This is a genomic window from Archangium minus, assembly GCF_044360475.1.
Taxonomy (GTDB): Bacteria; Myxococcota; Myxococcia; order Myxococcales; family Myxococcaceae; genus Archangium; species Archangium minus.
The window spans coordinates 10270012-11186265 of the sequence record NZ_CP043494.1 but is presented as its reverse complement, the minus strand read 5'-3'; the positions used below and the strand labels follow the sequence as shown (position 1 = coordinate 11186265).

748 protein-coding genes, 1 tRNA gene, 7 pseudogenes and 1 riboswitch (2 of these 757 cut by a window edge) are annotated in these 916254 nt (G+C 67.4%); of the genes and pseudogenes, 372 read left to right on the top strand and 384 right to left on the bottom strand.

Features of this window, described 5'->3' with window-relative positions:
- The 3 genes from F0U60_RS45790 to F0U60_RS45780 form a co-directional block, all read left to right on the top strand.
- Positions 1-721: the 3' portion of an SWIM zinc finger family protein gene (locus F0U60_RS45790; RefSeq protein WP_395809923.1), read on the top strand. The gene continues 926 nt to the left of window position 1, outside the view; only the last 721 of its 1647 coding nucleotides appear in the window; the start codon falls outside the window, past its left edge; the stop codon is at positions 719-721.
- A gap of 278 nt (positions 722-999) precedes the next feature.
- Entirely contained in the window at positions 1000-2544 is a 1545-nt protein-coding gene (locus F0U60_RS45785) for a reverse transcriptase family protein (RefSeq protein WP_395809921.1), read from the top strand.
- 27 nt (positions 2545-2571) lie between these two features.
- Positions 2572-2820: a hypothetical protein gene (locus F0U60_RS45780; protein ID WP_395809919.1), complete on the top strand. Its 249-nt coding sequence runs from the start codon at positions 2572-2574 to the stop codon at positions 2818-2820.
- A 15-nt stretch (positions 2821-2835) separates the two neighbouring features.
- On the opposite strand, the gene F0U60_RS45775 is transcribed toward F0U60_RS45780, so the two are convergent.
- Complete coding sequence (locus F0U60_RS45775; protein ID WP_395809917.1) at positions 2836-3423, bottom strand: GAF domain-containing protein; 588 nt, start codon at positions 3421-3423, stop codon at positions 2836-2838.
- Between the two features lie 241 nt (positions 3424-3664).
- Here F0U60_RS45775 and F0U60_RS45770 point away from each other — a divergent pair, with 241 nt between their 5' ends.
- Both F0U60_RS45770 and F0U60_RS45765 read left to right on the top strand, forming a co-directional pair.
- On the top strand, positions 3665-4294 hold the full coding sequence (locus F0U60_RS45770; RefSeq protein WP_395809915.1) for a hypothetical protein: 630 nt from the start codon (positions 3665-3667) through the stop codon (positions 4292-4294).
- 190 nt (positions 4295-4484) lie between these two features.
- The gene (locus F0U60_RS45765; RefSeq protein ID WP_395809913.1) at positions 4485-5660 is read left to right on the top strand and encodes a phosphatidylserine/phosphatidylglycerophosphate/cardiolipin synthase family protein; all 1176 of its coding nucleotides are present in this window, start codon (positions 4485-4487) and stop codon (positions 5658-5660) included.
- Between the two features lie 12 nt (positions 5661-5672).
- Here F0U60_RS45765 and nth read toward each other — a convergent pair whose 3' ends face one another.
- On the bottom strand, positions 5673-6437 hold the full coding sequence (gene nth / locus F0U60_RS45760; RefSeq protein WP_395809911.1) for an endonuclease III domain-containing protein: 765 nt from the start codon (positions 6435-6437) through the stop codon (positions 5673-5675).
- Positions 6403-6639, bottom strand: a complete 237-nt coding sequence (locus F0U60_RS45755) for a hypothetical protein (protein WP_395809909.1) — start codon at positions 6637-6639, stop codon at positions 6403-6405. The genes nth and F0U60_RS45755 overlap by 35 nt, the downstream gene beginning before the upstream one ends.
- 302 nt (positions 6640-6941) lie before the next feature.
- Between F0U60_RS45755 and F0U60_RS45750 the strand changes: the two genes are divergently transcribed.
- The 5 genes from F0U60_RS45750 to F0U60_RS45730 all read left to right on the top strand — a co-directional run bounded on the left by F0U60_RS45750 (position 6942) and on the right by F0U60_RS45730 (position 9419).
- On the top strand, positions 6942-7169 hold the full coding sequence (locus tag F0U60_RS45750; RefSeq protein WP_395809908.1) for a hypothetical protein: 228 nt from the start codon (positions 6942-6944) through the stop codon (positions 7167-7169).
- Between the two features lie 152 nt (positions 7170-7321).
- Positions 7322-7888, top strand: coding sequence for a hypothetical protein (locus tag F0U60_RS45745; RefSeq protein WP_395809906.1), 567 nt, complete (start codon positions 7322-7324; stop codon positions 7886-7888).
- 65 nt (positions 7889-7953) lie between these two features.
- Entirely contained in the window at positions 7954-8508 is a 555-nt protein-coding gene (locus F0U60_RS45740) for a hypothetical protein (protein WP_395809904.1), read from the top strand.
- A complete protein-coding gene (locus F0U60_RS45735; RefSeq protein ID WP_395809902.1) occupies positions 8505-8918 on the top strand; it encodes a hypothetical protein in 414 nt (137 codons plus the stop codon). The genes F0U60_RS45740 and F0U60_RS45735 overlap by 4 nt, the downstream gene beginning before the upstream one ends.
- A gap of 267 nt (positions 8919-9185) precedes the next feature.
- Complete coding sequence (locus tag F0U60_RS45730) at positions 9186-9419, top strand: YtxH domain-containing protein (protein ID WP_395809900.1); 234 nt, start codon at positions 9186-9188, stop codon at positions 9417-9419.
- Positions 9420-9493: 74 nt separating this feature from the next.
- Here F0U60_RS45730 and F0U60_RS45725 read toward each other — a convergent pair whose 3' ends face one another.
- Positions 9494-9997, bottom strand: a complete 504-nt coding sequence (locus F0U60_RS45725) for a GNAT family N-acetyltransferase (protein ID WP_395809898.1) — start codon at positions 9995-9997, stop codon at positions 9494-9496.
- A gap of 142 nt (positions 9998-10139) precedes the next feature.
- On the opposite strand from F0U60_RS45725, the gene argC reads away from it, so the two are divergent.
- Positions 10140-11219 (top strand): N-acetyl-gamma-glutamyl-phosphate reductase, encoded by a 1080-nt coding sequence (gene argC / locus F0U60_RS45720; protein WP_395809896.1) that lies wholly within the window; start codon positions 10140-10142, stop codon positions 11217-11219.
- Complete coding sequence (gene argB, locus F0U60_RS45715) at positions 11216-12064, top strand: acetylglutamate kinase (RefSeq protein ID WP_395809894.1); 849 nt, start codon at positions 11216-11218, stop codon at positions 12062-12064. The genes argC and argB overlap by 4 nt, the downstream gene beginning before the upstream one ends.
- A 26-nt stretch (positions 12065-12090) precedes the next feature.
- Here the strand turns inward: argB and F0U60_RS45710 are convergent, their stop codons facing one another.
- Positions 12091-12897, bottom strand: coding sequence for an AraC family transcriptional regulator (locus F0U60_RS45710; protein WP_395809892.1), 807 nt, complete (start codon positions 12895-12897; stop codon positions 12091-12093).
- Between the two features lie 101 nt (positions 12898-12998).
- Between F0U60_RS45710 and F0U60_RS45705 the strand changes: the two genes are divergently transcribed.
- Together F0U60_RS45705 and F0U60_RS45700 are read left to right on the top strand one after the other, a co-directional pair.
- On the top strand, positions 12999-14459 hold the full coding sequence (locus F0U60_RS45705; protein ID WP_395809890.1) for an FAD-dependent oxidoreductase: 1461 nt from the start codon (positions 12999-13001) through the stop codon (positions 14457-14459).
- A gap of 580 nt (positions 14460-15039) precedes the next feature.
- The gene (locus tag F0U60_RS45700; protein WP_395809888.1) at positions 15040-19974 is read left to right on the top strand and encodes a hypothetical protein; all 4935 of its coding nucleotides are present in this window, start codon (positions 15040-15042) and stop codon (positions 19972-19974) included.
- 21 nt (positions 19975-19995) lie between these two features.
- Here the strand turns inward: F0U60_RS45700 and F0U60_RS45695 are convergent, their stop codons facing one another.
- The 3 genes from F0U60_RS45695 to F0U60_RS45685 all read right to left on the bottom strand — a co-directional run bounded on the left by F0U60_RS45695 (position 19996) and on the right by F0U60_RS45685 (position 23708).
- A complete protein-coding gene (locus tag F0U60_RS45695) occupies positions 19996-20622 on the bottom strand; it encodes a hypothetical protein (protein WP_395809886.1) in 627 nt (208 codons plus the stop codon).
- 11 nt (positions 20623-20633) lie between these two features.
- Positions 20634-22265, bottom strand: a complete 1632-nt coding sequence (locus F0U60_RS45690) for a hypothetical protein (RefSeq protein WP_395809884.1) — start codon at positions 22263-22265, stop codon at positions 20634-20636.
- Between the two features lie 123 nt (positions 22266-22388).
- Positions 22389-23708: an O-antigen ligase family protein gene (locus F0U60_RS45685; RefSeq protein ID WP_395809882.1), complete on the bottom strand. Its 1320-nt coding sequence runs from the start codon at positions 23706-23708 to the stop codon at positions 22389-22391.
- A gap of 263 nt (positions 23709-23971) precedes the next feature.
- On the opposite strand from F0U60_RS45685, the gene F0U60_RS45680 reads away from it, so the two are divergent.
- From F0U60_RS45680 to F0U60_RS45660, 5 genes are all read left to right on the top strand, one after another.
- Positions 23972-25525, top strand: a complete 1554-nt coding sequence (locus F0U60_RS45680) for a right-handed parallel beta-helix repeat-containing protein (protein ID WP_395809880.1) — start codon at positions 23972-23974, stop codon at positions 25523-25525.
- Between the two features lie 155 nt (positions 25526-25680).
- Positions 25681-26868: a glycosyltransferase family 4 protein gene (locus tag F0U60_RS45675; RefSeq protein WP_395809878.1), complete on the top strand. Its 1188-nt coding sequence runs from the start codon at positions 25681-25683 to the stop codon at positions 26866-26868.
- Positions 26869-27229: 361 nt separating this feature from the next.
- Positions 27230-28630 (top strand): nitrous oxide reductase family maturation protein NosD, encoded by a 1401-nt coding sequence (locus tag F0U60_RS45670; protein ID WP_395809876.1) that lies wholly within the window; start codon positions 27230-27232, stop codon positions 28628-28630.
- A 222-nt stretch (positions 28631-28852) separates the two neighbouring features.
- Positions 28853-31495 (top strand): N,N-dimethylformamidase beta subunit family domain-containing protein, encoded by a 2643-nt coding sequence (locus F0U60_RS45665; protein WP_395809874.1) that lies wholly within the window; start codon positions 28853-28855, stop codon positions 31493-31495.
- A 210-nt stretch (positions 31496-31705) separates the two neighbouring features.
- The gene (locus F0U60_RS45660; protein ID WP_395809872.1) at positions 31706-32965 is read left to right on the top strand and encodes an SGNH/GDSL hydrolase family protein; all 1260 of its coding nucleotides are present in this window, start codon (positions 31706-31708) and stop codon (positions 32963-32965) included.
- 3 nt (positions 32966-32968) lie between these two features.
- Here F0U60_RS45660 and F0U60_RS45655 read toward each other — a convergent pair whose 3' ends face one another.
- Entirely contained in the window at positions 32969-34663 is a 1695-nt protein-coding gene (locus tag F0U60_RS45655) for an ATP-binding protein (RefSeq protein ID WP_395809869.1), read from the bottom strand.
- A 163-nt stretch (positions 34664-34826) separates the two neighbouring features.
- On the opposite strand from F0U60_RS45655, the gene F0U60_RS45650 reads away from it, so the two are divergent.
- Positions 34827-36428 carry a PAS domain-containing protein gene (locus F0U60_RS45650; protein WP_395809867.1) on the top strand — a complete coding sequence of 534 codons (1602 nt, stop codon included), beginning with the start codon at positions 34827-34829 and terminating at the stop codon, positions 36426-36428.
- 75 nt (positions 36429-36503) lie between these two features.
- Entirely contained in the window at positions 36504-37286 is a 783-nt protein-coding gene (locus F0U60_RS45645) for an NlpC/P60 family protein (RefSeq protein WP_395809865.1), read from the top strand.
- 21 nt (positions 37287-37307) lie between these two features.
- Here F0U60_RS45645 and F0U60_RS45640 read toward each other — a convergent pair whose 3' ends face one another.
- Positions 37308-39914, bottom strand: coding sequence for a protein kinase (locus F0U60_RS45640; RefSeq protein WP_395809863.1), 2607 nt, complete (start codon positions 39912-39914; stop codon positions 37308-37310).
- Positions 39915-40309: 395 nt separating this feature from the next.
- On the bottom strand, positions 40310-41053 hold the full coding sequence (locus F0U60_RS45635) for a phospholipase D-like domain-containing protein (protein ID WP_395809861.1): 744 nt from the start codon (positions 41051-41053) through the stop codon (positions 40310-40312).
- A 190-nt stretch (positions 41054-41243) separates the two neighbouring features.
- Between F0U60_RS45635 and F0U60_RS45630 the strand changes: the two genes are divergently transcribed.
- The 5 genes from F0U60_RS45630 to F0U60_RS45610 all read left to right on the top strand — a co-directional run bounded on the left by F0U60_RS45630 (position 41244) and on the right by F0U60_RS45610 (position 53530).
- On the top strand, positions 41244-50786 hold the full coding sequence (locus tag F0U60_RS45630) for a flagellar hook-length control protein FliK (protein ID WP_395809859.1): 9543 nt from the start codon (positions 41244-41246) through the stop codon (positions 50784-50786).
- 12 nt (positions 50787-50798) lie between these two features.
- Positions 50799-51416 carry a hypothetical protein gene (locus F0U60_RS45625; protein WP_395809857.1) on the top strand — a complete coding sequence of 206 codons (618 nt, stop codon included), beginning with the start codon at positions 50799-50801 and terminating at the stop codon, positions 51414-51416.
- Positions 51403-52101 carry a 7-cyano-7-deazaguanine synthase QueC gene (queC, locus tag F0U60_RS45620; protein ID WP_395809855.1) on the top strand — a complete coding sequence of 233 codons (699 nt, stop codon included), beginning with the start codon at positions 51403-51405 and terminating at the stop codon, positions 52099-52101. The genes F0U60_RS45625 and queC overlap by 14 nt, the downstream gene beginning before the upstream one ends.
- 3 nt (positions 52102-52104) lie before the next feature.
- Positions 52105-52716, top strand: a complete 612-nt coding sequence (locus tag F0U60_RS45615) for a M15 family metallopeptidase (protein ID WP_395809853.1) — start codon at positions 52105-52107, stop codon at positions 52714-52716.
- 226 nt (positions 52717-52942) lie between these two features.
- Positions 52943-53530, top strand: coding sequence for a head protein (locus F0U60_RS45610; protein WP_395809851.1), 588 nt, complete (start codon positions 52943-52945; stop codon positions 53528-53530).
- A 61-nt stretch (positions 53531-53591) separates the two neighbouring features.
- Here the strand turns inward: F0U60_RS45610 and F0U60_RS45605 are convergent, their stop codons facing one another.
- From F0U60_RS45605 to F0U60_RS45580, 6 genes are all read right to left on the bottom strand, one after another.
- Positions 53592-54164, bottom strand: a complete 573-nt coding sequence (locus F0U60_RS45605) for a hypothetical protein (protein ID WP_395809849.1) — start codon at positions 54162-54164, stop codon at positions 53592-53594.
- Between the two features lie 4 nt (positions 54165-54168).
- Positions 54169-54600, bottom strand: coding sequence for a hypothetical protein (locus F0U60_RS45600; protein ID WP_395809847.1), 432 nt, complete (start codon positions 54598-54600; stop codon positions 54169-54171).
- 68 nt (positions 54601-54668) lie between these two features.
- Positions 54669-55874 (bottom strand): threonine synthase, encoded by a 1206-nt coding sequence (locus tag F0U60_RS45595; protein ID WP_395809845.1) that lies wholly within the window; start codon positions 55872-55874, stop codon positions 54669-54671.
- A 17-nt stretch (positions 55875-55891) separates the two neighbouring features.
- The gene (locus F0U60_RS45590; RefSeq protein WP_395809843.1) at positions 55892-56728 is read right to left on the bottom strand and encodes an aldose epimerase; all 837 of its coding nucleotides are present in this window, start codon (positions 56726-56728) and stop codon (positions 55892-55894) included.
- Between the two features lie 137 nt (positions 56729-56865).
- Entirely contained in the window at positions 56866-57639 is a 774-nt protein-coding gene (gene xdhC, locus F0U60_RS45585; RefSeq protein WP_395809841.1) for a xanthine dehydrogenase accessory protein XdhC, read from the bottom strand.
- Between the two features lie 18 nt (positions 57640-57657).
- Complete coding sequence (locus F0U60_RS45580; RefSeq protein ID WP_395809839.1) at positions 57658-58695, bottom strand: 6-phosphofructokinase; 1038 nt, start codon at positions 58693-58695, stop codon at positions 57658-57660.
- Positions 58696-58913: 218 nt separating this feature from the next.
- Here F0U60_RS45580 and F0U60_RS45575 point away from each other — a divergent pair, with 218 nt between their 5' ends.
- Entirely contained in the window at positions 58914-59654 is a 741-nt protein-coding gene (locus F0U60_RS45575; protein ID WP_395809837.1) for a glucosamine-6-phosphate deaminase, read from the top strand.
- A gap of 63 nt (positions 59655-59717) precedes the next feature.
- On the opposite strand, the gene F0U60_RS45570 is transcribed toward F0U60_RS45575, so the two are convergent.
- The 8 genes from F0U60_RS45570 to F0U60_RS45535 form a co-directional block, all read right to left on the bottom strand.
- Positions 59718-60647 carry a LysR substrate-binding domain-containing protein gene (locus F0U60_RS45570; RefSeq protein ID WP_395809835.1) on the bottom strand — a complete coding sequence of 310 codons (930 nt, stop codon included), beginning with the start codon at positions 60645-60647 and terminating at the stop codon, positions 59718-59720.
- 133 nt (positions 60648-60780) lie between these two features.
- Positions 60781-62406, bottom strand: coding sequence for a peptide-N4-asparagine amidase (locus F0U60_RS45565; protein ID WP_395809833.1), 1626 nt, complete (start codon positions 62404-62406; stop codon positions 60781-60783).
- A gap of 79 nt (positions 62407-62485) precedes the next feature.
- Positions 62486-63220, bottom strand: coding sequence for a copper homeostasis protein CutC (locus F0U60_RS45560; RefSeq protein ID WP_395809831.1), 735 nt, complete (start codon positions 63218-63220; stop codon positions 62486-62488).
- Between the two features lie 33 nt (positions 63221-63253).
- A complete protein-coding gene (locus F0U60_RS45555) occupies positions 63254-65458 on the bottom strand; it encodes a xanthine dehydrogenase family protein molybdopterin-binding subunit (RefSeq protein ID WP_395809829.1) in 2205 nt (734 codons plus the stop codon).
- Entirely contained in the window at positions 65455-66459 is a 1005-nt protein-coding gene (locus F0U60_RS45550) for an FAD binding domain-containing protein (protein ID WP_395809827.1), read from the bottom strand. The genes F0U60_RS45555 and F0U60_RS45550 overlap by 4 nt, the downstream gene beginning before the upstream one ends.
- Before the next feature lie 3 nt (positions 66460-66462).
- Complete coding sequence (locus F0U60_RS45545; protein WP_395809825.1) at positions 66463-67110, bottom strand: (2Fe-2S)-binding protein; 648 nt, start codon at positions 67108-67110, stop codon at positions 66463-66465.
- Between the two features lie 155 nt (positions 67111-67265).
- Positions 67266-67952 carry a lytic transglycosylase domain-containing protein gene (locus tag F0U60_RS45540; protein WP_395809823.1) on the bottom strand — a complete coding sequence of 229 codons (687 nt, stop codon included), beginning with the start codon at positions 67950-67952 and terminating at the stop codon, positions 67266-67268.
- Between the two features lie 11 nt (positions 67953-67963).
- Positions 67964-68713: a TetR family transcriptional regulator gene (locus F0U60_RS45535; RefSeq protein WP_395809821.1), complete on the bottom strand. Its 750-nt coding sequence runs from the start codon at positions 68711-68713 to the stop codon at positions 67964-67966.
- 114 nt (positions 68714-68827) lie between these two features.
- On the opposite strand from F0U60_RS45535, the gene F0U60_RS45530 reads away from it, so the two are divergent.
- Complete coding sequence (locus F0U60_RS45530; RefSeq protein ID WP_395809819.1) at positions 68828-69325, top strand: sterol desaturase family protein; 498 nt, start codon at positions 68828-68830, stop codon at positions 69323-69325.
- A gap of 48 nt (positions 69326-69373) precedes the next feature.
- Here F0U60_RS45530 and F0U60_RS45525 read toward each other — a convergent pair whose 3' ends face one another.
- From F0U60_RS45525 to F0U60_RS45505, 5 genes are all read right to left on the bottom strand, one after another.
- Positions 69374-69970 carry a VOC family protein gene (locus F0U60_RS45525; protein WP_395809817.1) on the bottom strand — a complete coding sequence of 199 codons (597 nt, stop codon included), beginning with the start codon at positions 69968-69970 and terminating at the stop codon, positions 69374-69376.
- Positions 69971-70079: 109 nt separating this feature from the next.
- Positions 70080-72479, bottom strand: coding sequence for an ATP-binding protein (locus F0U60_RS45520; RefSeq protein WP_395809815.1), 2400 nt, complete (start codon positions 72477-72479; stop codon positions 70080-70082).
- Between the two features lie 83 nt (positions 72480-72562).
- Positions 72563-73633: a ketopantoate reductase family protein gene (locus F0U60_RS45515; protein WP_395809813.1), complete on the bottom strand. Its 1071-nt coding sequence runs from the start codon at positions 73631-73633 to the stop codon at positions 72563-72565.
- A gap of 58 nt (positions 73634-73691) precedes the next feature.
- Positions 73692-74354, bottom strand: coding sequence for an SMI1/KNR4 family protein (locus F0U60_RS45510; RefSeq protein ID WP_395809811.1), 663 nt, complete (start codon positions 74352-74354; stop codon positions 73692-73694).
- Positions 74355-74437: 83 nt separating this feature from the next.
- Positions 74438-75013: a CBS domain-containing protein gene (locus tag F0U60_RS45505; RefSeq protein WP_395809809.1), complete on the bottom strand. Its 576-nt coding sequence runs from the start codon at positions 75011-75013 to the stop codon at positions 74438-74440.
- A gap of 207 nt (positions 75014-75220) precedes the next feature.
- On the opposite strand from F0U60_RS45505, the gene F0U60_RS45500 reads away from it, so the two are divergent.
- The 3 genes from F0U60_RS45500 (at position 75221) to F0U60_RS45490 (ending at position 78300) form a co-directional block, all read left to right on the top strand.
- Positions 75221-75874, top strand: coding sequence for a hypothetical protein (locus F0U60_RS45500; RefSeq protein WP_395809807.1), 654 nt, complete (start codon positions 75221-75223; stop codon positions 75872-75874).
- Between the two features lie 951 nt (positions 75875-76825).
- Positions 76826-77623 carry a hypothetical protein gene (locus F0U60_RS45495; RefSeq protein WP_395809805.1) on the top strand — a complete coding sequence of 266 codons (798 nt, stop codon included), beginning with the start codon at positions 76826-76828 and terminating at the stop codon, positions 77621-77623.
- 83 nt (positions 77624-77706) lie between these two features.
- Positions 77707-78300 (top strand): hypothetical protein, encoded by a 594-nt coding sequence (locus F0U60_RS45490; RefSeq protein WP_395809803.1) that lies wholly within the window; start codon positions 77707-77709, stop codon positions 78298-78300.
- Here F0U60_RS45490 and F0U60_RS45485 read toward each other — a convergent pair.
- Both F0U60_RS45485 and F0U60_RS45480 read right to left on the bottom strand, forming a co-directional pair.
- Positions 78290-78856 (bottom strand): hypothetical protein, encoded by a 567-nt coding sequence (locus tag F0U60_RS45485; RefSeq protein WP_395809801.1) that lies wholly within the window; start codon positions 78854-78856, stop codon positions 78290-78292. The two genes, F0U60_RS45490 and F0U60_RS45485, sit on opposite strands and share 11 nt — an antisense overlap.
- 12 nt (positions 78857-78868) lie before the next feature.
- Positions 78869-79528, bottom strand: coding sequence for an autotransporter outer membrane beta-barrel domain-containing protein (locus F0U60_RS45480; RefSeq protein ID WP_395809799.1), 660 nt, complete (start codon positions 79526-79528; stop codon positions 78869-78871).
- Positions 79529-79786: 258 nt separating this feature from the next.
- Here F0U60_RS45480 and F0U60_RS45475 point away from each other — a divergent pair, with 258 nt between their 5' ends.
- From F0U60_RS45475 to F0U60_RS45465, 3 genes are all read left to right on the top strand, one after another.
- On the top strand, positions 79787-80722 hold the full coding sequence (locus F0U60_RS45475; protein WP_395809797.1) for an SRPBCC family protein: 936 nt from the start codon (positions 79787-79789) through the stop codon (positions 80720-80722).
- Positions 80723-80747: 25 nt separating this feature from the next.
- Complete coding sequence (locus F0U60_RS45470) at positions 80748-82052, top strand: hypothetical protein (RefSeq protein WP_395809795.1); 1305 nt, start codon at positions 80748-80750, stop codon at positions 82050-82052.
- 95 nt (positions 82053-82147) lie between these two features.
- Positions 82148-83548: an FAD-binding oxidoreductase gene (locus tag F0U60_RS45465; protein ID WP_395809793.1), complete on the top strand. Its 1401-nt coding sequence runs from the start codon at positions 82148-82150 to the stop codon at positions 83546-83548.
- Positions 83549-83567: 19 nt separating this feature from the next.
- On the opposite strand, the gene F0U60_RS45460 is transcribed toward F0U60_RS45465, so the two are convergent.
- On the bottom strand, positions 83568-85469 hold the full coding sequence (locus F0U60_RS45460; RefSeq protein WP_395809791.1) for a sigma-54-dependent Fis family transcriptional regulator: 1902 nt from the start codon (positions 85467-85469) through the stop codon (positions 83568-83570).
- Positions 85470-85744: 275 nt separating this feature from the next.
- Here F0U60_RS45460 and adh point away from each other — a divergent pair, with 275 nt between their 5' ends.
- Together adh and adhP are read left to right on the top strand one after the other, a co-directional pair.
- Complete coding sequence (gene adh, locus F0U60_RS45455; protein ID WP_395809789.1) at positions 85745-87274, top strand: aldehyde dehydrogenase; 1530 nt, start codon at positions 85745-85747, stop codon at positions 87272-87274.
- Positions 87275-87541: 267 nt separating this feature from the next.
- Entirely contained in the window at positions 87542-88570 is a 1029-nt protein-coding gene (adhP, locus tag F0U60_RS45450) for an alcohol dehydrogenase AdhP (protein WP_395809787.1), read from the top strand.
- Positions 88571-88593: 23 nt separating this feature from the next.
- Here adhP and F0U60_RS45445 read toward each other — a convergent pair whose 3' ends face one another.
- A complete protein-coding gene (locus F0U60_RS45445; RefSeq protein ID WP_395809785.1) occupies positions 88594-89175 on the bottom strand; it encodes a TetR/AcrR family transcriptional regulator in 582 nt (193 codons plus the stop codon).
- 157 nt (positions 89176-89332) lie between these two features.
- Here F0U60_RS45445 and F0U60_RS45440 point away from each other — a divergent pair, with 157 nt between their 5' ends.
- On the top strand, positions 89333-90313 hold the full coding sequence (locus tag F0U60_RS45440; protein ID WP_395809783.1) for an MBL fold metallo-hydrolase: 981 nt from the start codon (positions 89333-89335) through the stop codon (positions 90311-90313).
- Here the strand turns inward: F0U60_RS45440 and F0U60_RS45435 are convergent.
- Positions 90307-90639: a hypothetical protein gene (locus F0U60_RS45435; protein ID WP_395809781.1), complete on the bottom strand. Its 333-nt coding sequence runs from the start codon at positions 90637-90639 to the stop codon at positions 90307-90309. The genes F0U60_RS45440 and F0U60_RS45435 overlap by 7 nt on opposite strands.
- 241 nt (positions 90640-90880) lie before the next feature.
- Between F0U60_RS45435 and F0U60_RS45430 the strand changes: the two genes are divergently transcribed.
- Positions 90881-92185 (top strand): PQQ-dependent sugar dehydrogenase, encoded by a 1305-nt coding sequence (locus F0U60_RS45430; protein WP_395809779.1) that lies wholly within the window; start codon positions 90881-90883, stop codon positions 92183-92185.
- Between the two features lie 82 nt (positions 92186-92267).
- On the opposite strand, the gene F0U60_RS45425 is transcribed toward F0U60_RS45430, so the two are convergent.
- Positions 92268-92528: an Atu4866 domain-containing protein gene (locus F0U60_RS45425; protein WP_395809777.1), complete on the bottom strand. Its 261-nt coding sequence runs from the start codon at positions 92526-92528 to the stop codon at positions 92268-92270.
- A gap of 95 nt (positions 92529-92623) precedes the next feature.
- Between F0U60_RS45425 and F0U60_RS45420 the strand changes: the two genes are divergently transcribed.
- The gene (locus F0U60_RS45420; RefSeq protein WP_395809775.1) at positions 92624-93532 is read left to right on the top strand and encodes a LysR substrate-binding domain-containing protein; all 909 of its coding nucleotides are present in this window, start codon (positions 92624-92626) and stop codon (positions 93530-93532) included.
- A gap of 38 nt (positions 93533-93570) precedes the next feature.
- Here the strand turns inward: F0U60_RS45420 and serA are convergent, their stop codons facing one another.
- From serA to F0U60_RS45405, 3 genes are all read right to left on the bottom strand, one after another.
- Positions 93571-94821, bottom strand: coding sequence for a phosphoglycerate dehydrogenase (gene serA / locus F0U60_RS45415; protein WP_395809773.1), 1251 nt, complete (start codon positions 94819-94821; stop codon positions 93571-93573).
- A gap of 115 nt (positions 94822-94936) precedes the next feature.
- Positions 94937-96280: a trypsin-like serine peptidase gene (locus F0U60_RS45410; protein WP_395809771.1), complete on the bottom strand. Its 1344-nt coding sequence runs from the start codon at positions 96278-96280 to the stop codon at positions 94937-94939.
- A gap of 122 nt (positions 96281-96402) precedes the next feature.
- Positions 96403-96780, bottom strand: a complete 378-nt coding sequence (locus F0U60_RS45405) for an STAS/SEC14 domain-containing protein (protein ID WP_395809769.1) — start codon at positions 96778-96780, stop codon at positions 96403-96405.
- 217 nt (positions 96781-96997) lie between these two features.
- Here F0U60_RS45405 and F0U60_RS45400 point away from each other — a divergent pair, with 217 nt between their 5' ends.
- Both F0U60_RS45400 and F0U60_RS45395 read left to right on the top strand, forming a co-directional pair.
- Positions 96998-98941 carry a TonB family protein gene (locus F0U60_RS45400; protein ID WP_395809767.1) on the top strand — a complete coding sequence of 648 codons (1944 nt, stop codon included), beginning with the start codon at positions 96998-97000 and terminating at the stop codon, positions 98939-98941.
- Positions 98942-99125: 184 nt separating this feature from the next.
- Positions 99126-99530, top strand: a complete 405-nt coding sequence (locus tag F0U60_RS45395) for a hypothetical protein (RefSeq protein WP_395809765.1) — start codon at positions 99126-99128, stop codon at positions 99528-99530.
- Between the two features lie 128 nt (positions 99531-99658).
- On the opposite strand, the gene F0U60_RS45390 is transcribed toward F0U60_RS45395, so the two are convergent.
- The gene (locus tag F0U60_RS45390; protein WP_395809763.1) at positions 99659-101593 is read right to left on the bottom strand and encodes a prolyl oligopeptidase family serine peptidase; all 1935 of its coding nucleotides are present in this window, start codon (positions 101591-101593) and stop codon (positions 99659-99661) included.
- A 186-nt stretch (positions 101594-101779) separates the two neighbouring features.
- Between F0U60_RS45390 and F0U60_RS45385 the strand changes: the two genes are divergently transcribed.
- Both F0U60_RS45385 and F0U60_RS45380 read left to right on the top strand, forming a co-directional pair.
- Entirely contained in the window at positions 101780-102427 is a 648-nt protein-coding gene (locus F0U60_RS45385) for a pilus assembly protein PilB (RefSeq protein ID WP_395809761.1), read from the top strand.
- Positions 102428-102618: 191 nt separating this feature from the next.
- On the top strand, positions 102619-103557 hold the full coding sequence (locus tag F0U60_RS45380; RefSeq protein WP_395825732.1) for a class I SAM-dependent methyltransferase: 939 nt from the start codon (positions 102619-102621) through the stop codon (positions 103555-103557).
- Here F0U60_RS45380 and F0U60_RS45375 read toward each other — a convergent pair.
- From F0U60_RS45375 to F0U60_RS45365, 3 genes are all read right to left on the bottom strand, one after another.
- Positions 103544-108541, bottom strand: a complete 4998-nt coding sequence (locus tag F0U60_RS45375) for an ATP-binding protein (RefSeq protein ID WP_395809759.1) — start codon at positions 108539-108541, stop codon at positions 103544-103546. The genes F0U60_RS45380 and F0U60_RS45375 overlap by 14 nt on opposite strands.
- Before the next feature lie 244 nt (positions 108542-108785).
- Positions 108786-109520 carry a hypothetical protein gene (locus tag F0U60_RS45370; protein ID WP_395809757.1) on the bottom strand — a complete coding sequence of 245 codons (735 nt, stop codon included), beginning with the start codon at positions 109518-109520 and terminating at the stop codon, positions 108786-108788.
- Positions 109521-109711: 191 nt separating this feature from the next.
- On the bottom strand, positions 109712-109999 hold the full coding sequence (locus F0U60_RS45365; protein ID WP_395809755.1) for a hypothetical protein: 288 nt from the start codon (positions 109997-109999) through the stop codon (positions 109712-109714).
- 187 nt (positions 110000-110186) lie between these two features.
- Between F0U60_RS45365 and F0U60_RS45360 the strand changes: the two genes are divergently transcribed.
- Positions 110187-110360: a hypothetical protein gene (locus F0U60_RS45360; RefSeq protein WP_395809753.1), complete on the top strand. Its 174-nt coding sequence runs from the start codon at positions 110187-110189 to the stop codon at positions 110358-110360.
- A 300-nt stretch (positions 110361-110660) separates the two neighbouring features.
- Here F0U60_RS45360 and F0U60_RS45355 read toward each other — a convergent pair whose 3' ends face one another.
- Positions 110661-111791, bottom strand: coding sequence for an NADH:flavin oxidoreductase/NADH oxidase (locus tag F0U60_RS45355; RefSeq protein ID WP_395809751.1), 1131 nt, complete (start codon positions 111789-111791; stop codon positions 110661-110663).
- A 216-nt stretch (positions 111792-112007) separates the two neighbouring features.
- Here F0U60_RS45355 and F0U60_RS45350 point away from each other — a divergent pair, with 216 nt between their 5' ends.
- Entirely contained in the window at positions 112008-114035 is a 2028-nt protein-coding gene (locus F0U60_RS45350) for a methyl-accepting chemotaxis protein (RefSeq protein ID WP_395809749.1), read from the top strand.
- A 41-nt stretch (positions 114036-114076) separates the two neighbouring features.
- Here the strand turns inward: F0U60_RS45350 and F0U60_RS45345 are convergent, their stop codons facing one another.
- Positions 114077-115579: a glycosyltransferase family 39 protein gene (locus F0U60_RS45345; protein ID WP_395809747.1), complete on the bottom strand. Its 1503-nt coding sequence runs from the start codon at positions 115577-115579 to the stop codon at positions 114077-114079.
- Positions 115580-115747: 168 nt separating this feature from the next.
- Here F0U60_RS45345 and F0U60_RS45340 point away from each other — a divergent pair, with 168 nt between their 5' ends.
- The 8 genes from F0U60_RS45340 to F0U60_RS45305 all read left to right on the top strand — a co-directional run bounded on the left by F0U60_RS45340 (position 115748) and on the right by F0U60_RS45305 (position 125803).
- Entirely contained in the window at positions 115748-118114 is a 2367-nt protein-coding gene (locus tag F0U60_RS45340; protein ID WP_395809745.1) for a PepSY domain-containing protein, read from the top strand.
- Between the two features lie 76 nt (positions 118115-118190).
- A complete protein-coding gene (locus tag F0U60_RS45335; RefSeq protein WP_395809743.1) occupies positions 118191-118667 on the top strand; it encodes a hypothetical protein in 477 nt (158 codons plus the stop codon).
- A gap of 80 nt (positions 118668-118747) precedes the next feature.
- On the top strand, positions 118748-119332 hold the full coding sequence (locus F0U60_RS45330; protein WP_395809741.1) for a hypothetical protein: 585 nt from the start codon (positions 118748-118750) through the stop codon (positions 119330-119332).
- Between the two features lie 186 nt (positions 119333-119518).
- Positions 119519-121039 (top strand): DUF2917 domain-containing protein, encoded by a 1521-nt coding sequence (locus F0U60_RS45325; protein ID WP_395809739.1) that lies wholly within the window; start codon positions 119519-119521, stop codon positions 121037-121039.
- Positions 121026-121634: a GNAT family N-acetyltransferase gene (locus F0U60_RS45320; protein WP_395809737.1), complete on the top strand. Its 609-nt coding sequence runs from the start codon at positions 121026-121028 to the stop codon at positions 121632-121634. Before F0U60_RS45325 ends, F0U60_RS45320 begins: the two co-directional genes overlap by 14 nt.
- Positions 121631-122851 carry a M20/M25/M40 family metallo-hydrolase gene (locus F0U60_RS45315; protein ID WP_395809735.1) on the top strand — a complete coding sequence of 407 codons (1221 nt, stop codon included), beginning with the start codon at positions 121631-121633 and terminating at the stop codon, positions 122849-122851. Before F0U60_RS45320 ends, F0U60_RS45315 begins: the two co-directional genes overlap by 4 nt.
- Position 122852: 1 nt before the next feature.
- Positions 122853-123389, top strand: a complete 537-nt coding sequence (locus F0U60_RS45310; protein ID WP_395809733.1) for an isochorismatase family protein — start codon at positions 122853-122855, stop codon at positions 123387-123389.
- Positions 123390-123556: 167 nt separating this feature from the next.
- Positions 123557-125803: a hypothetical protein gene (locus tag F0U60_RS45305; RefSeq protein ID WP_395809731.1), complete on the top strand. Its 2247-nt coding sequence runs from the start codon at positions 123557-123559 to the stop codon at positions 125801-125803.
- A gap of 252 nt (positions 125804-126055) precedes the next feature.
- Here F0U60_RS45305 and F0U60_RS45300 read toward each other — a convergent pair whose 3' ends face one another.
- Positions 126056-126355, bottom strand: a complete 300-nt coding sequence (locus F0U60_RS45300; protein ID WP_395809729.1) for a hypothetical protein — start codon at positions 126353-126355, stop codon at positions 126056-126058.
- A gap of 390 nt (positions 126356-126745) precedes the next feature.
- On the opposite strand from F0U60_RS45300, the gene F0U60_RS45295 reads away from it, so the two are divergent.
- A complete protein-coding gene (locus F0U60_RS45295; protein ID WP_395809727.1) occupies positions 126746-128998 on the top strand; it encodes a hypothetical protein in 2253 nt (750 codons plus the stop codon).
- Positions 128999-129024: 26 nt separating this feature from the next.
- Here F0U60_RS45295 and F0U60_RS45290 read toward each other — a convergent pair whose 3' ends face one another.
- A complete protein-coding gene (locus F0U60_RS45290) occupies positions 129025-130224 on the bottom strand; it encodes a tetratricopeptide repeat protein (protein ID WP_395809725.1) in 1200 nt (399 codons plus the stop codon).
- 63 nt (positions 130225-130287) lie between these two features.
- On the opposite strand from F0U60_RS45290, the gene F0U60_RS45285 reads away from it, so the two are divergent.
- Positions 130288-130902 (top strand): hypothetical protein, encoded by a 615-nt coding sequence (locus F0U60_RS45285; RefSeq protein WP_395809723.1) that lies wholly within the window; start codon positions 130288-130290, stop codon positions 130900-130902.
- Between the two features lie 10 nt (positions 130903-130912).
- Here the strand turns inward: F0U60_RS45285 and F0U60_RS45280 are convergent, their stop codons facing one another.
- On the bottom strand, positions 130913-131842 hold the full coding sequence (locus tag F0U60_RS45280) for a hypothetical protein (RefSeq protein WP_395809721.1): 930 nt from the start codon (positions 131840-131842) through the stop codon (positions 130913-130915).
- A 266-nt stretch (positions 131843-132108) separates the two neighbouring features.
- On the opposite strand from F0U60_RS45280, the gene F0U60_RS45275 reads away from it, so the two are divergent.
- The 3 genes and pseudogenes from F0U60_RS45275 to F0U60_RS45265 all read left to right on the top strand — a co-directional run.
- A complete protein-coding gene (locus F0U60_RS45275; protein WP_395809719.1) occupies positions 132109-132702 on the top strand; it encodes a hypothetical protein in 594 nt (197 codons plus the stop codon).
- Between the two features lie 88 nt (positions 132703-132790).
- On the top strand, positions 132791-133456 hold the full coding sequence (locus F0U60_RS45270) for a LysM peptidoglycan-binding domain-containing protein (protein ID WP_395809717.1): 666 nt from the start codon (positions 132791-132793) through the stop codon (positions 133454-133456).
- 312 nt (positions 133457-133768) lie between these two features.
- Positions 133769-134278: pseudogene (locus F0U60_RS45265) on the top strand (Rid family hydrolase); the annotation flags it as partial.
- Between the two features lie 36 nt (positions 134279-134314).
- Here the strand turns inward: F0U60_RS45265 and F0U60_RS45260 are convergent.
- The 6 genes and pseudogenes from F0U60_RS45260 to F0U60_RS45235 all read right to left on the bottom strand — a co-directional run.
- Positions 134315-134979 (bottom strand): annotated as a pseudogene (locus tag F0U60_RS45260) (transposase).
- A gap of 145 nt (positions 134980-135124) precedes the next feature.
- Positions 135125-136165: an IS66 family transposase gene (gene tnpC / locus F0U60_RS45255; protein ID WP_395809715.1), complete on the bottom strand. Its 1041-nt coding sequence runs from the start codon at positions 136163-136165 to the stop codon at positions 135125-135127.
- Complete coding sequence (locus tag F0U60_RS45250; RefSeq protein ID WP_395809713.1) at positions 136093-136794, bottom strand: IS66 family transposase zinc-finger binding domain-containing protein; 702 nt, start codon at positions 136792-136794, stop codon at positions 136093-136095. The genes tnpC (F0U60_RS45255) and F0U60_RS45250 overlap by 73 nt, the downstream gene beginning before the upstream one ends.
- A gap of 36 nt (positions 136795-136830) precedes the next feature.
- Entirely contained in the window at positions 136831-137202 is a 372-nt protein-coding gene (gene tnpB / locus F0U60_RS45245) for an IS66 family insertion sequence element accessory protein TnpB (RefSeq protein WP_395804316.1), read from the bottom strand.
- Positions 137196-137573 carry an IS66 family insertion sequence element accessory protein TnpA gene (gene tnpA, locus F0U60_RS45240; protein ID WP_395804338.1) on the bottom strand — a complete coding sequence of 126 codons (378 nt, stop codon included), beginning with the start codon at positions 137571-137573 and terminating at the stop codon, positions 137196-137198. Before tnpA (F0U60_RS45240) ends, tnpB (F0U60_RS45245) begins: the two co-directional genes overlap by 7 nt.
- Positions 137574-137656: 83 nt before the next feature.
- Positions 137657-138103, bottom strand: a pseudogene (locus F0U60_RS45235) (IS4 family transposase); the annotation flags it as partial.
- A gap of 413 nt (positions 138104-138516) precedes the next feature.
- On the opposite strand from F0U60_RS45235, the gene F0U60_RS45230 reads away from it, so the two are divergent.
- Together F0U60_RS45230 and F0U60_RS45225 are read left to right on the top strand one after the other, a co-directional pair.
- Positions 138517-139638, top strand: a complete 1122-nt coding sequence (locus tag F0U60_RS45230) for a WD40/YVTN/BNR-like repeat-containing protein (protein ID WP_395809711.1) — start codon at positions 138517-138519, stop codon at positions 139636-139638.
- Positions 139639-139781: 143 nt separating this feature from the next.
- Complete coding sequence (locus F0U60_RS45225) at positions 139782-140555, top strand: SDR family NAD(P)-dependent oxidoreductase (RefSeq protein ID WP_395809709.1); 774 nt, start codon at positions 139782-139784, stop codon at positions 140553-140555.
- Between the two features lie 98 nt (positions 140556-140653).
- Here the strand turns inward: F0U60_RS45225 and F0U60_RS45220 are convergent, their stop codons facing one another.
- On the bottom strand, positions 140654-141364 hold the full coding sequence (locus F0U60_RS45220) for a lytic polysaccharide monooxygenase (protein WP_395809707.1): 711 nt from the start codon (positions 141362-141364) through the stop codon (positions 140654-140656).
- Between the two features lie 432 nt (positions 141365-141796).
- On the opposite strand from F0U60_RS45220, the gene F0U60_RS45215 reads away from it, so the two are divergent.
- Complete coding sequence (locus F0U60_RS45215; protein ID WP_395809705.1) at positions 141797-144340, top strand: glycoside hydrolase family 9 protein; 2544 nt, start codon at positions 141797-141799, stop codon at positions 144338-144340.
- A gap of 16 nt (positions 144341-144356) precedes the next feature.
- Here the strand turns inward: F0U60_RS45215 and F0U60_RS45210 are convergent, their stop codons facing one another.
- Positions 144357-144500 (bottom strand): hypothetical protein, encoded by a 144-nt coding sequence (locus tag F0U60_RS45210; protein ID WP_395809703.1) that lies wholly within the window; start codon positions 144498-144500, stop codon positions 144357-144359.
- Between F0U60_RS45210 and F0U60_RS45205 the strand changes: the two are divergent.
- Positions 144481-144816 (top strand): annotated as a pseudogene (locus F0U60_RS45205) (sigma 54-interacting transcriptional regulator); the annotation flags it as partial. The gene F0U60_RS45210 and the pseudogene F0U60_RS45205 sit on opposite strands and share 20 nt — an antisense overlap.
- Before the next feature lie 76 nt (positions 144817-144892).
- Positions 144893-144982: a helix-turn-helix domain-containing protein gene (locus F0U60_RS45200; protein ID WP_395809701.1), complete on the top strand. Its 90-nt coding sequence runs from the start codon at positions 144893-144895 to the stop codon at positions 144980-144982.
- 50 nt (positions 144983-145032) lie between these two features.
- Here the strand turns inward: F0U60_RS45200 and F0U60_RS45195 are convergent, their stop codons facing one another.
- Positions 145033-146640: a LysM peptidoglycan-binding domain-containing protein gene (locus tag F0U60_RS45195; protein ID WP_395809699.1), complete on the bottom strand. Its 1608-nt coding sequence runs from the start codon at positions 146638-146640 to the stop codon at positions 145033-145035.
- A gap of 184 nt (positions 146641-146824) precedes the next feature.
- Positions 146825-148006: an FAD-dependent monooxygenase gene (locus tag F0U60_RS45190; RefSeq protein WP_395809697.1), complete on the bottom strand. Its 1182-nt coding sequence runs from the start codon at positions 148004-148006 to the stop codon at positions 146825-146827.
- Between the two features lie 151 nt (positions 148007-148157).
- On the opposite strand from F0U60_RS45190, the gene F0U60_RS45185 reads away from it, so the two are divergent.
- Entirely contained in the window at positions 148158-148823 is a 666-nt protein-coding gene (locus F0U60_RS45185) for a TetR/AcrR family transcriptional regulator (RefSeq protein ID WP_395809695.1), read from the top strand.
- 24 nt (positions 148824-148847) lie between these two features.
- On the opposite strand, the gene F0U60_RS45180 is transcribed toward F0U60_RS45185, so the two are convergent.
- The gene (locus F0U60_RS45180) at positions 148848-149603 is read right to left on the bottom strand and encodes a TetR/AcrR family transcriptional regulator (RefSeq protein WP_395809693.1); all 756 of its coding nucleotides are present in this window, start codon (positions 149601-149603) and stop codon (positions 148848-148850) included.
- A 173-nt stretch (positions 149604-149776) separates the two neighbouring features.
- Here F0U60_RS45180 and F0U60_RS45175 point away from each other — a divergent pair, with 173 nt between their 5' ends.
- Complete coding sequence (locus F0U60_RS45175) at positions 149777-150526, top strand: DUF2306 domain-containing protein (protein WP_395809691.1); 750 nt, start codon at positions 149777-149779, stop codon at positions 150524-150526.
- On the opposite strand, the gene F0U60_RS45170 is transcribed toward F0U60_RS45175, so the two are convergent.
- The gene (locus F0U60_RS45170; protein ID WP_395809688.1) at positions 150494-151141 is read right to left on the bottom strand and encodes a TetR/AcrR family transcriptional regulator; all 648 of its coding nucleotides are present in this window, start codon (positions 151139-151141) and stop codon (positions 150494-150496) included. The two genes, F0U60_RS45175 and F0U60_RS45170, sit on opposite strands and share 33 nt — an antisense overlap.
- A gap of 115 nt (positions 151142-151256) precedes the next feature.
- Here F0U60_RS45170 and F0U60_RS45165 point away from each other — a divergent pair, with 115 nt between their 5' ends.
- From F0U60_RS45165 to F0U60_RS45155, 3 genes are all read left to right on the top strand, one after another.
- Positions 151257-151823 (top strand): VOC family protein, encoded by a 567-nt coding sequence (locus F0U60_RS45165; protein ID WP_395809686.1) that lies wholly within the window; start codon positions 151257-151259, stop codon positions 151821-151823.
- Positions 151824-151881: 58 nt separating this feature from the next.
- Positions 151882-152718: a hypothetical protein gene (locus F0U60_RS45160; RefSeq protein WP_395809684.1), complete on the top strand. Its 837-nt coding sequence runs from the start codon at positions 151882-151884 to the stop codon at positions 152716-152718.
- A 62-nt stretch (positions 152719-152780) separates the two neighbouring features.
- A complete protein-coding gene (locus tag F0U60_RS45155) occupies positions 152781-153956 on the top strand; it encodes an FAD-dependent monooxygenase (RefSeq protein WP_395809682.1) in 1176 nt (391 codons plus the stop codon).
- Positions 153957-153986: 30 nt separating this feature from the next.
- On the opposite strand, the gene F0U60_RS45150 is transcribed toward F0U60_RS45155, so the two are convergent.
- Positions 153987-155543, bottom strand: coding sequence for an FAD-dependent oxidoreductase (locus F0U60_RS45150; protein ID WP_395809680.1), 1557 nt, complete (start codon positions 155541-155543; stop codon positions 153987-153989).
- 118 nt (positions 155544-155661) lie between these two features.
- On the opposite strand from F0U60_RS45150, the gene F0U60_RS45145 reads away from it, so the two are divergent.
- A complete protein-coding gene (locus tag F0U60_RS45145; RefSeq protein ID WP_395809678.1) occupies positions 155662-156453 on the top strand; it encodes a helix-turn-helix transcriptional regulator in 792 nt (263 codons plus the stop codon).
- A 10-nt stretch (positions 156454-156463) separates the two neighbouring features.
- Here the strand turns inward: F0U60_RS45145 and F0U60_RS45140 are convergent, their stop codons facing one another.
- Positions 156464-157171, bottom strand: coding sequence for a DUF429 domain-containing protein (locus tag F0U60_RS45140; protein WP_395809676.1), 708 nt, complete (start codon positions 157169-157171; stop codon positions 156464-156466).
- A gap of 98 nt (positions 157172-157269) precedes the next feature.
- On the opposite strand from F0U60_RS45140, the gene F0U60_RS45135 reads away from it, so the two are divergent.
- Positions 157270-158289: an aldo/keto reductase gene (locus F0U60_RS45135; protein ID WP_395809674.1), complete on the top strand. Its 1020-nt coding sequence runs from the start codon at positions 157270-157272 to the stop codon at positions 158287-158289.
- Here F0U60_RS45135 and F0U60_RS45130 read toward each other — a convergent pair whose 3' ends face one another.
- Entirely contained in the window at positions 158290-159114 is an 825-nt protein-coding gene (locus tag F0U60_RS45130; protein ID WP_395809672.1) for a hypothetical protein, read from the bottom strand.
- Positions 159115-159243: 129 nt separating this feature from the next.
- Here F0U60_RS45130 and F0U60_RS45125 point away from each other — a divergent pair, with 129 nt between their 5' ends.
- Entirely contained in the window at positions 159244-160236 is a 993-nt protein-coding gene (locus tag F0U60_RS45125; RefSeq protein ID WP_395809670.1) for a cyclase family protein, read from the top strand.
- Positions 160237-160241: 5 nt separating this feature from the next.
- Positions 160242-160811: a histidine phosphatase family protein gene (locus F0U60_RS45120; RefSeq protein ID WP_395809668.1), complete on the top strand. Its 570-nt coding sequence runs from the start codon at positions 160242-160244 to the stop codon at positions 160809-160811.
- A 79-nt stretch (positions 160812-160890) separates the two neighbouring features.
- Here the strand turns inward: F0U60_RS45120 and F0U60_RS45115 are convergent, their stop codons facing one another.
- Together F0U60_RS45115 and F0U60_RS45110 are read right to left on the bottom strand one after the other, a co-directional pair.
- Positions 160891-163797: a kelch repeat-containing protein gene (locus tag F0U60_RS45115; RefSeq protein WP_395809666.1), complete on the bottom strand. Its 2907-nt coding sequence runs from the start codon at positions 163795-163797 to the stop codon at positions 160891-160893.
- A gap of 73 nt (positions 163798-163870) precedes the next feature.
- Entirely contained in the window at positions 163871-164578 is a 708-nt protein-coding gene (locus tag F0U60_RS45110; protein ID WP_395809663.1) for a glutathione S-transferase family protein, read from the bottom strand.
- Positions 164579-164653: 75 nt separating this feature from the next.
- Here F0U60_RS45110 and F0U60_RS45105 point away from each other — a divergent pair, with 75 nt between their 5' ends.
- Complete coding sequence (locus F0U60_RS45105) at positions 164654-165919, top strand: adenylate/guanylate cyclase domain-containing protein (RefSeq protein WP_395825730.1); 1266 nt, start codon at positions 164654-164656, stop codon at positions 165917-165919.
- A gap of 29 nt (positions 165920-165948) precedes the next feature.
- Here F0U60_RS45105 and F0U60_RS45100 read toward each other — a convergent pair whose 3' ends face one another.
- From F0U60_RS45100 to F0U60_RS45090, 3 genes are all read right to left on the bottom strand, one after another.
- Positions 165949-166653: a lipase family alpha/beta hydrolase gene (locus tag F0U60_RS45100; protein ID WP_395809661.1), complete on the bottom strand. Its 705-nt coding sequence runs from the start codon at positions 166651-166653 to the stop codon at positions 165949-165951.
- A gap of 91 nt (positions 166654-166744) precedes the next feature.
- Positions 166745-167491 carry a hypothetical protein gene (locus tag F0U60_RS45095; protein WP_395809659.1) on the bottom strand — a complete coding sequence of 249 codons (747 nt, stop codon included), beginning with the start codon at positions 167489-167491 and terminating at the stop codon, positions 166745-166747.
- Between the two features lie 143 nt (positions 167492-167634).
- Positions 167635-168627: a nitrilase family protein gene (locus tag F0U60_RS45090; protein WP_395809657.1), complete on the bottom strand. Its 993-nt coding sequence runs from the start codon at positions 168625-168627 to the stop codon at positions 167635-167637.
- Between the two features lie 124 nt (positions 168628-168751).
- Here F0U60_RS45090 and F0U60_RS45085 point away from each other — a divergent pair, with 124 nt between their 5' ends.
- The 3 genes from F0U60_RS45085 (at position 168752) to F0U60_RS45075 (ending at position 171950) form a co-directional block, all read left to right on the top strand.
- A complete protein-coding gene (locus F0U60_RS45085; protein WP_395809655.1) occupies positions 168752-169660 on the top strand; it encodes a LysR family transcriptional regulator in 909 nt (302 codons plus the stop codon).
- 130 nt (positions 169661-169790) lie between these two features.
- Positions 169791-171044, top strand: coding sequence for an FAD-dependent oxidoreductase (locus F0U60_RS45080; RefSeq protein WP_395809653.1), 1254 nt, complete (start codon positions 169791-169793; stop codon positions 171042-171044).
- 135 nt (positions 171045-171179) lie between these two features.
- Entirely contained in the window at positions 171180-171950 is a 771-nt protein-coding gene (locus tag F0U60_RS45075; protein ID WP_395809651.1) for a 3-hydroxybutyrate dehydrogenase, read from the top strand.
- A 3-nt stretch (positions 171951-171953) separates the two neighbouring features.
- Here the strand turns inward: F0U60_RS45075 and F0U60_RS45070 are convergent, their stop codons facing one another.
- The 6 genes from F0U60_RS45070 to F0U60_RS45045 form a co-directional block, all read right to left on the bottom strand.
- Positions 171954-173045 (bottom strand): MFS transporter, encoded by a 1092-nt coding sequence (locus F0U60_RS45070; protein WP_395809649.1) that lies wholly within the window; start codon positions 173043-173045, stop codon positions 171954-171956.
- A gap of 115 nt (positions 173046-173160) precedes the next feature.
- Positions 173161-175263, bottom strand: a complete 2103-nt coding sequence (locus F0U60_RS45065; RefSeq protein WP_395809647.1) for a hypothetical protein — start codon at positions 175261-175263, stop codon at positions 173161-173163.
- Positions 175248-176117 (bottom strand): hypothetical protein, encoded by an 870-nt coding sequence (locus tag F0U60_RS45060; protein WP_395809645.1) that lies wholly within the window; start codon positions 176115-176117, stop codon positions 175248-175250. Before F0U60_RS45060 ends, F0U60_RS45065 begins: the two co-directional genes overlap by 16 nt.
- Before the next feature lie 15 nt (positions 176118-176132).
- Positions 176133-177170, bottom strand: coding sequence for a hypothetical protein (locus F0U60_RS45055; RefSeq protein ID WP_395809643.1), 1038 nt, complete (start codon positions 177168-177170; stop codon positions 176133-176135).
- Between the two features lie 3 nt (positions 177171-177173).
- Complete coding sequence (locus F0U60_RS45050) at positions 177174-178268, bottom strand: GTPase-associated system all-helical protein GASH (RefSeq protein WP_395809641.1); 1095 nt, start codon at positions 178266-178268, stop codon at positions 177174-177176.
- Positions 178268-179581 carry a metallophosphoesterase gene (locus F0U60_RS45045; RefSeq protein ID WP_395809639.1) on the bottom strand — a complete coding sequence of 438 codons (1314 nt, stop codon included), beginning with the start codon at positions 179579-179581 and terminating at the stop codon, positions 178268-178270. Before F0U60_RS45045 ends, F0U60_RS45050 begins: the two co-directional genes overlap by 1 nt.
- 357 nt (positions 179582-179938) lie before the next feature.
- Here F0U60_RS45045 and F0U60_RS45040 point away from each other — a divergent pair, with 357 nt between their 5' ends.
- A complete protein-coding gene (locus F0U60_RS45040) occupies positions 179939-180106 on the top strand; it encodes an SDR family oxidoreductase (RefSeq protein WP_395809637.1) in 168 nt (55 codons plus the stop codon).
- Between the two features lie 3 nt (positions 180107-180109).
- On the opposite strand, the gene F0U60_RS45035 is transcribed toward F0U60_RS45040, so the two are convergent.
- From F0U60_RS45035 to F0U60_RS45000, 8 genes are all read right to left on the bottom strand, one after another.
- Entirely contained in the window at positions 180110-181504 is a 1395-nt protein-coding gene (locus tag F0U60_RS45035) for an MFS transporter (protein WP_395809635.1), read from the bottom strand.
- Between the two features lie 65 nt (positions 181505-181569).
- On the bottom strand, positions 181570-182457 hold the full coding sequence (locus tag F0U60_RS45030) for a hypothetical protein (RefSeq protein WP_395809633.1): 888 nt from the start codon (positions 182455-182457) through the stop codon (positions 181570-181572).
- 135 nt (positions 182458-182592) lie between these two features.
- The gene (locus F0U60_RS45025; protein WP_395809631.1) at positions 182593-183951 is read right to left on the bottom strand and encodes a TolC family protein; all 1359 of its coding nucleotides are present in this window, start codon (positions 183949-183951) and stop codon (positions 182593-182595) included.
- A complete protein-coding gene (locus tag F0U60_RS45020; protein ID WP_395809629.1) occupies positions 183951-185183 on the bottom strand; it encodes an ABC transporter permease in 1233 nt (410 codons plus the stop codon). The genes F0U60_RS45025 and F0U60_RS45020 overlap by 1 nt, the downstream gene beginning before the upstream one ends.
- On the bottom strand, positions 185180-185926 hold the full coding sequence (locus F0U60_RS45015; RefSeq protein ID WP_395809627.1) for an ABC transporter ATP-binding protein: 747 nt from the start codon (positions 185924-185926) through the stop codon (positions 185180-185182). The genes F0U60_RS45020 and F0U60_RS45015 overlap by 4 nt, the downstream gene beginning before the upstream one ends.
- An 18-nt stretch (positions 185927-185944) precedes the next feature.
- Complete coding sequence (locus F0U60_RS45010) at positions 185945-187324, bottom strand: efflux RND transporter periplasmic adaptor subunit (protein WP_395809625.1); 1380 nt, start codon at positions 187322-187324, stop codon at positions 185945-185947.
- A 46-nt stretch (positions 187325-187370) separates the two neighbouring features.
- Positions 187371-188789 (bottom strand): sensor histidine kinase, encoded by a 1419-nt coding sequence (locus F0U60_RS45005; RefSeq protein WP_395809623.1) that lies wholly within the window; start codon positions 188787-188789, stop codon positions 187371-187373.
- Complete coding sequence (locus F0U60_RS45000; protein WP_395809621.1) at positions 188786-189514, bottom strand: response regulator transcription factor; 729 nt, start codon at positions 189512-189514, stop codon at positions 188786-188788. Before F0U60_RS45000 ends, F0U60_RS45005 begins: the two co-directional genes overlap by 4 nt.
- A gap of 306 nt (positions 189515-189820) precedes the next feature.
- On the opposite strand from F0U60_RS45000, the gene F0U60_RS44995 reads away from it, so the two are divergent.
- From F0U60_RS44995 to F0U60_RS44980, 4 genes are all read left to right on the top strand, one after another.
- Complete coding sequence (locus F0U60_RS44995) at positions 189821-192223, top strand: YfhO family protein (protein ID WP_395809619.1); 2403 nt, start codon at positions 189821-189823, stop codon at positions 192221-192223.
- 173 nt (positions 192224-192396) lie between these two features.
- Positions 192397-193293 carry a DUF3616 domain-containing protein gene (locus tag F0U60_RS44990; protein WP_395809617.1) on the top strand — a complete coding sequence of 299 codons (897 nt, stop codon included), beginning with the start codon at positions 192397-192399 and terminating at the stop codon, positions 193291-193293.
- 174 nt (positions 193294-193467) lie between these two features.
- A complete protein-coding gene (locus tag F0U60_RS44985) occupies positions 193468-195840 on the top strand; it encodes an FG-GAP-like repeat-containing protein (RefSeq protein WP_395809615.1) in 2373 nt (790 codons plus the stop codon).
- 241 nt (positions 195841-196081) lie between these two features.
- A complete protein-coding gene (locus tag F0U60_RS44980; protein ID WP_395809613.1) occupies positions 196082-197125 on the top strand; it encodes a hypothetical protein in 1044 nt (347 codons plus the stop codon).
- Between the two features lie 3 nt (positions 197126-197128).
- Here the strand turns inward: F0U60_RS44980 and F0U60_RS44975 are convergent, their stop codons facing one another.
- Positions 197129-197710 (bottom strand): TIGR02265 family protein, encoded by a 582-nt coding sequence (locus F0U60_RS44975; RefSeq protein ID WP_395809611.1) that lies wholly within the window; start codon positions 197708-197710, stop codon positions 197129-197131.
- A 165-nt stretch (positions 197711-197875) separates the two neighbouring features.
- Between F0U60_RS44975 and F0U60_RS44970 the strand changes: the two genes are divergently transcribed.
- The gene (locus F0U60_RS44970) at positions 197876-198853 is read left to right on the top strand and encodes a fumarylacetoacetate hydrolase family protein (protein WP_395809609.1); all 978 of its coding nucleotides are present in this window, start codon (positions 197876-197878) and stop codon (positions 198851-198853) included.
- On the top strand, positions 198850-199497 hold the full coding sequence (gene maiA, locus F0U60_RS44965) for a maleylacetoacetate isomerase (RefSeq protein ID WP_395809607.1): 648 nt from the start codon (positions 198850-198852) through the stop codon (positions 199495-199497). The genes F0U60_RS44970 and maiA overlap by 4 nt, the downstream gene beginning before the upstream one ends.
- A gap of 3 nt (positions 199498-199500) precedes the next feature.
- On the opposite strand, the gene F0U60_RS44960 is transcribed toward maiA, so the two are convergent.
- The 11 genes from F0U60_RS44960 to F0U60_RS44910 form a co-directional block, all read right to left on the bottom strand.
- A complete protein-coding gene (locus F0U60_RS44960) occupies positions 199501-200823 on the bottom strand; it encodes a sensor histidine kinase (protein WP_395809605.1) in 1323 nt (440 codons plus the stop codon).
- Positions 200824-201057: 234 nt separating this feature from the next.
- Positions 201058-201444 carry a barstar family protein gene (locus F0U60_RS44955; RefSeq protein ID WP_395809603.1) on the bottom strand — a complete coding sequence of 129 codons (387 nt, stop codon included), beginning with the start codon at positions 201442-201444 and terminating at the stop codon, positions 201058-201060.
- Positions 201441-207851, bottom strand: coding sequence for an FG-GAP-like repeat-containing protein (locus F0U60_RS44950; protein WP_395809601.1), 6411 nt, complete (start codon positions 207849-207851; stop codon positions 201441-201443). Before F0U60_RS44950 ends, F0U60_RS44955 begins: the two co-directional genes overlap by 4 nt.
- A 118-nt stretch (positions 207852-207969) precedes the next feature.
- Positions 207970-209064 (bottom strand): extracellular solute-binding protein, encoded by a 1095-nt coding sequence (locus F0U60_RS44945; RefSeq protein WP_395809599.1) that lies wholly within the window; start codon positions 209062-209064, stop codon positions 207970-207972.
- Between the two features lie 15 nt (positions 209065-209079).
- Positions 209080-211407, bottom strand: coding sequence for a hypothetical protein (locus F0U60_RS44940; protein WP_395809597.1), 2328 nt, complete (start codon positions 211405-211407; stop codon positions 209080-209082).
- A gap of 10 nt (positions 211408-211417) precedes the next feature.
- On the bottom strand, positions 211418-212902 hold the full coding sequence (locus tag F0U60_RS44935) for a hypothetical protein (RefSeq protein ID WP_395809595.1): 1485 nt from the start codon (positions 212900-212902) through the stop codon (positions 211418-211420).
- Positions 212903-212933: 31 nt separating this feature from the next.
- Entirely contained in the window at positions 212934-216746 is a 3813-nt protein-coding gene (locus tag F0U60_RS44930; RefSeq protein ID WP_395809593.1) for a hypothetical protein, read from the bottom strand.
- A gap of 22 nt (positions 216747-216768) precedes the next feature.
- Positions 216769-218154: a hypothetical protein gene (locus F0U60_RS44925; protein ID WP_395809591.1), complete on the bottom strand. Its 1386-nt coding sequence runs from the start codon at positions 218152-218154 to the stop codon at positions 216769-216771.
- Positions 218151-219296 (bottom strand): hypothetical protein, encoded by a 1146-nt coding sequence (locus F0U60_RS44920; protein ID WP_395809589.1) that lies wholly within the window; start codon positions 219294-219296, stop codon positions 218151-218153. Before F0U60_RS44920 ends, F0U60_RS44925 begins: the two co-directional genes overlap by 4 nt.
- A 25-nt stretch (positions 219297-219321) precedes the next feature.
- Complete coding sequence (locus F0U60_RS44915) at positions 219322-221736, bottom strand: hypothetical protein (protein WP_395809587.1); 2415 nt, start codon at positions 221734-221736, stop codon at positions 219322-219324.
- 489 nt (positions 221737-222225) lie between these two features.
- Positions 222226-223293, bottom strand: coding sequence for an aminomethyltransferase family protein (locus F0U60_RS44910; protein WP_395809585.1), 1068 nt, complete (start codon positions 223291-223293; stop codon positions 222226-222228).
- 38 nt (positions 223294-223331) lie between these two features.
- Between F0U60_RS44910 and F0U60_RS44905 the strand changes: the two genes are divergently transcribed.
- The 3 genes from F0U60_RS44905 to F0U60_RS44895 are packed head-to-tail and all read left to right on the top strand — an operon-like array spanning position 223332 to position 225378.
- Positions 223332-223658 (top strand): cupin domain-containing protein, encoded by a 327-nt coding sequence (locus F0U60_RS44905; protein ID WP_395809583.1) that lies wholly within the window; start codon positions 223332-223334, stop codon positions 223656-223658.
- Positions 223655-224989 carry a thioredoxin domain-containing protein gene (locus tag F0U60_RS44900; protein WP_395809581.1) on the top strand — a complete coding sequence of 445 codons (1335 nt, stop codon included), beginning with the start codon at positions 223655-223657 and terminating at the stop codon, positions 224987-224989. The genes F0U60_RS44905 and F0U60_RS44900 overlap by 4 nt, the downstream gene beginning before the upstream one ends.
- Positions 224990-225000: 11 nt before the next feature.
- Entirely contained in the window at positions 225001-225378 is a 378-nt protein-coding gene (locus tag F0U60_RS44895; RefSeq protein ID WP_395809579.1) for a translation initiation factor, read from the top strand.
- A gap of 30 nt (positions 225379-225408) precedes the next feature.
- Here F0U60_RS44895 and F0U60_RS44890 read toward each other — a convergent pair whose 3' ends face one another.
- Positions 225409-226479, bottom strand: coding sequence for an EamA family transporter (locus tag F0U60_RS44890; RefSeq protein WP_395825726.1), 1071 nt, complete (start codon positions 226477-226479; stop codon positions 225409-225411).
- A 92-nt stretch (positions 226480-226571) separates the two neighbouring features.
- On the opposite strand from F0U60_RS44890, the gene F0U60_RS44885 reads away from it, so the two are divergent.
- Genes F0U60_RS44885 through F0U60_RS44865 form a run of 5 tightly spaced genes read left to right on the top strand, consistent with a single transcriptional unit; the run spans position 226572 to position 234020 of the window.
- Positions 226572-226964: a BlaI/MecI/CopY family transcriptional regulator gene (locus F0U60_RS44885; protein ID WP_395809577.1), complete on the top strand. Its 393-nt coding sequence runs from the start codon at positions 226572-226574 to the stop codon at positions 226962-226964.
- Complete coding sequence (locus F0U60_RS44880) at positions 226964-227950, top strand: M56 family metallopeptidase (RefSeq protein WP_395809575.1); 987 nt, start codon at positions 226964-226966, stop codon at positions 227948-227950. Before F0U60_RS44885 ends, F0U60_RS44880 begins: the two co-directional genes overlap by 1 nt.
- Before the next feature lie 12 nt (positions 227951-227962).
- The gene (locus tag F0U60_RS44875; protein ID WP_395809573.1) at positions 227963-229252 is read left to right on the top strand and encodes a TolC family protein; all 1290 of its coding nucleotides are present in this window, start codon (positions 227963-227965) and stop codon (positions 229250-229252) included.
- Positions 229249-230856, top strand: coding sequence for an efflux RND transporter periplasmic adaptor subunit (locus tag F0U60_RS44870; protein ID WP_395809571.1), 1608 nt, complete (start codon positions 229249-229251; stop codon positions 230854-230856). Before F0U60_RS44875 ends, F0U60_RS44870 begins: the two co-directional genes overlap by 4 nt.
- A gap of 17 nt (positions 230857-230873) precedes the next feature.
- Entirely contained in the window at positions 230874-234020 is a 3147-nt protein-coding gene (locus F0U60_RS44865) for an efflux RND transporter permease subunit (RefSeq protein WP_395809569.1), read from the top strand.
- An 89-nt stretch (positions 234021-234109) separates the two neighbouring features.
- On the opposite strand, the gene F0U60_RS44860 is transcribed toward F0U60_RS44865, so the two are convergent.
- Positions 234110-235114 carry an isocitrate dehydrogenase (NAD(+)) gene (locus F0U60_RS44860; protein ID WP_395809567.1) on the bottom strand — a complete coding sequence of 335 codons (1005 nt, stop codon included), beginning with the start codon at positions 235112-235114 and terminating at the stop codon, positions 234110-234112.
- Between the two features lie 65 nt (positions 235115-235179).
- The gene (locus tag F0U60_RS44855) at positions 235180-235986 is read right to left on the bottom strand and encodes a DUF2270 domain-containing protein (RefSeq protein ID WP_395809565.1); all 807 of its coding nucleotides are present in this window, start codon (positions 235984-235986) and stop codon (positions 235180-235182) included.
- Positions 235987-236065: 79 nt separating this feature from the next.
- Between F0U60_RS44855 and F0U60_RS44850 the strand changes: the two genes are divergently transcribed.
- The 7 genes from F0U60_RS44850 (at position 236066) to F0U60_RS44820 (ending at position 243173) form a co-directional block, all read left to right on the top strand.
- Complete coding sequence (locus F0U60_RS44850; protein WP_395809563.1) at positions 236066-238135, top strand: response regulator; 2070 nt, start codon at positions 236066-236068, stop codon at positions 238133-238135.
- A gap of 159 nt (positions 238136-238294) precedes the next feature.
- On the top strand, positions 238295-238921 hold the full coding sequence (locus tag F0U60_RS44845; protein ID WP_395809561.1) for a TIGR02265 family protein: 627 nt from the start codon (positions 238295-238297) through the stop codon (positions 238919-238921).
- Positions 238922-238933: 12 nt separating this feature from the next.
- Positions 238934-239617: an HAD family hydrolase gene (locus F0U60_RS44840; RefSeq protein ID WP_395809559.1), complete on the top strand. Its 684-nt coding sequence runs from the start codon at positions 238934-238936 to the stop codon at positions 239615-239617.
- Between the two features lie 300 nt (positions 239618-239917).
- Positions 239918-240541: a TIGR02265 family protein gene (locus tag F0U60_RS44835; protein ID WP_395809557.1), complete on the top strand. Its 624-nt coding sequence runs from the start codon at positions 239918-239920 to the stop codon at positions 240539-240541.
- 18 nt (positions 240542-240559) lie between these two features.
- Positions 240560-241174, top strand: a complete 615-nt coding sequence (locus tag F0U60_RS44830) for a TIGR02265 family protein (protein WP_395809555.1) — start codon at positions 240560-240562, stop codon at positions 241172-241174.
- Between the two features lie 99 nt (positions 241175-241273).
- Positions 241274-241891: a TIGR02265 family protein gene (locus tag F0U60_RS44825; protein ID WP_395809553.1), complete on the top strand. Its 618-nt coding sequence runs from the start codon at positions 241274-241276 to the stop codon at positions 241889-241891.
- 34 nt (positions 241892-241925) lie between these two features.
- Positions 241926-243173, top strand: coding sequence for a tetratricopeptide repeat protein (locus F0U60_RS44820; RefSeq protein ID WP_395809551.1), 1248 nt, complete (start codon positions 241926-241928; stop codon positions 243171-243173).
- A 1-nt stretch (position 243174) separates the two neighbouring features.
- Here F0U60_RS44820 and F0U60_RS44815 read toward each other — a convergent pair whose 3' ends face one another.
- Positions 243175-243795, bottom strand: a complete 621-nt coding sequence (locus F0U60_RS44815; RefSeq protein WP_395809549.1) for a DUF4230 domain-containing protein — start codon at positions 243793-243795, stop codon at positions 243175-243177.
- Between the two features lie 42 nt (positions 243796-243837).
- On the opposite strand from F0U60_RS44815, the gene F0U60_RS44810 reads away from it, so the two are divergent.
- Positions 243838-244449: a 2OG-Fe(II) oxygenase gene (locus F0U60_RS44810; protein ID WP_395809547.1), complete on the top strand. Its 612-nt coding sequence runs from the start codon at positions 243838-243840 to the stop codon at positions 244447-244449.
- Here F0U60_RS44810 and F0U60_RS44805 read toward each other — a convergent pair.
- Complete coding sequence (locus F0U60_RS44805; protein ID WP_395809545.1) at positions 244428-244994, bottom strand: helix-turn-helix domain-containing protein; 567 nt, start codon at positions 244992-244994, stop codon at positions 244428-244430. The two genes, F0U60_RS44810 and F0U60_RS44805, sit on opposite strands and share 22 nt — an antisense overlap.
- An 83-nt stretch (positions 244995-245077) precedes the next feature.
- On the opposite strand from F0U60_RS44805, the gene F0U60_RS44800 reads away from it, so the two are divergent.
- A complete protein-coding gene (locus tag F0U60_RS44800; RefSeq protein ID WP_395809543.1) occupies positions 245078-245818 on the top strand; it encodes an SDR family NAD(P)-dependent oxidoreductase in 741 nt (246 codons plus the stop codon).
- Positions 245815-246840, top strand: a complete 1026-nt coding sequence (locus F0U60_RS44795) for an S-adenosylmethionine:tRNA ribosyltransferase-isomerase (protein ID WP_395809541.1) — start codon at positions 245815-245817, stop codon at positions 246838-246840. The genes F0U60_RS44800 and F0U60_RS44795 overlap by 4 nt, the downstream gene beginning before the upstream one ends.
- 11 nt (positions 246841-246851) lie before the next feature.
- Here the strand turns inward: F0U60_RS44795 and F0U60_RS44790 are convergent, their stop codons facing one another.
- Together F0U60_RS44790 and F0U60_RS44785 are read right to left on the bottom strand one after the other, a co-directional pair.
- Positions 246852-248072, bottom strand: coding sequence for a zinc-dependent alcohol dehydrogenase (locus F0U60_RS44790; protein ID WP_395809539.1), 1221 nt, complete (start codon positions 248070-248072; stop codon positions 246852-246854).
- A 131-nt stretch (positions 248073-248203) separates the two neighbouring features.
- Positions 248204-249706 (bottom strand): HD domain-containing protein, encoded by a 1503-nt coding sequence (locus tag F0U60_RS44785; RefSeq protein WP_395809537.1) that lies wholly within the window; start codon positions 249704-249706, stop codon positions 248204-248206.
- Positions 249707-249837: 131 nt separating this feature from the next.
- Between F0U60_RS44785 and ppk1 the strand changes: the two genes are divergently transcribed.
- Both ppk1 and F0U60_RS44775 read left to right on the top strand, forming a co-directional pair.
- Positions 249838-252000 (top strand): polyphosphate kinase 1, encoded by a 2163-nt coding sequence (gene ppk1 / locus F0U60_RS44780; protein ID WP_395809535.1) that lies wholly within the window; start codon positions 249838-249840, stop codon positions 251998-252000.
- Between the two features lie 89 nt (positions 252001-252089).
- On the top strand, positions 252090-252800 hold the full coding sequence (locus tag F0U60_RS44775; protein ID WP_395809533.1) for an immunity 52 family protein: 711 nt from the start codon (positions 252090-252092) through the stop codon (positions 252798-252800).
- 12 nt (positions 252801-252812) lie between these two features.
- Here the strand turns inward: F0U60_RS44775 and F0U60_RS44770 are convergent, their stop codons facing one another.
- Complete coding sequence (locus F0U60_RS44770; RefSeq protein ID WP_395809531.1) at positions 252813-257228, bottom strand: hypothetical protein; 4416 nt, start codon at positions 257226-257228, stop codon at positions 252813-252815.
- Between the two features lie 534 nt (positions 257229-257762).
- Here F0U60_RS44770 and F0U60_RS44765 point away from each other — a divergent pair.
- From F0U60_RS44765 to F0U60_RS44755, 3 genes are all read left to right on the top strand, one after another.
- Entirely contained in the window at positions 257763-259769 is a 2007-nt protein-coding gene (locus F0U60_RS44765) for a di-heme oxidoredictase family protein (protein ID WP_395809529.1), read from the top strand.
- 198 nt (positions 259770-259967) lie between these two features.
- Complete coding sequence (locus F0U60_RS44760) at positions 259968-260900, top strand: methyltransferase domain-containing protein (RefSeq protein ID WP_395809527.1); 933 nt, start codon at positions 259968-259970, stop codon at positions 260898-260900.
- A gap of 93 nt (positions 260901-260993) precedes the next feature.
- Complete coding sequence (locus F0U60_RS44755) at positions 260994-264215, top strand: protein kinase (RefSeq protein ID WP_395809525.1); 3222 nt, start codon at positions 260994-260996, stop codon at positions 264213-264215.
- A 23-nt stretch (positions 264216-264238) separates the two neighbouring features.
- Here F0U60_RS44755 and F0U60_RS44750 read toward each other — a convergent pair whose 3' ends face one another.
- The 3 genes from F0U60_RS44750 to F0U60_RS44740 all read right to left on the bottom strand — a co-directional run bounded on the left by F0U60_RS44750 (position 264239) and on the right by F0U60_RS44740 (position 269029).
- Positions 264239-265723: a serine hydrolase gene (locus F0U60_RS44750; RefSeq protein ID WP_395809523.1), complete on the bottom strand. Its 1485-nt coding sequence runs from the start codon at positions 265721-265723 to the stop codon at positions 264239-264241.
- Between the two features lie 48 nt (positions 265724-265771).
- Positions 265772-268012, bottom strand: coding sequence for an ATP-binding protein (locus F0U60_RS44745; protein ID WP_395809521.1), 2241 nt, complete (start codon positions 268010-268012; stop codon positions 265772-265774).
- Positions 268013-268597: 585 nt separating this feature from the next.
- On the bottom strand, positions 268598-269029 hold the full coding sequence (locus tag F0U60_RS44740; protein WP_395809519.1) for a hypothetical protein: 432 nt from the start codon (positions 269027-269029) through the stop codon (positions 268598-268600).
- 146 nt (positions 269030-269175) lie between these two features.
- On the opposite strand from F0U60_RS44740, the gene F0U60_RS44735 reads away from it, so the two are divergent.
- The 4 genes from F0U60_RS44735 (at position 269176) to ppsA (ending at position 275290) form a co-directional block, all read left to right on the top strand.
- Positions 269176-270945 carry a Tox-REase-5 domain-containing protein gene (locus F0U60_RS44735; RefSeq protein WP_395809517.1) on the top strand — a complete coding sequence of 590 codons (1770 nt, stop codon included), beginning with the start codon at positions 269176-269178 and terminating at the stop codon, positions 270943-270945.
- 15 nt (positions 270946-270960) lie between these two features.
- Positions 270961-271689 carry an immunity 52 family protein gene (locus tag F0U60_RS44730; protein ID WP_395809515.1) on the top strand — a complete coding sequence of 243 codons (729 nt, stop codon included), beginning with the start codon at positions 270961-270963 and terminating at the stop codon, positions 271687-271689.
- Positions 271690-272418: an immunity 52 family protein gene (locus F0U60_RS44725; protein ID WP_395809513.1), complete on the top strand. Its 729-nt coding sequence runs from the start codon at positions 271690-271692 to the stop codon at positions 272416-272418. It abuts the gene before it with no gap.
- 256 nt (positions 272419-272674) lie between these two features.
- The gene (ppsA, locus tag F0U60_RS44720) at positions 272675-275290 is read left to right on the top strand and encodes a phosphoenolpyruvate synthase (protein ID WP_395809511.1); all 2616 of its coding nucleotides are present in this window, start codon (positions 272675-272677) and stop codon (positions 275288-275290) included.
- 207 nt (positions 275291-275497) lie between these two features.
- Here ppsA and F0U60_RS44715 read toward each other — a convergent pair whose 3' ends face one another.
- Together F0U60_RS44715 and F0U60_RS44710 are read right to left on the bottom strand one after the other, a co-directional pair.
- Complete coding sequence (locus tag F0U60_RS44715) at positions 275498-276421, bottom strand: DUF2381 family protein (protein ID WP_395809509.1); 924 nt, start codon at positions 276419-276421, stop codon at positions 275498-275500.
- A 25-nt stretch (positions 276422-276446) separates the two neighbouring features.
- Positions 276447-278480: a serine/threonine protein kinase gene (locus F0U60_RS44710; RefSeq protein ID WP_395809507.1), complete on the bottom strand. Its 2034-nt coding sequence runs from the start codon at positions 278478-278480 to the stop codon at positions 276447-276449.
- A 228-nt stretch (positions 278481-278708) separates the two neighbouring features.
- Between F0U60_RS44710 and F0U60_RS44705 the strand changes: the two genes are divergently transcribed.
- Genes F0U60_RS44705 through F0U60_RS44695 form a run of 3 tightly spaced genes read left to right on the top strand, consistent with a single transcriptional unit; the run spans position 278709 to position 281747 of the window.
- Positions 278709-279788: a sensor histidine kinase gene (locus F0U60_RS44705; RefSeq protein WP_395809505.1), complete on the top strand. Its 1080-nt coding sequence runs from the start codon at positions 278709-278711 to the stop codon at positions 279786-279788.
- Positions 279781-281376 (top strand): RAD55 family ATPase, encoded by a 1596-nt coding sequence (locus tag F0U60_RS44700; protein WP_395809503.1) that lies wholly within the window; start codon positions 279781-279783, stop codon positions 281374-281376. Before F0U60_RS44705 ends, F0U60_RS44700 begins: the two co-directional genes overlap by 8 nt.
- Positions 281373-281747 (top strand): response regulator, encoded by a 375-nt coding sequence (locus F0U60_RS44695; RefSeq protein WP_395809501.1) that lies wholly within the window; start codon positions 281373-281375, stop codon positions 281745-281747. The genes F0U60_RS44700 and F0U60_RS44695 overlap by 4 nt, the downstream gene beginning before the upstream one ends.
- Here the strand turns inward: F0U60_RS44695 and F0U60_RS44690 are convergent.
- On the bottom strand, positions 281713-282864 hold the full coding sequence (locus F0U60_RS44690; RefSeq protein WP_395809499.1) for a phosphatidylserine/phosphatidylglycerophosphate/cardiolipin synthase family protein: 1152 nt from the start codon (positions 282862-282864) through the stop codon (positions 281713-281715). The genes F0U60_RS44695 and F0U60_RS44690 overlap by 35 nt on opposite strands.
- A 25-nt stretch (positions 282865-282889) precedes the next feature.
- Positions 282890-283084 (bottom strand): hypothetical protein, encoded by a 195-nt coding sequence (locus F0U60_RS44685; RefSeq protein ID WP_395809497.1) that lies wholly within the window; start codon positions 283082-283084, stop codon positions 282890-282892.
- 138 nt (positions 283085-283222) lie between these two features.
- On the opposite strand from F0U60_RS44685, the gene F0U60_RS44680 reads away from it, so the two are divergent.
- The gene (locus tag F0U60_RS44680) at positions 283223-284314 is read left to right on the top strand and encodes a serine/threonine-protein kinase (protein ID WP_395809495.1); all 1092 of its coding nucleotides are present in this window, start codon (positions 283223-283225) and stop codon (positions 284312-284314) included.
- 80 nt (positions 284315-284394) lie between these two features.
- Here F0U60_RS44680 and queF read toward each other — a convergent pair whose 3' ends face one another.
- Complete coding sequence (queF, locus tag F0U60_RS44675; RefSeq protein WP_395809493.1) at positions 284395-284802, bottom strand: preQ(1) synthase; 408 nt, start codon at positions 284800-284802, stop codon at positions 284395-284397.
- Positions 284803-284984: 182 nt separating this feature from the next.
- Here queF and F0U60_RS44670 point away from each other — a divergent pair, with 182 nt between their 5' ends.
- From F0U60_RS44670 to F0U60_RS44655, 4 genes are all read left to right on the top strand, one after another.
- Positions 284985-286910 carry an ATP-binding protein gene (locus tag F0U60_RS44670; RefSeq protein ID WP_395809491.1) on the top strand — a complete coding sequence of 642 codons (1926 nt, stop codon included), beginning with the start codon at positions 284985-284987 and terminating at the stop codon, positions 286908-286910.
- A gap of 144 nt (positions 286911-287054) precedes the next feature.
- Complete coding sequence (gltB, locus tag F0U60_RS44665) at positions 287055-291611, top strand: glutamate synthase large subunit (protein WP_395809489.1); 4557 nt, start codon at positions 287055-287057, stop codon at positions 291609-291611.
- 3 nt (positions 291612-291614) lie between these two features.
- The gene (locus tag F0U60_RS44660; RefSeq protein WP_395809487.1) at positions 291615-293078 is read left to right on the top strand and encodes a glutamate synthase subunit beta; all 1464 of its coding nucleotides are present in this window, start codon (positions 291615-291617) and stop codon (positions 293076-293078) included.
- Between the two features lie 32 nt (positions 293079-293110).
- A complete protein-coding gene (locus F0U60_RS44655) occupies positions 293111-293623 on the top strand; it encodes a bifunctional diaminohydroxyphosphoribosylaminopyrimidine deaminase/5-amino-6-(5-phosphoribosylamino)uracil reductase RibD (protein ID WP_395809485.1) in 513 nt (170 codons plus the stop codon).
- Between the two features lie 220 nt (positions 293624-293843).
- Here the strand turns inward: F0U60_RS44655 and F0U60_RS44650 are convergent, their stop codons facing one another.
- On the bottom strand, positions 293844-295640 hold the full coding sequence (locus F0U60_RS44650) for a carboxypeptidase regulatory-like domain-containing protein (RefSeq protein ID WP_395809483.1): 1797 nt from the start codon (positions 295638-295640) through the stop codon (positions 293844-293846).
- A gap of 233 nt (positions 295641-295873) precedes the next feature.
- On the opposite strand from F0U60_RS44650, the gene F0U60_RS44645 reads away from it, so the two are divergent.
- Positions 295874-296491 carry a glutathione S-transferase family protein gene (locus F0U60_RS44645; protein ID WP_395809481.1) on the top strand — a complete coding sequence of 206 codons (618 nt, stop codon included), beginning with the start codon at positions 295874-295876 and terminating at the stop codon, positions 296489-296491.
- Positions 296492-296681: 190 nt separating this feature from the next.
- Entirely contained in the window at positions 296682-300638 is a 3957-nt protein-coding gene (locus F0U60_RS44640) for an SNF2-related protein (RefSeq protein ID WP_395809479.1), read from the top strand.
- On the opposite strand, the gene F0U60_RS44635 is transcribed toward F0U60_RS44640, so the two are convergent.
- Complete coding sequence (locus tag F0U60_RS44635; RefSeq protein ID WP_395809477.1) at positions 300622-301374, bottom strand: carbohydrate deacetylase; 753 nt, start codon at positions 301372-301374, stop codon at positions 300622-300624. The two genes, F0U60_RS44640 and F0U60_RS44635, sit on opposite strands and share 17 nt — an antisense overlap.
- A complete protein-coding gene (locus F0U60_RS44630) occupies positions 301371-302537 on the bottom strand; it encodes a hypothetical protein (RefSeq protein ID WP_395809475.1) in 1167 nt (388 codons plus the stop codon). Before F0U60_RS44630 ends, F0U60_RS44635 begins: the two co-directional genes overlap by 4 nt.
- A gap of 229 nt (positions 302538-302766) precedes the next feature.
- Between F0U60_RS44630 and F0U60_RS44625 the strand changes: the two genes are divergently transcribed.
- Positions 302767-303192 (top strand): hypothetical protein, encoded by a 426-nt coding sequence (locus tag F0U60_RS44625; RefSeq protein ID WP_395809473.1) that lies wholly within the window; start codon positions 302767-302769, stop codon positions 303190-303192.
- 46 nt (positions 303193-303238) lie between these two features.
- Here the strand turns inward: F0U60_RS44625 and F0U60_RS44620 are convergent, their stop codons facing one another.
- A complete protein-coding gene (locus F0U60_RS44620; protein ID WP_395809471.1) occupies positions 303239-304282 on the bottom strand; it encodes an alpha/beta hydrolase family esterase in 1044 nt (347 codons plus the stop codon).
- Between the two features lie 188 nt (positions 304283-304470).
- On the opposite strand from F0U60_RS44620, the gene F0U60_RS44615 reads away from it, so the two are divergent.
- A complete protein-coding gene (locus F0U60_RS44615; protein WP_395809469.1) occupies positions 304471-305424 on the top strand; it encodes an alpha/beta hydrolase in 954 nt (317 codons plus the stop codon).
- A 10-nt stretch (positions 305425-305434) separates the two neighbouring features.
- On the opposite strand, the gene F0U60_RS44610 is transcribed toward F0U60_RS44615, so the two are convergent.
- Together F0U60_RS44610 and F0U60_RS44605 are read right to left on the bottom strand one after the other, a co-directional pair.
- The gene (locus F0U60_RS44610; protein ID WP_395809467.1) at positions 305435-305878 is read right to left on the bottom strand and encodes an SMI1/KNR4 family protein; all 444 of its coding nucleotides are present in this window, start codon (positions 305876-305878) and stop codon (positions 305435-305437) included.
- A complete protein-coding gene (locus tag F0U60_RS44605) occupies positions 305875-307383 on the bottom strand; it encodes an HNH endonuclease (RefSeq protein ID WP_395809465.1) in 1509 nt (502 codons plus the stop codon). The genes F0U60_RS44610 and F0U60_RS44605 overlap by 4 nt, the downstream gene beginning before the upstream one ends.
- Before the next feature lie 133 nt (positions 307384-307516).
- Between F0U60_RS44605 and F0U60_RS44600 the strand changes: the two genes are divergently transcribed.
- The 6 genes from F0U60_RS44600 (at position 307517) to F0U60_RS44575 (ending at position 315526) form a co-directional block, all read left to right on the top strand.
- Entirely contained in the window at positions 307517-308473 is a 957-nt protein-coding gene (locus F0U60_RS44600) for a hemerythrin domain-containing protein (protein WP_395809463.1), read from the top strand.
- A gap of 248 nt (positions 308474-308721) precedes the next feature.
- A complete protein-coding gene (locus F0U60_RS44595; RefSeq protein WP_395809461.1) occupies positions 308722-310002 on the top strand; it encodes an amidohydrolase family protein in 1281 nt (426 codons plus the stop codon).
- Positions 310003-310015: 13 nt separating this feature from the next.
- Positions 310016-310558, top strand: a complete 543-nt coding sequence (locus F0U60_RS44590; protein ID WP_395809459.1) for a peroxiredoxin — start codon at positions 310016-310018, stop codon at positions 310556-310558.
- 318 nt (positions 310559-310876) lie between these two features.
- Complete coding sequence (locus F0U60_RS44585) at positions 310877-311980, top strand: glycosyltransferase (RefSeq protein ID WP_395825723.1); 1104 nt, start codon at positions 310877-310879, stop codon at positions 311978-311980.
- Between the two features lie 83 nt (positions 311981-312063).
- Positions 312064-313182, top strand: a complete 1119-nt coding sequence (locus tag F0U60_RS44580) for a glycosyltransferase (RefSeq protein WP_395809457.1) — start codon at positions 312064-312066, stop codon at positions 313180-313182.
- A gap of 154 nt (positions 313183-313336) precedes the next feature.
- Positions 313337-315526: an ATP-binding protein gene (locus tag F0U60_RS44575; protein ID WP_395809455.1), complete on the top strand. Its 2190-nt coding sequence runs from the start codon at positions 313337-313339 to the stop codon at positions 315524-315526.
- 1 nt (position 315527) lies between these two features.
- On the opposite strand, the gene F0U60_RS44570 is transcribed toward F0U60_RS44575, so the two are convergent.
- Positions 315528-316538, bottom strand: coding sequence for a Rieske 2Fe-2S domain-containing protein (locus F0U60_RS44570; RefSeq protein WP_395809453.1), 1011 nt, complete (start codon positions 316536-316538; stop codon positions 315528-315530).
- 97 nt (positions 316539-316635) lie between these two features.
- Between F0U60_RS44570 and F0U60_RS44565 the strand changes: the two genes are divergently transcribed.
- The 4 genes from F0U60_RS44565 (at position 316636) to F0U60_RS44550 (ending at position 319289) form a co-directional block, all read left to right on the top strand.
- Positions 316636-317313 carry a TetR/AcrR family transcriptional regulator gene (locus F0U60_RS44565; protein ID WP_395809451.1) on the top strand — a complete coding sequence of 226 codons (678 nt, stop codon included), beginning with the start codon at positions 316636-316638 and terminating at the stop codon, positions 317311-317313.
- A gap of 128 nt (positions 317314-317441) precedes the next feature.
- Positions 317442-318056 (top strand): hypothetical protein, encoded by a 615-nt coding sequence (locus F0U60_RS44560; RefSeq protein ID WP_395809449.1) that lies wholly within the window; start codon positions 317442-317444, stop codon positions 318054-318056.
- A gap of 86 nt (positions 318057-318142) precedes the next feature.
- Complete coding sequence (locus F0U60_RS44555; protein WP_395809447.1) at positions 318143-318922, top strand: AraC family transcriptional regulator; 780 nt, start codon at positions 318143-318145, stop codon at positions 318920-318922.
- A complete protein-coding gene (locus tag F0U60_RS44550) occupies positions 318915-319289 on the top strand; it encodes a terminase (protein ID WP_395809445.1) in 375 nt (124 codons plus the stop codon). The genes F0U60_RS44555 and F0U60_RS44550 overlap by 8 nt, the downstream gene beginning before the upstream one ends.
- A 25-nt stretch (positions 319290-319314) precedes the next feature.
- Here the strand turns inward: F0U60_RS44550 and F0U60_RS44545 are convergent, their stop codons facing one another.
- Positions 319315-320085 (bottom strand): hypothetical protein, encoded by a 771-nt coding sequence (locus tag F0U60_RS44545; RefSeq protein WP_395809443.1) that lies wholly within the window; start codon positions 320083-320085, stop codon positions 319315-319317.
- An 11-nt stretch (positions 320086-320096) separates the two neighbouring features.
- Positions 320097-321335 carry a type II CAAX prenyl endopeptidase Rce1 family protein gene (locus F0U60_RS44540; RefSeq protein WP_395809441.1) on the bottom strand — a complete coding sequence of 413 codons (1239 nt, stop codon included), beginning with the start codon at positions 321333-321335 and terminating at the stop codon, positions 320097-320099.
- A 152-nt stretch (positions 321336-321487) separates the two neighbouring features.
- On the opposite strand from F0U60_RS44540, the gene F0U60_RS44535 reads away from it, so the two are divergent.
- Positions 321488-321814, top strand: coding sequence for a hypothetical protein (locus F0U60_RS44535; RefSeq protein WP_395809439.1), 327 nt, complete (start codon positions 321488-321490; stop codon positions 321812-321814).
- A gap of 53 nt (positions 321815-321867) precedes the next feature.
- Here F0U60_RS44535 and F0U60_RS44530 read toward each other — a convergent pair whose 3' ends face one another.
- The 5 genes from F0U60_RS44530 to F0U60_RS44510 all read right to left on the bottom strand — a co-directional run bounded on the left by F0U60_RS44530 (position 321868) and on the right by F0U60_RS44510 (position 328084).
- Complete coding sequence (locus tag F0U60_RS44530) at positions 321868-323961, bottom strand: chloride channel protein (RefSeq protein WP_395809437.1); 2094 nt, start codon at positions 323959-323961, stop codon at positions 321868-321870.
- 118 nt (positions 323962-324079) lie between these two features.
- Positions 324080-324859, bottom strand: coding sequence for a DUF1109 domain-containing protein (locus F0U60_RS44525; RefSeq protein ID WP_395809435.1), 780 nt, complete (start codon positions 324857-324859; stop codon positions 324080-324082).
- Entirely contained in the window at positions 324856-325380 is a 525-nt protein-coding gene (locus F0U60_RS44520) for an RNA polymerase sigma factor (protein WP_395809433.1), read from the bottom strand. The genes F0U60_RS44525 and F0U60_RS44520 overlap by 4 nt, the downstream gene beginning before the upstream one ends.
- A gap of 150 nt (positions 325381-325530) precedes the next feature.
- Positions 325531-326562, bottom strand: coding sequence for an acyl-CoA desaturase (locus F0U60_RS44515; protein WP_395809431.1), 1032 nt, complete (start codon positions 326560-326562; stop codon positions 325531-325533).
- 82 nt (positions 326563-326644) lie between these two features.
- Positions 326645-328084 (bottom strand): site-2 protease family protein, encoded by a 1440-nt coding sequence (locus F0U60_RS44510; RefSeq protein ID WP_395809429.1) that lies wholly within the window; start codon positions 328082-328084, stop codon positions 326645-326647.
- Positions 328085-328175: 91 nt separating this feature from the next.
- Here F0U60_RS44510 and dusB point away from each other — a divergent pair, with 91 nt between their 5' ends.
- Positions 328176-329189, top strand: coding sequence for a tRNA dihydrouridine synthase DusB (gene dusB, locus F0U60_RS44505; protein ID WP_395809427.1), 1014 nt, complete (start codon positions 328176-328178; stop codon positions 329187-329189).
- Here the strand turns inward: dusB and F0U60_RS44500 are convergent.
- Positions 329168-330469, bottom strand: coding sequence for a glycoside hydrolase family 1 protein (locus tag F0U60_RS44500; RefSeq protein ID WP_395809425.1), 1302 nt, complete (start codon positions 330467-330469; stop codon positions 329168-329170). The genes dusB and F0U60_RS44500 overlap by 22 nt on opposite strands.
- 346 nt (positions 330470-330815) lie before the next feature.
- Between F0U60_RS44500 and F0U60_RS44495 the strand changes: the two genes are divergently transcribed.
- The 5 genes from F0U60_RS44495 to pyk all read left to right on the top strand — a co-directional run bounded on the left by F0U60_RS44495 (position 330816) and on the right by pyk (position 335632).
- The gene (locus tag F0U60_RS44495) at positions 330816-331016 is read left to right on the top strand and encodes a hypothetical protein (RefSeq protein WP_395809423.1); all 201 of its coding nucleotides are present in this window, start codon (positions 330816-330818) and stop codon (positions 331014-331016) included.
- Between the two features lie 87 nt (positions 331017-331103).
- Positions 331104-332573, top strand: coding sequence for an NFACT RNA binding domain-containing protein (locus F0U60_RS44490; RefSeq protein WP_395809421.1), 1470 nt, complete (start codon positions 331104-331106; stop codon positions 332571-332573).
- Positions 332570-333133: a hypothetical protein gene (locus F0U60_RS44485; RefSeq protein WP_395809419.1), complete on the top strand. Its 564-nt coding sequence runs from the start codon at positions 332570-332572 to the stop codon at positions 333131-333133. The genes F0U60_RS44490 and F0U60_RS44485 overlap by 4 nt, the downstream gene beginning before the upstream one ends.
- A gap of 99 nt (positions 333134-333232) precedes the next feature.
- Positions 333233-334099 (top strand): hypothetical protein, encoded by an 867-nt coding sequence (locus tag F0U60_RS44480; protein WP_395825720.1) that lies wholly within the window; start codon positions 333233-333235, stop codon positions 334097-334099.
- Between the two features lie 102 nt (positions 334100-334201).
- Positions 334202-335632 carry a pyruvate kinase gene (pyk, locus tag F0U60_RS44475; RefSeq protein WP_395809417.1) on the top strand — a complete coding sequence of 477 codons (1431 nt, stop codon included), beginning with the start codon at positions 334202-334204 and terminating at the stop codon, positions 335630-335632.
- An 80-nt stretch (positions 335633-335712) separates the two neighbouring features.
- On the opposite strand, the gene F0U60_RS44470 is transcribed toward pyk, so the two are convergent.
- Positions 335713-337245, bottom strand: coding sequence for an HD domain-containing phosphohydrolase (locus F0U60_RS44470; RefSeq protein WP_395825717.1), 1533 nt, complete (start codon positions 337243-337245; stop codon positions 335713-335715).
- A gap of 159 nt (positions 337246-337404) precedes the next feature.
- Between F0U60_RS44470 and rpe the strand changes: the two genes are divergently transcribed.
- Positions 337405-338058 (top strand): ribulose-phosphate 3-epimerase, encoded by a 654-nt coding sequence (rpe, locus tag F0U60_RS44465; RefSeq protein WP_395809415.1) that lies wholly within the window; start codon positions 337405-337407, stop codon positions 338056-338058.
- A 10-nt stretch (positions 338059-338068) separates the two neighbouring features.
- Here rpe and F0U60_RS44460 read toward each other — a convergent pair whose 3' ends face one another.
- Complete coding sequence (locus tag F0U60_RS44460) at positions 338069-338452, bottom strand: two-component system response regulator (RefSeq protein WP_395809413.1); 384 nt, start codon at positions 338450-338452, stop codon at positions 338069-338071.
- A gap of 251 nt (positions 338453-338703) precedes the next feature.
- Here F0U60_RS44460 and F0U60_RS44455 point away from each other — a divergent pair.
- The 5 genes from F0U60_RS44455 to F0U60_RS44435 all read left to right on the top strand — a co-directional run bounded on the left by F0U60_RS44455 (position 338704) and on the right by F0U60_RS44435 (position 342790).
- Positions 338704-338780, top strand: a tRNA-Pro gene (locus F0U60_RS44455).
- A gap of 174 nt (positions 338781-338954) precedes the next feature.
- Positions 338955-339194, top strand: coding sequence for an addiction module protein (locus F0U60_RS44450; RefSeq protein ID WP_395809411.1), 240 nt, complete (start codon positions 338955-338957; stop codon positions 339192-339194).
- 662 nt (positions 339195-339856) lie between these two features.
- Positions 339857-340171, top strand: coding sequence for a histidine phosphatase family protein (locus F0U60_RS44445; RefSeq protein ID WP_395825714.1), 315 nt, complete (start codon positions 339857-339859; stop codon positions 340169-340171).
- Between the two features lie 171 nt (positions 340172-340342).
- On the top strand, positions 340343-341500 hold the full coding sequence (locus tag F0U60_RS44440) for a right-handed parallel beta-helix repeat-containing protein (RefSeq protein ID WP_395809409.1): 1158 nt from the start codon (positions 340343-340345) through the stop codon (positions 341498-341500).
- Between the two features lie 99 nt (positions 341501-341599).
- On the top strand, positions 341600-342790 hold the full coding sequence (locus F0U60_RS44435) for a lipid II:glycine glycyltransferase FemX (protein ID WP_395809407.1): 1191 nt from the start codon (positions 341600-341602) through the stop codon (positions 342788-342790).
- 20 nt (positions 342791-342810) lie between these two features.
- Here the strand turns inward: F0U60_RS44435 and F0U60_RS44430 are convergent, their stop codons facing one another.
- Positions 342811-343467 carry an acetyltransferase gene (locus F0U60_RS44430; protein WP_395809405.1) on the bottom strand — a complete coding sequence of 219 codons (657 nt, stop codon included), beginning with the start codon at positions 343465-343467 and terminating at the stop codon, positions 342811-342813.
- Between the two features lie 335 nt (positions 343468-343802).
- On the opposite strand from F0U60_RS44430, the gene F0U60_RS44425 reads away from it, so the two are divergent.
- Positions 343803-345737 carry a polysaccharide biosynthesis protein gene (locus F0U60_RS44425; RefSeq protein WP_395809403.1) on the top strand — a complete coding sequence of 645 codons (1935 nt, stop codon included), beginning with the start codon at positions 343803-343805 and terminating at the stop codon, positions 345735-345737.
- A gap of 4 nt (positions 345738-345741) precedes the next feature.
- On the opposite strand, the gene F0U60_RS44420 is transcribed toward F0U60_RS44425, so the two are convergent.
- Both F0U60_RS44420 and F0U60_RS44415 read right to left on the bottom strand, forming a co-directional pair.
- Entirely contained in the window at positions 345742-346719 is a 978-nt protein-coding gene (locus F0U60_RS44420) for a GNAT family N-acetyltransferase (protein WP_395809401.1), read from the bottom strand.
- A 145-nt stretch (positions 346720-346864) separates the two neighbouring features.
- Positions 346865-348190 (bottom strand): nucleotide sugar dehydrogenase, encoded by a 1326-nt coding sequence (locus F0U60_RS44415; RefSeq protein WP_395809399.1) that lies wholly within the window; start codon positions 348188-348190, stop codon positions 346865-346867.
- Between the two features lie 540 nt (positions 348191-348730).
- Between F0U60_RS44415 and F0U60_RS44410 the strand changes: the two genes are divergently transcribed.
- From F0U60_RS44410 to F0U60_RS44400, 3 genes are all read left to right on the top strand, one after another.
- Positions 348731-349780: a hypothetical protein gene (locus F0U60_RS44410; protein ID WP_395809397.1), complete on the top strand. Its 1050-nt coding sequence runs from the start codon at positions 348731-348733 to the stop codon at positions 349778-349780.
- 117 nt (positions 349781-349897) lie between these two features.
- Positions 349898-350953, top strand: a complete 1056-nt coding sequence (locus F0U60_RS44405; RefSeq protein WP_395809395.1) for an acyltransferase family protein — start codon at positions 349898-349900, stop codon at positions 350951-350953.
- Between the two features lie 116 nt (positions 350954-351069).
- Positions 351070-352215, top strand: coding sequence for a DegT/DnrJ/EryC1/StrS family aminotransferase (locus tag F0U60_RS44400; RefSeq protein ID WP_395809393.1), 1146 nt, complete (start codon positions 351070-351072; stop codon positions 352213-352215).
- Here the strand turns inward: F0U60_RS44400 and F0U60_RS44395 are convergent.
- From F0U60_RS44395 to F0U60_RS44360, 8 genes are all read right to left on the bottom strand, one after another.
- On the bottom strand, positions 352142-352813 hold the full coding sequence (locus F0U60_RS44395; protein ID WP_395809391.1) for a sugar transferase: 672 nt from the start codon (positions 352811-352813) through the stop codon (positions 352142-352144). The genes F0U60_RS44400 and F0U60_RS44395 overlap by 74 nt on opposite strands.
- A gap of 122 nt (positions 352814-352935) precedes the next feature.
- Entirely contained in the window at positions 352936-354234 is a 1299-nt protein-coding gene (locus F0U60_RS44390; protein ID WP_395809389.1) for a lipopolysaccharide biosynthesis protein, read from the bottom strand.
- Positions 354231-355448 carry a glycosyltransferase family 4 protein gene (locus F0U60_RS44385; RefSeq protein WP_395809387.1) on the bottom strand — a complete coding sequence of 406 codons (1218 nt, stop codon included), beginning with the start codon at positions 355446-355448 and terminating at the stop codon, positions 354231-354233. The genes F0U60_RS44390 and F0U60_RS44385 overlap by 4 nt, the downstream gene beginning before the upstream one ends.
- A gap of 1 nt (position 355449) precedes the next feature.
- Positions 355450-356736 carry an O-antigen ligase family protein gene (locus tag F0U60_RS44380; protein ID WP_395809385.1) on the bottom strand — a complete coding sequence of 429 codons (1287 nt, stop codon included), beginning with the start codon at positions 356734-356736 and terminating at the stop codon, positions 355450-355452.
- Positions 356737-356756: 20 nt separating this feature from the next.
- The gene (locus tag F0U60_RS44375) at positions 356757-358979 is read right to left on the bottom strand and encodes a polysaccharide biosynthesis tyrosine autokinase (protein WP_395809383.1); all 2223 of its coding nucleotides are present in this window, start codon (positions 358977-358979) and stop codon (positions 356757-356759) included.
- Positions 358976-360097, bottom strand: a complete 1122-nt coding sequence (locus tag F0U60_RS44370; RefSeq protein WP_395809381.1) for a polysaccharide export protein — start codon at positions 360095-360097, stop codon at positions 358976-358978. Before F0U60_RS44370 ends, F0U60_RS44375 begins: the two co-directional genes overlap by 4 nt.
- A gap of 201 nt (positions 360098-360298) precedes the next feature.
- Positions 360299-361534, bottom strand: coding sequence for a serine hydrolase domain-containing protein (locus F0U60_RS44365; RefSeq protein ID WP_395809379.1), 1236 nt, complete (start codon positions 361532-361534; stop codon positions 360299-360301).
- A gap of 30 nt (positions 361535-361564) precedes the next feature.
- The gene (locus F0U60_RS44360; protein WP_395809377.1) at positions 361565-362083 is read right to left on the bottom strand and encodes a GNAT family N-acetyltransferase; all 519 of its coding nucleotides are present in this window, start codon (positions 362081-362083) and stop codon (positions 361565-361567) included.
- Between the two features lie 370 nt (positions 362084-362453).
- Between F0U60_RS44360 and F0U60_RS44355 the strand changes: the two genes are divergently transcribed.
- A complete protein-coding gene (locus F0U60_RS44355; RefSeq protein WP_395809375.1) occupies positions 362454-363776 on the top strand; it encodes a hypothetical protein in 1323 nt (440 codons plus the stop codon).
- 6 nt (positions 363777-363782) lie between these two features.
- Here F0U60_RS44355 and F0U60_RS44350 read toward each other — a convergent pair whose 3' ends face one another.
- The 3 genes from F0U60_RS44350 to F0U60_RS44340 form a co-directional block, all read right to left on the bottom strand.
- A complete protein-coding gene (locus F0U60_RS44350; protein ID WP_395809373.1) occupies positions 363783-365936 on the bottom strand; it encodes an alpha-amylase family glycosyl hydrolase in 2154 nt (717 codons plus the stop codon).
- Positions 365937-366104: 168 nt separating this feature from the next.
- Positions 366105-366995 carry a hypothetical protein gene (locus F0U60_RS44345; RefSeq protein WP_395809370.1) on the bottom strand — a complete coding sequence of 297 codons (891 nt, stop codon included), beginning with the start codon at positions 366993-366995 and terminating at the stop codon, positions 366105-366107.
- Between the two features lie 252 nt (positions 366996-367247).
- Positions 367248-368327 (bottom strand): DUF3616 domain-containing protein, encoded by a 1080-nt coding sequence (locus tag F0U60_RS44340; RefSeq protein WP_395809368.1) that lies wholly within the window; start codon positions 368325-368327, stop codon positions 367248-367250.
- A 113-nt stretch (positions 368328-368440) separates the two neighbouring features.
- Between F0U60_RS44340 and F0U60_RS44335 the strand changes: the two genes are divergently transcribed.
- Positions 368441-368992, top strand: coding sequence for a GNAT family N-acetyltransferase (locus F0U60_RS44335; RefSeq protein WP_395809366.1), 552 nt, complete (start codon positions 368441-368443; stop codon positions 368990-368992).
- On the opposite strand, the gene F0U60_RS44330 is transcribed toward F0U60_RS44335, so the two are convergent.
- Together F0U60_RS44330 and F0U60_RS44325 are read right to left on the bottom strand one after the other, a co-directional pair.
- Positions 368931-370322: a phosphotransferase family protein gene (locus tag F0U60_RS44330; RefSeq protein WP_395809364.1), complete on the bottom strand. Its 1392-nt coding sequence runs from the start codon at positions 370320-370322 to the stop codon at positions 368931-368933. The genes F0U60_RS44335 and F0U60_RS44330 overlap by 62 nt on opposite strands.
- A 17-nt stretch (positions 370323-370339) precedes the next feature.
- A complete protein-coding gene (locus tag F0U60_RS44325) occupies positions 370340-371029 on the bottom strand; it encodes a chloramphenicol phosphotransferase CPT family protein (RefSeq protein ID WP_395809362.1) in 690 nt (229 codons plus the stop codon).
- Positions 371030-371340: 311 nt separating this feature from the next.
- Between F0U60_RS44325 and rsgA the strand changes: the two genes are divergently transcribed.
- Positions 371341-372417: a ribosome small subunit-dependent GTPase A gene (rsgA, locus tag F0U60_RS44320; RefSeq protein ID WP_395809360.1), complete on the top strand. Its 1077-nt coding sequence runs from the start codon at positions 371341-371343 to the stop codon at positions 372415-372417.
- 11 nt (positions 372418-372428) lie between these two features.
- On the opposite strand, the gene F0U60_RS44315 is transcribed toward rsgA, so the two are convergent.
- On the bottom strand, positions 372429-372860 hold the full coding sequence (locus F0U60_RS44315; protein ID WP_395809358.1) for a hypothetical protein: 432 nt from the start codon (positions 372858-372860) through the stop codon (positions 372429-372431).
- Between the two features lie 145 nt (positions 372861-373005).
- Between F0U60_RS44315 and F0U60_RS44310 the strand changes: the two genes are divergently transcribed.
- Entirely contained in the window at positions 373006-373437 is a 432-nt protein-coding gene (locus F0U60_RS44310; RefSeq protein ID WP_395809356.1) for a DoxX family protein, read from the top strand.
- A gap of 26 nt (positions 373438-373463) precedes the next feature.
- Here the strand turns inward: F0U60_RS44310 and F0U60_RS44305 are convergent, their stop codons facing one another.
- From F0U60_RS44305 to F0U60_RS44290, 4 genes are all read right to left on the bottom strand, one after another.
- Positions 373464-375317, bottom strand: a complete 1854-nt coding sequence (locus F0U60_RS44305; protein WP_395809354.1) for a M48 family metallopeptidase — start codon at positions 375315-375317, stop codon at positions 373464-373466.
- Between the two features lie 82 nt (positions 375318-375399).
- Positions 375400-376053 carry an MXAN_6652 family MXYO-CTERM-anchored protein gene (locus tag F0U60_RS44300; protein ID WP_395809352.1) on the bottom strand — a complete coding sequence of 218 codons (654 nt, stop codon included), beginning with the start codon at positions 376051-376053 and terminating at the stop codon, positions 375400-375402.
- 79 nt (positions 376054-376132) lie between these two features.
- On the bottom strand, positions 376133-377359 hold the full coding sequence (locus tag F0U60_RS44295; RefSeq protein ID WP_395809350.1) for an MxcI protein: 1227 nt from the start codon (positions 377357-377359) through the stop codon (positions 376133-376135).
- Positions 377360-377663: 304 nt separating this feature from the next.
- Positions 377664-378401: a TetR/AcrR family transcriptional regulator C-terminal domain-containing protein gene (locus tag F0U60_RS44290; protein ID WP_395809348.1), complete on the bottom strand. Its 738-nt coding sequence runs from the start codon at positions 378399-378401 to the stop codon at positions 377664-377666.
- Between the two features lie 90 nt (positions 378402-378491).
- Here F0U60_RS44290 and F0U60_RS44285 point away from each other — a divergent pair, with 90 nt between their 5' ends.
- Positions 378492-380057: an FAD-dependent monooxygenase gene (locus F0U60_RS44285; RefSeq protein ID WP_395809346.1), complete on the top strand. Its 1566-nt coding sequence runs from the start codon at positions 378492-378494 to the stop codon at positions 380055-380057.
- 98 nt (positions 380058-380155) lie between these two features.
- On the opposite strand, the gene F0U60_RS44280 is transcribed toward F0U60_RS44285, so the two are convergent.
- Both F0U60_RS44280 and F0U60_RS44275 read right to left on the bottom strand, forming a co-directional pair.
- Positions 380156-381511 (bottom strand): MEDS domain-containing protein, encoded by a 1356-nt coding sequence (locus tag F0U60_RS44280; protein WP_395809344.1) that lies wholly within the window; start codon positions 381509-381511, stop codon positions 380156-380158.
- Between the two features lie 67 nt (positions 381512-381578).
- Positions 381579-381707, bottom strand: a complete 129-nt coding sequence (locus F0U60_RS44275; protein WP_395809342.1) for a hypothetical protein — start codon at positions 381705-381707, stop codon at positions 381579-381581.
- 156 nt (positions 381708-381863) lie between these two features.
- On the opposite strand from F0U60_RS44275, the gene F0U60_RS44270 reads away from it, so the two are divergent.
- A complete protein-coding gene (locus F0U60_RS44270) occupies positions 381864-382727 on the top strand; it encodes a ketopantoate reductase family protein (RefSeq protein ID WP_395809340.1) in 864 nt (287 codons plus the stop codon).
- A 116-nt stretch (positions 382728-382843) separates the two neighbouring features.
- Here the strand turns inward: F0U60_RS44270 and F0U60_RS44265 are convergent, their stop codons facing one another.
- Positions 382844-384043, bottom strand: coding sequence for a winged helix DNA-binding domain-containing protein (locus tag F0U60_RS44265; RefSeq protein ID WP_395809338.1), 1200 nt, complete (start codon positions 384041-384043; stop codon positions 382844-382846).
- A 140-nt stretch (positions 384044-384183) separates the two neighbouring features.
- On the opposite strand from F0U60_RS44265, the gene F0U60_RS44260 reads away from it, so the two are divergent.
- From F0U60_RS44260 to F0U60_RS44245, 4 genes are all read left to right on the top strand, one after another.
- The gene (locus tag F0U60_RS44260) at positions 384184-387129 is read left to right on the top strand and encodes a carbohydrate binding domain-containing protein (protein ID WP_395809336.1); all 2946 of its coding nucleotides are present in this window, start codon (positions 384184-384186) and stop codon (positions 387127-387129) included.
- Between the two features lie 489 nt (positions 387130-387618).
- Positions 387619-388095 carry a hypothetical protein gene (locus F0U60_RS44255; RefSeq protein ID WP_395825711.1) on the top strand — a complete coding sequence of 159 codons (477 nt, stop codon included), beginning with the start codon at positions 387619-387621 and terminating at the stop codon, positions 388093-388095.
- 476 nt (positions 388096-388571) lie between these two features.
- On the top strand, positions 388572-391580 hold the full coding sequence (locus F0U60_RS44250; protein ID WP_395809334.1) for an FG-GAP-like repeat-containing protein: 3009 nt from the start codon (positions 388572-388574) through the stop codon (positions 391578-391580).
- A 368-nt stretch (positions 391581-391948) separates the two neighbouring features.
- The gene (locus tag F0U60_RS44245) at positions 391949-392968 is read left to right on the top strand and encodes a radical SAM protein (protein WP_395809332.1); all 1020 of its coding nucleotides are present in this window, start codon (positions 391949-391951) and stop codon (positions 392966-392968) included.
- Here F0U60_RS44245 and F0U60_RS44240 read toward each other — a convergent pair.
- On the bottom strand, positions 392899-393873 hold the full coding sequence (locus F0U60_RS44240; protein ID WP_395809330.1) for an ion transporter: 975 nt from the start codon (positions 393871-393873) through the stop codon (positions 392899-392901). The genes F0U60_RS44245 and F0U60_RS44240 overlap by 70 nt on opposite strands.
- 358 nt (positions 393874-394231) lie before the next feature.
- On the opposite strand from F0U60_RS44240, the gene F0U60_RS44235 reads away from it, so the two are divergent.
- The 4 genes from F0U60_RS44235 (at position 394232) to F0U60_RS44220 (ending at position 398849) form a co-directional block, all read left to right on the top strand.
- Complete coding sequence (locus tag F0U60_RS44235; protein ID WP_395809328.1) at positions 394232-395395, top strand: acyl-CoA dehydrogenase family protein; 1164 nt, start codon at positions 394232-394234, stop codon at positions 395393-395395.
- Positions 395392-397374, top strand: a complete 1983-nt coding sequence (locus tag F0U60_RS44230) for an ATP-binding protein (RefSeq protein ID WP_395809326.1) — start codon at positions 395392-395394, stop codon at positions 397372-397374. Before F0U60_RS44235 ends, F0U60_RS44230 begins: the two co-directional genes overlap by 4 nt.
- A gap of 189 nt (positions 397375-397563) precedes the next feature.
- Positions 397564-398367 carry a class I SAM-dependent methyltransferase gene (locus F0U60_RS44225; RefSeq protein WP_395809324.1) on the top strand — a complete coding sequence of 268 codons (804 nt, stop codon included), beginning with the start codon at positions 397564-397566 and terminating at the stop codon, positions 398365-398367.
- A 14-nt stretch (positions 398368-398381) separates the two neighbouring features.
- Positions 398382-398849, top strand: a complete 468-nt coding sequence (locus F0U60_RS44220; protein WP_395809322.1) for a DoxX family protein — start codon at positions 398382-398384, stop codon at positions 398847-398849.
- Between the two features lie 32 nt (positions 398850-398881).
- Here F0U60_RS44220 and F0U60_RS44215 read toward each other — a convergent pair whose 3' ends face one another.
- The gene (locus F0U60_RS44215; RefSeq protein WP_395809320.1) at positions 398882-399700 is read right to left on the bottom strand and encodes a DUF6597 domain-containing transcriptional factor; all 819 of its coding nucleotides are present in this window, start codon (positions 399698-399700) and stop codon (positions 398882-398884) included.
- 201 nt (positions 399701-399901) lie between these two features.
- Here F0U60_RS44215 and F0U60_RS44210 point away from each other — a divergent pair, with 201 nt between their 5' ends.
- The 3 genes from F0U60_RS44210 to F0U60_RS44200 all read left to right on the top strand — a co-directional run bounded on the left by F0U60_RS44210 (position 399902) and on the right by F0U60_RS44200 (position 401744).
- Complete coding sequence (locus tag F0U60_RS44210) at positions 399902-400051, top strand: hypothetical protein (RefSeq protein WP_395809318.1); 150 nt, start codon at positions 399902-399904, stop codon at positions 400049-400051.
- 162 nt (positions 400052-400213) lie between these two features.
- Positions 400214-400645 (top strand): hypothetical protein, encoded by a 432-nt coding sequence (locus tag F0U60_RS44205; protein ID WP_395809316.1) that lies wholly within the window; start codon positions 400214-400216, stop codon positions 400643-400645.
- A gap of 127 nt (positions 400646-400772) precedes the next feature.
- Positions 400773-401744 (top strand): hypothetical protein, encoded by a 972-nt coding sequence (locus F0U60_RS44200; protein WP_395809314.1) that lies wholly within the window; start codon positions 400773-400775, stop codon positions 401742-401744.
- A 31-nt stretch (positions 401745-401775) separates the two neighbouring features.
- Here the strand turns inward: F0U60_RS44200 and F0U60_RS44195 are convergent, their stop codons facing one another.
- The 5 genes from F0U60_RS44195 to F0U60_RS44175 are packed head-to-tail and all read right to left on the bottom strand — an operon-like array spanning position 401776 to position 407424.
- Positions 401776-403182: a cytochrome P450 gene (locus F0U60_RS44195; protein ID WP_395809312.1), complete on the bottom strand. Its 1407-nt coding sequence runs from the start codon at positions 403180-403182 to the stop codon at positions 401776-401778.
- Position 403183: 1 nt separating this feature from the next.
- Positions 403184-404137: an NAD(P)H-binding protein gene (locus tag F0U60_RS44190; RefSeq protein WP_395809310.1), complete on the bottom strand. Its 954-nt coding sequence runs from the start codon at positions 404135-404137 to the stop codon at positions 403184-403186.
- A 19-nt stretch (positions 404138-404156) separates the two neighbouring features.
- Complete coding sequence (locus tag F0U60_RS44185; protein WP_395809308.1) at positions 404157-404969, bottom strand: SDR family NAD(P)-dependent oxidoreductase; 813 nt, start codon at positions 404967-404969, stop codon at positions 404157-404159.
- On the bottom strand, positions 404966-406492 hold the full coding sequence (locus F0U60_RS44180) for an FAD-dependent oxidoreductase (RefSeq protein ID WP_395809306.1): 1527 nt from the start codon (positions 406490-406492) through the stop codon (positions 404966-404968). Before F0U60_RS44180 ends, F0U60_RS44185 begins: the two co-directional genes overlap by 4 nt.
- Complete coding sequence (locus F0U60_RS44175; RefSeq protein ID WP_395809304.1) at positions 406489-407424, bottom strand: hypothetical protein; 936 nt, start codon at positions 407422-407424, stop codon at positions 406489-406491. The genes F0U60_RS44180 and F0U60_RS44175 overlap by 4 nt, the downstream gene beginning before the upstream one ends.
- Positions 407425-407647: 223 nt before the next feature.
- On the opposite strand from F0U60_RS44175, the gene F0U60_RS44170 reads away from it, so the two are divergent.
- The 4 genes from F0U60_RS44170 to F0U60_RS44155 all read left to right on the top strand — a co-directional run bounded on the left by F0U60_RS44170 (position 407648) and on the right by F0U60_RS44155 (position 411340).
- The gene (locus tag F0U60_RS44170) at positions 407648-408094 is read left to right on the top strand and encodes a hypothetical protein (protein ID WP_395809302.1); all 447 of its coding nucleotides are present in this window, start codon (positions 407648-407650) and stop codon (positions 408092-408094) included.
- 421 nt (positions 408095-408515) lie between these two features.
- Entirely contained in the window at positions 408516-409688 is a 1173-nt protein-coding gene (locus F0U60_RS44165; RefSeq protein ID WP_395809300.1) for an L-tyrosine/L-tryptophan isonitrile synthase family protein, read from the top strand.
- A 55-nt stretch (positions 409689-409743) separates the two neighbouring features.
- On the top strand, positions 409744-410937 hold the full coding sequence (locus F0U60_RS44160) for an MFS transporter (protein WP_395809298.1): 1194 nt from the start codon (positions 409744-409746) through the stop codon (positions 410935-410937).
- A gap of 133 nt (positions 410938-411070) precedes the next feature.
- On the top strand, positions 411071-411340 hold the full coding sequence (locus F0U60_RS44155) for a hypothetical protein (RefSeq protein ID WP_395809296.1): 270 nt from the start codon (positions 411071-411073) through the stop codon (positions 411338-411340).
- Between the two features lie 199 nt (positions 411341-411539).
- Here the strand turns inward: F0U60_RS44155 and F0U60_RS44150 are convergent, their stop codons facing one another.
- Entirely contained in the window at positions 411540-411770 is a 231-nt protein-coding gene (locus F0U60_RS44150; RefSeq protein WP_395809294.1) for a hypothetical protein, read from the bottom strand.
- A gap of 250 nt (positions 411771-412020) precedes the next feature.
- Here F0U60_RS44150 and F0U60_RS44145 point away from each other — a divergent pair, with 250 nt between their 5' ends.
- The gene (locus tag F0U60_RS44145) at positions 412021-412911 is read left to right on the top strand and encodes an alpha/beta fold hydrolase (protein WP_395809292.1); all 891 of its coding nucleotides are present in this window, start codon (positions 412021-412023) and stop codon (positions 412909-412911) included.
- On the opposite strand, the gene F0U60_RS44140 is transcribed toward F0U60_RS44145, so the two are convergent.
- The 4 genes from F0U60_RS44140 to F0U60_RS44125 all read right to left on the bottom strand — a co-directional run bounded on the left by F0U60_RS44140 (position 412908) and on the right by F0U60_RS44125 (position 415617).
- Positions 412908-413273: a WD40/YVTN/BNR-like repeat-containing protein gene (locus F0U60_RS44140; protein ID WP_395825709.1), complete on the bottom strand. Its 366-nt coding sequence runs from the start codon at positions 413271-413273 to the stop codon at positions 412908-412910. The two genes, F0U60_RS44145 and F0U60_RS44140, sit on opposite strands and share 4 nt — an antisense overlap.
- A complete protein-coding gene (locus F0U60_RS44135) occupies positions 413270-413536 on the bottom strand; it encodes a hypothetical protein (RefSeq protein ID WP_395826035.1) in 267 nt (88 codons plus the stop codon). The genes F0U60_RS44140 and F0U60_RS44135 overlap by 4 nt, the downstream gene beginning before the upstream one ends.
- Positions 413537-413580: 44 nt before the next feature.
- Entirely contained in the window at positions 413581-414969 is a 1389-nt protein-coding gene (locus F0U60_RS44130) for a hypothetical protein (RefSeq protein ID WP_395809290.1), read from the bottom strand.
- Between the two features lie 159 nt (positions 414970-415128).
- On the bottom strand, positions 415129-415617 hold the full coding sequence (locus F0U60_RS44125; RefSeq protein WP_395809288.1) for a GNAT family N-acetyltransferase: 489 nt from the start codon (positions 415615-415617) through the stop codon (positions 415129-415131).
- A gap of 190 nt (positions 415618-415807) precedes the next feature.
- Between F0U60_RS44125 and F0U60_RS44120 the strand changes: the two genes are divergently transcribed.
- From F0U60_RS44120 to F0U60_RS44110, 3 genes are all read left to right on the top strand, one after another.
- Entirely contained in the window at positions 415808-418573 is a 2766-nt protein-coding gene (locus F0U60_RS44120; RefSeq protein WP_395809286.1) for a hypothetical protein, read from the top strand.
- 94 nt (positions 418574-418667) lie between these two features.
- Positions 418668-419231 carry a GNAT family N-acetyltransferase gene (locus F0U60_RS44115; RefSeq protein WP_395809283.1) on the top strand — a complete coding sequence of 188 codons (564 nt, stop codon included), beginning with the start codon at positions 418668-418670 and terminating at the stop codon, positions 419229-419231.
- A 269-nt stretch (positions 419232-419500) separates the two neighbouring features.
- Positions 419501-421378 (top strand): FG-GAP-like repeat-containing protein, encoded by a 1878-nt coding sequence (locus tag F0U60_RS44110; RefSeq protein WP_395809280.1) that lies wholly within the window; start codon positions 419501-419503, stop codon positions 421376-421378.
- Positions 421379-421465: 87 nt separating this feature from the next.
- On the opposite strand, the gene F0U60_RS44105 is transcribed toward F0U60_RS44110, so the two are convergent.
- Positions 421466-422470 (bottom strand): NAD(P)H-dependent flavin oxidoreductase, encoded by a 1005-nt coding sequence (locus F0U60_RS44105; protein WP_395809278.1) that lies wholly within the window; start codon positions 422468-422470, stop codon positions 421466-421468.
- Complete coding sequence (locus F0U60_RS44100; RefSeq protein WP_395809276.1) at positions 422467-424095, bottom strand: hypothetical protein; 1629 nt, start codon at positions 424093-424095, stop codon at positions 422467-422469. The genes F0U60_RS44105 and F0U60_RS44100 overlap by 4 nt, the downstream gene beginning before the upstream one ends.
- 132 nt (positions 424096-424227) lie before the next feature.
- On the opposite strand from F0U60_RS44100, the gene F0U60_RS44095 reads away from it, so the two are divergent.
- Positions 424228-425169, top strand: coding sequence for a LysR family transcriptional regulator (locus F0U60_RS44095; protein WP_395809274.1), 942 nt, complete (start codon positions 424228-424230; stop codon positions 425167-425169).
- A 34-nt stretch (positions 425170-425203) separates the two neighbouring features.
- Here F0U60_RS44095 and F0U60_RS44090 read toward each other — a convergent pair whose 3' ends face one another.
- Positions 425204-426514: a hypothetical protein gene (locus tag F0U60_RS44090; protein ID WP_395809272.1), complete on the bottom strand. Its 1311-nt coding sequence runs from the start codon at positions 426512-426514 to the stop codon at positions 425204-425206.
- A gap of 99 nt (positions 426515-426613) precedes the next feature.
- Positions 426614-427153 carry a hypothetical protein gene (locus F0U60_RS44085; protein ID WP_395809270.1) on the bottom strand — a complete coding sequence of 180 codons (540 nt, stop codon included), beginning with the start codon at positions 427151-427153 and terminating at the stop codon, positions 426614-426616.
- 105 nt (positions 427154-427258) lie between these two features.
- On the opposite strand from F0U60_RS44085, the gene F0U60_RS44080 reads away from it, so the two are divergent.
- Both F0U60_RS44080 and F0U60_RS44075 read left to right on the top strand, forming a co-directional pair.
- Positions 427259-427687 (top strand): hypothetical protein, encoded by a 429-nt coding sequence (locus tag F0U60_RS44080; RefSeq protein WP_395809268.1) that lies wholly within the window; start codon positions 427259-427261, stop codon positions 427685-427687.
- Positions 427688-427929: 242 nt separating this feature from the next.
- Positions 427930-428262 carry a hypothetical protein gene (locus tag F0U60_RS44075; RefSeq protein ID WP_395809266.1) on the top strand — a complete coding sequence of 111 codons (333 nt, stop codon included), beginning with the start codon at positions 427930-427932 and terminating at the stop codon, positions 428260-428262.
- A gap of 61 nt (positions 428263-428323) precedes the next feature.
- Here F0U60_RS44075 and F0U60_RS44070 read toward each other — a convergent pair whose 3' ends face one another.
- Together F0U60_RS44070 and F0U60_RS44065 are read right to left on the bottom strand one after the other, a co-directional pair.
- Complete coding sequence (locus F0U60_RS44070) at positions 428324-429334, bottom strand: SRPBCC domain-containing protein (protein ID WP_395809263.1); 1011 nt, start codon at positions 429332-429334, stop codon at positions 428324-428326.
- 107 nt (positions 429335-429441) lie between these two features.
- Positions 429442-431622, bottom strand: coding sequence for an ATP-binding protein (locus tag F0U60_RS44065; RefSeq protein ID WP_395809260.1), 2181 nt, complete (start codon positions 431620-431622; stop codon positions 429442-429444).
- Between the two features lie 459 nt (positions 431623-432081).
- Here F0U60_RS44065 and F0U60_RS44060 point away from each other — a divergent pair, with 459 nt between their 5' ends.
- The gene (locus tag F0U60_RS44060) at positions 432082-432561 is read left to right on the top strand and encodes a (2Fe-2S)-binding protein (RefSeq protein ID WP_395809258.1); all 480 of its coding nucleotides are present in this window, start codon (positions 432082-432084) and stop codon (positions 432559-432561) included.
- 2 nt (positions 432562-432563) lie between these two features.
- Positions 432564-434774: a molybdopterin cofactor-binding domain-containing protein gene (locus F0U60_RS44055; protein ID WP_395809256.1), complete on the top strand. Its 2211-nt coding sequence runs from the start codon at positions 432564-432566 to the stop codon at positions 434772-434774.
- Positions 434775-434924: 150 nt separating this feature from the next.
- Here the strand turns inward: F0U60_RS44055 and F0U60_RS44050 are convergent, their stop codons facing one another.
- On the bottom strand, positions 434925-436037 hold the full coding sequence (locus tag F0U60_RS44050) for a Kelch repeat-containing protein (protein ID WP_395809254.1): 1113 nt from the start codon (positions 436035-436037) through the stop codon (positions 434925-434927).
- 173 nt (positions 436038-436210) lie between these two features.
- Here F0U60_RS44050 and F0U60_RS44045 point away from each other — a divergent pair, with 173 nt between their 5' ends.
- Together F0U60_RS44045 and F0U60_RS44040 are read left to right on the top strand one after the other, a co-directional pair.
- Positions 436211-436663 carry a GNAT family N-acetyltransferase gene (locus F0U60_RS44045; protein WP_395825706.1) on the top strand — a complete coding sequence of 151 codons (453 nt, stop codon included), beginning with the start codon at positions 436211-436213 and terminating at the stop codon, positions 436661-436663.
- 20 nt (positions 436664-436683) lie between these two features.
- Positions 436684-437364: pseudogene (locus F0U60_RS44040) on the top strand (hypothetical protein); the annotation flags it as partial.
- On the opposite strand, the gene F0U60_RS44035 reads toward F0U60_RS44040, so the two are convergent.
- The 9 genes from F0U60_RS44035 to F0U60_RS43995 all read right to left on the bottom strand — a co-directional run bounded on the left by F0U60_RS44035 (position 437246) and on the right by F0U60_RS43995 (position 450498).
- A complete protein-coding gene (locus tag F0U60_RS44035; protein WP_395809252.1) occupies positions 437246-437821 on the bottom strand; it encodes a DUF4256 domain-containing protein in 576 nt (191 codons plus the stop codon). The pseudogene F0U60_RS44040 and the gene F0U60_RS44035 sit on opposite strands and share 119 nt — an antisense overlap.
- Positions 437822-438028: 207 nt before the next feature.
- Positions 438029-440335: a glycoside hydrolase family 3 C-terminal domain-containing protein gene (locus F0U60_RS44030; protein ID WP_395809250.1), complete on the bottom strand. Its 2307-nt coding sequence runs from the start codon at positions 440333-440335 to the stop codon at positions 438029-438031.
- Between the two features lie 127 nt (positions 440336-440462).
- Positions 440463-441545 (bottom strand): ABC transporter ATP-binding protein, encoded by a 1083-nt coding sequence (locus F0U60_RS44025; protein WP_395809248.1) that lies wholly within the window; start codon positions 441543-441545, stop codon positions 440463-440465.
- Complete coding sequence (locus F0U60_RS44020; RefSeq protein WP_395809245.1) at positions 441542-442513, bottom strand: ABC transporter ATP-binding protein; 972 nt, start codon at positions 442511-442513, stop codon at positions 441542-441544. The genes F0U60_RS44025 and F0U60_RS44020 overlap by 4 nt, the downstream gene beginning before the upstream one ends.
- Positions 442503-443447, bottom strand: a complete 945-nt coding sequence (locus F0U60_RS44015; RefSeq protein ID WP_395809243.1) for an ABC transporter permease — start codon at positions 443445-443447, stop codon at positions 442503-442505. Before F0U60_RS44015 ends, F0U60_RS44020 begins: the two co-directional genes overlap by 11 nt.
- Before the next feature lie 24 nt (positions 443448-443471).
- Positions 443472-444449, bottom strand: a complete 978-nt coding sequence (locus F0U60_RS44010) for an ABC transporter permease (RefSeq protein ID WP_395809241.1) — start codon at positions 444447-444449, stop codon at positions 443472-443474.
- Between the two features lie 34 nt (positions 444450-444483).
- Positions 444484-446190, bottom strand: coding sequence for an ABC transporter substrate-binding protein (locus F0U60_RS44005; protein WP_395809239.1), 1707 nt, complete (start codon positions 446188-446190; stop codon positions 444484-444486).
- A gap of 293 nt (positions 446191-446483) precedes the next feature.
- The gene (locus F0U60_RS44000; protein ID WP_395809237.1) at positions 446484-447380 is read right to left on the bottom strand and encodes a sigma factor-like helix-turn-helix DNA-binding protein; all 897 of its coding nucleotides are present in this window, start codon (positions 447378-447380) and stop codon (positions 446484-446486) included.
- A complete protein-coding gene (locus F0U60_RS43995; protein ID WP_395809235.1) occupies positions 447355-450498 on the bottom strand; it encodes a tetratricopeptide repeat protein in 3144 nt (1047 codons plus the stop codon). The genes F0U60_RS44000 and F0U60_RS43995 overlap by 26 nt, the downstream gene beginning before the upstream one ends.
- Before the next feature lie 183 nt (positions 450499-450681).
- Between F0U60_RS43995 and F0U60_RS43990 the strand changes: the two genes are divergently transcribed.
- On the top strand, positions 450682-452295 hold the full coding sequence (locus tag F0U60_RS43990; protein WP_395809233.1) for a glucan 1,4-alpha-maltotetraohydrolase domain-containing protein: 1614 nt from the start codon (positions 450682-450684) through the stop codon (positions 452293-452295).
- A 185-nt stretch (positions 452296-452480) separates the two neighbouring features.
- On the opposite strand, the gene F0U60_RS43985 is transcribed toward F0U60_RS43990, so the two are convergent.
- Complete coding sequence (locus tag F0U60_RS43985; RefSeq protein ID WP_395809231.1) at positions 452481-454805, bottom strand: YfhO family protein; 2325 nt, start codon at positions 454803-454805, stop codon at positions 452481-452483.
- Positions 454806-454881: 76 nt separating this feature from the next.
- A complete protein-coding gene (locus tag F0U60_RS43980) occupies positions 454882-455706 on the bottom strand; it encodes a metallophosphoesterase family protein (protein WP_395809229.1) in 825 nt (274 codons plus the stop codon).
- Between the two features lie 125 nt (positions 455707-455831).
- Between F0U60_RS43980 and F0U60_RS43975 the strand changes: the two genes are divergently transcribed.
- The gene (locus F0U60_RS43975) at positions 455832-459050 is read left to right on the top strand and encodes an AAA family ATPase (protein WP_395809227.1); all 3219 of its coding nucleotides are present in this window, start codon (positions 455832-455834) and stop codon (positions 459048-459050) included.
- A gap of 191 nt (positions 459051-459241) precedes the next feature.
- The gene (locus tag F0U60_RS43970; RefSeq protein ID WP_395809225.1) at positions 459242-459469 is read left to right on the top strand and encodes an MbtH family protein; all 228 of its coding nucleotides are present in this window, start codon (positions 459242-459244) and stop codon (positions 459467-459469) included.
- 15 nt (positions 459470-459484) lie between these two features.
- Here the strand turns inward: F0U60_RS43970 and F0U60_RS43965 are convergent, their stop codons facing one another.
- A complete protein-coding gene (locus tag F0U60_RS43965) occupies positions 459485-459856 on the bottom strand; it encodes a two-component system response regulator (RefSeq protein ID WP_395809223.1) in 372 nt (123 codons plus the stop codon).
- 125 nt (positions 459857-459981) lie between these two features.
- On the opposite strand from F0U60_RS43965, the gene F0U60_RS43960 reads away from it, so the two are divergent.
- Positions 459982-460353 (top strand): helix-turn-helix transcriptional regulator, encoded by a 372-nt coding sequence (locus F0U60_RS43960; protein ID WP_203407706.1) that lies wholly within the window; start codon positions 459982-459984, stop codon positions 460351-460353.
- 14 nt (positions 460354-460367) lie between these two features.
- On the opposite strand, the gene F0U60_RS43955 is transcribed toward F0U60_RS43960, so the two are convergent.
- Together F0U60_RS43955 and F0U60_RS43950 are read right to left on the bottom strand one after the other, a co-directional pair.
- Positions 460368-461552 (bottom strand): DUF790 family protein, encoded by a 1185-nt coding sequence (locus tag F0U60_RS43955; RefSeq protein WP_395809220.1) that lies wholly within the window; start codon positions 461550-461552, stop codon positions 460368-460370.
- Positions 461546-462931, bottom strand: coding sequence for a DEAD/DEAH box helicase (locus F0U60_RS43950; protein WP_395809218.1), 1386 nt, complete (start codon positions 462929-462931; stop codon positions 461546-461548). Before F0U60_RS43950 ends, F0U60_RS43955 begins: the two co-directional genes overlap by 7 nt.
- Positions 462932-463277: 346 nt before the next feature.
- Here F0U60_RS43950 and F0U60_RS43945 point away from each other — a divergent pair, with 346 nt between their 5' ends.
- Positions 463278-463685, top strand: a complete 408-nt coding sequence (locus tag F0U60_RS43945) for a DNA-binding response regulator (protein WP_395809216.1) — start codon at positions 463278-463280, stop codon at positions 463683-463685.
- Between the two features lie 426 nt (positions 463686-464111).
- Here F0U60_RS43945 and F0U60_RS43940 read toward each other — a convergent pair whose 3' ends face one another.
- The 18 genes from F0U60_RS43940 to F0U60_RS43855 all read right to left on the bottom strand — a co-directional run bounded on the left by F0U60_RS43940 (position 464112) and on the right by F0U60_RS43855 (position 481892).
- Positions 464112-465098, bottom strand: coding sequence for a YheT family hydrolase (locus F0U60_RS43940; protein ID WP_395809214.1), 987 nt, complete (start codon positions 465096-465098; stop codon positions 464112-464114).
- A gap of 14 nt (positions 465099-465112) precedes the next feature.
- Entirely contained in the window at positions 465113-465403 is a 291-nt protein-coding gene (locus F0U60_RS43935) for a YkgJ family cysteine cluster protein (RefSeq protein ID WP_395809212.1), read from the bottom strand.
- A 6-nt stretch (positions 465404-465409) separates the two neighbouring features.
- Entirely contained in the window at positions 465410-466549 is a 1140-nt protein-coding gene (locus tag F0U60_RS43930) for a hypothetical protein (protein WP_395809210.1), read from the bottom strand.
- A 20-nt stretch (positions 466550-466569) separates the two neighbouring features.
- On the bottom strand, positions 466570-467523 hold the full coding sequence (locus F0U60_RS43925; RefSeq protein ID WP_395809208.1) for a GNAT family N-acetyltransferase: 954 nt from the start codon (positions 467521-467523) through the stop codon (positions 466570-466572).
- A 35-nt stretch (positions 467524-467558) separates the two neighbouring features.
- Complete coding sequence (locus tag F0U60_RS43920) at positions 467559-468245, bottom strand: hypothetical protein (RefSeq protein ID WP_395809206.1); 687 nt, start codon at positions 468243-468245, stop codon at positions 467559-467561.
- 108 nt (positions 468246-468353) lie between these two features.
- A complete protein-coding gene (locus tag F0U60_RS43915; RefSeq protein WP_395809204.1) occupies positions 468354-468776 on the bottom strand; it encodes a cytochrome C oxidase subunit IV family protein in 423 nt (140 codons plus the stop codon).
- A 15-nt stretch (positions 468777-468791) separates the two neighbouring features.
- Positions 468792-469460 carry a cytochrome c oxidase subunit 3 family protein gene (locus F0U60_RS43910; protein ID WP_395809202.1) on the bottom strand — a complete coding sequence of 223 codons (669 nt, stop codon included), beginning with the start codon at positions 469458-469460 and terminating at the stop codon, positions 468792-468794.
- Positions 469450-471123, bottom strand: coding sequence for a cbb3-type cytochrome c oxidase subunit I (locus F0U60_RS43905; RefSeq protein WP_395809200.1), 1674 nt, complete (start codon positions 471121-471123; stop codon positions 469450-469452). Before F0U60_RS43905 ends, F0U60_RS43910 begins: the two co-directional genes overlap by 11 nt.
- Complete coding sequence (gene coxB / locus F0U60_RS43900; protein ID WP_395809198.1) at positions 471107-472156, bottom strand: cytochrome c oxidase subunit II; 1050 nt, start codon at positions 472154-472156, stop codon at positions 471107-471109. Before coxB ends, F0U60_RS43905 begins: the two co-directional genes overlap by 17 nt.
- Entirely contained in the window at positions 472153-473022 is an 870-nt protein-coding gene (locus F0U60_RS43895) for an SCO family protein (protein ID WP_395809196.1), read from the bottom strand. The genes coxB and F0U60_RS43895 overlap by 4 nt, the downstream gene beginning before the upstream one ends.
- A gap of 24 nt (positions 473023-473046) precedes the next feature.
- Positions 473047-473529, bottom strand: a complete 483-nt coding sequence (locus F0U60_RS43890; protein WP_395809194.1) for a hypothetical protein — start codon at positions 473527-473529, stop codon at positions 473047-473049.
- Positions 473526-474737 carry a hypothetical protein gene (locus F0U60_RS43885; protein WP_395809192.1) on the bottom strand — a complete coding sequence of 404 codons (1212 nt, stop codon included), beginning with the start codon at positions 474735-474737 and terminating at the stop codon, positions 473526-473528. Before F0U60_RS43885 ends, F0U60_RS43890 begins: the two co-directional genes overlap by 4 nt.
- Entirely contained in the window at positions 474734-475294 is a 561-nt protein-coding gene (locus F0U60_RS43880; RefSeq protein WP_395809190.1) for a c-type cytochrome, read from the bottom strand. The genes F0U60_RS43885 and F0U60_RS43880 overlap by 4 nt, the downstream gene beginning before the upstream one ends.
- Complete coding sequence (locus F0U60_RS43875) at positions 475291-475845, bottom strand: DUF3341 domain-containing protein (RefSeq protein ID WP_395809188.1); 555 nt, start codon at positions 475843-475845, stop codon at positions 475291-475293. The genes F0U60_RS43880 and F0U60_RS43875 overlap by 4 nt, the downstream gene beginning before the upstream one ends.
- 3 nt (positions 475846-475848) lie before the next feature.
- Entirely contained in the window at positions 475849-477297 is a 1449-nt protein-coding gene (gene nrfD, locus F0U60_RS43870; protein ID WP_395809186.1) for an NrfD/PsrC family molybdoenzyme membrane anchor subunit, read from the bottom strand.
- 3 nt (positions 477298-477300) lie between these two features.
- Entirely contained in the window at positions 477301-480498 is a 3198-nt protein-coding gene (locus tag F0U60_RS43865; protein ID WP_395825703.1) for a TAT-variant-translocated molybdopterin oxidoreductase, read from the bottom strand.
- Positions 480495-481157 (bottom strand): cytochrome c3 family protein, encoded by a 663-nt coding sequence (locus F0U60_RS43860; protein WP_395809184.1) that lies wholly within the window; start codon positions 481155-481157, stop codon positions 480495-480497. The genes F0U60_RS43865 and F0U60_RS43860 overlap by 4 nt, the downstream gene beginning before the upstream one ends.
- A gap of 378 nt (positions 481158-481535) precedes the next feature.
- Positions 481536-481892, bottom strand: coding sequence for an HNH endonuclease (locus F0U60_RS43855; protein WP_203407686.1), 357 nt, complete (start codon positions 481890-481892; stop codon positions 481536-481538).
- Between the two features lie 73 nt (positions 481893-481965).
- On the opposite strand from F0U60_RS43855, the gene F0U60_RS43850 reads away from it, so the two are divergent.
- On the top strand, positions 481966-482766 hold the full coding sequence (locus F0U60_RS43850) for an SDR family oxidoreductase (RefSeq protein WP_395809181.1): 801 nt from the start codon (positions 481966-481968) through the stop codon (positions 482764-482766).
- A 27-nt stretch (positions 482767-482793) separates the two neighbouring features.
- Here the strand turns inward: F0U60_RS43850 and F0U60_RS43845 are convergent, their stop codons facing one another.
- On the bottom strand, positions 482794-483312 hold the full coding sequence (locus F0U60_RS43845) for an NADAR family protein (protein ID WP_395809179.1): 519 nt from the start codon (positions 483310-483312) through the stop codon (positions 482794-482796).
- 78 nt (positions 483313-483390) lie between these two features.
- On the bottom strand, positions 483391-483903 hold the full coding sequence (locus tag F0U60_RS43840; RefSeq protein WP_395809177.1) for a GreA/GreB family elongation factor: 513 nt from the start codon (positions 483901-483903) through the stop codon (positions 483391-483393).
- 103 nt (positions 483904-484006) lie between these two features.
- Here F0U60_RS43840 and F0U60_RS43835 point away from each other — a divergent pair, with 103 nt between their 5' ends.
- The 5 genes from F0U60_RS43835 to F0U60_RS43815 all read left to right on the top strand — a co-directional run bounded on the left by F0U60_RS43835 (position 484007) and on the right by F0U60_RS43815 (position 489115).
- Positions 484007-484453, top strand: a complete 447-nt coding sequence (locus F0U60_RS43835) for an RsbRD N-terminal domain-containing protein (RefSeq protein ID WP_395809175.1) — start codon at positions 484007-484009, stop codon at positions 484451-484453.
- Between the two features lie 107 nt (positions 484454-484560).
- Positions 484561-485217: a type 1 glutamine amidotransferase domain-containing protein gene (locus F0U60_RS43830; RefSeq protein WP_395809173.1), complete on the top strand. Its 657-nt coding sequence runs from the start codon at positions 484561-484563 to the stop codon at positions 485215-485217.
- A 119-nt stretch (positions 485218-485336) separates the two neighbouring features.
- Positions 485337-486953: a hypothetical protein gene (locus F0U60_RS43825; protein WP_395809171.1), complete on the top strand. Its 1617-nt coding sequence runs from the start codon at positions 485337-485339 to the stop codon at positions 486951-486953.
- A 111-nt stretch (positions 486954-487064) separates the two neighbouring features.
- The gene (locus F0U60_RS43820; RefSeq protein ID WP_395809169.1) at positions 487065-488555 is read left to right on the top strand and encodes an anthranilate synthase component I family protein; all 1491 of its coding nucleotides are present in this window, start codon (positions 487065-487067) and stop codon (positions 488553-488555) included.
- Positions 488552-489115, top strand: a complete 564-nt coding sequence (locus F0U60_RS43815; RefSeq protein ID WP_395809167.1) for an anthranilate synthase component II — start codon at positions 488552-488554, stop codon at positions 489113-489115. Before F0U60_RS43820 ends, F0U60_RS43815 begins: the two co-directional genes overlap by 4 nt.
- Before the next feature lie 160 nt (positions 489116-489275).
- Here the strand turns inward: F0U60_RS43815 and F0U60_RS43810 are convergent, their stop codons facing one another.
- Complete coding sequence (locus F0U60_RS43810) at positions 489276-490040, bottom strand: sulfite exporter TauE/SafE family protein (protein WP_395809165.1); 765 nt, start codon at positions 490038-490040, stop codon at positions 489276-489278.
- Positions 490041-490146: 106 nt separating this feature from the next.
- Between F0U60_RS43810 and F0U60_RS43805 the strand changes: the two genes are divergently transcribed.
- Entirely contained in the window at positions 490147-491034 is an 888-nt protein-coding gene (locus F0U60_RS43805; RefSeq protein WP_395825700.1) for a LysR substrate-binding domain-containing protein, read from the top strand.
- Between the two features lie 19 nt (positions 491035-491053).
- On the opposite strand, the gene F0U60_RS43800 is transcribed toward F0U60_RS43805, so the two are convergent.
- The 3 genes from F0U60_RS43800 to F0U60_RS43790 form a co-directional block, all read right to left on the bottom strand.
- Positions 491054-491524, bottom strand: a complete 471-nt coding sequence (locus tag F0U60_RS43800; protein ID WP_395809163.1) for an FBP domain-containing protein — start codon at positions 491522-491524, stop codon at positions 491054-491056.
- A 128-nt stretch (positions 491525-491652) separates the two neighbouring features.
- A complete protein-coding gene (locus F0U60_RS43795; protein WP_395809161.1) occupies positions 491653-491820 on the bottom strand; it encodes a hypothetical protein in 168 nt (55 codons plus the stop codon).
- A gap of 171 nt (positions 491821-491991) precedes the next feature.
- Positions 491992-492699, bottom strand: a complete 708-nt coding sequence (locus F0U60_RS43790; RefSeq protein WP_395809159.1) for a 2OG-Fe(II) oxygenase — start codon at positions 492697-492699, stop codon at positions 491992-491994.
- Positions 492700-492771: 72 nt separating this feature from the next.
- Between F0U60_RS43790 and F0U60_RS43785 the strand changes: the two genes are divergently transcribed.
- Complete coding sequence (locus tag F0U60_RS43785) at positions 492772-493575, top strand: tetratricopeptide repeat protein (protein WP_395809157.1); 804 nt, start codon at positions 492772-492774, stop codon at positions 493573-493575.
- 155 nt (positions 493576-493730) lie between these two features.
- On the opposite strand, the gene F0U60_RS43780 is transcribed toward F0U60_RS43785, so the two are convergent.
- The 8 genes from F0U60_RS43780 to F0U60_RS43745 form a co-directional block, all read right to left on the bottom strand.
- Positions 493731-494873, bottom strand: coding sequence for a S8 family peptidase (locus tag F0U60_RS43780; protein WP_395809155.1), 1143 nt, complete (start codon positions 494871-494873; stop codon positions 493731-493733).
- A 297-nt stretch (positions 494874-495170) separates the two neighbouring features.
- Positions 495171-496181 carry a hypothetical protein gene (locus F0U60_RS43775; protein WP_395809153.1) on the bottom strand — a complete coding sequence of 337 codons (1011 nt, stop codon included), beginning with the start codon at positions 496179-496181 and terminating at the stop codon, positions 495171-495173.
- A 12-nt stretch (positions 496182-496193) separates the two neighbouring features.
- Positions 496194-496943 carry a hypothetical protein gene (locus tag F0U60_RS43770; RefSeq protein WP_395809151.1) on the bottom strand — a complete coding sequence of 250 codons (750 nt, stop codon included), beginning with the start codon at positions 496941-496943 and terminating at the stop codon, positions 496194-496196.
- A gap of 168 nt (positions 496944-497111) precedes the next feature.
- Complete coding sequence (locus tag F0U60_RS43765) at positions 497112-498404, bottom strand: HTTM domain-containing protein (RefSeq protein ID WP_395809149.1); 1293 nt, start codon at positions 498402-498404, stop codon at positions 497112-497114.
- Positions 498405-498516: 112 nt separating this feature from the next.
- Positions 498517-499617, bottom strand: a complete 1101-nt coding sequence (locus tag F0U60_RS43760) for an imelysin family protein (protein WP_395809147.1) — start codon at positions 499615-499617, stop codon at positions 498517-498519.
- Positions 499614-500987 (bottom strand): di-heme oxidoredictase family protein, encoded by a 1374-nt coding sequence (locus tag F0U60_RS43755; protein WP_395809145.1) that lies wholly within the window; start codon positions 500985-500987, stop codon positions 499614-499616. Before F0U60_RS43755 ends, F0U60_RS43760 begins: the two co-directional genes overlap by 4 nt.
- Positions 500988-500996: 9 nt before the next feature.
- Entirely contained in the window at positions 500997-502148 is a 1152-nt protein-coding gene (locus tag F0U60_RS43750) for an imelysin family protein (protein WP_395809143.1), read from the bottom strand.
- Between the two features lie 124 nt (positions 502149-502272).
- Positions 502273-502869, bottom strand: a complete 597-nt coding sequence (locus F0U60_RS43745; RefSeq protein ID WP_395809141.1) for a histidine phosphatase family protein — start codon at positions 502867-502869, stop codon at positions 502273-502275.
- Between the two features lie 217 nt (positions 502870-503086).
- Here F0U60_RS43745 and F0U60_RS43740 point away from each other — a divergent pair, with 217 nt between their 5' ends.
- Positions 503087-505549, top strand: coding sequence for an RND family transporter (locus F0U60_RS43740; protein ID WP_395809139.1), 2463 nt, complete (start codon positions 503087-503089; stop codon positions 505547-505549).
- Positions 505550-505571: 22 nt separating this feature from the next.
- Here the strand turns inward: F0U60_RS43740 and F0U60_RS43735 are convergent, their stop codons facing one another.
- The 7 genes from F0U60_RS43735 to F0U60_RS43705 all read right to left on the bottom strand — a co-directional run bounded on the left by F0U60_RS43735 (position 505572) and on the right by F0U60_RS43705 (position 511567).
- Positions 505572-506813: an ATP-binding protein gene (locus tag F0U60_RS43735; protein ID WP_395809137.1), complete on the bottom strand. Its 1242-nt coding sequence runs from the start codon at positions 506811-506813 to the stop codon at positions 505572-505574.
- Between the two features lie 164 nt (positions 506814-506977).
- Positions 506978-507769 (bottom strand): tryptophan synthase subunit alpha, encoded by a 792-nt coding sequence (gene trpA, locus F0U60_RS43730; protein ID WP_395809135.1) that lies wholly within the window; start codon positions 507767-507769, stop codon positions 506978-506980.
- Positions 507766-508974, bottom strand: coding sequence for a tryptophan synthase subunit beta (gene trpB / locus F0U60_RS43725; protein ID WP_395809133.1), 1209 nt, complete (start codon positions 508972-508974; stop codon positions 507766-507768). The genes trpA and trpB overlap by 4 nt, the downstream gene beginning before the upstream one ends.
- 8 nt (positions 508975-508982) lie before the next feature.
- Entirely contained in the window at positions 508983-509618 is a 636-nt protein-coding gene (locus tag F0U60_RS43720) for a phosphoribosylanthranilate isomerase (RefSeq protein ID WP_395809131.1), read from the bottom strand.
- On the bottom strand, positions 509615-510409 hold the full coding sequence (locus F0U60_RS43715; RefSeq protein WP_395809129.1) for an indole-3-glycerol phosphate synthase TrpC: 795 nt from the start codon (positions 510407-510409) through the stop codon (positions 509615-509617). The genes F0U60_RS43720 and F0U60_RS43715 overlap by 4 nt, the downstream gene beginning before the upstream one ends.
- Positions 510406-511422, bottom strand: a complete 1017-nt coding sequence (gene trpD / locus F0U60_RS43710) for an anthranilate phosphoribosyltransferase (protein WP_395809127.1) — start codon at positions 511420-511422, stop codon at positions 510406-510408. The genes F0U60_RS43715 and trpD overlap by 4 nt, the downstream gene beginning before the upstream one ends.
- A gap of 4 nt (positions 511423-511426) precedes the next feature.
- On the bottom strand, positions 511427-511567 hold the full coding sequence (locus F0U60_RS43705; protein WP_395809125.1) for a hypothetical protein: 141 nt from the start codon (positions 511565-511567) through the stop codon (positions 511427-511429).
- A gap of 164 nt (positions 511568-511731) precedes the next feature.
- Between F0U60_RS43705 and F0U60_RS43700 the strand changes: the two genes are divergently transcribed.
- Together F0U60_RS43700 and F0U60_RS43695 are read left to right on the top strand one after the other, a co-directional pair.
- Entirely contained in the window at positions 511732-512988 is a 1257-nt protein-coding gene (locus F0U60_RS43700) for an NAD(P)/FAD-dependent oxidoreductase (protein ID WP_395809123.1), read from the top strand.
- Positions 512985-513614, top strand: coding sequence for a lysostaphin resistance A-like protein (locus F0U60_RS43695; RefSeq protein WP_395809121.1), 630 nt, complete (start codon positions 512985-512987; stop codon positions 513612-513614). The genes F0U60_RS43700 and F0U60_RS43695 overlap by 4 nt, the downstream gene beginning before the upstream one ends.
- 220 nt (positions 513615-513834) lie before the next feature.
- Here F0U60_RS43695 and F0U60_RS43690 read toward each other — a convergent pair whose 3' ends face one another.
- The 3 genes from F0U60_RS43690 to F0U60_RS43680 form a co-directional block, all read right to left on the bottom strand.
- On the bottom strand, positions 513835-514977 hold the full coding sequence (locus F0U60_RS43690; RefSeq protein ID WP_395809119.1) for an ISAs1 family transposase: 1143 nt from the start codon (positions 514975-514977) through the stop codon (positions 513835-513837).
- Positions 514978-515193: 216 nt separating this feature from the next.
- On the bottom strand, positions 515194-520455 hold the full coding sequence (locus F0U60_RS43685; RefSeq protein WP_395809117.1) for an AAA family ATPase: 5262 nt from the start codon (positions 520453-520455) through the stop codon (positions 515194-515196).
- Positions 520456-520675: 220 nt separating this feature from the next.
- Positions 520676-525913 (bottom strand): AAA family ATPase, encoded by a 5238-nt coding sequence (locus F0U60_RS43680; protein WP_395809115.1) that lies wholly within the window; start codon positions 525911-525913, stop codon positions 520676-520678.
- 216 nt (positions 525914-526129) lie between these two features.
- Here F0U60_RS43680 and F0U60_RS43675 point away from each other — a divergent pair, with 216 nt between their 5' ends.
- From F0U60_RS43675 to F0U60_RS43660, 4 genes are all read left to right on the top strand, one after another.
- A complete protein-coding gene (locus tag F0U60_RS43675; protein WP_395809113.1) occupies positions 526130-527854 on the top strand; it encodes a hypothetical protein in 1725 nt (574 codons plus the stop codon).
- A gap of 73 nt (positions 527855-527927) precedes the next feature.
- Positions 527928-528674, top strand: coding sequence for a fatty acid desaturase (locus F0U60_RS43670; protein WP_395809111.1), 747 nt, complete (start codon positions 527928-527930; stop codon positions 528672-528674).
- Between the two features lie 33 nt (positions 528675-528707).
- Positions 528708-529691: a protein-methionine-sulfoxide reductase catalytic subunit MsrP gene (gene msrP, locus F0U60_RS43665; protein ID WP_395809109.1), complete on the top strand. Its 984-nt coding sequence runs from the start codon at positions 528708-528710 to the stop codon at positions 529689-529691.
- Positions 529692-529696: 5 nt separating this feature from the next.
- On the top strand, positions 529697-530326 hold the full coding sequence (locus F0U60_RS43660; protein ID WP_395809107.1) for a sulfite oxidase heme-binding subunit YedZ: 630 nt from the start codon (positions 529697-529699) through the stop codon (positions 530324-530326).
- Positions 530327-530345: 19 nt separating this feature from the next.
- On the opposite strand, the gene F0U60_RS43655 is transcribed toward F0U60_RS43660, so the two are convergent.
- The 4 genes from F0U60_RS43655 to F0U60_RS43640 all read right to left on the bottom strand — a co-directional run bounded on the left by F0U60_RS43655 (position 530346) and on the right by F0U60_RS43640 (position 536526).
- Positions 530346-530975 carry a response regulator gene (locus F0U60_RS43655; RefSeq protein ID WP_395809105.1) on the bottom strand — a complete coding sequence of 210 codons (630 nt, stop codon included), beginning with the start codon at positions 530973-530975 and terminating at the stop codon, positions 530346-530348.
- Positions 530976-531081: 106 nt separating this feature from the next.
- Entirely contained in the window at positions 531082-532329 is a 1248-nt protein-coding gene (locus F0U60_RS43650; protein ID WP_395809103.1) for a hypothetical protein, read from the bottom strand.
- Complete coding sequence (locus tag F0U60_RS43645; RefSeq protein WP_395809101.1) at positions 532326-534878, bottom strand: TonB-dependent receptor domain-containing protein; 2553 nt, start codon at positions 534876-534878, stop codon at positions 532326-532328. The genes F0U60_RS43650 and F0U60_RS43645 overlap by 4 nt, the downstream gene beginning before the upstream one ends.
- 7 nt (positions 534879-534885) lie before the next feature.
- Entirely contained in the window at positions 534886-536526 is a 1641-nt protein-coding gene (locus F0U60_RS43640; RefSeq protein ID WP_395809099.1) for a serine/threonine protein kinase, read from the bottom strand.
- Between the two features lie 219 nt (positions 536527-536745).
- Here F0U60_RS43640 and F0U60_RS43635 point away from each other — a divergent pair, with 219 nt between their 5' ends.
- Positions 536746-537636: an ammonium transporter gene (locus F0U60_RS43635; RefSeq protein WP_395809097.1), complete on the top strand. Its 891-nt coding sequence runs from the start codon at positions 536746-536748 to the stop codon at positions 537634-537636.
- A gap of 20 nt (positions 537637-537656) precedes the next feature.
- Here F0U60_RS43635 and F0U60_RS43630 read toward each other — a convergent pair whose 3' ends face one another.
- From F0U60_RS43630 to F0U60_RS43615, 4 genes are all read right to left on the bottom strand, one after another.
- On the bottom strand, positions 537657-538370 hold the full coding sequence (locus F0U60_RS43630; RefSeq protein WP_395809095.1) for an immunity 52 family protein: 714 nt from the start codon (positions 538368-538370) through the stop codon (positions 537657-537659).
- Positions 538371-538382: 12 nt separating this feature from the next.
- Entirely contained in the window at positions 538383-539597 is a 1215-nt protein-coding gene (locus F0U60_RS43625; protein WP_395809093.1) for a Tox-REase-5 domain-containing protein, read from the bottom strand.
- A 42-nt stretch (positions 539598-539639) separates the two neighbouring features.
- Positions 539640-539891 (bottom strand): hypothetical protein, encoded by a 252-nt coding sequence (locus tag F0U60_RS43620; protein ID WP_395809091.1) that lies wholly within the window; start codon positions 539889-539891, stop codon positions 539640-539642.
- Positions 539892-539958: 67 nt separating this feature from the next.
- Positions 539959-540954 (bottom strand): hypothetical protein, encoded by a 996-nt coding sequence (locus F0U60_RS43615; RefSeq protein ID WP_395809089.1) that lies wholly within the window; start codon positions 540952-540954, stop codon positions 539959-539961.
- Positions 540955-541076: 122 nt separating this feature from the next.
- Here F0U60_RS43615 and F0U60_RS43610 point away from each other — a divergent pair, with 122 nt between their 5' ends.
- The gene (locus tag F0U60_RS43610; RefSeq protein ID WP_395809088.1) at positions 541077-541973 is read left to right on the top strand and encodes a cobalamin-binding protein; all 897 of its coding nucleotides are present in this window, start codon (positions 541077-541079) and stop codon (positions 541971-541973) included.
- On the opposite strand, the gene F0U60_RS43605 is transcribed toward F0U60_RS43610, so the two are convergent.
- Positions 541941-542303, bottom strand: a complete 363-nt coding sequence (locus F0U60_RS43605) for a response regulator (protein ID WP_395809086.1) — start codon at positions 542301-542303, stop codon at positions 541941-541943. The two genes, F0U60_RS43610 and F0U60_RS43605, sit on opposite strands and share 33 nt — an antisense overlap.
- Before the next feature lie 146 nt (positions 542304-542449).
- Between F0U60_RS43605 and F0U60_RS43600 the strand changes: the two genes are divergently transcribed.
- On the top strand, positions 542450-544183 hold the full coding sequence (locus tag F0U60_RS43600; RefSeq protein ID WP_395809084.1) for a BamA/TamA family outer membrane protein: 1734 nt from the start codon (positions 542450-542452) through the stop codon (positions 544181-544183).
- 7 nt (positions 544184-544190) lie between these two features.
- On the top strand, positions 544191-545564 hold the full coding sequence (locus tag F0U60_RS43595; RefSeq protein WP_395809082.1) for a glycosyltransferase family 39 protein: 1374 nt from the start codon (positions 544191-544193) through the stop codon (positions 545562-545564).
- Here F0U60_RS43595 and F0U60_RS43590 read toward each other — a convergent pair.
- The gene (locus F0U60_RS43590; protein ID WP_395809080.1) at positions 545548-547371 is read right to left on the bottom strand and encodes a methyl-accepting chemotaxis protein; all 1824 of its coding nucleotides are present in this window, start codon (positions 547369-547371) and stop codon (positions 545548-545550) included. The two genes, F0U60_RS43595 and F0U60_RS43590, sit on opposite strands and share 17 nt — an antisense overlap.
- 114 nt (positions 547372-547485) lie before the next feature.
- Positions 547486-548256 carry a hypothetical protein gene (locus F0U60_RS43585; RefSeq protein WP_395809078.1) on the bottom strand — a complete coding sequence of 257 codons (771 nt, stop codon included), beginning with the start codon at positions 548254-548256 and terminating at the stop codon, positions 547486-547488.
- A gap of 115 nt (positions 548257-548371) precedes the next feature.
- Between F0U60_RS43585 and F0U60_RS43580 the strand changes: the two genes are divergently transcribed.
- Positions 548372-550588 carry a DPP IV N-terminal domain-containing protein gene (locus F0U60_RS43580; RefSeq protein WP_395809077.1) on the top strand — a complete coding sequence of 739 codons (2217 nt, stop codon included), beginning with the start codon at positions 548372-548374 and terminating at the stop codon, positions 550586-550588.
- A 107-nt stretch (positions 550589-550695) separates the two neighbouring features.
- Here F0U60_RS43580 and F0U60_RS43575 read toward each other — a convergent pair whose 3' ends face one another.
- The 3 genes from F0U60_RS43575 to F0U60_RS43565 all read right to left on the bottom strand — a co-directional run bounded on the left by F0U60_RS43575 (position 550696) and on the right by F0U60_RS43565 (position 555156).
- Positions 550696-550899: a cold-shock protein gene (locus F0U60_RS43575; RefSeq protein ID WP_108066901.1), complete on the bottom strand. Its 204-nt coding sequence runs from the start codon at positions 550897-550899 to the stop codon at positions 550696-550698.
- 146 nt (positions 550900-551045) lie between these two features.
- Positions 551046-552275, bottom strand: coding sequence for a 2-oxoglutarate dehydrogenase complex dihydrolipoyllysine-residue succinyltransferase (gene odhB, locus F0U60_RS43570; protein ID WP_395809075.1), 1230 nt, complete (start codon positions 552273-552275; stop codon positions 551046-551048).
- On the bottom strand, positions 552265-555156 hold the full coding sequence (locus F0U60_RS43565) for a 2-oxoglutarate dehydrogenase E1 component (protein WP_395809073.1): 2892 nt from the start codon (positions 555154-555156) through the stop codon (positions 552265-552267). Before F0U60_RS43565 ends, odhB begins: the two co-directional genes overlap by 11 nt.
- Positions 555157-555404: 248 nt before the next feature.
- Here F0U60_RS43565 and fabI point away from each other — a divergent pair, with 248 nt between their 5' ends.
- The 8 genes from fabI (at position 555405) to F0U60_RS43525 (ending at position 564284) form a co-directional block, all read left to right on the top strand.
- Positions 555405-556238 carry an enoyl-ACP reductase FabI gene (gene fabI / locus F0U60_RS43560; protein WP_395809071.1) on the top strand — a complete coding sequence of 278 codons (834 nt, stop codon included), beginning with the start codon at positions 555405-555407 and terminating at the stop codon, positions 556236-556238.
- Between the two features lie 147 nt (positions 556239-556385).
- Positions 556386-556763 carry a response regulator gene (locus F0U60_RS43555; protein WP_203407640.1) on the top strand — a complete coding sequence of 126 codons (378 nt, stop codon included), beginning with the start codon at positions 556386-556388 and terminating at the stop codon, positions 556761-556763.
- A 10-nt stretch (positions 556764-556773) separates the two neighbouring features.
- Positions 556774-557640 carry a response regulator gene (locus F0U60_RS43550; RefSeq protein ID WP_395809068.1) on the top strand — a complete coding sequence of 289 codons (867 nt, stop codon included), beginning with the start codon at positions 556774-556776 and terminating at the stop codon, positions 557638-557640.
- The gene (locus tag F0U60_RS43545) at positions 557637-558851 is read left to right on the top strand and encodes a CheR family methyltransferase (protein ID WP_395809066.1); all 1215 of its coding nucleotides are present in this window, start codon (positions 557637-557639) and stop codon (positions 558849-558851) included. Before F0U60_RS43550 ends, F0U60_RS43545 begins: the two co-directional genes overlap by 4 nt.
- The gene (locus tag F0U60_RS43540; RefSeq protein ID WP_395809064.1) at positions 558848-559393 is read left to right on the top strand and encodes a chemotaxis protein CheW; all 546 of its coding nucleotides are present in this window, start codon (positions 558848-558850) and stop codon (positions 559391-559393) included. The genes F0U60_RS43545 and F0U60_RS43540 overlap by 4 nt, the downstream gene beginning before the upstream one ends.
- A complete protein-coding gene (locus F0U60_RS43535; RefSeq protein ID WP_395809062.1) occupies positions 559383-561560 on the top strand; it encodes a response regulator in 2178 nt (725 codons plus the stop codon). Before F0U60_RS43540 ends, F0U60_RS43535 begins: the two co-directional genes overlap by 11 nt.
- On the top strand, positions 561557-562627 hold the full coding sequence (locus F0U60_RS43530; protein WP_203407635.1) for a chemotaxis protein CheB: 1071 nt from the start codon (positions 561557-561559) through the stop codon (positions 562625-562627). Before F0U60_RS43535 ends, F0U60_RS43530 begins: the two co-directional genes overlap by 4 nt.
- 58 nt (positions 562628-562685) lie before the next feature.
- Complete coding sequence (locus F0U60_RS43525) at positions 562686-564284, top strand: methyl-accepting chemotaxis protein (protein ID WP_395809059.1); 1599 nt, start codon at positions 562686-562688, stop codon at positions 564282-564284.
- 90 nt (positions 564285-564374) lie between these two features.
- Here the strand turns inward: F0U60_RS43525 and clpA are convergent, their stop codons facing one another.
- The 5 genes from clpA to F0U60_RS43500 form a co-directional block, all read right to left on the bottom strand.
- A complete protein-coding gene (gene clpA, locus F0U60_RS43520) occupies positions 564375-566696 on the bottom strand; it encodes an ATP-dependent Clp protease ATP-binding subunit ClpA (RefSeq protein ID WP_395809057.1) in 2322 nt (773 codons plus the stop codon).
- Positions 566697-566700: 4 nt separating this feature from the next.
- Positions 566701-567027 carry an ATP-dependent Clp protease adaptor ClpS gene (locus F0U60_RS43515; protein ID WP_108066889.1) on the bottom strand — a complete coding sequence of 109 codons (327 nt, stop codon included), beginning with the start codon at positions 567025-567027 and terminating at the stop codon, positions 566701-566703.
- 9 nt (positions 567028-567036) lie between these two features.
- Entirely contained in the window at positions 567037-568215 is a 1179-nt protein-coding gene (locus tag F0U60_RS43510) for a GNAT family N-acetyltransferase (protein WP_395809055.1), read from the bottom strand.
- A 66-nt stretch (positions 568216-568281) separates the two neighbouring features.
- Complete coding sequence (locus F0U60_RS43505; RefSeq protein WP_395809053.1) at positions 568282-568722, bottom strand: hypothetical protein; 441 nt, start codon at positions 568720-568722, stop codon at positions 568282-568284.
- 10 nt (positions 568723-568732) lie between these two features.
- Positions 568733-569305, bottom strand: a complete 573-nt coding sequence (locus F0U60_RS43500) for a DUF2378 family protein (RefSeq protein WP_395809051.1) — start codon at positions 569303-569305, stop codon at positions 568733-568735.
- A gap of 189 nt (positions 569306-569494) precedes the next feature.
- Here F0U60_RS43500 and F0U60_RS43495 point away from each other — a divergent pair, with 189 nt between their 5' ends.
- Together F0U60_RS43495 and F0U60_RS43490 are read left to right on the top strand one after the other, a co-directional pair.
- Positions 569495-570055, top strand: coding sequence for a NifU family protein (locus F0U60_RS43495; protein WP_395809049.1), 561 nt, complete (start codon positions 569495-569497; stop codon positions 570053-570055).
- A 38-nt stretch (positions 570056-570093) separates the two neighbouring features.
- Positions 570094-570906 carry a class I SAM-dependent methyltransferase gene (locus tag F0U60_RS43490; RefSeq protein WP_395809047.1) on the top strand — a complete coding sequence of 271 codons (813 nt, stop codon included), beginning with the start codon at positions 570094-570096 and terminating at the stop codon, positions 570904-570906.
- Here the strand turns inward: F0U60_RS43490 and F0U60_RS43485 are convergent.
- The gene (locus F0U60_RS43485) at positions 570884-571768 is read right to left on the bottom strand and encodes an oxidoreductase (protein ID WP_395809045.1); all 885 of its coding nucleotides are present in this window, start codon (positions 571766-571768) and stop codon (positions 570884-570886) included. The two genes, F0U60_RS43490 and F0U60_RS43485, sit on opposite strands and share 23 nt — an antisense overlap.
- A 70-nt stretch (positions 571769-571838) precedes the next feature.
- On the opposite strand from F0U60_RS43485, the gene F0U60_RS43480 reads away from it, so the two are divergent.
- Complete coding sequence (locus F0U60_RS43480) at positions 571839-572999, top strand: class I SAM-dependent RNA methyltransferase (RefSeq protein ID WP_395809043.1); 1161 nt, start codon at positions 571839-571841, stop codon at positions 572997-572999.
- Here F0U60_RS43480 and F0U60_RS43475 read toward each other — a convergent pair.
- Positions 572987-574603, bottom strand: a complete 1617-nt coding sequence (locus F0U60_RS43475; protein ID WP_395809041.1) for an ATP-binding protein — start codon at positions 574601-574603, stop codon at positions 572987-572989. The genes F0U60_RS43480 and F0U60_RS43475 overlap by 13 nt on opposite strands.
- A 75-nt stretch (positions 574604-574678) precedes the next feature.
- On the opposite strand from F0U60_RS43475, the gene F0U60_RS43470 reads away from it, so the two are divergent.
- Complete coding sequence (locus F0U60_RS43470) at positions 574679-574807, top strand: hypothetical protein (RefSeq protein WP_395809039.1); 129 nt, start codon at positions 574679-574681, stop codon at positions 574805-574807.
- On the opposite strand, the gene F0U60_RS43465 is transcribed toward F0U60_RS43470, so the two are convergent.
- Positions 574791-575675 (bottom strand): TIGR02266 family protein, encoded by an 885-nt coding sequence (locus F0U60_RS43465; protein WP_395809037.1) that lies wholly within the window; start codon positions 575673-575675, stop codon positions 574791-574793. The two genes, F0U60_RS43470 and F0U60_RS43465, sit on opposite strands and share 17 nt — an antisense overlap.
- Before the next feature lie 19 nt (positions 575676-575694).
- The gene (locus F0U60_RS43460) at positions 575695-576066 is read right to left on the bottom strand and encodes a response regulator transcription factor (RefSeq protein ID WP_395809035.1); all 372 of its coding nucleotides are present in this window, start codon (positions 576064-576066) and stop codon (positions 575695-575697) included.
- 144 nt (positions 576067-576210) lie between these two features.
- Here F0U60_RS43460 and F0U60_RS43455 point away from each other — a divergent pair, with 144 nt between their 5' ends.
- From F0U60_RS43455 to F0U60_RS43445, 3 genes are all read left to right on the top strand, one after another.
- A complete protein-coding gene (locus F0U60_RS43455; RefSeq protein ID WP_395809033.1) occupies positions 576211-577596 on the top strand; it encodes a M20/M25/M40 family metallo-hydrolase in 1386 nt (461 codons plus the stop codon).
- 463 nt (positions 577597-578059) lie between these two features.
- Positions 578060-579544, top strand: a complete 1485-nt coding sequence (locus F0U60_RS43450; protein ID WP_395809031.1) for an aminotransferase class V-fold PLP-dependent enzyme — start codon at positions 578060-578062, stop codon at positions 579542-579544.
- An 83-nt stretch (positions 579545-579627) separates the two neighbouring features.
- Complete coding sequence (locus tag F0U60_RS43445) at positions 579628-580590, top strand: glycoside hydrolase family 43 protein (RefSeq protein WP_395809029.1); 963 nt, start codon at positions 579628-579630, stop codon at positions 580588-580590.
- 25 nt (positions 580591-580615) lie between these two features.
- On the opposite strand, the gene F0U60_RS43440 is transcribed toward F0U60_RS43445, so the two are convergent.
- Positions 580616-582412, bottom strand: coding sequence for a DUF2207 domain-containing protein (locus F0U60_RS43440; protein WP_395809027.1), 1797 nt, complete (start codon positions 582410-582412; stop codon positions 580616-580618).
- A 249-nt stretch (positions 582413-582661) separates the two neighbouring features.
- Here F0U60_RS43440 and F0U60_RS43435 point away from each other — a divergent pair, with 249 nt between their 5' ends.
- The 5 genes from F0U60_RS43435 (at position 582662) to F0U60_RS43415 (ending at position 588372) form a co-directional block, all read left to right on the top strand.
- On the top strand, positions 582662-583231 hold the full coding sequence (locus F0U60_RS43435) for a DUF1801 domain-containing protein (RefSeq protein WP_395809025.1): 570 nt from the start codon (positions 582662-582664) through the stop codon (positions 583229-583231).
- Positions 583232-583442: 211 nt separating this feature from the next.
- Entirely contained in the window at positions 583443-584462 is a 1020-nt protein-coding gene (locus tag F0U60_RS43430) for an ATP-binding cassette domain-containing protein (protein WP_395809023.1), read from the top strand.
- A gap of 36 nt (positions 584463-584498) precedes the next feature.
- A complete protein-coding gene (locus tag F0U60_RS43425; RefSeq protein WP_395809021.1) occupies positions 584499-585218 on the top strand; it encodes an ABC transporter permease subunit in 720 nt (239 codons plus the stop codon).
- Positions 585219-585226: 8 nt separating this feature from the next.
- Positions 585227-586861, top strand: coding sequence for a GldG family protein (locus F0U60_RS43420; protein WP_395809019.1), 1635 nt, complete (start codon positions 585227-585229; stop codon positions 586859-586861).
- 20 nt (positions 586862-586881) lie between these two features.
- Positions 586882-588372: a DUF4340 domain-containing protein gene (locus F0U60_RS43415; RefSeq protein WP_395809017.1), complete on the top strand. Its 1491-nt coding sequence runs from the start codon at positions 586882-586884 to the stop codon at positions 588370-588372.
- Positions 588373-588385: 13 nt separating this feature from the next.
- Here F0U60_RS43415 and F0U60_RS43410 read toward each other — a convergent pair whose 3' ends face one another.
- Entirely contained in the window at positions 588386-589324 is a 939-nt protein-coding gene (locus F0U60_RS43410; RefSeq protein ID WP_395809015.1) for a hypothetical protein, read from the bottom strand.
- A gap of 184 nt (positions 589325-589508) precedes the next feature.
- Here F0U60_RS43410 and F0U60_RS43405 point away from each other — a divergent pair, with 184 nt between their 5' ends.
- Positions 589509-590279 (top strand): alpha/beta fold hydrolase, encoded by a 771-nt coding sequence (locus F0U60_RS43405; RefSeq protein WP_395809013.1) that lies wholly within the window; start codon positions 589509-589511, stop codon positions 590277-590279.
- A 9-nt stretch (positions 590280-590288) separates the two neighbouring features.
- Here the strand turns inward: F0U60_RS43405 and F0U60_RS43400 are convergent, their stop codons facing one another.
- Complete coding sequence (locus F0U60_RS43400) at positions 590289-591242, bottom strand: SDR family oxidoreductase (RefSeq protein ID WP_395809011.1); 954 nt, start codon at positions 591240-591242, stop codon at positions 590289-590291.
- A 101-nt stretch (positions 591243-591343) separates the two neighbouring features.
- Here F0U60_RS43400 and F0U60_RS43395 point away from each other — a divergent pair, with 101 nt between their 5' ends.
- Positions 591344-592315 (top strand): helix-turn-helix transcriptional regulator, encoded by a 972-nt coding sequence (locus tag F0U60_RS43395; protein WP_395809009.1) that lies wholly within the window; start codon positions 591344-591346, stop codon positions 592313-592315.
- An 80-nt stretch (positions 592316-592395) separates the two neighbouring features.
- Here the strand turns inward: F0U60_RS43395 and F0U60_RS43390 are convergent, their stop codons facing one another.
- From F0U60_RS43390 to F0U60_RS43380, 3 genes are all read right to left on the bottom strand, one after another.
- Complete coding sequence (locus F0U60_RS43390) at positions 592396-593508, bottom strand: serine hydrolase domain-containing protein (protein ID WP_395809007.1); 1113 nt, start codon at positions 593506-593508, stop codon at positions 592396-592398.
- A gap of 75 nt (positions 593509-593583) precedes the next feature.
- Positions 593584-595119 (bottom strand): ricin-type beta-trefoil lectin domain protein, encoded by a 1536-nt coding sequence (locus F0U60_RS43385; protein ID WP_395809005.1) that lies wholly within the window; start codon positions 595117-595119, stop codon positions 593584-593586.
- Between the two features lie 205 nt (positions 595120-595324).
- Positions 595325-595687: a GFA family protein gene (locus F0U60_RS43380; protein WP_395809003.1), complete on the bottom strand. Its 363-nt coding sequence runs from the start codon at positions 595685-595687 to the stop codon at positions 595325-595327.
- 265 nt (positions 595688-595952) lie between these two features.
- Here F0U60_RS43380 and F0U60_RS43375 point away from each other — a divergent pair, with 265 nt between their 5' ends.
- The gene (locus F0U60_RS43375; protein ID WP_395809001.1) at positions 595953-601235 is read left to right on the top strand and encodes an AAA family ATPase; all 5283 of its coding nucleotides are present in this window, start codon (positions 595953-595955) and stop codon (positions 601233-601235) included.
- A 29-nt stretch (positions 601236-601264) separates the two neighbouring features.
- Here F0U60_RS43375 and F0U60_RS43370 read toward each other — a convergent pair whose 3' ends face one another.
- Positions 601265-602437 carry a small ribosomal subunit Rsm22 family protein gene (locus F0U60_RS43370; RefSeq protein ID WP_395808999.1) on the bottom strand — a complete coding sequence of 391 codons (1173 nt, stop codon included), beginning with the start codon at positions 602435-602437 and terminating at the stop codon, positions 601265-601267.
- A gap of 61 nt (positions 602438-602498) precedes the next feature.
- Between F0U60_RS43370 and F0U60_RS43365 the strand changes: the two genes are divergently transcribed.
- From F0U60_RS43365 to F0U60_RS43355, 3 genes are read left to right on the top strand one after another with little or no spacing between them, the layout of a single operon-like run.
- Complete coding sequence (locus F0U60_RS43365; protein WP_395808997.1) at positions 602499-603494, top strand: ATP-binding cassette domain-containing protein; 996 nt, start codon at positions 602499-602501, stop codon at positions 603492-603494.
- Positions 603491-604294, top strand: coding sequence for an ABC transporter permease (locus F0U60_RS43360; RefSeq protein ID WP_395808995.1), 804 nt, complete (start codon positions 603491-603493; stop codon positions 604292-604294). The genes F0U60_RS43365 and F0U60_RS43360 overlap by 4 nt, the downstream gene beginning before the upstream one ends.
- Positions 604295-604298: 4 nt before the next feature.
- Positions 604299-605093, top strand: a complete 795-nt coding sequence (locus F0U60_RS43355; RefSeq protein WP_395808993.1) for an ABC transporter permease — start codon at positions 604299-604301, stop codon at positions 605091-605093.
- A 28-nt stretch (positions 605094-605121) separates the two neighbouring features.
- Here F0U60_RS43355 and F0U60_RS43350 read toward each other — a convergent pair whose 3' ends face one another.
- Positions 605122-606693 carry an SDR family NAD(P)-dependent oxidoreductase gene (locus tag F0U60_RS43350; protein WP_395808991.1) on the bottom strand — a complete coding sequence of 524 codons (1572 nt, stop codon included), beginning with the start codon at positions 606691-606693 and terminating at the stop codon, positions 605122-605124.
- A gap of 119 nt (positions 606694-606812) precedes the next feature.
- The gene (locus F0U60_RS43345; RefSeq protein ID WP_395808989.1) at positions 606813-607202 is read right to left on the bottom strand and encodes a RidA family protein; all 390 of its coding nucleotides are present in this window, start codon (positions 607200-607202) and stop codon (positions 606813-606815) included.
- Between the two features lie 176 nt (positions 607203-607378).
- On the opposite strand from F0U60_RS43345, the gene F0U60_RS43340 reads away from it, so the two are divergent.
- Complete coding sequence (locus F0U60_RS43340; protein ID WP_395808987.1) at positions 607379-608998, top strand: peptide chain release factor 3; 1620 nt, start codon at positions 607379-607381, stop codon at positions 608996-608998.
- 134 nt (positions 608999-609132) lie between these two features.
- Here F0U60_RS43340 and F0U60_RS43335 read toward each other — a convergent pair.
- Positions 609133-609261, bottom strand: a pseudogene (locus F0U60_RS43335) (tyrosine-type recombinase/integrase); the annotation flags it as partial.
- 203 nt (positions 609262-609464) lie between these two features.
- Here F0U60_RS43335 and F0U60_RS43330 point away from each other — a divergent pair.
- Positions 609465-610625 carry a serine/threonine-protein kinase gene (locus F0U60_RS43330; protein WP_395808985.1) on the top strand — a complete coding sequence of 387 codons (1161 nt, stop codon included), beginning with the start codon at positions 609465-609467 and terminating at the stop codon, positions 610623-610625.
- The gene (locus F0U60_RS43325; RefSeq protein ID WP_395808983.1) at positions 610598-611056 is read left to right on the top strand and encodes a helix-turn-helix domain-containing protein; all 459 of its coding nucleotides are present in this window, start codon (positions 610598-610600) and stop codon (positions 611054-611056) included. The genes F0U60_RS43330 and F0U60_RS43325 overlap by 28 nt, the downstream gene beginning before the upstream one ends.
- A gap of 19 nt (positions 611057-611075) precedes the next feature.
- Here F0U60_RS43325 and F0U60_RS43320 read toward each other — a convergent pair whose 3' ends face one another.
- Positions 611076-611447 carry a helix-turn-helix domain-containing protein gene (locus F0U60_RS43320; RefSeq protein WP_395808981.1) on the bottom strand — a complete coding sequence of 124 codons (372 nt, stop codon included), beginning with the start codon at positions 611445-611447 and terminating at the stop codon, positions 611076-611078.
- A 133-nt stretch (positions 611448-611580) separates the two neighbouring features.
- Here F0U60_RS43320 and F0U60_RS43315 point away from each other — a divergent pair, with 133 nt between their 5' ends.
- Both F0U60_RS43315 and F0U60_RS43310 read left to right on the top strand, forming a co-directional pair.
- Positions 611581-613515, top strand: a complete 1935-nt coding sequence (locus tag F0U60_RS43315) for a serine/threonine protein kinase (RefSeq protein ID WP_395808979.1) — start codon at positions 611581-611583, stop codon at positions 613513-613515.
- Positions 613516-613616: 101 nt separating this feature from the next.
- Entirely contained in the window at positions 613617-614564 is a 948-nt protein-coding gene (locus F0U60_RS43310; RefSeq protein ID WP_395808977.1) for a DUF2381 family protein, read from the top strand.
- A gap of 188 nt (positions 614565-614752) precedes the next feature.
- On the opposite strand, the gene F0U60_RS43305 is transcribed toward F0U60_RS43310, so the two are convergent.
- The 4 genes from F0U60_RS43305 to F0U60_RS43290 all read right to left on the bottom strand — a co-directional run bounded on the left by F0U60_RS43305 (position 614753) and on the right by F0U60_RS43290 (position 618771).
- Positions 614753-615559 carry a hypothetical protein gene (locus tag F0U60_RS43305; protein WP_395808975.1) on the bottom strand — a complete coding sequence of 269 codons (807 nt, stop codon included), beginning with the start codon at positions 615557-615559 and terminating at the stop codon, positions 614753-614755.
- An 11-nt stretch (positions 615560-615570) separates the two neighbouring features.
- Positions 615571-616374, bottom strand: coding sequence for a hypothetical protein (locus F0U60_RS43300; RefSeq protein WP_395808973.1), 804 nt, complete (start codon positions 616372-616374; stop codon positions 615571-615573).
- A gap of 31 nt (positions 616375-616405) precedes the next feature.
- Positions 616406-618118 (bottom strand): protein kinase, encoded by a 1713-nt coding sequence (locus F0U60_RS43295; protein ID WP_395808971.1) that lies wholly within the window; start codon positions 618116-618118, stop codon positions 616406-616408.
- Between the two features lie 107 nt (positions 618119-618225).
- The gene (locus F0U60_RS43290) at positions 618226-618771 is read right to left on the bottom strand and encodes a hypothetical protein (RefSeq protein ID WP_395808969.1); all 546 of its coding nucleotides are present in this window, start codon (positions 618769-618771) and stop codon (positions 618226-618228) included.
- A 66-nt stretch (positions 618772-618837) separates the two neighbouring features.
- Here F0U60_RS43290 and F0U60_RS43285 point away from each other — a divergent pair, with 66 nt between their 5' ends.
- Positions 618838-620337: a carboxypeptidase M32 gene (locus tag F0U60_RS43285; protein ID WP_395808967.1), complete on the top strand. Its 1500-nt coding sequence runs from the start codon at positions 618838-618840 to the stop codon at positions 620335-620337.
- Between the two features lie 34 nt (positions 620338-620371).
- Here the strand turns inward: F0U60_RS43285 and F0U60_RS43280 are convergent, their stop codons facing one another.
- The 8 genes from F0U60_RS43280 to F0U60_RS43245 all read right to left on the bottom strand — a co-directional run bounded on the left by F0U60_RS43280 (position 620372) and on the right by F0U60_RS43245 (position 629774).
- On the bottom strand, positions 620372-620866 hold the full coding sequence (locus F0U60_RS43280) for an NUDIX hydrolase (RefSeq protein ID WP_395808965.1): 495 nt from the start codon (positions 620864-620866) through the stop codon (positions 620372-620374).
- 63 nt (positions 620867-620929) lie between these two features.
- Complete coding sequence (locus F0U60_RS43275; RefSeq protein ID WP_395808963.1) at positions 620930-622582, bottom strand: DUF2339 domain-containing protein; 1653 nt, start codon at positions 622580-622582, stop codon at positions 620930-620932.
- Positions 622583-622660: 78 nt separating this feature from the next.
- A complete protein-coding gene (locus tag F0U60_RS43270) occupies positions 622661-623212 on the bottom strand; it encodes a GNAT family N-acetyltransferase (protein WP_395808961.1) in 552 nt (183 codons plus the stop codon).
- 64 nt (positions 623213-623276) lie between these two features.
- On the bottom strand, positions 623277-623627 hold the full coding sequence (locus F0U60_RS43265) for a hypothetical protein (protein ID WP_395808959.1): 351 nt from the start codon (positions 623625-623627) through the stop codon (positions 623277-623279).
- A gap of 240 nt (positions 623628-623867) precedes the next feature.
- Positions 623868-626585 carry a M1 family aminopeptidase gene (locus F0U60_RS43260; RefSeq protein WP_395808957.1) on the bottom strand — a complete coding sequence of 906 codons (2718 nt, stop codon included), beginning with the start codon at positions 626583-626585 and terminating at the stop codon, positions 623868-623870.
- A 62-nt stretch (positions 626586-626647) separates the two neighbouring features.
- Positions 626648-627019 (bottom strand): DUF2019 domain-containing protein, encoded by a 372-nt coding sequence (locus F0U60_RS43255; RefSeq protein WP_395808955.1) that lies wholly within the window; start codon positions 627017-627019, stop codon positions 626648-626650.
- Positions 627016-627882, bottom strand: coding sequence for a hypothetical protein (locus tag F0U60_RS43250; RefSeq protein ID WP_395808953.1), 867 nt, complete (start codon positions 627880-627882; stop codon positions 627016-627018). The genes F0U60_RS43255 and F0U60_RS43250 overlap by 4 nt, the downstream gene beginning before the upstream one ends.
- A 722-nt stretch (positions 627883-628604) precedes the next feature.
- Positions 628605-629774, bottom strand: coding sequence for a ribonuclease D (locus F0U60_RS43245; RefSeq protein WP_395808951.1), 1170 nt, complete (start codon positions 629772-629774; stop codon positions 628605-628607).
- Positions 629775-629840: 66 nt separating this feature from the next.
- On the opposite strand from F0U60_RS43245, the gene ttcA reads away from it, so the two are divergent.
- The 4 genes from ttcA to F0U60_RS43225 all read left to right on the top strand — a co-directional run bounded on the left by ttcA (position 629841) and on the right by F0U60_RS43225 (position 632909).
- Positions 629841-630716: a tRNA 2-thiocytidine(32) synthetase TtcA gene (ttcA, locus tag F0U60_RS43240; RefSeq protein WP_395808949.1), complete on the top strand. Its 876-nt coding sequence runs from the start codon at positions 629841-629843 to the stop codon at positions 630714-630716.
- Positions 630695-631522 carry a TerB family tellurite resistance protein gene (locus tag F0U60_RS43235; RefSeq protein ID WP_395808947.1) on the top strand — a complete coding sequence of 276 codons (828 nt, stop codon included), beginning with the start codon at positions 630695-630697 and terminating at the stop codon, positions 631520-631522. The genes ttcA and F0U60_RS43235 overlap by 22 nt, the downstream gene beginning before the upstream one ends.
- 18 nt (positions 631523-631540) lie before the next feature.
- A complete protein-coding gene (locus F0U60_RS43230) occupies positions 631541-632362 on the top strand; it encodes a phosphate/phosphite/phosphonate ABC transporter substrate-binding protein (protein ID WP_395808945.1) in 822 nt (273 codons plus the stop codon).
- Positions 632363-632444: 82 nt separating this feature from the next.
- Positions 632445-632909, top strand: coding sequence for a peroxiredoxin (locus tag F0U60_RS43225; RefSeq protein ID WP_395808943.1), 465 nt, complete (start codon positions 632445-632447; stop codon positions 632907-632909).
- Positions 632910-632933: 24 nt separating this feature from the next.
- Here F0U60_RS43225 and F0U60_RS43220 read toward each other — a convergent pair whose 3' ends face one another.
- The 7 genes from F0U60_RS43220 to F0U60_RS43190 all read right to left on the bottom strand — a co-directional run bounded on the left by F0U60_RS43220 (position 632934) and on the right by F0U60_RS43190 (position 641891).
- Positions 632934-634196 (bottom strand): hypothetical protein, encoded by a 1263-nt coding sequence (locus tag F0U60_RS43220; protein ID WP_395808941.1) that lies wholly within the window; start codon positions 634194-634196, stop codon positions 632934-632936.
- A 75-nt stretch (positions 634197-634271) separates the two neighbouring features.
- The gene (locus F0U60_RS43215; RefSeq protein WP_395808939.1) at positions 634272-634883 is read right to left on the bottom strand and encodes a TIGR02265 family protein; all 612 of its coding nucleotides are present in this window, start codon (positions 634881-634883) and stop codon (positions 634272-634274) included.
- Positions 634884-635014: 131 nt separating this feature from the next.
- Complete coding sequence (locus F0U60_RS43210; protein ID WP_395808937.1) at positions 635015-636187, bottom strand: serine/threonine protein kinase; 1173 nt, start codon at positions 636185-636187, stop codon at positions 635015-635017.
- A gap of 78 nt (positions 636188-636265) precedes the next feature.
- On the bottom strand, positions 636266-639280 hold the full coding sequence (locus tag F0U60_RS43205) for a choice-of-anchor D domain-containing protein (RefSeq protein ID WP_395808935.1): 3015 nt from the start codon (positions 639278-639280) through the stop codon (positions 636266-636268).
- A gap of 187 nt (positions 639281-639467) precedes the next feature.
- On the bottom strand, positions 639468-640328 hold the full coding sequence (locus F0U60_RS43200; protein ID WP_395808933.1) for an alpha/beta fold hydrolase: 861 nt from the start codon (positions 640326-640328) through the stop codon (positions 639468-639470).
- Positions 640329-640416: 88 nt separating this feature from the next.
- On the bottom strand, positions 640417-640590 hold the full coding sequence (locus F0U60_RS43195; RefSeq protein WP_395808931.1) for a hypothetical protein: 174 nt from the start codon (positions 640588-640590) through the stop codon (positions 640417-640419).
- A gap of 287 nt (positions 640591-640877) precedes the next feature.
- A complete protein-coding gene (locus F0U60_RS43190) occupies positions 640878-641891 on the bottom strand; it encodes an aldo/keto reductase (protein ID WP_395808929.1) in 1014 nt (337 codons plus the stop codon).
- Positions 641892-642012: 121 nt separating this feature from the next.
- Between F0U60_RS43190 and F0U60_RS43185 the strand changes: the two genes are divergently transcribed.
- Complete coding sequence (locus tag F0U60_RS43185) at positions 642013-642627, top strand: helix-turn-helix domain-containing protein (protein ID WP_395808927.1); 615 nt, start codon at positions 642013-642015, stop codon at positions 642625-642627.
- 1 nt (position 642628) lies between these two features.
- Here the strand turns inward: F0U60_RS43185 and F0U60_RS43180 are convergent, their stop codons facing one another.
- Entirely contained in the window at positions 642629-643375 is a 747-nt protein-coding gene (locus tag F0U60_RS43180; RefSeq protein ID WP_395808925.1) for a metallophosphoesterase family protein, read from the bottom strand.
- A gap of 79 nt (positions 643376-643454) precedes the next feature.
- Here F0U60_RS43180 and F0U60_RS43175 point away from each other — a divergent pair, with 79 nt between their 5' ends.
- Positions 643455-645437 carry a hypothetical protein gene (locus F0U60_RS43175; RefSeq protein ID WP_395808923.1) on the top strand — a complete coding sequence of 661 codons (1983 nt, stop codon included), beginning with the start codon at positions 643455-643457 and terminating at the stop codon, positions 645435-645437.
- Positions 645438-646035: 598 nt separating this feature from the next.
- Positions 646036-646824 (top strand): DUSAM domain-containing protein, encoded by a 789-nt coding sequence (locus F0U60_RS43170; RefSeq protein ID WP_395808921.1) that lies wholly within the window; start codon positions 646036-646038, stop codon positions 646822-646824.
- Positions 646825-647143: 319 nt separating this feature from the next.
- On the opposite strand, the gene F0U60_RS43165 is transcribed toward F0U60_RS43170, so the two are convergent.
- The 3 genes from F0U60_RS43165 to F0U60_RS43155 form a co-directional block, all read right to left on the bottom strand.
- Positions 647144-647512 (bottom strand): hypothetical protein, encoded by a 369-nt coding sequence (locus F0U60_RS43165; protein ID WP_395808919.1) that lies wholly within the window; start codon positions 647510-647512, stop codon positions 647144-647146.
- Positions 647513-647680: 168 nt separating this feature from the next.
- The gene (locus F0U60_RS43160; RefSeq protein WP_395808917.1) at positions 647681-649585 is read right to left on the bottom strand and encodes a propionate--CoA ligase; all 1905 of its coding nucleotides are present in this window, start codon (positions 649583-649585) and stop codon (positions 647681-647683) included.
- A gap of 154 nt (positions 649586-649739) precedes the next feature.
- A complete protein-coding gene (locus tag F0U60_RS43155) occupies positions 649740-650165 on the bottom strand; it encodes a type II secretion system protein GspG (protein ID WP_395808915.1) in 426 nt (141 codons plus the stop codon).
- Between the two features lie 186 nt (positions 650166-650351).
- Between F0U60_RS43155 and F0U60_RS43150 the strand changes: the two genes are divergently transcribed.
- Positions 650352-651206, top strand: coding sequence for an alpha/beta fold hydrolase (locus F0U60_RS43150; RefSeq protein WP_395808913.1), 855 nt, complete (start codon positions 650352-650354; stop codon positions 651204-651206).
- Between the two features lie 21 nt (positions 651207-651227).
- Here the strand turns inward: F0U60_RS43150 and F0U60_RS43145 are convergent, their stop codons facing one another.
- The 3 genes from F0U60_RS43145 to F0U60_RS43135 form a co-directional block, all read right to left on the bottom strand.
- Complete coding sequence (locus F0U60_RS43145) at positions 651228-653522, bottom strand: S8 family peptidase (RefSeq protein ID WP_395808911.1); 2295 nt, start codon at positions 653520-653522, stop codon at positions 651228-651230.
- A gap of 19 nt (positions 653523-653541) precedes the next feature.
- Positions 653542-655095: a carboxypeptidase-like regulatory domain-containing protein gene (locus F0U60_RS43140; protein WP_395808909.1), complete on the bottom strand. Its 1554-nt coding sequence runs from the start codon at positions 655093-655095 to the stop codon at positions 653542-653544.
- 239 nt (positions 655096-655334) lie between these two features.
- A complete protein-coding gene (locus F0U60_RS43135) occupies positions 655335-656219 on the bottom strand; it encodes a LysR family transcriptional regulator (RefSeq protein WP_395808907.1) in 885 nt (294 codons plus the stop codon).
- A gap of 136 nt (positions 656220-656355) precedes the next feature.
- On the opposite strand from F0U60_RS43135, the gene F0U60_RS43130 reads away from it, so the two are divergent.
- Positions 656356-656865: a hypothetical protein gene (locus F0U60_RS43130; RefSeq protein ID WP_395808905.1), complete on the top strand. Its 510-nt coding sequence runs from the start codon at positions 656356-656358 to the stop codon at positions 656863-656865.
- 278 nt (positions 656866-657143) lie between these two features.
- On the opposite strand, the gene F0U60_RS43125 is transcribed toward F0U60_RS43130, so the two are convergent.
- Positions 657144-659066: an AAA domain-containing protein gene (locus F0U60_RS43125; RefSeq protein ID WP_395808903.1), complete on the bottom strand. Its 1923-nt coding sequence runs from the start codon at positions 659064-659066 to the stop codon at positions 657144-657146.
- Positions 659067-659453: 387 nt separating this feature from the next.
- Between F0U60_RS43125 and F0U60_RS43120 the strand changes: the two genes are divergently transcribed.
- Positions 659454-659981 (top strand): hypothetical protein, encoded by a 528-nt coding sequence (locus F0U60_RS43120; RefSeq protein ID WP_395808901.1) that lies wholly within the window; start codon positions 659454-659456, stop codon positions 659979-659981.
- Positions 659982-660102: 121 nt separating this feature from the next.
- On the top strand, positions 660103-660651 hold the full coding sequence (locus F0U60_RS43115; RefSeq protein WP_395808899.1) for an HDIG domain-containing metalloprotein: 549 nt from the start codon (positions 660103-660105) through the stop codon (positions 660649-660651).
- Here F0U60_RS43115 and F0U60_RS43110 read toward each other — a convergent pair.
- Together F0U60_RS43110 and rlmN are read right to left on the bottom strand one after the other, a co-directional pair.
- Positions 660639-662180: a DUF2079 domain-containing protein gene (locus F0U60_RS43110; RefSeq protein ID WP_395808897.1), complete on the bottom strand. Its 1542-nt coding sequence runs from the start codon at positions 662178-662180 to the stop codon at positions 660639-660641. The two genes, F0U60_RS43115 and F0U60_RS43110, sit on opposite strands and share 13 nt — an antisense overlap.
- A 47-nt stretch (positions 662181-662227) precedes the next feature.
- Positions 662228-663316: a 23S rRNA (adenine(2503)-C(2))-methyltransferase RlmN gene (gene rlmN, locus F0U60_RS43105; protein WP_395825697.1), complete on the bottom strand. Its 1089-nt coding sequence runs from the start codon at positions 663314-663316 to the stop codon at positions 662228-662230.
- A 225-nt stretch (positions 663317-663541) separates the two neighbouring features.
- Between rlmN and F0U60_RS43100 the strand changes: the two genes are divergently transcribed.
- The 3 genes from F0U60_RS43100 (at position 663542) to F0U60_RS43090 (ending at position 667653) form a co-directional block, all read left to right on the top strand.
- Complete coding sequence (locus tag F0U60_RS43100) at positions 663542-664969, top strand: FAD/NAD(P)-binding protein (RefSeq protein WP_395808895.1); 1428 nt, start codon at positions 663542-663544, stop codon at positions 664967-664969.
- A 14-nt stretch (positions 664970-664983) separates the two neighbouring features.
- Positions 664984-666468, top strand: a complete 1485-nt coding sequence (locus tag F0U60_RS43095) for a glutamate--cysteine ligase (protein WP_395808893.1) — start codon at positions 664984-664986, stop codon at positions 666466-666468.
- A 96-nt stretch (positions 666469-666564) separates the two neighbouring features.
- Positions 666565-667653 carry a diguanylate cyclase domain-containing protein gene (locus F0U60_RS43090; protein ID WP_395808891.1) on the top strand — a complete coding sequence of 363 codons (1089 nt, stop codon included), beginning with the start codon at positions 666565-666567 and terminating at the stop codon, positions 667651-667653.
- A gap of 87 nt (positions 667654-667740) precedes the next feature.
- Here the strand turns inward: F0U60_RS43090 and F0U60_RS43085 are convergent, their stop codons facing one another.
- Positions 667741-668364: an RDD family protein gene (locus F0U60_RS43085; RefSeq protein ID WP_395808889.1), complete on the bottom strand. Its 624-nt coding sequence runs from the start codon at positions 668362-668364 to the stop codon at positions 667741-667743.
- Between the two features lie 32 nt (positions 668365-668396).
- On the bottom strand, positions 668397-669176 hold the full coding sequence (locus F0U60_RS43080; protein WP_395808887.1) for a LytR/AlgR family response regulator transcription factor: 780 nt from the start codon (positions 669174-669176) through the stop codon (positions 668397-668399).
- A gap of 105 nt (positions 669177-669281) precedes the next feature.
- Between F0U60_RS43080 and F0U60_RS43075 the strand changes: the two genes are divergently transcribed.
- A complete protein-coding gene (locus F0U60_RS43075) occupies positions 669282-670943 on the top strand; it encodes a methyl-accepting chemotaxis protein (protein WP_395808885.1) in 1662 nt (553 codons plus the stop codon).
- A gap of 17 nt (positions 670944-670960) precedes the next feature.
- Here F0U60_RS43075 and pdeM read toward each other — a convergent pair whose 3' ends face one another.
- The 5 genes from pdeM to F0U60_RS43050 all read right to left on the bottom strand — a co-directional run bounded on the left by pdeM (position 670961) and on the right by F0U60_RS43050 (position 677165).
- Entirely contained in the window at positions 670961-671653 is a 693-nt protein-coding gene (pdeM, locus tag F0U60_RS43070) for a ligase-associated DNA damage response endonuclease PdeM (protein ID WP_395808883.1), read from the bottom strand.
- Positions 671623-674181 carry a ligase-associated DNA damage response DEXH box helicase gene (locus F0U60_RS43065; protein WP_395808881.1) on the bottom strand — a complete coding sequence of 853 codons (2559 nt, stop codon included), beginning with the start codon at positions 674179-674181 and terminating at the stop codon, positions 671623-671625. Before F0U60_RS43065 ends, pdeM begins: the two co-directional genes overlap by 31 nt.
- Positions 674168-675763, bottom strand: coding sequence for an ATP-dependent DNA ligase (locus F0U60_RS43060; protein WP_395808879.1), 1596 nt, complete (start codon positions 675761-675763; stop codon positions 674168-674170). Before F0U60_RS43060 ends, F0U60_RS43065 begins: the two co-directional genes overlap by 14 nt.
- A 3-nt stretch (positions 675764-675766) precedes the next feature.
- A complete protein-coding gene (locus F0U60_RS43055) occupies positions 675767-676792 on the bottom strand; it encodes a ligase-associated DNA damage response exonuclease (protein WP_395808877.1) in 1026 nt (341 codons plus the stop codon).
- Positions 676793-676889: 97 nt separating this feature from the next.
- Positions 676890-677165 (bottom strand): hypothetical protein, encoded by a 276-nt coding sequence (locus tag F0U60_RS43050; protein ID WP_395808875.1) that lies wholly within the window; start codon positions 677163-677165, stop codon positions 676890-676892.
- A 251-nt stretch (positions 677166-677416) separates the two neighbouring features.
- On the opposite strand from F0U60_RS43050, the gene F0U60_RS43045 reads away from it, so the two are divergent.
- Positions 677417-678595, top strand: a complete 1179-nt coding sequence (locus tag F0U60_RS43045; protein ID WP_395808873.1) for a hypothetical protein — start codon at positions 677417-677419, stop codon at positions 678593-678595.
- Between the two features lie 2 nt (positions 678596-678597).
- On the opposite strand, the gene F0U60_RS43040 is transcribed toward F0U60_RS43045, so the two are convergent.
- From F0U60_RS43040 to F0U60_RS43025, 4 genes are all read right to left on the bottom strand, one after another.
- Positions 678598-679377 carry an ROK family protein gene (locus F0U60_RS43040; protein WP_395808871.1) on the bottom strand — a complete coding sequence of 260 codons (780 nt, stop codon included), beginning with the start codon at positions 679375-679377 and terminating at the stop codon, positions 678598-678600.
- A gap of 162 nt (positions 679378-679539) precedes the next feature.
- Positions 679540-680952, bottom strand: a complete 1413-nt coding sequence (locus tag F0U60_RS43035; RefSeq protein ID WP_395808869.1) for a glycosyltransferase — start codon at positions 680950-680952, stop codon at positions 679540-679542.
- 22 nt (positions 680953-680974) lie between these two features.
- Positions 680975-681439 carry a CoA-binding protein gene (locus F0U60_RS43030; protein WP_395808867.1) on the bottom strand — a complete coding sequence of 155 codons (465 nt, stop codon included), beginning with the start codon at positions 681437-681439 and terminating at the stop codon, positions 680975-680977.
- A 121-nt stretch (positions 681440-681560) separates the two neighbouring features.
- Entirely contained in the window at positions 681561-682421 is an 861-nt protein-coding gene (locus F0U60_RS43025; RefSeq protein WP_395808865.1) for a hypothetical protein, read from the bottom strand.
- A 1084-nt stretch (positions 682422-683505) separates the two neighbouring features.
- On the opposite strand from F0U60_RS43025, the gene F0U60_RS43020 reads away from it, so the two are divergent.
- The gene (locus tag F0U60_RS43020; RefSeq protein WP_395808863.1) at positions 683506-684690 is read left to right on the top strand and encodes a type II secretion system F family protein; all 1185 of its coding nucleotides are present in this window, start codon (positions 683506-683508) and stop codon (positions 684688-684690) included.
- 30 nt (positions 684691-684720) lie between these two features.
- Here the strand turns inward: F0U60_RS43020 and F0U60_RS43015 are convergent, their stop codons facing one another.
- Positions 684721-685767: a sensor histidine kinase gene (locus tag F0U60_RS43015; protein WP_395808861.1), complete on the bottom strand. Its 1047-nt coding sequence runs from the start codon at positions 685765-685767 to the stop codon at positions 684721-684723.
- 379 nt (positions 685768-686146) lie between these two features.
- Here F0U60_RS43015 and F0U60_RS43010 point away from each other — a divergent pair, with 379 nt between their 5' ends.
- The 8 genes from F0U60_RS43010 to F0U60_RS42975 all read left to right on the top strand — a co-directional run bounded on the left by F0U60_RS43010 (position 686147) and on the right by F0U60_RS42975 (position 693495).
- Positions 686147-687625, top strand: coding sequence for a DUF2380 domain-containing protein (locus F0U60_RS43010; protein WP_395808859.1), 1479 nt, complete (start codon positions 686147-686149; stop codon positions 687623-687625).
- Positions 687622-688092 (top strand): NUDIX hydrolase, encoded by a 471-nt coding sequence (locus F0U60_RS43005; RefSeq protein WP_395808857.1) that lies wholly within the window; start codon positions 687622-687624, stop codon positions 688090-688092. Before F0U60_RS43010 ends, F0U60_RS43005 begins: the two co-directional genes overlap by 4 nt.
- Positions 688093-688114: 22 nt before the next feature.
- Positions 688115-688585 (top strand): NUDIX hydrolase, encoded by a 471-nt coding sequence (locus F0U60_RS43000; RefSeq protein ID WP_395808855.1) that lies wholly within the window; start codon positions 688115-688117, stop codon positions 688583-688585.
- Between the two features lie 22 nt (positions 688586-688607).
- Positions 688608-689078: an NUDIX hydrolase gene (locus F0U60_RS42995; protein WP_395808853.1), complete on the top strand. Its 471-nt coding sequence runs from the start codon at positions 688608-688610 to the stop codon at positions 689076-689078.
- A 422-nt stretch (positions 689079-689500) separates the two neighbouring features.
- Positions 689501-691021: an IS21 family transposase gene (gene istA, locus F0U60_RS42990; protein ID WP_395825442.1), complete on the top strand. Its 1521-nt coding sequence runs from the start codon at positions 689501-689503 to the stop codon at positions 691019-691021.
- Positions 691022-691166: 145 nt separating this feature from the next.
- Entirely contained in the window at positions 691167-691925 is a 759-nt protein-coding gene (gene istB / locus F0U60_RS42985) for an IS21-like element helper ATPase IstB (RefSeq protein ID WP_395806235.1), read from the top strand.
- A 171-nt stretch (positions 691926-692096) separates the two neighbouring features.
- Positions 692097-693107 carry a restriction endonuclease fold toxin-2 domain-containing protein gene (locus tag F0U60_RS42980; RefSeq protein ID WP_395808851.1) on the top strand — a complete coding sequence of 337 codons (1011 nt, stop codon included), beginning with the start codon at positions 692097-692099 and terminating at the stop codon, positions 693105-693107.
- A gap of 16 nt (positions 693108-693123) precedes the next feature.
- Positions 693124-693495, top strand: a complete 372-nt coding sequence (locus tag F0U60_RS42975) for a hypothetical protein (protein WP_395808849.1) — start codon at positions 693124-693126, stop codon at positions 693493-693495.
- Between the two features lie 74 nt (positions 693496-693569).
- On the opposite strand, the gene hemG is transcribed toward F0U60_RS42975, so the two are convergent.
- Positions 693570-694934 (bottom strand): protoporphyrinogen oxidase, encoded by a 1365-nt coding sequence (gene hemG, locus F0U60_RS42970; RefSeq protein WP_395808847.1) that lies wholly within the window; start codon positions 694932-694934, stop codon positions 693570-693572.
- Positions 694935-695043: 109 nt separating this feature from the next.
- Between hemG and F0U60_RS42965 the strand changes: the two genes are divergently transcribed.
- Positions 695044-695736, top strand: coding sequence for an SDR family oxidoreductase (locus tag F0U60_RS42965; RefSeq protein ID WP_395808845.1), 693 nt, complete (start codon positions 695044-695046; stop codon positions 695734-695736).
- 4 nt (positions 695737-695740) lie between these two features.
- Here F0U60_RS42965 and pdxH read toward each other — a convergent pair whose 3' ends face one another.
- Positions 695741-696325 (bottom strand): pyridoxamine 5'-phosphate oxidase, encoded by a 585-nt coding sequence (gene pdxH, locus F0U60_RS42960; protein WP_395808843.1) that lies wholly within the window; start codon positions 696323-696325, stop codon positions 695741-695743.
- 84 nt (positions 696326-696409) lie between these two features.
- Here pdxH and glgA point away from each other — a divergent pair, with 84 nt between their 5' ends.
- From glgA to F0U60_RS42940, 4 genes are all read left to right on the top strand, one after another.
- On the top strand, positions 696410-697831 hold the full coding sequence (gene glgA, locus F0U60_RS42955) for a glycogen synthase GlgA (RefSeq protein WP_395808841.1): 1422 nt from the start codon (positions 696410-696412) through the stop codon (positions 697829-697831).
- A 44-nt stretch (positions 697832-697875) separates the two neighbouring features.
- A complete protein-coding gene (locus F0U60_RS42950; protein ID WP_395808839.1) occupies positions 697876-698796 on the top strand; it encodes a serine/threonine protein kinase in 921 nt (306 codons plus the stop codon).
- On the top strand, positions 698796-699266 hold the full coding sequence (locus F0U60_RS42945) for a hypothetical protein (protein ID WP_395808837.1): 471 nt from the start codon (positions 698796-698798) through the stop codon (positions 699264-699266). Before F0U60_RS42950 ends, F0U60_RS42945 begins: the two co-directional genes overlap by 1 nt.
- 262 nt (positions 699267-699528) lie before the next feature.
- Complete coding sequence (locus F0U60_RS42940) at positions 699529-700344, top strand: Uma2 family endonuclease (RefSeq protein ID WP_395808835.1); 816 nt, start codon at positions 699529-699531, stop codon at positions 700342-700344.
- Between the two features lie 33 nt (positions 700345-700377).
- On the opposite strand, the gene F0U60_RS42935 is transcribed toward F0U60_RS42940, so the two are convergent.
- The gene (locus F0U60_RS42935; protein ID WP_395808833.1) at positions 700378-701727 is read right to left on the bottom strand and encodes a hemolysin family protein; all 1350 of its coding nucleotides are present in this window, start codon (positions 701725-701727) and stop codon (positions 700378-700380) included.
- A 58-nt stretch (positions 701728-701785) separates the two neighbouring features.
- On the opposite strand from F0U60_RS42935, the gene F0U60_RS42930 reads away from it, so the two are divergent.
- The gene (locus F0U60_RS42930; protein WP_395808831.1) at positions 701786-702532 is read left to right on the top strand and encodes a pilus assembly protein N-terminal domain-containing protein; all 747 of its coding nucleotides are present in this window, start codon (positions 701786-701788) and stop codon (positions 702530-702532) included.
- A gap of 1 nt (position 702533) precedes the next feature.
- Here F0U60_RS42930 and F0U60_RS42925 read toward each other — a convergent pair whose 3' ends face one another.
- Both F0U60_RS42925 and F0U60_RS42920 read right to left on the bottom strand, forming a co-directional pair.
- On the bottom strand, positions 702534-704618 hold the full coding sequence (locus F0U60_RS42925) for a cation:proton antiporter (protein WP_395808829.1): 2085 nt from the start codon (positions 704616-704618) through the stop codon (positions 702534-702536).
- 403 nt (positions 704619-705021) lie between these two features.
- Positions 705022-705480: a hypothetical protein gene (locus tag F0U60_RS42920; RefSeq protein ID WP_395808827.1), complete on the bottom strand. Its 459-nt coding sequence runs from the start codon at positions 705478-705480 to the stop codon at positions 705022-705024.
- 177 nt (positions 705481-705657) lie between these two features.
- On the opposite strand from F0U60_RS42920, the gene F0U60_RS42915 reads away from it, so the two are divergent.
- The gene (locus F0U60_RS42915; protein ID WP_395808825.1) at positions 705658-706206 is read left to right on the top strand and encodes a dual specificity protein phosphatase family protein; all 549 of its coding nucleotides are present in this window, start codon (positions 705658-705660) and stop codon (positions 706204-706206) included.
- Positions 706207-706217: 11 nt separating this feature from the next.
- Here F0U60_RS42915 and F0U60_RS42910 read toward each other — a convergent pair whose 3' ends face one another.
- Positions 706218-707003: a DUF4142 domain-containing protein gene (locus F0U60_RS42910; RefSeq protein WP_395808823.1), complete on the bottom strand. Its 786-nt coding sequence runs from the start codon at positions 707001-707003 to the stop codon at positions 706218-706220.
- Positions 707004-707221: 218 nt separating this feature from the next.
- Here F0U60_RS42910 and glgX point away from each other — a divergent pair, with 218 nt between their 5' ends.
- The 5 genes from glgX (at position 707222) to F0U60_RS42885 (ending at position 715491) form a co-directional block, all read left to right on the top strand.
- A complete protein-coding gene (gene glgX / locus F0U60_RS42905) occupies positions 707222-709354 on the top strand; it encodes a glycogen debranching protein GlgX (RefSeq protein WP_395808821.1) in 2133 nt (710 codons plus the stop codon).
- A gap of 158 nt (positions 709355-709512) precedes the next feature.
- Entirely contained in the window at positions 709513-709992 is a 480-nt protein-coding gene (locus F0U60_RS42900; RefSeq protein ID WP_395808819.1) for a hemerythrin domain-containing protein, read from the top strand.
- A gap of 346 nt (positions 709993-710338) precedes the next feature.
- Positions 710339-711670 carry a sensor histidine kinase gene (locus F0U60_RS42895; protein ID WP_395808817.1) on the top strand — a complete coding sequence of 444 codons (1332 nt, stop codon included), beginning with the start codon at positions 710339-710341 and terminating at the stop codon, positions 711668-711670.
- Positions 711671-711699: 29 nt separating this feature from the next.
- Positions 711700-713553: a nitrogen regulation protein NR(II) gene (locus F0U60_RS42890; RefSeq protein WP_395808815.1), complete on the top strand. Its 1854-nt coding sequence runs from the start codon at positions 711700-711702 to the stop codon at positions 713551-713553.
- Between the two features lie 93 nt (positions 713554-713646).
- On the top strand, positions 713647-715491 hold the full coding sequence (locus tag F0U60_RS42885) for a nitrogen regulation protein NR(II) (protein ID WP_395808813.1): 1845 nt from the start codon (positions 713647-713649) through the stop codon (positions 715489-715491).
- A gap of 3 nt (positions 715492-715494) precedes the next feature.
- Here F0U60_RS42885 and aat read toward each other — a convergent pair whose 3' ends face one another.
- Together aat and F0U60_RS42875 are read right to left on the bottom strand one after the other, a co-directional pair.
- A complete protein-coding gene (gene aat / locus F0U60_RS42880; RefSeq protein ID WP_395808811.1) occupies positions 715495-716181 on the bottom strand; it encodes a leucyl/phenylalanyl-tRNA--protein transferase in 687 nt (228 codons plus the stop codon).
- Positions 716181-717017: an LEA type 2 family protein gene (locus tag F0U60_RS42875; protein WP_395808809.1), complete on the bottom strand. Its 837-nt coding sequence runs from the start codon at positions 717015-717017 to the stop codon at positions 716181-716183. Before F0U60_RS42875 ends, aat begins: the two co-directional genes overlap by 1 nt.
- A gap of 65 nt (positions 717018-717082) precedes the next feature.
- Between F0U60_RS42875 and F0U60_RS42870 the strand changes: the two genes are divergently transcribed.
- The 11 genes and pseudogenes from F0U60_RS42870 (at position 717083) to F0U60_RS42820 (ending at position 725024) form a co-directional block, all read left to right on the top strand.
- Positions 717083-717739: a hypothetical protein gene (locus tag F0U60_RS42870; protein ID WP_395808807.1), complete on the top strand. Its 657-nt coding sequence runs from the start codon at positions 717083-717085 to the stop codon at positions 717737-717739.
- 346 nt (positions 717740-718085) lie between these two features.
- Positions 718086-718922 (top strand): hypothetical protein, encoded by an 837-nt coding sequence (locus tag F0U60_RS42865; protein WP_395808805.1) that lies wholly within the window; start codon positions 718086-718088, stop codon positions 718920-718922.
- A 159-nt stretch (positions 718923-719081) separates the two neighbouring features.
- The gene (locus tag F0U60_RS42860) at positions 719082-719570 is read left to right on the top strand and encodes an imm11 family protein (RefSeq protein ID WP_395825694.1); all 489 of its coding nucleotides are present in this window, start codon (positions 719082-719084) and stop codon (positions 719568-719570) included.
- A 1125-nt stretch (positions 719571-720695) separates the two neighbouring features.
- A complete protein-coding gene (locus F0U60_RS42855) occupies positions 720696-721463 on the top strand; it encodes an Imm49 family immunity protein (protein WP_395808803.1) in 768 nt (255 codons plus the stop codon).
- Complete coding sequence (locus tag F0U60_RS42850; RefSeq protein ID WP_395808801.1) at positions 721381-721782, top strand: ATPase, T2SS/T4P/T4SS family; 402 nt, start codon at positions 721381-721383, stop codon at positions 721780-721782. The genes F0U60_RS42855 and F0U60_RS42850 overlap by 83 nt, the downstream gene beginning before the upstream one ends.
- Positions 721783-721938: 156 nt before the next feature.
- A complete protein-coding gene (tnpA, locus tag F0U60_RS42845; protein WP_395804338.1) occupies positions 721939-722316 on the top strand; it encodes an IS66 family insertion sequence element accessory protein TnpA in 378 nt (125 codons plus the stop codon).
- Entirely contained in the window at positions 722310-722681 is a 372-nt protein-coding gene (tnpB, locus tag F0U60_RS42840) for an IS66 family insertion sequence element accessory protein TnpB (RefSeq protein WP_395804316.1), read from the top strand. Before tnpA (F0U60_RS42845) ends, tnpB (F0U60_RS42840) begins: the two co-directional genes overlap by 7 nt.
- Positions 722682-722717: 36 nt before the next feature.
- Positions 722718-723221, top strand: coding sequence for a transposase (locus tag F0U60_RS42835; protein WP_395808799.1), 504 nt, complete (start codon positions 722718-722720; stop codon positions 723219-723221).
- A pseudogene (gene tnpC, locus F0U60_RS42830) lies at positions 723112-723762 on the top strand (IS66 family transposase); the annotation flags it as partial. The gene F0U60_RS42835 and the pseudogene tnpC (F0U60_RS42830), both read left to right, overlap by 110 nt.
- A gap of 62 nt (positions 723763-723824) precedes the next feature.
- A complete protein-coding gene (locus F0U60_RS42825; protein WP_395808797.1) occupies positions 723825-724385 on the top strand; it encodes a transposase in 561 nt (186 codons plus the stop codon).
- Between the two features lie 186 nt (positions 724386-724571).
- Positions 724572-725024 carry a DUF697 domain-containing protein gene (locus tag F0U60_RS42820; protein ID WP_395808795.1) on the top strand — a complete coding sequence of 151 codons (453 nt, stop codon included), beginning with the start codon at positions 724572-724574 and terminating at the stop codon, positions 725022-725024.
- On the opposite strand, the gene F0U60_RS42815 is transcribed toward F0U60_RS42820, so the two are convergent.
- Complete coding sequence (locus F0U60_RS42815) at positions 725025-725369, bottom strand: hypothetical protein (protein ID WP_395808793.1); 345 nt, start codon at positions 725367-725369, stop codon at positions 725025-725027.
- Positions 725370-725562: 193 nt separating this feature from the next.
- On the opposite strand from F0U60_RS42815, the gene F0U60_RS42810 reads away from it, so the two are divergent.
- The 3 genes from F0U60_RS42810 (at position 725563) to F0U60_RS42800 (ending at position 728363) form a co-directional block, all read left to right on the top strand.
- Positions 725563-726825: a glucan 1,4-alpha-maltotetraohydrolase domain-containing protein gene (locus tag F0U60_RS42810; protein ID WP_395808791.1), complete on the top strand. Its 1263-nt coding sequence runs from the start codon at positions 725563-725565 to the stop codon at positions 726823-726825.
- Positions 726826-726886: 61 nt separating this feature from the next.
- Entirely contained in the window at positions 726887-727534 is a 648-nt protein-coding gene (locus tag F0U60_RS42805; protein ID WP_395808789.1) for a zinc ribbon domain-containing protein, read from the top strand.
- A gap of 199 nt (positions 727535-727733) precedes the next feature.
- The gene (locus F0U60_RS42800; RefSeq protein ID WP_395808787.1) at positions 727734-728363 is read left to right on the top strand and encodes a TVP38/TMEM64 family protein; all 630 of its coding nucleotides are present in this window, start codon (positions 727734-727736) and stop codon (positions 728361-728363) included.
- 18 nt (positions 728364-728381) lie between these two features.
- Here F0U60_RS42800 and F0U60_RS42795 read toward each other — a convergent pair whose 3' ends face one another.
- A complete protein-coding gene (locus F0U60_RS42795; RefSeq protein ID WP_395808785.1) occupies positions 728382-728984 on the bottom strand; it encodes a short chain dehydrogenase in 603 nt (200 codons plus the stop codon).
- A 191-nt stretch (positions 728985-729175) separates the two neighbouring features.
- Positions 729176-731473 (bottom strand): nitric-oxide reductase large subunit, encoded by a 2298-nt coding sequence (locus F0U60_RS42790; RefSeq protein WP_395808782.1) that lies wholly within the window; start codon positions 731471-731473, stop codon positions 729176-729178.
- A 231-nt stretch (positions 731474-731704) separates the two neighbouring features.
- Between F0U60_RS42790 and F0U60_RS42785 the strand changes: the two genes are divergently transcribed.
- Both F0U60_RS42785 and F0U60_RS42780 read left to right on the top strand, forming a co-directional pair.
- On the top strand, positions 731705-732559 hold the full coding sequence (locus tag F0U60_RS42785) for an EamA family transporter (protein WP_395808780.1): 855 nt from the start codon (positions 731705-731707) through the stop codon (positions 732557-732559).
- A gap of 74 nt (positions 732560-732633) precedes the next feature.
- Positions 732634-733086, top strand: a complete 453-nt coding sequence (locus F0U60_RS42780; protein ID WP_395808778.1) for a hypothetical protein — start codon at positions 732634-732636, stop codon at positions 733084-733086.
- A gap of 66 nt (positions 733087-733152) precedes the next feature.
- On the opposite strand, the gene F0U60_RS42775 is transcribed toward F0U60_RS42780, so the two are convergent.
- Entirely contained in the window at positions 733153-734400 is a 1248-nt protein-coding gene (locus F0U60_RS42775; protein ID WP_395808776.1) for an AAA family ATPase, read from the bottom strand.
- A gap of 214 nt (positions 734401-734614) precedes the next feature.
- Between F0U60_RS42775 and F0U60_RS42770 the strand changes: the two genes are divergently transcribed.
- The 6 genes from F0U60_RS42770 to F0U60_RS42745 all read left to right on the top strand — a co-directional run bounded on the left by F0U60_RS42770 (position 734615) and on the right by F0U60_RS42745 (position 743364).
- On the top strand, positions 734615-736861 hold the full coding sequence (locus F0U60_RS42770) for a cell-cell cohesion protein MtsF (RefSeq protein ID WP_395808774.1): 2247 nt from the start codon (positions 734615-734617) through the stop codon (positions 736859-736861).
- A 144-nt stretch (positions 736862-737005) separates the two neighbouring features.
- A complete protein-coding gene (locus tag F0U60_RS42765) occupies positions 737006-737614 on the top strand; it encodes an MXAN_6652 family MXYO-CTERM-anchored protein (protein WP_395808772.1) in 609 nt (202 codons plus the stop codon).
- A 103-nt stretch (positions 737615-737717) separates the two neighbouring features.
- Positions 737718-738737, top strand: a complete 1020-nt coding sequence (locus tag F0U60_RS42760; RefSeq protein WP_395808770.1) for a hypothetical protein — start codon at positions 737718-737720, stop codon at positions 738735-738737.
- 29 nt (positions 738738-738766) lie between these two features.
- Positions 738767-740566, top strand: a complete 1800-nt coding sequence (locus F0U60_RS42755) for a hypothetical protein (protein ID WP_395808768.1) — start codon at positions 738767-738769, stop codon at positions 740564-740566.
- Between the two features lie 18 nt (positions 740567-740584).
- Positions 740585-741997 carry a DUF1501 domain-containing protein gene (locus F0U60_RS42750; RefSeq protein WP_395808766.1) on the top strand — a complete coding sequence of 471 codons (1413 nt, stop codon included), beginning with the start codon at positions 740585-740587 and terminating at the stop codon, positions 741995-741997.
- Positions 741994-743364, top strand: coding sequence for a hypothetical protein (locus tag F0U60_RS42745; protein WP_395808764.1), 1371 nt, complete (start codon positions 741994-741996; stop codon positions 743362-743364). The genes F0U60_RS42750 and F0U60_RS42745 overlap by 4 nt, the downstream gene beginning before the upstream one ends.
- Before the next feature lie 30 nt (positions 743365-743394).
- Here F0U60_RS42745 and F0U60_RS42740 read toward each other — a convergent pair whose 3' ends face one another.
- The 3 genes from F0U60_RS42740 to F0U60_RS42730 are packed head-to-tail and all read right to left on the bottom strand — an operon-like array spanning position 743395 to position 745818.
- Positions 743395-743964: a hypothetical protein gene (locus tag F0U60_RS42740; RefSeq protein ID WP_395808762.1), complete on the bottom strand. Its 570-nt coding sequence runs from the start codon at positions 743962-743964 to the stop codon at positions 743395-743397.
- The gene (locus F0U60_RS42735) at positions 743961-745295 is read right to left on the bottom strand and encodes an amidohydrolase (RefSeq protein ID WP_395808760.1); all 1335 of its coding nucleotides are present in this window, start codon (positions 745293-745295) and stop codon (positions 743961-743963) included. The genes F0U60_RS42740 and F0U60_RS42735 overlap by 4 nt, the downstream gene beginning before the upstream one ends.
- Before the next feature lie 31 nt (positions 745296-745326).
- On the bottom strand, positions 745327-745818 hold the full coding sequence (locus tag F0U60_RS42730; protein WP_395808758.1) for a MarR family winged helix-turn-helix transcriptional regulator: 492 nt from the start codon (positions 745816-745818) through the stop codon (positions 745327-745329).
- Positions 745819-745891: 73 nt separating this feature from the next.
- On the opposite strand from F0U60_RS42730, the gene F0U60_RS42725 reads away from it, so the two are divergent.
- The 5 genes from F0U60_RS42725 (at position 745892) to F0U60_RS42705 (ending at position 755217) form a co-directional block, all read left to right on the top strand.
- Positions 745892-746431, top strand: a complete 540-nt coding sequence (locus tag F0U60_RS42725; RefSeq protein ID WP_395808755.1) for an SgcJ/EcaC family oxidoreductase — start codon at positions 745892-745894, stop codon at positions 746429-746431.
- Positions 746432-746504: 73 nt separating this feature from the next.
- The gene (locus tag F0U60_RS42720) at positions 746505-748925 is read left to right on the top strand and encodes a protein kinase (RefSeq protein ID WP_395808753.1); all 2421 of its coding nucleotides are present in this window, start codon (positions 746505-746507) and stop codon (positions 748923-748925) included.
- A 320-nt stretch (positions 748926-749245) separates the two neighbouring features.
- Positions 749246-749863, top strand: a complete 618-nt coding sequence (locus tag F0U60_RS42715) for a TIGR02265 family protein (RefSeq protein WP_395808751.1) — start codon at positions 749246-749248, stop codon at positions 749861-749863.
- Positions 749864-750206: 343 nt separating this feature from the next.
- The gene (locus tag F0U60_RS42710) at positions 750207-753053 is read left to right on the top strand and encodes a kelch repeat-containing protein (protein WP_395808749.1); all 2847 of its coding nucleotides are present in this window, start codon (positions 750207-750209) and stop codon (positions 753051-753053) included.
- A 172-nt stretch (positions 753054-753225) separates the two neighbouring features.
- Positions 753226-755217, top strand: coding sequence for an ELWxxDGT repeat protein (locus tag F0U60_RS42705; protein WP_395808747.1), 1992 nt, complete (start codon positions 753226-753228; stop codon positions 755215-755217).
- A 2-nt stretch (positions 755218-755219) separates the two neighbouring features.
- Here the strand turns inward: F0U60_RS42705 and F0U60_RS42700 are convergent, their stop codons facing one another.
- On the bottom strand, positions 755220-756530 hold the full coding sequence (locus F0U60_RS42700; RefSeq protein WP_395808745.1) for a sigma 54-interacting transcriptional regulator: 1311 nt from the start codon (positions 756528-756530) through the stop codon (positions 755220-755222).
- Positions 756531-756566: 36 nt separating this feature from the next.
- Here F0U60_RS42700 and F0U60_RS42695 point away from each other — a divergent pair, with 36 nt between their 5' ends.
- Both F0U60_RS42695 and F0U60_RS42690 read left to right on the top strand, forming a co-directional pair.
- Entirely contained in the window at positions 756567-759275 is a 2709-nt protein-coding gene (locus tag F0U60_RS42695; protein WP_395808743.1) for an amidohydrolase family protein, read from the top strand.
- Between the two features lie 129 nt (positions 759276-759404).
- On the top strand, positions 759405-761708 hold the full coding sequence (locus F0U60_RS42690; RefSeq protein WP_395808741.1) for a membrane dipeptidase: 2304 nt from the start codon (positions 759405-759407) through the stop codon (positions 761706-761708).
- 60 nt (positions 761709-761768) lie between these two features.
- On the opposite strand, the gene F0U60_RS42685 is transcribed toward F0U60_RS42690, so the two are convergent.
- Positions 761769-763334, bottom strand: a complete 1566-nt coding sequence (locus F0U60_RS42685; protein WP_395808739.1) for a hypothetical protein — start codon at positions 763332-763334, stop codon at positions 761769-761771.
- Between the two features lie 203 nt (positions 763335-763537).
- Between F0U60_RS42685 and F0U60_RS42680 the strand changes: the two genes are divergently transcribed.
- Positions 763538-764242, top strand: coding sequence for a class I SAM-dependent methyltransferase (locus tag F0U60_RS42680; RefSeq protein WP_395808737.1), 705 nt, complete (start codon positions 763538-763540; stop codon positions 764240-764242).
- An 8-nt stretch (positions 764243-764250) separates the two neighbouring features.
- Here F0U60_RS42680 and F0U60_RS42675 read toward each other — a convergent pair whose 3' ends face one another.
- From F0U60_RS42675 to F0U60_RS42665, 3 genes are all read right to left on the bottom strand, one after another.
- Positions 764251-766077 carry a hypothetical protein gene (locus F0U60_RS42675; protein WP_395808735.1) on the bottom strand — a complete coding sequence of 609 codons (1827 nt, stop codon included), beginning with the start codon at positions 766075-766077 and terminating at the stop codon, positions 764251-764253.
- 141 nt (positions 766078-766218) lie between these two features.
- Positions 766219-766911 (bottom strand): response regulator transcription factor, encoded by a 693-nt coding sequence (locus F0U60_RS42670; RefSeq protein ID WP_395808733.1) that lies wholly within the window; start codon positions 766909-766911, stop codon positions 766219-766221.
- Entirely contained in the window at positions 766908-768431 is a 1524-nt protein-coding gene (locus tag F0U60_RS42665; protein ID WP_395808731.1) for a sensor histidine kinase, read from the bottom strand. The genes F0U60_RS42670 and F0U60_RS42665 overlap by 4 nt, the downstream gene beginning before the upstream one ends.
- A gap of 193 nt (positions 768432-768624) precedes the next feature.
- Here F0U60_RS42665 and F0U60_RS42660 point away from each other — a divergent pair, with 193 nt between their 5' ends.
- Together F0U60_RS42660 and F0U60_RS42655 are read left to right on the top strand one after the other, a co-directional pair.
- The gene (locus F0U60_RS42660; RefSeq protein ID WP_395808729.1) at positions 768625-769419 is read left to right on the top strand and encodes a DeoR/GlpR family DNA-binding transcription regulator; all 795 of its coding nucleotides are present in this window, start codon (positions 768625-768627) and stop codon (positions 769417-769419) included.
- Complete coding sequence (locus F0U60_RS42655) at positions 769416-770624, top strand: MFS transporter (protein WP_395808727.1); 1209 nt, start codon at positions 769416-769418, stop codon at positions 770622-770624. The genes F0U60_RS42660 and F0U60_RS42655 overlap by 4 nt, the downstream gene beginning before the upstream one ends.
- A 16-nt stretch (positions 770625-770640) precedes the next feature.
- Here the strand turns inward: F0U60_RS42655 and F0U60_RS42650 are convergent, their stop codons facing one another.
- The gene (locus F0U60_RS42650) at positions 770641-771234 is read right to left on the bottom strand and encodes a hypothetical protein (protein WP_395808725.1); all 594 of its coding nucleotides are present in this window, start codon (positions 771232-771234) and stop codon (positions 770641-770643) included.
- A gap of 193 nt (positions 771235-771427) precedes the next feature.
- Between F0U60_RS42650 and F0U60_RS42645 the strand changes: the two genes are divergently transcribed.
- Positions 771428-772429: an NAD(P)H-dependent glycerol-3-phosphate dehydrogenase gene (locus F0U60_RS42645; protein ID WP_395808723.1), complete on the top strand. Its 1002-nt coding sequence runs from the start codon at positions 771428-771430 to the stop codon at positions 772427-772429.
- A 22-nt stretch (positions 772430-772451) separates the two neighbouring features.
- Here F0U60_RS42645 and F0U60_RS42640 read toward each other — a convergent pair whose 3' ends face one another.
- The gene (locus tag F0U60_RS42640) at positions 772452-772886 is read right to left on the bottom strand and encodes a hypothetical protein (protein ID WP_395808721.1); all 435 of its coding nucleotides are present in this window, start codon (positions 772884-772886) and stop codon (positions 772452-772454) included.
- A 60-nt stretch (positions 772887-772946) separates the two neighbouring features.
- Positions 772947-774665, bottom strand: a complete 1719-nt coding sequence (gene hflX, locus F0U60_RS42635; protein WP_395808719.1) for a GTPase HflX — start codon at positions 774663-774665, stop codon at positions 772947-772949.
- 170 nt (positions 774666-774835) lie between these two features.
- On the opposite strand from hflX, the gene proB reads away from it, so the two are divergent.
- Positions 774836-775963 carry a glutamate 5-kinase gene (gene proB / locus F0U60_RS42630; RefSeq protein WP_395808717.1) on the top strand — a complete coding sequence of 376 codons (1128 nt, stop codon included), beginning with the start codon at positions 774836-774838 and terminating at the stop codon, positions 775961-775963.
- Positions 775964-776020: 57 nt separating this feature from the next.
- Here the strand turns inward: proB and F0U60_RS42625 are convergent, their stop codons facing one another.
- The gene (locus F0U60_RS42625) at positions 776021-776491 is read right to left on the bottom strand and encodes a hypothetical protein (protein ID WP_395808715.1); all 471 of its coding nucleotides are present in this window, start codon (positions 776489-776491) and stop codon (positions 776021-776023) included.
- Positions 776492-776800: 309 nt separating this feature from the next.
- On the opposite strand from F0U60_RS42625, the gene F0U60_RS42620 reads away from it, so the two are divergent.
- The 8 genes from F0U60_RS42620 (at position 776801) to F0U60_RS42585 (ending at position 787567) form a co-directional block, all read left to right on the top strand.
- The gene (locus F0U60_RS42620) at positions 776801-777820 is read left to right on the top strand and encodes a helix-turn-helix transcriptional regulator (protein WP_395808713.1); all 1020 of its coding nucleotides are present in this window, start codon (positions 776801-776803) and stop codon (positions 777818-777820) included.
- Positions 777817-778740, top strand: coding sequence for a helix-turn-helix transcriptional regulator (locus F0U60_RS42615; protein WP_395808712.1), 924 nt, complete (start codon positions 777817-777819; stop codon positions 778738-778740). The genes F0U60_RS42620 and F0U60_RS42615 overlap by 4 nt, the downstream gene beginning before the upstream one ends.
- A gap of 9 nt (positions 778741-778749) precedes the next feature.
- Positions 778750-780366, top strand: a complete 1617-nt coding sequence (locus tag F0U60_RS42610; RefSeq protein WP_395808711.1) for an FHA domain-containing protein — start codon at positions 778750-778752, stop codon at positions 780364-780366.
- Positions 780367-780443: 77 nt separating this feature from the next.
- Entirely contained in the window at positions 780444-781706 is a 1263-nt protein-coding gene (locus F0U60_RS42605; protein ID WP_395808710.1) for a phosphatidylserine/phosphatidylglycerophosphate/cardiolipin synthase family protein, read from the top strand.
- A gap of 341 nt (positions 781707-782047) precedes the next feature.
- The gene (locus F0U60_RS42600; RefSeq protein ID WP_395825691.1) at positions 782048-783889 is read left to right on the top strand and encodes a protein kinase; all 1842 of its coding nucleotides are present in this window, start codon (positions 782048-782050) and stop codon (positions 783887-783889) included.
- Between the two features lie 297 nt (positions 783890-784186).
- Entirely contained in the window at positions 784187-784867 is a 681-nt protein-coding gene (infC, locus tag F0U60_RS42595; protein ID WP_395825688.1) for a translation initiation factor IF-3, read from the top strand.
- A gap of 224 nt (positions 784868-785091) precedes the next feature.
- On the top strand, positions 785092-785307 hold the full coding sequence (locus tag F0U60_RS42590; protein ID WP_395808709.1) for a hypothetical protein: 216 nt from the start codon (positions 785092-785094) through the stop codon (positions 785305-785307).
- A 100-nt stretch (positions 785308-785407) separates the two neighbouring features.
- Positions 785408-787567 carry a TonB-dependent siderophore receptor gene (locus F0U60_RS42585; protein WP_395808708.1) on the top strand — a complete coding sequence of 720 codons (2160 nt, stop codon included), beginning with the start codon at positions 785408-785410 and terminating at the stop codon, positions 787565-787567.
- On the opposite strand, the gene F0U60_RS42580 is transcribed toward F0U60_RS42585, so the two are convergent.
- The 6 genes from F0U60_RS42580 to F0U60_RS42555 form a co-directional block, all read right to left on the bottom strand.
- Positions 787555-789111, bottom strand: coding sequence for a PepSY-associated TM helix domain-containing protein (locus tag F0U60_RS42580; protein ID WP_395808706.1), 1557 nt, complete (start codon positions 789109-789111; stop codon positions 787555-787557). The genes F0U60_RS42585 and F0U60_RS42580 overlap by 13 nt on opposite strands.
- Positions 789108-789395, bottom strand: a complete 288-nt coding sequence (locus F0U60_RS42575) for a hypothetical protein (RefSeq protein WP_395808704.1) — start codon at positions 789393-789395, stop codon at positions 789108-789110. Before F0U60_RS42575 ends, F0U60_RS42580 begins: the two co-directional genes overlap by 4 nt.
- Entirely contained in the window at positions 789392-789685 is a 294-nt protein-coding gene (locus F0U60_RS42570; RefSeq protein ID WP_395808702.1) for a hypothetical protein, read from the bottom strand. Before F0U60_RS42570 ends, F0U60_RS42575 begins: the two co-directional genes overlap by 4 nt.
- 96 nt (positions 789686-789781) lie before the next feature.
- The gene (locus F0U60_RS42565) at positions 789782-790846 is read right to left on the bottom strand and encodes a M48 family metallopeptidase (protein WP_395808700.1); all 1065 of its coding nucleotides are present in this window, start codon (positions 790844-790846) and stop codon (positions 789782-789784) included.
- The gene (locus tag F0U60_RS42560; RefSeq protein ID WP_395808698.1) at positions 790846-791439 is read right to left on the bottom strand and encodes an SH3 domain-containing protein; all 594 of its coding nucleotides are present in this window, start codon (positions 791437-791439) and stop codon (positions 790846-790848) included. The genes F0U60_RS42565 and F0U60_RS42560 overlap by 1 nt, the downstream gene beginning before the upstream one ends.
- Before the next feature lie 2 nt (positions 791440-791441).
- Entirely contained in the window at positions 791442-793856 is a 2415-nt protein-coding gene (locus F0U60_RS42555; RefSeq protein WP_395808696.1) for a CHASE2 domain-containing protein, read from the bottom strand.
- A gap of 191 nt (positions 793857-794047) precedes the next feature.
- Between F0U60_RS42555 and acs the strand changes: the two genes are divergently transcribed.
- The 3 genes from acs (at position 794048) to F0U60_RS42540 (ending at position 799946) form a co-directional block, all read left to right on the top strand.
- Positions 794048-795994: an acetate--CoA ligase gene (gene acs, locus F0U60_RS42550; RefSeq protein ID WP_395808694.1), complete on the top strand. Its 1947-nt coding sequence runs from the start codon at positions 794048-794050 to the stop codon at positions 795992-795994.
- Between the two features lie 158 nt (positions 795995-796152).
- Complete coding sequence (gene ligD, locus F0U60_RS42545) at positions 796153-798738, top strand: DNA ligase D (protein WP_395808692.1); 2586 nt, start codon at positions 796153-796155, stop codon at positions 798736-798738.
- 59 nt (positions 798739-798797) lie between these two features.
- A complete protein-coding gene (locus F0U60_RS42540) occupies positions 798798-799946 on the top strand; it encodes a cyclic nucleotide-binding domain-containing protein (protein WP_395808690.1) in 1149 nt (382 codons plus the stop codon).
- 9 nt (positions 799947-799955) lie between these two features.
- Here F0U60_RS42540 and F0U60_RS42535 read toward each other — a convergent pair whose 3' ends face one another.
- On the bottom strand, positions 799956-801185 hold the full coding sequence (locus tag F0U60_RS42535) for a cytochrome P450 (protein ID WP_395808688.1): 1230 nt from the start codon (positions 801183-801185) through the stop codon (positions 799956-799958).
- A 290-nt stretch (positions 801186-801475) separates the two neighbouring features.
- Between F0U60_RS42535 and acnA the strand changes: the two genes are divergently transcribed.
- Positions 801476-804208, top strand: a complete 2733-nt coding sequence (gene acnA, locus F0U60_RS42530) for an aconitate hydratase AcnA (RefSeq protein WP_395808686.1) — start codon at positions 801476-801478, stop codon at positions 804206-804208.
- Between the two features lie 136 nt (positions 804209-804344).
- Here the strand turns inward: acnA and F0U60_RS42525 are convergent, their stop codons facing one another.
- The 3 genes from F0U60_RS42525 to F0U60_RS42515 form a co-directional block, all read right to left on the bottom strand.
- The gene (locus F0U60_RS42525) at positions 804345-804767 is read right to left on the bottom strand and encodes a GTP pyrophosphokinase (protein ID WP_395808684.1); all 423 of its coding nucleotides are present in this window, start codon (positions 804765-804767) and stop codon (positions 804345-804347) included.
- Between the two features lie 14 nt (positions 804768-804781).
- Positions 804782-805159 carry a peptide chain release factor-like protein gene (locus F0U60_RS42520; protein WP_395808682.1) on the bottom strand — a complete coding sequence of 126 codons (378 nt, stop codon included), beginning with the start codon at positions 805157-805159 and terminating at the stop codon, positions 804782-804784.
- Between the two features lie 90 nt (positions 805160-805249).
- Complete coding sequence (locus F0U60_RS42515; RefSeq protein WP_395808680.1) at positions 805250-805645, bottom strand: spore germination protein GerW family protein; 396 nt, start codon at positions 805643-805645, stop codon at positions 805250-805252.
- Between the two features lie 283 nt (positions 805646-805928).
- Between F0U60_RS42515 and F0U60_RS42510 the strand changes: the two genes are divergently transcribed.
- The 3 genes from F0U60_RS42510 (at position 805929) to F0U60_RS42500 (ending at position 808675) form a co-directional block, all read left to right on the top strand.
- The gene (locus F0U60_RS42510; RefSeq protein ID WP_395808678.1) at positions 805929-806477 is read left to right on the top strand and encodes a YceI family protein; all 549 of its coding nucleotides are present in this window, start codon (positions 805929-805931) and stop codon (positions 806475-806477) included.
- An 87-nt stretch (positions 806478-806564) separates the two neighbouring features.
- Positions 806565-807260, top strand: coding sequence for a pirin family protein (locus F0U60_RS42505; RefSeq protein ID WP_395808676.1), 696 nt, complete (start codon positions 806565-806567; stop codon positions 807258-807260).
- A 134-nt stretch (positions 807261-807394) separates the two neighbouring features.
- Positions 807395-808675 carry a hypothetical protein gene (locus F0U60_RS42500; RefSeq protein WP_395808674.1) on the top strand — a complete coding sequence of 427 codons (1281 nt, stop codon included), beginning with the start codon at positions 807395-807397 and terminating at the stop codon, positions 808673-808675.
- 66 nt (positions 808676-808741) lie between these two features.
- On the opposite strand, the gene F0U60_RS42495 is transcribed toward F0U60_RS42500, so the two are convergent.
- Together F0U60_RS42495 and F0U60_RS42490 are read right to left on the bottom strand one after the other, a co-directional pair.
- Positions 808742-809239 carry a nuclear transport factor 2 family protein gene (locus F0U60_RS42495; protein ID WP_395808672.1) on the bottom strand — a complete coding sequence of 166 codons (498 nt, stop codon included), beginning with the start codon at positions 809237-809239 and terminating at the stop codon, positions 808742-808744.
- An 11-nt stretch (positions 809240-809250) separates the two neighbouring features.
- Complete coding sequence (locus tag F0U60_RS42490) at positions 809251-809589, bottom strand: hypothetical protein (protein ID WP_395808670.1); 339 nt, start codon at positions 809587-809589, stop codon at positions 809251-809253.
- Between the two features lie 131 nt (positions 809590-809720).
- On the opposite strand from F0U60_RS42490, the gene F0U60_RS42485 reads away from it, so the two are divergent.
- From F0U60_RS42485 to F0U60_RS42470, 4 genes are all read left to right on the top strand, one after another.
- A complete protein-coding gene (locus F0U60_RS42485; protein WP_395808668.1) occupies positions 809721-810200 on the top strand; it encodes a hypothetical protein in 480 nt (159 codons plus the stop codon).
- A gap of 105 nt (positions 810201-810305) precedes the next feature.
- The gene (locus tag F0U60_RS42480; protein WP_395808666.1) at positions 810306-811376 is read left to right on the top strand and encodes a putative zinc-binding metallopeptidase; all 1071 of its coding nucleotides are present in this window, start codon (positions 810306-810308) and stop codon (positions 811374-811376) included.
- A gap of 3 nt (positions 811377-811379) precedes the next feature.
- Positions 811380-812405, top strand: a complete 1026-nt coding sequence (locus F0U60_RS42475; protein WP_395808664.1) for an ATP-grasp domain-containing protein — start codon at positions 811380-811382, stop codon at positions 812403-812405.
- A 35-nt stretch (positions 812406-812440) separates the two neighbouring features.
- Complete coding sequence (locus tag F0U60_RS42470) at positions 812441-813274, top strand: hypothetical protein (protein WP_395808662.1); 834 nt, start codon at positions 812441-812443, stop codon at positions 813272-813274.
- 6 nt (positions 813275-813280) lie between these two features.
- Here F0U60_RS42470 and F0U60_RS42465 read toward each other — a convergent pair whose 3' ends face one another.
- Entirely contained in the window at positions 813281-814180 is a 900-nt protein-coding gene (locus F0U60_RS42465; RefSeq protein WP_395808660.1) for a histone deacetylase, read from the bottom strand.
- Positions 814181-814315: 135 nt separating this feature from the next.
- Between F0U60_RS42465 and F0U60_RS42460 the strand changes: the two genes are divergently transcribed.
- The gene (locus F0U60_RS42460) at positions 814316-815548 is read left to right on the top strand and encodes a VWA domain-containing protein (protein WP_395808657.1); all 1233 of its coding nucleotides are present in this window, start codon (positions 814316-814318) and stop codon (positions 815546-815548) included.
- 122 nt (positions 815549-815670) lie between these two features.
- Positions 815671-816543, top strand: a complete 873-nt coding sequence (locus F0U60_RS42455; RefSeq protein ID WP_395808655.1) for an SAM-dependent methyltransferase — start codon at positions 815671-815673, stop codon at positions 816541-816543.
- 94 nt (positions 816544-816637) lie between these two features.
- Here the strand turns inward: F0U60_RS42455 and F0U60_RS42450 are convergent, their stop codons facing one another.
- Positions 816638-817423 (bottom strand): alpha/beta fold hydrolase, encoded by a 786-nt coding sequence (locus F0U60_RS42450; RefSeq protein WP_395808653.1) that lies wholly within the window; start codon positions 817421-817423, stop codon positions 816638-816640.
- A gap of 168 nt (positions 817424-817591) precedes the next feature.
- Here F0U60_RS42450 and F0U60_RS42445 point away from each other — a divergent pair, with 168 nt between their 5' ends.
- The gene (locus tag F0U60_RS42445) at positions 817592-818758 is read left to right on the top strand and encodes a hypothetical protein (protein ID WP_395808651.1); all 1167 of its coding nucleotides are present in this window, start codon (positions 817592-817594) and stop codon (positions 818756-818758) included.
- On the opposite strand, the gene F0U60_RS42440 is transcribed toward F0U60_RS42445, so the two are convergent.
- Positions 818651-819574 carry a DUF2381 family protein gene (locus F0U60_RS42440; protein WP_395808649.1) on the bottom strand — a complete coding sequence of 308 codons (924 nt, stop codon included), beginning with the start codon at positions 819572-819574 and terminating at the stop codon, positions 818651-818653. The genes F0U60_RS42445 and F0U60_RS42440 overlap by 108 nt on opposite strands.
- Before the next feature lie 339 nt (positions 819575-819913).
- Here F0U60_RS42440 and F0U60_RS42435 point away from each other — a divergent pair, with 339 nt between their 5' ends.
- Positions 819914-820462 (top strand): hypothetical protein, encoded by a 549-nt coding sequence (locus F0U60_RS42435; protein WP_395808647.1) that lies wholly within the window; start codon positions 819914-819916, stop codon positions 820460-820462.
- 8 nt (positions 820463-820470) lie between these two features.
- Here the strand turns inward: F0U60_RS42435 and F0U60_RS42430 are convergent, their stop codons facing one another.
- The gene (locus F0U60_RS42430; protein WP_395808645.1) at positions 820471-820812 is read right to left on the bottom strand and encodes a prolyl oligopeptidase family serine peptidase; all 342 of its coding nucleotides are present in this window, start codon (positions 820810-820812) and stop codon (positions 820471-820473) included.
- Positions 820813-820978: 166 nt separating this feature from the next.
- Positions 820979-821722, bottom strand: coding sequence for an AAA family ATPase (locus tag F0U60_RS42425; RefSeq protein ID WP_395808643.1), 744 nt, complete (start codon positions 821720-821722; stop codon positions 820979-820981).
- A 477-nt stretch (positions 821723-822199) separates the two neighbouring features.
- Here F0U60_RS42425 and F0U60_RS42420 point away from each other — a divergent pair, with 477 nt between their 5' ends.
- Complete coding sequence (locus F0U60_RS42420; RefSeq protein WP_395808641.1) at positions 822200-822712, top strand: hypothetical protein; 513 nt, start codon at positions 822200-822202, stop codon at positions 822710-822712.
- Here F0U60_RS42420 and F0U60_RS42415 read toward each other — a convergent pair.
- Both F0U60_RS42415 and F0U60_RS42410 read right to left on the bottom strand, forming a co-directional pair.
- Positions 822670-824325: a hypothetical protein gene (locus F0U60_RS42415; protein ID WP_395808639.1), complete on the bottom strand. Its 1656-nt coding sequence runs from the start codon at positions 824323-824325 to the stop codon at positions 822670-822672. The two genes, F0U60_RS42420 and F0U60_RS42415, sit on opposite strands and share 43 nt — an antisense overlap.
- Entirely contained in the window at positions 824322-825140 is an 819-nt protein-coding gene (locus tag F0U60_RS42410) for an ABC transporter ATP-binding protein (protein ID WP_395808637.1), read from the bottom strand. The genes F0U60_RS42415 and F0U60_RS42410 overlap by 4 nt, the downstream gene beginning before the upstream one ends.
- A gap of 152 nt (positions 825141-825292) precedes the next feature.
- On the opposite strand from F0U60_RS42410, the gene purU reads away from it, so the two are divergent.
- The gene (gene purU, locus F0U60_RS42405; protein WP_395825685.1) at positions 825293-826144 is read left to right on the top strand and encodes a formyltetrahydrofolate deformylase; all 852 of its coding nucleotides are present in this window, start codon (positions 825293-825295) and stop codon (positions 826142-826144) included.
- 26 nt (positions 826145-826170) lie between these two features.
- On the opposite strand, the gene F0U60_RS42400 is transcribed toward purU, so the two are convergent.
- The 3 genes from F0U60_RS42400 to F0U60_RS42390 all read right to left on the bottom strand — a co-directional run bounded on the left by F0U60_RS42400 (position 826171) and on the right by F0U60_RS42390 (position 827833).
- Complete coding sequence (locus F0U60_RS42400) at positions 826171-826548, bottom strand: response regulator (RefSeq protein ID WP_203407447.1); 378 nt, start codon at positions 826546-826548, stop codon at positions 826171-826173.
- A gap of 96 nt (positions 826549-826644) precedes the next feature.
- Entirely contained in the window at positions 826645-827589 is a 945-nt protein-coding gene (locus F0U60_RS42395) for an amidohydrolase family protein (RefSeq protein WP_395808634.1), read from the bottom strand.
- Between the two features lie 13 nt (positions 827590-827602).
- Positions 827603-827833 (bottom strand): hypothetical protein, encoded by a 231-nt coding sequence (locus F0U60_RS42390; RefSeq protein WP_203407445.1) that lies wholly within the window; start codon positions 827831-827833, stop codon positions 827603-827605.
- Between the two features lie 347 nt (positions 827834-828180).
- Here F0U60_RS42390 and F0U60_RS42385 point away from each other — a divergent pair, with 347 nt between their 5' ends.
- Positions 828181-828450 carry a hypothetical protein gene (locus tag F0U60_RS42385; protein WP_395808632.1) on the top strand — a complete coding sequence of 90 codons (270 nt, stop codon included), beginning with the start codon at positions 828181-828183 and terminating at the stop codon, positions 828448-828450.
- Here the strand turns inward: F0U60_RS42385 and F0U60_RS42380 are convergent, their stop codons facing one another.
- Together F0U60_RS42380 and ggt are read right to left on the bottom strand one after the other, a co-directional pair.
- Entirely contained in the window at positions 828451-829233 is a 783-nt protein-coding gene (locus F0U60_RS42380; RefSeq protein ID WP_395808630.1) for a TatD family hydrolase, read from the bottom strand. It lies immediately after the preceding gene.
- A gap of 20 nt (positions 829234-829253) precedes the next feature.
- Positions 829254-831017: a gamma-glutamyltransferase gene (gene ggt / locus F0U60_RS42375; RefSeq protein ID WP_395808628.1), complete on the bottom strand. Its 1764-nt coding sequence runs from the start codon at positions 831015-831017 to the stop codon at positions 829254-829256.
- Between the two features lie 216 nt (positions 831018-831233).
- Here ggt and F0U60_RS42370 point away from each other — a divergent pair, with 216 nt between their 5' ends.
- The 6 genes from F0U60_RS42370 to F0U60_RS42345 all read left to right on the top strand — a co-directional run bounded on the left by F0U60_RS42370 (position 831234) and on the right by F0U60_RS42345 (position 838811).
- Positions 831234-831407 (top strand): hypothetical protein, encoded by a 174-nt coding sequence (locus tag F0U60_RS42370; RefSeq protein ID WP_395808626.1) that lies wholly within the window; start codon positions 831234-831236, stop codon positions 831405-831407.
- 33 nt (positions 831408-831440) lie between these two features.
- Positions 831441-832877 carry a bifunctional UDP-N-acetylglucosamine diphosphorylase/glucosamine-1-phosphate N-acetyltransferase GlmU gene (gene glmU, locus F0U60_RS42365; RefSeq protein WP_395808624.1) on the top strand — a complete coding sequence of 479 codons (1437 nt, stop codon included), beginning with the start codon at positions 831441-831443 and terminating at the stop codon, positions 832875-832877.
- Between the two features lie 108 nt (positions 832878-832985).
- Complete coding sequence (gene glmS / locus F0U60_RS42360) at positions 832986-834821, top strand: glutamine--fructose-6-phosphate transaminase (isomerizing) (RefSeq protein WP_395808622.1); 1836 nt, start codon at positions 832986-832988, stop codon at positions 834819-834821.
- A 381-nt stretch (positions 834822-835202) separates the two neighbouring features.
- On the top strand, positions 835203-836819 hold the full coding sequence (locus F0U60_RS42355) for an amidohydrolase (RefSeq protein WP_395808620.1): 1617 nt from the start codon (positions 835203-835205) through the stop codon (positions 836817-836819).
- A gap of 225 nt (positions 836820-837044) precedes the next feature.
- Complete coding sequence (locus F0U60_RS42350) at positions 837045-837824, top strand: hypothetical protein (protein WP_395808618.1); 780 nt, start codon at positions 837045-837047, stop codon at positions 837822-837824.
- Positions 837825-837866: 42 nt separating this feature from the next.
- Entirely contained in the window at positions 837867-838811 is a 945-nt protein-coding gene (locus tag F0U60_RS42345) for a GNAT family N-acetyltransferase (protein WP_395808616.1), read from the top strand.
- 66 nt (positions 838812-838877) lie between these two features.
- On the opposite strand, the gene F0U60_RS42340 is transcribed toward F0U60_RS42345, so the two are convergent.
- The 3 genes from F0U60_RS42340 to F0U60_RS42330 all read right to left on the bottom strand — a co-directional run bounded on the left by F0U60_RS42340 (position 838878) and on the right by F0U60_RS42330 (position 843793).
- Positions 838878-839837 carry a ribonucleotide-diphosphate reductase subunit beta gene (locus tag F0U60_RS42340; RefSeq protein WP_395825683.1) on the bottom strand — a complete coding sequence of 320 codons (960 nt, stop codon included), beginning with the start codon at positions 839835-839837 and terminating at the stop codon, positions 838878-838880.
- 89 nt (positions 839838-839926) lie between these two features.
- Positions 839927-842329 carry a ribonucleoside-diphosphate reductase subunit alpha gene (locus tag F0U60_RS42335; protein ID WP_395825680.1) on the bottom strand — a complete coding sequence of 801 codons (2403 nt, stop codon included), beginning with the start codon at positions 842327-842329 and terminating at the stop codon, positions 839927-839929.
- A gap of 200 nt (positions 842330-842529) precedes the next feature.
- Positions 842530-842742, bottom strand: a riboswitch (cobalamin riboswitch).
- 82 nt (positions 842743-842824) lie between these two features.
- Entirely contained in the window at positions 842825-843793 is a 969-nt protein-coding gene (locus tag F0U60_RS42330; protein WP_395808614.1) for a serine/threonine-protein kinase, read from the bottom strand.
- A 213-nt stretch (positions 843794-844006) separates the two neighbouring features.
- On the opposite strand from F0U60_RS42330, the gene F0U60_RS42325 reads away from it, so the two are divergent.
- From F0U60_RS42325 to F0U60_RS42310, 4 genes are all read left to right on the top strand, one after another.
- Complete coding sequence (locus F0U60_RS42325) at positions 844007-844744, top strand: hypothetical protein (RefSeq protein WP_395808612.1); 738 nt, start codon at positions 844007-844009, stop codon at positions 844742-844744.
- A 108-nt stretch (positions 844745-844852) separates the two neighbouring features.
- Positions 844853-845947, top strand: coding sequence for a recombinase RecA (gene recA / locus F0U60_RS42320; protein WP_395808610.1), 1095 nt, complete (start codon positions 844853-844855; stop codon positions 845945-845947).
- A 180-nt stretch (positions 845948-846127) separates the two neighbouring features.
- Positions 846128-847564, top strand: a complete 1437-nt coding sequence (locus F0U60_RS42315) for a glycosyltransferase family 39 protein (RefSeq protein ID WP_395808608.1) — start codon at positions 846128-846130, stop codon at positions 847562-847564.
- Positions 847565-847740: 176 nt separating this feature from the next.
- On the top strand, positions 847741-850434 hold the full coding sequence (locus tag F0U60_RS42310) for a M28 family peptidase (protein ID WP_395808606.1): 2694 nt from the start codon (positions 847741-847743) through the stop codon (positions 850432-850434).
- Positions 850435-850502: 68 nt separating this feature from the next.
- On the opposite strand, the gene F0U60_RS42305 is transcribed toward F0U60_RS42310, so the two are convergent.
- The 4 genes from F0U60_RS42305 to F0U60_RS42290 are packed head-to-tail and all read right to left on the bottom strand — an operon-like array spanning position 850503 to position 852981.
- Positions 850503-851300 carry an Imm49 family immunity protein gene (locus F0U60_RS42305; protein ID WP_395808604.1) on the bottom strand — a complete coding sequence of 266 codons (798 nt, stop codon included), beginning with the start codon at positions 851298-851300 and terminating at the stop codon, positions 850503-850505.
- 18 nt (positions 851301-851318) lie between these two features.
- Positions 851319-851912: an imm11 family protein gene (locus F0U60_RS42300; protein ID WP_395808602.1), complete on the bottom strand. Its 594-nt coding sequence runs from the start codon at positions 851910-851912 to the stop codon at positions 851319-851321.
- A 45-nt stretch (positions 851913-851957) separates the two neighbouring features.
- A complete protein-coding gene (locus F0U60_RS42295) occupies positions 851958-852827 on the bottom strand; it encodes an AHH domain-containing protein (protein WP_395808600.1) in 870 nt (289 codons plus the stop codon).
- 10 nt (positions 852828-852837) lie between these two features.
- On the bottom strand, positions 852838-852981 hold the full coding sequence (locus F0U60_RS42290; protein WP_395808598.1) for a hypothetical protein: 144 nt from the start codon (positions 852979-852981) through the stop codon (positions 852838-852840).
- Here F0U60_RS42290 and F0U60_RS42285 point away from each other — a divergent pair.
- Complete coding sequence (locus F0U60_RS42285) at positions 852973-853311, top strand: PDZ domain-containing protein (protein ID WP_395808596.1); 339 nt, start codon at positions 852973-852975, stop codon at positions 853309-853311. The two genes, F0U60_RS42290 and F0U60_RS42285, sit on opposite strands and share 9 nt — an antisense overlap.
- 24 nt (positions 853312-853335) lie before the next feature.
- Here F0U60_RS42285 and F0U60_RS42280 read toward each other — a convergent pair whose 3' ends face one another.
- Positions 853336-854598: a peptidase C39 family protein gene (locus F0U60_RS42280; protein WP_395808594.1), complete on the bottom strand. Its 1263-nt coding sequence runs from the start codon at positions 854596-854598 to the stop codon at positions 853336-853338.
- A 40-nt stretch (positions 854599-854638) separates the two neighbouring features.
- A complete protein-coding gene (locus F0U60_RS42275) occupies positions 854639-856048 on the bottom strand; it encodes a M20/M25/M40 family metallo-hydrolase (protein ID WP_395808592.1) in 1410 nt (469 codons plus the stop codon).
- A gap of 126 nt (positions 856049-856174) precedes the next feature.
- Between F0U60_RS42275 and F0U60_RS42270 the strand changes: the two genes are divergently transcribed.
- A complete protein-coding gene (locus tag F0U60_RS42270) occupies positions 856175-857377 on the top strand; it encodes a DUF819 domain-containing protein (protein WP_395808590.1) in 1203 nt (400 codons plus the stop codon).
- A gap of 101 nt (positions 857378-857478) precedes the next feature.
- On the opposite strand, the gene F0U60_RS42265 is transcribed toward F0U60_RS42270, so the two are convergent.
- The 3 genes from F0U60_RS42265 to F0U60_RS42255 are packed head-to-tail and all read right to left on the bottom strand — an operon-like array spanning position 857479 to position 859811.
- On the bottom strand, positions 857479-858507 hold the full coding sequence (locus F0U60_RS42265; protein WP_395808588.1) for a hypothetical protein: 1029 nt from the start codon (positions 858505-858507) through the stop codon (positions 857479-857481).
- A gap of 3 nt (positions 858508-858510) precedes the next feature.
- Positions 858511-858912 (bottom strand): hypothetical protein, encoded by a 402-nt coding sequence (locus F0U60_RS42260; RefSeq protein WP_395808586.1) that lies wholly within the window; start codon positions 858910-858912, stop codon positions 858511-858513.
- Positions 858909-859811: a hypothetical protein gene (locus F0U60_RS42255; RefSeq protein ID WP_395808584.1), complete on the bottom strand. Its 903-nt coding sequence runs from the start codon at positions 859809-859811 to the stop codon at positions 858909-858911. Before F0U60_RS42255 ends, F0U60_RS42260 begins: the two co-directional genes overlap by 4 nt.
- A gap of 110 nt (positions 859812-859921) precedes the next feature.
- Here F0U60_RS42255 and F0U60_RS42250 point away from each other — a divergent pair, with 110 nt between their 5' ends.
- Positions 859922-861136 (top strand): glycosyltransferase family 4 protein, encoded by a 1215-nt coding sequence (locus F0U60_RS42250; protein WP_395808582.1) that lies wholly within the window; start codon positions 859922-859924, stop codon positions 861134-861136.
- Here F0U60_RS42250 and F0U60_RS42245 read toward each other — a convergent pair.
- The 6 genes from F0U60_RS42245 to F0U60_RS42220 are packed head-to-tail and all read right to left on the bottom strand — an operon-like array spanning position 861067 to position 866576.
- Positions 861067-862257, bottom strand: a complete 1191-nt coding sequence (locus tag F0U60_RS42245) for a glycosyltransferase (protein ID WP_395808580.1) — start codon at positions 862255-862257, stop codon at positions 861067-861069. The two genes, F0U60_RS42250 and F0U60_RS42245, sit on opposite strands and share 70 nt — an antisense overlap.
- A gap of 20 nt (positions 862258-862277) precedes the next feature.
- Positions 862278-862991, bottom strand: coding sequence for a double-CXXCG motif protein (locus tag F0U60_RS42240; protein ID WP_395808578.1), 714 nt, complete (start codon positions 862989-862991; stop codon positions 862278-862280).
- Positions 862992-863006: 15 nt separating this feature from the next.
- A complete protein-coding gene (locus F0U60_RS42235; protein WP_395808576.1) occupies positions 863007-863693 on the bottom strand; it encodes a TIGR02269 family lipoprotein in 687 nt (228 codons plus the stop codon).
- 42 nt (positions 863694-863735) lie between these two features.
- Complete coding sequence (locus F0U60_RS42230) at positions 863736-864455, bottom strand: double-CXXCG motif protein (protein WP_395808574.1); 720 nt, start codon at positions 864453-864455, stop codon at positions 863736-863738.
- 25 nt (positions 864456-864480) lie between these two features.
- Positions 864481-865167 (bottom strand): TIGR02269 family lipoprotein, encoded by a 687-nt coding sequence (locus F0U60_RS42225; RefSeq protein ID WP_395808572.1) that lies wholly within the window; start codon positions 865165-865167, stop codon positions 864481-864483.
- Between the two features lie 53 nt (positions 865168-865220).
- Positions 865221-866576, bottom strand: coding sequence for an alanine/glycine:cation symporter family protein (locus F0U60_RS42220; RefSeq protein ID WP_395808570.1), 1356 nt, complete (start codon positions 866574-866576; stop codon positions 865221-865223).
- A gap of 61 nt (positions 866577-866637) precedes the next feature.
- Between F0U60_RS42220 and F0U60_RS42215 the strand changes: the two genes are divergently transcribed.
- From F0U60_RS42215 to F0U60_RS42185, 7 genes are all read left to right on the top strand, one after another.
- Positions 866638-867921: a M14 family metallopeptidase gene (locus F0U60_RS42215; RefSeq protein ID WP_395808568.1), complete on the top strand. Its 1284-nt coding sequence runs from the start codon at positions 866638-866640 to the stop codon at positions 867919-867921.
- A 128-nt stretch (positions 867922-868049) separates the two neighbouring features.
- The gene (locus tag F0U60_RS42210; RefSeq protein WP_395825677.1) at positions 868050-871232 is read left to right on the top strand and encodes a TonB-dependent receptor domain-containing protein; all 3183 of its coding nucleotides are present in this window, start codon (positions 868050-868052) and stop codon (positions 871230-871232) included.
- 18 nt (positions 871233-871250) lie between these two features.
- The gene (locus F0U60_RS42205) at positions 871251-872051 is read left to right on the top strand and encodes a hypothetical protein (protein ID WP_395808566.1); all 801 of its coding nucleotides are present in this window, start codon (positions 871251-871253) and stop codon (positions 872049-872051) included.
- A gap of 101 nt (positions 872052-872152) precedes the next feature.
- Complete coding sequence (locus tag F0U60_RS42200) at positions 872153-874471, top strand: Tex family protein (protein WP_395808563.1); 2319 nt, start codon at positions 872153-872155, stop codon at positions 874469-874471.
- 148 nt (positions 874472-874619) lie between these two features.
- Positions 874620-876761 (top strand): ATP-binding protein, encoded by a 2142-nt coding sequence (locus F0U60_RS42195; RefSeq protein WP_395808561.1) that lies wholly within the window; start codon positions 874620-874622, stop codon positions 876759-876761.
- A 29-nt stretch (positions 876762-876790) separates the two neighbouring features.
- Positions 876791-878359, top strand: coding sequence for a response regulator (locus F0U60_RS42190; RefSeq protein WP_395808559.1), 1569 nt, complete (start codon positions 876791-876793; stop codon positions 878357-878359).
- Between the two features lie 46 nt (positions 878360-878405).
- Positions 878406-879404, top strand: coding sequence for an aldo/keto reductase family protein (locus tag F0U60_RS42185; RefSeq protein WP_395808557.1), 999 nt, complete (start codon positions 878406-878408; stop codon positions 879402-879404).
- A gap of 31 nt (positions 879405-879435) precedes the next feature.
- Here the strand turns inward: F0U60_RS42185 and F0U60_RS42180 are convergent, their stop codons facing one another.
- Positions 879436-880563: a hypothetical protein gene (locus tag F0U60_RS42180; protein WP_395808555.1), complete on the bottom strand. Its 1128-nt coding sequence runs from the start codon at positions 880561-880563 to the stop codon at positions 879436-879438.
- Entirely contained in the window at positions 880560-882389 is a 1830-nt protein-coding gene (locus F0U60_RS42175) for an HSP90 family protein (RefSeq protein WP_395808553.1), read from the bottom strand. Before F0U60_RS42175 ends, F0U60_RS42180 begins: the two co-directional genes overlap by 4 nt.
- A 257-nt stretch (positions 882390-882646) precedes the next feature.
- Here F0U60_RS42175 and F0U60_RS42170 point away from each other — a divergent pair, with 257 nt between their 5' ends.
- Both F0U60_RS42170 and tpx read left to right on the top strand, forming a co-directional pair.
- Entirely contained in the window at positions 882647-884086 is a 1440-nt protein-coding gene (locus F0U60_RS42170; RefSeq protein WP_395808551.1) for a hypothetical protein, read from the top strand.
- Between the two features lie 33 nt (positions 884087-884119).
- On the top strand, positions 884120-884611 hold the full coding sequence (tpx, locus tag F0U60_RS42165; RefSeq protein WP_395808549.1) for a thiol peroxidase: 492 nt from the start codon (positions 884120-884122) through the stop codon (positions 884609-884611).
- 23 nt (positions 884612-884634) lie between these two features.
- On the opposite strand, the gene F0U60_RS42160 is transcribed toward tpx, so the two are convergent.
- Entirely contained in the window at positions 884635-886875 is a 2241-nt protein-coding gene (locus F0U60_RS42160; RefSeq protein ID WP_395808547.1) for an ATP-binding protein, read from the bottom strand.
- 544 nt (positions 886876-887419) lie between these two features.
- On the opposite strand from F0U60_RS42160, the gene F0U60_RS42155 reads away from it, so the two are divergent.
- Positions 887420-888889: a pre-peptidase C-terminal domain-containing protein gene (locus F0U60_RS42155; protein WP_395808545.1), complete on the top strand. Its 1470-nt coding sequence runs from the start codon at positions 887420-887422 to the stop codon at positions 888887-888889.
- Between the two features lie 79 nt (positions 888890-888968).
- Here the strand turns inward: F0U60_RS42155 and F0U60_RS42150 are convergent, their stop codons facing one another.
- The 4 genes from F0U60_RS42150 to F0U60_RS42135 all read right to left on the bottom strand — a co-directional run bounded on the left by F0U60_RS42150 (position 888969) and on the right by F0U60_RS42135 (position 891891).
- The gene (locus F0U60_RS42150) at positions 888969-889802 is read right to left on the bottom strand and encodes a type VI immunity family protein (protein ID WP_395808542.1); all 834 of its coding nucleotides are present in this window, start codon (positions 889800-889802) and stop codon (positions 888969-888971) included.
- 278 nt (positions 889803-890080) lie between these two features.
- Positions 890081-890863 (bottom strand): alpha/beta fold hydrolase, encoded by a 783-nt coding sequence (locus tag F0U60_RS42145; RefSeq protein WP_395808540.1) that lies wholly within the window; start codon positions 890861-890863, stop codon positions 890081-890083.
- Between the two features lie 120 nt (positions 890864-890983).
- Positions 890984-891343 carry a hypothetical protein gene (locus tag F0U60_RS42140; protein WP_395808538.1) on the bottom strand — a complete coding sequence of 120 codons (360 nt, stop codon included), beginning with the start codon at positions 891341-891343 and terminating at the stop codon, positions 890984-890986.
- A complete protein-coding gene (locus F0U60_RS42135; RefSeq protein WP_395808536.1) occupies positions 891340-891891 on the bottom strand; it encodes a YaeQ family protein in 552 nt (183 codons plus the stop codon). Before F0U60_RS42135 ends, F0U60_RS42140 begins: the two co-directional genes overlap by 4 nt.
- Before the next feature lie 139 nt (positions 891892-892030).
- On the opposite strand from F0U60_RS42135, the gene F0U60_RS42130 reads away from it, so the two are divergent.
- Entirely contained in the window at positions 892031-892327 is a 297-nt protein-coding gene (locus tag F0U60_RS42130; RefSeq protein WP_395808534.1) for a hypothetical protein, read from the top strand.
- A gap of 4 nt (positions 892328-892331) precedes the next feature.
- On the opposite strand, the gene F0U60_RS42125 is transcribed toward F0U60_RS42130, so the two are convergent.
- On the bottom strand, positions 892332-893921 hold the full coding sequence (locus F0U60_RS42125) for a HEAT repeat domain-containing protein (protein ID WP_395808532.1): 1590 nt from the start codon (positions 893919-893921) through the stop codon (positions 892332-892334).
- A 188-nt stretch (positions 893922-894109) separates the two neighbouring features.
- On the opposite strand from F0U60_RS42125, the gene F0U60_RS42120 reads away from it, so the two are divergent.
- Genes F0U60_RS42120 through rsmB form a run of 4 tightly spaced genes read left to right on the top strand, consistent with a single transcriptional unit; the run spans position 894110 to position 897870 of the window.
- Positions 894110-894625, top strand: a complete 516-nt coding sequence (locus F0U60_RS42120) for a signal protein (protein WP_395808530.1) — start codon at positions 894110-894112, stop codon at positions 894623-894625.
- Between the two features lie 31 nt (positions 894626-894656).
- Entirely contained in the window at positions 894657-895592 is a 936-nt protein-coding gene (fmt, locus tag F0U60_RS42115; RefSeq protein ID WP_395808528.1) for a methionyl-tRNA formyltransferase, read from the top strand.
- A gap of 15 nt (positions 895593-895607) precedes the next feature.
- The gene (locus F0U60_RS42110; RefSeq protein ID WP_395808526.1) at positions 895608-896540 is read left to right on the top strand and encodes a type II 3-dehydroquinate dehydratase; all 933 of its coding nucleotides are present in this window, start codon (positions 895608-895610) and stop codon (positions 896538-896540) included.
- A gap of 10 nt (positions 896541-896550) precedes the next feature.
- Positions 896551-897870, top strand: coding sequence for a 16S rRNA (cytosine(967)-C(5))-methyltransferase RsmB (gene rsmB / locus F0U60_RS42105; RefSeq protein ID WP_395808524.1), 1320 nt, complete (start codon positions 896551-896553; stop codon positions 897868-897870).
- Between the two features lie 21 nt (positions 897871-897891).
- On the opposite strand, the gene F0U60_RS42100 is transcribed toward rsmB, so the two are convergent.
- Complete coding sequence (locus tag F0U60_RS42100; RefSeq protein ID WP_395808522.1) at positions 897892-898719, bottom strand: protein kinase; 828 nt, start codon at positions 898717-898719, stop codon at positions 897892-897894.
- A 125-nt stretch (positions 898720-898844) separates the two neighbouring features.
- Between F0U60_RS42100 and F0U60_RS42095 the strand changes: the two genes are divergently transcribed.
- Both F0U60_RS42095 and F0U60_RS42090 read left to right on the top strand, forming a co-directional pair.
- Positions 898845-899429: a TIGR02265 family protein gene (locus F0U60_RS42095; protein WP_395808520.1), complete on the top strand. Its 585-nt coding sequence runs from the start codon at positions 898845-898847 to the stop codon at positions 899427-899429.
- A 75-nt stretch (positions 899430-899504) separates the two neighbouring features.
- Positions 899505-900263, top strand: a complete 759-nt coding sequence (locus F0U60_RS42090) for an alpha/beta fold hydrolase (RefSeq protein ID WP_395808518.1) — start codon at positions 899505-899507, stop codon at positions 900261-900263.
- Between the two features lie 6 nt (positions 900264-900269).
- Here the strand turns inward: F0U60_RS42090 and F0U60_RS42085 are convergent, their stop codons facing one another.
- Together F0U60_RS42085 and F0U60_RS42080 are read right to left on the bottom strand one after the other, a co-directional pair.
- Positions 900270-901169, bottom strand: a complete 900-nt coding sequence (locus F0U60_RS42085; RefSeq protein WP_395808516.1) for a LysR family transcriptional regulator — start codon at positions 901167-901169, stop codon at positions 900270-900272.
- A 163-nt stretch (positions 901170-901332) separates the two neighbouring features.
- On the bottom strand, positions 901333-901632 hold the full coding sequence (locus F0U60_RS42080; RefSeq protein WP_395808514.1) for a hypothetical protein: 300 nt from the start codon (positions 901630-901632) through the stop codon (positions 901333-901335).
- 60 nt (positions 901633-901692) lie between these two features.
- Between F0U60_RS42080 and F0U60_RS42075 the strand changes: the two genes are divergently transcribed.
- Positions 901693-902796 carry an MJ1255/VC2487 family glycosyltransferase gene (locus tag F0U60_RS42075; protein WP_395808512.1) on the top strand — a complete coding sequence of 368 codons (1104 nt, stop codon included), beginning with the start codon at positions 901693-901695 and terminating at the stop codon, positions 902794-902796.
- Between the two features lie 77 nt (positions 902797-902873).
- Here the strand turns inward: F0U60_RS42075 and F0U60_RS42070 are convergent, their stop codons facing one another.
- Both F0U60_RS42070 and F0U60_RS42065 read right to left on the bottom strand, forming a co-directional pair.
- The gene (locus F0U60_RS42070) at positions 902874-903914 is read right to left on the bottom strand and encodes an SDR family NAD(P)-dependent oxidoreductase (protein WP_395808510.1); all 1041 of its coding nucleotides are present in this window, start codon (positions 903912-903914) and stop codon (positions 902874-902876) included.
- A gap of 23 nt (positions 903915-903937) precedes the next feature.
- Complete coding sequence (locus F0U60_RS42065; protein WP_395808508.1) at positions 903938-904420, bottom strand: TlpA family protein disulfide reductase; 483 nt, start codon at positions 904418-904420, stop codon at positions 903938-903940.
- 275 nt (positions 904421-904695) lie between these two features.
- Between F0U60_RS42065 and F0U60_RS42060 the strand changes: the two genes are divergently transcribed.
- The 4 genes from F0U60_RS42060 to F0U60_RS42045 all read left to right on the top strand — a co-directional run bounded on the left by F0U60_RS42060 (position 904696) and on the right by F0U60_RS42045 (position 909355).
- Positions 904696-905574, top strand: a complete 879-nt coding sequence (locus F0U60_RS42060) for a hypothetical protein (RefSeq protein WP_395808506.1) — start codon at positions 904696-904698, stop codon at positions 905572-905574.
- A gap of 29 nt (positions 905575-905603) precedes the next feature.
- On the top strand, positions 905604-906878 hold the full coding sequence (locus F0U60_RS42055; RefSeq protein WP_395808504.1) for a choice-of-anchor X domain-containing protein: 1275 nt from the start codon (positions 905604-905606) through the stop codon (positions 906876-906878).
- A gap of 230 nt (positions 906879-907108) precedes the next feature.
- Positions 907109-908296, top strand: a complete 1188-nt coding sequence (locus F0U60_RS42050; RefSeq protein WP_395808501.1) for an MBL fold metallo-hydrolase — start codon at positions 907109-907111, stop codon at positions 908294-908296.
- A gap of 27 nt (positions 908297-908323) precedes the next feature.
- Positions 908324-909355 carry a serine/threonine-protein kinase gene (locus F0U60_RS42045; RefSeq protein WP_395808499.1) on the top strand — a complete coding sequence of 344 codons (1032 nt, stop codon included), beginning with the start codon at positions 908324-908326 and terminating at the stop codon, positions 909353-909355.
- Between the two features lie 6 nt (positions 909356-909361).
- Here the strand turns inward: F0U60_RS42045 and F0U60_RS42040 are convergent, their stop codons facing one another.
- Positions 909362-912700 (bottom strand): hypothetical protein, encoded by a 3339-nt coding sequence (locus F0U60_RS42040; RefSeq protein ID WP_395808497.1) that lies wholly within the window; start codon positions 912698-912700, stop codon positions 909362-909364.
- A gap of 192 nt (positions 912701-912892) precedes the next feature.
- Between F0U60_RS42040 and F0U60_RS42035 the strand changes: the two genes are divergently transcribed.
- A complete protein-coding gene (locus F0U60_RS42035; protein ID WP_395808495.1) occupies positions 912893-913645 on the top strand; it encodes a PP2C family protein-serine/threonine phosphatase in 753 nt (250 codons plus the stop codon).
- A gap of 83 nt (positions 913646-913728) precedes the next feature.
- Here F0U60_RS42035 and F0U60_RS42030 read toward each other — a convergent pair whose 3' ends face one another.
- The 3 genes from F0U60_RS42030 to F0U60_RS42020 form a co-directional block, all read right to left on the bottom strand.
- Positions 913729-914121, bottom strand: coding sequence for a hypothetical protein (locus tag F0U60_RS42030; RefSeq protein WP_395808493.1), 393 nt, complete (start codon positions 914119-914121; stop codon positions 913729-913731).
- Positions 914122-914186: 65 nt separating this feature from the next.
- On the bottom strand, positions 914187-914660 hold the full coding sequence (locus F0U60_RS42025) for a hypothetical protein (protein WP_395808491.1): 474 nt from the start codon (positions 914658-914660) through the stop codon (positions 914187-914189).
- Positions 914661-914850: 190 nt separating this feature from the next.
- Positions 914851-916185 (bottom strand): sigma 54-interacting transcriptional regulator, encoded by a 1335-nt coding sequence (locus F0U60_RS42020; protein WP_395808489.1) that lies wholly within the window; start codon positions 916183-916185, stop codon positions 914851-914853.
- Between the two features lie 30 nt (positions 916186-916215).
- On the opposite strand from F0U60_RS42020, the gene F0U60_RS42015 reads away from it, so the two are divergent.
- Positions 916216-916254 carry the 5' end (the start) of a serine/threonine-protein kinase gene (locus tag F0U60_RS42015; protein WP_395808488.1) on the top strand. 894 nt of this gene lie beyond the right edge of the window, so only the first 39 of its 933 coding nucleotides appear in the window; it begins with the start codon at positions 916216-916218; its stop codon lies off the right edge, out of view.

Here is a 916254-nt window from a genome sequence, read left to right as displayed (position 1 = left end):
GGGCACGCATGACATCCGCGTGTGGGGTCGCCGGCGGCTGCGCGTGCTGGAGCGGCTCATCCCCGTGGCTCGGCGCTTCACGGTGCACCTGCTGGGCACGGGACTGCCGTCCTTCTACGTGGCGGACTTGGGAGACCTGTCCTTCACGCTGGGCCTGTCCGGGTGGACGGCCAATGACTGGTCCACCGCGGGCAACTTTGACCTGATGGCGCCGCGCGGGCAGGTGGACGAGTTCACGCGCCGCCGCGTCTTCGACGCACTCAAGGAGACGTGGTCCGCCAGGCCCGAGGCGCTGGCGGCGAAGCTGGGGCTGGAGCGAGGCGCGGTGCTCGGCGCGCTGTCGGCCTGGACGCAGGCGGGGCGGGCCATCTGGGATTTGAACAAGGGCGTGTACCGGGCGCGCGAGCTGAGCCGCGAACCCCTGCCCATGGACAAGCTGCGCTTCGCCAACGAGCGCGAGGAGCGCGCCACGCGCTTCCTGGACGCGAGGGCGGTGGACCTCAAGGTTCGGCTCGGGACCACGGACGCTTCCGTGGAGCTGAGCGGTGCGGTGAAGGAGGGCGCGAAGGTGCTGCGACCCACTTTGCGACTCGACGCGGACCAGCGTATGGTTTTCGGCGAGTGCACGTGCAACTTCTTCCAGCAGAACAAGCTGTTTCGGGGGCCGTGCGAGCACCTGCTCGCGTTGCGGCTCCAGCACTCACGGGTGTCTCGCACATGAGAGAGGCGAGGGTCCGCGCACGCGGCGGTCAGGGGGCAGTACCTTGCAACCCGGGCGGTGTTTCGCCGTCCATGCCTCATGGCCTGTCATGCGTCACTGGCCCGCTCTTCACTGTGCGGTGCCTCCCTCCTGGTGGCGGCAGCGCTGTCGACCTCGTCGGTCCTGCGCGCCACCAGGAGGGGGCACCGCTTGAGTTGAGACGGTCCAGTCCCGAGAGCAGTACGAAGGTGCTCTCTGACCGCCGCGTGGACGGACTCTCCCTCTCTCTCTGAGCCACCATGTCCTCCCAGCCCCCCCGTAACCGACAGGAGCTGTACGACCGCATCCGCGCCAGCTCCAAGGAAGAGGTCATCCTCGAGGAGATGGTGCGCTTGGGCTTCTGGCCGGCGCGCACCGGCATTCCCGGGGACCCGGTGGATGTGGTGCACCGGCGCAACGAGTTGCTGGGGCAGATCCGCGCGCTCGCCACGGAGCAGGGTCGGCTGGGCAACCTGGAGGCGATGAAGCGCGAGCTGCGCAAGCGGCGGCTGGAGGAGAGCCGGCGCAAGCAGCAGGAGACGAAGGAGCGGCGCGAGCGCGAGCGGCAAGCTCGGGCCCAGGCCTGGAAGGAGCGCAAGGCGAAGGAGCTGCTCTTCCTGGGCCGGGGCGTGTCCGAGGGCCTGAGTGAGCGCGTCACAGACGAGGCGAAGCTCACGCGCCTGGGGCTGCCGGTGCTGGCGTCACCGGAGGCGCTGGCGCAGGCGCTGGGGTTGAGCGTGGGGAAGCTCCGGGCGCTGTGCTTCGCGCGCACCGTGTCCACGTCGAGCAACTACGTGCGCTTCCTGCTGCCCAAGAAGACGGGCGGCACCCGGCTCATCTCCGCGCCTCTGCCGCGCCTCAAGGCTGCGCAGGCGTGGGTGTTGGAGAACATCCTGGAGAAGGTGCCCGTGCACGATGCGGCCCACGGCTTTCGCGCGGGGCGCTCCATTGTCACCAACGCCCGGCCGCACGTGGGGGCGGGCGTGGTGGTGAACCTGGACTTGAAGGACTTCTTCCCCTCGGTGCTGTACCCGCGGGTGAAGGGCGTCTTCGTGAAGCTGGGCTACAGCGAGGCCACCGCCACGGTGCTGGCGCTGCTGTGCACCGAGCCGGACGTGGAAGAGGTGGAGCTGGACGGGCGGCGCTACTACGTCGCCACGGGCGAGCGGCGGCTGCCCCAGGGGGCGCCCACCTCGCCCGCGCTGACGAACATCCTCTGCCGGCGGTTGGATCGGCGGCTGTCGGGCGCGGCGCGCAAGCTGGGCTTCGTCTACACGCGCTATGCGGATGACCTCACGTTCTCCGCCCACGGGCCGGGGCCCCATGACGCGGGCGAGCTGCTGCGCTTCGTGCGCTGGCTGGTGCGGCAGGAGGACTTCACTCCACACCCCGAGAAGACGCGCATCCTGCGCCGGGGCCGGCAGCAGGAGGTGACGGGCATTGTCGTCAACGACAAGCCCGGTGTGGATCGCGAGACGCTCAAGCGCTTCCGCGCCCTGCTGCACCAGCTCGAGAAGAGCGGGCCCGGGGGCAAGACGTGGGGCCGTGGCGGGGATGTCATCGCCTCCGCCGTGGGCTACGCCCACTACGTGGCCATGGTGGATCCGGTGAAGGGCGCGGTGCTCCAGCAGAAGGCTCGGGCGCTCGAGGCGCGTTACGGACGGGCTCCTGTGCCCAAGCCTCCCGCGGCTCCATCCCAGGCAACTGTGGCCCCCGCGGCTCCTCCCGAGGCACCTGTGAGCCGGCCGGAGAGTGAGCAGAAGCCTCCCGAGCCCCCGAAGAAGAAGTGGTGGAAGCTGTTCTGAGCGGGGACTCGCGGTAGGGTCGCGCGCGTGAATTGGACTGTCGTCTTCGTGGTGCTCGGCGCGGTGGTGCTGCTCGGGCTCATCTTCTGGGTCGTGAAGGGCAACGAGGTCAGCCGCCTGCGCGAGCAGTACTTCCGCAGCGTTCCTCCACCTCGGGCCCAGGCCGAGGCGTCCCTCGCGCGTCACCTGGCCCGCCTCCAGGAGCGCTACCCCGGAAAGACGGAGGTCTGGTACCTCCGCCGCGTCCTGGCGGATCTGCAACGCGATCGCCGGTGAGCCCCGGGGCGAGGCTCAGCGCGTGCCCGTCGCCGCGCAGCGCAGCATCATTGCTTCCAGCTCCTGGCGCGTCTGCGCCAGCGTCTCGCGCCGCATGTCCTGGCGCAGCGCGTTCGACAGCGAGCGCGACAGCGTCCGGATGATGGTCAGCTCATCGGACGACCAGCGGCGCTCCTTCTGGCAGTCGTCCAGCCGCAGGAAGCCCCACCACTGGCCGTTGATGTTGCCCACGTTGATGGGGCTCAGCAGCACCGACTGCACGCCCTGCGCCTCCAGGTTCACCTGCAGCGGACCCTGGATGTTGCGCACGAGCTCCCAGACCGGCTGCCCGCGCGAGAGCACCTCCACCCAACCCGCCATCTGATCCTTCAGCGGGAACGTCTGCAGCAGCGGCGTCATGGGCGCCGAGCCCCACGCATGCCTCAGCGGGGCCAGCCGCTTGCCCGGCATCGTCGCGGTGCTGTTCTCGTAAACCACCGCTCGGTCAACACCGATCGCGCGTCCCACCATCTCGATGGCCGCCATCACCGCCTGACCGGAAAACCCCTGCTCCACCAGCAGCTTCGATGCCTCGGTGACCTTCGCGAATGCTTCGACCGACATCGCATCCTCCGTGCCGAGGGTGAACCCAGCGTCAAACCGGAAAACCCGTATGCGCCGCCTTCCTGGCGACTCATGAGTTCATTGAACAGCAAACGGGCCCGGACTGTCAAGTCTCCCTGGATTTTATCAGCTCATCTGAAATTCCAAGTTTCGGCACCGTGCGCACCTCGAGCAGCCGAGCTCGGATAGCCTCGGGGCATCCGGTGCCGGCCGATGGGCCCGGACAGGAGGTCTCGACAGGATGGAGAGCCTGGACTCGCGCCTGGAGCAGTTGGAGCGCCGTTGCCGCCGCCTGCAGTCCGTCACCTTTGTCGCGCTCGCGCTTGGGGCGCTGGGCGTGGGGGTGGCCGCGCTGCGCCCGATGTGGCCCGCGGAGGGAGGGGAGCTGGTGGCCTCGCGGTTGACCCTGCGCGATGCGCAAGGCCGCACCCGCGCCACCCTCTCCGCGAAGGAGGAGGGCGAGGGGGGCCTGGTGCTGCACGACACCGAGGGCCGACCCCGGGCGCTGCTGGGCGTAGACAACAGCGGCTCGCCCCGGCTCCGCTTCGCCACCGCCGAGGGGGCCATGCTCGCCGAGCTGACCGTGTACTCGGACGAGGCCCCGCGTCTGGCACTGGGGAAGAACGGGGGCACCGAGTTCTTCTCCGTGTCGCTCATGACGGACGGCTCCTCGCGCCTGGAGCTCGCGGACGAGGACGGGCGCCCCCGGGCCATTCTCGGCGCTGACGAGCACGGCGCGCCTGGGCTGCTGCTCGTGGACCGTCAGGGGCAGCCCCGGGCTTCGCTGCGGGTGTCGCCCAAGGACGATGCCAGCCTCGTGCTCGAGGGGCGCGACGGAGAGGTGTTCCGTGCTCCCTCCTCCATTCAGTAGGCCGGGGTGGGAGCGGGGGCAGAACTCACGTACATGTTGAGGAGGCAGGCAAGCGGGCCCGGACCTCGCCAGGGCTTCCCGTGGCGCGCCGCGTCCCTACCTTCCCACGCTCATGGAACCGCCATCGACGGGAACTCACGGGTGGGAGAGGCCTGACGAGCTCAACCGCCAGCATGAGATGCGCGGGCCGATGGGACTGCCGCCGGGATTCCGGGCCTTCTGCCATGCGCTCTATCAGTCCACGCGTGTGCGACTCGAGCCGGGCCACCGGGTGGAGCTCGTAGAGAACGGAGCCGTCTTCGACGAGCTGTGCTGCGCCATCCGCCAGGCCACCGAGTCCATCCACATCCTCGTCTTCATCTGGCGGCCCAGCGAGCCCTCCAACCGTCTTGTGGAGGCGCTGTGTGAGCGCGCCCGCGCGGGAGTCGCCTGTCGCGTCATCGTGGACCCCGTGGGAAGCGAAGAGGTTCGGGGCGAGCACGACTTTGATCCGCAGGTGGAGCAGCGGCTGCGCGACGGGGGCGTGGAGGTGCACTACTTCCGACCGCTGTCGGGCAGGTGGCTCGGGCGGCTGTTCGGGCGCACGCACCACAAGCTCGTCGTCATCGACGGGAAGCGGGGCTTCACCGGAGGCTTTGGCATCTGGAAGTCGTGGCAGGGCCAGGGAGACAGCCCCGAGGAGTGGCGCGACACCAACGTGCGCGTGGAGGGCCCTACGGTGCGCGAGATGCAGCTCACCTTCGCGCGGGCCTGGCAGGAGTGCGGCGGAGCGCTGCTGCCGGAGCGCTGCTTCCCGGAGCTGGAGCCGGTGGGCGACGCGCGCGCCGGCTTCGTGGAGAGCATCGGGGCCTCCGGCATCTCCGACGCCGAGCGCATGCTGCGCATGGTGTTCGCCGAGGCGCGAGAGCGCCTGTGGATCGCCAACGCCTACTTCACTCCGCCCAACGCCATCCTCGAGCAGCTGCTGGAGAAGCGGAAGCAGGGTGTGGATGTGCGGGTGCTCGCGGCCGGGCCCGTGCATGACTGGCGCATCGTCCGCGCCTCGCAGCGCGCCACCTACGAGAAGCTGCTGAAGGGTGGGGTGCGCATCTGGGAGTACCAGCCTTCGATGATGCACTCGAAGACGGTGCTCGTGGATGACTGGCTGAGCGTCGTGGGCTCCACCAACCTGGATGCGCTGTCGCTGCACCGCATGCGCGAGGGCTCGCTGGTGGTGGCGGACCGGCATCTGGCTTCCCAGCTCGAGACGTGTTGGGCGAGGGACCTGAAGCACTCGAAGGAGATGACGCTCGCCCGAGGTGGGCGAACCAACCCGTGGCGGCGCTTCGCGCGGCAGGTGACGCAGATCCTCGCCGTGGACCGCTGAGCCCGGCGCGGCTCAGCGTGGTTGACGGACGCCCACCTGCTGGCACATGGACAGTACGGGGCACGTGGAGCACCGGGGCTGCGTGCCTGTGCACACGTGCTTGCCGAAGGGCACCAGGAGTCGGTTGAGCTCCACCCAGTGCGCCCGGGGCAGCTTCTCCTCCAGCGCGGCCAGGGTCTGCTCGGGAGTGCGTGCGCGCACGTAGCCCCAGCGGTTCGTCACCCGGTGCACGTGGATGTCCACGCTGATGCGCGCCTGCCCGCACGCAATTCCCAGCGCCAGGTGCGCGCACTTGGGCCCTACGCCCTTGAAGGACTGGAGCACGTCGGCGTCACACGGCAGCTCGCCGCCAAACTCCTCCACCGTCCGCACTGCGATGGCGTGGAGCGTCTGCGCCTTGGGCTCGGGGAACGTCACGGGGCGGATGAGGGTGTGGATGCGCTCCGGCCCCAGGCTGCGCATGGCTTCGGGCGTGCGGGCCTGGGACAGCAGCCGGAGCGCCACCGGCAGCGTCACCTCGTCCCGCGTGCGGATGGACAGGATGCAGCCCACGAGCTGCTCGAAGAGGCTTGTGTGGCCGCGCGCTGCCAGCTCGAACATGGCGGCATCCGCGAAACCCCGGATGGACTCGCGCACCCGTGCCAGCACCACCTCGATGTCGAGGGGCTCCTTGTCCGCGCGGGGAGGGACCTCCGGGGCCTCGCGGACGGTGCGTCCGCGGAGGCTCGCCGGGGCCCGCCGACTACTGGGAGCCCGCCTTGGAACTGCCGGGGGCATGGACCGTCCTCTTGTCTTCCTTCCCGGGCTTGTTGGGGCCGCCGTGGGTGCCGAACTCGCCCGCGTTGCGCTGCTTGGGGTACTCCTCGTCCGGCCGCCGCTCCCGTCCCTGGCCCGAGACGTCTCCCGAGTCCACCTTCGGGTACAACCTCTCCTTGTCCTCGTCAGAATGCAGCTTCTCCCTGTCCTGGTCCTGTGCCATCGGGCACCTCCCTTTCCGGGAGAAGATGGGGATGCCCCGTGGGTGTGGCTCCTGGTTGCTGACGCGCCGCCGGGCGGACAGGCCGCCAGGCGTAAGTAGATCTGTCTACCCTGCTTGCAATGACAGCCATTCACCTGGACTGCTGGTCGCTCTCCTCTCGCGGACGGCACACTGTGTGTGTCGAAACCCGCCTATCCAGTCCATCAAGATAAGTCATGCAGACTGGGATTGCCTGTCATCGCTCGCGCGGATAGAAGCGCCGCGCCCGCTAGACGGGCTCACTTCACTTGAGAGGAAATTCAATGAAGCTTCTTGGACGCATCGCGATGGTGATGTGTGGGGCGGCGCTGGTGGGTTGTGGCGTGGAGGGTTCGGAGAGTGAGGGCGTGGGAAGCAGCGAGAGCCTGTCCACCCAGTCCTCCGCGATCGTCTGTCCGCAGCTGGTGCCGCCGGGCCCTGGCTTCTGCGAGAACGGCACGATTGTTCCGGTGTATGAGGGCACCTGCATCGTGGCTTACCGCTGCATCTGATGCAGCTCGCGGCCTCCGCCCATCCCTGGGGTGGGCGGGCTGCGTCCGCGCGGAGCCGATGTGCGGCTTCCCCGGGGGCTTCTCGATGCCTACCCTGTTCTCGCCTCAGTGGCGTGGTGGTGTCGCTATCCGGGGGAGGGCAGGGGAGGCCTATGCGCAGAGTCGAGCGGACACTCATTCAATCGCTGGAGGAGCGCTTTCGGCGGATCACCGAGCTGCTTTATGACACCCGTGTTCCCGCCGATGTCCTGGATGAGGAGGTTCTGCCCTTCCTGGCGGAGGACGTCAGCTTCACGGACCCCTGGCAGCGCGGGGCTGGCCGAGAGACTTACCGGCGCGGAGCGGCGGGCTTCCACTGCATGTTCTCGTTCGACTTCGACATCACCCAGCTCAATGTCCAACTGGAGGAGGGTGGCCTCAAGGGCCGCGCGATCGTCGACGGGGTGATGAACCTGAAGCAGTTCAGCTGGCTGTACACCTATCCGCTCAGGACCATCCTCGTTTACGACTTCACGCTCCTGGCACCCACTTCGCCCGGAGGGGACTTCAAGCCGCTCATCCACGCTCATGAGGAGATGTGGAGCTTTGGCGACATGATTGCCGCCGTTCCCGGGGTGGGATGGGTCTACAAGAACCTCTTCCGCAGGGGCTTCAGCTACGGCTTCCTAGCGGCGTCCGCGCTCTGCCGCCGTGTGAAGGGCATGCCGAGCCTCTCCTGACCGTGGGCGCGCCCGAGCGCGTGACGGATGGTCATGGGCTCGTTGCCTGAAGTAGAAACGGGTGCATGCCCCAGCTGGTCCTGCCCGCCAATGAGATGAACGAGTTCGATCTGCCCCGTGTCTGCATCGTCACCGGGCAGACCGAAGGTGTGGTCTTCAAGGACGTGAAGTTCTCCTGGTACCCGCGATGGGTGAGCCTTTTCGTCGTCCTCAACGTGCTCATCGCGGCCCTCATCGCGTTCGCTCTGACGAAGCGAGCGAAGGGGCAGCTCCCCTTCACTGAAGATGCCTGGAAGCAGTGGAAGCGGGGCCAGCTCCTCTTCGGCTTCTCCGTCGTGCTGGCCATCGTGCTGTGCATGGGAAGCTTTTTCTTGCTGATGAGTGGGCTGAGAGAGAACGGCACGCCCGGGCTCGGCGCGCCGGGAATAGTGCTCGCCTTCGCGTTGCCCATCACCGTCTGGTTCCTCTTCCTGCGCAACAAGGGCCCCCTGGTGGAGCGCATCGCGGAGGGGCAGGTGACGCTGAAGATTCCGAGCGACTTCGCGGCCGATACCATTGCTCGCCACCTGGTCGCGGGCCAGGCGTTGCCTGGAGCGCAGAGGGCGCGGCGGAGCGCATGAGCTCGCTGCTTCCCGCTCCCGAGGGAGCCACCTGTGCCAGCCACCCCGAGGCGCTCGCGAACTGGACCTGTGGGCGCTGTGGCTCGTTCATGTGCCCGGCTTGCGAACGCCGGGTGCGCCCCGAGGCCCTCCCCATGTGCGTCGCCTGCTGGGAGCTGCGCAGCCGCACCGTCGCTCAGCAGCAGGACTCAGATTCCGGTATCACCCTGTTGAACGTCGGTCTGGGACTGGGCCTCGTTTCGCTTTTTCCTTTCTGCGTGGCCATCCAACTCGCTTCCTTCGTCGTGAACATCGTGGCGCTCGTTCGTGCCAGGACACCGCCGGCCCGTGCGCTGCGCTGGCGCGCGTGGCTGGGGTTGGGCCTTACCGGGCTCGGCCTGCTGGTGACACTCGTCATGATGTGGCACTGACTTTTCGGGACGGAGGTTGCACATGACGAAGGTCACGAACCAGCCGTCGGGTGTCGTCGCGGGCACGATTGGATGTCTCGGGCCCGGCCGAGGCGGACGTCGCTTCGACGAAGGTGGTCACTTCCCGCCAGAAGCGCTGAGGGCCCGCCACGCCCGTGGCACGAATTCTTTCCGCAAGCCCTTTGCAGCCGGCAAAACGTTCCTACCTTCCCGCGCATGAAACGGCTCCGGAGGCCGAAAGCCGGGGCCACACAAGAGGAGAGACGCATGACGAAGAAGGCACTGCTGGCTCTGGCGCTGGGAACCCTGCTGACGGGAGTGGGCTGCCGCCATACCCGTGAGGGCGCCGAGTCGGACATCGAGCGTGCCGGGGAGAAGACCGAGGACGCCGCCGAGAAGGCCGGTGAGAAGGTCGAGGACTCCGCGGAGAACGCCGCCGACAAGACCGAGGACGCCGCCGAGAAGGCCGGCGACAAGATCGAGGACGCGACTGACAAGTAGTCCTCAGGGCGCAGCGGCGGGAGTGGGCACCCCGGTGGTTGGGGCCCGCTCCTGCTCGCGGCTATGAAGTCCTGTTACTCGGCCGAGCGCAGGTCGAGCGCGTACCAGCGGTCGCAGCTGAAGTGGCCCGTGGCGCCCATGGGCGCGCAGAGCTGTTGGAAGCCCAGGCGGCGGTAGAGCTTCTGCGCCTGCTCCATCCCCGACAGCGTCTCCAGGTAGCACGTCCGGTAACCCGCCTCCCGCGCGAACTCCAGGCTCTGACGCAGCAGCCGCTCGCCTACGCCGCGCCCGCGCGCTTCCGGCAGGAAGTACATCTTCCGCAGCTCGCAGACGCCTGGCTCGTTTCCCTCCAGCGGGGCGATGCCTCCACCACCCACCACCCGGCCCGTCTCGTCCTCCACCACCCAATAGGCCCGACCCGGCTGCGAGTAGGCCGCGCTCATCCCGTCCACCTCGGCGTCTTGGATGGCGAAGCCCGGCCCATTCGCGCCGAACTCGGGCATGACCTTGCGGATGATTGCCGCCACCGCCGCGTCATCCCGCGGCTCGATGGGGCGCAGCTTCAGTTCCGTGCTCATAAGGGACTCAAACGTTCCATAGCCTCCGCTCCGAGGCCAGTGCCCTTGTGTGAACAGCTCCCCATGGCCCGCCGCGTCAGTGGTGCGGCGTGGTGGATTTCCCGGTGGGGGAGCCCCTATACACCCGCCCAGGAAGTCCCTCATGGAGACATCGCACATGGCCAACAAGGTCAAGGCAGTCCTCATCGGCGGTACCGGCTACGGCGGAGCGGAGATCCTCCGCCGGCTCCTCTTCCACCCGAACGTGGAGGTGGTGCGCATCACCGCGGTGGACAACATCGGCAAGAAGGTGGGCGACGTTCACTTCAACCTCGCCGGGCTCACCGACCTGACCTTCCAGGAGATGCCGCCCGCTCAGGCGGTGGCGGGCGCGGACGTGGCCTTCCTGGCCATGCCCCACAAGACCACCGCCAAGGTGGTGCTGGACATCATCAACTCGGGCGTGCGCATCGTGGACCTGTCGGGCGACTTCCGCCTGCGCGATGCGGCCTCCTACGCGAAGTACTACGGCGTGGAGCACCCGGCGCCGCAGATGCTCACCGACGGCACCTTCACCTACGGCATGCCCGAGCTCAACCGCGAGGCCATCCGCAAGGCGCGCTACATCGCGAGCCCCGGCTGCTTCGCCACCACCATCGCGCTCGGTCTGCTGCCGCTGGCCAAGGCGGGCCTGCTCTCCGGCCCCATCCACACCGTGGCGGCCACGGGCTCCTCGGGCAGTGGTGCCAATCCGCAGATCACCACGCACCACCCGCTGCGCGCGGCGAACCTGCGCACCTACAAGCCGCTCGAGCACCAGCACATCCCCGAGATTCTCCAGACGCTGCGCATTGCCGGCGGCAAGGAGGACATGTCGCTGGAGTTCGTGCCCGTGTCGGCGCCGCTGCCGCGCGGCATCTTCTCCACCTCGTTCGCGGAGGTGCCCGCCTCCGTCACGCAGGAGCAGCTCACCGCCGCGTGGAAGTCCGCCTTCGCCAACGAGCCCTTCATCCGGATTGTCGGCGGCGGCCGTCAGCCCGAGGTCGTGGGCGTGTCCGGCAGCAACTACGTGGAGGTGGGCTTCACGCTGGGCCCCGTGACGGGCAACACCCGCCGCGTGGTGTGCTTCTCGGCGCTCGACAACCTGGTGAAGGGCGGCGCGGGCCAGTCCATCCAGAGCTTCAACGTGATGATGGGCTGGGATGAGCGTCTCACCCTCGCCGAGCCGGGGTTGTGGCCGTGAGCAAGCTCACCGACTTTCGAGGGCGCTGGTTCGTCGTGAAGATTGGCGGCGAGCTGGCCATGGACAAGCAGAAGCTGGCCGCGAGCGTGGGCGCCGCTGTGCGCGCCTTCCTCGACGCGGGTATCCGCGTGGCCGTCATCCACGGCGGTGGGCCCCAGGCCACCGAGATGCAGAAGAAGCTCGGCCTCCAGCCGAAGATGGTGGCCGGCCGGCGCTACACCGACGAGGCCACCCTCGAGGTGATGAAGATGACGCTCGCGGGCCAGGTGTCCGTGGACGTGGCCTCGGCCTTCCGCATCGCCGGAGTCCCCGCCCTGTGCACCACCGGCATGTCCGCGGGGCTGATCGACGCGAAGCGCCGGCCTCCCAAGGTCATGAGCGGCGCGGGCCCCGACCCGGTGGACCTCGGACTGGTGGGCGACGTCACCGGCGTGAACACCGAGGCCTTCCAGCGCATCTCCGATGCGGGCTTCGTTCCAGTGCTCGGCTCGCTCTCGGGTGACGCGCAGGGCAACGTCCTCAACATCAACGCGGACACCGTGGCCACCCGCGTGGCCGCGAAGCTGGGAGCAGCCAAGCTGTTCCTCGTGTCCAACGTGCCCGGCGTGCTCGCCAACAAGGATGATCCGTCCACTCGCCTGCCCACGCTGACGCCCGCCGCGGCCCGCGAGAAGATCGCCTCCGGTGTCATCCAGGGCGGGATGATTCCGAAGGTGGAGGAGAGCCTGGAGATGCTCGAGGAGGGCATTGAGGCCATCCACATCGTGGGCATCTCGCCCAACGACGCCGTGCTGCGCGAGGCCGAGCAGCCCGGCAGTCACGGCACCGCGTTCCTGCGCGGGTAGGGCAGGGGGAGGGCTCGTCCCTCCTTCTATCTCCTCGCCTCCGGGTTGCGACGCCCGGCCATGCACTGGGCCGGGGTCGTTCCGAGGAAGCGTTTGAACATGGCGATGAACGCACTCACGCTCTCGTAGCCCAGGGAGAAGGCCACGTTTCCTACGGGCTCTCCCTCCGACAGCAGCTCCAGGGCGCGTGCCAGCTTTGCCTGCTGTCGCCAGTGCACGAAGGTCATGCCCGTCTCCTGCTTGAAGTGGCGCGTCAGGGACCGCTCGCTGATGCCCGCCCAGGAGGCCAGGGCCCCGATGCTTCTTGCATCGGCTGGATCCGCGAGGAGTGCCCGGGCGATGGCGGCGAGCCGCCGCTCCCGCGGCATGGGCAGGCGCAGTGCCAGCTCTTCTTCCGCCACCTGAAGCTCGTCGATGGCGACCTCCGCCAAGCGGGCCTGGGGCGGACTGAGCGGCGCACCGAGCTCCCAGTCCGTGGCGCGCTCGACGATGCTCTCCAGCACCCGGGACATCCGCACGACACGGGCCTCCTTGGGCAGTTGTTCGCAGGCCGGGGCCGAGACATAGACGCTCCAGCCGCTCGTCGGGCCGAACCACTGCGCCGAGTGCCAGGTGCCGGGAGGAATCCAGCCGGCCATTCCCGGTGGCATGAGCCAATTGCCGCGTGAGGTATGGATGACGAGCAGCCCGTTCTCGATGGAGAACAGCTGCCCTCGCACATGGCGGTGCCGGGCGAGCTCGGGATCCTGGCCCGAGTGGATGGGTATGGCGATGAGCGCCGGGTCGTCCGGACGCTCGATGGCGGCGATGATGCGCTCACTGGGCTTCGGCATGTTGGCGGAAAGTCGGTATTCTTTGGCTGGATGACGATACCACGCCAGACGCGCCGACTCCTATGGTGATGCATGAACAATCATTGCCATGGAGTTCCGGTATGAAGGATGTCATCGAGGTCGCTGTGGTGGGCGGTGGTCCGACAGGGTTGATGCTTGCCTGCGAATTGGCTCTGGCTGGCATTGCCGTGACGGTGTTCGAGCGCCGGCGTGAGCCGGTCCAGCAATCGCGCGCATTGACGCTCCATCCGCGCTCCATTGAGGTCCTGGCGCTGCGCGGATGGGAGGGGCCTTTCCTGGAGCGCGGCAAGCCCCTGCCGACCGGCCACTTCGGCATGCTCGACACGCGGCTGGACTTCTCCGCGCTCGACACGACCTTCAAGTTCACGTTGTTCATCTCCCAGGTCGTCACCGAGACGCTGCTCGAGGAGCGCGCCCGGGCGCTCGGCGTGGACATCCGGCGTGGATACGAGATTCGGGAGTTGCGGCAGGATGCCGATGGCGTGGACCTCGTTGGTTCGGCCTCGGGCCAGGACTTCCGCTGCCGCGCGCGTTATGGGGTGGGCGCGGATGGGGCGCGCAGCATCGTCCGGCAACTCGCGGGGATCCGCTTCGTGGGTACGGACACCTCGGTCACCGCCATGCTGGGCGACGTGGTCCTCGCCGAGCCTCCTTCGACGCCTGCCTTCTCTGCCATCAACGCCCGGGGGGGCATCATGATCGTCCCGCTCGGTCCCGGCCTCCACCGCGTCATCGTCTTCGATCCCGAACGCATGCAGGTGCCGGTCAAGGAGAGCGTCACCCTCGACGAGTTGAGGCGGAGCGTCACGAGGATTTGTGGCAGCGATCTCGGGATGAGAGACCCTCAGTGGCTGTCGCGCTTTGGCAACGAGACGCGGATTGCTGAATCCTACAGGTCGGGTCGCATCCTGCTCGCCGGCGATGCCGCGCACATCCACTTCCCCGCTGGAGGGCAGGGCCTCAACGTCGGCTTGCAGGACGCCATGAACCTCGGCTGGAAGCTCGCCGGCGTACTGCGAGACCAGGCTCCGCAGTCGCTGCTTGAGAGCTACCACCGGGAGCGCTACCCCGTGGGCCATGCGCTCACTCGCAACACGGAGGCGCAGACCGCCCTCATGGGCTGCACACCGTCCGTCCTGGCCTTGCGCGACCTGATGTCGGGCTTCTTGAAGGACCCCGCCTTGAATCGCTCCCTGGCGGAGCGTCTAGGGGCCATGGACGTGGCCTATCCGGACCTGGAGCTACCTGCCCCTCGGGTCGAGGGCAGGCTCGTGACGGCCTTGATTGGCAAGCGGCTCCCTGACCTGGAGCTGACGCTGCTCGATGGAGTCGTGAAGAGGCTCTATTCCTTCATGCACGAGGGGAAGTGGTTGCTGCTGCAACTCCGAGGCGGCCACGGACCCGCGGTTCAGTTGGATCCGACGTGGCGGGGATGGACGAACGTCGTTCAGGCCCGTCTGGGTGAGGACCGCGAAGAGCTCCGTGGGTTGAGCGGGCTCCTGATTCGCCCAGATGGGCATGTCGGTTGGGCCTGGGCCTAGGCTCCCCCGTGCGCTCGTGTTCTCATGTGCAGTAGGCTGCACATGGACTTGGGCGCACTGCGTCGTATGGGTGGCACCCCCAAGTCCAAGTTGCTCATTTCCCTGGGCTTCTCGCCCGGCATGGTCGTTGTAGGGGGCTTCACCCAACATGTACTGCTCGTCCTGCCGCCAGGAGCGTCTCGGCGGACTTCTCTGTGCCGCGTGTGGCAAGGCCATGGCCCCACGTCCTCGCGAAGTCCTCGAACGAGAGCTCGACCACGTTCACTTCCTTCTCTCGGAGATGGAGGCGTGGGACTCCACGTATGTCCCCAAGGGCGCTCGGACTTATCTGACCCAGCGCTATGAGCGGCAGGCTCGCATCCTGCTCTCCGTGCTCGCTGAGTCTCCCGCGGACTCCGTGGCCCCTGTCTCTGTGGCTCCCGACACCGTGGTCGAACCCGCTGGGTCTTTGGCGGGGCAGGACGCGGAGCCTGGGCCTTCCCCGATGGTGGTTGAAAGCGCGGGGGATTCTCAAGGTTCTCCAGAGGAGAGCACGGCTCCTGTTGACCCTCACCCCAGCCCTCTCCCAGAGGGAGAGGGGGTGGCGCTTCCTCCTGTTGTCACCGAGCCTCTCTTCGAGGCTCCTGCGCCTCGCTCGGTGACCGCTCGCATTGTTGAGGAGGTTTCTACTTGGGACACCGTCTGGCGCCCCTTCCTCTACGAGAGCATTGGCTGGTTCATCGGCGCCTTCCTCATCGTCGCGGGCTCCCTCTATCTCGCCTTCGATAGCTGGGCCGGACTCACCTCCTTCTATCGCTCGCTCGTCGTCTTCGGCATGACCGCGGGCTACTCCGCCGCCTTCTCTCTCTGTGGGGCTCTGCTCGCTCGCCGCGAGGCTCTCGCCGGCGCGGGTCGCATCCTCGGTCTCATCGGCGCCGCTGTGGCTCCGCTCGCGGGCGTTGCGCTCGGGCCTCTCGACAGTCTCAGTCTGGACGGGGTTCCGCTCGCGCTTCTCCTTCCGTTGCTCCTCGGCTGGTCCGTGGGCGCTGCCGCCCTCGTCCGCAAGCCCGCTGAATCCTTCGACGCGCCCTCTCGGCCCTTCGTCCAGCTCGCGCTGCTCGGTACGACGTTGATGATGGGGCTCGCGACGCTCCTCGCGCGTCTCGGTGCTCCCGCGTTCTGGCTCAACGTCCTGCCCTGCGCCCTCTTCTTCGCGCTCTCTCGCCGGTCCGTCCCTGAGCCCCGGAATACCAAGGCGCTCGCCTTCGCTCTGGCAGCGCCTCTGTACCTGTTGCTGCTCTACGGGGTGCGCCTGTACCTGGCTCTTTCCGCCGCCGGGGTGCCTCCTTCCTTCGGCAGCTACGCTCCGTTCCTCGCCTTCTTTCTCGCCACGTGTCTTGGTTTCCGCCGGCTTCCTCCTCACGAGGCCGCGGATTCGCTCTCGGTCGGCGTCGCCTCGCTCCAGGTGGTCTGTCTCGTGCTCGCGGCCACGGGCTCGCCCCCGTCCTTCTTCCTCACCGCGGCCACCTTTACCTGGACCATGTTCGGGCTCTCCCGGGGCGAGCTGTCCCGGGTGCGTTGGCTGTACCTCGTCTATGCCGGCGCGTACTTCTCCTATGCCTCCTCGGGTCAGCTCGTCCCGGGCGTCGTGCGGTCCCTGCTCGACTCGCTCAAGGCCGCGCTCGGCTACCCGGTGTCCGGTAAGCTTCCGTTCCATTACGGGGCGATCTCGGCCGTGCCTTTTGTGCTCGCGGGCGTCGTCCTCGCCGGGTGGTTGCGTCACCGCGCGGAGCGGACCCCCTCGGCGCGTGACGAGGCGAGCGCCGAGGTGCTCCTGCGCTCCACCGCCGTCGCGAGTGTCCTCTTCGTCCTCCTCGGGCACGCGGGCGTCGACCAGCGTCCGGCCTTCTGGACCGCGCTCGGGCTCATCGCTGTCTGCGTCACCAGCGGGCTGTTCTTCGAGCGGCTCTACCTGTCCATCGTCGGCGCCGCGCTGACCTTCCTCCTCTCGTTCTCCGCCCAGGTCCTCTTTGGTCCCGCGGTGGCCTCGGTGGTGTGCGGTGGGGTGGCGCTCGTGTTCGCCGCGCTGTCGCTCGTCTGCACCCGGCGCACGTGCCTCACCTTCAGCGCCGCGGTGGGGTGGCTCTCGGTCATTGGCTTCGTCTATGGCCTCCAGGCGGGCGCCCATGGGGCCGCATTGATGGGCCTGGTTCTCTGTGGTGCCGCCGGGGTTCTCGTGGCGTGGAACCTGGCCAATCCGTATCTGCTCGCCGTCGCCAGCTTCGGGGCCGCGGCCGTGGTGCCCAAGCTCGCCAGCCTCGTCGATCCCTCGTGGGTGCCCCTGTCGCTCACGGTCTCGGCGTTGGGGCTCGCTGTCTTGGGTGGGCTCGGGGGCCGCGCGCGGCTGCTCGGCTGGTCCGGCGTCGCCTATGCCCTCCTGGCGTTCGTCTGGGGCTTTTCCATCCAGGTGCCCTGGTTTGGCGTCATCGTGCTCCTGGCCGCTGCCGCGGTGGCCTTGGCCTCGCGTGTCACGCCCGAGGTGCGTCCGCTCGCGGTCCTTCTCGCCGGCTTCGCGCTCCTTCCTTCCCTGGGCTCATTCATCATCTGGCCGTGGATGACGCCGGCCCTGTCCGTGGCCCTCTTCATCCCCTGGGCGTTGGGGGCCTCGGTGGCCGCCGCGCGTTGGGGCCGGAGCGCGAGCACCCTCACCGCGGGCATCGTGGCGCTCGTGTATCCCGTGGTGGCGGCGATGGCGGCGGGCGGGAATCAGCCGTACCCGCTCTCGCTCGGAATTGCCTTCGCGGCCCTGCTCACCGCGCGTGCGCTCCACCCGTCCCTCAGCGTCGTTGTCGCCTCGCTGTGGGTCTGCGTCTATCTCTTCCCTCGCTTCCGGGCTCCCCATGCGCTGGGGGCGGCCACGCTGCTGAGCCTCATCGCCCTCCTCGAGTCGCATCGCGCGGCCTTCCGGCACCTCGCCGGGGAGCGTCGCTTCGCGCTCGCGGCGAGTCTCTGCGCGCTTCCCTTCTTGTTGATCGCGTGTTGGGGGGCTCACGAGCCCATGCGCCTGCTGGTGCTCGCGGGCACGGTGTTGCTGCCCCTGGTGTGGACGCGCGCCAACCGTCAGCCCTTCTTCGCGGCCCTCGCGCCCCTGTTCACCCTTCTCCTCGTTCTTGAGTCGCGGCAGTCCATGCCCTGGGCGTGTGCGCTGCCGCTGCTCGCGCTCCTGGTGGTGCGCGCCGCGGAGCACCTGCCGGCCGCGCGAGTCCTGCTCCTCGGGAGGAGCGAGGAGGCGGTTGCGCACCAACTGTCGGGGTGGATGCAGGGGGCGTTGACGTTGGTGGGCGTGGTGCTGGTGCCCGAAACGAAGGCCAGCCCCTGGGTGTTCGCACCGCTCGTGGCCTCGCTCGTGCTGCTGCCCGGCCCGAAGCCCTCGGTGCGCGTGGGGCTTGGGGTGGGCCTGCTGCTCTTCTGCCTCCCACTCCACCCGGTGGCCATCGTCCTGCTGCTGGCGCTCGGCTTCCTCACGCACCTCCTCCCTAGCGCGCTGTGGGCCTTCTTCCGCACGCCAGAGGACACGTTGCTGCGGCCCGTCACCGTGGTGGGGTCGCTCGCGCTCTGTGGGTGGACGCTCGTGCTGGATGCTCCTACGCCCGGCGCCATCACCCTATTGGCCGGGGTGCTGCTGGTGGGGGCCTTCCTCCTTTCGCTGCCCTGGATGTTGACGGCCTCGGTGCTCGCGCTCGCCGGTGCTTCGTTGGGCAGGACACCGGAGCACGGCTTCCTCGAGTGGCGTCCGGAGTCGGCGCTGGCCTTTGGCGCGGTGGCGCTCGGCGCGGCGTTGCTGTCAGCCCTGTGTCAGGTGGGGCGCGTTCAGCGCGCCGTGTCGCGGTGGGCCGAGCGCCTGTCGCCGGGGCTCCCCGACACGTGGAGCGAGCCGTTGTGGATGGCGGGTGCGCTCGCCACGGGAGTGCCCGTGGTGGTGCACCTGCTGAACCTGGGGCCGGGTGCGCTGCCCCTCCCGGTGGCGCTGCTGGCCGGACTCGCCTCGCTGGTGCTGATGGTGACGCGCGAGCGGGCCATGGCCAACGTGGCCACCGCGTTGTTGGCGGGTGTGCTCGTCGCGGCGGTGCCTCCGCTCTGGGCGCCCGCGGTGGTGAGTGGCACGGGGCTCCTGCTGTGCATGGTGGGCACGTGGCTGGACGAGCGCGACATCCGCGTGGGCGCGGCGCTGCACCACGCGGGCTGGGTGTTGTCACTCCTCTCCCTCTTCGGGCTCAGGGAGTTGAAGCATCCGGGGACGGCGGTCTGCTTCTTCTTTGGCATCACGACGGCCTGGGCGGTGGTGTACCGGCGTCCCGAGCGCGCGGTGGTGGGCTGGGTGGCCTCGCTGGTGGGGCTGCACGCGCTGCTCGCGCATGTGGGGGCGTTGCTGTCCACCGGTCGGGGGGCGGAGTTCATCCTCCCGTTCTTCGGAGCCCTCAGCGCGCTGCTGGCCACGGCGGCCCTGTACCTCGCGAGCGATCGGGTGCGCCGGGGTGTGGGGCACTCGTTCGCAGTGATAGCCATGGTGGAGGTGCTCGGCGGCCTGGCGTTGGTGCCCGGGTCTGCAGGGGTGCTGATGGCGGCGCTCGTCGACTGCGTGTGTCTGGCGGTGCTCTTCTTCGCCCTGGTGCGCCGTGCCGTGCGTGAGAAGGACGAGACCTCCGCCTTCCTCGCGCAGGGGACGCTGGTGCTCGGCTACCTGTCGGTGCGCCTGCACGCGCTGGCCTCAGGCCTGGGCACGGCGGACAGCATCGCGGCGCTGGTGGGGGGTGCGCTCTTCTCTGGCCTCTATGTCTTCGTGATGCGCGAGGGCTCGGGGTTGCCCGTCTTCCGCCGGCCGGCGCTGTGGGGCGCCTTCCTGTTCCCCCTGGCGGGTCTGCTCACTGCGCCGTGGCACCAGCCGCTGTATGTGGCGGCCCTGCTCGTGGGCTATGCCGCCCACTTCGCCGCGCTGTCCGTGCACCCCTCGCAGCGGGGCGTGTCCTCGCTGGTGTCGGTAGGGGCCTTCAACGCGGCGCTCTTCCTCGTCTGGGTGGGCACTGGCGCCGGAGAGCCGCAGTACTACGTCATTCCTGGAGGACTCTCGCTGCTGGTGCTGCTGCGCGTCTTCCACGATGCGCTCGAGCCGGACACGCGGGCGAAGCTGCGGGCCTTGGCCATCACCATCGTCTACGTGGCCGGGGCGTGGAAGCCGCTCATGTTCCAGGACGGTGGGGCCATGTTGCTGTGCGTGCTGCTGTGTCTGGTAGGCGTGGCGGCGGGTATGGCGCTGCGTATCCGCTCCTACGTGTACCTGGGCAGTGCCTTCCTGGTGACGTGCGTGCTCGCCAACCTGGCGCGCTTTGGCATCCGAGACCACCGCATGGGCGCCGCCTTCCTCTCCCTGCTGGGCGTGGGCGTGGTGGGCTTCATGGTGCTCTTCACCGCCAAACGTGCCGAGCTGCTGGAGCGCTATGAGCGAGTGCGCGCGATGATGGCCACCTGGGAGGGGTGAAACGGGTTTGGCCTGGCCTCCTCAGTAGAGGATGAAGTCGAACTTCTCGATGACGGCCTTGAAAGCTTCCGGAGTGGTCTCGAAGTGCTTTGCTTCGACCGCAGCGGATAACGTCAAGGCCTTGGTGGGGGCCGGTTGGTTACGCAGGTCCTCAATGACAACACGGCCAAATCGGCCCGGCCATTGGACGCTGCGCAGTTCGGCGGCCCTCCCGATGGGGTCCAGGATGGTGAAGCACGGCCACTTGGGAAAGCGAATACTGGAAGGATCACACCCCATGATGCGGCAGCCATCCAGGCGGGCTTCGGTGAAGTCACAGTCCTCGATGGAGCCGTGCCCCGCTCTCTCCGAGTAGCCAGGCCAGTGGCCAAAGTCGCAGCCCGACAAGCGCCCTTTGAAGCGGCAACGCTTGAGGGATGCGAACACCCACTGCTGGTGGTTCTTCAACTCCTGCTTCACCTCGAAGGCGCAGTCGATGAACCGGGTGTCCTGGTCGAAGATCAGATTCCTGCCGGAGACCTTCAGGATGAGGGTGCAATTCCTAAACGTCACGTTGGAGCCGAGGAAGTAGAGTGAGCCCTTGTCGGTCATCTCCAAGCGCTCGTTTTCGATTTCCCGGTCCTCGTAGAAGATCTTGTTGTAGAGCATCCGCCGCCCTTTCAGAAGGTGAGCATCCGGAAGAACTCACCTGCCATGCGCCTGCCATGCAGCGCCAGATTCGACTCCGTGCCGGAGAGAATCTCGTACTTGTAGCCCCCTGGGACTGCCACATCGACCCCTTTGTTCCGGCTGAAGCTATAGAGGTGCTTGAACTGGCGGGACACCTCTTCTTCTACGAAGCGTCCCCGGGCCTCGCGCTCCAACAGTCGCGCGAGCCAGTGCTCTCCTCGCTCCAAAGCATCGTTGATGGCTTTGTTCTCCTTGAAGGAACGCTTGTCAGGTCCCCACTCCTTCGCGGCCTTGGTCACGGCCTCTTGGAGCATGTCTCCCACCTTGTCCTCTGCGGGAATGTCCGCAGCCGACTTGCCACGTGGCAGGTGCCAGCGTTGGCCGTCGCTGAGCACCACCTGCCGGTTGCCGCCCCGGTGACGTAGGACGGTCTCGGCGGAGCGGTTTCCAGAGGCTTTTCCCGCCCTATCGCTCGACCCCTTCTTGAACATCACCACGGCCAGGGGGCCCTGCGGTGAGGCGGCCACCATCTCCACCGTTGCCACCGCCATGGCCAGGCTCTCCTCCTGGGCGAGCGACGTTTCCACAGCCCCTATGCGCCCCATGACAGCGGTGCCGCCCTGAGCCTCCCACTGTGCACCCGCCATGCTGTAGCCCGGAAGCGACTTCACCCTCGCCAGCACCTGCCCTAGTGTGTGCCCGCTGAGCGCGGCCACCGCGAGAATCATGGCCCTCGCCGCGTCCTCGCCCAGCACCTTGCCGAATTCCTCGCCTGCCGTGCGCAACTCGTCGAAGGTGCTGGCGTGGTGTGCTGTGTCGGCCATGCGAGCCCAGCCGTCCATCAGCCCGTACACCGTCTTGAGTCCCAGCCACCCCACCAGAATCACCGTGAGGCTCGCCGCCAGGGCCTTCGTGGTCGGCTCGGGCACCACCCACGTCATGCAATAGAAGGCGACTGCCCAGACGACCATAGACACGAGCGCTCGCACGTCCAGCAGCTCTCGACTCAGGGCCTCGCGCGTCTCGTTGAGCACGGTGCCGAGCGCTAGAGCCAGAGCGAGCGTGCGCCGATCATCCGTGTGCAAGAACGGCCCATCGTCCAGCAGGCCGAGGCAGTCGCCGCTGCCCTGGTGCGCACACCATTTGAGGTACTTCTCTTTCAAGGCTTCATCCGCCTTGGGGGTGAGGCGAATCGGGCCGTCCTGCCTCTTCGGCACGAGGGTGTAGCCGTGGCCGCGATACGTCTCCAGGTTCCAGTCCCCGGCGCTCGCGACCGTCTCAATGTCTTGTGGCTGCGGCGGCAAGAGGCTCAGCAGCTCGCGGGCAGCCTCCTTTGGAGTCTTCCTCGCTAGCCGCACGTCGAGAGAGAGTTGCTGGAAGGTCCGCTGGAACTCGGCCTTGTGGATGGGCACTGGCCGGGTGGTGACAGCGCCGGGCTCCAGGAAGTCCACGGCGTACTCCGTGGCGGACTCGACGCCGGGCTCCGCCGCCGTCCGGATGCCTCCCCGAGGGACGCCCGTGGCACACGCGGACTGGAGGAAGAGGACGATAAGGGCCCATGCGCCGATGCAGGGGCCCCTCCGCGTGCCGATGGAACGAGTGACACGATGACGGATGGACACGGCGCACCTCCAGAAGCGACGCAGGGGTGAGCCGTCGCTCTGGAATTACACGGAAACGCAGACGCGTCCGTCAAGCCATCGGGCAGGCCTTGAGTCGGATGATTCAGTGGATGAGGCCGTCGCTCACCGCTGCTGACCGGAGATGTGTCCTGACGCCGTGTTCGCGGCCCCCCAGACGGAGGGATCCTCCCGAGAGGGGGGAGTCACCGGGGTCAGCCCGGACGTACCCTCCGCGGGCGCGGGTTGTGACGCGCGGGCCAACCGCTCCGCGCACGCCGCGATGCCGAACAACACGTAGAAGTGCACGGCCACGAGGAAGCCTGCGAAGAGACAGGACACCAGGTGACCCACCACCGCCGCGGCGATGGCTCGTGCGAGCCAGCCTCGCTCCCTGTCCCGCGCGAGCGTCCACAGTGGCCCAAGCGCTGACCCGATGAATGCCAGGAAGAGTCCCAGCCCCACGAAGCCCAGGTCCGAGATGACCTGCAGGAAGATGTTGTGCGCGGCATACGCCCGCGACTCCTGCGGCCCGTAGAGTCGCCATGCGTAGGGGAAGGTGCCTGCCCCCACTCCCAGTAGCGGGTGCTCCAGGCTCACCCGGGAGGCCACCGTCCACGCCTGGACGCGGCTCATCGCCGAGGCGTCCGCCTCGTAGGTCGACACCGAGCGGGTGCGCGTCCAGAAGCTCTCCGGTGAGAGCACCAGCATGGCCCCAGCCGCGGCCACGACGACGAGGGTGCGAGCCAGGCGTCGCTCCAACAGCACCCACGTCGCGGCGGCCGTCACCAGCCCGAGGAAACCGCCTCGCGAGTAGCTGAACACCATGGCGGTGATGGCCATGGCCGCGGCCACGCCACAGGCCAGACGCAGCAACCACGGGCTCTGCTTCCGCACGAAGAAGGCCACCGCCAGCGGCACGATGATGCCCACGCTCATCGCCATGCGGTTGGGGTCCGCGTACACGCCTATCCAGCGCGCGCGGTAGCCCTCCACCATGTCCACTCCGGCGTTGTGCCAGGCGATGACGCCGTGTGAGGTGACGATAGAGCCCACCACGAGCGCCAGACACACCCAATGCAGGCGCCGCTCGCTCGTCACCAGGTTCACCAGCGTGAGGTAGACGAGCACCCACTTGAGGAGCTCCACCGCCGCGAAGCGCGTGGCGTCTGGGTAGAGCGACCAGCCCAGCGACGCGAAGACGAGCCCGCAGAATGTAATGAGCAACACCCCGCGCTGTCCGTCCACCCACAGTGGCTCCCGGCGCCCCATCCGCCCGAGGAGCATCAACCCGGTCGCCGCCGCCGACGTCAACAACGCTGGGCGCCACCGCTCGAGCCCGGGGATCCACTCTCCCGGGCTGATGTAGATGGCGGCCAGGAACGCGAGCAGGAAGCCGAAGGCCCAGCGATCCTGGCTTTGCACCGCCTTGCTTCCCATTCCCATTCCCCCGGACCCTTCCCCCTGATGGAGCCGGCGCGCTCGCGCGGCAAGCCCACGTTGCGCACTCACCTCAGCAAGCACCACCGCCGTCGGACTCACTCGTCCAAAAGGCGATTTTTCTCACGGCTCCGTTCATTCCCGTTCACTGCAAGCATGCGGCCTGACGGTCCCTTCCCAGGTCCCTGAGCACCCTCGTGCCGGAATCATCCGAGCGGCCCTGCTGTCCCTAAGCACTCGGTTTCCACTTTCCAACCAGGTGGGTTCTCATGCGTCTCCGTCTGACCACGGTTCCTCTGCTCTCCACTGTCTTGCTGGCCACCGCGTGTGGAGGTGGGGTGCGATCGGACGGCGGGTTCGGTCCCCCCAACGCGCCGGGCCTCACTCCGTCGAGCGGGCAGCCGGCAAGTGAGCAGCCAGCGGGCGAGCAGCCGGGCTTTCCCTCGCCCCCCGAGGAGGGAACGCCCCGGGCGCCAGAGGCGCCGCCCTCGTTCGCGCACGAGTGGGTGGTGAGCCCCACGGGCGATGACGCGGCGGCCGGCACGGCGTCGGCCCCTGTGCGCACCATCTCCAAGGCGCTCTCCCTGGCGGGCCCCGGCGACCTCATCCGGGTGCGTGCCGGCACCTATGCCGAGCGCGTTCTCATCTCCGGCCCCGTTCGCGCGGGCACTCCGGACGCGCCCATCACCCTCCAAGGCGAGGGCAAGGCGCGCATCATCCCGGGCTCCGAGCCGGGCGCCCTCGTCGTCGTCGAGCGGCCGAACTGGGTGATCCGCGGCTTCGACATCGACGTGCAGAACCGCGCGGCCTTCGGCGTGGCCTTCACCGGTGACACCGAGGGCACGCTCCTCGCGGACTCGGAAATCCACCACGCCAATTACGGCGCCGGTGTCAGTTTCCACAATGGTGCTCACGGGGCGACCCTCGAGAACAATCACATCCACCACATCCGCATCAAGAATAAGGACGCGCATGGGGTGCTCATCCAACCGACGGTGCGCAACATCACCGTGCGCAACAGTGTCATTCATGACAACTCGGGGGATGCCATCCAGTGCTACAGCCCGGATGGCTCGGTGCCCGCGGCGCCGGCTGATGGGGTGGTCATCGAGGGCAACGACCTCCACAGCAACATCGAGCAGTCTTTGGACATCAAGACCTGCTACAACATGATCATCCGCCGCAACAAGATGCACCACGCCCGCCGCCACCCGACCTTGGGAGGCAACAGCGCCATGGTGGTGCACATGTCCGCCAAGAACATCCTCATTGAGGAGAACGAGTTCTATGACGCGGGAGCGGCCATTGGCGTCGGGGGAAATCGTTTTGGCCCCATGCCCTCGGGCATCGTCATCCGCCGCAACCGCATCCGGGACATGCTGACGCAGGGGGGGATGACGGGCGGGGGCGTGATTCTGGCGAACTCGACGGGGACGCAGGTGGTGAACAACACCTTCACCCGGCTACAGGGGCCGGCGTTCGTCGTGGGCCGGGGTGATGGCGGTCCGACGCAGGGCCTGGTGGTGAAGAACAACATCATCGACGCGGCGCGGTCCCTGGAGTTGGGGACGCAGGCGCCGGGGCTGACGATGGGGAGCAATCTCTATCCGCCCGGGACCACTATCTTGAAGGAGGGGGCGACCCTGAACCTGTCCCAGTGGCAGGCGCAGGGGCAGGATGGGACTTCCTCCGAGGCGGAGGCCCTGCTCGACCCGGAGACGCTGTCGCCGGGTCCGGCCGCCATTGACCGCGGTGAGCCCCTGGACCTGGAGGGCGCCTGTGGTGCGGGACCGGACATTGGCGCGGTGGAGTCTGGTTGCTAGTGCACGTCTTGCTGCCTCAAAAGACGTCTTCCGCCGCTCGCGGATGACAGTGGCCTTGCGAAGAGCCGGTCCTGACCTCATCACATCGCAATGGGGAGTGGGTTGCTCGCTGCCGGTGATGGAGCAGGAGACTGCTTTCAATGCAGGGGGGGCGGATGAAGGGGCTTCGCATCGCACTGCTGATGAATCTGGCTCCGCGAAAGCAGGGTTCGCTGGAGGACTGGATCCTCGCCTTCTGTCGCGAGGCCGCGCGGCGCGATCACCAGGTGGATGCCTGGTTGCGTGAGCCCATGCTTCCGTCCTTTGTGTCGGAGCTGAAGGCGAGCGGTGCGCGCCTGGAGAAGCTGGTGGAGTTCGAGGAGTCCGGACTGGTGCCGATGACCCGGCGCCTGGGCTCCTATGATGTCATCCACCTCAACTTCATCTCTCCGCGGGGCCCTCTGGCGGCGGCGGCCTATGCCGCCTGGCCGGCGCAGGTGCTGTATACCGCCCACTCGGACCACGTTGATGTGAACGAGCATGTGGTCCGGCGGAGTCTGCGCTGGGCGGTGAATCACGCCACGATGTTCCGGGTCCACAGCCTGGCGGGTGTCTCCGAGCACGTCCGCATCAAAGAGGGCCGGCGCTTCGGGATTTACCCCCACCGCACCCGTACCATCTTCAATGGGGTGGACACCCGGCGCTTCCATCCTCGCACGCGGCCGCAAGGCGGACCGGTGGAACTCATCACCGTCGCCAACCTGGTGGAGAACAAGGGCGTTCATCACCTGCTGCGTGCGCTCGGGCGTCTGCGCTCCCCGATGGTACGCCTGCGTGTCGTCGGGGACGGCCCGGCACAGCAGTCCCTGCGTGCGCTCGCGGTGGAGCTCGGCATTCAGCACCAGACAGAGTTCCTGGGGCTGCGCAACGATGTGCATGAGCTGCTGAGCACGTCGGACATCTGCATTCAGCCCGCCTTGGCAGAGGCGTTTGGCTTGACCATCGCGGAAGCCATGGCGTGCGGTTGTGCCGTGGTAGCCTCGCGCGTGGGTGGCATCCCCGAGCTCATTGAGCACGGCAGGAACGGTCTGCTGGTGGAGCCCGGCGATGAGGTGGGGCTCGCTACCGCGCTCGAGCGCTTGGTGAACGACCCAGCGTTGCGGCATCAATTTGGGATGGCTTCACGGCAGCGTGCTTGCGAGCGCTTCGAGCTCTCCCAGACCGTGCGACGCCATGTGGACTGGTGTGAGGAGGCCGTCGGGTTGGTGCCCAAGCCCGCGCGCTTTACCTCCGCGCCAGAGCTTCCGGTCCAGGAGGCGCTGGAGCCGCGCGCTTCGTATCAGGCCGGGCCTCGGAGCCTCTAAAGCAGACGAGAGTTCAGGCGCCCGTCTCCCTGATAAGAGGGCAGGGCGGGAGCCTGCTCATTCCGCCTGCTCGTGGGGCAAGCAGGCATTTGGCCAGGAATAGAGGAGTTCCAAGCATTGTCGAGAACACCCCAAACAAAAGAGGGTGTTCATCGTGAAGCAATTCAACAAGTGGCCCCAGTTCGTTTCATCCCTGCTGCTAGCTTGTGTGGTGTCCGCCTGTGAGGGGAACGCGATCCACAAGCCCGAGACGCAGGCGCCCTCTGTCGGAGTTCCTGACTCCGAGGGGTCACCTCAGCCTTCCCCCTCCGAGCCGCCGGACACCCAGGCGCCAGACTCTCCGGACGAACCTGAGGAGCCCGTGGCATCTCCGGCGCCTCCCCCGCCACCTGACAGCCCATCGACCGTGGGCTCGCCTGTCACCACGCCGACCTACAACAAGGTGTGGGTGGTGAGCACCACGGGCAATGACGCGGCCGCCGGGTCGGAGACGGCGCCCCTGAAGACGATCTCCCGCGCCATTACCCTGGCGGGTCCGGGTGACCTCATTCGGGTGCGCTCCGGCACCTATACCGAGCGCGTGCTCATCTCCGGCTCGGTCCGCAGTGGTACGGCGACCGCGCCCATCACCCTCCAGGGGGAGGGCAAGCCGCGCATCATCCTGGGCTCGGTGAACGGGGCGCTGATGGTGGTGGAGAAGCCCTACTGGCTCATCAGCGGCTTCAACATCGACATCCAGAACCGCAAGGCCTTCGGCGTGGCCTTCACCAGCAACCTCCAGGGGACGAAGCTCTCCGATTCGGAAATCCACCATGGCAATTACGGTGCCGGTGTGAGCTTCCACTACAGCGCCAACGGGGCCACCCTCGAGAACAATCACATCCACCACATCTTTATCGACGGGGATGACGCGCACGGCGTGCTCATCCAGCCCACGGCTCGCAACATCACCGTGCGCAACAACGTCATCCACGACAACTCGGGGGACGCCATCCAGTGCTACAGCGAGGATGGCTCGGTGCCCGGTGCTCCGGCCGATACCATCACCATCGAAGGCAACGACCTGTACGGCAACATCGAGCAGTCATTGGACATCAAGACCTGCTACAACGTCACCGTCCGCCGCAACAAGATGCACCTCGCCCGGCGCCACCCGACGCTGGGAGGCAATGGCGCCATGGTGGTGCACATGTCCGCCAAGAACGTCCTCATTGAGGACAACGACTTCTACGACGCGGGTCTGGCCATCGGCGTGGGCGGCAACCGTTACGGCGCTTATCCCTCGGGCATCATCATCCGCCGCAACCGCATCCGGGACATGATTACCGACGGCGGAATGACGGGCGGTGGTTTGCAGCTGGCGGTTTCGACGGGAACGCAGGTGTACAACAACACCTTCACCCGGCTGCAGGGTCCGGCACTCACCGTGGGCACGGGTGACGGCGGGCCGACCGAGAACCTGATGGTGAAGAACAACATCATTGACGCAGCCTATGTCCTGAAGCTGGGCAGCCAGGCGCCGGGGTTGAAGATGAACAGCAACCTCTACCGGCCCGGTGCTTCCTTCAGGGGGACCTCGTCGTGGAACCTCTCCCAGTGGAAGGCGCAGGGGCAGGACGCCAATTCGCTCGAATCCAGCACTCTGCTCAACAGCACGGAAACCCTGTCGCCCGCGTCGGCCGCTGTCGATCGCGGCGAGAAGCTGGGTCTCCCGTTCTGCGGAGCCGCTCCGGACATCGGCGCCGTAGAGTCTGGCTGCTAGCCTTCCCGCAGTGAGGCGCCCGCTGCCCATCAAGGGGTGGCGGGCGTCCGTCCAGTTCAGCAACGCCTCTCATACCCTGGCACGGCACTGGTCTTTCCAGCGAACGTTCTTACTCTGCGGGTGGATTCGGGCCGGATCCAGAGCGGAAATCCCGAGGGGACGTCGGGGGCGGGCATGAGAGCTGGACGTGGCGCAGCAGGGGTTCTGGCAGGTGTCTTGTTGTTGTCTGGATTGTTGTGGGGTGGATGTCATGACACCACCCTGCGCCCGCAGCAGGACCCTCCGGGGAATAGCGGCGGAGGCGGTGACAGCGGCGGAGGTGGTGGCGGCGGCGGAGGTGGTGGTGGTGGTGGCGGAGGTGGAGGAGGCGGCGGCGGTGGCGGCGAATGTGAGTCGGGTTGCGCCGAGCCCCAGCCGATTGCGCGTCAATCCCAGCCCAACCCCATTCCCGAGGAGAACAAGCACCCAGGCGATCGCCGGTGGCGGGGAGGCTCGGCGGCTCCTGAAGGGGCGCTCGAGTTCTATACCTCCACCGAGTCCGCCGCGGCGGGCGAGGTCGTTGGGGTAAAGGTTTCCACTGACACGGAGACCTCCGTCACCGCCGAGCTGTTCCGTATCGGCTATTACGGTGGAGCGGGGGCCCGCAAGGTGTGGAGCGGCGGTCCCTGGCGGACGGGCGCGCAGGCGCCGTGTGAGCGTGACGTGCCGACCGCGCGCATCGAGTGCGACTGGGACGACACCTTCTCCATTCCCATCGACTCCTCTTGGGTCTCCGGGCTCTACGTCGTGAAGCTCACCCTGCCCAATGGCGGCATGCGGTTTACGCCCTTTGTTGTCAGGGATCAGCGCGCGGCGGACATCCTCTATACGCCGAACTTCACCACCTATCAGGCGTACAACACCTGGGGCGGCACGAGCCTCTACTTCGACGCCGCCCTGGCGACGCCGTTCGGCCGTGCGCGTGAGGTGTCTTTCAATCGTCCGTACAAGGACTCCAACGGGGCCGGGAAGACGTTCCACCTCGACATCAACTTCATCCAGTTGATGGAGCGCGAGGGCTATGACGTCACCTATGGGACGCAGCTGGACTTCATGCGCTTCTCCAACTTCCTCGAGGGCATTGGGGCCTTCGTCATCGCGGCGCAGGACGAGTACTGGTCGGTGGAGGAGCGCAATCAGATCGAGGCCGCGCTGGCAGGCGGGAAGACGAGCCTCGTCTACTTCGGTGGAAATGGAGGCTACTGGCGCGTCCGCTTCCGCTCGGACTCCAAGGGCAATCCGCTCCGCACGCAGGTTTGTTACAAGAACGAGTCGGATCTGGATCCCCAACCGGGCTCGACGGTGCGCTTCCGGGACGCGCCCTCGAATCGCCCCGAGAGCAACCTCTTCGGCGCCATGTACGAGGGCTGGCAGCTCGTCATGTTCCCGATGGTGGTGGCTGATGACTCGCACTGGCTCTTCGAGGGCACGGGGCTCACCCGGGGCACGTTGCTGCAGGGGCTCCTGGGCTACGAGTACGACAAGGCCTTCCCCTCGTTGCCCGGGGCTCCCTCGGGTGTGAGCATCAGCATGTCGAGCCCCGTGGTGAGCGGTGAGGGCGTGCCGTCCTACAGCACCGCGGTGGACTACACCACGCCCCAGGGCCGGCTGGTGTTCTCGGCGGGCTCCATCTGCTGGGGGCTCGGGCTGGGGTCGGATCCGGAGCTGAGAGATCCTCGCGTGGAGCGGATGACGCTCAACGTGCTCGAGCGCGCGCTGACGCACCGTCGGCCGGCGCGGAAGCTGGAGCCCGTGAATAGCGCAGGGCCGGTGGTGGCTCCGCCGGAGGCCCAGTGGGCCCAGCGCGTGGAGGCCTTCGCTGGGGCCGGCGTGGCGGGTTTCAGCGATGGGCCCGCGGCGGAGGCCCGCTTCCAGGCTCCCACCGGACTGGCTGTCACCCCGAGCGGAGAGGTGGTGGTTGCTGATACCGGCAACAACAGCATTCGGCTCATCCAGACGGATGCTGCGCGCACCGTCATCACCCTCGCGGGGAACGGGAAGCTCGGGCACGCCAATGGTCCTGGCTCGCAGGCCATGTTCCGCTACCCCACGGCGGTGGCGGTGGGACCGGCCGGTGAAATCTACGTGGCGGATTCCGAGAACCACGTCATCCGTGTGCTGAAGCGTGAAGAGTCCGGCTGGACGGTGAGCACGCTCGCGGGGCAGCCCTTCCGGTCAGGCTTCGCCGATGGACCGGCCGCCAAGGCGCGCTTCAACCGGCCCATGGCGCTCGCTGTCGACGCCGCCGGCAATCTCTATATCGCCGACCAGGTGGGTCATCGCATCCGCATGCTCCGCGCCGACACGCAGGAGGTTGTGACGATCGCCGGCACGGGTGGCGGGGGGCGGCAGGACGCGGTCATCGGCACGAAGGCCACCCTCAACAATCCTACGGCTCTCGCGCTCGGCAAGGACGGCTTCCTGTATGTGTTCGAGGCGGGCAACCAGCTCGTGCGCCGCCTCTCCCTGACTGCGCCCCACGCGGTCGAGGCCGTCGCCGGTCGTCAGGAGGGGTATGTGTTTGGCTTCGCGGATGGCACGGGCGACGTGGCTCGGTTCCGCGCGCAGATGGGCATGGCGTTGTCCTCGGACGGACGTGTGGTCATCGCTGACACGGGCAACTTCCGCATCCGCAAGGTGGAGCCCGGCACCGACAGAGCTTCCTCTCGGGTCATCACCATCGCTGGCTCGGGGCAGCTCGGCACGCGCCTCGGCTCCGGAGACGTGGCGGATATCGTCGCGCCCACGGGGCTCGCCACCGACGCCAACGGGTGGTTCTACGTGAGCGACTCGTACAACCACGCCATCCGCCTCATCGTTCCCTGAGCTCCATCAGGGAAATATATTCCCTCTCCCTTCGGGAGAGGGTCAGGGTGAGGGTAGCCGAGCCCGTTCTTCAGCCCGTGGCCCTCGGTGTGGACAGGGCGTTCAACCCGGGTTCACCCGATACCCTCACCCCCGCCCTCTCCCAAGGGGAGAGGGAGCCTGTGTTGGTCCGGAAGGTGCAAAGCCTCCCCCTGAAAGGAGGAGGTAGGAATGCGGACCAGGCGAGGCATGGTGTTGGTGGTGTGTATGGGGGCACTTCTCGTGACCCAATGCGGACCCGCCGCGGACGAAGGGGAATCTGTCTTCCCACCGTCAGCACCCGCCATGGACTCCTGTGTGGAGACCCTGCCTTCCGATGGGCTCGAGGTCGCTCCCGTCAACCCCGGGGGCACTCCGGATAGCCCCCGGCCGCAGCCTCCGCTGTTCCAGCCGGGCTTTCACCTGGCCTTGCGCTGGTCCCAAGAAGTGCGCGGTACCACCACGTTCCGCCTGCGCGTGCCGGTGAACCGTGCGGGGCAACGGCTGCGGCTCGCCTTCCGCTCGGGAGATGGCTCCCTGGTGTTGCGGCGGGTCACCGTTGCGCGGGCCGGACCCGAGGGCGCACTGGCCTCCGAGCCGGTGCCGGTGACGTTCTCCGGCGCGCCTGGCACCACCCTCGCGACGAGGACGCGTGTGGTGTCCGATCCCGTGCCCTTCCCCCTCCACTTCTGTGACGAGCTGGCGGTGTCCTTCGAGGTGGAGGGCCAACTGGCGGCGAGCGCCATCGAGCTGCTCCCTGGCAGCTACGTGCGCTCGGGAGCCTGGGCCACCACGCCGGGGCCGCTCGGGGGCGAGCCTTGGGCCATCCCCGTGGGGCTTGCCACCGTGGAAGTCGAAGGTCCTCCCTCGCGCGTCTTCGTCGCCCTGGGCGACAGCATCACCGAGGGCTACATCAACGGTCACGACGACATCCGTAACTCCTGGTCCTTCCTGGCCAGCGCTCAGCTCGGAGTGCCCATTGTCAACGCCGGCGTCTCCGGTCAGGGCTTCTATGACGCGCTGCGGTTGCTGGATGGCGAGGCGCTCGTCCTGTCGGGCATCACCGACTGCATCGTCCTGCTGGGGACCAATGACTTGAGTGGCTCCCCGGACATCAAGCTCCAGGCGGACATGTTCCTGCTGACGGAGCGGCTGAAGCCCTTCTGTCGCACGTGGGTGGGCACCCTGTTGCCCAAGGAGCATGCGAGCAACGGTCGATACGAGGAGGTGAAGTCGAGCCGGCTGGCGATGAACGCCTGGATACGGACCAACCGGCAGCCCGACATCATCGACTTCGAGGCGGTGACGCACGCGCCGGACAACGTGCACCTCTTCATTGACGGCCTGGATGTGGATGGCATCCACCCGAGCGCCGCCGGCCACCGAGTCATGGCCGACGAGGTGGTGCGCGTGCTGCGCGCCAATGGGGTGCAGCCCCAGGAGGCGCCCTGAGCCTCACCCGGGCGTCTCCAGCAGGGGGACTGTCACGGTGAAGCGGGCGCCCTGTCCGGGTTGGCTCTCCACCGACACGGTCCCTCCGTGCGCCTCGACGATCTCCCTCAGGATGTAGAGCCCGAGCCCGAAGCCGCCATAGTGCCGCACGGAGGCGGCGCGCTCGAAGCGCCCGAAGATGCGCTGCTGGTCCTCCGGCGAGATGCCGATGCCCTCGTCTTCCACGCTCAGCAGCGCGCGGCCCTGCTCGGCCCGGCAGCGGATGTGCACGGGGCTGCATGCCCCGTACTTCATCGCGTTGGACAGCAGGTTCTCCAGCACGTGCTCCAGTCGCAGGCGATCCCCGAGCACCGGGAGGGGCCCCTCCACCTGGGCATCGAGTGAGCACTCCGCTTGAGCGAGCACCTCGCGCGAGCGCTCCAGCACGTCATTCACCAGCGCCGCCAGGTCGCACGGAGCGGTCTCCAGTTGCAGCGTGCCGCGCGTCAGCCGAGACAGGTCCAGCATGCTCTCCACCAGCCGGGTGAGGCGCACCACCTGCCGGTTGGTCACGGCCAGCCGGGACCGCAGCTCCTCGAGGGGGGGCGGCTGTCCGTCCTGGAGCATCCGCTGAGCGCTCTGCAACCCCAGCCTCAGGGGTGTGAGGGGCGTGCGCAGCTCGTGTGAGGCAATGGCCAGGAAGTCGTCCCGGGCTCGCACCGCCTCCTGGGTCTCGTACAGCAGCCGGGCCCGCTCCGCCTCGGCCGCGCGGCGCTCGGAGATGTCCACGAAGGTGACCACCCCTCCCAGTCTCTCGCCCTCGCGCCAGAGGGGGTAGGACCAGATCTCCGCCGGGAAACCCCTGCCGTCCGCGCGCCACAGCCATTCGTTGTCGAGGTGGATGCCTTCCTTCGAGGTGGCCTCGTAGATGGGGCATGCCTCGCGCGGGTAGGGCGTTCCGTCCTCGTAGCTGTGGTGAATGAGCTCGTGCATGCGGCGCCCGATGAGCGCCGAGGCATCCGGATAGCCCAGCAGCCGCGCGCAGGTGCGGTTGGCGAAGGTGCACTGCCCCTTCAGGTCCATGCCGTAGATGGCCTCGCCGGTGGAGTCGAGCAACAGCCGGAAGAGCTCCTCACCCTGCCGCAGCCGCTCCTCGGCATATTGGCGTGCGGTCCCCTGGGCCATCGCGTCCGCCACCGACGCCAGCGCCTCCAGGATGTCGTCCTTCAGCTTCTGGCGTGCGAACATGGCCATCACCCCCACCACCCGTCCCTCGGCCAGGAGCGGGTAGCCGGCGAAGGCCACCAATCCCTCGCGCAGCGCCCACTTCCGCTGCACCCTCGGGTCGTTCGGCACGTCGTTGATGAGGAGCGGCATGCCGCTTTGCGCAATCAGGCCAATCTTCAGCTGACCCACGGGAATCCGGGCGTGCTCGCCGTCCAGGTGGGTGTAGCGCCCGGCGCTCGCTCGCAGCTCCAGCACCTGCTCGCCCGGAGGGAGCACCCAGATACGCGCGAAGGCCCCTCCGAGGTGGCGCACGATCGCCTCCGCGCAGGGTTGCAACATGTCATGCAGGGTTCCTGGACGGGCGAGCGCGGCGCCCACTTCGGCACGCAGGAGCGCGGAGCTGTCCGGTCCACTCCGCCTTCTCCGAGTGAGCCAGACGCCTGTGGCTCCACCGAGCGTGCTCGCGAGCAGGCCAAGGACAAGGGGATTCACGGGGGAGATATAACCTCCCAAAGCGGAGTGCTCGTCCCCTCGCTATCGCCGACGCACCCCGTCGTCTGACGGCGAACATCCAGGGCCGCTCTTTCCTGACGTCATCTGACAGGCCATTATCTTCAAAAGGACCCTGCTCCACGCCGGACGGGGAGGAGGATTCATGCCAGGGCTGGGGCCCGAGGTTGGCCAGGGTGCGGTGCGGCGAGAGGCGGAACTGTTGAGGCATATCCTCGACGCGCTGCCGTACCCCATCTTCTGGAAGGGCAAGGACCTGCGCTTCCTCGGGTGCAACGCCGCGTTCGCGAGGCTCGCCGGCCTGACGCATCCCGACGAGGTGGTGGGGCTCTCTGACTACGACATGCCCTGGCGCAAGGAGGACTCGGATTTTTACCGAGCGTGTGACCAGGACGTGCTGGATTCGGGGATTTCTTTCGCTGAGTGCGAGGAGCCCGTCCGGGGAAAGAATGGCGAGCAGCGCTGGTCCCAGACGAGCAAGGTGCCCCTGAAGGACGCGCAGGGGAACGTCTTGGGTGTGCTCGGCATCCTCGTCGACGTCACCGCGCGGCGCGAGGCCCAGGAGCAGATTCAGGTGGCGATCATCGCGGGCGAAGCAGCCAATCGCCTGTTGGCCGCCCAGGTCGCAGAGCGGGAGGCCATGCGGGAGGCGCTGGCCACCAGTGAGATGCGGCTGCGCACGGCGGTGCGTGGCGCGCAGATGAACATCTGGGCGTTGGACCCGTCGGGCATCTTCACCTTCTCGGATGGGGGCGCGCTGGCCCAGTTGGGTCTCAGGCCTGGGCAGGTGGTGGGGTACTCCATCTTCGAGATTTTCGCGGAGAGTCCGGCCATCCTCGACATCGCGCGGCGGGCGCTGAAGGGTGAGTCCTTCACCAGCACCATCGAGTTCTCCGGCGTTCATTACGAGACGCGCTACACGCCTGTGTTCGACGAGGCCGGCACGCTCACGGGCGCCATCGGTGTCGCATTGGATGTCACCGAGCGCGTTCGCTACAACGAGATGCTGGAGGCGGAGCTGGGGCGCACACGCGCGCAGTTGCTGCAGGTGGAGCGGCTGGCGACGCTGGGCACGTTGGCGGCTGGAGTGGGGCACGAGCTGCGCAACATCTCCGCCGTGCTCAACAGCTTGAAGACCTACTTCACCGATTGCGCCCGGCGCGGTGTTCCGCCAGAGCTGGAGGAGCTCGAGGAGCTGGGTTGGGCGTGCGAGCACGTGGCCACGCACGGCCGGCACCTGATGGACCTGGGTCGGCCTGGACGCTCCACGGTGGAGCGGGTGGACCTGCGTGAGCTGGTGTCGGGCTCGCTGGCCATGCTGCGCACCGCGGGCATCATCAAGCACGTGAAGGTGACGTCCTCGGTGCCCGACTCTCCCCTCTGGGTACAGGTGAGCCGGACACGGGTGGAGCAGGTGCTGCTCAACCTGGTGGGCAACGCCGCCGACGCGGTGGAGCCGGTGCAGGACAGGCCCGCGGAGGTTCGGGTGCGCCTCTTCGAGGACAGGCCCAAGGGCGTCGTCTGCTGCCGCGTGGAGGACTCCGGGGTGGGCATTCCCGAGGACAAGCTCTCCACCATCTTCGAGCCGTGGTTCACCACCAAGCCGCCGGGTCGCGGCACCGGCCTGGGGCTGCCCGTGGTGCGCACCATCCTCCGGGAATCTGGAGGCGACCTCTCGGTGGAGAGTCAGCTGGGGAAGGGCAGTGCCTTCACCTTCTGGCTGCCCTCGATTGCCTCGTCCGCCTGACGGCCGGGCAGTGGAGGCCGCACCTGCCTGGTCGTGGAAGGTGCAGGCGATAGTGGGTGTGGATAATGTCGCCTTATGCGCTGTCTGCTCCTCGTTCCGGTGTGTCTCCTCGTTGCCTGTGCCGGCACCGCGCCCGCGCTTCGTCCTGCCACGGACGTGCCGCGCTCCTCTCCGGAGGCCGAGGCGCCTAGGGTGGACGCGGTGGAGCTGGGGGACGCCTCCGAGGAGAGTGTGGCCCTGGCCCTGCGCGTCACCGTGGAGACCGCGCGACTCGTGTCCGGGGCCACCAGCCTTCGGGCCTCGCACCCGGGGTTCACGGCCACGCCCTCACGCATCGCGGCCCTCATTGTCGAGCGCGCGGTGCAGCTCGTGGGGGTGAGGCACCTGGGCCGTGTGGAGCGCGGTGTCCCGGACGACTGCTCCGGCCTCGTGCGGGTCGCCTATCTCAAGGCGGGCATCGACCTGGTCAACCATGGCTTCCTCGCGGGCGAGAACGCCGTCTCTGCCATCTACCGCCGCGCGCAGTCCCGGGGCGCCTTCCACAACCGTCGCCCCCGCCCGGGAGATCTTGTCTTCTTCCGTGAGACCTACGACCGCAACCGCGATGGCCTGCGCAACGATGGGATGACTCACATCGGCGTCGTCGAGAGCGTGGGGCTGGATGGCACCGTCACCTTCATCCACCGGGGCAGCAAGGGCATCGCCCGTTCGCGCATGAATCTGCTCTTCCCGCGCACCCACCGCGTCGGCCAGGACGGCGTCGTGCTCAACGACTTCCTGCGGGCCGCGTCCCGAGGCCAGCGCGCCTGGCTGTCCGGGGAGCTCTTCGCGGGCTTTGCCTCGCCCGGACCTTTGTAGGCACCCGGGAGGTGGGGAGGCTTACTTCTTTGTCAGCGTCTCCAGGGCGTCCTGCGCCTCGTCCTGGCCGCAGTTCTTCAGCGTCTTCTCCCTCGGCTGCTGAATGAGCTTCTCCAGCGCGGGGATCGCCTTGCGGTCTCCCAACCCCGCGAGCCGCCGCGCCGAGCGCGCCCGGATGCCGCAGTCCGTCGACTCGAGCGACTGCATGTACAACTGCACCAGGTCGAGCCCGTCGGTGGACTGCACCGCCTCCAGGTAGCGCAGCGCGCCCCACTGCCTGGGCGAGGGCTCCTCCTCCGCGAGCTCCTCGAAGTGCTCCTTCAGCTGCTCCTTCGGGAGTGCGGACAGCAGCTTGCGCAGCCCCTTGTTCGCCTCGTCCTCCCCGAAGTCCTCGGCGAGCCCGTCCAGCACCGGCTCCTCAATGGGCTCGCGTGACTCCGCGTCGAGTCCCGCCAGCGTCTTGTACTCCTCCTGGTGCTTGTTGAGCACGTGCAGTGCCCTCGCGTGCACCTGCAGCACCGGCGCGTCCTTCTTCGCCTCCGCCGGCACCTCCGACAGGCGCTTGAGTGCGTCCGCTGGCTTGCCCGCCTCCAGCAGTTCGCGCGCCTGGTACACGGGATCGTTCCGGCGCACCATCGCGTACGAGGTCAGCCCCACCACCGCCACCAGCCCCAGGCTCACGCCCGTCGTCAGGCCCGGGCTTGTGCGCACCAACTCCATTGCCCGCTCGCCCAGCCTCCGTCCCACCCGTGCCACCTCGTCCCAGGCCGCTCGCACCGGACCGAGCTGCCTCTGGAGCGGAGCGCGCATGGACACTTCGTCCTGGCCTCCGAAGGGCAGGCCCTCCACGGCTCGGCGGCAGCGGTAGAGGCGGAGCGGCTCTCCGCTGGCGGGCATCGGCACGCTGCCACAGGGGTCGGCGTCTCCCTCCACCCGGCTGCGCACGAGGTTCACCGACTCGGTGAAGACCACCTCACCGGCCTCGGCCACCTTCTCCACCGCCTTCACCACCTCCACCGGCTCACCCAGCACCGCGTCTCGGGTGACGAGCACCTCGCCGGTGTGGAGGCAGATGCGCACGGGCAGCTGCTCGTCCGGGCCACACCGCTGGTTGTGCCGCCACAGCTTGTCCTGCATGGCCATGCCGCACAGCACCGCGTGGGTGGGCGCGGGGAAGACGGCGAGCAGGGAGTCCCCACGCTTCTGCACCAGCCGGCCGCCGTAATCGCGCACCAGGGGCAGCAGCAACTCGTCGTGCGTCTCCAGCATCCGCGCGTTCTGTTCGTGCGTCTGCCGCGAGGTGCGCTCGGTGTAGCCCTGCAGGTCCGTGAGCATCACCGTGAGGTTCTGCGGCTTGCCTCCCGAGAGCGTCCCGCTGCCCTTCAGTCCCTGCGTGGTCGCGGGTCTGGCCAGGATCGTGTCCGTGCTGCTGCGCACCGACTTCACGGCCAGCGGTGTGGCGGGACGGGTGGGCGCGCGCGAGTGCGAGGCGGCCTGCTCGGGCACCACCATGTCCGTGGCGGGGCGGGTGGTCGCGCGCGAGTGAGAGGGGCCTGGGATATCGGGCGTGCCCGGGACGGGAGGACCGGGAGGACCGAAGACGACCGTGCCCGAGGCAGGTGATTCGGCTGGAGCCGGCACGGCGATGGGCGCGGCGAAGGCAACCGTTCCGCTCCCGGGCGGGGCGGCATCGTCGGGGACAATGAAGGCGGAGATGCTTGGGAGGGTAGGGGGCGCACCCGAGGCCATGGCCAGGGGCGCACTCGCCGCACCGAGCGTTCCCGCCGCCACTACGCCCAGCGCATCCACCAGCGCATTTGCATCGGGCAGCCGGTGGGTGGGGTCTTTCTGCATCAGCTGCATCACCAGCGCGACGAGCGTGGGATGGCCGACGAGCGTAGGCGCGGCCTCGATGAGCGGCTGGGGCGCCTGGGCAGCGTGCTGGGCGACGTACTGGGTGGGACCCGGCCCGGGGAAGGGCAGCTGGCCCGAGAGCACGCGGTAGGCGAGCACTCCGAAGGAGTACAGGTCGCTGCGCGGATCCACCGGAGCCCCCACCGCCTGCTCCGGCGAGAGGTACTCCGGCGTGCCTACCACCAGCCCCACCTGGCTGAGGTTGCTGGCGGTCGCGTCTGGCTCCACCAGCCGCGCGATGCCGAAGTCCAGCAGCCGGGCCTGCTCGCCGCGCAGCCCCTTTGTGAGGAGCACGTTCTCCGGCTTCAGGTCTCGGTGGATGATGCCCTTGTCGTGGATGGCCGCGAGGCCCTCGGCGAGCTGGTACAGCAGCGGCAGCGCGCGCGTGGGAGCCATGGCCCCTTGCTGGAGCACGTCATAGAGGTTCTCTCCCTCCACGTACTCCATGACCAGACAGGCACCGACGTCTGTTTCCCCGTAGTCGATGACGCGCACCACGGCCGGGTGTTCCACCGCGGACAGCAGGCGGGCCTCGCGCTTGAAGCGCTCGATCATGCTCGGGTGCACCATCAGGTCCGCGTGCAGGACCTTGATGGCCACCCTGCGCCCCAGCGACACCTGCTCGCCCAGGTACACCTCACCCATGCCCCCGGCTCCGAGGAGTTGGAGGACGCGGAAACGGCCATCGAGGACGAGTGTACCGGTGTCGATCACGCGCGCTGCATCTTCGCTGGAAACGTGGGTCGCGGGCAGGGGCCTAGCGTGAAACAGGGGGCGCTACTCTGCCTGCCCCTCGGCCGACGGAACAGCGAAAACAAGAGGCCATCTCCCGGATAGGACTCTAGGTGGACTTACAGTGAATCTCTTGTGCCAGGGTGAACAGATGGGGTGTGGGGACGTGTGGCCCATCCATCCGAAGGTGCAGGTCGCATCCGCCCACGGGTCGAACCTCTACGGTGACAGATCGCCGTGGCGCTCGCCCAGGTGGGTTGTGTGCCCGGGGACTGAGCACGGTGTGTCACTGCAAGATGGGGTAGGTGACCGGGATCCACTCCGGCTCGGTTCTTCATCCGCCGCTCTGGTGGGAAAGGTTTGAGCCCGCCGGTGATTCAGCCGGTCATCTTGCGGTAACAACTCCGGCACAGGGGTTTGTTCATGGTGGCCGGGAAGCCCTCGCCGCAGCTGTGACAAAAGCTGTCTTTGTAGTCCGCGTTCTCGTACTCAGCCCACTCCTGGTAGTCGTCCCAGCAGTATGGCTTCTCTGGGTTGAGTGCGATCGGCATGGCGCACCGGATGCAGAACCCGTGCATCCCGACTGGCGCGCGAGGGCTCTCCGTCTGCCTGGAGCTTCTGAATGCTCGGGCGTTCCCTCCGGCTTTGCTGTCCACGAACTTTTGGAGGTCCTGGCCGGCGAGGATGTGCGGCTCGATCTCTTGTTTGATGAACTGCCGCACCTGGGCCACGTCCGCTGGGTCCTGAGACCAGAGCCCCACTTCGATGCTGGAGAGGAAAGACGAGGAGAGCAGGTTCAATGAGGAGATGATGACCTCGGATTCCGACCAGTAGAGCTTCGCATGGAGCTTTGGAACAAGGCAGAGCCGGAGGCCCCGCGCGGTGAGCTCCTGAAGGTATTCACTGAACGTTCTGGCGAAGGACTGGAGGTCGTCATCGAGCCGGAAGATCAGAGTAACGGAGACCTTGTTGTTCAACGCCGCTCGGATGGCTTGCCCTATCCGGTCCTCTTTTCCCAGCGTGACGTAGGGGGAAACGAGCACTACGTTTTTGCGTGCATTCTTGATCAGCGAGACGAGCCGGCTGATGGTCTCGTCGGTGTTCAGGAGGTTCAAGTTCACGTTGTCACCATGCTCGAACACCTCCGCTTGTTATCTCAAGCGCTTCATCACGCCCCAGTGCCCGTGAGGGCCGGACTCCTGGTGAGCAGCCGGAGGCGGTACGTCGCCTGCTCTCCGGGCAAGAGAACAGCAAAAATTCCGGGGGGTTGGACCACGTGGTAACTTCCGTCGCTCCTCAGTAGCCCCCGCGATGGCCATCGACAGCGACTCCCCCAAGCCCGCGTCCGAAGCGCAAGCCGCAGCCCCCGAGCTGCGCCTGTTGGACAGGCGCGCCTTCGTGGGGTTTCCGCCCCTTGAACTGGCGCCCGGACTCTCCATCGCCGACTTCGCGCTGCAGATTCCCGACGTCACCTTCCCCTTCAACGTCAGCGCCGGAGCCTCGCGCTACCAACGCAAGAAGCTCCTCTTCGGTTTCCTCGAGCTGCACGTCGACGCGGACCTCGTGGTGCGCAAGGTGGCGGAGCTCGCCGGACGCGTGGCTGGACTCGAGGGCCTGAAGCTGCACTTCCGCCCCGGCTACCTGGAGGGTCAGGCCTTCCTCCAGGCCCCGGAGCGCACCCCGCTTACCTTCAAGGTCGCCTTCGACGCCGATGGCGAGCGGCTCGCTCTCTACCTCTACGACGTGCGGCTGTACGGCTTCTCCTCCACGCCCTCGGTGCAGGTGCCCGGCCTCATCGCCGCCACTGTGGCCGAGCTGGGCCTGCTGCCCGAGGTGGAGGTGCGTGGCGCCACCGGCTTCTCCACCCGCGTGCTGCCCGCGCTCTGCCAGAAGGCCGCGGTGAGCCGGGGCTTCAAGATGCCCGTGCTGGACACCGCGCGCCTCTCCTCCGCGGAGGTGAGCAGCGCGGGCCTGCGCCTGCGTTTCACCTCTGGCGGCCTGCCTCCTCCCGCTCCGCCTGACGAGGAGCTGCTCCTGGCACTCGAGGGCGCCCGTGCCTTCGCCGATGCAGAGGCCCTCATCGCCCAGGGCAAGTTCGTCGAGGCGCGCGACGCCTGGCTCCAGGCCGGTGATGCCCAGGACGCCCACCCCTTCGCCGCCGAGCGTCTGTTGTCGCTCCTCGTGGCGGACCCGCAGGCTCATGACATGGCGCTCGACGTGGCCGCCACGTTGCTGCGCCGCCGCGAGAAGAGCCCCGCTGCCCTCTGGGGCGAGGCCGTGGTGCGTGAGCGCCGGGGGGAGCATGCCCGCGCCGCCGAGCGTTACCTCGCCCTGTGCGCCCTCTCGCGCCGCGCCTCCGAAGAGGCCGCTGCCTTCTTCTCCGCCGAGGCCGCCGCACGCGCCGCTCGTGACCATGCGCCCCAGGTGGCGGTGAAGGCCCTTCACGAGGTGCTCGGCCTCAAGCCGGATCACCTGCCTTCCCTCAAGGCCCTCGCGCGCGCTTCGGATCAGAGCCGCGACCGCGCCGGTGCCGTGCGTGCCTACCGCCGCATCGCCGCGCTCGCCCGCGACCCCGCCGAGGCCGCGGATGCGCACGTGCACCTCGCGCGCCTGTGCGCTCAGACGGAGGACGACGTCGCCGGCGCCCGTCTGCACTGCGAGGCCGCGCTGCGTCTGTCTCCGGATCAGCCGGATGCGCTGCTGCTGCTCGGCGAGCTGTGCCACCGCGGCGGCGAGCACCTGCGCGCCCTCAAGGCCCTGGATCGTCTGCGCGAAGTGGCCATGGCTCGCCACGAGTTGGACCGCGTGGGCCGCGCCAACCTCCTCGCCGGCCGCATCTGGGAAGAGGGCCTCCAGCAGCCGGACAACGCACTGCTGCGCTACCGCGAGGCCGTGTCGCTGTTGCCTGGCGAGCCCGAGCCCCTCTTCTCCACCGCTCGCGTGGCCGAGAAGCTGGGCAAGCTGCAGGAGGCGCTCGCGGGTTACCAGCAGGCGCTGGAGTTGGCGGGACCCGCTCCGCGCTCCGAGTCCATCCGCCAGGCCGCGCACCAGAGCCACCATGCCCTGGCGCGCCTGTACCGCACGAAGCTCGGCGACCCCGCCCGCGCTCGCGAGCACCTGGAGGCCGCGCTCGCGTTGGACCCGCGCGATGCCTCCGCGCTCGACGAGCTGATTCCCTACTTCCGCACCACCGGCCGCACGCAGGAGCTCGCCGAGGCGTTGGAGAAGGCCGCCGCCGTCCACGAGGAGCCCGGCCGCCGCGCTGCCCTCTGGGCCGAGGCCGGTGAGCTGTACCGTGGCCGTCTGCAGCAGCCCGAGAAGGCCGAGCGCCTCCTCACCTCCGCGCTGGAGGCCGACCCCGACCACAAGCCCGCGCTGGAGTCCCTGCTGGCCATCGCCGAGGCCCGGCGCGATGGGGGACTGCTCACCCGCTGCCTCTCTTCCCTCGCGCGCCTTACGACCGAGCCCAAGGAGCGCGCGCAGAAGTACCGCCGCCTCGCTGTGGCCGCGCGTGACCTCGCCTTCGACCTGGACCTCGCCGCTACGGCCCTCCAGGAGGTGCTGAAGGCCGAGCCGGATGACCTGCCCACCTTGGGCGAGCTGTGTGCCCTCCAGCGCAAGCGCGCCGACATGGCGGGCCTGGCCAACGCCCTGGAGGATCGGGCGCGTGTGGCCGAGGCGCAGGGCGACAAGCGGCTCGCGGCCACCGCGCTGCGCGAGCTCGCCAATGTGTTGGAGGCTCGGCTGGGCCGGCTCGGCGAGTCCCTGGTGGCCCTGGAGAAGGCCGCGCGCCTCTCACCGGACCAGGCCGTGCTGCTGGAGTTGGCCGACCTCTCGTTGCGCTGCGAGCGCCCCGAGCACGCCCGGCGCGCGCTGGAGACGCTGCTGTCCACCCTGCCGCGCACCACTGCTCCCGAGCGCCTCGCGGACATCCGCTCGCGGCTGGGTCGCGCGTGTGAGCTGGCGGGAGACCGCGAGGCCGCCATCGCCGCCTACGCCCAGGCCTTCCCGCTGCGCCGCCTGGACGACGCGCTCGCCTCCCGGTTGGAGGCGCTCTACACCGAGGCGGGTGAGACGCGTGAGCTGGCCGAGTTGTGGGCCTCGCGCGCCCAGGCCCTCGTCGCCGCCGAGCGCTCCACGGAGGCCGCGCCCCTCTTCCTGCAGAGCGCTCGCGTCCTCCTGGAGCGCGGGGAGAAGGGCCCCGCCCTCCTGCGGCTGTCCGCCGCGCTCGATGCGAACCCCTCGGGCCCGTTGGCCGCCGAGACCCTCGACGCGCTCGCCGAGCTGGAGCTGGAGCGCGGCGAGAAGTTGGAGGCCGCCCGCCTCTTCGCGCGCAAGGCCGCGCTCGTCACGGAGGCCCGCGCCGGCGCGAAGCTCCTCTTCCGCGCCTCCGTGCTCGCCATGGGCACCAGCCGCGAGGAGGCCTTCCTCGCCGAGGCCCTGGAGAGGGACGCCTCCTTCTCTCCCGCGCGCGTGCGCCGGGGCGAGCTGCGGATGCAGGCGGATGCCCGCTCCGCCCTTGAGGACTTCGAGGCCGTGCTGGCCCTGCCCGCGACGGACCCGGACGCGCTGCGCGAGGACGAGCTGCTGGAGCTGACGCGCCGCGCCTCTTCCTGCGCGGTGCGTGCCGGCCGCCCGGATGCGGCCCGCCGTCTACTGGCCCAGTACTGCACCCTGGCCCCCGAGGATCTCGAGGCCCAGGTGGAGCTCGCCGGCCTCCACCGCAAGGCGGGCGCACGCGAGCCCCTGGCTGATCAGCTCGCCCTGTTGTGGCCGCGCCTCTCCGGCGACGCGCGCCGCTCCGCTCGTCGCGAGCTGGCCGAGCTGTCCCTCGCCCTGGGCCGTCCCGCGGAGGCCGCTGACGCCCTGCGCAGCCTCCTCGCCGAGGAGCCTCACGACACGTGGGCCACGCAGTCCCTGTTGGAGCTGCTGCCCCCTCCGGGTATGGGCACTCCCCAGGAGGAGGTCGAGCGTCTCACCCTGCTCGGCACGCTCATCTCCGCCGCGGAGGGGGATGCCCGCGCCGAGCTACTCGCCCGTCGTGCCGCGCTCCACCGCAACGCTGGCCGTGCCCAGTCCGCGCGCGATGATTTCCTCGCCGCGACGAAGCTCTCCCGCCGGCCCGCGCCCCTGTGGCTCGCCCTCGCCGCGCTCGCCCGCGAGGCGGGAGACGACGTGGACGAGCTGGAGGCCTGGCGCCATGTCGTCGTCTCCGAGCCGGATCTCGCCGAGCGCGCTCGTGTCCGGCTCCTCGCGCTTGCCTCCACGCTGTTGGAGAAGGACGCGCGCACCCCGGCCCGCGAGGCCCTGCTCGCCGCCGTGGAGCTGCCGCTCTCCCCAGCCGAGCGCTGTGATGCTTTCTTCGCCCTCGCCACGCTCGCGCGTCGCGAAGGGCAGTCGGATGCCGAGGCGGAAGCGCTCGCCGAGGCTGCTCGCCAGGGCCCTGTGCCCCGCCGCGTGGAGGCGTTGCTGTCGCGTGCGAGCTTGCTCGAGAAGGGCGGGAATCTTCCGGAGGCCGCGAACAGCCTGGAGTCGGCGCTCTCCCTCGCCCCGCGTCACGCAGGTGCCATCGCCGCGCTCCAGCGCGTGCTGCGCACGATGGAGGACTGGGCGCGCCTCGCGAGCCTGCTCGCCGCCGAGTCCCCGCATGCGCCTCCCTCCGAGGCCGCTACCCTCTACGCAGAGCTCGGCACCCTCTACCTGGAGCGCTTGGAGCAGCCGGAGGCCGCTGAGGCCGCGCTGCGGCAGGCCGTGCGTCTGGCTCCCGAGAACGTCGAGGTACGCCGTCGCCTCGTGGCCCTCGTGGCGGACCGGGGTGACTCCGCCGAGGCCGCGAAGCTCCTCGACGTTGGCGCCAACAACATTCCTTCCACGGAGGCCGCCAACCTTCTGCGCGAGGGGGCCTCTCATGCTCGCGCCGCTGGAGACATGGCCCGGGCCCTGGAGCTGGCCCGCCGCTCTCATGCCCTCGTCCCCGCGCGCGACGCGCAGCTCGCTGAATTGGCGGAGCTCCTCTTCCTGCACGGCGAGGTGGTCGAGGCGCTGCCCCTGCAGGAGCAGCTCGCCGCCGCCGCGGACTTCTCCACCGAGCCCGAGCTCGCCGAGAAGGCCTGGCTGCGTCTGGGGGCGCTCGCCGAGAAGCTCGGGGACTCGCGGCGCGCGGTGTCCGCGTACAAGCGGCTGCTTGTCGAGCGTCCGTTGAACGAAGTGGCCGTGCATCGGCTCGCCGCTCTGCTGGAGAAGGACGAGCCCCGCGCTGCCTTCGAGGTGCTCGTCGCCCACGCGCGTGCCCTGCCTCCGTCCGAAGACACCGCGAAGCGGCTCGTCTCGCTGTCGGAGCGTGCCCGAGAGTCGCTGGCGGACGCCGCACTCGCTGCCTCCCTGCTGGCGCGCGCGGCGGAGATGGCGAAGGACTCGCTGCCGTTGCACCAGGCGCTCGCCGACCTCTACCGCGACACGGGTCGTGTCCCCGAGCTGATGGCCCAGCTTCAGGTGGTGGCCGCGCTCTGCCAGGAGGGCGGAGACCTGGATGGTGCCATCTCCGCCTGTGCGGAGCACGCGCAGCTGGCCGAGGAGTCGGGCCGGGTGGACGATTCGCTGCGCTCGCTGGAGGCGCTGCGCTTCCTCCTGGAGAAGGAGGACCGGAAGGACGAGGCCGCCGCCTACGAGCGTCACCGCGCGGAGATGTTGCGCGACGCGAAGCTGGACCTGTCCGCCGCCGAAGCCGCGCTGGAGCGAGCCTTCGCGCTCTCCGAGCAGCTCGACACGGCGCGCATGGGCATCGAGCTGGCCGTGCGCCGGGACGATACCGTCGCCGAGGCCCGCTGGCTGGAGCGCATCCTGCCGCTGCTCCCCGCGGCGCCCAGAAAGGCCACGTCGCTGCTGCGGCTGGCGAAGCTCCACCTGGACGTGCTGGACGACTCCAGCAAGGCCGAGGGCTTCCTGCGCGAGGCGCTCCGCCTGGACCGCTCCCTCCAGGAGGCCGAGACGCTCCTGTGCGAGCTGCTCGAGCGCGAGGGCCGCGTGGCCGAGCTGGCCGCCTGGTTCGAGGAGTCCGCCGCCCAGGAGGAGGAGCCCGCCCTCCGCGCGCAACTGCTGCTGCGCGCCGCCACCCTCTACCGTGAGCGTGCTGGACGTCCGGATGCCGCAGTCATTGCGCTGCTCGCCGCGCGCTCGGCGCTGCCGGATGACCTGGGCCTTACCCGTCAGGCCGCGGACCTGCTCCACGAGCTGGGGCGGGAGGCGGATGCCGCTGAGTTCGACGCCCTCTTGCTGGAGGCGGACCCCTTCCAGGAGCCGCTCTACTCCCGCCATCGCGCTTTCCTCACGGAGACGGAGGACCTGCAGTCGCTCGCCGCGCTGATGTTGCGCCGCGCCCAGAAGCAGCCTCCCGCGCAGGCCGCGGAGAGCTACCTGGCCGCCGCGAAGGCCTTCCGCGAGGCCGGTGCGCTGGAGCGTGCGCTGTTGTGCGAGGACCAGGCCTTCGAGCTCGCGCCTTCCAGCGGCGAGGCCTTCAATGTACTGCGGGCCCGTGCCGCCGGAGATGTGCGCCGCCTGGCGGAGCTGCTGTCCCTGCGTGCTGCCTCCGTACCGTCGGAGCAGGCGCTGCCGCTGCTGCGTGAGCGCGCGGACCTGCTGCTCGAGGCGGGGGAGTCGCTGCTCGCCGCGCAGGCCTTCGATGACTACCTGGCCCACGCGGGTGATGACGTGGACGCGCTCGCCACGCGCGCGGAGCTGGCCGCCGAGGGAGGTGGCCCGAACGCGGCCCAGCCCTATGACCGGCGCTTGCTTGCCGCCGGGGGTGAGTCGCTCCCCGTCCCGGTGCGCGTGCGCACGCATTTGCGGCTGGGTCATGCCTCACTCGCCTCGGGGGCGTACCGCGATGCCGCGGAGTCCTTCGAGGCCGTGGTGGCGCTCGAGCCCGAGGGTGCGCGTGGCCAGGAGGCCCTGTCCCTCCTCGCCGAGGTGTATGGCCGCACGGGTGATTCCAAGGGCCTGTACCGCGCCTCCCTGAAGCTCGCGCGCAAGGCGGATGCCGCCACCGCCGAGGTGCTCTACCGCCGCGCCGCGGACCTCTTCGAGGACCCCAAGGAGTCCATCGACGCGCTGCTGCACCTGGCGCGTCTGCGTCCCGCGGATGCCCACATCATCGACCGGGCGGTGACGGGCCTGCGTGCCCTGGGCCGCCCCGCGGATCTGCTCGCCGTCTACGAGGCTGGTGCGGAGGCCGCCGGTGGCTCGCGTGCCGCGGAGCTGTTGTTGGCTGCTGCCGAGGTTGCCGCGGAGCAGCTTGATGATCCAAGACGTGCCGCGGCCCTCCGGGAGCGTGCGGCCGAGGCGGACCCGACCAACGTGGCCGCGATCCGGGCCCTGGTGGAGGGTCTGCGCAAGCGGGGCGAACAGGCCGCGCTGCTGGAGGCGCTCGAGCGCCTGGTGCCGGCGACGGAGGACGCGGACGAGGCCTCTCTGCTGCGGCTGGAGCTGGCCTCCCTCGCGAGTGCCGCTGGCCGCGAGTCGCTCGCCCGTGAGGCGCTGGAGGCCGTGGTGGCTCGGGGCACCTCCGGTGCGGGCTATGCCGAGGCGCTGGAGGCACTGGAGCCGTTGCTCGCAGAGGAGCCGGGTCGTCTCGCCGAGGTGCGCCTGGCTCGGGCGGATCTGCTCGCCAACGCGGAGCGCCGGGAGCTGCTGCTGTCCGCGTCGCGCGAGTTCGAGGCCGCTGGTCGTCTCTCGGATGCACTGCGCTCGGCCCGAGCCGCCGTCTCCATCGAGCCCGACGCGGAGGCGCTGGGGTGGGTGGCTCGGCTGCACCGTGCTGCGGGAGAGCCCGGCCGGGCGGCGCAGGCGTTGTTGCAGGCAGCCCGTCTCGCGTACTCCGCGCAGCGGCCGACGTTGTTGCTGGAGGCCGCGGAGCTCTGGGAGTCCGCGGGCGAGCGCGCCGAGGCCCTCGAGGTGCTCGAGCGTCTGGCCTCGGAGGCTCCGAGCACGTTGAGCCCGGTGGAGATGGCCGAGCGCTTCACCCGGCTGGGAGCCCCGGCGCGTGCCGTCGAGGTGGGCTTCGGCCCCGCGCTCGAGTCCGGGGACCTCTCGGGGGCGCTCGCGCTCGCCGAGCGTGCCGGAGACACGGCCCGCATCCGCCAGGCGCTCTGGGCGCTGGTGGCGAGGCCGGATGCGGATGCCTCGCACGTCACGGACCTGACCACCGGCCTGCGCGCGGAGGGTGACTGGGAAGGGTTGCTGCGGCTGGCGGAGCTCCTCACGCAGTGGGACGCGGCCCTGGCCATGAGCCTGCGGGACGAGGTGCTCCGCGCGGAGGAGGCTCCGGCCGAGGCCCGCCTGCGCGCGCTGGAGTCTTTCGAGACGGGGCCGGGTTTCACCGAGCGCCTGCGGCTCCTGCTGTCGTCGATGGGCAGTTTTCCCGAGGCCGTGGCCGAGGTGGTGCTCACCCACGTCCGGGCACTCCCCCTGGACGAGCGCGTCGAGGCGCTCTCCGACGCGGCGGATGGTTGGCCGGAGCGGCGCGGCAAGCTGCTGCGCGAGCGCTTCCGGTTGCAGCGCGACGCGGGGCGCACGGCGGACGCGGCGGATACGCTGGGTCTGCTCATCCTGCTCGAGACGGATCCCAAGGCTCGCGCCAGCCTCCACGTGGAGCATGGCGACATGCTGATGTGGGCGGGTGACAAGGCGCGCGCGCAGGAGGCCTTCGAGAAGGCGCTCGAGGACGCACCCGGAACGGTGCGCGCGCTGGAGTTCCTGCTGCCCATCTATGACGAGACGCGCAACCACGCGCGCTTCGTGGTGGTGGCGGAGCAGCTGGCGGCCATCCTCGCCGGCCCGGCCGCGATGGGGCTGTGGCGCGAGCGGTTGGCAGAGGCCTACGAGGCCCTCGGCCGGCTGCCAGAAGCCGCCGAGCAGCTCAAGCTGTTGCCGGAGACGCCGGAGCGGCTGGAGCGGCGCGTGCGGATCGCCGAGGCCCAGGGCCTCACGGGCGAAGCGCTGCAGCTGCGCGAGCGCCTCACGGATGACCCCGAGACGTTGGAGGGCATCCTCCGCAAGTACCTGGACGGGCAGCTGGTGGTGTTCGCGGTGCGGCTGGCCGAGCGGCTCTATCAGGCCGGGCAGTTGTCGACGGAGGCCAAGCGCCTGGTGGCGGAGCGGCTCTCGCCCACCTACGAGGGGGCGGCGTTGGCCATCCACCTCTGGCCCGAGCTGCTGCGACAGCAACCGGTGGACGCGGACGGGTGGACGCTGTACGCCGAGGCGCTGGTGGCCTGTGACGACGTGCCCATGGAGGTGGCGCGTGTGGACGGCTTCGGCGCGGCGCTCGTCTCCAGTTCAGCGAGCGCATCGGCCGCGACGATTTCCCGCGTGGCGCTGCCCGAGGGCTTCCGCCATCCACTGCCTTTGAATTCGGTGCTGGTGACGGCCGAGACGATGCCCCGCCTGCACGCGGCCCTGCAGCCCACGTTGAAGGAGCTGGGAGCCGAGGCGCTGCGCGTCTTCCTGAACCCGGCCGGTGGCGTGGAGGCGTACCTGGCCTCTCCGGACGAGCTGGTACTGGGCGCGGGAACACTGGCCTGCTTCGGCCCAGTGGAGCTGAGCTACCTCTGCGCGCTGGCCCTCTGCCTGGGCGAGTCCGGCGAGACGCTGACTCGGCCCGGTACGGTCCAGGGCTTCGATGAGGCGGCAGTCGCGGCCTTCCGAGCGGTGCCTGCTTCGCTCGCCGCGTCGCGCGTGCTGGCATACCTGTCGCCCGAGGTGCGTGGCTCCGACCCGTCGTCCCTGGATGTGGGCATGGTGTTGCGGACCAGCACGGCGTTCCGCGCGGTGGCCCTTGCGGCCCTGGAGTCCGTGTAACCTCCGTTCACCATGCCCGACTCCCGACGTCTGCTCCTCGTATCGCTCCCCGTGGTCGCCATCGCCATCGCGTGTGCGTCCGAGACGGTGTACCCGGGGGACCTCGTCATCGGAATGTTCGACTTCCATGCCCAGGCGAACTGGGATCGGACGGACTGCAAGCTGGATGGCGGTGACTTCAGCCGGCTCGTGGACGGCGGCTTCGAGTTCGCGGGCACCTTCTCGCGCGACAGCGTGGATGGGGGCGGGTGGTTCACGATTGACGGCTTCTCGCGCAAGGCCACCTTCGAGGCCCCGGCGCAGCGGTACGTCACGGTGCACCGGGCCGCGGCGCAGATTCCGAGCTGCGGAGAGAACTGCAAGGGCGCGGAGATCGAAGAGACGATGTCGGTGGTGGTGCTGAGCGACAGCCAGGACCGGGCCATCGGGAGCAAATGCGCCAACCTGCCCGACGGTGGCCTGCCGGATGGCGCGGTGCCGGGCCCTACGGTGAATGGTTACGACGCCGAGCGGGCCTGTGGTGAGCTGAAGGTGACCTTCCTTCCGGGGAAGGAGAACTGCAAATGCGTGACGTCGTGCACGGCGGTGTACGGCGTGGAAGGGAAGCGGCGCTTCAATGGCGGCAACTAAGAAGGCGGTGGTGCTGCTGTCGGGCGGGTTGGACTCGACGACCTGTCTGGCGATGGCGAAGGCGGACGGCTTTGAGCCGGTGTGCCTCGCGGTGTCCTACGGGCAGAGGCATGCGGTGGAGCTGGAACGGGCGCGCCGAGTGACGCAGGCGATGGGCGTGAAGGACTTCCGGGTGGTGACGGTGGACCTGCGGCAGGTGGGCGGCTCGGCCCTGACGGCGGACATCGAGGTGCCCAAGGACCGGCCCGAGAGTGAGATGTCCCACGGCATCCCCATCACCTACGTACCGGCGCGCAATGCGCTCTTCCTGTCCCTGGCGCTGGGGCTGGCGGAGGTGGTGGGCGCGAGCGACATCTACATTGGCGTGAACGCGGTGGACTACAGCGGCTACCCGGACTGCCGGCCCGAGTTCATCCGGGCCTTCGAGCAGATGGCGACCCTGGCGACGAAGGCGGGGGTGGAGGGGACGCGCTTCAAGGTGCACGCGCCGCTGTCGGGGATGACCAAGGCGGACATCATCCGCGCGGGCGTGAAGCTGGGCGTGGACTACGGGATGACGCACTCGTGCTACGACCCGGACCCGGAGGGGAGGGCGTGCGGACGGTGTGACAGCTGCGTGCTGCGGCGCCGGGGATTCGAGCAGGCGGGGGTGCCGGACCCTACGCCCTATGTGAAGGGAGCCTGAGGGATGGCGGGACCAGCAAGCGTGGCGTTGGGGCTGTGGCTCGCGGCGGGGAGCGCGCCGGTGGTGGATGCCACCGAGGTGGTGAAGGACCTGGTGGTGGACATGAAGTACGCCACGCCGGACAACTTCCTGAAGCAGAAGGTGTACCCGGACGGGGCACGTTGCCTGATGTTGCCGGAGACGGCCGAACGGCTGAAGAAGGCGGCGGACACGCTGCGCCCGCAGGGGTACAGGCTGAAGGTGTACGACTGCTACCGGCCCATCGCGGTGCAGTGGCAGATGTGGAAGATCTTCCCGAAGCCTGGCTACGTGGCGAACCCGAAGAAGGGGGGTAACCACAACCGGGGCGCAGCGGTGGACCTGACGCTGGTGACGCTGGACGGGGCGGAGGTGGAGATGCCGACGCCGTTCGACTCCTTCGAGAAGGCGGCGCACCACGGGTACAAGGGCGGGACGGAGGCCTCGCGCAAGCACCGGGAGATTCTGCGCGCGGCGATGGAGGGAGTGGGCTTCAAGAAGAACGCGATGGAGTGGTGGCACTACGATCTACCAGGAGCGACGAAGCTCCCGGTGCTGGACGTGCCCTTCACGAAGCCGGAGGAGACCTCCAAGTGAAAAGCGCGAACCGCTCCTCGGGTCTTCTGGGAGCGGCTTTGCTGCTGGGGGTTCTCGTACCCGCTTGTGCAGTGGGGCCAACTGGTCGGGGGGTGACGGAATCGAGCGCGGGTGCGTCCACGAGGGTGACTCACGAGGCCACAGGTGACCGCGTGAGCGGCAGCTCCGCGTTGTTGCTGGCAGCATCATGAGCCCTGTGTGGGCTCCACTATCGGGCGGCGTCACCATGGCCATTGGAGACTTCATCAATAACGCGGTGGATTTCCTCGGGCGTATCCACGAGAACACCCAGTCTGCGGAGGAGAAGGAGTGGCTCGTTGCTGCCGCCGATGCGCTTGAGTTCATCTGGGCAACGGGTCGAGCCTACGAATTCGAGGACTATCGAAAGAGCCGTGAGCTCGACGCCCCCGCGCTGGTGGTCGCTGCCTTCAAGACGCGCGAGGAGGCGGAGGCCTGGTTGGCAAACAATCCCAGTCCGCCTGCCATGGCGTATGTCCTGATCACGGACGAATACCATTTCGTTGCATATCGCCGCGAAAGCAACTGGCGCGCATTCCTCCCCCATCCGACCCTCGAACTCTATCTCGAGGAGATGATGCGGGACGGTCTCCCTCCGGCGGTCGCTACGTTTGGTACTCGAGAGGAAGCAGACGCCTGGTTTCATGGCCAGACCGAGTCGCGAGCTCAGTCCGTCATCCAGGTCGGTGGCGAATACTTCCTGGCGGTGTATTACCGGAACATCAATCATCGGGCTCTCTTCCCCTTTTCGATTGCCGAAAGGCACAAGAAGAGGAAGAAGAGGCCGGAAGAATAGGGCGAGCAGACGCCCCGCGCCTCACAAGGTCGCGTTGAGCTCGAGCTCGGGGCGCTTGGGCTCAGGGCACTCTTTCTGGCCGACTGATGAAGAGCGCGTGGAAAAGAGTGGTGTTCGGGGGCTCATGCGGTTCCACGATGAGCGGAACAGGCATCTCGGAGAGTTCGCGCGAGAGCTTCTCGACTCCGAACGTCGCTTCGATGCTTCTGGCAATGATGTCCGCAGGCGCCTGCATTTCAGGCGGAAGTGGCTCGAGAAAGACCTTGTCGCGGGTTCGTTCTGTGCCCGTGTATTCGTATTGCACACCATAAACGGTGTAGACGGGCGCCAGAATACTGACGCAGCCGACGACGACCCATCGGCGCTGCTGCGGCTTGTTCTCCGTAGCCGGGTACACGGAGCAACGAAAGCAGGCGTCACACGTGGCGGTGGCATTCCCGATGGTGAAGGCGGGCAGCGCTCCTCCGAGTTCGCGGAGGAACGCCCTCCATTGATCCATCTTCGCGAGTTCCTTCTCCCACAGCTCCAGGAACCTCTCTGCCTCCGGACTGTTCTCGGGTCTGAAATCAAAATCTCTATCCGGACGCCAATAGTTCCGTGCGATGGACAGCAACTCCGCTGCTGAGAATGGCATGGGTTTAGAAGCCAAACTTCACAGGTTTGGTTTTCTTGTCGCACAAGGTTGTCACGCGCGAGCCAAGAACAGCGCGGTTCAGAATCATATCGAACGTGTCCTTGAACTCCTGACAGGCAAGACCGGGAGTCGTGGCTGCGGTGGCGGAGTCAATCACGATATCCGCGGCTTGATTACCGCAATCCGCGGCGATGCGTTGCGCGAGTACAGTGGAAATAGAGCCTACCTCGCCGGTCTCAAGTGGCATTCCGACGCCAAACTTGCAGACGAACGAGTCGTAGGTCGTCATGTTCGTCATGCGTGCGTGGATACATGCCGCGCGCCAGCCTCCCGCCCCTGGTTCGGTCTTCTCGATGACCGTTACGAACTGAAAGTGACCCGGCTGCAAGCGGTTGAAGGTACAACCCGCGAGAGTTGGCAACACCAGCGCGAGCATGAGCCGTCGCGCTGGCTGCGTGGGCATGGCTAGGGACGCGTATTCGCGTCTTTTCTCGAGTTTGGCCCTCACAGGGTCGCGTTGAGCTCGATCACCGGGAGCTTGGGCGTCATCACATCCGGATACTTGATACCCGCGCCGGTGTTGAGCAGCAGCACGCGCTGACCGGCATCCAGCCACCCATCGCGCAGCAGCATGCGAGCGGCGCCTACGAGCGCGGCGCCCTCGGGGCAGATAAAGGCCCCCTCCGTGCGGCTGATGCGTTCCAGACCCCACATCGTGTCGGCATCGGGCACGGCTACGCAGGTGCCTCCCGTCTCCCGCACGGCCTGGAGCACCAGGAAGTCACCGAGCGCCTTGGGCACGCGGATGCCCTGGGCCACGGTGGACGCGTTCTCCCACTTCTCGGAGACGTCCTTGCCCTCGCGGAAGGCCTTCACGATGGGCTGGCAGCCCTCGGCCTGCACGGCGACGAGCTTGGGGAAGCGCATGTTCTCTGGCAGCCAGCCCAGCTCACGCATTTCCAGCAGCGCCTTGTAGATGCCGATGATGCCTACGCCTCCACCGGTCGGGTACAGGATGACGTCCGGCAGGCTCCAGCCGAGCTGCTCGGCGATCTCGTACCCCATCGTCTTCTTGCCCTCGATGCGGTACGGCTCCTTGAGCGTGGCGGCCTCGAACCAGCCGTGCGCCTTGGCCGAGCGGCCGACGATGGCGCCCGCATCGGTAATCTGCCCCCGGACCATGTACGCGTTGGCGCCCACGGCGGTGGCCTCGAGCACGCTCATGGCAGGTGCATCCGTGGGCATCACGAGGGTGACGGACATTCCCGCGCGAGCGCCGTAGCTGGCCCAGGCGCCGCCAGCGTTACCGTTGGTGGGCATGGCGAGCGCGGTGATGCCCAGTTCCTTCGCACGGCTCACGCCCGTGGCGGCACCGCGCGCCTTGAAGGAGGCGGTGGGGTTGAGGCCCTCGTCCTTCAACCACAGGTCAGGCAGGCCCAGCTCTGCGCCCAGTCGAGGGAGCGGAAAGAGCGGCGTCATGCCCTCGCCGAGCGAGACGATGTTCTTGTCATCCCGGAGGGGCAGCACCTCCCGATAGCGCCACAAAGAGGAGACGCGGCCAGCCAGGTCGGACGGGCGGACGGCCTTGGCCACGGCCTTCAAGTCGTAGCGCACGAGCAGCGGACCGCCGCAGTCACACAGGTTCTGCACCCGATCTGCGTCATGGGTCTTGTGGCAGCGGGAGCACTCGAGGTGGGAGAGGAAGGACATGGCGCCCCTTTTACCGGTTACCGGACGAAGCGGGCCATGGGCTCGACGCTGATCTCAAACTCGGAGGAGAAGGTGGCGCCGGGGGCCACGGTCAGCAGCCGCTGCCCCGTCTGGAGCGCGCCACCGGGAGCGGTCCAGGGCTCCACGCAGATGAAGTCGCGACCCTCGAGTGTCCACACCACGAGCATGGTGAAGGACGGGCTCCAGGCGAGCTCCACCGGGCGCAGGCCGGGTCCGCGCTCGAGCGTGGTGCCCTGCGGCGAGTGGTCGAGCAGGTGCATGTCGACCTCGGGCTCGGTGAGGTCCAACCCGGAGAAGGACACGGTGGCGCCCTTGCGATTGTCCCAGGCGCTCTTGGCATCCGTCTCGACGCGGGCCGCGGCCTTGTTGGCCTGGGGGACGTAGAAGTACGGGTGGTAGCCGAGGTGCAGCGGCATGGGCCGGGAGTCGCGGTTCTCGGCGCTGAAGGAGAGGTGGAGCGAGCTGCCCGCGAGTGTCACGGTGAGGAGCGCCTCGAAGCGCCAGGGGAACTCGCGCAACGTCTGCTCCGAGTGCCCGAGCGCGAGCACCACGCGCGAGGCCTCCTGGGTCCGCACCTCCCAGGGCAGGTCGCGAGCGAAGCCATGGCGACGCATGGGGAACTCGTGACCCTCCACAGTGTACTTGCCGCCGGGGAGGACACCGGGAGCGGGGAAGAGCACGGGGATGCCACCGCGCACGTTCTTGGTGGGATCGGCCAGGGTGCTCTCGTCGAGGAAGAGGATGGGCTCGCCCTCGACGATGAAGCGGGTGATGAGCGCCCCGCGTTCGGGGACGAGCTCGACGCGGGAGTCGCCATCCGTGAGGACCACCATGTTGACCTCCAAGGACCGTCGCGCCGGACGTGGCGCGGGAGCCGGCTTGTAACAGGGAGGTCCAGCGGACACCCTCGGGAAGAGGCGACCCCTGTCGTCTTCCATGCAGGGCGCGGCTCAGTCCGTTCGGAATGCCGTTACTCCGACTGGCGCCGCACCTGGATGAGCTCGCCCACGATGGAGACGGCGATCTCCTGCGGTGTCAGCGCGCCGATGTCCACGCCCATGGGCGAGCGCAGCCGCTCCACGGCCGGCTCGGTGAAGCCCGCGGCCCGCAACCGCATCCGGAAGCGCTCGGCCTTGCGTCGGCTGCCAATCACCCCCAGGTACGCCGAGGGCTTGTCCAGCAACGCCTCCACCACCGCCTGGTCCAACGGGTGGTCGTGCGTCGTCACGCAGAAGTAGTGCTCCGGCCCCCCGGGCAGCGCTCGCGCGTGGTCCGCCGGGTCCTTCACCAGCAGCTCGCAGTCCGGGAAGCGCTCGGGGTTGGCCCACTCGGGCCGGGCGTCCACCACCGTCACCCGGAAGCCCACCCGGTGCGCCAGCGACGCCAGCTCCCGCGCCACGTGCCCCGCGCCGAACACGGTGAGCCGCGGTGGCGCCCCATGCTTCTCCAGGAACACCTTCATCCGGCCCCCACAGCACATGCCCAGCTCGTGCGTGAGGTGCGTCTCGATGATGCGCGTGTGCTCCGGCGACGCCAGCAGCGCCTGCGCGGCCTGGATGATTTGATGCTCGATGGCGCCGCCGCCCACGGTGCCCCGCAGACTTCCGTCCTCGAGCACCACCAGCTTCGAGCCCGGCTTCTGCGGTGTGCTGCCGGCGCTCTCGATGACGGTGGCCAGGACGAAGGGGCGGCCCTCGGACACCAGGGCCGCCATCTCCGCGTACAGGTCCATGGGAGGGGACATGTCTACCCCCGCTCCCGACTAGCCGAAGAAGACCTGGGCGACTTCGAAGAACTCCTGGGGAACCTTCTTGAGCTCCCGGGTGGCCTCGGCCAGGTCCACGCTCACGATCTCATTGCCCCGCAGCGCGGCCATCTTGCCGAACTCGCCCCGAGCCACCATGTCGCACGCGTGGACGCCGAAGCGCGTGGCCAGCACGCGATCATGCGCGGTGGGCGCACCGCCGCGCTGGATGTGGCCCAGCACCGACACGCGCGTCTCGTAGCCCGTGCGCTGCTCGATCTCGTTCGCCACGATGCTGCCCACGCCACCCAGGCGCGGCCGGCCCGCCTCATCCAGCGCGCCCGAGGTGACGAGCTGCTCCTGCCCCTCGTGCGACAGCTTGATGCGCGTGCCCTCGGCCACCACCACGATGGAGAAGGAGCGCCCCGTGGAGTGCCGGTGCTTGATGTGCTCGGCGACTCGCACCAGGTCCGCGGGGACCTCGGGGACGAGGATCACGTCCGCGCCGCCGGCCATGCCCGCGTAGGTGGCGATCCACCCCACGTGCCGCCCCATCACCTCGCACACGATGACGCGCTTGTGGGACTCGGCGGTGGAGTGCAGCCGGTCGATGGCCTCGGTGGCGATTGCCACCGCGGTGTCGAAGCCGAAGGTGAAGTCCGTGCCATTGAGATCGTTGTCGATCGTCTTCGGCACGCCCACGATGCGCAGCCCCTCCTGGGACATGCGCGTGGCCGCGGAGAGCGTGCCCTCACCGCCGATGGCGATGACGGCGTGGATCTCATTGCGCTCCATGGCGCGCTTGACCTTCTCCAACCCGTTCTCGACCTTGAACGGGTTGACGCGAGAAGTGCCCAGGATGGTTCCTCCGCGGTGGAGGATGCCGGAGGTGGTTTCGCGCGTGAGGCGGAAGTGGTTGTCCTCGAGGAGACCCTTCCATCCATCACGCAGGCCCATCATCTCGAAACCATGGGCGGAGGCCCTACGGACGACGGCGCGGATAACCGCGTTGAGGCCGGGGCAATCGCCCCCGCCAGTGAGAACGGCGACTTTCATGAGGTTCCCTTCTAACCCACCTCGGGCGCGAGTCATGCGCGAAGTTGATGTAAACCGCTCGCCAGCAACGGTGGCGGTCGGCCGGAAGGTCCAGGTGGCCCTGGGGGCTGCGCGGGGCGGGCGGGCGGGGAGGGACTCCCAGGGTTGGACGTGCGGCTTTGTCGGAGAGGGGGCTTTGGCTATGCTGGGGCGGACCCCCCCCTGGTTACGGCCCCGCCTTGAACGTTCGCGTCTTCGCCTCCGAGATGGAAGCTGCCGCCGCCTGCGCCGCCTACGTGGCCGCGGCAGTGCGGGAGAAGCCGGCCCTGGTGCTCGGCTTGCCCATCGGTCGCACCCCGCTGAATGTGTACCGAGAGATGGTGGTGCAGCACCGGCGAGGAGAGCTGGACTTCTCGCGGGTGACCACCTTCAACCTGGACGAGTTCCTCGGCTTGCCACCAGACGACCCGGGCAGCTTCCGGGCGTACATGGAGCGACATCTCTTCCAGCACGTCAACCTGGCACGCGAGCGCATCCACTTCCTCGACGGGAGCGCGGACAGAGCGGAGCGGGAGTGTGCCCGCTACGACGCGCAGCTGGCCGGAGCCGGAGGGCTGGACGTGCTGCTGTTGGGCATCGGGCCCAACGGACAGGTGGGCTGCAACGAGCCGGGAGAGAGCCTCCAGGCGGTCAGCCACCGGGCCCGTCTCTCGCGAGAGTCCCGGCTGGCGATGGCCTCTCTCTTCGGAGACGACGTCTCGAAGGTTCCCCTGGCGGCGCTCACGCTGGGGATGGGGGCGATTCTTCAGGCGCGCCGCGTCATCCTGCTGGCCTTCGGCGTCAACAAGGCGGCGGCGGTGACGGCCATGGTGCGCGGCCCCCTCTCCACGCATTGCCCGGCCTCGTTCCTCCAACTCCACGGCAACGTGGAGGTGTGGGTGGACTTCGAGGCCGGACGCGGTCTGGACGGCTCGCGCTAGTCAGCCAGGCGGAGTCCTGACGCGGTGCGGCGTGGGCGGGAGCCCAGGGAGGGGTTCTCGTTCTCAATCCTCGGGATGTGATTCTCCCGAGGTCGTGCCGAGCTGCCTGGCACAGAGGGCCGTGAGCCAGTCCATGAAGACCCGCACGCGCGGCGGCACCTTGCGTTGATAGGGGTGCACCAATGAGAGCGGGAGGGGAGGAGGGCGCGCGTTCGGGAGTACCTCGCGCAACCGTCCCTCCGCCAGGTGCGCTGCGAGGCGGTAGGCCGGCACCTGGATGAGCCCGAAGTGGGCCAGGCACCCGGAGGAGTACGCCTCCGAGTCCATCACCGTCAGGATGCCGTTCATCGAGACCTTCTTCAGCTCGCCACGGACGACGAACTCCAGCGGATACGGCTTCCCAGTGGAGTGCTCCAGGTAGTTGACGGCCCAGTGCCGCTCCAGTGCTTCGAGAGAGCGGGGCTCGCCATGGCGAGTGAGGTAGCCCGCACTGGCGCAGGTGATTTGCAGCATGGGCGCGAGCCGCCGCACGATCAGGTGCGGCGTATCCACGTTGCCAGCGCGCAACGCGCAGTCCACACCCTCCTTCGCGAGGTCGACGGCGCGATCCCCGGTGCCGACCTCCACATCCACCTGCGGGTGGCGCTCGTGGAACTCCCGCAGGGCGGGGATGACGACGTGGGCCGCCATTCCCGCGACCATATGGACCCGGACCTTGCCTCGTAACTTGCCGCCGCCCTGACCCAGCTCCGCCTCGGCGTCCTGCACCTCGGTGAGGACGCGCGTGCAGCGCCGGTAGAAGAGCAGCCCCTCGGACGTCGGGTTCACCTCGCGTGTTGTGCGGTGCAGCAGCCGGACACCGAGCCGCGCCTCCAACTGCTGCACCGCGAGCGTGACGGTCGCACGCGGTAGCCGCAGGTCCGCCGCCGCCTTCGTGAAGCTCCCCAGCTCGACGATGCGTGTGAAGACCCGCATCGCGTCGAAGCGGTCCATGCTCCGGCCCTCCGGTCAGATGAAGGCCTATTGTTCACAGACGCTGGACAGAGAAGGCAATTTGTTGGGGCCGTTGCTCAAGAAGCCCCCGCGCCAGTGCCCCCACACTGGCGCGCCCGCGAGGGGCTCTGCCTCAGTGGCAGCGCTGGACGTCTTCGGTGACGAAGCCGTTTTGCGTGGTGATGCTGCGGTCGTAGCAGGTGCGGTCCCCGGTCAGCCGGTAGCGCTGGGTGGAGGTCCCCACCGCGTTGCGCTGCGGGCGCGGGACGCCCGAGTTATAGGCGGCCTCACCGGTGTAGAGGTCGCTGAGCTCCCGGTGCGACAGCGTGAGCAGGCCGTGGGTGGTGCGCTCATCCGCCTCATCGTGGAGGGTGATGGTCGTGGTGAGCCGGTTCTCCGGCGTCACGCTGATGAGCCCATCGAGCGTGTAGCGCTTGTCGGACCGGCTCACGGTCGGGAAGAGGCCTCGGCCGATCTCCGTGACGGTGCTGGTGTCGCTCCAGGTCGCGGTGATTCCATCCGGGTTCTCCTGCTCCCCCACCCAGCGGTGCATGCTCGAGTTGGACACCGACTGCTCGACGCTCGTCACCACCCACCCGCGCGAGGTGCGCAGGTAGCCGGAGACGCGCAGTTGATGGCCGCCCTGCGTGTCCACCTGGTTCCAGCCGTCCACCAGCGCGTACGTCGAGTCATTGGTCAGGGTCCCGAGCCGATGCTCGATGAGACCGCCGGTGACGCGAGAGACGCGCGAGTCGCGCCAGGCGAGCACCTGGGTCGGCAGCTCCCAACCCGGACGGCCCTCGGGGACTCCCAGCACGTTCACCTTGAGCTGGTGCGGCTTGCCGTCGGTCAGCAGGCCGACGAACGGGGTGAGGTCATAGCGGATGGGGCGGATGTCGAAGGCGCGCGGCGCGGGCAGCACGTACCAGAGGAACGGGTTGGCCCAGCCGCCCGTGTAGACATGCGGGAAGGGCATGGCGACACCGGCCACCTTGCCGTCCACCTCGATCTGCACCTCGCGGTACGGGCCCGTATCGGCGGGGCAGGAGTACGGCACGATGGTGGGGACGGTGAAGTACCAGAACTCCTCGCAGCCTCCGCCCGAGCCCGTCGCGTACACCTCGGCGATGAGCCGCTCGGTGTTCTGGGGCACCGTCACTTCGCCCAGCAGGGCGGTGCCTTCGCGGCGCGGGTTGGTCAGGGGGATTACGTCGTCCGCCGTGTCGGCCGGCTTGTACTTGCCCTGCGCGCGGTAGAAGGTCAGGTAGACCTGCACGTCCAGCACGCCGGTGTAGGTGTCGTTGACCACGTTGCCAATCAGCATCCAGACGGGCTGAGGCCGGGCCAGCAGCGGCGCGTAGGCGGTGACGTCCTTCTCCACCGACCAGGCGATGCCTTCACGGGAAGGCTCGGGCGTGGACGTCTTGAAGATGGTGACACCGCCGACCTCCAGGTGCCCGAGCCGGTCGTACTGAACGCCCTGGACCTTGCCTTCCATGCGCAGGACGACCTTGTTCCAGGGGCCCGGGCACTCCGCGGGTGGGGTGAAGGTGCCGGTGTAGGGAGTGAAGTCGTCGAACTTCTCGTCGACGATCTTGACGGTGCACGAGGCTGTTGGTGGCTTTTCCACCGCGGGGGCGGCGGTGCGGGGGTCATCCCAATCGGTGCCGAACTCGGGGGGCGGCTCGGCGGCCCATGCGGGGGTCACAGCGCCGAGCGCGAGGCTCGCCGCGGCGAAGACAGCAGAGAGACGGTTCACGTTCTTCTCCAGCTAGGGGGGGAGCTGGAGCCTAGGGTTCACCAGCGGTGTGGGCAATGACCTCCGGTGTCCATTCAACTCAAAGGGCAGAGAACCCGTTCAGCGCGTGCCGCAAGGCCTCCACGGTGGCTCTGTCGGTGCGCCGGGCGAGGGGGGACCCAAAGCCGAGTGCGGCCACGCGCGGATCCGTCGGCACGTGTGGCGCCGAACAGGATGCGTGCACCTCGCGTGCGCCGGTCTTCGCCAGGAGCTCCGACACCGTGTCGGGCCGTACGCCGCTGCCCGGCATGATGGAGATCCGACCCGCCGAGGCCCGTGTCACCGCGGCGATCGTCTCTGCCCCCGCGAGCGCCGTCGCGCTTCCTCCGGAAGTGAGAATTCGCGCGAACCCCAGCGACACGGCCGTCTCCAACGCCTCCAGTGGGTTGGGCACCAGGTCGAACGCCCTGTGCAGCGCCACCTCGAGTCCTGCTGCGTGTGCGATGAGCGTCGCGAGCGCGTCCTCGTCGAGCCGCCCGTCCGGCCGGCTCGCACCCAGCACCACACCGGCGAGCCCCACCTCGCGCGCCGTGTCGATGTCGGTGCGCATCACGTCCAGGGTCGCCGCGTCGTAGACGAAGTCACCCGCCCGGGGACGGATGATCGCCAGCACCGGGATGTCGAGTGCCGCGGCCCGCGCCATCAGTCCTCGCGACGGAGTGAGGCCGCCCATTTCGAGCCCGGCGCACAGCTCAATCCGGTCGGCGCCCCCTGCGGCCGCCGACACCAGACCGGCCACGTCGTCCACACACACTTCCAGGGTGATACGCCCCACACCATTCCTGCCTTCCTCTGGAGAAGCGCCGGATTACAGCAGGTCTTCGATACGAACGGGGAGATGGCGGATGCGACGCCCGGTCGCGTGATGGATGGCATTAACAATCGCGGGGGCCACACCGACCATCACCACCTCGCCCAGTCCCTTGACGCCCATGCTGTTGAGGACGGGATCCGGCTCGTCGATGAACTCCACATCGATCGACCCGATGTCCGCGTTCACCGGTATCACGTACTCCGCGATGTCGGCGTTCACGAATCCACCGTATCGGGGATCCACCTCACTCGCCTCGCGCAGCGCGGCGCCGATTCCCCAGACCACGCCACCGACGACCTGGCTGCGCGCTGTGCGGGGACTGACGACGCGGCCACAATCCAACACACTCACGACGCGCGGCACGCGGATCCGCCGGGTGCGCGGTTCGATCCGCACCTCGACGAAATGGGCGCAGTAGCTGAAGGAAACGAACTCGGGATAGACAGGGCCAGCCCCAGAGGGGAGTCCTTGCGAGAGGCGGTCGAAGATTGCCTCAGGCTGGCCGGGCGCACGGTGACGTGCTTCGACATCGAGGAACGGCCTGCCGGCATCACGCAGGATTTGCTGGGGTGTGCGGCCAGGCGGTCCATTCCCACCGAGCCGTTGCAGCTCTTGCGACAGGTCCATGGCCGCTTGGCGCGCGGCTGGTAGAGCCGTGGCGCTGCCCCATGAGCCCGCGGTGAGATGCTGGGGCACAGCGCCGGTATTTCCGACGGCGACGTTGACCGTCTCGGCCGGGACGCCGAGCTCCATGGCGACTGTGGTGGCGATGGCCGTGCGGATGCCCTGGCCCATCTCGTGCCCGCCGACGCTGACGAAGACCCCGCCCGTATCGGTCACCCGCAGCCGCGCGATGGCCGGCGCGGTCGCTGCCTTGTAGGCCCCGATCGCCACGCCCCAACCCACGAGCGTGCCATCGGCCAGGCGCATCGAGCCCGGCTCATGGGTTCGGTTCTCCCAACCGAACTTCTTGGCGCCCCGCTCCAGGCACGCCGCGACGTGCCGGGACGAAAAGGGCCGGCCGGTCAGCGGATCCACCGCTGCATCATTGGCGATGCGGAATGCGACCGGGTCACGCCCGAGCTTGGATGCCAGCTCATCCACGGCGGATTCGAAAGCACACACGGCAATGTGTTCGAAGGGGGCGCGTGCGTAGCCCGGTGTCTGGATGTCGTTGCGGACCAGCCGTTCGCGGCCTCGGAAGTTCGGGATGCCGTACAGGCGTGACGTCACATCCGCGTAGGACAACGGGAAGAGGTCATGGCGCGAGGTCTGATGGTCGATCTCATGCACAGCGGCCACCATGCGGCCCGACGCATCCGCTCCCAGTCGCACCGTATGGTGGCTGGCGGGGCGGAAGCTGGCGTTGTGGAAGATCTGCGCCCGGGGGACCACCAGCTTGACCGGTCGATCGAGCTGGCGCGCAGCCAGGGCGACAAGCGCGGTATGGGCCTGCAACGAGTTCTTCTGTCCGAAGCCCCCGCCCACCGTGGGCGAGAGCACCTCGACCTTGTCCGGCGTCAGACCGAACACCCTGGCCAGCCCGTGTCGGACCGCCTCGGCGTTCTGTGTCGGATCGCGGACCGTGAGGACTCCCTGGCGCCACTGCGCCACGGTGGCCAACAGCTCCATCGGGTTCTGGTGCTGGGGAGGTCCCTGGAACGTCGTGTCCACACGCACCGCAGCCGTCGTCAGCGCACCCTCCGCATCGCCCACGACGCGATCCGCGAAGGCGGGCTTCGGTAGCGGAGAATCCGCCTGCGCGAGGGTTTCCGCACCCGGCGCATCCAGCGTCACGCTGATGGCCTCTTGCTCGTACGTGGCGCGAACGAGCGCCGCGCCTTCGATCGCCGCCTCAGGCGTATCGGCCACCACCAGTGCGATCGGCTGACCGCGGTAGGCGATCTCCGCGCCCAGCATGGGCTGCAGACTCTGAAAGCCGTAGCCGCCGTTCATGAGGAACCCGGCTGACTGTAGGCCCGCTGTGTCGAGATGGGTCAGGACCAAGCGCACGCCAGGAACGGCGCGAGCCGCATTCGTATCGATGCTCACGACGCGACCGCGGCCAATCGTCGCCACCGCGAGCATCGCGTGGGCGAGCCCGGGGATGACGTGGTCGGCGGTATACCGAGTCGCGCCGCGGACCTTGTCGCGCGCGTCGACCCTGGGGATATCGGGATAGTTGCCGTTGGCACTCATGACTGTTCTGCCCTCTGCCGTGCGATCAACACCGCGTCCGTGACCGTGCGCGCCCCCAGCTCAAGCTTGAACGCGTTGTGCTTGCCTGGGATGGCGGCTGCGAAGGCGGCTCGGCCGGCACGTTCCGCGACGTCCTCGGTCAGGGGCTGGCCGAGCAGGACGCTTTCGGCCTCGGGCGACCGCCAGGGTCGAGTCGCGACGCCGCCCAATGCGACCCGGGCCTCGGTGACCACGCCGGAGTCGAGCCGAAGGGCGACGGCCGCAGACGAGAGCGCGAACGCATAGGATTCGCGGTCGCGTATCTTATGGTAGGTCGACGCACGACCCGCTTGGGTCGCCGGCACGCGAATGCGAACGAGCAGCTCGTCGGGGGCGAGTACCGTTTCGACGTCGGGCGTGGAGCCCGGCTCCCGATGCAGCTCCTTCAGTGGGATGGAGCGCTCGCCTCGTGGGCTCAGCGTGTCCACCACGGCGTCGAACGCCACCAGTGCAACGCCCCAGTCTCCTGGGTACACCGCGCGACAGGCCTCGCTTACGCCGAGTACCGCATGGCCGCGATCCAGGCCCTCGTGCGCCGCGCAGCCGCTGCCAGGCTCGCGCTTGTTACAGGGAAACGTTTCCCCTCCGCGGAAATACGCGCAGCGAGTCCGCTGCAACAGGTTGGGGCCTACCCGTGCCATGTTGCGCAACTGCTGTGAGGCGGCCTTGGACAACGATTCCGCCAGCGCGGGGTAGTCCTTCAGCAGCCGGCGATCGGCGGCCACGTCACTCATTCGAGCCAGCGCCCCGAAGACCAGCTCGTGCTGCCCGGACGTATCGAATCCCGCGAGCGCGTCGAGGTGGGTGATGTCGATGATCTTGCTGGGAGCTTCGACGCCCAGCTTCATGAGATCGTAGAGCGTGGTCCCTCCCGCCATGAACCGGGTTCCGGGACCGCTCTCGGCCATGGCTCTGATGGCTTCGGCTGGTGTCGAGGGCCGCACGTACGTGAAGCGTTGCATGGCTCAGGTGCCTCCCATCTTCGGGGCCGCTTGCTGAATTGCGGCGAGGATTCCCGCGTAGGCACCACACCGGCACAAGTTGCCGCTCATGTACTCTCGGATCTGCTCTGGAGAGGTGGCATGGCCCTCGCGCACACAGGCCACCGCCGCCATGATCTGCCCGGGCGTGCAATAGCCGCACTGCAGGGCATCCTGGTCGATGAAGGCCTGCTGCATGGGATGAAGGGGTCCGTCCTTGGGCGACAGCCCTTCGATCGTCGTGATCTCCCGGCCGTCGGCCTGGACGGCGACGGTGAGGCAGGACGCGACACGACGTCCATCGATGTGCACGGTGCAGGCGCCGCACTGCCCGTGGTCGCAGCCTTTCTTGGCGCCGGTCAGGTGCAGCTGCTCGCGGAGTACATCCAGCAGCGACGAGCGCGGGTCCAACTCGAGCTCGCTCCTCGTGCCATTGACGAAGAGTCGGGTGGTGGGCTTCGCGGAGTTCCCCGCCTTGTCGGGGGCGGAGCAGGCGGCGCCGAGCGTCGATACGCCGGTGGCCGCGACCGTCGCCACCGCGAGGGTGCCCACGTTGAACTGGCGTCGGGTGAGTGTGGAGGCAGTCTCCGGTTCAGCGTCGATGCCTGGCGCGTCGGGTGTCTTGTGTTTCATGGGGTGCCTCTCCTTCGGATGGGCCTGGGCCGCACCACGCGGGCACACCATGAATAGAGAGTCGCAGCCGTTCGGAGAAGACGAGCAGACGGTCTTCTCTGTTCAGCTTTCATGAACAGTCGCCTGACGCTCGACGAAGCGCCGCGGTGACTTGCTCAGCCCGAGGTGGGCGGGTCAACGGGCGGAGGGCGCGGAGGAGCGCTCACCGGTCGGGCCTGGCGCTTCGCGGCGGGCGCGGGCCGCGACGGACGCGGGGGAGGGCGGGGCCGGAGGCGCTCGTATTGGGTGAGCACCTTCTCCACGTAGAACTCCGTCTCCCCGTTGCGTGGGACGCGGCCGTTCACATTGCCAGGCCCGGCGTTGTAGGCGGCCACCGCGAGCTTCACGTTGCCCCGGTAGCGCACGAGCTGCTCGGCGAGGTAGCGCGCGCTGCCATCGATGGCGGGCGCCGGGTCGAAGGGGTCCTCCACCCGGAGAAGGCTGGCCGTCGAGGGCATGAGCTGGCCAGGGCCCATGGCGCCCGCGGGGGAGATGCGATGCGGCTGGGTGTTGGATTCCACCTCCACGAGCGCCTGCAACAGGCCGGGAGGCAGGCGGTGGCGGCGTTCGGTGTCCCGGATGAGGGATGAGAGCTCCGGGTGTCCTTCGAGCAGGCACGTGGGCCGGTGGCGCGCGTAGGCCGCCAGGGCATGGGCCTTCTCGTCCAGGAAGGACAAGGAGAGGGGGAAGACGGTGGTGTCGCCGAAGAAGGCCACCGACATGTTGAGCAGCACGAGGGGCACCAGGGCGAACAGCCCCACCCTCACCACCCAAGGAAGCCCGCTCGCCCGTTTCCGCCGCACGATCTCCTTCCTTACGGGCGGCCGGGCTTCCCGTCCAACTTCCGGCGCGCCGGCGGGGGGCCGGAGTGGGGGAGTCGCAGTCCATCCAGGATGAGGGTGGTGAGGGCGTTGGGGAGCTCCAGGGGGTTGCCAATGTCCTCCTCCTCGCTGAGGACGGCGAGCAGCAGGCGCTCCACGGCGCCCACCACCGCCAGCCCGCTGACGGCGGGACGGATGGGGCGCAGCAGCCCATGCGTGTGGGCCTTCCGGGTGATGTCCACTGCGTGACGGGAGATGAGGCGCGCTACCTCGACGAGCTTCACCCGGGCGCCTACCGCGGGGCCTCGGCACTCCTGGAGGTAGAGCCGCACCACACCAGGGTGCTGGACGATGGCTCCGGCGATGATGGCGGCCACCGCGCGGTAGGCCTCGAACATGGCCTCCACGTCACGCGCGGCCTCCAGGGCCTCGCCACAGGCCACCAGCCCCTGGAGCAACTCACGGCGCACCGGCTCGAGCAGGAAGTCCACCAGCGCCGCTTTGTCCTCGAAGTAACGGTAGAAGGTGCCCTTGGCCACGCCGGCCGCCTGGGTGATGTCGTCGATGGTGACGCCGTCCAGCCCTCGCTCCAGGAAGAGCTCGAGCGCCGCGTCGGCGAGTGCGTTCACCCGCTCGCGGCGATTGGTGTCCCGCACACCGCCCTGGGGCCCCGGCCGACGGGGCGTGGGAGCGGGCGGGCTCTCCACCGCCTGACGTGAAGGGGGCGGCTTTCGGGTGGCCATGAACTCTCTCACCTCACAAATGATGACCAGATGGTCATTCTTTCAGTGACCATCCGGTCATCATTTCATGCGGGGCATCTGGAGGCAGTGGGTGTTCCGAGAGGAGCAGGGGAGATGATGGGTATTCCACTGGGCCTGGCCTATTCCAACTTCGGGGAGTGGTGGCTGCACCGGTACGTGCTGCACGGGTTGGGCAAGCGACACGAGAGCTTCTGGAGCTTCCACTGGCACGAGCACCACCAGCGCTCGCGCCGCAACGAGATGGTGGACGAGCAGTACCGGGGGCCCCTGTGGAAGTGGGCGCCGCAGAGCAAGGAGGTGTTGGGGCTGGCGGCCATCGTGGTGGGGCACATGCCGCTGTGGAAGTGGGCACCGTGGTTCGTGGCCACGGTATGGGCCTCGACGGTGCTGTACTACGTGGTGCACCGGCGGGCGCACCTGGACCCAGAGTGGGCGCGCAAGCGTCTGCCGTGGCACTACGACCACCACATGGGGAAGGACCAGAACGCGAACTGGTGCGTGACGTTCCCGCTCTTCGATTACGTGCTGGGCACGCGCCGCAAGTACCTGGGAACGCCCGCCCTGGCCGAGGCGCGAGTCTCCGCCGCCTGAGACGCCCTCTCCCCTTGGGAGGAGAGGGTCAAGAGGCTGCTTGGGTTGCTACGGATTCTGCGGTGGCGCGCTCATTGCGGCTGCGGCACGGCGCTTCATCTCCTTGGGCGAGATGTCCTCCTTGTGTGTCGCGAGCTGCCACTGGTGTCCGAACGGGTCGGTGACCTTCCCGTAGCGGTCTCCCCAGAACATGTCGGCGACGGGCATCGCCACCTTCGCCCCCGCGGCAACGGCCTGGTTGAACAGTGCATCGACGTCGCGCGTGTAGATCATCAAGCTCGACGCGCTGCCACCGATGGACTGGGGTGAGGAGGCGCCCATGTCGGGGTACTCGTCCCCGATCATCACGATCGAATCGCCGATCTTGATCTCCGAGTGCAGCATCTTCCCGTCCGGCCCCTCCATCCGGTACAGCTCCTTCGCGCCGAACGCCTTCTTGTAGAACTCGATCGCCTGCGCCGCGCCACGGACGATGAGGCTCGGCGTCACGATGTGGTAGCCCTTGGGGATCGGCTGCACCTTCTTGCGGGCCTTGGTGGGGGCCTTCGCGACGGCTTTCTTCGCTACCTTCTTGGCCACCGTCTTCACCTTCCGGGTCGCTTCCCGAGCCCGTCCCGCTGCCTGCGTGAGCTTCTTCATCGCCATGGTTCACCTCTCCGTGAATGCACGTCGAACGCCCCAACACTCTACGTGCATCGTGGCACACGGCTGCAGCGGTTGATGCATCCGGAGGGCTCACCCACGCGGCTGGATTTCAGTCTCCGACATCTGGAGGAGCACCTTCAGCCCCGGGCAGGGTGAAGTGGAACGTCGTCCCCTGGCCCAGGGTGCTCTCGACCGCGAGCCTGCCTCCGTGCGCTTCGACGAGTCCCTTGACGATGGAGAGTCCCAGTCCCACTCCCGCGCTGCGAGCATGCCTCGCCTGCCAGAAGCGGTCGAAGATGTGGGGGAGGCTCGCGGGCTCAATCCCCCGTCCGGTATCCGAGACGGAGAAGCGGACGTGGTCCTCGCCCGCCTCCGCCCGAATGCGGATGGAGCCCCCTGCGGGCGTGAACTTGAGGGCGTTGCCCACGAGGTTCTGGAAGATGCGCAGCACTCGTGCCGGGTCGGCGTGCACGGGGGGCAGGCTGGGTCCGAGCTCCATCTCGAGGTGGATGGCTCTGGCCTCGGCCAGTGGCTCATTCGCGCTCCGTACCCGCGAGAGCACGTGCGCCACATCCAGGACCTCGAGGCTCAACGAGGGCTGGTGCCCCGCTGCCAGCCGAGCCGCCGCGAGCAGATCCTCGATGAGGTGCTCCATGTCGCCCACTGCCTGACGGATCCTCCGCAGGTTCGCCCGGGTCTTCTCTCCCGTCTCGCCTGGGGGCAGCAGGTGCCGCTCGGTGGAGCCGCAGAGGAGCTTGATGACGTGGAGGGGGTTGAGCAAGTCATGGGAGACGATGCTGAGCGTCTCGTCTCGCGTGGCGATGGCCTCCTGCGCGGTGCGATACAGGCGCGCGTTCTCGAAGGCGAGGGCCGTCCGGCGTGCGAGCTCCCGCGCCAGGGTGGCGTCCTCCGTGTCGTAGCTCCTGCCCGACGCGGTCCGCACCAGCACGAGCACCCCCTGCGTCCGCTCGTATGCCCGCAGCGGAACGGCCAGGAGTCGCTCCTCCTCCAGGAGTACCGTCTCGCCCGTGTTCCGCACCTGCTCCACCGCGACCGCGACAGGGCTGGCAGAGGCGGGGGGATGCCCGAGTGCCTCACGCAGGGACTCCTCTAGCTCCTGTCCACTCGCCGCCACCGCCCGCACGTGATCTCCGGTGGCGCGGTCCGCGATCAGGGCACACCCGTCCGCGAGCCCCGGCACCGAGAGCCGGGCGACAGTCTGGAGGATGTCCCTGTCCTCGAGCGAGCGCACCAGGGTTGCGCTCACCTCGGAGAGGAAACGCGTCCGCTCCTCGGCTCGCCGCTGTTGGGTGATGTCGCGGAAGTAGATGGAGACGCCTTCCGGGGAGGGGTACGCCGTCACCCGCATCCACCGGCCCCACATGATGGAGGGGAGCTCGGCCTCGCATGGCACCTGCGTGTCCGCCGCCCTTTGGAGGAGCTCTTGGAGGGGAGAGCCCTGCAGCGTAGGAAAGACGGTCCAGACGCACTGGCCGAGCAGCTCTTCCCGCGTCCGGTTGACCCAGGCCTCCGTGTACCGGTTCACGTAGGTGTAGCGCCACTGCCGGTCGTACGCGACGAAGCCATCGGTGACGCGCTCGAGCACCTCGTGGAGCCGCGCTCGGGCCGCCTCCGCCGCTTCGTGCGCGGCCTTCTCCCGGGCCAGCCGCTGGGTGGTCTCCTCGGCCATCCTCCTCGCGGTGGTGTTCTCGTGGGCCACCAACACCCGTCCGGGGCCTGGCCCCGCGAAACGGGTGATGCGCATCAGGAACCACTGCCGCTCGGTGGTGCTGTGGCTGGGGTACTCGAGCTCGAAGAGCTCCCTTCGCCCAGAAATCACGTCGCGGAGGCCTCGCTCGGCGGCACGGGCGTCTTCTTCCCCCATGTGGGTGGCCGCTTCGGTGATGGCCAGGTAGTTGGCCCCCACGTCGTGAAGGCCCGCGGTGGAGGGATTGCCGCTGACCGCGAAGCGTTGCCACGCCGCGTTGACGGCGATGAGGGTGCCGGACCCATCGAGTACGGCGAGGGGCGTCGACAGCACGTCCACCACGGAGCGGAGGAGTTGTTCCGACTCGCGCGACAGTCGCTCGGTGTACTTACGGTCGTGGAGAGCCCGGATGCAGACGAAGAGCGCATCCTTCGAGGGCGAGGCATGGACCTCGAACCAGGTGTCGAGCAAGCAATGGTAGGCCTCGAAGGCGACAGAGACCTGCTCGGCGAAGGCCCGGTGGTACTGGCGATGGAATTCACTGCTGGCCGCCTCGGGGAACTCCTCCCAGACATTGCGGCCGAGCAGCTCCTCGGACGGGCGCCGCAGCAGCCGTGCCGCCTGCTCGTTGAGGTAGGTGAAGCGCCAGTCGCGATCGAGCACGTAGAGCGCGTTCGTGACTCGCTCCCCCTTGTGTGGCCCCTCCTCACGGGTCGACACTTCCCGGAGGGCCTGCGGGCGCACGTCCGACGAGGCGAGCGATAGGACCGGCGACCTCCATGTCTTCAGATACGGCGCCATCGGAACTCCCCCCGGCAGGACAGCGAAGCGAATCTACTACACGCTTTCCCGGGAAGTCCTGTAGCCGACAGGTCGAATCCCGGTCAATGGCGCTGGGGTCTCGTCTGTGTGTAGAGGCGGCGGAGCGTTTCCACACCCGGGGTCAACTCGCGTCGGGACATGGCGTGGACTGCCTCCAGCAGGCGCTCGTTGACAGGCACTGGGAGGTTGTGGGTCTTCCCGCGCCGGACCACCTCACCATTGAGGAAGTCCACAGGCGGCTCGCGTCCCCGCTCGATGGCCGCCAGCATGGACGAGCGGAGCCGTCGATACCTCGCGCCAATGGCGAGGAGCATCGCGTGCTTGATGACGAGCGAGGGGGTGCCATGTGCGCGTTGCTCCGACTCGCCCAGTGTGAGCCACGCGAGGTCCACCGTGGAGGCCACCTTCTCCAGCTTCACGCCCTCGGTGCGGGCTACCTGGAATACTTCAGTGAAAACCTCCATCGCGAGCCGCCGGACGAAGCTGTGCCGCAGGAGCGGCCCGACCCGGCTGCCGCCCACGGTGCCCAATGTGGAGATGGCACAGTTGATGGCCAGCTTGCTCCAGCGAGCGCCGCGCAGGTTGTCGGTGAAGGTCACCGGGCATACCGCGCGCAGGACCTGGGCCAGCAGGGGCAGCCGCGGGTCCGGCGCACCGGAGAGCACGCCGAGCACGATGCCACCCGAGGAGGTCCGCTCGTAGATGCCGGTCTCTGGAGATGACGCGCCCCAGGCCACGATGGCGCCGATCACCCGGGCCTCGCCGACGATGCGGGCCACCAGCTCCTCACAGAGTCCGTTCTGGAGCACCACCATCGCCCCATGCGGCGCGAGCAGGTGGGCCGTGTCTCGGGCCGCCGCTTCCACTCCGTTCGGTGGAGTGGCGAGCAGGATGAAGTCATAGACGCCCTCCCGAGGTGGCTGGACGAAGACCTCCAGGTCGCCGCGGATGGTGCGCTCGCCCTTCTCGTCGCGCAGTACCGGGCCGCGCGTCCGGAGCACGTGGGCGATCTCCTCGCGGCGCGCCACTGCGGCGACGCGTTGCCCACCCTCCAGGAGGCGGGACAGGAGCACGCCACCGATTCCACCACAGCCGACGACGAGGACTCGTGGAGCTGTCTGTGCAGGGTCCATTGCCCCGTTGCCTACCACGAGCCGCGCCCGGACACGCGGGTGCTTACAGCGATGCGCTCTAAAGCTCGGCTTCGACATCCTCCGCGAGCTCTCGCTCGACCCGCTCGGTCAGCCACGCCATGAAGTCGGAAGCCACCAGGGAGGGGTTCTGCTGCTTTCCGGCTGTATGGTCCCAGAACACGACAGGTGGCTCGCCCTCTACCCTCGAATCCAGGCAGTAGAGGTTGCCCCCTCCGTCGTTCATGAACGGGATGAGGTGCCCAGGGAGCGCGGGACTCATTTCCTCCCGCTCACTCAGCGTCATTGCAGTCAGGTTCAAGTAGGGCGGCACATCCGCACCTAGACCGAAGAGCTCGATAGAGCCAACTCCGCCCCATCCAAAGCGCTGCAAGAAGAGTCGATAGCCACCGGCCAGATTTACGCCAAGTCGAACGCTGGCGGTGTTGATCTCTGCCTCGCTCGCACCCTGGCCGAGACTCCTTGAGGGCGTCCTCTCCAACATCTCCGCGAGTTCATCGAAGGTCATGGCTCCGCCAGCTACAGCGCGCACGGCTATTTCGGCTGGGCCTACCAAGGACACCTGCAGGAGCGGCACGCGCTCGCTGCGGTGTAGCCGCGCAGTGGCACGGCTGGGCGGTGGAGTCACCGTGGTGCAGGCGGTGAGCAGTGCGGCGACACTCAACAGCAGCATCGCCCCATTCCGCATCGATTCAGCGGCCATGGCACACCCCCATGCTCAAGGAGGAGAAGGCCATTGAGCGTGGCCTTCCGCTCATGCGGCCACCTGCGTGAGTGTTACAAGGCTCAACGTCCGCCGCGCTTGCGCGCTGGAGCCGCCTTGCGAGCCGGGCGCTTCGCCGTGCTCTTTCCGGTCGGTCGGTTCGCCGTGGTACGCGCCCCCTTCCTGGCTGCGGCCTTGCTCGAGGCTCCCTTCTTGCTGAGCTGACGAGGTGCTGTCTTACGCCGGGGCGCGGGCGTCGCCTCGGCTTGGGGTGAGGCCAGGAGCGTCTCCAGCGCCTTCAGCGCGTCCACGGTGGTGAAGATGCCCTCCACACGGCCCTTGTTGGCGATGACGGCCGAGCCGTACTTGTGCATGGCCATGGTGCGAGCCACCTCGAGCAGCGTGGTCCCCGGAGGCACCGTATAGGCCTCTTGAGACATGGCTTCCTCGACGGCGACCTCCTTGGGGTCCACGCCCTTGAGGGTCTCGATCAGGTGCAGGTCCCTCATCGACACCACGCCCACCAGCTTTCCTCCCTCCAGCACGGGCAGGTGACGGATGGCGTGCTCGTTCATGAGCCTGTGCGCTTCGCTCAGGGGACTCTGCGTACCGATGGTGTGCACCGTGCGGGTCATGAAGTCATCGACGACTTGGGTCATGGCGGTCCTCGCGTATTGGCGGACTCAAGCTAGCAAGGCTCCGGCCAGTCCAGAGGTGCGAGTCACTCCACCTCAGGCCCATCTGTTCGGCGCGCAGCGTCTGCGTCGGGTTCACGGAAGCGTGCTGCCCGGCACGTTTCGTGACATGACCTTCGCGGTCATCTAGAGTGAGGCGACCGCAGAAGACACCCGAGAGGAGACCAGGACATGCAGTCAGTCACCGCGCTGCCCGGCTTCGAGCGCTTGTTGGAGGTGTGTCGGAGCCGAGCGCATCCGATGAAGCTGGAGCCCCCGTCCGGGCGCCCGGTGGAGTCGTTCGTGGCGGGACAGGTGATGGACCCCCAACTGGCGGCTGTGCATTCGCGCGCGGGGTACCTCTGGGTGAGGGATGAGCTCTATGTGTTCCCGGAGAAGCACGAGCGGCGGCCCGACCTGCACCGGGTGAACGAGAGCTGGAGCCGGGAGTGGGCGGCACCATTCGGCGCGCTGCGCGTGTTTGCGAAGGATGACCGGCTGGCCTACTGCTACGCCACAGTGCCGGCGCTGGTGGACGAGCGGGGTCTGCAGCCGGTGGTGTGGGTCGACGTCTACGAGCTGCTGTACGCCGTCCCTGTGGCCTCGAGCGTCGACCAGTTCTTCGACACCTACGCGCGTTACCTGGAGTCCGCTCTGGCGTCTACCGGGGATGGGGGAGAGGGACTGCCCCTGCGAGCCTTCCCCTGGAGTGCCACCGAGGCCATTGCTCGGGACCGGGAGCTGGTGAAGCGGATCCGCGCCGGGCACTTCGACTTCCTGCTGACGGCGAACGCCCGGGCGCGCGAGTGGGTGGAGATGTTGGGGGCTCGCGGCTGGAAACCATGAGTACTTGCGGACAATTCAAGAGTCCGCTGAGTGATTCGACAGGCTTGCTCCACTGGAATGGTGCGCTCACCCGCGGTCGAGCGGAGCAGCCACATGGGGCGAGGTCTGGTCTGGAGAACGTTTCTGGGCTTGTTGGCCGCTGCCCTGCTGGTGGAGGGATGCGCGAGCCCTCGATTGGTGGGAACAGGAGGCAGCGGATGGGGCGTGGACGGAGTTCAATGGGGAGCCGAAGGTGATGTGCGGGAGGCAGCACGGCGCGCAGAGGTCGAGACGGCACTGGGACACTTATGGAGTGTGGCCAGTGAAGAGAGGGCGGTGGGGGCGCACTTGGCCTTTACCTACTGGGTGCAGAATGGCGCGTTGACGCTGCTGGAGTATCGACGGGAGGTGGGCAGGCTCCAAGGGGCTGGAGCTCCGGTGGACGCAAAGTCCTTTGCTCGGCAACTGCGGCCGATTTTCACCGGGTACATGCGCGAGCGTACTGGTCAGGTCTTGCTGACACTGCGGCGAGAACGTGTCAGTTGGTCGGTGGATTATGACGCCACTGTCCAGGCTGTGCGGCCACCTGAGGCCAAGACGCAACCTGTCGACCGTCAAGGCATTCCATACGACACCCTGGTCGAAGTGTTGGAGTTGGCCTCCAAGATGCCTCGCCTTTTGACGGTGCCTTCTGGTGGAACCGCTTCACTCGGATTGGAGGTGACCCTGGAGGATGATCGAATCACCGGATGGGCGTACCGCGGGTATCGAGTCATAGAGAGTGGCGGCAAGCCCCGTGCTCTCGCTGAGAGTGCCGCAGCGCAATTCGCTCGAGTACTACAGCCCTTCACGCATGGCGTGGGGCGTCGCACGGTATGGCTGGAGGTGCGGGGCGAACATCGAGAAGGCGAGCCCTTCGCACATGGCCTGGTGACGGCGGCACGCGCCCTTCATTCCGTTTCGGTGCCCAACTTGGAGCCAGGCTTCGCCGCCGAGTACCTGGCGCTGCATGAGGACATCCTGCGCCGCTGGCGCGAGGGTGTTCGTGATAGTGCGGAGTTGCTGGCTCGGTACTCCCTGGAGGAATTGGCCTTTTGGTACGTGGGCGGCATCCTCACGCGAGGGGTGGGCCTGCTCTTCGAGGCCGTTGCGCCCACGGCCATGCGCGTGTTGACACGTGGTGGCGTGGAGTCGGCGGGCTGGCTCCGAACGACGCTCTTTCGGATTCCCAAGGCCGAGCGGAAGGTCTTCGAGCGTCTCTGGACGAAGGTTCAGCTGGAGGGCGCTGAGGCGCTCTCTCGACTCGAGAAGAATGAGCTGGTCGCGCTGATGAATCGCCTCGAACGGCTCGTCCGGTCTCCATTGAGCAAGGACGAGAAGGAAGTATTGAGAGCGGCTGCTCGCCGGTACTACAAGAAGCTCCACTCCGTGCGCTCTGAAGCCATGGAGCTCAAGGGCCCGTTCGAGGTTCACCATCGCCGGCCGTTGGAATACGCCCACCTTTTTCCTGAGAGAGACATCAACGCCTCGGAAAACCTCCGGGGCGTGGGGGAGGAGGTTCATCAATCCATCAACAGCCTCTGGAATGAGTTTCGGAGCAAGCGGACTCATGCCCGCGCAGACGAGGTAGACAGGGTGGCGGCCATCGTCGATGCGCATTTCGGTCGCTGGTACGATGTTCCTCATGCCGTAGGTGATTCAGCGTCCGCTCTCGGCGAGGCCGTCAAAGCCGCCCGACGAGAATTGGCCGAGTTCCTCGCGGGCAGTTGAAAGGAATCGTGATGATGTCCCCCGAAGTCTCGCTTCCTGGAGTAGACAGATTGTTGGAGGTGTGCAGGAGGTTGGCACTCCCCATGAGGCGGGAGCTCATCAGCAACTCGCCTGTGCTCACCGCGGGAGAGCTCGTGGCAGGTTTGCCTGTCGACCCATTGCTCGCGGCGGTTCATTCGCGTGTGGGCTCCATTCGATTCGAGGAGGGGCTCGTCCTTCTGCGTGCGGATGGCGCGCGACAGTCCGAGTTCGCCCGAGTGAACGAGCGATGGCGGAGCGACAGGGCTGAGCCTCTTCGCTCCCTTGTCGTTTTCGGCAAGGAGGACATGCTGGCCTACTACTACGCCACGGTTCCTCAATGGGTGGATGCACAAGGGCATCAGCCGGTCGTGAAGCTTGATGTGCACGAAGAGCCCTATGCTGTGCCGCTCGCCTCGAACGTTGACCGCTTCTTCGATACCTACTCGCACTACCTTGAGGCGCTGGTGGCAGAGCCCGATTACGACGAGCTCGGACCCGCTGCCCTTACGTTTCCCTGGAAGGTGCCTGAGATCGTCGCTCGGGACCGGTCACTGGTGGAGTTGCTTCGCGACGGCCGCTTCGATTTCCTGATGCCCAAGGATGAAGAGACTCGGGCGTGGACGGCTCAGGTCCTGGACGCCTCCGTCAGAAGATGAAGCGGAAGTAGTGCACCTCGGCCCGGAGCGCCGCGCAGGCCTGGAGGTCTGCTGTCCATGCCTGGGGAGGCAGCGTGCCCTGTGCCTCGAACACCAGCTCCAGCCGGTTATCGCGCGCCAGTTGCGCCACGCTCACCGCCTCCACCCCACGCAGGGTGATGCGCGTGGGCGAGAACGCATCCGTGGGCTGTCGGTACTCGAGCAGCGTTCGGATGATCTCCGTCGAGCCTGGCCGCCTCAATGACACCTTCGCGGATTCGATTCCGCTCAGGTCCACGTCGCCGCCCGTGACGTCCAGCGCGAACAGCCGCAGCCGGAACTCCGTCTCGAGCCGCCCCTCGGGCAGGTCCGCGCCAATCTCCCCCAGGGGGAACTCGAAGGTATGCACGAGCGTCCCCGTGCCTGGTGCGGCGGCGGGGATGGGGATGCTTCGCTCGGTCTTGCAGATCTCCTCGGTCTCGGCGTTCACCACGAAGAAGGTGTCGGCGATCTTCCGGCAGCCGGAGGTGAGCAGCGTGGCGGCGGTCAGCAGCAGGACGCGGGGAAGGGCGGACATGGAGGGACCCCGTCAGTTGAAATAGAGGATGAAGCCCAGCTTCGCCACCGGGCTGGAGAGACCGAGCGTAAGCGGCCGGGCGGTAATGTCCGGATTGTTCTCCGCCTCGCGGATGAAGGCCTTCACGTCACTGCCTCCGATGAACCAGTAGCTGATGCCCAAGCTGCCGAAGACCGTCACATAGCGCCAGGGAGAGAACTCCAGGCCCAGGCTGGCACTGAGCTGGTCGTACCCCACCTGGCGGATGCCCGAGGTCGCCGTGGTGGGCTCGCCGTGCAGCTGCGTCAGCAGCTTGTTGTAGTCCGCGTTGAAGTAATGGCCGTACTCCAGCTCCAGCAAGGGCGAGACAAAGAGGTTGAGCGGGATGAGGCTCAGTCCTCCACGCACCCCGAGGCCCAGGCTGTTCCTCGCGACGCCCACGTGCGCCCGCAGCCAGCGCCGTGGATGGATGAGCGCCGAGGCTCCCACGCCGTCAGGCGATCCCGCGACCAGCCTCACTCCGAACCGGGTGTTCCACGGGGGGGCCGCATCCGGATCGACTGGGGCCGGGGTGGACACGGTGCCCTCCGCTTCCTCCGCCGTCGCGTCCGGGTCCTCTTGTCCTCCCTGAGCCATGGCCCCAGGTGAGAGCGCCAGTGCCAGCAGGCAGGTGAGCGCACGGGCGCATCGCATGCCCCTTCCAACTTCGACTGCTGTGCTCATGTCTCCGTCCCCTCCGGGGTCACCCTGGCTCGGTGGGACATCATTCGCGAGCTCGCGCTGGGAGAGAAGCCGCGAGGACCGGGTCCACCTCCCGGCAGGGCAGACAGGCGGACGGGCAGGGCTCCTCGGGTGGGACAGGCACGCCTGTTCATGGGAGGGCTCGACCGATCGGTGGGGTCTGCTACGGTGCGTCGTCATCCGGGTGCATCTGGCCCCTGGAGCCGCTCGATGCTCAAGAAGATCCTGATCGCCTCCGCGACCTTGATGGCGCTCGTGCTCGCCATTGGACTCGCGCTGCCGTCGAAGTACCGCGTCGAGCGCTCGACGGTCCTCCCGGCCTCGTCCGAGGCGGTCTACGTCCACGTGGCCAGCCTGAAGCGGTGGGAAGAATGGGTGCCGTGGAACGCGAAGCGGTTCCCGGGCAACCAGTGGGTGGTTGGAGGGCCCGAGCTGGGTGTTGGCGCCGTGCGCAGCTGGAGCGGCGAGGACGTGGGCAATGGCACCCTCTCGTTGACCGAGGCGGACCCGAAGACGGGCGTGGTCTATGAGATGTCGGTGGAGCACGGTGAGTACCTCGCGCACGGTCGCATCTCCTTCTCGCCCGAGGACGCGGGGACCCGGGTGACGTGGGTGGACGAGGGCGAGATCGGCGGCAACCCGTTCGCGCACTACCTGGTCCCCCTCATCGAGTCGAGGCTTGGCGGTCACATCGAGGAGGCACTGGCCAACCTCCAGAAGCAGGTGGAGGCCCATCCCCTCCCGGCCCAGCCGGAGCCCGAGCCCGAGCCGGAGCCCACTCCCGTGGTACAGGCACCGGAGCCGTCGCCGCCTCCTGTTTTCGAGCCTCCCGCTCCTGTCTCGGGTGCGGAGACCCCGCAGGGAGTGACTCCTCCGGTGGAGGGGACGGGGGGTGTTGTTTCTCCTCCGCTCGTCGAGGGCTCGCAGAGCCCCGCTCCGACCGAGGTGGCTCCCACGGCGCCGGTGACGACTCCACCCGTGGCAGAGCCGGCTCCGGCTTCGCCGGGCGTGGCGACTCCCTCGGGAGAGCCGGCTCCCGCGCAGCCCGTGCCCGCGACCGAGCCAGTTCCGGCGCCCGCTTCAGCGCAGAGCCCATCACCGACTTCGGCCCCTGCGGGAGCGTCCTCGAGTCCCACTCCTCCGTAGCGAGCCCAAGCGGGCCGTGACCCCCATGCCCGAGCGTGAGCGCACACATGTTTCTTCGGGCACCTGGGCACAAGAACCCTCTCCAGAGGATGTTCGCCTTCAGCTCGAGGGGCGTGTCGAAACAGTAGAGGTCGCGCGCGCCCGTTATGCCGCGCTGGAGTCGCTCCTGTCGGGGCGATGGTGGAAGCGCCGTCTGCGCAAGCAGCCCGAGGCCATCCAAGCGGTGCTGCGTCACGAGTCCGAGCTCGACGAGGCCCTGAGCCGAATCCAGCGCCGGGCTCAGGCGGACCACTGGCCGGAGACGCTGCCTGTGCTCACCGCCGTCCGAGAGGTGCTTGGGCTTCGCGGTCGGCTGGAGGTGCTCGTCCGCAAGCGGCTCGGTGGTGGGTTGTCTCGAAACTCCGGCGCACCGGGGTTGACGGAGGGCCTTGCTCAGCTCGAGGCGTTCGTTCTCCAGCCCGTCCCACTGGAGCTAGCCTCGGGCGAGGTGCGCCTGCTCGAGGGCCGCTTGAGGGAGGTGGGGCTCTCGCGCCGAATTCATGTCGTGACAGCCCTGGCCGTTATCACCAACGGTCTTGTGGGGGGCGACCCTAGTCCGAAAGCGCTCGTGGTGCCGCTCATCGCGTACCTTGTCTACGGGTGGTTGCACCGGGGTCGGTATTGGCTCACCAGTGAGCGGCTCGTGTGGATGCCCAAGGACGGCGAGCCGGTGCAGATCCCCCTGCGTTCCATTCGCGAGCTTGGTCTCCGCTCTCCCTTCGGCTACGGCGTGCGCGTGGTGGGAGAGCGCGAGACCCTCACCCTGGCGGTGGATGAGCCGAAGCAGCTCCAGGACTTGCTGCTCGCGTTGGAGATGCACCGCAAGCCGCCGCTTCTCGGCTCCGTGGGCGCTGAGCGGCTGGCCAACGTGGTCTGCTACCCGGCCACCCTCGAGAGCGGCTCCTCCCGAAAGGGTCTCGTGGTGCTGCGTCCCGGGTACGTCGCCTTCCTTCCCATGGACAGGCCCGAGGCGGTGCGGCGGGCCATCATGGGCAAGGAGTATTCTCCTCCTCTCAACGGCCCTGCCTTTGGCCTCCCCTCCATCATCGAGCACCTGCGCCACCTGCGCTCGGAGGCTGAGTTCGATGCCTGCGTGGAGCGTGCGGTCGCCGACGCCGAGGGGGAGCGCTGGAACCCCCGAGACGTACTGCGTTACGAGGCTCACGTTCCCAGCCGGAAACGGCTTCACCTCCAGACGAGCGATGGGCCCTCGAAGTCGCTGATCGGCAAGGTGGACCGAAACCAGCAGGAGATGGCCGAGCACATCCTGGCCAACTGGCCGAAGCCCTGAACCCCCTGCGGTGGCGTTGGCGCCAGGGGGTGAAAGCGCTCTTTGCCTTGCTTGCCGGCTTGCGACGGGCGTGCGCCTGCACTAGTGCTCCCGGTATGGCCGACGTGCTCCCCGAAGCGTTCCTCCGTGCTGTTGCCGAAGGCTTCCCCTCGGACTTCCTGACCCGTGAGCCTGGTGAGCTCCAGGAGTACGGACGCGACTGGACGCGCGTCTACTCACCGGCCCCGAGTGCGGTGGCATTCCCGCGCACCACTGACGAAGTGGCGCGTCTGCTGGCCCTGTGCAACCAGTACCGGGTGCCGGTGGTTCCCTCCGGTGGGCGCACGGGGCTGGCGGCGGGCGCGGTGGCCCCACGTGGCGAGCTGGTGCTGTCGCTGCGGCGGATGACTCGGATGGACCCGGTGGACCTGCTTGGCAACTCGGTGCGCGTGCAGGCGGGCGCGGTGACCGAAGCCGTGCACCACCACTGCGCCGAGCACGGCCTGACCTGGCCGGTGGATTTCGCCTCGAAGGGCTCAAGCCAGGTGGGCGGCAACATCGCCACCAACGCGGGTGGGGTGAAGGTCATCCGCTATGGCCTCACCCGCCAGTGGGTGCTGGGCCTGCAGGTGGTGACGGCGCAGGGGCAGGTGCTGGAGCTCAACGGCGCGCTGGAGAAGAACAACACCGGCGCGGATCTGCGCCAGCTCTTCATCGGCAGCGAGGGCACGCTGGGTGTCATCACCGAGGCCACCCTCAAGCTGGCGCCGCTGCCGGGCAAGCAGGACGTGTTCCTCTTCGCCGTGCCGGACGTGGCCGCCGTGCTGAGGCTGTTCCGCGAGGCCCGCCGTGCGCCGCTGCTGCTGAGCGCCTACGAGTTCTTCACCGACAAGTGCCTGGCGCGGGTGCAGCGCCACCGCAAGCTGCGCTCGCCCTTCGAGGCCCCCAGTGGGTGCTACGTGTTGATGGAGGCCGAGGGCAAGGATCCCTCCGAGGTGGAGAGCTGGCTGGGCTCGCTCTTCGAGCGCGGGTTGGTGACGGATGGGACCCTGGCACAGGGGGCCTCGCAGGCCAGCGAGCTGTGGGCCCTGCGCGAGGGCATCAGCGAGAGCCTGTCGGCCACGGGACTGCCGCACAAGAACGACGTGTCCCTGCCGGTGGCCAACCTCGAGGCCTTCTGCTCCGAGCTGGACGCGGTGTTCAGCGAGCGCTACCCGGGCTGGGAGATTGCTCTCTTCGGCCACATTGGGGACGGCAACCTCCACATCAACATCATGAAGCCGGACGACATGGAGAAGGCCGAGTTCCTCGCGCACACGAAGAAGGCGGACCCGACCATGTTCGAGCTGGTGCGCAAGCACGGCGGGAGCATCTCCGCCGAGCATGGCATTGGCCTGCTCAAGAAGGACTACCTGTCCTTCTCGCGCTCGCCGGCGGAGCTGGAGATGCTGCGCACGCTCAAGCGGGCGTTGGATCCAAACAACATCCTCAACCCGGGGAAGATCCTCGACGTGTAGCCGCAGGCTCCCGGGTGTCTCAGGCCGCCAGCCCGTGTCGGCCGAGCATCCGGTAGAGCGTGCTTCTCGCCACGCCGAGGCGCCGTGCTGCCTCGCTGAGGTTACCGTTCGCGGCGGCCATCGCCTCCCTCAGCGCGCGGGCCTCCGCGGCCTTCCTGCCGCTGCCCTCGTTCGCTGCCGCTGCGCTGGGCGGCTCCACGACATCGTCAGGCAGGTGTTCGGGGGCGAGCGGCTCGCCTTCACCCGCGAGCGCGAGGGCATGGGCGAGCGCGGACTTCAGCTCACGCACGTTCCCTGGCCACGTATGCGCCTCGATGAGCCGCTCGGTCTCGGGAGTCATCGGGGGCACCTCGCCGCCTTGCTCTCGAGCGAGCTTCTCCAGGAGCGCGCGCGCCAGCTCGACCTTGTCCGTTCTTCGGCGGAGGGGCGGTAGAGAGACCACCGCGCCGCGGATGCGGTAGTAGAGGTCGCGCCGGAACTTCCCCGCCTCCACCATCGCGGGGAGGTCGCGGCAGGTGGCGCTGATGAGCCGGAATCGCGACTCACGCGGCCTCGTCTCGCCCAGCCGGAAGTAGTGGCCATCATCGAGCACCCGGAGCAGGAGCGCTTGGAGTTGCTCGGGCATCTCGCCAATTTCATCGAGGAACAGCGTTCCACCGTCTACCGCGCCGAACTTGCCCTTGCTTCCCGCGGCGAGCGCGCCGGTGAAGGCTCCCGGTGCGTAGCCGAACAGCTCGGCCTCGAGCAGCCCTGCGGGCATGGCTCCGCAATTGATGGCAAGGAAGGGACCGGACGCGTTGCTGCTCGCCTCGTGAATGGCGCGCGCGAGCAACTCCTTGCCAGTGCCGGTCTCTGCAAGCAACAGGACCGGAAGCGGACTCCGTGCGACCCGCGCTGCCCGTTGCTTTGCATCCTGCAACGCTGGATCGCTTCCCAGGAGCACGTTGAACGAGCTCGGCAGCGGAGCCGCCGCGCGCGTTCGGGGAACATCTCGCTCGACGAAGACGACGAGCGCGAGTGGGCGCCCCCGCGCATCGAAGTGCGGCACGGGGTGAAGGCGCATGCCGGAGATGTGGCACGGCTTACCGCTCAGGGCCGCTTCCACGAGCGCGGTCCACGATAGCGGAAGAACGTCCTCGACGGGTCGCCCCATCACAGAAGAGGGTGGGTGTCCGAGCCTCGCCGCTGCATCCGCACTCACCTGTCTGATGATTCCGGGCGCCTCGACCAGAAGCGACGCGGAGCCGGCGAGCCGGGCCTCGAGACTCCGGCGGCCTCCGACGAACATCTCCTCATAGCTGCGCAGCCGGAGCGACTGCTCGGCGGCGTGCGCGGACGCGAGCACGAGCGCCTCGAGAAGCGGGTTCGCCTGGGTCACGGCCCCGCTCACATCCAGCACGGCGACGATGTCGCCGAAGGGATCGCGGATGGGTGCCGCGTAGCAGACGAGGCCGTGGTTGCGCTCCTCGAGGTGCGCGCGCCCGACCACCGCCACCGGCTCGCCCTCGACGATCGCGGTTCCAATCGCGTTTGTGCCGCGCGTGCTCTCTGCCCAGCTCGCGCCCTCTACCAGCCGGGACGTGTCCGCTGAGTGGAGGGATGCGCCGATGCCCCCTCGGGCGAGCACCACGACGCCATCCGCATCCGAGAGGACCGCGCGGAACTCAGAGGCGCTTGTCTCGGTTGCGAGCCGCGAGACGAGCTGGACCGCATCGACGCATCGCTCGGTCAGGGACTCGCGCCGGGAACGAAGCTCGGCGTCGGTGACGCCCTCGGAGTGAGTGGGTCCGTCCGCCTTTGCTCCCAGCGCCACCGCACGCGACCATCGGCGGAGGATGGCATGCGCGCGCTCCTCCGCTTCGACGGCACCCGAGACGAACCGTTCCCAGAGTCGTGGCCCTGGCTCGACCAGTTTGAGCATCCCGGTTTTCTCCTTTCGGTGCGCTGTTGCTGACGCCCCCCCGACTGGACATCCCGAATTCTGATACAGGCCGTCAGCGGATTGCACGCGAGCCTCGTGACCTTTTCCGTGACGTCCCGCGTCATGTTGCGAAACGCTGCAACTGTCTCGTCGCGATGACTGCTTCCGCTCCAGCTCGCGACACCTCGTGAGAGGGGAAGGGCAGGGCACGCACGCTGCAAAGGGGGAGCTGGGCGCATGCCGCAATCCCGCGGCCCCTTACCCCCGGAGCGCAGATGTCCAGCAAGGTGTACGCAGCCCCCAACACGTCGGGTTCGCCGGTCCAGTTCAAGTCCCGCTACGCCAACTACATCGGGGGCGAATGGACACCGCCGAAGCAGGGCCGGTACTTCGAGAACATCACCCCGGTCACGGGCCGCGCGTTCTGTGAGATTCCCCGCTCGGATGCGAGCGACATCGAGGCCGCGCTCGACGCCGCGCACCGCGCGAAGACGGGCTGGGGGAAGACTTCGCCTGCCGAGCGTGCGGTCCTCCTCAACAAGATTGCAGACCGTATCGAGCAGAACCTCGAGCAGCTCGCGATCGCCGAGACGTGGGACAACGGCAAGCCCATCCGCGAGACGCTCGCCGCTGACCTGCCGCTGACGGTGGACCACTTCCGCTACTTCGCGGGTTGCATCCGCGCGCAGGAGGGCAGCCTGTCCGAGCTGGACTCGGACACGGTCGCGTACCACTTCCACGAGCCGCTCGGCGTGGTGGCGCAGATCATCCCCTGGAACTTCCCGCTGCTCATGGCCGCGTGGAAGCTTGCCCCGGCGCTCGCCGCGGGGAACGCCGTGGTGCTGAAGCCGGCCGAGCAGACGCCCGCGTCGATCCTCATGCTCGCGGAGCTGATTGGCGATCTTCTTCCCCCGGGTGTGCTGAACATCGTGAACGGCTTTGGCGTGGAGGCGGGCAAGCCGCTCGCCATGAACAAGCGCGTGGCGAAGGTGGCCTTCACTGGGGAGACCACCACCGGCCGGCTCATCATGCAGTATGCGTCCGAGAACCTGATTCCGGTGACGCTCGAGCTCGGCGGCAAGTCACCCAACATCTTCTTCGAGGACATCTTCGCGAAGGACGATGACTTCGCGGACAAGGCGATGGAGGGCTTCGCCATGTTCGCGCTGAACCAGGGCGAGGTCTGCACCTGTCCTTCGCGCGCGCTCGTCAGCGAGAAGATCCAGGCGGAGTTCCTGGCGCGAGCCATCGAGCGGACGAAGAAGATCAAGACGGGCAACCCGCTCGACACCGCCACGATGATTGGCGCCCAGGCGTCGAACGATCAGCTCGAGAAGATCCTCTCGTACGTGGACATCGGCAAGCAGGAGGGAGCGAAGCTGCTGCTCGGCGGCGAGCGGCTGCGCCATGGGGGTGACCTGGAGAACGGCTACTACGTTGCGCCGACCATCTTCCAGGGCAACAACCGGATGCGGATCTTCCAGGAGGAGATCTTCGGACCGGTGGTCTCCGTCACATCCTTCAAGGACGTGGACGAGGCGCTGAAGATCGCGAACGAGACGCTGTACGGCCTTGGCGCGGGAGTGTGGACGCGCGACGCATCGACGGCGTATCGGGTTGGCCGCGAGGTCCAGGCGGGCCGCGTCTGGACGAACTGCTACCACCTGTATCCGGCGCACGCGGCCTTCGGTGGCTACAAGCAGTCGGGCATTGGCCGTGAGAACCATCGGATGATGCTGAGCCACTACCAGCAGACGAAGAACCTGCTCGTCAGCTACTCGCCCAAGGCGATGGGTTTCTTCTAATGAAATACCCGCGGAGTTCTCGAGACTCCGTGGATGTCCCCTCTCCCTCTGGGAGAGGGCTAGGGTGAGGGTATTTCCCACCCGGTGTTCCTGAATGGAAACAAGGACCAGGAGTCTCGTGCTCCGAGACGAACCAGGTCAGGGAACAGCACGGGGAGACATACCCTCACCCCCCGCCCTCTCCCAGAGGGAGAGGGAGCATGCGCAACCCGATTCCGTCGAGAGATTCATCGGACGTCTCATACACAAGCAAACGGGGGTATTTGCATGAACAAGACAATGAAGGCCGCGGTCGTACGTGCATTCGGCAAGCCGTTGCGCATCGAGGAGGTGGAAATACCTCGTCCCGGGCGCGGCGACATCCTGGTGAAGATCAGCGCCTGTGGCGTCTGCCATACCGATCTGCATGCGGCCGAAGGAGACTGGCCGGTCAAGCCGAACCCGCCGTTCATTCCCGGCCACGAAGGTGTCGGCCACGTCGTGGCGGTCGGCGAGGGCGTCACCCATGTCAAGGAGGGAGACCGGGTCGGCATTCCCTGGTTGTACTCGGCCTGTGGCTACTGCGAGCACTGTCTGGGTGGCTGGGAAACCCTGTGCGAGCAGCAGAAGAACACGGGCTACTCGGTCAATGGTGGCTTCGCTGAGTACGCGCTGGCCAATGCCAACTATGTCGGACTCTTGCCGGACAAGGTGAGCTTCGCGGAGATCGCGCCCGTGCTGTGCGCGGGCGTGACCGTCTACAAGAGCCTGAAGGTGACCGATACCCGACCGGGTGACTGGGTGGTGATCTCCGGCGTTGGAGGGCTCGGCCACATGGCGGTGCAGTATGCCCGGGCGATGGGACTCAACGTGGCCGCGGTGGACGTGGACGACGGCAAGCTGCAACTGGCCAAACGACTCGGCGCCACCGTCACCGTGAACTGCCGCGAGACGGATCCGGCGGCCTACCTCAAGAAGGAGATCGGCGGCGCCCACGGTGCATTGGTCACCGCGGTGTCGCCCAAGGCCTTCGAGCAGGCGCTCGGCATGGTCCGCCGGGGCGGCACGGTGTCGCTCAACGGCCTGCCGCCGGGCGACTTCCCGCTGCCCATCTTCGACATGGTGCTCAGGGGCATCACCGTGCGCGGCTCGATCGTCGGTACCCGTCTGGACCTGCAGGAGTCACTGGCCTTCGCCGCGCAGGGCAAGGTCAAGGCGACGGTGACCACCGACAAGCTGGAGAACATCAACGACGTGTTCGCGCGCATGCACGCCGGCAAGATCGAGGGCCGCGTGGTGCTGGACCTGACCGCCTGAGACACGGGCCGATGGCCTGGTCGTCAGCCGCCCTTGCCATCCACGATGGCTTTCACGATTCGCATGAGGCGCTCGCCAACCTTCGCGGCGCCCATGCACTGTGCGCTGACCTGTGCGCCTTCCAGGACGAAGAGGATCTCGCTGGCGGCTGCTTCGGGCTCGGGGATGCCGGCCAGAGTACAGAGGGCGGCCAGCTTCCTCGCATGCCGGGCCTTGTGTGCTTCGATGACCTGCCGGGCCGGGTGGTTCTTGTCTGGCAACTCGGCCAGGGAGTTGATGAGCGGGCAACCCCGGTACCCTTCCGAGAGCCTCCCGGCGATGACTTGCGCCCATCCCAGGAGCTGTGCGCGTGGGTCGCCGGGATGCTCGGACTCAAGCCGATCGAAGACCGCCTCATCTTGGGCCGCCATGAGGCGGAGCCATTCGGCCACCAGTGCGTCCTTGGACTCGAAATGGCGGTAGAGCGCCATCTTGGTGGTCTCCGCCCTCGCGGCGATCGCCTCGACCCCGACTCCCCGGATCCCCTCGCGATAGAAGAGCTCCTCGGCGGCCTCGAGGATGCGCTCTCGGGGCGAGGGCTTCGTCGTCTTCTTGCCCGTCATCATTCTTCCTTGACGATGATACCGACCGGTATCATAAAAGAGACCGGTCGGTATCATGAGACCGGCCGGTATCAGGGAAACAATATACAGCCGCGGGGTCGTTGTCGGCCGTTGCTCACGGTCCGAGGCGGTTCCGTGCGCGGTCTTCTGGAGCCTTCCGATGATGACGCTACGCACCTTCCTCTTGCGTGCCACGCTCGCCGTGTCCCTCTCTGCTGCGACGGGCGCAGTGTTCGCGCCTTCGGCCACACACGCCGCCGCGCCGCAGGTCAGGACTCAGGCCCCGGGCTTCTACCGAATGATGCTGGGTGATTTCGAAGTCACGGTGATTTCCGATGGAACCTTGCCACTGGAACTGGACAAGGTGCTGACCAACACCCGGCCCGAGCATGTGAAGAAGCTGCTGGCCGATGCGCACCTCAATCTGCCAGTGGAGACCTCGGTCAATGCCTTCCTCATCAATACCGGCTCCAAGCTGGTGTTGGTGGACACCGGCACGGGCGAGTTCCTCGGACCGAGCCTCAACAAGCTGGTCCCCAACCTGCGAGCGGCCGGGTACGAGCCGGAGCAGATCGACGCGGTGCTGCTGACTCACATCCACACCGACCACTCGGGCGGACTGACGGTTGGCGGCAAGCAGATCTTCCCGAAGGCGCTCGTCTACGCGGACAAGCGCGAGGTGGATTTCTGGCTGAACGCTGACAACATGGAGAAGGCTCCGGCCGACAAGAAGCCCCGGTTCCAGGAGGCAAGGATCGCGCTCGATTCCTATGTCGCGGCGGGCAGGCTCAAGACGTTCGAGGGTGACACCGAGCTGTTCCCCGGCATTCGGTCCATCGCGAGTCCGGGTCACACTCCCGGGCACAGCTTCTATTCCGTGGAGAGCAAGGGGCAGAAGCTCGTGCTCTGGGGTGATGTGATGCATGTCGCCGCGGTGCAGTTCCCCGAGCCTTCAGTGACCATCCAGTACGACGTCGATTCCAAGGCAGCGGCGGCCCAGCGCGCGAAGGCTTATGCTGACGCCGCGAAGCAGGGGTATTGGGTGGGCGTCGCACACGTCTCGTTCCCAGGCCTTGGCCATGTGCGCGCCAACGGCAAGGGGTACACCTGGGTGCCAGCCAATTACAGCATCAATCAGTGATGTGTTGGGTGTGGCGTTCTGGCACGGAAGCTCACCGACACCGTCCGCGGCTCTTCTTTGTCTCGGTAGGAGACCTCGACGATGAGCTCGTAGGGACGTGTGGGGTTCGCCCAATTCCCACACCAGACTTGAAGATCAGTGGACTCGTCGAAGCTCCAGAGGTCGTGACCCAGCTCGCGCAGCTCCATCGCAATCCGGTGACCCTCTTCCTCGGGGGAGGGCGCCGATCGGACCCGAGCGGTCAGCACCTGCTCGAGCTCCTGGCATAACCGAGCGCGATCGCTCGTCTGGACGAAGCTTTCGTAGGAGAAGCGCTGGCTGAGCACGAGTGGACTCCACGCAGGCGGGGGCATCGAGCAGGCTCGCACGACGCTCTTCCAGTGGGAGGAGCGGAGGACCTCTTCTGTCGGTGCGAGAACACCCTCGCACAAGCAGGGGAGCGAGCTGCGCCTGCCCTGGTTATCTGCCGCGCAGGGGCGAGCATGCCCTGTCCCAGCGTGGGTAGCTTCACCCTCGTTGGTTGCTGCCCCTGCTCTGGAACCCATCTCGACCTGTGGAGAGAGCCTCATGCGCACCTTCCTGACGAGTAGTGTTGTCCTTGTCTCCCTCCTGTCTGGCTCGGGGCTGGCACAAGGCCAGCGTCCTCGCACGTCCTCGGACCAGAGTGGGAATCTGGCTCCCGGCCGCGCGGGCGACAGTCAGCAGTCGGTGCCTCGGACGGGGCCCAATCCTGGCGGTGCGCCCGTCGAGACGGCGCCCCCCAACGTGCCCGAGTTCGAGCCGGCCTTCCCTGGGCAGACACGCGCTCCGGCTGTTGAGACGAAGACGCCCTTCCAGGTCACCGAGATTGCCTCTGGCTTCAACAAACCCTGGGCCATCGCCTTCCTGCCGGATCGCCGCATGCTGGTGACGGAGAAGCCGACGGGCGCTCTCTACATCGTCACTCCTCAAGGCGCGAAGTCCCCGCCCGTCGCGGGTCTGCCGCGCGTGGATGGTCGTGGACAGGGCGGGCTGCTCGACGTGGAGCTCGGCCCCGACTACGCCAAGAGCCAGCTCATCTACTGGACCTATTACGAGCCGCGCGAAGGCGGTAACGGCCTGGCGGTGGCGCGTGCGAGGCTCGTGGATGGCGCGAAGCCGCGCGTGGAGAACGTGCAGGTCATCTTCCGCATGCAGCCCACGCTCGAATCGACCCTGCACGCAGGGGGACGCCTCGTGTTCACGCCCGACGGCAAGCTGTTCGTCACGCTCGGTGAGCGCTCCATCCTCCCTGGCCGGGTCCAGGCGAGGGATTTGAAGAGCCACTTCGGGAAGATTGTCCGCATCAACCCCGACGGCTCGGTGCCCAAGGACAACCCGTTCGTTGGTCGCAAGGATGCTCGGCCGGAAATCTGGTCTTTGGGACACCGCAACATCCTGTCCGCGGCGCTGGACAGCAAGAACCGCCTCTGGGAGGTGGAGATGGGGCCGCGTGGTGGCGACGAGCTCAACCTCGTCCAGATGGGTAGGGACTACGGCTGGCCCACCATCGGCTACGGCGAGGAGTACTCAGGTGAGCCCATCCACAAGGTCACCCAGGGCCCGGGCATGGAGCAGCCCGTGTACTACTGGGATCCGGTGATCTCCCCCTCGGGGATGACCATCTACTCCGGGGACCTCTTCCCCGAGTGGCGGGAGAACATCTTCATCGGAGGACTGTCCAGCCAGGCCCTGGTGCGGCTCGTCATGAAGGACGACCGCGTGGTGGGTGAGGAGCGGTTGCTCACGGAGCAGAATGCGCGCATCCGCGAGGTCGTCCAGGGCCCCGAGGGCGCGCTCTATCTGCTCACCGATGACAGCAACGGCCGGCTGCTCAAGCTCACGCCCCGCTGAGCCCTGCTCAGGGGGTTGGTAGCCCGGGGAGCAGCTTGTCCAGGGTGATGAGGAAGTCGCGCACGCCATCGGCTGCCATGACCTACCTCGTCTCTTCCCGGTAGAGGACCATGCCGGCGTGGTAGAGCACGCCATCGCGGAAGTCTCCGTCGGCGGTGAAGCCGGTGTCGTCCACGTAGTCGATATGGTTGCCTTTGATGGTGTACCGGCCGCGGTAGGCGCTCTTCCTCTTGCCGCGGGCCTCGTCATAGCGGCCTCCCGGCAGGAGCTCGTGGCGGATGTAGCCGTCCTGGGTGACCCACATGCCGACGTAGGGATGCTGCTCGCTCGATGGCTTCGTCATGTTCTTCTCCTTGCTGTTTTCAAAGCCAAAGTAGGAGCACCGGGCTGCCCGTGCGACCTTCCAATCATTGATGGGTTGGTTAGAGTGGCTTACCAATGAGAGATGAATTCGGAGGACTGGCGGCGTTCCTGGCCGTCGCGGAGAAGCGGAGCTTCAAGGCCGCGGCGGTGGAGCTCGGCGTGACGAGAGCGGCCGTGAGCCAGACGATCCGCCAGGTAGAGGAGCGGCTCGGTGTCCGTCTGCTGCAGCGAACGACGCGAAGCGTGGGCCTCACCGAAGCAGGTGAGCACCTCTACCGGGGGCTGCAGCCGGCGTTCTCCGACATGCGCGCGACACTCGAATCGCTGAACGAGCTGCGGAGCCGACCCTCGGGAACGCTCCGCCTGAGCATCTCGTCGATCGCGGAGGACTTTCTCTCCGAAAAGACGCTCGCGGAGTTCCTGGCGGAGTACCCGGACATCAAGCTCGACATCAGCGTCGACGACAACCCCTCGGGCATCTTTCAGCAAGGCTTCGACGCGGGGGTTCAGCTCGGCGAAATCATCGACAAGGACATGGTCGCCGTCAGCATCTCCGGCGAGCAGCGGCAACTGGTGGTCGGGTCACCGGGCTACTTCGCCGTCCACGGCAAGCCCCAACACCCGAGGGAGCTTCACGCGCACGCGTGCATCGGGTGGCGGATGCCGAACGGTGCAACCTACCGCTGGGAGTTCACGGAGAAGGGAAGGGACTTTGAGATCGCCATCGATGCCCGCGTGAATACGAACGAGAAGCACCTGATGCTGCGCCTGGCGTGCGACGGGGTCGGTCTCACCATTGGAATGGAAGACTCCTTCCGTCCCTACATCCAGCGGGGTGAGCTCCTTCCCGTCCTCGAGGAGTTCTGCCCACCCTTCGCGGGCTTCTACCTGTACTACCCGAGCCGAGCGCAGACCCCGCTCAAGCTCAAAGCCCTGGTCGAGTTCCTGCGCAAGCGTGCGCGTTCACGAGCGCGAAGGAAGTGAGGCCCGGTTGAAGCGCCGGGCCTCGGGAGCCCCACGGCTCAGGACACGATGCGCGTCTTGATGTCCGTCTGCAGGCCCGCGATGGCCTGGCACACCGGGTTGGCCACGTCCTGGTCCAGGTCCATCAGCAGGTAGCCGATGTTCGCGTCGGTGCTCAGCACCTGCGCGTGGATGTTGGCATTGAGGTCCGAGACGATCCGGTTGATGTCGCGGAGCACGCCCGGCGTGTTGCGGTGCACGTTGAGGATGCGGTGCGTGTTGGGAATCAGCGGCGCCTCCACCTGTGGGAAGTTCACCGCGCCCGTGGTGGCGCCGCTCCGCACGAACTTGATGAGGGAGGTGGCCACCTCCTTGCCGATGGACGCCTGCGCCTCCTCCGTGGAGCCGCCGATGTGCGGGGTGAGGATGACGTTGGGCAGTCCCTGCAGCTCGGTGACGAAGCCGTCGCTGTTCGTCTCCGGCTCCTCCGGGTAGACGTCCACCGCGGCGCCACTCAGGTGGCCCGACTTGATGGCCTGCGCCAGTGCCTTGATGTCCACCACCGTGCCGCGGCTCGCGTTGATGAGGTAGCTGCCCTTGCGCATGCGCGCCAGCTCGGCGGTGCCAATCATCCACTCAGTGGACGGCGTGGCCGGCACGTGCAGCGTCACGAAGTCCGAGGACTCCAGCAGCTCGCCCAGGGTGGCGGTAGGGCGCGAGTTGCCCAGCGGCAGCTTCGTCATGACGTCATAGAAGATGACGCGCATGCCCATGGCCTCGGCCAGCACGCCCAGCTGCGAGCCGATGTGGCCATAGCCGATGATGCCCAGCGTCTTGCCGCGCACCTCGTGACTGCCCGTCGCCACCTTGCGCCACTGGCCCGCGTGCACCTCGCGGCTGCGATCCCCGAGCTGGCGCGTGAGCATGACGATCTCCGCGATGACCAGCTCCGCCACGCTGCGCGTGTTGCTGAAGGGCGCGTTGAAGACGGGCACGCCGTGGATGTTGGCCGACTTCAAGTCCACCTGGTTGGTGCCGATGCAGAAGGCGCCTACCGCCAGCAGGTTGGGCGCCTTGGCGAGGGCCGGCTCGTAGACGTTCGTCTTGCTGCGGATGCCCAGCAGGTGGATGTCCCGGATGCGCTCCTCGAGCTCCTCGGGCTTGAGCGCTCCCTTGAGCCGCTCCACCGAGAACCCCTCCGCCTTGAGCATCTCCTCGGCGGACACGTGGATGTTCTCAAGCAGCAGGACCTTCAAGGGACCTTGGATGGAGACGGGAGTGGAAGGTGACGGGAACTTGGGCGTGCTCATATGGCTCCTCGCGTTAAATCCCGCCCCCCGAGCTGTCAAGCATCGGTTTTGGGAAGAAGAAGGCCGCCCGCCATGATGGCGAGCGGCCCGAGGGAGCTTCCGTCTGACAGGCGGCCTACTGGACCGTGTAGGCCACGGTGCCGCTGCAGCTGGTGTTGCTGTAGCAGCCAGCGCGGATCTGATACGTGCCGGCTGCGTTCGCCGGCACGGTGTAGCTGAGGTACGAGAGCGTACCGCAGGTGTCGTCGTTGGAGGCCACCTGGGTGCCCGCCGGGCCGTACAGCCGCAGGTAGGTGTCACCGGTACCGGTGGCGCCGCTCACCGTGCAGGTGCCCAGCTTGATGACCTGGCCAGCCTTCAGCGCCACGTCCTTGTTGACGGTGCTCCTCTGGGCGCTGTTGGTGTTGGTGGCGCTGAAGGTGAACGTGGTCGCCGGGGGAGGAGGAGGCGGCGGCGGCGGCATTCCCGTGCACAGCCGCGTGTTGGCGTTGCCGGTCGCGGCGCAGTAGGCGCTGATGGCCGGGTACACGTAGGTGATGTCCTCGCCGCGGCAGCCCGTCTCGGTGCACGTGTTCACGACGCGGCAGCTCCCGTTGGTGACGTAGTCCGTCTCACCGCGCACGAGGATGCCCGCCACCGTGTAGTTGCTCGTCTCGTACACGCCCGAGCCCGAGTTGCCACCGAAGGTGTCCGTGGTGGCCACGAAGTAGTCCAGCGTGCCCGAGCGCGCGTCGCGCACCGAGCCACCGGAGTCAATCTTGAAGGGGATGCCGCTGCCGCTGCCAATGACGGCCACGTTCTGCCCGACGCTCAGCGCGGTGTTGCCCGTGCGCACCGGTGCCGGGGTGAAGCGCGGCGTGGCCGGCCGGTCCAGGCGCAGGATGGCGTAGTCCAGGTTCTGCCCGTTCACCGTGCCCTGCTGGCGCGCCACGATGGAGGTACAGGTGAAGATGTCCGCCGTGGTGACCGGCTGCAGCGTGCCCGCCGAGGGCCGGTAGTAATTGAAGACGAGGCGCGTGTCGGCACAGGCCGAGGCGCTCGTGACGCAGTGGCCCGCGGTGAGCACCAGGTCGTCGTCGATGAGCGTGCCGGAGCAGAAGGCCGCCGTCGGGTCATCCCGGAAGCGCTCGGTGGTGCAGAGGTTGTAGGCGGTACCCAGCGTCGAGCCGGGGAAGGTGACGTTGTTGGGGTTGGTCGCGTTGAAGTCCGACGGGGCCATCAGCGCCACCGTGGCCTGTTGTGCCCGAGCGCGCAGCGTGGCGTCCGCGTGGGCGTAGACGTCCTGCCGGCTGTCCGTGCCGTAGACGACCTCGCTCTTCTTCTTCCCGAGGGCGGAGGACTCCTCACCCTTCGTCGTTTCCTGCTCCTCCGCCGGGCCGCAGCCCGCGGTGAGCGTGAGGGTGCACATCAGAGCGCCTACGAGGGGACGCACCGGCAGCCCGAACTTGGGGTGTCGCATGGGGATTCGCTCCTGTCTTCCTGGGGGGTGAAAAAACCCTGCCAGACCTGGCGGTCCAGCGAGCGAATGATGCCCCAAGGAAACCGTACTGGAACGAACGTTTATAGAGATCGTGAGGGGAGCTACTCGTCGTCGGGGTTGCGCAGCCAGGCCAGGGCGGCCTCGCGCGTCTCGAAGGTGCGCGTGGGGATGGTGAGCATGGCCTTCTTCGTCATGCGCCAGGCCTGGAGGCCAGAGGCGGCGTCACTCACGATGCGCGCCGAGCGCTTCATGCCGTGCAGCTGCGCGTAGGCGTTGAGGCTGGCCATGGTGGCCACCATCTCCGGCGGCATCACGCGCAGCTGTCCCTGGTCCACCAGCGCGCTCCATGGGCCGTTCATGTAGGCGATCGTCTCGCGGATGCGCTTGAGGTAGTCCGTCACGTCCTCCGCCGAGGGCTGCGGGGGGTAGACGACGTCGATGATGCGGTCTTCCTCGTAGACGGTGATCTGAAAGGGCATGTGCTGTGGCTCGGTGCTCCCCGGCGGGCGGCCTGCGGGCTGGCCGACGCACTCTAGCCCCAGAGTGGCCCGCGTCGAAACCCTGTCAAGCCTCTTTCAAGCGGTAAGAGGCACCGCGGGGGTAGGGGGTGGGGCGGGGCGACTTTTACGTTTCGTGACCCACTGTCGACGGAGCCGTGACGACCCCGTGCCAGGGTCCCGACCTTGGAGGATCTCCATGGAGACCCAACCTCGCCCTCCCCATTCCGATGAGCCCGCGCCTCCGCCACCGCCGGAGGATCCGCTGATCGGCCGTACCCTGCTGGGGCGCTTCCAGGTGCTGGCCCCCATCGGAGAGGGGGGCATGGGCCGCGTGTACCGCGCGCTCCAAGTCCCACTGGATCGCGTGGTGGCGCTCAAGGTGCTGAGCCCCGCGTTCCCCACCAGTAAGGATCCGGGGTTTCTCCAGCGCTTCATTCGAGAGGCCTCGCTGACCGCGAAGCTGCGCAGCCCCAACACCGTCACCGTCATCGACTATGGCCAGACGGAGGACGGCATCTGCTTCATCGCTATGGAGTACATCGAGGGCCGCACGCTCTCGGAGGTGCTCGCCGAGGGGCCGCTGCCGTGGCCCCGGGCGATGGAGTTGGCCCGACAGGTGTGCTTCTCCCTGCGCGAGGCGCACCGGCTGGGCGTGGTGCACCGAGATCTCAAGCCCGCCAACGTGATGCTGGTGGCGGATAGAGACAGGGACCACGTCAAGGTGCTCGACTTCGGCCTGGTGAAGCCCTTCTCTCCAGAAGGCGCAGGGGCCGAGGCCACTCCAGGCATCACCCAGAGCGGTACCTTCCTCGGCTCACCGGTGTACATGTCGCCCGAGCAGGCCCGCAACTCCGCGGACGTACGCAGTGACATCTACTCGCTCGGCGTCGTCACGTACCACATGCTGATGGGCCGTCCGCCCTTCATCTCCAAGGACACGCTCGAGCTCCTCTTCGCGCACCACAAGCTGTCGCCCCCGCGCTTTCGGGACCTGCAACCCGGGCTCGTCATCCCCGAGCGGGTGGAGGCCCTCGTTCTCCGCTGCCTGGAGAAGGACCCCGAGGCCCGCTACGCCTCCATGGACGAGCTGCTCGAGGCATTGCGCGAGGTACTCGGTCGCGTGGGGGATTCCAGCCCCATCAGCTCGCCGTTCCTCACCCCGCTGCCCGCGCCCGCCGCGCAGAGCTCGGAAGCGGGGACGCTCGTGCTGGACATCAGCCTGGAGGTCCCTCCGGCCAGCGGTGCTCAGCGGCCTGCTGCTCCGGTCGTCCAGGTGTCGGCGCCGGTGCCGGCACCAGCACCGCCTCGGCGCACGGGCCTGTGGAGGGGCGCCGCGCTGGCCGTGTTGCTCGCGGGGGCTGGAGCAGGTGTGGCCCTGTGGCGTCGCGCGGAGCCCGCTCCTCAGAGCCCACCTGCCCCCATTCCCACGCCGGCCGCCGAAGCGCCCGTACCGGCGCCCGCTCCGGTGCGCTTCTTCATCACCAGCGAGCCCTCGGGTGCGCGCGTTTTCTGGCAGGGCAAGGAGCGGGGCACCACGCCTCTCGTGCTCGATGTTCCCCCCGGGCCCAACGGGGTGGCCACCGCGGAGTTGACCTTCGCGCTCGACGGGTACCAGACGGAGAGCGCGCTCGCGGGCGGCTCCGATGATGTGCTCTTCACCCAACGTCTGCGGAAGCAGCCGGTCTCGCGTGGGGCTCCGGCGACGGGCGCTTCTGCGAGGCAGGGGGCCGCCAACGTGGGGACAATGGCGGACTTCAGCACGCCGGAGATGCTCGCCTCCGAGCGCCCCGCTGTGCAGCCGCAACGCCCCGCTCTCGTGGAGAAGCCCGCGCGTCCTGTTCGCTCCGTGGGCCCCATCCAACTTCCGGAGAAGGCCACGCCTCCGAGGGAGCTGGAGTCCAACGTGCAGCCCGAATTCCCCCAGGCCGCGAGGGCCTCCGGTCGGGAGGGCCTGGTCATCCTGAAGATCATCGTGACCGAGGACGGGCGCGTGGGCGACATCTCGGTGATGCGAGGAGAGGAGCCCTTCGCCTCCGCGGCGATCGCTGCGGTCCGCACCTGGCGTTACTCGCCAGCGCTCCTGGATGGGCGGCCCCTCTCCGTCTACCGCGTGGTGAAGATTCCCTTCCGTCTTCGTTGAGAGACGACGTCCCGTCCTTCAGTCTGGCTTGACGGCCTGCTTGCCCTGGGCGCTGGAGAGCGGGCCCCTGGGCATTGGGCCCCACGCACTCTTGGCGTCACTCTGAACCGGTTCCTAGCTTCGCACTGGCTTCGCGTAGGGCCTGTGCCTGCCGGAGCTTGGTTCTCGAGGAGGTCCAGAAGACATGAAGACCCGCGTGAAGGTGCTGGGAGCAGCGGTGCTGGTGGCGGTGCTGGGTGGTGTGGGGTGCGCTGGTACGAAAGAGGCGGCGCGCGATGTCGAAGCGGCGGTGCCTGGGCTCTCGCAGAAGCGTGAGGGCGTGGTGACCGACGTGGACAAGGACGCCTACCGCATCGCCGTGAAGGCCGTGGATGATCCCTCTGCGCCGGAGGCGTGGTTCGTGCTCACCCCGGACACGAAGCTGGAGCGTGACGGGCAGCTGGTGACCTGGGATGACCTTGATGAGGGCACCCCGGTGCGTGTCAGCTTCGAGCCGGCCACGGGCCCCGAGAAGGCGCACAAGGTCGAGATCCTCACCGGCAACAAGGCCGATGAGGTGAAGCAGAAGGCCGAGCACCTGGGCGGCTAAGCCCGTCGAAGAACGTCTCTTCAGGGGCTCGAACGAAGCAAGAGCGGGAGACCCTCCGGGCGCAGTCTTCGGCGACTTGTCCGACTGTCGGACAGGTTGGAGAAAAGTGCGGCCGGAGGGAGGGGACTTCAGTTCACCTTGGCCGGGCCGCTGGCCTTCAGGTGCGCTTCCAGGAAGCCGAGCATCCGCGAGTAGGCCTCCACCTCGTTCTTCTTCTTGGTGAAGCCGTGGCCCTCGTCCGGGAAGATGACGTACTCCACCGGGACGCCGTTCTTCTTCACCGCCTGGACGATTTCATCCGACTCGGGCTGGATGACACGCGGATCATTCGCGCCCTGCAGGACGAGCAGCGGCTTGGAGATCTTCTCCGCGTGGAAGAGGGGCGAGATGTCGCGCAGCATCTGCTCCTGCTTCACCGGGTCGCCGACTTCCTTGTAGAGGGCCTCGCGCTGGCTCTCCCACCAGGGCGGGATGCTCTGCAGCGTGCGCAGCCAGTTGGAGACGCCGAAGATGTCGATGCCCGCCTTGAAGGCCTCCGGGTGGAAGGCGAGCGCGGCCAGCGTCATGTAGCCACCGTAGCTGCCGCCGGCGATGCCAATGCGCTCGGCGTCCACGTAGGGCAGGCTGGCCAGGTACTTCCGAGCCTCGATGCAGTCCAGCAGCGGCTCGCGGCCGTGCTTCTGGTCATCCGCGGCGAAGAAGCTCTTGCCGTAGCCGGAGCTGCCGCGGTTGTTGATGCCGAGCACCACGTAGCCATGGTTGACGAGGTACTGGATGACCGGTGAGTAGCCCTTGCGCGTCTGTCCCCCGGGGCCGCCGTGTACCCAGACGATGGCGGGCGCCTTGGCGTCGGCGGTGGCCTGGTGCGGCTTGAAGAGGATGTTCGGAATCTCCGTTCCATCGAAGGACTTGAAGCGCACCACCTGCGCCTCAACGAGGTCCTCCGGGTCGATCTGCTTGTTCCTCGCATCGGTGAGGCGGGTGGCCTTCTTCGTGCCGAAGTCGTAGACGAAGAGGTTCGACGGGGAGCGGTCCCCATTGTGGTAGAAGGCCATCCGCTTCTCGCTGTCCGAGATGCGCACCGAGGTGATGTCTCCCGCGGGCAGCTGCGGCAGCTCCAGGAGCTTGCCGGCCTTCACGTCGTGCACACGAATGACGGTGCGGCCGTCCTCGTTGATGGCGGTGACGCGGAAGCCTCCCTTGCGCGAGAAGTACGTGTACATCACGTCCCAGTCCGCGCGCTCCACGTCCTCCACCTGGCCGGTGGCCAGCGTGTAGCGGGCCACGCGCTTGAACTCGGAGCCCTCGTTCGTGAGGAAGTAGAGGGCGCTGGAGGCTGGGTCGAAGGCGCTCACCTGGAAGAACGCGTCGCCCTGATGCGGGGTGATGTGCTTGAGCTCCTTCTTCTCCACGTCGTAGAGGTGGATGTCCGCGTCGTTGGTGGTCCGCACCTTGTTGAAGGCGAGCCACCTTCCATCCGGCGAGACGTCCTCGAAGGAGAGCCCGCTGTCGTTCTGGTAGACGAGCGTGCGCGCGTACGTCTTCGCGTCATAGCGGTAGAGGTCGAAGAAGCGCGCGTCGCGCTCGTTGGTGAGGACGTAGAACGCCGAGTCATCACCGCTCCAGCTCACGAACGCGGCCTTCAGCTTGTCGCCGGGCGTGAGGTCGCGCTCCTTGCCATCCGGAGTGCGCACGAAGAGGTGGTTGGCTTCGTTGCCACCCTGGTCGCGCGTGAAGAGGATGCGCTCGTCCTTGGGGAAGTAGCTCACGGCGAAGGTGGAGTCCGTCTTCGATTGTGTGAGCGCCTTCGCTTTCCCACCGGTCAGCGGGAGGGTGTATGCGTTGAAGATGCCACTCTCATTGGATGAGAAGAGGATGCGCTTCTCGTCTGGTGAGAAGGAGGCGCCGGAGAGCTTCGTCGTCGTCATGAATTGCTCGACGGTGTACTGCTTGGAGGGCCGGGAGACAGCCGTGGCCGGTGTGGCCTTGGGCGCGGCGAGCGCGAGGGTGGGCACGAGCGTGGCCGCGGCCAGCACTCGCACGAGGGTGGACCTGAGCAACATGAGTTCTCCGCGTTGAAGAGGAGTTGGGTGACCAACGGCCTACGAAACACCTTCCTCCCCATTTCTTGCCAGTCCCCCCTGAAAATCTTCCCGCATTCCGGTATCGCCCCGCAGTACAGGTTGTCCAACCCCGCGGAATCCGTCAGGTGCGTTCTGGCACGCAACGAGCATTGAGTTGGGCACGGGTTGAGGTTGGGTGGGTCGGGGTTGGGGTGGGCGCGCTCGGGCGTGTTGGTGGGTGGCGAGTGGGGTGGGGGATCGCCCGAGCGCACGCGGTTGTGGGGTTGTGGGCGGCGGGGGTCGGGCGTGCGGCGGATGCGGCTGGGCGAGCTGTGGGTAGCGAGCGGGCTGTTGGCGTCGGCGCAGGTGGAGTCGGCGCTCGCTCTCCAAGCCAGGTGGCGGTGCAGGGTGGGGGAGGCCGCGGTTCGGATGGGACTGCTCGGGCCGGAGCAGCTGCTCATCACGTTGGCTCGGCAGCTCCAGGTACCTTTCATCCGTCGCGAGGGCCTGGAGCGTGTGCCGGCGGGACTGCTGCGCTGCGTCCCGGCGCGCGTGCTCGAGCGTCTGCGCGTCTGTCCCTTGCGGGTTCAATGGGATGACGACGTGCGAGGCACCGTCTTCGTCGCCACCAGCGAGCCGGGCAATCCGAGCCTGCTCGATGACATGGCCTCTGCCACGGGTTGCTCGGTGCGTCCGGTGCTCGCGCTCGAGGACGACATCGAACTCGTGTTGCGGCGCCACGGCATCCTCGCCAGTCACGAACGCTCCATCGAGTTGGATCCCGCGGACGAGCAGGTGTGTTTTCAAATCTCCCGGGACTTCTTCGCATCCTAGTCCGCTCTCCTTCCTGCCCCTCGAACGAGCGCTGGCCCGGTGGGTCTGTCACAGGGAAGGGAGTGGGATGGCTCTTCGTTTTGGTGGCGATGGAAGGACCTCCCTCCTCTTCTTCGTCGTCGTCGTCTTCAAGCGATGCTGCCCTCCCTGGCGATCTCAAAACGCTGCGCAACGCATTGGCCGCGCCCGTGATGGAGTGGGTGGACTGGAGCAATGCGCTCGAACGGGCGGTCTGCTGGCTGGATGACGTCCACTGGCAGATCTCTCGAGGTGATGATCTGCAGCTCGCGTTGGAGTCCCTGTTTCGGGGACTGACCCTGCTGCATCGCAAGTGGGACCGCGAGGAGTGGACCCGCTTCTGCCTGGAGATTGTCCGGACCCATCCTCTGCGTGAGGTCATCCACCAGTGCCCCTATACCCGGCATGGTTTCGAGAAGCCTCGGGGCTACGCAGGGGACGCGGTGCTCATCGATTACCTCTATGAGGAGCACCAGGGGCCCCTGTCGCCCATGGGACGGGACATCTACCACTTCCTGTGGAACCAGTCCGGCCCTCGGAGCGTCCGCGAGCGGCGGGAATTGCTGGCCCAGGAGATCGACGCCACCGCCGAGCGGGTGCACCAGCCCCGCATCCTCTCCGTGGCCTGCGGGCACCTGCGAGAGGCCGAGCACTCGCGCGCTGTCGCCGAGGGCCACGTGGGCGACTTCATCGCGTTCGATCAAGATCCAGACAGTCTGGAGGTGGTGGCCCAGCAGCACCCGAGCCACCTTGTCCGGCCTGTCTGTGGCACGGTGCGCTCCATCCTGATGGGCAAGACCTCGTTCCCGGAGATGGACCTGATCTACTCAGCGGGTCTGTACGACTACCTCTCCGAGGCCGTGGCCTCGCGCCTGACCCGGCTCCTCTTTGGCATGCTCCGCCCCGGTGGGCGCCTGCTGGTGGGCAACTTCGCCACCCGCACCCCGGATGCCGGGTACCTGGAGGCCTTCATGGACTGGTGGCTGCTCTACCGGGACGAGAACCAGGTGCGGGCCTTTGCCTCGGAGATCAACCCCGAGGAGATCGCCTCCGTGGAGCAGTTCCGCGACAGCGTGCAGAACGTCATCTACATGGTGCTCACGCGTCGCTAGCGCCGTTTCCGTTGCCGCCCCGAGGCTCCTCGGGGCCGCGGCGGGGCAGGGTGATGGTGAAGGTGGCGCCCTTGCCCGGGGCGCTCTCCACCTCGATGGTTCCGCCGAGTGCCTGGACGATCTCCCGGACAATCCACAGCCCGATGCCGAAGCCGCCGTAGTGGCGCACGGACACGGCGCGCTCGAAGCGCTCGAAGATGCGCGCCGCGTCCTCCTCGGCGATGCCGATGCCCTCGTCACGCACCCGCAGCCGGGCCTGGGTGGCGTCGCCCTCCAGGGTGATTTCAATGGGCCGGCCCGCGCCGTACTTCGTCGCGTTGGTGAGCAGGTTGAGCACCACCTGCTCCAACCGCATGGCATCCCAGTGGCCCACCATGCTGGGGGGCAGGGTGAGCCGCAGCTCGCACTCGGCCCGGGACAGCGCCTCGCGCGAGCGCTCCACGACCCCCCGCACCACCTGCGTCAGGTCCACGTCCTCGAGCTTGCCCAGCATCTGCCCCTGGGCGATGCGCGAGATGTCGAGCAGCTCGTTCACCAGCTTGCCCAGGCGCTGCGTCTGGAGGTTGGCTGACTCCAGCTTGGCGCCAAGCCGCTCTGGGGGCAGCCGCTCCATCCCCTGGCGCACCTGGTTCATCAGGCCCTGCAGGTGGAGCTGCAACGAGGTGAGGGGCGTCTTCAGCTCGTGCGCGGCGATGGAGAGGAAGTCGTCGCGACGCCGCACCGCCTCCTGCTCCTCGCGGTAGAGCCGGCCCCGCTCCTCGGAGAGCGCGGCCATCTGCTCGAAGCCCTCGGCGTTCTCCAGCGCGGCACCGGCCAGGATGCAGACGAAGGAGGCCAGGCGCTCCTCGTCCTCGCCGAAGAGCTCGCCCACTTGCCGATGGCTGACGCACACACACGCCACCGTCTTGCCGCGCACCTGGATAGGGGCGCACAGGAGCGAGCGTACGCCCAGCATCTCCATGCTCTCGCTCACCCCGCCGGGCATGCCCTGTCCCATCACCGCCGGGCGCCCCGTCTCCATGGCCCTGCCAATGGCGGTGCGGCCCACGCCCGCCGCGGCGAGCTGGTCCTCGGGGAGCATTGTCTCCGGGGTGAACACCACGCAGTGCTCCGCGCGCAGCAGCTCCATCATGGACTGGCGCACGCCCTCGAACACCGCCTCGCGGGTGAGGGCCGAGGCGATGCGGCGACCCGCGTCCAACACCCGGGGGAAGCGGTCCACCAGCGACAGGGTCCCCGGGTGCTCCGTCGGCCCTTCGCTCTCGCGGGGCTCGGTGCCCAGGTCCTGCTCCATCTCCTGAAGCTCGCGCGTGGCCTCCTCCTGCCAGGCGGAGGTTCCCGGCCAACCGAGCTCCTTGCCCACGCGGGCGAGCGCCTGGATAGTCTGGGCGCGCTCGTACCGCATCTTCAACTCCTCGGCGGCCTTCAGGCTCTGCTCCAGCCAGCGACGGGCTCGGCGCGGTTGGCCTGCCATGGCGGCCAGCAGTCCCCGCTCGCGCAGTGCGTGGGCGAGGTTGTTGCGGTAGCTGCGCGCCAGCGAGTGGGCACGTCGCGCCACCTTCTCCGCTCGCTTCATCCACTGCTCGCGTACCCCGGGGGCGAGCGGGGAGATGCTCTCGGCGTGCATGCGCAGCGCGGTGACCAGCCAGGGCACGATGGGCGCTACGTACTCCTGCCGCAGGTGGGCCTGCTCCACCAGCTTGTCGGCCTTCTCCAACATCGTCACCGCGCCCGCGGTGTCTCCCTCGCGCAGCCGGCGGAGCGCCTCGGCCAGCAGGGTGTTGGCGTGCGTCTGCGTGTCCTGGCCGGGGTTGGCCAGCGAGCCCTCCAGCAGGCTGTACGGGATGTGTCCTAGGGACGCCTTCGCCCAGACCTCCAGGGCCAGCCGCACCGCGTACTGGTCTCCGATGGCCAGCGCCGCCCCGTGCAGCCGCTGGGCGGACTCCAGCGCCTCCTTCAACCGGCCCAGCCGGTAGAGGGCCATGGCGTACTGGTAGTGGGCGTTGTTGACCTCCCACTGGTCTCCCGTGCGTTGCAGCAGCCGCACCGCCTCGCTGCACTTCTCAATGGACTCCTCGAAGCGGCCCGCGGCGTAGAGGCCCAGCCCGTAGAAGTGGAGCGATTGGCCCTGGCCCCAGATGTCCCCCAGCTCCCGGCGGATCGCGAGCGACTTCTCCGCGTAGGCGGTTGCCCGGCTGAACCATGGCACCATGGTGAGCATCGGGGCGTGCTCCGAATAGGCCTGGGCGAGCTCGAGGGTGGGTGGGTAGCGCTCGGCCGTGTTCACCTCGCGCAGGTGGGTCCAGAAGGTGGCGATGGGGCTGCCGAAGTACCAGCTGCTGTACGTCAGGCGGCTGTAGAAGTGCACGGCGAGCAGGTCCTCCTCGCCGTTCTCCAGCGAGCGCCGCCCTGTCAGCAGGTTTGGCATCAGCGTGTGTCCCGCCTGAACCATGAGCTCCCAGAGGGCGCCCATCGCGGCCGAGACGTTGGAGCGGGGGACCCACCGCCCCAACAACTTCAGGCCCTGCTTCAGTGCCGCGTCGGCCTCTTCCTTGTTGTAGAGCTTGAATGCCAGCTCGCCCAGCTTGGACCAGAGACGGGCCTGCTCCAGCCTGTCGCGGGCCAGTGACTGGGCCAGCTCGAATTGCTGCTGGGCGGCGTCGTAGCGGCCACGGAGCATCAACACGTCTCCCAACCCGGCGTAGATGCGGAAGCGGGTGCCCGCATCAGCCCGGGCCGCGCCGCGCTCGGCCATGCGGTAGTTGTTCTCCGCCGTCTCCAGGGCGAACTGCTGCCGCGCTCGCTCGGCGGCTACCAGGGCGTACGGGAGGGCCTGCGCGTGCTCTCCCGCCGCGTCGAAGTGGTAGGCGAGCTCAAAGGGGTCCACGGGCGGAGTGGCCGCGATGGAGCGCGCCGCCAGCCGGTGCAGCTCCCGGCGCTGCTCGGGCCGCAGCAGCCCCAGCAGGGCTTCGCGCAGCTTGTCGTGGACGAAGGTGTAGCGGCCGTTGTTGCCCTCCCACAGCATGTGTCGCCGCCGTGGCTCCATGAGCGCGCTGACGACCTGCTCGCGTGGCGTGTCCGACAGGGAGGCCACTCGCTCCAGGTCGAAGCTCTTGCCCAGCACCGCGCCCACGGACAACAGGCGCAGCGCCTCGGGCGGCAGCAGCTTCAACCGGCGCACCAGGAAGGAGGCCGCCTGGCGCGAGGAGCGCACGTGCGCCATGGCCTCGGGCTCCACCTGCCAGCCTCGTGGGCCTGGCACCAGCGCGCCGTCCTCCACCAGTCCGTGCAGCACCGCCGAGGCCATGAAGGGATTGCCCTCGGACAGGCGCCCCACCATCTCGGTGGCCTCGCGAGGCAGGGTGCCGGCCATGGACTCCAGCATCCGCACCACCTCTGTGGTGCCAAAGGCCGCCAGCCTCAGGTGGGCGTCTGGATGGAGCCGGCGCAGCACGTGCCCGGGCCCCACTTCCTCGGTGCGGAAGGACACGGCGATCATCACGTGCCCCACTGTGTCCCGGCGCGCCTGCTGCCAGTTCTCCAGGGCCCGGAGTGTTGGCTCATCCGCCCACTGGCAGTCCTCGAGCAGCACCACCGCTGGCTCCGACTCCGTACCCAGCGCGCCCAACAGCGTGGTGAGCGCCCAGATGCCGCGGCTCTCGCCCAGCGACTCGGGGCCCAGGCCCTGCTGCTGGGCGGGGCGTAGCACGGGCTGCAACTGGGGTAGGACCATACATACCGCCGCGGCCTGCTCCTCCAACCGCTCGCGCAGCAGCTCCGCCAACGCGGGCCGCTCCTTGGCCGCCGCGGCAATTCCTGAAGCCACATCCGTGAAGAGCTGGAAGGGCCGCTGCGCGGACTGGGCCACAGCCTGGCCCTGCAACAGCCAGGCACGGTGCTGGCGGGCGCGCGTGGCGAACTCCTCCAGCAGCCGGCTCTTGCCACCGCCGCTCTCGGCCTCCACCACCAGCAGCCGTCCCGGCTCGGAGCGCGAGCGCTCCAGCTCACGCTCCAGCAGCGCCAGCTCGTCATGGCGGCCCACGAAGGAGGGCTCGGTGAGGCTGTGGCGCATGTCGTGCGCGCCCGCCACCAGCTCGGGGTCCTGCTCGCCGCGGGCCAACGCCACCTCGATGGCGCCCAGGTCTTCGCGCGCGGACTCGGCGGACTGGTAGCGGTCCTGCGGGTCCGTCTGCAGCAGCCGTGCGATGACTTCCTCGAGGGCGCGGGGCACCTCGATGCCCGCGCTGCGCAGCCGGGGCCGCGCGGCCAGGTGCTGGCGCAGCACCTCTCCCACGGAGGCGCCATCGAAGGCCGGATGGCCGGCGAGTGTCTCGAAGAGGACGGCGCCCAGCGCGTACAGGTCCGAGGGGGCCTCCACCGGACGGTTGAGGAGCCCGGCCTGCTCAGGAGACAGGTAGCGCGCGGTGCCCACGGGCAGGTCGCGCAGGGACGGGTCCAACCGTTCACTGCGCGCCAGTCCGAAGTCCACCAGGGTGGCGCGAGTGAGGGTGGGGCGGCCTTCCACGATGATGTTGGAGGGCTTTACATCCCGGTGGATGATGCCGTGGGAGTGGGCCTCGGCGAGGGCGGCCAGCACACATTGGCCCACGATGAGGGCCTCGGGCACGGACAGGGTGCCACTGGTGAGCCGTTCCTGGAGCGACACCCCGGGGACGAGCGGCGTCACCAGGAAGAGCAGGTCCCCACCCGTCCCGAAGTGCAAGACGGGCACCAGGTAGGGGCTGCGCAAGGTGCGCAACACACTGGCCTCGTGCTCCAGCCGCTGTCGGGCGGTGGGCACAAGAGACACGGCGGAGGTCGTCTTGATGACAAGACGCGCTCCGGTGTGCAGGTCCACCCCGAGCCACGTGGTGATGCCACGGCCCTGCTTGATGCGCTGGGTGAGCTCGAAGCGGTTGCCCAGTCGCCTGCCAGGGTGCGCCCCTTCCAGAGAGGGTTCAGCCTGTTCGTAGCCCTCCGCCATCAATGCCCTCCCCCTCTGGTCGCACCACCTACGCATGGTGGGGTCGGCGCGTCATCGACAAGCTTGGGACCGCGGGGTGCGGTGCCAAGGGGGGCGAGGTGGCTACATGCGCCAGAGGGTAGGGTGCTTGAAATGGACAGGGGCCCTCGCTTGCGCATCCCCCCTGACAGGGTGAGAGGGGCCCGTGCCGTCGTCCGGAGAACAGGCGGGCAGACGTCGGACGGGCCCGGACGTCATGTGCCGCTCAGCGGGTGACGGTGTTGCTCACCACACGGTAGTAGCGGCCGTAGTTGGTGTCCGTCGTCGTGCCGTAAGCGTGGGTGTACACGAAGGACAGCTGGAGGTTGCTCGAGGGCGCCGAGGCCGACACGGGCGCCTCATAGGCCCAGTACTCCACACCGGAGGGCAGGGTGGCCACGTAGGTGGCGGTGGCGGTCTTCGTGGTGGCCCAGTTGTTGTCCGTGTACTTCACGGTGACGGTCTTCTGGGCACTGCGGTTCTTCACCAGGATGTTGCCGACCACAGCGGACTTCGTGGTGTCGCGCTGGCCGGTGGCGCCGCTGATGTCCGGGTAGGTGAGGAGCGCGTCGAACTGGTAGTCCGCGAGCCGGTAGTCCTGGCCGCCGTTGTTGTCCCAGTAGGTGGCGCTGTTCACCGTGTACGAGAGGGCGAAGCGCGTGGCGTTCGGCGTGGCGATGTCGAAGGACCACAGCTCCTTGCCGGCGGTGGAGGGGCCCACGTAGTTGGCGGCGGCATCCGTCCAGACGTTGTTGCCGGCGGTGTAGCGGACGGTCACCGTCTTCGCGTAGGCAATGTTCTGCACCTCGACGATGCCGCGCAGGTACAGCGTGCGGTAGCAGCCAGAGGTGGGCGGGCACTGCGAGCTGGTGACGTGCACCAGTTGGACCTCGCCGGCCGCCAGCGCGGTCGAGGCACCCAGCATCAGGCCGAGCACGGCCATCAATCCAACACCCTTCATCCTGTCGTCTCCTGTTGCCGTTCGCACCGGGGCATCCGGCGCGAGGGGCGCGCACGGTGCCGCTCCGACGCTTGGGTAGCAAGCGGGAGGGTGAAGGAGACGGAAGAAGGGAAGGGACCCGTGAGGTGGCCCGGGTCCCTTCTCGCGTCAGTACGCACTCCAGGAGACGAGCGTGTCACCCGGAGCGTGACTCACTGGTCGCCACTGAAGGTCCCGACGAGCTTGATGCTGCTCTTGCCCGTCTCGCTGCAGGTGGCGTCGAGGGTGACACTCCAGCTCGGTACATCCGAGTTCCAGGTGACGGTGCCCGTCCACGCGTAACATTTCTTCGTGAGATCCTGGGGGTTGTTGATGCTCAGACTCACTCGTGAGCTCGGCAGGGTGATGCGCTCCCCGGGGGCAATCTGGGAGCGCTGCACCACCATGTGAACGTAGTTGGACGTGCCGCACACCGTCGAAAGCCCGATGGGGTAGAACATTACGGTTAAATCGGCGCCGCTACACACCGGGAACACGCTGCAGAGGGCACCACCAGTCGGAGGGAGGATGGTGCTACCATTGACGTCGGTACCGTAGGAACTGCCGCTCATCGCCGGGGTGGTGAGATTCCAGCTGCACGTCGGCTTGCTGGTCCGGCAGCACCCGGCCGTGCCTGGAGGGCACTCAGTGGTGAAGCACCCCGCGGGGTTCGTCGCCGAGCCACTTGAGCAGGTGCTGGTGAGCACGGCGTCCGTTCCCGTCTTCGTGCAGGCCCAAAGCTTCGAACCCTCGCAGAACGAGGCACCCGGTGTGCACATGGGCGTGCCCCCAGAAGAACCCGGAGGACCCGCCGGACCTTGAGGACCTTGAGGTCCCGGGTCGCCCTTGGGACCGGCGGGACCCTGCGGGCCTCCGGCGGGACCCGCGGGGCCTTGAGGACCCATGGGCCCTTGGGGCCCTTCGATCTGTGTACATGCGCTCAGCAGCCCGCTCATCAGCAGCGTGGCCAGCGCCACGCGGATGCCTCTCTTCAATGCTCCTCCAGGTTGTTGTGGTGCGGGACCACACTATCTCGGCCACCGTCTCCGCCAATTTTGTGCTGATGGCGTTGAAGAAGACGGTGGCGCTGGAGGCGGCGGGGAGCGACTCCCGGGACGCGGGCTACCGCCGCTTCTGGCGCGACCGCTCCCGGTTCTGCAGCCAGAAGCCCGACTGGACGGGCCAGTCCGTGAAGTCGAGCGGATCCGCTCCCAGGGCGCGCCGAGCTTGCAGGGCCCACTGGGGATCGGCGAGCGCCTCACGAGCCAGCGCCACGAGGTCCGCCTTCCCCTCCGCGACGATCTCCTCCGCCTGCTTCGCGTCGGTGATGGCGCCCACCGCCATGGTGGCGAGCCCCGTCTCCTGGCGCACGCGCTCGGCGTAGCGCACCTGGTAGCCCGGGCCTCCCGGGCCGTTGTAGCGGTTGGCGACCCCTCCTGACGAGCAGTCGAGCACGTCGACGCCCCGGGCCTTGAGTTCTCGGGCGAAGACCACCGTGTCCTCGATCGTCCAGCCTCCCTCCACGCCATCAATCGCGGATACCCGGACGAAGACGGGCTTGTCCTGGGGCCACACCGCGCGGACGATCTCCACGAGCTCGAGCGGGAAGCGCATCCGGTTCTCCAGGCTGCCGCCATAACGGTCCGTGCGGTGGTTGGAGATGGGCGAGAGGAACTCGTTCAGCAGATAGCCATGCGCGAAGTGCAGCTCGACGATGTCGAAGCCTGCCCGCAGGGCCCGCTGCGCGGCCGAGCGCCAGGCGCCGCGAAGACGCTCGAGCCCCTGCTCCGTCAACGCCTCGGGCACGTGCCAGCCTTCCGCGTGCGGCAGGGCACTGGGCGCCACCGTGGTCCACGGGCCTTCTTTTTCCCCGCGCGCCGCCACGTCGGCCTGGGTCAGAGGACCATCTCCCTGCCATGGCCGCTGCGCCGAGGCCTTGCGCCCCGCGTGGGCGATTTGAATCGCGGGCACCGCGCCCTGCTTCTTGAGCAGGGTGGCGATACGGGCGAGCGCCGCCTCCTGCTCATCGTTCCACAGGCCCACGTCCCCGTGGGTGATTCGCCCCTCGGGCGCGACGCCCGTGGCCTCCACGAACACGATGCCGAACCCGCCCAGCGCGAAGCGGCCCAGGTGGGTGAGGTGGTAGTCGTTCGCGACCCCGTCCACCGCCGAGTACTGGCACATGGGAGAGACAACGGTGCGGTTGCGTGCCCTCACGCTGCGCAAAGTGATGGGTTCGAAGAGTTTCGACATGGATGAAGGGCTCCATCGCGGCACGCCATGAGCGGCCGGGTCTTGAGAAGTTGGACCGGCGACGGATGCGCGAGGACCCGAAGCGTTTCGAGCCGGGCGCCTGCCTCCTCTCCAGGTCTCTACCCAGCATTCCAGGTGGGCGAGGAGCCAGCCCGGCCCTGACTCATCTGGCGTACCAAAGACAACCACGTGCCCCATGCGCTACTTCCGGGCTGGATGAGCCAAGAAACTTCCACCACCCTGAGATTCACCAAGAGCCTGGCGGCGAAGCTCCTCGTTGCACTGTGCAGTGTCATCAGTATCGCGCTCGGCGTTCTCGTTCTCGTCGTCAACCAGCAGTCCTCACGTGTCGCCGAGGAGCAGGCGGGTCGGCTTGCCCTGCAGATCGCCGAGCACCATGCGCAGCTCGTCACCGCGGAGCTCAACGCGGCGCTCGTCCCCGTCCGGACGCTCGGGCAGGTGTTCGCGGCCCAGAAGGTCGCCGGTCTGACCGATCGTCGCCTCGCCGACGCGTCGCTGCGGAAGGTGCTCGAGGAGAATCCCAAGCTCATCGATGTCTGGACGGCCTGGGAGCCGAACGCATTCGACGGGCTCGATGCGAAATACGTGAACACGCCCGGCACGGATGCCACCGGACGCTACATCCCGTATTGGAACCGGGGTGACGGAAGCATCAGACTGGAGCCACTGGTCGATTACGAGAAGGAAGGCGGCGCGGGCGACTACTACTTCCTCCCCCTGAGGAGCGGTAACGAGACGATGGTCAACCCCGTCGCCTATACCGTGGCCGGCAAGTCGATGATGCTCACGGGGATCGCCGTGCCCATCCAGGTTGAGGGCAGGGCCGTCGGAGTCATCGGAGCCGATCTCTCGCTCGAGCAGATTCAGAAGCAGGTGTCGGCGCTCACCCCCTTCGACACGGGGTACGCGGTGCTCGTCTCCAATGATGGCACGTTCGTCACGCACCCGTCCGCGGAGCGGCGCGGGAAGCCACTCGGCACCTCTCCCGCCGAGGCGCTGGTGAAGACCGCTCTTTCGAAGAACAGCGTGTTCTCCGCACGTGTCCACTCGGAGGTGCTCGGCAGCGAGGCGATCGAGGTGGTGGTTCCGATCCGTGTGGGGAAGACCGTGACGCCCTGGGCGCTCGCCGTCTTCGCCCCCCTGGACAAGGTGCTCGCGCCGGCTCACGCGCTGAGACAATTCACGCTCGTTCTCGGAGCGCTCTCTCTCCTCGCGCTCGGCCTCGCCGTCCTCATCGTGATCCGCCGTGTCACGAAGCCGCTCGAGACGATCTCCTCCGTCGCCACCCGCATCGCGGACGGCGATCTGACCGTTGCTCTCGACCTCCGGTCCGAGGATGAGATTGGCATTCTCGCCGATGCGTTCCGTTCGATGCGCGACCGACTGGCGCAGGTGATTGGCGAGGTCCGCGACGGCGCGGCGGCGCTCTCTTCGGCCGCATCGCAGGTATCGACGACGTCCCAGTCCCTCGCGAGTAGCACGAGCGAGCAGGCCGCCACCTTCGAGGAGATAACGACCAGCCTCGAGTCCATGAGCAGCTCTATCGTCAAGAACGCCGAGAGCAGCCGCCGGGTGGAGGCGATTGCGTACAAGGGCGCAGTCGAGGCCGAGGAGAGCAGCCGGGCGGTGGCCGAGACGGTGGAGGCGATGAAGCAGATCGCCTCGCGCATCTCCGTCATCGAGGAGATCGCCTATCAGACGAACCTCCTCGCGCTGAATGCCTCCATCGAAGCGGCGCGGGCGGGGGTGCAAGGAAAGGGCTTCGCGGTCGTCGCGTCCGAGGTCCGCAAGCTCGCGGAGGGAAGCCAGAGCGCCGCGAAGCAGATCGTCACGGTCGCGTCGAACAGTGTGACGATTGCCGAGAAGTCGAGCCAACGGTTGCGCGAGCTCGTCCCGGCGATTGGCACGACGTCGCAGCTGGTGAAGGACGTTGCCGCCTCCTCGAGCGAGCAGTCGGCGAGCGTCGGCCAGATCAACAAGGCGATGAGCGATTTGAACGATGTGACGCAGCGGAACGCGGCGTCGGCCGAGGAGCTGTCGAGCACCGCCGAAGAGATGGCGGCGCAGGCGCAGAGCCTGTTGCGAATGGTGAGCTTCTTCCGCCTGGAAGCGGCCCCTGTCCGCCACCTGGAGCGCTTGCGTTCCGACTCCGTTGAGCGCATGCCTTACTCCATGCCTCGGGCTCGTGGGAACGCGGCGATGAGCGCGTCTCTGCCCGACTGATGCCCGGTACGGCGATGCCTCTGTCCTCGTCCTTCGAGCACTCAGGGTCTTGGCCAGAGCTTGACCCAATCGTCCTGGATAAGCTTGCCACTCATACGATCGGTACTTCCGCTCGCCATGAAGTCGCGGGGACCGTGCAGGGCGAGCGTCCCGGCCTCAAGCCACAGGAGCAGCAGGGCGCATGAGGCGAGCACCGGAAGTCTCCCGGTCAGGGCGGGGCGGCTGGAGACGAAGGCCTTCGCGGGCAGGAGGATGAGCGGCACCAGCACCGGGAAGAGGACCAGCATTCCGCGCGTGTACCCGAAGAAGGCCAGGGTGATGAGCGCGCGGTGCAGCAGCACCAGGGTGAACAGGCTGAAGGTCCGGTAGGGCGCGAGCAACGAGAGCCCCGCGCCGAGGAGGAGCAGCAGCGTGAGCGGCCACTTCAGCCAGGTGCTCTCCGGGACGAAGACATCCACCGGCGCGCGGGCTCCTTGGAGCCCCCCGGGCAGGTTGGAGACGCCGAACCCCAGGCTCAGGCCGTCCTGCCAACGTCCCAGCTTGGCGGCCAGCAGGCGGGCTGCATCGGCGGGATGCTCGCTCATCCACCGCAGACCTTCCTCATAGCCGTGCAGCAGCAAGTGGCGTTGGGCCGGATTCGCCGCGTCCAGCCGGCCATCCTGTCCGAGCCGGTTGATCAGCTCTGGCGTGAACCCGCCCGTCGCTCCCGCGTGGTTGGCCATCGCGAAGTTGATAGGGCCATAGACGGTGACCGGAGCCAGCACGGGCAGCGGCTCGAGTCCCGGCGTCCGCGCGTTGAGCTCCTGGAGCACTCGCGCGTTGTGGAGCGCCCACGGTGCCAGCACCACCAGGGACACGCCCACCGCCCCCGCCCAACGCACCAGCCGGGCGCGCAATGGGGCCTGTCGGTCTCGGTAGAGCCAGGCATAGAGGAGCAGGAAGGGCCAGAGATGCAGGTGCTCGGCGCGGGTCAGTGCACCCAGCCCCATCACTCCTCCCAGGAGCACCGCGCCCTTCCATGACAGCCCGCTCCGGTGCTCAAGCATCAGCCAGCACGTGGCCGACAGGAAAAATACGTAGAGCACCTCGTTGCTGTACGTCGTCGAGAGCACCAGCCAGCCGAAGCTGGCCGAGAAGAGCACCGCGCCCAACAGGCTCCACCCCTCCCCGAGCACCCGGCGCCACCACCACCAGGTGAAGGCCACCGTGGCCGAGTTCAGCAGCGCCAGGCTCAGCTTGTAGGGATGGGCGCTGCCTCGTGGCTCCCCCAGCAGTTGGTACAGCAACCCAAGACTCCAGGGAAACAACGGCGGATGGTACGGGAGCGACGCCTGCGCGGGCCGCCCTCGGGCCCAGTCGAGGGCCTGGGTGTGAAAGAAGCGGGAGTCTCCATAGAAGAAGATGGAGAACGGCCAGTGGCGATCCATCGACGCCTCGAGGAATAGCAGCCGCAGCACGAGGCTCAGCAGGAACGTCCCGAGGACCCCCACTGCCACGGGGTTCCGCCTCAGGAATCCAGGAATGCTGAAGAATGGCAGCCGCATGAATCCTCTTTGAGTCTTCATTTTATATTTCTTATAGCGCTCTGGAAAACGCACCTCTGACAAGGCAGGATTCACGGGCAGTACGGATCTCTCCGTACGACCCGCAGAGCAAGCAAATCCAGCCCCCCGTAGGTCTAACCCCCGTAGGTCTAATCCAAGAGGTGTGACATGAAGCGTTTCCTGGGCACCGTGGCGCTTGCCACGGTCCTGAGCTCTGGAGCGAGTTGGGCCGTCGTGCAACCCGAGCACGGGCCGTCGCGAAGCGCAGTCGCCCGTAATGCCTTCTTCAGTCCCGAGCTCTCCATCAGCTCGAACAACCTCGCGATCGGTGAGGCCCGGACGAAGGGAAGGCTGAACGCCTTGAGGGAGCGGGCGTTGAGCGGCTTCTTCCAGCGCTACGGGAAGGACTTCAACGTCTACATTGATCCGCGCTCGGGTGCGGCCACCAGCATCCAGGGTCACATCCCGCTGATTCCTGGCAACGGCATGGACAACCGGGTGACGTTGAGCGGCCTGGGCCAGAGCCTCGGCCGCGCGGTGGGCGGGGTGGACGAGTCCGTGGTGGGCGAGCTCGTCGTCCAGTTTGCCCGCGAGCACGCGGACGTGCTGGGTATCGACGCGTCGCAGCTCGGCACGCCGCGTGTCACGCAGGTCAATGAGCACCTCTGGCAGGTCCATATCCCGCAGCAAATCGAAGGCATTCCCGTGCGAGAGGGCCGGCTGGCGGCCACCATCAGCCACGGCAACCTCGTGCTCATCGGCACCGAGGGCTGGGGCAACGTGAGGATCCGCACCCTGCCGCTCGTCGCCGCGGGGCAGGCGATGGAGCGGGGTCTGTCCCGCGCCGGCCTGACTCACAGCCCGAAGAGCATCTCGAAGGACGCGCGCCTGGAGGTGGTGCCTGTCGCGGAGGGCGAGGGCTATGGCCACAAGCTCGTCTGGTCCTTCGGCTTCCAGGACGAGGGGGACGATGCGAACTGGGAGGTGCTCGTCGATGCCCACAAGGGTGAGGTGATCGCCCTCGAGGACAAGAACCACTACATCGACGCGAAGATCTCTGGTGGCGTCTACCCGCTGACGAACACCGAGACCTGCCCGACGGATGGGACCTGCGGCTCGATGCAGGCCAACTACCCCATGCCCTGGGCCAACACGGGCCTCGCGTCCCCCAACAACTACACGAACGGCGCCGGTATCTTCAGCTACACCTCCGGGACCGTCACGACCACGCTGAATGGCAAGTACATCGGCATCAGCGACAGGTGCGGCACCATCAGCAACAGTGCTTCTGGCAGCATCAGCCTGGGTGGCTCCAACGGCCAGCACGACTGCACCACGGGAGGCGGCTCCACGGGCAACACCCCGGCGGCCCGCTCGGCGTTCTACGAGCTGAACAGGTTGGCGGAGCAGGCGCGTGGCTGGCTCCCTTCCAACACCTGGGTCAATGGCAAGCTCACCGCCAACGTCAACATCGCCAGCACCTGCAACGCCTACTGGGGCGGCGGGACGGTCAACTTCTACCGGAGCGGTGGCGGCTGCCGGAACACCGGTGAGATTGGCGCGGTGTTCGACCACGAGTGGGGCCATGGCCTGGACGACAACGATGCCAACGGCTCGCTGAGTGCCTCCAGCGAGGGGTACGCGGACATCGCGGCCATCTACCGGCTGCAGACCTCGTGCGTGGGCCACGGCTTCTTCGCCACCAGCAACAAGGGCTGCGGCATGACGGCGGATGGGACTGGCTACAACCAGAACGAGGCTCAGACGGGCGGGACGCCGCACTGCGATCTCAACTGCTCGGGCGTGCGTGACGCGGACTGGGCCCAGCACTCGGACAACACTCCGGACACCCCGCAGAACTTCGTGTGCACCAAGTGCACCACGTCCTCCGGTCTGTGCGGTCGCCAGACGCACTGCGCCGCCGCGCCCACCCGTCAGGCTGCGTGGGACCTGGTGGCCCGCGACCTGCGCGCCGCGCCGTTCAACTACGACACGAACACGGCCTTCATCGTTGGCAACAAGCTCTTCTACCAGGGCAGCGGCAACGTCGGCTCGTGGCACGCCTGTGACTGCAATGCCGGCACCTCCAGCGGGTGTGGCGCCACCAACGGCTACATGCAGTGGCTCGCCGCCGACGATGACAACGGCAACCTCAATGACGGCACGCCGCACATGACGGCCATCTACAACGCCTTCAACCGGCACAACATCGCTTGCAGCACCCCGGCGCCGCGCAACGGCGGCTGCTCGACGGGTCCCACCGCGACGCCCTCCGTCACCCTCACCCCTGGCACCCGCCAGGTGGCGATCTCCTGGTCGGGCGTCACCAACGCCGCCAAGTACTGGGTGCTGAAGACCGAAGGTCACGCCGGCTGCAACTTCGGCAAGGCCCTCAAGGCCACTGTCACCGGCACCACCTGGACCGACACCGAGGTCTCCTCGGGCCGGCAGTACTGCTACTCCGTCGTGGCCGCCGGCTCGAGCAACGCTTGCTACAGCCAGGCCAGCACCTGCTCCTGCGTCACGCCTAACTGAGCCAGGGCGTAAAGGGTAGAGGCACGGGCTGGTTCCACCCAGCCCGTGGCCTCCCCAGGCTCGTATAGGAGGACTCATGCACGCCCGGCGCTCATTGGCCGCACGTGGAGTTTCGTTGTTGTTGGCGCTCCTCGGCGCAGCCTGGCTTGCATGTGTTGGTGGTCATGTCCCGCCGTCCACCTTCCAGTTCTTCAGTATCGTGCCCCTTACCGGTCCAGAAGAAGGAGGATGGAAGGTCGCCCAGGTGATCGTGCTGCTGAGCAGGATATCCCCTTCCTTCCCAGTCACCGCCACTTGCGATATCGAGGTGGGTGTTCCGGAACGGAATGTGAACGGGCTGGTTTCAAATGCACTCGCACAAGTGGCGGCGGCCAAGGCGGCGGACGAGGCCGCTCGCAGGGTCCTCCGTGAGCGGCAGCCAACTGCACTCGCCTGTGATCAGTTCAGGAAGCACATGCAGAGCATTCTGGGCGACAAGGACTTCGGCACCATTCCTGGTGCCAGAGTCTCTGGCTTTTTGAGTGGAGGCGTTCCCAGGACGACGTTTCCGTGAGAGTAAAAGCCCCCGCTCGCTTCCCAGAAGATATGACCGATAGGTCTCCCTCTGCGGACTGAATCGAGGAGCTCGCCTTCATGAAGCCGGAGTTGACTGTCGACGCGCTCGTCCAACTCGTTCACCGCTATTACCCAGCGGGTATGGAGAAGGAAGATCCTCGCTACCTTGTCTCTGAAGAGACCCAGCGCCTTCAGTCCCTGCTCCAGCTCAACGTAGGGAGGTCACCAGCCTGGAACGACTTCGTTCAGCGGCTGCGTGGGCAGTTCCCCGACTGCTCCGTCTGGGACACAACGGTGCCCATGAGTGATCCCTGTTACAGCTGCCGCGTGTCCCTCCCTGGGTTCGTGGCAGGTGCTCCCATCTACGACAGCGTCGTGTGCCTGCTGAGTCAGCTCGCGCCGGTATATGCCCTCTACGCATCCCACATGCAGAGGTCGAATCCCCCTGAGCTGAAAAGCTGGCTCCGCTTTCCGCCGTTTCCCCCAGAGTTCCAGTCGCACGAGGTGAAGCTCGCCGGACTCATCGAGTCCACCTTCGGCTTCACGCGCCTGTCGAATGACGTTCTCTTCACCCCCGTTCCAGACCTTGTTCCTCGGACGGTCAACTTCGGGCTCGGTGACGCGCGGCTCATCGATTGCCTCATGACCGAACATCGTTGGTGAGCCGCCTCGCCTCCGTATCCCCTGGAGTTGGCCGGATTCCCGAGCCCATCATCCGGGTGACTGCTCGCCTGCTCTGGGAGCATGCCTCATCATCCTCTCGTCACGTTTTTCACAAAGGCGAGTGACCCCTTCTGCCTCGGGGCGTGCGCAAGCCATGGGGCTCGCGCGACAGGAGGTGGATGACGGATGGATTCTTCTTTCGACAGAGGCTTGTCTCTCGAGCGAGGGGCGTTGTGGAAATACCGGGCGAACGGGGAGCGGCTGAGCCTCTCGTGTAACGAGGGCTCTGTGTGGCTCACCCGCGAGGGCGATTCGGTGGACCACATCCTCTCGCCGGGTCAGTCGCTACAAGTAGAGGGACACGGTCAGGTGGTGGTGCAGGCGCTCCAGCCGGCACGCCTGAGTCTCGCGGGCTCGGAGGCCCCGGCGACGAAGGGACCGGGTGGTGGGGGCGGGAGCTCCGGAGTGGGCCGCTACTTCCAGAGCCGTTCCACGCAGTACGGCCTGGCCATCGGCCTGTTGCTGTACCTGGCCTACGCCGGGGGGCATGGCGCCTGGGGCAATCCCACGCTCATGCTGATGGCGGTCTTCATCGGGTTCTTCCTCCCGCACTACTCCAAGCTGAGCAACAAGATCGAGGAGAAGCTCCAGTTCCGCACGGCGATGGTGACTCCGGGCCGGCTGGGACGGTTGGCCGCGCAGCTCCTGTTCAACCTCGGCATCTTCTCCGGGATGCTCTATGGGGGCGTCATCGCCCCCGAGAAGATTGCCTTCCTGGGCGGGGTCTTTTGGATCTCCCTGCTGACCACGGCCGCCTCGCAGGGAATTCAGTACATCGCCCTGGGCCTGGCGAGCCGGGACATCGGTGAGAAGAACCGCAACGTCATCGTGGGGCTGTCCATGAACGTGGTCGTCACCGCGATCGCCACGCTCGGGTTCCCCTGGGCTCGGACGCTGTTCTACGCCGTGGGTCTCTTCTTCGGAGGTCTGGTCTTCGGACTCGGGCTTCTGTCTGACCTGCGGGCGCGCCTGGCACCTCGTAAAGGCGTGGCCGTGTTCTTCGGAACCTTCAACCCCTTCCACAACACCCACCTGGAGATCATCCGGAGGGTGCTGGCGGAGCGGAAGGTGAGCCGCGTGTACCTGCACACCACCGTGGTTCCCAAGCTCCACGCCGAGGCCCTGCGCAAGGGGGAGATCGTCATCGCCCGTCGCGAAGCCGGAATGCGCGTCTACTCGAAGACGTCCAAGGCGGACGTGCACATGAACTACTTCCCCACGGGTAACTGCTTCTATGAATTCGAGACCCGTCGCGAGCTCATCGAACTGGCGCTCGCCGAAGCAGGCCTGGGAGACAAGGTCCAGGTCCTGTCCTTCCCCGAGGAGTACGAGCGGCGTGGTTTCTATGGCGTCCTCGACAAGGTCCGCAAGCTCCACCCGAACGAGCCGATCCACGGCATCCACGGGAGCGATCTCGGTGGCATGTGGGTCCGCAACATCTATGATGAGTGCGGGTGGATCTACCCTTACCCCGTCCAGCGTATCGATCGGGTGTCGGCCACGGCGATCCGCAAGGGGGCCCGCGGGATGGCGCCGGGTATCGTGGAGCAGATTCTGGAGCACCTGCGCCAGGGCGCACGGGAGTTCCAATTGCAGGGAATGACGTATCGAGTTGAGGAAGGAGTGCTTGTCCATGTCCGCCAGTAGATTCCCGTGCCTTCCGGACACGACCGGTTTGGAAATCCGGGTGGTGAGAAGCGAGCAGGATTTGATCAAGGCTTTCCTGGTGCGTGGCATCGTCTACATGCACGAGCAGAACTGCCCTTATGACGAGGAGTTCGACCTCAACGACTTCACGTCGACGCAGATTCTGGGCCTGGTCGATGGGGAGCCGGCGCTGACGGGGCGGATCCGCTACTTCGCGGGCTTCGCCAAGCTGGAGCGGCTGGCGATTCGCGAGGCCTACCGAGGCAGGGGTTATGGCCATGCCCTGCTTCAGTTCATGCTGAGGCTCTGCGAGGAGAAGGGCTACCGCGAGTTCTACCTGCATGCGCAGAAGCGGCTCGAGTCGTTCTACGAGCAGTACGGCTTCCATCGGCTCGGTGACAACTTCCACTTCTCGGAGCACGACTACGTGGAGATGTACGCGCGCTTCCCGGTCGCGCCGGCGGGCCTGACGGTGGCGCATGGCCCCATGGTGCTGAACCGGCCGGAGGGAGCCTGGGCGCGTCCCGGTCCACTCGAGCAACCTCAGCGAGAGGCGCAGCAGGCGCTTCAGCGGGCCATCGCGGAGGGGGTATGAGGCGCGCCACCGCGTGGATTCCAGGATTGCTCCTGGTGGCAGCAGTGGCACAGGCTGCTCCCCTTCCTCGACAGGAAGGGGAGGGCCTGTCGCCCAAGTGGCAGGGCCTCCTGGAGAAGCTGGTGGGCATCAACTCCGGAACACAGAACGTGGAGGGCCTGGAGCAGGTCCGCGGAGTGCTGATCCCCGAGTTCGAGGCGCTGGGCTTCGTGACGACAACCACGGACCTGGGAAATGGGCGGAAGTTGTTGTCCTTCCAGACGCCGGGGTCGAAGCCTGAGCTCCTGCTGGTGGGCCATCTCGATACGGTCTTCGAGAGAACGGCTGGCTCCTCCCAAGGACTGAGGAGGGACGGGGACAAGCTGATGGGTCCCGGGGTCATCGACATGAAGGGCGGCGTGGTCCTGCTGCTGGACGTCCTGGAGAGCCTCCGGGACACGGGGCTGCTCGGGCGCATCAAGGTAGTCCTGAACGATGATGAGGAGGTGGGCTCCCCTCACTCGAAAGAGGCGCTGCGACAGGCGGCGCGGGGAATCCCCTTTGCCCTGGTCTTCGAGCCGGGCCTGCCAGATGGCTCGATCGTCGCCTCGCAGTCAGGGGTACGATGGTTGCGGCTCACGGTGAAGGGGCGCGGGGCGCATGCCGGGCTGGAGCCGGAGCGCGGCGTGAATGCCTGTGTGGAGGCCAGCCACAAGGCGAGTCGGCTCGATGCCCTGACATCGTTCCAGCGAGGGCTGACGGTGAACGTGGGGACGATCTCCGGGGGCACGAAGCCCAACATCGTCTGTGAAGAGGCGAGCCTCATGCTGGATATCCGTTACCGGAGGGAGGCGGACCTGGAGGCCACCTTGAAGCGCATTGAGCGGATTCGGAAGGAGATGACGGTCTTCAATCCGGTGCTCCGCGTCTCTCCCACGGCGACGCTGGAGACGGTGGCCGAGCTTCCCAACCTGCCGTCGGAGCGCACCCTCCAGCTGCGCGAGCTGGCCTCCCAGGTGGCGGCCTCGGCCGGGCAGCGAATCGAGGCGAAACACGTGGGCTACGCAAGTGATGGGAACCACCTGGCCAGTACCGGAATCGAGGTGTTGGTGGGGTTGGGGCCCTACGGCGGGGGAATGCATACCCAGGACGAGTTTCTCTCGCTGCAAGGTTATGCCAGTCGGCGCGGCTTCAACCGCGCGCTCATCCAGAAGATTCTTTCGAACAAGGGGGAGTGAGATGGGGCAGAAGGTATTGGTAGTGGTGGACGTCCAGCGCGAGTACGTGACTCCCGGAAGGGCCTTCCACATCGCGTCGATCGGACCGTCACTCGAGAATGGCAGACGGGTGCTGGAGACAGCCCGGAGCAAGGGTTGGCCCATCTACCACGTGCGGCATCTGCAGGCCGGGGCGATCTTCAACCAGGACGATGCGTACTCCGGTTTCGTCCAGGGCTTCGAGCCGCAGGGAGACGAGCGGGAGATCCACAAAGGGAATTTCTCCTGCTACTCGGCCCCTGACTTCGCCGAGGCCATGAGTCGGCACGCAGCGCGGGGAGACGAAGTCATCATCATCGGCTACGGCTCCACCATGTGCTGCCTGTCGACGATCATCGAGGGGTACCATCGGGGCCAGAAGATGGTCTTCGTCTCGGATGCTTCCCGTGCCAAGGCCAGCGCGCGTCTCAGCGAGGAGAGCCTGCATGCGCATGCGACGGACATCATCTCGACGTATGCACGGGTGGTGACGACCCAGCAGCTGGTCGGGGAGCCCTGAAGAACCCTCCTGGCGCGGGGCGCTCATTTCCAGGGAACTTGAGATCCCACTCGAACGGAAATGTGTGGATATTGTGTCTGAGTGAGAAACGCAGGTGAATGGATTTCTTATGTGTTTCGAAGCCAGACACGCAGTAGGTTCAAGGCATGCCATCTCAAGAATCAGCGTTGAGGAGGACCCTCCTCGCGCTCGTGGCCCTGGCCACATGTGCATGCAGCCCTCAGCCATCACAGGTCGCCTCACGCTCCTCGTCTCTCGCGCTCACCAGCCAGGGACAGGTCGTCACCTTCCCCCTCGAGGTTCTCGGCGCGGATGAGACCGTCAGGTCCGTCACCGTTCCTCTCCCCGAGCAGGAGCTCCAGTCCCCGCTCAAGCTCTGGCTGCAGGTTCACAGCCTGAGTTACGAAGACAAGGCGAGCATCCGCTTCAATGAGGGGGCGTGGATCTCCCTCAACAACTCGACTGCCTTCGTCGAAGGGCTGGGGAAGAACTACGGGGGGATTGGTGGGGCCTTCGCCACGCTCAAGTTGCGAGTCGATGTCCCGGCCGGTGCCCTTGTGCCCGGAGAGAACAAGCTCGACTTCAAGTTCAACGAATCCGATGGGCGATCCATTGGCTTCCGGGTGCTGAAGCTCAACTTCCTCCGGCTCGATGGCAGCCGGGTCCTCGCGGAGAGCCTGTTCACGCAAGAGGATCCGAACACCTGGCAGCCTCCCTACTCGGATGAGACCTCCATCGCGGAGGGTGCGGCGCTGTGGCGCGACGCCGTCCTGCGTCAATCCAGCAAGGATCCGTCCAAGATCAATGCGCGCTGCATGGATTGCCACACCCGGGACGGCAGGGACCTCAAGTACTTCAACTACTCGAACCATTCCATCATCGAGCGCTCAAAGTTCCACGGGCTGGACGAGGAGCAGGGCAAGAAGATCGCTTCCTATATCCGGACCCTTCAGGGCATTCCCAATCCGGGGCGGCCCTGGAATCCACCGTACCAGCCGGGTCCTAACGTGGCTGGCCTGCCCGTGACGCACTGGGCGGCAGGGGCGGGCATCGACCAGGTCTTGGAGAAGGACCGGGACATCTTCCCGTACATCTTCCCGGGCTTCCCCCAGAAAATCGACAAGCAAGCCGTGCTCACGACGGGCAACCTCAATACCCGCACCACGCCCATTCCTCTGCAGCTCCCGGATTGGAATCACTGGCTGCCTACCATCCATCCCAAGGACGGGTGGGGCAGTGTCTTTACCGACAGCGACGCCTACACCTGTTATAATGGAGATGGGCCCTGTGCTCTTAAAGATAGCATGCGCGAGCGTGCTCGCCAGGTGAAGGCGGACGGGTACACGACCTATAACGCCAAGCTATTCCACGCGAGCCAGTACTGGACACTCTCGCTCTACCAGTTCCTCAGCACGAGGTACCCCACCTACAAAGAGAACAAAGATCCGCTCCGCGAGACGGTGGAGTACAACCAGAGGATCTACTCCATCGGACTCTGGTCCATGGTCAAGATGTGGGAGATCATGCAGGAGTTTGGTCTGGAGGGGCACCAGAAGCAGCTCTTCCCTTCGTCCCGGGAGGAGTGGGGATGGATGAACAACCGCAGCTTCGACACGTCCCCCCACCTGATGGGGCTCATTCGTGACAAGACGGGAATTGGCAACAACACCCCCCTGATGTTCGTCTACTTCTCCGCGGCGTGGTACCAGCTCGCGTTCGTCCTCTACCACGGCAATCACTCCGACGGACTCGGCCGGGACGGACAGCGCCCCATCGACTGGCCCTACGCCTATGGTTTCCTGGCGGAGCTTCAGTACACCCCCGCCAATCAATCAACCGACCTGTACGTCCCCTTGAACGGCCTGTTGACGCTCTGGCTGGTGAAGGCGATGCAGGTGGCGGACAACGGCATCGGGCCCGATGGGCTGCGCACCCATCCCGCTCCGGATGAGGAGCCCCTGAATCCGAACATTCCTTCTCCTGGATGGCAGCCGAGAACCGTCGTGGATCTCTCCAGGCTCGTGGTGCCAGGCTTCATAAAGGGCTGGGGCGATACCTCGCTGGATGAGCGCAGGGCCATCATGGAGGCCTTGCTCTCCACGTGGTGGGACAAGACCCGCCAATATCCAGACCCCGCCGTCTGGTTGAGAAATCCCAATACGGCCACCACCACGGAGGCGATTACTGGCCACTACGATGGCACCCTCGGAAACAGGATCTGGTACATGCTTCCGCAGTTCAGACATTACGGCGTCAGCCAGGACCTCGTGAATGCCATCGCGGGTTGGGCCAAGACCGTCTGGACGCAAAGGACTGACTGGGACAGGGTCAAGACCGCCGGCTGCTGGCCCCATCAGCATTACTATGTCTGCTGCACGGAATTGGCTGATGAGACACAATGCAAGGTAAAGTGAAGAGGTGGGTAGGGAGCCTCATGCACTGAGCCTTCGCCTGCTTTTGGGCTCTCTCGTTGTTGGGCCCCGCGCTTCTTTCACGAGCGCGGGGCCGTCGCGTCGGCTGCGTTCCCTGTTCAATTGAGGGGGAACTCGAGAGGGAGGGGCCTGCTCATCACGGGCACAGATTGTACTGTGCGTACCCTACGTAGTTGCCCGCGACGCCCGCGCCGTCCGTGGTGATGATGTACCAGTAGCCGACGTGAATGTCCCCTACGTGAAGGGCGTGACGTTCCAATGGGTGCTGTTGGCCGGGAGGGTGGCGTAGACGATCTTCGGATTCTGGGACCGATCCAGCAGCGCGTGGAGGTTGCCTGCGGAATCCACCAGCAGCTCCAGGGCGATGCCGTTGGCGTCCGTCACGAAGGTGCTCTTCCAGGACCCTGCTTGCTTCGTTACGTGTATGGCCGTCGAGCCCCCGTACGAGAAGAGCACGTGGGGACGCCCCTGGGGCTCAATCGTGAGCACGGGCTCGTTGCCCGGAGCATCCACGACCAGCTCGGTGACCCACATCCCCGAGGCATTGGTGGCATGGTAGATGCCGGTGTGAGCACTGCTCGTCCCCAGTCAAAAGCAGCCGAGCGAGCGAGGGTCAGCAAGAAGCCCAGGTAGGGTCGCACCCCGTCGTAGGCCTGGCGCATGGCGGGCCGGAAGGCCCGGACGAACGTCTCCTGGTGTGCGGCGTCGAGATCCAGTGCGCCTGGAGAAATCCGGTCGCTTCCTGGCAGCAGCACGCGTCTCCTATTTTCCCAGCCCTTCCTCCGACATACGGTGCGAGCCCTCCAGTCTGGTCGTTCGAAGCCTCAAAATCGTACCGGGGTGGGGGGCGTACAACCTCCTACAGGGAGGCGGACTCCTCCATCCCGGCACGAGTCGAGGCCCGGTACGCGGTAGGTTCGAGCCATGTCTCATCAGGAAGACCTGTCCACACCCCATCGAGACTCAGCGCCCATGGTGGCGCTGCGGGGAGCCGTCCTCGCGCTCATCGTCCTGGCCTCCTGTGCATGGAGCCCCCCGGCCCTGGGCGCCGCTCGCTCTTCGTCTCCTGCGCTCACCAGCGAGGGGCGGGCCGTCACCTTCCCCCTCGAGGTTCTCGGCGCGAATGGGACCCTCAAGTCCATCACCGTGTCCCTCCCGGAGAAGGAGCGCCAGCTCCCCGTCGCGCTCTGGTTGCAGGTCCACGGCCTGAGCTACGAGGGCAAGGCGAGCATCCGCTTCAACAAGGGCAAGTGGTTCCCCCTCAGCAACTCGACCGTCTTCGTCGAAGGGCTGGGGAAGAGCTACGGGGGGATTGGTGGGGCCTTCGCCACGCTTCCGCTGCGAATCAATGTCCCGGTGGGGGCTCTTGTGCCCGGGAAGAACCAGATCGACTTCCGGTTCAACAAAACCGATGGGCGGTCCATTGGTTTTCGGGTGCTGAAGCTCAACTTCCTCCGGGCCGATGACAGCCAGGTCTTCGCGGAGAGCCAGTTCACGCAAGAAGATCCCAACACCTGGCAGCCCCCCTTCCGGGATGCGGCCTCCATCGCGGAAGGCGCGGCGCTGTGGCGCAACGCCACCCTGGTCCAATCCAGCACGAACCGGGTCAAAATCCAGGCGCACTGCATGGATTGTCACACCTGGGATGGCAGGGACCTCAAGTACTTCAACTACTCAAACCATGCCATCATCGAGCGCTCGAAGTTTCACGGGCTGACCGAGGCGCAGGGCAAGAAGATCGCTTCCTATATCCGGACGCTCAAGGGCATTCCCAATCCAGGTCGGCCCTGGAATCCTCCGTACCAGCCGGGCCCTCGCGTGGGCCGCCAGCCCGTCGAGCACTGGGCCGCGGGGGCGGGCATCGACCAGGTTTTGGAGAAGGACCGGGACATCTTCGCGTACATCTTCCCGGGCTTCCCTCGGCAAATCGACAAGGAAGCCGTGCTCACGACGGGCAACCTCAACACCCGCACCACGCCCATCACCCTGCAGCTCCCGGATTGGAATCACTGGCTGCCCACCATCCACCCCAAGGACGCGTGGGGGAAGGACTTCACCCACCACGACGCCTATACCTGTTACAACGGAGAGAGCGGCTGTCGCTTTCACCACAGCATGCGCGAGCGTGCGCGCCAGGTCAAAGCAGACGGATACAAGACCTATAACGCCAAGCTGTACCACGCGAGCCTGCAATGGACACACGCGCTCTACCAGTTCCTCAGTCCGAGGTACCCCAGCGTTCATAGCAAAAAACCCTACAGCCGAGAGGTGGCGTACAACCAGAAGATCTACTCCACCGCCCTCTGGGGCATGGTCAAGATGTGGGAGATCATGCAGGAGTTTGGTTTGGAGGGGCACCAGAAGCAGCTCTTCCCGACCTCGCGAGAGGAGTGGGGCTGGATGAACAACTACAGCTTCGACACGTCTCCCCACCTGTTGGGGCTCACGCGTGACAAGACGGGGATTGGCAACAACACCCCCCTGATGTTCGTCTACTTCTCCGCGGCGTGGTACCAGCTCGCATTGGTCCTCTACCATGGCAATCACTCCGATGGAGCGGGCCGGAATGGACAGCGCCCCATCGACTGGCCCTACGTCTATGGCTTCCTGGCGGAGCTCCAGAACAGCCCCCCTCATCACGTGCCCGGGAATGGCCTGTTGACGCTCTGGTTGGTGAAGGGGATGCAGGTGTCAGACAACTCCATCGGGCTGGATATCCAGGGCAGCTCTTCTGGATGGAGTCCGAAGACCGTGGTGGATCTCACCAAGCTCGTGGCACCAGGCTACATGAAGGGCTGGGCCGAGACCTCGCCGGAGGAACGCAAAGCCATCATGGAGGCCCTGCTCTCCTCGTGGTGGGACAAGACCCGCGGGTATCAGCGCTCCGCCTGGTTGAAGAGCAAAACTGTCGCCAGCAACGCCAAGGTGGCCCTCACGAAGGAGGTCATCACGGGCAAGTACGAAGGCTCCCTGGGCGACAAGCTCTGGTACATGCTTCCGCACTTCAGACATCACGGCGTCAGTCAGAAGCTCGTGAATCAAATCGCGGATTGGGCTCAGTCCATCTGGACACAGCAGGACTGGGACAAAGTCAAGACTGCCGGCTGCTGGCCCCATCAGCATTTCTATGTCTGCTGCACGGAACTGCCCGAAGGAAGTAAGTGCCCAGTCAAGTGAAGTGATGGGGCGGGGGCCGCCGGGTTTCAGCCTCGGATGATGGGGGGCCGCAGGGGCGCACCGTGAATCTGCGCCTCGAGCTTCCGGGCCTGCTCCACCAGACTCGCGTCGCGGCTGGCCTTGACGCGCTCGATGAACGACAGGGCCTCCGGCTTGCGGTCCTGTTTGAAGAGCGCCAGCGCGAGGTTGAGGTTCACCCGGGGCTCCTCCGGGTGTTCCGCGGACAGCGCGCGAAGCACCCGCTCCGCCTCGGCGGTCCGGTCCTCTGCCAGATACAGACGGGACAGGTCGAGCACGGGCTCCAAGGCCCGAGGCGCGGCGCGCTGGAGCTCCTCCAGGAGTGAGAGTGCCTCCCCTTGCTGGCCCTGCGCCGTGCGTACCTGCGCGAGCGCGTGCTTGGGTTCAATCGCCTCGGGCGCGAGTCGGAGGGACTCCTGGAGGGCCTGCGCCGCCTCGGGCAGCTTCCCTAAGGTGAGCAGGGCCAGCCCGCGCTGATAGAGGGGGTTCGCATCCCCGGGCTTGAGCGTCTCGAGCGCTTGTGCCGCTTCGAGCGCCTTCTGGGGCTCGCCCTGAATGAGGGCGCACTCGAAGCGCGCCTGCTGCAGGGGCACCTCGCGCGGGTGGGCGGCCACCGCCTCGTTCAGCACGGTCATCGCCTGGGCGAAGTGGCGCAGGGCCATGAGCGCGCGGGCGTGGAGCAGCTGGGGCATCCACTCTCCGGGCGCGAGCCCACTGGCCACGCGGAACGCATCCCGGGCCTTATCCGCTCGACCTTGGCGCAGCGCGATCTGTCCCAGGTCCACCAGCGCCTGGGGGCTCTCGGGCTGGAGCGTCAACGCCGCGCGCAGGGACTTGGAGGCCTCGTCATCCTGTCCCCGGCGCAGCAGGGCCTGTGCATGGGCATAGTGCTCGATGAAACCGGCCCCAGGGGCCTGGGCCAGACTGGCCAGTCGCTTGAGCACCTCGGGGCTGCCCCCATCATCCTCCAGGGAGGCGATCAGGGCCTGCGCGGCCGAGTGCCCCGGAGCGAGCGCCACCGTGCGAGCGAGAGCGGTCCTGGCCGCCTCGGGTTTGCCCAGGGCGAGCTGGGCCCGAGCCAGGCCGAACCAGCTGTCCACGTCCTGGGGGTGCGAGCGGAGGGCGGTTTCGAAGGAGGAAACCGCGGCTGCGTACTCGCCTCGTGCCAGGAGGCGCAGACCTGGCTGTGCTTGCTCGGAAGGGTTCATGACACCGGACATTGTAGCCACTCAAGGGCGCACACAGCAGGGGATTGGCACCATACTGGGGATATGTGGCGGCATCTTCTCGGGGCGGCCTTCGTGCTCGTTCCCGGCCTGCTGGGGCTCCAGGCCTGGCGTTTCCTCCGGCTGTCTGGTCCCACTCCCGGGAGGCAGCTTCGTGGGCTCCCGCGATGCACCGCGGCCGAGCTGAGCCGCTTGCGGCCTGGCGAGCGCGCCGTGGTGGAAGGACGGGTGGCTCCCGCTTCACCGGGGGCCGGGCTGCCCGCGCTTTCCCTCCGAAAGAAGACCCGCAGACGGGGCACGCGCACGCTTGAGGCGTGGCGGGAGCTCCCCTCCACTCCGCCCATCCAGTTGGAGACGGAGGAGGGACGCGTGCTGCTCGTCAACGGGGACTACACGCTTCGGTTCCCGAGACGCGAGGAGGCGCCCGGCGAGGAAGCGAAGGACTCGAGAGCCTTGCGCAAGGGAGACCTCGCCTGCGCCCTGGTGTCACTCGAGGAGCCGGGGAGGACGCCTCGGGCCAGGGCCGAGTGGCTCTATGCGGCTCCCCTGGAGCGGTACCTGTCCGAGGTTCCTGTGGATGTACGACTGATGCGCTGGGCCGTGGCCGCCCTGTGCGGCACCTCGGCCCTGGGCGCGCTCTGGTGGGGATGGCTGAGCTGAAAAGGGAGGCTCAGTCGTCCCAGGTGGTGAGCAGACCGGGGACTTCCTTGGCCAGATTGCCCGCGTTCACCTCGCCGGAGATGTCGAAGCCCACGCCCACGCCCACGGCCGCATAGGCCTTGGCCTTGAAGTGGGTGAAGCCGGCCTCGAACTCCGCGCCTGCCATGGCACCCGCCGCCGCGGTGACGCCCAGCTTGCCCTTCGCCACCTCATGCCCGTTGACGGTGGTGGTGATCTCCCCGGAGAGGCTGCCCTTGGCGCCCGCGAAACCCTCGGCCCCGGCGGAGATGGACACGCCGTCCTTGCCCACGTGCACCTTGAGGTTGATGGAGCCGTCGATGCCCACCTTCCCCTCGGCACCCAGCTTCACCTTGACGGAGATGTCCTCGCCGTTGACCTTGAACTTGAACTCCTTCTCGGCGGACCCCTCCGCCTTGAGGAGGTTGGCTTCCACCTCGAGCTTCACATTCAGGTCGACGCCGCTGAATCCCTTGGCCTCCGCGCTCGCCTCTCCGTCCAGCTTGAAGCTCGGGCCTTCCACGGAGCCCTTGAGGTCGACGCCACCCGGAAGGGTCGTCTTCCCCTCGGCCAGCGGGGAGCCCTTCGCCTCGACGAGCGGCTTCGAGTCCGGCTTCTTCGTGGTGAAGAGGGTGGTCTTGCCCTCCGGCGCGACCTTCTTCTGCTCGACCGGCTTGGTGTCCTGGCTCTTGTAGTCGTACTGGTCCCGCGTCCCGGTCCGCTTGTTGTCGTACGTCTTGGACTTGGTCGAGGTGGACGTCGCCTCGTTGGCGCGGGTGGTCGTGGTGGTGACGCGGTTCTCCTTCACCGCGCTCTTGGAGGAGCCATTGCCGGTCGTCGCACGCTGCTTGGAGACCTCGACACTGGAGCTGCGGGCCTTGCTGTAGAGGTTCGAATCAGAGCGGCGGATGGGCGGGGCCATGGGATGATCTCCAACGGAGCCACGGAAGGGCTCAAAGGACTTCGATGGCCCCATTATCGAGGGGGCGCGGCGCGAGTTGCGTGATTCCAGCGGATTTTCGCGAGGATCATGGCATCGTCCCCGCGATGGCTCCAAACCGACGTCGTTCCAAGGGGTTATGGCTGGCGCTGGGGTTCGCGGTCCTGGTGTCGGGCGCGCTCGCCGCTGGGATGGGGTACGCCGCACACCTGGCCCGAGAAGAGGCTCGACAGGCGGAATCACTTCCCGTGAGCACAGCCACCACTCTCGGTGGGCTGAGTCCTGGGGAGGCCGTGTTGGTGGCGGGACGGTTGGCCGGCGACAACCCCGTGCTGTTTCGCCGCTATGTCGCGTACCTCCATCATGAGCCGTACCGAGACACGTCGGGGAGCACGGCTCGGACGCGGTGGCGGGTGAAGGAGCGCGTCACGCCCTCCTTGCTGGTGGAAACATCTTCGGGACGGGTCCGCGTCCGCAACGAGGACTACGCCATCGGCGCGGCCACGAAGGAGCCCGGGGAGTTGGACGAGCGGGGCCCCACCTCCTGGAAGGACGAGAAGAGTGAAGGCTCCTGGGACCCCTCACGGCCGGCGACAGGTTCCCAGTGGTACACCGGTTTCGAGGCCGGTCAGGAAGTCGTGGTCCTGGGAACGCTGGCGCGCGGGGGGGAGACGCCGGAAGTGAACGCCACGCGCGTCTTTGGCGGCACCCGGGAGGAGCTGGTGTCCTCTGCCCAGGGCTCGGCCCGGTTCTTCCAGATCGCCTCCTGGGTACTGTCCCTGGTCTGCGCGGGGGCACTGGTGGCGCTGGTGTGGCCCGTCCTGCGCCGCACGCGAGGCTGAGCCATATCGCGCGCATCCCACCGGCTGTCTGGGAAATTCGGGCGCAACTCCGCAACGGACGTCGCGACAATCGTCCCAGGAGATCTCCATGTCCACCTACCGCATTCGCCAGGGCGACACCCTCTGGGCTCTTGCTTCTCGTTTCAAGACCAGCGTCTCGGCACTGGCGCGCCTCAACAAGATTTCCAACCCGAATCTCATCTACGCGGGCAATTCCCTGCGCATCTCCGGCCACGCTCGGAGCGACAGCTTCGAGTCCGCCAAAGGCGGCGGTGCCCGCGGCGGCAGCGGCACGAAGAGGGCCGGTGGCTCGAGGGGCAGCGGGCATGTCGATGGGAGCCGTGGCGCCGGGAGCCCGGGCCAGGCGACTGCTGCGATGCGCAAGCTCGCGAGCGCGGGCCGTGCGGCCGCGATGAGCCTCGGCGGGTACAACAGCCAGGGACTGTGCGCCACCGGCGTGAGCAGGGCCATCCAGAATGCCTTCGGTTTCAAGGTCTGGGGTAACGGCAACCAGATCGACAACAACCTGCCGCGCGACAAGTTCAAGCAGGTCCACATGTCGCTCGCTGAGGCGCTGAAGATTCCGGGCCTCGTCCTCACCTGGGAGAAGACCTCGTCGCGCGCGGGCAGCATCTATGGCCACACCGCCATCACCACCGGCGACGGTCGCTCGTCCGTGAGCGATTTCATCGAGCGCAACACGCTCGGCGCAGGTGGCCGCACCGGGCTGAAGATCTTCATGCCGACGCTGTAGCTTTGGGGGACAGCAGCCAAGCGTGGGTGAGCAGCACGTCTTCACCGTGCTGACCCAGACCGATGGCGCGTTCACCGTCTATGACGAGATGGTCATCGACTACGTGATGGCCTGGTAGTCGGCCAACCTCGCGGCGAACACCGGCATTACAGGGGGCGGCGTCGCCTCGGGTACGCGATTGCCCTGACACGGCACCGAGGCGCTCTGCCCCAACGCTGCATCAACGGGCACGGCGGCCCTGGAAATAGACCTGAACGCGGTTGAAGAAGGCGAGCTCGGTAGGCCGCGAGCCGCCGTTCGCCGCGCCGCCGCAACGAGGGACAGCGCGAGGTGGAAGTGCGCTTCGCGGGAGTCACCTTCCGGCCCGGTCATTACCTCTACGCGGATGCGGACGGTATCGTCACGTCGGAGAAGGCGTTGTCAGCAGAACCCTCCACGGTGTCCCCTCTGGTGCTGGCGAATCCCAAGGGGCTCTATGACCCGACAGCCCACGGCTATTCACACGTTGCCCGGGTCGCGCCTGGCTCCCGTCTCATCTACATCGCCGGACAAGGCGGAGAGAACGAGTCCGGAGCGCTCCAGCCAGACTTCCGTTTGCAGGTCCGGCAAGCGTTGAGCAATCTCCGTACGGCGCTGGAATCCGAGGGGGCTGGGGTGGGTGATGTCGCCAAGCTCACCGTCCTCATCGTGGACCATTCCGAGGAGAGGCTGAAGGTCTTCGGCTCCGAGCTCGAGCGCGCGTGGACTGCCGGCATGAAGCCGACCTGTACGTTGATTCCAGTACCGCGCCTGGCACTCGACGGAATGCTGTTCGAAGTGGAAGCGGTTGCCGTTCTCCCCCTGAGCCATCCCCTCATTTTAGATGAGACCGAAAGCTTCGCGGAAAACGAGCTGCTCACGGACGAGTTGGGCGAAGCGCTCCATGAGAGGACGCAACTCGGCTTCTCGCATCATGGGCAGGGCCTTGTAGTACATACATCCCTGACGGAAGAGGGAGTAGGTGCGCTTCTTGGAGGTGTTGGCCTTGAGGTAGCGCTCCATGCCGAGACTCTCGCCCGCGGCCCCCAGCAGCGTCAGCAGCGCGCACGCCAGGGCACTGACCAGCAGCAACCTGTCTCGCCTGTCCGTCTCGGCGATGCGCACCGAAGACAGGCCCATACCGAAGCGCAAGTCCTTCACATCCCTGAAACCCTCTTCGATGGTGAAACGGCGGCGGTAGAGCGCGACGACCTCGGCACCGGAGGCATCCACCAGGTTGGTGGCCAGACACCAAGCATCCTTCATGCCCTTCTTCTTCAGGCACACCACGGCAGCCACTTCTGTCTCGTCCGCCGTGACTCGCGCTCCTTTGAGCGTGCGCAGGTGGCCCGACTTCGGCACCCACTCCCCGCGGGTTTGCGCTCCCCGTCTGTGTTCGTCACCGTGATGGATTTGCGGAAGCGCACCACGTACGAGAAGCCCAACTGCGCCAGCAGCGCATACAGTGCCTGGTCAGCGAAGCCCCGGTCGGCAAGTACCGTCACCTTCACCTCGCCCGGAATCAGTTCGCGCAGGCGTAGCAGGACGGTGTCCTCCACGGTATCCACTCGGCAGAGCGGTGCAGGGGGGCGGCGCAGATGTGATAACGGGTGCGCCGCCCGCCGGTCTGCCGACGGGGATGGGCGGTGCTCAGGTCGCGGCAGAAGAGGTGGAGGGCGTCTGCGAGGCAGCCGCGCGCGCGGCCTTCCACATGGGCGGCAGCAGTTCCTCGAGACGGCGCTGCGGCCAGCCCTGGGCGAGCTTCTCCAGCACGTCAGCCAGGTACGCCCACGGCTCCACCCCGGCCAGCACGCACGTGGCCACCAGCGTGTACACGCACGCGGCGCGCTCGGCTCCCGCGTCGCTGCCGGCGAAAAGGTAGTTCTTCCTGCCGACGGCAATCTCCCGCAGCCGCAGCTCCGAGGCGTTGTTGTGCAGCGGCAGGCGCGCGTCCTCCATGAAGCGCGTCAGCGACTTCCACTGGTTGATGGCGTAGCGGCACGCCCGTGCCAGCGGACTCTTCGGCGGCTCCCGGTTGTAGACTTCGGCCATCCAGCGCCCCAGTTGCTCCGTGACAGCGCGTGAGAGCGTGTCACGCCTGCGCAGCCGCTCGGTCTCCTCCACCTGCTGCTCGTCGGCTTCGCGCTCCACCTCGAAGAGCCGGCCGATGAGAGAGAGCGGCAGCGCCGCTCGTGTGTCACCGGCGTCCAAGGCCTCGACGAAGTAGCGACGGGCATGGCTCCAGCACCCCACCTCCACCGCGGTGGCGCCCTGGCGGGTAAACAGCTTGTCGTAGCCCTTGTACCCGTCCACCAGCAGCCAGCCCTCACGCTTGTCCAGGAAGGACAGGGGCCCTTCTTCCTTCCAGTCCGGCGTGTAGACGAAGGCCGCCCAGGTGGTGTCCCCCAAGTACACCCACATGTGCCCGCGCTTGAGTCCGTTGGGGTGCTCTCTGTCGAGCACCTTCAGGTGCGTATCGTCGCTCTGCAGCACGTGCGAGGCCAGCGCCCGTTGGGCCACCTCCCGGGCCAGCGGCTGGAGGGTGTCGGCGCCCGCGGCCACCCAGTCCGAGAGCGTCGAGGTACGCAGCTGCACGCCATGGCGCGCGTAGATGCCGCTCAGCCGGTGCAGCGGCAGGTGGTCCTTGAATTTGGAGACGAGGACGTGGGCCACCAGGCCCGGTCCGGGCAATCCCCCTCAATCACCCTGTCGGCGGGAGGCGCCACCACCAGCCCGTCACCACACGGCCGGCAGGCGTACTTGGGCCGTACCTCCTCAATCACCTTGAAGTGGCCAGGCACCCACTCCAATGTCTCACTCTTCTCCTGGCCACAGCACGTCTTGTCCCGCCCGCATGCCTCGCACCGCAGCGCCTCGGGCGGGGGCTGGTGGACGCGCTGCTCGCGCGGCAGGCTGGAGGGCAGCGGGCGGCGCCCGTGCCCCTTGCGCTCCTTCTTTCGCGATTCCTTGTGGGGTGGCTTGGAGGGCGGCGTGGAGCCCGCCGCGACGCCTGCGTCCCCGGCCTGGGGCGGCGCCGCCTCTTGGGCCCCGGCGTTCTGCTGGCCCAGTTGCTCCAGGAACAGCGACAGTTGCTCGGCGGAGAGCTTCTCGCTTTGGCGGCCAAACCGCTGGCGCAGCGCCTTGCGCAGCCGCAACTCCAACTCGGTGTTCTTCTCCACCAATTGCGAGAGCAGGCCCACCACCAGCTCAATCACCTGCTCGTCCTGGCCCTCGGCCAGCAGCGTGCGCAGCAGCGCCGCCACGCCGTGTACGTCCGTCGTCTTCTTGCCGGGAGCCGCGCCGCTCATGTCCCGGGACATGAGCCATGACCCGGACCCAGGACGCAAGAGGTATTCTCAAGCAACCGACTTCTCAGGTGGGGGCTGCCAGCGAGGCCGGCGGACACTGGCCTTCAAATCAATCCCCTCCAGCAGCAGGGTGAGCTCCACCGCTTCCAGGATGACGGCGCCCGTGTCCTCCGGTAGCGGGCGCGGCAGGCGGAAGCTGCCCTTCTCCAGGCGCTTGGAGAAGAGGCAGAAGCCACCGGAGTGCCACCACAACACCTTCACCATGTCGCGCGTGCGGTTGAAGAAGACGAAGAGGTGTCCACTCAGCGGGTCCTCTCGCAGGACCTGTCGTGCCAGCAAGGACAGCCCGTCGAAGGACTTGCGCATGTCCACCGGCTGGCTCGCCAGGTGGATGCGCACCGAGGAGGGTAGTGTCAGCATGCTTCCTCCAGCGCCCTCACCAGCCGCGCCAGCGCGTGCGCGTCGAAGCCCGGCTCCACTCGGATGCGCCGGCCCCTGGCCAGTAGCACCTCCATGCTGGCTGTGCCCGGTGCCCCACGTGCTTCTGGCGAGGGCGGCGCCGTGACGTGCACCGGGACGAACGAGAGCGCCGGGCCCGCCTCCCCGGCCCGCCGCTTCTTCCACCACCTCAGCCGCTGTGGCGTAAGCCCATGGCGGCGGGCGAACTCCGCCACCGACAGCCCGCTCGCCTCGTAGGCCTCCAGCACCGCCTGCGCTTCGGCCTCCGTCCAGTAGTTGCTTGCCGCCGCCCTCGCCAGCGTTGCGTCCACTCTTTCCGTGTTGCGTCCCATGTCTACACCTCCTGGAACGCGACGCTGAACGGCTCCTCCCTCACGCGGAAGGTGTGGTCCACCGAGCGCTTACCCTCCACGTCGTTGCGCTGGCCCTTGAGGGTGGACTTGTGCACTGTCAGCCACACCAGGGGCGTAGGGCGGCCGTGCTTCGTCAGCAGCGAAGCCACCAGGGTGGTGTGGTCATCATCGTCGAAGTCCGTCCAGTCCAAGGCGATGACGGCCTCGGTGCGCTGGGCCAGCATGTACGGCACCCACAGACTGAACAGGTGCCACACGTTCAAGCCCGCATTGGACAGCAACCTGTCTACCTGCTTCACCCCGTGCTTGCCCTTGGTGCCTCGCGCCACCGCCACGGCCTGCCCGATGGCGTACACCGACAAACTCGCGGCGTGGATGACCCCCAGCGTCGCCAGCGACAGTGACAGCACCCGCTTGGCGTGGACGTCCTCGGCGAAGAGGCTGGAGAGGAATTCATGGACCTGCTGCTCGTTGATAGCTGAAGTACCCACTTCTCCGGTAACGTCCATGACCCTACTGCTCGAACTAAACAGCCTACCGACCCCCTCCTCGCCAGCTTGCTAAATGAGGGGATGCCTCAGGTTCTCCCCGCCTGAGCTCGTAGCTCAGCACAGGCACGCTCGACCGCACCGCGGGCGGTCGAGCCTCCTCCCGTGCAGTCATGGCACGTCAATTTGCCGAGAACGTATGCTTGAGCCTCTTTTGTATGTCTGATTTGCTGGAATCGGCTCAAGCTGCCATTGCTCTGCTGATGCTTGCAAGTCTCTTCTTTAAAGCTGCTTGCTGCGACAAATGATTGTTATTTGACGGGGAGATGGATTCTCGGCAGTAGGTGCTTCGTGCGGTGCAGTGCCAGGAAAGGCATTCCCGCACAGCGCGCTGTCGATTCATCTATTTCTTGGCATTCTAAAAGAGAGAGAAAATGCATTTTGTGAGAAGGAATCCGCCGGTCATTGCCGTGGTGTCCGCGATGCTCGCCCTGTCAGCCTGCGGCGGCGGGCAGGATGATTCCTCCCCTCAGGTCGTCGAGCAGCAGAAGGCTCTGGCGGGTTGGACCGTGCCTACGTGCAGTCACATTACTGGGACGAATGCCATCTCCTTCACTCGGGACGAGGGCGCGACCCTCGCGTCGACGGGGACGCTCACGGGCACCGTGTACACCCCAGGGTTGGTGGCGCTGGACACGGCGAACACGTTGCTCGCGGTGCACGCGAACAGCGTCATCCGCTCCACCGACGCGGGCTGCACCTGGAGCTCCATTGGGACGGTGCCCGCAGGCCTGACGCTGACCGCCGCGGCCGGTGGCCGTGCTTATGCGTGGGCGGAGAATGGCTCGGGCCTCTACCGCATCGAGGGCACTACGATCACCGCGTTGACCTCACCTGTGGCCAACATCCTGGGCCTGGGCGTGGACGCCGCCAACGGCAGCCACGTGCGCGTCGGTGACAGGCGGGGCCAACTTTACGAGTCCTTCAATGGTGGCGCCTCGTGGAAGGCCCTTGGTGTGGCTCCAGCCAGCGGAGACTTCGTCCTCGGCTACTCGGTGGCGTTCGACCCAGCCAACCTCAACCACGTGTTGTTTGGTCTGGCCAGCCAGGGGGCCTTCGTCTCGACCAACGGTGGCTCCACCTGGAAGCAGGTGAAGGGCCTGTCGACGGGCCGCGCCAACGGGTTCACCATTGCCGTGTCCCCGGCGAACGGGCAGATCGTCTGGCTCGCGGGTCTGGACCTGGAGACGAGCATCCGCAAGCTCTACCGCTCGGCGGACGGCGGCCAGAACTTCGCTCCGGTGGTGGAGGAGTCAGAGACCGTGACGTTGGGGAACGGCCCTCTGGTCGCGCCGCATCCGAAGGACGCCCACGTCATTTATTTCGAGTTTGGCACCTACTTCCAGGACTATGGCACGGACATCTACAAGTACGACCACGCGACGGGCGTGGTGACGCAGACGCACAACGCCAACGATGGTGTGTCGTCGATTGCGTTCTCGCCCGCGGACCCGTCCGTGATGTACTTCGGTCTCACGTCCATCATCCCCAGCTGAGTCAGAAACACGGGCGATTCCACCGGTTCTGGGGGCAGGAAGCCGAGGCCTTCCTGCTCCCCGTGCTTGCTGAAAATCCGTCTTCTTTCCAACAATGGTGGCCACCGGGGGGGTCCCGGGTCGCACATCAGCGAAGGGCCATTATGAAGAAGTTGGACAAGAAGGTCGCGATCATCACTGGCGGGGGGAGCGGTATCGGGGCGGCGGCGGCGAAGGTGTTCGTGGAGCAGGGAGCCAAGGTGCTCATCGTGGGTCGCAGCGAGGAGAAGCTGCGCAAGACGATGCAGGACATCAACCACGAGAACCTCAGCTACACGGTGGCGGACGTGTCGAAGGTGGAGGACACGCAGCTCTATGTGCGGCACGCCGTGGAGCGCTACGGTGGCGTGGACGTGCTGGTGAGCAACGCGGGCACCGAGGGTCCTTACAAGCACATCCTCGAGCACACCGTGGAGGACTTCGACCAGGTGATCGCCACCAACGTGCGCGGCACGTGGTTGTCCGTCAAATACGCCTTCCCCGAGCTCCAGAAGCGCGGGGGCGGGAGCATCATCCTCACCTCGTCCATCGTGGGAGTCGCCGGGTTTCCGTCGCACTCCGCGTACACCACCAGCAAGCACGCGGTGGTGGGGATGACGCGCGCACTGGCGCATGACGGCGCGCCGTTCCATATCCGGGTGAACGCGGTATGCCCGGGCGTCATCGACAACGACATGATGGCGTCGACTCACCGGCGCCTCGCCCCCGGCGCCGAGGAGCAGATGAAGAGCACCCTCACGGCGCGCGTCCCCATGAAACGCTACGGGACGAACGAGGAGATCGCCCGGATGTACCTCTTCCTCGCCAGCGAGGACAGCAGCTACAGCACGGGTGGCGTGTATGTGTCGGACGGTGGCATCACCGCCGGCCTCATGTAGTTCCCCGCATGAGTCCGTAGCACGGTGCACGGCAGGCCCGACCGCCCTGTGGCGATCGGGCCTCCTACCGAGCAGTCATTGCTCGTGTCGGTGCTCCTTTAGGGCTGAGTACTGGAGGCGCCGGGGAACACCACGTCGACGCAGCCGTGGAAGCGCTCGTAGGTGTAGTGGTTGCGTCCCCACTCGGCATAGATGACGTGGCGCCCCTGTCGCTGCGGCACGTTGCACGTGGTGTGGAAGAGCGCGTTGGCCTTGTCCGCGGTAATCGCCGGATTACCGTTAGGGTTGCGGTCGTCGTACTTCAGGACGCAGAACGCTTCCTCTTCGAAGTCATCCCAGGTCAGGGGCTTGCCTACCTGATAGACGAAGCCGGGCTTGGTGATCCAATAGCGGAACTCCTCGGTGTCGTCGAAGTGCGGCCCCCAAGAGATGTTCCAGGTGATGGTCTGGGGACCGGAGCTGAAGGTGCTCGTCGGCCAGTTGATGGACTTATCCCAGGGCGTGGCGCCGCCGCGCCAGGTCTCGCTGCCGAAGCCGCATACGTGCTGCGGCAGGGGACTGACCACGGCCCGTCCCTGCGCGTGGGTGAGCACGCTCATGAACTGATAGCCACCAGAGAAGTCATCTCGAAAGGCGTCGGCGCACTCCGCGTATTCACCCGGCCTCCCCACTTCATCCGGCTTGGTGTGCGCTCCACAGAACCAATTGCGTGACGGCGGGTTCTGAATCAGTCCGTGGCCGTGTGCAACCGTGGCAACTCCCAGTGCCAGAGAGAGGGACAGCCATGTCCTTTCATTCTTTGCCAGCATGGTTTTTCTCCCTTGGATTATGAGCGAGCAAGATACTGGTTCATGGCGATGACATGTTCTTCTGTGATTGCAACGCCTTGAATGCGCCACCGCTGATTTGCTCTCTCAATGCGAGGCGTTGACCGCCATCATGGATGAAGTTGGAGCTCAAGCCAACTGATTTTCTTGAGAGGCGCGTGTTGATATCAAGACATTGTATCGCCGTTTGATTCTTCCGTGGATGAAGCACTCAAATTCTCAATGTCACATGCCTGTTGCTGCCTATGGATGTGATGGGCGCGCAGTGGCAAGCACGATTGACATATGGAGTGGGAATTCGAGATAATCTAGTAAGACATGAAATATAGAGAAAATTTTAATTGGGATGTACTGCCTGAACACTCCCTCGAGCTGTTCCGCCCACGTCTGGCCAGGCGACTGAGGCGAGCCGGAGTGCTGGCACTTGCCGCCACCACGCTGACGTTGGTCTCGGCCCCAGCCCAGGCCCAGTCGCCTGAGCAGATCGTCAACGGCACCTTCGACTCCGGCCATGCTCCCTGGTGGGGCACCAGCAACATCCAGCTCGACTCCAGCAGCGGCGAACTCTGCGCCGACATCCCCGGCGGGACCTTGAACCCCTGGGACGTGATCATCGGCCAGGACAACGTTTCGCTCGTCGCGGGCGAGACGTACCGGTACAGCTTCGTGGCCACCGCGACGCCTGACTTCACTGGCAGGGCGCTCATCCAACTCCCCGCCGACCCGTGGACGCAGTACCTGGCCGTCTATCCGCAGCTGACCGCGGAGGCCAACACGTACACGTACACCTTCACCTCTCCGGTGAGCCTGCCCAATGCGCAGGTTGCCTTTCAGATGGGCGGCAGTGCCACGCCGTGGCGCTTCTGTGTCGACAACGTGTCCCTGACCGGGGGCGCCCCGCCTGACGTCTACAAGCCGGACACGGGTCCCCGGGTACGGGTCAACCAGGTGGGCTACCTCACCCACGGCCCGAAGAACGCGACCGTTGTCACCGAGGCCAAGACCGCACTGCCGTGGCAGCTCGTCAACGGCTCCGGCACGGTGGTGGCGAGCGGTCTGAGCACGCCTCGCGGCGTGGACGTCAGCTCTGGCCAGAACGTCCACTCCATCGACTTCAGCGGATACGTTGTGGCTGGAGCCGGCTACACCCTGGTTGCCGACGGCGAGACCAGCCGCCCGTTCGACCTCGGCGGCAATCTCTACGGTTCGCTGCGCGACGACGCCTTGAAGTTCTACTACCCGCAGCGCAGCGGCATTGAAATCCTCGAGAGCTTGAGACCGGGCTACGCCCGTCCCGCCGGTCACGTCGGGGTCTCGCCGAACACCGGTGACACGGTCGTGCCGTGTCAGCCCGGAGTCTGTGATTACACGCTCAACGTGGCCAGTGGCTGGTACGACGCGGGCGACCATGGAAAGTACGTGGTCAACGGCGGAATCTCGGTCTTCCAGCTCATGAATGCGTTCGAGCGGACCAAATACGTCCGGGCCGCGCAGCCGTTCACGGACGGTCAGCTGGCCATCCCGGAGAGCGGGAATGGTGTGCCAGACATCCTCGATGAGGCGCGCTGGGAGATGGAGTTCCTGCTCCGCATGCAGGTGCCCGCGGGTAAGCCGCTGGCCGGCATGGTCCACCACAAGGTGCACGATGCCGAATGGACCGGCCTGCCGCTGCTGCCCCACCTGGACCCCAAGCGGCGCGAGCTGCACCCGCCGTCCACGGCGGCGACGCTCAACCTTGCCGCGACTGCCGCGCAAGCGGCGCGCCTGTTCGCCCCGTATGACCCGGCCTTCGCGCAGCGGAGTCTGACGGCTGCACGGACGGCGTGGGCCGCGGCGGTTGCTCACCCGGCGATCTACGCCAGCGCGTCCGATAACATCGGCGGAGGCGCGTACGAGGACTTCGATCTCCGGGACGAGTTCTACTGGGCCGCCACGGAGCTCTTCCTGACCACCGGTGAGGCGCCGTTCCGTGACTTCGTGCTCGGGTCGCCGCTGCACACCGCTGACATCTGGACCGAGCAGGGCATCTCCTGGGGGGCGGTCGCCGCGCTGGCTCGCATGGACCTGGCGATGGTGCCGAGCAACCTACCGGACCGTGCCGCGGTGCGGCAGTCGGTCGTGGCGGGCGCCACGAAATACCTGAACACACTCAACGCTCATCCGTACGGGCTGCCCTATGCGCCCGCCGACAACATGTTCGTCTGGGGCTCCTCCAGCCAGGTCCTCAACAACATGGTTGTCATGGCGACCGCGTACGACATCACCGGCGAGAGGCGCTTCGTGGAGGGCGTTGCGCAGGGCATGGACTACATCCTGGGTCGCAACGCCCTGAACATCTCCTACGTCACTGGCTACGGTGAGGTGAGCTCGCAGAACCAGCACAGCCGGTGGTATGCGCACCAGCTCAACCCGGCGCTGCCCCGTCCGCCACGAGGCACCTTGTCGGGCGGTCCGAACTCGTACATCCAGGATCCGATCGCCCAGCAGAAGCTGACGGGCTGTGTGGCCCAGTTCTGCTACATCGACGACATCGAGTCCTATGCCACGAACGAGCTGACCATCAACTGGAATGCCCCACTGGCTTGGATCGCCGCGTTCCTCGCCGGTCAGGGTGATGGGGCGGCCGAGCCCGCGGCCTCGTGTCAGGTCAGTTATGTCAAGCAGGACGAGTGGAGTGATGGCTTCAACGTCCAGGTGACCCTCCGCAACACCGGCGCCAGCGCGATCAACGGCTGGACCCTGCGCTGGTCGTTCCTGGGTGGGCAGACTGTCACCCGTGCGTGGAGCGTGAACGCCAGTCAGTCCGGCGCCACGGTCAGCGCGACCCACCTGCCCTGGAATGCCCTCATCCCACCTGGTGGAGCGGTTTCCTTCGGCTTCATCGGAACTCCGGCGACGGGGCCGAATCCCACTCCAGCGCTGTTCACCCTGAATGGCGCTGCCTGCCTCGTCAGGTAAGGGGAGGTCTCCGTCTCTACTCCAAGAGGTCAGCCTTCAGCGTGACCTCATCGTTGGCTGGGACGGAGACGCGGTAGTCGCGTGACACCTCGAGGTCCGTGTTCTTCAGGGTGAGGGTCCGTCTTCCCGCAGGGAACTGGATGGCGGGCAGCGGTGACACCGTCCACCCCCAGGTGCTCGACGGCCAGTACTTCGCCGCCGAGGGCGGGGGCGGCAGTTACGTGAAGGCCACCGTCACGGCCATTGGCTCTTGGGAGACCTTCCGCACGGCCATCGGCCCCTGGGAGACGCTCTGCCACGAGACGGGCGCCTTCACCGGTGCTACCGAGTGCAAGCACGGGCGCATCGAGCTGGCCCACGGCGGCACGTTCTTCCTCGACGAGGTGGGCGAGCTGAAGCCTGGTCTCCAGGCCCGGCTGCTGCGAGTAATCCAGGAGTGCGCCTTCGAGCGCGTGGGCGGCACCCGCACCATCGAAGTGGACGTGCGGTGGATCGCCGCCACCCACCGGGACCTGCGCGCACAGATTTCCGATGGTCCCACGCTGCTAGGAGGTGGGCGGCAACCGCCGGGAGGCCGCCGAGCGGCTGGGGATTGGAGTGCGGACCCTCTACGAGAAGCTCAAGCGCTACAAGCTCGAGTAGCCCGAGTCCGGCCTTACCAAGCGCGCTCCTGTCCCAAGAGCCCCTGCGTCTCAGGCCAGCACGCCGAGCGCGCGCTTGTAGTACGCCTCGCGGCTGGCGAGCCCGTTGTAGCCACCGTTGACGCGGCGGGTGACTTCGCGGAAGTTGCCCGCGTCCGCGTAGCTGTTCAGGTTGCGGCTCTTCCAGAACCAGGCGGCGGTGCGGAAGCCCACATCCGGGTCCGCGGCGCGCTTGGGGTTGTTCTCCAGGTCGATGCCCAGCGCTTTGCCCGCGGCGCGGTAATTGGTGCGGCCGGTGAGTTGGATGGGACCACGGCCCTTGTAGCGCTTGCCATCGCCCGGGTGGGTATTGCCCAGATCCTTGCGGCCCTCGTAGTCGGCGCCGGAGTTGCGCTCCTCCATAGAGCGGAGCTGATCACTCTCATGCGCGAGCTGCGCGAGGAAGGCGGCCTGGCGCTTAGGGGTGTTGATGTCCGCCTCGACCATGGCCGCGTTGAGGTAGGGCTGGTACTGCTGGGCCTTCGCCTGCGGCAGGCGGGGCATGATGGCGCGCAGCTGCGCGAGCGTCACGCCACCCTTGGTGCCGCCGCCGGAGCCTCCTATCTTGGCTCCAAGCTTCTTGAAGGCGGCGCGGGTCAGCGGACCGTAGTTGCCGGTGCTCGGCACTCCGTGCGCGGCCTGGAACGCCTGGAGTGCCGCTCGGGTCTTGGGCCCGAAGATGCCCGGGCCGGTGTTCATGGTGGCCTGTGAGAGGTTGCCCGTCTTCACCAGCGCCCGTTGGAGCTGCTCCACCTGGGCGCCTCGCGAGCCCTCCCTCAGGCCCACCGCGGGTAGCGTCAGGCCTTCGAGCGAAACGGGGGCCGCGGGAGCGGATTGGATGGACTCCTTGCCGGACATCCGGGTGCGGCTGCCTCCGGAGAAGACGACGAGCTCGCCCGTGCTCTTGTAGTTCCTCGGGCCACCTACGAGCCGGCTGTTCTGGAGCTTGAGGGAGATTGTCCTCCCGGTGGCGGGGTCGTTGGCGAAGTAGGTATTGCCCTGACGGTGGGTGACGGTCACCCAGTGGTCGGTGCCGTTGGAGCCGCCACCCTGGCCGGGCCTGTAGTCCACGCCGATGACGACGGGGCGGCCCTTGTCGAGCTGCTTGTTGACGGTGGCGATGCTCCAGCCGGGCTTGGAGGCACCGAGGCCAGCCATCCTGGCGGCCTTGCTCCAGAGGAGGGTGTCCCCGGTGTAGCCACCGTGCGCGTCGAGATACGCATCGAGCTTGCCGGGATCGATGACCTTGCCGCCAATCTTGCTGATGGCCATGGCGGTGGCGGTCATGGCGCAGCCCGATCTGGAGATGGATCTGCGCCGGCCCAGGGTGCGGCCACCCCACCGGGCATCGCCCTGCCGGAACAGGGGAGTCCCGCCAGAGGAGGTGGAGACGGTACGGCTGGGGCCGGTGCTGCGGCCACTGGTGGAGGAGGGCGCACGGCGGCTGGGGGGTGGGGGGCCAGGAGGCGTGACGCCATCGGGAATCGTCAGCTTCTGCCCGACTCGGATGAGGTTGGGGTTCTTGATGTGGTTGAGCCTGACGAGCGCGTCGACCGTGGTGTGGAACTTCGCTGCGAGCTTCGACAGGGTGTCGCCAGGACGAACAGAGTAGGTAGACACGGTGGAGGCTCCAGGAGCGAGCAATGGGAAGACCCGGTCGCGCGCCGCATGCGGCGGCCGGGAATGGTTTCGCTCCTGTTCCGATAGAGGCGGTGCGAGGGACTCGTGATGCCGCCGTGGGCCCTTCTCCGTGGGGACGTCGCCTCAGCGAGCGGCCATCCTGAGGCGCTCGGTCTTCCCGCGTTCAGGCCGGGTACTCCTTGAGCGAGATGGCGTTGCCCGCTCGCATCGCCATCCGGGCGATGAGCCCCTTCCAGGGCACCCAGGACATGCTCCGGTAGAGCTGATTGCGGAACCAGATCATCGCGCGGCTCTGGGGCACGAAGAAGTCACCGCCGTCCTGCCCCTGCTTCTGGCACTGCTGGACGTAACTTCGCATCTGCTCCTCGTAGCGGGCGAACGCGGTGCGGTGGTCGCCGGCGGCGGCCGCGAGCTCTCCGGCCAGCACGTACGCGCCCACCACGGCCATCCCCGTGCCCATGCCCGACAGTGGCGAGGCGCAATAGGCCGCGTCCCCGAGCAGCACCGTTCGCCCGTTTGACCAGGAGTCCATGCGAACCTGGCTGATGGAATCGAAGTAGAAGTCGGGGGTGTCCCACATGGCCTCGAGGATCCGAGAAGTCTCCCATCCCGTCCCGGCGAACGCGTTGGCCAGGAGCTGTTTCTGCCTCGCGCTGTCGTGGCGATCGTACTTCAGCGGCGGTGAGGCGAAGACGAGCATGACTTTCGACTCGGTGTTCTGCCGGGCGCTGTACACGCCCACCGTCCTTCCGGGCTCGGTGTAGAAGCGCCCCGCGTAGTCGAGGTTCAGGAGGTTGGGCGCGGTGAAGATGGAGACGTAGTAGCCGAGGTCGTGGACGAACCGGGACTCGTCTCCGAACGCCAGCGCTCGCACGTTGGAGTGCAGTCCGTCAGCGCCCACCACGAGAGCGAAGGTGCGCGGGGGAGCGTGCTGGAAGGTGACCCGGACGCCCTGCTCGTCCTGCGTCAGAGAGGTGATGGAGTCGCCGAAGAGGTACTCGGTGCCCTGTCGGCTTGCCTCGTAGAGGATGCGGGCCAGGTCACCGCGAAGAATCTCCACCTCTCCGCTCATGAACTCGGAGGGCAGACTCGCCACGGGCTTGTTGTCTCCGTTGACGAACGTCACCGCGCCCATGTGCGTCTGCGCCCGCCGCACCTCGCCCAGCAGGCCCATGCGCTCGAGCGCCTGCATCGAGGCGCCGCGGAAGTCCACCGCATAGCCTCCGTCGCGCAGCGCCGGGGCTCGCTCCACCACCGTGGGATTGAAGCCATGACGGCTCAGCCAGTACGCCAGCGCGGGCCCGGCGATGCTCGCGCCGGAGATGAGGATGTTCCTGTTCTTCATGGGGGACTCTCCTGGACCTGTCGGTTCCATCGGGTCCGCGCGGGCCGGATTCCTGGCCAGGGCGCGTGAGACATTTGTACAAACGTCTCATACAGATGTCTAGTACACTTGTCCAAGACGCTTGTTTCGACATCGGAATAGACTCCCCACCATGGGAAATCGTGAGGACCTGCTCGCTGGAGCCAAGCGCTGCCTGTACGAGAAGGGGTACGCGCGGACGACGGCACGCGACATCGCCGCCGAGGCGGGGACGAGCCTGGCGGCCATTGGCTACCACTTCAAATCCACCGAGGCGCTGATGAATGCGGCCATCCTCCAGGCAATCGAGGAGTTGGGGGAGGAGATGCATCGTGCGCTGGCCGCCGAGGTCCCTGCCGAGGCCACGACCCTGGAGCGGTTCGAGGCCAACTGGAAGCGGGTGCTCGAGTTGTTCCCCAAATACCGGAGGATGTTGTCCGCGAGTTTCGAGGCCTACGCGACCGCCGAGCACGTGCCGGAGGTCCGCCAGCAGCTCGCCTCCGGGCTGGAGGCGGGGCGCATCGGGCTGGCCCGGTTGTTCCAGAACCTCGATGCCACCACCGACAGGACGGCGTGGGCGGTTGGCTCGTTCTACCAGGCGCTCATGAGCGGCCTGCTGGTGCAGTGGCTGATCGACCCGGAGCACGCTCCATCGAGCAAGGACCTGGCCGACGCACTGCGCACCATCGTGGCGAGCGTCGAACCGGCCGACGTGAAGGACAAGGTCCCAAAGAGCACCAGCAAGAAGGAACGGGTCCCGAAAGGCAAGGCCCCTCCGGGTGGTGGCAAGCGGGGCTGAGCGCCCGGAGGGAGGGGCTCCGCTCTAGCGGGCGCGAACGAGCAGCCCGACACCGTCGAGGATACGCGCCAACCCGAAGTCGAAGTCGGCGGTTCCGTCATCACTGCTGTCACCTGGATCGAAGGTGCCAGCGGCGGAAAGCTCGGCCAGCGCGGGAAAGCGCTCGGCGTCGATCAGCCTGGCCAGCGTCCGCCCATACCAGGCCTGCGTCTCCTGGCTGCTCCAGGACGAATGTTCGTTCGTCCGTAGCAGCCCCACATGGAGTTGCGCTTCACCGCGAACGTAGTGGAGGACCAGAAGTATCACCGCCAGCTTCTTGTCCGGGCTCAGGCCGGTATCGGCCAGGGTGCGGAGGCCACTGTCGAGCCAGGCAAGCTGGCCTGGTTCCAACGGGGGCAGGCCGGTGTTGACCTGCAAAACCCAGGGATGTTGGAAGTAGATGGAGCGCAGCTCCCGGGCCCAGCGCTCCAGCCCGCCGCGCCAGCCGTCGACTGCCACATCGATGACGGGTGGCTTGCCTGGCGCGGCATCCATCATGAAGACCAGGAGATCGTCCTTACTCGCGACGTGCCGGTAGAGGGACATGGTGCCGCAGCCCAGCCGCTCGGCGAGGCGGGCCATGGACAGCGTGTGAAGGCCCTCCGCGTCGGCGAGCTCAATGGCCGCTGCGACGATACGCTCCAAGCTGAGCCCCTGGGCGGGTCCGCGCGGGCGCCGCTCGGTCCGCCCCCAGAGCATCTCCAGACTGCGCGGAAGTTCGCCGTCGGTCTTTTTGCCCATCCTCACTCCTGTTCCCTGCGTGCGGCGGCAGCATCACACGTCGGCGTACACTCTATACGTTGCGTATGGGATACGCAATGCGTATGCTATACGCAGACAGGAGTTGATTCGCTCTGCTGCCGAACGAGGGCCACGCGCTTTTCCGGGGTGCCAGGGCCAGACAGGAGCCACTCATGACGACGAAGACAGAAACGATGGACGCACGGCAGCCTCCTGGACGACTGAGGTGGTGGCAACGACCCTGGATCGCCCCGCTAGCGAGCATCTCGATCCTTTTCATCGCGTTCTCGCTGCCGCCCTACCTGTCACTGAATCCAGAGCGGTCTCGGGTACCGCCGCCAGACAACTTCGCGGCGTATTATCCGCTCCTGGTCGCGCACGTGGTCTTCGGCTCGGTGGCGTTGCTGACCACCAGTCCTCAGGTGTGGCCCTGGTTCCGTCAGCGTTACCCGGTTGCCCACCGGCTCATTGGTCGGGTGTACGTCCTGGGGGGGGTGCTCCCCGCCGGAATCACTGGCCTGATCATCGGCGCGGTCAGCCCCTATGGCCCGTTGGCCCGGGTGAGTTCCGTCTTGATGGCTTCGCTCTGGCTGCTCTTCACGGTCACCGGTTACCGCATGGGGCGGCAGCGCCAGTACGTTGAGCACCGCCGGTGGATGATTCGCAGCTTCGCGCTCACCGCATCGATCATCACCAACCGGCTCTGGGGGGTGATCGCATTCCTCGTCCTTTCGCCGCAGCTGGACACGACCTTCGAGGGCAGCGAGAAGATGCTCACCTGGACCATCGCCGGCCTGACCACCTGGCTGGGCTGGGTGGTTCCGCTGCTCATCGCCGAGTGGTGGCTGGACCGCGGCGAATCAGCCAGGCACGGCGCTCGGCGTCCGGCCTCAGTTGTCCGGAGCGCGACGGGAGCTGCGTAATCCCTTGGCGGGAAGCAGCACGCCAGCGAGCACGAGATCAATCAAGGCTTCCAGGCGCGCGTCATCCGAATCGCCCCAATGCAGCAGCTCGAAGTTGAGCACGGCGCCGAAGAGCAGGCCATGGATGAGCCGGGGGTCGGCGTCTGGCCGCAGCTCGCCACGCTCCTTGGCGCGCTCGTAGATGTGCATCACCTCGGCGTCCTTCTCGTCCCGGAGCTTGTGCACGAGCTCCCCGACGGGATCGCCCGGTCCCGCGTTGAACAGCAGCCGGAAGATTGCTCGGCGTGAGGGCTCGCGAGCCTGTGCACGCAGCGAGCGGAACTGCTCGAGGAGGTCACCCCGGAGCGTCCCGGTGTCAGGCCGGGACGGCGTCTCCTCCGCGACGAACAGCACCGCGGCCCGGATGAGCTCCAGCTTCGTGGGCCAATGCCTGTACAGGGTGACCTTGTTCACGCCCGCTCGCGCGGCGACCCGCTCGAAGGCGAGCTTCTCGTGGCCCACACGGTCCAGCTCGCTCAACACGACCTCGAGCACCTTCGCCGTGAGGTTCTCGCCGCGAAGCTGTTTGGGCCTGGGCGGAGGAGGCCTGGACTCCTTTTTGTCTCTGCTCCTCATGGACGTGAAGGTATGCGGCCCCTGAGACAATCGCAACGGTACCGTTGCAATCTCCTCGGCCCCTCATTACCTGAGGAACGCAACGGAAGCGTTGCTTTTTCAGGAGACAGACGCGATGACCTCACCCACGAAGCTGTCCCATATCGTCCTGCGGACCGGCCGTTTTCAGCAGATGCGTGACTGGTACCTCAACGTCCTCGGGGCGACCGTGTCCTACGACAACGGCGAGGTGTGCTTCCTCGCCTACGACGACGAGCACCACCGCATCGGCATCGTGAACACGGGGGCGAGCGAGCAGCCCGGGCCGAAGACGCGGGGCCTGGAGCACGTCGCGTTCACCTACGCGGACCTCGGCGGGCTGCTCGACACGTACGAGCGCCTCGACCGCGCAGGGATCACCCCGTTCTGGAGCGTCAACCATGGCCCGACGACGTCGCTCTACTACCGCGATCCGGATGGCAATCACATCGAGCTGCTGGTCGACAACTTCGCCCGCCTGGAAGATGCGGCGCGCTTCATGAAGTCGGAGGTCTTCGACGTCAACCCGATCGGTGTCGACATCGAGCCTCGGGAGCTGCTCGGCCGCCTGCGCGCGGGTGAGCGGCCCTCGGAGCTCGCGAGGGCGCACACGAAGGCCGAGGCGCGTGGCTTCGAGACCGTGCCCGAGGAATTCTTCCGCTGAGGGCGCGGACCGGCTGACGTCCTACCCTGTATGGCCACGCTGGCGTAGGCTTCCCGCCATGTCAATCCAGCTCGAACGGCTGAAAGTCCATGGGGTCCGCTCGCTGCGCGACGTCGTACTGTGGCTGCGGCCCCTGGACGTCATCCTGGATCCACAGGTGGGGAAAGCAATGCATTGCCTGACTTTGATCCTTCTCCTGCTGTCCCCAGTGGCATTTGCGAGTGGACCTGAGCTCAGCCTGGAGGCTGACACCCGCCTGGGGAAGCTGCGGATCAAGGACCTGGAGCTAGACGAAGAAGAAGGCCCTGGAGTGGTTCGGGTGGTTCTCTTGAATGGAGAGGAGATCCATCGGAGAGAGCATACGCATCTCGAAATCGTCAAGGTTTTTCATGTGAAGGATGACGAAGTCGTGCTGCTCAGTGAAAATCCCGGTGGCGCTGGCACCAACGATTCGCATTTCTTCATACAGCTGCGCAAGGGGGCTGCTCCCGTTGTATCCAAGACCTTCGATTCGCAGAAAGGCGAGGTCTCGACGAAGCAGAATGGGGACTCGATTGAGGTTGACCTTGGCTACCACGAGGGCAAGCGTCAAGTCCTTGTCTATCAAAACGGAAAGCAGACCCTCCGCGAGATCTCCCCAAAGGGGAAGCAGGCTGCGGACGAAGGCGATTGCAAGCATTTGTATGGAGATGTTTATGAGGCGTTCGTTCGGGAGGGTCATTGCGACCTCGCGCCCGAAGACGTCGGCGGCATGTCTACGGTGCGCGTCTATAATGAGTTGGGGCATGACCCCCGTCTGGATCTGAAGTCCTTGGACGACCTCGCTCGGCGGTCTTGTGAAGAACGTAAGGCAATGAAGTACTCAGAATTCAGAAAGAAGGTCTGTGGCGGCTGATTGTCCCTGATACAGGGGCTGAGGACACCTTCTCGGTCCTCGATGCAATGGGAGAGGGCATCATGCAATCACGCGGAGTCGTCATCATCGGCGGGGGGATTGGTGGGCTGTGTGCTGCCATCGCTCTGCGGCAAGCGGGTCTAGAAGTCGCGGTGTACGAGCGGGCGGAGGCCTATCGGCCACTCGGCGCCGGGCTGTCGCTCTGGCCGAACGCGATGCGGGCCTTCGAGGCTCTGGGGCTGGCCCGGGAGGTTTCCGGCGTGGGGGCCTCGTGGCGTGAGACGGTGATGCACCGATGGGATGGCAAGGTGCTCTCCCGCATGGCCGTGGAGGAGCTGTGCCGGGAGCTGGGCCAGCCAACGGTGGGGTTGCTCCGTGCGGAGCTCCAGCAGGTGCTGCTCCGGGCGCTCGGGCCGGGCGTGGTGCACCTGGGCGCCGCCTGTACTGGCTTTCACGTTGAAGGGGAGGGAGTACGCGTCACCTTCGCCGATGGCCAGCAGGTGAGGGGAGATTGTCTCATCGGCGCGGACGGGCTGCACTCGGTCGTCCGCCAGCGATTGCTCCCGGAGGTGCGGCCCCGGTACGGCGGCCGGACCTCCTGGCGCGGGGTCGTGAACGTCGCCTCCGAGGTGATTCCAGAGGGGAGCCAGTTCGAGCTCTACGGTCCGGGAGCCCGCTTCGGCATCACGCACATCGGCCGGGGTCCGGAGGGCACGTGGCGGATGTACTGGTTCCTGCTGGTGCCCGCGCCTCAGGGCGGGCAGGACGTGGAGGGCGGTCACCGGGAAGCGGTGCTGAGCCATGTGCGGGGCTGGATGGAGCCCGTCGAGTCGCTGGTCCGAGCCACGCCGGAGTCCGACATCCTTCGCACCGACATTCATTACCTGGAGCCGCTGCCGAGCTGGGGCGAGGGCCCGGTCACGCTGCTCGGTGACTCGGCGCACGCGATGGTGACCGACATGGGGCAGGGGGCGTGCCAGGCCATCGAGGATGCCCTGGTGCTGGCGAAGCTGCTGCGCGAGGACACCGACCGGGTCCGGGCGCTGCGGACCTACGAGTCGAAACGCCGGCCTCGCACGGCGCATATCGCCGAGCTGAGCCTGCGGGCAGGGTCCATCCGGTACCTCCGCAACCCGGTGGCGCGGTGGGGGAGGGACCTGCTGATGCAGGCCCTGCCGTCCTCCGTGGCGCTCAATCAGCTTCGTCGTGTGGTGGGCTACGACTTCCTGGCCTCGTGAGCGGAGGAGAACACGTCCGTCCCGCGGTTCTCACGATTCGCTCAGGGCTTCCTCGCGGAACAGCACGGCATCGAGCGTGCTGGCCAGAATGTGCTCCGCATCCGGAACGGGCCCACTCCACCGCGCCGCGACCATGCCATCCGGACGCACGAGGCATGCACCACGGTCCTCAATCCCATAGGCCTGTTGCCAGCCATCGATGGCATGGACTCGCAGGGGCACTCGCTCCGAGAGCCGCCGGCCCGCGGCGCTCCAGGCCTCACTCCCCGCGAGCAGGACGAAGCCGTTGCCGAAGAGGTCGAGGGTCGACTTGCGGCCTTCCTCCAGGTCCAGCCACACGTGCGGTGCACGCGTTCCCACCTCGCCCGTGGGCACGAAGGTCTTCGGCAGTGGTGTCTCCGCGCCGTAGCGGTAGCCGAAGGTGACCGCACGGTCCTCGACAAGATCGCTGTCGTCGTCCGGGTCCTCCTTCCCCAATCGCAACGTGCGCAGTGCCGCTTGATTCGCGGTGGCCGCGGCCACGGGTTGCCGCTCCGAGTCGTATGTCGCGAGCAGCCCGGGACCTGCATGTCCCTTCAGCCTCGCGGCCAGCTTCCAGGCCAGATTGGCCGCATCGTGGATGCCGGTGTTGGCACCGAAGGCACCCATGGGAGGCATCTGGTGCGCCGCATCGCCGGCGAGGAAGACGCGGCCGGAGGCGAAGCGCTCGGCAACCCGCTCCGCCGCTTCCCAGACGAAGGTGCCATGCAGCTTCAGCGCGAGGTCGGCAAGGCCCGTGGCGGTGCGCAGCCGCTGCGTCCACCGCGTCTCGGTGAAGTCCGAGGCGCTCTCGCGGGGCACCTCGAGTCGCGTGGCGTAGATCCACCGGTCCTTCACGTCCGTGGCCACGATGACGCCGCCTGCTTCAGGGTGGGTGAGGATCGCGAAGCCGAGCGGCACCTCCCGCTGCACGGGCGAGAGGTCCGCATCAAAGAGCGTGGAGATGTTGTGGCCGAAGGAACCACGCCCGCGCTGCCCGATGCCGAGCGCCTCGCGTACCGGGCTGCGCACCCCATCCGCGCCGACGAGGTACTCCGCTCGAATGGAGTACGCCACGTTCGTCTCCCGATCGATGACCGTGGCCAGGACGCCCTCCGCATCCTGGGAGAAGGCCATCAACTCATGGCGGAAGCGCACCTCCGTGCCCTGCTCACGCGCGGCTCTCAGGAGGATGGGCTCCATCCGGTCCTGGCCGAGGAAGACGAACGGACAGGGGCTGAGCCCCGTCTCCTGAGCGGTGAACGACTGCGTCTTCCACGAGAGCACCGGCCCCGCGAGCGTGACGGCCTTCAATTCGCCGCCGGTGGCGCCGGAGAGAGTGGCGCCGGTCCGTTCCACCTCCTCGCTCGCGCACGTCGAGCGCAGCAGCTCCACGGTGCGCTCATGGAAGCCCCGGGCTCGGGGGTGAATGGAGGTGCCCGCGCGTTTCTCGATGACGAGTGCACGGACGCCTTGATGAGCAAGGAACAGCGCCGTCGACAGCCCGACGAGACCGCCTCCGACGATGAGTACGGGGACCCGCAGGTCCTGAGATGGATTCATTGGCATGCCCGGGCTCATACGATTGGGCGGTGCACGACGTCTCCGCGCAACGGGTGGTCGATTCGGCGAATCGTGACGGTCCACCCTGTGCCTCGCCTCCCTCTCCAGGTGTTACGCTCGGGGGATGAGCGCTCACCGCCCCATCCACTTCGCGCGCCGGGCTTTCGCCGGCAAGGAAGTGGGCCGTGGCCCCACACACTTCAACCTCGCCTACGAAATCACCTGGGTGCAGCAGGGGCACATCCAGTTCGACCTGGGGCACTCCGTGGTCGATGCCGTCGCGGGCACATGCATCGTCCTGCCCGGAGATATGGAGAACACACCGGTGGGCCGGGCGGCGGTGCTCCATCAACTCTGGCTGCCTACGTTCTGGCTGGAGGAGGCGGCGGATGCGCTGGGGCCTCGTGCGAGTGCACCCCAGGTGGCGGCCGTCCTGCCCGCGGACTCGCGTGTCACGGCACTCACTCGGGTGGTGATGGAGGAGGTCGGGAGTGGGCTCGACGCGAGCGACCCGGGGATGGGCGCGCTGATGGACTCGCTGTTGTACAGCCTCGTGCGCGAGCGTGCTCCAGAGGTGCTGCACCGGCGTCAGGACGTGCGCATCCGGCGGGCCCTGGAGCGCATCGCCTTGGAATACGCAAACCCCCTGCGCGTGGAGGATCTCGCGTCCGCGGCGGGCATGTGCCGTTACTCGTTCCTGCGAGCCTTCCGCGCCAGCGTGGGAGAGAGCCCCTACCAGTACCTTCTCGGCTACCGACTGGAGCGCGCGGCCGAGCGGCTTCGCAAGGCGAAGGGCGTGTCCGTCCTGGAGACCGCGCTCGAATGTGGCTTCGGAGACCCCGGCCGCTTCGCCCGGGCCTTCCGTGCGCGCTTCGGATGCTCGCCCCGGGAGTACCGCGCCCGGCACGGCAACTGACGGTTCCCGCTCAGCGCATCCGCGCCAGGTCCAGGATGCGCCCCTCGCGCAGCCACCCGTGCGCATCCACCGTGAGCGGCGCACCTACGGCGACCACCTGCTCCGGCGCTCTCCGTGTCAGCCACCCGAGCCACGCGCACAGCGCTGCATCGAGCTGATCATGTGTGGGCAATTCCCTCGCTGGGAACCGCAGTCCTCTCGCCTCCAGCTCTGCCCGCCGTTGCTCGCGGCCCTCGCGCGAGGCCTTCGCCCCCAGCTTCTCCACGGCCAGCGCTCGCCACGTCGCGCCGGGAAAAGCCTCGAACAGGCGTGCCTTGCCCAGCTCGCTCGTGTCCACATCCAGCAGGGGCCATCCACCCCGGGCCCTCAGTCCGGCGAACAGCAGCACGCTCCCCCGCACGAAGCCGGAGAACGGACGCCCCGGTTCGGGCAGCACATCCGGTGTCCGCCCCGGAGCCCGCAGCAGCCGCTCCGCCTCGCGCACCGACGCCCCCGGACGGGCCAGCGCTTGCGGCCCATCCACCACGAGCACGTCCTCTGCTCCCACGGGGAACGCCGCCGCCAGGTGGGCAGGGTCGAAGTCACCCTCTCGTGACGGGCGAGCGGGCCAATGCGCCTCGGAGAAGCGCACCTGTCCCCGCGTGTCGACCTCCGCGATGTCCACCGGCCGACACGCGCGCGAGTACGGATCCGTCAAATCCCAGCCCACGAAACGCACGGGAACCCTCATGCACCGGGAAGTGCTGCGCCGTCCACTCCGTCCCGTTACATCTCGCGCCCGCAATCCACTAGCAGGACACACGAGGTGGCACGCACATGAATTACCGGCAGCTCGGCCGCACTGGCCTGTTCGTCTCGGAGTTGTGCTTCGGAGCCATGACCTTCGGCGGTGAGGGCTACTGGAAGGCCATTGGCGCGCAGGGCCAGGCGGAGGCGGACAAGCTCGTGGGCCGATCCCTGGACGCGGGCATCAACTTCTTCGACACCGCCAACGTCTACTCCCATGGCATCTCCGAGCAGATGCTCGGCAAGGCCCTGGGAGCGAAGCGCTCCAGCGTCGTGCTGGCCACCAAGGTTCGCGGGCGTATGGGGCCGGGCGTCAACGAGCTGGGTCTGTCTCGTGGCCACATCATGGACTCGGTGCACGCGAGCCTGAAGCGCCTGGGCACCGATTACATCGACCTGTACCAGATTCACGGCTACGACGCCGTCACGCCCCTGGACGAGACGCTGCGTGCGCTCGATGACCTCGTGCGCCAGGGCAAGGTGCGCTACCTCGGCGCGTCCAACCTGGCCGCGTGGCAGCTCATGAAGGCGCTGGGCATCAGCGAGCACAAGGGCCTGGCCCGCTTCGAGTCGTTGCAGGCCTACTACACCATCGCCGGGCGCGACCTCGAGCGCGAGCTGGTGCCCCTGATGAAGGACCAGCACCTGGGCCTCATGGTGTGGAGCCCGCTGGCCGGTGGCTTCCTGAGCGGCAAGTATCGCCGCGAGCAGCAGGGGCCCCAGGGCAGCCGCCGCGTCGAGTTCGACTTCCCGCCCGTCAACAAGGAGCGCGCCTACGACATCATCGATGTCATGGACGGTGTGGCCAAGGAGCACGGCGTCTCCGTGGCGCGCGTGGCGCTCGCGTGGCTGCTGCACCAGTCGCACGTCACCACCATCATCATCGGCGCGAAGACGGAGCAGCAGCTCGAGGACAACCTCGCGGCCACCACGCTGAAGCTCTCGCCGGAGCAGCTCGCGAAGCTCGACGCCGTCTCGAAGCTCCCGCCCGAGTACCCTCAGTGGATGCTCGAGTTCCAGGGCAAGGAGCGCGTGCCCCCCACGCAGTAGTCACGGCTTGGGCTTGGGCTTGGGCTTGACCGTCGGACGACGGATGGGCTCATCACCGAGCTCGACGGTCACAGGCTTCGACTCCAGCAGGCAGTCGTCTGGAGAGAAGTGGTTGCGGTGAGTGAACTTCACCGTCAGCCGGTGCTTGCCGGGAGGCACGGGGTAGTCCGATGAGAGCTCCACCTCCGTGCGGTAGGTCGCTCCGGGCTTCAGCTCGATGAATCGGTCGGGCGGAGCCCGCTTGGCCATCTCTCCGCGATAGGAGATGGGCTGACCGTCGACCTCGACCTGAAAGAGGTTGTTCGAGAGCCTCCCTTTCTCGGCAACGCTGAGTCCGTCGAGCTTGAGCGGACGCGTGAGCGTGTTGGAGATCTTCAGCTCCACGGAGTACTTCCACCCGTCCGGGTCGGGGCTCGCCTCGACGACGTTGACGGTGACCGGCCAGGTCAACAGCTTCGCCTTCCTCGTCTTCAGGTCGACCTGGTGGCGCACGCCACGCTCGTCCTCGATGAGCAGCGCCTCTCCTTTCGCGTCGAGCGTCATCGACTTGAAGTACACCTCCTGAATGTCGGTCTCCACCTGCTCGTCGACGAGGTACTCGTAGACCTCGACCTGCCAGAGCGGCTTTCCGGACTTCTCGTCGACCGCGAAGAGCACGCCACGGTGTGACCACCGCGATTCGTAGCGGACGCCGTCCCGAGTGATGGGGGCGATGACGGGTGGCGCAGTCCGGCTTGCGGAGGGGGGCTGGGGCATGGGGACGTTCTCCTGAGCGAGAACCGCCGTGGCCATGACGGCGGAGAGGACCAGTGAAAGGCGCAGCATGTTGCTGGACTCTATCGCCGAAGGCCGGGAGGGTGTCCCAGCGCTGCCTCAGGTCCACTCCTGAGCGTGGCTGTTCCGCCCAGGCGTATTCTGATGGGCGGCTCTGGGTCTTGCGGCTATGAGAGCGCCATGAACCTGCTCAAAACCGTCATCATCACGGGCGCCCTGTTGGGGACTTTGCCGAGCGCGGCGCAGGACAGCGCTGTCGCCACGCCCTTCAAGACTGTGAAGGACATCGATGCCTGGAATGAAAAGAACCGGAACTGGCAGCGCTGGGGCCCGCAGGATCAGCTGGGCGCCTTGAACCTGATCACCCCCGCCAAGAGGAAGGAAGCCCTCCGGCTTGTTCGGGAAGGTGTCTCCGTCTCCCTCGCGCATCCGCTGGAGACCCAGAAGGCCGAGGATGTCCCGTACCCGCTCGACCACGACATGATCATGACCGGTGCGTCTCCGGACTCCATGTACAGCGCCGACTCCCTGGCCATCGGGTTCCATGGTTTTTCGCACACGCACCTGGATGCGCTCTGCCACGTCTTCGACCACGGCAAGATGTACAACGGGTACGACCAGAAGCTCGTCACCGAGAAAGGTTGCTCGACGCTCTCCGTGAGCGCGCTCAAGGACGGCATTCTCACGCGTGGCGTGCTCATTGACATGCCGGCCTTCCAGGGCGTCCCCTACCTGGAGCCAGGCACCGCCATCCATGCGAAGGATCTGGAGGCCTGGGAGAAGAAGACGAAGGTGCGTGTGTCGAGCGGTGACGCCGTCATCGTCCGCACGGGCCGTTGGGCCCGCCGCAGCGCCGTGGGGCCCTGGGATGTCTCGAAGCAATCCGCGGGGCTGCATGCCTCCACCGCCGACTGGTTCAAGAAGCGCGGCGTCGCCCTCGTGGCCACGGATACAGGCCTGGATGTGCTCCCCTCGGGCGTGGAGGGCTCCCCGCTGCCGTTGCACGTCATGCTCATCAACGCCCTGGGCGTCCACATCATCGATAACGCCGACCCCGAGGCGCTGAGCAAGGCCGCCGCCGAGCGGAAACGCCATGACTTCTTCCTGGTCATCGCCCCGCTGAACGTGGAAGGTGGGACGGGCTCTCCCGCCAACCCCCTCGCGGTCTTCTGAGCGACATGTCCGAACTCAACCCCATCCCCTTCTGGTTCCTCCGTCACGGTGAAACGGACTGGAACGCTCGCATGCTCTCCCAAGGCCAGGTGGACATCCCGCTGAACGCCGTAGGCCTCCTCCAGGCGAAGCGGGCCGCGGAGGCGCTGGTAGGGAAGGGCATCCGCTCCATCCATGCCAGCACCCTTGGCCGTGCGCGGGTGACGGCGGAGATCGTGGCGGCGCGGTTGAACCTGCCGGTGAACCTGGATCCCGAGCTGCAGGAGTGTGCCTTCGGCGTGAAGGAAGGGCAGGTGATGTCCGGCTGGTTCGATGACTGGATCGCCGGCGTCTCGACGCCCGAGGGGGCCGAGACCTTTGTCCATCTGCGCGAGCGCGCCGTGACGGCCATCAACCGCGCGACGGCCCATCCTGGTCCGGTGCTGATCGTGGCGCATGGTGCCCTGTGGCGTGCCGTGCGCCAGGCGGCGGGGCTGGAGGTGAATATCCGCACCCCCAACGCCCTGCCGCTCTGGGTGGAGCCGCCCTCGGGCGGTCGGGGCTGGCGCCTCACCGCGGCGGAGTTGAGCGCTTAGTGGAGTGTCCAGCAGGCGCCCTCTCCCTCTGGGAGAGGGCGGGGGGTGAGGGTCTTGAGCCAGTTGCGGCCAAGCGATGTCAGGGATTGTAGAGCATCGCCGGGGCCATCGCGGAGCCGATGCCGTTCATCAGCAGCACCTGTCCGGAGGGGAGCAGGGTCGCGCTATGGCCCATGACGCCGTTGCGAAGCCTGCCGGCATCCTCCGCGTACGTCCACGTGCCCGTCTCCGGGTCGTACAGCGCCACGCTCTCAGCAAGGGAACGTGCGCCCCCGATCATCAGCACCTTTCCCGAGGGGAGCAGCGTCACTGAGTCCCCGACGCGGTTGTTGGACTCGGAGAATTCGAACACTGTCGTCCACGTGTCCGTCTCCGGATCGTACAGGTCTAGCGTCTTCGAGCCTTTGACCATGACCTTGCCCGAGGGCAGCAGTGTCGCTGTGTGGCCGGAGAGATATTCTTTCAGCGGCGCGGCGGGGGTCCACGTGTTCGTCGCCGGATCGTACAGCTCCGTCGAGGACCAGCCGCCTCCGATCACCAGGACCTTGCCCGAGGGCAGCAGTGTCGCTGTGTGCTTGTAACGGGACGCGTTCATCTTGCCCGTCGGAGTCCACGTGTCCGTCGCCGGGTCGTACAGCTCCGCCGTGTCCGTTTCACCTCCTGCCACCAGGACCTTGCCCGAGTGCAACAACGTCGCCGTGAGCCCGCCCTTGCGCGAGGTGGCCAGGGGGGCCGCAAATCGCCACGTCCTCGTCTCCGGCTCGTACAGTCGTGGCCCGGGCTGGGAGAAGTCGAGAGTCCCCCCCGCGACCAGGACCTTGCCCGAGGGCAACAGCGTGGCCGTATGGTCTCCGCGCGCGTCCATTTCGCCCGCGTAGCTAAAGGACCTCGTCGCCGGATCGTACAGCCGCGTGGTGTAGATGCCGCCGGTCAGTAGCACCTTGCCCGAGGGCAGCAGCGTCGCCACGCGGGCGTAACGGGTGCCGATGTCGGGGGTGGTGGTCGCGCTCCAGGTCCCCGTCGCCGGGTCGTACATCTCCGCATAGAAGAGGCCGCTGCTGCCCCCGAGGACCAGCACCGTACCCGAGGGCAGCAGCGTCATCGTGCCTCCTCCATACCGCCCCGTTATCAGCCGGCCCGCGGACGTCCAGGTTCCCGTCTCCGGGTCGTACAGCTCCGCGTTCCAGGTGCCGATGGTCCCGCCGTCCCCTCCGACCACCAGCACCTGGCCCGATTCCAGCACCGTGGCCATCATGCGCGAGCGCCGATAACCCATGGAGCCTGTTGCGCTCCAGGTTCCCGTCGTGGGGTCATAGAGCTGCGCCGTTTCCAGGCTCAGCATCATGCCTTCGACCTCTCCACCCATCACCAACACCTTGCCCGAGGGAAGGAGCGCCGCCGAGTGCCAGAACCGGGCGACGTCCAGGGGCGAGGTGGAGGTCCACGCTCCCGTCTGAGGGTCGTACAGCTCCACGGCGGTCGTCATGCCCCCTGCTACCAATACCTGTCCGGAGGGCAGGAGCGTCGCCGTATGGCCGCTGTGCGGTTCGGCCAGGAAGCCCGCCGGGCTCCACGTGCCCGTCGCCGGGTCATACAGCTCCGCCGTGAGGAGGCTCTCGTTCAGCGAACCACGACCCCCCACCACCAGCACCTTGCCCGAGGGCAGCAGCGTCGCTGTGTGGGCGGCGCGGAACTCGGCCATGGAGCCCGTCGGGGTCGACGTCCTCGTCTCCGGGTCATACAGCTCCGCCGACGCGGTCTCACCCCCCGCGACCAGCACCTTGCCCGAGGGCAGCAGCGTGGCGGTGTGGTACTTGCGCTTCTCCACAAGCTGACCTCCCAGGAGGGACAGCTTCGTCGCCGGGTCGTACACCTCCGTCAGCCGGACATCGTTGTCGGGAATGAACTCCCCGCCGATCACCAGCACCCTGCCCGAGGGCAGCAGCGTTGCCGTGTGGTGCTGACGGGTCCAGCTCAACCCGCCCACGGCGCTCCATGAGTTGGAGGGGAGGCAGCCCGGCGCACCTCGGATCGTGAAGGCCCTGGACGTGGACAGCCCCCAGGTGTTGCTCACGGTGGCCGTGAGGGTCACGGGCTTCTCACCGGACACGCACTCGGGCACCGTCCAGACAACCTCGCTCGTCGTTGCGGTGTTCGTAGGGGTGCCTGGTGTCCCCTGGCTCGCTTCCCACGTGAAGCTGAGCGCGCTGTCCTGCGGATCCCTTGCCTCCACCCGCAGCGTCACGGTGCCGCTCTGCGGCACGAAAGAAGAGGACTGGGAGGAACTCACCACCTCGGGCGCGTACTTCTCCGTCTCCACGCAGAGGCTCTGCGTGCCGTGGGCCAGCCCGCCGTGCTCATCACTCACCGCGACGCTCAGGTGGCAGTCACAGCTTCCGCCTGGTGGAAGGGCCTCGGGTGTGAAACGAGCGGTTGCCGAGGTGGCGTCCCCCCACGTCCCCGAGCAGCCCGACGCGCTCCACTGGTACGCCAGCGCGTCTCCGTCCTCGTCGGAGGCGGTCACCGCCAGGGTGGAGGTCTCGCCCACCTTCACGGTCGAGGGCGTGGCGGTGACGCTCGCTACCCGAGGCGCTGTATTCAGCCTGCGCAGGGAGAGGATGACCTCCACTGTCTGTCCGGAGAGGATGGTCACGCCCGAGACCTGGCCCTCGTACGTCTTCGAGCCGTCCGAGCCGAAGCCCTCCGCGGAGAAGGTGCGCCCCTCGCCCGCGGGAATCCCCGAGAGGGTTCCGCTCCACTCGCCCTCCACCTGCGTCAACTCCAGGGTGCGAGGCGCGTTCAGGTCCGGTGCCGTGAGCGCGACCGTCACCCGCCTTACGTCGCTCGCGGGGCTGGCCTGTTCGAGACGGCCCACTACCCGGGCTGCACCGACCTGCTCGGTGGGTTGATCTGGCCGGCAACCCGAGACAATCACCATCCACGCAGCGACCAACCAGGGCAGCAGCCTGGTCCCCCTCTGATACATGAGCGACTCCTTCGTGATGACGCACGCCAGGTGCGTGCGGCGGCGCACTGTATCCGAAGCGGGACGCGCACGTTTACGGCTGTCCTTTCGCGAAGAAGCGCTGCTGGAAGCGCTCGCAGTGGCGCACCAGGTTCTGCTGCTCCCGCGTGTACTTCCGGAGCGGTGAGTCCACCGGAAACGCGAGGATGCTCACAATGAATGCGTAGAGCGCCGCGTCGAACGAGGTGGGGTTGTCTCCCAGGAGGAACGGCTTGTCGCGGAGCACCGCCGCCACCGCGGAGACGTCCGCCTTGCCCATCTCCAGGCGCTCCTCTGGCCGGTGGCGGCCCAGGCCCTGGGTGTGCAGCGCCTTGGTCAGCCCCCGGCGAATCAGGGGCACGACGAGCTTGCCGACGACAGGCGGGAAGAGGGCCTCGAAGATGGGCTTGTAGACCTGCCACCCCTCCTGCGAGACCCAGCGCTCGTGAACGATGTGCCAGTAGAGGCTGTCCTCCAGCACGCGCCGCACCAGGTGGCCCTTGGCGATGTCCTCAGCACTGAGCTTCGCGTCGAGCGGGTCTCCGTGCTTGCGCTTGAGGTGCTCGATGATGAGTTGGGAGTCACCCAGGAACGCGCCATCCTCCTCGATGAAGGGGATTTTCCCTTTGGGAGCCTTCCCGTAGTCGGCTGCCTTGGCCGTGTAGGGGATGCTGGCCATCCGGAGGTAGCTCTCCAGCTTCAAGCAGAAGGGGCTGATGTTGCCGATGCCGAACGCAGCGGGGCCCTGATGGAGGGTGAGCATGGGGGAATCCTCCATTCCCAGGAGCAGCCCGTCTAGGGCGTCCTCTTCTCCCAGGGTAGGCTCTCTCTTGTGAAAATGACGTCCCGCGCTCACTGGGAAGGCTCCGCTCCCCCTACGGACTCCGGAGCCGACACCACGGCCCAGGAGATTGAGCAGACGCTCGCTCAGAGCCGCGTCTCCGCCGAGCAGCGCATCGCGCTCTATCGCGTCTGGGTTGTGAGCGCCGTTGGACTGCTCTCGCTCTGGCCGTTCCTCTCTGGAGGCTCGGCCTTCTCATTCATCGTCTCCAGCGTCTACGTCGTGTACTCGCTGGGGGTGCTGGCCTGGACGCGCCGCCGCATGCCACGCCGGTTGGGCGAGGTCACCCTCCTGGTCGACCTGGTCTCCATGGCCATCTTCTACATGGTGCTCGGGCGCTTCGATGTGTCCGGCGAGTCACCGCGCTGGACCCTGAACATCCTGCCCTCGCTGATGATGGCCACCCTGCTCAGCAACTTCCTGCGGTACTCGGGCCGGTTCGCCATCGCCAGCAGCGGGGTCGCTGCGGTGCTGTTCCTGACGGTGATGATCGCGCAACGCAACTTCCACCCGGGGCAGCTCTCCACCGTGGCCATCCTCCTGCTCTCCGGCTTCATCGCCGCCAGCAGCGGCGCACGCGCCCGGCAGAACCTGGACACCTTCGCCCGGTTGCGCCTCTTGCGTCGGTACCTGCCCAAGGTCGCGGTGGAGCGCGTGCTGGAGGATCCACGCGCGGGCATGGCCCTGGGCGGGCGCTCCGTCACGGTGACGCTGCTGGCCACGGACCTGCGCGGCTTTACCTCGATGAGCGAGAAGCTCTCGCCCGAGGAGGTGGTACGCCAGCTCAATGCCTATCACGCCACCCTGCTCGAGCAGGTGGAGCGGCACGGGGGCACGCTCGACAAGTTCATCGGAGATGGCGCGCTGGTGGTGTTTGGCTTTGGCGCCCAGGACACTCCCGATGCGGACCACGGTGCCGCGGCGGCGCTGGCCTGCGCACGCGACATGCTGGAGGGGCTCGAGCGCCTCAACGGGGAGCGCGCCCAAGCGGGCCTGCCGCCCCTGCGAATGGGAATGGGCGTGCACACCGGCCCGGTGGTGGCGGGCAACATCGGCGTGCCCGGTGTGCGGCTGGAGTTCACGGTGATTGGTGACGCGGTCAACACCGCCGCGCGACTGGAGGGACTCACCAAGGAGGCGGGGGTGCCCGTGCTCATTTCAGCGGAGACCGTTGCTCGGCTTCTGGGGCCGGTGCTGCGCGAGCTGCCCGCGATGCGAGTGCGCGGCAAGGACGAGGCGGTGCGGGTCTTCACGCTGCCCTGACGCAACACCTGCCCGTGGGGAGGTTCCTGTCACCGCGGATGCGGCGCGACCGGCAAGGGGAGGAAGTCCTCCGGACGCTCCACCGTGAGGGCCTCTTCCACCGAGCGGAGGACACGCTTATCGCGCAGCATCAGCGGGTGGAGGATGACGGGGATGGTGCGCTCCCTGGCGTTGACCAGCTGGGAGGAGTGGGCAGGGAGGATCATCAGATCGAGCGGCGTCCAGAGGGTGAAGACCTGGACGTCCCCGAAGGGGGCCTCATCGGCGGCGAGTCCCCGTAGCAGCTCGCTCCCGGGCCGCATGTCACGTGCCCCGGGATTGAAGCGCAGCCACCCCGTCAGCGTTCCCGCGTGGGGGCCGGAGATGGACACGAAGCGGCGCACGTGGCTCCGGCCCTCCAGCCGTTGCAGGTAGTAGCGGCTGACGAGCGCCCCCATGCTGAATGCCACCACGTCGATTCGCGCACTGCCCGTCCGCGCGCGCAGGCTTCCAGCCGCTTCGGCCACCTGATCCGCCAGAACGGAAATGGGCGCCGCCCCGTTGTTGGGCTTCAACTCGACGATCCGCACGTCCCGGAACCCGGCCCGCGCCAACCCGTCCGCGAGCGGCGCCAGGGAGCGAGCATCATCATCGATGCCATGCACCAGCAGCACGGGCAACTGCCCGGAGGCAGCGTCCGGAGCGGTGGCGGTGGAGGAGACGGTGTCGGAGATACGCGCGGAGGCTGAGGTCATGGCCATGGCTCCGCGCGAGCATGTCGCCAGCGCCAGCAGACGCGCAACCCGTCCCACCATGTCGCGCCGCAGCCTCGCTCGTACGACCCGGCTACCCCGCGAAGGGCAGCTCGACCTCGTCCACGAGGGTCTGAATGCGCGCCCACCCCAGCAGGCCGGTGCTTGTCTTCAGCAGGTACCACTCCACCGGGCCGTCCTTGTCGGGCGTGGCGGCCGCCACGACGAGCACCTTCGAGCCCGGAGCGACGTTGGCCACCGGGGTGGTGTCCGTGCGTGTGCGCTGCAGCGGGAAGCTCTTGCTGCGCACAGTGCCCTCGATGCCGACGTACAACAGCTCTTGGCGCACGTGCGTGAGCTTCTGGGCACGCGCGTCGAGCACGTACTTCTCGCGTCGATTCCAGAAGCCCTCCCAGGTGTCCTCGAGCACGATGCCGTTGCCCTTCACCTCGGTGGCCTCCTGCAGCGTGCCCAGCTCGGACAGACGCTTGCCGTCGAACCGCAGGAGGACGACCCGGTGTTGCTCGTCCACGTCCCCAATGGTGTGCACGAGCAACTCCTTGCGCGGCTCGGAGGCGTCCACGTCCACCACGGTGAAGCCTTGCGCCTCGTTGGTCAGGACTCGGCCCTTGTAGACCGTGCTGCCCACGCGCACGCTGAAGTGGCCCTCGGTGCCGGGCTCGAGCGTCACCTGCTCCTTCTTGCCGTCACCGTCCAGGTCCACGCTGTCCTGGAGCTTGGGTTCGAGCGCCCAGGTCTGGGCAGCGGCGAGCAGGGCGACAGTGAAGGCACACATCTTCTGGCGTCGGGCGATTGACATGGCGTGCGAACGTACGGTCATCCGCGCGGTCTCCGCCAGTGTTCGCCGTCGTCGCTTGGTGCCGTGATGAGGTTACGGGTGTACGAGGCTGTTGGGCCACTCCCTCTGCTCAGGGGTAGCTGGCTTGGCGAGAACAGCACGGGAACCCACAGAGGAGACATCTTTCAGCTCAAGGGATTGCGACGGGGTGCCTCCGTTGGCGCGGGAGAGAAGCGTGCCTGCCGGGGATCCACCTCGTCTCCCCTGTGCTCTGCGAGCAGTCCGTACAGCTCGGGACGGCGCCCGCGGATCCAGCGGCGCCCGGTGCACAGCGGTAGCAGGCCGAGGTCGAGGTCCGCTACGACCATGTCGTCACCCGCTCGCCAGGTCTCCGCCAGGATGCGGCCATAGGGATCGAGGATCATCGCGTTGCCCGTCCGGACCTCATCGTCGTCCTGGCCGACGCCATTGCTGAACAGGAGGAACATGCCGTTGTCATGGGCTCGCGCTGGGAGCCAGCGCATCAGCCACTCCCGCCCCTTCGGGCCGCGGAATTCAGCCTCGATGGCGCCGGGGTCTTCTGTTCTTCGTTGCCAGAGCACGGGCTCAATCCGTCCCATGGCATGCGGACTGCGCGAGTTCGTCCCGCCGGTCTGATGGGGTGCCATGAGCACGTCCGCACCGAGGAGTGCTGTTGCGCGGGCGTTCTCCACGAGGTTGTTGTCCCAGCAGATCAGGACCCCGACCCGGATTCCCAGCGGCGTTTCGAAGACGGTGTAGCGATCGCCACTCGCGATGTGCTCGCTCTCGAAGGCATGGAGCTTGCGGTGGGTATGAACCGTCCCATCCGGCAGGCAGACGGCATAGGCGTTGTAGAAGCGGCCGTCGGCGCCCTCCTCGATCAGACCGGCGCCCAGCACGAGGTCATGTTCGCGCGCCAGTGCGCGGAGGCTGTTGACCGAAGGGCCAGATGGAATGGGCTCGGCCAGTGCCGCGATGCCTGCCCGGTCGAGGTTGCGAACATGCCAGTAGCCTGTCACGCACATCTCCGGGAAGGCGAGCAGCTTGACCCCGTGGGAGGAGGCCAGGCCGGCGAAGTACCGGATGCGCTCGAGGTTGTAGGTCTTGTCGCTCGGCCTATGCTGGAACTGCACCGAAGCGACCCGTATGCTCGTCATGGCTCGAACTCCCGTCTGTCTGTATGCGCTCGTAGACACTGCCGCCGGCTCGGTGGCCGGTCTCGGCGATTGGAGGGAGCATCCGAAACGAGGCCCGTCTCGGTAAACTGTCGACCTTTGCCCCATGCCTGCCGAAAAACGCACACCCTCGTTGGATTGGGACGACCTCCGCCACTTCGCGGCCCTGGCTCGGCACGGCAGTCTTGCCGCCGCGAGCCGGGCCCTGGGTGCTGCCCGCTCGACCATCGCGAGGCGTGTCGAGGGACTGGAGCGCCAGCTCGGCAGGCCGCTGCTCATTCGCAAGCCAGACGGCTTCGAGCTCACCGTCGATGGCGCGACCGTGTTGGCGCAAGCGACCGCGATGGAGGAGGCCGCGCTGGTGGTGCAGCGTCGTCTCGATGGCGATGGCAGCCCGAAGGGGCCGGTGCGGCTCACGACGTCCCGGTCTCTGGCCCATGGTTTTCTGGTGGACCGGCTGGGTCCGCTCCATGACCGCCACCCAGGGCTCGACGTCGAGCTCATTGCCGAGACGCGGGTTCTCAGCTTGTCCCGTTCGGAGGCAGATATCGCGATCCGGCTCGGGCGGCCCGCCGACAGTGACCTGCTGTCCCGGCGGGCCGCCACGGTGGGTTATGCCTTCTTCGCTCCCGCCCGAAAGCGCGAGGCCCTTCTTTCCCGCGCTCAGCCGCCCCTCGTGGGGTATGGCGCAGACGAGCCGTCTGCCGAGGCGGCCTGGATGGCATCCCGCTTTTCCAGCCACAGATTCGTGTTCCGAAGCAACAGCCTCCAGGCGCAAGCGGCGGCTGCGCAGGCAGGATATGGCATCGTGCTGCTGCCCTGTTTCCTGGCCGCGGGCTATCCAGGCCTCGTGCGGATCCCGTTCGGCCCGCTTCCGCCCGAGCGCGAGGTCTGGATATTGATGCGCCGCGATGCGGCCCGGGCGCCCCGGGTGAAGGCGGTGGCAGACCATCTGTTCGAACTCTTCCGCGACGAGCGCACGCTGCTGTCTGGGGCGCAGGTTCAAGAGGAGTAGCCTCGAAGAGCCGCGGGCTTCGATTTGAATCCTTTGACACCTTCTCGGCAGAAGTGAATCGCCGGGACTCCCTTGTGAGGGGGCCTTCCGTCTATAGAATCCGTTTGCAACGACACTTCGTCACCAACGGATGGCAGGGGGGCCCATGAGCCGCGAGACACTCACGACCCGTTGTTGTGTGGCTGGTGGAGGACCGGCCGGAATGATGCTGGGCCTGCTGCTCGCCCGTGCTGGAGTCGACGTGGTGGTCCTGGAGAAACACGCCGACTTCCTGCGAGACTTCCGGGGCGACACCATCCACCCCTCCACCCTGGAGCTCATGCACGAGCTCGGGTGGTTGGAGGAGTTCCTCGAGTTGCCCCACCAGAAGGCGCCGTACCTGCGCTTCCAGAGTGGCAGCTACGACGTCGTGATGGGTGACTTCACCCACCTGCCCACGCACGCCCGGTTCATCGCCTTCATGCCGCAGTGGGACTTCCTGAACTTCCTGGCGCGCAAGGGCTCCGCCTACCCGGGCTTCCACCTGCGCATGCGCGCGAAGGTCACGGAGCTGATTCGTGAGGGGAACCGGGTGGTGGGCGTGCTCGCCGACACACCCGAGGGGACACTGGAGGTGCGCTCGGAGCTGCTCGTGGCCGCGGATGGACGGGGCTCGACCGTGCGGGAGAAGGCCGGGCTCGCGGTCCAGGACTTCGGAGCGCCGATGGACGTGCTGTGGTTCCGCATCCCTCGTGAGCTGGGCGACCCGGTGGACCCCATGGGCCGTTTCGAGAACGGGCAGATCTTCATCATGATCAACCGGACGGACGCGTGGCAGTGCGGCCGGGTCATCCCCAAGGGCTCGTATGAGCAGGTGCGGGCCCGTGGCCTGGACGCCTTCCGTGAGGACCTCGTCCGGGTAGCTCCCTTCACCGCCGATCGTGTCTCCGCCATCCGCGATTGGGAGGACGTGAAGCTGCTCACCGTCCGGGTGGATCGTCTGTCCACGTGGTACCAGCCAGGGCTGCTCTGCATCGGCGATGCCGCGCACGCCATGTCGCCCGTGGGCGGTGTGGGTATCAACCTCGCCATCCAGGATGCCGTCGCCGCGGCCAATCTGCTCGCGGGGCCTCTGCGCGAGGGCCGCGTGGACACGGACCTCCTGCGCCAGGTGCAACGACGCCGCGAGCTGCCCACCCGGCTCATCCAGCGCATGCAGGTGCTCATCCAGGACAACGTGCTCGGCCGGGCCCTGCGCGCCGATGGGTTGGGGACGAATGGGCGCCTTCCCTGGCCAGTGAGGCTCGCCAGCCAGTTCCCAGTGCTGCGCCGGATTCCCGCGCGGCTCATCGGTCTGGGCATCCGGCCCGAGCACGTTCGCTCGCCAGAGTCCGCGCGGATGTGACCGGCCTTCGCTCGCCAGCATGCCGCGTTTCGCGGCAACTCATCTCCTTGCGGACATGAACCTACCATCATGTAAACATGAATCCGGTATCATCTCGAAGTAGCTTGAGCGGATGATTCTCGGAGAGGCATGACGATGGGAGAGCTGACAGGACGGTGCGCGCTCGTCACGGGCGCGGCGAGTGGCATCGGTCGGGCGGTGGCCGAGGACCTGGGCGCGCGTGGGGCCCGCGTGCTGGTGTCGGACCTGGACGAGGCTGGTGCACGCGAGGTGGCCGGGAAGATTCCGGGCGCCATCGCACAGCGGGCGGACGTGTCCTCGCGCGAGGACTGCCGGGCGCTGGTGGACAGGGCCAAGAAGGAGTGGGAGCGGCTCGACATCCTGGTGAACAACGCCGGGCTCCAACACGTGGCTCCGGTAGAGGAGTTCCCGGAGGAGCGCTGGGAGCAGATGATCCGCATCATGCTGGTGGGGCCCTTCCTGCTGACGAAGTACGCCTTGCCGTTGATGTACGAGCGGAAGTGGGGACGCATCATCAACGTCTCCTCGCTGCACGGACTGGTGGCCTCGCCGTTCAAGTCCGCCTACGTCTCCGCCAAGCACGGGCTGATGGGACTGACGAAGACGGTGGCGCTCGAGGCGGCGGACAAGGGCGTGACGGTGAACGCCCTCTGCCCCAGCTACGTGCGCACGCCGCTGGTGGAGAAGCAGATCGCCGACCAGGCCCGGGTGCATGGCCTCACCGAGACCGAGGTCGTCGAGCGCATCATGCTGGCCCCAGCGGCGGTGAAGCGCCTGCTGGAGCCGAGCGAGGTGGCGGCGTACGTGGCCTTCCTGTGCTCGGAGGCCGCGGGCGGCATCACCGGGTCCGCCCAGGTCATGGACTGCGGCTGGACGGCCCGCTAAGCCTCAGGCTACCTCGCGCTTCTCGCCGGTCCCCGCGGCTCCCCCCGTGGGGGCCGTGGAGGAGGACTCGGTGAGGTGCTCCCGGAACGTCTCGGCGGAGAGGTAGACGGAGACGAGGGTGATGAGCGCGAGGACCACCATGTAGAGGGACACGGGCCAGGACTTTCCTCCGGACTCCGTCAGCAGCGCGGTGGCGATGAGGGGGGAGAGCCCACCGGCGAAGACGGAGGCGAGCTGGTAGCCCAATGAGGCGCCGCTGTAGCGCACGCGCGTGCCGAAGAGCTCCGAGAAGAAGCTGGCCTGGGGCCCGTACATGGCGGCGTGGGCGATGATGCCCAGCGTGATGGCCAGCCAGATGAGGCCCGTCGACTGGGTGTCGAGGAGCCAGAAGAAGGGGAAGGCCAGCACCGCGCAGCCCACGGCTCCTCCGAGGTAGACGGGGCGGCGGCCGAGGACGTCCGAGAGGGCTCCGAAGGCGGGGATGACCAACAGGTGCACGGCGGTCGCCCCCAGCACCGCGGTGAGCATGGTGGAGCGCTCCAGCTTGAGCTGCCCGGTGCCGTAGGTGAGCACGAAGGTGGTGACGATGTAGAAGAAGCCGTTCTCCGCGAAGCGCGCTCCCATGGCGAGGAGGATCTGCCGGGGGTAGGTGCGCAGGGCCTCGAGCGCGGGAAGCTTCGCGCCGGAGCTGGCGGAGGCCTGGGTGGCGGCAGCCTGGGCCTGGTGCGCGCGGAAGGCGGGGGACTCGGCGACGCTGTGGCGGATGAAGACGCCGATGCCGATGAGCACCGCGCTGAAGAGGAAGGGCACGCGCCAGCCCCAGGAGACGAACTGCTCCTCGGGCAGGCGGGAGAAGATGGAGAACACGGCGTTGGCCACGAGCAGGCCCGCGGGCGCTCCCATCTGCGGCCAGCTCCCGTAGAAGCCTCGGCGGTGCGCGGGGGCGTGCTCCACGGCCATCAGCACCGCGCCTCCCCACTCCCCGCCCAGGCCGAAGCCCTGGAGGATGCGCAGCACCACCAGCAGGATGGGCGCCCATACGCCGATGCGCTCGTAGGTGGGCAGCAACCCGATGGCGAACGTGGCCACGCACATTGTCCACCACGTAACTCACCATGCCTCTCATCACTGATGATTGACCATGCGCGAGCCGCGATACTGGACAGTCGCCAAAAATACTAACAGCGTAATTAGGTCAAGCCCACTATAGTTAGAGAGCATCTTCGATGGCACGAATGCGATACCTGAAGCGGTACTGGTCTGTTTCCTTCATTGCTCGTTTGACGTCTCGGAGAAAACTGCGGCCTCGCCCATTGCGAGCAGCCAGTTCGGTGAGTTGTATAAAGAGGTCATCGTCGCGGGTGATTTCACCGAACATCAGTGGTGAAAATGTGCGGTCTACAAAGGCGTCGACCACTCCTTCGCGTAGGCGTTGGCAATGGTCCCACCCGAACCACCATGAGGCCCATGGTAATCGTGGTTCCAACAGCCGCCATGCCTCTTCGGAAAGGCGTGACTGCAATGCAGCGAAGTAGACGGCGTCGAACGTCGCCGTCATCAACTCGTCAGGATTGTGAGAGCAATCTCCAAGTGCTCGGCTCAGAATGTATGCGGAGAGGTATTGGCGTCCCTGTTCCGACAGATCTCCTTCGGCGGCGGCAGTTGCCGTCCACCAAGGATCCCTGCCGTAGTCGTTAGGCACAAAGTCAGGGTGGGTCGCACGGGCGATGGCTACAAGCGTTGTGTTGGTGCGAACAGCTTTTTGACTAAGGGTCCGTGCAATAACTCCACGATCCACGAGTGATGCAATTAGCCATGCTGCGTCGGAACCTTTAGGCTCCTCCTCACGTTTGTCATCGAGCCATGCCACTACCGAAGAAAAGACTCGGCTCGGCCCAAACGCGCGCGTTGCCAATGGTGCGAGATTGGTATTGGTCGAAGCGAGCATCGCGTGGATCGCTGAATCAACATGTGTAGAATCTTGTGCCACGATCTCCAATGCTTTACTCTGCCAAGTGTCGCTAGGCGCCCAAAAAATTGTTTCGGTGGCTACATCGGGTCGGCGGGTAAGTATATCTATTGCGGTGCTCGGGTTTCGACGCACACCGTCGGCTAGATTGCGTGTCGACAACGCCGTTAATGTTCTTTCTGCAACAGTGCGCTGAGGCGGTTGTGCGGCGAGAAGTCGGCAAATTTCAGATGGATTGCGCGACCAAAGCGTAAGACCAATTTGCTCGGCTTGCTCCTCAAAGGTATATGCATCCAGCAGGTCTAGATGCTGTAGGATGAAGGTTAGTCCTCGCTCGCCCAACGTGTCGGCATGCTGTGCGGCTGATGTTGCAACAAGTGCACGAACTCCACGCGCCAGTTCAGTGCCAAACGATTGATCTAGCTCGAGCACAGCATCCTCTATGGCGGCTGGACGTCGGGGAATTTCGTTTACAAGGTGATGCAAGCGACACAGTGGTTCAAACGCTTCGCGTCCGCCTGGTACATCGCCCCCTGCTTGGCGCAGAAAAGCCCGTAGTCGACCAGTTGATCCTTCCGCCAGATCCTCCAACGCAGCGTCCAACCATTCTGCAGAATCTAGCGACAACCGCTCTGCGTCGACTAATGCTGAGAAACGTGATCTCGCTGCTCGATCATTTGTGGGGATGAACTGAAGGTCGAAAGGTGCTCCCTCCAAGGAACGATCGCTAAAGGCGAGGGTACAGAACCGAAACGCCCGACGTAGGCGCGGCCATTGCTGGCTCCACAATGCAGTCGCTATCTTCTCTCTATCATACTGCGAGCCGATCGATGCGACGACTCTGCTTTTTGGTCGTCCATAGAGTGCTAGGAGCAAGTGCTGCAATTCGCTGCGGTATTTTTCAAGGAAATGACTTGGCGATGATACTGGCTCCCCTACATCGAGGTTGAGGGTGAGTATGGCGTTGTATTCACTTAGCGCAGCAGAATCCGATGGTCGTGAGAATACATGCGTTAGTGCATCCATTGTTGGTATGAGCGCAAGGTCTGCGAAATCAATGAGCAGTGTGTGAGTCCAGACACAGCCTGGCCGTGTCATTTCCGGCGCAGCCCACGTGCGTGCAATAGCGTATAGGCCAGACTCTGCGAGCGGATATCCAGTTAGATACCCGGCTTCGTCGATTGTTGCGCCTGGGCCTGATGCATCGCTTAGAACGAGCATCGTTTTCGCATCGCGTGGCTTGAGTTCTGCTGCTGAACACGCCAACAATCTATGCCCGTCCGAGTATCCGTGTAGTGCCTGTTGCACACGGACGCTCTTCCCGCGTTTCATCTCATTAGCCATGAGATTGGCTCCGTGAGGTCGTGCGACTCGCCGGCATCACTCACAATCCGGATTCGAGTTGACGGTTGATCAATTGCTCGCAGTGCCTCGACTTCTTCTCTGGCTCCTTTGTCTGTAGCTTCGTTCTCCGCCTCGTACTCGCCACCCTGTGCGCTGACTCCAAATACCCGCCACGTCCAATCGCCGGCCCCCTGGCGAAGGTATTGATCGAGCAATGGCAATCGCTCCGAGAGAAACGCCTCCGGTGTGCGACCTTCTGCTGCGACCGCATCCCACGCCGATAGCATTACTGCAATGCGACGAGGTCCAATATCTAGCGGTGGCGATCTGAGAAGCTGGAGCAAATCAACGAGTTGTACCTGTGTCGGCGCAACCCTGGGGTCCCATTTCACTTCCGGCTCGGCTTTCACTTCCAGACCCAAGCTTTTCGACATTGAGATAACATCCACAACCCAAAGTGGTCGCCGGATTTTATCCGCATGCACAAAGAGCATCATTCCTTGGCCCTTAGTGAGGATCTCGGCTATTCGCGAATCGCAATCGCGCTCCTCCCACATGCGGCGGTACGATTCGCCTGAAAGATCCGGAAATGTCAGGCGTACCGCTGCCCCATTCATGTCACTCAGGTTCATGCTGACGAGGCGATTCGACCCGACGGTGGTTCGTTCTTGCCGCTTGGCATTTCGCCAGCGTGACGCGATCGCATTCAGATGAGATGAGTCACCGTCACGCAATGACCTGAAGCGGAGCGTGGTTGGTACCTCTCGCGATGTGACGAGATGCCAGAGCGCCGCCAGGAATGTCGTCTTCCCCGACTCCGGTAGGCCGCAAATGACGATAGTTTGCTCAGGCATATCGCTTCTCGTGTTTCATTCTTCAACAATGGTCAAACGGCTCATTGCGCGCCCAACCCTCGGAATGGAGAGAGGCGCGGGGGCGGTGAATGGAGTCGCTGCGATCCAAAACCGAAGGAGAGCGGGAATACCGTATCCTCGTGGCAGCAGATCAGTTACTGGCGACGCCGCCACTCTGAATTCCTCGATCTCACTAAAAGTTTCCCCAAACAGGCGGCGGACGCTCTGTACAAGCGTTGAAAAATCTCGCTCTGCGCGTTCCTTTGCTGAGGAGCTTTTGACCTCGTCCAGTTTGGTGAGAACGAGCGCCACCCGCTGACCTGGCGTTACAACACTACTGTCGATGAAAGCTTGAAGAATTAGTTCAATCTCGCTACGTATGTTGTGACGCTCGCCAGTGTCAAGCAGTCGCCGCCCGTCGACCAGGGTTGTGATTGTGTCGGCGCGGTGAATTTCAACGAATTCGTTGGCAGCCGAGGGGGTGTCGGCAGCTGAGCGATACTCTTCCCCGGCGCGATCTGCGAGCAGCATATCAACGGATGTAGAATTCTCTCTGTTCTGGATTCCGAGGTGGTAGAATCCGATTCCAGCGCTCAGAAGCGTGCGCTCAGTATGCGGTGTAGTGCGCATTGATGCCGCGCGGGCATGGTGGCACGCCTGCTCGAATGCAGAGAGGGTTCGCGAGCGGGCGAAATGGAGTTCGTCAACGGGGCCATTCTGAAACAAGTCGTAAATCGATGCAATTAGAGTCGTTTTACCAGCTTCTGTGGGCCCGATGATGGCGATTACCCGCGCCTCGCCGGCACGAAGTATTGACGAAGCTTCAACCGTAGAGAGGCGTTCGCCTGAAGGTAGTGTGATGCCCTGGTCAACTTGCTCGGTTGACTCGGCCGCACTGACGTTATTATCAGAGCGAATCTCTTTAGACTCTGGAGCAACTCGGCCGAAGTGGGGGCACTGGTTAAGGGCGTACCCTTCGACGCACTTACCCGTCTCCGCGACGCGGCACTCTGGATTCACGCATTGAAGTTCACGCGTCTCGGTTGTTGCCACACGTCACTCCTCTGAGATGCGGGCCAGTAGTCGCTCGCGGTAAAAGAGACTACCAAGCGTGAGGGCGGGCAATGTATGCCCTGCATCAATTCCCGCGGCAGCAGCCCAGCCAGCAATCCATGATTCTTTGTCACCGGTTTCAAGCTTACGCCGGATGGCAAAGTGGATGGGTTGTGAAATTGGTGAGACGTCTACCCCATCGACGAGTTGGGCAAGCCAAGTGGGGTCACATTCATTGACTGCAGCGGGGACAGTTAGCTTCTTGCGATCCTTTAACCCAGCGCGAGACAGTAGCGCTTTCACGGACCTTGGGCCGGGGAAAAAGTTCGTCAACTGAGACAATTCCTTTGCAAATAGTAGCGGTTGCGCCTCAGGGCTCACCGCGCTAAACGCACAGTCGTAGTCCCAGCTCCGCTCACCAACCAGCCACCAGAGCATTTGGAGTTCCTCATCTTGAGCGGTTATGAACTTATTCACCGCCAAAATGGACTCTGCGGACTTCTTAAGAGCGTCGCGTACAACTTCATCTATGGAAGTGAATGCTGCAGCAACGCTATTGAAGTCTGGCTGCTGCCGCACCTTGATCACTGCTTTATCAAAGTCGGTGTTCGGTGCACCAGATACCGCGAATTCTCTCAAATTCGGTCGCTCGCGATTCCTGTCGGCGGTTTTCGCGAGTGCGTTCTCGGCCTGGACGAGCAGATCCTGAGGCAGGTCAATTGCCCGCGCGCCGCCGAGCGCGGTTGTTGTAACGGACAGCGCTGCGATCGCTGAGATATCGACGTTTTTATTGAACAGTGTCACTAGGCCAGCGCCGCAGAGGATCTCCAGTTCGCGACTGTTGCCTTGCATATCGAAAAGCTCGTCAGCATCTTTAAATGGCTGTCGAAGACGAGCAAGAGCAGCCGGGAGTGGCCCCAGCTTGGCTCGGAAGATGATGCGGAGCATTGCTTCCACATCATCTCGCGTGGTTTGGTCAGCTAGAGCTAAGACCCCAGCCCATCGGCGCTGCACGCGATCGCGATCATCACCCAGGCTGACTGTCCTGTACCAACGCGGGAAATCAGGATTCATAGCCACCACATGGCCTTCATCCATTAGTGTTTCTCCATTCGTTCGATTTCTTCAGCAACTCTATCCAAAAGGAGGCGCTCGCGAGCTCGCAGCAATGCCCGCCCGTACCGTTCTGGTTCTGGCAGCCTCAGTTCTTCCTGGTCGATCAGCCCGAGCCGTATTGCAATTTCACGCCGCTGGCTCGACGCTAAGCTCCAAAACCGAAGGACTAGGTTGCGAGTGCGCTCGTCGCTCATCGCTGTCTCCATATCCACGGCTCTGGGCTCGGCAGTTGCCGTTAGCATTACAGCCTCTGTAGACGCAGCTGAGCCTATCGAGCTAATCGGAGGAGGTGTGTGAGCAAAGTCGCCGTGTACCGGTAGTCGATGACGGAAGATTGCCTCAGTTTGAGACACCATCTTCGGACGGAACATATCGGGGTTGGTTTGCCACGCTAGAAGGTGTGCCTCGACGTCGATGTAGCGTTGTCCGCCAGCTTCTCCCGTCAATACCTGTATTAGGTTGTACCCGGGTTCCCATCCAGGTTCTTGGCGTTCAGGATTTACAGCGCCAGCGCTAAATCGAACATAGCTTTCGTCACGAAAGCATCGTTGTCGGTGCTTATGGCCAAAGAGGTGGATTGCTGCTCGGCCTCGTATTGCATCGTCAACTTCGTCTTGGTCCATGAACCAGTCGGGTGGGTGATGAGACATCACCACATTTACGACACCGTCGGCCGGGTCCAGCACTGTCTGCAATGGGCTCAGATAGAGGCTGAGCCGAGTATCGTCCTTTCCCCCGATCCCGGATAGCAACGTCGAAGTCAATCCGTACAGCCGAAGAACGGTGCGCCCGTCCAGCGGCAGATCCTGGTGCCAGAAGAGATGGTCGGGCGGATAGACTTGGCAATTGAAGCGGGCTGCGAAATCGTTGTAGGCGGCAAGTGGTGCGAGAAGTGCGCGGCCTGCTGATGCATCCTGGAACTGCTCAAACAGCTCGCGCTCTCGCCTGTGCGGTTGAGTGTTCGCGATCGCGTGTTGTACGTTCCGGACACTAGCGTTGCTTCGGATCACGCTCCGATCAACATCATGGTTGCCCGGCACCACGAAGACACGTTCGAGCGGACAACCGCATGCGTTAGCTAGTTCTCGCAACCATGTGAATGCTGCGTCGTACTCCGCGGCTGCACCTTGGAACGCGATGTCTCCAGTTACAAGGATTGCCCCCACTGGCCCAAGTTTCTTCGCTCGTTCCCGTGCGTCGCGGAGCAGGTGCGTCCGGTACGGCCGGTCGGGGTCTATCGATGAATTACACACCGGGTGCCGGAAGTGAATGTCGGAGATGTGAAGAATTAGCATTGGGGGAGAAGGAGAGCGTCTATTCCTAAGTAGAACGGCGGTAATATGTGGAGTTCAGTTCGCCTCTGCGGCTACTCGGGTGATTTAGCCCTTTGTCTGCCCCCTGAGCGCGAGATGCAGGAGACTTTCTTCTTACCTGGATGAGCGGGAGCGGTGAAATGGTTTCTCACTAGGGACTACTGCCAAGGTTGGCAGCGAGCCTCGATATGGCGTTGTGGTGCTCTGTTTTCAGTAGCCCTTGTCCTTTGTGAGCGTGACGTAATGTACAGGAGTGTACAGGAGCGATTGAGCCTTGTTGAGGGGGCGATCGGGTGCAGAGATGCTGCAGAGGGCGGATGCAGGGGCCAGCAATGCCGTATGCCGCGCCGGTGTGCGCTCCGCCCCTATAATGCTGGCCCAGCGGCGGTGAAGCGCCTGCTGGAGCCAAGCGAGGTGGTGGCGTATGTGGCCTTCCTGTGCTCGGAGGCCGCGGGCGGCATCACCGGGTCCGCCCAGGTCATGGACTGCGGCTGGACGGCCCGCTGAGCCTCAGGCTACCTCGCGCTTCTCGCCGGTCCCCGCGGCTCCCCCCGTGGGGGCCGTGGAGGAGGACTCGGTGAGGTGCTCCCGGAACGTCTCGGCGGAGAGGTAGACGGAGACGAGGGTGATGAGCGCGAGGACCACCATGTAGAGGGACACGGGCCAGGACTTGCCCCCGGACTCCGTCAGCAGCGCGGTGGCGATGAGGGGGGAGAGCCCACCGGCGAAGACGGAGGCGAGCTGGTAGCCCAGTGAGGCGCCGCTGTAGCGCACGCGCGTGCCGAAGAGCTCCGAGAAGAAGCTGGCCTGGGGCCCGTACATGGCTGCGTGGGCGATGATGCCCAGCGTGATGGCCAGCCAGATGAGGCCCGTCGACTGGGTGTCGAGGAGCCAGAAGAAGGGGAAGGCCAGCACCGCGCAGCCCACGGCTCCTCCGAGGTAGACGGGGCGGCGGCCGAGGACGTCCGAGAGGGCTCCGAAGGCGGGGATGACCAGCAGGTGCACGGCGGTTGCCCCCAGCACCGCGGTGAGCATGGTGGAGCGCTCCAGCTTGAGCTGCCCGGTGCCGTAGGTGAGCACGAAGGTGGTGACGATGTAGAAGAAGCCGTTCTCCGCGAAGCGCGCTCCCATGGCGAGGAGGATCTGCCGGGGGTAGGTGCGCAGGGCCTCGAGCGCGGGAAGCTTCGCGCCGGAGCTGGCGGAGGCCTGGGTGGCGGCAGCCTGGGCCTGGTGCGCGCGGAAGGCGGGGGACTCGGCGACGCTGTGGCGGATGAAGACGCCGATGCCGATGAGCACCGCGCTGAAGAGGAAGGGCACGCGCCAGCCCCAGGAGACGAACTGCTCCTCGGGCAGGCGGGAGAAGATGGAGAACACGGCGTTGGCCACGAGCAGGCCCGCGGGCGCTCCCATCTGCGGCCAGCTCCCGTAGAAGCCTCGGCGGTGCGCGGGGGCGTGCTCCACGGCCATCAGCACCGCGCCTCCCCACTCCCCGCCCAGGCCGAAGCCCTGGAGGATGCGCAGCACCACCAGCAGGATGGGCGCCCATACGCCGATGCGCTCGTAGGTGGGCAGCAACCCGATGGCGAACGTGGCCACGCCCATGATCATCAGCGTGGCGCTCAGCATGGACTTGCGCCCGAGCTTGTCGCCGAAGTGGCCGAAGATGATGCCGCCGAGCGGGCGCGCCACGAAGCCCACCGCGAAGGTGGCGAACGCGGCGAGCGTGCCCACCAGCGGATCAAACGAGGGGAAGAAGAGGCGGTTGAAGATGAGCGCCGCCGCGGTGCCGTACAGGAAGAAGTCGTACCACTCCACGGCCGTGCCGATGAAGCTCGCGGCGGCCACCTTCCAGATGTTCGTGTCGTGGGACTGCTCGGGCGGGCGGGCCGCGTCGGGTGCCGTCACGGTAGCTCCTGTGTGGTGGGGGCACCCCCGTAACGAGGGTGCCCATGGGGTTCTGGAACGGCGGCTCAGTAGGCGTTGATGGCGACGTCCGCGCGCACCTTACCAACGATGCCTTCCCAGTTGCCGTTGCCGGAGTGGCTGTAGTCCTCACCATCATCGCGGAACTTTACCGAGTGGTAGGACCACTTGGCCTTGCCGTTGCTGGTGGCCGCGGTGCCCGTGTTCAGCGTGCCGTCGCAGAACCAGTCGCCCGGGTTGCAGAAGCCGCCCTTGGCGGAGACGCCGCCGGTGGAGTGGTAGGCCACGGCCTCGTCATCCTGGCCCGAGAGGATGCCCGAGTAGGCCGTGCCCTTGGCTCCGGCGAACATGTAGAACCAGACCGAGCGCGTGGTGTTGTGGTTGTACATGGCGCGCGCGGTGGAGGTGACCAGGTCGCTGACGATGGGGTCGCTCACCGCCCAGTCACCGTGGTCGGCCAGCTCGCTCCCGCCACCGGCGCCCGAGGCCACGTCCACCCACTTGATGTTCCAGCCCACCTGCGTGGTGCCATCCGTGTTGCCGCACACGCCCGACGCGTTGGGAATGGCGTTCTTCTTGTAGCGCGCGGAGCCGCCGTACAGGGACAGCGCGTAGCCAATCTGCAAGTCACCCGCGCTGTGCACGGCGATGTAGCACCAGTTGGTGCCCGTGCAGAAGCAGTCGAGCGCGTCACGGATGCGGTAGTTCTCGACGGAGATGCGCTGCGAGCCGTTCCAGTTGACGGCCTTCTTGTTCACACCGGCCGAGGCGGTGCTCGGGCCCCAGTTGGAGAAGTCAGCGTAGTTGCCGGCCTGGGTGCCGCCGCCATTCTTGCCGTGGATCCACAGCGTGTAATTCGTGGCTGAGGCCTCGGGGGCCGCGAGGAAGGTGGCTGCTGCCGCGGCGAGGACGGCCGTTCGGACGGGTGTGCTCATGGGGCGTTCCTGGGGGGAGGGGAGTCACGCCCGCTCGGAGGGCGAGCGGGCGTGCACATACCCTAGCACCAAGACTTCCCGAGCTGAGGAGAGGGGCCTGTCAAAACCAGACAGAAGGCCCCACCCCCCACCCGTTCACGCGTTGGGGGTGGTGACCTGACGCCCGAGCGCGCGCGCCAGCTCCGTGCGCGCGGTGGCCAGGTTGTACGAGGCCTGCACGCGCTGGACGGCCGCACTGGTGGCGGAGAGCTGCGCGTCGGACAGCTCGATGATGTTGCCCACGCCGGCGCGGTAACGGCCCTCGGCCAGACGCAACCGCTCGCGGGCATTGGTCAGCGCCTCCTCCGCGGCGGCCAGGCTTTCGCGCGCGGCCGTCACGGAGAGTTGCGCGCGCTCCACTTCCAGTCGCACCTGCTGGCGCAATGCGTCACGTTGGGCCTGAACGTTGCTCAGGTTGGCTTGCTGCTCGCGCACCTGGGCGCGCGTGATGCCACCCTGGAAGATGGGCCAGCTCAGTCCCACCTGTCCGGTCAGGCCCCAATCCAGGTTGGATGGGTTCGGGCCCGACTCTGTCGCCGACACCGAGGCGGAGAAGCTCGGCCAGTAGTTGGCGCGCGTGGCGGAGATGGTCAGCTCCTGGGCGCGCAGCTGGTGCTCGGTGGCGGTCAGGTCCGGCCGGCTCTGGAAGGCGACGTCCACCAGCGCGTCGACGGTCTGGTTCTCGCCCTCCACCTGGCCCACCACCTCCTCGCGGACGGTGTATTGGGTGGAGCCCTCCACGCCCATGGCCTGGTTGAGCTGGGCCTTGCTGGTGGCGGCGTTGTTCTGCGCCTGGATGAGCTGCACCTGGGCATTGGCCACCGCCGTGCGCTGCTGCAACAGGTCGATCTCCGGCCGGGTGCCCACCTGCACCTGGGCCTGCACCTGCGCCAGGTGGGCCTTCTCGTTCTCCAACGTCTCCTGGGCCACCTGCACCAGCGCCTGCTGCGCCAGGACGTTGAAGTAGGCGGTCTGCACGTTGGCCAGCACGTCCAGCAACGTCTGGGACTCGTTGGCCTTCTGGGCCTCGGCGGATTGCTGGGAGGCACGCCACCGGCCGGTGGTGCGGCCGAAGTCCCAGATGAGCTGGTTGACGGAGGCGCCCAGGTTGAGTCCCTGGCGAGTGATGATGCCGGTGGGGTCCGTCGTGTTCTGGCCGGTACCGCCATCCCGGAGGGAGCGGCTGTACGAGGCGTTGGCGTTCACCTGGGGCAACAGCGAGGAGAAGCTCTGGTCCACGCGGGCGTTGGCCGCGGTGGTGTTGGCCTGGGCCTGGCGCAGCTGCGGCTGCCGCTCCTGGGCGGTGCGTAGTGCTTCCTCCAGGGTGAGGACGCGCTGCTGCTGTTGCGAGGCCTGCGGTGCTTGGGCCTGCTGCACCTGAGCCTGAGGGGCCTGCTGCGCCCACACGGGCGTGGCGGCGAGGAGCAGGGTGGCAATCGGGAAGAGCGTTCGCATTACTCGTACCTCAAGGCGTCGATGGGATCGAGCTGGCTTGCCTTGCGCGCCGGGTAGAGGCCGAAGCCCACACCCACCAGCGCGCTGAAGCCGAGCGCGATGAAGATGACATCCGGCCGCAGCTGCAGCGGCCATTGGAATTGGGACGCGAGGAGCTGGGCCACCCCCACGCCCAGCGCCGTGCCGATGAGTCCACCGAGCAGCGCCAGCGTCAGCGCCTCGATGAGGAACTGGGCGAGGATGTCTCGGGGCCGCGCGCCCACCGCCACGCGTACGCCGATCTCACGGGTCCGCTCGGTGACGCTCACCAGCATGATGTTCATGATGCCGATACCGCCCACCACCAGGGACACGGCGGCGATGGAGGCCAGCAGCAGGCTCAGCGTCTCGGTGCTCTGCTGCCGGCTGTTGGCTATCTCGGACAGGTCCCGGACGTCGAAGTCGTTGGCCTCCTCATCGGACAGGCGGTGCCGCTCGCGCAGGAGCGCGGTGACGTCCTGCTGGGCCTTCGCGGTGCCGGCGGTGGCGTCGGCCTGCACGTACATGGTGCCGCTGAGGTACTTGCCCAGGCTCTGGGACTGGAGCTGACGTTGGAAGCTGGTGGCGGGGACGAGGATGCTGTCGTCGTAGTCCTGCCCCATGGGAGACTGTCCCTTGCGTGCTGTCATCCCGATGATGGTGAAGGGCGTCTTCTTGATGCGGATGACCTGTCCCACCGGGTCGAAGCCCGAGCCGTAGAGCTTCTCCACCACGGTCTGCCCGATGACGGCCACCTTGGCTCCCGCCTCCACGTCCGCGTCGGTGAAGCGCCTGCCCTTCGCGATGGTCCAGCCGCGCACTTCAAAGAAGTCGGGCGTGGTGCCCGTCACGCTCGTCGTCCAGTTCTGGTCCTCGGAGAACACCTGGGTGCTCGTACGCATCTCCGGAGCGGCGGCGCGCACGCTCGGCAGTTGTGTGCGGATGGCCTCCAGGTCGTCCCAGGTGATGGTGGGCTGGGTGCCAGCGCCGCCCCGCGCGCCTCCCGAGTTGCTGGAGCCAGGCAGGACGATGAGCAGGTTGGTGCCCATGGCGTCGAACACCTTCTGCACGTTGGCGCGTGCCCCATCGCCGATGGCCACCATGGCGATGACGGCCCCCACGCCGATGATGATGCCCAGCGCGGTGAGGAACGAGCGCATCTTGCTGCGCAGCAGCGAGCGCACCGCGAGAGTCATGGTTTCCAGCACGTTCATGATGCGGCCTCCTCGAGCGGGGGCACTTCCGCGGGGACCGGCTGCTGGCGCCGGTCCGAGAGGATTCGCCCGTCCTTCACCACCACCACTCGCCCGGCATACCCGGCGATGTCTGGCTCGTGCGTCACCAGCACGAGCGTGATGCCCTCGCGGCGCAGCTCCTGGAAGAGCGCCATCACCTCCACGCTGGTGCGCGAATCCAGGTTGCCCGTGGGCTCGTCCGCGAGGATGACGCGCGGCCGGCTCACCAGCGCTCGGGCGATGGCCACGCGCTGCTGCTGTCCACCGGAGAGCTGACGCGGGTGGTGGTCCAGGCGCGCGCCCAGGCCCACCCGCTCGAGCGCCTCGCGGGCTCGCTGCCTCCGCTCGCGCGCGGGGAGCCCTGCGTAGAGCATGGGCAGCTCCACGTTCTCCAGGGCGCTGGTGCGCGCCAGCAGGTTGAAGCTCTGGAAGACGAAGCCCAGGGTGCGGTTGCGCACGATGGCCAGGTCGTTGCGGTCCAGGCGTGACACGTCCTGGCCCTCCAGCAGGTACTGGCCCGAGGTGGGTCGGTCCAGGCAGCCGAGGATGTTCATCAGCGTGGACTTGCCCGAGCCGCTCGAGCCCATGATGGCCACGAAGTCGCCGTGCTCCACGGTGAAGTCCACGCTCCGCAGGGCCGCGACTTCCACGTCTCCCGACCGATAGATTTTGCTCACGCTCCGCAGTGCGATGAGCGGCGTCTGTTCAGGGTTCTCGTTCATGTCGCGCCTCGCTCTCGCCTAGAAGGGCCCCGGGGGACGGAACCCGCCACCCCTGCCTCCACCCATTCCCGTCCTCGCGCCGGAGCTGGCGCCCTGCGGAGCCTGTGCACCCGCAGCCAGGGCGGTGATGACCTGGTCTCCCTCGCGCAGCTCGCCCTCCACCTCCGTGTACGTGCCGTCCGACACTCCGGGCTTCACGTGCACGGGCCTGGGCCGCCCGTCACGCAGGACGAACACCGTCTTGGTCCCGGGCGCGGGCTTCTGCGCCGACTCCGGGGCTCCCGCACCACCCACACCAGGTCCCTGGGACCCGGCTCCTCCGGTGCGCGGCCCAGCCCCCTCAGGAGGCGCGGGCGGCCGGAAGCGCAGCGCCGCGTTGGGCACGGTGAGCACGTTCTCCCGGTGCGCGGTGATGAAGGTGACGTTGGCCGTCATGCCCGGCTTGAGCTTCAGCTCCGGGTTGGCCACGTCGATGACGGCGTCATAGGTGACGACGTTCTGCACCGTCTGGGATTCGTTGCGGATCTGCCGGATGGTGCCCTCGAAGGGCACGCCGGGCCAGGCATCCACGGTGAAGGTGGCGCGCATGCCGTCCTCCAGCCGGCCCACGTCGGACTCGGCGACGCTGGTGTCCACCTGCATCTTCCGCAGGTCCTCGGCGATGGTGAACAGGACGGGGGCCTGCAGCGAGGCCGCCACCGTCTGGCCCACGTCCACGCTGCGTGAGATGACGACGCCGTCCGTGGGCGACACGATGGTGGCGTAGCGCAGGTTCACCTCCGCTTCGTTGAGCGCCGCCTGGGCCTGCGCCAGCGCGGCTTCGGCCGAGGTCACCTGGGCCTGGGCCGACTGGGCCGTGGCCTCCGCGGTGTCCAGCTCCGACTGGGCAATGAACTGCTGCTCGCGCAGCGTCCGGGAGCGCTCGGCCTGACGGCGGGAGTTCTCCGCCTCCACGCGCGCCTTCTGCAGGTTGGCCTTCGCGGACAGCTGGTTGGCCCGGGCACGCTCCACCGCGGCCTGGAGCAGCTGCGGGTCGAGGCGGGCAATCACCTGCCCCTTCTTCACCGGCGAATTGTAGTCGACGAGGATCTCCTGGATGCGGCCGGAGACCTGGCTGCCCACCTCCACCGTCACCAGCGCGGACACGGTGCCCGTCGCCGTCACGCGCGACTCGACGTCACGCCGCTGCACCGCCGCCGTCTCGAAGTTGGCCGCGGGATCCTTCGCCTTGGGCTTCAACAGCCACACGCCTGCGGCGACCACCACGGCGATGGCCAGCAACCCCAGGGGCCATTTCGCGGGCAGGCGCCGACGCTGTGCGGGTACCTCCAGCGCGGGCGCGGGCTTGATGGAACGGGACGTCTCTTCGCTTCGCGGTGACTCGGTCGTTGACCTCATGGACCGAGATCTATGTGTCGCGATGTTTCGGTGAATCTCGCGGTTGTTACGAAATATGACGGGCCAGGTCTGTCTGGCCGGCCGCCTGCTCCAAGCCGGGTGCAGCCGGGAGAATGACGCGAGCGGTCGTTCCCTGGCCCGGCTGGCTCTCCAGCGTGAGCGTGCCACCGTGGGCGACGACGATGCGGCGTGCGAGGACGAGCCCCAGGCCCACTCCGCCCGTCTTCCGCGCCCGGCTACGATCGCTGCGGAAGAAGGGAGTGAAGAGGTGGGGCATGTCGGCGGCGTCGATGCCGATGCCCTCGTCACGTACCTCGACCTGGAGACCGTGTTCCAACGGGCGGGCGAGCAGGCGCACCGTCGTCTGGGGTTCGGAGTATTTGCCCGCGTTGTCGAGCAGGTTGTCGAGCGCGCGTCGCAGCAGCACCGGGTCCGCTTCCAGGAGGGGCAGGGTGCCCTCCACGCTCACCTCCAGCCGGTGTTCTGGCCGGGCGGAGCGGAAGCGGGCGGCGGCCTTGTCCACCAGGGATGAGGCCTCCACGAGCTCGCGGCGCAGCGGCGGCGTGGCGTCGGGAGTCTGGTCCGTGGCGAGGTCCAACCGGGCCGCGGTGAGCACGTCCGACACCAGCCGCTCCAGCTCGGTGAGATCCTCGGCGATGTCCCCCAGGGATTCTCGCGCCAGCTCGGCGCTCCCCTCATTGGCAAGGTCCAGGGCCACCCGGATGCGGGCCAGGGGAGTGCGGAGCTCATGCGAAACATTGGCGAGCAGCTCCTTCTGGGAGTGCAGCAGGTGGGTGATGCGCTCGGCCATCTCGTCGAAGGCCTCGGCGACCTGTCCCAGCTCATCGCGCCGGCGCACGCCCGTGCGTGTGCTCAGCTTCCCTGCGCCAAAGGCCCGCGCGGCCGAGGCCAGCTTTTGAAGGGGCAAGGCCAGGGAGCGGGCGAAGACGATCGAGGTGATGGCCGTGCACCCGAGGGTCACGGCGAGAATCACCCAGAGGTCCGGGGGCAGTCCGGGGGGCGCGGGATGCTCCATCATGGCGTAGGCCTCGAGCGGACCCTTTGCTGGAATGGCCACCGTCGAGATGTGATGCGGCTCGGGGCTGTGCACGATGCGCTCCGTCTCGAGCTGGCGGAGCTCCTCGGCGGAGAGGGGCGCCATGGGCGGTGAGGCACTGGCGGCGAGGAGCCGGCCATCGACGGCGCGCATCGTCACCCGTATCCGGAGCTGCTGGCCCGCTCGGTCCAAGGCTTCCTGCAGCGCCTCCGGCTGGTCCCGGAAGCGGGCCCATTCGGAGACGAGGTAGCTCGCGTTCCGCTCATAGAAGCGTGGCCGGTGTCCCTCCTCCATGGCATACCGGCGGACCACGTTGAACGCGAAGGCGATGAGCAGCAGCTGCGCGAGGCCCACCAGGTAGATGCGCAGCAGCAGGCGGCCGGGGATCCGAAAGCGCCGGGCCTTCATGCTTCGTCACCCGTGGCGAGCATGTAGCCCGCCCCACGTACCGTCTTGAGCAGCTTCGGGTTGCGGGGATCCTCTTCGATCTTCTGGCGGATGCGGAAGATGTGCACGTCCACGGAGCGGTCGAAGACCTCCTCCGCGTTGCCCTTCACCAGGTCCAGGAGCTGCTCGCGGCTGAGCACACGCCCGGCCCGCTCGGCGAGCACTCGCAGCAGCCCGAACTCGTAGGAGGTCAGTGGCAGCGACTTGCCATCGAGCGTAGCGCTGAGGCTGCGAGGGTCCAGCGACAGCTTGCCGACCTGGATGGGCTGGGAAGACGGGCCGGAGCGACCGCGAGCCCGGCGGACATGGGCGCGGATGCGCGCGAGCAGCTCGCGCGAGGAGTAGGGCTTGGCGAGGTAGTCGTCCGCGCCCGACTCCAGGCCGAGCACTCGGTCAGCCTCCTCGCCGCGCGCCGTCACCATGATGATGGGGACGTCACTGCGCGTGCGCAGCTCGCGGCACACCTCCATCCCATCCCGTCCAGGCAGCATGAGGTCCAGGAGGAGGACGTCATAGGCATGGCGGCTCGCCTCCGCCAGCCCCTCCGGGCCGGTGCGGGCGACGGTGACGAGGATTCCGTGCTCCTGGAGGTAGCGGCTGGTGAGACGGGCCAAGCGCTCGTCGTCCTCCACCAGCAGGACCTGAATGGTGCCTTCTTCCGTGGTGGGGTGGGTCGTCTGGTCCATGTGTTCATCTCCTCCAACCGGGCCCTCATCCCTGGGCTCGCCGTGATGAAGATACGACCCGGGGGCAAGTAGAGGGGGATGTCTCGGCACCCCAGGTGTGGGTGACCGGACGCTTACCCCCGAGTCGCACCGTGGAAGGTGCCCACCGGATGTTTACGGCGCACTTCGAACGTATGAAGAAATATTTCAGCGCGAGGGGGAGGCTCCCGAGCGAGCCCCCGAAGCGCCGTCATGCGCCCGGGAAAACCGGGTTGCCCAGCATGAGCGGGTAGAGGTTAATGCGCGTGCCCCCTCCGAGTGACGCGAATGCCCCTCTCCCAGCAGGCCAGGACCTCTCTCTCGGTGGTGGCCGCCATCGTCGTGCTGCCGCTGCTCTACTTCCACCGGGCGGTCTTCTCCGACGAGGTCTTCATCGCGCGCGACATCCTCCGGGTCTACTACCCCCTGAAGAAGTACTGGGCCGAGCGCGTGTCCCAGCTTCAGTTTCCGGAGTGGTATCCCTACGACGGGCTGGGGCAGCCCTACGCGGGCATGCTCATCTCCGGGGCGTTCCACCCGGCCAACCTGCTCTACCTGCTGCTGCCGCTGGGGATGGCGCTCAAGGTCATCACCCTGTTGTCCTATGTGGCCGCGCTGGGCGGCACGTACGTGTTCGCCCGGCTGTGGGGTTTGGGGCGAGGTGCCGCGTTGCTGGCGGGACTCACGTACGCGCTGGGCGGCTACATGGTGGGCCTCAGCAACAACCTGCTCTACCTGATGGCGGCTGCCACGTTCCCGTGGGCGCTCTGGGGCGCCGAGCGCTTCCTGCGTCAGCCCTCCGTGAGCCGTGCCGCCGCCGCCGCGCTCCCGCTGGGCCTCGTGCTCCTCAGTGGGGATCCGCAGAGCTTCGCACTGTGCAACGGCATGCTGCTGGTGCTGGTGCTGCTGCGCCCGGATCGTGCCAGCGCGTTGAAGGTGGCGCCCTGGGCGGGGCTGCTCATTGTGCTCGGGGCGATCCTGTCCGCGGTGCAGCTCCTCCCGGTCCTCGGCATCCTGAAGGAGGTCCACCCCAGCGCGCCCACCTTCGAACTGGCGACCCGGTTCTCGTTCCATCCCCTGCGGCTGCTCGAGCTCCCGCTCGGGCCGCTCTTCCTTGATCCAGAGTCGGGGACGGCGGCCTCAACCCGGATGGCGGACGAGCTGTTCCGGTCTGGGCTGGGGAACTTCTGGGTGCCCTCGGTGCACCTGGGGGCTCCGGCCCTCCTGCTGTTGGGGGGCGCGCTCTGGCGCTGGCGGCGCCACCCGCTGACGTGGAAGGTGACGGGGCTTGCGTGCCTCGTGCTGGCGTTGGCGTTGGCGCTCCACCTGCCGCTCTATGGCTGGCTCTACCGGTGGATGCCGCTCTGGAACTCCTTCCGCTATCCGGAGAAGCTGCTCCCATACGTCTTGTTCCCGTGCGCCCTGGGGGCGGGTGTGGGGCTGGAGGCTGCCCTGCGTGAGCCCGCCCTGGCGCGCCGCCTGTCGTGGGTGGGCTTTGGGCTGGCGCTGGTGTGCGGTCTGCTCGCGCTCGGAGAGTGGCAGGTGCGGTTCTTCTCGAACGGGGTGATTGGCGCCCTCTGGAAGAACGCCGACCCCGAGATCCTGGAGGTGCTGCACAGCAACTTCCTCCAGGCGACCCTGCTCACGGCGGGCACGTTCGGGTTGATGGGCGTGTTGCTGCTCGAGGTGCTCCGGCTCTCGCTGCGCATGTGGGCCGTCCTCACGCTCCAGCTCGCCGTCCTCTATTTGGGCAACGAGAGCACGTACCAGGTGACGTACACGGACGTGCTGGAGCAGCCCATTGGCATGGCGGACTTCATCCTGCGGCGTGAGTCGGACACGAGCGCGGGACGGCCTCGGGTCTTCGGGGCCTTGAAGGAGCTGATTCCCAGACGTGCGCCTCGCGGGCTCGGTGTGCTCGATCTCACGGCCATCGGTCTCGTCTCCGCGCTCGAACCGAACACGAGCGCGCTCTGGAAGCTGGAGAGCGCCCGTCCCTACCTCCCCGCCTACTCCCGGAGGTACCATGAGGTGTTCATCTCGGCCGACTCGCTCAACGTCTGGCTGGGCCGCCTCTCCGGCCTCTTCCACGTGCGCTACTTCGCCTTGGGCGCGCGGGAGTACGCGGCGGCTCATGGCAATCCCGACGTCGTCCTCGTCGAGGATCGCGTCATGGATGCGGTGCTGCTCGGCAATCCTCGTGCGCTCCCTCGCGCCTATCTGGCCACGCCCATCTGCGTGAAGGACGAGGCCTCCGCGCTCGCTCTCATCCACTCGCGCTCCTTCCAGCCCGGCCGGCAGGTCGCGCTCGAGTGTGCGCCTGACACCCCGCGTGTTGAGGCACCTCCAGGGGCGGGCGAGCCGGGTCAGGTGCGCTTCGTTCACTACGCGCCGGAGTCCGTGGAGCTCGACGTGGAGGCTCGCCACCCGACGGTGCTGGTGCTCAACGACGCCTGGTACACGGGGTGGAGCGCCACCCTGGACGGGCAGCCCACGCCCATCCTGCCGGCGAATGTCGCGGTGCGGGGCGTGCTTGTTCCGGCGGGTACCCACCGGGTCTCTTTCACCTACCGCGCTCCTGGCCAGCGGCTCGGGGCGCTCATCTCGCTCGGTGGCCTGGGGTTGCTCGGGCTCGCGGTCCTCGTGGAGCGCCGGAGAAGGCGCGCTGGGGTTCCGCAGACCGCTTCCTGACACTGGCAATGCCATCCGGGAGATAGGTGTTTATGGTCGGCGGTATGTTCAAGACCGCTTTTCTGGTGTCCGCCGTCCTGGGTGCTTCGCCGGCTGATCGGCCTTCTTCTGTTCCTGCCAAAAGTAAACAGAGCTCCCAGGCCTCGCTCTCGAAGGTGGTGACTTTCGAGGGGATGTGCGACGCGTCGGGTGCCGTGGTGTCGGGTGGGTTTTCGTTCACCGTCGCCGATGACGAGGACAACATCATCCGCGTCTACGATGGAAAGGTCGGAGGCCGTCCGGTCAAGACCACCGACATGTCCCCGTCGCTGGCGCTGCCCGAGGGAAAGAAGCGGCCTCCCGAGACAGACATCGAAGCCGCGACGGAGATTCCTCCGCGCTCCTTCTGGCTGACCTCCCATGGGCGCAAGAGCTCCGGCAAGGTGGACGCCAGCCGCTTCCGCTTCTTCGCGACCCGCTCCCAGCCCGACGGGACGACCCGGCTCGAGGGAAAGCCATACACGCGGCTGCTCGAGGATCTGCTCGCGGCCCCACAGCTCGCGGCGTTTGATCTCGCCTCGGCCTCCACGCTTGCGCCGAAGGAAGAGGGAGGGCTCAACATCGAGGGCATGACGGCGATGGAGGATGGGAAGTCCATCCTGATTGGCTTCCGGAGCCCGCTTCGTCAGGGCAAGGCCATCACCGTCACGCTGCTGAACCCCCTGGAGCTGCTGCAAGGGAAGCCGGCGCGTCTGGGGCCGGCGCGGTTGCTGGACTTCGGTGGGTTGGGGATTCGCGCCATCTCCTGGTGGCGGGGCCAGTACCTCTTCATCGGAGGCGCGACCTCCAGTGGAGGGACCTCCCGCCTGTTCACCTGGGATGGCAAGTCCGAGAAGCCCACGGCGGTGGAGGGCGCTGACTTCACCGACCTGAACCCCGAGGCCTTCGTCACGTTCGAGGACAAGGAGGAGATCCTCGTCCTCAGCGATGATGGAACCCGCCTGATGGACGGCGTCGAGTGCAAGCGGCTCAAGGAGCCGGAGAAGAAGCAGTTCCGCGGAGTCTGGCTCCGGTTGCCGGAACAGCGCTGAGCGCTCCGGGGCGCTGCTCAGGCGTGCTCTCCTACATCCAACGCCAGTGTGACCCATCCGCGACTCCGGGACTGGAGTGCTCTTCGTGAGATCCAGTTCCTGGGCTTCCCCTCAATTCCAGCCAGGAGCCCTCACCCGTCATGAGGGCATCGAGCGGAGTGGAGGAGACGCGGAATGAAGAAACGAGGCGGTGCTCAGGGCCTTGTCGTGGGAGGGACGAAGTTTCGGAGTGGGCGGCTGTTCGTCGCGCTGGGGGTGTTGTCCACGGCGGGGGCCTGCGGCACCACGGAGGCACCGGAGGGCCCTCGGTCGCCCGAGGTGGAGGTGGGAAACCTCTCGCAGCGCTGCGAGGTGAGGCCCCCCTTCGCGGGCACGCTCGAGCCGGAGCTGCAGTGGGCGTGGACGGGCAGCCCGGTCATGCCCGAGCACCATCAGGTGATGATGACACCCGTGGTGGTGGACGTGAGCGGAGACGGCATCCCGGACATCGTCTTCAGCACCTTCGCGGGCGCCAACTACAGCGTGGACGGTGTGCTCCGGGCCGTTAGCGGAGACGACGGGCACGAGCTGTGGTCCGTGACGGACCCATCGGCCCGTGTGAAGCCCGCTGCGAGCCTCACCGCGGGTGACATCGACGGCGACGGCAAGGTGGAGATCTGCGGCATCCCCGAGAACGGCCGCGGCATCCTCTGCTTCGAGAACGACGGCACCTTCAAGTTCCGCTCGGCCGAGGCCCCGTATGACTTCAACGAGTGGGGTGGCCCCTCGCTCGCGGACCTGGAGGGTGACGGGTCCGTGGAGATCCTCGACGGCAACCGCGTCTACGACAACACGGGCGCGCTGAAGTGGGTGGGCTCCGATGGCATGGGCGGCGCGCTGTACACCGGCCCTGTCTCCTTCGCGGCGGACATGGACCAGGACGGCATTCAGGAGGTGGTCAACGACCGCGCCATCTACCGGCACGACGGCACCCTGTTGTGCGCCAACACGGAGATTCCCCACGGCTTCGCGGGTGTGGCCAACTTCGATGAGGACCCGGCTGGGGAGCTCGTGGTGTCGGGCGATGGCAAGGTGAGCCTGCTCGACCATGACTGCTCGCTGCTCTGGAGCGTCGACGTGCCCTCAGGGGGCCACGGCGGTCCGCCCAACATCGCGGACTTCGATGGTGACGGCCAGCTGGAGATTGGCCTGCCCGGCGAGTGGGCATACTCGGTGTTTGGGATTGATGGCTCCGTGAAGTGGTCGAGCCCCATCCAGGACTACAGCTCCGGCCGGACTGGCTCCACCACCTTCGACTTCGAGGCGGACGGCAAGCTCGAGGTCGTCTTCGCCGACGAGCTGAAGCTGCGCATCTACGACGCCGCCACGGGCGCGGTGCGCTGGGAGATTCCCAACAGCTCGAGCACCACATACGAGAACCCCGTCATCGCGGACGTGGACGGGGACACCGCCGCGGAGCTCGTGGTCGTCTCCAACGACCATATGTCCCCGGGTACCGGCACCCACGGCATCCGCGTGTTCCGTGACCGGAACGAGCGATGGGCCGGCACGCGGCGCATCTGGAACCAGCACGCCTACTCGGTGACGAACATCAACGACGACGGTACGGTCCCGGCGCACCCGGCGACGAACTGGCTCGACTCGAGGCTCAACACCTTCCACGCCAACGTCGCCGCCTACTTCGGCGGGGGCCAGAGCCCCTATGCGGCCTCGGACCTGGTGGTGACCGCGCTATCCGCCGCATGCGAGGGCGAAGGCTCCGTTGCGCTCAGCGCGCGCGTGCTCAACCAGGGAGAGGCCGCGGTGGCCGCGGGCGTGAAGGTGGCCTTCTTCGTGGTGGACTCGGCCTCGGGCCGCACGCTGCTTGGCGTGGCCACCGTCCCCGACGCGCTGCCCGCGGGCGGCAGCGCTCTTGCCACGGTCTCTGTGTCCGCCTTCTCCGGCACGGCTCAGCTCCTCGCCATCGTGGACGACGACGGCACGGGCGCGGGCCGTGACACCGAGTGCCTCGAGAACAACAACTCCCACTCCGCGACGGTGGAGCTCTCCTGCGAGGCCCCCGTGAGCAACCTGCCGCCCGTGGCGCTCTGCCGTGACGTCACCGTCAGCGCCGATGCCTCCTGCCAGGGTCGCGCCAGCGTCGACAACGGCAGCCATGACCCGGACAACGGGCCCTCGCCGCTCTCCGTCTCCCAGTCACCCGATGCGTCCTTCGGCCCGGGCCGTCACGCCGTCACACTGACGGCCTCGGATGGCGAGGCGAGCGCCCAATGCGTGGGCACCGTCACCGTGGTGGACACCACGAAGCCCTCCATCACCTGCCCGCTGGCGGTGGATGTGAAGATTGGCTCTGGCCTCGGGCTCTCCGTGCAGTACGCCGTGTCGGCCAAGGACAACTGCGGTCCGGTGCCTGTCTCCTGCTCGCACCCCTCGGGCTCGCTCTTCCTGCTGGGACTGACGAACGTCACCTGCACCGCGAAGGACACGTCCGGCAACACGGCCTCGTGTGACTTCGGCATCCGAGTGCGCCTCGGCATCTCCCTCTGAGCGCGGGTTTCAGGCTCGTTGGCCTCGGGTGGGGCCGGGCACCAGGTCAGGAATCCGCAGTGAATTCGGTAGTTTTCCTGACCTGTGTTCGGCCTCCAACGAGATTCGTCCCGACGGGAATGTTTTCCCCTACCTGACGGGGCAAGCATGGGTTAGGGTATACCCACGTGTGTCGATTCCGACACCTCTCTGCGTCCCAAGAGACCGCGCCCCCCAGCGTCTCAAGCACGAGGGAAGAAGCATGGGTAACGCCCCCCAGCCGTTGCTGACCGTTTCGCAGTCCCCCGCTTCAATCTCCGCCCTGGCGACCCCCGCCCTGGCCACCCTTTGGGGTGACCGGATGCCCTTTGGGGCGGCGAGTGCACGGCTCCACGAGGTGTTGAGCCGGCCGGAGCTGTTTGCCCGTATCTGCGTGAGGGATCCGTACTTCGCGCTGAGCGAGGTAACGGTGGTGGGGCACGGGGCGGTGGAGGCGGGAGTCCCGGTGGAGCAGGAGACGGAGGGGGAAGCCTCGCCCATCAACGCCGCGGAAGTGGGGCGGCACCTGGCCATCCTCGGCTCGTGTGCGGCGTCGCTGGCGAACCCCAAGGACGGGCAGCACTACTACCTGGCGCGGCGCGCGCGGCTGGAGCGGCTCCACGAGGGGCCGCTGCCCCGGGCGACCTCGCTGCTGCGAGGCGTGGCGAAGGCGGAGTTCAAGGAGCGGCGCACCGCGACGGCGAACACGCTGCTGTCGAGCGCCGAGGGCCAGCCGCTCTTCTCGTTGGAAGTGGACTACAACGTGCTGTCCGCGCCGGCCTTCCTGCGCCTCTTCCAGGGGGCGCGCCAGGAGATGCGTCGCGAGCCCCGGGCGGAGCGCGAGCCCCGGGCGGGTACGTCGGTCGACTTCGCCGCCATGCGTCAGAATCCCCACCGCCGTCCGCCGCCGCTGAGGGAGCTGGTGCGCGATGGGGAGTGCCTGAAGGCCACGCTGGGCCCGGTGAGCGCGGAGCTGTGCAAGGGCCACTTCGCCATGCACCCGGTGCTGCCGGTGGCGGTGGTGATGAGCGGCCTGTCCGGGCTGGCGGGCACGCTGCTGCGCCAGCTGGTGGGCAACGCGTCGGCGCGGTACCTGGTGACGCGCGGCGAGGTGCGCGCGGAGAGCCTCGCCTACGCCGGAGAGTCGGTGACGTTCGGCGCCCACCGCCACGGGGTGGAGGGGAACGAGCACCGCTTCTACTGCTGGGCCGCGGTGGGCGAGCGCCTGGTGGGCGTGATGGAGCTGACGCTCACCTGCCTGGAGTGAGCCTCACTCCCAGGTGATTTCGTAGTCCACCGACTCGATGTCGATGCGCTGCGCCGTCACCGTGCCCTTGAAGCCCAGGGCCTCCATGGCCCCCTCGAAGATGCCCACGTGGTAGGCGGGGGGCTGCATGTCGCCGCGGTAGGTGATGATGCACGCCTTGGGGCCAGCGGGACGGTGCTCGCGCTTGCCGTACGTCACCACGGTGCTGAAGGCCACCCGCGTCTGGGCGAAGAGCCGCTGCGGGTCCCCCTTGCCGAGGATGCCGAAGACGACCTGTCCCGGGCCCTTGGAGAAGCTCTGCACACAGGCTCTGCCGCAGGCGTTGAAGACGACGTCCTCGTGCCCCATCTTGTGCTCGAGCGCGTCCGCTGCGCTGTAGAGCATGGTGAGGTAGTCCGAGGCCGGGTAGGTGCGCAGGTCGTTGATGTCCCGGGCCAGCGCGCCGACGCGCACCTGGCGCAGCGCCTGCGGGCCGCCCACCTTCTCGACCATGTCGAACACCACCCGGAAGAAGAGGCCCCGCACTCCGTCGTTGGGCCGGGTGACTGCGATACGCGCGGCGAGCTCGGTCTTGTTGGATGGCATGGGTTTGGCCGAACATTAACGGGTAGGGAACGGACGTCCAACCTTCAGTGGCCTTCGTCAGCCTTCGCTTGACACCTCGCGCCCTGGCGCGGAAAAGCCCGGGTCCGAAGGCGCTGGCCCGCCTCCTTGTATGTGTATCTTTCCAGGCCGCCTGGAGTTCGACGCATGAAGCTCGCCACTCTCAATGACGGAACCCGTGACGGAAGGCTCATCGTCGTCAAACGAGACAATTCCGCCTATGCGTTCGCCACCAACGTGGCACTCACGCTCCAGGGCGCTCTCGACAAATGGGAAGAGTCGGAGCCCCGGTTGCGCGCGCTGGCCGAGGAGCTCGAGGCCGGCCGGGTGCAGAGCCGTCCTGTTGACGTCCGGGCATTGCTCTCGCCGCTGCCTCGCGCTTACGAGTGGGTGGATGGCAGCGCCTACCTCAACCACGTCATCCTCGTGCGCAAGGCGCGTAACGCCGAGCCCCCGGCGACGCTGAAGACGGATCCGCTCGTGTACCAGGGCGGCTCGGGCACCTTCCTCGCGCCCACGCAAGACATCCCCCTGGTGGACGAGGCCTGGGGCATGGACTTCGAGTCCGAGGTGGCCGTCATCCTCGGGGACGTGCCGATGGGCACCCAGGCGAAGGACGCGGAGAAGCACGTGAAGCTGGTGATGCTCTGCAACGACGTCACCCTGCGCAACCTCATCCCCAACGAGCTGGCCAAGGGCTTCGGCTTCTTCCAGGGCAAGCCCTCCAGCTCCTTCAGCCCCTTCGCGCTCACCCCGGACGAGCTCGGCCCCGCGTGGAAGGACGGCCGCGTGCACCTGCGCCTGCGCTCCACGCTCAACGGCGAGGTGGTGGGTGACACGGACGCCGGCCCGGAGATGCACTTCTCCTTCCTCGACCTCATCCAGCACATCTCCAAGACGCGCCCCTTCACCGCCGGCACCATCCTCGGCAGCGGCACCGTGTCCAACGAGGACCGCGCCCGTGGCATCTCCTGCCTCGCCGAGCGCCGGATGATCGAAACCATCGAGACGGGCTCCCCCAAGACGCCCTTCATGAAGGTGGGGGACACCATCGACATCGAAATGTTCGGGCCCGAGGGGCAGAGCCTCTTCGGGCGCATCTCCCAGAAGGTGGTGAAGCCGTGAAGCTCTACAACTACTGGCGCTCGTCGGCCTCGTGGCGCGTGCGCATCGGGCTCAACCTCAAGGGCCTGTCCTACGAGTACGTGCCCGTGCACCTGGTGAAGGACGGAGGCGAGCAGCACTCGGAGGCCTACCGCGCCATCAACCCCATGCGCTCCGTGCCCACGCTGGAGTTCACCGAGGCGGGCCAGGTGCGCCACCTGGCGCAGTCGATGGCCATCCTCGAGTACCTGGAGGAGCGTCACCCGTCGCCCGCCCTGCTGCCGGCGGATCCGTATCTCCGGGCCCGCTGCCGGATGGTGTCGGAGATCGCGAACTCGGGGATTCAACCCCTGCACAACCTGGCCGTGCTTCAGCGCGTCAAGGGCGAGCTGAAGGGGGATGACAAGGCCTGGAGCGCGTACTGGATCGACCGGGGTCTGACGGCCTTTCAGGCGTCCATCCAGGACACCGCGGGTACCTATTGCTTTGGGGATTCCGTGTCCTTCGCGGACATCTTCCTGACTCCCCAGCTCTACGCCGCCCGGCGCTTCGGGGTGGACCTCGGGCCGTACGCGCTGCTCACCCGCATCGAGGCGGCCTGCGCCAGCCTCCCAGCCTTCCAGGCGGCGCATGCGGACCGGCAGCCCGACGCCGTGCCGGCCTGAGCGTCAGCGGCTCGCGCGCAGGTTTCCGCCCGAGGGCGTCTCCGCGGTCAGGGGGGGCACACGCGGCAGGTCGAGGATGAAGCACGTGCCCTTGCCCAGCTCGCTCTCCACCTCGATGCGCCCGCCATGGGACTTGATGATGCCGTGCACCACCGAGAGCCCGAGCCCCGTGCCCAGCCCGGGCGGCTTGGTGGTGAAGAACGGCTCGAAGAGGTGCCGCTTCGTCTCCTCGGACATGCCCGTGCCGGTGTCGCGCACCTCCACGCGCACCCGAGCGCCCTCGCGGCGCGTGGTGAGGCGCACCACTCCGCCCGCCGGGGTGGCCTGTCCCGCGTTGACCAGCAGGTTCACCAACACCTGCACGAGCTGACGCGGACGGCCCGACACCGTTCCTATCTCGTTCAGCTCCCGCTCCACCCTCACGTGGCCGAGCTGGATGTGCGCGATGCGCAGCGCCGTCCGCACCTCGGCGTCGAAGTCGTAGGCGGTGTGGCCCTCGTAGTCCCCGCGCGAGAAGCGGCGCAGGTCCGACACGATGGAGTTCACCCGCTTGATGCCGTCCAGCGTGGCGGGGAGCACGTCGTCACGGAACTCCTTCATCGGCTCGGGCAGGTCCTGCGTGTCCCGCATCTCCTGGAGCAACGCGTCGACGTTGGCCGTCACGAAGCTCATCGGGTTGTTGATTTCATGCGCCACGCTCGCCGCCATGAGTCCCAAGCTGGAGAGCCGCTCCTGCTCGAGCGCGCGTTGGTGCAGCTGCTGGAGTTCCTGGTGGGCCTTCTCCAGCTCCTCGCGCTTCTGCTGCACCAGCTCCAACATTCCGCGCAGCAATGCGACCCGCTTCTCGGACACCAGGTAGCCGAAGATGCCGAGCAAGGAAAACGCCAGGGCCATGATGGGATTGGCTCCGGTGGACAAGGCCACCGCGTCCAGCCCCACCAGGTAGACGGCCATGCGCGGACGGACCCACCGGTCCAGGCCGAAGTACCAGAGCATGTTGTAGGTCACGAAGACCCAGAGCAGCGCCGACCACTGGGTGTGGATGCCCACGAGGGCGACGCCTGCTCCGTTGACCGCCATCCGCACCGTCTCCACCGTGGCACGGCTGAGCTTCTTGGGGAGCCACTCGAAGAACAGGAGGTTGAGCAGGGTGAGTCCTACGCCCACGCCCACGATGACGAGGACCACGCGCCACTGACCCCAGAACTCGGCAACCAATGCGAGGTTGACGACGGTCGCTCCCAGGCCCGCGACGCCCTGGACGCCGCTTTGTACCTTCTCCGGATCCGCCTCGCTCACCGCGTCTGAGGGTCGGGCAGTCGCCATGGTCCGTTGCTCCGATGTCAACGGACTGTAGCCCGGAGTGGATCGTCCCGAGAAATGGGCCCGGGTCACACGAGAATTCAGGGTGCATGGCGGCCAGCCCGTCACGCCGTGTCCCAAGAAGGTCTCGCGCTGCTGCGCGAGTGGATTGAACACATGCCCGGCCGCTGAGCTGCACCCATCCGCGTCCCTGAAGGGACTTCGCCCCGAGAGTGCTCGGGGCGAAGTCCGGGGAAATCAGGCCGGAAGGAGTTCGAGCACGCGGTGACGATCTCGCTCAGCGAAGATCACCACCAACTCGTAGCTCTCCTGCGGCTTCCAGTCACCCACAGCGGTCGCGAGCACGTCCAAGTAGGTGCGAAGATCCTTCGACGGAAGGTCTGGCAGGGCGTCATGCACCAGGCTGATTCGACCTGGCGGGAGCCACGATAGATCTCGTAGGCAGTCGGCGAGGGCGTCCCAGTTCCGACCGAAGTAGTCCGGGAACCGGAGCGCTTTTTCGAGAACGCGCATCAATTGCTCCTTGTCTGACACGCCGGCCGGGACGCGGCCGATATGGCTGCCCTCCGGGCCAAACAGCACCGGGTCGGCGACGAAGCGGAACTTCGTGGGTTGCTCACTCATGGGGCGCTGTGCTGGGCGGGACGGACCTCGTGGTTATTCTCGTAGTGGTCGCGCGTGTAGAATATCTCCCCGCCTTGCCCTATGATCACGCGCTGTGGTCCGGGGCCGGTCACGCCAGCCGTCGGATGGACGTACTCACGGTAGTAGTCGGGCTGCTGCTGCGGCGGCAAGCGCCCTTCTATGTTATGGAAGATGGTTCCGTCGTTGGCGTGGGCGTTGGCGCGGGGGAGGGGGGCCCCCGAACGGATCCGGTCGAGGGTTGGCTGCAGGTCCTCGGTCCACGTTTCCAGACCCCCTTGCGTTTCGGTTATTCCCCGGACGGTTGTTCCCTCGATTCTTACGTCAGAGCTGGTTTGTTGTTGACGGGTTGGTACATGCCTGGTCTGCGGCGTGGACCGTGCCGTTGCGGCCCGTGAGTGCTGTCCATTGTTCGGGTGTTGGGGCGTGGACCTTGCCGATGCGGCCTGGTGGGGCTGTCTATTGTACGGGTGTCGGCTCGAGCGGTTGTTGATGGTGCGTTGCCGGGACGGTGCCCCGGTGCTGTGCCTCATGAAACCCGTCTCGTCGGCGAAATTGATCGGGTCGTGTCCGGCGTAGGTGTAGAGGTGGCATTCGAGCGGGCTCCGTACACAGAGTTCCGGCTCCACGAGTGCGTAGGGGTCTGGAGTGGTGAAGCTCGCGAGCCCCGGCGCGTACTCACGCGCTCCCATCTGGACGAGACCGGTGTCGGGATCGGCGAACCTCCCGGTGAAGCTGAAGACGAGCTCGGTGCTCTCGAGCAGGTCAGGGGGGCCCGACACGGTGGCCAGACCGAAAGGCGTGTATTCGGCCTGCAGCAGGGTCTGTCCGGACTCGTCCACCAATGCCTTCACCACGCCGCGTGAGTCGTCCAGCAGAGTGAAGACCCGTTGCTCGTCGACGATGAGGGCCAGTCTCCTGCCCTCGATGCGAACCAGGCTCTGCCGCTCCTGCCCGTTGTCGCGCGTGAAGCGCGTGGGATAGACGATGACCTCGGAGACCTTCTCCTGTGCGCCCTCGGTCACGCGCGCCTGCCTGGCGACGCGATCTCCGGAAGCCGAGTAGCCGTAGATGAGAGTCTTTCCGTCGAGCTCGATGCGCCGGATGTGGCCAAACGGGTCGTAGGTGATCTCGCGCATTCTTCCGCCTGCCGCCATGCGGCCGAATGCGTCGAGGCGGAAGTTGCCGCCCGTGGGCAGGGGGATGACGCTCGTGCCCGGCGCACGCTCGAAGAGGTAGTCCGCTCCTTCGCTGAGTCTGCTCACCTCTCCCGAAGGACCGTACGTATAGGTATGGGTTCCCTCTCCCTGTTGGGCCGAGAGCAGCTCGCCGCGGAGGCTGTAGGCGTACGAGGTGCTCCGGGGACCGTCCTGGATGCCCGTGATGCGCCCATCCGCGAGGTGCGAGAGGACCACGTCCTGGGCTGGCACACAGCCCTCGTCACGCGAGATGCAGGCCTGGATGTGTGTGAGATGGCCGGAGGCGGCATCATAGTCATATCGGCGCTCGAGCCTCGTCCGTGGCGCCGTGTAGGCGTCCAGCTGACCGTGAGCATTGTACTGCATGCCCGCGAGGAGCGGAGTCTCCGCGCGTCCTGGCGCCGACCAGTGGAGCGCGGCGAGCGCTCCCGAGCCATACCGCTCGAACGTGAAGGCATTCCCGAACGGGTCGCGGTAGGAGGACAGCGTATTGTCCAGTGCATGGGTCCACGCCTCCGTGTAGGTGCGCTCGACCCCTCCTCCGGTATACGCGAATGTGCGCCCGGTCCTCTGGCCGCTGCGATTATAGGTGAAGTGCTCCGTCACGCTCTGCGCCGCGAGCAGGTCCTGCGCGGTGGCTTCGATGAGACGGCCCCGTGACTCGGGCGAGGCCGGTTCCCCCTCGCGTCCATCATAGACAAACGTCAGGATGTCGGTGCCATCGGGGTGCGCCGAGGAAGTGGCTCGTATGTGGGTCGGCCGGTCGAGTGAATCGAACGTCCGCTCGATGCGCTCCCATGCCGTCCCGCTGGCGCTCCATGTCATCTCGTCGCTCACGCGCCCACGCACATCGCGCGTCCAGAGTCGGGTCAGGACGCCGGGGGCTTGGCTGAGGATGATGTCTCCCGCGGCATCGAAGACCACGCGACGGGACGTGCTCTCTCCCGGCGCGGAGATTCCGTAGAGTCTTCCACGCGCATCCCGTGCGTAGTGGTAGACCTGACCCGTCTCGTCGACCAGTGCGTACATTTCTCCTGGACGTTCGACGTGGGTGCGCGCGCGAACGATGGTATCGCCGTCCTGCAAGAGGCGCTCCTCGAGCCGCTGCCCCCAGGGCTCGTGCGTCGTGCGCCTGACGTGCCGTCCCGAGGAATCAACCACCTCCACCGGACGTCCGAGTGCGTCGTACGAAGCGCAGATGCCCAGGCCGAGCCCACAGCCAGGCGCACCCGTGGGAGCCGGGAACTGCCCTTCCTCGAAGAGCGCCACCGGTCCCTTTGTCAGGGTGTAGGGCCGGGCCGCGAAAACGGAAGTGCCCGTCCCGTTGTATGCGGTGAATGCCAGCACCCGGGCCCCGGTGGACTCTCCCTCGACTGCCTCACCCACGGGGCGGCCATCGGCCCGGAATGCGAACAGCCGCTCCGTATGCGTCCGCGTCCCGGAGAGCATGCGGCGCTCGGTCACGCGCACGAGCTGCGGCCGTGTGTCCTCCGCGTCACGGTAGGCGTAGGCGACTTCGCGTCCGCTCGTGTCCGTCACCCGCACGGGGCGGTGCAGGGCATCGAACCTGGACACCGTGCGCTCGCCCTGCGGGGACAGGACGTGGGTTTGGGCCAGGCTCCGCGCCGGGACGTCATCTCCCGTGCCGCCGAGCGTGCATTCCGCCAAGCCGTAGCAATACCGGGTCCGGTGCCCGAGTGAGTTCCGCGACTCCACGACGCGCAGACCCGTCGGGTCGTAGATGAGGCGTTGCGTGAGTCCCAGCCCATCTCCGGATTCGACGACGTTGCCGAAGTCATCATAGGTGAGCGTGAGGACGCGCACGGTGCTCTTCTGGAGCGCCTGGATGAACCGGGCCTCGAGTCCCGAGAGTGCCTCCGGATCGACCGCTCCCTGGGTCTCCACGCGAACGGGCAGGGGCCATCGCTCCTCGTACACGGTGGTGGTCGTGGAGAGCAGGGTGCCGGAAGAGGGGACCGTCACGCTCTCGCTGTCAACGGCCGTCAGGATTCCCCGCTCCTCCCAGACAGGGTCATACGTGAGCGTGCGCACGCTGGCGTGCGAGGGGATTTGCAGGCCATCGGGGCCCACGACGGCGTTCAGGGTTTCCTGCTCACGCCTAAGGCGATTCAGCGCGTCGTACTCGAGCGTGCGGGTACTCGTTGCCGGGGCCGCACAGCCCGTGCTCTCGCTGCAGATTCGCGAACGGGTGCTTTGGAGGCGCACGAACACGGGGGGAGTGCGGGCCTCCGCTTCCGGAAGGGGCTCGACGGCCCAATTGGACTCTTGTTGGGAGAGGACCGCTGCGGCCGTGAGTGGCTCCTCACTCCAGGTCTCCGCGGTGAAGGACACCGCGCTCGCCGTCTCGAGTGGGCCGGGCACCGTGGGACGGATCGCGACCGGGGTGGGGCGGGAGGCTTCCTCCGAGCGGGTCATGCTCGCCAGGAAGCGGTCCGTGCGCGTTCCCTGTACGGCGTACGTCCGGCGGATTCCCAGGTCCGGTTGAGTGTTGTCTCCCAGGATGAGCATGTCGCTCTGGGCGAAACCGACGAAGTTTCGCACTTCGCCCTCGAAGTGGGGCGCGTGGTACTGGAAGGCCGTGAGCAGGGGAGGCTCGCCCCCCACCAGGAGGGCGTGCCGCTTCACCACGGGAAGCGCGTAGGGGAGGCCACGCAGGCTCGTATCATCCATGCCGAGCCGCCGACGATCACGCACGAGCTCATCGGTGGTCGTGCCATAGACGAACGCGTGCCGGAGTCCGGTTCCCTCGGAAGTTCCGATGAGCAGATCCGGTCCAACGACGTTCTTCTGTCCCGTGCGATTGAAGTCGATGACGCGCAGCCGTCCACCCTGGGCCGTGGGCTCGTAGACGAGGATTTCGACGACTCCATCTCCGTCGATATCAATGACGCGTGTGTTCCACATGTTCTGTGGGTCGACACTCAACGTCGTGTTCAACGGGAGGTTCTCCGCACGCGAGAATCCATCTCGACCCTGTCCGAACCAGACCTTGAGCGAGTCCGCCGTCGTCGTGAGATGGGCGAGGTCGGTGTTCCCATCTCCGTTGACGTCCGCGAGCCACATCGCGTTGAGGTTCACGCCGGACTCGATACCCTGCACCGGAAGGAAGAAGCCCTGCTCGCAGACCGGGTCGCCCGCCTCGAAGCCGAACACCAGCGCGCCCGCCGCCATCCGCCCGCGCGGCACGTCCCACCCCTGCGAGTCCGTCCCCAGGTTCGTATAGGTATAGGCCCACACCCCGCCCTGGTTCTCGTAGACGCACAGGCCCTTGTCGCCCGCGCCGGTCACTTTCAGCACGGCGAGGTCCTGGAGCCCATCTCCATTGACGTCCAGGAAGCGGTACGCGGGATTGTCGAGCTCCCACCCGGCGCCGGCCGTGAAGGGGAACCGGAGGTGGGTGAGGGTCTGGAAGGACAGGGCCCTGTCCTCCGGCGAGGTGATGTTCACATGTGCGGTCCACGTCGCCGTCACTCCGTCCGTGTTCGCGATGAGGATGTCGTCCTTTCCATCCGCGTTGAGGTCGATGACGCGGCTGCGCCCGTGCATGAGCTGACCGACATACGCATCCAGCACGCTGGAGCGCGTGGCGGCCGCGAACGGCTTGCCGGGGATGCCTTGCTGTCCGCGGAAGAAGAAGAACTCGGACTGACCGCCCGAGGCCGTGATGTGCACCACGTCCGTCAGGCCGTCGCCATTGAAGTCTCCCGTCGAGAACAGACTGTTGGAGCCGGGGCGCTCGTCGAAACGCAGCATCTGCGGTTCCTCGATACCGCCCAGCACCTTCTGGAGCACCACCCCGTCGCGCTGCACGAACGGGTTCTGCCTGGCGAGGTCTCCAAGGTTGTACGACGCGAAGCTCCGGTTGTCGGAGAGCGAGGCGCGCAGGACGTCCACCAGGCCGTCGGTGTTCAGGTCCAGGAACTCCGAGCCGCCCTCGGGACCAAAGCCATACACATCCGGGACCTCGATGTCGTAGACGAGCGAGTGGTCACGAATGTCCGAGAGGGTCCAACCCGAGTACTGGAACCGCACGAGCGGCTCCTGAGGCGTGTCGCGTGTCAGGGGCGCCGCGCTCCGGCCGAAACGATAGACACCCAGGAGCCTGTCCTGCCGGCTCAGGGACGCCGAGAGCTTCGTGAGCTCCGCGGCGAAGTCCTCCTGTGCGAGCGCCTCGCAGTCCGGATGGGTGAGGAGCGTCGCTCCCTCGCGCCCGTATACACCGTAGACGAAGCACCACTGATACATCGGCTCGCCGTCGAATCGCGCAGTCAGCTTCGTGTAGAGGTGGCCCGCCTTCTGGGGGTACCCCATCACGTAATCCGTGGGTGCACGCGGCCGCTCCGCGCGCTCGAGGACATAGGCCGACCGGCCGCCCGCGAAGCTGACGGCGCTCAGGTACGAGCGTTGATCCTGCGTGGGCTTGTCATACTGGTAGGAGATGACCTCGCCCGTGGGACTCACGGCGGCCACCAGAGGCCAGCGCGTGGCGAAGAAGCGCTTGAGCATCAACCCCTCGGCGACCTCTGGCGCTTCGCTGTAGTACTCCTGCCGTCCATCCGGGTAGACGACGCGGAAGCCAGCGAGGGCCAGCGTGCCGCCCTGTCCGTCCGGCACGGCCATCTCCGCGCCGGGCATGTGGCGGAACACCCGGACGAGCGAATCCGTGCCATCGAGTCGGTACTCGATGATGCGCAGGGCGCCGTTCACCTTCTCTGTCCGGACGCGCTCCAGCCGTGAGCCGTTGAGGGTGAGCCGGGCGGCGAGGTCCCCGTTGGGGGTGACATACCGGTACGGTACGCCCCAGTCGTTGACGATACCCACCGAGGGAACACCCAGGCTGAAGCCGATGCCGAAGCCGTCCCGAGCGTCATAGGGCGAGGAGCTGTACCCGAGGGCCAGGTCAGGTCCGAAGCCCGCGCGTGCGGGGAGGCCCGGGAGAGGGAGCGTGACACGGGCTTCTCCCCGGTGCTCCGTGACGGTGACGTCCAGCTGGGGCCTGCGTAGAGCTCCCAAGGACGTGAGCCCGTCGGAGCCCAAGGCTCCGGGCGTTTTCATCGCGCTCGACCTACGAGGCGGTGTCTCGTTTTTCGTCTCTTCCGTCCGGGTGGGTCCACACGAAAGGGCGGCTAGCAGCCCCAGGACGGCCAGCGACAATCGCAGCCGATTCATCCACTCATCTCCTTGATATGGCATTGCGCCTCCGGCGGAGGGCATGGCTGTGCCGCAGCGCCGGAGGCGAGCCGGCGGCACGTGCTGTGAAACGACATGAGGGCGCGGGTGCGCCCTCTCAGTTCCGTGCGGGGGTCGAGACGGCGGCGACCAGGGAGCGGGCCGCGCCCTCGGCGCTCAACCGCCCGGTGGCGAACTGCTCCCAGATGGGAGCCAGTGCGGCCTCCGCCGCGCGCACGCGCGCCTCGGGAACTTCCACTGCGTCCACGGACGCCGCCGCCAGGGCGAGCTCTTCCGCTGACGCCGATGCGGCCACGGGCTGGAGCGCTGCCTTGCCGAGCGTCGCCATGAGGCGCGAGGCGCTCTCCTTCTCCACGAAGCGCAGGAGCGCATCCGCGGCCTCCAGCTCACGCTTCGGGGCCTCACCCGCCCGGAAGAGGGCGTACACCCGTTGTACGGGCCTGACCCTGGCTCCGCTCCCGGGCAGGGCGGGAATCGCCGTCAGTCCGAGCTTCCCTCCGAGTGCACTCCGCAGCTCTGGCAGCCGCCATTCACCAATCACCGCGAACGGCGCACGGCCCTCCTTGAAGACCTGGACCACGCACTCCGACAGGCAGGCGCCCGGCGTGAGGCCGTACTTGAACCGGAGATCGGAGAGCAGCGCGAACGCCTCTCGCGTCGTGTCACCCGGGCCCCCGGCCTGGAAGAGATCGCCGAAGAAGGGGAGGAGGCTGTGCATCTCCTCCGCGAGCACGATTCCATAGGGGACCGTGCCCTTCTCCTTGAGGGTGTAGCCGTGGGCGATGATGTCGCGCCACGTCTTCGGTGCTTCGGGAACGAGGTCCCTGTTGTAGGCGAGGACGACGTAGTCCGAGGCGAACAAGGGAACGCCTCCGGGCGTGGCGGGCCCGTTCGACACCCGCAGCGCCAGGTGGGGGCCACGGGCCGCGCCATCGCTCCCCTCCCGGGCATGTGCGTCGTACCGCACCGACAGCCGCACCTCGGGGTGTTGCTCGAGGAAGGGGCGCAGGAGTTCCTCGAGAGGTCCATTGAAGTCCGCGCCCACGCTCTGGGCGATGCTGAGCTCGACCGGCGACGTCGAGGGCGCTGGTGGAGTCGGGGCGCGCGGGGACAGCCAATACCCGAGCGCGGCGGCAACCACCACGAAACCCCCAACAGCGGCATACGCCCACCGATTCTTTCGCCATCCCATGTTCATGTTCCTCACCTAGGGCGTCCCCATCCACGGAGCCTCGAGCTGGCAGGCTCCCGGACTGGCCTTCGGGTAGCGGATGTCCGTCATCGGTTGGGGCACGACGAACTGCACCAGGGCCTGTTCCCCGGACGCCTGGGCTGGACAGCGCACCACGTAGGCGAAGTTGCTGACGCTCGCGGCATCGAACACGAGCCGGCCCGCGGAGCGGACGCGCAGCATGGTGGCCTCGGTCCGGAAGAGGGTGGAGGTCGAGGGCAGCCCCTTGGAGAACGTCGTCCGCTTGGACCAGAGGGCGTCCTCTCCTCCTGGCTGCGGAATCCCGGACCACAGGATTCCCACGGGGCCCTGGAGGGTCGCCCCTCCGATGAAGGTCTGGGTGCCCGGTTTGAGCGTCAGGGCCCGGAAGCGATCCACCGTTCCCGAGAGCGAACGTCCATCCAGGTCGATGAGGATACCGGAGCTCGGGTTGGCATGGGCGAGCGACACCAGCTTGAGCTGCCCCGTCTGCGGCCACGAGACGATGGACACCGTGCCTTGCTCGGCCTCCACGGCGCTCGTGAAGGCGAGGACGTCGGAGTTGTAGAGCGCCAGGCTCCCTCCCGCGATGTCCACGCCCGCGTAGAACGGATATGCCCGCGTCGCATCGCCGATATCGGCGTCACGAAGGCGGAGCATCAGCTTCTGTCCGGTTCCACCCCTCGCCCGGACGGCCACACGCGCGAGCGCGGGCCGGGACGCCACGGGGGTGGTGGGGGGGATCGGACGCATGTCCAGGTACCGGAGCTCCACTTCGAGATCTCCCTCGACCTGGATGGCGGGGACCGCCGCCGTGCAGACGCCAGCTCCCGTTCCGCACCGTGGCTCAGCGACGAGGAGCACCGACCGGGCACCTGCCTCTCCGCCGATCCGGAGGGTCTTGAGGCTGGACGGAAGGGTACTGGCGTCCACCCGGAACGGAGTATCACGCAGGACGGCCCCCGGTCCGATGACGACCTCCAGTGCCTCGGGCCCGCTCGGGCACTGGCGCGTGCGGATCGCGCGCTCCAGCTCGCTCGAGAGCTCGAGCTTCGAGAGATCGATTTCGTCGAGAATCAGTTGCGACAGGTCGATGCGGCACGTCGTCTGCTCCTGGATGCAGGGGAGCGCGAGCGCGGGACTGGAGGAGGAAGGAGGCGTCCCGGTTCCATACGCTGCCTTCATCGCTCCCAGCCAGGAGGCCGCGGTCGAGGTGCCGTGCGTGAATCCGAGGTGCTTCTGCCAGGTCTCGGTGGCTCCGCCGCAGGCTGGGAACACCAACGCTCCGGTCGAGAGCTGCGCATCCCGGCGAATCGTTCCATCGAGCTGCTGGCGCTCCTCATACGTGAAGGGAGTGGCGTAGGTGCAGGACTCCCCCGCGCCCAGCTCACCCTGCAAGCAGGAGATCGCTCCATCGACGACCTTCTTGTGCGCGGGCTTGAAGTCCGTACCGCAGTGGTCCACGCAGAAGTCGAAGAGCGGCCGTCCCGCTACGTCCTGGTACTTCAGCTCACCGGTCCAGCCGCTGGGGACCGAATCCGGAATCATGAACAGCGCGCGCAGCCTGTCCTGCACCTCCACGCGCTTCGCTTCGTCCCACTGGAGGTCCGTGACCGTCAGTCCATCCACCGCGTCCAGGAGGACGGTGCTTGCCCCTCGGGTCAGCACATAGACATACCGGTCGAGACTCCGCGTGTAGGCGGTGTTGAGCTCCCAACCGGAGTACTCGACCGGCCGGTCCCTCTTGCAGGACAGGTAGATGCGCTCCCCGGTGGCCGGGGGGGGCTCCCGCGACGTCTCCTGCTGGGCCGCGCGCTGCGGAACCTGGAAGTGGAAGATCAGCTCTCCACACCGGTTGGGGATGACCAGGAACGACGAGGGCTGACCCGCATCCGTGCCCGAGCCCTGCGAGTACTCGAGGTAGGAGGAGCCCAGGGTGAGCGATTCGACGAAGACCCGCGCACCCGAGGCGGTCGTATCCGGACAGGACAGGACCAGTGTGCTCGGGTCATTGAGCTGATCTTGCCACGGACTATCACGGAGCAGGGTGATGGGGTCCGCGTAGATGCGGAAGAGGCGGCGCGCGTTCGCCTCGGTGCACCCGTTCAGCCTCGCGAGCCGGGAGGCACGTCCTTCTCCCTGGGGGAGCTCCACGGCATACGCCGTGGCGCCGCTCGTCGTCTCGTAGGAGAAGAGCTTGGGGATCAGGGGGGTCTGGGCGAGGGCCCGCTCCTCGCTGACCGCGGTATGGCTTTCAGCCTCTTCCTGGAGGCCGCACCCGGCCAGGAGGAACGGAACGACCCCGTACATCCAAAAGCGTTTCATCGGTTGGTTCTCACTGACCCACGTAGAACGTGTTCATGCAGGCCTTGATGTCCTTGCGGCCATCCGCGATGTACGCACCGAGCCCGACGTTGCGGCACAGCGCGGCGGCGGTGGTCTGGCCATCTCCGGAGACGTAGGTCGTCTCCACATTGGAGGAGCAGAGCTTGTTGAGCTCGCTGCGAGGCTTCGACAGGATGGGATCGACCTGGGCACAGGTCGTCCGGAAGGTCTCCCGGCTCCCTCCGCGGATCTCGCAGAAGTACAGGCTGCAGAGCTTCCTCAACACCGTGTCCTCGGCCTCGGCACCTCGGGCGAGCACCGCCATGTCCCGCTTGACGAGGCGGATCTTGTCGAGGAACGCCTCCTGGCCCTGGAGCGTCGCGAGTGTGTCGGTCAGGGCCGTCTTGCTGCTGGCCAGCTCCGCGCGGACGTCACGCCCGGCGCTGTCCTGGTAGAGGCCATTGACCCACCTGTCGACGAAGCCGAGCAGGTTCTGCGCCTTCAGCGTCACCGCCTGGTACTTCGTGCTCATGGCCTGGACGCGCGAGGGAATCGGCCCATTGCACTCGCCGGTGGACGAGCAATACAGCTCCGCCAGGCCCGTGTACGAGCTCTTGATCCGCTCGTTGCGCTGCTTCAAGTCCGAGAAGAGCTGGGCGGAGCCCGCGACGGCCCCGTCGACCATCTCGAACTTCCTGGCGAGCATGGCCGTGAGGGGACCGACCCCGGTCGCCGTCGAGCTCGTCTGGTCCGTTACGCTCCCCAGGTAGCGCGAGAGCTCCGTGGTCCCCACCTGGGTTCCGATGCTCTTCACCTGCTCATCCGGGAGCGACGTGACGATGCCACAGGTCGCATCGGTGCCAGCGCTCAGATGGCTGCTGTAGCACGCGCCCATGGACTCGATGTGCTTCCCGACGGAGAAGGCCGTCGAGTCAGGGTAGTCGAGCGCCATGTTCGCCCAGTTGACGCTCGTGAAGGCCGCCTTCGCCATCCCCCGGTGCACGCAGAACAGCTCGCGCGAGGCCAGCTTCGTCTCCACCTCCGGCGCCAGCTGCTTCAATCGCTCACAATGGAGCAGCCCCTCCAGGAGCGAGGCCACGTGCCTCTGCGACCGCAGGAGCCCGGAGGTCTGTGCGCGCTGGAGCTCGTCGATGCCCCGGTCGAGCTGCTCCCGGGCCTTCTTGGCGTCCATGTAGCGCCGGTCCTGGTGGAACGCGCAGGTCCCGTTCAGGAAGTTCACCTGCGCCCGCTTGCTCGTCACGAGCTGGCCGTTCTCCATGGGGAAGTACACGGCGCTGAGGTGCCGCCAGGTGCCAGTCAGGCACGCGCTGCTCCAGAGCTGCGCGCGAAGTGTCGTCTTCCGCTCCTGGAAGTCGCACGATGCGGCATTGCTGTTGCAGTCACTTTGCGCTGCCGCCGGCCCGCTCATACAGAGTCCGGCGAGCAGGCACGCGACCCAGAGGGGTGCCTTTCTCTCGAGCACCAACCGATGCATGACGAAATCCCTTCTCATCCGAGACCTGCGATTACTTGATGACGTAGATGAAGCCGAGCTTCAGCTTGGACGTGCTGCTTCCGGAGAGGCATCCCACGAAGCTCGGTGTCGCGATGAGCTCATAGGTTCCAATCAGGGGCAGGCCCACGAGTGGGTACTCGAGCTTGCCGACCCGGTCGGACTGGATCACGGTCTCGAGCCCCGCCGCCGTGAAGGAGCCGGAGCGGAAGGTGTCGCTTCGCGAGGTCCACAGGCCCAGCTCCGCGTTCGTCCAGACGGGCATCTCGAGGTCCGTGGGCTTGCGGACGACGAGGGTCGCCTGCGGAGCGGCGTTGTCACGCGACATGGGCGCGAACAGGGTGCCCGAGCCGAGGTGCCGGACAATCGCCTTGCTTCCACAGCTCGAACCGTCGGCGAGGGCCATGGCGTGGACGAGCAGCATCGGGGACTCGGTGTTCATCAGGTTCTCGTGCCAGAGCACGAGGTTGCCGAGCCGCTGGCTGTTCGCCAGGGATTGCCCGTGGGGGGAGATCTCGAAGCGCACGCGCCCCTCGGCCAGGATCTGCTGGAGCAGGGTGCTCGTGTTCTCCAGGGTGAACTCCGCCACCGTGCCCGTCATGTTCTTGTTGTCCCAGATGAGCGAGCGAGGCTTGCAGATCTCGTTGGTGTCCAGCGCGGAGCAATCCGCGAGGACCCGCTCGAGCTCCATGGCGTTGCTGATGAACGCGTACTCCTCCGAGATGGGAGCCACATCGCCCGCGAACTGGGCGAGCACGTTGTAGCGGCTGCGGTAGAGGTTGTAGGTGAAGTTCGCGTTCTCGAGCAGCCTTCGCTTGTAGTCGAGCATGTCGCCGGCACCGCGCGACAGCTCCGCCGCCAGGTTCTCGAAGTCCCAGAACAGCGAGTTGGCGGTCCCCGCCTGGTCATCGCCCGCCTGGATGTTCTTCCGGATGATGGCGAGGATGTTCTTGTAGGAGCCCTCGACCTCCACGGCCAGCTTCTGCTCGAGGGCGTGGACCTGAGCGACGAGCTGGTCGGCGTCCTCGAGCTCCGCGAGCTTGCTCTTCAGGTCCGCGATCTCACTGAAGGCGACCTTGCCGGACTGCGCCAGGACCGCCGAGACGAACTCCCGCTCCTTCTGCTCGCGCAGGACGATGCTGTCCTTGAGCTTCTCGTTGATGGCCTTCAGCAGGCTCTTCGTGTCGGAGTACTCGCCCTGGAGCGACTTGACGGTGGACTGGTAACCCCGGGCCATGGCGATCTGCCGGTCGATCGCCGCCTTCATGCCCGTGAGCTTCTGCTGGTCCATACGGATCTTCTCCTGCTGCCGGTTGTACTCGAGCATCTCGAGGTTCAACCGTTCGATCTCCGTCTGTGCCTGGGCCCGTATGTTCTCCTGCTCGTGGATGTCGAACTGCGTCAGCGCGGATTCATCCGCGTTCTGCTGCAGTTGCCCGACGAGGGCGGCGCGCGACTTGAGGAGCCTTGCCACCGTGGTCTCACGATTGGCCTTCTCTCCATCGCACTCGAGCCGCTGGACCTCCTGCTCGTTCGTCACATTGTCGTACTCACCCTGGAGTTCGGTGAGTCGGACGGAGATCTCCGCGAGCTCCCGCTGCTTGCTCCATTTCTCGACGTCGAGCTCCTTCACGATGGCGTCGATCTGGTTGGCGATATCCTCCAGCTCCTGCTTGTTGATGAGCTTTTCGGACTCGAGCTGATGATGGAACTGGGCCATCTGGTAGCCGAAGTTGAGCAGATTCGAGGCTCCCTCGGCCGCGGTTTTAGCGCTATTGAACATGGCCTTGGAGATGTTGATCGTCTTGACGGGCATGAACCCGATGACGCCCGTAGCATCGTCTGGATTGGCGGCGAGGGCGGCGGCGGTCGTCCACAGCACGTCGACCGTGGCCTTGACGGCCGCGATTCCGATCGCCGCATCGGTCGCCTTGCGGAGCTCCGCCTCCTTTTCCTGGAGGACGGCCTTCAGCTTCGCCAGGGAGCTGGCCCGATGTTTGATGACCTCCTGGTTTGCCTCACTGAGCTTGTTGATGGCATCGACGACCGACTTCTCGGTCCCGGTCATGTTGCTGCAACTTCCGCCACTGATGCAGTCGCGGATCTTCTGGATGTTGGCGAGCTGGTCGGCCTGCAGCTTCGCGCGGGCCTGGCAGATCTCCTCCAGATTGACCTCCTGGTTCGTGCTCGGAGGCGAGACCGTGCAGGAGTGTCCGGACACGGGATCGCTGTAGCCGCTATACGCTGGGCTCCTGCTGTAGAAGACGAGCTCCGCGTCGACGGCGCAGATCTGCTCGACGATGGGAATACGGGCCGACTTGAATGACGTCTCCTGCGCGGTCTTGTACTTGTTGATGAGGATGTCGGTGAGGTCGATCCTCCACTGCGCGGCCTCGATGCTCTTCTGGACTTGTCCCTTGCGTGCTTCGAGGATGTCGATCTCCGCCTTGTCCGCCAGGAACTGCCGGTCGAGCTCCTCCTTCTGGGCGAGCAGGGCCTCGACCTGCATGGCGAAGTTGTATTCCGCCATGGTCATGTCGATGCTGAAGCGGAGATCATCCAGCCTGGCGTTGATGGCCTCCTTCTCCAGTCCGAGGAGATCCTGCTCCGTCTGTATCTTGATGCTCTGGAGTTGGTGCGAGAGCTCCAGTTGCTCCCGTGCGAGCGTCGCCTCGATGGCCTTGATGCGTTGCTCGAGATGGAACTTCGGCATGCTCCGGTCGATGAGCTCCACCTCGGCCCGGAGCTCCTGGGTGAGCCGGCCCGCGGCCGCCTGCATCTGCGCGAGCTTGTACACCTCGAGGTCCAGGACGCGCGAGTTCTGCTGATTGGCGAGGTCCAACTGCTGATTGGTGTTGGTGGTGAACTTGGCCGCCCAGGTCTCCATCTGCTGGCGGAGCTCTCCCTCCTGGCGGCGGATGGCTTCCCGCTGGCCGACGAGCTGCCGGGACAGGGCGGCCAGACTGTTGCCTGTGAGCTGTTCCGGGTCGATGCCGAGGTACAGGTGTCCCTTACGGACCGAGTCGAGCCGTGTGTTGACGTCGGACTCGAGCGAGGTGAGCGTGGAGAACTCGGAGCTGAAGAGGTCCGCGTTCGCCGCGGGGAGGCTGCTCCTCGCCTCGAGGATGACCCAGAACGCCTGGTCGTAATACGTCGCCGCGTTGTAGTACTCGGTTCCCTTCTTCTTCGCGCGGTCATCCTCTCCCAGCGTCTCCGCCACCTGGTACTGCAGGTTGTCGAGGCGGGAGAACGAGGCCTTGCGATACCAGATGTCTCCCGCCGCCACGAAGAGCCGGGCCTTGAGCGAGTTGAGGCGCGCATGTGCCTTGAGGAAGCGGTTGAGCGGGAGGTCCATCGGATTGGTGCTGGAGCCCGCGGCCTGCTGCTGGCGTGCGAGGTTCTTCAGGGCCTGCTCGACCCGCTGGACCCCCAGCATGGCCTGCGCCTCGTACGGCTCGCGCGTCTCCCCGTTGTCACCGGGAGTATCGGACGGGAACCAGGCATTGCTCGTCTCCCGCATCAGGGGATAGCCGGTCGCGCGGAAGAGATGGACGTTGGCGAGCTGGTAGGAGCACTCCGAATCACACAGCAGGGGGGCCATGCTGGCGCAGCCCGTGCTCTGGAGGAGCCCATCGAGCTCCTTGAAGCTCTTCTCCATCAGGAGCACGTCCGCGCGGTAGTTGGCGATCCGCAGCGCGGAGACGTGTTGATTGATGTAGGTCCTGAGCGCGACCTCGTTGCCCGGAGCGCACGAGGGGCCCTGGGCCCTGGCGGCGAAGGGGAGGAGTGCCAGCAGCGGCACGAAGAGGTATGCAAAGCGTTTCATTGATTGAACCCCGTCTCGCCGTTCACTGCCCGCGCGTCGCGATGTCGACATACGCGGACGACAGGTCATCCAACTTCTGGGCGAAATCGCCGTACCCTGGCCGTGTGCCGCTCTGCGCCTTGAGCGCCGTGTAGACCGCCGCGAGCTGCGCCAGACACGTATTGAGCTGCGTGGCGAGGCCCTCGAGGTTCTGCGGCGTCACCACCGCCGGAAGCGTCACGCAGACCTTGACCTGATCCCGGGCACTGGTGCTCAGCCCGGGGGTCACCGCCATCTCCCGGAGCAGGGTCACGGTGTCCGACAGGAACTGCGTGTGCGCGTCCCGTGTGGCACGTGCGCTGGTGACCTCCGCGCTGAGCTCGGCGGCTCCCGTGGCGTTGATGATGGCGCTGATGCGCTTCTGTCTGTCCTCGAGGTCGGTCACCAGGGGCTGCCTCTGGCTTCCCTGCGGGACGCTGTAGAGCATCAGCTTGTCCTGCACGACGAAGTCGTGGACGGGCCGGGTGTCGCTGACGGATTTCTTCAGGGCGAAGATCTCGCGCGTGGGCACCTCCACGACGGAGGTCTGACCGGCGCTCGCGTAGTCCGCCAGCTTGCGCTCGGCGATCTGGAGGGTGGCATCCATCTCCTTGCCGACCTTCACCGCGATGGCCTGGTCCACCGCCCCCCTGACGGTCTTCTCCACCTCGCTCTTGCGGATGGCTCGCTGGAGCGAGCAGATGCCGTCGGGGATATGGCGCACGAAGCTGTTCGCGAAGAAGGTGCTGGCCGCGGTGCGCAGGGATTCCCAACCCGTCGGCACCCGGGCCTGGACGGGGCCGCCCGTGGGGCTCTGCCGGGTCCATCCGAGGAAGCGGGCATGATCGGCCGCGCGCTCGTAGGAGAGGCACTTCTGCTCGCGCGTCTGTCCCTCGAGGAACACGGCCGTGTTCGTGAGGAAGAGCTCGAGGTGCGCGGCGTTCGACCACGTCTCGAGGGCGATGCTGCGATTGATCGGGTCCGCCTCCGCGCGGTAACCCTGAACGGCGCCGAGCAGCAGGTCGAGCCGGGCGGACCGCTCATGGACGGTTCGTGCGAGGCCCGCCTCCAGGCTGACGATGGGCAGGATGGGACCTGCCGCCGTGGCGCTCGCGCGTGGCGCGGCCGCCGCGAATTCGTATTCGATGCCACCCCCCCCACCGCCGCCTCCGGAGGAGGGCTGGCCGAGGTGGGTGGTCAGGACGGTGACGAGGCTCGCATCCAGGGGGCGTCCCCCGGTTGCCGCCTGCCACAGGCTCTCCACCTGGGGGAAGCCGTAGGTGGGGACCACGATCTCCTCCCCGGGCTGGGCGGCCGGGAGGGAGAGCGGGAACAGAGACGTCATCAGGAAGAGCGTGACGGGAAGCGCCACGCGGCGCGGTGATGTCATGGATTGGTTCCCCCCGTGCAGTACCAGGCGGGATTCGAGGCGCTGCAGTGGACCTTCATCTTGGTGCGCCAGTCGGTGTCGATCCGGGTGGCGTGCGTGAAGAGCATGGAGTTGCCCTCGGCCGCCGCCGCGGTCTTGAGCTTCGCGAACCCCTTCTCCTCGGAGGCCCAGAAGCGGGTCCACAGATTCACGCCCAGCAGGAGCTCCGCCGAGAGCTGCTTCACGCTGAGGATGGTCTGCTCCTTCTTCTGGAGGTAGTCGTCCATGGATTGGGCCGCGAGGGCACCCAGGAGCTGGGTCTCCAGGGCGGTGACCCGGGTCTCGACCTGGAGGAGTCCCTGGTAGCGCGTATCCAGGCCCGTCAGGATGGCCTGCTTCTTGTTCTGGTCGTAGCGGAAGAGCGGGAAGGTGGTGTCACTGGAGTCATCGGTGATGACGGTTCCCGCGCCGAACTGCGCGTTGATGTCGTCCCGGATGGAGAACAGTTGGGTCCGCCCGGCGTCGAGCTCGATGGACGCCGCGCGGTAGCGGGTCTCGACCTGGGACGCGGTGGTCACCAGGCTCTGCATCATCTGCTGGAAGGAGCCCATCTTCTCCCGGAAGAGGGGCCCCAGGACTCCATCCGTCTCGGTGTTGTAGACCAGCCCTTGAATGCGCTCGATGGCGTAGCGCCGGGCATAGCGCTCCAGGCTCGTCGCGGTGTGCGAGGACTCCTCGCAGCCGGTGACGCTCTTGAGCGCGTCCATCGTCTTGGTCGCGTGATAGACGTACCGCATCTCATCGGACGTCCCGAACGTCTGCTGCGTCTCGAACTTGTGGTTGCGCTCGGTGAGGAAGGCCTCGAGCAAATCCTTCGCGCGGAGGGTGTGAAAGCAGCGGAGGCTGTGGGCGGCCGTCCGGTTCGACAGCCCGAAGTGCGCCCTGCCGAGGAAGTACTTCTCGATGGGCTCGTAGCCGATGACGTTCAGGCTGATCCGGTCGATGATGCCCTGGTAATCCCCATGGGCCGCGAGGGTCTCGTAGCAGATGCGCTTGTCATTCCCCTGACAGGCGCTGTCCGAGCTGGCCGTGGGCTCCGCCGCGGCACCGGCCGCGGAACACACGAGGAGCGTGGCGAGCAGCAATCGCAGTCGCTTGTTCATGGCGTCGATGTTCCTGGCTGGAGGGCTACTGGCGGATGTAGGTGAAATTGCAACCCGTCGTGGTCTTCGTCCGCACGTAGCACTCGATGGACGGATAGTTCGCCTTCAAGGTGCCCTTCTTGATGAAGCCGCGGATGGAGGTGGTCTTCGACTCGATGGTCGAGCTCGAGCACGAGAGATTGTTGCGCTTGCAGGCCCGCTCGACGATCTTCGGGATTTCATAGGCACAAGCGCTGCCTGCGGGGGTGCACTCGTCCTGGAGGTAGAACTCGTGGCTCTCGCGCAGCATGGCGAGGGAGAAGTCCGGATTGGGGGTGGCCGGGATGTTGACCTCCGGCCGGTAGAACGCCCCCGTCCACCAGGAGATGCCTTCGTCCGCGGCGCACTCGGACTGCGTGTCGCTCGTATGGACGCAGCCGAAGACGTCGTCGTAGGCCTGGATGAGGTCACGCCGCCAGGGGGCATGCGACTTCTGCACCAGGTTGTAGACCCACTGATAGATGCCTGTCTCAAAGGCAGCGGTCTTGTTGTTGCCGACGTCGGTCTTGAAGAAGGCCACGTCATGCGTGTAGGCCACGAAGTCGTCGAGCCCGGGCTGGTAGATGTTGTAACGCTTGCCGTTGCTCACCCCTCTGCCCACGTACGTCTCGAGGAGGCGCGAATCCGCGAAGATCTTCGCGCCTGCACAGCGCTGCAGCGACAGGAAGGCCAGGTCGTCATCCGGGTCCTCCATGAGCCCTCGGTTGAAGCCCTTCTCCATGACTGAACCGATCGAGGTTATTCCGTAGGTCCACCTGAAGTGCGTGCGCATGCGGACCACGAGCCGCGGCGCGCGCTCCTGGATGAAGTCCCGGATGAGCGAGAAGTTCGCTCGCAGCGGAGCCCCGAATCCGCCGCCCGTGACCTTGCCCTTCAGGTAGTCGGTGATGTGATGACCCTCGCAGTCGCTCTCGATGTTCGGCGCCGGGTTCGCGGCCGCCAGCGCGCGGTCCACGACGGCGGGCAGCTCGGAAGACAGCACCTTCGCCTCGAGCTCTGTGACCAGGGCCGTATGGATCTGGGTGGAGTCTCCCCGGAGCTCGTCCCAGAGGCGGTTGTACGTCGCTCTGTAGACGGAGCGCTCTCCCTCCGTGATGGGACGCCCGAAGACGGATGCGAACCAGGTATCGACCATGGCCAGGTCCGACTCGCTCGGACCCGCGCAGTTGATGTCGTAGAGACGGGTCTTCTCCTCTGGCTGGTTGCGGTCGAACAGGAGGTAGTCCAGGGCCTGGCGCGTGCTGAGAAGGGCTTTGTTGGTGGTCCCGCCGTCGGGGGCGGGCAAGGTGGTGGTCTCGAAATATTGCGCGGCCGTGCTGCACGAGAAGCGGAAGAGGGCGTTCCTGCTCTTGTTGAACCGGTAGTAGAGGCTGGAGATGCTGGCCGGGGACTCGAAGACCAGGACGGACATGAGGTCGTCGTTGCGGCAGTGGAGGACCGGCTGCTCGTTGGGATGCGACGCGAGGAAACGTGGATCATCCTGCGCGATGAGCTCCGGAGTGGTGGTGCCGAAGCCGAACGCCTGCTGAACCTGTGCCCGATTGGAGCCGCAGTCGATCGCATAGCCCAGGCCGTTGGAGATGAGGTACAGCGGCCTGGACGTCCGGACACCGTCGAAGGGGTAGTCGCTGACGAAGAGCTGGGGCCTGTCGAACGGGATGGGGGTCGCTGGAAGGACGGGGATCGTGCTCGGAGGCGCTGGGAGTGGCCTGGCCGTGGCTGAATAGCAGTTGATTTCGAGCGCGGTGAGCCCGTGGTCCGTCGGATCCAACCAGAAGTCGCGAGTGGTAGGCAGGGTGGCGATACTCTTCGCCACGAGGTCGGAACCCGTCGTGTCCGTGACGCCGAGGGCCGTGAAGAGATTCAGGCAACTGGCGGAGAACAGGTAGTCGGGAGCACTGCGAAGGCGCAGGTAGTATTGGGGCTTGTCCGCCGTGGCGCCGATTATCGAGAAGACCTGCAGAACCTGCTGGCGCGTCTCCTCCACCGTCTTCCCACAACGGAGCGTGATGATGGGAACGTCGACATTCCCGTTCGCCCGTCTCAGGTCGTCCGGCAGGTTCGACAGATCACCCCAGTGCTCCATTTCGCCGAGGGTGAGGTTCCGATCGTACCCGAACGCCTCCAGCATCGTTCCGTAATTGCTGCCACAGCCGATGCGGAATGCGACCGTGGGCGTCCGGCCCTTGTAACTGACGACGACGGGAACCTCGCTCGGAAGGCCGTCCAGGAGGTCCGGGTTCGAATAGGCATAGGCCTCGATCTCCCGGTCGGTGATGATCTCAGACGAGAGCTCGGAGGTTGGCTGGGTTTGCTGGGCCTCGGTGTGTTCTCTGTTCTGGATACACGCGGCGATGACACACAAGCAGCTGGCCCAAAGACACAAACGCATCGAATGCATGAGGAAACCCTCTGCATGCCGCCCTGAAGGACCAGGGGCATGGCCGCAGTTGAAAGCTTGTCAGACGTGGTACGAACCCGGGGCAGATCGCGTCTGCTAGGGGCTCTCGTATTCCATGATTCACGAATTGAGCTTGGAATACGGCCTGTACGGAGTGTGAACCTGTGTACACAATCCGAAATATGATTGCACGCGCAAAAGTTGCGGCTTAAGGGGGTCGCTGGACGCGATGCGCGTCAAGATTGTCCGCGGGTGCCCGTGCTGGCGATGCGCCCCTTCTTGAGCGTCTATCTAGAAATCGACCGCACTGGAGCTGTTGGATTCCGAGAAATCGGAAGCCAGTTCATGGTCGAGTTCCCTTCACGCGCACGGTGCGGCCAGTTCTCGAGCGGCGGCATTCCGGTGCGTGGATTCCCAGGACTGCTCCCCGAGTGCGGCGCATACCCTCACCCCGTCCCTCTCCCAGAGGGAGAGGGGAGGGGGGCGCCGTCAACCAAGCGGGAGCGCAGATACGGTCGCCTCGGCCGGGCCTTCGCCCACCGTCAGCACCGTTCCCGGCTCCAGGTGGTCCCGGTGCACGTACCCCAGCGCCACGTTCTGTCCCTTCCGCGGCGAGCGCACCACGCTGGTCACCCAGCCCACCTTCTTCCCATCCTTCTTCAACTCGGTGCCCGGCGTTGCCTCGGTCGCCCCCAGCAGCAGGCCCGCCAGCTTCCGGTTCATGTGCCCTCGGAAGGTGGCCCGCGCGATGACCTCCTGCCCGATGTAGCACCCCTTGTTGTACGAGATGGCGTTCGTGAGGTTCGCCTCCAGCGGGATGGTGGTGTCCACCATGTCCTGGCCGTAGCGCGGCACCCCCGCCTCCACCCGCAGTGTCTCCAGCGCCCGCCAGCCGAGCGGTTTCACTCCGAGGCTCGCGCCCGTCGTCACCAGCGCCTTCCACACCGCTTCCAGCCCACCCCGAGGCACCAGCACGTCGACTCCGTGGGGCTCCAGGCCGGTGAACCCCACCAGGAGCACCTGCTGGCCCGCCAGGGTGGCGGTCCGGGTGGCGTTCTGCGGCAGGGGCTCGAAGGGGGTGCCCAGCGCGGCGCTCAGAAGCTCGGCCGTCCGGGGGCCCAGCAGCCTGAGTATCCCCTGCTCACTCGTGGCGTCGTGCAGCTCCGCGTCCTCGGAGATGAGGAATTTCTCCAGGAACTCTCGGACTTTAGCGCCCAGCCCGGGCTCCACGTCCAGCAGCAGGTCCGCCTCCCGGCGAACGACGCGGGCGTCCGCCACCATGGAACCTTTCACGGTGATCATCGCCGCGTAGGTGGCCGCCCCGACGGCCAACCCTTTTATTTCCTGCGTCACCATCCCGTGCAGGAAGCTTGCGCGGTCCTCCCCGGTTATCCGCAGCGCTTCCCGGTAGGTGGCATCATGGAGGGCCACCGCTTCCCGGGCTGCCCGGTACTCCGCCTCCATGTCCCCATAGTCGGCCACCACCTCCCGGCCGTTTACCTCCAGGAAGTGGGCTCCTGCCTGCTCGTGAAGAAAATGCAGAGACAGCGGTTCCATGACCGTCGCTATATAGAGGCCCGGGAGTGAATGCCACGATGGATGTGAGACACCTGTCGGACTTTCTGGGCTTCTCCGCCGAGAAGCTCCAGAAGCACAACCTTTTCAAGTCGGAGCGCTTCTTCCTGGACGTGTACTGCCTCACGCCCGGCCAGTCGCAGAAGCCCCACAAGCACGCCACCTCGGACAAGGTGTACCTCGTCCTCGAGGGGCAGTGCCGTTTCCGTATCGGCGCGGACGAGGCCTCCCATGGCCCCGGCGCCGCCCTCTTCGCACCCGCGGGCGTCGAGCACGGCGTCACCAATGACGGCCCCGACAACGCCCGCCTCCTCGTTTTGATGACCCCCCCTCCGGAGCACGCATGAGCAAGAAGGCCAATCCGCCCCCTCCCGTACCCGTCCGTGGTGCCCTGGCGCTGCTGGGCCTGGGCCTCGCCCAGAGCGCGCTCGCCATCTATCAGTGGATGGAGCTGCTCACTCTGCGTGCGGGCGGCACCACCAGCTGCGGTATCTCCGAGCGCGTCAACTGCGAGACAGTGTGGAACTCGCCCTTCGCCAGCGCGGTGCACGGGCTGTTCCGCATTCCCGTGGCGGGGCTCGGCCTCATGTGGGGCCTGGTCGCCGTGGCGCTCTCCGCGCTCTACCTCGTGTGGCGGCGCAACGGGTACACCGTGCGTCCCGCCGTCAACGGGCTGCGCCTGACGGCCGCGGCCGGTGTGCTGGCTGTCGTCGTCTTCGCCGCCGCGAGCGCCAGCGCCGGTGCGCTGTGCCCCACGTGTCTGGTCACCTACGCCCTCACGCTCGCCTTCGCCGCCGTGGCCTGGAAGGGCCTGCCCGGTCCTGTCATGCCCCTGGCCGGTGAGTGGGGCCGCGCCCTCCAGTGGGCGGGTGGCTTCGCCGTGGCCGCCTATGTCGCGCTGCTCGGGCTCGGCCTGAAGACCCCCCAGGCCACCGCCGCCGACGAGAAGGTCGCCAATATGTCCGCCTCCGCGGCCCCCGGCTCGCTCGAGGCCTACCTGGGCAGCCTGTCCCCTCAGGAGCAGCAGGCTGTCTCCAACGGGCTCGCCCAGTACCGCCAGGATTCGCCGCTGCCGGCCCGCTCCCCCGCGCGCCGCCTCTACGGGCCCACGACCGCGCCGGTGAAGATGATTGAGTGGACGGACAGCCGCTGCCCCCACTGCAAGTCCCTGGTGGAGGTGCTCGCCCTCATGAAGAAGCGTCTCCCCGAGGGCAAGCTGTCGCTGGAGGCCCGCCAGTTCCCGCTCGACAGCGAGTGCAACCCCACCATGCCTCCGCAGGCCACCGACGGCTCGGGTGTGCGCTGCGTGGCCGCCAAGGCGCAGATCTGCCTCGAGTCCGCCCCCGACTACTGGGAGCTGCGCGAGAAGCTCTTCGCCGCTCAGCGCACGCTGACGAACCGCGACGTGGTGCTGGACATCCTCGGCTCCGGCTCGGTGCCTCGCTCGCAGCTCGAGTCGTGTGTCGCCAGCGCGGAGACGAGCCAGAAGCTGGTGGAGGACATCATGTTCGCCCGGCAGCATGATCTGCACGGCACGCCGCTCGTGGTCATCAACGGCCGCGAGGCCATGGCCAACCCGGCCTTCCTGTACGCCCTCATCATGGCGGACGGGAACGCGAATGCCGAAGCCTTCCGCGGGCTGCCTCCGCCGCAGGCGATGCAGGCCCACGCGCACTGAGCGAGGGCGCCATGGGCAAGCGTGACAAGAAGCCCGAGGCGCCCGCTCCGGCGGGCCCCTTCAACAATCCCTTCGCCTCGCTCGGCCTCAAGCGCGAGGAGCTGCCCTCGGGGCCGCCTCCCGCGCCGGTGAAGGCCGAGGAGCCCAAGGGCCCCGCGCGCGCCGTGGTGCGCATGGAGCGCAAGGGCCGTGGGGGCAAAGAGGTGACGGTGGTGGAGCAGCTCGGGCTGCCTGAGGCGGAGCGGGAGAAGTGGCTGAAGGCCCTCAAGGGCGCCCTGGGGTGTGGCGGTGCCGTGGAGGGCGACACCCTGGTGCTGCAGGGAGATCAGCGCGAGCGTCTCCCCTCGCTCCTGGAAGCCCGCGGCGTGCGCCGCGTCACCGTGGGGTGAGTGCCCTGGAGGGCCCCTGGCGAGTGGGGCTCAGGGCGGTCCGTGCTTGTGCCGGTGGTGCAGGTCGGACACATGTGGATGGTTGTGGGTGAGGGGCGCGTGCCGGTGGGGATGGCTGTGGGGCTCGGTGAGGTCCGTCATGCCCGGGTGCTCGTGCTGGTGGTGTTCGTCATGCACGTGCAGGTGTTCGTGCTCCAGCGCCTCGTGGGTATGGAGATGACCATGGCGCTCGCGCACGAGGAGGACGACGCCCAGCGCCATGGCCGCGCCGCCCAGCAGTTCCGTGAGGGAGAGCCGCTCGCCGAGCAGTGGTAGCGCGGCCAGGGCTCCCAGGAAGGGGGCCGTGGCGAAGTAGGCGGCTTCGCGAGCGGCCCCGAGCAGTCGCAGAGCATACATGTCCAGGACGATGCTCAAGCCGTAGCTGGCGGCACCGAGCGCGAGCGCCGCGGCCACTCCGTGTGCTCCCGGGAGTGACTGCCCCGTGACGGTGGCCAGGACGAGCATGCTGCTCCCCGCTCCGAGGGCCTTGATGCGGACCACGGTCACGGGGTCCTTCAGCGAGAGGCGCTGTGTGAGGTTGTTGTCCACCGACCAGGACAGGCACGCGCCCGCCACGGCCAGCACGCCGAGCCAGTCCGCGCGTACCTCGCCGGACTGGAGCCCGAGCACCGCCGCGCCGCAGAAGATGAACCCGGTGGCGAGTACCGCTCGCCGGCCCAGGTGCTCGCCGAAGAGGAGCACGGCGAGCAGGATGGTGAAGGGGCCTTCGAGGTTGAGCAGCAGGGAGGTGGCCACCGCCGAGAGCCGTGCGAGCCCCACCAACATCAGCACGGGGCCGAGCATCCCTCCGCAGAGGATGATGCCCGCGAGCAGAGGCCAATCCCTCCGCTCCAGGGGGGCCTCCCGGCGGGGGACGCCAGCCCGGCGAAGTCGTGCCGCGAGGGGGACGAGGCTCAGCCCCAACCCGCCCCCCAGATAGAGGAGCGAGGCGAGCATCAGGGGGCCGCTCGCGGGGAGGAGTTGCTTGGCCAGGGGCGCGCTCAGTCCGAAGAGCGCCGCGGCTCCGAGGCCCATCAACGCTCCCTTCACCTCGGGTGACATGGACACCGTGTGCCTCCTGCTTGGACATGGGAGCCGGGTGGACCCCGTACTATTGACGGTAGTAGCGGACGAGCGGGATACTCCAACTCCTCGTGAAGAAGCGCACTTGGGAGCCCTTGGGCCGATTGGAATCGGCTGTGATGGAGGTCATCTGGGCCCATGCCCCGGTGACGGCCCGCGAGGTGTGTGACCGGATGACGGGGGCCGAGGAGCGGGCCTACACCACCATCATGACCACGATGGACCGGCTCCACCGCAAGGGGCTGCTCGTTCGTGAGAAGGACGGCCCGGCCTGGCGGTACGCACCCGCGCTCAGCAAGAGCGAGTTCGAGAAGGCGCTCGCGGACGGGTTGGCGACGGAGATCCTCCAGGCCCACGGCGACGTCGCGCTCTCCGCCTTCGTCGATGCGGCGGCCCAGGTCGATGAGGGGCTGCTCGACCGGTTGGCGCAGCTCATCACCCAGCGGCGCCGGAGACGCGAGTGATGGCGACCCTGGCCTTCCTCCTGGAGTGCGCGGCGACGGCGGCCCTCGTCGGGACGGCGGTCTCCCTGCTCGTCTGGCCAACACTCCTGATGCTTCGTGCGCGGGCGCTGCAGCGTGTTCCGGCGCTTCGTGCGGACCTGGCCTTCGTGCTCGGGACGCTGCCCGCCTTGGCCTCGGTGGGCGTGGTGGCCGCCGCGGCCGCTCCTCCGCTTGCCGCCGCGCTCGGGCTGGCGGATGACCACTGTCTGGGCCATGGGCACCACGTCCACCTCTGCTTCCTCCACACGGCGACGGTGCGGCCCGTCCTCGCGGCGGTGGGCGCCTTCTCGCTCGCCGTGTTCCTCTTCCGTGCCGGGGACGTCGTCCTCCGGTTGCTGCGGGTGCGCGCGCGGCTGTCCGCCCTCGAGTCGCTCGGCACTCCGCGCCCCGGGCTCTTCCCCATCGTCGCCGTGCCTGGGGCTCCACGGCTCTGCCATGCGGTCGGACTCGTGCGCCGACGCATCCTGCTGTCAGCCAGTCTGGAGGAGGCGCTGACCCAGGAGGAGGTGCGCTCGGCACTGGCGCACGAGGAGGCCCACCTGCGCCGGCGAGAGCCGCTGCTCGGGTTGCTCCTCGGGGTGGCCGGGCTCTTCGCCGTGCCGTTCCTCGCTCGGGCGTGCGTGGCCGCCTACCAGACGGCCGCGGAGGAAGCGTGCGATGCCGAAGCGGCGGCGGCGGTGGGGGATGGTGGGCTGGTGGCGGGCGCGCTCGTCAAGGTGGCCACCCTGCAGCGGCGGCTCTCCAACGTAGCGGGGGAGATGCCCGCCTTCGGGGCCCTCGCGCTGGAGCGGCGTGTCCGGCTCTTGCTCGATGAGGAGGCGCGAGCCACCTCGGCACAGGCCCTTCGCGTCGCGGGCGTCATGGCCTTCGCCGCTGGGCTGCTCGCAGTCGCCTACACCTCCTTCCTCCACCATGCGGTGGAGACGGCGCTCCATCTCCTCTTCTGAGGGCCCCAGGCCATGAGCATGCGCTCGCTCCCCGCAGGTCCGGCTTCCTCTACTATCGCTGGTAGTATCGCCCTGCTGCTGCTGGCCGGTACGGCCCTGGCCCAGCCCGCGCTCAATGAGCAGCAGTACGTCACGCGGGTGCTCGAGTCGGGCCTGGAGGCGCGTGTCGCCGAGCAGGAGGCCCGGCTCGGCCGCGCTGAAGCCGTGGGCGTCGGCCTGTGGCCCAACCCCTCCTTGGAGTGGGAGCGCCAGAAGACGAGCTCCGGAACACGGAAAGGGGAGAGTCAGGACGTGTTGAGGGCCTCCATTCCCCTGGTGCTCTCCGGACGACTGGGCCTGGAGGCGAAGGCCGCCGAGCAGCACGCACGAGCCGCCGAGGCGCGGCACGAATGGGCCCGGGCCGGTTTGCGTCATGAGGCGACACGGGCCTTCGCCGCGGTGCTGGCGGCCCGGGAGCGTCGGAGCATTCTCGAGGAGTCACTCGCCCAGCTGGGGCGCCTGGCCGAGGCCATCGCTACCCGCGAGCGGGCGGGGGAGGCCGCGGGCTATGACAGGCTGCGCATCGAGCTGGAGGCAGCGACGGTGCGGGACGCGCTGCGCGGCGCCGAGCTGGACACGCGTCAGGCCGAGGCCCAGGCGTTGCGACTCCTTGGGCCCGAGGTGACGGTGCTGCCCCCCTTCGAGGGCTCGCTGCTGGTGGAGCGGCCCCAGCCGGAGGGGGCCTTGCTGTTGGCTCGGCTCGAGGAGCGGCGTGGCGACTTGCGCGCCCTCGCGCTCGAAGCCCATGGCGCGGAGGCCGCCCGGCGCGCGGCGGGCCGGGGTTGGATTCCAGAGCCCACCGTGCAGGCGGGGGCACAATTCCTCGACGTGGGACTGCCGGGGGCCGGGGTTGGGTACGTGGTGGGCGTGGAGCTGCCGCTGCCCTTCTTCGAGCACCGGCAGGGCGATGCGGCCCGGGCTCGAGCGCGCCAGGGGCTCTCCGAGGCACGCCTCGCGGCACTGCTCCACGAGGCTCGGAGCCGGCTCGCGGTTGCTCTCGAGGCGGTGTTCGGCCGACGGGAGCGACTGGCGCGGCACCGGACCGAGGTGCTCGAGCGCGCGGAGGAGCTGCGGCGGATCGCCGCGACGGCCTACCGGGGTGGAGGTGCCGAGCTCCTCGTCCTGGTCGATGCCGAGCGTGCTGCCCGTGAGGCGCGCCTCACCACCGTCGAGCTGGCCGTCTCCCTGCTCGAGGCGGAGACGGACCTTCTTCTTCTCGCGGGTGCCTACGACAGCGCCACGCCCCGGAGTGCCACCCCATGATGAGCCGCCCTCTTCTTCTCGTCCTCTGCCTGGCGTGCATGCCGGCCTGCAAGCGGGCCCCGAGCGAGCATGAGCATGGCACTGGCCACGGCCATGAGCATGGCCACGAGCACGGAGCCGCCAGCGAGCCGGAGCGCCCGGATGAGTCCGTCACCGTCTACCAGGAGGGCCTGGAGCTCTTCATGGAGTACCCGGCGTTCGTCGTGGGCCAGCCCTCGCCGCTGGTGGCCCACTTCACCGACGCCCGCGACCCCAACGGCTTCCACGTGGTGACGAAGGGGCGCGTGACGGCCACCCTGCGCTACGCGGATGGCACGGAGGAGCGCTTCGTGGCCGAGAAGCTCCTGCGTGACGGCATCTTCAAGCCGGAGGTGCGGCCCACGAAGGCGGGAGAGGGCACGCTCACATTGAGGCTCGAGGGCGAGCAGGTGGCGGGCACCGTGGAGGTGGGCAAGGTGGTGGTGTACCCCACGGTCGCCGCGGCCGTGGCCGCCACACCGCCCGAGGAGGAGGGCGGGGCCGCGGTGCCCTTCCTCAAGGAGCAGCAGTGGAAGACGCAATACGCGACAGCGCCGGCCGAGTCTCGCGTGCTCCAGGGCGGGGTGCGCGCCAACGGAGAGCTGAAGCCCGTGGCGGGCCAGTCCGCGGAGCTGGCCGCTCCGGTGGCAGGGCGCGTCTCCGTGGGTGACAAGGTGGTGCACCTGGGGCAGCGCGTGCGCAAGGGCGAGGTGCTCGTGCGGCTGGTGCCCACCAGCTCGGCGAGCGGCACGGACCTGGCCTCGGTGGAGATGGAGGCGGCGCGCGCGAAGGCGGAGCTGGGGCTCGCGGAGCGGGAGGCGAAGCGCGCGGAGGAGATGTTCGCGGGCAAGGCCATCCCCGAGAAGCAGCTCGATGCGGCGCGGGTGGCGCACGAGGTGGCGGTGGCACGGGTGGCGGCCACCGAGCGTCAGCTCGCGCTCTACCGCAGCACCCAGAGCGGGTCGGCGGGCCCTGGTGGCACGGCCTTCGAGCTGCGCTCTCCAGTGGACGGGGTGGTGTCCTTCGCGGATGTCATCCCCGGAGCCGTGGTGGAGGCGGGCCGGCTTCTCGTGTCGGTGGTCAACCCCGAACGGTTGTGGCTGGAGGCCCGCGTGTTCGAGGCGGACGCGCCCAGGGTGGAGCGCTCGCCCGGGGCTTCCTTCTCCGTGGCGGGCTTCGAGCATGCGTTCTCCGTGGACGAGAAGACGGGGCGCCGGGTTGCGGTGGGCTCAGTGGTGGACAGGGCCACGCGCACGGTGCCGGTCATCTTCGAGCTGCCCAACCCCGACGGTGTCCTCAAGCCCGGCATGTTCGCCAAGGTGACGCTCTACACAGGGCAGACGTTGCGCGGGGTGGCCATTCCCGAATCGGCCGTCGTGGACGACAACGGCAAGCCCACCGTCTTCGTGATGGAGGGCGGTGAGTCCTTCTTCAAGCGCGCCATCCAGGTGGGGGTCCGCTCCGGTGGCTACGTCCAGGTGCTCGAGGGCGTGAAGGAGGGCGAGCGGGTCGTCTCCCGTGGGGCCTACGAAATCAAGCTGTCCACCGCCACGGGCGCCATCCCCGAGCACGGCCACCAGCACTGAGTCGGAGCACCACGACCATGAATCGCCTCATTCGCTGGTCCATCGACAACCGCCTGCTGGTGGTGGCGGCCTGTGTGCTGCTGCTCGTGCTCGGGGTGGAGACCGCCCGGAAGATGCCGGTGGACGTCTTTCCGGACCTCACCGCGCCCACCGTCACCGTCGTCACCGAGGCGCATGGGCTGGCGCCCGAGGAGGTGGAGACGCTCGTCACCTTCCCCATCGAGACGTCGGTGAACGGCGCCACGGGCGTGCGTCGGGTGCGCTCGGCCTCCGGGGTGGGCATCTCCATCGTCTGGGTGGAGTTCGAGTGGGGCACCGACATCTACACCGCGCGGCAGGTGGTGAACGAGAAGCTGCAGCTCGTCGCCGCGCAGCTCCCGCCGGACGTGCCGCCGCCTTCCATGGCGCCCATCTCCTCGGTGATGGGAGAAATCCTCTTCCTGTCCGTCTCGTGGGACAAGGCCGCGCTGGCGCGGGACGAGGCGGGGCGCGAGGCGCAGATGATGGAGGCGCGTAGCCTGTCGGACTGGGTGTTGCGCAAGCGTCTGCTGTCCGTGGCGGGCGTGTCCCAGGTCGTCCCCATTGGCGGGGCGGTGAAGCAGTACCAGGTGCTGCTGCGGCCCGAGGCGCTCCAGGCGCTCGATGTCAGCGTCGAGCAGGTGGCGCACTCGTTGCGGACGACGAACCAGAACGCCTCCGGTGGCTTCTACGTGGAGGGCGGGCAGGAATACCTGCTGCGGGCGGTGGGACGGGCGCAGGGGGCGGGGGACATCGCCAACACGGTCGTCACGGTGCGCGCGGGTCATCCCATCACCGTGGGACAGGTGGCGGACGTGAGGGTGGGGCCCAAGCCCAAGCGCGGCGAGGGCAGTGCCAACGCGGAGCCCGCCGTCATCCTCGCGGTGATGAAGCAGCCGGACGCCAACACTCTGGCTCTCACTCGACGTCTGGACACGGTGCTCGATGACATCCAGCGCACCCTTCCCCAGGGCCTGGTCATCAACCGCAACATCTTCCGGCAGTCGGACTTCATCTCGGTGGCGGTGCACAACGTGTCCGTGGCGCTGCGCGATGGCGCCATCCTCGTGGCCGTCATCCTGCTCGTCTTCCTGATGAACCTGCGGGCGACGTTCATCTCGCTCATGGCCATTCCGTTGTCGCTGGTGGTGGCGGTGCTGGCGCTCGCGGCGTTTGGCGTCACGCTCAACACGATGACCATTGGCGGGCTGACCATCGCCATCGGCGCGCTGGTGGACGATGCCATCATCGACGTGGAGAACGTCTTCCGGCGCCTGCGGGAGAATGCGCACCTGCCCGAGGGACAGCGCCGCTCCGCCTTCGAGGTCATCTACCGGGCCTCGGTGGAGGTGCGCGGCTCCATTGTCTTCGCCACCCTCATCATCGTCCTCGTCTTCGTGCCGCTCTTCTTCCTGTCGGGGCTGGAGGGGCGGATGCTGGCGCCGTTGGGGCTGGCGTACATCGTGGCCATCACCGCCTCCCTGGTGGTGGCGGTGACGGTCACCCCCGCGCTGTGCGCGTACCTGCTGCCCCGCGCCCGCTCATTGGGCCACGAGGAAGGGGGGGTGCTGCGCTGGCTGAAGGCGCGTTACCAGCCACTGCTCGCCTGGGCGCTGGCACGGCCTAAGGCCATCCTCGCCGGTGCCGGCCTGGCCTTCCTGGCCACGCTCGCCATCATTCCGTTCCTCGGGCGCGCCTTCCTGCCTGAGTTCAACGAGGGCACGCTCACCCTCAACGTCGTCACCCTGCCGGGCACCTCGCTGGAGGAGTCGGACAAGCTCGGCCGCCGGGTGGAGCAGGCGCTGCTGGCCCTCCCCGAGGTGGTGTCCACCTCCCGTCGCACGGGCCGCGCGGAACTGGACGAGCACGCCCAGGATGTCAACGCGGCGGAGCTCGACGTGAGCCTGGACCTTTCCAAGAGCCACCGCAGCAAGGAGGCGCTGCTGGAGGCGATGCGCAAGTCGCTCGCCCAGGTGCCGGGGGCCGTCATCACCATCGGCCAGCCGCTCTCCCACCGCATCGACCACATGCTCTCGGGCTCCCGGTCCGCCATCGCGCTGAAGCTCTTCGGGGACGACCTGGAGAAGCTGCGGGAGCTGGCCGAGCGGGTGAAGAAGGTAGCCGAGGGCACCCCGGGCGCGGTGGACGTCTCCATCGAGCAGCAGGTGGACATTCCCGAGCTGGAGATTCGCACTGACCGGGACGCGGTGGCGCGCTACGGCCTCACCACGGGCCAGGTGACTGAGGCGGTGGAGCGGGCCTTCGCCGGGCAGACGGTGGGCTCGGTGCTGGAGGGGCAGCGCGCGGTGGAGCTCGTGGTGCGCCTGGACGACGCCTCTCGGGCGGACCTGGACGCCATCTCCTCCACGCTGATCGACACGCCCGCGGGGCCTCGCATCCCGCTGAAGATGCTCGCGAACCTCTCGCGCTCATCCAGCCCGAACACCATCAGCCGCGAGGGCGTGCAGCGCAAGATGGTGGTGCAGGCCAACGTGGCGGGGCGGGACTTGTCCGCCGTCGTGGACGACCTGCGGGCCCGGGTCGCCCGCGAGGTGTCGTTCCCCACGGGGTACTTCCTCGTCTACGGCGGCCAATTTGAGAGCGCCGAGGAGGCGGCTCGCAGCATCGCCCTGCTCAGCGTGGGCGTGGTGGTGGGTATCTTCCTGTTGCTGGTGGTGGCCTTCGACTCCGTGCGCAATGCGCTCCTCACCCTCATCAACCTGCCGCTGGCCCTCATCGGCGGGGTGGTGGCGGTGGCCCTCACCTCGGGGGTGGTGAGCGTGGCCTCGCTCGTGGGCTTCATCACCCTGTTCGGCATCGCCACGCGCAACGGCATCCTCATGGTGAGCCACTTCGAGCACCTGATGGTCGAGGAGGGGAAGAGCCTGCCCGAGGCGGTGGTGCAGGGCTCGATGGAGCGCCTGGCGCCCATCCTCATGACGGCCCTGTCCGCGGGGCTCGCGCTGGTGCCGCTCGTCATCGCCGGTGGTGAGGCGGGCAATGAAATCCAGGCCCCCATGGGCGTGGTCATCCTGGGAGGGCTCCTCTCCTCCACCTTCCTCAACATGCTGGTGGTGCCGGTGCTCTTCCTCCTCTACGGCAGGTCACCCGTGGTTCGTGCACACCTGGTGTCCGGCGAGGGGTGAGACGGGTGGGGCGAGGGTAGAACCCGAGTGGGCTCGATACCCTCACCCCGTCCCTCTCCCGGGGGGAGAGGGGTGTTGCTTGCTTTTGACTACAGCGCCGCGATGACCGCGTCGGTGAACTCGCGCGTGGTGGCGCTGCCACCCAGGTCTCCCGTGCGCGCCCGGCTCTCGCCGTGGACCTTGTGCAGCGCGTTCTCGAACTTGCGCGCCTCGTCCTTCAGGTCCAGCCAGTCCAACATCATCACCGCCGACATCATCAGCGCCGTGGGGTTGGCCATGCCCTTGCCCGCGATGTCCGGCGCCGTGCCGTGCACCGCCTCGAACATCGCCGTGCGCTCGCCGATGTTGGCACCCGGCACCAGGCCCAGGCCGCCCACCAGGCCCGCACACAGGTCGCTGACGATGTCACCGTACAGGTTCTCCATCACCAGCACGTCGTAGCGCGTCGGGTCCTTCACCAGCTGCATGCACATGTTGTCGATGATGACCTCCTCGTACTGGATCTCCGGGTACTCCCGGCCCACCTTGCGGGTGCAGTCGAGGAAGAGGCCATCCGACAGCTTCATGATGTTGGCCTTGTGGACGCTCGTCACCTTCTTGCGACCGTTCTTCTTGGCGTACTCGAAGGCGAAGCGGGCAATGCGCGTGGAGGCCTTCTCGGTGATGATTTTGAGCGACTCCACCACGCCCGGGACGATGATGTGCTCGAGGCCCGCGTAGAGCGACTCGGTGTTCTCGCGCACCACCACCAGGTCCACGTTCTCGTAGCGCGTCTTCACTCCGGGAACGCTCTTCACCGGACGCAGCGAGGAGTACAGGTCCAGGCGCTTGCGCAGGCCCACGTTCGCCGAGGCCATGCCGCCACCCACCACGGTGCCCGTGGGGCCCTTGAGCGCCACGCCGCTGCGCAGCACCGCCTCCACCGTCTCGTGGGGCAGGTTGGTGCCGTACTTGGCGATGACCTCAGTGCCCGCGTCCTTGAACTCGAACTCGAGGGGGGCCTTGAGGGCCTCGAGGACGCGGATGGTGGCCGCCATGACCTCGGGGCCGATTCCATCACCATTGATGACCGTGACCGTACGCGTATTCGCCATGTCACGCGCTTCAAGCACAAAAGGCAGGGGCCCGAAAGGGCGAAAACGCCCTGGGTCCAGCCTGGCTAATGCATGGGTGGAGTCTGGATGGGAGGCGTGGGCGGAGGCCCCTTGGGGCCTGCCGGAGGGGTACGCCGGCCGCGGCGGCGCGGGGCGAGGGTGGCATACGGCCGGTAGAAGGACTCCCACAGGGTGGAGCGGCGCCCGCGCGGCCGGCTGCGCAGCTCTCCCAGCGGGGCCCGGGTGAAGAAGGACGCCACGAAGAGGTAGGTGAACACCAGCACGAGCAGGAAGAGGAACGCCATCACCACCCCTCCGTGGAGGGGGCCCACGTGGGCTCGCTCCACGAAGTCTCCGAAGTCCCTGGGCGCGGCCGGGTGGCTGTACACCTTGACGAACCAGGAGAGGGTCAGCACCAGCAGGATGGGCCCGTAGGCCCGGTTGAGGCGGGTGGAGATGGCGGAGAAGACCGACAGCTGCAGCTGGGGCCGCTCCATGAGGCTGACCAGCTCGCGCAGGGAGTCGGGGTCCGCCGGCTCCCGGCGCAGCATGGGAATCCAGTAGCCCTCCTCCAAGAGTCTCACCCGCCTCATCCACAAGTCGTAATAGCGATAGCGGCGCGCCTCGATGGACAGGAAGGACACCACCATCCAGATGCCCACGATGAAGACCACGTGGGACGCGGTGGAGGAGAAGCCGAAGGAGATGACGGCCGCGGTGGTGGTGAGGGACCAGTTGGTGGTGTTGTCCAGACGTGAACGCCAGGTGTCCGACCGGCTCAGCTCGCCGCGGAACAGTTGAGCCATGGACGTGTCCGAGAGCGACGGCGCCTCGTACTCGTTCTTGTCGCGCTCGCTGCCGTCGCTTGCCATCTTCGACCCTCCCTTGAGGTACCCCGGGCGAGCGGCTGGCCAGACCGGCCCACCATGCCCACCCTTTCCCGGAGGAACCATGGCCATTCCCTTCCTCCAAGACACCCCGCTGCCTGTGGACCCGGTGGCCGCCCTGCTTCAACTGCTCGAAGAGGAGGAGGAGCGCGTGGTGCGCCTGTGGGCCAAGCGCATCCGGGCGGAGACGTACGAACTGGACATCCCCGGGCGCAACCTGCGTGCCCCCCTGCGCGGGATGATGGATGAGCTTGTCCGCCTGCTCAGGGACCGAGGGACAGACGCCTTGCGCCTCTGGCCGGAGGTGGTGCGCTCGCACGGGGCCCGCCGGTACGATCAGCGCTTCGACTCGGAGGACCTGGCGCGTGAGTTCAAGGCGCTGGAGGAGGTGCTCCTCTATGTCTACGCCAAGCGCAACGGCCTGTTGGAGCCGGAGGTGGCCACCTTCATCGTGGAGCTGGTGGGCGAGGCGCACGCCTCGGCGCAGGCCTCCTTCGCGCGGGTGCTGAAGACGGAGGAGGTGCGCTTTCGCGAGGCGGCGGTGATGGAGTCGGTGCTGCACCACGTGGAGGTGGGCATCCTCCTGGCCGAGATGGACGGGACCGTGTCCTTCGCCACGCCGCCGGTGAGCCGCCTCATCGGTGTGCCCATGCGGGCCGTGGTGGGCTCGCGCTCACAGACGTCGCTGTCGGCGGTGCTCACCCAGGTGAATGCGCGGCACCCGGGCGGCGAGCCCTTCAAGGTGAGCGACATGCCCTTCATGCGGGCGCTGCGCGAGCACGGGCCGGTGCGCGGGGTGATGATGGTGGTGGAGCGGCCCGGCGGGGGCGAGGCCTCTCTGGAGATGAGCGCCACGCCCGTCTGGGAGGAGGGGGGCGAGCTGGCAGGCGTCATCCAGACCTTCACCGACCGCACGGAGGCGGCCAACAAGACGAAGGCGCTGGTGAGCGCGCACGGCGAGCTGCGGCGGTTGCAGGGGCGGCTGCTGCAGCGCACGCGCACACAGGCGCTGGGACAGCTCGCCAGTGGTGCGGCGCACGCGCTCAACAACTTCCTCAACGTGCTGCGGCTGCGCATCACCCTCTTGCGGCGCGAGTTCAAGCCCGAGCACCTGGACGCGTTGGACAAGACGGTGGGCCAGGTGGGCGAGCTGGTGGCTCGGCTGCAGGAGTTCAACGTGCAGCGCACCGAGGAGCAGATCTCCGACGTGCAGGTGGACGCGACGGTGCGCGAGGCGCTGGAGCTGGCGCGCGCGGAGCTGGAGCAGCGCGAGCACCCGGTATCCGTGGAACTGCACCTGGGAGACCCGGGGGCGGTGCGGGCGGATCCAGGCTTCTTCCGCGAGCTGGTCGTGAACCTGCTGCTGGCCGAGCGGGAGCGGCTGGGTGACGTGGGCGGGCGGGTGCGGGTGGAGACGCGGACGGAGTCGGACGGCTGGGTGTTGTTGCGCGTGGAGGACCACGCCACGCCGTACGGCACGGAGGACATGACGCGCATGTTCGACCCGCTCAACCGCGACGCGGGGGCGCCGCAGCTCTCGCTGCTGCTGGCAGTGGCGCGCAACCAGGTGCAGCGCTGGGGCGGCGAGCTGTCGGTGGAGAACCTCTCCGGCGGGCATGGGGCGGCCTTCGTGGTGCGGCTGCCGCTGGCCAGGTCCTCGGAGGAAGCGGAGCAGGCAGCAGCGGGGCGAGGGCCAACGGCGGGCCCGCGGCGCTTCCAGCAGACACGCCGGGTGCTGGTGGTGGACGACGATCCAGACAACGCGCGAATGATGGCGGAGGTGCTCAGCGAGGAGGGGTACGACGTCAAGGTGGCTCACAGCGGCGATGTGGCGCTGAAGATGTGGGAGGAGCGCCGTTACGATGCCGCGCTGCTCGACGCGGTGATGCCGGACCTCTCCGGATGGGAGGTGGCACGCGAGCTGCGCAAGCGCTCACCGCAAGCGCTGCTGGCCATCGTCACGGGCATGGACGTGCGCGGGCAGAACCGCTCCAACCTCGCGTTGGTGGACGCCGTGTTCCGCAAGCCCATCGACGTGGGCGCACTCGATGACTTTCTCGGCCAGTCGGAGTCTCCCCCATCTGGCAGTGGTGGCGGTTCCAGCACCGCTGGCGCCTCTCATGCCCCGGCGTGAATCGTTGGACACCGGGGATGTATTTCTTCAGGCTCAATGACAGACGGGGCTGGGTGTGAATTGCCTCGGCTGGGTGTGCGTTGCCTCGCCTGACGAAGGCGGAGGGAGTGGATACAGTGTCCCCCCATGCTCGGTTCCTCAACTCGGCAGGGGGTTCTCATGCACGTCAGCGATGACCGGGTCTGGTGGCCAGAGGCTCCCTCTGGCTCGGAGGAGGACCTGGCTCAGCGCCTGGCGTTGGCCTCACCGTCGGATACGGCGCGAGGCATGTTTCTGAGAGCCACGTTGGACGCAGTGCGGACCCTGGGAGACGAGGAGGCGGTGCGCCTCTGCCAGCGGGCGAGCGGGGAGGAGAAGCTGGTGGACTTCTTCATCTACCCCGTCAGCGCGAACCTGCGGATGGTGTTCACCGCGGCGAGGATGTTGGAGGCGCGTTGCGGCGGCTTCGACGAGGCGCTCCGGCAGCTCGGGTACAAGGCGGCGGAGAGCTTCCTGGCCTCCGCGGCGGGCATGGCGCTGCAGCTACTGGCCAAGGGAGACGTGAAGCGGCTGGTGGGCCACCTGCCCTCGGCGTACCGGGCCTCGGTGAGCTTTGGGGTGCGCTCCGTCTTGTGGACGGGGCCGACGAGCGGCCGGCTCACCATGCGGCGCGAGTTCATGCCTTACCCCTTCCATGAAGGGGTGCTGCTGGGGGTGCTGCGGAAAGTGAATGCGCGCGGGGCCCAGGTGCGCGGACATCAGCTCTCCACGCTCGAGAGCGACTACGACGTCTCCTGGGAGGCGTGATAGGGGGAGGCCATGAGCCTCCCGTCTCGTCCGCTCTCCGCCGCCATCTTCGACATGGATGGCACCCTGGTCGACAACATGCGCTTCCACGTCCAGGCCTGGGTGGCCTTCTCCCGGAGCCTTGGCCTCGAGTCGTCCGCCGAGCGCTTCGAGCGGGAGTTCAACGGCCGGCGCAACGCGGAGATCATCCCCGCGCTGCTCGGCCGGCCTGTCTCCGCCGAGGAGTTGGTCCAACTGGAGGAGCGCAAGGAGTCCCACTACCGCGAGCTCTACGCGCCGCACCTGCGGCTCTTGCGCGGTGGCCACGAGTTCCTCACGCGCCTGCGCGGTGCGGGCTTGAAGCTCGCGGTGGCCTCGGCCGCGCCCCACGCCAACCGGGCCTTCGTGCTCGACGGGTTGGCGCTGCGCCCGTTCTTCTCCCAGGTTGTCGGCGCCGAGGACGTGAAGCGGGGCAAGCCCGCCCCAGACGCCTTCCTCGCCGCTGCGAAGGCCCTCGGGGTGGACCCCTCCGCGTGTGTCGTCTTCGAGGACGCCGTGAATGGCATCCTCGCCGCGCGCGCGGCGGGCATGTTCGCGGTGGGTGTCACCACCCTCATTCCCGCAGAGGTGCTGCGTGAGGCCGGTGCCCACTGGGTCATCCCTGACTTCGCCTCGCTTCCTGCGGAGTTCGAGCAGCTTCTCTTTGGTGCGCCGTAGGCCCGGTGTGAGCCAGACACGCCTCTACCTACCGGGTCACCCATGACCATTCTCCGATGTGGCTGTTTGAATCCCATCCCATCGGAATCGTGAAAAGCATTGCAGCGCAGAAAGCATTCACAGACATGCCCTCCTTGTTCGCTGCTGTTGCAATACAACAATGCGAGTGGATGAGGGAGGGACGGCTTTCGCGTCCTCTGCGAAAAGCATTCGCTGGGCTGGGGTCTACTGACAGGCCGTCCCAAAACATTTAGGATAGGCATTCCTCAGCGCGGCTGATTCCTGCCAAGGGGGACACACATGGCCGTGAGTAGTGCCGCACGCACCAAGTGGGTAAAGGCAGACACCTGGGCACAGGAATTGGAGCGGCGGAGGAGTCTGGCCACATCAGACGACACCATTCGGGGAATGCTGTTCAACGGGACGCTGGAGGTCCTGCAGTCGATGGGCGCCGAGTCGTTGGTGAAGCGCTGCATCGAGGAGAGTGGGGAGACGCGCTTCCTGGACTTTTTCAGCTACCCCGTCCAGAAGCACTGTCAGATGGTGTCCACGGCGTTGCCCCTTCTGGTGGAACGGTATGGGGACGCCGAGCAGGCGCTGCGGCAACTGGGGCGATTGGCGGCCAGTCGCTTTCTTCGGGTGGGGGCGGGAAGGGTGATGCTGTCGCTGTCGCCGCGCACCCCCAGGCAGCTGCTGTACGCGCTGCCCATGGCGTACCGCATGGCGGTGAGCTTCGGCGAGTACGAGATACGGTGGACGGGGCCAACGAGCGGCCGTCTCACCTTGAAGCGCGACTTCATGCCCCACCCCTTCCATGAGGGGGTGGTGGAGACGTCGCTGACGTTGTGGGGCGCGCGTGAGGTGCAGGTGAGTGGGCGGCAGACGGGTGGGCTCGACAGCGAGTGCGATTTCTGCTGGCAGTGAGACAAGGGGAGCAGGGGAATGATCAACGCGGCGATCTCGTGGAGTGTGTCGCCCCGGGATGGCGGGCAGTTCTGGGGACAGCGCATGGCGCTGGCAACCTCGGAGGATATGGCTCGCGGGCTGTTCCTCCAGAGCGCGTTGAAGGCCGTGCGGGAGCTGGGGGACGAGGCGCTGGAGAAGCGCTGTATCTCCGCCTGTGGGCAGGCCCGCTTCTTTGACTTCTTCAACTACCCCATCCGGCAGCACCTCCAGATGCTGTCGGCCGCCATGCCCGCCTTGGCCGCGCGCCATGGGGACGTGGAGCAGGCCTTATGGTTGATGGGGCACTGCGTGGCCATGGACTTCCTGGAGTCCGAGGCCGGGAGGACCATGCAGGTGCTGGTGCGCGGTGAGGCGAAGCGGCTGGTGAACAACCTGCCGTCGACCTACCAGGTGTCGGTGAATGGGGTGCGCTCGGTGAAGTGGACGGGGCCGCAGTGCTGCCGCTTCTCCATGAAGCGCGACTTCCTGCCCGCTGCCTTCCACGAGGGCATGCTGGTGGCCATGCTCGAGCGCATGGACGCCAGCAAGGTGAAGGTAGTGGGCCGCCAGGTGGACGTGCTCGACAGCGAGTACGACATCTCCTGGCAGTAGGGGGCTGGAGCGACAGGTCGTCACTTCTCGTGCGGTAGGAATCCCGTTAGCCTCCTTCCCCGGAGCGATGGGACTTGGTGCCATCGACGAGGGGAACGCATGAGCACGGGTGCGGAGTCAGGCCCTCTGCCACCGGATGTCTGGGCGCTGGACCTGGCGCGGCGCTTGGAGCTGGCGACGCCTGAGGACTCCGTGCGAGGCATGTTCCTGCGAGGCATGTTGGAGTCTGTCCGGGAGCTCGGGGACGAGGCGCTGGTGCGGCGCTGCCTTGAGGCCTGTGGCCACGAGAACTTCGTGGACTTCTTCAGCTACCCCACTGCGTTGGAGCTGCGGATCATCTCTGTTGCCATGGAGCCGCTGGCGGCGCGGTACGGGAGCTTCGAAGAGGGGTTGCGGATGCTGGGCCGGCATGCCGTGAACGTCTTCCTGAGCTCCCATGCGGGCCGGATGTTGCTGATGGTGGCCGGAGGCAGTCCCAAGCTGCTGGTGACCAGTGTGCCCACCTGCTACCGGTTCGGGGCGAGCTACGGCGAGCACCACTTGCAGTGGCTGGGGCAGACGCGCTGTCTCTGGAGCATGAAGCGGGAGTTCAAGCCCTACCCCTACCAGGAGGGCGTGTTCATGGCGTTTCTCGAGAAGACGAGCGCCCGAAACGTGCGCGTGGTCGGACGCAAGACGGGCGACCTGGATAGCGAGCTCGACATCTCCTGGGAGTAAGCCGTGGGGCGTCGGGCGGCCTAAACTTCGCCTCGTGGACCCTTCTTCTCTGGAGTACATCCGCCGCAAGGTGGAGGCCGGTGAACCCCTGAGCGACGTGGAGCTGGACGTGCTCCGCTCCGCGGCACGGGACACGCCCGGGCCCACGCTGAGGCTCGCTGTGGCGCACGCGCTGGTGAACGCGGGTGCGGAGCGCGAAGCCCTGCGCCTCTTGGAGTCACTGCGGCGCGACTTTCCAAAGGATGTGCAGGTGCGGTTGGGGCTGGCGCGGGCGCTGCTCGGGCTGGAGCGTTCGGGTGACGCGGAGGCTGTGCTGCGCGAGGCGCTCGTCCTCAATCCGGGAGACCCAGAGGCCCTCAAGGTGCTTGCCGTGCTTGCCCTGCGGCGGGGCGAGCACGGCCGGGCACAGGCGTACGTGGAGGAGGTCCTGGAGGGCGATCCTCTCGACGGGGATGCTCGGTTGCTCCAGGCGGAGCTGGAAGCTGCGGACGTGCCGCCCGCACCAGTGCCCCGGCTTCAGGCGCTGCGCTCGGAGTTCACCGCCGCGCTGCTGGCCGCGCTGCACCGGGCCCGGGTGGCGTGCCGACGGCAGGGGAAGGATCTGCTGGTGAGGCTGGCCTCGGGAGAAGTGGGCCGCGTGGACGTGGCCTCGCTTTACGCCGCCTACCACGACGGCACGCAGGACCTGTCCACGTATGTGGAGGGATTGGTGGCACGGCTCCAGGGCCTGTCCGGACTCTCTGGGGAGGCGCACTCCCTGGAGACGAGGGTGCGTCCGGTGCTGCGGCCCGCTGGCTTCGCGGCGCAGGCCGCAGGGGCGCTCCACCGAGAGGGGCCCGCGGGGCTCGAGGTCTTCTACGTCCTGGAGGACGCGGAGTTCGTGCACTACTTGCCCGAGGCGTCGCTCGGACCCGCCGGGCTCACGAAGGAGGGGGTGGACGCGAGGGCCTGGCGCAACCTGGAGGCGGACCCCGCGCCGGTGAGGCCCGTGGTGCTGGACGAGGGGCAGGTGGTGCTCGCGGAGTCCTTCAGTGGCCTGTGGGCGGTGGCCGGGGGCGATGGGTACGACGCGGCCCGGCTCCTCACGGCGGAGCAGCGGCGGCGGCTCGTGCTGCACGCGGGCGAGGTTCCCTTGCGCATCCACCTGGGCCGCCGGGAGTTCGCGCTGGTGTGCCGTGAGTCGGACGCATCCGCGTGTGAGTCACTGTCCCGGTTGGGCAGTGCCCCGGACGGCATCGCCGGCCTCTTCCGCCTCGCGGACGGCGGGCTCGAGCGCGCCTGAGCTACCCCGCGGTGGCCACGGGCGGCAGCACGTCCACCACGTTCACCTCGCGGAAACCCAGCGAGAGGAACAGCACGCGCAGCGTGTTCTCCGCCGAGCGCCGGGCCCGCTCCTTCAAGCGGGCATCGCCCTTCACCTCGCGCTCGAAGGCCTCGCGGGCCTTTTCCAAGAGGAGCGTCGTCTGGGCGCTGTCCAGGTTGGAGCCGATGATCTCCGTCTCGCCCGGCTTGAGCTCCACCTTCACCTCCAGCGGCGGGAGGGCCACGTCCACACGCGTGCCCTGGACGCGCAGTGAGGAACCCTGGAGCCGGCTGAAGTCGTAACCGAGGTGCACGTCCGCGAAGACGATGGCGCGGCCGCGCGGCGTATGGATGGAGTAGGCCGCCCAGTTGATGACGTCCTTCCAGAGCGAGTTGGTGGCCTGGGGCTCCGGAGAGAACTCCACCTTCTTGTAGAGGGACACCTCGAGCGTCTCCAGGCGGGCCACCTCGTGGATGCGGGTGACGAGCGCTGGAGTGTCGGGCAGGGCAGAGGGCTTGGGACGGAGCCAGAGGAAGGCGCCCGCAGCCCCGACGGCCAGGGCAACAACGACGAGCAACACCCGCAGGAGGAGACGCAGCATGGGCCGCCATTCTAGCCGTTGTGGGGTAGGGTTCGCCGCGCCATGAGTCTGCTGTCCCTTCGAGATGAAGAAATCCAGTCACTCGGTGAGCAAGGGTGGTTCACCCGCGCGTCCTTCCTGGGGGAGGCGAATGCACGGGCCCTTCACGCGGAGGCGAAGGCGCGCGTCGAGGCGGGCCTGCTGCGCCCCGCGGGCATCCGCCGTGGCGCGGACCACTCACTGAACCGGGACATCCGCGGCGACTTCATCACCTGGGTGAAGCCCGAGGAGCAGGGCTCGGCGCTCAGCCGCCTGCGGGACGCCTATGCCGCGCTCGGTGAGACGCTGTCGACCGAGGCCTACCTGGGGCTCGGGCGCTTCGATCTGCAGCTCGCCTGGTACCCAGGCAGCGGGGAGCGGTACGCGCGCCACTTCGATGCCTTCCCCGGCCAGTCCAACCGGCGCGTCACCGCCATCTACTACCTCAATCCGGACTGGGTGCCCGCCCATGGCGGCCTGCTGCGCCTCTACCTGGAAGGAGGCACGGTGGACGTGGAGCCCACGCTCGACCGGCTCCTGGTGTTCCTCAGCGAGCGCATCGAGCACGAGGTGCTGCCTGCTCACGGCCCCCGGCTCGCACTCACCGCCTGGTTCTACGGTCGGAACGCGGGCTGAGCCAGCAGCACCACCGAGTAGCCCACCGCGACCTTCGTCCCCACGTTCTCATACGAGTGTTTCTGGTCCCCCCGGAACACCACCACATCTCCTGTCTCCAGGACGAAGCGCTCGCCGCTGGCCACCAACGCCATTCTCCCCGCCTCGCACACCAGGTACTCGCGCGTGCCCGGCGTATGCGGCACGCCCGTCAGCCGGGCTCCTGGCGGGAGCTCCATCCGATCGAACTCCATCCCCGGGAGCGGGTCCGGCAACAGCTTGCGCACGAAGCCCGGTCCCCGCGTCCGTACGACCAGGCTCTCTCTTGGATAGTGCTGGGCATTGGCCCGTGGCCTCGCCACCAACTCCTCCAACGACACCTGCAGCGCCGACGCCACCCGGTGCAGCACGCCCAGCGTTGGGTTGCTCGCTCCCGACTCCAGGTTCGCCCACGTTGCTCGAGGCACTCCTGCCAGCTTGGCGAGTTGTGCCTGGGTCGCTCCTCGAGCCTCACGCAGCGCTTTGATGTTGCGCGCCAGCCAGCCGGCCAGCTCCTCGTCGCTCATGAGATGGCATTCTGCCAATGCATTGGCACCGAGGCCAACGAATGAGCGTTCCGGGAGTACTCCTGATGCAAGGAGGAAACACCATGAACCTCGAAGGAAAGGCAGTGCTGATCACGGGAGCGAGCCGGGGACTCGGTGAGGCGTTGATGGAAGCCTTTGCCAGGAAGGGGGCGCGAGTGGTGGGCGTCTCTCGGAACGCGGAGGAGATGGAGGCCGTGGCCTCCCGGCTGCGGACTTGGGGCTATGAAGCCCATGCGCTCGTCGCGGACGTGGGCGACAAGCAGTCCATCCATCCCTTGGTGGGGGCCGCGGCGGCCCTGGTGGGCCCCATCGACGTCCTCGTCCACAACGCGAGCACGCTGGGCCCCACGCCGCTGCCGCTGTTGCTGGACACCGCCTGTGAGGACCTCGGGCACGTGTTGGAGGTGAACCTCGTGGGACCCTTCCGCCTCACGAAGGCCATTGCTGGCTCCATGGTGCTGCGCGGTGGGGGCCTGGTGGTGCACATCACCTCGGATGCCGCCGTTGCCGCCTATGCGCGCTGGGGCGCCTATGGCGTGTCCAAGGCTGCCTTGGAGCACCTCGGCCGCATCTGGGCCGCCGAGCTGGAGGGCACAGGCGTCCGCTTCCTCAACGTAGACCCCGGCGAGATGGACACCCGCATGCACCGCGATGCCATTCCCGAGGCCGACCCCGCGAGCCTCGCGCGTCCGAGGGACGTGGCTGCGCGCATCCTCACCCTCGTCGAGTCCGCCCAGGCCCACCCGTCTGGCTCCCGCCTGGAGGCCGCTCGTGTGGAGCTGGTGCATCCGGAGGCCGCATGAACGCCGCCCGTTGGCCTCGGGAGCATCCGGACTCCGGACGCCTGCTCCATGTGGCGCCCCGCTCGGGGCGTCTCGACGATGTCTGCATGACCGACCTGCCTCGGCTGCTACGTTCGGGCGACCTGCTCGTCCTCAATGACGCCGCGACACTCCCCGCGGCTCTGCAGGGTCGCACGGAGGCGGGCGCCCCCATCGAGTTGCGGCTCGTGTCCCGCGAGGAAGAGGGCACCTGGACCGCCGTCCTCTTCGGCGCGGGGGACTGGCGCACCCGCACCGAGGAGCGGCCACCGCCTCCCACCGTCTCCCCGGGCGAGCGGCTCATCCTGGGCGAACTGGGCGCGCGCGTGGTGGCCGTGCTCCCTCCCTCTCCTCGGCTCCTGCGCGTGGCGTTCGAGGCCCAGGGCGCCGCGCTGTGGGCCGCGCTCTACCGCGCCGGCCGGCCCGTGCAGTACGCCCACGTGGAGCGCCCGCTCGCGCTCTGGCACATCCAGACGGCCTATGCCTCACGCCCCTGGGCGGTGGAGGCCCCCTCGGCGGGATTGCCTCTCACCTGGGCCCTGCTGCTGGAGCTGAAGCGCCGGGGTGTGGGGTTGGCCTCGCTCACGCACGCGGCCGGGCTGTCCTCCACCGGAGAGGTCGCGTTGGATGCCGCACTCCCTCGCCCCGAGCGCTTCGACGTGCCCGCTTCCACCGTAGAGGCCATCCACGCCACGAAGGCCTCGGGTGGACGCGTGGTGGCGGTGGGCACCACCGTGGTGCGAGCGCTGGAGGGGCGTGCGGCGCAGGCGGGAGGCCGGCTGGAGCCCGGAGAGGGCGTGACAGACCTGCTCCTCGGCCCGGGCTTCATCCCGCGCGTGGTGGACGGGCTGCTCTCTGGGATGCACGAGCCCGGCACCAGCCACTTCACCCTGCTCCACGCCTTCGCGCCGCCGGAGCTGCTACGCGCCGCCAGCGTGCTCGCGGAGTCTCGGGGCTACTTGGGGCACGAGTTCGGTGACTCGTGCCTCATCCTGGAGCCATGAGTGGGGGAGGCTCACGTCAGCATCGCTGGCTCGAGCTCCACCTTCATCCAGCCTGGCTTGCGCGCATCGAAGGCACGGTAGGCTTCGAGCGCGCTCGTCAGCGGCTGCACGTGAGAGAGGAGCTCCGTCGGCTCCACCGCGCCCGTGCGCACCAGCTCCAGCAGGTGGGGGATGTACTTGCGGTGATTGCAGTTGCCCATGTTCAGCGTCAGGTTCTTGTTCATCGCCTGGCCAATGGGGAACGTGCGCATCTGCTGCGGGTACACGCCGATGATGGCCAGTGTGCCGGCCTTGGCCATCGCGTCCACCGCCCACGTCACGGCCTGGGCCGGCGCATCACCCGGCACCCAGTTGTCTCCATGCGGGTTGGTGTGCGGCGCCACTTCCTTCTGCTCGCGCTTGAACTCGGCCTTCTCCTTGCGCGCTGTCTTCGCCGCGGGCCCGTGGTGCGCGTGCATCGAGTCCACGCCCACCGCGTCAATGGCCCGGTCCACGCCGATGCCACCCGTCAGTCGGAGGATGGCTTCCACCGGATCCTCCTCGTCGAAGTTGATGATCTCCGCGCCCTGCGCCCGCGCCGCTTCCAACCGGTCCAGGTGGCAGTCGATGGCGAAGATGCGCCCTGCGTCCATCAGCTTGGCGCTCAAGATGGCGAACTGGCCCACCGGCCCGCAGCCGAACACCGCCACCGTGTCACCCGGGCTGATCTCCGCGATGTCTGCCCCGTAGTAGCCCGTGGGGAAGATGTCCGACAGCAGGATGGCCTCCTCATCCGTCACCTCGTCCGGAATCTTCACCAACCCCACGTGGGCGAAGGGAATTCGCGCCTTCTCCGCCTGCAGCCCATGGAAGGGCCCGCTCATCTCCGGTCCGCCGAAGAACGCCGTCCCCGCGCGCTTGCCATTCGGGTTGGCCACGTCGCATTGCGCGTAGTAACCCGAGCGGCAGTACGAGCACGTGCCGCAGGCAATGGTGGACGGAATCACCACGCGGTCTCCCACGCGCAGGTTGCGCACGTCCTTGCCCAGCGACTCCACCACGCCCACGCCCTCGTGCCCGAGGATGGTGCCCGGCCTCATCCCCGGAAAGGTGCCGCGCACGAAGTGCAGATCCGTGCCGCAGATGGCGCTCGCCGTCAGCTTGACGATGGCATCCGTGTCCTGCTGGATGACGGGCTCCGGTACGTCCTCGAGCCGGATGTCCCCAATCCCATGAAAGACGACCGCCTTCATTGCCGCTCCTTCCCCCGTGGGGCACCAGGCGCCGGGCGCACTGGTGTCGCAATCTCCCCGCTAGGGGTGGGCATGCGCTCCGTCCGGTGCCAGACGCGAGCGCTTCCCTTCCGGGAGGGCAGGCGGCGGGGCTAGCGGCCGACGTGCAGGGTGAGCCGCTTGTTGAAGACGCGGCGGAAGAGAGCCGTCTCGCGCTCCACCGTCCACAGCTCCAGGTCCACCGGCTGGCGCGCCTTGAAGTGCAGAGACACCGCGTCGCGGCCGTTGACGGCCCGCAGCTCCTTCACCGGCTGGTGGTGGCTGCTATCCAGCGCGTTCGCCACCCGCAGCAACGTGGCCAGCTTGCGCACCAGGCGGGCCTCGGCGGCGCTCAGCCCCTGCATCCCCGAGTGGTTCAGCTCCGGCGGGCTGCGTTGGTGGTAGCGCGCCACCCGCGCCACCAGCTCGCGCTCACGGTCCGTCAGGCCGGGGATGTCGCCGTTGTGGATGAGGTAGTACGTGTGCTTGTGGTGGCGCTCGTAGCTGACGGCGTTGCCCACGTCGTGCAGCAGCGCGGCGACCTCCAGGTACGGCCGGCACGAGAGCGGCAGGTTGTGCAGCGAGGCCAGCTCGTCGAAGAGGGTGAGGGCCAGCGCCGCCACCTGTCGCGCGTGCTTCTCCTCGAAGAAGAGGCGTCGCCCCATGGACACCGCCGCATCCGCCAGCGAGTGGTCCTCGCGCGTCGTGTCTTGCCGGTACAGCAGGTCCACCAGCAGCCCGTCGCGCAGGCCTCGGTTGACGCCGGTGACGCTCTCCACGCCCAGGTGTTTGGCCACCCGCTCGAGGATGGTGGCGCCCGCCACGATGATGTCCGCGCGCCGCGGATCGAAGCGCTTGCGCCGCCGCTCGGGTGTCATCTCCGCCAGCGTCTCCACCGTCTGGGTGAGCTGGCGCATCGACGCGTGTCCGGTGCCCTCGCTGGCCGCGAAGCCCACCACCGCGTTGATGGTGCCGGAGGAGCCCAGCGCCACCCGGGGCAGGTTGGGCAGCCGCTCGGGGATGGCCTTGCGCATCTGCTCTTCCACATAGCTGCGCATCAGCCGCAACTGCTTGGGCGTCACCTTCCCGGCGGCATCGAACATCTCCGTGAGCCGCACCGAGCCCAGCGGCAGGCTCCACAGCTCATCCGGCCGCTCCCCCGTGGCGAGCGCCACCTCGGTAGAGCCCCCGCCGATGTCCACCAGCAGCGAGCGCGTGTGCGCCGGCTTGCGGTGCAGCACCCCCAGGCAGATGAGGCGCGCCTCCTCCTTGCCGCTCACCACCTCCAGGTTCAGCCCCGCCTCATCTCGCACCCGCCGGACGATCTCCTCACGGTTCCTCGCGTCCCGCATCGCGCTGGTAGCCACCGCTCGCACCCGGGCCTTGTGCCGCCGGCACAGCGCCGCGTAGCGCCGCAGCGTGGACAGGAGCCGATCCGCCGTCTCCTTGGGCATCTCCCCGCTGGCGAAGACGCCCTCGCCCGGGCGGATGGGATCCCTCTCCTGGTGGAGCGTCTCCAGCGAGCCCTCGGCGTCGGGCCGGGCCAGCTCCAGACGCACTGCGTTGGTGCCCACGTCAATGGCGGCGAGCACGGGCTGTAGGGTCGATGTGGGCATGGTCTCTAAGATGTCCGGAATGGTTGCTGCTCGAAGGAGTGGGTCACAGGGCGGGGGTGGTCAATCTCTATTAGAGTTTCGTGACAGCTCCGTGACGTGACGTGGAAGTGCACCTGCAAGAGTCTCCGCCCGTGGAATTCAATGATCCGCAGCTCTTCATCAACCGAGAGCAGTCGTGGCTCGCCTTCAATGAGCGCGTCCTCGATGACGCCCGCGACCGTGAGCTCCCTCTCTACGAGCGTTTGAAGTTCTTCGCCATCGCCTCCTCCAACCTGGATGAGTTCTTCATGGTCCGCGTGGCGGGCCTGAAGCAGCAGCTGGCCAGTGGAGTGGCCGAGACAGCGGCGGACGGCATGCTACCCGCCGAGCAGCTGAGTGCCATCAGCGAGCGCGTCCACAAGCTGGTGGATGCGGCCTCGCTCCTCTGGGTCGAGGAGCTCCATCCCAGGCTGACGGCCGCGGGCATCTCCATCCTCACCCGCGACAAATTGACGGCCGAGCAGAAGGCGGCCGCGCGGACCTACTTCACCACCTCCGTCTTCCTGGCCCTCACCCCGCTCGCGGTGGACCCGGGGCACCCCTTCCCGCACCTGCGCAACAAGTCCCTCAACGTGGCGGTGTTGCTGCGGCGCGAGGGTCCCAAGCGTCGGCGCAACGTGCGCGGCACCTCGCTGGCCGTGGTGCAGGTGCCCAGCGTGCTCCGCCGCCTGGTGCCAGTACCCACCGACAAGGGCTCCGCGTTCCTGCTGCTGGGCGAGCTCATCGCCCTGTGCGCGGGCGACCTCTTCCCCGGCTACGTGGTGGAGCATGCCGCCGCCTTCCGCGTGACGCGCAACTGGGACATCAACGTGGATGAGGAGGAGAGCGAGGACCTGCTCTCGACCATCCAGGAGGAGCTGCGTCGGCGGGACCGGGGCGCGGCGGTGCGCCTGGAGCTGGACGCCGTGGCCAGCCCTCAAATCGAGTCCCTGCTCACCGCGGCCTTGAAGCTGGGACCCATGGACGTGTACCGGCAGCAGGCCCCGTTGCAGCCCTCGGACCTGATGACCCTCACGGAGCTGGACCTGCGGCCGGAGCTGCGCGTGGAGCCCTTCGTGCCCACCGTGCCCGCGGTGCTGCGCGACACCGAGTCCCTCCTGAGCGTCGTCGCCGAGCGCGACATCCTCCTGCACCACCCCTACGAGTCCTTTGACCCAGTGGTGCGCTTCCTGGAGGAGGCCGCTGAGGATCCGAACGTCCTGGCCATCAAGCAGACGCTGTACCGCACCAGCGGTGACAGCCCCATCGCTCGGGCCCTGTCGCGCGCGGTGGAGAATGGCAAGCAGGTGGCGGTGCTCGTGGAGATCAAGGCCCGCCTGGATGAGGCCAACAACATCGCCTGGGCGCGGAAGATGGAGGAGAGCGGGGTGCACGTTGTCTACGGCCTCATCGGCCTGAAGACACACTCGAAGGTGGCGCTGGTGGTGCGCCGCGAGGGCAATGGCATCCGCCGCTTCGTGCACCTGGGCACGGGGAACTACAACCCCAACACCGCGCGCCATTACACGGACCTGTCCCTCTTCACCTCGCGCACGGAGATCGCCGACGACGTCAGTGCCCTCTTCAACATGCTCACCGGCTACGCGGTGGCCCCACAGTGGAAGCGGCTGGCCGTGGCGCCCATGGGGCTGCAGGAGAAGGTGCTCTCGCTCATCCAGCGCGAGGCGGAGAAGGCCCGGCGCGGCGAGCCCGCGCGCATCGTGGCGAAGATGAACTCACTGGTGGACTCCACCGTCATCCGTGCCCTGTACGCGGCGAGCCAGGCGGGCGTGGAGATTGATCTGCTGGTGCGAGGCATCTGCTGCCTGCGGCCGGGTGTGCCGGGGGTGAGCGAGCGCATCCGCGTGACGAGCGTGGTGGACCGCTTCCTGGAGCACAGCCGGGTATTTGCCTTCGGGGCTGGCAACTCCCCGGAGGTGTGGATGAGCAGCGCGGACTGGATGCCGCGCAACTTCCTGCGCCGCATCGAGGTCATGTTCCCCGTGGAAGACCCGGCCATCCGCCAGCGGTTGCTGGACGAGGTGCTGGGCGTGGCGCTGAAGGACAACGTGAAGGCGCGGCGGCTGCAGGTGGACGGCACCTATGTCCCGGTGGGCAAGGATGGGACGCAGGTGCGCAGCCAGACGGTGCTGATGGAGCTGGCCCGGCGCAACAACCAACAGGACCCCAAGCCGCTCGAGGCCCTGCGCCACGCGACGGCCCCCGAGCGGCGTGATGAGCCGCTCGTGCGTCCGGCGCCGCAGACCGCCAATTAAGCGGGCCCCTATGGGAACACGGGCCCTTTTTCTCATCCGGAGCGATGAGGCATTGGTGTCCGGGTTACCCATGGCGTATGTCATGGCCGATGGAACTTTTCCAGGCGGGCGCCTACTGGGGATGTCGCGACGAGTCCGCCGAGGCGTGCGCCCGGCGGGCGGAGGTCCTGTTCGGGCAGCTGGGCCGATGCGACCCGGCCTATGCCCAGTGGTACGAGTACGTGTACTCGCGCAAGCACGCGCTCCGGCTTCCGTTCAAGCCCACCGCCGAGACGTTCCTGGGCTTCTTCGACAGGAAGAAGTACCGGCTCGGCAAGGACGGGTTCATCTTCGAGGCCTGGACGGGGCAGGAGCAGCGGGGACGCGGCGGCATGCTGAGCTTCACCTGTGGCTCCGGTCTGCCCTTCTACGCCAACGGGTGTCTTCTCCACCTGCCCCGTGAGCAGCCGGCCGCCGGCCGCGTGCTCACCGTCCCCGTGCTGACGGAGGTGGTGCGCGCCCTGGTGCTGGCGTGGGACCCGGACGGCTGCGCGGTGATTTCGGAGGAAGACCGGGACTCGAAGAAGGCCCTGGAGGCATCGGCCCCGTGCATGGGGTGGCTCATGTACTTCTCGCACCAGCGAGGACGCGTGCCACCCCTGCCCAGGCCCGTGCGCGTCGAGCCGATGGAGAACAGGGGCACGCTCGTCATCCTGACTCCGGAACGCTTCTCCGTGGAGAACCGGGCCCATGTGGACCTGGCCGAGCGCGTCCGCGTGCGGCTCGCGGCGGCGGGCCTGCTGCCGCCGCCGCAAGGTTGAACCCGGCCCTGTTCAGTTCGCCTGGCAGCCGCTCGGGTCGATGACGCGATCCTGGGTGAACACCTCGAACGTGAGCTCCACTCCTTGGATGGACTGTCCAATCCCTGGCGTGGTCGCGGTGCCGTAGACGTTGTCCGGGATGATCAGGAACCAGTCGCCCACCAGGCTTCGTTTGTAGAGCAGGATGTTACTGGGGTCATGGCCCGGCCCGGCGATGCTGCACGCCCTCGTGGGCACCTTGGACTGGAAGCCGGTGCTGCAGCTCGGGTCCGAGAAGTCACACGTGGGGGTTGGCGAGATGCAGGGGAGGATGTTCTCGAAGTGAAGCGGATTCTTGACGGGTTCTCCTGGGGCGTTTGGATTTTCCGGATCTCTTATTTCGTAGCGCTCGATGTCCAGCAGTTCGAAGTCCGCGACCCAGTTTCCGCCCTCGGAGCAGGCATCATGGCCCACGGTGAATGCGTCGAGGGGGGTCCGTGCGATGTAGACCAACCCGTTGGGCGGTGTGGTCGGGCCTACCAGGTTGACGTGCACATTGTTGATGCGATGGTTGCGCAATATTCCCAGAAGGGGATCGTTGCGTACATCCATGTGGTCCAACTTGAAGCGGTAGACGTGCACCGTCGGCTCGTTGCCCCCAATGGGGAACCCCATGGCCTTGAGTTGCGCGATGTCGTCAGCGGCAGCGGGTACGAAGGGGTTGCCAACCACGCGGCGGTAGTAGGGCCGTACCGTGCCTGACCCTCGTGGAATGGCTCTGTCCAGCGCCGAGACCCGGTCAAATAGCTCCTCGTAATTCACCAGGGTGAAATTGTTGGGTTGGCGGAGCTCGGGCGGTAGCCCGGAGCCGCCGGTCGTTGGACTGAAGGGGAGGAACTCGTACTCCGCCTGTCTCACGAGCTTCCAATAGCGCCTCGCCAGGTTGTCCACTCGAGTGGTGGCGGACGTAAAGGCCTGCCGCGAGAACTGGATGCGGTCGAGCATGCTCAGTTGTTTATTGGCGATGGCATCCCTTGCTCGCCGGGCCATCTCGTTCGCGGCCATGGACCGGACGCGCATGGCTCGGGTCTCGAGCTTCGCTGTTTCATAGTCCAGCTTCGCCTTCTCATATTCGGCCACCAGATCCAGGTACTCGAGCGTCAACCGCTGCTGGGTCTCCTGTGCGAGCAGGCGCCGGACATCTTCCGCCACGGCGCTGCGCGGTACGACGAGCGGAGTCGTTCCCGGGGAGGTATTGCGCCCGTGCGAGATAAGGTCCCAGGCACGCTGGCCCTGATCCGACAAGGCCTTCTTGACCGGCGCGCTCGAGATGGCGGCTTGGGCCGACCCCGTCACCATGTCCCAGAAATCGTCCTTCGTCTCCTGAGGCGTCGGCGGGTTTTCTCCGGCAGGAGTCTCGGGAGGCTCCGTGACGGTTTTGCCTTCCTCCTTCTGAAACAACCCCTTCAGGTCCCTGCCGATGACGTTGACCACCCTGCCACCGAGCTCGCTCAGGAACTGACCGGCGAAGGACTTGGCCACACCCAGACCCAATCCAATGATGAACTCACCCAGGTTCGGTGGATCCTCCTTGGGCTGGGTGAGCACCAGATCTTCCTTGATCGCATTGATGGCCTGCTGGCGGAGCTCAAGTGCCTCCTTCTTGGCATCCATGACCAACTTGGCGGAATCCTCCTTCCCCTTCGCCACCCTCACGTCGGTCCCGCGGCTCTCCGACTCTTTTAGGAGTTCCTTGGAGTGGAGCTCGAGATCCTCCATCAAATCGATGGAGTTGGAGAGCACCAGGTAGCGAGTCAGCGCATCGGCCATCACATTGTACTCATCCTTGAATTGCTGGTGCAGGTCGCTGTAGTTCTCGTTGGTATTGATTTTTGCTTCACGCGGCTGGCCCCAGAAGTCCAGGCCCGCCCGCAGGTAGGAGAGTCGCGTCTGGACCAGTCCCAGGGTGGGGCAGAGGTTCAGGGTGAGAGGATCCAGTCCGGCGAGAGGATCCGGTTCGGGCTGATCAGGAAGCGGCTCGCAATTGATGTCATTGCGCACCACCACGCTCTGCAGCCGCATGAGGGTGTGCAGGTAATGGAAGTGTGCGAGTTGCTGCTGTCCTTCCTTGAAGTGGTGGTTGGCGGCGGAGAGGTCCGTGATCCATTGGTTGGGAGAGAGCAGCGAGCGCAACGTGTCCGTCTGACGACGCTCGATCCATCGGACGTTGATATCCCCGGCGGTGCCCTGTTGCCCCGATACTCCGTCTTTGGACAGGTGGCCAGCGGAACAGGAGACGAAGACCTTGCTGTTCATGCAGGCCGGGTCGCTCGTGGGGGGACACTTGGGCACATAGTCCGCGTACGAATAGCTCTTCCCCTTGAACCCGTATACGCCGGCCACGCCGGGCTTGCTGGTCGCGGAAATCGCGGCGGCGGGATTCACCCCATTCCATACCGGAGGCAGCGTCGTCAGCTGCTCGTGCGGGGTCTGGCTCCGACCCTCACAGACGAATTCACCAAAGAAGGGGTTGTGGAGGCAGGTCTCCTCATTGCAATCCCTCACGCCGTTGCCATTGTTATCGATGCCGTCCGTGCACTCGGCCAGGGTGTTCTCGAAGTCGCCGCACACCGAGGACGCGAGCTGGTTGTTTCTGCACTGGTAGTCCCTGCAGTCGACGAAGCCGTCGCTGTCGTTGTCCAGCCGGTCGGAGCAGGTCGCGACCGTGCTTTCCTTCAGGAATGGATAGTAATCCTGCGCGCAGATCTTGACGTAGGGGTTCCTGGAGCAGTCGTAGTCTTTGCAGTCGGCGAACCCGTCACGGTCGTTGTCAATGCCGTCGGTGCAGGCTTCTAGCGAGTTCTCGGTGGTACATACCTTGATGGTCGAGTTGTTGCGGCACTCGTAATCCGCGCAATCCACCTTGCCGTCGAGGTCGTCGTCGAGGCCATTGCTGCAGGCCGCGGTGCTGGCCTCCTCCACGCCGCTGGTCCGGACGTAGAGCGCGTTGCTCGAGCCACCGCAGATGGAGAGTGCCTTGCACTGGTCGTCGTTGCAGTCCGCGGCGGAGTTGCGGTCGTTATCCAGGTCATCCTTGCAGGATTCGGGGTTTCCCTCGCCCTTGCAGAAGCCGTGGGAGCGGCAGTTGAAGTCGGCGCAGTCCTTGTAGCCGTCACCATCGTTGTCCACATCGTCGGTGCAAGCCTCGACCGAGAACTCCCGGAACTGAGGCGTGGAGGTCACCTTGTGGGCGCAGACCGAGACGTAGGGATTGGCCGCGCAGTTGGGGTCCTCACAGTCGACCTTGCCGTCCACGTCGTTGTCGATTCCGTCACGGCACTGGGCATTATCGGCCTCGGTGAGGACGTCGCAGATGGCGATGGAGGGATTGTTCGCGCAGAGCGGGTTGGCGCAACCGAGGGCAGGATTGCTGAAGCACTGCCACTCGGTGATGGGCGTGGTGGAGACCGGTGCACGAGAGGGTCCGCTGCCGATGAGCGTGGTGTAGCGCACGAGAACGTCACCCGCGTGGCCGCCGTTGCCACCATCACCACCGTCCTGGGAGTCTGTAAAGATTTCGCCCGTACATGTGGCCTTCGCCGCGGGCTCGTAGGTGATAAGGACGTTGGGCGTTGCGGGATTGGCATCGACATCTCTGCCTTTCGCTCCATCCTCTCCCGGGGCGCCGTCGGTCAGGGCCCGCAGCTTGTCGAGCACGTTGGCGAAGACGATGACGGAACCGCCGTTTTCTCCATGGCGACCGCTCCTCGCCTTGGTGTCCACAGGGGACTCCGGCCGCTCCCGGTAGAAGGTCGCTTGTGTATCGATCTTGTGGCCGTTGCTCTTGAAGGACTCCGAGACAATGAACAGCGAGCGTCCCTGGGTGGTCACGTCACCCGCGAGCTCGACGTTCCACCCCAGGAGCAGGACCACGTCCACCGGCTGCTCCGTCAAGGGAGCGCCCAGGGAGTCCGTTTCGTAGAGGGGGTCGCATTGGAAGTTCGCAGAAGATGCACACTCCGCCGCGGCATTCAGCGAGGTATGCGTGATGACGGGATTCTGCTGCGCGAACACGCCGTCCGCCTGGGGCAACAGGACCTGATTGCCCGACAGGAAGATGGGGTACTCCCGCGAGTTGGCCTCCAGGTAGCGCACCACCGGATCATGCAGCTCCGTCTTCTTGTGGGCCTTCTCCAGCGCGGCGATGACCTCCGGGTGCTTCGAACCGACCCGGGCCTTGAGCTCGCTCAACCGCATCATGGCGGCCTTGGGGCTCGGTGGGAGGCCCGTGGTCTCGTTGTAGCTCCAGGGCGGAAGGATGGTGCTGTTGATCCGCGCCGACTTCGTGATGAAGGGCCCTGTCGGTTGCTCCACCTCCGCGGGCCCCAACGCAGGTTGACAGCCGTAGAGCCCCAGGAGCAGCAGGGCGGCTGCCTTCTTGAATCGCATATGGATTGTCTCCCCTGTAACAAAGGCGGGGAGGTACATGTCAGGCGAGGCGTGATGAAGGCGTGACGGCTACCGGAACCTATCGGCACCCACCCTCTCGTCGAGGGCTCCGTTTCTCAAACTTGGAAAAAACGGCTTGCTCTCTCGGGCGCGAAAAGCGCCGGTACGCCTCTACTCTCCAATCAAACGAGAAAACCATCTGCCACTGTCTATGGCATCAAGAAAAGCGGTTTTTCAGTACTAAACCAGTTGGTGACTGTCTGGATGTGACGTTAGACTTGGAGTGCAGTTGAAATGACATCCAGTAGCAGAACTCGAGTCAAAGACCCCCCCATGAACTCCACGAAACCGACAACAACGTCCTCCGGTTCGTCTGGGCGCCCCTCCGCTTCGGCCCTGGCGACGGTGTTTGCCGCTGTCGTGTCGCTGACGGCTTGCGGCGGTAGCAGCGAAGGCGGAGGTACGGGTTCCTCCCCGTCCCCGGAAGGATCGCCCAACGCCCCCATCACCCCCACCCCGGTTGGAACCGGTGTGATGGCCGAGTACTCGCCGCTGTTCGCGGCCGATACCCCCATCACCGAGCAGCTCCAGTACACCGAGCCCGACGGCACGCTCGTCACCTTCATGGGTGCACGGCCCACCGAGCGCCATGCGCGTGAGCGTGGCGAGGCCTGGGACGCCCCCGACACGGGCCCGGGCCGGTACTTCACCTTCCCCACCTTCTACTTCCAGAACCGGACCTTCGGTCTGGAGATCCGCGACGAAGTGCCCGCCGGCCGCCAGCGCATCGAGGTGATCCTCCACGTCAACGACGGCACGTTCGACGGCACCACCTTCAGCCTGTTCCGCAACATCAACAACCCGAACGTGCGCGACTTTGGCTGGTCGCTGAACTACGGCTTCAACAATCCCAACGAGGGCAACAAGCCCATCTGCCACGCCGGCGAGCGCACGTGCAGGATGTCCTTCACGTCCAACTGGCGCACGTCTCCGCACAGCCCGTTGAAGATTGGCGACAAGATCGAGCTGGCCCCCGCGCCGCGCCTGCAGCGCCCGGCCATCGACGGCGGCGGTGAGCGCTACTACTCGTTTGAGCAGCTCTACGTGGTGGGCAAGGGGATGCGTCCCTGGTACGGCATTGTCCCCAACCTGGATTCCGAGCCGCTGCCGGATTCGACCCTGCTGGGCGGCCAGGCCAGCGTGTCTTACAACTACTCGGAAGAGCCGCACCGGGTGTTCCAGCAGATGGCCAATAACATTGGCATTGGCAACACCAAGCGCTTCGTGCAGGGGCGCCGCTTGTTCCACACCTCGTTCGCGGACGGCAAGCACTCCGAGCACCCGAACACCAACCCGGTGTTCACCGAGCACGTGGGGCAACTGGGCCCGCGCTACAACCAGGCGCGCTGCATCGAGTGCCACGCGGCCAACGGCCGCAGCCCGGTGCCGGCCCAGGGCGCGCGGCTCGACACCCTGTCGGTGCTCACCGGTGTCGCGGGCGGCAACGGCGCAGTGTTGCCCGACCCCACCTACGGCCTGAACGTGCAGCAGCGGGCCTCCTCCTCCACGGCCCCCGACTACTCGGTGAGCGTGGCGTCCTACGAGAAGACGGTGCGCACGCTGGCCGGTGGCGAGCAGGTGGAGCTGGTCAAGCCTGTCTATGCCTTCAAGGGGCCCGTGCCTTCGCTCTACTCCGTGCGCCAGGCCCCCCAGGTCATCGGCATGGGCCTGCTGGAGGCCGTGGCCGAGCCCACCATCCTGGCGCTGGCGGACCCCGAGGACAAAAACGGCGACGGCGTGCGCGGCGTGCCGCACTGGGTGAACGACCCCGAGACCGGCAAGGTGCACCTGGGCCGCTTCGGCTGGAAGGCCACCAAGGCGAGCCTGCGCCACCAGGTAGGCGATGCGCTCGTGAAGGACATGAGCGTCACCTCGCCCGTGTTCCCCTCGCGCAGCTGCCAGCAGGGCGCGCCTGACTGCCGCAATGGCGCTGGCGCCACGGCGGTGTCGGCCGAGGAGCTCCAGCGGATGTCGGACTACCTGGCGCTGATTGGTGTGCCGGCGCAGCGCAGCCTGCGCAGCGGTTACCCCGAAGGCATCCGCGTGTCTCCGGAGCACGATGTGAACCCGGAGTTGATCGCCCGCGGCAGTGTCCTCTTCGCCCAGGCCCAGTGCACCTCCTGCCACACCGCGCAGCTGACCACGGGCAACACCCACCCGTTCGCCGAGCTGCGCAACCAGACCATCCGCCCGTACACCGACATGTTGCTGCACGACATGGGTCCGGAGCTGGCGGACACGCTGACCGAGGGCCAGGCTGCTCCGAGCATGTGGCGCACGGCGCCGCTGTGGGGCTTGGGCTCGCTGAAGTATGTGCAGGGCGGCGTGCAGAACGTGCGTTACCTGCATGATGGTCGCGCCCGCACCCTGAACGAGGCCATCGGGTGGCACGGCGGCGAGGCGAGTGCCAGCCGCGCGCGCTACGAGGCGCTCTCGAAGGAAGACCGCACGGCGGTGATCGCCTTCCTCGAGTCGTTGTGAGCTGACTGAGGGGCCCGGCTCCACCGCCGGGCCCCTCTGGAGTGTGTCAGTCCCGCGTGCTACCTGCGCTGGATGACGAGTTCGATTTCCAACATTCCCCACTCATTGGCGCAGCTTGGACGGCTCGGTGCTCCGCTCTCGGAGGCACTGAGCCGCCTGCGTACGACGGGGCGGGTCGGGCTTCACGCAAGCGGGCTGATGTCCGCCTGGGCCAGCGCGCTGCCTCTCGATGAGGTGGACCTCTCCTTCTTCAAGAGCAGCTTCACGGGGGCGATGGAGCTGCACGCCCGCGTGCTGTCGGAGCCAGACAAGCGGGAGGCCCTGGCCCGGGCCGAGCGCGAGGATCTCTTCACGTTGCCGGTGTTCCTCGCTTCTAGCCTCTCGGACATCGGGCGTGTGCGGTACAAGCAGCGCAACGGGCTGCGGGGTCTGCCGGTGGAGCCGGGAGATGCGTTTCCCTATCCGGATTACTACCTCACCGACTTTCACAATCAGGCCAACGGCGGCCTGTCCTTGCGCGCGGCGCTGACGTACGAGTGGCAGATTCGCTTCCTCTTCATGGGGGCCAATCGGCTCATGCGCCAGGGGGTTATTGACCAGCTTCCCGAGGGGAACCACCTGGACATCCTCGATGTGGCGTGTGGCCCGGCGACGTGGATGGGCCAGGCGTGGCTGCAGAACCGGCGGCACCGCTACACGGGAATCGATCTCTCCCCGGCCTACCTGGAGGCGGCCCGGCTGTTGCGCCGCAAGGCCACGTTCCTTCAGATGAACGCCGAGCAGATGCTCCCGGAGTGGACGGGCCGGTTTGATCTGCTCACCTGCATCTGGTTGTTCCACGAGCTCCCGCTGCCGGTTATCGAGCGCGTCACCGCGGAGATGGCGCGGGTGCTCAAGCCGGGAGGGACGCTGCTCTTCATGGATGCCATTCAAGAGGGGGACGGCGCTGCCGGGGAGTCGATCTCCTTCGAGCGCTTCGAGGCGTATTTCAACGAGCCCTTCTTCCTGGACTACTCGCGGCTGGAGCTGCCAGCGCTCTTCGCGCGTCATGGGTTGCGGACGGTGAAGACAGAGCGCTGGTTCCTGTCGAAGCTCCTGGTGCTGCGGAAGGAGGCGCGCGGGAGCGTGTGAGGGCGGGTACCACCACAGGGGTGACCTGTCTCGGTATTCGGCGTCACATGCTAGTGTGCCCGCCGTCCGCTGAGAGGGGAGCACTTCCGAGCCATGGAGCGCAAATCCCGCAATGCGCTGCAGAGCACGAGCACCTGGGTTCGGGATGGTACGGCGGCGGAGCCCCTCCTTTCGGGTCCGGTCGCCGAGCCTTCCCCAGGACACGCGTTCGCCAAGGGAACGAAGGTCGCCGGGCGCTACCAGGTGGTGCGCTTCCTCTCCCGGGGAGGCATGGGGGAGGTGTACGCGGCGGAGGATCTCTCTCTGCACGAGCCCGTGGCGCTCAAGACGATCCGCCCGGAGCTGGCCGCCACGCCGGATGCGCTCTTGCGCTTCAAGCGCGAGCTGCGGCTGGCGCGCCGGGTAACGCATGCCAATGTCTGCCGTGTCTTCGACATCGGCGAGCACGAGGTCGTCCCGGTGGAGGGGGGCGCATCGTATCGGATCGTCTTCCTCACCATGGAACTGCTCGCGGGACGAACACTCCATGAGCAGCTCTTCCGACAAGGGAGGATGCCGCCGGAGCAGGTGTTGCGGTTGGCCGAGCAGATGGCGGGCGCGCTCGATGCGGCGCATGCCGCGCAGATCATCCACCGCGACTTCAAACCCGGCAATGTGATGCTGGTGCCCGCGCCGCCGGCGGCGGGGGGCCTGCGGGCGGTGGTGACCGACTTCGGCCTGGCCCGGGGTGAGCTGCTGGAGGGAGACGGCTCGACCTCGCGGGAGGGCCATATTGTTGGCAGTCCTTTCTACATGTCCCCGGAGCAGTTGGAGGGCCTGCCGCTGTCACCCGCCTCCGACATCTACGCCTTCGGATTGGTGCTCTTCGAGATGGTGACGGGACAGCGGCCCTTCGTGGCGGAGACGCCGATGGCCGCCTCCCTGCTGCGGCTGCGCCAGTCGCCTCCCTCTCCGCGCGAGCTGGTGCCGGAGCTGGCCCCCTCCTGGGAGGAGGTGCTCCTGCGCTGTCTGGCGCGCCGGCCGGAGGCGCGTTTCACCACCGCGTCCGAGGCTGTTGCCGCGCTGCGGAGCGGCGCGCCCACCGCGGACCTCATGACTCCCCATTCGGCCAGGAGGCGCTCCCCCGTGAAGCCCACCCCAGCGACGTCCACCTCGGGAGCGCCGTCCGTGGCACGGCGGGTGGTGGCGGTGCTCGCTCCGCGCAACCTGATGGCCAGGGCCGAGTCGGCCTGGCTCTCCACCGCCTTGGCGGAGCTGCTCTGCGCGGAATTGGCGATGGGGGAACAGCTCCGCCTGCTTCCCGGGGAAGGTGTCGTGCAGATGCGCAGGGATCTCCTGCTTCCAGAGGAGGAGGGCTTCGCGGAGGCCACGCTGCAGCGCATCCGCGCGCACTCTGGCGTGGACCTGGTGCTCACCGGGGCCTACCTCGTGCAGGGGCGCGAGGAGGAGGCTCGGCTGCGGTTGAACCTGCGCCTGCAGGAGGCCACCACGGGTGAGACGCTGGCCCACTTGTCGGAGGTGGGCGTGGAGCGGGAGCTGCTGGAGCTCGTCTCCCGTGTGGGCGCCGCGCTGCGAAAGCGGCTGGGACTGGCGCCGCTGACCTCCGAGCAAGCCTACGGCGTGCGCAACGCGATGCCCGGAGAGTCCGAGGCCGCGCGGCTCTACGCCGAGGGGCTCGCCGCCCTGCGCGGCCATGACGCGGCCACCGCCGTGGAGTGCTTCGAGCGCGTGGTGGAGCGGGAGCCTGCCTTCGCCCCCGCCCATTCGGCGTTGGCCGCCGCCCTCCAATACCTCTATCAAGAGGAGGCGGCGAAGGAGGCCGCACGCCGGGCCTTCGAGCTGTCCTCGAGCCTGTCGCGCGAGGAGCGCCTCCTGGTCTCGGCTCGTCATCACGAGGCGCGTTCCGAGTGGCCGCAGGCCATCGAGGCATACCGGACCCTCTTCGAGTTCTTCCCGGACAACGTGGAGTACGGCACCGCGTTGGTGTTCGCGCAGGTGTCCGCGGGGCAGAACCGGGAGGCTCAGTCCACCCTGGAGGCGCTGCGCCGGCTCCCGCCTCCTCTGGGAGAGGACGCGCGGATAGAGCTGGCCGCGGCGGTGGCCACCAGCGCGACCGCCGACTTCATCTCTTCCCGGCGGCATGCTGAAGCGGCGGTGTCCCGCTCCCGCAGGGCCAGCCAGGGCCAGCTTGCTGCCTCCGCGCTCATCATGGAGGCCTACGCGGCGCGCAACCTCGGAGAGGCCCGGCGCGCCGTCGAGCTGCTGGAGGAGTCGGAGGAGCTCTTCCTGGCGAGCGGAGACAGGGGAGGCGCGGCGCGCTCGATGCTCGTGCACGCCATGGCGCTCATCGACATGGGACGGCTGCTCGAGGCCGAGCGCGTGTTCGTCTCCGCCATCCAGGCGGCCCGGGACATTCAAGGCGCCTCGCTCGAGGCCGAAGCCCTCCTGTGCTCCGGGGGGCTGAGCTGCCGTCTGGGCCAGCTCTCCGAGGGCCTGCGGCGTGCGAGCAGGGCCGAGGAGCTCTACCGGCAGCGCGGGCGGCTCTCCGACATGAACTCCAGCACCATCTTGAAGGGCTCCGTGCGGCGGTTCATGGGGGCGCTGGACGAGGGAAAGCGCCTGCTCGAGGAGGGGAGTCATGCGGCCCAGGTGCTCTTCGAGGATGGCTATGCCGAGGCCTGGGGCCGCTACGAGCTGGGCTGTCTGCTGACGGAGTTGGGAGAGCTGGCACAGGCACGCCGTCAGCTGGAGCGCGCGCTGGTGTTGCGGCGGGCGCGAGGCCTGGAGGCCTTCGTGGCCGAGACCGAGCTGGGCCTGGCGTGTCTGTCCCTGGAGGAGGGGAAACCCCAGGAGGCGCTCTCGGTGGTGGAGCCCGCGCTGGCGGCCTACGCGGCGCTGAAGAGCCTGGACGGGGAAGGGCGCTCGAACGCGGTGAAGGCACGGGCGCTGATGGCGCTGGGAGAGCCCGTGGCGGCGCGTGAGGCCTTGGCACGCGCTCGGACCCTTGCGGGGGGCAGCGAGGACGTGTTCATCGCGGCGGAGGTGCTGCTCACGGGCGCATCCCTGTTGCTGCGGGACGGAGAGCCCTCGGAGCGAGAGGCGGCGGCGCGGCAGCTCCAGGCGCTCGCGACGCAGGCGGCTCGCGGCGGCATGAAGCGGGTGGCGCTCGAGGCGCGGCTCCTCCAGGTGGAGCTCCGCCGCGACACGAAGGCCGCGGCGGTACGGAAGGGCCTGCTGTCCATCCGGCAGGAGGCGAACCGGCTTGGCTACCGAGGTCTGCTCCAGCGCGCCAATGCCTTGCTCGGAGAGGAATGAAGGAGGCGGTGGCCGCCTGATTCCTACTCGGCCTTCGCCTTCTTTCCGGTGGCCCCCTCCGTCTTCTCCAGCCGTTTGAGCGTCTCCGCCGCGTTCGCGTTGGACGGGTCCAGCTCCAGTGCCCGGCGGTAGTTCACGAGCGCCAGCTCCTTGTTCCCGCTGGCCATGTACGCCTCACCCAGGCTGTCGTAGACATTCCCACTCTGGGGGAACATCTCCACATTCAGCTTGAAGAGCTCAATCGCATCCGCCACGCGTCCGGAGCCGAGCAGGTGGTAACCGGCGCGATTGAGCTGCGGCTCGGAGAAGTCGTACTCGGCCGCCTTCGTTGCCTTCAAGGCCTTGTACCTGGCGATTCCCTCCACCACGGACGCCTTCTCGAGGGTCTCCATCACGACTTCCGAGATTTCCCTCAGGGGCTGCTGGGGCTTGATGTCGTGAAGGATGCTCAGCAGTCCGGCCACGAGGCTGCCGAGCTTGTCACCGCGCGACGTGTTGTCCAGGACGACGACGAGCTCCTTGCGCGCAGGTACACGGACGAGCAGTGCGTTGAAACCGTTGATGCCGCCACTGTGGCCAATCGTTGCGACCTCTGTCTTGCCATCGTTCAGCTTGAGCGGTTTGACGGACCAGCCATACGCGTACTGCTCCAGGCCTGGCGTGAACATCTGCTGCTTGAGCGGCGCGGGCAGCAGCTTGTCCTGGTAGAGCGCGCGGTCCCAGAGGTAGAGGTCCTCCACCGTCGAATACAGGGAGCCGGCGGCGTACGGGAGCGACATGTCCAGGTAGGGCGCGTTGACGTACCCGTTGAGACCGAGTTGATAGCCACTCGCGCGCTTGGGCAGCACCTCCATGGCGACGTCGTAGCCGGTGCCCTTCATGCCCAGTGGCTCGAAGATCCGCTGCCGCAGCGCCTGGGCGTACGACATTCCGGTGAGCTTCTCGATGATGGCGCCGAGCAGGAAGTAGCCGGAGTTGTTGTACGAGTACTTCGTGCCGGGTTCGAACTCGAGGTCGCCACTGGCGAACTTCTTCACGAAGTCCGCGACCGAGTAGGGGTCGCGCGAGTCGTTCTGGAAGAACGCGGGCGACGTGTAGGACGGGATTCCGGAGGTGTGGTTCAGCAACTGGGCAATCGTGACGCGTTCGCCCGTGTCCTTGCGGTAGTCCGGAAGATGCTTCGTGAGCTTGTCCTCGAGCGCGAGCTTCCCCTCCGCGACGAGCTGCAGGATGACCATCGCCGTGAACTGCTTGGTCACCGAGCCGATGCGGAACTTCGTGTCCGGGGTATTGGGCACCCGCCACTCGAAGTTGGCCTGACCGTAGCCCTTCTTGAGGATGACGCCCTTCTCGTCGGCGACCAGCACGGCCCCATTGAACTGGCGCAGCTGATGGTACTGCGTGACGAGCCGGTCGAGCTCCTGTTGTCGTGTCGCCGCTTCGGCGGTGGACCCGGCCAGCGCGAGTACCAGGAGTGCACCGAGCATGTGTGCGTGTAGCCAGTTCATTCATTTCCCCTGCTGAAGCGCGGAGATGCGCTCCAGGAGAGGATTCTGCTACGCGACTCGCGGTAGCGTGAAGAAGAAGGTGCTGCCGGAGCCCACCTGGCTCTCCACCCACAGTTTGCCCCCATGGGCTTCGATGATGCCCTTGGCGATGTAGAGACCGAGCCCGGTACCCTCCCGCGCACGCTCCTTGGCCTGCCAGTACCGGTTGAAGAGGTTGGGCAACTGCTCCTCGGGAATGCCCGTGCCGGTGTCCTTCACGGCGAACCTCACGACCTTCCCCTCCGTTTCGCCCGTGAGCTGGATGGAGCCCCCCTCCGGGGTGAATTTGATGGCGTTTCCAATCAGGTTCGAGAGCACCTGGAAGAGCCGCTCCCGGTCCGCGAGGACCCGCGCCTCGGGATGACTCGCCTTCTGGGTGATGGAGAGCCGCTTCTGCTCCGCGAGCGGCTTGAAGATCTCCAGACACTCCTCGAGCAGGCTCTCCAGCTCCTCCGGCATGGGCTCGACGGCGAAGCGTCCCGCCTCGATCTTCGCGAGGTCGAGCAGGTCCCGGATGAGGTTGTTCATCCGCTCCGTCGCGCGCTGGATGCGGTCGGCTGAGTTCTGGATGCGCCGCCAGGGGCCCTCGCGGTCCAGCGGCAGCGCACGGAGGATGAATCCTACCTGGAGATGGATGATTCCGAGCGGGTTCTTCAAGTCGTGCGAGACGACCGCTACCAGGTCATCCCTGGCCTGGACGGCCTTCTGCTCCCGAATCACCTGATGCCCCAGGTCTACCTCGATGGCGTATCGCCTCAGGTCCGCGGCGGCTTCTAGCTCGGTCGGCGTCCACGGCAGCGAGGTCGACCGGACGACCTCCTTCCACAGCTCGAACGAGCGGCGCGGGTGGAGGCGTAGCTCCTGTCCTTCCCTCTCGACGGGCTTGGTGGGGTCTCCTCCCCAGTTCACCGTCTGGATGATCTCCGGCCGGAACCACAGGACGTAGTCGGGGACGGGCTTGGGCAGGGAGACCGCGAGCAGGCCGCTGGCGACATCCTTGAACGCCTCCGCCGGCGGGTAGAGGCCGGAGAGGGCCTTGGTGTGGAAGAGGCCCTCCTTGACCGTCTCGCGCAGCCACGCGACGAGCCCCGTCATGGCCTCCCCTGAGGGGACACGCCCCACCGTCCAGCACCTGCCTTCACTGAACACGGCCGCGCCACTCGCTCCAGCGAGTGCCAGCAGGTCCCCTGGCGGTTTGACGAGGCCGGCGAGGGCTTCTTCCTCTTCAGCCCGCATCGCTCCCACCAGACGCTCCTGGTGCCCGCGCAGCTTCTTGCGGAGTTCCAGCTTCTCGAACTCCTCCATGACACCTATCAGCTGAGAGGTGATGCGGCCGATGAGCTCGCACGCGGCCCGCAGCGCATAGGGGAGGTACCTCGGGGAGGAGTGATTCCCGCAGGAGATCAGTCCCCAGAGCCTCTCGCCATGGACGAGGGAGATGCTCATGGAGGCGCGGAGGCCCAGGTTCCGCATGTACTCGACGTGAATGGGCGAGACGCTCCGGAGGACGGAGAAGCTCAAGTCAAGGGGCTGCTGGGTGTCGGGCCGGAGGTTGGGAAGGATGGGCGCGGGCCTGTAATCCCGGTCGGGGATGATGCGCAGCCAGTTGAGCACGTAGAGCCGGCGCGCCTGTTGGGGGATGTCCGAGGAGGGATAATGAAGGCCGAGATATGCATCCAGGCCCTCCAACTTGTCCTCGGACAGGACTTCGCCATTGTCCTCCGCATCGAAGCGGTAGACCGTGACCCGCTCGAAACCGGTGAGCCGGCGTACCTCGGTGGTGGCCGTGTCGCAGAGTTCACGCAGGCTCTTCGCCGCCTGCAACCGGGAGATGGCCCGCTGGAGGAGACGCTGGAGGGGCCAGGCTCCCTCTTCCTCCACGTTCCGTACCGGCTCGAGCTCCAGGAAGGTGGCGCCCAGGTGGCGATGGACGATTCCGTCGAAGGCGCGTGCGCCCACGGTGACGGGAAACGGGTTGTTCTCCTGGGGGCGCTCGCTGCGTAGCGCCTCGGCCAGCAGGCCCAGCGCGCCCTCATCCAGCAGGCCGTCGAGCGGGCGGCCCAACAATGGCTCCGGTTCGATGCCCAGGACGTCCGCTGTGTTCGCGCTCACCTGCGCGACCGTCAGCGAGGGCTCGTGCAGGGTGAACAGGACGCCATGCGGCTGAATGGAGCCCGGAATGTGGATGGGCTCCCGGGCGCAGTTGGTCAGATCAACGACCTGTCCGGGCAAGGACGTGATGGTCTTCATGGGAAAGGTCCAGGTGAACGCATCTGCTCGGTATTCCAGCACATTGCTGAGCCACTGATGGCGGGAAGTGCGTATGGACGGTAGGAAGAGGGCACGGGCAGGGGCCCAGTCCGCTCGGGAGCATCATTCACTTCAACGTTTCTTGGGATGACGCGCTTCCGGGTTGGCATCGAGCGGCGAGGGGGGCGATCGCTTCTTCTTTCTCGCTTTCTGGAGCCTACTCGTTTCACGGCCCCGTGGGCAGAGAGGTGATGGAGAGGGTGAAGCGGCCGCTCGGGCGCGAGGGCCGTACATGGGCACTGGTGCACCTGCTCATGGGCCACTGCGCCCTTTGCGCGTGTGAATGCGGAGGAGAAGAGGAATGTGCTGGAATTGAAGTTTGATTGTTTAGAATTCGAGGAAGTAGAGGGTGATGTTTGTATTTTATCGCTTCTTGGTTATCTAGCGGAGAATTCCATTCAGCCCCGTAGAACCAGGAGTCGAGGAATGCAAAGCAGCACACCGTGGTGGATGACCAGACTGTTGGAAAGGCGTTGTTGTATGGGATTGTGAAAGGTGCTCGACCGGGTCGGATTGGGCACCCTTTCAGGGCTGGGTGCCGCTCATCCTCGCGCGCAGTTGGACGACGAGCGCGCGGGCCTCGTCTTTCGTGGCAACGAAGTGCAACGTTTCCAGAGCCGCGGGCTCCGCGCGCTCCTCCATCTGGGCCGCGAGCACGATCCCCTTGGCCAGCCCTTTCTGTGCGAGACGCGCCCCGATGTAGACGGTCCCCAGCAGGAGCCCGGAGTGCATGTGCTCACTGATGTACTCCCCTACCTCTGGCTCGAGCAGCTCAGCGTCCTTCATGTCCGCCAAGACGAAGAAGGGCTGCTTCGAACCCAACTCCTTGTAGAGGGCTACCAGGTGCGCGGCCTCGTCCAGGGACAGTCTTCCCTGGAACGTCAACCAGAGCAGGTCGGGCGGCTCGAAGTGGAGAGAATGGGGTCCAATCCTCCACTCGTGCGTGTTGGGCATCATGCTTCCTCTCGGTGAAACGCAGTGTACGCCATGTTCGTGTCCGCCCGAACGACGCAACGGCTTGTGGAGGACAGGAGGGGCCGCCAGGAGGAGCGAGCCGGGCAGGTAGACGTAGACTGGGAAGACCCCGTTTCCAGGAGGCGGCCATGTCCCTGCGGTCCTCGGGTGTCCAGGCGCGCGGTGGTGGGGCGCTTCCCGTGCTGCTGGCCCTGGTGGCAGTGGGCGTGCTGGCCGGGTGCGCCACAGGTGCGCCTCGGGGAGACCTGGTGTCGGGCTGGGGGCACTCCTCCCTGACGCCGTCCTTCTTCCGGAGCGCGGAAGGGCAGCGGCCCACGGTGGGCTCCGGTGGTGCCCTCGTGCCGGATGGCGCGAGTCCGAGGGACGAGGACGACGACCCGGAGGATGACGTCGATGAGGAGGAGCGCACCGCCGGAGCCGTGACAGGTGCGTCCGCGGTGTCGTCGTCCCGTTCGCAGGCGCGCCGTCAGGAGACGGGTGAGAACGCGCCGCTGGAGGACAGGGACGAGGGCGCAGTGGGCTGGCGTGACGGAGTAGGGGACGGACGCCCTTTTACCGTGCCGATGAGCCTGGACTACTTCCAGGGCTTCCTGGCGCATGCGGGCGTGCCCGAGGAGGCGCTGCCGGTGGACGGGCGCTCCCTGTCTTCCGAGCAGGCTCTGCGGCTGCTGCCGCACGTGTTGAACAGGGACGTGACGCTGGGGGATTTCGCCCGGCGACGCATGGCGGTGCACCTGCTGCTGGAGGTGGCCACGGGCGAGAGGCCGGTGACGCGCCAGGAACTCCACGCGCGCATGGATCGCTTCCACCGGCTGCGGGTGCTGAGGCCGGACGGCTACCTGGTGCGACCCGTCACAGGCGAGGCCGTGCAGAAGACGGGCGAGGTGCGGCTTGCGGAGGACGGCACTCTGCGCGCGGGCCGCTACGAGGTGGGCCCTTTCTACGCCGTGGAGGAGGGGCAGTTATGGCCGGTGGACACGGGGCTGGAGGTGCCGCGAGGGGCACGGCCACTCGGTCTGTATGTACCGGACGATGGCGTGCTGTTGCCCGCGCTAGAGGGCGCGGGGCTGGCGCTGTGGGACACGGTGCACGGGCTCGTCCAGACCTTCATTCACCCTCTGGACACTTTGGAGGGCCTCACCCAGGTGCCTGGGGCCGTGCGCGAGCTCGTCCAGAACGCGCCCGAGTACTGGGAGTCCTTCCGCCACAAGCCCCGAGGCGAGCAGGTGCGGGCCATTTCGCGCCTCACCACGCACGTGCTGTTGACGGTGGGGACGGCGGGAGAAGGGGCGGTCGCGGCGGTCTCGTGGGGGGACAAGCTGAGCCGGCTCTCCGTGCCCCTCTTGTCACTGACGGGGAAGGGCGAGCTGGCGCTGCGGCTGGTGGCGGTACCCGGACGGGTGGTGACCGTGGCGGGAGGGGTGCTCGGCGCCACGTACGTGCTGAACTCGGCGGCAGTGGGCGTAGCGGCGGCGGGTGGAGGCCCCGCCTGGACACCACCGGTGGGAGGGCCGGGCCAGTGGGTGCCCAAGAACGAGCACATGTCCGATCGCTCGCGCAGGTTCCAGCACAAGGTGACGAAGGCGCCCAAGGGCTGGGTGTACCGTGTCGTCCGCAATGGCGAAAAGGCGGACTTCGACGGCCGAGACCCAGTGACGGGTGTCCTGCTGGAGACCAAGGGGCTTGGCTACGACAGACACTTCGACGTGAACCTTGAACCCAAGAGTTACTTTAGAGGCGTAAAGCGAATCGTCAGGCAGGCCGCGAGGCAGCTCCGGGTGGCAAATGGCATTCCCATCCGCTGGAATGTGGCGGAACCCAGGATGGTGGACATCCTCAAGAAGCTCTTCAACGAGAATGAAATCAAGGGCATTGACGTGGTCTACACACCGCCGTAGTCCTGCGGAACGCCTATGAAAGAGACCTTCTACGCAGGTGTTTACTGGCCAGGTCGCAAGGAGTCGGCTGAGGAGTGCGCACGGCGTGCGGAGACCTTCTTCAATCTTCTCTCCCATTGTGATCCCATCTACGCCCGTTGGTTCGAACAGGCGGACTCGCGCAAGAAGGCGCTCCAGCTCCAGTTCGAGCCTTCTCATGAAACGTTCCTGCGTTTTTTCAGGCGCAGGAAATACAATGAAGGCGCGTTCGGTTTCAGCTTCGGTGCTTGGACGGGACATGAAGAGAATGGGCGCGGCGGTATGGTGATGCTCAGTTGTGGCTCTGACGTTGTGCCCCCACCCAATTCTTGTCTTCTCTATCTGCCGAAGGTGGAACCTGAGGCTGGGCGAGTTCTCACTGAGTCAGTGCTGATTGAGCTGATGCGAGCCATGGTTCTGGCTTGGGAGCCTGACTGGGGAGGAGTCATCTCGAATGCCTATCAAGAGCTGCGAAACAACCCAGTGGGCTATCCCCGCACGGGTTGGCTCATGTATCTCTCACGCCGCAGAGGAGAGGTGCCGAGCCTCCCTGCGCCTGTACGCGTTGAGGCGATAGAGGACAAGGGCTCGCTCATCGTCCTTACTTCCGAGCGATTCACCGTCAGCAGTTCCGAGCATGTCAACCTCGCCGATCAGGTGCGCGCGTTGCTTGAGCAGGCGGGCTTGATGAAGGAATCCAGCGATTACGGCCCCATGCCAACATAGATGAGAGATATCCACTACGCAGGTGTCTATTGGCCAGGTCGTAAGGAGTCCGCTGAGGAGTGTGCTCGTCGTGCGGAGACCTTTTTTCGCCTCCTCTCACAGTGTGACCCCATCTACACCCGCTGGTTCGAGCAAGCGAACTCGCTCAAGAAAGCGCTCCAGCTTCAGTTCGAGCCCAACCATGAAACGTTTCTGCGCTTCTTCAAAAGCAGGAAATACAATGAGGGGGAGTTCGGGTTCAGTTTCAGCGCTTGGACGGGACACAAGGAGGATGGGCACGGTGGCGCGGTGCTGCTCAGCTGTGGCTCGGACGTTGTTCCTCCTCCGAACTCTTGTCTTCTCGACCTGCCCTACGCGGGACCTGAAGAGGATCGCGTACTGACTGCACCTGTTCTGCCTGCGGTGATGCGCGCCATGATACTGGCCTGGGAGCCCGATTGGGGCGGAGTCATTTCGCACGCATACCAGGACATGCGTGATGAGCCTGCTGGCCACCCTCGCACGGGCTGGTTGATGTACCTCTCGAGGCCCCGGGGAGAGGTTCCTCCTTTGCCCTCCCCTGTCCGCGTCGAGCCCGTGGAGGACAAGGGGGCTCTCATCATCCTCACTCCGGAGCGCTTCTCGGTGGATAATCCCGCTCACGTGGCCCTGGCGGACCAGGTGCGCTCGTTGCTCGATAGGGCGGGGTTGCTGAAGGATTTCAGTGCCTCTTCACCCGCCATTCATTGAAGGAAAGTTCCAGATCCTTCCGCACCGGGCGGGAACGAGGGCTCTGCAATCTTCACAAGCTGAAACGCCTGCGGGTGCGCGAGGAGCGAAGTGCGGAGCTGCACCTCGCGCTCCTCCGTCTCGGCTGCTGCTTTCTGGTCCATTTTTGAAACGAGTTCAAATTTATACCCTGCGGGGAGAGCTTGCCGCAGACGGGGGTCATCCCGCATGATCGGCCACCGAAGCCGGAGTTCATGGAAATTGGAGGCGCGAACATATGGGTTCCTATGTGCTGGGTTTTCAGGACCTGGACAAAACAAAACGCATGGTTGTTGGAGGTAAAGGCGCGAACCTGGGGGAACTTTCCAAGATCGAAGGAATCCGCGTGCCGGATGGCTTTTGCATTTCCACCGAAGCCTTCAAACGAATTATCGGGGAAATACCGTCGATCGGCGATTTGCTTGATCAGTTGTCGCTTCTGAAGGCGGAAGACCGGGACAAGATCAGTAAACTGAGCGGTGAAATCCGCAGCGCCATCGAAGGGGAGGCCATCCCTGAAGATATCCTCGAAGACATCACGCGCCTTCTCTCCAGACTGGGAGAAGAAAATGCCTACGCCATCCGATCCAGCGCAACCGCGGAGGATTTACCGACGGCCTCCTTCGCGGGCCAGCAAGATACGTATTTGAACATCATCGGAAAGAAGGCCATCCTCGCGCACATCAGCAAGTGCTGGGCATCGCTATTCACCGAGCGGGCCGTCACCTACCGCCTTCAGAACGGCTTCGACCATCGCAAAGTCCACCTGTCCGTGGTTGTGCAGAAGATGGTCTTCCCTCAAGTGGCAGGGATCCTCTTCACGGCCGATCCCGTCACGTCCAATCGGAAGGTGTCGTCCATCGATGCCGGCTTCGGACTCGGCGAGGCCCTGGTCTCCGGCCTGGTCAATGCCGATGTCTACAAAGTGCGTGGCGGCGAGCTCATCGACAAGAAGGTCTCCACCAAGAAGCTGGCGATTCATGCCTTGAAAGATGGCGGCACGAAAGCGCTGGCGATCGAGCCTGAGCGGCAGAACAAGCAAGCGCTGACGGATGAGCAGATCTTGCGGCTCGCACGCATGGGCCGAAAGGTCGAAGAACACTTCGGCTGCCCCCAGGACATCGAATGGTGCCTGGTTGGCGATGAATTTTACCTGGTTCAGAGTCGGCCCATCACCACTTTGTATCCTATCCCGGAAGCGAACAATCAAGGCAATCACGTTTATGTGTCTGTCGGCCATCAGCAGATGATGACCGATCCCATGAAGCCATTGGGGATTTCGCTGTTCCAGTTAACGGCTTTCCGGCCCATGTACAAAGCTGGCGGAAGGTTGTTTGTTGATGTCACCGATAGTCTGGCTTCATCCGCCGGCAGAGAGATGTTGCTGGATGTCATGGGAAAACACGATCCGCTCATAAAAGATGCACTCATGACCATCATCGAGCGACGCGATTTCATCAAGTTGTCGCCAGATGACAAGAAAGAGCAGAGTTCCAGTAGGAGCAGTAAAGGTGCGTCCTCTTCGGAGTTTCATCCGCAAATCGAAAACGATCCGAAGATCGTTTCTGATTTGATTGAGAAAAATCAAGCGTCGATAGACGCGTTGAGGCGAAACATCCAAACGAAATCAGGCTCCGAGCTGCTTGATTTTATTCAAGAAGATGTTCAGGAGCTGAAGAGAATTTTGTTTGATCCCCGGAGTTCGGCTGTGTTTATGACCGCCATGGGGGCTTCAACATGGATCAATGAAAACATTGAGAAGTGGTTGGGTGAAAAAGGCGTAGCAGACACGCTTTCTCAATCTGTACCGAACAACATCACTTCGGAAATGGGGCTGGCGCTATTGAACGTCGCAGACGTGATTCGCCCGTATCCGGAAGTGTTCGAATATCTTCAGCATGTAGAAGATGATGACTTTTTGGATGAGCTGGTCAAGTTCAAGGGTGGCCAGGAAGCCCGAGACGCTATCTGTGCTTATCTCGATAAGTATGGAATGCGGTGTGCCGGAGAAATCGATATCACGAGACCTCGGTGGCGCGAAAAGCCAACTACGCTTGTCCCCATGATTCTCGGGAACATCAAGAACTTTGCGCCCGGTGCCGGCAGTCAGAAATTTGAGCAAGGGCGACAGGCGGCTTTGAAGAAAGAGAAAGAGTTGTTGGAGCGGTTGACGCAATTGCCGGATGGTGAGCAGAAAGCCGAACAGACAAAGCAAATGATCAGCCTGGTCCGGAATTTCATCGGTTACCGTGAATATCCTAAGTACGGCATGATCAGTCGCTACTTCGTCTACAAACAGGCCTTGCTGAAAGAAGCCGAACGACTCGTGCGAGCCAACGTCATTCAAGAAAAGGAAGATATATACTATCTCACCTTCGAAGAGCTTCGCGACGTCGTGCGCACACATGAGCTGGATTACCAAATCATCAGCAAGCGAAAAGACGAGCACGCGTTGTATGAGAAACTGACGCCGCCGCGCGTCATCACGTCCGATGGGGAGATCATTGCAGGTGAATACAAGCGAGACAATCTCCCGGCCGGAGCGATTGTCGGTCTCCCCGTTTCTTCCGGCGTTGTGGATGGACGCGCGCGTGTCGTCTTGAACGTGGAAGACGCTGTGCTGGAAGAGGGAGATATCTTGGTCACCGCCTTCACCGACCCGAGCTGGACACCGTTGTTCGTATCCATAAAAGGTCTGGTCACCGAAGTCGGTGGGCTGATGACCCATGGTGCGGTCATCGCACGCGAATATGGCTTACCGGCGGTTGTCGGCGTGGAAAATGCCACCAAGCGGATAAAGGATGGGCAGCGGATTCGCGTCCATGGCACGGAAGGGTACGTAGAAGTCCTCTAAAACGAAGCGGGTCGGATCATGCAGGCGTCCAGCAAAAGGGTGGCCTCACAAGCTGAAACGCCTGCGGGTGCGCGGGGATCGAGGTGCTGAGCTGCACCTCGCGCTCCTCCGTCTCGGCTGCTGCCTCATCCTCTACCGTGAGCTGGAGCGCCATTTTTGAAACGAGTTCTTAAGCGGGCGAGCTTCTTCTTCTGAGGAGCGGAATCCTCACGGAAAGGCCACGCCGCGCAGGGTGAGGGTTCGCGGGCCGTTCGCCTCCCACAGCTTGAGGATGAAGGTGCCGCGGGCCTGCTCCTTCGTGGCCTCTGCCTCCACCACGAGTTGGAGTGTCTGTCCTGGGGGAATGGGCTCGAAGGGCCACACGCGTAACACTCGGGGCTGCGTACCTTCTGGAGCCACCAACTCCGCCCATTCGACCGTCCAGGATTGTGTTCCCTGGTTCCGCACTTGCAGCGCCACGGCCACCCGGCCCTCGGCGCGGTAGCTGAATGCATTGTACACCTGGAGGGTTTCACCGGGGCGCTGGGTGAGCTTGGAGATGTCCCGTGCGTGGACCCCCCTGTCCTCACTTACCAACCTGGCATCGAGTAGTCCCGTGAGGCCGTCGGGTCGTTTCTGCTCTGCCCGGACTTGCTCCAGTTCTGCCACGCATTGCTCTGCCCGTGCATGCTGTCGCCTTGCCTCTTGTTGGTAGGACTCGCTGGAGCGGGCGCGACGGTACACCCGTACCTGTCGCTCGGCCCGGGTGGGGTGCACTATCAATCGGAACCTCGCGCTCCGTGGGAACTCGTCATCCGCGAACCGCACCGCTACCTGCAACGGCCTGTTCCATGGCGCTGAGTCCGAGGGAATGAGGGTGACCACGCCAGCGGCCTCGTCCACCATGACCGACCGAAAGGACTCTTTCTCCTCCACCACCACGCCACCGTTTTGCAGCGGCGTGTTGAAGATGATGGTGCTGGCCTGGTTGGGACTGATGCGCATCTCGGGCGCCTGTCCGGTGTCGTCCGCTGTCAACTCGAGGTGGCGTTCACCTGCCATGTCCCACTCATCAGGGCCTTGTTGTGTGGTGGCTGGGTGGCCAGCGAGGAGCGCGAGCAGGAGGGGGACGGAGGGGAGCAGGGCACACATGGATGGGAGAACCTTCGCGGTTTTTCTATTTGAATCGCTCCACGGGTTTGAGGTGCACGGCGGTCCGTACCGTGGCGGAGTCCGGTTCGTTGGCGGGTTCCTTCTCGACCCCCTTCACCCCTTCCGTCTGCCACAGCTCCATGCAGACGGGGTAGGTGGGCCCACCAGGGACGGTCGCCGTAGTGAAATGGCCATACACATACGCGTCCCCGAAGAAGAGCTCCCCATAGAAAACAGTGTGGCGCGGCAGCTTTCCCCAGGGGGGTCCAATCAATGTCAACGTGCCTGGGCCCTGGCGCACGACGGTGATTTGGGGGCGGTCACTGTTCTCGTCGTGGGGAAAGAAGAGCAAGGAGCTCCCTCTGTCGAACTCAAGGCCGAGCTCTTTCATGGCCTGCACCGAGCCGGGCGGGCACTCCGCGGCTGGAGGTGTGACGGGCCGCACTTGGGGGGCGGGGCTGGCGCAGGCCGCCTGACCCACAGCCAATGCCGTGCCGCACACCTTGGCCACTTCGCCGAGCACCGTTTGTTGCTTCTTCTTTTGCTGCTTCTTTTGTGGCTGGGAGTCCTGCCGTGGAGTCTTCACGCGCGTGTCCTCTGGGCGCGTCGCGCTGGCGACGGGCGCGGAGGTTTCCGCCTTTTCGGGCGCCGCGCCTCCTCCACCTTCCGGCGGCTCTCCCCGAGGCGCCACTTCCTGGCCGGATTTTGTGACCTCCGGCATGATGGGAGCGGAGACCACTTCAGGAGTAGTGACCGGAGCCTCGGGCTCGGGGTGGGGCGGGACGCGGAGCGCGGCCATGACTCCGAGCAGTCCCAGTACCAGCAAGGCGCTACCCCAGACCCTCGCGCGCCACAGAGGCGTCTGTGGCTGTCGTCGCTCCTGAGGACTCGCTTCCGCCCCGGTGTCTTTCTTCCCAGGGAGAGGGTCCTCTGGGGAGAACGGATGCGTCGATGCGTCCGCGAGTGACACAGCCCGGCCTCGCCGGGGGTCCCTTCGTGCATACGCCAGCAGCCGTCTCGCCTTGTCCAGCCAGTCGCCCAGGTCGAGCCATTCCTCCTGCGGCGTGGTGGCGCCCTCCGGGCTCCACTCCTCGCACAGCGCTACGTCCCACGTGCCGTCTGCCTCCCCCAGAATGGCCTCGAGCGTCGCGCACAGGGCCTCCGCGTCCGGAAAGCGTGCCTCGAGGCGCTTCTCCAACATGCGCAGGCACAGCTCGCTCAGCTCCCGGGGTACGCGCGGGTTGCACGCGTGGGGCGGCTCGGGCTCCTGCTTCAGGATGAGCTCCGCCATCGCTCCTTCGTCCCCCACCTCCGTGTCGAAGGGGTAGCCGCCCGTCAGCAGCCAATAGAGGACGACTCCTACTGCCCACAGATCGTCCGAGGTACGTGCCGGGGAGTGTTCGCCCGCGTGCTCTCGGCGGAAGCGCAGCGCCTCGGGGCTGCGGTAGTGGCGCGTACCCGGTAGTCCTAACGGGTTGGTGATTTCGGGCGCCCCCACGTACGTGCCCACGCCGAAGTCCACCAGCACCGGACGCCCATCCTCGCGCCGCACCAGCACATTGGGGCCCTTGATGTCTCGGTGCACCACGCCGGCTCGGTGCACCTCTACCAACTGCCTCGCTACCTCCAACACCAGGCGCACCACCTGCCGCGCCGTGGGATTCTTCTCCTTCGCCCACGCGTACAGCGAGCGCCCTCGCACGTAGGGTGTAACGAGGTAGAGGAAGCGCGGGCCCTGGTGCGGCCACAGGCCATGTCCTTCCACGGTCAGCTCGCCCACGTGCCGCAGCCGCAGCCGGACCTCCAACTCCCGCCACGCCCAGTCGGGTGACTCCAGCGAGAGGAACTTGAGGGCGTACAGCCTGCCGCCTCGTCGGGCCCGGTACACCGTGCCCTGGCCCCCCTCTCCCAGCCGCGACTCCAGCCGGTAGCCGTCCACCCGAATGCCGAGCGGGGGCGATGGCGTGTCCAGGAGCCCGCGCGGGGCCCGTCTCCTCGGGATGCGCTCCGGTGCCTTTCGCCCCTCCTGCTCCGCCTGCCCCTCCAGGGCCTCGCTCATGCGCATGACCTCCGAAGTGGGTCACTGTAACAGAACCCCTCCGGACTCGTGGACACGCGTAAGAGGAGGGAACCGTTTGACAGGCGACGCTCAGGGGCGACCCCGGTCTCTCCCTGCGGTTGCCGTCCTTGACCCTGCGGCCCATCTTGGGTGACTGCGATCACCATGCGACATCGGGTGCCGCGGGCCCCATCCGTTTTTGCTGTACGGGTGGAAAGGGAGACGGGCGTGTCCGAGCAGCCAGGGCAGGAGAGGGTCCTCGACTTCCTCGCCGTGCCCACTCTGCGAGTCGAAGAGGGGACCGCGCGGGTGCTGTTCGCCAACGCGGCGGCTCGGCAGTTCCCCTTCATTCTCGAGGTCACCGGCCGCAGCACCCTCGTGAATCAGGAGGGCTCGCCGCTCCCCTCCGAGCAGCATCCGGTGAAGCGGGCCGCGCGGGGCGAGCCCCTGGAGGGCGTGCTGTTCCGCTGGGCTCGGCCAGAGGGAGAGCGGACCTTCGTGGTGCATGCCCGCCTGGACCGCTCCTGCTCACCGGGCGTGGTGACGATGTCCTTCCAGGACGTGACGCAGTGGTTGCGCGCGGAGTCCGACCTGCTACGGGCGCTCGGGGCTCGCGACACCTTCCTGTCCGTCGCCTCGCACGAGCTCAAGTCCCCCATCACGGTGCTCCAGCTCGTGTTGGAGCGGTTGCAGCGAGGGGCTCACCGCGAGGGGAGTCTCCCCGGCTCCGTGCTGGCCGAGCGGCTGGAGCCCGCCCTGCGACAGGTGCGCCGGCTGGGCGTGCTGGTGCAGAACCTGCTCGACGTGAGCCGGGCCCGCAACAACCGCTTCGTGCTGGACCGTGAGCGCTTCGAGCTCGGTGGCCTGGTGCGCGAGGTGGGCGAGCGCTTCGTCGAGCAGGCCCGCCAGGTGGGCTCGGAGCTGACGGTGGAGGACTGTCCCCAGGTGGAGGTCCACTGGGACCGGCTGCGCGTGGAGCAGGCGCTCAGCAACCTCATCACCAACGCCATCAAGTACGGCGCCGGCGGGCCCATCACGGTCCGGGCCGAGGCGCGCGACGGTGCGGTGTCCCTCCGGGTGGAGGATCGGGGCATCGGCGTGCCGGAGGGCGACCGCGAGCGCATCTTCAACCCGTTCGAGCGCGCCGCGTCCGGTCACCGGGTGGAGAGCCTGGGGCTCGGCCTGTACATCGTCCGGGAGATTGCCCGGGCCCATGGGGGCTCGGTGGGCGTCATGGGGCGGGACGGCGGCGGTTCCTGTTTCACGTTGCGTCTGCCTCTGGAGGTCACGGAGGGGGAGTATGAGTGAGTCCGAGACGGGCGGTTCGGAGGAGCAGGCGGGTGAGGGGCGCGTCAAGAGCGGCATCCCTCGCCTGGACTTCATCCTCAAGGGTGGCCTCAAGCAGGGCGGCACCTATGCACTGATGGGGCCGCCGGGCGGCGGGAAGACCATCTTCGCCAACCAGCTGTGCTGCAACCACATCGACAACAGCGACGGGCGGTGCGTCTACATGACGCTGCTCATCGAGTCACACGCGAAGATGGTGGCGCACCTCTCCGGGCTGAGCTTCTTCAAGCCGGAGTACATCCCCGACCGGCTCTACTACGTCAGCGGCTACCAGATGGTGCGAGACGAGGGCTTCAGCGGGTTGCTGGAGCTCATCCGCCGCACCCTGCGCGATCGCCAGGCCACGCTCTTCGTCATGGACGGCATGGAGAGCGCGGAGCAGTTCGCCACCAGCCCACAGGCCTACCGGGAGTTCGTGCACTCGCTCCAGGCGCTCGCCAACATGCTGGGCTGCACCACGCTGCTCATCTCCAACGTGCGCGAGCGCTCGCACGTGGAGAACGCCCTGGTGGATGGGGTCATCGAGCTGTCCGACAAGCTCATCGGTCCCCGGGCGGTGCGCGAGCTGACGGTGCACAAGTTCCGCGGCAGCGACTACCTCCGGGGCCGCCACGAGGTGGAGATCACCGACGACGGCATGGTCATCCACCCGCGCACGGAGATTCAGTTCAGCAAGCCGCCGGAGAACGCGCGTGAGCAGCGCGTCCGCATGGGCTTCGGCCTCCCGCGGCTGGACGAGATGCTCGATGGGGGACTGCCCTCGGGCTCCACCACGGCGCTGCTGGGCTCGCCGGGCACGGGCAAGACATTGCTGGGACTCTCCTTCCTGGTGGAGGGGGCCCGGCAGGGCCAGCACGGCACCTACTTCGGGTTCTACGAGCCGCCCCCTCGCCTCATCGAGAAGGCGGAGGATGTGGGCATCCCCCTCGAGCGGTACGTGAAGGACGGCAGCATCGAGCTCATCTGGCAGCCTCCGCTGGAGCACTTCATGGACTCGCTGGCGGAGCAGCTGCTGGAGGGGTTGAAATCCCAGGAGCAGAAGGAGCGCCGGCGCCTGTTCATCGACGGAGCGGAGGGCTTCCGCGCGGCGGCGGTGTACCCGGACCGCATCCCCCGCTTCCTCTCGGCGCTCACCAACCAGCTGCGCTCGCTGGACGTCACCACCGTCATGACCGACGAGCTGGAGCTCTTCCAGCCCCAGCTCAACCTGCCCACGCCCGAGCTGGCCAACGTGGTGGAGACGGTCATCCTGCTGCGCTACCTGGAGCTGCGCTCTCAAATCTACCGGCTGCTCTCCATCATGAAGATGCGGGAGAGCCGCTATGACACCTCACTGCGCGAGTTCCGCATCTCCCGCGAGGGCATCGATGTGGCCGACTCCTTCGAGAGCGCGGAGTCCATCCTCAGCGGGCAAGCGCGGCTGCGCGGTGGGAATGGAGATGGCAAGGCGGCTCGCAAGAAGAAGGGAGGGCCGGGGCCGCTCAAGAAGGCGTTGAAGAAGGTGAGGCGTACCGGGGGCAAGGGTCGAGGCGGCGGAGGTGGGCGGTGACCTCCATTCTGGTTGTCGAGGACGAGTTCGACGTGCAGCAGGTGGTGGCGGACGTGCTGCGGGACGAGGGGTACGAGGTCTTCGTCTGTGGCAACGGACGGGATGCGCTGGCGCGCTTGCGCGAGCACCGCCCGGATGTCGTCGTCATGGACGTGATGATGCCCATCCTCTCCGGGGTGCAGGCGCTCGAGCAGATACGAAAGATGCCTGGCCTGGACGGGGTGCCCGTCATCCTCATGAGCGAGATGCCGCCACGCTCCGGGGAGCCGCGCCTCTGGCAGGCCGTCCTGAGGAAGCCCTTCCGGCTCGAGCAACTCTTGAGCGCGGTGGCCCGGGTTATGTCTGGCGGCGCATCCGACGGGAGCCGATGAAGCTGGCGATGCGCTCGGAGAAGCGAGCCACCGCGAGCCCCACCACGTCCAGCAACCAGCGCTGCAGGCCCGAGCGCGCGCAGTCCTCCAGGCCCACCGGCCGCGCGCCGCTCACGTGCCGCTCCATCCAGCGGGTGGCCTGGGCGGCGACGGCCGTGTCCTCCACCTCCACCAGCGTCTCCAGGTTCACCAGCGAGAGCGGGTCCAGGTTGAAGCTGCCCACCAGCAGGCGCTCTCCATCCACCACCGCCGCCTTGGCGTGCAGGGTGGTGGCTGTCCATTCGTGGATGTGCACGCCCGAGCGCAGCAGGGTGCGGTACAGGCGCATGGTGGCCGCGCGAGCGAAGGGGACGTCGCTGCGGCCGGCCAGCAGCAGGTGGACCTCTACACCGCGCAGTGCCGCGCGCCGGAGGGCCCGTACGAAGCCCGTGTCCGGCAGGAAGTAGGCGTGGGCCAACACCACCTTGCTTCGTGCGTTCTTGAGGGCCGCCAGGTAGCGCGCCCGCAGGCGCCGCCCGCCCCCGAAGCCGGACAGGAGGATGCTCACCGGCCCTGCCACCAGCGTGGAGGCTCCGGCGGTGAGCTTCGCGCCCAGCCTCGCGCAGATGTCGCCTCGCAGCTCCAGCGCCAGGTCCGCCCACCCCGGCCGTCCCTCCTCGGCGGCGTAGTGGTCCCCGATGTTGATGCCCCCGAGGAAGGCCACCGCGTCGTCCACCAGGAGGATCTTTCGGTGGTTGCGCCAGAAGCGGCCGAGGAAGATGGAGGTGAGGGGGTTGTGGATGCGGACCTTGATGCCGGCTGCGCGCAGGGTGCCCGCCAGCGTGCGGCTCTCGCCAATGGAGCCCCAGCCGTCGACGATGACCTTCACCTCCACGCCCCGCAGGGCCGCGGCGGTGAGCGCGGCGACGAAGCGCGTGCCCACGCCCTCGCGCTCGAAGGCGTAGACCTCCAGGTGGACGCGCCGGGTGGACGCGCCGATGGCCTCCAGCATGCGTGGGTAGGCCTCGGCACCACCGTCGAGCAGGGTGATGCGCTGCCCCCGGGCCTCCGCGGACAGCCACTCCCTCTCCCCCTGGGAGAGGGCCGGGGTGAGGGTCTGTCGGGCCGGGGATTCCATTCGAGTCCTGGGAGACGACCGGGCGTCAGTCGTCGTGCTTCCGCGCGCCCTTGCCCTTGCCCTTGTGGCGGCACTGGTCCCCGTCCCAATACTGGCTGGGGTGGCAGTTGCGCTCCTTCTTCTTCTTCTGATGATGGGTCACGTGCCGGGTCTCCCGGACGTAGATGCAGCCAGGCGAGGCGATGAGGAGGGCGGGAATGAGGAGAATGAGCTTCTTCATAGCGCGCGCAGCCTACCGGGAGCCTGGCGGAGGGTCCTCTCACTTCTTGTGAATGTCGTAAATAGCGATTTCTACCGTCCGGCTGTCTGCACTCCGGGCGTATCGACGCCTCGCGAGCAAATCGGTAGCCTCCCGTTCGTGCCCTCCACCGAGAAGCCCGTTGTCAGACATCGGAAGATAGGCGCCTACCGTGTGCTCGGCGAGCTGGGCCGGGGCGGCATGGCCCAAGTGTACCGGGGGCTGCATGAGATGTTGCAGCGCGAGGTCGCCATCAAAGAGATGCTCGCGGACCCCGTCCGGGACAAGGAGGCCGTGTCACGCTTCCGCCGCGAGGCGCTCGCGCTCGCCGCCTTCCGCCACCAGAACATCGTCACCCTGTATGACCTGGTGGAGAAGAACGACGTCCTCTTCATGGTGATGGAGTACGTGGATGGGCCCACCCTGCACGAGCTCATCAAGGAGGGGCCGCTGGCACCCGAGGTAGGTGCCGCCGTAGGGGCGCGCATCGCCGACGCGCTGGAGCACGCCCACTTCCGCCGCATCATCCACCGCGACCTCAAGCCCGCCAACGTGATGCTCACCAAGGCCGGCGACGTGAAGCTGATGGACTTCGGCGTGGCCAAGGACGTGGGCCTGGAGGCCCTCACCGCACAGGGCATGGCGGTGGGGACGCCCTCGTACATGTCTCCCGAGCAGGTGACGGGCGCGCCCGTGGACGGGCGCACGGACCTGTTCGCGCTCGGGGTGCTGCTCTATGAGGCGCTCTCGGGCACTCGCCCCTTCCTGGGCCGCAACGCCGGCGAGGTCTTCGCCCGCATTCGCGACGGCGAGTACACCCCGCTGCACAAGGCAGCCCCCCACCTGCCCAAGCAGCTCACGGACATCGTCAAGCGCGCCCTCGAGGTACGGCCCCAGGATCGCTTCGCCAACGCCGCCGCCATGCGCCGCGAGCTGGAGGCGTTCCTCACTCAGCGCGTGGGCATGTCCTACGAGGCCCTCCTCGTGGGCTTCCTGCGCCACCGGAACAAGCTCACCGAGACGGAGGCGCTCGCCCACCTCACTCAGGAGGAGCTGCGCGTCGTCGACGTCTTCGATAAGCAGCTCAAGCTGCCGCAGGCGTGGGTCCGCTGGGTTGTGGCGTTCCTCGCCGTCGCGGGGGCGCTCGGGACGGGGATTCTTTTGACCCAACCCTATTGGATGGGGCTTGTGCGGCAGCTGACCACCCGCTGACGCACCTCTGGGCCCACCTCTGGGCCCACATACCCTCACCCCAGCCCTCTCCCAGAGGGAGAGGGGGCGTACACGGGCGACTACTTGCGGCGCGCGGGGGCGTTCTTCTTCGCCGCCGGCTTCGCGCCCTTGCCCTTCTTCTCGTGCGTCACCGTCACGAGCGTCCCGATACCGCCGCGCACGAAGAAGTCTCCCTCCACCGTCAGCTTCCGCGGCTGGATGGCGCGCACGATGTCGTCGGCGATCGTGTTGGTCACCTTCTCGTGGAAGGCGCCCTCGTTCCGGTACGCCCACATGTAGAGCTTCAGGCTCTTCAGCTCCACGCACAGCTGATCCGGCACGTAGCGAATCTTGAACTTCGCGAAGTCCGGCTGCCCGGTCAGCGGGCAGAGGCACGTGAACTCTGGCACGTCGAAGGCAATCTCGTAGTCCCGATCCGGCGCGGGGTTCGGGAAGGTCTGCAGGTCCTTGGAAGGCTGGGAAGGCATAGCGGGGTGTCGTCTAACACACACAGGGCGGATTGCAGCCTCTCAGTGGTGAACGCTCTCCCCCCCGCAGGGCGCCCCTGCTGTCTTGCCCCCAACGCCCCCTATGTCCAGGGGGGAGCAGGCGGAGGGGGGGCGTCTTGTGTGATCCGGCCGGTGGGCGTAACTCCAGTGCCTAGCCCCTCATGCTTCCACCCGATTTCCAGGACATCCTCGCGTGCGTCCCCCAGGCCGTGGTGCGGCTCGGACCGGACCTGCGTGTGGAGTGGGTGGAGCCGGACTTCGCCTCCAAGACGGGGGTGTCCCTCCAGGTGGGAGAGCTGGTGCTGTCGGCCCTGGAGGGGGGTTGGGGCCGGGATGCCCTGGAGCGTGCCCTGCGCGAGGGTCGCGGGCACTCGGGCCACGTCATTACCTCGGGGCTCAAGCAGGTGCGTGTCCAAGCCCGTCCGAGCCGCCCGGGCTCGGCGCCTGGCGCCTGGCTCTTCTTCGAGCCCTCCGGTGCGGATGACGACCTCGCCTTCGCCCAGGCCCTTCAGGAGATTGCCCGCGAGGTGGGCGAGACGCTGGACGTGGACAGCGTGTGCAAGGCCGCGGTGCTGGCCGTGGTGCGCTGTGCCCAGGTGCGTCGCGCCGAGGTGTACCTCGCCGAGGAGGGCCAGCCCCTGCGCCGCGTGGCGGTGTCGGACCTGGCCAGCGTGGACTCCCCCGAGGACGCGCTCGAGAACCATGCCGACTCCTTCGAGGCGGCACTCATTACCCGGCAGCCGCAGATTGGCGTGCAGCGCGGCTATGGCGATGCCGTGGGCTCCATCTTCGCGGCGGTGCCGCTGCTGTCCCAGAAGCGCGCCCTGGGGCTGCTCGTCCTTTATAAGGAGCAGGGCACCTCCTTCTCCTTGCGCGAATTGGACTTGTGGAGTGCCGCGGCCGGACAGGTGGCGGTGACGGTGGAGAACGCGCGTCTGTTGCGTGAGGCCCAGGCGGCCCTGCGGGTGCGCGAGGAGTTCATGTCCATCGCCTCGCACGAGCTGAAGACGCCTCTCACCCCGCTCAAGCTGACGCTCTACTCCATGGAGCGCCGCCTTGTGCAGGGCCAGCCCGTGGAGCTCTCCAGCGTGATGAAGTCCAAGCGACAGGTGGAGCGGCTCGCGGGGTTGGTGAATGACCTGCTGGATGTCTCACGGTTGGAGCTGGGCCGGCTGTCGCTGCAGCCCGCGCCGCTGGAGGTGGGCCACCTGGTGGCGGAGGTGGTGGACCAGTTCCGCCACGCCTTCGAGCGCCCCTTCACCCTGACCGTGCCGAGCGAGCGCCTCTGGGTGCAGGGGGATCGCGACAGGTTGGAGCAGGTGCTCGTCAACCTGCTGGAGAACGCGCACAAGTACAGCCCGACAGGCGAGCCCATCTCCGTCGAGGTGGAGTCGCTGTCCAGCGAGGCCCGCATCCACGTGAGGGACCGGGGCATTGGGATTCCCGTGCCGGACCAGACGCGGCTCTTCCAGCGCTTCTACCGAGCGGCGAACTCCTCGCACCGCCACTTCGGTGGATTGGGGCTGGGGCTCTTCATCAGCCACTCCATCGCACGGCTGCACGGAGGCTCGCTGTCGCTCTCGAGCGCCGAGGGCCAGGGCTCCACCTTCAGCCTGGGACTGCCGCGGATGACCGTGAACGAGGTGCGGCGGCTGCCGCGCCGGGTGCTGCTGCTCGACGAGGATCCCTCGCACGAGCAGGTGGCCGAGCGCGTGCTGCGCGCCGAGGGCTTCGAGGTGCTCACCGCGCAGGAGGGGGTGGAGGGGCTGCGCCGGGCCTCGTTCCTGCCCGTGGACCTGGTGCTGCTGTCGGCGAGCGCCGCGCCCACGCAGCTGGGCATCTTCCTGGCGGCCTTCGCGGAGCTGCCGCGCGCTCGGCCCATCCCCATCGTGCTGGCGGGTGCCACACGGCCTGCCTGGGCCCAGCCCGACTACGCGCTGTGCTCGAGGCCCTATCGGGAGGCGGAGCTGCTCGCCGCGGTGCGCGCCATGCTCACCTACCCCGAGGAGCGCGCCCGTGCCCACGAGCGCGCCTCTTCTGTTAAGCACCTGGAGGGAGTCCCAGCGGATTCTTCCATGCCTTCTTGATCGTCGCTTCCAAAGCCCCTGCTTCCCTGTCCGCTCCTGGCGCTTGCGGACGGCCGGGGGTGCTAGATCTGCTTACAGCGAAAGGCCCATCGCACTAGACTCTCCGCGTCAAACGGGATGTACCCGCCGCGAAGGGGAGCGCTGATGTCGGACCGAGTTCCGGGCCGCTATGGGCTGTACGAACCAGACACCGAGCACGATGCCTGTGGTGTGGGCTTTGTGGCCCACATCCGGGGCGAGAAATCGCGCGGCATCGTTGAGGACGCACTGGAGCTGCTCAACCGGCTGAGCCACCGGGCCGCGGCGGGCAAGGACCCCGAGACGGGCGATGGCGCCGGCATCCTCGTGCAGCTCCCCCACCGTTTCTTCGAGCGCGAGCGCCTGGGCTTCCCGCTGCCGCCGCGCCGTCAGTATGGCGTGGGCATGGTGTTCCTGCCCTCGGACGCGGAGGCGCGGATCGCCTGTGAGTCCGTGCTGGAGCAGGTGGCCGCCGACGAGGGCCAGCGCGTGCTCGGCTGGCGCGACGTGCCGGTGGAGCCCTCGTTCCTCGGCCGGCTGGCCCGCGAGGGAGCGCCCGTCATCCGGCAGTTCTTCGTGGCCCGGCGTCGCGTGGTGCCCAGCGCCTTCGAGCGCAAGCTGTTCCGCATCCGCAAGCTGGCCGAGCGGCGCATCAACGAGCGCGGGTTGGATCCGGAAGGCCAGTTCCACGTGGCCAGCTTCTCGGCGGAGACGCTCATCTACAAGGGCCTGCTCCTGCCCCGGCAGCTGCCGCGCTTCTACGTGGACCTGCAGCACCCCGAGTTCGTGAGCGCGCTGGGCCTGGTGCACTCGCGCTTCTCCACCAACACCTTCCCGACGTGGGAGCTGGCCCAGCCGTTCCGCTACATCGCGCACAACGGCGAAATCAACACGCTGCGGGGCAACCGCAACTGGATGAACGCCCGAAGGGGGTTGCTTCAGTCGGCCAAGTTCGGCGGCAGTCTAGAGCCCCTCTTCCCCATCATCGTCCCGGGCAAGAGCGACTCGGCGCAGTTCGACAACATGGTGGAACTGCTGTGTCTGGGCGGGCGCCAGCTCCCCCACGCCATGATGATGATGATCCCCGAGGCGTGGGAGGGTCACACGCTCATGAGCGACGAGCGGCGCGCCTTCTACGAGTACTCCAGCTCGCTGCTGGAGCCGTGGGACGGGCCGGCCGCCATCGCCTTCTCGGACGGGCAGCTCATCGGCGCCACGCTGGACCGCAACGGCCTGCGCCCCGCGCGCTACCTCGTCACGGAGGACGATCGCATCATCCTCGCCTCGGAGACGGGCGTCATCGACGTGCCGGCCTCGGCGGTGCGCCGCAAGGGCCGCCTCACCCCGGGCCGCATGCTGCTGGTGGACACGCTCGAGGGCCGCATCCTCGAGGACGAGGAGGTGAAGAGCGACATCACCACGCGCTGGCCCTACCGGCGCTGGCTGGAGCACAACGTCTTCACCTTCGATGACCTCCCCACGGTGCCCGCGCCGACGCGGCTGGGGGGCGAGGAGCTGTGGCGGCTGCAGCGCGCCTTCGGCTACTCGGACGAGGACGTGCGGTTGTTGCTCAAGCCCATGGGCGAGACGGGCAAGGAGCCGGTGGGCTCCATGGGCACGGACACGCCCCTGGCGGTGCTCAGCGACCAGGCGCCCACGCTCTTCAACTACTTCCACCAGCTCTTCGCGCAGGTGACCAACCCGCCCATCGACCCCATCCGCGAGTCGCTGGTGATGACGCTGGCCACCGGCCTGGGCCCCGAGGGCAACACCTTCGAGGAGACGCCGGACCAGTGCCACCGGCTGTCGCTGCCGGGCCCCATCCTCACCAACGGGCAGCTCGCGAAGCTGGCCGCCATCAGCAACGAGGGCGTCTTCGAGACGCACCGGCTGAGCCTGCTGTACCCGGTGGCCGGGGGGCAGGACGCGCTGGATGCGGCGCTGGAGCGGTTGTGTACCGGGGCCGTGGAGGCGGTGGACGCGGGCGCCAGCATCCTCGTGCTGAGCGACCGAGGCGTGGACGCGGTCCATGCTCCCATCCCCTCGCTGCTGGCCGTGTCCGCAGTGCACCAGCGGCTGGTGCGCGACGGCATCCGCATGTACACGGGCCTGGTGCTGGAGACGGCCGAGGCGCGCGAGGTGCACCACTTCGCGTGTCTCTTCGGCTACGGCGTCTCCGCGGTGAACCCGTACCTGGCGCTGGACACGCTGCGCGCCCTGGCGGAGGCGGGCGAGCTGCCGGTGGACCATGAGAAGGCGCAGGAGAACTTCATCCACGCCGTGGAGGAGGGCCTGCTCAAGGTGATGTCCAAGATGGGCATCTCCACGCTGCAGTCGTACCGTGGCTCGCAGCTCTTCGAGGCGGTGGGCTTGGATCGCCGGCTGGTGGAGCGTCACTTCACCGGGACGCCCTCGCGCGTGGAGGGGGTGGGCCTGTCGGAGCTGGGCCGCGAGGTCCAGGAGCGGCACTCGCGGGGCTTCGGCGAGGCGGCGGAGCACGAGGTGGAGCAGCTCCCCGTGGGCGGCCAGTACCAGTGGCGCCGCCGGGGCGAGATGCACAAGTGGAACCCGGCCACCATCGCCAAGCTGCAGCAGGCGGCGCGCACCAATGACGCCGCGCTCTTCGCTGAGTACTCGAAGCTCGCGGACGACGAGTCGCGCGAGCACTGCAACCTGCGCGGGCTCCTGGAGGTGGTGACGGAGGGTCGTACCCCCGTGCCCCTGGAAGAGGTGGAGCCGGCGTCGCAGATCGTCCAGCGTTTCGTCACCGGCGCCATGTCCTTCGGCTCCATCAGCGCCGAGGCTCACGAGACGCTGGCCATCGCGATGAACCGCATTGGCGGGCGCTCCAACAGCGGCGAGGGTGGCGAGGAGTCGCGCCGCTACCTGCCGGACGAGAACGGAGACATGCGGCGCAGTGCCATCAAGCAGGTGGCCAGCGCGCGCTTCGGTGTCACCACCGAGTACCTGGTCAACGCGGCCGAGCTGCAAATCAAGATGGCCCAGGGCGCCAAGCCGGGCGAGGGTGGACAGCTCCCCGGCCACAAGGTGGACGAGCGGATTGCTCGCGTGCGCTGGTCCACGCCGGGCGTGACGCTCATCTCCCCGCCGCCGCACCACGACATCTACTCCATCGAGGACCTGGCGCAGCTCATCTATGACCTGCAGGCGGTGAACCCGACGGCGCGGGTGAGCGTGAAGCTGGTGAGCGAGGTGGGCGTGGGCACCATCGCCGCGGGCGTGGCCAAGGCCGGCGCGGGGTGCGTGGTCATCTCCGGCTACGAAGGTGGCACGGGCGCCTCGCCGCTCTCCAGCATCAAGCACGCGGGTCTGCCGTGGGAGCTGGGCCTCGCGGAGGCGCAGCAGGTGCTGGTGCACAACGGCCTGCGTGGGCGTATCCGGGTGCAGGTGGACGGAGGCCTGCGCACCGCTCGGGACGTGCTCATCGCCACGCTGCTGGGCGCCGAGGAGTTCGGCATGGCCACCGCGAGCCTCATCGCGCTCGGGTGCATCATGCTGCGCAAGTGCCACCTCAATACCTGCTCGGTGGGTATCGCCACGCAGGACGCGGGGCTGCGCGAGCGCTTCCACGGCAAGCCCGAGCACGTGGTGAACTTCTTCTACATGGTGGCCGAGGATCTGCGGAAGCAGATGGCGGCCCTGGGCGTGCGCCGGCTGGACGAGCTGGTGGGCCGGGTGGAGCTGCTGCGGCAGCGTCCCTCCGCGGACCACTGGAAGGCGAAGCGGGTGGATCTCTCCGCTCTGCTCGTGGCGCCTGCTGCCTCCTCGACCGAGGCCCGGCGCTGCGACTCGCCGCAGAACAAGGACGTGTCGGACCACCTGGACCATGATCTGCTCCAGCACGCGAAGGCCACGCTGGAGGGCGGGGCGCCCACGCTCCTGGTGCGGCCGGTGAGCAACACGCACCGCGCCGTGGGGGCCATGCTCTCCGGCGCGATTGCCCAGCGGTACGGGGCGCGGGGTCTGCCGGACGGGCAGCTGCGCATCCGGCTGCAGGGCTCGGCGGGACAGAGCTTTGGCGCGTTCCTCGCCAGCGGCGTGACGCTGGAGCTGGAGGGCGACTCCAACGACTACCTCGGCAAGGGGCTCTCCGGCGGGCGCATCATCGTCTACCCGCCCTCGGACAGCCGCTTCGTTCCCGAGGACAACGTGCTCGTGGGCAACACCGTCCTCTACGGTGCCACGGCCGGCGAGGTGTACCTGCGCGGACTCGCGGGCGAACGCTTCGCGGTGCGCAACAGCGGCGCCCAGGCCGTCGTGGAGGGCGTGGGTGACCACGGCTGCGAGTACATGACGGGTGGCGTGGTGGTGGTGCTCGGGCCCACCGGGCGCAACTTCGCCGCCGGCATGAGCGGAGGCCTCGCCTTCGTGCTCGACCGCGAGCGCTCCTTCCGCGAGCGGTGCAACCTGGAGATGGTGGAGCTGGAGTCGCTGGTGGACGAGTCGGAGATCTGGCTCGTGCACGGGATGATTGAGCGGCACCTGCACCACACCGGGAGCGCGCTGGCGCGGCGGGTGCTCGACAACTGGGAGCTGATGGTGCCGCAGTTCGTGAAGGTGATGCCCACCGACTACAAGCGCGTGCTCCAGGCGCGCCGGGCGGCCCGCAAGCCGCCTCCGGCCACCCTGCCGCGTCTGCAGGTCGTGGGAGGGGAGGGCTGAGCCATGGGCAAGACAACGGGTTTCATGGAGTGGAAGCGCGTGCCCGCCCCCAAGCGGGAGAAGTCCGAGCGGGTGGGGGACTCGCGCGAGTTCGTGCTGCCCCTGGCCGCCGAGGAGGCGAAGCGGCAGGCGGGTCGCTGTATGGACTGTGGCGTGCCCTTCTGTCAGCAGGGCTGTCCGCTGGGCAATCCCATCCCCGACTTCAACGACGCGGTGTACCGGGGGAAGTGGAAGGAGGCCTACGTCGCGCTGAGCGGCACCAACAACTTCCCCGAGTTCACCGGCCGGCTGTGTCCGGCGCCGTGCGAGGCCGCCTGCGTCCTCAACATCGACCAGGATCCGGTGACCATCGAGCAGATGGAGAAGGAGATCAGCGAGCGGGCCTTCGCCGGGGGCTGGGTGCGTCCCCGTCCGCCCGCGAGCCGCACCGGCAAGCGCGTGGCGGTGGTGGGCTCGGGGCCCGCGGGAATGGCCGCGGCGGCGCAGCTCAACCAGGCGGGGCACAGCGTCACCGTGTTCGAGCGGGATGACCGGGCCGGGGGCCTGCTGCGCTACGGGATTCCCGACTTCAAGCTGGAGAAGTCCGTGCTGGACCGCCGGCTGAAGCTGATGGAGGCCGAGGGCGTGGAGTTCCGCTGCGGCGTGGACGTGGGCCGCGAGCCGGGCTTCCGCGCGCTGCGCGAGCAGTACGACGCCGTCGTGCTGGCCATGGGGGCCAGGAAGGCGAGGGAGCTCGAGGTGCCCGGACGCGAGCTGTCCGGCGTGTTGCAGGCCATGGACTACCTGGAGCACCAGAACCGGGTAGTCGCGGGACTGGCCCAGCTCGAGCCCCGGCTGAACGCGGCGGGCAAGCGGGTGCTCATCCTCGGAGGTGGCGACACGGGCTCGGACTGCCTGGGCACGGCGCTGCGCCAGGGCGCGGCCCATGTCATGCAGGTGGAGCTCATGCCCGCGCCCCCGAAGGTGCGCGCCGAGGGCAACCCGTGGCCGCGCTGGCCGCTCATCTTCCGTACCTCGTCGAGCCAGGAAGAGGGTGGGACGCGCGAGTTCGGCCTGATGACGAAGAAGCTGGTCGGCACGGACGGACGGCTCCAGGCGCTGCACGCGGTGCGGGTGGAGCTGCAGCGTGAGGCGGGTGGAGCACCCCGGCTGGTGGAGGTGCCCGGTTCCGAGACGGTCTACGAGGTGGACCTGCTGGTGCTGGCCATGGGCTTCACGGGGCCGGACACCGGGATGCTGGCGGAGGACCTGGGCGTGAAGCTCACGCCGCGAGGCAATGTGCTGGTGGACGCGAGCTTCGCCACGTCGGTGGACGGCGTGTTCTGCGCGGGCGACGCGAGCCGGGGCGCGAGCCTCATCGTCTGGGCCATCTCGGACGGGCGTGAGGCGGCGAAGGCCGTCGACGCGTACCTGTCCCAGGAGCCCTCCGCCCTGCCGACGCGGGGCAAGGACTACTCCTTCGGCTGAAGTCTCGTCTCGAGTCGGTTAAATCGAGCCCCATGTCCCTTTCCCCTGTCAGCAGCATGCTTCCAGGTCCTGCTTCCGAGGCGGCCACGGCCGCCAAGGACGAGGCCTGGATGCGGCTCGCCATCGAGCTCGGCGAGCAGGCCAAGGGCCATACCGGTGACAATCCCTACGTGGGGTGCGTCATCGTCGTGGACGGGCGCGTTGTGGGCTCCGGGTACACACAGCCTCCCTATCAGCCGCACGCCGAGGCCTCCGCCTTCCTGGATGCGGAGCAGCGCGGTCATGAGGTGCGGGGAGGCACCTTGTACTCGACCGTCGAGCCCTGCTGCTTCTTCGGACGTACGCCGCCCTGCGCGCAGGCCATCATCGACCGGGGAATCGCTCGCGTCGTCATCGGCATTCGAGATCCCCATCCGCGCGTCAACGGCCAGGGCGTTGCCCAGTTGCGCGCCGCGGGCATCGAGGTCACGGAGAGCGTCTGCCACGAGGAGGTGCGCTCGTACCTTGCCGGGTGGCTCTCCCGAGTTGGACCGGGCCACGGGTGACCGGTCGGGCGCGGCCTCATCTCCTTCAGGGAATTGATACTCCCTCTCCCCTCGGGAGAGGGTCGGGGTGAGGGTAGCCGAGCCCGTTCTTCAACCCGTGGCCCCCAGTGTGGACAGGGGGGTCAACCCGAGTTCACCCGATACCCTCACCCCGTCCCTCTCCCAGGGGGAGAGGGGAAATGTTCTCAGGGCGTCCCTTCGCGGATTTTCCTGAAGGGGATTAGCGGAGGAGGCGCCGCCGCGTCACGGGGATGTCCACGACAGGCGTGGCGCTTCCACCTGTGCCCGTCGCCGAGGCCTTGCGCACGCCGAGCACCAGCCGGCTGCCCTCAGGGCCTCGGATGCGCTGGACGGCGTTCGCGAAGCCCATTTCCACCACGGGGCGCCCGTCGATGTGCACGATGCTGTCGCCCGTGACGAGCCCCGCCTCGGCCGCGCCTCCGCCCGGTGCGACCTCGCCCAGCACCAGCGCGTCCTCTCGCGGGGCGAGCACCGCTCCGATGCCCACCAGCTCGATCTGCGGCTCCTCGCCCTCGTCCGTCTTCCGCAGCTCGATGGTCAGCGGGGGCGCGGTGTCTCCGCGCACGGTGATGCCGGAGAGGACTCGGCTGTGGTGCCCATCGGCGGAGACGAACAGGGACAGCTCGCCCGGCGGCAACCCGTCCAGTGTGAAGTCGCCCCGTGCATCCGTGAGGGCGTCGTAGCGCAGAGACAGCGCTCCTTCTCCTGTTCCCACGCCCTCGACGGAGATGCGTGCGCGCTCCAGCGGGAGGCCCGAGCCCTCCTCCACCACGCGCCCCGCCATCTTCGCCCCACGCGCGAGTGAGAGGTCCGTCGTCACCGGTCCCGAGGCTCCTTGCGGTACCTCGACGTTCGCCTCGGAAGGCGCGTAGCCGGACGCGGCCGCCTGGAGCACATAGCTCCCGGTCGGCACTCCGGCCACCTCGTAACGGCCCTGGGCGTTGATGAACGAGTGCTGCGTGAAGACGTCTCGTTGCAGGGGCCCTCGCTTCGTGAACACGGCCAGGGTGAAGGAGGGCAGCGGCTTGCCCGTGGCCGTGTCTCGTACCGTGCCCACCAGCTTCGTCCCCGTCGCGAGTGTCAGCACCAGATCCTTCCGGCCTGCCGTCACATCCCGGAGCTCGTCGGGCGCGAGTCCCATCGACCTGGCGGTGACGTCGTAGGTCCCTGGCTCCAGGCCCTCGAGGATGAAGCGGCCCTCCGCGTCCGTCAGCGTCTCGTACCCGAGCTCATCGCCATACCTGCGAGGCCATGCGCTCGCGGCGGAGCTCACGGACACCAGGGCCTGGGGCACGGCCGTTCCGCTGCCGTCCACCACACGCCCCGCAAGGGACTCGCCGTGGGGCGCGCCTGGGTCGCTCTCGCGCTTGCTCAGCTTCAAGACCAGGCGACGCGCCAGCACGGCCGAGGGCGTCACCTCGGCTCGGGCGGAGCTGTAGGCCGGGTGGCGAGCCTCCACGCTGGCGCCTTCGGGGGCACGGAAGCGGAACTCCCCGCGCGCATCGGACGTGAAGTGGTCCGACGTGGGGAAGAGCACCGACTCGCCGCCCCGGCCCGTCAGTACGCGCACCTGCGCTCCAGGGACGGGCTGTCCGTCCGGGTCCTCCACCCGGCCCAGCAGCTCCACCTCGGGCGTCAGGGCGAGCACGATGTCCGAGATGCGCTGGCCGGGCACCGCCGTGAAGCGGATGGGGCTCTGTCCCCACTCGGGGCCGAAGGGCAGGTACCCCTGTGCTGTCACCACCGCGAGCAGCCACGTGCCCGCTGTGGGAGGGACGAAGCGGAACCGTCCGCTGGCCTCCGTGCGCGTGGACGTGGCGCCTCCCGGTCCGGCGAAGGTCAGCTCGGCGCTCGAAACGCCCTCTCCCGTCGTGGCCGAGATGACGAGGCCCTCGAAGGAGCCCCGCGACTCGGCTGGCGCCTCGGCGTACGTGGCGGGCACCAGGCGCGAGGGGAGGGCGGTCGCGGCGTGCGGGGACTCCGGCTTCGGTGACAAGTGTGTTCCGGCGCGGGCGGGCGTCGGCTTGGCGGCCACTGCTGCACTTGCTCGCGGGCCATCGGGCGTCGGTTCCCATCCCCCACGGAGCATGAGGAGCAGTCCACCCACGAGCACCAGCACAACGATGAGCAGCCAGACTGTGCGCTTCCGGTCCATGGCGCAGAAGGCTAGCGCACGGACGGGACGGCTTTTATAGCCTCGCGCCGCTTCAACCCCACGGAGGAACAGTCATGAAGCTCTATGGTCATCCGGGCAGCACCTGCACCCGCAAGGTCCTCACCACGCTCGCCGAGAAGGGCCGCGAGGCCGAGTTCGTTTCGATCGACCTCTTCAAGGGCCAGCAGAAGTCGCCCGACTACCTGGCGAAGCACCCCTTCGGCGTCGTCCCCTTCCTCGAGGATGACGGCTTCACCATGTACGAGTCCCGCGCCATCATCCGCTACCTCGACGCGAAGCTGCCGGGACCCAAACTCACCCCGGGCGACGCTCCTTCCCTCGGCCGCATGGAGCAGTGGATCAGCGTCGAGCAGTCCTATTTCACCTCGCCCTGCATGACCATCGTCAGGGAACTGGTCTTCACTCCCATGCGCGGTGGCACGCCCGACATGGACAAGGTGTTCAAGGCCCGGGGCGAGACGGGCAAGGTCCTCGATGTCGTCGACCGGGCCCTCATGTCGCAGGCCTACCTCGCGGGTGACACGTTCTCGCTCGCGGACATCTCCTGGCTGCCGTACCTGCAGTACCTCTCGGCCACCCCGCACGGCACCCTCATCACCGAGCGTCCGTTCGTGAAGTCGTGGTGGCAGCGCATCAGCACCCGTCCCTCGTGGAAGAAGGTGAACGGCTAGCTGTCTTCGCTCCGGTGGCCGGAGGGCCGTGAGCTCCCTCCGGCTGCCTCGGGGCAGGCCGCACCCGCACCGAGTCCACGGGTGAGACCTCCCGGGTGGGGTGCATGCTCCCACGGTCGAGGGCCCTCCAACCGCGAGTTCCTCCACGCGGTAGCGGACAAATGCGTTCGCCGAGGTTATCTTGGAGGTCATGTCACAGGAACCACTTGAGAAGTCGTCTCCTCAGCTCGGACCCAGGTTGGGGCGTTGGCTCAAGCGGGTAGAGCTCCGCGAGGTGGCGGGGGATGAGTTGTACGCCAAGGCCCATTCGCTGGTGACCAAGGGTCGAGTGCTTCGGTGGGAGGTGAAGGCCGACACCCTGAAGGGCGAGGTGCGAGGCCGCGGTGGTGTGCTTCTCCCTGTGCGGGTTTCCGCCGACGAGGAGGGTCTGGAGCTCGACTGCCGATGCGTTCTCTTCCTCGAGTCCGGCGTTTGTGAGCACGCGGTGGCGCTCGGGCTGGCGCTTCTGGAGCGCATCTCCCCCGAGCCCAAGCTCCCCCCGTCAGGCTCCTCCTCCGGGGTGCCTCGCAACCCTGAGGATGTGCAGCAGTGGCTGGAGACGCACCACGTCACCCATCTGCGCCACGTCCCCATCTCCGAGTTGGATCCCTTCCTCCCGCGGGGCTTCAGCGTCATCCACAGGCTGTCCTCCATCGATCACCTGCCTGTCGTCTCGTTGCTGGAGGGGAAGGTGCCCGCGTCCCTGGTGCACTCCGTCTCCATTCTCTCCACGCTGGAACGGGCTGCCTGGACGTTGGCCAACCAGGAGGTGAAGCGGGTTCGCCAGGGGCTCGAGTGGGAGCGCCAGGCCGGCTCGCGGCCCCCCACCGATGCGCGCCTCGTGCCTCTTGTCCAGGCGCTCCGGACGTTGCGCGCCCGTGTGCGGGAGCACGCGTTTCCCCGACTTCTCTCCGAGGCGGGGGTCCAGCTTCTCTTCCCTTCGCAGGACAAGCCCGTCGTGGTGCATGCCCACGAGATGCCGGTGGCGGGCAGTCCGTCCCGGACCCATGGCCACCTCCACCGCCAATGCGTGCAGCTGGACCTGCCGCGGGTGCTCGAGGGCGAAGACGCCATCAGCTGTTCGGTCTGTGGCCCGGCACCTTCGTACTGTGTCCACGCGCTCTCGGCGGTGGATTGGCTGCTCGGTTCGCTGGGGGATATGGGGCGGAAGCACGAGAACGCGGAGCTTGCCGAGCGCCTCTTCGTGGTCCCGGGCCAGAAGTTCCTCCTCGCGCTGGAGAAGGCCCAACAGCTGGCGCGAACCCGTCAGGAAGCCCGAGAGCCCACCCTCTCCGTGTCCTTCCGATTGGAGGGGATGAACGAGGGGGAGCCACGCCTGCGGCCCTATCTCCACCGGCCACTCAAGCGGGGTGGCTGGTCCAAGGGGTCGCCCATGTCGCCCTATGAGGAGAGTGAGGCCCTGGCTGTCCTCTCCTCGCCCGAAGAGGTGGAGGCCTTCCAGTTGTGCCGCATGCTGCCCCAGCAGTTCAGCGCGGAGGATCGTCGCCGGCTTCTCGCCCAGGCCCTGCGGCTGTTGGCGCGCAGCTCCCGTCTGGTGCACGAGTCGTTGCCAGGGCAGCCGCTGCGGGTGCGCGAGGCGCCGCTTGGCTTCGTGTTTGAGGAGGCGGAGGCGGGCTTGGAGGTGCGTCCCGCTGTGGAGGGCACGCCGGTGTCGCCGAGCATCTGGCGTGAGCTGGTGCAGAAGCAGGTGCCGGGGCCGTGGCTCTACTTGGAGCCCGAGGTGCCGCGGCTGTCGCTGGTGTCCGTGTCTCCTGAGGCGCTCGCGGTGCTGGAGTTCGTGGTGTCCCATGGAGGGAGGCTGCCGGAGGCAGTGCGCGGAGAGCTGCTGCGCCATCTGGGGGGGGTGGAGTCGGCCTTCCCCGTGTCGCTGCCACCCTCCCTCGAGGGACGCGAGGTGCCGGCCGAGCCCGGGCTGCTGTTGCGTCTGCGGCCCACGGGCACGGAGTCCCTGGCGGGCGCGTTGCTCGTGCGGCCCCTGCCTGAGGCCCCACCGCTGGTGCCAGGAGAGGGCGCCGAGGTCGTCCGGGGCGTGAGAGGGAGTGAGCGGGTACGGACACGCAGGGACCTCGAGGCCGAGCGCACCGAGGCGGGCGCGCTGCTGGAGCGGCTGGCGCTGCCGGTGGACGCGCACGCCCGCTTCACCCTGGAGGGGCCGGAGGCCGCGCTGGGGTTCCTCGAGCGGCTGGAGCCCCTGGTGGGCCCCACCCTACGCGTGGAGTGGGAGGAGCGGCCGTGGAGCGTGGTGCGCTCGCCGGACGCGCAGGGCCTCAAGGTGCAGGTGCGCCGGGAGCGGGACTGGTTCGGCGTGGAGGGCGGCGTGCAGGTGGAGGGCGAGCGGGTGGCGCTGGCCGTGCTGCTGGACGCGCTGCGGCGCGGGCACCACTATGTGCCGCTGGCCCCCGGCCGTTGGATGAGGCTCACCGAGGCGCTGCGCGAGCGGCTCGCGCCCCTGGCGGAGGTGGCGCATGCCTCGCGTGGGCGGTGGGAGGTGGGGGCGGCGGCGGCGCCCGTGCTGGACGAGCTGGCCGATGCCGGAGTGGAGGTCCAGGCTCCTCCGGATTGGCTCCGTCTGGCTGGACGCATCCGCGAGGCGCAGCGGATGGAGGTGCCGGTGCCCGCGAGCTTGAAGGCCGAGCTGCGCGACTACCAGCGGGTGGGCTTCGTCTGGATGGCGCGGCTGGCGGCCTGGGGTGGGGGCGGGTGCCTCGCGGACGACATGGGGTTGGGCAAGACGCTGCAGGCGCTCGCGCTGCTGCTGCACCGCGCGGAGGAGGGCCCGGCGTTGGTGGTGGCGCCTACCTCGGTGTGCTTCAACTGGCTGCGAGAGGCGGCGCGCTTCGCTCCCTCGCTGAAGGTGCATGCCTACCGCGAGGCGGAGCGGGAGTCGCTGCTCTCCGGCCTGGGCGCCGGGGACGTGGTGGTGGTGAGCTACACGCTGTTGATGCGCGAGGCCGAGCGCTTCGCCGCCGTGTCCTTCGCCACGCTGGTACTGGACGAGGCCCAGGCCGTGAAGAATCCCGATACCGCCCGGGCGAAGGCGGTGCGGGCGCTGAACGCTCAGGCGCGCCTGGCGCTCTCGGGCACGCCGGTGGAGAACCGACTGTCGGAGCTGTGGAGCCTCTACCGGCTCGTCTTCCCAGGGCTGCTGGGCAGCCGCGAGTCCTTCCGCGAGCGCTTTGTCGTCCCCATCGAGCGCATGAGAGATCCTCAGTCCCGTGCGGCGCTGGCGCGGCTGGTGCGGCCCTTCCTGCTGCGGCGCACGAAGGGAGAGGTGGCGCGCGAGCTGCCACCGCGTGTGGAGACGGTGGTGCCCGTCACCCTCTCGGAGAGCGAGCGCGAGCTGTACGAAGACACGCGGCTGGCGGCGCTGGCTCGGTTGGAGGCGGCGCGGGGCCCGAAGAAGCGCTTCGAGGTGCTGGCGGCGCTCACCCGGCTGCGGCTCGCGGCCTGCCACCCGAGGTTGGTGGACGCGGACTCGCCGCTGTCCTCCTCGAAGTTGGAGCGCCTGCTGGAGGTGCTGGACACCGTGCGCGCCGAGGGCGGTCGGGCGCTCGTGTTCAGCCAGTTCGTCAAGCACCTGGCGCTGGTGCGTGAGGCGCTGGAGGCTCGCGGCGTGCCGCTGCAGTACCTGGACGGGCAGACGCCCGCGGCCGAGCGCGAGGCGCGGGTGGTGGCCTTCCAGCGGGGCGAGGGCGATGTCTTCCTCATCTCGCTGAAGGCGGGAGGCACGGGGCTCAACCTCACCGCGGCGGACCACGTCCTCCACCTGGACCCCTGGTGGAACCCGGCGGCCGAGGACCAGGCCACGGATCGGGCCCACCGCATTGGCCAGACGAAGCCCGTCACGGTGACGCGCCTCATCTCCGAGGGCACCATCGAGGAGGCCATCCTCGCGCTGCACGAGGAGAAGCGCGACCTGGCCAGCAGCCTCCTGTCCGAGGCGGATGGAGCGGCGGCGCTCTCCACCGAGCAGCTCCTCTCGCTGCTGCGCCACGGGCCCGAGGAGGAGTCCGACTCCGAGGCTCCACGTCCCGAGCCGCTGACCCGGGCGCACCTGAAACGGACCGAGGCTACCCGGCACGCGTGAGGACGCGGAAGTCGGTGGGCTTCAACCCGAGCCGCGTGAGCGCCAGGCGGGCCCGCGGGTGGAGGAAGGTGGCCAGCTCCACCTCTCGTTGGCGGGCATAGCCGCTCTTCACCGCCTCGGGCGTATAGCCCGGGTGACACATCAGCTCGGTGATGCCCTCCTCGGGGAGCGTGGCGAGGTGCTGCTCCAGGCGCTCCAGCGTCCAGTAGGCCTCTGCCCCCGCTTCGCCGATGAAGTGGTCGTTGCTGGGCACGCCGTGGGCCCGCAGCACGCGGCGCATGTCCGCGTCCAGGGAGCGCACGGGCAGCAGGGCCACGTGGGCGGCTCGTGCCAGGCCCTCGAGCACACCGGGGTGGCGGTGCAGGCGTTTGTGCACGTCCACGTGCGTGGCCGGCTGGCCGAGCAGCGTGTCCAACCGCTCCAACTGGGCGAGTGCCTCCGCCTCCACCACGTCCGGCGTCAGGTGCTGGGCAAGTGGCTCCGAGAGGGACCCATTCCGGAGGAAGTGGCTGGGAAACGCGGCCCACACAGGAAGGCCGTGGGAGAGGTTGAAGTGCAGGCCGAGCGACAGCCCTCGGGCCTCGTGCGCCGCGGTCTCGGAGTAGGGCGTGTTCACCATCAAGGTGGCCGAGGAGACGATGCCCTCCTGCATGGCGCGGAGGATGCCGCGGGTGACGGCCGGGTCGTATCCCAGGTCGTCGGCGTTGATGATGAGGGCTCGCCCCGGAAGGTTCACACGCGGGCCTCGGTGGGCTGGCGGCTCTGCACCACGGTGAGGAGGAGTGCTCCCAATCCAAACAGGATGGTGACCAGGGCGACGAGCCCACCCAGTACGGGGACGAGCCCCACCAGCGTCAGCAGGACGAGTCCCACGAGCAGCGCCACCCCGAGGTGGGCCCCCGTCTTGTGGAAGCGTTCGAGCAGCCATCGGCCGATGAGCATGCCCACCACGGGGAAGCACAGGGCGATGGCGAGGGCATAGAGGGCGAGGATGAAGAGGCCGATCCACCAACCTCCGAGCAGCAGGCCCACGAGGAAGACGAAGGCGGCGACGATGGGGATGCCCACGAAGAGCGCGGCGCCCCAGCCGAGGCTGGGCAGGGGTTGCTGGCGCAGCATCGCGGGCGCGCGGCGCGCGAAGTTGGGAGAGAGGAGCACGAGCAGCAGCCCCAGCGCGAACAGCCCGATGAGCGAGCGAGCCCAGAAGTAGAGGCCCAGGAAGGGGCCCCGGCCCCGGGCGCGCTCGGGATCGAATCGTTCCACCGTGCCGGCCACGACGGCACCGGAGGCCATCTGCGCGTCCCGCTCGCTGCGGTAGCTCAGGTTGCCGCCGATGCGTGCGCCCTCGTTGAGTCGCAACGTGCCCACCTCCGCCCGCACGTCCTGGCCCACCGGCGCCGAGAGCGTGAGTGTCCCCGCGGCAGCGCTCAGCTCGCCCATCACCGGGGCGTTGACGTGGGCATCACCGGAGGCCAGGTAGAGGTCCCTGCCCACCTGGGCCTTGGGGGTGAGTCGCAGGTTGCCGGCGGCGAGTATGGCGTCCTCACCCACGGGTCCGCTCACGAGGAGCTCACTGCTCGCGGCCCGGAGGCTGCCGCGCACCGGGCTGGAGATCCGGCTTCTCGCGGAGGCGGACATCACATCCCCCTCGATGGTGCCGGAGATGTCCACCTGCTCGCCCGCGGCGATGAGATCGCCCCGCACGGTGCCCTGGATGTTCACGACGCGGCCGAAGGCATAGAGATCCTCGTTGATGACCTCCTGGGGGCCTATCTGCACGACGTCACCGCTGCGGAATTCGGCGGCCAGGGCCAGACCGGGCATCAGGGCCCCGAGCATCAGCAGGGTAGGGAGGCAGGAGACCCGGGGCCTCCCGTGCCGCTCGAGTTTCGTGGTCATGACGCATCCCTCCCGCGTGTGGGTACCCACCTCAACGCTGGAGGCCACCTGTCCCTCGGACAAGAGGCGTCGGGCGACCATGCCTTCCACCGCAGGAGCCATCGCCTGGAGTACGAAAGATCGCGCGCCTGATGGAGTCCGACATTGTCACTGCCGTTGAGCAAGAGCACCGAACGAAATTGACGCGGGCGGCTTCTCCGCCAACCCTTGTGAACGAATGGGAGTTTCCATGAAGCGCAAGCTGCTACTGCCGCTCTTCCTCGTGCTGCCAGGGTGCGCGCTTTTTCAGTTTCCGTGGCACAAGCGGCCTGCTTATGCGCCACCGGAAGAGGCCGCGCGTGTCCAATTTCCGCTCGACCTACCCAAAGAGACCCGAACCACGATTTCGGGTGCCATGGCCACGGCGATGCAACTCGCCCTGGATGATTTTCTTCCTCTGGATGTGAAGCCCCACCGGGGAGCGACCGAGGAGGAAGTGTGCCTCCACCAACGAGAGTCCTACGAAGTGATTGCCTCACCGGGACCCGAAGGGACGATGTTCGTCCGAATCACCCTGCGCCCCAAGATTTGTGAAAAGGGTGATCCAGTCCTGGATATGGAGGCGACCTACGCCATCGATGTGGCTGGGCGCCGCATTCTCGCCGCTCAAAGATGAGGAGTTGAACGACGTCTGGAACGCGGACACCCTGCTCAGCGGCTCGTCAGGGACGCGGGTGGTCGAAGAAGAAGCGCCACATCTCCCGGGTCGCATCGAGGTCCTGCGTGGTGTAGCCGAGGTGCGGCGGAACGAGCCCTCCAGGCCAGGTGTGGCCGCCGCCCTGGACGGTGCAGAGCGTGACGGACGTGTTCTGGTTGCACGTGTCGTACGTTTCGCAGGAGCTGTCACCCTGTGCGTAGGTGTTGACGGTGCTACCGGTGCAGAGGTCCCTCCGCGCCCAGCGCTCCACCGAGTCGCGTGCGGACGGGTAGGGACCACCGAAGAGGATGTTATCTCCGCCCCGGTAGAGGATGGTCTGGTCGTCCGTGCCGTGGAAGTGCATCACCGAGACCGGACGTACGGGCTCACACGGGGAATAGCCCTCCATGCCGGCCACGGGGGCAATCGCCGCGAACTGCCCCGCGCGCTCGCAGGCGAGCCGGTAGGAGAAGAAGCCTCCGTTGGAGAGACCGGTGGCGTAGATGCGCTTCGTGTCCAGACACACGCGCGTGTCCAGCTCCGCGAGTATCGCGTCCACGAAACTGACGTCGTCCACGCGGGAGATCTGCGCTGGTCCACAGCACACGCCCGCGTTCCAACTGCGCGTGTCCTCGTAGCGAGGGTCCGTGGCGCCGGTGAGCTCCGTCTGATTCAGGCCGCGGGGATACACTGCGATGAAGCCCTGGGCATTGGCCTGCTCGGACATCCGGCTCAGTCCCTCTTGCTCCTGCTCGTTGGAGCCAAAGCCGTGGAAGGAGAACACCGCGGGGGTAGGCCTCGTCGAGTTGTAGCCCGTGGGAACGAAGACTCGATAGAGCCGGGTGCGCCCCTGGTGCGTGAGCGTCCAGTCGTAGGTGCCGGCGCCTACATTGAGCCCGGTGCACGAGGTGCGTTCCGGGAGCGGCGCGGGGGCAGGCGCAGAGGGGGGGCCATAGTTCGGAGCTTGGGGCGGCGGAGTGGTCTCTGGCTCGGAGTCGGAACAGGCCGCGACAGTGAACAGCAGCGTGGCGGCACTGAGTGCGTTCAATGAGAAGGGGCGAGTGCTCATGATTCCATCAGCTCTAATTCTCCAGGGCTCACGCGTCAGCGAGTGAGGCCGCCTTCTCTGGGATTTGAGTCGCCAGTGAACGCATCTCCTCGTCCGCATCGTTCACCCATCCCGCATGGGCGAGCACCTGACAGAGCGCGCTTTCCGGGCACGACCGCGAGCGGTTCGGTTCGGTACCCTTCCGTACCATGAATCCGTCACGCATCGAGCTGGGTGAGCTGGCCGTGGATTTCGCTCGCGAGGGTGGAGTTCCGTACGCCGTGTTGCTCCCGCCTGGCTACGACTCTGGGGGGCCGTATCCGCTCGTGCTCTTCCTGTACGGAGGTGGCGGCTCACGGCAGACGCTCGTCGAGGCCAGGTCGGTGTTCGAGCAGTGCTGGAGTATGGGCAGTGCACCGCCGGTGGTGCTGGCGTGCGCGACGGTGGGCGAGTTCAGCTACTACCTCGACCATCCGGACGGCCGCTATCGCTGGGAGCGCTTCCTCTCCGAGGACTTCCCGAGGCACCTGCGCGCTACCTACAAGGTCCGGCCCGACAGGGCCTCCACGGCGCTCCTGGGCATCTCGATGGGCGGGTACGGAAGTCTGAAGATCGCATTCCAGCATCCCGAGACCTTCGGAGCGGTCGCGGCGCTTCAGCCGATCACGGAGCCGGGTTTTCGCGCGACGGACGCGGGCGAGCGCAACCACCTCTATTTCATCGGAGGGGGGCCGGAGGAGCTCGTTGGGCCGAAGAGGAATCCCGCGCTCTTTGAGGCGAACAATCCGGCCGTACGCGCTCGGGACAACGCGCGAGCCATCCTTGAGCACGGCCTGGCGATCTACCTGGAAGCGGGAGACGCGGACGCACTCAACGCACATGACGTCGCGGAGTTCATCCATCGGGTGCTCTGGGACCTCGACATCTCGCACGAGTACCACCTGGTGCGCGGCGCGGATCACGTGGGGCCCTCCGTGGTGCCGCGGCTCCGGGAGGCGTTCGTGTGGCTCGGAGCGGCGCTTCGTCGCGCGGAGGAAGGCGAGGCCCCGGAGGATGCTGCGATTCGCGGGCTGCGTACCCACCTCGAGGGCGCGCGGGCCGCAGCGTCCGAGCAAGATCCCACCACGCTTCGCAGATTCGGCGTGCTTCCTCCCAGCCGTTAGTCGATGGCCTCTACGCATCATGCAAGCTGGCTATGAAGCTGTTGAAGCTCTCTGCGACGGGGTGAACATTCATTTCCACTGACACCAGGACGACCTTGGGCTCGTCTCGTGACGTCCTATAGTCGAAGCACAAGTGCTCGCTACCGGGGGTCATCGCGAATGGATAGATCCCGGGCGGAATGTGCGGCTTCAAGATGCTGTACGAGTCACGGATGGCGTATTCCTTCTTGGTTGGATCCGTGATGACGGTCAAGAGAACGCTCATGACGTCCTTGACCTTGCCTATATCGAAGACGCATGGACGGGGGGTCATCCCTTGGCTCGTCGAAATGAGCTTCTTGTATTCCTCGGGAAGCTTCACGTTCCACTGCTGCTCGAGCAGTAGGATTTCATGAGGAGTGACTGGACGAGGTGCATCCCAAACATAGGGGGTCCATCGAATTCTACTTGTCATTGGCCTCCTCCCCAGATCGCCATTCCTCCTGTATGAGGAGCGGCGAGCTTGTGCTTTCCAAGTGGGATGAGCTGCATCCGCCCAACATCCTGGTGGTGGTGCCAGGAATAGCCGCTTGGCGGAACCATCGACGTCGATAGCTCCTCAATCATTTCGCGATTGAGGCCGAGGTCCCTGGCCAAATGGGGAGCTTGCTTGAGGGCTTGGAAGAGCTTCTGGTTTGCCGCTTTGTAATGTGCGAAGCGGTTCCCACTGCCAATGTGGATGTCATCCAGAATGGTTTCGAACTTCGTATCGAATTCAGGGAATCCATCGGTGTCAAAGCGGATGGTGTTTTCGCCGTTGTTGATTGTCTGTCCGGCGCGATTCCTTCCGAGATTGGCGATGGGATTGGGCGGGGTCCTCGTGCCCGGATAGGGCAGGATCTTCCCGTCCTCGGTGAACTTGGGTTTCCTCCACGCCTCGATGAATTTCAGCCGGTACTTGCCCGGGTCGCTGACCTGGGTCGCTTTGCCGGGCGAAGCCTTGTTTCCGCCGTCGTTCGTACCCTGGGAGGCCATGGCGAGGGCCCCCGGAGCCAGCGTCAGCGTGAGGCTGGCCTGGCCCACCGCGACCTGTCGCACCTGCCCCACCGCGGCCAGTCGCATGCCCAGTTGCATCTTGGCGGTGACGGTCGCTTGCGTAGCGCCGGGCAGCCTCGGCGGTCCCATCACCTGGTTCGTTGTCGAGCCCAGGGCCATCGTCGCCAGCATCACCAGCAGGCGTCCCGCTTGTGCTCCCATCACCTGGCCGAAACGCTCGCCCGCCTCTCGCACCTCGGCGAAGGTGCGTGCTTGCTCTGTTTCCCGCTCCAGTCGCGCCCAGCCCTCCAGCAGGCTCCACACCGTGTCCAGCCCCAGATACGCCACCATGAGGCAGGTGAAGGTGATGGCCGCCGTCTGGGTCACGGGATTGGGGAGCACCAGCATCGCCAGGTAGCCCGCCATGGCGGACATCACCAGGGAGTGCAGGGCCACCGGGTCCACCATGTCCGTCCACACTCCCACGGCTCCCTCCCACACCGAGCCCAGGGAGATGGACAGTGCCAGCGTGCGCCGTGCCTCGGCTCCTAGGAAGGCGCCGTTGCCCAGCAGCGACAGACAGTCGCCCGGGGTGCCTCGGCGCTCGCACCAGCCGTGATAGCTTCGCGTCATCGCTGCCCGCTCATCGTCTTGTCCGGACCGGCCCCAGGAGATGAGCGCCAGCCGCTGCCGGGGCGGGGTGGGGAGCTCCAACTCGACCACCAGCCTCGCCATGGTGGCTTCGAACAAGGCCTCGGTGACTTCCACGGGCGCTCGACGCGGAGGGGTGAACGTCCGTGGCGTACCTTCTCCTGTCTCCAGGCGGACCTGGACGTTGGAGCCACGGGGGGCTTGCTCGTAGGAGGAGACCGCGGTGCGTCGTCCACTGTCCGTTGCGCAGGCCGCGAGCAGCAGGCAGACCAGCACTCCGTGCATGCGCCTCATGTCGGCACCAGATTGGCGAAGAGTGGCGTGAGTGTAGCCTCCGAGGCGCTCCAACGAGCGCTCATCCGCCAGGCAAGCACTCGTCCGAGCTGGCCCCGTTGGCGCACCGCGTCACGGTGCCTACCCATACGGTATGGACGCCATCGCTCTTCTGAAACAGGACCATGCTGTTATCCAGAAACTCTTCAAGCGTTACGAGACGCTCAAACACCGAGGGGACACGCAAAAGAAGCAGGAGATCGCCAGGCGCGTCATCCTGGAGCTGTCCATCCACGCCGCCATCGAGGAGCAGATCTTCTATCCCTCCGTGAAGGTCCACGACTCGCGGTGGGTCGCGCGGATCGACGAGGCCCTCGAGGAGCACCGGGTCGCCAAATGGGAGCTTGCCGCGCTCCAGAAGATGTCCCCGGAGGACTCGCGGTTCGATGCCAAGTTCGCCGTGCTGGTGCAGAACATCCTGCACCACATCGAGGAGGAGGAGAACGAGCTCTTCCCCAGCCTGCGCCGTGCATTTGAGCAGGAGGAGCTCGAGGCCATGGCGGACGCGCTCTCACTTGCGAAGCGGGCCGTGCCGACACGTCCGCACCCACGGCTCCCAGATGAGCCTCCGGGCAACCTGGTGATGCCGCTGGTGGCTGTTGTCGATCGGAGCCGGGACCTCATCACCGAGCTGGTGGAGCGGAGCCTGGCCTGGGTGCGGCAACTCGTCGAAGGGGGCCGCGAGCGCACGCAGGAGTTGGGCGTGGAAGCGCGACGTTGGGCGTATGAGGCCCCCGGCCAGGCGATGAAGGTCTCCAGCGATGTGCTCGAGGAGACCCAGGATGTGGCGCGCGATGCGAGCCGGCGGGCCCGGCGCATGGCGGAGAATGCGGCGAGTGATGTCGTCAACCGGGTGGCGGAGGTGACCGACGGTGAACAGCCACGTCGAAAGACCACGAGCATCCGCCGCTCGGCGACGGCTCGGGCGGGAAGGTTGAAGGGCAGCGTGACCCTCCAGGCGAGCGCCCCCGCCGGAAGGACCGCGCGTCAGCGCTCGGGTGGCAAGGCCAAGCGGACGAGCAGCCAGGCCAAGAGCTCGAAGCGTTCGTGAGCGAGACCCGCTCCACCCCTGGGCCCACTCAGGGTGCTGGAGCTCCTCACGACAGGTTGGGGACGGGAGGCGGCTTGTCGTGACCGGGCTGTTGCGCACCGCGTTGTGGACTGGACGTGAGGGTGTCCTTTTCCTGCCGTGGTGCGCCATGGGGCGAGGGGAGTGCTAACCTGTTGACGGGTCGGCGTATGGGGCGGGAGCGCTGACGTCGGAAACAGTGACGCAGTCGCAACAGTCCGGAGGGACGGGTGGGCACGCTCCTGAAAGGCGGAATCGTCGTCGAGCTCGAGCCAGCATGTGTCGAGCGGGTGGACCTGCGCATCGAGGGTGAGCGCATCGTGGCCCGGGGTCCCGACCTGCGGGCGGCGCCGGACGACGAGGTCATCGCGCTCTCGGGCAAGCTGGTCTTCCCGGGTCTGGTGAGCTCGCACCAGCGGCTCCACGCGAGCCTGGGCCGCGGCATGCCCCGGCCCAAGCTGGAGGGCTACCAGGAGCTGCTGGAGAAGGTGCGCTGGCGCTACGAGGACGCGCTGGACCTGGACGCGGTGCAGGTGGCCGCGACCGCGGGCGGCCTCGAGGCGCTCCAGTGTGGCACCACCACGCTCTTCGACCTGCACTCCTCGCCCAAGGCGGTGCAGGGCTCGCTGCTGCGGGTGGGGCGCGCGCTGCACGAGGTGGGCGTGCGCGGGGTGCTCGCCTACGCCGTGACGGACAGACGGGGTGCGGTGGGGCGCGAGGAGGGGCTGGAGGAGACGGTGGCCTTCACGCGCAAGGCGCGCGGGCGGCTGCGTGGGCAGGTGGGCTCGGCGCCGCTCTTCACCGTGGGCAGGGAGGCCCTGGAGGGGCTGGCCGAGGCGGTGAGGAGCACCAGCTCGGGGCTGCACGTATCGCTGGCGGAGGATCCGCTGGACGAGAAGCTGTCCACGGAGCGCTTTGGGGCCGCGCCGGTGACGCGGCTGGTGGACAGCGGGCTGCTGTCGCCGCAGACGCTGCTGGCGCACGTGGGGCACCTGTCGTGGCCGGAGCTGGCGCAGCTGCTGCCCACGGGCGCGTGGCTGGCGCACACGCCGCGCTCGAACATGGAGGCCGAGGTGGGCTATGCGCCGGCGCTCAAGTTCGGCCACCGCGCCACGTTGGGGGCGGACAGCGTGAGCGCGGACATGTTCGCCGAGGCGCAGGCGGCCTGGTTGCGCTCGCGTGACGCGGGGCAGCCCATCGACGTGCTGCGCTACCTGGCCAATGGGCAGCGCCTGGCCTCGCAAGCCTTCGGGGTGCAGGTGGGAATGATGCGCGAGGGCGCGCTGGCGGATCTGCTTCTCATGGACTACCAGCCGGCCACCCCGCTCACGGCGGAGAACCTGGCCTGGCACGTGGTGTTCGGCCTGGGCTCGCGCCACGTGGAGTCGGTGATGGTGGACGGTGTGTGGCGCGTGTGGGCGCGCCGGCCCCTGTCGGTGAATCCGTCCGTGGTGGCGGAGCAGTCACGCGAGGCCGCGGCGGCCGTGTGGGCGCGCATGGGCGAGAAGTGATAGCTTTTCGGGCATGCTCATTCCCACGCTCGTAGCGGGCTTCCTCGCGGGAGCCTCCCCTCAGGTCGGGGACGTCGCGCCGGACTTCACGGTGGAGGACACCGCCGGCAAGTCGTACACGCTGTCGGAGATGGTGAAGGAGGGCCCGGTCATCCTGGCCTTCTTCCCCAAAGCGTTCACAGGTGGTTGAACGCGCGAGCTCTCGGCGTACCGGGACCGGTACGCGGATATCGAGAAGCTCAACGGCCAGGTCCTGGCCGTCAGTACGGATGACAAGGAAACGTTGGCGAAGTTCAAGGAGTCGTTGAAGGCGCAGTTCCCGTTCATTCCCGATCCGGACGCGAAGCTGACGAACCTCTATGAGGTGAAGACGCCGGTGTTGAAGCTGGCGAATCGTTACACGTTCGTGATTGGCGAGGAGCGCAAGGTCCTCAAGGTGGAGTCCGGCAAGGACGCCATTGATCCAAATGGGGCCATCGTGTCCTGTCCCCTCCGCAAGCCGAAGGCGGACGCGGCGGAGAAGGACGCGGGCAAGAGCGCGGAGCCCAAGAAGTAGCGAGTGCCCGGGTTGAGGGGACCGGGGCCTTCGGGTTCCGGTCTCCCTCTCCCTCGCGTGAGCGCTCCCGCCTCGCGTCGGACCTGAGCAAGGACGTTTTCACGTCACGAGAACAACCTGTCGGGTACCAGGCAATAGAAGCGTTGCCGAGTCGGCAGGAGCAGGGGTTTTCCGTTCATCAGCCGCTGCTTGGAGAGGCCCCCCGCCTGTTACAGGCACACGGGTGTGTTACCGCCTATATCTATGCGCGACCACCCATCGTCCCTCCCCACCGTGCCCGCGCGCCCGAGCGCAGCCGGGGAGGTGCGTCGCGTGCTCATGACCACCGGCACCTCCGGTGGCGTGTGGACGTACGCACTGGAGCTGAGCCGGGCGCTAGGCCACCGGGGAGTGGCGGTGACATTGGCCACGATGGGAGCACCCCTCACCTCGGCGCGGTGGGCGGAGGTACGGGGCGTGCCGGGGCTCTCTGTCGAGCAGAGCACCTGGAGCTTCGAGGGACCTGGGAGCACCTGGGAGGACCTGGAGGCGGCGGGGGAGTGGCTGTTGGAGCTGGAGGAGCGGCTCCAGCCGGACGCGGTGCACCTCAATGGCTACTGCCATGGCGCGCTGCCGTGGAGGCGTCCGCCGCTGGTGGTGGCCCACGATTGTCCGCTCTCCTGGTGGGAGGCGGTGAAGGGGGAGCCGGCGGTGGAGGCGGACGTGCGCTACCGCTGGGAGGTGACGCGGGGCCTGCGCGCCGCGGGCCACGTGGTGGTTCCCACCGCCGTCATGCGGGAGGACCTGGTGCGGCACTACGGCCCCCTGGGCCCGGCGAGTGTCATCCCCCACGCACGCCGCCACGAGGACTTCCCGCCCGCCCAGGTTCGCGAGCCCTTCATCCTCGCCACAGGCCGGCTGTGGGACGAGGCGCGCAACCTGGAGGTGCTGGAGACGGTGGCGCCGCGGCTGAACTGGCCCGTGTTCGTGGCCGGTGAGCTCCAGCACCCTGCTGGAGGCGAGGTGCGTGCGCGCTACGTGCGCCCGTTGGGGAGACTGCCGCGCCGGGAACTCGCCGGGTACATGGGGCGGGCCTCCCTCTTTGTCATGCCCGCGCGCTACGAGCCCTTCGGCCCGGCGGTGCTGGAGGCCGCGCTCGCCGGGTGTGCGCTGGTGTTGGGAGACATCCCCTCCCTTCGCGAGGTGTGGGAGGGCGCGGCCGTCTTCGTTCCACCTGACGACACCGACATGCTCGCGGGAGCCCTGCGGCGGCTGGTGGCGGAGCCCGTGCTGTGCAGCCGGATGTCAACCCTTGCACGGACGCGTGCATTGGAGTTCTCCCCGGATCGCATGGCCAGTGCCTACCTTGGGCTCTACGCCGACCTGGACCGTGTGTCCGGGGTGGCGTCCCCCGCCCAGCCCCAGCTGGCGCGGGCGACCTGACCGGGGATTGTCGGCCGGTAAGCATTGCCACGGGAACCGGGCGTGAGGCCGGGCTGAGGGACCGGTCGAGGGAGAGGATTTAGATGAGCAGCCACGGACTTCGGATCGCCTTCTTCGGCGCGAGCCTTGTCTCCGCCTGGTGGAACGGGGCCGCCATGTACTACCGGGGACTGCTCCGGGCGCTGCATGCACGTGGTCACCGCATCACGTTCTACGAGCCAGCCCTGCCCGAGCGGCAGCGCCACCGGGACCTGCCGGTGGCTCCGGACTACGCAACGGTGGTGATGTACTCGGCCGAGGGGACGCAGGGGCTGGAGCGGTGTCTGGAGGACGCTCGGAGCGCGGATGTGGTGGTGAAGGCCAGCGGTGTGGGCGTCTTGGATGACTGGCTGAACGCTCGGGTGTTGGAGCTCAGGTCCGGTACCACCCAGGTGGTGTATTGGGACCTGGACGCTCCGGTCACCCTGGAGCGGATGGCGGGCAACCCGGAGGATGCCTTCCGGGCGCTCGTGCCCTGCTACGACCGCATCTTCACGCAGGGCGGTGGGGACGCGGTGGTGCTGGCCTACCGCGACTTCGGGGCTCGCGAGTGCATTCCCGTGTACAGCGCGGTGGACCCGGATGCGCACCACCCGGTGGGACCGGAGCCGCGCTTCGACTGTGACCTGGTCTTCATGGACGACCGGCTGCCGGATCTGGAGCGGCGCGTGGAGTCCTACTTCATGCGCGCCGCGGACTTGTTGCCGGACAAGCGCTTCCTGCTGGGCGGCGAGGGCTGGGGGGAGCGGTCGCGGCCCGCCAACATGCGCTACCTGGGCCCTGTCCCGCTCCGGGATCACAACGCCCTGAGGGTGAGCGCGCGCTCGGTGCTCGACGTCAGCCGCGATGGCATGGCGCGCTTCGGCTTCTCTCCGGCCCCGCGTCTGCTCGAGGCGGCGGCCGCGGGCGCGTGTTTGATCACCGACCCCTGGGAGGGCATCGAGCTCTTCCTGGAGCCCGGGCGCGAGTGTCTGGTGGCGCAGGACGGTCTGGAGGTAGCCGAGGCGGTGCTGTGTCTCACGGACGAAGGGGTGCGCCAGCTGGGAGAGGCGGCGCGCCGCCGGGTCCTGGCCGAGCACACGTACGCGCATCGGGCGCTGCTGGTGGAGCAGGCCTTGGGCCATGTGCCGGGGCCGGGCACTGTACGGAAGTCCGTGGCTTGAGCCGAACGTTACGGGGAAGGCCGTTCACAGGCCTGGCCTCCACCGGGTCTGTGTGGAATTGACCTGCCCGGGTGAATTCATGCTCTTCCGCGTGCGTTGCGCCTAGCATGCGCCCCCCGTCTTTGAGCAACGCAGCGGGGTCGTTCGGAAACTCATGGCCAAGGCACCCAGGAAGAGCCCTGAGGGGCGTCGAGGCGCTCGCTCTGGGGACGAGCGGGCTGCCCTCCTGCGGCGTGTGGCCGAGTTGGAAGAACGCGAGGCCCATGCTCGGCAGATCCTCCAGAAGGTGGGCGTCTCCATCTGGGAGGAGGACTTCTCCCAAATCCAGGAGGCGCTGAGCGCGCTGCGGCGCCAGGGCGTCCAGGATGTGCGCGCCTACTGCGCCGAGCACCCGGACTTCGTCCGCCAGGCGGTGAGGCTGGTGCGCGTGGTGGACGTCAACGACACCTCGCTGCGGATGTTCCACGCCTCCAGTAGGGAGGAGCTGCTCGGTTCACTGGAGCGCATCTTCCTGCCGGAGACGCTGGAGGTCTTCATCGAGCAACTGGTCACGCTGACAGAGGGCCGCTCCTTGCTCCAGGCGGAGTCGGTCGTGCGGACGTTGGACGGCCAGCGCATCGATGTGTTCTTCACCTTCACCTGGGACGCGGTGGTGGGGCGGGCGGACCGAGCGCTGGTGACGCTCATGGACATCAGCGAGCGCAAGGCGGCCGAGCGCGCCCTCCAGGAGAGCGAGACGCGCTTCCGCAACATGGCGGACCACGCACCGGTGATGATGTGGATGACGGACGCGCAAGGCTCGTGCGTCTACCTCAACCGGCATTGGTACGACTTCACCGGCCAGACGGAGGCGACGGCGCTGGGCTTCGGGTGGCTGAACGCCCTTCACCCGAATGATGTCGAGTCGACGCAGGCCATCTTCCTGGACGCGAATGCGCGGCACGTGCCTTTCCGGTTGGACTACAGGCTGCGTCGCGTAGACGGCGAGTACCGCTGGGCCATCGACGCGGCGTCTCCCCGCTTCGGGCCGGGCGGCGAGTTCCTCGGCTACATCGGCTCGGTCATCGACATCACCGAGCGGCGCCGGCGCGAGGATCTCCTGCGCTTCCTGGTGGAGACGGGCACGACGCTGGCCTCCTCGCTGGATGGCGCGGCGACGCTCACCTCCCTGGCGCGGCTCGCCGTCCCCTCGCTGGCGGACTGGTGCATGGTGGACCTGGTGGAGGAGGACGGCTCGGTGCGCCGGGTGGTGGTGGCGGTGGCGGACCCAGCGGATGCGCCCTTGGCCGAGGAGGCCCGCCACTTCCCAGCCCGGATGGATGGCAACCCCGGCCACCCTCCGACGACGGCGCTGCGCGAGGGGCGCTCGGTGCTGCTGTCGGAGGTGGAGCCCGATCTCCTTCCCCCCCTGGCGCATAATGACGCGCACGCCCGGACGATGGCGGCTGTCCGCACCATCTCCTTGATGTCCGTCCCCCTGATGGCCCGCGGGCGGACCCTGGGTGTCCTCACCTTCCTTTCCACCGCGTACTCGGGGCGACACTACGGCACGGCGGAGCTCGCGGCGGCGGAGGATCTCGCCCGACGCGCGGCGCTCACGGCGGACAACGCGCGGCTCTATCGGGACGCGCAGCGCGCGGTACGGCTGCGCGACGAGTTCCTCTCCGTCGCCAGTCACGAGCTGAAGACGCCCCTCACGCCCCTGTCACTCAAGCTGCAGGTGCTCGTGCGCGAGGTTCAGGCGCGGTGTGAGGCGCCGTTGGCGCAGCGTCTGCTCGGGCACCTGGACGCGTGCCGTCACCAGGTGAAGCGGTTGTCGGAGCTGGTGCACGGCTTGCTGGACGTGACGCACCTGAGTGAGGGCCAGCTGTACCTCGAGCGGGAGGAGGTGGACCTGGTGGTGCTGGTGCGGGAGGTGGTCGCGCGCCTTCAGTCCCAAGCGGAGCGGACCGGGAGCCCCTTGATGCTGGAGGCGGAAGGGCCCGTGGTGGGGCAGTGGGACAGGCTGCGGTTAGAGCAGGTGGTCTCCCATCTGCTCTCCAATGCCGTCAAGTACGGCGCCGGCCACCCCGTGTCCATCCGCGTCCAGGCCACGGGGGCGCGTGCCCATCTGGTGGTGAAGGATCAGGGCATCGGCATGGAGCCGCAGATGCTGGCGCGCATCTTCGAGAAGTTCGAGCGGGGTGTGTCGGAGCGGCACTATGGCGGGCTGGGACTGGGGCTCTACGTGACGCGGCAGACCCTCCACGCCATGGGGGGGACGGTCTCCGTGGAGAGTGCCCCGGGCAAGGGGGCCACCTTCACGGTGGAGCTGCCCCTGCGGCAATCACCCGCCGCATCCTGAGTCAACCCACCAGCGACGGTGCCTCGGGGCGGGGTGCGACCTCTTGGGGGCCCCGCTTCTTGCGCTCGAGGTACCAGCGGCGGAAGGCCAGCGTGGCCCGGTCTGTCGCCACGCTGCGCTCCTGGGACACCGGGGGGACCTCAGACGGAGCGCTCGACTCCACCGAGGCCCGGTCCTCGCGCAGGACGCTTCGGGTGAAGGCATCGAGCACGGCCGCGAAGGGCTGGAGCTTCAGGAAGTCACGCGCGGTCACCTGGAGCATCCGCGTGTGGTGCGCGTCCACCGGAATGCACCACATGTGCAGGCGCAGGAGCCGGTCCGGGATGGGGACGGTCAGGCACATGCCGTTGGGCCGCATCCAGTCCAGGTCCGCTTCCGCGGGCCCTCCCTCCAGGCGCCAGGAGGTGCGGAAGCCCGTGGGCGTGGGGCTCACCTCCATCTCCATCTTCGAGTCTTTCGTGATTCGCCGGCGCACGCCCATGCCGATGGTGCGCCGGTGCACAAAGGGCAGGTGCGGTGCGTCCAGCATGTTCTCCATTGGCCGCGTCCAGTGGGCCTTCCACGTCTCGGCGTACATGTGCACGCGCACGCCCTTGCGCTCCAGCGCCTCGGGGAAGGGGGGCTCCTCCGGCGCCTCGGCACCGGGACGCGTGTAGAGCCAGATGAGGCCGCCGCGCTCGCGGACGGGGAAGGCGGTGGCGGAGAAGCGCCGTCGCTTCTCCTCGGGCATGGGGTTGAGCGGGATGTGCGAGCACGCCCCGCCCGAGGCGAAGCGCCACCCATGGAAGGGGCACTCCAGGCACCCGTCCTCGCCCACCTTCCCCAGGGACAGCTTCACGCCTCGGTGCGGGCACTGGTCGTGCAGCGCCGACACCCGGCCCTCGTTGTCTCGGAAGAGCACGATGCGCTCCGAGGCCAGCGTCAGCCCCAGGGGCTTCTTTCCAACCTCCCGGGACATCGCCACCGGTGTCCACACGTCCGCGAAGCCCTCTTGGGCGAACCCGTCCAGCATTGCGCTCCTCCAGCCCGTACCGACCTGGATAAAATATCCTGGTTCGTCTACTCAATTTCAAGCTGAAGAATGGGCAGTAGGAGGGGAGGCTCTCAGGATGGTGGATTTCCTACTCCACACGGGTTACTCAGCGCGCATGGCCCGGGTGAAGGGGAGCCGCAACGCGGACTACGAGAAGGAGCGCAGGCGCCTGTTGGAGGCGGTTCGCGTGCGCCTGCTCGAGGCGGATGGGGCCCAGGCGAGCTTCCGACAGCTTGCCGAGGTGGCCGGGGTGAGCGTGGCCACGCTGCGGCACTACTTCGGCTCGCGCGAGGCCCTGCTGGCGGAGGTCATGGTGGACATGCACCGGCTCGGCATGCCGCGGCTGCTCTCCGTGGCCCTGGAGGTTGAAGGCCCGGTGCGCGAGTCGCTCCGGTGGTTCCTCCAGTCTCTGTCCAAGGGCTGGCGCGTGGGCTCGGTGGGGGCGGTGCACGCCTTCGGGCTCACCGCGGGCATGGGCCACCAGCTGCTGGGGCCGGTGTACGTGAAGGAGTTGCTGGAGCCCACGCTCCAGGCAGCGGAGGCGCGCCTGTCCCGCCACATCGCGGACGGGGAGCTGCGGCACTGCGACGTGCGCCATGCCGCGCTGGAGCTGGTGTGCCCGGTGGTGCTCGGTCTGCTGCACCAGGTGCAGCTCTCGGGGGCGAGCTGCCGGCCCCTGGACGTGGATCGCTTCCTGGAGGACCACCTGGAGACGTTCCTCCGTGCCTATGCCGTGTCCCCCGCCACCGGGTGAGGGGATTGATAGCTTCCCCCTATCAGGGAGATGGCGAAGTTGTATTGGTACTATCAGTCGCCGGAGCGCATCTTTCCGTCCGTGTGAGGCCGACGTGTGTCGGTTGTTGATGGACTGGGAGGACGTTCATGACCGCTGCAGCCCTTGCTGGATTGGGATCGGGTGCGTTCCACGCCGTCTCCGGCCCGGACCACTTGCTGAGCCTGGCGCCGCTCTCCGTCGGGGGGGGCCGGAGGGCCTGGCGTGTGGGGTTGCTGTGGGGCATGGGTCATGCGCTCGGCACGCTGCTGTGCGCGGCGGCGGTGGTGCTGGTGGCCGCGGCGCTGGACCTCGAGGTGCTGCAGACGTGGGGAGATCGGCTCGCGGGGGCCGCGCTGCTGGTGACGGGGGTGGTGGGGCTGCGCCGCTGGCTGCTTCATCGCTCGCCGAGCGGGGGTGCGACCGCTCCGAAGCAGGGTGGGGCGACGGCCTGGAGCACGTTTACCATTGGCCTCATCCACGGCCTGACGGGCGCCGCGGCGGTGCTGATGCTGCTGCCCGCGGCGGTGTCCGACTCGCTGGTCTGGCAGGCGCTGTTTCTCGGAGGGTTCGTCTTCGGCAGCACGGTGGCCATGGCGGCCCTGACGGCGGCCCTGTCGGCCAGCTCGCGTGCCATGCCGAAGCCCGGGGTTCTCTTGCGCAACGTGCCCGCGGTGGCCTCGTTCGGCTCGGTGATGCTCGGGGGCTGGTGGGTGGTGGCGTGAGGTTGGTGTGCCCACTGGCCGGGACCGCCGTGTAGCATCCCGGTGTGCGCATCTCCGGAGTACCGCTCATTCCCCGTGGAGCCTCCTTGCCGGTATGGCCTCCACTCCTCGCCACGCGGGGGCCGGGCGGAAGCAGCACGGGCCACGCCCACCATGCCATGCACCTCGTGCTGGGGCTCGACGGGCCGTTGCGCGTGCGTGCCGGCCTCGGGCCCTGGAGGGAAGTGCCCGGGGTGCTGACGGCGCCGGACGTCCCCCATGCCATCGATGCCGCGGGCCGTGAGGTGCTGCTCGTCTTCCTCGACCCGGAGAGTGAGGCGGGCATGGCGCTCGGCTCCTCTCTCGAGGGCCCCTTCCGTGTCCTCTCCGCCGAGGAGCGCGACCTGCTCGCCCGGGATGCCGAGCCGATGAGCCTCATGCGTGCCGAGGGCGTTGCGTGGACACATCGGGTCGTCGAGGTCCTCGGCGCGGGCGCGGCGTCCTCCCGGCGCGCCGTGCATCCCCGTGTGCGAAAGCTGCTCCGGCTGCTGCGCGACCTGCCCTCCGATGGGGACACGTCGCTGTCTGCCCTCGCGGCCGAGGTGGGGCTCTCCCCGGGGCGCCTGATGCATGCCTTCACGGAGTCCATCGGAATGCCGCTGCGGCCCTACCTGGCCTGGCTCAGGCTCCAGCGCGCGGCCGCGGCCATCGTGTCGGGCGTGCCCCTGGGCGAGGCCGCCCATGCCGCGGGCTTCTCGGATGCCGCCCACATGACGCGCACCTTCCGGCGCATGCTGGGCATGCCCCCCTCGGTGCTGCGGCCCACGGCGCAGCCAGCTCGTTCAAGACAGCGGCGCGAGGGCACCCTACATCCAGGGCATGAATGAGCGAACCGAAGGACTTCTCTCCTGGCAGTGGAACCTCTACCCGGACAACCACTGCGATCGCCGCAACCTGCTCCTGCATGCGCTGACGGTGCCGCTGTTCCAGCTTGGCACCGTGCTGCTCGTCACCTCGCCCGTGACCTCGCCCTGGCTGGCCCTGCCCGGTGTCGTGGCCATCGTGAGCGCGCTGGCGCTCCAGGGCCGGGGTCACCGCTTCGAGACGGTCTCGCCCGTCCCTTTCCGAGGCTTCTTTGACGTCGTCGCGCGGCTCTTTGTCGAGCAGTGGGTGACGTTCCCCCGCTTCGTGCTGTCGGGTGGCTTCGCTCGGGCATGGCGCTCGGCGCGCAACGCCGCCGCGTCCGTGGCCTGAGCTCCGGTGGAAGTCCGCCCCTCGCTCAGCTCCGCGAGCCTGCTCCCGGGGCTCGCAGCAGCTTGCGCATGGTGGCACTCGTCAACGACGCCAGGTTGTCGGGAGTGAAGCGGAACCAGAAGCCGACGTAGCTGCCGTTGGTCCGGAACTCCGGGTTGACCGTGGCGTAGGCCCTGGCCGCGGGTCTGTTGAAGTAGTCCGGCGAGAAGCGGCCCAGTGTCTCGGGCTTCATGTAGATGTTCACGAAGAACAGCCCGCGCTCCTCGTCGACACGGAAGTGGCTCTCCTCGGCCAGGGTGCGGAAGGCCTCCCGGAGGGCGTTGCCTTCCTCGGTGCGTGGGTGGGGATCGAAGATGTGGTACCGGGCGAGCGCCTCGGTGATGGACACGAAGCCGAACAGGCTGGCGATGGACAGGCGGTAGTGGCGGCTGCGCGGGTTTCGAAGCTTCTCCTGGACGAAGAACGTCAGGCCGGAGAGCAGGTGCAGGCCGCGATTGCGGAACTCGGGGAGGATCCGCAGCTTGCCTCCGAGGATGATGCGGCTCCGGGGCAGCCCGATGGGCGCCGTCTTCCAGAACTGGAAGCCGACGATGCTCCGCGTGTCCGTGCGGCGGAAGATGTGCACGACCTCATTGGACAGGGCGTGCACGCGGAAGTGCTCCAGCTCCTCGGCCATCAAGCTGTTGGAAACGGCGTGCAGCTCCCGGATGAGGGCGTCCGAGAGCACCTCCCTGCGGACGATCTCCATGTCGACCGCGGGCGAGTGTCGCGAGAGGCGGAGCAGGTGCTGGAGCATGGGGGGATTATCTACTTGTGGGGAAGCTGCTCCATGATCTTTTCGAGCGCCCCCGAGCGCTGGAGCCACACCATGAAGGTGAAGTTGATGGTGTTGAAGGCCGCGTGAGCGAGCATCACGGAGGGTAGGCGGGAGCGGTGGATGAAGACGAAGCCGAAGTACGCCCCGAGCACGGCGGTCTGGGCCGCCGCGAGGGTGCCTTGGTAGAAGTGCCCCACCCCGAAGAGCACGGCCGAGAGCAGCACGGCGGCATGCCAGTGACCCAGGAGCACCCGAATCCTCGGGACGAGGAAGCCCCGGAAGGTGAGCTCCTCGAAGCTGGCCACGAGCACCATCGCCGCCGCGAAGACCGGCACGCTGAGCCCCGTCTCCACGAGCGCGGTGGCCACCTCCTTGCGCGCGAGCATCTCCTTTCCGGTGAGCTTCAAGAGCGCGCCGAGGGCGGCGAGCGGAATGGCGGCGGCAAGGGTGACGGCGTATGCGCCGAAGATGACGGGGATGCCGAGGAGGAGCTCTCGTCCCAGCCCCTCGCGAACGAGGCCGAGTTGTGCCGGCCCCTGCCCATCCCGCCAGAGCAGCAGCGCCACGAGCAGGCACATGCCGAGCGCGCGGATGCACAGCCACGTCATGGCGCCGGGCCTGAAGGGCCCCGTTTTCTGGGCGGGCCCGACCTGGACTGTCACCTCGCGCGTCTCTCCCTTTCGCTCGAGGGTGAAGCGGAGGTCGGTGCTGGCGCCTCCTCCCGCCGTCTGGATGCGCTTGCGGAAGTCCTCTTCGGGGTTTGAGGCCGACAGGGGCTCGCCCTGCACTGCGAGGATGCGGTCTCCCACCTCCAGCCGTCCGTCCGCCGGACGCCCTGGCTCCACGTGGGTGAGCTCAACGACCTTTCGCGCGGCCTGGCCGGCCTCTTCCTGCGAGACACTCGTGTGCCGCACGCCCAGGCGGGGCGGTGGCACGGACCCTTCTCCGAGCCAGGAGCCAGCCATGGCCGCGCCGAGCGCCAGTCCGAAGAGGAGGACACAGCCGATGGCGCGGCCCCTCTGGCCCGAACGCCACTCCGTCCAGGGACGCAGGAGCAGGAGCCCCCAGGCCGCCAGGAGGCAAGTGAGCGTGAAGAGCGGCGCCCTTCCGAGCGCGGCGAGGTTCGCTGGGAGGAACACGGTGACGAGCACGAGTGCCGCCTCGGCCAGCGCTCGCCGACGTGAGGGTGCGTTCTCGCTGAGCAGTTGGGGATTCGGCGCCGGGGGCATGGTTCCTCGGAGGGAGTTCGCAGCAAGCTACCCTTGCTTGCTCCCCAGCCCGCCCAGATTTCCGCCTCGCACACCTGGCGCACAGTGATGACGTTTGACGGGTGGACAACCAGCCGGCGCGGGCGCGGCTCCCGCGACGACAGGAGCGAGACATGAGCATCCGTGACGACAAGAAGGACCTCAACGCGGCGGGCGGGCCGATTCCCGCTGATCGCTATCGCGGCCAGGCGGAGCGGGTGGCGGACGCCGAGGACCACGACGCGAAGAAGGTGGACAAGAAGCTCACGGACGAGCCAGGGCCAGACTTCCGCGTGGCCTCGGGCGGCGAGTCGGAGGAGGAGCACGCCTTCACCACGGACTCGCCTCGCTGGGGCGAGGAGGGGACTTCGCGCGAGGACCGTGGGTACCCTCGCGAGGGCGGGGAGGAGCGCCGGGTCAGTGATGAGCCTCCGGAGCGCAACATCAACCCTCGCAAGTGACGGGGTCTGGACTCTAGACCCTCACCCCGACCCTCTCCCAGAGGGAGAGGGAGTTAGTTGGTGGCCTCGGTGGTCGCCACGGGGTGTTCTCCGTGTGCGTGCTGGCGCGCGTGTCGCGTGGAGAGGAACCTCCGCACGAGCGCGCGTGTCAGCAGCCCGCAGGTCTGACTCCCTGGCGTCCCCTGCACGGGCAGGGCGTCCACGTCCTCCTGGTCCATCAGGCGCAGCGCCTGGGCCAGGTCCGTGTCCGGTGAGAGCAGCGGCACCTTGCGCGCCAGATCGCTCGCGACGAGCATCGGGTGCAGCACCTCGTCGCGCCAGATGTCGCGGAACTGGTCCACCTGCACGATGCCGTACAGCTTCCCGTCCCCATCGAGCACGGGCAGCGTACCGCTCTCGGTGGTGAGCACCTGGTCCATGAGGGGGCGCAGGTGCATGTCGGCGGGCACCGGGGCCAGCTCGCGCATCAGCGCGCGTACCGGCGTGGTGGCCAGCAGCTCCGCGTCCGTCTGCGTCTTGGGCGCCTTGCGCTCGGTGAGGTAGTGGCAGAGCGCCGAGGCGATGGTGCACGTCACCATGAGCGGCAGGATGATGGCGTGGTTCGCGCTCAGCTCGTAGAGCATCATCATCCCAGTGAGGGGCCCTCGGGTGAGCGCGGCCACCGCGCCGCCCATGCCCACGATGGCGTAGGCGCCGCTGGGCCCGGTGCTGTGGGGGAAGAAGTAGTGCACCAGCGTGCCGAAGGCGCCGCCCACCATGGCCCCCATCACCGCCGAGGGGAAGAACGTGCCACCCGAGCCACCCGAGCCCAGCGTGATGGCGGTGGCCACCAGCTTCACGCCGCACGCTGTGACGAGGAAGACGAAGCTGAGCTGCCCAATGGCCGCCAGGTTGATGTAGTCGTGCCCGCTGCCCCACACGGTGGGGCTGAGGAAGGCGAGCACGCCCGCGCACAGTCCGCCGATTCCCGCGCGCAGCGGCAGGGAGCGCCGGCCGAGCCACGCCGACATCTGTCCTTCCACCCGTCCGCCGAAGAAGTCCTCCGCGTTGTGCAGCAGCCGCACGAAGGCGTACGCGAGCAGGCCGCACAGCAGCCCCAGCCCCACGTAGCAGATCACCTCCCAGCCGCTCACCAGCTCATAGCCGAGCCGATCGTTGATCATCGGCGCCGCGCCCATGGTGCCGCGGCTCACCAGCGTGCCCGCCACGCTGGCGAGGATGATGGGCGAGAAGACGCGCAGCTCGAACTCGCGCAGGATGATCTCCATCGCGAACACGGCGCCGGCGATGGGGGCGTTGAAGGAGGCGGAGATGCCGGCACCGGCGCCGCACGCCAGCAGGACGGCCAGCTCGCGGCGGGAGAAGCCCAGGATGCGGCCCACGGTGGAGGCGAAGGCGGCGCCCCCATAGACGATGGGGCCCTCGCGTCCGGCCGAGCCTCCGCTGCCGATGGTGATGGCGCTGGCGATCAGCTTGAGCAGGCCGCGCTCCCCGGGCAGCTCCTGGTTGCTCTTCACCGCGCGCACCACCTCGGGCAGGCCGTGGCCGTGCGTCTCCGGGTAGTCGCGCAGCAGCCGCCCCACCAGCATGCCGCCCAGCGGTGGCGCCACGAGGAAGATCCACCAGGGCAGGTGCGGAAGGACTTCCGTCACGTGGTGGGCGTTGCCGAAGGCGCGGTTGAGCGCGGTGAGGGCCACCAGCGGGTAGTAGAGGGCGAGCGCGCCCAGCACCAACAAGGCCAGCAGGCGCAGCCGGCGCTTCACTTCATCTCGGGGACCGCCGGGCTCGATGATGCGCGCCAGCAGCAGGGCGCCGACGACCAGCGGGACTCCGATGATGGCGTGCTCGGGGTGCCATTGCGCTTTGGCCAGCGCATCCCAGACCGACAGCAGCGTGCGCGAGCCGGGGCGGCGCAACGCATCGCCTAGCCAGGCGGCGCTGAAGGTGACGCCGCTCACCAGCCCGATGAGGTTGGAGAAGATGCCCGCGGCCAGGCCGCTGTAGAGGCCCACCACTGCTCCCGCAATCGGCAGCACCGTGGGACCAGGCAGGCGGATTCGGTTGAAGGCCTGAAGGCTCGAATAGGTGAAACGCCGCAGCGCCTCGCGAAGCGAGACGGAGAGGGGAGGCGGAGGCTCGTCCTTCATTTGGAGCCCATACTAAACGCCTCCTCTTGGCAAACTTCAAGGTACTTGAAGTTTCAACACTCTGGCTGCTGGCGGGGGAGGAGGCATGCCCCTCCGCACCCGGCCGGCAGTCCGCGGCTCAGGGGGCGTGGGTGTGCGTGGGTATGCGCGAGCGCACCAGCAGGGCCAGCCCACCGAGCAGCAGCCATGGACCCACATGGGAGGCCATCAGGTGCGGGGCGCTTCCGTCCGGGCAGTGCACGTGCAGCAACAGCAGGCCCACGGCGCCGGCGGAGAGCCCCGCGGCCACCGCTCGTGCGGGTTGGTACGCCGAGCGCCGCAGCATCACCAGGGCGGCCAGCAGCGGCAGCGCCGACAGCAGCATGTGTGTCCGCGCGCACCCGATAGCGCCCGCGAGGAAGCTCCTCACGGCCAGCCCCGAGCCCCCCAGCACCACGGACAGTGCCACCACCGCCGTGCTTGTCCCCACCAGCCCCCATGCCACTTGCCGCGTCGGTGCCAGCGCCACCACGGCCCCGCCCACCATCGCGAGCCCCACGAGCACGGCCAACCCCACCACCACACCCAGCGGCGCTGAGTTCAGGAACAAGCCCACCCGCGTGAATCCCAACCCCCCTAGCAGGGTCATGCTCACGTACACCCCGATCAGCACCAGCACCTCGTGCCACCAGGGGGTCGCCTTCGGATGGGCCGCCAACTCCTCCAGTGCCTGGGTCCGCACCGACTCCAGCGCCGGCGCGGCCGACGGAGCCTTCGCCGCCGGGGCGGGTAGGCCCTCCAGTGCGCCGAAGCTCTCCATCAGCGCGCGGCACTCCGCGCAGGAGGCCACGTGCGCGGCCAGCTCCGGCGGGAGTGGCTGGCCCAGACTGTCCAGCACGCGCGAGCACTCGGGACTCATGTGTTCGTCTCCTCCCTCAGGGCGGTCAGCAGCTCGCGCAACCGCGCGTAGCCCCGGTGCGCCCGCACCTTCACCGCGCTCTCCGTGAGCCCCATGGACTCGGCGATCTCCGCGAAGCCCATCCCCTCGAAGCGGTGCAGGACAATGGGGATGCGCTGTCCCTCGGGCAGTTGCGCCAGGGCCCGCTGCACGGCGTGCTCGAGCCCCATGTCTCGGGCCGCTGGCTCCTCCGCGGGCACGCTGGTGGGCAGCTCGCCCTCATCCGTGAGGTCTTCGGGACGTTTGCGCCGCTGCCAGTCGCGCGCCGCGTTGGTGGCGATGGCGTACAGCCACGGCTTCACCCGCGCGCCCGCCTGGAAGCGCCCGCGCGCTCGCACCAAGGAGAGGAAGGTCTGCTGCGACAGGTCCTCCGCCGCGGCGGGGCTGCCCGTCAGCCGCGCCAGGTACCCGTGAATGGGCCTCGCGTAGCGCTGGAAGAGGGCATCGAAGGCCCGGGCATCGCCCTGACAGAAGCGCGTCATCAGTCTCTCGTCCGACTCACCGGCGGCCGGAGTGGGCGCCGGTTCATCAGCGGTACGCGCGGGGGCGATGCCTGGTTTCAGCGAAGGGGGCGACACGGTGGTTCCGGGGGAGCGAACTCTACCCCGGAGCCGTTGCTTCCGCCCCCTCTACTACTGACGCTTGAGAAGCGCCTGGGGGGACGGCGCGGAGGTAGGCAGGCTGTCGGCCGCGGCGGCAATGGCCTCGCGCACCTTCTCCTCGGCGGCCTTCATCTTCTCTTCGGCGGCCTTCTTCCGGGCGGCCACGGGGGCGAACCAGGGGATGCGCACCGGGGCGTTCAGCGCCGCACGCTCCTCCGGCGTGTACTTCAGGTACACGTTCTTCACCTGCTCGGAGGGGGTGCGCAGGTCGCTCACCAGCCCCACCCAGGAGAGCGCCTTGAGCGAGTAGTAGCTCAGGTCCACTTCCCACCAGAACCAGCCCTGGTTGGCGGTGTTCTGGTAGTAGTGGTGGTTGTTGTGCCAGCCCTCACCCAGGGTGATGAGCGCCAGGAACCAGTTGTTCTTGCTGGTGTCCGTCGTCTTGTAGCGGCGCTTGCCGAACACGTGGCTGAGCGAGTTGATGGTGAAGGTGCCGTGGTAGAGCAGCGCGGTGCTCACGAAGAAGCCCCACACCAGCATCGAGAAGCCGCCGATGAAGTAGAGCGCCACGGCCAGCAGCACGCCCGGCACCACGTAGAACTTGTTGAGCCACACCAGCTCAGGGAAGCGCGCGAAGTCCTTGATGCTCTCGTAGCGCGTCTCGTTGTACTTGTCGCAGAGGATCCACCCCGTGTGGCTCCACCAGAAGCCCTTCTGGAGCGGCGAGTGGATGTCCTGCTCCTGGTCCGAGTAGCGGTGGTGGTGGCGATGATGCGCCGCCCACCAGAGCACACCCTTCTGCACCGCCAGGGTCCCCGCCAGGGCCAGGAAGAACTGGAAGCCACGGCCCGCCTTGTAGGCGCGGTGGCTGAAGTAGCGGTGGAAGCCGGCGGTGATGCCCCACATGCGGAAGATGTAGAGGCCCACGCATACCGCGACGTCCACCGGACGGGCCCCCGTGTAGAACACGAAGAGGCACATCAGGTGCACACCGATGAACGGGATGGAGGACAGCCAGTTGATCTTCTCTTCCTGGGCCGGTGCGGAGGTTTGTGCGGTCAAGGGAGCCTCGGTGCTGAATCAGACCGAGCGGGAAAGTGCTCAGCCTCGCCCCGCATCAACACCCCCTCGTGTCATGGCTCTGTCAGGCTGACACAGATTTTGGCAGCCCGGCCAACCAGTGCTCGAAATCCGGGTGACCATGCAGCGGAGCAAGGTCCTCGTCGGATGCCGCGTAGTCGGCATCTTGGAAGCCAAGCTCGCTGGCGCGCCGCAGCATGCGCATTGCGTCATTTGTGTGACGCGCCCTTGCATGGGCGCATGCGGCGTCATAGGCGAGCCGGGAGCCCGGAGCGTGGGCCAGGCCTGACTCGGCGATCGCCGCCGCCTCCGAGTACGCGCCTCGAATGAAGAGGGGCCGCTCGGCGCAGACGAAGGCCGCCTCCGGGTCCACCCCGGGCAACCGCAGCGCGTGTTGGATGCGCTCTGCGCGGATGAGCGAGCCCGCGTACTCGTGGAGGACGGTGCGGTCTCGTGTCTCGTGCCAGGCCATCTCCCACAGGGCGAGTGCCCGCGACTCATCGCCAATCAAGGAGAAGGCTGCCGCCAGGGCATGTGTCTCCACCGGCCGGCGCTGCACCTGGGAGAAGTGGTCCAACGCGAGGCGTCCCTGGCCATTTTTAAGGGCCACCCAGCCGAGCAGGTGATGGGCGCGCGAGGCCAGGTCCAGGGTGCAGTCCTCCGCCTCCAGCACGGAGAGGCCCCGCTGGCGGGCCTCGTCGAGCCGTCCGCCGGCCATGGCCTCCTGGGCCTGTTGCAGCTCGCGCACCAGTGGCTCGGGCTCCACGCCCGAGGAGACTTTGATCTCCCCGCGCGAGGTGGCCCTGAGCAGCCGCAGCGCCTGAAAGCCGTACAGTCCGAACAGCAGGCCGAGCAGCGGCGCGTGGCGGACCCCAAAGGCCACCAGCGCGACGCACAGCACGAGCGCCAGCCACTGCGCCCCCATGAAGCCCGCCTTCCCGAAGAAGCGCGTGGCCACGGTGCTCACGATGGTGCCTCCATCCAACGTCGGTACGGGCAGGAGGTTGAAGAGGGCCCAGAAGACGTTGGCCGAGCAGAGCCAGCCGAGCAGGAAGCGCAACTGCTCGGCGTCCTCCGCCACGGCGTAGCGCTTCAGGGCCAAGGCCCCCAGGCCGAGCAGCAGCCCGGCGAGGGGCCCCGCGGCGGTGAGCACCACCAGCTTGTGCCAGGGGATGGGGGTGGAGGCGTTGGGCCGGGTGGTGCCTCCCAGCCAGACGAGCTGGATGCTCGGCCGGTAGCCGAAGAGCCGGAGCATCAGCGCGTGGCCCGACTCGTGGACGAGCGCTGAGAGGAAGATGATGAAGATCCACGAGGCGACGACGAGCAGCGCCGTCATGGCATACCCGGGTTCGCCGGGTTGCTGGAGCTGGTGGTAGGGCCAGACGTTCGGGTCCGAGGCGAGCGCCGGCAGATCCCGCACCATCAGGACGCCCAGCAGGGCGGAGAAGAGCAGGTGCGAGAGGTGGACCTCGACGGGGATGCCCCCGAGCCGGAAGCGCAGCATGGGGCCCGACCTTAACTAAAGGAGGGCGGTCGCGCAGGCTCTCGTCCGAGCCCTGGAACAATCCCGCTAATCCGCTAGGTTCCCCGCCGCCATGCTTCGCATCGGTCCCTACTCGCTGCCCAACCCCTTCATCCTCGCGCCCATGGCCGGGGTGAGTGAGATGCCCTTCCGGGTCATTGCCTTCAAGCTGGGGGCCGCTCTGTGCCCCACCGAGCTGGTGAGCTCCCAGGGGCTCATGCGCACCAACCAGCGCACCCTCAAGTACCTGCGCTTCGACGCGGAGGTGGAGCGGCCCTACAGCCTGCAGATTTTCGGGGGGGAGCCGGAGGCCATGGCGCGCGCGGCGGTCATCGGCAAGCAGTACGGGGCGCAGATCATCGACATCAACATGGGCTGTCCGGTGAAGAAGGTGACGAAGAACGGTGCCGGCAGCGCCCTGCTGTGCGAGCCGGACCGGGGCGCCACGCTCGTGCGGGACATCCACGCGGCCACTGGCCTGCCCGTCACTTGTAAAATCCGCTCGGGCTGGGACGCCCACACCCTCAACTACCTCCAGGTGGCCGGGAAGCTCTTTGAGGCCGGGTGCGCCGCGCTCGCCATCCACCCGCGCACCCGGGCCCAGGGGTACTCGGGCAAGGCGGACTGGAACGTCATCGCCGACCTCAAGCGCCACTTCCCGGACCGGCCCATCATCGGCAACGGTGACGTGAAGACGCCCGCCGACGCGCGCCGGATGCTGGAGACCACCGGCTGTGACTTCGTGATGATTGGCCGGGGCGCGCTGGGCAACCCGTGGATCTTCCGCGAGCTGCTCGGGGGACCGCCGCCCACACCCGAGGAGCGCAGCGAGCTGGTGCTCCGGCACTTCGCCGCCCACATCGCGTTCGTGGGCGAGGAGCTCCCCGCGGTGCGCTCCTTCCGCAAGCACCTGGCCTGGTACGCCCACGGCCTGCGCGGGGCCGCCGTCTTCCGCTCCGAGGTGAACCAGCTCGACTCAGCGGAGGCGGTGCGGGACTCGGTGCACCGCTTCTTCCTCTCCGCGCACGTCGACCCGCATGCCCCGGAGGAGGAGCAGGATGTCGACTACCGGGCAGCGCTCGGCTGAGGCGGGACGAGCCGCCGCGTCGTGGCGACCTCCTTGAAGTAGTGGCAGGCCGGGGTAGGGCGGCGCTCGAGCGTCTCGAAGTCCACGTAGTAGAGGCCGAAGCGCGGCCCCCAACCCTCCAGCCACTCGAAGTTGTCCAGGAGACTCCAATAGAGGTAGCCGCGCACGTCCACGCCCTGGGCGCGCGCCTGCAGCACCTGGCCCAGGTGGTTGTGGAGGTAGGCGGGCCGGCGCTGCCCCTCTCGGTCATCCACGCCGTTCTCCGTCACCCACACCGGCAGCCCGTAGCGCTTGAGCTCGCGCAGAATCTGGCCGAAGCCCTCGGGCCAGAGCTCCCAGCCGATGTCGGTGAGGCCCCGGCCGCGCGTGTCCCGGTACTGGAAGGAGATGAAGGGCGGGCGCGGGATGAAGCGCAGGTGGGCGCGCGTGTAGTAGTTCATCCCGATGAAGTCGCACGAGCCGCGCGCGCCGGGGACGTCCACGCGGGTGGAGCCGATGCCGGGCATGTTCACCCGGAGGTGTCCGGACACCAGCGCCTCGTGGAAGGCGTGGTTGTAGGCCTGAGCACCCAGCCGCACGAGCGCTCGGTCCAGCGGGTGCCACCACCGGTCCGGCGCGAAGGCCAGCATGTTCTGAGAGATGCCCAGCTCCACCTTACCGAGCACCGCCTGGAGCTCCTCGCGCGCGGCCACGTGGGCGCGCACCATGTTCTCCAGCGCGATCATCGTCTTCGCGCCGTCGGAGATGCCCGGTGGCATGAGGCCCTGCAGGTAGCCGCCGAGCAGCAGCACCATGGGCTCGTTGAGGGAGATAACGAGTGCATCCAACCCCTTGAGAAGAGGGGCGCAGACGCGCGCGTAGGCGCGGAAGGACTCCACGCTTCCGGGCAGGTGCCACGGCGTCTCACGGTGGAACCAGGTGGGGTGGGTGAAGTGGTGGAGCGTCACCACGGGGCGCAGGCCGCGCGCCTTCATGCGCAGCAGCCGCTCGCGGTAGGCCTCGAGCACCGCGCCGTCGATGCGTCCACGCTCCGGTTCGATGCGGGCCCACTCCAGCGACACGCGGAAGGCGGTGGCGCCCACATCCAGCGCCAGGCCGTAGTCCTCCTCGTAGCGGTTCCAGTGGTCCACCGCGCGGCCGCAGCGCACGTGCGGCTCCTTCAGCTTTCCAGCGCGCTCCCACTCGGACCAGTCGTTCTCGATGCCGCCCTCTACCTGGTACGCGGCGGTGGCGACGCCGAAGGTGAAGTTGTCGGGGAAGGTCATGTCGTGAGCACTCATCGCGGGCGCGCACCGTAGATGCGGCACAGGCGCGCGCAAAGCACCTCGTGCGCGTGTCGGCGCGGTGTCGAGTGCGCGCGAGGTGACAGTCGCCGTCGCTCCGAAAAGATGCGGATCGCCTCCAGAGCCTGAAAATCGGCCTCCGCGAGCACTCGGTTCGAGCCCGCGAAGGTCCTTTGGGGGGATCCGAACGCGCGCGATGCCGAAAAATCGGCGCGCCACGCGTTGCACTACATCACCATGCGTTGACACACTGGCACGGCATCTCTACCATTCATGTCAAGCACTCCCCATGCGAGTGCAGGCCCCACTCCAGGGAGTGGTGGTGAACCAACGGAGGCTTTAGATGGCCGCGAAGAAGAAGACCGCGAAGAAGGCCGCGACGAAGAAGACCGCCGCGAAGAAGACCACCCGCAAGGCCGCTGCTCCTCGCACGGCCAAGAAGGCCACGGCCAAGAAGTCGACGGCCAAGAAGGCTCCGGCCCGCAAGACGACCCGCCGCAAGAGCGCGGCGAAGGCCCCCGAGGCCGCCCCTTCCGAGGGCTAGACGTAAGCGAGTAACTTCGCGCAGTTTGAACGGCTCGGCGGATACTCCGCCGGGCCGTTCTCGTTTTTTGCGTCCAGGAGGACTCGGGTGTCACTGCGTTCCTCGGAGTTGGAGCTGGTGGTGGCGGAAGTGTCCGCGCGGCTGGGGGGCGCGGTGGTGCAGAAGGCGTGGTGTCCGCTGCCGCGCCTGGCCTACCTGGAGGTACGGGTGCCCGGGCGCTCCGTCCTCCTGTGCCTGTGCGCGGAGGGGGAGCTGTCTCGCGTCTCGGTGGCCGCGGAGCGTTTTCCCACGCCGGGAGAGCCCGCTCCCTTCCAGCGCTGGCTGAGGCAGGAGCTGATAGGCCTCAAGCTGATCGGCGCCGCGTGGTCGGAGACCGAGCGCCTGGTGACGCTCGACTTCCAGAGCGAGGACTCCCGGCGGCGGCTGGTGCTGGAGCTGGGCTCGCCGGGGGGGCTCGTGCTGCTGACGGACTCGGGCCGGGTGCTGATGCTCTCGGGAGAGGGACTGGCGCAGCGGCGCGCGCTGCACCCCGGGGCGCAGTGGATGCCGCCGGAGCCGCTGTCTCCCGAGGCGCTCGCCCGAGCCCGGGCCGCCTCGTCGCGCTTCACCACGGATGCGGTGTACCCCCTGGATTTCATGCCCTACGCGGAGGAGGCCGAGCGGCTGCTGGGGCCGAAGGACAAGGCGAGTCGCGCGGAGGCGATCCGCCGGCGGCTGGCGCTGCCGTACCGGGCCCGGCTCAAGCGCTCCGGACGCACGTTGGAGAAGGTGCGCGCGGAGGCCGCGCGGGGCCCGGAGGCCGAGCGGCACCGGCAACTTGGCGAGCTGCTCACCCAGAACCTCTACCGTCTGAAGCGGGGGGCCACGGAGGTGACGCTCACCGCGTACACCGAGTCGGGGATGGAGGAGGTGCAGGTGAAGCTGGACCCGAAGCGGACGCCGAAGGAGGAGGCGGACTGGCACTTCCACCAGTACCGGCGCCTGCTGCGGGGTGTGGAGCATGCACGGCAGCGGGAGGCGGAGCTGGCGCGCGAGGTGGGACACGCGGAGGCGGCGCTGAAGCAGCTCGAGGCGCTGGATGAGGACTCGCTGCTGGCGCAGGCGGAGGTGCTACAGCACGCGGCGTCGGAGGAGGGCCCGCAGGAGGCCCGGCCCTTCAAGGAGTACGTGGGGCATGGGGGCCAGCGCATCTGGGTGGGAAAGGGAGGCGAGGACAACGACACGCTCACCTTCAAGGTGGCGCGCCCCTACCACCTGTGGCTGCACGCGAGGGGGCAGCCGGGCAGCCATGTGGTGGTGCCACTGGCCAAGGGCGTGGAGGTGTCGCAGGAGGTGCTATTGGACGCGGCGCACCTGGCGCTGCACCACTCGGGCGCCAAGGGCGAGCCGCGAGGTGAGGTGAGCTGGGTGCCGGTGAAGTTCGTCAAGAAGGTGAAGGGGGGGGCGCATGGCCAGGTGCTCTACACTCGGGAGAAGACGCTGGTGGTGCGCATGGAGCCGGATCGGCTGGAGCGGCTGTTGAAGACGCGCGGAGGCGAGGCGCCGCCCGTGCCATGAGCCACAAGCCCCCCATGGGCCCGGTGTGCGCCCGCTGTCCGGTGGTGTTGGGCACCTCGTGCTGCGAGGTGAAGGAGGGCGAGCACCTGGCCACCCTCACGCGAGCGGACGTGGAGCGCATCGCCGCGCACACGCGACTGGCGCCGCGGCGCTTCGTCGCCGAGGAGTACTTCACCGAGGAGGAGGCCGCTGCCTACGAGGCACGCCGGCCCCTCTACCGGGGGTACTTCCGCCGGGCCCCGGTGCGGCTGACGCTGGCTACGCGCGCGGGGGCGTGTGTCTTCCATGAGAAGGGACGAGGGTGTGGCCTGCCCGGAGACGTGCGACCGGTGGCCTGCCGGCTCTACCCCTTCGAGCGCTGGCCGGACGGAAGCTGGAGCGTGCTGCTGGAGCGCTACGGTGACCTGGACGAGGCCCGAGCGAGCGGAGGTGCATGCCTGGCGGTGGAGGAGGCTGGGAGCATGGAGGACGTGCTAGCGGCCTTCGGTACGACGCGGGAAGCGGTGGAATCCCTGGGAGAAACGCTCGCGGAGGAGACACGGGCACACGGCCGGGGTTGACGGAACGACGGTGGGCAGGCGAGCGAGTGCCGCCGCTCTTGAGTCCCGGAGGCCTCCGGGTACGATGCCGCCCGCGTGTCGTCGCTTCCGCCCCACCAGATGCACCTCTTCCCGCGCCCTCCCGCTCGTGAGGGTGCTGCGTCCCTGCCTGCGCGCAACCGCGCGGCGGAGGCCTCTCATCGTCTGGCCACTGCCCTCCATGAGGAGGAGCTGGTGCCGGTCGCCGAGGAGTTTCACCAGCAGTCCGCGCGGGCCATGCAGTCCCATTTCACGGTCGCCACCCGGGAGGAGCTGTGGGCCCGGGCCGAGGCACTGGCCTACCGGTTGTCCGCGGAGCTACGGCTGCCCGTGCGGCTGGCGGTGACGGACAACCGCTCGACGATGGTGTCGTTCCGGCGCAGCGCCCACGCGCTGCAGCTGCGGCTGCACCACATGTTCCTCGACGCTCCGGAGCCGGTGGTTCGCGCGGTGGCGGAGTACGCGGGCCGGGGCAACCGTCTAGCGGGCGGGGTGCTGGACGACTACATCCGTGGCCAGCAGCCGCGCATCCGTCAGGAGCGCCACGCGGATGAGGCCGACCTGGAGCCGAGGGGTCGCTACTTCGACCTGCAGGTCCTCTTCGACGAGCTCAACCGCACCTTCTTCCAGGGGGGCATCCAGGCGCGCATCGGCTGGGGCCGCATGCCTCCTCGGCGGCGGCGCAAGTCCATTCGTTTGGGGGTCTACGACCACCAGACGCGGGAGATCCGCATCCACCCAGCGTTGGATCGCGCGGAAGTTCCTTCCTACTTCGTGGAGTTCATCATCTTCCACGAGATGCTCCACCAACTCTTCCCCAGCTCGAACGGGAATGGCCGCCGGGTGCACCACCCACGGGCGTTCCGGGATCGAGAGAAGGCCTTTCCCCTCTATGCTGCCGCACTGCGTTGGGAGCGGGAGAACCTGAACCTGCTGTTACGGGGCTGAGACGCGATCCACTGCCTGCTGCTTTACCAATTTACCGATCGACGCCCATGTGCGGACGCTGCTTGACCCTGCCCGTGGACCGACCCAATCCTGTTTTGCCATATGCGACGCGCGAAGATTGTCTGCACCCTTGGACCGGCCAGCCAGAGTCAGGAAATGCTGGAGGCCCTGATTGAAGCCGGGATGGACGTAGCCCGGCTCAACTTCTCTCACGGCAGCCACGAGCAGCACGCCGAGAACATCGCCAAGCTCCGGGCGGCCTCGTTGAAGGTCCGCAAGGCGGTGGGCATCCTGGGAGATCTCCAGGGCCCGAAGATCCGCACCGGCCGCTTCATCACCGGCAGCACGGAGCTGAAGCACGGCAGCGAGTTCCACATCACCACGGACGAGACCGTGAAGGGCACGGATGAGATCGTGTCCACCACGTACCCGTTCCTGGCGGCGGACGTGAATCCGGGAGACCGCATCCTCTTGGATGACGGCCTGCTGGAACTCAAGGTCATCGAGACGGACAAGAAGCAGCTCATCCGCACGAAGGTCATCCACGGCGGTACCCTGAAGAACAACAAGGGCATCAACCTGCCGGGCGTGGCGGTGCGAGCGGACGCGCTGACGCCGAAGGACCGAGAGGACCTGGTGTTCGGCATCAAGGCGGGCGTGGACTTCATCGCCCTGTCCTTCGTGCGGCAGCCGTCGGACCTGGACATGGCGCGCTCGGCGATGGCGGAGGTGGGCCGCACGGTGCCCATCATCGCGAAGCTGGAGAAGCCGGAGGCCATCGCGCGGCTGGACGCCATCCTGGACAAGACGGACGGCGTGATGGTGGCGCGTGGTGACCTGGGCGTGGAGATTCCGCCCGAGGAGGTACCCTCGGTGCAGAAGGACATCGTGCGCCGGTGCAACATGAGGGGCCTGCCGGTCATCGTGGCCACGCAGATGCTCAACTCGATGATCGACAACCCGCGGCCCACGCGCGCCGAGGCCAGCGACGTGGCCAACGCCGTCTTCGACGGAGCGGACGCGGTGATGCTGTCGGGCGAGACGGCCAGCGGCAAGTTCCCCATCGAGTCGGTGCAGATGATGGAGCGCATCGTGCTGGCGGCCGAGTCCACCGTTCGGGCGCAGGGGCTGATGGCGCCGACGGAGTCTCCGGTGGGATTGCCCTCGCACTTCCCGGACGTGATCGCGGCGAGCGCGTGCTACGCGGCGAAGCAGGCGGGAGCGTCGCTCATCGCGGCCTTCACGCTGTCGGGTGTGACGGCGCGGCTGCTGGCGCACTACCGGCCGCCGGTGCCCATCGTGGCGTTCAGCCCCAACCAGGAAGTGCGCCGTCGGCTGGCGCTGCTGTGGGGCGTGGTGCCGCGGGTGCTCGAGCCCATCCAGGAGACGGAGGCGATGGTGCGCCGGGTGGAAGAGGAGCTGGTCTCGCGGGGTCTGGCGCGCAAGGGAGACCGAGTGGTCATCGTCTTCGGCGCACCGGTGGGTCAGCCCGGCAAGATCAACAGCATGCGGCTGCACATCATCGGCAGCTGAAGTCCTCCACCTCCTCCCTCTCCCTCTGGGAGAGGGTCGGGGTGAGGGTAGGCGAACCCCAGGTTGGGTCCGCGAGTCCCCTAACCGCGAGACTCGCGCAGGGCCCGCTTGGGAATCTCGGCCTCGACAAAAATACGGAACAGCTCCACATCCAGCTGACCGCTGTGCGCCTCTTTCTTGAGGATGTCGAGCGCGAGCTGGTGGGGCACGGCCTTCTTATAGGGCCGATCGCTGGCGGTGAGGGCGTCGTAGATGTCGGCGATGGACATCATGCGCGACTGCACGGGGATGCTCTTGTCAGGGACGGCGCGCGGGTAGCCGGTGCCGTCGAGCTTCTCGTGGTGTGCGTAGGCGATCTCCGGCACGCGGCGCAGGGTGCGCGTCCAGGGAATTTGCGAGAGGAAGCGGTAGGTGTGCTCGACGTGGCTCTCGATCTCCCGGCGCTCCTCTTCGGAGAGGGTGCCCTTGGCGATGGAGAGGGACTGGATCTCCCGGTCGAGCAGCAGCGAGCGCTCCTGATCGAAGGCGTCCTGGAAGCGCAGGCTCCGCAGCTCGTGCAGCCGCTCGAAGTTACCCTGGGCGAGCACCGTAGGCCGGTTGCAGGTGAGGACGAACTCGAGCACCTCGTCCAGCTGCTTAAGCTCCTGGGCGAGCCGGGCATCCTCCTCGGCGTCGATCTCCGCCAGGTGGTGGGTGCCCCGGAGCTTGGCGGCGGCGAGCCGGCGGCGGTAGCTCTGGAGCTGCAGATCCTTCCGGGCGAGCTGGAAACGAGCCCGAAGCCCCTCCAGCTCGTGGGGGTAGAGCTTCTCGGCCTTGACGAGCACGGGCTCGCGCACGCCCACCTTGCCGAAGTCATGCAGCAGTGAGGCGTAGCGCAGCTCCTGGAGCTCGGTGACGCTGAAGCGCGTATGGGCGTAGAGGCCGGTGTTCACGTGCTCGAGCGCGCGCGCCATGGCCACGGTGAGGTCGGCCACGCGGCCCGAGTGACCCGCGGTGGTGGGATCTCTCGATTCGATGGCCACCACGGAGGCGGAGACGAAGCCCTCGAAGAGGCGGTTGATCTCCTCGTGGAGCAGGGCGTTCTCGATGGCGCCGGCGGCCTGAGCGCCGAGGGCGAGCAGCAGCTCCTCATCCTCGGAGTCGAAGGGGTGTCCGCTCAGCTTGTTGAGCGCCTGGATGACGCCGGTGACCTCGCCGTTGGCATCGCGCATGGGCACGCAGAGCACGCTCTGGGTGCGGTAGCCGCTGAGGTTGTCGAAGGTGCGGTTGAAGCGCTCGTCGGCGTAGGCGTCTGGGAGGTTGATGACCTCGCCCGTCTGGGCCACCTGGCCGGCGATGCCATTGCCCACGGGCAGGCGGATTTCACTCTTGGAGCCCTGGGCCACCTTGCTCCACAGCTCATTGCGTTCGCGGTCGAGCACGAAGAGGGAGCAGCGGTCCGCCTCCACCACCTTGCTGGCCTCGTAGAGGATGAGGGGCAGCAGCAGATCCAGGTCGCGCTCGGCGCTCATGGCCTTGGTGACGTCCAGGATGGACGTGAGCTTCTTGAGGCGCCGGTTGAGGTCTGGAGGTTGGGGCGGCTGGGTCTGTGGAAGCACCAAGAATGGCTCCATCATGGTACGGCGCGCGGCCTGGGAGGACCCTTCTTAGCACGGCGTAGGTGCTGCCCGCCCCCCCGGGGGTCCCACACCTGGGGAATCAGGACACTTCAGGCCGCCTGCTCGCTCACCGAGCGGGTACCACCTGGGAGGGGAAGTGGCTATGTAGCGCCCATGAACCGCCGCGTCCTCATCTCCCCTTCGTTGCTGTCCTCCGATTTTGGCCGCCTGGCCGAGGAAGTCCGAGCGGTGGAAGCCGCCGGAGCGGATTGGATCCACGTGGACGTGATGGATGGGCGCTTTGTGCCCAACATCACGCTCGGCCCGGTGGTGGTGGAGGCGATCAAGAAGGCGGCCTCGCGGCCGCTCGACGTCCACCTGATGATCGTCGAGCCCGAGAAGTACGTGGACGCCTTCGCGAAGGCGGGGGCGGACATCCTCACGGTGCACGTGGAGGCGTGCACGCACCTGCACCGGGTGCTGCAGCAGATTCGCCACGCGGGAGCGAAGCCGGCGGTGGTGCTCAACCCGGCCACGCCGCTCTCGACGGTGGAGGAGGTGCTGGGCGACGTGGAGATGGTGCTGCTGATGAGCGTGAACCCCGGCTTTGGAGGCCAGAGCTTCATCGAGCCCACAGTGGACAAGGTGCGGCGGCTGCGCGCCATGCTGGATGCGCGGGGGCTGTCCACGCACATCGAGGTGGATGGGGGGATCAACGCCGAGACGGCCCGGCGGGTGGTGGACGCCGGGGCGGACGTGTTGGTGGCGGGCTCGTACGTGTTCGGCTCGAAGGACTACGCGGCTGCCATTCGCTCGCTGCGTCCCTGAGCGAGCGGCCTCATGCTCCGGCGGCGGCCTTCACACCCGCCATCCGAGCCACCCGAGTCATGAAGGTGGGGTCGAAGGGCTTCACCTCATAGGCATCGGCGCCGAGCTCGAAGCACACGTGGCGGGTGAACTGGTCCTCCACGCCACTGAGGATGATGACCTTGCACTCGCGCGTCTCGGGGTCCTGCTTGAGTTGGGCGAGGAGATCCCGACCATCCTCGTTCTGGTGGATGTCCAGGATGATGACGGCTGGCCGGTACTTCCGAGCCAGCTCCAGGACATGTTGGGACGTGGTGTCCGCCACCGAGGCGAGCCCCGAGCGACGAGCTTCCCGGGAGAGTGCGGACACGACGAGCGGCTCATCATCGGAGATGAGGATGACCGGAGAGAGCATGGGACCCCGGGGTGGCTTTGCGGTACGGGGTTCTGCCAAGCAAGCAGTGTTCCTGAGGACTCCCCCCGCAAAATGGATGGGTTACGAGCCAGGAGCATGGGTCAATGGAGCCCCAGGGGTCCTGAAGAACCCTGGGAGGGCGGCCGGAATGAAAAGCTGATCCATGGGCGTTGACTAGGCCGGGCGGGTCGGGTACATCCCCGCCCACTTCGACGGCCCGAGAGCAGTTCCGGCGAAGGACATAGCGGTATCGGGGAGTGGCTCAGCCTGGTAGAGCACTTGGTTCGGGACCAAGGGGTCGCAGGTTCAAATCCTGTCTCCCCGACCATTCGAAAGCCCTGGAGTTTCGCGGATATCCGCTGAAACTCCAGGGCTTTTGTTTTTTGCCCGGCTCCGCCCCCCAGCAGTAAACCCGCAGCAAGCAGAGGGTGCTCGTTTCTGGCGGCCAGCTGGGCCGGGCGTTCGTTGCCCGCGCGCGGGGTCGGGGCTTAGACTCTGCTCGATGGCAACCAAGGAAGACCTCCTCTCGGATGTGCTGCGGCTCCCGCCCGAGGAGCGCGCCGAGGTTGCTCACAAGCTTCTGCTCAGCTTGGAAGAAGAGGCGGAGGATCCGGAGGTCCAGGCCGAGTGGTCCGTGGAACTGGAGCGTCGCGCCCGTGAAGTGCTCGACGGGAGCGTGAAGACGGTTTCCTGGGAGCAAGTCGAGGAGCGCATCATCGCTCGGCTCGATCAGCAGCGGTGAAGGTCCGTATCGAACTCCACCCCGAAGCTGCCCGTGAGGTGGAGGCGGTCGTGGATTGGTACGAGGGCCAACCGCGGGCCTGGGAGCCGAATTCTTCACTGAACTCCGCCGGAGTCTCCGGGGGATGGCCGAGAACCCTCGCGCCAACCCTCAATGGCTAGGCGGGCGAACGAGGGACTTGGAAGTGAGGCGGTTCCTCATGGAGCGATTCCCATTCGCGCTGCCTTACCTCGTGTTGGAGGAACTCGTGGTGGTGCTCGCTGTCGCGCACGTTCGTCGCCGGCCGGGATACTGGATCCAGCGAGTGAGGCCGTTGCGGCAGCGCTGAAGCCTCGGCTCCTTCTCCTTCTCCGCTTCAGTTGGTCCGTAGCCCCCGGGAAGGTGTCAAAGGATTCATTCCGGCACCTCGTCTCTCGAGTCCTGTTCGGGAGGTCGCGGAGCGGCTGGGGGGCCGGGTCACCGTGTGCCGGCTGAGCGAACGGGGCTCAAATGTTCGCCTCTTTCGCTCTATGGACACGACACTACCACCCTTGTAGCGCCGAGGTTGCCGAAGTCCTCAGTGACGCGCCGCATCTCGTCGACAGCTCGTAGGCGGACGCGCTCGCCGCGCGCCTCGCGTTCGTCTCCTTCCATTCGCTCTACTGCAGTGACCTCGGCGGGCCCTGGCGACGGCGCGCCGCATCGCCGCTCGTACGGGCTACACCGTCCTCGAGGACATGCGCCTGCGTGAGCGCGGCCTGGGCATCCTGGAAGGGCTCACTCGGGACGAGACGAGCCAGCGCCACCCCGAGGTGTTTGCAGAGTATTCGGCGGGCGGGCCGGACTTTGTCGTCCCCGGTGGCGAGAGCACGTCCCAACGGCTCTGCCATGCGGTCGAGTGTCTGGAGGAGCTCGGCGCCCGCCACGCGGGAGCCTTCCGGCTGGTGACCTGGGGAGACGTGAACCACCTGAGGGACGCCAGCCGCGACGACACGTGAGCGTCTGGGTCTCAGAGGCGAGCCTGGTTCCAACCTGCTTTCGAGCAGGGAGCGCAACAGGACACTGTTCGAGAAGCCACTCCGCCTCCGATTCCGGAACGATTCATTTGCCGAGGGGTCGGTGGCTAGCATCCCCCGCCTGGGGTCTGAGAGGTCTGGACGGGGGGCATCATGCGTCTTGCACGAGGTCTTGTTGCCGTCACCGCGGGAATGGCGACGGTTCTTGCTGGCTCAGCCGCCGCACAGGGCGGAGGTGGAGAGCCGGGTGGCGGTGTCCAGTGTGGCGACACGATCACCACAAGCACCCGGCTCACCCATGATCTCTCGTGTCCGGGCACGGATTCCCCTGCGCTCCTGGTTGCCGGCTCGGGCGTCGTCCTCGATCTCGGCGGCTACACCGTGCGCCGCGCCGGCTCGGAGACCGGGCTGTCGGAGGGCATCCGGGTACTGGCCAACAGCATGGTGCGCAACGGTACGATCCGGGGGTTCGACCGGGGGTACGTGCTCGGCGACGAGGCGCTGCCTTCCCCCTCGCAGGTAGGGCTGTCCCGGCTCACGTTCATCGACAACGGGGTCGCCGTCTACAACCGGAGCGGCAACACGACATTCACCATCACGGACTGTCGGCTGCTGGGGAATGGCTCAGGGTTGGGCAGTGAGCAGGACGCGAGCCGAGGCACGTTCCGGGTGCTGTCGACGTTCTTTTTTGGCAACCGGCTCGCGTTGTCGGCGAACAGCCATTCCGTCGAAGTGGTCGACTCGACCTTCAGCCACAACGAGGTTGTCGTCTGGTGTCCCGATGGGAGCGTCTCCTTCACGTCGAGCCGGCTCGTGCGGAACCACGTGGTGGGCGATATCCGGCTCGGCGAGTTCGGTTACGGTTTCTGCCGGGTGATTTCGTTCTTCGACACGGTGCTCTCGCGCAACGGCTCACTCGCACCCACAGGCGAGTCGGCATGGGAGCCGTTCGGCTTCGTGCTGCGTGATTCGCGAGTCGTCGGTAACACCACGGGCCTCTTGGTCAGAGCCAGGACGGTCGATGTCCAGGGCAACACCTGGTGGGACAACGAGGGCGGCCTGACTCTGGCTGACCTGCCGGAGTACGTGCCTCCCGAGCTCACCGGCACGGTGAGCGGCAATCGCTTCCTGAGCAACCGGGGTGACGGCTTCCGGGTGTTGGTTCCCAGCACCCTCACGGTGTCCCGCAACGTCGCGATCGACAACTCGGGCTGGGGTATCTACGCGCCAGGTGTGATCGACGGAGGCGGCAACGTCGCGCGAGGCAACGACGCGGGCAACTGCGTCGGTGTCGTCTGTACCCTCCGTTGACGCACCCGCGGGCGCCTGGGGGGAGTGTTCAAGGGGTGTACATCAACCTGCCCGACAGCCTGATTGTAGCCCTCCCCTCCGCGCAACACAGTGCCGCCCATGCACCAAATCATCTCGTTCGCGGATCCCGAGCAGTGGGAGCGTGCGTATGCGCAAGCTGCACGCAAGGACGTCTACTATCGCCACGCCTATGGGGAGTTGTGCCGGTGCATGGGGGACGGAGAGCCCTTCCTCTTCGCGTACGAAGACAGCGCGGGCAACAAGGTCTGCTATGCCTTTATCCGCAGGCCCCTTCAGGCGTTGCCCTTCGCTCAAGACGCACGGCTTGAGGGCGACTGGTATGACATTATCAGCCCCACCTACGGCTATGGAGGCCCGCTCTGTGCAGAGCCTCGCGAGCAGGTGCTTCGTGCGTTCCGGGAGGAGTTTGAGGCGTACTGCCGCAGCGCGAACATTGTCAGCGAGTTCGTACGCTTCCACCCCCTGTTGGGGAACCACCGTCTCCTCGGTGGGATGATGGACATCGTCTACGACAGGGAGACTGTCTTCATCGACCTGACCCGGACGGAGGAGGAGCTCTTCGCCCGCTACCACCCCAACCACCAGAGGAACATCCGCAAGGCGCAGAAGAGCGGGTTGGAGTTTCGCGTCCTCCTTGCGCACGAGGCGCTCCAACACCTCGAGGTGTTCTACCGCCTCTACCGGGCGACGATGGATAAGGTGCAAGCGGTTGAATACTACTACTTCTCAACCGAGTACCTGGAGCGGCTGTTCTCTCGCTTCGGCCAAGACGCCTTGCTCGGCGCGGTCTTCCTCGAAGGAAGGATGATCTCCGCTGCCCTGTGCCTGCGCGAAGGAGACACACTTGTCTACCACCTGGGGGCCTCGGATAAGGAGGCGCTGCACCTCGGGACGAACACCTTCCAGTTCCACCACATTGCGTTGTGGGCAAGGCGGAACGGGCTCCGTGCCTTCCACCTGGGCGGAGGCCATTGGGGGAGGGATTCGCTCTTTCAGTTCAAGTACCGCTTCAACTCGGAGGGCACGCTCGAGCTCCACAACGGGAAGAAGGTGCACCGTCCCGAGGTGTATGCGCGATTGGTCGAGAGCTGGAAGCGCTACCACGCCCAGGAGCTTCCCGAGCCCTATTTCCCGGCCTATCGGACCCGGCCAGTGGTGCGCGCGGTGGCTCCCTCGCTGGAGGCGGGGCCCCTTCCCGGGCCTACCGCCACTGCCATCCAGGCGTTGCTGCCGCGCCCTGCCGGCAATCCCCTCCAGATGACGGAGTAGAGGAAGGGAGCGAAGCCAGCTCAGCGGTCCTCTCTCTGACGTTTGACGCGCGCTGGAACCCCGACCACGACCACTCGGGGTGGAACATCGGTGAGTACCACCGAGCCAGCGCCGACCACTGCTTCATCCCCGACGGCTTTGCCTGGCAGGACGGAGGCCCCAAGCCCGAGGTGCGCGAACGCTCCGATTCGCACGGCTCCCCCGAGTGTTGCATTGGGCGAGAGGTGGGCGAAGGCGCCGATCTCGCAGTCGTGCTCAACGATAGCGCCGCTGTTGATGATCGCTCCGTTCGCGACCCGCGCATCCGGATTGATGACCGCCTGGGCCATGACGACGACTCCCGCGCCGAGTTGGGCGGAGGACGCCACGGCGGCGGTCGGGTGAATCAAGGTGAGCGGAATGATCCCAAGCCGCTCGCATAGCTCATAGACGCGACACCGCGCCTGGTTCTCTCCAATTCCCAGCGCAACCCTCACATTGGACCGACGTGCTTCGAGCCAGGTGGCACCTCCGAGGATGGGAAGGTCGAGTACCCTCCCTCCCTCCGGTGCCTTATCGTCGACGAAGCCCTCTACGCTCAGACCGCGGGTCAATGCGATGTCGGCGACCACCTTTCCGTGTCCCCCACATCCATAGATGACCAGCTTGGGCGTTGTTCTCGTCTGTGCCACTGGCATTCACCGGATCGAAAGTGCGGCTTGGGGGTGGCACTTAGCACCATTGCCCCTGTTGTTGACATGGATGCTGGCTGTACGGGACGCCGCGTGAACACTCCCGTAGGAGATGCGCGCGGCCCGTGTCCACGTCCGTGCAGACGTGGAGCTGCGCGAGGATTCCCCGGCTGTCCCAAAGGGAGGGATATACGCCCATTACCTTTCAGGTGACTCGTCTCAAAGGTCCATGCGCTCCAGGGCAGCTTGGAACCGGAGTTCCCACTCTCCACCCTCTGCTGCCGGATCAAGACAGGGCAATCCACAGCAGTGCCCACACAAGTCCAGAGTGAGGAGAGCTGATGGCTCGAGGAATGAGTGAAGGGGTCCTTCCTGCCGCCGAGCACCCAATGGAGCAGGTGGTGGGTATTCCGCGTTCCTCGCCACGCCTGCGTTCGTTGCTTGTGCTTCTGTTGGATGCGGCCATCACCGTGGGTGCGCTCTTCTGTGCGGTGCTGTTGCGCTTCGATGGAGAGTTGCCCACGCAGTGGCAGACGGCGTTCGAGCACAGACTGCCCGTGCTGCTCTCGGTGCGTATGGCCACCCTTGTCTGGTTCCGGTTGCACCGCTGGTCCTTCCGCAGCTCCGGTCTCAACGAGGCGGCCCGGCTCGTTCTGGCCAACGCGGTCGCCACCATCATGTTCGAGGCGATCCGGTCCTTCTTCTTCTTCGAAGCCTTGCCCCGCTCGGTGGTCGCCATCGAGTTCTTCCTCTCCACGGCGCTGATGGGGGTCCATCGGTTCGCCCCACGGATGGCGCAGCTCTGGTACCTCGACCAGAAACGCTCCCGGGCCCGGGGCTCGCAGCGGACGATCGTCGTCGGGGCGGGGAGCGCGGGGGATCTCCTGCTGCATGACCTCCTGCGCACGCCTGGCAGCCCTTGGCACGTCATCGGGCTCGTGGATGATGATCCGGCCAAGCATGGCACCTTCCTCAATGGCAAGCCGGTGTTCGGCTCCATTGACGCGCTGCCAGAGCTGGTGACGAAGCACCGCGTGACCCAGGTGCTCATCGCCATCCCCCGCCTGCCCCCCGAGCGCATCCGGCACATCCTGGGCCTGTGTAAGCACCAGAACGTGGGTTTCAAGATCATCCCCGCGTCTTTTGCCTACCTGGATCAGAAGATCACCGCCGCGATGCTGCACGAGCTCAGCCCGGAGCACCTGCTGCCCCGGGACGTCATCTCCTTCGATCAGGAGGAGGTGCACAGGCTCATTGTCGGCCGCCGCATCCTCGTCACCGGGAGCGCGGGCTCCATAGGAAGCGAGATCGCGCGCCAGGTCGCGGCGCACGCGCCTGCTTCGCTCGTGTTGCTCGACATCAACGAGAATGAGCTCTACCTCCTCGTACGCCAGCTCCAGGAGCGCCACCCGAATCTGCCGGTGAGCGCCATCGTGGCAGACATCCGGGACCAGGAGCGGCTGATGCGCCTCGGGAGGGAGCACACCCCTCAGTACGTCTTCCACGCGGCTGCGCACAAGCATGTGCCCCTGATGGAGGACTCGCCCGAGGAGGCCATCAAAAACAATGTCTTTGGCACGTTGAACGTTGCTCACATGGCGGACGCCTGTGGCGCGGAGCGCTTCGTGCTCATCTCCACCGACAAGGCCGTCCATCCCACGTCGGTCATGGGGGCCTCCAAGCGGCTCGCTGAAATGGTCATCCGAGACGTTGCGGCCCGTTCACGCACCGCGTTCACCGCCGTTCGCTTTGGCAATGTGCTTGGTTCGGCTGGTAGCGTGGTGCCACTTTTCAAACAGCAGATCCAACGGGGGGGACCGGTCACGGTGACGCACCCGGACTGCACCCGCTACTTCATGGTCATCCCCGAGGCGGTTGGGCTCGTGGTGCTGGCGGGGCTGCAGGGCTACGGGGAGCTGTGCATCCTCGACATGGGGACTCCCGTGCGCATCGCGGAGCTCGCCGCGAACATGATCACCATGGCGGGGCTGGTGCCGGGCAAGGACATCTCCATCGTCTACACGGGGCTGCGTCCGGGCGAGAAGCTCGAGGAGACGCTGCTGAGCGAGGAGGAGGAGCTCACTCAGCAGGTTCGCAACCGCATCAAGGTGGCCCAGAGCCCGGCCCCACCTCCGGACTTCCAGCTCCAGCTCGAGCGGCTGCGGCGAGTGGCGCAGGCGGGTGACGCGTTCGGCGTCATGCTCGCCCTCCGCAACCTCATCCCGACGTACAGCCCGGCGAAGCTCCGGGCGGCCGAGCGGTCTGAGCGCCTGTGAGCGCTCAGCGCCGAGGTGCCCGGTAGGCTGGAAAGTAGTCCCCGGGAGGGCCGCCCGCCGACAGGTGGGCGTACACCTCCGGATTGCAGATGAGCTCGTGGGTGTAGAGGCGGAAGCTCGCGTTCGCGAAGCCCCGCTTGAAGGCTTCGAGACTGTCGCCTGGGTGCATTCCGCCCCCCAGGTTGAGCGGCATCCCAAGCTGCCTGCTGAGCTCGAGCAGCGCCGTGAAGACGTTCTTGGCCGGCGAGCGCGCCAGGTACGCGTTGATCGTCCCGCCGAGGTAGTAGTGCAGCACCCCATCGCTGGAGACGCCGACCGCCGCGGAGGCCACCTGGCCGTCTGGTGCACGCGCCGTCGCGAGCCATGCGGCGGGTGAGGAGAACAACTCCTCGAAGTACGAGTCCGGGAAGAAGTACCGGGCGCTCGCCTCGTCGCGCACCATGGTCTGCCGGTAGGCCTGCTTGAAGCCCTCCCGTTTCTCGCGCGAGGCCTCGCGCGCCGGGCAGTAGGTGCTCTCAAATCCCAGCCGGACGTTGCGCCGGATATGCCGGCGGTGCATCTCCCGGAACTCGATGGGCAGGCGAGGGTCGATGAAGAACACCTCGTTGCGCTCCGTCCCACCCGCGAAGCAACGGGGACCGGTCAGGCGGTCACGCACGAAGATGCTGACGAGCTCGGTGCCTTGCCAGTCCACCGCTTCCTTGGACACCTCGCTCAGCCCGTCCATCACCCCGCTGGGGTATCCGTACGGGGAGACGGCGTCTCGATAGGGCGTCCCCTCGATGGGCCGAACGATGAGTGGAATCCGCAGCGATGTTTCCTCGCCTCCGTCGATGACGAGGGTGTGCGTCACACCCTCGGCACGCAGGTGGTGCTCCGAGCGGAAGTAGTCTTCCGACAGCGCCGACTTCCCCCCGTCGGGAACCAGGACGGCCCGCAGCTGCTTCATTGCCGTCACCGCGGGTTGCACCAGCGTCTTCATGCCCGCCCCCCTTTCACACGGTCCTGTCAGCCCGTGAACGCTCTCCAGCGTTTCCACGGCATGGTAGCAGTCTGGGCAATCGACCGGTTACTCCCCCAGGGACACACATGATGTGGACTTTTGTCTCCTGGACGTGGGGCGGGCCCTACGCTTTCGTGACCTTCTCTCGCCCCGGACCCACCTGCCTGGTGGCGTTGCGCGTGTCGATGACGCACTGGGATTTCTGTACCACCAGTGCGTAGTCGATGTTGGAGTGGTCCGTGAGGATCAGCACCGCGTCGTACTCGCCCAGTGTCTCCGCCGACAGTGGCACGGAGGTCATCTCGTGGTGGAAGCCGTGGCCCTTCTCCAGCTTCGTCACGTACGGATCGTGGTAGTAGACCTGCGCGCCCTTGTCCTTGAGGAGTGAGATGATCCGCAGGCTCGGGCTTTCGCGCACGTCATCGATGTCCTTCTTGTAGGCCGCGCCCAGGCACAGCACCCTGGCGCCGTTGAGCGTCTTCTTGTGCTGGTTGAGCGCCTCCATGGTGCGCTGCACCACGTAGTACGGCATCTGCGTGTTCACTTCGCCGGCCAGCTCGATGAACCGGGTGTGGAACTCGAATTCGCGCGCTTTCCACGTCAGGTAGAACGGATCAATAGGGATGCAGTGCCCACCCAGGCCCGGGCCTGGGTAGAAAGGCATGAAGCCAAACGGCTTGGTGCTCGCCGCCTGGATGACCTCCCACACGTCGATGCCCATCCGGTCGCAGAGCATCTTCATCTCGTTGACCATGGCGATGTTCACGCAGCGGAAGATGTTCTCCAGCAGCTTGGACAGCTCCGCCACCCGCGTGGAGGACACCGGCACCGTCTTCTCGAGCGCGTTGGCGTAGAGGGCCTGTGCCACCTCCAGGCATGCCGGCGTATAGCCGCCCACGATCTTCGGGATCGTCCTCGTGTTGAAGCTCTTATTGCCCGGATCTTCTCGCTCGGGGCTGAAGGCCAGATGGAAGTCCAGGCCCGCTTTCAACCCGCCTCTTTCCAGCAGCGGCTTGAGTACCTCCTCGGTGGTACCCGGGTACGTGGTGGACTCCAGCACGAAGAGCTGGTTTCGCCGCACGTACGGGGCCAGCGCCTCGCCCGTCCGGACGATGTATGTCATATCGGGCTCACGTGAGGCCGTCAGTGGCGTGGGCACGCAGATGATGATGCAATCCATTTCCGCGGTCCTGGCGAAGTTCGTCGTCGCCTGGAGTCTGCCCTCGCTGCTCAGCTTCTTCAGCGGCTCGCTGGGGATGTGCTTGATGTAGCTCTCCCCCTTGCCGATCTTGTCGATCTTCCGCTCGTCGATATCGAGCCCCATCACGCGGAAGCCGGCCTCCGCGAACGCCATCCCCAGTGGAAGCCCTACGTAGCCCAGCCCGACCACGCCTACTCTTGCTTCCCGCTTGCGGATCATGTCCACCAACGGATTGACCATTACGCGCATCTGCTCACCCTCCGATGAGGTGCAGCGAGACAGGAGCCGCCAGCTCGCGAGACCTTAGACGTGAGGCGCAGACGCTGGGCATGGTCTCCGCCTGGCGCTACCTCGTCCGGAGTGCCACTCCCTGAGTGAAGGTGAACGTTTCCTCGCACGGCCCGTCGCGGTGCTCGTGAGCTCCCTCGTGCGGTGGGCTCCTGCTCAGCTCACCCGAGCAGACGGGCCCACGTCGGCGCGCACCATCTCCGAGTACAACCTGCCCTGGAGTGCAGTTCGGAATTTGAATTGTGGACACACGTTTCAGTCGCAATCAAACGAACGCACTTCCGCGTTCCCATTGGAGGGTGACGGCCCGTGCAAGCGTCCGGTTCCACCCAAAAGGACACATCATTGATGTTGGATTTCCGCCGTCGAAGCACTCGTGGTCTCGCGATGACCTCCTTCCTGGTTCTTTCCCTCGGGCTCGGAGCGGCCTGTGGTCCGAATGCCGGGCAGGAGGAGCTCACTACACAGCAGACTGACTCGCTCACGGATACGGCACAGGGTGTGACCGCGCAGGCTGTCACCGGGCTCCGCTCCGTGGCGGAGTGGGAGAAGCTGTTCCTGGGTACCTGGGAGAGCAGCCACACCTCGGACTTCCTGCCCAGGAGCAAGTCGCTCGACAGCTGGGAGTTCTACAACCTTGGCTACGGTATCGACGCCAACACGGCGATGTACCGGGCCACGGGGAAGACCCAGTACCTCGACCGTGCCCTGCTCTACGTCAACAACATGGTCGCGAACGCGCGTCCTTCCTCGACGCTCGGCAGCAACTTCAAGGATTCGTACCTGGGCTGGAAGTCCGCGCGCCCGGAGGTCGTCAACCAGGAGGTTCCCCTCTACGAGAGCTACTGCTGGCGCTATGTGACCCAGCTGCTGCGCGTCATCCGCGAGACGCCGGAACTCTACTCCAACTCCACGTATCGCACCCAGTATGACCGTCTGCTCGCCTTCACGGAGAAGAACATCTTCGAGAAGTGGTACCAGCGTGGCGCGAACGCCTTTGTCTACCGGGCCCGCACGCACATGGCCGCGCACTGGGCGTACATCGCGATGAATCTGTCGCTCATGACGACGGATCCCGCGCGGAAGGCGACCTATACGGCGGTCGTCAACAACATCAACCGGGACTTGCCGAACTCCACCTCCTCGCTGCGCCAGCAGATGAAGCCGAACCCGGCGAACTCGGCGGCCTACTTCTGGAGCGACGTGTGGGGCTCCACGGCGCTGCCCGGGCAGGACTCGTCGCACGGTAACGGCGTGCTCGCGTACATCGTCGAGGCCCATGACGCGGGCATCGAGTGGACGGATGACGACATGCGCAAGTTCAGCGCGACGCTCAACAACGTTCTCTGGCCCGCTGCCGGCAAGTACGCGGCCTACGTGGATGGTTCGGGAGCTGGCGGTGGCTGGTGGAACGACGGGCTCATGAAGCTCGGCCGCTATGATGCCAACATCCAGCGCCGGCTCGAGACCCATACCGTGGGGCGGAACGTCCAGTTCTACGGCAACGGGGCTCTCAACATGAAGCTGCTGTCCAGCGCGGCCGCGCAGTAGGCGAGCGAACAGACTTCCCCCCCTTCCGCCCCAGAGCGCGGGAGGGGGGGTTGTGTGCAGTCTCCCGGGCGTGCCGGGTGGAGCGTCTGAGCCCACCCCCCTGCCCAGGAGCCCCGCATGTTCCAGCGCACGAGTCCTTCGGACGCCTCGGGGGCCACGCCTCACCGCCTGCTCGAGCTGGACGCTCTCAGGGGGATCGCCGCGCTGATCGTCGTGCTGTTTCACTACACGACTCACTACGACCGCGTTTATGGGCATTCAGCACCACTCTGCGTGCAGGTGCCCTTCGGGAAGTATGGGGTCCAGCTCTTCTTCGCGATCAGCGGCTTCGTCATCTTGATGTCGCTCGAACGCATTGAGCGGGCCCGGGACTTCCTGCTGGGCCGTGTGGCCCGGCTCTACCCGGCCTATTGGGCGGGCCTCGTGCTCACCTTCACGGTGGTGACCGTGTTCGGGTTGCCACAGCGCGAGGTCAGTGCCGCGGCGGCCCTGGTCAACCTGAGCATGTTTCAGGAGTTCTTTCGCGTCCCACATGTGGATGGCGTCTACTGGACCCTGACCGTCGAGTTGTCGTTCTACGCGCTGGTGCTCGTGCTCCTGTCGGCACGGATGCTCGGCAAGGTCATTTCCCTCTTCATCGTGCTCGTTGCCTTGCAGACGCTGGCCGAGCTGGGCCTCCAGGCGATGGGATGGGCGGACGCCGCGCGCTTCGCCGGCCGGCCGCATCTGCAGTTCTTCGCGCTCGGCGTGCTGGCCTTCAAATGGAGCCGCGGCGAGGTCCCCCTTCGCGCCGCTCTCGCTCTGACGGGGGTGTGCCTCGCTCACGAGCTGCTCGTTGGGAGCACCACCACCGTCATCGTGTTCGGCGTGGTGCTGGGCGTCGCCTACGCGCTCTCCACGGGAGCCATGCGCTGGCTCGCATGGCGTCCTCTCACCTTCCTGGGTTTCATCTCCTACCCGCTCTACCTGCTCCATCAGAACATTGGCTATCTCATCATCCTGCGGCTCGAGGCGACGGGATGGCGCCCCGAGGCAGCCGTCGTGGCGGCGCTTGCCGCCGCGCTCCTGCTGGCCACCGTTGTCACCCACCTCGTCGAGCAGCCCGCGCTACGCTTCTACCGCCGGTGGCGGAAGAGAAGCCACGCGCGGGCGTCCGTTCCGGCCACGGAGTAGGCGAGCGAACAGACCCCCCTCCCTCCAGCCCCAGTGCGCGGGATGGGGAGGGTGAGCAGGCTCCGGGGGCGTGCCTGGTCGAGTGCCTGGCACATCCTTCCACCCAGGAGCCCTGCATGTCCCAGCGCATCTATCTGTCGTCACCTCACCTGGGCACTCTCGAGCGCGGCTATGTCGACGAGGCGTTCGCGAGCAATTGGATTGCTCCGCTTGGTCCGCACGTCGAGGCGTTCCAAGCGGAGTTCGCCCGGTGCGTCGGAGCACCGCACGCGCTCGCGTTGAGCTCCGGGACGGCCGCGCTTCACCTCGCCCTCCAGTTGGTCGGCGTGGGTCCGGGAGATGAGGTGTTGGTGAGCACACTCACGTTCTCGGCCACGGTGAACCCCATCCGGTACCTGGGCGCGTCCCCCGTCTTCATCGACAGTGAGCGCACTTCCTGGAACATGGATCCCGTGTTGCTGTGCGAGGAGCTCGAGGCGCGAGCGCGTTCCGGGCGGCTGCCGCGCGCCGTCGTCGTGGTTCACCTCTACGGGCAGAGTGCTGATCTCGACCCCATCCTGGCCACATGCGAGCGCCACGGCGTGCCCGTCGTGGAGGACGCGGCCGAGGCCCTGGGGAGCTCGTACAAGGGGCGTGTCCCGGGCACGCTGGGGCGCGTGGGCATCTACTCCTTCAATGGCAACAAGATCATCACCACCTCGGGCGGAGGGATGTTGGTGTCGTCCGACGAGGCGCTCGTCCGCCATGCGCTCAAGCTCGCGACCCAGGCGCGCGACCCCGCGCCGCATTACCAACACTCCGAGATTGGCTACAACTATCGCCTGAGCAACGTGCTGGCGGCGATCGGCCGGGGTCAGCTGCGGGTCCTGGAGGACCGGGTCGCCGCGCGGCGCAGGAACTACGAGTTCTACGTGCGCGCCCTCGCCGGAGTGCCAGGAATCACCTTCATGCCCGAGGCCCCCTGGGGACGCCACACGCGCTGGCTGACGACGCTCACCATCGACCCGGCGCACTTCGGCGCGGACCGGGAGGCGGTGCGGCTCGCGCTCGAGCGGGAGGACATCGAGGCGCGGCCCGTATGGAAGCCCATGCACCTGCAGCCGGTCTTCGCCGCGTTCGAGCGGAGAGGGGGCCACGTCGCCGAGGAGTTGTTCCAGAACGGACTCTGCCTGCCGTCTGGTTCCAACCTCACTCCGGACGAGCTGGCACGTGTGGTGGAAGTGGTGCGGGCTGTGCCTGCGTCTCGTTGCCGAGGAACTTGAACATCGTCACGTCTCCGGCGTGGGAGATGCCCTGGCGCTGCACGACGCGCAGGATCGTCAGCGCGAGAATCTTCGCGTCCAGCGCCAGGCTCCAGTTGTCCACGTACCAGACGTCGAGCTGGAACCGTTCCTCCCAGCCCAGTGCGTTGCGTCCGTTCACCTGCGCCCAGCCCGTGATGCCCGGGAGCACGTCGTGGCGCCGCGCCTGCTCGGCGGAGTAGCGCGGCAGGTACTCGACCAGCAGCGGGCGCGGCCCCACCAGGCTCATGTCGCCGCGCAACACGTTCCACAACTGCGGAAGTTCGTCCAGGCTCGCCGCACGCAGGAACTGCCCGACACGCGTGAGGCGATGCTCGTCGGGGAGCGGATTGCCGTCCGCGTCCTTCGCGTCGAGCATGGTGCGGAACTTCATGAGCTGGAACGTCTTTCCTCCGCGGCCCGGACGTACCTGGCGGAAGAGGACGGGGCTGCCCATCGTGGCCCGGATGGCCAGCGCCGTGGCGGCCATCACTGGGGCGAAGCACAGCAACCCCACGGCCGCGGCCAGCCGGTCGATGCACCGTTTGAGGAACAGCCCCGCTCCAGTCTGTCGCAGCATGTGAGCACTCCGGTTGTATGGCGGGGCCCTGTACCGAACTCCGCTGATGCAGGATTAGGTGCTGCCTCGAGCGCTCACCACCTCCCCAAAGCCGTAGGCAGGTGTTGGCCCTTGAGCCCATTTCAGGGTGCCGAGCCGCTGCTCGTCACCGTGCGCACCTCCTGGAGTACGAGGCGTCTCCAGGCTCGCACCGTCAGCCACGCGCTGACTCCCAGTTCGACGAGCCAGCCCAGGGCCAGGGCCCATGCCGCCCCCAGGGGCCCCCGCGAGGGGACCCACCACATGCTGCCCAGTGCGACCATCACGATGGACAGGGCGAGCATCAGCGCTTGTGCCTTCAGTTCCCGTGCCGCCGTGAGGCCCACCTGCAAGCTCACGCAGACGTACTCCAACGCAGCGGCCACCATGAGCCAGACGAACAGCTCCAGGTTTTGCGCGTAGGCGGCTCCATAGAAGAGTGTCAGTGCCCAGCGCCCGAGCAGCACCGCGCTGGTGATGGCACAGACGCCCACCAGCGCCGCCCCTCCCACGAAGCCCGCGAGCGCTCGGCCGTAACGGCCCTGCTCTCCCGCCGCGTGGTAGCGCCCCAGCCGGGGGCTTACCGCCTGACCGAGCGAATGGACCACCCGGCCCCCGAGTGCCGTGAGGTATGCGAGCGCGGCGTACATGCCCAGCTCGGCCTGGCCGAAGTGCGCCTCCAGGATGTAGCGCGGGACGTTGGGGCGGAGCGAGCTCAGCAGGGCGGTAATCCCGAGCGCATAGGCAAGCCGCAGCAGGCTCTTCAGGCGCACGCACTGGTCGCGCCAGGGCCTCCGCCACAGCAGGCTCCAGGGCCGCTCTCCCCCGAACTCACGCCGGTATGCGTGGACGTCGAACAGGAAGAGCACGATGGCCCAGGCGAGCCCCAGGGCGGCTGCCGCGACCACCGGGCTCCCCGTGGTTCGGAGCGCCAGCGCCACGAGCACCACGGAGAGCACGCTCTTGGCGATGATCGAGCGGGCGATGAGCCCCATCCGCTCGGCCTTTTGCATGGCGCCGTAGAACACCTCGCTGAGGGCCTCGACGCCCTTGGCCAGCGCTAGCAGCGCGATGACGAGGCTGGCTCGAATCGAGTACCCCGCCACCAGCCCGATGGCGCAGCACACCAGCACCCCCCCGAGCACGTTGAGCACCGTCAATCCGAGGTAGTGCTCGAAGTGGTAGGCGCCCTGGGCGTCGGTGGCCTGGAGCGTGCGCAGGTTCATCCTCGCCAGGAGCATCACCGGGGCGGTGATGGCCAACCCGAGCGCGAACTCGCCGAGCATCTCCATCGTGCCCAGCCGGGCGTAGAGCACCAGCACGCCCCACTGGGCGAGCGCGTACACGAGCCCGGCCGAGAGCGTCCACGCGAAGTTCCCACCCACCGAGCGCCGCGGCGTCACGCCCTGCCCACCGCGCGCTGCAGCACCTCGGCGAGCCTGTGGGCCGCGGAGTCCGCGGAGAAGCGCTCCCTGCCGAGCCGCCCCGCCCGCTCTCCCGCCTCGGCGAGCCACCGGGGGTCGCGGACCCTGTTCGCCAGCAGCGCGCTGGCGGCGGCGACGTCCCTGGGGGGCAGGTACAGGCCGAACTGCTCCCGCTCAAGGAGCTCCGCCTGCCAGCCGCCGTAGTTGATCGCGAGTGGCCGGCTGGCCGCGAGCGTGTCGAAGAACTTGTTGGCGGAGTTGTCCTGCATGCACGGCAGGTCGGTGACGAGCGAGGTGGCGATGTTGGCCGCGGAGAGCACCGCGGGGAGCTCCGCCTTGGGCACGCTGGGCAGGAAGAAGAGGTTGCGGTTGCGCACACCGAGTTGCTCGGCGAGCGCATGCAGCGCGCCTTCCTCGCGCCCGTGCCCCATGATGACGAAGCGCACCTCCGGGTCGCGTGTCAGCATGTCCGCGGCGACCCGGACGAGGTAGTCGACCCCATTCACCAGGCCCAGGGTGCCCGCGTACAGGACCATGGGCCGGTCTCCGAGCCACGGGTACCTCTGCCGGAACTCCAGGCCCGCGGAGGCCGGGACCTGGAAGCGCTCCGGTTCGCAGAGGTTCGGGATGACGGTGATCTTCTCCGAGGACACGCCCGCCGCCTCCACTCCGGCCTTCATCCCCGGCGAGAGCGCGATGATGTGTGCCGCTCCCGCGTAGGCGGCCCGCTCGAGCAGCTGGGCGGCCAGGATCGCGGGGCGGCTCTTGAGGGCGCCGACCGCGATGGGGATGGCGGGCCAGAGATCCCTCACCTCGAAGACCATGGGCTTGCCGTTCAACTTCGAGGCGAGGATGCCGGGGATCGCGATGGTCAGCGGCGTGCTCGTGGCGAAGATCACGTCACCCGTGAGCTGCATCGCCCGGTGTGAGGAGTTGATGGCGAAGCGGCTGAAGGCGCGCATCCGTTCCGCGTACGTCATCGAGTTGGAGTAGGGCAGCGGGAGCCAGTGCACGTGGATGCCGCTCTCATTCGTCTCGCGCCAGCCCTTCGTGTCCTGTGTGGGCTCGGTATCCGAGGTCACCATGTGCACCTCATGGCCCATGGCCACCAGGCGGCGGGCGAGCTCGTAGGACCGGGTCCCGCTGTGCATCGCGGGGGTGGTGAAGTACTGGTGCAGGTAGATGATCTTCATCTCAGGTGACTCCATGGACAGCGGGGTGGTCAGCAGGGGAGGGGAGCGCGCTGGCTCCATGTGGCAGGGCGGCCGGGGCGGGTTTCCGCTCCGCGACCGAGGTGCATGAGGACATCACCATCAGCAGGTAGAGCGCCCGGCTGTCGTAGAAGTCGCCGCTGGACTGGCTGCCCATCAGGATCAACACCGCCGCGCTGACGGTCGCCCCATCGAGGCCGCGGCGCCCCCGGATCGCCGAGCGGAGGAAGACGAGCAGGGTCCACCCGAAGAGCGCGAGGCCCAGCGTGCCGCCCTCACAGAACACCTCGAGGAAGAGATTATGGGGGTAGACCCCCAACCCGAGTGCCGGGAACGCCGCGAGCCCGGCCCCTGTCACCGGGTGGTCGAGCCCGAGCTCGTACGCGGAGGCATACAGGGACTCACGTCCCGACAGGTACACCTTGCCTTCCGAGGTACCGTGCCCTTCCGTCTTCAGGGTCAGGCGGATGAACCGCTCCTCCATGGAGCGATTCAGTGCCTTGCCCAGGGGCGAGAAGGTGGTCGCCAACCCGAAGGCGATCGTGGCGAGCAGCGACAGGAGTGCGAGCCGGCGTATCGGCACGCGCTCCACCAGGAGGAAGGTGATGATGCCCGCGATGATGGCGGCCGTCCCGCCCCTCGAACCGGTGAGCAACGCGAGGAGGACCCCGGTGGCCGCCAGTGGAATCCAGAGCCAGGCCTGCCCGCGCTGGTTCCAGAAGTACAAGGCGCCGAGCGCGAGCATCCCCATGAGCCGGGCGAAGACGTTCGGACCGCCTCCCAGTACCGCCAGCCGCGCGCCACCGCCACTGCCCAGCAACTGGCTCATGCCGGTGAGTGCCAGCAGCGCCGTGGCCGAGACCACCACGCCCCAGAAGGCGTCCAGCACACGCTCCGCTGGCTGGCGGAGCGCGGCGAGCCCGAAGCCCAAGCTCATCACTCCGACCAGGACGAGATCGTAGAGCTTCTCCAGGGCGAGGCCCGCGTCGGGAGCCCAGAGCGCGCTGGTGCACAGGTAGCCGAGGAACATCAGCAGCGCCGTCGAGAGCCGGGTGTCGAGCCGGGTCTCGCCCGGCCTCGCCGCGCGGTGCGCCCGGTGGACCAGCCCCACGGTGGCGAGCACCAGCCCTCCCATGACAATCCACAGCCGCAGCTCCAGGAACGGGTCCGGCTCGGGGTCCGCGGAGGCCAGTCGGTGGAAGCCCCAGCGGCCCGCCAGCACGTAGAGCGCGGCGATGAAGCCCAGTCCTGCGCATCGGATCCAACTCATGGGATGGCTCCTGCCTGCGCTCAGCTCGCGGTCGGGTACTCGTATTGATAGATGCCGCTCACGGTGCGTCCTGTGGATGAGCGAGGCGCTCCGTTGAAGATGAGCCCCTTGACCGAGACGCCGTCCTGCTCGAGCCGGTGAATGGCCGCGGCGACCTCCCTCAGCGGGTGGGCGCCCGCGCGTACCACGGCGAGGTTCACGCCCGCGTGCCGGCCCACGAGCGCCGCGTCGGTCACCGCCAGGATGGGCGGTGTGTCGATGAGGACGAGGTCGTACCCGGCCGATATCCGCGTGATGAGTGCCGTGAACGCGTCGCTCATCAGCAGCTCGGCGGGGTTCGGTGGAAGAGCGCCGGTGGAGAGAAAGGACAGGCTCTGTCCGGGAACCTTCAGGACTGCCTGCTCCAACTCGACTGTGCCGCCGAGGACCTCCGAGAGACCTTGGGTGCGCTCCGCCCGGAAACAGTGGTGGAGCCAACCCCCACGCAGGTTGGCGTCCACGAGCAGGACGCGCTTGCCGGAGTCCGCCAGCACCCACGCGAGGTTGACGGAGACGAAGGACGTTCCTACTCCCGGGCTTGGCCCGGTGAGGGCGATCACATTGTTGGGTGCGTCTTTCAGTACCAACTGGAGGCGGGTCCGCAGGCCGCGCAGGCTCTCCGTGACCAGGTCTCGCGGATGGCGCTGAGCCAGGATGGCGAGCAGCTCGCCCTCTGACGTCGGCTTCCCGCGGGTCCGGCGCGGCTGCTCCTTGCTGAGAGGGAGGGTGGCATAGACAGGCACTCCGAGCTCCGCCTCGACCGTGGCGGGGTCCGAGACTCCTCTGCGGAGCGCCTGCCGGGCGAAGGCATACGTGACTCCGAGCGTCAGCCCCAGCACGAAGCTGACCGCGAGCACGCCCGGCTTGCTGGGACGCACAGGCTGGCGGGTCACCACGGGCTCATCGAGGAGCCGCGCGTTGCCGACGATGCTCGACTTCAGGACTCGGTACTCCTGGGCCTTGTTGTTGAGCTGGAGGTACAGCTCGGTGGCGACCGTCACGTCCCGCATGAGCTGGGCCGTCTTGAGCTCCGCGCTCGGCAGGCTCTTGAGCTGGGCATTGAGGGCCTCCCGAGCCGCCTGCAGCCGCTCCTGCTTCCGGCTCGTGGCGATGAGCACCGGGTGGTTGTCGGTGAAGCGCTGTCGCAGCTCGGAGCGCTCGAGCAAGAGCGCTGAGAGCGACTTCTCGATATCGACGCTTCGCTCCAGGATGGCCTGGGCCTCCAGCCCGAGATCGACGGTCCCCTTCCCGGCGCGGTGGGCGCTCAGGGCCGCCTCCGCGCGCTCCAGCTCCGTGCGCAGGCCGGGCAGTTGAGTGTCGAGGAATACCAGCGTCCTCTCGGCCTCTTCGCTTTTACGCTCGACGTTCTGGCGGACGTAGTGGCGCGCGATGGACTCGAGCGTCGCGGAGAGTCCCGCCGGATCCTGCCCCTCGAGGGCCACGGTGAGGATGCCGGTGTTGGTGCCCTTCTCGCTCAGCCGCAGCGCGCGCTGGAGCTCCTCCACCACCTCGAGGCGAGAGCGCCGGGTCACCCAGAATTGCGTCCCCGGGCGGGCCTCGAGCTCGGAGACGAGGAGCTCCACCTGTTGGGGCGAGCCCGGTGTCGTCGCCGCGAGTGTGCCCACCTGCCCGCTGAGAAGCGGGGTGGAGCCTGGCCCGAGGAGCGTGTAGGAACCGGCCTCGCCCGCCACGAGCGCGAGCGGGACGTCCTCCAGCTTCGGTGGCACGTTCACCCGCTCCACCCGAATGCGCTCGCCTCCCCAGGCGAACGAGTCCATGTACCACCGGGGTTGCGCGAGGCTTGGCCCTCTGTGGCTGCGGGCGAGTGCCGCGCCCAGCAACGGGACGTGTCGCGGCGTGGCCACCACGTCCATCCGAAGCTCGTCGACGACCCTCCCCAGCAGCGCTCGCGAGCTGAGGATTTCAATCTCCGTGGAGGCTTCCCCGGAGAGGTCCGCGAACAGCGCGTCGAGCTCACCGAGCCGGCTGCCCTTCTTCTCGATTTGAAGGACGGCATTCGCGCGGTAGATGGGCGGCGCGGCGAGCATGTACAGGGCGCCACCCACGAGCGTCAGGACGAGCGTCGCGATGATGGACCAGCGGTCCTCGAGCAGGATGCCCAGGTGCCGGCGCAGATCGAGCTCGTCTTCTGGCGCTCCGGAGTTGGGGCGGGCAGGAACCTTGCGGTGGGGGGCGCTGGTCATGGGGGCGGGAATATGGTCGCCCTATCCCCAATGTCTATCGTCTGCCAGAGCATCTGAACTGTTGGCTGGATTTGACTGATAATGCGATTCCAGCGTGTCAAGTTGTGCGGCGAGACGAAGACAACGTCATGTGGTTGAAGTTGGAACTGCGTCGCGAGCAGGAGCGCATCCGGTGAGCTGGCATCGAGCTTGTAGATGGTGGGCCGCTCGAAGCTTCCACGGATGACATAGACCTTCGCCGGGTTGGAGCTGACCGGATCAAAGCCCTCGGTGTCGCCGATCGCCTCCGCGAGTGTCATCCGGCCCTTCACCATGACGCGTGAGGACGGCTTACGGACCTCTCCGAGGACGAAGACCTTGTTCCGGCTCCGGTCGGCGACGTGCACGATGTCTCCGTCCTGCAGGAGCCAGTTCTGGCTGATGTCCCCCTGCTCGTAGAGGGCCTGCAGATTCAGGGTGAAGGTCTTGCCGCCCCGGGTGAGCGTGACATCACTCAGGTCGGCCTCCGGGGTGGGTCCTCGCGCCTGGCTGATGGCGTCCTGCACCCGCAGGGGGACGTCCGTGATGGGGATGCTGCTGGGGGCAACCACCTCTCCGGTGACCTGGACCTTCTGTCCCCGGAAGCCCACCACGCGGACGTCGAGCTGCGGCTTTTCAATGACGTGGGTCAGCCGCTGCGTCAGGAGCTCTCGAATCTCCCTCAGCGTCTTTCCCCCGACCTGGAGGACTCCCGCATGAGGGAAGAACATCGTCCCATCGGCCGACACCGGGTGGCCGGTGGCCTCGGCGGAGCGGAACTCGCCTGCTGGGATGGTGAGCTCGGGGTGGTCCCAGACGATGACGCTCAGCACGTCATGGGCCGTCACCCGGTAGTTGTAGTTCGCGGCGCTCTCCGCCAGCGGGTCCTGAATGGGGGCGGGCCGCATCTGCAGACGCGTCGCCTGCTGCTTGCTCAGCAGGGTCGCATCAATGGGAACGATCTCGAATGCGTCGTCGGTGCCCGAGTCTGCTTTTCCGGCATGCCGCTCCCGGAAGGCTCCCTCGTCCATATACATGCCAGGGCCCCATGCGCACGCGCTCGTGCACAGCACCCAGGCCAGTAGCAGGACGCGCCTCATCGATCATCTCCAGAGGCTCCCAGAGGTTCCCCCGACCCCGAGAAGCCGGTTGAACACGATCATCGAGGGGAGGGGGGAAGACGTCTTGCCTCGAGGCCAGGAGATTGTTCCGATTCGATGGAGCGCATGCAATCACATGCGCGTACCGGTGTCCGGAAGGCAATAACACGCGACCATTGGGCTCGCGCGTCGACTTGTGGCTCAGTCAATGAGCGCCTGATAGACGAGTTGGCGCAGCTGTGAGCGGAGCGGGTAGGTGCTCGAGGGGAGCAGCTGGGTCATGAAGACGACCGTCATGTCCTCTTCCGGGTCCACCCAGAACCCGGTGCTCGCCATGCCACCCCAGTGGTACTCGCCCACGCTCGTCAGGGTGCGGTAGGCGACAGGGTCGACGACCACGCCGAAGCCGAGTCCGAATCCGACTCCGTCGTACCGGGTCTCCGCGAACAGCGGTCGACCGAAGGCCTTGAGGTCCGCACCACCGGGCAGGTGATTGCGTGTCATGTAGTGGAGGGTCCGCGGTGAGAGCAGGCGCGCCCCCTCGAGCTCGCCGCCATTCAGCAGCATCCAGGTGAAGCGCGTGTAGTCACGCGTCGTCGACACCAGGCCGCCGCCCCCTGACAGCCAGGCGGGTGGCCTCGTCACCTTCTTGCTGAGCGCGTCGGCGCGGACCGCCCGGGTGGGTCCGGAGGACGGCGTGTACAGCGCGGCCAGACGCGCCTGTCGGTCCTCGGAACACCAGAACGCGGTGTCTGTCATCCCGAGCGGCCCGAAGATGCGCTCGGCGAAGAATGCATCGAGCGTCTGTCCGGACACGACCTCGACGAGCCGGCCGAGCACGTCCGTGGCCACCGAGTAGTTCCACTCCGCACCGGGCTGGAACGCGAGCGGGAGCTCCGCCCAGGCTCGGACGCACGCGGCCAGGTCGAAGCCGTCGGGTGCGTCGGTCTCGAAGCCGCGGAGCCGGTAGAGCTCGTCGGTGACGTTCACCCGGTGGAAGCCGTACGTCAACCCCGCGGTGTGCGTGAGCAGGTGCCACACGCGGATGGGTTCGGTCGCGGGCACGGTGATGGGGCGGGCCGCGGGCCCTGCGACGTAGACGCGCGGCTGGGCGAACTCGGGCAGCCAGCGGCTGACGGGGTCGGAGAGCTCGAATGCGCCCTGCTCCCACAGCATCATCGCCGCGACCGAAGTGATGGGCTTCGTCATGGAGTAGATGCGCCAGAGCGTGTCCGTCTCCACCGCGCGGTTGGCCTCCCTGTCGGCAAGCCCGTACGACGTCAGGTGCGCAACTTTGCCGTGACGTGAGACCATCACCTGCCAGCCCGCGAGCCTCCCGTCGTCAACGTAACGGCGGAAGTGCGTGTCGATGCGTTGCAGTCGCTGTGCGTCCAGGCCGACCTCTCGCGGGTCGACATCGATGCCGAAGTTCTTCATCCGTTGATTCTCCTGGCGCGTCCGGTTCCGTTACACCGCGCCAAATTCCGGCCGGTAGCGAACGATGCCGGGCCGATTGCCAAGAAAGCCTTCGCGAAGCTCCAGGGCCATGAAGGCCTCGTCAGGGCACTCCACCTCCCACCGCAGGCCAAACCGACTTGCGCGTGCGAAGCCGAAGCGCGGGTAGTAGTCGGGATGCCCGAGGACCACAACGGCTCCGTGCCCGGCCTCGCGAAGCCGGTCGAGCCCCGCGCGAATGAGCTTCGAGCCAATGCCGTGTCGCTGGTGGTCCGGAAGCACAGCCATGGGAGCCAGGCCCACGGCGACGTCATGGCCGCCGCCCCTGTCGAGCTCGACGGGGGAGAAGAGGATGTGCCCGACGACCTGACCGTTCACCTCCGCGACGAGCGACAGCGTGACGCCCCCCGCGGCACGAAGCGCATCGACGAGCGCTGCTTCCTCGGCACGCCCAAAGGCGAGTGTGTTCACGCGCCGCACGGCCTCGACGTCCTGGGGCTGCTCTGTTCTCACCAGAGTGTGGCTTTGCATGCAGGCTCGACTAGATCAGGTTCCAGCGTCCCACAAGCGCTCTTACCGGGTGCGCGGCGTGTCTTTTTTCCAGCAGAAGACTCGGACATGCCCTGCGAGCACGGCTTCCCATGGGCAGCGTAGCGCCGCTCGAGCAGGAGGCCGCATGAGAATGAGGATGATGTGGGGATGGATGGTCTGTCTGGTTCTCGGAGCATGTGGGGATGGAAAGAAGAGGGTTCCGGAGCCTCCTCCTTCTCCCCCTCCGGACACACAGGTGCACACGGAGCAGGTACCGGCTGACGGTATCGCCTCCTGGCTTCCGGAGGGCAGCACGCCCTGTGGTCCGGTTTTCGCCTGTCGTGCCTATGTCCAGCAGGAGGGCTCCTGCGTGGAGGTTCAGGCCCCGGAGGACATGGCCTGTTCCGTGTCGCCCACGCTTCCGGCCGGCACCTGCTCCGCGGGGGCGTGCGAAATTCGCAATGCGCCGAGTGCGAACTGGAGATGGCGTCCGGGCCGCCACCACTGGAAGCTCGCAGGGCTGGCTCCGGGCCAGGGCTTGCTGCTCGCGGAGTCGTCGTCGCCGGACGATCCCGACTTCGAGGGTCCCTATTCCGTGTGTCGGCTCACGCGCTTCGACCCGTCGCAACCGGACCATGAGAGCGTGCTCCACGAAGGAGAGGGGCCCTGTTCCCCCTGGGTGCTCCACCGCCGTCACGCGCTGGGGACTCGCTGGTCGCCCGAGGCCGGCCGACAGGTGTGGACCCTGCTGTCCCTCGACGGCAGCACGCCAGCGCGCGACTTCGACCTGACTTCCCTGCTCAACGCGCGCCTGGCCGCCGAGGGCGTCACTGCGTCGACGGAGAAGCCCCTCTGGGTGCAGGGGGCTCCTGGCCAGCTACTGCTGGTGTGGCCGCTGCAGGGCGGCAAGGTGTGGATCGCGAGCCTGACACTCCCGGGACTTGAGTTCGCCTGGACGCGTCAGGTGGCCGGGACGCTCGAGGGCCCGCCCATCGCGGATGAGCTCGGGCGGCTGTATTTCTCTGTGGACCCGGCAGGCGTCGTGTCCCTCTCTCCGGAAGGTGTGGTGCGCTGGACCTTGAACGGAGCCGGCCAGCCGGTGGCCGTCTTCCGTGACACGCTCTTCCTCGACGATGGCACCGTGCGCTCCACCGCCGACGGTGGGATTCGGTACTCGTGGCCTGTGGCCCAGGCGTCCGTCTTTCTGAGCGAGTCTCACGCCGCGGTGATTGCTCCTTGCAGCACGAATGCCTGCACGCGGGTGACACTGCTGCGGCGTGGCAGTGGGGAAGTGCTCGCCGATGTACCGGTGCCGGACGCCTCGCCGGAGTACAGGGGCACCAATACCTCGGCCCTGTTGACGGCGGACGGGGCGGTGCTTGTCCTGCAGCGCGTCCAGTACCCGGACCTGATGTATTCGCCCTTCTACCCCTTCCAGGGAGTGCGGCGGTTCCTGGTACGCGAGGAACAGCCGCTGCAATCCCTGGGAGAGCTGTTGGTGCCCACGGGAGAGCACGTGGAGCTCAACCTCCTGAGCGACGGTCAATGGGTCGCCGTCGAGCGCGACTCATTCCACAACGACGCAGACCCCGGAGCGGACCTTATTGGCGTGTCCACCCCGGAGCTGCGTGCGCCAGAGCACGGCTGGCTCACGCCTCGCGGCAACTCCGCTGGCGGCTCCGCGCCGGAATGAGCGGCGTCATTCGCACAGGCTCACCATCATCGTGCCGCCATTGTTGGCGGCATTGATGCGGAAGCTGAACACGTAGTCGCCCGGCTTCGGAATGACGATGGAGGATTCCGTGCCATTGCCCGCGGCGACCGCGAGGGTCTGCTCGGTGCCAATCACCACCGCGGCAGACCCTTGCACCGCGAACTCGCTCGACCAGTTCGCACTGGCGAACTTGAAGGTGTAGGCGGTGGCTTCTGGTTCATGGACCACCACCTGGTAGAGGTTGTTGCCCTTGTAGGCGAACCTGCGGTTGGCCGGTGTGGCGCCGAAGTTGTCGCCACCGGCGTAGCTGCCGCGAATGAACATCTCCTTGGCGAGGGGCCCGAGTCCCTCGACCGTCGGCGCGTTGCAATCGGCCAGCGGACCTTCACCTGTGAGGTCGTCACCCTCCCCGGTCTGCGGACCTTCGGCCGTTGGCGACGTGATGTCGAAGAACCTGGCTTCGAACGGCTTCAGTGGGATTTCGTAGTGACCGCCGGAGCCCATCACGGCCGCGTTACCCAAGAGATCGACGAGGGGTCCCGCACTGCCAATGGCCGTCCCAGCCACCGTGAGCACCGCTGGGGTCGCCTTGGCGTTCAACACGTACAAGATGTTGTCGGTTCCGTGGTCCTTGCGGTCGATGTAGACATTGTTGTCCGAGTAGATGTGCGTGCGGCTGCCATTATCGAGCGCAGGGTGGGCGTCGCGCAGCGCCATCATCGACGCCACGTAGGATTTGAGGTCCACCTGCTCGGGGGCGAGTACCGTGGCCGTGCTGCCCACCGTGGTCGGAACGCCCTCCACTATGGCGGAGGTCCGCGAGACATGGTCATCGCAGCGGCCCTGGGTGGCACAGGTCGCATTGTCCTCACGGGCGGCGAAGCCCGGGAGCTCCTGGCCCACCTCGTCACCGTAGTAGAGGGTGATGGGGCCGCTGTACGAGGCCATGAAGCTGAAGGCCGCCTTATGCCGCGCCCAGTAGGCGTCGTCCGTGGTCTCCCCTAGGCCTCCCCGCTGGATGAGATCGCCGAACCGGACCAGATCATGGTTGGTCAGCATCAGGTTCGGCATGGCATGGGCCGGGTAGGCCAGGTGGTTCAGGTACCCGGTGTGGAGGTTGCTCGCTGCACGCCCGCCGCTGCCGCTCTCCTCCACCGCGAGGGTCTGCACCAGGCTGTAGCGCATGGGGAAATCGAACACGGACAACAGCGCTGGAGCCGCGGCAGGACCATAGCCCTGGCTGGCGATCTCCCCGGCGCTCCGCCAGATCTCCCCCACCATGTAACCCAACGGATGGACCGTCTCTCCCGCACTGTTGGTGTAGCTCACGCCACTCGCGGCTTGTGCGACGGCGGCACGGAGGTCGTCCCAGTACTGAACCGGCACCTGGTAGGCCTGATCCAGGCGCCACCCGTCGATCTTGTACTCGGTCACCCAGTGCGCAGCGACCTCCTTGAAGAACTCGAGGTCCGCCGGGTAGTCCGCTGACCGGCCCGTGTCTCCCTGGGCTGCTCCGTTCGTGGAGACGGTGCGCCCCAGCGGCGAGGCGTAGTCGGAGGCATTGCGCTTGAAGTGGCCGAACACACCGTCCAGGAACACATACAGCCCCCTGGCATGGGCGGCCTCGACCAGCTCCTTGAGCTTGTCGTTGGTTCCGAATCGAGGATCGACTTTGAAGTAGTTGGAGGCGAAGTAGCCCGTGGCGTCGAGGCGATCGGCCCAGTCGTTCTGCCCGCTGATGCGCACGCTCTCGAAGACGGGGGTCAGCCAGAGGGCGTTGACGCCGGTCGATTTGATGTAATCGAGGCTGTTGATGATCCCCTGCAGGTCGCCCTTGTGATGGCTGGTGCCGTAGCCGGTGTTGTAGTCCGCGGTGCTGTCGCCATCGACAAAGGACTCGACCATGAGCTGATACAGGCGCAGCCCACATTCGGGCTCACCCTGGCCCTTGAAGCAGGCCAGACGGCTGTCGGCTGTACCCGCGGCGGTACTGATCGTCGCTCTGTAGACCTCCGGAGGAGGCGGCGGCGGGGGCGGATTGTCGACCCCCCCATCGCTGCCACCACCACTCCCACCATCGCGACAGGAGGACAGAACGCCGGCGATCGCCAGCGTGAGAAGGGATTTCCGCCACTGCATGCAGGCAACTCCTTGACGACGAGTTTCTTGGACGAGCCGTGCAGGAGCGTTCCACCTCCCTCGCGTGGGGTCAACGTGACTGGGCAGGGCGAAAGTACGCCGGCCCCGAGGGTGGAGGCTCACGCCAGTCAGGGCTGTGGGTCCGGGTTGAAGTTGCCCCTCCTGGACTCAGGGGCAGACTTTACAGTCCGTGCAACTGGCGGCGTTGGTGCTGTTGCCGCAGGACTCGGTAGGCTGGCAGGTGTTGTCACCGCACGTGTAGATATCTTGGTTGCTGAGCCGGGTGGTGATGGCGGGGTAGTCAATCCCTCCGCGGGTGCACTTCGTGAAGTACGTCCCCGTGGCATCGAGCTGGCAGCTCGAATGGCAGCTACCGATATGGATGAGCGGCGGGCATATGTTGGCGCCCCAGAGCGCGCAGGCGCGGAGGCTGCTCTGGTTCGAGCCCCGCTGCTGCTGATCGTTGCCGACGAAGGGTCCCTCATGGGTGAAGAGGTTGCCGAAGAAGCAGCCCTCCCGCTGTGGGTAGTTATTCAGCTCTGAATCCGTGTAGGGGATACGCTGCCCCAGCGCGCTCGTGCCCAAGAGAGAGACGGTGACGGTGCGCCCGTATTTGTTGACGAGGGCGGCCAGGCACGCGCTGACGACCTGCTGTTCCTTCAGGGTCGCGGGCGAGCCGCTGGACCAGCTCGGTGCCAACCCCAGGCTGCCGGTCCAGGTATAGGTGGTCGAGCCATTCGAGTACGTCCGGGTTTGCCCAGGCGGGACGGCACACCGGACGAGGTACTTCATGAAGAGGTCGGCTTCCGCCGGGTTCTGCTGAAACCAGGCGGAGAACTCGCTGCTCGCCAGACCGTTGAATGCGAGACCATTGAATGCAAGGCCATTGAATGCAAGGCCATTGAATGCAAGGCCATTGGTTGTCAAACTATTCTCCAGCTCGAGCTCCTGGACCGTCTGGCCGGGAGCCGTGGATGAAGCGGTGGGCTCCTCCAGCACGCCGGCACAGCCCCCTGTGAATGTCAGCAGGAGCACTCCAAGCAACTTCATGCGTGTCATGTTGCTTCTCCCCCCCGAGCCCAGAAGTGGATACTTCATCTCCGAGAGGCGTGGAGACGAAGTTGGGCTCCAGGAGAAAGTCTCACTGTTCCTGTAAATCGAATACGCACCGGTGGGCATTTCACGCCACTCCGTTATTCATGAACGGTTGTGGCGTGAGCTGACAGACAGTGTGAGGGAAATCAGGCCGCCTGCTGTTTCAATGGCTCATGAGCTGACGGGGACAACTCTTCAGAAGTGCATGTCAATGCTTCAGAGCCGGAACACGTCGGCGAGCACGCCGTCCGGGCCGTAGCAGCGCTGCGGCGAGGGCGTGTCGTAGACGACGAGCACGGAGTCATTCGGCGCGAACCAGGAGAACACGGCCACGCCCTCGGCGTTGTCGTCCTTGCTTCCATTCTTCAAGTCGAAGAGCGGCTCTAGCACGCCCTTCTCCTGTGGGTGGAGGGTGTCTCCAGAGAGCATCAGGCCCTTGTGCAGTCGGAACAGCCGGATGGGGGCATCCACGGGCATGGTGGGCCCCGCGAGGATGAGCAGATCCTCTCCATGGCGGCACAGCTCGCGGATGCCCAGGCCGTCCAGGTCCAGGAAGTGTTTGGAATAGGGGCTGCCCTTCTTCGTCCGCCGGGGTGCCAGGAGTCCGTTGCCCACATCCTCCACCTCCAACTGCAGGATGACGGCGTAGCCGCGCAGCACGGGGCCTCGTAGCCCGAGGAAGACCTGGTCCCCGTGGACGGCGAGCCCCTCGATGTCCAGCCCGTTGTCCTTGCTGGGGATGGCCAAGGCTCCCTCCGGATCCTCCGGCGAGGCGGGCGCGAGGAAGGGCCCCAGGTGGGGATCCTGGCGCAGCAGCTCCACGAGCACGTTCACTCCTGGGCCCTCCCGGCCCTCCGTTCGCATGAGCTTCGCCGGGCGGGCCGAGCCTGATGAGGACCCCGGGAGCGGCGCGCGGGCGAGCAGGAAGCGCCAGGGCTGGTGCTCCACGGTGGCCAGGCGCTCGAGATCCTTCACCATCGTCTTGCCCTTGGGCTTCTTGCGCTTCGCGCTGTGCGAGCCCACGAACCACAGGTGCCCGTCCTGGAAGTCCAGCGCCTCGATGTCCACCTCCTCGCGGACCTCCTCCCCGAGCAGGTCCGCCATGACGAAGTGCCGGTGCTGGCCGAAGCCACGCGGGCTCACCGGGGAGAAGCGCTCGAGGGAGTGGTGCTCATCCGAGGCCACCCAGAGCTCCCCCTCCGAGGAGAACACCGCCGCGGAGAGATCCTCGTGGAGCTCATCCTTGCTGGCGTCGAAGCGCAGCAGGACACGGCCGAGGAGAGGGGCATGCAACATGGAAGTCCTCCAGGACAGGAGCCTTCCGCTTAAGCACGATCAGGGAGCGAGGCAACCGTGGCCTCGAGTAGATTCGCCGACTTCCAATCCATCCGTTTCCTCGGAGACCCTAGATGATCGCCCCTGGACCGACGCTCGAGACCGCACGCCTCATCCTGCGCCCCACGGCACTGGAGGACCTGGAGGGCTTCGTGACCCTCGCGGGGGACCCGGAGTCCGCGCGCTTCATCGGGGGCGTTCAACCACGCGCGATGGTCTGGCGGGCGATGAGCACCATGGCGGGCTCGTGGGCGCTGCAGGGCTTCGCCATGTTCTCCGTGCTGGAGAAGTCCACGGGCCGCTGGGTGGGACGTGTGGGCCCGTGGAAGCCCGAGGGCTGGCCGGGCACGGAGGTGGGCTGGGGCCTGCTGCGCGACTGCTGGGGCAAGGGCTACGCCACCGAGGCGGCGACAGCCTCCATCGACTGGGCCTTCGAGCACCTCGGATGGACGGAGGTCATCCACTGCATCGCTCCTGAGAACACGCCGTCTCAGGAGGTTGCTCGCCGGCTGGGCTCACGGGTGAAAGGCCAGGTGAAGCTGCCGCCGCCCTATGACACCGCGGTCATCGAGGCCTGGGGACAGAGCCGCGAGGAATGGCGGGCGCGTCGGAAAGCAGGCGCTTGAGGAGGAATGGCAGCACCTCGCCGATCTCCCGCGTCTCCAGGTGGGGAAGCACCTCGCGGTAGAGCTTCCAGGCATGGAACGCGGGCGCGATCCTTCGTGCCAGGGTGAAGGCCCGCTCCAGCGTGTGCTGGCCCCATTCCTCCGCCCAGGGCCGCAGATAGGCCGCACTCACGCGCTCGCGCGCACCGGGGCTCCTTCCCAGCAGCGCCTCGCTCTGGGGACCCTCGAGCAGCATCCATGCGCCGAGGAGTGGCGGTGCGATCACCGCGTCCGTCCAGTCAATGAAGACTGGACCTCGGGGGGTGACGAAGATGTTCGAGGGCCACAGGTCCCCGTGCTCCAGCGTTTCGGGAATTCCGAGCGCGGCCAGCTCGCGGCAGCAGCCCTTCAGCTCCTCGGCCTGGGCGCGGAGGCGCTCAACCTGGGCGCGCGTGAGCCCCTCAGGCGTGTCGAGGAGCAGGGCCGCATCGTCCGCGAGGAGCGCGTCGAACTCCCGCTCGAGCGCCTCGAGCGGTAGACGGTTCAGTCCGAGTGAGGTCCGCGCCTCGTGCCGGGTCCACTGTCGCTGGAGCTCGGCATACGCGCGCGCGGCGGCCTCCCAGGCCGAGGGGTCCGAGACGCTCTCGAGCAGCTCGCCCCCAGCCGCCGCGAGCAGGAGCCACCGGCGCTCCAGGTTCGTGGCGAGCACCTCCGGGATGAGCGCCGGATGGGTCTCCTGGAGCCGGAGCACCAGCCGCGGCTCCGCGGAGTAGGAGGGGGGCAACGCCTTGAAGAAGCACTCTCCCCTCGCGGCGCGGATGCGCAGGACGCACGAGAACTCCCAGGTGCGCAGCTGCTCTATCTCCTGGACGTTCCCCCATCCCGCGGCATGGAGCGCCCGCGCGATCCATGCGGTGGCCTCGTCCCACCAGCCAGGAGCGCTCCACTCCCGCCCATGACGAGGGGGCGTACTGCGCTGCTCCAGCCAGGAGTCGATCAGCCGCTGGTGCACCGGGGGCAGCCCCCTCGCGTGCAGGTGGGCCACGTCGAGCCACTCTCCCTCCGTGGGGCGGAGCGATGCCGGGCCGTGGCTCTCCAGGACGTAGACGCGGTCTGGTGGTGCGCCCACCTGTCCCGGGAAGTTCCCCAGGCATTGCAGCACTGTCATCGGTACGCCGAGCCGCCCCTTCAGCCGCTGAATCACATGCCCGGCTTCCGCGGGGTGCTTCTCCTCGGCCATGAAGGAGGGCAGGGCAAGACCCTCCCTGGTGGGGACCGCCAGCACGCGCGGCTCCGAGGGGTGCCAGAGGATAGCGACATGATGAAGCTGGACGGGCTTGAAGAGCCCCATGTGCCTTCCTTCGTGTGCTACGGGTGGCGAACAGGGGGTTCCTGGCCGACCTGGAAACGCTGGCGCAACTGCTCGAAGGCGGTTGGCCTGGGGTGGGTACGCACGTACTCGTGGATTCGGGCCGCGCACTCCTCTGGAGAGGCGCGCGACGTATCGACCTCCACGTCATACAGCTCATGTGCATGCACCGTCGCGTAGTGGCTGCGCGCATGGCCGCGCGGAGACGTCGCCCGCTGCCGCTCTCGCTCCTCGAGGGCCTCCAGGGGAATCCGCACGCCGACGAAGTACGCATTGACGGAGCGCAGCGCATGGGCGAGCTCGGGGAGCCACTCGCGCTCGTAGAGGATGTGGTCCACGATGACGTTGTTGCCCTGCTCCGCGAACGCCGCGATGGCCTGGTGCATGCCCGCGATGACTCGCCGCCCCTTGGGTCCGAAGCGCAGCGTGAAGAGCGGTGAGCCACTCTCGTCCGTGGAGGGCACGCCGTAGAGCACCTGCTCACAGTCGGGGGGCGAGCCCATGAAGTAGCGCGTCGGCAGCATGGCGACGAGGATCGAGTCGATGCCCATCGCCAGGTAGGGCTCCTCGAAGAGCTCCTGGAGCTTCTTCTGGATGCTCGTCTTGCCCGCGACCGAAGGACCATTCAGCACGATGACGTTTCCGCTCGCCCCGTGCTCTTCGTTCTGGTGTGGCTTGTCTGCTGGCATGGGTTCCTCCTGGGGTCCAGTTCCGCTGTCCTACCTGAAGCGAGTGCTTTTGCGCGCCTCTTTACACTTCTGACCTGTCAGAGGATTGGGTCGAGCGCCGTCCGATGTTATTCATGAGGGAAACACCCCACGCCCCCAGGGCGTGTGCCCGGAGAACGCCTATGGAAGTCCAGAACACGCTCTTTCAAGTCGAGGCCGTTCTTCTTCCGGGCAGCCCTCCGGCGCGCTGACGTTTCTTCTCGCTGACGGAGTTCCTGCTCTGCCCGACGGCCTCCTGGTCGTAAACCAGCCGTCCGTAGGAGCAGTGTGTCTTGTTCTCCCTTTCCAACCTGGGCTTCGGCCCAGACCTTCAATCGCAGTTCGAGCTTCTCTCCGATTCTTCACTCGTCCCAGCCCGCGTGGCGCTGGAGCACGGATCGCGCTACCTGACCTTCACCCCGGCCGGTGAGGCCGAGGCGGTGCTGGCCGGACGCTTCAGCTTCGCGGCGGAGGACAAGCCCGCCGTGGGGGATTGGGTCGCGATTCAGCCCGGCCAGCCGGCTCGAATCGTCCACCTGCTCCAGCGACGAACCTGCATCGTCCGTCAGTCCGCGGGCCGGCGCACGCAGGCCCAAGTCATCGCGGCCAATGTGGACAAGGTGTTCGTCGTCACCTCCCCGGGGCGTGACTTCAATCCCCGCCGCGTCGAGCGCTACCTGGTGGCTGTCCAGGGCGGTGGCGCGGAGCCCATCGTGGTGGTGAACAAGGCGGACCTGGTGCCTGACGTCGACTCGCTCGTGGCCGAGCTCGGCGCGGTGGCTCCCGGTGTGCCGGTGCTCGCGGTGAGTGCACTCCACGCCTCGGGGTTGGAGGGGCTTCGTGTCCATCTCCACGCCGGCTGCACCGTGGCGGTGGTGGGCTCCTCCGGCGTGGGCAAGTCCACCCTGATCAACCGCCTGCTCGGAGCCGAGGTGCTCGCCACGGGCGAGGTAAGCGAGGTGGACGAGAAGGGGCAGCACACGACCACCCATCGCCAGCTCCTCCCGGTGCCTCTCGAGGAGGGTGCCCAGGCCCTGCTCGTGGACACCCCGGGGCTGCGAGAGCTTCAGCTCTGGGCCCAGGCCTCCTCCCTGGCCGGAGTCTTCGCTGACATCGAAGCCCTGGCCGTCGAGTGCCGCTTCCGAGACTGCACCCATGCGCATGAACCGGGCTGCGTGGTTCGCGAGGCGGTCGCTCGCGGCGAGCTCGACGAGGCGCGGTTGTCGAGCCTGCACAAGCTCGCCCGCGAGCAGGCCCATCAGGCCTCGCGCCAGGATGGCTTGGCCCGCCAGGAGCAGCGCCGCAAGGAGAAGCAGTTCGGCCGTATAGGGCGCGAGATCAGCCGGCTTCATCCCAAGCGGCGGAAGTGAAGGCGCGCTGATTATCTTTTGAAGCCTTGCGGAAATATTACCGCTCTTGGCTCCAGTGGAAGAGGACTGGAGCCAAGGGCGGCCTTCACGGACTCAATCTCCGAGACGTACTCCCTGCGATCGAAGGTGAACCGCAGGCGCTCTGCCCCCACCTCCAGCTCCCAACTCACCGTGGACTCAGTCACATCCACGTTGACTCCCTCCCAACCGCCGTCCTCCGCAATCCCGCACGTACACGTGAATATCAGGTACCTGCCAGAGGACTCGGCGCTCCGCGCCAGCTCATCGAAATAGACCAGCGAGTCCCGAAAGGCGTCCATCTCCTCGAGCTCCTGCCCGTCAATCACCACCTTCACGAACGAAACGCCCTTGAAGACACTGCCGCCCCTTTCCTCGCTACGGCCATCCGTCAGCTGGTGGAGGAACAGGGCAAACCAATTCATGCGTCACCTGGCCTTTCTGCGTCGGGTCGTACCGCCGGGAAGAGTGTCGCCTGATTCATGGCCTTGACCTCAAGTCAACTTGAGGTCTTATGGTTGCGTCGAGAAGCGACAAACGCAACCCGCTGTACTTCCAGAGGTGACGACGATGAAGCGCCTGTTCTACCCGGACGTCCTTAGCCCCCGCGCATCGCTGGGCTTGCTTGCCCTGCGGCTGCTCGCGGGGGTCGCGATGATGCATCACGGCTGGGGCAAGATTCAGAACCCCTTTGACTGGATGGGGCCAACGGCCCCCGTGCCTGGCTTCCTCCAGGGGCTCGCGGCCCTGTCCGAGTTCGGTGGCGGGCTCGCGCTGGTGCTCGGCCTGCTCACCCCCCTGGCCATGTTCGGTCTGCTCTGCACGATGGCCTTCGCTTCCTTCTTCCACATCTCGAACGGTGACCCGTTCGTGGGGACGGGAGGGCCGAGCTGGGAGCTGGCGGGGCTCTACTTCGTCATCTCGCTGTGCTTCATCCTGTGCGGCCCGGGGTCCTTCTCGCTCGATGCGAAGCTGTTCCGCCCCGCACCGTCCAAGGCCTGAAGGTGGCGGCAGGCAGCCGTCCTTGATTACGCGGCCGCCTGCCGTGAGCTCGCGCGGTGCTCTTCCATTGTCTTGTGGCGCCCGAGGTAGTTTCCGAAGGCGCTGAGCAGCCCGTCCGCGTCTCGCAGCTTGCTCAGGCAGATGGAGCGCTTGCCCTTGAACACGCCGCCTCCCTGGAGCTCCAGGTCCAGGTACTTCTTGAACAGACGCTCGGCCGTGCTGGCGGACTTCACCTGCTCGAAACGAACGGGCTCTTCCCACTCCGTGTAGCTCACCTGCGCGAAGTCCAGGTGGACCTCCAGCCCAGCCTCCTTGCCCTCGAAGGTGAGGGGCGGGAAGTGCTTCTCCACGTGCTGCCGCTCCGCCTCATTGGACGGCACGTAGCGGTAGGCGAGCGCCAGGTCGTGCGCCGCCGCGAAGCGCGCCTCGTATGCGCCCCACAGCCGTGCCTCGATGGCCTCTGCCTCCAGGATGGCGCTCACCCACGAGGAGGTGGGCGGCTCGAGCAGCACCTGCACCACGTCGGTGGGCGTGAGCGTCTGTCCTACGTTCTCCAGGCGTGCGGCGAGCGGCGGGTGGGAGTCGAACGGATGTGGCGTCACCGCTCCGTGCAGGTCGCCGTGCACGGCCTCGGAGCCGGCGTACTCCGCGAAGCCGAGCGCGACCCGCTGCGCGATGGCCACGCTCTGCTGCTGCTCACTTTGGGCGAAGAGGTCGGCCTCCACGCGGTCGCGGAAGCTCGCGTAGGCGCCGACCTTCACGAGCGAGCGGGCAATGTCCTGGCCCGAGGTGATGCTCGCGGCGAGCCGGTCCGCGGCGAGCTCGCTCGCGCGCCGGCTGCGTCCGAGCGACAGCTCGAACACGGCGCGGTAGGCCACCATGAAGTGGTAGATGGGCCGCGTGAGCACGCCCGAGTGGAGCGCCTCGAGGTATTGCCCGAAGCGCGCGAGCATGGGCGCGAGTCGCTTGCCATGGCCCGTGTCCCCTCCGAGCAGGTGCCCCATCTCATGCGCGAGCACCGCGTCCGCCTCGGAGCGCTCGAGCATGCGCAGCAGGGACAGGCTCACGTAGAGCGTCCGGCCGGTGAGCGTCCGCTCCCCCACGCGCACGTCGCTCTCGGTGACAAAGAAGTTGGTGTCGATGCCGGCGAGGATGTGGTCCGGCGGCGGGGTCCCCAGCCGCTCGCACAGCTGGCGCACGTGGGCCCAGAGCTCCGGCGCGTGCTCCTTCTCGAGCACCTCCGCCTCCACCTCGAAGTCCATGGGCGGGCGGCGGAAGATGGCTGCCACCACGTGGAAGAGGGCGACGGCGGCCAGAATGCCGACCATCAGGATGAGCTTCGGGTAGTAGCGGTTGAACCACAGCGCGGTCATCCAATAGGACAGCCACACGGCCAGCGCGCCCTGCGCGAGCGCCTGGAGCGCCCCGGTGACCCGGAGCACATTCCAGCCCACCACGAAGCTGCCGTACTGGAAGGGCCGCGAGATGAAGGCCGCCAGGGCGCACAGCAGGGCGATAGCGGCGGAGACGAGCCCCAGCACGAGCGCGACGACTGACAGCAAGCCCATCGCCCCGAACTGCCACACGTCCGAGCACGCCTCGCTCAGGCTGTTGCGGAACTCCGCCAGCTCCTCTTCCGTGGAGAGGCATGCCGTCGAGGCCGGGACGGAGCGGAAGAAGTCCAGCGTCTGCTGCCGCTGCGTCTCGTCGAGCTCGGCATCCTGGGAAACCTGTTGCTCGATGCTTTCGAGGACGTCCTCGTCGAACCGGCGGGTGGCGTGGTCGCCGAACCACAGGCCGAAGAGCGGGAGGGCGAAGAGCCAGAGGGCGGGAAGTGCGTAGGTGCGAAGGAAACCGGGGAGTGTCAGGGTGGATTTCATGGAGGACGCAAGGCGCGAGAAAGCGCGGACCCTATCGCTTGGGACGGGTCCAGGGATAGACCCGCCCTCTTCCCCGTGATGCTCAGCCCTGGCGGCGGCGGAGCAGGGCCAGGAAGGTTCCGGCCATCGCGAGAATCCACACGGGCGAGCCTCCCGTTGCGGAGCACCCGCCCTGGTCATCATCACCTTCGTTGCCTTCATCGCCCGAGCCCGCGTCGGGTGTGCCCGAGCCCGCGTCGGGTGTGCCGTTGCCGACGATCACGCTCCACTTCGTGGATGCGGGCTTGTCGCCATCGCTGCCGAGGTCCGCATTGGCGGAGTTGCCGGCGCCAAAGAGCGTGAGGGTGACATCGGTGGAGGGCGCGACCAGGGAGAAGTCAAAACGAAGCTCGTTGCCGTTGAAGGTCTTGGGCGCTGAGTGGGTGAGCTCGCCACCGAGCTTCTTCAGGCCCTCGCCGGCCTGGAGGACCGCCGCCGCGTTGTCCACGGCGATGTCCACACCTCCTACCTTCGCGGCCCCACCCCGGATGATGAACGAGAACTGGCCCGTCGCTCCCGGAGCGAGCGTCGTGGGACCCGAGAACTCGACGGTGGGGGCCGGCCCCCCCTTGTGACACATGTTGCACGCCTGCCCCTCCTTGCCGGACTGGCCGGTGATGCCCGTGCTGGTGGCAAGGGCAGGGGTCGACAAAAGCCAGATGGCAACCACGCTCGCGGTACGGAAGGCAAAACGCATCGGAACTCCAGGAATGGGTGAACGCATGGGGGTTGTGACAACGGAGATGGCTCCCGAGTGTTCTCGAGAGCCGGTCGCTCTAGCGCAGCTGGAGGAAGGAGAAGGCGAGCCCTTGCGTGGTCACGGTGGGCCTGCCGCTCTCGCCCAGCACGTGCAGGGTCGTCGACGCGCTGCCCGCCCCGAACTCGGAGTAGAGGGTCTGGTTCTGCGACTCGAAGAGGAAGACGCTGCCCGTGGTGGACGGGAAGTCGGTCCTCCGTGTCGCCGTCAGGGTGTCGAGCTTCAACTGCCACCACTGCCAACCGGTCCCGCTCGCCACGGTACGGGGATGGGTCCCCTCGTTCACAGGGGCAATGCTCTCATCGAGCACGCGCACGTAGGCCGTCCCCTGGGGGCCGGGGATGAGTGCCCCCGCGGTGCCTCCGCCCACCAGCGAGCTGAGGTCCTTGTAGAAGGAGGGATCGAAGGTGCGCGTCTGGGGATCGAACCTGAGCAGGCACGGCTCCGGCGTCTCTCCCCCCTCTACCCGGTACACCGCGGCGCCGTACGCCTCCGTCGCGATGTAGACCTTGCCATCGGGGCCGACGGCGGCATCGTGCGTGTAGCCGCACCGGTCATCCAGCGCGACGGTGGGCTCGTCCGTCCGTGTGTCGACGGAGACGACGCCCGCCTTCTTGGTGATTCCCACGCCCGAGACCGGACGCCAGCCCACGGGCATGATGATCTGGTTGTCGAGGTGCACGATCGCCCCCGAGAAGGACAGGAGCGTGTCCGGGATGTTCAGCGCGTCGAGGGGGATGCTCTTCGTGACCGTCATCTCGGTGGGGTTCCAGATGACGAGCTGGGCGGTGGTCCCGTCGAAGTAGTAGGCCTTGGTCGCCGAGATGAACTGGAAGTTGTTCTGGTACTCCCCGAGCGACGAGATGCCCTGGCTCTCGAGGCTCAGGGTGCCCGCCTGCTGCAAGCTGCCGCTGCTCGTCAGGTTGTAGCGGGTGATCGTCGCGCTCTCGTCACTCACCACATAGAGCGAGCCAGACTTGGCAAGGCCCACGCCGAGCGCGCGGCCGGGAACCTTGACGGCGTTGTCCAGCGAGAGCGTCGCGGTCTGCTCCGCCTGGTCCGTCACGATGACGAAGCTCTCCATCGGATCCGAGGAGAACAGCTGCGTGGTGATGGCGTACAGCGGCTTGTTATCGCCGTTGCCCGGGTCGACGGGCTCCTCCTTGTCACCACAACCGGAGAGCAGGGCGAAGGCGAGCATCGCGGAGGAGAGTCGCGAGGAGAGAACGGAAACAGGATGCTTCATGGGAACTGCCTTTCTGCCGTGGGGGGAAGTGGGGGTCAGCGCTCAGAGATGAAATTGATACGCATTCTCATTATCGGCGCGTGTTAGATCCATTGCCGCGTCTTGTCAAGAAGCAGGAAGGTCTCCAGGAAAATCACTTCCTCAATCCCTCTCTAGTCAAAGCCCGTGCAGGGCCTTCGCAAGGAGAGGGTCATGGGCAGCCTTGCCGGACCGGCGGCGCTAGCGCGGAGAGGAGTCCAGGGCGCAGCGCTTTCGCGGAACCCACAGCAACAAACTTTTCAAATGTCCCCCCCTGTTGAAGCCTTCAGCGCGACAGTCGCGCCGCAATGCCGTCGAGCACGCACTCCAGCCCCTTGTCGAATCGGACGTCGGACGAGGGGTGGGTGGCGTCTCGAACCACCTTCGAGAGCGTCGGGAAGCGGCCGGTGGCGATCATCCGCTGGAGGTAGGGCCACGTGGCGTTCTGCCATTCCGTCTCGTTCATGCCGCTTTCGCGCTCGGCACGCAGCTCACTGGCTTCGCTCAGGATCGCGCCGATGACGTAGGCATTGACGGTCCCGACAGCCTGGAGTGCGTCATCGATGTTCTCGAAGCCCGGCGTCTCGCTCAACGCGGCGAGTGACGCCTCGGAATGGGCGAGGGCATTCGGGCCGAGATGAGGACGGCCGCCCAGCAGGTCGATGAACCACTTGTGCTTCTTGGCCGCCTGCCGGGTGCGCTGCGCGATCGTCCGGAGCGCCTCGCGCCAGTTGCCGCGGATCGGCCCGGCGGACGCCATCTCGCCGTAGACCGCGTCCACCATGAGCTCGAGCAGCTCCTCCTTGGTGGACAGGTAGCCGTAGAGCCGCATGGGCCCGGCACTGAGCTCGGCTCCGACCTTCCGCAACGACACCGAGGCGAGGCCGTCCTTGTCCGCGAGTGAGATGGCGGCGCGCACGATCCGCTCCCGGCTCAGGGGCCCGGGCGCGGGACGGTTCGCGGGCTCGGGGCGCTCCCAAATGAGCCCCGCATCGGCTGCGGGCGGTTTCTGTCGAGCGGTCATCGCGGCTCTTCTTGTCCTGAACGTGGCGCAGTTGACAACCTGGGATGTCCGATACAGTGTATTGGTCGATACGATGTATCGGAGACAGCCATGAAGACAGAATCAACCTCGGTGCTCGTGGTCGGAGGCGGCCTGGTGGGTTTATCGGCCGCGATGTTCCTTGCCTGGCGCGGTGTGCCAACCGTCCTCGTCGAGCGGCACCCGGGCAGCTCACCGCACCCGCGTGCGATCGGCTACACGCCGAGGACGATGGAGCTCTTTCGTGCCGTCGGGCTGGGCCCTCGCATTCCCCAGGCGCCGGCCGACTTCCGGCTGCGCAGGGGCCGGGTCGAGAGTCTGGCCGGACAGTGGTTCGAGGAGACCCCCTGGACACCCGAGACCCAGCAGTCGCCCGGGCTCGAGTACTCGCCGTGCACCGGCGCCGCGGTTGCCCAGGATCGTCTCGAGCCCATCCTTCGTGAGAAGGCGATCGCGCTTGGTGCCGACATCCGGCTCTCAACGGAGTTGATCCGGTTCGAACAGGGGGCTGACGGGGTTGTCGCCTCGCTGCGCGCTCGCGATGGACGAGAGTACACGATGCGGGCTGCGTATCTGATCGCGGCGGATGGCCATGACAGCCCGATTCGCGAGGCATTGGGGATCGGTCGGAAGGGACGCGGCCTCATCCGGACGCTGCGCAGCGTGCTCTTCCGGGCTCCGCTCGAGGAGTACCTTCGCTCGGGGATTTCGCAGTTCAACATCGACCAGCCGGGATTCAAGGCGTTCCTCACGACCTACGGCGATGGTCGTTGGGTGCTGATGTTCTCGGATGACGAGGAACGCGACGAAGGCACGTTGAGGGAGATGGTGTCCAAGGCGATCGGCAGGACGGACCTCGAGGTCGAGCTCATCACCACTGGCCGATGGGAGCTGAGCGCACGCATCGCGGACAGCTTCGCGTCCGGCAGGATCTTCCTGGCCGGGGATGCCGCGCACACCCTGCCGCCGACTCGTGGTGGCTATGGTGCGAACACCGGCATCGAGGATGCCCACAATCTCGCGTGGAAGTTGTCCGCGGTCGTCTCTGGTGCGTCGATGCCGCGGCTGCTCGACACCTACGACGCCGAACGGCGCCCGATCGCCTGGCTTCGGCATGAGCAGCTCTTCGCCCGAAGCGACTACGCGGCGGACGCGGCAGGGAACTCCAAGGATGTGCCGATTATCGACGACGCCGCCATGGAGTTCGGCCAGCTGTATCGCTCGTCCGCGGTGCTCGATGCCAGCAATGAGCTCCCGCCCGCGTTGCGGCCCGAGCAATGGGCGGGTCAGCCTGGCACGCGTGCGCCGCATCTGTGGATGTCCAAGGACGGCGAGCGGGTGTCCACGCTCGACTTGTTCCAGCGAGGCTGGGTGCTGCTTGCCCAGGACGAGCGGTGGGGCCCCGCCGTCGCGCAGGTCGGCAAGCAATTGGGCATCGAGGTGCAGTGCCTCCGCATCGGCATCGATGTGCGACCGTCCGATGAGAGCGCTTTCCGGACGGCTTTCGGCCTCGGGGTAGGGGGGGCCTCGCTGATCCGTCCGGATGGCTACGTGGCCTGGCGCGCGAGCGAGCTGCTGGAGGATCCTCGCCGTTCGTTCGGCGACGCCCTCCGGCAGGTGTCATGCGCTGCGCGCTAGGCTCGTTCAGGGCTCCAACAGGCTCGGAGGCGACAGGGGATGCCCGGTCACGGCTGTCATACCTGGCCGTGCTCCCAGTCATCTTCCAGTCCGTGAGCTCAGTCGAGCGGCAGCATGAGCGTGAATGTCGCGCCCGCCCCGGGCCGGCTGTCGAGCGTCACGCTGCCTTGGTGTGCCTCTACCATCTGTTTCACAATCCAAAGCCCCAAGCCGAATCCACCTGCGAACGTCTGGCTCCCCGCCTGGATGAAACGCTCGAAGATTCGCTCGTGGTCCTTCTCGGCGATACCCGGCCCTGCGTCTCGAACGACGAGCCTCACCCAGGGACCTTCCGTCTGCACCCGGATGTTCACAGGAGCGCCAGGGGCGTAGCGAGCCGCGTTTTGCAACAGGTTGGTGAGCGCCTGCTCGACACGCATCTTGTCCCAGCAGCCCACGATGGGTTCGCGAGCCTCGACATGGACCTGGCACTGGGCCCGCGCGAATTCCTCCGCGAAGCGCTCCACGGTATCCGCCACCAGCTCCGACATGTCGAAGGACTCGCGCTGCAGCATCGGAGTCCTGGCATCCGCACGAGAGACATCCAGCAGGTTGTTGATGAGCTTCTCGAGTCGGCCGCACTGCTCTTGGATCCGGTTCAGCCGGGCGTTGAGCTGTTCCGCGGTCAGCATGCCCTTCGCTTGGGCGCGAGCCATTCCCTGGACATAGAGCTGGAGCGAGGCGATGGGGGTCTTCAATTCGTGCGACGCGACGGAGAGAAACTCATCTCGTGCCTGGACGGCGTGCTCGAGAGCGGCGGTTCGGTCGAGGACACGGCGCTCGAGCTCGGCGTTGAGGCGCTGCAGCTCATCCTTCGCCATGCTCAGCGCGGCGCTCTCGATCATCTGCCAGTTGCCCGCCCGGCGCGTGAGGGCGAACTGGTGGTTGGCGACCACATCGAGGATGTCATGAGGCTGGCAGCGGCCCAGGCAATAGCTGCACATCCCAATGATGTGACGGTCCTTGAAGGTCCGCGAGACGCGGGCCTCGTAATCGACGAAGCCATTCCAGTCCGAGCGTTCGACCCAGTACGTATTTCCCGTCAGCCGCAGCCCGGCGAACCCATGCGCCAGGGCCTGCTCTTCACGCTCGACCCATCCTCGCAGGGTGTCGTCTGGGTCCGATTTCCCCGTCCGCGCGTACCAGTCCTGATGGTCGATGATCTCGATCTGGTTGCGCCGCTCTCGGTCCTCGAGATCCGGTACGACCGAACGGAGCGCCGTCCGGGCGTCTTCGGCCCGGAGAGGCTCCGAAGTCACCCACAGGCACTTCTCGTTGTGGTCAAGGCCCGCTTTGAAATAGGGCACGAGCGAGTCCACCAGATCTTCCCGATCCTCGTAGAACTGGCAGAAATGTGACCCCCAGGGCAAGGAGCCGACGACGGAGAGCCCACTGGGCCTGTGATGGTCGTACATGGTGAACCTTGTTTAGAGCGGACTCCCTTGTCCCACAACCGGGATATGGGCCCTTGTCGGAAATTTTCTACAGGTGGCCGATGACCCGCCCTCCAGGCGAGCGCTCGTTGAGGACGAGGCTCTGGGCCTCGGGTGCGGCCTTGTACCCGCGGGTTGTGAGGGCCCGGCCCGTGTCACCCGATGTGCGAGCGTGCATGAGATGTTCCCCAACGCCACCCAGTGACTGAAGCCATCACATCAGCAATACCGCCCCTGAAACCGGCTCGCACTTCCATCGCCCACCGCGCCTGAGCTTCGCCGAAGCGCGGAATCAGTACGGCGGCGTGACCTCGCGCTGGTTATAGGGGCTCCCATGAAAATCGCCATCGTTGGTCCCGGCGCCATCGGCAGCACCTTCGCTTTTCATCTTGCTCGCGCAGGCCACGACGTGACGGTCGTCGCGCGCGGTGCACGCCTCGCGCAGCTCGAGAAGGAGCGCGCCATTGTCACCACGGATGAGCGGCGCGCACCGGTTGAAGTGAGCGCCGCGCTCGACGCCACCACACCGTGGGACCTGGTGCTGGTCACCGTTCTTGAATCACAGGTGGATGTGGTGTTGCCCGCGGTGCAACGCAGCGCCGCGAAGCAGGTGATGTTCATGTTCAACACCTTCGAGCCGCTCGACCGGTTTCGCGACGCGGTGGGGGCCAACCGTTTCGTCTTTGGCTTTCCAGCCATCCTCGCCGAGCTCAAGGACGGCAAACTCGAAGCTCAAGTCATCCCTCGCTCGCTCTCCGCTTTGCAGATCACCATCGTCACGGATCGCGCATGGGCTGAGACTTTCTCAAAGGCCGGCATTGCCACCGACACGCAGGCCGATATGCACAGCTGGTTGCGCACCCACGCGGCAGTGGTGGTGCCGGTGATGATCCTCGCTGACCGTGTTTACAAGCGCGGGTCCGGGCTCTCGTGGAATGAGGCGCGCGAGATTGCTTCAGTCCTGGTCGAAGGGCTCGAGCTCGTTCGCTCGCTCGGCCATCCATTGACGCCTTCGAACGTGGCGGTCCTCGGCAAGACGCCGGCTTCTCTCCTTACGCTCGGGCTGTGGTTGCTCAGTCGGAACCCCGCGATCACTTCACTTGGGGGAAAGGGGCCCGGTGAGGCGCGAACGCTGATTGATTCCATGGTGGCTGCTGCGCCGACTCGGAGTGCGATGCTCCAGTCACTGCGACCGTGATCAACTCCAATACCGATACACCCATGGCGGATTCTGCCCCACCCACACCACGAGCTACCGGCCCGATCCCTGGTGTGGCTGAGCCCACCACGGCCTGCTCTTGAGAGCCATCTCGCTCACTTCGACGGGACGAAGCGGACCTCGGGAGTCCGCGCGTCGGGCGCGGCGAAGGCGAGCAGTCGAGCCCCCTCCTCGGCCAGTGCGGCTCGCTCGGGCTTCTTCAGCGCGGTGAACGGGCTGATGACCAGCGCAGCCCGCTCCCGCTCCTGCTCAAGCTTCCACGTGCCCCGCACGAAGCCGTCGACGAGGAACGTCGAGAGAAACAGGCCATTGGCGGTGGCGATCGCCTGGCGGTGCTCCTCGGAGATGATGCGGGTACGGTCTGCGTGGGAGAGCAACACATTGTCGAAGTCGGGCAGGAAGCGCGGCGGCGCGGGGACCTCCGGCTCAGGAAGCGGAGCGTTGGGTACATCGAACAACTCCACGCCGTGCTCGTCCCGAAAGGTGCGCAGACGAGGCCGGAGCTCCTCGATGACTTCTCGCAGCCGCGTCAGACCCGACCAGGTCTGGACATCCTTGACGCTGGCCGGCCCGAAGGCCGCGAGGTAGCGGAGAATCAGCTCATCGAGCGACAACTCGGAGCTGGCCTTACCGCCAAGCCAGGACTCCGCCGTGGTGCTCGCGGCCTGTCCACCGACGCCCCAGAGGCCTCGTGGAGGCACCTGGACCAGCGGCACCAGGTTGCGGATGGCATAGGCGAGGGATTTGGCGTCGCGCTCGGGCCATCTCTCCTGGAGGAGCTCTCCGAGCTCGATGAGGGGGCGGGGCTTCTCCTCGACCAGGGCTCGGCCGAAGGCCACGAGGGCGGAGATGTCCATTCCCTCGAGGGCTCGGCCGTAGGCGCTGCCGGTGAGCAGGGCGCGTTCGAGGACCGGTTGCAGAAGGGTTCGCAGGGGCAGGCAGTCCCGTGCGGTGACCAGGTGGATCGTCGAGCGCATCAGCGCGATGCGTACGGCTCGGCGCCGGGAGATGAGCCGGGACAACGCCTCGGGCTGGAAGCCGTCGAGTCGTGTCCACAGGCCGAAATAGGGCGGATTCGTGGCCTGCGCCTGCATGCCGACGAGGTGCTGGAGCGTCTTTTCGACGGACAGCGTCGAGCGCCGGAGGAGCAGCTGACGTTCGAGCAGGGCCCGATTGAGCGAGCGCAGGGGCAGCACGGTGGAGGAGGACCGTTTCGGCATGTCCGATACGATGGCCGATGTCTCGGTGCTCGCGTCAACGAAAGTCGCCGGAGCATCGGTCCCAAAGTATTTCATGCGTGATTCAAGGGACGGAACGCTTGAGCACATGAATCAAGGAAATCACTGGTTTCTTCAGCTGCGCATATTTCTCGGAAATCGAGAGTCGACTATATCGGTGCTTGCAGTCCTTACCCCCCTGGAGAGGTTGCAAGCACATGAGTATCCGTTGGAGAGAAAGCGTCCTCTGGGCGCTGATGCTGGTGGCGGTGGGCCCGTCCGCTGCGTTCGCTGATACGGCGACTGTCTATTACTACACACCCTACAAGGCTTGGAGCTCGCCCTACATACACCACAACGCCAGTGGGAGCTGGACGACTTCACCGGGCACGTCCCTGGGTCCGGCCTGCACGAACTGGGTGATGAAGGTTCTCACCACGGGGACGGCGAGCAGCTTCCAGGCCGTCTTCACCGACGGGCAGAATCACTGGGACAATTACAACAACCAGTCTGGTGCCAATTACAACATCCCGACCAGCGGCACCCATCAAATCAAGAATGGCCAGCTCCTGGCCAACGCCGGCTCACCCTGCACGACCTCCACCAACAACCAGTCCGAGGTGTATTACTATACCGGCTCGCGTGGCTGGAGCTCCGTCAACATCCACTATGCGCCGACCGGTGGCGCCTGGACCACTCCGCCCGGTGTGGCGATGAATGAGACCGCTTGTACGGATTGGGTGAAGAAGACCGTCGCTCTGGGCTCCGCGACGGGGATGAAGGCGGCGTTCAACAACGGCACCACCTGGGACAACAACAGCGGCTCGGACTACTCTCTGGGAACGGGGCTGATCACCGTGAAGGAGGGGGTGGTCACCGCCAATGCGACATCCCCGTGCGTAGCCCTGCCCCCCGACACCATCGCGCCCTCCATCCCCTCGCGGCTCACTGCATTGGCTTCCGGTACGCAGATCTCCCTGTCGTGGGAGGCCTCGACCGACAATCGCGCCGTGACAGGCTATGAGCTGGTTCGCACGGGCGGCACCCAGGGCACGAAGACCTGGACCACTTCCTCCACAAGCTACAGCGATACGGGCCTGAGCGCCCGGACGGCCTACCTCTACACGGTCAAGGCCTTCGATGCCGCGGGCAACAAGTCCGCGGCGAGCACCTCGGCCTCGGCCACCACGGGTGACGCGCCGCAGCCCGCCCCCCCGGGACAGCCGCTGGGCGGAGACATCCGCGAGGATTCGATCTACTTCGTGCTGACCGCGCGCTTCTTCGACGGCGATTCCTCCAACAACCGCGGTGGCAGCATGCACGTGCAGTCGGGCAACGCCGCCAACAACGATCCGATGTTCCGCGGCGACTTCAAGGGGCTCATCCAGAAGCTCGACTACATCAAGGCACTGGGCTTCTCCGCCGTCTGGATCACCCCGGTGGTGCTCAACCGGTCGGACTACGACTACCACGGCTACCACGGCTGGGACTTCCATCGGATCGACCCGCGCCTGGAGTCCCCGGGGGCGAGCTACCAGGAGCTCATCAACGCGGCCCACGCCAAGGGCATCAAGATCATCCAGGACGTGGTCTACAACCACTCCAGCCGCTGGGGGGCGAAGGGGCTGTTCGCGCCCAAGGTCTATGGCGTGCGCGACAGCCAGTGGAGCTGGTACTACGACGCGCCCGTTCCGGGTTTCACCTATGACGGGCTGACCGTGGAGCCCACCTCCGGCAAGTCCTATTACAACGGAGATTTGTGGTCGACGGCCGAGCCCGCGGGCAACACCTGCCGCAATTGGGGCGTCCCCACGGGCGGCTACAGCAAGGAGGGCTACCGCCTCTACAATTGCCAGTGGCCCAACCCCACCTCCGGCATGTTCCCGGCGCAGTACTTCCATCAGTGCTGGATTGGAAACTGGGAGGGTGAGGATTCGCGCAGCTGCTGGATTCACGAGGACCTGGCGGACTTCAACACGGAGAGCACGTCCGTGCAGAACTTCCTCATCGGTGTCTACAACAAGTACATCGACATGGGCGTGGATGGCTTCCGCATCGACACCGCGGTTCACATTCCCCGCGTCACCTGGAACCGGCGTTTCTTGCCCGCGGCCAAACAGCACGCCGAGGAGAAGTTCGGCACCAAGGGCAAGGACTTCTTCATGTTCGGCGAGGTGGGCTCGTTTGTGAACGACAAGTGGAACCGCGGCTCGCCCAACCACTCCGCGCAATTCTTCACCTGGAAGGAGCGCCGGACCTACAGCGCCGATGACACCACGGCCGCGCTGGAGCAATACAACTACGAGCAGGCTCAGGGCACGAGCTCGCAGCCCACGTCCACCAATGCCTTCCTCCAGGGCAACCTCTACCATGCTCCGGATCACAGCCAGTTCTCGGGGATGAGCGTGATCGACATGCGCATGCACATGAACTTCTCCGAGGCCAGCAATGCCTTCTTCAACGGCAAGGACTCGGACGACAGCTACAACGACGCCACCTACAACGTCGTGTATGTCGACTCCCACGACTACGGCCCGAACAAGTCCGGAACCCGCTACGCCGGAGGCACCGAGGCCTGGGCGGAGAACATGAGCCTGATGTGGACCTTCCGCGGCATTCCGACGCTGTATTACGGCTCGGAGATCGAGTTCCAGGCTGGCAAGCAAATCGACTGCGGCCCCACGTGTGCCCTGGCCACCACGGGTCGCGCCTACTATGGCAACAACCTCGAGGGGAGCGTCTCAGCCTCGGACTTCGGCGTGGTGGGGAGCGCTTCGGGCAAGGTTGCCGAGACGCTCAACAAGCCGTTGGCGAAGCACCTGCAACGTCTGAATCAGATCCGCCGCCGGATCCCCGCGTTGCAGAAGGGGCAATACTCCACGGACGGCGTCCAGGGTGGCATGGCGTTCAAACGACGGTTCACGGATGCGTCCAAGGGGGTGGACAGCTTCGCGCTGGTGACCATCTCCGGCGGCGCCACCTTCAGCGGCATCCCCAACGGCACCTACAAGGATGCGATTACGGGTGACGTGAAGACCGTGACGAGCGGCACGCTGACCGCCAGCGTCTCCGGCAAGGGTAATCTGCGGGTGTACGTGCTCGAGCTGCCAGGCAACCCGGCGCCCGGCAAGGTGGGCGTGGATGGCCCCTTCTTGAAGCCCTGATGTGTGGCGGCCAGGTGTTCCCCTCTGTCTGGGCGGGGCGCCTGGCCGCTGGTTTCGTTGAGCAGCACTCCGGGACGTCATGGTAGCTCCTGTCGAAGCGGGTGCTGCCACACGTGTCCTATCGACAGTGAACGTGAGAAGGGGCTCCGCGCGGCTCGATCCGGCCGCCGAGCCGCTCGGACGCGATTCCCGACCGCTCGCTCGGGTGCAGCCGAGCGGTGCTCCACTCTGCGCTATCTCTGCGTCACCTGGCACTCCCGCCGGTCGAGGAGCGCAGCGATGGGATGGAGCAGCTGGAATGTCTGCGGAACGAGTGAGACACGCTCATACCGCTCACAGGTCACCTGCGCCAGGTAGAAGGCCTCACTCATGCACGGAGATAAGGCAATGGCAGGAAGCACGGAGAACGGTAGCGGACGGCGCGGGAACCGTTGGAGGTTAGCGGTCTGGGGCACCGCAGCGCTCTTGCTGGTGTTGCCCTTGTTGGCGATGCAGTTCACCGAAGAAGTGGCTTGGGGCCTGTCCGATTTCGCTCTCTTCGGCGCCATGCTGTTCGTCGCCTGCGGCACCTACGAGCTCGCAGCGAGGATGACGGGCAACAAGGCGTACCGAGCCGCCGTCGGCGTTGCGCTCGCGGCAGCATTCATCCTCGTCTGGATGAACCTTGCCGTTGGCCTCATTGGGAGTGAGGAGAACCCCGCCAACTTGATGTATGGCGGAGTACTCGTCGTCGGGATCCTGGGTGCCATCATTGCGCGCTTCCGGCCGCATGGGATGGCACTCTCGTTGGTCGGGACGGCGCTTGCTCAGGTGTTGGTCGTTGTGATCGCCCTGATCGTCGGATTGGCCTACAACTTGGGCGACACCTTGATGCTGACGGGGTTCTTCGTCGCGCTGTGGCTCACCTCGGCCCGGCTTTTTCGGAAAGCGGCGAGGGAGCAAAGCCCCGCGGGCGCAGCGCCGTAGGTGGGCTCGCGGAGGCGGCGGGACTTGAACCCGCCGCCTGGCTCTCCCAGCGCGAGCGGCGTGTGGCGTCCCTGGTACCTCCGCCTCGGGCAAACCTCACGAGGTTCCACGGCGTCTTTGCTCCAGGCGCGCAACTGCGGCCATTTTTTGTCCCCCAAGCAGGTGCGGAGGAGGCGCGCGGGGCGCCCCAGGCTGCGTGGTGTTGAGGCTCAAGCCGCCCCAGCCAAGGAAGCCCCGAGTATGAGCAGCCGAATGCAGCTTTCTCATAAATTCATATCAGAAATCTGAGTCTTGAACATGGCCCCGATCCATGGGAATGAGGCCCTCCGCTCCGGTCGGGGCGCATGAGAAAGACATCACAATATATGAGGCAGTCTTTGAGGGGGGCCACTCTGCTCTTGGGCGTGTGGCTGGGTATTGGATGTGATTCGCAACAGCAGACCTCTGTGCCGTCGGATGAGCCCGTGGGCTCGGCGATGTCCAAGCACGAAGAGGGGTTCAAGAAATTCAAGGCAAACGCGGTTCAGGATCCTCAGACGGGTCTCTACATCGTTGACGGCGACGTCCCGGTGCGCAGCCTGGAGGAGATGCGCGAGTACTACGACTCGCTCCAGCTCCCGTCCAACGCGCTCTCGCTACGCCGGGCCGGGGTCTACTGGGATGCATCCGAGCGGCGTCAGCTGACCTACTGCATTGAGAAGAGCGTCTTCGAGAACGACCACTACAACAAGGTCGTCTGGGCCATGAAGGAAGCGGCCAAGCAGTGGGAGGAGACCCTGGATGTCGACTTCACACACATCCAGTCGGAAGACGCGACCTGCTCGGCCTTCAACGGCAACGTGATGTTCGGCGTGTCGAGGCACACGTCGTTCGGGGGCATGATTAACGCGGCGGCCTTCGCGTTCTATCCAGACTTCATGCGCATCAACCGGACCCTGATGATCACCCGGTTCGGCCTCGATAATGACCACTACGATCTGACCGATACCCTGCGGCACGAGCTCGGCCACATCCTCGGCTTCCAGCACGAGCATCTACGCCCCGAGTCCGGGGCCTCGTCCGACTGCTCGACCGAGCCCGATCTCTGGTTCGCGAACCCGGAGAATCTGACGCCGTACGACGCCCAGTCGGTGATGCACTACAACGGCGAGAAATGCCACGGGCAGAGCAATGACAAGCTGAGCCAGCTCGACATCGAGGGCGCGCAGCGGATCTACCCCCCGGCCGCCAGAGCCCTTCAGGCGAAGGGTGACTTCAACGGCGACGGACTCCTGGATGCGTCCTGGTACTCGCCGGGGACGCGGGAGTGGGTGGTGGAGCTCTCGCGCCAGCAGGGCGGCCCGAGGCAGGTGCGCCACAACGTCTCCCACTGGGGCCACGCGAGCGCCGCCTACCACCTGCGCGTCGGGGACTTCAACGGGGACGGCCGGGATGACTGGTCCTGGGTTTCCTACTGGACCGATGAGTTCGTCGTGATGTTCTCGAATGGAGCGGGGGGCTGGACCGAGCGCCGAAGCACCGGTTCCGGCTACCTGGTCTATGCCAGGCACTTCAACGTGGGCGACTTCAACGCGGATGGCGCCACGGACTGGGCCTACTACGACGGCTTCAGCACCTTCGTGGTGAGGCTGTCGCTGCGCAATGGCGCCTACTGGACGGCGTACAACGACACCAGTGGCTGGGGCGACTGGTCGAGTGGCCAGCACTTCTCCACGGGAGACTTCAACGGGGATGGCGCCACCGACTGGTCCTGGTACGCGGCGTGGTCCAACGACTTCATCGTGATGCTCTCCAGCCGTGATGGACACTTCAGCTCGGTGAGCAATGACACGTCCGGCTGGGGCAACTGGCAGCTCGCCCGGCACTTCTCCACCGGAGACTTCAACGGGGACGGCGCCACCGACTGGTCCTGGTATGCGCCATGGTCCAACGAATTCATCGTGATGATGTCCAGGCGTGACGGCCACTATGACGCGGCGGGCAACAACACGTCCGGCTGGGGCAACTGGTCGGAGGGCAGGTTCTTCTCCACGGGAGACTTCAACGGGGACGGCGCCACCGACTGGTCCTGGTACTCGCCGGGGACCAACGACTTCATCGTGATGATGTCCACGCGTGACGGCCACTATTTCGCGACGGGCAACGACACGTCTTTCTGGGGCAACTGGTCCGCCGCGGCGAACTTCCTGGTGGATGACCTCAACGGCGATGGCGCGGCGGACTGGACCTGGGCCGCGCCCTGGTCCAACGGTTTCATCGTGATGCTCTCCACGGGAGATGGACACTTCTCGGGAGCGGACATCTACAACTCGCCGGGTCACCAGCCGCGCATGGCGGCCGACGTGAACGGCGACGGCAAGCAGGATCTCGTCGGCTTCGGTGAGATCGGTGTCTTCGTGTCGCTCTCCACGGGCACGTCCTTCACGCCCGCGCGCATGTGGCTGTCCAACTTCGGGAGACTCACGGGCGGCTGGGATCCCGCCTACCACGTCCGGACGCTGGCGGACGTGAATGGTGACGGCAAGCAGGATGTCGTCGGCTTCAGCAACTGGGGCACGTTCGTGGCGCTGTCCACCGGCAGCTCCTTCGCGTCCGCCCAGATGTGGACCTCCGAGTTCGGGTATGAAACAAGCGGCTGGCGCGTGGACAAGCACCCGCGGGTGCTGGCGGACGTGAATGGTGACGGCAAGCAGGACGTCGTCGCCTTCAGCAGCTGGGCCACGCTGGTGGCGCTGTCCACCGGCAGCTCCTTCGCGCCCGCCCAGGTGTGGATCTCCGACTTCGGGTATGAGTCGGGCGGCTGGCGCGTGGACAAGCACCTGCGCGTGTTGGCGGACGTGAACGGCGATGGCAAGCAGGACATCGTCGGCTTCGGCGACAGGGGCACGCAGGTGGCGCTGTCCACCGGCTCCTCCTTCACCCCCACCCAGGAGTGGACCCCCGACTTATGGCATGCGTCGAGCGGCTGGCAACTGGACTTGCACCCGCGCGTGCTGGCGGACGTGAACGGCGATGGCAAGCAGGACGTCGTCGCCTTCAGCAGCTGGGCCACACTGGTGGCGCTGTCTACCGGCTCCTCCTTCGCCCCCACCCAGGTGTGGATCGCGACGTACGGCTATGAGTACGACGCTGGTGGCTGGCGCGTGGACAAGCACCTGCGACTGTTTGGTGACGTGAACGGCGATGGCAAGCAGGACCTCGTGGGCCTGGGCAACGATGGCATCTATCTGTCCCTGTCCACGGGCTCGTCATTCACCGCCCCTCAGTGGATGGGTGACGCTTACGGCTACGACAGCGGCGGTTGGCGCGTGGACCAGCACCCACGGATGCTAGCGGACGTCAACGGGGACGGCCGGCAGGACATCGTGGGCATGGCCTCCTACGGCACCCACGTGACGCTCTCCAACGGCACCGGCTACCAGAACACGGAGTTCTGGGCGGAGGACTTTGGCATGAACGTGCCCGCGGGCTACTGGCAGCCGTAGCAGCGAAGGCGAGCCCCGCGTCGCGAACCGGAAGACGTCGCGTCCTCCGGTTCCAGCGTGACGCGGGGCCGCGCTCCCCGTGATGCCAGGTTTCGGACCCGGCGGCCTCGGACTGCGCCCAGCCCGGAACGCGCGGGTAGGGAATGGCGTCACGGGTGTTCTGCAGGCCGCGCATGTAAAGGCGATCCGCGTGTCCTCGTTAGAAGTGGGTTCGACGAGCCCTCTCATTCCTTGGCACCTTCTACGAGGACTCATCAGGAAGACGCTCAGAGCCGGCTTACGTCACCGGAATGAAACTCACGGAGCGTTGACAGTCGTGCCGCATGACCGTACTCGGCGGGCACGCGTCCGATTTGAGGAGAATGCTCGTGCAGGTTGAGAGAGTCATCTGGGACATGACTTATGCGTGTCCCTTGCGTTGTATTCATTGCTACTCCGAGTCCGGACGGCGGCCCGCGGGCTCGCAGCGCGAGGACGTGCTGCGGATCGCGGATGTGATCGCCGGGGTGAAGCCGCGGAGTGTGGCGCTGAGCGGCGGGGAGCCCCTGCTCGCACCAGGGTGGGAGGAGGCGGTCCAGCGTCTGCGCGACGCGGGTATCGCGGTGAGTCTCTATACCAGCGGGTGGCTGATGGACGAGGCCCTCGCGCGGCAACTTGCCGGCACCATGGCGCGCGTATGCGTGAGCGTGGACGGTGGCCGGGCGAGCACCCACGATGCGCTCCGGGGCCGCGCGGGCTCCTTTGAGCGGGCCATGGCGGCGCTGGAGTTGCTCGCGCGTGAACGACGGGAGCGCGTGGCCCGCGGAGAGCCCTGCTACATGCTGGGCGTCGAAATGACGGTCATGCGCAGCAACCTGGCGGAGACGGAGCTGCTGGTGCGTGAGCTGTCCGGGCGCTTTCCCGGCCTGGACCTCCTCCAGCTGGCGATGGTGATTCCTGGCGGGCTGGCAGCCGAAGAGGACTTCGAGGAGCGCGAGCTGCTCACCGACGAGGAGGGCCAGGCGCTCCTGGCCGATGCGGCCCGGCTGGCCTCCCTGGCGGCCAACGGCGCGCGGGTGGTGGTCGGCGACGTGCGGCCGTTCTTCGCGCAGCTGGAGCCCGGCGCGCCCCGGCTGCCCATGGCGCACCTCGAGCCCGACGGCCAACTCCGGGCGTTCGAGACATGCGAGGCCAAGGTGGGCAGCGTCCTCGAGGAGCCGTTCGAGGTGTTGTGGGAGCGGGCGCTCGCGTGGCGAGGCGAGCCCTTCGTGGTGGAGCAGTTCGCCGCCATCCGCACCATCCGGGACTGGGCCCGGGCGTCGCGAGCCCTGGATCGGCGCTACGGTTCCGAGGCGGACCTGGCCCGCATCTCCCGGCGCACGCGGCGGCCGAAGGTCTCGGGGATGTGAGCGCCGTTGGGCCCACCAGGTTGTGCAGGGCGTTGGTGGGCCGCGGTCTTCCGCAGGCGGGCGAGGTGCTGCTGCATCTCCGCCATCGCGCGCTCCAGCTCTTCCAGCTCGTGTTCCAGGCTCCGGCTCCGCGAGGGGACCGCGAGCCTGCGACGCTCCTCCTCCTCCTCGGCGGCCTCCTCCATGCCGCTCATGATGACGCCGATGAACAGGTTGAGGATGATCATCGTGCCCAGCAGGACGAAGGAGACGAAGAAGACGACTGCCGCCACCGGTTGGGGCTGAGGCTGGGTGCACAGCGCGGCGAAGTCCCCGTAGCCGAACTGGTTGCAGCCCCGCATCTGGATGTAGAGCAGCTCGGTCCAGCCTTCGAGGGTGACGACGCGGAACAGGGAGAGCAGGGCCGTAGGCAGGTTGCCGAAGTGGACCGGGTCGTTGGCTCCGAAGAGGAAGGTCCCCGCTACCCCGTAGATGTAGAAGACCAGCCCCAACAGGAGCGCCACGTACCCCATGGACGGGATGCTCTTGATGAGGGCCGTGACGAGAATCTGGAGCTTGGGCAGGGCGCGCACCAGCCGGAGCACCCGAAACAGCCGCACCAGCCGGAGCACCATCAGGTGCTGCGCGGAGATGGGTAGGAGCGCGGTCGCCACGATGAGGAAGTCGAAGACGTTCCACGGATCCTGGAAGAACCGCCAGGGTCTGCGGCCCTCGGCTCCCAGCTTGATGAGGAGCTCCACCACGAAGATGGCGAGCACCAGCCGGTCGAGCGCGTGGAGCAGCGCCCCATATCGTGCGACCAGGTCGGGGGAGGTCTCCACACCGACGAGGGCACCGGCGAACAGAATGGACAGGGTGATGAGGGTCTGGAAGGGACGAGAGCCCGCGATCCGCTGGAGCTGCATGGCTGTTGACTCGGAGTCGCACCGCTCCCTGAGCAGTGCGGCGCCAAGCTAAGACCGGAAGTCGAGGGCGCAAGCTGAGAGGGACGCTCACCCTTCTTGGCCCGTTCAACGCATCAGGGCAGCAGGGGCTCGAACTGCTCGCATGGTCCGAGCATGCGTCATGCAGTGAACACCCAGGCGCCCCTTCGAAGGGCCTTTATTCCACCCCCGCACGCTTGGCCCCACCCGTTACCGCCAGGCGCGTAAGGGCGTGCTGGTTATCTCCTAGCCCTGGCCAATATTTGGGGCACAACTTCGGCGTTTTCAGCAGTGGCCCTCGTCGGGCATCTTGAGACGAGGGCCCGGGTAAGAGGTGGACTTGAAGCGGTTGTCTCTCGGTGAGTTGCTGGGCGCGGCGGACCAGGTGGCACGTGAGGTGGTTGCCCCCGAAGTCACCCGCGTCGACGGCGAAGGACGCTGGCCGGAGAAGGGCCTGCGTGCCCTCCAGGCGGCGGGGCTGGGTGGCCTGGTCGTCCCCGCGGCCTTCGGTGGTCAAGGGCAGGGGCTCGTCGCGCTCGCGCGAACCTGTGAGGTGCTCGGCCGCGTCTGTGCCTCGACGGCCATCTGCTTCGGGATGCACTGCGTGGGGTCCGCGGTCCTCGCCGCCAAGGCGACCCCCTGGCAGCAACGGACGTTCCTGGAGCCCATCGCCGCGGGTGAGCACCTCACCACCCTGGCGCTCAGCGAGTCGGGCACCGGGGCTCACTTCTACCTGCCCCAGACGCGGCTCACCGCCGTCCCCGGGGGCTACCGGCTCGAGGGCTCGAAGTCCTTCGTCACCAATGGCGGGCATGCGGACTCCTACGTCGTCTCCACCCTGGCCTCCGGTGCGGCCGCCCAGCCGGGAGACTTCTCCTGTGTCCTCCTTCCCGCCCAGGCGGAGAACCTGGTGTGGGAGGGGTCCTGGGAGGGGGTCGGCATGCGAGGCAACTCGGCTCGGACGCTGCGGCTCCAGGGCGTCTTCCTCCCGGCCACCCATCTGCTCGGCCAGGAGGGGGATGAGATCTGGTACGTCTTCAACGTCGTGGCGCCCTTCTTCCTCATCGCCATGGCGGGGACGTACCTGGGAATCGCGAGCAGCGCGCTGGAGGAGGCCACCGCGCACCTGAAGCGCCGGCACTACTCCCACGGGGGCGCGCCTCCTTCCAGCCAGGCCGTGCTTCAGCACCGGCTGGGAACGCTCTGGGCCGTCGTCGAGCGCACGCGGCTGCTCATCCACAGCGCCGCCGCGAGGGGAGATGAGGGCGAGGCCACCGCCCTCGCGGCGCTCTGCTCCGCCAAGGCCGAGGTCGCCGACTGCGCCGTCCACGTCGTGAACGAGGCGATGACGCTCGTGGGAGGACGGGGCTACTCCGAGAGTGGCTCGCCCCTCTTCCGCCACCTGCGTGACGCGCGCGCGGCCCACGTCATGTCGCCCACCACCGACATCCTGCGCACCTGGGTGGGGCGCGCCCTTCTCGACCTGCCGTTGCTGGGGGAATGAGCGTGGGCACGGCGAGGGCTTTGCTGGTCGCGATGGACACCGGCAGCGTGGGTGCGCTCCGCGAGCGGTGTGGGGCGCAGGACGTCACCCTGGAGCAGGTGCCCTCGGCGGACGAGGCCCTGGCGCGCTTTGAGCGCAGTCCGGGGGCCTTCGACGCGCTGGTGATAGGCCCACTCGAGCGGCAGCCGCTTCCCCTGGCCCAGCGCGTGGTGAGGCTGGATCGCGACGTGAGCGTCCTGGTACTGGCCGCCCCCGAGCAGCTCGAGACCCTGCGGGCTACCTTCAGGTACACCCCCTTTCTCGGTCAACGCACGAGTCTGCATGGTGCGGAGGGCGTGGCGAAGCTCGCGGGGGAGCTTCAACGGGCCGTTGAGGAAACGCGGCTGCGGCGCGAGCACCAGCGCACGCTCCAGGCCGTCTCCTCGCGGCTCCTGGCCGTGGAGCCGGTCCGGCCGAGGCCCTCGGTCGTCCTCGACCGCCTGCTGGAGCTCGCTCCCCTGGGCATCCTGGCGCTCGATGCGGAGGGCCACGTGCGGGTGAGCAACCCGGCGGCGCGGAGAATCCTGGGGCAGTCCGAGGAGCGGCTCTCGAGGGCTCCGTTGGTGTTGCTGCTGCCGCCGGGCTTCGAGGCGCTCCTGGAGAAGGTGCGGGCGACCGGTGCCCCGGCCCAGGCGCTGCTCGAGTCGGAGGGCCCGAGCGGGCCGCAGTTCCTCGAGGTCTCCCTGGCGCTCCTGCCCGAGGACACGACGGGGCCAGGCGGCTTCCTGCTGGTGCTGCAGGACACCACCGGGCAGGTGAAGCTGCAGCGCGAGCGCGAGAGGCTGCTTCAACAGCTCGAGGCCGCGGTCAGGATGCGCGACGAGTTCCTCTCCGTGACGTCGCACGAGCTGAGAACGCCCCTGACCTCCATGCTGGGCTGGGTGCAGCTGCTGCGCAACGGCACGCTGTCCCCCGAGAAGCAGTCCCGGGCGCTTGAGATCATCGAGCGCAACGCGAAGTCGCAGGCGCAGCTCATCGAGGATCTGCTGGACGTCAGCCGCATCATCTCCGGCAAGCTGCGCCTGGAGGTCGCGTCCCTCCAGCTCGAGGACGTCGTCCGGGCCGCCGTGGAGTCCGTCATGCCCGCGGCCCAGGCCAAGGACATCCGCCTCCAGGTGGTGCTGGACGATACTCTGGGCCCGGTGATGGGGGACGCGCAGCGGCTGCAGCAGGTCACCTGGAACCTCCTCACGAACGCGGTGAAGTTCACGCCCAAGGGCGGACGCGTCCACGTCACCTTGCGCCGGGTGAGCTCCTCGGCGGAGCTCACGGTGCGCGACACGGGGCAGGGCATTGCTCCGGAGTTCCTGCCCTATGTCTTCGAGCGCTTCCGCCAGGCGGACTCCAGCGCGACCCGGCGTCATGGAGGGCTGGGGCTGGGGCTGTCGATCGTGCGCCACCTGGTCGAACTGCACGGGGGAAGCGTCTCCGTTGCGAGCGAGGGGGTGGGCAAGGGGGCGACGTTCGTCGTGTGCTTGCCCATCTCTCCGCTGCGCGTGAAGAATCAAAACGCGGACCCGGCCTCGGCCGAGGCGTCTCCCTTTGATTGCCCGGAGGGGATTGCGGGCCTGCGGGTACTGCTCGTCGAGGACGAGCCGGACGTGCGCGAGATGCTCGTGACCCTGCTGGAGCGCTGCGGGCTTCACGTGCAGGCTGCCGGCTCCACCGCCGAGGCCTGGGAGCTCTTGCAGCAGGGCAAGCCGGATGTGCTCATCTCGGACATCGGCATGCCGGGGGAGGATGGCTACACGTTCCTGCGGCGCGTCCGGGCGCTTCCGGTGGAGCGCGGCGGGCGGGTACCCGCCCTGGCCATCACCGCCCACGCGCGTCCGGAGGACCGGCGCAAGGCGCTGCTCGCCGGCTTCCAGATGCATCTGGCCAAGCCCGTGCCAGCCGATGAGCTGCTGCTGATGATCGCGACCCTGGCGGGCCGGCTCTGACGTGAGTGCCCGGATCGTCGAGCCCAATGCCTTACGAGTGCCGCGGAGATGCGATCCGCTGGAAGTAGACGCGCACGGGGAAGCACCTCTGGCTGCTCCTACATTGGCAGCGGCGCGGACGTGACGGTGCCCCCTTGCGCGGGCAAAAATGTCCAATACGGCGCAGCCAGCGCTCCGCACAATGGCAACATGAACCCTGTTGCTATGACTGGCTTGTTGGTCGCCGCCATCCGTGCCGAGGAATCGAAGCGCGCGGATCGGCTGTTTGAGGATTCCTTCGCCCACACCCTGGCGGGCGACGAGGGGCGCGCGGCGCTCGCTCGGTACCGAAAAGCGGACGGATCGTCCATTCCGATCATCGAGGTCCGCACGCGCTGGTACGACGAGGCCCTCGCTCGGGCCAGCGCCAGCGGCGTACGTCAGTATGTGATCCTCTCCGCTGGGATGGACGCGAGAGCGTATCGCCTGCAGTGGGCGGCGGGGACGCGCGTCTTCGAGATCGATCAGGCCGAGGTCATCGAGGCCAAGGCGCGCGCGCTCGGCGACACGGCCTCGGCGTGTACGCGTGTGGCGATCGGCATGAACCTCGCCGAGGACTGGCCACGGCAGCTTGAAGCGCGCGGATTCGATCGCAACGCGCGCACCGCGTGGGTCGTCGAGGGGCTACTGCAGTACCTTGAGCGAGACATGGTCGAAGGCCTCTTCGCGCGGCTCGACTCTCTGTCGGCGGCTGGATCGGTGGCTCTCTATGACGTCGTCGGCCAATCACTCCTGGATGCGCCGCCGCTCGCCGCGACTCTGCAAATGATGCGTGAGCTCGGTTCACCGTGGATCTTCGGCTGCGACGAGCCCGCGGCACTGCTCCGAGATTGGGTGGCCGACGTCACGGACGTCGCTGTGGTTGGTAACGCGTGGAAGCGGTGGCCGTTCCCGCCAGCGCCGACGGGCATGCGGGGAGCACCGCGAGGGTATCTGGTTGAAGCGAGGAAATAGAGGGAGGAAGAGCCATGGCCCCCTTGATCGTATTCGTCGTCGTCACGCTCCTCGCACGCCTCGCTGGCTCGCTCAATCCAGGGCGAGGCGATTTCGCCACCCTGCCCGGGGCTCTGCGCGCGGGAGTGGCCGCCCTGTTCTTGCTTACGGGGGGCGCGCATTTCATCGGAATGCGCGCTGACCTCATGCGGATGGTGCCTCCCGCCTTCGGTAATCCTGGCTTTTGGGTGACACTCACGGGGCTGGCTGAGCTCGCGGGAGCGATCGGCATCTTGATTCCAGTCACGCGGCGGCTCGCCGCCGTGGGGCTGCTGCTCCTCCTCCTGGCGGTGTTCCCAGCCAACGTGTACGCCGCTACGCACCAAATCACATTGGACGGTGAAGCGGCCACGCCCCTGTTCCAGCGCAGCATTGAGCAGATTGTCTATTTTGCTGCGGTCCTATGGGCAGGCTTTGGCCGCGCGACAGTGCTCCGGAGCTAGGGGTTCTGGGCGGCGGCACGGCGCCGCCCAGCCTACCCGTGGAGCGGGACGTGGTTGGGTCGCTCGACGCCTTGCGCGACATAGGCGCGTGGACTCAGGCCGACGAAGCCACGGAACTCGCGGTTGAAGTGGGCCTGATCGCAATAGCCGAGCTCGACCGCGAGCTCGGCGCAGCGCACCGGTCGGCTGCTGTCGACGTGGCGGAGTGCGGCCTGGAACCGGCGCACACGCCAGAACTCCTTGGGCCCGAGGCCGACCTCGTCGCGAAACAGTGCGATGAGCCGCTTGGGTGAGAGCCCCAGGCGTGCGTTCAGCTCGCCAACGCTCCGAAGGGAGGGATCTTCGAACGCGCGGAGCGCCTCGACGACCGCGGGATGGTGCCGCAGCGGACGCCGCGCATATGTGAGGAGCAGCGATTCGAGGAGGCGAAATCGGTCCGCGCTCGTCGGCGCCTCGACCAGTCGCTCGCGGAGTGCACGCGCGCTTGCGCCCCAGAGCGCGTCGAGCGGGGCATGGGTCCCTTCGAGCTCTCCCGCGGGCACGCCGAGGAACGGGAACGCCCCGCCAGGCTTGAAGTGAACGCCCATCAACGCCGTGCCAGTCGTCGAGCCAATGACGAAGTGGCTGGCGTGCGCGCCCGAGACAATGGGCCCCGCGAGTGGCTCGAGCGGCGTGAGTGCGATGGGGTCGTAGAAGCGGAAGCGCTCATCACCAAGGTTGATGACCAGGTCGAACGCGCCCGACGGAAGCACCCGCTCCTTCGGTGCCGGCAGGGGGCGACCATCCCAGAACCAGAACCAATCGATGAACTCGCAAAGCGGAGGACCCGGACGATAAATGAACGCATCCATCAAAAGCCCCGGGTAAGTGGTTCTCTCATGCCAGGTTGCTGCTAGAGCTAACATTCCAGCACTCCAGGAGCAACGCCTGTATTCCAGAGTGCCAAGCGCGGACGACGAGCGGCGGCGGAAAAGCTGGCGTCTCCATAGGCGGGGTCCTGGCTCGCGTACGAGCCCGAGCCAGGCGTCCTCTCCCAGCTCCAGCACGGCTCCTTGCGAATCGTTCTGGAGAAGTATGCGGCCTGGGTGCCCGGTTTCTTCCTCTACTTCCCCAGCCGCAAGCAGGCGTCGCCCGCGTTCAGGGCCTTCGTTGACATGGTGGACGCCCAACCCCCGGCCGATAGGGTTTCAGACGACTCGTAAGGTGCGAAATGTCAGTGCCAGGAGCAGGTTCATTCCGCCTGCGGCTATGGAGCTCCCGTCGCTCGGACCGAGCCCCCGCTGTCTACCTCTTGCATGGGAATGAAGGGTCACATCGGCGGATGCGGGACTCCATGAAGCAGAAACCCTTTCAAGGAACCTCCCATGCCCATCCGAATCCCTATGGCGAGAGCGCTCGCCCTCTCCAGCTCCCTCCTCTTTGTGGCCGGCACCTCCTGGGCCCAGGCGTCCGGTCCACCTGCGCGAGAAGTGTTCCAGCACCTCACCCGGTCCTGCGGAGGCTTCGCCGGCACCCCATGTCCGCAGGGACAGCGCTGCGTCGACGACCCCGGCGATGACTGCGATCCGGAGCGGGGGGGCGCCGACTGCATCGGCATCTGCGTGAAGGAGAGCGAGTGCAAACCCGCATCCTGCGATTACAACAATAAGCGCAGAAAGTATGTCAGCAAGAGCCCCGAGCAGTGCGCGACCATCCGGTTCATCTGCGAACCGAGCTACCAAGCGTTCTTCGACGACTGCGGCTGCGGCTGCGAGCTCGTGCGCGGAAAGCAGAAGGAAGGAGTCCCACGGAAGTGAACGGGGCAAGCATGAGGCAGCAAGGCACAACACTGTCCTCGACCCACCGTGCGGACGTGAGCCTGCCCCACGAAATCGGGGCAGACCCACTTGAGCCCCGGCCCCACGCTCCGTCAGGCTGGTACCCATGCGTTCCATCCTGCCGCTCGTCGCCGTGCTGCTGTCCATCGTCGCCCAGGCCCAACCCGGTTCTTCCTCCGTCCTCATCCTGACGGGAGATGCCGATGCGGCCCGGGGCCCCGCGCTGTTGCAGGAGGTGCAGGGGAAGCTCTCGGCCACGTCCTCCGGCCTGAGCTTCGCGCCCGGGTTTCCCCAGGTGGTGCGGAGCGATGCTTACCAGGGGCTCCGTCCCGGCTTCACCATCGTCATCGCCGGCTTCTGTCCACCCGAAACGGCGAATGGTGCTCTCGAGGCGCTGAAGAAGACCTTCCCCGGTGCCTACATGCGGAAGGTCTCCGGTGTGGAGCCGACGAGCTGCCCGAAGCTCACGGCCGCGGCAGCACCGGCCCTTCCGAATTTCGATGACGCCCTGAACAAGACAGGGGCGCCCACGTGCGAGCACAACTGGAAGGGGCGGGTCACCTCGAGTGAGTGCACGCGCCAGTACCGGCCTGACGCCGACTGGTTCCTCGACAAGAACAACGTCCTCGTCCAGGGCCGCACGAGCGAGTGCGAACGGCCCCGGGCCTTCAAGCAGGTCACGCTGTCGATGTGCCCCGGGCAGGGGCCCGAGGTCGTCGACAAGGTGCGGTGTGAGCACAGCAACACGACGTGCCTGTATGGGCTCGGCCCGGGGCTCATCGCCGTGGAGCATTCCTATACGGAGGAGGGGTCGACCTCGATTTCCGTGCGCGTCTACGACGTCGCGAAGAAGCAGCGGCTCACCACCGAGGAGTGGAGCAACGGCTGCGCCATCGGCTTCTGCGAGATGGGCTCCCTCCAGGACGTGGATGGCGACGCCATTCCGGAAATCGTCTTCGGCAACACCCGCGACCGTCCCGAGCGGCCAGAGCGAATCCTGAAGTGGAAGAACGGCAAGTTCCGCGACGTGGGCCCGTTCCTGTGGAAGGGCCAGCCGGAGACGCCCACGCCGGAGTGAGGCCCGGAGTCCCCGACATAGGCGCTTCGCGTCACACTGCGTTGGCGCCTCGCGTGCTATCCGCGGCGGGGAGGGCCCTCATCTGGAAGGGGTGGCGCGGCTGGAGGGTGAGGAGCGGCAGCGGCTCCACGCGCTGTCCGGGCACCAGCGCGAGGCGATAGCGCGCGGCGACCATGGCCAGGATGACCTGCGCTTCCATCAGGGCGAAGCCATTGCCCATGCACGTCCGCGGCCCGCCGCCAAAGGGGAAGTAGGCGAAGCGCGACCGCTCGGCGGAGCGCTCCGGGGCGAAACGCTCCGGCTCGAAGTCGTCTGGACGGGGCCACAGCTCCGGGAGCCGTTGGGTGACGTAGGGGCTGAGCAGCACCACGCTGCCCGCGGGGATGCGGTAGCCGCCGATGCAGTCATCCTCCAGGGGCGTCCGCAGCGTCATCCAGACGGGCGGGTACAGCCGCAGCGCCTCCTCGAAGACCGCGCGGGTGTAGACCAGGCGTGGCAGGTCGTCCAGCGTGGGCGCGCGCCCGCCGAGCACCTCTCGTGCCTCCGCCTCCAGGCGCTGCCGTGCCTCGGGGTGCTGGTCCAACAGGTACCAGGCCCAGGTGAGCACGGTGGCGGTGCTCTCGAAGCCCGCGACCAGGATGCCCTTCACCTCATCGAGGAGCTGGGCGTCGTCCATGCACTGCCCCGTCTGTGCGTCCTGCGCCAGCAGGAGGGCGGAGAGCAGGTCCCCCTTGTCATCTGGGTTCTGCCGGCGCTGACGGATGATGCGGAGCACGACGCTGTTGATGTCGTCCGTGGCCTGGCGGAAGGCGGCGCGCTGGGGAAGGAGCAGGTAGTTGGCCAGCCCGGTCATCGAGGTCATCTGCCGGGCCACATAGTGCTGCGCGGTGCGAATGGCGGGCCCGATCAGGTCCGCGTCTCCACTGACATCCGTGCTGAACATGGTCCGGCTGGCGATGCCCAGGGTCAGCCGCTTCATCTCCTCGCCCATGTCGAGCGGCTGTCCGCGCGCGGCCAGCTCCCGCCAGCGCTCCAGCATCTCCTGGGTGACCTGGGCCATGAGGGGGAACAGACGCTCCAGCTTCTGCCGAGTGAAACACGGCCCCATCAGGCGGCGCTGGCTGCGCCACAGGCCTCCCTCGCTTACGACGAGCCCCTTCCCCAGGAAGGGCTTGAACTTCTGGGTGGTCAGGTCGGACTTCTTGTAGCGGGCGGCGTTGTCCTGGAGCACCTGCTTCACTCCCAGAGGGTGCACCACCAGGTAGAAGGGCCGCATGCCGTGGCCCAGGCTGATCACCTCCCCGTACTCGCTGGCCACCTCGCGCAGGAAGCGGAGCGGGTTGCCGAGCATGTCGGGCAGCCCTCGCAGGAAGCGCAGCCCCCGGGGCCCAGGGGGACGGCGCGACGATGGGGGAGGGTGGATGGATTCCTGGCGCATGTCAGAGCCCTCCTCCGGGAACGTGGGACGCCCGCGAGGCCTCCTCCGCCTCCCGGACGGCGCATCGCAGCGCTTCCCGGAAGCAGAGGTGGTGCTGGATGCCGAGCAGCTCGCGCAGGCGTGGGTCGCGCACCACCGCGTCGTGCCCCAGGCCACGGACGAAGTGCTCGCCGATCCGTTGGGGGATGGGACTGAGGAGGCCTGTCCAGAGGCCCGACAGGCGCGGCACGGCCACCGGCATCCGAAGCACCGGGCGGACCAACCCCCTCAGCTGGGCGTAGGTCTCCATCATCTCCCGGTACGAGAGCACCTCGTCGCCCCCCATCTCCCAGATGTGGCCCACCAGGCGCGGGGTGTCGAGCGGAGCCAGCAGGTAGCGGAGCGCGTCGGAGAGGGCGATGGGTTGGCAGCGGGTCTCGCCCCCCCGAGGGGAGATGATGAGGGGGAAGCGCTCCGTGAAGCCGCGGATCATCTCGAACACCGCGCTCCCCGCGCCGATGATGGCCGCGGCGCGCAGCTCGGTCACTGGCACCCTGCCTTCACGCAGGGCCGCGCCCGTGGCGTGCCGGCTCTCGACGTGGGGGGAGCGCGGCAGCGATGGGTCGCCCAGTGCCCCGAGGTAGATGATCTGCCGGACGCCCGCCACCTCCGCCGCGCGAGCGAAGGTGCTCGCCGCGGCCAGCTCCTTCTCCCGGAAGCCCGGCTCGGCGAGCGAGTGGATGAGGTAGTACGCGGTGTCCACCCCCCGCAGCGCCCGCGCTGGGGTGCTGGGGTGGAGGATGTCCCCGCGTATCACCTCCACCCGTGGCGTCACCCCGGCCCCGTCCATGGGGCGGCGGCTCAGCAGGCGCACGCGGTGGCCCGGCTCCCGCAGCAGCGCCTGGGACAGCGCCCGGCCGACGAAGCCGGTGGCGCCGGTGACCAGCAGGGTTCGGAGATGGTTCTGGGCGGACATGGGCTGCTCCTCCTCGTTCCTACCTGCTGCCGTAGATTCGGGCCGCTCCCTCTCCCACGCTCCGGGCCGGCAGGACCTTGGCGAGGAGCACCATGAGCTGGTTCCGGAGCCCGGGGACTGTCAGGAACCTGCGCCGCCGGAAGGCGTGCAACGCGCGCCTGGCCACCACCTCGGGACGCATCATCAGGTGGGTGATGAGAGACCGACGGCGGAGCTGCTCCAGCACGGGCGAGGAGACAAGCATCTCGGTCAGCATGCCCCCCGGGCTGCACAGGCATACCGGGACGTGTTCCCGCTCCCGGGTCCGCTCGTGGTGCAGGCTCTCCACGAAGCCTTGCAGCAGCGCCTTCGTCCCGCCATACAGCGCCTGCCGGGGCGTGGGCATCATCGCTCCGGTGCTGGTGATGACCAGGATGCCCCCCTCGCCACGCTGGTCCAGGTAGGGAAGGAATCGACGGAGGAGGAGCAGGGGCGTGCGCACGTTGACCTGCAGGAGCTGCTCCACCTGAGGCTCGGGCATGGCGGTGAACTCGCCGAACCAGTAGGCCGCCGCGTTGGAGATGACGGCGTAGACCTGCCGCTCGCGGGTCGCCTCGGTGAAAATGCGCTCCGCGGCGTCCGGCGCGGCCAGGTCCATCGGCAGCAGCACCACCTCGGTGCCATGGGCGGCGCGCAACTCCTCCTGGAGCGCGGCGAGCCGCTCGCGCCGACGGGCCACGAGGATGAGCCGGGCCCGATGGTGGGACGCCAGCCGGCGGGCGAGCTGCTCGCCCAGCCCGGAGGACGCGCCCGTGACGACCACCCAGCGATCGCGGAAGTCCAGCGCCTTCATGCGAGGGCCTCTTCCTCCCTCGGCGCTCCAGGGCTCCGGCCCCGCCGCGGCCGCCCCAGCTTGCGCAGCGCCGGCAGCACCGTGGACTCCGACGCGCGGTGAATGCGGAGCCCCGGCTGTCCCAGCTCGCGGAGCAGCGCGTCCGCGGCCAGCCGGCCCGAGAGGGCCGCCCCCTCCATGGAGGCGTTCAGCTCGTGCCGTGTCCAGTCGCCGGCCAGGAAGAAGTTGCCCAGCCGGGTGCGGGCCGGGGGCCGGAGCTGGTGCGCGCCTGGCACCGCGGCGAACATGGCCGCGCCAATGCGCTCCAGGGCGGAGTCCACCACCCGTGCCTCCCGGGCCCCTGGCCAGATGCTCCGCAGGTCCCGCACCACGTCGGAGACGATGGCCTCATCCGGGTCGTGGAAGCGGCTGCTCGCCCGGGTGATGACGAACTGGTACACGGAGCCCGGTGCGCCACGGGGCTGCCGGTCCAACCTGGCCAGGTCCACGAAGTCGCGGAAGGCGCAACCCGTCACCAGCGGTGCTCCCACTGGCACCGGCTGGATGGGGCGATCGAACCACAACATCAGCGACATGGCTGGCGTGGTGGTCAGTCGCATGGCGTCCTCGAGCCCGGCCGCGTGCACCCACTCCGGGGAGAGCACGGCGCGCAGGGACTGGACGTTCATCGCGGACACCACGAAGTCACAGGCCAACAGCTTGCGGCCAGCCGCGCCCACCGGGACGTGCCCCCCGGCGTGGACGACGGGACCGGACGTCTCCGCCGGGGAAACCCACACACCCTTGACGCGCTGGCCCTCTCCCTCCAGCCCGACCACCGCGTGACGCAGCAGCAGCTGGCCCCCCTTGCGCTCAAGGGCCCGGCACAGGGGGTCCACCAGACACTCGGCCAGCGTTCCCCGCCACAGCCCCACATCCCCGGAGCGCGAGTGGCGCACCAGGTATTTGATCCACGACAGCACCGGCCGGGCAGCGGCCTCCTCCACCGTGAGGAAGGTCGCCGCGTCCGCCGCGGCCTCCGCCAGCTCCAGGGTGAAGTCTCGCTGGAGCCCGTTGCGCCGGTGCCACTCGGCGTAGGAGAGGGAGTCCAACTCGGCCAGGTCCTCCTGCGAGTAGCTGGCGACCTGGAGCCCCACCCGGCTCAGCCGGAGGCGGGCGCCCGGGGAGAGAGGCATCCGCGCGAAGGGGCGGAGCAGGTGGAAGGGCGCGGGCCACGAGCGGAAGCTCCACGCCATCGGCTCGCGCCCGGAGCGCAGGTAGGTGTGCTCGCCCACCCAGAGAAGGCGGTGCGACACCCCCAGGCGCGAGAGCACCTCCAGCAGGTTGGCGTAGTGGTTCGCCACCACGTGGAGGCCTGTGTCCACGCCGCGACCCCGCGCGTCCGTGAAGGACGAGGTGCGTCCACCGGGGAAGGGGGCGGGCTCCACCACCGTGACGGAGCAGCCGCGCTCGGCGAGCTCGTAGGCCGCACACAGGCCGGCCACGCCGGAGCCGAGGACCAGGACCCGGGGGGCCGTGCTCATGCGCGCACCAGGGCGGCAAGGGAGGGCGCTGGACTCGGGCGCTCCCCAGCGGGAGAGGACTGGCCCTGGGGGCTGAGGCGCAATGTGAGCCGGCCCCACTGGTAGACGAACCACCGGCTGAAGGGAGGCTCTGGCAGGAACATGAACAGGTGCAGCAGCTTCATGAACCTGGGAGCGCGCCCCAGCCCCTGGGTGAACGAGTCCAGCACACCCCACAGCGGCGAGTACCGCCCCGTCTCGGCGAGGACGAGCTTGAGCAGGTCAAAGACGAAACGGATGCTCGAGCCGAAGATGACGTAGAAATCCAGGCCGATCGCCTCCAGGGTCTTACGCTGTCTGCGGATGGGCCGGCGTGCCAGCAGCGAGTAGCCGTAGAGATAGATGAGGACGTCCGCGAGGAAGGTCCGGTCATTCACCAGCGCCCGCTCGAGCATGACGAGCGAGAGCTGCAGGTGGGACTTCTCGTCCTCCAGGTTGGCCTCCAGCACGGCCCGGATGTCCGGGGCTCGGGTGGCCTGGGCGAGGTTGTACAGGAAGGCGTACCCCAGGCCCTCCGACAAGAGGCAGAACAGGGCCGCGACGCTGGGCTTGAAGGGCAACGCGAAGAGTCGGCCCGAGCGCCAGGCGCTCCAGAACTCGGCCTCCTCGGGCGATGGCGGCAGGACGTCGTCGTAGCCCAGCTTCCGCACCAGCTGCTTGAGGTCCTCCAGGTGCCGTGACTCGTCCTGCACCAGGAACCGGCGGGCCTTGGCGAACATCGCGTGTGTCTGCACGAAGTCCGGGTGGGTGAGCAGCTTGAAGCCTTCCAGGGCAGCGGCTTCCGCGTGGCACAACATGCTCAGGACTCGCGCATAGGCCTCCCGGTGTCTGTAGGGATCAACCGGGGCCAACGGCCGCGCCACGGACGGAACGGGTAGAACATGCGGTGCCATGACGTGAGTCTCCTTCCCCTCTGGATTCGCTAGAGGAAGGAGTCGCCTTGGCGCGGATGTGACATCCGTCCGTCAACGGAGCCTGGCCATTCACCCAGGCGCGAAACGTAAGGCCATTTTCTGCTCCCTCGAGTTCGCGGATGGGGCGGCAAGGCGGTCAGGTCCACGAGAAATCGGGCTCACCTCCGGTGTGATAGTGTCCCCCTGCTACGAAGGAGGGACCGTGTATTTTCCGGACATGGGTGAGCAGTGTCAGGTGGGCCAGGGCCCCGAGGTGCGCGCGGTGGGATGGCTCGACATCGAGCACCCGTATACGCAAGGAACCGTGGAGCCCGCCTTCCTGGAGGCACTCCAACGGCATGTGAAGACAGCCTGGGCTCCTGTCGTCGCGGCCGGGCCCCACTTCTGCCAGTTCTGCCGGGAGAAGCCTTGGGGTGGAGCCTACAGCGTATGGATTCCCTCGGAGCGTTATCTCTTCATCGCGCCAGAGCTCATCGTCCACTACATCACCGACCACGGCTACCGCCCCCCGGATGCCTTCATCGAGGCGGTGCTCGCCTGCCCCGCCCAACACTCTCCGGAGTACTTCGAGAAGCTTCGCCCCTTCCGGCACCTGACGGAGCCGTCCTCCCCCTCGTTCGCGTCGAAATCGAAAGCGACGCGACAGTGAGGATTCACGTACCTCGTTGCTTGTGATTGCGCGGGTGCACGGCTTGAGCGGCCTGCCTGGCAACCGTGCTGCGTTCTGCTAGCTACCCGTCCGGCGCTGAGAGCACCTCCATCTCCGCCCTCGGGGCAGGCTGACATCCAGAGGAGAGCATCCCCCGGGGAGGCGTGGGAGGACGCGGGTTCTCTAGCGCCCTCTCCTGTTGGCTGTGCTCCACTTCAACCCTGGAGGGTGAGGGCTGTCACAGCCGAAGTGGCAACATGTCTGTCATCTACAGCGAACCTTCGTTGTCCCGGCAGACAACCGTTGAAACATATTTCATCTCAAATGGTTTCAGCGCCTCTCCGACGACGCGGTGGCAGGCATTCGTTTGAGCCTCCTGCTGCTTGGGAGGTGCACCCACGTGCAAGGAAGGAGTTGCCACATGAACAATACCCTGGAAGTTCGGCCCGACGGTGTGAGTGAGGCCCTCAGCGAGAGTGCGCTCATCGGACGTTTTCAGTGGCCACTCGATGACCCGAGGCTCCGCCCTCAGTCCCGCCGTCTGACCTGCGAGAGCGACGATGTGCGGCTCGCCAGGGCGGCAACTCCTGACTTCGAGCTGGAGGCCTTCCTGAAGAAGACCCAGGCGCTCTCCCGCGAGATGAGAATCATCGAGCTGCTCAATGAGACCTGCCAGTTCAATTCGCGCTCGCGGTTCCGGGACAGCGAGGACGTGCGGGAGCGGATCCGCCGCATGCAGGAGGTGGGCCGGCCGATCGAGATCGTCTTGCCAGCGTTCGCGCCCGTCCTGAATACGGTGAAGCGATTCGAGTCGGTGGCGCTATCGGGCGCCGAGGACGTGAGTCTGCGCCATCTCTCTTGGATCGCGGACCTCATCGCGCGCGTGTATGAACCCGGCGCGATCATTCACGTCGTGAGCGATGGCGTCTTCTACTCGAGCGCGTTGGGCATCACGTGGGTCGAGGCCCACACGTACGAGCAGCGGCTGATTGCCCGTGTCCGCGAGCTCGGTATCCACAACGTCGTCGTCCACAGCATGTCGGAGTTCCTGCTGCCCTGCCATGACGAGTTCTTGCGGAACTTCGATCGGCACTATCATGAGATCTGGAAGGGCCGCTCCAATGACGGGATTACCCCCAAGGATGTGGGCCGCTTGTCCGGCAGCCTGCTCGCGGGTATCAACACGCGCAAGTACGGCTTCACGTACGAGGAAATGAGGAACTTGTTCTCCGCGGACGTTCCTCCCGAGCAGCGCTATGCGGAATGGGTGACAGTCTTCGCCTCCCTGCGGGACTCGGTGACGCACTACCGTGCTCTTCGCGCGGCGCTTGCGGAGCTGCGTTGGGAAGAGCGGCAGTTTCCGGGCGCTCTGCGGGCGACGATCCACCTGAAGAAGAAGCCCGTCCTGGGAATGCGGCTGTATCCCGAGTACAGGCGCCGCTCGATGTTGCTGCCGTACCACGGTATCGGGGTGCTGTTGCACAATGGCTCCCTGACGGTGGAGCCGGAGATGTTCGTCTGCGGCCGCCCGGAGTACACCCGGGTGCTCAATGCCGATGGGACGACGCGCTTCTACGAGCAGCTCGTCAGCTGAACAGGTCTCGAAGTGGGTACCCACCTTGGCGGCGCCGTCTGTCAATATGAGAGCGATGAATCTGCCGTTGCTGCTGCTCACCCTCTGTCAGGGCCTCTACCTGACGAATAACGTCACATTCATCGCGATCAACGGCGTGGTCGGGTTGGCGCTCGCGCCGGCACCGTGGCTGGCGACGCTGCCGGTGATGGCCTATGTCGCCGGCAGTGCGCTGAGCGCCCCGTTGGTGGCACGTCACCAGCGGCGCTTCGGACGCCGCCGCACCTTTCAGCTGGGTCTGGTCGTGGCGATGTTCACCGCCGCGCTGTGCGCGCTGGCGGTACTGACGCGCCAGTTCTGGTTGCTGATCGCCTCGACGCTCGCCGCCGGCTACTACAACGCGAACGGTTCGCTGTACCGCTTCGCGGCGGTTGAGCTGGTGCACCCGTCAGCCAAGGAGCGTGCCATCTCCTGGGTGCTGGCCGGTGGCATCCTGGGGGCGGTGGCCGGGCCGCAGCTCGCCCTCCTCACGCGCGATGCGCTGCCCCAGCCGTTCGCCGGAGCCTATGTTGCCTTGATTGGTGTGGCACTGGTGTCGCTGTTGTTGATCTCGCGCATCGGGTTTCCCGCTCTGCCAGCAGGCGAGCCGGGGAAGGCGGACGGGCGTCCACTGGCCGTCCTGGCCCGTCAGCAGGTGTTCGTCGTGGCGGTCGCGGTGAGCGCGCTCGGCTACGGCGTGATGAACCTGCTGATGGCCGCGACGCCGATTGCGATGGCACAACACGCCCATTCGTTCGGCCACGCCGCGCTGGTGCTCGAGTGGCACGTGCTGGGCATGTATGTGCCTGGCTTCTTCACCGGCTGGCTCATCAAGCGGTTCGGTGCGCTGTGGGTGATGGCGATCGGGCTGCTGCTGAACCTCGCCTGCGCTGCCGTGGCGCTGTCGGGCGTGGACCTGATGCACTTCCTTGTTTCGCTGCTGGTGCTCGGGATTGGATGGAACTTCCTCTTCATCGGCGGAACCGCGCTGTTCACCGAGGCCTATCAGCCGGAGGAGAAGACCCGCGCGCAGGCCGCCATGGACACCACCATCTATGCGACCATGACGATCAGCTCGTTCGGCTCCGGGGCGCTGGTGACCACTGGTGGATGGACCTGGATGAATGTCGCCATGCTGCTGCCACTGGCGCTGGTGGCGGTGGCGCTCGGTTGGTTGGCGCTGGAACGGCGCCGCTCAGCGCGCGCTCCCGCCCCTCCCCGGGCGTGGTGAGCCGGCCTGCCTGACAGGCCCAGATACGCGGCAGCGCCTTCCAAGAGAAGGGTCAGAGGCCCACTCCATTCTCTACTGCCAGGGCCCCCACAGCGACCCATCCTGAAGGAAGACCGTTTCAGGAATGCAAGTCATGGCGGACATGTCTCGAGCTTTCCTTCAGGCTTTGTACTCGATTGATGACTTCCGTGGTGAAGCCCTGTTGAACCGCGACGAGGTCAATGCGCTGGGGGAGGAACTGCGGATTTCCAAGCCCGAGCTCCTCGCCCTGATTGACGAGTTGCAACGTGCGCGCCTGGTCTCCGTCTCCTTCGGGGGCTTGTCGCTGACGCCCGAGGGGAAGGCGCTCGTCACGAAGCTGGGCGGGACCGAGACGCTGCGCTCCACGGCACCGGACGTGTGAGCGCGTCCCCCGGAGGGTACCAGCCGAGGCCGCGGGCAGCGTGCACGGCGGTGACGTGCTGGCCTGCGCCCGGAGTGGAGACAGGCGAAAGCCCAGGTGCGAGCCTGGCCCCGGTGCAAGGGCCAACCCAGGGCGAGGGGTCGGCTCGGCGAGCTGCGTCGCGCGGGGCTCCGCTGGAGACGGTCGTTGGAGCCTGCCGCTATCGAGGGGGGGCATCACCGCTGCGGACACATTCTGCGACACCTTCCGCGGGCTGTCTGTGTTCGATTTCCAAGAAGATGGAAATCGTATGTTTCAACGATTGGCAATCAGACGATGTCGCCTCCATGCGCCAGTGAACCTTCAGTGAAATGAAGGTTTCATTGAATTTCATTTTTTCATGAATTTTTAATGTATACTGCTCGGTGTCTGGTTCGAGCGCGGTGGCCACTCCTGTCACCGTCGAGCTGGCGTTCCCCGCAGTGTTTCCACCCGAGGAGATGTTCATGGGGTTGAGAAGGTTTGGTCTGGTTGCCGTATGGCTCGTGTGTGCCACACCCGCGTTCGCGGAGGCTCAGCGGGAGAAGGAGGTGCGGAGCACCCTCAGCACGGAGGCTGGAGCCGGTGCGCAGCGCCTTGCGGAGCAAGGGCCTGAAGCTGACCGCTCCCTCGTTCCAGAGCAGGCCGGAGAGGGTCTTCTCTTGGAACACAAGTACGCAGACATCAACGGCATCCGCATGCACTACGTGACGCACGGTGCCGGTGAACCCATCATCTTCCTCCATGGCTTCCCCGAGTACTGGGGCATCTGGAAGAAGCAGCTCGAGGAGCTGGGCAAGGACCACTGGGTCATCGCCCCGGACATGCGTGGTTACAACCTGAGCTCGAAGCCGGCCGACGTCGAGCAGTACCGCATCGAGCACCTGGTGGCGGACATCCGCGCGTTGGCGGACCACTTGAAGATCAAGAAGTTCACCCTGGTCTCGCAGGACTGGGGCGCGCTGGTGGGCTGGAGCTTCGTGCTGCGCCATCCCGAGTACGTGCGCCGGTTCGTCACCATCAACATCACGCACCCCGCCCTCCTCAACCGGGACCTGCGCGAGAACGCCGCTCAGCAGCAGGCCAGCCAGTACATGCTGCTCTTCCGCTCGCCCGAGGCCGAGGCATTCATCATGGCCGATGACTACGCCTTCGGGCGGCAGGGGATGATCGAGGCCGCCCGGCAGTTGGGCGCCCAGATCTCCGCCGAGGACGAGGCTGAGCTGATCGCCGCCTGGAAGCAGCCGGGCGCCACCACCGGCGGGCTCAACTACTACCGGGCGGCGGAGATTGGTCCTCCCGATGACCAGGGCAGCCAGGGTGGCAGCAATCTGTTGGATGGGCTGGCGCCGTGGCAGCTTCAGGTGTGCCTGCCCGTGCTCTTCATCCACGGCGAGATGGACCCGTATCTCTTGCCGTCTGGCCAGGTGGGGTTGGAGGAGTACGTGCAGGACCTCACCTTCCGGCGCATCCCCGATGCGGACCACTCGGTCACCCTGGAGAAGCCGGAGCTCGTCACGCAGTTCCTTCGCGAGTTCATGCTGGAGAACTAGCGCTGCGGCGCGGTGCCACTCAGTGTGAAGCGGCTTCCAGCGCACGGGCCGCGGCCCACGGAGAACCAGCTCTGTCCCTCGTCATGGGTCAGGAAGACCTGGTCTTCCTTCCAGCCGACCCACGCCTGGAGCCATGCCACCCCGGGAGTGAGCCGCACCACGTGGCGCAGCTCCGAGGGAAGCGTGAAGCCCTCGGTCAGCTTCCGAGGCGGCTGATGGGGAGGCTCCGGGCGGCGCCACGTCGTCCCGCCATCCTCCGTTTCCCAGAAGGAGGCCTCCAGCCCTACGGCCCAGCCGCGCTCCCGGTCCAGGAAGGACATGTCCATGCAGCGATCCTGGGTGTTGAAGGGGGTTCCCTTCAGCTCCTCCCAGGTCGCTCCGGCGTCGTCGCTGCGGTAGATGCGTCCGGACGAGCCACATATCCACGTGCGCCCGCCAGCTCGCTCCAGGTCATAGACCCAGAGATCGTCCGGGGCTGGCACCACCAGTCCGTGTCCGTGCGCCGGCTGACGAGGGACAGCGACCAGGCGCCCAGCTCGCGGACGCCCAGGTCCACCGAGGGCAGCGGCGAGTCCTCCGCGGCCCCGGGAAGAGCCATCAACAGTCCCGCGAGCATCATCATCACGGGCCCATCATGTCTGGATGCTCCGGCGCCGGGAGCGGCCTCCGTCAGTGGCTGAAGCGCGCGACGAAGATGTCGTACGCGCCGAACCCGCCCTGCGCGGTGTAGGGCACGCCCGCCAGCGACACGTTCTCGGTGTAGCTGCCGGCCACGCGCACGTCCCCAGCGGCGTCCACCGCCGTGTGCAGGTCGAAGCCGTCACCCACGAAGGCCAGGCCCCAGAGCAGGCCGCCCGCGCCGTCGAGCTTCGCGACGTAGCGCCGCACGTTGCCCGAGCCCGGCAGCGGGCCCTCGCCCAGGTCGATGGCGCCGGTGTACTCGCCGCTGGCGGCGATGTTGCCGGCCGCGTCCACCGTCACCTGCGCGCCGTGCTGCGTCCCCGAGGCATCCGTGAAGCGGCGGCCCCACACGCCATGGCCCGTGGTGTCGAGCCTCACGACGAAGGCGTCCGACGCCGAGCCCGCGCCGAGGACGACGGTGTCCATGGCCAGCGTGCCGCCGAAGCCACCGGTGACGAACCCGTTGCCCGCCGCGTCCGAGGCGATGCCATGGCCCACCTGGTCCGCCGCGTCACCGAAGCGGCGGCCCCACGTGAGGCCGCCCGTGGGGTTGAAGCGGGCGACGAAGAGGTCCTGCCCACCACGGCTGCGCATGGCGGTGCCGCCGAAGCTCACGTAGCCGCTGAAGCCGCCGGTGAGCAGCACGTTGCCCGTGCCATCCGAGGCGATGCCCAGTGCCCGCGGGGCGAAGGTGCCGCCGCTGGTGGGCTCGAAGCGCTTGCTCCACAGGTGCCGCCCGGAGGCGCTCAGCCGGGCGAGGAAGAGGCCCTGGGTGCTGGAGAGCGCGCCGCCGCCGAAGTCGAGCGTGCCATTGAAGAAGCCAGCCACCGCGACGCGGCCCGTGCCGTCCACCGCGATGCGCGGCGTATTCACGTAGGCGCCAGGGAAGCCCCGGCTCCACACGCAGGCGCCCGTCGGGCTCAGCTTCACCACGAACACGCTGCCCGTACCCTGGGAAAGCGGGCCGCAGCCGAAGTCCGGCGTGCCGTAGTAGTTGCCGGCCAGGAGGATGTTGCCGGCCGCGTCCACCGCCAGCTGGCGCTCGTAGTCGACGAAGCCGAAGTCGTCGTCGCTGACGCCGGGGATGGCGCGGCTCCAGACGTGCGCGCCCGTGCCGTCCCGCTTCGCCACGTACAGGTTCCAGTAATAGTTGTTGGGAGGCAGCGCTCCGCCACCCAGGTCGAACGCGCCTCCGCCGTACTCACCGACCAGCACGGTGTTGCCCGAGGCATCCACCGCCACGTCCTCCACCCCCTGCTGCGAGATGTCTCCGAAGCTCAGGCTCCACAGGTGCGCGCCAGGCTGCGCGAGCGCGTCACCCGCGCCCAGACCCACCACTGCCGCCAGCACGACTCCCATTCCATCACGCCACTGCATATCGAGTGACTCCTCTCCTGGTTGAGTGGCTCGTGCCATGGCCGGCCCATGACGCGAGCGCACGTACCGGTAGCATGTCCCGCTGACGTGAAGGCCCCCGCGATTGTCGCGAATGGGTGAACCCGGCGTGACTCCTCTGGAGCGGGAGCGCGCTCCAGGTCAGAGCGGCCTGCTCATTCGCAGCAGCTCGTAGTTCCAACCCGCTGTCTCGTAGAGCTTCCGCGCGCGCTCGTTTCCCGGGAAGACGGCCAGCGTCAGCCGTTCGCAGCGCTGCTCCCTCCCGAACTCCTCGGCGAACGCCAGCAGTCGGCGTGCGTGGCCGCGCCCCTCATGCCCCTGCGCCACCGCCAGATCCGAGACATGGCAATTGCGACCGCCGCTGAAGAAGTCCTCCATCATCAGAAGGTGAATGAAGCCGGCACGGGTGCCATCGTCTTCCTCCAGAATGAAGAAGAAGGAGTTTGCCGGCCGCTCCTCCACATGGCGCTCGAGGTCTCGGAGGATGCCGGCCTCGACAACATCCCTCGGGCGACCCGGCGGCAGCGGGAAGTCAGTAAAGCGGTTGGCAAGCCCGAGGATGAACGTGTGATCCGAGGAGGTGATGGGGCGGATGTGCATGGCCTGGTACGGGAACGGGGGCAGTCTCACTTCGGTGACCTTACACCTGACGCAGCGTCAGGTTGTCCCGTACGGCCCGGCGTCGGCGCGGGTGCCGGCATCTCCAGGCGAGGGCCCGAGGATGCGCGGCAGGCGTACCAGACACTCCCTCCTGGCGTGCGGCGCCTGGCGAGCACAAGGACGTTGCTCGCGAGGGGTGGAGCCTCTATCCAGGGGTCCCATGCGAGCCAATCCTTTCCTCCTCTTCTGTTCCGCGTCCGTGTTGCTGCTGTCGGCCAATGCGTGCCGTGACGAGCCGGACCCGGAGCCGAGCCCGGAGCCGAGCTGCGCCGAGGCGCTGCTCCCGCTGCAGAACTCGCGCGCCCATACCCTGGGCGAGACCTTCTACCTGCCTCGGCTGAAGCAGGACGCGCGGTGTCCCTCCACCCTGGAGTGGCAGGTCGTATCCGCGCCCGAGGGCAGCCGCAACACCGCCTACACGCGGGGCGCTCCCGAGCCGCGCTTCACTCCGGACATGCCCGGCGACTACGTCCTCCGGCTGGGCGAGCTGCGCAACTCCGAGGTGTCGCTCCACGTCGTGGCACGTTCTCCGGCCGAGCGCTTCCGCAACCACTACCTGACGCCCCTGTCCGGCGTGGTGCGTGTCGGGGAGGAGCTGTGGACCGCGAACGGTGCGTCCTACACGGTGAGCCGGCTCGCGCGGGTGGACGGCACGTCTTGGAGCCAGCAGGGTGAGGTGACCGTGGGCGCGTGGCCCTCGGCGCTGGCGTGGCGCGAGCCGCTGCCCTATGTGCTCGTCGCCCAGCGCGGCAGCGACACCGTGGGCTTCATCGACAGGGCGCGCGGCGTGCTCGTGGACTCCCTTTGGGTAGGGGACGAGCCCTCCGGTCTGGCCCTCTCGCCGGACGCCCGGCGGTTGTACGTGTCGCTGGCCACGCAGCGCCGGGTGGCGGTGGTGGACCTCGCTGTGCGCGAGGTCGTGGCGCAGGTGGAGGTGGGGTTCGATCCCCGGGCTCTGGCGCTCTCCCCGGACGGCCGACGGCTCTTCGTGGCCTCGTACCGCTCCGGCAACCGCGTCAAGGACACGCGCGGCACGTACGGGCCGGGGGACGACCAGGACATCTCGGTCGTCGACACCGCGTCGCTGACGACGATCGCCACCGTGGACGGTGTGTCCGCCGATCTGCGGGCCCTGGCGCTCTCCGAGGACGGTACCGAGCTGTATGTCGCCGCGACCGATGGAGACCCCGAGCCCTCGCAGGCGGACGCCACGGCGAAGCCCTTCGTGCACGAGGTGGTGGTGGTGGATGCGGACGCCGAGGTGCCGGGCGTGCTGCGGCGCGCAGATCTGACGCGCCAGGCCGGCTCCGGGGGCCCCGTGGTCAATCCCGCGGGGGTGCTCGCGGTGGGGGACACGCTGTGGGTCTCCTCCGAGTCCTCGGACATGGTCGTGGCGCTCGACCGGAACACGCTCGCCGAGAAGGCTCGGGTCGCGGTGGGACCGGGGGCCCGGCAGATGGTGGCGCTGGATGCCGCGGGCACGGTGGCCGTCCACTGCTTCCAGAGCTTCGAGCTGTGGGTGCTGCGCGCGGATGGAACGGTGGTCCAGAAGGTGAAGCTCGCGGAGGATCCGCGTCCCGCGAACGTGGCGCTCGGCGAGCGCGTCTTCACCCGGCCCGGTGGAGGCTTCGCGGCGAACCACTCCTGCTCGAGCTGTCATGTGGAGACACAGAACGATGGCATGGTGTGGCGCTTCGGACCGTCCATCTGGCACAACGTCCGGCCGCTGCAGTTGCTGGACGCCACCACGCCGCTGGAGTGGGGCGCCTACGTCTCCAGCTCCGAGAACTTCGGCTACCAGGGGCCCGCGTCCATCGTGTCGCGTCCGGCCACGCCCGAGGAGGCGCTTGGACTCCAGGCCTTCCTGGGCTCGCTGCTCGGCGCGCCCAGGGCCACGGGCCACACCCGGCTGGATGGCAGCTACACCGAGGCGGCCCTGCGCGGAAAGGCCCTCTTCGAGGGCAAGGCCGCCTGCTCGGGTTGCCACACGCCGCCGCTGTACACGTCGCGCGGTTATGTCACGCAGGGCAAGTCCGGTGAGCCGGCCGACATCCCCTCGCTCCTGGGCACCTACCGCCACGGCGTCTACTTCGTGGGCGCGAAGGCCCGGAGCCTGGAGGCCGCCCTGGATGTGGCGATCGACTACGTGAAGGTGTCGCTCAGCGCCGAGGAGCGCGCGGACCTCCTGGCGTTCCTGCGCGAGCTGACGCCGAAGGGTGGGGCGCCCATGGGCCTCTGGCCGGACATCGACAGCGACGAAGGTGTCTACCCGGACGTGCGCCCATCCGTGGCCTTCGCGGACCCGGTGGATGACGCCCAGGGGAAGACGGCCGCCGAGGTGGCGGCGGAGTACGTGGTGCTGGAGGACGCGCTCGGCAAGCGCGTGGCCGGCGCCGTGGAAGTCCAGGGTGGACGGCTCACGTTCGTGCCGGCGGCGCCACTCGCGCAGGGGGCCCGCTACCGCTTCCGGGTGCTGCCGGGCCTGCCGTTCCTCTCCGGAGGCTCACTCTGGGGCGAGCTCGGGAGCGAGTTCACCGTCGCGAAGCCGGCCGCGGGCACCTGGCCCCGGACGATGCGCATGACGGTCCATGTTCCAGGGCGCGGGGGCACCACGCCCGTGGACTTCGTGCTCGAGACGGCCGAGGCCTCCCGTCCGGGTGGGCTCACCCTGACGGTCCTTCCCCAGGGCTCGGGCAGCCAGCAGCGTCAGCAGGTCTGGTCGCGGCTGGATGGGAACCTGTGGCTGGTGCAGCCCTTCGCGATGCCGCTCTTTGGGACCAGCGTGGCGGATGCCTCGGAGGTGGTGGGCTCGGTCACACAGGTGGACCCGTCCAACCAGAGCATCACCCGGGTGGAGGGCAAGCTGCGCATCCGCGGGCCCGGCATCGACATGCGGGACATCGCGTTCTCCATCGTTCCGCAATAGCGGCGCTGGAGCGGGGCCCTCTCTCCCGTGCGTGGGAGAGGGGGCCTCGTATCAAATCACTTGGAGGCGCGAGTGCTCTAAGCTGGGGAACATCATGCTTTCCGGTGCTTCGACCCTGCCCACCCTGGAGACGCCCCGCCTGCGCCTGCGCTGGATGACGGAGGCCGACATTCCCGCGCTCTTCGAGCTCTTCTCCCATCCCGAGGTGACACGCTACTGGAGCTGGTCCGCGTACACCGAGCGGGCGCAGGCGGAGAAGCTGTTGGGGAACATCCACGAGGCCTTCGCCGAGCGCTCGCTCTTCCAGTGGGGCTTCGCCCGGCGCGAGGACGACCGGATCATTGGCACCTGCACCCTGTCGGACCTGAGCGGGCAGCACCGGCGCGCGAGTCTCGGCTACGCGTTGAACCGCGCGCACTGGGGCCACGGCTACGGGCGTGAGGCGGTGGCCCGGGTGGTGGAGTTCGGCTTCATCTCACTCGAGTTGCACCGGCTGGAGGCGGACGTGGACCCGCGCAACACGAGCTCCATGCAAGTGCTCGAGGGCCTGGGCTTCCAGCGCGAGGGCTACCAGCGTCAGCGCTACTTCCTCAACGGAGAGATCCAGGACGCGGTGCTGTACGGGCTGCTACGGCCGGAGTGGCGGCCGGGAGCGTAAGACGGAGAGGGATGAGCCTTGCCGAGCAGTGCCCGGGTTCTTCCTCAGTGGGTGGACCCACGCCGTGCCTGGCATTCCCCCGTGAGCAAACCCGCGACGGAGCCGGTCACGCTGCCGTCACGCCCCCTGCGGGAGAACGCGTGCGCCCAGGCCGGCGGAGCAACGACAACGCGTATTCACAAAAGCAGAGGGGACGAGCACTGCAGTGAGGGCCGGCGTCCAGGATTGCCCAATGGGCATGGACGAAATCTTTCATCAGGAGTCAGGTCATGAGTGGCACGATGGATACGCGTGTATCCGCCCTGTGTGGGTATGGGCGTCGCGCGCTTCGGGGTTGGGTGATGTGCAACCTGGCGGTGGGCAGCATGTTGGCGGGCTGCACCAGCGACAAGGTGATTGGCAGTGATGGACAGGAGGTCGAGCTCGTCCAGACCAAGGGCTCACTCTACATCCGGGGTGGGGCAACGCTCTGGACCGACAACCAGAACACGGTTCCGGTCTGTTGGGTCGAGGCCGGTTTCGAGAATGAGAAGCAGGTCATCGCGAACGCCCTCCGGGACACCTGGGCGCGCTATACGAACCTGGTGTTCACCGGCTTCGGGGCGTGCCCGACCTCGGGGTCGCAGCGGTTCGTCCGCGTCCTGGTGAATGCGGGAACCGACGCGAGCGGAGGCGGCAGTGCGCACGTGGGGATGAACGCCGCGTTCCGCACGGCGGCGCAAGGGCACAGCGTGCATATTGCGATTGGCACCTCTGCGTCCCAGGGCCGCATCGAGTACCTCGCCGTGCATGAGTTCGGCCACGTGCTCGGCTTCGAGCACGAGCATGTCCGTCCCGACAACCCGGATATCCGCGAGAACGATCCCGAGTACTGCAGGACCACCGAGGTCGTGTCGGGAGGCACCTATGCGAGCGGTTACGACCGGGAATCCACCATGCATTACTGCAACAGTGGTGGGAACGGCTCCGGCCGGCTCAGTGCGCTGGACATCGTCGGCGTGCAGTCCGTGTATGGCCAGTCGGCCTGGTATCTCGGGACGCTGGACCGGCAGCTTCCCGGTGTCGACGTGAACGGCGATGGACGGACGGACCTCGTCCACCTGCGTGACGTCAATGGCACACTCGGTATGTCCGTGAGCCTCGGGAATGGCTCGGGCTTCACCCCTGGCTGGTCGTCCAACAGCCTCCCGGCGGGTTCGGGTGCCGTCGAGTGGCTCACCGGCGACGTGGATGCGGATGGCAAGACGGACATCTTCCAGCTGTGGAACAACAATGGCGCGCTCGCCATCATCGTCTGGCGCTCCAATGGCACCGGCTACGAGCTCTATGGCGATACCACGGGCGTGAGCGCGGGCACTCCGGCCATCCGGTTCCTTACCGCCGACGTCAACAACGACCGGCGGACAGACATCGTCCAGCTCTGGGATAACAACGGCTCGCTGGGCATGATCGTGCACCAGTCGTCTGGTACCGGGTACTCGACGACGTGGGGCGCGACCCTGCCGGCCGGCTCCGGTGCCATGGAGTGGCTCACCGGTGACGTGGATGCGGATGGCAAGACGGACATCTTCCAGCTGTGGAACAACAATGGCGCGCTCGCCATCATCGTCTGGCGCTCCAATGGCACCGGCTACGAGTCCTACGGCGATACCACGGGCGTGAGCGCGGGCGCTCCGGCCATCCGGTTCCTTACCGCCGACGTCAACAACGACCAGCGGACAGACATCGTCCAGCTCTGGGATAACAACGGCTGGCTGGGCATGATCGTGCACCAGTCGTCCGGTACCGGGTACTCGACGACGTGGGGCTCGACCCTGCCGGCCGGCTACGGTGCTGTGGAGTGGCTCACCGGGGATACCGATGCCGATGGCCGGACGGACATCTTCCAGATCTGGCGCGACAGCGGCTTCCACCGGATCATCGTCTGGCACTCCACCGGAACCGGGTACGAGATCTACTCGAATACCTCGGGCATCCAGGCGATGGGGTCCGCGCTGCGGTTCGTGGCGGGTGACGTCAACAACGACCGGCAGACGGATATCATCCAGCTCTGGGACAACGTCGGACAGTTCGCCGCCCGGACGCACAGGTCCTATTCCACCTCGTATCTGACCAGCTCGACCAACTGGGACCTCGGCGCGCTGTAGGCACCAGAGTCCTCGAAGCCCCTCGTGAGGAGTCTCCCTGGCGAGGGGCTTTCGCTTTCGTAGACATGCATCTCAGGCATAGGGGCTTCAGCCGCCCACCACCTGGCTGAGGGTGGCGAGCACCTCGCGGGCCTCCGCCGCCATCGCCGAGACGAGCTCGGCGGCCGGGCGCAGCTCGCGCAGGTTGCCGCACGCCTCGCCCACCGTCAGGGCCATCTCCTCGAAGTCGCCCTCGGTGTGCACGGTGGGCAGGAGCGCGGAGAAGCGGGGGAGGGGCACGCGCTGGTCTCCCAGCAGCGTGTGACCGATGGGCTTGGAGGCCGGCAGCGCCAGGGCCTCGGCTTCCCGGCCGGCCCACTCGCGCACCGCGCGGTTGTGCAGCACGCGCATGGCCTGGCCGGGCCACTCGGGGCCGAAGAGGGTGGTGCGCACCGTGTCTCCCACGCCCGCGGCCAGCACCCGGCGCTTGTACTCGTCATGGGCCTGGGCCTCCACGCTGGCCAGGAAGCGGGTGCCACACCACACCGCCTCCGCCCCGAGCGCCAGCGCCGCCACCAGCCCGCGGCCATCCACGATTCCCCCGGCGGCGATCACCGGCAGCGGCGCCACCGCCGCGCGCACCGCCGGCAGCAGCGCGAAGGTGCTCGCCTCCGCACGGTTGTGCCCGCCGGCCTCCGCGCCCTGCGCGATGATCGCGTCAGCCCCCAAGGACGCCGCCTCACGCGCCTCCGCCACCGAGCCCACCTGCATCCACACTCGCGTGCCCGCGCTCCGCAGCCGCTCCACGTGCGCGCGCCGGGGCAGGGTCCAGAAGAACACCACCACCGCTACCCGCTCCTCGGCCAGCACCTCGATGTGGGCGTCCTCCACGAAGTCGCCGATCAGGTCCACGCCGAAGGGGCGCGCGGTCAGCTCCCGGGTGGCCCGCACCATGGCGCCCAGGGCGGGCGGCGGCAGCATCGCCCCGCCCAGCGTGCCCAGTCCGCCCGCGTTGCTCACCGCTGCCGCCAGCGCGGGCCCCGCCAGGAAGGCCATGCCAGCGCTGATGATGGGGACGTCCAGTCCGTACTGCTGGGTGATCCGGGTCTTCATGCCGAGGCCGTCTCCTCTGCCTTGTCGAGCAGGAATGCGAAGTGCTCCCGGTCCGTGCTCAGGGCCCGGGCCAGGTTGTCGAACTGCTGGCGGCCGTACGTGGCGAACGTGTCCATCATCCGCAGCACCTCGCGCCGCTGCGCGTAGGTTACCGGCAGGTGGGCGAGCGAGGTAGGGCAGGTGGGCTCCCGCCAGTCCCGCGCCATCTGTCCGTAGAGCAGGTGGTGCGTGCCCTCGAGATAGATGAGGGGCGGGCTCGTCGGGTGGTCTGCCGCGAAGCGCTCCGTGAGCGCGCGCAGGTTGCCGAAGAAGGCGCGCGACATGAAGTGCACGGACATGATGGCCCAGTACTTGTGCAGGGGATCGTTCGGATGGCGCAGCGTTTCGCGCCGGAACTCGTGCAGGGCTTCCATCTCCGGCCGGCCATACACCTTGTCGAAGAACCACCACTCGAGCAGCTCCGCGGGCGTCCAGGGGAGGCGGGCATCCATGTCCAGCACCTCCCAGTCATGCAGGAACAGCTCGGCCTCGGTGGAGAACGTGCGGCGCAGGAAGTCCACCGTGGGGGTGCCGGGCTCCGTGGCGGGCTCCTGCACCTGACAGTCCTGGAGGTAGAAGGTATGCAGCGCGCTGATGCGGGGGGCGAACAGCAGCGCCGCGCAGCGCAGCATGAAGACCGCCTCCTTCCCCCGCGCCTCGCGCATCATGGCGGAGATGGGGTGGCCCACGAAGTCGGCGTGGTGGCGGTGCCAGGCGGCGATGAGCTCTCCCTGCTCGGTGAACGTGTCGGGCCGGGGATTCCACGTCGGTGCCGGAAGCTGGCCGGCCTGGTACGCGGCCAGTTGCTCGCGAACGAGCCGCGTGCGCTCGTGCCGCTCGCGCATGAGCAGCGGACCCGGCCCTCCGGCCTCCTCCGCCGTCTGGACGAAGCGGTGCATGAAGTCGTTCATCTCCACCGACAGCGCATGCTTGCGCTCCACCAGCCGCAGGGCCCGCTCGCGCTGCTCGCCCGAGAACGTCACCAGCTCGGACTCCGAGGCGCCCACGTCTCCCGACTCCCGCTCCAGGTGGTGCATGCCGAAGTAGACCGGGGTGATGCCCGTCTGCTGCTCCACCTGTTGCGCCTGTCTCGTCGTGGCGGAGAAGAGCAGGTGGCCGTCCTGCTCGAGTTGCTCCACGTGCAGGTAGCGGTAGGCGGGCTCCGCCGCCTCGTCACCGACGATCTCCTGGATGCGCTGGCTCTCCACGGCGCGTCCCGGGTCGAGCATGGGTGACATCCACAGCGCCCACATCAACGAGCTGGCGCGCTGGGTGCCCCACAGCGCGTCCAGCTCCAGCCGGCGGAAGTCCGCCAGGAAGAGCCGCGCATGCGTCCGGTCCTCTAGCGCGTGCTGGTTGATGGCGTCCTTGAGCTTCGCGTCCTGCTCCGACCCCTTCTCATTCTTGCGAAATGCGAGATAACGCTCGTTGTAGAAGGGAAAGGACATCACAAAGCCGAACAGGGGGATGAAGCAGTCGTAGTGCCGCCGCGACTCCTTCAGGTGCGAGTCGCCAATCCAACGGTAGAGCGCATGTCCGCCCAGCTCGCGCGAAAGGGCGTCCAGGTGTTCCAGGGCTTCTTGCATGATCGACTCCTCGCGGGGTGGGGGCTGGGCCAGCAAGCAGTGGTGAAGGGCTGAATCGATACACCTCTCCCTGGGCGTCGAAAAATGGGGTTCTGGTAAAATCATTATCCCGAAAAATGGTGGAATCAGGGGATGGATGTTTTTCAGGCCATGCGGGTATTCGCGAAGGTGGTGGAGCTGGAAGGCTTTTCGCGAGCGGCGGAGCGGCTGGGCATCTCGGCCACGGCTGCGTCGCGGCAGGTGGCCGAGCTGGAGGCGCGGCTGGGCGTGAGGCTGCTGCATCGCACGACGCGCAGGCTGTATCTCACCGACAGCGGGCGGAGCTATTACGAGCGCTGCACACAGATCCTCAACGACCTGGACGAGGCGGAGCTGACCATCTCCTCGGCGGAGGGGCGGCCCCAGGGCTTGCTGCGGGTGGCGGCGCCGGTGTCCTTTGGCGTCCAGCACCTCACGCCGCTGTTCCTGGACTACATGGAGCGCTACCCGGAGGTGAAGCTGGAGCTGTCGTTGTCGGATCGCATGGTGGACCTGGTCGAGGAGGGCTATGACCTGGCTCTGCGCATCACCCATGAATTGAAGACGACGCTGGTGGCCCGGCCGCTGGCCGTGATGCGCCTGGTGGCCTGCGCTGCGCCCGCCTATCTCAAGCGGCATGGGGTGCCCCGCACGCCAGAGGAGCTCCGTCACCACGAGTGCCTGTGCTACACGTACGACGCGTTGCGCGGCGTGTGGGAGTTCGAGGGGCCCTCGGGGCGCGTCCAGGTGTCCATCCAGGGCCGGCTCGCCAGCAACAACGGGGACTCCCTGCGTGCGGCGGCGGTGGCGGGACGGGGCATCATCCAGGAGCCCACGTTCCTGGTGGGCGAGGAGCTGCGGCAGGGCCGCCTCGTCCGGCTGTTGCCGGACTACCCGGTGCCGTCCCTCACTCTCTACGCCGTCTATCCGAGCCGACGCTATCTCTCGCCCAAGGTGCGCACCCTCGTGGACTTCCTCGTCGATCACCTCGCCGAGCCCCTTCCCTGGGACGCCTGGATGCGCGGCGGCGTCAAGGACAAGGTTTCCGGGCGGTGAGCCCGGAGGCGGTCGTGCAGCTATCAACCAACAACTAGGGCACGAGGCCGAAGACGTTTAGCGTGGCCGTATACCCGGTGGGGTCCGACACGTTGTCCTCGTTCCCCGTCACGGTGGCCACACCGATGGGGCTCAAGGCCACGTCCCAGCCCGACTGGTGGTAGCGCCCGATTCCCCGCGCGCGGATGGGCGTCCCGTTGGCCTGATAGAGGCCCAGCACTCCGTCATTGCCGCTCACGTCGACCTGCTCGGGGAAGGGCAGGGGCTGGCTGCTGGAGCCCACCGACGCGAGCACCGCCACCTGTCCCGCCCGGGCGCTCACTGCCTTGACCCAGCTCCCCAGGCGCCGCAGCCACGTCTCGCTCCCTGCGCTGGTGTATGTGACCACCAGCCCCGTGCCAAAGATGCTGGTCGCCGGGTAGCTCACCCCCTTGAAGACGAAGTCCAACGAGTATGTGCCCACCACCACGAGCTGGTCCTGGTCCACGTCCACGTCCCAGAACTCGCCATAGGCCTCCGGGTACTCGCGGAACCACCTGTGCGGACCGTTGCTGGCGAACTTGGAGATGAAGGGACGGATGTATTCCGACTCGGAGAAGACATAGCGGCCGCCCACGACCACGACGCCATTGTCCGCCGTGACCGCGAGGTCCTGGACGATGACCCGATCGCCTCTCCCGCCGATGGCGCGCGAGAAGACGTACTCACCCAGTGCGTCGAACTTGGCGATGAAGCCCTGGGCGCTGTCGTTGAGCTCCCAGAGCGGGCCGCCACCGATGTTGCACCCCTTGGCAACGGAACCGCCGAGCCAGACGGCTCCGGTGGAGTCGGTCGTCACCGAAAACACTTCGGCGCTGTCACAGAGGGGCTTCTGCCAGAGGAAGGAACCCGAGGAGGAGAACTTCGCCACGAAGGCCCGGGTGCCCAGGGGTCCGCCGCCCAGGTCGAGCGAGGGGTCCGAGCTGCTCGCGATGAAGACGTTCCCCCAGAAGTCGGTGGTGATGTCGAACTCGGGGCCCAACCTGGCCGGGAAGTCGCGTCGCCACCGCTGTTGCCCCGAGGGATCAAACGACAGGAGCGAAAATTTATACTCCTCCGCCGGGTCGAAGGCCGCCAGGACATAGGCATTGCCCTGGCGATCGACCGCCACTGCCGAGGCCCGGCGATTGCCCCGGTACTCCAGCCGCGGCTCGCTGTAACTCCAGGCGCTCGAACCCGGAGCCAGCACGGGCAACGCCGCCCCCTCGGCCTGGGTGGGCGCGGAGTCCGCGTCCAACTCCGGTGAGGTCCCACAAGCGAGAAGTGCGACGGCCGACAATCCAACCAGACAGCCAAACGGTCTCACGAGCCTTCCTCCACGAAGAACCGGAGCGAAGGTGAGCGTGGGTGTTGCTTGCGACAAGGTGTGCTGGCACCGGCGTATGCCTTGACTCGCCGCGTGAGCTCAGTCCTCGTCGGTGAACCAGAGCAGGCCCATACGGCCCGCGCCCACGGCGACGACGCCGCCCTCGAACGTGGCCGAGGTCAGGGAGGCGCCGGAGGAGTAGCACAGCCCGCTTGTGGGTGGAGAGCCGTCCGGCAGCAGCACGGTGTAGAGGGTGGAGTTTGTCAGGACGCGGCTGTCGGGGCCGAAGAGGGACAAGAACGAGAGGGCACCCTCCCGGGCCTCGGGATGCTCCCGCTTGGGCATGTCATAGGCCATGGTCTGCGACAGCAGGTACGTCAGCAGACGCACGGCTTCCTCGTGGTGCAGCTCGTGCCACCCCTCCTCTCGCCAGTCCAGGCCTAGCTCGGGGAGCTCGAGCTCGACAAAGAAGGCATTGAGTGCCGCCGTCAGCTCCGAGTCCGTCTGCGGCCCGGGAGCGGGGAGGGGCCTCACCTCGAGCCGCTCCCACTCCGCGTCGAGTTCGAGCGCCTCCCGGAGGTGGATTGTCTCCACGGCGAGGGCATCACGGGGCGTCTGTGGGGGCGTGCGGTCGGGCATGGGAGCCCCGAAGATACGAAAAAAGCCTTCTTCGAGCAGGGGTGGAGCCAGGAAGGGGGGCGGACGATTTGTAGGAGCTCCAGGCGGCGAGGTAGAGGGAGGAGAATGCGCCTGACAGAAGAGGAATGTCTCCGCCGGTTCGGCTTGAGTCCCGCTGCCGAGCAGCTCGAGGAGGTTCGCGCTGTCCTGGACGCCGAGACGCAGCGAGAGCGTCAGGGGCAGGGGGGCGGAGACACACAGGTCATGCGGCTGTGCTGCTTTCTGCTGTTTCGGGCTGGGCTGCTCGAGGACGTGCCGAGAATCTGGCGGGCAAAGACCTCCAGCATGGATGCGGACGCATCGATCGACCTCCAGCTCCTGTGTGGTGCGGGATTGGAGAGGACGAAAAGGTATTTACGGGAGCTCGGTTCCGACGAGGCGGAAGCCGCGTTGAGGCGTCTCCTCACGAATGAGGTGTCCGGGGAACTCGATGGCTTCTCCGTTGACCAGTACACGGCGTCCCAGGAGGCGTACTACGACGGAGACGAGGGGTAGTCCGGACCGCGAGGTGTGGCCGTTCGCCCTTGATTCAGCTCAGTCACAACTGCACTTCGGTGGACAGCTTGGTTGGTTTTTACAGCCTTCAAGTGTTCATCACTTACACGGATACGTGAAACCCGCAATACAAAGACTCGTAGAGAATCCGTACTGGTGGCGCGCGTCCGAAATGGACGTCCCCGAGGGGCAGTTGCAATGACTGCTTTTAGGGGTTGACGAAGTACTCCCCAGGAGCATCCATGAGCCTCGCAAAGAATCTCATCTTCGTTGTCCTTGCCGCGAGCCTGACTGCGTGTGGTGGCGCGGAGCTGGAGCAGAATGAGACCGAGCCGGTCACCCCGCCGGCCGGCGAGCAGACTGTCGATGGTACGGGTGACGAGGGCACCGTCAGCGCACTTGCGGCCTGCGATGGCGGACACACCTACTGCTACGTCGAGTGCTACGATGGCTCCGGCTACTGGTACAACGTCGGACACATCTCGGTCGTCGGGGACGGCAACTGCATCGAGGCGGGACGCGCCTTCTGCTCCAGCTACGGCTGGACCCGCAAGGGCTCCTGCTGGGGCTACTGAGCGCCTCCTGGTGTCCTGAGTCACGAACGGAGGGCACCTGACCCGGTGCCCCTCCGGCCCCTTACACCAGGTCTTCGAGCACCCTGGACCAGTGCTTGCGCATCGCCTCGCGGGCCTTCGCGTCTGGCAGCTTCTCCATATGCACGTGGAAGGAGACGCCTCGCGCCTTCGGTACCAGCGTGAGCTGCAGTGTCGCGGGTTTTTTCCATCCTTCTGGCTGCCAGGTCATGCGGATGCGCTGCCCGGGCTTCACCACCCGGACCTCGCCGCGTACGCCAGGGACTCCACGACGCTTGGGAACCTCGTAGCCCGCCCCTGGCTTGAGCGTCAGCGTCGCGCCGGCACCGAGCCATCGCTCCGCCTGGGTTGCAATCCGCTCCCACATGTCATGGGCACTGATCGGCAGCGTGCGTACCACTCCCACCTGGAAGCCCGTCGCCGCCGTCTCGCCTACAACTCGCTTGCCGCGGGCCTGCTCGTACGCCACGGCAATGGACTGCTGCCACCACGTGGACTCCACCTCTCGGGCCAGGTGCGCGACGAGCTGCTTGTGGCTCAGCTCGCCTGCCCCTGCCGCGTCCAGCGCACGCATCCACCCCTTCCAGTCCCGCCCGGTCTCCCCCTTCACGGCGCTGTCGGTCACGCGTTCGGTGATGAGCGCCTTCTTCGCGGCCGCCTTCTTCGTGGCCGAGGGCGTCTTCCCGCTCGCGGCAATCTCCGCGAGCCGCGCCTGCACCAGCGTCTTCACCAGCTTCGCCGGGAGCGGCTTGTCGGGCGGGAAGGTCACGCCGCTCTTCGACGTGGCATAGCCGTCCAGCTGTGCCTTCAGCGCCGGCACCACGCTGCCGCTGAAGGGGTAGTAGCCGCAGTGGCTCTTGAAGAAGGCGAAGCCGGCCACGGCTTTCCCGTCCACCTTGAAGGTGGGCATCTGATAGCTGATGGTTTCGACCGCCCCCGGAAGCAGCTTGCGGAGCTGCATGCGCAGCGCCCCCAACGTCTTCTTCGCCGCAGGGTCCTTCAGTTCCGCCAGGTATGCGTCGATGGGCTGCAACCCTCTCGGATTCGTCGCCATGGTCTTCGAGCTCCTGTGGTGTTCTCAGAACGTGGAGCATGGAGCATAGGACGGATGGGCGCCCAGAGATGGTGTCAAAGGACTCGAACTGTGCCGGGGCATACGGCTCAGGCTGGAAGATAGGGCATCTCCAGCGTGAAGGTGGCCCCGAGCCCTGGACCCGCGCTGTGGACGGTGAGTGAGCCCCCCAGTTCCTGGGCCGCGAGCGCGCTCGAGTGCAGGCCGAACCCGTGTCCCTCCTCACGGGTGGTAAAGCCATACTGGAAGATGCGCGTGAGCATCTCCGGCTCGATGCCCATGCCATTGTCGTGAATCGCGAGCCGGACGTGGTTGTCGGTGGTTTGCTCCATCTTGACGATGAGGCGCCGATCGTCCTCGGGCACGGAGTCCATGGCGTACTTGGCATTGCTGACCAGGTTGACCAGGATCATCAGGGCCTTGTGCTTGTCGGTGCGCAGCGGCGGAAGGCAAGCCAGCTGCCGTTCCACCTTCACCTGGTGGCGAACGAGCCCGGCCGAGTTGATGCGGATGGCGTCCTCCACCAGCTCCTCCATCTGGACCGGCTCGAGCATGCGAGGCGTTCGTGCGTAGTTCTGCTGCACCTTGACGATGTCACCGATGTGCTCGGTGTACCTGCCCACATCCTCGAGCAGGGTGACGATTTCCTGGCGGTCGTCCAGCAGGTTCTGTCCCAGCTTCTTGAGGAAGGGCATGAGGTGACGCCCTCGCTCGTCTTGGGTGAGGAAGGTGATGAGGTCGGACTGGTGCTCCTCGAGCATGTGGGTGATGCGGCTCACATGCTCGAGCCGCATCCCGGTCATCCGCTCCCTGGCGACCTGGGCCGAGGTGTAGACGCTGTTCAAGACGTTGCCGACATTGTGCAACACATTCGTGGCGATCTCCGCCATGCCCGCGCGGCGGGCCGTCTGCACCAGTTGCAGGTGGACTTCCCTGAGCTCCCGGGTGCGTTCCTCGACGCGCTGCTCCAGCCCGTCGTTGGCCTGGCGCAGCTCTTCCTCTCGGCGCTGGACCTGGTCGGCCATGAGCCGGAAGGCACGAGCCAGTTGCCCCAGCTCGTCTTCACGTGTGGTGTCCAGCTCGACCTTGAAATCCCCGGCCGCCACGCGATCCGTGGCCTGGGTGAAGGCCAGCAGCGGACGGGTGATCTGCTGCCTGAGCACCCAGGACACGATGGCCAGCTCGAGGAGCAGCGACAACACGCCGAGCAGCAGGATGATGCGCGCGGCCTGGGTGGCGGGGCGGGACACAGCTCTCTCGGGCAGGACGGTGACGAAGTACCAGCCGGGGCCCTTCAGCCGTGTCGCGGCGAGGTACTCACCGAACTCGGGGAGCTGCAGGATGTCCTGGTCGGGTGGGCTCGACTTCACCCGCTCGATGAGGCTCCGCAGGTGGGCCTGCTGCTCCTCGGGGGGCTGACTGGCGCCTCCCTCCTCCGTCAGCTCGGGATGGGCGATGAGCTTGCCGTCATCGCGAAAGACGATGTTGTAGGCCTCGGGCAGGTGGTCGCGGATGGTGCGGGCCATCAACTCGTCGATCATGACATCGTGGCTGAGCGATGCGACATGGCGACCATCCATGTCCAGGGGGGTCGTGACCGTGGACATAGCCTGCTGCGAGACCGGCTCCTTGTAGATGGGAGACCAGGTCGTCAGCCGCTTCGGATTGTTCTCGGGCAGGCTGCCGGGAAAGAAGTCCTGGGTGATGATTGATGTGTTGGGATCGCTCTCATGAATCCAGTTGGGGCGCTCCGGCCAGAACATGACGAGCGACCCCTCGGGCAGCGTGATGAAGGAGTCCGCGAAGCGTGTATGAAAGGCGGGCCCGTATTGGAGGAGCACGTCGTAAGCGGCCAGGAGCCGGCGACGCTGGTCCATGTCGACGGGTACGCCTCGGGGGACGAAGAGACACGGCATCCTCGTACCGTCGAAGACCTCGGGACGGTTGCGGATCGCGCCATCGGGCATCAGCGCGAACAGGCTGTCGAAGCGGGCGCTCACGTCCTCGTGCTGGTAGGCGCGGATCTTCTCCTCCAGGGCTGCCTTGAGGACGACGTGGTTGTCCTCGGCCAACAGGAAGATGGATTGCTCACGCTGGCCGCGCTCCGCCACATGCTGCCGCAGTTGCGAGAGGGCCTCGGTGCGCAGCGTGCGGAACATGTGGAGGTAACTGAAGAGGGTGCTGAGCGCGATGACGACAGCGATGCGCCCCCCCATCTTGATAAGTGTGGACTGGGCCAGGGGGGCGCGTAGGCGGGGGGATGTCGGCATGGTGGCATGTCGGCCTGGCGTCTCGGCGGTGGACCCGCAGGTCTAGCTCTGTCCGTATGGTTCGAAGCGCGTCGGGACGGGGTCGGCTGTGACGCCTCTGACATAAGTTGGGCCACGGGAATTCCGCCTGGAGAAGAGCGGTAGCCCCGGGCTGGCTGCTGAGCGCGCGGCGAAGAAGTCCGCGGGGCGGGAGGAGCACACGAGCCTCCGCGAGGACCCGCTATGCGTGGGCGAATACGGGCAGGAGGGGGGACAGCGGGATGCTGGGGCGCCTGTTCCTCGCCCGGCTCCGGAAGAGGTTGCCCGCCGTGCTGCGCTCTGGCGGTCCGAGCACCTTTGGTGTGGTCCGCTGGACTTTTTCCAATGGAGCTCTATTCCGCCTACGCACCGGAGATCCTTGATATCCTCGTCCCGCCGCGGATTCTCCGGCGGCGTTGCCGCAACACAGGAGTAGGCAGAATGTCAGTGACGATCCAGGTCAACGGCAAAACCCACAAGGTGGACGCCGATGGCGACACTCCCTTGCTGTGGGTCCTGCGCGATCTGCTGGACATGAAGGGCACCAAGTTCGGCTGTGGCATGGCCGTCTGTGGGGCTTGCACGGTGCATCTGGATGGCAAGCCGACGCGGGCCTGCGTCACGCCGCTGTCCGCCGTCGGCAAGGCCAAGATCACCACGATCGAGGCGATTGGACAGACCGCCATCGGCAAGAAGGTCCAGGAGGCCTGGCTCCAGGTCGACGTGATCCAGTGCGGCTATTGTCAGGCCGGCCAGATCATGGCGGCGACCGCGCTGTTGCAGTCGGTGCCGAAGCCGACCGACGCCGACATCGATGCGGCGATGTCCGGCAATCTCTGCCGCTGCGCGACCTATCCGCGAATCCGTGCGGCGATCAAACAGGCCGCCGGGCTGCCGACCACCGACTCGCGGGAGAGCTGAACATGGACGGTTCGACCCTCACCTCGCGCCGCTCGTTCCTGAAGGCTTCCGCTGCAATGGGCGGCGGTCTGCTGCTCAGCGTCTCCCTGCCGCTGCCGGCGGGTGCCAGGCCGGGCAAGTCGGCCGCACCCGCGGTGCTGAACACCTATGTGCGCATCGCACCGGACGGCATCGTCACCATCGTCTCCAAGTATCCCGAAATCGGGCAGGGGATCAAAACCTCGCTGCCGATGCTGATCGCCGAAGAGCTGGACGTCGATTGGAAGGACGTACGGATCGAGCAGGCGCTCGCCGACGCGACCCAGTACGGCCGGCAGGTCGCTGGGGGCAGCATGGCGACGACGCTGCATTACGACGAGATGCGCCGCGTCGGCGCCGCCGGCCGGCAGATGCTGGTCGCAGCAGCCGCCGCCGAGTGGAAGGTTCCCGAAGCCGAGTGCCAGACCCGAAGCGGAGTCGTTCAGCACACGCCCAGCGGCCGCACGCTGCGCTACGGTGCCTTGGCGGCCAAGGCCGCTCGGGTGCCGGTGCCCGAGCTGAAGAGCGTCACGTTGAAGGACCCGGCCCGGTTCCAGATCATCGGCAAACCGACGACGGGCGTCGACAGCCCGCGCATCGTTGTCGGTCAGCCGATCTTCGGCATCGATGTGAAGGTGCCCGGCATGCTGTACGCGGTGTTTCAGAAGTGCCCGGTGTTTGGCGGCAAGGTGGTCAGTGCCGAGCTGGAAGCGGTGAAGCGTGCACCCGGAGTGCGCAATGCCTTCATCGTGCGCGGCACGACGCCGAACGCGCTATCCGATGGTGTCGCGATCGTTGCCGAGAGCTGGTGGCAGGCGCAGAAGGCGCGGAAGTTGCTGCAGGTGACGTGGGACGAAGGTCCGGTCGCCGCCGAAAGCAGCGAGGGCTATGCGCGTCGCGCTGCCGAGCTGGCGAAACAGCCGCCAGCGCGCTGGCTGCGCAAGGATGGTGACGTCGAAGCAGCGCTGGCGGGTTCGGTGAAGCGGCTGGAGGCCGCGTATTCCTATCCGTTCCTCGCACACGCAACCCTGGAGCCGCAGAACTGCACCGCGTCGTACAAGAACGGCAAGGTTGAGATCTGGGCGCCGACGCAGAATCCCGAACCGGGGCGCACGCTGGTGGCTCAGGCGGTGGGCGTGAAGGAAAGCGACATCACCATCCACATGGTCCGGGCTGGCGGAGGCTTTGGACGGCGCCTGCAGAACGACTACATGGTCGAAGCGGCGGCGATCTCGAAACAAGCCGGTGTGCCGATCAAGCTGGTCTGGAGCCGCGAAGACGACATTCAGCACGACTTCTACCGCCCCGCCGGCTTTCACTTCTTCCAGGCGGGTGTGGATGCCAACGGCCGTATTACCGGCTTCCGCAACCATTTCGTCAGCTTTGGGGAGGGTGAGAACTTCGCGCGCAGCGCTGGCATGTCGCCCAACGAGATCCCGGCGCAGCTCGTACCGAACATCGAGCTGGGTTCTTCGGTGATGCCGCTGGGCGTGCCGACCGGGCCGCTGCGCGCGCCGGGCAGCAACGCGTTGGCCTTTGTCTACCAGTCGTTCCTGGACGAGCTGGCGCACGCCGCCGGCAAGGATCCGTTGCAGTTCCAGCTCGAGCTGCTGGGCGAGCCGCGTGAGTTGACGGTGCCACCCAATCCGAACGGCCCTCCGCCGGCTGCCTTCCACACCGGGCGCATGCGCGACGTGCTGAAGCTGGTTGCGGAAAAATCCGGTTGGGGCAAGGGCACGCTCCCTCCACGTACCGGCAGAGGCATTGCCTGCTATTTCTCGCATCGCGGCTACTTCGCCGAAGTCGTGCGGGTTCATGTCGCCGATGACGGTGCGATCCGGATCGAGAAGGTCTGGGCCGCCGGTGATGTCGGCAGTCAGATCGTCAATCCATCGGGCGCGCTGCAACAGGTCGAGGGCTCGGTGCTGGACGGGTTGGGCGAAGCGCTGGGCCAGGCCATCACGATCGAGAAAGGCCGGGTCGTGCAGTCGAACCTGCACGATTTTCCGCTGCTGCGCATGAATCAGGCGCCGCCGATCGAAGTGCATTTCGTCCAGAGCGAGTATCCGCCGACCGGACTGGGTGAGCCGGCGTTGCCGCCGATCCTGCCCGCCCTGTGCAATGCGATCTTCGCGGCAACCGGCAAGCGGATCCGCTCGCTGCCGATCGATCTGAACTTGCTGAAGTCGGTTTGAGTCGGCCCGGGAGGGCGAATGACGGTGAAGCGCAGGCGCGTCGTGCCGTCCGGCAGCGGGCGCTTCATTCATTGCTCTATGCTTGCCATCTCCACTTCATTGGCCGACCCAGGCGGAGCGGGCGCGCGGCCCGCTCCGCTGGGGTTCCGCTCAGCGCGTGAAGCGCTCCACGGAGCGGGGGGGACCACCGCCCACCATCAGCACTTCTCCCGTGTGGAGCAGGGCGGTCTGCGTGAATGAGCGGACCTCCTTCATGGGGGTCGTGGGGATCCACGTGTTCGTCGAGGGGTCGTACAGCGCCGCCTTGAAGTCGATGGTCGTCACCAGCACCTCACCCGAGTAGAGCATCGTCGCGGAGAAGAGGATCCCTGTGTTGAAGGGGAAAGGAGGGCCCAGGGACCACTGCCCGCTGTACGGGTCGTAGATTTCCACCGTGCTGCCACCGTCGATGCCGCCGACGATCAGGACGTTGCCCGAGTAGAGCCGGATGGCGAAGTGGCCGTGGCGGGCCCTGGCCAGGTTGCCGGCGGGCGAGATGCTGTTCGTGGCCGGGTCATAGATGTTGACCTCGGAGGATGCATCCCCGGCTGGCGAGGTCCACCACGTGTAGCCGCCAGTCACCAGCACCTTGCCCGAGTAGAGCTCTGTCTGGGCGATGCGGCTGCGCGGGGTGAAGGAGCCCGAGACACCGCTCCACGTGTCCGTCTGTGGGTCATACACCTCCGCCAGGGGCCCATTCCAAGGCTGGGGGACGACGCCGCCCACCACCAGCACCTTGCCCGAGTCGAGCCGCGTGGCGGCGTGGGAGCTCCGGGGCGTGAGCATGGGGGACGTGGGGCTCCATGTCTCGGTGTCCGGGTCGTACAGCTCCGAGGACGTGGTCCAGAGGTTCGACCCGTCGCGGCCGCCCGTCACCAGCACCTTGCCCGAGGGGAGCTCTGTCGCCGCGTGGAACGTGTGGAGGGTGAGCGGAGATGCCGTGCGCCGCCACGTATCCGTGTACGGGTTGTACACCTCTGCCTTGCCGCTTGCCGTCACCAACACGTTGCCCGTGCCGCGCATCAGCGTGACGGTATGGCCGGAGAACTCGGACAGAGACGAGGCGTTGCTCGTCCACGTGCCAACGGGCGTGTCCAGCTTGGCCTCGTGGGCCTTCAGCGTGGAGCCAGACTCTTGTGTGGGCAGTGTCTCGGTCTCGGGTTGGCATCCAGCGGCCATGGATGCGAGGCCCGCCAGCAACAACGACAAACGTGTCGTCTTCATGTGTACCCCCTCTTCCTTCTGGTAACAGCCGGCCAGGCAGTGGCCGCGGTGTCACTCTAGCTGGAGTCGAAAGCGATCAGCGCCCCCGTCCCGCCTATACGCACGGCAGCAGAGACCCCGGCGTGGGGCACGGGCTAGAATCGGCTCGTCACTCGGCTCGCGGAGACCTCTTGGTGATCCTGCGCAACGTAACAGATGAAGACGTCCCGATCTTCTTCGAGCACCAACGGGACGCAGTCGCGCTGCGCATGGCCGCATTCCCGTCGCGGGAACGCGATGCCTTCCTGACCCACTGGCGCACGAAGGTTCTCCGCCCCGAGAACGTGACCCGGACCATCGTCGTTGGCGGCTTGGTCGCTGGGTACATCGGCAGTTGGGAACAGGACGGCAAGCGCCTCGTCGCCTATTGGATTGGTCGCGAGCACTGGGGCAAGGGCATCGCGACACGGGCGCTCTCGGAGTTCCTCGTGCTCGAGCCGATTCGTCCGCTCCATGCGTGGGTCGCTGTCCACAACATCGGGTCGATCCGCGTCCTTGAGAAGTGTGGCTTCCGCACGGTGGTCCAGGAGAACCAGCAGCACGCGGACGGAGTTGCTGAGGTACTCATGACGCTTGGTCCGAAATAGGATAAGCCGGGTACGTCCCTTTCGAGAGCCGCTTCGCGGACCTGTTCTGCAGCATCATCAGTCGCAGGCATGGGATGGCCTCCACCGTCATCAGCACCAACCTCGCCTTGAAGCAGTGGGGCACCGTGTTCCCCGGCGCCGCGCGCGTCGCCGCGCTCGTGGGACGGTTTCGCCCGGCACCTCCACGTCATCGACATCGACGCGGAGTCGTGGCGCCAGAACCCCGGCCTGCGCCTGGCGCCGGGCCGCTCCATCACGTACCTGCCCAACTTCCTGCATCGGGGGCCCCGGACGCTCCAGGTGGAGTAGGACCCAGCCTGAGCGCGGGCGCTCAGTGCTTCACCCTCCTGCCCCTTCACGTCCGCCACGACACCCCGCCCCGCTGCCTGGCCAGGCGTGTACCTCAAGGGGCTGCGCGGCCTCTCCACCGACCAGGCTCACTGCTCGGTCGGCCTCTGTCCGCAGCCCTCCTCGGCCCCTCCGCTCCAGCCCTCACCCTCAACAGCGCCCCCATCTCGCCTATACGCTCATCCGGCGTGGAGCGAGGCGGTCGCGCGGGCGTGGACAGAGGGGTAGGCCGGTTTAAACCCTTAGCAAGCCACGGAACCCTCTGGCGGCGTAGTAGGATTCCGCGCCGTTGTGATACACGAAGACAGTGTCGTAGCGACGATCACAAAAGAGTGCGCCGCCGAGCCTTCTAATGTCAGCTGGTGTTTTCACCCAGCTCGAGGTTTTGGTGTCGAAATCCCCAAGTTGCTGCAGCTCCCGATATTGTTCTTCGGTTAGAAGTTCAATGCCCATGGCGGCTGCCATCCCAATAGCGCTGTCTTTTGGTTTATTTTCCTTTCTTGATTCCAGCGCTTCAGGGTCGAAGCAAACACTTCGGCGTCCTTTAGGGCTTTCCGCAGAGCAATCGTAGAAAATGTATTCGCCCGTCTTTTTGTCGTAGCCAACAACGTCCGGTTCGCCGCCGGTTCTTTCCATTTCATTGAGCGACCACAGCTTTTCAGCGCTGGCCTCCAGCTTGGCTTGTACTTTGCCCCATTCGAGGCCTTTATGACGGTTTATGTTTTTCTCGAAACGGGCCCTTAATATCTTGAGCAGCTCTTCGCCTTGTTCTGGTGACAGTCTCTTGTTCTTGACGTTGAGGTTCTTCATGCTCTTGTCGTTCCGGTGTTGATGGCTGTTTGGTCGCTGTAATCGACCGGTGACAGGGTGGGGCCGCCCCGGGCGCGGGGCTCCCTCCGGTCGGCCTCTGTCCTCAGCCTTCCTCGGCCTCTCCGCTACAGCCCTTACCCTCAACAGGGCCCCATCCCGCCTATTGGAAGCGGCGGGAGTCGAACCCGCCGCTCCAAGGCTGCACCGTTACTGAACCTGCGCCAGGATGTCGTTCAGCATCTGCTCTGTGAACTTGCCCTCGGAGAAGTTGATCAGCTTGTAGGCGGGCATGTCGTTGACGAACACCAGCGTCGACATCTCCGCCTTCTTCCAGGCGTACTCCTCCTGCGGCGTACGCTTCACGTGACGCTTCTCCTCGAAGCTTCCCATGATGACATTCTTCAGCAGCGTGTAGGCTTCCTGCCCCTTCGGGTGTTTCTTGAACTCCTTCACCATGGAGTTGCGCGTCAGCGTGGGGACGGTCACCTGGGTCGTCTCCACCTGGACATGCTTTCTCAGGGGCAGGTCCCTGGATGAACCACCGACCAGGATGTCGAACCTGCCAGGGTTGACGACCCAGCGGTGGAGGGCGGTGTTGTAGTAGGCGAAGTCACGCTGCTTCAGCGTGAAGCTCACCGTCTTCTCCTCGCCGGGCTCGAGCGCCACCTTGGTGAAGGCCTTGAGTTCCTTGTCCGGACGGCTGACCACGGGCCTGTCCTCACGGATGTAGAGCTGGACGATCTCCTTTCCAGCCACCTTCCCCGTGTTCCGCACCTTCAGCTGGACGGTCAGCGTCTCGGTGTCCTTGATGGACGGCGCGCTGAAGGTCAGCTCCGAGTAGGCGAAGGTGGTGTAGCTCAGGCCAAAGCCAAACGGGAACAGCGGGGTGATGTTCCGCTTGTCGTAGTACCGGTAGCCAATGAAGACGCCTTCGCCGTAGTGCGCCTGCTGATTCAGTCCGGGGAACTCGGTGGCCGTCGGCGTGTCTTCCAACCTCATCGGGAAGGTCTCCGCCAGCTTCGCCGAGGGGTTGACCCTGCCGGTCAGGACATCCGCGATGGCTCCTCCGCCCGCCTGTCCCGTCAGCCACCCCTCCACGATAGCCTTTACCCGGCCCAGCCACGGCATGGTGATGGCCGAGCCGTTCATCAACACCACCACCGTGTTGGGCTGCACCTGGCTGACCGCGTCGATCAACCGGTTGTGCCCCTCGGGCATGTCCAGGGTCGAGCGGTCGAAGCCCTCGGACTCGTGGCTGTCCGGCAGGCCCGCGAAGACGATGGCCACATCCGCGTCCTTCGCCTGCTGCCGCGCTTCCTCGAGCAGCTGGGCGGTGGTGACACCCTCGATGTCATAGCCGCTCGCGTACCGGATGCGCTCGCTCCCGCCTACGATCGCCAGCAGCTCGTCATACGCATTGGAGATGCGGGTCGGATTCACCTGCGAGCTTCCAGCGCCCTGGTAGCGGGGCTCCTTGGCGAAGGCACCAATCACGGCGATCTTCTTCTTCGCCCCGACGTCCAGCGGCAGCAGGTTGTCTTCGTTCTTCAGCAGGATGATGCTCTCACCCGCCACCTGCCTCGCCAGGGCATGGTGCTGCTCCACGTCGAAGGTGACACCGGTCTTGCGGCTCTCCGCGGCCTTGAGGACCACGGCGACCAGCGAGGCCACCACCTCATCCAGGCGCTGCACCGGCAAGAGTCCCGTCTTGGCGGCCTCGATGATCTTCTTGCGGTTCACATCGCCGCTGCCGGGCATCTCCAGGTTCAGCCCGGCCATGATGCCCTTCACGCGATCGTGGACGGCGCCCCAATCCGACACCACGGCTCCCTCAAAACCCCACTCTTCCCGGAGGATGTCCTCGAGCAGGAGGTGGTTCTCCGAGGCATAGACTCCATTCACCTTGTTGTAGGAGCACATCACCGACCACGGCTGGGCCTGGGTGACTGCGATTTCGAACGCTGGCAGGTAGATCTCGCGCAGGGTCCTTTCATCCAGGTTCGAGCTGTTCACCATCCGCTCGAACTCCTGGTTGTTCACCGCGAAGTGCTTCAAGCAGGTCCCCACCCCCTCGCTCTGAACACCCTGGATGTAGGATGCCGCCAGCTGACCGGCCAGGGTGGGGTCCTCGGAGAAGTATTCGAAGTTGCGCCCGCCCAGCGGGGAGCGCTTCATGTTGTTGCCTGGCCCCAACAGGATCTGGACGTCGTTGGCCTGGCATTCCTGGGCCATGGCCGCGCCCACCTGCTTGATGAGCTCGGTGTTCCAGGTCGAGGCCAGGGCAGACGCCGTGGGGAAACAGGTCGCGGGAACGCTCTCGGCGATGTTCGGCCCCAGCGCCTTCCTGAGCCCATGCGGGCCATCCGTCATGAAGATGGATGGAATGCCCAGCCGCTCGAGCGGGTGGGTCGTCCACGAGCCATTGCCAGACAAGAGCAGGGCTTTCTCCTCCAGCGTCATCTGAGACACCAGCTCCTGCGCTCTTGCCTTGTGATTCTTGGATTGTTCGGACATGTCTGGGGGCCTCGTCGAGAGACACTGCGCGTAGCCGGGGCATCCCGGCTTTCCATCAAGGGAAGCCGGGCCTCCGCCGGGATATTCACGGCCAGGTTCAGGGGGGTGACGTGTTTGAAACTTCTATTCAGCGAGCTTCTTCAAGACGCCGCGCCGCAACGTTTGCGATCCCCGGGTCAGTGGCGCTCTGCCCCTGCGTGCCCACTGTACCGAGCGTGGCGCCCTGGCCGTACAGGTGGCACCGCACCCAGCGATTCTGCTCGAGCTGCGTCGTGCCCGGCATCTCCTGACGGCACACCGCCATGGCACTCGGGCACCGGTCGGCGAACGGACAGCCGGGTGGAGGATCAATCAGCTTGGGCGCACCTGACTTCGCCTTCAGCTCGTTCTTCATCGAGCCGTTCGGATCCGGCACCGCGGAGAGCAGGAGCTGCGTATACGGGTGCGCGGGCTGCTGCATCAGCTCCTCGCTCGGCGCGCCCTCCACGATGTGCCCCGCGTACATCACCATCGTTCGGTCCGCGAAGTAGCGCGCACTCGCGATGTCATGCGTGATGTACAGATACGAGATTCCTCGCTCCTCCTTGAGCCGCTCCATCAGGTTCAAGACGCCGACGCGGATCGACACGTCGAGCATGGAGATGGGCTCATCGGCGAGGATGACGGAGGGCCCGGGGGCCAACGCTCGCGCAATGGCCACGCGCTGCCGCTGTCCGCCCGAGAGCTGATGAGGGTAGCGGGCCGCGAGCTCCGCCGCTGGCCTCAAGTCGACGGTCTCGAGCAGCTCATTCACGCGGTCCCTGAGCTCCGCGTCGCTCTTCGCCTTTCCGTGGATGAGGAGAGGCCTCTCCAGGTGCTCGCCAATCGTACGGACCGGGTTCAGCGACCCGAACGGATCCTGGAAGATCATCTGCACCTGCGCCCGGTAGTCGAGCGAGGCCTGACGAGGCTCCTCCTGGAGGATGTCCCTGCCACGGAAGAGAATCTTCCCGGTCGAGGGCTCCATCAGCCGCACGAGCAGCCGCGCGATCGTGCTCTTGCCGCTGCCGGACTCGCCGACGAGCGCGACGACCTGCCGCTGTCCGAGGGCAAAGGAGACCTCATTGAGGGCGCGCAGCCGCTTGGGCTTGAAGCCTCCTCCCACCTGGAAGTACTTGCCGATGCCCTGGGCTTCGAGGATGGCCTGGCCCTGTCGGTCGGTGGTCGTCATGCGGACTCCAGGTGGCAGGCTTCGATGTGATCAGGCCCCAGCACGCGCAGCTCGGGCACGTCGACCCGGCAGCGGTCCGTTGCCGACGGGCAGCGCGGGTTGAAGCGGCACCCCGTGGGGAGCTTTCGCATATCCGGGGGCGAGCCAGGGATGCCCACGAGCTTCTTGCGCGGCCCGCGAACCGAGGGGACCGAGCCCAGCAGCCCCTTCGTGTACGGTTGCCTGGGCGCGTGGAAGAGCTCCTGGGAGGGCGCCATCTCCATGAGCTTGCCCGCGTAGAGGACCGCGATGCGCGTGGAGAACTCGAGGATCAGCGAGAGATCATGCGTGATGAACAGGATGGAGAACCCGAGCTTGTTCTTGAGCTCGGAGACCTGATGCAAAATCTCCTTCTGCACCACCACGTCGAGCGCGGTCGTCGGCTCGTCCATGAGCATCAGCGGCGGCTCGAGCGCGAGTGCGATCGCGATTACCACACGCTGCCTCATTCCTCCGGAGAGCTGGTGCGGGTAGCTCGTGAGCCGCGAGCTGTCGATGCCCACGAGCTTCAGCAGATAGACGGCCCGGTCGACAGCCTCGGAGCGCTTCACCGGGTGGTGCGCCTCGATCGCGTCGATGATCTGATCGCCGATCGTGAGGATGGGGTTGAGCGAGTTCATGGCGCTCTGGAAGACGAGCGACACCTTGCGCCAGCGCAGCTCGCGCAGCCGCGCCTCGCTCATCGCCAGGATATCCTCACCCTCGAAGAGCACCTGCCCACCCGTGATGATCGCGGGAGGCCGGAGGATCCGCAGGAGGGCCTGCGCCACCGTTGACTTGCCACTGCCCGACTCGCCGGCCAGGCCGAGCACTTCGCCCCGGCCAATGTCGAACGAGACGCCGTCGACGGCGCACACGGGACCCGTGGGCGTGAGGTATTCGACCCGGAGGTCACGCACGGAGAGCAACGTCGAGGGCTTAGTTTCCACTGGGCCTCACCACGGGCGTCGACAGGCCCGATTCCAAGTCATGGCTCTTGAGGATCCGTGTCCAGGTCGCCTCGGCCCGCAGCCGCGGGTTGGTGATCTCGTCGATGGCGTAGTTGACGAGCACGAGCGCGAAGCCCACGAGCGCCACGCACACTCCCGTGGGAACGACGGTCCACCACGCGCCCGTCAGCAGGGCCGCGTTGTTCGAGGCCCAGTACAGGTTCGTGCCCCACGTGACCGTGCTGACGTCGCCGATCCCCAGGAACTCGAGCCCCACCTGCGCGCCAATCGCGTAGACCGTCGCCGAGATGAAGCCGCTCATCAGCAGCGACGTCATGTTGGGGAGGATCTCCCGGAAGATGATGCGAAGGCGTCCCTCGCCGCTCACGATCGCGGCCATGACGAAGTCCTTCTCCCGGAGGGAGAGGAGCTGCGAGCGCAGCATGCGTGCATTCCACGCCCACCCGGTGATGACCAGCACCAGGCCGATGGTGACGGGACCCGGCTGGAGGTAGGCCGCGATCACCACGGCCATGGGCAGGCCGGGGATGATCAGGAACACGTTGGTGAAGAACGACAGGACGCTGTCAACCCAACCACCGAAGAACCCGGCGGTCATTCCGACGAGCGCGCCAATCGCCATGACGGCGAAGCCCGTCAGGAAGCCCACCGCGAGCGACGTGCGAGCCCCCGCGATCGTCTGCGCGAGCACGTCCTGCCCCTGGCCGGTGGTGCCGAGGAGAAACTCGGACGAGGGCGGTTGGTGCGGCGGGCCCACGAAGGCGGATGGATCCACCGACACGATCAGCGGTCCGAAGAGCCCCATCAGCACGAAGATGAGGATGAGCACCGCGCCGATTGACGCCTTGCGATTCTCGAGGAGCTGCCAGATGAACCCCGAGCGTGGTTTCCTTGCTTGATTCGCAGATGACATTCCAGGCTCCCTCCTTCCCGCCCGTCAGCGCGCTCGCGTCCGGGGATCGAGCCACACGTAAAGGATGTCCACGAGCAGGTTCGCGCCCAACACAGCCAGTGTGATGGTCAGGAAGATGCCCTGCATGAGCGCGTAGTCCTGGTTGCGCACCGCCTGGATGAGCAGATAGCCCTGTCCCGGGTACGAGAAGACGATCTCCGTTAGCAGCGAGCCGGAGAGGACGAACCCCAGCGCCATTCCGAAGCCCGTGACGTTGGGCAGGAGCGCGTTGCGTGCGGCGTAGTGGAACATGATCCGCTTCTGGGACAGGCCCTTGGCGTTCGCCATGGTGATGTAGTCCTCGGCGAGTACGCCCACCATCGTGCTGCGCATGTTGAGCATCCAGCCTCCGAGCGAGGCGATCACGATCGCCGATGCCGGGAGCACCATGTGCTGGAGCACGTCGAGGATGAACTCGCCACTAAAGGCGGGTGCGAGCGTGTCGCTGTAGGCATGGCGGATGGGGAAGGCGTCGAGCGAGAGCCCGAGCACGTAGAGGAGCATCATCGCCAGCCAGAAGTAGGGGAACGCGCCCAGGAAGATGAGCACCGGCGGCAGCACCGAGTCCAGCCAGCCGCCGCGTCTCCACGTGGCGATCACGCCGAGGAGCGAGCCGAGCCCGAAGGCGATGATGACCGAGACGCCCGAGAGCAGGAGCGTCCAGCCGAGTCCCGTGGCGATCACGTCCGTCACCTTCGCGGGGAAGTACGCGACGGAGAGGCCGAGATCGCCCTGGAACAGGTGGCCGATGTAGGTGAAGTACTGCTGGTACAGGGGCTCGTTGGTGAAGCCGAAGGCCACGCGCAGGGCGTCGATGGCCTCCGGTTGGAGCTGACCCGCGAAGCGCGCGAACATGGCCGAGGCGGGATCGCCCGGCATGAGGCGTGGGATCAGGAAATTCAGCGTCAGAGAGGCCCACGCGGCGAACGCGTACAGGCCCAGGTTTCTCAGGATGTGTCGCACGGGACCGGGTGAGCCTTTCTCTAACGCGGTGTCGTCACTTGGGCTTCACTTCGACCAGGACGAGCAGGTTCTCCGGAGGAGTGTTGGGCGTCAGCTTCGCGTAGGGATTGTCTTTGTTGGGGAAGTTCGTGAAGCGGCGCGTACTGTACTCGCCCCAGGACGGACCGGGGAAGAGGGGGATGACCGGCGCGTTCTGCACGAAGAGCTCCTGCATCTGATGGGCGATCTTCTTCTGCTCCTCGGGATCATTCGTGGCCTCGAAGGCCTGCAGGAGCGCGTCGGCTTCCTTGCTTCCGTAGCGGTGCCAGTTACGGGCCGACACCTCACCAATGGGCCTGAGCGTCTCGGTGCCCATGAGGTCGCGGTAGACGAAGTACGGCGACGGCTCCTCCGAGGTCCACCCCATGCTCGCGTCGAACTCACCCTTCTGGATGCGCTCGAAGTAGGGGCTGAAGTCGTAGGTCTTCAGGACGGCGTCGACGCCCACCTGCTTGAGGTTCTGCGTGATGATCTGCGCCGCGCGCACCCAGTCCGTCCAGCCCGTGACGACGTTGACGTCGAAGCGCAGGGGCTTCTTGTCTGGACCCACGCGCACGCCGTCCGCACCCTTCTTGTAGCCGGCCTCGTCGAGCATGGCGTTGGCCTTCTCGATGTTGAGCTTCGTCCAGTCACCCGCCTGGACGGCCTGGGGGTTGCGCCAGCGATCGTGCGTGTCGCTGAGCGCCGTCGCGTCGGAGGGCCGCGTGTAGCCATACATCGCCACCTTGACGATCTGATCGCGGTCGATCGCCATGCTGAGCGCCTTGCGCACGCGGACATCATTGAAGGGCTTCTTCGTGGTGTTCACGTAGAGCACCGTCGTGTTGCCCACGAGCGGGAACCAGTAGTGGTTGTGCTCCTTGTCCTTGGCGACGAAGACCCGGTCGATGTCGGGCACGAAGCTGCCCGCCCAGTCCAGCTCACCGGTGAGCAGCGCGAGGTTCGCCTGGTCATTGCTCGGGTACGCTGGGAAGCGAATGCTCTCGACGGCCGGCTTGCCCGGCTGCCAGTAGTGCGGGTTGCGTCCGAGCTCGAAGACTTGATTCTGGAAGACCTTCACCTCGGTGAAGGGGCCCGTCGCCACGGGCGTCTCGTTCTTGTACATGACCGGATCGGCCACGTCCTTCCACTTGTGCTCCGGAACGATCGGCTGGTGGACGATATAGATGAGGCCGGGCACGAAGGGGCGCGTCAGGCTGAACTCGACCGTCGCGTCATCCTTGGCCTGGACCGACTCCAGGAAGCTCCACACCGCCGAGATATCGAGGGCCTTGTGCTGCTTGATGAGGTTGAAGGTGAAGGCCACGTCCTTGGCCGAGAACGGCTGGCCATCCGACCACTTCACGCCAGGGCGCATGGCCAGGGTGAGCTTCTTGTTATCCGGGCTCCACTCGTGCTTCGTGGCCAGCCAGGGTACGAGCTCGCCCTTGAGCGTGTTGAAGATCATCAACGGCTCGTAGACGCCGGCGCGGGTCGGCCAGCGCGAGCTGTTGGACGCAAGCAAGGGATTGAAGTTCCGGATCCACGAGGCTTGCTGCTCCTGGGCGATTGTCATCGCCGTGGCCTTCGCGGCTGGCGCGGTCGCTGGAGCCGCCGCGGTCGCCGTTGTTGGCTGGGCGCCCTCCTTCGGGCTCTTCGAACAGTGAACGAGGCCCCCAAGAGACAGCAGGGACATGCACATCATCAGCAGCCGGCGTGACATGGATCGGTTTTCCCCTCCGAGAAGAGGGGCGCATGATACGCAATCCTCCTCATCTCCAGCAGATTCCTTTTTCGACGCAAAGCGTTATCGAGTGAGGAGCTGGATGAGGGCCATAGACAACCAGAGATATGTGAGGCGCTACAGCTGTTGAAAACAGGACAGCCCCTGTTTCGGTGGAGCTCACAGGGGTTTTCTTACGCAGAGGGAATTCCGCCCAAGGGATAAATATCTACAAAAAATGTCTGTTGTTGGCGGTGTGAGCCCGCAGGGCGCGGGCAGGCCGAGGCCGCCGCTCAGCTCATCAATCGGTGGAGGCTGACGTCCAGGCGGCTGCTCACCCAGCCCAGGAGGCTCTCCAGCTCGCGGCCCTCGAGCTTCAACCGGGAGGAGAGCTCCAGGCGGGTGAGCTTCAGCAGCCGTTCACGCGCCTGGACCACTCGGCGCGCCACACTGGAGCGGGGCTCGCCATACATCGTCGCGAGCCGATCCATGGTGAGGCCGTGGATGTGGTGCATGCGCAGCAGGGCGCGCTCTCGCTCGGAGAGGCGGGCCAGCGCTGCCTGGAGGGACTGGGTGAGGGCCTGGCGGGAATCCTCCCGGGCGAGGACACGCTCCGGATCATCCGCAGCCAGCATTCGCTCGAGGGCCGCGGGCGGCTCACCGAAGAGCTCCTGCCGTCCCTCATGAGTGGCCAGCTCTCCGGCGACGCGCACGGCGCTGATTCGCACCCAGCCTGCCAGCGGACCTCGGCCCGCGTAGTCGGCGATCTTCGGAGCGGTGCCGCTCGCGCTCATCAACAACCGCTGACGCAGGACCTGCAACACCTCGTCCACGGTGGAGGCGGGAAGCTGGCCAAGGCGGGAGGGGACCTTCTGGAGGACGTGCTGCTCGAAGGCGAGCAGGGCCTGGGACTCGCCCGCGGCGCAAGCGCAGGCGAGGTACAGGTCGGCGGCGTAGAGCTGTTGCAGCGCCTGCGCGAGGGTGTCGGCCGGGGGCAGGTGCCGGGCCAGGTGTCGCACGAAGGCTTCGGTTGGGAGCTGGACGGAGGGCCATGCCGTTCGGCCCGCCTCGAGGTGGCGCTGCAGGAGCTCCTCCAATCCCTCCATCGCACCGAGCGCCTCACGCTGCTCCGCTGGCGCATGCGCCAGCAGCATCGCCCTCAGGTCACCGGTCTCCGCCTCTCCGCTCATGGGGCCTCCTTGCGCTCCTCCCGTCGTCCCGCGCCGGGTGCCGGGCGATCCAGTCCATGACCTGCCTCAGCTCTGAGTGGCCCCGGGGTTTCTGGGTGGATAGCAGGGCTCGAGCCTCTTCGGCGAATGCCGCGGCACGCTCCCGATCCTGCGCGTTGTGCCGTTCCCAAAGGGCTCGAGCCAGGAGGAAGGAGGTGTGTGACTCGTCCAGCAAATCCAGGGGGGCGCGCTGGTGGACCCGCCGTGCGTGCTCCAGCAGCGGCACGGCCTGCTCTGGGGCTCCGAGGGCCAGGTGCACCTCCGCCATGCAGGCGAGGCCCAGCGCCGCGTCCGGACTCTCCGCGCCTTGGGCCTTCTCGTCGAGCCTCCGGGCGCGCTCGCAGTGCACGAGCGCCGCGCGAGGGGCGCCGGTGGCCAGCTCGACCTGGGCGAGGTCGCGGAGCACGGTGGTGGCCGTGGCGTTGTCCGGGCCGTACTCCTTGTCCACCAGGTGCAGCGCGCGCGTCAGGTGGCGCCGCGCCTGCTCGTAACGGCCCGCCCGCAGGGCGATGTGCCCCAGGCATTCCAGCGAAGTGGCGGCGCGTGGGGTGTCCGGACCCAGCGCTCGCTCGACACGCGTCAGGGCCTCCTGGCCATGGACGAGCGCCTCGTCGAAGCGCTGGGCATCGGCTTCCACATAACCCAGTCCGCAGAGGGCGGCGGCCGTGTTGGGGTGGTCCGGCCCCTTCGTGCGCTCGAAGATGGCGAGCGCGCGCTGGAAGTACCGGCGGGCCTCGTCGAGCTGGCCCCGGCGCCGCAGGAGCGCGGCGAGGTTGTTGAGCGGTGTGGCGAGGCTCGGGTGGTCCGGGGCGCGGGAGGACTCCAGGAGGGCCAGGGAGCGCCGGAGGGTGGCGAGCGCCTCCTCGGGCTGGCCCATCCACAGCAGCGCGCTGGCCAGGTTGCTGAGGTTGAGGGCGTGGCCGGGGTGGTCGGGGCCCCAGATGCGCTCGCGCAACGCCTGGGCCTGGCGGTAGAGGGCCGCCGCCTCCGGGCCGCGCTGCTGGCGCGAGCGCACACGGCCGAGGCTGGAGATGAAATGGGCGGTGCGCAGGCTCTCGGGGCCATACAGCTCGCGCGACAGCGAGAGTCCCGAGGAGAACTCCGCGTCCGCTTCGTCCAGCTTGCCTTGCACCAGCAGCAGTGCGCCCATCCGCAGGTGGAACTCGGTGGCAATGGCGGGGAAGCGCTCCTTCCCCAGCCGCTCCACGGCGGCGCGGGCGTGCTGGACGAGCCGGTCCGCCTCGTCCATGCGGGCCTTCTGCTCGCCCACCACCCAGATGAGGAGGAGCCAGACGCGCGCGACCGTCTCGTCGTCACCTCCGGCATCGGCGGCCCAGAGGGCGCGGTAGAGGAGTTCCTCGGCCTCCTTGTACTTGCCGACGAGGCCGTGGAGCTGACCGTGCAGGACGAGGACCTCCGCCTCCAACGGGCGGTAGCCGATGCTCTGGGCTTCCGGGACGAGGGCTGACGTCACCTCGAGGCCCTGGGCGTGGCTGCCCGCGTCCATACGGGCCCGGGCCTCCGCGAGCCTGCGGCGCACCGCGTCCACTCGGGGGCGGAGGTCGTCTGGGGGTTGTGGCCGGGTGACGAGCGCCGGGGTGCTATGGCACCCGGTGAGCCCCTCGAGCGAGGCCATCATCTGCGGGGCGTTCTGCACCGTCTGCGCATCGGCCTTTTGCAGCACCTCCGTGATGGCGGCGAACTGCCACAGCTGGGTGTCGAGGCAGGCGGCCGTCTGCAGCCCGGTGGTGGTGGGCGTGCTGGAGGAGGCCATGCACGTCTCGGTACGCAGCTCGCGCCACCGGGCGGCGTGGGCATCCAGGGCGGCGGAGACGTTCTCCCAGATGGAGGCGGCGTAGGGCCTGCCCGTGGCGAGGAAGGCGGTGCGCACCCGCTCACGCTGCTCGGGGCCCCAGACCGTGGCGAGCTTCTCCGCCTCCTGGGCACAGCGGACCTCGCGCCGGTGCGCCACCTCGTAGCCCACGGCCAGGCCCACCAGGCTGGCGGCGGCGGAGACGGCCACCCAGGTGCGCAGGCGCAGGGCTCGTGGGCTGAGCGCTGCCAGCAGCTCCTCCATGGAGGGGAAGCGCTCCTCGGGCCGGGCTCGGAGCCCCCGTCGCACCGCGCGCCGTACCCAGAAGGGCACCTTTGACTCGTGCCCCGGTGGTTGCACCCGTCCTTCGAGCATCGCGCGGACGAGCTCCTCGAGGCTGTGGCCCTGGTAGGGGCGCTCCCCGTAGAGGGCCTCGTGGAGCGCCACGCAGAAGCTGAACTGGTCCGAGCGTGCGCTCGCGCCGTGGCCCTGGAGCTGCTCCGGCGCCATGTAGGCCGGCGTTCCCAGCAGCGCGCCCGTGCGGGTGAGCGGGAGGGCGGCGTTGTCGCGCGCGGGCTCCGGTCGTGGGTGGAGAAGGGGCGCCGCCGGCTGTCCGGGGGAGCTGGCGAGTCCGAAGTCCGTCACCCGCACCTCTCCGTTGTGGCCTACCAGCACGTTGGCGGGCTTGAAGTCGCGGTGCACCAGGCCCGCCGCGTGCGCCGCTGCCAGGCCTCGCCCAGCCTCCAGGAAGACGCGCAGCACCTCGCGCCAGGGACGCGGCTGCTTCAGCCACTCCTCCAGCGTGGTGCCTTCCACCAGATCCATGGTGAGGAAGAGGCCATCGCCGCACGTGCCCACGTCATGGGCGGAGACGACGTTGGGGTGGGAGAGCCGAGCCAGTGACTGGGCCTCGCGCAGCAGCCGCCGTCGCAACTCCTCCACGCGGTGCCCCTCCGGGCGCAACAGCTTGAGGGCTACCTGGCGGTCCAACTCCGGATCGTACGCCGCGTACACCACCCCCATGGCCCCCTGGCCGATGCGCTCGAGTACCACGTAGCGCGAGAGGGTGGCGCCCCGCGTCAGCGGTGAGAGGACTTCGTCAGGTGTCTGGGGGACGGTGCTCCCAGGCGCGGAGTCCTCTCCCGCAGCCAATGCACGCTGGCAGCCCGCGCAGTCCTCCACGTGCGCCAGTACCCGCGCCCTTCTGTCCTCCGGGAGCAACCCCTCCAGGAAGTCGCTCAGCGTCGTTTCGTCCGGGCACTTCATCCAGGGTCTCCAGGCTATCAGGAGCCGGAATTCCAGGAAGTCTTGAGGATGCTACGGTGCGTACAAATGAATCTGTAAATCAGTAATTTTCAGTAACAAATTCCTAGCGAAAAAGAATTGACGGTCACATTTTCTCTGGAAACCATGCTTTAGCAGTAAAACTTACCCCTAGGAGAAGAAGCAATGAGTCGGTTCATCCCTTGTCTTGTCTCGGCCGCGGGCCTCGCGATGCTGGCGCAGGCGGGAACTGCCCAGGCCGCCACCCAGCAGGCCCAGGCCAGCAGTGCCATCCTCGTGCAGGGCTTTCACTGGAACTCCGCCAACGCCACCAGTCCGAACTGGTACGGCGTGCTGTCCAGCAAGGCGTCGGACCTGGGGTCCATGGGCTTCACCCATGTGTGGTTCCCGCCCCCGAGCGACGCGGCGTCCAAGGAAGGCTACCTGCCTCGGCAGCTCAACGTGCTCAACTCGAGCTACGGCAGTGAGACGGATCTGAAGAACGCCATCAACGCCTTCTCCAACAGTGGGGTGAATGTCGTCGCGGATGTCGTCATCAACCACCGCGTCGGCACTTCCAACTGGGCGGACTTCACCAACCCGAGCTGGGGCAGCTATGCCGTGACGTCCAACGATGAGTGGGGCCAGGGCACCGGCGCCGCGGACTCCGGCGACGGCTACGGCGCCGCGCGCGACCTGGATCACAGCAACTCGGTGGTGCAGGGGGACCTGAAGAGCTGGCTGAGCAGCCGGCTCAAGGGCGTGGGCTTCAGCGGCATCCGCTACGACTACTCCAAGGGCTATGCCCCCAGCTACGCGAAGGTCTACCACGACGCCATGGCGCCGGACTTCTGCGTGGGCGAGGTGTGGACCGACCTCAACTACAGCAACGTGGATGCCCACCGGCAGCAGCTGATCAACTACATCGACGGGACGGGCGGGACGTGTGGCGTGTTCGACTTCACGACCAAGGGCCTGCTCAATCAGGCGCTGTCCTACAACGAGTACGGCCGGCTCAGGGACGGCTCGAGCAAGCCGGCGGGTGGTATCGGCTGGTGGGCACAGAAGATGGTGACGTTCGTGGACAACCACGACACGGGCCCCAGTGAGAACTGCAACGTTGGGCAGCGCCACTGGCCGGTGCCCTGCGACAAGGTGATGCAGGGCTACGCCTACGTGCTCACCCACCCGGGCATCCCCTCGGTGTACTACCCGCACATCTATGACTGGAACCTCAAGGCGGCCATCAAGGCGCTGATGGACGTGCGCAAGGCCCAGGGCATTACCTCGACGTCGGCGGTGTCCATCCAGCGGGCCGAGAACGGCCTGTACGCGGCCATCGTCAATGGCAACACGGCGATGAAGATCGGTAGCACGGACTGGAACCCGGGCACGGGCTGGACGCTCGCCGCGTCCGGGAGCGGCTACGCGGTGTGGAAGAAGACGGGGACCGGTGGCGGTGATGGTGGGTGCACCTCCGTGCCGGTGTCCTTCAGCATCAACAACGCCAACACCTCCTTCGGGCAGGATCTCTACGTGGTGGGCAATCAGACGGTGCTGGGGAGCTGGACCCCGGCTAACGGCTTCAAGCTGACCATCCAGGGAACGGGTGCCAACGCCACCTGGAGCGGAACGGCGCAGCTCCCGCCCTCCACCGCCACGCAGTACAAGTACGTGAAGTGGAATGGTTCCACCGCGGTCTGGGAGAGCAATCAGGCCACGTCCAGCGGCAACCGTGAGTTCACCACTCCGGCTTGTGGCGGCTCCGCGACGCGCAGCGACGGCGGCTTCAAGCACTGAGCCGCGCCGTCTTTCTGCCCCCATCATCCAACCGAATGGCTCGAGTGCCGCAATCCGGTGAGTGACGGATTCGCGGCCTCGGGCCACGTTGTTACCAGTACGCCGCCCATCGCCTTCTCCCGAGCAACGCACCGGCTCGGACTCGCCTCAGCCTGGAGCCCGCTGCTCGCGCGCTGAGCTCCGCATTACGTCGGCGCAGGCGCTTCCTCTTGGGTGTCAGGGCCGCGCCTGGAGACGAACAGCAGAAGCAGGAGCAGCAGCACGCCCGCGAGCGTCGCCTGGAGTCCCGAGTGGAAGGCCGGGTCCGTGAACGTGAATTCGATCTGGTGCGCGCCTTCCGGTACCTCGAGGCCCATGAGCGCGCCGTTGACGGCCCGCACGTCCACCTCGTTTCCGTCCACGGTCGCTGTCCAGCCTGGGTAGGTGTTGGTCGCGAAGACGAGGAAGGTTCCCCCCGCTGGAGCCACCACCCGCGCTCGCGCACTCCTGGGCCCGAGCTCCACGTTGCCCACTTCGGCGGGCCCGTAGGTCTTCGTCGTCCCGCCCTCCACGAGGGCCTCCTGCTTCGTGTCGACGTTCCCGGAGGCCATGCGCGCGAGGGCCTCGTTCATGTCGGCCACCGCGGTGGTCCGCGTCACCGTGCGCAGGCGTTGGGGGCACTCGGTCAGCTTCGTCACCGCGAGTCTGAGCGAGGGCTCGGACACGAGGAGTTGTTCGCCCGGCCCAATGGCTCCCGCCACCATGGTGGACGTCAGCAGCAGGCAGCCCGCGTAGAGCTCCGCCACCTTCTGGGGCCGCTGCGCGAACACCTCCATCAAGGCCTTCCAGCGCTGCAGCTCCACCGCGCCGTAGCTGCTGACCTCCTCGAGCCCGAAGACACCGGAGAGGTTGCTCTTGAGCGTTCCCGCCTCCCACTCGCGCAGATTGACGAGCCCCTCGGGACTGCGACTCGGAGGCGCCGAGCTCTTGAGCTGCTTGTCCATGCGGAACAACCGCGTCGGGGGTGAGCCCGCCAGCTCCTTCAGCCGTGCCGCGAGCGCGGGCTCGTCGTAGAGGGACGCGGGCCCGAGCCACACCGTCTTGCGCGCCGTCCAAAGCAGGTCCACTGCCACCAGCGCGAGCACTCCCAGGGCCACGGTACGGCTCCCGGGCTTCTTGAGCGCCAGCGCCACGAGCACCCCCATCGTGGCCATGAAGAACAGCGAGGTCCCCACTGAGCTCGCCGCGTTCTCCAGGGGTCCAATTGCCGCCTGGGGGTTGGGCGCCTGCAGGAGGGAGGCGAAGAGCCCCTGGGCCGATTCCTGCGCGATCCCGGCGAACAGCAGGGCGCCCACCATGAAGGCGGCAGCCACGGCGATGGGAATCAACCGCTTCTTCGAGGGACCGTTGACCAGGGCCCTCGCTCCGGACGCGGCCAGCACCGCGCACCCGAGCACGATCAAAATGACGTACTTCTCCGGGTACCGGAAGAACCGGAACGGCGGGTGCTCGAGCAGGAAGGACACCGGAGAGCGTTCGCCCAGAGACAGCAGCAGTCCCAGTGCGCACAAAGAGAGCGCGAAGCCCGTGAGCCGGTCCCGCTTCGCTCCCAGCACCGCGAGCACGAGCACCGTGACGCCCAAGTAGACGCTCACGGCGAAGGGAATCGAGCCCGGTCCCTTCACCATGAACCAGGCCCAGAACTGCGGCACGCCCAGGTACTCGCCGAAGGGGTAGGGGAAGGCGAACTCGAGCATCCGCAACGGGTGCAGGTTCCAGTTCGCCAGGTAGCTGACGGTGGACCCACCGCGCGTCGACTCCGCCAACAACGCCAGGGTGGGGAACACCTGCACGCCGGCAATCAGCAGCCCGAGCGCACCGGCCCCTGCGAGCGCCACCAGTTGGTTCTTCCGTTCTGGAAACCACGCCACGTACACCGCGGCCACGAGCGCCGAGTAGAGCGCGGACTGGGGATCTCCCGAGACGATCTGCGTGGCAATGAGAATGGAGAGCACCGCCAGCTTGCGCATGGGGAGGAGCTGGGACTGGAGCCCGACGAGCAGCCACGGCGTCCAGGTCAAGCCCGAGGCGAGCGGTCCGAAGTTGCTCAGCCCGGCCATGTAGCCGGTGAGCCCGAAGGCGAGCGTGCCCGTGAGGGCAGGGAGCTCCTCGAGTCCCTTGCGCCGCAAGAACACGAACAGCCCAAGCTGGCCCACGAAGTGGTGCAGCACGAGCAGCAGCGCGTAGGCCGTGGGGAAGGAGAAGACGCCGAAGAGCAGGTTCGGCGGGTAGAGCACTCCAGCGTGGATGTCCGCGAGGAAGGGGAGCCCTCCCTGGTGGAACGGGTTCCACTGCGGCAGGCCCCCGAGCGCAAAGCGCGCGGCCTGCGTGGGCCAGTAGTAGTGCAGCACGTCGCGGTAGAAGAACGCGCGACCGGGCAGCAGTCCCCCACCCAAGAGGGCAAGGGACGCGAGCAGCAGCAGGCCAGGCGCGACGAAGCGGGCCAGTGGCCGGGGAGCGGGGGAGGCCATGAGCGCTCCGGGTATACCACCAAGCAAAGGGGACCCGTCCGCCCCGTGCGGTCTCCGCGAGCGCGTGGACCTGGGTCTACCGTGGCGTTCCGGGCAATATCTCCCGGAGGCACTGCGAGATGTCGCCGCGCCAGGTCCACTGCTGGGGATAGCCGAGCGACACCTCCTCGAAGCGCACCCCGTCGCGCCACAGCGTGGCCGGCATGTGCAGGTGGCCGGAGACCACCACTTCGGCTCGGAAGCGCAGGTGCCAGTCCTCCGTCTTCTTCGTGCCGCACCAGATGGAGAAGCGGGGGATGCGCGGCAGGCGCACGTGCTCGTAGCGCAGCGGGAAGTGGTTGATGAGGATGGTGGAGCAGTCCGGCGGCAGGGCCTCCAGGCGAGCGAGTGCCTGCTCGACGCGCGCCGCGCACCAGGCGGACCGGGTGGGGTAGGGGTCCGGGTGGAGCACGGCCTCATCGGTGCACAGCACGTGCGTCTCTAGTGCCCACTCGATGGCCTTCTCCGCGGGGACGTGGTCCGGACGGAAGGAGTAGTCGTAGAGCAGGAAGAGCGGCACCAGCACGCGGTGGGGGCCCTCGCCCGGCCAGCGCGGGTAGGGGTCTTCTGGTGTGAGCACGCCGTACGAGCGGCACTGGGCCACAAGCTGCTGGTAGCGGGCCTCGCCTCGGAGCGCGGGCTGCTCGCGCGTCAGCGTCCACAGCTCATGGTTGCCCGGTACCCAGAGGACCTGGCGGAAGCGCTTCGTCAGCGTGCGCCACGCGAAGTCCATGTGCTCCAGCGTCTCGCCCACGTCCCCGGCCACGATGAGCCAGTCGTCTGGGTGGGGAGCGAGCGACTCGAGCGCCTGCCGGTTGTGCTCGTAGCGGAGGTGGAGATCACTGAGGGCGTAGAGCTTCATGGTGGGGGGACGTTGACCGTCCACATTACTGGACTCCCGACCCGCGTCGTCGTTTCTCGTGGGCCCTCCTGCTTTTCCTTCGCGCGTCATCAGGGCACCATGGCGCCTCCGCTCCGGCCTTCCGAATGACGAACGAGTCCACCCAGACACGTCATGCCCGGAAGCCTGCTCCCCAGGCTCCGCAGTCCCCGGCGCCCACCGCCGAGCCCGCCGATCTCATCGTGCGCTCGGTGTTGCCGGAGGATCTGCTGTCGGCATTGGAGAGTGAGCGCTCTCTGTATCGGTGGGTGATGCTCAAGGGCGCCGAGGATGTGCGGCTGGAGGACGAGTCGATGCTCGGCCTTACTCCGCAGCCCGCGGCGGACCCGAGCTGGGGCGGAGGGCAGCTCATCGGCTTCCTCCCGGACGAGCGCCGCTTCGTGGGGGAGATCGTGCATGTGGATGCCACCCAGGGGCGGGTCTTCCTCTCCACGCGCTCGCTGAGCCACATCCCGCCCGAGGTGGTCTCCGCGGAGCGGTGGGCCTTCCAGCCCTATGACTTCTCCGAGGCGCTCCTCTCGGCCTCGCGGGCCTACGACTCGCGTGGGCCCCGGGTCCGTGAGGCACTGGAGCGGGTCCGAGGCCTCATCCCCGACGATGGCGCGGGCCCCTCGCCCGGCCCCGAGGACCTCTGGGAGAAGCCCTGGGCGCTCCTGTGGGGGCCTCCGGGTACGGGCAAGACGGAGACGGTGGCGCGGCTGCTCGCGCAGGCCATTCAGCGCAACCCCAAGGAGCGCATCCTCGCGGTGGCGCCCACCAACCGCGCCGCCGACACGCTCGCGCTGCGCGTGGCCCGCATGCTGTCCAAGGCAGGGGCCCTCCACGCGCCGGACACCACGTGCCGCATCTTCCGCGGGGGCATCGGCGTGGGCCCGGAGCTGACGAACGCCTTTCCCGCCGTCCTCCAGGACGCGCGCTACCAGAAGCAGGCGGCGCGCGTCGAATACATGGAGGAGCGCGTGCGCCGCGAGTTCCTCGAGGGAGCACCGCCCTCGCGGCTGGCCACCGTGAAGGCGGAGCTGCGCAAGGTGCGCGACGGCCTCACGGACGAGACGCTCTTCGTCGCCCGGGAGGGGCACGCCACCCTCATGGTGCTCACCGTGCACCGGGCGCTGCGGCTCGTGTCCGAGCTGGAGGGCGCCGAGCGCTTCGATCGGCTGGTGGTGGACGAGGCGGGCATGGTGTCGCGCGCCGCCGTGGGGCTGTTGGCGCCGCTGGCGCGCAAGGTGTTGCTGGGAGGAGACCCGAAGCAGATCGGCCCCGTCAGCCGGGCACTGGAGGGTGCGGAGCGGCCGGTGCAGACGTGGATGCGCAGCTCGCCGCTCACGCACCTGGAGGACGCGAAGGCCGCGGTGGAGTCCTCGCACGTGCTGCTGCTGCGCACGCAGCACCGCATGCACCCTCAAATCGGCTCCGTGGTGAGCCGCTTCAGCTACGCGGGGTTGTTGGAGGACGGCGAGGGCCCGCGCACCCGGCAGCCGAAGACGGTGGACGTGTACCCGGCCGCGCGTGCCTGCTGGGTGGTGCTGGACGAGGCGACTCGGGACGCGCGCCGCGTCTGCCACGAGCGGGGCGACTCGGGCCATGGCTACCGGCGGCCCTTCTCCGCGGAGATGGTGATGGCGCTCGCCGCGCCGGCGTTGAAGGCGGGTCTCAAGGTGCTGGCGGTGACGCCGTACCGGGCCCAGGCGGCGTTGCTGCGCACGATGGCCCTGGAGAAGGGGTGGAGCGAGTCGCGCTTCCAGGCCTCCACCATCCACCGGCAGCAGGGCACCGAGTACGACGTCGTCGTGGTGGACACCGTGGCCGCCGGGCGCCCCTTCGCCCCGAGCGAGCTCACCCCCATGCTCAACGTGGCCGCCAGCCGCGCTCGTGAGTACCTCTTCGTCCTGTCCTCGCGCGCCGAGTCCGAGGCCGCCATTCCCGCGCAGCTGCTGGAGCTGCTGACGCCCGTTGCGCCGAGCCTGGAGCCTCGCTTCTCGCTGCAGCCCCTGCTGGTGATGCCGGGCGTGCGCGCGCGGGTGGCGCGGCGGCCCGAGGCCCTGGGGCAGGAGATCGACTCGCTGCGGAGCATGGGGCCGCTCTTCACCCAGGAGCAGGTGGCGCTCTTTGATCGGCGCTTCGACGAGGGGCACCACCTGGTGCGCGGCGTGGCTGGCAGCGGGAAGACGTACGTGCTGGCGCACTGGGTGGCGCGCTACCTCGCCGAGCACCCGGACGCTCGGGTGTTGGTGTCCTTCTTCAACAAGGCGCTGACACCGCTGCTGTCGCGCCTGCTGGTGGCGGCCCTGCGGCAGCGGCTCGGCAAACGCGCGCCGCTGATGACACAGCGGGTGACGCTCATGCACATGACGGGCACGGGCTCCTTCGCCCCGGAGAGCTTCGATGCCGTCTTCGTGGACGAGGCGCAGGACCTGAGCGCCACGGAGCTCGCGCACCTGTACGCGCTGGCCCGTCCGCTCCCGCGCGGCGAGGGTCCTCCGCTCAAGGCGTTCCTGCTCTTCGCGGATGACTCGCAGAACGTGTACGGGCACAGCGCGGTGGAGGCCCTGCGCAAGGAGCTGCCGGACGGGCTCGACTTCACCGGCCGGGTGCGTGTGCTGCGCGAGGCCTTCCGCTCCACGCGCCAGGTGTCCGAGCTGGCCTTCAACGTGGTGTTGGATCCCCTCGGGCGGCACGGGGTGCCCAACCCGGGCATGCGCGAGTTCATGCGGGCGCACGAGCTGCGAGAGCAGGGCCTGTTGGAAGCACCGGTGGCGGGGGTGGACGGGCTGTACCGGCTGCAGTGCACCGAGCGCGAGGGCGTGGTGCCGGTGGTACGGGCCTTCGACTCGCCCCAGGCGGAGGAGGCGTGGCTGGTGCGCGAGGTGAAGCGGCTGATGCGGGAGGAAGGGGTGCTTCCCTCGGACGTGCTGGTGGTGGCGCCGGTACGGCCGGCTCGGCTGTCGGAGGCGCTGGAGCGCGAGGGCCTCCAGGCGGTGGCCTTCGGGGGACGGAGTGGGCAGGACGTGTCGGGCTTCAGCGTGGGGAAGGTGGACTACATCCGGGTGACAACGGCCTTCTCGTGCAAGGGGCACGAGAGCCCGGTGGTGTTCCTCTGTGGCGTGGACGCGCTGGACGACATGGCGTGGATGGAGGGACGACCGGGGCGCACGGAGCGCGAGCTGGAGCGGACTCGCCGCGCGCTCTTCTACGTGGGGGCCACGCGGGCCATGGTGCGCCAGTACGTGAGCGGGCTCGCGGGGGCGCGCTTCACGCGGGTGGCCGCCGAATACGCGCGGGCGCTCACGCGGGGCGTACGCTGAGTCCGCCCGGAGGGCCGGAATCCGCCCTCCCAGGTGGAGGTCTGCTCCTGCTCACTTAGGACCTGCCAGGTCCTGCCCGCGGAACACCCTCCGCGGTTCCAAGCCGACCTGCGAGGTCGGGCCACCGCTGCGCGTCCGCACCCGCAATGTCCACATTGACCCGCGGTGCGTGGGCAGGTGAAATGGGAAACATGAGCAACCAGGACACCGAGGACACGCAGAAGTACAAGGTCGTGGTCAACCACGAGGAGCAGTACTCCATCTGGCCGGCGGACCGCGAGAATGCCCTGGGCTGGAAGGACGCCGGCAAGGAAGGCACCAAGGCCGAGTGCCTCGACTACATCAAGGAGGTCTGGACGGACATGCGTCCGCTCAGCCTTCGCAAGAAGATGGAGGAGGCGGCGAAGAAGGGCTCGTGAGAGCCCGGGCCGGGCTCACTTCGGCGGAGGGAGCGTGCCCGACATCAGGAAGGCGCGCAGCCGCTCGGGCGGGCAGGGCTTGAGCAGCACGGTGACATCTGGCGGAATGATGTCCCTGGCCGGCAGCTGCGTGGTGTGCAGGCCACAGAGCAGTCCCGGGGTGCGGGCCCGCAGGGCCGCCAGCAGCGACAGCCCGTCCATACCCGGAAGGATGTACGCGGCGACGACGACCGAGGGCGGTTCCGCTTCCGCCATCAGCAGGGCCTCTTCTCCGCTCGTCGCCATGCGCTTGGTTCCGGGCAGATCCCTCAACAGCCTCCTCAGCGCGGAGAGTTGCAGCGGATCCTCGTCGACGAAGAGGTAGGAGGGCTTGGTGTCCGCGCTCATCCGGGACCTCCAGGACTCCGCATGTAACGTGACGGGTCCTCGGACGGACATACTACCCCAGTCGTCCTGGGAAACCAACCTCCCGAGTCATATTGCCACCGGTGAACCACTCGGGTCCCGGGACAATGGCAAAAAAGCTCGCAACGAGGCTGGGAGAGTGCGCGCGCGCAGCCCGGCAGCGCCTCAACCTCACACAGGAAGACGTGGCGGAGCGGATCGGCATCGCCACGGAGGTATACGGGCGCCTGGAGCGAGGCAACATGCTTCCGAGCGTCCCTACCTTCCGCAAGCTGTGTGCCGTGCTCGCCCTGTCCGCGGACGAGGCCCTGGGCCTGTCCTCCGAGAGTCCCGCGCCGTGGACGCCTCCGCCCCCACCGCCTGAGGCCAGTGAGCCCGCGGAGCTGCGCCGTCTGCTGCGGCGGGCTCGCCAGTTGGATCGCAATTCGCTCCGGGTGCTGAGCCTCGTGGCCGCGCACCTGGGACAGAAGAACGGGTAGGGAGGGTGTCTGTCTCACGGTGAGAGCCTCGCGCGCAGCCTCTTCGCCGATGGGAATCCATGGAAGAGCACCACCTGTGGGTGTGCCTCCAACCGCGCGCGCTCCTGGGTGTCCTTCGCGAGCGCCCGATCCACTCCCAGCAGCAGTCCCGCATCTGGACGCGAGCGCAGCTCCTCCAGTCGCCGCGTCAGCGGGCCCGCATGCCACGCATGGAACAGCTCCAGGGCGACCTCCCTTCCCGTCTTTTTGTGACGGAAGGTCAGGTCCGGTACGCACAACCCGGAGGCGCCTGTGTGGCGCGGCAGAGGTAGCAGGTCCAGCTCCCAGTCCGCGTCGTCGAAGCCCTCGGCCAGCGTGGCCACCTCGGGGGGGATGTGCCCCAGCGCGCTTGTGTGGGGTGACACCAGGGGATCCTTCTCGTCCAGTACCAGCGTCACTCGGCGCCGGGGGCTCTCGATGGCGGCCGTGAGCTGCCACCGCTCCAGCACCGGCACTACCGACAGGAAGCTCGCCAGCTGCAGGCCGTACTTCTTCTGCAGCGCCAGCATGGCTCCCGGGCCCTCCACCTCCAGCACCCAGTCCTCGCCGTCACGCCGCACCTCGGCCACCAGGCGGCAGAACTTCAACCAGCGCAGCACCTTGCGCACCCGCAGCAGCTCCGGCGCCCGTGCCCGCAGCGTCAGCCGCCGTGCGTCGAATAAGGGCCCCTGGGCCAGCGCCAGGTTGTAGCGATCCAGCAGCTCCGAGGCGGACAGGGCCTCCCAGCCCAGCAGCCGTCGGTGACCTGGAAGGTCGGCATACAGGGCCTCGCGCAGCTCGGGCAGCGGGCGGGGGAAGGCCTCCGCCAAGCGGGCCTCGTAGGTCTCCACGGTGGCGTTTGGGGGCAGGGCACGCAGCACCCGAGCCGCTTCTCGGAAGGCTGTTGCACGGGCCTCGGAGATGCCCTCCGCGGGCTCCTCGAAGAGCATCCGGTCCACCAGCAGCTTCACCAGCCCCCGCGCCACCTTGGGCCGAGCGTGCGCGCCGGCGCGCAGCCCCAGCGTCTCCTCCACCTCGTCCCGCGTGCGCTCGCGCCCCGCCTCCACCTCGGCGATGAGCTCGCTCGCGAGGGCCAACAGCCCCGCGTCTTCCCGCTTCACGAAGGAGGGGCGCAGCTTCCCGTCGCGCACGCGGAAGAGGAGCAGCTCGCGCGTCAGCATGCCTCGCCCCCCTCTTCCTGGTAGGCCCGGTGCTGGCGCCTCCGCTCGCTGATGGACGCCTCGGCCGTCTGGGCCGAGCACACCTCGTACAGGAGGGCGCGCTTGCCCGGGCGCTGGCGCAGGATTCGTCCCAGCCGCTGCACGTGCTCGCGCACGCTGCCACTGCCGCTGAGCACCACGCCCACCCGCGCTTCCGGCACGTCCACGCCCTCGTTGAGCACGCGCGAGGTGAGCAGCACCGGCAGCTCTCCGCTGGCGAAGGCGGCGAGCAGGGCCTTGCGCTCGGGCACGGGGGTGTGGTGCGTCAGCGCCGGCAGCAGCAGCCGCCGCGCCAGCGTGTACACCGTCTCGTTGTCGTCGGTGAAGACAATGACCCGGTCCTCCCGGTGCTCCAGGAGGATGCGCCAGAGCACGTCCAGCTTCGCGCTCGAGGTGAGGGCGATGCGGCGCTGCTCTCGGTAGCCCCGGTAGGCCGCGCGTCCCTCGTCCGTGCGCTGGCTCTCCGCGAGGAAGCGCGCCCAGCCCTCCGGCACGTCGAAGCGGATGCCCCGCTGGCGGATGAAGCTCAGGTAGCGCGCCCGCGCCTCGTCGTGCCGCGCCTGCTCCTCGGGGGTGAGTGGCACCTCGATGTGGCGCACCTCGTACGGGGCCAGGTAGCGCCCCTGCAGCTCGCGGATGTCCGTGCGGTGCACCAGCGGCCCCAGCAGCTCCTCACAGACGCGCTCGCCCCCGTCCGTGCGCTCCAGCGTAGCGGTGAGGCCCAGCCGGTACGGCGCCAGCGAGCCCTCGGCGATGAAGCGGTAGCTGGGCGCTGGCAGGTGGTGGCACTCGTCGCAGATGAGGAAGCCGAAGCGGTTGCCGTGAAACTCCGTCTGCATCGCCGCCGAGTCGTACGTCGTCACCGTCAGCGGTTGCCGGTCACTCACCCCACCCCCCAGCATCCCCACCGGCATGCCGAGGTGCCGCGACAGCACCCCCTGCCACTGCGTCATCAAGTCCAACGTGGGGACAACCACGAGGGTCGGCCGCTTCACTCGGGCGATGGCCAGCACCGCCAGCAGCGTCTTGCCCGCGCCCGTGGGGAGCTCCACCAGGCCCTGTCCGCCCGCGCGGTTCCACGCCTCCAGCGCGGCCTTCTGGTGGGGGAAGGGCTCGATAGGGGTGGCCAGCTCCACCTCCAGCGGCTCGAAGCGCTTCGCCCGGTCCTCGTAGGCGAGGCCCAGCTCGCGCAACCGCAGCACCACCTGCCGGTAGTGCCGGGCCGCGGCGCGGTACACCCCGGTGCGCGTGTCCCGCTGGAAGAGGGCGCGCAGAGCTCCATCTTCGGGTAGCGAGGGCGCTACCAGGGTTCCGCAGTCGAAGTGGAGCTCAGTCACCATCGGTCAGGAGGGGGTTCAGAGGGATTCTGCGTATCTTCGCACGAACACCTGGGCATGACTTTCGAGGTCATCTTCCGTCCGTCCGCCAGGGTGCCCAGGGAGGTTTCCTGCGGGGGGTGCTTTCTTTACGGGGCGGAGCGGAGATTGTCGCTCAAAAGTCGACATTCGGGTACCTACCCGTCTCGACCTGAAGCTCACGGACCCGGGGGAGGGCTCAACCGCTGGCTTGCCAGGTGGGCACTCCGAGCGGTCTCCGTCCCTGGTATTTCCCTCTACGGACCCTCCTCCGGATGGGGTGGGGGCCTCCTCTTCGCGTCCCGAAGCGTCTACCCTTCCTCATCCTCTTATGCGCCGCATCGTCATCCTCAGCCCGCATCGTCCCTCCCGAGAGCTGATCTCGCGTCTCCTGGCGGAGCCGGACCTGTCCGTCATCGCCATGGCGGATGCGGACGAGGCGCTTGATTCCATCGCCGAGGATGAGCCGGCCCTGGTCGTGGTGGACGCGCGCCGGCCGGATGAGGACCACCCGTTGTTGCTGGGGTTGCTGAAGCGGCGTCACCCGCGCCAGCCGCTGATCACCCTGGTCCCTGGGCGCCTGCGCGTCTTCGATGGCAGCGAGGAGCGTGTGCGCGACGTGCGCGACGGCTCGGCCGAGGGGCTCCACCTGCTCCTCAGCGAGCTGCAGCGGGCCACGCGGGACCTGCTTGCCCAGCACCTGTTGCGCGTGCTTCGTCCTCCAACGGGCGAGGCCTGAGCTTCGTCGGGCCTGGTTGCTTGCCCTGCCACTCGGCGGGTTGAGGCCAGGCAGGGGCGGGGTTGTCGCGCGAGTAGGGAAGGTTCTTCCCACCTGCCCGCTGCGCTTTTCCATGTCCCGCGAGAGGGCCGGGAGTTTTTTCCGGGCCCCGGGAGTCGCGGTCCCGCGCCACGGACGGAGAGATTCCTCAACTCCTTGGAATCACGAGGAGCCAGTGCGGGCCGAGGCTTCGGCACGGCACGTGCTGATGCATCAGTGCGCAGGACGGGGCGGTGCTGCTGGACGGGGTTGGTGGGGTTGGGGTGGGCGGTGCCGTGGGGGGCCTCGCGACGGGGCGGCGGTGATGGGGTTGGGGGCGGATGGGCCGCCCGTCGCGAGGAAGGTGGGGGAAGGGCGAGGGGGCGCCCTGTGTGGAGCCCGGCCGGGTCACACCGGTCGGGCTTTCGCATTGCGGGCGGAGAAGAAGGCCAGCACTTGGGCCTCGCCCCAGAAAGACGGAGAGAAGGCGCTGCCCGCGACGAAGCCGACGTGGCCACCTTGCTTGGTGACGACGAGGTGCAGGTGGGGGTTGGCGGACACGTCCCGAGGGTGGGTGGAGTCGGGAATCATCGGGTCGTCCTTGGCGCTCAGCAGCAGGGTGGGGCGGCGGATGGCGTGGAGGCGTGGGCCCGAGGAGGACTCCGCGTAGTAGTGGGCGGCGTCGCGGAAGCCGTGGAGCGGGGCGGTGACGGCGTCGTCGAAGCCGCGGATGGAGCGCGCACGCTCCATGGCGGAGCCGTCGAAGGCGCCGGGGAAGCGGCGGAGCTTCTCGCGCGCCTTGTGCTTGAGGGTGCGCAGGAAGCGCTCGCGGTAGAGGCGCTGGAAGGGGCCGGGCCCATCGAGCGCGTCCGCGCAGGCGCCCAGGTCATAGGGGGCGCTCACGGCCGCGGCGGCGTCCACGGGCGAGACGTCTCCCGTCTCCTCCACCAGCCGCAGCAGCACGTTGGCGCCGAGCGAGAAGCCCACCGCGTAGAGCGGGCCGGTGAGGCGCTCGCGCAGGTGCGTCATCACGGAGAGCGCATCGGCGATGTCCCCCGAGTGGTAGGAGCGGGCGAGCCGGTTGGGTTCGCCGCTACAGGAGCGGAAATTGATGGCGGTGGCACCCCAGCCGAGCTCGGCGGCGCCGCGGAGGATGGCGGTGACGTAGCCCGCGCGCGAGGAGCCCTCCAGTCCATGCAGGGTCACCACGTGAGGGTCGCCCGGGGCACCGTCGAAGGAGTCGAGATCGACGAAGTCCCCGTCGGGCAGCTCCCAGCGCTCGCGCTTCAGGGGCGGCGCGTGCGTGGGGCGCACGAGCGAGGCGTAGATGGTCTGCGCGTGGGGCGAGGCGAGGCCACGCGCGGGGGCGAAGGGCTCGGTGGGTAGGAAGGACACGGGCGGGGGGGATATCACCCGGGGCGGGCCTTGCGCATGGAGGAACAACCGCTCTGGCGGACGGACTCGGCCTCGTCCGACAGTCCGAAGAGGTCGAGGTACTTGCGTACGCGCTCCTCGAGCGTGGGGGCCTCGATGAGGCGGCAGACGGCATCGGCCTGGTAGTCGCGGCAGACTTGCGGGCGCCGGTCGTACACGGAGCAGAGGTTGTCCGCGGTGAGGTGGGGGCAGCGCAAGCCGAGGGGCTTGTCGAGAGCGGCGATGTCTGGCGCCACGCAGCAGGCGCCGCAGCGGGTGCATTCCATGGGCAGCTAGCGTGTGACGTCGCCGGCGAGGACGTTCACGGAACCGAAGTTGTTGACCTGGAGGGGGACGGCCTGGCCCTTCTTCCAGGAGAGGAACTCCGCCTCGCTCCTGGGCTCGAGCTGGTGCTCCTTCTGGCCATCATCCGTGTAGCCGATGTGGACGACGTACTTCTCCTCGCGGCGCAACCGGTCGACAGGGCCTGTGCGGAGCTCGGGCCAGCGAGGGGCACTGTCGCGGCCGGACTCCTCACGGCGCTCCACCTGCGTCCAGGCGTAGGTGTCGTAGGTGCAGCTCAAGTCGTAGACGGGCTCCGTGCGGTAGCGCGTGCGGTTGCGGCAGTCCTCATAGGACTCCTTGCAGTACTTGGGGACGTCGTCGCACTCCTCCTGCATGTAGCCGTTGCCCAGCTTCTTGCGCGTGCACTTCTCCTCGGTGCCGCATTGCACCCGGTGCGTCTTCGTCTCGCACACGCGCTCGGTACCGTCGGCCACCTGGCGGGTGCCGCGCTGGCGGGTGATGCAGTCGCGGATGTTCTCCACGCCGGCCACCTCGCCCTGACCATTCACGGGCATGCGGGGCGAGGTCATGCGCAGCTCGTCGCGCCAGCCTTCACGCCTCACCCGCTGGAAGCTCTCCCGGTGCACGGTGCGTGTCCACGCGGTGGAGGTGACGTGGCCCGTGAGCTCGTGACTGCGCGAGCCCCAATACATGCAGGTGCCGAAGCACGCGAGGAGACTGAGGCCTACGAGGAGCCACTTGCGTCCGGCACCCCGAGGGGCAGGAGGTGGCGGGGGAGGGACGTGGGAGGGCTCAGCGTCCTCGGTGAGGGTGCGCGAGGTGTCGGAGCGCTGGGCTCGGCAGTGGCGGCAGAGGGGCGCGTCTCCGCGGTTGGAGGCGCCGCAGTAGTCACAGAACCAGTCCACCCCCGCGGCGGCAGCGGAGCGGGCCTTCTCATCAGTGACGCCTTCGCGCAGGGCCCTACCGGAGGCGGCATCGACCCCGCCGAAATCGAACTCGGACTCCTGGCCCGTCTCCTCGCGCGGGTTGTTGCAGTGGGGGCAGTTGCGGTGCCTCGCGAGGATGTCCCGGGCATCACAGGAGGTGCAGTTCCAGGTGCCCTCGATGATGCGGGTGCGCTTGGCCATGGGCGCATCCTAGCGGGTTCTCACACCCAGAGCCCACGAGGCACGGGGAGCAGGGGGGCGAGGGGCAGGTCCGGGCGGAGGGGGCGTACCATGGGCAGAGAGCCATCGCGGGCCACGCGGGTTGCGCCCTCCAGGCTGGAAAGGAGCGGGGCGTGGGTGGGCTCCTCCCAGAGCACCACGCGGGAGAGGCCCGAGCGGTGTGCCTCGCGCCGGGCCGCGCCGAGCAGCGCGTGGGCCTCGTCGGGGGAGCGTGCGTCGAGCATCAACACCAGCAGCTCGGCGTTGCGGCTCGCGAGTCCCCAGAGGATGGTGGACGCTCCCGTGGTGGCGCCAAGAGAGGAGGGGAGGGTGCAGCCGAGCTTCTCGACGTAGATGCGCCCGCGCTCGAGGTGCCAGTCGAGCTGAGCCGGCGTGGGCCAGAAGAAGAAGGGGCTGTCGGGGTAGCGCAGACGCTCGAGGGCCCGACCGATGTCGTCCTCGGGGGGGAGCAGGTTCACGCGCTCGTTGGGATCGCCGGGGATGGGGGACAGGTGCCAGTTCCAGGCGGGAAGCTCCTGGTAACCCGAGCGCGCGTAGATGCGGGGGCCCACGTCGGAGAAGAGGAGCGCGGCATGGGCGCGGGGTTGGCGCTCGAGCCTGGCGGCGAGCAGGTCCATCAACTGAGTGGCGTACCCACGGCCACGCAGGCGCTCCTCGGTGAAGACGCTGGCGATGGCGAAGCTGTCGCCCGGGACGAGGGGACCCGTGGGCGTGCGCAGGAAGCTGTGGGTGCGGAACGTTTCACAGGAGGCGAGCACGCTGCCGTCCGTGTCGCACAGCAGCCAGGTGCGCATGTCCGAGCGAGCCCAGGGATGGGTGCGCAGGCGTTGCTCCCGGGAGAGATACTCCTCGAGGGTGAGGAGCTTGCCCCACTCCGAGTACGTGAGCACGTCACGCTGGACCTTCTGTTCGTCGGTGGCTTCAACGAGGTGCATGGTCTGCTCTCTGTCCCCGAGCTCTCCTCGAGGCGTCACAGCCTGGTGGTGTACGGGAAGCGGAAGTGGAGCTGCAGGTACGCCTGCCCGACGTGGAAGATGGAGTCGTCGAGCGGGGTGACGCCGGTGAAGGTGCCGAGTCGCTGGGGGATGTAGAAGGTCGAGCTCCACCCGAGGCTGACGAGGAAGGTGCGGCTGATCCCAAGCTCAAGGTCCGCATCGATGCTGAGGCCGGGCCGCAGGAAGTGAGTGGTGGGCAGCCTGTCCGAGTACAGGTACGCGTAGGTGAGCACCAGGCCGGCCCCGAGCGAGAAGCGCGTCGGGCTGGAGCTCAGGGGCAGCCCGATGCCGAGTGGCCGCCATGTCGCGCCGTAGATGCCGGTGTCGCGCAGCTTGGGGGAGATGATGAGCGAGTCCGGGACGAGCAGGGACACGATGCCTGGGGTGAAGCGGAACTCGTCGAGGCGGTTGGCCTGGGCGCGGTACTTCCGGGGGATGAGGCGCTGGTTGCGCCGCAGCCACTCTCGGTCGAGCACCACCTCCGTGGACAGCTTGAGTCCGGTGTGGAGGGGCTGATCCCGAAACACGGGACCGAAGAAGAAGAAGGCGGCGGGACCCACGCCCACGTCCACGGGGACGGTGACCCGCTGGGCCGAGGCCGGCGCGGCGAGCAGCAGCAACAGCAGCACGAGACTCGGCGGTACGAGGCGGGCGGCGGTCATGGCTTCGAGCCTACGACGTCACCTGGGCTCCCTTGCCCGCAAATGAAACGCGGCACCGGGGAGTGACCCGCGGTGCCGCGTGAGCAACATCTCGGAGAGATGCGCCAACTACGGGGTGGTGTCGGGCGACTTCAGCATTCCGCCGTAGCGCCCCTGACCGACCTCCACGGGCCAGACCTGCGGCGTGGAGTTGGAGGGCAGGGCAGGGCGGAAGCGCGTGCCCAGATCGAACAGGGTGAAGAGCAGCAGCAGCACCACGAACAGCATGGACGTGGCGAACACCAGCCGGTTGGCGCCCTTGTGCTCGGAGAGGTGCATGAAATACAGCGCCACCAATCCACCCTTCACGCTGGCAATCACCAGCGCGAGCGCCAGACCCCAGGTCGGCAGATGCATGCGACCGGTGAGCACCGTGACCACGGTGAGCACCATCAGCGCTCCCCAGACCAGGATGTACATCCCCGGTCCGGAGTGGTGCTCCCCACGCATCTCGTGGTCTTCCTTCATCGACTCATTGGCCATCGCGGACATGTGCGAGGGGCTCCCTTAAACGAGGTACAGCATGGGGAAGAGGAAGATCCACACCAGGTCGACGAGGTGCCAGTACATGCTGCCCAGCTCCACCGCGGTGTAGTTGCGGTAGCTGAACTCGTTCCTCATCGCCTTGGTGGTCACCCACGCCAGCACGATCATACCGACGATGACGTGGAAGGCGTGCAGGCCCGTGGAGAGGAAGTAGATGGTGAAGTACATGGACACGCCCGGCAGCTGGATGCCCTCGTAGTGGTAGTGAGGACCAGGCAGCTGCCCCACGTGAATCTTGTGGGCGTACTCGAAGTACTTGATGACGAGGAAGCCGGCCGCCATGAGGATGGTGAGCACGAACATCGTCACCACCTTCTTGTTCTGCCCCTCCTTCGCGTAGTGCACCGCCATGGCGGCGGTGAACGACGAGGTGATGAGCACCAGGGTGTTGATGGTGCCCATGACCAGGTCCAGCTCGCGGCTGGCCGCGGCGAACGCATCCGGGAAGAGGAAGCGGTAGCACGCGTAGCAGACGAACAGACCCGCGAAGAGCAGGATTTCAGTGGCCAGGAACAGCCACATTCCAAGCCGGGCCGCGTGGTTCTGCACTTCGAGCGAGGCGAAGTGCGCCGCCACCTGCGGCACCGGAGGAGCGCCGGCCGTACCGGCAACGGCGGAACTAGACTGCATCGGGCACCTCGGCCTTCTTGGGATCCACGTAGAAGTGGGGCTCCTCGGAGTAGGTAGGCTGCGGACCCACGAAGTTGTGGGTCGGAGGCGGAGACTCCGTCAGCCACTCGTAGCCACGGCTGCGCCACGGGTTGGAGGCGGCGCGGCGGCCGTACACCAGCGCGTACGTCAGGTAGATGGCGCTGATGAGGAAGCCGAAGGCCAGCAGCGACGCGCCCGCGGTCGAGGCCACGTTCAGCGTCTGGAAGCGCTCCGGGTACTCGTAGTAGCGGCGCGGCATGCCCGCGTTGCCCAGGAGGAACTGCGGGATGAACGTCGCGTTGAAGCCCAGGATGATGAGCGCCGCGGACACCAGGCCCCACCCCTCGTGGTACATCTTCCCGAACATCTTCGGGAACCAGTAGTGGATGGCGGCCATGAAGGCCATGATGGTCGCGCCCACCATGATGAAGTGGAAGTGCGCCACCACGAAGTAGGTGTCGTGCCAGGGCACATCCAGCGACGACGTGGCGAACGCCACACCCGTCATGCCGCCGAACACGGTGAAGTACAGGAAGCCGCAGAAGTAGGCGAACGGCGTCTTGAAGTCGACCGCGCCCTTGTAGACGGTGCCCACCCAGTTGAACACCTTGATGGCGGTGAACACGCCCACCAGCATCGTCAGCACGGCGAACACGCCCGCGTTGAACGTGGACTGGCCGGACACGAACATGTGGTGGCCCCAGGCGAAGAAGCCCACGAAGGCGATGCCCAGGGACGAGAACGCCACCGCGCGGTAGCCGAAGATGTTCTTGCGGCTGAAGGCGGCCACGACCTCGCTCATCACGCCGAAGGCCGGCAGCACCATGATGTACACGGCCGGGTGCGAGTAGAACCAGAACAGGTGCTGGAAGAGCACCGGGTCCCCGCCGAGGGCCGGGTCGAAGATGCCGAAGTGGAACAGGTGCTCACCCACCACCAGGAGCAGCACCAGGCCGAGCACCGGCGTGGCCAGCACCTGGATGCACGCCGTGGCGTACATGGCCCACACGAACAGCGGCAGCTTGAACCAGGTGATGCCCGGCGCCCGCATGGTGTGGGTGGTGACGATGAAGTTCAGACCCGTGGCGATGGAGCTGAAGCCGATGATGAACGCGCCGAAGAGGATGGGCGCCACCGTCGTCGTCGTGTGCGTGCTGTACGGGGTGTAGAACGTCCAGCCCGTATCCATTCCGCCGTTGATCATTCCCCAGATGGCGATGGCCGCGCCGCCCAGCAGCAGGTAGAGCGAGGTCAGGTTCAGCTTGGGGAAGGCCACGTCCTTGGCACCCAGCATCAGCGGCAGCATGAAGTTGCCGAAGGCGCCCGGGATGGCCGGGATCATGAACAGGAAGATCATCACCACGCCGTGCATGGTGAAGGCGCGGTTGTACGTCATCGCGTCGATGATGGTCGGACCCGGAGTCAGCAGCTCCAGGCGGACAATCAGGGCGTAGATGCCGCCAACGAGGAAGAAGAGCAGGACCCAGATGAGGTACATCACGCCGATGCGCTTGTGATCCAGCGTGAGCAGCCACGACTTAACCGTGGTGCCATCGGTGAGGTAGCTCGGGTGGTGCTCGTGATGCTCATCCGGCGCGGGCACGGCGCCCGGCTCGGCTGCGATGCTACTGGATGGGCTCATAGACAGGTCCTTGAGAGGAAGCGCCGGTGCGGATGTCCGGAGTGCGCAAGGTCTTGATGTACTCGACGATGGCCGCCGTCTGGGGCCCCGTCAGCTTGCCCTGGAAGGTGGGCATGACGTTGGGGAAGCCTGCCACCAGGTGGGCGCCCGGATCCATCATGGACTGGGTGATCCACGCCTCGTCCACGCGGATGTTCTGGCCGTTGTCCAGCGTCTCCGTACGGCCGTACATGCCCAGGAAGGTGGGCCCGATGTGCGGCTCACCATTGACGGTGTGGCACTTGAAGCAGCCGACCTCGGCGGCCACCTTCTGGCCCTGCTCCGCCATGCGGGCGGGGTGCGGCGCCAGGCTCAGGTCCGCCAGCGCGTCCTGACGGTTCTGCAGGCTGCCCCGACGCTGCTCCTTCACCCACTCGTCCCAGGCCTCGGGCGAGAGCACCACCACCTCACCCAGCATCTTCGAGTGGGAGAGGCCGCAGTACTCGGTGCAGAGGATCTGGTACGTGCCAGGCTTGGTGGCCTCGAACCAGGTCTGCGTGTAGCGGCCCGGCACCGCGTCCATCTTGATGCGGAAGGCCGGCACGAAGAAGGAGTGGATGACGTCACGCGAGGTGATGAGCAGACGCACCGGGCGGTTGGCCGGCACGTGCAGCACGTTCACCCCGTTGGGGCCCTCCGGGTAGGAGAACTTCCACATCCACTGCTTGCCCATGACGTAGACGTCCATCGCGTCCTTGGGCGGAGTGGAGACGAACACGAAGTCCCGGAAGCCGATGACGAACCAGGTGAGGAAGAAGATCAGCGGCAGTGAGACGAAGAGGAACTCCGTCTTCACGGACGGGACAACGTACTCAGTCGTCTGGTTCGGCTTGCGTCGACGGTAGCGGAAGAAAAAGAAGACCGCCGCCGTACCCACGACGAGCGAACTCAACATCGTCACGGCGACGACGAAGTAGTGCAGGTTGTCCACCCGCTCCGCGAAGGTCGACGCCTGCTCCGGGAGGAACAGGATTTTGTTCAGCAACTCGTTCATGCTGCTGCGCCTTTCTTCAGCTCACGCCTCCAGTAGTAGGCGAGCATGGTCGCGAGCGCGCCGAAGACCATGAGCGAGCCTATCCGGAGGAATCCAAAGATGTAGAAGCCGTACCGCCGGGTGGCGGTGTCATACTTGAAGCAGGTAAGGACGATGCGATCGATGCTGGTGCCCACGCGGCCACCGGCCGCTTCCAGCAGGGCCAGCTTCATGTCCTGAGGACGGAAGGACGTGCCGTACAGATAGCGCGAAATGGCGCCTTCAGGGGTGAGCACGTGCACCACCGCCGGGTGGACGTACTGCTTCGTGTCCGCGTCATACGCGTACTTGAAGCCCACCGCGTCCGCCAACTGGCGAATGTTCTCCTCAGTACCCGTGAGGAAGTGCCAGGGAGCCGTCTCCGGCTGGCCCATGGACTGAAGGTGCCGCCGCCGCCGCTCGAGGCTCTGCGCAGGCGTGTCCTGCGGGTCGATGCTCACCGTGACCGCCTCGTAGTCCTTACCGAGCTCCAGCCCCAGCTCGCGCATGGTGCGGATCTGCTCGTTGATGACGAGGTTACAGAGCAGGGGGCAGTTGTAATACACGAGCGTCAGCAGCACCGGACGGGTCCGCGGCAGCACGTCGCGCAGGCGCACGGGCTTGCCGAAGGCGTCAGTGAACTGCGCCTCGAGCGGGGTCAGCTCCCCAAGGTGCTCCTCGACGTCCACCCCGCGCACCTGCGGCGGGGTGTCAGACTGGGCGTCGACGATGCTCTTGGGGACCTTCCCACCGCCCGGGAGGGCGTACGCCGGCATCCCGGCGCCGAGCGCCAGGAGCAGCGCCGCCATCCCGGCGCGCAAATGGATGGAAGAGGAGGGGGTGTACATCGTGCTTCTCTTCTATGCCGCGAACTACGGGCTCGGGGGCGCCGGTTGCTGCGGCGAAGGGGTGGGGGTAGGGGCCGGAGCCTGCTGCTTCGCGGCCGCCTGCTCGGCGATGACCTGATCCATCGCCTGGTTGATGGTGGGCCGGGCCACCACACCGGGATTGTCCGCCCAGCCGTTCTGCAGGGCCTTCTGCTGGGCGCTGATCTTCTCCTCGGCGTGCGTGTCCTGCTGGAACATCCGCTGGTTCACGATGCCGATCTCATAGGCCGTCTTGTGGTCCTTGTCCGGCGTGATGAGGGCCGGAATCTCGGCGGCACCCTCAGGGGCGAACGCACGCGTCGTCGCCACTTGGAGCCGCCAGGCCCAGATTCCACCGACGATGAAGATGATGATGGCGCCCACACCCACCTGGACGATCTTCCCAGTGAGGATGTGGTCCTCCTCGGCGGCCACGCCATGCGCGCCACGGATGACGCGCGACTCGAGCTCCGACTCGGTCTTCTTCATGGCTGCACGTACCTCAGCGACTCAGAGATGTAGGGATCCTTCACGGGCAGCGTGTAGCGGCCCCGGGCCTGCCAGATCGCTCCGGCCACGGCCAGGCCACCCACACCCGCGAAGGCGGTGATGATCGTCCAGTGGAACGACGGGCCCTGGGGCGAGAACGCCGGCCAGATGAGCCAGTACATGTCCACCGCGTGCATCACCAGCAGGTACACGGCCACCACCGCGAGCAGCCGCGGCTTGAGCTTCAGGTTGCGCGAGAGCAGGGTGAAGAAGGGCACCACGAAGCCCATCACGAAGAGCGAGATGGACATCGGCTTCCAGCCACCCTCGAGGCGCAGCTTGAACCAGCCGGCCTCCTCCGGGATGTTGGCAATCCAGATGAGGAGGAACTGGGAGAAGGCGATGTAGGCCCAGAAGGCCGTGAAGGCCAGCATGAGCTTACCCAGGTTGTGGTAGTGCGCCGTCGTCACCAAGGTGCCGTACCCATCCTTGCCCTGCGCGTTCACCGTGGCGATCGTCAGCACGCAGAACGCCGCCAGGAAGCTACCGGCGAAGTAATAGACGCCGAAGATGGTGGACTGCCAGAGCGGCGTGAGCGTCATCAGCCAGTCGAAACCAGCAAAAGTAATGGTCAGCGCAAGGAACGGGAGCGAACCGGGGGAGAAGCGCCGCTGCTTGACGGTGAGCTCCAGCGCGCCGGTGTTGTCCTGCTCGGTGCTCCAGGCGCGCAGCCGCCACGCCACGAAGATCCACACCCCGAAGTAGATGGCCTGACGGATGTAGAAGAAGGTCAGGTTCAGGTACGGGTGCTTGTGGTGCAGGTGGTGCAGCTCCACCTCGGTGAACTTCACGCCGTCGGTGCCGGGGAACTGCCAGGCCGCCGGGTCCACCCAGGGGAAGATGTGCTTGGCCCCGAAGAGGATGGGCAGCAGCAGGATGACGAACACCACCACGCTGGCGCCCATGGTCTCCATGCTGCGGCGCAGGATGGTGATCCACTTGGCCTTGGCCGTGTGGAAGATGGCCACCATGATGATGGAGGCCACCGAGATGCCCAGCCAGTAGCAGAAGGCGAGCAGGTAGCTGAACATCGTCGCCTGGGGTGCGGTGACGAAGCCCACGATGGTCAGCACCAGGCCGATGACGCCGATGGCCCCAGCCAGCGTCATCACCTTGGAGCCGCCGTTGAAACGGTCCACGGCAATCATCGGTTCTCCTGCGGAAGAGGCTGGCCACCCGCTTGCGTGTTGCGGGCGCGCTGCAGCGCACGGACGTAGGCCACGACGGCCCACCGCTCCTGGATGTTGAGCTCGCCAGCGAAGGACGGCATCACGCCGTAGCCCTCGGTCATGGCGACGAAGACGTGCCCGTCCGGCTTGTTGGCGATCTCCAGCAGCGACGGAGGCAGGCGCAGGGCCATGTTCTCCGCCACCACGCTGTTGCCGTCACCGAGCTGGCCGTGGCACTGCGAGCAGACGATGTTGTACTTCTTCTGTCCCACCTCGAGCACCTCGCGGTTGAGCTCGAGCGGGATGGTGGACACGAGCGTGCCGTTGACCCGGCCCGTGGTGAGGCCGGGGTTGCCCACCGGGCGCTCGCGCGGGACAGTGCCCTCGGGCGGGGTGCGCATGGCCTTGCCATCCGCCCAGAACTCGCTCGTCTCGTAGTACTCGTACTTGGCTTGAGCCTCCATTCGCTGGAGGAACTCGGACGGGACGGTGCAACCGGCCAGGGCGAGCCCGGCCGCGGGGATGAGCCACCTCATTCCTTCTCTCCCGAGACAACGGTCACGTGGGTCGCGCCCAGTGTCGTGAGCTGGTTCTTGATGTCGTCGGCCTTCACGGTCGTCATCGCGGTGGGCACGCTCAGCCAGTAGCCGTGCGTGGACGCGCTGCGGAACTCCTCGCTCTCGAAGACCGGGTGGTACGGCTGGGGCAGACGGCTGAGCCCCAGCAGACCGAAGAAGATGCCGAACGCCGTGAGCAGCACCGCGAGCTCGAAGGTGATGGGCACCCAGGCCGGCAAGCTCAGCGTCGGACGACCACCCACGTTGAGGGGGTAGTCGATGGTGTTCATGTACGTCTGGAAGGCGAGCGCCGTGACGATACCCGTCAGCGCGCCACCCAGGGCGATGAAGGGCACGCGGGAAGGCGGCAGGCCCAGCGCCTCGGACCCGCCGTGCAGCGGGTAGGGCGAATAGGTGTCCATGCCTTCGTAGCCCTTCTCCCGCATCTGCCGGGTGGCATCCACCAGGGCCTCGGGGGTGGCGAACTCGGCGAGCACCCAGCTATCCAGAACCTTGATCTCGGCGGACATGGATTAGTGCGCTCCGTGGGTGAGGGTCCCGGCGGCGCCAGTCTCCGCGCCGTGGGCGGCGTGGTGGGCGGCGTGCTTGAGCTCCAGCTGGAGCTCCTTCACCTCGCTCACCGCAACCGCGGGGACGAACTTGAGGAACAGGAGGAACAGCGTGCCGAACAGGCCCAGCGTGCCGATGTAGATGGACCAGTCCACCCAGGTCGGGCTGTACAGGTCCCACGAGGACGGCAGGAAGTCCTGCGTCAGCGACGTCACGATGATGATGAAGCGCTCGCACCACATGCCGATGTTCACCAGGATGGACGCCACCCACATGATGGGGATGCTGGTCCGGCACTTCTTGAACCAGAAGATGTTCGGCGTGATGACGTTGCAGGCGATCATCAGCCAGTACACCCCGGCGTACGGACCGCGCGCGCGGTTCACGTAGAAGGTCCAGATTTCGTACTCGCTGCCGGAGTACCAGGCGATGAAGTGCTCCATCAGGTAGCCGTAGGACACGATGAGTCCCGTGGCCATGATGACCTTGTTCATGTTCTCCAGGTGGCGGTCGGTGATGACGTCCCGGAGCTTGAGGTACTTGCGGGCGGGCACGATGAGGGTGATCACCATCGCGAAGCCGCTGAACACGGCGCCGGCCACGAAGTAGGGCGGGAAGATGGTGGCGTGCCAGCCGGGGATGAGCGAGGTGGCGAAGTCGAAGGAAACGATCGTGTGCACGCTGACCACGAGCGGGGTGGAGATACCCGCCAGCAGCAGGTAGCCGATCTTGTAGTTGTGCCAGTGACGGCCGGAGCCGCGCCAGCCGAGCGCGAAGAGGCCGTAGATGGTGCGCTGCAGCTTGCCCTTGGACGAGTCACGCAGGGCCGCCAGGTCCGGGATGAGACCCACGTACCAGAAGAGGGCGGACACGGTGAGGTACGTCGAGATGGCGAACACGTCCCACACCAGCGGGGAGCGGAACTGCGGCCACGCGCCCAGGGTGGAGGGGTAGGGGAAGAGCCAGAAGGCGAACCAGGGACGGCCCGTGTGCAAGAGCGGGAAGAGACCCGCGCAGCACACGGCGAAGAGCGTCATGGCCTCGGCGAAGCGGTTGATGCTCGTGCGCCACTTCTGCTGGAAGAGCAGGAGGATGGCGGAGATGAGCGTACCGGCGTGACCGATACCGACCCACCAGACGAAGTTGATGATGTCGAACGCCCAGCCGTTGGGCTGGTTGTTACCCCACATGCCGATGCCGCGCGCCAGGGTGATGGTCACACCCAGGACGAGCAGACCGAGCGCGGACAGCGCCAGGCCGAACAGCATGAACCAGCCCTTACCGGGCTTGGCCCACACGTGGTCGAGCAGGGTCTCGTTGAGGGTCTTGTCGTCGTGGTGCGGCGCGACGAGGGGCCGCGGCTCGAGCGGGTCGAGCGAAGCGGCGGCAGTATGAGCAGCGGTCTCGGCCATGACTCAGTGGCCTCCTTCGTGACCCGCCTCGGAGGGGCTGGCGGACGCGAGGGCGGGATTGGGGTTGCGCAGACGGATGAGGTGGGCGGTACGAGGCTTGGTGCCCAGCTCGTTCAGCAGCTTGTAGGCGCGCTCGTCGTTGTGGTGCTTCGTCACCTGGGCGTTGGGGTCGCTCAGGGTGCCGAACACGATGGCCTCGGTGGGGCACGTCTGCTGGCAGGCGGTCTGCAGCTCCTTCTCGAAGATGGGCCGCTTCTCCACTCGCGCCTTGATGCGGACGCGCTCGATGCGCTGGACGCAGTAGGTGCACTTCTCCATGACGCCGCGGTTGCGCACCGTGACGTCCGGGTTCATCAGCATCTTCTGCGTGGGCGTCTTGTCCGCGGTGTAGTGCAGGTAGTTGAAGCGGCGGACCTTGTACGGGCAGTTGTTGGAGCAGTACCGCGTGCCGACGCAGCGGTTGTACACCATGTCGTTGAGGCCCTCGTCCGAGTGGACGGTGGCGTTCACCGGGCACACGTACTCGCAGGGCGCCTTCTCGCAGTGCACGCACATCACAGGCTGCATGATCATCTCGGGATCGTGCAGCTCGTCACCGGAGAAGTACCGGTCGATGCGCAGCCACTGCATCTCGCGGCTGCGGGCCACCTGCTCCTTGCCCACCACGGGGATGTTGTTCTCCGCCTGGCAGGCCACGACGCACGCAGAGCAGCCGGTGCAGCGGGCCAGGTCGATGGCCATCGCCCACTTGTAGTCCTTGTACTCGTAGTCCGGCATGAGGTTGACGGCATTGACGTCACCTCGCACGCGGGCGAGTACGGGGCTGGCCTTCTTCTTCTCCAGCTCCTGCTCCTTGCGGAACTGCGCCACCGACATGTCCAGGGCCAGCGGGCGGCCCTCCATGCGCCAGTGGCTCTGGCTGAGGGAGAACTTGTGCGTGCTGCGCGCCTTCTCCAGCTTCGCGCCGCCGTCGAACCAGGGCGCATCCACGCTGCGCACGCGGTTGGCGTTGAAGCCCACTTCCTTGGCCACGGTCTCGAACAGACCCGTGCGGCCGTAACCCAGCGGCAGCACCACCACGTTGTCCGCGGTGCCGGGGAGGATCCACACGGGCACCTCCAGCTTGCGGTCGCGGTAGGTGAGCGTGGCCAGGTCTCCCGGCTGCAGCCCCAGCTTCTCGGCGGTGGCCGGGCTGATGTAGGCCGCGTTGTCCCAGGTCATCTTCGAGATGGGATCCGGCAGCTCCTGCAGCCAGGACAGGTTGGCGAACTGGCCGTCATAGACCTTGTAGTCCGAGACGAAGTTCACCTCGAGGTCGCCAGCGGCGGGCGCGGTGTAGGCGTCCACGAGCGCGCGGGCCCCCTCCACGTTGGGGGTGCCAGCCAGCGCGGCCGGGGCGCTGTCGGGGACGATGCCCACGGACACCCACGTCTCCCACGCTGTCTCGAAGTCCGTGTTGGCGCCAGCGCGGCCACGGTAGAAGTCGCGGAGGATCTGGTAGCTGCTGCGGAACGGCTCGCCGAGGAAGAGCGCGAACAGCTCCGAGGCGGGCACGCCGTTGAAGAGCGGCTGGATGAGCGGCTGCACGATGGAGACCGTGCCGTCGATCGACCGGCCATCACCCCAGGCCTCCAGCTCGTGCGCGGCCGGGATGAACCAGTCGGCGTAGGCGCTCGTCTCGTCCTCGAAGAGCGAGGTATAGACGACGGTGAGCTTGGCGCGGTTGGGGTTCGTCTTCGGGTCCAGCACCTCCTGGAGCCCCAGGTCCACCGGCGCGCGGTAGAGCGGGTTCCACGAGGTGATGACGAGCACGTCCACCGCACCGTTCTTCAGCTCGTCCACGAGCGGGCGCAGGCCAGCGGCGCTGGTGCTCTCGTTGACGGTGGCCGGGATGTAGCGGACCGTCTGGCCCACGTTGCCGAGCGCCGCGTTGATGGCGGCGGCCAGGGCGTGCACCGCGGCAGGCTGACGCTCACCGGCCACCACCAGGCTGCGGCCACCGGCGGCACGCAGGTCGGCGGCGACGGCGTCCACCCACTTCTGGTGGGCGGCGTTGAGCTGCGCCTTCGCGGCGGCGGCGCCGGCCAGGCCTTCCACGCCACCACCCACGCGCGAGGCGATGGCGGCGGCGACGGCGAAGACCTCGGCAGACTTCACGCGCAGACGGTGGTCCGCCATGCCGCCGGTGATGGTGAAGCGCGGCTCGGCGACGTAGAGACGGTTGAGGTTGCCCTCGGCCGGATCACGACGGCGCGCGAAGGCGCGAGCGTAGGCGAGGTTGGCCGGACGGCTCTCCAGGAAGTCCGCGTCCAGCGAGAGGACGACGTCCGCCTTGGAGAAGTCGTACAGCGGGGTGGCCGGCTGGCCGACCACGGCACCCGTACCCTCGTTGGTCGGATCCTGCGTGACCGAGGTGTAGCTGAAGAAGCGGGCGTTGGGCAGCCGCTGCTGGATGCGCGAGCGCAGCTCGCCGAGCACCGGTGACGTGTTCGGCTCGGTGAGGAAGCGCACGCGCGCCCCACCGTTCTGCTGAGCGGCCCGGGCGATGACCGTGCCGATCTCCTCGCCGAAGGTACGCAGCGAGCGCGGGTCCTTGCGGTAGCGCAGCACGCGGGCGCGCTGCGGATCGTACAGAGACAGCAGGAAGGCCTGCTCGAAGGGGCCGGCGGCGCCCAGGTTCACCGGGTGCTGCGGGTTGCCCTCGACCTTGATGGGGCGGCCCTCACGCGCGGTGACGAGGATGCCGGAGGTGTGGCCTCCGAACGTCATACCCGAGGCGTAGTGCAGCGGGTTGCCCGGAACGAGCTCGGGCGGCGTGCGGGTGTAGGGCACCATGCGCTCGTCCACCGGACGGGTGGAGCAGGCGGTGGCGCCGGCCAGCGCCAGCGAGGCGCCCAGCAGCTGCATGAACTCGCGGCGGGCGACGCCGGTGGGGGGCAGGTCCGCGCCCTCGGGGAACTCGGGGCGGCTCTCCTCGAGGTACTCGGGCTTGTTGAGCTTCTCCTCGAGGCTGCGCCAGTAGGTCTTTCCGTAGGCGCCCTCGGAAGCCACGGCGTGCGCGGAGGCGTGATCAAGCGCCTGACCGACGACGTCGTGCTCATGCTCGTGGTCGTGCGCGGCTTCGGCCTTGTCCGAGACGACCGGCAGGGCGAAGGAAGTAGGGGTGTCCTTCATGGGGGCTCCGTCGAGCTTGGGCTTCAGCGGTGGCATGTCGTGCAGCTCGTACGCGCGTGGACGTCGTTCTCGCTATACAGCTTGTCCGCGAGCGCCGTGGCCTCCTGGGGGTCGGCCGGCGGCTGCCACGTCATGCTGGTGATGAACTCCTGCGGACGCAGGTTGGGCTTGGGGTTGCGGTGGCAGTCCAGGCACCACTGCATGGTGAGCGGCGCGGTCTGCTCGATGGCCGCCATCTGGTCTACGCGACCGTGGCAGGTGACGCAGCCCACTCCCTTGGCCACGTGGATGGCGTGGTTGAAGTAGACGAAGTCCGGCAGGTTGTGGACGCGGACCCACGGGATGGGCTGATCCGTGAAGTAGGCTTGCCGCACCAGCGCCAGGTACGGGCTCTGGTTCCACACCTGGGCGTGGCAGGACATGCACACGGTGGTGGAAGGAATGCCCGCCGACGGCGACTTCTCCACGGAGAAGTGGCAGTAGCGGCAGTCGATCTGTTCGTCGCCGGCGTGGTGCCGGTGATCGAACTCGATCGGCTGTTCGAGCGGGCGGTTCTGACCGGTGACGAACGGAGAACGCACGTACGCCATCAGACCGCCAAGCGCGATCGCGGGGATTGCAAGAAGCGCCGCGGCGGAAGCCCGCGACACCGTGTTCGTCCAGCGTGGGAAGAGAGGACCGCTCATTACCAGGACCGGGGGCTAGTCAGTGGACTCCGGAAGACGCAACGGGAGGGCGAAGCGGCTTTTCGGAGGCGACACAGGAAGACTGGAACAAGAAGCTCATGCACGGCGTTGCTGTGGCTGCTACGACTCCTGCCCTGACAGGAGACATGCGGACACGCCCGACCCCATCCAACTGAAGAGTTGCCGTGGACGGGGTCCCTCCTCCTTGTCCCGTCCCAACGCGGCGCGTGACCATCGAGCATCATTTTCCGGGTGTCAACCTTTCTCTGTCCGCGAGCGGCGGGATACCACGACCCACGGCGTTGTGGCGCGGCTGCAAACTTGCCCGGATGATGTTCTCTTCTACGAGATCGTAGGGGGGTTGAATCGCGAGGCCCGTCAGGCGTCGTCGGGATCGCGCCAGCGCTCTCGTCGGCGCTCCAACAAGCGTTCCACCAGCTCCCGGACCCGGGCGTCCCGGTGGTAATGCCGATCATGCCGGCTGCCTTTGCCCTGGTTGCAGCGCGCACACGCCAGGCCGAGGTTCTCCAGCGCGTCCGTGCCGCCATGCACCCGGGGTACGATGTGCTCGATGGTCGCGCGGCTGATCGGCTCGCCGTCCAGTCCGATGAGCAGGTACGCGTTGCAGTGTAAGCACTTTCCGAGCCAGACCTCACGCCCGCGGTGCTCGGTCCGCTCGAAGGTGGCGTCGGTGGCCACGATGTCGAGGATGCGGCGGCGCTTGGAGGAGCTCACAGGTCTTCTAATAGGTTGGGAAGGCGCCTCATGCCATGGGGAGGCAGGTGGAGGCATGCGAGCATGACGCCCCATGAGAGGAAAGACGGCTGTCATTACCGGGGCGTCCTCGGGAATCGGTGAGGAGCTCGCGGTGGCGCTCGCGGCTCGTGGAGCGCAGGTGGTGCTCGCGGCTCGAGGCGAGGAGTCGCTGGCCCGGGTGAAGCAGCGGTGTGAACAGGCTGGAGGTCGCGCGCTCGTGGTGCCCACGGATGTGAGTGACCCAGAGGCCTGTGGGCGCCTGGTGGCTCGTGCCGTGGAGGCGTTCGGCGGCATCGACTACCTCGTGAACAACGCGGGGCTCGTGATGCGTGCGCGTTTCGAGGACGTGACGGACCTGTCTCTCTTCGAGCGCATCATGCGGGTGAACTACCTCGGCGCGGTCTACTGCACGCACCATGCGCTCCCGCATGTGAAGGCGCGCAGGGGCCTGCTCGTCGCTGTGTCCTCGCTGACGGGGAAGAGTGGCGTGCCCACCCGCACCGGCTATTCCGCGAGCAAGCACGCGATGCAGGGTTTCTTCGACTCGCTGCGCATCGAGCTGAGCGGCACTGGAGTGGATGTGCTTGTCGTGTCCCCCGGGTTCGTCGCCACCGACATCCGCGCCCGGGCGCTCGGCCCCGATGGGCAGGCCGGCCATACGGACATCGCCGAGGATGAGAACCGGATGATGGACGCGCGCACCTGCGCGGACCTCATCCTGCGTGCTATGGAGCGCCGCGAGCGCGAGGTGGTGATGATGCCGGCCGCGAAGCTGGTGATGGCCCTCAAGGCGCTCGTGCCGGGCATGGTCGATCGCCTGGCCTCGCGGATGATGAAGCAGGCGCGGCCCTGAGTCCCGCCAGGGCCGCACGCTCCTGACTCACGCTCGTACCGGACGGGCCTGTGTCACGCCCGAGGCGAGCAGGTCCTCGCGCAGTCGCGTGAGGACCTTCCCGAGCAGGTTCTGGCCCCGCCACGTCGCCGGATCTTGGATGCGTGGATCCTCTGCCGACAAGCCCACGCCCCAGATGCGATCCAACGGGCTGGCCTCCACCAGCTCCGTGCCCACTGTGGCCAAGAGCGCCGCGAGCAACTCGGCGTTCTGGGTGAACTTGGCGTGGTTGCCCTCGTAGACGATGCGTTCACGCTCGCGCTCCCACACCGCGCCGTCGAAGCCGCGGACCTTGCGACCCAGCGCCTTGTGCTGCTTGGGGCTCTTCGTCCCCAGGATGCGCGCGGCTATCTCCGTGTCTCCGAAGAGCACCGCCTTGCCGTGCATCATGTACTGCTCGGCACATGTGAAGCGCGCACCGCCCGCCACGAACTCGCACGGGTGCCACTGCGAGAAAGGGGACTCCTGCCGCCAGAAGAAGGTGAACCTGCTCCGCGTGTCGCTCATGGGTCCTCGGATGGTTGGTGTAATTAAAACACCAAGTCTGACGAAGCAAGGGCGTGGACCTGACAGCGCGGGTGACACTCAGGACGTGGGCGGCCGGTAGGACACCCCGGTGACGGTGTACTCGATGGCACCGCGCGGGCGCTCGACCCGGACGGACTCGCCTACCTCCTTGCCGAGCAGGGCCCGCGCCAGGGGTGACTCGACGCTGAGACGGCCTGCCTTCACGTCCGCCTCGTCCGGGCCGACGATGCGGTACGCCGTCTCCTCGCCTTCCTCGTCCTCGAGTGTTACCCACGCGCCGAAGTAGACGTGCTCCTCGTCGGGAGCTTCGGGGGTCACCACCTGGACCTCCTCGAGGGTGGCGGTCAGGTACTGCACCCGCCGCGTACGCTCCCGGGCCCTCACGTCATCTCCGAAGGACGGGGGTGCCTTCTCCTGGGATGAGGGTGCCGTGAGCGACTCGAGCTCCTCCTGGAGCGCCCGGTAGCCTTCGGGCGTGATGTACCGTTTCTCTCCAGAGGTCGAGCGGGGACGCGGAGGAAGGAGGACGTCCTCTCCGCCCGCGTCTTCCTTCGTGAAGGCCTTCGACATGGTGCTCCCTCCCGGACGGTCGGCATCCAGCCTGTGGGGCATGCCCGTTGTTCCAGAGGACAGGGTGGCCTCGGGGCCGGGTCACGCTGACATTCAGAGAATCATGGGATTCGCCCAACTCATTGAAGACCACAAGCAGGAGATTTTGGTTCGTTGGAAGGAAATGGTGCGCACGCTCCGTGATGCGCGCCGCCTCTCCGAGGAAAGCCTGGAGAACCACGTCCCGCATTTGATCGACTGGCTCGTGGTGAAGCTCCGCGAGCGCGACGAGGCCGATGTTCGCGGCAGCCAAATGCTCTCTCGGGAACATGCCTTCCAGCGGGTCGGGGATGATTTCGACCTCGTGGAGGTGCTCGTGGAGCTCTCCATCTTGCGAGACGTGCTGCTCAGCCTGTGGGTCGAGGAGCCAGGCGGGGTATCGCCGACGGAGGTGCTCTACCTCAGCCGAGACCTGGATGATGTGGTGACCATCTGCTCGACGGAGTTTGCCCGGCAGGTGCTGGCCCGACATGGGGCCTCGCCGCAGGCAACCCAGGCCATGGGCCATTGACGCGGCCCTGAAGCTCTCCTGGTCGCCCTCCGGCCCGGAGAGCATGGGATGCCAGTTGCGAGAGGGATGCCGACGATGTCGCGGGAAGAGAACCGGGAGGCGTAGGCATGGCGAGGAAGACGTTGAAAGGCATCCGGGTGGGCGTGCTGGCGGCGGACGGTTTCGAGCAGGTGGAGCTCACCGTCCCCGTACGAGCGCTCCGCAAGCGGGGTGCGCAGGTGGACATCATCTCCCTGCACAAGGGCCGCATTCGCGGCATGAACCTGATGTGGCCGGGCAAGAAGGTCCGCGTGGACGAGACGGTGCACCGCGTGCGGCCCACCGACTTCGACGCGCTCCTCATCCCCGGAGGCTTCGTCAATCCGGACAAGCTTCGTCAGAGCGAAGAGGTGCTCGACTTCGTCCGAGAGTTCGACCGCCACGGCCGGCCCATCGCCACGCTGTGCCACGGTCCCTGGGTGCTCGTGTCCGCGGGACTGGCGAGTGGGCGCAAGCTGGCTTCGTGGCCCGGTATCAAGGACGACCTCCGCAACGCGGGGGCCCAGTGGATGGATGAGCCCGCCGTCCGTGATGACCGGTGGATCTCCAGCCGCGGGCCCCACGACATGCGCCACTTCATCAAGGGCATGGTGGCGCTCTTCGACGAGCACGCTCCGCGCAATCACCCGGTGGAGGAACGCTCGCACTGGGGTCGCTGGCTGTTTGCCGCCCTGCTGGGAATGGTGGCCATCCCCCCCATCCGCACGGCACTGCTGGCGCGATAGGCGAAGGCCCTCGGTGGGTTGATTCATGAACGCCACCGAATGTTCAGCCGGAGTTGAACACTCGCTTCGCCAGGGCTACCGTTGCCCGGATGAGACCCTGGACGCGGGTGGGGGGATTCTTGGTCGTGGCCCTGGTGCTGCTGGGGCCCGCTGTTGTGCGCGCATGTCTTCGCAAGATGCCCACGTCCTGGGAGATGGAGTCTCAGGAGGGTCGTTTCGAGCTCCTCCTGGAGACGATGCAGGTGGGCGCCTCATCACGTCCCTCGCTCACCCTGCGTGACCGGAGGGCTGGCAAGGTCGTGTGGCAGCGCGGGCTCGAGCATGGTGTCGAGAGGCAGTCCGTCCTTCTCTCGCCCGATGGCCGATACCTGGCCCTGGTCGACGCCCTGTCGAGCGAGGTGAGCATCCTCGGGCCCAATGGAGCCGAGAGCGGCCGTTGGTCCCTCGATGCACACCTCACGGAGGGCGAGCGGCGCAAGCTTCACAGCACGCTCTGTGGCTCCTGGTGGATCGGCTCGCCCCGCTTCGAGGGAAACGTGCTCACCCTGGTGGTTCCCATGGAGCTGCCTCCCAGCCATCCCGAGGCTCCGTATCCCGGTCCCGTCCCGGGCATTCGTTTTCGTATCGACCCGACCTCGGGCCACGTCTCCCGGGAGGAGCCTTTTCCCGAGATGAACATTGAGGCGCTCCTCCAGGAGTATGGGAAGACGATCTGGGACGACAAGCGGCGCGAGATCGTCAGGGGACTGGCGGCGTTCTCACAACGGACCCGGCGTGGCTCCAACCCCGAGCTGCGGCGTTTCTGGTTGGAGCTGGTGCGTGACTCCAGAACGAACGTGGACGTCTGGCGACAGGCCTTGGAGGGGCTCAGCGCCATCGGTACGGACGAGGAGATCCGAGGCCTGTTCGCGTCCCTTCTGCAAGCCGGCAACGCGTCGGCGGACCCCCTCTCCCCGGGTGCCCTCATGCTGCTCGAGCGCAGGTTTCCGGAAGAGGCTGTCCGCCAGTCCGTGCGTGTGCTCACGGAGCGGCCTCCCTCTATTCCGTTCGATTCTCTCCGCGTCTACGCCGTTTTCACGCTGGGGCAGCGTCCAGGGTCCGAGATCGACAAGGCTCTTCGGCATGCGCTGCGTGATCCGGCCCCGCTGGTGCGGGCCAGCGCGCTCTATCAGGTGTCCCAGCGGATGACTTTGCTCCAGGGCATCGAACTGGCGCTGCCTTTCCTCGAGGACTCCGAAGAGGTGGTGCAATACCGTGCTGCGTCTGTCCTGTGTGACCTGCTGCGTCGCGCGAAGGGCTCTGACCGGAGTGCTGCCCTCGAGCTGCTGCGCCGCGCCGAGGCCGGTGGGAAGTTGGCCCGTTTCCCCGAGGGGTTGATCCTCCTGGCGGCAGTTGCCGATAGGGCGGGGGACCGGGCCCGGGCGCTCGCTCTGTACGGGCGAGGCCTGGAGGCCATGGCGGACATTCCGGAGCAGAGGGGGTGGAAGACCTACAGCGTGCGTCTTGAGGCGAAGCTCCAGCTGGCGCTTGAAGCGAAGGCCCAAGGACGCAAGGAGGAAGTCCAGCGGCTGGCTCGGGAAGTGTTGGAGGATCGCTCCAGGAACGTGGAGGTCTGTGCCCCGGCACCGAACGTGTACCTGCCTTTCGGTCGTCCGGATGCCTGTGCCGCTCAGAAGACCGCGGCGGCCGTGGCTGCCGAACTGCTGGCCTCTCGCAAGCCGGGCGGCAACCCCTGAATTGTGTGCCAGGACCCCCCTTTCCCGGCTGTGTCAGACGGGGGATAACGGGGGAACCCCCGTGTCCAATGCTCTCCCAAGTGGGAGAGGGGGCCTGCACAGAGGAACGTGATGAACGCTCAGGAGCGCAAGGCGGCCTACCGCCAACGCGCGGAGAAGGGCGAGGCGGTTCCCGTCTCGGTCGTGCTCCCCGCCGACCTCGACACCCCGCTCTCCGCCTACCTCAAGCTCGGCGGCGCGCGAGGCTTCATTCTCGAGTCCTGCCATGGTGGCGAGCGCTTCGGTCGCTACAGCCACGTCGGCACCGCACCCTCCGGCCGTCTGCGGCTCGACCGCAACGGCGGCACCCTCTGGCGCGGCGACCAGTCGCAGCGTCTCGAGGGCAAGCCGCTCGACGTCCTGCGCTCCGTCTGGCGCGAGCATGCCGTCGCCAAGCTCCCCGGTGAGCCCCCGTTCGTTGGCGGCCTGGTGGGCTACCTGGGCTACAACTGCATGTCCTGGTTCGAGCGCCACGTGCCTGACCGGCACAGCCCGGACATCTCCTTCCCCGACTCCGAGTGGCTGCTGTGTGACGAGTTCGTCACCCACGACTCGCGCACTCAGACGCTGCACGCCACCGCCATTGCCCGGCCGTCGCGCCACGGCAGCGTCGCCCTGGCCCTCGCGGACGCCGAGGCCCGCGCGGAGGCTCTCGCCGAGCGTCTGCTGCGGCCCCTCCCCGTGGACGCCTACGTCCCGAATCCTCCCATGCGCGGTGAGGCGGAGGTCTCGGTCAGCTGGGACCGCGCCGGCTACGAGGCCGCCGTGGAGCGCGTGAAGGAGTACATCCGCGCGGGTGACTGCATGCAGGTGGTGCTCGCTCGCCGCTTCGAGGCGCGCGGTGCGCCTCCGCCCCTCTCGCTGTACCGCTCCCTGCGCCGCATCAACCCCTCGCCCTACCTCTTCCACATCGAGCTGGGCGAGGCGCGCGCGTTGGTGGGCGCCTCTCCGGAGCTGCTGGTGCAGGTGCGTGACGGGGACGTTGTGGTGCGCCCCATCGCGGGCACTCGGCGCCGCGGCACCACCGAGGCCGAGGACCTGGCGCTCGAGAAGGAGCTGCTCGCCGACGAGAAGGAGCGCGCCGAGCACATGATGCTGGTGGACCTGGGCCGCAACGACGTGGGCCGCGTGGCGGCGCCGGGCTCGGTGCGCGTCGAGGACCTGATGGTCATCGAGCGTTACAGCCACGTGATGCACATCGTCTCGCAGGTGCGCGGCAAGCTCGACGCGAAGTACGACGCGCTCGATGCCCTGGCGTACACCTTCCCCGCGGGCACGGTGTCCGGGGCTCCGAAGATTCGTGCGATGCAGATTATCGATGAGCTGGAGCCCACGCGCCGTGGACCCTACGCGGGCGCGGTGGGCTATCTGTCCTTCTGCGGCGCGCTGGACCTGGCCATCGCCCTGCGCACCTTCTTCATCGACGGAGACCGCACGCTGTGGGAGGCGGGCGCGGGGCTGGTGGCGGACTCTGTGCCCTCGAAGGAAGCGGACGAGACCGAGGCCAAGGCGCGGGTGCTCGCCACGGCTCTGAAGCAGGCGCGTGAAGGAGGTGTGCGGTGATCCTCGTCATCGACAACTACGACTCGTTCACCTTCAACCTCGTGCAGCTCCTCTACACGCTGGGAGCCGAGGTGAAGGTGGCTCGCAACGATGAGATCGACGTCGAGGGCGTGGTGGCCTCGGGGGCGTCGCACCTGGTGGTGTCACCGGGGCCGTGCACGCCGACGGAGGCCGGGGTGAGCATGGCGGCCATCCGCGCAGCGAAGGTGCCGGTGCTGGGCGTCTGCCTGGGCCACCAGTCCATCGGGGCCGTGTTCGGTGGCAACGTGGTGCGTGGGCCGGAGCCGGTGCACGGCAAGACGGCCTCCATCCGCCACGAGGGCCGGAGCATCTTCGAGGGCATGTCGCAGGGCTTCCAGGCGGCGCGCTACCACTCGCTGGTGGTGGACGCGGCGACGCTGCCGGCGGAGCTGGAGGCGACGGCGTGGTCGCCGGACGGGCTCATCATGGGGCTGCGGCACCGCGAGCGGCCGGTGGTGGGGGTGCAATTCCATCCGGAGAGCGTCCTCACCCCCGAGGGCCCCCGGTTGGTGCGCAACTTCCTCGAAGGCCGCCTGTAGGTCGCATCCCCTCCCTCTCCCTCCGGGAGAGGGTCGGGGTGAGGGGTTCCGTCCCGATCGGGTTGGCTCCGTGCAGGTGTGGCGGAGCCCCTCGGTAGTCGAGGCTGAAGCACTGCTGAAACCAGGCTTCGATGGCCTCTTTGCTCCGCAGCCGCAGGGTCTACCTGGCGACTTTGTCATGGCAGTGGCGCAGGAAGAACGCGGCGGTCATCGCCACATTGAAGGCCGTGATGCCGAGGCGGAGGCGGGCCGGTGCGATGCGGCGGCCGACTCGCGCGCCGACATAGCCGCCCGCCACCGCCGTCAGTGCCATCACGAGCGTCTGCGCCCACCAGACTTCTCCCGCGACGATGAAACACGCAACGGCCACGGTGTTCGTCGCTCCGACCAGCAGCGTCTTGGCCGCGTTCATCGCCTGGATGTCGCTGACGCCAAACAGACTCCAGACCGCCATCATCATGAGTCCGACGGCTCCGCCGAAATATCCGCCGTAGACCGCGAGGAGGAATTGCCCTCCGAGCAGGAGCGCCGGGCCGATGCGGATGACCTTCCGGAGCTTCTCGCCCGCCTTTCGCCCGAAGGCGAAGGCCAGGGTGCCGAACAGCAGAAGCCAGGGAATGACTGAGTCGAAGGTGGCCTGCGGTGTCAGCAGGAGCAGCATCGCCCCGGTCAGACCGCCGACCAGGCTCACCGGGAGCAGGGCTCTCACTGAGACGCCCTCGAAGCTCCTGAAGTCGTCACGATAGGCCCAGGCGCTGGCGAAGCTGCCTGGGAACAGTGCGACGGTGCTCGAGGCGTTGGCTGCGATTGAGGGCACGCCCGTCAGGACGAGCGCGGGGAAGGTGATGAACGAGCCGCCGCCAGCAACAGCGTTCATGGCACCAGCGAGGAAGCTGGCGATGGCCAGCAGCAGGTCGGAGCTCATGCACCCAGCTTGGAGGCGCTGGCAGGAAGGGACAATCTGGGATTGGCTGAGGCAGCCTTCGTCCCAGCCGAAGGCTGGCCATTCAAGACAGGGTGGGCGAGCCGTGATGCGTTTCGATCTGACGGACTTGAGGCTGTTCCTCCATGTGACCGAAGCCGGGAGCATCACGGGCGGCGCCGCGCGGACCCATCTCTCCCTGGCCTCTGCGAGCGCTCGCATTCGTGGCATGGAAGAGGCGCTTGGTGTTCCACTGCTGGAGCGAGAGCGCCGCGGCGTCCGACCCACTCCTGCGGGACGAACGCTGGTCCATCATGCGCGCACCGTGCTGGAGCAGCTCGAGCGGATGCGAGGCGAGCTGGGTGAATACGCTCACGGCTTGAAGGGCCATGTCCGCCTGATGGCCAATACCTCCGCGATGACCGAGTTCCTGCCGGAGGCGCTGAGCGCCTTCCTGGCGGACCACCCGAACGTCAATGTCGACCTGGAGGAGCGGCTCAGCTACGACATCGTGCGGGCCGTGGCCGAGGGGCTGGCGGATGTCGGAATCGTCTCCGACTCCGTCGAGCTCGCGGGCCTCGAGACCTTTCCCTTCCGCATGGACAGGCTCGTGCTCGTCACGCCGCGAGCCCATCCTCTGACGGCGCACCGCGAGCTTCGCTTCGCCGAGGTGCTGGACCACGAGTTCATCGGGCTGGCCACGGGAAGCGCGCTCCAGGACTACCTGTCCGAGCACGCGGCGAGGGCCGGACGCCGGTTGAAGTTCCGGGTCCGTCTGCGCAGCTTCGACGCCATCTGCCGGCTGGTCGAGCGCGGCATCGGCATTGGAGTGGTCCCCGAGACCGCTGCCCGCCGGTGCCAGAAGTCCATGGGAATCCGCGGGCTCCGGTTGACGGACGCCTGGGCTCAGCGTCGGCTCACGCTCTGCGTGCGTCGGTTCGCTGAGCTGCCCGTCCATGCGCAGCAGTTGGTCCAACGACTCCGCGCGCCAGCGTGAGCGGGGACGTTGTGGGCGCTCAATTCTCCGGAACGGTCTCGATGCGGAGCGCCTCGCGCGCGAAGTGGGCCATGCGCCCCATCAGTGCCTGCACGAAGTCCCGCGGGTTGCGACCGGAGAGGTCCGCCGCCGCCTCCAGCTTCTCCTTGCAACGCAGGTCGAGGCAGAGGTTCACGCCCACCCGGCGCTTCGAGTTCACGTCCGTGGTGAGCAGGCCGATCTCGTTCGACGAGCCATAGGCATGGCACCAGTCGCACATGTGAGACACCGCCCCGCTCCCCTGCGCGTCGCGGCGGAAGGCAATCCCCATCGGTCGCTTGTTGTCCGGCGAGGGGAGCACCAGGAACACCCGAGTCCCGGCCGGCTCAACCCACGTCAGGTAGTCGCGGACGAAGAGCGGGAACTTGATGCCCTCGGGGAGCTCAACCTTCTCCCGGTCCCGCGGGCGGAACGCCTGCAGGAGGTCTTTCTCTGTCTTGATCAGAAACATGCCTATCTCCTCGTGCTGCTGCCCGAGCTGTGCACCCCCTTCATAAGGGCTTCAGTGGAGGGGATGCACGCTTTCAAGCAGCACGAGTGCTCGGTGGGTCCGCTGGTGGGCGGCCCTCGGGCCTGTTCTCAACGCCGCGTGTCGCGCCGTTTCTGCTGACGGGCCTGCTCCGCTCGCAACGCGCCACCAATGCGTCGGCCAGCGACCTGGGTCATCTTCGAGACCGGGTTGCCCATCTTCTTGGGCTTGGCCGGACGCCAGTCGAGTTGGTGGCTGGAGAAGCGCTTGTGCCTCATGGAGTGAGTCCTCGCAGGTGAGAGGAGACAAGGCTGGCAGGAGCTCGAGCGCCTGTCAGCTCGTTCGCAGGCAGACCATCCATTATCAAGAACGCGGTACGGACTTCGTGGATGCCCCGGGGTCCTGGGAGCGCGGTCGTCAGGTAGCCCCGCGGCCATTGAAGGCATCGCCTACCCTGGAGGCCTGGCGCCGTAGAGCGTCTCCGCGCGGTGGAAGAGCACCCACGACGTGATGATGTACTTGTCGTTGGACTCGGGCCGGTTGCCCCGATGGGTGTGGGTGAAGCCGGCGGGGAAGATGAGCATCCGGCCTGCTTTCGATTGGACCTTCTTCTCTTGATAGAAGAACTCGGTCTCACCGCCCTGGCTGACGTCGTTCAGATAGAACTGGAACGCGAGCACCCGGTGCAGTGGCTCGCAGCTCGCGTCCTTCGGATAAATCTCCGAGTGCCAGTGCGGGTAGCCGCCCGTGCCCTTCACGTACTTCTGCACGTTGAGCTCGCCGTAGCGATACAGGAAGCCGACGAGCTGGTCGAAGGAGGCGTTTGCCAGCTCTTCGAAGTTCTCCCGCGTGAGCGTCACCAGCTGTCCCGTCTTCGGGTGCCGCGTTGACATGGAGACGGCGCCAATCAGGCTGTAGACGTACTTGCGCAGATAGCTCTTGAGCGGGGGAAACGCCGCATCCAGGAGCCGGCGCAGCACGTCCTGGTACTCCGGGAAGAGGTTGAGCGTGAGGTCGTGGCTGTCCTTCTTGGTGAGGTCCACGCCACCACCCGTACGGCCCCGGTGTACGTGGGTGCTCTTGTCGAACAGCTGGATGATTTCCTGGCACAGCCCGGGCGACAGGACGTCGTCATGGACCTCGATGAAATCGGTCATGGTGGCGGGAGGAGGTGAGAGGTTGCGCGAATTATAGATAAGATGGCGGCAGCAGAGAGGATACTCCCCACCATGCGCCGCTTCTTCGTGCTGTCGATAGCCACGACCCTCCTTGGAGGCTGTTCCTGTCAGGGAACGTCAGGCCAGTCCTCCTCTTCGATTGACGCCGGGCCCGCCTCGCCTCAGCAGGTGTCTCCTCCCCAGGCGGTGCAGCCCCCTCCCGCGCCTCCGCGGGAGCCCACCGCTTTCGAAAAAGCCACACAGCTCCACGCCCAGGGCCGGCTGAGCGGAGAGTCGGGCAACTTCGAGCAAGCCCTCACGTTCTTCCAGCAGGCACACGAGCTCGCTCCGGAGTGGCCTCTCCCCGTCTACGACACGGGCCTCACCTACATCTTGATGGGAGACATTCCCAAGGCTCTCGGCTTCTACGAGCAGGTGGACAAGATGGCGCCGGAGGGGTTCTCCGACACCAAGCGCGTCATCGAGTGCCTTCGTCGGGAGAAGGCCGGCCGCGTGCCCAAGGGGACGTTCCGGAAGTTCATCGACGCCATGCGCTCGAAGGACCAGGAGTCGTTCGAGAAGAAACTGGAGGAGCTGACACGGACGGCCCCGAATTTCTACCCCGCCTGGCGCGAGCTCATCTCTTACGGCAAGGATCTCGACGAGCAGGATCGCCGCCTCGCCAAGGCGCTGGCCCTCAAGCCCGATGCCGAGAGCAAGGGCGAGCTGCTCATCTACAAGTCGACCCTCCTGCGCCGCCGTGGCAAGGAAGAGGAAGCCCGCAAGCTGCTCCAATCGCTTGTCGAGGATCCCCAGTCCACTAAGAACACCGTCATCCGGGCCAAGGAGGCGCTCACCTTCACCCTGCCTCCCTGAGGCGGACCCCTCGTCGCGCCGCCGGGCCCGTTTCCCGCCGGGCCCGTGTCTGGCGCTGGGCTGTGTTTCGTGCCGGGCCCGAGCCCGCAAAGACAAACAGGAGCCGCGGCACGAAGCCACGGCCCCTGGAATTTCAAATCACAATCAGCCTGGGATTACAGCGAGCTCTTGTAGAGGAGCGGGCCGAACGACAGGCTGGTGGCGTTGGTCTTGATCCACGAGTCGACGGTGGCGGAGGACGCGTCGCCGTAGGTGCCCTTGTAGAGCGCGCCCACGCCGGCCACGTGCGGGGAGGCCATCGAGGTGCCGCTCATGGTGGTGGAGGTGCCGTTCAGCCTGGCCGAGGTGATGTTGGAGCCGGGGGCGTAGATGTCCACGCAGCTGCCGATGTTGGAGAACGACGAGCGCGTGTCGTTGCTGGCGGTGGAGCCCACCGTGGTGGCGGCCGCGGCGCCGGCCGGCGAGTAGTTGCAGGCATTGGCGCCGCTGTTGTTACCGGCGGCCACCGCGAGGAACACGCCCGAGTTGGCCAGGTTGTTCGCGGCGGTGTTCACGGCGGTGGAGGCGCCGCCGCCGAGGCTCATGTTGGCCACCGCGGGCTTGACGGCGTTGGTGCGCACCCAGTCCATGCCGGCGATCACGCCCGTGTTGGTCCCGGAGCCACTGCAGTTCAGCACGCGCACGCCGCGCAGCTGGACGCCCTTGGCCACGCCGTAGACGGTGCCGCCCACCGTGCCGCCCACGTGCGTGCCGTGACCCTGGCAGTCCGCGCCGTTGCCGCCGAGCGCGTCATACACGTTCGACGCGCGGCCACCGAAGTCCGCGTGGTTCGCCTGCAGACCCGTGTCGATGATGTACGCGGTCACGTTCGACGCCGTGGTCGTATAGGTATACGTGCCGTTCAGCGGCAGAGCGCGCTGATCGATGCGGTCCAGGCCCCACGTGGCGTTGGTCTGGGTCACGTCGGCCTGAACCACCGCGTCCTCCTCGACGTACTCGACGACGTCGGTGAGGCGGCGGAGGGCATTGAGCTGGCCCTCATTCAGTTCCACGGAAAAGCCGTTGATGATGCTGTACTCGTGACGGGGCGAGACACCCGCCAGTGCCGCCACGGCACGAGCGGTGGCGCCATCCTTCAGCTTCACAATGTACGAGCCGTCGACCCGGAGGCCAGGAGCGGCCTGGTGCAGCGGAGCGGCGGACTGGTCGAGTCCGTCGGTGTTCGGGTCCATCTCGCCACCGCAAGCGGCGAGCGTGAGAGCGGAACCAAGGAACAGCACGTTACGAATGGCGCGCATGGGAATTCCTTCCGCGAAACTGGGGATGGGGATTGGTTGGGGGTTTGCTGCGCGCGAGAAACTACGAAATCAGGAATCGGATGACAAGCCATTAAAACCATTTTCTTGTCTTTGCCGGCCTGATCTGGAAATCCAGTTTGGTGCAAAAGTTTTGTTTGAATGTATGTTGTTTGATTTAAAGACAGGGCACAGGGGGGGAGCCGCGCGAGGTGTTCAAGAACAGGTCGCCTGTCCGGAAAGCAGACACCGCTGTCTCTTATTGAGACAGCGGTGTCGGTGCCTGACCGTCACGGGCCTCTACTCTTCGCCCTTGGGCACATGTCCATAGAGCTGGCCCAGGATGTTGCTGCCCACCCCCCACTCCCGTCCGGCTATCGCGACACGGGTGTGCAGGCCGGTCTCTACGTGTTTCCACGTGAGGCCGCCGTCCTCGCTGTGGTGGTACCAGACGTCCGCTCCGTCCTTGAATGGGTCCCTGGCGTGGGTGATGACCCGGACGGTGTCGCCGGAGACCGTGAGCGCCTGCACCCGGTGGCGCTGCTCCGTGAAGGGAACCCACTGTGCTCCTGTCGCATCGCGTCGGAGGGCCAGCGCCTCGCCCACACGCCCTGCGAGGAACCCTCCGCTTCCAGCCTGTAGCTCGGCCCCTTGAAGGGGCTCGTGCGTCCAGCGTCTGCCCTGGTCCGAGATGCGGAAGAGCCCGGAGGGCCCAAGCAACCACACGGTCCCGTCCGCTCCCCGTGCGAGCCGCTCCGCAATGCCATTGCGTTCTCCCGGGAGGGCTACAGGTGTGTGCGTCTGGCCTCCGTCCGTGCTGACGTAGAACGCGTTCGTGCCAAGTCCCCACACCTCCTGCTCCGAGACGACGAGCAGGCTGGAGGTCCCTGGAACCACGCCGCGCTCCTCCCAGCTCCACCCCTCATCGCGCGAGCGGATGAGCTTGAAGGTCCGTTCCTCACTCCGGCTCGGGCTGGGTTGCGACAGCACGCCGAACCAGACGTCGTTGGCGCTGGCCATCGTGAGGAGCTTCCCCTCGAGGAAAGACCAGGGGCGCAGTCGGTCGGGACTGATGCGCCAGAGCGTGGTGCGCTCCTGCTCGAAGAGCGACGTCGTGTAGAACGCGGAGCGCTCGCCGATGAAGAGCTTGTCCGGCAGATCTCGATCGAGCTGATGCCCCACTGGCTTCCACACACTGTTGACCATGTCGATGCCGCGGCGGTGGCGGAACTCGTTGGTCCAGAGAAGTGCCTGGCCGCACATGCACATGAGGACGGGGCTCAAAAGGAGGAAAGCGAGGAGCTTGCGCATGGGCGTACCGGCTCAGTGGAGGCCGTTGTTCAGGAGCTGCTTCAGCATGAGTGACTTCAGCTCTTGCTCCATCTGCGCGAGTGGGAGCTGAACGCGGCGGCGCACCTCCTCGGACGCGGTCGCGGAGAGGATGTCACTCACGCTCTGGGGCTTCACCTCGCCGACGACCTTGAGAATCTGTTTCAGACCGTCCTCGTCCAGGATGTCCTGGAGGTCTGGCGTGCTGAGAATGGTCAGGAGATCCTGAGTGGGGAGCTCGAGGAGGCCTGCGTTCACATAGGCATCCACATGCGTGACGTAGGCGAACTCCTTGAACTTCTCCGGATCTCGCTCGAGTGTGGCGAAGTCCTCGGGGTGTGCGCGGCGCGCATCCTCCATCTCTTGCTGAAGATTCTTCAGCGCCTTGTCCCGCCACTCGAGTCCCTTGGGGGACAGCTGGTCGGGTCCGAGCGCCGTGAAGGCCTTGATGTACTTGTCTCCGTACTGAAGGTAGTACGGCGGTGGCGTCATCCCGGGATTGCGCGCGACAAAGTCGAAGTGGCGCTTGCGGTAGTAGTCCATCTTCCCCGTGGGGAACTCTCGTGGCGAGTTCGCGTCTGGGGGAAGAGAAGGGGCCTGGGTGACGGTGTTCGACCCTTGGGTGTTTGCCGTTCTGGTGGCTGGCGTGGACCTGGAGGACGGGGTCGCGTTCTGGACTTCGGCGAGCTCGTTTGAGGTAGGGGTTGTTCCACCGGCACGGGGGCCGGACACAGGGGTGGTCATGCGTCTGCTCCTGGTTGGGATTCTCCCAGCCCAGAGCAAGGCGCCTGCCAGAGGTCCTCTCCTCCGCCATGCCGTGAACGCGAGCGTGCGAGGCATCCATTGCGGTGGATGGTTCTTCCGCGTTCGTGGACGATCCCTGTGTCAGGTCCCGGCGTCAGCGCCTCCCCATCAGGGAGGATTCACCTCACGGAAGGGCAGCACCCATCCATGGAGGTCGTCCCACGGCCCTACCGTTGCCAGGTTCACCTCGGGGTCCACCAGCCGCTGGCGCGGTCGGCCATTGAGGCTCGCGAAGGCGTCCACGCGCACCTCCACCCCGGGGTATCCCCGCTCGGCGAAGTCTCGGGCCAGGTAGTGCGCGAAGGTCAGCAGCATGTCTGGCTGCGTGGCCATCATCTTCACCTGGTAGGGCGAGAGGTGCTGGCTCGGCGACACCACCCAGCGCTTCCCGGTGGAAGGCTCGCTGACGCGGAACTCGGCCATCCCGTCCTTCTCCATCAACATCACGTTCCACGAGAAGCGGAAGCCTTCCTCCGTCCACAGCACGTCGCCCGAGTAGAGCAGGTGTCGCAGCGGGAGGAGGAGCTGCACGGCGATGAAGGTCAGGGCCAACGTGGGGCCCACCCATGCGCGTCTCGCGGGCAGGGGCGGGGCGGCCTCGGAGCTGGAGGGGAGGGCCATGCGCCCGAGACGGAGCCGGCTCGCGAGCCGCCGCGGCCAGTCGGGCGGGAAGAAGAGCAGGGCACCGGCCATCATCAGCCACGGGAACATGCCGATGGGGAAGAGCAGCCGGGTGATGACGTGGAAGCCCACCACCGCCGCGTAGGCGAGCCACCGCGTACGCCTCCACAGCAGCGCGGGCACCACGCATAGGTCGAACACCGCGCCGGCGACGCTGAAGGCATGTGGCGCCCACGGTTGCTCGAAGAGATGGCCGAGCACCGGTAGGTCCGTGCTCGCCCTGAGCCAGATCTTCATCGGCTGCGCGTGGAGGAGCCAGTCACTCTTCAGCTTGGCTACGCCGCCAAAGAAATACACGAGGCCCACCTGGGCCCGGAACAGCCACAGCCACCACGCGGGCACGGTGCGCATCGCGCCCACCGCTCCTGGTGGGAGAAGCACCAGCAGCACCCCCACCAGCGAGATGAAGTAGTAGTGGTTGAGGTAGTACGTCTTGTCGATGAGGTGCGCGTACGTGAAGGTGAGCAGGAACGTGAGCGCGCTCGCCCGGTACGCCACGCCCAGCGTGATGCCCAGCGCCCCCAGCCCCATCAGCGCGAAGTGGAGGTACATGCCCACTCCCGGCCACGGGCGGATCCACTCCAGCCCCGCGTAGGGGAAGAGCACCTTCGGCGCGAGGTAGTGCTCGTGAATCCAGCCGTACGCGAAGAAGCGCGCGACTGCGACCATCATGAGCAGCCCGAAGAGGACTCGGTACGCCACCAGTGAGGCTGGGTCCACTGGCGCAAAGAGGGTCTCCCCGAGCCGCTCGCGGATGGCTCGGAGGGGGAACCCGGGGCGCGCGATACCCTCACCCCCGCCCCTCTCCCGGTGGGCGAGGGGAGTGGTGGGTTTAATCTCCATCGTTGTCGTTGAACTTGAGCGTCACTCCCAGGTTGGCCACCACCTCGGAGGTGAGGGTGGCTCGCAGCCGCGAGAAGGCCGCTCGGGCGTTCTCCACGGACTCGCGGTCTCCCGTCAGCGCCGTGCGCAGCGGCGGCGGAATCGCCTCCAGCGCCGAGCGCACCGCCGCCAGGTCTCCGCGTACCGTCTCGTCCACCTGCTTGTTGCTGTGGGCCACCACTCGCGAGAGGCCTCCGTCTCCGTTCGCCCCAAGCCAGACACGCTCCATGCTCTGGCGCATGTCTTCCAGGTCTCGCAGCGTGTTGTCGCTGCGCCGCGCGTCCTCCTGGTCGGGGCGGACGGTGCCACCGGTGTCGAACCCGAGCGGCTTGGACAGCTTCATCTCCGCCGTCTCCACGCTGGCGATGAGCCGGTTGACCACCGTGTCCACCGCGTCCTTCTGCGTGGCGTAGGTGCTTCCGTCGTTGCCCGCGTTGGAGAGCTGCGCGACGTAGTTGTCCTGCTCGGGCTCCCAGGCCGTGCGTACCGCCGTGGCGCTCGTGTGCATCACCGCCCCGAGCGCCTTCAGGTAGGTCCGGCGGCGCGTGCCCGCGTTCCCATCCGTGAGACGCGAGAGCACTGCCGTGTTACCGCCCTCCGCATCGAAGAGCAGGTACTCCATCGCAAGCATGCCCTTGCGGTTCGCGCCCAGCTCCGCGACGGCTGCCTCGGTGAGGGGCGCGTCTCCCGCGAGCAGGCTGTCGATGCCCGTTGTGGAGGGCACCTGGTTCACCGCGGCGGATACGTGCTGGTCCTCCGCCGGACCGATGCGGAAGGACTCCTGGCGCAGCCACGCGGCGCGCGCGGCCCGCCAGGCGGATTGGGCCTCGGTGAGCGTGGCCTCGGTGGGGGTGGTGTCCAGCGTCGCGAGCGCTCCGGCCAGGGCCTCGGTGCGCGTGTCGAATTCACGGTACGCGGGGAGGGCGATATCCCCGGCCAGCTCCTTCAAGAAGGCCGTGCGCAGGGCGGTGCCCTGAGAGTCGCCGCAGCTCGCCAGGGCGAGTGACAGCAGGACAGCGGCGGGGATGAGACGACGCAAGATGGGACTCACAGCGACTCCAGGAAGCGCAGCAGTGCCGCGCGATCAGTGGCGGACAGGTTGCGGAAGCGCTCCCTCGAGCGCTCAGCCTCACCGCCGTGCCAGAGGATGGCTTCTTCCAGCGAGCGGGCGCGGCCATCGTGCAGGAAGCGCGTGTGGCGGTTGACCGTCTCCACCAGCCCGATACCCCACAGGGGCGGCGTCCGCCACTCGCTGCCTGTGGCCTCGAAGTCCGGGCGGTGGTCCGCCAGCTCCGGCCCCATGTCGTGCAGCAGCAGGTCCGTGTATGGGAAGATGACTTGCTTGGAGAGCTCCGGCGTGTCCGCCACCGTGCCCGTCTCGTGGCGCGGCACGTGGCACTTCGCGCATTCCAGCTCCTCCCGGAAGAGGCGGCGGCCCCGCAGCACCTCGGGCTGCTCCACGTCCCGGCGCGCGGGCACCGCCAGCATCCGCGTGTAGAACGTCATCTGCTCCAGCTTGTGCGCGTCCAGCTCGGGTGCTCCTCCCGACGGCGAGGCGCGGCATGCCTCCTGCGCGGCGGTGCACTCCTCCTCGGGGAACAGGTCCGAGGTGATGCCGATGTCCCCGCGGAAGGCGCCCGCGTTCTGCTGGCGCAGGGAGGGCTGGTTCGCCTTCCAGCCGAAGCGGCCCACGCGCACCTCTTGGTGCTCCACATCCCAGACGTGGTTGATGCGGCCAGAGATGCCATCGCCATCTCTATCGTTCGGATCCGCGAGCGCTTCCAGCGTCGCATCCGGAATGGCCTCCAGCAGGCCGAGGCCCACCATGACCGGCGCCACTCGGGGGCTCATCATCAGCTCCGGGTGCGCGGGGCCAAAGGCCAGGTCCACCAGCTCGTAGTGGGGCACCTCCAGTGTGTACGCCGTCCCATCCGCGTACCGGCCCTCGTGGAACGTATGCGTGAGGGCCACCTCACCCTCGGTGGGCACACCGAGGATGGACTGGGGCTGGAGCTGCCCTCCATAGGTGGGGTCCCCGAGCGGTGCACCGTTCGCGTCCTGCCCGGGAATGCTCAGCCGGAAGAGCAGCGACAGTGGCTTCTCGTCCTGCTCGGTCGGGGGCTTGCCGCGTCCGTCCTTGAAATGGCACGCGGCGCACGAGGGGGCGTTGAAGGTGGGTCCCAGTCCGTCCAGTCCCTCGGTGGAGGAGGGCGCCGTCACCCAGTTGCGGTTGAACAGCGCGTTGCCAACGAAGAAAGCATCGCGCCGCTCTCCCTGAAGGTTTCGCGCCGCCAACGTGAAGGCGTTGCGCGTGGTGTCGTGGACGGTGGTGTCACCGCCGGACAGCTCCTCGCCCGCTTCCGGCCCCTCTTCACCGCAAGCACAGGCGAGGAGGAGCAACAGACTGATCGTGCGCCGCATGGTTCTTCGCTACTCCAGGTTGAGCTCGATGCCGAGCGCGGTGGCCACGTCGACGAGCGTCTCCGTCTGCGCGCGCAGTGCCTCGACGGCCGCCTTCACCTTCTGACGGCCCTCGCTATTGTCCGCGCCGAGGATGGCCTGGTCGAATGGACCGGGGATCGCCTGGATGGCTTCCAGGCTGGCCTGCAGCTGCTGCTTCATCTTCTTGTCCAGCTCCTCGTCCACCTCGGCCACGAGCTCATCCAGGCCCGGACCGTCCTGGTTGCCGTAGCGGCCCAGGTACACGTTCTGGATTCCGACCGCGTTGGCGTACAGGTCCGCCAGCGTGCTGTCGCTGAAGCAGGAGTGCTCGTCCTCCTGGTCCTTGTTGTCGTAGGCCACCGTCATCCGCTCGCCGGACAGCTCGGCACCGCTCAGGCTGCCCATGCCGGTGAGGATCCGCTGCACGGCCTCCTCCGGCTTCAGCGCCGTGAACGTCTTGCCATAGTTGTTCGCGCCCGGCGCCCACTGCGCCTGCACCGACTCGAGGTCCTTCACCAGCAGGTCCGTCACCAGCTTCAGGTATTCGCGGCGGCGCGCGGCGTTGGGCGCCGTGCCTCCGTCCTCGAAGTCCGAGGCAGGCCGGTTGCCCGGGCCCGTCGTGCTCTGGTCCTGCCCCCACAGCAGGAACTCGATGGCGTGGTAGCCCGTGGCGATGTTCGTCTCACCGTCGCGCTCGTTGAGCTCCGTCAGCAGCTTCTCGGAGAGCGTGGGGAACTCGCCGGTGGCGTTGATGATGCCCGCCCCCGGTGCGCCCTCGACCGAGTCGATATAGGCCTCGTCCAGCGGCCACGCGTTGATCTGGCCCTCGGGACCGGTGTCCTCATCGTCGATGGGGCCGCCGTAGAAGCGGAAGGCCTCGCTCTGCCCGTAGGCGGGGCGCGCCGCCAGCCACGCGCTGCGCGCCACCGCCAGCTTCGCCTGCGTGGGGTCCGCGATGAAGACGTTCACCGCCGTCTGCAGCGTCCGCGCCTTCGCCACCACGTCCGTGTAGTTCTCGTTCACCAGCGCCGCGTAGCGCTCCACCACCGGCCGGGCCCGCTCCTCCTCCAGCGGCTCCGTCCCACAGCCCGCGGACACAAGCGCCCCCGCCACCAGGCCCATCCAGAATTGCTTTTTCATGTGCTCCCCTCTTCACCGCCGGGCCGCTCGTGCGGCCGCGCATGCGATGGTCAGGCTTGCTCGATAGCGAAGTTGAGAATCAAAGTCAAAATGGGGCCCGACGCGACGGCGAGGGCCCGCGCACTCAGCCGCGCAGGTGAGTGGTGTCGTTCCAGAGCTGGAGAACCTGCTGGTCTCCCTCTGAGTCGAAGCCGAGCACGCTGATGGAAGCGGTGTTCAGCGTGAAGAGGCGTCCCTCGGTGGGAGGCAGTCCCAGCCAGCGCGCGGCGAGCACCCGCAGCAGGTGGCCATGAGAGAAGAGGAGCACGTTGCCTTCCACGGAGCGGGCCTCGGCGATGATGCGGTCCGCGCGTGCGCCCACGTCACGTGCTGACTCGCCGCACGGCACGCCGTCCGCCCAGATGGTCCAGTTCGGGCTGGTGGCGCGAATCTCACCCTTGGTCTTTCCCTCGAAGGTGCCGTAGTCCCACTCCATCAGGTCCGTGCGCAGCTCGGCGCTTTCTCCATAGCCGGAGAGCGCGCACGTCTCGCTCGCGCGGCTCAGGGGGCTCGTCCACACCGCGGCGAAGTTCCATCTGCGCAGCGCGTGCCGGAGCTCGGTGGCCATGCGGCGTCCCTCTTCCAGGAGAGGGATGTCCGTGCGGCCGGTGTGCTGGCCGGTGCGGCTCCACGCGGTTTCTCCATGGCGGACGAGGACGAGCACGGGGGGTTTGGGTTTCATGTGGCCCATCCTGCGTGTCACGAGGCCCCGACTCAATGGAGGCGATGGAGGGGGAGGTGGGCTCCATGGCGCTCTTTCATGAATAGGGGCGTACGGGGTCTTAAGAAGTGTTTCCGGGCAACTGCGGCACTTGGGCACAAGTGAATTTCGTGAGACATACGCGGGCGGAGCCCGGGTTTTGCCGGACCCGGACCCCTCGGCTGTGAGGGACTTGCATTTGGAATTTGACAAAGCGATGGAGCGCTGGGCCCTGCTGTCGTACCGGCGGCCCGGACGGGTGCTTGCGTGTGTTCTGGCGGTAGCGCTCCTGGCGGGCCTGCTTGCCTCGCGACTCGTCTTCCATGGCTCCTTCGTGGAGCTTCTCCCAGCCGAGACCCAGGAGGTGCGGGACCTGGAGGCCGTGTCCCAGAAGGCCGGAGGTGATGGCTATCTGGTCCTGCGGGCCCGGGGGGCGGATCCGGAGACCCTGCGCCGCTTCGCCCACACACTGGCGCCGCGGCTGGAGGCCTTGGAGGAGGTCCGCTACACCGAGTTCCGCTACGACACGCACTTCTTCAAGGACCGTGCCCTGCTCCTGCTCTCCGCGGAGCAGTTGCGCGGCCTGCGCAAGGACCTCGAGTCCGTGCTCGAGGCGGAGAAGCTCGCCGCCAACCCACTCTATGTGCAGCTCGAGGACACGCCCCCGCCCTCGCTGGAGGAGATCGCCCGCCGCCATGCGCCGCGCGCGGCCTTGAGCGAGTACCTGACCTCGCCGGACGGCAGCGAGCTGTACCTGTTCGTGAAGCCCTCCGGCGTCGCGGGGGACCTCGTCTTCGCTCAGCGGTTGTTGACGCGGGTGCAGGCCACGAGCGCCGAGGTGGCACGTGACTTCCCGGGCGTGCAGACGGATGCCACGGGCGCGCACGTGCTCCGGCTCGAAGAGGACCGGCGGATGCGCCAGGATCTCACGCGCTCCTCGCTGCTCTCGTGCGCCATCGCGGCGCTCATCGTCGTCCTCTCCTGCCGGCGCATCACCTCGCTCCTGGTGGTGGGAGCCCCCGTGGGCGCGGGCTTGCTCGTCACCTTCGCGGTGGCGCAGCAGACCATTGGCTATCTCAACATCATCACCGGCTTCCTCGTCGCCATCCTCATCGGGCTCGGCATCGAGTACGGCCTCCACCTGGCGATGCGCTACTCCGAGGAGCGCCGCCAGTTCCCCGCTGGCGCGGCCCTGCGTGAGGCCGTCCTGGGCACCTGGAAGGGCGCGTTGACGTCGGCCTGCACCAACGCCGCTGCCTTCTCCGCGCTCATGCTCGCCGAGTTCGAGGCCTTCGCCCAGTTCGGGTGGATCGCCGCCGTGGGCGTGATGCTCACCGTGCTGGCCACGTACCTGATCGGCCCCGCGCTCATCACCTTCACCGAGCGGCTCCGTCCGGCGCGCGCCGAGGCCCCGCTGCCGTCCTCCCGGCCCCACCGCGAGCCACGGCGCATGCCTCGGGGCGCGCTGGTGGGCATCGTCGTGGGCGTGGGCGCGCTGGTGGCCTGGTCCGCCTCGGTGGCGGGCAGGATTGGCTTCGAGCCCGACATGCGCAAGCTGCGCGGGGAGTTCGCCGCCACGAAGCTCGATGATCGCATCATCTCCCAGCTAGGGCGGCGCCATTCGCCCACCGTCTTCCTCACCCAGGACGTCGCGCAGGCGGGCCAGCTCGCGACCACGTTGCGCGAGCTCGAGGCCCGCCACGGTGAGTCGCGGACCTTCGCGGAGGTGGTCTCGCTCAGCGACTTCCTGCCGCGCACCGGCGCCGATGTCGAGGCCGAGCGCGCCGCGTTGAGAGCGTTCTTCGACGAGCTGCCGGAGAGCGCCCGGAGCTCGGAGCGGCTGCGTCCCGCGCTGAGCCAGCTGGAGACGCTGCTGAACGCGAAGCCCTTTGGTGTGGAGGCGCTGCCCACCGAGGTCCGCCGCCGCTTCACCGCGCTGGATGGCGAGGGCAGCTTCGTGCTCGCCTTCAAGCGGGAGTCGCTCTCCGACACGGACGCGTTGCACCGCTTCGGCGACCAGATGGTCGAGCTGCGGGAGGTGGCCGGTGCGAAGGGGTTGCAGTTCCAGGTGCTCGACTCGAACCTCATCGCCTACCGCATCTTCGAGCTGGTGAAGCTGGATGGCCCCTGGCTGCTGCTGGCCGCGGGCCTCGCGGTGTTCGCGATGATGGTGGTGAGCCTGCGCAGCCTGCGCCGGGCGGGGCTGGTGGCTGGCCCTCTGTTCCTCGGGCTCGCCTGTCTGCCGGCGGCGATGTTCGCCTACGGGCTCAAGCTCAACTTCATCAACGCCGTGGTGCTGCCCAACCTGCTGGCCATCGCCGTGGACAACGCGGTGCACCTCTACCACCGCTACCGCGAGGAGGGGCCGGGTTCGCTTCCCCATGTGGTGCGCACCACGGGCGTCGCGGCGGTGGTGGCCACCCTGTCCAACGCGGCGGGCTATGGCGCGCTGCTCACGGCGGGCCACCCGGGACTGCGCTCCATCGGAGAGCTGGCGCTCCTGGGCGTCGCCTGCGCCACCCTGGGCACGACGGTGCTGTTCCCGGCCATCCTCGCGCTGCTCGAGCGCAATGAGCCCGGTTCACCGGAAGAAGAGGAGGAGGACGCCCTGTCGCTGCCCTTCGAGGTGGAGACGGACGAGGAGACCCAGAGCTCCGTGTGAAAGGCGGCCCGGCCTTCGTCGCTCACTCCTCGGTGATCGGCAGCGCCAGGACGAAGAGGGCTCCCTTGCCAGGCTCCGACTGCACCGTCAGCGTGCCGCCGTGGGCCTCGGCGATGCTCCGGACGAGATACAGCCCGAGGCCGAGCCCCTTGGAGCCCGGTCCCTTGGAGAAGCGCTCGAAGAGCCGCGGCATCACTTCCGGGGGGATGCCGGGTCCTTGATCCTTCACTGACACCCGGGCCCAGGGCCCGCCCTCGCGCTGCTCGCGGTTGACGTCGACGATCACCGGAAGCCCTGCCGGTGAGTGCTTCTGCGCATTGGCCACCAGGTTCTCAAGCGCCTGTCGGAGGCGAGCCGGGTCCGCTTGCACGACCAGCTCCGGCATGCCGGTGAGCTGCACCTCCTTGCCGGGCGTGGTGGCCAGCCTGGCCACCTCCTCGGAGAGCGCCACCAGATCCACCGGGTACAGCGCCAGCGAGAAGAGGCCCTGCTCCAGTCGCCCTACGTCCAAGAGGTCCGAGATCAGCCGGCTGAGCGCCTTGAGGGATTGCTCGGCGGCTTCGGCATCCCGCAGGAACTCCGTGGCCCGCTCTCGCACCGCGCGTCGGTGGATGAGCTCGAGGCGTATCTTGATGGGGAGCAGGTGGTTGCTGAGGTCATGAGCCAGAATGGTGATGAGCTCCTCCGCGGCGGCGTGGCGTCCTTGTTCCAGGGCCGCTTTCGTCAGCGCTTCGCCGAGCTCAACCCGATGAACCACCGAGCCCACCCACCGAGCCGCCGTCTCGAGGAAGCGCACGTCGTCCTCGGTGAACAGGTTCGGCGTGGCGGACTGCACGTCGAGCACGCCCCTGCGCTCGTTCCCCACCTCGATGAGGACTCCGATATGCGATCGGACGCCCAGCCCATTGATGATTCCGAGCAACTCCCCGGGGTCTTCATTCTGGCGGGGGTGGTGCCACGTCCTGCCCGTCTGGAAGACCTCTACGGTTCGTCCCCCGTTGGCGATCGGAAGACGGTCCAACCCCAGGCTCCTCTGCTTCCTGCCCATTGGACTGTTGCTTGTCCCGACGGCAACCAGGGTGGTGGTGGATGGCTCGAAGAGGAACACATCGACCTTGTCGGCCCTCATGAGCTCGATGACGCACTGAGCGACTTGATTCAGCGCGGACTGCACATCCGTGGGAGCGATCTCCATCAGCTCCTCGAGCGCCCGGAGCATCCGGTCCCGCTGCTCCGATGTCCCTTCCTGTTTCTCGGAGGCCATGACTTCACCATGGGCATCGAGCGGAAGGTTCAACGCTGAGTCAGAGCAGGCAGGCCAGCGAGCGCGTCATCGCCCGAAGGGATGGTGACCTGGGCAACCACGGCCTGACCCGAGCGCTCTACCAGGGCCCCTCCCAGGATGGGAGGGGGCCAGGGAGGCAAAAGTCAGCGCTTGAGGCCGCGCTTGAGCTCCATGCACACCTGCCGGGCCGCCGCGGGCCCATCGGCCTGAGCGGCACGGACAATGGCGCTGCCTACCACCACGCCATCCGCGTGGGCTCCCACCACCCGGGCCTGCTCGGCGGTGGAGATGCCGAAGCCAGCGACCACTGGCACCGGCGAGAAGCGCCGCACCAGCTCCAGCCGCTCGGACAGGTTCGCCGGCAGCTCCGAGCGCATGCCCGTCACACCCGCCACCGACACGCAGTACACGAAGCCGCGCGCGTCCTTCGCGATGGTTTCCGCTCGGGTCGGCGACGTGGTGGGGGCACACAGCGGGATGAGGGCCAACCCCTCCTTATCGAAGGCGGCGCGGATGCTTGCGCTCTCCTCGGGCGGCAGGTCCGGCAGGATGGTGCCCGCTACCCCGCGCTCCCGGGCCAGCTTCGCGTAGCGCTCCTCGCCCAGGGCCATCACCACGTTGACGTACGTCATCACCACCAGCGGCGTCTGGGGGCAGCGCTCGCGCACCGCCGGCACCACCTCGTCCAGCACCCGCCTGAGCGTGGCGCCAGCCTTCAGGGCCCGCTCGGACGCGGCCTGGATGACCGGGCCGTCCGCGATGGGATCGCTGAACGCCACGCCAATCTCCAGGATGTCCGCGCCGCCTTCCACGCACGCGGCGAACACGTCCACCGAGCGGGCCAGGTCCGGATCCCCCGCCATGGCGTACGCCACCAGTGCACCCTCACCGCGGGCCTTCGCCCGGGCGAACGCTTCCGCGATCTCCCCGCTCATGCGCCCTCCTGACCGACGGCGGCGGGAATCCCGCGCGCCGCGATGGTGGCCACGTCCTTGTCGCCGCGGCCCGAGCAGTTGATGACCAGGTGCTTGCCCTTGCCCAGCTCACGGGCCAGGTCTCCCGCGCGCGCGAAGGCGTGCGAGGACTCCAGGGCGGGCAGGATGCCCTCGGTGCGAGACACCCGGTAGAAGGCCGCCAGCGCCTCGTCGTCCGTGGCGGTGCGCACCTCCAGCCGCCCCGTCTTCGCCAGGTGCGCCAGCTCCGGCCCCACGCCCGGGTAGTCCAGGCCGGCGGAGATGGAGTGGGCCTCGATGATCTGCCCGTTCTCGTCCTGCAGCACCAGCGAGCGCGAGCCGTGCAGCACGCCCTCGGTGCCGAGTGTCAGGGACGCGCCGTGCTGCCCCGAGCTCAGGCCGTGGCCACCGGCCTCGACGCCCACCAGCCGCACGTCCTTGTCATGGATGAAGGGGTGCAGGATGCCGATGGCGTTCGAGCCGCCGCCGATGCACGCGATGATGGCGTCCGGCAGCTTGCCGAAGGCCACCAGCGACTGCGTGCGCACCTCGCGGCCGATGACGGACTGGAAGTCGCGGACGATGGTGGGGTAGGGGTGGGGGCCGGCCGCGCTGCCGATGACGTAGTAGGTGTCCTCCACCTGCGCCACCCAGGTGCGCATGGCCTCGTTCATCGCGTCCTTGAGCGTGCGCGAGCCCGACTCCACCGGCGTCACCTTGGCTCCCAGCGCCTTCATGCGGAAGACGTTGAGCGACTGGCGCTCCACATCCACCGCGCCCATGAAGACCTCGCAGGGCATGCCGAACAGGGCGCATGCGGTGGCCGTGGCCACGCCGTGCTGACCCGCGCCCGTCTCCGCGATGATGCGCTTCTTGCCCATCCGCCGCGCCAGCAGCACCTGGCCGATGGTGTTGTTGATTTTGTGGGCGCCCGTGTGCGCGAGGTCCTCCCGCTTGAGCCACACCTCGGCGCCGCCCCACTGCTCGGTGAGCCGGCGCGCGGGCGTCAGCGGCGTCTCGCGCCCGACGTACTCGCGCAGCACTTGCGAGACCTGCTCGTCGAAGGCCGGGTCCTTACGGGCCTCGGCGTAGGCCTGCTCCAACTCCAGATGTGCCGGGACCAGCGTCTCCGGCACGTAACGGCCGCCGTAACGCCCGAAGCGGCCCGGGGCGGTTTCCGTGTCCATGGTCTTCATCACTCCCAACGCAGGGTCTTCACGGCGCGCACGAAGGCGCGCACCGCGTCCGCATCCTTGACGCCGGGGCTGACTTCCACCCCGCTCGCCACATCCACGCCGTAGGGCCGGGTGGCCCGCACGGCTTCCTGAACATTGCCGGGGTTGAGTCCTCCGGCCACCAGCACCGGCACGCCCGCGTCCGCGAGCCGTGCCACCAGCGACCAGTCGAACCCCACGCCTCCGCCGCCGTAGCCCGGCGCCGCCCCGTCCAGCAGCAGCGTGGCCACGTCGCCCACGCCCACGTAGGTGCGCGCCCGCTCCACGTCCTCGGGGCCTCGTATCCGCAGGGCCTTGATGACTGGAACGCCGTAGCCCTCGCAGGCCTCGGGCGGCTCGTCCCCGTGCAACTGCACCGACGTCAGCCCGCAGTCACGCACGCGCGCGCGGATGAGGTCCGGTGACTCGTTGACAAAGACGCCCACCACCGAGCCCAGCGCCGGCCGCGTGCGAGCCAGGGCCGCCGCCGTCTCCGGTGTCACGTACCTCGGCGAGCGCAGGTAGAAGTTGAGCCCCAGGGCGTCCGCGCCCGCCGCCCACGCCATCCGCGCGTCCTCCTCGCGCGTGATGCCGCAGATCTTCACCCTCGCGCTCACGGTGCACCTACGGGCGCGAGCAGCCTCGCCAGCGCACGGCCCGGCTCGGCGTCGCGCAGCAGGGACTCGCCCACGAGCACCGCGTCGGCTCCAGCCGCCCGGGCCGCCGCGAAGTCCTCGCGCGTCTTGAGACCACTCTCCGCCACCAGTGCCTTGGCTCGGCTGCGCAGCTCGGGAATGACGCGCAGAGCGGTGGCGGTGTCCGTGCGCAGCGTGGCGAGGTTCCGGTTGTTGATGCCCACCAGCTCCGCGCCCGCCTTCAGCGCCCGTTCGGCGTGCTCCTGCGTGTGGGCCTCGACGAGCGCTGCCACTCGGCAGGCCTTCGCCGTCGCCACCATCTCCGCGAGCTCTCCATCCTCCAGCGCGTCCGCGATGAGCAGCACCGCGTCCGCGCCGATGGCCGCGCTCTCCTCCACCTCTTGCGGTGCCACCAGGAAGTCCTTGCGAAGCACCGGCAGCGAGATGGCCGCGCGCACCTGGAGGAGATCCTCGAGGCGGCCTCCGAAGTCCACGTCGTCCGTGAGCACGCTCACGGCGCTCGCCCCAGCGGCCTCGTAGGCCTGCGCCACCGCCACCAGATTCTGGTGCGGGAAGTCGCCCCCCGAAGGGCTGCGGCGCTTCACCTCGGCGATGACATTCACCGGCAGGCCCGGACGGTGCCGGGTGAGGGCGGCCGCGAAGTCCCGGCCCGTGGGGCGGGGCGCGCTTGCCACCAGGGGCTTGCGAGCAGCGAGCTCCCGGCGCTTGCGCGCGAAGATGGCCGCGAGCTTGTCCGTCTCGGGCGCGCTCATGCCGGGCCTCCCTTCACGAGTGCTTCCAGTTTGGCCGCCGCGGCGCCGGAGTCGATGGACTCCACCGCGCGCAGCACACCTTCCTTGAGGTTCGCCGCCTTGCCCACCACGACGAGGGCGGCCGCGGCATTGAGCAGCACCGCCGTGCGCACCCCGGAGCGCTCGCCCGCCAGCAGCGCCTTGAGGCGCCGGGCGTTCTCCTCCACGTCCCCGCCGACGATGGACTCGGGCGGTACCCGCTCCAGGCCCGCGTCCTCGGGGGTGACGGTGAAGGTCCGCACCGAGCCGTCCTCGCGCAGCTCCGCCACGTCCGAGGCCGTGCACGGCGAGAGCTCATCCAGCCCATCGCGGCCGTGCACCACCCAGGCCCGCTTGCTGCCTAGCCGGGACAGGACGCGCGCCGTCTGCTCCAACCGCTCACCGGCGAAGGTGCCGAGCAGCTGGTAGCACGCGCCCGCCGGGTTGGTCAGGGGCCCCAGCAGGTTGAAGAGGGTGTGCAGGCCAATCTCACGCCGAGCCGGCGCCACGTGTCGCAGGGCGCTGTGGTGCGAGGGCGCGAAGAGGAAGCCCACCCCGTGGACATCCACGTCCCGCGTCACCTGCTCGTGAGAGCGGTCCATGGCGACGCCCAGCGCGGCGAGCACGTCCGAGCTGCCGCACCGCGAGGACACCGCCCGGTTGCCATGCTTGGCCACCGTGACGCCCGCGCCCGCGGCCACGAAGGCCACGGCCGTGGAGATGTTGAAGGTGTGCGCGCCATCTCCGCCCGTGCCGCAGGTGTCCAACACCACCTGGGCCTGGGGGTGGATGCGCGTGGCGCAGGCCCGCATGGCCTCCGCCGCTCCGAGAATCTCGTCCTCGGTCTCACCCTTCATGCGCAACGCGACCGCGAAGGCGCCTACCTGAGCAGGCGTCGCTTCTCCCGCGAGCATCTGGCCCATCACCGAGGCCATCTCCTCACGGTTCAAGTCGCGCCGGCCAACGACCCTACCCAGCGCTTCCTTGAGTGTCATGTGCCTATCCCGGGTTGCTCGTGATGCAGATGGCCGCGCGCTGCTCTCCGGGGGTCGTGTGCGGTCGCCAGCCGTGACGGCGGATCTCGTCGTTCACACGCTCGATTTCCTGGGCCGTCGCATCCGGGCGCATCACGATCAACATGGCTCTTGACTCTCCGAAGTATTCCGCCGCCTGGGGAAGAGGCGGTCGGTTCGAGGCGCTGCTTAAAGGTGTCCACTTCCCCCCTTATTCCCGGCAAGTGTCGCTGGAGAGGTGTCCGGGAAGCAAGGTAGGACGGGGCTTTTCACTTTTACGGAGGGTGCGGCGTGGTGCGTCCGAACGTCATCGTGGTGGGGGCGGGGTTGGCAGGGTTGACGTGCGCGAGGCTGCTGCACCAGGCGAAGGTGAAGGTGCGGGTGCTGGAGGCGAGCGACGGGGTGGGCGGCCGGGTGCGCACGGACGCCGTGGAGGGCTTCCTGCTGGACCGGGGCTTCCAGGTGTTCCTCACTGCGTATCCCGAGCCGCAACGGTGGCTGGACTACAAGGCGCTCGACTTCCAACGCTTCTTCCCGGGGGCACTGGTGTGGCGCGCGGGGCGTCTGCACAAGGTGGCGGATCCGTTCCGCCGGCCGCTGCAGGCCGCGGCCCATGCCTTCAACCGCGTGGGCTCGTTCGCCGACAAGTTGCACATTCTCGACTTGCGCCAGCAGTCGCTGGCGGGCTCGGTGGAGGACGTGTTCCACCGACGGCAGAAGACTTCGCGGGAGTACCTGCGGGACGTGGGCTTCTCCGAGGAGATGGTGGAGGCCTTCTTGCGCCCCTTCTTCGCGGGCATCTTCCTGGAGAAGGAGCTGCGCACCTCCAGCCGGGTGCTGGAGTTCGTCTTCCGGATGTTCGCCACGGGGGCCACGGCGGTGCCGGCGAAGGGGATGGGGGCGCTCTCCATGCAACTTGCCGCGAAGCTGCCCGTGGGCGCGGTGAAGCTGAACGCGCCGGTGGAGGAGGTGTGGGGTCACCGAGTGCGGCTGGCCTCGGGCGAGCGGGAGGAGGCCGATGCGGTGGTGGTGGCCACGGACGCTCCCGCGGCGGAGGAGCTGCTGCCTGGCATGCCGCCGCGGAGGATGAACGCGGTGACGTGCCTGTACTTCGCCGCGCCGGAGCCACCGGTACGAGGGCCCTACCTGGTGCTGAACGGGGAGGGGAGGGGGCCGGTCAACAACCTCGCGGTGATGAGCGAGGTGGCGCCCGCGTATGCGCCGGCGGGGCAGGCGCTGGTGTCGGTGTCGGTGGTGGAGCCGGTGGATGCCCCGGAGACGCTGGAGGCACGGGTGCGCGAGCAGCTCACGGAGTGGTTCGGTGGAGCGGTGGAGAAGTGGAGGCACCTGCGCACGTACGTGATTCTGCACGCGTTGCCCGCACAGCCACCCGAGTCCTTCGCGGAACCCCACCGGCAGGTCCGGCTGTCACCAGGGCTGTATGTCTGTGGGGACTACCGGGAGAACGGCTCGATTGAGGGGGCCATGGTCTCGGGGCGGCGAGCGGCGGAGGCCCTGCTGCGGGACCGGGAGCTGCCGCTGCCATGAGCTCCTCCAGGTTGGCTGAGCGGGGCTGGCTCGTGGCCAGCGTGGTGGCGGTGATTGCGTGGACCGAGTTGGTGCACGTGCACCCACCGCGTTTCTTCCTGTGGGCCTCGCTCTTCTGCGCGGTGTGGAACGCGCTGTCGTGGAAGGCGCTGGGTGAGACGGGACAGCGGTGGCTCGCCCCGAGACGCGCGGACATGCTGTGGGGGGTGGCCCTCGCGGGTGTGTTGTACGTGGGCGCTCGGGCGGTGTTGTGGGCGATGTGTGGCGGCTTCTCGGAGCTGTTCTGCGAGCCCCTGGCGGCCATCTACGCGACGTTTGGAACGGGCTCACTTGGGGCGGCGCTGGCGCTGGCGCTGTTCATCGCTCCGGCCGAGGAGCTCTTCTGGCGAGGGGTGGTGCAACAGGCACTGCGGCCGAGGCTCGGCCGGGTAGGATGCGTGGTGGTGGCGTCGGTGCTCTCGAGCCTCGCGCTGCTCGCCTTCCGTGAGCCGTTGCTGGCGCTCGCGGCGTTCCCCACGTCGCTCGCCTGGGGGCTGCTCGCTGAGTGGCGCCGCAGCCTCGTGGCCTCGTGGGTGAGTCACTCCCTGTGGGACGTGCTCATCGTCATCCTGTTGCCGGCCCTGTGAGGTGCGGGCCCCTTCGTGCACGACACCGCTAGTCCCTTCAGGGAGAGATGCTCCCTCTCCCCTCGGGAGAGGGACGGGGTGAGGGTATCGGGTGAACCCGGGTTGAACCACTTGTCCATACTGTGGGCCACGGGTTGAAGAACGGGCTTGGGCCACGGGTTGAAGAACGGGCTCGGATACCCTCACCCTGACCCTCTCCCGAGGGGCAGGGCGGGCGCATCTAATTCTCGGGAAAGCCAGCCAGCAGGACACGTAGCAAATAGTCGGTGTCCCACCCAGCCTTCTTGCGCCGGGTAGGGACACCGGCCTTGAGTGTCTTCTCACGTCGCAGCAGCGTGAGGGCAATGCGGCTGAGCACGGCGAAATTCTGCGCCCCATTGAAGTGGCGGATGGTGCGCGAGTCCTCGCCCATGCACACGTCCAGGCACCAGTGCAGCCCATTCTCCACGCCCCAGTGGCCGCGGATGAGGCCGGTGAGCTTGCGAGCCTGGGGTGGCAGGCTGCTGAGGTAGTAGTGCCACTCCTGGCTCACCTTGCCCTTGAGCGTGCGCTCGCGCCGCAGCAGCACGGCAGTGCGCAGCCGGGGCCACTTGTGTGCGCTGGGCGGTAGGTCTTCTGGCCGCAGGGCCACTGCCCAGGCTGTACGCACCTCGCGTCGGCCATGTCCCTTGCTCACGCTGCGGCTGTGAGTGTCCACCCCAGAGTGGCTCGCCTCGGGGTTGGCACGCACCGGGGCGAACATGTCCTTGACGTGGGAGTACAACGGCCCGCGGTTGCCCTTGAGGTGCAGCACGTAGTCAGCTCCCGCGTGCACCACGGCCTGGGCCACCTTGGCCGTGCACCCGTTGGCGTCCACCGTCACCACTGCCCCTTGCAGTTGCAATTGCGCCAGCAACTCGGGGATGGCCGCCACCTCTCCGGGTGCTCCCGCTACGGCCTGCTGCGCCAACAGCAGCCGCTGCTCGCTGGCCCATACGTGCACCAGATGCAGCGGCGAGCCCGCCAGGGTCTTGCTCAGTGCGCCTCGCACACTCTTACCGTCTACCGCCACTACCTGGCCGCGCACCTCCCTGGCCAGTGCCTGCATCCACCGGCGCATGCAGGCCTCGAATGCCTGGGGGTGTAGTGCGCACAGCACCCGGCGGAAGGTGTCCGCGCACGGCACTCCATGTGGCATGTCCAGGAAGCTGGCCAACCACTGCGCTCGCGACCTGGCAAATTGTGCCAGTCCCTCCCACCCGTCAGCTCCAGCAATCACCGCGCACAGCGCCATCACCAGCACGTTGCTGAGCGCATGGCGCTTGGTGCGCGCCACTCGGGGGTCCTTCAGCCCCCCGAAGTGCTCGAGAATGAGTTGAACCACAACCTGCCCACCCTGCCCGCCCTGCCCCTGTGACTCCATAAGTGGGCCCAGCCTATGGAAGTCCTCTGACCTCCTGCGTGAGCCCACTGCCAACCCGCTGATTTGACTGGCGCTTTAGATGCGCCCGCCCTGCCCGAGGGGAGAGGGGAAGTTGCCGCGAGGAAGTTGTCCGCGCATGTTCCCGGGGCTCTCCTTGGCGGACCTACTTGAAGGGGCTCAGGTGAGCGGAAGCGCGAGCGTGGCCACGGCTCCCTTGCCGGGACCCTCGCTCTCCAGGGTGAGGCTGCCCTTCAGGAGCTGCGCCGCCAGGGCACTCGCGTGCAGCCCGAAGCCGTGGCCGTCCTTGCGCGTGGTGAAGCCGTGCGCGAACAGCTTGTTCTTCATCCCTGGCGCAATGCCCACCCCATCATCCACCACCTGGATGCGCGCCATGTTCCCCTCCGCCGTCAGCCTCACCCTCATGTTTCGCTTTCCCTCGGGGGCTCCATCCAGCGCGTGCTTCGCGTTGCTGATGAGGTTGATGAGGATCTGCAGCACCTTGTGCTTGTCCACCTGCACCCTGGGCACCGCCGTGAGCTCGCGATGGACCGTGACGCCGTGGCGCTGCAGTGCCGCCGTCTGGATGCGCAGCGCGTCGTCGATGAGCTGGGCCAGGTCGCATTCCTCCGTCATCAGCGAGGTCCTGGCGTACGTCTGCTGCACCTGGACGATGGCGCGGATGTGCTCGATGTGCAGGCCCATCGCATCCATGTCCTCCATCAGGGATGTCTGCTCGCGCGCCATCTCGTCGGCCAGCGCCGACAGGTAGTCCGGCAGGTGCCCGCCACGCGAGTCCTTCGTCAGGAAGTCCGCCAGCGATTCCCGGTTCTCCAGCAGCAAGGCCGAGGCCTGCTTCAACCGGCCCACTCGCGAGGTGCTCACCGCCCTGCGCATCATCTCCAGGTTGATGACGGCACTGGTGAGCACATTGCCCACGTTGTGCAGCACGTTGGTGGCGATCTCCGCCATGCCCACCTCGCGAGCGGTGTCCACGAGACGGGCCTGGGCCTGCTTGAGCTCGCGCGTGCGCTCCTCCACCCGCTGCTCCAAGGCGTCGTTGGCCTGACGCAGCTCTGTCCGAGCGCGCTGCACGTCGGCATACAGCCGCGCGTTCTCGATGGAGATGGCCGCCTGCGAGGCGATGTGTCCCAGGAGGGCCAGGCGTGCCGGGCTGAAGGCGTTGGTGGCCAGGTTGTTCTCCAGGTAGAGCGCCCCGGAGAACTGCTCCTGCCTGAGCAGCGGAAGGCACAACACCGAGCGCGCTCCACTGCTCGCCAGGTAGGGGTCAGAGGAGAAGGGGTGGGGCTTGGAGGCATCGCCAATGAGCACGTGCGTTCGCGTGCGCCGCACGTAGGCGAGGAGTGTTTTCGGCAGCTCACTGTCCGGCGAGGAGTCGGAGGTGGCCGCCACCGAGAGCGTGTCCCCGTTTAGCAGCAGCAGGGCGCCGCGCTGGGCTCCGGCGTTCTCAATCGCCGCCTGCAGCAGTGTCGTCACCAGCCGCTCCAGCACGATTTCGCCGGAGATGGCCTGCTGGGTCTTCACGATGGTGAGCGCGTCGAGCCGGGTCGAGTCCGTCGCGCTGGTGGTGAGCGCGTCCGAGTGGGACGCCGAGGTGGTGAGGTTCGGCCACGAGGACTCCAGGTGTTGGACCTTGCCCAGGGCACCCCACTGCTTGTAGGCCGCCAGGGCCTCACGCGCGAAGGCATGGGCGACAATCGGCGCCTGCCGCGTGCGCCAGAAGTTGGCCGCGAGCTCACTGGCCAGCCCCAGGTACTGGGTGGCACCACTCTCGCGAGCCGAGCGGATGGCCTCCTCGTAGGCGCGCGTCGCCTCATCCGGCCTCCCCGCAAGGCGGGCCAGCTCCGCGGAGACCAGTTGCTCGTGCGCGCGGAAGTTCTCGGGACAGTTCTGGGCCCACTCCGCGAGCTGCTGCTGGTGGCGCTGGATGGCTTCGAGGTACCGCTGCTGCTCCTCCGGCGTGGCCTGCTCGAAGCAGGCGGCCAGGGTCAGGGCGCGATAGAGCTGGTATTCCCTGAGAAAGATCCTGCCGGTCATGGACCAGACCAGCTCGGCTGTCTTGTCCGCGGCTTCCCGGGCCTCCTCGTAGGCGCCGCACATGAAGCACGACTGGAGCTTGATGATCCAATACACGCACCGCGTGCTGCTCGAGCGATTGGGCGTCAGCCTGGCCTCGAAGGCCCGCGCATCGAAGTCGTGCCTGCTCAGCGTGCCGAAGGAGAGCGTGTGCCCGCGCATCTGCTGCACGTAGGCCTGGTAGCTGAGGAGCATGTCCATGGGATCCAGGATCCCGGTCTTGCTCAAGAACTCGCCGCGCGCGACCGACTCCGCATAGACGTCCTCCAGGTTGTACCCCATGGCGAGGCGGTTCTGGAGGAGCGAGTGGCAGATGAAGCTGGCGTTCAGCAGGTCCCCTGACTGGAGCCCGTGGTGGAAGCCGCTGAGCGCGATGTCATGCACGGCGGAGAGGGGACGGGTCCAGTAACAGATGAGCTGCAGCCCATAGAGCACCCGCGAGCGACGGTCGGACAGGTTGTACCGGTCAACGAAGCCACAGGCGAGCTGGCCCAGGGCCTCGCCTTCCCGGTACCGCTTGAAGAAGGAGCCGGTCAGCACTCCGAACCAACTGATTCCCATCACCGCAGCCTCGGTGATGCCATGGCGAAGGGTGAGGGAGACCGTCCAGCTCAGGTTGATGATGAGCAGGTGGTTGTCGGTGAAGTAAGCCGGCCCGAAGAGTGAGTCGAGGACGCGCATCACCAGCTTCATGTCCGGATCGGTCATGGGAGGCAGGTCGATGAGGCTCTCAATGGGACGATCCCCCAGCAGGGCCCACACCTCCTCATGGGCAGCCACCGCCTCCTCCCAGGTGGGGTGCCGCGAGATCGGCATGCCCAGCACGGAGAGGCACTCCAGCATGCAGGTGAGGGCGCCCTGGATGTCGCCCGTGGCGAGCCCGAGGTCATTCTTCAGGCAGTAGGTGGCCACGGTGTCCGCGCGGGTCCGCGCCCGAGTGAGAAGCTCCTCCGCCAGTTGGCGCGCCTCGGCGATGTTCCTGCTCAGGAGCTCGCACTTCGCTCGCGCGAGCCGCACCTTGAAGGCCAGCTCATGGTCCGTCTCCCAGGGGTCTCCTGGAATGAGTGCGAAGGCCGTCGTGAAGTAGGTGAGGGCAGGGCCGAGCGCCACCGCGCTCTCGGCCTTCCGCCCTGCCTCGGCATTCAAGCGCGCGAGGTGGTGGCGCTCCGAGGGCTCTTCCATCAGCTCCGCCCCCGCGTTGAGCTGGCTCACCACGTCGAAGAGCGACTCGCGCACCTCCTCCTGCGACAAGCTCTCGAGCATCAGCCGGCCGATGCGCAGATGGATGGTCTTGCGCTCAGCCTCGGAGGTGAGGGAGTGGGCCGCCTGCTGGATGCGGTCGTGAAGGAAGCGGTACTGCTCCGGACCGGCGCGTACCAGCATTCCTTCCTGGAGCGCGGGCTCGAGCCTCTGCTCCACGTCTCCCGCCTCGGTCAGACCGGAGAGGGTCCCCAGCAGTTGGAGGGAGAAGACCTTGCCCGCGCACGCCGCCAGCCGCAGCTGATGCTGTGTTCCAGGGGGGAGCTGGCGCAGCCTGCCCACCATGAAGTCGACGATGTTCTCCGAGTACCCTCGGGCTCGTACGCCTTCGGCATCCCACCGCCAGCCGCCGCCAGGCACTCGCGCCAGCAAGCCCTCCTGGTGGAGTGTCACCAGCAACTGCAGCAGGAAGAAGGGGTTGCCACCTGTCTTCTCGTGTACCAGCGCCGCGAGGGGCGCAACCACCTCCCTGTCCGCGCCCGGCAGCGTGTCACCCACCAGGTGCTCCACCTGCTCCACGCTCAGCGGCTCCAGGCGGAGGTCTGTTATCGGCGCCCCTGCCTTGCGCACCTCTTCCAGCACCGGCATCAGCGGGTGCGAGGGACTCACCTCGTTGTCCCGGTAGGCTCCCATCCACAGCACCGGCAGGGGCTCCGGCTGCGAGAGCAGTTTTTCGAGCAGCCGCAGGCTGGCCAGGTCCGCCCACTGCAGGTCATCCAGGAACACCACCAGCGGGTGCTCCGTCGTGGCGAACACGGAGAGGAACTGGCGGACCACTCGATAGAAGCGGTGCTGCGCCTTCTGGGGGGATACCTCCGGGAGCGCGGGTTGCCGGCCCACCAGCACTTCCAACTGGGGGACCAGGTCCACGAGCAGCTGGCCCTGGCCCTCCCAGGCCTGGTTCACCCGCTCTTGCCACTGCGCGAGCTCCTCGTCACTCTCCGCGAGCAGCTGCTGCACCAGCCCGCGGAGAAGCTGCGCCAGCGTCGCGTACGGAATGTCTCGCTGGAACTGATCGAACTTGCCGCTCAGGAAGAAGCCGCGCTGTTGCACCACTGGCTTGTGTAGCTCGTGCACCACAGCGGACTTGCCGATGCCCGAGTACCCGCTGACCAGGAACAGCTCCGGCCTGCCCGTCCGTGCCACCCGCTCGAAGCCTTCGAGCAGGGCGGCGACCTGCGCCTCACGCCCGTAGAGCCGTTGCGGCAGTTGAAAGCGGTTGGGCGTGTCCTGCGTGCCCAGCGCGAACGCCTCTTGTTCGCTCCGGTCCAGTGCCTCGCGGCACCGCTCCAGGTCCGCCTGGAGTCCCTCGGCGCTCTGGTAGCGCTCCTCGGCCACCTTCGCCATCAGCTTGAGCACGAGGGCCGAGAGGGCGGGCGGCACCTGGGGGTTCAGCTCGTGCGGTGGCTGTGGCGTCTGCGCCATGTGCACGTGGCACCACTCGAGGGCATCGCGCGCCCGGAAGGGGCGGCGTCCCGTCAACAGCTCGTAGAACGTCACGCCCAACGAGTAGAAGTCGGTGCGGTAGTCCACCGCGCGGTTCATGCGCCCCGTCTGCTCCGGGGACATGTACGCCAGCGTCCCTTCGATGAGATGGGTCGGAGCCGCGTCCAGGTGCTCCACCTGCTGGAGTGTCGCCACGCCGAAGTCGATGAGCCGCGTCTCCCCCGAGGGCTCCACCATGATGTTGGAGGGCTTGATGTCCTTGTGGATGACGTTGCGGCAGTGGACCTCGCCCAGGGTGGAGACCAGCGAGAGGGCCAGGCTCAGGAACCGGGAGACCTCCATCGGCTGGCCCGTGGAATCGGACAGGGGTTGGCCGTGCACCTGCTCCAGCAGCAGCACGGGCCGGTGGTGGATGCGCTCACAGGCGTAGGGCGTAGCCACCCCGCGCAAGTCCCGCAGCCGCTGCAGGATGGCGAACTCCCGCCGGTACCGTTCGCTCTCGCCGGGGCCGGGCGAGGGAGTCATCGGCGTCTTGATGATGACGGGCAGGCCATCCGCCTCGCGCATGGCCTGGAAGAGCACGTTCGAGCCCGTCGCTCGGATGGTGCCGAGAATCCTGTAACCCGGGATGTCCAACATGGATGATGGATGTCCTTGTCGGCGAGAACCGACCCCCATGACGTCGTCGCGCCCGCTCGCCAGATCGTACCCGTTCGGGTCGAGGGCACAGGACAGGCAGGGAAGGGTGCCCGCGACGTGCCCCCGGAGCCCGGCCGAGGGATCATCCCACTGGAGTGCTGCCAGGACTCGTGGTGCTTCGTGGCACCGCTCCCAGTGTCTGGCGCTTCGGGAGTTGACGCTAGGAGAGCGGAAGCGTGAGCGTGGCCACGGCGCCCTTGCCGGGACCCTCGCTCTCCAGGGTGAGGCTGCCCTTCAGGAGTTGCGCCGCCAGGGCGCTCGCGTGCAGTCCGAAGCCATGGCCGTCCTTGCGCGTGGTGAAGCCGTGAGCGAACAGCTTGTCTTTTATCTCTGGCGCAATGCCCACCCCATCATCCACCACCTGGATGCGCGCCTTGTTCCCCTCCGCCGTCAGCCTCACCCTCATGTTTCGCTGGCCCTCGGGGGCTCCATCCAGCGCGTGCTTCGCGTTGCTGATGAGGTTGATGAGGATCTGCAGCACCTTGTGCTTGTCCACCTGCACCCTGGGCACCGCCGTGAGCTCGCGATGGACGGTGACGCCGTGGCGCTGCAGCGCCGCCATCTGGATGCGCAGCGCGTCGTCGATGAGCTGGGCCAGGTCGCACTCCTCCGTCATCAGCGAGGTCCCGGCGTACGTCTGCTGCACCTGGACGATGGCGCGGATGTGCTCGATGTGCCGGCCCATCGCATCCATGTCCTCCATCAGGGACGTCTGCTCGCGCGCCATCTCGTCGGCCAGCGCCGACAGGTAGTCCGGCAGGTGCCCGCCACGAGGGTCCTTCGTCAGGAAGTCCGCCAGCGATTCCCGGTTCTCCAGCAGCAAGGCCGAGGCCTGCTTCAACCGGCCCACGCGCGAGGTGCTCACCGCCCTGCGCATCATCTCCAGGTTGACGACGGCACTGGTGAGCACATTGCCCACGTTGTGCAGCACGTTGGTGGCGATCTCCGCCATGCCCACCTCGCGAGCGGTGTCCACGAGACGGGCCTGGGCTTGCTTGAGCTCGCGCGTGCGCTCCTCCACCCGCTGCTCCAAGGCGTCGTTGGCCTGACGCAGCTCTGTCCGAGCGCGCTGCACGTCGGCATACAGCCGCGCGTTCTCGATGGAGATGGCCGCCTGCGAGGCGATGTGTCCCAGGAGGGCCAGGCGTGCCGGGCTGAAGGCGTTGGTGGCCAGGTTGTTCTCCAGGTAGAGCGCCCCGGAGAACTGCTCCTGCCTGAGCAGCGGCAGGCACAACACCGAGCGCGCACCGCTGCGCGTCAGGTAGGGGTCCGATGAAAACGGATGGGGCCTGGAAGCATCGCCAATGAGCACGTGCTCTCGTGCGCGCCGGACATAGGTGAGGAGCGTCCACGGCAGCTCGCTGTCCGGCGAGGAGTCGGAGGTGGCCGCCACCGAGAGCGTGTCCCCGTTTAGCAGCAGCAGGGCGCCGCGCTGGGCTCCCGCGTTCTCGATCGCCGCGTGCAGCAGCGTGGTCACCAGCCGCTCCAGCACGATTTCGCCGGAGATGGCCTGCTGGGTCTTCACAATGGTGAGCGCGTCGATCCGGGTCGAGTCCGTACTGCTGGTGGTGCACGCGTCCTCGGTGGCCTCCGAGGAGGAGAGGTTCGGCCACAGGGACTCCAGGTGTTGGACCTTGCCCAGGGCGCCCCACTGCTTGTAGGCCGCCAGGGCTTCGCGCGCGAAGGCATGGGCGACGATGGGCGCCTGCCGTGTGTGCCAGAAGTTGGCCGCGAGCTCACTGGCCAGTCCCAGGTACTGGGTGGCACCACTTTCGCGAGCCGCGCGGATGGCCTTCTCGTAGGCACGTGTCGCCTCATCCGGCCGATCCTGGAGGCGGGCCAGTTCCGCGGAGACCAGTCGTTCGAGTGCGTGGAAGTTCTCGGGGCAGTTCTCCGCCCACTCCGCGAGCTGCTGCTGGTGGCGCTGGATGTCCTGGAGGAACCGCTGCTGCTCCTCCGGCGTGGCCTGCTCGAAGCAGGCGGCCAGCGCCAGGGCACGGTAGAGCTCGTAGTCGCGGCTTTGGATGTTGCCCTTGATGGTCCACTGGAGCCCGGCAGCCTTGTCCGCTGCTTCTCGGGCCTCCTCGTAGGCGCCGAACATGAAGGACGACTGGAGTTTGAAGACCTGGTAGCCGCACCGCACGCCGGCGCTGCGCTGGGGCGACGTCATCCGGATTTCGAAGGCCGGGTCGAACGAGCGGGTCTGCCCGCGCATCTGCTGCATGTAGTGCTGGGCTATGTGCAGCGAGTCCTGGGGCTCCAGGAATCCCGTCTTGTTCAAGAACTCGCCGCGTACGAGCGACTCCTGGTAGACGTCCTCCAGGTTGTGCCCCATGGCGAGACGGTTGATGACGGAATAGAGGCTGGCGTAGGCGGCGGGGGGGATGTCACCTACTTGAAGCGCGTGGTGGAGGCCGTCCAGGAGGAACTCCTGGGTCTTGGACAAGGGCTGGATCCAGTAGCTGCTGAACTGCGAGCAGAGGAGGACATCCCCCCGGTAGGTGGACAGGTTGTGCCGCTCGACGAGCTCGAGGGCGAGCCTCGCGAAGGCATGACCCTCCCGGTACCGTTTGAAGTACGCGCTGGTGATGGCGCCAAACCAGCAATATCCGCTCACGACGGCATCCAAGAAGCCGTGACGGAGGGTGAGGGAGACAATCCGGCTCAGGAGGATGGTGAGCAGGTTGGGGCTGGAGGAGTACGCGGGGCCGAAGAGCTTGTACATGGCGCTGACGGCCAGCTTCATGTCTGGGTCGGTCATGAGCGGCAGCTCGACCAGGCTCTCGATGGGACGATCTCCCAACGCGGCCCACGCCTCCTCATGAGCGGCCACCGCTTCCTCCCAGGTGGGGCGCGGCGGGAGCGGCGTGCCCAGCAACGTCAGGCATTCCATGATGCAGGTCATGCCTTCCGGGTATTCACCCATGGCGAAGAGGATGTCCTGCCTCAGGATGTAGACGGCCGCGGTGTCCGAGCGCGTGCTCGCTCGGGAGCGGAGCTCCTCGACCAGGCGGCGCGCCTCGGCGGCGTTGCCACTCATGAGCTCACAGCGCGCCAGGGCGAGGTACAGCTTGAAGGCCAGCTCGGGAGCCGTCCGCCAGGGGTCTCCCGGGATGAGCGTGAAGGCCGTCTTGAAGTAGGTGATGGCGGGGCCGAGCGCCATCGCGGCCCTGGCCTTCCTGCCTGCCTCGGCGTTCAAGAGCGCGAGGTGGTGGCGCTCCGAGGGCTCTTCGATCAGCTCCGCGCCTGCGTTGAGCTGGCTCACCACGTCGAAGAGCGACTCGCCCACCTCCTCGTGCGACAGGCGCTCGAGCATCAACCGGCCGATGCGCAGGTGGATGGCCTTGCGCTCGGCCTCGGAGACGAGGGAATGGGCCGCCTGCTGGATGCGGTCGTGAATGAAGCGGTATTGCTCCGGACCGGCGCGCACCAGCATGCCTTCCTGGAGGGCGGGCTCGAGCTGCTGCTCCACATCCCCCATCTCGGCCAGACCGGAGAGGGTGCCCAGCAGCTGGAGGGAGAAGACATTGCCCGCGCACGCCGCCAGCCACAATTGGTGCTGAGTGGCGAGGGGAAGCTGGCGCAGCCTGCCCACCATGAAGTCGACGATGTTCTCCGAGTACCCCCGGGCCCGCACGCCTTCGGCATCCCAGCGCCAGCCACCACCGGGCACACGCACCAGCAAGCCATCCTGGTGAAGTGTCACCAGCAACCGCAGCAGGAAGAAGGGGTTGCCTCCCGTCTTCTCGTGCACCAGCGCCGCGAGGGGCTCGACCACCTCCCTGTCCGCGCCCGGCAGTGTGTCGGCCACCAGGTGCTCCACCTGCTCCACGTTCAGCGGTTCCAGGCGGAGGTCCACCGTCCGAGTCCCTTCCTTGCGCACCTCCTCCAACATCTGCATCAGCGGGTGCGAGGGGCTCACCTCGTTGTCCCGGTAGGCGACAATCCACAGCACGGGGGGAGGGGCCGGCTGTGACATCATGCGCCCGAGCAATCGCAGACCGGTCAGGTCCGCCCACTGCAGGTCATCCAGGAACACCACCAGCGGGCGCTCCGTCGTGGCGAACACCGACACGAACTGGCGGACCACGCGGTAGAACCGGTGCTGGGCCTCGCTGGGAGGGACCTCCTGGAGCGCGGGCTGCCGGCCCACCAGCACTTCCAACTGGGGCATCAGATCCACGAGCAGTTGGCCCTGATCCTCCCAGGCCTGGTTCACCCGCTCACGCCACCGGGCGAGCTCCTCGTCACTCTCCGCGAGCAGTTGTTGCACCAGCCCCCGGAGGGTCTGCGCCAGCGTCGCGTATGGAACCTCCCGCTGGAACTGGTCGAACTTGCCGCTCAGGAAGAAGCCGCGTCGCTGCACCACCGGCTTGAGCAGCTCGTGCACCACGGAGGATTTGCCGATCCCCGAGTACCCGCTGACCAGGAACAGCTCCGGCCTGCCCATCCGGACCACGCGCTCGAAGCCCTCGAGCAGGGCGGACACCTGCTTCTCGCGCCCGTAGAGCCGTTGCGGCAGTTGGAAGCGGTTGGGCGTGTCCCGGGTGCCCAGCGTGAATACTTCCTTCGTGCTCAGTCCTAGCGCCTCGCGGCACTGCTCCAGGTCCGCCTGGAGTCCCTCGGCGCTCTGGTAGCGTTCCTCGGCCACCTTCGCCATCAGCTTGAGGACGAGGGCGGAGAGGGCGGGCGGCACCTGGGGGTTCAGCTCGTGCGGTGGTGGCGGCGTCCGCGCCATGTGCGCGTGGAACCACTCGAGGGCATCGCGCGCCTGGAACGGTCGCTGCCCGGTGAGCAGCTCGTAGAAGGTGACGCCCAGGGAGTAGAAGTCGGTGCGGTAGTCCACCGCGCGGTTCATGCGCCCGGTCTGCTCCGGGGACATGTACGCCAGCGTCCCCTCGAGCATGTTCGTTGGGCTCGCGTCCAGGTGCTCCACCTGCTGGAGCGTGGCCGCGCCGAAGTCGATGAGACGTGCTGCTCCCGAGGGCTCCACGATGATGTTGGAGGGCTTGATGTCCTTGTGGATGACGTTGTGGCAGTGGACCTCGCCCAGGGTGGAGACCAGCGAGAGGGCCAGGTCCAGAAACTGGGAGAGTTCCATCGGCTGGCCCGTGGGCTCGGACAAGGGGTCGCCTCGCACCTGCTCCAGCAGCAGCACGGGCCGGTCGTGGATGCGCTCGAAGGCATAGGGGGTAGCCACCCCGCGCACGTCCCGCAGCCGCTGCAGGATGGAGAACTCCCGCCGGTACCGCTCGCTGTCGATGGGACCGGGCGAGGGAGCCATGGGCGTCTTGAGGATGACGGGGAGACCATCGGCCTCGCGCACGGCATGGAACAGCGCGTTCGAGCCCGTTGCTCGGATGGTGCCAAGAACCCTGTAACCCGGGATGTCCAACATGGAGGAGTGTCCTTGTCGGCGAGCGCCGGACCTCGAGACGTCGCTCCAGCTCGCCAGCTTGTTCGCGTTCGGGTGGGGGGGGGCAGGGGCCGAGCAGGAAACGGCGCCCGTGATGTGCTCCCGATGCGCGACCCAGGAAACATATCACTGAAGTACTGCTGGGGCTCTTCGGGTGTTCGCTGTCCTGAGCGGTTCACAGAGGGTAAAAGGGCCGCCATGAAACGGAAACTCCTCTCCCTCGCCGCCGCCGCCACGTTGCTGCTTTCGGGCTCCGCCGGTGCCGCTGAGGCCCAGACTGTGCCCTCCCGTATGCCCAATGCCACCGAGCTCAAGCGCATGACGGCTCGCTTCGCCCCCGTGGACATCCAGGTCGATGTCTCGAAGCTCCCCGAGAACGAGCGGCGCGCCCTCGCGAAGATCCTCCAGGCCGCCCAGATCATGGACCCGCTCTTCTTGCGTCAGGTCTGGGCTGGCAACGAGACGCTCCTGCTCGAGCTCCTCCAGGACAGCTCCCCGCTCGGCCGTGAGCGGCTGCACGCATTCCTCCTCAACAAGGGGCCCTGGTCTCGGCTCGACCACAACGCGCCCTTCGTTCCCGGTGTCCCCGCCAAGCCCGCCGAGGGCAACTTCTACCCGGCCGGCGCCTCCAAGGCCGACGTCGAGGCCTGGGTGAAGTCCCTCCCCGAGGCGCAGCAGCGCGAGGCCACCGGCTTCTTCACCACCCTGCGCCGGGACACGAACGGCAAGTTCGTCTCCGTCCCCTACAGCATCGAGTACCAGGGCGAGCTCGCTCAGGCCGCGCAACTGCTGCGCGAGGCCGCTGCGCTCACCACGCAGCCCACGCTGAAGGCCTTCCTCACGAAGCGCGCTGACGGCTTCCTCAGCAACGACTACTACCCGAGCGAGGTTGCCTGGATGGAGCTCGACGCCAGCATCGAGCCCACCGTGGGTCCCTACGAGGTCTACGAGGACGAGTGGTTCAACTACAAGGCCGCCTTCGAGGCCTTCATCGGCCTGCGTGACGATGCCGAGACGCAGAAGCTCGCGAAGTTCAGCGGCGAGCTGCAGGGGCTGGAGAACAACCTCCCCATTGATCCGAAGCTGCGCAACCCCAAGCTGGGAGCGCTCGCGCCCATCCGCGTGGTCAACAGCCTCTTCTCCTCGGGCGATGGCTATCGCGGCGTGCAGACCGCTGCCTACAACCTGCCCAATGACGAGCGCGTGGCGGCCGAGAAAGGCACCAAGCGCGTGATGCTCAAGAACATCCAGGAGGCCAAGTTCCAGCGCGTGCTGGTGCCCATCTCGCAGGTGGCGCTGCCCGCGAAGGATCGCAAGGACATCTCTTTCGATGCCTTCTTCACTCACATCCTCATGCACGAGCTGATGCATGGCCTGGGGCCCCACAACATCACCGTGGAGGGCAAGCAGACCACGGTGCGTCAGGCGCTCCAGGCGTCCTCCAGCGCCATCGAGGAGGCCAAGGCGGACGTCTCCGGCCTGTGGGCCCTGCAGCAGCTGGTGGACAAGGGGGTCATCGGCAAGGAGCTGGAGCGCACCATGTACACGACGTTCCTGGCGTCCGCGTTCCGCTCCATCCGCTTCGGCATCAACGAGGCGCACGGCAAGGGCATCGCCCTGCAGCTCAACTACTTCCTGGATAACGGCGCCGTGGTGGTGAACAAGGATGGGACTTTCTCGGTGGTGCCGGGGAAGATCAAAGAGTCCGTCACCGCGCTGACGAAGCAGCTCATGGAGCTGCAGGCCAGCGGCAACCGCGCCAGCGCCGAGTCGCTGCTCGAGAAGATGGGCGTGGTGCGCCCCGAGGTGAAGCGCGTCCTGGACAAGCTGAACAACGTCCCCGTGGACATCGAGCCGCGCTACGTCACCGCCGAGAAGCTCACCGCCGAGCTCGGGGGCTTCTCTTCCCCGGGCGCGAAGTAACAGTGGGGTTTGCTTGCCTGCCGCGTGCTTTTTCCCGTGCGCGGCGGGCGGCGCATGATGAGAGATGAGGCGGATGAGCAGCCACGTTCCTCGAGGTCCCTGGGGTGTCCTCATCGCGCTGAGCGTGCTCGGCGCGTGGATGGGTCATCTTGTCTGGCTGCTGGTGGCGGCCGACCTGTCGCTCGCCTCGCCCCTCACGTACCTGCACATCGCCCTGCAGGCGTACCTGTGCACCGGGCTGTTCATCACCGGCCATGACGCCATGCATGGCACGGTGAGTCGCCACCGGTGGGTGAACCAGAGCGTGGGCACGCTCGCCTGCTTCCTCTTCGCCGGGCTCTCCTACCGGCGTCTGGTCGTCAACCACCGCGCCCACCACGCGGACCCCACGGGCCCGGACGACCCGGATTTCTCCACTCGCACCCAGGCCTTCTGGCCTTGGTTCGCCACCTTCATGGTGCGCTACATGACCTGGCCCCAGTTCCTCGTCATGGCGGCCAAGTTCAACCTGTTGATGCTGCTCGGCGTGGCCCAGTGGCGGATTGTGGCCTTCTGGGTGGTGCCCGCGGTGCTTGGCACGGTGCAGCTCTTCTACTTCGGCACCTACCTGCCTCACCGGAGGCCGGACACCCCGGACATGGCGCCCCACCACGCGCGCTCCCTGCCGCGCAACCACCTGTGGGCCATGCTCTCCTGCTACTTCTTCGGCTACCACTGGGAGCACCACCAGTCCCCCTCAACGCCCTGGTGGCGACTCTGGAAGATGCGGGATGCTCGCGCCCGCGAAGCCGGTCAAGCCCTGAGCCTCCGGCAGCTGTAACCGGATTTCGGCTCGTGCGTACGGAAGGGAATCATGCGCCAGAAGCTGCCCGAGCCCCTGGGGTCCGAGATCACCTCCGAGTCGCTGTACCTGCGCCGGCGTGAGTTCCTCAAGAGCGCCGCCCTCTTCACTGGCACCGCCGCAGCGGTGGGCACCGGGCTGCAGCTCCTCAGCCATCGGCCCACCGGCGGGGACTCCCCACTTCTAGGGGTACCGGGCGAGGCCCCCAAGGTGGCGCGACCCCGCGGCCCCTACGACACCGACGAGCGCGCCACGTCCTACGAGGACGCCACCACCTACAACAACTTCTACGAGTTCGGTCTCGACAAGGGCGAGCCCGCCGAGAACGCGCACACCCTCAAGCCGCGGCCATGGACTGTCATCATCGACGGCGAGGTGCACAAGCCGCAGCGCGTGGACATGGACACGCTGCAGTCCTGGTTCCCGCTCGAGGAGCGCGTCTACCGCATGCGCTGCGTGGAGGCCTGGTCCATGGTGATTCCGTGGCTCGGCTTCCCGCTGGCGGGGTTGCTGCGGCGCGTGGAGCCCACCGGTAAGGCCAGGTACGTGGCCTTCGCCACCCTGAAGGATCCCGCGCAGATGCCTGGCCAGAAGTACCCCGTGCTGGACTGGCCCTATGTCGAGGGGCTGCGTCTGGACGAGGCCCTGCACCCACTCACGATGCTTGCCGTGGGCATGTATGGCCGCGTCCTGCCCAACCAGAACGGTGCGCCGCTGCGGCTCGTGGTGCCGTGGAAGTACGGCTTCAAGGGCATCAAGTCCATTGTGCGCATCACCCTCACGGAGAAGCAGCCGCCCACCACCTGGAACCTGGCCAACGCTCGCGAGTACGGCTTCTTCGCCAACGTGAATCCCCAGGTGGACCATCCGCGCTGGAGTCAGGCCTCCGAGCGCCGCATCGGTGAGCTCCGCCGCCGTCCCACGCTGCCCTTCAATGGGTACGCCGAGCAGGTGGCCAGCCTCTACACGGGCATGGACCTGCGCCGCGACTTCTGACGCCCATGGCCGCTCCTCCATACCCCTGGCTCAAGCCGGCCGTCCTCGTGGGTGGCCTCTCTCCGTTGGCCCTCCTGGCGCTCCAGTTCGTGCAGGGGACACTCGGCGCCAATCCCATTGAGCGCACGCTCAACCAGACGGGGATGCTTGCCCTTATCTTCCTGGTGGCTTCGCTCGCGTGCACGCCGCTCAAGGTGGTGTTCGGGTGGACGTGGCCTCTGCGCCTGCGCAAGTTGCTGGGGCTGATGGGCTTCGCCTACGCCTCGCTGCACTTCCTCACGTATGCCGTGCTGGATCAGGGGCTGGTGCTCGAGGCCATCCTCGAGGACATCACGAAGCGGCCCTTCATCACCGTGGGCTTCCTCGCGCTCGTGCTGTTGGTGCCGCTGGCCGTCACCAGCACCCATCGCATGGTGCGGCGTATGGGCTTTCCCGCATGGCAGCGATTGCACCGGCTGGCCTACGTGTCCGCTTCGCTGGGGGTGGTGCACTTCGTCTGGCGCGTGAAGAAGGACCTCACCGAGCCGCTCGTGTACGGCGGCGTGCTGGCGCTGCTCTTCGTCATCCGCGTGGCTGAGTCGTTGCGCAAGCGGCGGGCTCGGGCGGAGACCGCGGTCTCGACGCCCTCCGCGTAGCGGTGCTTCGCGTTTCGTCTCAGCCCTTCTTCGCGGGCGGGAGGATGGTGTCCACCAGCGCCATCAGCTGGGCGCAGCTCACCGGCTTGCGCACGAAGGCGTTGATGCCTGCCTTCTGGCCCTTGTTGCGCACCTCGGCCGCGTTCGCGTCGCCCGTCATCATCAGGATGGGAAGCTTGGAGATCTTCGTGTCGCCGTGCGCACGCACCGTCGCCGCGAAGTCCGCGCCGTTCATCCCGTCCATGTGGAAGTCGGTGAGGATGAGGTCCACCTGCTGCGCTTCCAGCACTTTCAGCGCCGCTTCCGCCGACTCCGCCTCGATGTACTCGAAGGAGCGAGCCATCAAGTAGATCTTCAGCAGCGTGCGGATGGAGCGGCTGTCATCCACCAGCAGCACGCGCTGCTGCTGCTGCACTTCGGGCTCGGGGATGGCGACGGGGCGTGGCTCAGGGGTCGCCACGGTCGCGAAAGCCTTCGCCGTCTCGGAGCTGAGCATCCCGAAAGGACGCACGGGCTCGGAGGGGTTCACCGGGGTTCGGGCCGGAGCGGTGCTGAAGGAAGCAGACGGCCGCGCCGGCTCGGTGGGAGCGGACGAGGGACGTGGCGAGGAGGTCGCCGCTGCTTCGGGCACGACTGTTGCCGGCTTCATTGGAGAGTCTCCCAATTCACATCCATGTTCGCCGACGGACAACGTGAAGTCAAAGTAGAGCGACTCCCGGTGTGGGAGTTTTTCGCTCTTAAGAGATGAGCCTTTTTCACGGTACTTCGAGCACGAAAGACTGGCTCTCCAGCGAAGGCAGACCGCTCTCGGCCGCGAGCGCAGGTGACAGCTCGTTGGGCACGCGCCACGTCTGGCCGGTGAACTGGACGAGCGTGAGAGCGTAGCGTCCGGAAGGCACCGAGCGCAGGTCTACCCTGTGGAGCGGATCACGCACATCGATCGCCCTGGGTAGGACCATGACTGTCAGTGAGGGCACGGCCACGGCCTCCATGCGCGGAGTCCCATCGGGATTGCGCAGGGCGTCTAGCACCGACGGATGCAGCATGGCGGCGAGCACCACCTGGTCCGGCAATCCGTCGCGTGTTCCATCGATCGCCCGGGGGTAGTCGGCGCCCTCCGCGTCGAGGATGCCATCGCGGTCCAGGTCGTTCTCGTCGGCGAGCCGCTGCGCGCCGGTGAGTCCCTGCACATCCGCCATCTTGCGCACCAGCACGCGAGGCCAGAGGTCCCACTGGTCCACCTGGCCGTCGGCGTTGGTGTCATCGGGCTTGCCGTCGCCGTTGTTGTCCACGTAGCGCACGATCATGGCGGGGGGCCGCACGTCCACCACGCCCTCGCTGAGCTGCAGGGGCCGCAGCTCCAGCAATTTGCCGCCGGTCGCCGGGTCCAACCGTGCGTCACTCACGACGAAGGCAGGGCGCTCCAGGGGCACGGTGCTCGAGTCGCTGAAGCTCACGGTGATGCCGGTGGCGGCCTGGAGGGCACCGTCCGGGCCCGCGGCGATCTCCACCACGCGGGGGGCTCGGGTGAGGGCGTCCACCGCGGCACCGCCCACGTCTCCGGCGTTGGGCTCGCCCGTGACGCCGTACCAGGGGAGGAAGTCCGGAGTGTGGCAGGGCTGTGCGCCGGTGCGGCACGTGTCCGCGTCGATGAAGCCGCGCAGCAGGTAGCGCCCCGGGGCCACCAGGCTGAAGCTGAAGGGCGCGGTGAAGGGGCCGGAGGAGCTCGGGTCCGCCGGGCCGAAGAGCTGCTCGGCGGGAATGACGGTGAAGCTCAACGGGCGGCCCGAGCCCTGGGGCGGAGGTGGGTGGTCGGCATCGTAGAGCAGGACGATGGCGTTGCCGCGGGCGCGGCTCTGCACCACCACCTGGCCGTCGATGCGTGACAGCTGCTGGTTCTGGCGGCGGTCCGCGGTGGGCACGACAGGTGGGGGCTCGCAGCCGGTGGCGAGCACGGACGCGAGGGCCAGGCCCACCAGAGTCTTCTGGCAAGGGGAGCTCATGGGGTCACCGTCAGGATGGCGAGCACGCGGCGCTCGATGCGGTTGCCGAAGGGGTGCTGGGAATGCGCGGGGCCCAGGTTCGAGCCCACCAATGCCACTGACACCTTGTCCTTCACCGGCGTGTAACCCACGCGGGCGTTGATGATGGCGTAGGCGGGCAGCGCGTTGGCCAGAGGCTCGATGCGGGTGGGGTCTTCCGACTCGGGCTCCCGCTCCACCCAGGTGGTGGCGGACGTCCAGGCCGCATCCACGCCGAGCTCCAGCGCCTGGCGCGTGCGGTAGGTGATGCCGCCGTACAGCTTGAACTGGGGTGCCTGGCTGCACGGGCCGCACAGGCCTTCCTCACCCTTGGCCGACACGCGCTGGAAGGCGGCGCTGGCCTTGATGCCGAGGCCATCCACCGGGGCCAGCGTCACGCCGGCCTCGGCTCCGCGCGCGGTGTAGACGGCCGCCTCGTTCTGGAAGACGGAGCGGCCCAGCAGGTACGTCCCCGAGGCCGCGTCCCAGGACTCGCCCGGCGGCAGCGGACGCACGGCGGACAGGTGGATGAGGTCGCTCACCGTGTTCTGGTAGAGCGCCACGTCCCAGTCCATGCCGAGCGTGGGCGCCTCTCCGCGGTAACCCAGCTCGAGGGCCACCATCCGCTCGGGCTTGAGCGCCAGGTTGCCGGCGGACAGCGCGCTGGCGCCGTTGACGCCGGGGATGGGGATGCGCACGCCCATGTAGCTCTCCAGGAACGTGGGCTCGCGGAAGGCCGAGGCGGCGCTGGCGCGGAAGGCATGCCCCTCAAAGGGCATGAAGAGGGCGGACACGCGCGGCGAGCTGGCCAGGCCCGGCTTTCCCCCGTCCAGCAGCGGGTGTCGGTCCACGCGGTAGGAGGCCACGATGCGGAAGGGCTCCGCCAGGCGCCACTCGTCCTGGACGAAGGCCGCGGCGTGGAACTCCTCGCGCAGCGGACCCAGGTAGCTCCACGCCACGCGCTTGAGGCGGCCCTCCACGCCCACGTTCACCTGGTGCTCGCCCAGCAGCTGGAAGCCCTTGCTGAAGAGCACCTCGCCGTTGAAGAGGTTGGAGGTGACGTGCGTGGCCAGCGAGCGCTGTCCCACGGCCTCGTACTGCGGCCCCGCAGCCGCCGACAGGTGATTCCAGAAGGCCTTGACCTTGAGCGGCCCCAGTCCCGCGTCCGCCTTGACGAAGGCGTTCACCCCGTCCAGGTAGAAGTTGCGCAGCACCCCCAGTGGGTAGGCCTCCGTGTAGTAGCGGTTGACGCCGCTGGACAGGCCCAGCTCAGCGCCCGAGTCCAGCTGGTAGACAGCGGCCAGGTTGCCGCGCGCGCTGCGCACACCCAGGTCGGGCTGGGGGTCCATGATGGCCATGTCCGGCCGGCTGTCCGCGAAGTCACGGCTCCACTTGTCCGCCTGCGAGTACGCCGCCGAGGCGCGGTAGCGCAGCCTGTCCGAGCCTCCATGGCTCACGAAGCTGCCGCCCACGGTGTTGGCGTTGCCGAGCGAGGCCTGGAAGCGCGCTCGGGGGCCTGTCCCTGGGGCCCGGGTGATGATGTTGACCACGCCCAGCATGGCGTTGGCGCCGTACAGCGCGCTGCCCGGGCCGCGGATGACCTCGATGCGTTCGATCTCCTCGAGCTCCACGGGGATGGACGACCAGAGCGTCATGCCCAGGAAGTCCTGGTACTCGGTGCGGCCGTCCACCAGCACCAGCACCTTGTTGGCCACGCGCTGGTTGAAGCCGCGCAGCGACAGGTTGGCGCTGCCTGTCCCGAGCATCATCACCTCGGCACCCGGCACGCGGCGCAGCAGCTCCGGCAGGCTGGTGGCGCCTGAGAGGCGGATGTCCTCGGCGGTGATGACGGTGGTGGCATTGGGGGCCTCCAGAGAGGACTGGGCCCGGCGGCTCGCCGTCACCACGCGCTCTTCATAGGGCACCGCGCCTGCGTCTTCGTCAGCGCCGACCACGTGCTCCGTGCCGTCGTCCTGGACGGCGCCCGACGTGGGCTGCGGGGCAGCGGCGGGCCGCTGCGCGGCGGGCAGGGACTCGGCGCGGGCGATGGCCTTCTCCAGCCGCTCGACCAGCACCGCGAGCGCCTTCGCCGACTCGGCACCAGGCGCGGCGGGCATGGGGGGCAACCCGGGCTTCTTCCCCGGCACCACCGGCTCTCCAGGCTGTGCCGTCTCGGCCTGATTCGACGCCTCAGCGGCCTTCAGCGACTCCTCGAGCTTCGCCAGCGAAGTCCGCGCCGTGGTCACGTCCGGCGGGTTGGCGGCGATGTAGCGACGCAGGTAGTCGGCTGCCTCGGACAACCGGCCCGCATCCTGGTAGGCGCGGGCGATGTTGTAGAGGACGTTGGGGTGGGGCTTGATGGAATACGCTTCCAGCAGCTCGGCGATGCCCTGGTCGTACTGCCCCTGGGCAATGAGGCTCATGCCGGTGCGGAAATGACGGCGAGCCTCCAGGCGCGCGTCGCCGAAGGCGCTCCCCGCATACAGCACCAACGCGAGGGCGCCCGCTCGCTTCAAGGCGGTCGGGTTCATCACAATCTCAGTAGGGGTCGTCCTTGTACCCGGAGGAGCTCCTGCTCGAGGAAGAGCGGGAACCGGACTTCTTCTTCAGCTTCTGGTTGAAGCGCACCACGGGCCCCGCGCCCTCGGCGATGGCGGTGACGCGCTGGTAGCCATCCAAGGCGAAGGTAAGGCGGGCGCTCGCGCGGCCATCCGAGCCCGGGGGCACGGGCAGCTCCACCGGCGTCTCTCCCAGCACCTGCCCGCCGTACATCACCTTCGCGCCGCCGGGCTCGCTGTCGATCAGAAACCGGATGGGCGCGGGCTCGGCCGCGGCGGGCGCAGCCTCCTCGGGAGCAGGCTCGGCGGCGGACTGTGGGGTGGTGGCGGCGGGCGGGGGCTCCAGGATGCGGCGCTGCTCGGCGGGGGGCGTCTTCTCCTCCGGAGCCACCGCGGCGATGGGCTCGGGTACAGGCGTGGGGGCGGCCTGGGGCGCGGGAGCGCGCAGGGCGATCACCAGGGCCACGCCCAGGCCGAGCAGCAGGGAGCCACCGAAGAGGGCCACGGGCAGGGTTCGCCGGACGGGCGGCTTCGCGGGCTCCTCCACGGCGATGTCGAGCGCCACGGTGCTCGCGCCCGTGGAGCCGGGGGTGGGCAGGGGGCCCGTCTGCGGTCCCGAGACGGGGCCGCTGCCGGGGCCAGGGAGGACCGTGAAGCCCCCGGTGACGGGGCTGTGAGGGCTGGAGAAGGCGCCGCTGAAGCCCGCGGACGCGGCGACGCGGCGGATGGACTCCAGCACCTCGTCCATGGACTGGAAGCGCTCCTCGGGGCGCTTGTACATGCACCGCATCACCAGGGCCTCCACCTCCTGCGGCACGGTGTGTCCGGGCCAGATGCCGGCGAAGGCGGGTGGGGCCTCGTTGAGGTGCTTGAAGATGACGTCGATGCTCTGCGCCGCCTGGAAGGGGGGACGCCCCATCAGCATCTGGAACATCACCACGCCCAGCGAGTACACGTCGCTGCGTGGGTCGGACACGTTGCGCGCCTGCTCGGGCGCCATGTACTGCGGCGAGCCGAGGATGATGCCGGCCTGGGTGATTTCCGTCTCGTTGGGCTGGCCCCGGTCCGGCAGGAAGGACTTCACCAGGCCGAAGTCCAGCACCTTCACCACGTCATGGTCGTCCTCCTGGTTGAGGACCATGATGTTGGCGGGCTTGAGGTCGCGGTGGATGAGGCCCACCTTGTGGGCCTCGCGCAGTGAGCGCGCCACCTGCTGGGCGATGTTCAGCACGCGCATCCACGGCAGGGGGCCCTGCTGCGTGAGGAGCTGCGCCAGCGTCTGCCCCTCCAGGTACTCCATCGCGATGTAGAGCACCCCGTCATCCGTCTTGCCGTAGTCGATGATGGTGACGGTGTTGGGGTGGCGCAGCTTGGAGGTGACGGCCGCCTCCATGAAGAAGCGCTTCTGGAAGCCGGGGTCCTTGCCCTCGCTGTACTGGGGGTTGAGCACCTTGAGGGCCACGAGCCGGTCCAGCGGCGCCTGCACCGCCTTGTAGACCCGACCCATGCCCCCCGCGCCGAGCGCCTCCACGATGCGGAACTTGTCGTTGAGGATCCGGCCAATGAGGGGATCTCCGACGTCGGCCGGTGCGCTCTGCGCCTGGGCGCTACCTTGTACCATGAGCTCCCCCGCCGCCCGCCGGGTAGGCGCGGCGAAATGTGACCTTTCCCGTATGCTACCACCAGACCCGCTGGCTCCGAAAAGTCGGGGTCACCTGGAACGCGTGTTGTGAGGGCCGAGAATACGGCTCTAGCGGAGCTACGTCACGTCTTGGACAGGTTCACCTGCCGAGTCCTTCCCTGACGCGCCGCGCCACCGGTTTTTCCCTCTGGTGAGGCATTGGACTTACGCGTTGCGTCAAGGCACGCTCGCAAGAACGTGCTGGCCACGTTCATGTACTCGTTCTTCGCGCTGGCGCTGGTGACGGTGCAGTGGGTGGTGTTCGGCTATTCGCTGGCCTTTGGCAAGAGTCACGGAGGGTTTATCGGCGGTGGGGACTATCTGTTGCTGGAAAACGTGACGACGGCGGCGAAGGGGTCCATCCCGCACCTGGTCTTCATGGGCTTCCAGCTCAAGTTCGCCATCATCACCCCGGCGCTCATCTCGGGCGCGTTCGTGGAGCGGATGAAATTCAGCGCCTACGCGCTCTTCATCCTGCTGTGGGGCAGCGCGCTGACAGCGGGGCCGCTGGCGGGGCTGGCCTTCGTCACCACACACGTGGCGGCGGGGGCGGCGGCGCTCTCGTGGACGGTGGCCGAGTGGTACTTCCGCAAGCGGCCCACGCTGCTGGGCTTCGTGTCCGGACTGGTGGCGGGGCTGGTGGCCATCACCCCGGCGGCCGGCTTCGTGTCACCGGCGGCCTCCCTGGTCATCGGCGGCCTTGCTGGCGTGGTGTGCTACGGCGCGGTGCTGCTCAAGGAGAGGTTGCACTACGACGACTCGCTGGATGCCTGGGGCGTGCACGGAGTGGGCGGACTGCTGGGGGCGCTGCTGGTGGGGGTGTTCTCCCAGGCCTCGCTCAACCCGGCGGGCGCGGATGGGTTGCTGCACGGCAACCCGGCGCTGCTCGGAAAGCAGGCCCTGGCCGTGCTGGCGGTGGGCGCCTATACGGCGGTGGTGACGCTCCTCCTGCTCAAGGTAGTGGACAAGGTGCTGGGCCTGCGTGTCTCCGAGGAGGAGCGCATGGGGCTCGACTCCACTCAGCACGGCGAGGCGGCGTACACCTCGTGAGAACTGTGGACTGCTCGGGCTCAGCGGAGGGGACCGAGCAGCCCTGCGCGCTCGAGCAGCTCACGGACGCGCTCGGCCAGGGCGATGTGCTCGGGGTTGCTCGCGGTGAAGCGCTCGGGTGTGAGGACGAGGAGCGTGCCCTTGTCCTCCACGCGTTCGCTGTGCACCGGGGCGGGTAACGGAGGCACGGTGCCCCGGCGGCGTGAGAGGTAGGTGACCCAGCCCACCAGGGGGCCTACTTCTCCCTTCTTCGACACCAGCTCCCGGTGGCTGTCGGACGTGGCAATCGCGTCGTCTGGATCCCAGGCCATTGCCATGGCGCGCACGAGTCCGGTCAGTACAGGTGCAGTCAGCACTCGTTGGGCGTTTGGCCCCGTATTGGGAAGTTGGAAGAGGCACCGATTGCCGACTTCCTTCGCATAGCCGCCACACTTGATGTGGAAGGCGCAGGCATCATCATCGCTGTCTTCTCCGTTCCAGCCACTGAGACGAAAGCCCAGATCTTCGAAGAGCTTGTCCTTGCCGCGGCGGAACATCTTCTCCAACGTGAGTTGGTCCGTCTCGACGGGATGTTGGATCGCCTGCTTTCGTGAGTTCCCCAGCTTGAACCAGCGAGAGAAGGAGGGATCGACTGTGACGAGAGTCTTGAAGAAGGATTCCGCGCGTCGGCCACACTCTTCTGGGGACTCCTTCCGAATGTGCCAGTAAGCACCCGCGTAGTAGGTCTCGACCAAATCTTTCCTCCTTCACGGGTGCGCTGGCGTGTGGACGACTTCAATTCCACGCACCTGGGCTTTATCCAAGAGCTTTCGGATGGCCTCGGCGACCTTGGATTCCGCCACATGCCAGCGAATGGGTGTTCCGTTGGTGGCTTTGAGTTGGCGCTCTGCCTGGTCCACGATGCTGCGGGCTCCCTTGGCGAACCACTTCTTGGGCTCCAGCTTGTCGGTGAACTTGTTGGCATAGCCGGGTCCCTTGGCCTCCAGCAGTACGCCCTTGTCGTAGCCATCGAAACGCACGCCGCGCACGACGTACGAGTCGTTCACGGGGCGGCCGGAGATCTGCTCCTGGTAGCGCGCCGCGCGCCGGCTCATGGACTCCTTGACCGGGCTCCACTGTCCAGGGCCCCCTGCTTGTACGGATGCACCCGTCTTGCCGCTCGTCCCTTGGAGCGATTGATGGGCCATGTGCAGGACGATGGCGGCACCAGCTCCTCCACCCAGCGTGGTGACGGCTCGCCCCGCGGGGACGACTACGCGTTGGAGTACCAGTGCTCCGTCCGCCGACAACGACAGGGTTGGCACGGAGAGGTGCTCCAGGCCTCTGCCAACCGTTCCGAGGGTCCGAGTGGTCCCGGCGGCAGTGCCATAGGTCGCGAGCACGGTGACGGTCAGCCGCGAGAGCGCGCGAATCTGCTCTCCACGGGTCATCAACCGGAAGTGCTCACGGTACTCCGGCGAGTGGAGGACAAGCGCCGCCACACCCTCGGGAAGCCTTGAGAGCGCGGTGAGGCTGTCTCCCGGGTGAAACACCCATTCGCCCAGGGCCAGCACCGTGTCGCGGAAGGAATCCTCCGCTCCGTCCAGGACTCGGTTGATGACATCTCCGTCGTCATACACCTCGGCCAGGGGTGGAGCAGTTCGGACTCGCCGGAGCTCATCATCCACGGGCACGAAAGCGCCCCCGTGGCCGTCGTAGAACCGGCCCACCTCGAAGGGGCCAGCCCTCAATGCCCCCACCTTCAACACCACCTGTCCCACGCGCTGTTGGGTGTGACCGCTCAGTGCCCAGGCCAGGTATCCGTCGGGACGGAGTACTGCCAGCCGCTCGAAGCGCTCCACGCGTGCGAGCAGGGCGCGGCGTGGCAAGTCGTCCTCGCGCTCCATGACTTCACGGAGCAGATGCGCAGCCGCCATGCGCGGACCGAAGCCAGCCAGTGTGACAGGGCGGGACAGCAGCACGTCATACAGCGCCGCTGCGTCCTCTGGAGTGAAGTCCTCCTCTCATGGAGGCAACAGGTCGGGGTCGTTCACCCCGGTGCGAAGGAGCAGGGCCTCGAAGCCGTCCAACTCCACCAGCCGCCCTTGCACCAGATGCGGCGGTAGCGAGGCTGGGCCGCCTCCTCCCTTATCGAGGTGCTCGCTGCGTCCCGTGGCACAGCCGGTGAGCAGCACGAGCAGGACAAGTATCAACGTGCTCGTGTTACGCCCCTTCGAGCCCTGTCGGGAGCGGGCCACCTTGGGACGACGTGACATGTGAGGCCTTGCGCCAGTCGAAGACAGCCCCTTCAGGGGCCCGAGGAATCTCGAGAATGCGCTTGGCTTAGCGCCGCTTGCGCGCGCGAGCCTTCTCCCGGGCTGCCTTGAGCTTCTCCAGCTTCGCCCGGGCCTTGTCCCGCTTCACCTTGGCCTTCTCCAGCTTCAACACCGCGCGCTGGATGAGCCCCGCCTTCTTCTTGCACCCGGTGGCCACCGCCTTGAGCGCCATCGGACGGCCCCGCATCGGGAGTGTTCCCCGCGCGAGCTCGGGCCTGTCCATGAGCAGCTTCTCCGCCTCGGTTCCACAGCGGCGGTAGCGATCACGCACCTCCGTGTAGAGCGACAGCCGCGCCTCCAGGTCCTTCTCTCGCCTCGCCTTCTTCTCCAGCGCGGGCGCTTCCCGGCTCTCCCCGAGTGGACCGGATACGAAGTCGATCACCCTCCGCGCGCGCCCGACCTTCTCTTCCGCCTGCTCCAGGCGCCGCTCGGTGTTCCGCGCGGAGGCCGCATAGTCCGCGCTCCTCGCCTCCAGCTCCTTGCCCGTCTTCAGCCGCTCCCGGGTGCGTTGGATGGCCTCCTGGGCCGCTGCCACCTGCTCGACACCCATGTCCTTGCCCGCGAGCGCGTCGACGGCCTCGGTGACCGCGAACATCGCCTCCACGACCACGTCCCGCTGCTTCTCCACCAGGGCCTCGAGCTCCTTGCGCTCGCGTTCCGCGGCGGCCGCCTTCTCCCGCCGGATCTTCTCCTCTCCGAGGTGCGGAAGGCGCGCCTTGAGCTCCGCGAGCTGCGAGTGGAGCATCTCCGCCTCGGGAGAGAGGTTGACATCCGGATGGGCGAGGAGCTCTTCCGCCTTCGCCAGGAGCGGTGCGGCGCGCGCCGCGTCCAGGTTCCGGACGTGCTGCTCGGCCTCGTTGAGCAGCAGGGTGGCCTCGTCGGTCCGCTGCTCGCCGTCGTTCTGGCGCTGCTGTTTGGTACGAGGACCACCACAGGCGCTCACGGCCACCGTCAGGAGCAGAAGGAGTACCCAGGTTCGGGATGTCGTGCGTGGGGGAATCATGTCTGTCGCCATCCGGGCCTGCCCAAGATAGGGGAGAGCATGGTCCGGAAGGCCCATCGGAAGGAAGTCCACGAGTTGACACTGTGAACGATCCAGGCCCGTTGAAGCCTTACACTGAGCATATGACGGATAGACTGAAGGCCCTGCTGTCCTCCGCGCCACGTTACCCCCAGCGCATCGTGTGCATGACGGAGGAGACGACGGAGACGCTGTACCGCATCGGGGCGGGGGATCTCGTGGTGGGTGTTTCCGGCTTTACTGTCCGTCCGCCCGAGGCCCGTAAGAAGCCACGCGTCAGCTCCTTCCTGGATGCCAACTTCGAGCGCATCCTCGAGCTGAAGCCGGACCTGGTGCTGGGCTTCTCGGATCTGCAGGCGGACCTGGGCCGCGAGCTGTGCAAGCGCGGGGTGCCGGTGGTGCTCTTCAACCAGCGCTCGCTGGCGGAGATCCTCCAGACGGTGCGTGTGGTGGGGGCGCTGGTAGGGCGGGCCGAGGCCGCGGAGAAGCTGGCGGATGAGCTGGAGGCGAACCTCGCGCGGCACGCGGAGGCGGCGGAGCGGCTGCCTCGCCGGCCCCGCATCTTCTTCGAGGAGTGGCACGAGCCGCTCATCTCCGGCATCCGCTGGTGCTCGGAGTTGGTGGAGCTGGTGGGCGGGGAAGACGTGTGCCGCGAGTCGCGCGAGCAGCAGGGCGCCAAGGGCCGTATCTTCGAGCCAGCCGAGGTGGCCCGGAGGAATCCCGAGGGCGTTATCGCCAGCTGGTGTGGCCGCAAGGCGAAGCGCGAGAAGATCATCTCTCGGCCAGGCTGGGAGCGGGTGACGGCGGTGGTGGATGACCAGCTCTACGAGGTGAAGAGCACGTTCATCCTCCAGCCGGGGCCGGCCTCGCTGACGGACGGGGTGGATCAGCTCGCGCGCATCGTGGCGGCCATTGCCCGGGGCGAGAAGCTGCCGCCGCCTCGTCCGGGAGACCTGCGCGCCGCGCCGCTATCCGCCGACGGCGCGGAGGGGCGTGACTGACTCGTACACCACCCGCAGGAAGTCGTCGATGTCGAGCGGCTTGTGCATCAGGCGCACGCCCGGAGGGGGAGTCACCCGAGGGTGGGCGGTGATCATCACCGCCTCCGTGCCTCGCAGCCGTTGCTCTCGCTCCGCCTGCTCCAACATCCACCTGCCCGTCTCGCCAGGCAGCATGTAGTCGGTGATGACCAGGTGGAAGGACTCCGCCCTCAAGAGGGCAAGCCCCTCCTCTGCCGAGCCCTTGCTGGTGACGGAGTAACCCTCACTCTCCAGCAAGTCGGTCAGCCCTTCGCGGATGTCCTCGTTGTCCTCTACCAGGAGAATCTTCACGTTGCGTCCGGACCCTACGAAGTCCATCTCTCGGAGCGGCGAAGTCTCCTGCTTCCGGCCACGGCCGGGAATCCCCTCCTGCCCCGGAGGGACGGGAGCTGTTCACTACCGTATTCCCGGACCGGGGGGCATGACAGGATGTGGACGTGTCATTCGCCTGGTCCGCCCTGATCGCCGCGTCCCTGCTGGCCGCGCAAGCCGTCCCGCCCATTGAGGGCTACGAGGACGCGCTTGTGCAGTGGGGACTGGCCCAGGAGGGGTTGTCGCCCGAGCCGGAGCCCGAAGGCAAGCGTCTGGAGTCGGTGCGGGTGGCCTCCGAGGACGTCGTCGCCCCGAGTGATCCCTACCCCCAGTTCCTCAATGTGTTTCACGTGCGTACCCGTGAGGAGGTCATCCGGCGCGAGGTGCTGCTGGAGCCAGGGAAGCCGTACTCGGTGGCGCTCGCTCAGGAGACGGCGCGCAACCTGCGCAAGCTGGGCATTTTCGCGGTGGTGCGCGTGGTGGCCGTGCGGGGCTCCTCGCCGGAAACGGTGTCGCTGCTGATCATCACCAAGGACTTGTGGTCGTTGCGGCTCAACCAGGACTTCCAGGTGGTGGGCTCGCTGGTGCAGTCCCTGCGTCTGCAGGGCACCGAGCAGAACTTCCTTGGGTTGAACAAGAAGGTGGCGCTGGATTTCCTCCTGCGCCGGGACTCGCTGAGCTTCGGGCAGACGTATGTGGACCCGCGCCTCGGGGGAAGTCGCTGGTCCCTCAACGAGAACGCCTACCTCATCTTCGGGCGCGAGAACGGCCGGCCCGAGGGCTCCCGGGGAAGCGTGCTGCTGTCGCGGCCCTTCTTCTCGCTGGACACGCCGTGGAGCTTCCAGGCGCAGGCGGCGTGGCGCGTGCAGCCCGTCCGCGTCTTCCGCGGCGCCGACATCTGGCAGCTGCCGTACCCCGAAGGCGGGACAGTGCCCTATGTCTACGACGCGCGTGAGTTCAGCGGGAGCACGCTGTACCTGCGCTCCTGGGGCTCGCGCTACAAGGTGGACGCGGGCGGGGGGCTCGGCGCGTACCACCGGCGCTATGGGGCTCCCGCGGACTCCGGGTTGGACGAGGCTCGGCGCGCGTGGCTGCGGGACACCCTCCTGCCTCGCAGCGAGGACGCCACCTATGTGCTCGGCTACCTCCGCCTCTGGGAGACCCGTTACGAGGTGATGCGCGACGTGGACTCCTACGCGCTCTCCGAGGACTTCCAGGTGGGGCACTACGTCACCGCCACGGCGCGCTATGCGCCCGCGCTGTTCGCCTCCGCCGGGAACTTCGCCGAGGTGGGCCTCTCCGCCCGGTACCGCGTACGCCTGGGCGATGCGCTCTCCTCAGTGGCCGCTGCCGCCTCCGTGCGCCGGTTGCTCGGTGACGAGGGGCGCTGGACCAACCGCCGCTGGGCCGCGGAGGTACAGCAGGTGTCCCCGAAGGTGCTCGGCGGGCGCTTCGTGGTGCGTGGGTTGCTGGACGTGAACATCGACGATCTGAACGAGCGCGTGCTGTTGCTCGGAGGCGGCAACGGGCTGCGGGGCGCGCAGCCGGAGGCCTACTCGGGCAAGCGCATGGCCCTGGTCAACGTGGAGTACCGGACCGCTCCGCTCGTCCTCTACACGGTGCACCTGGGTGGCGTGCTCTTCTATGACGCGGGCTCCGCGTTCGATGTGAGTCCCAGCTTCGTGCACTCGGTGGGAGTGGGCGTGCGGTTGCTCTTCCCTCAGTTCAATACCTTCCCGTTCCGCATCGACTTCGGGTACGTGCTCAACGATGACCGACCTCCCGTCGGCGGCCGCTTCTCCTTCAGCGGCGGCCAGGTGACGGAGTTCCGGCCCGGGTTCCTGGATGCGCCTCTCTAGGTCGTTGGTGGCTTCACCTTCCCGACTCGCAGCGGTGGGAGCGTTCCTCGCGGTGCTGGTGGCGGCGCTCGCCCGCGGACGGGTTCATCCAGACGAGGTCTTCCAATATTTGGAGCCAGCGCACGGGCTCGTCTTCGGCTATCGCGTGGTCGCCTGGGAGTGGGTGGACGGGCTGCGCAACTGGGCGGTGCCCGGAGTGCTCGCGGGGCTTCTCGCGCTGTGCCGGGCGCTCGGGCTCGAGCACCCGTGGGCGATGGTGGGCGTCGTGTGGTGTGCGTGCGCGAGCGTGCAGGCCGTGGGGACGCTGCTGCTGTTCCGGCTGGTGGAGGAGCGCGACGGTCGCGAGGCGGCGCTTCTGGCTGCGGGCGTCCATGCCACCTGGGGCGGATTCCTTATCTATGCTGCGCGGCCTTTAGGGGACGTGTTGAGCGTGGTGCCCCTGTTGGGCGCGCTCCTGTGGGCCTGTCGCGCTCGTGACCGGGACGGGGCGCTCGCGGGGCTCTGGTGCGGCGTGCTGCTGGGCGTGGCGTTCGTCATCCGCTACCCCTCGGCGGTCTTTGGTGTGCCCATCGCTGTGAGCCTGGTGTGGGCCCGGCGTTGGCGCTCGTTCGCGGGCTTCTCGGTGGGCGTGGGCGTGGTGCTCCTGGGGCTCGGCGTGCTCGACTGGCTCACCTGGGGCACGCCCTGGGCCTCCGCCTGGAACTACTTCCACTTCAACATCTCCAGCGGTTCGTCGGCGTCGCAGTTCGGCCGGCAGCCGGCGTGGTGGTACGCGCCCATCCTGGCCGGCATGGCGCCCCTGCTGCTCGTCTGGCACTTCGCGCGAGGGCTGGCCCGGAGGGAGCTGCTCGTGGGGGCCTTCGTGTTCTACCTCGGGGTGCTCTGCGTGCTGGGACACAAGGAGGCGCGCTTCCTCGTGCCGTTGCTCCCCCTCTTCGTGGCGCTCGCGGCCGGCCCCGCTGCGAGGGACCTCGCCCAACTTGCGAGCAGGCGCGCGGTGGGAGGGGTGCTCCTGGGGCTGTATGTGCTCTCCTCGGCGCTCGCGGCCACCGTGACCCTCCCAGTTGGGCTGCGCGCGGGAGTCATTGACGGCACCGTGGTCGCGGGCAGGGACGCGGCACTCACCGGGCTCGTCATCGCCGGCCCTCCCGAGTGGAATACCGGGGGACGCTTCTACCTGCATCGCGACGTGCCGGTGTTCGTGGGGGCTGGGCACTCGGAGGCGGAGGTGCGCGAGCGGCTCGCGGATGCCCGGTTCTCCCATGCGCTCGTGGAGGGCAAGGCAGTGGGGGAGGACACCTTGCGTGCGACGGGCTTCTGTCTGGAGCGGCGGGGGAGGGGAGTCACGCTCTGGAAGCGCTGTCCTACTCCTTCCGGTTGAGCTGGTAGCGGCGGGCGATCTCCGTCACCTCGCGCGTGACGGCCTGGAGCGTCTCGGTGGCCTGCAGCGTGGTGTCCAGACGCTTCATCGTCTCGTCCATGCCGGCGGAGATATGGGCGATGGCGTTGAAGATGTGCGAGATGCCCGTGTTCTGCTGGTTCACCGCGACGACGATCTGCCGTACGGACGCGGCGTTCTCCTGGATGATGAGCGACATCTCGCGCAGGTTGTTGCCCGAGGACTTCACCATCTCCAGGCCGCCCTCGACCTGCCGAGCACCCTGCTCGCTCATGGAGACCACGTCTCGGATGGCGGTGCCGATATCCAGCAGGCTCTTTCGGATGAGGGCATTCTCCCGGATGGTCTGATCAGCCAGCTTGCGAATCTCACTGGCGACCACGGCGAAGCCCGCGCCCTGGTCACCCGCGCGCGCGGCCTCGATGGAGGCGTTGAGCGCCAGCAGGTGGGACTGGTCGGCCAGGTCCTTCACCGTGACGGCGATGCTGGCGATCTTCGTGGCGCTCTCCTGCAACCGCAGCACCTTGCCGCGGATGCCGTCCACGAAGTCGCCGATGGTGTTCAGCCCCGTCAGGGTTCGCTCCAAGGCCTCCTCACCGTACTGTCCGAGCTGCTCGGCATGGCCGGCCACACTGAGCACGCTCTCGGCCTTGTGGGACGCCAGGTCGGAGGTGGTGCGGATCTCCTCCGAGGTGAGCTGGGCCTCCTGAAGCATGGCGGCCTGCTCGGTGATGCGCTGGCGCTGTTGATGGCTCGCTGAGCCGAGCGCCGTGCTCGCGGAGAGCAGCAGGCTGGCCGAGGCCTGAAGGCGGGTGGGAATCTCCTGGAGGTGATCCAGGGCGGTGACCATTCCCGACGAGACGTCACCCAGCTCGTCGGTGGAGGCCCAGGGCGGCGCGATGGGCGTGCCGTTGGCCAGTCCCTCGATGGCCTCCTGGAGCGCCGTCGTGGCCCGCACCTGTCGGCGTGCCAGCATCCAGGCGGTGAGCGAGGTCACCAGCAAGGTGAACGTCGCCAGGATCAGCAGCGGCGGGCCCAGTGACGAGAACAGGGAATCGCTGAAGGTCCGCAGTGTCTTCGCGGCCAGCTCCGCGTGGGCCCGGGGGAGGGTCGGATCCGCGAGGAGGGCCCGCGTCTGGGAGTCGCGCAACTCGAGCGTCTGGAGGACGAACACCAGCCCGCAGATGACCAGGGTGTTCGCCATGCTGGTGATGATCGCATACGGCAGGTACCAGCGCTGCCGCGGCCAGAAGAGGCCCTTGGCGCTGACGGTGAGCCGCAGGCGGTTGCGCTCCTCGAGCACGAAGGGCATCAGCATCTGCTCGAGCTTGATACCTACGGGCAGGGACAGCACCTGGCCCAGGGTGGAGGCGACGAGCAACCCGAGCCCCACCATCAGTGCGTGCTTGTGGAAGCGCAGGACCAGGGGGATGGTGAAGGCGAGGCCGCCCACCAGATAGGTGAGTTGGATGCCCAGGAACGAGAGCTTCCAGGGCAGCATCTGCAGGCGGATGAGGCGCTCCTGCGGGGGCTCCTCAGGGTGTACGCGGAAGTGACCTTGCAGGAGTGCGGAGACACCCACTCCCGGCAGGATGAGCCCGACGACCAGGAGGATGGGCGGGAACAGGTAGAGCACGCTCCAGACGATGTCCTGGGCCGACAACCCCAGCGACAACCCGACGAGGTACGCGGCGAGAGGCGTGGAGGGGATGAGCCACACCATCACGACGAGGAGGACTCGGCGGAGGAGCTGCGGAGGAATGACCGTCTGCGGGGGCGAGCCGTTCATGAGGCCTGGCCATTCTCCCAGAGGGAGGGGGGCGGATGGAGGGACGCGGGGAGAAGTCGCTGTGCCTGCCTGGAAGCTCCCCCTCCAATAGAGGAAAACCCGGGAAAAGGAAATCTAAGGGGGCTCTGTCCGCAGCAGCTCTCGGAAGAGGACTTCGGCCACGTCCCGGAAGAGCTCTCCCGAGGCCAGGAGCCCGCCACAGTGGTGCGGCTCCCTCGCCAGCGTCAGCGCGACACACCGCTCCAGCACTGCCTCCCAGAAGGACTCCGAATCGGGTGGCAGCAGGTACTCCCGAATGACACTCCGGGGCCAGGGCAGCACCGTTGTCGGGTCTGCGTCGCTCAGGCTGGTGAAGCAGTCCAGGTCTACATCCAGCAGCACCCGGTCGGCAGACACCAGCACTTCACGCACAGCATCACCCGGGGCGGGCGCGTTGTAGGCCTCCGCGGCCCGGTCCACCGTGGGGACCACCACCAGCCGGTGCGAGCGCCCCCGCGTGTCCACGTACACGTCTCCCGTGAACGTTCCCCGGGGTCGTCCGCGTGCGATGACCAGTGCGTCGCTCACCAGCCCCGCCTCCATCGCCGCCAGCACGTGGTCGTAGTTGCGTACGTCCAGGGCCCAGCGCGCGTGCTCGTCCAGGGCTCTCAGGCCCGCCGAGCGGTCCGGAACGGCCTCCGGCGCCGCGGGCACCACCAGGTCCAGGTGCCGATCCAGCGTCACCAGCAGTGCCGCCGGACCGTCTCCCAGTGCGCACGCCCATGAGGGCAGCGCCAGCCGGTGTGGATCGAAGACGTACGCGTCCGTCGGTCCCCGCCCGCCACCGAGCGCCAGCCGGATGACCCCCGCCAGTCGGAGGTGCCTCTGCGAATCATCGTCCATCATGGGGAATAACCGTCATCCCGCGGCTCTTTGCGGGCCGCGCGCCGCCAGGAGTGTAGGCTGCGCGCGCTTTCTACCTCAAAGGAGGGAGCGCCCGTCCCTCGGGCGCCAGCCTCGCATGCGCATCCTGCTCGCAGCCGCGCTTCTTCTCACGAGCGCCCCCGTCATCGCCCAGCAGTCCCCCGCCAAGCCCATGTCCTCCACCTCGCAAGATGCCTTCTTGAAGGACTACGCGGAGACGCGCCGCTTCATGAGCGGACGTCCCGTCAACCCCCGCATCACCCCCGACGAGAAGACCGTGCTCTTCCTGCGCGGTCAGCCCCGCGCGCCCATCCAGACCCTCTTCGCCTTCGACGTGGCGACCGGAGAGGCGAAGGAGGTGCTCACCCCCAAGGCCATCCTCAAGGGCGCCGAGGAGACGCTCTCCCCCGAGGAGAAGGCCCGCCGCGAGCGCATGCGCGTGAGCGCCCGAGGCTTCACCTCCTACCAGCTCTCCGAGGACGGCGAGCGCATCCTGGTGCCGCTCTCCGGCAAGCTCTACATCGTCGAGCGCTCCACGGGGAAGTCGACCGAGCTGAAGACGGGCGAGGGTGTCATCGACCCGCGCTTCTCCCCTGACGGCAAGCAGGTGGGCTACGTCCGGGACAACGACGTCTTCCGCATCGACCTGGCCACCAACAAGGAGCGCCGCGTCACCAGCGGAGGCACTCCGGCGAAGACCCACGGCCTGGCCGAGTTCGTCGCCCAGGAGGAGATGAGCCGCTTCTCCGGCTGGTGGTGGAGCCCGGACGCGAAGTCCATCGCCTACACCGAGTCGGACACCTCGGAAGTGGAGAAGCTCTCCATCATCGACGTGATGCACCCCGAGCGCGGCTCCGAGGACTACGCCTACCCGCGCCCGGGCAAGTCCAACGCGAAGGTGCGCCTGGGCATCACTCCGGTGACGGGCGGCAAGACGGTCTGGGTGCAGTGGGATGCGGAGAAGTACCCGTACCTGGCCACCGTGGTGTGGCCCAAGAAGGGCGCTCTCTCCATCCTGGTGCAGAACCGCACGCAGACGGAGGAGAAGCTGCTCGCGGTGGACGTGGCCAGCGGCAAGACGCGCGAGCTCCTCACCGAGAAGGATGAGGCCTGGCTCGAGCTGGAGCAGACCTTCCCGCAGTGGCTCGAGGATGGGAGCGGCTTCCTCTGGTACACCGAGCGCAACGGTGGCCCCGAGGTGGAGCTGCGCAACCCGGATGGAAGCCTGGCGCGCTCGCTGGTGAAGCCGGAGGCGGGCTTCCGGGGCCTGGCCCGCTACATCGAGAAGGATCGCACGCTCTACTTCACGGGCGGCCCCAACCCCACGGAGAGCTACCTGTGGCGCGTGAAGGACGGCGGCGCCCCGGAGCAGGTGCGTCCGGGCACCAGCGGCGAGGCCGTTGAGGGCGGCAGCGTGTCCAAGTTGGGCAACCTGCTCGTCATCACCCACTCGAGCCCCAAGTCCATGCCGCGTACCTACGTGGCGCGCGCGGACGGCTCGCGCGTGGGAGAGCTGCCCTCGGTGGCGGTGGAGCCCGGCTTCACGCCCATCGTCGAGTACCGTGAGGTGGGCCCGTTGAAGTTCCAGTCCTCGCTGGTGCGCCCGCGCAACGCGAAGCCCGGCCAGAAGCTGCCCACCATCGTCGAGGTGTACGCTGGCCCCACCGTCACCGTCGTGCACAAGTCCATGGCGGCGCACCTGTTGTCGCAGTGGATGGCGGACCAGGGCTTCCTCATCGCCCGCTTTGACGGCCGCGGCACCCCGCTGCGCGGCGCGAAGTGGCAGCGCGAGGTGCGTGGGGACTTCTCCGGCGTGACGCTGGAGGACCAGGCCACTGCCGTCCAGGCGCTCGCCGCGGTGGTGCCCGAGGTGGACGTGCAGCGCGTGGGTATCGAGGGCTGGAGCTTCGGTGGCTACATGGCCGCGCTCGCCGCCCTCAAACGTCCGGAGGTCTTCAAGGCGGCCGTGGCTGGCGCCCCGGTGGTGGACTGGCTCGACTACGACACCCACTACACCGAGCGCTACCTGGGCCTGCCCCAGCAGAGCCCCGGGGCGTACGAGAAGAGCTCGCTGCTCACCTATGCGCGCGACACCAGCAAGCCCATCTCCCCGCTGCTGCTCATCCACGGCACCGCGGACGACAACGTCTACTTCTTCCACACGCTCAAGCTCTCCGACGCGCTCTTCCGCGCCGGCAAGCGCCATGAGCTGCTGCCCCTGAGCGGACTCACGCACATGGTGCCGGATCCGCTCGTCACCCAGCGCCAGTACGAGTGGGTGATGGGCCACTTCAAGCGGCACCTGACGAAGTAGCGGCTCGCTGCCCGGGCGCTGTCGCCCGCAAAGGGAAAGGCCCGGCTCCTCTCGAGGCGCCGGGCCTTTTCTTTCAGGCCACTACGGGTACGGAGTGGCTCAGGACATCAGACGGCGCGCACGTTCTGCGCCTGCAGGCCCTTGGGACCACGAGCCAGCTCGAACTCCACCTTCTGCCCCTCGGCGAGGGTCCGGAACCCGTCCATGTTGATGGCGGTGTGGTGGCAGAACACGTCCTCGCCACCGCCGTCCTGCACGATGAATCCGAAGCCCTTCGCGTCGTTGAACCACTTCACGGTACCAGTTGCCATTGTGCTTCCTTGTCAGGAGCCGGCCGCGGGCCGACTCGTTCTCCCGTCCCCCGTCCGTCGGGTGACAAGTGAAGTTGTAGGCGGGCTGCCGAGCGCCTGTCTAGTCGGCTAGCCCGTTTTCCTGCTTGCTACTGTCTGTCTGGATTTCAAATTTCCAGCAGCAGCCGAGTGGGATCCTCGATGCAGTCCTTCACGCGCACGAGGAACTGCACGGCCTCGCGGCCATCGATGAGGCGGTGGTCGTAGGAGAGGGCCAGGTACATGATGGGCCGGATGACGACCTGGCCGTTGCGGGCCACCGGACGCTCCACGATGTTGTGCATCCCCAGGATGCCCGTCTGAGGCGGGTTGATGATGGGGGTGGAGAGCATCGAGCCGAAGATGCCGCCGTTGGTGATGGTGAAGGTGCCGCCCTGCAGCTCGGCGAGCGTGAGCTTGTCGCTGCGCGCGCGGGTGCCGTAGTCGCCGACCTTCTTCTCCAGCTCGGCCATGGACAGGGTGTCGGCGTCGCGCACGACGGGGACCACCAGGCCGCGGCTGCCGCTCACCGCCACGCCGATGTCGTAGTAGTGCTTGAAGACGACGTCGTCGCCGTCGATCTCCGCGTTGACCTGGGGGAAGGCCTTGAGGGCCTCGACGGCGGCGCGGATGAAGAAGCTCATGAAGCCGAGCTTCACGCCGTGACGGGCCAGGAACTTCTCCTGGTGCTGCTTGCGCAGCTCCATCACCGCGCCCATGTCCACCTCGTTGAAGGTGGTGAGGATGGCGGCGGTGGACTGGGCCTGGACGAGGCGCTCGGCGACGCGGCGGCGCAGCGGCGTCATCTTCACGCGCTCCTCGCGGTCAGCGCGCGGGCGCGGGCCGGAGGGAGCGGGGGCCGGAGCCGGAGCACGCTGCGCGGGGGCCTCGGCCGGACGGTTGAGCTGACCGAGCGCGTCCTCCTTGGTGATGCGGCCACCGGTGCCGGAGCCCTTGAGCTGGGCCACGTCCAGCTTGTTCTCCTCGACGATCTTCCGAGCGGTGGGCGTCATGCGGACGTCGGCCGCGGCGGAAGAGGCCGTGGAGGGAGCGGCAGCCACGGGAGCGGCGGCCACGGGGGCGGGAGCAGGAGTCTGCGGCGCGGTGGCGGTGGCGCCAGCGCCGGCCTCGATGGTGCCCAGCACGTCACCCACGCGCACCTTGTCGCCCTCGTTGAAGGCGATGGTGGCGATGGCGCCGGCGGCGGGAGCGGGCACGTCGATGGTGACCTTGTCGGTCTCCAGGACGACGAGGGGCTCGTCGGCGGACACCGCGTCACCCTTCTTCTTGTTCCACTTCCCGACGACGGCTTCAGTGATGGACTCGCCCAGGGGCGGGACTTTCAGTTCAACGGCCATTCTTGGTTCCTCGGAGGATGGCTTCCTCGACGATGAGCTGCTGCTCCAGGTTGTGCGTCTGCGGGAAGCCGGTGGCGGGGCTGGCGGCTTCCGCGCGTCCGATGTAGCCCAGCTTCAGCGGACCGCCCTGGCTCCGCGCGGCGGCCAGGTCGTGCAGGCGGGGGAACATGAAGTGCCAGGCGCCCGAGTTCCGGGGCTCCTCTTGCACCCAGAAGAGCTCGGTGAGCTTCGGCATCTTCGCGACGAGGCCTGCCAGCTCGTCGAAGGGGAACGGGTAGAGCTGCTCCACGCGCACGATGGCGATGGAGTCGTCCTTGCGCTCGTCCCGGGCCTTGACCAGGTCGTAGTAGACCTTGCCCGAGCACAGGAGCAGCCGCGTCACGCCGGCCGGGTCCACCTTGTCCAGGATGACCTCCTGGAAGGAGCCGGTGGCCAGCTCGTCCAGCTTGCTCGTCGCCTCGGGGCGGCGCAGCAGGCTCTTGGGCGACATGATCACGAGCGGCTTGCGCAGCGGGCGCAGCACCTGGCGCCGCAGCAGGTGGAAGATCTGCGCGGGCGTGGTGGGGTAGACGACCTGGATGTTGTCCTCGGCGGACAGGCTGAGGAAGCGCTCCAGACGCGCGCTGGAGTGCTCCGGACCCTGGCCCTCGTAGCCGTGGGGCAGCAGCAGGGTGATGCCGCTGAGCCGCCGCCACTTGGTCTCCGCCGCGGCGATGAACTGGTCGATGATGATCTGCGCGCCGTTGGCGAAGTCACCGAACTGGGCCTCCCAGATGATGAGGCCGTCCGGCACGTCGAGGCTGTAGCCGTACTCGAAGCCCAGCACGCCCATCTCCGACAGCGGGCTGTTGAAGACGTCGAAGTGGGCCTTGCCGGTGGGGAACTGCCGCAGGGGCACGAACTCGTCGCCCGTCTTCACGTCGTGCAGCACGGCGTGACGGTGGCTGAAGGTGCCGCGCTCGCAGTCCTGGCCGCTCAGGCGGATGGCGTAGCCCTCGGAGAGCAGCGTGGCGTAGGCCAGCGACTCGCCCTCGCTCCACTGCAGCTCCTCCGACGTCAGCATGCCCTGGCGCTTCTTGAGCACCGTGCGCTCCACGTCGCGGTGGACGTTGAAGCCCTCGGGCACCTCGGCCAGCTTCTTCAGGGCCGCGCGCAGCGTCTCCTTGTCCACCGCCGTGCTCACCTGCGGGGCGCTCTTGTGCAGGCCGCCCTTGTAGGGCTTCCACAGGCCCTCGAGTGCGCTCGGCTCCTTGAACTCGCTGTGCGCGCGGGCGCGGGTGAGCGCCGCGTCGAACTCCTGCATGCAGCGCTGCTTGATGGCCTCGGACTCCTCCGCGGGGAGGCGGCCCTTCTCCGCCAGCTGCTGCGCGTAGATCGTCCGCACGGTCGGGTGCTTGCGGATGATCTCGTACATCTCCGGCTGGGTGAACGAGGGGTCATCGCCCTCGTTGTGGCCGTAGCGGCGGTAGCACACCAGGTCGATGACGACGTCGCTCTTGAAGGTCTGCCGGTACTCGGCGACCAGGCGCGCCACGTGGACGCACGCCTCGGGGTCGTCCCCGTTCACGTGGAAGACGGGCACGTCCAGCATCTGGGCGAGCGCCGTGGAGTAGATGGAGCTGCGCGACTCCTGCGGGTCGGTGGTGAAGCCCACCTGGTTGTTGATGACGACGTGCAGAGTGCCGCCCGTCTTGTAGCCCTCGAGCCCGGCGAGGTTGAGCGTCTCGGCCACCACGCCCTGGCCGATGAAGGCCGCGTCACCGTGGATGAGCAGCGGCATCACCTTGGTGCGCTCGGTGTCCCCGCTGCGGTCCTGCTTGGCGCGCACGCGCCCCTCCACCACCGGGTCCACCGCCTCCAGGTGGCTGGGGTTGAAGGCCAGCGACAGGTGGATGCTCTGCCCGGTGCGCGTGGCGTGGTCCGAGCTGAAGCCCATGTGGTACTTCACGTCGCCGCGGCCCATGTGCTGCTTGGGATCCTGCGGGCCCTCGAACTCGCTGAAGATCTGCGCGGGCTGCTTGCCCAGGATGTTCGTCAGCACGTTGAGGCGGCCGCGGTGGGCCATGCCGATGACGACTTCCTTGAGCCCCATGCCGCCGCCCACCTCGAGCACGGCGTCCAGCATGGGCACCAGCGCCTCGCCGCCGTCGAGCGCGAAGCGCTTGGCGCCGATGAACTTGGTGTGCAGGAAGTTCTCGAAGCCCTCGGCGTAGGACAGCCGGGTGAGGATGTGGCGCTGATCCTCAACGGAGAAGTCCGTGCGGTTCTCCGCGTGCTCCATGCGCCGCATCAGCCAACGCCGCCGCTCGCTGTCGAGCATCTGCATGTACTCGACGCCGATGGAGCCGGTGTACGTGCGGCGCAGCCGGCCGAGCAGCTCCTTGAGCTTGACGCGCGCCTCGGGGAAGACGTTGGAGCTCTCCACCAGCTGCTCCAGCTCGGCGGCGGAGAAGTGCTTCTCGTCCACCATGCCCACGTCGGCCACATGGTCCAGGGTCGGGCGGGGACGGCCGAGCGGATCCAGGCGGGCGCGCAGGTGACCACGCAGGCGGAAGGCCGAGATGGTCTGGTCCACCCGGGCCTGCAGCTTCATGTCCTGCTCGAAGGCGACCGTGGGGGCCGTCTGCGGGGCCAGTGCCACCGCGGCGGCGGTGGCCTTGTTGCCCCCCTTGCCGTCCTTGCCTTCCTTGCCCGGGACCACGGGCGCGGGTGGCTCGATGAGGGTGGAGTTGAAGATGGGTCGGCCGGCGCCGTCGTTGCGCTGGAACAGCTCGCGCCAGCTCGGGTCCACGCTGGACGGATCCTCGAGGTAGCGCGCATAGAGCCCCTCGATGAAGTCGATGTTTCCGCCGGAGAGGTACGAGTCCTGGAAATTCGCCATGGCGTGTCGTCTTTTACTGGAAGGCCGCCCCGTTGGGGGGTTTTCGGCACGATTTGTTGATAAAGCGCGCCCCCCCTTCCAGCCTTTCCGGGCTAAGCGGAGCAGCAGGATTCATGCGCTACGTGAGCGCAACTTCATCCGTTGGGCTCCCCGAGCGGCGCGCGGGACCCGGGTGACTTCCTGGCCTACCCGGGCTTTCGGGTGATAAACCCCCGAACTTCTCTCTCTTTAGCCAGAAAGGCCTATGCATGCTGCTGCAGGGCAAGAAGCTCCTCATCACCGGAGTGCTCACCCCCCAGTCGCTCGCCTACGGTGTAGCCGAGCACGCGCTGGAGCAGGGAGCTGACATCCTCCTCACCGGCTTTGGCCGGGCGCGCTCGCTCACGGAGCGCAGCGCGAAGCGCCTCAAGGCGGGTACCGAGGTGCTGGAGCTGGACGTCACCAACCCCGCCCATTTCTCCGCTCTGACCGAGTCGCTGCGCCAGCGCTGGGGCCGGGTGGATGGGGTGCTGCACTCCATCGCCTTCGCTCCCGAGGACGCGCTCGGTGGCAACTTCCTCAACACCCCCTGGGAGAGCGCCCAGACTGCGTTCCGCATCTCGACCTTCTCCCTCAAGGAGCTGGCCGTGGCGGTGATGCCGCTGATGACGCAGGGCGGCTCCATCGTCACGCTGGACTTCGACAACCGCGTGGCCTGGCCCATCTACGACTGGATGGGGGTGTGCAAGGCGGCCCTGGAGGCCACCGTGCGCTACCTGGCGCGGGACCTGGGCCCCAAGGGTATCCGGGTCAACGCCCTGGCCGCCGGCCCGCTGGCCACCGTGGCCGCCAAGGGCATCCCCGGCTTCAAGTCCCTCGAGAAGGGCTGGGGCACCCAGGCTCCCCTGGGGTGGGATGCCCGGAAGAGCCACGACATGGTGGCTCGCACTGCCTGTGCGCTCCTTTCGGACTGGCTGCCTTCCACCACGGGCGAAATGGTGCACGTGGACGGTGGTTACCACGCCATTGGCGCACCGCCAGTGGACCCGAATGAGGACAAAGAGGGGGGCGGGGACACCGGCTCTCCTACCTCGGCCGGCTGATCGCTGTACGGGGGGAGGAGCTCGCTTTTCCCTCCGGAGTCCAGGATTCGATCGCCCCGGCTTTTGCTGGAAGGCGAGGTCACGCTACAGTCTCACCGTTTCCTTCACCCGGGTCTCGAATCCTTCGAGCTCGGGAGGAGCCTGGGTTTGAGCGCCAACATCCTCCTCGTGGATGACAGCCCGACCGTACGTAACATCCTCAAGATCTACCTCATGAACCTGAAGATGGGGTTCGTCGAGGCAGAGGATGCGACGCGCGCGTTGCAATTGCTCCGGCTTGTGCCGGTCAAGCTCGTCATCGCCGACATCAACATGCCTGGTATGGACGGCATCACCTTCGTGAAGCAGGTTCGCGCGAGCCCGTTGGCTCAAGTGCGCGACGTCCCGGTCATCCTTCTTACGGGTGAGCGGGGCGGAGACCTGCGTCAGCGAGGCGTCGACGCCGGTGCCAATGCCTTCATCAACAAGCCGGTCTCTCATCACGACCTGACAGAGACCGTGCGCAAGTTCCTGGCACAGAACTGAGAGCCGAGCCGTGAGCCTTCCGTCCCTGCTCCTCGTCGATGACAGTGATGCCATCCTCGCGCTCGAGCGCGCGATTCTCTCTGGCCATTACGCGCTGAACACCGCGAGCAATGGCAAGGAGGCGCTCGAGAAGGTGAACCGCGTGCAGCCCGCGGCCATCCTGCTGGACCTCTCCATGCCCGAGATGGATGGAGACGAGGTCCTCAAGCGGCTCAAGGCGGACCCCATCACGTCTCCGATCCCGGTCATCATCATCTCCTCGGAGGTGAGCCGGGCGGAGGCGTGCCTGGAACTTGGCGCGGAGCTCTTCCTGGCCAAGCCCTTCCGGGCCGACGAGCTGTTGAGCGCGGTGGAGAACGCACTGGCCAACGCGCGGCGCCGAGCGAGGCAGGGCTCCATGGCCCTGCTGCGGCTCACGGTGGGTGGGTTGGAGTTCGCCATCCCCCTGGACGCCGTGCGCCAGGTCATCCTTCAACCTGCGACGCGTCCGCTGCCGTTGGGCCCGGGGTACATCTCCGAGTTCTTCGAGCTGCGGGGCCAGCCGGTGTGCGTGCTGGACCTGGCGCGCCGGCTGGAAGTGGCCCACCAGGAGACCGTCGAGGAGCGCAAGCTCGTCATCCTCGAGATTGACGGTCTGCAGCTGGCGCTGAGCGTGGACGCGGTGCAGGACCCGGAGGAGTATCAATCCTCGGACATTGAGCGGCGCGACCGTGTGGGTGGCGCCGAGCACGGTCAGCTCCGGGACACGCCCATGGGCATGCTGCGGGCGGGTGATCGCTCGGTGCCCATCTTCGATCCAAGGGCCTTCGCCACCCAGGAGCTGCTGCGCGAGGCGGTGCATGTGCTGCGGCCGGCGGGGGTGGAGCGCAGCGCATGAGTTCGGGGGTGGAGCCTCAGCAGGTGCTCGCGCGGGCGCGTGAGGTCGTCTCGTCGTGCACGGGGTTCCGTGACACGGCCATCTCGCCCTCGGCGGTGGACCGCGTCGTGCGCGCGGAGCTGGCGCGGGGCCGTTCCGCCTCGGAGCTGCTGGCGGAGCTACAGCGTCCCGGTGCTCCGCTGGCGCGAGCCCTGCTGGATGCCGTGCTGGTGGGGGAGACGTACTTCTTCCGTCACCCGGAGCAGTTCCGATTCCTTGCCTCCGAGGCGGTGCCCGCGGCGCTGCGTCGGGGCAACCCCGTCCTGCGCGGCTGGAGTGCCGGGTGCGCCTCGGGTGAGGAGACTTATTCCATCGCGGCGTGCTTGCTGGGGATGGTTCCCCAAGGCGTGCGCGTGGAGGTAATCGGCACCGACCTGCACGAGGGGCGCCTGGAGGCCGCTCGTCGGGGCGTGTACGGCAACTGGTCCCGCCGCGAGGCCGGGCCGCTGCTCCATCCTCTCTATTTGGAGGTCGCCGACGGGAGGGTGAGCATCCTCGAGTCGGTGCGCGCCGTCACGCGCTTCGCGCAGGCCAACCTGCTGGAGCCGCTGCCGGACTCCTTCGGCCGCTTCGACGTCATCTTCTGCCGCAACGTGCTGACGTATTTCTCCCCGGACGCGGTGCAGACGGCGCTGGGTCACCTGTCGCGCGCGCTCGTGCCGGGCGGCCACCTGCTGCTGGGGACGGTGGAGGTGGATCATCCGCCCGCGGGGCTTGTGCGCGTGGGGCCTCCGGAGCTGCAGGCCTTCCGCCGCCCGACGCCCAAGGAGCTGACGCCGCCTCCCAAGCCTGTCGTGCGCGAGCCCGAGCCCGTCAGGGTGTCCGCTCGCGCGGCTCCGGCGCTCACGCCGCGGCCTCCTCCTCCGCCCTCGCCGGTGAGCCTCCACACAGAGGCGCTCCATCGCATCGAGGGAGGCGACGAGGCCGGTGCGTCCACCATTCTGGAGAAGTTGTTGCAACAGTTCCGGGACTATCTCCCCGGCATGCTGGAGCTCGCCCTGCTGCGTGAGCGCGCAGGGGCGCGCGAGGCTGCCTTCGCTCTCATGCACACCGTGCGCGACAATGCCGCCCGGCTTCCGCCGGATCAGATCATCGAGGGGCCCGAGCCGTTGCCGGCCCGCTTCTACAGGGCGTCAGCTGACGCCTTCCTCACTCTGGGAGCCATCGAATGACATCCACCCACCGAGGCCCTGAGGAGGTTCAGGATCAGGAGGTCCGCACGCTCCTGGAAGAGCGCGCGACGCGCCTGCGTGCACGAGCCGACGGCTCCGCCGACGAGACCGTGCTCATGGTGGCCGAGTTCCCCCTGGGCGAAGAGCGGTACGCGATTCCGCTCGACACGCTGCGCGCGGCGCTGCCGCTGCGTCTGGTGACGCCGGTGCCCCTGTCTGAGCCGCACGTCATCGGCGTGCTGCGCTACCAGGGCCAGGTGCTCGCCGCGCTCAGCCTCGCCGCGCTGATGGGCGGCCACGGCTGGCGGCAGGACCCCGCCGTATTGCTCGTGGTGGATCGCGGTGACGGGGAGCTGTGCGCCCTGGACTGTGAGGCCATTCCCCGCCCGCTCAGTCTGCCCTCCGCGGCGGTGGAGGCGGCGCGCACTCATGCCGAGGGTCCGGTGACGGAGGTTCTTCTGTCCACCACCCGCCAAGTCATCCACCTCATTGATCTGCCGCGCCTCTTCGCGCGCGGTGCCGGGGCTCGCAATGCCGGTTGACCCCATGCTGCAGAGCCTCGTGGCGGGTTTCTCGTCCGAGGCGCAGGAAGTCTGTCAGAAGGTCACCCTGGACCTGCTCGAACTGGAGCGGGAAGGGCTCGACAACGAGGCGCTGGGCAAGGTGTACACCCGCCTGGCGCGCCACCTGCACACCCTCAAGGGCAGTGCGGCCAGCCTCGGGTTGCAGGACCTGAGCTCCATTGCGCACAAGCTGGAAGATGCCCTCGCGCCGTTGCGCAAGGACATCAAGCCCATGCCGCGCTCCATCGTGGACATGCTGCTGCACGGGCTGGACTTGTTCCTGCTGCGTGCACAGGCCCACGCGGAGGGTCGCGGAGAGGCGCTGCCGGATCCAACGGCCGCCCTGGCCCAGCTCGTGGCGGACGCGCCGCCCCCGGAGGAGGCCGCCGGAGCCGCTGCGCCGGCCGCCGCCGTGGCCCATGCGCCTGCGTCGGGCGCGACTGCCGCCGCCGTGGCTCCGGCCGCCGCGCCGCAGCTCTCCGCCGCGTCCCTGGCGGATGACGACGCGGTGGACGCCGGCTGGCGCGTGGGCTCGCACCAGGTGACGGCGCTGCTGCGCGAGGTGGAGCGCCTGCGCGAGTTCCGCATGCGCCTGGAGGACCGCCTTCGCGACATCTCCAAGGCCGTGGAGCTGCTGACGGCGCGCGAGCTGCTGGCGCCCTCGGCCCGCGCCCGCGCGATGCTGGCGTCCGTGTCCGCTGGCGTGCGCTCCGACGGCCACGAGGCCTCGGACATCGTCGACAGCCTGGAGGAGGGCCTCAAGTCCATCACCACGCGCCCGGTGCGCACCATCCTCGAGCCGTTGCAGCGCATGGTGCGCGACCTGTCGCGCCAGTTGGGCAAGCAGGCCCGGCTCTCCGTGGTGGGCGCCGAGGTGTCGCTGGACCGCCGGCTGCTGGAGAAGCTCAAGGGCGCCATGGTGCACCTGCTGCGCAACGCGGTGGACCACGGCATCGAGATGCCGGACGAGCGCGAGCGCGCGGGCAAGCACCACGAGGGTGCTCTCACCCTGCGCGTGGAGCAGCAGGGCAACATCCTCTTCATCGAGCTGAGCGACGACGGGCGCGGCATCGACGTGATGGCGGTGCGCGCCTCCGCCGAGCGCAAGGGGCTCATCACCGCGGAAGAGGGCGCGCGGATGCACGAGACGCAGATTCGCGATCTCATCTTCCGCCCTGGCTTCAGCACCCGCTCGGACGTCACCGACACCTCGGGTCGAGGCGTGGGCCTGGACGCGGTGCGCGCCGCGGCGGAGTCCATGCAGGGCCGCATCGAGGTGATGAGCACCAAGGGCTCCGGCACGCGCTTCATCCTCACCGTGCCGATGGAGCTGGGCAGCTCCCCGGTGCTCACGGTGCGGGCTGTCGACGCGTCGGTGGGTCTGCCCATGCTGGCCGTGGAGTCCACGCAGCTGGCCACCAAGGAGAACCTGCGCATCGGCCGCCTGAAGACGCAGCTGGACTACAACGGCCAGCTGGTGCCGGTGGCGGACCTGGGCTCGCGCCTGGGCCTGCGCGCCGCGGCGCCTCCTTCCGAGGGTCAGCCGCTCATCATCGTACAGAGCGGCGGCAAGCGCCTGGCGCTCGCGGTGGACGCGGTGGTGGGTGACCGTGACCTCGTCATTCGCCCGCTGCCCGCAGAGGTGCGCGACGTGCCCGCCTACCAAGGCGCCGCCATCCTCAGCCGCGGCGAGCTGTTGCTCATCCTCCGCCCTGGCTGGGTGGTGACGGAGGCCGCTCCGCAGACCCTGGCCATGCCCCAGAGCCGCCGGGCCCTCGTGGTGGACGACTCGCTCACCGCGCGCGCCCTGCACCGCGCCATGCTGGAGGCCGGTGGCTTCACCGTGCACCTGGCGGCCAGTGGCGCCCGTGCCCTGGAGCGGTTGCAGACGGAGGTTTACGACGTGATCATCTGCGACCTCGAGATGGAGGAGATGAACGGTACGGAGCTCATCGCGAAGGTGCGCTCGCAGCCGGATACCAAGGACATTCCGTGCATCCTCGTGTCCGCGAACGACAGCTCGGGCGCTCGGGCGCGCGGCCTGTCGGCGGGTGCGGACGGCTACCTCAGCAAGCGTGAGTGCGCTGCCGGCCGTCTGCTGACCGAGGTGCTGGACGTGATGAGCCGTAGGGGGGCTCGCGCATGAGTAGCGGGAAGGCTCCCATCCGCGTGCTGGTGGTGGATGACTCGCCCACCATGGCGGACGCTGTCAGCGCGCTGCTGACGGATGATCCGCGTATCGAGGTGGTAGGACGAGCCAATACCGGCAGCCGCGCGGTGACGCTGGCGCGGCTGCTGCGTCCGGACGTCATCACCATGGACCTGTTGATGCCGGACCTGGACGGACCGGCGGCCATCGCGGCCATCATGGCCGAGGCTCCGGCGCGCATCCTCGTGGTGAGCGCCGTGGCGGACCAGCGCAACCTGGAGGTGTGCTTCCAGGCGATGAGCGCGGGCGCGCTGGAGCTCATTGGCAAGCCTGCCGTCAGCAGTGGCGAGGAGCTGCGCCGCTGGGGTCGGCAGTTGGCCGAGTCGGTGTGCCTGATGGCGGAGGTGCCGGTCATCTCCCGCCGCATGCGCATCGCCTCCCCGCCGCCGCCTGTCACTGGCGCTCGGGTGGACATCTTCGGCCTGGCGGCCTCCACGGGAGGTCCGCCCGCGCTGTCCGATGTGCTCTCGCGTCTGCCGGCGGACCTGCCGGTGCCTATCGTCATTGCCCAGCACATCACCGAGGGCTTCACCCCCGGCATGGTGCGCTGGCTCTCCCAGGTGACGTCCCTGAAGGTCGTCATCGGCCGAGAGGGCGAGAAGCTGGAGCCCGGCAGGGTGTACTTCCCGCTCGACGGGCATGACCTGACGGTCGAGGGCAACGGGGTGGTGCGGCTGACGCGCACGCGCGGCGGTCCGTGCCCCTCGGGAGACCTGCTGCTGTCCTCCCTGGCGCGCACCTACGGGAGCCGCGCGGGCGGTGGCGTCCTCACCGGCATGGGCGAGGACGGTGCTCGCGGCCTGTTGGATATCCGCAAGGCCGGCGGCGTCACCTTCGCCCAGGACGAGGCCTCCTCGGTCGTCTTTGGCATGCCTCGGGTGGCCATCGAACTGAAGGCGGCGGACCGCGGGGTTCCCCTGTCCGCCATTCCCGACATCATCCGCATGAGCTGCCGCCGCGGCCCCATGCCGAACCGCCCTCCGGGTCCGGAAGGTGTTGCTTGAGCCCGTCTGCGCGCCGGTCTGTCTCGCCGGTTTCGATCTTCTCCCCTGAGGTGCTTCCATGAGCCCCAACGCCACCTCGAATCAATCGATGGGCATTGGTCCCAAATTCGTCACTGTCACCGCGACCGTCAGTGTCGCCATCGCGATCCTGCTCACGGTGATTGCGGCCCAGCGGCTGCGCACCAACCTCATGGACAGCACCGTGAGCGAGGGCACGTCCATCGCCATCGGTTTCGCGGCGGCCGCCGAGCGGGCCTCTGCCGACGGTGCCACCTCGCTCCAGCCCTTGATGGAAACGTTCAAGGGCCTCGACGGCGTGGGCTACCTCTACGTGGTGAACAGCGACAACCAGGTGCTCGCCCACACCTTCACGGGCGAGGTCCCCGCGCCTCTTCTCAGCGCCAACAGCCTGCAGCCCGGCGACCTCTCCGGCAACCAGCGCGTGAAGGTGCAACAGGAGGTGGAGACGACGATCGACGACAAGAAGGTGAACGTCGCCGACATCGCCGTTCCCCTGGCCGGCGGGATGCGTGGCGTGCTGCACGTGGGCATGAAGCACGAGAACGTCGGCGCCCAGGTTCAGCGGCTGCTGCTCACCATGATGGTGCTGGGCCTGCTCATCGTCGCCGTGGGTGTCGCGGGCGTGTACATGCTGAGCCGCTCCATCGCGGGCCCTCTGGCCGAACTCACCGAGGCGGCCGCCCACATCGTGGAGTCAGGTGACCTCACCCGCCCCATCCAGGTGTCGGCCGCGGGCGAGGTGGGCCAGCTCGCCGAGTACTTCGGGCAGATGGTGCAGCGCCTGCGCACGGTGACGCAGAACCTCCAGCAGGCCGCCGAGGCCCTCAACGCCTCCACCGAGCAGCTCAACAGCTCCGCCGCCGAGCAGTCGCAGACGGTCTCCCGTCAGGCCTCCGCGCTCCAGGAGACGCAGGTCACCGCCCAGGAGATCCGTCAGACGAGTCTCCTGGCCGCCCAGAAGGCCGACTCGGTGCTCTCCGTGGCCGAGCGCGCCGACGAGCTCAGCCGCTCGGGCGAGGCTGCCCTGGAGCAGACGCTCACCGGCCTCAACGACATCCGCACCCAGGTGCAGGAGATTGCCCAGAAGATCCTCGAGCTCGGCGAGCGCACCCAGCAGATCGGCAGCATCACCCAGACGGTGAAGGACCTGGCCGACCAGTCCAACATGCTGGCGCTCAACGCCGCCATCGAGGCCGTGCGCTCGGGCGAGCACGGCAAGGGCTTCGGCGTGGTGGCCCGTGAAATCCGCGCCCTGGCCGACCAGTCCATCGAGTCCACGGACCGCGTGCGCGAGCTGCTGGACGATATCGGCAACTCGGTGGCCATGGCCGTGCGCATCACCGAGCGTGGCTCGCAGCGCATGGAGGCGGGCCTGGAGCAGGTGCGCACCTACGGCAAGAACCTGCGCGAGCTGTCCGTCATCATCCAGGACAACGCCGCCGCCGTGCGGCAGATCGCCGCCGCCGTGGGTCAGCAGAACGTGGGCATCAACCAGATCACCACCGCCGTGAGCGACCTGTCCAAGATGATGGACGAGACGGTCGCCCGTATCGGCGCCACCGGTGAGGCCGCCACCACGCTGCAGATCATCGCGGATCAGCTCAGCAGCGCGGTGAAGGTCTACCGGGTGCAGTAGTCGCCGCCGGTAGGAAACCGGTTGGAAAGACGAAGGGCCAGGGGAGGGGAACCTCCACCTGGCCCTTGTCGTTTCCGGGGTCCGCCGTGGCTACGCCGCGGGGGCGGGCTCCGCCGGGGTGGGCACGGCCTTGAGCTTCAGGCCCTCGCCCTCCACGTCGAAGCGAGCGATGCCTCCGCCCGCCAGCTCGCCGAAGAGCAGCGCCTCGGCCAGCGGCTTCTTGAGCGTGTTGTCCACCAGCCGCGCCATGGGCCGTGCGCCGAAGGCCGGGTCGTACCCGTTCTCGGCCAGCCACGCCCGCGCCGCCGGCGTCAGCTCCAGCTTCACGCGCTTCTCGTCCAGCATCTTCTGGAGCAGGCCCACTTCCTTGTCCACCACCTTGAGGATGACCTCGGGCGGCAGGCCGGAGAAGAGCACCCACCCGTCCAGGCGGTTGCGGAACTCGGGAGTGAAGGTGTTTTCAATCGCCTTCTTCGCGCGCATGGCGTCCGCCGGCGCCTGCTTGTCACCGAAGCCGATGGACTTGGTGCTCATCTCCCTCGCACCCGCGTTGGTGGTGAGGATGAGGATGATGTTGCGGAAGTCCGCCTTGCGGCCGTTGTTGTCCGTCAACGTCGCGTGGTCCATCACCTGGAGCAGGATGTTGAAGAGGTCCGGGTGGGCCTTTTCAATCTCGTCCAGGACCAGCACCGCGTAGGGGTGCTTGCGGATGGCGTCGGTGAGCAGGCCGCCCTGGTCGAAGCCCACGTAGCCCGGAGGCGCGCCGATGAGCCGGCTCACCGTGTGCTTCTCCGAGTACTCGCTCATGTCGAAGCGCAGGAACTCCACGCCCAGCACCGCGGCGAGCTGCTTGGCCAGCTCCGTCTTGCCCACGCCCGTGGGGCCCGAGAAGAGGAAGCTGCCAATCGGCTTCTCCGGCGCGCGCAGACCGCTGCGCGCCAGCTTGATGGCGTCCACCACCGACTTGATGGCCGACTCCTGCCCGAAGATGACCTTGTTGAGCTCGGGCTCCAGGTTCTTGAGCTGCACGCCCTCGCTGGCGGACACGCTCTTGGCGGGAATCCGCGCCATCTTCGAGATGACGGCCTCCACGTCCGCTACCGTCACCTGGCCGGTGCGCTGGCCCTCGGGCTTGAGCCGCTCGGCCGCGCCCGTCTCGTCGATGACGTCGATGGCCTTGTCCGGCAGGAAGCGGTCGTTGATGTGCTTGGCGCTCAGCTCCGCCGCCGCCCGCAGGGCCTCCGTGGCGTACTTCACCCCGTGGTGGTCCTCGTAGCGGCTCTTCAGCCCCTCGAGGATGAGGACGGTGTCCTCCACGCTCGGCTCGCCCACTTCAATCTTCTGGAAGCGCCGCGACAGCGCCCGGTCCCGCTCGAAGGACGCCTTGAACTCCTGGTACGTCGTCGAGCCGATGCAGCGCAGCCGGCCGCTGGCCAGCGCGGGCTTGAGCAGGTTGGACGCATCCATGGAGCCGCCACTGGTGGCCCCCGCACCGACGATGGTGTGGATTTCGTCGATGAAGAGGATGGCGTCCGGGTGCTCCTGCAGCGCCTTGAGCACGCCCTTGAGGCGCTCCTCGAACTGGCCGCGGAACTTGGTGCCCGCGAGCAGCGCGCCCATGTCCAGCGAGAAGATGACCGCGTTCTTCAGCGCCTCGGGCACCTTGCCCTCGTGGATGTGGAGCGCCAGGCCCTCGGCGATGGCCGTCTTGCCCACACCCGTCTCGCCCACATAGAGCGGGTTGTTCTTCCGGCGCCGGCAGAGCACCTGAATGGTGCGCTCCAGCTCCTTCTGGCGCCCAATGAGCGGGTCGATGCGACCCAGCTTCGCTTCCTCGTTGAGGTTGGTGGTGTAGGCCTCCAGGGGGCTCTTGCGCGGGCCTCCCTCTCCCTCCTCGTCCTCGCCGCCAGCCGGCGCGCCACCGCTGCGCGGGGCGCTCTCGGACCGGCCGCCCTCGGACGGCGACTCGTCCTTGGCGATGCCGTGGGAGATGAAGTTGAGGAGATCCAACCGAGTGAGCCCCTCCTGCTGCAGCAGGTAGAGGGCATGGCTCTCCTCTTCGCGGAAGAGCGCCACGAGGATGTCCCCACCGTCGATGTACTTCTGCTCGGCGGACAGGGCGTGCATGGCCGCGCGGTGAAGCACGCGCTCCACGCCGATAGTCTGCTGCGGTTCGGCCTCTACCCCCTCGGGCAGCCGCTCGACCGTTTCCTCCAGGAAGCCCTCCAGGCGCTCCTGGAGTCGCTTGACGTTGGCCCCGCAGCCCTTGAGCACTTCCCGGGTACGGGCGTCCTTGGTGAGCGCGAGCAACAGGTGCTCGAGCGTCAGGTATTCGTGCCGCATCCGGCTCGCCTCTTCGAGCGCGTTCCGGAAGCTGTCCTGCAATGCCTTGGCAATCAGCGGTCCCGCCACGGTCTCAACCTTCCTCTGGTTCCATCGAGAGGCGCAGCGGGAAGCCATTCTCCCGCGCCGCCGCCTCCACGGTCCTGATCTTCGTCTCGGCGACCTCGAACGTATAAACGCCAGCTACGCCGATACCGTTGTAATGAACGTGCAGCATGATCTGCACGGCGTCCGTCTCGGATTTGTGGAAGACCTCCTTGAGGACGGCCACCACGAACTCCCGAGTCGTGTAGTTGTCGTTGTGCAGGAGCACCTTGTAGAGGGTGGGCCGCTTGAGCTTCTTCTGCGGTACCGTCTCGGTGACAACGTTGGAATCCGGATCGTACTTCTCTCGGGACATGGTCTCCCTCTAACGAGTAGGGGGCACCAACGGCCCCCGCTTGAATCCTGTTTCGGCTTGCCACCGGGGCAGGCCAGCCAGCACGGCCGCTCGTTCGTGCTCCAGGAAGGAGCGTACCGCTCGATCGACCCCCGGGTGGAAGAGCAAGTGTGCGCTCCAGGTGAGGCTCGGCTCGAAGCCCCGGGTGAGCTTGTGCTCCCCGCCTGCCCCCGGTTCGAAGCGTTCCAGTCCCCGGGCGATGGCCTCTGCCACGGGGTGATAGAGGCACACGTTGAAGTGCAGGAAGGGGTGCTCCTCAAAACAGCCCCAATAACGGCCGTAGAGCACCCGGTGCCCCACCAGGTTGAAGGCCCCAGCCACCAGGCGGCCGTCCTGGCGGGCCTCCACCACCTCGCAGGACGAGCGGAAGGTGGACAGCATCCGTGTGAAGAAGTCCGGGGTGAGGAAGCGCCGGCCCCATGGATACTTGTCCACCGTGGAGGCATAGAGGCGATAAAGCGCGTCCGGCGCCACACCGGCCAGCTCCTCACCTCGGAGGGTGCGCAGGGTGAGGCCCTGGGCGGCCGGCGCGCGCAGCTCCCGGCGGATCTGGTGGCGCCGCCGCGCGTGGAAGCGGCCGAGGAAGTCCTCGAAGGAGCCATAGCCCGCGTTGCGCCATTGATACTGGACACCCAGACGCACCGCGTAGCCGGCGGCTTCTAAGGAAGAGGCCTCGGCCTCGGTGGCGAAGTGGACATGGACGCTGGAGAAGCCCTCGGCGCGGGCATACTCCTGGGCCGCGCGGGCGAGCTCTTCCTCGCGGGTCCGACGGTCCTCGTCCGGAGCCACCAGCATGCGGCGGCCGGTCACGGGGGTGAAGGGCACCGTCAGCAACAGCTTCGGGTAGTAGCGCACCCCCTGACGCTCGGCGGCGGTGGCCCAGGACCAATCGGCAACGAACTCGCCGTGGCTGTCGTCTTTGAGATAGGCCGGGGCCGCTGCCACCAGCCGTGAGCCCCGCCACAGGGTGAGGTGACGCGGGTGCCAGCCGACATGAGGACCCACGCTGCCACTCTCCTCCAGCGCCGCGAGGAAGGCCCACTCCAGGAAGGGCCGGGCCGCGTCGTCGAGCAGCGCGTCCCAGGCCCCTCGGGGAACCTCGGTAATGGCGCGATGGATGCGCAGGGTGGGCGGCAGCGGGTCGGACATCGTCGAGCGGCCGGAGCCTATAACGGCCAGGCCCGCGGCCCGCTAGCTCGCTGGAAACGGAGCGGCCTAGCGGCCCCGGGTGAGCTCGGCGGCGAGGAAGCCACCCACCTCCGCCAGGCCGTCCTGGGCGCGTTGGCGGCCCTCGGGCGACTCCATGACACGGCGCGCGGCCTCGCTCGCGGTGCCGGCTTCCAGGTCCGCCAGCACCAGGAAGGCACTCCACCCGGGCGTCAGCTCCGCCACCCGGCCGGGGCGCATGGGGCGATCCCTCAACGTGGTGGCCACCTTCTCCACGAGGCCCTCGTCATCGAGCCGCTTGGACTTGCCCCGCATGACCCGCCACGCCTCCTCCAACAAGGAGGGCAGCAACTGGCCCTGGAGGGCAGTGGCGAGGCGTTGCGCGGCCTCGTTCTCGTCGATGTGGTGGGCGCGCGCGTAGGTGGGCGTCAGCTTCGCCACCACCACCGAGCGCGTGGCCAGGTGGGAGAGCCGGGGAGGGTAGGCCATGGCCGCTATCCTACCAGCGTACGAGGAGGCGGAAGCCCAGGTGCGAGCGCTCCTCCACGCTGATGATGGGCTGCACGTGGGCTCGCTCCAGCCCCACTTCGATGGCTCCGGCGATGAGCTCCGGGCGGTTGTGCGTGTCCGGGATGCTGACGCGTCGGGCCCGCTCGCCTACGGTCACCAGGTGCACCGTCAGATCCGGTCGTCCCATCATCGCCAGGTAGCGCGGCAGCCGCTCCATCACGCGCGCGGCGCCAATCATCGGCAGCGCCACCGCTGCCACCCGGCCCACCAGCGTGTCCGCGAAGCCCTCGATCAGCTTGCGGCCGAGGAGGCGGTAGGCGTCCGCGTCGCTCAGCTTGCCGTAGATCTGATCCCTCGCAATGGCGACACACCGCTTCCACACCTGCACGGGGTAGTCGACCTCGGGGCACCTGGGATCGTACCCCTCCGCCATCAGGGCCCGCGCCAGCTCACTGTTCGGCTCCAGGCCCCGGACGAAGAGCCCCTCAAACACGCTCGACGGGATGCGCGGTTGGGCTGTCGTCGGACTGGGGTTGTTCACCAGCAGGCTTGGACTTTCCATGGGGTATCCCCTGGCGGGTGGGGCTCCAGCCGCGCTCTCAGCTTATCATGCCTGCTCAGCCTATTCCTGGAGTCAGGTAAAATTTTGATTGTCAGGTAAAGCAATCCTGGGGAGCTCCGCGCTGGAAGCTCAGGGTTGCCAGGGGAGGCCCGGCGGCTTAGAGGAAGGGGGCACGGGAGAAATTTCGACATGTCGGTGAACATCCAGCTCGAGTGGACGCCCAACCCCAGCACGCTGAAGTACGTGGTGGATCGGCGGCTCGTATCGTCCGGAGCGGTGAACGTCACGAGCAAGCAGGCCGCGGAGGAGAAGTCGCCGCTGGCGGTCAAGCTCATGGACATCAAGGGCGTGACGGCGGTGATGGTGGGCAGCAACTTCGTCACCGTCACCAAGGGTGACGAGGGCGAGTGGGACGAGCTGAACGACGCGGTGATGGCCACGCTGGACGAGCACCTGAGCGCGGGGTTGCCGTCGGTGAACGAGGAGGCCATCGCGGCGGCGCGCGCGGCGGCGGGTGCGAGCGGCTCGGTGGAGACGCGCATCCAGGAGATTCTGGACGCGGAGATCCGGCCGGCGGTGGCGCAGGACGGTGGGGATATCACCCTGGACCGCTTCGAGGAGGGCATCGTCTACCTGCACATGCGCGGCGCGTGCTCGGGCTGCCCCTCGTCCACGGCGACCTTGAAGATGGGTATCGAGTCACGTCTGCGTGAGCTCATCCCCGAGGTCTCCGAGGTGGTGTCCGTCTGAGGCGGCAGGTCAAAGGTCAGCAGGTCCGGCGCGAGCTTTTGCCGGACCAGTCCAAGGAGCTCCTGCGTGAGCTGCATCTGCTCACGCGCGAGGGGCACCTCAACGCGGACGCTCTGCGCAAGCTCAAGCAGGTCAACCACCTGGTGGGCCTGTTGCGGCCGGCGATGGAGGACATCCAGACGCGCCATCCCTCGCCCGTGGTGGTGGACGCGGGCAGTGGCAACGCATACCTGGGCTTCATCCTGTACGAGCTGTTCCTCAAGGACGCCGAGGCGGGCACGCTGCTCAACGTCGAGGGCCGGCCGGAGCTGACGCAGCGGGCGAAGGAGCGGGCCGGGCGGCTGGGCTTCGGGCGGATGGAGTTCCAGACGGCGCACCTGGAGACGGCGCAGTGGCCCGAGCGTGTGCACCTGCTCACCGCGCTCCACGCGTGCGACACGGCGACGGATGATGCGCTGGCGGTGGCCATCCAGAAGGGCGCGGACCACGTGGCGGTGGTGCCGTGCTGCCAGGCGGAGGTGGCCACGCAGCTCAAGGAGAGCAAGCAGGCGGTGGATCCAACGCTGGCGCTGCTCTACCAGCACGCGTGGCATCGGCGCGAGTTCGGCAGCCACCTCACCAATGTCCTCCGCGCGCTGACGCTGGAGGCCTTCGGCTATCAGGTGACGGTGACGGAGCTGACGGGCTGGGAGCACTCGCTGAAGAACGAGCTGATCCTCGGCCGGCGCGTGCACCGGGAGAACCGGCAGGCACGCGCGAAGCTGGAGTCGCTGCTAGGCGCCTTCGGGGTGCGGCCCAAGCTGGCGCGGGTGCTGGGCGTGGAGCCCACTACCCGTACGACTCCCGTTTGATGCGCTTGTCCTCGATGCCCATGGTGTGGAGGTGGCCGAGCACCGTCTCCATGAAGCGCGGTGTGGCCGGCGTGCGCGTCTCCAGCGCCTTGCGCCGGTCCCACGGGGTGATCGCCGGGCCGCACACGTAGATAAGGCACGTGGCCCGGTCCGGGATGAGCTCCTCCAACAAGGCCTCGTTGATGCGGCCCTTGCGCACGGTGGGCCCGAAGCGGGACTCGTCTGTCTCGCGCGTGAGGTTGTGCACCACGCGCAGCTTGTCCGGGTGCGCGCGCTCGAGCGCCTCGAAGGTCTCGCGGTAGAGGATGTCCCCCCACGTCTTGTTGGTGGCGATGACGGTGTGGCGTGGCTTGAGCCCGCGGTGCAGAGCGTCCTTGATGATGGAGAAGTTGGGCACCGCGCCGGAGCCGGCGATGACGTGGACGATGTGGTCCGTGCGCTCCTCCACATCCTCCGGCAGCACGTAGGGCCCCATGAAGCCGAGCACGCGCATCTTCGTCCCGGTGAGGTGCCCGTGGACGAGGTAGGGCGAGAGCAGGGGCGGGTAGCGGGTGAAGCCGGGAATGAACTCCTCGTCCTTCACGGTGATGGCGACCAGGGGCTCGTGCGGCGCGGAGGCGAGCGAGTACGAGCGCGCGGGCTCCTTTCGCCCCTTCTGCTCCTGGAGGTAGGTGGCGAAGTGGCCGAGCACGCGGAACTGGTGCGGGTCGATGTTGATGAACTGGCCGGCGCGGTACTCGGGGCGCTCCTGGCCGAAGTCCAAATAGAGGGTGGCGGTGTCGTGCGTCTCCATGCGCACATCGGTCACCGTTACCTCGAATTCCCGGGGGCGGTTCCGGGCGGTCGTTACGGCTGCGCTCATGGTTCCTCCCTACCAGCCCGGTGGACGTTGCTTCGAGGAAAGCATTGCAGCCGGGCGTCGGTCGCGGACAATGCCGCTTCAGGTGACGAACGTCCAACAGAGGGAGCACGTCTTTGTCTCGGCGCTGCCGGGACTGGAGCCTGCCGTGGAGGCCGAGGCCAAGGCCCTGGGCTTCTCGCCCCAGAAGGTGGAGGGCGGGGTGGAGCTCACAGGCGCGCCGGGGCTCCACCAGGAGGCCAACCTGCGCCTGCGCACCGCGAGCCGGGTGCTCCTGCGGCTGGGGCGCTTCTCCGCGCCGGATGTCGGGGCGCTCGAGAAGGGGCTGGCGGGGCTGTCCCTGGGCCGGGTGTGGGACGGACGGACGGCACCGAGGCTCTCGGTGGCCCTGCACCGCGCGCGCTTCAAGGGGCCAGACACGGTGATGGCTGCCGCGGCGCGGGCGTGGAGGTTGGCCTCCGTGGAGCGCGCGGGCGTGCTGGACGAGGAGTCCTTCGAGGGCCTCACCTTGTTGGTGCGGGTGGAGGGGGACACGTGCACGGTGAGCGCGGACACCAGCGGCGAGCCGTTGCATCGGCGCGGGTACCGGCAGGAGGTGAGCCGGGCTCCCCTGCGCGAGACACTCGCCGCGGGCATCCTGGTGTTGGCCGGGTATGACGGGGTGGAGCCGCTCGTGGACCCGATGTGCGGCTCGGGCACCTTCCTCATCGAGGGCGCGTGGATGTCCCAGCGGAGGGCGCCGGGGCTCCAGCGCACCTTCGCCTTCGAGCGCTTCCCCGGCTTCGACGCGACGGCTTGGCGCGCACGCCAGGCGCGAGCGGGGACGGAGACGCTACCGGCGCCGCGCTCGGCGTTGAGAGGCTACGACATCAACGCGGGCTCGCTGGGGACGGCGCGGCGCAACGCGCGGCGGGCCGGGGTGACACTCACGCTGGAGCGCCAGGACGTGCGCACGTTGGTGCCGCCCGCGGGGCTCGGGCCCGGGCTGGTGGTGGTGAATCCACCCTACGGCAAGCGGGTCGGCGAGGCGGAGGACCTGCCAGGGCTCTACCGCGCCCTGGGTGCCACCTTCCGGCGGGCCTTCTCGGGCTGGCGCGCCGCGGTGCTCGTCCCGGAGGACACGGGGCTCATCCGCGCCCTGGGGTTGCCCGAGGGGCGCAGCCTTCCCGTGCGCAATGGAGGCCTGCGCTGCCGCCTCCTGCTGTGCTCGCTGCCTTCCCCTCAGGGGGCGTGAGGCAGAGGCCGAGACTCCACTTGGAGCGGCAAGCGCAACTCGAAGCGCGCGCCGCCTCCGGGCCGCTGGCCCACCGATACCGTCCCGCCATGGGCGACCACCACCCTGCGCACCACCGCGAGCCCCAGGCCGGTGCCCGTGGTGCGCGTGGTGAAGAAGGGCTCGAAGATGCGCTGGGCATCCGCCGGAGAGACGCCGGGGCCCTCGTCTTCCACGGTGAGGCGGATGCCCTCCGGCACGCGAGCCACCGCCACTCGCACCTCTCCTCCGGGCGGCGAGGCCTGCACTGCGTTGCGCATCAGGTTCTCCAGCGCGAGCTGCAACAGGGTCTCGTCGGCCTGGAGCGTGGGCAGCTCTGGCGCCTCGTCCATGGTCACCCGCACGTTGCCGAGCTGGCGCCGCTCGCGGAAGAGCTCCAGCGTGCGTCGGGCCAGCTCGCCCGGGTGCAGCGGACGCGGCCGGGGCTCCAGCGGACGCACCACGTCCAGCAGATCCCTCACGATCGCATCCAGCCGCGTGGCCTCCTCCTCCAGCATCTCCACCGCGCTCGCGCCAATGGGGCCCAGCTTGTCGCGCTTGAGGACCGCCGCCGCGTTGAGGATGGCGCCCAGGGGGTTGCGTATCTCATGGGCCACCACGCCCGCGGCCTCGCCCAGCACCGTGAGCCGCTCCTGCGCCACCAGCTCCGACTGCAGCCGCGAGAGCTCGGCCAACCGCGCGGCGGCGCGCCGGTGGTGGCGCACGTTCTCCAGGGCCCCTCCGACCTGCCGCGCGAACAGCTCCAGCGTGGCCGCGCTCGTCGGCGTCAGCGTCTCGCCGTGGATGGCCAGGATTCCATAGGGCTCGCCCTCCACGAAGATGGGAGCATCCAGGCCTCGCACGGCCGGGTAGGCGCGCCGCATCTGCGCCAGCAGCTCCGCGGCATGGAAGGTCTCGAGCATCTTGAAGAGATCCTGGTGGAAGGCCGCCTTGCGGCGGGTGAGGACCTCCTCCAGGTGGGGCATGCTGGAGCGGGGGAAGCGTATCTCCTGGATGGGCTGCCCGTAGAGCCGCTCTCCGGCAGCCACCTGCACGGGATCCTGCCGCATCGGTCCATGGATGAGCGAGTCACCTTCGAGCAGCATCACCGTGACGAAGAAGCCCTGTCGGTGAATGGCCTCGACAGCCATCTCCAGCACGGCCTGCTCGTCGCGGCAGCGCACCAGCTCGCCGGCTGCCTCCACGAGCGCCTCGGTGAGCCGCCGCATGCTGGCCTCACCCTCGACGTCGAGCAGCATCAGCAGCCTGTCCTCACTCCTCAGCCCGCTGCCCTGGCGCACGCTGTAGGCCCTCTCCTGGCCTCCTGCCACACGCACGCGCAGCCAGACGGGGTCAGGGTCCGACTCTCCCTGCGCGCGGCCCTGGTGCATGGGCTCCACCCACGAGCGATCCATGGGCGTGAAGCGGGCCAGCAACTCCTGCAGCTTGGTGGCGCGCACCTCCTCCAGACCGATGCCCAGCAGCGTCAGCATCGCCGGATTGGTGTAGATGATCTGATCGCTACGGATCACCACGACGGGGGCCGGGAGGCCCTCGAGCGGCTGGTACTCCGCCGAATCCAACACGTCTTCCTCCTGCCATCACCCGAAAAGGCGCAGTGCAATCACCCGCCCCGTGCTTCGTAGTCAGAAGCGTAGGGCATGAACGGGGGACTGCACATGTACTTCGGAAGCGTGGTGAAGAAGGACGGCGTGGAATTGAAGGCGGTGGTGCTGGTGGCGGCCACCTACCTCCTGCTGGCCGCGGTATTCCTCAGCGGGATGATGTAGGCGCCGCGACGCGATTGTTGCGGAGGAACTCGTCGATGAAGGCTCGCTCCTCCTGGCGCAGATCTGCCAGGCCCAGCCCATAGCCGCGCGGCTGCTTGCCATCATCCAACGTGTACTCCCAGATGACGGAGCTGCGCAGCTTGATCTGTCGCTCCTCGAAGCTCAGCACCAAGTCCACGCGCGTGCCCAACTGCAGGGGCTTGTCCGTGGGGAGGAAGAGACCTCCCGCCTGGAGGTTGATGATGCGGTGGTCGGTGAAGATGCCCACGTTGCGTGCGCTCACCTTGACCTCCACCTGGAGGCGTTCGTTGCGCATCATCTGCAGGCCGACGAACTCCTCGGCCGAGTAGGTGTAGGTCGGGGCCTGCTGGGCACCACGGCCCACCTGGGGAGCCGCTGGCCGGGCCGCGGCCGCCGCACGAGCGCTCCCCTGAGCCTCCGCCTCGCGCATGCGACGCGCGAGCAGCTCGAAGACCTCGGCGTTCACCTTGCGCAGCTCGGGGTGGGTGTTCGGTCCCTGGTGCTCCGGCGAGAAGCGCTTGGCCAGCCGGAAGAAGGCTCCTCGCAGCTCCTCCAGCGGCGCGTCCGCCTTCACCCCGAAGAGCTGGTGGGCTGGCACGTTCTGCATCTGGCTCAGCCGTTGGCGAAGCTGCTCGGCTTGCTGCTGCTCGGTGCTCGGGGTGGGCCGGGCCGCGCTCAGCAGATCCTTCACCTCGTTGAAGTGCTCAATGGGCTCCCAAGAGGAGCCGTCGCGCGACGCGCGGGTCACGGCCTTGAGTCGCCCCGAGCCGATGAGCTCGCGCAGCGACTGGAGCGTCAGGGGCCCCAGCACGCGACCGATGGAATCTCCAATCCAGTAGTTCGACACGCGCTCACCTCGTGTTGAATCAGTGGGCCAGGGCCTGCCGGATGGCCATGGCGATCTCCAACGGATGGAAGGGCTTACCCACGAAGCCCACCGCCCCGGCGGACATCGCCTGCTCGACCACCGGCTCGGCATCCATGCTGCTGATGATGAGCACCCTCGTATCCGGCGAGGAGTCCTTCATCGCCGCCAACACCTCCAGCCCGCTGCGGCGGGGCATGAAGAGGTCCAGCAACATCACCGCGGGACGCTCGCGCGTGGCGACCTCCAGGCCTTCCTGCCCATCCGCGGCCTCGAGGAGTCTCACCTCGAGACCACTCTCTTGGATGGCATCCTTGAGGAGGGTGCGCACGAAGCGATCGTCATCGACCAGCAGAAGCGTCGGAGTAGACATGCTCACGAATGATAGACCAGATGGCTCTCGAATGCCCGTGTAGTCAGGAAGTTCTTGTATCGATGAACGCAGGGTGAAGGGTGATGGACGGACAGTCGATACACACGGCACGGTGCTGCTTGTTTTTGAAGTAAGTGGGGGTGCATGTCCACAGACAAAGCCCTGGCCCACTTCGATTCGCAGAAGAACAGTTACCTCGAAGATTTGAAGCAGCTGGTGCGAATTCCCAGCGTCTCATTCGATGGGTTTGATCCCGCGCACGTGCGAGCGAGCGCGGAAGCCACAGCGAAGCTCTTGAAGGCGCGGGGTTTCGAAAACGTACAGCTGCTGGAGATTGAGGGCGCACATCCGTACGTGTACGGCGAGATTCTCAAGGCGCCAGGCAAGCCCACGTTGTTGCTGTATGCGCACCATGACGTACAGCCCGCGGGAGACGAGTCGGCGTGGAAGAGCCCGCCCTTCGAGCCGCAGGTGCGAGACGGTCGCCTGTATGGCCGCGGCTCGGCGGACGACAAGGCAGGCATTGTGGTGCACACCTCCGCGGTGGATGCCTGGCTGAAGGGCGGCGGAGGTCTTCCACTGAACGTGAAGGTCGTCATCGAGGGCGAGGAAGAGGTGGGGAGTGAGCACCTCGAGACATTCCTCCAGAAGCACAAGGCGCTGCTGAAGGCGGACGCCATCGTGCTGACGGACACGACGAACTTCGACACGGGGCTGCCGTCCATCACCACCGCGCTGCGCGGGCTCGTCACCGTGGATGTGGAGGTGCGCGCGCTCAGACAGGCGGTGCACTCGGGCATGTGGGGCGGGCCGGTGCCGGACCCCGTGATGGCGCTGTGCCGGATGCTGGCGACGCTGACGAATCCGGACGGGAGCATCGCCATCGAGGGCATCTACGAGAAGGTGCGCCCGCTCACCGAGCCCGAGCGCAAGAGCATCCAATCGCTGCCGGGCGACGTGGAGTACTTCAAGAAGCAGGTGGGGATGGTGCCGGGGGCGCACCTGTTGGGCGGTCGTCACCCGTGGGAGATGAACTGGCGGCAGCCCGCGCTGGCCATCAACGCCATCCAGGCCAGCAGCCGCAAGGACGCGCGCAACATCATCTGCGACACGGCCTGGGCGCGTGTGGGCATTCGCGTCGTCCCGGACATGGATGCGCAGGACGTACAGAAGCGGCTGGTGGACCACCTGAAGAAGGTGGTGCCCTGGGGGCTGGAGCTCCACATCAAGGCAGACCCGCCCGCGGGCCCGTGGTTCACGGATATTTCGCATCCAGCCTTCCAGGCGGCGTTTCGCGCACTGCGTAAGGGCTACGGGACGGAGCCCGTGGCCATTGGATGCGGTGCGTCGATCCCCTTCGTGGAGCCATTCGCCAAGGAGCTGGGCGGCGTGCCGGCGCTGCTCATCGGCGTGGAGGATCCGTATACGAATGCACACTCGGAGAACGAGAGCCTGCACCTGGGCGACTACGAGAAGGCGGTGCGCAGCGCCATCCACCTGTACGAGGAGCTGGCGAAGGAGCTGAAGTAACAGCTCCCCCACCTGGCCCGTGGCGATCGGATCAGCCGGTCGCCACCTGCTTGTTGAGCGCGGACAGCTCGTCCTGGGAGAGCTGCAGCTCCGCAGCCGCCAGGTTCTTCGGGTGCCTCGAGGCCGGGGCCGGTCCTCTCGCCGCGCGACGAGGACAAGGTCGTATCCTCGCTCGGCCAGCCAGCGTGCGTACACCGCGCCGATGCCTGCCGAGGTCCCGTGATCAACGCCGTTCCCTGCGTGCTCGCCATTCGCGCTCCTGTGTTCTCGCGATCCGTGTTCCCAAGGTGTGTATCCAGGGGGCCTGGGAGGTACGCTCGGCTGGCCTGCATGCGCAGGGGCTCACACTCATCCTCCTCACACCCGCTTCTCCCCTCGTCCAACGTGAGGACCCCAATGCCAGGCACGTCGGCTTGCAGGGGTCTGGATTGTATTGAGACGTGCGGTGGGCGGCCCTATTGAGATGGCCCGCGGCATCGGGCCGCGATGGGCTGACACGGGGGAGCTCTTCATGATTCTTGGAGACTGGGAACGTCACTTCGAGAGTTTTCGGTCCGGGATCATTGGGATCGACCTTCGCTACGAAGGTCCCTGGGGAACGCGTCCGCTCCTCTATGCGGACTGGATGGCCACGGGCCGCCTCTACGAGCCGATTGAACAGACACTGCTCTCAGTGGCTGCACCGTTCTACGGCAACGTCCACTCCAAGAGCAGCTGTGTGGCAGAAGTCTCCGAGGCCTTGTACGAGGAGTCTCGCAGGCAGATCAGGTCGGCACTGCACGCCGACGAGCGTTATGCGCTGCTCTTGTGCGGTTCGGGGATGACCGCCGCCATCAACAAGCTGGTGAGGCTCCTGCAATGGCCCGCGGGTGACATGCACGAGCGGCCGGTGATCTTCACCAGCCACCTGGAACACCATTCGAACCTGTTGCCCTGGCTGGAGTGTGGCGCGGAGGTGGTGGTCGTTCCTCCGGACCGCCACGGCGATCCAGATCTCTCGGCGCTGGAAGACAGCCTCCATGCCACCCGCCATCGCCATCCGCGGGCGGGCGCCTTCAGCGCGTGTTCCAACGTGAGCGGCAGGAAGCTCGATGTCGAGCGAATCGCCCAGGTGCTTCACGCGCATGGCTGCCTCTGCTTCGTGGATCACTCCGCCCATGCCAGTCACGCCTCGGTGAGCGTGCAGGCCGACCTCGGGAGCGGGTTCGACGCCGTGTTCTTCTCGGGTCACAAGCTCCTCGGCGGGCCGGGAAGCCCCGGGGTGCTGTGCGTGAAGAAGGAGTTGATCGCGAGTCGCATCCCAGACGAGCCCGGCGGCGGTTCGGTCAAGTGGACCAACCCTTGGGGCGGGCGCTCTTATGTCGACGACGTGGAGGTCCGCGAATCCGCCGGCACGCCCGGCGTGATGCAGGCGCTTCGGTTGGCAATGGCCTTGCGGCTGAAGGAGAAGATGGGTGAGGCGCCCATGGCGGCGAGGAATGGTCGACTCCGCTCGCGGCTGCTCAAAGGACTGTCGGCGGTGGAGGGCCTTCAATTCCTCGACGCGGAGCACGGCGGTGTCGCGCCCGTGGTGTCGTTCTGGTCCGAACGGATCCATCACCACCGGTTCGCTCGACTGCTGAGTGACCTGCACGGTGTTCAGGTCCGCAGCGGATGCTCGTGTGCGGGCACCTACGGTCACGTGTTGCTCGGCATCGATCGGCCCCGGTCGCAAGAGATTTGCGAAGCGATTGAGCGCAACGACTTGTCGACGAAGCCGGGCTGGGTCCGGGTGTCGCTGCACCCGACCAGCACTGATGCCGAGGTCGATGCCATTGTCGCGGCCATTGGCGAGGTCCAGCTCGATTCACACCGCATTGCAAGCGATGGCTACGACGCTGTGTTGGATCGGCATGCCAGCCCGGCCTGTCGCGAGATCGAGACGCTGCTCAGGCGCTGTTTCGAGTGAGGGAGTCTCCTTGCCATGAGGCAGGGGCTCGCCCGCTTGCCTCTCCACGGCATCGACGAAGCCACTCACGTTGAGGTCATTCCATGACGTCCATCCGCTACAGCAATCCGGTGCACGACGCTTACTTCGCGGACCCCTTCGTTCTGCGGGTAGGGGAGGGCTATGTCGCCTACGGCACCGGCCGGGTGGTTGATGGGCGCGCTTTCGAGGTGCTCACCTCTCTCGATCTCGTCACCTGGCGCAGCGTAGGGGGCGCCCTCGAGCTGCTGCCCAAGGAGGCCGGAAGCGACTACTGGGCGCCGGAGGTCGCCGAGGCGGACGGAAGGTGGTGGATGTACTACTCCGTGGGGCATGGAGACGCCGGCCACCATCTGCGGGTTGCGGTCGCCGACCACCCCACGGGCCCCTTCATCGACCAGGGCGTCAACCTCACTCCGGATGAGCGCTTCGCCATCGACGCGAGCCCTTTCCGGGACGAGGACGGCACCTGGTACCTCTTCCACGCGCGAGACGTGCTCGAGGGAGACCGAGTTGGAACCATGCTCGCCGTCGACGTGCTGGACGGCATGACTCGGCTGCGCGGGCAGTCCCGGACCATCCTGCGGCCCAGTGGCGACTGGCAGGTCTTCCTGCGCGAGCGGAAGATGTACGGGCAGGTTTACGACTGGCACACGCTGGAAGGCCCGTTCGTCCGCAAATACGAGGGCCGCTACTACTGCTTCTACTCCGGTGGAAACTGGCTGGAGCCCACGTACGGTGTTGCCTACGCCGTGGCCGATCACCCGCTCGGGCCCTGGGTCGAGCCGGACGGCGTCCCTCCGCTGCTGCGGACCGTGCCGGACAAGGTGATTGGCCCCGGGCACAACTGCGTGGTCTCCGGCCCCGATGGGCTGGACGTCATCGTCTATCACGCATGGGACCCAGGGCGGACGGCTCGCCGGATGTGCATTGATCCCCTCATGTGGGGCCAGGACGGCCCCCGCGTGCTCGGGCCCTCCTTCACGCCGACACAAATTCCCCGAGCATCCCAGCACTCCGCGGCGTAGGCCGTTCCGATCCAGAACCGATCACCTACCAGCCCCCGCCGCCTCCGCCTCCGACGCCGCCACCCGAGTACCCGCCGCCTCCGCTGAAGCCGCTGCCCCCGCTGGCACCGAAGCTGCCCGTGCCGGCCAACGTTCCTCCGAAGCTCGAGCCGAAGTCATGCACGGCGTCCGCGAACGCGAGCGCGCTGATAGCGGTGCTGCCCGGGGCTGCGGTGTACCAGATGCCATGGGCCGTGCGGGTGAGCGCCTGGGCGGAAAGCTCCGAGAACACGAGCGCCCACCTGTTCTCGGCGCCGAAGGCGATGGCGTAGGGCAGGAGCTCGGAGAAGAGATCCTGCTGTCTGGCGAGCTTCGTGCGTTGCATCTCCGCCGTGAAGATGAACGCGCGGAAGTCCAGGGCCCGCTGGAGCATGGCGCTCCCAGCCGACGTGCGGCGCGGCATCCGAAGCGCGAGGCACCCAAGCACGAGCCCGCCGAGCACGAACGGCACGAGCCAGACCGCGACGTCGAAGTAGTGGATCTTCCAGGCCCAGCCCGTGGCAAGGAGGCTTCCAAGCACCAGGAAGAGCGCCCGGATCACCCACTCCGTGCGCACGCGGTCAGGCCGGTCGGGGAACCAGCTTTGTACCTCCGGATCGGCATGGAGCAGGTCATGCAACCACCTGTACTCGAGCGAGATCCTGCCCCTGTGCTCCGACACCAGAACGGAGTTCTTCACGGCGAACAGCGAGGAGTACAGCTCGCGCTCGTACTCCGTGAGCGGTGGATCGCCACGGTCCTCCTGGCGGGTGCGCCGAGTGAGACGCCAGTCGCTGTTGTCGTTCCACCTGCTCTTCGGCAGTTGTTCGATGGATAGATAGCCTCTCACCGCCAGGTCGACGAGGGTCGCCGCGATGTCCCGAGTGCCGATCCTCTTGTGGATGAGGAAGCTCAGCTGCGCCGGGCGCAGCCCGTTGGGCGGACGGTCCTCGATCCCTCGCGTGATTGGACCGGGGGCAGGCTCGTCCTTCCCTTCTCGTTGGTAGAGCCGCACGAGCCCGACACCCATGAGCACGGACAGCAGGGCCGCGATGCCGAGGTCCATGGCGGTTGGCGCGTGGGCACCTGGGTCGTGGAGGTACACCGGCTGACGGAGCTGGGAGACGAGCTCGGGCGGGGGTACCTGAACGCTGCCCGCCGGGAAGGCCGCGACCACGGCCATGCCCTCGCCGGGGTTGAGCGGACCGGCACTGGCCCGGCCCGTGCTCTGAGGGATGTTCGCTTCGGGGCATCGCTTCGTGCTGCCGGTGGGGCCCGTGTAGCAGGCAACGCGTGTTACCGCCGCTGGCCCGGTGATGCGTGCCGTGACCCGCTCGAGCGGCACGCCCCACTCTGTACCGGTCACGTTCCAATAGAGCTCCGCGTGCGTCTCGAACGCGTTCATCGCTCCGACGACGCGGTAGGTCAGGCGGTAGCGATGAGGGCCGGAGACGGTCTTGTCGGGTGAGCCGATCCTCAGTCGGACCGAGTGGCCCTGGTCCAGCACCGCGAGCTGATCCGGCGTCCCCGGGTCTCCCTGGACGTGTGCGTCCTCGATACGGATCCGTCGCTCCTGTGTCGAGCCGTGGCCGTAGCGTATGGGGATGTCGCGGTAGATGCCGTGCTTGTCGAGGGAACCGAAATCGACGGCGATGTCCTCGGTGACCAGCACATCGGCATTGGCCTGCACGGCGAGCTGGACGTCGAAGGTCTTGATGACCCAGCCGCTGTCCTGCGCCGCGGCCGGTGTAGCGGTCAGCAGCAGGAGGACGCAGCACACGGCGACGCTGAGAGAACGCCCCATGTGTGAGGCATGGACCCTCTTGCGCGAACAGTCGGCCGAGCGCTTGCTCCGATATCGTATCCGCCTGCCCATCGCACACCTCCTCTGGTGGCGAGGCTACCGAGATGAGCTCTCCACTTGGAGTCAACGGATTGAAGACAACGCGTCATCCCAGGTGCCTGCGTGCCAGACCGTCCGAGACACCCTTCGTGGAGTTGGCCCTTCGGGATACCCGTTCCTGCCTGTGCCCCGAGCGCTACACTCGCGCTCATGCAGAGCAAAGCCACCACCGTCGACCAGTACCTCGCCTCGCTTCCGGAGGACCGCCGTGCGGCGCTCTCCGCCGTGCGCAAGGTCATCCTCAAGAACCTCGACAAGCAGTACGAGGAGGGCATTCAGTACGGGATGATCGGCTACTACGTCCCGCACAAGGTGTTCCCCGCGGGCTACCACTGCGATCCGAAGCAACCGCTGCCGTTCGCATCGCTGGCCTCGCAGAAGAGCCACATGGCCGTCTACTTGATGTGCGTCTACGGCCAGCCGGAGCAGGAGAAGTGGTTCCGCGAGGCGTGGGCGAAGACGGGCAAGAAGCTCGACATGGGCAAGTCGTGCGTGCGCTTCAAGAAGCTCGAGGACGTCGCGCTCGATGTGATTGGCGAGGCCATCCGCCGTATGCCGGCGAAGGCATACATCGAGCACTACGAGTCCGTCATCCGACCGCCGGAGAAGAAGAAGGCGCCGGGCGCCGCGAAGAAGAAGGCGGCGGAGAAGAAAGTGGCAGGTGCCGCGAAGAAGAAGTCGACGGCGAAGAAGAAGCCGGCCGCGAAGAAGCGCGCGTAGTTGGCTGAGTGCTGGCCAACGCGTTGAGCCAAGGTCCCGCCTTGGAGCCCTGAGATGTTCGGACAGGGTGCTCGGATTTCAGCAATTCTGAAATCCACGGCCGAGGGGGGCCCAGGAATAAATCCGCACCTGGTTGCATTGACAGCGCCGATCGCTGTTTTAAGTGCTGGCGGCGTTCGGAAGAAAACCGTTCGTTTCATGGGGTGAGGTCGTGTCTCAACCAATGATCCGGATCGAAGGACTGACCAAGAGCTACGGGGCCACGCAGGCGCTACGCGGGGTCAGCTTCGAAGTTCCTCGAGGGCAGGTGGTGGGATTCCTGGGGCCCAATGGGGCCGGCAAGTCCACCACAATGAAGATTCTCGCCGGCTTTGTGACGCCTACATCCGGCACGGCGAGGATCAATGGCATCGACGTCACCGTTGACCCTGTCGCGTCCCGGCGGTTGATCGGGTACCTGCCCGAGAACAACCCCCTGTACGAGGAGATGATGGTCCGGGACTACCTGGACTTCATCGCCGAGGTGAGAGGGATTCCCAAGGCTCGGCGCGCCGAGCGGATCCGCAACGCGGTGGAGCGCTGCGGCCTTCGCGCGGTGCTGGGCAAGGACATCCACCAGCTCTCGAAGGGTTACCGGCAGCGCGTGGGTCTGGCGCAGGCCATCGTGCACGACCCGGATCTGCTCATCCTGGATGAGCCGACGACGGGCCTGGATCCCAACCAGATCGTTGAGATCCGCAGCCTCATCAAGGAGCTGGGGAAGGAGAAGACAGTCATCCTCAGCACGCACATCCTGAGCGAGGTGCAGAGCACCTGCAGCCGGGTGCTCATCATCAGCGATGGGCGACTGGTCGCGGACGACGCGCCAGAGCGGCTGGGGGAGGGCGAGGGCGGGACGGTCACCGTCGTGCTCGCGTCGCGGACAGGGGCCACGCTGCGGACGGAGGAGGTCCGCTCGGTGCTCGAGCGCGTACCCGGCGTCACGGGCGTGGAGTCCGCCGAGGGAGAGGGGAGTGGGACGCTGGGCTTCCGGTTGCGGTATGGCGCCGAGGACATCCGTCGCGCCTTGTTCGATGCCGCCGTGCGCAACGAGCTCTGTCTGCTCGAGGTGAAGCGGCAGCACGTCAGCCTGGAAGAGACGTTCCGCAAGCTCACCGGGGGCGAGAAGCGCTCCGGAGGCGAGGCGCCGCGCGCGCCGCAGGACGATCAGAAGCCGCCGCTGGCGGCCTGAGCTGATTCCCAGACATTCGACATAACGAGGTAGAGAATGGGAACGACACTGGCCGTCGCCAGGCGTGAGTTCAGGAGTTTCTTCAACTCTCCCGTCGCGTACATCGTCATTGGCGTGTTCTTGGTCGTGGCGGGTTGGCTGTATTTCAGCACCGTCTTCGTGGCCGGGCAGGCCTCGCTCCGGGCGTTCTTCAGCATCGCCCCCGTGCTGTTCGTCGTCTTCGCTCCGGCGGTGACGATGCGGCTGCTGGCCGAGGAGCGCAAGAGCGGCACGCTGGAGTTGCTGCTCAGCATGCCCCTGCGGGACTGGGAGGTGGTGGCAGGCAAGTTCCTCGCGGCGCTGGGGATGGTCGGGGTCGGCCTGCTGTGGACGCTGCCCTATCCGCTCTCCGTGGCGAGCCTCACCGCCGAGGGCGCCCGGTTTGACTGGGGACCGGTGGTGATGGGTTACCTCGGTCTGTTGCTCATGGCGTCCAGCTTCCTGGCGCTGGGGCTGTGGGCGAGCGCCCTGAGCCGCAACCAGATCGTCGGCTTCATCATCGGGCTGTTGCTGTGCTTCGCCTTCTACTTCATCGACAAGTTCGCGATGGTGCTGCCGGAGTCGCTAGGTGAGCTGCTCCAGTACCTCTCGGTCGACTACCACTTCGCGAACATCGCGCGTGGCGTGCTGGATACGCGAGATCTCCTCTTCTACCTGTCGCTCACGGCCGTGGGGCTGGCGCTGACCACGCGCACCCTGGGCAACGTCCGTCAGTGAGGTTGACGATGAAACCCGGTTCCTCCAACGCGAACATCTTCCTGGCGGCAATCGTCGGCTGCCTGGTGCTGCTCAACATCCTGGGGTTGCGCACGTTTGGTCGCTTCGATGCGACCCGTGACGAAATCTACACGCTGGCCAAGGCCTCGCAGGACACCATGGCGGGGCTCGAGGACCCCGTGACGGTCACGGCGTACTTCACGGATGAGCTGCCGCCTCCCTATTCAAGCAATGCGCGCTACGTGCGCGACCTGCTCGAGGAGTTCCGTGCCGCCTCCAAGGGCCGGCTCTCCTTCGAGTTCCTGGATCCGATGAGCCAGGAGACGGCCGAGGACAAGGAGACCAAGAAGGAGACGAAGCGCGACATCTTCGGCCGGGTCTTCCGGGAGCCGACTTCCGTGGAGCGGGAGTTGGCGCAGGAGGGCATCCAGCCCGTGGAGATCCGGGTGGTCGAGGACGACCAGATGCAGACGAAGCGCGCCTACATGGGCATCGTCATCAAGCATCAGGAGAAGAAGGAGGTCATCCCCGTCGTCCAGGACACGCGGACGCTCGAGTACGACCTCACCACGCTGATTCGCAAGCTGACGCGCCCGAAGACGCCTGTGATTGGCGTGGTCCAGGGGCACGAGGCTCCCCCGCTCTACGAGAAGCTCTCGGGCCTGCGGTCGCTGCTCAGTCAGATGTACGAGGTCCGTGCTGTGGACCTGTCCGGCAAGGAGCGCGTGGACGCGGACATCGACGCGCTGCTCGTCATCGGCCCGAAGACGCAATTCCAGACGAATGAGCTGAAGGCCATCGACCAGTTCGTGATGGAGGGCAAGAGCGTGGCGTTCTTCCTCGACTCCGTCCAGGTCGACCTGAAGACCTTCGAGCCGAGCGAGGCCACGCATGGGCTCGGGCCCCTGCTGGAGACCTATGGCATCAAGGTCGGAGACCAACTGGTGGCGGATGTCGAGTCGGCGCAGCTGAGCGTCCAGGAGCGCCGCGGCTTCATGGTCGTCTCGATGCCGGTGCCGTACCCGTTCATCCCTCTGCTCGAGCGGCTCGAGGGGGACAGCCCCATCACCCAGGGCCTCTCGGGGGTCTCCCTGCCGTTCAGCACGGTTGTCACCGCCACCGCGCCCGAGGGTGCTCAGGCCACGGTGCTCGCGAAGTCCTCGCGCAAGAGCTGGCTGGAGAGCAAGCCCTACAACATCGATCCGCGGCGGGATTGGCGTAACGAGACCATCACGCCGAACGGCCCGCACCCGCTCATGGTGCAGGTGAGTGGCAAGCTCAAGAGCCACTTCGCCGCGGAGGCGCAGACCAGCACCGCCAGCGGTACGCCCCTGCTCGCGGAGAGCAAGGGTGAGCCGCGGATCATCGTGGCGGGCGGCTCGGCGGCGCTGTGGGATGACTTCCTGGGCCGGCCGAACCAGGCGCTGCTCTTGAATGTCGCGGACTGGCTGCTGCTGGACCCGGCACTCCTGGCAATGCGCACCCGCGGCCTGGCCGAGGCTCCGCTCCAGACCGAGCTGAGCGCCACGACGCGCAACGCCGTCAAGTTTGGCAATGCGTTCGGGATTCCCTTCGTGCTCGCCGCCTTCGGGCTCGTCCGCTGGCGGATGCGGGAAGCGCGTCGGGCCACTGTCACCGTCTGATTCAGAGCTGAGGAAGAGCCATGAAGAAAGGAACGCTCATCGCCCTTGGCGCGTTCGTCGTGCTGCTCGTGCTCGTGCTCGCCACTCGCGAGCGGCAGGTCAGCGTCGGGGTCCACAAGCTGGAGCTGCCGAAGCTGGACAAGGCCCAGGTCACGGCGCTCGAGCTCTCGGGGGCTCGCAATGCCACCCTTCGCAAGGAGGGGGACGGTTGGATCGTCCTCGACCCGAGCAAGCCGGACACGAAGTACGCGGCGGACGAGAACCTGGTGAACAGCGCGCTCGACGCGCTCGGGGAAGTGAAGAATCCGAGCTTCCTCACCGACCGGGCCGAGCGGTTGGCGGAGTACGAGCTGGATGACGCGAAGGGGCTGAAGCTCAAGGTCCTCCAGGGCGGCAATCCGGCCGTGGAGCTGGTGCTCGGGAAGGCCTCCAAGAATGGTGGGGTGTACCTGCGCAAGGCGGGCAGCAATGACGTCTTCACGCACCAAGGCCGGTTGGACTGGACCGTGCGCAAGGAGCTCAAGGACTGGCGCAAGCGTCAGATCGTGGCGCTCAAGGTAGAGGACCTCTCCCAGCTCGTCCTCCGTTCCAAGGAAGGGGAGAGCGTGACCCTGAAGGCGGGAGCCAACCCGGGAGAGTGGAGCCTCGGCGAGGGGACGCAGACACCCGCGGGCTTCCGGTTCAGCTCGCAGCTCGCCCAGCAGTTCGCTCAGCAGGTGGCGAGCCTGTATGCGCAGGACTTCCTCGAGGGTGATGCCGCGGCGGATTCGGCGACGGGGCTTGCCGACGCGCACGACTCGCTGGAAGCGCAGCTCAAGGATGGCAAGAAGGTCGTGGTGCACCTGGGCCGCCAGCCCGATGCGAAGGATGGCTCGGCCACGGTCGCGGCTCGGGTCGAGGGTGACGCGCAGGTGTATCAGCTCTCTCAGTACGTTGCTTCGCAGCTCCGCAAGCGCCTCGTGGACTTCCGGGACTTGAGCCTTCTGCGCTTCGAGCCTCAGAAGGTCTCGAAGCTGAAGGTCCAGGCGGGTGGCAAGACGGTCGTCGTGGTGAAGGAGGGCGAGGGCTGGAAGGTCGCCGAACCCCAGAAGCTCCCGGAGGGCTTCGAGTTCGAGCCGTCGCAGGTGAACATGCAGCTCTCCTGGCTGCAGGGGCTTCGTGGTACCCGTCTCATCGACGGCCAGGTGACGGACGTGCAGGCGGGGCTCGCTTCGCCGTCCGCGGTCGTGGAACTGACGGTGGAGGGCGAGCCTGTCCAGACGTTGCGGTTGGGCAAGGAGGCGCCCGGGGCGGCAAACGGCGCAAAGGAGCTGTACGCCCGGAGCACGATCGACGCGCTCACCTACGCCGTGGGCGAAGGTGTGAAGACCCGGCTGGCACAGGGGCTCGAGCTCTTCAAGCGTCGCCCGCCGCCGCCGAGCTTCGCGGGCGGCGGGCAGATGCAGGGCCTCGAGTCACTCCCTCCCGACGTGAGGAAGCAGCTCGAGGCCCAGCTTCGCGGCGCTCAGTGAGCGGACGCCGGGGTCACTGGAGATCGTTGATGTTCAGCGGGTTGTTGAGGTCGATGGGGCGCATCCACTGCCCCCCTCCGGGGAAGTCCTGGGGCCGCTGCAGCTCGGGACGTCCCCCCGCGCCCGCGCCGCTCTTGTATTCGTTCATCTGGCTGACGAGCTGCCACTGCTGAGCGACCCTGTCGTAATGGGCGAACGCCGTGGCGCCCGTCGGCAGCTGGTGGGGCCCCGAGGGCTTCGAGTAGCTGTTGGGCGTGAGGCTCTGCACCAGCTGAAGATTGTTCTGGGTCAGGAAGTTGTTGAGGTGCTGCCTGCCCGTCGCGGCGCCCTGATGCTCGAAGTCCGCCTGATGGACGAAGGACAGGGTGCCATTCGCCGGATTGTGCAGCGCATGGACGGCGCAGCCGTTGAGAGGCCCCGTCACGACCATCGACGGATCATTCGGCCCGGGGCGGAGGGGCACGTTTGAAATCCCCGCGAACGAGCCCTGATTCGGCCCGAGCGCCTGACCCCCCGAGAGGTAGTGCAGGTAGTGGACCTGCGGTCCGTTCCCTCCGGGGGACGAGAGCGAGAGGTTCGCGTTCCCATGCTGCTGCTGGATGTTCATGGTCGCGACCGACTGGTTCGCCGGCACGAAGGGACGGTGTGGGGTCGGGAGATCCACCCCCTGCGGAGGCGTACCGTTCGGGAACAGCTTGTACCCGTTCAGGATGTTCTGCCCCGTGTACTGCATGGGGTTGTTGTTGAACTGCTCGGCGTGCGACGGCCCGAACAGTCCTCGTGAGAGGGTGGTGGACCGGGTGGGGGCTGTCTCGAAGCCATCTCGAGGCGGGTTCGGCCTGGAGGTGGAGGGCGTGGACGGGGACGTCGGCGTGTTGGGCCGCGGAGCATCGTTCCGCAGTCCGCGGAAGGGATTGAGGTTTCCGAGGCCACCGATGTTGAAGCGCTTCATGGGATTGGCTCGCGTTTAAAGGGGGGAGTCAGTTGCCGCCTCCCAATACACCTCGCATGCCAGCAGCGGTCGCCGTGATTCCAAGGGGTTGGAGTCCCTCCTGGGCGCACCAGAGTGACTGCCACCTGGTGACTCCAGTCACCACTGGTGACAGCAGTCACCAGGTGTTCGTATGCGGCCTGTCATGGCTCATCCTCCTTCGTCCCTGTCTCATGGGTCTCCCCGGCTGGCGATGGGCCGCTCGCCGGGGACGGGTCCGCTCATCGCTTATGTCCACGGGCTTGGCTGCTCCGGAAACCAGGACTGGCCGCCCGTCGCGCGGAGTGCGGCGCTCCAGGGGCGTGCGAGCCTCTGGGTGGACCTCCTGGGTTTTGGTCGGAGCGAGCGGCCGGCGGACTTCAGCTACGACCTGAGCGAGCAGGCGGAGCTCCTGGCGGCGCTGCTCGGCTCGGAGCCGGGGCCCCTCGTGCTGGTGGGCCACAGCATGGGCGGCACGCTGGCCGTGTTGCTCGCCGAGTGTCTCCTGCGAGATGGCTACCCACTTCACGCGCTCGTGCTCGCCGAGCCGAACCTCCGGCCCGAGGATGCCACCGGCAGTGCCCGCGCCGCCGCGACCCCCGTGGAGGTGTTCCTGCGCGACTGGGACGAATGGATCCGCCAGGCGTCCTCGGAGGGGTACCGAGAAAGCCTTCGGCAGGCGGATCCGCTCGCGTTCCACCGGAGTGCCGTGTCGCTCGTGCACCACGGGGCGAACATGCTGGCGCGCTTCGTTGCCTTGCCGCTCGAGCGCAAGGGCTACATCCTCGGCGCGCGCAGCGACGCGGACACGCATGAGACGGCACGCCGGGTGGCGGCCTCCGGGATTCCCGTTGCCACGGTGAAGGATTCCGGGCACGGGTTCAGCGAGGACGACCCTGAGGGGCTCGCCCGCGCCATCCTTCAACTCAGCTCGTGAGGGCCGGGCTCATTCCTTGGGCCAATCGGGATACGCGATCTCCATCAGGCCATTCGACCACGTGGCGTATGCGGCCTCATCCGCCAGGGAGTAGGACCGCCCGAAGGTCTTCTGGAAGTATTCGCCCCAATCCGGCTGCCGTCCGTCCACATCCTTGAAGCCGTACTCCTTCGCGAGCTGCCAGGAGCTGAAGACGCGTCCGGCCTTCTTCGCGACGTTCGGGTCGGCCGCGAGCGCCGCGACGGCCCGGCCCACATAGAACGGCGTCTCCGACGCGATGAAGTGGGGGTCCTTGGCCGTTGCGTCCCGCCAGTTCGCCTCCGTGACGCCAAAGCCTTCCAGCATGGCCTCGGAGCGGAGGAAGCCCGGTGTCACGGCCAGTGAGGTGATGGGATGGCGCCGGAGTTCCCAAGCCATGCTGAACGCCAGGCGGATGACCGAGAGCTTGACCAGGTCGTAGAAGAGATTGCCGCGATAGCCGAAGGAGTCGCCATCGGTGATCTCGACAATCAATCCACGGTCCCGCTCGAGCATGAGGGGCACCGCGTAGCGGCTCGTGAGGATGTGCGAGTAGATGCCGCGGTCGAGCATGAGCCGGCCCTTCTCGGGTGAGAGCTTCCAGAAGGGCTGGCCGAAGTCCGTGAGCTCATCGCCGCCCCAGACGTCGTTCACGAGCACGTCGAGCCTTCCCTGCTCGCGCTTCAGGCGCTCGAACAGCTCCGCGACCTCGGCCTCGACGGTATGGTCAACCCGCACCGCGATGCCGCGGCCACCTCGTGCGCTGACGAGCTCCGCCGTCTCTTCGATCGTCTCGGGGCGGGTGCCGGTCGCGGGACGTCCCCGCACGCTGCGCCCGGTGCAATACACCGTGGCGCCTGCTTCCCCGAGCATCATCGCGATCCCTCGCCCGGCCCCACGCGTGGCGCCGGCGACGAGGGCAATACGTCCTTCCAGTGGCTTCATGGCCCTTCCTCCTCCAATCGTTCGAGCACCGTCGTAGCTGACGATTCCTGACACCTTCTGTCATGATTGTGCGCCTACGCTCCGTGCGGAGGTCACGACACATGCGTGCGGATCGACTCGTCAGCCTGCTCATGCTCCTGCAGACCCGCCAGCGATGGACGGCGGGCGAGCTCGCGCAGCGCCTGGAGGTCTCGGAGCGCACCATCTACCGGGACCTGGATGCGCTCTCGGCCTCCGGTGTGCCCGTGTTCGCAACGCGCGGTCCAAGTGGCGGGGTGGCGCTCGTCGAGGGGTGGCGCACGCAGCTCACTGGCCTCAAGCGAGCAGAGGTTCACGCGCTCGCCGCGGTCGGTGCACCCGTAGCGCTCGAGGACTTGGGCTTATCTGCTCCCTTGCGCAGCGGGCTCATGAAGCTCGCGGCTGCTCTCCCGGCCGTGCAGCAATCTCTCATCGAGTACGCTCGCCAGCGACTCCACGTCGACCCATCGTCATGGCGGTTCTCTGAGCGCGAGCCGGTCCCTCACCTCGCCGTGTTGCGAGACGCCGTCTGGCAGGATCGCCGCGTCCGGCTCGAGTATCGGGACTTCGACGGAAACCGTACCCGGCGTGTCGTGGAACCATACGGACTCGTCATCAAGGCCGACCGCTGGTACCTCGTCGCGGGCTCTGAGAAGGGCCCGGCTGTCTTTCGAGGGTCACGCGTCGAAGGGGTACGTCTTCTTCCCACGACGTTCGAGCGGCCCGCGCGCTTCGACCTGGAGGTCTTCTGGAAGGAGTGGTGCGCGCGGTTCGCCGAGCGCCGAGCCCAATACGAGGTCACGCTCCGGGTCACGGCGGAAGGGGAGGACGCGGTCCGGCACGTGAGGCCACCGGCCGACCAGGCGCGACTTGCCGAGGCCCGCCAGGCGCGCGATGGAACGAAGACGGTCACTCTCGACTTCGAGCGGGAGTCCATCGCGCTCTCTCAACTCTGCGTGCTCGGTCGTGGCGTCGAAGTGCTCGCACCCGAAGCGCTTCGTGTCCGGCTTCGTACGATTTCCGCCGAGCTCCAAGCCCTCTACGGCCCGGAGTGAGTCCAGAACTCCAGGGCCTTCACCGTGCGAGCGTTCTTTTGTCCTTGTCTGTTGAGTCCGCTGCGCCCGGTGGTTGTGGCTCAGGGCCGAGGCAGCGCGGCCGGGAGCACGTACCGGCCACACATGTCGATGGGCTGGAAGGACCCAGCGTCGTTGTAATGGCTCCCCGTGAAGGCAACGACGAGACGCAGCGAGGGAAAGACGAAGAGGTACTGGCCGCCGTTGCCACGCGCGAAGAAGGCCTCTACCGGCGTGCCATTCACCCCGAAGGTGTTGACCCACCAGAGGTAGCCGTACTTCGAGTCTCCCAGCGGATGGCGGCCCACCGTCGACTCTCGGACCCAGGCTTCCGGGATGACTCGCTGGCCTCGCCACGTCCCTCCGTCCAAGAAGAGCTGACCCAGCTTCGCGAAGTCCCGGGGCCGCAGGCTCAGGTGCCCACCGGTGTCGGTACGCCCGCCCTTCGCCTCCTGCCACTCGACGTGAGTGATGCCTAGCGGTTCGAAGAGGTGGCGGCGCGAGAACTCGGGAACGGACATGCCCACGGCGTTCTCCAACCACGCGCCCAACACCACCACGCCTCCCGTGCAGTACACGGTGGACTCGTCGGGTCCGCTTGCCATGGGGAGCTCGAGGATGAACTTCACCCAATCGCGTGAACGGTACATCCGCTCCTCGTTCCCGGCGGAGTCGGGTTTCCAGTCGTCGCACTCCAGCCCGGAGCGCATCTCGAGCAGATGCCGCGGCGTCATCCGCTCCTTGCGCTCATCCGGGTTCTTCAGGGGCGCGTACTCTGGCAGCAGGGACAGGATGGGGGCGTCCAGCCCGGACCGCGGCTCATGCTCCAGGGCAATCCCCACCAGCGCAGAGGTGATGCTCTTCGTGGCGGAGCGCAGGTCGTGCGGGGTGTCGCGTTGAAAGCCATTCCAGTACCGCTCGTAGACGAGCTTGCCATTGCGCGCGATGAGCAGGGAGTCGGGTGCGGCGTACCCGCCCTCTTCGATGCGCCGCTCGAGCTCCGCCAATGCGTCGGGCGCCAGTCCTTCCGCCTCCAGGGAGGAGACCTCCCAGCCATCCGCGAGCAGGTCAGGGGGACTTCCCGGACCCGTCGGCCGGTGGTGACCACAGGCGCTCAGGCCCCATGCGATCGCCACCAGGAGGGTGAGTGTCAGACCCCCTCGCGTGCCTTCCATTCGTCGTCACTCCTGCTCTGCGCCACGCCCGGGCGTGGCCGGTGAGCTCACGCCCGGGCAAGGGGACCTGTTCGGTCAGCGCAGATACCACTTCTGGTTCGAGCCGCCAGAGCATTCCCAGGTCTGCAGCCGCGCCCCGCTGGCGGGGTTCACATCCTTGATGTCCACGCACTTGTTGGCCTGCGGGTTGACCAGGTCTCCCGCGCCGCTCAGCACGAACTTCTGGGCCGGGTTGCCATTGCAGTTGACGAGCTGGATGACCGCGCCGTTGGCGGTCGAGCCCCAGGCCACGTCCATGCACTTGCCGAACGCCCGGACGGTGCCGTCGGAGTGGAAGGTCCACTTCTGCGCGTTGGTCCCGTTGCAGTCCCACATCTGGAGCGGGGAGCCGTCAGCGGGGTTCGAGTTGGGCACGTCGATGCACTTGCCGTTGAAGTGCGAGACGATCGCCCGGCCGCCGGACCCGGACGTCGTGAGGCTGAGCCCGTAGACGGAGAGGATCGGGTTGAGCGGCTGGAAGAACGTCGTGCCACCCGTGGAGCAGTTGCCCGAGCCACCCGAGGTCACGCCCTGCGCCTGATCTCCGGAGATCCACGAGCCGCCCGAGTCACCGCCCTCGGCGCAGGCATTGGTCTGGGTGAGGCCGTAGACCGGGCCGTTGGAGTAGTTGACGGTCACGTTCTTGGCCTGGATGGTCCCGCACCGCCAGCCGGTGGTGGAGCCGGAGCGGCAGACCGAGCTGCCCACCGCGGCCTCCTGGGAGCCCGCGACGCCGACGTTGCCGCCCGCGTAGTTGTTCACCCAGGGCTGGGAGGTCCAGGACGCGTTGACCTGGACCCACCCGTAATCGTTGCCAGGGAAGGAGGAGCCGCGCACGGTGCCCTGGGCCACGCGGTTGAACCCGGAGGTGGTGGTGCCGACACCGCCACAGTGGCCCGCGGTGACGAAGCCGCCGCTGACGGAGAAGCCGATCGAGCAGCGCGCGTTGCCCGGGTAATAGGCATCGCCACCGCGCAGGTCATACAGCGGGCGGGGCCGCTCCTTCGAGGCAATCACGCGGACCGACTCGTCGGCCGCACCACTGCGGGAGACGAAGGACTCGGCGCCCGTCCTGCCCCAGTCCTCGGCGAGCACGACCACGCTGTTGGTGGTGACGTCGACGTACCAGGCGTGGATCGTCCTGTCGGCGCGGGCGGCGTTGCGGTCCAGCGTGGACTTCACCCGCTCCAGGTGCTGGGCGCTCCGGGTGACGAGCCGGGGCTCGGCTCCGATGCTGCGCACGTAGGCGGCGCTCGACTCGTCGGTGACGCCGACGATGAGCTTGCTGCCGTCCTCGTTCATCCAGGCCCCGCCGAAGCGGGCTCCCAGGTCCTTGCTCAGCTTGCTCTCGAGGCGGGCGGCGGCTGCCTCGGTGGCCATCCGGCGGCGGGCCTGCTCAGCGGTGAGCCCGAAATCCCGCTGCATCGCGGAGAGGAGCTCCGGCGACGCGTCCGGAACGGGAGCGGCCTCCGCCACGGGGGCGGCCATAGCGACGGTCGGGACGACAGGAATTGCGGCCAGTCCGGCGAACAACGCCGTCAGGGTGGAAAGCCTGCTCAGCTTCCGGTTCATCTGTGTCTTCCTTGGGGGGGGTGGTACGGCAGGGGTGGAGGGTGCTGCGTGTGGCTCAATCCCCTCTGCGTCTGGCGTGCCATGCCGCGTCTGGCGTCGGTGCTACGGTGAGTCTCGTGTTTCCGAGGCGTTACATTCTTCGTGGGAATCCACCGCCCGGTGACGAGACTCACCACCTGATGTCTGCGGTCACCACCCCTTGGGGCTACCTGCTCCTGCCGTCGACAGGGGTCCGCTTGAGGGAGGCGAGGTCCACGCCGTCCAGGCAGCGGACGTTGACGGCGTACATCTTCCGGCCATCCGGGGTCTGGCCCGTGCCGAACGACTCGATTCCGCAGTCCGGGCAGAAGAGGTGGTGAACGACCTTCTTGTTGAACTGATAGTCTTTGAGGGCGGCTTCATTCCCTGCCACGAAGGCGAACTGCTCGGAGGGGACGAAGGACAGCAACAGCCCGCGCTTCGTGCAGATCGAGCAGTTGCATTCGATCACCGAGCTCAAGTCCGTCGTCGCTTCGAAGCGCACCTTCCCGCAGTGACAGCCACCCGTGTACTTCTTCTGCTCTGCCATGTTCCTGCTCCTGGGACCCTCTGATTGGGTCCGCCCAAGGGGACGGACGCAGTTATCACCGCCGCGCACAGAGGGCGAGAGCAGGCTCACGGACAGAAAAATTGGGGAGGAGCCGCCCCCACTGTCCCGCCCCACCACCTCAACGAGGGGACAGGAAGGACTCGACGAGAGCAGGCGAGCGTGGAAGAGCCGGCGACGTACTCGTTGCAGGCGCTCCGCGAGTCGTGTCCACTTTTCGATCTTCGACTCCGAGGCCATGCACACCATGATGGACATTCCGGGCCATACGCTGCGCGGTTCGCTGCGCGCGACGGGCGCGAATCTGCTCTTCCACGCAGTCTGTGGCGCGAACAACCGGCCTGTCATCGTCAAGACGCCCAAGCTCACCTCGCCTGGCCCTCGCGAGTGGGAGCGTTACCGCCGGGAGCACAGCATCCTGCAGCGGCTCCAAGACGTGGGGGGCGTGCCTCGTGCCCATGGTTGCGAGTTCGTCCATGAGCGCCCCCTCCTCGTCCTGGAAGAGGTCGAGGGCGAGCCCCTGTCGAAGCTCGTGGGTCAGCGGCTCGAGGTCACCCGGTTCCTCCCGCTGGCCATCTCCTTGGCCTCGACGCTCGGGGAGATCCACCGGCGCGGTGTCATTCACAAGGACCTCAAGCCCTCCAACCTCATCCTCACGCCCGCGGGTGAGGGGCGCATCATCGACTTTGGCTCCGCCTCCCTGCACCGGGTGGAGCATGTGGATTCAGTGGCCACCCCCGTCATCGAGGGGACGCTGGCCTATATGTCCCCCGAGCAGACCGGGCGGATGAACCGGGCGGTGGACTACCGGACGGACCTGTATTCACTGGGGGTGACATTCTACGAGCTTCTGACGGGCCGCCTGCCTTTCCAGGCGCAGGATGCGCTCGGGTGGTTCCATGCGCACATGGCCTTCCGTCCGAGGCCTCCGCACGAGCTCGTCGCGTCCCTTCCGCCCGCCTTGTCCGCCATCGTGATGAAGCTCCTGGCCAAGGTGGCCGAGGAGCGCTACCAGGGCGCCGACGGGCTGAAGGCGGACCTTGAGCGGTGCCGGGACCGCCTGCTCCGGGGCGAGTTCGAGGCGTTCCCGCTGGGCGAGCAGGACTTCTCCAGTCGTTTCCAGATGCCGCAGCGGCTCTATGGACGGGAGGCTCCCGTGGCCACCTTGTTCGAGGGCTTCGCGCGGACCGCGAGGGGCGGGAGGCCGGAGCTCCTCCTGGTCCGTGGCTACTCTGGCATTGGGAAGTCGGCGGTTGTCCACGAGCTGAACCGGCCGGTGGTGGAACGGCGCGGGTTCTTCCTGCGCGGCAAGTTTGATCAGTTCCAGCGGGACATTCCCTACGCCACGCTGGCTCAAGCCATTCGTGGGCTGGTGCAGCAGTTGCTCGCGGGCACCGACGAGGAGCTCGCGACGTGGCGCGAGCGATTGCACGAGGCCTGGGGGGATCAGGGTCAGGTGCTCGTGGACCTGGTTTCCCAACTGGAGCTTGTCGTAGGCAGACAGCCGGCCGTCCAGGAGCTGCCGCCTGCTGAGGCGCAGAACCGCTTCAACCAGGTCTTCCAGAAGTTCCTCGGCGCCTTCTCCACCTCCGAGCACCCGCTCGTCGTGTTCCTCGATGACCTGCAGTGGGCGGACCTGGCCAGTCTGCGGCTCATCCGACACCTGCTCAGCAGCGCGGAGATGCCGCCCGTGCTGTGGGTCGGGGCCTATCGCGACAACGAGGTCAGTCCGTCACACCCGCTGATGCTGACGCTGGACGAGGTGCGCAAGGCGGGGGCGCCGGTCACCGACATCCGGCTTGAGCCACTGAGCCTCGCGCAGCTCCAGCAGCTGGTGACCGAGGCGCTCCCGGGAGCGGGGGAGGACATTGTCGTGCCGCTCTCGGCCCTGGTGCTCGAGAAGACGGGGGGCAATCCGTTCTTCCTCATCCAGCTGATGCTGACGCTGAATCAGGACGGGCTGCTGACGCGCGCGCCGGATGGGCGGTGGCGGTGGGATGCCGAGGGCGTCCGGGCGAAGGGCTACTCCGACAACGTCGTCGACTTCATGGTGGGCAAGCTGCGCCTGCTCCCGGACGGAACCCAGCACCTGCTGCGGCTCTCGGCGTGTGTGGGCAATACCTTCCCGCTCCAGATGCTGGCCATCATCTCCGGCATGGAGCCGCAAGAGGTGGAGCGGAGCCTCGAGCCGGCGCTCCAGGAGGGCATGTTGGCGCGCGGGGGGCCGGAGCAGTTCCGGTTCCTCCATGATCGCATCCAGCAGGCGGCGCAGGCCCTCATTCCCGAGGACGAGCGCAAGGCCGTCCACCTGCGCATCGGCCGGTTGCTGCTGGAGAGCCTGTCGTCGGAGGAGGTGCGCGAGAAGCTCTTCGACATCGTGGGGCAGCTCAACGCCGGGGCGGAGTTGATCCACACGCCCGAGGAGCGCCTGCGCGTGGCGCGGTTGAATGCCGAGGCGGGTTGGAAGGCCAAGCGCTCGACCGCGCACCGCTCGGCCGTTGCGTACTTCACGGCGGCTTTCGATCTCATCCCAGGAGACCCCTGGACGACGGACCCCGCGTTCGCCTTCAAGCTGCGCCTGGACCAGGCCACCAGTGAGTTCATGAGCGGCAACGCCGCCGCGACACGTGCCCTGGTCGAGGTTCTCCTCTCCCAGGTGCGGACCCCCACGGACACTGCCGCCGTCTATCGCCTGAAGAGCGATCTCCACCTCGCCGCCGGGGAGATCCAGGCCTCCGTCTCCTGTCTGTTGGAGTGCCTGGGGCTGATGGGGATGTACATGTCGCCGCATCCGTCTTGGGAGGAGGTGGTGGCCGCCAACAACGAGGTCTGGGCCCTCCTGGGTGAGCGCCCCATCGCGAGCCTCGTCGAGCTGCCACTCGCGACGGACCCGGACATGAAGGCGGTGCTCAGTGTCCTGGGTGCTCTCTTCACGCCGGCGTACTTCACCGACTACAACCTGCTCATCCTCCACCTCGCTCGGCTGGTGTCCCTGAGCCTGCTGCATGGCAACAGCGAAGCGGCCGTGAACGGGTACGCCTGGTACGGCGCGGTGGTGGGGCCGGCCTTCAAGAAGTACCGAGAGGGCTATGCCTTTGCTGAGCTCGCCTGCGAGCTCGTGGAGCGTCACGACTTCTCCGCGTTCCGGGGCATGGCGCTCTACAGCATGGAGATCGTCAACTACTGGACCCGGCCCATCTCCCGCTCCATGGAGCTCATCCGCAGCGCCTTCCATCACGCGCTGCAGGCTGGGGACTTCCAGGTCGCCTGTTATTGCTGCAACCACATCGTCACGAACAGCATCTCCCTGGGTTACAACCTGGAGGACGTCTATGCGGATTCAGTCGCCCGCTTCGACTTCGCCCGCAAGGCTGGCTTCCTGGACGTGTACGAGGTGATCCGCGCGTCGCAGAGCTACATCCAGTTTCTGCGTGGGCGCACGCGCTCGTTCAATACGTTGAACGGAGAGGGCTTCGAGGAGGAGGCGTTCGAGGCCGGGCTGACCCCCGAGCGCATGAGCACCCTGAAGTGCTGGTATTGGATCCTCAAGATGCAGGCGCGCTTCATGTGCGGCGCGTACGAGGAGGCGCGCCAGGCGGGTGAGAAGGCCGTCCCGCTCATCTGGTCCTCCACCAGCCACATCCAACTGCTGGACTTCCACCTCTTCCGGGGGCTGACCCTGGCCGCTTGTGTCCCGGGGGCGGCACCGGAGGAGCGGGAGCGGTGGCTGGAGCAGATCCAGCAGCACCAGCAACAGCTCGCGGAGTGGGCGAGCTATTGCCCCGAGAACTTCCTTGCGCCCGAGCGCATGGTGTCCGCGGAGCTGGCCCGGGTGACGGGCCGGAGCGAGGACGCGGCGCGCGCCTATGAGGACGCGGTCCATGCGGCCCGGGAGCACGGCTTCATCCAGAACGTCGGACTCGCGAGCGAAATCGCGGCGAACTTCTGGCGCGAGCGGCGCTTTTCGACCATCGCCGACGCCTATGCGCGCTCGGCTCGGGAGGCGTACCTGCGATGGGGTGCCCTGGGCAAGGTGCGGCACCTGGAGGCCCGATGGCCGAACCTCGCACTCGCGGAGGACGCCCCGACAGGCGATACGAGCTCGTCGACGCAGATCGACGCTCTTACGCTGGTGAAGGCCCAGCAGGCCATCTCCGGGGAGATCGTGCTGGAGCGGCTGGTGACCACCCTCATGCAGGTGGCCATCGAGAACGCGGGGGCCCAGCGTGGAGCCCTGCTGCTCGCGCGGGGTGACAAGCTTCCCGTGGTGGCCATCTCCGGCGCCTCCCCGGGTGCTCCCATCCTCCTGCCGAAAGAGGACGCTCCTCAGGAGCTGCCGTGGACGCTTATCGCCTACGTCAAGCGCACGCGGGAGCACGTGCTCATCGGTGATGCCTCGCGGCCCCATCCCTTCTCGGCCGACGAGTACCTCAGGCGAGGCCAGGCCCGGTCCGTGCTCTGCCTTCCGCTGCTGCGCCAGGAGCACTTCTACGGCGTGCTGTACCTGGAGAACGAGCTGGCGACCGAGGCCTTCACCCCAGCGCGCCTCTCGCTGCTCGGGCACCTTGCCTCCCAGGCCGTCATCTCCATCGAGAACGCGCGCCTGTACGCCGAGGTCCAGCACGCCGAGTCGGCCCTGCGCCGCGCCAACGACGAGCTCGAGGCCCGGGTGGAGGAGCGCACCCGGGAGCTGAAGGAGGCCCAAGCCCGGTTGGTGGACACCGCGCGCGAGGTGGGCATGTCCGAGGTCGCCTCCAACGTGCTGCACAACGTGGGCAATGTCCTCACCAGCGCTGTCGTCAACCTCGAGGTGATGCGCGGTTCCATGGTCTCCTCGCGCCTGGGCCGACTGAAGCAGCTCTCCGCGCTATTCGAGGAGCACAGCGGATGCCTGGCGGACTTCTTCACGAAGGATCCGCGCGGCCTCCAATTGCCGGAGTATTTCTCCGCCCTCACCGAGGAGCTCCTCCGCGAGCAGACGCTCCTGCGCGAGGGCCTGGCGGAGATGGGCTGGCATGTCGAGCACATCCGCTCCATCGTCCAGGTGCAGCAGAACTACGCGAAGACCGCGCTCCTCATCGATGACTGCGAGCTCGCCCAGCTCGCCGAGGACGCGCTGCGCATCCAGAGGGCGGCGCTCGAGCGCCACGGAGTCACCGTCACCCGCGAGCTCTCGTCCTCCTGCATGGTGCGGGTGGACAGGCACAAGGTGCTGCAGATCCTCATCAACCTCATCAGCAACGCCAAGTACGCCCTGGATGGGGTGCCCGCGGAACAGCGGCACATGCTCGTGCGGCTCTCCGTCGATGGGCAGGTGGCGCGTATCCAGGTGGTGGACACCGGCATGGGCTTCTCGCCGGAGCTCCGTGAGAAGCTGTTCATGCACGGCTTCACCACGCGCAGGGATGGGCACGGTTTCGGCCTGCACTCGAGCGCGCTGGCCGCGAAGCTGCTGGGCGGCAAGCTCCTGCTGGACAGCGACGGGGAAGGGAAGGGGGCCACGGCCACGCTGGAGCTCCCGCTCGCGTAGGTCCTCCCCAACCGCCCCTCCACACGGGCTCAGGTCCCCTTGGGCTCCTTGGGCTCCGGAGGGATTCCCTTGCCCGCGTAGGCCACCACCCGCACCTCCGAGGTGTCATCCAGGGCGAGCCCGTCTCCCTTCGCCTCCGTGTTCGTCACCGAGATGACGTCTCCCCGGTTCAGCTTGAGGAAGCGCTCGTTCTTCTCCGTGCGGTGCTTCTCCTGCATCGCCAGGCCCATGCGGCCCTCGGGCCCACAGCCGATGTAGCGCTGCCGTCCCTTGCCCTCGAGCGACTCGGAGACGATGCGGAACAGCCGGTCCGTCCTCGGCTCCGGCCAGCCCTCACCCTTGGGTGCCAGCGCCAGGTAGCTCATCTTCAGCGATTCCTTATGTAGCCCCGCCGCCCGGGCGATCTCCTCCACCACGCGCGGCATCGGCCACTCGCGCTCCGCGTGGCACCAGTCGCTCTCCTTCACCAGCGCGGGGCACGCGCCTCGGTACATGCACGGCGCGCGGATGGCGTAGCCCTTCTCCACCATCACGTCGCGCACCTTCAGCAGCAGCCGGGACGTCTCGCGCAGCGCCGGCTCCAGCACCAGCAGGCTGCCCCCGGGCTTCACCTGTGCCAGCACCTGCTCCAGGAGCGCCGCGCGCGGCTTCACCGCCTCATCCCCCGCGCCGTACAACTCGTTGAGGACATGGCCCATGGTGATGAGGTCGTACTTGCCCTCGGGCGGGGCCGCCTTGCGCGTGGGGTCCCACTCACGGGTGGCGAGTGCCTCGCCTGCCTCCGCGGCGAGCGCCCGGGCGAGCGTCAACGCCGGCTTGCTTCGGTCCGCCGCCGTCACCTCCGAGGCCCCCGCGTCCAGTGCGGCGAAGGCCACCGGGGCCGGTCCACTCCCCAAATCGAGCGCCGTGCGAGGCCGGTTGGGCAGCTCCCCGAGCGCCTCGCGGGCCTGGGCATAGGAGACAGGCCAGTAGAAGAGCAGGTAGGCACCCAGCAGCCTGGGGTCGTCCATGTACCTGGCGCCGGCCAGCTTCCGGTCGCGCGTCAACCCGAGGGAGAGCTGCTTCACCCCCGCGCCTACCTCCTTTACCTCCTGAGGCGTCAGGCGCGTCTCGGGACCGTCCCCCTTCTTACGGGCTTCCCGCCATACGGCGATGAGCCGCGGTATCCACCGCTCCAGGTCCTTGCCGTAAGCGCCACTCATCCAACCCTGCCTTCCAACGAAGGGTCGCCTCTTCCAGGCAACCGCGTTAAACCCTGTCCCAATGATTTCCGTCCGAGACCTGCGCAAGCACTACCAGGTCCACAAGCGCCCGCCCGGCCTCATGGCCGCCCTCCGCTCCGTCTTCCACCGTACCTACACCACCGTGAAGGCCGTGGACGGCATCTCTTTTGAGATAAAGCCCGGCGAGCGCGTGGGCTTCCTCGGCCCCAATGGGGCAGGGAAGACCACCACCCTCAAGGTGCTCTCGGGGCTGCTCCACCCGTCGAGCGGTGAGGTGCTGGTGGATGGCCATGTTCCCCGCCACCGCGAGGACCTGTTCCTCAAGAAGATCATGCTGGTGATGGGGCAGAAGCAACAGCTCATCTGGGACCTGCCACCGTCCGAGACGTTCGAGCTCAACCGCGCCATCTACGACGTCCCGCGTGCCCAGTACAAGCAGACGCTGGACGAGCTGGTGGGGTTGCTGGAGCTGGGCGACCTCATCTCCAAGCCGACGCGGCAGCTGTCGCTGGGCGAGCGGATGAAGTGTGAGCTGGCGGCGGCGCTCATCCACCGCCCCAAGGTGCTCTTCCTGGACGAGCCCACCATCGGGCTGGACGTGTCCATGCAGGCCACGATGCGGACCTTCATCAAGTCCTATAACGAGCGGTACGGGGCCACGCTCATCCTTACGAGCCACTACATGGACGACGTGGCGGCGTTGTGTCCGCGGGTCATCGTCATTGACAAGGGCATGCTGTCGTACGACGGAGGCCTGGACGCGCTGGTGCAGCGGGTGCGGCCGGAGAAGCGGGTGGTGCTGCGCCTGAACCAGGTGGTGGACGCGGCCGCGCTGACGTCGCTGGGCAAGGTGGTGACGCATGACAACGTCACGGCGGTGCTGCAGGTGCCGCAGGAGGCCGTCAACACCACCGTGAGCCGGGCGCTCTCCAGCCTGCCGGTGCAGGACCTGACGGTGGAGAACGCGCCCCTGGAGGAAGTCATGAGCGAGCTGTTCGCCGAGAGCAAGGCGCAGCGCGGGGCGGTGGGCTCATGAGCGTGCGGAGCACCTTGCGCGCCTTCCCCACGTTGCTCCGGGTGGGCATCTCCGAGGCGGTGGCCTACCGGGCGGAGATGTTCGTCTGGGTGCTGTCCACCACCATGCCGTTCATCTCGATGGCGCTGTGGACGGCCGTGGCGCGCTACTCGCCCGTGGGCCGCTATAGCTCCGAAGACTTCGTGCGCTACTTCCTGGCCGCCTTCGTGGTGCGGCAGATGACGGGCGCCTGGGCGGCCTGGCAGATCAACTTCGAGGTGCGTCAGGGCACGCTGGCCATGCGGCTGCTGCGTCCCGTCTCTCCGCTGTGGTGCTACGCGGCGGAGAACCTGGGGTCCTTCCCCTTGCGGTTGTTCCTGGTGGTGCCGGTGACGCTCTTCACCGTGTACCAGACGGGGGCCAGCTCCGTGCCCCAGACGGCGTGGGGCTGGGTCTTCTTCTTCCTGGCACTCATGGGGGGCTGGCTCATCACCTTCCTGGCCAACGTGGCCATGGGCACCATGAGCCTCTACATGGAGAGCAGCACCAAGCTGATGGACGTGTGGATCGCCTTCTTCTTCGTGTTCTCCGGCTACCTGTACCCGGTGGATCTCTTCCCAAGCGGGCTGCGCTGGCTGATGGAGTGGCTGCCCTTCCGCTATCAGATCGGCCTGCCGGTGGAGCTGATGACGAACGCGCACGGCTTCAATGAGGCACTGGGGCTGCTGGCGCGACAGTGGCTGTGGGTGGGGGTGCTGCTGCTGCTGGCGGTTGGACTCTGGAAGCGGGGCCTCAAGCGCTTCGGGGCGTTTGGAGGGTAGGGAGATGCTGCGCCGCTATCTGCGTCTGCTCGGTGTTCGGCTCCGGGCCTCCAGCCTGCTCGCGATGCAGTACCGCGGGGACTTCCTCCTCGACGGTCTCATCTCCGTCTTCTGGACGGCCACCGCGCTGGTTCCGCTGTTCGTCGTCTTCCAGACCGAGCAGCAGAACATCGAGGGGTGGAGCTTCGGCGAGTCGCTGCTGGTCATCGGCTGGTTCACGATGCTGCAGGGCATCCTCGAGGGAGCCATCAACCCCAGCCTCACCGGAGTGGTGGAGCACATCCGCAAGGGGACGCTGGACTTCGTGCTGCTCAAGCCCGCGGACGCGCAGTTCCTGGTGTCCACCGAGCGCTTCCTGCCGTGGCACGCCACCAACGTGGTGGCGGCGCTGATCATCTTTGTCTACGGCTTCAACCTGCTGGGGCGGGGTCCCTCGCTGGTGGGCGTGCTGGTGTCGCTGGTGCTGCTGGGCACCAGCGTGCTGCTGCTCTACTCGCTGTGGATTCTCACGGTGGCCGCCGCCTTCTACGTGGTGAAGGTGGACAACCTGACGTACTTCTTCACGTCCATCTTCGATGCGGCGCGCTGGCCAGCCCCGGTGTTTCGCGGGGTGCTGTCCTTCGTCTTCACCTTCGTGATTCCGCTGGCGGTGATGACCACCTTCCCGGCACAGGCGATGCTGGGGCGGCTGCCGTGGACATCGCTGCTGTGGGCGGTGGTGGGCTCCATCCTCTTCGCGTTCATCTCCCGCCAGGTGTGGTTGCGCTCCATCAGCCGCTACACCTCCGCGAGCAGTTGAAGCGCGTGTCCAGGTCGGAAGTCCGCTGTCACCAGGCGGTGTGGCGGTAGTCCTTGAAGAAGTTGCCCCACACGTACTGGCCGGTGTTCTCCGAGTAGATGACCGGATCCACCACGCGCGCCGCGCCGTCGACGATGTCCAGCGGCGGCTGGAAGTCGAGCTCCTGCTGCTTGCGCTCCGCGTGCATCACCGGGTCCTCATCCGTGACCCAGCCGGTGTCCACCGCGTTCATGTAGATGCCGTCCTTCGCGTAGTCCGGCGCGGAGGTCAGCGTCATCATGTTCAGCGCGGCCTTGGCCATGTTCGTGTGCGGGTGCTTGTCCGTCTTCGTCCCTCGCGAGAAGCTTCCCTCCATCGCGGAGACGTTCACGATGTGGCCGGGCCTGGCGCGGTCCCGCATCATCAGCGGCTTCAGCTTCCCGCAGAGGATGAAGGGCGCCACCGCGTTCACCAGGTGGACCTCCAGCATCTCGGCCGTCGGGACGTCCGCGAGCTTCATCCGCCAGGAGTTCATCTGCCGCAAATCTACCTGCTGCAGGTCCGCGTCCAGCCGGCCCTGGGGGAAGAGGGCGCTCGTGTCGCCCTCCTGCTCGAGCACGTACGGGAGCTGCGACAGCGCGGCGGACGAGTGGATGCCGACCGCGGGATCACTGCTGCGCCAGGTGGGCATGAGCGCCGAGGGGTCGGTGCCACCTGCCGCGAGGGCCGGCTTCACCGCCGCGACGCACTCCTCGTGGCCGGTGAGGAGCGGGCGCAGCTCGGGCGGGAGGTCCTCGATGGGGCGCAGCTCGCCCTCCAGCAGGTGCTCGTAGAAGCCGGGCGGACGGCGCACGGTCTGCGCCGCGTTGTTGATGAGGATGTCCAGCCGCTGGTGCGTCTGCTCGATGTGCCGCGCGAAGAGCTCGACGCTGGGGGCGTGCCGCAGATCCAAGCCATGGATGTGCAGCCGGTGCGACCACGACGAGAAGTCCGGCTCCTGCGCGTAGCGATGCGCCGCGTCCTTGGGGAACCGGGTCGTCGCAATCACCCGCGCACCCGAGCGCAGCAGCATCAGCGACGCCTGGAATCCAATCTTCACGCGCGCGCCGGTGATCAGCGCGACCTTTCCGGACAGCGGCGCCCGCTGGGTCCGCTTCGCGTAATTGAAGTCCCCGCACTCGATGCACATCATGTCGTAGAAGAAGTGCAGCTTCCGGTACTCCGCCTTGCAGACGTAGCACCGGCGCGGGTTCTCGAGGATTCGCTCCGGCGTCTCCGTGGGCGGAGGCGGAGGAAGCTGCGGCACCGTGAACACGGGGGAACGGCGCAGCGTGCGGATCTCCGTCGTCGCGCGGACGTTGCGGTCGTGCTCGCGCTTCGTCTTCTTGCGCTCGTGCCTCAGCGCCTTCGCGAGCCGTGACTTCGCGTCGCGCTCCGGGTGCACCATGTTCCCCGCGGCGGTCAGGAGCGCGATCCGGTCCTCCTCCGGGAGGCGCATCAGCAGGACGCGGTCCTTGACGATCGCCTCCATGAGCTGCGTGCATCGGCGCACCTCGTCCAACGACAAGGCGGTCGGTGGTGCATCGGCTGGGAGTGTCTGGGCATTCTCGTCGTGCTTCATTCCCCCGGTGCATACCTCCCGAGGGGGGCAGGCGGGAAGGGCGGAGGCGGGGTCGGGCTCGTAGGCAGGGAGGGAGCCAGCGGCTGGGACGCCGGCTCGCTCCGCCACTTCCCGTTCGCCTACTCGTGCAGGATGGCGTCCGCCTCGATCTCCACGAGCATGGCCGGGTCGATGAGCCGCTTCACCTCTACCATGCTCGTGGCGGGGCGGATGGTTCCGAAGAGCTCGCCATGGGCTCGGCCTACTTCGTCCCAACGGGAGATGTCCGTCACGTACATCCGCGTGCGGACTACGTGCTCCATCCGGGCTCCCATGGCCTCGAGCGCCGCCTGGATGTTGCGCAGCGCCTGGAGCGTCTGGGCGTAGGCGTCTCCCTCGCCTACCAGGTTGCCCGAGGCATCCGTGGCAGTCGTGCCGGAGACGGAGATGAAGGGCCCCACGCGCACAGCGCGCGAGTACCCCACGCGTGGCTCCCAGGGAGTTCCCGTCGAGTAGGTGGTCCGTTGCATGGTGACTCCTGGGGAAAACGAGGAAAGACCCTCACCCTAGCCCTCTCCCAGAGGGAGAGGGGACATACATGGCGTACGGAGAGGGGGCTGTGTGCCTGGGTGCTCCCCGGGAGGACGGCTCTGACGGATGGAACCTCGCGAAAAAACACACGCCCCGTGATAGTTCCCTTCCCGATATGGCATCCGAGCTCGACCAGGAAGTCGCCCGTCGGCGTACTTTCGCGATCATCTCCCACCCCGACGCGGGTAAGACGACCCTCACCGAGAAGCTGCTGCTCTACGGTGGCGCCATCCACCTCGCCGGCAGCGTGAAGGCCCGCCGTGCGAGCCGCCACGCCACGAGCGACTGGATGGAGCTGGAGAAGGAGCGCGGTATCTCCGTGACCTCCTCGGTGCTCCAGTTCCCCTACCGGGGCCACGCGGTGAACCTGCTGGACACCCCCGGCCACCAGGACTTCTCCGAGGACACCTACCGCACCCTCGCGGCGGCGGACTCGGCGGTGATGCTCATCGACGCCGCCAAGGGCGTCGAGCCGCAGACCAAGAAGCTCTTCAAGGTGTGCCGCATGCGCGGTATCCCCATCTTCACCTTCGTCAACAAGCTCGACCGCTTCGGCCGCGCGCCGCTCGAGCTCATGGACGAGCTGGAGCAGGTGCTCGGCATCCGCGCCTACCCGATGAACTGGCCCATCGGCATGGGGCCCGAGTTCCGGGGCGTGTACGACCGGCAGAACAAGGTCGTGCACGTCTTCTCCGCGGAGGGTCGGCACGGTGAGTCCGAGGTGGCCGAGCGCTCCGTGTCCATCGACTCGCCGGACATCCACTCCGTCCTCACCGAGCGCGAGCTGGCCACGCTCAAGGAGGAGATCGAGCTGCTGGACATCGGCGGGGACGAGTTCACCCGGGAGAAGGTGGCCACGGGTCAGCTCACGCCCATGTTCTTCGGCAGCGCGATGACGAACTTCGGCGTGCGGCCGTTCCTGGACCACTTCCTGGAGCTGGCGCCGGCCCCCACGTCGCGTCAGACGAAGAACGGGCCGCGCGAGCCCACGAACCCGAAGTTCGCGGGCTTCGTGTTCAAGATTCAGGCGAACATGGACCCGGCGCACCGCGACCGCATCGCGTTCATGCGCGTGGTGTCGGGCCGGTACGTCAAGGGGATGAGCGCGTTCCACTCGCGGCTGGGCAAGGACGTGCGCCTGGCCAAGCCGAGCCAGTTCATGGCGGCCGAGCGCACGGCCATCGAGGACGCGTGGCCCGGGGATGTGATTGGTCTGTTCGACCCGGGCATGTTCCGCATCGGGGACACGCTCTGCGAGGGCGAGGACCTGCTGTTCGACAGCGTGCCGCGCTTCAGCCCGGAGTACTTCGCCGTCGTGCGCTCGAAGGACCCGCTGCGGCGCAAGCAGATGGAGAAGGGCCTGGAGCAGCTCTCCGAGGAGGGCACGGTGCAGATCTTCCAGCAGCTCGGGATGGGGATGAAGGATCCCATCGTGGGCGTGGTGGGAGCGCTGCAGTTCGAAGTGCTGCAGTACCGGGTGGAGCACGAGTACGGCGCCCGCATCATGCTGGACCGGCTGCCGTTCAGCCACGCGCGGTGGGTGGTGGGGCCGAACTTCGATCCGAAGACGTTCGACTGGGAGGGCAACCGGCAGACGGTGCAGGACCGTGACGGGCTGCCGCTGGTGCTCTTCCGGGACGACTGGGCGTTGCAGCACGCCGAGGAGAAGCACCCGGAGCTGAAGTTCCTCTCGGCGGCGCCGCAGCTGCGCGAGCTGGCTGCCACGGGCTCCTGAGTCCCGGTGATACGACCCGCCCTCTTCCTCCTCGGGGAGAGGGCCGGGGTAGATGCTGCATTTAAGTCCTGCACCGGCGTAACTGCCGACAGCCGATTCACCTCCGCCCGCAGGTAGTTGGGCGTCAGGTGGCCATAGGTCTCCGTCATGATGCGCGGGTCGGTGTGCCGCATGATGCGCTGAACGGCTGCCGGGTTGGCCCCGCTCATCATCAACAGGCTGGCCGTGGTGTGCCGCAAGTCATGGAAGCGGATGGGCCGCACCCTGCCCGTAGCCCACAGGCCCCGCCCGCACGTCGGGCACCTTCGGGGCAATCCTACTCCTGCTGGATGCCCGGAGGTGATGACCTACCTGGTAAGGTGGCTTCCATTTCTCCGCCCTTCCATGGTACGTGTCGGAGCACGTTGGATATAACCAATGGGGACTTGCACTCCTCTCAAGTGATCCGAAGCGCACAGGAGGCCATATGATCGGAGCCGGCAACCCGCCCACGGACACAGGGCGCTTCACCTTCGAGTCAGGAGGCTTCCGTTACGAGGTGTTTCGTACCCTCCTCGAACACGTGGACTACGACACCCTGTTTCTCTCGTGGTGCAGGCCCTTGAAGGAGAAGGCTCGCCGGAGGCTCGTCGTCCTGAAGCAGGTAGAAGTTCCGGAGGGGCGCGAGGGCCGGACTCGAGCAATCGAGGAAGTTCAGCTCGCCGAGTACCTGCATCACCCGAGGATCGGCCGCGTTCTCCGGCTCGCCGAGTATCAGGGGGACCCTTTCGTGGTGATGGAATACACGCCAGGAGCGTTCCTGGCCACGCTCATCGGCTCTGCGCTGCTGCTGGATCGGAAGCTCTCGCCTGCCCTCGCCGCCTTCATCGCCGCCGAGGTGGCCAACGCTCTCGACTACGCCCATCACTGCGAGGACGACAGAGGGCGCGAGCTTCACATCATCCACCGGGCTGTCTGTCCCACGACTATCCGCCTCGGGCGGAACGGTCGGGTGAAGCTCACCCACTTCGGCGCGGCCTTTTCCGAGCTTCTCGGCCGCGTTCCCACTCCGCCGCGCGTGCTCCGAGGAAACTTCGCCTACGCGGCTCCGGAGATCATTCGCTCCGTCTCCGAGAAGGGCCGGGCCGGTCTTCTCTCGCCCAAGGGGATCGACAGCCGCGTGGACATCTTCTCGCTCGGGCTCGTGCTGCTAGAGATGATCGCGGGCCACCATCCGCTCGATCCTCCTGACGTCCTGCCACCCGAGGTTTCCAGACGCGCGCTTCGGCTCGTTTCGGGCGTGAAGGCCGAGCAGTCGGCGTGGGCTTCCATCGAGGTACTGGCTGACCGGCTCTTGCGCTTCGGACCCGAGGATGTGGAACGCATCGCCCAGCAAGCCCCGGCCCCTTTGATGAAGGTCGCACTCCGGGCCCTTCAGAGCGACCCCGCTGAGCGCTACCAGTCGGCCGCTGAGTTGCGTGACGATCTGCGCGCGTACCTTCGCAGTCTCGGCCCACCCTTCGGCGCCACCGAGGCGGCAGCGGAACTGGCCGACATCCTCAAGAAAGCATCCGCCCTCAAGCGGAAGGATGCGCACCCTGTGGAGATGGGTGTCCTTCCATGGCCGAAGGCATCGAGCATCCGATAGTCACTGGACCGAGCGCACCGATGACGGACAGGCAGAACGAGAAGAAGAAGCTAATGGTCCACCTGGCAGCGGTCGTGCGTGAGGCTCGCAAGACGGCCGAGCTGACCCAGGCTGATGTGGCGGATCGCGTTGGGATCGTCACCGAGGTTTTCGGTCGGCTGGAGCGAGGATACCTACTCCCGAGCGTTCTGACCTTTCGCAGGTTGTGCCGCGTGCTGCGCCTGGACGCAAACATTGCCCTGGGGCTCGATGTCGAGAAGGATCCTTCGTGGCTGAAGGTGCCTGAACCCGAGGCAGATGATCCACCCGCGCTGCGCCGACTGGTGAGAACGCTTCGCCGCATGGACGCTGCACAGGTAGCCGTCATGCTCAGCACGGCCAATGCGCTGGTGAGACACACGGCACAACGGCCAGAGGGTCAAGCCGAGTAAGCGGATGGTCCTACCTGGCTCAATCCTCGAAGGAGGAAGCAAGTACGGTCAGCACCTTGCTGAGCACCTTCAGCCGCTTCGGCGTCCACGTGCGAAGTTGATGGAGGATGCGCCGAAGTTCAGGCGAGAGGTTCTCCGCTGGGGGAGCTTCATCCACCGTGGCTGCAACCTGCGAAGGGCTCACCCCCATCAGAGCGTCAGACGAGATTCCCAAGACGATGCTGATTCGCCGCAGGCTCGGGACGGACGGCATCATGTCGCCACGTTCGATCCTCCCGTAGACACCCGGGACGAGACCCACCTTCTGGGCGACTTGGGCCTGGGTGAGTCCGAGGCGCTCCCGTGCCGCGCGAGCCACCTCTCCGAGGGAGCGCTGAAGTTCTTCGTCCATGGATGCCGTCTACCACGGTGGACAGGAGGCCGGGGCTTTCGGCGCGCAGCTCGTTCTCCACGAGGCTGGTAGGCTCGGCCTTCTCGGGGGTGGTTCCGTGGGATGGGTCTACAGGTTGCCGGAAACCCAAGAAATGGTCGGGGGCTATCGCATTGTCGAGACGCTCGGCAGCGGGAGCTACGGCTACGTCTACAAGGCCGAGCAGGCCGGATGCTTCTACGCCGTCAAGATTCTCCGGGGCCGCCTGTTGAATGACAGGGCCAAGCGCGAGATCGGAATCCTGAACCACCTGGATCATCCCGATGTCGTCCGCTTCTTCGGATGCGGATACTGGCCGGATCCATTCGTTGGCCACCCCTACATCGTCATGGAGTTCGCCGGGGACCGGACCCTGGAGACGTATGCCTCGGAGGAGAACCCCTCGGCCCGCAAGTCCGCGCGCATCGTGCTGGATATCGGGCTGACGCTCGGCGAAGTGCTGCGGCAAGGCGTCATGCACAGGGACCTCAAGCCGGACAACGTCATCATCCGGGATGGGAACGCGAGACCGCTCCTGATCGATTTCGGGGTCGGCACTCTGATGGGGGCTCCGGCCCTCACCCGTTCGCGTCTTCCGCCGGGAACCCTCGAGTTCCGCGCGCCGGAGGCGTGGCGGTTCAGCAGAGAGAACGATGCCGGAAGCTACGACTACAGCCCAGCGGACGAGCTTTGGGCCCTCGGCGTGTCGTTCTATTGGCTTCTGACGGACATCCTTCCGTTTGGGGATCGGGAGGACGAAGAAGGGGGAGGGCTCGCGGAGCGCATCCTCCACCAGACGCCTGTGGCGCCGCACGTCCTCAGTCCACGAGTTCCGCGAGCGCTCGCCGAGATCTGCATGCGGATGTTGGAGAAGGACCCGGCAGCACGCTACGGAAGCGTGGTCGAGTTCTGCGCGACGCTCGACGCGGCCATGGTTGAAGCCGAGGCCGATGCAAGCTGGGACCTCCCGCTGTTCGAGCCGGACTCGCCCCACAACAGGACGACCGAGGAAGATCCCGCGCTGGTGGATGTGGCCGACTCGAAGCGCTGGCTAAAGCGTTGGCTGAAGAAGGAGCGCCGGAGAGGCCGGAAGCCACCGAAGAAGGTTCCAGAAGCACCCGCGCCCGAGGCCGAAGTTCTCGCCGCCATCCCGGAAGAGAAGATGCCCGCTGTTGCTGCCATGCCTGCGCCGGAGCTGGTTCCGCCTCCTGCATCCCAAGCCCCGGCTCCTCTCCAAGCACCGCGAGCTACACCACCTCCGACCCCTCCAGTGTCGTGCCGTCGCTCTCGCTTCGTCACAGCAGCGGGGTTCGCGGTTGTGGCGCTCGGCGCGTTCCTGTTCGCAACCTCGCTGCTGCCCACTGGTCCTGGGTCGGCTCCACTCCACACGTCATCCGAGGCCGCTCACACTCGACAAGCCGGGCCCGGCCGTGAAGTGGCGCAATCCGCGAAGCCGCTGGATCCTCCAAGCGGAGAAGGCGCCGAGCCTGCGATGGGCTCCATTTCCGCGCCTGTCATGATCACGATGCATCGCAAGGACACCAGCGAGAAGACTCAGGAGAAGACGACGAAGGTTCTCGGACGCGCGGCCAAGGCCATCGGTACGGGCTTGGTTTGCAATGCGCTGGCGGGATGTCCGACCCCCCAACAAGTGCGGCCGACTCCGGAACCCGCTCCGTGTCCGGCCGGTGCGGTCGAGACGATGAAGACGCTCGGCCTCGACATCGGGAACCAACATCCCGCGTATTTCCCCAGTCCCGGGGCCATGTACATCACCGTGCAAGAGGGTGACACCACCATCAGTTTGATCGGGGACTGGGGGAAGTTGCCAAGCAGAACCCTCTTGTCTGGGCGGCTGATCTTCGGCGATGGGCGCGTGTACGGGAGACTCACCGAAGCCAAGGTGCCGGGCGGAGATACGTTCAAGGTCTGCCTGGAAGTGCGAGACGAGGAGGGTGGGAGAGGCGCCATTCGGGAGTCGAACGGAGGACCAGAGAGCGCACGGATCTTCTCCACGGTGCGCGTGAGAGCTGTCAGTAGATTCGAATAAGGGCCAGCCGAGCGGCCAGTACATCGTCCCGGGCTCAGTCTCCACGGAGTCGGGAGACGTGATAGAGGCGGCCACCGTTTCTGCTTCGGAGTCATTCCCCCGTGTTCGCTTCGTCGCCTGCCGCGTTCCTGATGATGCTGCTTCTCGCGGGGACTTCCGCCACCGCGCGGACCTGTCCTCCGCCAGGGGAGGCAGAGGGCCGCTGCATCGAGTTGGCGGCGGAAGGGGCCAACGAAGTCCCCGAGGTTCAGATCAGTCCAGGACAGCCCACCACCTTCCGCTTCGACTCGGATGTGCGCGCGGACAGGATGACGTTGGAGAATCGCGAGCACTTCGAGCTCGCACCTGGAAAGCGCCTCATCACGCTTGAGCCCTCGGAGAAGATGCGCGGTGCGAAGCCCAGCACGGTGACGGTGTGCTTCGCGGATGATGCAGTTCCTGCTTGCGCATCCTTCCGGCTGATCGTTCATCCCGCGATTGGCGAGCGCCGGGTGGAGATCTTCCGGCACGCGCGTTCGGTGGACTCCGTTCAAGCCGAGTTGAGGAAGACGCGCGAGGAGAACTCGGAACTGCGCGCGGAAATCCAACGGCTGCGCGCTGAACGAGACAGGCCGGAGGGACTGATCGGGCTGTTCGCCTCGGGCCTGGTGGGGGAAGCGGGTATCCCATCTCAGTCCATCACCAAGCGCATCACCAAGCGCATCACCAAGCGCGAGAGCAACATCCTATTGCCACGGACGGTAACGACCTTCCGCGCTCCTGGCCGGATCGCCATCGGCTTGTGGCTGGAGAACCCGGACGCGGCGAAGTCGTGGATACCGCACGGAGCGGTATTGGTCGGACCCAGGGGTGATGTACTGGATGCGACCTTCTGGCCAGCCGAGCCGCTCCCCTCGGGGGCACTGCGCCGCATCTGGCTCGAAGTGATGGCCCCGGACGCGCGGACAGAGGGCACCTTCACCCTGAAGCTCTGGGAGGCTGACGGCCAACGAACCTTCGTCATCGGGAACGTGACCTTTCCGGCTTTGACTGTGGGGCCGGGGCTTTGATGTGAGCCCGACCGCGTGTCTCGACGCGGGAAGGCTCCTCATCGCTCCAGCCCCGGCGGGGAGGACGCCCGCATTGGGCTCCCCCTGGCAGGCGGCGCACAGGCTGTGAACGGTAGCAGGAGACACCGCCAGCCGTTCTGCCACCTCTCGCACCGTCAGGGCGAGACGCGCTCAGGCGCGAAGCCCGCTCACTGATCGTCGCAGGGCGTGCCCAGCCGGACGCCGGTGTAGGGCCCCAGCTCGTTGTAGATGAGCGGCAGGTTCTCGTGGACGGGCACCGCGCGCAGCTCGAGCTTCTTCTTCTTCTCGATCCAGATCGATGGCTTCTTCTCGTCCACCACGAGCCGGAGATCGCCCTTCTTCGTGGAGAAGATCTGCCCCTCGGAGTCGGAGACGAGGTTGATCATCTGCTGCTGCTTGAGGCTGCCCTTGGGCCCGATGGACACCCGGAAGCGGTTCTCCTCCTCCGGCCGGAAACCCCGCTCCACCAGGTAGTAGATGCCCTTGCTGTCCCGGAGCAGGGCGTAGGGCACGAACTTCTGCGGGTTCTCCGTGAACGAGGCGGACTGGAGCAGCTCCTGCGCCTTCTCGGGCTCGACGAAGGAGAAGGGGATGGTCCGCTCGCCGCAGCGCACCGCGCAGCTTCCCTTCTCCCTGTCCACGATGACGTCCGAGTACACGCGCATGTCCATGCCGCGGAAGTTGGGGTTGCGGCTCTTGTCGACGAAGCGCGGCTCCAGGAAGGTGGTCGTGGAGTACGGGGCGAGGGGCACCTGCACGAACGTGCGGCCGTCCCCGTAGAAGAGCTGGTTCGGGCCGTCCGTGCCGGGTGACAGGGTGAAGTAGTGGCCCTTGCCGTCCGTGCAGACGGCGGTCTTTTCGAGGAGCCGCTTCTCTCCCAGGCTCTGGGCCTTGCCCCACGGGGGCTCAATGGCCCACGAGGCGTTGGCGGAGAGGAGAACTGCGGCGGTAGCGAAGAAGTGACGAGCAGACATGTGCGCTCCGTCTAGAGGTTCTTTTCGAAGTACTGGACGGCGAAGTCTTCCTGGTTCGCGGCATCCTGCTGCGTCGTCCAGGTCACTCGCCCCGCGTCCACGGACAGCTTCATCTCATTCCCGAACTGGCAGCGCACCTCCCGCACCTTCTCGCGGATGATCCGCTTGCTCACGTTCGTGTCGCACAGCTTCTCCAGCGCGGTGAGCGGGCTCTCGCAGAAGGAGGCGATGCTGTAGTCCTTCAACAGGTCATCCGAGATGGAATCCCAGACAATCGTCGCGGTGACCGAGGTGCCGCAGGTCTTGTTCATTGCATTCAACGTCTCGGCGAGCGACTGGTCGTGCCGCGCCATCGTGCCCTTGCGATCGAACGCCGCGAGCTTGTCGAGCGTGCCGTCCGCCTTCTGCTTCTCATACAGCGCGTAGATGTCCTTGGCCTTCAGCGCCTGGGTGCGAGCCTCGTCGTAGGAAACGCGGATGCTGTTGTTGCGCCCGGGCACGGAGAGCTGATGGCTCCGGGAGCCCCCTTGGGGCCGCACGATGAACGTCCGGTAGTCGCTGCCCCTCAGCGTCGTGGTGTAGTCCTCCTTGTCGTCGTAGGACTCATGCTTGTGCGGGAGCGCCTTCCCGTCGAACTCTCCGCCCGTGCCCTGGACGTAGACGAGCGCCTTCTGCTCCTGCTCGGGGAGCAGCGGGATGACCGCGACCTCTTCGCCCTGCGGGCCCGAGAAGACCTTCCCAGCTCCGACGGGCGCCCGGGTCGTGGCGCAGCCGAACATCCCCACTGCGATGACCATTGTCAGAATGATTCTCACGTTTACATCTCCCCCGATGTCGTTCGCGGGTTCAGAAGTTGATGTCGTATAGCTTGCAGTACTGACGTACCCGGTTGCGCTCCGCCGAGGGAACCTTCGCCCACTGCGCGCGGGCGTTGGCGAGATCTCCCTGGCGGCAGTGCGCCCGAGTCAGGAGCGAGTACGACGCATTGGTGAGCTGCGTCCGCTGGCTGCGGCGGGCAAGCCGGATCGCCTCCTCGGCATTATTCGCGGCAAGGGCTTTTTCCGCCTCATCCAAATCCATACGGACCGCCTGGGGAATGACCTCGGGCGCGCCCTGGCGCGTGGGGGCTCGCGCGGACGGTTCGGGCTTGGCAGCCGCAGGAGTCGGCGTCTGCGCGGAGGCCACGGGTTCCTCCGGGCGTTGCTCGGAAGGAGGCTCGGCTTCAGCCTGGGCCCGGGCCTGGGACGGAGACTCAACGGCGGCCGGGGGCGGGTCGGCGTGTTTCGGGGCGGGCTCCGCCTTCGCCGTGCTCTCCGGTGCGCTGACGGTGGGGGCGGGAGCAGGGGCGGGAGCGGGGCGCAGCAGCCACCACCCGGCGGTCGCGGCCACCAGGATCAACGCCGCCGCGCCCACGGCCATCGGGGCCTTCGACTTCGGCGGGGCCGCGGGGAGTGGGGCCTCGGGAGGAGGCGCTTCGAGGAGCGATGCCTCGGGGGGTGATACCTCCGCGGGCGCTGGCGTTTCCTCGGCCTTCGACTTCGCCGCGGCACCGGGGCGCAGCGCCACCGTGCGATTGGGCGCCTCCGCCTGGGACGGCGCGGGAGCAGCCCGGGGGCCCGCTGTCACGATCTCCTGCCGGGGACGGCGAGGCTCCGGGCTCGGCTGCTGCGGCTTGGGGAGGCTCTGCAGGGGCGTCCCGGTCAGCTCGGCGATGAACGACGCGACGTCCGGGTAGCGCTCCTGCGGGTCCTTCGAGAGCGCCCGGCTCACTGCCGCGACCACCTCCGCGGGAACCTCCGGACGGAGCTGGTCCAGCGGGACGGGCGGCTCATGCACGATGTTGTAGATGAGCCCTGCCACGGACTCCGAGGAGAAGGGCGGCCGTCCGGACAACATCTCGTAGACGATGGCTCCGAGGGAGAACAGGTCCGAGCGGGCATCGACGTCGCGGTTCTTTCCCTTCGCCTGCTCGGGCGACATGTACCGCGGCGTGCCCATGAGCACGTCTTCCTGGGTGTGGACCGTCTGGGCCGAGACGAGCTTCGAGATGCCGAAGTCGAGCAGCTTCACCCGCTCGCCGAGCACGCCCCCGGACTCGGTGGGCACGAGGTACACGTTGCCCGGCTTCAGGTCCCGGTGGATCACCCCCGCCTGGTGGGCGGCGTGCAGGGCCGAGCCGATCTGCCGCGCGATGAGCAGCGCCTCCTGGATCGGGAAGGGGCCCTGCCGCATCCGCTTCGAGAGGCTCTCGCCGCGCAGGTACTCCATCACCAGGTAGGGAGTGCCGTCCTCCATGCTGTGGTAGTCGAGCACCTCGACGATGTTGGGGTGGCCCAGCCGCGAGGTGATCTCCGCTTCACGCTGGAAGCGCGCGTGCCACTCGGGGCTGACCTCCTCCTGGGAGTGGAGGACCTTCACCGCCACCTGCTTGCCGGGAAGTCGGAGGTGCTGAGCCAAGAAGACGGCGCCCATTCCTCCTCTTCCTAGCTCCGCGGTGAGCTCGTAGGTGTCTCTCAGGATGGTGCCGATACGGACGGGAGCAGTGGCTGAATGGCTCATGAGGCTTGGGGCCGATTCATACCAACTTTCCACTCAAGTCTGACTTCGGACACATGACCGAGTGCGTCAGCCCGCCCGTGTATTCCCAAAGACTGAGAAAAACGGGTCTACTTGTACGGTACCACCGTGCCGCCGCGGTGCGCCGAGTCGCGCAGCACCAGCTGGGTCTCCTTGTGGAGGCGCGCGGCCTTGGGGCCCACGAAGAAGGCCTTGGGGTCGCCCTTGCGGAAGGTCTTCTTGATGTACTCCTCGATCTCCCGGTACAGGCGCCGGAACTGATCCGAGGCCGCGTCCTTGCGACCCGTCTGGGGCGTCACTTCCAGCTCGGCCCACATCTGCCCGCTGAGCAGCTCGCCCTCCTCGTTCATCCGGCAGCGCTCCATGAAGATGACCGGCGAGCGCACCTCGTCGATGCGCCAGAAGCCCTTGTCCGGGCCGCGCTTCACCTTGTCCACGATGGCCGGGCCCACGGAGACGGCCACCATATAGAGGTCCTCCTCGGGCAGCCGGGGGACGTTCTCCTGGCTTGCCCGGAAGGTCTCCCAATCCGGGGGCACGCGCCGGGGGTACACCTCCAGCTCGAAGCGCTCGAGGAAGCGGAAGAAGGCGACCTCGTCGTCGGGGGACATGAAGAACTGAACCTGGCTGGCCATGGGTGGCCCATTAACCGAATGCTGGCCCTTGCGGAAGTCCGAGGCGAATCGGACTAAAGGATCGCCATGGAAAAGACCTTCGACACGCTGCTCGCCCGGATGCAGGAGCTCCGGGACCTCGGTGGACTCATTGGCCTGGCCACGTGGGACCAGGAGACCTACCTGCCCCCTAAGGGAGCGGAGTCGCGGGCGCACCAGCTCTCCACCCTGCAGGGCATCCACCACGAGCGCCTGGTCGACCCCCGGCTGGGCGAGCTGCTGGCCTGGGCGGCCGACAACAAGAGCCTCACCGCTGATCAGCGGGCCATGGCGCGCGTGCTCACCCAGGAGAGGGACCGGGCCGTGAAGGTGCCCAAGGCGCTGGTGCAGGCGCTCGCCGAGGCGCAGAGCCGGGGGCTCGGGGCGTGGCGCGAGGCGCGCAAGCAGAACCGTTTTGCCGTCTTCCAGCCCGCGCTGGAGCGGATGTTGGCTCTGCGTCGCGAGCAGGCGGATGCCTATGGCCACGACGGTGAGCGCTACAACGCGCTGCTCGAGGGCTACGAGCCCGGGATGCGCGTGGCCCGCCTCACTCCGGTGCTCAGCGCGCTGCGTGACAACCTCATTCCGCTCGTCGCGTCCATTCAGGCGGCGCCGCGCAAGGTTGGGGACTTCTTCCAGGGCCGGCGCTTTGAGCCGGAGGCGCAGTGGCGCTTCACGCTGCGGCTGTTGGGGGACATGGGCTTCGACCTGGAGGCGGGACGGCAGGACAAGAGCATCCACCCCTTCTCCAGCGGACAGCACCCCACGGACGTGCGCCTTACCACGCACATCGAGGAGGGCTCGCTGACGGCGCTCCTCAGCACGCTGCACGAGGGTGGGCATGGCCTGTACGAGCAGGGCTTCTCCGAGGCCCACTACCGCACGCCCCTGGCGAACGCGCCCTCCATGGGCCTGCACGAGTCACAGTCGCGGCTGTGGGAGAACCTGGTGGGGCGCAGCCGGGCCTTCTGGACGCACTACTTCCCGGCGCTGCGCGAGGCCTTCCCCGAGGCGCTCGCGGGCGTGGACCTGGACACCTTCCACGCCGCCCTCAATCGCGTGACGCCCTCGTTCATCCGCGTGGAGGCGGATGAGGTGACGTACAACCTGCACATCGTCCTGCGCTACGAGCTGGAGCTGCTGCTCATCCGCGATGAGCTGCCGCTGGGCGAGCTGCCCTCGGCGTGGAACGAGCGCATGCGGCGCTTCCTCGGCGTCACCCCTCCGGACGACACGCAGGGCGTGCTGCAGGACATCCACTGGGCTTGGGGTGAGTTCGGCTACTTCCCCACGTACTCGCTGGGCAACCTCTACGCCGCGTCCATCTACCGTGCCGCGCAGCGTGCCCTGCCGAACCTGGAGGAGGGTCTCGCCCGCGGCGAGCTCCGGCCTTTGCGTGACTGGCTGCGCACCCACGTGCACTCCGAGGGCTACCGCCAGCCCGCTGAGGAGCTGGTGCGCAAGGTGACGGGCCAGGGCCTGACTGACGCGGACTTCCTCGCCTACCTCAAGTCCAAGTTCGGCGCTCTCTACGGCGTGGCCCTCTGAAGGCACGCCGGGCACGCCGCGGGGTGGGGTGGTTTCAGGGGGACGTGGCGCCAGGCGCGCGCCGCCGTGCCGCTTCCTCGAGGTAGACACGCACCACCTGGGCGAGGGGCAGTTGGAGGGCCGTGTCGAGGTCCAGGAACCGGGCCCACACCACCTCGCGGTTGTCGAGGACGAGGGAGGGCTCGGCTTGGAGCTCGAGCTCGACGAAGTGGCACCGGTCGCGCTTGTACTCTTCCGTGCCCTGGGTCTCGAAGACCTCGCGCAGCTCGTGAGGGGAGACGTGCAGCCCCACCTCCTCGCGCAGCTCTCGCGCGCCGGTCTCCTGCGGGGACTCCCTCCAGTGCTTGCCTCCTCCTGGCAGGGCGAAGGCGCGTCTGTACGAGTTCTGCAGCAGCAGCACCTTCCGGCCCAGCCACACGCCGACGAGGGTTCCCTCTGTTTTCGGGCGGCGGACGAACCAATACGCGGTCGCCAGCCTGTAGGCGCCGCGGTAGGCCACGCGCGCGAGTGGGTCGAAAAGAGAGCTCACCGCACCTCCTCTCTCAAGGCTAGCCGAGCCGACCGCCCCCGTCGATGCCAGGTTGCAGCCCTCTCAGGTCCGGTTCCCGCGCAGCCGCGTGTAGACATAGGACACGGCCAGCAACATCACTCCGAGCAGGATGAAGGTGAGGATGCGCTGGTTCGGGGGCAACCCCGCGAGGTCGATGAGCATCAGCCGCCCCAGCGTGAACGCCAGCACCGCGAGGCCGACGAAGCGGTACCAGCGCTCGCGCACGGCGAAGCCCAGGGCGAACAGCCCGAAGGCCGCCACGCCCCAGCCCAGGGTGGTGAGCTCCTTTGGCATCAGCTCGCCCACGAGCCAGAGCAGCGCGAGTCCCGCGCCGGCCGCGCAGAAGAACTGGAGCGCGGTGCGGGGGCTCCCCTCTACAGGAGGCGGCAGCCGCTCCGAGCGGGCCACGGAGAGGCGCTCGACGAGCGCGAAGCTCACGAGCAGGGCGGCGTACAGGAACGCGCGTCCCGAGGGGGGCAGCCAGGTGGCTCCGAGCGCCACGTAGAGGACGAGCACGCCCACCACCTGCAGGGCGCCCGCGCCCAGGACGCGTCCGGCGAGCCCCGCCACCAGTCCCACCGCCGTCCAGGCCCGCACCAGCGCTGTGTCCTCGTAGTGCGAGGGCATGCCCAGGGCGAGCGTGAGCACGCCGGTGGCCAGGTACGCCTGGATGAGCGCGGGGGTGGCACCTCGCCACCAGGCCACCGCGGCGCCCGCGCCCTGGGCCAGCGCGACGGTGGCGAAGAAGGTGAAGAGGTGGGGCTCGCCCCAGCGCGCCACCTCCACGGCTCCCAGGGTGAGCAGCCCCACCCAGTTGAGCAGTGCGAAGGAGAGCGAGGCACGCTTGGACAGCTCGCGCGGGTGCACCAGCAGCGCCACCGAGAAGAGCACGTAGTAGAGCGCGAGGAAGGAGAGGCTCAGCGCCAGCCGCTCGCTGTCGGGTTGGCCCGGGGCGATGGCCTGCGTGCGCATCGCCCAGACGACGTGCGTCGAGTAGACGGCCACCAGGCTCGACAGCGGCACGATGACCCAGCGGTTCTTCACCAGGAAGAAGAGTGCTCCGCCCGCCAGCATGGTGGTGGACATGAGGGTGAAGAGGGTGATGTCGCTGAGCATCCCCGTGTGCAGCCCGAGGAAGAGCGCAATGCCCGCCACCGTCTCCGACTGCATCCGTTGGGCAATGAGGACGATGCCCACCACGTTCAGCGCGAGCAGGACGAGCGCGAGGGGTTCGCTCTGGATGACGCGCACCGCCGGCACGAAGTGCAGCGCGTAGGTGACGAAGTAGGCGAGCGCGAGTCCTCCTCCGAACACGATGCGCCCGAAGAGCTCGTGGCGTCGTGACAGCCACAGGCCCAGCGCCGCGAGCCCCGCGCTCAGCAGGTAGCCCGCTCCCACCCGCACCAGCACGCCCAGCTCACCGAAGTGGTAGATGATGAGGAAGGAGAAGCCGAGGATGAGCGCCACGATGCCCGCCCGGCTCAGCCAGTACGTGCCAAGGTGCGCCTCGAGATCCCTCGTCTCCTTCGGAGACTCGGGCGCGGTGGGCGTCGCCGGTGCGGCGGGTTCTCGGGTGGGAGGGGGCTGTGTCCTGGCCGCCGTCTCCAGGTGCTCAATGCGCGTCTCCAGCCGGGAGACCGTCTCCTCCAGCCGACGCACGACGTCCCGCAGATCCTGCCCGTCTCCCTCCGCCATGTGCTCCTCGTGACTTCGTCGCTCGATACCGGCCCGTCTATTCCGCCGTAACCGTATCTTGGAACGCGCGGTGCCGCGCTATTTCGTGGCCGTGAGCGGCTGCCACTCCGAGCGAAGAATGCCCATCACGAGCGTGTTCACGTACGCGCCGTCGACATAGTGGTCCTGCCGTAGCAGGCCCTCGCGGCGGAAGCCCACCTTCTCGTAGGCGCGGATGGCCCCCAGGTTGTTCTCCAGCACCTCCAGCCTCACCCGGTTCAGGTTCAGCGTGCCGAAGGCGTAGTCCACCACCATCCGGGTGGCCTCCGTGGCGTAGCCCTTGTTCCACTCGGACGGCTCGCCGATCAGCAGGCCGAAGATGGCTCGCCGGCTGCGGAAATCCAGCTCGTGCAGCCCCGTGGTGCCGATCATCCTGTCTCCATCCCGCAGCGCGATGGCGAAGATGATGTCCCGCTGGCTGGCGGCCATGGCGTCCACGAAGGCCACCTCCTGCCCCGCGTTCATCGGACGGTGGGTCAGCAGGTTGCGGCGCACGTCGGGGTTGTTGACGAAGGTGGCCAGCCTTGGCGCGTCCTCTCGCTCGAGCGGGCGGAAGTACAGGCGCGGGCCCAAGAAGAAGGGGGTCTGCACGGTGGGGTCCTCCTGACGGAAGTGGAAGACCCTCACCCTAACCTTCTCCCAGGGGGAGAGGGGACTAGGTGAAGAGCAGCGGCCGGCAGGCTCGGGCGAGCTGCAGCGCATCCCGGGCCAGCACGTGGGCGGACAGGTTGCCGTCCAACCACGCCGCGCGTGCCACCTGGTTGCTCAGCTCGAAGCACAGCGTCGCCGTGCGCCGCGCCAGCCGGCTGTCCTTTTGCAAGGCCCGAGCATTCAGTTCGCAAAGCTCCGCGCATTGCCGCAGCAGGCGCATCGGCTCGCTGTCAGCGCGCATCCCTGTCGCGGCCAATTGCGCCATCGCCGCCTCGCACGAGGCCTGACAACTCAGGCTCGCCGCGATGCAGTGATGGATGTCGGCCGTCGCGCCACCCAGTCGCACTCCAGACATGCCCGTGCCACCTCCACAGCGGCTTGAAAACTACGCACGTTCCCCCCAGCCGCAACCAGAACCTTCGCCCTTCGGGCCACATGTTAAATCGGCCCCAAGACTCGGCAGTCGTGCCTACTGCCATCGAGAAGAACGTACAGGCGCTTACGGGGGTTTTTGCCCTGTTCTCCGAGGAACTCCGGCAAAGCTCCAGGCGGTGGAAGATTCCGCTGCGCGTGGGTCCGACCAAGGAGACGTGGGTCACGGGCGCGTCAAGAAGCGCGTCAGTCCGGGCCGGAGGGCCTCCCGCTGGGCGATGCACAGGTCCACCCGTTCCAGGGACTGCGCCAGGTAATTGGCGCCTCCGGGATGGCGGGCCGAGCGCTCCTTGAAGAAGGCCTCGGTGTCTTGACGGTGCACGGGGTCGCAGAAGGCCGAGCCCAGGAGGGAGGTAGCGCCTCGGGCATCGTACGGCAGCCGCTCGGTCAGGGCGTCGTAGTGGTCCTTCACGTAGGTGTAGAGCAGCTCGCGCGGGAGCTCCTCGTTCATCATCTCCCCTGGCATGCTCATGAGGACCTCGAGTGAGGAGAAGTCGTCAGAGAACAGCAGGGCGAGGCTGGCGCGGACGAGCGCGGGGTCGTTGAATGCGCCCAGCGCGCTGAGCAGGACACCGCGCTCGGCCGGGTGACGCGTCCTGCGAGCCTCGGCCACCATGCGCTGGTGCAGCGCCGCGTCTCCCTTGCGCGCGGCCAGTCGCAGCACCACTTCCACCATCTCTGGAGAGATGGCGCGGCGGTCCTCCAGCCACTTGCGCGCCAACGCGAGCGACTGCGCCTGGAGTGACTCGTCCCGGCCCAGGTCGGCCGCGGCCTTCACCAGGGTGGGTCGCAGCAGGCGCGTGGCATCGTCCTCGCCCGGGCGCGGCTGCAGCCCGAGCGCGTGCGCCTTGTCGCCGAACGTGCGGCGCACGAAGGCCGCGTACTTTGGCCTCAGCGGCTCGGGGATGACATCGCTCCGCACCGAGCCCACCAGCCCCAACGCGCCGGTGAGAAGGTCCCTGTCATCCGTGGGTAACAGGCTCGTTGCCACGCCGAGCGCCTCGTCCACGGGCAGCTCGTTGCTGGCCAGGAGTGCCTGCGCGTCGCCGAGCAGTCCCATGCGCTCGGAGAGGGTGAGCTGCTTGCCGCCTCCGCGTGTGAGCCGGCCGAGCAGGTCTCCCTCCAGCTTCACGTGGTAGTAGCCGCGCGCGTCCGTGTTGGGGAGCACCCAGTCGGGGCAGCCGGTGGCACCTGTCAGCACGAGCTCGCCCGTCTTCCCGGTGAGCAGGGTGCACGCGCGTGCCTCCTGCTTGCCCGTGCCGTAGCGCACGCACACGGGGACCTGCCACGTCTGCGCCGCCGTGCTCGCGCCTTGCGAGCCCACGGGCAGGAAGCGGCGCTGCGCCAGCGTCAGCTTCGGTGGCGCGCTCGCCGCGCACTGGAGGCCCATGGTGACGAGCGGCACGCCGGGCTGGTCCAGGAAGGTGGTGAAGGGGGCCGTCATATCGGTGCCCGCCGCCTGGGAGAGGGACTGGAAGAAGTCGCTCGCGGTGGCGTTGCCCTGGGCGTGCTTGCGCATGTGGGCGCGCACGCCCTCGCGAAAGCGCTCCGGACCCACCCACGCCTCGAACATGGCGAGCACCGCGTTGCCCTTGGCGTAGATGATGTTGCCGTCGAATGCGGTGAGGATGTCGCTCTCGTTCTCCACGGGCTGGCGGATGCGGCGCGTGGTGACGAGCCGGTCCGCCGTCATCGCCTGTGTGCGCTCCCTCACGCGCTGGGCGTCCATGTTCCACGTGGGTTGCCACTGGCCCGTCACCTTGAGAGAGAGCCAGTCCGCGAAGGACTCGCTGAGCCAGGTGTCATCCCACCACGCCAGCGTGACGAGGTTGCCGAACCACTGGTGCGCGAGCTCGTGTGCCTGCACGCGTGCGAAGGTGCGCTGACGCTGCAGCGTGTCCTGCTCGGGCCGGGCCAGCAGCAGCGGCATCTGGAAGGTGATGAGGCCCGGGTTCTCCATGGCCGCGAAGAGCACGGGCCGCGGAATGGCCAGCACGTCCAGCTTCTCGTAGGGGTAGGGGATGCCGAAGTACTCCTCCAGCAGGCCCACCAGCGGCGGCGTAGCCTGGGCGGCATACGCGGCCTCGGCCTTGCGGCCCTTGGGGACCACGATGCGCACCGGCGTGCGCTTCTCGCCCGCGGGTGCCGCGTCCACCGTCTCGAAGGGACCTACCGCGAAGGCCACCAGCTCGCTGGGCAGCGGCGGCGTGGGCCGGAAGCGCACCGTCTTCCATCCGTCTGGGCCGGTTTCCTCGGAGGCCACCGGCGTGTTGGAGAAGGCCTGTTGGTTCTGGGGGACGCGCAGCGTCAGCTGCCAGGGCACTTTGAAGCCCGGCTCGTCGAAGCACGGAATGGCTTGGCGCGCGTCATCCGCCTGGAACTGCGTCATCGCGTACCAGGTGTCCCCGTCCTTCTGCCGGAAGAGGCCCATGGTCTCCTTCGCCGATGCGATGCCTTGGTAGGCGATTCGCAGCGTCGCGGTGCCCGGACCTACCGGTCGCTCGAGCAGGAAGCCGATGAAGCTGGTGCCCTCTGTCACCGCCCGCGCCGGCTGGGGCTGGCCTCCCGTAGTGAGCATGGCCTCCTTCACCTTCAGGTCGCTGCCGTGCAGCCAGAGTTGCCGCGTGGACTCGGACAGCGTGAGCGCGATTTCCACCACGCCGTCGAAGGTCTCCTGCTCTGGGTCAACCGTGAGCTCCACCTGGTAGCCCGTGGGCTTCACCTGGGTGCCCAGTCGGAAGCTGGGAGGACGCGGGGTCTCGGCCGTTGGCTCGGGAGTGGAGGCGGTAGTCTGGGTGGGGGCGGTGCCCTGCTGCGGCGTGGCACAGGCCACGGTGAGCGCGAGCAGCGCCCACGGGGTGCGACGGAGGCGAACGTTCATAGGTCCCTCGGTTAGGTCGCGAGGGAACGCCCGAGGGGACGTTTTATTGCAGGAGGGGAACGTCAAGGGGGGTTGAAGGTACCCGCCTTCCATTGCTCCAGCGTTCTCTCCGCGGAAAAACCCACCAGACCCTCAACGTGTTTGGAGATTTCGGTAAGCACCCGCTCCCCTTCGCTTGGGGCGAACTCCAACACCGAACCCGCAGCCCAGCAGCGGGTTCCCGGGTCTGGATCATCGAGCAACTTTAATAACTGGCGCTGTGCTTCGATACCTCTTGCCCGTAGCTCCTGGCGAATGGCAACGAGGAGATCATACATCCGGTTTGCCTCCTTCGGTTTACCCGCATGAATCGCGGGCCACCGCTCAGCGGAAAGGGTCCTGGCTTTTTCGATCAACTCGTCCGTTGGAGCCTTCTTTATCTGTGCTTTGTTCATGGAATGACTTTGAACCGTTTCAGGATCATCAATCCGAAAGCGCGCTGCTCTTCGTAGGATTTCGTGCGGAGCCATTCGCGGACGACCATGCCTCCCGTATCGTCGGATTTGGTCGAGTAGTACGCACTTATTGCGTCATGCTTGGCCTTGTTCACCGCGATCACGTTTTCCGTGTTGTGAATGGCCTCCGGGCCGAAGCGCTCGATGTTGAGTTTCCGCTGTTCGACGATGTGGTGCCATGCCTTGTCTTCGCCCGCGGGGCCCATGGCGCTTTTGAAGGCGTCAAAGGACTTGAAGGCGCGATGGCTGTTCGGAAGAGGCTTTTCCCTGTCAGGACTTACGCTCCCTCTGCTCGATGAGTGCCCGTCCTCACCGTTCCGGTTGGTCATGGGCACTGCATTGATTGGCAGCACGATACGAATCGTGCCCTTATTCACGGAGACAATGACTCGCTCCGCGTTTGTTGCCGCATCGATCAGACGGAGACCGGTGGTTGACTCGACTGTGCGCGAGGCGTTCCCGAAGCCCGGCAGTTTCGGCCCTTTCGATATGAGTGCTGCCGCGTCACCTATCGCCGCCGTCGCCACCATGACGAGAATTCTCACGCTATTGGGGCCGATGACGCTTCCGAAGCGGTCGCCTATCTCTCGTAGTTCCGCAAAGTTCGAGGCTCGCGGCGCATCTTCGTAAAGTCGTGCATAGGCCCGCAGCAGGTCGAAAAACTCCCATCCGAGATAGCCCCACATGAGCACGGAAAACGCGAGGGCTACACCCTTGGTCACTGGCTCGGGTGCAATCAAGAGCGCCATGTAGGTCGTGATGGTGAAGCTGAGAGTTGCCAGCACCCGTGTGGGGTTGAGCATGGCTTGCACTTCTGTGGCCACCCCTTCCAGGGCAGGCCCCACCGCTAGTGCGAGGGCGATGCTACGCTTGTCTTCGGCTCGTAGGCGAGGCCCATCATCAAAAAGCGTCAGACAATCGCCCGGAGTTCCGCGCCGCTTGCAAAACCGTCCATAGGATTGTGCCAGAGCTGATTGCCACGCTTCGCCAGTCTCAGGCGAGGACGCTAACGCCAGCCTCCGGCCAACGTACAGCGGGGGATATGAAGTGGATACCCGCAGTGGGATGTGGAGCCAAAACATCGTCAGGGCGGCCGTAAGCTCGGAGTCACTTACGTGCACAGACTGAAAGTTCGTGGGCAGGTTGGAAAAGGCCGCCTCGCCCTCACGGCGGTGCGTCAAGCCCGCCCCTGTGGGTCCCTTCGTTGCGCACGCGGTAAGCAGCATCAGCGCAGCCAAGGCGAGCGTGCCCCCGCGCGAAGTGTGCCGCTCTTCCACCAGGTACGAATTGCCGAAATGGTTAGACATCGCCGTGCCTCTCCGGGCCCGATCGGTTGGATGCCGAAACCCGCAGACAGGGCACGGCGCCGATTGCTACATCTTTGCCAAAGGGCCCGAGTCAGCGGTACGGATTGTCTGGACATGCCCGCGGACTCCTCCCTTCTGAGCAGGAGGACACAGCGGATTGAGCACGGGCATGGATACCCTCACCCCGTCCCTCTCCCAGAGGGAGAGGGGAGGGGGGCTCAGCTCTGAGACGGGTGCTGGGCGAGCAGCGTCAGCAGCTCCTCTCCGTAGAGCTGCACGCGCTTGTCTCCGATGTAGGGCACCGTTCGCAGCTCGTCGAGGTTCGCCGGCGGCCGCGACACCAGCGTGTCGAAGATGGCGTTGGGCATTACCACCGACGGCGTCACCTTTCGCGACGCCGCCTTCTCCGCCCTCCACGCCTTCAGCGCGTCCTCCCGCTTGCGCCGGTTCGCGTCCCTCGGGCCCTTCTGCTCCCCCGTCTCCGCCTTCAGCTCGCCTCGGCGTGACTTCTCCAGCAGCTCGCGCACCAGCGCCAGCACCTCGTCTCCGTGAGACCTGACGAAGGCGCCTCTCACGCCCGCCGCCTTCGCCAGCTCCTTGGAGTTGCTCGGAGGCTTCACCGCGATGTCCGAGATGGCCATGTTGGAGAGCATCCGCCCCATGGGGACATTCTCCGCCTCTGCCCACTCCAGCCGCTTGCGGTGCAGCGCGTGGGCGATCGCGTTGGCCAGCGTCAGCTGCGTCGGGGTCATCCCTCCCTTCGGCAGGCGCGGCTTGAAGTCCGCTCCTACGTCCGGACGCGCCGCCGCCTCGTCGCACATCCGCTGGCAGTCGAGCAGCACCTCCTCCAGGATGTCCGCCTTCCGGCACTCCTCCCGCACCTGTCTCCCCAGCTCCACCAGGTAGCGCACGTCGTTGGCGATGTAGTCCCGCATCCCCGGAGGCAGCGGCCGGAGCGAAAAGTCCGACTGCTGGTGCTCCTTCGGCAGCTCCACGCCCAGCCGCTCGCGCGCCAAATCCGCCAGCCCTACCTTCGGCCAGCCCAGCAGCGTGGCCGCTCGGTGGGTATCGAAGAGTCCGCGTACCCGCACCCCTGCCTCGGCCAGGTAGGGGAGGTCTCCCGACGCGGCATGGAAGAACTTCGTCCGCCCAGGGTCCTCCATCACCGGCGCCAGGAGCGAGGGCTCTACCCCCGGCTGCAGTGTGTCGAAGAGGTAAACATCCTCGTCCGTGCCTACCTGGAGGAAGCACAGCCGGGCGCGGAAGGCGTGCATCGCGTCCGCCTCCACGTCCACGGCCAGCTCCGGGGCTTGCTCGAGTTTCCGGGCGGCCGTCTGGGCCCCCGGGGCATCTACGATGTCTTGCGCACCTTGTGGGAAGGTCGGCATGGCGAAGAGCAGGCTAGCGGACCAGGTATGTACGTGTAGCGTGTTTTTTCCCCAGCCGCCGCTAGGATGACAACCCCGATGAACCCCGACGTCCTTCGCCTCGAGAAGAACCTGCTCGGCCACATGGGCCGCGCCATCTCCGATTACTCCCTCATCTCCAATGGGGACCGCATCATGGTGGGGGTGTCCGGTGGGAAGGACTCGTACACCCTCCTCTATCTCCTCCGAGAGCTGCAGCGCCGCGCGCCCGTGAAGTTCGATCTGCTGGCGGTGAACCTGGACCAGGGCCACCCTGGCTTCCCCGCGGACAAGCTGGAGGGCTGGTTCAAGAGCGAGGGCTTCGCCTACAAGATGCTCAAGGAGGACACCTACTCCGTCGTCCTCGAGGAGACGCCCCCGGGGAAGACCCAGTGCACCGTGTGCTCCCGGCTGCGGCGCGGCATCCTCTATACGGCCGCCGTGGAGCTGGGCTGCAACAAGATCGCCCTTGGCCACCACCGGGACGACCTCGCCAACACCCTGCTGCTCAACCTCTTCTTCGCCGGCTCGCTCAAGGCCATGCCGCCCATCCTCAAGAGCGACGATGGGCGCAACACCGTCATCCGTCCGCTGTGCTACGCGCCGGAGAAGGAGATCGCCGCCTACGCCGAGGCCCGGCAGTTCCCCATCATCCCGTGCGACCTGTGCGGCTCGCAGGAGAACCTGCAGCGCAAGCGCATGCAGCGGCTGATGGAGGAGCTGGCCAAGGAGATTCCCAACGTCCGGCAGAGCGTGCTGTCCGCCATGAGCAACGTGCGGGCGAGCCATTTGATGGACCGGAACCTTTTCGACTTTTCCGCGCTCGCGTCCGAGGGTACTCAACCCGAGGCGACGCAGTCGCAGGACGACGACGGCAGCAAGAACCCTGGGAGGGCTGGCGGATGCCTCGAGAGCAGGCAGTGAAGGCGCGCAAGGATCGCAACTCGGCGCTGGTGGAGGTGATGCTGCTGGCCGCCATGGCCGATGGCAAGGTGTCGCAGCGGGAGATTCAGACGCTGTTGCGGCGCGTTATCGAGCGCCCCGAGTTCGAGGGCACCAAGCCCGAGGAGCTCAACGCGCTGGTGGAGGCGAGCGCCCAGCGGCTGTCCAAGGCGCACGACCTGGAGGAGATCCTCTCCTCGTTCCGGGCGCGGCTGCCGGACCACAAGAACCGCATGCTGGCCTTCGGGTTGGCGGCGTCCATCGCGTTCTCGGACCACCGGGCCACGCGCACGGAGCTGGGCCTGCTCAAGACGTTCCAGGCCGCGCTGGGCATCTCCGAGGACGAGGTGGCGCAGATCATCGACGTCATCGAGGGCGGAGGCAGCCTGTCGGAGGCGCTGGGCGAGCCGCTGGAGCGCCTGTTCGCCGAGGTGATGGTGCTGGTGAGCGCGGCGGACGGACGCCTGAAAGAGGCGGAGGCGCGGGCGCTGGTGGAGAGCTTCGCGTCGGATCCGCTCTTCCACAACGTGAGCCCCGAGCGGGCGCAGGCCTTCGTGAGCGAGGCGGTGGCGGCGCTGGCGGCCGAGGGACTGCCGGAGCGGCTGCAGGTGCTGGCCCGGGGGCTGACGACGCATACCCAGCGGCTGAAGGCCTACCGGCTGGCGACGAAGATTGCCCACGCCAGCGGCCAGGAGCCGAGCCTGAGCGAGCAGCGCATCCTCAACATGCTCCAGGCGACCTTCGGGCTCGCGGATGACGAAGTGGCGCGTCTGGACCGCGAGGCGTAAGGAGAAGCCCGGCCCACCATGTCCGCCCCTCCTCCCTCTCCGGCACGATTCTCCTTCCGGTTCGGCCTGCCGCCCTCGCTGGGCAACACGCTGGCGCGCGAGCGGGCCGAGCACTTCTCCTCGTTCATCGAGCGGGCCCTGGGCCGCAAGGTGGAGGTGAGCGTGGCGTCCAGCTACGAGGCGCTGGCGAAGGATCTGCTGGCGGGCCGGGCGGACGCGGTATGGGCGCCACCCTTTGTGTGCGCGCGCGTGGAGGCCATGGGCGTGCGGGTGTTGGCGCGCGGGGTGCGGCGGGGCCGCTCGTCGTACCGCTCGGCGCTGGTGACGCGCGCGGGCTCCGGGCTCACGCTGGAGACGCTACAGGGCAGGCGGGTGGCGTGGGTGGACCGGGACTCGGTCGGCGGCTACCTGCTGCCCGTGGCGTACCTGAAGGCCAAGGGCCATGAGCCGGCGAAGACGTTCGTCTCGCAGCAGTTCGCGGGCTCGTACAAGGCGGCGCTGGAGGCGGTGCTGAGCGGGACGGCGGACATGGCGAGCATCTTCTGCCCGCCAGAGTCCACGGGCCTGACGTACGCGGACGGCGTGGAGGTGGTGCTGGCCGGCAAGGGGAAGGCGTTCGAGCTCATCGCCTACACGGAGGAGGCGCCCAACGACGGGGTGCCGGTGGGCATGAGCGTGGCGCCGGAGCTGGCGGGCCTGCTGGAGCGCGCCCTGTTGGGGCTGCACGAGAGCGACGAAGGCAAGCGCCTGCTGGAGGAGATCTTCTCGGCGGAGCGCTTCGAGCCCGCGCCGCGCATGGGCTACCGCGCCCTCTATCGCGTGGCCCTCGCGAGCCTCTGACTTCTTGCCATTTCGTTGCGTATTGCGTGCGCCGACGCAGGGCGTTATCGCGAGGGCTCCCCCCTTTTCCAGAAGGAGACCCATGGCGATTCAGGTCGGTGACGAAGCCCCGGACTTCAACTTCACCCATAAGGACGGCAGTTCGGTCAGCCTCAAGGCGCTGCTTCAGAAGAAGAAGGCCGTGGTCCTCTACTTCTACCCGAAGGACGACACCCCGGGTTGCACGGCCCAGGCCTGTTCCTTCCGCGACTCCTATGAGTCCTTCACCGAGGCGGGGGCCGAGGTCATCGGGGTCAGCTCCGATGCGTCCACGTCTCATGATGCTTTCGCCTCCAAGCACCGGCTGCCATTTACGTTGATCCCCGATGGGGACGGCTCACTTCGCAAGCGCTATGGAGTGCCGCGCTCCTTCCTGGGTCTGCTTCCGGGCCGGGTGACCTACGTCATCGACAGCAAGGGCGTCGTCCAGCACGTCTTCAACTCCCAGCTCCAGGCGACCCGGCACATCACCGAGGCGCTGGACGTCATCAAGCGGTTGCAGTCCTGAGCGCTTGCTGAGTGAGCGCTCCAGTCAGTGAGTCCCCGCCCGCGCGGGGCCCAGCATCTGGCCCTTGAGCGTGCTCGGGGCCACCGGGAGCTGCTCCATCCGGTACTGCGGCAACGCGCGGAACAGCAGCCAGTCCCCGCTTTCGAGCGGCCCTTTCACCAGGTGCCCGGTTTCAAGCAACTGCCGCCCGATGGGGACGGAGGTGTCGCCGCGCGTGAGCTGAAAATGGACGTGTTCCAGTCGTCCATCTTCCAGCTTCACCCGGCCCTCCACGTACACGCTGTCGTCACGGAGGAAGAGCTGTGAGGCGCCGTCCACCCGGCCATAGGAGTTGTCCGCGAGGATGAGCTCGAACTCCTCCTCGCGGAGCACCGAAGGGCAGTCCCCGCTTGGCGTGTGGCCCACCACGAGCCGGTGGATGCCGGAGCGGGCGAGCGTCTTGATGAGGGTGGAGGAAGGGAGGCCGGGGTGATTGCGCTCGTCGGCCATGCGCCCGTACACGACGCTGGCGGTGTTGATGCGCTTGCCCGGCGTGGGGGCCTGGTAGGCGATGAGCGGCTCCCAGGCCGGAGTGCCCGTCCTGTCGAGCCGCCCCTCGATAAAGGCCTCCATCTGCTCGCGATACCAGCGGTTGAGGGCCTCCACCCAGGCGTCCACACCCTCCACGTACTCTCCCGTAGGCACCACCCCGAGGCTGTGCTCGTGCACCCCGCCGTGGACGAAGAGGGTGTTGCCCAGGCGGTAGGCCAGCTGGCACACGGCGAGGTAGTCGCGCATCAGCCCCTGGGGGCCCAGGTCCTCGAGGAAGCTGGTCACCACGTCTTCATCGCTCACGGGCTCACCGGTGCGGACCAGCTCGTCCCGGCGAAACCTGAAGGCGTCGCGCGCCCCCATGGTGTTTTCGAAAATCCAACGCAGGAGCACTGGCCGTGGGGCGCTCCGCATGTCCGTGGGCGTACGTGGAAGGGGATGGCCGTTCAGCTCGCGCGCCAGGCGCAGCTTGTTGATGTCACGGTTGCCCGCCAGCAGGACGACCTGGGAGGGATGCCGGCGCTTGGCCTCGAGGAGCGTCTCAAGCACCCGCCGCCCATCGGGACCGCGGTCCACGGCGTCTCCCCCGTAAACGAAGGTGGCGCCCGGACGCACCACCAATCGCCTCCTGCCCTCGAGCGACACGTGTGGGTTGTCCCGGCAGAAGCTGGCCAGCTTCTCCCAGATGCCCTCCACATCCGTGAGGTAGGCCACAGGGTGATCGGCCTTGCTCGTTCCCGGCAGGGTACTCGCCATGAATGAATGGTGCTCCTCCGAATCGGGTCCGTCTACGCCTCATCCCAGAGGGCGACGCGTCCCTCACTCCGTCGTTCACCAGGAGAAGGCGATCTCGTTGTCCAGGGCGCCCACCAGCTTCGCGCTCACCCACACGCCCTTCATGCCCATCACCTCGAAGAGGCCGAGCAGGGCACCCTCGTGGATGAGGGGGTGAATGAAGTCGTGCTTCGTGAGGATCAGCCCGCTCCTGGGTCCCGTCCACTTGATGGAGCTCTCCCCATAGCTCACCCCTGCCCGGTAAGCCGTGGGCAGGCTGCTGATGAGGAGCCGCGGATTCCTCTGGTTCAAGGTGAGCATCGTCTTGCCCACCGCGGAGGACAGGAAGGGCGGTATCACCATGCACCCTACATATCGCAGCGCGTTCTCGAGGCTGTCGTGCTGCACCCGCAGGAGATTCGCCGCTGTGTAGGTGACCCGGAGGTACGCGGTGGCGGGGTACCTGAAGAAGCTCGTGAAGCTCGTCTCCTGACCTGCCTCGAGGCAACGCTTCACGGCCTCGTCTCCAAGGCTCCGGACCGCCGCCAGCGCGCCGTTGAAGAAGAACCCGCACATGGTGTCCGCGGGGGTGGCCAGGGCCATCCTCCGCTCGAATTCGTGAACTGAAACGACGTCACTCGTGTCCTGGCTGATGGACATGCTTCTCATGCGGCTCCCCCCGTCCTCAGAGCTGCCAGGATGAGCAGCATGCAGGAAGACCCAGGAAGGGCAAGACTGCCCCCGAGGCCGCCTGTCCACTGCGGCACTCCCACCTCGAGCAAGCCCGAGAGCGATGTGCGCTAGGTCTCTTCCGTGTCCTCACCCGGCTCGTGCGTGCTGACGGGGCGGCGGGGAGCGGGGGCCTGTGTGGCCCGAGTGCGCGGAGGTGTGCCCGGACTTGCCCCACCCCCTTGCGCGGGAGCTCGCGTCTGCCGAGTCTGCTGTCCTTGTCCCTGAGGGGGGGCCACCTGGGTCGAGGAGGACGAGCTGGCCTCTCGCGCGAGCCGCGGATCGTACTGGATGACGGTGGGCTCGCTGGCGAAGCGCTCCTCCTCGAGCTCCGTGGCGTACAGGTCCTTCATGAACGCGGTGAGGTGCGCGGGGGTGCCCGGGAGCCGCTCGGCGAGCAGGAAGTCCTCGAGCGCGAGCTGGAACTCCCCGGCGCTCTGGAAGCGCTCCTCGCGCTTGCGCGCCAGCGCCTTCATCACCACGGCGTCCAGCGTCTTGGGGATGCCGGGCACGGCCTCGGAGGGGAGGGCAACCCGGGCGCCGACCACGGCCTTCAGGGTGGCCATGTCCGACTCTCGCTTGAAGAGCCGCTGGCTGGTGAGCAGCTCGTAGAAGACGATGCCCAGGCCGTACACGTCCGAGCGCGCGTCGAGCTCCTCGCCGCGGGCCTGCTCCGGGGACATGTACGCGTGCTTGCCCTTGATGGTGCCGACGATTGTCTGCGACAGCTTCCCCGCGGCCTTGGCCACGCCGAAGTCGATGAGCTTCACGTTGCCGTTGAAGCCCACCAGCACGTTCTGGGGGGACACGTCGCGGTGGATGAGGCCCAACCGGCGGCCTGACGGGGTGCGTGCCTGGTGCGCATGGTCCAACCCCGCCGCGGCGTCCGCGATGATGCGGCACTTGAGCCCCAGCGGCAGCCCGCCCTTGCGGTGGTTGGCGCGCGCGTTCACCTGACTGACGGCCTCGCCCTGGACGTACTCCATGGCGATGTAGAGCACGCCGTCCACGTCCCCCAGCTCGTAGATTTGCGCGATGTTGGGGTGGTTGAGCAGGCCGGCGATGCGGGCCTCGTCCAGGAACATCTGGATGAATTCCTGGTCCTCGGAGAGGTGCGGCAGCAGCCGCTTCACCACCAGCAGCTTCTGGAAGCCCACGGGGCCCTTCTGCCGGGCCAGGAAGACCTGGCCCATTCCGCCCGTCGCCAGTTTTCGTAGCAGTTCGTAACGGCCGAAGGTTTCCACGCGAGGGGACAACCATATCCGCCTCGGGGCCATCAGAGGAAGGGACCCCGTCGTCTTGACGGGGCCCCTCGGGGACTCTCAGGGCGCCTTGGGAGGCACCACGCCGCAGGCGCTCCGGTAGCGGACCTCGATGGTCTGACCCGCTGTAGGCACCGCGGCGCCCCGGAAGATGACCGCGTTGCGGGCGGCATCGTAGGTCCACTGCTCCTCGGGGAGCCTCACGCCCTGGACGCGCACGGACATCTCCTCCGTCCCATTGGGCGTGGTGCTCAGGGTGAAGTCCGCCTGGAGCCCGTCCGCGCGCTGGAGCAGCTTGTCCAGGAAGGGACCGTAGTCGCCCCGGCAGATGGACTCCGCCGCGCCGCCCGTGCGCTGGGCCACGGTGCTGAAGCGCGGCCCCGGCGGGCCCGCGGTGGTGCAGCTGTTGTCGGTGGGCACCAGCGCGTGGAGCTGGGTGCGGTGCGCCATGCCGGTGCCCTTCACGGCCTGGAGGAACTGCACGTAGCTCTCCGGATCAAAACCCGAGTGGTCGTCCTCGTCGGCCACCACCACCACCGCGAGCCGGGCCGTGGGGCGCAGGAAGCCCAGGTTGCCGTCGTTGGGCAGCGGGGTGCGCGGGTCGTCCGCGCTGGTGGCCAGGGGCGAGGAGATCGCCTGCCGCATCGTCTCCAGGCCCTGCACCAGGTTGTGGCACAGGCCCGTGTCGTCGATGTTGGCCTGAAGGGTCTCCGCCGCGGTGGGCGAGTCACTGGAGACGGCACGCGCGCGGCGGCCATCCACGGGGACGAGCCGTCCCCCATCACCGCCTCCCGACGGTCCGGCGCACACGCTCGCGCGGGCCGCCAGACCCGTGCTGGTGACGCCCATGCGCAGATCCACTCCGGCCTGCCGCGCACGCTCCACCCACCCGGGCAGGGCCGCCTTCAGCCGCGCCTGGTAGGGCTCCATGGTGGTGGTGTTGGACACCACGAAGAGGACGTCCAGCTGGTTGTTGGTGCCCTGGATGAAGCGGTCGAGCTGGAGGCCCTCGTGGTTCGTCTCCGCCAGCAGCGGGACGAGCAGCGGGCTCGGCTCCTGCTCCGCGTTGACGAAGAAGGGGCTGTAGTGCTGGCCGAGCACGGTGCGCGAGTAGGTGAACTCCAGCTCGAAGCCCTCGCCGGGGTTCAGCATGCGCGGCAGGGCGGGCGGCGTCACCAGTTGGAACTGGTCACTGGTGCCCGCGCCGAGCGCGGTGTTGTTCACGATGACGGGCGCGGCGCACTGGTTGGAGATGAGCGTGCGCCGAGGTACCGTCGGGCAGTCATAGCGAATGGGCCCGAAGTCCACGAAGCTCGGCGCGGCCACCAGGCAGGTCGCCAGCGACACACCGTGGAGGGGCAGCGTCACCGTGGGCGCCGCGGGGTTGTTCACGGTCATCTTCAGCTCGCCGTGGAACTCGCCCGCGGCCGGGGGCCGGAAGGCGATCATCGCGCTGAAGGCCGTGTCATACGGCACCACGCCGCCCGCCAGCTTGCCGCCCGGCATGAAGAAGGCGCCCCCGCCGTCATTCGACAGGTGGATGTCCTTCACCGCGCACTCAGCTCGGCCAGGGTTGCGGAAGCGGAAGCCCAGCACCGCACCGCGGCCCGGCTCCACGTTGCCGAAGTCCAGGAGCGGCTGGGGCGTCAGCTCATAGACGCAGGGGCCCGTGCTCCGCGCGCGGCCGGTGAGGACGATTTCGCGATTGGGATTGAAGAGGTCATCCGAGACGAGCACCAGCGTGGCCTGCCAGGAGCCCTCGGCCTGAGGCTCGAAGTACACCGTCAGGTCCAGCGCGTCCGTGCCCGGGGCGATGGGAATGTCGTCGGCCCCCAGCTCCGGCCAGGCCGTGCCCGCCTTCCAGGGATAGGCCTGCTTGCCACGCAGAGGCACGTCCACCGAGAAGTTCTGCGCGGCCCCGGTCCCCTTCACGCCCCGGAAGTACAGGTTGCCCGTGCTGCCGCTGTTGGTGATGCGGATGGTCTTCCCCACCTTGCCACCTACGGGCAGCTCGCCGAAGTCCAGCGCCACCGGAGCCACCGCCAGGGCGGGCCGGCCTCCGCGCGCGTCCAGCATCACCTGCGCCTGGCGCGGCTTGTCCGACTCGTAGCCCACCGTGAGCAGGCCCGTGTTGGGGCCGGAGTAGCGCGCCGCGAACTCCAGGGGCAGCTCCACCTTCTCCCCCGGCTTCACCTCCTGCGCGCTCATCGGCGCGAGCGGCGTGAAGGACCGATCACTGGTGCTCAGCCCCTGGATGGTGACCGGCCGCCAGGTGATGTTGCGTGCGCGCGTGAAGGACTTGGTGCGCTCGTGCACGGGAATCTTGTCGAAGGGCACCGGCTCGGGGTCGAAGGCGAAGGCGTGCGCCACCGAGCGGCCAGCGAGCTCCGCCGTTGACGGCGTGCAGCTGGCGCAGGGCCTCACCTCCACCAGCGCGCGCATGTCGCCCAGGGCGCGCGGCAGGTACTTCGCCTCCAACTGATGTGTGCTGAGCGGCGGCACCGTGATGGTGTCCGTGCTGAAGGCGTCGGCCGCCTCGCCCTTCACCGTCACCGTGAGCGGCAGGTCCACCGGGTTGGTGATGGTGAGGCGCAGCGTGCGATCGCTGTCCACCTCCAGCGTCTCGAAGTCCAGCACCGCCGGGGAGATCTGCACAGGCAGGGGCACGCCCCGGCCCTGTACCCGGACGGTGTGCTCACGGCCCGAGTTGGCGTCCGTGGTCACATGGACCGTCTCCTCCAGGGTGCCCTCGGAGAGCGGGTGGAAGCGCACGAGCACCCGCATCTCGTCGCCGGGCATCACCCGCCCCTCGCCCTCAAAGGAGACCTCGTACGAAGGATCTCCCTTCAGCCCCAGTGCCTCTAGGGCATGAAAGGGCACGTAGCCCACGTTGCGTAGACGCACGACCTTCTCGCGCCATTGCCCAACCGGCACCTCTCCGAAGTCGAGGACATCCGAGTCCACTGCTGCCTTGGCCTGCACCGAGCGGGTATTCCCCGGCTCATGGCACGCGGCCAGAAACGCCGTCAGCAGCGACAGCCAGATGATCCGCCCACCGCCCAGCCCCGTTCTCATCGCCCGTTCTCGCCTCGAACCCATCCGGCTCGTTCTCAATCAAAACGCGTACCAACGGCGTGTCGACTGGCGGCCCAATAAAAACAGGGGCTTAGCGGAGGCAGGGAGGCAGGATGGGAGCAGGTGGAAGCGTCTTACCCTGTAGGGTGAAGGAGTTTTCCTGTCGTGCCGGGATGATCGGGCAGGACTATCGGGTGGGGGGTATGAACTGCCCCAGGGCCTGCGCCACGGCCTTCGGCTGTTCCAGGTGGACGTGGTGGCCACCGGGAAGCGTGAGGGGAGGGCGGAGTTGGCGAAGGGCGGCGAGCCGCGCTCGCGAGCGCTCGTCATCGAAGCGGAAGCCCTCGCTGCCGAGGATCAGCTGCATCGGGCAGGTGACGGCGGAGGAGATGGCGAGCCACTGGGCGTCGTCATAGCCGAAGGCGAAGCGGCGGCGGTGGGCCGGGTCGAACGTGAATGCGACGCCCTCCTCCACGGGCTCGGTGCCGTGACGGGCCAGGTGCAGCGCGGCGTGCTCCGGAAGAGACGGGTTGTTCTCCCGCAGGCGGGCGGCGGCGGCCTCCACACTGGGGTAGCGCTTGCGGTTGGGCGCGCGCTCCAGGTCCTCGAGGAAGCCGCTCAGCCGCACGAGCGCGTTTTCGGGAGGGCCGCCCGTGGGGCCCAGGCTTTCAATCAGGGTGATGCTGAGGACTCGCGAGGGGCGCGCGGCGGCATACGCCGTGGCGACAATGCCTCCCAGCGAGTGTCCGACGAGGTGCACCGCCTCCACCCCCGTGGCGCGCACCACCGCCTCCACGTCCACCAAATAGTCGGCGAACTGGTAGTTCGCGTGGCGTGGCAGCCAGGCGCTCCGGCCCATGCCGCGGAAGTCGAGCAACAGCAGCCGCCAGGACTCCGGCAGGTGCTCGGCGACGAGGTCGAAGCTGTGGGAATGGTCCAGCCAGCCGTGAAGGAACACGACGGCGGGAGTGCCCGCGGCGTTGCGCTGGCGCACGTGCAGGGCCAGGCCGTGGGCATCAACGGTCAACGCTTCAAAGGATGAAGGCAACGGCGGCTCCTCACAGGGACCGGGAACACTTCCCCAGGCCCCTCGGCTTGCCACGTTCCGCCGTTACTGGGAACCGCCAGCTCTCACTTCAGGCTTGAGGCTGAACCGACTCCACCGGAGTCGAGGCTGCGAGCACCAGGGCGAGCTGCTTCGCCTGGCCCTCGGTGGTGCACCGGTACTCCTGCACCTTCCCGTTGGCCTTCTCCAGCCGAAGAATCCAAACGTCCGCTTCCTTGGACACCACAGAACGAACCTGCGACATGGCTGCCTCCTTGAGGGCTGCCCTTCCCCCGCCTGCTTTCTAAGCATGCGGCATGCCGAGGCCTAGACTTGGTCGCTACCCAAGGAATCCGGGGATTTATCACCTGCCTGCCCCTCCCCGAGTGACAAATCTTGCGGGTCTAGGTGACAAAACGTGCAGACTGGCCCGCACCTTTTGCGTAGTGCCTCAATGTAACTTTACAGGTCCTTACATTCTCGATTTGTGAGAAGTGAAGCAGGGTGGCGGCGAGGCCTCTCCGCCACCTGTTCGCGAGGGTGGGGGAAGTGTCAGCGCGCCTGGGGAGCGGGGCTCCGGGTCTGCAGAAACTGCTGCATGGCGGCCGGGTAGCGCTCTCCCGCCGCGACACCCGGGGGCGCGATGGCTTCAATCTCGGCGAGGTCCTGCGCGGTGAGCTTCACGGCGAGTGCGCCCAGGTTGTCATCCAGGTACGTGCGCCGCTTGGTGCCTGGGATGGGCACGAGATCGTCGCCTTGGGCGAGCACCCAGGCCAGTGCGAGCTGCGCCGGTGAGCACTGCTTGCGCCGGGCGAGCTGCTCGATGAGCTCCACCAGCTTCAGGTTGCGCTGGAAGTTCTCCCCCTGGAAGCGAGGGGAGTGGCGGCGGTAGTCGTCCTGCGGCAGGTCCTCGAAGCGCTTGAACTGCCCGGTGAGGAAGCCTCGGCCCAGGGGGCTGTAGGGGACGAAGCCCACGCCCAGCTCGCGGCAGGCCTGGAGCACGCCGTCCTCGGGGTCGCGGCTCCACAGCGAGTACTCGCTCTGCAGCGCGGTGATGGGGTGCACGGCGCACGCGCGGCGCAGCGTGTCCGCGTTCACCTCGGACAGCCCGAGGTAGCGCACCTTGCCCTGCTTCACGAGCTCCGCCATGGCGCCCACGGTCTCCTCGATGGGCGTGTTCGGATCCACGCGGTGCAGGTAGTACAGGTCGATGACATCCATGCCCAGCCGCCGGAGGCTGGCCTCGCAGGCCTGCTTCACGTACTCGGGGCGGCCGTTGACGCCGCGCGCTTGTGGATTGTTCGGGTCGCGGACGATACCGAACTTCGTGGCCAGCACCACCTTCGCGCGGTGCGGGCGCAGCACCCGGCCCACCAGCTCCTCGTTGCGGCCCGGGCCATAAGCGTCCGCGGTGTCGAAGAAGGTAATGCCCCGCTCCAGCGCGTGGAGCAGCGTGGCCTCGGACTCCGCGTCATCCCGCCCGGCGTAGAATTCGGACATGCCCATGCAGCCCAGGCCCATGGCCGAGACGATGAGCCCTTGCTTCCCCAGCTTTCGAGTCTCCATGCTCCACATCTCCTGAGGTGACCTTCACGTTTCCTACAGCGTGTGCACTTCGTCCCAGAGGCGGTTGTGGCCGCCGGGCCCGGGCTGAGCCGCTCGGGTAGGGCCTTTAATGTTCTCACATATGAGAAATGTCAAGCCGAGTTCGAGTGGAGTGGAAGAGGCCGAGCTGGAAGCAGCGGAGGCCCCGAGGTTGGGGGCGCGCATCCGGGAGCTGAGGCAGGAGCAGGGGCTCACACTGGAGGCCCTGGCCGAGCGCTCTGGGGTGAGCCGGGCGATGATTTCCAAGGTGGAGCGGGGGACGAACAACCCCACGCTGGTGGTGGCGGTGCGTATCGCGCAGGGGCTCGGGGTCGGGCTGTCGGAGCTGATGTCGCGCCCGAGGCCGAAGCAGGCGCGGGTGCTGCTTCCTCCCGAGCAGCAGCCCACGTTCCGCGACGCGGAGAGCGGTGCGGTGCGGCAACTCCTGGTCCCCCCATTCGAGACGCGGGACGTGGAGTTCGTCCGCTTCACGCTGCCGGCCCGCGCCTCGACGGGGGAACTGCCTGGCAAGGGCGTAGCGGTGGGCAAGTACCTGGCCGTGGAGAAGGGCACGCTGCGCATCGACTTCCCGGACGGGAGCGTCACGGTGGAGTCACAGGATGCCTTCTACTTCGAGGCGGACGTGCCCCACGCCTTCGTCAACGTCGGGCGCGGCGAGTGCGTGTTCTACTTCGCCATGGCTCGCGGGCCGCGCTGAATCAGCGCGAGAGTCCCATCAATCCGGTCCTCAACGCCGTTGACCAGTCGGGCCGGTTCCTTGCCTCGGCCAGGCGCGCCGCGCGTTCCCAGTCATAGACCACGCTGAGCAGTTCGGTTGCCCAGCCTTCCGGTGTGCGCTCAATGAGGGCGTAGCGGGCGTGTGGGGAACCGACTTCAACTTTGTGCGGGTGGGGACGTATGTCTTCGTAGGCCTGGAGACCGACGCTGCCTGGATTGACGATGGTGCGACCGTCTCGCAGACGCACGACGCGGGGCATGTGCGTGTGTCCGCAGAGGATGAGCGAAGCCGAGCAGTCACCGGCCCGCTCCTCGATGAGCGCCGCCGGGGCAGGTCCGCAGCCCGCTGGGGTGATCTGCTCCAGGAAGTAGGTCAGATCGTCGCTGGGCGTGCCGTGACAGAGGAACACTTCGTCGGAGAGCCACTGCGTTGGTGGCAGGCGGGCCACCCAGTCGCGCTGGTCGGGCCGGAGTGATTGCGCGGCGTGGCGATCCGATGGACCCATGCGCCCCAGGTCGGGCTCGAGGAGTTGCCGTTCATGGTTGCCACGGATCGTCGGCAGCTCGAGGCGCATCAGCAGGTCCGCGGTTTCGCTCGGTTGGAGCGGGCCCGACACGATGTCGCCGAGATTGACGATCACATCGGCGCCGCGCCGGTCGATGTCGGCCAGCACGGCCTCGAGAGCCTCCAAGTTGCCATGAATGTCGGAGATGGCGGCGATCTTCATGACCAGGACAATAGCAGCAGTCGCTTCTTGGGTTTGGTTCGCACGCGGCTCATCGCCTCTCGGATACGATGGCGGTGCCATGGTCCACAGCTGCCCGCAGTGCGGCGTCTTCCTCTCCTTCCAGCGCAAGGAGATGCTCAACCCGGACCTCATCTCCGGCAATTGGTATGGCTGCCCCGGCTGTGCTCGGAACGTGTGCGAGGCCTGCGGGAAGTCTTCGGGGCGGCGCTGCCTTCAGTGCGGCGACACGCTGGAGCCTGATCAGTTCTTCCCCGTCAGATTGAAACCGCGAGAGGACTGGCGGTCCATCGTCTCCGCCATCCTGGAGGAGCCGGCGATCTTCGACCCGGTCTGGATGGTGGAGCTGATCTCGTGCGTCACTGAGACGTCCATCCACGACATCGACGCGGCGCTCGATGACTGGACACGAAATCGCATCCGTGACGAGGTGTTTGCCCTCGATATCCTGCGACGCCTGGGAAGCACCGACTCCTGCACCTTTATCCACTCGACGGAGCATCTATGGACACCGGAGTGGGAGCAGCGGCTGTCGCTGGCCGCAGGGTATTACCTCGAACGGGCGGATGACTTGACCCGGGATGCACTGCGGCAACGCGAGTTGCTGCAGGGGTGGCTCGTCTTGGCACCTGCCTCCAGGCCCGCGGGCAAGGCCCTCCTCGAGCTCACACTCCACCCCGATGAAGGCGTATCCGGCCTCGCCCTGCGTGTGCAGCATCTCTTCGAGCTTCCCCTTCTGTACGTCCTCGAATGGTGTGTCCCTGTCCTCCGCAGTGGGGTGCCTGCGCGCGTGAGCGCGGCGTTGGCCGTGCTGGAGAACGCTCTCGAGCGGCGCTCTCCTCTCGACCGGAGGACCCGCCAGGAGGTGGAGCAGCGGCTCTGCTCGGAGCTCGCCAGGCGCGGAGAATCAGAGGTCAAGGCACTCGTCAGCCAGCTCGTCACTTCTTCGTCGCCGTGGCCCGTGGACCTCATCGCGAGCTTCGTGGGGGCACTGGACTTGGCGAGTGAGGTGTTGCCCCTCCTGGCCGCGGCTCTCTCCTCGCGTCGCCCAAGTCGGTACAGAATCTTCGATTTCATCGCCGCCATGGGTACGTCAGCCGTGGCGGTGGGTGCACGTGCCCTCATCCTCGAGCACCTCGAGCAGGCGGAGTCTCATGACGTCGCGCTGCCGTGCCTCCGCGCCCTGGGGCGGATGGGGACCTCCGCCCGAGAGCTTCTGATGCTCGCGAGGAAGTGGACCGACACGGGACCCGAAAACAGGCGGAAGGGCACGCTCCGCACCCTCATCCAGTTGCTCGTCACAATGAACGAAGGCGCGTCCGAGGAGCTCCGTGCCCTGTGCCAGCGGTTGATGAGCGAGACGCAGACAATCGAGGATCGCCAGGAGTTCCTCCAACTCGTGAGCCGCCTAAACCCCTCGATGCGACGGGTGCTCTTCCCCGGGCTCCCCGAACCCGCCGAGCTGCTCCTCGGGCTGTTCGAGGAGAACCAAGGCACGTCACCTTGTCTGGCCAATGAGCGCCTGTTGGAGTTGCATCACGAGTCACCCCGTCTTCGCGCCTGGCTCATCAATCATGTGATGGAGGAGCCCGATGATGCTCTCTCCGCCCACTTCTTCAACGTGGCGGGGCCTGAGTGTGGGGGGCTGCTCCTCCTGTTGCAGCGGCTCATCGCCGATCGAAGCGCGTGCCTTTCTCTACGGGAGGAGTGGGTGAAGGCTCTCGGCCGCATCGCTCCTGGCCCTGGCTCGCCCGCCCTCCGGGTGCTCTACGAACTCTTCCTCGACGCGCGGGAGCGGCTTCCCCTGCGCGTCACCGCCGCTCAGACGCTCTGGTCGGCGGGCGTCCGGGGCCTCCCGGGAACGGAGCTCGCCCCCGTTCTGCGAGACCCGTCCGCCTCCCTCCGCGCCTGGGGGCTCCTGTTTGCCTCGGAGGTGGAAGAGGGGTTCCTCGCCTCACTCCGGGAGGATCCAGTAGCGCTGGTGCGCCAGCTCGCCATCGCAGGATGCCAAGAAGACGAGCAGCAGGGCAGACCGGGGAGGTAAGAAACTCCGCATAGTGCGGGACAACCTATCCGATAGCCCGAACGAACGTCCAACCCTCCGCGCCTTGGCCTGTCATAGCGACCTGAAAACCCGCCGCTCTAGGCTGAAGAGCATGAAAAGCTTGACTTCCTGCCTCTTCATCATTGGGACCCTGCTTTGGGGGGTCCTCACGTCTGGTTGCTCGGCTGGCAGGGCGCATTACGCCTACTCCGGTGGGACGACGCACTACACCTACACGTCGAGCCGTCCCGTAGTCCTGGCGCAAGCGGCTACGATGGACTGCCGGCCAGGCGACTCCACCATGACGTGCTGCATCAAAAAACATCCACAGGACCCGGTAGGCGCTTGTGGGGCGACGCAATCCGAGGTTGATCAGGTGCTCCGGGCTGTGCGCGCTGGCTCCGATGTTGACGAGGACGAGGACGACTTCTCCAACAACGCTTCTCTACCCAAGTGGAAACAGAAGTGCATTGAGGCTTATAACGATTGCCAAAACGACGGGTGGACGGGTGATTGCCACGATTGTCTGAGGTTGTGTGAAGGGCAGCACAAATGGCCTACCAAGAAATGCCACTGACCATTAAGTGCAGGTGCGCACATGAACGGTGAGACCGATTGGGACAATGTGTGGGAATTGGCTCGTGATGTGCTCGAAAACGGCGTCCCGTTGAACCTCACCGACGAGACGCGCGCCCTTCTTTCTCGGACCGCTCAGCAGGTGGCCATCAGCAAGCAGGACGCGGAAGATGCTTTGCGCAGTTTGCCTGCCGCTACGGCCTTGCTGCGAGAGATCAACCGGCGCATCCATGACGGGTCGTGGCGCCTGACTGACGCTCGAAACCGGGCGAAGAAGTTGCGAGACGAGGGGGACTTCGACGGGGCACAGCAAGTCATGCGTGACGTGCTCGCCGTGGAGGTTGTCCCCTTCTACCGGGAGCAAGCCGAAATCACGCTGGAGAGCTTGGTTGGGCTGGCTGAGGTGCACGCAACCGGGCGGCTCAATCCGAACCTACACGACCGGCAGCAACTCGCGGCGCTCTCCCTCCGAGTCCAACAGGGTCACTCCTTGGAACTAACCGACGACTTGCGCGCCCTTCTGCGCCGGACCGCCCCCACGGCAGCCATCAGCGAGACCGAGACCGAGGAGGCCCTAAAGAGCCTGGAAGGCTCCGAGGCCCTGATGGGGATGGTCCTCGCGCGCTTCCGGGAGAGCGAGCGCCGATTTTTGAATTCGATGTACCGGATGACGAGCCTCCGGGACTCGGGAGACCTTGAAGGTGCGCGCCAGCAGATGCGTGACGTGCTGGCCGTGGAGATCGTGCCGCAATACCGCCGGATGGCCGAGGAGCAGCTAAGGGGCCTCGACGGACCGCCCCCGGAGTTGTAACCCCAGGGGTTCTGCAGGAGCCAGGGGCTTTTGTGAGCGACGCCGGGCACAGAACAGACGTCGGCCCTCCCGGGGCCGCGGGTAGCAAGCAGGCGTGGATTACCAGCACCACCCTCCTGGCGTGTACCAGTACCCGCGCCGCCACCTTGAGCACCCGCTCGCGAACACGGCGCAGCCCCCCAGCCTTCGCCCACCGCCTGGAGTCGCGTTGATCGATGACTCTCGCGCGGCCGTGTTCATCGTCGATGGCTTTCGTTGAGACGCTCGCCCGCTCGGGTCGGTTGGGTATTCAGGAGCCGCGGAGGGGTGGTGTGCCGTGTTACGGCTGCTCCATGGCGAACTCGCTGATGACGCCACGGATGGTCTCGGACTCCGCGCGTCCTGTCATGTTCGGGGGAACCTGGAGGAAGCCCTTGAGGTCCTTCCCTTCTTCACACTGGAAGAGCGTGCCATCGTGGTCCGTGCAGACCTCCCGGCCCATGTAGGTCGGCTTCCCGAACAGGGTAAAGGTGGTGCCGCCCCCCTCTCGCGTCTGGAAGAGCGCGAAGAAGACCGAGCCTACCTGGGCGCTGCTGCTCTCGCCCACCTTCATGGTCTCACGATCGCCCTTGAACTTGAGCATCACCTTGCCGGGCTCGAGTTCCTTTCGGTCGACCAGGTTCATGCCTCGCCGGGACATCAGGTCCATGAGCCGCCGCGTCACCTGCTCCGAGGGCTCAGGGGAAGAGAACTGGGAATCGCTCTCCGATAGGAAGTCTCGGCTGCTCGACCGGACGTTGACGAAGCACGCAGGGCAGAGGAGCAGAATCAGAAGTGGGGCGAGAAGAGATCGAATCATGGTGGATGCGAGGCCTGGTTACTCGCGAGGCTTCAGGGCCTCGCGGACCTGCTCCAAGGCACTTGGGTCTTCTAGAGTGGTGAGATCACCAGGCTCACGCTGCTCGGCCAGCGCCTGGATGCTGCGGCGCAGCAGCTTGCCCGAGCGCGTCTTGGGCAGCAGCGTCACCAGGTGCACCTGGGCCGGGCGAGCCAAGGCCCCCAGCGTCTTGTCCACCGTGTCCATCACCTCGCGCGTGAGGCCCGCACGGCCCTCCTCTGTCTGCATTCGTGAGGCGTCCTTCGGCACCGCGAAGGCCACCACCACCTGCCCCTTGAGCGAGTCCTTCACGCCCACCACCGCCACCTCGGCGATGCCGGGATGTCCAGAGATGGCCTCCTCGATTTCTCGCGTACCCAACCGGTGGCCCGCCACGTTGATGACGTCATCCGTCCGGCCGAGGATGAAGTAGTCCCCGTCCTCGTCCCGCGTGGCCCAGTCGAAGGTGCTGTAGACGGGCTTGTCGAAGTGGGAGAAGTACGTGGACACGAAGCGCGCGTCGTCGCCCCACACCGTGGACAGGCACCCGGGTGGCAGCGGTGGCTCCACCACCAGCACGCCCTTCTGGTTGGGCGCCGTCACCTCTTCGCCGCTCTGCGCGTCCAGCAGCTTCACCCGGTAGCCGTAGAGGGCCGTGCCCGGTGAACCAAACTTGCGTGGCCGAGCCTCCACTCCCGGACAGGGTCCGAGCAGGGGCCAGCCCGTCTCCGTCTGCCAGTAATTGTCCAACACCTGGGTGGCGGGCAGCGCGGAGGAGATCCACTCGTGGGTGGGCGCGTCCAGGGGCTCGCCCGCGAGGAACAGGTAGCGCAGGCTCGACGTGTCATGGCGCGAGAGGTGCGCCGCGTCCTGCCGCTTCAAGAGCCGGATGGCCGTGGGCGAAGTGAACATCACATTCACCCGGTGCTCCTCCACGAGCCGCCACCAGATGCTTGCGTCCGGGCGGATGGGCAGGCCCTCGTAGAGCACTGTCGTCATACCGGCCAGCAGCGGGCCATAGACGATGTACGAGTGCCCCACCACCCAGCCGATGTCGCTTGCGGTGAACATCGTCTCGCCGGGCTTGCCGGTGAAGATGTTCCGCATCGAGGACGCCAGCGCCACCGCGTAGCCGCCCGTGTCCCGCTGCACGCCCTTGGGGCGTCCCGTAGTGCCGGAGGTGTAGAGGATGTAGCTGGGCTCGGAGGACTCGAGCCACTCCACCGCCACCTGTGCGCCCTCGTGTTCGCGCGCCAGCGTGGCGAAGTCCACATCCCGCTCGGGCACGCGGGGCATGGTTGGATCCAACCCTCGGTTGAGCACCAGCACTCGCGAGGGCGGGTGTTGCGCCTGCTTCAGGGCCTCCTCCACCAGTGGCTTGTAGGGGATGACCTTGCCGCCGCGCATGCCTGCGTCCGCTGTCACCAGCAAGGCCGGCTTCGCGTCATCCATGCGCGTGGCGAGGCTGTGCGCCGCGAAGCCTCCGAACACCACCGAGTGGATGGCCCCCAGTCGCGTGCACGCGAGCAGGGTGAAGATCGCCTCGGGGACCATGGGCAGGTAGATGATGACCCGGTCGCCGCGGTTGACTCCGAGCGTGCGCAGCATGGCCGCGACCCGGTTCACCTCGGTATGCAATTGGGCGTAGGTGTAACGGCGTTGCTCCTGGGTCTCTGTTGAAACGTAGACGAGCGCGGGCTGTTGAGCTCGGTCTGCCAGGTGCCTATCCACGGCGTTATGACAGAGATTGGTGCGCCCCCCGACGAACCAGCGCGCGAAGGGTGGACGTGAGAAGTCCAACACCTGGTCCCACGGACGCTCCCAGTCGATGAGCCGGGCCTGCTCGGCCCAGAACGCCTCGGGCCGCTCAACGGATTGACGGTGAAACTCCTTGTATGTGCCCATCGCGCGCTCCTCGTTCCCACGCCAGGGCGCGGGGCTGTTGAACGGCTTTTCGTCGTTCAATCTACTCATAGGGTGGACAGTGTCGTCCAATCCGTAAGCCGCCCTGTAAGCCCCATGTTCACGGCGGGGCGTTCAGGATGGCTGGCTGAGCCGCTCAGTGCTGCTCGAGGACAATGTCCGCGTCCTCGCCCTCGCCCCCGGGAGCGCCATCCGCGCCCAGGCTCCACACCCGGGGCAGTCCCTCGTGAAGTTCATAGTGGTAGGGCAGTCCCCATGGGTCGTGCGGAACCTGCTCCAGTCCCTGGCGATTCACGAGCTCCCGCATTCCCTCTTCGGTGGAAGGAAAGCGCCGATACCTCGAGTGGTAGAGCCGCAGGGCGCTCTGGATGTTCGCGAGGTCCTGCCTGGCGGTTTCCTGCCTCGATGGGCAGCGGTGCACGTAACTGGTGAGCCACAGCGCACCGAACCCCAGGACCATCGTCCACAGGACGATGGCCAGGAAGACGCCCATGGAGAACAGGAGGTCGCGCAGGAATGCTTTCCCGTGGAGCTTGGGATGCCTGGGAGTTTCGTGAGTCATGGCGGGAGGCTTTTCAATCCACGTACCAGCCACGCGTGAGGCCTGTTCGCTTCCGCGCGAGCCAGGGCCCATCACGCGTCATGCCGATCTGTCCTCGCGCGCCGATGCCGGATGCTATTTTGTCGGCCCTCACAGGCTGCAGTTACCCTCCTGCGGCTTTTGCACAGATGAGGAGGAACGGTGGGAGTGAACAGGACTCGTGACGGCATTGCTTTCGAGGTCGTGGGACAGGGACAGCCCCTTGTCCTGTTACATGGCGGTTCCGGTCGGCGGCAGTGGTTCTCCTCCATGGTTCCTCTGCTCCACGATGACCATCAACTCGTGCTCATCGATCTTCCGGGGCATGGTGAGTCGCGCCACACGCCTGGGGCCTATCGCCTCCAGGACACCGCGGAGTTCGTGAAGAGCGTCCTGGACCACGTCTCTGTCGGCCCGGCATGGCTGTTTGGGCACTCTCATGGCGCGCACGTGAGCCTGGTGCTCGCGGCACATTCTCCAAACCTGGTCGCGGGTGTCATCGATGGCGACGCCCCGCTGGGCCGGGAACGAATGCGCGCACATCAGGCGAAGTCGCGAGACCTCACGCTGGCCTGGAGAGCGCTGACGGGCAAGGGCTTCACCCCAGAGCAGGTCGCGGAACGGCTGCTCGAGCTCAACGTACAATCGGAGCCGGGGCGGAGCGTCAGCTTCAGAGAGCTCTTCGGTCCGGGGCACCCCTACATCCTCGAGCTGAGCCAATCCCTGGCTTGCCACGATGGCGACTTCCTGGACGCGATCCTCGACCGGTTCGACGACACCTATGCCGCCCTGGAGGGGGCGCCCCTCCTCGCGAGACTGCGGTGCCGGCTCGTGTTGCTCCAGGCGGACCCAGCCGCGGGTGGGCTGCTGACTCAGGAAGACATTGACATGGCAACGCACACCCTGGGGGACGTCACCACGATTCGTCTCACCGGTGTCGGTCATGGCCTCCAGTTGCAGGACCCGAGGCAGGTCGCTGATGCGGTGAGAGCCGCCGTGGGGGCAGAGCGCCGCGTTGCGTAACACGGCGCCCTGCCAGGGACATCAATGGATCAGGATGAAGCTTCCCGTGAACCTGGAGTCGATGCCGCTCCACAAGATGGTGTTTCCGAGAGAGCCATCGGCTCCTGGCTCGACGGCGATCGGACCATAGTTGCGTTCCACGCCGTTGCGTTTGACTCGCAAGGTGGCTGTCACGGCATGCGTGAGGCGGGTGGTGTCCACGCCAATCCGCGTGATCCCCCAGAAGTTCTCGGGGTGCGGCGCGGACATCATGGCTATCAGCGGGTAGTGGGCGGCGTTCAACTGGAGCGTTTCGGACGCGCGTTGGACGTCCGTACCTGGGTCGTCGGCGCTGAAGGTGACGTCCTTTGAACCGGTCTTGACGCTCTGCCACACCATCTGTCCGCGGTGCTGGCGGGGTTCATCCGGCAGCGGAGGGGGCGTCCCATCGGGGAGGGTGGGGGTGTAGGCCCAGTAGGTCAAATCCACATCACCGCCGCCCGCCCAGGTCAGTGTGATCTCCAGCGTCGACGTGAGATGGATTTCCGCGGTGCCCTCGGCGCCGGATGGCACTGTCAGCGTCCCCTGACTCGTGACGGTGTCGCCACGGCTATAGGGCGAGAGGAAATCGAAGATATCGGGCGTGCTGGCGATGACCTCGTACTGTCCGGGGGCGATTGCCGAGAAGGAGGCCTGCCCGACGGCGTTGGTCTTGGCGTGGTAGAGGGCGCGGCCTCCCTGAAGCAAGGTCACGTTCGCGGCGGGTGGCGCGAACCGCGTGTCCTGCTCATTCACGAAGCCGTCGTCGTTGCTGTCCCATCGGTTCGCGGTGGTGACAATGACGCGTGCGCTCCCGCCCGGTTCGTCTTGCGAGAGGTCATGCTCGGCGAGCGCGTCCACCAGGGCCTTCAGATCGAGGCGACCGGCGCCAGTCTGCGCGTCCCAGCCCGGCGTGCCGAGGTCATGGGCCGTGCGTTCAATGAGGCGACGCACCTGGTACGGCGTGGCAGAGGGGTGGAACTGTTTGATCAGCGCGACGGCACCCGCGACTTCCGGCGTGGCCATGCTCGTCCCGGAGATCGCCTGATACCCACCGTTGTAGCCGGGCTCCCGCTGGTTCAGGAAGGCTGGCCAGGTGGAGAGGATGTTGACGCCGGGCGCGCTCACGCTGATGTGCTGGCCCGTGGTGCTGAAGCTCGCGCGAGCATCCGAGGGATCGGTCGCGCCCACGGCGATCACGCCCGCCACGGCCGCCGGGTACTGTGTGTCCGCTTGACCCGTATTGCCCATGGCGACGGTGACGGTCGCGGTGCGGTCCGGCGTGCCGTCCCCGGCGACGCCACCTCCGGTGCCGTCATCGTAGGTGGGCAGGGCCTGCCCATCGAGGTCACGGCCAGACAGCGCCATGTTGAGGGCCTCGGCGGTGGCGCTGTCGTACCCAGCCCCTCCCAGGCTCATGGTGATGACGTCAGGCACGATTCCGTCACCGTCTCGGTCCAGGATGGCCCCGAGCACCCCTTCGGCGATGACCGCGCTGGTGGTGGTGTCTTCTTTGGGGTCGCAGAAGACTTTCACGTCCATCAGGCGTGCCGCGGGTGCGACCCCTACGACGCCCTGGGCATTGTCCCGGAGGGCGGCTGCGATTCCCGCGACGTGCGTACCGTGCTCCAGGTTGTTGGTGGCGTTGACGTTGGGCGGGATGGGTTGTGGGCGCCGGTTGTCAGGGGAGGGGGGTCTGAAGAAGTCGTAGCAGCCTGACGCGTCCCAACCACCGACGAACTTGCCGGAGAGATCCGGGTGGGTGCCGTCGATGCCCGTGTCCACGACGGCAATGACAGTTCCCTGTCCATCCGGGAATTGTCCGCGCACGTTTGTCTTCCAGGCCGCCTCGGCGTTTATCCGCTCCAGATCCCACTTTGTCGCGGCGAGTGGGTCATTCACACTCAGCGCCATGAAGGTCCTGGGTGCGATTCCCGGGCGCTTGTAGGTGTAGTTGGGTTGCGCGTAGCGCAGCGTGGAGCGACTCCCCAGTGCGAGTTGCCCGAGGGCCCGTTCGACGGTCAGCGTGTCCGGCAGCGCCACGCGCGCCTGCTTGAGGGCGGGGTTGTCGCCGATGACTGTCGCCTGGAGCAGGCGCACGGCACGCTGAAGATCCTCGGAACGATGGTACCCAAGGATGAGCTCCCCGGCTCGATGCGGGTGTGACACCGCGGCTCCGGGGATGGGGGCGGTGTCGACCGGCGTGGGGGGCGGGTTGAGCGGGGCGGTGGGGCTCGAGGGCTGGGTGCAGGCGGCCAGCAGGGTCGTGAACACCAGCAGAGCAGGAGTTTTTTTCATGGAGGTTCGTCCTTCGAGCTCAGGGTGCGGTGGTGAAGCGGAAGACATCCGTGGACGCCACTGTGAACGGCCCGTACACGCCGTAGGAGTCAGCGGCGACGCTGACGGCGGTGGGGGACGTGGCGCTGTCGGCGGCGAACGCCAGGCTGAGCTGCCATTCGTAGGTTCTTCCGGGTTGGAGCTGCTCGTAGTAGCTGCCGGTGTAATTGCCGTCCTCGTTCCAGGTGAAGGACTCGCGGTTCACGAGGCGTGGCTGTGCCGAGGAGAAATTCAGGTTGCTGTTGCCGCTGATGGTGTCCCATAGCAAGCCGTTGTAGACGCGGATGGCCCCGACCGTCTGTGAGGGCTGCCACGTGAAGGTGGGCGAGGTGGACACGCCGGTGGCCTCCGCCGCGGGACCGGTGAGGCGAACATCGAAGGCCGGGAGGGGCGTGCTGGTGCGTGTGTTGGACGGCGCCGTCTCTTGTGTGTCATTGAAAGCGATAACCCGGTACGTGGCGGGGATGCCAGGCTGAAGGTCGGCGCTCGTGTCTCGGTAGTCGGTGGTGTAGATGATGTCGCCGCACGCGTCGCCATCCAGGTCCTGGCCGACGCTCCATCCGGGAAGCGTCGCGATGGGCTTGAACGCGCCCCAGCCAATGCGCCGTTCCACTCGGTATTGATACGGAGTGGTGATGAGCGGGCTGCTGCAGATGGGAACGTCCGCAGCGGGACTCCAGTGGACGTTGACGAACAGGCTCGCGCCTTCGGGGGCGGCCGCGGGACGGACATCCAAGGCTTCCAAAGCCTTGCCAAAGGTGACAGCGAGCGTGCTTTGAAGCACAGGCGGCGCGAGTGGCTGGCCAGGAGTGGAGGGGAGCACGCTGGTGAACGTGACGTGACGGATAACGTGTGTGCGATTGTTGTTCGCGTCGTAGGCGACGACTTCGAAGGTCGTCGGTCCAAGGCCGACATAGGCGCGCGGCAGCAGGAAGCGTGAGCCCGTGGTGTCGGTCTGGGTGAAGGCCTGGCTCTCTCCGGAGGCCCAGGCGGACCCGGGGGTCTTGCCGATCGCTGCGTAGATCATCTGCGTCGGCAGGGGGCCGGCGGGATCGACGCTGACTTCGTAGGGGAGGTAGTTGTCGGCGTCGTAACTGCCGTTCTCGAGGACATCGCCGACGTCCACGCGGGGCGCTTCGGTGGGCCAGGACGGGTGGAAGGCGCGTTGCTGTATGAGGTTGAGTTGCGTCGGGCCGCCGCCAGGGATGCGCACCCCTTCAACGCGGGAGGCTGCGTACCCGGCCTTCCTCAGTGTGAGGGTGTAGTCGCCGGCGGGCAGCGCCAGGGCGTATCGACCGTGTTCGTCGCTCTGGGTGGTGGCGACCGCCGGACCGCCTGCGGCAGGGAGCACCTGGAGCTCGGTGGCCGCGACCGCCGCTCCAGCAGGGGCGACGACGACAACTCCTTGTAGGCCCGTGGAGGGCCCGGGTGGGCTTGTGGGGGTGGGGGAGTCGGAGGAGGGGGAAGCGCAGGCGGCGAGCAACAGGGCAATGCTCACAGAACGCAGCAGGCGAGCGGGGGGGGAATGCTGCATGACGCTCCTTGATGTGTGGGTGAGTCGAGCGGTGCAGCCCAGTCGTCGTGAGCGTGCTTCATCAACGCGTTTCGCGAACGAGGATGCGTCTGGGACATACACCTCACGTCTGGGTCCCCGTCCTGGCAGCCCAGCGCTTCGCTCATGGTACGCGGACTTCCCACGAAGCTCTTCGAGGGAATTCGACGCGCGCGCTGATCTCGTTTGCTCGGAATGTGAGCATGCGGCGTACCAGGACCTCAGCTCCGCCGGGTCTTTGTCAGGAGTGACGCCGCGAAGTCGAGGAAGACGCGCACCTTGGGCAGCAGGTGCCGGTTCTCCGAATAGAGCGCATGGATGGGCCGCTCGTCGCACGCGTACTCCTCCAGGACCGGCATCAGCTTTCCGGACGCGAGTTCCTCGGCGACCATGAAGTCGAAGAGCCAGCAGATTCCCAGCCCGGCCACAGCGGCATCGCGGAGCGATGCTCCCTGGTTCACGTGAAACAGGCCCTTCACTTCGTACTCGCCCGTGCTCATCCGCCACGGCACGGGACCTGATTCACGCAGGAATCCGAGGCAGTGATGCGTGGAGAGGTCCTCGGGTGTTCGGGGGCGCCCGTGGTGCTTCAAGTAGCCCGGCGCAGCGCATGCCACCATCCGCGTGACTCCCAGCTTTCGCGCTATCATCCCCGAGTCTCGGAGCGTTCCAATGCGCAGGAGTACGTCGATGCCCTCGGTGATCGGATCCACCAGGTAATCCCTGAGGGTGAGCTCGAGCTCGATGCCTGGGTACTGCTTGAAGAACCTCGGAAGGGAAGGGACCAGGGTGAGCTGTCCGAGCACCTGCGGGGCATCCACCCGGAGCCTGCCCGTGGGTCGGCTTCGCACGCGGGACATGGCCTCCTGGGCTTCTTCGAGCTCGCCCAGGATGCGTCTGCATCGTTCGTAGAACGCACGGCCGTCATCCGTGAGTCGCAAGGCTCTCGTCGTCCGGCGGAACAGCGCCAATCCAAGCTCCTCTTCCAGGCGGGCGATGCGTCGGCTGACCGCCGAGGGCGTGAGCCCCAGCAACCGGGCCGCACGGGTGAAGTCGCCCTGCTCCACGGCTCGGACGAAGGCTTCGATGTTCGCGAGGGATTTCATCTGGGAAGCGCTCCTTGTCTCATGATTGATGCGCCGCTCGCACAAGTGAGCTTCCCGAAGCGCGCTGGTGTTCGTGACTCGCACGGAACAGAAAAGTCGCAAGTACCTGGCCCTGTCGTCAAAGCCGGAGGATGCGATGCCTGTTCATGAGAACCCGACTGATTTCCGACTTCTGGCCCGACGCTCCACCCGTGCGTCCCTGGGAGTCTTGTTGCTCACCGTTGTCCATCACGTCTACGGGGCGTGGTTGTATGCCACTCCCTGGCGCCTGCACGTGGTGGGGATTGCCGCGGTCGCGGGAGCCTTGATTCTGGGGGCGAGCTCGCTGGCCGTCTCCCACCGGGGTGTGGCCCTCGCCGTGTTCACGCTCCTGACCGCGGCCATTCCCGTGGGCTGGATTGGTGCCTTCGAGGGCCTGTACAGCCATGTCTTCAAGGACCTCCTGTTCCTGGCGGGCACCCGTCCACAGGTGATGGGCCGTCTGTTCCCGGCTTCCGTCTACTCCCTGCCTGATGATCTGCTCTTCGAGCTCACCGGTGTCTTGCAGGTTCCCCTCGCGGTGTGGGTGGTTCGGGAGCACTGGCTCCTTCTTCGCGAGGGGCTTCGGGCTCGGTCCTTCACCCCTGGCTGGGAGTCTGGGCGATGAAGGCAGCGCCCATCGTGATCGTCGGAGGCTATGGCCAGGTCGGGCAGGCTGTGGCTCGCTCCCTGGCCCCCGCCTTTCCCGGACAGGTGATCATCGCGGGTCGTAGCCAGGTGAATTGCAGCGGAGGTCGCGCGGCTGTTGCTCTCCGGCCACCGTCCAGGTGGGGTGCTGCACGTCGAGCAGTTCGTGCAGCCGGGCGACTTCCTGCGGCGCTTGAATGAGGTACGGCCTGGACTCCAGCTCTGGCTTTGACGCTCCTCGCGTCCCGAGTCCGGCGCTCAGGAGGCTTCGGAGGGATCGGGCCACTCCCAGGCGGAGCGGTAGCCGCCGCCCTCCTGGGTGGACTCGATGAAGCGCGCGTAGAAGGGATGGCCGCTGAGCGTGGCCGAGTCTCCCACCACGAAGAGGTGCCGACGCGCTCGGGTGAGGGCCACGTTCATGCGGCGCAGGTCCGAGAGGAAGCCAATCTGTCCCTCGGAGTTCGAGCGGGTGAGGGTGACGAGGATGGCGTCCTTCTCGCGGCCCTGGAAGGCGTCCACGGTGTCCACCTCCACGTCGGGGGAGAGCGACTCCACGCGCTCACGCAGGGCATGCGCCTGCGCGCGGTAGGGCGTGATGACGGCGAGCTCTCGGGGCTCGAGCCCAGCGGCGAGCAGCTCCTTCACCCGAGCGACGACCAGGTCCGCCTCGCCGGTGTTGAAGAGGCTGCCCGTGTCCTTCTCCTGCTCCTCTTCGAAGCCCTTGCCAGCGGTGTCGAGGAAGAGGACGGGTGGGGCGTCTACGTTCGTGTCCGGGGGCAGCACGTCCGCGAGCGTCCGGTCCGCCACGCTGGGGTGGGCGCGCAGCTCGCCGCCGTACATCTCCTTCGAGGGGAAGGTCATGATGGCGGTGTTCATCCGGTACTGCTCTCGGAGCATGCGCTTGACGCCCTCGCCGTGGTCCGCGAGCAGGCGCTCGAAGAGGCTGACGGCGAGGCCGGCCTTCGCGGCCTCGGGGGAGAGCACGGTAGGGGGCAACTGCTGTGGGTCTCCGGCGAGCACCACCTTGGGCGCGCGCAGGAAGCCGAGCAGGGCGAGTGGCTCGGTGGCCTGGGTGGCCTCGTCGAGCAGCGCGAGGTCGAACTCCTCATGGGAGAGCACGCCGGACTCGAGACTGGCGAGCGTCACGCACACAACCTGGGCACGCTCCAGCACGCCGCGCAGGGCCTTGCGCTCAAGGGCGCGGGCTTCGTCGAGGAGGCTCTTGGCCTCGGTGGTGGAGGCTCGGGCGTTGGCGAAGCGCTCGCGGCTGCGGCCCTGGTTGCGTTGGCGGCGGGCGTAGCCGAGCAGGGAGAAGGCCTCGTCGAAGAGCTCGCGGGAGAGCACGCGGTCCGGGTGCTCCTCCACCACGAGGTCCAACGTGTGCTCCTGAAGGCGGGGCGTGACGCGGGCAGGGTGGCCGACGCGGATGGCTCGCAGGCCCTTGTCGAGGCAGAGGTCGGTGAGGTGGTCCACGGCGGCGTTGCTGGCGGCGGTGCACAGCAGGCGCTGGCCTCGGGCAACGGCCTGGGCGGCCACCTCGGCGAGCACGGTGCTCTTGCCGGTGCCGGGCGGGCCGTGGACGAGGAAGAAGTCCTCGGCGGCGAGGGCGCGAGCGACGGCGTCGTGTTGCTCTGGGTTGAGGGCTCGGGTGGGGGTGAGCTCGCGGAGGGAGTCGAAGCGAGGGGGCTCATTGCCCAGGAGCACCTCGCGCTTGTGGCGGGCGGCCCCCTTATCGAGCGCCTTGACTCGCGAGAGGCCGGCGCGGACGCGCTCGTAGGTGACGTCGTTGGGGACGCGGTCGAGGCGCAGCAGGCCCTCGTGCACGAAGGGAGGGGGCTCGCGGTCGAAGGCGAGCTGGACGCGGGTGGCGGTGGCGCGGGCGACGAGGGCGCGCGCGGGCTCCTTGATTTCGGAGCGGCGGGGGAAGACGGCCACCTGGTCTCCGTTGTCCAGGCGGGCAGGGAAGCGAGCGCGGTCCTTGCGAGCGAGCGTCACCAGGACGCGGCCTCCGAGGCCAACCTCCTCTTCGATGCTCTCCAGGTCGAGGAAAGAGAGCCCCTGCTCGGCGCGCTGCTGGAGGGACATGCCCTCCGCGAGGGCTTCCATGCGGGCACGCTCGGCCTCTCGCTCGAGGGAGAGGAGGCGGCCAAGGGAATCGAAGAAGGAGACGTCGCGAGGCATGGGGGTGGTTTTATGCCACGAGGCGCGCTTCCGCATGCCCTGGTGTGAAGGGTCGTACTCCTGCCTGTTGTTTACAGGCAGGAGAGTGGCTCGCGCAGGGGCTGTTCATCCGGGATTCGTGTCAGGTTGCCGTTCATGCGCCTCCCCTATGATGGCTGCAATCGAGAGGAGCGTTCCGCGTGCGCGCACGTGTTCCGCCTCCTCCACGAGGGTCTTGCCACGAACCCGGAGCACGGACCCCTGTTCCGCGTGCTTGCTCTGTTGCGTGAGCGCGGGCTCGAGGTGGACCCGGCGAGTGCGGGTCGGGCTACCGTGTTCACGGAGGTCGCCCTCATTCGTGACGCATTCCAGGTGTGGAAGAAGGAGCCGAGCACTCTCGGTGACCGCATGAACAAGCTGGTCGCTTTGTTGGCGCGGGGGCAGACGCATACGCCCTGGTCCGAGCTGGCCCCGGAACTGTGCGATGTCTTCAAGACGCACCCGGCGCAGATCTTCGTCAAGGCTGACCGATTAGAGATGGGCGTGGGGCCAGAGGGAACAGTTCCGGATTCGGAGGGCGATCGACTGAACCGTCAGGTCTACGAGTGGCTCCGGGCGGCCTTCCAGGCCAAGCCCGATCTTGTCATCGTCCTGCCGGAGCGGTTGCTTGTGTTCGAGGCGAAGCTGATGGAGCCATTCGAGAAACAGCAAATGGAGCGCACGCGGGTGATCGCGGGGCTCTGGAGCTCAGATCTGCTTTGCGAGCTGCTGGGTTACCCGTCTCCGAAACCGTTCTCGGTGGAGAAGTTGGGGGATGTGAAGACGGGGGCTCGACTCACATGGCAGGACCTTCAGCGGATTTCCGCTGACACCTATCCGCCGAACGACCGCACACGCATTGCTCTTGATGCCGCGGCCGCGCTACGGGAGGCATAGACCGCGACCTCATACACCCCGACCTCCGGTCGCACTTTTCTCCGACCTGTCCGACAGTCGGACAAGTTGCGGAAGAGCGAGCCCGGAGGCTCTCTCCTCGACTGGCCTGGCGGCCCGCTCCATGTCCCTCCGTCTTCGTCCGCTTCCTGAGTCCGCATCGCGCATCCTCGACGAGCTGCGCGCCCCTCCACGGCTGGTCGCTCATCTGACGCTCGTCCACGATGTGGCGCTCGGGCTTATCTCCGCGCTGCGCAAGCGCTGGCCCCGGCTGTCAGTTGATGCGGAGGCCGTCGCCCTGGGCGCCGCGCTCCACGACATTGGCAAGGCGGTTGTCCGGGAGGAGCTCTCCCAACCCGGGGACAAGCACGAGGCGCTCGGGGAGCAGCTGCTCCTCTCGCGGGGTGTTCCGGCTCCTATTGCGCGCTTCGCCCGGACGCACGCGCAGGCCGACCGGGAAGGATTGGCGCTTGAGGATCTCCTCGTCACCCTCGCTGACAAGGTGTGGAAGGGGAAGCGGGATGAGCCGCTCGAGCAGGAGGTCTGTCGCCGCGTGGCTTCTGCGTGCGGACAGGCTCCATGGGAGGTGTTTCTCTCCCTCGACGAAGTGCTTGAGCGGCTGGCGCGTGATGCTGATGAGCGACTCGAGTGGCAGGCGGCTCACGGCCTCTGACGCGGACAGCGCACCACCCAGCCTCCAGAGGGGTGGCATGGCTCGGTGAGCTGCTCGAGCGAGGGCGGCAGCGGCTCCCAGCCCTTGGGGTTGAACACGAGGTAGTCGAAGGCAGGCGGCTCCGGCTGGATGCCCGCGGAGTAGAGCCGCACGGGGTGCGCGGTGCGCAGGAGTGCCAGCACGGCGGCGGGATCTGCGATGACCCGGGCCTCGTCGGGAATCCAGTCCAGGTGCGCCGCGTCGAGCGAGGTGTCGCCGATGGCGCGGTAGACGTCTCGCGCCGGTAGGTGCGTGCCCAGGCACAGCCCGAGCCACCCGAGGAAGAGCAGCGCGGGCGCGGACTGGAGCAGGCCTCGCCAGCGCGGCGCCAGGTCCACCATCGACACGGCGGCGGCAATGAAGGCGATGAAGCTGGTGACGACGCCGTAGTACCCGAGCGGGCGGTACATCTCCTCGTAGCCGGAGGCCCAGACGATGCCGATGAACGGCAGCGGGGTGGCGAGGATGGCCCGACCGCGCCACGTGAAGAGCCCCAGGCCGAGTGAGGGCAGCAGCACCATCCCGGTGAAGAGCAGCTTCTGGCCGAGCACCGAGGGGGAGAGCAGCGTGTCCAGCGTGGCCAGCTTGTTGAGGTGGTCGAACTGCTTTCCGATCAGCAGCGGCTGGAGGAAGAAGTAGCCAGCGAAGCCCGCGAGGCCCAGGAGCGCCGTCACCCCGAAGACGCGGCGTGCGGCGCTCGCTGTTTCAGCTGGGTGGAACCGATGGTGCGCGACGATGGCTACTCCCGAGAAGGAGACCATGAAGAGGAAGAAGCTCTCCTTCGTGGTGGCGCTCAGGGCCAGCATGAGCGCCGAGGCGAGGAAGCGGCCGCGCAGCCAGAAGAGGAAGGCCAACCCCACGAAGCCGAGCGCGAAGGTCTCGTCGTGGATGCCCCAGAAGATTTCGGGGCGGAGGGCGGGGTTCAACATCGCCACCAGCACCAGGGCGATGGACACCGAGGGGGAGAGGCCCACCTGCCGGAAGATGCCGTGAAGCGCGAGGAAGCCCACCGCCACATTGGCCACGTGGATGAGCAGGGTGGCCGTGGGCGCGGAGAGGCCCGCGGTGGTGAGCGCGGCGGGCAGGTAGAGGACGGGGACGAAGTGGTGCGAGAGGAAGTTGCGCCACTCGGGGCCAATCAGTGAGGAGAGCGGGGCGCCCCGGCGGGCGATGCTGTCCACGATCTGGGTGAAGATGGCGAAGTCGATGCCCTGCCGGCCCAGCTTCACCTTCGCGAGCTGGTGCGCCAGCAGCAGGGCCAGGTACGCCACCGCCACTCCCGCGATGGCGAGCCGGTGGGAGCGCGGAAGCTCCAAGGGTCCGGTGCTTCGCAGCCTGGGATTCGCCGCCAGCGCGACGAGCATCAACCCGGCGGCGATCCGGGTCACATCGAAGATGAAGAGGCCCCCGAGCCACACCACGGGCGCGGCGAGGAAGGCGAACAGGAACGTGAGGGGGTGGGCCAGCAAGCCGCGCATTGTCGAAGCCACGCGGGCCTCCTCCTATCAGGGTTCCCGCCCTCCGGGCAGTGCGGGCTTCAGGGGGCCGTGGGCTGACGCGAGGGACGCTGGCGCTCCACGGCGGCCTTGAGCTGGCCGCAGCCCGCGTCGATGTCGATGCCTCGGCGCTGACGCACGGTGCTGGGCAGGCCGTAGCTGGCCAGGATGTCCTGGAAGGCACGCACGGCGTCGGGGCCGCTGGGTCGCTCGCCGTAGCCCACCGTGGGGTTGAGCGGGATGAGGTTGACGTGCGCCTCCATCCCCTTCAGCAACTGGCCCAGCGCGTGGGCCTGCTCGGGCGTGTCGTTCTGCCCGGCGATGAGCGCCCACTCGTAGAAGATGCGGCGCTTGCGCTTCTCCGCGTAGTAGCGGCAGGCGTCCACCAGCTCGGCGAGTGGCCACTTGCGGGCCGCGGGCACTAGCGCGCCGCGCTCCGCGTCCGTGGCGCCGTGCAGACTCACGGCGAGCTGCACCGGCCGATCCTCGTCCGCGAGCCGGCGGATGCCGGGCACCACGCCCACGGTGCTCAGGGTGATGAAGCGCGGGGCCAGCGCCAACCCCAGCTGGTCCACCATGATGTCCACCGCCGCCATGGTGCCTTCGTAGTTGTGCAGGGGCTCGCCCATGCCCATCAGCACCACGTTGCGCAGCGACTCGTCCGTCTCGCGCAGGATGCGCGTGACGTGCAGCACCTGGCCGATGATCTCCCCAGGTGACAGGTGGCGCACAAAGCCCATCTGCCCGGTGGCGCAGAAGACGCACCCCATGGCGCAGCCAGCCTGCGTGCTGAGGCACACTGTGGCTCGGCCCTTGAAACGCATGAGCACCGTCTCCACGGTCTGCCCATCGCGCAGCCGCAACAGCAGCTTCCGGGTGTAGCCGTCGGTGCTGTGCACCTCGTGGTGGGTGACAGGCCGCTCCAGGCGCGTGCGCTCGCGGAGCGTCTGGACGAACTCCGGCTTCAACCCGGTGAGCGCGTCGAACGACTCCACCTGCTGGCGGTAGAGGGCTTCCCAGAGCAGGTCGCGGTAATAGGCGCTGTAACCCCAGCCGGCGAGCAGCTCGCCAAGGGCGGCACGCGGCAGGTCATACAGGTTGATGGGAGGGGTGGCGGGCGTGGGCTCCATCGTCATCAGCGATAACACACCCCGACGCCCGACTCATGGGTCGCGGGCGGCCAGGCGAGCCTGAGGGCGTCTCCCCTCCTTATATAGGGAGAAGGACTTCAGGCCTGGGGAGCTGCCTGCCTGCCTGTCCAGCGGGAGTTCCCTCCAAAATTCGTACGCGTCCGTCAGGTGAGTAGACAGTCAAGGGGGGATGTAGGACCAGCACTTGAGGATTAGACTCCCCGTGTGCGAATTGAGCAGCTTTGGGACGTACTCATAGTGGGTGGAGGCGCCAGCGGTACCCTGTTGGCGGCCCAGCTCTTGCGGAACGCTTCGGGTCCCTTGCGGGTGGCGCTGTTGGAGCGTTCGGGGCGTGTGGGGCCCGGCCTCGCCTACTCCACGGATAGCGTCAGCCATCTGCTCAATGTCCCCGCCGGGCGGATGAGTGCCTTCCCGGATGATCCCGAGCACTTCCTGCGGTGGATGCGCCGTATCGAGCCGGGCACCAGCCCGGGTGACTTCGTCCAGCGCCGGCGCTACGGCCAGTACCTGGAGGCGGTGCTCCGCGAGGCCCGCGAGAAGGCGGTGCCGGGCGTGGGCCTGGAGCTCCTCGAGGGCGAGGCCGCGTCCCTGTCTCACGAGGGAGACAACGTCCGACTGGTGCTCGCCGACGGTACTCAGCTCCTGGCGCGGACGGTGGCGCTGGCGGTGGGCAATGCGCTCCCCGCGGACCTGCCGGTGCCGGATGGGGGCCTGTACACGAGCCGCCGCTACATTCGCTCTCCCTGGGCCGAGGGCGCCCTGCACCGTGTTCAGCCCCACCACTCGGTGCTGCTCATCGGCACGGGCCTGACGATGGTGGACACGGTGCTCTCCTTGGCCGAGCGCAACCACGAGGGGCGCATCCACGCCCTCTCTCGGCACGGGCTGCTGCCGCACGTCCATCGTCCCGGCGTGGTGGCGGGCCCGCCCGTGAGCCTCTCCGAGCCCTCTCGCGTCCGCGCTGTCCTGAGGGTGCTGCGCCGCGAGGCCCGGCGCTCCACCGACGAGGGGGCGGACTGGCGCGGCGTGATGGATGGCCTGCGGCCTCTGACGGCCCCGCTGTGGCGCGGCCTGCCGGAGCCTGAGCGGCGCCGCTTCCTCCGCCACTTGCGCGCCTTCTGGGACGTGCACCGCCACCGGATGGCTCCCGGGGTGCACGACATCCTCCAGCAACTCCAGAGCGCCGGCGTGCTGCGCGTCCACGCGGCTCGCGTGCGCGGCTTCCAGGTGACGGACGCGGGCTGGGTGATGGCGCGCGTCCGGCCTCGTGGCGTCGACCGTGAGGCCACGCTCCGTGTCCAGCACGTCATCAACTGCACCGGCCCAGACGCCTGTATCGGCCGGGCCCATCCGCTGCTGCGTGGGCTCATGGACTCCGGGCTCGTCCAGGCGGATGCGCTGGGGCTCGGCCTGGCCACGGACACCGAGGGTGCGTTGCTCGATGCGGAGGGTCGCGCCTCGAACTCGCTCTTCGCCCTGGGCCCGCTGCGCCGGGGTGACCTGTGGGAGAGCACGGCCATTCCGGAGATCCGCGTGCAGGCGCTCGCCCTTTCGCGGCGGCTGCTGGAGCAGCTCGCCTCCCACTCGGACGTGTCCGAGACCGTCCTTTCTCCTTCGCCGACCTTCCCCTAGGGGAGCGCCGCCATATGGGACTCCAGATTCGCAAAGAGACGTTCGAAGCCGAGGAGTACGCACGATTCGCCAAGCGCCTCGCCGAGAGTCTGGAAGTGCTCCGGACGGTGCTGGCTCGGCCGGGGTTCGGCGTGGGCCCTCGGACCATTGGTGCCGAGCTGGAGATGTTCCTGGTGGACGCCGCGGGCTTCCCGCTGCCCGTCAACCGGCAGGTGCTGAGCCAGACGATGGATCCCCGGGTGACGGTGGAGATCGACCGATTCAACCTCGAGGTCAACCTGCGGCCGGGTCCGCTGGCGGGGCGTCCCTTCACGGCGCTCCGCGAGGAGTTCGAGAGCGCGCTGGCGGAGGTGCGGCGCGCGGCGGCCACGCAGGGGGCGCGGGTGGCGGTGACGGGCATCCTCCCCACGCTGCGCGAGGCGGATTTGGGCAGCGGGGCGCTGACGGGGATGCCTCGCTACCGAGCGCTGTCGGCCGCCATCCGCAACCGGCGCCAGGAGCCGCTGCGCGTGGTCATCAAGGGCGAGGACTCGCTCACCCTGGAGTGGGACGACGTGACACTGGAGGGCGCCAACACCTCGTTGCAGTACCACCTGCGCGTGGACCCGGCGGACTTCGCGCGGATGTACAACGCGGCCCAGCTGGCGACGGCGCCGGTGCTGGCGGTGAGCGGCAACTCGCCCTTCCTGCTGGGGCGGCGGCTGTGGGACGAGACGCGCGTGGCGCTCTTCCGTCAGGCGGTGGATGACCGGGGCGAGTCCTCATCGGAGGCCCCGCAGCACGGGCGCGTCACCTTCGGCCATGGCTGGGCACGCCAGGGCGCGCTGGAGCTGTTCGCCGAGTCGGTGGCGCTCTACGCGCCGCTCCTGCCGGTGCTGGGCTCGGAGTCACCGCTGGAGTGTCTGGCCGCGGGAGGCCTGCCCCGCCTGGACGAGCTGCGCCTGCACCAGGGCACCGTGTGGAGCTGGAACCGCGCCATCTACGATCCCAGCGGGGGCGGCCACGTGCGCATCGAGCTGCGCGCGCTGCCCGCGGGGCCCACCGTGGTGGACATGCTCGCCAATGGGGCGCTGCTGCTGGGCCTCACGCTGGGGTTGAGCGATGAGGTGGAGGCGCTGCTGCCGGGGCTCCCCTTCGCGTGTGCCCGGGGCAACTTCCTCCGCGCCTCGAAGGAGGGCCTGGACGCGATGCTGCTGTGGCCCGAGCGCACCGCCCCCTCGCCGCGGCCGGTGCCAGCGGGGGCCCTGGTGGAGCGGCTGCTGCCCGTGGCCAGGGAGGGCCTGGTCGGTGCCGGAGTGGCGGCCGAGGAAGCGGACGCGCTCCTTTCCATTATCCAGGCCCGATTGCGTGCTGGTTGTACAGGGGCACGATGGCAGCGGAAGATGTTGGCGCGGTTGGAAGCCCACATGCCCCGGCAGGACGCTCTGGGGGCGCTACTGGAGCGTTACATGGCCCACTCCGCGTCTGGCAGGCCGGTCCACGAGTGGCCGCTGGACTGAAGTGGTGGTCAACCTGCTGCGAGGACTTGCCCCGAGGCCCTCAACTGCGCGACGCTTCGCCCATCTTCATGCCCCTCGTTGCGTTGGTCTGCCCTGGTGAGTGAGCCTGTTGCTGCGAAGGTCCTCGTCGTCGAGGACAACCGGACGATGCTGGCCTTGATGCAGTATTACCTGAGCAAGGACTTCACGGTCTTCCTTGCCCGGTCCGCTGAAGAAGCGCTCGAAGTGCTTCAGCGGGAACAACTGCACGCGGTCGTATCGGATCAAAACCTTGGGGACGGCCTGATGGGGGTAGACCTCCTCAAGCGTGTTTCCGAGCTTCAACCCCATGCCGCGCGCATTCTGGTGACGGCGTCCCAGAAGTTGGAGGACGCCCAGAAGGCCATCAATGAAGCGCGGGTGAACCACTTCTTGACGAAGCCGTTCACCGAGCAGGAGTTGAAGAACACCGTGGGCCAGGCGGTCCACAATGCCGCCCTTGTCGCGATCCGCGACAAGATGGTGCAGGAGCTGAAGGAGCAGCTCGGCCTGCGTCCCGCCAAACCGGCGGCTGGCAAACCGGGGTCTCCCCCGAGCACGCGCGTCAAGACGGTGGAACCGAAGCCCGAAGCCAAGGGCGCGGCATCCCAGTCGCTCATCCCCGAGAGCGAGCGGCTGGCGTTCCGCGATGGCCTGACGGGTCTCTATAACCACCGCTACTTCCAGGAGGCGCTGAGCGCGGGCCTCCTGAGCGCGCGGCGCCGGGAGCAGAAGCTGGCCTTGGTGCTCATCGACATCGACGGCTTCCGCCGCTTCAACCTCTCGCGGGGTTACGCCGAGGGGGACAAGCTGCTGCGCCGGGTGTCCCAGCTGGTGACGGAGATGATGGAAGATCCCGTCACGCATGCCCGGAGCGACAACTCCTCGGAGATCGCCGCCCGGTACGACTGGGACGTGTTCGGTGTCATCCTCTGCAACGCCGACGTGGAGCGAGCCCGCACGTACGCGGAGAAGCTGCGCAAGGCGGTGGAGGAGATGGCCTTCCCGGAGGACGAGGGCGTCGCGGGCGAGGTGACGGTGACCGCCTCGGTGGCCGTCTTCCCGGACCAGGCCCGCAACGAGCAGGAGCTGATCTCCGCCGCGGAGAAGACGCTCGGTACGTCCAAGGCGGCCGGCCCCAACCGCGTGGTGCTGTCCGTCAAGTGAAGGTTGCCTGGGATGGGGGGTTCCACTCCCCTTCCCAGTGTCGTCGGGAGGCCGTGGCTCCGCGGCCTCCCGCCCGCGTGTGCTCCGTCAGCGCGCGTGCTTGTTCACCGTGACGACCTGGGTGTCCGCGATGTGATCGTGGAGGCAGCGGCGATCGCTGGTGAAGATCATCAGTGCGTCGACGATGTCGAACAGGCCGCAGGTGGCGGAGTTGATGAGCACCGGCACCAGGTTGCGCAGGAGGATGAGTCGGCCGAGGTCGATTCGGCTCCCGTCGGTGCGGACCACCTGGATGCCCAGCATGCGCTTGCCCAGGCTCTGGCTCGTCGTGGCGAGCAGGTAGAGCTGGTAGCCGATCATCCCGAGGCTCCCCAGGAACCCCAGGAGCATCAGCAGGAAGACGACGCTCGTTCCCTCCTCTCGCGTAACCCCGGCCACCATGCCTCCGATGAAGGCCGTGACCATCACGGGGAGGACCACGGAGAAGCGGTCCACGAGGAGGGCCACGAAGCGGGTGCCCGGATCCGCCAGCTGGTGCTGCAGCGGGACACAGCTGACGCAGTAGTCCTGGCGGTCGCTCCCCACCCGGAGGCACAGGTCGCAGGCATAGCTGCCGCACCGAGTGCAGATGGTGGCGGCCGGGCGATCGGCATGGGTGGCGCAGAGCGCGCCCGAGCGCTGGGGGACGGTGGGGTCTGGCTGCTGATACATGCGCGCATGTTCGCAGCCTCTCCTTCGAGGCCTCAAGCCCCGGGTTCGTCCTCCAGACCGCGGCGCAGACCGAGCATCCGGCGCAGCTCGCGTGCGGACTGGCGGCTCACCTCCACCGTGTGTCCACGCGCAGTGCGTGCCATGTAACCGCCCGTCTCAAGCGGCTCCAGCCGCGTGACGTGGGCGAGGTTGACCAGGGCGCGTCGATGTACCCGGTAGAAGCCCTCGGTGGGCAGCCGGTCCACCAGCTCCTGCAGGGAGAAGTCGGTGAGGTAATCCCCCTGCGAGGTGAAGACGGTGACGAGCTCGTCCTCGAGCGTGGCGTGGGAGATGGTTCCCGGGTCCACCAGCACGATGCCCTGGCGGGTGGGAATGGGGAGCCGAGCGAGTGGGCGCGCGAGCTGCTCGATGGCGGAGCCCTTCGCTGGCTCGGGAGCCTTGGCCGCGAGCCGAGCGCGGACCCGCTCCAGCGCCTTCTGCAGGCGCGAGGCCTCCACGGGCTTGAGGACGTAGTCCACGGCGCCGTGCTCGAAGGCCTCCACCGCATGGTCGGCGTGGGCGGTGACGAAGATGACGTGGGGGCCTCCCGCGGGGAGCAGCGCGAGCGCGTCCATGCCGCTCAGGCCAGGCATGTGAATGTCGAGCAGCACCACATCCATGCCGCCAGCCCGCACCGCGTTGAGCACGGCCTCGCCATCGGCCGCCTCGCCGCTCACGGTGACATCAGGGAGGGCCGCGAGCAGGCGCGTGAGGCGCTTGCGGGCGACGAGCTCGTCATCGGCAATGAGGACGCGCAGGGGAGGAGGGCTCACGGGCGCCAGTGTAAGCGAGCGCGAGTCAACGCTCCATGGGGGCCCCCCCGTGCGCGGCGTTGCGCTCGGCCCCTATCCTCGCGGGCATGTGAACGGGGGTACACCATGAGGACGCTGTCCATCCAGCACAAGCTGTTCCTCTTGCTGTCGCTGTCGACGGGGCTGCTCATGGGGCTCTGGGGGACGATGTATGGGATGAGTGAGCTCATCCGCCGCGACCACACGGCCCTCTCCCATGCGATGGCGATGGCCAAGTTGCTCGATGAGGCCGGCCACCTGCTTCAGCAGCTCGACAGCTCCGGCAACCACCTGCTCGAAGGGCGGAACGCGGTGGGCGAGCTGGCGGAGTTCGAGAAGTCCGTGGGGGAGTACGCGAGCCATTTCCAGAAGGTTGAGGCGGCGTTCGCGTCCTCCGGGCCGGAGCTGACGCGAATCCTGGAGCAGGTGAGGCACGAGGTTGAGCTCATGCGCTCCCACGCCCAAGCGATCCTGCTCGCCGCGCGGGAGCGGGATGCAGCGGAGCGAGCAGGAGAGCGCGCTGCCGTCGAGTCCGCCATCGCCCAGGCCGGGCAGCAGATGGCGATGATGGACCAGTCCTTCAGCCGCGCCGCCCAGCTCTTCCAGCTCGCGGAGACAGCCCAGCGCGAGCGCGAGAAGGGGCTCGTGGAGGCCGTGGCTCACTTCAGCGCGCAATGGGTTCCCTGGACGCTCGTGGTGCTGTTCGTCGCGCTCCTTGTGCTTGTCGTGTTGGGCCTGACCACCGTGCGCTCCGTGGTCGCCCCGCTGCGGACTGCCGCTGACGTGCTGACGGAGATCTCCCGGGGCAACCTGGTCCGGAGGATTGAGGTCGGTTCAAAGGACGAGGTGGGGGTGTTGATGGGGGCCGCGAGTGAGATGCTCAGCTACCTCTCGCGCATCATCGGGGAGATCCGCACGGGTGCGCAGGGCCTCGCGTCGGCCGCCAGCCAGCTCTCCGGGACGTCTCAGGCCTTGTCGATGGGCACGCGCGAGCAGGTCGCCTCGGTTGAGGAGTCCACCATGAGCTTGTCCCTCATGCGCGCCTCCATCGAACGAACGGCGAGCAACAGCCAGCTGATGGAGCAGATGGCGCTGCGCGGCGTGAAGCACGCCGAGGCGAGTGGCAAGGCGGTGGAAGAGACGGTGGGGGCGATGAAGACGATCGTCGAGAAGATCTCCATCATCGATGACATCGCCTACCAGACGCACATGCTGGCGCTGAATGCCGCCATCGAGGCGGCACGGGCGGGCGAGCACGGTCGGGGATTCGCCGTGGTGGCGGCCGAGGTGCGCAAGCTGGCCGAGCGCAGCCGGGCGGCCGCACAGGAAATCCTGGACGTGGCGGGCTCCAGCATGAAGGTCGCCGAGAGCTCGAGTGCACTCCTCGAAGAGCTGGTGCCCTCCATCCGCCAGACGGCCGAGTTGGTGCAGGACGTGGCAGCCGATTGCGCCGGCGAGTCCCAGGCGGTGATGCAGATGAATCAGGCGATGCGGCAGGTGGACCAGGTGGCTCAGTCGAGCGCATCGGCGGCCGAGGAGCTCTCGGCTACAGCGGAGGAGGTGGCCACGCAAGCCGAGGCGCTGCGGCGACTCGTGGCGTTCTTCCAGGTCGGGACGGAGGAGGAGGAGCCTCCTTCGCGTCCCTTCCTTCCCTCGCGCTCTCCGTTGATGGCGGACCCTGGGTTCGTGGTGAGCGGGGAGGTCGGCCCTCACGAGGGACTGATGCGCTCACGAAGCACGGGCACCTGAGCCGTGTGAAGAGGGAGTCAACCTCTGGCCCGGTGGGTCGAGCGCCACGAGCGGGGATGCGGCACCTCCACCACGGCGTCACCGGCGATGGCGAAGAGGCGCTCGCCGGAGCGCGGGCGGATGTCCATGCCTCCCGTGAAGGCGCTGAAGGCGGGTAGCACGCCCACTTGGGCGCCCAGGTGGAAGCAGGGCAGGCGCAGCCGGTCCGCTCCAGTGCTCAGTCGCACGGTGGGGTGGAGGTGGCCCGCCCAGACGTAGCGCCCCTCGGCGGGCTCGGGGTGGTGGGCGAAGCGGAAGGGGCCCTCGTCGAGGTGCGGCTCCACCAGCGACATGCGCCACGCGCCAGGCAGTGCGTCCAGGTGCCGGTCATGGTTGCCGCGCACCAGCACCATCTCCACGTCATGGCCGGTGCGCCAGGCAGCCACGCGCTCCACCACCTCGGCTGTGAGGCCCCGGCGCGAATGGATGAGGTCTCCCACGAGCAGCAGCCGCCGTGCCCCGGTGGCGCGCAGGGCCGCGGAGAGGCGGGCGAGGTCGTCTTCCAGGACCTCGGGGGGCAGGGGAATGCCGTGCTGGTGGAAGCTCTCTGGCTTGCCCCAGTGCAGGTCCGCCACCGCGAGCACGCTGCCTCCAGGCCAGTGGAGGGCTCGCTCGGGACGTAGCTCCAGCTCGGTGCCGCCTAGGCGGACAGGGAGTCCTCGCGCAGCCATTTCTCCTTCATGCGCTCCACCCGATCCACCAGGGACTCATTGGAGAGGGTGGCGCCGATGCGCTCGATGACGAGCGGGAAGCCCAGCGGCGTGGGCCGTGGGACGTGAATGCACTCGAGCGGCGAGCGCTCCAGGCGCTCCAGGGTGCTCACGAGCCGCACCTGCTCGAAGTGCTGCTCCAGCACCTCGCGCCGTGCCTGGGCGAGCAGCAGGTGGTCCGGCTCGTAGCGGGCGAAGACGTTATAGAGGAGGCCGGCGCTGGCCTGCACCTGCCGGGTGGACTTGCGCGCACCAGGCAACCCCGGCATCACCAGCCCCGCCACGCGGGCTACGTCGCGGAACTGACGCCGCGCCAGCTCGCCAAGGTTGACGCTCTCGAGGATGTCCTCCACCAGCCGCTCGCGGGTGAAGAGCGCGGGACGCAGCGCGTCCTCGAAGGGGAAGGGCGAGGGCGTGAGCAGCTCCAGCCCGTAGTCATTCACCGCGAGGCTGAAGGTGGCCTTCTGCAGCCGGGTGAGGCGCAGGGCGAGCAGCGCGGCGAGTCCCTCGTGCACCAGGCGGCCCTCGAAGGGGTAGAGGAAGAGGTGGTGGCCCTCTCGGGTCTGGCACAGCTCGGCGAGGCAGGCGTCCTGGGAGGGCAGACGGGACAGGCGGGCCTGGGCTTCCAGCACGGGACGGGCCGCTTCGAGCTCCGCGGTGTCGAGGCGGCCCTCGCGAGCGGCGTGGAAGGCGCGGCGCACAGCGGCGGCCAGCGAGCCGGAGAGGGGCAGACGTCCGCCGCTCCAGCGGGGCGTGGCCGAGGCGCGCTCCTTCGCGGCCTTCACGTAGGCGGTGAGGTCCTTCATGAGGCGGAACTCGAGCCGCTTGCCGGCGAAGAGGAAGGTGTCGCCGGGGCGGAGTCGGCTCACGAAGGACTCCTCCACCGTGCCGAGCCGGGCGCCCTTCAGGTAGCGCAGCTCCACGGTGGCGTCCGAGGCGATGGTGCCCACGTTGAGGCGGTGGAGCCGCGCCATGCGCGCGTCCGTCACCACGTATCGGTCCTCGAGCTGTTGGACGCGGCGGAACTGCGGATAGGCGCGCAAGGTGGGGCCGCCCTCCGTCACGAGGAGGAGGGTGCGGTCGAAGTCCTCCTCGGAGAGGTCGCGGTAGGCGAGCGTGTCGCGCACCTCGGAGATCAGCTTGTCGCGGGTGAAGCCCCCACCGAGCGCGCAGGTGACGAGGTGCTGGGCGAGCACGTCGAGCGGTTGGCGGAGAGGGGCGCGGGGCTCCACCTCACAGTGAGAGAGCGCCTCGCGGGCGGCGGCCATCTCCACGAGCTCGAGGGCATGGGTGGGGACGAAGAGGAGGTTCGCGGTGGCGCCGGGGCGGTGGGCGCTGCGGCCGGCGCGCTGGAGGGTCCGGGCGATGCCCTTGGGACTACCCACCTGCACCACGCGCTCGACGGGACCGAAGTCCACCCCGAGGTCCAGCGAGGAGGTGCAGACGACGAGGCGCACGCTGCCGTCCTTGAGGCCGCGCTCCACACGCTCACGGGCCTCGCGGTCGATGGAGCCATGGTGGAGGGCGAGGACGTCCTCCCACTCGGGGTGGAGGAAGCGGAGACCTTCGTACCAGCGCTCGGCCTGGGAGCGGGTGTTGGTGAAGAGGAGGGTGGAGCGCGCGGGGTCGAGCCAGTCGGCGGCCTTGCGCAGCATGGAGAACCCGAGGTGCCCGGCCCAGGGGAAGGCATCAACAGACTCCGGGAGGAGGGTCTCAATGCGGACGGGCCGATCGAGCCCGGCGCGAATGAAGGAGGGAGTGACGTGAGGACCCACGGCAGCGCGAGCGGCCTCATCGAGATTGGCGAGAGTGGCGGAGAGGGCCCAGGTGCGCAGACCGGGAGCGAAGCGACGCAGCCGGGCGAGAGCGAGCTCCACCTGGGTGCCGCGCTTGGAGCCGAGGAGCTCATGCCACTCGTCGATGATGACGCAGCGGAGCGTGGCGAAGAGCTCATGCGCACGCTCGTTGCACAGAAGGAGGGAGAGGGACTCGGGGGTGGTGATGAGGACTTCGGGGAGTCGCTCGCGCTGACGTCGGCGGACAGAGGAGGAGGTATCTCCGGTGCGGCTCTCGACGTTGATATCAACATCGAGGACGGACAGAGGAGCATTCAACGCGAGCTCGATGTCACGAGAGACGGCGCGAAGCGGCGTGACATAGAGGACCTGCAAGCCCTTCTGTCGATGATGAGCGACCTCCGCGAGGGGGCCGATATAAGCGGCATAGGTCTTCCCGGCGCCGGTGGGGACATGAATGAGACCACTCGCGCCACGGGAGTAGGCATCCCAGGCCTGAAGCTGAAAGGGAAAAGGAGCCCACCCCTGAGAACGAAACCAAGAAAGGATTCGCTCCCTGACGTCCACAGGAAGAGAAACTCGAGTTAAACCCTCTCCCTCTGGGAGAGGGGACGGGGGTGAGGGTATAGACTGAACTCGAGTTCCCCCACGAGGACCCGTGGGCCCGCCCAGGGAGCGCCTACGCGGGGGCATGAAGCAACTCCTTCAACTGCTCGAGCGAGTCCGCGTCACGAGGGGTCTTATCCGAGCGCCACCGAGCGATGCGAGGGAACCGCAAGGCAATGCCGGACTTATGACGAGGAGATGCGGCAATCCCCTCGAAATGGAGCTCAAACACCTGCACAGGGTCTACAGAACGAACGGGTCCAAACTTCTCGCGGGTATGGGCGCGAATCCACCGGTCGAGCCGCCCAATCTCTTCGTCGGTGAGTCCCGAATACGCCTTGGCGATGGGCAACAACTCCTCGCCGTTCCAGACGGCGAAGGTGTAGTCGGTGTAGAGCGAGGCACGACGCCCATGACCGGGATGCGCGTAGAGCAAGATGGCATCCACGGTGAAGGGATCGATCTTCCACTTCCACCAATCCCCGCGCTTGCGGCCGTGCAGGTAGGGGGACTCGAGCCGCTTGAGCATGAAACCCTCGACGTTGCGAGACCGGGACTCCCGCCGGACCTCCGCGAGAGACTCCCACGAGGGCGCATCAATCGCGGGTGACACAGGAAACATCGGCCTGTCGCGGAGCAACGCTTCCAGCCGGGCGCGGCGCTCGCGGAGCGGGAGCGAGCGAACATCCAGCCCCTCCTGCTCGAGCAGGTCATACGCCATGAAGGCGGCAGGGGCCTCCGCGAGCACCTTGGAGGTGAGCTTCTGCCGCCCGATGCGACGCTGAAGTCGACTGAAGGGCAGCGGCTGCCCGTCAGCATAGGCGAGCACCTCGCCATCGAGCACCGTGCCATCAGGCAGAGAGGCCGCGGCCTCAGCGATCTCCGGGAAGCGCTCGGTGATGAGCTCCTCGCCGCGGCTCCACAGAAAAACACCGCCTTGCCGACGGATGAGCTGACCGCGGATGCCATCCCACTTCCACTCGACGAGCCAGCCCTCGCGCTCGCCGAGCTGCTCCACGGGCTGCTCCAGAGGGCTGGCCAGGTAGAACGGATACGGGCGCGAGCGGTCACCATCGGAGACATCCGGGGCGATGAGCTGCTCGAAGAAGGCGCGAGAGGGGGCCCAGGTGCCCATGAGGCGGTGGGACACGGAGGCCGGAGGCAACCCCGCGTGCTGCGCGAGCGCGCGGACCACGAGGGTGTCGGAGACACCGACGCGCAGCTCCCCGGTGAGCATCTTGTTGAAGAGGAACAGCTCGCGGCGGGGGAGCACATGCCACCAGCCGGTGACGCGCTCACGCTGCTCGGGGAGGGAGAGCCCGGCCAGAGGCAGCAGACGCTCCTCCAACCAGCGGGACAGGGGCAGCTCCTCAGGCTCACGGGGCCGCTCGTTCTGATCGAGCAACAGCGCGATGACCTCGGCGAGGTCGCCCACCACGGCATAGGTCTCGTCGAAGAGCCACTCGGGAGTATCCGTCAGCTCGCGGATCCACTGGCGCAGGGCCTTGGGGGCCACGAGTCGCTTCAGTCTGCGACCCGTGAGGAAGAACAGCCCCCACGCGGCGTCCTCGGGAGGCGTGTCGCGGAAGTACGCCACCATCGCCTCCACCTTGGCGTTGGTTGAGGTAGTGGAGTCGAGCGCATCGTAGAGGTCGGCGAGCCGTCGCACGGGTCAGTCCTCCGTCTCGCCCTCGAAGGGGGTGGAGAGTGGCGCCGCGTCGATGCCCTGGTGCTCGCGCAGGTAGCGCGCGAGCGTGTCGCTGGAGCCATGGGTGACGAGGACGCGCGAGGCGCCCGTCTCCTTCGCGGTGCGCAAGAGGCCAGGCCAGTCCGCGTGGTCGGAGAGGACGAACCCGCGGTCATAACCCCGGCGGCGCCGGTTGCCGCGCACGCGCATCCACCCCGAGGCGAAGCCCGTCTCATGCTCGCCGAAGCGGCGCATCCACGTGGAGCCAGCGGCGCTGGGCGGAGCCAGCACGAGCGCTCCGGCGTAGGAGGTGCCCTTCTCCATCTCAGACACGGGGCGGGTGGGGAGCATGCGGACACCGGCCTCGCGGTAGCACTCCACGAGCGCATGCGTGGCACCGTGAACCAGCACCTCGCGGTCCGTGAGCCGGGCGAGCTCCGCGAGCAACCGCTGCGCCTTGCCCAGCGCGTAGCAGAAGAGCACCGAGGCCCGGCCCGCCTCGTGGTTGCCGTCCCACCAGCGCAGCACCTCCTCGGCGATGAGCCGCGTGTCGTCCCAGCGGTAGATGGGGAGCGCGAAGGTGGCCTCGGTGATGAAGGTGTCGCAGCGGACGGGCTCGAAGGGCGCGCACGTCGGGTCCGGGTCTCGCTTGTAGTCGCCGGACACGACCCACACCTCGCCCCGGTGCTCGATGCGGATTTGAGCGCTGCCCAGCACGTGGCCCGCGGGGTGGAAGCTGACCGTCACCTCGCCGAGGGACAGGCGCTCACCGTAGCCGAGCGTGGAGATGTCCGCGTCCGCGCCCAGGCGCTTGCGCAGCAGTCCCAGGCCGGGGCTCGCGCCGAGGTAGCGCTTGCTGCCCCACCGCGCATGATCGCCATGGGCGTGGGTGATGAGGGCGCGTTCCACGGGCCGCCAGGGGTCGATGTGGAAACCCCCCGCCGGGCAATGAAGCCCTTCGGGGGTCACCGTGACGAGCGGCGGTCTGTCGAGCGAAGGCGAGACGTTCATCCGGGCCCTTTGGGATAACGGTCACGGCGAGGCACGACCACGGGAGGACGGGCCTGCCCGGAGTCGCCTCTTCCCTCGCCTGCTGGGGAGCCGGGAGTCACTCCTCGTTCGGCTCACCCCGAGCACCCGGCGCACCCCGCTCACCGCGTCCGCCGTGCTTGTCGTACTCCTCGGACAGGCCCTTCTCGAGGCTGCTGCTGTTCCAGGGCACGCCGACCTCGGAGCGCTGGCCACCATTCTGTTCGGTTACGTCGTTGAGATGCTCGGCCCGGCCCTCGGCGGGAACCCGGTCACCGTGCTCCTCGGGGTCCTTCTGCTTCGCCGGGTCCAGGGGGATGCCCATGGGCCGCTCGAGAAATTCCTTCTTGTCCATGGCGTCGCTCCATTCGTGAGTGCCTGCCTTCATCGTGTGCATCGCGACGTGCGTCGGGGGGTGGACGGCTGGGGCTCCAGGGGCCGGAGGGCGGGCGAGCAGGAGGGCGGAGCGTTACCCGCGGGCTTCCCACTTCCCATGTGATGGATGGATGGCAGAGGTGCGCGGGCCGAAGCCAACGCGGCGTGAAGGTGTGCATCCGCGGCGTATAGATTCGTCTTCGAGCGCGAGGACTCGCCACGGGGGAAAAGATGACGCTCGCTGAACGCTTGTGCGACGAAGCCCGTGCCCACCAGGCCCAGCTCGAGGTGCTTCCCTGTTTCCAGGCCCTCGCGTCGCGGAGCCTGCTTCCCGAGAGTCATCGGGCCCTGCATCAAGCCCTCGCCCTCCTGCATCGGGATTTGACGTGGGCGCTCGCCGCCGCGTCGCATCCCGCCCTGGTCGCGGCCAGCGCGGAGGACCCGCCGCTCCATCCGCTCCTCGAGCCTGGCCTCATCCACGAGCCGCCCCAGGAGGTGCTCCAGAGCCCTGTGCTCATCCGAGCCATCGCGCTCGGGGAGCGGATGCGTTCCGCGGTCCACCGGGAGCCCCTGTCACTGCTCGGCTACCACTACGCGTTGCAACTGGCCCCCTTTCCGCTTCCGGGCACTACCCCTTGGCATGAGCTCACGCGTTTGCTGGAGGGCGTGTCCCTCGAGCCCGCCGAGGAAGACGGGCTCGTCCACGCTGCATCCGAGGCTTTCGCCCAGGTTCGGGAGCTGCTCGACGCGCTCCATCCTCCGCGCGAGCTTCCGCCCGCCTATTGGCTCAACCGTGATGCCGGGAGCCACCCCATCACCGCGGACGTCGACGAGCTGCGGGCCGCCGTCCGCGCTGCTGAGACTTCATGGGAGGAGTTCCCCTATTACGCGTGGCGCTATGGCGAGCACGGTCGTCACTTCTCCTGGAGCGACAGCGCGTGGTTGGTGATGCTCGGACGCGAGTCCGACGATGCGGTCTGGAAACATGTCTCCTGGTTGGGTCGGCTCTTGGCCGCCCGTGGGATGCCGCGTCTCATGCTCGAGCGACACCTGCGGGTGCTCCACCAGGAGCTTGTCCGCGCGAAGCCCGCGCTCCAGGAGGGGGACGGTGTGCTCTCGCGAGTGGCCGAGCGCATGGCCGGGGAGCGACGTCGGTTCATCGACGACGAGACGATGTGCTCCCTCGCGATGGACTTCGATATGCGCGTGGGGCCCGAGTGGAGCCAGCGGTTACGGCGCACGGGCGAGCTGCTGGTGGCGGCTGTGGCGGACGAGTGCGGAGGCCTGGCCCAGGCCGTCCCGAGCCTCTCCGCGTGGATGTGCGAGCCCTCGCGCTTTCCCACCGTGTGGATCCACGCGGTCGAGGACACGCTCGTGCGGGCACGCGCGCTCTGTCGGATCCCCTCCTGAGCTCAGCGGGGGAGCGGCTCGTCTTTCCAGAGCGCGTTACCGCCCAGGAGCCCGGCGATGTTCTCGGTGAGCTTCACGTTCTTGGGGAGCGGGAAGTCGACGAGCCTGGCGTTGCCCCCGCCCAGGTAGATTTTTTGTGGGTTGAAGATGGGTTGGACCTGCTCCAGCACGCGCTGCACGTGCTTGTTCCACTTCTTCTTGCCGACCCGCTTCAGCGCGGCATCGCCCACGTACTCCTCATAGGTCTTCCCGTGTCGGAAGGGGTGGTGGGCAAGCTCGATATTGGGCACGTACTTGCCGTCGACGTAGAGCGCGCAGCCCAGGCCGGTGCCCAGGGTGAGGACCATCTCCACTCCGCGCCCCTCGATGACGCCGAACCCCTGCACGCCAGCGTCGTTGAGCACGCGGGTGGGGCGGCCGGTCGCCTTGGACAGCGCCTGGGCGAGATCGAAGTCCTCCCAGCTCTTGTGGAGGTTGTGGGCCGTCTTCGTCACGCCTTCCTCCACCACGCCCGGGAAGCCCACGGACACCCGCTCGAACTTGCCGAGGGGCTTGATGAGCTTCATCAACGTGCGCATCACCGCCTGGGTGGTGGCGGGCTTCGGCGTGGCCACGCGCTGGCGCTCGGAGAGCGGCGTTCCATCTGGCCCGAGAACGAGCGCCTTGAGTCCCGAGCCTCCGATGTCGATGGCCAGGGTCCGGGGCCCGGAGGCTGAAGAGGAGGACTCCCGGGGCGTCTTCTTGCGGGGAGACGGGCGAGGGGCAGCTGCTGCGCGAGGCATCCATTCCTCCAGCGGTGGAGGGCCAGTGTAGGGCCCAGCGCTCGGACGGCAACGGGTCCGTCATCGCTGGAGGACGGGCGCGTATGCGAGCGGACAAGTCGGGGAGACCTCGGGGAGGGGCCGCATCAGGCGCGCGGCCTGCGGCACCTGCCCACCGGTTCCTCATGCGGAACGAGAGGTGGTGCTGCCCGAGGGGTCTCCGAGCGATGCGAGCAGCGAGGCGAGCCCCTCGTGCGTGAGGGAGCGGGGTGCTCCGTCGGGGATGCGCAGCGGAGCGCGGCGCTTCGCCAGCAGTGCGATGAGGGCCGCGGCCGTGCCCGTGCCATCGGTGGCCGCCAGGTGCTGGCGCAGGGCCTCGGCCCGGTCTCGGAAGCCCGGTTCCTCGCGGAGCCGCGTCACCGCCCGGAGGACCGCCTCCTGCGACAAGGACTGCATCGGCAGGAACAGCCCGGCGCCCAGGTACTCCACGCGTCGCGCGTTGTCGTGCTGCTCACCCCCCACTGGCACCACCAGCAGGGGCTTGCCCGCGGCGAGCGTCTCGTTCGTGGTGTTGTTGCCCCCATGGCTGATGACGAGCTCCACCTTCGGCAACAGGTCCACCTGGGGGACGCGGCGGAAGAGGAGCACGTTGGAGGGCAGCGGCCCGGAGGCGAGCACGGGGTACGCGGCCCCTCCACTGACGATGACCTGGATGCCCGGTGCGTCGAGTCCCCGGAGGATGGTGCGGAACACCTCTGGCTTGTCGTTGAAGACAGTGCCGAGCGACACGTAGACCTTGAAGGCATCCGCGCGCAGTTTGTCGAAGGGGAAGCCCTGGGAGTCAGTGCCCCGCCGGGTGGAGAAGCAGGGACCTACATAGAAGGTGCTCGGCCCGAGGCCGGTGCGCGGTGCCTCGATGGCCTCATGGCTCATCACCAGGTTGAGCCAGGGCGAGGCGGGCGAGCGCAGGACATCCTCCGGGCCCGGTTCCAATCCGAGCGCGCGCCGGGCCTTGCGCACCCGCTGGGCCAACTCCGCGAGCAACACCGCCTCGGCCGTTTCGGCGTGCCGCAACTCGGGGCCATCCGGAGTGCCGATCGGCAGGCCACTGCCCCAGGGCGGGATGCCCGGGCCTCGGAAGGGGAGGCCGCTGTGATAGACGGCCGCCCATGGCAGCCCCAGCTTCTCGGCGGCGAGGAGGGCCGGGTAGAAGGCGAAATCGGTGACCAGCACCTCCGCGGGTTGCCGCTCCAGCCGCCGGAGGATGTCCCGGGTGGTTGCCTCCACCCCAGCGGTGAACAGCTTCAGGGCAATCCGACTCTCCTCGTAGCCACTGCTCCGGGCGAGCCGGATGGCGTGGAAGATGACTCCGAGCGCCGGGCGGAGCCGTTCCAACGGCAGGCCGGCGCGCTCCACCATCGCGGGGACGTCCACCACGTTGTTGAGGATGTCCGGCCGCAACCGGAAGGGGAGCGCGGGTCCCCCGGGGATGAAGAAGCGCGTGCGGTGTCCGTCCTCCTTCATCCGCAGCGCAGTCGACAACAGCGTGTTCAGGTGACCCACCGTGGGGTGGCACAGGAAGGCGATGTCGCTCATGCGAGGGATGATGAACGAATGCTCAGGCCGAAGGCCAGTGTTGTCCCTGTTGCTCTGTCAACCGGCTGAGCTCGATCTTCATGCAGCGGTCCTGGACCACCTGGATGCCAGCGCGAGCGAGCTGCTCGGCGGCGGCATCGTTGCGGATACCGAGCTGGAACCAGACGGCCCTGGGCTTCTTGGCGAGCAGGTCATCCACGTGCGGGCCGATGTCCTCCGGTTTGCGGAAGACCTCGACGATGTCGATGGGGCCGGGCACCTCGGCGACGGAGTGGTAGGGCTTCTGGCCGAGCACCGTGGGGCCCACGTCCTTCACGGGCACGGGGATGATGTCGTAGCCGTGCTTCTGGAGGTACCTGGGGACGGCGTGGGCGGGCTTCTTGTCCTCGGCGTCCGACTTGATGCCGAGCACTGCGATGCGCCGGGAACTCTCGAGCAGCGCGTGGATGCGAGCGTCATCCGTGAGGAGATTGTCCTTCCAGTTCATGGCGGGCTCCGGGAGCAGGGGGAGAGACCGCGCGGATCGCGCAACCGAGAAGGTAGTCATGGGAGCATGACCTCCCGCCTGGCTCGTGCCCGCCTCCTTGCTCACCGACCGTGAACGAGAATCACGCGTGGGGGCCTTGGGCAGGGGGGCACTCAAGGCCTCGCGCAGCCGCGGCGTCAGGAAGTCGAGGAAGGCCCGAACGCGTCGAGGCATGTGGTGGCGCAGCCTGATCGATGGTTCCGTGGATGTCCCCTCTCCCTCTGGGCTGAGGATTGCACACGCTAGGCAGGCGGGGGGCGGCGGAAAGGAACTGGGCAAGGGAGAAGCCCGCGACGTAGTCGCGCAGCCGTTCGTAGCCGCGCCAGAGGACGAGCCAGCCCGGAGGGCGCTTCTGCGGGTTGGCCATGTAACCGCCCAGGGCGGCGATGAGCAGCAGGGCCTGACGAAGCGTCAGCGCCCCTTGCAAGGGCATGCGTGGAGAGAGTTGGGGTGCCATGGCTTGGAGCACTTGCACCTCGGCCGGAGCCAGCACTGCGTCGGCGGGCTCATCCGGGAGGGTACGGCTCAGGGTGCGCAGGCGCAGCAACTTGACGGAGGTCAGCAGGGTGAGGGCGAGCAGGTTCTCCAGGTGCTCGCGTGCCTCGTGCTGACGCCCCTCCAGTCGGCAGCCCGTCTTCAGGGCCTTGTGCAATTCCTCAATGCCCCACCTCTTCTGGTAGGCCGTCACTGCGCCCCAGGCCGCCTCCTCACTTTCAATGGGCGCGTTGCTCAGCAGCAGCCACTCCACGGCTTTCTGTCCCTGTGGCGGCGCCTCTTCGCGCACCAGTACGCCCACACCCGCACCGGCTGCCCACCCTGGCGCCCGGGGGCAGCAGCGTGAGGGGGCATAGCGCAGCGACAGCGTGGCGTCGCGTGCCGTGCGCGCCACCCTGTCGGCCCGGGCTGGCTGGGCCGACACGTGCAACGGCCGGCTGCCCACCACGGGTAACCCTTCCAGGGTGGCCCACAGCTTCCCCCTTCCCCCTCCACTCGCCTGTCCTGGCCGGCGCGCACCAGCAGCTGAAAGCCCTCGCCGGTCGCGCGGGAGAGCAACTCGAAAATGTCTCCTTCGGCGTCGATGATGTGCAGCAGCCGCCCTGGCTCTCCCACGCGCTCTTCGGCCTCCACCAGGGCCCGCCACCACAAGACGCTCTCCTTCTGCTCGAAGGGCCGCTGCTTTCTGCTCTTGGCCTTGCCCCTTTGCGCGGCCGGGCGCTCCAGGTGCACGCTCCCAGCACTCCAAAGGCGGCGCCGTCCGTCTGCACCACCAACGCCGTCTGCACGAAGAAGCCCTGACAGACGGGTTGCCCACCTGTCCTACCCCGCTCATGGACAGGTGACTGAGTTCCACCTCGGTCCGGTCGTGCACGCACAGCGCCACTTCTCCCGCCAGCCCTTGTGCCACCGCCTTGCCCACTGTCTGGGCCGCCGGCTCCAGCAGCCTCTGGAAGCTGACGTCTTCATTCTCCACCATCCGGTAGGCCCCCATTCGCTCCGCCCGGCTGGTGCCCAATCGATTGAGGGTGACCCCAGGCTGCCCCTCCATCAGGTGAAGGGTGTGCAGCAGCCTGTCCCTCAGCCACACCTCGTCCTGGGGACCGAAACTCCCGGCCGGATAGAGAACCTCGTACGTCAGATACAATGCGGCAGCGTCCATGGGCTGCCTCCCTATCGGACCCTACCGCTCAAGTCATGCGCCTTCCTGCTTGCCCACCCCTTGCTCCCTCTCTCCCTCTGCGTGTGCATTCTTCAGCCCAGAGGGAGAGGGCTAGGGTGAGGGTATATCCCTTCCCGTGTTCCTGAATGGGAAGAGCACGAGCTCCCGCTCACCGAGGTTCCAGCTCTTCACCTGTCCGGGCCGGAGGGCCTCGGAGGGGCACGCGAGGTACCAGGAGCGCAGCCGAGCTGGCTCGGAGTGAAGCACTGGGTCCGTCCACGCCACGACATTCACCGCCATGGGCCGACCCTACTGGAATGCTCCCCGAGTGGTCTAACCTGAGGCGGTGTCAGCGCGAGAAGGCAATCCCATGAACAAGCCACAGCCTCCCCGGACAGCGTCTTCGTCCTCCCCTGTTCGTCCCCAGGCCGGGGCTCCGGTCCGCGACGGCGTGCGCTCGGCACTGCGAGCCGCCCCGGCCCACGAGGAGCGTGACTGGTTGGCCCGGGCGTGGGCACGGCACCCGCTCGTGGCGATGGTGCGGCACCGGCCGCGGCTCACCTTCTTCCAGGGGCTGCACCGGATGATCCGCGCGGGGCTGGGCCTGCCCATCGCCTTCTCGGAGCTCTCTCGTGGCGCGGCGAGAGACCCCTTCCGTCGCGCCATCGCCCAGGTGGGCGAGGCTGTAGCCGCGGGCTCCAGCCTGGCCGATGCGATGCGGCGGCATCCTCGCTGGTTTGATTCCCAGACGGTGGAGTTGTTGGGCGCGGCGGAGGCGTCAGGAACGCTCGAGTCAGCCCTGGAGCGCATCGTCGAGCAACTGGAAGAAGCGCAGCGCATGCGCTGGCGCGCCGTCTCGCTCTGCGCCTATCCGGCCTACCTGCTCGTCGCGTTCGTCCTCGGGGGCGCCCTGCTGGACACCGCGGGGAGCCTCAGGGTCTCCGGGCGCGTGGACGACATCCTTGGGACGTTCCTCTCCCATTTCGGAAGCAATGTGCTGCAGGTGGGCTCGGCAGGGGTGGCGGCGTTCCTGGCGCCCCTGGTGCTGGCGGCTCCGGGCATCGCGCCCTTCTGGTCGGAGTTCCGCATGCGCGTCCCCCTGCTGGGCCGCGTTCACCGTGAGCTGCAGGCCAGCCGCTTCAGCCTCGTGCTGGGCGCGACGCTCGGGGCGGGCCTGGAGGTGGGGCGGAGCCTTCAGATGGCGCTCGAGGCCACTGGGCACGAGCGGCTTCGTGCGCGCGCCAACCTGGCCCTCCATCGCCTTCGCACCGGTGCCTCCCTGACGGACGTGGTGGAGTGGCTCGACGTGTTCGATGGGGAGTCGCTCCAGCGCCTGGCCACGGGGGAGCGCACGGGGGACCTGGAGCCCATCCTCACGGGGTTGTCGCGGGAGCACTTGGACACCGCGATGCGCTGGCTGCGGACGTTGATGTTCGTGGTCATCGCCCTGCTGTCGGTGTTCCTCTTCGCCACCAACATCGGCAAGGTCGTGCAAATCCAGGGCGGCTACCAACGTCAGTTGGGAGAGCTGAGCGATCAACTGGAACGCGGGTGAGGCCGTGACGAAAGGCGTTCCATCTCCGGCTCAGGTGACGATGCCGGGCACGGGGCCGCAGCGGGGCAGGGTGACGGTGACGCGGGTACGAGCTTCCTGGCTGTCGAGGGCGAGGCTCGCGCCGCCAGCGTAGGCGAGGGCGAGCCGGCGCTCCACGGTGGGCAGGCCACTGCTGCCCTCACGAGGCCCCTTGGAGGCACCGGGGTTCTCCAGGGCGAAGAGGAGCGTATCGCCTCGGGTCTGGACGGAGAGGGAGATGGGGCCGCGGTGGCCGGCGGCGGGCCCGTGCTTCACGGCGTTCTCCGCCAGCGGCAGCAGGACGAGCGGCGGCACGGGGAAGGACTCCAGGCCGGGCTCCACCTGGACGGAGAGCTGGAAGAGCTCCGGGTCGCGCAGCAGGTGCAGCTCGAAGAGGGTGCGTACCAGCTCCAACTCGCGCTCGAGGGGCCAGGTGGCGGCGCGCACGCCGGCGAGCACACTGCGCAGCATGGCGGACAGCCGCAGCACGGCGGCCTCGGCCACGGCACCATCCGTCTGACACCACTCGGCGATGGCGTTGAGCGTGTTGAAGAGGAAGTGCGGGTCCAGGTGGCTGCGCAGGGCGAGCAACTGCGCCTGTTCAGCCTCCAATGCGAGCCGGGCGGCGCGAGCGCGCTCGCGGGCGAGGCTCTCTTCAAAGCCGATGTCCCGGCCCAGGCCCCACCCACCCACGAGGAAGAGGGCCATGCAGATGGCGAGGCTGTAGCGGTCGGTGAGGAAGGTGGGCCCCATGCCGATCAACTTGGGGAGCACGACACCCGCGGACAGCACGACGCCCACGCCCACGGTGGCGTAGAGGAGCAGGCGGATGCCGCCGTGGCTGAAGTCGAGGCCCTCGGGGAAGATGACGCGGTAGGACACCGGGGCCACCGCCACGCACAGAGCGCACAGCAGGATGCCCAGAGGGCCAGCCAGCGGCTCGTAGCTGAAGCGGGCCTGGGCGGCCACCAGCGGCACGCTGATGAGGACGATGGGGAGCAGCCGCCTGGGCACGAAGAGCGCCTTGAGGGTGGCACGGACGATGGAGCCTTCGTTCATGACGGACCGGGGGGAGCATACCACCCGGGGTCGGGCCCGGGCGGTGAGGCTCAGGAGCGGGCGTGTTGTGTCCCGGTGACGCCGAGCGCCAGCGCGCCCACCAGGAGGAACGGGAAGAGGAGGACAGCCAGGGGGACGAGCAGGGCACGGCGGGGCGAGGCCATGGTGTGCTCCAGAGGGGAGGGGGTCATCTGGAGAGTGTCTCGTCCGCCCCTGACATGGGGGACCGAGCCGGCGAGCGGTCGGAAACCGGAGGTGAACGGTCTCCCGGGCAAGCCAGGTCCAACAAAACCGAGGCCGGTTCTCCGCCTGTGCTTTCTGGGATGTCCGGATTGGTCTGAGGTGCCCGCTAGAGTGGGAGTCCCCATCGGAGGCGCTGATGACGTCCACGCTGCTGGTGCTGCGCACTGACTCGTCCAAGGCCCTATGTGCGGGCCTGCTGCTCGCCATGGCCCTGCTGTCCGCCGGCTGTGCGTCGCTGACGCCACCGCCCGGTCGAGGGATGCGCTTGCACTACACGCCGCACGAGGCCGCCGGGCCTGCATGGGCGGACGGGCCGAGCGAGAAGTCTCCGCTCGCCCACGCCTCCCCGCCCAAGCCCGACGGTGCGGTGCGGCAGAGGGCCCTCGCGGCCCAGTTGGCGTTTCGCGGTGCCCTTCGCGAAGTGTCTGGTTCCGCCCGCCGCATCTCCGGTGAGCTCACCCGGCTCAAGGCCAGTGGCAGGGGCCTCGCCAGGGGAAACGGTGTCTTCCTCTGCTACGCCGACTACGGCGCTGCGCAACTGCGATGGATGGAGGTTGAGCTTGCCGCTGCCACCCGGCTGGCCAACGCTGCTTCGGAGGTAGAGGACCCGGACATGCAGCTCGCCCTGCTGCGCGTGGCCGGCCCACGGCTGGAAGCCGCCCTGGTGGGCTCGCTCCTGCTCGCCGTCTGGCTCGACTTCCTCAACCTCGCCGATGTCGCACTCAAACAGCACCGCTACCCCGTGGAGACGCTCTTCGCGGACATGGGGCGCAGGCAGGAGATGCTCGAGCCCGCCATGACTGCGCTCTCCTCCCGGGAGCACGAGCAGGTGGAGGCCGCGGCACAAGACATGCCCTCGCTGGTGGGCCACCTCACGGACGAATTCACGGCCACCGTGGGGAGAATGCGCGTGGCGGCGGAGAACCTCCAGAAGGTGCTGGTGCTCAAGGACGCCATCGAGACTGTCACGATGCTCTCGACGATGAGGTTCTCGCTACACTCGGCACCTCCGTCCGCTCCCGCCCTGGTGGGCATTCGCCTGGCGGTAAGCGGCGATGGCGTGATGATGGGCACGCGGATTGTCATGTCCGCCGAGTGGGTGGAACTGGTGCGCCAGTTGGTGCGAGCGGGCGTCCTCTCGCTGCCCGTCGTCAGCGCCGCTGTGCGGATTCAGGCGGGCCAGGTGATGCTGGCGCAGGCACATGGCGAGCTGCCGAGGGGCGTGCGCGACGCGCTGGGTGATGGGCCCGAGGTGGGGGCCATGCACGAGACGGGCAAGGTGGGCGCCGGTATGGCCGAGCCACCGCGGCACCACGTCATGCCCAAGGAGTTCCGCGAGTGGTTCGAGAAGCGCGGCTTCACCGGCGAGATGGATATTGATGAGTTCTGCGTCAGGCTGGAGCGAGCGCACCACGAGGCCATTCACGGTGGTGGCAACTGGAAGCTGGGGCGCACATGGCCCGGTGAATGGAACCGGATGATCATGGAGACGCTGTACGAAGCCGAGGCCGAAGCTGGCCGGATGCTGACGCGGAACGAGATCCTGAAGAACGTCGCGAAGCGTATGAGGGACTATAAAATCCCGATGAACTTCACCCGCTGGAGAGGACGATGAGCGACGGACGTGCATGGCAGGGCAACGTGAAGGCGCGCCTGTATGAGCGGGTCCGCGAGCGCGGCTATGATTCGCTCACCGCCTTCGCTGAGGCGCGCCCTGCCGTCCCGTTGTACTTGCTGGCCGAAGAGCTTGGAAAGGACGATGTAGCAGCAGTGCAGGTGTTGAGCGGGTTGCTCGCTGAGGCCGAGCAGCGTAAGCAGGTCACGCGCTTCGTTCGCGACGTGCTTGTGCGCGAATTGTCCGAGAGTCTCCCGAAAGGCTGGCCGGCCGTGTTGGACGACGCAAGCCGTGGAGAGGTTGCCATGGCGCTCGGCACGTGGACCGCCTATACCCCAGAAACACATAAGGAACGTGTTAGGCAGGCCCGGGCAGCGCTCCGCGCCTCGCCACCGCCGCCCGGCTGGCGCCCCCTCGGGCCCGACGACGAGTTGCTACTCACACTCCTGCCCGACGAAGAAGCTTGAACTTCACTCGCTGAAGAGGACGATGAGCGACGGACGTGCGTGGCAGGGCAACGTGAAAGCGCGCCTGTACGAGCGGGTCCGCGAGCGGGGCTACGACTCGCTCACCGCCTTTGCAGATGCGCGCCCTACCGCCTCACTGCTGGAACTGGCCGAGGAGCTTGGTCCGGACGACGTCGCAGGAGTGCAGGTGTTCAGTGGGTTGGTCGCCGAAGCGGAGCGGAACAATCAGGTCACGCGCCTTGTGCGCGGACAACTCGTGCGCGAATTGTCTCAGCATCTCCCAAATGGCTGGCCGGCCGTGCTGGACGACGCAAACCGCTTCGAGGTTGCCCATGCACTTGGCGCGTGGATTGCCTTCACCCCAGAAACCCATAAGGAACGTGCCAGGCAGGTCAGGACAGCTCTCCTCGCTATGCCACCGCCACCCGGTTGGCGCCCGCTCGGACCTGACGACGAGCTGCTTCTCTCATTTCTACCCGATGAGGAAGTCTGAACTTCATCCCGTGGAGAGGTGCATGACCGACGGAAGTGCTTGGCAGGGCAATGTGAAGGCGCGCCTGTACGAGCGGGTTCGCGAACGGGGTTACGATTCGCTCACCGCCTTTGCAAACGCTCGCCCCACTGCCTCTTTGGTGGCGCTGGCAGATGAGCTTGGGAGGGATGACATCGCCGGAGTGCAGGTGTTGAGTGGGCTTTTCGCCGAGGCCGAGCAGCGTAAGCAGGTCACACGCTTCGTGCGCGATGTGCTCGTGCGGATGTTGTGCCAGAGTCTTCCAAACGGCTGGCCAGCCGTGCTGAACGACGCCAACCGGTTCAAGGTGGCCAAGGCGCTTGGCTCGTGGTTTGCCTACACCCCTGAAACCCATAAGGAGCGTGCCGATAAAGTCGGCGATGCACTCCTCGCCACGCCGCCACCGCCCGGGTGGCGCCCGCTCGGACCTGACGACGAGCTGCTTCTCTCATTTCTACCCGATGAGGAAGCCTGAGCTTCCTCCCCGCTCAACGCGCGAGCGTGTCCACCAGCACATTGGCGTTGCGGATGCAGTCAGTGAGGCCCACGCCCTTGTAGGCATTGCCGGTGAGGTACAACTCGGGCCAACTGAGTCGGCGCAGCGCCCTCTCGGTCAGGGTCTACGTCCATGAGAATCATCCTTTGTTGCTTGGGGCTTCTGTTCGCTGCGTGCACCGGACCATGTGGAACACCGATTCCGGGGCAAGTGGAACACTGATTCCGGAGCATGTGGAACGCCCATTCCGGCCATGTGGAACACCGATTCCGGGGCAAGTGGAACGCACTCTGGAAGTAGGTGGCAGGATGGGAAACCCAGTGGAGCGTTGACGGTGCTGGACGAGCCGCCGCCTCTGACCTCCCCTCAAGGAGGTGTTGATGGCGGCAGAGAGGCTGTCCATGCGCAAGCTGAGAGAGTTGTTGAGGCAGAGGTTGGAGCTGAAGCTGTCGGTGCGGGAGATTGCCCGGAGCCTGGGAATCGGCGTGGGCACGGTCAACCGCTACCTGTACCGGGCGCAGGCGGCGAAGCTGACGAGCTGGCCGCTGCCGCCGGAACTGGACAACGACACCGCCCTCACGGCGCTGCTGTTCGCGGATGAGGGCAAGGTGGTGGCGAGCCGGCCCGAGCCGGACTGGGCGCATGTGCACGCGGAACTCAGGCGCAAGGGCGTCACCAAGTTACTGTTGTGGCAGGAGTACCGGGAGGAGCACCCGGAGGGCTACCAGTACAGCCAGTTCTGCGAGCGCTACGCGCGATGGGCCAAGAGCGTGAGCGTCACCATGCGCCAGGAGCACCGGGCCGGGGAAAAGTGCTTCATGGACTTCAGCGGCGATGGGCTGCAAGTCCACGACGCGGTGAGCGGCGAGGTGCGGGTGGCGAAGCTGTACGTGGCGGTGCTGGGGGCGAGCAACTACACGTACGTGGAGCCCGTCTTCAGCGAGGACGTGGGCACGTGGGTGGGGTGCAACCAGAGGGCGTTCGCGTACTTCGGAGGGGTGCCGGAGATGGCGGTGCCCGACAACCTGAAGGCGGCAGTGACGCGAGCCAACCGGTACGAGCCGGACATCAACCCCAGCTACGCGGACATGGCGCGGCACTACGGCTTCGCGGTGGTGCCGGCGAGGCCGCGCAAGCCGCGGGACAAGGCGAAGGCGGAGAACGGGGTGCTGCTGGCCGAGAGGTGGATTCTGGCGGCGCTGCGCAACCGGCGCTTCGCCTCGCTGGGTGAGGTGCGCGAGGCGGTGGCGGAGCTGCTGGAGAAGTTGAACACGAGGCCCATGCGTAAGCTGGGCAAGAGCCGCCGGCAACTCTTCGAGGAGGTGGAGAGGGCGGCCCTCAAACCGCTGCCGGACAAGCCCTACGAGCTGGCGCACTGGAAGAAGGCGCGCGTCAACGTGGACTACCACGTGGAGCTGGAGGGGCACTGCTACAGCGTGCCGTACGGGCTGGTGGGGCAGCAGGTGGAGGTGCGCTACACGCCCTCGTGCGTGGAGGTGTTGCTGGGCGGCCGGCGCGTGGCCAGCCACGTGCGCAGCCAGCAGCGCGGAGGCTTCACCACGCTGGCCGAACACATGCCCAAGAGTCACCGCGCACATGCGGAGTGGACGCCGAGCCGGATTCTCTCGTGGGCCTCCACGCTGGGCCCCAGCACGGCGGCGCTGGTGGAGGAGCTGATGAAGCGCCGGCCCCACCCCGAGCAGGGCTTCCGCTCGGCCCTGGGCGTCATCCGTCTGGCTGAGCGCCACGGGCCACAACGCGTGGAGAAGGCGTGCGCCAGGGCCGTGCGCCACCGCGCCTACAGTTACAAGTCCGTGGCCGCCATCCTCCAGCACCACCTCGAGGAGATGGAGTCGGCACCCGAGGACAAAGGCCCGCTGCCCGCGCACGAGAACGTGCGCGGCGCCGACTACTACCACTGACACTTCCCGCGCCCGGCCACGGTGCGCGGACAGAGCTCCGCGGTGCCAGCCTTCGCGGCCCGGTGCCTCGGAGTACGCCTGCGCGCGCCCTTCGGGCGCGCTCCGGCGCGGCAACACCCAACAACCCCAACGAGGAGAAGAGACGATGCTGGTGGAACAGACGCTGGAGAAGCTCAACGCGATGAAGTTGTACGGCATGGCCCACTACCTACGCACCTGGACGGAGCGGACAGCCGACAAGGAGGTGGGCCCGACGGACCTGGTGGGCCTGCTGGTGGATGCCGAGTGGGTGCACCGGGAGAACAAGAAGCTCACCTCGCGCCTGCGCACCGCGCGGCTGCGCCAGACGGCGTGCCTGGAGGACATCGACTACGGCCTGGCGCGGGGGCTGACCAAGGCCCAGGTGCTGGAGCTGTCCACCTCACGCTGGGTGGCGCAGGCGCAGAACGTGCTGGTGACGGGCCCCACCGGCGTGGGCAAGAGCTTCCTGGCGTGCGCGCTGGGACAGAGGGCGTGCCGCGACGGTTACGGCGTGGTGTACCGCCGCGCCTCGCGTCTCTTCGACGAGCTGGCGCAGGCTCGTGCCGACGGCACCTACCCGCACCTGCTGCGCAGGCTCGCCAAGGCCCAGGTGCTGATTCTCGACGACTTCGGCCTGGAGCCCCTGGGCGCCAGCGAGCGCAAGGAACTGCTGGAAGTGTTGGAGGACAGGTATGGCTCCGGTGCCACCGTGGTGACCTCCCAGCTTGATACGAAGGACTGGCACGCGGTGATTGGCGACGCCACCGTGGCCGATGCCATCCTCGACCGGCTGGTGCACAACGCCCATCGCCTCAAGCTCACCGGCGACTCGGTGCGCGACCCGGAAAGGAATTTGACCCGGTCCAAGAAGGGGGCGAAGTGAACCCCGGCCAGCGTCGCTGACGCTCCGACTGTTCCACATGGCCGGAACGGGTGTTCCACTTCGCCCGGAATGGGTGTTCCACTTCGCCGGAATACGCAGTTCGCCGTCCCCGCGTTCGCCAACCCAGTGGAGGATGGGCTTTGCCATGCGCGATCCCAGCCCGTCGAGACGATGGAGAAATCGGAGAAGCTCTGCCGTTCCTTCGTACGCGCTCTGGGAAGGCTGCCTGGGGAGACGATGAAGGAAGTGCAGGTGATGTTGTCTCCCGAGAGTTTGGCGCTCATGGGGACGATGACCACGGCATGGCTTGGTACCCAGGGCATTCCCGTGCTCGGTCAGGCCGTGGATGCGGCGCTGCTGACGCTGGGCGTTGTGATGGCTGCGGCGCAAACGGCAGCGGTGAAGGACTCGCTGTGGCATTACGTCGAGTACGCAACCGGTGCGAGGGATGAGGCGGGCCTCGACACGGCGGCGACGCACCTCGCGCGAGCCGTGGCCGTCGTGGGCGTGAGCGTCGTGACGTTTCTCCTGGTGAAGAAGCTGCCCGGCAAGGTGCAGAAGAGGCCAGGGCCACGCGAGCCACCCTCCTTACCCCTGCCCAAGCCCGTGTTGGTGGCTGTTGGCGAACCCGCAGGCAACTCCGCAGGCGTCATTCCGGGAGTCGTGCCAGAGACGGGGAGGGTGCCCGCGTTGGCAGCCTCGGGGGCACGCACGGCAGGCGGGGTGGTGCCGACGAAGGGCATGAAGCCCAAGAAGTTTGACCTCAAGGCCTTCAAGGAGTGGCTTGGAAAGGCGAACTGGCGGCCCGCCCGAGAGGACTCAGCGGCTTACAAGTATCAGCGCAAACATGCGGGGCCTGAGGAGATTCATGTTTCCGGAGGTGGAGAGGAAGTCTGGGCGGACGGTGCCCGCCTGGAAAAGGCGAGGCTGCTCGAGGTCAAGCACGTGGGCGATGCCGAGAAAAGCCCGTTTATTGCTGGCTCGAGGTGTGGCGAGACTGCTCGAACCATGATTCTGGACGCACTCATGGACGAGTTCGCGCGATACGCCGCAGTCATCAAAGACCCCGATACTCCCGTTATGGGGCTGGAGGTGATTGTCAACGATGGCAGGGCTGTTCCCCTCTTTGAGGCACTCCTGACGAAGTTCGGCATTCCTGGTGAGGTTATCGTTCGTCCCTGAGACGAGGAGATGGCGAATGAAGTTCTTCATCATCGCGGAAGACGAAGGCTTGCCATCCGCATTTGATTTCACTTCCAGCCTGAACGCGAGATGGCCCGGCGCCACGGTGAAGCAAATCTCCAATCCCGAGAGGAACTACGCCTTGGAGTTCTATGTCCCCATGGCTGATTCTCGACTGGAGGGGTTGCTTCACAAGAAGAGGGGCTCCATGACGTTTGAAGGTGTCCCTCTTCGGGAAGTTTCAGAGTTCGTCCAGTGGTGCCGCTCCCTCGTACCTTCTCACGTGTCCCTCCTTTTTTGTGACGAGAGCATGAATGGTGAGGTGAAGGTGACTCCGGCGATGACAGCAGAGCAAATCCTCGAAGCATTCCATGCAAGTGGAGGGTAGATGTGTATTCCGGCTGGGCAGGGGCTGCGTCGTGAGGGACGCGGATTCTTACGGCGAGTCACCGGGACCCGTGCTCAACGCGCGAGTGTGTCCACCAGAGTATTGGCGTTGCGGATGCAGTCAGTGAGGCCCACGCCCTTGTAGGCGTTGCCGGTGAGGAACAGCCCAGGCAGGCGGGCCACGCCTTCGTCGATGGCTGCCACTCGCTCCAGGTGCCCCACGTTGTACTGAGGGATGCCTCGCTTCCAGTGGAAGACCTCCGTGAACGACGGCTCGGCCGTCACTCCGGCCAGCTCCCGCAGTTCTTCGCGCGCGAGCGTCACCAGCGCCGCGTCGTCCAGTTCCACCAGGTCCGGCCGCTTCGCCCCACCCACCATGCACGTGAGGAGGATGCGTCCGCCCTCGGCGCGCCAGGGGAAGGTCGAGGACGCGTGGATGACGCCCAGGACGCGCCGCCGCTCCAGCGTGGGCACGAGGAAGCCGAAGCCATCCGGAGGCGGTAGGCTGCCCGGCGCGAAGCCCAGGTGCACCACCGCGACGGGGGCGTAGGCGATGCCCTCCATGCGCGCCGCGAGCGTCTCATCCAGGGGCCGCAGCAGCTTCGCCGCCACGTACGCGGGCACCGCGAGCACCACCTTGTCCGCGGCGAGCTCCGCTTGCTGCCCGTGCTCCTCCACCGCGAGCCGCCAGCCGTTCCCCTCGCGCCGCAACCCCTCCACCCGTACTCCCGTGCGCGCTGCTGTTCCGAGCGATTGCGCCAAGGCGCCCACCAGCACCCCCAGGCCTCCGTCGAACGAGGAGACCGCGCCCGTCGGCTTCGGCGCGCCCTCGCCCGGGGGCAGTGCCTTGCGCGCCGCAGCCTGGGTCCGCACCATGCCCAGCACGAGGCTGCGGTGCTGCTTCTCCAACTCCACCACCTTGGGGAAGACAGCGCCCACGCTCAGTGCCTCCACGTCGCCCGCGTAGATGCCCGTCTGCATCGCGTCCACCAGCACCGCCGTCGCCGTGCGCCCCACGTGCCGCCGACCGAAGTCCGCCAGCGACTCGTCCCGCTCCGGCGCGCGCCGGGTGAAGAGCTCGCCCATCATCCGCAGCTTCGCCCCCAGCGGCACCACGTCCGACTTCAGCAGGGCCGGCGGTGACGAGGGCACCTCTCGCAGCTTCCCCCGCGAGTAGATGTAGCGCCGCTTCGCCGCGGGGTCCGCCGTGCGGATGCGGCCCTCAATGCCCAGGCTCGTCGCCAGTTGGCGCAGCGTGGGCTCCCGGTCCACGAAGCTGTTGGGGCCCGCCTCGATGATGAACCCGTCCCGGTTCAGCGTCTGGATGTTGCCCCCCAGCTTGGGGCCCGCCTCCAGCAGCGTCACCTCGGTTCCTCGCGCGCGCAGCCCGTGTGCCAGCGCCAAACCGCTGATTCCACCGCCAATGATTACGACGCTCATGCTTGGTTCCGCTCCCGGTGCAATCCGGGGTTTCTACCGCCTGTCACTCCCGGTCAAGTGCCGCGGAGCACTGTGTTTTTCCGTATGGCGGCCGCGTTTAATGGAGCTCATGCGCTATGCCATCACCGGTGCCAGCCGGGGTCTGGGTCTCGAGTTCGTTCGTCAGCTGCTCAACCGTGGTGACTCCATCGACGCGGGTGTCCGCTCGCCTTCCGATGCCAAACAGCTCCAGTCACTCGCCCGAGAGGCGGGGGGCCGGCTTCGGGTGCACGCGCTCGACATCTCCGACGCGAAGAGCGTGGACGCCTTCGCCGCCGCGGTGGGAGAGGGTCAGCCCTTGGATGTGCTCATCAACAACGCGGGCGTGTACGGGAAGGAAGGGACGCTGACCGCGCTCGACTACCAGTCCATGGCCGACACCTTCACCGTCAACACGCTGGGCCCTCTGCGCCTGTCCGCCGCGCTGCTGCCGGCCCTGCGGCGGGGCTCGGCGCGGCGCATCATCCACATCACCTCGAAGATGGGCTCCATCGCAGACAACGGCGAGGGGGGCTCCTACGCCTACCGCGTCTCCAAGGCCGCCTTGAACATGGCCATGCGCAACATGCACCTGGAGCTGCACCGCGAGGGTTTCATCACCGTTTCCATGCACCCGGGCTGGGTGCAGACGGACATGGGGGGCCCCCAGGCGCCGCTGCGCGCCGAGGAGTCTGTGCGCGGGATGCTCAACGTCATCGACCGGCTCCGCGCGCAGGACGGGGGCCGGTTCTTCAGCTACGAGGGCCAGGAGCTTCCCTGGTAGCGGCTCACGGATAGAGGATGTCCGTCGTCCAGCCGTTGCCCTCGCGCAGGTAGACGAGCCGGTCGTGGAGCCGGCTCGGACGCGCGTGCCAGAACTCGATGCGGTCGGGCACCACCCGCAGGCCGGACCAGTGCGGCGGCCGGGGCACGGTCTGCCCTTCGTACTTGCGCGTGAGCTCCTCCACGCGCTCCTCCAGCAGCTCGCGCGAAGGCAGCGACTGGCTCTGCAGGCTCGCCCACGCGCCCACCTGACTTCCGCGAGGCCGGCTCTGGAAGTACGCGTCCGCCTCCTCGTCCGACACGCGCTCCACACGCCCCTCGACTCGCACCTGGCGTTCCAGTGGTTGCCAGAAGAAGCAGAGCGCCGCCCATGGGTGGGTCAGCAGCTCCTGCCCCTTGCGGCTCTGGAGGTTGGTGTAGAAGACGAAGCCTCGCTCGTCGAAGTCCTTGAGCAGCACCACGCGCGAGGACGGCCTGCCGTTGGGCCCCACGGACGCCACAATCATGGCGTTGGGGTCCACGGGAATGACGCGCTTCGCCTCTTCGAAGAGGGCCGCGAAGCGTTGAATAGGATCCTGGGGTAGCTCCACGCCCCCACCATACCAACCCGCTCCGGGAGTGCGAGTCGCGTGTTTGGGTTGACTCGCCCATCCCACACGGCATCGTCTCATTCCATGAAGATTCTCTACGTGGCCTCCGAAGTGACGCCCTTCTCCAAAACGGGCGGACTCGGAGACGTGGCCGGCTCCCTGCCCGCGGCGCTCGCGGAGCTGGGTCACGAGGTGAAGATCGTCACTCCTCGATACGCGTCCATCAAAACGGATCAGCTCACCCCCACGGGTCATCACCTGGAGTTGCGCTTTCCCTTTGGCATCGAGCGGGGGCCCATCCTCTCCCGGCGCCTGTCGCCCAACCTGGAAGTCCTGTTCCTGGAGAACGAGCACTTCTACGGCCGTGGCGGCATCTACGGGGACGCTTGGGGCGAGTTCGGCGACAACCACCGACGCTTCGCCTACCTGTCCCTCGGGGCGCTTCAGGCCGCCCAGCGCCTGGGGTTCCACCCGGACATCATCCACGTCAACGACTGGCAGACGGGACTGGTGCCGGTGGCGCTCCAGCGCGGCTATCAGGGGACGGCCCTGGCGCGGGCGCGCAGCGTGTTCACCATCCACAACCTGGCCTACCAGGGGCAGTTCAACAAGCACGTCATGGAGGACCTGGGGCTGCCCTGGGAGCTCTTCAACGCCGAGCACGGGCTCGAGTTCTACGACACGGTCAACTTCCTCAAGGGCGGCATCCAGTTCGCGGATGCCCTCACCACCGTGTCGCCCACCTACGCGAAGGAGATTCAGCAGCCGGACGGCGGGGCCAGCCTGGACGGGCTGCTGCGCCGGCGCCAGGGGGTGCTCACCGGCATCCTCAACGGCATCGACGTGCACGAGTGGAGCCCGGAGACGGACACGTACCTCCCGGCGCGCTACGGGGCGAACGACCTGTCGGGCAAGGCTGTCTGCCGGCGCGAGCTGCTGCGCCGCTTCGGGCTGAGGGAGGACACCCACGCTCCGGTGTTCGGCATCGTCTCGCGGCTGGCCTGGCAGAAGGGGATAGACCTGCTGCTGGAGGTGCTGCCCCAGGCGCTCCACTCGGACATTCGCTTCGTCGCGGTGGGCAGCGGCGAGGGCCAGTACGAGGAGGGGCTGCGTGCCCTCCAGCACCACTTCCCCCAGCAGGTGGGGACGTTCATCGGCTTCGACCAGGGGCTGTCCCACCTGGTGGAGGCGGGGGCGGACTTCTTCATCATGCCCAGCCGGTATGAGCCGTGTGGCCTCAACCAGATGTACTCGCTGCGCTATGGAACCGTACCCATTGTGCGAGCCACCGGAGGACTGGTGGACACGGTGGACGGAGGGCTGGACGGCAACGGCATCCTCTTCGAGGCCTTCCACCCCACGGCGCTGCTGGCGGCCTTGAGGCGGGCACAGGCCCTCTACGCCGAGCCCGAGCGGCTGCTGGCCTTCCGGCGCAGGGGCATGGGCCGGGACTTCTCCTGGGCCGCGTCGGCACGCAAGTACGAGCGCCTCTTCGCTTCTCTGTGAACGGAATAGTGGGGCTTCAACGAAAAGCGGAGTAGGCTGGGCACGTGTCGCCGCAAGCTGGAGACCTGGGCGGGTACGAGGTCGTTGGCCGTCTCGCAGTAGGCGGGATGGCCGAGGTGTACCAGGTGCGTGCGAAGCCCTCGACGCAGCGCTCGCCGGGGGAGCCGGACGAGGTGGTGCTCAAGCGGTTGTTGCCCACGTACCGCAACGATGGTGCGTACGTGAAAGCCTTCGTCGACGAGGCGAAGCTCACCGTGCGCCTGCGACACCCGAACATCGTGCGCACCTTCCGCCTCTTCAAGGCGGGGCCGGACTACCTGATGGTGCAGGAGCTGGTGCCGGGTCGCACGTTGGGCTTCATGCAAGAGCTGCTGGTGAAGGCAGGGGCGTCGATGCCACCGGCGGCTGCTTGCTACATCTCCTGGTGCGTCCTCAAGGCGCTGGACTACATCCACCGCGCGAAGGTGGGCGAGGGCGGTGCCACCGTCATCCACCGCGACGTCAACCCCACCAACATCCTGCTGAGCGTGACGGGGGACGTGAAGCTCACGGACTTCGGCGTGGCGGACGTGGAGGGCGTGATGCGCGGGGACACGGGCGCGCTGCGCGGCACGCTGCCGTACATGAGCCCGGAGCAGGTGCTGGGGCAGCCGGTGGATGCGCGCAGCGACCTGTACTCGGTGGGCGTCATCCTCTGGGAGCTGCTGGCCAACCGGCGCCTGTTCACCGCGGACAGCGAGGCGGAGCTGATGTACCGGGTGCGGGACGCGCGAGCGCCGCTGCTGTCCACGCTCCAGCCGGCGCTGCCGGACTACGCGGTGCAGGTGGTGCGCAAGGCCCTCTTCGCGGACAAGGGACGGCGCTTCCAGTCTGCCGCGGAGTTCATTCGCGCGCTGGAGGCGTTGTCGCGCCGCACCGGGTGGCCGCTGGGGGTGGAGGCGCTTAAGCCACTGCTGGGGGGCTGATGCACCGGTTCATGTTGCTGCTGCTGTTGCCGTGGATGGCCGGGTGCGCCGGGGTGACGTTGCGCCCGCACGCCATGGACCATGCGGTGCGGGTGGAGGAGGTGGGCCTGACCTTCACCCCGGACGGCGCCGGTGCGCTCACCCTGCGCCTGGACGTGGAGAACCCCACCTTCTGGGACGCGGAGGTGACGGGAGTGGACTTCGAGCTGCGCCTGGACGGGCGGCGCTACGCGGTGGGCACGCGCGGGGTGAGCCAGCCGCTGGCCGCTGACGCGCGCCACACCCTCACCGTGTCCTTCCCACTGCGCTCCGAGCCCGCGGGCTCCACTGTCACACCGCGCACGTGGCGAGTGGAGGTGGGGGGCGGAGTCGCGCTGACCTTCGGGGAGACGGTGCGCCTGCTGCCCTTCCGGGCCGAGCGCTTTTTGCGGCTCCCGTACTTCCGGCCCGTGGTGACCGAGGCCGACTGAGGCGCGCCTTCAGGGAAGCAGATACGGGCATGTTCCCCCGGAGCCACAGGCCTTGACCTGACGGGTAAAGTCACGTTTCATGGCCCTATGTCCGAGGTAAGGCACGGGCGTGAGGGCATGCCAGTCCCGTTGGTGGACTGGGGGAGGACGGGGACGAGGCGGCGCCCGGAAGGACGCCGGACAGACGCCTCCTGCCCGACGCTTCTTCCCTGCCCTCGCTTGGTCCACTTCCTGGGAGGGACTTAGTGTGTCTACCGGCACCATGAGCGCTGATTCCTACCGTGTCGATCCTGATGATCCGCGTGCGCCGCCCCAGGAAGTCTGGGACCGGCTCACGCCCGAGGAGCGCGCGCACGTCATCGCCAGCCTTCCGTCCGAATTCCCGGTCTCCGAGGCCAATCCGCCTGAAGGAGACGCGCATTTCGAGGCCAAGGTGCGCGCCCGTGAGGTGCTGGGAGGCTTCTTCTCCCGAGTCGGGCGCAAGGTGTACCTGGCCTGTGAGCTCCCCGTGTACTACCCCGGCGAGCGCATGTTCGCTCCCGACGTCATTGCCGTGATGGACGTGGAGCCGCACTCGCGCATGCGCTGGGTGGTGAGCGCCGAGGGAAAGGGGCTCGACTTCGCCTTGGAGATCCACGTCGCGGGCGAACGGCGCAAGGATCTGGAGCGGAACGTGGAGCGCTTCGCCCGGCTCGGCATCCGCGAGTACTTCCTCTTCGATCGGGGTCGGCTGAAGCTGACCGGCTGGCGGCTGGTCGGTGAGGGGCGGCGTGTCTATCAGCCCATCGTGCCGCAGCAGGGCTTCTACACGTCCGAGGTGCTCGGGTTGGAGCTGCAGTTGGAGGGTGAGCGACTGCGCTTCTATCTTGGCCGGGCGCCGCTGCCCGAGTCGGAGGAGATGATCGCCACGCTCGAGCGGATGGTAGGCGAGGCGGAGGCCCACCGTACCGAGGAAGCCCAGGTGCGGGCGGAGCTGGAGCAACGGCTCGCGGAGGAAGCGCACCGCCGCGAGGAGTCCGAACGCAAGCTGGCTGAGGCACTCGCCGAGCTGGAGCGGTTACGCGGAGGCCAACGCTGAGTCTCGGCGCGGGTCTGGGCGTTCACTACGCGCTCAGGCCTTGATCTCCTGGCTCGCGGCCTCCTTGGTGCCCGAGCTCTCCTTGGGAGGCGTGGACTCCTTGGTGGTCGTCTTGAGCTTCGTCATCCGCACGCGGTCGATGCGCGCGCCTTCCTTGGCGTGAACAGTGAAGGCCCAGCCGTCGTAGACGAAGCGCTCGCCCACGTCCGGCAGGTGGCCGGCCAGCGATGACAGGAAGCCGCCCAGGGTGTCGAAGTCGCCTTCTGGCAGCTCGAAGCCGAACGTCTGGGTGAATTGCTCCACCTCCATGGCCGCGTCCACCAGGAAGCTGCCGTCCTGCTGCTTCTCGACCTGCTTCTCCTCCACTTCGAACTCGTCGCCGATGTCGCCGACAATCTCCCGGAGGATGTCCTCCAGCGTGACGATCCCCATGAAGCCGCCGTACTCGTCCACGACGATGGCCATGTGGATCTTCTTGCGCTGCATCTCGCGCAGCAGATCTCCAATGGGCTTGAGCCACGGCACGAAGTGGGCGGGCCGGATGGTGTCCTGCAGGACGATGAGCTCGGGGTGCTGGAGCAGCGGAATCAGGTCGCGCGCATGGAGGACACCGAGGATGTGGTCCACGTCGTCCCGGTAGACGGGGATGCGCGAGTGGTTCTCCTCCGCCAGCAGGCGCAGCACCTCGTCGGACGGGGTGGAGATGTCCACGCACACCACCTCGGTGCGAGGCACCATCACGTCACGGCAGCGCTTATCGGACAGCTCGAAGATGGAGCGGATGAGCTGGGGCGCGCTCTGGTCCACCTCCTCCTTGGCCGCCTGGGCGGCGAGCAGCTTCTCCAGCTCCTCGAGGGGCGGAGGCGGAGGCTCGAAGCGCAGGGTGCGGCCGAAGCCACGGGCCACGAGGTTGATGGGACCCATGAGCAGGCGCATGGGCGGATAGAAGAAGAAGACGAGCAGCGAGACGAGCCAGGACAGGCGCAGCGCCCAGCGCTCGGCGCCCGCGTTGGCCAGACCCCGCATCGTCACCTCGATGAGGGTGGCGAGCACGCCCACCAGAAGGGCGCCCGCGAGCACGGTGGCCACGTCCAGCCAGGCGGACTCGCCCCAGCGGGTGAAGTCGAGCAGCTGGGGCGGAACGAAGGAACCAATGGCGGCGGCGAGGAAACCACTGAGGACCATGCCCACACGCAGGGCGGTGGCGGTGGCCTCGCGCTCCGTCTTGTGGCGGAGCACACGGCCGCCCGCGCCGGGTTGGGACTGCGCCAACTCCTGCGCGCGCAGATCAGAGGTCCCATAGAGAGCGGACTCGGCGGCGGCGATGAAGCCCCGGAGGACAACGAGGGCCAGGCAGGCGGTCCAGAGGACCCAGGTAGGCATAGGGTTTCTCTACATACCCCGTGGTAAGAGGACTCGCACACTTTCCGAGAGGGTCTGGATGGGGATCCGTCCACCAGTGAGCCGCTTCCCCCTGTTCGTCCCGTTGGCCGCGCTCCTGCTGAGCCTGCTTGCTCCCCCTGCCGCCGCCTGGCCGGTGGACTTGTCGGTGTCCCTGGAGGCGGGCAAGGAACGCTTCCATAAGCTGAGCGCGGTGGAGTGGGTGGATGTCGAGGATCCGTCCATTGCCACGGCAGAGGTGCTCGCGGGGAGCAACGAGCTGCTGCTCACGGGGGTGAAGCCAGGGCGCACGCTGCTGCTGCTGTACGCGGAGGGGAAGTTCGCGGTGTGGCGGCTGGCGGTGGGCGCGCCGGGCCGGCCTCCCGAGCCCGAGTCCTCCACGGAGCTGCTGGCCGCGGCGCGCAAGGCCTGTCCGGGGCTGAAGGCCACCGAGGGCTCCGTGCGCACGCTGACGGCCGAGGTGAAGAACGCGCGCTGCCGCGAGGCCCTGCGCGCGTTGCTGAAGACGGATGCTTACCTCGCGCGCGAGCTGGAGCTGACCTTCGAGCTGCCCCTGCTGCAGGAGCAGCTCACCACCCTGTCGCCCACGCTGAAGGGCCAGGGCCTCAGCGCAAGCTATCGCGGGGCGGGGCTGGTGCTGGAGGGCACCACCACGCCGGAAGGCCATCGCCAGGCGCTGTGGGAGCTGTTCCGCCAGTCCCTGGGACGCGTGCCGCTCGAGGACCGCGTCACCGTGGAGCGGCCGACGCCCCCCGACGCTGGCACTCCCTCCGACGCCGGGCGCTGAGTCAGGCGGGCGCTGCCTGTTCGGGCGGGGGGCTCCCGTCGAGCACGGCCCTGGCCGCGTCGATGGCCTCGTGCGTGCCGGCCAGCGCGAGGACGTCTCCCGCTCGCAGCATCTCGTTCGCGGTGGGAACGACCACCTGTTCCTCTCCGCGTCGGATGGCGAGCACCGTGGCGCCCGTCATCCCGCGCAGGTTCAGCTCCGCGAGCGTCCGTCCCACGGCCGGGCTGGAGGTCTCGAGCCGGACGGGGGTCGGCTCGCCGAGCCCGGGGAGGATGGCGTGAACGGTCTTCAGGTCCTTGCCGTGGTGCGCCTCGCTCTTGTCCTGGTGGGACTGGGCCGCGAGTGCCGCGACGATGACCTGTGAGCCCGCGCGGACATGCCCCTGGAGGTTGGTGGCGCTGCGCCAGAACGCCACGCTGAGCACGACGAGCAGGACGAGCAGCACGGCCGCGCCGAGGACGCCCGGCAGGAAGGGCTGGGTCACGGCGACGAGGGGGGCGCCCACGATGAGGACGCTCGCCAGTTGGAGCGTCACGACGAGCGCGCGGCGTGGCGCGGCGGCCCTGTCCAGCCGTCCCTCCGCCGCCGGAAAGGCCGTCTCCGCGAGCAGCGTCCCCAAGGCCCGGGCCACCTGGACAACACCCACGCAGAACGGAGCCGCGAGGGCGGAGGCCAGCCCGATGACGAGCATCCTCGCCACCGGGGCGTCCAGTCCAATCCAACTCTCGACAGCCGCCGCCATCCTGTCGAGTCGCACGGAGGTCCCGATGATGATCGCCGCGAGCAGGGCCGCATCGAGCAGCAGGAGGCGGATCTTCCGGCGGATCTTCGCGCCGGCGGTCTGCCGGGGCGGCGCGGAGCGGAGCTCCTCCACCCAGCTCCCATAGAGGGCCGCGAAGGTCTGGAGCGGCTTGGGCAGCTTGCGGTCCACCAGGTTGGCAACCGGACCCGAGGCGCGGATGAGGAAGGGCGTGGTGAGGGTGGTGATCGCGGACACGGCCACGGCGATGGGATAGATGAACTGCCCCGTGGCGTTCAGCGACAGGCCCAGGCCGGCGATGATGAAGGAGAACTCGCCGATCTGCGCCAGGCTCATGCCCGACTGGATCGCCGTGCGCGTCCCGCTGCCGGTGAGGAACACGCCCAGGCCCACTCCCACGAGCTTGCCGAGGATGACCACCACGGTCAGCACGAGCACGGCCACCCAGTGCTGGGCGATGAGCGCCGGGTCGATGATCATGCCCACCGAGACGAAGAAGATGGCGGCGAACACGTCGCGCACCGGTTGGACGAGGTGCTCGACGTCCTTCTCCTTGCCGGACTCGGCCACGAGCGAGCCTGCCAGGAACGCGCCGAGCGCCACCGAGTAACCGAAGGACTGCGCGAGCAGCGCGATGGCGAAGCAGATGCCGACGCTCGCCACCAGCAGTGTCTCCGGGCGCTGGAGGCGATGGATGGCGCGCACGGTGCGAGGGATGACCAGCAGCCCTATGCCAATGAGCCCCGCCAGGAACAGGGCCAGCCGGCCGACGGTGAGGGTCAACTGCCCCGCCGAGAGCCCCGCGCCGGTGGAGATGGCCGTGAGGGTCGCCATCAACAGGATGGCGATGAGGTCCTCGACGATGAGCACGCCGACGACGATCTCCCGCAGCTTGCCGTGAATGTTCTGCTCGTCGAAGGCCTTGGCGATGATGGTCGTGCTGGAGATGGCGATGATGGCGCCCGTGAAGATGCTCTCGAGCGGTGTCCAGCCGAAGGCCCGGCCCACGACGAAGCCGAGCCAGATCATCAGGCTGCACTGAATGACGGCGGTGAGCCCCGCGGTGGGCCCCACCTGCACCAGCTTGCGCAGGCTGAACTCCAGCCCGAGCGAGAACATGAGGAGGATGACGCCCAGCTCCGACAGCGTGTGGACGATGGCGGCGTCCGCGACGAGGGGGATGGGAACGTGGGGCCCGATGATGAGCCCCGCGATGATGTACCCGAGCACAACGGGTTGCCGCAGTCGTTGGAAGACCACGGACGTCACCGCAGCGACGCAGAGGACCATTGCTAGGGCCAGGAGGAAGTCGTGTGCATTGTGCATCGCTGAATCACTCTCCCTGTGAGGGGAACGGATGGGAGGAAGGGAACTGCCGGGTCCACCCAGCGCTGTACGTGGGTGGACCCTGAGCGGACGGGGTGGGCTGCGCTCGCCCTGCCTGTCAGCCGAACTTCTCGTATGCGATGGCCGCGCCGACGATGAGCGCGCAGACGAGCATGGCCAGGATGAGCTTCGTCACCTGCCACTGGGGCAGCTCGGTATTCACTGCGGGCTCCGCCGGGAGCGGAGGAGTCGAGGCGTCTTGATTCTTGTGCAAAGCAGACCTCACGCGCGCCAGTGGGACTGACGCAGCGGGTGAAGAGATGACGTGATGGTGCGCGGCCGGACGTGTCGCGTTCGAAGCGGTGCTTCGCGGTCGCGCGGTTCTCGTTCTAGAGACGCAACGTCACTCGGTCCGCGGAGGTCCTTGCGCGGGACAGTTCGCGACCACGGGCCGATCCGCCAGACGGCCATGGCTCGCGGGCACGACGCACGAGAGGTGCGCCCTCACGCGTGCCTCGAGCCGGGAATTCGGCTTCAGCGCGGGGCCGAGTCGCGAATCGAGGCGTGGGTGGAGCGGCGGCTTGCTGGTGGGACGCGGGAGCTCCCATTGGCCTTGGGCCGAGGGCTCACGGACACCGACCAGCTTTTCCTGTCGCCCGGGCAGATGGGCAGAGACGGAACTCTTGCTCTGCGGCTTCGGCGCGACGGGCACCCATCGGGCCCCCGCGTGCTGGATGCTCCAGACGCTCAGCGAGCACACGCCGACCCACACGGCCAGGAGCACGGCGCAAACCGTGCCTCCCTGGGCCGTCCATCGGGCGCGCTGTCCTTCGCGCCGGGATGAGCGGTCAGCGGATTTCATGGCGTTTTGTGAGCCAACGAACCTATCACCTTGAGGTGCTGCCCGGGAAGGCAACTCGACCAGGCAGGCGAGTTGTCATCGTACCGCGGTACTCGGTCCGCACGGCAGGTCGGGTGACTAGCTTTGTCCACGGTAGCGCACGGGCCCAAGAGTCGAGGGCAGGGGAGGGGCGCACGGATGCGTCAACACGGCTGGTCATTGAATCTGGACTGGGTGACACCCGAGCTGGCCGTGGGGGGCCGCTTCCCCATCGAGGCCGCGGAGCACCTGGCCCGGAGTCTCTCCATCCGTCACGTCGTCGACGTGCGCCGCGAGGCCTGTGATGACGAGCGGGTCCTGCGCGAGCACGGCATCTCCCTGCTGCACCTGCCCACCGAGGACCTGTGCTCCATCAGCCGGCACATGCTCGAGCAGGGCGTGCAGTGGGTGAACGGCCACCTGTCGCGGGGAAACAAGGTCTATATCCACTGCGAGCACGGAATTGGCCGCAGCGCGCTGTTGGCCCTCTGCGTGCTGGTGGACCTCGGCCATGCACCGCTGGACGCGCTCTCGCTGGCCAAGCGCGCGCGGCCTCGCGTGTCGCCCAGCCCCGAGCAGCTCGAGACCTTCATGGCCTGGGCCGAGGAGCGCCGCGTGAAGCGGTCACTCCCCTGGCGTACGCCCACCTTCGACGAGCTGGCCGACATTGCCTACAGCCACCTGCGGCCAGCCCCGTCCGTGCTCTGACTTCCTGTGAGCTACCTCGCGGGCTGCGTGCTGGTGCCGGTGCTGCCGCTCGCGCCCGTGGGGCTACCGGTGCCGGTCCTGCCCGGGCCCGTGTTCCCCTTGTCCGTGGCGCCGCTGCCCGGGGTCGTGCCCATGTTGCCATTCGGGGAGCCCGCGGGGCTGGTGCCCTGGTTGCCCGCTCCGCCGACGCCTGTCGTCATGGCCTGGCCCAGCTTGCCGAGCACCGAGTACGCCTGCTGGCGGTGCTGGACGATGTGCTGGGACAGCTCATCCATCATCGAGGTGAGCTGGGCGTTGCCGGTGAGCGCCTGCCGGCCGGCCATCAGCTTGCCGAGCGTGGCGTCGTGGTCCCCCACCTGGCCGGCGATGTAACAGGAGTCGAACGCATCGCCCTTGAGCGCCTGGAGCTCCTCCATGACGGCCTTGTCGGCCGCGATCATCTTCTTCTCCATGTCGTTGAGCGGCTTGGGCGTGTCGGAGAGCTTCAGGCCCCGGCTCTGCGCCATGCTCATCAGCTTCTGGTCGGCATCGGTGTGCTCGCGCACCATGCTCTCACCAAATGCCCGCACGTCCGGGTTGGTGGAGTTCTGCTGAGCGAGCTGGCCCAGCTTGATCTCCAGCTGGTTGGTGTAGTGCAGCCGCTCGAGGAAGGCCTTCTCGTCGGTGGGCACCACGAAACCGCGGAGCTCGGCCGTCCCCTTCTTGCTGCCCTCCGCCTTGCCCGCCTGCTGCGCGAGCGCGGAACCACCGATGACCAGCGTGCCAGCGACGAGGAACCCCTGAATCGTGCGCTTCATGTGTGTGCTCCCTTTGTTGGAAAGCGGGGGCGCACGTTGGTCAGGCCTCCGGATGGAGGTCATTGGCCTGGAGTCCCATCCGTGCGGAACCGCACGGCGGGCCTTATCTCCTGATGGGTGGTGGACGTTCGCTCTGTCCCGGGTCGGACGGAGCGTGCGGTCCTGTGCCATCACATCCAGATTTGGTGGGTATTCGGTTTGAAAGGATTCCGACGCGTATGACCAGGGAAGTATGGCCGGGAAAGCCGTACCCACGGGGCGCGACGTTCGACGGTACAGGGGTGAACTTCGCGGTCTTCTCGCAAGCCGCTACCCGCGTCGAGGTGTGCCTCTTCGATCCTCAGGACCCCTCGAAGGAGATGGACCGGTTCGAGCTGCCCGCGGTGACGGACTGCACGTGGCATGGCTACGTCCCGGGACTGGAGCCGGGCACGCTCTACGGCCTGCGTGTCCACGGCCCCTATGAGCCGCAGAAGGGCAACCGCTGCAACCCGCACAAGCTGCTGGTGGACCCCTATGCCAAGGCGCTTCACGGTGTGGTGGATTGGTCCCAGCCCGTTTTCGGCTACCCGCTCGGGCACGAGAAGCAGGACCTCATGCGTGACGAGCGCGACAGCGCCGCGGGCATGCCCAAGTGCGTGGTGGTGAGCGACTACTTCGACTGGGGCAACGACCGCCGCCCGGACGTGCCCTGGCGCAAGACGGTCATCTACGAGGCCCACGTGAAGGGCCTCACCATGCGCCACCCGAAGGTGCCCGAGCATCAGCGTGGCACCTACGCGGGGCTCGCTCACCCGGCCGTCATCGAGCACCTGCTCAAGCTGGGCGTCACCGCGGTGGAGCTGCTGCCGGTGCACGAGTTCGCCGACGACTCCTTCCTGGGGGAGAAGGGCCTCTCCAACTACTGGGGCTACAACACCCTCTGCTACTTCGCGCCCGAGCAGCACTACGCCAGCCGCCGCACCCCGGGCGCCGCCGTCAACGAGTTCAAGGGGATGGTGAAGGCCCTGCACGCGGCCGGCATCGAGGTCATCCTCGACGTCGTCTACAACCACTCGTGCGAGGGCAACCACCTGGGGCCCACGCTGTCGCTCAAGGGCATCGACAACGCCACCTACTACTGGCTGATGCCGGATGCGCGCTACTACCTGGACTTCACCGGCTGCGGTAACAGCCTCAACGTCTCCAACCCGCAGACGGCGCGGCTCGTCGTGGACAGCCTGCGCTACTGGGTGGAGGAGATGCACGTGGACGGGTTCCGCTTCGACCTGGCCACCGTGCTCGGCCGCGTGGGCAAGGGCGAGTTCTCCCCCAACGCCGCCTTCTTCCAGATCATCAACCAGGATCCCGTGCTCGGTCGGGTGAAGCTCATCGCCGAGCCGTGGGACGTGGGGCTCGGTGGCTACCAGGTGGGCGGCTTCCCCGCGCCCTGGCGCGAGTGGAACGGCAAGTACCGTGATGCCCTGCGCCGCTACTGGAAGGGCGACGAGAACCTCGCGGGCGAAGTGGGCTACCGGCTCGCGGGCTCCTCGGACCTCTACCAAGAGGCGCGGCGCCGGCCCCAGGCCAGCATCAACTTCGTCACCGCCCACGACGGCTTCACCCTGCACGACCTCGTCACCTACAGCCACAAGCACAACGAGGCCAACGGCGAGCACAACCGCGACGGCGCCGACGACAACCAGGCGTGGAACTGCGGTGTGGAGGGCGAGACGGACGACCCCGCCATCATCTCCCTGCGCGAGCGCCAGAAGCGCAACCTGCTGGCCTCGCTCTTCCTGTCGCAGGGCGTGCCGATGATCGTCGCCGGCGACGAGATGGGGCGCACCCAGCGCGGCAACAACAACGCCTACTGTCAGGACAACGAGCTGTCCTGGGTGGACTGGAACCTCGACGAGCGCCGCGAGGCCTTGCTCGAGTTCACCTCGCGCCTCATCCACTTCCGTCACGGCCAGCCGGTGCTGCAGCGCCGCCGCTTCTTCCAGGGCAAGCACATCTGGGACTCGGAGCACAAGGATCTCACGTGGTTCCGCCCGGATGGCACGGAGATGAGCGAGGACGACTGGGGCAAGCCCTTCGTTCGCTCGCTGGCGTTCCTCCTCGGAGGCGACGCCATCCCCACGCCCGACGAGCGCGGCCAGCGCATCATCGGAGACGCGCTGCTGGTGCTGCTCAACGCCCACCATGAGCCCGTCCACTTCACCGTGCCGTCTCCGGCCGAGGGCTCACGGTGGGTCATCGAGTTCTACACCGCGGAGGACAAGCTGGGCCCCGACACGCCGGTGCCCGAGGGCCGCTTCGAGCTGACAGGCCGGTCGCTCGCCGTCTTCCGTCAAGTGTCGCGCGACTGAGTGAGGCCCGGTGCTCCAGCGGGCGGGCACCCACCCGCCCCTGGGGGAATAGCGTCCTCGTGCCGGTTCCGCGCTTGTCGCCCGTTCTCGCCATGCGGAGTGTTTGTCGCTGAGACGACATCACCCCGTGGGGGGGACGATAGCTAAGGAGCCGAACCGTGAGCGCGATCGATCTACTCAAGCAACAGCACCGGGAAGTCGATGACCTGTTCCTGCGCATCAAGTCCAGCGAGGGGGACGAGCGCATCTCCCTGCTCGGTAAGGTCGCCGAGGCCCTCACCATCCACGCGGCGCTCGAGGAGCAGTTCTTCTATCCCTTCGCCCGTGAGCAGGGCGTGGACGGCATCATCGACGAATCTTTCAAGGACCACGCCGAGGTGAAGCAGCTCATCTCGGAGATCCTCCAGATCAAGCAGACGGATCCGCGGTTGAACGAGCTGTGTGGCCGCCTGGAACGGATGGTGACGGAGCACGTCAGCCACGAGGAGCGCACGCTGATGCCCAAGGTGGAGGCCTCGGCCAATCGCGAGGACCTCGTCTCCATGCGCGACGACATGCAGCAGGCCATCGAAAACTGGCGCAACCGCGAGCTGCTGCGCATGGCCGAGCACCAAGAATCCCCTCCCCCCGTGATGTAGGCGTGCAGGCGCCGTTACCGCACCGGGTGTAGGAGAGCAGCCAGGGAGAAGCCACGGGCCGCCGAGGGTCCGTGGCTTTTCGCGTTCAGTCGGAGGCCAGCCTGGCGGACGACCCCTGGCCCGCTACTCGCTTCTCTCAACTTCTCACTTGGGATTCTCGTCAGGATCCCCCGGTTTTGCTGGACCAGCATAAACTGTTGGGGATCTTGCTGAACCCGCTGAACGACGCCCACCCCATGACGTTCCCCTCCCTCCGCGCGCCGCGGAGCATCCGTCGCGGCTCTTCGCCCACGGTTTCACCACCACGAATCATCGAGCTGCCCAGGCATGGGCAGGAGGCCCGTTCATGAGTCCTCCCGCGGGGGAGCGCCGCCGGATTCTGGTGGTCGACGACAACCCCTCCATCCACCAGGACTTCCGGAAGATCCTCGCCAGGCCCGACGACGACGTCGAGGAGCTGGATGCGATGGAGTCCATGCTCTTCGGGGAGGCCCCGCCCCGGTTGGGCACCAGCCGCTTCGAGTTGGACTTCGCGTTAGGTGGAGAAGAGGGCGTACGGCGCGTGAAGGAGGCGGTGCGCGAGGGGCGGCCCTATGCGATGGCCTTCGTGGACATCCGCATGCCTCCGGGCATGGACGGGGTGGAGACGACGCTGCACATGTGGCGGGAGGAGGCGGATCTCCAGGTGGTGCTCTGCTCGGCGCACTCCGACTACTCCTGGGACGAGCTGTCGCGGAAGCTGGGTCAGAGTGAGCGGCTGCTCATCCTGCGCAAGCCCTTCGACAACATCGAGGTGCGGCAGATGGCGCACGCGCTCTGCGAGAAGTGGGAGCTGCTGCGCGCGAGCCATCAGCGCATGGAGGACCTGGAGCGCATCGTGCAGGAGCGGACGCGCGCGCTGGCGGAGGCCAACACCCGGCTCATGCATGCGCAGAAGCTGGAGGCGCTGGGGCGCATGTCGGCGGGCTTGGCCCACGAGGTCAACAACCCGCTGAGCTTCATCCTGTCCAACCTGCGCCACGCCGTGAGGGGGCTCGAGAAGCTGCCGTGTCCGCCCGAGTCGATGGCGGCGCGAGACGATCTGCGGGAGGCCTGCCGCGACGCCATCCTCGGTGCCGAGCGCATTGAGCGCATCGTCCAGGACGTGCGCATCTTCGCCCGAGTGGACGAGCCGCCGAGGGATCCAGTGGACGTGCGCGCGGTGGCGGAGCTCTCCATCTCCATGGCGTCAGAGGCGCTGCGCTCGGGCGTTCGGCTCATCAAGGACTTCCATGAGGTGCCGCGCGTACTGGGCAGCGAGCATGGCCTGGGGCAGGTGTTCCTCAACCTGATCGTCAACGCCGCCCATGCCCTGAGGGGCCGGGAGGATCCGTTCATCCGGCTCGGGGTGCTGCGCAGGTCGGACGGCCGGGTGGCGGTGGAGGTGCAGGACAACGGCTGTGGCATTCCAGCGGAGAACCTGAGTCGCCTCTTCGAGCCCTTCTTCACGACGAAGCCGGTGGGCACGGGCACGGGGCTAGGCCTGTCCATCTGCCATGGCATCGTGACGCGGCTGGGCGGGGACATCACCGTGCACAGTGCTCCGGGCCAGGGCACCACCTTCCGGGTGGTGCTGCCCGCCGCTCCAGGGTCGGAGGGGGTGGCGTCGGCCCCCCTGGAGCGGACGCGTTCGGCGTGAGTGAGGCGCGAGTGAGGCAGGAGCCGTGGATGCATGGATGCGGGTCTCCTCGCGCCCGGGTGCTGGGGTTGCTGGACGCCTGGCTGACGGACGAGCAACGCCAGTTGCCTCCGGCTGAGCTCAGCCGGTTCCGGGTGGTGGTGGGGTCCACGGGCCTGCTGCTGGTGCTCAACCTCCTCTTCCTGCCTGCTGTCGCCGCGTACGCTCCGGCGGATCGCCTGCCCGTGGCGCTGTCGGTGCTGGTGAACGTGGTCTGCTTTGGGGGCGTGTTGGGGCTGGTGCGCCGGTTGCGCTCACCCTCCCTTCCGGCCTTCCTGCTGTGCACGTGCCTGTCCTCGGTGTTCATCCTGACCACGCTTGTCGTGGGTGAGCCTGGCACGGCCTCGCACGCGGCGACCATGTTGGTCCCAGCCCTGACCGTCTACCTGCTGGGGCCGCTCCCGGGGCTCGTCTTCACCGCGTTCTTCGCCCTCAACGCGGTGTTCTTCCATGAGCTCAGCCACTGGATTCTCGGCCGACCGCACCCCGTCCTCGTCAGCGAGTGGGCCGGGGTGGACAGCCTCCTGGCGGGTGTCTCCCTGTTGGGCGGATGGGTGCTGAACTGGTTGCACCGCACCACGCGCGAGGAGTCTCACGCGGCGCTGGAGCAGGCGCTGAGGACGTTGCGCGAGAGCGAGAGCAAGCTGGTCAGTCTCATCGACAGCACGGATGACGTGGTGCTGGCGCTCGACCTGGAAGGGCGCGTGGTGGCGACCAACCACGTGGCCAAGGCGCTGTTCCGCGCGGTCACCGGCCGGGACTTCCAGCCAGGCCTGTCCCTCTTCGAGTTGTCCCCTCCCTCGCTGCGGACGCTGTTCCGGGAGAACACGACGCGGGCCTTGGAAGGTCAGCGTCTGAAGGTCGAAACGAGCCTTCCCCTGGAGGGCCGGACTCGGACGCTGGAAATCACGTTCAACCCGGTGTGGGAGGGGACGCGTGTGGTGGGGATCACCATCTTCAGCCGGGACATCTCCGAGCGCAAGGAGGCCGAGGCGCGGCTGGAGGAGATGCACCGCAGCTTGCTGGACGTGTCACGCCACGCGGGCATGGCGGAGATCGCCACGGGCGTGCTGCACAACGTGGGCAACGCGCTCAACAGCGTGAACGTGTCAGCGGATGTGGTGGTGCAGCGGGTGCGCGGCTCGCGCGTCGTCGGCCTGGAGCGGGCCGTGGAGCTGCTGCGGGAGAACGGCTCCAGTCTTGGCACCTTCCTCACGGAGGACCCCCGGGGCCGCCAGCTGCCGGCCTACCTCGAGGCGCTCTCGGCTCAGCTCCAACAGGAGCGGGAGGGCGTGTTGGAGGAGATGCGGCGGCTGGGCGAGAGCGTGGACCACATCAAGTCGGTGGTGAGCATGCAGCAGAAGCACGCGCGCTTCTCCGGCATCCTGGAGCGGGTGGAGGTGTCCGGGCTCATCGACGATGCGTTGCGCCTGCACGCCGTGGCCCTTGACCGCTTGGGCATCCAGCTGCGGCGCGAGTACTGCTCTCAGATTCCTTCGGTGCTGGTGGACCGACACAAGCTGCTGCAGATTTTGGTGAACCTGGTGAGCAACGCGCGTCATGCGCTGCTGGAGAGCGGACGCCAGGACAAGCAGCTCACCCTGCGCGTGGAGCGCGCCGGAGAGATGTTGCGCATCGCCGTGGCGGACAACGGGGTGGGGATTGCCCCGGAGAATGTGCCGAGGCTCTTCACGCAGGGCTTTACGACGAAGAAGGACGGGCACGGCTTCGGGCTGCACATCAGCGCGCTCGCGGCCGAGGAGATGGGAGGTGGCCTCATGTGCGAAAGCCGAGGCCTCGGCCAGGGCGCCACCTTCACGCTCGAGCTACCCATCACGGCCTGAGCGCGCGCCTTTGATTTCAGGTATATTTGAACCTTCTCCTTTAGCTAAAATCCAGGAGCCTGAGACGAAGTGGGGGAAGAGAGGAGTGCGTGGATGCGCTGGAGCCCACGCGCGGGATTGCTGAGCTGGCTGGATGGACGGTTGTCGGAGGCGCAGCGCCAACTGCCCCCGGAAGAGCTCGGCCGCTACCGGGTCCTGATTGGGGCCACGTGCCTGCTGCTGGCGATGGATGTGCTTTTCCTGGTGGTCCCGCTCGGGTCCCAACAGCAGGCGAGCCCGATCCAGCGTGTGATGGGGTTCGGGTGCCTGGTGGGCTACCTGCTGGTGCTGCTGTTGGTGCGCTGGGTGCGTTCCCTCCACCTGCCCTCGTTCATCCTGTGCTCGACGCTCACCGCATCATTCGTGGTGACCACCCTGATCGTCGAGAATCCGAACTCCGTCTCGCATGCGGCGGGCATGTTGGTGCCCATCCTGTCGGTCTACCTGCTCGGCGCACGCCTGGGGTTCGTCTTCACCGCGGTCTTCATCTTCAACACGGCGTTCTTCCACCAGTTCTACCACTCGGGTTTCGGCCAGGTGCGTCCGCTCTTCGCCGATGGCTTCGCCTGGATGAAGAACGCCATGGCGGCCCTTTGCCTGTTGTTGGCGTGGTCTCTGAGCTGGCTGTACAGCACCGCGCGTGAGGAGTCCCACGCGGCGCTAGAGCGGGCGTTGAAGACGCTGCGCGAGAATGAGGGCAAGCTGCTCAGCCTCATTGAGAGCACGGACGACCTGGTGTTGGCGCTCGACCTGGAGGGGCGACTGGTCACCGCCAACCACGTGGCGAGGGAGCTGTTCCACCAGCTTCGCAACCGGGCGGTCCTCACGGGCGGGTCCCTCCACGAGCTGTCTCCTCCCGAGGAGAGGTGGGTGCTACGGGAGCGGTTCGCGCAAGCGGTGACGGGCCAGCGTCTGAGGACGGAGGTCTCCCTTCCAGTGGACGGTCGGATCCGGACGCTGGAAATCACGTTCAACCCGGTGTGGGAGGGGAGGCGCGTGGTGGGGATGACCGTCTTCGGCCGGGACATCTCCGAGCGCAAGGAGGCCGAGGCGCGGCTGGAGGAGATGCACCGCAGCTTGCTGGACGTGTCACGCCACGCGGGCATGGCGGAGATCGCCACGGGCGTGCTGCACAACGTGGGCAACGCGCTCAACAGCGTGAACGTGTCAGCGGATGTGGTGGTGCAGCGGGTGCGCGGCTCGCGCGTCGTCGGCCTGGAGCGGGCCGTGGAGCTGCTGCGGGAGAACGGCTCCAGTCTTGGCACCTTCCTCACGGAGGACCTTCGGGGCCGCCAGCTGCCGGCCTACCTCGAGGCGCTCTCGGCTCAGCTCCAACAGGAGCGGGAGGGCGTGTTGGAGGAGATGCGGCGGCTGAGCGAGAGCGTGGACCACATCAAGTCGGTGGTGAGCATGCAGCAGAAGCACGCGCGCTTCTCTGGCGTGACGGAGCGGGTGGAGGTGCCCGGGCTCATCGACGATGCGTTGCGCCTGCTCGCCGTATCCTTCGACCGCCTGGGCATCCAGCTGCGGCGCGAGTACTGCGCTCAGGTTCCTCCGGTGCTGGTGGACCGACACAAGCTGCTGCAGATTTTGGTGAACCTGGTGAGCAACGCGCGTCATGCGCTGCTGGAGAGCGGACGCCAGGACAAGCAGCTCACCCTGCGGGTGGAGCGAGCCGGAGAGATGTTGCGCATCGCCGTGGCGGACAACGGGGTGGGGATTGCCCCGGAGAACGTGCCGAGGCTCTTCACGCAGGGCTTCACAACGAAGACGGAAGGGCACGGCTTCGGGTTGCACATCAGCGCGCTGGAGGCCGAGGAGATGGGGGGCGCCCTCACGTGCGAGAGCGGAGGCCCGGGTCAGGGCGCCACCTTCCGCCTCGAGCTGCCCCTGTCGTGAGGCTCAGGGGGTCGTCCACCTGCCGTGGCGGGTGGGCTCTTCCAGGGCCTTGCGGAGTGCCTGGAGGAAGCGCTTCCTCGGCCAGTGCTCCGCGCCGAAGCGCGCCAGGTGCTCCGTCTCCACCTGACAGTCGATGAAGTGGAAGCCCCACTCGCGGAAGCGCTCCACCGCCGTGACGAAGGCCACCTTCGAGGCATCCGGCGCGCGGGCGAACATGCTCTCGCCGAAGAAGGCCGCCCCCAGCGACACGCCGTAGAAGCCGCCCTTCAGCTCGCCCTCCGCCCACGCCTCCACCGAGTGCGCGAAGCCCAGCTCGTGCAGGGTGACATAGGCCTCGAGCATCTCGTCGGTAATCCACGTGCCGTCCTGCCCGGGGCGCGGCACGCTGGAGCACGCGGTGATGACGTCCTTGAAGGCGGTGTCCCAGCGGATGTCGTAGAGGCCGGCCTTGAGCGTCTTGCGCAGCGAGCGGCCCACGTGGAGCTTGTCCGGCGTCAGCACGAAGCGCGGCTCCGGCGAGTGCCAGAGGATGGGCTGGCCTGGGCTGTACCAGGGGAAGATGCCCTGCGAGTAGGCGGCGAGCAGGCGCTCGGGGCTCAAGTCACCCCCTACCGCCAGCAGTCCGCTGCGGTCCGCCCTCTCCGGGGGAGGGAAGAGCTCCGGGTCATCTCCGAGCAGATAGATGGGCACTACCGCGACACGTTGAGCTTCACGTCTCCGGACAGCGAGTAGGGGACACGCACCAGCGGGCCGGTGAGCTCGCCCGCGATCTCATACGGCAGTGTCCCCTTGGCGATGAGCGCCCTCACGTCCTGCCCCCACGTCTCCTTCGTCACCGCCACCTCCAGGGGATACACCCCGGTGGCCGCCGCGTCCACGGTGTCGTACTTGCCCTGCGTGCCCTCGCTCAACTTCCGGCCGCCCACGGTGAGGGCCCAGCTGAGCCCCTCCAGCCGCAGGGGGAAGGGGTTGGGGTTCTCCACCGCCAGGCGCACCATCAGGTCCACCTTCTCCTCTGAATAGCGCGCTCCATCCAGGCCCTCCAGCTTCACCACGGGGAGCCGGGGCACGCGCACCTGCCGGGAGGCGGCGAAGGGGAGCGTCTGGACGGCCTCCCCGGAGCGCACCGTCAGCGTGCCGCGCAGGGCCACGAGCAGGGTGCCTCCCCGCTCGCTCAGCGCCCGCAGGTCCTCCGGGGTGCGCACGTAGGCGGCATCCGCCTGGAAGGAGAAGGGCGTGGGCGCATTCGGGGAGAGGGTGACGCCCAACGGCGCCGAGCCCTTTTCCACCACCTGTCCGTCGGACACGAGCTCGTAGTCCGCCTTCTCCAGCACGGCAGGGCCGGAGCTGGTGAGCTGACCGGCGTAGCTCAGCTGCATTTCGGTGAGGCCCTGGGAGGTGACGCGGGTCTCCTCGGCGCCGAGCGAGACGGGGCCCATGGGGGCCGAGGACGGCGTGGAGGCACACCCGGTGACCCAGGCGGCGAGCGTCAGGAGTTGGACGATGGCACGCGGGGCGGAACGCATGGCGCGAAGGTGTGGCGGGTTCCGGCTGTCCTCAAGGGGTTTTGCTGTACACTGTTGACTACACCGTGGCCCCACGCCGCCCGAACCTCAACAAGGCTGTCCGCGCGCTCATTCGCGATATCGCCGCGAAGATGCCCGAGTTCTCCCACGTAAGGGCCAGCCGCATCCTGGTCATCGCGGGCGAGGCGAGGCGGGCCTCGCGCGGCACGGTGAAGCCGCTGTGCTTCCGGGGCGGGCGCAGCACGGACCGTACCGGACGCCGCAAGCCCATCATCCGCATCCGGGGCCGGCGGATGCTCTACTGCATCACCCTGCGTCCGCTCTTCTTCCGCTCCTCTACACCCAAGGGCCGCGTCGAGACGGTGATGCATGAGCTCTTCCACATGTCGCGGCGCTTCGACGGCACGCTGCATGCGGGGCGGAGGCACTCGGTGCTGGGCAAGGACTTCACCCGCCGCCTGCGCCCGCTGGTGCGCCGCTACCTCAAGCAGTGCCCCAAGGAAGTGCTCGAGCCCTTCGCGTACTCGGGGGAGCTGAAGGTGCTGCAGTGGCTGGAGCGGCCCGGGCCCGCCTACGTCCCCGGCACGCCCCGGGTGCGCAAGGTGTACACCGAGGATCAGCTCTACTACGGCATCTCCCGCATGGTGACGCACAAGCGGCCCCGTCCTTCGAAGCCCAAGCCCCAGCGCAAGGCAGGCGTGGAGAAGGAGCGGCTGCACTGATGCCCGGCATGAACGCGGAGACGTTCGGCCAGGGCCGGTCCGCGCTGTAGCTCGGCAACCAGAAGCTCGACCCGCACGAGTTGGACAGGGCGTTCGAACCCAGGGCCCACCATCCCACGCTTGACTCGGCGGACCTCTGCTTCGTGGCACGGGTGCCGCTCGTGGAGGTGGGCCCACTTTCAATCCCTGGGCGTCTCCATCGAGGAGGGTCCCATCCTGCGCACCGGCGCCGTGGGTCCCATCCGCTCCGTCTACGTGCGCGACCCGAACCAGAACTGGGCTTGACTGCGTTGACGGCATCTTCCAAGCCACCTACCGTACTTCCCCTATGGGTACCAGTAAGCACTTGGCATTCCTGGGAAAAGGCATTCCCCACAAGGAAGTGAGAGCCAAGAACGGAGGACGATGTCTCGCCAAACATGAGCCGGGCTACAAAGAGAAATGCTCTTGCTCGCATCGGTGGCAAGCCTTCGAGCAAGCCCTAGCCCATTCTGGAACGTATAAACTCCAGAAAGCGGTAGGAGAGGGCTCGTGGGAGCTACTGTTCCGAGGTAATCACAAAGCCGTTGCTGCGGTGGTCAACCGTGGGCTGAAGGCGACCCTATCTCCGGACAACAAGGGCATGTACCTGCATGAGGTCGCCAAACCCAGGCCAGAAGATTGGGACATCTCTCGCGACAAGCGCAACTTCAAGTGGGACTGCAACGTTCCTTACTACCACGAGGCCCACCACGTCGTCCCAGACGCCACGTTGCGAAAGATCTTCCTGGCCATCTTTGGCCCCGAGGAGGGAGGCTCGAACGAGCTCGTCATCAAAGTGGTCGCCGAGGTTCTCGAAGCGCCCTACTGCGTCCATCATATGGAGAACATGCTCATTCTTCCCATGGATGAGAAGGTGGGGGACGCGCTCCAACTCCCCATCCACCGGGAGACGAAACAATGCAGCCACAGCGCCTATGATGAGTATGTAGAGGCTAGGCTCAAAAGCAGTCTCATGGCCGCTCTCGAGCAGATCATGAAGAAGCACAAAGAAGAAAAAACAGAGGAGCCCAAATACAAGGATCTGGCGACCACTCTCACGAAGGAAGCCGAAACCCTCTATGGCGAGGTGGCGGCCGCCCGGCGCACGCAAGGCTTCACTTCGGTCGAGCAGATGGGGCAACGTCTCAAGGCGGGCCTCTGAGCAGGTAGGTCGCTGCCTGGTGAGCGTCCATTCACTCCTCATCACCCAACGAGGTTGAACTTGCAGTTCTTCCGCCTTCATACTCTCGGGAACCTGAATGATCCGGACCTTTGCCGTGTCAATGGTTTTCCACAAGGGATAGGCTTGTACAAGTACTGCATGGCTCTAGGGGACAACGCCATGCCCTACTATCCCAAGGACCCCAAGATATTCCTGAAGGAAGAGAACCCAGGCATCCGGTTGACTTCCCTTCTGGGCAATACGAACAGTTATCTGATCGTCTGCTCGGAAATGAAAGAAGTCATCGCCTCCTATTGCCAGGATGTCGAAGTGGAATACCTGCCCTTCGCTCTGTATGACCACCGCAAGCGGTTGTACAGTCGGGACTATTTCATCATCAACCCCATTGGCTCTCATGATTGCCTGAACGAGAAGGCGAGTGGGGTGGAGTATGGGCCCGAGGGCGGCGTCGTACGGATCGCTCAGCTCGTGCTGGACGCGGCGAAACTGAACAATCTGCCTCCGTTCTTCCGGATCGACAAACAACGTACGACCTATGTCGTCTCGGAGCCGCTGGCGCAATCCCTGAAGGATCGCGGGTTCACCAACATCCAACTCGAGCCCCTGGCCATTTCTGCATCGGCTTGAGGACAGGCGGAGGTGCCTCATGGGTCTGGTCGTCACGGGGTTGGGAATGGTGTCGAGCGTAGGATGGGGCGTCATACAATCCTGTGCATCCATCCGGGCTGGAATTACACGGCCTCGCCCTCTACTGGACTGTACGAGCCTGGATGAGGACTTGGTGGAACCCGTACCGATATTCGGCCACCCCATTGCCGCGTGCACGGAAGGCTTCGGTCCGATTGGCCGGTGGCTGAGGATGGCACAGGCCTGCGTGGAAGATCTGCGTCGGACAGGTTCGTTGCCTTCCTTGGACGATGCCGGATTCTGGGAGCGCACCGGATGGATATGCGTGCTCCCGCGGATGGACGCGACCCGCTTCCTGGAGGTCCAGGAGCATGGGCCCGAGCTCATGGGGCGCACGTACCGGGAGCGCTTGGGCGCGCTCTTGCACCTGCCGCAGAGGGCGGGCGCCATCCATGAGATTTGCCTTGGCCATGCAGGCACCGCCCATGCAGTCCTGCTAGCGGAGCAGTGGTTGAATGAAGGACGGTACACGCGGGTCGTCATCCTCGCGACGGATTCATATCTCGATGGGTCCAGCCTGGAGTGGCTTTTGACCCATCGCCGGCTGAAGACGCCCGAACATCCCGTAGGGCTGATGCCCGGAGAAGCAGGGGCGTGTCTGCTTCTTGAGTCCCAGCTCAACGCCCGCCAACGGCAAGCGCCCGTGTTGGCACTCGTTGAAGCCATGGCCACCGGCCACGAACCGAAAGCCTTCCTCTTCCAGAAGCCCAGTGAGAATGTGGGAGAGGGCCTCTCGAGGGCAACGGCGCAATGTATCTCCAGCGCCCACCTCGAAGGCCGATTCGCGGGGGACATCTTCATTGATTTGAATGGCGAGAATTGGCGGGCACGGGAGTGGGGTCACGCCCAGGTAAGGCTCTCGAACCTGTTGTCCGAGCGGACGAGGTTCGTCATGCCTTGTATCTCTATTGGCGACGTGGGGGCCGCGAGCGGCACCGTGGGAGCCTGCATTTCAGTGCGGTCCTTCGCCAGGAAGTACTCCTTGAGCAGACACGCGCTCGTCCTCTCCAGCTCTGAGCATGGTGACGTGGGCTCATTGTGTCTCCGGGCAGCGGGGGGGCGGTCGTGAGCACCAGGTTTCTGCCCATCTTCATCAGCAACGCTCGCTACGGGAACGAGAAGTTGCTGCCGCGACTGCTCTCCGGAGAGGCAACCCAGCGAGAGGTCCTGACCTTCTGCGAGAACCACCGGCTGATGGGCATTGGCTGGATACTGCTACTGTGCGACTCCTCTGCCTTCCAGAGGCACCTGTACCACAGCGGGCGTGTCTTCCTACACAGCCTGCTGAACGGCGGTGCCACCCAGCACATTCTCAGCAGAGCCTCCCCCTTCTTCGATGCGATCGGTGCCCATGATTTCGATGGGGCACGACAGCTCGCCTCCTGTTCTCGCAGAACACATGAGGCGGGAACCGAATACGAGGAGGACTTCCTCTATGTCCGATTCCTGATGGACCACTGCGTCCTGGATCAGCCGGAAAACGAGGGGCGCGCGATGCTGCAACGCATGGAGAGAGTGCTCCAGGGCTCCGAGGAGCCCCGGTTGGAGGTCTGCCAAGCCCTGCTGGCTCGTGACGAGCAGCGTTTCGAGGAGGCGTTGAACCAATTCCTCACCTCGGAAGAACAACGGAACGAGCGGCTCTACCAGGCGCAGCGGCTTTCCCGTGAGCGCTGGTCCACGGAGGCGAGGCTCTCCGTGGAAGGGCTGGCTCTGGTGATGCTGGCTGAGCACCTGGGCCTCTCAACCCAGCATGAATATCCGCGGATTCCATCCGTGGCGAGGAGCAGGGTTGCCCCTCGGGAGGCACCAGACGCCTGGCGCCGGTTGGAGTGACGAACGCAAGGGCGAGGTTTGCTCGGGCAAGACGACGCTGCTCAACATTGTCTCTTCTCTCATCCCCGGCGAGGAGCGTATCCTCACCATCGAGGATTCGGCGGAGTTCCATCTCAACCAGTCCCACCTCGCCCCCTTCGATAGCCGGCCCCCGGACAGGTTCGTTGAGGCCGGCGTGAACATGGCACGGCCTGCGCACCGGCGTGGCGCACAGCTCTTGGGCTCCCGTCAGCGGCCTTCCTCTACCGCTCCGCTCCAACCCGCTGTCCCCCGCAGGGCTTCAATCCCTTCTGTGCGCCAGATCGGCCAGTCGTCGTGAGACGCACAAGCGACCCCGTCCTTCGAAGCCCAAGCTCCAGCGCAAGACGGGCGTGAAGAAGGAGCGGCTGCACTGACCGCAACGTAAGCGCTCGGTGGACCACACCTTCCGCGTGAGGGAGGAGCCGTTCAGCGTCGCGTTCCAGGAGGTGTAGACATGGGACGCAACACGGAAAGAGTGGACGCAACGCTGGCGAGGGCGGCGGCAAGCAACTACTGGACGGAGGCCGAAGCGCAGGCGGTGCTGGAGGCCTACGAGGCGAGCGGGCTGTCGGTGGCGGAGTTCGCCCGCCGCCATGGGCTTACGCCACAGCGGCTGAGGTGGTGGAAGAAGCGGCGGGCCGGGGAGGCGGGCCCGGCGCTCTCGTTCGTCCCGGTGCACGTCACGGCGCCGCCCTCGCCAGAAGCACGTGGGGCACCGGGCACAGCCAGCATGGAGGTGCTACTGGCCAGGGGCCGGCGCATCCGAGTGGAGCCGGGCTTCGACGCGCACGCGCTGGCGCGGCTGGTGAGGGCGCTGGAGGAAGCATGCTGACACTACCCTCCTCGGTGCGCATCCACCTGGCGAGCCAGCCGGTGGACATGCGCAAGTCCTTCGACGGGCTGTCCTTGCTGGCACGACAGGTCCTGCGAGAGGACCCGCTGAGTGGACACCTCTTCGTCTTCTTCAACCGCACGCGCGACATGGTGAAGGTGTTGTGGTGGCACTCCGGTGGCTTCTGCCTCTTCTCCAAGCGCCTGGAGAAGGGCAGCTTCCGCCTGCCGCGCCCGCTACCGGAGGACACGGGCGCCGTCATCCTGGAAGCGGTGGAGCTCACCCTGCTGCTGGAGGGGATTGATTTGAAGGCCAGTGTCCGCCGGCCTCGCTGGCAGCCCCCACCTGAGAAGTCGGTTGCTTGAGAATACCTCTTGCGTCCTGGGTCCGGGTCATGGCTCATGTCCCGGGACATGAGCGGCGCGGCTCCCGGCAAGAAGACGACGGACGTACACGGCGTGGCGGCGCTGCTGCGCACGCTGCTGGCCGAGGGCCAGGACGAGCAGGTGATTGAGCTGGTGGTGGGCCTGCTCTCGCAATTGGTGGAGAAGAACACCGAGTTGGAGTTGCGGCTGCGCAAGGCGCTGCGCCAGCGGTTTGGCCGCCAAAGCGAGAAGCTCTCCGCCGAGCAACTGTCGCTGTTCCTGGAGCAACTGGGCCAGCAGAACGCCGGGGCCCAAGAGCGGCGCCGCCCAGGCCGGGGACGCAGGCGTCGCGGCGGGCTCCACGCCGCCCTCCAAGCCACCCCACAAGGAATCGCGAAAGAAGGAGCGCAAGGGGCACGGGCGCCGCCCGCTGCCCTCCAGCCTGCCGCGCGAGCAGCGCGTCCACCAGCCCCCGCCCGAGGCGCTGCGGTGCGAGGCATGCGGGCGGGACAAGACGTGCTGTGGCCAGGAGAAGAGTGAGACATTGGAGTGGGTGCCTGGCCACTTCAAGGTGATTGAGGAGGTACGGCCCAAGTACGCCTGCCGGCCGTGTGGTGACGGGCTGGTGGTGGCGCCTCCCGCCGACAGGGTGATTGAGGGGGGATTGCCCGGACCGGGCCTGGTGGCCCACGTCCTCGTCTCCAAATTCAAGGACCACCTGCCGCTGCACCGGCTGAGCGGCATCTACGCGCGCCATGGCGTGCAGCTGCGTACCTCGACGCTCTCGGACTGGGTGGCCGCGGGCGCCGACACCCTCCAGCCGCTGGCCCGGGAGGTGGCCCAACGGGCGCTGGCCTCGCACGTGCTGCAGAGCGACGATACGCACCTGAAGGTGCTCGACAGAGAGCACCCCAACGGACTCAAGCGCGGGCACATGTGGGTGTACTTGGGGGACACCACCTGGGCGGCCTTCGTCTACACGCCGGACTGGAAGGAAGAAGGGCCCCTGTCCTTCCTGGACAAGCGTGAGGGCTGGCTGCTGGTGGACGGGTACAAGGGCTACGACAAGCTGTTTACCCGCCAGGGCGCCACCGCGGTGGAGGTGGGTGCTGGAGCCATGCCCGTCGCTACTTCGTCGAGGCCTTGGACGCCGGTGACACACGAGCGGCGCTGCCGCTCTCTCTCATCGGCCGGCTCTTCGAGGTGGAGCGCGAAGCCGACGAGCAGCAGGTGGAGGAGACCGAGCGGCTGCGCAGGCGTGACACGCTCTCACGCGCTGTCACGGAGCAACTGGGGCGCTGGATGGCCGAAGTCTACAACCGGGAGCCGCCGAAGAGTCCGCTGGCACGGGCGTGCCGCTACGCCATCAACCAGTGGAAGTCGCTGACGCGCTTCATGGAGGACGCGCGCCTGCCGCTGCACAACAACGCCTCGGAGCTGCGGCTGCGGGAGATTGCCGTCGGCAGGAAGAACTACCTTTTCGCCGGCAGCGACGCGGGAGCCGAGCGCGCCGCGTGCGTGTACACGCTGGTGGCCACGTGCGTGCTGGCCGGGGTGGAGCCGTGGGCGTACCTGGCTGACGTGCTGGAGAAGCTCGCCCAGGGCTGGCCGCAGCGCCGTCTCGAGGAACTGCTGCCGCCCATGTGGAAGGCCGCGCGCGCGGCTGCCTCGCAGACGCCCTCCACCTCTTCTGCCGCGACCTGAGCACCGCCCATCCCCGTCGGCAGACCGGCGGGCGGCGCACCCGTTATCACATCTGCGCCGCCCCCTGCACCGCTCTGCCGAGTGGATACACCGCAACCCCTTGCGCTGAGAAAACCTGGTTTCTTCGTATCGCCGGGTGTTTCCAGTAGAGTGCCCTCCCACTACACCAGCCCAGGGGGGGCACTGATGAATGCAGACAAGGCGGCACGTGAGTGGGTCGAGGAGAGCGCGCTCCGCGCAGCGGGGGCGGCGGCCATTCCGATTCCCGTGCCTGGTGCGCACACGGCGGTCACGTCGGCCATCGAGGCCTACATGATCTACCACGTGGCCGGCATCTACGGAGAGAAGCTCAGCATGGGCGAGGCGCTCGGGCTCATCCCCACGCTGGGTGCTGGCATCATCGCGCGCAAAGCGGCCACGGCGGTGGTGGGCGAGACGGTGGGGTGGATTCCCGTCGCGGGCTGGCTCCTCAAGGGCGCGGCCAGCGGAGGCACCGCCTTCGCCATGGGCGTGGCCGCGGTGAACTACTTCGAGAAGAAGTATCCCCAGCGCGAGGCCACCCCCTTCGAGACCGCGTCCATCAAGGACTGGGTCAAGAGCGCTGTGGCCCACATCCTCAACAGCACGGCGAAGAAGTGATCAATTGAGGTACTTCGGGCGGGGCGGCGGGGGCGGCTCGGGAGGCATGTCCTGCATCATCTCCAGCCCCTGGCGGGTGAGCAGGAAGCGCACCACGCCGGAGCCGCGCTCCGTCTCGATCTCCGCCTCGAAGGCGGGACCCGAGATGCTCCCCATCTGCACGTCCTTGCGCAGGTTGTGCACCTTGCCGGTGAGCAGATCTCCCGCCACCGGCTGCACCGACTCGCCGCGCCGGTAGAGGTCGTACGCCGCCTGATGCAACGTCATGGCGAGCGCGGGCGACAGCGGCTGCGAGCTGAACAGGACCGAGATGAGGACCCAATAGGGGGGGGACTGTTCGGCCATTGCTCCCATCCTAACCCCCTCGAGCCGCGCTGTCTTACCTCAATCCCTTCAATTGATGCCCTGTCATGGGTAGTTGGGTATCCGACATTAACAGACGTGTCATACGTGTAAGGAAGTCGTCTGCTCGCCTGACAAGTAAAGAAGCTGTAAAGCGCCTGCCCGCTTCATCTTCTTACCCCCGGAGAAACTCTCGATGTTCAAGAAGAAGGTGTCGGGCGCAGTGGTGTCGTTGTCGTGGGCCCTGGGTCTGGTGGTGTCGTCGGCCGCGTACGCGGGCCCGATGGATGGCAACAGCAGCGACGTGATGCTGCAGGGCTTCCACTGGCGGTCCACCGAGACGTCCCCGTGGTGGGGCGTCATCCAGGGCAAGGCCGCGGACATCAAGAACAGCGGCTTCACGATGGTGTGGTTCCCGCCGTCCAGCGACGCGGCCTCCAACGAGGGCTACCTGCCGCGGCAGCTCTATGTGCAGAACAGCAAGTACGGCACTGAGGCGCAGCTCAAGGCGGCCATCGGCGCGCTGCACACCTACGGCGTGAAGGCCCTCGCGGACATCGTCGTCAACCACCGCGTGGGCACCACCAACTGGGCGGACTTCACCAACCCCACCTGGGGCTCGTGGGCCGTGACGAAGGGCGACGAGTGGACCGGTGCCACCGGCAACTACGACACGGGTGATGGCTACAGCGCCGCGCGTGACCTGGACCACACCAACGCTACCGTCCAGACGGACCTCAAGAGCTGGATGAACTGGCTCAAGTCGAGCATCGGCTACGACGGCTGGCGCTACGACTACGTGAAGGGCTTCAACGGCTCGTACGTGGGCAACTACAACACCGGCACGGTGCCCTACTTCTCCGTGGGCGAGCTGTGGACGGACCTGAACCTGGGCAACCCCGACGCCCACCGCCAGCAACTCATGAACTGGATCGACGCCACGGGCGGCAAGTCGACGGCGTTCGACTTCACCACCAAGGGCCTCCTCCAGCAGGCGGTGCAGTACAACGAGTTCTGGCGGCTGAAGGACAGCGCGGGCAAGCCCTCGGGCGCTATCGGGTGGTGGGCGGCCAAGTCGGTGACCTTCATCGACAACCACGACACGGGCCCGAGCTCTCCGAGCGGTGGCCAGAACCACTGGGCCTTCCCCGGCGACAAGGTGATGCAGGGCTACGCTTACATCCTGACTCACCCGGGCATCCCCTGCGTCTACTGGGTGCACTTCTATGACTGGGGCCACGCGGCCGCCATCAAGAGCTTGATCGCGGCGCGCAAGGAGAAGGGCGTCACCTCCACGTCGGCGGTGAGCATCCAGGCCGCGGACACGAGCAAGTACGCCGCCATCATCACCGGCAACAGCGGCAGCCTGGCGATGAAGATCGGCTCCGGTGCGTGGTCCCCGGGCACGGGCTGGACGCTGGTCAACTCCGGCACCAACTGGGCCGTCTGGAAGAAGTAGGCCCGAGGGGTGGCATGGTAGGGTTGCGGGTGGCTTCGATTCGCAGAGGGGGCTCACGCCGATGGCGATGATCCAGTTCACCCGCAACTACACCGACCGCTCCAACAACTACGGCTTTCAGTTCGAGTTCCATTGCGACAAGTGCCGTAACGGGCACATGTCGCCCTTCATCGCCAACAAGGTGGGGATGGCGACGGGCATCCTGCGCGCGGCGGGCTCCTTCTTCGGGGGCACGCTGTCGCGAGCGGCCTACGCGGGCGATCACCTGAAGGACGCGCTGCGCGGGAGCGCCTGGGACGACGCCTACGCCGAGGCGGTGGAGGAGGGAAAGAAGCACTTCAAGCACTGCACCCGCTGTGGCCAGTGGGTGTGCCCGCAGGCGTGCTGGAACGAGGCGCGCGGGCTGTGCGAGGAGTGCGCCCCGAACCTGAACGAGGAGGCCGCGCACATCCAGGCGAAGGTGTCCGTGGAGCAGGCCTGGGACAAGGCGCGCAAGGTGGATCAGGTGGAGTCGCTGGACATGAAGGCCCACCGCTCGGTGGCGGCCTCGGCCTGTCCGCACTGCAACGCGCGTGTGGAGGGTGGGAAGTTCTGTTCCGAGTGCGGCAAGCCGCTGGCGGCGGCCAAGGCGCACTGCACCCAGTGCGGCACGGAACTAAAACCCAACGCCCGCTTCTGCTCCGACTGCGGCACGCCCCGAGGCGGTTGAGCTTGTCCGCCCTCCCTCTCCCTCTGGGAGAGGGTCGGGGTGAGGGTCTATGGGGGAGGTGGTCTCGGCCCCCCTGCCAACGGCGTGAGCCGGACCTTCCGAGGGCGACCCGGTATTGACGCCTGGGAGGGGAGGGCGAACCCTTATCCCAGTGACCTCGAACCACCAGTCCGTGCCGCTTCCCGCGGGGTGGAAGCGAGTGCTCCTCCTCCTGCTCCTCCTCGGGGCCCTGGTCCTGCTCGCCTCCTCTGGTGCGTTCCAATCCCTCCTGGCTCAGGTCCTCGCGAAGGCTGGGCCCATCGTTGGGGAGCACCCCTTCTGGGGCGCGGCGCTCTTCGTCCTCCTGTCCGCGCTCTCGGCCATGCTGGCCTTCTTCTCCAGCGCGGTGCTCGTGCCCGTGGCCATCCACACCTGGGGCGAGCTTGCTTGCGTGTTCCTGCTGTGGCTGGGGTGGATCCTGGGTGGCGCCTGCGCCTATGGCCTCGCCCGGTTCTGGGGCCGCACGCTCGTCCGCCGGCTCGTCTCCGCGGAGCTGCTCGCACGCTACGAGGAGCGCATCTCCCGGCATAGCTCCTGGGGCCTGGTGCTCCTCTTCCAACTGGCGGTGCCCTCCGAGCTTCCTGGCTACGTGCTCGGACTGGCTCGCTATGGGCTCCGCAAGTACCTGGCCATCCTGGCCCTCGCCGAGCTGCCGTATGCCGTGGGCACGGTCTATCTCGGCTCCAGTCTCCTTGCTCGGCGGACCTTCGTGCTTCTGGCTCTGGGTGTTCTCGGCATCCTCTTCAGCGCGTGGGCCCTCTACACCTTGCGCAAGCGCCTCGGCTCGTAGCGGCCGCGGCCATGGCTCTCAGGCGAACTTGCGCGCGTCGAGCACCTGCCCATTGCCCTTGCCCTCCACGCTCTCCACGTAGGCGCGCGCCACCTGGACCGCAGGCATCCCCGGCACGCCTTTCATCCCGAGCGCCTGCAGCGTCTCGTTCACCCAAGGCGGGCTGACGACGTTGATGCGTACTCCTCGCGGCATTTCCAGCGCCGCTGCTCGCGTGAAGCCCTCGAGCGCCGCGTTGACGAGTGCGATGGCGGAGGTACCAGGCATCGGCTCCTGCGCGAGCACCCCGCTGGTGAGGGTGATGGAGCCCCCGTCGCGCACGTGCTCGAGCCCGAGCCTCGCGACATTTACCTGGCCCATCAGCTTGTTGCTCAGGCTGAACTGGAAGTCCTCGTCTCCCAGCTGCGTGAGTGGCTTGAAGGCCGCGGAGCCCGTCGCCGAGATGAGCGCATCCACGGGACCAACGGACCGGAAGAGCTTCAGCAGTGAGTCCTTCGAGGTGATGTCCACGGGATGGGTGCCATGGCTGCGCGCTGCTTTCAGCACTTCGTGGCGTCCCTCGAGCGCCTGCACGATGGCCTGCCCGATGGTCCCCGTCGCCCCAATCACCAGGATTCGCATGTGCCGTCTCCGTGGGCGTGTGTTCGTTGCTCTGCCCCGGAACAGGCTGGGAGCGATCGCCTCGTGGGGCAAATCGCTCCTTTCCCTCTCGTGCGCTGGGTAGGCGAGGAGACTGAGTCGCCTCTCGCCAGTCCTTCATCCTGGGGTCCTCGGTACCCTCACCCCGACCCTCTCCCGGCGGGAGAGGGAGTTCAGCGGCGCAGCACAGCGTGGGCTGGGGCAGCCGCTCCCAGTCTTTCGGGCGCCGGCTGCTTTCCGGGTGCCTCCGCTCGCTCGAGCGACCAGCCCGTCTTCAGCCCCACGACGAACCACGCGAGCAGCAGGGCCCCCACCGCGAAGAGCACGTCACCCGGCACCCGCAGCCACCTCAGCGTGTCCATCAGCGGCGTCTGCATGAAGTCCGCGCTGCGCGCCCACCACGTCCCCTGCTCGATGGCCGCCTTCGTCTGCAGCACGCCGATGGGCAGCAGTGACAGCACCACCATCAACACCAGGCCCGCGTTGATGCTCCAGAAGGCCCATGCCAGCGGCTTCGTCTTCCACTTCGCCTCCGGCTGCATCATCCGGAACGAGAAGAGCATCAGCGCGATGCCCAGCATGCCGTACACCCCGAAGAGCGCCGTGTGGCCGTGCAGCGGCGTCAGGTTGAGGCCCTGCATGTAGTAGAGCGCGATCGGCGGGTTGATGAGGAAGCCGAACAGCCCCGCGCCCACCAGGTTCCAGAAGGCCACTCCGATGAAGAACAGGATGGGCCAGCGGTACTGCGCCATCCACCCCTGCAGCCGCGACAGACGGATGTGGCTCCACACCTCGCGGCCCACCAGCACCAGCGGCACCACCTCCAGCGCGCTGAACGTCGCGCCCAGCGCCATCGCCGCCGACGGCGTCCCCGAGAAGTACAGGTGGTGGAACGTGCCGATGATGCCGCTGCTCAGGAAGAGAATCGTCGAGGAGAGCACCGCGGGTACTGCCGTGCGCGTCGACAGCACTCCCATCCGCGTGAAGAGGAAGGCCATTACCACCGTGGCGAACACCTCGAAGAAGCCCTCCACCCACAGGTGCACCACCCACCAGCGCCAGTACTCCACCATGCCCATGTGGCTGCGCTGCCCGTACATCAGGCCCGCTCCGTAGAAGGACGCGATGGCCATCGAGGAGATGATGAAGAGCACCAGCAGCGGCCGGCCATCCGACGGCTTCTTCAGCGCCGGCCACACCGCCCGCGCCGTGAGGAACAGCCACACGAAGAGGCCCACGAAGAGGAAGATCTGCCAGAAGCGGCCCAGGTCCACGTACTCCCAGCCCTGGTGGCCGAACCAGTACCAATAATCCCCGTTGCCCATGCGCTGCTGCACCGAGGCCCACTGTCCGAAGAGCGCCCCCACCACGATGATGAGCAGGCACACGAAGAGGAAGTTGACCCCGAGCCGCTGGTACTTCGGCTCCACCCCGCTCACCGCCGGGCCCACGAAGAGGCCCGTGGCCAGCCACGCCGTCGCAATCCAGAAGATGCCCAGCTGCGTGTGCCAGCTGCGCGTCACCGCGTAGGGCAGGTACTTCGCCAGCGGCACCCCATAGAAGCCCGCCCCCTCCACGCCGAAGTGCGCCGTCACTCCGCCCAGCCCCACCTGCGCCAGGAAGAGCGCCACCACCACCAGGAAGTACTTGCCCGTCGCCTTCTGGCTCGGGGTGAGCTGGAGGCCGGAGAACGGATCCTTCTCGGGCAGCGGCTGCTCCTCATCCTCCTTCTTGCCACTCAGGTACCAGACGAGCGCGCCCACTCCGGCGAGCAGCAGCACCACCGACGCCATGCTCCACAGCGTCATGCCGGCCGTGGGCTGGTTGCCCACGAGCGGCTCGTGCGGCCAGTTCTGCGTATAGCTGACGGTGTCTCCTGGCCGGGTCGTCGAGGCCACCCAGCTCGTCCACCAGAAGAAGGCCCCCAGGTCCTTCAGCTTCTCGGGGTTTGTCAGGGCGCCCTCGGGAATGGCGTAGGCCGAGCGGCCCTTGGCGAAGACGTCCGCATAGTGTGCGGCGTTGTCTCGCATCGCCTCGGCGCGCTCCGGGGCCAACGTCACCGTGCCCGTATTCGCGTCATACGTGTTGGTGCGCATCATCGCGGTGAGCCGCTCGCGCAGGGCCGCCTGCTTCTCGGCTGGGGCCTCGCCATAGGAGGAGCTGCCCTCTGCTCGCGCCCAGGTGTTCAGCACGAAGAGAGCCTCGCGGTGCAGCCAGTCCGCGCTCCAGTCCGGCGCCACGTACGCACCGTGGCCCCACACCGAGCCCACCTGCTGGCCTCCGATGGACTGCCACACGTTCTGCCCACGCATGATGGACTCGCCCGTGAGCAGCACCGTGCCCTCCGTCGTCATCACCTTCTCGGGGATGGGCGGCAGCGTGCGCGAGATGCGAACTCCCTGGCCTCCGAGCACCAGGAAGGAGAGGAGGACGACGGCGCCTAGGCCGAACCAGAGCTTGCGGTGTTGCATGACCGGGGGCTCCTGAAAGGAGGGTGTCAGTGGGTTGTGGCCTCCCCAGAGCAAGCCCCGTTCCAGGCCCCTTTCCCCCGTGCCCACACGCTCCGTGCGCGCAAGCGGTGCGTACGCGGGGCTGGAGCCCGCAAAATGTGCATTTTAAATGCATATTTGAGGTGGAGCAGGCGGACAGGCGAGGGGTGGGGGTAGGGTGCGCCCGCCTCGCGCTCATCCCCTGGAGACTCGTTGAGCCCTGTTGCGCTGGTGTGGGTGTTGTCGTCCGCGTTCTTCCATGCGCTGTGGAACGCGCTCCTCAAGCGTCACGAGGACCCTGAGTCCGCCGTGGTGGGTGTCATCGCTGTCACCGTGGTGTGCGGAGGCCTGTGGGCACTCGGCCTCCAGGGCGCGGCCTTCCCCACGTCCGGGGCCTTGCTCTGGTCGATTGTGGCCGGCGTGCTGGAGAGCGGGTACCTCGTCACGCTCGCGCGGGCGCTGCGCCGGGCGCCGCTGGGGCTCGCGTACACGGTGTCTCGGGGTGGGGCGCTGTTGCTCGTGTGGCCCGTGTCCGTGCTGTGGTTGGGCGAGCAGCTCACACCCTGGTCCGTGGCCGGAGCGGCCTCCGTGGCCCTGGGCATGGCGGTGATGAACCTCGTGCTGCCTCGAGGCGCGGTGGGCGAGGGCGTGCTCTGGGCCCTCGTGTGTGCCGCGTGCATCGCTGGGTTCAACCTCAGCTACAAGCGGGCCCTGGGCGAGGGCGCGCAGCCTCCGGCTGTGTTCACCCTGTCGCTGGGGGTGGCCCTTCCCCTGCTCGTCCTCCTGCGCCGCCGGGAAGAGGCGGGTTGGGGCGTGCTGGTCCGCAAGGTGATGACTCGGCCCCTGCTGCTTGTGACCGCCGGCGTCCTCTGCACGCTGTCCTTTTCGTTACTGCTCGTCGCGCTCGTGAGCAGTGGGACCGGCGCCGTGCTCACCCTGCGCAATACGTCCATCGCGTTCGCGCTGGGGCTCGGGGCGCTCCAGGGCGAGCGGATGGGTCGGCGGCAGCTCGCCGGCGCCGGACTGGTGATGCTCGGGGCGGTGCTGTTGGGGTGGCCACGGACTTGAAACCGGGACTTCCCTCCATCCCCCTCTCCGTGCAAGCGTTCCTCCGGCGGAACAGCGAGAGCCCCCCTTCCTCAATGACTCAGTCTTCTTCGTGGCGTCGCCCAGGTTCGACGGGAGAGTTTCCCGCCCTTCCGAATCAGCTCTTCCGGAACGAGTATTTCTCCGTCTACGTCGATGAGCGGATGCGCCTCGTCCGCACCGTTCGCAGTGACAAGCCGTTCGCCTCGCTGACGGAGTTCGAACGCGTCTTCACGGAGCTCGGCGAGGCCCTGGATCGTCTGGACCGGCAGCGGTATGTGATCCTCGCCGACGTCCGGGCCGCCCCGGGCCGGAATGATCCCGACTTCGAAGCCGCCCTCCTTCGCATGCGCCCGCGCTGGCTCGGAGGCTTCCGAAAGGTGGGCGTGCTCGTCCAGACCACGGTCGGAGTGATGCAGATCCAGCGCTACGCCCGGCAGGATGGCATCAAACGCCTGGTGACGATCGACGAGGCGGAGATCCTCCGTTACTTCGCGCAGGCGGATTGAGTTCGGGGCTCCTGGGTGTAGACCCTCACCCCGGCCCTCTCCCAGAGGGAGAGGGAGCTTGCGTCTCTACTTGCGCTTCGTGCGGCCCGCGGCCTTGGGGGGGCGCTGCTTCTTCTCCGGCGCGGGTGGTTTCTGGCGCGGCGCGGGGCCCTTGGCGGGCTTGCCCTTCCTGTCGAAGAACGCGTCGAAGATCTCACTGCCTGTCAGCCACGACGGGGAGGCGGGCGCCTGGGCGACGTAGACGTTGCCCTCCTCGTCCAGACGGAGCACGAGCACTTCCTCCTGCTCCAGCCCCGGCAGCAGCATCGCGGAGTGGGTTGTGGCGACGAACTGGAGCCGGGGGAAGACCGTCTTCAGCGCGGGCACGAGCGCGGCCTGCCAACGCGGGTGCAGGTGCAGATCGAGCTCGTCCACCAGCACGAGCCCCTCCATCTTCTCCGGCGGCACCGGCTTGCCCGCCTCGAGCAGGATGTGGCCGATGAGGTCCGCGAGCCAGGCGATCGCTCCCTGGTACCCGTGGGACAGCCACGTGGCGGGAATCTGGATGCGCTTGCCGCCTTGCTCGAGCTCGAAGCGGTGGGCCTCCAGCAGATCCTGCCGGGTCCGCACGACGCCGTGGCTCTGGAGCTCCAGGTCCACGATGCCCGGCAGGAGGTTGCCTTGCAGGAGCACCTGCCGGAGCACTCGAGTGTAGGCCTTCGCTTGGGCTGGCTCGAAGAAGTCGGCGAAGCCCGTGGCGATCGGATTGCCCTGATCGAAGAGGTTCACCAGGCGCTGCTTGATGGGATCCGTGAGGCCCTCGCCTTGAATGGCATTGGGGCGGGGCAGGGCCCTCGCCGTGCCGTAGCCCGCGACGAACCACCCCGGCAACTGCGTGCGGCGCGCTTCACGGATGGGATCGAAGACCTGCGTGTGCTCGACGCCGACGTAGCGGGAGCTGCCGACGAGCTCGCGCCAGGTGTTCTTGGCCGCGATGGAGCTGCGCACGTAGGGCGGGAGCGAGTGCTTGTGCTCCAGGCCGGGGTAGCTCCGGGCCTTGTGTCCTTCTTGTCCGAAGGTGAACTCGGCGCCGATCAGCATCAGCTCGGTGGAGGGCTGGCGCCGGTCCGGCAAGGCGGTGACGTCCGCGAGCTCGCTGCCGAGGGAAGAGCCGCTCGCGGCGAGCGCGATGGCCTGGAGGATGGCTGTCTTGCCCAGCCCGTTCTCTCCGACGAAGACGGTCCATGGCCGGATCTCCCCATCCGAGCGGGTGAAGGAGATGGCGACATCCCTCAGGAGCTTGAGGTTCTGGAGCGTGAGGCTGCGCAGGTACATGCGGAGGGCCGGCGGGTGTGAACGGGGTCCGGCACCCACCATATCCTCAGCCGACCGACTTGTGGGCATCCGAGAGGACCTGGACCGTCCAGGTGTGGACCGCATGTTCGGCTTTCATCCTCCTGGCACATTTCCGTGCGCTTCGACGCGCAGACGCAGGCCCTTGCGCTCGCAGTGCGGGCTGGGCTCTACATCCTCGGCAGGAGACGCCCTGATGACCCTGCCCCCCCTCATCACCCGATTGCTGTCTCTTGTGCTGCTCGCCCTCACCGCCTGTCCCGGACGGGAACCGGCCGATTCCTGCAACACTCGCGAGGAAGCGCTGCGCTCGTCCGAGTGCCGGCTCACGCTCGGCCAGTCCTTGGAGCGTCATATCTCCTTCGAGGGCGACACCGACTGGTACAGCGTGCAACTGCCCGCGGACCTGGGGCCCCGCTCGTTGCTGCGCGTCACCGCCGGTTATGCTGCGCAGAGCACCGCGGTGAACCTGTCTGTCAGCCTCTTGCGCGAGGACGGCTCCGAGGTGGCACCGCGCCGGGTGGACGCGCATGGCGAGGGCCAGCCGAAGCCTGTCGAGTTCCTCGTCCCCTTCACCGAGTCGGGTGCGAAGCTGGTGCTCCTGCTCGGTGACGAGCCCTCCAACTCGAGCCGTCCCGGCTACGACTCGCGCAACCCGTACTCGCTCACGGTGGAGGTGCTGGAGAACCCGGACGCGAACGAGTCCAACGACACAGTGGACTCGGCCACACCCTTGGTGCTGACGAACCAGGGCGGTGTCCGGGTGGGCAGTGCCACCGGGTACCTGGCCACGGAGGGGGATGTGGACCGCTTCGCCTTCGACGTGCCGGTGGGGAAGATTGCCTACGTGCGAGTGACGGCGCCGAGCCTCGCTCCCCAGCCTCCGCCCGCTTACTTCCTGTCGTACAAGCTGATGCGCCCGGACGACAGTCCCGAGGCCGAGGGGCGCGTCCACTCCAACGAGTTGGCGGCGGACCTGGCCACCGCGCGCCGGGTGAAGGTGGCGGGGACGTGGCAGGTGCTGGTGCGGGCCTGGAACAGTGGCACCTCCAGCGCGCCGCCGCCCGGGGACATGCGCCTGCAATACACGGTGGAGGTGCGGGTGTTGGACGAGGGCGATCCGCAGGATGTCTCCGGTGACAACGACGAGCTGGCTCGGGCTCGCGTGGTGACTCTCAGCGGGAGCCCCGAGGCCTCCACGGCGAAGACGTCCTTCACCGGGCGCTTGGGCTCTGTGCCGGACCTGGACTGGTACGGGGTGGAGGTGCCGTCCTACAGCACCGCGCACTCCGTGCTGCATTACCGACTGGTGCCGCTGTCCTCGGGAGGCCGCTTCCCTGCGCTGCCCGAGCTTCCGGTCCGGCATGTGCGCGTCTTCACCGAAGTGACGGGCTTCTCGGCCGCCGATTGTGTCAGCAAGGCGGAGGCGTGCCCCAAGGGCAATGGCTATGGCTCGGACCCGAACGTGACACCGCTGGTGAATGGCTGGTGCAACAACAAGAGCACGCCGCTGTGCCTGCGCTCCTCGCGCGATGAGTCCGAGTCCTTCTCCTCCCTGCGCAACTTCGAAGGCGTGCTGCCGGTGCCGCCGCACACCTCCTCCGTGCGCTACTACTTCCTCGTTCAGGATGAGGGCTCGAACTGGGCGGACGACAGAGATTATCGCTTGGAGGTGGAGTGGCTGAGCGACGCGGACGAGACCGCGGGACCGCCTTCGTCGAAGATACTGGCCCGCGATGACGAAGCCCGGACCTTTCCCGCGCCCCCCACGGGCGTCGACTACGAGGTGAAGGGCTCCATCTCCTATGGCCTGGGCCAGCTCGTCGGCAATGATCCGACGAAGGGGCAGGGCGTGCGCGGCCCCGCGGACTACGACGCCGTGACCAGCGACGTGGACACCTTCACCTTCATTCTTCCCTCGGCCGAGTCGGTGGATCGCACCTGGGAGGTGCAGTGGGAGGTGGCTCACCTGCCCGACGGAGGCACGCCCCATGGGCTCTCATTGAACTTGACCCTTTGCGACGGGGAGCGAACGGACGGGAGCGGCTGTACGCAGGTGTCCACGGGGAGCGCGGGCGCGCCGCTGACGCTGGCGTACCGGGAGGAGCCGCTGCGCGCCTGGCACTCGCCGAGCGGCAGCCAGAGCGACCTACAGCCCCTGTACTCGCTGGAGCGGGGGCGCTCTTCCACCAAGGTGACGGTGCTGCCCTATGCCTGCGCCTGTCTGGCACCGCGCTTCCTTCGCGGCGGCGTCCTCAAGGTGGCCGTGAGCGGTGTGGATCGTACGGACTACGGAGCGGCTGACTACACGCTGCGCACCGCACATACCGGCTATCCGAAGACGTACTCCAGGCCCGACGGGAGCACCGCCTCCTGCCCGATAGGCGGGGTGAGCGCGGATGGCGGGACGGTGTCGGTCTGCGATTTCACCCGGCAGCCGTGAGTGCGTTGCGGGGCCGTTACTGTCATCGCGCCCTTCTTCGCTCTCACGGTTGGCGCCACTGTGGGACAGACGCGGTGTGTCAGGGGGGCATGGGAGGAAGGGGCGAAGCGAGTTAAAAAGAGAACCATCTCTCCTGGAGGTCGTATGAGGTTCCCGTCGTACGGTGCTGCTGGTGTGCTCTCGCTGTGCCTGCTGTCCTCCTCGGCCCTGGCCAACTCCGGCGGTATGACCGGTTACTCGGGCAAGACTTCACAGACGTGCACCATGTGCCACAGTGGTGGCACTGCGCCCACGGTTGAGATTTCGGGTCCCACGTCGCTCGAGGCGGGCGCGACGGGTCAGTACACGCTCATCATCCGTGGCCCTGGGCAGAAGGGGGGCTTCAACGTGGCCGTCGACAACACGGCGGCGTCGCTCGAGGCCGGCGAGGGCTCGAAGAAGGTGAGTGGCGAGCTCACCCACTCCGCGCCCAAGTCCGCGAGTGCTGGAGAGGTTCGCTTCCCGTTCACGCTCGTGGCTCCGCAGTCGGCGGGCACCGTCAAGATCTTCGGCGCTGGTAACTCCGTCAACGGCGACAACAACATCACCCTGGACGGGGTGGCGACCACGACGGCCAGTGTGACCATCACGGGCGGCGCGGGTAACGGTGATAACGATGACGAGGGCGGCTGCTCCTCCACCGGTGGTTCTCCGGTGATGCTGCTCTCCCTGATCGCGGGTGGCATGACGCTGCTCCGCCGTCGTCGCAACTGAGTCTGACGCGGTGCCTCCCTCCTTCCGTGTCCCCGTGAGACCGGGAGGAGGGGTGTTTTGGAGTAGACTGTCGCGGTCTGTTTCCCCTGCACCCGAGTCTCCCGTGCCGCTTCCCCTCCGCTCGCGCCACTTGTTCCCCTCGCTCCCTCGTGTCTGCTGCGGCTTCCTCTCCGCGCTGTTGGTGCTCGCCGCTCCGGTGAGCCAGGCCGCTCCGTCCAAGTCGTCCAAGACGTCGAAGTCGAAGAAGGCGAAGTCGAGCGCGTCCAAGAAGCCTTCCGCCCCGGAGCCAGCAGCCTCGCCTCCGGAGCCGGAGCCCGCGCCCGCGGTGGAAGCCAAGGCTGCTCCCGAGCCCGCCGCGGAGCCGAAGGCCACGGAGGAGCCTGCCCCCGTCGTGGCGTCCAAGCCGGCCCTGGAGGCGAAGGCCGCTCCGGCGCCCCGGTCCACTCCGGCGCCCCGGTCCGCTCCTGCGGCACGCGCTTCCTCGTCCGCGGCCTCGGCCACTCCGGGCCGGATGCGCATCGGTGTGGGGCCCGACCTCTTCCTGGAGAGCTCGCGGATGACTGGCTCACAGGGCATCAACACGTCGATCCGGGACGAGTCCTTCGACTACTCGAGCGCGGGCTTCCTGTCCGCCACGGCCTGGCTGACCACGCCGGTGCCCTCGGTGAGCGAGCGGCTGCGAGTGGGCGGTGGCCTGCGCATCTTCGGCAACTACGCCGCGGGAGGAGGCCGGCAGTTCGGCTTCGGCGTGCTGAACGAGGTGTTCGCCTCCGGAGAGTACGGCCTGCCGGTGGCCGACAAGACGGAGGTCGTCTTCGGGGGGCGCGCGGGGCTGTCCTTCCTGGTGCCCGGCCGTGAGTTCTCGGCGGAGATCAACCGGCTCCAGGAGCAGGGCGTGAGCGTGTGGAGCGTGCCGCGCGTGGGCTGGCTGTTGGGGCCTTCCGTCGGGGCGCGGCGGCGGATGTCTGAGCGCATCTGGCTGCGCGCGGATGTGCTCGCCCAGGCCGAGCAGCAGTACCTCTTCGCCACGAGCCAGGAGATCTCCGGGCTCGACTTCAGCAAGAACTGGAGCACCCTGGCCCTTCGTCTGGGCCTCTCCCTCGGAGCCGAGTTCTCGCTCTGAGCCCCCCCATCGTCTGTAGGGAGTCGCGCATGGCTGTGTTTCGTCCGCTCTTCCTCCCCGTGCTCGCGGTGCTGGCCGCGTGCCAGCCCACGTACACCTTCGATCCGGAGCAGGTGGCTACCGGTCCCGGGGGCATGGTGGGAAACGGGGAGCCCATCACGTCGGGCAACTTCACGGGTGGAGATGACGTGCTGCCCGAGGCGCGCCCGGTCTCGACGCTGCCCAATGACACGCGCCCGCCAGACTGTGACGCGGACTGCGTGGCGTACTGCAACGGGGCGGGCCTGCAGAACCCCGTCAACCGTGGGCTGTGCCGCAGCCTGTGGGGCGTGGGGCTGTCCCACCGTCCCGTCATCCAGGCCGAGGCCTGCCGTCGGCTCTTCGTGGACATGCTGGGGCGCGTGCCCACCGCGGACGAGGCCGAGTCCACGTGCTCGGGCGGGTGGGGCGCCACGGTGAAGCGGCTGATGGAGAGCGACGAGTTCATCCTCGTCCAGCAGCGCCGCGCCGCGGACCGCTTCCTCTATAGCAATGAGGTGACGAGCCTCCAGGCCATCTACGACATGGATCGGCTGGTGGCGAAGCTGTACCGCGGGCTGGTGCCGTATGACTTGTTCGCGGCGGTGGTGAGCGCCCATCCGGTGTTCACCCGCCGCTACGCGGACCCGGGCGACAAGGCCGAGGCGCTCTTCACCCAGTTCCTGGGCCGCCCGCCCTTCGAGCACGAGCGCGCGGACATGGCGCGCCTCTACAAGCTGTGGCACTCGGGCTACTACGACCATCCGCAGCTGGGCATGCGCCTGCCGGACGCCTTCATCCGCTTCCGCTGCCTGGATGACAACGGGGCCGTGGACGAGGTGTCCCGAGGCGAGTGCGCCAGCGTGCTCTGGGGCTACAACGAGGTCATCTTCACGCCGGACCTGCGCGCCGCGCGCGACCCGAACCTGAATGAGCTGTCGCTGTGGAGCGGCCTGCTCACCGGTGAGGAGTGGGCGAAGCTCCAGACGCCGGGCCGCATCCTCGCGCGCCAGCTGGACTTCTGGGAGCGCGCGGTGGACGACGTGCTCATGCAGTACCTGGGGTATGAGCTGTCCGCGAAGGTGCCCGAGGTGCGCGAGGAGCTGGTGCGCTGGGTGCTGCAGAACAACGGAGACATCCGCTCGGTGCACTACGCGGTGGCCACCTCCGCGGCCTACCTTCAGTCCGCCGAGGGGGCGTCGTCCAACGCCTACCGGTGGACGTACGGTCCGCTCAAGCAGGTGGATGCGGAGGTGTGGATTGATTCCATGGCTCGCAACACGGGCCTCGAGCTGCCCGGGTGCGACCACCGCATCAGCCAGCCGGAGGCGCTGCTGAATTCGGGCAGTATCGCCGCTTACCGGCTGCTGCAGGAGTCGCGCTGGAGGACGGACGACAAGGGCGAGATCGACGAGCGCTACTCGGAGGTGGCTCGCACCTTGGGCGGCTGTCCGGAGAACGTGGTGGGCGGACGCTTCCGCGTGGTGAGCATCCTCACCACGGCCACCCAGCTCTCCTTCGTGCAGACGCTGTGCAACCCCACGTTGGATCCCGCAGCGAAGGGCGCGGCGGCGGTGGAGAAGCTGCTGCCCGCGAGCGTGGGCCCGAGCCGCGCGGTGAACGCGGACGTGGCCGAGGAGATCGCCACCCACCAGTTCCGGCTGTTGCTCGGCCGCTCGCCGGATGACACGGAGCGGGCCGACGCCCGCGAGGCCGGTACGGCGTGCGCCCTCACCTTGTGCTCGGCGGAAGATTTCGCCCGGCCCTACTGCTTCGCGCTGCTGTCGAGCGCGGAGCGCGTCTTCTACTAGCCCACGGAGCCCTCACCCATGTCCGACTCCGATGACACGAAGTCCGCCACCTTCGGCCGCCGCCGGCTGCTGCAGGGGCTGGGCGCCGGTACCGCCGCGCTGGCCTTTCCCCACCTGTGGCTGCCGCGCGAGGCCCGTGCCCAGACGGCCGGGTACGGCACCGTGCGCCACCTCATCTACATTCGTCTGTCCGGCGGCTTCCGCTTCACCACCGCCTTCAACAGCGACGTGGACGACGAGTTCAACCCCTTCGGCAGCTCGAGCAAGCGCGCCTCCGGCACCGAGTGGGGGGTGGGCAAGCTGCTGGAGCGCGCGGCCTGGCTGGACGGGGAAGAAGGCAAGCCGCGCCGCGACCTGGGCATGAAGCCGGTGACGGACTTCACCAATGAAATCTGCGTACTGCCCTGCGTGGACCACGAGCCCTTCTCGGCGCGTGCGGATGGTGGCCATGGCACGGGCCTGGAGCGCTTCCTCACGGGCTACGTGGGTGGGGCCACTGGCTTCCTGACGTACGTCAACTACGGGGTGCGCGAGCGCGTGAAGGAAGCGGCCGCGAGGGGCATCACCCTGCTGCCGGCCTTCAGCCTGGGCGAGGCGGGCATGGCCACGGGCTCGCCCGAATACGCCACCTACCGGGCGCCGGTGCTGGAGGGCAGTGGCTTCCAGGGCTTCAGCGCGGACCCGGACTCGACCCTTCCGGAGTGGGCGCGCGCCGTCGCCACGAAGATGGACGCCCGCTTCAAGGACAGGCTCCACACGGCGCTGCGCGGGAGCGTGGAGACGTACCAGCAGACGCGCAAGGCCACGAGTGACTACGGGAAGATCTTCCGCGACCCGATGCTTCGGGTGAGCACCGACAGCAATGACGTGGTGGACGGCATCTCCAACAAGGAGCTGCGGACGCTGCTGGGCACGGACACCACGGGCCAGCGGGCGGCGCTCGCGCTGCGCCTCTTCCACTTCGGCTGCCCAGCGGTGTTCCTCAACCAGGGTGGCTACGACTTCCACTCGCGTGAGGACGCCGAGCTCCCGGGCGAGATGGAGGCAGCCAATCGGCTGGTGAGCGGTCTGCGCACGGCCCTCCAGAGAATGCAGCACCCCGAGGGCGGCTCCTATTGGGACAAGACGCTGGTGGTGCTCGGCAGCGAGTTCGGCCGCACCACGGGTGGCAGCCGCTTCAACTCCGCCAACGGCAGCGACCACGGCCCTGACCTGGCCACCCGGTGGATGTCCATGCCCTTCATGGGCGGCGTCATCTCCGCCGCGGGCAAGGGCGGCAAGAGCCTGGGCTCGGTGAACGCCTCGAACCTCAAGGCCACCGGCAAGGTGTACTCCTACCGCTCGGTGCTCAAGACGATGTTGGACCTGCTCGGTGCCGACCACCAGGGCATCTTCCCCGCGGACGCCCCCATCCAGGACTTCTTCGCATGAAGCGCTCCCTTCTCCTTGCCTCCCTCGGAGCCCTGACGCTGGCCTGTGGCTCCTCCGGCTCCAACACGGACAACCCGGGCTCCATCCCCTTCGATCCGAATCGCCCCACGCCGGGCACGTCCTCAGAGGTGGCGCCCTACACGGGCACGGACGCGGATGTGCTGGCGGCGCAGCTGGTGTACCCCACGGGGATCGACCTGCACCGCAAGCTGGTGATGCGCACGTGCAGCGGCAGCAATGGCGTGTGCCACAACCAGAAGGAGTACCCGGACCTGCACACGCCGGGCACCTTCGTGGCCTCCATCAACGCCCCGTGCAACGTGCAGTCTGGAAACCCGACGGGCGTGTTCGACCGGTGCGAGCGCCTGGGTGACCGCTTCCGCTTCGCCGAGCAGTCCTTCCGGGAGATCGAAATCGGCTGGTTCGAGCTCATCCCTGGCGAGACGCAGCTCGACAACGGGGCGCGGCCGGACGCCGGCACCGTGGGCCTGCACCTGTACCTGCACGATCCCGTGCCTGTGAAGGAGGATCGCCTCACCGCCACCGGTACCTTCATTCGCACCTTCGTCAACGACCAGGGCAACGTGCAGGATCTGGCCTTCGCCAGCTACAACACGACCTGGTGGGTGCTCGGCGATGACAGGCGCCACCTCTTCGCCCAGGTGAACGAGAACCAGCGCGACACCGTGGAGGGCCTGGTGGCCAGCGGCATCGTGCAGGGCGACCAGAACCGCAACGGCACCTATGGTGCGCGCGTCCCTGGCAATACCGTGCCGCTCATCAAGCCGGGCAAGCCCGAGGAGAGCTACCTGGTGGCGCGCCTGCGTGGGTACATGCTCGACCAGACGGTCCCCGGTACGCGCATGCCGCTGGCCAACCAGCCGCCGAACGTGCCGGACATGCTGGCGCTGATGTGCTTCATCGAGGGGCTCGACTCGAACGCCGCGCAGTGGAGCCTGTCCTCGTCCATCGACTACAACAAGTGCACGTACTCGAAGAACCCGTCGGCCCTGAGCCTCGCGGGCTCCGGTGACACGTGGAGCGGGCGCGTGCTGCCCATCCTCCAGTCGAACTGCGGCGGCTGCCACGGGGGTGACAGTCCGCAAGGCGGGCTGAACCTGCTCGGCACCTCCCATGAGGTCTACGAGCGTCTGGTGCTGAAGCCCTCGAGCCAGGTCCCCGGGCGCAATCTCATCCAGCCGGGCAGCCCGGAGACGAGCTACCTGTACCAGAAGATCTCAGGCGACGGCAGCATCAGCGGCAGCCGCATGCCCATCAACCCGCTCAACGGGAACGCCCCGCTGGCCACGGCCGATCTCGACTCCATCTACAACTGGATCAAGTCCGCTGGAGCCGTGGAGAACTGAGGACGAGGAGGCGTCCGTGGGCGAGTGTTCTCAACGCCCGCGGACGTTCCCTCCGAGCGCCAGGGCCGAGCCGACGAAGGGCAGCACCCGCTTGTATCCCGGGGGTGGAGGCAGCTCGGTGGTGCTGGCTGTGCCGAGCTGTGAAATGCCCTCGGGGATGAGCCGCGCCAGGTTCCAGGTCCTGCCCCGGTGCGTGAAGTCCACGCTGGAGCGCAGCGCCGCCGAGAACAGGTTGCTCGCGAGCGGCCCCACCGACGTGCTCACCGCGGTGTAGAGGCGCTCGAAGGTGGCGATGGGCTCGCCCTGGGAGAAGGTCTCTGGGCGCGAGAAGTCTCCGCGCGGCTCATGCTGGAGGTACAGCGTGAAGGTGCCGGTGGCGTCGAGCGACACCGAGAGGTCGCCGTTCTGGAGCGTCTGGACGGTGAAGGGCGTGGAGCGGAAGGTGAAGAAGGCCGTGGCTTCGCCTGGAGAGCCGTCGAAGAGGGGCTCGATGCCACCGAGGTGCGCGAAGTAGCCCAGGTCCTGCACCTTGCCGTCGTTCGACTCGTAGATGCGCCCGATGGCGTACCAGGCGACGCCGGCAATGGGATGGAAGTTCATGGCTGGTAGCGCTGGATGCGGGACTCTGGCACGCGCTGGGCCAGGCGCTCCATGGTCTTCGCCACTTCGGTGAGGACGCGCTCCTTGTCGAGGGTGAGCAGGCGGCGCTCGCGCATGATGACGCGACCATCGACCATGACGGTGTGCACGTCGCTGGCGCGGGCGCTGTACACCAGCCCGGCCAGGAGGTTGTGGGGTGGCTGCCAGTGGGCTCCTCGGATGTCCACGAGGAGGATGTCCGCCTGGTAGCCGGGCGCGAGCACTCCCAGTCGATCGCCCATTCCCAGCGCGGCCGCGCTGCCTCGCGTGGCGATGTCGAGCGCCTCATGGATGGGCATCACCTCGGGGTCGAGTGCCTCATGCTTCTGCAGCAGGGCCATGAGGCGCAGGCTCTCGAAGATGTCGAGGGTGTTGTTGCTGACCGCGCCGTCAGTGGCCAGGCCCACCGCGACACCGGACTTGCGCAAGGCTCGGATGGGGGCGATGCCCATGACCAGCTTGAGATAGGTCTTGGGCGCATGGGCGATGCTCACGTTCGCTTGATGGCGGGCGAGCAGCTCGAGGTCCTGAGGCAGCAGGCCGCAGCCATGCGCGATGAGGGTGGGCACGTCGAGGATGCCAGTGTCCCGGAGCACCTGGATGGGCGTGAGCCCCCGCTTCTGCACGCTGGCGAGCGTCTGGTTCATCACCTCGGCGGCGTGGATGTGGATGCCGATCCCCAGCCGCGCGGCGTGCTCGGCCGATGCGCGCAGGAAGCCATCATCGCAGGTATAGGGCGCATGTGGCGCCATGCAGGTGGTGATGCGGCCGCCAGCACCCCCCTTCCAGCGCTCGGCGAAGGCGGCGGTCTCGGCGAGCGCTTCGTGGCCACGGCTGGAGAACACAGCCCATCCGAGATGTCCTCGGGTGCCGGCCTCCTCAACCGCCTGGGCGACCCGGTCCATGAAGAAGTAGTGGTCCGCCACGGTGGTGACGCCCCCCTCGATCATCTCGATGAGGCCCAGCTGCGCACCCCAGTAGACGTCCTCCTCGGTGAGGTTGCTCTCCAGCGGCCAGATGAACTCGTTGAACCAGCGCTCGAGGGGCACGTCCTCGGCCAGCCCTCGGAAGAGCACCATGGGGACGTGGGCGTGCGTGTTGATGAGCCCGGGCATGGCAAGCATCCGGTTCCCCTCGAGGACGGTGACGCCGGGCTCCATCGGGCTCCCGGTGGGGCGGAGCTCCGTGATGCGGTTGCCGCGAATCAGGATGTCTTGGTGGCGGGCGAGGGTGAGCGAGCCGCTTGGGTCCGGTACGAGCGCGTGACAGTCGCGTATGCAGGTATCCGTCATCGAAGGGATCCTCCGGGGCTGTGGGCGCCGTTCATGTTCCGGTCTTCAGCCGGGTAGAGACATGCTGCAGCACCTGCGTGGTGCGATCCATGAAGTCACGGATCGTTTCCAACTGGGGGACACTGTAGTTCGACGTGACCTCGGTCATCGAGTGGGCCAGCTCCTCCATCGCCTGGCCGATGTCGCGTTCCATCTTCGGGCTGGAGATGGGTTGGAGGATGACCTTCCTGCGGTCATTCGGGTCCCGCTCTCGCCGGACGAGTCCCGCCCGTTCGAGCCGGTCCAGCACCAGCGTCGTTGCCGCGGTCGACATCCCGGTCAGCTCCGCGAGTCGGCCCGCGGTCATCGGACCGGACTCGTTCAAGATGGCTACACACTTGAAGTCGGTGACGTTCATCCCGAGCCGCTCGGCCAGCGCTGAATGGAACAGCACCACAGCGCCGCTGAACGTATTGGCGAGTCTGTCGCAGAGCTCCTGCTCCAACCTGACGCGCTTGGTCTTCCCGGATGTATCGGCTGGCATGGCTTGACCTTAGCTCAGAGGGTTGATATCTAAAAAACTTAGCTAATTCGATGAGTGAGCTGGGGGTGTGAGCGTGAATTCTGAGCATTCCGCGGTGACGTCCGAAATCTCCGCTGACGAGGCCGCTGTCTTGGAGCTCTTGGGGCAACTCCATGACGCCTGGGGGAGGGGCGACGCCGATGGGTTCGCGGCGCTGTTCACGGAGGATGCTGATTACGTGGTTTTCGACGGCTCGCACTTGAAGGGCCGCGCGGCGATCGCGGAGAGTCACAGGCCCCTGTTCGAGCGGTTCATGAAGGGCTCTCGCCTGGTGGGCGAGTCCCCCTCGGTGCGCTTCCTGACTCCAGGGGTGGCTGTCGTCCACGGCAAGGGGGCGATCCTCATGGCGCGCCAGAAGCGCCCTTCTCGCGGGCGGCTGTCCGTTCAGACGCTCGTCGCCGTCAAGCAGGAGGGTCGATGGCGCTTCACCGCGTTCCAGAACACGCGCTATCGCCCGTTCGCGCAGACCCTCCTCGGGAGATTGTTGCTGCTCCTGGCTCCCAAGGGTCCCGCGTCAGTGGCCTCGCCCGCCATACCGGCCCGGGCTCGTGATGGCGCGAGCCTGTCTCGATAGGTCCCTTTGCCTGTTGATTTTTTTACCTGGGGTGAATGCAGGGGACGAGGGCGCGGGTTAGATTGGGTCCGCCGTGCCTGAGAACCCGCGACCGCCCGATACTGCCCTCGATGGGGGCGACAAGACCGTCATCCGTGGCACCCCGGGCGGGGCGCCCCTGGGCGAGGCCGCGTCCGGGCCCCTCTTCGCCGGGCGGTATGCCCTCCTGCGCATGCTCGGCCGCGGTGGCATGGGCACGGTGTATCAGGCACGAGACAGTCTCGTGGGCGATGTGGTGGCGCTCAAGACGCTGGAGCTCGGCAAGGACGCCGGCCCGGACGCGATCGAGCGCTTCAGCCGCGAGGTCCGCCTGGCCCGCCGCATCACCCACCCCCACGTGGCGCGGATGCACGACCTGGGCACCCACGAGGGCCAGACCTTCCTCACCATGGAGTTCGTGGAGGGGGAGGACCTTCGCACGCTGCTCGCCCGCGAGCGCCCGTTGACTGCGCCGCGCGCTGCTCGCCTCGCCCTGGCCGTCTGCGAGGGGCTGGCCGCGGCCCATGCCGCCGGGGTGGTGCACCGAGACTTGAAGCCGGCCAACATCCTCGTCGAGGCCGGTGGGCGCGTCGTCCTCACCGACTTCGGCATCGCCCGCGCGCTAGCGGGGGAGCTCGCCTCGCGCACCATGGGGGCGGTCGGCACGCCCATGTACATGGCTCCGGAGCAGGTGTCGGGAGAGCCGGTGGACGGCCGCGCGGATGTCTACGCGGTGGGGCTGTTGCTGTACGAGATGCTCACGGGCGAGGTGCCCTTCACCGGGGAGACGCCGTGGGCCGCCGCCATGGCCCGCCTGCGTAAGCCTCCGCCGGACCTGCGGCAGCGCGCCAACATCCCTCCACCCCTCGCTGAGCTGGTGCACCGCTGTCTGGGTCGCGCTCCCGATGAGCGGCCCGCGAGCGCGCTCGAGGTGGCTGGGGCGCTGCGCGACTGGCTCGTCAGCGTGGGAGAGCCCACCCTGTCGGGTCCGCCCATCCTGGCACCCGTGGCGGGTTCGCATGCCCCCGCCTCCGTCTCACACGCCTCCACGACGCGCACCTCGCCCCGCAGCAGCACGCCGGCGGTGAAGCAGGGGGTGGCGCTCCTTCCCCTGCGCTTCCAGGGCCCGCGCGATTCCGAGTTCCTGGGGGACTCGCTGACGGAGGCGCTCATCGACCAGCTCTCCCGGGCCCGCGGGCTGCGCGTGCCCGGCAGTGGGGTGACGGCGCGCTTCCGCGATGCTCGAGACCCACGGACCGTGGGGCGCGAGCTCGGGGTGGAGCTGGTGGTGGACGGGACGGTGCAGAGCGCGGGTCCGGCGGTGCGCGTCTCCGTTCGGTTGCTCGAGGCCCAGTCAGGTACCCAGCTGTGGAGTGGCCGGTTCGAGTACGCCTCCAACGATGCCTTCGAGCTGCAGGACCGGCTGGTGCCGCGCATCGCCGAGGAGCTGAGAGGAGAGGTGGTGCTCGCGGGTTGGCGCGCGAGCATCCCGCCCGAGGCGCTGGCGCTCCACCGGCAGGCGAGCACCTTGATTCATGGGACCTTTCGGGGGAGCCATGACGGGGAGCCGCTGGCGTTGCTCGACACGTGCCTGGAGCTGGCGCCGGACTTCGCGCCCGCCATGGCGCTCCATGCCATCGCGAGCCTGCGCGCGTGGTTCAGGAGCACGAAGGACTCCGCGCGGGACCATGTCGCGACCGCGCGTGCCAGTGTCGAGCGGGCCTTGCGTCTGGCGTCGGCGATACCCGAGACACACCTGGCGCGGGCGATGCTCGCCGCCCAGCAGGATGACTGGCACTCGGCGGTGACGGCCCTGCGCACGGGCCTGGACATCGCGCCCTGGCACGCGCCGACGCTCGAGTACCTGGGCAACATGCAGTGCGAGGCGGGCCGCGCGGACGAGGGACTCGTGCGGCTGCGGCTGGCCTATGACGTGTCACCCACGCTGGTGACGGCGCTGTTCGAGTTCGCCCGGTGCAGTGCCCTGCGCGGGAAGATGGAGGACTACCGGTGGGCGCTGGAGCGGCTGACTGCGTCGCCGGCGCACCGTATGGCGGCGGAGTCGCTGCGGGCCCGCGTCGCCGGGTGGACCCGGGATGTGGAGACGCTGCGACGGTGCAAGGCCGTGGCGGAGGATGGGGCGGACTTCATCTCCCGCATCACGGGCCTCTACGCCTCCGCGGTGCTCGGCGAGGTGCAGGCGCTCGAGTTGCTCCCCGTGTTCGACGAGGAGATCTCCCGGACGAACAGCCCGCGCTTCGTTTCGTTGATGTGTCAGATCTCCACCGAAATCCTCGGCCTCTGCGGCCACGCGGAGCAGGCGCTGGGCTACTTCCGGCGGGCCGCGGACACGGCGCTCATCGACCTGGAGTGGATTGACCACTGCCCGGCGCTTCAGCCGCTGCGTGCGTTGCCGGGCTTCGCAGAGGGGCGGCGCAAGGTGCGCGCCCGCGTCGAGACCCTCTGGAGCGTGTGAGCGGGCTCAGGCCTGGGCGGGCTCGAACGGGCCTCGCAGTCCCGAGCGGGACTCCATCCAGAACCGGTACCACCGGCACGCAGAACAGGGACCGGACGATCGCCGAGCCCCCCAGTGCGACGAGCGCAGACATGCGCTTGGACGCTCGCAGGGCCTTTCCGCCCTCGCCTGGGCGGCTTCTCGCGCTCCCTCAGTACGGGAGCCTTCTCCCCGAGTGGTCCCCGCTGGGCGAAAGCTACCCGGCTACGTCCCGCCCCTTACCAGAGTTCGCGGCACCGAGTAGCCTTGGCCCGAGCGCTTCTGTCGTAAGAGGGATGTACATGGAAAAGCCGGCCACTGCGGATCCGTCACAGCTCGAGCTCGGTTCGGAAGAAGAGTTGCGGTGGCGGCTCTCGCTTCTCGCTCCCACGGATCTCATGCGTGGGTTGTTCCTCAACAGCGTGGTGGATGAGGTTCGGCAGCACCTGGGCGAGGACGCCGTGCGGCGCTGTCTGGCGGAGATTGGCGAGGAGCGGATCCTCGACTTCTTCAACTACCCCCATCACACGTACATGCGGTTGCTCTACATGGCGTCGCGCCTGCTGAGCGAGAAGTACGGCAGCTTCGAGAAGGCCGTGTGGGAGCTGGGCTACGCCGCGTGTCGGACCTTCTATGCGTCCGCAGCGGGACGCGTCCTGCTGCTGATGGCGCAGGGAGACCCCCGGCGGCTCATCAGCAACGTGCCGGCGGCCATGGAGGCGGCGTCAAGGAACTCGGAGTGCAAGGCGACGCTGACGGGACCCAGGAGCGGCGTCATCATCAAGCACGATCTCATGCCTCGACAGTGGATTGAGGCGGGCTTCCTGTCGCTGTTCCACACCGCCAACGTGAAGGGGGCCAAAGTCGTCTCTCGGTCCCTGGGCCCCACTGAAAACGAGTATGTCATTACCTGGGAGTGAAGGGGGGTGTAAGGCCAGACACGACAACACCCCCGTTCATCGCATGAATGTAGAGGCCGCATGTGGGCGCACATCAGGTGCCTTTTTGCAAGGCCCGCATGGCCGGCGCTGAACGGCAATCCACTCTGGGATGCCTTGTTGCGTCGTCAAGGCGATATTCCGACATTGCTGTGATAGCGGACTTGAAAGATTGATTTTATTTTTCGAGTGCTCCCGGTGTAAAAATACATCCGCCCGTCTTGTACCGGACGTATTTCGGCCAGGAGCGGGAGTGCCGAGAACGCGCGGTGCGGTCAGTCAGACGTCACTGCCATCGTCGCAAAGCGTCTCTAAGGAGAGAGCGATGCGTCTGAACATAGGGGAGGGGGTACGGATGCTGTCTGATACCCACGAGAAGAGTTGGAGCGGTTTCCGCAGCCGGATGTTGATGGCCTTGAGCGTGTTGTTGCTCGCGGCCTGCGGCGGCGGAGCGCCATCGAGTTCGGAAGGTGCGAGCCAGGAGTCCGGGTCGGCGGTGCCGTCCTCGGCTGTGAGCACGCGCCCGCAGGGCCTGAGCAGCAGCAACAAGGTCCTGATCCTGGCCGGTACGGTCACCGATGGCGAGTACAGCGTTGAAGCGCAGGCGGCTGCAAGCCTGGGCTACGCGGTAGATGTTGTCTCCGACGCGGAGTGGGCGGCGAAGACCTCGGCGGACTTCGCCAGCTATCGCGCCATCATCCTGGGAGATCCCACGTGCAGCACCAGCGTGAGCCTGATCTCGGTGGTCGAGCAGAACCGCCACGTCTGGGGCCCGGTGATCGACGGTAACGTCGTCATTGTGGGCACGGACCCCGTGTACCACGCGGCGGATGTGTTCTCGCAGAACTCCGTCAAGTTCGCCGCCGCTCAGGAGGGCAAGACGGGTGCCTACATCAACCTGAGCTGCTACTACCACGAGACCGCGCCCAAGACGGCGGTGCCGGTGCTCGAGCCGTTCGGTTCCTTCACCGTGACGGGCGTGGGCTGCTACGACGACGCCCACATCGTGGCCACCCACGCGGCCCTCAATGGCCTGACGGACGACATGCTCTCCAACTGGAGCTGCTCCGTGCACGAGGCCTTCGATTCCTACCCGGCCGCCAACTTCACCCCGCTCGTCATCGCGCGTGACCCGACCTACGGTCCGCGCCTGCCGGGCTCCAAGGACTTCGCGGACGGCTCTCACGGCGTGCCCTACGTCCTGGCGCGTGGTGCCATCCCCGTGCGCTGCGGCGACGGCGTGGTGCAGTACCCCGAGGAGTGTGACACGGGCGCCAGCAACGGCGTGCCGGGCACGGCCTGCTCGTCTGTGTGCCGCCTGCACTGGTGCGGTGACGGCAAGCTCGACCCCGGTGAGGAGTGCGACACCGGTGCCTCCAACGGCTCGGGTACCTGCAGCGCTTCCTGCAAGTCCGTCTCCGTTCCTCGCCCTCCGGTGGCGAAGTGCAAGGACGTCACCGTGTCGGCCGACAGCCTCGTCTGCACCGTCTCCGGTAGCCGCATCAACATCGACAACGGCTCGTATGACCCGGACGGCGACCTGACGGGCTGCGACCAGTCGCCGAGCAACTTCGGCCTGGGCACCACCACGGCGACGCTCACCTGCTCCGACTCGACGGGCCTGCAGTCTTCCTGCACGGCGAACGTGACCGTCGTTGACACCACGGCTCCGACCATCACCTGCCCGGCCAACGTGTCGGCCGAGTGCGTCGCGGGCGGTGCGAACGTGAACCCGGGCCAGGCGTACGGCGATGACAACTGCAGCGACGCGACGTACTCCAGCAACCCCGGCGCTGGCCGCTTCCCGCTGGGCACCACCCCTGTCACGCACACGGGCAAGGACTCCGCTGGCAACACCTCCACCTGCACCAGCCAGGTGACGGTGAGCGACACCCAGGCTCCGGTCGTGTCGCTGGCGGGCTACCCCTCGCTGACCGTCACGTGCGGCAGCACCTACGTCGAGGCGGGCGCGACCGCCACCGACGCCTGCTCCGGTGACCTGAGCGCCGCGATTACCGTCACGGGTACCGTCAACACGAAGGTCGCGGGCACCTACACGCTCACCTACACGGTGAAGGACGCGGCGGGCCACGTGGGCACCGCCACCCGTACCGTCATCGTGATTCCGGGCCCCGGCGGCGTGTGCGAGGATCGGCACGGCGGCTGGATTCTGACGGGCAGCATGGCCCTGCCGCGCATGCTCCACACCGCGACCCTGCTGGACGACGGCCGGGTGCTGGTGGCCGGTGGTTTCAACACCACCTCGGAGCTGTACAACTCGGAGACCAAGACCTGGTCCGCCACGGGTAACACCCTGGGCGCGCACCGCGGTCACACGGCCACCAAGCTGCAGGATGGTCGCGTGCTCATCACCGGTGGCGGCTCGTGCCCCATCACCGACGCCACCGCGGAGCTGTATGTCCCCGCGGTCGGCAAGTGGCGGCCGGCCGGTAAGCTGAACCAGCAGCGCTTCCACCACTCGGCGGTGCTGCTGCCGAACGGCAAGGTGCTGGTGGCCGGTGGTCGCATCACCGAGTACGACGGCGCGGTGTTCGCCTCGGCCGAGCTGTATGACCCGGCCACGGGCTCCTGGACGTACACCGGCAGCATGAAGACGGCGCGTGCCTTCCACACCATGACCCTGCTGCCCAACGGCAAGGTGCTGGTGACGGGCGGCAGCGACGCCTCCGACGCCCTCATCAACTCCGCGGAAATCTACGACCCGGCGACCGGGACGTGGACGAGCGCGGCGAGCATGGGCGTGAGCCGCGCTTCGCACACGGCGACCCTGCTGAACAACGGCAAGGTGCTGGTGGCGGGCGGTGCGGGCATCGACGTGGCGCTGAGCTCCACGGCGGAGCTGTATGACCCGGCGTCCAACACCTGGACGGCCACGGGCAGCATGAAGGACCCGCGCAAGTGGCACACCGCCAACATGCTGCCGGATGGCCGCGTGCTGGTGGCCGGTGGCTACCACCAGCTCACGGGCATCATGACGGCCTCCGAGCTGTATGACCCGGCGACGGGCAAGTGGAGCGTCACGGCGTTCATGAACGTGGACCGCTACCGTCACACGGGCACCCTGCTCAACAACGGCACGGTGCTCGCGGTGGGCGGCGTCAGCAACCACGACAACGCGTCGGCTGAGTACTACGACCTGAACGAGCTGTAATCGCTCGGGCACCGGGGGGGCGTCCGTCGCCCTCCCGATATGCAAACCCAGGCGTAGCAGGCTTTCATGCAGGGGGCGCGAGGCTCCCGGGACACTTCCCGGGCCTCGCGCCCCCTGTGTTTTTTGTGCGCCTGCGTGGGGGGCGCACTCCGTTTGGAGAAGGAGGGAGTGGATGTCTCGTCGGACCCTGGAGTGGCTGTGTCCCTGGGCGCTCGTGCTGACGGTGGGGAGCGCCTCGTTGGCTCATGCGGAGGCCACTCCGCTCCCCGGGTGTCGTCCTCCCGCGATCATCAAGAACGTGGCGTCAGGGGCGGATGGCTCGTCGCCTTCCTCCTTCCTCCGGATGGGCGAGACGCTCTACTTCGTCGCGAGCGACGCCGCGTCCGGAGCCGAGCTGTGGAAGAGCGACGGGACGGAAGGCGGCACGGTACGCGTCAAGGACATCAACCCCTTGGGGGCGAGCTCGAAGCCGACCTTGATGACCGCGCTCGGTGGAGTGCTCCTCTTCTCCGCGAACGACGGTCAGCACGGGTCCGAGCTGTGGAGGAGCGACGGGACGGAAGCGGGCACGACGATGGTGCGGGAGATTGGTGAGGGGCTGGAGGCCAGCGGCATCACCGACATGCTCGTGATGGGCGGGAAGGTCTTCCTCGCCGCCGCGGACCATGTGGCCGGCCGGGAGTTGTGGGAGACGGATGGAACGTTCGGTGGCACGAGGCTCGTCGCGGACGTCCAGCCCGGTGGTCGCAGCTCCATCACCGCCAGATCGATGCGGCTCTTGGGCAACACCCTCTTCTTCGCCGCGGATGATGGCACCCACGGCTACGAGTTGTGGACGAGCAACGGGACGGAAGCGGGCACGCGGCTCGTCAAGGACATTGCGGCGGGAGCCACCAATGCCAATCCGGGGCAGCTGACGGTGGTGGGCAGCACGCTCTATTTCGCGGCCACTGACGGGACTGCCGCCAATGAGCTGTGGAAGAGCGACGGGACGGAAGCGGGCACGGTGCGCGTCAAGGCCAGCTCGGGCAAGACGATTGTCTCGCCCGAGGGCTTGAAGGCCGTGGGGGGCAAGCTCTTCTTCCGCTTGAACGACGGCGAGCACGGCTCCGAGCTGTGGGTGAGCGATGGGACGGAGGAGGGCACGCGGCTCGTCAAAGACATCCTGAAGGGGAGCGTGGGCTCGGCCCCGAGCGCCTTCACCGACCTGGGCGGAACGCTCTACTTCACCGCGAATGATGGCGGCAGCGGTGTCGAGCTGTGGGTGAGCGATGGGACGGAGGCGGGCACGCGGCTCGTCAAAGACCTCCGCGTTGGGAACCTGGGCTCGTCGCCTCAGTCGCTGACGGCGGGGGGCTCGAGGCTCTTCTTCTCGGCGGACGATGGCACCGGCTTCAAGCTGTGGATGAGTGATGGGACGGAGGAGGGGACTGAGCTGGCGGCCCCCGACCTGGCCGTTCATGATCCGCAGCAGCTGACGTTCACGGGCGACACCCTCTACTTCTCCGCCGAGGATGGGAACCTGGGACGAGAGCCGTACGCTCTCTCTCCGGCCTTCTTCGGCGACTGCACGCCGCCGAGCCTCACCTGCCCAGCGAGTGTGACGGTGGAGGCCACGGGCCGCTCCGGCGCCGTGGTGGGCTACGCCGCCGCGCAGGCGTTCGATGATGGCGCGGTGGCGCCCACGGTGAGCTACAGCCAGGAGTCCGAGACGGCCTTCCCCGTGAAGGACAACGTGGTGACCGTCACGGCTACTGACGCCGCGGGCAACACCAACACCTGCTCCTTCACGGTGACGGTGCGAGACACCCGGGCGCCCCTCCTGACCTGCCCGGCGGACGTGGAGGCCACCGCCACCAGCCGAGAGGGCGCGGTGATCAACTACTCTCCGGCGCAGGCGGCGGATGTCGCCTCGGACGTCATCCTCGACTACTCCACGCCGTCCGGGACCACCTTTCCTCCGGGAGATAACCCGGTGCAGGTCACGGCCACCGACGCCTCGGGCAACACGGCGACCTGCTCCTTCACCGTGAAGGTGGGCGCCGCCGGGAGTTCGACAGAGTCCGGGTGTGGCTGCACCTCGGGGCTCGCGGCGGATGCGCCCTGGCTGCTGCTGGGCATGCTGGCTCCGCTGATGGCTCGCCGCCGCCGTTCCTCCCGGTAGCCTCAGTCCCCCTCGCTCTGCACCAGCCCGTACTTGTGCAGCAGCGAGTAGAGGTACTTGCGGTCCAGCTCCGCCTCACGCGCGGCGCGGGCGATGTTGCCCTTGGTGTGGCGGAGCAGCCGGGTGAGGTACTCGCGCTCAAAGGCGCGCACCAGCTCGTCCTTGCACGCCTTGAAGGGCCCCGAGTACGCCACCGGGAGCAGCTCGCCCGTGGCGGAGTGGGGCTTGGACGTGGCCTCCTCGAGCGCGTTGCGCAGCTCGCGCACGTTGCCCGGCCACGTGTGTCCGAGGAACTGCTCGCGCCTCTTCTCCGGCAGCCGCGCCCACAACCCCTGGCCACCGAAAGCATCCACCAACAGGGGAAGGTCCTCCTTGCGCTCGCGCAGCGGCAGCAGCGTCACCGTGAAGACGGACAGCCGGAAGTAGAGGTCCTCGCGGAAGCGGCCCGCCTGCGTCTGCGCCCACAGGTCCCTCTTGCTCGTCACGACGATGCGCGTGTCAAAGGACACGGGCGCTGATGCGCCGAGCCGATGGAGCTCCCGGTCCTCGAGGGCGCGCAGCAGCTTGGGCTGTAGCTCCAGGGCGAGCGCGTCGATCTCCTCCAGGAGGAGGGTGCCACCGTGTGCCCGCTCCAAGCAGCCGATGCGCTGGCCCACCGCGCCGGTGAAGGCGCCTCTCTCGTGGCCGAACAGCTCGCTCTCGATGAGCGCGTCTGACACCGAGGCGCAGTTGAACACCACGAGTGGCCCTGATGCGCGCGGGGACAGCTTGTGCAGCGCCTGGGTCGCGGCGCCCTTGCCCGTGCCCGTCTCGCCTAGGAGCAACACCGTGGAGTCCGTAGGGGCGATGCGCTGGATCAGCGCGAAGAGCTGCCGCATGGGCACGCTGCGGCCCACCAGCTCGCCCAGCGAGTCCTCGGCGGAGGGAGCAATCTCCACCGGCGCCTCTTGGGGATTGAAGCGCAGTCGCACGTCGCCCACCCCGAGGAGGGCTCCGGGCCGCAGGTAGGCCTCGCGCACCTGGGCGCCATCGAGGAGCGTGCCGTGGGTGGAGCCGAGGTCCTGCACCAGGAACCGGTCCCCTTGGCGGCGCACCAGCAGGTGGTTGCGGCTGACGGTGGGGTGGTCGAGCACCACGTCGTTGTCCGGCGCGTTGCCGATGCGCAGCACCTCGTCGCCGAGCGGATAGACGGTGCCCGCCTGCTCGGTGTCCAGCAGCACCAGGTGAAACTGCTGCGCTGCGAGTCGTCCTCCGCGAGCCCTCTCGCCGGAGACCGGATGCACGGGGATGGGGACTGGAGGAGCGGAGGTCATGAGCGCCCCGGATTCTATCGTGATACGAGGGCCGCCATGCGCTATCGCCACCTCTCACTGCTGTTGTTGACCTCCTGCGCGACCGTTTCTCCAGCCCCCAACACTTCGACTGGGCCTGGCTCCACTGGGTCCACCACCGCGAGCCCCTCCGCACCGGCGTCCGCCTTCCGTCAGGAGCGCGCGGTGGTGGTGCGGCACGCCACGGTGATGCCCGCCTCGGGGCCGGCCATCGAGGACGGCGCCATCGCCTTCGCGGACGGGAAGATTGTCGCCGTGGGCCGCAACGCGGAGGTGGCCACCCCACCCGGAGCCGAGGAGGTGGATGGCACGGGCCTCTACGTGACGCCGGGCATCATCGATGCTCACAGCCACTTGGGCGTGTACGCCTCGCCGGAGACCAGCTCCACCAGTGACGGCAACGAGGCCACGGCCCCCGTGACGGCCGAGGTCTCCGCCGAGCACTCCTTCTGGCCGCAGGACCCGGGGCTGCGCCGAGCGGCGGCGGGCGGCATCACGTCCATGCTGGTGCTGCCTGGCAGCGCCAACCTCATCGGAGGCCGTGGCTTCCCGGTGAAGCTGCACTTCGGACGCTCGGCGGCGGAGATGCGCTTCCCCGGTGCGAAGGACGGTCTGAAGATGGCGTGCGGTGAGAACCCGCGTCGCGTCTATGGCGCGGGCCAGCACCGCGCGCCCTCCACGCGCATGGGCAACGTGGCCGGCTATCGCCAGGCCTTCGCCAAGGCGCGCGAGTACATGGAGCGCCAGGACGACTGGAAGAAGAAGCACGCGAAGAAGCCCGAGGAGTCCGGGCCCGCGCCGCTGCGTGATTTGCAGATGGAGACGCTGGCCGAGGTGCTGCGCGGCAACATCCTCGTGCAGAACCACTGCTACCGAGCGGACGAGATGGCGGTGATGCTCCAGGTGGCCGACGAGTTCGGCTTCTCCATCCGCGCCTTCCACCACTCACTGGAGGCCTACAAGCTGCGCGACCAGCTGGCGGCGAAGCAGGTGGCGGTGGCCACGTGGGCGGACTGGTGGGGCTTCAAGATGGAGGCCTGGGACGGGATTCCCGAGAACGCGGCCCTGGTGTCGCAGGCGGGCGGGCGCGCCGTCATCCACTCGGACTCGGCGCTGGGCATTCAGCGGCTCAACCAGGAGGCGGGCAAGGCCCTGTGGCGAGCGCGCGAGTCCGGTGTCCCCATCTCCGAGGAGGAGGCGCTGCGCTGGGTGACGCTCCACCCCGCGTGGGTGATGGGAGTGGAGGACAAGACGGGCTCGCTGGAGCCGGGGAAGATGGCGGACGTGGTGCTGTGGAAGAGCCACCCGCTGTCCGTCTACGCCCGCGCGCAGCGTGTCTGGGCGGACGGGGTCGTCACCTATGACGCGGCCCAGGGCGCCGTGAATGCGAGCGACTTCGAGCTGGGCGAGCGCATGGAGGCCTCGGCGAGGTTGGTGGCGCAGCCCTCGGCGTTGCCGGTCCTGAAGGACGCGGGGCTGGACGTGCGCTGCGAGCCCTCGAAGGACGCGGCGTGCGCCCGGCTCCTCGAGCTGAAGGCCGAGGCCACGTGCACCGCCTTCCAGGATGTGGCTGTGCTCTCCAACGGCACGTGGATGGCGCATGCCTCGGTGGTGGTGGAGAACGGGAAGGTGACGCGGGTGGAGACGGGGGCGGCTGGCGCGGTGCCCTCGGGGTGCCGCACGGTGGAGGGCAAGGGCCGGGTGCTGACGCCGGGCTTCGTGGATCCGCTCACCAGCCTGGGCGTGGTGGAGATTGGAGCGGAGGAGACCACGGTGGATGACTCGCTGCGGGGCGAGGCGGTGAAGGAGCCGATCCGCGCGGCGCTGCGGGCCGTGGACAGTCTCAACCCGGCAGCGGAGACGTTCCCCGTGGCGCGGCTGGGCGGAGTCACCACGGCGGGCGTGGTGCCCATGGGCGGGCTGGTGTCCGGACAGAGTGCGTGGGTGACGACAGACGGCACGGTGCGCCGTGCGCCGCTGGCCCTGCACATCAACCTGGGCGTGAGCGGCCGGGACGCGGTGTCGGGCCCTCGCTCGCTGGTGCTCGAGCGGTTGCGCGAGCTGCTGTTCGACGCGCGCGAGTACAACAAGCGCAAGAGCGACTTCGAGCAGAACCGCATGCGCACGCTGTCGGCGAGCCGGTTGGACTTGGAGTCGTTGCAGCCGGTGTTGGCGGGGACGCTGCCGGTGGTGGTGACGGCGAACCGGGTGTCGGACATCCGGGCGGCGCTGGCGCTCGGGCGCGAGTTCGGGCTGAAGGTGCTGATCGCCGGAGGGCGCGAGGCGTGGATGGTGGCGCCGGAGCTGGTGGCGGCGAAGGTGCCGGTCATCCTGCAGCCCACGCAGAACCTGCCTTCGAACTTCGATGGGCTGAACAGCCGGCTGGACGCGGCGGCGCTGCTGAACGCGGCGGGGGTGAAGGTGCTCTTCTCCACCCTGGGTGAGCCGCACATGGTGCGCACGCTGGCGCAGGAGGCGGGCAATGCGGTGGCGTGGGGGATGCCGTACGCGGACGCACTGCGCGCCATCACCTCGAACGTGACGGAGGCGTTCGGAGTGGAGGGCGGTCAGGTGGCGGCGGGACAGGTGGCGGACCTGGTGCTGTGGAATGGGGATCCGTTGGAGTTGAGCAGCCGCCCCCTGGGCATGTGGCAAGCAGGCCGGCAGGTGCCGCTCACCAGCCGCCAGCACGCCCTGTTCGAGAAATACCGCACGCTGTCGAAGTAGGGTGGCGCCTGGGCTTCGAGCGGCGGCGCGCCGCGCGCTGACACCGCCGCGCCATTTTCGGGCCCCCCCTCTTCAATTCAGGGCCCGAGAGGGGTTATGAGTAGGGATTCCAGTTAAAGGAGATTTTTCATGGAATTCCCTATTCGGTCCAAGGCCGTGCTGGCGCTGGCACTCGCGCTGGCGCAGGGCTGCGGTCCCGTAGCGCAGGAGCCCGAACCTGCTCCAGTCGCCACGGCCGCGCGGGGGCTCGGCGTGAGCGGCTTCGCGGAGCTGCACCACCACATGTTCGCCGAGGAGGCCTTTGGCGGCGGTTGGTTCCACGGGAGCCACACCGGCGCGCTGGAGCGTTGTGACGGCGGCGCGCCGGAGAGTGACCATGCCCGCGTGCGCATGGACCTGAGCGAGATGCTGAAGCTGTGCCCCAACTCGGGCAGCGTGGACCTGCGCGGTGTCCCTGTGCTCGCCGACCTCTTCGGCATCGGTGGCGCGGTGGGCTCGGAGTTCATCGGCAAGATTGAGGGCACGGAAGGGGACACGGGGCTGCACCTGGGCCGGCGCGAGGTGCGCACCGAGTGGCCCCGCTGGGACACGCTCGCGCACCAACAGTCCTGGGACGGCTGGCTGAAGCAGGCTCACCAGGGCGGCATGTCGCTGGTGGTGGTGTCGCTGGTGAGCAACCAGTTCCTGTGCAAGGTGCTGCCGTATCAGAACCTCAAGCGCCCGTGCGATGAGATGGCGGATGTCGAGGTGCAGCTCCAGATGGCTCGGGATTTCGATGCGCGCACGGACTGGGCGGAGATCGCCCTGTCGCCCGCGCACGCGCGCAGCATCATCTCCTCCGGGAAGCTGGCGATGGTGCTCTCCATCGAGACGAGCAACCTCTTCGGCAACAAGGACTGGCGCAGCGAGCTGGATCGCTTCTACGCGCTGGGCGTGCGCACCCTCCAGCCGGTGCACCAGCTGGACAACCGCTTCGGCGGCGCGGCGCTGCACAACCCCCTGTTCCATGCGGCCCAGTTCCTCGAGAACTGCCACATCGACTTCGACTGCGGCACGACGACGAAGGACTTCACGCTCGGCTTCGACGTGGCCCGGGACGCGGCGGGCAACTGCCGTAACACCAAGGGGCTCACCGCGGATGGCAAGGCGCTGGTGCAGGCGATGATGGCCAAGGGGATGCTCATCGACCTGGCGCACATGGGGGAGAAGGGCGTGCAGGACTCCATCGCGCTCGCCCAGGCCAACAGCTACTACCCGCTCTATGTGTCGCACGGCCACTTCCGCGAGGTGATGAACCCGAAGCTGGCGGACGACGAGAAGACGACGCCGGCGTGGGTGGTGCGCGCCCTGCGGCAGACGGGCGGCATCTTCGGTCTGCGCACGGCGCACGACGAGACGCGCACGTACACGAAGTCTGGCGTGGCCAACAACTGTCACGGCTCCACCCGCTCGCTGGCGCAGGCGTACGAGTTCGGCCGCCAGGGGTTGAAGATGCCCATGGCCTTTGGCGCGGACCTCAACGGCTTCATCCAGCAGACGCGGCCGCGTTTTGGGTCGCATGGTGCGTGCTCGGCCACCTTCCAGGCGGAGGCGGATGAGCAGGCGCGTCAGCAGGTGCTGTCCGGGCCGGGGCGGTTGGGCACGGACTTTGATGAGTACGGCCTGGCGCACGTGGGCCTGCTGCCGGACCTGCTGAAGGACCTGGGGCGGGTGGGGGCGCAGACGGAGGGGCTCGCCAACTCGGCGGAGCTGTACATCCGCATGTGGGAGCGGGCGAACGGTCCGCGCACGGGGATGGCGGACGCGGCCTCGGACATCGACACGAGCGGGGTGGCTCCCTACGAGGACAAGTCTGTGCGTGAGGCGCGCTACCCCACCGTGTGCGGGATTGCCTACGCGCCGGACACGAAGGTGCTGAATGAGGGCTGCCGCTTCGACGCGGAGTGCATCAGCGATCAGTGCACCTCGGTGCTGTGCTCCACCTTCGATGGACGCTGCGTGTGCAACGATGACGGGGACTGCGGCGCCTCGGCCTACTGCCAGGACGAGATTCCGGCCAACCCGGGAGACAACGACTGCGTGCCGAAGAAGGCGGACTGGGCCTCGTGCAGCCGGGATGGGCAGTGCCTGTCCGGGGAGTGCGGCGGCTGTGCGGACACGGTGGGCTGGTGCTACACGCCGAACTCAAAGGCGTACGGGCAGAGCTGCAAGTCGGATAACGAGTGCACGACGGGGCGGTGCGGTGCGGACTGCTACCTGAACCCCACGGGCACGTGCCTGTGCGACAGCGATTCGCACTGTGCGAGCAGCCAGTACTGTGGCTGGGGAACGAACTCGGGCAAGTGCCAGGACAAGAAGTCGAGGGGAGCGGCGTGCGCGTACGACCGCGAGTGCCTCTCGAACAAGTGCCGCTGGTCGTTCACCTGCGCCTGAGCTGAGCCCCCACCCCTCTCCCTCTGGGAGAGGGACGGGGTGAGGGTATCGAGGACCGTCTCAGTCCCCGGTGTAGATGCCGATGGCGCCGGGCACGCTGGTGACGTCGTAGCCCATGAAGCCCACGAGGATGCGACGCCTGCCGCCGGAGCGGTCCACCTGGATATCGGCGATGCGGCTGTTGCAGAGCCGGTTTTCGAACTCGTTGCAGCCGTAGGTCTGCACGCTGCCGCCCTTCACCCGGTAGATGATGCCGAGCCAGCGGGTACCGGTCCACACGCTGCCATCCTGCGGGTCCACCGCCACCGAGGACAGCTCGGACACGGGGAGTTTGACGTACTGGAAGTCACCGCCTTCCGCGTTCATCCGCGCGAGCCCGCGGGTGAAGGAGCTCACCCAGACGGTGTCACCCGCCACGGCCATGGCGGAGACGTTGTCGTCGATGCGGTCCCCGGGCAGGGACATGTTGGGCTCGCCCACCTTGTCGGGCCAGATGTCGAAGCGGTTCCAGGCGTAGGGCGCATCCTCGGTCATCGACTGCGCCGTCCAGTAGCTGAAGCCATTGGTACCGTAGCGGAAGCGCGTCGAGCGGTTGGCGCCGCCGAAGAAGGCATCGCCGCTCGAGTGCACCGCCACGCCGTAGTAGGCGTCGGTGAGGAGGACGCCGTTGCCCGTATCACCGATGGCGTTGATGGCCGGGTGCACGTGCTCGTACACGCCAGTGCAGGAGAGCTGCCCGTTGCAGGTGTTGTTGCCGGTGAAGCGGGCATCGCCCCGAGCGAAGCCGTGGTTGCCGCCGAACCAGACGCTCTGGGTGTTCTTGTCGTAGGCGATGCGCAGGATGTTGCAGAGCTTCTCGCGGCCGCGCTTCTCGTCCTTCACCACGTTGGGGCCCGAGAAGATGTCGTAGTGGACGACCTCGAGGGTGCCATCCGGGCGCAGCGTCACCTTGTCCGCGTCGCCGCTCTTGTAGCGGGACGGGTCCGGAGCGATGCCGTCCGTGCGGTCCCAGTTGTTCTCGCAGTGATCCCCGTTCTTGCCGGGCCTGCCCTCGTAGCCCACGAAGACGGTGCCGGCGGGGCCGCCCGCCACCGAGATGACCTTCAGGTACTTCTCACCCGGTGGCTCGCTGCCGTCGGCCATGAAGCCGTAGGGCCGCAGGCCCTCCGCCATCGTGAAGCGCTGGAATGTGGTGGCGCCCGGACGGAGCAGGAAGAGGCCGTCCTCGCCGCCGGCGACCCAGACGTTGCCGCCCTCATCCGCCGTCACGCCGTAGACGCGCCGGGGCCCTCCGTGCTGGGTGCCGAAGAACTGCCAGCCCGAGGTCGTGGGGAAGTTGATCGCCTCCTCGATGGGAGGCGGCTTCGGCGTGCCCGAATCGGGAGTGCCCGAATCGGGAGTGCCCGAATCAGGCGTCTGGGTGCCCGCGTCGGGGCTCACGCCACCATCTGTCTCCGTGCCCGCGTCGGGAGGCGGCTTGCTCGTGCCGTCCCTGTCCTCCCGGGGCGTGTCTAGCCCGGGGTTGCCCTGCTCGGACTCGTCATGGTGCTTCTCCGTCTGCGTGCAGCCCGCCCACACCGCGCCCGTCACGACGAGCGCCGCCGCCCACCGCCATCCACCCTTCATGTTCCTGCCCACCCGTTCTCTGTGGAATTCAGGTGCCCACCGGGCACCCTCAACTCCTCGCATCGCAAGCCGTGGGCCAGCCTGACCTGTCTTCTGGAAGGGCCCATGCGTCCGCTCCCGGACAGCGTTTGGGTAGGCGAGTGCCCAAGAGCGGCAGGGTCCTAACCCCTTTGCGCCTCCAACCGTGCTACTGCGGAAAAGCAATGGCCGGAAACGACACGCGCGGTCGCACGCCGCTCTCTCTCGTGGGGCAAGAGCCCGACATCCTCTTCTATACCCGTCAGGCGACTGGGCATGGTGGGTCCGTGCTGGTGCTGGGCTCGGCCAACGGACGGGTGGCCTGGGCGCTGGCGGAGGCCGGCCTGTCCGTGCTCGGCGTGGATCCGTCCGAGCGGATGGTGCGGGCCGCCGAGGAGCTCCGGGCCTCGGAGACTCCCGAGGTGTCTGGCCGCATGCGCTTCCTGAACGCGGATCCGCGCTCGCTGCGCCTGCCCGAGCGCTTCCCCGTGGTGCTCGCGCCCCAGCACGCCCTGGGGCTGATGGGCTCGCACGAGGACCTCGAGGCCTTCCTGGCCACGGTGCGCCACCACCTGGAGCCCGGGGGCGTCTTCGCCTACGACGTGCTCAACCCGCCTGCCGAGCCCGCCCCTTCTCGGGACACGGATGAGGACGAGCCGGGTGCCGCCCTTGAGCCGCGCCGGCCGGTGTTCGCCTTCCACCTGCGTGAGCGCCGGCAGCCCGGGACGCCGCTCGGCATCCGCCGCCTCAAGCTGAAGCCCTTCTCTGTGGAGGAACTGGACGAGGCGATGAAGGCCTGTGGGCTCACGCCTCGCGAGCGGTATGGGCGGTTCGACGGTAAGCCGTTCGACCCGGAGGACTCGCGGCACATCGGCGTGGTGGACGGGTAGGGGACTGCTCAGAACCTGACCGCGGCGCCTGTGAGGAAGGCGGGCGCGGAGAGGGTCCGTTGGTGGGCGGGCTCCCGGAGGGCGTCGAGCTGGCCGCGGGCGAACAGGCGGAAGGTGCTCGTCACGTCCACCTGGCCCTCGGCGTAGGCCCCGAGGTCCGAGGGGGCCGAGAATCCACCGCCCCCGCGGAGCCACCCCAGGCTGATGCCCGCGTTGCCGCCCAGGACGAGTCCGAGCCGGAGCTGTCGGGTGAGAAGCCACTCCGCGCCGGCTTCTGCCGCCAGGGTAGCGACGTGCACGCCATGGAAGGTGCCCAGGTTGGAGAGGTGGAGGGCCCCCTTGTAGCCGACTGCGTCCAGCGCCACGGACGCGAACACCCGGAGCCGCTGCTGTTCGCCGAGGCTCGTCCCCGTCTTCGCGCGGGCTCCGGCGACGGAGAGCTCGAGGCCCCAGCTCCGGTCCATTCCAGTGAACCGAGTGAGCCGCATCGGGGCCCACGCCACACCGGCGGACAGCGTGTCACCGGTGTCCGCGTTGTTCATCTCCACACGCCGTTCCGCCGGTGCGAAGCGGAGGTCGGCATAGGACAGGCTTCCTCGCGGGCCAGGACTTACTGCGAGCCTCCCGTCGAGCGAGGCCCACAGCTGGTACTCCGGGAGCCGCACGGCGTCCCACGTGTCTTCGGGGACCACGGTCTCCCGGAGCACGAACTGTGTTTGGAGCAGGACGCTCCAATCGGAGCCGGAGAAACGGAGCCCGCCCACGCCGACCTCGAACAAGGGTCGAAGGAGCGGCTCGTCGACACGCGGGGCCTCGTATCGGGGTGGCGCCGGATTGGCACTCGTCGCCAGCGCGTCCTCTGGCGCCTTCTCTTCGTTGGTACCGAAGTCCGGCCGGCTCCGGCCGCAGGCGGCCCAGAGGGAGTGGTCCTCCTGTGGAGGGACCTCACCCTGGGCGATCAGCTCCTGGACGTAGCGGACGTTGAAGTCATCCGCGTGGCGCGGGTAACGCGCGTAGCGCCGGTAGTGCTCCTGGAACACGTCACTGTCGAGCCGTGGGCAGTAATCCCGCTGCAGGATGGCGCGGACCTCGCTCCAGCGCTTCGACGTGAAGGCGGAGTTGTTGACGCTCTCGTCGAGCTGCGGAGAGACGTACTCGCGCCAGTCGAACGGACGCTGCAACCGCCAGCCCTCGGGGGTCTTCACGAGCCGCGGGTTCTCGTCCTGGCACAGGCTCCGGTAGAAGAGGAACCCCTGGTAGTTGGCCTCGAGGTCGGCGAACGAGAAGACCCCCGTGGTCGTCAGGCCGAGGGAGCCCTTCTCCGTGCCCACCCCGTAGCGAATCACCCGCTCGAGCGCTTCCCGTTCGGGGACCCCTGCTTCGCGGTAGGCGTGGTAGCGCTTGTTGTACTTCCACCCTGTCTGGAAGAAGTGGGAGAGCTTGTCGGCGCCCATGTGGACGCCGGCGACGTTGAACGTGGCCTTGATCCCGAAGTAGAGGCCCCAGTCCCAGAGGCGCTCGTTGCGGTAGAGGGACGAGGTCTCCTGGAACCGGTCGTAATCCGCCTTGAGGGGCTTCCGGTCGATGCGGGGGGTGTTCTCCGCCCAGAGCTCGATTTTATGGAGCCCGATGATGCGGAAGCGCTGGTAGATGCGGTGGGAGACGTCCTCGCAGGAGGCTTTCTCCCAGGACCCGGTCCGGTTCACAAGCGCCAGGGCGCCGAGGATGTCGCGGTTGACCTTCTCGTTGAGGACCTCCAGGGAGTCCCGCGGCGGCTTGTCGATGGCGAAGTACTGGTCCGTCTCCGTCGCGTGAGCCGTTCCCGCCACTGTCACGGCGACCCACGCGGCCAGGATGACAGGCCATGTTTTCGAAGGAGCTGAACCCACCCGCAACCCATAAGAAGCCTTCGGGCGGGAGCCATCTGGTGAACTGCCGGAACTGTCCGGCAGCGGACGCGGCGGCTCGGGGGGTGCTCAGCGGTCGAAGCGGTAGCCGAGTCCCCTCACGGTGAGGAAGTGTCGGGGCTGCTCGGGGTCCAGCTCCAGCTTGAGCCGGAGCTGGCGCATGAAGTTGTCCACCGTGCGGGCGCTGCCCTCGTAGTCGTAGCCCCAGGCGGCGCTCAGCAGCTCCTCGCGGCTGAAGGTGCGCCCCGGGTGCGCGAGGAAGTGGGCCAGCAGCTTGAACTCCTGCGCCGTCAGCTCCACGGGCTTGTCGCCGCGTGTGACCGTCTTGGCGTTCAGGTCCACCTGCACGTCCCCGAAGCCCACCGGTGGCGGCTGCCCCGAGGCAGGGTAGCGCCGGCGCAGCACCGCCTTGATGCGCGCGAGCAGCTCCGCCAGCCCGAAGGGCTTCACCACGTAGTCGTCCGCGCCCAGGTTGAGGCCCAGAATCTTGTCTGGCTCCGCTCCCTTGGCGCTGAGCACGACCACGGGCGTGTCCCGGCCGCGCTGGCGCAGCTCCTTGAGCACCTCGAAGCCGTTGAGCTCGGGCAGCATCAGGTCCAACACCATCAGGTCCGGCGTCTCGTCGAGCGCGCGTGCCAGCCCTTGTCGGCCGTCCTGGGCCTGGAGGACCTCGTAGCCCTCGAACTTCAGGTTCATGGAGAGCCCGGCGAGGATGGCCAGGTCGTCCTCCACCACCAGGATGCGTGTTGGCTTGTCGCTCATACCTTGTGCACCGGAAGCTGGATGGTGAAGCGGCTGCCCTTTCCCAGCTCGCTCTTCAGGGTGATGCGCCCGCCGTGAGCCTCTACGATGCGCTTGGCGATGGCCAGTCCCAGTCCACTGCCTTCCGTCTTTCGCGTGAGCAGGTTGTCCACCCGGTAGAAGCGCTCGAAGATGCGTTTGCGGTCTTGCCGCGCGATGCCCATCCCGTGGTCCTCCACCGTGAGGTCCACCCAGCGTCGACTCGCCCGGACGGAGAGTGCGATGCGCTTGTCCTCCCGGCTGTACTTGTAGGCATTCTGCAGCAGGTTGAGCAGGGCGCCGGCGATGGAGACGCGGTCCACCTGGACCGGGGGCAGGTGCTCGGGTACGTCGACGGTGAGCTGCATGTCACCCTCCAGGCGCTGGGCCCGGAAGGCGGACACGGCGGTCTCCACCACCACCGGCACGGGCAGCGTTTCCCGGTGGTACTCCTTGCGGCCGCTCTCGATGCGAGACCAGTCCAGCACCCGGTCCACGAGCGTGCTCAACCGCTCCGTCTCCTGGGTGAGCATCTTGAGCACCTCCTGCGTCTGCGCGGGGTCCTTCACGCGGCCCAGGGCGAGCGTCTCGATGAACATGCGGATGGAGGTGACGGGGGTGCGCAGCTCGTGGCTCACCAGGGAGACGAAGTCCGTCTTCATGCGCGACAGGCGCGCCTCGCGGTACAGCACGCGGCCGGTGTAGACGACGCCGAAGGTGAGGGTGACGTAGAAGAGGCCGAGCAGCACCACGTACAGCAAGCGGTTGCGGTAGGAGGCGCGGGCCACGGGGTCCTCGCCCGTGGGCACCACGCCCAGGCGGAAGTCCTGCAGGGGCGGGGGCAGCAGCAGCTCGGCGAGCACGGCAGGTCCGAGCGCGTTGGCCCGCGCCTGTGCCACCTCTGACACCAGCTTGCCCATGAGGCCCTCGCCCGTGGACTCATGGCGGGCGACGAGGACGAACCGGACGGGCTCGGTGGTGGACACCCAGCGCTCGGCTCGCTCGTCGAGGATCTCCTCCACCGCGTCCTGGGCCAGGCGGACACCGTGCACCACATCTCCCTGGCGCTCGGCGGCGATGAGCGTGGCGTGCCCGCCGACCATGAGGGAGAAGCGCGAGCTGCCGGGCGGGAAGTCCGAGGCTGAGAACCTCACCGCCTGCAGGGCCGCGGCGAGCTCCGTGTCGCTGGTGGTGACCTGCTGGCCCTCGACTCGGAAGGAGGCTTGGGTGGACAACAGCCGCCCGCCGGGGGCCACCAGCCGGGGCTTGCCGTCCACGAGCTCGAAGCGCGAGGAGCGCAGGAGCATGGGCAGCTCCTCCGCGAGCGATTCCAGTGTGCCCTGCCAGACGGCCTCCAGCCGTTTCTCCACCGCGGCGCGCTCGTTGATGATGGCCACCACTCCGAAGCCCGAGAGCCCAGCCGACGGGAGCACGACCAGGACAATGAGCAGCGCGAACGTGCGCCGGAAGCTGAGGATGATGGAGGGCTGAGAGCTCGACACGGCCCCCCTCCTTTACCCCCATGGTGGGACGGGTGCTCGACTTCGTTCTCTCAGGAGCCTGGGGATGCGTTATCTTGCAGGAATATGCGTGAAGTCTGCATGAGCCAGCGGTTGAGCGATGGTGTTCCCGCATATTCGTGTTGAAACCCGCATGAAACAGGCGTAATCACGCATCCATGAGGGTAATGGACGCATGAGCACGCAAACTTCCGCTTCCCCAGAGGCGCCAGCGCCGGTCCTGCTCCCCGAGGAGCGGCGGCGCGTGATTCTCGAACAGCTCAGCCAGCGGGGTCGGGTGCTGGCTACGGATTTGTGCCGGATGTTGCAGGTTTCGGAGGACACCATCCGAAGGGACCTGCGGGATTTGGACGAAGCGGGCCTGCTCAAGAGGGTGCATGGGGGGGCACTGCCGCTCACCCAGGGGTCCGTGGGCCGAGCCTTTGGTGTCCCCCAACAGGAGAAGCAAGCCGTCGCCCGTATCGCGGCGGGGCTGATTCGTTCCGGACAGGTGGTGTTCCTCGACGGAGGCACCACCCTGCTGGAGGTGACTCGCAGCCTGCCATCGGACCTGCGCGCCACGATTGTCACTCCCAGCCCAGCGGTGGCGGTGGCGCTGGCGGAGTATGGGGGGCTTGAGGTTCATCTGGTGGGGGGGCGCCTGCACCCTGGCTCCCTGACGGTGGTGGGCGCCGAGACGGTGGAGGCCTTGCGGCGGGTGAGGGCGGATCTCTGCCTGTTGGGCGTGTGCAGCCTGCACGCTGAAGTGGGCATCTCCACCGCGTACGCCGAGGAAGCGTCGACCAAGCGGGCCATGCTCGAGAGCGCGGCCGAGACCGTCGCCGTGCTCACCGCGGACAAGCTCGGGACCGTGTCGCCCTTCGTGGTGGCTCCCGTCAGCCGGTTGACCACGCTGGTGACGGAGGCCAGCGGGACCGAGGCGCAGCTCGCGCCCTTTCACAAGCTCCCACTCCGGATCCTGAGCGCATGAGCACGAACACGACGAACGCTCCCGTAGACGCACGGCTGGCCCTGGTGCGGCGCGTGGCCATCGCCACCATCTTCTTCGTCAACGGCGTCGCCTTCGCGAGCTGGGTCCCGCACATCCCCGCCGTCCAGGCGCGGTTGGGCCTGAGCACCGCGGAGCTCGGTCTGGCGCTGCTCGCTGTCGCGGGTGGGGCCCTGGTGTCCATGCCGCTCACGGGGGTGCTCCTCGAGAGGTGGGGCAGCGGCCGGGTGACGCTCGTCAGCTCCCTGCTTTTCTGTGTGCTGGTGGCCCTGCCGGTGCGCGCGTCTGATCTGTTCCTGTTCGTGCTGTCGTTGCTGGCCTTCGGCGCGGCCAACGGCGCCATGGACGTGGCGATGAACGCCCATGGCGTGGCCATCGAGCGATGGATGGGCCGGCCCATCCTCTCCTCGCTGCATGCCCTGTTCAGTCTCGGGGGGCTGGCGGGCGCTGGGTGCTCCATGTTGGTGCTCAAGTCGGGCCTCTCCCCATCCGCGCATATGGTGGGGGCCGCGGGAGGCGGGCTGCTGCTCGTCGGCGCCGCCGCGCGTTTCCTGGGTCAGGGCTCGGCCGGTCATGCTGGCTCCACGCCCTTCTTCGTGCTGCCACGCGGGCCGCTGTTGTGGTTGGGGGGCCTGGCCTTCCTCATCCTGCTCACCGAGGGGGCGGTGGCGGACTGGAGCGCCGTCTACCTGCGCAACGCACTCCATGCCGACGCGTATATGGCGGGAGCGGGCTATGCCGTGTTCTCACTGGCCATGACCGCGGGGCGGTTGTTGGGAGATCGCCTGGCCGCGGCCTTCAGCCCCGTGGCCCTGCTGCGTGCCGGGGGGTTGCTGGCCGCCGGGGGGTTGGGAGTGGCCCTGCTGCTCCACCATCCCCTCGCCGCGGTGGTCGGGTTTGGCTGCATGGGACTGGGCCTGTCCAACATCATCCCCTTGTTGTTCAGCGCCGCGGGCCGCACACCGGGAGTCCCCTCGGGAATGGCCATCGCCTCCATGTCCACGGCGGGCTATGGCGGCTTCCTGGCCGGCCCGCCGCTCGTCGGCTTCGTGGCGGACGTGGTGGGCTTGTCCCTCGCGCTCGCCATGCTCGTGGTCTTCCTGTCCATCGTCGTGGCCACCGCCGGTTGGGTGGGCGCCTCGAGTCCAGAGGAAGCAGCGCTTGAGGTGGACGTGCTCCGCGGGTGACGTGGCCGCGGTGGCCTCAGGGCCATCCGGCGTCGGGAACAGTGGCGTTGGGCGGGGGGGTGCTCGGGGGCGGGGGGGCGCTTGGGGGCATGCCGGCCTGCAGGAGGCGCTCGTTCGTGGTGGTGAAGAGCGTCGTGCGAGCGATGTCGAGCGCGCGCTCCTTGTCCTTGCCCAGCCAGGTGACGACGATGCCGCAGGGCGTGTCATCGTCCCAGGCGGAGACTTGGAGCATGCCGGGGGCGGGCTCGCGGCGGGCGGCGGCCTTGCCCATGGCGGGCACCTCCACGCCGCCCGCGCGCAGGGTGGGCCCGAGCAGCGCCCGTACGTCCTCTCCCTCGAAGTGCTTGCGGCAGTCGTAGGCGATGGAGACGGTGACGTCCTTCTGCTCGGCGGACTGGAAGATGCAGAGCGGTCCACAGCTCGGGCAGGGCCGCTCCTCCTTCAGGGTGAAGCCGGGCAGGGATTCACGGACCTCGATGGCGACGAGCCCCTCGCAGGTGAGGGCGCTCGGTGGAGGCAGCACCCCCGCGTCATTCGTCCCCTCGTTTCGCGATCGGCACGCACCGAGCACCAGTGCCAGCACCACTCCCGCGCCCCTGCCTGCCCTCATCCCGGACTTCCTCCTCCCATGCTCACTCCCGTGAGGCGGCGGATGGTAGACCGACCCGGCCCCCTGGTGGCCACGAGGAAGTGCGGCCTGCTTGCTGTCCGACGTTGCGCCGCCCGCCCGCTGGGAATCCTCGTTCCGAGGTGGGGTGTGGTCTAAGCTGCGCCTCCCCCCTCGTTCCTGGGAGATACGCACCATGCGCGCCAGTGTCATCGGCTCCGGCTCCTTCGGTACCGCCCTCGCCAACGTGCTCGCGGTGAACAGCGAGCAAGTGGGCCTGTGGGGCCGGGATGCCGCGCTCGCCGAGGCCATCAACACCCGCCACGAAAACGCCTCCTACCTTCCTGGCATCCCCATCTCCCCGCGCGTGCGGGCCACGACGAGCCTGCAGGAGACGCTGGAGGGCTCGGAGATGGTGGTGCTGGCCACGCCCAGCCACGCCACCCGCGAGGTGGTGTCCCAGGCGCTGCCGTACCTGCCGCGGCACGTGCCCATCATCACCGTGGCCAAGGGCATCGAGAACGAGACGCTCCTCACCATGACGGAGCTGCTCGAGGACTGCCTGCCGGAGGAGTACCACCCCTACATCGCCGTGCTCTCCGGCCCCAGCTTCGCCAAGGAGCTGGCCCAGCGCATGCCCACCGTCGTCACCATCGCCTCGCATTGGGAGAAGGTGGCGGTGCGCTGCCAGAAGGCGCTGCAGACGGAGACGTTCCGCTCCTATACCTCCAGTGATGTGGTGGGGGTGCAGTACGGCGGCGCGCTGAAGAACGTCATTGCCATCGCGGCGGGCATCGCCGACGGGTTGGGCATGGGCCACAACGCGCGTGCGGCCATCATCACCCGCGGACTGGCGGAGATCACCCGTCTGGCGGTGCGCAAGGGCGGCAACCCGCTCACCCTCTCGGGCCTGTCTGGCATGGGAGACCTGGTGCTCACCTGCACCGGCGAGCTCAGCCGCAACCGGCACGTGGGGATGGAGCTGGGACGGGGCCGCACGCTGAAGGAGATCCTCGGAGACATGAAGCAGGTGGCCGAGGGCGTGAAGACGGCGAAGAGCGCGCGAGATCTCTCCCGCAGGGTGGGGGTGGAGCTGCCCATCTGCGACCAGGTCTACGCCATCGCCTACGAGGGCAAGAGCGCTCGCGTCGCGGTGGTGGAGCTGATGACCCGCCAGCCCAAGTCCGAGCTGGTGTGAGGCCGGGCCGGGGCGGCGGCGCTCAGTGCCGGCCGCCGATGCCCTTCACCCGCCACACGGTCTGGCGCTGCGTGGTGGTGTGCGAGACGAGCACGCCATCCTGCTGCATTTGATCCAACAGCCGTACGAGCTTGCTGCGGTCCAACCCCGTTGCCGCTGCCAGGTCCGGAGTCTCCAGGCCCGCGGGGTAGCGCCGCAGCTCATCGACGATGAGCTTCTTGAACTCGGCCTTGACGGCCCCATCCATATCCTGGGCCTTGGTGGCCTGGAGGATGGCAACCGTCACCAGCGCGAGCACCAAGAGTCCCAAGACGGGGTAGATGATGTGGCTGTTGCGCTCGAGCAGCTCGAAATAGTTCGGATCCACCGATGAGGCCGGCTTTTCCGGCTGCCGTTCGAGGCCGGGGATGGGGAGCTGCGCGAGCAACAAGGGCAGGGCAGGGAGGGTCAGCGGCATGAGCAAGGCACCGGGACTGTAGAGTGCCCCGGTGCCCGCCCGCAACCCTGCGCCCCGAGGCTACGCCGCCCCGAGGTTCTGCACGGGCTCCTCGTCCACAAGCCCGAGGTCCGGCGAGGTCTCCTTGGCGACCAGCCCGAGCTCGCGTGAGGCGCCCTCGGCGAAGAGGGTGGTATCTGCCTTGGCCAGCAGAGCGGACAGCCCCTCGCGGCTCGCGGCGCTAATGGCGACGCCGCCGCGGGTGCGCAGCAGCGACTCCACCTCTTCCTGGGTGAGCAGGTCCGCCTTGTTCCACACCATGAGGCGCGGCTTCTGCATCAGGTCCAGCGAGTCGAGGATGTTCTCCACCGCCTCCACCTGCTCGTCGCGCGAGGGGTCGCTCGCGTCCACCACGTGCAGGAGCAGGTCTGCGTCGTACAGCTCCTCCAGCGTGGCGCGGAAGGCCGCCACCAGGTCCTTGGGCAGGTCCCGGATGAAACCCACCGTGTCGGTGATGATGACCTCGCGCTCCTGGGGGAAGCGCAGCCGGCGGCTGGTGGGGTCCAACGTGGCGAACAGCTTGTTCTCCGCGAGCACCTCGGAGCCGGTGATGGCGTTGAGGAGCGTGGACTTGCCCGCGTTGGTGTAGCCCACGATGGAGATGACGGGCAGGTCGCGACGGTTGCGCTGCGCCCGGCGGACCTCTCGCTCACGGGAGAGCGAGTCGATGCGCTTCTCCAGGTGGTTGATGCGATCGCGCGCGCGGCGGCGATCGATCTCGAGCTTCGTCTCACCCGGGCCGCGTCCGCCGATACCACCGGCCAGACGGCTGAGCGAGGTGTCGCTCTGGACGAGCCGCGGCAGGCGGTACTTGAGCTGGGCCAGCTCGACCTGGAGCTTACCCTCGGCGCTCTGCGCCCGCTGGGCGAAGATGTCGAGGATGAGCTGCGAGCGGTCGATGACCTTGAGGCTCGTGGCCTCGCTGATGTGGCGGCCCTGCGAGGGGGTGAGATCCTTGTCGAAGATGAGGACGTCCGCCATGGCCTGCATGGAGCGCAGGTTGAGATCCTCGAGCTTGCCGCGGCCGATGAGGTAGCGAGGGTCGGCCTCGCGGCGCATCTGCAGCACGCTGTCGATGACCTCAACGCCGGCGGTACGCGCCAGCTCCTTGAGCTCGGCGAGGCTGGCCTCCGCGTGGGCGCGGTTGCCGTCCAGGCACACGGCCACGAGGATGGCCTTGTCGCGACCGGAGACGGTGCGCGCGGCGGCCTTGCGGTTGAGCTCCTCCTCCAGCGCCTCGAGCGTGTCGAGCACATCCGGCTGTCCGTCGTGGACGTCGGGGAGTGTGGAGACGCTCCAGAATTCACCGGTGCCGTTCTCGGGCACGAGGTGCGCGTAGTGGAGCACGCCGGGCAGACCCGTCTCGCCTACGCCCACCGCGGCGACCATGTCCAGGCGCAGCAGCGCGAGGTCCGTCAGGTCGTCCTTGGTGAGTGGCTCGCTCTTGAGGTGGGTGTGCACCAGGCGCAGACCACGCAGACGCACCTGGCCGGCGCGGGCGCGGCCGATGTCCGGCAGCTCCAGCTTGTGGGCGTTGCCCACCACCACGTACTCGATTTCTCCCTTGCGGTTGAGGAGGACGCCCACCTGCCGGTTGGTCTCCCTCGACAGCTCGGTGAGGTGACGGGCGAGCTCGGGGGAGACGATCTCATGAGGCGAGACGCGGCGGCGGTAGGTGTTGCGCAGCCGGCTCTGCTCGCTTGCCTTGAGTCCCAGGGTGTTTCCGTAGATTTCCTTCAAAAGTGTCCTTCTCCCGCGCGGTGGGGAAGGCGCCCGCGCTACGCCGTCTCCTGTCCTTCTTCACCAGGAGGATAGGTGCCTTCCGGTCCAGATTCATCTCCGGGTTCACCGAATGGCCGACCTCGTACAACACGAGCCCGACGCATGGACTTCCGGCATACTGACAGCGCGTGAATCTTTCTGGACGAGATGCGGTGCGCGCCGCTCGGCGCGTGGTGGTGAAGATCGGGACCAACGCCCTCACGAACGCCACGGGCCGCTTCAACCGGGCCCACTTCGAGGCGCTGGGCGAGGACCTGTTGTGGGCGTCCCAGGGCCGGGAGTTGGTGGTGGTGTCCAGCGGTGCCATTGCCCTGGGCGTCGAGCGGCTGGGCTTGCCCGCGCGTCCCAAGGACATCCCAGGCAAGCAGGCGTGCGCTGCGGTGGGCCAGAGCCGCCTCATGCAGGCGTACGAAGAGGCCTTCGGCAAGGCGGACCGGCGGGTGGCCCAGGTGCTCCTCACGCATGGCGACGTGCAGGATCGCCGTCGTTACCTCAACGTGAAGCACGCGCTGGAGCGCCTCATCGCGGCGAACGTGGTGCCCGTCATCAACGAGAACGACACCGTCTCCGTGGACGAGCTCAAGTTCGGTGACAACGACACCCTGGCCGCCCTGGTGGCCGGTGTGGTGGAGGCCGATGCGCTCATCGTCCTCTCCGATGTGGAGGGCCTCTTCACCGCGGATCCTCGCAAGGACCCCCATGCTCAGCTGCTCCCTCAGATAGAGGCCGTCACCCCGGAGCTGCTCGCCCTGGCCGGTGGCTCCGGCTCCCAGGTGGGCACCGGTGGCATGTCCACCAAGATTCGCGCCGCTGCCCGCGTCACCGAGCTCGGTATTCGCTGCGTCATCACCTCCGGGGCCGTGCCCGGTCGTCTCCGCTCCGTGCTGTCGGGCGAGCCCGTGGGGAGCCTCTTCGAGACTTCTGGCACTCGGCGCAGCGCGCGCATGGCGTGGATCGCCCATGCCCTCAAGCCCAAGGGGCGCCTCATTGTGGACGGAGGAGCGCGCGACGCTGTCGTTGTCGGCAAGCGCAGCCTGCTGCCCTCGGGCATCCGCGCCGTGGAGGGGGACTTCGGACGAGGGGACCCTGTGGACCTCGTGGACGCGCAGGGGCAGGTGTTCGCCCGCGGGCTGAGCGCCTATGAGGACGGGGAACTACGGCGCATCGCCGGCCTCAAGAGCGCTGATATCGAGTCCGTGCTCGGCTACCGGTACCTCGATGAGGCCGTGCACCGGGATGATCTGGCCGTGTTGTGAGACGAGGGATGGACATACCCTCACCCCGACCCTCTCCCAGAGGGAGAGGGAGGTGGCTCAGATGGGACGGCCGGAGCCGCGATCCTCGGGATCCGCGGACAGGTCCATCAGCGCTCTGAACTCGGGCGAGTCCACCTTCATCAGCAGCAGCGAGACTTCCAGGTCACCCGGCCAGCGGCCAAGCTGGACCTTGCCCTCCTGGCCATGCAGCAGCGCCAGCTGGGAGTGTCCCTTGATCTCCGGCAGCACCAGGTCCAGCTCCAGGCGGAACGTCTCGCCCTCGGCCGTGGGGGTGAGCACCAGCCGGTAGTCGGGCTCTTGGGCACCCGGCTTGCGACGCTCGGCGCGCACCGTGCGGCCCGTCTCACCGAGCAGCTTGGGTTGCGCCACCAACCGCCCCTCGCGCCGCACCTCCAAGGCGAAGTACAGCGGCTCGGCATGAGCCTCCTTGGGCAGCGACGCAACGCAGGCCAATCCCACCAGCGCTAGCCCGAGCCATGCCTTCTTGATGAGGGTGGAGCGCGTCATGTGGGTCCTCGCAGGGCTTACCGCCAGACGAGCCCGCCCCGGCCAGGCGCGCGCGTCGCAGATTCATAGGAATATCCCAGTTACGCCCCGTTCGCGAGCCCGGTTACAGCGAACGCTCGCTCGCCATCCCGAGGTCGGTTTCGCTCATCCCCGAACACACCTGCTCAGCCGTTCAGCAAAAAGCTGTTCAGGTGCCCGTCCGACGGGTAGATCCACGGCGGCACGGATCGTGAGCGGGCATCCGCTTGTTGTCATGGTCCGCTGCCTTGACCCGACCTGACGCTTTTGCGCATTGTCGAAGACCTTCAGATGGACCGGACCGAACGCCTCCTCGACCTCGTGGCTCTGTTCCTGGACGCTCGGGAACCCATCTCCTGGGCGGAGCTGCGCGAGCACTTCCCCCACGACTACATGGGCATTTCCGACGACGCCGCCGAACGCAAGTTCGAGCGAGACAAGGCGGAACTGCTGGAGCTGGGTTTCCCCCTCACCTACATCCAGGGCGATGACGAACGGCGGGACGGCTACGTCGTCGACCGCGACGCCTACTACCTGCCCGAGGTGGACCTCACCAAGGAGGAGCTGGCTGTCCTCTACGCCGCGGGCAGCGCTGCGCTGACCTCCGGGGCCTTCCCCGGCCGGGACGACCTGTCACACGCCCTGCGGAAGATTGGCTTCTTCGCCGGCAACGCGCTGCCCACCCCACGTGTGCGCATGGAGCTGGGCACCGAGCAGGGGAGCCCACAGCTTGCCGCGCACCTGGAGCAGCTCTGGGAGGCATGTGCCGCGCACAAGTGGGTACAGATGTCCTACGCCTCGCCCAAGCGCCCGGACCTCACCGAGCGCAAGGTGGACCCGTACGGGCTCGCGCTGCGCCGGGGCATCTGGACGCTGGTGGGCTACTGCCACCTGCGCCAGGGGGTGCGCACCTTCCACGTGCACCGCATCCGCTCGCTCAAGGTGAACACCGCCCGGCCTCGCTCTCCGGACTTCGAGGTCCCCGAGGGCTTCTCCTTCGACAACTACGTCGCCACCTATCCCTGGCAGCACCGCTTCCATGCGCGCATGGACGTGCGCCTGCGCCTCACCGGGGAGCTGATGGGTCGCGCAGCCTCGCTCTTCCCGGGCGCGAGCGTGGCCCCGGCTCCAGATGAGGCGGGTGTCCTCGTGGAGCTGCCGGTGACGTTCCTGGATGGCCTGCTGCGCTTCTGCATGCAGCTCGGGCCGGACTGCCGCGTGGAGTCCCCCGAGGACGCCCGGGAGCGGGTGAAGGCCATGGCCGCGAGCATCCTCGAGAAGCACGCACCCCGTGAGGAGGTGGCGGCATGAGCGTCCACGAGCGTCTGCGCCGTCTGCTGTTCCTCGTCCCCTTCGTCTCCTCGCGCCCTGGCATCTCCGTGCAGGAGCTGGCGAGTGCCCTCAACGTCAGCCGGGAGCACCTGCTGGAGGACCTGGACCTGCTCGCCTGTGTGGGCCGGCCTCCCTTCAACCCGGACGACTACATCGACATCTACGTCGAGAACGAGCGCGTCTACGTCGACCTCGACCAGCGCCTGTCCGCGCCGCCGCGACTGACGGTGGGCGAGGCCTCGGCCCTGGCCGCCTCGGCGGAACTGCTGCGTCCGGCGGCGGGTGATGCGCTGCGCAGCGCGGTGGAGAAGCTGGAGCGCGTGCTGCCTCCGGGCGCGGGCGAGCGCTTCCGCGAGATGTACCGGAAGATCGACGCCGCGGTGGAGGCCCCGCAGGCCCTGGGGCCGCTCACCCGCGCCATCCACGAGCGGCGCGAGGTGACGTTCGACTATGCCACCCCCGGCCGTGGCGCCCCCGAGTCGCGCCGGGTCCGGCCGCACGAGCTGCTCAGCCACCGGGGCCAGTGGTACCTCCAGGCGTGGTGCCTCAACCGCCAGGACGATCGGCTCTTCCGGGTGGACCGGATGCAGGACCTGGCCCTCACCGACGCCTCCTTCCAGCCCCGGGAGGACGCCCGCGCCGAGGTGCCCAACCCCGCCCGCACCAATGCCGCCGTCCGCGTGCGCTTCTCCCGGCTGGTTGCGCCCTACGTCCGGGAGCGCTTCGGCGAGGACGCTCGCCTGCTCGCGGATGGGGGCGTTGAAGTGCGGGTGGCGGGAGACAACGAGCGCTGGTTGACGCAGTGGGTGCTATCGTTCGGCGGAGAGGCCGAGGTGCTCGAGCCTGCCTCGGCCCGTGCGGCCGTGGCCCGTGCGGCGAAGGCCGCGCTAGGAGTCTGAGGGTTTTCCATGAGCTTCCAGCTGACGATTGCCGAGGGCAAGGAGGCCGGGAAGGAGTTCGTCTTCGAGCAGGACTCTGTCCTCATCGGCCGTGTCGCCGAGTGTGACGTCGTCCTGTACGACGCGGGCATCTCCCGCCGTCACTGCCGCATCTTCTCCGAGGGGGGCGAGTACTTCGTCGAGGACCTCGGCAGCTCCAATGGCACCCGGGTCAATGGCACTCCGGTGGAGGGGAAGCAGGCGCTGTCGAAGGGCGATCAGCTGTCGCTCGGTCCCGTGGTGTTCGTCTTCTCGCCCACGCTGGACGAGGATGTCACGGGGGAGGAGCCGCTCCTCGCGGGCGACAACAGCACGCGCATCGTGTCTGTGGAGCAGGTGGCGCGTCCGCGCAGCCGTACCCGCAGCGAGGCCCTGGCACCCGAGGGCGCGAGCGCGGATGACCTCGAGGAGGCGCAGCTCAACACGACTCGCCCCATCCAGGCCCTGCGTACGCCCACCCGTGCTGGAACCCAGCCTGCCCTGCCCGCGACGGCTCCCGCCCGCACGTCCACGCGTGCCGGCTCCCAGCCCGCTTCCGCCGCACTGGCGCGTGCTCCGGACTCCGCGCCCGCGGCTCCGCCCCGGCGTCCCACAGCCAACGCGGTGGCGCGTAACGCTTCGCCCCAGGGGGGTGGGGGGTTGTCCGCCGCGGAGCGCGCCCGCATCCGGCGCGAGTCACCGGGCTTGGTGGGTAACCTCAAGCTCTTCTGGCTCGAGGCGAACCAGAACGTGCGCCGGGGCATCATCGCCCTGGGCGTGATGGGGGCGCTGGGCCTCGTAGGCCTGCTGTACTGGGTGGTGCTCGGCAGCGAGCAGTCGGTGGCGCGGGGCCCTGAGCCCGTCACCCTCAGCGGCAAGCCCATCGATGACTCCTTCGGCTTGGGCGAGGGCGTGACGTGGGAGCGTCCGGACCAGAAGGTGTTTGAGTGGGAGTACACCGCCGCCACCCGCGCTCTGGGCCTGCTGCACTACCAGGCGCAGGGCATCTCCGACGGTGAGGTGGTGATCACGGTCAACGGCGTGGACCTGGGCAAGGTGCCCCCGGACACGATGGCCAGCCAGGATCGCGTCCTCGAGCTGATGATTCCCTCGGAGATGCTCAAGAAGGGCGAGGTCAACCGCATCACCTTCGACAACACGAAGAATCCTCCTGGCGAGGACTCGTGGCGCATCTGGAACATCTGGCTGGAGAAGGTGCTGCTGCCGGAGATTCCGCCCGAGCAGCTCCTGGAGGAGGCGCGCAAGTCGTATATGCGCGGCCGCAAGAACATGGAGAACGCGACGGTGGGCGCGCGCAACCGCTACGAGGCGTGGAAGTCCTTCCGCGAGGCGTGGCTGCTGCTGGAGGCCCACCCCGAGCCCAGGCCGGATCTCTACTTCGAGGCGCGCGAGCGCGTGAAGGACGCGCAGAAGGAGCTGGACCGCGTGTGCTCCAAGCTGATGCTGGAGGTGGAGAGCTACGTGAACCAGAACAACTGGCAGGCAGCCTCGGCCACGTTGGACCATACGCGCGAGTACTTCCCGGATGACTACGACCAGCCCTGCGCGCGAATGGCGGAGGTGAAGCGCGCCAACCTGGGGTTGTAGTCGTTGTGTCGGGGTTGACGCCGGGACAGGGCTGAGCGGTTGCCGGATCGTCCGACCATTCCCACCCTTGTCTCACCATGCGTGAGCTGGAGGTGGGGATCGGCGCGGAGGCCAGGGAGCGGACCGGGGAGACACCAGAGCAGGAGGTTGGTTGCCTGCCTGCTCCCAAGCCGGTGTGGAGCCCCCAGGTCTCTCCCTCTCTGCTGGCCCGCTACTACCTGCCGCGCTCGCACTCCGTCCTGCGGGGTAATGCGTGCCAGTTGCTGCGCGACGGGGTAGAGGCCTACCCGGCCATGTTGGCGGCCATCCGCGGGGCCCGCCGCTACATCCACCTCGAAACGTACATGTTCATCTCCGACGCGGTGGGTGAGCTGTTCGGCGAGGCGCTGGCGGAGGCTGCCGAGCGCGGCGTGCACGTGAAGGTGCTCTACGACGCGCTGGGCTCCTGGACGAGCCGGCGCGACTTCTTCGAGAGCCTGCGCGCACGCGGCGTGGACATTCGCCCCTTCAAGCCCTTCAGCAGCCTCGGCCGAGGTCTGCGGTACCTGCTGCGGCGTGACCACCGGAAGATCTTGGCGGTGGACGGTGAGGTGGCCTTCATCGGCGGGGTGAACATCTCCGCGCATTGGGCGCCGGAGGGGCAGGGCGGTGCCTGGCGCGACGACGTGCTGCAGGTGGAAGGGCCGGCGGTGTACGAGCTGGAGCGCCGCTTCGTGGCAACCTGGCGCATGGCCTTTCAGGATCGGTTCCGCTCCTGGCGAGACTCGCGCCACCGGAAGCGACAGGCCGCGCTGCGCAGACGGGGCGAGGTGAGCCTGGCGGTGCTCTCCAGCCGTCGGAGCATCCACCGCGCCTATCTGCACGCCATCTCCCGAGCGAAGCGCAGCGTGCTGGTGGCGGCCGCGTACTTCATCCCGGACCGGAAGCTGGTGGCCGCGTTGCGAGACGCCGCTCAGCGCGGGGTCGAGGTGAGCCTGCTGCTCAACTCGAAGGGAGATCATCCCTGGCTGGTGCACGCCACGCGCGCCTTCTACGAGAAGCTGCTCACCGCGGGCGTCCGCATCTTCGAGTGGGAGCGCTGCGTGCTGCACGCGAAGACGGCGGTGGTGGATGGAGCGTGGGGCACGATTGGCTCGTTCAACCTCGAGCGGCTGTCGCTCCTCTTCAACCACGAGGTGAACGCTGTCTTCGCGGATCCTCGGCTGGGACGCGTGCTGGAGGAGTCCTTCCGCGGTGACTGCCAGACCTGCCGGGAGGTGGACCTGGCGGAGTTCCGCCGCCGCCCGCTGTGGCAGAAGCTGCTCGAGCGCGTGCTGTATGCCTTCCGCAAGATTCTCTGATGGGAACGCTCCCTCTCATTGACTGAGAATTTTGTGGGTTCCTCGGGGGGCCGCGTGAGCGCGCTCGCCCCATACACGTGACTGATAGGCGCTGCCTTCCATCTGTGGGCGCGCATTCGCCCGAGAGCCAACAAACACGGTCGTTTGGAGGGCAGGCAGGGTAAACAGTCTCGGGTAATGCATTCTCTCGTTCCTGGAATCTGTGCCACCGTCTGGCCCTGCGGCGGAGGGGCTTGCGCCGTGGCCCCGGGTGGGGTTCCGGGCCTGTCCCGAGGAGGAGACGTCTCGTGACGCAGCAACTCGGCAAGTACCAGCTGATCCGCAAGCTCGCCACGGGAGGCATGGCCGAGGTGTTCCTCGCCAAGGCCGCGGGCCCCATGGGCTTCGAGAAGACGCTGGTGCTCAAGCGCATCCTGCCGCACCTCGCCGAGGAGCCTGCCTTCGTGGAGATGTTCCTCTCCGAGGCGAAGCTGGCCGCGCAGCTCACCCACCCCAACATCGTTCAGATCTTCGACTTCGGTGAGGCCGACGGCGCGTACTTCCTGGCCATGGAGTACATCGACGGGCCCAACCTGCGAGTCCTCATCAAGCGCGCTTCGGCGCAGGGCCGCGCCCTTCCTCCCGCCATCTGCGCTCGGCTCATCGCCGACGCGTGCGATGGGCTGGCCTTCGCCCACGACTTCGTCGACCCGGACAGCGGCGAGACGCTGGGGCTCATCCACCGCGACATCAGTCCCGACAACATCCTGCTGTCCCGGCAGGGCTCGGTGAAGGTGGTGGACTTCGGCATCGCAAAGGCGGCCGGTCAGAGCCACCGGACGCAGAGCGGCGTCATCAAGGGCAAGCTGGCGTACATGCCGCCCGAGCAGGTCCGCGCCAAGGCTCTGGACCGGCGGGTGGACGTGTACGCGCTCGGCGTTGTCCTCTACGAGCTGCTCACGGCCCGCAAGCCGTTCGATGTGGACACCGACGTGGGCCTCATGCAGGCCATCCTCTTCGATCCGCTCGTGCCCGCCACGCAGTACCGGCCAGACCTGTCCCAGGCCTTGCTGCGCATCCTCGACAAGGCGCTCGCTAAAGATCGCGAGCAACGCTACCCGGACTGCCTGGCGCTCCAGTCGGACCTGGAGGATTTCATCCTCTCGGCCGGCAAGCCGGTGAAGACCCAGCACGTCGCCCAGTTCATCGCCCAGTTGTCGTCGGGCACCGACAACCCTCAGCCCACGCCTCAGTCCGGTACGCCTCGCAGTGGGCCGAAGCACTCGCTTACCCCGGCCCACACGCCGGCTCCGGTCCGCACGAGATCGGGCGAGCTCTCTTTCCGCGATCGCGAGACGGTGAGGACGCCCAGGCCCCAAGCCCTGAGTCCCGAGGTGGCGGCGCCCAAGGTGGTCTCGGATCGCGAGACGTCCCCGTACATCCCTCCCGAGGAGACGATGCCTCAGGCGGTGTCTGGCCCCACCGGGCACATGGCGACGCGGGAGCAGCTTCCGGCCGAGTTGCCCCGGCGGTCCGGCAAGTGGGTCTCCGCCCTCGCGGGAGTCGTGCTGCTCGGAGTCGGAGGCGCGGTTGTACTCTGGCGGACGAACTCCGGCTCGGAGCCCCAGGCGCAGCCTGACGTTGTGGTCCAGTCCACTCGTCCCGCTACGACGCCACCCCCTTCGACCCAGGCCACCGCTTCGGAGCCCACGACTCAGCAGCCCGCCCCCTCGCAGCCCGCCCCAGCTGGCACCCCACCTCCCAGTGGGCAGGCCGAGGTCACTCCCAATACGAAGCCCTCTCCCGTGCCTGAGGAGCAGCGACCCGAGCAGAAGCCGCCCGAGGAGAAGTCGCCCGTGATAGCGGCGGCCAACCCCTCGGGGACGAAGGAGTCACCCCCGGCGGGCACCAAGCCTGCTCAGGAGGGTCGAGTCCCCCGGCCGCCGCCGCGCCAGGCTTCGGTGGCGCCCGCGCCGCCCAAGGTCGTGGCCAAGGGCACCATCGAGTTCCGCATCCGCCCCTATGCCACCGTCTTCATTGATGGGAGGAAGCTGGGAGATACGCCCATTCCGGCCACGGAGTTGCCGGTGGGGCGCTACACCGTGAAGCTCGTCAATCCGGACATCAAGAAGACGGTGACCCAGATCGTCGAGGTAAAGGCCGGTCAGCCCACCCTCATCAAGCTCAACCTGGCCGAGGAGTAGGGGAGCGCGCGTCAGCTGGCCGCCGGGTTTCGGACCTTCGGTTCCAGGGCGGAGTCACGGGCCAAGCGTTATCTCTGGTATTACCGTCCTGGGTCAGGGAGAGTGGGTTGTAAGCTCTCCCTCCTATCAAGCGAGCAGGCACCAGGTGGTACTCCTTCACCGGGAGTCCACAGTGTCACGCGCGGGACGTCAGTAGGGGGGGCGGCCTTTCGTCCGAGTCCGGCACCCTGTCATACCGGAGGGCCCTGTCCCACCTTCGAGGGGACAGGTCCAGAACCACTTCGAAGGAGAGTCAACATCATACGCGAACAGAGAAGCAGCCGCGGCGGTAGCCGCGACCAGAGAACCAACCGCCGTATCCGCGCTCGCGAGGTCCGTGTTGTGGGGCCCGATGGCGGACAGCTCGGCGTCATGCCCCTCGAGGCAGCGCTCGAACGGGCCCGGAGCGAGGGACTCGATCTCGTCGAGATCAGCCCCATGGCCAGTCCACCGGTCTGCAAGATCATGGACTACGGCAAGTTCAAGTACGAAGAGAAGAAGAAGGCCGCGGAAACGCGCCGTGCGCAGGTGAAGGTTGAGCTCAAGGAAGTGAAGCTCCGTCCCAAGACGGAGGATCACGACTACGAGTTCAAGGTGCGCAACATGCGCCGCTTCATCGAAGACGGGAACAAGGCGAAGGTCGTCGTCCAGTTCCGCGGGCGGGAAATCACCCACCGGGAACAGGGCACCGCCATCCTGGAAGATGTGGCGAAGGACCTGAAAGACGTGGCGGTGGTGGAGCAGACGCCCCGGATGGAAGGTCGCCTGATGTTCATGATTCTCGCTCCCACGCCGAAGGTCGCCCAGCGGGCGCGCGAGCTGGCGCGAGCGGCCGTGGCCAAGCGGACTCAGCGTGATGAGCCGTCGGAGCAGCCCGCTCCTTCCAAGGCCCCCGACACGGGCGCCCAGACCCAGGAAGAGCAGACCGCCACTCCCTGAGTGAGCATGCCCACACGCGGTGGACTCCTTCCACCGCGTGGGGCACGGGCTGTGACAACGACGTCGCAGTTTCTTTCGCGCCGGGTCTGTGAGCGCGCTCGGTCGAGGGGCCGGCACACGGGTTGCTATCGAGCTGTCGACCTGACGAGCCCCTTCATGGACCGGCGCTCCGCCCCATCGCTTCTTCCTGGTGACGGCCTTCTGCCCCGCTGGTGTTCGCGGCCGTGGTGCTGCTCGGGGTGAATGACCACGTCTTCACGCTTCACTGCCCCTCGTGGTGGACGGGGAAGCTCTCGGATGTGGCGGGCCTCGCCTTCTTTCCTCTGCTGCCGCAGGCCTTGTGGGAGGCGGTGACCGCGAGACGCGAGCGTCCCTTCCTGCCTTCCGCTGTGGCTGGCCATGCGCGCTGCCGTCGTGCTGGCGCCACGGGCCTTCGCTAGGAGTGCGTTCCCAGCTTGCCTGCCCTGTACACCCATGCTAGGCCGCAGCGCGTTCGTTTGCTGAATCTGCAATTTAGAATCATTCTCAAAAAGCCACGAAATGTCTCCTCCAATTTCAGATAGGCGTGGGCGGCGCTTCACCCTGCAGGGCACTCTCGCGGGCGTTTCACTCCTCGCGCTCGCGACGACGGCGGTCGCACAGGAGCAGGAGCAGGGGACGCCGCTCACCCTGGACACCGTTCATGTCGAGAGCGAGAGGGAGAGCGCCACGGGCCCCGTCGGCGGCTATGTCGCCCGGCAGAGCGCGAGCGGCACCAAGACGGACACGTCCCTCGTCGAGACGCCGCAGGCTGTCTCCGTGGTGGGCCAGGAGCAGATGGAGGCCCAGCAGGCGCAGACCATCGTCGAGGCCACGCGCTACACGCCCGGAGTCCGCTCCGAGTCGTTCGGTGCCGACTCTCGCAACGACTGGTTCTTGATGAGGGGCTTTCCCTCGCAGGAGGCTGGCTATTACCTCGATGGGTTGCAGCTCTTCTCCAGCTCCTTCTCCACCTGGAGGCTCGAGCCTTTCGGGCTGGAGCGGATTGAGGCGGTGCGAGGCCCCTCGTCGGTCCTCTACGGCGGCACCAATCCAGGCGGCCTGCTCAACCTCGTCAGCAAGCGGCCTCCCTCCGAGCGGCTCCTTCATGTGGAAGCCGGCATCAACGAGTACCTCAATGGCTACGGCGGGATCGACCTCGGCGGCCCTATCGGTCAGAGCGGGCAGTGGTTCTACCGCGTGACGGGGCTGGCCCGGGGCGGCAACACCCAGGTCCGCTACATCGACAACAACCGCCTCTTCATCGCTCCAAGCGTGACCTGGAAGCCGTCCGCGAGCACGAGCCTGACCCTGCACGGCAGCTACCTGGTGGATCGCACGCGCGGCCAGAACTTCCTGCCCTTCGTGGGCACCGTCGTGGACGCCCCCTACGGGCGCATTCCCACGGACCTCTTCACGAGTGAGCCGGACCTGGACCGCTTCAAGCGCGACCAGGCGCTGATCGGCTACGAGTTCGAGCACCGCTTCAATGACACCTGGACGGTGCGCCAGAACCTTCGCTACGGCCACCTCGCCATCAACTTCCAGAACCTGTACGGCGTTGGGTACGAGGGCTCGCCGGAGAACGCACGACTCGCCCGCGGCAACTTCGTGACGACGCCGCTCGCCAACCTGGTCACGGTCGACAATCAGGCCCAGGTGCGCTTCGACACGGGGCCGCTCCACCACACGGTGCTGTTCGGACTCGACTACAAGCACTACGCGCTCGATGACGAGCAGGGATACGAGGCCGGGGCCTCGCTCAATCTCCTCAATCCCGTCTACGGTCCCGCCACGCCCACGGAATCGCGCTACACGCTCAACGCGGTCCGCCAGAACCAGCTGGGCGTCTACCTCCAGGACCAGCTCCGGATCGCCGAGCGGTTGAACCTGGTGCTCAGCGGGCGTCAGGACTGGGTGGGCATCCGGCTCGACAACGAGCTCTTCCCCACGTCGAGCTACGACGGCCGCGAGCAGGCTTTCAGTGGCCGGGCGGGCCTCATCTACACCTTCGACAACGGCCTGGCGCCGTACGTCAGCTATGCCCGGTCCTTCAACCCGGTCGCCGGGACCAACGCGGCGGGAGAGCTCTTCGAGCCCGAGCGAGGCCAGCAGCTCGAGGCGGGCATCAAGTTCCAGCCGGACGAGATGAAGACCTCGCTCAACCTCTCCGTCTTCGAGCTGCGGCGGGAGAACTTCCTGACGACGGATGGCGCCTTCAATCAGCTGCAGATCGGCGAGGTGCGCTCGCGCGGCCTCGAGCTGGAGGCGAACGCGAGCCTGATGCAGGGCTTGGATCTCATCGGCTCCGCCTCGCTCTACCAGCTCGAAATCATCGAGGGCGCGGACTTCGAGGTGGGCAAGGTGCCGGTGGGCGTGCCGCAGCTCCTGGCCTCGCTGTGGCTCGACTACACCTTCCAGAACGGGTTGCTGAAGGGCCTTGGGGCCGGGGTGGGCGGGCGCCACGTGGGCGCGTCGTTCGCTGACCGCGAGAACGCGTTGGAGGTGCCGGGCTTCACGCTCGTGGACGCTGGCGTCCACTACGAGAAGGGCCCCTGGCGGGCGGCCCTTAATGCCTCGAACGTCCTGGACGACACCTACGTCTCGTCCTGCAGCTCCGCGACGGCCTGCTTCTACGGTGACCGGCGTCGGGCCACGTTCAAGGTGGGCTACACCTGGTAGCCCTGTGGGGGCGTCTCGAGGGAGGCCCGAAGGACCTCCGGCGGACGCCTCCGCGCCAGCCCCTTCGCGAGGCCACCACAGCCCAGGGCGAGCGCGCACAGCAGCAGCTCTGAGATGAAGACGGGCGGTAGTCCTCGCGAGATCGCCGTAAACAGGTTCACCTCCCTGAAGGCCACGTCCGCGGCGACGACTCCGCCGAAGAGCGCCGCCGCCCCCATGCAGAGCACGACGCCCGCTTGTCGTGAGGAGGCGCGCGGCACGAGCGTCAAGGCGACCGCGAGCGCCCAGGCTCCGAGGAACAGGCCGAACTCCCAATCGGCCCGCCGCGGCATCTCCCAGGGCAGCGCGCGATTCGCGGCGAAGTAGACCGCGGTCGCGAAGGCGAGACCTCCGGAGACGCCCACGGTCAGCCGTTCCAGAATCTGGTTGCCCAAGTGCTTGCGCTGGCTGTCCCGACGCTCGAGCCAGATGAGGTTGCCGGTGAGAATGACCGCACACCCTGCAAGCGCGAGCAGCGCATAGAGCAGCTTCAACAACAGCCCCCCGTAGCGCGCATAGTGCAAGTCGAAGAGCACGCGCTCGAAGGAGAAGGAGGGGGTCTTGTACTCGCGGCTTGTCGCGATGGGAGCGCCGCTCACCGAGTCGAGGAAGGCGTAGTGGTCCGCGCCGAGCGGCTCGAGCTGAAAGAAGATGCCCGCCCACGCGTTCGCATCACCGTGGAGCTGGAGCTCGACGTAGCGGGGCGTGCCCGTGGCTCCGGGGACGGCGGCACGAGCACGGGACACGAGCTCGTCGATGGGGCGCATGACGGCATCTTTGTGGGCCTCCTCGCGGACAGGCTGGGCGTAGCCTGAGAGCTCGCTCACCCGTCGGGGATTTCCCTCGAACACCGTGGCTGTGAGCCCTTGCCCCACCAGGGCGGAGAGGCACAGGACGGCGCCTGTCCAGCCGAGCATCACGGTGAAGGGCAGTCCGAAGACGCCGAGCACCTTGTGTGCATCGGACGAGGAGAAGCGCAGCTTCTGTGAGGGGCGGAATCGCCACCACTGCTGGCGCAAGTCCTTGAGGTGGATCCAAAAACCGCTGATGAGCGCGACGAGCAAGGCGACCGCGATCAGCCCCGTGAGCTCCATGCCTCGCGGCACGCGGTAGAAGAAGTGCATCCAATAGAGCTCGCTCGAGAGACGGCTCCGCGGGGTCAGCTCCGTGCCCGTGACAGGATCGAGCCAGATTTCCCGCAGCTCGCTCGGCAAGAAGAGGTAGGCCGTGACGAAGCGCGTCTCCTCGTGCGTCAGGAAGCCCACATGCGCGCCACGCGCGAGCGGGTTCTTCTCCGTCAGGCGGGCGAGCAGCGCATCGAAGGACGGGGCCGGGCCTCCCGCGGGGGCGACGTGGAGGGCGGGCTCCTGCCAGACCTCGAGCTCCTCGCGGAACAGCGCGAAGACGCCACAGAAGAAGATGACGAACAGGAAGAGGCTCGCGATGACGCCCGCCCACGCGTGCAGGTCCCACTGGATACGGAAGGTGCGCGGAGCGAGCTTCACCCGAGCCTCCGGAGTATCAGCGCGGCGACGACAGGCCCCGCGAGGGCCAGGCACACGCCCCATGCCACGCGCCCGTTCTTCAGCAGCGGCAGCACGCACGCGAGCGCGACCCAGAGCGGCACCATGACGTGGAATCCGATCAGATAGGCCACCTCGGGACGCACCGGCAGGAAGGCCACCAGGCCTGCTCCCACCACGAACGCGACGAGGGGCGCACCCAGGAGGGCGGCGAGTGTCCGCGCGAGGCTGTGTCCCGCGGCCTTGCTCTCAGCCAACGCCGTCACCTGAGGGCTCCCGCGAGAACCGCTGGAACGAGGCCCAGCAGTCCGCTCACGAGGGCCACCGTCCGCGCGTGTTCGGGTCGGGGCGCCAGGACGAGCACCAGCACCGAGGCCGCCGTCATGGCGAGCACAAGCGCCACGAGCAGTCCTTGCACGGCACCATACGCCGCAACGGAGGACCCCACGGCCGCGAGCGCCGCGCCCGCGGCCATCCACCGTGAAGGGCCGCGTGCACCGTTGCTCAGGAACGACACCGCCGAGACGGAGAAGGCGAGCGCCGCGAGGCTCAACATCGCTGCGCACCGTGCCGGGTATCACCGGGGTTGTTTCGCCAGAACATGAGAATGATTTGCATTTTCATCTGGGCTGGCGTGCCCGTCAAGCATCCTTCAATTCCCGCGCGCGGCGGTGCCCGTGCGCTCCGTCTGGAGTGCATCACGCAGGGGAACGACCTTCGTCTGGGAGAGGTCCACAGGCGTGGTGAACTCGTTGTTCGGGGCGCGCCCGCTCCACTTCGCCAGGTGCTTGCGCAGCCGCTCCTGACGCTTCTCCTTGCGAGGGTGCTCGGTGGAGAGCCCCTTGTCCGGCAGCTTCGACAGGAAGGCCACATACTCCTCGGGCGAGTAGCCGGCGGCCGCCATCAGCTCCACGGCCTCGAGGTCGGCGGCGTACTCGTCCTCCGTGTCGAAGCCCTTCTCGGTGAGGCTCGCGACGAATCCGTTGGTGATGGCCTTGATGGCCTCCTTGCCCAGCGTGTTGAAGTCGGCGTTGGCCGCCAGCCGCTGGAACAGGTTCCGTAGCTCTCCGGGGGGGAGTTGCTGGATCAGCCCAAGCGCTTTCCCGATTCCCACCCCCGTGTTCATCACGGCCTTCTTCGTCTCGTCACTCGCCGCGTCCTCGCACTGTTCCACGAGATACGTGTGGTACTCGCGCATCGCGTGCTTGCCGGTGATGTGGGCGATCTCATGCGCCAGCACGCCCGCGAGCTGGGCCTCGTTGTCCAGTTGCGCGAGCAGCCCCTCGGAGACGAAGACGTAGCCCCCCGGCCCGCTTACCGCGTTGACGCCCTCGGACTGGAGCACGCCGAAGGTCCACGGGATGTTCGGTCGGCTGGACTGGGCCGCGAGGTTCTTTCCAATCTTGTTGAGCTGCACGTGCAGCGCACGGGCTTCTGACCGGTTCGTGAGCCCTCCACCCTTGCTCACCCAGTTGACGCTCACCGCGCCACCGAAGGCGGTCTCCTCCTCGAAGGAGATGGTGCGGGCCTTCAACGCCTCGCAATCCTTCTTCATCTCGTTGGCACGTTGGAAGGACTTCTCATTGTCCTTCACGACCTGACTGACCTTCCCCAGCGTACCGCCGGAGTTGCTTGCGAATCGGTGGAACTGGGCGCAGCCCGGGAGGGCACTGAGCATCCAGCACGCCACGAGGAGATTCATCTGGCGCCGGTTCATCACTTGCGTCCCTTCTTCGACGCCGGGTGGTTGCTCGGCTTGGCGGGGGAGCTGCTCGCCACCGTGGGGCGGCCCACCACCTCGGGCAGCCCGCCTGCGCGGGCGTACTCGGCCACCTGGGTCTCGTCGATGGATTTGGCGAGCGCCTCGAGCTCGAGGATCTGCTGGACGCTCTCGGGCCGACTCAGCGACTTGCCGTACTCGATGGCCCCGGGTCCCAGCGCCTTGACGGCCGCGCCCGAGGAGGCGAATGCCTCGGGGGACAGCGGCTTGCCCGGGTTCTTGCTGGTGACCTCCAGCGAGGGCGGCGAGACAGCGAGGTTGGCCTGGTAGATGAACCCCTGGACGGGTCCCTTCTTGTCCGCGGACACCGTCACCTTGCACCAGGGGGTGGTGCCCTCACGGCCGTTGTATGTCACTTCTTTGCCGGGTTGCAGCACCACGAGCGTGTTCGCGGTGGGGCTGCTCGAGGCCTTCAGGTGGGTGTTCTTGGCCTTGACGTACAGCGTGCCCCCGGGTGGCACGGCGAGGGCCGTGGCACTGGTGGCCACGCACGCCAGTGCCAGCAACGTGGGGAGTCTCTCGAAGCTCACGGTCACTTCTCCAGGCTGGCCACCCCGTCGAAGGGGAGGGGTGGGGGATTCAACGCATAACGTCTGCACCGCGCAAGGAGTGCCCCGCTGGGACCATCCTCCGCGTCCGCCGCGAGCGCCTCCTCTAGCACGAGGGCCGCCTCCTCGAAGCGTGCCTCTCGGTAGAGCGCGAGTGCCCGGTGGTAGCGCTCCACGGTGGTGCGCTTCGCCGCGGGCAGCTCTCCGGCGCGAGCCAGCAGCTCGTACACCGTCACCGCCTCCTCCTTGCCCGCCACCTTCACCCGATCCAGCTCTCGTGCCTCAATGTGCTCGCGCGCCAGCTCGTAGGTGCGCGGGCCGATCATGATGACCGAGCCGTAGGCCTTGTTGGCGCCCTCCAGCCGGGAGGCCAGGTTCATCCCGTCCCCGATGGCGGTGTAGTCGAGCAGGTGCTCGCTGCCGAAGTTCCCCACGAACATCTCCGCGGAGTTGAGGCCGATGCGGGTATAGACGTCCGGCAGGCCTTCCTTCTGGAGCTCGGCGCGGAGGGCATCCACCTCGTCGCGCACGGCGAGCGCGGCGTGACAGGCGCGCACCGCATGGTCCGGCATGTCCAGCGGTGCTCCGAACAGACACACCACCGCGTCGCCGATGTACTTGTCCAAGCAGGCCCCGTGCGCCATCAGCACCGAGCTCACCCGCGTGAGGTAGCGGTTGAGCAGGGCCACCAGGGCCTTGGGGTCGTCCTTGAAGCGCTCGCTGAAGGAGGAGAAGCCGCGGATGTCGGAGAAGAAGGCGGTGATCTCCCGCGTCTCTCCTTCCAACGAGGGGAGCTTCTGCTGCTCCACGAGCTGATCCACCAGCGTCTTGTCCAGGAAGCGGTTGAAGGCCTGGCGCAGCCGCTCGCGCTCGCGGTTGGCGAACATGTGATTGAAGGCGATCGCCGACAGCGAGGCGACCTCCCCCGCGTAGATGGGCATGGCGCTCAGCACGTGCACTCGGCCGTGCTCGAGGAACAGCCCGGTGATGAGGAAGAGGCCGAAGAAGAGCAGCAGCGGCCAGGCGATCTCCAACGCTGGCGCGCGCATGAGCGTGATGAGCATCACGGAGAAGAGCGCCACCCCGAAGGTAAGCAGGAGCGACGCCCAGAAGGGCGCCTCGGTGATGAAGCCACCGGATAGGAGCGCCTCCAGCATCACCGCGTGTTTGACGAGGCCAGGGGAGTCGCTCTGGAAAGGAGTGGCCTTCACGTCGCTCGTGCCCAGCGACAGCCCGCCCACCAGCACCACCTTGTTGCGGAACGTGCCCTCCGGGATAGCCGGCACGTAGGCCGTGCCCTTCGTCCGGTGCTCCTCGCGACGAGCCCAGTCCTCCAGCACCGCGTACACGCTCAGCGCCTCAAAGCGGTCCTTCCACGCGCCGCCGAAATCCAGCTCGGCGCTGCCATCCGGGTTGATGGGCAGCTCTCGGGAGCCGAGCTTCAGCTTGCCGGGCGTCAGCTCGACGCGCTCGGCACCGAGGATGTCCGCCGCCGCGGCCAGCGACAGCGTGGCGTAGGTGTTGGCTCCGTCCGAGTAGGCGAAGCGCGTGCGACGCAGGCGCCCATCCTCGTCCTCCTCCAGCACCACGAGTCCGAAGCCCGGTGTGGTGCGTACCAGGCCAGGCAGGGGCTGCACCGGGTGGCGCATGAGCCGGGAGCCATCGTCGCTCGATGTCTGCTCCAAGGTGGGGAGGGTCAGTCCGGAGTGGTGCACAGGAAAGGCGAGCGCCCGCGCCACCTCTTCCCGCGTCAGGGGCGGAGCGCCCTCTGTCTCCACGAAGTCGTCGAAGTTGTCCCCGGTGGCGACACCCGTGGGGGCGGCCTCGACGAAGTCCTCTCCCTCTGCGCTGGCGGGGCTGGCTTCCGGCGCGGGAGCGGGACGCGGCGTGGGCACTTGGGGCAAGCGGTTGACTGGCTCCACCCTGGGCAAGGCGGGCTGGCCCGCGTTGATGTTGAAGCCGAGCGTGAGGGGAATGCCGCGCTCCTCCAATACCTGCGCCAGGGCGAGGTCGTTGCTCTCATCGGTGCCCCGCTCGTCCATCACTCCGTCGAAGACGATGGCGCGGGCTCCCTGGTCCACGAGGTGCTCGAAGACGCGTGCCCACAGGTTGCGCGAGTAGGGATAGACGCCGTAGTTGCGCACGTACTGCTCGTTGTCGCGGATGCCCTGGAGCGTCTTGTCGTCGATGCCGACGATGACCACGTCCCTCGAGCGCGGATGGCCTCCGGTGAAGAAGGTGAGGCCCTGGTCGTAGGCGCCGAGCTCGGCGTCGCTCATCCGCAGCAGGTCGTACTTCTGGCAGAGCGCGGCGCTCCCGGTGGCGAGCACGGCTACCAGGAGCATGAACTTCCAGCTGTTGCGCAGCCGCAGCGCCAGGACGCGGAGGAAGGGCTTCATGGACGGGCTCGCTTGGGACGGTGCGTCATGTGTTCGACATGTTACGGAAGGTAACGCCCGTTTCCCCGCGTGACGTCTCGACGCGCCGCGTCCAGCACGCAACCCTCTGGAAGAACGTGGATTTCAGCCGGGCATGGTGCTTGCCTCAGGCGCGTTGAATCCACACAACCCGACCCCAGGGGGAGACCAGCATGCTTTTCGCTCCGAAGGAGCCCATCGCCGCGGGCGCTCGCGTGAAGAGCCTCGAGGAGTACCAGCGCCTGTATCGTCAGAGCCTCGAGGACCCCATTGGTTTCTGGGGTGAGCAGGCGAAGCGGCTCGACTGGTTCTACCCGCCGCAGAACGTGCTCGATGCGGACATGGAGGAGGTGGACTTCTCCTGGTACGGCGGCGGCAAGCTCAACGCCTGTCACAACGCGGTGGACCGGCACCTGCAGAAGCAGCCGGACAAGGTGGCCATCATCTGGGCCGCCAACGAGCCTGGGAAGTACGAGCGCATCACCTACCGCGAGCTCAAGCACGAGGTGGCGCGCGTGGCCAACGTGCTCAAGGCGCACGGCGTGCAGAAGGGTGACCGCGTCTGCATCTACATGCCCATGACGCCCGCGGTGGCCTACACCATGCTGGCGTGCGCGCGCATCGGCGCGGTGCACTCGGTGGTGTTCGCCGGCTTCTCCGCCGAGTCCCTGCGGGACCGCATCCTCGACTCGGGGGCGCGCATCGTCGTCACCGCCAACGAGGCGCCGCGTGGCCCCAAGGCCGTGGCCCTCAAGTCCATTGTGGACCAGGCGCTCGACGGCCTCACTCAGGTGGAGACGGTGCTCGTCAGCCGCCGCACGGGCACGACCGTGCCCATGAAGGCCGGGCGCGACAAGTTCCTCGAGGATGAGATGGCGAAGCACCGCTCCACCTGCCCGGTGGAGTGGATGTCCAGCGAGGATCCGCTCTTCATCCTCTACACCTCGGGCAGCACCGGGAAGCCCAAGGGGGTGATGCACAGCACCGCCGGCTATCTCGTCTACGCGTCGATGACGCACGAGTACGTCTTCGACATCCATCCGGACGACGTCTACTTCTGCAGCGCCGACGTGGGTTGGATTACGGGCCACAGCTATCTCATCTACGGCCCGCTGCTGAACGGCGTGACGACGGTCATCTTCGAGTCCACGCCGATGTACCCGGACTCGAGCCGCATGTGGCAGGTGGTGGACGACCTGAAGGCGACCATCCTCTACACGTCTCCCACGGCGCTGCGCGCGCTCATCCGCGAGGGCGATGAGTGGGTGAAGAAGACCTCTCGTAAGAGCCTGCGCATCCTCGGCACGGTGGGCGAGCCCATCAACCCCGAGGTGTGGCGCTGGTACCACGACGTGGTGGGCGAGGGCCGCTGCGACGTCGTGGACACCTGGTGGCAGACGGAGACGGGCGGCATCCTCATTACCCCGCTCCCCGGCGCGACGCCCTGCAAGCCCGGCAGCGCCACCTTCCCGTTCTTCGGCATCGAGCCGGTGCTCGTGGACGAGAAGGGCAACGTCATCGAGGGCAACGGTGTCTCCGGCAACCTGTGCCTCAAGCGCCCCTGGCCGGGCCAGGCCCGCACCATCTGGGGTGATCACCGGCGCTTCCGCGAGACGTACTTCTCCACGTACCCGGGCATGTACTTCACGGGTGACGGCTGCCGCCGCGACGAGGACGGCTACTACTGGATTACGGGCCGCGTGGATGACGTGCTCAACGTGTCCGGTCACCGGTTGGGCACGGCGGAGATCGAGAGCGCGCTGGTGGCGCACGACGTGGTGGCCGAGGCCGCCGTGGTGGGCTTCCCGCACGACATCAAGGGCACGGGCATCTGCGCGTACGTGACGGTGAAGAGCGGGCAGGACATGAACTCGGAGCAGCTGGTGGGCGCGCTCAAGGAGCAGGTGCGCCGCATCATCGGCCCGCTGGCCACGCCGGATCGCATCCGCGTGGTGAGTGGTCTGCCGAAGACGCGCTCGGGGAAGATCATGCGCCGCATCCTCCGCAAGGTCGCCGAGGGCCAGACGGACAGCCTGGGTGACACCACCACCCTGGCTGAGCCTCAGGTCGTGGATGAGATTCTCCAGCTCGAGCAGAAGGAGTCCTCCAAGTCGCGCTGAGCCGTCCCGCGTGACGGTACCCCTAGCAGGGTAGGGAACGAGCGGAAGACCTGATGGGTCTTCCGCTCAACTTGACGGGGAAGGTAGAGGAAGCGGGCGGAGGAGGTCCCTCCGTTTGGCTTTTGCCAGACGGGCCGAGCGTGCCGACCCTTGAGGGGATGGCGACCTCGAGACGATCCAAAACTTCTGCTCGTGAGCGCTTGGGGACGTACCGCGCCAAGCGCGATTTCTCCCTGACTTCGGAACCTGCTCCGGAGGTTCCGGCCTCGCGCCGTGGCTCCAGCCCGATCTTCGTGGTGCACAAGCACGATGCCACCCGGCTGCACTATGACCTGCGGCTGGAGATTGACGGCGTGCTCGTGAGCTGGGCCATCCCCAAAGGCCCCAGCTACGATCCGGCGGATAAGCGGCTCGCGGTCCAGACCGAGGACCACCCCCTGGCCTATGCCTCCTTCGAGGGCCACATCCCCGAGGGCGCCTACGGGGCGGGAGATTCGCTCCTGTGGGAGTCGGGCACCTTCGACACGGTGCCGCCGGGCCAGGCCTCTGAGCAGCTCGCGCGGGGACGTCTCCACGTCGCGCTGAACGGAGAGAAGCTGAAGGGCGAGTGGCACCTCATCCGCACGCGTCCAGTGGGCAAGAAGGCGCAGTGGTTGTGCTTCAAGGCCAAGGACGGCACCGAGCGGCCCGGCTACGACGTCACGGAGGAGCGCCCTGAGTCCGTGAAGTCCGGCCAGCGCGTTACCCGAGGGCCCCGCCGTACCCGTCGTACCTCGGCCCCGCCCGCGCGAGCCAAACGTCCCGCGCGTCGCAAGGTGCAGGCCCGTACGCCCGGGGCGCTCCTCGAGAAGGTCTGGGCACCCATGCTGGCCACGCTGGCCCAGGTGGATGCCACCGAGGGGAACGACTGGCGCTTCGAGGTGAAGTACGACGGCTTCCGCGCGCTCGCGGCCGTTCAGGGAGAGCGGATCGCCCTCCAGTCGCGCGGCGGGAAGGATCTCTCCGCGCGCTTCCCTGCCATCGCCCGGGCGCTCGAGACGCTCGGTGAGCACGAGGTGGTGGTGGATGGTGAGATCGTTGCCCTGGATGCTCAGGGGCGCTCTCGCTTCCAGTTGCTCGGCAAGGGCGCCGAGGAGCGCTTCGTCATCTTCGACGTGCTGTGGCTGGACGGGGAGGACGTGCGCTCCCGTCCCCTGGATGAGCGCCGCGAGAAACTCGAGCAGCTCCTCGCACGCGTGAAGCCTCCGCTGGAGCTCGCCGAGCGGGTGGGGGGCAGCGCGAAGAAGGCTCTGGCGGAGGCACGGAGGCGCGGGCTGGAAGGCGTCATGGCCAAGCGCGTGGACAGCCCTTACACCCCGGGTCGCGGCGCGGACTGGCTCAAGCTCAAGGTGCAGGCCAACCAGGAGGTGGCCATCGTGGGCTTCACGCCCATGGCCAACGAGCGGCCGGAGCTCGGCTCGCTGCTGGTGGCGGTGCGTGAGGGCGACACCTGGCACTACGCGGGGAAGGTGGGCACGGGCTATTCCACGAAGGTGCGGCGCGAGCTGCGCACGCTCCTGTCTCGCGACGTGGTGAAGAAGTCGCCGGTGCAGGATGCCCCCCTCGTGATGGACGCCTTGCACAACGAGGAGGCGTTCTGGGTGAAGCCCCGCTACGTGGCCCAGGTGGCCTTCACCGAGTGGACCGAGGACGGTCGCCTGCGCCACCCATCCTTCCAGGGGCTGCGCACCGACAAGCGTCCCGAGGAGTGCGTCCGGGAACGGCCGCGCAGTACGCCCGTGCGTGCCACGCGAGGCCCCCATCGGCGGACGGGAACCAAGGCCCGTAAGAGCACGCGGGCCGCGGGTCGGACCTCCGTGGCCCGGAAGAAGGACCCGGTTGCTCCCAGCGCGGCGCCTGTGGTGCTCACCCACGGCGATCGGGTGCTCTTCCCCGAGCCGGGCTTCACGAAGGCAGACGTGTTCGCCTACTTCCGGGACGTGGCGCCCCTGATGGTTCCGGCGCTGGAGGGCCGTCCGCTCTCGCTGCAGCAGTGGCCCCAGGGCGTGGACGCTCCCGGCTTCTTCCGTCAGGAGGTGCGAGGCGCGCCGGACTGGCTCACCACCGTCTGCATCCACCACGAGACCCGCTCGTTGACCCATGTGGTGGTGGACCGGCCCGAGTCGCTGTTGTGGCTCGCCAACCAGTCGGCCTTCACGCTGCACACCTGGTCCAGCCGGGTGCCTCACCTGGAGGAGCCGGATTGGGTGGTGTTTGACTTGGACCCTGGACCGGGAGGCACCTTTGATGATCTCATCCAGTTGGCCACCTCCCTGCGGCGCCACCTGGAGGCGCTGGAGCTGACGAGCGTGCCCAAGACGTCCGGCAAGCGGGGCCTCCACGTGCTGGTGCCGCTCGCTCCCGGTCATACCTACGAGCAGGTGCGGGCGTTCGCGCTGGAGACGTTCGAGGCGCTCGCCCGGAAGCATCCGGAACTGGCCACGACCGAGCGCTCCAAGGACCGGCGCCAGGGCAGGCTGTACCTGGACGCCGAGCAGAACGCCTGGGGCAAGACGGTGGTGGCGCCGTACTCCCTGCGCGCCCTGCCGCATGCTCCGGTGTCCACGCCCCTGGCCTGGTCCGAGGTGACGTCTCGGTTGGAGCCACGTCGTTTCACACTCGCTACCGTGCGGCGGCGTCTGGACAAGGTAGGAGATTTGTTTGCTCCGGCGCTAGCAGGCGGGCAGAAGCTCCCGGGGCACTGAACCCCCTGGGCAATCTCCAGGGGGGTGGTAGCGTGCAACGCTCGTGAGCGTGAGCACGGATGATTGACTCATCGGACAAGCATCTTCCGCAGCGGGAACTGGCTGGGCAACTGGCGGCTCGTGGGCGGGTGGACCTGGCGCTTGCCGAGTTTCGGCAGCTCGAAGTGCAAGGGAAGACCGAGGCTGCCGCCGCTGGCTACGAGGCCCTCGCGAGGGCTTGGGCCCAGGGCAGTCAGCTCCTGCGTGCCATCGTGGCGTGCAAGGAGCTGCTCCGGGTCGATCCGCAGCACACACGCACACAGGCCTTCATCGCGAACCTCTATGCGCGCTACTCCTCACCCCCTCTAGAAGGCACGGGGGATTCAGTCTCCGCCGAGCTTGAGCTCCTTCCGGATCGGGAGGATCCGGTGGCGGTGCCCATCTTCTCGATGCTGTACCGGGATGCGTTCGTGGCGCTGCTCGAAGCGGTGGAGATCCGTCAGTATGGGATCGGCCAGCCGATGATGCGCGAGGGAGACCCTGGCGCATCGATGTTCTTCATGGTGGAGGGGCGGGCCGACGTCATGCGGCTGCTGGAGGGCCGGGGACCGCAGGAGGGGCCGGTGGTGGACGGCTGGGTCTTCGGAGAGATGGCGCTCATTACGGAGGGGCCCCGGTTCGCAACGGTGATGCCGTCGGTGCCGTCGGTGGTGCTGGAGCTGACGCGGGCGCGGTTTGCGGAGCTGTCCAAGCGGCACCCGTTGGTGGAGCGGGTGGTGCAGGCCTTCTGCCGCAAGCGGGCGGCGGACAACCTGCTGCGCACCCACCCCATCTTCTCGCCCCTGCGGTTCGAGCAGCGGCGGTTGTTGGCGCGCGAGTTCGAGCTCCAGCGGGTGGCAGCGGGAACGACGCTGCTCACCTCCGGGGCGATGGGGGATGCCCTCTACCTGCTGCTGCGCGGCCGATGCACCCCGTACCACGTGCACCCGGACGGGCGGGAGTCGCCCTATCCGGTGCTGCGCGAGGGCGATGTGTTCGGGGAGATCTCCCTCATGCTGGACAAGCCGGTGACGGCCATGGTCCGAGCGGATGTCCCGTGCGTGTTGCTGCGGCTGGACCGGTCGGCCTTCGAGCGCCACATCTACAACCAACCGGGCATGAGGGACGCGCTGATGCAGATTGGCGCCGAGCGGCTGCAGCGCACGGCGCGTCTCCTCGCGGACCGATAGCCGGACGGCTCAGAAGGCCACGCGCAGGGTGCGCAGCCGGGCCACCAGGGGGGGCAGCAGGGTCAGGTCCGGCTGGGTGAAGGCGGGCCGGAGGTTGGGCATGCGGCGCAGCAGCGTGCGGAAGCAGACGTCCACCTCCATGCGGGCCAGCGCCGCGCCCAGGCAGTAGTAGGCGCCCATTCCGAAGGCCAGGTGCTTGTTCGGCTTGCGGGTGATGTCGAAGCGGTCCGGGTCGGCGAACACCTCCGGGTCCCGATTGCCCGCCATGTACACGAGCACGAAGAGCTGGCCCGCGTCGAACTGGCGGCCCGCCAGCTCCAGGGGCTCGATGCTGGTGCGCATCATCGCCGACGCCGGGCCGTTGTAGCGCAGCATCTCCTCGATGGCCCCGGGCATCAGCTCGGGGTTCGCCTTCAGCTGGTTCAGCTGTTCGGGGTGCTCCAGCAGGAGCATGAGGCCCTGGGAGATGAGGTGCGCCGTGGTCTCATGCCCCGCGAACAGCAGCAGCACGCAGTTGGCGACGATCTCCTCCTCGTTGAGGATCAGGCCCTCGTTCTGCGCCGCCACCATGACGCTGATGAGATCGTTGCGAGGCTCGCGGCGGCGCGCGGCGATGATGGGGCGCATGTAGTCATGCATCTCCAGCACGCTGCGCTGGCTCTGGCGCAGCGTCTCGATGGAGGACCTGCGGAACAGCGGGACGACGTCCGCCGACCAGCGCAGCAGCAGCTCGCGGTCCGCCGTGGGCACCCCGAGCAGCTCGGCGATGACGTTGGCCGGCAGCGGGAAGGACAGCTGGCTCACCACCTCCATCTCGCCCCGGTCCTGCACGGCGTCGAGCAGCTCGTCGGTGAGCTCCTGCACGCGCGGGCGCAGCCCCTCCACCGTCGCGGGGGTGAAGTACTTCTTGAAGACGCGCTGGAAGCGCAGGTGGTCCTGCTCGTTGGTGTGCCCCACCCACAGCCGGATGGCGTCGCGCACGGGCTTGAGCTCCCGCTTCTCCTCCTCGGACATCTGGTCCAGCCAGCCCGTCATGTTGGCGGCGACCAGCCGGCGGTCCTTCGAGGCCGCGACGATGTCCTCGTGGCGCGTCAGCACCCAACCGTTGAATTGGGGACTCCTGTACACGGGCTCGTTGGCCCGCAGCCGGTGCAGCAGCGGGTGGGGGTTGGCCGGTACTTCCGGGGAGAAGAAGTTGTAGGTCGGAGGTGTCTGAACGGAAGCAGCTGCCGTGCTCATCGAGGGGGTTCCAGGTGGACGGGGGGGATGTGACAAACCCGTCAGGACGGCATTTCTACCAAGTTGCCTGCCTGGGCTGCTCGCGGGCGGGTCCCCCCATGTAGGTTTGGGGTCCGACCCAGACGGTCTGTGAAGTCTCCCCAACCGTCCGCCCCTGGAATCTGCCCCGCAGGATCCCTTTGCAAGAGGGGGCCGACGCGCCTTAGAAGACCCCCGATTGCAGGCGCCCGATTTTCGCCGATCGGTCGTCTGTGGACAGTCAGCGGACAGAAGGAAGGACGGCACTCACAATGACGGACAGTTTCAAGAGCAAGAGCCAGCTCAAGGTGGGCTCTGCGTCGTATGACTTCTACAGCCTCGCCAAGGTGGGTAAGGACCACGCCTCGGTCGCGCGCCTGCCCTTCTCGCTGAAGATCCTGCTCGAGAACCTGCTGCGCAACGAGGACGGCCGTGTGGTGAAGCGCGAGCACGTGGAGAAGATGCTCGCCTGGGACCCGAAGGCCGACCCGGAGACGGAGATCTCCTTCCACCCGGCGCGCGTGCTGCTGCAGGACTTCACCGGCGTTCCCGCGGTGGTGGACCTGGCCGCCATGCGCGAGGCACTCGCCTCCCTGGGCGGTGATCCGGCGAAGATCAACCCGCGCAACCCGGCGGACCTGGTCATCGACCACTCGTTCCAGGTGGACGTGTTCGGCACCTCGGACGCCTTCCGGGCCAACGCCGAGCTCGAGTTCGACCGGAACAAGGAGCGCTACGCGTTCCTGCGCTGGGGCCAGAACGCGTTCAAGAACTTCCGCGTGGTGCCCCCCGACGTGGGCATCTGCCACCAGGTGAACCTGGAGTACCTGGCCCAGGTGGCCTTCCGTCAGGGCAACGTGGTGTGCCCCGACACGCTGGTGGGCACCGACAGCCACACCACCATGGTCAACGGCCTGGGCGTGGTGGGCTGGGGCGTGGGCGGCATCGAGGCCGAGGCGGCGCTGCTCGGCCAGCCGATCACCATGCTGATTCCGCAGGTGGTGGGCTTCAAGCTGACGGGTCAGCTGCCGGCGGGCGCCACGGCGACCGACCTGGTGCTCACCGTCACGCAGATGCTCCGCAAGAAGGGCGTGGTGGGCAAGTTCGTCGAGTTCTTCGGCAACGGCCTCAAGAGCCTGTCGCTGCCGGACCGCGCCACCATCGCCAACATGGCGCCCGAGTACGGTGCCACCATCGGCTTCTTCCCGGTGGACGAGGAGAGCCTCAACTACCTGCGCTTCACCGGCCGCCCGCCGGAGCTCGTCGCGCTGGCCGAGGCCTACTTCAAGGAGCAGGGCCTCTTCCGCACCGACAGCACCCCGGATCCAGTCTTCACGGACACGCTGGAGCTGGATCTGGCCACGGTCGTTCCGAGCCTCGCCGGCCCCAAGCGCCCGCAGGATCGCGTGACGCTCAAGGACATGAAGTCCGCCTACGAGAAGTCGCTGGTGGAGATGCTGGCGGCGGGCAAGAGCAAGGGCGAGGACGACGAGGGCGGTGGCAAGGCCAAGGCCGCGGCGGCCCCGGTGCCTCCTGAGCGCCTCAAGCAGACCGTCACCGTGAAGGCGGGCAACCAGAGCTACGAGCTGGGCCACGGCGCGGTGGTCATCGCCTCCATCACCTCGTGCACCAACACCTCCAACCCGGCGGTGCTGCTGGGCGCGGGCCTGCTGGCCAAGAAGGCGGTGGAGCGCGGCATCAACGTGAAGCCCTGGGTGAAGACGAGCCTGGCCCCGGGCAGCCGCGTGGTGACGGACTACCTCAAGGAGGCCGGCCTCATGCCCTACCTGGAGGCGCTCGGCTTCCACGTCGTGGGCTACGGCTGCGCCACGTGCATTGGCAACTCGGGCCCGCTGCCGGACCCGGTGGCCGATGCCGTCACCTCGGGTGATCTGGTGGTGGCCGCGGTGCTCAGCGGCAACCGCAACTTCGAGGGCCGCATCAACCCGCACGTGCGCATGAACTACCTGGCCTCGCCGCCGCTGGTGGTGGCGTACGCGCTGGCCGGTGAGGTGGGCAAGGACCTGGACAACGAGCCGATCGGCACGGACCGCAACGGCCGCCCGGTGTTCCTCAAGGACATCTGGCCCTCGGCCGAGGAGATCCGCCAGGCCATCTCCAGCTCGGTGAAGCCGGAGCAGTTCCGCAGCCAGTACTCGCGCGCCATGGAGGGCGACCAGCTCTGGCAGCAGCTCCCGTCGGGTGGCAGCAACACGTTCAAGTGGGACCCCAAGTCCACCTACGTGCGCAAGCCGACCTTCCTGGAGAACATCCCGGCCGAGCCCAAGCCGCTCGTGGACATCAAGGCCGCCCGGGTGCTCGCGGTGCTGGGTGACTCCGTCACCACGGACCACATCTCGCCTGCGGGCAACATCGCCAAGACGAGCCCTGCGGCGAAGTACCTCATCGAGCAGGGCGTGGAGCCGAAGGACTTCAACTCCTACGGTGCGCGCCGCGGCAACCACGAGGTGATGGTGCGCGGCACCTTCGCCAACATCCGCCTGAAGAACCTGCTGGTGCCGGGCGTGGAGGGTGGCGTCACGGTCCACATCCCCACGCGCGAGCGGATGAGCATCTACGACGCGTCCATGAAGTACCAGCAGGACGGCACGCCGCTGGTGGTGCTGGCGGGCGCCGAGTACGGCACGGGCTCCAGCCGTGACTGGGCGGCCAAGGGCACGGCGATGCTGGGCATCAAGGCGGTCATCGCGAAGAGCTTCGAGCGCATCCACCGCTCGAACCTGATTGGCATGGGCGTGCTGCCGCTGCAGTTCGAGGCGGGCCAGGACGCGCAGAGCCTGGGCCTGACGGGCCACGAGGCGTTCGAGATCACCGGCATCTCGACGGATCTGGCGCCGCAGAAGAAGCTCACGGTGAAGGCGACGGGCGAGGGCGGCACGAAGGAGTTCACGGTGCTGTGCCGCATCGACACGCCGAACGAGCTCGACTACTACCGCCACGGCGGCATCCTGCTGTACGTGATGCGTCAGCTGGCCAAGGGCTAAGCCAACTCCCCGCTCCCCCCACTCCTCCCTCTCCCTCTGGGAGAGGGTCGGGGTGAGGGTATGTGAAGTCCACAGCGGCCCGGTGTGCCCAAGAGGCGCGCCGGGCCGTTGTCATAATAAAGGCCCCCCAGAAGCGTTACTCCGCCTTCAGCCGAGCCCAAGCGGCGCGGTAGCGAGCCAGCCGCTCCGCGTCCTTGGAGGTAACGGCCGCCAAACGCCGCACGTCCATGTTGTCCTCCAGGTCGGCCAGCTTGACCCGGCGTGCGAGCGGGTGAGGTCGGACGCGCTCGATGAAGGCCTCATACGTCTCGCCCTCGCGCTTCGTCAGGCAGTCCAGCGCGCCCAACACCTCCTCCGGGTAGCCGAGCTCGCGCAGGCGCTCCAGCGTCCAGGGCGAGTCCTCCACCACGTCATGGAGCACGGCGACCATCCGCTCCGTCTCCGTCTCCAGACGAAACATGACCCGCAGGGGATGAAGGATGTACGTCTGCCCGGCCTTGTCCCGCTGGCCCTGGTGGGCCTCCACGGCGAGGGCGATGGCGTCTTCCAGGGTGGGCACGGGGAGGCCTCCGTTCACCAGATGCCCTTCTTGCTGCGCTGGGCCTTCTTCTCGCCCTCGCGCTTCTTGTTGTCCAGACGACGCCGCTGGGAGCCCTTGGTGGGCTTGGTCTTGTGGCGCTTCTTGGGGACGTAGGTGAGGGCCTTGAGGCCCTCGCGCAGGCGCTCGAGCGCGGCGCCCTTGTTCTGGGCCTGGCTGCGGCGCTCGGTGCCGGTGACGGACAGGCCGGTGGGAGGGTGGGTCAGCCGCACGCCACTGGCCGTGGTGTTGCGGTGCTGACCGCCCGGGCCGGAGGCGATGAAGTACTCCACCTCGCACGCGCGGAGCAGTGCGTCATCATCCAGGGAGAGGGCCTCCAGCGCAGCCTGACGGCGAGAGGGATCGACAGTCATGTGGGCGCCACCCTAGTCACACTCGGGGAGTTGTGCACCGCCCGTGACCCGGTGGGCTCCTGAGCGACGTCTCGCCCAGGCTCCGGTGCCTCACCTCATGAGCCGCTTGCGGAGGGGTTTTTCCTCGAGCAGGCGGCGCGCGAGCTTCTGGCCGAACGTCAGCAGGAAGAGTCCCATCAAGAGCTGCGCGCCGAGGACGATGCGGTTGACGTCCACCGCGGGCATCCAGCTCACCTTTCCATTGCGCACGACGAAGGCCCCTGCCGGCCGGGCCCGCAGGCCGAAGCCGCTGCCGTAGCCCTTGCCGGCGCCCCCTGCATTCTCCGCTCCCTCGGGCGCGGTGCCTTCACCGCCGCCGCCACCTCCGCCACCGCTCACCCAGGCCGCGGGAACCAGCGTCACCGCGCCCTGTTGGATGGGTTCTCCGAAGACGCGCCGGACATTGAAGGCGTCGCGAGCCCTGTCGATGACCTCGTTGACGTCCATGGTGCTCTACCCCCTGTGTTCGAGGACCGTCTCGGATGAGGTACGCACCCGCTGAAGGGGTCGCATCGGGCGCTTGCCCGGAGGTTCCTTCGGCCCTGGAGCAGGAAGGGGTGCCTCTCGGAATGAGAGGAATGGGCTCTCCGGATGAGAGGGCAAAGCTCTCATTTTGAGAGTATTTTGAGCTCCTCTGAAGGTGGAGCCATGTGATTTCAGTGGTTTAGCTGTTGGCAGGCGGGTTGCTCTAGGGAAGGGCCAGAGAAGCACTTCTGGGGAGACGACTTCAATGTCCATCGAGACCTGGCAGATCGACAACGCCCACACCTCCATCGGCTTCACGGTGCGGCACATGGTGGTGGCCCGGGTGCACGGCCGCTTCTCGCGCTACGAGGGGAGGCTGTTCGTGAACGGCGGCCTGGAGAACACGCAGGCGGAGGTGAAGATCGACGCGGCGAGCATCGATACGCAGGTGGAGGCGCGTGACAAGCACCTGCGCTCGCAAGACTTCTTCGACGTGGCGGCCTTTCCGCGCCTCATCTTCCGCAGCCGGCGCGTGGTGGCGGCGGGTGGCAACCGCTACCGCGTGGTGGGGGACCTGACCATCAAGGACACCACGCGCGAAGTGACGCTGGACGCCGAGTTCCTCGGCCGGGTGACGGATCCGTTCGGCGTCGAGCGTCTGGCCTTCAGCGCGCGCACGAGCATCGACCGCAAGGACTTCGGGCTGACGTGGAACAAGGGGCTGGAGACGGGCGGAGTGCTGGTGGGGGAGCGCATCGACATTGAGCTCGATGTGCAGGCGGTGAAGGCGGTGGCGGGGGCGAAGGCCGCGTGAGTCGGCGAGGCACAACTGGCCGACCCCTCAGCCGATGTGCCGCAGGGCCCTCGGGCATCGAAACAGCTTGGAGAACAGGAGTACCCTATGATGATCGTTCGACCATCGGAAGCACGCGGACATGCGAACCACGGGTGGCTGGATTCCCACCACACCTTCTCGTTCGGTGACTACTACGACCCCAACTACATGGGCTTCCGCGCGCTGCGCGTCATCAACGAGGACCGCGTGGCGCCGCGCAGTGGCTTCGGCACGCACCCGCACCGGGACATGGAGATCATCACCTACGTGCTCTCGGGGCAGATCGAGCACCGGGACAGCATGGGCACGCTCGGCGTGCTGCGCGCGGGAGAGCTGCAGCGGATGTCGGCGGGCACGGGCGTGCTGCACAGCGAGATGAACCGCACGGGCAAGGAGCTGCACTTCCTGCAGATCTGGGTCCTCCCTGAGCGCAAGGGCCTGACGCCGAGCTACGAGCAGAAGTCCTTCTCGGAGCAGGAGCGCCAGGGCCGCTTCCGGCTGGTGGTGTCGCCGGAGGGGCAGGATGGCGCACTGAAGGTGCACCAGGACCTGCGGCTGTACAGCACGCTGCTGGGGAAGGGAGAGCAGACCGAGTACTCGCTGGCTCCGGGCCGGCATGCCTGGCTGCAGGTGGCGCGTGGCGCGGGCTCGCTCAACGGCGTGGAGCTGAACGCCGGGGACGGGGTCGCCCTGTCGGATGAGTCGCGCCTGGTGCTCTCGGCCACCGAGCCGTTGGAGGCGCTGCTGTTCGACCTGGCGTGAGACTCATGGGCTGTGCCACCCGCTGAACGTCATGAGCGGGTGGCGGGCCCGACCCCGCACTTCGACAACGACATTGCCGTCGACTCGGTCTATCCCAGCGCCCATCAACCGGTGCGCGAGGAGACCTCACGACAATGAGCGAGAATGCGTGGATTCGAAGAGGGATGTGGGTGCTCGGAGCGGCCCTGTGCCCGATGCTGGGCTGCGATCCGGAGCCAGAGCCTCAGCCGAACCCGGATCCGGGGACTCGGGTCCAGCTGAGGGTGCCGCTCTACTCGTACATCCCGGATGCGGCGGGGGATGGCCTCAAGGCGATGGCGGCGCGGCTCGAGAGCGACTTCGAGCGGCAGCACCCGGAAGTGGACCTGGTGGTGAATCCCTCGTGCTTCAAGGATGACCTCTACGAGCCCGCCCAGCTCGCGAGCTCCCTGAAGGGGGAGGGCGACTGTGCCTACGATGTCGTCGAGACGGACACGGCCATCCTGGGAGAGCTGGTGGGCACTGGGGCAGTGCGTCCCTGGTCCGCGTTGCCACAGGGGCCGAACTGGCACCCGGCGGGCATCGCGGCCTCGACGCTGGATGGCAAGCTATACGGCGTGCCCCACTGGCTGTGCGCGCACTACATCGTCTCGCGCAGCGAGTCCGTGAGCAACGCCCGGACGGTGGACGAGCTGGTGCGGATCCTCTCGTCGAGGAAGACCCCGGAGGTGGACCTGGCCGCCAACCTGCTGGGGAGCTGGAACCTGCCCTCGCTCTACCTCGATGCCTGGACGGATACCTACGGCCCCGCGCAGGTGCAGTCGGCCGTCACCACGGAGCGCTACGACACGCAAGTGATTGCCGGGCTGAAGAAGCTCGCCGGGGCCTGCGAGACGTCCACGGGGAATCCCTGCATCGATGGGACCTACGACGCCGCGGAGAACGTCGACCTGCCCGCGACCCTCTTCGCGGAGGGCAAGGCGGACGTGACCCTGGGCTACTCGGAGCGGTTGCACACCATCCTGAAGAAGCTGCCCGCGGGGGCGAACCGGGAGGAGCTGCGCATCTCCCCCGCCCCGCTGGGTGAGGGCAACCAGCCTCTGCTGTTCACCGACTCCTTCTTCCTCGGGGCCAGGTGTGTCGACGAGTGCGAGAAGGCGGCGATCGCGTTTGTGAATTACATGAGCCAGGCGAGCACGTTCGCGTGGATCCTCCTCAGCGAGGACGCTCCCGAGGCCGGACGCGTGCCGCGCTACCTCATGCCCGCGGCGCTGGACGCCTACCAGGCGCCTGGGTTGAGGGAGGATCCGTTCTACCAGCAGATCGACCTCACCACTCGGACGGGTGGGGCGTTCCCCAACAAGGGCTTGCTGGAGATCCGCAAGACGATGCGGGACCACATCCTCCAGGAGCTCACCACCGCCACGGCTCCCTGAAGTCGAAGGGGCGCTGTGAGACGCGCTCGGGGACAGGTGAGCACCCCGAGCGCGTGAGGTGTGCGTTCAGACGATCCGCTTGCCGTTGACCAGCTCCAGGCCTAGCGGGTTGCCGCGGTAGTGGATGGGATCCAGGAGCACCTTGCGGATCTTCCATCCGTCCGGGGTCTTCTCCACCTCGTGCGTGTAGCGGGCGATGATGGTCCACTCCTGCTGGACGCCGCCCAGGGTGAAGTAATGGGCGACTTCCGCGTAGGCCATCACCTCCGCCTGCGTGTTGCTCTTGAAGTGGATTCTCACGCTGTTGGCCGTGGCGTGTTGAACCCTGCTGAAGGGTACCAGGGACGCCCTGCCAAACTCAGCCAGCTCTTCCCGCGTGAGGTGAGAGGGCTCGCCTCCGCCTCGGAACCGGGTGTAGTCCGCGGTGACCTGGGGCGTGAAGACGTTGGCCCAGCGGCTCCAGTCTCCCGTATCGCGGCCGAAGTCGATGGCCTGACCGTACTCCGCCACCAGCTCCTGGATGGCGATCCAATCCAAGACATACTGAAGGTCTTTCTCTTTCATGTCCGTGAGCCTCAGGGGCAGTAGGTGCAATAGAAGAAGCCTTCGTGCATGTAATAGGGAGTCTCGACGCCCCAGCAGGTCGTGGTGCAGTCGTCGTGGGTCTCACAGCCACCCATCTGCCCGTCGACCTCAATGGGGAAAGAGCTCCACCAACTGCTGTAGCGAGGACGATAGAGGGTCACGCAGGCCATGGGCGACACGGTGGACTCGGACACCTCGGGAGCAGAAGAGGACTCCGGCCCGGTGGAGGACGGAGAGACGGACTCGTCCACGGCCGATTCGGGACCAACACCACAGGCCAGCAGGATGCTGGCGGCCAATGACACGACAATGCTCACGGCGCTCTTCATGGGGATTCCTTCCGCGTCAGCACGCGATGGGGTGAAGCACACAAAATTATGCTCTTCACGGAATCCAAGATAAAGCGGTCACGCTCGCGCTCACGCGGTTCGTACGTAGATTGTCCGTGAGGAGGCCCCCCATGGACGATTTCTCTCTGGCGCTTGCGCTCGGTGTGCTCGCGAGCGGGTTGTTCAGCGGGATTCTGGCGGCCGTGCTCTTCCTGCTCCAACGGGTGCTGAAGGGCTTGGACGCTCGAGACTTCACCCGGGTGATGCAGGGCTTCCTGCCCTTGGCGCGCAAGGCGCCCATCAACCTCATCCTCACGCTGGCGTCCGTTCTGGCGCCAGCGGCGGCCTTGCTGCTGGGGCGTGAGGACGCCGGGCGCCTTACCTGGGTGCTGACCCTGGCGGGGATGCTGGCCTTCCTGGTCGGGCCATTCCTCCTCTCCCGGTATGCCGCCGAGCCGCTGTACGACGTGATTCTGGGATGGAAGGTGCAATCACCCCCAGCTGATTGGGGAGTGGTGCGTGAGCGCTATTTCCGCATCAACCGGCTCCGCACCGCGTCGTCGTGGCTCGCTTTTCTTCTCCTGGTTCTGGCGCTCACGCTCCCTCGCTAGTCGTGGGCCCGAGCACTCACTTGACTGACGTGCGCTCGTCCCCCCGTCTGCCCTGCGTCAGATGGAGACTGACCTTTCGGGTGCACGCTCCTTACCTCAAGGGACATGTTGCCACCGTCCCAGCCAGACCCGTTGGTCATGCGGGAGAAGCACCCCACCGAGCACGGTGAGGGACGCGGAAGACTGTCTCCTCAACGCGAGGCCCTGCTCCAGGCGCGCATCAAGGACCTCTCGCTTCGCCTGGCCGGCACGCCGCTCGAACGCCACATCGCGCAGCTCCACGCGGAGCTCGAGGCGAAGGGGATTTCCTTCAAACCCCAGTGCTACCTGTCGGACGAATGGGGATGTCCCTCGGGAGTCCCCGTCATCGGTCTGCCTTTCTACCTCGCCGATCCGGCGCTGCTGTCCATCGAGGCGGACCTGGGGGGCGACGCGGAGACCGAGGCGGAGATCCTCATGTATCTCCGCCACGAGGCGGGCCACGCCTTCAACTACGCCTACCGGCTCTACGAGACAGACGAGTGGCTGCGCGTGTTCGGCGACTACTCGCGGCCCTACCGTGACGATTACAAACCCCAGCCCTTCTCCCGTCGCTACGTCCTGCACATCTCCGGCTGGTACGCCCAGAAGCATCCGGACGAGGACTTCGCCGAGACCTTCGCCGTGTGGCTCACTCCTGGCAGTGATTGGCGCAACCGCTACCAGGGCTGGGGGGCCCTGCGGAAGCTCCAGTACGTGGAAGACATCGTGGCGCGGTTGGGTCGCGCGCCTCCTGTCGTCGAGCTCGCCGAGCCAGACCTCACCACCGAGGAGATGGAGGGCACCGTCCTCGATCACTACCGTCAGCGCGAGCTCGACGAGAAGGTGGACCTCGAGCTGCGCAACGCCTTCGACCAGTCCCTGGAGGAGATCTTCGAGGGCCCGGGCGAGGCGCCCGTTCGAGCGGAGACGCTCGTGCAGGCCGAGCGCCAGCGCTTGCTCTCCGTGGTGAGCCAGTATTCGGGCGTGAGCCGGGGCGTCGTCCGCGCGCTGCTCGATCACCTGGCCGAGCGCACCGCCGCGATGGGCCTCACCCTGCATCCCGATGACAGCCGGGAGGCGGGCCTTCGGCTCGCCTCGCTCGTGACCGTGCTGACCATGAATTACCTCTACACCGACCGCTTCTTCGAGGAATGAGCCATGGCTTTGTCACCCCTACGCATCGCGGTCCTCCACTACCAGCCCAAGGATGAACAACCCGATCCGGTGATGGAGCAGGTGAGCGCCGCGCTCGAGGAGGCGGGACACACTTCGGTGCCCCTCCGCGTTGATGAGAGTGTCTCGGACCTGGTGCGGCAGGTGTCACGGTGTGGCGCCGACCTCGTCTTCAACCTCTGCGAGAGCTTCGCCGAGGACTACCGCTTGGAGGTGAATGTCGCCGCGGTGCTGGAGCTCGCGCGCGTGCCCTTCACGGGCTCGGGGACGGCGGGCCTGCTGCTCGCACAGGATAAAATCCTCACCAAGCAGCTCCTCCAGTTCCACGGAGTGCTCACCCCGCGCTTCGCCTCCTTCGATGGAAGCTCGTTCCAGACGAATGGAGACCTGTCCTTCCCGCTCATCGTCAAGCCGGCCCGCTCGGATGCCTCCATGGGCCTGGGTGTGGAGAAAGACATGGAGGGGCTGGCGCGCCGCGTGAAGAAGATCCACGAGGAGTACAACGACGAGGCGCTCGCGGAGGAGTTCATCGAGGGGCGGGAGATCTACGTGGGCGTGCTGGGCGAGCACTCCCGGCCCGAGGTGCTTCCCGTGGTGGAGCTCGACTTCGGAAGGAAGTGGAGCCGCAAGCGCATGAAGATCGCCGACCGGGAGGTGAAGTTCGGGCCGGATACACCCGGGAGCCCCCAGCTCGTCCTGCCGAGAGATCTCTCGGACGAGCTGCGCGGTCGAATCGAGCGGGCCGCGGTGACGGCCTTCCGAGCGCTCAAGCTACGCGACTACGCGCGCATCGACTTCCGCGTGTCCAGCGTCACCAACGAGCCCTACCTGCTCGAGGTGAATCCCAATCCCTATCTCGAGGCGAAGTGCGAGGTGGCGCTCGGAGCGCGGGAGACGGGCCTGTCCTATCCGGCGCTCATCCAACGCATCGTCGAAGTGGCCGCGCGCCGTCATGGGCTCGGGCGAGGTACGGCCCGGCCCGCGCTCGCTGAGAGCCCGGCGCTCATGTAAGCTCGTTCTCCTCGCCCAGCGAGGAGGCAGATCACATGAAGGCCGCACGGGGTGTCCTCTTCAGCCTGGTTCTGGGCCTCCTCGGAGCAGGGCCTCCATCCACGAAGCGCGATCCTGTTCCGGTGGAGTGGACACGTCCCGCTCCGCTCTACTGGCCTCAGTGCAAGCCGGGCAGCACCTTGACCCTGCGCCACCTTCCCGCGGGAGGGGGCGCGCCCTTCGTGGAGCACATCACGCGCATGCGCCCCGACGATGACTTCCGGGCGGAGCTGCGTTCCGAGCGTGTGCAGCGCGATGGAACGCGCAGCAAACATTGCTGCTCGATGGAGTTCGAACCGTCATTCTGGGGAGAGGGCGCGGTCCTCTCCCGGCAGTTCCTGCGTCGGGACGTCCTGGAGGTCGACGGGAAGCGTGTGGATGTAGAGGTAACCCAGCGCATCTCCACCGCCGGTGGGGGCTTCATGTGTGGCAACCGCCGGGATCCATGCGCGGGTATCAAAAGAGTGGAAGAGATGTGGCGGCGCGTTGGAGCGCCACCCGCGGAAGGGCCGCTTCGTATCCGCGTGGACCTCAAGCCGTGGACCTCCGGTGAGGCGCCTTCCTCCTGCCGCTCTCCCTCGAAGCGGGAGCCCGATGCCGATGGCATGGTGGATATTCGGCTTGCGTTGGCGCTCGACGTGAAGGTCGTCATCGACGAGCGGGTGCACGATTGCATCCGGGTGAGGACGTGGTCTGACCGCCGACCCACGGTCGATGCGGTGGAGTGCCCCAGTGTCCTGGGTGGCTACGCGATGTTTCAGCGCGGTAGCCGGGAGGATGTCCTCGAGACGCTCGAGGTGATCTCCTTCAAGTGCCGCATGCGGAAGTGAGGCTCCCTAGCGGAAGACGGAGAGGGCCGTCTCATAGGTGCCCACGTGGGCCTCGAGCGTGGCGGTGATGGGCTTCGCGTAGCCGCCGCCCAGGGTGAGGACGATCGGAATGCCCCGGTGCCAGGCGGCCTCCAATACCAGACGGTCCCGCTCCTTCATTCCCGCGTGGGTCAGTGAGAGCCGGCCGAGCGCGTCCTCGGCGAGCGGATCCACCCCGGCCTGGTAGAAGAGGATGTCGGCGCCGGAGGCTTCGAGCACCTCGGTCAGGTGTATGGCGAGCACATCGAGGTAGGCACGGTCGTCTACACCATCGGGCAGGCCCACGTCGCGGCTGGAGCGCTGCTTGCGGAAGGGGAAGTTGTGCTCGCCGTGGATGGAGAAGGTGAAGACGGAGTCGTCGCCCTCGAAGACGGCGGCGGTGCCGTTGCCCTGGTGCACGTCGAGGTCCACCACCACGGCGCGTTGGATGCGGCGCTCGGCCTGGAGGACGCGGATGGCGACGGCGATGTCGTTGAAGACGCAGTAGCCCTCGCCGTGGTCCGGGAAGGAGTGGTGGGTGCCTCCGGCGAGGTTGCCGGCGATACCGTCCTCAAGCGCGGCCCGGGCGGCGCCCACGGTGCCCCCCACGGAGGCGCGGGAGCGCACGAGCAGATCCTCGGACCAGGGGAAACCCAACCTGCGCGCTTCCGCCTCGGTGAGGGTGCCCGTCCAGAGCGAGTCGAGGTAGCGCGGAGTGTGGACGCGCTCCAGGTCCTCGCGCGAGACGGGGACGGAGGCCCGGAGCCACTCAGGGGGGATGACCCGGCGCTCCAGGAGCAACTCGCGCAGGAGCCGGTACTTCTCCATGGGGAAGCGGTGCCCGGGAGGGAGCGGGACGACGTACTGGTCACAGTGGAAGACGCGCACGGGTGGGCACAGGCGTAGCGCCCGGACGGAGCGGGTGCAACCGGGGACGATAGACCCGGCCGGCGGCTCGTCCGTTACACCACCGAGCGCGCGCTGGATTTTCGACTCGGATTTTCTCTCCCCGGAGCCCTTTCCATGACCCTGAAGCCCTTCTCGCGCCCCGTGCTCGGGGCCGCGCTCGCCCTCGTCACGCTCGCGTCCTCTCTGGCCCTCTCCGAGGCCCCTCCCATGCCCGCGAAGCCTCAGGCCCAGCTCCAGAGGCCGCCGGTTGTCCAGGCTCCACAGCAGCAGCCGCAGTCCCAGCAGCAGCAGGCGCGGCCGAGGATCGACGTGGTCTTCGTCCTGGACACGACGGGCTCAATGGGAGGGCTCATCGAGGGAGCGAAGCAGAAGATCTTCTCCATCGCGTCGAGGATCGCCCAGGGCAAGCCCACGCCGCGGGTGAGGGTGGGGCTGGTGGCGTACCGGGACGTGGGGGACGAGTACGTGACGCGGCGGTACGAGCTGACGGAGGACCTGGACGGCCTCTTCACGAACCTGCGCCAGCTGCGGGCGGATGGAGGCGGAGACACGCCGGAGCACGTGGGGCGGGGGTTGGGCGAGGCGGTGTCGAAGCTGTCGTGGGATGAGAGCCGGGAGACGATGAAGCTCATCTTCCTGGTGGGGGACGCGCCGCCGGCGCAGCGCAAGGACGACTGGAACTTCAACCACTGGGTGAAGCGGGCGGCGGAGAAGCACATCGTGGTGAACACGGTGCGCTGTGGTGGGGATCCGGAGACGGAGACGCACTGGAAGCTCGCGGCGAAGATCACGGACGGGCGGTACGAGTCGCTGGAGCAGTCGGGCGGGATGGTGGCGGTGGCGACGCCGTATGACGCGGAGCTGGCGAAGGTGAACGCGGAGCTGGCGCGCAAGACGCTGTACGCGGGGAAGAAGGAGGCGCAGGTCGCGAACCGGGTGAGGGCGGAGCAGATGGCGGAGCTGGCGCCGGAGGCGGCGGCCGAGCGCATCCAGTTCATGAAGACGACGCGAGGGGCGGGGAGCGCGCCAGCGAAGGCGGCGGCGGTGAGCAGCGCGCCGGTGGCGGTGGGCGGAGCGGTGGACCTGGCGTCACAGCCGGAGGCGTTGGCGAGCGTGAAGGACGACGAGCTGCCGGCGGAACTGCAGGGGCTGGACGCGAAGGCGCGCGAGGCGAAGGTGAAGCAGCTGGCGGACGAGCGGAAGGCGCTGGAGGAGAAGGCGGCGAAGCTGGCGGCGGAGCGCGACACCTGGCGCGCGAAGAACGTGGCGGAGAAGGAAGACTCCTTCGACGCGAACGTGATGAAGGGCGTGAAGGAGAAGGCGACGAAGTACGGCCTGACCTACTGAGCCGCATCACCCTCTCCCGCTTTGCTTCCAACGCGGGCAGCTCGTCCGGTGAGGTGTGGCAATATTCGTCATTCTGTCAATACTCGCACCGTGGCCACACGGTTCACAAAGGGGCATGCAGAATGGCTAACCCCGCAGCGCAGACCGCATTCGGCCCGATGGTCATCGTGGCTGTCGAGCAGTTGTTCCCGCCAGGGATGCGGCTGATTCAGGATGACGTCGCCTATCGATTCCTTCCAACCGGCATGAGGGCTCTGGTGGTCATGACCCGGCTCTCGTCGATTCGTGCGTGGTTCATCCGGGCCATGGAGAAGAAAGGCCCGGGGCTTTGGGGATTGATGCCGTGTCGGAAGCGATACATCGACGACAAGGTCACCGAGGCATTGAGCGCGGGAATCGAGACCGTCGTGAACCTCGGGGCGGGCCTGGATACTCGCGCGTACCGCCTCGCGGCTTTGGCCAACGTACCGGTGTTCGAGGTGGATCAACCGGAGAACATCGAATACAAGCGGACCAGGCTGCAAGCGTTGTTGGGTGAGGTCCCGGCTCACGTAAAGCTGGTGCCCATCGACTTCGAACGACAGGAGTTGGAGAGCGCCCTGGCGTCACATGGCCATGCGCTCGGGCGCAGGACCTTCTTCATCTGGGAAGGCGTCACGCAGTACCTGACGGAAGCGGGGGTCCGGAAGACGTTCGAGTTCCTGGCCAGGAGTGGACGCGGCAGCCGTCTCGCGTTCACCTATGTTCGCAAAGACTTCATCGAAGGGAGCGCTCTCTATGGCCAGGAGGAAATCTACCAGACCATGCGTGTGAAGAATGACGTGTGGCGCTTTGGGCTGATGCCCGAGCACATCGCCGACTTCCTGAAGGAGTATGCCTGGCGCGAGCTCGAACAGGTTGGAAGTGAGGAGTTGAGCGAGCGATACGTGAAGCCGAGCGGTCGGTCAGTGCCGGTTTCTGCGATCGAGCGGATCGTCTACGCCGAGAAGTTGTAGGCCGGGGAACGGTACGGCAATGGCTCCGACGGTTGAGCTTGCGAGAGCACGGAGATGAGCCGTGCTCCCTGTTCAGCTCCCACCCGGGTGAGTGCTACGCGAGGGCGCGCAGGAACTCCACGAGGGGCGGATTGACGACCTCGGGGTGCGTGAGGTTGGCCGCGTGCGCGGCGCCGGGCACGGAGACGAAGCGCTTGCTGTTGGGCAGGGCCTTGTGGAGGTACTCGCCCTGGGCGTGGGGGATACCGGCGTCATCGGTGCCGTGGAACACGATGACCGGGCAGCGGATGTCCCCGAGCTGGTTCTTGATGTCATCGCGCTCGATGAGGTTGTTCATGGCGGCGACGAAGTTCGCCTTGGGCGTCTGGCGCCAGCGGTCGAGCCACGGGGAGTGGAAGCGCGCGTCGCCGATGATGCCGCCAGCGAGGTTCTGGACGATGTTCTCGGTGGCGCCCGGAGTGCCCCACAGGTCGCGCACCTGGCGGTAGCCGGCGCGGACCTCCTCCTCGTCCATGGTGCCGCGGGTGCTCATGAGGACGAGGGCGCGGACGCGCTCGGGGTAGCGCAGGGCGACGCGGAGGGCACAGTAGCCGCCCTGGGACATGCCTCCGACGATGGCCTGCTGGATGCCGAGGTGGTCGAGCAGGGCGATGCAGTCGGCGGCTGAGTCGTAGAGGTTGAAGGGCTTGCCGTCCCAGCGGGTGCGGCCGAAGCCGCGAGCGTCCCAGCGGATGACGCGGAACTCGGGGGCGAGCGCCTGCACCTGCGCGTCGAACATCCGGCCATCCATGAGGAAGCCGTGAGCGAGGATGACGGCCGGACCGGAGCCGCCGGAGTCCTCGAAATAGAGACCTTGATGGTTGAGCTCGGCAATGGGCATGGGGGCATTTTCTAGCACGGTGGGGCGGCGCGGGCTTGGGGGCCGCGGTCCGGGAGCGGGTCGGCGAGGTGACATCTGAGGGCATGCCTCGACAGGAGACCGCGAAGGTGGGTTATGCTGCGCGAGGGAACCTCGCGAGTGAGGTCACCCGGAGGAGGTTGGGTCTCGATGACCGCGCGTATTGGCAGGGTCGTGGTGTTGCTGCTGGGCTCGGTTCTTTTGGGCATGGGCCTCGGTCGGGCCCTGCTCGGTGGGGAGCCGCCGGAACGGGTGGGCCCGGTAGAATGGCCTCGGGAGGAAGGGATGGTTGTTCCGGAGTCCGAGGAAGACGCCTGGGTGGAGGAGGGCGAGAGCTGGGACTTGGAAGAAGACCTCGGGAAGGGTGACAACCTCGTGTGGGTTCCGAAGCTGGGGTTGGAGGGTCCGTGGAGGGATGGGCGGCGGCCATTGCCGGGAGGGGTAAGGCTCCTCGACGAGCTGCCTCATGGGCTCTGCGAGCCCGGTATCTGTTCGCTCTGGTCGAGTCTCTTCCTCGAGTCACACATGGGGACGGGCGAAGCCTGGGCCATCTTGAAGATCCCCAGGTTCTTCAGTGAGTTCCTGCGCATCGAGAGCAACTACTTCGAAACCCCGGAGATCGACCTCTACAAGCCTCGGGACGCGAAGAAGGCGAAAGGAAGCAAACCCGTGTCGTCCAAGAGCAGCAATCCGCCCGAGACGGCGGAGGTGAGCGTGAACATGAAGGTGCTGACGCTGTGCATCGGCCTGTCGGCGAGCGCCTGCGCTGCGGTGCAGGTGCGTCAGGTGGATACCGAGTGGCTGGAGGACTGCCCGAAGGAAGCCCGGGTGGCCATTGAGGCACTGGGGTTGGGTACTGGCGAGCCGTATGACGTGGAATTATTGGGCATCGACTACACGCGTCGGCAGGCGACGCCGCTCTTCATCAAGGAGGGTCCGGTGGTGGCTCGCTGGGAGGGCCTGCACCTGGGGCCGGACTTCCCTCGCTCCGAACTGGGGCGGCGCATGAAGGGGGCAAAGCTGTTTGGCCGGGCGAAGAGCTACGGCCAGCGGATGTCCATCCAGTTGGACCGATTGGAGTTGGCGGATGGTCGCAAGCTGCCCATCTGCGCCATTGGCTATGACGTCTGGGGCAAGGAGCCCGGGCTGGAGCAATGGGGTCCTGGTTCCCATCCAGGCGTGAATGTCGGCAACACTGATCCAGAGAAGCTATCGGCGTTGAAGGATCTCCGGCCTGGAGAGTTTCCCGTTGCGAACTCGACCATCTGGATCAGCTTTGGGATGACCTTCCGTCCCCAGTGGCTGGCGCGACGTTGAGTCTTGTGGGGCGGGCCAGGGGATGACCTTCGTGACGAACTTCCGAGGCCCGTTTTGTTCGCTCACCTCGAGCGAATAGACGATGCCATCGGCTTCGGCCTCGGGACGCCTCACCACGATGGAGATGTTTCCCTCGGCATCCAGGCGCGTGCCGAGCACCTTGATGCGTCCGACGGGACTGTCGAAACGCGCATGGCCGAATGCGAAGGGCTCGTTGGCCGACTCGATGCGCAAGGTCACGACCGCGAGTCGTGAAAGCGGGAGGGAACCCCAGACCTTGAGCATGGCCTCTCCAACTCTTGCCACTGTGTTGTCCTGCCGAAACGAGAGCTGACGGATGGTGCGCACGGGCTCGCGGAGCAGCAGTTCCGCCGCCACGGCATCGAGGTTCTCCGGTTCGGACGTGATGCACTGGCCGCGCTGGATGAACACCTGCACGTCCATCTCGTCCTCGTCCATCACGAGCGCGAAGACATGGCGCGCGCCATCCTCGGCGGTGATCTCCAGGGTGGGCTTGTGCCAGGTGGGCAGGTGCTTCGCGGGACGGAGGATGACGGTGTCCACACCGAGCCGCTGTACGGCGACGTGTTCCGCTCCGGACCCAGAGAGTGTGACGGCCCGGAGGGGCAGCTCGAACTGGAGCGTCGTCACCATCTGCTTGCGGACGTAGATGGGAGATGAGGGGGCGTTGCTGTCCAGGGGAGCCGGAACGGTGAGCGTGCGTGTCAGCTCGGAGGCGGGAACCTGAGCCGCGGCGCTCCTGGCCAGCAGGGTGAGCATGAGGGTGGCGGCCCGGACAGCGGTGGATGTTCGCATGACTCCTCCCGTAGGAACCGATACCTTACGGCAGAGGTCATGCCTCTCGTCAACGGGAACGCACGCGGGACGTGCGAGGTCGGACGAGCTAAGCCGGCCTCCCGGTCACTCTTTGCGCGGACCTGTCCGACAGTCGGACAAGTTGCGGAAGATCGAGCCCGGAGGGTCCCTCGTTCTGGATTCGTTCGGGTCCCTGGTGGGACTTTCGTCGACTGAGCTGGTGGCGCGGCGCGAAGCCGTTGCGAGTGGCTGCACTCCAGCCGGGCGGACGTAGGGGGCCCAGTCGTGGTCCTCCCGGGTGCCTACCGTTGGGATGTCCTTTCTCCCAAGGAGCCGTGCATGGATCTCACGCCCACCCCGGAAAAGAAGACCCCTCGCCAGCCTGTCCCTGTTCCCACCGCGATGCGCGAGAGCCGCAAGGGAATCATGGACCGGAGCGCGGCGGCCGGGATCCCCGCGCTGCCCCTGCTGGGTCGGCTGCCTCTGAGCAGGCGCATCCCGCAGGATCTCCACTCACTGCTGGATTACCAGGGGGCGCTCACGGTGGCCGGGGTGGGGCTGTTGTCCGGCTCGAAGGCGGCCTGCACGGCCGGACTGGCGTTCGGGTTCGCGGGAGCAGGCGTGTCGATGCTCACCGACTACAGGTTGAGCCTCAAGAAGCTCATTCCCATCGAGGTGCACGAGGTGATCGACTACGTGTGGAGCATCGGCGTCATCGCCGCGCCCTTCGTCTTCGGCTACTCGCGGCGCAGCCGGTGGGTCACGTTGATGCACGCCCTGGTGGGAGCGAGCACCATCGCCGCCTCCCTCTTCACGGACTACCGGGCGCAGCTCGGTGTGCAGTGGGGCCCGGGACGGAAGACCGACCTCGGCCCGGTGGGGGGCTGAGGCCTCCGTCAGGGGGCTCGCACGTGGGAGAGGAGCCAGGGCATGAGCTCCTGCTCCGCGTAGGAGGGCATGAGCTCCTGCTCCGCGTAGGCCGGGTCCCACGAGTCGTGCTCGACTTCCGGATACACGGTGTAGCGCACCGGGGCGCCCACCTCCCGGAGCGCTTGCACCATGATGCGCGACTCCTCGACGGGGATGATGGTGTCTTCTTCCCCGTGGAAGATCCAGGTGGGAACGTGCCGCAGGTGTCGGGCTGCCTCGAGGAAGGGCTCGGGGACGGATGAGGCCGCACCCGGGTTGCGTGGCAGTGTGCGCCTGCCGGGGGCGTCTAGTCCTCCGCAGATGGGCACGAGCGCGGCGAAGCGGTGCGGGTTAGACTTGGTATCGGTAGGTGGTCGCCGCGAGGGTTGCAGTGCGGGCGAGGAATCCGGTTTCGGGCATGGAGTCCCTCCGTCCAAGGCTTCGAAGCTCAGGCCAGGGGGACAGGTGTGCAAGTGGACCGGAGTCCACCCCTCCTCACTCTTCGTCCTCCCTGCTCATCAGCTCGCGCAGGTATCGCTCGCGATGGAGTAGGAAGTCACGGGTGAGGCGATAGTGCTCGGTGTCCTCGTATGCGATGGGTGACAGGCCCTGCTTGGACAGCCAGTAGATACGCGCGTCCGGGTAGGCGAGCAGGATGGGCGAGTGCGTGGCAATGAGGAGCTGAGAGGATTTTCGGCGCGCCAGCTCATCGATGTGCCTTAACAAGGTGAGCTGGTGTTGCGGAGACAGGGCGGCTTCGGGCTCATCGAGGATGTAGAGACCATTGGCCCAGAAGCGGCTGCGCACGAGCATCAGGAAGGACTCGCCATGGGACTGCTCGTGCGGGGAGGTGCCGCCGTAGGCCCCTTGGAGGATGTCAGGCATCTGTTCCAAGACCGTGCCCACGTTGAAGTAGCTCTCCGCGCGCAGGAAGAAGCCGGTGCGAGGGCGGCGGTAGCCGCGGACGAGCCGGAGGAAGCGATGCAGCTCGGATTCAGAGCTGCGGGTGGCGAAGTTGAAGCTCCGCGTGCCACCCTCGGGGTTGAAGCCTGCCGCCGTGGCGATGGCCTCGAGCAACGTGGATTTCCCACTGCCATTCTCTCCGGCGAGGAAGGTGACGCGTGGGTGCAACTCCAAGTTGTCCAGGTCGCGCACCACGGGCAGACTGAACGGATAGCGGTTGAAGTCAGGTATCTGCTCGCGCAGGAGCATCACCGTGCGGATGAAGGTCGGGTCCATGTCTGTTTCCGTAGCACGCGCATCCTATCTTTTGAGTCTGGTGCTCGTCGTCTTGTGCTCATGTGCCGGCGGTGCATCCTCGGTGATGCATGGTTCAGCTCCGCATGGGGGACGACTGGCGCAGAGCATGGACTCGGCTTCGAACGCGTGCCGACAGAATCCGGCGTATTGCACCGCTGTGGCTGGGGAGGAGACGATTGTACCCATTCCCATGAGTACGACTCCGACTTCTGTACCTCCGCGGGCAGAGGCTCCAGCAAAGGACAAGGCCTCAGAAGGGTCGAAGGATAAGACGACGGAGTTGTCACCAGAAAAGATCAAGAAAACCTGTAATGAGGAGTTCACCCGGTGCCTGCAAACACCGGTGCAAGGTATTCGCGGACCCAAGTTCAACCATAGTCAATGTATCGGATGCCGCGATGTCTGTATGCAGAGGAATGGTAGCTGGCCCTCCGAAGCCAATGGGAGGCCTTGCCCATGAGCCAGGAAGATGCGGAATTTCAGGGTCGGTGGATGGCGGGAGCTGATGCCATCGCCAAGCTCTATGTTGCTCTCGTGGATGCCCCTTTCGAGGAGTACGAAAGGGCCTTCCTGGCACTACAGCGCGAGCTGCTTGCCTTGGTGAAAACCCCCTGGGAACAGGTGGAGACACGTCGGCGCATCGCGGAGGAAATCCTTCTGGGCGCCTTTGGTCTGAATGCACCCTGGTCGGATTTCGGGCGCGCTCTGCGTCGCATCCGGCGGCTGGGGTATACGGATGTCGAGCGGCGGGTGCATGTGGCCATTCTGTTCGCTCGATGGGCGAAAGGCCACCCAGAGCACCTGCCCGCGGCGAGGCGCATGCTGGGTCTGGCCGAGCGCCACTTTCAGTCCCTCTCGTCAGAGCATGCCCAGTACGGAGACGTAAAGGGGAGTTTGGAGTTGATTCGGCAAGAGAAGGAATTCAGTCACTCCCGTGTCACCGCTCGCAGGACGAGCTCCCGGCGCTGATCGAGCAGTCGCAGGGCCAGGGGCAACAGCGCGCGGTACATCACCGCGTTCACCGCGGCGCACAGGGCGATGATCGCCAGCGTCTGCCAGCTGGGTCCGCTCGTCCCAGCGAAACGCAGGGCCCACACGAAGGGGGCGCACCCCACGCTCGCCGCGACGATGCCGAGCATGGACGCGGTGAGTGGCAGCTTGTCCCGGCGCTTGAGGCTCGCGTGGAACTTCACCGGGAAGTACAGCGACAGGAAGTTGCCCGCCGCGAGCAGCACGGGGATCACGGCCACCACGGCTGCCATGGCGCACAGGAAGTCCAGCGCCGAGCCCCTGCCGAAGTACACCCGGTAGAAGAGGCCCACGAGCAGCGCCATGCCGCCCGCGGCCGTACCCTGCACCACGTTCTTGGCCCGCATGACGTCCCCCAGTTCCACGGGCGCGGCGATGAGCATGGCCAGCCCGTGCCCGTCATAGGCGAAGGTGTTCTGCGAGAACGTGGACGCCATCACCACCGAGCCGTAGATGCACAGGCCACCCATCAGCCACGCATCCACGCTCGCGCCCAGCATGTACTCGAAGAGGGCTCGTCCTGACGTCAGCTTCATGAGGATGGCCAGCACGAAGGGGACGGACGCGAGCAGCCGCGCGCGCGGGTTGCGCCACAAGTCCAGCGCCTCGCGCACGAGCAGCGTGGTGTACCGGCTCCGCGTCCGGGCGAACGGGTCGCTGTCTCCGGACTCCTTCACCGCCGGGCCGGCGCGGCCCACGTTGCGGTGGAAGTGCAGCAGCAGCGCGTAGGCGATGGCCAGCCCCATCAGCATGAAGAAGAGCATGCCCACGCCGTTGGCCAGGGCGTTGCGCCGGTAGCCATAGGAGAGCTCCAGCAGCGCGTCCCCGAAGTAGCCTGGGGGCACTCGTCCGAGCGCGATCGTCGCGTCGACGATGAGGCCCATGTCCATCTTCTCCATTCCTCCCTCACCCACGGCGGTCAGCCACGAGGTGTCGATGGGGGGAATGAAGGACGCGGCCACGAGGAAGAACACGAAGCCGCCGCCGATGAGCTGTGCGCTGTTCTTCGCGCGCAGCACGTTGAGCACCAGGTGCAGGCCCACCCGGCTCCAGGCCGCGTTGAGCAGCGCGAAGAGCACGTAGAGCAGCACGGCGAACCACTTCACGCGCACCGTGTGCACGGAGGCGTAGCCGAGTGCCGCTCCCGTGAGCGGCGCGTAGAAGACGAGCGCGCGCGGCTCGAAGAGGCTCGCCACCGTGGAGGCGATGAGCAGCCGGAAGGGAGAGATGGGGAAGGGCGCGTAGCGGCTCAGCTCCGAGTGGTCATCCACGCCCGCGCTCATCAGCGGCCACGTCACCCACACCGCGGAGGTGACGAAGCACAGCAGGTTGAGGATGAAGAACGGCCAGACCTCGTTCTGGGCGACGGGGGGCAGGCGCATCAACCCGTAGAACGACACCCCCAGACCCCAGGCTGGAGCGCTCGAGAGCAGGAAGGCGCCTACCGCCATGAGCCGGTTCTTCCCCGGCCCCTGGTTGAGCCCGATGTTCAGACGCAGACCCCACAGCAACCACAGGTGCTGGAAGAAGCCCGGTGTGGCCGGCCGGCTCATGCCGCCCCCTGGCGGAGGTTCGCCTGGGTCGGTGATGCGTCCCCGTAGAAGGACAGCTTCGCGTTGCGCGCGGCCGGCACGGAGATGAGCTTCTCGAAGACGGCCTCCAACGAGGGTGACTCGTAGCGCTCCATGAGCTGCTGCACGGTGCCCTGGTCGAGCATCCTCCCGCCGCGGATGACGCCCGCGTGCGTGGCCAGCCGCTCGGCGATCTCCAGCACGTGCGTGGTGAGCAGCAACGTCACGCCCCGCCGGCTCAGCTCGCGCAGCAGCTCGCGGATGACGCCCGCCGCGAGCACATCGATGCCCTCAAAGGGCTCGTCCAGCAGCACCAGCTCCGGCGCGTGGATGAGCGCCGCCGCGATGGCCAGCCGCCGCCGCATCCCCTTGGAGTACTCGGCCACCAGCGCGCCCGCCTTGTACGTCAGCTCTGTGAGCTCGAGCAGCTCGGCGGCTCGCGCGGCTGCCTCGTCCCCGCTCAGTCCGTACATCCGCCCGCAGAAGGTGAGGTACTGTCGCCCGGTGAGCCGCTCGAAGAGGCTCAGCTCCTCGGGCACCACGCCGATGTGGCGCTTCACCTCCAGCGGCTTCGCCACCGCGTCCACCCCGAGCAGGGAGATCCGTCCGGCGTCCGGTGCGTACACCCCGGTGAGCAGCGCGATGGTGGTGGACTTGCCCGCCCCGTTGGGGCCGAGGAAGGCATAGAAGGCGCCCCGGGGAATGGACAGCTCCATCCCGTTGAGTGCAGTGAAGTCGCCGAAGCGCTTCACGAGCCCATGAGCATCGACGGCCAGATCTGGAGGGGAAGGGGACATGTGAAAGGGCCGGATTTCAGCCGACTCCGTTACCCCCTGCAATCCTCCCAATGTCCGAGGCTCGTCCTCCGGGGTGGCTCCCCTGGTGTAGGATCCCTCCCATCACCACCTTCCGGGCACTTCGAACCATGCAAGCTCTCTCTCAGACGAACGTGAATCGGGCCCGACTCCTCATCACTTGCGCGGACCGCCCGGGTGTGGTGGCGGCCGTGTCCCAGCTCCTCTATGAACAGGGGGCGAACGTCGTCGACTCGGATCAGCACACCGAGCCGGATGATCTGCGCTTCTTCATGCGGCTGGAGTTCGATCTCCCGGGGCTCCAGGAGCGGCTTCCCGCGCTGGAGCAGTCCTTCCGCCCCGTGGCTGAGCGCTTCGGGATGCAGTGGCAGCTCACCCCCGCCGCGCGCGTCAAGCGCATGGCTGTCTTTGTCTCCAAGCAGGATCACTGCCTGCAGGAGCTGCTCTGGCTGCTCAAGAAGAGCGAGCTGGCCGCGCACATCCCCCTGGTAGTGAGCAACCATCCGGATGCGCGCGAGGTGGTGGCTCCCTTCGGAGTCCCCCTGCATCACGTGCCCGTCACTCCGGACACCAAGGCGCAGGCCGAGGCGGAGGTGCTGGAGCTCATGAGGACCCACCAGGTGGACCTCATCGTCCTTGCTCGCTACATGCAGATTCTCAGTGCTGGGTTCATCGAGCGCTTCGGCCGGCCCATCATCAACATCCACCACAGCTTCCTACCGGCCTTCGTGGGCGCCAATCCCTACGCCCAGGCGCATGCCCGAGGGGTGAAGCTCATCGGCGCCACGGCGCACTACGTGACGGCCGAGCTCGACGCCGGGCCGATCATCGACCAGGACGTCCATCGGGTGGGGCATCGGGATGCGGTGGCGGATTTGGTCCGCATCGGGCGCCGGGTGGAGCGCACCGTTCTGGCGCGCGCGGTGGCCTGGCACCTGGAGGACCGGGTGTTGCTGCACGGCAACAAGACTGTCGTCTTCGCCTGAGCGGCTTCGTACTCCGGGGTGCACGCTCAGTGCACCATGGCCACCTCGGGCGGGCCGATGATGCGCTGCACGGTCATCCTCACCTTGTCCAGGTCCACCGGCTTGGAGATGTAGCCGGCGGCGCCCACCAGCTCGGCCTCCCACTCGAAGCCGTAGCCGGAGATGATGATGATCGGCAGTCCGCGCGCCCGCGGCATCTTCTTGAGCGCGTCCAGTAGGCCCCAACCACTCATCACGGGCATTCGCAGATCCAACAGCACGGCCTGGGGGATGTCACCCTCGAGCAGATCAAGGGCCTCTCGCCCGTTGGCGGCCTGCTCGGTGCGGTAGCCCATCTCCTCAAGGGCATCGCAGATGAGCGTGCGGTGGCTCGCGTCGTCGTCGACGACCAGGATGTAGGACATGTCGGGGCCTCGAAGCATCTTCCAGAGGGGATGGCGGATTCTATGGGGGGCAAGATGCGGATGGCTTCTCGGTTCCGGAAGGGGTGTGCTTGCTTTTCAACACCCCCCGAAAAGTCTCAGGGAATTCTGCCCCAGGATGCCTGCCTCCACCTCGTCCCCGAGCTTCAGGGCCAGCAGCTGCTTGAGCTCGCGATCCCAGGCGTAGGGCAGGTTGGGAAAATCCGTGCCGTAGAGGATGCGCTCCGGCCGCACCTCCAGCAGGCGGCGGGGGACGGGCATGGGGAAGTAGTTGGCCGCCGCCATGGTGGTGTCCAGCCAGAGGTTGTCGTAGCGCTCCAGCAGCCGCTCGTAGGCGTCGAACTCGTCCGCTCCCAGGTGGGGCACGCACAGCTTGAGGGTCGGGTGCTCTTTCAGCACCCGCTCCACCCGCTCGGCCGAGCAGAGGGCGTGGACGTCGCACTTGTACTGGGGGCTGGCGGGCTCGCGGCCGGCGTGCATCACCAACGGTCGCCCGGCCCGCGCGCAGGCGGCGTACACCTCGTGCAGCGCGGGCGCGTCTGGGGCAAAGCACTGCACATGGCAGTGTAGCTTCACGCCCTTGAGGCCCGCCGCGAAGGCCTCGGCGAGGATGTCCGCCGCGCCCTCTTCGCCCGGCAGCACGGTGGCCAGCCCCCAGACGCGCGGCTCTGCTCGGGCCACCTCGGCGATGTAGGAATTGAGGAAGCGCGCCATGCCCGGCTTGTGCGCGTAGTGAAGCGCCACCACCCGGTGCACCCCGCGCGACAGCAGGAAGGACACCACCTGGGGCGTGTGCAGCTTGTAGCGGATGGGCCAGCCGTACTGGTCGAACCAGCGCCACACCGCCTCGAACACACCGTCCGGGAAGAGGTGCACGTGGGAGTCCACCACGGGCGGCAGCCCCTCGGGCAGGCGCGGACCTTCTTCATCATTCAAGGCCGGCAGGGGGGGAACGGACGCTCCAGGCCCTAGCCAGCCCGAGACGGTACCCAGGCAGACCGGCGAATCATCGGGATGATCCATGCGGAGCGAAGGTCTACTCCTTCTTCCGCTCCACGTCGCCTGGGGCCTCGTCCAACCGTCGCAGGTAGGTGTTCTGCGAGTAACCCGCGCGCTCCAGGCGCTGCGTCTCGATGAGGTCGGCGACCTTGGTACACACCTGGCTGAGCAGACGCAGGGACTCGGCCAACAGCTTCTCGGCCTGGTCCTGCGCGTCCGCGCGCTTGATGACGGTCCGATCGCGGCGGAACAAGAGGGGCAACTTCATCCCGCCGAATCTAAGGGATGGCGTGTCCTCGTGCCACCCGGACTTCGGGCCTGGAGTTTCCTCCAGAGCACAGTGCCTGCCTGATGTGCCAGGTTCAGGGGCTCGGTCCGATGACGCAGCCAGACGACGCACTTCGTCGGAAAATCAACAACTTAACAGCTCAGCAAATTTACACGATGAACCCGGCTCCGCTGGTGAATGGCGCCGCCCCCTGGGGAAGCGTCGGGTAAACGACCAATATCAGGACACTTTCACGAATTTTCAGCTGGGGGGATGACGCGCGGAAAATTTGTGCTTACAGTGCGTCCATTCACTTCCCGACTTCTTGTCGAAAGGGGGAACTGCGCATGGCTTACGACGGCGAGCTGGTGAAAATGGCGAATGGCCGCTGGGCGCGGTTCCAGCGCTGCCAGGTGTCCCGCCCAGGCGTCGAGGACGCTGGCGAGACGATGATGTTGATCGCGGTGGAGCTGGACGAGCGCTATCAGCAGTTGTTGGACGAGGTGTCGGACTCGTTGGCGCACTATCGCCACCGGGGCATTCCGGTACAGGTGAAGCTGGACGAGGCGCAGCGGTTGACGCTGCACCCGGAGTCAGAGTCCAGCGCGTTGCACTAGTCAGCGAGGCCGGTAGAAGCGCGCGGCGTTGTCGAAAGCAACGCGCTTCACCACTCGCTCTGAGAGCTTCGCCTTGGCCAGGAGGTTGGCCACGCGCGCAAGCCCGAGAAGGTCACCGGCGCCCTCGCCGGCATCCGAGTTGAGCACCAGCCTTTCGCTGCCGAGCCGACGAACCAGAGCCACAACGCGTTCGGCCCGCAGTGCTTCGGGGTGCAGGGTCAATCCCGCCCAGTGTCCACAGCCGAGGATGTTGCGCACGGTGCGCCCGTTGGCGTGATCCACGAGCACGCGTGAGGGCCGCACACCGGACTCGCGCAGCAAGGTGAGGATGCGCCGGGTGTGGCGCTCCTTGTCGAGCACCGGGGTGTGCACCACCACCTTCAGCTTGAGCTGACGCGCGAGCGCGAGCTGCTCGAGGAAGGCCTCCTCTTCCTCGATGCCTCCCGCGTGCAGCCCTGTCTCGCCCAAGGCCACCACGCGTCCGCCGCGGAAGTAGTCGGGGAGGCTCGCGAGCACCTCGGACAGGCCGCGGCGGGGGATGGAGCGCGGATGCACCCCCAGCGCCGCCCAGGCGCGGATGCCCAGCCGCTCCAGGCGCGGGAGCTGACGTTGCACCAGGTCGTCGAAGTGCTTGCGCAGGGCCTTGGGGGTGGGCTCGGGCGGGTGGTGGGCTACCACCAGCGCGCGCTCCACGCCGAAGAAGCGCATGGACTCGAGGTCCTGGTCGCTGAGGGCCTCCGGGTGGAGGTGCGCATCGAAGAGATGGACGAGCTGCTCGGGCACGGTGTGCTCGCTCTTGGGGGTCAGTCCTGGCCGAGGGCGGTGCCCTCGTTGCGAGGATCGCTCGCGGCGTAGCGCAGGTTTGTCTTGGGGTCGCTGTAGACGGCCTCGGCGTCACCCCAGGCCTCCTGCTTGCGAAGCTTGTGGCCCTTGGCCTCCAGCGCCGCCTGCGTGGCGGGCTCCAGTCCCCAGCGGTCCACCCACAGCTCATCCGGCAGGTACTGGTGGTGCACCCGGCCCATGCCCACTGCGCGTGTCACGTCCATGCCTTGGTCCACGATGTGGGAGATGACCTGGATGACGGTGGTGGGAATGGTGGAGCCGCCCGGGCTGCCCACCACCAGCATCACCTTCTTCGGATCGTCTTTGGCGAAGACGAGGGTGGGGGACATGGAGGACAGCGGCACCTTGCCGGGGGCGATGGAGTTGGCCTCGCCCGTGACCAGCCCGTAGGCGTTGGGCACGCCGGGCAGGGCGGCGAAGTCGTCCATCTCGTCGTTGAGGAGCACGCCCGTCCCCTTGGCCACCACGCACGAGCCGAAGCCGTAGTTCACCGTGGTGGTGAGGGCCACCGCGTTGCCATCCTTGTCGATGACGGAGATGTGCGTGGTGTTCTTCTTCTCCGGCGCGGAGGCGGGGTCGTACCAGGTGTCGGTCGGGTTCTTCAGGGTGGAACCGGCGTTCTCCCTCGGGGCCAGCAGCGAGGCGCTGGGGGTGGCCTTCTTGGGGTCGATGCTGCCCGCCAGGTCCGCGATGTAGCCGGACGAGGTGAGGCGCTCCATGGGGATCTTCACGAAGGCCGGGTCGCCCAGGTACTTCACCCGGTCCACGTATACGCGGCGCACCGCCTCGGCGTAGAGGTGGAGGTCCTCGGGGTCGCGGTAGCTCATGCCCTTGGGACGCAGCCGCTCCAGGGCGCCGAGCACCTGCACCACCGCGAGCCCGCCCGCGCTCGGCGGCGGCATGGTGAGGATGCGATGGCCGCGGTAGCTGCCCTCCAGCGGCTCATGGGTGCGCGTCTTGTAGGCCTTCAAGTCCTCCAGCGAGAGCAGGCCGCCGCCGGCCTTCACTGTGTCCACCATCGCCTGGGCGAGCGGGCCCGAGTAGAAGGGCTTGGGACCGTTCTTCGCGAGCGTCTGGAGCGTCCGGGCCAGCTCCGGTTGGCGCACCAGATGGCCGATGGGCGGCACGTCCGGCTCGCCCTTGTCGTTTTTCGTGAGGAAGAGGCGTGTGGCCTCTGGATCCTGCCGCAGGCAGTCGCGCCGCATGGCGGCCATCGCCTGGTACTTGGGCGACACCCAGAAGCCGTTGCGCGCGGCATCGATGGCGGGCTGCAGCACCACCGCGCGCGGCAGCTTCCCGTGCTTCTCCAGTAGCTCCAGATAGCCGGCGACCGCGCCGGGCACCGCCACGCTCGTCACGCCGTCCGTGGACAGCCCCGGCACCACCTTGCCGTCTTTCACGTACATGTCCCGGGTGGCCGCCGCGGGTGCCACCTCGCGAAAGTCCAGCACTCGCGTTCCGCCCGTCTTCGCCTCGTGCACCAGCGCGAAGCCTCCGCCGCCAATCCCCGAGTGATACGGCGCCACCACTCCCAGCGTGAAGGCCGCCGCCACCGCCGCGTCCACCGCGTTGCCGCCCTTGTCCAACATCCGCAGCGCGGCCTCGCTCGCCTCCGGATGAGCCGTGGCTACCGCTCCGCCCCGGTACGGTCGCGCCGCCCACGCAGGCCACGCCACCACCAGCGCTGCTACCGCTACGCCCCACCAATTTTGGTGAGTCCGCATCTTTACCGTCTCCACGTGAAAGCCTCCGTATGGGCCATCAACTCGCGCTTCTCCGAGTGAGAGTTCTGGAGTATCCCCGCCCGCCACCTGGACTCGCTACCAAACGCTTTCGTCATCGAGAAGTGTCCGGAGGACACCAACACGCTCAGCCGGGAGTTTGACCGGGACAGGAGCGAAGGCATCCTGTGCATGACGCTCCGTCCCGACGGGGGGAACATGAACGCCAACCTGGTGACAGTGAAGCAAACATCGGCTCCGTCGGATGCCACCGTGACAACGGTCTTCCTCAAGCCGAAGTTCGGCATCACCGTGCAGAGCAACACGTTGTCGGTTTCCGTTCAGGCCCGGCCGGAAGGCAGTCGCTCCACGCGCGCGCCTGCTCGTGGTTGACGCGTCGCGATCGCGTCCCTAGTAATCGCCGACATGACAGCTTCTTTGGCGGCGGTGGTGTTGTGCGCGGGCAAGGGCACGCGGATGAAGTCGGAGAAGGCCAAGGTCCTTCACCCCATCCTCGGCAAGCCCCTCTGTGCCTATCCCCTCATGCGAGCCCTGGAGTTGGGCGCCTCGCCGGTGGTGTCGGTGGTGGGCCACCAGGCCGAGGAGGTGGAGCGCTCCATCCGCGCCCACTTCCCCACGGCGCCCCTGCGCTTCGCGCTCCAGAAGGAGCAGCGGGGTACGGCGGACGCGGTGCGCTCGGCGGAGAGCGCGCTGAAAGACTTCAACGGGCGTGTCCTCATTCTCTACGGTGATGTGCCGCTGGTGCGCAGCGAGACGCTGGCCGCGCTCGCCGCCGCGCACGAGAAGGGCGGGGGCGTGCTCTCGCTGGTGTCCACCGTGCCGGCGGATCCGACGGGCTACGGCCGCGTCATCCGCGAGATGGGCAAGGTGGTGCGCATCGTCGAGCACAAGGACGCCACGCCCGAGCAGCGCCAGGTGCGCGAGTGCAACGCGGGCATCTACCTGGTGGAGTCGTCCTTCCTGTGGAAGGCGCTGGCCAACATCCGCAGCAGCAATGCGCAGGGCGAGTTCTACCTGACGGACCTGGTGGAGATGGCCGCGGCGCAGGGCCCGGTGGCCTCCATCGAGGCCGAGTTCGGCGAGACGGCCGGCGTGAACGATCGGGTGGAGCTGGCGGCGCGCGCCAAGGAGCTCCAGTCGCGCATCAACACCTGGCACATGCGCAACGGCGTCACCCTGGCGGACCCAGCCACCACGTACATCGAGGAGGGCGTGGCCATCGGGTCGGATACGGAGCTTGGCCCCATGGTGACGCTGTCGGGCGCCACGGTGGTGGGCCGCAACGTCTCCATCGGTCAGGGCTGCGTCGTGCACGCCTCCTCGGTGGCCGACGGGACGACCGTGAAGCCGTACACCGTGCTGGAGGAGGCTCGGGTAGGCGAGCGCTGCATCCTCGGCCCGTTCTCCCGGCTGCGGCCTGGGACGGACCTCGCCGAGGAGGTGCACCTGGGCAACTTCGTGGAGACGAAGAAGGCCCGCCTGGGCCGCGGCTCCAAGGCCAACCACCTCGCCTACCTGGGTGACGCGAAGATCGGCTCCAAGGTGAACGTGGGGGCAGGCACCATCACCTGCAACTACGACGGTGTGAGCAAGCACGTCACCGAGCTGGGTGATGGGGTCTTCATCGGCTCTGACACCCAGCTGGTGGCCCCTGTGAAGGTCGGGGACGGTGCGTATGTCGGTGCGGGCACCACGGTGACGAAAGATGTGCCCTCCGGGAGCCTCGCTGTGTCCCGCACGCCACAGGTGAACCTGGAAGGCTGGGTGGAGAGGAAGAAGGCTCGGATGGCCAAGTCCTCGGAAACTGGCTCCTCCAAATCCGACAAAGCGTCGGCGGGGTGATCGGCCCGCGATTTGCTTGTCGTCCGGGTGACAGGTGTCGCCCGGTGTAGGTGTTGTGCCCCCCCGCATTTGCCTTCGGGGGGTCGGGCGTGAGAGAGGACGGACAACATGTGCGGCATTGTTGGGTACGTTGGGGATAAGGAGTCGGCTCCCATCCTGGTGTCTGGGCTCAAGAAGCTCGAGTACCGGGGGTATGACTCCGCTGGCGTGGCGGTGGTGAACCGCAACGTCCTGAACGTGGTGCGGGCCACGGGCAAGCTGAGGAACCTGGAGAACCGCGTCCAGAACGATCTGCCCCAGGGCACCATCGGAATCGGTCACACGCGTTGGGCCACGCACGGGCGTCCGTCGGATGAGAATGCTCATCCGCACACCTACGGTGGCGTGGCGGTGGTGCACAACGGCATCATCGAGAACCACCTCGCCCTCAAGGAGGAGCTGCGTGCCAAGGGGCACCACTTCTCCTCCGAGACGGACTCCGAGGTCTTCGCCCACCTCATCTCCGATGAGCTCAAGAGCGGGTTGGATCTGCCGGCGGCGGTGCGCGCGGCCATCACCCACGTGAAGGGCACCTACGCCCTGGCGGTGGTGACCACGAGCGACCCCAACCGGATCGTTTGCACCAAGGATTCCTCTCCCATGGTGCTCGGTCTGGGTCAGGGTCAGAACTTCGTGGCCAGCGACGTGCCGGCGCTGCTCGAGCACACGCGCGACTTCGTCTACATGGAGGAGGGTGACCTGGCCGTTGTCACCGCCGCCAGCGTGGACATCTACAACCGCTCCGGCCAGAAGGTGAACCGGCCCACCCGCCGCATCGACTGGACGCCGATGATGGCGGAGAAGGGCGGCCACAAGCACTTCATGCACAAGGAGATCATGGAGCAGCCTCGCGCCGTGGCGGACACGCTGCGCGGCCGCATGCTCCTCTCCGAGGGTGATGTGCACTTCGAGGGTTGGAACCTCAGCCCGGAGAAGGTGCGTGCGCTCACCAAGGTGACGATCCTCGCGTGCGGCACCTCGTGGCACTCGGGCATCGCTGGCAAGGCGATGATCGAATCGCTGGCGCGCATCCCCGTGGAGGTGGAGCTCGCCAGCGAGTTCCGCTACCGCGATCCCATCGTGGAGCCCTCGCACCTGGCCATTGCCATCAGCCAGTCCGGCGAGACGGCGGACACGCTGGCGGCCTTCAAGGAGGCCAAGGCGCGTGGCGCCACGGCGCTCGCCCTGTGCAACGTCATCGGCAGCGCCATGACGCGTGAGGCGGACATCACCATCCTCACCAACGCGGGCCCTGAGATTGGCGTGGCCTCCACCAAGGCCTTCACCACGCAGCTGGTGGGTCTCTACCTGCTCGCGGTGAAGCTGGGGCGCATGCGCGGCACGCTCACCGTGAAGGCGGCACAGGAGCACCTGACCGCACTCACGGAGATCCCCAAGATGATCGAGGACGTGCTCAAGTGCGAGACGGCGGTCAAGCGCGTGTCCCGCGAGTTCATGAACGCGCAGGACTTCCTCTTCCTCGGCCGCGGCCCCATGCACCCGGTGGCGCTCGAGGGCGCGCTCAAGCTCAAGGAGATCTCCTACATCCACGCCGAGGGCTACGCCGGCGGCGAGATGAAGCACGGCCCCATCGCGCTCATCGACGAGAAGATGCCCGTGGTGGTGATCGCGCCGAAGCAGCCGCACGTCGCCTACGAGAAGATCATCGGCAACATCGAGGAGGTGCGGGCGCGCGGCGGCAAGGTCATCGCGATCATCGACGAGGATGACGCGCACGTGGCCTCGCTGGCGGATCACGTCATCCGCATCCCGGCCGCGAGCGCGCTGCTCGCGCCGGTGGTGGCCACGATTCCCCTGCAGCTGCTCGCCTACCACGTGGCGGATCTGCGCGGGAACGACGTGGACCAGCCGCGCAACCTCGCCAAGAGCGTGACGGTGGAATAGTCGCGCCACGCCTCCTGGCGGCTCGCGCCCGGGTGCCTCCTTTGGAGGCCCCGGGCGTTTTTCTTGCATTGATTCTCTCCCACACCAGCCCGCCGGTAACTTCCCATTCCTGGGTGGATTGAAAAGGACAAGTAGATTCTTTGTATTTAAAGTATGTCGTTTGTCTCTAATTCTTCATGGCAATCAAATATCGGAATATGAAAAAACTGGATTTAGAGTATTCTGAGTAAGACCTGTTGTTTATGAGGTGAAATCGGCTATCTAGAAGGGGTGAGCTCAACAGGGCGCTTCCCCATCATGCGAGTCCATCCCCTCGGGTCCATTCTCATACTGGTGTGGCTTTTCACCTCCGGGTGGTCTTCTGTGGCGGGAGCGGCTCCCGTGGCGGATACGGTGGTGGTGAATGCGAGAGTGTATACGGTCGATGCGCGGAAGCCGTGGGCCGAGGCTATCGCCATCCGGAAGGGTCGCATCCTCGCGGTCGGGAGCAATGCGGAAATCTCCCGTTACCGCGCGAACCAGACGCGGATCATTGATGCCGAGCAGCGGCTGGTCCTGCCGTCATTGACGGACTGCCACGTTCATTTCCTCGAGGGCTCGCTCGGTCTTTCGCGACTTGGTCTGGATGATGCCCAGTCGATCGCGGACGTTCAGCGGAAGCTCAAGGAGTTCGCCGCCGCGCATCCGGACTCGAGCTGGCTCGTGGGGCGGGGGTGGACCTACCCCATCTTCGGAGAGTCGGGGCTCCCCCACAAACGGGACCTGGACGTTGTCGTGTCGGATCGCCCGGTGGTGCTCGAGGGCTATGACATGCACACGGTCTGGGCCAACAGCAAGGCGCTTGCCGCGGCCGGCATCACGCGGGAGACGCCGGATCCGCCCCATGGCACCATCGTCCGGGACGCGGCCACGGGCGAGCCGACGGGCACGCTCAAGGAGTCCGCCGCGAAGCTCCTGTGGGATGCCATTCCCCGGCTCACTGACGAGGAAAGGCTCGAGGCACTTCGCAAGGGATTGGCGGAGGCGAACCGGCTGGGCCTCGGCCGTCTGCATAGTGCGGGCCGTGACCAGGATGTGCTTCCGTTGTTCGAGCGCCTTCGCCAGCAGGACCAGCTCACGGCCCGGCTCTACGTGGCCCTCCCGATGGAGCCGCCCTCGCTGACGCCCGAGTTCCTGGCTCGACTGCGGGCGGCGCGTAGCACCTACCAGAATGAATGGCTCTCCACCGGTGCGGTGAAGATCGTCGTCGACGGTATCGTGGAGACGCATACCGCGGCGATGTTCGAGCCATACGTCGACGTGCCGTCCGAGCGCGGCGAGCCCTTCTGGGCGGAGAACGAGCTGGCTCGTGCCGTGACGGAGCTGGATCGCCAGGGTTTTCAACTCTTCACCCACGCGATCGGAGATCGCGCGGTGCGGTTGACGTTGGACACCTACCAGCGTGCGGCGAAGCAGAACGCCAGCCGGAACCGTCGCCATCGCATCGAGCACCTCGAGACCCTCACCGAGCAGGATGCCTCGCGCCTGGGCAAGCTGGGGATCATCGCGAGCTTCCAGCCGTTTCATGCCTACCCGGATGCCACGACCCTGGACACCTGGGCTGGGAAGATCGGCCCGGAGCGGGCGTCGCGCGGATTCGGATGGCAGCGGATCGTCAAGGGCGGCGGGAAGCTCGCGTTTGGAAGCGATTGGCCGGTCGTGACCCTGAATCCCTGGTATGGAATCCAGACGGCCGTTACTCGTGAGACGGAAGAAGGGAAGCCAGCCGGTGGTTGGCTACCGGAGCAGCGACTCTCACTCGAGCAGGCCCTCCGGGCGTACACCCTGGATGCCGCCTTCGCGGCACGTCTCGAGAAGGAGGAGGGCTCCCTCGAGGCAGGCAAGCGGGCCGATCTGATCATGCTTTCGCGGAACGTGTTCGAAATAGACCCGAGAGAGATCCGTAATACCGAAGTCCAACTCACCATGGTGGGTGGGAAGATCGTCTACCGGAAGTAGGCGTCAGCGGGGGGGCGCACCTATACCCCGCCTCCCGCGGGCGTGTTGTCGTTGTTTCGTCTGGCTGTATTGGAGTGAGTGTTGGAGGGGGAACGCCCGGACTGTGTCAGTTGCCGCGCGCGGGAGACGTCTGTCGCGCGGGCCGGGTGTTCATCTGGCAATTCGCATCGCGATGATTGTCCATGACAAGGCTCGAGGACTCATATGATTGACAAGGATCTGCGAATGAATGCCGTTCGGGAGGAGCTTCTCTGGAATTCGGAAGTGGGTGATTGGAGCTCGAGCGAGTTGTTTGCCCGGGTCCGGCCGGAAGACATCATCATGCCCGAGCAGGACAAGCGGGATTATGAGCCAATCCTCTGGAATGATTTGTGCTCGGAGTTCGACGCGCAGTACATGAATACGTGGATCCGTCGGAGCGGACTGACGCTCTCCGGTGAGTTCCACTCGTTCGTGGAGGCGTGGAGCCGCGACGAGTACAACCACTATCTTGGATTCCGCCGTATCTACAGCCTCTTCTACGGAGAGTCAGAGGCGGCGATCACGGAGCGGCTCGAGGCTCGCAAGCCTGACTTCCGAGTGATCGACGACTTCGGCCGGGACGAGTTCCTCCTGTGCGCGGTCCTGGCATATGACGAGATCGCGACTACCCGATCCTATATAGACGACACGGAGTTCTATGGCTCGCTCGGGCCCTCTGCGTTCCGCGACTGGGTTCGTTGGTTGGTCGCCGACGAAGCACGGCATTTCATGAACCTTCTCCGGGTGATGCAGGGGCGCCACGCCCATCGCCTGGCGGAGCTCCCGGCCGTGCTCGACCGCATCTTGGAGATTGATCTCACGAAGGACAGCTACGAGGCCACCTTCGTGCTGGATCATCATGGGCCCCAGTTCTCCGAGAAGATGTTGAAGGGATGCGTCGAGACCATCCTGAGCAGCGTTCAGAAGGTTCCCCGTGTCTTCCATCAACCGGAACCAGTGCGCCTCGGAATCAGAGCCAGGTGATGGGTTGCCCGGGTTTCCAGGGGCTGATTCAATAGGCACGTCATGAAACTTTCGATTGCAACGGCAGCGGAGAAGCGTGAGCGAGATCTGTTGGCCTATGAAGATTGGGGACAGAAGCTCACGCCCGAGCAGTTCGTGGGTGCGGAAGAGAAGCAACGAGAGCACGCATGGTCCAAGAGTGGCATGACGACCTGGCTTCTCCGGGAGGAAGGTCCGGAGGTCCTGGCTTCATGTGAGACATACCGGATGAACGCGGTTGTCCGAGCCAATGGGCGGACGACCCGGGGGATTGTGTTCGGGGTTGCCAGCGTCTTCGTCGAGTCCAGGCTTCGCGGGCGAGGATTGGCGACACGGCTGATGAGTGCGTTGGAGCGCACGCTGGTGGAGCAGGAGCCGGGTGCGCTCGCTTCCGTCCTCTTCAGCGATGTCGGCCCTGATTTGTACTCGCGCGTTGGCTATGTGCCCCGCCCGGCGGTCGATGTCTTGTTCGACGCCCATCCCGGCTCGCCGGAAGCGGAAGTGGATCGGCTTCTTTCTGAGAAAGAGGTGGCCGCGGAGCTGGAGTCCTGCAGGCCTCCCGATGAGGGCTTCATCATCTGGCCCTCCGCCGCCCAGCTCGACTGGCACATCGAGCGGGAGCGCATCTACGCGGGCCTCCTGGGCCATCAGCGGCCGGAGTTTCATGGCGCGGTCGCCGGAAGCTCCCGGGCATTCTGGGCCGCCGACCTCAAGTCGGACCAGCTTCTCGTGCTGCTCCTTGATGCGAGGACTCCAGACGAGGCCGAGGCGCTGCTGCGGTGCGCCGGGCGTGTTGCCCATCGTGCCGGGCTTCAAGAGGTCGTCGTCTGGGAGTCCCCGCTCCCGTTCTCATGGCCGGGGTCCCAGGCTCGCCGGGTCGAGCGCGAGAGCGTTCCGATGATCCGGCCGCTCAACGCGAACGTTCATCCCGATTCCTGGACCCTGATTCCACGGGGCATCTGGGTCTGAGCCCCTTCAGCTCAGGGCTCGGTTACCCTCACCCCAACCCTCTCCCATGGGGAGAGGGAGCATCGCTCAGAAGGAGGCGTCGAAGGTGACTTCCCCTTCGACGCCCACCTGGTACGCCGAGACGCGACGCTCGAAGAAGTTCGCCAGTTCCTGCACGTCCTGCAGGTCCATGAAGCCGAACGGGTTCTTCGCCCCGTAGCGCTTGGGCAACTCGAGCATCACGAGCCGCTGATCCGCGACGAACTCGAGGTACTGCCGCATCTCGCGCACAGAGAGGCCCGCGACGCCCAGTCCCAAGATGTCCTCGGCGAACTGGAGCTCGCACTCCACCGCCTCCTCGAGCATGGCGGCGACGTCCCGCTCCATCTCCGCGTCGAAGAGGCCGGGCTCCTCGCGGCGCACCGTCTTCACCACCTCGAAGGCGAAGGCCATGTGCGCGCTCTCGTCGCGGAAGACCCAGTTCGTCCCCGCGGCCAGCCCGTGCAGCAGCCCCCGCGAGCGCAGGAAGTACACGTAGGCAAAGGCCGCGAAGAAGAAGAGCCCCTCGATGCAGGCCGCGAAGCAGATGAGGTTCAGAAGGAACTTCCGCCGCTGCTCCCGCGTCTCCAGCCGTTCGAGCTCGCCGATCGAGTCGATCCACTTGAAGCAGAACTCGGCCTTCTTGCGGATGCTCGGGATGTTGTCGATCGCCGCGAAGGCCAGCGCCCGCTCGTTGGGGTCCGGCACGTACGTGTCGAGCAGCGTGAGGTAGAACTGCACGTGCAGTGCCTCCTCGTAGAGCTGCCGCGACAGGTACATGCGCGCCTCGGGCGCGTTCACGTGCTTGTAGAGGTTCAGCACGAGGTTGTTCGACACGATGGAGTCACCCGTCGCGAAGAAGGCGACCAGGCGCTGGATGAGGTGGCGGTCCGCGGCCGTCATCTTCGAGCGCAGATCTCCCACGTCCGTCGAGAAGTCCACCTCCTCCACCGTCCAGGTGTTCTTGATGGCGTTGCGGTACATCTCGAAGAAGACCGGGTACTGCATGGGGCGCAGGGTGAGGTTCAGGCCCGGATCCAACAGGCGCGCGCCCGTCTTCGGCGTCGCGTGCGTCCAGAGGGTGTTCGTCGGGGAGCTCACTGGCAGGCCTCGCAGGCTTCGGGGTTCTCGAGAGAGCAGGCGACGGCCTGCGTGTCGGTGGGCTTCGGCTCCGTCCGGGCCACCTCGTTGCCTCCGCTTCGGGACGCGTCGATGGTGGCCTTCGCGATGCGCGTGGCGGGACGCGAGCGCAGGTAGTACGTCGTCTTCAACCCCTTCTTCCACGCGTACATGTACATGGAGCTGAGCTGGCCGATGTTCGGCGCCTCCATGAACAGGTTGAGCGACTGGCTCTGGTCGATGAAGGCGCCTCGGTCCGCCGCCATGTCGATGAGCGAGCGCATGGGCAGCTCCCACGCCGTGCGGTAGATGGCGCGCACCTCGGCGGGAATCTCCCCGAGCGACTGGATGGAGCCCTCCGCCAGCTTGATGCGCGCGCGCATGTCCTCGTTCCACATGCCGAGCGCCTTCAGCTCCTCGACGAGGTAGCGGTTGACCTGGAGGAAGTCTCCCGAGAGCGTCTCGCGCTTGAAGAGGTTGGACACCTGCGGCTCGATGCACTCGTAGCAGCCCGCGATCGAGGCGATGGTCGCCGTCGGCGCGATGGCGATGAGCAGCGAGTTGCGCAGGCCTACCTCCTGGATTCGCTTCCGCAGGGCGTTCCAGCGCGCGGAGTCCTCGGGCACCACGTTCCACGCGTCGAACTGGAGCTCGCCGCGCGCGGCCCGCGTCTCGGAGAAGGACGGGTGTGCACCGCGCTCGGCCGCCATGTCCGACGAGACGGAGAGCGCGTGGAAGTAGATCTCCTCGGAGATCTTCCTCGAGAGCGTGCGCGCCTCGACGCTGTCGAAGGGCAGGCGCATCTGGAAGAACACGTCCTGCAGGCCCATCAGGCCCAGGCCCACCGGGCGCCAGCGCAGGTTCGAGCCCTTCGCCGAGGTGATGGGGTAGTAGTTCAGGTCGATCACCCGATCGAGCTGCCGCACCGCCGTGCGCACCGTCCGCGCGAGCTTCTCCCAGTCAAACGTCACCCGGCCCGCGTCGTCCACGGACGTGTGCCGCGCGAGGTTGATGGAGCCGAGGTTGCAGACCGCCGTCTCATCCTTCGAGGTCACCTCGAGGATCTCCGTGCAGAGATTCGAGAGGTGGACGACCCGGCCCGGCAGCGCCGTCTGGTTGCAGGCCCGGTTGGACTTGTCCTTGAACGTCATCCACCCGTTTCCGGTCTGCGCGAGCGTCCGCATCATGCGCCCGTACAGCTCACGCGCCTTCAGCGTCTTGTGCGCGAGGCCCTGCTGCTCCGCCTGCGCGTAGGCGCGCTCGAACTCCTCGCCGTACAGGTCCGTGAGGTGCGGCACCGCCTTCGGATCGAACAGGGACCAGTTCCCATCGGCCTCCACGCGCTTCATGAAGAGGTCCGGAATCCAGTTCGCGAGGTTCAGGTTGTGCGTGCGCCGGGCCTCATCACCCGTGTTGTCGCGCAGCTCGAGGAACTCCTCGAGGTCCGCGTGCCAGGTCTCCAGGTACACGCAGCACGCGCCCTTGCGCTTTCCTCCCTGGTTCACCGCCGCCACGGACGCATCGAGCGTCTTCAGCCACGGCACGATGCCGTTGCTGTGCCCGTTCGTGCTCCCGATGAGCGAGCCGCGCGAGCGGATCCGGTGGTACGCGAGGCCAATGCCACCCGAGAACTTCGAGAGCATCGCGACGTCCGTGTAGCGCTGGTAGATGCTCTCCAGGTCGTCCCCGGGCGAGTCCAGCAGGAAGCAGGACGAGAGCTGCTCGTGGCACGTGCCCGAGTTGAAGAGGGTGGGGGAGCTCGGCACGTACTCCAGCGTCGAGAAGAGCCGGTAGAGCTCGAGGATCTCCGGAACCGTCTCCCCAAGCGCCACCGCGATGCGCATGAAGAAGTGCTGCGGCGTCTCGAGCACCTCGCGCGTCTTCGGGTGCTTGAGCAGGTAGCGGTCATAGACCGTGCGCAGCCCGAAGTACTCGAAGAGGCGGTTGCGCGAGGGGTCGATCGCGTCATTCAGCTTGCGGGAGTTCGTCGTGACGAGCTTCGCGACGCGCTCGTTCACCAGGCCTACCCGCTGGCCAGCGGCGATTGACTGAGAGAAGGAGTGGATCTCCTGCCCGGAGACCTCCTTGTCGATGTACGTCGCGAGCAGCCGCGCCGCGAGCTTCGCGTACTCGGGCTCCTCCAGGGTCAGCGAGGCCGCGGTCTGGATGGAGAGCTGGTCGAGCTCCTTGGTCGAGGCGCCGTCGTACAGGCCGGCAATCGTCTTCGTCGCCACGCGGATGGCATCGACCTGGCGCAGCCCGTCGCAACAACGGCCGATCGCCCGGACGATCTTGTTCAGGTCCGCACCCTCGAGGCTCCCGTTGCGCTTGCGCACCCGCATGGTGGTGGGCGGCGTGGACATGGGGGCCATGGGGACCATGGACTGCGAGCCCTGCTCGCGTCCCGCGGTGTGGCTTCCGTTCAACATGCTCCTCCTCCTCCGTTCGCGACCGTGTTGAGCCGAGGAGGAAAAGGTCTGCCCGCGCCGCGCATGCGACGTGCGATGACTCGCAAGGCCGACCTTCGCCCCCACGGGCGACTGGATCAGATGCGTCCAGGTCGAGCTGCCACTGGATTTCTCCCCAGGGGGCAGGTGCTGGCAGGTCTTCGGGCTCGCGAGCACCCGGCGCATGGCCGGTGCTGATTCCTAATGCCGCCTACTTCCCAGCCTCTCGGCCAGTGTGTGGTGGACGGGTTCGTTCTCGCTTACCGCTGCGGGGCAGCTCCGGATTCACACCGGATTCCCTTTCAAGCCAGAGCGGATGCTCGGGCACCAGCGACGCGAGCCAACGTACGGGTGGACCCCTAGGCTGTCAATGAATCCGGCCGAGCGCCGCGGCCCGCGACAATTCCTTCGTCCGGTGCCGCTTCCGATCTACCTTGGACGGATCTTCTCCCGCTCCCAGAGGGCCAGGGAGAGGGCCTGCTGCAACGAGGGCTGGAGCTCGCGCGGAGCGAAGGGCTGACCTGTGTCCAGCGCCCACGTGAAGAGTGCTCCAGCGAACTCTCCCGCCGTGCGGTAGCGCTGGTTCACGTCCGGCGCCAGCGCCTTGCGGAGGATGACCCCGAGCTGCCGATCCAGCTTGTCCGGGAGGCTCAGCTTCGCCGCCCGGATAGCGGCCATCACCACCTCGGGGTCGTCGCTGTTGCGTGCGAAGGGGTGGAAGCCCAGCACCAGCTCGTGCAGGACGATGCCCATCGAGAAGAGGTCCGAGGCCTGCGTCACTGTGTCCCCGCGCGTCTGCTCCGGAGACAGGTAGTGCAGCTTGCCCGCCGTCACCCCGTCCTCCGGGCCCAGGTCCAACCCGCGCGCCTTGGCCACGCCGAAGTCGCCGAGCTTCACCTCGCATTGCCCGGAGAAGAAGATGTTGGAGGGATTCACGTCCCCGTGGATGAGCTCCAGCGGCCGGCCGCTGCGCGTGCGCGCCTGGTGGAAGTAGGCCAGTGCCCGCAGCACCTCGATGCACACGTGGACACCCACGGCTACCGGAGGCGGGGAGCCCTGGCTCTCGTGCGCCCGGAGCAGCCCCTCCAGGTCACCGCCCACGAGGAACTCCATCGCGATGAAGTAGCGCCCGAAGGCCTCGCCGATCTCCAGTCGGCTCACCAGGTTGGGGTGCTCCAGCAGGCCCATCAAGTCCGCCTCGTCGGCGAAGGCCTCCGCGGTGACGTCCTTGCGCATCAGCTTCAGCGCCACCTTGAAGGGCACGCCCTTCTCGTCCTTCGCCTCCGCGAGGAACACCTCCGCCATGCCCCCTGAGCCCAGACGCGAGCGCAGCACGTAACGCCCGAAGCGGCGCGAGGGGATTTCCACGGTCTTCGCGGAGGGGGGGGCGGAAGACAAGGTGCCTCCAGTCTACCCCGTCACTGCTCCTCCGGTGCTGTCTTCCGTGCCGCCGCGTCGCACGGGGAGGTCCTGCCGTGGACATCCCGGAGGGTAGGGGACTGTCGTCCTGGCGTCGGAGGGGCTCCCTCGCGTCGGTTGGTGGAAGCTCCAGGAGGAGGGACGGGCGAGATGCTTTGAAGCGGGTGCGAGCCGGTCGTTACAGTTCACGCCGTGTCTGGCACCACACATACGCGCCCCCCTGGCTCCGGCACCCGGCAGGGCGAGCCGACGGAGGGGGAGGGCGCGGAGCTGCCGTCCCTGGCCCCGTGGGAGGCGCCCGTCGAGGCTCCGATCCAGGAGCTTGTGGAGGAGGCTCGCGGCGCCACCACCGACGCCGAGCGGGCCGCGCTGGCTGCGGAGATCAACCGCCAACTGGACGCACTGGCGGCCAGGGGTGGTTCGCGCGAGGTGGCGGATCTGCTCCATCACCTCTTGGAGAGCGGCCAGCTGGCGGGGTTGGTGGACACGGAGGGGCGCTCCTGCCGGGCCTCGGCCACCGAGGCGCTGATGAGGCTCGGCTTCCCCTTCGCCTTGGAGGTCCGCCCGGAGGACCTGGACCATCTGCGAGGCCAGGACGCGGACGCCCCGGGCTCCCGGTGGGCGCCCCTCGCGGCCGGGGGCACCCTGGGGGCCGGCATTGTCGCTCAGTGGGTGCTCCTGCTCGAGCGGGGGCTGCCCGGGTCCGGGGACCTCCAGCCCCTCGTCCTCCTGATGGGACTGTCGCTGATGGCCCTGTTGACGGGGGTGTTGGCTCCTGAACGGTCGACCTCTCAGCGGGCGGGCCTGCTGGTGCTGGCGATCCTGTCCGTCATCCAGGTGTTTCTAGGTGTTTTCTGGGGTTATGACGGGGCGATCAGCGGACTTGCGGGGTTGTTGGCCTGCCTGCTGATCTGGCTGCCTCGACGCTGAACGTTGTGGGTCATGTCAGAGGGATGGACTAGGGTCATCCTTCAGCGTACTAAACGCGAGTTCAGGTGGGCCGGGGTGGCTCGCCGCATACGCAAGGAGCAAGACGAAATGGCCGTGAATCCAGAGAAGGAGAAGGCGATCGAATTGGCGATGTCCGCTGTGGAGCGCCAGTTCGGTAAGGGGTCCATCATGCGGCTCGGCAACGAGGAGCCGCTGGTTCGGGATGTTCAGGCCATTTCGACGGGAAGCATCTCGCTCGACATCGCGCTGGGCGTTGGCGGCGTGCCCAAGGGCCGCATCGTCGAAATCTACGGGCCGGAGTCTTCCGGTAAGACGACCCTCTGCCTTCACATCGTGGCCGAGGCGCAGAAGCGCGGCGGCGTGGCCGGCTACATCGACGCCGAGCACGCGCTGGACATTGGCTACGCGCGCAAGCTGGGCGTGCGCACCGATGACCTGCTGCTGAGCCAGCCGGACACGGGCGAGCAGGCGCTGGAGATCGCCGAGATGCTGGTGCGCTCGGGCGCCATCGACGTGCTGGTGGTGGACTCGGTGGCCGCGCTCGTGCCGAAGGCGGAGCTCGAGGGCGAGATGGGCGATGCGCACATGGGCGTGCAGGCCCGCCTGATGAGCCAGGCGCTGCGCAAGCTCACCGGTACCATCAGCAAGAGCCAGACGTGCGTCATCTTCATCAACCAGATCCGCATGAAGATTGGCGTGATGTTCGGCAACCCGGAGACGACGACGGGCGGTAACGCGCTGAAGTTCTACGCGTCGCAGCGCCTGGACATCCGCCGCGTGGGCGCCATCAAGAACGGCGAGAACGTGGTGGGCAGCCGTACCCGCGTGAAGGTGGTGAAGAACAAGGTGGCGCCTCCGTTCAAGGAGGTCGAGTTCGACATCATGTACGGCACGGGTATTTCGAAGGAGGGCGACCTGATCGATCTGGCGTCGAACGACGGCATCATCGAGAAGAGCGGCAGCTGGTTCTCCTTCAAGGGCGAGCGCATCGGCCAGGGCCGGGAGAACGCGAAGGACTACCTGCGCGACCACCCGGAGGTGCGCGTGGACGTGGAGAAGCAGGTGCTGGACAAGTACGGCATCGGCAAGCCGGCCGTGGCCGCCGCCCCGGCTCCGGCCGAGGCCGAGGCTCCTGCCGAGGGCCACACCGAGAAGCGCCAGCGCGTGAAGGCCGTGAAGTAGTCCGAGCCTTTCCGCGTGAAGTCTCAGGGGCTGTCTCCCGCGAGGGAGGCAGCCCCTTACTTCTTGCGGGGCTCGGGTCGTACGGGTCGCGAGCCCTCGCTTCCTTCGCGAGCGAGCAGGACACAAGAGGCGGGCGGTTCGTGGCAATCTCCGCGCCGGGAGCGGAGGCTCCCCGCATCGATGACCCCTTCTTCATCCCTCAAGCCCGCATGGGAGCGGTGGATACCCGTGGTCGGGGTAGTCCTCGCTGTTCTGGTCGCGGTGCTCAAGCGCGGTCGGCAGCACCCGGACGAGCTCTTCCAGTTCCTGGAGCCGGCCCATGGACTGGCCTTCGGGTATTGGCTCGTGACCTGGGAGTGGGTGGCGGGCCTGCGCAACTGGGCCGTTCCCGGGGTGCTCGGTGGGGTCCTCGCGCTCTGTGGGAAGGTGGGGCTCGTTCACCCGTGGGCCATGGCCTCCGTGGTGTGGGGCTGCTGTGCCGCCGTGCAGGCCTGGGGCACCTGGGCGCTGTTCCGCCTGGTCGAGGAACGCGATGGGCGTGAAGCCGCGCTCCTGGCCTCGGCCGTCCACGTCACCTGGGGCGGGTGGCTCCTCTATGCGGCGAGGCCGCTCGCGGATTCCTTGAGTGTGGTCCCCCTGCTGGGTTCGCTCCTGTGGGCCTGGCGTGCCCGGGCCCGCGATGGTCTGCGCGAGGGGTTCTGGTGTGGGGCTCTGCTGGGTTTGGCGTTCGTGGTGCGCTACCCCTCGGCGGTCTTTGGGGGGCCCATCGCCGTGAGCCTGTTGAGGGCGCGGCGCTGGCGCTCGGTGGCGGGGGGCGCCGTGGGCGTGGGCGTGGTGCTCCTGGGGCTCGGCTTGCTCGACTGGCTCACCTGGGGCGCGCTCTGGCACTCCGCCTGGAAGTATTTCGAGTTCAACGTCCTCCACAAGGGCGCGGATGCGTTCGGCACCAAGCCGTGGTGGTGGTACTTCACCTCCCTCGCGGGCATGGTGCCGCTGCTGCTCGCCTGGCACTTCGGGCGTGGGCTGGCCCGGCGCGATCTGCTCGTGGGGGCCTTCGCCTTCTACCTGGGCGTCATGACGATGCTGACGCACAAGGAGCTCCGCTTCATGGCGCCGCTGCTGCCGCTCTTCGTGGCCATCGCAGCCGGGCCCGCCTGGCGCACGCTCTCTCAGCGCGTGCTCTCCCGCCGGGCGCTCGGCGGGCTCGTGGGGGTGTACGCGCTCTCCTCGCTCGCGGCGGCCACGGTGCAGATGCCGGGCTCGGTGTCCCGCGAGCAGATCGACGCCACGGTCTTCGTCGGCCAGCAGCCCGACCTCACCGGGTTCATCGTCGCCGGTCAGCAGGAGTGGAATGCCATCGGTCGGTTCCACCTGCACCGCGATGTGCCGCTGCTCGTACGCCCCAACAAGGATCTCCAGGACCTGGACGGCCCGCTCACGGATCCGAAGTTCTCCCACGTGCTCGTCATCAAGGATGCACTGAGAGCGCAGAAGTTGGAGGCGGACGGGTTCTGCGTCCTGCGGCGGTGGGGCCCGGCCGTGCTCTGGCGGCGCTGCCCCTCCCCGTCCTTTCAGCGCGCTTCTCAGGAACGGCTCTCTTCTCCTTCTGGACCTTGAGGGCTCGCCTCGGAACTCCCTCTTGAATTCGCCCCTCAAGTGTGGAGATGTTGAGAGTGATTCGCAATTTCAACTCTCGGGTTCCCATGAAGCGACTCTCCCTTTGTCTGCTCGTTTCTCTCGGCTGCGCCCACTCTGAAGCCCCGCCCGCTGCGTCCCCGGAGGCGCCAGCGCCCGTGCCCAGGACGCTCGCTCCATTGGACGGGGAGGTGCATTTCAACTCGCTGCGGCAGCTCACCCTCGAGGGGGAGAACGCCGAGGCCTACTGGGCGTTCTCCGGCAAGGCGCTCACCTTCCAGGCTCGCCACGAGGGGCAGAAGTGCGATCGCATCTACTGGATGGATGCCCAGACGGGCGAGACGCGTCCCATCTCCAGCGGAGCGGGCGCGACGACCTGTGCCTACTCCTTTCCGCCGGATGATCAGCAGGTGCTCTACGCCTCGACGCACGGGGGCGGCGCGGAGTGTCCTCCGAAGCCCGACATGAGCCAGGGCTATGTCTGGCCGCTCTACGACACCTACGACATCTACAAGGCCAACGCGGATGGCTCGAACGTGCGGCCGCTCACCCAGGTGAAGGGCTACGACGCTGAGGCGACGGTGTGCTCGAAGGACGGCTCCATCGTCTTCACCTCCACGCGTGACGGTGACCTCGAGCTGTACCGCATGGACGCGGATGGCGGGAACGTGAAGCGGCTCACGCACGCTCCGGGCTACGACGGCGGTGCGTTCTTCAATGCCGACTGCTCGAAGCTCGTCTGGCGCGCCTCTCGGCCCAGGCCGGGTAAGGAGCTCGAGGACTACCAGGCGCTACTCGCGAAGGGGCTGGTGCGGCCCACGAAGCTTGAGCTCTACATCGCGGATGCGGATGGCTCCAACGCGACGCAGATCACCTATCTGAACGCCGCGACCTTCGCTCCCTCGTGGCATCCGACGAAGAACCGCATCCTCTTCTCCTCCAACTACCAGGATCCGAAGGGGCGGGAGTTCGACATCTGGGCGGTGGATGCGACAGGCGCTGGGTTGGAGCGGATCACCACCTCGAAGGGCTTCGACGGCTTCCCGCTGTTCTCCCCGGATGGGACGAAGCTCGCGTTCTCGTCCAACCGCGTGACGCCGGAGGGCAAGACGGACACCCACGTCCTCATCGCCGACTGGAAGGACGAGCCGCGGGGCGCGAGCGTGCCGCTGCCAGCGGACCGGTTGATGACAGACGTGCGCTTCCTCGCGGCGCCCGAGCAGGGAGGACGGGGCGTTGATTCGCCCGGGCTCGAGGCAGCGGCGAGCTACCTGGAGAAGCGCTTCGCGGAGCTGGGCCTCTTGCCCGCGGGCGATAACGGGGGCTTCCGCCAGAAGTTCCCGGTCATCACGGAGGTGAAGGTCGGGAGCGGCACGGCGGTGATGTTGGGCGGCACGCAGGCGGCGGCCGAAGCCTTCACCCCGCTGGGCTTCTCCGCGGACGGTGAGGTGAGCGGCGACGTCGTCCTCGCGGGCTACGGAATCCGGGCGAAGGAACTGGGCGTCGATGACTACGCGGGTGTCTCCGTGAAGGGGAAGATCGTGGTCGTCAGGCGCTTCGTCCCCGACGTGCCGGCGTTTGCCGCGAACGAGGCGCAGCGTCGCTATGGAGACCTCCGCTACAAGGCCTGGAAGGCGAAGGAGGCCGGTGCGAAGGCGCTCGTCGTCGTGGATTGGGCCCAGGGGGTGGCGCAGGGAGCGGCGGATGCCCGGCTGCCCGTGCTCCGGCCCGAGGGCTCGCAGGACGCGGGTATCCCGGTCGTCGTCCTCCAGCGCGCCGGGTTCGAGCCCGTGCTCACGCAGCTCGAGCAGAAGCGCAAGGTGAAGGGCCGCGTGGCGGTGAAGCTCGACAAGGTGCTGAAGGACACCTGGAACATCGTGGGCAAGCTGACGGCCTCCGCGCAGGAGGCGCGTACCCCGGGTGCTGTTGTCGTCGGGGCGCACTATGACCACCTGGGCCTGGGCGGACGGGGTTCACTGTCTCCTGAGAGCCATGAGCCGCACCTGGGCGCGGACGACAACGCCTCGGGCGTGGCGGGCCTGCTGGAAGCGGCGCGGTTGCTCGCCGAGCAGCGCACGCGCCTGCGGCGGGACGTCTACTTCACCGCCTTCTCGGGAGAGGAGATGGGCGTGCTCGGCTCGACGGCGTGGACGCGCTCGCCTCCCGCGGGTGTCACGATGAAGGACGTCGTCGCGATGCTGAACCTCGACATGGTAGGGCGGCTGCGGGACAACCGCCTCTCGGTGCTGGGCGTCGAGTCGGGCCAGCAGTGGCGTGAGGTGCTCGCGCCGGCGTGCGAGAAGGCCCGCGTGCAGTGCGATGGCTCCGGGGATGGCTACGGGCCGTCGGATCACACCCCGTTCTACGCGGCGGGCGTCCCGGTGCTGCACTTCTTCACCGGCGCGCACGGCGACTACCACAAGCCCTCTGACAGCGCAGAGCGCATCAATGCTGCGGGCCTCGCGCAGGTGGCGCTCATCGTGGCGGAGGTCGCGGCGACGGTGAGCCACGACGAGGCGCGCATCACGTACCGGAACGTGCCCGCGCCTGCGCCCGCGGGGGACATGCGCTCGTTCAACGCGTCACTCGGCACGGTGCCGGACTACGCGCCGCCTCAGGGGACTCGTGGCGTGTTGCTCGCGGGAGTCCGGCCGGGTGGGGCCGCCGAGCTGGGTGGAATGAAGCGGGGCGACGTACTCATCCGGCTGGGGAGCCACGAGGTCGGCAGCGTGGAGGACCTGATGTACGCGCTCAACGCCGCCAGGCCGGGTGAGACGGTGACCGCCGTCGTCCTGCGCGACGGCAAGGAGGTGAAGCTCCAGGTCACCTATCAGGAGAGCAAGCGTCGCTGAGCGACGCGAGCTTTCCCTCACAGTTCCTTATCGAGGCTGCGACGGGGACGCCGGGAATGGGCGGGTTCCTACTTGGGGAACCCCTCGTCCGGGCGCATCCAGGTGTCGGGTGGCAGCGGCAGTGTCCCGACAGGCATCCGCGCCAGGTAGGGAATGTTGGGGTACTCGCGCTGCGTGGGCATTCCGCTCAGCTCTGCCAGTCGCAGCAGGGCCAACCCGTTCATGAACACGGCCCCATCGGTGCGGCGCGCGTCCTCGGGATAGACGTCCTTCTTGCGGAAGAGGTGGGCACGCTCCTCGCCAGCCTCGAGCAGCGCGGTGTGGAAGGCTTCGGCGTCGCGGAGCACCAGTGCCCGGCACACGTCGAGGTAGGGGGCGTGCTCGCCCTCCACCACCTGAGCCCAACGCTCCAGCATCGCCTGGAAGTCGTGGTCCTCCGCCGCGTGCAGGTGCAGCAGGCGTTTTTGCATGAAGCGGTGCAGGAGGAAGTCGTCCTCGTACTCGCAGCGGGGCTCGTGGCGGTCCGGCGACAGCCGCGCCAGCTCCGCCGCCAGGTCGAGCTGCCCGGCGGCGACCGCGTCCACGAAGGAGAAGTTCCTGCTCCCGCAGATGAGGATGGGCTCGAAGCGCCTGCTCGTGGCCAGGCGCAGCATGAAGGCTCGTGCGAGCGCGGACTTGCAGAGCAGCACCTGGAAGCGGTCCGTGCGGGCCTCGGCGAGCAGCTCGCACAGCGCGAGCCGGTGGTACATGTAGGTGACGACGCCATGGGCCTTGCCGGTGCGCTCGGCGTCTGTCTTCTCCGAGATGGCCTTCAGGGCGTTGCCCAAGGCGAACCAGGCGTTGTCCTGAATCGTTTCCAGGTCCATGGGGCGCGCGCCTCGGCGTCAGACGAAGTAGCCCCGCTCGCCCATGGCCACGTAACGGGCGCCGGTGACGCCGTTCTGCTCGAAGGTGGCGCGCAGGTCATCGCGGATGATGAGGAGGTTTGGCATGGACCCCAGGCGGAAGAGCTTCAGGTCCGCGGGCACCTTGGCCGGGTCCAGATGGAGCTGCTTGATGACCTCGAACTTCCCGGGCTCGCCGACGGTCTTCTCCCCACGGGTCTTCTTCAGGTCGGCGCAGTCCTGGCTACCGAGGACGTTGGCGATGTAGCAGTCCGGGGCGGCGACGCGGCCCTTGTGGTCGTGGAGCACGAAGGACAGGAACTCGATCTCCACTCCGGCTTCTTTCTCGAGCAGGGGCTTCATCCGCCCGGAGACGAGATTCAGTTGCACGGTGTTGGGAATGAAGTCTGGGACGACGAGCCCGGGGTGGCGCGCGGCCATATCCAGCCGGACGCCCGCAGGGTAGTTGGCCGCCATGGGAACCCCCTCGGCCGCAGCCCAGGAGGTCTTGTTCAGCTCGCCGGGCAGTGTGTTGACCAGGCAGTTCTCATCCGTATGGTCCTGTATGAGGAGGAAGTAGTCGTGTGGGGCCATGAGGTGTACCAGGGGAGGAAAGGGGCGGGCGCGTCGCAGCTCCACCTAGGCGGAGGCCGCCGCTCCGAAGACATGGTCGAGGGTCACGTCCTTGCCCGACAGACCCTCGCGAAGGCCTGTCTTGCGTAGCTCTTTCCGGAGTGACTTGGAGATGTCCTCCAGCTTGGATTTCCAGGGCCTGTTCTGGGCCTCGGACAGATCGGGGTGCCCTTCTTTCTTCGCCTGCTGCTTTCCAACGGCATTGCGTACTTTGCGGACACGGTTCTCGAGGATGCGGCTGTAGCCCGGGTGGCTGTTGGTGTGGGCGGGCAGCAGGTAGACCCTACCCATCTTCTGATGCGTGGGCAGGATGATGACGTTGATGCCCTTGTTGATGTTGTACGTGAGCTGCTGCAACAGCGCCATGTCCTCCCCGAACGCCTCGGCGAGGGCGTTGGTCGGGATGATGTGATGGGCCTCATGGGGCCAGGGCTTGTCGCTGTCTGACCAGAAGTTCGCTCCCGGCCATTCCTTTCCCGGCATGTCCCAGGCCCCTGCGGTGACCAGGGGATTGTTGCGGTCCTCTCGCGAGGCGAGCCGCATCCCGAGCTGCCTCTTCCTGCCCGCCTTCAACCGACTCTTCCTTTGCCCGTCCGTCTCCTTGTCGGGCTTGTCGTCGTCGGGGTTGTACCGCCAGGCGAGCGCGGCCAGCAGCCGCTTCCGCTCCCTGCTGCCTTCCCGATGGAAGCGCAGGTTGTACCAGTACCGCTCGTTGGCAACGTGGTACTTGATGGCGTTTTCCTTGTGGTCGTGACCCTCGAAGAGGGCCCGCCCGCGTTTCCATCCCGTCTGGGGGCCTCGCTTCTCCCGGACACAGCGGGTGACGCAGCCCTTTTCCTCGCCCGGCTCGCCCCATGGCTGGGGACTCCAGTGCACCGGGACCTGCTCATCCGCGAGCTTCAGCCCCGACTCGCCCAAGGGTGTACGTGGCCTTCACCACGAGCAGCAGCAGCGGATGCCCCTCCTCGTCGGCGGGGCCCATGATGTCGAAGGCGAAGGGGGTCTTGTTCTCGATGGTGGGGTGTCCCATGGTGTGCTTGGGCCCGCCGGGCCGGAGTGGCGGAGAGGCCAGTGTAGCAGCCGCGTTGTCGCGGTACGCCTCAACTCGCGATGTTCCCCATTCCCACCGCCAGCAACCCGGCCAGCCCCGCGTCAGGGGCCAGGAGGGGCCGCCGAGCTGGGTGGAATGAAGCGGGGCGACGTGCTCATCCGGCTGGGGAGCCACGAGGTCGGCAGCGTGGAGGACCTGATGTACGCGCTCAACGCCGTCAGGCCGGGTGAGACGATGACCGCCGTCGTCCTGCGCGACGGCAAGGAGGTGAAGCTCCAGGTCACCTACCAGGAGAGCAAACGTCGCTGAGCGACTTGCTCCCTTCCTGCGCGCTCACTGCACGAAGGTGAGCGCGCCTGGGGGCAGGGGAGTGCCCGCGGGCCACAGGACGTAGGCGGACCGACGGGAGTGGTCCCACGCCCGCAGCAGCTCCTGGCGCTTGTACGTCACGTTCACCGACTCGTCGTTCGGGAAGGCGGGGTCGTTGCAGACGACGTCCCCCTCCGGCGTGAAGCCCTTCACCACGATGAGGTGCCCGTCCGAGCGCGTCATGGGAGAGCCCGTGAGCTCGCCCTTCTCGAAGGCGATGCTGATGCTGACCGGGATGCCCTCGGCGATGAGCCGCTCCACCTGCGCGAACGAGTCGAAGCGCGCCACCAGCCCGTGCAGAGCTCCCTCTCCGAGCGCGGAGGCGTAGGCGGTGTTGAAGGGCCAGTTGCCGGTGCCCTGGTACACCTGGTCGTAGACGTACTCGGCCGCCACGGGCACCGGAACCACGAGCTCATTGCGGCCCAGCTTCTTCCCCCAGTACGCGAGGATCATGGAGACCGAGGTGGGTGAGCACCAGACGCCCCCATCCGGCGGGTAGAGGAGCTGCGAGCGGCCAGGTACCTCCAGTACCGTTCCCCAGGCGCGCCGGTCCGAGGTCTCCTCCGGAGCCGTGCGGCTCGTGTCCGTCATCGCCGCCGAGAGCGCGCGGATGCTCGGGCTCACGCCGGGCTTGGAGGAGAAGAGCCACACCGTCATCCGCAGGGCGTCCGCCTTCTTCTTGAGGGCGAGGGTGTCCGTGAGCACCTTGCCGTGCCCGTCCTCCTGGCGCTCGCCGCTGTGGCGCACCACGGTGTCCTTGTCGAGCGCCCAGACGCCGAAGTCATAGTCCTTCGTCCACTGCCCCTCCACGCGCGCGGCGAGCGTCAGCCGCACCCACGTGCCCGGAGGAGTGAGCGCGTCGAACGAGGGCACCACGTTGTCGAAGCCTCCGGAGATGGGCTGCTCCTCGGAGACGGCGCTGCCGAAGACGTAGCTGCCCGCGGGGAGCGGCGTCTGCGTGCCGGGCGGCGTGTGGCTGGGGAATGGATCCGGCGTGGAGCGGACCGTTGCTCCGTCGAGCTCCAGCGCCCCCTCCGCGGTGAGCGTGGTGCCTTGGCGGGTGAAGCGCTCGAAGTCGCGCGCCTGCGCGCTCTTCCTCCAGATTCTTGCCACCGGGCCTGTCTCCGTGGGGGTGGTGGGCCTGTCCTGCCAGGAGGCACAGGCCGTCAGCGTGGATGCCAGCAGGACCAGATACAGCGGAACGCGTGCGTTCGTCGGGGTCGTCATGAGGCTCGCTCGGGTGCTGTCGGGGGAGAGGTCCGGTCGCTCACTTCGCCAGCTCGGACAGGAGTTGATAGACGAACTCGGCGCCGGGCTGGAGCGAGGCCACGGGAATCCGCTCGTTGGGAGCGTGGGCCGTGCGGGCGTCTTCCGGCGTGAGGGCGAAGAGGTCGATGCCATAGGCGTGGATGCCGGCCCGGCGCAGCGCGGAGGACTCGGTGGTGCCGGTGGACATGCGCGGGAAGACGGGCGCGCCCGGCCACACCTTCGCGGCGGCGGCCGTAGCGGCCCGGAATATGGCGTTGTCGCCCACTGGTGAGGCGGGCGAGTCCGGCGGCTTCATGTTCAGCTCCACCTGGATGTCCGGGTCGTTCACCGCTGCGACGAGCCGCGCGCGGAACGCCTGAATGTCCTCGTCCGGGAGCAGCCGGCAGTTGATGGTGGCCTCGGCGGTGGCGGGGATGACGTTGGGCCGGGTGCCGGCGTTGAAGACGGTGGGCACGCAGGTGGTGCGCAGCACCGCGGCCAGGGCCGGCTCGAGCCGAGCGATGGTGTCCACCGCCTCTTGGGGCGGGTTGTCCGGCGAGGCCGCGAGCCGCTTCAGGGCCTCGCCCAGCTCGCCGCTCGTCACCTTCACCCGGCCCTCCACGTTCAACCGGGTGACGGGGGTGAGCCGGGTAGGGAAGGTGAGTGCTCCAACGCGAGCCACTGCCGCCGCCAGACGCACCATCGGGTTGGGCGCGGCCGGTGGCACCGAGGAGTGCCCACCCGGTCCGGTGGCCTTCAGCACCACGTTGCGCGACACCCGCTCCGCGGCCTGGAGGTTGACGAAGCGCACCCGGCGGCGGTCCTCCGTCAGCTCCGTGAGGCCTCCTTCGTTGATGGCGAGCTCTGCCTCGCGCAGCTCGGGGTGGTGCTCCAGCAGCCAGTTGATGTCGTTACCGGAGCCCACCTCTTCGTCCGCGCTGAGCACCAGCACCACGTCGCGCGAGAGCTTCACTCCGTCACGCTTGAGCTTGCGCAGCGCCAGTACGCTCGCCGCGGCCATGCCCTTGTTGTCCTGGACGCCGCGCCCATAGAGGAAGCCATCGCGCTCGGTGAGCGTCCACGGGTCGGAGGCCCACTCCTCCTTCCGGGCGGGGACTGTGTCCAGGTGGGCGAGCACCAGCACGGGACGCGCGCGGCCGTTGCCCTTCAGACGGGCGATGAGGTGGGCGCGGCCGGGGGCCGACTCGGCGAGCTGGGATTCGATGCCGGCCTCTCGCAGCCACCGCGCGGCCACCTGAGCGGCGGCGGCCTCATTGCCCGGAGGGTTGGAGGTGTCCACGGCGATGAGCTCGGCGAGCAACGTGCGCAGCTCCTCGGCGGCTTGGGGCGAGGTGCTCCGGGGCGAGCTGGCGGCATGGCCGCAACCCGGCACGGCCAGGAGGGCGAGAGCGAAAAGCAGGGGGCGCATACCGGCAGTGTATGGGAGTCCGGCGCTCCGTCCACGGCCGCCGGTTGGGGTCTGGGGTTCGCCGAGAGTGATGAACGCAGGGGCTCGGCGGTGGTTCAACCTGTGGTAAGGGCTGCCCCTGGCCCCATGACAGAGCCGCTCATCCAGAGTCCCATGGCGGTCCTCACGGTGCTGCTCACCGTGCTGGCGCTGTTGTTGCTTGCCGAGCGGCACCCGGTAGGCGCGCGCGTCTTCAAGGTCCTGCCCATCCTGGTGCTTGTCTATTTCATCCCGACGCTGCTCTCGAACACGGGCGTCATCCCCACGAAGTCCGACCTGTATGGCTTCGTGTCCGCGTACCTGCTGCCGGCGAGTCTGGTGCTCCAGGTGCTGTCGATGGACCTGCCGGCCATCTCCCGGCTGGGACGCAGCGCCGTGGTGCTCTTCCTGGCGGGGACGGCGGGCATCATGCTCGGGGGGCCGCTCGCGTACCTCCTGTTGGGCCACTGGATGCCGGCGGAGCTGGGCGAGCAGGCCTGGAAGGGGTTGGCGGCGCTCAGCGGCTCGTGGATTGGAGGCAGCGCCAACTTCGTGGCCATCGGGCAGAGCATCGGGACGCGGGATGATGTCCTGAGCATGATGGTGGTCGTGGACGTGGGCGTGTCGAACATGTGGACCGCGGTGCTGCTCTACTTCGCGGGCCGAGAGCGGGAGATGGACGCGCGGATGGGCGCGGACCGGACGGCCATCGACGTGGTGCGCGAGCAGGTGGAGCGCTTCCACGCCTCGGTGTCGAAGCCCGCGAGCCTGTCGGACCTGGTGTGGATCCTCACCATTGGCCTGGGGACCACGGTGGTGTGCACGGCGATCGCGAAGCACCTGCCGGACATTGGAACCATCATCACGGGCTTCACCTGGGTGGTCATCCTGGTGACGACGGTGGGGGTGGCGCTGTCGTTCACTCCGGTACGCAACCTGGAGGGGGCCGGGGCGAGCCGGGTGGGCGCGCTGTTCCTCTACGTGCTGGTGATGACCATCGGTGCGAAGGCCGACTTCCGGCGGCTGCTGGACGCGCCCGCGATGGTGGCCGTGGGCGTGGTGTGGATGGCGATACACGCGGGCTTCATCCTGGGGGCCAGGCGGCTGCTACGTGCTCCCATCTTCTTCGCGGCCGTGGGCTCACAGGCCAACGTGGGTGGCGCGGCCTCTGCGTCCATCGTGGCAGCGGCCTTCCATCCGGCGCTCGCACCCGTGGGCGTCATGCTGGCGGTGGCCGGCTACGTGCTGGGCACTTACGGTGGACTGGTCTGCGCGCTGATGTTGGAGCAGGTGTACCGGCTCATCCACTGAAGTGCTGCTCCCTCTCCCCTTGGGAGAGGGTTGGGGTGAGGGTATCCGAGCCTGTTCTTCAACCCGTGACCCTGGGTGTGGACAGTGGGTGCAACCCGGGTTCACCCAATACCCTCACCCCGTCCCTCTCCCGAAGGGAGAGGGGGGCGTGTGTCCTCGATGCGCCGCACGGCCTCCCAGGTGCCGTTGACGTAGGTGGGCGCGAGCCGCTCGTGGTGCCTCCCCGACTCAGACTGGAGGAGGGCCCTCACGCGCTCGAGGGCCTCGTCGAGCGTGGCGATCCGCTCGGAGGTCCGAAGTCGCAACCCCTGCCGGTCATAGAGCCGGGGCCGAGCGAGGGCCACGAGCGGCGTCCCCGTGGCACGAGCCTCCTGCACGGTGTTGTAGCCACCCGCGCCAACGAGGACGTCGATGCCCCTCATGACGGCGAGAGCGGGCCAGAGTCGCGGCGGTACATCCGAAGCCAGCAACCTGACGAAGACGCGCGGGCCGAGCCCCCGTTGGAGTGTCTCCGCGAGCCTGGTGCACTCGTCCACCTCCTCGGGCCGGCCACACGCCAGGACCGCGACCACGGACACCGCTGTCTCTTCATCGGGTACGCCCAGCCTCCGCCGCGCGGTGGGGGCATCGAGCAACTCCGCGGCATCGAGGATGAGCCAGGGGGGAGTGCTCACGGCACGCGGGTGGTGGGCGAACGGGGCGGGCTCTCCGGGGACGAGGAGCCGGTCGAACATGTCGACGAACCGCGCGAGCCCGAAGCGCTCTACGTAGTCCGGGTGCAGGTCCCGGTGGACGAGCACCTTCCGGGCCTTCATCTCCGGCAGGAGCGGTGCGAGCTCACCGCCGAGCCCACGCGGGAAGGTGTCCACGACGAGCACCTCGGGGCGCACGCGGTCGAGCAACCGTTCGATGGACTCGCGTACGGCGTGCTTGTCGAGCTCCGCGCCGAGCCGGTGGACATGGCCCTCGCCCAGCTCCGCCTCAAGCGCCAGCGCGGGCGCGAAGGAGCTGTTCGTCACAACCTCCACCGAGTGACCACGACGGCGGGCCGCGCGGCCGAGCGCCACGGCGCGAGTGAGGTGCCCCATTCCTCCGCCGAGCGCATACAGGAGCCAGCGTTGCCCGCTCATGGCTCAGCTTCCGCCCATGTCCTCCTCGAAGTGATGTTTGACCTTGGCGCGCAGGGACGCTCCATCGGCCTCGGTGAAGTCATTGGGATCGTGGAGGAGCTCATGTCCCCAGGAACCAGGGCCGTAGTAACCATGGTCCTGGTAGTAGTAGCTGGAATACAGGTAGGGATTCTCCTCTCCCTCCTGCGTCGTGTCGGGGTCCGACCCGCTCCCCGTCATGCCCTCCTGCTTGAGGCACGTGGTGCAGAGCACCTCACCGCTCTCCACCGGATGGCCGTGTTGGATGCAGATGGGTTTGGCACACCGGGCGCACTGCTGGGCGGCGGGCCGTGGGCAGTCATGCGCGAAGAGAAACCCCGCCTTCTCCAGGCACGGGTCGAGCGACTCTTGGAATGGAGGGCTCATGCGTGAGCGGCCTTCTTGTCGATGGCTCGCGACAGGTTGAGGATCTGGTAGAGGCTCAGCAGGGACATCGCCACCACCTCGACGGCGTTCACCTGCATGGCGGAGCTCGCCTTCACGTCCCAGGGGTCGCTGATGAGGACCGTCAGATCGACGCGGTCCGGCTCCACGGAGAAGGATTTGAGCCGGGTGCCCTTGGGAAGCCGCACTGCGTTCCGGGCGTGTGCTCCGAGTCGCCCCAGGTGCTGGTACTTCTCCGTCTTCACCTGGAGCCGCACCCGGACGAGCGCATCCGACACGGTCCGGGTCTTGGTCTTGGTTCGACCCGAGCTGCCCCGGCGGGTCCGGGTGCGTTTGTCGGTGCGCTCGATCATCTCCAGGCGCAGATGGGTGCCATCCACCAACCGGCTCTGCAGCGAGAGCCACCGGTCGATGTAGGACTTCGCCTGCCAGCCGCTGGGGGTCTTCCCCTCACCGAAGAACTTGGCCGGGTGCATCCCGTCACGCAGATCCATCTCGAGGGTCACCTGCGCCTGGGGCGCGGTGTCGGCCTGGAGCATCTTCACGATGCGGGAGACCAGCTCGTAGCGCCGGTTCTCCAGGTCGAGTTTGGCGTGTTGGGCGCGCATGACGAAGGCAACGATGCCCACGACGAGCAGGAGCAGCGCTCCCGGCAACAAGAAGGAGCTGAGGCCGGAAGCGCCCAGCGTGAAGAGTCCGAAGAACCCAGCGAAGGCCCCGATGACCATCGAGCCGCAGCCCACGAAGTACGTCACAGCCTCCTTCTTCTCCTTGATGTCATCGACCTCTCGCAGTTGCTGCATGTCCGCGAGCACCTGGGTACAGGGCGCCTGGGTGCGGTAGATGCGCTCCCTGCTGAGCTGTTCGAGGTCGACGGCCAAGGCGGAGTGCTCTCGTGAGAAAAGAGGACGTGAAGCGTAGGAGGCCACCCTCTCGCCGGTCAAATCGCGTGTTGGTGCGGCGCGCCCGAGGCGGGGATACTGCACGGGCCTTGTCCTCCTCTGGAATCGTCTACGCGTCCTTCGATCGCTTCCCCTCCCCCAAGGGAGCGGCGGTCCACATTCGCGCCTTCGTCGAGGCGCTCGGCCAGGCCTTTGGCGGCGTGGAGTTGCTCGCCATTGGTGGTGATTTGACGGAGCCGTTACCGGAAGGCGTTCGCTTCCATCCGCTGAGGGCCCAGGGGTCGGAGCTCATCCAGCAGGCCTTGTGCTTCCGTGAGGGGCTCGCGGCATGGTGGCGGGGACGGGCCCGGGCCCGCGTGGTGCACGTGCGTTCTATCTTCGAGGGCTACCCCATCGCCCGGCGAAAGGAGCAGCTCACCGAGCACCTGGTGTTCGAGGTGAACGGCCTGCCGTCCATTGAGCTGAAGTACCACTCCCCGGGAGTCGCCGAGGACGACGAGCTGCTGCGCAAGCTGGTGGCGCAGGAGGACCTGTGCCTCGCGAAGGCGGACCTCGTGCTGACGCCAAGTCCGGTGACGGCGCGCTATTTGGAGTCACGCGGGGTGGCGCCTGGCTGCATCCGCGTCATTCCCAACGGGGTGGACACGGGGCTCTTCTCCTTTCAGGCGCCGCGTCCCTGGGGGGACCGGCCCGTGCGCTTGCTCTACAGCGGGACGATGACCTCGTGGCAGGGCGTCCACCGCGCCATCGAGGCGTGCCGCCTGCTGCGCCGGGACGTGCCCGTGCTCCTCACCCTGGTGGGCCCCATGCGCAGGCAGCAGCGGCGCGAGCTGCTCGACCTGTGCGGCGAGCTGGTGGGAGAGGGCGCGGTGGAGCTCCTCGAGGCGTTGCCACAGGCGGAGCTGGCGAGGCTCCACCACGCCTGTGACGTGGTGCTGGTGCCGCTGCCGCCCAACGACCGGAACCTCGTGCAAGGGTGCTGCCCGCTGAAGCTGCTGGAGGCGATGGCCTCGGGCACGCCGGTGGTGGCGAGCGACCTTCCTGTAGTGCGTGCGGTGGCGGAGCACGGGGTGCACGCGTTCCTTGTTCGCCCGGGCTCGCCGAAGGCCATCGCGGAGGCTGTGCGCTCGCTGCGAGCGGACCCGACGCTCGGCCCCCGGTTGAGCCAACAGGCGCGGGCGCTCGTCGAGCGGGACTTCACCTGGGCCCGAGCGCAGGAGTCCCTGGTGGCGGCCTACGAGGAGGCCTTCGGGATGGTGCGGTCCAGCACCCGCTGGAGCACCTCGGCCTCGGCTTGTGCCTGAAAGCGCTGCTCAATGCGGGCGCGGGCGGCGGCGCCGATGGCGGCCCGGCGCCCCTCGGACAGACTCAGCACGTCGATGACGGCCTGCCCGAGGTGGTTGAGGAGCGCCTTGGGCACGAGGAAGCCGTTGTCCCCGGAGTCGATGGCCTCGGGGATGCCGCCCGCGTCGCTGGCGACGACCACGCGGGCACAGGCCATGGCCTCGAGCATCGCGTTGGGCATGCCATCCCAGAGGGAGGGTTGGAGGTAGACGTCACAGAGTCGCAGGTGGGCGGCCACGTCTTCGGGGGCATCGAGCCGGCCGGAGACGATGATGCGCGCGGCGTCCTCGGGGTTCTCGATACGGAAAGCGGCGAGCTGCTCCTGCTCGCGGGCGCGCACCTCGCCGATGACGAGGAGACAGGCGGGCCGCACCTTGCGCACCTCGGAGAGGGCGGACAGGAGGAAGGGGACCCCCTTCTTGTGTCGCAGCTCTCCGGAGAAGCCGAGCACGAGCTCATCGGGCTGGATGCCCAGACGCTGGCGCAGCGCGGGGTCGGCGGGACCGGGACTGAAGAGAGCGGTGTCTACGGCGTTGGGGATGACCTCGACGCGCGGATCGTGCCCGAGCAGCATGACCATCTTGCGCGCGAGGTCCCCCGAGGCGGCGGTGAGGACGGTGGCGCGCTGGAGTGTCCAGAGGAGGCGCGCGAAGTCGCCCGGGGGGAACATGGCCTGGTCCACGTCGTTGCCGCGGGCGCTGACGGTGGAGGGAATGCCGGCGAGCCCGGCGAAGGTGACGGCGAGGAAGCCCGGGGGCGAGAGGTAGTGCCCCCAGACGAGCTGGTAGTGGCGCCGCGAGTGCAGATGATCGAGCACATCGAGGGTGTGCTGCTGGGACGTGTCCGTCTGACCGAAGAGGCCGAGCCGGTGCAGGGTGGCGCCGCGCGCGGAGGCGGCGACCGCACTGGCGTCGAGTGTCTGGAGGGCACCAGGGGGCAGGGTTCGGGTCCAGGTGAGGACGTCGACTTGGGCATCGAGGCGTGCGAGGGCGCCAGCGGTGCGAGCACCACTGCGCGCGAGACCGCCCAGGTCGGGGGGGAACCGTTCCGCGATAAGGAGAATGCGTGGGCCGCTCGGCATGGGGGCGGCATCCTATCGGCTTACTTCGCCGGCAGGGGATGGAAGACAACGCCATCCAATCCCAGACGACGGCAGGTGTCGACGAAGCGCTCGGTGCAGATGAGCTGGGTGGAGAAGTCCTCCAAGCGGAACAGGTCCAGGTGGCTGGGAATCGTGGATGCGTCCAGCAGGAGCTTATCGGGCAGGGAGAGTCCGCCGCGGCCACAGCGGCGACAGATCGGCGGGCGTTTCGAGGGCAGACAATCCGGGTGTACGCGGCCCACGGGAAGGAGCTCCAGCTCGAGCAGCTCGGGCGAAGCACGCTGGCGGAAGCGCAGCTCGGTGCGACATCCCTTGAGTCCTCGCAGGCCCTCTGCCTGGAGCTTTTCCAGCACCTCTCGCTGTATCAGCAGGACCCAGGGAACGGGGGAGACGAGCTGCCCGAATCGGCCCTGGGCCTTGCCCACGATCGGGCCAAATCCCGCTCCGGGCTCGAGCACTGCTCCGGGAGGCAGCAGGGGACGTACCAATTCACACAATCTTTCATACTCGTCCGCGGGCTCGGGCCGGGCTTTTTCGAAGTTGGCCAGGGATGCCACTGGGGTCAGGTCCACCGAGGGGTAATCCTTGGCGATGGTACTCCATGTAGCCTTACAAGCAGGGCAGATGATGCCCGGAAGCTTCCACCTGTGTGAGCCGTCGACATAGCCCGTGTAGTCTGCGGCCTTGTCTTCCTCTATTTTGAAATAGTGCATGCGGGACTTGCCGTCTCAGTCGCAGTGGTAGGGTACGAGCGAGCCATTGATGTAGAACCGGTTCATGAGTTCGAACGCAAATCGCCAGATGTCTTCCTGGGTGGCGGTCGTGTTGTTCTGAATCACGAACTGTCGCCATGCCTCATTCCATTGGCCTCCTTTGGAGCCGCCACTGTGCAGCCAGGCGTGGAAGCTCTTGGGGAGACGGATCGTGAAGGAATGGATGTTGATGCCGTTGTCCTCGAACCAATTGGCCAGGAATGGCTCCTGCGGAAAGATGTGATGTTTTTCGAGGGGCTCTCTCGATGGGATGCACGGGGGGCGCAACGCCCTGGGTGCATACTGGCCGCGGATGTTCCAGTTGTGCCAGGGGATTTCGAAGACGGGTTCCGTTCCTACAGGCGCCGCCAATGGGCGTCCCCACCAGCGAGTCGGATTGCCCGGAGGGCGGAGCGTCAGGGTCCCCTTCGCCAGCACCACCGGGTGGGGGTCCACCTCCACCACGTGCTGGCAGCGCCAGATGGCGCAGCGCTCCCCCTCGCACAGAGGCACCACGCAGCTCGGGTCCGCGCGGGCCTCCTCCCAGGAGGACATGGCATCCAGCGCATCGCCGTCTACGCGTACGGCGGGCGCGGAGGCGACACACGCGCCGAGCAGCACGCCGAGGATGAGCAGCCACTTCATGGGAATCCGCGGGCTCATGCCGCCCACGTTACTCCCTGCCCGTCTCGCGCCTCACCGCTTTCAATTTTGCCTCGTCGGCAGGGGGTGGAAGACAACACCATCCAACCCCAGACGAAGGCATGTGTCGACGAAGCGTTCGGTGCAGATGATGACAGAGGAGTAGTCTGCAAGGCGGAACAGGTCCAGATGGCTGGGAAGAGTGGTGGCGTCCAGCATGAGGTCATGCGGTAGGGAAGTGCTGTTGTGACCGCAACGAGGACAGGCCGGTTTGCGGTTCGTGGGGAGACAGTCCGGGTGCAAGCGGCCCATTGGGAGGATTTCCAGCTCGAGGAGCTCGGGCGAGTTGCTCTGCCGGAAGCGTAGGGCTGTGGGGCAGCCCTTGAGTCCTCGCAATCCCTCGGCTTGAAGTTTCTCGAGCACCTCTCGCTGCACCATCAGCCACCAGGGGTCAGGAGACACGAGCGGACCGAAGCGGCCCTGTGCTCGACCTACGAAAGGACCAAAGGTTGCGCCGGGCTCTAGCAATGCCCCTGAAGGGAGCAGAGGGAGTACCAGCTCACACAATCTTTCATACTCGTCGAGGGGCTCGGCCCGGGCTTTCTCGAAGTCAGCCAGGGCTGCCACCGGGGTTAGATCCACCGAGGGGTACGCCTTGGAACCAGCACTCCAGGTTGCTTTGCAAGCAGGGCAGATGATGCCCGGAAGCCCCCACTTGTAGGAGCCATCGATGTACCCGGTGTAATCCGAGGTTCTATCGCCCTCGATTCTGAAGTAGCGCATGCGTGTGAGTTCCGCGTCTCGTTCCTCATTCACAATAATAAGGGACGAGAGGGCCGTTCACTCCGAATCTGTTCATGAGTTCGAATGCGAATCGCCAGATATCTTCCGCGTTGGCGATATCACGGTTCTGGGCCATGAACTGACGCCATGCCTCATTCCATTGGCCACCTTCGGGTCCGCCACTGTGCAGCCAGGCGTGGAAGCTCTTGGGGAGACGGATCGTGAAAGCATGAATGTCGATGTTCCTGCTTGCGAACCACCGGGCCAGGCGTTGCTGTTGCGGAAAGATGTGATGTTTTTCGAGGGGCTCTCTCGATGGGATGCACGGGGGGCGCAACGCCCTGGGTGCATACTGGCCGCGGATGTTCCAGTTGTGCCAGGGGATTTCGAAGACGGGTTCCGTTCCTACAGGCGCCGCCAATGGGCGTCCCCACCAGCGAGTCGGATTGCCCGGAGGGCGGAGCGTCAGGGTCCCCTTCGCCAGCACCACCGGGTGGGGGTCCACCTCCACCACGTGCTGGCAGCGCCAGATGGCGCAGCGCTCCCCCTCGCACAGAGGCACCACGCAGCTCGGGTCCGCGCGGGCCTCCTCCCAGGAGGACATGGCATCCAGCGCTTCGCCGTCTTCGCGTACGGCGGGCGCGGAGGCGACACACGCGCCGAGCAGCACGCCGAGGAGGAGCAGCCACTTCATGGGAATCCGCGGGCTCATGTCGCCCACGTTACTCCCTGCCCGTCTCGCGCCTCACCGCTTTCAATTCCATGTCAGGCCACGGGGGCGGTGGCTTCCTCCTGCTTCGGCCTGGACTGGCGCAGCACCGACGTCGCCACGCCGCTCAATCCAATCAGGCCCACGAGGTTGGGGAACACCTGCAAGCCATTCATCAGGTCGCCCCAGGCCCAGATGGTCTCCACCTTACCCATCGCCCCGAAGACAACCAGGCCGCAATAGAGCCAGCGGTAGGGCTGGGTGACGCGAAGTCCAAAGGCATACTCGAGGAACTGCTCGCCGTAGTACGCCCAGCCGATCAACGTCGTGTATCCAAACAGGAAGGCGCAGAACGCGACGATCCACCCGCCCACCGTGGGCATCGCCGTGTTGAAGGCCTGCGCCACCACGGCCGTGCTCGTGAGCCCGGACGTCCACGCGCCGCTCGCGAGAATTACCAGCGCGCTGATGGTCGACGTGACGCACGAGACGATGAACACCTCCATCACCGCCTGGAGTCCCTGCTGCACGGGTGCATCCGTGCGCGCCGTGCCATACGCCACCGCCGCCGTGCCGTACCCAGCCTCATTGGCGTAGATGCCTCGGGCAATTCCATAACGCATGGCGGCCATCATCCCCACGCCGGCGGCGCCTCCTCCGGCCGCTTCCAGGGAGAACGCCTCGCGGAAGATGAGCGCGAACACCGCGGGCAGCTGCGCCGCGTGGGTGAGGATGACGATGAGCCCTCCGGCCAGGTACAGCCCTACTTTCAGGGGCGCGAGGCGCTCCGCCGCGCGGCCGATGCTCTTCACGCCGCCGATGACCACCAGCCACGTGAGCACCGCGATGACCGCGCCCGAGGCCAGCGGGGGAATCGAGAACTGGCTCTGCAGCACCACGGCCATGGAGTTCGGTTGGGTGAAGGGCGTCGTCGTGAGCGCTGCCACGCCCGCGATGACCGCGTAGAGCCAGGCCAGCTTCGGCGAGCCCAGCCCGTCCTTCAGGTAGTGCATCGGACCCGCGGAGAGCCGGTCCCCCTGCACCTTGCGGTACTGGATGCCCAGCACGGCCTCGCAGAACTTGATGGCCGTGGCGAAGAAGCCATACACCCAAATCCAGAACAGCGCCCCCGGCCCGCCGCTCACGATGGCAGTGGCCACTCCCGCGATGTTGCCGGTACCAATCGACGCGGCGAGCGCTGTCATGAACGCCTGGAAGGGGCTCAGCGTACCGGCGCCACTCGCCTGGGCCGGCACCATGGCTCGCAGCCCCTCCCGGAAGCGCGCTACCTGAACAAAGCGCAGCCGGATCGTCAGGAACACTCCAGTTCCCAACAAGAGGGCCATGGTCCAGGGGCCCCAGACGAAGTTGCTGGCGACATCGATCGCGTTGCGGATGGGTTCAGGCAGCATGTGCCCGGCATAATCTCCCATCCGCGCAGCCAGGGCACCCACCGGAACAGAGAGGATCATCGTGACCGCCCCCGCCTCACCCCGCGAGCTCTTCGACCTCTGGGCCGAGGTCCGTCTCCAGGGCCTCCCTCCGCCCGCCCTCGTCCGTCATGCCCACGTGGAAGCTCGACTCCGGCACTTCCAGGCGTCGGCGCCGGACCTGTTCCAGGTCGAGGAGGTGGGGCGCTCCGTGGAAGGTCGCTCGCTCAACCTCATCCGCTTCGGCACTGGCCCTCGGCACGTCCTCCTCTGGTCCCAGATGCACGGGGACGAGCCCACCGCTACCTCGGCCCTGCTCGACCTCTTCGAGTACGTCCGCCGACACCGCGAGCACCCACGGGTCGCTCGGCTGCTCTCCGAGCTCACCCTGCACGCCCTGCCCCTGCTCAACCCCGACGGCGCCGAGCGCTTTCAGCGACGCAACGCGCAGGGCATCGACATCAACCGGGACGCGCTGGCACTCCAGACCCCCGAGGGGCGCACGCTCAAGGCGCTCCGGGATCGGCTCCAGCCGTCGCTCGGCTTCAACCTTCACAACCAGGGCTGGCGCACAGCCGTGGGTGGCACCGGTAAGCCCGCCTCTATCTCGCTGCTCGCCCCGCCCTTCGACGCGTCGCGTGGCGACAACCCGGGGCGGGTGCTCGCCAAGAAGGTGTGTGCCGTCATCCGCAATGCCCTCGAGCCGCTCGCGCCCGGGCAGATCGGCCGCTACGACGACTCCTTCGAGACCCGGGCCTTTGGTGACAACCTGGTGCGCTGGGGCACCCCCACCGTGCTCATCGAGACCGGCCCGTGGTCCGCTCCCGAGTCCGACGAGCCGCTGCTCCGGCTCAACTTCGTGGCCCTGGTGTCCGCCCTGGAGGCGCTCTCGAGTGGGGCAGTGGAGCACGTGGACCTCGAGCGCTACGAGTCCATCCCTTTCAACGAGAGCAAGGGCTTGCTGCACCTCGTCATCCGGGGGGCTCACGTCTTCGGTGAGGCGGGAGAGGCCTTCGTCGCGGACATTGGCATTGCCGCGACCCAGGCGGTGCGTACTCGCGAGGGCACACCGTCCGTTGTGCTCGCCGGCTCCATCGAGGAACTGGGCGACCTGCGCGTCTACGGGGCCGTGGAGGAGGTGGACGGTGCTGGGCTCATCGCCGTGCCGCTCTCTTCCGAGAGCGTGAAGGCGGGGGAGGTGTTGCCCTTGCCGTCTCGGAGCGGACGCACACTGAGTGTGGGCCTGCCCGCGGAGTTGATGCTGCTGCGGCCGGAGGGGCCTTCCGGCCCCTACCGAGTGGAGCGAGTCATCCGCTACGCGCGCTGATTCTCGGCTTCGGCGAAAGTGAGGTTAAGGTGTGGCCCTCTTCCCAGGAGGGGGTCAGTCCTTTGTCTTCGCTCGTTCGACTCGCGCGCGCGGGGTGTGTCCTGTTGTTGCTGTCAGGCACCAGCGCGATGGCCCAGGGTTCCGCGGTCATCATCGGCAGGATCATCAATTCGGCGGACAAGAACCCCCTGCCGGACGCGGTGGTGACGGCCACCTCTCCGAGCCTTCAGGGCGAGCAGGTGGTGGTCTCCGATGCCAGCGGCCAGTACCGCATTCCCCAGCTCCCGCCGGGCGTCTACACGCTCCGGGTCGATACCGAGGGCTTCCGCCCCTACGTGCGCTCGGACATCCAGCTGCGCTTGGACCGCACCATCCGCGTCAACGTGGAGCTGTTGCCGGAGGCCGGGCTGAGCGAGGAGATGGTTGTCGTTGCCAACCCGCCGACCGTGGACGTGGGCTCGAGCGCCTCGGGCCTGAGCGTCGACGCCAGCATGCTCAAGAGCCTTGCGTTGAGTCGCCCGGGCTCGAAGGGCTCGGCGTCGCGCTCCTTCGAGTCCCTGGCGGAGCTGGCGCCCGGCGCACAGGAGGACACCTACGGGGTGAGCATCAACGGTGGCACGTCGCCGGAGAACCAGTTCGTGGTGGATGGCCTGTCGGTGAATGACCCGGCCGTGGGCACCATTGGCACGCCGCTCTCGGTGGAGTTCGTCAAGGAGGTCAACGTCATCACCGGTGGCTACATGCCCGAGTACGGCCGCTCCACGGGTGGCGTGATGAACGTGGTGACCAAGTCCGGCTCCAACGAGTTCCACGGCTCCTTCTTCGGCAACTTCGCCCCGGGCGCGCTGCAGTCAGCGGGTCCGGTGCTCCAGCAGGCGGGGAGCGTCATCTCCGCGCAGGGCACGCCGTGGAACCAGGGGGACTTCGGCTTCGAGCTGGGTGGCCCCATCGTGAAGGACAAGCTCTGGTTCTTCGCCGGCGTGGCGCCCTCGTTCACCCGCATCCAGGTGTCGCGTCAGCTCAGCACCTTGGACATCTGCACGCAGGTGGACGAGGCGAACGGCTGCGCCAAGGTGGGCGAGGCGCGCAAGGATCCGGTCACGGGCTATCAGGTCGCCACGCCTATCGACGGCACCCGGGTGGACCGCTTCGCGGACGAGCGCACCATCCAATACATCGGCAAGCTCACCTACCTCTTCAACCCGGACCACAACCTGGCGCTGACGGTCTATGGCACGCCGACCTGGTCGGGTGGGGCGGGCCGGTACTCCTTCAGCCGCGATGGTGCTCCCGAGGTGTGCAGCGGGCTGTCCTGCACCGCGTACGTCCAGGGCTCCTACGACGCCATCGCCACCCGCCGCACGGGCGGTGCGCTGGATATCGTGGCCAAGCAGTCCTCCTCCTTCTTCGACAAGTCGCTGCTCATCGACGCGACGCTCGGCTGGCACCACCAGGACGCCTCCATCCTCCCGTCGGATGGCTCGGGGCTCTCCAGTGGGGAGGGACTCTCCGCGCAGTCCAACATCGCGTGGCGGCGCACGCGCAGTGTCCGGGACAACGGGACGACGGCTCGCGACTGGCACAGCATCACCGAGTTCGAGCAGATTCCGGAGCCCTCCGTCTGTGACTCTCCCGCGGGGTTGCCCGCGGGGGTGTACGCGACCCGGTGCCCCGTCTCCTCGTACGCATCGGGAGGGCCCGGCACCATCAGCATCTCCGAGCTGGATCGCTACCAGGGCAAGGTGCTCGGCACGTACCTGCTCGAGGCGCTCGGCCACCACGTCATCAAGGCCGGCGTCGATGCGGAGGGCGCGAGCTTCTACAACAACCGCGCGCGCACCGGCCTGGCTCCCTGGCAGGAGTGCACGAGTGGCGCGTGCTTCTTCACGCTCAACCAGTACGGCTACCTCGATGGGCCGGACTCCATCGTGCCGCTGCCGAGCAAGGAGCGCACGTCCACCTCGCTGACGGTGGGTGGCTTCATCCAGGACAGCTGGTCCATCCTCGACAAGGTGACGGTGAACCTGGGCGTGCGCTACGACGCGCAGACCATCTGGGGAGACGATGGCCAGGTGGGGTTGAGCCTGCCCAACCAATGGTCGCCCCGCGTGGGCGTCATCTACGACTTCACCCAGCAGGGTCGCTCGAAGCTCTTCGCCAACTTCGCTCGCTTCTACGAGAACGTCCCGCTCGACCTGGCCGACCTGTCCTTCCCCCAGCAGCAACTGCTGTCGGCCACCTACAACGCACCTGCCTGTGACCCGAGGGATCCCGACGACCTCGCGCCCGGTGGGGACTGCAACGTGGACAGCAACCGCCAGGTCATCGGCAGCACGGAGAGCCCCAACCAGTACTGGAACGCCGAGGGCGGTGACCGCGTGCCGGTGGATCCGAAGATCCGCGCCCAGTCCAGCGACGAGCTCGTCGTGGGTGGCGAGTACGAGCTGGGGCTCGGTCGCCTGGGCGTCTCGTACACGAAGCGCTACCTCAACGACGTCATCGAGGACATGAGCCGCGACGACGGCAGCACCTTCTTCCTGGGCAACCCGGGCAAGGGCTCCTCCTCGGACTTCCCGCTGGCCCGCCGCGACTACGACGCGGTGAACGTCTACTACACCAAGAGCTTCTCGGACGGCTGGCTGGCGCAGCTCAGCTACACGTGGTCCTCGCTGCGCGGCAACTACTCGGGCCTCTTCCGCGCGGACACCAATCAGCTCTCGCCCAACCTGACGCGCGACTTCGACCTGCTGTCGCTGACCACCAACCGCACGGGCCCGTTGCCCGGTGACCGCACGCACGCCTTCAAGGCCTTCGGCGCCAAGGAGTTCCGGCTGAGCAGGGACCTGAGCATCGACATGGGCGGTGGCTATCGCGCTCGCTCGGGCTCGCCGCTCAACTACCTGGGCTACCACCCCCGGCGCAGCGGCTCGGAGACGTTCATCCTGCCGCGTGGCAGCGCGGGCCGGATGCCCTGGGTCCACAACGTCGATGGGCACGTGGGCGTCAGCCAGCGGCTCTCCGGCAACTACACGCTCAGCCTCTCCCTGGACGTCTTCAACATCTTCAACTTCCAGCAGGAGACGGCCGTGGATCAGACCTTCACCACCACCCGCGTCCACGCCATCGAGGTGGATGGCAAGCCCGCGGACGTGGAGAGCTGCCGGACGGATGAGCCCAGCCCCAACTGCCGCGTCCTGGCCACCAGCTCCAACACGGCCATCACCAACGCGGACATCAACCCCAACTTCAAGAAGCCGATTGCCTATCAGGCGCCTCGGTCCATCCGCTTCGGCGTGAAGCTGAGCTTCTAGGCACCCGGGAGAGACTCCATGAATCTTCGACTGATGGGATTGGGTATGGGTGGGGTGGTGCTCGCCGCCACCCTGGGCGCCTGTGGCTCCGACCAGCAGGAGCCGCAGTGCGTGGTGGCGCGTGCTGTGTCGGACGGCTCCATCGGCTCGTTCGCGGCCACCTACACGTTGAATCCGGGACAGGACGCAACGGCCTCGTGTGCCCAGCACAAGCCGGGCAAGGTGGGCCTGCAGAAGTACTTCAACCAGGACCCCACCGGGCGGGACACGGTGGCCATTCGCGCCGAGCCCGTGGGCAAGCTGATGGCTGACGCCGCGGCCAAACCCCCCAAGGTGGTGCTGGATCCAGACGCGTCGAGCCAGCCCAACTCCGTGGGCGAGTTGACGACGGAAGCTCCAGGCCCGGACAACTTCTGCGAGGTGCCCACGCTCACGCCGACGCGGCTGGTGGCTCGGGAGCCTGCCCTGGAGCTCACCTACGCGTGGTCCAACCTGCGCATCTACAACACGCCCGATGTCCCGGGGACGCAGTTCATCGCGGACCTGAGCTACACCGAGAACGGCTGCACCGCCGAGTACAAGGTGCGGGGCATCTGGCCGGTGGTGAGCTGCTGGAAGGAAATCGAGCTCGATACCGATGCCGATGGCGATGGCAAGAAGGACAAGGTGAAGGTGATGGATGCGCCGAAGTGCGAGCCGCACCCGGACCCGGCGAACGGCCGCCTGCGAGGCTCGGGCATCAACCCGAGCTTCCCGGTGAAGTGCGACCCGGACGCGCTCATCTGCGTGCTCACGGGTGAAGTTCCCTCCGTCCCGTAGTCCGGGTTCCGCTGGGGCCGGCCGTCCCTCTCGCTGCCGGCCCTCGGCGACCCTCCTGGGACTCGCCATTTTGTGTGGGATGGTGTAGGGTTTGTGTCGCCATGCACGCCTACGCCGTCGAGCTGTCGAAGGAACTGGGCCTCAAGCCCGAGCAGGTGGACCGGACCCTGGCGCTGAGCGCCGAAGGAGCGACCGTCCCCTTCATCGCCCGTTATCGCAAGGAGGCCACTGGCGGCCTCGACGAGGTCCAGATCCAGACCATCCTGGACCGCGCCGCCGAGCGCGAGGAGCTGGATTCGCGCCGGGAGACGATCCTCCGCAGCATCGAGGGACAGGGGAAGCTCACCCCCGAGCTGGCCCAGGCGCTCCAGCGGGCGAAGACGCGCACCGAGCTGGAGGACCTCTACCTCCCGTACAAGCCCAAGCGCCGCACGCGCGCGGCCATCGCCCGGGAGCGGGGCCTGGAGCCACTGGCCGACCTGCTGTGGAAGCAGGAGCCGGGGAAGAAGGACGACGTGGCCTCCAAGGCGCGCGCGTTCGTCAAGCCGGACAAGGACGTGCCGGACCTGGAGACGGCGCTTGCCGGAGCGCGTGACATCTGTGCCGAGCGCGTGGCCGAGGACGCGGGCCTGCGCCGTGGCGCGCGCGAGCTGTGCGTGCAGAAGGGCCGCCTGCGCTCGGCCGTCGTCTCCGCGAAGAAGGGCGAGGCCACCAAGTTCGACAACTACGCCGACCACGAGGAGGACCTGTCCAAGGCGCCCTCGCACCGCATCCTCGCGCTGCTGCGCGGCGAGGCCGAGGAGGTGCTGCGCATCCAGCTGGCCCTCCCGGATGACGAGGTGAAGAGCACGCTGGCTTCCCGCGTTGTCACGAAGCCCCAGTCCCCGTTCGCCCCGGAACTGCGCGCCGCGGTGGAGGACTCGTGGGACCGGCTCATGGGCCCCTCGCTGGAGTCCGAGCTGCGCAACGAGCTCAAGGAGCGCGCGGACCGCGAGGCCATCGTCGTCTTCGGGCAGAACCTGCGCCACCTGCTGCTCACCGCGCCCGCGGGGAGCCGGCCCGTGCTCGCGTTGGACCCGGGCCTGCGCACCGGCATCAAGGCCGCCATGCTGGACGGCACCGGCAAGCTGGTGGACACCGCCACGCTCTACACCGAGAAGAGCGGGAGCGAGCGCGCCGCCGCGGCCAAGCAGTGCGGCGCCATCATCCTCAAGCACAAGCCCGAGCTCATCGCCGTGGGCAACGGCACCGGCAGCCGCGAGGCGGAGACCTTCGTGCGTGAGGTGCTCAAGGCGCTCGGCTCTCAGGTGCCCGTGGTGTCCGTGAGCGAGCAGGGCGCCTCCATCTACTCGGCCTCCGAGGTGGCCCGTGAAGAGTTCCCCGACCTGGACGTGTCGCTGCGCGGCGCCGTGTCCATCGGCCGCCGGCTGCAGGATCCACTCGCCGAGCTGGTGAAGATTGACCCCAAGAGCATCGGCGTGGGTCAGTACCAGCACGACGTGGACCAGGGCCTGCTCAAGAAGAAGCTGGGCGAGGTGGTGGACTCGTGCGTGAACGCCGTGGGCGTGGACGTGAACACGGCGTCGCCGCAGCTCCTGGAGCACGTGTCCGGCATCGGCCCCACGCTGGCCAAGAAGATCGTCTCCCACCGGGCTGCCAAGGGCCGCTTCACCACGCGCCGGGAGATCCTCAAGGTGAGCGGGCTGGGCCCGAAGACGTTCGAGCAGGCCGCTGGCTTCCTGCGCGTCCACGGCCCCGAGCCCCTCGACGCGAGCGCCGTGCACCCCGAGCGCTACGAGGTCGTCGAGCGCATGGCGAAGGACCTGGGCGTCAACGTGAAGGAGCTGGTGGGCAACGCTGCACTGGTGCGGAAGATCGACCCCAAGCGCTACCTGGGGCCGGACCTGGGCGAGATGACGCTCAAGGACATCCTCGCCGAGCTGGAGAAGCCCAGCCGAGATCCCCGTGGCGACTTCACCGCGCCCGCGTACCGCGAGGACCTGCAGAAGCTGGAGGACGTGAAGGAGGGGATGGTGCTGCAGGGGGTCGTCACCAACGTGACCGCCTTCGGGGCCTTCGTCGACGTGGGCGTGCACCAGGACGGGCTCGTCCACGTGTCCCAGCTCTCCACCCGCTTCATCAAGGACCCCTCCGAGGCCGTGAAGGTGGGAGACCGGCTGACGGTGAAGGTGCTGAGCGTGGACCTGGCGCGGAAGCGGCTCGCGCTGTCTGTACGGGCTCTCACCGAGGGCACCTCGGCGCCGTCCGCTGGGGCTCCTCGTCCCTCGGGGGGCCCAGCGCGTCCTTCGAGTGGAGCCGCTCGTCCTCCGGAAGGGAAGCAGGCAGGGAGTAAGGCGCCTGCTCCGCAGAAGCCTTCGGCAGAGCCCTTCAACAACCCCTTTAGAAATCTGAAGCGGTAAGAGAGCGCGTTCGAGGATGCCGGAAAGATTCACCCAGCCTTTCGTAACGCTGCCCGTCGCTTGGCCCTGGCCTACCTAGGGCCTGTATATTCAGGCCTCCCAGGCATTTCAGGGGTGCCATGCGACGACTGTTGCCAAGGGTGTTCGCGTGAACATCCTCCGGAGCTTCCAAGGCAAGCTCCTCCTCTTCTTCCTGCTCATCGACGTGGCGCTGGTCGGGTTCCTGATCGCCACGGTGTCGAGAGGCGCGCGCGAAGCGCTCGAGACGGCGAGCCGCGAGCATCTGCGGGAGCTGGCCCGCTTCGCCTCGCATGACATCGACGAGCAGCTCCAGCTGCGATGGGCCCTGGCGCAGTCGCTCGCCTCCAACCCGTTCATGACCCAAGGTGTCATCAACACGTTGGGTCAGGGCGACTCACTTGCGCCCTTCATTCGGCGGCTGAGTCTGCACGGGACGGAGGGGAAGGACGCGGACTTCTGGCTGTTGGATGCCAGGGGGAATGTCCTCGCCCGGAACGGCCCGGGGCCGAGCGTGGGCTCCTTCGCGGATGCGCCCTGGTGGCCGAAGCTCCGCGGCGGTGTGCCCCAGGCGTGGGTCGTCTCGGAGGAGGGCCTGTCGCGCGTGCTCTTCGCCTTCCCCTTCCTCTCGCCTCAGGACGCGGAGGGGGTCTTGGTCGCTGGGTTCGATCTCTCGTTCGTACTGGGAGGTGCCGCGCGTCAGGGGCTCGAGGTGGTGCTGTTGGATGACGAGAAGCCCCTTGCCGGGACTTTACCCGAGCAGGTGATTCGCGAGCTGCGCTCCCTGCGCACGGAGCCCGGACAGCGGAACACGGCCCTCATCAACGGGACGTTCTACCTGCTGGTGCCGGTGGAGGGCTTCGCCCAGGCGCATGGCTTTGGTTGGTCGTTGGTCCTGTCTGTGCCGGCGGAGCGCATCTCCGGCCCGGTGGACGCGTTGCGCCAGCGGGTGAGCCAGGTAGGCGTGGGGGCAGTGGTCCTGGTGGCGCTGCTGGTCGCCTGGCGCACCCGGCTGCTGCTGCGCCCGCTCCATCAGCTGCGGGTCTCCATGCGGCGCATCATCGATGGGGGAGACCTGAGCGAGCGTGTCCCGGTCCAATCGCAGGACGAGCTGGGCGCCATCGCGGGCACCTTCAACCTGATGCTCGAGCGGCTCGCGAACCGCACCGCCGAGCTGGAGCGCTCGCGCGACCACCTCTCGCTGCTGGCGCAGATCACCTCCAATTCACCCAACGCCATCGTCATGTTGGGAATGGAGGGGTGGACGCTCGTCTGGAACGAGGCGGCGGAGAAGCTCTTCGGGTGGTCGCGGCTGGAGATGCTGGGTGCTTCCTTCCTGGAACGGGTGGTGCCCGGGGACACGCGCGAGCGATTCACCGCGCTGCTGGCCTGTGCCGACGAGGGAAATCCCGTGGAGGCCGAGCTCTCCCTGCGCACCCTCCAGTCGGGCTCCATCCCCGTGCAGCTCACCGTGTCGCGCATCCTCGACGCGGCGGGGCAGGTGCAGGGGCACGTCTGCATCGCGAGGGACCTGCGCGAGGTCAAGCGGCTGCGCGAGTCGCTGGTGCACTCGGAGAAGATGGCGGCGGTGGGCACGCTTGTGGCCGGCCTGTCACACGAGCTCAACAACCCGCTCGGCATCATCCTCGGCTTCGCGCAGGGGCTATTGAGGAGGCCCACCCTGGACGAGTCGTCGCGCATGGGGCTGTTGACCATCGAGAGTCAGACCCAGCGCTGTGCCCGGCTGGTGCGAACGCTGCTGGACTTCTCGCGCAAGAGCGGTCCGACGCGCGAGCGCGTGGAAGTGGCGTCGATGCTGGAGCGCGTGCTCGAGCTGGCGCGTGGCCAGGCTCAGCGCGGACAGGTGCGGCTGGAGATTGTCGAGCTTCCGAACGGCCTGCCCGGGGTGGAGGCCAACGTCCCGGAGATGGAGTCCGCGTTGCTGAACCTGGTGGGCAACGCGCTGGATGCGACGCCACCGGGAGGCACCGTGTCTGTCGGGGCGCGTGTGACTCCGGCGCGCGACGGCGTCGAGCTGTTCGTGGCGGACACGGGGAGCGGTATCCCTCCGGACGTGCTCCAGCGCATCTTCGATCCCTTCTTCACCACCAAGCCCGTTGGACAGGGGACGGGCCTGGGATTGTCCATCACTCGTAGCATCATTGAATCGCACGGCGGCCGCATCGACGTGGAAACGGCTGTCGGTGCCGGGACCACGATGCGTTTGTGGTTCCCGGTGGCGCCAGCGCTCCCCAAGGAGGCCTCCGTATGAATTCATGCACTCCCACCCGGAGTCCCCCCATGCCTGAGCAGATCCTCGTCGTGGATGATGAGCGGGACATGCGCCTGCTCCTCCGGTATCAGCTGGAGCAGGAGGGGTACGCCGTCACCGAGGCGTCCGACGGCAAGGCCGCTCTGAAGCTGCTGCGCGAGTGTTCGCCCGGCCTGGTCATCACCGATGTGCGGATGCCTTTCATGGGCGGGCTCGAGCTGCTGCGCGAGGTGAAGCAGCTGCTGCCGGCCACCGAGGTCATCGTCGCCACCGGGTATGCGGAGATCGAGACGGCCATCGAGTGCATGCGGGCCGGTGCGTTCGACCTCATCCGCAAGCCGTTCGACATCCATGAGATGTACTCGTGCGTGGCGCGCGCGCTTGACCGTTACCGGCTCAACGCCTCGGCGGACCTGGTGCGGGTCAGCCAGTCCTTCTTCGCGACGAACGAGTTCGATCGCCTGCCCCAGGCCATTGTGGAGGGGAGCCAGGGAATCATGGCGGCGGACGCGGTGGCGCTGCTGATGCCGGACGTGCAGGGCCGGCTGGCGGTGGCGCACGCGAGCGGCTTGTCCTCCGCGGCCGAGGGGCTGCTGCTGTGCGAGCTCGGCGAGCGGCTGGTTCAGGCGCTGCCCTCGGATCGCACGCCGGCCCTGGTGGTGCCAGGCCTCGAGGATCAGCGGCTGGGCTCCATCCGAGCCCTGGGGCAGGAGACCTCGCTCATCCTCCAGCCCCTGCTCGTGGGAGAGCGGCTGCTCGGGGTGATGGGCCTGCTGCGCAGGGACTTGCCGCGCCTCTTCAGCAAGAAGGAGCTGGACCGGATGGCGGTGCTCGTGAGCCACGTGGTGCTCGCCCTGGAGAACGGGCGGCTGGCCTTTCAGCTCGCGGCCTCCGAGCGGCTGGCAACGCTGGGCCAGGTGGCGGCCGGCATCGGACATGAGATCAACAACCCGTCGGCCTATGTCCTGAGCAACCTGGGCTTCATCCGGGAGCAGGTGCTGGCGCTGCGCCAGGGGGCCCAGGTGGACCTCGCGGAACTGGAGCAGGCCGTGCTGGATGCGCGCGAGGGCGCCTTGCGCATCAGCGACATCGTCCGAGACATGCGCTCGCTGGCGCGGACGGACGACGAGTCCGGGGGCTGGTTCGACCTCAACGAGGCCATCCGCTCGGCGCTCCGCATTGCCCGAATCGAGACGACGCGGCGGGCCATCGTGCAGGCCGATCTCCTGGATGGGCTCGAGGTGAGGGGGAGTCCGGGACCCGTCTCCCAGGTCTTCGTCAACCTGCTCGTCAATGCGGCGCAGGCACTTGAGGGATGGACGGGCTCGCGAAAGGAGATCCGCGTCACCAGCCGACGGGAGGAGGGCCGGGCCGTCATCGAGGTCAGCGACACGGGGCCGGGCATCCCGCCCGAGCTGCTGCCTCGGCTCTTCCAGCCCTTCTTCACCACGAAGGGGGCGACGGGGACGGGGCTGGGGCTCTCCATCAGCCGGAACATCGTGCGCCGCTTCGGGGGCGACATCGAGGTGAGCAGCATTCCGGGTGATGGGACAGTGTTCACCGTTTCATTGCCGACCCGTTCCCAGGCGGAGGGCTGACGAGTTCCGGTGGTGCCATGGGATGTCGCAGGTTAAGTCTGCGCGCATGAACTTCCGACATCTTGGCAAGAGCGGGCTCATGGTCAGCGAGATCTCCTACGGGAACTGGCTGACGCACGGTTCTCAGGTAGAGGAGGAAGCGGCGCTCGCTTGTGTCCGCGCTGCGCTCGAGGAGGGCATCACCTCCTTCGACACCGCTGACGTGTACGCCGGCACGCGCGCCGAAGAGGTGCTCGGCCGGGCGCTCCACGGGCAGCGCCGCGAGGGCCTGGAGATCTTCACCAAGGTGTACTGGCCGACGGGCCCGGGGCCGAATGACCGGGGCCTGTCTCGCAAGCACATCTTGGAGTCCATCAACGGCTCGCTGCGGCGGCTGAAGACGGACTACGTGGACCTGTACCAGGCGCACCGCTACGACTACGAGACGCCGCTCGAGGAGACGATGCAGGCCTTCGCGGACGTGGTCCGTCAGGGCAAGGCGCTCTACATCGGTGTCTCCGAGTGGACGGCGGAGCAGATCCGCGCGGGCGTGACGTTGGCGAGGCAGCTGGGCTTCCAGCTCGTGTCGAACCAGCCGCAGTACTCGATGCTGTGGCGGGTCATCGAGGGGCAGGTGGTGCCGACCTCGGAGGAGCTGGGGGTGGGGCAGATCGTCTATTCGCCCATTGCGCAGGGGGTGCTGACGGGCAAGTACAAGCCGGGCCAGAAGCCGCCGGAAGGAAGCCGGGCCACGGATGAAAAGGGAGGCTCGCGCTTCGTCCAGCGCTTCCTGAAGGATGAGGTCCTCAACCGGGTGCAGCAGTTGAAGCCGGTGGCGGACGAGGTGGGGCTGTCGCTGGCGCAGCTGGCGGTGGCGTGGGTTCTGCAGAACCCGAACGTCTCCTCGGCGATCATCGGAGCCTCGAGGCCGGAGCAGGTGAAGGAGAACGTGAAGGCGGTGGGGGTGAAGCTGAGTGGGGACGTGATGCGTCGAATCGACGAGCTCCTGAGCCCCATCGTAGAGCGGGATCCAAAGAAGACAGAGAGCCCCGCGAAGCGTCCGTAACCCCAACACTCCCTCTCCCTTTGGTCCACCCCTAAAGGGAAGACGCGTGGATGGGGAAGGGAACGACCTCGTCATTCAGTCGACGCGCGCGAGCCAGCAGCTTGTGGAAGCGGTTCGTCCCATTGCGCGCGTCGAACTTGGCGGCGATGCCCTCCGCCTGAGACGAGAGCCAGCCGCGCAGCGCCCGTGTCTCATAAGCGCCTTCGGAGGAGTACAGCGCAAAGGTACGCGGCAGCGAGAGCTCCACCCGCTCGCGCCCCTCGGCCAGCACCCGCTCCATGAAGGCGAGCGCAGCCGAGTGGAAGGTAAAACGATCGCGATGGCTCGCGTGCTCGAGTGCCCACCCCAGGTGACGTTCGAAGAGCTTCAGTCCCCACTCCACATTCGCCGTCAGGGTGAGGAACTCCAGGTGCTCACCCACCGTGGCGAGGAACTCCCGGTTGCGCTGAACGAGCGCATAGCCGCGCAGGTGGCTGTCCCGCGCATGCTCCAGCTGTCCCAGCTTGAAGAGCGGGTAGAGCACGCTGCCCAGCGTCAGGTGAGGCACCTCGGCGCACGTGCTGCGCCCTTCCAGCAGAGGCCGCGCCTTGCGCAGCACCACTTCGTACTCACCCTGGTCGATGTGGTGGTCCAGCTCATCATCCAGCTCACAGGCCCGGCAGTCCGTGAGGTGATCGCGCGGCGTCTCTACCCACCGGGCCCACAGCGACTCGGCCAGGGCGTCGTCGCCCATGTCGCGAGCCGCCTGGTAGCGCAGCTTCAACAACGCCCGCTGTCCCGCCCCGGCCTTCGCGAAGCACTGCTCCACGTCATCCAGCGCGCCCTCAATCTGCTTGCGGCTGATGTGGGGGAACTCGTCGAGCCGGCCCACCACCCACTTCTGCTTCCAGAGGAGTTGCTCCGGAGAGAAACGCTCCGGGTCACGCTGCTGCTGGCCTCGGCACCAGGCGAAGGCCACCAGGGCCCGGTCCGGGAAGCCGCCGAAGGTGGCCGCGTCGATGAGCGCATCCCGCACCTCGAAGGCGAGCGGCACGTCCCCGTGGGCGTCCGCCAACCGCGCCGCCTCCTCCAGGGCCATCACCTTGGCCTCGCCCGGCTCCAGCCGCTCTGCGCGCCCGAGCAGCGTCTTCACCTGCTCGCGCCAGTCCTGCTCCCTCAATGTACGCCCCCTGTGCCTTCGTCCTCGTCCAGGCGCGCCGCGATGAGGCCGAGCAGCCCCCGGTTGAGCAGCGCCATCTCTCGCGCGTTCAGTGGCCGGTGCCCCAGCAACAACGCCTGCACGTACAGCATCTCCACAGACAGCTTGAGCTGCGCCACGTCCCGCACCCGCGCCAGCCTGCGCACCACCGGGTTGCGGAAGTTGAAGCAGAGCTGAGGCCGCTCCTCCTCGCGGGACTCGGCCAGCGCGCCCTCCAACACCGAGGCGTACAGCTCGTCCGTCTCCTCACGGGCGCGCTCCACGTCGCGCCGAAAGGCCCCGTCGTCCACGTCTCCGTAGAGCGTGGGCACCTCGGCGGGGAGGAACTTCTTGAGCGTCACCTCGCAGCGGAACGGCTCCAGTGCCTCTTCCGCCACCTGGCGCAGCCGCTCCACCGACTGGAGCTCTTCCTCCGTCAGCGCCTCGAAGCCCTGGGGGAGCTGCGCCGCGGAGAAGAGCTCCACCTGGGCGTCCGGCAGCACGCGCGGCAGCTTCTCCAGCAGGGCCGTGTCATGCGTATAGGCCGCGTTGATGATGCACAGCCCCTGCGCCGCCGCCACGCGTGCCACCTGCCGGAAGGTGTCCAGGCTGTTGACGTAGCGCACCGTGGGAGACGCCTGGCGGTAGTGCCCCAGCGTCATCATCCCCATCGTCGTCTCGAAGGGCAGCCAGTGGATGACGAGCCGGTAGAAGTCGTCATCGTCCAGCGCGAGCGCCTTCACGGACAGGCCGTGCAGGGCGATGAGCCGCTGCAGGTTGCGCGGATCATTGTGGGCCAGGTCCACCAGGTACTGGCGCAGCGACTGGCCGAGTGACTCGCGGGCACGCGCCAGCGTGGCATCCTCGTAGAAGGCCTCGCGGCTGGCGGTGGGGCGCAGACCCTGGGCATTCACCACGCACTTGACGAAGAAGGCCCACTCCGGGAGCAGGTTCTCCGCGCTCTCAGACAGCAGCATGTCCTTGAGGTACACGCGGTGCTTCTGGCGCGCGTTGAAGTGGGGCGAGAAGGGCAGCACGAAGGCAATCCCTTCCACCTGGCCTGCCTCCGCGCGCAGCGGGATGCAGTCCACGAAGTCCATGCCGAACACCTCACGCCCGTAGGCCAGCAGCGCCGAGCGACGCTCCGCCACGCTCTCGTACGTGTGGCGCCAGGGGGGGGGGGCCGGGTTGAGGTGCTCGGTGCTGCCGTTGGCGGTGAGGGAGATGGGGAAGGGCAGCAGGCCCCCGTAGTGCACGGCGAGCTGCCGCACCCGCTCCGCGGTGAAGTACTCGGCGGCATCCGCCCGGGCGACGAGGAAGACCTGGGTCCCCGGGTGCTCGAGAGGGTGCTCGGAGGGCCGCACGGCGTACGTGCCGTCATGTCGGCCTCGCCACTCCACGGTGCGGCCATCTCCCTTCGCCGAGCGCGTCACCACCAGCAGCTCGTCGCACACCATGAAGCAGGACAGCAGGCCGATGCCGAACTGGCCGATGAAGTCGTTGCGGCGGGCCTCGAGCGTCTCGCGCTTGGAGCTCTCGCCGATGGTGGCCAGGAAGCGGTGCAGCTCCTCCTCCGTCAGCCCCACCCCGTCGTCGGTGAAGAGCAGGGTGGGGAGACCGCCGTCCTGCTTCTCGATGAGCTCCACCCGGACCGAGCCTGGGTGCCCGGGCTCCTGGTGCCGCCGGGCGCGGATGGCGTCCGTGGCGTTCTGCAGCAGCTCACGCACGAACACGCCGGGCGTGCTGTAGAGGTGGTGGGAGAGGAGGTCGATGACCCCCCGGAGGTTGACCTGGAAGCGATGGTCCACGGGCGGAGCAGCCTATAGCGAATACTTCGCGACCCGTACGACCTCACAGGTGTACCTGTCCACCATGCCGCGCAGGGCCGCCGGATTTGCCTCTGGACGACTGCTTGTCCGCCGAATATGCGGCCCGGCGCGCCCGACAAGGACGCACGGTTTCGAACATCCCCAGCGGCGCCTCGACAAGAGTGCTGGTGGCGCCGAGGCGGTGAGTGGGGTATTTCCCGCACGCCGCCTGGCGCGGCATCTGGGGTGGATTTCCGATGGACCTAGGCAAGGCGGGTTGGCTCTCCTCGTTGCTCGAGGAGGCGGTCGCGGCCCATGTGCGCGCGCCCGGGCCCGTCGTGCCTCCGGGCCTCCCCGAGTCCAGCTCCGGCCGTGCCCGTGCCCGCTCGTACCTACGACGGATGTTGCGCGCCAGCGGGCTGCTCTACGGCACGCCCGCGGAGGGTGGGGCTCCCTCGGAGAGCGTGTCCTCCGAGTTCACGGGCACGGGCTTGGGCACGGGTTCTCCCGAGGAGGTGCTCTTCCGTGCCGTGGTGCGAACCTTCGCGCGCATGGCCCTGGACATCGCTTCCCTGGCCGGCTCGCCCGCGGGCCCTCGCCGCGAGCAGCTCCTGCTCCTCTTCGCCGTCCTCACCGGCCAGCTCGACGAGGCCCAGGCTATTGAGGAGAAGGTGCGCCGACAGCTTGAGGCGCCGCGGAAGCTGTGGGGGAGGGTAGAGGACGCGCTGGAGCGCCGCGCCCTCTCGCTGTCGGGGGACCCGGCCTATGGGCTCGTCCTGCACAACGGCGCCCTCTACGCGGATGCGCACATGTTCGGCCGGCAGGCGCTCGACTACTTCGCCCGCGGTGGGTTGAACCGTGAGATGGCCCGGCGCCGCATCGACTTCGCCGCTCGGCAGAAGGCGCTGCTCGTGGAGGTGCTCACGGGCCTGGCCTGTGCGGACCGGCAACCGACGTTCTCCGCGCGCCGCGCCATCCTCCGGCAGGTGGAGGACCTGGGACTGCCAGACAAGCTCGAGGGTGAGCTGCGCGCCGCGGTGAAGCAGTCCTTCGAGCGCCGTCGCTCCCTGGGCGCCGCGGTGAAGGGCGTGCGCAGCGTGGACCTGCGGCGCTTCATCCTGGAGCAGACGCTGCTGGCGTCGCTGGTGGACGGCCGGAGCTCGCGAGGGGAGCGCGCCTTCATCGAGCGGCTCGCTCGGGCGCTCCGGGTGCCTGAGAGCACGGTGCACCAGCTGGAGCTGGAGGTGGCCGAGTTCTACGCGAAGAATCGCTCCGTGGTGGATGTCTTCACGGTGTCCTCGGCCGCGAACCTGCTGGGGGAGGACCTCGTATCCAGCATGCAGGACACGCTGGAGCGCAACTTCTACCGGCTCATGCAGGAGGTCCGGAAGACGGGCGAGCTGTACCACCTGCTCACCAAGGCCGCGCGCAGGCAGCCGCTGACGGCCGAGGAGCGCCAGCGCATGCGGGCGCAATTGATTGACGTGGCCAAGGCGATTCCGGCGCTCGCCATCTTCGCGGCGCCGGGAGGAATGTTGCTGTTGATTGCCCTGGCGAAAGTGTTGCCTTTCAAGCTGTTGCCGAGCTCTTTCCAGGACGAGCCCGCGCCCGCGAGCCCCGAGGAGGGCGCCGGCGGTGATAGCGAGGAGTCTCCGGGCCGCACTGTGTCCGGGAAGAAGGTGGCATCGGGGGGCTGACGCTCGCTCCCCGCATTTGCAAGGAGACCTGCCATGGCCAAGATCACCCTGAAGGGCAACCCGATTCAGACCGAGGGCAACCTACCCGTTGTGGGCAGCACGGCGCCGGATGTCACGCTCACCGGCCTCGACCTCGCCGACAAGAAGCTCTCGTCGATTCCGGGCAAGCGCGTGCTCAACATCTTCCCCAGCATCGACACGGGGGTCTGCGCGACGTCGGTGCGCACGTTCAACAAGCGCGCGACCGAGAAGCCGAACGTCACCGTCATCAACATCTCGATGGATCTGCCGTTCGCGCTCAAGCGCTTCTGTGGCGCCGAGGGTATCGAGAAGGCCCTGACCTTCTCGGGCTTCCGCAGTGACTTCGGCAAGCAGTACGGCGTGACGATCAAGGAGGGCGGCATGGCCGGCCTCTACTCGCGCGCCGTGGTCGTGGTGGACGAGAGCGGCAAGGTCATCCACGCCGAGCAGGTACCGGAGATCGCCCAGGAGCCCAACTACGACGCGGCCCTCGCGAAGCTGTAGCCCGCAGGTCGCGGGGAGAGGGCTCACGTCTCCGGCTGGGCCGGGACATAGGGGATTTCCAACGTGAAGGTGGCTCCCTGCCCGGGTCCGTTGCTGTGGACGGTCAGTGAGCCGCCCAGCTCCTGGGCCGCCAGGGCACTGGAGTGCAGGCCGAAGCCATGCCCCTCCTCCCGGGTGGTGAAGCCGTATTGGAAGATCCGGGTGAGCATCTCCGGCGCGATGCCCATCCCATTGTCATGCACCTGGATGCGGACGTGGTCGGTGCCGGTGCGTTCCAGCTTCAGGAACAGCACCCGCTCGGCCGGAGGCACCCCATCCATGGCGTATTTGGCGTTGCTGACCAGGTTGACGAGGATCATCAACGCCTTGTGCTTGTCGGTGAGCACCGGAGGCAGGGCCGCCAGCTCACGCACCACCTTCACCTGATGCCGGGAGAGCCCGGCCAGGTTGATGCGCAGCGCGTCCTCCACCAACTCTGCCAGTTGGACGGATTCATGGATGCGGGGCGTGCGGGCGTAGTTCTGTTGCACCTTGACGATGTCACCCACGTGCTCGGTGTAGCGCCCCACGTCCTCGAGCAGCGAGAGGATCTCCCGTTGCTCGTCGAGCAGGTTCTGCCCCAGCATGCTCAGGAAGGGCATCACGTTGCGCCCGCGCTCGTCCTGGGTGAGGAAGGTGCCGAGGTCGGACTGGTGCTCCTGGAGCAGGTGGGCGATGCGGCCCACGTGTGCCAGGCGCAGGTCGTTCACGCGTTCCCTGGCGAGCTGGGCGGAGGTGTAGACGCTGTTGAGGACGTTGCCCACGTTGTGCAGCACGTTGGTGGCGACCTCCGCCATGCCCGCGCGGCGGGCGGTCTGGACCAGCTGCACGTGGAGCTCCTTGAGCTCGCGGGTGCGCTCCTCGACGCGCTGCTCGAGGCTCTCGTTGGCGTGACGCAGCTCCTCCTCGCGCCGTTGCACCTGGTCGGCCATGAGCCGGAAGGCGCGGGCCAGTTGTCCCAGCTCGTCGTTACGTGAGGTGTCCAGCTCGACGTGGAACTCACCGGAGGCCACCCGATCGGTGGCCCGGGTGAAGGCGAGCAGCGGATGGGTGATCTGCTTCTGGAGCACCCAGTACAGGATGCCCAGCTCGAGGCAGAGCGAGAGGATTCCGAGGAGCAGGACGGTGCGTGCGGCCTGGAAGGCCGGCCGGGTCACCGTGGCCTCGGGAAGCACGGTGACGAAGTTCCAACCGGGCCCCTCCAGCCGGGCCGTGGCGAGGTACTCGCCGTGCTCGGGGAGCTTCAGCAGGGATTCGCCGGGCGGGCGGTTCTTCACGCGCTCGATGATGTCCCGAATGTGGGCCAGTTGCTCCGGGGTGCCGGGCTGCGCGGGTGCTCCGTCGGGCCGTTTCAAGGTCTCCAGAACGTTGTAGGAACCCGCGCTGCCTTTCTCCGCCATCGAGGGATGGGCGATGAGTTGCCCATCGTCGCGGAAGATCACGTTGTACGAGCCGGGCAGGACATCGTTGAACGTACGGGCCACCATCTCCTCGAGAAACATATCGTGGCTGATCGTCGCGACATGCTTGTCCTCCGTGTCCAGAGGAGTGGAGGCGGAGACCATCGCGGTCCTGGACACCGGATCAACGATGATCTGGCTCCAGGCTGTCTTCCTCTCCGGGTTGTTCTGGGGAAGGCTGATGGGGAAGAAATCGAAGTCGAGGCTCCAGAAATCCGGCTCGGCCTCCTGGCTCCAGGTGGGGTGCTCGGGCCAGTAGATGGCGAGCGGCCCCTCGGGCAGCGTGATGTACGTGTTCGTGAAACGGGTATGGAAGGCGGGCCCGTACCAGGAGAGCACGTCGTACGCGGCGAGGAGCCTCCGGCGCATGTCCGCGTCGAGCGTCACCCTTCGGGGAACGAAAACGCCCGGCATCTTCGTGCCATCGAAGCCCTCGGCGCGGTTGCGGACCGAACCATCGGGCAGGTGGACGAACAGTCGATCGAAGCGGGCACTGACCTCCTCCTGCGTGAGCGACTGGATTCGTTCCTCCAGGGCCTTCTTCAAGACGGTGTGGTTGTCCTTGGCCAGGAGGAAGATGGCCTGTTCCCTCTGACTACGCTCCGTGACGTACCGCTCCAGATGGGCGAGCGCCTCTTCGCGCAGGGCGTTGAGGATGTGGAGGTAACTCAGAAGGGTGGTTAGCGCGATGATCACCCCGATGCGCACCCCCATGTGGAGGAGCGTCGAACGGGCCAGGGGTGCACGGAGGGGGGTGGACAGCATGAGGACCGGACGACCTGTGCTCGCTCACGGCAGGACCCTCCTGCCTGGTTTCGGGGACCGGGCGAGAGTGCGTGCGGCGAGATGAATGGCAGGTCGGAGGGAAATGGGAGCTGTGGCTGAAGCAGCAACGCTTCCACATTTCGGGTCATTTCACATGGGACCGAGAGTGAGCAGGGCGCTTTTCAACAGCGCGTCCGCCTCACCCTTCACGCGCGGTTCACGCACTTCTCTTGGGCGGTGCGTTGAGGCACAGCCTCCAGCTGCGGTGACGTGCTTGACGACCTTCTCGGAAGGGAGGACCGAAGCGCCGTTCTCGAGGTGCGGCGGAGCGACTGTAGCGGATGAGGACAGGGGTGTCCTCTTTCAGGACAGCACTCGGCGTGGCACGGAAGCCCTCGAAATCAGGGGGAATGGGACGGAGTTTGTCAGCCCGCTTTACATGATTGGAACAGAAAATGGAGTCCGGAGCTACCGGTCCAAGGAAGGTGACTCCAATGATTACAGGGGTCTGCGCGCTGGCACGAGGGCTGCTCAAGGCAGGCGCATGACCAAATCCCGCTTCGCTGTCTCCATCACTGGGCTCTCGCTGCTGGCCGCTGTCGGCTGCGGCGGGGCCGAGGGTCTCTCTGACGCCGAGCCCGTTGGCCAGGCTCTCTCGTGGGAGGAGTTCCGCGCCCAGGTCTACCAGGACCCCGAGGGCGTGTTCATCGTCAACGGGGACACCCCGCTTCACAACGAGAAGCTGCTGCGTGAGTTCTACGAGCAGTACGTGAAGGCTGGGCAGCTCATCGTCCACGCCCCGGGTGGAACGGATGCGAAGTGGAACGACACGCAGAAGCTGAACCTCACCTACTGCGTGAGCACCACCTTCGGCAGCAACTACGACAAAGTGGTGCAGGACATGGCGGCCGCGGCTGGGGCTTGGGAGGCGGTGGCCAAGATCAAGTTCGTCTACCTGAGCGCCGAGGACGCCAACTGCACCGCCAGCAACCCCAACGTCCTCTTCGACGTGCGGCCGGTGAACACGGGTGGCCAGTATGTGGCGCGCGCCTTCTTCCCGGACTCTCCGCGCTCCGAGCGCAACGTCCTCATCGACAACAGCGCCTTTGGCAACCTGGATCCGTGGACGCTGCCCGGCATTCTGCGTCACGAGCTGGGCCACACGCTGGGCTTCCGCCACGAGCACACCCGCCCCGAGTCGGGCACCTGCTTCGAGGACAGCGACTGGCGCGTCCTGACGACGTATGACTCGGAGTCCGTGATGCACTACCCGCACTGCAATGGATCGCAGACGGGTGACCTGGTCATCACCACCAAGGACCAGATCGGCGCCGCCACCCTCTACGGCACGCCGAACGGTGAGCCGCCTCCGACGGAGCCGCCTCCGCCGAGCGGCACCCCGGTGTCCGAGTCGGTCAGCGGCAGCGTGTCCAAGAACCAGGAGGTCAACTACGGCCCCTACACCGTGGTGCCCGGCACCAGCTTCAAGGTGACCATGACGGGTACGGGTGACCCGGACCTGTACGTGCAGTTCGGCTCGGCCCCCTCCACCACCTCCTACGCTTGCCGTCCGTACGCCAACGGCGCCTCCGAGTCGTGCACCGTGACTGTGCCCTCGAGCCAGACCAAGGCTTACATCATGGTGCGCGGCTACGCCGCCGGCACCTTCAAGCTCGCCATCGAGTACACCAAGCCTTCTACCGGCACGGGCACCCCGACGTCCGAGACGGTCAGCGGCAGCGTGTCCACGAGCCAGAGCAAGAATCACGGCCCCTACAGCGTGGTGGCCGGCACCATCTTCAAGGTGGTGATGAGCGGCTCGGGTGATCCGGACCTGTACGTGAAGTTCGGCTCGGCCCCCTCCACCACCTCCTATAACTGCCGCCCGTACCTCGACGGCGCCGCCGAGACGTGCGAGCTGACCGTGCCCTCGGGCCAGACCAGCGCGTACATCATGGTGAACGGCTACACCTCGGGCAGCTACAACCTGGCCATCAGCTACACCAAGCCGTAACTGTAGCCATCGCCGCAGCCACAGCTGTATCGGGCGGTCCTTCCTCGGAGGGGCCGCCCGTTGTTGTTTTGGGGCCCCGTCAATCGAGGAATCGGCGCTCCCATCGGCGCATGTCTGCTTCGGAGAAGCCATCGAAGGGAGCGCGGCCCAAGAACAACCAAGGTTCGAGCACGCGAGCCAGTTCGCGATGCTCGGGCAACGCGTGGCCCCGCTCCGTATCTCCCGCTTCCGGCCACTTTCCCAGAGTCACCACGGCCCGCTCGCCATCGAGCTCTTGCACGGTGGTATCAGGCGAGCGCAGGCGCGCGCGCAGTCCCTCAACGCCGCCGAGTGCCCCCAACACGGGTTGGCCCAGGAAGTTCAGCCAGTGCACTCCATTCACCCGGGTGCCAATGGCGAGGGAGTCGAACTGCACCTGTGGAATGTCCAGGCCGGGATAGCGGAAGGACAGGTCGCGGATGCGCTCGGTCGTGCCGAGGACGCTTTCTGGGAAGTTGAAGGCGAGGCCCGCATGGCCGGAGCTGAAGGGCAGTTCCGCCGCCAGCTCCAACGCCAGCTCCCGCACCCTCTTGGGTCCGTGCTCCTCGAGGTACTCCGTGGGGAGGATGAAGGACACCACGGTCATGTCGTTGGCAGGGGGCGTGTCGAGCAGTCTGCCATGGTAGAGGACCTCGTACCCCGTGGTGGCACTGGGAGATTCACGCAGCCAGAGGTGGGTGGCGGGCTCTTCGAGCATTTCCCTCTGGAGGTACGCCCAGCCTTTGTCATCGAGTTCGTCCCAGTCTCCGCTGTAGGGGTTGGCGTACCAACCGAGAGTCAGGGCTCCCACCGCGCGGCGGTAGACTTCCAGGTCGCGCATCACCGCGTGCACCAGCTCCTGGTGGGAGCGCTTCATGTGGAAGGTGATGCTCATGCTCTCCCGAATAAAGAGGGAGTGTCTCTCACCCAAAGCCTTGTCGAGACGTATTCGCGGGTAGTGCTCGCTCATCACTTGACTCCATCGGGAGTGCTGAATCTGGGCTTATTTCTGCCTCCGAGGAGAGCCTTCTCGTACATGTCTCCCTGATTGTTTGGGAACAGCTACCAACAAGCCCATGCCGCGCACTCTCATAGGAGGGCAGCAGGGGTTGGCGTGTGCCGCATGGGGGGCCGCTTTGGTCACGTGCGGCATCCTAGGGTGGATGGGCTTCTTCAGTGCTCGTGCTTGCAGCGGCCGAGGAAGCGGACCAGTTCCGCGTGGAACCACTGGGGCGCGTCCAGCATCGGCCAGTGGCTCGCGTGCGGCAGCACGGAGCGGGACAGCTCGGGTCGCTGGGCCACCAGCGTCTCCGGGCCGGTGGCTGTCACCAGCGCGTGGGTGGGTCCCGTGAAGCGCTCGAAGGCCTCGTCTGGGTTGTAGCCGAAGAGCGACTCCATGTTTCCAGCGATGGCCTCCCGCCGCGAGGTCCGCAGTGTCTTCATGACCAGCGCTCGCGTCTTCTCCTTCGCCTCGAGGAGCAGTGGGGTGAACCAGTGCTCGTGGAAGCCGCCGTACTTCGCCTCGCTGAAGTTCTCGAGCCAGGTGGCCACATCGGCCTTGTCCTGTCGACGCAGGTCTCCCACCGGCTCGACGTAGAGGAGCCCGGCGAGCCGCTCGGGGTAGTACGAGGCGAAGGCCCCAGCCACCGCGGCCCCGAAGCCATGGCCCACCAGGACGAACTTCTCGGGAAGCAGCGCGTCAGCAACGGCGGCGACATCCTCCACCGAGGCCTCCACTCCGAAAGGGCCATGGCCGCCGCTGCTCTCACCCATCCCTCGCTGGTCGAACGAGACGCTGCGGGTCGCGAGGCCGTGCTGTGTCTCGGCCCAGTGCGTCCGGTCGGCGGCGAAGTCGTGCACGAAGAGGACGGGGATGCCGCCGTCGCCTTCTACTGTTGCCAGCAGCCGTCCCGCGGGTCCGGGAACGGTCACCGTCGTCGCTTCCTTGTGCTTCATCGTGTCTGCTCCCGGCCCCCAGGTATGGGCCAGGGCCTTCCTCGGAGTCTGTCCTACTGCCCCGGGAACGAGTAGCGGCTGGGGCTCGTGCGCTCACCTTCGAACATCGTGAGCGAACGCCTACGCGCCTTCCACCTCGAGCATCGCCGCGAGGAACAGCTCATAGGTCAGCTCGGCGACCGGGCGCTTCTCGCGGCGGGCCTGGGTGCGCAGGGCCTTGGGCAGCGAGCACGGTTTGCCACGCTCGCCATCGCGCATCTGCACATAGCCTCGCTCGGAGAACCCGACCACCTGCCACCCCCGCTTGCAGAGTGCCTGGCTGAGGTCATCGGTGAGCTGGTGGTGGACGGCCTTGGCCATGGGCAGCAGCCCGAAGATCTCGCTCGACCAACCACCGTCTTGCTCGTGCCAGCCCCGCGCGCGCAGGTAGTTGGCCTTGCGCGCGAGGGAGAGCCCTCCGACGTGTCGCTCGAGCTTCACAGGGCAGCGCGGGTCAGCGGACCGTCGAAGCTCTGCCCCTCGCACTCGGCGTAGACATGATCTCCGACAAGAGTCAGCGACAGCTTGATCCGCCGCGAGTCGAAGCCGGAGAGGGCGCGCAGCAGCCCGGCGTCGATCGCGGCAAGCTCGGCCTTCGCCACGCGCAGCGCCTTGACCTCGCGCGCCTCGGTGAGGAACGCCTCGAGTCGCTGGGGAGACTCGAACAGCACCGATACCTTCGCGTGCGGGTTCTGATCGACCGCGCGCTGGACCTTGAGCGGGTCTGCCTTGCCAACGCGCACCCAGCTCGTGACCAGGCCGGTGTAGTCGCGACACTCGAGGTCTGGCTCATCGGGCTCGCCGAGCCCCTTGCCAAAGGCCATCCGCTCCTCCCAGAGCCAGCAGAACGCGAGCACCCGCAGCCAGACGCGCTGCATGGTCTCGGACGGGTGGCGTGCGACCTTGAGGCTCAGCTGTGGCTGGTCGATTGCGCGATCAACGTGGCTCAAGGCGATCTGGAAGTCGTACAACGTCGGAGCGAGGGTCATCGAAGCGAGCTATAGCGCAGAAGGGCTCCCATCATCCTATGGCTCCGCAGGTTGTCGAAGACGCAGACGCAATCCGGAATGACTTTCTTGCGAGGTCTCTCCTATGGGAACGCGATACGGGGTTCGGGACAGCCCCGACATGAATGCTCTTGTCGGCTGTGCAAGAAGGGTGGCTGAGGCGGTTTCGTTTCCCGAAGTCTCTGACGCCGAGCTGTACCGAAGGCTGCACGACATCTTGTACGGCGAGAAAGATGCCTGGGAGATTGCCGTTGCGGGGGTGATTACCAGGACCGAGGCCGCCTACCTGGTCCTGGCCAACTTGCAGTCGTGGCTCATCTCTCGCTCCATCAGGGATGATGCCCAGGACTGGCCGAACGTGGATCATCTCGTTCGTGATGTGGAGGATGCCTTATTCGGTGCGCGGGAACGCCAATAGAGCCTTACGTCCGCTGCAGTCTGGCAACCAGCCGCCGCAGGTCCTCGTTGGCCCTCACGTACTCCGTGCGGCTCTTCTCCTCGGAGAGCTGCTTCTCCAGCGTGGGCAGCGAGCTCTTCGCCTGGGCCGCGGCTTCCTTCGTATCCTCCACCAGCCACTCCGCCCCGAGGATGAGCGCCATCCGCGTGTCCGGGTCCTTCTCCGTCATGCGCGCCAGCAGCGCCCCCAGGTGTGCCGCCGATTTGCCGCGTCCCACCTCCAGCGCCGCGCGCGCCACCATGCTCTTGTCGGCGTCCCCCAGCTTCTTCGCCCAGCATCCCGAGTCCGCACCGCACGTCTTCGCCGCTTCCAGCCGCTGGCCGTACTGGGAAATCATCTCCGCCCGCTTCTTCCCCAGCGTCGCCGGGTCCTCGCACCCCTCGCCACCCAGCTCGGCGCACTCGGCCGTCGTCTTCGCCGGCTCCGCCGCCACCAGCTTCTCCAGCGCCGGCTGCTCCCGCGCGTCTCCCAGCATCGTCAGGGCGTCGATGGCCGCCTCGCGCGCGTACCAGTCACCCTGGCCCGCTGCCTTCTCCAGAGCCGGCAGTGCGTCGCGACCGCCCAGCCGCGCCAGCGCGTGCGTGTACTGCCGCCGCAGTCCCGCGTCCGGCTCGGACACCAGCGCCGCCAGGGGCTTCACCGCCGCCGCCGAGCGCATCCTCGCCAGTGCGTCCGCCGCTCGCGCCCTCACACCCGCCTGGATGCGCGGGTCCTCGTGCTTGAAGGCGAGCTGCTGCACCAGGGCTCCCTCCGCCCGGCGCTCCCGCAGGTCTCCGAGGATCTCCGCCGCCTTGAAGGAGTAGCTCGCCGGGTTGATGCCATTCTGCTTCACCCAGCGCGACAGCTCGTCATCCTTGCCCTGCAGTACCGCGAGCAGCGCGTCCGCCGCGGGCTGGCCCATCTGGAAGAGGGAGAACGAGCTCTCCACGTAGAAGGACACGCCCCTGCGCTCCTTCGTCAGCATCCGCATCAGCACCGGCACCGCCCGTGCGTCCCCAATGCGCCCCAGGGCCTCGATGGCCTTCTTGTTCAGGAAGGGCTCCGCGGTCTCATCCATGGCGATCTGGATGAGGGAATCCACCGCTTCCTTCGCACGCAGGCGTCCCAGTGCGTCCACGGCCTCGATGCGTGTGTAGTTGTCCCGCGCCTTCAGCAGCCTCATCAGCTCCGGCACGGTCTTCGGATCGCCAATCGCTCCCAAGGCCGACGCCAAGGCCTTGTTCATCAGGTTGCCGCCCGAGTCCGTCGCTCCCAGGTCCACCGCCTTCCCCAGCGGCTCCACCGACGCCACGTTCTTCACATCCCCGAGCGCCCGCGCCACTGCCGCCTTCACCTCGGGCTTCTTGTCCGATGCGAGCTGCCCGTGCAGGAAGGGGAGGAAGTTCGCGTTGAGGTTGCCGGAGCTGCGGAGGGCTTCGATGACCCGCACCTGGTCCTGGGCCCTCCGGGCCTTACCCAATGTCTTCTCCCAATACTCCGGAGAGGACGGGTCCACCTTGCACCCAGAAAGAACGAGCATGAGCGCCAGGCTTGACGCGGCAAGAAGGCGAGACATGTGGGCCCCCACTGAACAACGGGTTGTACGCGCGTTCCGTCCTAAACCCGTCCTGTCGGAAGGATCAAACCGACCCAGGAGATTGGAGTACGCTGCCCAACGCCATGTCCGTCGATACTCAACCTTCCCCGCGTCCTCGTGTCGTGCGCCGGAAATATCTAATCGATACCGGGTTCCAGCTCCGGTACATGCTCCGGCTCGCCGCGCTCGGCGGAGGCGGGGTGATGCTCGTCGGAGTGCTGGCGTACCGGGCCCACCGGGAAGCGGTGGAGAGCGGTGCGTCCCCCGAGGCCCTCGCCCTGGGGGGCGAGACGATGCTGTGGCTCATCGGCCTGGGCGCGCTCGTTGTGGCGGGGTTGATGGCCCTGTTCGGGCTCGTGCTCACCCACCGCGTGGCCGGTCCCATCCATGTGATGAGCCTCTACATCGCGACGCTCGCCGCCGGCCGCTACCCGCGCATGCGTCCGCTGCGCAAGAAGGACGAGCTGCTCGGCTTCTTCAACCGCTTCAGCGAGGCGGTGGACCGCATCCGCGAGCGCGAGGCCGAGGAGGCCCGGCTGCTCGCCGAGGTCATCGAGACCCTGCGGCCCCTGGCCACCACCCAGGATGCCCAGGCCGCGCTCAGCATTCTTGGCTCCATCCGTGCTCGCAAACGTCAGGCCATCGAAGGTCCCACCTCGGGTGCGCTGAAGTCCGTTGCCTGAGGCGCCCGGGTACAGCAGAAGGCTCCCCCATATGACTCGCCCCCGCATCGTCTTCATGGGCACCCCTGAGTTCGCCGTGCCCTCCCTGGCCGCCCTCTTCGACATCGGAGACGTGGTGGCCGTTGTCACCCAGCCGGACAAGCCCAAGGGCCGTGGCCAGGCGCTGGCTGTCTCCCCCGTGAAGGCCTATGCGCTCGAGCGCGGGGTGCCCGTATTGCAGCCTCAGAAGCTGCGCACCCCTCCCTTCTCCGAGGAGCTGCGCAAGTTCGCACCGGACGTCGCCGTGGTGACGGCCTATGGGAAGATCCTCCCCAAGGATTTGCTGGAGACGCCGGTGAAGGGGTGCCTCAACGTGCACGCCTCGCTGCTCCCGCGCTTCCGTGGCGCCGCCCCCATCCAGTGGGCCATCGCCCATGGGGATACGGAGACGGGCGTGGCGTTGATGGTGATGGACGAGGGCCTGGACACCGGCCCCGTGCTCGCCGAGAAGCGCCTGCCCATCGCCCCGGACGAGACGAGCGCCACGCTGCACGACAAGCTCTCCAAGCTGGGCGGAGAGCTACTGCGCGAGTGCCTCCCCGCGTACCTGCGCGGCGAGCTGAAGCCGGTGCCTCAGCCCTCGGAGGGGATGGTGCTCGCCCCCATCATCCAGAAGGAGGATGGGAAGCTCGACTTCAAGCGGCCGGCGGTGGAGCTGGAGCGGCGGCTGCGTGCCTTCACCCCGTGGCCGGGAGCCTTCACCACGCTGGACGGCAAGCTGTTCAAGGTGCACCGGGCGAAGGTGGGGCAGGGGCGCGGTGAGCCGGGGACGGTGGTGTCCGCGGGTCCGCAGGGGTTGGAGGTGGCATGCGGCGAGGGCTCGCTGGTGCTGCTGGAGGTGCAGCCCGAGGGCAAGCGGGTGATGGCGGCGGGTGAGTTCCTCGCGGGCCGCAAGCTGGCGCCGGGCAGCCGGCCATTCGATACGTAGGAGAGGACACGCAACATGGGCAAGAGGCTGTTGGTACTGCATGGGCCGAACCTGAACCTGCTCGGCGAGCGGGAGGGCAGGCTGGGGGGACGGCTCGCGGACCTCGATGCCGCCCTGAATGCCCGGGCCGCGGAGCTGGGGCTGGAGCTGAAGATGGTGCAGTCCAACCACGAGGGCGTCCTCATCGACACCCTCCACGCCGAGCGCTCTCGGTTGGACGGCGTGGTGGTGAGCCCCGCGGGGCTGTTCGGCTCGTACCCGCTGAGGGAGGCGCTGGAGGCCGTAGGCGTGCCCGCCATTGAGGTGTACCTGGCGGCGCTCGGCGAGCGGGAGTCCGTGGTGGCCGAGGCCTGCGTTGCCACCATCGAGGGCCAGGGCTTCGACTCATACCTCGAGGCCCTCGAGCGCTTCGCGAGTGGGGACCTCGCCGGGGAGCTGACGGAGGAGGACGAGGAGTCAGTGGGAGAGGACGAGGAAGGGGAGGGTGAGGAGGGGGCTGAGCCGGAGGGGCCGGTGAAGACGCTCGGTCGCCGCAAGAAGGACATTCCCCGGGAGAAGTCCCTGGCCCTGTCTCCGTCGAGGGCCTTGGCGCGCTCCGCCGATGCCCCGGTGAAGACGCTGGGCCGCAAGGCGGAGGCACCGGCCGCGTCTGCCTCGCCCTCGAAGACGCTGGGCCGCAAGGTGAAGGGCACGCCCGCGGCGGACTTCCTCACCCGGGCCCTGGTGCGGCAGAAGATCGCCGACCGGCTGGCGGGCCGGCTGACGCCCGCGGAGCTGGCCACCTGGGCTCGCTCGAAGTGGACGGAGGTGCAGCGCGGAGCTCCGGCGGAGAGTGGCTACCGGGACATGCTGGAGGAGTCCTTGCAGCGCCTCACCCTGTCCACCATGCCCGCCACCAAGCTGTCGGAAGCGGAGCTCGTGGACATGATGACTCGGTTGGAAGGGTGAGAGGGAAGGGATGAACGCACGCGCCATCGCCATCCAGGTTCTGAGCCGCGTCCGGGCCACGGATGCGTACCTCAATGTTGTTCTCGACACGGTGCTCTCGGAGTCACCTCCGGCCGATGCTCGGGACACGGGGTTGATCACCGAGCTGGCCTACGGGACCACTCGTCGCCAGCTCGCGCTGGACTACGCCATCACCCGCTTCGCTGACCGCAAGCTGGACGCGCTGGAGGACAAGGTCCTGGCCGCGCTGCGCGTAGGGGCCTACCAGCTCTTCTACACGCGGGTGCCGGCTCGCGCCGCCGTGGCCGAGACGGTGCAGGCCCTCAAGGACGTGGGACTGGCACGCGCGGCGGGCTTCGCCAACGCCATCCTGCGCAAGCTGTCCTCGCTGCCCTCGCAGCCGCTGCCTCCAGAGGACGACCTCGTCGGGTTCCTGTCGGTGCGCGAGAGTCACCCCCGGTGGTTGGTGGAGCGCTGGTTGCGCCAGTTCGGCCGCGAGCGCGCCGAGGCGATGCTCGTCGCCAACAACCAGACGCCTCCGGTGGTCATCCGCGCCAACAGCGCGAAGGTGACGCGAGACGCGCTGCTGGAGCAGCTGCGCGAGGCGGGGCTGGAGGTGCGGCCCACGGCGGTGTCGCCGGTGGGCATCGTGCTGCCTCCGGTGGGGCGGCTGGAGGACGTGTACGGCTACGCCGAGGGTCTGTGGCAGGTGCAGGACGAGGCGGCGCAGCTCGTGGGCGTCTACGGCGACATTCCGGAGACGGCGCGGGTGCTGGACGCGTGCGCGGCGCCCGGCGGCAAGGCGTGCCACCTGGCGGAGAAGCACGAGGTGGTGGCCACGGACCTCCACGCCAACAAGCTGCGGAAGATTGAGTCCGAGGCGAAGCGGCTGGGGCTCTCCGAGCGGCTGAGCGCCAGGGCCCATGATGCGTCGCAGCCCTACCCGGAGGAGTGGGGCGAGTTCCACGCGTTCCTGGTGGACGCGCCGTGCTCGGGGCTGGGGACGCTGCGGCGCCACCCGGAGCTGCGCTACCGGCGCACGCAGGAGGACATCGGACGGCTGGCGGTGCTGCAGCGGCGCATCCTGGAGAACTGTCAGGAGGCGGTGCCGCCCGGAGGGCTGCTGGTGTACGCGGTGTGCACGTCGGAGCCGCAGGAGGGGCAGGATCAGGTGGAGATGTTCCTGCGCAGCCACCCCGAGTGGACGGCGGAGCCGCCGGTGTTGCACGAGGCGGTGAAGCTCCCGCTCACCCAGGCGTACCTGCGCACGCTGCCGGGCCCCGAGGCCTGGGACGGCTTCTTCGCCGCGCGCCTGCGTAAGATGTACTGAGAGGACTCGCCCGGGCGGGCGTCAGGGGTGCTCGCGTTGATGGTTCTCCGGAGGTGGGGGGATGGGGTCCGGCAGGGACTTCAACACGGGCTGCAGGGCCTGCATGGCTTCGGTGAGGCTGCCGAAGCGTGCGCGTGGATCCGCGGCCGTGGCCCGCTCCACCCAGTGCTCCCATCGCCCCTTCCACACTCCGTCCCGCCGCGAGGCCAGCATGTCTCGCACGATGAGCCCGAAGGAGAAGACATCCGCGGAGGGGGACACGGGACCCGAGTCGTCCAGCTCGGGCGCCACGTAGGCCGCACCGATTCGGGGTGGCTTCATCCAGCCGTGGGCGTGGTTGCGCCGGAAGAGCTCCAGCCCCAGGTCCAGGATGGACAGCCGCACGCCTTGAGGCCCAGGGGCGACGAGCAACCGCGAGGGCCTCAGCCGTCCATGGACGACGCCGGAGGCCTGGGCGGCGGTGAGCGCTTGCGCCAACTGCTCGGCGAGTGAATATAGGTAGGTGATTTCAAGCCCTACCTGATGGAGTCCCCCGAGCATGGAGGGCAGTGACTCGCCATTCCACCAGGGGCGCACCCACCAGAGCGCCTCTCGGGCCGTGTCGTACCCCACGTCTTCCACGGGTTGGAACGAGGGGTCTTCCGTCCGCTCTCCCGTATGTACGAGCTGCTCGAAGCACTCCAGCTCGGCCGGGGCGGGGGGGCGCAATGTGCGCCACAGTGTGACCCGCCGAGCTCCTCCGCCCTCGGAGGGCTCTACTCGGAACTCCGAGCCGGGCTCGTCGCCGAGGGCCGGACGGACGATGCGCCACTTTCCTCCGAGGACGTCACCTGCGCTCAGTGCGCTCATGGCCGGAAGTGTAGACCGGGTGACCTCTGTGGACCTCGGGGGTCCCCCCCAGGAGACGTCCAACCTCCAACATGAGGCGGACGCGTCTTGACCCTGAAATCAAGGGCCAATACTTCGGAAGAGCGATGGAGAAGGGCTCACAGCAGGAGTTGGAGCAGCGACTGGCCTTGTGTGGGCCCGAGGACACCCTGCGTGGCTTCTTCTTCACCGGCGCGCTGGAGGTGGTGCGTGAGCTGGACGACTCGGTGGTGCTGGAGCGCTGCATCGAGGCGGCCGGTGGCGAGCGGTTCATGACCTTCTTCAGCTACCCCGTGGGGGCGTTGAACCGGCTGCTCTACACCGCGGCGTGGGCGCTGAGCGGGAAGCATGACGGCTTCGCCGCAGCGATGCGGCACCTCGGGCAGCGGGTGGCTCCGTCCTACCTGGAGTCCGGGGCCGGGCGCGTGTTGTTGATGCTGGCCGGAGGCGAGCCGAGGCGGATGCTCAATGGCTTTCCCTCGGCGTACCGGACCTCGGTGCGGCATGGCGACTGCTCGGTGCACTGGATTGGACCCAGCACAGGCATCGTCTCCATCAAGGGCAGCACCCTCCCCATGGAGTACTTCGAGGGCGCGGTGCGGGGCATCTTCGAGGCCACGAAGGTGGCGAGTGTGAAGGCCGTGGGGCGACAATTGAGCCTGAGCGATACGGAAATAGAGGTCTCCTGGTAACCAGGGGAGCGTGCAGGGGGAGGCGGGCAGAATGCGCGCACGGGCGCTGTTCCGAGCGCGTTCGCAAGGAGGCACATGCGCCAGGGAGTCGAGCTGACGGAGTTGGGCGGAAGAATGGGTCCGCGGGTGTTGATGCTTCCCGGGCTGGGCGCTCGGGGGGCGGGCTTTCGGGCACTCGCCGAGCAGCTCTCCAGGGTGGCCCGTCCCATCCTCGTCGAGTACCCGGAAGGCAAGCATGCCGCTCGGGGGGCGGGGGCGCTCGCCAACGAGGTGCTGAAGGCGGCCGGTCCGGTGGACGCGGTGGTGGCCAGCTCCTTCGGAGGCATGGTGGCCGCTCACCTGGCAGCGGGTGGGGCGGCGCGAGGCGTGGCCTTTCTTGGCTCCTTCACTCGGCCCGAGCACCTGGGCCTGCGCGGCAACCTCATTGCGATGATGGGCCCTATTGCCGTCCTGGGGCGCCCGGGCCCGCTCACGGCGGCCCTGGCCTCGTGGAAGCCCATCCCGTTGGCGCGCGTCCCTGACGTGGTGCCCACCACGCGGCTGGAGCGGATGACCACGCTCCACCGCGCCTTCGCCATCCGCAGCGAGCCGCCTCCGCCGGAGCTGCGCAGGCTGCCCGTCTCGTGCGTGTGCGTGCAGGGAGACCGAGATGTGCTGGTTCCCCCCTCGTCGATGGCGAGGCTGGCGGCCTCGCTGCCTCCGGGGACGCCCCAGCACCTGCTGCGGGGCGCGGGCCATGTCCCCTACTTCACGCACCCCGAGGAGTGCGCGCGGCTGCTGACGCCGTGGCTGGACGCGTTGGCGCCCGCCAGCGGCGTCGAGTCTGTCGCTTGAGGAGGACTACGCCTCGTCGGAGCTGGCCTCGGCGAGCTTGAAGGCCTCGAGCACCGCGGCCGAGGCCCGGTCCAGGTACTTGCCCTTGCGGATGAGCAGGCCGATGGGGCGCGACACCGGGCCCTCGGCGAAGGGCTTGGAGACCAGCGAGCCCTGCGCCACCTCGGCCGACACCGTGGCCATGGGGAGGATGGCCACGCCGATGCCCATCTCCACCGCGCGCTTGATGGTCTCGACGTTGTCGATCTCCATCACCGGGTTGAGGTCCAGGTTCTTCTCGCGGAAGAGCCGGTCCAGCGCCTTGCGCGTGGGGGCCTCGCGATCGAAGGCGATGAAGGGCACGCCCGACAGCGCCGTGAGGCTCACCTTCGCCTTGGTGGCGAACGGGTGGCTGGGCGAGCACACCACCGCCAGCTTGTCGTCGCGGAACGGGTGGATGTCCACGCCCGCGCGCGGCTGCGGGTACGCCACGATGCCAATCTCCGCCGCCCCCAGGATGACGTCGTCGTACACCTGATCATTGCGCCGGTAGTTCAGGCGCATGTTCACCTTGGGGTGCGTCTTGAGGAGCTGCTTCTGCACGCTGCGCAGCTCGTGCAGACCCACCGAGTAGATGGTGGACACCGTCGTGGTGCCTGCCACCTCCGTGGACTGCTCGCGGATCTCGTTCTCCACCTCGGCGAAGCGGGCGAGGATCTCCTTGCATCCGCGGAACAGGCGCTCGCCCGCCGGAGTCGGAGTCACCTGGCGCGCGCTGCGCGACAAGAGCTTCTGCTCATAGCGGTTCTCCAGCGCGCGGATCTGCTGGCTGACCGCCGATTGCGTCACGTGGTTGAGCTGCGCGGCCCGGGAGAAGGAGCCCGTCTCGACCACGTCACAGAACATCTTCAAGGATTCAAGCTGCATGAGGGCGCCTCTCCTAACCGAAGCCTAATGTCGAGGCTAGAGCTAATTAGCCGGTCTACGCTCCCTCGGCAAAACCACTTACCTCGCCCGCTCGCCCTGCCGCTTGACGTCGGAGAGCCGCCAGGTGGGGTGGAGAGCGTGTTTGGAGGAGGGGGCTGCTCTCTCAGTGTGAGGCCGGACGCACTTTTGAGCGCAGCAGCACCACCACGGCTATCGCCAGGGACAGCAGGGCGGCTCCCGAGATGGTCTGCATGCGGCTCATCTCCAGGGCCGCTTCCTGCGCGAAGCTGCACTCGATTTCAGAGAGCCCCGTGCAGTCGGCGGAGGAGAAGCGCGTCTTCAGGCCCACGCCGAGCAGGAAGAGGCCTCCGAGCAGCAGGCCGCCACTCAGCCCCAGCAGGGCCGCTCGGGTCACTCCCGCGAGAGCGACCCGCCCCTTGGTGTCCGTACCTTCGTGTTGCATGGTGTGGGACGCTACCGCCGCATGGGCTCGCGCGCCATATCCCGCGTATGCTGCGCCCCCATGCGAATCCTCTACGGTGTCGTTGGCGAAGGCATGGGGCACGCCACCCGCTCTCGCGTGCTGCTCGAGGAGCTCACCAAGGAGCACGAGGTCCACATCGTTGTCTCGGGGCGGGCCAAGGACTACCTGGCCAAGCGCTTCGAGAACGTGCACGGCATCTGGGGCCTCACCATTGCCTACGAAGGCAACTCGGTGAAGAAGTGGCAGACGGTGCTGCAGAACCTCTCCGGGGCCGTGAAGGGCTGGCCGCAGAACGTCCGCCAGTACTTCGAGCTCGTGGAGGACTTCAAGCCAGACGTCGTGGTGAGCGACTTCGAGAGCTTCAGCTACTTCTTCGCTCGCAACCACCGCCTGCCCGTCATCAGCGTGGACAACATGCAGATCATCAACCGCTGCAAGCATGATCCTTCGCTGATCGCCGGCTTCGAGGATGACTTCGAGGGCTCGCGCGCCCTCGTGAAGTCCAAGCTGCCCGGCAGCTTCCACTACCTCATCACCACCTTCTTCTACCCGCCCGTCCGCAAGGAGCGCACCACGCTCCTGCCCTCCATCCTCCGGCCGGAGATCCTCTCCGCGAATTCCGAGCCCGGGGAGCATCTGCTCGTCTACCAGACCGCTACGACCAACACCGCCCTGCCGGAGATCCTCAAGCAGAGCGGCCTGCCGTGTCACATCTACGGCATGCGCCGCGACCTCACCGAGGACGTGCGCGATGGCAACCTCCTCTACCGCCCCTTCAGCGAGAAGGGCTTCATCGACGACCTGCGCACCGCTCGGGCCGTTGTCGCCGGTGGCGGCTACACGCTCATGAGCGAGGCCGTGTACCTGCGCAAGCCCCTGCTCTCCCTGCCCGTGAAGGGACAGTTCGAGCAGGTGCTCAACGCGCTCTATCTGGAGAAGCTGGGCTACGGCATGTACGCGCCCGAGCTCACCCTCGAGCGCCTGCGTGACTTCCTCCAGCGCGTGCCCAGGTGTCAGGAGGCGCTGAAGGGGTACTCGCAGGAGGGGAACGTGAAGATGGTCGATGCGCTCCGTGAGCAGCTCGCCCGCGCCGCCGAGTACAAGGGCCGCTGGTGGGAAGAGCCGGAGCCTTCTTCGACGTGAGTTTTACGGGGTGAGGGGCACTCAGTTCTCAGTTACCCTCACCCCGGCCCTCTCCCGGAGGGAGAGGGAGTGGGGCTTCAGTGCAGCAGGTCTTCCTCGTTGTTCTTCTGGGCCGCTTGCCTTGTCAGCTTCGTCACCCAGGAGCGTGTGAGCGGTGTCTCGCTCTCGCTGCCCCGATGCCGGTCCGTGTTGCTGTCCTGCGGCATCAGCCGGTTCACGTGCGCCAGCACCGCCGCCGTCAGGCCCGGTGCCAGCGCCCGAGCCAGCGCCGCTACCTTCGCCGGCACGCCCACCACCGCCTCCGCGTCACCCCGGCGGCACGCCTCGATGATCTTCCGCGCCGCTCGCTCCGCGTTCATCGACATCCCCGGCAGCGAGTCTCCCAGCACGAACCACGCGTACTCCGCCTCGTGGTTGCCCTTGAAGTAGGCGTTGGGCGGGCTGCCCGTCCTCATCAGCGTCGGGCACACCGTCGTCACCAGGATGCCGTCCTGCGCCAGCTCCGTCCGCAGCCCGTCTGACAGGCCCACCAGCGCGAACTTGCTCGCGCTATAGGGCAGCAGGTGCGGGATGCTCACCTTCCCGCCAATCGACGAGATGTTCACGATGCGCCCCCAGCCCCGCCGCTTCATCTCCGGCAGCACCGCCAGCGTCGTGTAGAGCGGACCCCAGAAGTGCACGTTCATCGCCTCGTCGAAGTCCTCCTCGGTCATCGACTCCAGCGGGCCCACCTGGATGGTGCCGGCGTTGTTCACCAGCACGTCCACCACGCCAAAGCGCTCGTGCACCTGCGCCACCATCGCCTCCACCTGCACCCGGTCGCTCACGTCGCAGGGGATGGCCAGCACCTCGCCCCCGTCGCGCTCCAGCTCGTCTCGCGCTCGGGATAGCTCTACCTCCTCTCGCGCGCTGAGGATGATGCGCGCTCCCTCTTCCATGAATTGGCGCGCCATCACCAGGCCCAGCCCTCGCGAGCCGCCCGTCAGCAGCACCGTGCGGCCCTCGAAGCTCACCTTCTCCCGCATCAGCGCCCGGAGCCCCATGACCGCGCCCATTCCCGCCGCGCCCAGGGCCCCCAGCGACAGACGGGAGGCCTCCTTCTTCTTCCTGCCTGCCATGTGGCTCCTCGCTCGTTTCGGGTTCAGGGCGCGAACGCGCCGGTGTTGGCCTCGGGACCGGTGAGCCGCTCCAAGATTCGCCGCAGCTCGAGGTTCAACGCGTCCTCGCCCGACACGCGGAAGCGCAGGATTCCGAAGGCGTCGTACACGAGGAACGTCGGCACATCGTTCACGCCGTACGCCTGCTCCATCGAGCCGTCATCCACCGCCACCGGATGGCGGAAGCCCATCCGCTTCACGATGGCTTCGATGTCGTTGGTGTCCAGCGCGTGCTCCAGGTCTTCTCCGGCCATGGGCACGTGGACGCCGACGACCTGGAGGCCCTTGGGCAGGAACTCGTCCAGCAGCGTCTTGATCTTCGGCAACTGCTGCTCGTTGGTCTGACTCAGCTCGGACCAGAAGTAGAGGAGCGTGGGCCGGCCACGCAGGTCGTGCACGTGCACGGGGGCGTTGATCCATCCGCCTTCGGGATCCAGCAGCGTCAAGGGTACGTCGAGCGAGGACATGGGTAGGGCCTCCTCAAGGGATGCAAGGACGCGATTCAAGCTATGCATCCGCCCCCCGCGTCCCCGAGCCAGACGCCCTTTCGCCCGCCCCCTGCCCACGCGAGCTCCTGACGCGCTGCGTTCAAAACCGGGGATGACACGTTGTGTCAGTCTTTTCTCTTTTCATGAGAATGTCTGTCTTTCGGAATTTAAGAAAATGTGATTAAGTGGCCTCCGCCTGCCCGGCAGCCAGCCGAGCGGGTCCCCCCATGCAGGTTCGAGCAGGAGGCTGTCTCATGAAGAAGCTGTTCAGCACGGCCGTCATCGCCGCCACCGCTCTGGTTGGCGCGGAGGCCTCAGCCACCAACTACTCCCTCTGGATTCACGGCCGTAACGGCGGCAGCACCCAGCGCGGCAACTACGCCGACTTCAGCTACTGGGGCCCGAGCAGCACCGCGGCCGGCGTGAACAAGAAGGCAGTCAACTGGCTCGGCACGCAGAAGATCTCCGTGGAGAACTACCGCATTCGTGACGCGCTCGACTGCTTCTGCACGGGCGCCAACTGGTGCTACATCGCGGCGCACAGCGCGGGCGACCTGCAGATTGGCTACGCGCTGTCCCTGTACGGCGGCTCCACGCGCTACAAGAAGAACGCCATCCCCAATTCCTCGGGCGTGTGCGGCAACACGGACGGCACCACCCAGGTGGGCTGGAACATCAAGTGGGTGGACATCGCCTCGGGCGCTGGCGGCGGCAGCGAGCTGGCCAACATGGGGGACTGGGCGTCGAGCGATCCGCTCACGAGCGACCTGGTCACCTCCACCGCGCGCGCCATGTACAACCACAACACCACGCGCTCGAAGTGGTTCTACATGTTCGCTGGCGCCAGGGGCACGGCCTACTCCGGCACGCTGCCGGGCCAGGACGACGAGGCCGTGGCCTACCACTCCACCGGCGGTGTCTCCGTCACCGGCGGCTTCTGCAACCCGGGTGACTGGTTCTGCGACGGCACGCTGAACACCGGCACCGCGGCCACCAGCGACGGCAAGGCCAAGTGGTCCTACCACACGGTCGAACTGCGCGATGATGGCGAGGCCTACGACCACTACGCCGCCGGCAACTGGGCGGGCATCGTCGGGCCCGTGCGCGCCGACATGGCCTCCTACGCCTACTGAGCCCCTTCTGGCAGCATTGGATGTGCCTCATGTCTCAGCGCCCTTCTCTCCGCGGCCGTTGGCTCCTCCTGCTCGTTCCTCTTGTGCTGGGAGTGGGAGGGTTGCTGCTCTCCGTGGGGCTCATCCGTCCGGGCCTGGGTGCGGCGGAGCTGTCCGCGCCCGAGCTGGAGTCTTCTCCTTCGGGGCGCACGCCTGACGGTCCACCGCCTCGTGTGGCGGCGCGGCCGTCCGCGGGGGCTCCCGTGCAACCCGGTGCCGCTCCGCTCTCCCCCGAGGAGGCCGAGCGCGAGGCGCAGCGGCAACTCTGGGAGCAGCGGCTGGAGCGGGCTCGCTTCACCCTCGACTCCTACCGGCAGTCCACGCGCTACCCGCCTGAGTCGCGCTCCATCAAGGAGCACCCGGATCAGGTGTACCCGGCCTCGCCGGAGCGTAAGCAGCCTCTCAGCAAGGAGCAGCGGGACATCTCGCTGCGCCTCAAGCAGGAGAAGGTCTTCGTTGTAGGCGACGAGGTGGTGCACTTCTTCGTGGGCTGCGAGAACGCACACACCAGCCAGCCGCTGCCCTGCGAGGTGCACTCCGCCTTCGCCCACGAGGCGCCGCACATGACGGCGGCCGGGCAGCTCGGCTCGGTGCCGCTGGACTTCAATGACTCGGGCCGCGCCGGCGACGAGGTGGCCGGTGATGGCACGTGGACCGGGCGCTTCCAACCGTCTCGTCAGGGCTTCGCCATGTTCGAGGGCTCGCTGCGCGTCGAGTTCCGCGTCCGCGCGAATGGCAACGCCGAGGGGGGCGCCTTCTTCGACGTCATGTTCACCCCGGCGCCTCCCGCGACCTTCTCCGGGCGGGTGCGCGAGGCGGTGGAGCACGGCTCATTGCAGCTCTACGTCGGCCTCCAGGTTCGTAAGCCCGGCCGCTACGTGATGGCGGGACGCGTGGATGATGAGGCGGGTATCCCTTTTGCTTATGTTTCCTTTAACGAAGAGTTGGAGGCTGGTGCGCGCGAGGTGAAGTTCACCGTCTTCGGGCTGCTCCTCCATGACGAGAAGCCCGACTTCCCTCTCAAGCTGCGAGACGTGGAGGGCTTCCTGCTCAGAGAGCAGGGAGACCCAGACCGGGAGGTGATGAAGTCGCTCTCTGGCTACGTGCACACCACCCAACAGTACGGCCTGGAGCGTTTCTCACCGGATGAGTGGACGAGCGAAGAGCGCCAGCGCTACCTGGACGAATTTTCCAAGGACGTGAACGAGGCCGAGAAGCGACGAGACGAACTGGCGGGTCGGACGGGAAGGGCTCCCAGGCCTTGAAAGTAAGGGTAATGGATTGGGTGTCTTGAGCTTATGAGGCTCGGCGCATGATTTGCGGAGCTGTGACGCGGGATCGCGCAGCGGTTGCGTGAGGGGGGGCGCGAAGGACTCAGACTTCGGGGCGATTGAAGGGTTCGGGGGCCTCAAAGGGGTCGGCCCGCGCCTTGCTATGCCTGGAGGTGTTCCCACCCCTTTCCCCAGGGGTTCACCTCCCAGCGCCGAGTGCCCGTATGAGCAGCGTCCAGTCGTTCCCGAATCGAAACGCCCCGTCGAGCAACGTCCGCCCCTCGGACAGCCAGGTGAGCGACTTGCGGCTCGTGCCCGTGGAAATCGCTCCGGACACCTTCTGGGTGGGCAAGCGCGACCCGGGCAACATCTTCTACGCCAACCCGTACCTGCGCCGCTTCCGGGGGACGGACCCCAAGACGAGTCGGCCCAACGAGTTCAACCTGCTCATCGACCCGGGCTCGAGCAGTGACTTCGCCGCGGTGTCCACCAAGGTGACGTCGCTTATCGGCGGGTTGGATCGGCTGAGCGCCGTCTTCATCAACCACCAGGATCCGGACGTGGGCTCGTCGGCGAGCATCATCTCCGCGCGCTACGCACCCAAGGCCGGCATCCTCTGCTCCGAGGACACCTGGCGGCTCATCGTCCATCAGAACCTGCCGCGCAACCGCTTCATCGCCACGGAGAAGTTCAGCCACGGGCTCAACGTGCCCACCGGTCACCGGTTGCTGCCGGTGCCCTCGCCGTTCTGCCACTTCCGCGGCGCGGTGATGCTCTACGATCCGGAGACGCGGGTGCTCTTCACGGGAGACCTGTTCGGCGGCGTCACGGACGTGAACGCGCAGGGCCTGTGGGCGGATGAGTCCGACTGGAACGGCATCCGCGCCTTCCATCAAATCTACATGCCGGTGAACCTGGCGCTGCAGCGCGTGGTGGCCGTCATCCGCAACCTGGAGCCGGCGGTGGAGATCATCGCTCCGCAGCACGGACGCCTCATCCGCGGGCCGCTCATCCAGACGTTCCTGGACCGGATGGAGAAGCTGCCGGTGGGCCTGGACATCATGGACGAGGCCCAGGATCGCTCGCACCTGCAGGCGTGGAACGCGGTGGTGGAGCGGGTGCTGACGCTGGCGCGCGGCTACCTGGCGGGCTCGGTGGAAGAGAAGCTGATGGGCAGCACGGAGCTGACGGAGACGGCCCGGGTGCAGAACGGCCAGGTGTCCATCCAGCGCTTGGGGCGGTGGACGGTGGAGCACGTCGTGGAGCTGCTGTGCCGCGGCGAGCCGCCCGAGATCGCTGGCCCCATCATGATGGAGGCCACCACGGCCGCCGCCGAGTACAACCTGCCGACGCCTCACCTGGACATTGAAGGCAATGGCGTGGCCTCGAACGTGTCGCTGCTCGTCGGTTAGCCCGTGAGAAGAGGCGGGGAGGCTGCCGTGAAGGACAACGGGCACGACAGCGACGTGACGTACCTGAACCTCGAGGAGGGGGCGGTGGTTCCGCCTCCCGCCGAGTTGGCGCCCACGCGTCAGTCGCGAGGGAGCGGGCCGGCGCGCACGTTGTTGCTGGGGAGCAGTGAGCACCCGGGGGGCGAGCAGGGCCACCCGGCGGTGCGGGGGCTCATCCCAGGTCAGGTGGTGGCCGAGCGCTACCAGGTGGAGCGCTGGCTGGGCGCCGGTGGCAGCGCCATGGTGCACGAGGTGAAGGACCTCACCACCGGCGAGCACCTGGCGCTCAAGGTGCTCGCCGTGCCGAGCGCGGATGCCTCGCAGATCGCCCGCTTCCGCCAGGAGGTGGAGCACGCCCGCGGGTTGGATCATCCCAACATCGTGCGCGTGTATGACGTGGGCATGGATGGGGACCGGCACTTCCTCACCACGGAGTTGCTGGTGGGGATGGACCTCAAGCACCGCCTGCTGGGCACTCGCCCGACGCTGGCCGAGGCGCTGCGGTGGCTCACTCACGCGGCGGCTGCGCTGGAGTTCGCGCACGGGCACGGTGTGCTGCACCGCGACGTCAAGCCGGGCAACCTCTTCCTGACGAAGCCCGGCATCCTCAAGCTGATGGACTTTGGGCTCGCGAAGAGCGGACACGTGGCCGGCGTGACGGCGCAGGGCGCGGTGCTCGGCACCCCCGAGTACATGGCGCCCGAGCAGATCTCCGGCGCACACCCCATGTCGCCCGCGTCCGACCTCTACTCGCTGGGCGTGGTGGCGTACGAGATCCTCACCGGGCAGTTGCCCTTCCGCCACCCGCAGCCCGTGCCGCTCATGTTCCTGCACGTGCAGCAGCCGCCCACGCCGCCGCGCACGCTCAACCCGAACCTGCCCGAGCCCTTCGAGCGCCTGGTGCTGAAGCTGATGCAGAAGCACCCGGAGCAGCGCTACCCGAGCGCTGCCGCGCTGCGCACGGACCTGGCCCGGCTGTGGCCCCTCGCCCTGCCACCGAAGGCTGCGTCGTCCCGGTAGAGAGGGTTACTCGCTCGCGGTGACGGTGGCGTAGGCGGCGGCTCGGACGGCGGCGCTTGGGTGCTGGCGCAGGGCACGCAGGCGGTGGGCTGCGTCCTCGCGCCAGTGGAGCCGCTGTCCCGCGGCCGAGACGAGCTCCACCGCGGCGAGCGGGGCCTCGGTGCTCACCTGCTCCGCGATTTCCAGCAGGGACTCGGGCGTCCACTCGGCCAAAGCGTCTCCCACTGAGGTCGCCACGGCCGCGGCGAGCGCCGGGGCGAAGAGGGGCTCCTCGCGCACCTCGGCCGCCAGCTCGAGCACTCCCTTCGCGGCGCTCCCTGCGTCATGCCACTGGAGATAGGAGAGTCGGAGCGACACGCTCTCGGGCCAGAGCGAGGGCTCTCTGGCGAGCACCCGAGCCGCCTCAGCCAGCTGCGTGCGCAGCCGTACTCGCACCGGCCTCGGCAAGGACAGCAACTCCTGGCGGAGCGTCCTCAGCCGCTGACGGGCGGGCACGTCCCGCTCGGGCCTGGCGTCCTGGGAGTCAGGGACGGGGGCAGAGAGGAGCTCCGCCATGCAGGCCACCACCTGCTCGAAGAATGGGCCCTCCCGTGTCGCGCTCACCAGGGCTCGCGCGGCCTCTCGCCACTCGGCGGCGTGGGCGAGGTCCAGCACCCGCCCGGCCGCCTCGCGCGCCACCTGCTCCTCCACGCCCGCGGACCAGGCCGGAAGGGTCGTGAAGGCCTTGCGGCGCACGGTGAGCTCCGGGTGGCGGGAGACTTGGAGGAGGAGCGTCGCGTAGCGGGGACGGGCCTTCGGGGGGAGTGCTCCCGGGTGCTGGTCGAGGAGGCTCGCGGCCACGTCTGCGTCTGAGCTTCGAGCCATGGCCTCCAGCAGCTCCCAGGCTGCCGTGTCATCGAGCAACTGGCGTGCGGCGTGGCCCACGGCGATGCGCACGTCCCGGTGGAGCTGGGGCTTGTCCCATTGCTGGCGGAGCAGGGCCACGCTGTGGGCGGAGCGGAAGGTTCCGAGCAGCCGCAGCGCCTCCTTGTGCACCGTCACCTTGAGCTTCTCGCGCGAGAGCAGCGCACCCAGCGCGGTGGAGAGTGTCTCGGGGGAGACGAGCTTCGCCACGCGAGGCACCGCGTACATGGCCACCCGCGCGCGGTCTCCATCCAGGTGTTCCAGCAACAGGGGGAGCGCGGGCTCTGGCCGATCCACCCACGCGAGCGCGCCGAGCGCGGCCTCCACCGTAGGCACGTCCTTCGAGCCGAGAAAGGGCGTGAGGGTGTCTACCGTCACCACCTGCATGTTCGGGAGGACGCGCAGCACGCTCATCCGCTCCCAGGCGCTGCGCTGGGTGTCCCCGGCGATGTGCAGGAGCACGTCGAGGAAGCGTCTCTGCTGGCGCGGCAGCCAGCGGTGGAAGTTGTCCCGGACCTGGGGCACCTGTCCCGTCTTCTCCGTGGTGAACCGCCCCCGCAGGCGCCGGCCCTGGATGTAGGGGTCCAACCACTCCTGCCGGCGCCGGTGGAGGTGCTCGAAGACGAAGGGGAAGGTGGCGATGCTCTCGTCCCGGTCGAGCAGCTTGCGCACCCGGACGTCCCGCGTGCGCGGCGGGGCGAGCCACAGCTGGATGGCCGACTGCGCGAGCCAGGCGGGAGTGGTCTCGGTGATGGGCTCGAGCAGGGCCTGGAGCATGTCCACGTTCCACGCGCGCCGGCCGAGCGCCTGGGTGAGCGTGAGGATGAGGCCGTAGCTCTCGCGCTGGCTGGCCGAGCGGATCATCGGGAGCAGGGTCGCGAAGAGGTGGTGCTCGGCGCCGCGCGGCAGGTTGTGCTCCAGCGAGGGCAGGACGAGCGTGCCGGACTGGCCGGCCAGCCGTTTCAGCGTGTCGAGGGCGAAGCGGAAGAGGGGGCTCTCGGGCGCGGTGGCGTGGGCGCGGATGAGCCGGAAGGCCAGCTCCTGCAGCGCCATCTGCGTGCCACGCGAGGTGTCCCGCGCCTCGACGACGTACGTCACCAGGGTCTCGAGGGCGGGGACGTGCTCGGGCGCGAAGATGGACGGGGGCACCTGTGCGAGCGCGTTGAGGGCCGCGAGACGCACCGGATCCTGGTCGTTCTTCAGTCGGGAGAGATGCGCCAGTGTCTCCGTGAGGCCCCGACGGGACAGGCCGGTGCTGAACACCAGCAGCGCGAGCGCCCGGGCCCGGTCCTCGGCCTTGCTGGCGAAGGCCGCCTTCTGGAGGGGCTCTCGCGCGTGCTCGATGGTGCGCAGCGCGTGGGTGGTGAGCTGCAGGTCCTTGTTCTCCTGCACCTCGCGCAGGCCGAGCTGGCGCGCTGCGACGGTGTCACGCAGCTCGTGGGGGAGCACGGCGAGCAGGGCCTCGGGAAGGACCCGCGGTGTCGTGCCCTCGAAGGCATGGGCGAAGAGGGCGGGGCGCGCGGAAGGGGGGAATGCCACCAGGAAGCGGGCGAGGTGCTGCGGGGACTCCGCCAGGATTCGCGCGAGGGCGAGCCGCTGGTCCTGGGAGAAGGCCCTGGCCTGGCGCAGCAGGCCGTTGGAGAGTCCCTGGGCGAGCAGTGTCGCTCGGAAGGCCGGACGGGTGAGGAGCGCGAAGACCTGCTCGGGGTGGCGCCGCGTGAGCCGCTGAAGGGTGTTCGTCACGAAGAACGGCAGCTTGTCCGGCGGGCAGAAGTCGCGCACGAGCCCCAGCATGGCCTCGCTCCGGTGGAGCGTCAGCGCGGTGAGCGGAGCGTGGTAGAGGTAGAAGAGGATGTCGCGCTCGCGCTCCGGCGCGGCGGCGAGGCGCGAGCGGAAGAAGGCCAGCACCTCGTCCGGGTAGCGGTGCACCAGCGTGCGCCAGGTGTGGACCGTGTGCGCGAGCTCGGGCAGCAGGCGTCGCACCGCGTCCGCGCCAAGAGCGGGGAGGAGCAGGGCGGCTTCCGCGGCACCATGGCGGGAGAGGACGAGGGGAAACAGCCGGGCCGCGAGCGTGCTCTTTTGGGCCAGTGCTAGGCCCTTGAGGATGCGGTGGCGGACGAAGGGGGCCAGCTCCGGCAGGGCCTTCTCGAGGGCTGCGTCATCTTGGATGAAGCTTCCTGCGAAGGCGGCGGCCCGGCCGCGGACGAGACTGGATGGGTGGGAGAGGCCCCGCAGCAGCACGGCCTCATCTCGCGCACCTCGGGCGAGCTCGAGCGCCAGGCACGCCTCATAGGCCTCTCCGGACAGGAGCTCGGCCATGAGCTGCGTGAGCGCGGGGTCGCCCCGGCTGTCACGTCCCAGTGTGGCGACTCGCGCGATGCGTGCGCCGTAGCCCAACGAGTCCAGCTCCGACAGCAGCGCTTCGCGCGACGGTACCCTCATGCGTGCTCCTCCTGGCCCCGGTGACGTTAGACCAATGTGCGCCCTGACAGCCGGTGGTGGGGTCTGGAGTCTCCAGTGCGTGGACTCTCAGGCCGGGGCCCTGGGGACAGAAGACCCCATGCGTCCATGTGTTTTCGCGGGGTTGGCGGCGGCCCTCTCCTTGCTCTTGCTCGGGTGCAGGAGGAACAGCCGATGCGAATCGACAGCGCGGGATGGACGCACGTGGGACGCCGCTCCCACAACGAGGATTCCTGGATGGTCCGTGAGGACCTGGGCCTGTTCGTCGTGGCCGACGGGCTCGGTGGATACGAGGGGGGTGAGGTGGCCAGCCGCTGCGTGGTGGACACCTTCACCGGCTTCTGCGAACGCGTGACCCACGACCCCGAGGCCACCTGGCCTCACAATCTCCGGCGGGGCTACAGCCGCGAGGAGGAGCTGCTCTTCAACTGCACGCTGCTCGCCCAGCGCGCCGTGCTCGCGCGCCGGGTGGGTCACCTGCGGGAGATGGGCTCGACGGTGGTGGCGCTCGCCTTGGGGGCGCGGAGCGCGGCCGTGGCGCACGTGGGGGATAGCCGGCTTTACCGGCTGCGGGACGGGCGGTTGGAGGCGCTGACCCGCGACCACTCGGTGCTCGAGGAGATGCGCGAGGCCAGTGGTGAGGTGATTGAGCGGGGGCGGAGCCCCTACGGGCACCTGATCACCCGCGCGCTGGGGACGGAAAACGCGGAGCCCACCGTGCGGCGGCTCGAGGTGCGGGAGGGGGACGTGTACCTGCTGTGCTCGGATGGGTTGTACGAGCCGCTCGGGCCAGAGCGGATTGCCGCGCGGTTGGGGAAGGGGAGCGCGTTCGGTGTGGCCGAGCGGCTGGTACAGGAGGCCTACGCGCTGGGTGGTACGGACAACATCACCGCCATCGTGGTCGGAGTGGGGGAGGGGCACCGGTGACGCGTGGCTTCCACCGGCGGTAACTCCACCACCTGGCCCTCCCCGCTCCAGGCCCCTTTGGTTTCCGCGTAAGCATGCGTCGCCTACTCGGAATCCGTTTCGGGTTCGTCCTCCTCTGGCTCTCCTGGGAGGGGGGCGTCCATGAATGTCATCCTCCCTGGCAGTTGAACGACCATGAATCCTTTGCCAGCGATTTTGACGCGCTCGGCATCCTGTGCCTGTCCGCTGGCAAGCCATTTGTCTGCCTCTTCTCGCGTCACAAACTCGCGAGATGCCGTCACTTCAAAAGAGGGGTCAAAGAATCTCTCATAATATTTGCGGAATTCGTCCTCTTTCCTTGTGTGGCGGGGGTAGAGCAGTGCAATCTGTGCTAGTTCGATTGCATCCCTCTCCTTCGAGCCCACCGCCTGTTTGTCGCTGATGGATTTTAGAGTGCTGATGATGTCGTCTATGTCGAAGTCTGCGATGTATGGCATGTCATCACCAGGTTTGATGCCGCTTCACAGGGCAGCCGGGACCAGAATCAGCGCGCCACCTGCGCTCAGGGTAACGATGTAGGCGGCGACGTATGGGGCGGCGGCCACACCCCCCACGATGACGAGGCTCCAATCGCGACCTCGGTCTTGTTTTGCCTGAGCCAATCGAGCGCGGCATCCATGTTTGGAAAATGAAACTCCTGTTTGCGCGATTCCTGTCGCTCCAATTCCTCCTGTTGCTTGACGCATGCCATGAATTCTTTGCGGCACTTTTCTGTGCAGTATTCACGGTGCATGCCCGAGCCCTTGGGGATGCTCGTAACCTCAGGCTTGCGCCTCCAGCATATCTTGTAACACTGCTTTTGTAATTCATTGCAGTACGCTTCGGCGCCAGCACCGCCGGTTCCGCTCTCCAGGGCGGAGCCAACTCCGCTCGCGTCCTCTGAAATGATGTAGATTTTTTGTTCTGGCTGCTGCGCGTGGGCGCATCCCGTGCTCGTTATCAGCATCATGACGAGCATCAGGATGGGCTGTCTCATTTTCTTCTCCGCAAGCAGGGACGCTCAAAGCCCCTTCCGGGCCCCTATGTCAACGATGCAGCTTGCCCCAGAGCGAGTAAACGTCTCAGCCTTCGCTCTGGCTACCTTCGGACAGAGAGCCCCTGTGAAGATGCAAATCGGGGACTCATACCCTCACCCCGTCCCTCTCCCAGAGGGAGAGGGGAGGTTGTTACTCAGGGTCCTCGGGGAGCAGGCCGTGGCGCCGGGCCAAGGCTCGCAAGTGTTTGCGATCCACTCCGGCCTGGCGCGCCGCCTCTGACAGGTTTCCTCCCGCTCGGGACAATACGTCCCGCAGGTAATGTCGCTCGAAGGCGTCCACCACTGTTTGCTTTGCCTCCGCGAACGGTAGGTCCGTGCGAAAGGGCACTTCTGGCCCCGTTCCCTGTGGCTGGAGCGACAGGCGCAGCTCTTCGAAGCCGTGTGCCCGGGGCGAGAGCACCAGCGCTCGCTCCAGCACGTTGCGCAGCTCACGCACGTTGCCCGGCCAATCGTGTCCTGACAGTGATTCCAGCCCTGGGCCGCGGATGAGGCCGGGCTCGAAGCCCCTGCGGCGCAGCAGCTCCGTCACCAGCAGAGGCAGATCCTCGCGCCGTTGTCGGAGTGGGGGCAGGGGAAGTGTCACCACCGCCAGCCGGTAGTAGAGGTCTGGCCGGAACGTGCCCTCGGCCACCGCCAACGAGAGATCTACCCGCGAGGCCGCTACTACCCGCACGTCCACTGTCTGCTCGGCGTCTCCTCCCACCGGGCGCACCCGGCGCTCCTCCAGCACGCGCAGCAGCCGCGCCTGCACCGAGGGGGGAATCCCCGCCAGCTCGTCCAGGAAGAGCGTGCCTCCATTCGCTCGCACGAAGGCGCCCGACCGGGCCGCCAGCGCTCCCGTGAAGGCTCCGCGTACGTGGCCGAAGAGCTCGCTCTCCACCAGCCCCTCCGGCAGTGCGCCGCAGTCCACCGCCACGAAGGGGCCCTTGCGCCGCGTGCTCGCCTCGTGGAGGGCTCGTGCCACCACCTCCTTGCCCGTCCCCGTCTCTCCCTGGATGAGCACCGTCGTGTCCGTGGGTGCCACGTGCTCCAGCACTGCGAACAGCTCGCGCATCGCCAGGCTCTCGCCCACCAGCTCCCCGAAGCGCCGTGCCTGGCTCGGGGCCACCTCCCATTGATGCCCCTCCGCCTGGATGCGCAGGAAGCTGCGTCCCACCTTGAAGGTGGCTCCCACTCGCACCCGTGCCTCTCCTATTCGCGAGCCCTCGTAGAGCGTGCCATTGCGGCTGCCCAGGTCCCGCACCATGAATCCCGCTGGCTCCACCTGGACCTCCAGGTGCTCGCCCGAGACACGCGGGTCGCTCAGCCGCAGCGCGCACCCCTCGCGAGTGCCCACCCGCACCGGCTTCTCCCCGAGTGCCACCGCGCGCCCGACATCGGGCCCATCGATGACAACGAGCTGGCAGCGCCGGGGAGGCGTGTTTCCGGAGGACTCAGCCTGGGTGGAGAGGACGGTTTCGGACACGGCTGCGCTAGTCTAGGGCGGGTGAGGGAGTTGCCGCGACAGCTCGGACCCTATCGCCTCGTGCGCCGG

What these genes read in the sequence shown, in the direction of transcription:
- F0U60_RS45785 (WP_395809921.1), top strand. Translation starts at nt 1,000, where the DNA reads ATGTCCTCCCAGCCCCCCCGTAACCGACAGGAGCTGTACGACCGCATC.
- F0U60_RS45775 (WP_395809917.1), bottom strand. Translation starts at nt 3,423, where the DNA reads ATGTCGGTCGAAGCATTCGCGAAGGTCACCGAGGCATCGAAGCTGCTG.
- F0U60_RS45770 (WP_395809915.1), top strand. Translation starts at nt 3,665, where the DNA reads ATGGAGAGCCTGGACTCGCGCCTGGAGCAGTTGGAGCGCCGTTGCCGC.
- F0U60_RS45765 (WP_395809913.1), top strand. Translation starts at nt 4,485, where the DNA reads ATGGGACTGCCGCCGGGATTCCGGGCCTTCTGCCATGCGCTCTATCAG.
- nth (WP_395809911.1), bottom strand. Translation starts at nt 6,437, where the DNA reads ATGCCCCCGGCAGTTCCAAGGCGGGCTCCCAGTAGTCGGCGGGCCCCG.
- F0U60_RS45755 (WP_395809909.1), bottom strand. Translation starts at nt 6,639, where the DNA reads ATGGCACAGGACCAGGACAGGGAGAAGCTGCATTCTGACGAGGACAAG.
- F0U60_RS45750 (WP_395809908.1), top strand. Translation starts at nt 6,942, where the DNA reads ATGAAGCTTCTTGGACGCATCGCGATGGTGATGTGTGGGGCGGCGCTG.
- F0U60_RS45745 (WP_395809906.1), top strand. Translation starts at nt 7,322, where the DNA reads ATGCGCAGAGTCGAGCGGACACTCATTCAATCGCTGGAGGAGCGCTTT.
- F0U60_RS45740 (WP_395809904.1), top strand. Translation starts at nt 7,954, where the DNA reads ATGCCCCAGCTGGTCCTGCCCGCCAATGAGATGAACGAGTTCGATCTG.
- F0U60_RS45735 (WP_395809902.1), top strand. Translation starts at nt 8,505, where the DNA reads ATGAGCTCGCTGCTTCCCGCTCCCGAGGGAGCCACCTGTGCCAGCCAC.
- F0U60_RS45730 (WP_395809900.1), top strand. Translation starts at nt 9,186, where the DNA reads ATGACGAAGAAGGCACTGCTGGCTCTGGCGCTGGGAACCCTGCTGACG.
- F0U60_RS45725 (WP_395809898.1), bottom strand. Translation starts at nt 9,997, where the DNA reads ATGAGCACGGAACTGAAGCTGCGCCCCATCGAGCCGCGGGATGACGCG.
- argC (WP_395809896.1), top strand. Translation starts at nt 10,140, where the DNA reads ATGGAGACATCGCACATGGCCAACAAGGTCAAGGCAGTCCTCATCGGC.
- F0U60_RS45710 (WP_395809892.1), bottom strand. Translation starts at nt 12,897, where the DNA reads ATGCCGAAGCCCAGTGAGCGCATCATCGCCGCCATCGAGCGTCCGGAC.
- F0U60_RS45705 (WP_395809890.1), top strand. Translation starts at nt 12,999, where the DNA reads ATGAAGGATGTCATCGAGGTCGCTGTGGTGGGCGGTGGTCCGACAGGG.
- F0U60_RS45695 (WP_395809886.1), bottom strand. Translation starts at nt 20,622, where the DNA reads ATGCTCTACAACAAGATCTTCTACGAGGACCGGGAAATCGAAAACGAG.
- F0U60_RS45685 (WP_395809882.1), bottom strand. Translation starts at nt 23,708, where the DNA reads ATGGGAATGGGAAGCAAGGCGGTGCAAAGCCAGGATCGCTGGGCCTTC.
- F0U60_RS45680 (WP_395809880.1), top strand. Translation starts at nt 23,972, where the DNA reads ATGCGTCTCCGTCTGACCACGGTTCCTCTGCTCTCCACTGTCTTGCTG.
- F0U60_RS45675 (WP_395809878.1), top strand. Translation starts at nt 25,681, where the DNA reads ATGAAGGGGCTTCGCATCGCACTGCTGATGAATCTGGCTCCGCGAAAG.
- F0U60_RS45660 (WP_395809872.1), top strand. Translation starts at nt 31,706, where the DNA reads ATGCGGACCAGGCGAGGCATGGTGTTGGTGGTGTGTATGGGGGCACTT.
- F0U60_RS45650 (WP_395809867.1), top strand. Translation starts at nt 34,827, where the DNA reads ATGCCAGGGCTGGGGCCCGAGGTTGGCCAGGGTGCGGTGCGGCGAGAG.
- F0U60_RS45645 (WP_395809865.1), top strand. Translation starts at nt 36,504, where the DNA reads ATGCGCTGTCTGCTCCTCGTTCCGGTGTGTCTCCTCGTTGCCTGTGCC.
- F0U60_RS45630 (WP_395809859.1), top strand. Translation starts at nt 41,244, where the DNA reads ATGGCCATCGACAGCGACTCCCCCAAGCCCGCGTCCGAAGCGCAAGCC.
- F0U60_RS45625 (WP_395809857.1), top strand. Translation starts at nt 50,799, where the DNA reads ATGCCCGACTCCCGACGTCTGCTCCTCGTATCGCTCCCCGTGGTCGCC.
- queC (WP_395809855.1), top strand. Translation starts at nt 51,403, where the DNA reads ATGGCGGCAACTAAGAAGGCGGTGGTGCTGCTGTCGGGCGGGTTGGAC.
- F0U60_RS45615 (WP_395809853.1), top strand. Translation starts at nt 52,105, where the DNA reads ATGGCGGGACCAGCAAGCGTGGCGTTGGGGCTGTGGCTCGCGGCGGGG.
- F0U60_RS45610 (WP_395809851.1), top strand. Translation starts at nt 52,943, where the DNA reads ATGGCCATTGGAGACTTCATCAATAACGCGGTGGATTTCCTCGGGCGT.
- F0U60_RS45605 (WP_395809849.1), bottom strand. Translation starts at nt 54,164, where the DNA reads ATGCCATTCTCAGCAGCGGAGTTGCTGTCCATCGCACGGAACTATTGG.
- F0U60_RS45600 (WP_395809847.1), bottom strand. Translation starts at nt 54,600, where the DNA reads ATGCTCGCGCTGGTGTTGCCAACTCTCGCGGGTTGTACCTTCAACCGC.
- F0U60_RS45595 (WP_395809845.1), bottom strand. Translation starts at nt 55,874, where the DNA reads ATGTCCTTCCTCTCCCACCTCGAGTGCTCCCGCTGCCACAAGACCCAT.
- F0U60_RS45590 (WP_395809843.1), bottom strand. Translation starts at nt 56,728, where the DNA reads ATGGTGGTCCTCACGGATGGCGACTCCCGCGTCGAGCTCGTCCCCGAA.
- xdhC (WP_395809841.1), bottom strand. Translation starts at nt 57,639, where the DNA reads ATGTCCCCTCCCATGGACCTGTACGCGGAGATGGCGGCCCTGGTGTCC.
- F0U60_RS45580 (WP_395809839.1), bottom strand. Translation starts at nt 58,695, where the DNA reads ATGAAAGTCGCCGTTCTCACTGGCGGGGGCGATTGCCCCGGCCTCAAC.
- F0U60_RS45570 (WP_395809835.1), bottom strand. Translation starts at nt 60,647, where the DNA reads ATGGACCGCTTCGACGCGATGCGGGTCTTCACACGCATCGTCGAGCTG.
- F0U60_RS45555 (WP_395809829.1), bottom strand. Translation starts at nt 65,458, where the DNA reads ATGAGTGCCAACGGCAACTATCCCGATATCCCCAGGGTCGACGCGCGC.
- F0U60_RS45550 (WP_395809827.1), bottom strand. Translation starts at nt 66,459, where the DNA reads ATGCAACGCTTCACGTACGTGCGGCCCTCGACACCAGCCGAAGCCATC.
- F0U60_RS45545 (WP_395809825.1), bottom strand. Translation starts at nt 67,110, where the DNA reads ATGAAACACAAGACACCCGACGCGCCAGGCATCGACGCTGAACCGGAG.
- F0U60_RS45535 (WP_395809821.1), bottom strand. Translation starts at nt 68,713, where the DNA reads ATGGCCACCCGAAAGCCGCCCCCTTCACGTCAGGCGGTGGAGAGCCCG.
- F0U60_RS45530 (WP_395809819.1), top strand. Translation starts at nt 68,828, where the DNA reads ATGATGGGTATTCCACTGGGCCTGGCCTATTCCAACTTCGGGGAGTGG.
- F0U60_RS45525 (WP_395809817.1), bottom strand. Translation starts at nt 69,970, where the DNA reads ATGGCGATGAAGAAGCTCACGCAGGCAGCGGGACGGGCTCGGGAAGCG.
- F0U60_RS45520 (WP_395809815.1), bottom strand. Translation starts at nt 72,479, where the DNA reads ATGGCGCCGTATCTGAAGACATGGAGGTCGCCGGTCCTATCGCTCGCC.
- F0U60_RS45515 (WP_395809813.1), bottom strand. Translation starts at nt 73,633, where the DNA reads ATGGACCCTGCACAGACAGCTCCACGAGTCCTCGTCGTCGGCTGTGGT.
- F0U60_RS45510 (WP_395809811.1), bottom strand. Translation starts at nt 74,354, where the DNA reads ATGGCCGCTGAATCGATGCGGAATGGGGCGATGCTGCTGTTGAGTGTC.
- F0U60_RS45505 (WP_395809809.1), bottom strand. Translation starts at nt 75,013, where the DNA reads ATGACCCAAGTCGTCGATGACTTCATGACCCGCACGGTGCACACCATC.
- F0U60_RS45500 (WP_395809807.1), top strand. Translation starts at nt 75,221, where the DNA reads ATGCAGTCAGTCACCGCGCTGCCCGGCTTCGAGCGCTTGTTGGAGGTG.
- F0U60_RS45490 (WP_395809803.1), top strand. Translation starts at nt 77,707, where the DNA reads ATGAGGCGGGAGCTCATCAGCAACTCGCCTGTGCTCACCGCGGGAGAG.
- F0U60_RS45485 (WP_395809801.1), bottom strand. Translation starts at nt 78,856, where the DNA reads ATGTCCGCCCTTCCCCGCGTCCTGCTGCTGACCGCCGCCACGCTGCTC.
- F0U60_RS45480 (WP_395809799.1), bottom strand. Translation starts at nt 79,528, where the DNA reads ATGCGATGCGCCCGTGCGCTCACCTGCCTGCTGGCACTGGCGCTCTCA.
- F0U60_RS45475 (WP_395809797.1), top strand. Translation starts at nt 79,787, where the DNA reads ATGCTCAAGAAGATCCTGATCGCCTCCGCGACCTTGATGGCGCTCGTG.
- F0U60_RS45470 (WP_395809795.1), top strand. Translation starts at nt 80,748, where the DNA reads ATGCCCGAGCGTGAGCGCACACATGTTTCTTCGGGCACCTGGGCACAA.
- F0U60_RS45465 (WP_395809793.1), top strand. Translation starts at nt 82,148, where the DNA reads ATGGCCGACGTGCTCCCCGAAGCGTTCCTCCGTGCTGTTGCCGAAGGC.
- F0U60_RS45460 (WP_395809791.1), bottom strand. Translation starts at nt 85,469, where the DNA reads ATGCTCAAACTGGTCGAGCCAGGGCCACGACTCTGGGAACGGTTCGTC.
- adh (WP_395809789.1), top strand. Translation starts at nt 85,745, where the DNA reads ATGTCCAGCAAGGTGTACGCAGCCCCCAACACGTCGGGTTCGCCGGTC.
- adhP (WP_395809787.1), top strand. Translation starts at nt 87,542, where the DNA reads ATGAACAAGACAATGAAGGCCGCGGTCGTACGTGCATTCGGCAAGCCG.
- F0U60_RS45445 (WP_395809785.1), bottom strand. Translation starts at nt 89,175, where the DNA reads ATGATGACGGGCAAGAAGACGACGAAGCCCTCGCCCCGAGAGCGCATC.
- F0U60_RS45440 (WP_395809783.1), top strand. Translation starts at nt 89,333, where the DNA reads ATGATGACGCTACGCACCTTCCTCTTGCGTGCCACGCTCGCCGTGTCC.
- F0U60_RS45430 (WP_395809779.1), top strand. Translation starts at nt 90,881, where the DNA reads ATGCGCACCTTCCTGACGAGTAGTGTTGTCCTTGTCTCCCTCCTGTCT.
- F0U60_RS45425 (WP_395809777.1), bottom strand. Translation starts at nt 92,528, where the DNA reads ATGACGAAGCCATCGAGCGAGCAGCATCCCTACGTCGGCATGTGGGTC.
- F0U60_RS45420 (WP_395809775.1), top strand. Translation starts at nt 92,624, where the DNA reads ATGAGAGATGAATTCGGAGGACTGGCGGCGTTCCTGGCCGTCGCGGAG.
- serA (WP_395809773.1), bottom strand. Translation starts at nt 94,821, where the DNA reads ATGAGCACGCCCAAGTTCCCGTCACCTTCCACTCCCGTCTCCATCCAA.
- F0U60_RS45410 (WP_395809771.1), bottom strand. Translation starts at nt 96,280, where the DNA reads ATGCGACACCCCAAGTTCGGGCTGCCGGTGCGTCCCCTCGTAGGCGCT.
- F0U60_RS45405 (WP_395809769.1), bottom strand. Translation starts at nt 96,780, where the DNA reads ATGCCCTTTCAGATCACCGTCTACGAGGAAGACCGCATCATCGACGTC.
- F0U60_RS45400 (WP_395809767.1), top strand. Translation starts at nt 96,998, where the DNA reads ATGGAGACCCAACCTCGCCCTCCCCATTCCGATGAGCCCGCGCCTCCG.
- F0U60_RS45395 (WP_395809765.1), top strand. Translation starts at nt 99,126, where the DNA reads ATGAAGACCCGCGTGAAGGTGCTGGGAGCAGCGGTGCTGGTGGCGGTG.
- F0U60_RS45390 (WP_395809763.1), bottom strand. Translation starts at nt 101,593, where the DNA reads ATGTTGCTCAGGTCCACCCTCGTGCGAGTGCTGGCCGCGGCCACGCTC.
- F0U60_RS45380 (WP_395825732.1), top strand. Translation starts at nt 102,619, where the DNA reads ATGGAGTGGGTGGACTGGAGCAATGCGCTCGAACGGGCGGTCTGCTGG.
- F0U60_RS45375 (WP_395809759.1), bottom strand. Translation starts at nt 108,541, where the DNA reads ATGGCGGAGGGCTACGAACAGGCTGAACCCTCTCTGGAAGGGGCGCAC.
- F0U60_RS45370 (WP_395809757.1), bottom strand. Translation starts at nt 109,520, where the DNA reads ATGAAGGGTGTTGGATTGATGGCCGTGCTCGGCCTGATGCTGGGTGCC.
- F0U60_RS45365 (WP_395809755.1), bottom strand. Translation starts at nt 109,999, where the DNA reads ATGTTCTACCCCATCGGGCTTTCGACGGTGTGCGGCACGTCCAACTAC.
- F0U60_RS45355 (WP_395809751.1), bottom strand. Translation starts at nt 111,791, where the DNA reads ATGTCGAAACTCTTCGAACCCATCACTTTGCGCAGCGTGAGGGCACGC.
- F0U60_RS45350 (WP_395809749.1), top strand. Translation starts at nt 112,008, where the DNA reads ATGAGCCAAGAAACTTCCACCACCCTGAGATTCACCAAGAGCCTGGCG.
- F0U60_RS45345 (WP_395809747.1), bottom strand. Translation starts at nt 115,579, where the DNA reads ATGCGGCTGCCATTCTTCAGCATTCCTGGATTCCTGAGGCGGAACCCC.
- F0U60_RS45340 (WP_395809745.1), top strand. Translation starts at nt 115,748, where the DNA reads ATGAAGCGTTTCCTGGGCACCGTGGCGCTTGCCACGGTCCTGAGCTCT.
- F0U60_RS45335 (WP_395809743.1), top strand. Translation starts at nt 118,191, where the DNA reads ATGCACGCCCGGCGCTCATTGGCCGCACGTGGAGTTTCGTTGTTGTTG.
- F0U60_RS45330 (WP_395809741.1), top strand. Translation starts at nt 118,748, where the DNA reads ATGAAGCCGGAGTTGACTGTCGACGCGCTCGTCCAACTCGTTCACCGC.
- F0U60_RS45325 (WP_395809739.1), top strand. Translation starts at nt 119,519, where the DNA reads ATGGATTCTTCTTTCGACAGAGGCTTGTCTCTCGAGCGAGGGGCGTTG.
- F0U60_RS45320 (WP_395809737.1), top strand. Translation starts at nt 121,026, where the DNA reads ATGTCCGCCAGTAGATTCCCGTGCCTTCCGGACACGACCGGTTTGGAA.
- F0U60_RS45315 (WP_395809735.1), top strand. Translation starts at nt 121,631, where the DNA reads ATGAGGCGCGCCACCGCGTGGATTCCAGGATTGCTCCTGGTGGCAGCA.
- F0U60_RS45310 (WP_395809733.1), top strand. Translation starts at nt 122,853, where the DNA reads ATGGGGCAGAAGGTATTGGTAGTGGTGGACGTCCAGCGCGAGTACGTG.
- F0U60_RS45300 (WP_395809729.1), bottom strand. Translation starts at nt 126,355, where the DNA reads ATGTGGGTCACCGAGCTGGTCGTGGATGCTCCGGGCAACGAGCCCGTG.
- F0U60_RS45295 (WP_395809727.1), top strand. Translation starts at nt 126,746, where the DNA reads ATGTCTCATCAGGAAGACCTGTCCACACCCCATCGAGACTCAGCGCCC.
- F0U60_RS45290 (WP_395809725.1), bottom strand. Translation starts at nt 130,224, where the DNA reads ATGAACCCTTCCGAGCAAGCACAGCCAGGTCTGCGCCTCCTGGCACGA.
- F0U60_RS45285 (WP_395809723.1), top strand. Translation starts at nt 130,288, where the DNA reads ATGTGGCGGCATCTTCTCGGGGCGGCCTTCGTGCTCGTTCCCGGCCTG.
- F0U60_RS45280 (WP_395809721.1), bottom strand. Translation starts at nt 131,842, where the DNA reads ATGGCCCCGCCCATCCGCCGCTCTGATTCGAACCTCTACAGCAAGGCC.
- F0U60_RS45270 (WP_395809717.1), top strand. Translation starts at nt 132,791, where the DNA reads ATGTCCACCTACCGCATTCGCCAGGGCGACACCCTCTGGGCTCTTGCT.
- F0U60_RS45250 (WP_395809713.1), bottom strand. Translation starts at nt 136,794, where the DNA reads ATGTCCCGGGACATGAGCGGCGCGGCTCCCGGCAAGAAGACGACGGAC.
- tnpB (WP_395804316.1), bottom strand. Translation starts at nt 137,202, where the DNA reads ATGCTGACACTACCCTCCTCGGTGCGCATCCACCTGGCGAGCCAGCCG.
- tnpA (WP_395804338.1), bottom strand. Translation starts at nt 137,573, where the DNA reads ATGGGACGCAACACGGAAAGAGTGGACGCAACGCTGGCGAGGGCGGCG.
- F0U60_RS45230 (WP_395809711.1), top strand. Translation starts at nt 138,517, where the DNA reads ATGCATTTTGTGAGAAGGAATCCGCCGGTCATTGCCGTGGTGTCCGCG.
- F0U60_RS45225 (WP_395809709.1), top strand. Translation starts at nt 139,782, where the DNA reads ATGAAGAAGTTGGACAAGAAGGTCGCGATCATCACTGGCGGGGGGAGC.
- F0U60_RS45220 (WP_395809707.1), bottom strand. Translation starts at nt 141,364, where the DNA reads ATGCTGGCAAAGAATGAAAGGACATGGCTGTCCCTCTCTCTGGCACTG.
- F0U60_RS45190 (WP_395809697.1), bottom strand. Translation starts at nt 148,006, where the DNA reads ATGAAGAACAGGAACATCCTCATCTCCGGCGCGAGCATCGCCGGGCCC.
- F0U60_RS45185 (WP_395809695.1), top strand. Translation starts at nt 148,158, where the DNA reads ATGGGAAATCGTGAGGACCTGCTCGCTGGAGCCAAGCGCTGCCTGTAC.
- F0U60_RS45180 (WP_395809693.1), bottom strand. Translation starts at nt 149,603, where the DNA reads ATGGGCAAAAAGACCGACGGCGAACTTCCGCGCAGTCTGGAGATGCTC.
- F0U60_RS45175 (WP_395809691.1), top strand. Translation starts at nt 149,777, where the DNA reads ATGACGACGAAGACAGAAACGATGGACGCACGGCAGCCTCCTGGACGA.
- F0U60_RS45170 (WP_395809688.1), bottom strand. Translation starts at nt 151,141, where the DNA reads ATGAGGAGCAGAGACAAAAAGGAGTCCAGGCCTCCTCCGCCCAGGCCC.
- F0U60_RS45165 (WP_395809686.1), top strand. Translation starts at nt 151,257, where the DNA reads ATGACCTCACCCACGAAGCTGTCCCATATCGTCCTGCGGACCGGCCGT.
- F0U60_RS45160 (WP_395809684.1), top strand. Translation starts at nt 151,882, where the DNA reads ATGTCAATCCAGCTCGAACGGCTGAAAGTCCATGGGGTCCGCTCGCTG.
- F0U60_RS45155 (WP_395809682.1), top strand. Translation starts at nt 152,781, where the DNA reads ATGCAATCACGCGGAGTCGTCATCATCGGCGGGGGGATTGGTGGGCTG.
- F0U60_RS45150 (WP_395809680.1), bottom strand. Translation starts at nt 155,543, where the DNA reads ATGCCAATGAATCCATCTCAGGACCTGCGGGTCCCCGTACTCATCGTC.
- F0U60_RS45145 (WP_395809678.1), top strand. Translation starts at nt 155,662, where the DNA reads ATGAGCGCTCACCGCCCCATCCACTTCGCGCGCCGGGCTTTCGCCGGC.
- F0U60_RS45135 (WP_395809674.1), top strand. Translation starts at nt 157,270, where the DNA reads ATGAATTACCGGCAGCTCGGCCGCACTGGCCTGTTCGTCTCGGAGTTG.
- F0U60_RS45130 (WP_395809672.1), bottom strand. Translation starts at nt 159,114, where the DNA reads ATGCTGCGCCTTTCACTGGTCCTCTCCGCCGTCATGGCCACGGCGGTT.
- F0U60_RS45125 (WP_395809670.1), top strand. Translation starts at nt 159,244, where the DNA reads ATGAACCTGCTCAAAACCGTCATCATCACGGGCGCCCTGTTGGGGACT.
- F0U60_RS45120 (WP_395809668.1), top strand. Translation starts at nt 160,242, where the DNA reads ATGTCCGAACTCAACCCCATCCCCTTCTGGTTCCTCCGTCACGGTGAA.
- F0U60_RS45115 (WP_395809666.1), bottom strand. Translation starts at nt 163,797, where the DNA reads ATGTATCAGAGGGGGACCAGGCTGCTGCCCTGGTTGGTCGCTGCGTGG.
- F0U60_RS45110 (WP_395809663.1), bottom strand. Translation starts at nt 164,578, where the DNA reads ATGCTCACCCTCCATCAGGGCCCCGCTGCGTTCGGCATCGGCAACATC.
- F0U60_RS45105 (WP_395825730.1), top strand. Translation starts at nt 164,654, where the DNA reads ATGACGTCCCGCGCTCACTGGGAAGGCTCCGCTCCCCCTACGGACTCC.
- F0U60_RS45100 (WP_395809661.1), bottom strand. Translation starts at nt 166,653, where the DNA reads ATGACCTCAGCCTCCGCGCGTATCTCCGACACCGTCTCCTCCACCGCC.
- F0U60_RS45095 (WP_395809659.1), bottom strand. Translation starts at nt 167,491, where the DNA reads ATGACCGTACGTTCGCACGCCATGTCAATCGCCCGACGCCAGAAGATG.
- F0U60_RS45090 (WP_395809657.1), bottom strand. Translation starts at nt 168,627, where the DNA reads ATGACGAGCATACGGGTCGCTTCGGTGCAGTTCCAGCATAGGCCGAGC.
- F0U60_RS45085 (WP_395809655.1), top strand. Translation starts at nt 168,752, where the DNA reads ATGCCTGCCGAAAAACGCACACCCTCGTTGGATTGGGACGACCTCCGC.
- F0U60_RS45080 (WP_395809653.1), top strand. Translation starts at nt 169,791, where the DNA reads ATGGCAGGGGGGCCCATGAGCCGCGAGACACTCACGACCCGTTGTTGT.
- F0U60_RS45075 (WP_395809651.1), top strand. Translation starts at nt 171,180, where the DNA reads ATGGGAGAGCTGACAGGACGGTGCGCGCTCGTCACGGGCGCGGCGAGT.
- F0U60_RS45070 (WP_395809649.1), bottom strand. Translation starts at nt 173,045, where the DNA reads ATGTGCGTGGCCACGTTCGCCATCGGGTTGCTGCCCACCTACGAGCGC.
- F0U60_RS45065 (WP_395809647.1), bottom strand. Translation starts at nt 175,263, where the DNA reads ATGGCTAATGAGATGAAACGCGGGAAGAGCGTCCGTGTGCAACAGGCA.
- F0U60_RS45060 (WP_395809645.1), bottom strand. Translation starts at nt 176,117, where the DNA reads ATGCCTGAGCAAACTATCGTCATTTGCGGCCTACCGGAGTCGGGGAAG.
- F0U60_RS45050 (WP_395809641.1), bottom strand. Translation starts at nt 178,268, where the DNA reads ATGGATGAAGGCCATGTGGTGGCTATGAATCCTGATTTCCCGCGTTGG.
- F0U60_RS45045 (WP_395809639.1), bottom strand. Translation starts at nt 179,581, where the DNA reads ATGCTAATTCTTCACATCTCCGACATTCACTTCCGGCACCCGGTGTGT.
- F0U60_RS45040 (WP_395809637.1), top strand. Translation starts at nt 179,939, where the DNA reads ATGCCGCGCCGGTGTGCGCTCCGCCCCTATAATGCTGGCCCAGCGGCG.
- F0U60_RS45030 (WP_395809633.1), bottom strand. Translation starts at nt 182,457, where the DNA reads ATGAGCACACCCGTCCGAACGGCCGTCCTCGCCGCGGCAGCAGCCACC.
- F0U60_RS45025 (WP_395809631.1), bottom strand. Translation starts at nt 183,951, where the DNA reads ATGCGAACGCTCTTCCCGATTGCCACCCTGCTCCTCGCCGCCACGCCC.
- F0U60_RS45020 (WP_395809629.1), bottom strand. Translation starts at nt 185,183, where the DNA reads ATGAACGTGCTGGAAACCATGACTCTCGCGGTGCGCTCGCTGCTGCGC.
- F0U60_RS45015 (WP_395809627.1), bottom strand. Translation starts at nt 185,926, where the DNA reads ATGAACGAGAACCCTGAACAGACGCCGCTCATCGCACTGCGGAGCGTG.
- F0U60_RS45010 (WP_395809625.1), bottom strand. Translation starts at nt 187,324, where the DNA reads ATGAGGTCAACGACCGAGTCACCGCGAAGCGAAGAGACGTCCCGTTCC.
- F0U60_RS45005 (WP_395809623.1), bottom strand. Translation starts at nt 188,789, where the DNA reads ATGAAGGCCCGGCGCTTTCGGATCCCCGGCCGCCTGCTGCTGCGCATC.
- F0U60_RS45000 (WP_395809621.1), bottom strand. Translation starts at nt 189,514, where the DNA reads ATGGACCAGACGACCCACCCCACCACGGAAGAAGGCACCATTCAGGTC.
- F0U60_RS44995 (WP_395809619.1), top strand. Translation starts at nt 189,821, where the DNA reads ATGCCCCTCTCCCAGCAGGCCAGGACCTCTCTCTCGGTGGTGGCCGCC.
- F0U60_RS44990 (WP_395809617.1), top strand. Translation starts at nt 192,397, where the DNA reads ATGTGCGACGCGTCGGGTGCCGTGGTGTCGGGTGGGTTTTCGTTCACC.
- F0U60_RS44985 (WP_395809615.1), top strand. Translation starts at nt 193,468, where the DNA reads ATGAAGAAACGAGGCGGTGCTCAGGGCCTTGTCGTGGGAGGGACGAAG.
- F0U60_RS44980 (WP_395809613.1), top strand. Translation starts at nt 196,082, where the DNA reads ATGGGTAACGCCCCCCAGCCGTTGCTGACCGTTTCGCAGTCCCCCGCT.
- F0U60_RS44975 (WP_395809611.1), bottom strand. Translation starts at nt 197,710, where the DNA reads ATGCCATCCAACAAGACCGAGCTCGCCGCGCGTATCGCAGTCACCCGG.
- F0U60_RS44970 (WP_395809609.1), top strand. Translation starts at nt 197,876, where the DNA reads ATGAAGCTCGCCACTCTCAATGACGGAACCCGTGACGGAAGGCTCATC.
- F0U60_RS44960 (WP_395809605.1), bottom strand. Translation starts at nt 200,823, where the DNA reads ATGGCGACTGCCCGACCCTCAGACGCGGTGAGCGAGGCGGATCCGGAG.
- F0U60_RS44955 (WP_395809603.1), bottom strand. Translation starts at nt 201,444, where the DNA reads ATGAGTGAGCAACCCACGAAGTTCCGCTTCGTCGCCGACCCGGTGCTG.
- F0U60_RS44950 (WP_395809601.1), bottom strand. Translation starts at nt 207,851, where the DNA reads ATGAATCGGCTGCGATTGTCGCTGGCCGTCCTGGGGCTGCTAGCCGCC.
- F0U60_RS44945 (WP_395809599.1), bottom strand. Translation starts at nt 209,064, where the DNA reads ATGGGATGGCGAAAGAATCGGTGGGCGTATGCCGCTGTTGGGGGTTTC.
- F0U60_RS44940 (WP_395809597.1), bottom strand. Translation starts at nt 211,407, where the DNA reads ATGAAACGCTTTTGGATGTACGGGGTCGTTCCGTTCCTCCTGGCCGGG.
- F0U60_RS44935 (WP_395809595.1), bottom strand. Translation starts at nt 212,902, where the DNA reads ATGCATCGGTTGGTGCTCGAGAGAAAGGCACCCCTCTGGGTCGCGTGC.
- F0U60_RS44930 (WP_395809593.1), bottom strand. Translation starts at nt 216,746, where the DNA reads ATGAAACGCTTTGCATACCTCTTCGTGCCGCTGCTGGCACTCCTCCCC.
- F0U60_RS44925 (WP_395809591.1), bottom strand. Translation starts at nt 218,154, where the DNA reads ATGACATCACCGCGCCGCGTGGCGCTTCCCGTCACGCTCTTCCTGATG.
- F0U60_RS44920 (WP_395809589.1), bottom strand. Translation starts at nt 219,296, where the DNA reads ATGAACAAGCGACTGCGATTGCTGCTCGCCACGCTCCTCGTGTGTTCC.
- F0U60_RS44915 (WP_395809587.1), bottom strand. Translation starts at nt 221,736, where the DNA reads ATGCATTCGATGCGTTTGTGTCTTTGGGCCAGCTGCTTGTGTGTCATC.
- F0U60_RS44910 (WP_395809585.1), bottom strand. Translation starts at nt 223,293, where the DNA reads ATGGAACCGCTGTCTCTGCATTTTCTTCACGAGCAGGCAGGAGCCCAC.
- F0U60_RS44905 (WP_395809583.1), top strand. Translation starts at nt 223,332, where the DNA reads ATGGATGTGAGACACCTGTCGGACTTTCTGGGCTTCTCCGCCGAGAAG.
- F0U60_RS44900 (WP_395809581.1), top strand. Translation starts at nt 223,655, where the DNA reads ATGAGCAAGAAGGCCAATCCGCCCCCTCCCGTACCCGTCCGTGGTGCC.
- F0U60_RS44895 (WP_395809579.1), top strand. Translation starts at nt 225,001, where the DNA reads ATGGGCAAGCGTGACAAGAAGCCCGAGGCGCCCGCTCCGGCGGGCCCC.
- F0U60_RS44890 (WP_395825726.1), bottom strand. Translation starts at nt 226,479, where the DNA reads ATGTCACCCGAGGTGAAGGGAGCGTTGATGGGCCTCGGAGCCGCGGCG.
- F0U60_RS44880 (WP_395809575.1), top strand. Translation starts at nt 226,964, where the DNA reads ATGGCGACCCTGGCCTTCCTCCTGGAGTGCGCGGCGACGGCGGCCCTC.
- F0U60_RS44875 (WP_395809573.1), top strand. Translation starts at nt 227,963, where the DNA reads ATGAGCATGCGCTCGCTCCCCGCAGGTCCGGCTTCCTCTACTATCGCT.
- F0U60_RS44870 (WP_395809571.1), top strand. Translation starts at nt 229,249, where the DNA reads ATGATGAGCCGCCCTCTTCTTCTCGTCCTCTGCCTGGCGTGCATGCCG.
- F0U60_RS44865 (WP_395809569.1), top strand. Translation starts at nt 230,874, where the DNA reads ATGAATCGCCTCATTCGCTGGTCCATCGACAACCGCCTGCTGGTGGTG.
- F0U60_RS44860 (WP_395809567.1), bottom strand. Translation starts at nt 235,114, where the DNA reads ATGGCGAATACGCGTACGGTCACGGTCATCAATGGTGATGGAATCGGC.
- F0U60_RS44855 (WP_395809565.1), bottom strand. Translation starts at nt 235,986, where the DNA reads ATGGCAAGCGACGGCAGCGAGCGCGACAAGAACGAGTACGAGGCGCCG.
- F0U60_RS44850 (WP_395809563.1), top strand. Translation starts at nt 236,066, where the DNA reads ATGGCCATTCCCTTCCTCCAAGACACCCCGCTGCCTGTGGACCCGGTG.
- F0U60_RS44845 (WP_395809561.1), top strand. Translation starts at nt 238,295, where the DNA reads ATGCACGTCAGCGATGACCGGGTCTGGTGGCCAGAGGCTCCCTCTGGC.
- F0U60_RS44840 (WP_395809559.1), top strand. Translation starts at nt 238,934, where the DNA reads ATGAGCCTCCCGTCTCGTCCGCTCTCCGCCGCCATCTTCGACATGGAT.
- F0U60_RS44835 (WP_395809557.1), top strand. Translation starts at nt 239,918, where the DNA reads ATGGCCGTGAGTAGTGCCGCACGCACCAAGTGGGTAAAGGCAGACACC.
- F0U60_RS44830 (WP_395809555.1), top strand. Translation starts at nt 240,560, where the DNA reads ATGATCAACGCGGCGATCTCGTGGAGTGTGTCGCCCCGGGATGGCGGG.
- F0U60_RS44825 (WP_395809553.1), top strand. Translation starts at nt 241,274, where the DNA reads ATGAGCACGGGTGCGGAGTCAGGCCCTCTGCCACCGGATGTCTGGGCG.
- F0U60_RS44815 (WP_395809549.1), bottom strand. Translation starts at nt 243,795, where the DNA reads ATGCTGCGTCTCCTCCTGCGGGTGTTGCTCGTCGTTGTTGCCCTGGCC.
- F0U60_RS44810 (WP_395809547.1), top strand. Translation starts at nt 243,838, where the DNA reads ATGAGTCTGCTGTCCCTTCGAGATGAAGAAATCCAGTCACTCGGTGAG.
- F0U60_RS44805 (WP_395809545.1), bottom strand. Translation starts at nt 244,994, where the DNA reads ATGAGCGACGAGGAGCTGGCCGGCTGGCTGGCGCGCAACATCAAAGCG.
- F0U60_RS44800 (WP_395809543.1), top strand. Translation starts at nt 245,078, where the DNA reads ATGAACCTCGAAGGAAAGGCAGTGCTGATCACGGGAGCGAGCCGGGGA.
- F0U60_RS44795 (WP_395809541.1), top strand. Translation starts at nt 245,815, where the DNA reads ATGAACGCCGCCCGTTGGCCTCGGGAGCATCCGGACTCCGGACGCCTG.
- F0U60_RS44790 (WP_395809539.1), bottom strand. Translation starts at nt 248,072, where the DNA reads ATGAAGGCGGTCGTCTTTCATGGGATTGGGGACATCCGGCTCGAGGAC.
- F0U60_RS44785 (WP_395809537.1), bottom strand. Translation starts at nt 249,706, where the DNA reads ATGCCCACATCGACCCTACAGCCCGTGCTCGCCGCCATTGACGTGGGC.
- F0U60_RS44775 (WP_395809533.1), top strand. Translation starts at nt 252,090, where the DNA reads ATGGAACTTTTCCAGGCGGGCGCCTACTGGGGATGTCGCGACGAGTCC.
- F0U60_RS44770 (WP_395809531.1), bottom strand. Translation starts at nt 257,228, where the DNA reads ATGCGATTCAAGAAGGCAGCCGCCCTGCTGCTCCTGGGGCTCTACGGC.
- F0U60_RS44765 (WP_395809529.1), top strand. Translation starts at nt 257,763, where the DNA reads ATGGCCGAGTACTCGCCGCTGTTCGCGGCCGATACCCCCATCACCGAG.
- F0U60_RS44760 (WP_395809527.1), top strand. Translation starts at nt 259,968, where the DNA reads ATGTCCGCCTGGGCCAGCGCGCTGCCTCTCGATGAGGTGGACCTCTCC.
- F0U60_RS44755 (WP_395809525.1), top strand. Translation starts at nt 260,994, where the DNA reads ATGGAGCGCAAATCCCGCAATGCGCTGCAGAGCACGAGCACCTGGGTT.
- F0U60_RS44750 (WP_395809523.1), bottom strand. Translation starts at nt 265,723, where the DNA reads ATGAACTGGCTACACGCACACATGCTCGGTGCACTCCTGGTACTCGCG.
- F0U60_RS44745 (WP_395809521.1), bottom strand. Translation starts at nt 268,012, where the DNA reads ATGAAGACCATCACGTCCTTGCCCGGACAGGTCGTTGATCTGACCAAC.
- F0U60_RS44740 (WP_395809519.1), bottom strand. Translation starts at nt 269,029, where the DNA reads ATGATGCCCAACACGCACGAGTGGAGGATTGGACCCCATTCTCTCCAC.
- F0U60_RS44735 (WP_395809517.1), top strand. Translation starts at nt 269,176, where the DNA reads ATGTCCCTGCGGTCCTCGGGTGTCCAGGCGCGCGGTGGTGGGGCGCTT.
- F0U60_RS44730 (WP_395809515.1), top strand. Translation starts at nt 270,961, where the DNA reads ATGAAAGAGACCTTCTACGCAGGTGTTTACTGGCCAGGTCGCAAGGAG.
- F0U60_RS44725 (WP_395809513.1), top strand. Translation starts at nt 271,690, where the DNA reads ATGAGAGATATCCACTACGCAGGTGTCTATTGGCCAGGTCGTAAGGAG.
- ppsA (WP_395809511.1), top strand. Translation starts at nt 272,675, where the DNA reads ATGGGTTCCTATGTGCTGGGTTTTCAGGACCTGGACAAAACAAAACGC.
- F0U60_RS44715 (WP_395809509.1), bottom strand. Translation starts at nt 276,421, where the DNA reads ATGTGTGCCCTGCTCCCCTCCGTCCCCCTCCTGCTCGCGCTCCTCGCT.
- F0U60_RS44710 (WP_395809507.1), bottom strand. Translation starts at nt 278,480, where the DNA reads ATGAGCGAGGCCCTGGAGGGGCAGGCGGAGCAGGAGGGGCGAAAGGCA.
- F0U60_RS44700 (WP_395809503.1), top strand. Translation starts at nt 279,781, where the DNA reads ATGAGTGAGTCCGAGACGGGCGGTTCGGAGGAGCAGGCGGGTGAGGGG.
- F0U60_RS44690 (WP_395809499.1), bottom strand. Translation starts at nt 282,864, where the DNA reads ATGGAATCCCCGGCCCGACAGACCCTCACCCCGGCCCTCTCCCAGGGG.
- F0U60_RS44685 (WP_395809497.1), bottom strand. Translation starts at nt 283,084, where the DNA reads ATGAAGAAGCTCATTCTCCTCATTCCCGCCCTCCTCATCGCCTCGCCT.
- queF (WP_395809493.1), bottom strand. Translation starts at nt 284,802, where the DNA reads ATGCCTTCCCAGCCTTCCAAGGACCTGCAGACCTTCCCGAACCCCGCG.
- F0U60_RS44670 (WP_395809491.1), top strand. Translation starts at nt 284,985, where the DNA reads ATGCTTCCACCCGATTTCCAGGACATCCTCGCGTGCGTCCCCCAGGCC.
- gltB (WP_395809489.1), top strand. Translation starts at nt 287,055, where the DNA reads ATGTCGGACCGAGTTCCGGGCCGCTATGGGCTGTACGAACCAGACACC.
- F0U60_RS44660 (WP_395809487.1), top strand. Translation starts at nt 291,615, where the DNA reads ATGGGCAAGACAACGGGTTTCATGGAGTGGAAGCGCGTGCCCGCCCCC.
- F0U60_RS44655 (WP_395809485.1), top strand. Translation starts at nt 293,111, where the DNA reads ATGTCCCTTTCCCCTGTCAGCAGCATGCTTCCAGGTCCTGCTTCCGAG.
- F0U60_RS44645 (WP_395809481.1), top strand. Translation starts at nt 295,874, where the DNA reads ATGAAGCTCTATGGTCATCCGGGCAGCACCTGCACCCGCAAGGTCCTC.
- F0U60_RS44640 (WP_395809479.1), top strand. Translation starts at nt 296,682, where the DNA reads ATGTCACAGGAACCACTTGAGAAGTCGTCTCCTCAGCTCGGACCCAGG.
- F0U60_RS44630 (WP_395809475.1), bottom strand. Translation starts at nt 302,537, where the DNA reads ATGACCACGAAACTCGAGCGGCACGGGAGGCCCCGGGTCTCCTGCCTC.
- F0U60_RS44625 (WP_395809473.1), top strand. Translation starts at nt 302,767, where the DNA reads ATGAAGCGCAAGCTGCTACTGCCGCTCTTCCTCGTGCTGCCAGGGTGC.
- F0U60_RS44620 (WP_395809471.1), bottom strand. Translation starts at nt 304,282, where the DNA reads ATGAGCACTCGCCCCTTCTCATTGAACGCACTCAGTGCCGCCACGCTG.
- F0U60_RS44615 (WP_395809469.1), top strand. Translation starts at nt 304,471, where the DNA reads ATGAATCCGTCACGCATCGAGCTGGGTGAGCTGGCCGTGGATTTCGCT.
- F0U60_RS44610 (WP_395809467.1), bottom strand. Translation starts at nt 305,878, where the DNA reads ATGACAAGTAGAATTCGATGGACCCCCTATGTTTGGGATGCACCTCGT.
- F0U60_RS44605 (WP_395809465.1), bottom strand. Translation starts at nt 307,383, where the DNA reads ATGAGGCGCATGCACGGAGTGCTGGTCTGCCTGCTGCTCGCGGCCTGC.
- F0U60_RS44600 (WP_395809463.1), top strand. Translation starts at nt 307,517, where the DNA reads ATGGACGCCATCGCTCTTCTGAAACAGGACCATGCTGTTATCCAGAAA.
- F0U60_RS44585 (WP_395825723.1), top strand. Translation starts at nt 310,877, where the DNA reads ATGACCACCGGCACCTCCGGTGGCGTGTGGACGTACGCACTGGAGCTG.
- F0U60_RS44580 (WP_395809457.1), top strand. Translation starts at nt 312,064, where the DNA reads ATGAGCAGCCACGGACTTCGGATCGCCTTCTTCGGCGCGAGCCTTGTC.
- F0U60_RS44575 (WP_395809455.1), top strand. Translation starts at nt 313,337, where the DNA reads ATGGCCAAGGCACCCAGGAAGAGCCCTGAGGGGCGTCGAGGCGCTCGC.
- F0U60_RS44570 (WP_395809453.1), bottom strand. Translation starts at nt 316,538, where the DNA reads ATGCTGGACGGGTTCGCCCAAGAGGGCTTCGCGGACGTGTGGACACCG.
- F0U60_RS44565 (WP_395809451.1), top strand. Translation starts at nt 316,636, where the DNA reads ATGGTGGATTTCCTACTCCACACGGGTTACTCAGCGCGCATGGCCCGG.
- F0U60_RS44560 (WP_395809449.1), top strand. Translation starts at nt 317,442, where the DNA reads ATGACCGCTGCAGCCCTTGCTGGATTGGGATCGGGTGCGTTCCACGCC.
- F0U60_RS44550 (WP_395809445.1), top strand. Translation starts at nt 318,915, where the DNA reads ATGAATGAGCGAACCGAAGGACTTCTCTCCTGGCAGTGGAACCTCTAC.
- F0U60_RS44545 (WP_395809443.1), bottom strand. Translation starts at nt 320,085, where the DNA reads ATGCTCCAGCACCTGCTCCGCCTCTCGCGACACTCGCCCGCGGTCGAC.
- F0U60_RS44540 (WP_395809441.1), bottom strand. Translation starts at nt 321,335, where the DNA reads ATGCCCCCGGCGCCGAATCCCCAACTGCTCAGCGAGAACGCACCCTCA.
- F0U60_RS44535 (WP_395809439.1), top strand. Translation starts at nt 321,488, where the DNA reads ATGAGCATCCGTGACGACAAGAAGGACCTCAACGCGGCGGGCGGGCCG.
- F0U60_RS44530 (WP_395809437.1), bottom strand. Translation starts at nt 323,961, where the DNA reads ATGAAGGACGAGCCTCCGCCTCCCCTCTCCGTCTCGCTTCGCGAGGCG.
- F0U60_RS44525 (WP_395809435.1), bottom strand. Translation starts at nt 324,859, where the DNA reads ATGAGTCCCGAGTGCTCGCGCGTGCTGGACAGTCTGGGCCAGCCACTC.
- F0U60_RS44520 (WP_395809433.1), bottom strand. Translation starts at nt 325,380, where the DNA reads ATGACGCGCTTCTGTCAGGGCGATGCCCGGGCCTTCGATGCCCTCTTC.
- F0U60_RS44510 (WP_395809429.1), bottom strand. Translation starts at nt 328,084, where the DNA reads ATGCTGCGCTTCCGGCTCGGGGGCATCCCCGTCGAGGTCCACCTCTCG.
- dusB (WP_395809427.1), top strand. Translation starts at nt 328,176, where the DNA reads ATGCTTCGCATCGGTCCCTACTCGCTGCCCAACCCCTTCATCCTCGCG.
- F0U60_RS44500 (WP_395809425.1), bottom strand. Translation starts at nt 330,469, where the DNA reads ATGAGTGCTCACGACATGACCTTCCCCGACAACTTCACCTTCGGCGTC.
- F0U60_RS44495 (WP_395809423.1), top strand. Translation starts at nt 330,816, where the DNA reads ATGGCCGCGAAGAAGAAGACCGCGAAGAAGGCCGCGACGAAGAAGACC.
- F0U60_RS44485 (WP_395809419.1), top strand. Translation starts at nt 332,570, where the DNA reads ATGAGCCACAAGCCCCCCATGGGCCCGGTGTGCGCCCGCTGTCCGGTG.
- F0U60_RS44480 (WP_395825720.1), top strand. Translation starts at nt 333,233, where the DNA reads ATGCACCTCTTCCCGCGCCCTCCCGCTCGTGAGGGTGCTGCGTCCCTG.
- pyk (WP_395809417.1), top strand. Translation starts at nt 334,202, where the DNA reads ATGCGACGCGCGAAGATTGTCTGCACCCTTGGACCGGCCAGCCAGAGT.
- F0U60_RS44470 (WP_395825717.1), bottom strand. Translation starts at nt 337,245, where the DNA reads ATGGAGCCATTCTTGGTGCTTCCACAGACCCAGCCGCCCCAACCTCCA.
- rpe (WP_395809415.1), top strand. Translation starts at nt 337,405, where the DNA reads ATGAACCGCCGCGTCCTCATCTCCCCTTCGTTGCTGTCCTCCGATTTT.
- F0U60_RS44460 (WP_395809413.1), bottom strand. Translation starts at nt 338,452, where the DNA reads ATGCTCTCTCCGGTCATCCTCATCTCCGATGATGAGCCGCTCGTCGTG.
- F0U60_RS44450 (WP_395809411.1), top strand. Translation starts at nt 338,955, where the DNA reads ATGGCAACCAAGGAAGACCTCCTCTCGGATGTGCTGCGGCTCCCGCCC.
- F0U60_RS44440 (WP_395809409.1), top strand. Translation starts at nt 340,343, where the DNA reads ATGCGTCTTGCACGAGGTCTTGTTGCCGTCACCGCGGGAATGGCGACG.
- F0U60_RS44435 (WP_395809407.1), top strand. Translation starts at nt 341,600, where the DNA reads ATGCACCAAATCATCTCGTTCGCGGATCCCGAGCAGTGGGAGCGTGCG.
- F0U60_RS44430 (WP_395809405.1), bottom strand. Translation starts at nt 343,467, where the DNA reads ATGCCAGTGGCACAGACGAGAACAACGCCCAAGCTGGTCATCTATGGA.
- F0U60_RS44425 (WP_395809403.1), top strand. Translation starts at nt 343,803, where the DNA reads ATGGCTCGAGGAATGAGTGAAGGGGTCCTTCCTGCCGCCGAGCACCCA.
- F0U60_RS44420 (WP_395809401.1), bottom strand. Translation starts at nt 346,719, where the DNA reads ATGAAGACGCTGGTGCAACCCGCGGTGACGGCAATGAAGCAGCTGCGG.
- F0U60_RS44415 (WP_395809399.1), bottom strand. Translation starts at nt 348,190, where the DNA reads ATGCGCGTAATGGTCAATCCGTTGGTGGACATGATCCGCAAGCGGGAA.
- F0U60_RS44405 (WP_395809395.1), top strand. Translation starts at nt 349,898, where the DNA reads ATGTTCCAGCGCACGAGTCCTTCGGACGCCTCGGGGGCCACGCCTCAC.
- F0U60_RS44400 (WP_395809393.1), top strand. Translation starts at nt 351,070, where the DNA reads ATGTCCCAGCGCATCTATCTGTCGTCACCTCACCTGGGCACTCTCGAG.
- F0U60_RS44395 (WP_395809391.1), bottom strand. Translation starts at nt 352,813, where the DNA reads ATGCTGCGACAGACTGGAGCGGGGCTGTTCCTCAAACGGTGCATCGAC.
- F0U60_RS44385 (WP_395809387.1), bottom strand. Translation starts at nt 355,448, where the DNA reads ATGAAGATCATCTACCTGCACCAGTACTTCACCACCCCCGCGATGCAC.
- F0U60_RS44380 (WP_395809385.1), bottom strand. Translation starts at nt 356,736, where the DNA reads ATGAGTTGGATCCGATGCGCAGGACTGGGCTTCATCGCCGCGCTCTAC.
- F0U60_RS44375 (WP_395809383.1), bottom strand. Translation starts at nt 358,979, where the DNA reads ATGACCAGCGCCCCCCACCGCAAGGTTCCTGCCCGCCCCAACTCCGGA.
- F0U60_RS44370 (WP_395809381.1), bottom strand. Translation starts at nt 360,097, where the DNA reads ATGAGGCGCGTCCTGCTACTGGCCTGGGTGCTGTGCACGAGCGCGTGC.
- F0U60_RS44365 (WP_395809379.1), bottom strand. Translation starts at nt 361,534, where the DNA reads ATGAAGAACTTCGGCATCGATGTCGACCCGCGAGAGGTCGGCCTGGAC.
- F0U60_RS44360 (WP_395809377.1), bottom strand. Translation starts at nt 362,083, where the DNA reads ATGCAAAGCCACACTCTGGTGAGAACAGAGCAGCCCCAGGACGTCGAG.
- F0U60_RS44350 (WP_395809373.1), bottom strand. Translation starts at nt 365,936, where the DNA reads ATGCAGTGGCGGAAATCCCTTCTCACGCTGGCGATCGCCGGCGTTCTG.
- F0U60_RS44345 (WP_395809370.1), bottom strand. Translation starts at nt 366,995, where the DNA reads ATGACACGCATGAAGTTGCTTGGAGTGCTCCTGCTGACATTCACAGGG.
- F0U60_RS44340 (WP_395809368.1), bottom strand. Translation starts at nt 368,327, where the DNA reads ATGTTGCATGCCCCTCTCCTCGGCCGTGTCCTGCTGCGCTTCGACGCC.
- F0U60_RS44335 (WP_395809366.1), top strand. Translation starts at nt 368,441, where the DNA reads ATGATCGCCCCTGGACCGACGCTCGAGACCGCACGCCTCATCCTGCGC.
- F0U60_RS44330 (WP_395809364.1), bottom strand. Translation starts at nt 370,322, where the DNA reads ATGGGGCTCTTCAAGCCCGTCCAGCTTCATCATGTCGCTATCCTCTGG.
- F0U60_RS44325 (WP_395809362.1), bottom strand. Translation starts at nt 371,029, where the DNA reads ATGCCAGCAGACAAGCCACACCAGAACGAAGAGCACGGGGCGAGCGGA.
- F0U60_RS44315 (WP_395809358.1), bottom strand. Translation starts at nt 372,860, where the DNA reads ATGAATTGGTTTGCCCTGTTCCTCCACCAGCTGACGGATGGCCGTAGC.
- F0U60_RS44310 (WP_395809356.1), top strand. Translation starts at nt 373,006, where the DNA reads ATGAAGCGCCTGTTCTACCCGGACGTCCTTAGCCCCCGCGCATCGCTG.
- F0U60_RS44305 (WP_395809354.1), bottom strand. Translation starts at nt 375,317, where the DNA reads ATGAAATCCACCCTGACACTCCCCGGTTTCCTTCGCACCTACGCACTT.
- F0U60_RS44300 (WP_395809352.1), bottom strand. Translation starts at nt 376,053, where the DNA reads ATGCGTTTTGCCTTCCGTACCGCGAGCGTGGTTGCCATCTGGCTTTTG.
- F0U60_RS44295 (WP_395809350.1), bottom strand. Translation starts at nt 377,359, where the DNA reads ATGAAGCATCCTGTTTCCGTTCTCTCCTCGCGACTCTCCTCCGCGATG.
- F0U60_RS44290 (WP_395809348.1), bottom strand. Translation starts at nt 378,401, where the DNA reads ATGACCGCTCGACAGAAACCGCCCGCAGCCGATGCGGGGCTCATTTGG.
- F0U60_RS44285 (WP_395809346.1), top strand. Translation starts at nt 378,492, where the DNA reads ATGAAGACAGAATCAACCTCGGTGCTCGTGGTCGGAGGCGGCCTGGTG.
- F0U60_RS44280 (WP_395809344.1), bottom strand. Translation starts at nt 381,511, where the DNA reads ATGTACGACCATCACAGGCCCAGTGGGCTCTCCGTCGTCGGCTCCTTG.
- F0U60_RS44275 (WP_395809342.1), bottom strand. Translation starts at nt 381,707, where the DNA reads ATGCACGCTCGCACATCGGGTGACACGGGCCGGGCCCTCACAACCCGC.
- F0U60_RS44270 (WP_395809340.1), top strand. Translation starts at nt 381,864, where the DNA reads ATGAAAATCGCCATCGTTGGTCCCGGCGCCATCGGCAGCACCTTCGCT.
- F0U60_RS44265 (WP_395809338.1), bottom strand. Translation starts at nt 384,043, where the DNA reads ATGAAATACTTTGGGACCGATGCTCCGGCGACTTTCGTTGACGCGAGC.
- F0U60_RS44260 (WP_395809336.1), top strand. Translation starts at nt 384,184, where the DNA reads ATGAGTATCCGTTGGAGAGAAAGCGTCCTCTGGGCGCTGATGCTGGTG.
- F0U60_RS44255 (WP_395825711.1), top strand. Translation starts at nt 387,619, where the DNA reads ATGCAGTTCACCGAAGAAGTGGCTTGGGGCCTGTCCGATTTCGCTCTC.
- F0U60_RS44250 (WP_395809334.1), top strand. Translation starts at nt 388,572, where the DNA reads ATGTCCAAGCACGAAGAGGGGTTCAAGAAATTCAAGGCAAACGCGGTT.
- F0U60_RS44240 (WP_395809330.1), bottom strand. Translation starts at nt 393,873, where the DNA reads ATGCAGCTCCAGCGGATCGCGGGCTCTCGTCCCTTCCAGACCCTCATC.
- F0U60_RS44230 (WP_395809326.1), top strand. Translation starts at nt 395,392, where the DNA reads ATGAGCGTGGGCACGGCGAGGGCTTTGCTGGTCGCGATGGACACCGGC.
- F0U60_RS44225 (WP_395809324.1), top strand. Translation starts at nt 397,564, where the DNA reads ATGAACCCTGTTGCTATGACTGGCTTGTTGGTCGCCGCCATCCGTGCC.
- F0U60_RS44220 (WP_395809322.1), top strand. Translation starts at nt 398,382, where the DNA reads ATGGCCCCCTTGATCGTATTCGTCGTCGTCACGCTCCTCGCACGCCTC.
- F0U60_RS44215 (WP_395809320.1), bottom strand. Translation starts at nt 399,700, where the DNA reads ATGGATGCGTTCATTTATCGTCCGGGTCCTCCGCTTTGCGAGTTCATC.
- F0U60_RS44205 (WP_395809316.1), top strand. Translation starts at nt 400,214, where the DNA reads ATGCCCATCCGAATCCCTATGGCGAGAGCGCTCGCCCTCTCCAGCTCC.
- F0U60_RS44200 (WP_395809314.1), top strand. Translation starts at nt 400,773, where the DNA reads ATGCGTTCCATCCTGCCGCTCGTCGCCGTGCTGCTGTCCATCGTCGCC.
- F0U60_RS44195 (WP_395809312.1), bottom strand. Translation starts at nt 403,182, where the DNA reads ATGCGCCAGGAATCCATCCACCCTCCCCCATCGTCGCGCCGTCCCCCT.
- F0U60_RS44190 (WP_395809310.1), bottom strand. Translation starts at nt 404,137, where the DNA reads ATGTCCGCCCAGAACCATCTCCGAACCCTGCTGGTCACCGGCGCCACC.
- F0U60_RS44185 (WP_395809308.1), bottom strand. Translation starts at nt 404,969, where the DNA reads ATGAAGGCGCTGGACTTCCGCGATCGCTGGGTGGTCGTCACGGGCGCG.
- F0U60_RS44180 (WP_395809306.1), bottom strand. Translation starts at nt 406,492, where the DNA reads ATGAGCACGGCCCCCCGGGTCCTGGTCCTCGGCTCCGGCGTGGCCGGC.
- F0U60_RS44175 (WP_395809304.1), bottom strand. Translation starts at nt 407,424, where the DNA reads ATGGCACCGCATGTTCTACCCGTTCCGTCCGTGGCGCGGCCGTTGGCC.
- F0U60_RS44165 (WP_395809300.1), top strand. Translation starts at nt 408,516, where the DNA reads ATGAACAATACCCTGGAAGTTCGGCCCGACGGTGTGAGTGAGGCCCTC.
- F0U60_RS44160 (WP_395809298.1), top strand. Translation starts at nt 409,744, where the DNA reads ATGAATCTGCCGTTGCTGCTGCTCACCCTCTGTCAGGGCCTCTACCTG.
- F0U60_RS44155 (WP_395809296.1), top strand. Translation starts at nt 411,071, where the DNA reads ATGGCGGACATGTCTCGAGCTTTCCTTCAGGCTTTGTACTCGATTGAT.
- F0U60_RS44130 (WP_395809290.1), bottom strand. Translation starts at nt 414,969, where the DNA reads ATGCAGTGGCGTGATGGAATGGGAGTCGTGCTGGCGGCAGTGGTGGGT.
- F0U60_RS44120 (WP_395809286.1), top strand. Translation starts at nt 415,808, where the DNA reads ATGCGAGCCAATCCTTTCCTCCTCTTCTGTTCCGCGTCCGTGTTGCTG.
- F0U60_RS44115 (WP_395809283.1), top strand. Translation starts at nt 418,668, where the DNA reads ATGCTTTCCGGTGCTTCGACCCTGCCCACCCTGGAGACGCCCCGCCTG.
- F0U60_RS44110 (WP_395809280.1), top strand. Translation starts at nt 419,501, where the DNA reads ATGAGTGGCACGATGGATACGCGTGTATCCGCCCTGTGTGGGTATGGG.
- F0U60_RS44105 (WP_395809278.1), bottom strand. Translation starts at nt 422,470, where the DNA reads ATGAAGACCCGGATCACCCAGCAGTACGGACTGGACGTCCCCATCATC.
- F0U60_RS44100 (WP_395809276.1), bottom strand. Translation starts at nt 424,095, where the DNA reads ATGCAAGAAGCCCTGGAACACCTGGACGCCCTTTCGCGCGAGCTGGGC.
- F0U60_RS44095 (WP_395809274.1), top strand. Translation starts at nt 424,228, where the DNA reads ATGGATGTTTTTCAGGCCATGCGGGTATTCGCGAAGGTGGTGGAGCTG.
- F0U60_RS44085 (WP_395809270.1), bottom strand. Translation starts at nt 427,153, where the DNA reads ATGCCCGACCGCACGCCCCCACAGACGCCCCGTGATGCCCTCGCCGTG.
- F0U60_RS44080 (WP_395809268.1), top strand. Translation starts at nt 427,259, where the DNA reads ATGCGCCTGACAGAAGAGGAATGTCTCCGCCGGTTCGGCTTGAGTCCC.
- F0U60_RS44075 (WP_395809266.1), top strand. Translation starts at nt 427,930, where the DNA reads ATGAGCCTCGCAAAGAATCTCATCTTCGTTGTCCTTGCCGCGAGCCTG.
- F0U60_RS44070 (WP_395809263.1), bottom strand. Translation starts at nt 429,334, where the DNA reads ATGGCGACGAATCCGAGAGGGTTGCAGCCCATCGACGCATACCTGGCG.
- F0U60_RS44065 (WP_395809260.1), bottom strand. Translation starts at nt 431,622, where the DNA reads ATGCCGACATCCCCCCGCCTACGCGCCCCCCTGGCCCAGTCCACACTT.
- F0U60_RS44060 (WP_395809258.1), top strand. Translation starts at nt 432,082, where the DNA reads ATGTCAGTGACGATCCAGGTCAACGGCAAAACCCACAAGGTGGACGCC.
- F0U60_RS44055 (WP_395809256.1), top strand. Translation starts at nt 432,564, where the DNA reads ATGGACGGTTCGACCCTCACCTCGCGCCGCTCGTTCCTGAAGGCTTCC.
- F0U60_RS44050 (WP_395809254.1), bottom strand. Translation starts at nt 436,037, where the DNA reads ATGAAGACGACACGTTTGTCGTTGTTGCTGGCGGGCCTCGCATCCATG.
- F0U60_RS44035 (WP_395809252.1), bottom strand. Translation starts at nt 437,821, where the DNA reads ATGAAGAACCTCAACGTCAAGAACAAGAGACTGTCACCAGAACAAGGC.
- F0U60_RS44030 (WP_395809250.1), bottom strand. Translation starts at nt 440,335, where the DNA reads ATGTCCGAACAATCCAAGAATCACAAGGCAAGAGCGCAGGAGCTGGTG.
- F0U60_RS44025 (WP_395809248.1), bottom strand. Translation starts at nt 441,545, where the DNA reads ATGACGACCACCGACCGACAGGGCCAGGCCATCCTCGAAGCCCAGGGC.
- F0U60_RS44015 (WP_395809243.1), bottom strand. Translation starts at nt 443,447, where the DNA reads ATGTCATCTGCGAATCAAGCAAGGAAACCACGCTCGGGGTTCATCTGG.
- F0U60_RS44005 (WP_395809239.1), bottom strand. Translation starts at nt 446,190, where the DNA reads ATGTCACGCCGGCTGCTGATGATGTGCATGTCCCTGCTGTCTCTTGGG.
- F0U60_RS44000 (WP_395809237.1), bottom strand. Translation starts at nt 447,380, where the DNA reads ATGAGCGGAGAGGCGGAGACCGGTGACCTGAGGGCGATGCTGCTGGCG.
- F0U60_RS43995 (WP_395809235.1), bottom strand. Translation starts at nt 450,498, where the DNA reads ATGAAGTGCCCGGACGAAACGACGCTGAGCGACTTCCTGGAGGGGTTG.
- F0U60_RS43990 (WP_395809233.1), top strand. Translation starts at nt 450,682, where the DNA reads ATGAGTCGGTTCATCCCTTGTCTTGTCTCGGCCGCGGGCCTCGCGATG.
- F0U60_RS43985 (WP_395809231.1), bottom strand. Translation starts at nt 454,805, where the DNA reads ATGGCCTCCCCCGCTCCCCGGCCACTGGCCCGCTTCGTCGCGCCTGGC.
- F0U60_RS43980 (WP_395809229.1), bottom strand. Translation starts at nt 455,706, where the DNA reads ATGAAGCTCTACGCCCTCAGTGATCTCCACCTCCGCTACGAGCACAAC.
- F0U60_RS43975 (WP_395809227.1), top strand. Translation starts at nt 455,832, where the DNA reads ATGACGAACGAGTCCACCCAGACACGTCATGCCCGGAAGCCTGCTCCC.
- F0U60_RS43970 (WP_395809225.1), top strand. Translation starts at nt 459,242, where the DNA reads ATGAGCAACCAGGACACCGAGGACACGCAGAAGTACAAGGTCGTGGTC.
- F0U60_RS43965 (WP_395809223.1), bottom strand. Translation starts at nt 459,856, where the DNA reads ATGAGCGCGGACACCAAGCCCTCCTACCTCTTCGTCGACGAGGATCCG.
- F0U60_RS43960 (WP_203407706.1), top strand. Translation starts at nt 459,982, where the DNA reads ATGGCAAAAAAGCTCGCAACGAGGCTGGGAGAGTGCGCGCGCGCAGCC.
- F0U60_RS43955 (WP_395809220.1), bottom strand. Translation starts at nt 461,552, where the DNA reads ATGCTGACGCGCGAGCTGCTCCTCTTCCGCGTGCGCGACGGGAAGCTG.
- F0U60_RS43950 (WP_395809218.1), bottom strand. Translation starts at nt 462,931, where the DNA reads ATGGTGACTGAGCTCCACTTCGACTGCGGAACCCTGGTAGCGCCCTCG.
- F0U60_RS43945 (WP_395809216.1), top strand. Translation starts at nt 463,278, where the DNA reads ATGCGCCGCATCGTCATCCTCAGCCCGCATCGTCCCTCCCGAGAGCTG.
- F0U60_RS43935 (WP_395809212.1), bottom strand. Translation starts at nt 465,403, where the DNA reads ATGGAATGCACCCGCTGCGGCGCCTGCTGCGTGGCGCCAGACATCGCC.
- F0U60_RS43930 (WP_395809210.1), bottom strand. Translation starts at nt 466,549, where the DNA reads ATGGCCAAGCGCACCCGCATCATCGAGGGCACCTGGAACTGCACCTCC.
- F0U60_RS43925 (WP_395809208.1), bottom strand. Translation starts at nt 467,523, where the DNA reads ATGCACCTCGTTGAAGCCACCGACGAACAGAAGGTCCAGCGTGACGTG.
- F0U60_RS43920 (WP_395809206.1), bottom strand. Translation starts at nt 468,245, where the DNA reads ATGACCGCCGCCCGCCTCGTACCGCCGAGTCTCGTGCTGCTGTTGCTG.
- F0U60_RS43915 (WP_395809204.1), bottom strand. Translation starts at nt 468,776, where the DNA reads ATGTCCGCGATGGCCAATGAGTCGATGAAGGAAGACCACGAGATGCGT.
- F0U60_RS43910 (WP_395809202.1), bottom strand. Translation starts at nt 469,460, where the DNA reads ATGCAGTCTAGTTCCGCCGTTGCCGGTACGGCCGGCGCTCCTCCGGTG.
- F0U60_RS43905 (WP_395809200.1), bottom strand. Translation starts at nt 471,123, where the DNA reads ATGAGCCCATCCAGTAGCATCGCAGCCGAGCCGGGCGCCGTGCCCGCG.
- coxB (WP_395809198.1), bottom strand. Translation starts at nt 472,156, where the DNA reads ATGAACGAGTTGCTGAACAAAATCCTGTTCCTCCCGGAGCAGGCGTCG.
- F0U60_RS43895 (WP_395809196.1), bottom strand. Translation starts at nt 473,022, where the DNA reads ATGTACACCCCCTCCTCTTCCATCCATTTGCGCGCCGGGATGGCGGCG.
- F0U60_RS43890 (WP_395809194.1), bottom strand. Translation starts at nt 473,529, where the DNA reads ATGAAGAAGACCGAGTCGGAGCTCGAGTCGCGCGTCATCCGTGGCGCG.
- F0U60_RS43885 (WP_395809192.1), bottom strand. Translation starts at nt 474,737, where the DNA reads ATGATTGCCGTGGACCGTTTCAACGGCGGCTCCAAGGTGATGACGCTG.
- F0U60_RS43880 (WP_395809190.1), bottom strand. Translation starts at nt 475,294, where the DNA reads ATGAGGTGGCTCATCCCCGCGGCCGGGCTCGCCCTGGCCGGTTGCACC.
- F0U60_RS43875 (WP_395809188.1), bottom strand. Translation starts at nt 475,845, where the DNA reads ATGTCCGCCGAGATCAAGGTTCTGGATAGCTGGGTGCTCGCCGAGTTC.
- nrfD (WP_395809186.1), bottom strand. Translation starts at nt 477,297, where the DNA reads ATGGCCGAGACCGCTGCTCATACTGCCGCCGCTTCGCTCGACCCGCTC.
- F0U60_RS43860 (WP_395809184.1), bottom strand. Translation starts at nt 481,157, where the DNA reads ATGAGCGGTCCTCTCTTCCCACGCTGGACGAACACGGTGTCGCGGGCT.
- F0U60_RS43850 (WP_395809181.1), top strand. Translation starts at nt 481,966, where the DNA reads ATGAGAGGAAAGACGGCTGTCATTACCGGGGCGTCCTCGGGAATCGGT.
- F0U60_RS43845 (WP_395809179.1), bottom strand. Translation starts at nt 483,312, where the DNA reads ATGAGCGACACGCGGAGCAGGTTCACCTTCTTCTGGCGGCAGGAGTCC.
- F0U60_RS43840 (WP_395809177.1), bottom strand. Translation starts at nt 483,903, where the DNA reads ATGTCGAAGGCCTTCACGAAGGAAGACGCGGGCGGAGAGGACGTCCTC.
- F0U60_RS43835 (WP_395809175.1), top strand. Translation starts at nt 484,007, where the DNA reads ATGGGATTCGCCCAACTCATTGAAGACCACAAGCAGGAGATTTTGGTT.
- F0U60_RS43830 (WP_395809173.1), top strand. Translation starts at nt 484,561, where the DNA reads ATGGCGAGGAAGACGTTGAAAGGCATCCGGGTGGGCGTGCTGGCGGCG.
- F0U60_RS43820 (WP_395809169.1), top strand. Translation starts at nt 487,065, where the DNA reads ATGAACGCTCAGGAGCGCAAGGCGGCCTACCGCCAACGCGCGGAGAAG.
- F0U60_RS43810 (WP_395809165.1), bottom strand. Translation starts at nt 490,040, where the DNA reads ATGAGCTCCGACCTGCTGCTGGCCATCGCCAGCTTCCTCGCTGGTGCC.
- F0U60_RS43805 (WP_395825700.1), top strand. Translation starts at nt 490,147, where the DNA reads ATGCGTTTCGATCTGACGGACTTGAGGCTGTTCCTCCATGTGACCGAA.
- F0U60_RS43800 (WP_395809163.1), bottom strand. Translation starts at nt 491,524, where the DNA reads ATGTTTCTGATCAAGACAGAGAAAGACCTCCTGCAGGCGTTCCGCCCG.
- F0U60_RS43795 (WP_395809161.1), bottom strand. Translation starts at nt 491,820, where the DNA reads ATGAGGCACAAGCGCTTCTCCAGCCACCAACTCGACTGGCGTCCGGCC.
- F0U60_RS43790 (WP_395809159.1), bottom strand. Translation starts at nt 492,699, where the DNA reads ATGACCGATTTCATCGAGGTCCATGACGACGTCCTGTCGCCCGGGCTG.
- F0U60_RS43785 (WP_395809157.1), top strand. Translation starts at nt 492,772, where the DNA reads ATGCGCCGCTTCTTCGTGCTGTCGATAGCCACGACCCTCCTTGGAGGC.
- F0U60_RS43780 (WP_395809155.1), bottom strand. Translation starts at nt 494,873, where the DNA reads ATGCGCGCCATTCGTAACGTGCTGTTCCTTGGTTCCGCTCTCACGCTC.
- F0U60_RS43775 (WP_395809153.1), bottom strand. Translation starts at nt 496,181, where the DNA reads ATGCGCAAGCTCCTCGCTTTCCTCCTTTTGAGCCCCGTCCTCATGTGC.
- F0U60_RS43770 (WP_395809151.1), bottom strand. Translation starts at nt 496,943, where the DNA reads ATGACCACCCCTGTGTCCGGCCCCCGTGCCGGTGGAACAACCCCTACC.
- F0U60_RS43755 (WP_395809145.1), bottom strand. Translation starts at nt 500,987, where the DNA reads ATGCGGCGCACGATCAGTCTGTTGCTCCTCCTCGCCTGTGCTTGCGGT.
- F0U60_RS43750 (WP_395809143.1), bottom strand. Translation starts at nt 502,148, where the DNA reads ATGAAAAAGCAATTCTGGATGGGCCTGGTGGCGGGGGCGCTTGTGTCC.
- F0U60_RS43745 (WP_395809141.1), bottom strand. Translation starts at nt 502,869, where the DNA reads ATGAAACCCAAACCCCCCGTGCTCGTCCTCGTCCGCCATGGAGAAACC.
- F0U60_RS43735 (WP_395809137.1), bottom strand. Translation starts at nt 506,813, where the DNA reads ATGGCCTCCGAGAAACAGGAAGGGACATCGGAGCAGCGGGACCGGATG.
- trpA (WP_395809135.1), bottom strand. Translation starts at nt 507,769, where the DNA reads ATGAGCGGGGAGATCGCGGAAGCGTTCGCCCGGGCGAAGGCCCGCGGT.
- trpB (WP_395809133.1), bottom strand. Translation starts at nt 508,974, where the DNA reads ATGGACACGGAAACCGCCCCGGGCCGCTTCGGGCGTTACGGCGGCCGT.
- F0U60_RS43715 (WP_395809129.1), bottom strand. Translation starts at nt 510,409, where the DNA reads ATGAGCGCGCCCGAGACGGACAAGCTCGCGGCCATCTTCGCGCGCAAG.
- trpD (WP_395809127.1), bottom strand. Translation starts at nt 511,422, where the DNA reads ATGACACTCAAGGAAGCGCTGGGTAGGGTCGTTGGCCGGCGCGACTTG.
- F0U60_RS43705 (WP_395809125.1), bottom strand. Translation starts at nt 511,567, where the DNA reads ATGTTGATCGTGATGCGCCCGGATGCGACGGCCCAGGAAATCGAGCGT.
- F0U60_RS43695 (WP_395809121.1), top strand. Translation starts at nt 512,985, where the DNA reads ATGAGCTCCTCCAGGTTGGCTGAGCGGGGCTGGCTCGTGGCCAGCGTG.
- F0U60_RS43685 (WP_395809117.1), bottom strand. Translation starts at nt 520,455, where the DNA reads ATGTTGGACATCCCGGGTTACAGGATTCTCGGCACCATCCGAGCGACG.
- F0U60_RS43680 (WP_395809115.1), bottom strand. Translation starts at nt 525,913, where the DNA reads ATGTTGGACATCCCGGGTTACAGGGTTCTTGGCACCATCCGAGCAACG.
- F0U60_RS43675 (WP_395809113.1), top strand. Translation starts at nt 526,130, where the DNA reads ATGAAACGGAAACTCCTCTCCCTCGCCGCCGCCGCCACGTTGCTGCTT.
- F0U60_RS43670 (WP_395809111.1), top strand. Translation starts at nt 527,928, where the DNA reads ATGAGCAGCCACGTTCCTCGAGGTCCCTGGGGTGTCCTCATCGCGCTG.
- msrP (WP_395809109.1), top strand. Translation starts at nt 528,708, where the DNA reads ATGCGCCAGAAGCTGCCCGAGCCCCTGGGGTCCGAGATCACCTCCGAG.
- F0U60_RS43660 (WP_395809107.1), top strand. Translation starts at nt 529,697, where the DNA reads ATGGCCGCTCCTCCATACCCCTGGCTCAAGCCGGCCGTCCTCGTGGGT.
- F0U60_RS43655 (WP_395809105.1), bottom strand. Translation starts at nt 530,975, where the DNA reads ATGAAGCCGGCAACAGTCGTGCCCGAAGCAGCGGCGACCTCCTCGCCA.
- F0U60_RS43650 (WP_395809103.1), bottom strand. Translation starts at nt 532,329, where the DNA reads ATGAGCTCCCCTTGCCAGAAGACTCTGGTGGGCCTGGCCCTCGCGTCC.
- F0U60_RS43645 (WP_395809101.1), bottom strand. Translation starts at nt 534,878, where the DNA reads ATGAACCCGACCGCCTTGAAGCGAGCGGGCGCCCTCGCGTTGGTGCTG.
- F0U60_RS43640 (WP_395809099.1), bottom strand. Translation starts at nt 536,526, where the DNA reads ATGGTACAAGGTAGCGCCCAGGCGCAGAGCGCACCGGCCGACGTCGGA.
- F0U60_RS43620 (WP_395809091.1), bottom strand. Translation starts at nt 539,891, where the DNA reads ATGTCACGTCGTCCCAAGGTGGCCCGCTCCCGACAGGGCTCGAAGGGG.
- F0U60_RS43615 (WP_395809089.1), bottom strand. Translation starts at nt 540,954, where the DNA reads ATGATTCCCCCACGCACGACATCCCGAACCTGGGTACTCCTTCTGCTC.
- F0U60_RS43610 (WP_395809088.1), top strand. Translation starts at nt 541,077, where the DNA reads ATGACGGATAGACTGAAGGCCCTGCTGTCCTCCGCGCCACGTTACCCC.
- F0U60_RS43590 (WP_395809080.1), bottom strand. Translation starts at nt 547,371, where the DNA reads ATGAACGGCTCGCCCCCGCAGACGGTCATTCCTCCGCAGCTCCTCCGC.
- F0U60_RS43585 (WP_395809078.1), bottom strand. Translation starts at nt 548,256, where the DNA reads ATGATGGACGATGATTCGCAGAGGCACCTCCGACTGGCGGGGGTCATC.
- F0U60_RS43580 (WP_395809077.1), top strand. Translation starts at nt 548,372, where the DNA reads ATGCGCATCCTGCTCGCAGCCGCGCTTCTTCTCACGAGCGCCCCCGTC.
- F0U60_RS43575 (WP_108066901.1), bottom strand. Translation starts at nt 550,899, where the DNA reads ATGGCAACTGGTACCGTGAAGTGGTTCAACGACGCGAAGGGCTTCGGA.
- odhB (WP_395809075.1), bottom strand. Translation starts at nt 552,275, where the DNA reads ATGGCCGTTGAACTGAAAGTCCCGCCCCTGGGCGAGTCCATCACTGAA.
- F0U60_RS43565 (WP_395809073.1), bottom strand. Translation starts at nt 555,156, where the DNA reads ATGGCGAATTTCCAGGACTCGTACCTCTCCGGCGGAAACATCGACTTC.
- fabI (WP_395809071.1), top strand. Translation starts at nt 555,405, where the DNA reads ATGCTGCTGCAGGGCAAGAAGCTCCTCATCACCGGAGTGCTCACCCCC.
- F0U60_RS43545 (WP_395809066.1), top strand. Translation starts at nt 557,637, where the DNA reads ATGAGTTCGGGGGTGGAGCCTCAGCAGGTGCTCGCGCGGGCGCGTGAG.
- F0U60_RS43540 (WP_395809064.1), top strand. Translation starts at nt 558,848, where the DNA reads ATGACATCCACCCACCGAGGCCCTGAGGAGGTTCAGGATCAGGAGGTC.
- F0U60_RS43535 (WP_395809062.1), top strand. Translation starts at nt 559,383, where the DNA reads ATGCCGGTTGACCCCATGCTGCAGAGCCTCGTGGCGGGTTTCTCGTCC.
- F0U60_RS43530 (WP_203407635.1), top strand. Translation starts at nt 561,557, where the DNA reads ATGAGTAGCGGGAAGGCTCCCATCCGCGTGCTGGTGGTGGATGACTCG.
- F0U60_RS43525 (WP_395809059.1), top strand. Translation starts at nt 562,686, where the DNA reads ATGAGCCCCAACGCCACCTCGAATCAATCGATGGGCATTGGTCCCAAA.
- F0U60_RS43515 (WP_108066889.1), bottom strand. Translation starts at nt 567,027, where the DNA reads ATGTCCCGAGAGAAGTACGATCCGGATTCCAACGTTGTCACCGAGACG.
- F0U60_RS43510 (WP_395809055.1), bottom strand. Translation starts at nt 568,215, where the DNA reads ATGTCCGACCCGCTGCCGCCCACCCTGCGCATCCATCGCGCCATTACC.
- F0U60_RS43505 (WP_395809053.1), bottom strand. Translation starts at nt 568,722, where the DNA reads ATGGCCTACCCTCCCCGGCTCTCCCACCTGGCCACGCGCTCGGTGGTG.
- F0U60_RS43500 (WP_395809051.1), bottom strand. Translation starts at nt 569,305, where the DNA reads ATGGAAAGTCCAAGCCTGCTGGTGAACAACCCCAGTCCGACGACAGCC.
- F0U60_RS43495 (WP_395809049.1), top strand. Translation starts at nt 569,495, where the DNA reads ATGTCGGTGAACATCCAGCTCGAGTGGACGCCCAACCCCAGCACGCTG.
- F0U60_RS43485 (WP_395809045.1), bottom strand. Translation starts at nt 571,768, where the DNA reads ATGAGCGCAGCCGTAACGACCGCCCGGAACCGCCCCCGGGAATTCGAG.
- F0U60_RS43480 (WP_395809043.1), top strand. Translation starts at nt 571,839, where the DNA reads ATGCCGCTTCAGGTGACGAACGTCCAACAGAGGGAGCACGTCTTTGTC.
- F0U60_RS43470 (WP_395809039.1), top strand. Translation starts at nt 574,679, where the DNA reads ATGAACGGGGGACTGCACATGTACTTCGGAAGCGTGGTGAAGAAGGAC.
- F0U60_RS43460 (WP_395809035.1), bottom strand. Translation starts at nt 576,066, where the DNA reads ATGTCTACTCCGACGCTTCTGCTGGTCGATGACGATCGCTTCGTGCGC.
- F0U60_RS43455 (WP_395809033.1), top strand. Translation starts at nt 576,211, where the DNA reads ATGTCCACAGACAAAGCCCTGGCCCACTTCGATTCGCAGAAGAACAGT.
- F0U60_RS43450 (WP_395809031.1), top strand. Translation starts at nt 578,060, where the DNA reads ATGGCCCGCGGCATCGGGCCGCGATGGGCTGACACGGGGGAGCTCTTC.
- F0U60_RS43445 (WP_395809029.1), top strand. Translation starts at nt 579,628, where the DNA reads ATGACGTCCATCCGCTACAGCAATCCGGTGCACGACGCTTACTTCGCG.
- F0U60_RS43440 (WP_395809027.1), bottom strand. Translation starts at nt 582,412, where the DNA reads ATGGGGCGTTCTCTCAGCGTCGCCGTGTGCTGCGTCCTCCTGCTGCTG.
- F0U60_RS43435 (WP_395809025.1), top strand. Translation starts at nt 582,662, where the DNA reads ATGCAGAGCAAAGCCACCACCGTCGACCAGTACCTCGCCTCGCTTCCG.
- F0U60_RS43425 (WP_395809021.1), top strand. Translation starts at nt 584,499, where the DNA reads ATGGGAACGACACTGGCCGTCGCCAGGCGTGAGTTCAGGAGTTTCTTC.
- F0U60_RS43420 (WP_395809019.1), top strand. Translation starts at nt 585,227, where the DNA reads ATGAAACCCGGTTCCTCCAACGCGAACATCTTCCTGGCGGCAATCGTC.
- F0U60_RS43415 (WP_395809017.1), top strand. Translation starts at nt 586,882, where the DNA reads ATGAAGAAAGGAACGCTCATCGCCCTTGGCGCGTTCGTCGTGCTGCTC.
- F0U60_RS43410 (WP_395809015.1), bottom strand. Translation starts at nt 589,324, where the DNA reads ATGAAGCGCTTCAACATCGGTGGCCTCGGAAACCTCAATCCCTTCCGC.
- F0U60_RS43405 (WP_395809013.1), top strand. Translation starts at nt 589,509, where the DNA reads ATGGCTCATCCTCCTTCGTCCCTGTCTCATGGGTCTCCCCGGCTGGCG.
- F0U60_RS43400 (WP_395809011.1), bottom strand. Translation starts at nt 591,242, where the DNA reads ATGAAGCCACTGGAAGGACGTATTGCCCTCGTCGCCGGCGCCACGCGT.
- F0U60_RS43395 (WP_395809009.1), top strand. Translation starts at nt 591,344, where the DNA reads ATGCGTGCGGATCGACTCGTCAGCCTGCTCATGCTCCTGCAGACCCGC.
- F0U60_RS43390 (WP_395809007.1), bottom strand. Translation starts at nt 593,508, where the DNA reads ATGGAAGGCACGCGAGGGGGTCTGACACTCACCCTCCTGGTGGCGATC.
- F0U60_RS43385 (WP_395809005.1), bottom strand. Translation starts at nt 595,119, where the DNA reads ATGAACCGGAAGCTGAGCAGGCTTTCCACCCTGACGGCGTTGTTCGCC.
- F0U60_RS43380 (WP_395809003.1), bottom strand. Translation starts at nt 595,687, where the DNA reads ATGGCAGAGCAGAAGAAGTACACGGGTGGCTGTCACTGCGGGAAGGTG.
- F0U60_RS43375 (WP_395809001.1), top strand. Translation starts at nt 595,953, where the DNA reads ATGATGGACATTCCGGGCCATACGCTGCGCGGTTCGCTGCGCGCGACG.
- F0U60_RS43370 (WP_395808999.1), bottom strand. Translation starts at nt 602,437, where the DNA reads ATGAGTGGCGCTTACGGCAAGGACCTGGAGCGGTGGATACCGCGGCTC.
- F0U60_RS43365 (WP_395808997.1), top strand. Translation starts at nt 602,499, where the DNA reads ATGATTTCCGTCCGAGACCTGCGCAAGCACTACCAGGTCCACAAGCGC.
- F0U60_RS43360 (WP_395808995.1), top strand. Translation starts at nt 603,491, where the DNA reads ATGAGCGTGCGGAGCACCTTGCGCGCCTTCCCCACGTTGCTCCGGGTG.
- F0U60_RS43355 (WP_395808993.1), top strand. Translation starts at nt 604,299, where the DNA reads ATGCTGCGCCGCTATCTGCGTCTGCTCGGTGTTCGGCTCCGGGCCTCC.
- F0U60_RS43350 (WP_395808991.1), bottom strand. Translation starts at nt 606,693, where the DNA reads ATGAAGCACGACGAGAATGCCCAGACACTCCCAGCCGATGCACCACCG.
- F0U60_RS43345 (WP_395808989.1), bottom strand. Translation starts at nt 607,202, where the DNA reads ATGCAACGGACCACCTACTCGACGGGAACTCCCTGGGAGCCACGCGTG.
- F0U60_RS43340 (WP_395808987.1), top strand. Translation starts at nt 607,379, where the DNA reads ATGGCATCCGAGCTCGACCAGGAAGTCGCCCGTCGGCGTACTTTCGCG.
- F0U60_RS43330 (WP_395808985.1), top strand. Translation starts at nt 609,465, where the DNA reads ATGATCGGAGCCGGCAACCCGCCCACGGACACAGGGCGCTTCACCTTC.
- F0U60_RS43325 (WP_395808983.1), top strand. Translation starts at nt 610,598, where the DNA reads ATGGCCGAAGGCATCGAGCATCCGATAGTCACTGGACCGAGCGCACCG.
- F0U60_RS43320 (WP_395808981.1), bottom strand. Translation starts at nt 611,447, where the DNA reads ATGGACGAAGAACTTCAGCGCTCCCTCGGAGAGGTGGCTCGCGCGGCA.
- F0U60_RS43315 (WP_395808979.1), top strand. Translation starts at nt 611,581, where the DNA reads ATGGTCGGGGGCTATCGCATTGTCGAGACGCTCGGCAGCGGGAGCTAC.
- F0U60_RS43305 (WP_395808975.1), bottom strand. Translation starts at nt 615,559, where the DNA reads ATGTCTGCTCGTCACTTCTTCGCTACCGCCGCAGTTCTCCTCTCCGCC.
- F0U60_RS43295 (WP_395808971.1), bottom strand. Translation starts at nt 618,118, where the DNA reads ATGAGCCATTCAGCCACTGCTCCCGTCCGTATCGGCACCATCCTGAGA.
- F0U60_RS43290 (WP_395808969.1), bottom strand. Translation starts at nt 618,771, where the DNA reads ATGGCCAGCCAGGTTCAGTTCTTCATGTCCCCCGACGACGAGGTCGCC.
- F0U60_RS43285 (WP_395808967.1), top strand. Translation starts at nt 618,838, where the DNA reads ATGGAAAAGACCTTCGACACGCTGCTCGCCCGGATGCAGGAGCTCCGG.
- F0U60_RS43275 (WP_395808963.1), bottom strand. Translation starts at nt 622,582, where the DNA reads ATGGCGGAGGGAGACGGGCAGGATCTGCGGGACGTCGTGCGTCGGCTG.
- F0U60_RS43265 (WP_395808959.1), bottom strand. Translation starts at nt 623,627, where the DNA reads ATGTCTGGAGTGCGACTGGGTGGCGCGACGGCCGACATCCATCACTGC.
- F0U60_RS43260 (WP_395808957.1), bottom strand. Translation starts at nt 626,585, where the DNA reads ATGAACGTTCGCCTCCGTCGCACCCCGTGGGCGCTGCTCGCGCTCACC.
- F0U60_RS43255 (WP_395808955.1), bottom strand. Translation starts at nt 627,019, where the DNA reads ATGAACAAAGCACAGATAAAGAAGGCTCCAACGGACGAGTTGATCGAA.
- F0U60_RS43250 (WP_395808953.1), bottom strand. Translation starts at nt 627,882, where the DNA reads ATGCTCAACCCCACACGGGTGCTGGCAACTCTCAGCTTCACCATCACG.
- F0U60_RS43245 (WP_395808951.1), bottom strand. Translation starts at nt 629,774, where the DNA reads ATGCCGACCTTCCCACAAGGTGCGCAAGACATCGTAGATGCCCCGGGG.
- ttcA (WP_395808949.1), top strand. Translation starts at nt 629,841, where the DNA reads ATGACAACCCCGATGAACCCCGACGTCCTTCGCCTCGAGAAGAACCTG.
- F0U60_RS43235 (WP_395808947.1), top strand. Translation starts at nt 630,695, where the DNA reads ATGCCTCGAGAGCAGGCAGTGAAGGCGCGCAAGGATCGCAACTCGGCG.
- F0U60_RS43230 (WP_395808945.1), top strand. Translation starts at nt 631,541, where the DNA reads ATGTCCGCCCCTCCTCCCTCTCCGGCACGATTCTCCTTCCGGTTCGGC.
- F0U60_RS43225 (WP_395808943.1), top strand. Translation starts at nt 632,445, where the DNA reads ATGGCGATTCAGGTCGGTGACGAAGCCCCGGACTTCAACTTCACCCAT.
- F0U60_RS43220 (WP_395808941.1), bottom strand. Translation starts at nt 634,196, where the DNA reads ATGGCGAGTACCCTGCCGGGAACGAGCAAGGCCGATCACCCTGTGGCC.
- F0U60_RS43215 (WP_395808939.1), bottom strand. Translation starts at nt 634,883, where the DNA reads ATGAGAAGCATGTCCATCAGCCAGGACACGAGTGACGTCGTTTCAGTT.
- F0U60_RS43205 (WP_395808935.1), bottom strand. Translation starts at nt 639,280, where the DNA reads ATGAGAACGGGGCTGGGCGGTGGGCGGATCATCTGGCTGTCGCTGCTG.
- F0U60_RS43195 (WP_395808931.1), bottom strand. Translation starts at nt 640,590, where the DNA reads ATGTCGCAGGTTCGTTCTGTGGTGTCCAAGGAAGCGGACGTTTGGATT.
- F0U60_RS43190 (WP_395808929.1), bottom strand. Translation starts at nt 641,891, where the DNA reads ATGGAGACTCGAAAGCTGGGGAAGCAAGGGCTCATCGTCTCGGCCATG.
- F0U60_RS43185 (WP_395808927.1), top strand. Translation starts at nt 642,013, where the DNA reads ATGAGAAATGTCAAGCCGAGTTCGAGTGGAGTGGAAGAGGCCGAGCTG.
- F0U60_RS43180 (WP_395808925.1), bottom strand. Translation starts at nt 643,375, where the DNA reads ATGAAGATCGCCGCCATCTCCGACATTCATGGCAACTTGGAGGCTCTC.
- F0U60_RS43175 (WP_395808923.1), top strand. Translation starts at nt 643,455, where the DNA reads ATGGTCCACAGCTGCCCGCAGTGCGGCGTCTTCCTCTCCTTCCAGCGC.
- F0U60_RS43170 (WP_395808921.1), top strand. Translation starts at nt 646,036, where the DNA reads ATGAACGGTGAGACCGATTGGGACAATGTGTGGGAATTGGCTCGTGAT.
- F0U60_RS43165 (WP_395808919.1), bottom strand. Translation starts at nt 647,512, where the DNA reads ATGGACCTGATGTCCCGGCGAGGCATGAACCTGGTCGACCGAAAGGAA.
- F0U60_RS43160 (WP_395808917.1), bottom strand. Translation starts at nt 649,585, where the DNA reads ATGGGCACATACAAGGAGTTTCACCGTCAATCCGTTGAGCGGCCCGAG.
- F0U60_RS43155 (WP_395808915.1), bottom strand. Translation starts at nt 650,165, where the DNA reads ATGACTCACGAAACTCCCAGGCATCCCAAGCTCCACGGGAAAGCATTC.
- F0U60_RS43145 (WP_395808911.1), bottom strand. Translation starts at nt 653,522, where the DNA reads ATGAAAAAAACTCCTGCTCTGCTGGTGTTCACGACCCTGCTGGCCGCC.
- F0U60_RS43140 (WP_395808909.1), bottom strand. Translation starts at nt 655,095, where the DNA reads ATGCAGCATTCCCCCCCCGCTCGCCTGCTGCGTTCTGTGAGCATTGCC.
- F0U60_RS43135 (WP_395808907.1), bottom strand. Translation starts at nt 656,219, where the DNA reads ATGAAATCCCTCGCGAACATCGAAGCCTTCGTCCGAGCCGTGGAGCAG.
- F0U60_RS43130 (WP_395808905.1), top strand. Translation starts at nt 656,356, where the DNA reads ATGCCTGTTCATGAGAACCCGACTGATTTCCGACTTCTGGCCCGACGC.
- F0U60_RS43125 (WP_395808903.1), bottom strand. Translation starts at nt 659,066, where the DNA reads ATGCCTCGCGACGTCTCCTTCTTCGATTCCCTTGGCCGCCTCCTCTCC.
- F0U60_RS43120 (WP_395808901.1), top strand. Translation starts at nt 659,454, where the DNA reads ATGAACAAGCTGGTCGCTTTGTTGGCGCGGGGGCAGACGCATACGCCC.
- F0U60_RS43115 (WP_395808899.1), top strand. Translation starts at nt 660,103, where the DNA reads ATGTCCCTCCGTCTTCGTCCGCTTCCTGAGTCCGCATCGCGCATCCTC.
- rlmN (WP_395825697.1), bottom strand. Translation starts at nt 663,316, where the DNA reads ATGGAGCCCACGCCCGCCACCCCTCCCATCAACCTGTATGACCTGCCG.
- F0U60_RS43095 (WP_395808893.1), top strand. Translation starts at nt 664,984, where the DNA reads ATGGGACTCCAGATTCGCAAAGAGACGTTCGAAGCCGAGGAGTACGCA.
- F0U60_RS43085 (WP_395808889.1), bottom strand. Translation starts at nt 668,364, where the DNA reads ATGTATCAGCAGCCAGACCCCACCGTCCCCCAGCGCTCGGGCGCGCTC.
- F0U60_RS43075 (WP_395808885.1), top strand. Translation starts at nt 669,282, where the DNA reads ATGAGGACGCTGTCCATCCAGCACAAGCTGTTCCTCTTGCTGTCGCTG.
- pdeM (WP_395808883.1), bottom strand. Translation starts at nt 671,653, where the DNA reads ATGGCTGCGCGAGGACTCCCTGTCCGCCTAGGCGGCACCGAGCTGGAG.
- F0U60_RS43065 (WP_395808881.1), bottom strand. Translation starts at nt 674,181, where the DNA reads ATGCCCCCGCGTAGGCGCTCCCTGGGCGGGCCCACGGGTCCTCGTGGG.
- F0U60_RS43055 (WP_395808877.1), bottom strand. Translation starts at nt 676,792, where the DNA reads ATGAACGTCTCGCCTTCGCTCGACAGACCGCCGCTCGTCACGGTGACC.
- F0U60_RS43050 (WP_395808875.1), bottom strand. Translation starts at nt 677,165, where the DNA reads ATGGACAAGAAGGAATTTCTCGAGCGGCCCATGGGCATCCCCCTGGAC.
- F0U60_RS43045 (WP_395808873.1), top strand. Translation starts at nt 677,417, where the DNA reads ATGACGCTCGCTGAACGCTTGTGCGACGAAGCCCGTGCCCACCAGGCC.
- F0U60_RS43040 (WP_395808871.1), bottom strand. Translation starts at nt 679,377, where the DNA reads ATGCCTCGCGCAGCAGCTGCCCCTCGCCCGTCTCCCCGCAAGAAGACG.
- F0U60_RS43035 (WP_395808869.1), bottom strand. Translation starts at nt 680,952, where the DNA reads ATGAGCGACATCGCCTTCCTGTGCCACCCCACGGTGGGTCACCTGAAC.
- F0U60_RS43030 (WP_395808867.1), bottom strand. Translation starts at nt 681,439, where the DNA reads ATGAACTGGAAGGACAATCTCCTCACGGATGACGCTCGCATCCACGCG.
- F0U60_RS43020 (WP_395808863.1), top strand. Translation starts at nt 683,506, where the DNA reads ATGAACAAGCCACAGCCTCCCCGGACAGCGTCTTCGTCCTCCCCTGTT.
- F0U60_RS43015 (WP_395808861.1), bottom strand. Translation starts at nt 685,767, where the DNA reads ATGAACGAAGGCTCCATCGTCCGTGCCACCCTCAAGGCGCTCTTCGTG.
- F0U60_RS43010 (WP_395808859.1), top strand. Translation starts at nt 686,147, where the DNA reads ATGACGTCCACGCTGCTGGTGCTGCGCACTGACTCGTCCAAGGCCCTA.
- F0U60_RS43005 (WP_395808857.1), top strand. Translation starts at nt 687,622, where the DNA reads ATGAGCGACGGACGTGCATGGCAGGGCAACGTGAAGGCGCGCCTGTAT.
- F0U60_RS43000 (WP_395808855.1), top strand. Translation starts at nt 688,115, where the DNA reads ATGAGCGACGGACGTGCGTGGCAGGGCAACGTGAAAGCGCGCCTGTAC.
- F0U60_RS42995 (WP_395808853.1), top strand. Translation starts at nt 688,608, where the DNA reads ATGACCGACGGAAGTGCTTGGCAGGGCAATGTGAAGGCGCGCCTGTAC.
- istA (WP_395825442.1), top strand. Translation starts at nt 689,501, where the DNA reads ATGCGCAAGCTGAGAGAGTTGTTGAGGCAGAGGTTGGAGCTGAAGCTG.
- istB (WP_395806235.1), top strand. Translation starts at nt 691,167, where the DNA reads ATGCTGGTGGAACAGACGCTGGAGAAGCTCAACGCGATGAAGTTGTAC.
- F0U60_RS42980 (WP_395808851.1), top strand. Translation starts at nt 692,097, where the DNA reads ATGGAGAAATCGGAGAAGCTCTGCCGTTCCTTCGTACGCGCTCTGGGA.
- F0U60_RS42975 (WP_395808849.1), top strand. Translation starts at nt 693,124, where the DNA reads ATGAAGTTCTTCATCATCGCGGAAGACGAAGGCTTGCCATCCGCATTT.
- hemG (WP_395808847.1), bottom strand. Translation starts at nt 694,934, where the DNA reads ATGAGCGTCGTAATCATTGGCGGTGGAATCAGCGGTTTGGCGCTGGCA.
- F0U60_RS42965 (WP_395808845.1), top strand. Translation starts at nt 695,044, where the DNA reads ATGCGCTATGCCATCACCGGTGCCAGCCGGGGTCTGGGTCTCGAGTTC.
- glgA (WP_395808841.1), top strand. Translation starts at nt 696,410, where the DNA reads ATGAAGATTCTCTACGTGGCCTCCGAAGTGACGCCCTTCTCCAAAACG.
- F0U60_RS42945 (WP_395808837.1), top strand. Translation starts at nt 698,796, where the DNA reads ATGCACCGGTTCATGTTGCTGCTGCTGTTGCCGTGGATGGCCGGGTGC.
- F0U60_RS42940 (WP_395808835.1), top strand. Translation starts at nt 699,529, where the DNA reads ATGAGCGCTGATTCCTACCGTGTCGATCCTGATGATCCGCGTGCGCCG.
- F0U60_RS42935 (WP_395808833.1), bottom strand. Translation starts at nt 701,727, where the DNA reads ATGCCTACCTGGGTCCTCTGGACCGCCTGCCTGGCCCTCGTTGTCCTC.
- F0U60_RS42930 (WP_395808831.1), top strand. Translation starts at nt 701,786, where the DNA reads ATGGGGATCCGTCCACCAGTGAGCCGCTTCCCCCTGTTCGTCCCGTTG.
- F0U60_RS42925 (WP_395808829.1), bottom strand. Translation starts at nt 704,618, where the DNA reads ATGCACAATGCACACGACTTCCTCCTGGCCCTAGCAATGGTCCTCTGC.
- F0U60_RS42920 (WP_395808827.1), bottom strand. Translation starts at nt 705,480, where the DNA reads ATGAAATCCGCTGACCGCTCATCCCGGCGCGAAGGACAGCGCGCCCGA.
- F0U60_RS42915 (WP_395808825.1), top strand. Translation starts at nt 705,658, where the DNA reads ATGCGTCAACACGGCTGGTCATTGAATCTGGACTGGGTGACACCCGAG.
- F0U60_RS42910 (WP_395808823.1), bottom strand. Translation starts at nt 707,003, where the DNA reads ATGAAGCGCACGATTCAGGGGTTCCTCGTCGCTGGCACGCTGGTCATC.
- glgX (WP_395808821.1), top strand. Translation starts at nt 707,222, where the DNA reads ATGACCAGGGAAGTATGGCCGGGAAAGCCGTACCCACGGGGCGCGACG.
- F0U60_RS42895 (WP_395808817.1), top strand. Translation starts at nt 710,339, where the DNA reads ATGAGTCCTCCCGCGGGGGAGCGCCGCCGGATTCTGGTGGTCGACGAC.
- F0U60_RS42890 (WP_395808815.1), top strand. Translation starts at nt 711,700, where the DNA reads ATGCATGGATGCGGGTCTCCTCGCGCCCGGGTGCTGGGGTTGCTGGAC.
- F0U60_RS42885 (WP_395808813.1), top strand. Translation starts at nt 713,647, where the DNA reads ATGCGCTGGAGCCCACGCGCGGGATTGCTGAGCTGGCTGGATGGACGG.
- F0U60_RS42875 (WP_395808809.1), bottom strand. Translation starts at nt 717,017, where the DNA reads ATGCGTTCCGCCCCGCGTGCCATCGTCCAACTCCTGACGCTCGCCGCC.
- F0U60_RS42860 (WP_395825694.1), top strand. Translation starts at nt 719,082, where the DNA reads ATGGCTCTAGGGGACAACGCCATGCCCTACTATCCCAAGGACCCCAAG.
- F0U60_RS42850 (WP_395808801.1), top strand. Translation starts at nt 721,381, where the DNA reads ATGAATATCCGCGGATTCCATCCGTGGCGAGGAGCAGGGTTGCCCCTC.
- tnpA (WP_395804338.1), top strand. Translation starts at nt 721,939, where the DNA reads ATGGGACGCAACACGGAAAGAGTGGACGCAACGCTGGCGAGGGCGGCG.
- tnpB (WP_395804316.1), top strand. Translation starts at nt 722,310, where the DNA reads ATGCTGACACTACCCTCCTCGGTGCGCATCCACCTGGCGAGCCAGCCG.
- F0U60_RS42835 (WP_395808799.1), top strand. Translation starts at nt 722,718, where the DNA reads ATGTCCCGGGACATGAGCGGCGCGGCTCCCGGCAAGAAGACGACGGAC.
- F0U60_RS42820 (WP_395808795.1), top strand. Translation starts at nt 724,572, where the DNA reads ATGAATGCAGACAAGGCGGCACGTGAGTGGGTCGAGGAGAGCGCGCTC.
- F0U60_RS42815 (WP_395808793.1), bottom strand. Translation starts at nt 725,369, where the DNA reads ATGGCCGAACAGTCCCCCCCCTATTGGGTCCTCATCTCGGTCCTGTTC.
- F0U60_RS42810 (WP_395808791.1), top strand. Translation starts at nt 725,563, where the DNA reads ATGTTCAAGAAGAAGGTGTCGGGCGCAGTGGTGTCGTTGTCGTGGGCC.
- F0U60_RS42805 (WP_395808789.1), top strand. Translation starts at nt 726,887, where the DNA reads ATGGCGATGATCCAGTTCACCCGCAACTACACCGACCGCTCCAACAAC.
- F0U60_RS42795 (WP_395808785.1), bottom strand. Translation starts at nt 728,984, where the DNA reads ATGCGAATCCTGGTGATTGGGGCGACGGGGACCATCGGGCAGGCCATC.
- F0U60_RS42790 (WP_395808782.1), bottom strand. Translation starts at nt 731,473, where the DNA reads ATGCAACACCGCAAGCTCTGGTTCGGCCTAGGCGCCGTCGTCCTCCTC.
- F0U60_RS42780 (WP_395808778.1), top strand. Translation starts at nt 732,634, where the DNA reads ATGACTCAGTCTTCTTCGTGGCGTCGCCCAGGTTCGACGGGAGAGTTT.
- F0U60_RS42775 (WP_395808776.1), bottom strand. Translation starts at nt 734,400, where the DNA reads ATGTACCTGCGCAGCCTCACGCTCCAGAACCTCAAGCTCCTGAGGGAT.
- F0U60_RS42770 (WP_395808774.1), top strand. Translation starts at nt 734,615, where the DNA reads ATGACCCTGCCCCCCCTCATCACCCGATTGCTGTCTCTTGTGCTGCTC.
- F0U60_RS42765 (WP_395808772.1), top strand. Translation starts at nt 737,006, where the DNA reads ATGAGGTTCCCGTCGTACGGTGCTGCTGGTGTGCTCTCGCTGTGCCTG.
- F0U60_RS42755 (WP_395808768.1), top strand. Translation starts at nt 738,767, where the DNA reads ATGGCTGTGTTTCGTCCGCTCTTCCTCCCCGTGCTCGCGGTGCTGGCC.
- F0U60_RS42750 (WP_395808766.1), top strand. Translation starts at nt 740,585, where the DNA reads ATGTCCGACTCCGATGACACGAAGTCCGCCACCTTCGGCCGCCGCCGG.
- F0U60_RS42745 (WP_395808764.1), top strand. Translation starts at nt 741,994, where the DNA reads ATGAAGCGCTCCCTTCTCCTTGCCTCCCTCGGAGCCCTGACGCTGGCC.
- F0U60_RS42740 (WP_395808762.1), bottom strand. Translation starts at nt 743,964, where the DNA reads ATGAACTTCCATCCCATTGCCGGCGTCGCCTGGTACGCCATCGGGCGC.
- F0U60_RS42735 (WP_395808760.1), bottom strand. Translation starts at nt 745,295, where the DNA reads ATGACGGATACCTGCATACGCGACTGTCACGCGCTCGTACCGGACCCA.
- F0U60_RS42730 (WP_395808758.1), bottom strand. Translation starts at nt 745,818, where the DNA reads ATGCCAGCCGATACATCCGGGAAGACCAAGCGCGTCAGGTTGGAGCAG.
- F0U60_RS42715 (WP_395808751.1), top strand. Translation starts at nt 749,246, where the DNA reads ATGGAAAAGCCGGCCACTGCGGATCCGTCACAGCTCGAGCTCGGTTCG.
- F0U60_RS42710 (WP_395808749.1), top strand. Translation starts at nt 750,207, where the DNA reads ATGCGTCTGAACATAGGGGAGGGGGTACGGATGCTGTCTGATACCCAC.
- F0U60_RS42705 (WP_395808747.1), top strand. Translation starts at nt 753,226, where the DNA reads ATGTCTCGTCGGACCCTGGAGTGGCTGTGTCCCTGGGCGCTCGTGCTG.
- F0U60_RS42700 (WP_395808745.1), bottom strand. Translation starts at nt 756,530, where the DNA reads ATGACCTCCGCTCCTCCAGTCCCCATCCCCGTGCATCCGGTCTCCGGC.
- F0U60_RS42695 (WP_395808743.1), top strand. Translation starts at nt 756,567, where the DNA reads ATGCGCTATCGCCACCTCTCACTGCTGTTGTTGACCTCCTGCGCGACC.
- F0U60_RS42690 (WP_395808741.1), top strand. Translation starts at nt 759,405, where the DNA reads ATGGAATTCCCTATTCGGTCCAAGGCCGTGCTGGCGCTGGCACTCGCG.
- F0U60_RS42685 (WP_395808739.1), bottom strand. Translation starts at nt 763,334, where the DNA reads ATGAAGGGTGGATGGCGGTGGGCGGCGGCGCTCGTCGTGACGGGCGCG.
- F0U60_RS42680 (WP_395808737.1), top strand. Translation starts at nt 763,538, where the DNA reads ATGGCCGGAAACGACACGCGCGGTCGCACGCCGCTCTCTCTCGTGGGG.
- F0U60_RS42670 (WP_395808733.1), bottom strand. Translation starts at nt 766,911, where the DNA reads ATGAGCGACAAGCCAACACGCATCCTGGTGGTGGAGGACGACCTGGCC.
- F0U60_RS42660 (WP_395808729.1), top strand. Translation starts at nt 768,625, where the DNA reads ATGAGCACGCAAACTTCCGCTTCCCCAGAGGCGCCAGCGCCGGTCCTG.
- F0U60_RS42655 (WP_395808727.1), top strand. Translation starts at nt 769,416, where the DNA reads ATGAGCACGAACACGACGAACGCTCCCGTAGACGCACGGCTGGCCCTG.
- F0U60_RS42650 (WP_395808725.1), bottom strand. Translation starts at nt 771,234, where the DNA reads ATGAGGGCAGGCAGGGGCGCGGGAGTGGTGCTGGCACTGGTGCTCGGT.
- F0U60_RS42645 (WP_395808723.1), top strand. Translation starts at nt 771,428, where the DNA reads ATGCGCGCCAGTGTCATCGGCTCCGGCTCCTTCGGTACCGCCCTCGCC.
- F0U60_RS42640 (WP_395808721.1), bottom strand. Translation starts at nt 772,886, where the DNA reads ATGCCGCTGACCCTCCCTGCCCTGCCCTTGTTGCTCGCGCAGCTCCCC.
- F0U60_RS42625 (WP_395808715.1), bottom strand. Translation starts at nt 776,491, where the DNA reads ATGACGCGCTCCACCCTCATCAAGAAGGCATGGCTCGGGCTAGCGCTG.
- F0U60_RS42620 (WP_395808713.1), top strand. Translation starts at nt 776,801, where the DNA reads ATGGACCGGACCGAACGCCTCCTCGACCTCGTGGCTCTGTTCCTGGAC.
- F0U60_RS42615 (WP_395808712.1), top strand. Translation starts at nt 777,817, where the DNA reads ATGAGCGTCCACGAGCGTCTGCGCCGTCTGCTGTTCCTCGTCCCCTTC.
- F0U60_RS42610 (WP_395808711.1), top strand. Translation starts at nt 778,750, where the DNA reads ATGAGCTTCCAGCTGACGATTGCCGAGGGCAAGGAGGCCGGGAAGGAG.
- F0U60_RS42605 (WP_395808710.1), top strand. Translation starts at nt 780,444, where the DNA reads ATGCGTGAGCTGGAGGTGGGGATCGGCGCGGAGGCCAGGGAGCGGACC.
- F0U60_RS42600 (WP_395825691.1), top strand. Translation starts at nt 782,048, where the DNA reads ATGGCCGAGGTGTTCCTCGCCAAGGCCGCGGGCCCCATGGGCTTCGAG.
- F0U60_RS42585 (WP_395808708.1), top strand. Translation starts at nt 785,408, where the DNA reads ATGTCTCCTCCAATTTCAGATAGGCGTGGGCGGCGCTTCACCCTGCAG.
- F0U60_RS42570 (WP_395808702.1), bottom strand. Translation starts at nt 789,685, where the DNA reads ATGTTGAGCCTCGCGGCGCTCGCCTTCTCCGTCTCGGCGGTGTCGTTC.
- F0U60_RS42565 (WP_395808700.1), bottom strand. Translation starts at nt 790,846, where the DNA reads ATGAACCGGCGCCAGATGAATCTCCTCGTGGCGTGCTGGATGCTCAGT.
- F0U60_RS42555 (WP_395808696.1), bottom strand. Translation starts at nt 793,856, where the DNA reads ATGAAGCCCTTCCTCCGCGTCCTGGCGCTGCGGCTGCGCAACAGCTGG.
- acs (WP_395808694.1), top strand. Translation starts at nt 794,048, where the DNA reads ATGCTTTTCGCTCCGAAGGAGCCCATCGCCGCGGGCGCTCGCGTGAAG.
- ligD (WP_395808692.1), top strand. Translation starts at nt 796,153, where the DNA reads ATGGCGACCTCGAGACGATCCAAAACTTCTGCTCGTGAGCGCTTGGGG.
- F0U60_RS42540 (WP_395808690.1), top strand. Translation starts at nt 798,798, where the DNA reads ATGATTGACTCATCGGACAAGCATCTTCCGCAGCGGGAACTGGCTGGG.
- F0U60_RS42535 (WP_395808688.1), bottom strand. Translation starts at nt 801,185, where the DNA reads ATGAGCACGGCAGCTGCTTCCGTTCAGACACCTCCGACCTACAACTTC.
- acnA (WP_395808686.1), top strand. Translation starts at nt 801,476, where the DNA reads ATGACGGACAGTTTCAAGAGCAAGAGCCAGCTCAAGGTGGGCTCTGCG.
- F0U60_RS42520 (WP_395808682.1), bottom strand. Translation starts at nt 805,159, where the DNA reads ATGACTGTCGATCCCTCTCGCCGTCAGGCTGCGCTGGAGGCCCTCTCC.
- F0U60_RS42515 (WP_395808680.1), bottom strand. Translation starts at nt 805,645, where the DNA reads ATGGACGTCAACGAGGTCATCGACAGGGCTCGCGACGCCTTCAATGTC.
- F0U60_RS42510 (WP_395808678.1), top strand. Translation starts at nt 805,929, where the DNA reads ATGTCCATCGAGACCTGGCAGATCGACAACGCCCACACCTCCATCGGC.
- F0U60_RS42505 (WP_395808676.1), top strand. Translation starts at nt 806,565, where the DNA reads ATGATGATCGTTCGACCATCGGAAGCACGCGGACATGCGAACCACGGG.
- F0U60_RS42500 (WP_395808674.1), top strand. Translation starts at nt 807,395, where the DNA reads ATGAGCGAGAATGCGTGGATTCGAAGAGGGATGTGGGTGCTCGGAGCG.
- F0U60_RS42495 (WP_395808672.1), bottom strand. Translation starts at nt 809,239, where the DNA reads ATGAAAGAGAAAGACCTTCAGTATGTCTTGGATTGGATCGCCATCCAG.
- F0U60_RS42490 (WP_395808670.1), bottom strand. Translation starts at nt 809,589, where the DNA reads ATGAAGAGCGCCGTGAGCATTGTCGTGTCATTGGCCGCCAGCATCCTG.
- F0U60_RS42485 (WP_395808668.1), top strand. Translation starts at nt 809,721, where the DNA reads ATGGACGATTTCTCTCTGGCGCTTGCGCTCGGTGTGCTCGCGAGCGGG.
- F0U60_RS42480 (WP_395808666.1), top strand. Translation starts at nt 810,306, where the DNA reads ATGTTGCCACCGTCCCAGCCAGACCCGTTGGTCATGCGGGAGAAGCAC.
- F0U60_RS42475 (WP_395808664.1), top strand. Translation starts at nt 811,380, where the DNA reads ATGGCTTTGTCACCCCTACGCATCGCGGTCCTCCACTACCAGCCCAAG.
- F0U60_RS42470 (WP_395808662.1), top strand. Translation starts at nt 812,441, where the DNA reads ATGAAGGCCGCACGGGGTGTCCTCTTCAGCCTGGTTCTGGGCCTCCTC.
- F0U60_RS42460 (WP_395808657.1), top strand. Translation starts at nt 814,316, where the DNA reads ATGACCCTGAAGCCCTTCTCGCGCCCCGTGCTCGGGGCCGCGCTCGCC.
- F0U60_RS42455 (WP_395808655.1), top strand. Translation starts at nt 815,671, where the DNA reads ATGGCTAACCCCGCAGCGCAGACCGCATTCGGCCCGATGGTCATCGTG.
- F0U60_RS42450 (WP_395808653.1), bottom strand. Translation starts at nt 817,423, where the DNA reads ATGCCCATTGCCGAGCTCAACCATCAAGGTCTCTATTTCGAGGACTCC.
- F0U60_RS42445 (WP_395808651.1), top strand. Translation starts at nt 817,592, where the DNA reads ATGACCGCGCGTATTGGCAGGGTCGTGGTGTTGCTGCTGGGCTCGGTT.
- F0U60_RS42440 (WP_395808649.1), bottom strand. Translation starts at nt 819,574, where the DNA reads ATGCGAACATCCACCGCTGTCCGGGCCGCCACCCTCATGCTCACCCTG.
- F0U60_RS42435 (WP_395808647.1), top strand. Translation starts at nt 819,914, where the DNA reads ATGGATCTCACGCCCACCCCGGAAAAGAAGACCCCTCGCCAGCCTGTC.
- F0U60_RS42425 (WP_395808643.1), bottom strand. Translation starts at nt 821,722, where the DNA reads ATGGACCCGACCTTCATCCGCACGGTGATGCTCCTGCGCGAGCAGATA.
- F0U60_RS42420 (WP_395808641.1), top strand. Translation starts at nt 822,200, where the DNA reads ATGAGCCAGGAAGATGCGGAATTTCAGGGTCGGTGGATGGCGGGAGCT.
- F0U60_RS42415 (WP_395808639.1), bottom strand. Translation starts at nt 824,325, where the DNA reads ATGAGCCGGCCGGCCACACCGGGCTTCTTCCAGCACCTGTGGTTGCTG.
- F0U60_RS42410 (WP_395808637.1), bottom strand. Translation starts at nt 825,140, where the DNA reads ATGTCCCCTTCCCCTCCAGATCTGGCCGTCGATGCTCATGGGCTCGTG.
- F0U60_RS42400 (WP_203407447.1), bottom strand. Translation starts at nt 826,548, where the DNA reads ATGTCCTACATCCTGGTCGTCGACGACGACGCGAGCCACCGCACGCTC.
- F0U60_RS42395 (WP_395808634.1), bottom strand. Translation starts at nt 827,589, where the DNA reads ATGGATCATCCCGATGATTCGCCGGTCTGCCTGGGTACCGTCTCGGGC.
- F0U60_RS42390 (WP_203407445.1), bottom strand. Translation starts at nt 827,833, where the DNA reads ATGAAGTTGCCCCTCTTGTTCCGCCGCGATCGGACCGTCATCAAGCGC.
- F0U60_RS42385 (WP_395808632.1), top strand. Translation starts at nt 828,181, where the DNA reads ATGGCTTACGACGGCGAGCTGGTGAAAATGGCGAATGGCCGCTGGGCG.
- ggt (WP_395808628.1), bottom strand. Translation starts at nt 831,017, where the DNA reads ATGCGGACTCACCAAAATTGGTGGGGCGTAGCGGTAGCAGCGCTGGTG.
- F0U60_RS42370 (WP_395808626.1), top strand. Translation starts at nt 831,234, where the DNA reads ATGAACGCCAACCTGGTGACAGTGAAGCAAACATCGGCTCCGTCGGAT.
- glmU (WP_395808624.1), top strand. Translation starts at nt 831,441, where the DNA reads ATGACAGCTTCTTTGGCGGCGGTGGTGTTGTGCGCGGGCAAGGGCACG.
- glmS (WP_395808622.1), top strand. Translation starts at nt 832,986, where the DNA reads ATGTGCGGCATTGTTGGGTACGTTGGGGATAAGGAGTCGGCTCCCATC.
- F0U60_RS42350 (WP_395808618.1), top strand. Translation starts at nt 837,045, where the DNA reads ATGAATGCCGTTCGGGAGGAGCTTCTCTGGAATTCGGAAGTGGGTGAT.
- F0U60_RS42345 (WP_395808616.1), top strand. Translation starts at nt 837,867, where the DNA reads ATGAAACTTTCGATTGCAACGGCAGCGGAGAAGCGTGAGCGAGATCTG.
- F0U60_RS42340 (WP_395825683.1), bottom strand. Translation starts at nt 839,837, where the DNA reads ATGCAGTACCCGGTCTTCTTCGAGATGTACCGCAACGCCATCAAGAAC.
- F0U60_RS42335 (WP_395825680.1), bottom strand. Translation starts at nt 842,329, where the DNA reads ATGGTCCCCATGGCCCCCATGTCCACGCCGCCCACCACCATGCGGGTG.
- recA (WP_395808610.1), top strand. Translation starts at nt 844,853, where the DNA reads ATGGCCGTGAATCCAGAGAAGGAGAAGGCGATCGAATTGGCGATGTCC.
- F0U60_RS42315 (WP_395808608.1), top strand. Translation starts at nt 846,128, where the DNA reads ATGACCCCTTCTTCATCCCTCAAGCCCGCATGGGAGCGGTGGATACCC.
- F0U60_RS42305 (WP_395808604.1), bottom strand. Translation starts at nt 851,300, where the DNA reads ATGGACCTGGAAACGATTCAGGACAACGCCTGGTTCGCCTTGGGCAAC.
- F0U60_RS42300 (WP_395808602.1), bottom strand. Translation starts at nt 851,912, where the DNA reads ATGGCCCCACACGACTACTTCCTCCTCATACAGGACCATACGGATGAG.
- F0U60_RS42290 (WP_395808598.1), bottom strand. Translation starts at nt 852,981, where the DNA reads ATGGGACACCCCACCATCGAGAACAAGACCCCCTTCGCCTTCGACATC.
- F0U60_RS42280 (WP_395808594.1), bottom strand. Translation starts at nt 854,598, where the DNA reads ATGACGACCCCGACGAACGCACGCGTTCCGCTGTATCTGGTCCTGCTG.
- F0U60_RS42275 (WP_395808592.1), bottom strand. Translation starts at nt 856,048, where the DNA reads ATGCGCCCCCTGCTTTTCGCTCTCGCCCTCCTGGCCGTGCCGGGTTGC.
- F0U60_RS42270 (WP_395808590.1), top strand. Translation starts at nt 856,175, where the DNA reads ATGACAGAGCCGCTCATCCAGAGTCCCATGGCGGTCCTCACGGTGCTG.
- F0U60_RS42265 (WP_395808588.1), bottom strand. Translation starts at nt 858,507, where the DNA reads ATGAGCGGGCAACGCTGGCTCCTGTATGCGCTCGGCGGAGGAATGGGG.
- F0U60_RS42260 (WP_395808586.1), bottom strand. Translation starts at nt 858,912, where the DNA reads ATGAGCCCTCCATTCCAAGAGTCGCTCGACCCGTGCCTGGAGAAGGCG.
- F0U60_RS42245 (WP_395808580.1), bottom strand. Translation starts at nt 862,257, where the DNA reads ATGCCGAGCGGCCCACGCATTCTCCTTATCGCGGAACGGTTCCCCCCC.
- F0U60_RS42240 (WP_395808578.1), bottom strand. Translation starts at nt 862,991, where the DNA reads ATGCACTATTTCAAAATAGAGGAAGACAAGGCCGCAGACTACACGGGC.
- F0U60_RS42235 (WP_395808576.1), bottom strand. Translation starts at nt 863,693, where the DNA reads ATGAGCCCGCGGATTCCCATGAAGTGGCTGCTCATCCTCGGCGTGCTG.
- F0U60_RS42230 (WP_395808574.1), bottom strand. Translation starts at nt 864,455, where the DNA reads ATGCGCTACTTCAGAATCGAGGGCGATAGAACCTCGGATTACACCGGG.
- F0U60_RS42225 (WP_395808572.1), bottom strand. Translation starts at nt 865,167, where the DNA reads ATGAGCCCGCGGATTCCCATGAAGTGGCTGCTCCTCCTCGGCGTGCTG.
- F0U60_RS42220 (WP_395808570.1), bottom strand. Translation starts at nt 866,576, where the DNA reads ATGCTGCCTGAACCCATCCGCAACGCGATCGATGTCGCCAGCAACTTC.
- F0U60_RS42210 (WP_395825677.1), top strand. Translation starts at nt 868,050, where the DNA reads ATGGCCCAGGGTTCCGCGGTCATCATCGGCAGGATCATCAATTCGGCG.
- F0U60_RS42205 (WP_395808566.1), top strand. Translation starts at nt 871,251, where the DNA reads ATGAATCTTCGACTGATGGGATTGGGTATGGGTGGGGTGGTGCTCGCC.
- F0U60_RS42200 (WP_395808563.1), top strand. Translation starts at nt 872,153, where the DNA reads ATGCACGCCTACGCCGTCGAGCTGTCGAAGGAACTGGGCCTCAAGCCC.
- F0U60_RS42190 (WP_395808559.1), top strand. Translation starts at nt 876,791, where the DNA reads ATGCCTGAGCAGATCCTCGTCGTGGATGATGAGCGGGACATGCGCCTG.
- F0U60_RS42185 (WP_395808557.1), top strand. Translation starts at nt 878,406, where the DNA reads ATGAACTTCCGACATCTTGGCAAGAGCGGGCTCATGGTCAGCGAGATC.
- F0U60_RS42170 (WP_395808551.1), top strand. Translation starts at nt 882,647, where the DNA reads ATGGACCTAGGCAAGGCGGGTTGGCTCTCCTCGTTGCTCGAGGAGGCG.
- tpx (WP_395808549.1), top strand. Translation starts at nt 884,120, where the DNA reads ATGGCCAAGATCACCCTGAAGGGCAACCCGATTCAGACCGAGGGCAAC.
- F0U60_RS42160 (WP_395808547.1), bottom strand. Translation starts at nt 886,875, where the DNA reads ATGCTGTCCACCCCCCTCCGTGCACCCCTGGCCCGTTCGACGCTCCTC.
- F0U60_RS42155 (WP_395808545.1), top strand. Translation starts at nt 887,420, where the DNA reads ATGACCAAATCCCGCTTCGCTGTCTCCATCACTGGGCTCTCGCTGCTG.
- F0U60_RS42150 (WP_395808542.1), bottom strand. Translation starts at nt 889,802, where the DNA reads ATGAGCATCACCTTCCACATGAAGCGCTCCCACCAGGAGCTGGTGCAC.
- F0U60_RS42145 (WP_395808540.1), bottom strand. Translation starts at nt 890,863, where the DNA reads ATGAAGCACAAGGAAGCGACGACGGTGACCGTTCCCGGACCCGCGGGA.
- F0U60_RS42135 (WP_395808536.1), bottom strand. Translation starts at nt 891,891, where the DNA reads ATGACCCTCGCTCCGACGTTGTACGACTTCCAGATCGCCTTGAGCCAC.
- F0U60_RS42130 (WP_395808534.1), top strand. Translation starts at nt 892,031, where the DNA reads ATGAATGCTCTTGTCGGCTGTGCAAGAAGGGTGGCTGAGGCGGTTTCG.
- F0U60_RS42125 (WP_395808532.1), bottom strand. Translation starts at nt 893,921, where the DNA reads ATGTCTCGCCTTCTTGCCGCGTCAAGCCTGGCGCTCATGCTCGTTCTT.
- F0U60_RS42120 (WP_395808530.1), top strand. Translation starts at nt 894,110, where the DNA reads ATGCTCCGGCTCGCCGCGCTCGGCGGAGGCGGGGTGATGCTCGTCGGA.
- fmt (WP_395808528.1), top strand. Translation starts at nt 894,657, where the DNA reads ATGACTCGCCCCCGCATCGTCTTCATGGGCACCCCTGAGTTCGCCGTG.
- F0U60_RS42110 (WP_395808526.1), top strand. Translation starts at nt 895,608, where the DNA reads ATGGGCAAGAGGCTGTTGGTACTGCATGGGCCGAACCTGAACCTGCTC.
- rsmB (WP_395808524.1), top strand. Translation starts at nt 896,551, where the DNA reads ATGAACGCACGCGCCATCGCCATCCAGGTTCTGAGCCGCGTCCGGGCC.
- F0U60_RS42100 (WP_395808522.1), bottom strand. Translation starts at nt 898,719, where the DNA reads ATGAGCGCACTGAGCGCAGGTGACGTCCTCGGAGGAAAGTGGCGCATC.
- F0U60_RS42095 (WP_395808520.1), top strand. Translation starts at nt 898,845, where the DNA reads ATGGAGAAGGGCTCACAGCAGGAGTTGGAGCAGCGACTGGCCTTGTGT.
- F0U60_RS42090 (WP_395808518.1), top strand. Translation starts at nt 899,505, where the DNA reads ATGCGCCAGGGAGTCGAGCTGACGGAGTTGGGCGGAAGAATGGGTCCG.
- F0U60_RS42085 (WP_395808516.1), bottom strand. Translation starts at nt 901,169, where the DNA reads ATGCAGCTTGAATCCTTGAAGATGTTCTGTGACGTGGTCGAGACGGGC.
- F0U60_RS42080 (WP_395808514.1), bottom strand. Translation starts at nt 901,632, where the DNA reads ATGCAACACGAAGGTACGGACACCAAGGGGCGGGTCGCTCTCGCGGGA.
- F0U60_RS42075 (WP_395808512.1), top strand. Translation starts at nt 901,693, where the DNA reads ATGCGAATCCTCTACGGTGTCGTTGGCGAAGGCATGGGGCACGCCACC.
- F0U60_RS42070 (WP_395808510.1), bottom strand. Translation starts at nt 903,914, where the DNA reads ATGGCAGGCAGGAAGAAGAAGGAGGCCTCCCGTCTGTCGCTGGGGGCC.
- F0U60_RS42065 (WP_395808508.1), bottom strand. Translation starts at nt 904,420, where the DNA reads ATGTCCTCGCTCGACGTACCCTTGACGCTGCTGGATCCCGAAGGCGGA.
- F0U60_RS42060 (WP_395808506.1), top strand. Translation starts at nt 904,696, where the DNA reads ATGAAGAAGCTGTTCAGCACGGCCGTCATCGCCGCCACCGCTCTGGTT.
- F0U60_RS42055 (WP_395808504.1), top strand. Translation starts at nt 905,604, where the DNA reads ATGTCTCAGCGCCCTTCTCTCCGCGGCCGTTGGCTCCTCCTGCTCGTT.
- F0U60_RS42050 (WP_395808501.1), top strand. Translation starts at nt 907,109, where the DNA reads ATGAGCAGCGTCCAGTCGTTCCCGAATCGAAACGCCCCGTCGAGCAAC.
- F0U60_RS42040 (WP_395808497.1), bottom strand. Translation starts at nt 912,700, where the DNA reads ATGAGGGTACCGTCGCGCGAAGCGCTGCTGTCGGAGCTGGACTCGTTG.
- F0U60_RS42035 (WP_395808495.1), top strand. Translation starts at nt 912,893, where the DNA reads ATGCGAATCGACAGCGCGGGATGGACGCACGTGGGACGCCGCTCCCAC.
- F0U60_RS42030 (WP_395808493.1), bottom strand. Translation starts at nt 914,121, where the DNA reads ATGCCATACATCGCAGACTTCGACATAGACGACATCATCAGCACTCTA.
- F0U60_RS42025 (WP_395808491.1), bottom strand. Translation starts at nt 914,660, where the DNA reads ATGAGACAGCCCATCCTGATGCTCGTCATGATGCTGATAACGAGCACG.